The sequence below is a fragment of the Chitinophaga filiformis genome (assembly GCF_023100805.1).
GTDB lineage: Bacteria > Bacteroidota > Bacteroidia > Chitinophagales > Chitinophagaceae > Chitinophaga > Chitinophaga filiformis_B.
On the sequence record NZ_CP095855.1, the window covers coordinates 4,483,230 to 5,405,975 of the forward strand.

Genomic DNA, 922,746 nt, shown 5'->3' on the forward strand with positions numbered 1-922,746 from the left:
CTTTTTTGATCTCTCTTTCCATCACACCCAGTTCGGGAGGATTGATCTCATCATCAGCAGAGTTGACAGCGAAAACGGGTGCTTTGATCTTTGAGAGATAGGGAGAAGGATTATAATACCGGGACGCTTCCAGTGCATAGATCACATCATTGGCGTCCAGGGAGGACAGGCTGGCTCTTCGCATTCTGACTACCAGCGAGTCGGCGTTTTCCCTTGTAGAAGCAGAGAGCTGCAGCTGTAAGGGACTGCTGTTCATGAAAAAGAAAGAGGATAAAGCACCTGTTAATCCCAGGGTGGGTTGCGATTTGTATTCACCTCCCTGCCAGGCAGGATCCATTTTAATAAGGTCGATCGCCATTTTACGCATCATCCGGTTGCGGCCCACAATAGGGGCGGGCTGACAGGCCAGCGGCATCATGGCGTCCATGAAATCCGGATAGGCGTAGCCCCATACCCAGGTGTGCATAGCGCCCATGGAAGTACCCAGTATGAGGCGGAGATGGTTAACCCCCAGGTGTTTGGTGAGCAGTATATATTCGGCAGTTACCATGTCATTGTAGGTATATGCCGGGAAATGCATGTGAAGGCTGTCGCTCGGACGACTGGATTTACCATGGCCGATGGCATCGGGCAATATGATAAAATATTTGCCGGCGTCCAGCAACTGGCCGGGGCCAAATAACTGACCGGCAAACTGTTTTCCAAGGAAACCTGTGGCAGAAGCGGTGGTGCCATGCATGATCAATACTGCATTCATGACCTTGCCATCAGCACCTTTGCGGGGAGTGCCTATCGTATAATAGTGCAGGTTCATCAAAGGGAGTTTTTCCCCATTCTCGAAAGTGAAATTTTCAACGGCATAAATACCTTCCGCGGGGGTAGGATAGGAGGACTGCGCCTTTGTATGGATGCACAGGAAAAGGAATACCAGGAGGAATGAATACTTTTTCAGCATGACAGGAAGCGTTTGTTTGCAAAGCAGGCGAAAAAGTAGTTATAATCAGGCGGTTTTAATAACCGTTGGTCACTTTAATAAAAAATCCCGGGTACATGACGTACCCGGGATCATATGATTTCACGCTAAGCGGCATTACTGCTGTTTAGCAGCTTCTTTTTTCTTCTTCTGGTGGTCTACGATCGCACCGATACCAGCACCTGCACCAGCACCTACAACGGTACCGATAGCCGCACCTTTCAGACGGTCGTTCTTATTCAGAATAGCACCTGTAACCGCGCCTGTACCAGCACCTACAACAGCACCTTTAGCAGTGTGGCTCCAGCCTTTCTTCTTTTCGGTGGTAGTTGTGGTGGTAGTCGCAGCTGGTGCGCTATTGTCTGCACTGGCGCTGCTGCTGTGATGAACAGTGGCTGGTGCATTCTTTCCACGGATATTTTTAACAGTCTCCATTGAATCAATGGTGCGCTGTTTTACTTCATTAACAGCATTAACAGAGTCTACTGCTGCCTGTTTTGCAGCCTCAATAGCCTCTTCCTGAGATGGTTTGTTATTACAGGCGAATAGCGTGACGATAGTTGCTAAGCTCAAAAATAACTGTTTCATGGCCTGATTTTTTGGTTTATCAATATACAGTACTAGTAGACAAAACTATGCCATTTTTGTGAATTCTCCTTAATTATGCTGTAAATTAAATTGATGTAAATAGTGCTTTTTTACTATTTATTTATTTTCAGCTAATTATCTCCATCAGCGGTCCTTTCTTTCCGGAGTTTCGTCTTTAACGGTATTGATGTAACCATTAAACCCAACAACAATGAAAAATGCTATTGCATGCCTCCTGATGGCAACCCTGATTTCCTGTAGCAAGAAAGACAGTGAACTGATCCGCGACAAAGCCCAAAGTGCCAGTGCATTGGCTATCACGAATTATTACGTGAACGGAGCCACCGGCAATGATGCCAACGCCGGTACCTCCGAGACCACCGCCCTCAAAACTATTCAGAAAGCCCTTGACAAGACAACGGAAGGGGCTGGAGCCACCATCTATGTAGCGGGTGGTACCTACAAGGAACGGCTTAGCTGGCGGCATTCCGGCGCCTCTGCCGCTGAGCCGGTCACGCTGACCAACTATGCCGGCGGCATCGTTATTATTGATGGCGTGGGTGCTACAAACCCGGACAGCGTTGCAATGATCCACGTGGTCAATAAAAGCCATATCCGGATCAACAATATCCGCATAGCCAATAACATTAAACCGGGCGCCTTCGGTATCCATATTGAAGGAACCGGTACCGATGTACAGGTAACTTCCTGCCACATTTATAATATCGGGTGGACTACGGATTCCAGCGCCGTGCCAACTTCCCTCGATAATGCCAATCCGCTGATACTCGTAGGCGCTACACCTGTCGCTTACACCGAAATATATTTCGGCAGCAACCAGGTATATGCATGTAACACGGGTTTCAGTGAAGGGATGACCATTGGCGGGAATGTAAGTAACTTCCTGATAGAGAATAACATTGTGCACCATATCAGGAACATCGGTATAGATATGACCGGGCATTATGGCTGGACAGGGGCCCCCGACAGCGTGAACTTTGCAAGGAACGGCAATGTAAAAGGCAATGTGGTCTATAACTGCATTTCACCAGTGGCCACCAGCGGTGGTATTTATGTAGATGGCGGACGTTGGATCAATATTGAAGGAAATATCTCTTTTAATAATGGTGCTGGTATTACTGTGGGTTGTGAAAATCCTAATAATACCGCTGAAGGGATCAATATACGCAGCAATTTCATCTACAATAATATAGATGCAGGATTATTGATCGGTTCAAATGCATCCGGCAGTAAGGTTGTTTATTCCACGATCAGTAATAACACACTCTTTAAAAACTATACAAAAGGCGGCTGGGGAGGCGAGATCAGTTTGCAGAACACTGATCATGTGACGTTTTCCAACAACATTATACAATCCGCCAGCGACATCGTAGTGATCAAACTGCTGGGATATACTACTACCAATCTGGCAATGGATTACGACAGGTATTACACCAATTCAGGAAGTGCTTCCACCTTTGACTGGGGCAATGACGGGTTCTATACTACACTGGCTGGTTTCCAGGCAGGTACAGGACTGGAGGCACACGCTACTTACGGTAATCCTTCTTTTGTGAATAATACGGCGGCAGCGCTGAACCTGCATCTGGCCAGTGGCTCGGCTTGTATCAATGCGGGTGATCCTGCCTTTGTGCCGGCATCCGGAGAACTGGATATAGACAAGCAGTCAAGGAAACAGAACAACAGAGTGGATATTGGAGCAGATGAAACGGCTTTGTAATGGCATTTTATAGCATTCAATGCCGATACGTTCTTCGGTAGGTGTCTTGATTAAAGGTCGTAGTAATGCGACCTTTAATCATATTCAGAAGAATTTCCACCAGGGTTTTCCGGCCCTTCTCGCTTTCCTGAGTGCCACATGGGGGCAAATTCAAAAGTCGTCAAAACTGTTTATTCAACGGTCCTGACGACTTCCTGATTTATCTTTCCGGATAAATTGTTTTACATTTTCATGCCACCTTCAATTACTCCCTTCAATGCCTTGGACACCAGCTTGTCTCCATCAAAAAATGAAACCGTAGCCTCGTTCTTTATAATAAACTGTGAACCCTTCCAGTAAGCCACATAGCCTTTGAAACTATCCAGTTTCAGGACCTCGCCGGTAGCATTGCTTTGCACCTGCACATAGGCCAGAGAGATTGTTTCGTCTTTGCCGAGGTTGATATAAAATGTGTAGTGGTAATCAGCATCTTTCTGATACCCGATTTCAGTAAAAGTTGCTTTTACAACTTTCGCATCTGCAGCATTTCCAAAAATGAATGTGAACGTGGAAGCAGCAATAAAAAATAATAAATAGAGTACTTTTTTGTTCATAGGCCTCGGCTTTAGTTGACAGAATTTTCATTAACTCCGGTACAATTTAACAAATTTTTAAATATAAGCTCCCGTTTTATTGCTTATGGGGATAAATTCTTTGCTCATGTGCAGGCTCCTATGGAGAGGCGAATTTTTTTTGTGCCTGATTATCAATCACTCTGAAAAAGTGTGCTGAACTACTTTCCTGATAGCATTTTCGTATAGGCGATACGTGTTTCGTGTTTTAAATAACAGAGGCCAAATTAGTTATGAACGTTTATGTCTTATGCTTTTTTCTCATTTGTGGATATTCGCTTCACAAGCCTAAGAAGAAATACGTTAAAATTTTTTTTAACGCTTGTACGCTTATCGGGTCATAAATCTTGTCATATAGTCAAACGAAATAATTTAATTGATAATGCGCATTGTCAGTTTGATTATCTACTACAATTCATATAGCATTTTATAAAGGTTATAACAGATGAACAGAATTTTGATGTTTCTCGCGGCGTGTTTGATATCGATGCCAATGTTTGCTCAAACAAGTTTCTATATCAGAGGACAACTTGGGAAACTACCAGCTCCGGCAGTGGTTTATTTAGGCTATTCAGTAGATGGTGAGGCTGTATATGATTCAGCATATGTAGAGAACGGATTTTTCAAGATCATGCAGTACGTGCCTTACCCGGTGAACGCGCTGTTGATGGTAAGCCGGAACGGAGAGCCTGTGAATTTTTTCAGCAGCAAGAATATTGCGCATTTGTATATAGAACCAGGCGCCAATATCTGGCTGACTTCAGATGAAGACATCTCCAACTTTGAGGCGACAGGCTCGAAAACACAGGACGAATACCTGGTGTACCAGACACATATGGCGGAGATCAATGCCAAAATAGAAGCATTGACCACCGAATCGTCCAACACGATGTTCTCCGACGTTAGTACACAGGGTATTGCTGCGAAAAGGAATTACATGGAGCGTTTCCGCGCGGCAATGGACGAGCGCAAAGTAAAAATGAAGGAGTTTATCCAGCAGAATCCGGAAATGTATATCAGCATCGACATCCTGGAAGAATATGCAGGCGCCTTCATAGACTATGCAGACGTAGAACCACTCTATAGAGTATTGAGCGACAGAACGAAGAAGACTATACGTGGAAAGGCTTTTCAGAAGAAATTGCTTGAGTCGAAACAAGCTGCTGTAGGTACCGAGGCGCCTGATTTTACACAGAAAGATCCGGATGGTAACAAGGTGACCCTCTCTTCCTTCAAAGGAAAATTCGTACTGCTGAACTTCTGGGGTAGCTGGAACTCTGCTTCCAGGATTGAAAACCAGGAGCTGAAACAGATCATGAAGGCTTATGATAATAAGAAGATAGTGGTGATAAACGTCGGCCTTGAAGCCCGCCGGGAACAATGGACCAATGCACTTAGTGAAGACAGGCTCACGGGCTATAATGTGTCTGACATAAAGTTCATGAAGAATGAAGTAGCCGTGCTTTACAAGATATCTGCCGTGCCACAGAATGTATTGATAGACGATACAGGAAAGATCATAGGCAGGAACCTGAAAGGAAAACAACTGGAAGAGAAGCTTGATAGCGTGATCGGTAAAAAGTGATCGAATAATATATAAACGGGGACCATCTGAATGGGATCGCTGCCTTACATTTTGCAACAATAAAAGGCTGCTGTCTCAGGGCAACCTTGGCAGCGGTTCCGTTCAGGTTTTTCATTCCCGGGCCGCAGGCCCGTGGTTACAAGCAGAAGGCACGCCACGGCGTGCCTTCTGCTTTATGTCTCTGAATATGTGTTGCTACTGGGGGGAGGGCTCGTTGTGTTTCCGACGGTCGCATACGTGGTTATATGCATCCGCCCGTGGGCGCGTTACAAACATCGTCCCGGGGTTGTCACCCGCGTTACAAACACCGTCCCGGGTTGTCACCCGCGTTAAAAACGCCGTCCCGGGTTTGTCACCCGTGTTACAAACACCGTCCCGGGTTGTCACCCGCGTTAAAAACGCCGTCCCGTGTTTGTCACCCGTGTTACAAACACCGTCCCGGGGTTATCACCCCGGGCTACAAACACGGGACTCCTGACGGAGTCCTATTATGTTTTGTTAATGATGTTGTGATAATTTGATGTTCTCCCGTGTCAGTGTGCTGCTGGTGCTGGAAACATCGTCGTGGGGTTGCCCGGCGTTATGAACATCGTTCCCGCGATTATAACCCCGCGCCCCCCGAGTTATCAACCCGGCTATGAACATCGGGACTCCATCAGGATTCTTATTGTGTTATGCCAACTGTGTTGTTTGTGAATGTCGGTCAGGCAAACTTTCTGATCAACGCATCAGCTGTCGCTTTGGCAATATACATCCCTTCTGTTATCGGTTCCTTTTTCGTTAGCGTTGTATGCGATTTATTGCTGCTGTCTATGTCCTGCATATAGGAAGATACGCTTACCATCGTATTGCGCATACATCTGGGACAATAGTGCAGCGTTACTTTGAGAACAGGTTTACGTTCTGCATATATTGGCGTCAGTTTCTTCACAAATACCAGCTGCGGCAGGAAACGATATTGATGATCCTCACCTTCCATTTCTTTCAGCAGATGAAAGTTTTCCAGTTCTGCATCAAGCAGGTGGGCATGTGCCTCTCTGTAATAGTCGGCGCAGTCTTCACAGAAATAGGTTTTGGAACTATTTACCCATCTGGCTACCAGCAGGAATGCCGCCAGTTCTGCTGTATACCATATGTACTGAAGGCCTTTTCCGTATGGAAGGCTGTACATATCCACCTGGTTTGCACGGGCATTGATGATCTTCAGTGTGGTCAGCGGATTTAAAATGCCTCCCCAGAAGGAATAGCCATAATGCCAGTGCAGGTTAAAGAATGCCCATTGTGTTGACCATATGATGTAACAGAGCAGCACCGGTATCGCATTACTGATGGTTTCATTCCGGCATTGGCAGCGGCCAACGATGAAGGCACACAGGATGGCGGCCCCGAAACTTACCAGTCCCAGGATAATGAAGTTGAGAAATGTGATCGGATTGATCCGGCAGAGTATATAATACAACCAGCCAATAAAGACCGCGAACAGAATGCCGGTCAATGTAAAAAGGGTCAGGCGTTTAGCGTCGAAACGCCCCGAAGCCTTATAACAGGTGCCAGGAGTGTGCATAGGATAGGGTAATGATCAGATAAATAATAGATACGCAAGATAAGAAGGATAAGTATAGTTTTTTGTATTTTTAGCTGGATAACATTTTAAGCAGCTAAAGGGAACAGCGGTTTTACGCATGCAGCAAGACACCGATAACGACCTGTTATTAAGGATGAAAAAAGGCGACGAAAGCGCCTTCAGGGAATTATATGACCGGCATAGCAGGCAGGTGGCCGCTTTTGTGTTCCACCTGACCCATTCCGCCGTAGATGCAGAAGACATCCTGCAGGAAACCTTTATGAAGCTATGGGCCAACCGGGAGCAATTACCGGTTATCGTCAATCCCGCCAATTATATCTTTATCATTGCCAGGAATAAGACCCTGGACCATCTCCGGAAGATCGCGCAGCAGCAAAAACTGGTGGACCATGTGTGGGCCAATATATCCAGCGTGGCAGACGCCCTTGATCTGCAACTGGATGCCCGCGAAAGCCAGCAACTGATCAACGCCGCCCTTTCCCGGCTCACGGAGCAGCAGCGCACTATTTTCCGCCTGAGCCGCCAGGAGGGGCTGGATCATGCCGCTATTGCCAGTCAGCTGCAATTGTCCAAAAGCCGGGTTAAAAACGTACAGGTGGAAACATTACGTTTTCTCCGGCAATTCCTGTCCCGCCACTCAGAATTATTGCTTTTCCTCTTCGTACTGACCACCCCCTAAAAAAATATTTTAAATATCCGCGGTCCTATTTTCTATCACATCCGTCTTTACAGTATATGCCTGATCATCAACAAAGAATTGCTTATCTCTTAGAACGTTATGTGAATAAGTCATGCAGCCGGGAAGAGCTGGATGAACTCTTCGCAGCCATTGGCAAGGGAGATGATCCGGAGGCGCTGGAGCGTTTCCTGGAAGAGAGCTGGCATGCAGACCTGGCAGCACCTGATATTGATTACGAACAGGTATATCAGCAGATCAGGCCCGTACAGCAGCCCCGCAGGGCTGTCATTACCCTGAAACGGGTGGCTGTGGCTGCCGCATTCGTACTGGTAGCGGGAGCAACCTACTGGCTGGCAGCACGCAGGCAGGCCGTACCTAAGCCAGCGCTGGCAGAACAAGCCCTTCCGGCGTCCATTGCGCCCGGCACCAACAGGGCAGTGCTGACCCTGGCAGATGGGTCGGTGGTGACGCTGGACAGTACAGGTAAACAGGTGATCAGGCAGGGAGGCATCGCTATTCAGCAACAGAATGGACAGTTATCATACGGCAGTCAGCCGGCAGACGGTACCGTACACTACAACAAGCTGACTACGCCAAGGGGCGGACAATTCAGGGTGGTATTGCCCGATGGCACAAAAGTATGGCTCAATTCGGCCTCCATGTTACGTTATCCGACGGCCTTTACCGGCAGGGAGCGGGTTGTGGAGCTGGAAGGACAGGGCTATTTCGAGGTGGCGGCCAATGCGCAACAGCCATTTAAGGTGAAAGTGCATAGTATGGAGGTACAGGTACTGGGTACCGACTTCGATATTATGGCCTACAGGGACGAGGCCTCTATTAATACTACCCTCCTGGCAGGCAGCGTCCAGGTGAAGGAAGGCAGCAATGAACAAATATTACGCCCCGGCCAACAGGCGGTAATGAACAATGAAGACCATCAGCTTACGGTCAGAATAGCAGACATCAAAAAAGTAACCGCGTGGAAGAACGGATTGTTTGTATTCAATAACATGGCTTTGCCCGCTATTCTGAGGGAAGTAGCCCGCTGGTACGATGTGGATATTGTCTACATGGCCAGTCCCGGAACGGAATTGTATGGGGGCGGTATTGGAAGGAACCTGCAACTGGCCGACATACTGGCCTTGCTGGAAGGAAACGGCTATAATCATTTCAGGGTCGAAGGAAGAAAGGTAATCGTATTACCATAGTAAATATCAACCAGGAGGACAATCAAATAAACCGGAGATGCTCGCAACACCTCCGGTGTGTTATCTGGTGTCCTCAATAAATCGCTGTAAGACCATTTAAGTACCACCAAACACTGCAAAAGTATGCATTTCGACTGTTATGTACAGGCCCGCTCTACGCGCGGGCTATCAACCAAAATTTGCCTGGTTATGAAACTGACCACGTTCCTGCTGTTGGTAAGCATCCTGCATGTGAGTGCTGCCGGGTACTCCCAGAAGGTAACTTTAAATGCCAAGAATATGCCCCTCCGGGAAGTATTCGCAGAGATCATCACCCAGACCGGGGTCTCTATCATCTATTCGGAAAAAGTACTTTCCAATACCGTTCCCGTTACCTTCTACGTGAAAGACGCCCCGGTACAGGAAGTGCTGGAGCTCTGCCTACGCAACCAGCAGGTAGCATATGCACTCGAAGGAAAGAACTTCGTTATTAAGAAACTCGCCCCTCCGGCGCCGGCGGCCGATTCGCTGATAACGGTCACGGGAATGGTCAGGGCGCCCAATAATGTACCCCTGCCCGGTGCTACAATACTGGTAAAAGGTACAAAGAAGGGTACACAGACAGACAGCCAGGGACGTTTTGTGCTGCGCGACCTGCACCCGGGAGATATACTGGTCATCAGTAACATCGGCTTCGCTACCAAAGAGGTGCCTGCCGCTGCACAGATCAACCTGCAGCTGGAAGAGGATACCCGCAATTTTAATGAAGTGGTGGTGGTAGGGTATAGCGACAAAAAGAAAAGTGAGCTGACCAGCGCCGTGAGCGTAGTATCGGCAGAGAAACTGAAAGACGTTACCACCAATGATGTCGGCAGCATGCTACAGGGTAAGGTAGCCGGCCTGCAGGTGGTGAACAGCTCAGGTGTGCCGGGTACAGCGGCGGAGCTCCGTTTGAGAGGCGTATCGTCGGTGAATGCTTCACAAAGCCCGCTGTTCGTGGTAGATGGCATCATCGGCGGCAATTATGATCCTAACGATGTGGAGAGCATTACTGTATTAAAAGATGCAGGCGCTACCGCCATGTATGGTTCTCAGGCCAATGCCGGGGTGATCATCGTTACCACCAAAAAGGCAAAACTGGGGAAGACCCGCTTTGAGGCAAAGGTGACCACCGGCTTTCGTAAACCGGATTTTGGCAGGATGAAGATGCTGACAGGCAGCGAATTGTACGACCGGCATAAAGAATTTTACCGGGACTATATTCCGGGCACTGACAATAATTCCTACAAGATCGATATCCTGAAGTTTTACAGTGAAAGACCTCAGAGCCTCCGTGGTCAGAATTATAGCTGGCTGAATACCATGTTCGAAACAGCCCCGGTGCAGAATATCTATTTATCAGCCAGCGGCAGTACAGAGAAGAATGAATATTACACAGGTCTTTCCTACTATAATGAAAAGGGAACCTTCATGAATACAGGTTTCCAGCGTATCAACCTGCGCGGGAATTCTACCTACCATTTCTCTAAACAGGTGAGCCTCACCAACAATATCAATATCAGTGGATCTACCGGTAAAAGCTATAACTACGATGACGTATATTATGCTTACCTGAACATGCCCTGGGATAATCCCTACGACGCTAAGGGACAGCCGGTATACGTAGATGGAAATTCCACTTTTAAATGGTGGTCGAGAGATAAAGTGAATCCCATACATACCATCAGGAACTCCAATCACCCATATAAGAACTTTGACGTTAACTATGACTTGGGCCTGAATGTGAACATTACAGACTGGCTGTCCTTCTCCAGCAGCAACAGGGCCGCCGTCAGCTACAACAAGGGTACTGATTATTATTCATCTGTCGTAGCAGGGCAATACAGCGGTACCGGTTTCCTGAATGAGCTGAGCACTTTATCGTATGGTATCATTTCCAACGATCTGTTGAAGTTCAATTTCCGTAAAGGAGATCATAGCATCAGTGGCCTGGCGGGTATCGCAATAGAGAACAGTAAAACCGAAATACTGGGCGCCTCCGGTAAAGGTTTGCCCGAGGGGCTGAAGGTGCTGAACGTAGTGTCTAACAATCAGCTGGTGACCGGTTCGAATGATCAAGCTATTATACAATCGTTTATCTCACAGCTCAGCTATGGTTACAGGGATAAATATTTCCTGACAGGGTCATATCGTGTGGATGGTTCAACTGCATTTCCTTCCAGCCGCCGTTACGGTTCTTTCCCCGCTGTATCTGCCGCCTGGCAGATCAGCAATGAAGATTTCCTGGTGGGCAATAAGCTGTTCAGCAACCTGAAACTGAGGGCCAGCTATGGCGTAACCGGTACACAGGATATAGGCTCTTCCCGTTACCTGGGCCTTTATTCACTGAGCAGCCAATACAATGGAGGAACAGCTGCCACGCCGTCACAATTGCCCAGCCCAAACCTGACCTGGGAGAGCAAAAGGCAGCTGAACCTGGGCCTGGATGTAGGTCTGTTCAACAGGATCAATTTGACGGTGGATGCTTATAATAACGTAACGAACAAGCTGCTGTTGCAGGTGCCGCAACCACTGTCAGTCGGCTTCGAGCAGCGTTGGGAGAATGTTGGCAAGGTGATTAATAACGGGATAGAATTCACGATCAGTACGATCAACATCAAGACCAATGATTTTGAATGGACAACAGACCTGAACTTCAACTATAACACCAACAAGCTGAAGGAACTGCCCAGCGATATTACCCGTACGCAGCCTACCTGGAGCATTTCCCAGATATACCGCAATGATGGTAACCTGTATGAGTTTTACATGCCGAAATGGCTGGGCGTAAATAAAGAAACAGGGGCGCCGCAATGGGAAGTGATCAACCGCGATGCCAATGGCAAAGAGATATCGCGCGCAGCTACTTCCGATTATGCCAGCGCCACCTACCAGGAAGTGGGTTCGGCCCTGCCGAAGCTACAGGGGGGCTTTAACTCGCAATGGACATACAAAAATCTCTCCCTCAGTGTGAACGCGTATTACCTGACGGGCAATAAAGTGTTCAGCAACAGCCTGCGCTTTGTGATGAACGATGGGAACGAACCGTATTACAACCAGATCAAACTGCCTTCCGGTTATAAGATCTGGACACATCCGGGAGATGATGCAACAGAACCCAGTCCGCAGAACGCTGCCAATTCCACAGAAACTTCCACCCGTTACCTGAAAGACGGCGACTTCCTGGCTATCCGTAATATTTCGCTGTCTTACAGGCTGCCCAAACTATGGGTAAGCCGCTGGCATATGGATGGGGTAACGCTTTCCCTGACGGCAGACAATGTATATACTTTCACGAAGTTCCTCGGACAGGATCCTGCTACAACTATTACCTCCGGCAGTTATGTAATGCCTGGCGTATCGGATTTCAAATATCCGAACAACCGCCAGTATCTGTTCAACATCAATATCAGGTTCTAGTAAACTATCAGCACATGACAACAAGATTCCTTCTTATCATACTTACTTTTCCCTTGCTGTTCGGCAGTTGCCTGAAAGACATTACACCGAGCGACTCGCTGACACCGGGCACCCTGACACAAACCACACAGGGCCTGAAACAGGCATTGAACGGAGCCTATGCGCTGTTCAAGGATCACGTGGAGTTCAATGGAACGACAGACCTTAATAACATGTACCTGCGGCAATATTTCCAGATGAGTGATTTTGCCAGTGATGATATTGTGTGCGCGCAAACCACTACAGATCCGCTGTATTATAGTTTCTCGCTGAACCATACGCCCACGCAGACAAACAGCCGTTATTTCTGGTATATCTCCTATAAGATCATCAACGACGTGAACACCGTGATAGAGGCTGCAGAAGCTATACAGAATCCGGATGCAACAGTGAAACAGCTGATCGGTGAATGTTATTTCCTGAGGGCATTCTGCCACTTTAACCTGGCCAGGTTTTATGCCCGTCCTTATGCAGAAGACCCTGCTGCCGCTGGTATCATCGTGCGTACATCTACCGGCGATGCGTCGTCCAGGGCGCGGTCGACCGTAGCAGAAACGTACGCCGCTATTATTGCCGACGCAGCGAAAGGCGCGGAGCTGATGGGACAGCAGCGCGGTGTGCAATACGCTTCCCAGGAGGCGGCATGGGCATTGTTGTCGAGGGTATACCTGTATAAAGGCGACAATGACAGTACTATTTTCTACAGCAATAAAGTGATCAATTCCGGCAGGTTCGCATTGGAAACTGCCACCGGTTTTAAGTCGATGTTTGCCAATGCAGGCGGCAGTAAAGAGACGATCCTTTGTGTGGCCTTTACAACGGTAGACGATTATGGAAAGGCGGGTTCTATCGCCTCTATGATCTACTCTGATGGTAATTCCGGCTGGGGAGAGGAATTCGCATCACAATCGCTGCGCGATACGATGGCTGCGCATCCGGAAGATGCGCGCTGGTCTTATATTGTACCTCTGAAAGACGGCTCCGGCAACCTGCAGAAGAAGAACGGTATTGAAACCTACTATATTACCAAGTTCTCCGGCCAGGGAGGTAGCCCGACACTGAGCTCCCCTATACTTTTCCGCCTGGCAGAAATGTATCTCAACAAGGCCGAGGCAGAAGCGAAGGCAGGCAACACCGCCGCAGCGCTGGCTGATGTGGATCAGATCAGAAAGAACAGGGGGCTGGAGGGCGCGCTGTACAACGGGCAGCTGCCTGCAGGTAAGACCGCCCTGGAAACAGTGCTGAAGGATAGGAGGATAGAGCTGGCATTTGAAGGGCACCGCACTTTTGACGTGTACCGCAATAAACTGAGCATGAACAGGACCTACTGGGGCTACCATCTGCCGGGACTGAAAGAATCAGATATAGATCTCAGTAAAAGGCCTGCGGGATATGAGAATATGATCATTGCCCCGGACAATAAACGGGTGGTCTACTACATCCCGATCGATGAGATCCAGACCAACAAACTGTGCTCACAGAATCCTTAATTCATGGCTTAAATCCTGATCACTATGCGTTCATTCAGATATATATTCTTCATAATAGCGGCAGCGCTTATCAGCGGTTGCAGCGACGACAAAGTAACGCCGGATGCTGATGTTTTTTATGAGGTCAGCATCAATGGCAACGACGTCACCTTTACAAACAAAACCACGGGCGCCGTGTCCTATAAATGGGATTTCGGCGATGGAACCACCTCGGAAGAGGAAAGCCCGGTACATACCTATCCGGGGAAAGGCAAGTATGTACCTACCCTGTATGCCACCACCAAAGAGGGTAAGGTGACCGAGGGTTCGACGGTCCTGTATATTGCCAAAACATCCCCCGTAAAACTGGATGATAATTCCCTGGCGGACTGGGATCATGTAACAGACCATGACATCACTGCGGGTGCCGGGGAAACGTATTTCAGGCGGGCAAAATTCGATTATGACGCCTCTTATGTTTATGTGTATCTTGAAATGAATTCGAAGGCGGCAAATGCCGATATATTCGATTTTTACATGGATACCGACAACAACGCAGGGACGGGCCTGCTGACCGGTACTTTCCCGGAGGGCGGTTATGACGTGTTGCTGGAGGGCGCTGTGCTGGCAAACTGGTTTGATGCATTCTATCATAAAGGCGCTCAGAATGCCTTTACTTTTGATGCCTCCGGTGTAACGGAATTCTATACCCTCGGTACGCAGCAGCAGGAAGGCAATGTGCTGAAGTTTGAGCTGCGTCTTTCCCGTGCAAAGCTGAAGGGCCTGGCGGCAACTACAGGGTTGCGCATTGGCATAGAGGCAACCAAAGGCGACTGGTCGGCCACACTGGGCGATATACCAGGAAAGGGGCTGCCATCGGTGCTGATCAATTTTGAGCAATAAGTGATCTTAGTTAATTAACCCAACATCATAATGGAAAAACAGACCGGCCGTTTATTATCGCTGGATGTCATGCGGGGAGTGATCATGATATTACTGGCGGGCGAAAGTTGCCGGGTATATGAGTCGATCAGCGAGTGGCATGACAATGCTTTTATCCGGCAATTCTTTCATCATCCCTGGCATGGTTTGCGTTTCTGGGACCTGGTGCAGCCCGCATTTATGTTCATGGCGGGCACGGCCATGTATATATCCTATGAAAGCAAGCGCCGGAAGGGCGTGAGCTGGGAACAAAATTTCAAACATATCGCTATACGCAGTGCAAAGCTCTTCCTGCTGGGAACGGGCCTGCATTGCGTATATGCAGGCAAACTGGTGTGGGAACTGTGGAACGTGCTGACGCAATTGTCCGCCACCGGCATCATTGCTTACCTGGTCATCGGCCGTTCCTATACTTTCCAGATCAGTACAGGCCTGCTGCTGATCCTGCTGAACGACATCCTTTACCGTAGTATACTGGTGCCGGGTTTTGATCAGCCCTTTGTTGAATACCACAACTTCGGCGCTTACATGGATACGCTGCTGATGGGCAAGATCAATAAGGATGGCTGGGTGGCTATCAATATCATTCCAACGGCCGCGCATACGGTATGGGGCGTAACGGCAGGAAAGTTATTGTCTTCAACCCTGGAGGGCAATCGTAAAGCAGGCATACTGGCCCTTGCCGGGGTGATATTGCTCTGTCTCGGGTTCGGCGCTGACCTCACAGGTATATCGCCCATCATAAAAAGGATCAGTACTGCCGGGTTTGTACTGGCTTCTGCCGGCTGGGTATTGCTCATACTGTCTTTCCTTTACTGGTGGATAGACGTACGCGATCACCAGCGTTATGCCTGGATAGCCGTAGTAGTGGGGATGAACGCGATATTTATTTACCTGTTCTTTGAGACGGTTGGCGCGCAATGGCTGAATGGGGTAGTGGGCATTTTTGTACCCTGGCATATACCAGCTGCACTCACAACCTGGGCATTGGAATGGTATCTCTGCTACTGGCTGTATAAAAAGAAGATCTTCTTTAAACTATAAAGCTCATAACAATTTCTTAACCTGGCCTGCTGACGGTAAGCGCTTCATCTTACAGTTCTTCTCATAAACAAGACAGCGAAGATGAAGCGTATCTATGCAATGGCAGGAGGGCTGCTGTTAACATTGTCAGCCGCCGCACAACAGACAGGTCATGTCGTATTGATCACTATTGACGGATTCCGTCCGGACTTCTACCAGGAAGCTTCCTGGGGAATGAACAATCTCCGGATGATGAAGGAGAATGGTGTTTCGGCAGATGGTGTGAACTGTGTGTTCCCCAGTGTAACCTATCCTGATCATACTACCATTATTACAGGTGTAAAGCCTGCAAAACACGGCATTTATTATAACGCGCCTTTTGAGGAAGGCAAGGCCAGCGGCGCATGGTATTTTTATTATGAGGGTATCAAGGCGCCTACCTTATATGATGCGGTACATAAGGCAGGTAAAACAAATGCCAATGTGATCTGGCCGGTCACGGTAGGTGGACCTATTGATTGCAATGTGCCGGATATCTGGCCACTGGGTAAGTCGACCGACAGGAGGGAGGAAACCGCCAAAGCAACGACCCCTGCCGGTCTCTGGCAGGAACTGGAGGAGAATGCCACTGGTAAGCTGGGAGCCGACGATTTTTCCATGGTAAGGGAAGAACTGGTGATGGATGAGAATGTGGCAAGAATGGGCGCTTATATCATCAGAAAATATAAACCTGCGTTCACTACCTTACACCTGGCCTGTACAGATCACTATGAGCATATGCAGGGACGTGACGGTTTGCTGGTAAGGAAATCGGTAGCAGGCGCCGACAGGGCCATCGGCACTATCCTGGAAGCATTGATCAGGGCCGGTATCAAAGACAGTACCACCATCATCGTAACAGGCGATCATGGTTTTGTGGATATTCAGCAGTCCTTCTCTCCGAACATATTACTGGCTGAGGCAGGATTGATCACAGACATGGACAATGGCAACTGGAAGGCCCGGTTCCATGCCGCAGGAGGTTCTGCATTCCTGCATCTGAAAGATAAGAACGACAAAGCATCATTGGAAAAAGTAAAGGAGATACTGACGCATCTGCCGGCTGATCAGCAAAAACTGTTTAAAATAATCGACCGTAAACAACTGGACGCCATTGGCGCTGATCCTGATGCCGCGCTGGCGCTGGCAGCCATGCCGGGTGTAACTATAGGCGCAGGAGTGAAGGGGGCTGTTGTAAAAGCAGCAAAGGGCGGTACACATGGTTTCTATCCTGATTTCCGGGAGATCCAGACCGGTTTTGTAGCATATGGCGCAGGTATAGCAAAGGGGAAGACGGTGAAGGAGATGGACCTGACAGATATAGCGCCTGTCATCGCGAAGTTGTTGGGATTGTCATTTAACACTGCCGATGGACATATTCCGGCAGGTATACTGCAATAAGCCATCTACTATCTATGAAATACCCGTGTAAAAAGAAGCCTTTAAGTCCCGCTTGGGATTTAAAGGCTTCTGACATTTTTGTAACTGATCAGGACTGCTTGTCGTAACCCACCATCCAGTTAACGCCAAACTTGTCGGTGAACATACCGAAGAGCGGCGACCAGAAAGTAGGCGTCAGCGGCATGGTGATCTTGCCGCCGGAGGAGAGGCCATCAAACAGTTTCTTCGTTTCCTCTTCTGTCTGCGCGCTGATAGAAATAGAAAAGTTGTTACCAATGTTAACGTCTCCCATTCCCGAACCGTTATCACTACCCATCAGAACATCCCCTTTGTTGCCAATGGCCATGGATACATGCATGATCTTGTTCTCATCGGCTACCGGGCACTTACCATCCGGCATGTCTTTGAATTTTGAAATCATTTGGAATTCTACGCCAAACACTGACTTATAAAAATTAAATGCGTCTTCGCAGTTACCATTAAAAATCAGATAAGGGTTAAGTGCAGCCATATCGTTTTTTTTGATTGTTAGAGAATACTTCTTTATGCGTGTTATATGATTAATTCAAAATTAAACGGATGAGGAATTTTTAAGGGTGGTCATATCAGACAATGTTAGGGTGGGAATGGGCCATTCTGATGGTCATGACCTGTCCCAGAATGCAGGCGGCTCAATACCCAGGGCCCGCAGGTATACAAAACCCTGCGCCCGGTGATGTATCTCATTATCGATAAAGTAAAACAGCAGGAACTGGATGGTGCCTTCCCATTGCCCAAAGGCCAGATCTACTTCGTGGAATCGCTCAGGTTTGATCTCTGGCCATAAGCGATTAAGCTTCTCCGTTAGTTCATCCCACATATACAACAGGGCTTCTTTCGTCTGCGGGGCAGATTTTGTTTCCTGCGCTCCCCAGGCGGGCCATTGGCCGCTAACGATACCGTCTATGCCGGGATTTCCCATGTTGATCATTTCAAGGACCAGTTCTGAAAATGGACGCATACCGCCTACAGAAAAAGTAAAAAGCTCGGTTTCCGGATAAGCTTCGATCACTTTACGGGTGAGCCGGCGGTGTCCCTGCCAATGCTCAAGGAGTTCTTCGGGGGTAATAACAGTCGCTAAAGCGGTCATTTGCTGGGTCATGTTCTTTTGGTTTAAAAGTGAATAATTTGCTTACAGTACAAAGTAAGTTGTGCCGGGTGACAACCTTATGTCAGCAGCATTCCGGAGCTTCTAAAAAAACACCCGTCACCTGCAACAGGTTCACACAGGGGGAATAAATGCGTTAAAACCGGGCTTACCGATCAGATATGTTGATTATAAGGGAGTTGGGTGCGTGGCCAACCTTACGCGCTGAAAAGGGGCTTAATAAAGAAAATGTGGATAACTAGTATTGTGGATAACTTTTGCTAAATTTTTTTAACATTTCTTTAGCCCGGTAAAAGGCTGACTATCAAATTCCACTACCCGAGTCCGCCATGTCACTATCTTCCGGGGACATTCCGGGGCAGGGTACATATTTTTAATATTTTCATATTATTTATACTTTTAATTTTAAAATAGCAATATTTTTTCGCTATACCACATATGCCTATGAAGACTATTTATACTTCCCATCATGTTGTTGCGGGAAAGGTTGACGGGGCTTTTTCAAACACAAAAACATTGCATGTCAGCCACAGATAATGCCACTGGTTTTTACTGTTTCTGACCGTTCACGAAATCCCTATTGATGAAAAAGCTTCTAATATTATTATGCCTGTCATTGTGTTGTGCATTCGGGACATTGCATGCACAGACAGTGTACGTGAATATACCGGATACGGTATGTATGTCCAGGACCAACGCTACTGCCAATCAGATCAAGTTCACCAGCGTGAACGCCATGGTAGAAGGCACAGGTCTTGCCATCCCCCAGAAGGCCGACTGGACCATCACATCTCCTAATAATACCGACGCAGACTACGAGATCCTCTATACAGAGAATCCTGTCGGGAGCAAAGCTACCAAGCTGACAAATACGAAAGCGCTGACACTGCAGTTCCTGGTACCGGGCGACTATACATTTAATATCAAGCTTTATTATAAAGGAGCGGATAGTGTATTGAGAACGGTGACCCGTACCGTGAAGATGTATGCGGCGGATTGTACCATCAGTACCTGTGGTATTGGCGGGGCAACGATGGCCGGCTTCACGGAGAACTTTGGCAGTATGCCCGACGGCGTAAACCGCAGGAACTATCCTGTGGATGGTGTTGTATTATATAATTACCAGCCTACGGGAGATCTTAATAACGACAGCTACGCGATCACCAACAGTCCTTCCTTTGCGAAGAGCGACTGGGTTTCCACCACGTCAGATCACACCGGTGGTTACCGTGGTGCAATGCTGGTAGCTAATTCTGCCGTTAGTCCGCAGCAGTTCTATAAGAAAACGATCACGGGTCTTTGCCCTGGTTCTGTATATAATTTCAGCGCCTGGTTAATGAACGTTAACACGGCTAATGCATTTAATAATACCTGCCGCAGTGGTTATCAATATGCCGGCGTTACCTTTACCGTGGTAGATGCCGCCAATCCGGCCAGGGTCCTGAATTCATTCAGGACTTATTCCGTGTCGATGATGCTGGGCAACACCGGTCCGACCTGGCAGCGATATGGCGGAACATTTATTGTTCCTTCAGATGTAGATGCGGTGACAGTATTTGTCACCAACAATAAACCGGGAGGTTGTGGTAACGATATCGCTATAGACGATATCGAATTTTCTTATTGTAGCCCCAGCATTGTTGCTACAATAGATGGTGATAATGAGACGCTCCAGGAAGTATTGTGTGAAGGCGCTCCGATCACTTTATCGGCTTCCTTCCAGCCGCTGGGCTATTTCGTTGATCCTGTGTACCAGTGGCAGATGAGTGATGACGAAGGCCGTACATGGATCAATGTTCCTTATGGTTCCGGTAATTCGCCACAACTGGTGATCGGGCCCGGTGAACTGAAAGGTACACGTAAAGTGGCTTCAGATTACCTGTTCCAGGTACTCATATATGAAAGAGGCAGCGATTCCACCACCTGTTCATCTCCATCTTCCCAGATCAGGCTCACCATATTGCCGATGCCGACCCTCAACCTGACACAGAGTGAGGTATGTTCCGGCACCTATGTGGAACTGGAAGCTTCCGGTGGTTTCGATTACTACACCTGGAAAGACCTCCCTGGTTACACCGATACCAAACGTACCATCCAGGTAGATAAGGATACTATTATTACTGTATATGGCTATGTTGAATATGCCGACGGACATACCTGTATGGACGAGAACAGTACCGAGATCAAGATGGTGCGCTCTCCAAGGGTGGACGTGGCCGTTTCCGATGCAAGCGTCTGTGTGGGTGAATCAGTGAACCTGAAGATCAACGATGTATTGAATGGTTATACCATTAACTGGTTCAGAGGTCCGGATGCAAGTGGTACATTGGTACCAATGCCGGAATACGACAACCTGGTAGAGGCAGCGCAGATACAGATCAACGGCATCGCCGACACGGTGTTCTCTGTAACCGTGAAAGATGTGGCGAATGTCTGCCAGGCAACTTCCAACCCGGTTATTATAAATGTCAGCGCTACGCCAAGCACCACACTGAAGCCTAACCAGAACGTATACTGCGCATCTGCCAATCCGACCGGTAACTTTACCGTGGAAGTAGGTAAAGTAGTTGGCGCAACCGGCACCTGGAGAGTGGAAGATGTGTATGGCCCGGCGGTGACCGACAACGTAATAGATAATTATGTGAAGATCCTGCTGCCTTCCGCTGAGCGTACAAGGGTGACGCTGAAGAAGCCAGGTACTTCCGTAGTATTGTCATGGACGGTAAGAAGCCCGGGCAATGCGAATTGTGCTACCACTATCCTGGATACCCTGCATCTCCTGGTAGACCCTACCTATAGCAATGCCGGTAAGGATACCACCCAATGTGGCACAGATAATGTCTTCATTATGAATGCAAGCCAGCCGCTTGCTGATACAGTAGCTTCCGGTCCGGCTGCAGAAAAAGGTATCTGGAAACTGATATCCGGTAATGCAACGATCGCTTACGACACTGCTTATAATACAGCTGTAACTGCGCTCGATAAAGAAGGCGATATTGTACTGACCTGGAGCATTACCAATGCCGGTGGATGTGTCGCCAACATCGATACCGTTATACTACATAAAATAGGTAAGCCGGTTATCAACCTGGTGACGCCTGTTGTATCCTGCAGCAGTAAAGGTTTCTTTACATTAGATACATTGTCTACCAAAGGAACGCCTACTATATATTCTATTACGCCCGGCACTACGCCGATGCCTGGTTTTGTAAGTATCATTGACCAGCCCCTGAAATGGCCGCTCACTGTTCCATACCCGGCCACAACAGCTCCGGGTGTGTATACCTTCAACCTGAGCTATAAAACAGCGAAAGCCGGTTGTGATTCCATCATTCCGTTCACCGTGAATGTATCCTCTGCGCCAACTGCGCCTACCGGTATTACGGCCAGTGCTACCAATATCTGTGGCGCTGGTAATACTGTAACGCTCACCGTAAATGGCGGCGGCCTTGGTCTGCAGTCAGATAAGGTAACGCCAAACGGTGTATGGGCATGGTATGCCGGCGGATGTGGTACAGGTACCCGTCTTGCTACAGGCGCCACCGTTACCCTGCCACTGAGTGCTACCACCACTTATTATGTAAGGGCGGAAAGCCTCGGCGCCTGCGATACTACTGCTTGTGTAAGCAAGCAGGTAACCCTCACGCCAATGCCGGCTGCTGTAAGTGCAGGTGCTGACCAGTCCAACTGTAACAGTACCGCCTTTACCATGGCCGCCAGCGATCCTGCACCGGGTACCGGCGCCTGGAGCCTTCCCGCAGGTACCACGGCTACTATTACTGCCGGTCAGGTGAACAGCAGAACGGCTGTGATCAACGTACCACAGGGCACCAGCGTAGGCGCCGTGTGGACGGTAACAAACGGTACCTGTGTTGTAAAAGACACTGCCGTGCTGACCAACTTTGCACCTCCGACCATTTCGAATGCGGGTCGTGACTCTATACAATGCGGCAACGCCCAGTTCATTATGAAGGCGAATGCTGCAACGATCGGTACAGGTACCTGGACCCTGCCTGCAGGTACGACTGCCAGCATTACTGCCGGACAGGAAAATAATCCGAATGCGACGATCAATGTACCGGCAGGTGTGAGTGTGACCGCTACCTGGACAATTAAGAATGGTCTCTGTGTCTCTGCTGATAACGTCGTATTGACCAATGCTATACCGCCAACTACGGCGAACGCCGGACCTGACCAGGCGAAATGCGGCGTGAGCAACTTTACCATGGCGGCTACTCCCGTAGCGGTAGGTACCGGTAAATGGATACTGCCGGCAGGTACTACAGCTACGATCCCTGCTGCACAGATCAGCAATCCGAATGCGGTGGTCTCCGTACCAGTGGGAGTGACGGTAGTACTTACATGGCAAACGACCAATGGTACATGTATCAGTACAGACAATGTTACATTAACCAACTCTGTAATGCCTGTAACGGCAAATGCAGGACCGGACATGTCGCAGTGTAACAATACGGTGTTCACCCTTTCTGCCAACGCGCCGGGCGCCGGTGGCGGTACCGGCAGATGGAGTGTGGTATCTCCGGCAGGTTTTGTCTTCCCTGGAGCATCGGTGAACAACCCGAATGCGGTATTGAGCATTCCGGCAGGTACAGTAGTAGTACTGCGCTGGACCATCTCTAATGGTGGCTGCTCTTCTTCCGATGATGTAACGCTAAGCAACAGCCTTGCGCCAAATCCTGCTGTTGCGGGTCCTGACGAAATGCATTGTAATGCACCGGCCTTTGCACTGACAGCTAATTCAGCTGCAGGCGGCACCGGTACCTGGAGAGTATTATCTCCGTCAACATTTATTTTCCCTCCTGCAGATATACACAATCAGTCAGCTAATATATCAGTGCCTGCGGGTACTGTGCTGAAACTGGAATGGACGATCGCCAATGGCGGTTGTACCACCAGCGATACATTGGTGCTGACCAACTACGCATTGCCGGATGTGGCGAATGCGGGGCCAGACCAGTCACAATGTGCGGGCCTTGACTTTAAGATGGCGGGCAACAAACCTACAGTAACAGGTGCCACCGGTACCTGGACAGTGGTAAGTGGATCTGCTGCTATTGCTGCGGGCCAGGCCAATATGGATACTGCGCATGTGACATTGCCGGCCGGCGCGACAGCGGTATTACGCTGGACGATGACCAATGGCCTCTGCTCGAATTTCGATGAAGTAACACTGACAAGTATACCTAAACCTACAACTGCCAGCGCTGGCCCTGATCAGCAGCATTGTAACAATGCGCTGTTCACAATGGCCGCCAACACACCAGTAACAGGTACTGCTACCTGGAGCCTGCCAGCGGGAACTTCCGCCAGCATAGGCGCCGGCGATTTCAGTAATCCGGCTGCAGTAGTGACCGTGCCTCCGGGTACCACCGCTACTATCGTCTGGGTGATCTCTAACAGTACCTGTAACTCGGTGGATAGTATTACGCTCACCAACAGCGTAATGCCAAACAACGCTGCTGCAGGTGCAGACCAGGTACATTGCGATGATCCGAACTTCACGATGAATGCCAACACGGCATCTCCGGCTGGCGCAGCAGGTACCTGGACCATTGTAGGTGGTGCCACCGCTGTCATCTCCGATATTCATAGTCCAACCGCTACAGTGACCTTACAACCAGGTACAACAACCACCCTCCGCTGGACGATCGCCAACGGGGCATGTACCTCAACGCCTGATGACGTTGTGCTGACCAATCAGCCTGCTATTCAGGGCAATACGATCACTGCCGACCAGGTTCTCTGCGCAAGCGATGTTCCTGCAACACTGACCGGCGGTGTAGTAAGCGGTGGTACCGGCTCATTCACCTACCAGTGGCAGATGAGCACTACCAGTGCCAGCACCGGCTTTGTGAACGTAACCACCGGTACGGGTGGCACTACCGATAGCTATACACCGGCCAGCATCACCCAGAACACCTGGTTCAGACGCGTGGTGATGTCAGGCGCTTGTACAGGCAACATCAGTAACGCCGTGTTGCTCACACTGATGAGCACCCCACCGGTAGTAGTCTCTGTTCCTGCACCGATCACGGTAGATTGTGTACAGGGTACAGACTATACCACGAAGTTTGGTACACCGGTATTCAGTCATGCGCCTTATACTAATGAGCCACTGACAGTTACCAGTGCCGATGTAACGACTACTATAGACGCCTGCACATTCAAAATAGAACGTACCTGGACAGCGACCGACCGTTGTGGTCTGAGCGCACAGGCACAGCAGGTGATCACGGTAACAGATAAAACAGCGCCGGTATTCGATGTAAAAGCGCCGGCTAATGTAACCGTGAATTGTGACGCTATTCCTGCAGCAGTAGACCTTACTGCTACAGACGCCTGCTCCGGTCCGCTGACCGTGACGCCGATAGAAGTGACCCTGCGCCAGCCGGGCGCCTGCCCAAGCAACTATCAGCTGATCCGTAAATGGGTAGCTGTAGATGCCTGCGGTAACGCAAGCGATACCCTGAAACAGGTGATCACTGTACGCGACATTACACCTCCGGTGTTTGATAATCCTGCACCAGCCAATATCACCGTCAGCTGTGACCAGGTGCCTGCAGGACAACCACTGACGGCTACCGACAACTGTACGCCGGGTACCATCACCGTCAACCCGGTGGATGTACGTAAATCCCTGCCAGGCAGCAACTGCGATGGCAATTACCAGATCATCCGTACCTGGACAGCCACTGACCTTTGCGGTAACAAGGCTACCCTGACGCAGACCATCTCCGTACAGGATAATGTGAAACCGGTATTCTCTGTAACAGTGCCTCCGGTGATTACCGTGAATTGCGACAGCGTACCGGATGTAGCTGCGGTAACTGCTACAGACAACTGCACCGCTACAGTGAAAGTGAAAGTATCCCAGCGTAAAGAGTTCCTTTCCGGCAGCTGTCCAAGCAATTACAGGCTGACACGTACCTGGACCGCCATCGATAATTGTGGTAATACAGCCACTATGCAACAGGTGATCACAGTACAGGATACAGCCAAACCGGTATTCACTGCAGCAGCACCTGCCGATACTACGGTAGATTGTAACGCAGTACCGGAGCCGCCTGCTCTCCTGACAGCTACAGACAACTGTGGTACTGTGAAGGTGACTTATTTACAGACCCGTGAGAGCATCAACGGTGCATGTGCGGGCAACTATCGCCTGATCCGTACCTGGACCGCGAAGGATGCTTGTAGTAATGCGACTACGCTCCGCCAGGTAATTACCGTGGCAGATACGACCAGGCCGAAGATCGATCCGGCGCCTGCCAACGTCACCATCAGTTACGATGAGCCGCTCCCGGTTCCGGCTACCCTGTACGCTGTTGATAACTGTGATGTGAACTTCCCTAAGAAGGTAACAATGGTGCAGGATCCGTTTGTGGCAGATAAATGCGCGGGATACACCGTAGTGAGAAGGTGGAACGTTTCCGACGCCTGTGGCAATGCCGCTATAGAACGTGTGCAGACCATTACGGTAAGCCCGGCTCCTAAACCGGAACTGGATCCGAAACTGCCGGCCAACTGTTCTAACAATACAAAATTTGCAATACTCTTAAAGAATAAAGTAAGTAAGCCGAAATTCACCCTGGTGAGCGTAGTACCAGCCAGTGCAGTGCCAACGCCACTGGTGCAGAGCAGTAATGTGTTCGACCTGAATGGGGCTGTACAGGCCAGCTTTACGGTAACTAACGGTGTAACCGGCTGTGTGTCCGATACGGTTACCTACGACCTGCAGTATATTGAAAAACCGGTGGTGGAACTGGGTCAGGATGTGTCCATCTGTGCAGGTGAATCTGCAACGCTGGATGCCGGCAGCAACAATGCCGGTTACAACATCCGCTGGTCAACAGGCGCTAATACGCAGACTATCACCGTGAACACCAGCGGTACTTACAGTGTGACTGTATTCAACGGTGTGTGTGCAACAACAGATGAAGTGAAGGTAACGGTAAATAATCCACCGGTAGTAAACCTGGCAGATACCACCATCTGTGAAGGCGCAAGTGTAAAACTGAATGCTTATATCCCGGCTGCTACCTATGTATGGAGCACAGGTGAAACCACTTCGTCTATAGATGTATATATGGCTGGTACCTATGGTGTGGATGTAACCTTGAATGGCTGTACCACCCACGATGATGCAACTGTGACGGTGGCTACTGCTCCGAACGTGGTACTGAGCGATGATACGCAGATCTGTCCTGACGAAACAGCCATCCTGACGGTAGAACCGGATGGTGGTACTGTGCGCTGGAACAGCGGAGAGACCACCAACGAGATCGTAGTGTCAAGACCGGGCGACTATTGGGTAACGGTAAGCCGCAGTGGTTGTGTGGTGGAAGATACGGTTAGAGTGACGCTGAAATCTCATCTCGATATCGACATCGGACCACAGCGCGATATCTGTATCGGTGGCAGCGTAGTGCTGAATGCCGAGAATCCTGACGCGGTATCTTACCTCTGGAATGACGGCGATACCAACCCGGTGAAAGAAGTGAATAAACCAGGTAAGTATATCGTCTCTGTGATGGACAGGTTCTGTTCACAGATCACAATGGATAGCGTAAATGTAACAGTAGCAGGCATCCCTGAATTTGACCTGGGTCGCGATACTACGCTGTGCCTGGACAAATCGCTGGTGCTGAAAGTGAATGCCGGTGCGGGCAATAGCATCCGCTGGCAGGATGGCGCTACTACCAGCACTTATACGGTGACCAGCACAGGTTACTACACCGTGATGGTATACAACGATTGCGGATCTGTATCTGACCATATTGCGGTGACCTATAAACCTTGTGAAGCGAATCCGCAGTTCCCGACAGCCTTTACGCCTAATGGCGATGGTAAGAACGATGTGTTCAAGCCAACAGCAGAAGGCCCGATGTATGACTATGAATTGCGCGTCTTCAACCGCTGGGGCCAGCAGGTATGCTTCATTAAAGACTACAGGCTCGGATGGGATGGACGATACCTGGGCAACCTGGTGGAAAGTGGTTCCTACATCTGGGTGATCAACTACAAGAAGAAGATCGGTGGTCCGGTTTCACAGGTAACAGGACAGATAACAGTTATCAGATAAGAAGTGTAAAGTTCCAATAGGTAAAAAGGCGTCCCGGGTTGATCACGGGGCGCCTTTTCCATTTGCGGACCAGGTGTGCTGAGCAACACCTGGTGCTTTTTGTTTATTGATTGATCCTGAATTTTTCTGCTGCTCCTATTGTAGTTTTAGTGCAGGTCATACGTGCTACGCCATCTTCTGCTGAAAGGTATGCACCGTTATTGCCCCTGAAGGAAACGGTACCATCAGCATTGGCGATCCAGTCAAACTGTTCCCAGGGGCCCAGCGCTGTACGGTTACAGATAACGGGTGACTGACCGTTCTCTGAGCATACGTAGTTGCTTTGATTGCGCAGCGCTACTTTACCAGCGCCGGCATCTACTACGGTAAACTGTTCCCATGACTGGGCCACGGTACGGTTGCAGATCATCGGCTGGGTATTCCCCTCGCTGCATACATACATATTGTTGAAGCCTTTGATGGTAACGGTCTGTCCGACAGGAATTACCGTGCCGCCGGGAATAGTGGGTGTGGGGCGCACCGCTGTCAGGGCTATCTGGCCTTTCAACATACGGCCGCCATCGCGGGTGAGGCGCAGGTAGTAGTCGGAAGAACAGGCTACGCCGTCTTCGTCCAGCGTCAGGAAACCGGAGCCTGCCGGTATCTGGCTGCTGTTTTCAGCCGTCTTGGCGATCTGGTTGCCTTCATTGTATTCATCGAACATGGAGATGTAAATACCCTGAACGCCCAGTCTTACCATGTTATAGAACTGCCGCCACATGAAATCGCCGTGCGCACGCTGCCTTTCCTGCAGATCGCCGGGCAGTATGCAGGGTTGATAATCGATACCATTGGCCGCGCAGTAGGCCAGGTCGGGCGTGTTGACATTGCTGTAGAAATTATCGGCGTCTCCCACATTGCCGATCCGGCCTACCATCCAGGGAGAGAGCATGTTAAATGCCTTGTAGGTGTTCAGGAAACCTGGCCTGGAATCGCTGTTCTCGTTGCGCCAGTGAGTAGGTACACCGCCTATTACGTAGCACCCCTGGTTCTTGAACCAGTTGATCACGTCCAGGCAGACAGCGGCCGACCAGGGATGGTTGTCGTCGTTGAAGCCAAAACCCCAGATACAGACAACAGGTTTGCCATTCTGACGGGCATAGGCAGGAGAGGAAGTGTAGGCAGACATCTTATTGGTCCAATCGGCCTTTACTTCCGACTGCATGTTGGTCCAGCCGCTTACATCGTACATGATATAGAACTTACGGCCATATTGCTCCGCCGCCGTTTTCACCTTGGCGGTGATGGCATCCCTGATGGGACCTTCCTGTCCGTTGGGATTGAAGCGTTGTAAGGCCGCCACATCTATCTCATGCTGTTGCATCCAGCTGAAATGGGTATTAACGGTCTGGTCAGAGAAAGAGGAGAACAATTTTGCAGGTTGACCATTGTTCAGCGCAGGCCAGGCAGTGGTGTAGGTGTTGGAATAATCCCGCACGTCAGGCCATGACTTAATGCCGTTGTTGGTGGAAGAGGGCAACTGTGCCCAGTTCTGTGTCCAATGCCACCAGGCATTAATAGGAGAGCCGTCGCCCGCACAGGCAAACCAACCCTGGTAACCGACGGCGATCTTACCTACCACATCTCCGACCGGAGAGGCGTTGGCGTTAGCCAGCATATTTTGCCGGCCATACAGTTTTTCCGCCTCATTGTTGAGGTCTTTTTTGCTACAGCTGATGGCAAAGAGGAGGGTGACTGCTGCCAGCAGACGATTTCTGAGTTTCATAGTATTTGTTTTGATTAGGAATTACCGGTTGTAATGGATCTGTTGTATACGAAGATTTTAAATGGGTGAACTAAAGAATATGGTTTCTACGTAAAAGAGGTGGAACAATAAGATGCGACCATTAAACGGAAGGGCAGCAGGGAATATTGTGAAGCGTCCAGACATAAATTATTCGCCTGGCACTTCAGCAAGAACCGGGTTGAAACACCATTGCGGGCATTCTACTTTTGGGATGTCTAAACAAATATTGTATGCATCTCCGCAGCGAACCATCAATCCTCTATTTCGGCACACCGGTAGTGCTGATCAGTACCATGAATGAAAACGGTACCTATAACCTGGCGCCTATGTCATCTGTTTTCTGGCTGGGCTGGCGTTGTATGCTGGGACTGTCTGCACTCTCTAAAACAACGGAGAATATCCTTCGTACGGGGCAGTGTGTGCTGAACCTGCCGTCCATTCACCAGGTAGAAGCGGTAAACAGGTTAGCCCGCACCACAGGGAGTGATCCGGTACCGGCGGGTAAACAACAGAAGGGGTATCGTTATGAGCAGGATAAGTTCGGGCTGGCCGGATTAACACCCCTGGCTGCAGACACGGTTGCCCCGCCACGGGTGCTGGAATGCCCGGTACACCAGGAAGCAGTATTGGCCGCTACACATCATTTAGCAGCAGACAGTGCTGCACAACGGGGAAAGATCCTTACATTTGAAATGCGGATCACCCGGGTGCACCTGGATGAATCGATATTGATGCAGGGACAACAGCACAAGGTAGACCCTGACAAGTGGCGGCCGCTGATCATGAGTTTCCAGGAATTCTATGGATTAGGCAGTAAAGTTCATCCTTCCACGCTGGCACAGATCCCTGAACACTTGTACCGGACAGCAGACATCGAAGCGGCCAGAGAATTGTAGTTGGCAGAGATCCCATCATCATATGTCCAATTTGGCCAGCCCGGTACTTCCACAACATTGTTACTTTTAATGTAAGCTAAAACAGAACATATGGTGGCAATCGAGCATCTGCTCCAGATCAGGGCAAGCCAGGCAAAAGTCTATGAGGCCCTTACCACACAGGAAGGACTGGGCGCGGTATGGACAAGCAAACTGCTGGTAAAGCCGGAGCCCGGATTTGTCAATGAATTTAACTGGGGCGAAGACTACATCACGAAAATGCAGATCCTGGAACTGCGCCCGGGGGAGAAGGTGCTCTGGGAATGTACAGAATCCGATCCTGAATGGGTGGGGACCTTCATCTGCTTTAAGATCCTGCCCGGAAAGGAGGGATTTACTACCGTGATATTGAAACACTATAACTGGCAGGAGGTGACCGATTATTACCGCAGCTGTAACTATCACTGGGCGATGTTCCTGCTTAGCCTGAAGAAATACCTGGAAGAGGGCACGGGGATGCCGTATGTGTGGAAATAAATAGCTCCTCTGGGCGATCACCCCGGGAATAAATATGCCGCAATGCCACCAGGATGTAATGCCCATATGATATAACGTTGATCAATCGCGACAATAGGCTCCTTTAGGAGCCACCGTGTTTGTAGCCAGGGGTGATAACCCCTGGGGACGGATATGCGGGACACGAATATGGAACACGGATACGCGGGAAATAAATATGCCACCAGGATGTAATGCCCATATGATATAACGTTGATCAATCGCGACAATAGGCTCCGTTAGGAGCCGCCGTGTTTGTAGCCAGGGGTGATAACCCCTGGGGAACGGATATGCGGGACACGAATATGGAACACAGATACGCCGGAAACCAAATATGCCACCAGGATGTAATGCCCATATGATATAACGTTGATCAATCGCGACAATAGGCTCCGTTAGGAGCCGCGGTGTTTGTAGCCAGGGGTGATAACCCCTGGGGAACGGATATGCGGAACACGAATATGGAACACGGATATGCGGGAAATAAATATGCCATCAGGATGTAATGCCCATATGATATAACGTTGATCAATCGCGACAATAGGCTCCGTTAGGAGCCGCGGTGTTTGTAGCCAGGGGTGATAACCCCTGGGGAACGAATATGCGGGACACGAATATGGAACACGGATACGCCGGAAACCAAATATGCCACCAGGATGTAATGCCCATATGATATAACGTTGATCAATCGCGACAATAGGCTCCTTTAGGAGCCGCGGTGTTTGTAGCCAGGGGTGATAACCCCTGGGGAACGGATATGCGGGACACGAATATGGAACACGGATACGCCGGAAACCAAATATGCCGGAGGCCCGGCATATAAAAAAAAGAGCCCTGAGAACAGGGCTACACCAGATAAATTAACGTAAACAGATCATTTGAATTTAGTTTGTATCTAGCAGAATATATTTTAAGTTCTTTTTTCTTTGAACAGGTCTCATTGCTTTTTCTATTGCAAATGTAGACCATCTTCACATGTCAGAAAATCACCTAAATCGGGGAGACCGGTAACTCTAAGTGGGGAGTTGGCACGGCCGTATCATACAATACGTTGATTGATGGCAAGTGCAACGGCCTCTGTAAGTGAAGCCACGTGCAGCTTTTCATAAATTTTTTTCACATGACTACGTACTGTTTCATAGCTGATGTTAAGTTCACTGGCAATCATTTTGTAACTCAATCCGTTGACAATACAGGTCAATACTTCTTTTTCTCTTGCAGTCAGGTTATAGCTGTCATTGTTCGGCTCCGGCTTTTGTACAACGCTTTTCTGCAGCAGGTTCAGGACCCGGCGCGCTATAGAAGGGCTCATCGGCGAGCCGCCGGTTTGCAGTTCCTGGATAGCGTCCAGTAAGCGTGTGTTAAGATGGTTCTTCAAAATGTAACCGGATGCGCCGGCACAGATGGAATCAAAGACCCTGTCGTCGTCCTCAAACACCGTCTGTATAAGGATCTGTACATGTGGCACTTCCTTGGAGAGCAGTTTGATAGCCTCAATACCGCTCATTTCAGGCATTTCAATGTCCATTAGTACAATGTCCGGGTTACAATTCAATACATCATTCACACAATTACGGGCGTCACTGAATACGCCCACAACTTCAATTGAAGGGGCCGTGTTTAGCAATAACGTGATGCTGTTACGGATGTTTTTGTTGTCGTCAAAGATGGCAACGCGTATACTCATGGTTTGTCGTTTTTTTGCTGCCTTTGTCAGGCAACGGGAAAGCTTAGTTTTAAATATGTCCCTTGGTGTGGTTTACTTTCTATCCCCAGGTCGGCCTTCATTTCACTGGCCCTGTGCCTGATGTTGTTGAGCCCATTACCAGACAGGGTCCTGACGGAAGGATCCTGCACAGCCTGATGATCAAATCCAATACCATCGTCCTGGATGTTAAGCTCCAGCATATTCCGGCGGTAACTTATGTTCACCCTGATAATACTGCATGCCGCATGTTTTAAGGCATTGTTCACTGCTTCCTTGAAGATGAGATAGAAGTTCTTCCGTTGATGCATGGCAAGGTTCAGGGTCTCAATCTTATGATCGCAGTCGAATATGAAATGGATCTTCTTAGCGGTACACAAAGGTTTCGCGTAAGATTCCATCCGCTTCACGATGCTGCTTACGTGATCGTTTTTCGGATTGATCGCCCACACAATGTCAGACATCTCGGAGATCATTTCATTGGCCGTTGTACCAATGGTGGTTAACAATTCTTTCAATTGTTCACTTTTTTGCTGTTCATTGTAGATCCTGGCTACCTCACTGTAAACGGAAATACCGCTCAGCGTAGATCCCACGCTGTCGTGCAGGTCCTGTGCAATACGATTCCTGATCTCCTGCCGTTTCAGCAACTCATTGATACGGTAACGGTAGAGCAGGTAAATAGTAACTGCTATCAGTGCTGTACACAGCAGGTAGAACCACCACCTGGTCCAGAAGGGAGGAATAATGGTAATATGCAGGGCAGTGACCCTGGTACCAAATACGCCTCTCCAGTTACTGGCCTTTACCATGAAGGTATAGTCGCCGCCCTTCAGGTTGGAATAGGAGGCAAAGTTGCGCTTGCCAACATTATTCCATTCCTTATCTACGCCGCTGAGCATGTAGGCATACTGCAGGTTATCTCCGCTGAACTCAGGCGCCGAGAACTCAATTGAAAAATAGTTCTTGGTATAGTCCAGCGTAAGGGCCTGCTGTTGCAGCAGGTCGCTGTGCGAGTCGTTGAAGATCCTGAAGTCTGTCAGGTATACCGGCGGTTCGGTGTTGATCCTGGCTATATTGCGTGGATGGAAGGACAGGTAATAGTTCGTGCCTCCCACGTAGATATTACCTTCTTTATCCTTATACATATAACCTCTTACGCCACCGTTCTTCTGGAGTGCGGGCAGGTCGTAACAGCTGTATATCTTTACGCGGGGATCATACTTATGTATATGCCCGTTACATACCATCCATACACTGCCTTTCTCGTCCGTCTGCATACCTTCTGTCAGATTACTGGATTCCGCTATATGCGCTACTTTCTGCGTATGCGCGTCCAGGTAGTTCAGTCCGCCGCCATAAGTACTGATCCATACGATCCCCTGGCCGCCTTCCTGGATATCAAAAACATCGTCGCTGCTGATGTCTTTCAGATACTTCACCTGCTGGCCCTCTTTCTGTGGCCAGTCGCCCAGCCCATGCCTGGCGGTGGCCAGCCAGATATTGCCGTTCATGCTTTTGGACATTTTCCTGACGAGGTTATCTTTCAGGTTGAACCGTTTCAGTATTGCCTTCGTGGAATCGCTGCGGGTTACCCATATCCTGTCTTTAAAGTCATAATAACTCAGGTAATGTCCATATGGCGACACGATCAGCACAGGCCGCGTACCCATGGCCATCGTATCTTTCACGATAGATACGATCCTGGACCCGATCAGCTTCTTCATGACGGGATCGGTCTCCGTATTGGGAAGCGTGGTCAGCGTACCTTTCTGCGTATCGTAGATAAAGAGGGTATAATCAGTGCCTACATAGAAGGTGCCGTCGCTGTCTTCAAAGAACTTGGTGACCGCCAGCTGCTGTCCTTTATAGGTCAGCCTGCGGTGCTCGAAAGCAGCCTTACCGGGGGACTGGATAAAAATGCCGTCATTGGTGCCGATCCAGAGCCTTCCGGCTGCGTCCTTATAAAAATCATATATGTTGATATCCCGTCCTGTTTGTGGCAGGAAAGTCTGTTTAAACGGGTAATACAAAGGATTGTGAAAACTGATACCGTTGTTGGTACCTATCCATATAATACCGGTTCTGTCAATATAGACGGCATTCACATGATTGTCCACTATGGCGCCATCTATATAAGGATCATGTTTATAGTGACAGAAGTGCTGACGATCCCGGTCATACATGATCAGGCCTGAATCTTTGCCTCCCATCCATAAACGATGGTCGCTGTCTTCCGCAAAGGCGGTGATCTCATCGTCCGGAAAGGAATTTCGTCCAGGCACGTGCCGGAACATTTCTTCCGTTTGCTTTATATGATCGTAATGGTAGAGTGTTTTGTCCCATGCGCCATACCACATATCGTTATTGGCGTCAAGGAACAGCGAAGTGACAGAAACATGCGGCAGCCGTGCGTACAGATCATCGTATCTTTTGTCGCTGCTGAACTGCAGTGTGCGGGTATTCACCTTCAATATACCTCCGCCGGTCCTGCCCACCCACAAGGTGTCTCTGGCATCCATACGCAGCGAGAGGATAGAAGTGGTACCTGTCTTTACCGGATGTGAAAATTCTCCCGTTTGCTTGTTGAACCTCCTGGTACGGTAATTACCTGTTCCTATCCAGAGATAGCCTTTATGATCATCGGCTATGACATTGATATGATTTTCCGGAATACCAGTTTCATTGCCTGCTGTGTACCGGTATTGCCTGAACTGCTTTGATGGGGGAAGACGGTAATCATAAGCGCTTAACCCGCCATCTTCAGTAGCAATCCAGATAATGCCGTTTTCATCTTCCAGAAGATCGCTGATAATATTGCCGGATATGCAGGTACTATCACCCGGCGTTCTTCTGAAGACGGTAAAATATTTTCCGTCATAACGATTTAGACCATCCTCTGTACCAAACCATATGAATCCCCGTTTGTCCTGTAATATACAGTTGACTTTGTTGTGGGAAAGCCCGTTTTCAGTCCTTAATGAGTTGAAATAAGGCGTCTGTTGTTGTGCTATAATGGTTTGGGTTAACATGAATATCGTTACCAATAAAAGGTAAGTTTTTCTCATGATAGGTTTGTTCCACTGCCGATTTTGTTGAAGGCCAAAATTACACGTTTAATAATATTAAATTGTAAGGATTTATTCATTTTTTATAAAAACCGTGTTAATTTTTATCCATGTTATAACATCGTATCGCTGTAACAGTTATCAGGAAAGAATTTCAGGGTTTTTTAGTTATGCGGCAATGTTTAAATTGAGTAGTTTTTATACAGACAATGAGTAGTATTCAGATCATTACGTTGCAGATGGAAGAAGCATATCAGGCGCACTTTAACGCTTTACGGGAACGCTATTTTCCGGCTCATGCCAACTACCTGGATGCTCACATTACTTTGTTTCATCATTTACCCTTAGAGGAACCTGCCATTGCAGCCACTTTAGCAGATGTAGCACGAAGAGGGCCGCTCACATTAACGGTAGCGGGTATTGTCAATTTCGGAAAGGGCGTTGCTTACAGGCTGGTATCAGATGAACTGCAGTTATTACATCAACAGTTGCAGCAGGCTTTCGATCCCTGGTTGATAAAACAGGACAGGCAAGCCTTGCGGCCACACATTACAGTACAGAACAAGGTCACTTCCTTTAAAGCGGACTATGTACATAAGACATTGTTGGAGGACTTTGTGCCTTTTGACATGAGGGCCACAGGGCTGCAGACCTGGCGTTACCTGCATGGCCCATGGAAAGCGCTAACAGTGTTCCCTTTTCAGAAATAAGAAGACGATGCACCTTAGAACAAAGCACATCGTCTTATTGCTACTATCTTTTAAAATAGTTATACCATTCCTTTACCGTTTATCATAAACGGCGAACAGCAATTATAAAAACAGCCTGCATGAAACTCCTGCTTTATGCAGACCGCCAATATCAATGATATTGATCAGGCATCGGCAGCGAATCATGTTTTGCCATGTAATTATCGATAGCGGCTCCGATGGCCCGGGCTTCGTCAGTTTCATTGTCAGTGCCTTCCTCAAACCAGTGGTTAGCGCCTTCGTTGTCCTGTTTCAGCAGCAGCAACATTTTCTTTCCCGGTATTTCCACTTTGAACTGGCATTTGCCTGATGGTGTAACAGTTATTTGACTATTATTGTAGTCGAGCGTGAATGTATCCATACGTAACATTTTACAGGAACCGGCACAATCATTATGCCTAGTTTCATATTACTAATCTTAGGCAGCTGTATATTTGCCGGATATCTAAATACTTCTTATGATAAGGATTGTAATCGCACTGGCGCTCCTGCTCGGGTACGGGGGAATAGCGTCTGCCCAGGAGCTGTACATGCCCCGGAATATTAAAAAGGCATATGCTAATCAGACAAGGGCAAAGAACGGCCTTCCGGGTCGCAATTACTGGCAAAACAAAGGCCGCTATGACATTCAGTTGAAAGTAAACGCCCCCTCCGGTGTGGTATATGGCCGGGAAAAGATCCGTTATATCAACAATAGCCCCGATCCGCTGAATGAACTCGTCATCCGCCTGATCTGCAACCTGCATAAGACCAATGCGCCCCGCTCCGGGTACGTGAGCAAAGATTTCCTGACAGAAGACGGCGTAATCATAGACACCCTGATAATTGGGGGTGTGAATGTGCCTTTCGACAATGATATTGCAACGGTGGGTATGGTTAAATTGCCCCAGTCACTGCAGTCTAAAGACAGTCTTGACCTGCATGTGAGCTGGCACTACACCTTATCCAAACAGAGCGGACGGGAAGGACGCATAGACAGCACGACCTTCTTCCTGGCTTATGCCTATCCGCGTATTTCTGTATACGACGACTATAACGGATGGGATAAGATCGAGCACATGGACAGGGTAGAATTCTACAGCGATTTTAATGATTATGAGGTGGCAGTCACCGCACCAAAGAACTACGTAGTATGGGGTACCGGTATCCTGCAGAACGTGGAGGAAGTATTGCAGCCCGATATAGCGCAGCGCCTGAAAAGCTCCTACACCTCAGATCGCCTGATCAATATTGCCGGCAGGGAAGAGATGCGCGCCGGCAAAGTGACCGCGCAAAAGGACTGGAACACCTGGAAATTCAGGGCTTCCCACATAGCGGACGTGACCTTTGGCATGAGCGACCATTATGTTTGGGATGCGGCCAGTGTAGTGGTAGACAGTGCTACGGGCCGCCGTACCAGTGTGCAGGCCGCTTATGATGACGCTGCTGCGGACTTTCACCATTCTGTGGATTTTTCCCGCTATGCATTAGACTGGTTCTCCCGTAACTGGCCGGGCGTAGCATATCCTTTCCCTACTATGACCGCTTTCCAGGGATTTGCCGATATGGAATATCCGATGATGGTCAATGATGCCACCGTAGGCGATCAGATCGGTTTTGCGCAGCTTGTGCAGGACCATGAGATAGCACATACCTATTTCCCTTTTTATATGGGCATCAATGAAAGCCGTTATGCCTTTATGGATGAGGGATGGGCTACTACCTTCGAATACCTCATCGGCGTAGCGGAGAAGGGCAAAGTGGCGGCCGACAAATTCTACCGGATGTTCCGGGTGGATTCCTATATCAAAGACGCTTCCGGGGAGGAAGATCAGCCTATTATTTCACAGTCCCACCAGGTGAGTGGCGCAGGATATGGCAATAACGCCTATGGAAAACCTTCCCTGGCTTACCTGGCGGTAAAAGACCTGCTGGGCGATGAGCTGTTCCGCAAGTGCCTGCATGGCTACATCCATGACTGGAATGGTAAACATCCTATTCCCTGGGACTTCTTCAATTCCTTCAACAATTATGCGGGTCAGAACCTGGACTGGTTCTGGAACAACTGGTTCTTCAGCAACAACTATATAGACCTGAAGCTGGCGGGCGTGAAGACAAAAGGTAACAATGCGGAACTGTCTGTCGTAAATGCAGGCGGCTTCGCCATTCCTTTTGATGTGGTGATCACTTATGCGGATGGCAAGACCAAAACAGTGCATCAGACCCCGGCATTATGGAAGAGCGGCAGCAAACAGGTAACTGTAACGGTGCCTGTCAGCGGGAAGGTGACGGCAGTAACACTGGATGGTGTGCTGTATACTGACTACACTCCGGAGGATAATGAGTGGAGAGCTAACTAATTGCAATTGCAGGAAGATTGATAAACCTTGGGGGTAGTGCCTTCCACCTTCCTGAACACCCTGATAAAATAATTGACATCTGTGAAGCCGCAAAGCTTGCTTACATCGTAAATATTGCTTTGCGGCTTTGCCAATAACTGTTTGGCAAGCTTAATCCTTTCTTTGTTGACATACTCCAGCGGTGTGATACCAAACTGCTCACGGAACCACTTAAAGAAGAGGTTCCTGCTGAGATATGCCTGCCGGCTCAGGGTTTCTACCGCGATCTTTTCGGTGAGATGCTCCTGGATATAATTCAATACGAAATTCTGCCTGTTACCGTTTACGTTGGAAACGCTGCCTTCTTCTGCCTGTCCCAGCTGCTGGCTTTGCAGCAGGCGGATCAGGAGTTCTTTCAGCTGAAGATCCGCATAGATATTCTTCGACCTGTCATTACTGCTGCAGATGCGGATCAGTTTATTGATCAATTCAGTGATCTCGTGATTGTTCTCGAAATGGTACTGGTTGAAGGAGAGTTGCCAGTTTTGCTGGTCCCCGTCGCTGTTGTAATAATGATTCAGGTAATTGACGGTTTCCCGGATATAGCTGTCGTCTATAGCCAGGGCAATACACTGTGTCGGATTGTTCAGGGCGGCTTCCGGGAAGTCGATGACCATGGTTTCCTGTGGCGGTACGATCAGTGATTCTCCGGGCAGGTAATCGAAGGAGGGTTTATTGATGAGGTGCATGATCTTTTTACCGCGGATCATGCTGGTAATAACGAGGTCATTGAAAGTGAGCGGCACATCGTATGCCTCCTCATAACTTTCAAAGATGCTCAGTTCACAGTTGCGGAGATTGAACACCCGCCTGTTCTCTACTAAAGTTTGCAGCTGCCGTGGAATAGTAAGGTCTATCGTCTGCAAATAATTCTTTATCTGCATAGGAATATCAGTTTACTACTAACAAGTTAACCAATTTCCCCGCGATCTCAAAATTAAGGTACGATTGTGCTATAAATAAGTACGATAATATCCGTCTCTTATTGCCAGTTCAGGAAATTGCAGGTATTATTTCACGTATTATTTCACGTTTAAAAAATTCCACAAATTATGAGCGTTGCAACATCTGCTGCCCCTTCGTCTACCCTGGCAGCACGTCCTGAATTTAAGACCAGGTATGAGCATTTTATTAACGGGGAATGGGTGCCACCATCCGGTGGTGAATACTTTGATAATATTTCACCCATTGATGGTAAGGTTTTCACACAAGCTGCAAGAGGCAATGCAACTGACATTGATAAAGCGATAGATGCGGCCCATGAAGCATTTAAAACATGGAGCAGAACAGCTGCATCTTACCGGAGTAACCTGCTGTTGAAAATCGCACAGATAGTAGAAGATAACCTGGATTACCTGGCCGTTGTAGAGACGATAGACAACGGGAAACCGATCCGGGAAACCAAAGCTGCCGACCTGCCACTGGTAGTAGATCATTTCCGTTATTTCGCCGGCGTGATCCGCAGTGAGGAAGGCACGATCAGCGAACATGACGAAACCACGGTCAGCATCAACCTGCATGAGCCGATCGGCGTTGTAGGACAGATCATTCCCTGGAACTTCCCGCTGCTCATGGCAGCCTGGAAGATTGCGCCAGCACTGGCCGCAGGTTGCTGTGTAGTGGTAAAACCCGCTGAACAGACGCCTACCAGCATTATGGTGCTGATGGAACTGATCGGCAATGTTTTACCTAAAGGCGTATTGAATATTGTAACCGGTTTTGGTGTGGAAGCAGGTAAACCACTGGCTTCTTCTCCGAAGGTGCAGAAGGTAGCCTTCACTGGAGAAACAACCACCGGCAGGCTTATTATGCAATACGCTTCCGAAAACCTGATCCCGGTTACAATGGAATTGGGAGGCAAGAGCCCTAACATTTTCTTTGAAAGCGTAGCTGATGCAGATGACGAGTTCTTTGATAAAGCCGTAGAAGGCGCCGTACTGTTTGCCCTGAACCAGGGAGAAGTATGTACCTGTCCAAGTCGCATACTGGTGCATGATCATATCTATGACCGCTTTATGGAGCGCGTTATCCAGCGTACAAAAGCCATTAAGATGGGTAACCCGCTCGACTCAACCGTCATGATGGGCGCCCAGGCCAGCGAAGACCAGTTCCAGAAGATCCTCAGCTACCTGGATATTGGTAAGCAGGAAGGCGCAGAAGTATTGTGCGGTGGGGATGCTTACCATCAGAACAGCGGACTGGAGCACGGATATTATGTACAGCCTACTTTGCTGAAGGGAAACAACAAGATGCGGGTATTCCAGGAAGAAATATTCGGACCTGTAGCTTGTGTCACCACTTTCAAAACAACGGAAGAAGCGATCGAGATTGCCAATGATACGCTCTATGGATTGGGCGCCGGCGTCTGGACCAGGGATGCGCATGAACTATACCAGGTGCCAAGGGCATTACAGGCCGGCAGGGTATGGGTGAACTGTTACCATGCTTATCCGGCTCACGCGCCATTCGGAGGATATAAGAAATCCGGTTTCGGAAGGGAAACACATAAGATGATGCTGAATCATTACCGCCAGACGAAGAATATGCTGATATCTTATGGTAAACAGAAACTGGGATTCTTCTGATGGAATTGTATCGGGAATCGAAAATGATGTTGGTTTGTTGTAAATGCCGTTTGGGGTGATATGTCGTTTGTCCGGGGTTATTACGCGGGGCTACGAACACGGGCCACGGGGTTATCACGCCGGGCTACAAACACGGCCCCGGGGTTATCACGCGCGGTTACGAACACGGGCCACGGGGGATCACGCCGGGCTACGAACACGGCCCGGGGGGTTGTCACGCAGGGCTATAAACACGGCCCCGGGGTTATCACCCCGGGCTACAAACACGCAGCTCCTGACGGAGCTGATTGACGGAGGATAAAATGGTTTGTTCTAAGGCAATCAGCCCTGCGGCTACAAGTACAGCCTTTCCTGATCACGCTTGATTCCTGATTTTTTTATACAGTGTCTTAACTTTTTTCATGACTAAGAGAATCATAGCAACTGAGGAAGCCATATCCTTGATCAATGAGCTCCGTCACAGGCATGGCCCCCTGATGTTTCACCAAAGTGGGGGCTGTTGTGACGGCTCACAGCCGATGTGCTTTCCGGAGGGGGAATTTAAGACAGGCGCTACAGACGTATGTCTGGGCGAGGTAGATGGATGTAAATTTTATATGAGCGGAGACCAGTTTGAGTATTGGAAACACACGCAATTGATCCTGGACGTCATCAAGGGGCGTGGCAGTAGTTTTTCACTGGAGATCCCCCTGGGAGTCAGATTTCATATCCGCTCCCGCGTATTTTCCGATGAGGAAGTTGCGGAGCTGGAAACGACACAACCGCTGACTTAAACACTATCCCGAAAAATGAAAAGTCCTGCAGTTTCAACTGACAGGACTTTTCATATCAATGTGAGCACTTATGATGATCAGTGTATATTACCCCGGTGCCGGTATGGCATTTAAATTCTTAGGGTACAGGGGACTTTTCAAAACGAATGGCTTTTAAGTCAAATCCTCCGGTTGCAGCAAATAGCCGGAGGGTTTGGCGGCCATTCTTCAGCGCAATATTTTTCAGTGTATACGCCTGCCATTCACCACGCTTGTTTTCTTTTGCCGGGACGACATTCACCTGGCCTATTGGTTTTCCGTCGATTGTCGCAGCCAGCTTCCCGGGCACTTTACCGGGAGCGGCAAGAAAGGACAGTGTATATTTCCCTTTCAGGGTAATATTTACTGTGTATTTCAACCATTCACCGGTAGCAAAGTCAGTTACATAATAGCTGCCTGCATTGGCCGAATCAGCTACAATATCCACCCCATCATTCCGGTACACCCTTCCGCGGTTACCACCAACCCATTTAGGATTGGATATGCGGTAATTTGCTGTATCCGTATCGAAGTAGGCCGCGCGGTTTACTCCCAGGTCATAGTCCACCGCATCCAGGGTTCCTGTATTTGTGATCGTATTGTTTTTGAAAGGCAGCGTTTTCTCAGAGAACGGCTGACGGATCATCGCGTCGATCACATCGCGGTGCAGGATGTTGTTACTGATGTTTGTTGCCCTGGCCACTTCCATCAGGCCTTCATAGGCCATATCGGCTGCAGGCGCACTGCCTTTCCCGCTGATGTAGTTGATCACACGCATGTATTTGTCGTTGGATGGGATCTCCAGCGGATTGTTCGCACCTAATTTTTTCAGCGGCCACCATGACCAGCCGATATTGTTCTTCTCGAACAGGCGGATAGCCTCTGTGAACCAGACATTCGAGTTCTCACCGGTTTCACCCAGCCATACCGGCACATTATATTTCTGACGGAAATCGAGGATATGCTGGATGGATTTGGTATCGTTCAGGTTCCAGTATTTGTGAAAGCTCAGTACCATGTTCTTGTCCCAGGGAGGCAGCATACCATTGTAGTTATTTCCCCAACCATTTCCTTCAATGATAATGATATGGCGGCCGTCCACCTCGCGAATGGCTTTGGTAATGTCCTGCAGCAGCTGTTTGAGCGGTACATTGTTTTGCTCCTTCAGGCCGTTCTTATCATTTTCAGGATCTTCGAAACCATAGTTTGGCTCATTCAGGATGTCGTATGCACCGATGAAAGGCTCGTCCTGGTAACGTTCTGCCAGCTTCCGCCACAAGGCGATGGTCTTTAGGCGGTCAGGCTCGCTTTCCCAGAGAGAAGGTTTGGATCCGTCGCGGTCGGAGATATTGAGATCGTTTCCTTGTCCGCCGGGAGCAGCATGCAGGTCCAGTATCAGGTACATCTTGTTGGCTTTACACCATGCCAGCAGGCTGTCTGTCATGGCAAAACCTTTTTCCAGCCAGGTATGTTGCCCGGTTACTGGTTCTTTTTCTACCGGTAAGGTATAGAGGTTAAAGTGCATAGGCAGACGAACCGAATTGAAGCCCCATGCTTTCAGGGAATCAATATCTGCTTTGGTAGTGTGGTTATCCAGCCAGGCATCATAGAATTCCTGTGTTCTCTGCGGGCCTATCAGGCTTTCAATACCAGCGCGGATCTTATGTTGCTGGCCCTGGCCGTTTACCCGTAACATATAGCCTTCCTGCAACATCCAGCCACCAAGGCCGATGCCACGCAGCAATACGTTTTCTCCTTTCTGGTTAACGATCTGAGTGCCTTTCGCCCTGAGGAAACCCTGGCTCCGGCTACCGGAGGGTTTAAATGAGAGGGTGATCAATAGGAATAACGTGACGTGTTTTAGTTTCATAACAATGAATTAGACGAAGAGACAAAATAGGAATTTATCAATAGAAAAAAGACGGGGATTGATAAGCGGGTAGATACACATGCAAAGATGCGCAGACGCGAACGCCTGCCCTAAAACATATAATATCTGCAATGGTGCCACTGTATGACCTTTGCAGGAGTTCGAGCATGATCAATATAGGAATTGATTCATAATCAGTGCAAAAAGATGAGGAAGCGCCAATGCTACGAAAATAGTGGCGAGGAACAGTATTAGATATTCGAATATCTTTTTCAGTTTCATAAACATATATCAGAAATACGCTTAGCGCAGCACGGGGGCGCGTTCCAGTAACATTGCGATCCCTGTTCCCAGCAAGGCGCCGATGGCGTAACAGATGCAGTCACTCAATACAAAATCGTAGCCTAGTATGAGGCCGAATGGGAAGGTATGCCGTAACTGCACGATCCAGTTGGCCTTGTACAGCTGTTGCAGTTCGATAACGATGCATGCCAGAAAGGTCAGGACACCCAGTTTTATCAGCTCTGTGGCGGGAAATAAGAACCGCAGGAAGAAGAACAGGCAGGTGGCATACAATATATCGCCTCCATAGGTACTAATCAGGCCGGGAAAGTGATCCGGGTACAGACGGGTTGCCAGTCCCAGGGGAATGGTGAGCAGGAACAGCACAAAGTATAGGAATATCTTCTTCGCTCTCATAGGTTTCATAAGGCCAAATATAGGAAACATCTGCATGTTTCCACAGGCATATTACCGTCAAATGAGCAGGATATGTGGAACACTTCTTCCGGTCATTATCACACAAGCAGCAGCGGAATTTTTCAGCTCCCGGACCGCTTACTTAACATAATAAAGTTCATATAGTTAGTAGGTGTTATTTCTTAACTTATTATTATCAGTATACTAATAAATTAGTCTTCTGCTATATGCTTTGTCCGGCCGCTACTGCACTGCATTACCTGAGATAACCCATATATAACCCATATATAACCCATATACAAGCCATATATAAGCCATATATAACCCATATTAAAAGAGATATGGGTTATATATGGCTTATATATAGGTTGAAGATGATTTACATACGGGTAATTAGTGAGAATTCTGGCTACCAACAGTCTTTTAGGACAAGAAACAAAGCGGCTTTTGGCTTTGGCCCCATTCATTTATCTTTATGGAGCGTCGGGTCAGGTTGCCTGGCCTGGACGTATCAATCCGGAAAACCAACAAGCGATATGAAAATAAGAGCCATTATCACGGGAGCGACAGGCATGGTGGGAGAGGGCGTACTGCATGAATGTCTGTTAAGCGGGGATGTAGAGGCGGTGCTGGTCATTAACAGGAAGCCCTGTGACGTGACGCATCCAAAGCTGAAAGATATCATTCACGCAGATTTCTTTGATTTTAGCCCCATCAGGGATCAGTTAAGCGGCTATAACGCTTGTTACTTCTGCCTGGGCGTTTCTTCTGTAGGAATGGACAAAGAAACTTATTACCGGATGACGTACACACTGACGATGCATGTAGCAGAGACACTGAGCCGGCTGAATGCTGATATGACCTTTTGCTATGTATCCGGTGCTGGTACCGATAGCACGGAAAAAGGACGCTCAAACTGGGCCAGGGTAAAAGGGAAAACGGAGAACGACCTGATGAAGTTGCCTTTCAAAGCGGTATTTGCGTTCCGTCCTGGTTTTATCAAGCGGATCAAAGGCCTGAAACGCGTACATCCCTTGTATAAATACATCGGATGGATATACCCGGTAGGGCGGGCACTATTTCCGGGGGGATTTGCCAAGCTGGAGGAGATAGGGCTGGCAATGATAAATGTGACATTGAACGGTTATCAGAAAAAGATATTGGAAGGAAAGGATCTTATCGCTCTCGGGAAAAGGGTTTGATATCTTCTCCCGCCATCGGCGGATAAACGTACATCCGTGCCGGTACTTTTTTGTTTCATTAACTTCTAATTAACTGTTTTTTCAAAAAGTTAGCCGTACTTCGCACTGCTTTAGTAACCATTTGTTCTTGTATAACCATTCATTGTTTAATTATGAAAAGTTGGTATCTGCAATACCTGGCATTATAACCATATATTTCCGATTCTCATAGATAATTGTTAGTCCCGGATCTCTGCGGTGCTGGCTATATAGCCTTCATTGATTATTTCTTGTTCTTACAGCTATTCTATTATTGTTGTGGCCATTTGATTGTCCTGGCACGCATTACTATCCGTGTTCTGTTAATCAGTATTTATAACCATACCATGAAAGTAACCAGTATTCTTTTATTGATTCCCTTATCTATCGTTGGGGTCTTGAGGGCACAGAACAAGCCCGCCAATACGAGCAGACCTGCAGCTATTCCCGCTGTGGCGCCGGCTCCTTATACTACCACAATGGTTAATTCCATTCGTACCTGGACGCCATCCATGCCGATAGCTGAAAGTGCCACAGTAATGTCTGCCGCCAGAACAGTGGCGGAGGTAAAACAGGAAACCCAATATTTCGATGGACTTGGACGCCTGTTACAGACCGTTGAAAAGGGCCTCAGTCCGACAGGGAAAGACCGGGTCAGCCCGGTGGATTATGATGCTTTCGGAAGAGAGCAATATGAATACCTGCCCTATATTCCGAAAACGGGTAACACCAGTGACGGTCTTTTTAAAATGGCGCCCTTCGCCGGCCAGCGGGCTTTTTACCGGGACAGTACCCTGGCGCCGGGAACAGGTGGCGACAGTATCTATTACACACAAACCGCATATGAGGCTTCTCCATTAAACCGGGTCTTACAGACATGGGCGCCTGGGAACAGCTGGGCGAAAGAGGGTGGCAATCGCCCGGTAAAACAGCAATACCTGGTGAACAGTATAGCCGATTCCGTACGACTTTGGGATGTAAACGCTTTGTCGCCCATGCCGGTTAGCAGCCGCATATATGGCAATGGAGAATTACTGAAGGAGCTGGTGATCAATGAAGCGGGTGTCCAAACAGTACTATATAAAGACAAGGAGGGGCATGTCGTACTGAAAAAGACGCAGCTGGCAGCCGCGCCGGGTGCTGCACATACAGGCTGGCTGTGTACTTACTATGTCTACGATGGCCTGGGGGATCTGCGATGTATAGTGCCGCCCAAAGCGGTAGAAGCCATCCGGAGCAATTGGATAATACCCGCTGATATCGCCAGGGAGTTATGTTTTTTTTATCGCTATGACAAACGCAGCCGGATGATCGTACAGAAGGTGCCAGGCGCCGATAGCACCGAAATGATCTACGATGAAAGGGACAGGCTGATTGGCAGGCGCGATGGGAACCTGAAAGTGCTGGGCATGTGGCATGCCACCTATTATGATCAACTGGACCGGGAGCAGAAAACGGCGCTCTTCTACGATGCCAGGAGCCGGGAGGCTATGCAGGCGGCGGTGAACCAGGCAGGGTTTAATCCGCTGAACGCCTTTCCATTCATTGATTCCTCCGCCCTACGGGTGTTGACAAACACCTACTACAACAACTATAATTTTCCCGGCAGGCAAAATTATGTGACGGCCGACATCACAAAGGTGCAGGCAGGAGCCAATCCTTATGCAGAAGCCTTGCCGGCAACAGCCAGTACCATGACCAGGGGACTGACAACGGGCAGGCGTTACCGCATCGAAGCCACGGAGCAGTTCAATACGACGACGATCTACTACAATGACAAAGGACGGGTGGTCCAGACCATCACAGACAATATGCCCGGTGGCAGGGATATTACCAATACGCTTTATGACTTCAGCGGCAAGGTGTTGAGCATCTATCAGAAACACACGAATCCGCGCAGCACATTGACACCGCTGACAACCGTACTCACGCAGTTCGATTATGACGCTATGGGGAGGATTGATACCGTCAAAAAACGGATCAATGACAATCCGGCCCTGCAGCGCACAATAGCTGTCAATACCTACGACGAACTCGGGCGACTGAAAACGAAGCGCCTCGACGTAAGTGGCGCCGCCACGCAGTTAGAGTTGCTGCAGTATGAATACAACATCCGCGGCTGGCTGAAAGCGCTGAACAGGCAGTTTGTCAACACGCTCAATGCCACCAGCAACTGGTTCGGACAGGAATACTGCTATGACTACGGATTTGACAGTGTCGACTACAATGGAAACATCGCCGGGATCAAATGGAAAAGCCTGTCAGACGGCATTCCGCGTGCTTACGGATATGACTATGACAGGGCAGACCGTCTGACCCGTGCTGATTTCCGTGAACAATTAAGCGGTAATACCGCCTGGACAAACAGCAAAGCAGACTTTTCCGTAAGCGGATTAGCCTACGACGCAGGTGGCAATCTTTTAGCCATGAAGCAGATGGGATTGAACGGTCCGGTCATTCAGACGATAGACAGTTTAAAATACGGCTACTTCAATAACAGTCACCGGCTCAGTTATGTGACCGACAAAAAGAACAATCCCGCCAGCACATTGGGCGATTTCAATGAAACAGACAACCGGGAAGAACAGGATTACTGGTATGACCCCAACGGCAACATAGCGAAGGACAGGAACAAAGGCATTGACACCATTTATTACAATCACCAGCAATTGCCTGCCATTCTTTATGCAAAGAACAAAACCGCCTCTATTTATTATCTGTATGCAGGGGGCACTGGCGAGAGGCTGGCTAAGATGGTGACTGATGCCAGTATTCAGCCGCAATTGTTCCGTACGACCCATTACATCAACGACTTTCAATATGAGCAGGACAGTTTACAATTTATCTCTCACGAAGAGGGCAGGGTCAGGCCCATATACAGAACAGGGCAGCCGGTAACTTATGCGTTCGACTATTTCATAAAAGATCAACAGGGCAATGTCCGTATGGTATTGAGCAGCCAGAAAGACACCGCTATTTACGCCGCAACGATGGAAGCCGCCATGGCCGGAACTGAAAATGCCTTGTTCAGTAACATTGACAAGACCCGCACCTCCAGGCCTGCCAATTATCCAACAGACGGTACTACCAACCCGAACGCCTATGTGGCAAGGCTCAACGCCATCAACGGACAGAAGATCGGGCCATCGATCGTGCTCCGCGTAGTGGCGGGCGACAGTCTCCAGATAGGAGTGAGGGCCTTATACAAACATGCGGGGGCGCTTAGTTCCAGCACGACTGCCGCCACCATGGTAGCAGCCATACTGGACGCCTTCAGTGGCGCCACCATCAAAGGCGGGATACACCAGGCAACAGGCAGTGCTTCGCCTGTATATACGTTAAACAGCAATACTTACAACCAGTTAAAAACGAAGGACGCCTCGCAGGATCAGCCAGGCAAGCCTAAGGCCTATCTTAGCTATATCCTGTTCGACGATCAGTTCAACCTTGTGGATGAGAACTCCGGCATGCGACAGGTCGGCAGTGCGATAGATGCCTTACAGACCCTGGTGGTGCAAAAGATGCGGATAAAGAAGACGGGTTTTATTTACATTTATACCAGCAACGAAAGCGGACAGGATGTATTCTTTGACAACCTGGTAGTTACCCACAACGGGGGCGCATTGCTTGAGGAGACACACTATTATCCTTTCGGCCTGACGATGGCTGGGATCAGCAGAAACGCCCTGAAAGGAACGCAGTATCCTGAGAACAGGAAAAGGTACAATGGCATAGACTTCAGCGCTGACCTTGGCCTTAACCAATACGACGCTTTCTACCGCACCCTGGACCCTCAGACAGGCAGATGGAAACAGATCGATCCGAAGATTGACGCCATGGAGTCCTGGTCGCCCTACGCATCGCACTTTGACAACCCGATCAGGTACAGCGACCCGCTCGGCGACTGGCCCGGTCCCGGCGACGGTTTCTTCACGAGGTTACTCAACTTTGCCGCCGACGCCAAAGAAAATTTCCGTCGGAATACCACCCAGCAAAAGAACTTCGTCCGTGAGAAAGCACAAGAGGGAATCAATAATTTCAAGTACCGTATCGCCACCGGCACAACGACGCCCCAACTCCTTTTCGAGGAGTTCCGCAAAAATCCCCTTGCCGCCCCAACCGGCATTGGAGGCGTGGAAGTAAAACTCGCCACCGTTGCTGCCAAAGAATTCGCCCTCACTTCAGAAGCAGCAGGTGCAGGCACCAAAACCGCGGCAGGGTTCGAAGTAAGAGCTCAAATGAAAGCCAAACTGGATGGCGCAGAAAGAAGAGCACTGTTTGGGGATGGATGGGCGAGTGGTAGTTTAAAGGAAGCGCGAGAAAAGTTTGCACCGGGGGCGGAGGGTGTTTTAAATGAGAAGGGGACGAAAACTTATTATCATAACCCTGAAGCGAAAATTCGGGTTGTTTATGATAATCTTGGAGACTATTTCAGACTAGAAAATACCACTTTAACAGGAGAACGGCGATATGTGGATTTCACTGGAAAAGTACCGAATAACAAAATACTCGTTAACGGAAAACAGATGGGTAGAGACAAAATAGAATATCACCAAGTTACTCACTTTATAAATATAGATTGAAATGAAAATAAGATTGATAGAAGTTCCAAAGGACAAAGAAGCGGAACATGCACTGGACTACAATGAGGCTACAGATGACCAGCTAATCCGGATTTATTTGACTAGTTCTGAGTTTATAGAACTTTGTGATAATGGCTTTTTCGACACGTTAAACGAAATGACAGATGCAATGATTGACGACTTCGAAGATGCTGAAATTGTGAAAAAGGAAGAATTGGAAATGGTATTAAACAGTGAAGTATTCAACCTACCTGTTTCTAACGACATTCTTCATCGATTGAAGCACCTTTTCCAAGAAGCCTTAGAACGTGGCACCGGCGTCTATTTCTTTTTCTAAACAATAAGATCACAGGAAAACCAGAAGTCGCCTATAAGTAGCGGACGGTTTGAGGTGGAGACTGCGGGCCTTAGCCCATTGGAGAGCCTGACACGATTGACAGGGGTTAAATGGGCCATTCCAAAGCCCCTACGCTTGACAAAGCTCAATCGTGCGTCTCGGAAAGGGGCTACAGCCCGTGGTCCCACCTCAAACCGCGAGCTACTTATTTAATCGAGTCGGAAAAATTGTTAGTAAACAAACGACAGGCTACCTACTTTGCAATCAAGCAAACCGCGAACTATTCTCCGAAATCGAGTCTAAAAGCGATTGGCCATAACGCGAGGTACAATCGAATCTGAAAACTATTTCGGCAATCGAGCCAGTAAAATCAATGTCAATCTCAAAACACCGGTAGCAACTTGCCCCAAACCGCAATAATCACGCATTTGAAATTTACAACCCCAGCTAACCGCGACGCCACCACGAAGCGACCGGTTTGATTTTTATAACCCCTCTCCATCGTTATTTCCGCAAATAAACAACGCTCTCAGCAAGATACCTTTGAAATTTATAGTTATCTGTTTGAATATTGCAATTTGTAATCCGACCCTTCGAACTAAATTTGCTTTTAAACGTTAACGATTCAGGAAGCAAAGGTCAAATTTGATATTGGATAACCCATTCTGATGATTACAGTGAAACAGTGCACTGTAACCGGGTTTCCCCTACTATCAATAGTCCCCTGCCGCAAGTCAACCTATTTAGATCTATTATTTACAGAAAAGCAATTCTTTATGGTTAAGCTAAAGATCAACCAGAAAGAGTACACAGTAGACGCCAGTCCTGATATGCCTTTGTTATGGGCGATAAGGGATATAGTCGGATTAACTGGTACCAAATTCGGTTGCGGTATGGCGCAATGTGGCGCGTGTACCGTTCATTTGGATGGAGAAGCGGTACGTTCATGTGTTACATTGGTGTCGCGGGCTGTTGGAAAGGAAATAGTAACTATTGAAGGATTATCTGCTGATCCGGACAACTACCTGCAGAAGGCGTGGATAGAGCTGGACGTACCGCAATGCGGTTATTGCCAGTCCGGCCAGATTATGTCTGCGGCGGTGTTGTTGAGAGAAAACCCAAATCCAACAGATGAAGACATTGATAGCGCAATGTCCGGGAATATCTGTCGCTGCGGCACATATCCCCGTATCAGGAAGGCCATTCACCTGGCCGCAAAAATGCAGCGGGAAGGAGGTAAGAACAAATGAGTACAACATTGAACACGAGCAGGCGTAATTTCCTGAAAACCGGTGCTGTACTGGGCAGCGGACTGCTGGTCTCCTTTACAGTTCCCGGCGCTAAAAGGCTCGGCGCAGCAGCGCCTTCCATGCTGGGCCCACAAAGTGGCGCAGCATTCGCTCCAAATGCGTATCTGAATATAACAGCAGATAATGAAGTACTGGTATATCTGGCACATGCTGAAATGGGCCAGGGTATCTGGACGACCTTGTCAATGATGATAGCAGACGAACTGGATGTAGACGTCAATAAGATGGTGGTACAGCATGGAGATGCCTGGGCGCCATATAATCATACCATGTTCGGGATACAGATCACAGGAGGCTCCAGCACTACCTGGTCTGAATTTGACAGGTACCGCAAGGCCGGCGCTACTGCCAGGGCTTTGCTGGTACAGGCAGCTGCGCAGAAATTTGGCGTGAGCCCTGCCGACTGTAAGACAGAGAACGGTGTGGTAAGGGCAGGCGATAAGAGCGCCACTTACGGAGAACTGGCCACTGCAGCAGCAGCATTGCCTGCACCAGGTGATGTACCGCTGAAAGATCCGAAGGAGTGGAAGTATATCGGTAAAGGCGTTAAACGACTGGATACACCGGCTAAAATAAACGGTACTGCAAAATTCGGGATGGATATGCAGTTCCCGGGCATGCTGACAGCAGTGGTGTTGCACGCACCTGTTTTCGGCGCCAAGGTGAAGACCGTGGATTCCGCAAAGGCGAAAGCAATACCGGGTGTACGCCAGGTGGTACAGATCCCCAGTGGGGTAGCTGTATTGGCAGACAACTACTGGGCCGCTAAAAAAGGCAGGGCGGCACTCAAAGTGGACTGGGACCTGGGAGCGGGTGTGAAGGTAGATTCAGCAACGATGCTGGCAGAGTACAGGCAGCTGGCACAGAAGCCAGGCACCCAGGCTGGTAAAGCAGGGGATGTGGACAGTGCTATGTCGAAAGCAGTGAAGACAGTAGAGGCTGAATATTTCTTCCCTTACCTGGCGCATGCACCGATGGAGCCTTTGAATGTGACCATCCAGCTGAAAGACGGCAAGTGTGAAATATGGACCGGTACACAGATGCCGGGCCTGGATCAGGGTGCTGCGGCGAAGATCCTGGGACTGAAGCCGGAGCAGATCAGGGTGAATACCGTGTTCCTTGGCGGAGGCTTCGGCAGAAGGGCCACGCCATCTTCCGACTTCGTAAGTGAAGCGGCACATATTGTTAAGGCCAGTGGCAAGCCATTGGTGAAAATGGTATGGTCCCGCGAAGATGATATAAAAGGTGGTTATTTCCGCCCGGCCTTCCTGCACAAGATAACAGCAGGCCTGAATGCACAGGGAAAGCCAATAGCCTGGAAACACACGATAGTGGGCCAGTCCATCATGGAAGGGACACTGTTTGCAGGAATGATCAAAGATGGTATTGACGCTGCCTCCGTAGAAGGAGTGGTGGACTCGCCTTATCTGGAAGCTGTTCCTGACCGCCTGGTGACCTTACACTCTCCTAAAAATCAGGTGCCGGTGTTGTGGTGGCGTTCCGTAGGGCATACACACACAGGTATGGCAATGGAAGCCATGATCGATGAACTGGCACATACAGCAGGCAAAGATCCGGTAGCCTACCGCCGGGAATTGCTGAAGTCCAGCCCGAGACATCTGGCGGCGCTTAACCTGGCAGCCGAAAAGGCCGGCTGGGGTAAACCATTGCCTGCCGGACGATTCAGGGGAATAGCAGTGCATGAGTCCTTCCTCAGTTATGTAGCCCAGGTAGCGGAGATCTCCCTGAACGAAGACGGCACCATCAAGGTACACCGTGTAGTATGCGCTATAGACTGCGGTCTGGCGGTAAATCCTGATGGTGTGAAAGCCCAGATAGAAAGCGGGATCAATTTCGGGGTTGCAGCAGCGCTGCATAGCGAGATATCCCTGGAGAATGGTCGTGTAAAACAAGGCAATTTTAATGATTACGTGGTAGCCAGGATGTTTGACACCCCGGCGGACATAGAAGTGCATATTGTGGATAGCAGCAGCAAAATGGGTGGCGTGGGTGAACCAGGCGTGCCACCGGTAGCACCGGCTATCGCGAATGCTTACTTCGCCGCTACAGGCAAACGCCTGAGGAACCTGCCTTTCAACAAGGCGAACCTGCCGGCTTAAGCGACGGTATCCTGATTTTTTACACGTAATGAGATGTTATGGCACAATTAACTAAAAACCAGTATTTTAATACAAAGAAAGTCGTGTATCTGCTGTTGGCAGCAACGGCAATTTCTTCGGTTGTAGTATCTTTCCGTACGGATGCTTTCAATGGTGTGCCGTCGGAAGATAAAACAAAGGTTGCAGAGACAGCAATGGCAGAGCCGGATAGTGTGATCTCGAAAAAGGCCTTTTTACAGGCTTATAAAGTGCTGATGCATCCCAGGTGTATGAACTGTCACCCGAAAGGCGACAGGCCCCTGCAAGGCGACGATAGCCACGTACACACTATGAATGTACAGCGTGGTACAGATGGCAAGGGGCTTTACGCAATGAAATGCTCTAACTGTCACCAGCCACAGAATACCCCAGGGCTGCACATGCCTCCGGGCAATCCGAACTGGCACCTGCCACCGGCTGATATGAAGATGGTATTCCAGGGTAAAACGCCGCGGGAGCTGGCGAAGACCATGCTGAATCAAAATGAGAATGGTCACAAAGACCACGAAGCACTGATCGAACACGTAAGCAAGGATTCATTGGTGGGTAGCGGGTGGAACCCCGCAGAAGGATTGGCCCACTTACCTATGAGCCGCGCCGAATTTGTGAAACATTTTAAAACATGGCTGGATAAGGGCGCTTACTTGCCGGATAAATAAGATGAAAGAGATCGAGGATATTTTACGGGCCTATGCACAATCCCGCGAGAACGGGAAAAAGGTGGCGCTCGCCACTGTTGTACACGTGGAAGGATCTTCCTACCGTCGTCCGGGCGCCAGGATGCTGGTAACGGAAGATGGGGAAATGACCGGAGCTATCAGCGGCGGATGCCTGGAAGGGGATGCTTTGAGAAGAGCGCTCCTGGCCATCATCCAGCAGCAGAATAAGCTGGTCACCTACGACACAACGGATGAGGATGACGCGAAAATAGGCGTACAACTGGGTTGTAACGGTATCGTCCACATCCTGTTCGAACCGATAGACCCGGCTTCTTCACACAATGCTATCAGGCTGCTGGAGCAGGTGCTGGAGAAACGTGAGGATGCCGTATTAGTAACTCTTTTCAGGTTAAACCAGGCTGCTCAGCAGCCTGGTACCTGTCTTCGTTATTCAGGGAATGACTTTGCAGGAAGCCTGGAAGACGGAAACCTGAAATCGGCCATCGTAAAGGATGTGCTGGAGGTGTTCAGCACCAGACAAGGGATGGTGAAACAGTACGGAGATGAGAAACCGGCCTTGCATGGCTTTGTAGAACTACTGAAACCGCCTGTTTCCCTGGTTATTGCGGGAGCAGGGAATGACGCTATGCCTTTGGTGGAAATAGCCCGCATCCAGGGTTGGCATACAACAGTCGTGGACGGAAGGGCCCTGTATGCTACACCGGCCAGGTTCCCCGGCGCCCGCAGGGTGATCGTGAGCAAAGCGGCAGAAGTGCTGCAAAAGGTGACCATTGACGAAAGGACCGTTTTCGTCCTGATGACACATAATTACAATTATGACCTGGCACTGCTGGAATTACTCCTGCAAAAAGAAGTAACTTACATCGGTACGCTGGGGCCTAAAAAGAAGCTGGAACGCATGCTGGATGAATTGGCGGCAAAAGGTATTACGGTAGGTGAAGAAGAAAGGGCCAGGATCCATGGACCGGTAGGACTGGACATCGGTGCGGAAACAGCAGAGGAAATTGCATTGTCTGTGACGGCTGAAATAAAAAGCGTACTTTCAGAAAGGACTGGCATTCCTTTAAGAGAGAAAAACGGGCCGATACATACTTTGTAAATCGTATGGATATGGAAAAATACGGTGTAATTATTTTGGGGGCGGGTAATTCTTCCCGCCTGGGACAGCCGAAACAATTGCTGATGTACAGGGGAAAGACCCTGATCTGCCAGATGGCAGAAGAAGCAATTGCAGCGGTAGGCAGTCCTGTGGTATTGGTAACAGGTGCGAACGCACCACAGATACTGGAAAAACTTTGCGGATTTGCCATTGAGATAGTGGAAAATGATCACTGGATAGAAGGCATGGGCTCGTCCATCAGTACCGGGATGAAGGTGCTGGTAAAACACGAAGGCCTCACAGGTGTGATCATCATGGTCTGCGATCAGCCTTTTGTGAATGCGGCTTTGTTGAAGCAGCTGATGGACCAGCAGATAATTGCCGGAAAAGGGATCATTGCCTGCACCTACGATAACACGGCAGGTACGCCCGTGCTCTTTGCAAATACTTATTTCGATGCGCTGGCAGCCCTGGAAGGACAGGAAGGTGCAAAAAAGATATTACAACAGTCTACAGACGACCTGGCCCTGGTGCCTTTTCCGCTTGGAGCTTTAGATATTGATACAGCTGAGGATTATCAGCGATTACTAACAGGGCAAGTTTTAGCAGATGATAATTGATTCCTATAACCGTGTGCATGATTACCTGAGGATTTCCCTGACAGATAACTGTAACCTGCGGTGTTTTTACTGCATGCCGGAGGAAGACTATGACTTTACGCCGGCCTCCCGCTTAATGCAGGCCGATGAAATAGCTACGCTGGCAGGGATCTTTACTGCCAATGGAGTGCGCAAGATCAGGCTTACCGGCGGTGAGCCGCTGGTAAGAAAAGATGCGGCAAAGATCATCTTATCCCTTTCCCGCCTGCCTGTGGAACTTACCATGACTACCAATGGCGTTCGCCTGCATGAATTTGCTGACGTGCTGGAAGAAGCAGGTGTGCGCTCTCTGAATATCAGCCTGGATACCCTGCAGGCTGAAAAGTTCATGCTGATCACCAGGCGAGACCTTTTTCACCAGGTGAAAAGCAATATCGATCTGCTGATCAGGAAAGGTATTCATGTGAAGATCAATGTGGTGGCGATGAAAGGTCTGAACGATACAGAGATCAACGACTTTGTGGCCTGGACGAAACATACGCCCGTGCATGTACGTTTTATAGAGTTTATGCCGTTTAGTGGTAACCGGTGGACAAGCAATAAGGTGATGTCTTTACAGGAGATCCTGCAAAATATCAGTACGGCATACGATTACCTGCCGTTGAAAGGTGGGGCGCATGATACCGCGAAAGGATTTATTGTACCAGGGCATGTCGGTACTTTTTCCGTTATCAGCACCATGACTTCGCCTTTCTGCGATACCTGCAACAGGATGCGTCTTACTGCGGATGGTAAACTGAAAAACTGCCTGTTCTCCAACGGGGAAACAGACCTGCTGACTGCGTTAAGGAATGGCGAAGATGTATTACCATTGATCAATCAGAGCATCTTTAGCAAGGCCAAAGCCCTGGGAGGACAGTTCTCCGGAAAACTGGAAGAAGTGGAAGCTGCTGCTATTAAAAATAGGAGTATGATCACCATTGGCGGATAATGGTGGGAATGCTATAAATTGCAGCGGAAGCCTGCATGCTGTCAGTCACATTGTGCGATGCTCCATTCCTTACATTGTGTCTATCGCGACGGAAATAAGTTTTGGCAGGGCATCGTCAGTCAATCACAACCGGAATCTGATAAATGGAAAAAGCAATCAAAGACATACTGGTAAATGGCGTTTTAAAAGTAAACGGCAGTCTGTGGGTAGAAGGGAATGGCAAACGGTTCTTCGGGCCCGGACCAGTTGAATTGCTGGAACTGATACAGGAAACCGGTTCTATTAACCAGGCGGCAAAGAAAATGAAGATGTCCTACAAGAAAGCCTGGGAACTCATTAATAATCTGAACAACATGGCGGGTAGTCCATTGGTGATCACCAGCACAGGCGGCGATAACGGAGGCGGTTCTGCTATTTCTGAAGAGGCCCGTCAGCTGATCGCTTATCACCGGGAGATGAGAGTGCGGTTCAGCAAATTTCTGGAAGAAGAAACACAACGCTTAAAATAATACCTACACAGGCACATCATCAGGATGTGTTTTTTTACCTATCCGTTATATTCTATGGAATATAACGTAACGAATGACTATTATGACCAAATCTCTATTCATCGCTTTTGTTTTGTGTAGTGGGGGTGTGTATGGGCAGGATACTTCTTTTATTCAAAAAGATACGGCGGTAAAGATATTGTCGGAGGTGACAGTATCGGCATCGCGTACCAGGGAACGCCTGTTGCAATCGCCGGTAAGCATCCAGAAGGCAGGTGAGCAATATTTCCGGATGTCTGCAGCGCCTTCTTTTTATGATGCGCTGGAACACTTACAGGGCGTGCAGCTGATAACGCCCAGTCTTGGTTTTAAAGTACTGAACGCAAGAGGTTTTGCCAACACCACTAACGTGCGCTTCGCGCAGCTGGTAGATGGTATGGATGTGCAATCGCCACATATCGGCGGCCCTATTGCCAATGCCCTGGGGCCTTCCGATCTTGATGTCAGCAATGTTGAGATCCTGCCGGGAGTAGCTTCGGCATTGTACGGTATGAATACGGTCAACGGCCTGGCGAATATTTCCACGAAAAATCCATTTACGTCTGAGGGCGTGAGCGTGCAGCAGAAAACAGCACTGACACACCTGGGGGACGCTAATAGCGGCGTAAAGGTGTACACCGAAACCAGTCTGCGTTGGGCGAAGGTGATCAGCCCGCGATTGGCATTCAAGGTCAACGGTACGTTCAATAAGGGATATGACTGGATCGCGGACGATCACCGGGAGCTGAACGGGCAGGCCAATGCCAGCACCGGGCTGCTGGGAAAGGATAATCCCGCGCAGGACCCGCTGAGCAGTTACGGCAACGAATCTTCCGACAGGAAGACGATCGCACTGGGAGGACGCAATTATGTTGTAGCGCGTACCGGTTATGACGAAAAAGATGTGGTGGGTTATGGTCTGCAGAATATCAAGGCTGATGCAGGTATTTATTATCAACTGAAGCCGGGCATGGCATTGACTTATCTCTACCATATGGCCCTGCTGGATAATGTATACCAGCGCGCCAACCGTTTCCGCCTGGCAGATTACCTGGTGCAGCAGCACGGCCTGCAGTTCCAGTCCAACAGCGTAGAGCTGAAGTTATACCTGAATCGTGAAAACACCGGCAATTCGTATAACCTGCGTTCCATGGCAGAAAATATCGACCGCAATTACAAGCCGGACGATAAGTGGTACGCGGATTATACCACTGCTTTCAATAATGCAAGCGGCGCCGGTGCTTCTATAGCGGATGCCCACCGGGAGGCAAGAACGGCCGCGGACGCCGGCAGGTATCAGCCAGGGACAGCAGCATTCGATAATACCCTGAACAAGCTGGCGCAGATCAATAACTGGGATATCGGCGCGGCATTAAAAGTAAAAGCCAGTTTCATTCATGCAGAAGGCCAGGTAGATCTTACGGCGAGCCTGCTGCGTGATGTGAAAGATAAACTGGGCATGCAGATACTGGTGGGCGGCGATCACCGGACATACATTATTGAACCGGATGGGAATTACTTCATCAACCCTGAACAGGGTAAGGAATATACCAATATCCATTATGCCAGGACCGGTGGATTTATATCAGTTACCAAAACTTTGTTCAACGACAACCTGAAACTGGGCGCTATTGTGCGGGGCGACAAGAACGACTATTTCAATCTGATGATCACGCCCCGCTTTACTGCTGTATATTCACCGGTAAGCACACAGCATTTCCGTGCCTCCTATCAAAGCGGTTACCGCTATCCGAGCATCTTTGAGGCTTATTCCAATGTGAACAGCGGTGGTGTGAAACGAGTAGGCGGATTGCCCGCAATGTCCCATGGTATTTTTGAAAATGCCTGGCTGGCATCGTCCATTACCACCTTCCAACAGGCCGTGCTGAACGATATCAATAAGAACGGATTGACACAGCATGATGCGATCATAAAGAACAAAGACATCCTGAAGAAGAATCCCTACACATATATCAGGGCAGAACATGTGAAGTCGGTGGAAATAGGGTATAAGGGCCTGTTTGACGGAGGCAGGTTCTTTATAGATGCAGAAGCTTACTTGAATAAGTATGCAAATTTTATTGCCCAGGCAAACATGAATGTGCCGAATACAACGGTGGCAGATTCTATTCCTTTTGCCTTGTATAGTAAGAGCAAACAAAGCCCTTACCGCATGTGGACGAACTCGCAGACAATCGTGAACAATTATGGCGGTAGTGTGGGATTGACCTATACAGAACATGGCTATGTAGCCAATGGAAATGTGACCTATGCGAAACTGAAGATGTCTGACCGGGAAGACGGGCTGGAAGACGGGTTTAATACCCCGTCGTGGACAGTGAATGTATCCGTAGCTAAAGAGCGTATCATTAAACATGCAGGAGCCGGTATTTCCTGGAAATGGCAGAGCAGTTATTACTGGCAATCCTTCCTGGTAAATGGTAATGTAGACGCTTATTCTACGGTGGATGCACAGGTAACCTATACGTTCGATAAACTGAACTGCAGGGCGAAACTCGGCGCCGGCAACCTGTTAAACAAGTATTATTACTCCTTCCTGGGAGGGCCATCTATAGGAGGAATGTATTATCTGACATTGACATACGGCATTCATTGAGAAAAGGCGATTCAATAAAATAGTCATGGCGTTTGAATGTCAAATATTGGCGATTTCACAGGGAAGTATTTGAGTAAGACTATTTTAACGTAGATTTATTGTCGGAATAGTCTTATCTCAAATTTGATAATATGGAAGCCAACGAAAACAGAGGTCGTTTAATGTGCGGATGTGACGGAGTGACAGTTGAGAACGGGCATTTTAAAGTGCATGCAGTAAGTGATCAGTTTAAAGTAGCCACACCTTATATCCGCAGGGATTTTTATAAAATAACTTTGTTCAGGGGTATCAGCCGTTTACACTATGCCGATCAGGGTATACTGATAGACAGGCCCGCGCTGACATTCTCCAATCCCTTGGTGCCTTACAGCTGGGAACCTGTGTCAGAAAGCTGGACAGGTTACTATTGCCAGTTCACGGAAGAATTTATCCCTGTCCGCGACAGGGGGCGTATTTCTCTGCAGGATTCGCCGCTGTTTAAGATAGGAGTTAACCCGGTGTGTTTCCTGAGCGAGGAGCAATATGCTACAGTGGAAGGGCTATTCAAAAAGATGATCGATGAAGAGGCAACGGATTATATACATAAGTATGACGTGATCGGCAGCTATGTGAACCTTATCATTCATGAGGCACTGAGGATGCAACCTGCTGCAGACGCCAGCCGGCAAAGCAGCGCAGCGGTACGTATCACTATGTCATTTATGGAGTTGCTGGAGAAACAGTTTCCCATTGACTCCCTGTCGCAGACACTGGCGTTGAAGACAGCGGGTGATTACGCAAAACACCTGGCCATTCATGTAAACCATCTTAATCATGCCGTGAGGGAAGTAACCGGAAGGGCCACCACGGTGCATATCAGGGAGCGGATCATTGCAGAAGCAAAATTATTACTGAGAAATACAGACTGGAGTATCGCGGATATTGCATATTGCCTGGGATTCGACTATCCTGCTTACTTCAATAATTTTTTCAAAAAGCAAACGGGTATGACACCCCGTTCGGCAAAGCTGGTATAATCGGGGAGTAACTATGCTACTCCCTGATCTATTCCGGACAATTTTTCTTTCACTATCAGGAGGCGATCGTAGAACACCTCAAAAATTCCCACCCCTTTTCTAAGTTTGATAATCTGAAGATGGCTGTACACGAAAGCCGGAACATTGGTAATAACACTTCCCGGACCTAACTCTATCGTCTTCGGCAGATCAGCTGTTTTAAAAAATTCCTCCATCTCCTGGATCTCTTTATCGGCATATTTCATGCGGCAAAGATAACCGTGCGGGGGGTATTTAAGTGAATTTTTTTATCCTGGCAGCACCATTCAATTTTGAAGCAGGTCTTCGTCGTCAGCGAAGGCTGCTACGCGGCCTATATGGCCGTCTTCCAATCTGACCTTGATACCCCGGGAATGGTAAGGGGCAGAGGTGAGGATATTTTTTACAATCCCATATGTCAGCTTACCGCTGCGCTGGTCTTTTTTAAGAATGATCGCCACGCCCAATCCCGGGTATATATCTTTTCTGTACTGACCTTCCATAGTTTGAAAATTGTGGGCGCAAAGGTAGGGATTTTACCTATCGTGTACGCTGGTTCAGCATGCTAATACCTGAACCATCAGGCAATTATTTAAATAAAAAAACATCCGTACAATATTAAATGTTTTAAAAAATGCCTATGTTTGCCTTACAACTATTGGGACAACATTTTGGATCGTTTAGCAGACCTATGTGAAAAGCATCCTTTTTTCTTCCCGTATTTGTTCCGGAATTAATTAGTTCATACTTGTTATGCGTTGTTGCTTTGTTCAAAAACTTGTTTAAAATTGTTTGCTTTCCTGATTAATAATCTACTATAAGGCAAATTATGCTAATCTCTTGTCGATGAGGATGTTATTAGCCCGAAAGTAGTTCGATTTGTTATACCGTGAAATATTATTTATCCCTTTTAATCACTTTATTGTCCACTATATGCCATGTATATAGTCAGTCTGCGGTAAATATGCAGATGTCAGACTATTACAAAAAGTGGAAGGTAAAACTTCCGCAACGTCAGCAGCATCCGCAGTTTGGCGATAGTTTGTACTATTTTGTGAATGGAGATAATAAAGCACCTGTTATTCTCATTGTTCCTTTCCGGCCAACGGGCTACGACACGGTGATCGGGTATTACGAACATAACAGGCACAACCAGGCCCCGGTCATTGCAATACCCCGCACACCGCTGCTGACTGTGCACGGAAATGTGATGTATGATCTTTTCTATCAGTCTAACGTTGATACCCCTTTTGTACAGAAAGACGTTTACCAGCATACCTTGCAAACCAGCCTGGTACTTACCTATAAGGACCGTTATCCCATACGGCTCAATTTTACCACCAGGATGGGTAATTCTTCGCTTTTCAGGAACCTGACAGATTTTAATCTTCAGTTCACCAGCCGGGATTTCAAAAATGCCATGTTACAACGTGCCAAAGGCTGGGATGCGGGCAAATATGCGCAGCTGGAAGAGCTGGAAAAGCTTCGCATGCAACTGGAAGCCAAGCAGATGGAAATCAATAAACTGAAGGGATGGAAAACGGACCCTGCCTTATTACAGCGTTTGGTAGAAGCGCGGGAGAGGGCCTATTATGGCCGGATCAGGGATTCCCTCGCGGCGATCAACAAGCCGGAGATGGAGATGCCTGACCTGAATATAGGTAAAAGAGGACTTGGCAGACTGGAATTGCCTGATGACATGAAAGGAACGGGCGGTTCTGAGAAAGAGAAAGCGGATACTGCATTGAAGCAACTGACGGCCCGCTATGAAGATGCCGACAGGAAACTGGACTCGCTGCAGGCAGAACTTGCGAAACTACAGGCACTGTACCGGCAGCAGGAGACTGTCTATAACACGCGGAAAGGCGCCCTGGCAGATATACTGATACGCAGTAAGAACAATAAGGAACTGGCAGAGAACCTCAAGGCAGCCAACCTGCCGGATACTATGCTGCCAAAAGGGTATAAACACCTGCTGGCTATCCGTTCAGTGGGCATCGGCCGTACACTGGTCAATTATTCAGAGCTGACAGCGAAGGATATCAGTATACTGGGGGTTCAGGCGGAATACAATCCCTCTTACTATATAGCTTTTGCAACAGGCAGAGTAGATTACCGTTTCCGTGATTTTTTCTTCAATGAGAACAGGTCCAGGCAGTACCTGAACCTTGTGCGTGCAGGGCTGGGCATGAGAGATGGGAATAACATCATCATGACCTACTACACGGGTAAAAAGCAGGTATATAATTTCAATACTGCTCCCGGAGCTAACAATCCCGGCAACCTGGAACAGCGGATCATGGGCTTCTCTCTTGAAGGCCGCTGGCAGCTGGATGAGAACAACTATATCATAGGGGAGGCCGCCAAATCATCGCTGCCTACCTATGCAAGGTCGGCCGAAGATCACAGCAGTACACTGGGGACTGTGTTTAAACTGGATGATCATTCCAACGAGGCATATTCAGTGAAAGCCAGCTCATTCTGGCCACAAACGGGAACAAAGATCAATGGTATGTATAAGATGATGGGCGCCAATTTCCAGTCGTTCAGCCTCTTTACCACGGGCTCTTCCCAGACAGGGTGGTCTATCCGTGTAGATCAGCCGTTCTTCAAGCAACAGCTGATCATCAGCGGAAGTATCAAGAAGAATGATTTTACTACAAATTATCAGCAGACAAACTATCAGAGCAATACTGTTTTCAAAAGCGTACAGGCTACCTTGCGGAAGAAAAAATGGCCGGTGATAACCGTGGGATATTATCCGAGTTCCCAGATCACTAAGCTGAGCAACAACAGTTATCAGGAAAACCTGTTCTATAACCTCGTAGGAACGGCCAGCCATTTCTACACCTACAGGGGCATTATGATGAGCACTGTACTGTCTTACACACAATTCTATAATAAACAGACTGATAGCAGTTTCCTCTATTTCAACAGCAAGAATATGCTGTTGAACCAGACACTTTTTGTCGGCAAATTCACCGTCAACGGCGGTGGTTCATTTGCTACCAACCCGGAATACAACCTGTATGGCGCAGATGGGAACGTGCAGTATAAAATGAGAACATGGCTTGAGATAGGGGGAGGGATGAAATATAATTACCAGACAGTGTACAACCTTACACAGATAGGTTATTCCGGCAATGCAAGGGTAACTATCCCACTGTTGGGCGAGGTAGCTGTCATGGCAGAAAAGGCATTTATACCAGGTATGCAGAAACGCCTGGTATCCAGTAATAATGGAAGATTAACCTATACAAAGACATTTTAAACATGACCAAAATGAAGAATTACCTGCTGTTACTGCTTGTTTTATTCTTTGGTATGCAGACCAAAGCGCAGGTTAGTATGACTACGCAAGTACCTCCTGAAGGGGTACTGGTGAAAGCGCAATTGTGGAATATCGTATTGGTATCGGTATCAGAGGCGCCTACCACCGTTAAAATTGTAATGCGGCTGACAGATATCAAGACCAACCAGCCTGTATTGACTGGTATTTCCCGTAACATCACCCTTACAAAAGGAGCGAAACAATTGCAGGTGAGCGATGTGTCTCCCGTGCAGTATGAATACCTCTCAAATGTTGCAGACAGAAGCCCGAATGGCTTGTTGCCGGTAGGTAACTACCAGGCGTGTTACAGCCTTTATATACAGGGTGTTTCACATGGCGACCTGATCTCTGAGGATTGTATTCCTTTCACGGTAGCGCCTGTGGGGCCTCCCTTATTGAACACGCCTGCCGATCAGAGTGTACTGGAAACATTCAATCCGCAGTTCACCTGGTTACCGCCATCCCCTGCGAATATCTTCAGTAATCTGAATTATGAATTGCTGCTGACCGAAGTAAGGCCAGGACAATCTGCAGTAGAAGCGGTACAACAGAACCTGCCTGTTTACAGGCTGCCTTCTACCAACAACCTGTTTGCGAATTATCCATCCTCTGCCTTATCGCTGGATACAGGCAAGCAATATGCCTGGACTATTATCGCCAAGAACGGCCTTGCGTTTGCTGCACAGACAGATGTATGGACATTCAGGCTGAAATCCACACTGGTAAAGAAAGAAACGGCAGAAAATACGCATATTCAGCTCAGGAAGGAACTGGATGGAGCCGTGGCGGCAGTAAGCGGGAATGTACATTTTACCTATACCAATGAGCTGAACGATAACGTCGTTAAATACGAACTGGTAGGACTGGAAACCGGCAATACAGTGATCGCTTCCGGTGATCTGAATGTAAAGCCAGGCGACAATATGATGGCATTTGAAGTGAAAAGGAAGTACAATCTGCAGGACGGCAAAAGCTATCTGCTGCGTGTGAAGAATTCAAGGAACGAGTACTGGCAGATGAAGTTCGTTTATACAAAATAGTTCTAAAAAGATATGAAAGTGTTGAGAACAGGTTTAATGATGTTGTGCAGTATTGCGGTACTCCATACGGCAAAGGCGCAGGAAGTGAATGATACGGCAAAGTTATTTGCTGAAATGAAAACCCTGCAGGGTGTTTACCAGCAGAAGGCATTGTCTTTCGATATCAGGTACACCTATGCAAGTGAATTGCACCCTGAACAGGTGCTTGATTCCCTGAGCGGACATGCAGATATTGCCGGTAGCAGCTATTATTACCAGATGGCCAATACAGAAATGACAGCTAATGATAAGTATGTAGTCACCCTTTTTAAGGAAGATAAGATCATGTACCTGTCAAAACCTGTTGCGCTGAATGCTGCCGATCCGTTGGAGCAGATGAGGGCATCCATAAGAACTGCGGGTGTAACCCGGTGTTCCGTTACAGAAAAAGGAGCGGTGAAGTCCATTTCGGTTGGCTTCAAAGAAGGAGGCCCTTACAAGGAATTGCAGATGAACTTTGACAAATCTTCCGGTTACCTGATCTCCATGAGATATGTGCTTAAAACAACAATGCTGATGGAGACCACTGGCGGGGCCAACGCGGAAGTGCCTGAAGGGTATGGGGAATATGCAATTGTACAGAGCTATTACGAGCACTATAAACAGCTTTCCGGAAAGGAAAAAGCGTTTGACAGCGCACAATTCTTTTACAAAGAAGGCGATGAGTTTAAACCCACGGCTGCGTATAGCGAGTATAAAGTGTTTGTCGGCTCTCCGGATCTGCAGTGATCAAAGTGCGGATGAAGGAGCCGAAGACTGAACAGAAGCCGGCCATTCCCTTACCCATATACCGGGATAGTCCCGCGCGATGCCATGCTCATCAACCTCCAGGTCTGCTGTAAATCCGGACCATAAACTCTCATATCTGTATAACCTGTCGGCCAGTCTTGTGTACCGCTGTTTCACCGGCTTCACATCCATGGCCGGCAGGTCAAAATACAAAACGGTGATCTCCTGCGATTCTCCTTCTGCGAGCTGTAACCTGTTCACCGCCAGTGTATTCGTGAACGGTGTGATCGAAATATCGATATCTGCGCAGGGACTGAAGATCTCATGAATAGTACCCAGTTTATCATGCCATTCCCCATTTTCCCGTGTGAACTGCAGCTCTTTCTGTATATGATCGTGTGCCCTGATGAGGACACCGGTGGTTTCCCATGCTGCATTGGCCGTGATATGATAACTGACATGCAGTGGCAGATCGTTTACCAGTCCGGTAATGTACCCGCGAACATCGTGTGCATTATCAGACTGCAAATGAAGATATTCGAGCGTATTATAGTAAGTTCCTTTCCAGATAATTTGTGTGGAGGTCATACGTCGTTTTCCTTCAATTTACGAAAAAATCGTACCGATACATTTACGCAGGTGATCGCTGATCAATATGGTTCAGATTGCCAGTGTCTGTAGCCTGCATTGTATATCTGCGGCCTTTTGGAGCAGCGAAGGATCTTTTATATAAGGTGTAATGTCCAGTCTTTCGCTGATAAGGCTTTCTTTATAAAGCGCACTGAGATTGTGATATTCCAGGTGGAACTTCCATTCGGCAGAGAGATGATCAAATACCTTCCGGTTGCACCTGATAAGAAAAGAATGATCGATCACCAGGTACGTGGAAGAAGGTAATTGCTGCAGATGCTGTAATATAGCTTCATTGTAGGATATCCACACCTTCAGGTGGTGTTCGCTGTGTTTTCTCAGCAATCTTTGTTTCCGGTAAGGTTGTTTAAAATATCTCCATATCATCCGCGGCAACCATCCTTTCTGTTCATATTTCTGAACGCTTTCACCGTAGAGGCGTTGTATGAGCGAACTGACAACACTTTTGTAGTCGCGCAATATCACCAGGTAACGAGCGCCTGGCAGTAACTCCCTGTAAAAGGGTAGGAAAAGGCAGGTGCGCGGATCTTTCCATCCCCATTGCACCTGGCTTGCCGCCTTTTCCCGGATCAGCAGGCGGAGCGATTGCCGTTGCGCTTCAGATAAAGATGGCGGTTGGGCGGTAACAAGACCATCTTTGCGAAGATCATGTTCGCTTAATACCTGCTGATGATAATTATAAAAATCTACATCCTCAAAATGTCCTTGTGTATTACCAATGCCGGCGCCCAGGAACCGGTCTCCGATGTGTAATCCGCACCGGTATAACCACTGGCTAAGCAAAGAAGTGCCCGAACGGTGCATGCCCGTTATAATTAATACATTATTGCTCATGTGATGGTCTCTTAGTTGGAAGCCACGCTGGCATATTGCGCCTGCTGTAATGCCAGTGACCGGTTTATAAATTGAAGGAATAAATTCGTGCAGGCAGCAATGCTCTGATTATCTGTATGAAGATGAAGATCGGGCTGGACAGGTGTTTCGAATGGATCATTAATACCTGTAAGATTGTTTAACTTATCAGGGTGCCCTTCGGGTAACAAAGCCCGCTTGTAAAGCCCTTTAGTATCTCTCGCAATCAGTTTCTCCACTGTACAATCGATAAAAACTGTTTTTACGTGTGGATAGGAGATGGCCAACTCTTGCCGTATCGATTCATATGGATTGATGGCGCTTATAATGCTGATGATGCCATAATTTGATAAACGGCTGGCCACAAAACCCAGGCGGCGGATATTCTCACAGCGGTCTTCCCTTGAGAAACCCAGGTCCCGGCAAAGGGATTCCCGGTAAATGTCACCGTCAATGATTTCGATAGGAGTACCATCGGCCGCTGCTTTTCGTTGTACATTCCTGGCAATAGTGGTTTTGCCTGCACCGGATAACCCGCATAGTTGTATAATCATCGCATATTGATTTACAGGTTGAATAGCCGACAGCAGTGATGTAGGTAAATGGGTTGATGGTGCAGCTTATAGGGTAAATGGTGAGGTTAAATGTGTGCTCGCAGTGATATGGCCGCTAAACTAGTTAATTATGCCTGAGCGAAAAGATAATATAGATGAATCCCGGAAATATGCCGATGTATGCATGAAATTCCTCACACGTAATCTTTCCCGGAGCAGGCCGGTAGATGTTGATGCTTGTTTATGACGTTATACCGCGAATCTTTTGAAGGTTTCTTTGGTGATGATCCTGACATTTTCTGCCAGTTGGTCTAATGTACAACTCAGTAACCGGATATTATATGGAAGATTATCATGCATCTCGATAAATTCGAGATGCAGGCCACACTGATCTGTTACATTAGAGTTCCCTTTCAGCTGACGAAATATACTGTCGGCTATTTCTTTGTTATTACCTATGCAGAATTTGCCGAAATTTTCGTGTCCGTCCATTGTTTTCAGGTGTAACAAGATGTGAAAGGTGATTTCCATAGCACATAACTTCTTTTAGGCCATTAACAAAAACTGAAAACAAAGTTATTATTTTCAGCCCGGATGCAGACATATAGAAATGTGAAATTTGATGGTTTTGCCCTGAGCTGATCAGGCTGCCTGGTGATTGCCGTTCCTGCCGGAATGACCAGGCAGCCGGTTCTTAAAACAGTTCCGCCAGCTTGGTATCTAATTGGTCATAGTCGTCGCCTCCACTTCCAAAACGTGCGATGATAACACCTTCAGGATTGATTAGGATCTGGGTAGGTACAGCATGGACGCCGTACATATTGTAGATATCTCCCGGCTGAGGCTTGCCGTCTTCTTTAAATTTGTCGGTGTCCAGTCCGCGGAGCACATGGTTCCAGATGCCTACACCATCTTTTGCAACCGCTTTTTTCCATTCTTCCGGTTTATTGTCATTGTCAGCGATGCCCAGTATTGTTAGTCCCTTGTCTTTATACAGGGCGTATAGCTCTTTCAGATGGGTATTATTCTTCCTGCAGGGAAGGCACCAGCTGGCCCAGAAGTCAAGCAGGAGATATTTACCCTTAAAGTCCATCAGGCTGACGGGATTGCCGTTTATATCCCGCTGACTGAATAACTGCGCGCGGCTACCTGGCGAGCCATTCTGGATCTTTTCCAGGATATCATTCAACTCTTTGCCGTAGATGCTGGTCTGCAGCCAGGGTGATAGCTTCGATATATAAGATTTCAAGGTTTCGGGTTTCATATAAGCGGTAAAATAGCGTAGCTCCGCAGCCGTAACGTAGGAATCAGGATGAGAACGGAAAAAACCGTAACTGGCATCCCTGGCTTTCTCCTGGAGGGGCAGCAGTTTTTCTTTGGCCGCATCTGCCTTAGCCTTCAGTGCGCTTAGTTCGGCCTCACTTTTCCTGGCCTGAATGGCCTTGAGGTATTGCTTGTTGGCGTCCTCAAAGGCCAGGGCGAGGGGCGCCATTTCCTGTTGCGCGCCGGCCCTTTCGTTGAGGAGTTCCTGGTAATCAGCCTGGCTGGCCGACCCGGAGATGGTGGCCTCCTGGAAGGCGGGCGATTTAATACTGATGGTCATAGGGGCAGGGTCAATGTAAAAATTGATCCCGCTTTCACCATTGCCGCTGATGGTAGCCAAAACAGGTTCACTGAGCATGCCGCTAAAGGAAAAGCTGCCATTTTTGACGACACAGCTGTCTTCGATATAGAAACCATTGCCATAACGGAGATAAACATATCCATTGTCTTTGCCTGTAATAGTGCCGTTTAACTGGAAGGGGCCGCGTTTTTCCTGGGCCATGGAAACAAAAGTTACAAGAATGCCTGCAACAACAGTCAATAGTTTTTTCATAGGGTCACCGGAATAATGCTTACGTTAAAGATTTTAGTTGATTTGGGATTTCAATATAATAATTATTTAATAATTGGAGAATGGGGAATTATGAGTAAAGCTGCACTTTCTCTATCATTTCTATGACGTTAGATACCTGCAGTTTTTCAAAGATGCGCTTTTTGTAGGTGCTGACAGTCGAGATCTGTAAACTGAGTTTTTCTGCTATTTCCGCAACACTGGAGCCTTTGATCAGCAGCTGCATGATATTGTTTTCGCGGCTGGATAAACGCTGTATCGGATTGGCAGCAGATTTTTTATTGGTGAAATTGTTCAGCAAGGTTTGTTTCAGGGCCGGACTGAGGTACTTTTCGTCTCTAAGGAGGGTTTTAGCCGCGTTTTTGATCTCTTCTATGCCGGTCTTTTTGGACAGGAAACCATCGGCCCCCGCTTCCAGGTACCTCCATCCGAAGATCTGCTCGTCATAGCTGGAGAAAATGAGGATCTTGATGTCAGGATGCCTGAGGCGGATAACATCCAGCATCTGGTGATTGTTTCCTCCCGGCATGTCAATGTCCAGAATGACCAGGTCGAATTTTTTTGTAGATAACATCTTCAGGGTATCCTCGAAACTGGACGCTTCACTGACGTGCGCATCCTCGATGGATTTTTGCAAAATGAGCGTAGTTCCATACCGGACCACCTCCTGATCATCTACAACTAAGATATTAGGCATAGCAACTTATTGTGTAAAAGTACGTTACGGCGGTTAAATAAACAATGAATGCAAGATGAAGAACGAAACTTTTGTAGTAAAACTACTACATATTAATACAAGTTATTCTAAATAATTATATCAAACAAGTATATAAATTTGTTGCATATGAAAACCATCGTGTGATTTAAATAAAATATACCTATGAATGATTCGGAAGCACTTAGCTGTCTTCTGTCCCAATACCAATACACAATTACTTTCAGAATGAGATCATTTCTTCGTAAGTGCCTGGGCTGCATTTTTTTATGCTGTCTGCTCAGTACTTCTTTATCTGCCCAGACAGGTCCTGCCGGAGTGAACAACGGTGCTGTGTTGTGGCTGGATGCGGGTGATGTACTGGCCGGGGGAACAGCTCCCGCATATGGCACAACACTGGCTACCTGGTTTGACAAGTCGGGTAGCGGGCATAATGCAGTCAGCTCTGGCGCTAACGCAGTGATATACAATAGTGGTGGCGCAAATGGCCGCCCTGTCGTTAATTTTACCCGGACTTCGGCAGCAGCAGGATCCGGGATGACGATATCCGGATTGGATATAAGGGCAGTGACGTCTCCTGATGTTACCATCTTTGCGGTATACCGCCCGGGAACAAACGATGGCAACGCCCAGGCGGTCTGGGGAAATGATAATGCCGGGCAGCAACGTTACTTTAACAACAAAGCGGCGACCGGCACGACCGATGCCAGCCTGTCTACAGGAGGAGCGGCGGTCGTCATACCCGGTGGCGCAAAAGCCGGGGAGACAAGGCTTGTCACAGCCGTTTATAGTAGTGGCGCCAACGCATCCGCAGCTTACCTGAACGGGAAGCTGATTGCTGCATTTACGGACCAGACAGCCAGTGCTGCTGGTCTTTCGAGTTTTAAGATCGGTCTGGATGGCGATAATAATTACTACAATGGCGATATCAGTGAACTGATTGTATATAACAGGAAGCTGAGCGCATGTGAAATAGAAAAGATCAATGTTTACTTAGCCGCCAAATACGCCACGGACTTCACCGATATGGCGTCCAACTATACACTGGGCATTCCTTATAATAATGATATCAACGGTGTAGGCGTACGTACTTCGGCTTGTGGAGGCACCTACAATATAAATGCTTCTTTCAGCGCTATCCTGTCGGTAACCAATCCTTCTGCCTCCGGTACCGGCGTAGTGTTAAGCTTCGGTAATGACCGCGGCGGATATGGCAGTTCATCTCAGACGCCGTCCACATATACCACCAGGTTACAGCAGGTATGGCGGGCAGACCTGAACGGAAATATCGGCACAGTAGATGTTTGCTTTGAACTGACGGGCCTGGGCATTGATGTTTCCAACTCCGGTAACTTCGCCCTGTTGATTGACAAGGACGGTGATTTCAGCAATGCTACTGTTGTCAGCACAGGCGTAACCATCCTGGTGAACAGGGTATGTATTTCCGGTGTAAGCCTCACGAAGGGCGATTACTTTACGCTGGCCACAAAAGCCGCCACCAGCACTGCTTCAGAGATCACCTCTACGAACGAAGGTGTTCAACAGAAATCATTATTTACCACCGCAACTGTTGTTGATGATCAGATCCTTGTGAAAGGAAGTGCCAGCATCACAGATGGAAAGGTGTATATAGAAACTGGGTTTGTGACAGGGGATGTGCTCTCCTGGGGAACTTTACCTGCAGGTGTTACAGGAGCGTATAGCGCTGCCACGGGTGTAGCCACCTTTACCGGTACCGCTTCTGCCACCGACTGGCAGACCTTTTACCGGACCCTCAAGTTTAATACAACCAGCGGAACTACCGGCAACAGGACCATCCGTTTTGTATTGAGCAATGCGGTAAGTTATACGGTAGGTACCAAGCCTCACTATTACGAATATATTACCACTCCGATGAGCTGGACCGCGGCAAAAGCAGCTGCGGAAGCGCGGACATTATATGGTCTTCAGGGGTACCTGGCTACTATCACGGCGCAAATAGAAAATGATTTCATCACCTCAAAACTCTCCAGCGATGGCTGGGTGGGAGGATCCTGTAATTATACCATTGTAAATACCGCTGTAGGTAGCAACTTATTTAATAACCAGAACCAGGCAAATGGTAAATATTACTGGGTAACAGGTCCTGAAAAAGGAACGGCTATTTCCACGGGATTGAACACGCCTACGGCAGTGGGTGGTGCGTATATGAACTGGAACACGGGTGAACCGAATAACTACCAGAGTACCAACGAACAGTACATGCAGTTGTATTCCACCAACCAGGGTAAATGGAATGACCTTCCGAATACCTCCAACCTGGGATATGTGGTGGAATATGGCGGGTATGCGTCTGACCCTGTGCTGAATATCGACTATAGCAGGGTAATGGTAAATGCGCCGCCGGCCCCGGTTATTACAGCTTTCACCAGTGATAACGGGCTTAGTACGACCGATAATATCACCAATGATAATACACTGGTACTCAGCGGAACAGGACAGGCTTCTGCCACCATTACGGTGTACAGGGCAGATATAGGTTCAATAGGTACAACTACTGTCAATGCTTCCGGCAACTGGACATTTGACTATACCGGTACTTCATTGGCCGATGGCACCTATGCATTTACTGCTACCGCTACAACCGGAAGTCAGACAAGTGCTGCGAGCCAGACTTATACAATTACAGTAGACCGTACAGCTCCGTTTAAACCGGGGCAGCCTGCACTGGCATCCGGTAGTGGAAATGCATCAAACGATGTTACACCCGACCTCACCGGTTCTGCAGAACCAGGCTCGCTGGTCACAATATATGATGGCGCCACACAGATAGGCACCGCTACAACCAATGCATCCGGTCAATGGACGCTGACTGCGCCTTCCTTGAGCACATCTTTACATAATATTACTGTAACAGCAACAGATGTTGCAGGTAATGTAAGCGTCAGCAGTGATCCGTTCCCGCTGACAATAGATGTTACGGCGCCGGCCACACCTCCTGCTCCTACATTGCTGGGTGGTGTTGCAGGTGTAACCAATGACAATACTCCTACTATCATTGGTAAGGCTGAAGCTAACAGCACAGTGACGATCTATAATGGAGGTGTTGCTGCCGGTACTGCCAAGGCAGATAATAATGGTGATTATATCTTCACCTTCCCGGTACTTGCCGACGGACCTTATACAGTAAAGGTAACAGCCACTGATGCAGCGGGTAATACCAGCGCGCAAAGTCCTGCGCTGAACTTTACAGTAGATACCCAGGCGCCGCCGGTACCAACTGTTACGACAGCCCAGACCCTGACAAATGATAACACGCCTACTGTAACGGGTACAGCGGAAGCTAACAGTACTGTGACCATATATAAGGATGGCGTAGTGGCAGGTACTGCTACCGCGAATGCTTCCGGTAACTATAGCTATACCTTCAGTACTGCATTGCCTGACGCTACTTATAGTATTACCGCCACTGCCAGTGATGCGGTGGGTAATACGAGCGCACAAAGCAGTCCGCTGAATATCACTGTAGACGCTACCGCTCCGCCGGCTCCGGTTATTACTACCAATAAATTGGTCACCAATAATAACACTCCTACAATAACTGGTACTGCCGAAGCAAATAGCACGGTAACTGTTTACCGTGGAGGCGTTGCTGTGGCTACGACCACTGCTGATGCGAGCGGTAATTTCTCATATACTTTCAGTCCTGCATTAGCGGACAACGTATATGCTGTTACCGCCACTGCTACTGATGCAGCCGGCAATATCAGTCCGCAGAGTAATGTACTGAACATTACCATTGATACTCAGGCGCCTCCGGCTCCGGTAGTATCATCTGTTGTTACGCCGGCTAATGATAACACACCAACTGTTATCGGTAGCGCAGAGCCTAACAGTACTGTAACTATTTATTATGATGGTGTGCTGGCAGGTACCACTACAGCTAATGCCAGTGGTAATTACAGCTATACCTTCACTGCTTCATTAGCGGATGGCCTGCGCGGCATAACAGCCAGGGCTACTGACGCCGCTGGCAATACTGGTCCGCTGAGTGCCGCCTTGAATATCCTGATTGATACCCAGGCGCCGGGAGTACCGACCATTACAACTGCTCAAACACCAACAAATGATAATACACCCACTGTAACGGGTACAGCGGAAGCCGGCAGCACTGTCACTATTTATGTGGATGGTGTCGCTGCAGGTACAACTACCGCCAATGGCAGTGGTAACTATACCTTTACAGTACCGACCTCATTGTCTGACGGTACACATGCGTTTACCGCCACCGCCGCAGATGCATCGGGTAATACGAGTGGTACAAGTGCTACCCTGAATATCACTATCGATACGCAGGTGCCGGCAGTTCCGACTATCGCGACGGCGCAGACGCTGACTGCTGACAATACGCCAACCGTAACCGGTACAGCCGAAGCTAACAGCACTGTAACGATCTATGTTGATGGTTCAGCAGTTGGTACGACTACTGCTACTGCCGGTGGTACTTATACCTTCACGGTGCCAACACCGCTGGCTGATGGTACGCATGCATTCACTGCTACATCAACAGATGCAGTAGGTAATACCAGTGCTCCAAGTGCCACCCTGAATATCACCATCGATACCCAGGTGCCGGTTGTTCCGACTATTACTACAACTCAGACGCTGACTGCTGATAACACACCGACCGTAACCGGTACAGCCGAAGCTAATAGCACTGTAACGATCTATGTTGATGGTTTAGCAGTTGGTACGACTACTGCTACTGCCGGTGGTACTTATACCTTCACGGTTCCAACACCGCTGGCTGATGGTACGCATGCATTTACTGCTACATCAACAGATGCAGTAGGTAACACCAGTGTACCAAGTACGATCCTGAATATCACCATTGATACGCAGGCGCCGGCTGTGCCAACAATCACTACAGCTCAGACATTAACCAGCGATAACACACCAACGGTAACCGGTACCGCAGAAGCTAACAGTACAGTAACTATATATAAGGATGGTACTCTGGTAGCTACAGTTTCTACCGATATTAGTGGTAATTATACTTATACATTCACAACGCCACTGCCTGACGGCCCTTATGTGCTGACTGCCACCGCAAAAGATGCGGTAGGTAATACCAGTGCTCCAAGTGCGCCATTGAATATCACTATAGATACGCAGGCACCGGTTGTTCCGACTATCACCACAGCTCAGACACTGACTGCTGATAATACACCAACAGTAAGCGGTACGGCAGAGGCTAACAGCACCGTAACTATCTATGTTGATGGTTCAGCTGTTGGTACAACTACCGCTACTGCAGGTGGTACTTATACCTTCACGGTGCCAACACCGCTGACTGACGGTACCCATGCATTCACAGCAACATCAACTGATGCAGTAGGTAATACCAGCGCACCAAGTGCGACCCTGAATATCACTATCGATACTCAGGTGCCAACTGTTCCGACGATTACCACAGCTCAGACATTCACCAGCGATAACACACCAACCGTAACCGGTACAGCCGAAGCTAATAGCACTGTAACCATTTATGTTGACGGTAACGCAGTTGGTACAACTACTGCTACTGCCGGAGGTACGTATACCTTTACAGTTCCAACACCGCTGACTGATGGCACACATGCGTTTACCGCTACCTCAACAGATGCAGTAGGTAATACCAGTGCACCAAGTGCCACCCTGAATATCACTATCGATACCCAGGTGCCAATTGTTCCGACTATTACCACAGCTCAGACGCTGACTGCTGACAATACGCCAACCGTAACCGGTACAGCCGAAGCTAACAGCACTGTAACGATCTATGTTGATGGTTCAGCTGTTGGTACGACTACCGTTACTGCAGGTGGAACCTATACATTCACGGTGCCAACACCGCTGGCTGATGGTACCCACGCATTTACTGCAACATCAACAGATGCAGTAGGTAATACCAGCGCACCAAGTGCCACCCTGAATATCACTATCGATACCCAGGTGCCGGTTGTTCCAACTATTACCACAGCTCAGACATTAACCAGCGATAATACGCCAACCGTAACCGGTACAGCGGAAGCTAACAGCACTGTAACGATCTATGTTGATGGTTCAGCTGTTGGTACGACTACCGCTACTGCAGGTGGAACCTATACATTCACGGTGCCAACACCGCTGGCTGACGGTACACATGCATTTACTGCTACATCAACAGATGCAGTAGGTAATACCAGTGGACCAAGTGCCACCCTGAATATCACTATCGATACCCAGGTGCCGGTTGTTCCAACTATTACTACGGCTCAGACATTAACCAGCGATAATACGCCAACCGTAACCGGTACAGCGGAAGCTAACAGCACTGTAACCATTTATGTGGACGGTAACGTAGTTGGTACAACTACCGCTACTGCCGGAGGTACTTATACCTTCACAGTGCCAACACCGCTGGCTGATGGTACGCACGCATTTACTGCAACATCAACGGATGCAGTAGGTAATACCAGTGCGCCAAGTGCGATCCTGAATATCACTATCGATACGCAGGCGCCGGTTGTTCCGACTATTACTACGGCTCAGACATTAACCAGCGATAATACGCCAACCGTAACCGGTACAGCCGAAGCTAACAGCACTGTAACCATTTATGTGGACGGTAACGCAGTTGGTACAACTACCGCTACTGCCGGAGGTACCTATACCTTCACGGTTCCAACACCGCTGGCTGATGGTACGCATGCATTCACTGCTACATCAACAGATGCAGTAGGTAATACCAGCGCACCAAGTGCGACCCTGAATATCACTATCGATACCCAGGTGCCAGTTGTTCCGACTATCACTACCGCTCAGACACTGACTGCTGACAATACACCAACCGTAACCGGTACAGCCGAAGCTAACAGCACTGTAACGATCTATGTTGATGGTTCAGCAGTAGGTACAACTACTGCTACTGCCGGAGGTACCTATACCTTCACGGTGCCAACACCGCTGGCTGACGGTACCCATGCATTCACAGCAACATCAACAGATGCAGTAGGTAATACCAGTGCGCCAAGTGCCACCCTGAATATTACGATCGATACGCAGGGGCCAACTGTTCCGACTATTACTACGGCTCAAACATTAACCAGCGATAATACACCGACCGTAACCGGTACAGCGGAAGCTAACAGCACGGTAACCATCTATGTTGATGGTACAGCTGTTGGTACGACTACCGCTACCGCAGGTGGTACTTATACCTTCACGGTGCCAACACCGCTGGCTGACGGTACCCATGCATTCACTGCAACATCAACAGATGCAGTAGGTAATACCAGTGCGCCAAGTGCGACCCTGAATATCACTATCGATACCCAGGTGCCAGCAGTGCCGACTATTACCACAGCTCAGACACTGACTGCTGATAATACACCGACCGTAACCGGTACAGCGGAAGCTAACAGCACGGTAACCATCTATGTTGATGGTTCAGCAGTAGGTACAACTACTGCTACTGCCGGAGGTACCTATACCTTCACGGTTCCAACACCGCTGGCTGACGGTACCCATGCATTCACTGCAACATCAACGGATGCAGTAGGTAATACCAGTGGACCAAGTGCGACCCTGAATATCACTATCGATACGCAGGTGCCAGCAGTGCCGACTATTACCACAGCTCAGACGCTGACATCTGACAATACGCCAACCGTAACCGGTACAGCCGAAGCTAACAGCACTGTAACCATCTATGTTGATGGTAATGCAGTTGGTACAACTACTGCTACCGCCGGTGGTACCTATACCTTCACGGTGCCAACACCGCTGGCTGATGGCACACATGCATTTACTGCTACATCAACAGATGCCGTAGGTAATACCAGTGGACCAAGTGCGACCCTGAATATCACTATCGATACGCAGGTGCCAACTGTTCCGACTATTACTACCGCTCAGACGCTGACTGCTGACAATACACCAACCGTAACCGGTACAGCCGAAGCTAACAGCACGGTAACGATCTATGTTGATGGTTCAGCAGTAGGTACAACCACTGCTACTGCCGGAGGTACCTATACCTTCACGGTTCCGACACCGCTGGCTGATGGTACGCATGCATTCACCGCAACATCAACAGATGCAGTAGGTAATACCAGTGCGCCAAGTGCGACCCTGAATATCACTATCGATAGCCAGGTGCCAACTGTTCCGACTATTACCACAGCTCAGACGCTGACTGCTGATAATACACCAACCGTAACCGGTACAGCCGAAGCTAATAGCACTGTAACCATTTATGTGGACGGTAACGCAGTTGGTACAACTGTCGCTACTGCCGGAGGCACTTATACCTTCACAGTTCCAGCACCGCTGGCTGATGGTGTGCACGCATTTACTGCTACATCAACAGATGCAGTAGGTAATACCAGTGGACCAAGTGCGACCCTGAATATCACCATTGATACGCAGGTGCCAGTTGTTCCGACTATTACCACAGCTCAGACATTCACCAGCGATAACACACCAACCGTAACTGGTACAGCCGAATCTAATAGCACTGTAACCATCTATGTTGATGGTACAGCAGTTGGTACGACTACGGCTACCGCCGGTGGTACTTATACCTTCACGGTGCCAACACCACTGGCTGATGGTACCCATGCATTTACTGCAACATCAACAGATGCAGTAGGTAATACCAGTGCGCCAAGTGCGACCCTGAATATCACTATCGATACGCAGGTGCCAACTGTTCCGACTATTACTACCGCTCAGACGCTGACTGCTGACAATACGCCAACCGTAACCGGTACAGCCGAAGCTAACAGCACTGTAACGATCTATGTTGATGGTTCAGCAGTAGGTACAACCACTGCTACTGCCGGAGGTACCTATACCTTCACGGTTCTGACGCCGCTGGCTGATGGTACGCATGCATTCACTGCAACATCAACGGATGCAGTAGGTAATATCAGCGCTCCAAGTGCGACCCTGAATATCACTATCGATACCCAGGTGCCAACTGTTCCGACGATTACCACTGCTCAGACATTAACCAGCGATAATACACCGACCGTAACCGGTACAGCAGAAGCTAACAGTACCGTAAGCATCTATGTTGATGGTACAGCTGTTGGTACGACTACCGCTACCGCAGGTGGTACTTATACCTTCACGGTTCCGACACCGCTGGCTGATGGTACCCATGCATTCACTGCAACATCAACAGATGCAGTAGGTAATACCAGTGGACCAAGTGGCACCCTGAATATCACTATCGATACGCAGGTGCCAGTTGTTCCGACTATTACTACCGCTCAGACGCTGACATCTGACAATACGCCAACCGTAACCGGTACAGCCGAAGCTAACAGCACTGTAACCATTTATGTTGATGGTACAGCTGTTGGTACGACTACCGCTACTGCCGGAGGTACGTATACCTTCACGGTGCCAACACCGCTGGCTGACGGTACCCATGCATTCACTGCAACATCAACGGATGCAGTAGGTAATACCAGTGCGCCAAGTGCGACCCTGAATATCACTATCGATACCCAGGTGCCAACTGTTCCGACGATTACCACTGCTCAGACATTAACCAGCGATAATACACCGACCGTAACCGGTACAGCAGAAGCTAACAGTACGGTAACCATCTATGTTGATGGTACAGCTGTTGGTACGACTACCGCTACCGCAGGTGGTACTTATACCTTCACGGTGCCAACACCGCTGGCTGACGGTACCCATGCATTCACTGCAACATCAACGGATGCAGTAGGTAATACCAGTGCGCCAAGTGCGACCCTGAATATCACTATCGATACGCAGGCGCCAGCAGTTCCGACGATTACCACTGCTCAGACACTGACTGCTGACAATACACCAACCGTAACCGGTACAGCCGAAGCTAATAGCACTGTAACCATTTATGTGGACGGTACAGCTGTTGGTACGACTACCGCTACTGCAGGTGGTACTTATACCTTCACGGTGCCAACACCACTGGCTGATGGTACCCATGCATTTACTGCAACATCAACAGATGCAGTAGGTAATACCAGTGCGCCAAGTGCGACCCTGAATATCACTATCGATACGCAGGTGCCAACTGTTCCGACTATTACTACCGCTCAGACGCTGACTGCTGACAATACGCCAACCGTAACCGGTACAGCCGAAGCTAACAGCACTGTAACCATCTATGTTGACGGTAACGCAGTTGGTATAACTACCGCTACTGCCGGAGGTACATATTCCTTCACGGTGCCAACGCCGCTGGCTGATGGTACGCATGCATTCACTGCTACTGCTAAGGATGCAGCGGGTAATACCAGCGCACCAAGTGCGACACTGAATATCACTATCGATACTAAGGCGCCAGCTGCTCCGACCATTACTACAGATAAAACGCCTACCAGCGATAACACACCAACTGTAACCGGTAAAGCGGAAGCAAACAGCACAGTGACTATCTATGTCGATGGTAATGCTGCAGGCACTGCGAAAGCGGATGCAGCAGGTAACTATACATACACATTCAATCCAGCCCTGACTGATGGTAGCCATGCTATTACTGCGACAGCAACAGATGCTGCCGGTAATACCAGCGCACACAGCCCGGCCTTAAACATCACCATTGATGCAGCTGCTCCGGCAACGCCAGCTGCGCCTCAACTGATCGGTGGCACTAATGGCATCATTAATGATGCCACGCCATCTATCAAAGGTGACGCAGAAGCCAACAGTACCGTAACCGTGTACGTAAATGGCACACCTGTGGGCACCACCAAAGCCGATGCCAGCGGTCATTATACTTACACCTTTAATCCCGCATTGGCAGACGGACCGTACAACATTACCGTAACCGCAACGGATGCTACCGGCAACACCAGCGGGCAAAGCCCCGCTCTCGCTATCGTGATCGATACGCAGGCACCGGCGGTACCTACTGTAACGACCGACAAATCGCCTACAAACGACAATACACCAACTGTGACCGGTAAAGCAGAACCGAATAGTACCGTAACCGTTTATGTAGATGGTAAACCTGCCGGTACAACAACTGCCGATAATAAGGGTAACTATAGCTATACCTTTAATCCTGCACTGGCGGATGGTAATCACAACGTCACCGCCACTGCTACTGACGCAGCAGGTAATACCAGTGCACAGTCGCCTTCACTGAGTATCACTGTGGACACCCAGGCGCCCGCTGCACCAACTATTGTACTGGAAACTGCCAGCAACAATGGTGTGATCACTACCAACACGCCGACGATATCAGGTACTGCAGAAGCTAACAGCTCAGTAACTATTTATGCGGATGGGGTAGCAGTAGGTACTGTAACTGCAGATGCCAGCGGGCATTATACTTATACATTCAATCCCGCGCTGGCTCAGGGTGCTCATAATATTACAGCAACAGCTACCGATGCAGCCGGTAATACCAGCTTACCAGGCGGGCCGCTTTCCTTCTCGATCGATGCAGCGGCTCCAGGTATTCCTTCAGCCCCCGTATTGCCAGGTATAAATATTCCGGGACTTGTGAACACAGGCACGCCCAGAATAACCGGCAGGGGAGAGCCAGGTACCATCATCACCGTTTATACCAATGGCAAGCCTGTTGGCACAGCTGAAGTAAATACCGCGGGCGACTGGTCTTATACTTATGATCCTGCACTGACGGAAGGTGCGTACAACATTACAGTAACAGCTTCCGATAAACAGGGAAATGAAAGTGGACATAGTAACCAGGTTGTAATGACGGTGGATCTCACCAGACCGGAAGTTTCCCTGCTGACACGGGCCAAAGAGCCATTGAATGCTCCTGCTGTCTTTACATTTACTTTCTCTGAAGATGTGATAGGATTTGAAGCTACTGATATCAATGTGACCAATGGTACTGTGAAGGAAATCAAACAGTTGTCGCCCACTATTTATGATGTGACTATTGTGCCTTTGGAGAACGGAATGCTGACTGTGAACGTTCCGGCTGATAAAGCCACTGATATGGCAGGTAACGGCAACATGGTTTCCAGCACCCTGGCCCTTCGTATCAAATTCGGAATAAGTATAGACATTGTATACCCGATGCCGGCAAGTGATGTGGTGAACGTTCGCTTCAGCGGTTTTGATTACGGGGAAGCCAATTTTACAATGACAAGTATGGCTGGCCAGGTATTGCTCCAACAGGATGGCGTTGTGAAGAATGGCATACTGACCTTCAATACACAACGTGTTCCTTCCGGTACCTATGTATTGTACATCAGGACGAAAGATCACACCTTTAATACTACGGTCGTAATAGCAAGATAACAAATGATAGCCCCGGTAACACGGTTACCGGGGCTATACAAAACAACTGAGATGATACGTTTCTGTTTCCGCGCTGCAGCACTGGCTTTTATGATAGGAACAGTCCTGCCTGTTACATCGCATGCGCAGAAGACCATTAATGTGGCCACATCTGCTGCACCTTTCCTGAGAATATCACCAGATGCCCGTGCTGGCGGCATGGGAGAAATTGGCATCGCCACAAAGGCGGATGCCAACGCACCTTTCTATAATTTGTCTAAGATTGTCTTTGCAGATGCGCCGGATGGCGTAGCCGTTTCTTATACCCCGTGGCTGAGAGCGATCAGCAGCAAGATATATCTGGCTACTGTCAGTGGTTATCATAAACTGGATGATAACCAGGCAGTAAGTGCGGCGCTCCGGTATTTTAGCCTGGGCAATATCCAGTTTGCAGATGCTTCAGGTAATCCATTAGGTAGTTCAAGTCCGCGGGAGTTCTCCTTTGAAGGAGGATATGCCCGTAAACTTGGAAGCCGCCTAAGCCTGGCTTTGGCAGCACGTTACATCTACTCGAAACTGGCCAGCGGCAACGCTAATAATTCCGGCGTTAATTACAAAGCCGGAAATGCTTTTGGTGTGGATATCTCCATGACCTACAATGCAGTGAATGAAGAAGGGAAGGGGTTCACCACCGGAGCAACTATTACCAACCTGGGTTCACGCGTTAATTACAGTAACAACAGTGCAGCGAAGGAATACCTGCCATCCAATTTCGGGGCGGGTGTCGCCTATCATCTGCCGGCACAGGAAGGACATAAATTCACTTTCGGACTGGAGCTCAATAAGATGCTGACGCCTGTAATACCCAATGATTCGGCCGGTATTGCTTCATATTACGACTACAGCGTTGTAAAAAGCTGGTTTAAATCTTTCAGCAGCGCCAATGGCGGCTTTAAGTCCTTCCAGGTGTCACTGGGTTGCGAATACAGCTACAAAGATCAGTTCTTCCTCCGCACGGGCTATTTCTATGAGGACAAATACCATGGTGACCGTAATTACCTGACTACCGGTGTTGGATACAGATATGGATCTGCCATGATTAATATTGCCTATATCGTTCCGTCAGGTAGCGGCGCTACCAGGAGCCCATTGTCAAATACCCTGCGCTTCGGTGCCACCGTGGATCTTCCGTGGAAATAAAAAAGATTTTCCCCTGTCCTATATACCCTATACCTGAAAGGCCCGCCGACTGCGGGCCTTTTGTTTCTTATTTAAAATTATTTATATTTGTTATGCTCGATCAGCATATTCCCTAAACCTAAACTGAAACCTATGATTTTCTTTTATGGACGCAACAGTTTTAAAGTAAAAACTGTTCAGCTGTCAGATATTGGTATCCATACCGAAGTTCCGGGGGTACAACACTTCGAATACAGGCAACAATATGCACATCTGTACTGGATACCGATGTTTCCCATCGGGTCACAGTGGTGTGTACGTAAAACCGATAACAAGCTGTATGAAGTAAACCACGAATTATTACCTGCATTGAACGCTTTACCAAGACCTAAAATGGGCTGGCTGGCTTTTGCCGGGCCTATTATTGTCGCTCTGATAGTGATATATGTGAAAATTTTTGGTTAGCATTCACTACTGTACATAAAGATATCAGGCCTGTCCCAAGTAGGACAGGCCTTTTTTTATCCGCATACCTGGCCAGCGCGGTTAGGAGGGGGAGGCATGGAAAAATAACCGTTCTTCCTATACTTTTCTTGTGCTAATTGTTTTTTTGTACTTTCATTGTTATACCATGCCACGTTAAACACAAAAACATGAGCTCAAGAAGACAATTTATGCAACAGGCTGGCCTGATAGCCGCCGGTGTTATGATCAACCCATCTGGTATTTTCAGCAAAGGCCGTGAAAATACAGTTACCCAAATAGGTATCCAGTTATATACCCTGCGTGACCAGCTGGCGAAGGACGTGAAAAACACCATTGAGAAAGTAGCCCAGACCGGTTATAGCCATGTCGAGACATTTTATGGCTATAAAGCGCCAGACCAGAAGGAACAGTTCTGGGGACTGGACCCTAAAGGGTTGAAAGCGCTTTTAAAGGGCAATAATCTTGCGTCCCATAGCGGTCATTATCAGCTGAACGAGTACCTGACCCGCGGAAACGGCAAGGATGAAGCCCTCAAAGTGCAGCTCGGCATCGCAAATGAGCTGGGGCAGAAATACCTGGTTGTTCCAGTGCCACCCATGGGTATGTGGGATAAGCTGACGGCAGATGATTATAAATTCATTGCTGAACAGTTGAACAAAGCCGGGGAGCTGGCCCGGCAATCTGATCTGAAAATCGGATATCATAATCACTACTGGGAGTTCAGGCAGCAACCCGATGTCAAAACTTCGGGATATGAGATCATGCTGAAAGGCACCGATCCCTCTTTGGTAACTTTCGAGCTGGACCTCTTCTGGGCAATTAAGGCCAATGTCGATCCGGTAACGTTATTCAAAAAATACCCCGGTCGTTTTTCTATGTGGCATGTAAAAGACATTGATAAATCAGCTACAGAGAAAATTGCAGGTGGCGATGCAGATCATAAGACTGCTATGGAGATCCTGCCGCATGTGAAATTTGCAGAAGTGGGTACAGGCGCTGTTGATTTTAAGGACATTTTCGCCAATGCCAGTGTAGCAGGTGTAAAATATGCTTTCGTAGAGCAGGACAAAATTTCGATTGATCCGTTTGAAAGTATTAAGAAAAGCTACGGATATGTGAAAAGTAATTTATTAAAGGCATAAGACATATTTGATATTAAGATAAAACAGGAGGCTGTCTTCTAAGTTATTGAAGCAGCCTCTTTTTATTCTGCCTGATCATAGCCTGTAGGCCTCAGGGCTTCATTTATTTTTGATGCAGTCTTTCTTATGCGCTGCTGAATATTCCGCATTATTATACAGTTGCTTCAGTACTGCGAATTTTACTATTTCTTTAACACCCGCAATATTTACGTAGTTACTGAAATGTTTGGCCATACGTAGTTTCCGCAATGGTGGCTGATTTGAGCGTTTGTACTGCCTTTTATTTTGTCAGAAGCACCATTTACCCGCCAATTCTTGCCAGTTAGGAATTGCCATTTTTCTTTCCTTTTGGGATGATCTTACTTTGCATCCGTTATAATTTTCAACCCCCAAAAAAACGTATACAATGAAAATCGCAATGACAGCGGCAGCGGCCATGCTTCTATGCATACAGGCGTTTGCGCAAGACCCTCAAAAAGAAGAAAACGATGCACCAGAACTTCTGTACAAAAGCGTTAAAAAAGCAACGATAGCTATCCAGGACGGACCCGATGGCGATGAGATCAGTAACAGGCCTATTAGCCGCAGGCTAAGAACTATCACTCCTGCAAGGAGGATCAGTGCTACCAAACAGGTGATATTTACTGCATCGGATGCTCCCGGCATCGCAATGATGCGCAGCGGAGGCAGTTGTGCCCCTCCGGTTGTGGAGGAGGGTATGGATCCTGTATATGATGGTGTAAAAGCACATATGCCATTGTATCTGCCTTACAAAAGCAGTAGTGTGGGTATCTGGCAGGGCTTTTACTATAACTGGGACAAAAATAACGACGGCAGTAAAGATATCCACCGGGCTATTGATTATGGTAAAACTTCCATTGAAACCAATGAAGACCCGACTTTTGGCGTATATGCCATAGCTCCCGGTAAGGTTATCGACGTATATTGGTCAAATGGTGGCGGTAATATTGTTGTTATCGAGCACACTGCACCGGACGGATTCAAATATCGCAGCCGTTATCTGCATCTCCGCAATGGATATGACAATGACAGGGCGCTGGCAAAGAACTCTCCAACGGCCAAGTATAAAGCGTTTGCTACAAATGGTACTACAAGTAATTTATGCTGGGGCACCAATAGTCAGAAGATAAAAGTAAAGAAGGATGATTATGTCCAGGCCGGACAGTTCCTGGCTTATGCAGGTAATACAGGTTCAGGAGGTATTGGCGTAACTCTCAACGATGATGGCACGCTGACAAATCCAGGAACAAAATCGTTCAATGTGCACCTGCACTTCGAAACCAGTATTTTGGACACCCGCAGTGGTCATAGCGGTGAATGGGTGAATATAGATCCATATGGTACATACAATCACAGTGGTGTTAGTTGTTACGACCTGGAGTCTGTAACGCCTTATGCCCGCTTATTTGCGCCATTCTATCCCAGCTTCCATAATGTACCGCTGAATATTGTAAACAAATTCTGGTCTTACTATACCGGTATGGGTATGGCATTACAGACAGTGAGCGTTGACCGCCATAACGGCGATTTGTATGCTGCCGGTTCTTTCCAATGGGGATTATCCGGAGAGTGGTACGCACACTTCTATATGACAGGAGCTGTTTACCAGACTTATTTTAATACTTATAATGCCAAGGGCATGCGCCCACGCCAAATTTCAGTAACAAAAGACGGTAGCGGCAATCCCCGTTTTTCTGTGATCTGGGAAAAGAATCCTGCAGGTCAGGCATATTATGCTGTCCACAATGCGGATGATGCTGCCTTTGATAATGCCTGGAAGACATATGTCACCACGAAGAAATGGCATGTACAGGAGCATGTGGATTACTCCGTAAATGGCAGGAGATGGCATGCAGCGGTTTTTATCAATAAGCCTAATGACAACGGATTCTATTTGTACTATGGTATGAATTCAACGGATTTCAATAACAAGTTCAACGAGCTGTATCCTAACTGGGAACTGAAGAGCATTTGTGTAAACGGCAACCAGGTAGGAGGGGTATGGCGTCCTAAAAAGAACAACTATGCTGCTTATTACGGCATGACATCTGCTGACTACCAGGCCAAATTTAACCAGTTTACATCCCAGGGATTGCGTTTGGTGAAGGTGCAGAACTATGATGACAATGAACGTTTCAGCGCCGTATGGGGCAAATAAACGAATACCACCTATATGAAAAATGCCGTCCTGGAGAGCCAGGACGGCGTTTCCCTTCTAAAAGTCTATGTGATTGGCGATTTTGTATCAGGCACGGCCTTTTGAGTTATGCCTGGGAATGTTCTTCCTGGCGGTTGGTGGTTCAGCATTTCTGTCGATGAGCACTTCCAATGAAAAGAAACGGCTCTCCATCTGAACTTCCATGGCGACAAACCTCTGCTCGATATCGATCTGCCTTGATTCTATCAAGCTTACTTTGGTGCCGAGATCAGTCAGCCTGGTATCAAGTTCGTTTACTTTAGTGCTCAGATCAGCCATTGTGGTATGGAGATCTGTCATCATGGTGAGTAATCGCTGTCCGATTTCGTTGTTTGCCTTTAAAGCTGTAAGTATTTGCTGTTGTGTGTCAGCGCTGGTTGTTAATTCTGTCATAAGAAATTGAGTTAATGTAAATAGCTGGTTTAAAAATATTTGCCGTATGGTGTCAAGCACCATGGCAATGAACCACGTTTTTGTTGCGTAATCCAGGCCATAGCCCTTGAAACTTTTCCTACGGGTATTCTTCAATTGTCATATCTCAACGTCAGGACAATAAGTCCTCTTCCGCTTACCTCATAGGTAAACAGACGCTTTGATAATGCTGATTCATTAGGGGAGATGATGCTGGCAAAAGATCATTTGCCGCCAGGGGTGGTTGGGACTGTATACAAACAAATTGACTAGCCATGCAATCTTGCACAGGCTTGGGTCATAAACATGTCGGGCGGATATTGCTCCCCGCGCTCAGGTAACTTCTTAAAGATCTGCTGCGTTGCACCCGGGAAGAATATTGGCAAGCGGGCTGGTAAATGCTTTGTTATCATAAAAACAGTTTTCCAGGTAAAAATGATCGGTTTTAATCCGGGATAGCTAAGTTTCTCCTGCGAGTAAACTTAGAAATCCTATGGCGGATTTGCATGCATTATCATGGAACAAACAATGGTTTGGTATTACCCTCCAAAAATATTAAACCCTTTTCGGTTTTTCGTTATTCATTTTGTTCATTCTTACATTCGTTACCACTCCTCCGGTCAGTAGCAATAGCATGATGAGATAGCTTGACATCGCCAGTTTAATGCCAGTGTAGTATGATGTTGGTTCAAACCTGAAAGTGATCGTATGTTTGCCCGCCGGTATCATCATACCGCGCAATGCGTAGTTTACACGATAATAAGGCGCCGGCTTGTCATCGATGAACGCATGCCAGCCTTGCTCATAATACACTTCTGAAAATACTGCAAATTGTTGGGCTCCCGCCGCGGATCTGTAGCTGATCTCATTCAGATTATTTGCAATCAGGCTGATGGTGGCCGTTGAATCGAATGAAGGATTGCCCTGTATCACATCCTTATAACGCTGATCGATCACTACTGTATCCCTTGTATCAAGATGGTCGAGTGCTTTCATTTCTGCATCGGCACTCTTCGCCCAAAGGATATGTTTTACAAACCAGGCATTTCCCAATGCATCAGGGTTCTTTTGTACGACAGGGTGTCCATCATTTCCTGGTACGATCACGTATTTTGTATTGAGCATATTGAGCACCTTAATGTTATTGTGGCTTATCTGCCGCTCAATCAGATCCGCATATAGTTGCAGTTTGGCTGCATGATAACCACCTACACTCTTATGGAAATAGGATGTCATGGCGTCATCAAACGGTTGGGCGGTCAGATTAAACACCCTGTAATAGGGATCTTTATCCTGCAGGATCTGTTGGTCAGCTTCAGACGGCTGAAAGGAAATATTATAATTGTTTTCGTCCATAAAACTGCCGGTATTCAGATAACGGTTGTCAACCTGCAGCAGATCTGTTACAATTAACAGGGAAATGCCTGCCAGCAGCCAGGTAGTATTGAAACGGCCTTTGAGGAACAACCATAACAACAGGAACGCCAGTCCCGCGAAAATAACGGTACGCAATACATCATCGTGATATAGTTGTTCTCTGTCTGCATATAACGCGACCATCAGCTCATCAGCTATCCGGGTATTCCCCTGGAACATCTGCACCAGTTTAGCATGAAAGATATCATCTCCGCCCGGATTTTCCTGGCTGTTGGTGGCATTGGTATACCTGAAACTAAAAGACGCCACGTAGACCATCAGCAAGGTACCGGCGAGTATCATTCCCGTCCATTTCAGTTTCTTTTGCAGCTCCTCTCGGGACAGCTTCCCGCTGATCAGTTCCTGTAATGTCAGCACTGCCAGCACCGCAAATGAGAACTGAGGAATGATCAGTGCCTGAGACGGCGCCCGGAATTTATTATACAAGGGGAAATGATCGAACATAAAATAGTTGAATGCCGGAAAATTACTTCCCCAGGCCAACAGAATGCCCAATGTACTTATAGCGACCAACCACCATTTATGCCAGGAACGGATAATAAAGAGACCCAGTAATGTCAGCAGACAAATTACGGCGCCCATATATACAGGTCCGGAGGTGCCAAGATACGACTGATCTCCCCAATAGAGATTCCAGTGTTTGGTTACCTCCTCTGCACTTGGCTCCGGTACTCCTATAGCTACCAGTTTCTTATATGTTTCCGAACTGCTGCTCAGTGAACCGGAAGAACTACCTCCGTATATGTCAGGCACCAGCATGGTGAATGTCTCGAACTTGCCGTAACTCCACCGGAAGGCATATTCTTTGTCTAATCCACCTTTACTTTTATCAGTCGACTCATGTGGCAGCGGTGTAAGCTCTGAAGTACCGCCACGGGTACTTTCCCTGGCATATTCGTAGGTGGTCCATAAAGACACGGCATTTGACCCCACTGAGAGCACCACTGCCAGCATTATTAGCAAGCCGCTGATAATGAGATGCCTGTATTGCTTTTCGAGGATACAGTACACTGCATAAACAATTGCGATCACTCCCAGCATCAGGAAGAAGTAATAGGTGATCTGCAGATGATTAGCGCCTATCAGGTAGGTGAGAAATAATGCCATGATGCCCGTTCCAAGCAGGTATCTTTTGCGTATGATCAGCACAAAACCTGCTATCACTGCGGGCAGGTAAGCGAGCGCCAGCATCTTGGTTTCATGCCCTGTTACAATAATGATGGGCGAATAACTTGCATAAGTGTACGCTACTGCTCCCGCAAAGCCTATCCATGGATTCGTTCCCAGTACAATGCACAGGAGGTAAAAGCACAGCGCGGAAAGGAATAATACATTGACCGGCTTAGGCAATCCGAAGGTGAGGATAGCCGGAATGTAGTTGGTAAAGTCATAAGGCGTCTCCATCGCTATCTGATAGGTAGGCATACCCCCGAACATACTTGTTGTCCACAGCGGAGTAATACCATGCTCTTTTTTATAGTCCATGGCTTCCTTCGCCATTCCCTGCCATTGTACATTATCACTCTGGCTGAGTATTTTGCCATTCAGAGCTGGCTTACAGTAGATTATGGAGAGTATTAACAATGCCAGTATTGCAATGGCATGTGGCAGCAGGTTCTTTAAACGGGCGATCATAAATGTGAGATAATTGAACAATGAATATAGATATAGTTTAGACAAAAAAGGAGCCCTGCATTAAACAGCGCTCCTTCTCATATCGCTTGGGATACGTTATTTCTGTTCCTCTTCTTTTTCTTTGTCTTTATCCTTTTCAATATTGCAGATGTGTACCTTGGCAATACGGTGCTGGTCCATTCTGATCACTTCCAGTTTGAGGTTCCTCCAGCTGATACTATCGCCGGAAGAGGGGATTTTACCCATCCTGTCCAGTATGAATCCTCCCAGTGTTACGAAATTGGCAATATTCACTTTTTGAGGATCGGCATCTATGCCCATCAGTTCCAGGAACTCCACGAATGGCAGCTGACCGTCTACCAGCAGACTGCCGTCTTCATTGCGGATCACCTCGTATTCGAACTCGTTCGTTTCGGAGATGTCGCCAACAAGGGCGTCCACGATATCATTGATGGTTACCAACCCTTTGATAGATCCGAATTCATCTACTACCATTGCCTGGTAGATGCGTTCTCTTTTGAAGAGTTCCAACAGCTGGTAGGCCCTGTTATGGACAGTTACAACCAGTAGTTTCCTGCTGATGCTTTCCAGGTTATTGATCACCTCATTAAAATTATCACTGAGGAGATCTTTTGAATACACGAAACCTGTTGTATGGTCAAGATCTTCCTTCGCAAGCGGATAGACCGTGTGTTTCTGTGAGAGGATCTTAGCCTTATTCACCTCCGGATCATCCGTAATATCCAGCCAGACTACTTCATTACGAGGGGTCATCAGGGCGGACACCTGCCGGTCGCCCAGGTTGAACACGTTTTGTATCAGCGCTTTCTCGGTTTCCTCTATCACGCCACCCTGGTGGCTTTCAGCGATGATGACGCGGAGCTCTTCTTCTGTGTGGATGTCTTCGTGCTCATGTACCGGGCGTATACCTACCATTCGTAGTATTACGTTGGCAAGACCGTTCAGTATCCAGATGAAGGGCCTGAACACCACATAGAATAATTTCAGGGGCAGTGCAACGGTAAATGTAGTAGGCACTGGTTTGCGTATAGCCAGCGACTTAGGAGCCAGTTCACCGAATACAATATGAAGAATAGTAATGCTAAGGAAGGCAAAAGGAACGGCAATTTTATGTGCCACCGCTTCTTCCAGGTTGATATTTAATGCATGAAAAAGTTGTATGATCAGTGTAGTCGTGACTTTTTCGCCGACCCAGCCCAATCCCAGTGAAGCAAGGGTAATACCCAGCTGGGTGGCTGCAAGATAACCGTCCAGGTTATTAACGATGCTCTTAGCCACCTGCGAGACCGTTTTACTGCGGCCGGAATTGACTTCTATCTGCGAGGACCGGACTTTCACTATCGCAAATTCTGCCGCCACAAAAAATCCGTTCAGCAGTACCAGGAAGATGGTGAAAAATATGTCTAACGTCATGTATTGATGTGTCTTAATTTATACTAAGGATTCTTAAGATAGTACTAATTTGTCTTTTTAGGCCTGTGCACATTTCCCCAGTCGGAAATGATCTGCAACATTTGTTTCATGGACTGACCGTCGTTCGTGAGTTCATATTCTACTCTTGGTGGCACTTCTGCATATACCAGGCGCTTGATCAGCCCGTCTTTTTCCAGCTCCCGCAGCTGCAGTACAAGAATACGCTCAGATACGTCCGGAATGTTCTTTTTTAGCTCACTATACCGGAGTTTGCCTTCGAGCAGCGCCCAGAGGATCGCCGGTTTCCACCTTCCACCAATCAGATCGAGCGTATAAGCCATCCCGCAATTTACGTGTATCTTATTCCTGTTCAATGTATTAGTTGAGCTTTCCTTTCTCATTACTTACATTTTTGTCAGTACTTAATAATCTTGTCAGTACCTGTAAAATTAAGGCTACCGCTTTACTTTTACAAACAATTAAGAAAAATAGTTATTATGAAACATCTTGAAAACAAGGTCGCATTGGTAACCGGCGGCAGTCGTGGTATGGGCGCTGCCATCGTAAAGCAACTCGCTGAAGAAGGAGCAAAGGTGGCATTCACATATGTCCGTTCTGCAGATAAAGCGCGGCAACTGGCTGCAGAAGTATCAGCTACAAGCGGTCAGCAGGTTATCGCCGTAGCGGCCGACAGCGCCTCCGATACTGCTGTAGCAGCTGCTGTTGAAGAAGTAGTACGTACGCTGGGAGGAATAGATATACTGGTGAATAATGCTGGTGTCTACGAAAAGAAACCGCTGGCGGCACAAACAGGAGCGGATTACGATGAGATGATGAATATCAACGTGAAAGCCGTATTTGTGGCCTCCATCACGGCTATGAAACACATGAAGGAAGGAGGGAGGATCATCAGCATCGGCAGCAATATGGCAGATCGTGTAGCCGGTCCCGGCGCAACACTATACGCCATGAGCAAGTCTGCCCTGATAGGGTTTACAAAGGGCTTAGCCCGGGAACTGGGGCCCAGGGGCATCACCGTCAACCTGGTGCAACCCGGCCCTACCAACACTGATATGAACCCGGCCGTGGGGGAACACGCTGACAGGGCCCGTACCATGATGGCTATTCCGCACTACGGCAATGTGACTGATATTGCCAGCCTGGTAAGCTTCCTTGCCGGACCGCAAAGTGGGTTTATCACAGGTACCTCAGTGACGATCGACGGCGGATTTAATGCCTGATAAAGGCGGCAGGCGCTCAGCTTTTAGATACAGAATAGTGTGACGTCCCTATTCTGTTCATTCTGAACGTATGTGTATTGAATCGCCGAAATTGTAATCTTTAAAAAATGATAGCTATGGGATATCCGGCAACTGTCCTATACAAACAGTAACAGCGTCAACGCGATAAGTGCCGGCAATGCCTGTACGAAGAAAATACGTTTCCCTGCGGTCAGTGCGCCATAAATGCCTGCTATTGCTATACAGCTCAGGAAGAAAGCGGCGATCTTCAATGACCATTCCGTATCGCTGATAAAGAATGACCAGATCAGTCCTGCGGCAAGAAATCCGTTATAAAGTCCCTGATTGCCAGCCAGTGTTTTGGTGGGTTCAAAGAGGTGTGCCGGCAGTCGTTTAAAGACTTTTGGGGCACGTGTAGTCCAGGCAAACATCTCCAGCCATAGGATATAGAGGTGCTCCAGGGCGCAAAAGCCGATGAGAAATTTAATTAAGAGCAACATAAGTAGTAATTTAGAGTAGGTTTTCGATGGACTAAGATATAATAATTCCACGTGCATGCTGGCCAATGTTAGAAAAAGTATCTTAATGATACTGATTTATGGTTGCTATGCAACGCGCATAATGGCCCAGAACCTGGTGCTGAATGCTTCTTTTGAAGATGTAAATATCTGTACGGAATATACAGCGCCCTGTGCCCCGTCTGCCTGGCTCTCTGTAGCCCCGGAGGTTGCCAGAATGAAATACCTGTGCAATGGCACCGCTCTCCAGGGTGAGCACCATGTTGTCTTACTCCAGGAAGGTCGTGATAACCCCGATACCAGAGTATATATCCAGACACGTCTGTTATGCCCTCTGGAAAAAGGCAGGGCTTACAGGATACGCCTGTATATGAACACAGATAATTATCCCCTGCGTGCCGGGGTCCGCTTTGATACAGCATTTATCTTTACGGAAAACGCCATCTGCCTTACTGCTCCCGCCAGCGTTGAACTGACTGAGAATGATGTTGAGAAGAAGCTGTTCCGCCTCAATCACCCCTGGTATATCCTGGAAAAGACCTACGTTGCCACTGGCGCTGCTACACATTTGCTGATAGGTAATTTCAGGCCTCCCGAGAAGAAAAGTGGCGGTTATAAAAATGCACAACTCCTGATAGATAGTGTCAGTATAACGCCTGTAGATGGCCAGGTGGCCTGTTCGGGCCAGGACAGCGCCTTTCTGCAGCTGTATACAGAACATCACAGGCACAGTATTCCTGAAAGGTACATTCCCGCCGGTAGCCTTATCCGTCGCGTGGACAGTCGTTCCGGCTGCGATACCATCATCCTGAAAGATGACCTGTTCACTGCCGACAGGAGCAGCCTGAATGCCCGCTATAAACAGCAGATCGACGAGGCCCTAAAGAATTACCGGAGCGGTAACCGGGCCCGTATACTCCTGATCGGCCACGCATGGCAGGCGGCTTCCGATGAATTCAATAAGATCATCTCTGCAGATAAAGCGAAGGCTGTAGCCAACTATCTTGTTTATAACGAAGGGTACAGCTTTGACGACTTCGATATACAGGGGGTAGGTAAGCGCTATCCCCGGTACGATACGGCTGGCAATGCCGCCGGCGACAACAACCGTGTGGAGATGATCATTTGCAGGCCGCCCATTGCGAAAGACACTATTCGTCCACGGAAGGTGGTGCAACATCCTGATACCCTCGTCATTCCCGATATCCTCTTCAAATTCAACAGCAGCGAACTCAATACCGCGTTCTATAGCTCGCTGGACAGCCTCATGAAAAAGATTCCCCGTGATGGCAGTATACAGTTACAGGTAAGCGGTCATACAGATAATGCCGGCACCGCTGCATACAACAATACGCTCTCCGTTAAGCGGGCATACGCTGTAGCCCACTATATGCAGGCACATGGCCTTGGAAACGATATCAGGCAGATCAATGGCGCCGGCGAAAGTCAGCCGGTGGCCAATAACCAGTCTGCTGAAGGCAGAAGAAGGAACCGCAGAGTAGAGATCATCATTTTTTATAGTCCTGATTAACCCTTTCTTTGAACACCCGGTTAATGCGTTGTCCCATGCTTTCCGCTCCACTATACACATTTACCGATAGTCAGATTATAATTAAAATGATATATGAAATTCTTGTAAAAGAATGATTCTTTTTATATTTTGTCCTATATAGTAATATAAAATTGCTTGTTTTAACCAAAATCTGATAAGGAAGAATTGCTTATGTCGAGGAAACTCTAAGTTCGTAGCTATTTTAAAGGAAGCTGTTTATTGCACTATTGGACAAACCATGCTGTCTCCAGGGACGGTTAAATTTTCATGCTTTTTCACATCACTTATTCTAAACTTACAGCTTATGAAATTTTTTACAGGGCTGGCACTGGTCATGCTATTGGCTACCTGTTCTGCCGCATTTGCCCAGAAGGGTAGAACTGTGCGCGGACAGGTAGTTGCCGGGGAAAACAGGCAGGCACTTGAAAGAGTGGTTGTACTGGAAAAGGGTACACAGAACCATGTCTTTACAGGGGCAGCCGGTGATTATGCAATAACCCTCACCGGCGACAATGCTACATTGGTATTCTCTTACGTGGGATATGCCACACAACAATTACCTGCAGGAAATGGAGAGACACTCAACGTTACTATGCAGACCTCTTTGAAAGACCTGGGAGAGGTGGTGGTCACTGCCTTTGGCGTTAAGAAGGAAAAACGCGCACTGGGTTATACCATTCAACAGGTGGAAAGTAAAGACCTGAACGTGAATCATCAATCCAATGTGGTGAACGCGTTGCAGGGCAAGGTGGCCGGCGTACAGATCTCCAGTGCCGGCGGAGGACCGGGTCAGGGTTCCCGCATCATTATCAGGGGTATCAATTCCATTGCGAGCGACAGGAATAGTCAGCCCTTATTCATTGTAGACGGGGTAGAGATTGACAACAGTACCTATACCACCGGCAGTTCAGAAACAAGAGGCATGAGTAACCGCGCCAGTGATATCAATCCGGATGATATCGAGAGTGTATCTGTTCTACGAGGCGGCGCCGCTACCGCGCTATATGGTATCCGTGCCGCAAACGGAGCGATCCTTATTACGACTAAATCGGGTAAGGCCGGTAAGCTGCAGGTGAGCTACAGTGGTATGTACGGGCTGGATAAAGTAAATAAGACGCCGGAGGTACAATCCAGATTCTCCCAGGGATACCTGAGCGTGTACGATCCCGCCAGTTTCTGGCCTACATTCGGCCCTACTGTGGAAGAAGCGAAAAAGCTGGATAATACTCACCCCGACAAACTGTATAATAATTACAAACAGGCCTTTGAAACCGGTACACAAACACGTCATACTGTGAACCTGACCGGTGGTTCTGAAAAGGCGCAATTAATGGGATCAATGTCCTACTTCAACCAGGACGGTGTGATCCCATTCAGTGATTATACAAGCTATAATGCACGCCTCAACGCACAATTTAAAGTGAGCGATAAGATCAGCGCAGGTGCTTCGCTTAACTACATCAACTCGGGCGGTAACAGGGTGAATTCAGACCGCTATGGTGAGCAGATCATTTACTGGTCGCCCCGCTGGAACATGAAAGATTACGTGAAAGCAGACGGCACCCAACAGACCTATAGCAGTGGTACGAACAATCCTATCTATACTTTGTCAACCAACAAGTTCAGGGATAACGTGAACCGTACCATCGCCAGTACGTTTATCACTTATAAACCGCTGCAATGGCTGAATTTTTCCTATCGCATCGGGAACGATTTCTATACGGATGGCAGAACCCACCAGGCGCCCGGCCCGAAAGGACTGGTGGGCGAAGCGCCCAATCTGGATGACAATGAATACGGATTCATTTATGAATATAACCTGCGTAGCCGTAACCTGACATCTACCTTGCTGGCAAACATCACGCATACATTCAACGAAAAATATTCCATCGACCTGAAACTGGGCCATGACCTGCGCGATCAGCGGGTAAGGAGGAGCAGTGTAATGGGAGATACCCTGGTGGTGCCCGATCTTTTCCTGTTGGGAAATGCCAAACGCGTGACAGCCGATTCGTACATTTTCGACTACAGGAACTATGGCTATTTCGCAGACCTTACATTGGGACTGAACAACTACCTCTTCCTGGAACTGACAGGCAGGAATGACCTGACCACTACGTTGTCAAGAAGTAACCGTAACTACTTTTATCCTTCTGTTAGTCTGAGCTACATCTTCAGTGACCAGTTCAAACTACCTGACTGGTGGAGCTATGGCAAGGCGAAAATGTCGTATGCTAAGATCGGTAAGGATGGTGATGCTTACGCGATCACCAATGGTTTTGAAACCGGTCTTCCCCTGGGTTCAACCATTCCCTTCTACCAGAACAGGACCTTAGGAAACCCTAACCTTCGCCCTGAATTTACCCAGACACTGGAAGCAGGTGCCGAACTGAGATTCCTGGAGAACAGGCTGGGACTGGAAGTGACCGCTTATCAGCAGAAGAGTAAGGACCTGCTGGTGCCGGTAGACGTTTCTCCCACTACCGGTTTTGATAAGGCTTACGTAAATGCAGGTGAGATCAATAACAAAGGCCTGGAGGTGACGTTGTCCGCTATGCCGGTGCACACAAAAGACTTCAGCTGGGACTTCCGGGTGAATTTTTCAACGAACAGGAACCGTGTGGAGAAGCTGAATGACAACCTGGGACAGATCGTTATTTCTACGCAATTTGGTTATCTCAGTTCCAGCGTAACTACTAAACTTGTTCCTGGTCAGTCCTATGGCGCTTTATATGGCAGAACTTACAAGCGCTATTATGGTAGTGAAACGGATGATAAGGTCACCCTCCGCAAAGACCTTCCTCTCCTGATCGGGGCTAATGGTTTTCCTGTGCTGGATGATGCATCCAATCAGCGTTACCTGGGTAACAGCCTGCCTAAATGGATAGGTAGCACTACACAGACCCTTCGTTATAAACAGCTTTCGCTGTCATTGCTGGTGGATGTGCGTCACGGCAATTACAAATATAACCAGCTGTCCAACTTCCTGGCGGCCTTTGGGGAGTCCAGACAGACGGAGAACCGCGATCAGACGATCGTCTTCACAGGAGTGCATGCCGACGGAACACCCAATACCAAACCCGTTTACCTGGGTCAGGCCAAAGGTCCGGATGGGGTGGACTACGGCGCCGGCTTTTACAGGAACTATTACAGGGGAGCCAGTGAGAATTTTATTGAAGATGCTTCCTGGGTGAGGTTGCGGTCTGCGTCCCTTTCTTATACATTGCCTGCACAGTGGCTGAGCGGTACAAAGACGATCAGTGGGGCAACGGTATCATTTACAGGGAACAATCTCTGGCTCCATACTAAGTATACGGGCTTCGATCCGGAAACAAGTTCCTCTTCTGCAGGCAACAACGCCTCGGATGCGTTCTCAGGATTCACTTATCCGGCCACACGCAGTTTCCTGTTCAGCGTAAACCTTCAATTCTAAAACAGCCTATCAATGAAACGTACACATTTCAAAATATATATACTGGCGCTGGCGGCAGGACTGCTGTTCTCGCTGGCTGCCTGTAAGAAAGGATACCTGGATGTAAACCAGACCAATCCCAATCTGACGGAAAATCCGCCCATTAACGGTCTGCTGGCAGGGGCTACCTACCAGTCGGCGGTGAATGTTTTCTCCACGGGAAATATTACCTCGTACTATGTACAACAACTGGCCTCTCCCAATACGGGTAGCGGTTCCGACATTTACGACGATGTGGACAGAAGCACTAACTGGAGGGCTATCTACCTGAATGTGACCGATATCCGCCAGATGAAAAAACTGGCCCTGGAACGTAATGCATATGAGCACCTGGGTGTAGCTGATATCCTGGAAGCCTTCAACATGAGCATGCTGACAGCGCTTTATGGCGATGCGCCATACCGGGAAGCCTGGAGTGAGGGAACGAACCTGAAACCGGGATATGATTCTGCCCGGATCATCTACGATAGCTGCCTGTCGCTTATAGACCAGGGAGTGGCGGCATTAAACCTGGCTAATCCACAGATCACACTCGATGCAACGAACGACCTGATACACGGGGGCAACAAAGCCTCCTGGATCAAAACCGCTTATGCATTGAAGGCCCGCCTGCTGAACAGGATGAGCAAACAACCTGGTTATGATCCTGCTGCTATTCTGGCAGCGCTGGCAAATGCCTACACAGGTAATGCCGACGACGCGCAGGTGACCCGCTTCGAAAGCCTGAGCCTCTGGAATGGGGTAGCAAAAAATAATGCCAGCGGTACCCTTGACGGATGGCTGAGCGCCACTTTTGTAAATGCCCTTAACGGGACCACTTTCGGAGTTTTTGATCCCCGCCTTCCGCTTATTACCGACACAACACGTTTCGGCGATTACAGGGGGACTGCAAATGGGGTAGGCCGCACAGGTTCCGGTACAGATAACTCAGCATGCGCTTTATCGCCAAATGGGTTCTATTCCAGGGGTGGAGCACCTTTGCTGATGCTCACCTATGCCGAGATGAAATTCATCGAAGCAGAGGCCTCTTTTGGCACAGATAAGGCCAGGTCTTACCAGGCATACCTGGACGGCATTGCGGCCAACATGGATAAGATGGGTGTTGCTCCAGCCGCTAAACAGGCCTACCTGAGCAACCCGGTAGTCGCGGTAGGTATAGCGGCTTTTACTAAAGAGCTCATTTTCAAGGAGAAATATGTGGCCACCTTCCTGCAACCCGAAACCTGGACAGATGCCCGCCGTTTTGACTATCAGTACAAAGATTTCAAGTTGCCTACCAACGCACAGCTGAACACTTTTATCAGAAGAGTCGGGTATCCTACGTCCGAAACCAGCCGGAATGGAGAGCATGTGCCGGCAGTAGGTTCACTGGCAGATCGTCTGTGGTGGGATAAGTAAGGCGGGCCTTGAAATCCGTTTGATTCATTCGGTTGAGGTTCGGTAGAGGTTCGGTCGACATAGCCTTATCCTCCCTTAATCTTCCCTTCAGAAGGGAGGATTAAGGGAGGATAAGCGAACCTCCACTGTACCTCCACCGAATCTCTATAAGCACTTGATAATTTCACGGGGTATGTTACCCGTATCTGACCAGCTACATCGGCGATGCATGCCTGGTACCTCTCAGCGTGATGACATGGAGATGCTAACCTGCAGGCCGGGGATCTCATTTGTCATTCAGGATGTGATTTCTGAAAATGGGCAGGATGCAACGGTGGATGCACCGGCACTTGAAGAGGGGCAATGGCGATACTTCAGGCAGACAACTTTTTATCGCTGCTATTTGCCTGGCTAAGCGGAAAACTGGCGTAAAAGGTGGTTCCTTTGCCCGGGACGCTTTCAAACCACAATTCTCCATGCTGCAAAGTCAGCAGTTCCTTACAAAGCACCAGGCCTAAGCCGATGCCTTTTTCATTGTTGGTACCGAAGGTGGATTGGGTTTTAAGCGAGAAGAGCTCCTCCTGCTGGCTGGGATCGATCCCAATACCATTATCCGCAACCATGAGTTGACAGGTATCGTTTTTAATCCGCAGATCGATCTCAACCTGCCCGCCGGAAGGTGTGAACTTAATAGCGTTATTGATGAGGTTACGGATCACCAGTTCCAGCATGTTATGGTCAGCAGTGATGAAGATATTCGGATCTACGCGGGAAATAACGGTGACTGATTTTTTATCCGCCAGCATACGCTGTATGGACAATACCCTTTCTACTGCTTCATAGATATTTTCCTGCGACAATCTGACGCCTTTCCCATCCATCTGCAGTTTTGACCAGGTCAGGAGATTGGTCAGCAGGTTGGAGGTGTTTTTGGTGAGGGTCAGCAGTTCGTCGCCAAGCATTTTCTTTTCTTCTTCTTCCAGCTCGTATTCTGCAATGAGATGTAGTGTAGTGATGATTGAATTGAGAGGGCTCTGCAGATCGTGCGCTATAATGGAAAACAGTTTATCCTTTTTCTGGTTCAGCTGTTCAAGGTTAATATTCTGAATGTCAATTTTGTCGGCACGTACTTCCGCATTCTGTTTTTCCCTTTCATAGTTCTTCCTCAGGTAATTGGTAATGAGGTAGATACAAGTCAGCGTAACAATATAGCTGGAAAGGATATCAATATACCTGTTTGAAGCGTTCTTATAATAGCTGTCAGTTATCCAGCCGGGATGAAGGTATTCTTTGGTTAAGAGGATGACCGGGAGCAACAGATGCAACAGCGCCCAGATCCAGTGCTGGCTTCGGGGACTGAAAGCGATCAGGAGGTTGAAGGTTAAAAAGAACAGCAGCAGGGCAGGACCATGGCTGCCGGAATTGAGATAAAAGGTAGCGGTCAGGGTGATATAGCTAACTATTACATAGGCCAGCATACTGGCATAGTAAATGCGCCTGTAACGGGAAAGATAGAAAAAGAAAGCCTGTAACACCAGCAAGGTGGCTACCATTATCCACACCGCCGTCAATCCCAGCCACATATTAAAAGGCAATAATACAACCAGCAGTACCATCGTCACAACGCTGATGGAATTAAACGCGCGGTTCTCAAGCGAGAACGATGCGGGGTCTCCTACCAGTTCTTCCCATATGTCGGCTAGTTTACGTACAAGTTTATGCAAATGCGGGTTTTTAGAGTCTAAATGCTGATAATAGAATAAGTTACGCAAAGTTCATAGTTTAAAAGCGAATATTTATAACACATACATGTTATAACTTTTATATAACAAAATATGGAATGATCTTAGCATATTCTACCATTAAATTCCTTATTATGAGAAGTGCACATTGCAGGGGGATGGCAGCAGTGATATTTCTTACAACGCTGTTTTCCAATTATTTATACGCGCAGACGAAACAAGATAGCAAAGAACTGGCTATTGAAAAACTGATCACGGCCCGCAGTTATGTGTTTAAAGCCCAGACGGTTTTACCTACCAGTCCGACGGCCAACAGGCAGCTGAGCTCCGATTATGACGTGAAGTTCTCTCCGGACACGATCATCAGTTACCTGCCTTATTTTGGCCGTGCGTACAATGCGCCGATGGACCCCACCAAGGGCGGTATACAGTTTACCTCTACAAAATTTGATTATACCCAGACTGCCAGGAAGAAAGGCGGCTGGGATATCGTAATCAAACCGCATGATACACAAGATACAAGATTAATGTCCTTAAGTGTTTCTGAGACAGGATATGCTTCTCTGCAGGTAATTAGTAACAACAGGCAGCCTATCACATTCAACGGCTATATCACCGAAAAGAAAACTAAAAGATAAGTTAAAGTTCCGCTAAACGTCTTCAATTTCTGGCATAGAGGAATAGTTCTTGTTTTACATACGGCGAACTAAAAATTTTAACTATGTCAAAGAACAGTAAAGAAGGCGTTAAGCATGCAATCCAGGAGTTGGCAATGGGTAACTACAGAAGCTACCCTGGTGATTATGGGGTCGAAGCAAAGGATACAGCTGCCAATGTGCAGTCTTTGGCCAGGGGCTACTGGGATAGCCGCGAGATCAAGGAAATACAGCGCGATGAAAAACTGGGCATTAACCTGGACGATTATAAGCAGTGGACCCAGGAAGCGTTTGTAGTGTTCATGAAGGAGAATGAATATTCTTTAAGTTAAGGGATAGCGTCTTTGTAAAAAGGCACATGTAAGAGACTGCGGATAATACTATTACTGATAGTTTTATCCGCAGCTTTTTTTATTATCTTTAGGAAAACCGCTAGATCCACCGTTATGAAAGCAAATTCCGCCAGTCGTACAGCGCAATACATGGCGCTGTTCCGGGCATTGGAGACTAATCGTCCATCCGGGAAAAGACTGTTCACTGACCCTTATGCCGTTTCTTTTCTTACCACAGGCTTTAAATTCGTTACCCAGTTGTCAGTTATTCCCTTTATCCGCAGCCTGGTCTATCGCATCATCCGGAAGAGAATTCCAGGCGCGCTATCGTCCGGTGTGGCACGTACCCGCTATATCGATGAGCTCTTGCAACAGGCCGTACGTAACGGTGTTAAGCAGGTGATCATCCTGGGAGCAGGATACGATACCCGCGCATTGAGACTGGGCTTCCTGCGGGCCCTGCCAGTGATTGAAATAGATCATCCGTCTACCGCCGCACTGAAACAGGAGCGGGTGAAAAAGAGCCTGGGGAAATTGCCGGAAAATGTCCGGTATATCCAGACATACTTTAATGAGCGGAGCCTTGATCAGCTGGCAGCCGAACAGCAGATTGACAGGACCTTGCCCACTGTTTTTGTCTGGGAAGGCGTAACAAATTATCTCACTGCAGATGCCGTTGGGGCCACATTTGCTTTTATGCGGCAATTTGCACGAGGCACTTATGTGATCTTTACTTATGTGGATGAAAAGATCATCAGGTATCCTGCTGCGTTTTTTGGTGGTGAAAAGTTGCTGGAAGATCTGAAGCAGATCGAAGAGAACTGGACATTTGGACTGGAACCCTTCCTGACAAGACGTTACCTGGACAATTTTGACATGGACCTGCTGGAAGATTACAGCGCAGGAGAATACCGCAATCATTACCTGCCGGAGCGTAGTGAAAAAGGATATGAATTTTATCGTGTTGCCTTTGCCGTGAAAAGATAACAAAGCACTTATTTTTTTAATCGCTATTCTATATTTTTATTGTATAACCGAACTGTATGAAAATATACTCCATATTACTAGCATTTTGCATAATGTCAACAGTTTCCTTCGCACAGTCCAAAGAAGAAAAGGCCGTCGCTTCACAGGTGGAAATATTGAGAAAAGCCATGGTGGACGCAGATAAAGCTGCACTTGAAAAAGTAGCTGATGAAAAATTATCTTACGGCCATTCCGGAGGCAAAATAGAGGACAAGCCCACTTTTGTTTCCAATATCGTGAGTGGAAAATCTGATTTTGTTTCCATCGATCTATCTGATCAGAAGATCACTATCAGCGGGAATACCGCTATTGTAAGACATACACTTACTGCAGATACTAATGATAATGGTGTGGCAGGACATGTAAAACTGTATGTCTTATTGGTGTGGAGTAAAGATGGCAGTCAGTGGAAATTACTTGCCCGCCAGGCGGTAAAGGTGCCCGCCTGAGCCCGTCCTTTAATTTACCCATAATGATGAGAACATTACTCCAACTTCTACGGGATACAGCCCTTATAAGGAGAGAAATTCCTGTGGCATAATTTTGTGACCATTATTGCGTAACACAGAGGCAAAACAGCCTTATCTGTTAACCAATAAAACTAATATTATGCAAGCTACAGTTGAAACTATTGAGGTACTGAATGATCTGATCCAGATCAATAATGACCGTATAGAAGGATATGAAAAGGCGTTGAGAGAGTTAAAAGAGGAAGATTCAGATCTGAAAGCGTTATTCTCTTCCATGATCAGCGAAAGCCATGAGATCCGTCTTGCATTGGGTACAGAAGTAAATGCGCTGGGTGGTGACATGGACCATTCTACCACTACAAGTGGTAAGATCTATCGCGCGTGGATGGACGTGAAAGCCGTATTCACAGGCCACGACCGCCACACTGTACTGGCTAACTGTGAGGCCGGTGAAGATGCCGCACAACGTGCGTACAGAACAGCTCTGGAAGACGAAGATCTGCCTGCTTACCTACGCGAGATGGTCAGTGAACAACAGGCTACTTTGAGAGCTTCTCACGATCAGATCAAAGCGCTGCGCGATGCGAATAAGAACAGATAACCAATAAGCAGGGTAAAAAAATTGAAAGAGGCTGCCTTCATTTTGGAAGTGCAGCCTCTTTTGCATTATATCTATTCTGTGCCCATATGGGCCAGATCTTTTTCCATCATTGGTTTTATGGCGGCAAATATTTCCCGCAACTGGCTCACGCGTTTATCTGTATCATTGCTCCAGGAGGTGGTGCTACTAAGTGATTTCAATATTTCTGCAGCTCCCTTTACCTCCAGGTTCATGACGCTTGGCTTCATTTTGTGCAATACTTTCTTGAGTTCCGGGAGATTCTTCTGCTCCTGCAAGGTGGCCAGTTCCGCAAGATATTCATCCAGCGATGAAATAAAAAGCATGATCATTTTCTGAATGAACGAAGTACTGGTATTACTTATCTTGTAAAGGTAAGTATACGTATATAGTTGATGTTCCGGTCGCATAATAGGTCGATAGTATCATCAGGCGCCCTCTATTTCACCTGTCTGTAACATTTTATAAATGGTTGATTTGCCGATATCCAGTTTTTCCGCAACCAGCAGCACATTGTCGTCATATCGTTTCAGGTAATTGCGGATGATGAGCCTTGTGTATTCTCTTAAGGTCAGTTCCGTATTCAATACAGTATCAACATCGTGATTATTACCTGAGAGGAAGGTAATATCTTCGGGTTCCACGAGATTATTTTCCGACATTACTGCTGCCAGTTCCACTACTGATTTCAGTTCACGCACGTTTCCCGGGTAACTGTATCCCAGTAATTTTTCTCTCGCACTTGGGGATACTTTTATTTCGGCTACCTTATTTTCCTTACAGTAAGCGGCCAGGAAATGCTGTGTCAGCAGCAGGATATCTTCCTTGCGCTCGCGCAGGGGAGGAAGGGTGATGGGAAGACCAATAATGCGGTAATAAAGGTCTTCACGGAAATTACCTTTTTTTATTTCCTCCGCCAGGTTCTTATGAGTAGCCACTACCAGCCTGAAGTCCAGTTTGATCTTGCTGGTACCTCCCAGGCGGGTAAGCTCTTTTTCCTGCAATACACGCAGTAGTTTGCTTTGTATATTCAGGTCCATTTCTCCGATCTCGTCCAGGAAAAGAGTACCGCCGTTTGCTTCTTCAAAGCGGCCGGTCTTTTTGTTCTGCGCACCGGTGAAGGCGCCTTTTTCATACCCGAACAGTTCACTTTCTACCAGCTCTTTCGGAATGGCTGCCATGTTCACAGGCACAAAGGGATGACCACTTCTCGCGGAATTGTAATGGACAGCCCGTGCTACTAATTCCTTTCCGGTACCTGTTTCGCCCGATATGGAAACATTGATAAGCGAACCGGCAGCCTTGTCTATCAGCTTAAAAACGGTTTGCAGGGCAGGACTGTTGCCTATAATAGAGCGGGAATAATCGTATTTGGTCTTGAGTTCGGCCTTGAGCTCGGAGATCTCGTTTTTGAGAGAGAGTTTTTCCCGTAAACGGATGATCGCTTTCCATAATAACTGCTGGGTATTATCATCTTTTACCAGGTAGTCTTCTGCACCCATTTTAAGCAGGTCTACTGCCGTCGTGATCTTTTCCTGAGCACTGATGATGATTACGGGAAGGTTCGGCTGGGCCTGTTTGATCTTTTTATAAAGTTCTTCCCCGTTCATGTCGGGAAGCCCAAAGTCTATTGTCACAAGATCCGGTTTCCGGTGCAACTGCGCCAGGCATTCTTTGCCTGAGCCAATTAAGGTTATTTCGTAGTCGGGGTTCTGACTGAGGTAATGCTGTAATAATCCTCCGTACCACTTATCATCCTCTACAATAAAAATCTTAAAATCGAGCATTCATGGAATTTTCTGTTAATTTAGGAAAATTTCCAATCATCTAAAAAAGGCCTCCTTTGCAACACCTTCCGAAAGTGTACGCGCCGGAGGCCCGATAGGGATTATGTAGGCAAGCAAAAAAAAAATTGTTCACTGTTCTGATATATCATCAGTTGGCCCCTCTGCCTCACAATCCATTTGCATCGGGGCCCTGATGAAGCACTCTCAAAGTCGGCAAGGACCACGTCCACGTATAAATCTCTTCTTTTCAACGATCATCGCCTGGCCCCTCCACACACACTGACAGCAACTTCACGGGGGGCCGGGATGACAGTCCACATACTCAACACAATATTTTTAGAAAGATCTTTTTTAGTATTATCATCGCCTGGCCCCTCTACAACACTTCTCTTTTTTCACCGGGGCCGGGATGACGCATTCTCAAGCTGGCAAGCATAACATCCACATCCGTAATCAATTTCAATTTCTTTCAGACTCATCGGCCGGCCCCATTCAGACTCACTGGTAGCTCCTGCACCGGGGCCGGGATGAAATCCACAAACTCAACACACAACTTCAACTGGTACTTTGAATGACTCCTGAATTAGTCTAAGTCTTCTGAATTAGCATCCGGCATCATCCATATCCTGTATTAATTTCTTGAATTGTCAATGTATTCCTGTAAAGCAGCAGGGTAGAGCAGTACTTCTGCCAGTTGTTCTTTTTTGCGGGAAGTAGTGAAGTAACTACCTTCTACAAAGATGTCTTCTACCTGCTGTTTGAAAAGTTCCGGTTTGAACTGAGATGCTACAAGCTGTGCCGCACAAGACATGTCAGCATATAAAGGTTTGTTCTGTAGCAGCTGTTCTACGTGTTTGCGTACCTTTTCGATATAATGGCCGCTGATGCGATAACCGTTCCATCCGTGCGCCACCAGCTCATTTGCTCCGCCACTCAGTGGTACAATTACCGGTCTGCCATAACTCATTGCCTGCAGAATGCTGATATCGAACGTATCCTTGTGGTTCTCGACGTGAGAGAGGTTCAGCACCAAAGCAGCGCGCTGATAGAAAGGATGCAGGTTCAGCTGTGTACCATATACCATCAGGTTGTCCGGCATCTGGCAGTTTTCAAAATAAGCGTCAATTTCTTTTTTGTGCGCATTGATCACCAGTTCAAACTTTGTGGCCGGCATCAGTGCCGCCAGTTCGAGAAGTTCGCGCAATCCGCTTTCTTCATCCAATGGGGCGATCATCAATACAGTTTTGCGGGAACCATGATTGGAATGCAACACCGCTTCCTGTACGAACGACTGTGGCAGGCAACTGTGAATGACGTGTTTCTCCGCTTTAGGGAAGCTCATCTGCGACTGCAGGTACCTGGACCCGAACACAACATGTGTAGCCAGTCTTTTGGCGGATCCGTACAATACTGCGCGGAAGAAAGGCAAAGGCACCGCTGTTTCGTGTATGTGATAAGTGATCGGCGCCCTCTTCAGCCTGCCGGCCCATGCCGCTCCGAAAGGCAGTAAAGTATTGATATATACTTTCGCATCCGGTTCATACAGACTCAATACTTTCCTGAAGATCAGCACTTGTGCCAGCAGGAAGCTGAAGAATAAACGCCATTTGTTCCCCCGTTCAGAATAATTTATGTAGTGGTACTGTACACCCGGAATGCCTGTGAGGAATCCGGGCATCTCTCCCGTACGATTAGTAATAAGGTGTACTTCCATTTCCTTTTCTGCCAGTGTTTCCAGAGACTGGCGGAATACCAGCGTGTTACCGCTCCTGTCGTTCTGCAGATGTACTGCTATGATCTTTTTCATGATGTGCGTTGTTTGTGTGGTGGATATAGGTATAGGGATAAGCAGAACTCTTCTTTAACAGTTGTAGGTTTGGCAGGCAGCCTAGGTCATGAAGATCTCAATACGTCGTATAAGTAGCTGAACAATGAACAGGACGCCAGTATCAATCCAACGAAAAAGAAGAACCTGTTATTCCTTCGCTTTTTCTTCAGATAATCCTGCACTACAAATAGTTTATTAAGCGTGGCTGTTATATGATCCAATACGCTGTCGTCTTTAATTATATAATCGAACGCGCCGTTCTTGAGTGATTCTGTTGCGATTTCCGGTTGCTGACGGGAGCTGGCGAAGATCACGAAGATGTCTGAATTAAATCGCTTGATATCTTTCAGTAACTCCAGCCCGGTCATATCTCCAAGGTCGTGATCCAGCAGCACAATATCCGGCTCATCTGACAGTTGCAGCAGAAAGTCTGTGCCCGATAAGAAGCAGGTAACCTTTTCGTATCCCTGCGCCCTGAGGTGCTTATCGTAGGTGGCGAGACAGAATGGATCATCATCTACTACATAAATCTTGCTGTCGAATTTGTTTGCCATATTGCGTCGTTTGACTAAGTAGAATCCATTTGGATGCCAGAATGCCAGATCGCTCCAAATCGGCCATGGTGGCTGGTGTCAGGATTGGCATAGGGAGCTGGAACGTCCATTTGCAGGAAAAAATTCCAAAAAATGGAAAAATAGAGCTGGCTCATAAAAAAAACGTTCCACCGAGGCGGAACGTTTCAGATAATATGATATGCAATTACTTTCAGACGGTGGGGATGGCATCCCGATTTATGGTTTTTGCGGGTGGCTATTGCCGCTGCGTTGCCCGTTGTTGCTCTTGCTGCGATGTTGGGGGGCTTGTCCGCCGCCACGGTGATTGCTACCTGATGGTTTGTGGTTGCGGTTTCCACCACCGGGACGCTTTTTACCGTGTGCCCCTCTGCCTCCGCCGGAGCGGCCGGTTTTCGGAGTGTATTCAGGTACAGGGCCGAGGGCCGCAGGTACTTCCGCCTTGGTGACTGGTTTTCCCAACACTTCCTCAATCCTGGCAAATTTCCGCTGTTCCTTTTCACTGACGATGGTATAGGCGGTGCCATCGGTGGCCGCTCTGGCCGTACGTCCGATACGGTGGATATAGTCTTCCGCATCGTTCGGGACGTCGTAGTTAACTACCAGGTCAATATCCTCGATGTCGATACCACGGCTCAGGATGTCCGTGGCCACCAGCATTTTCAGTTTCCTGTTTTTAAAGTCCATGAGCACCTGTTCCCTCTTTTCCTGCTCCAGATCAGAGTGGATCTCTTCGACGGAAAAACGGGCCCTTTTCAGCTCATGGCAAAGCTGTTTTACGTTCTGCTTGCGGGAACAGAAAATAATGATGCTGCCGAACTGTTTCTGGGACAAGAGGTGCTTCATCAGCGCGATCTTCTGTTCCTCGAAAACGATGAATGCTTCCTGTACGATCTTCTCCGGCGGTTTGGAGATGGCAATATTGATCTCCTCCGGCTCATGCAGGATCCTGAGGGCCAGTTTCCGGATCTTGTCCGGCATAGTGGCGGAAAACAGGAGATTTTGCCGCTGTTTGGGCAGAAAGGAGGTGATCTTGATAATATCGTCGTTAAAACCCATGTCCAGCATGCGGTCAGCCTCATCGAGCACAAGGTACTTGACGGCGTCCAGTTTTACATAGCCCATATTCAGATGGGCGATCATGCGTCCCGGAGTGCAGATCACGATATCCACGCCCGAAGTCAGCGCCTTCTTTTCCGCAGAGAACAGTGCCCCGTTGCTACCACCATATACGGCAATAGAGCTGACAGATGTAAAATAGGACATACCTTCCAGTGTCTGGGCAATCTGTACTGCCAGTTCACGAGTGGGTACTATGATCAGTGAGTTGATCTTATGTGTATCGTGAGGCTCAGTAATTAAGCGATGCAGTATGGGCAACAGAAATGCTGCTGTTTTGCCTGTACCTGTCTGAGCGCAGGCCAGGATGTCTTTCCCGGCAATAATTGGGGGGATAACTTTTTCCTGAACGGGCGTCGCTGTGGTATATCCCATTGCATCTATTCCATCCAGAACCCGGTCATCCAGGTCAAATTCGTCAAAATACAAAATGCTTATATGGTTTTGATTCAAAAATAATTAGTTAAAGATACGGAATTGTAATCAGAGCACATACGGTATGTTCTTTGCAGCAAAGGCGGGAATCGAAAAACCGTCTGATATGCTAGAAAATCTCCAGCGGGACCTCCGCCTGCCTCCCTTTTTATGGAATATTTTGCTTGGTTTTGCGGCTGTTATCAGCGGCTTGATCATCAAATATCTCGTGTCGGTCATCCTGCGATTTACATCGAGAAAGGTTACCAATTATTCATTTGTGAGATCTGTACTGAACCGCCTGGGAACACCGGTCAGCTATTTCCTGCCGGTGCTGATCTTTGATATAGTGCTGCCGTTTATGGAGTTGGGCAGAAAGCCGATGGCCGTGCTGAGTAAGGCGGTGGAGATTTCCCTCATCGTGTCCTTTGGTTTTATGCTGACCGGCCTGGTGAAAGTGTTTGAGGACTATATAACACATACTTATGATCTTAAAAAAGAGGATAATCTCCGGGAGAGAAAGATGCGCACGCAGCTGCAGTTTGTGCGTAAGCTGGCTATCAGCACAATTATGATCCTGACGTTGTGCGCAGTGCTGCTGAGCTTTGACAACCTCCGGAAGATCGGGGCGGGCCTGCTGACCGGAGTAGGGGTAGGTGGTATCATTGTGGGTTTTGCTGCACAACGTTCCCTGTCCAATTTCCTGGCGGGGATGCAGATCGCTTTTACACAGCCTATCCGTATTGACGATGTGCTGGTGGTAGAAGGTGAATGGGGCAGAGTGGAAGAGATCACGCTCACCTATGTGGTACTGGGTATCTGGGACCAGCGCAAGCTGATCCTGCCCATCAATTATTTCATAGAGAAGCCGTTTCAGAACTGGACGCGCACCGGGTCTGCCATACTGGGCACTGCTTTCCTGTACCTGGATTATACAGCGCCTGTCGACCTGCTGCGCGAAGAATTTGAACGACTGCTGAAAGATCAGCCACTATGGGATAAACGGGTAAAGGCCCTGCAAGTCACCAATATTACCGAACAGACAGTGGAGATCCGTATGCTGGTGAGTGCCAACAGTTCGGGTAAGGCTTTTGACCTGCGATGTTATTTACGTGAGAAAATGCTGGCTTTCATACAGGAGCATCATGCATACTGCCTGCCGAGGAAGCGTGCTATTCTGGAAGGAGGAGAACGTCCGCTGATAGCGAATCAGGGATGATCGTCATTGATCTCTACCCAGTAGCCGTCGGGATCGGTGAAATATATCTGTTTTACGCCGTCCACACGGAGGGTAGGCTTATCTGCCTCACCTTTCCAGCTCTCGAAGGGGATGTGATGCTGCCGCAGGCGTTGCATAAATTCCTCTACTGAGGGAACGCTGAAGCAGAGATGGGAGTTTTTGTCGTGGGAAACAATTTCCTTCGCTCCTGATATAATGTGCAGGTGGCTGTGCTCAGCTACCTTGAACCAGGTATGGCGACCATCATGAAATGGCTCGGGGATGGTATCTATCTGGATAATATCCCTGTAAAAGGCTGTGCTCTTTTCCAGGTTAAAAACATAAAGCGCTATATGATTTAACATAGCGCTTTTCCGCTGGGCGAACGTTGGTATACCGGAGATGATCATAACAGCCACCAGTAAAAGGCATTGTGGAATCCGTCTTTTCATGCTCCAATATACTTATTGGGAATCAAATTTTATGAATTTTCTGCTCACTTTGATGCCCGTGTTCAGGAATAAGGTAACTACATATACGCCGGGATAGAACTTGCTGACATCGACGTCACGTTCAAATCTGGTGCCTGTTCCCGGGGTACGGGCTATTCCCTTTTCGGTGTACACAGTATTCCCGCCAATGCCTAAAATACGGATATCTATCGTTTTTGTGGAAAGGGTATCCATCATATAAACGATCGTCAGTTTGGGCGTTGTTACAATAGGGTTGGGATACAACACCATGTCATTATCTTTCAGTACTAGCAGGTTCTGAAGCGGGGGCTGCAGGAATCCTTGTGTAAGCATAGCCACCTCCGGATATGTGATAGTTTTCACAGCAATATCGCCTGCAGTCCAGTCCAGGTCAAGTCCCCCTTCGAACTGGGGGCCAATTTCGTAGGTGATGTTTTTGCCTGTGCTTGTTATTACCTGCCTTTCAAGGTACTGTGCGTGCGCCGCTCCGGAAACCAGGAGGGACGCACACACAGCATTAGCGGCAAATATTTTTCTGATGACTGTCATTGTTAAGGTTTTTCTTCAGTAAGGATTTCCATTTCCACCCTTCTGTTCTTTCCTTTGGAAGCCCTGCTGTCGTTGGCAGCGAGTGGTTTCGTTTGTCCATACCCTTTAGCGGTAATTCTGGCAGCGGCAACGCCTTTGCTAACCAGGTATTGTTTTACCGCTTCTGCTCTTTTTTCTGATAAAGTCTGGTTAAATGCCTCGGTTCCTTCATTGTCGGTATGTCCGCTCAGCGACAGGTGCCATTCGGGGTGCGCCTGCAGCAGGTTGGCCATTTTTTCGAGCGAAGGCAGTGATGCAGTAGCGATATCTGCTTTCGCGCTGGCAAACTGAAGGTTGGAGAATGCTGTATTGATAACTTCTTTTTCTGTTGTTTTCAGCGCTACTGTTTTAAGGGCCGGCTGCGCGGTAGTCGCCGGAACGTCAGGAGTAGCAGCAGTAGATGCTTCCATTACCGGTAAGGGGCCCGGACCAACAGGGAAACGTCTGTCTGAGTAAGGGAGCACTGTTCCGTCGGGCAGTACTTCATCCGCACGGGATGCTACGATCTGCCAGGTGAAAGGAACATTTGATTTGCCGCCCTGTAATTCTTTTACATCGAATCCTTTGGCTGATTTATTTGTCACGTATACGCCGTTACATTCACCTTCCAGCTGGATGAACACTTTCATGGGGTGTTTGGCGTCTACGCGGATCACTTTTGTAAGCAGGCCTTCGAGGTCAATATGAGCAGCACCATCTTTGAGCTCACCGGTTCCAAAGTCCTGGAAGAGCACTTCAGGCGCCTCTGTACAGAACAGGAGGCGGTTTTCACCTGCGGCGTCTTTTACCACAGTTGATTTGGTCCCGTTGGAGATCAGGCCATAGATACCGCTGGAATTAGCTCCGGCCAGGTAAGTATATACATGTGTTGCGGTGATACCAGTACCAAACTGGAAAACGCCGCCCCAACGGTCGATGTCAGTAGCGTTACCTTTCGCAAAACCATGCACGCCTACTCCAGTGTTCAACCCGCCTGCAGAACCGGCTATACCAGCGCCACCGATCGGATATACCACTACCTCGTTGTTACCGCCGCCAACTACGCCAATACCATTGGTAGCTGTTGTTCCAAAGCCAACCACACCTGCACGGGTACCAATGCCCATCATACCACCCCCAATCGTAGGAGGGTTTGTGAAGAGGTCTGGTTTCAGGTTGTTACCTATACCAACCACACCATAACCGGAGGCGTGGGTGGAAGAACCCATCACACCGGCAGACCTTACCTCTGTTGTTGGTTTATAAGGGGAGTTTGTAGTACCCTCCACACCCAGACCACCGTTGGTGGAAGAGTTGGTTCCTTTTACACCTTGTATGTAACGGGAAGTACCCAGTCCCAGAACGGCAGGGCCGAAAGCTGTAGAGCCTTTTACACCAGGACCGCTACCGAAGTTATATCCCGCTATACCAGCGCCCGTACTACTGTTCGCATAACCGACTATACCATTGGCGTAATTCGGATCGCCATTGATAATACCAGTAGGCACCTCACTCGAGAATACGGTTAATACGGCTTTACCAACCTGCGCACCCGCATCGTCCGTACCGTTTAAGATGGTCACTGGCTTATCGGGGAAGGTACGGAGCCTCTCATATGAAGGGGCAGTACCACCAGCCTTTATAATGAATGGATTATCATCTACAGTACCGATAAAGTCAAGCGCGGGGTTTGTGTCTTTGTTGCCTCTTATGAGCCAGGCCCTGCTTGATGACTTTACGGTATCGGCATTTGCAGTTGTTGTCAGGCCTATTGAACCGTTATCGAGATATTCCAGCGCAGAGAGGTTCCATCCTGTACCATCCTGTGCCATGATCTGCCAGGTGCCGGTGCTATCGTAGATGTAAGCTTTTCTGTCTGCACTGTTATAATAGGCCTGATTTACCAGGGGATCGGCAGGAGCGGCCGTTAAAGTACCCAGCCAGCTGATCGAAACCGCGGTTGAGCCATCCTGCGCCAGTACATGCCAGGTGCCGGTACCGGTAGTATCGTAGATATAGGATTTTTTGTCGGTGCTATTATAATAAGCCTGATTCTGCGACGGAGTAGCGGGTGGCGTAGCCAGTGTGCCCAGCCAGCTGATAGAGGTACCCGAGATGCCATCCTGTGTCAGGATCTGCCAGCTGCCGGTGCCGGTGGTGTCGTAGATATAGGATTTTTTGTCTGTTGTATTGTAGTAAGCCTGGTTTATAGCAGGACTGGCGGGTGGCGTTGCCAGGGACCCCAGCCAGCTGATGCCCGTTCCAACACCGTTCTGACCACTTTCAGAGAAAACCTGCCAGGCGGAACCATCATATATATATGCTTTCCGGTCTGTCAGGTCGTAATAAGCCTGGTTGACGCCGGGACTGGAAGGTGCTGATGTAAATGAGCCCAGCCAGGAGATGGATGTACCTGGTAAACCGTCCTGGGCCATAATATTCCAGGTGCCGGTAGCGCCGGTAGTATCGTAAATGTATGAGCGTTTATCTGTACTGTTATAATATGCCTGACCTGCAGCAGGTGTTGCCGGTGGCGCTGTGAGCGTACCCAGCCATTCAATGCTGACCAGGGTATTACCACCGCCGCTGCCGCCGGAGCCGCCATTAGCTGCATAAAGTGCATAAGGTACCGCCATGAATGGCATTACACCCATTGGCACAAAGTCATTTGTTCCATGTATGTCCAGGTCTACCCTCAGGTACTGGTTACCTCTGCTCCAGGGAATGGTTTTGAAATCCCCCACTTCAGGAGTACCGGTACCTATCACCAGGGAGAAGAGACCCTGGCTATTGGTTGTGGTCGAATGCTTTTCAGTGTACAGGGGATTACCATCGGGGCTACCATCCAGGATACTGAATTTTACCTGTATTGCCTGCAGGCCAATTACAGCACCCTTAGGGTTTTCCCTGGCGATTGCCTGGTAGTTGATACCCCACAATCCACTTTGCTGTGCTTTCGCGACGAAGCTGGAACAGACGAAAATAGGAACTAATAAAATGAGTAAAATTGCTTTCATCTCATACAAGTTATAACAGTAATAAGGCTATAAGTATATAATATTATATTATATCTTATATTATAAATAAAGTAAAGATATGATTTATATTCTATTTATTCTTATTTTAATGTATTGCCTGCACCAACCTGCTACACGTTGGATGTAGAAATGAAGGGTTTATACTCATTTCTCCTTATATTTTTACAACTTTCGTAGTATATGAACTGAAAGAAAACTTTAAGTGGAAAGGGGTTATATGTTGATTATCAATCGTGAATGAATTAACCGGGTTTCAGTGCTTATACTCAATTCCCAGCGCTTCCCCAAAACGTGTTAGCATATTTAAAAAGATAGTCTTATAGCGTATAACCTGACTAATTACAGCACATAACACATAGCGAATTATTTACATGGAATGGGCCTGACCCGGCTTATCCTTCGTTTTCTCCATTCTGCTCCGTATATTGCCTGTCTAAAGGAATTTTGAGATATGCAATTGGGACTTAAGCATTATCCTGTGCTGGCTGCTTCACTGTTATTAGCGGGCATGCAGGTAAAGGGACAAGAGAAAAAAACAGCTTTCACCGCGGCAAAAGATTTTAAACCGGCAGAATATGTAGATCCCTACATTGGTTCGGGTGGCCATGGTCACGTGTTCGTAGGTGCAAGCGTGCCATTTGGCGCGGTACAGGTTGGGCCTACCAATATAGTAAAAGGGTGGGACTGGTGTTCCGGGTATCATTATTCGGACAGTGTTGTGATCGGTTTTCCGCAGACGCATCTTAGCGGTACCGGTATCGGCGATCTGGGAGATGTACTGATCATGCCATACACTGGTAAGATCAGGACAAACCACGGCAGCCAGGAGAACCCGACCAGTGGATATGGTTCTCACTACACGCATGCGCACGAAACGGCTAAACCGGGGTACTATTCTGTACAACTGGAAGATTATAATATCAAAGTGGAACTCACCGCTTCCGAAAGGGTGGGTTTTCACAAATACACTTTCCCGCAGGGAGAAGAAGGTCATATCATTGTTGACCTGAAGGAAGGCATCGGCTGGGACGCCCCGGTGGAAACCTTTATTCAGAAGAAAGACGACTATACCCTGGTAGGTTACCGTTTGTCAAAAGGCTGGGCGGAAGATCAGCGTCTCTGGTTTGCTATCCGCAGCAGCGTGCCGCTGAAAGATTTCCAGGTGTTTAATGGCGATGAGAAACTGGCCGGTACCGAGGGCAAAGGCAAAAATATCAAGGGGGTGATTTCATTTGAAAAGGCTCCCGCACAGGCCATGCTGAAAGTGGGCATTTCCCCTGTCAGCAGTGAGAATGCCCTGGCAAATATCAATAGTGAGATCCCCTCCTGGGATTTTGCAGGCACCGTGAAGACTGCCACGGCAAAATGGAATAAGGAACTCTCCAAGATCCGGTTGGAAACCGCTGATGTTACTAACAGGAGCATCTTTTATACAGCGTTGTATCACACCATGATAGGACCTGCACTGTTCAACGATCATAACCGCGCCTACCGTGGCACTGACAAGAAAGTGTACAGCAATCCGGGTTTTGACAACTATACCGTTTTCTCTCTCTGGGATATTTACCGCTCCTGTGCGCCTTTATATACACTGACGCAGCCGGAAAGGGTGAACAGTTTTGTAAACTCAATGCTGACTATTTACAAACAGCAGGGTAAATTACCTATCTGGCCACTGATGGGTAGCGAAACAAATTGTATGGTGGGCTATCATGCTGTGCCGGTAATTGCAGACGCATACCTGAAAGGATTCAAAGGTTTTGATATCAATGCTGCCTTTGAAGCTATGAAAGCATCGTCCATGAGAGATGACCTGGGTATGAAAGATATCAAGGCGAAGGGTTACATTCCGGCTGATAAAGAATACGAATCCGTATCTAAAGCCATGGAGTATGCAATAGACGACTGGTGCATTGCTGCCGTAGCAAAGAAACTGGGCCGTACGGCTGATTTTGAATACTATTCAAAAAGAGCCGGCTATTATAAGAACTATTTTGACAGCAGCATCAGGTTCGTTCGCCCGAGAATGGATGATGGCAGCTTTAAAACACCATACGATCCTTTCAATTCCATCCACGAGAAAGGTGATTTCACGGAAGGTAACGGTTGGCAGTATACCTGGCTGGTACCGCAGGATGTAGAAGGTTTGATCAGCCTGATGGGCGGTGATGACGCCTTTACCAAAAAGCTGGACAGCCTGTTCATTGCGAAAGGTGATATGGGCGCCCAGGCCTCCAACGATATTTCCGGCCTGATAGGGATGTATGCACATGGTAATGAACCAAGCCACCACGTAACCTATATGTATGCTTATTCCGGCAATCAGTGGAAGACGGCTGAAAAGGTAAGAAAGGTGATGAAGGATTTCTATACCAAGAGCCCTGAAGGGTTGGCTGGTAACGAAGATGTTGGCGCCATGTCATCCTGGTACGTATTCTCTTCCCTGGGCTTCTATCCTGTAAATCCGGCCAAAGGTATTTACGTATTCGGTAGCCCGCTGTTCGAGAAGGCAAGCCTGAAACTGCAGGGTGGTAAAACATTCACAGTAGAAGCAATCAACAACAGCGCTGAGAATATCTACATCCAGCAGGTAACGCTGAATGGCAAACCTTATAATAACAGCTTTATCCGTCACGCAGACCTTCTGAAAGGAGGTGTGCTGAAGATCACTATGGGCAACAAGCCTTCCGATTTCGGAAAACTGGCGGCTAATCGCCCGGATTCAAAGTATTGATCATATATAGATATGGGTTCAATGGCTGCCCTGCATTTAGCAGAGCAGCCACTTTTCTTTATATTATAGCCTGTTTTCAGATGGCTGGTTAATTTACCTGCTGCGCCTCCCTTTCCTGCGCAATCGTTTACTTTTCCCGCTCATAACAATTTGTTAGCAAATGCGTTAACTGGCAATTAACAGTTTTAATGACCAGATGTACGTAGCTTCATGCAATAGATTGCAGTGAATGTACCTGCATGATCCACGTGCGGAGCCATCTACCATAAAATGAACAGTTTATAATGATGAGTGAAAATCACGAACACATTTACCAGTTATTGCTGAAAAAGCGGAATGGTACTATCAATGAATCTGACGATCAGTATGTTTCAGCGTTAATTAACGGTCATGAGGATGTTGAATTGATGTGGAGGGCCCTGAAACATAGTTTTTCATTACCTGGTGAGGAGAAATTCTGGCAGCAGATAGACGTAGCTAACGCCTGGAGTACGGTCAGAAGCGAATTATCTGTTAAAAATACAGGCGTCCACAGTATCAGGAAATGGCTGTTTGCGGCTGCAGTGCTGATGGTAGCTATGATCGGCATCAGTCTGATATGGAGGAACATGCACCGCAATACGGAGCAAAAGTCGCCGGTTGCTGTGGCAAGTCCTGCTCCGGCCAGGGGCCAGCAGTTGCAGTTACAGCTGGCGGGAGGAGAGACCATTGCCTTGCCCTATAACCAGGCAAAACAGGACATCAAAGCGGGGGATGTGCAGCTCAGCGCCGGGGCTAAAAAATTACAATTTACCGGAGGTACTGCCATGGGCAACGGCTTTAATACCCTGACCGTACCGCCCAAAATGGACTATAAACTGTTGCTGGCCGATGGTACGGAAGTATGGCTGAATGCCACTTCCAAATTACGTTTCCCGTTTAATTTTTCCGGCGACAAGAGAGAAGTGTACCTGGACGGTGAAGCCTTTTTCCAGGTAACTAAAAACGATTCCAAACCATTTATTGTACATACCGAACAGACAGATATAGAAGTACTCGGCACATCCTTTAACGTCAATGCTTACAATGACGATATTACCAGGACTTCCCTGGTGAGCGGCGCCATAGTAGCCAGGGCAGATGGAAAAGAGGTGCGCCTGCGTCCGGGGCAGGAGGCTGTTTACAAAGCAGACCAGGGTTATAATGTACACGCATTTGATGAGAGCGAGGTACTGGCCTGGATGAAAGGAGTATATGTATTTCACAATACCTCCCTGCTGGAGATAGCCGAAGTGCTGGAACGCTGGTATGGCGTAAAAGTTGTCTTTGACAACAAGGCCCTGGCCGGCAAAAAGTTTACCGGTGGCCTGGAGAAGCTCCAACGCCTGGATTATTTCCTGGAAACATTGGAGCTGATCGGCGACGTTCATTACAGCTATGACGAAAAAGGCGCCATACATCTGAAGTAAGACACAGGCAGGCCTGACGGTATAGCTCCCACCCGGGGAAAAACTCAGCGCCTGACGGGGTTTACCGCACCTTATGATAATACCTTGTACTGTTGCGTAAGGTGTTTTATCGCATATTTTATCAGTGAATTGTGCCCGGTAAGGTTTAGTTTTTTGGAGATATTGTGACGGTGATTTTCGACGGTTTTAATACTGATATTAAGTGTCTGCGCAATCTCTTTAGTGCTCATACCTTCTGCGATCATCTGCATTACCCGGAATTCCGTTTTGCTTAGTTTGTGATGGACCTCAGGAGGAATAACGGGCATAGAAACGATGGTAGTGTGCTTTTTTTCTCTCTGCTGCACATTAAAAATAGTAAAACGGGTAAGCCTCGACTTAATGCTAAGCAACAGTTCCTTACTCTTAAAAGGCTTTGACAGAAAGTCGTCCGCACCGAGGTTCATGCCCATACGCATATCTTCCGTTCCCTCTTTCCCACTAATGAAGATCAGCGGAATATGTTGCAGGGATGAATCATTCCGCAGCTCCATAAGGAAGTGGTACCCGCTTCCGCCGCGTAGCCGCACACCGCATACAACAAGATCCGGTTTATACTGCCGGCAGATATAAATGCCCTCTTCCGGCGTAGTGGAAGTATAGACGTCATAATGATGCAGGGTTAATAACTGCTGGATCTTCTTTATTAAAGCAGCATCTTCTTCAATAACCAGTATTCTGTAAATTGGCTCTTTCATTGGCTCTTAGTTTGAGGTAGTATATTCGTCTCCGTTAGTGCTTTCTTTGTTACACCCGTAAGCCGGACATTCGGCATATTTTTCATTAAACGTATAACCACCGCAGAAATTGGCAGTAGGCAAAGAATATATCCGCATAGTTATAGGTCGCGTATCAAATTTCGTGTTCAAATAAGTCTATTTAGTGTTCGATGAACAATTCACACCCGTAGTGCCAGCAGCAATGTAACCCGGACAATACAGGATTTACTTTTAATGAGGTTTTCCAGAGAAGAATGGTGGGTAAAAGGTTAAAGCAGCGAGCTGGGCGTAAATATGCGTCAAATAACGGGGCCTTTTAACGTCTAGTCCGCTGTGCTTCTCGAAAATAAGTGTTAGCACCTAGAAATATGTGTGTCCTTACTCATTTTCCATATAAGCTCCTGAAATTTACGAAATCGGCAGCAACAATTGTACATCTTTACATGAGAAATGCATAAATCATTTAGCACTAAGTGTATTTGAAGTAAAAATTAATATCAATAAGGTCTAAAAGTTATATGTTTAATCGACATATCTGACAATATTAAACTGCCATATCCATATCCATAATAAAGCCAAATGGTTTCGCTAGCCTGATATGCTGATTATGAGATTGTATACCGGGCAAATGCGAAAGATTTTTAAACACAGGTTTTCATAGGATAGATAACTAAATTGCCGCTCATTCCTGGGCGGCATCTTTATTTTGTTCCCATAATTCATTAGCTTTATTCTTTACAGGTTTCACCATTTTGCGTGGTATAACCGCAACGTGCATACTTAACTATCAAAATTCCATGGAACAACAACCTAATTCAAACCGGAGAAATTTCATCCGGAACGTATCACTGGGCAGTCTGGCCGCCCTCAGCCTTCCAAATATTGCATCAGCAGCTACAAAAGAAATGAAAGCCCATGCTAAGAAAGTAACATTGAAAAAGGATGCAGTCATCCTCTTTCAGGGAGACTCTATTACCGATGCCGGCCGCAAAAGGGATCAGAGTGAACCCAACAACACCGGCGCCCTGGGCAATGGATATGCCTACCTTGCCGCAGCAGCGCTACTGAAAGAGTTCCCTGAGAAGAACCTGAAGATCTACAACAAGGGGATCAGCGGTAACAAAGTATACCAGCTGGCTGAAAGATGGGATACGGATTGTCTGCAGATAAAACCCGACGTGCTGAGCATCCTGATCGGTGTAAATGATTACTGGCACACGCTGAACGGCAACTATAATGGAACGATCAAGACCTACCGTGAGGACTTCACCAAGCTACTGGAGCGTACCAAGCAGGAACTGCCTGACGTACAGCTGATCATCGGCGAACCTTTTGCGGTAAAAGGTGTGAAAGCAGTGGATGACAAATGGTTCCCGGCCTTCGATGAATATCGTGCGGCTGCCCGTGAAATTGCCACAAAATTCAATGCTGCCTTTATTCCCTACCAGGCTATTTATGATAAAGCCCAACAGTCTGCGCCCGGTTCCTATTGGACTGGGGACGGGGTACATCCGGCCATAGCCGGGGCTTCGCTCATGGCTGCTTCCTGGATGGATGTGATCAAAAAATAATGCTTGTTATATACTATAAAAAGCCGCGGAGGTCATCCGCGGCTTTTTTTATTAGTGCGTTATTGCACCTCCACTTTTGGAGGGATCAGTTTATAGATAATCGGCGTCACGATCCTCGACAGCAGCGTAGAGCTGACCAGGCCACCGATGAGTACTATTGCCAACGGCGCTATCAGGGGATTGGTGGATATGGCAATAGGGATCAAACCTCCGATAGCAGTCAGCGAAGTTAGTACGATGGGCAGGAATCGTATTTCCCCGGCCTCCCGGATCGCTTCATCGAGCGTCTTTCCCTGCTCTCTCAGCTGATTGGTGAAATCTACCAGGAGAATGGTGTTCTTCACTTCAATTCCCGCCAGGGCTATCATACCAATGATGGCAACAAACGAGAGGGAGTTGCCGGTCAGCCACAGGCCAACGGCAGCGCCCACCACGCCCAGTGGTATTACTGACAATACGATCAGCGTACTTTTGAAGGTCTTGAATTCCAGCACCAGCACTGCCACGAACAGGAACATGGTCACGATGATAACGCTCATGAAGCCGCCGAAAGAGTCCTGTCTTGCTTCTACCTCACCGCCCATTTCATAGCTGTAACCGGTGGGCAGCGGAAAGGCATTCATTTTCTCAATAGTACTGTTGATCACCCGGTCGGCCAGGAAGCCTTCCCGGACAGAGGCGGTCACCGACACTACGCGTCTTTTCTCCTGGTGGTTGATGCGCAGGGGAGAAGCCTCCATCCGGAGACTGGCCACCTGCGAGAGTGGATAAGGCTTATCGTCCTGGTTATTTACGTACAGGTTGTTGAAGACATCCATGGTAGGACGGCCGTCTTTATTGCGTGTCAGCAGGACATCATAGTCGTTGTCGTTCTTATCCGCATAGTGGCCCAGGTTCAAACCAGCTACTGCCAGTCTCACCGTTCTGTCTATATTAATACTTGGAATGCCCAGCAGCTGTGCTTTTTCCTTATCGATGTCCACCCTGATGTCTGTTTTAAGCAGCTTCACCGGATTGTTCACGTAAATAGCTCCTGGCACCTTCTGCAGCATTACCTCTACCCGTGCAGCGAGGCTACGAAGGGTATCAAGATTGTCGCCGAAAAGGCGCACTTCCACCGGCGCCGGCGCTGGTGGTCCCTGCTCGAAGTTGACCACCTCCACTTTAGCCCCCGGGTACGGCGTCCACTGCCTGCGCAGCTTTTCGATCAGCTGCAGTTTTTCATAAGGCGAAGTATGATTGTCCAGCTGGATGAATATCTCGGCAAAGTCGCTCCTCTCATTTTCCTGTATGACATTGTAATAGATACGGGGATTACCTTTCCCTACATTGGTAGCAAAGTAATTGATGGCCCTTTCTTTTTTCAGTGACTGTTCTACCTGTCGCGCAATGCTCTTGGTGTAAGCAAGACTTGACTGCGGGGGTGTGGTAATATTCACCAGGAACTGTGGCTTTTCTGATGCCGGGAAAAGGCTGAAACCCACTACCTGGAACAATACGATTGAACCACTGAAGATGATCACGGTAATGATGATGGAAAGCACCGGTCTTTTCAATGCTTTATCCAGTACGCGGGAATAGCTGCCATGGATCAGTCTTTTCAGTGCGCGCATGAAGATGTTCCCCTCCGGGTTCCCCGCATGCTCGGGCAGCAATTTGCTGGCCAGGAAAGGGATGATTGTCAGCGAGACAAACATGGAAGCAAACACGCTCAGAATAACGGCCATTGGAAGTCCGCGGATAAAGTCACCGGCGCCTTCAGGCAGGAATACCAGTGGCATGAATGCGATGACCAGTGCGGCAGTGCAGCCCACCACTGCAAGCCCGATCTGTTTGGTGGCTTTGAGTGTGGCCTCCATTCTCGAGTGTCCTTCCAGTATCCAGCGCTCGATATTCTCTATCACCACAATGCTGTCGTCTACCAGTAAGCCCAGTGCTACTACCAGTCCTACGATGCTCAGCTGGTTAAGGTTATACCCAAATACATTTAACAGCACTATCCCGATAGCCAGCGATAAAGGGATGGAGATCATTACGATCAATGCGGGACGGAATCCCAGCGGAAGCAGGGTAACAGCCACGAGTAGTATCGCGATGATGAAGTCTTTTCCCAGGCCGCCCAGACGCCTGTTCACATTGTCTGCCTGGTCAAAATGCTGGACCATGTCGATGTTTGAAGGCAGGGTTTTCTTAAACTGGTTCAGTACCGGCAGATAAAGTTCCTTGGTTTTGCTGATGTTTTCACCTTCTTTCTGTGCTGCCACTACAAAGGCGCATCTGCGTCCGTTCAGCCTTGTTTCATATTGTTCATCAGCCAGACCATAATAGATAACAGCAACATCTTTAAGAAAGATATTCTTTCCTTTGCTGTTGAAAACCACTGTGTTTTTTATTTCGTCCAGCTGCTGATAGCTGCCGCTGCTCTTGATGTTATAACTGCGGTTACCGGCTTCAATGCTACCGCCAGGGATATTGCTCATTTCGTTCTGAACGCTGGAGATGACCTTATTCACCGGTAAACCCATCTGGGCGATCTTTTCAAGGTTTAACTCAATTCTCACCTGCCTGTCAGGGATACCGTGAATCTCCACATTTTTGAGGGCCTTGATGGTTTCCAGGTCATCCTGTAACTTCTCGGCATAATACTGCAATTTGTCTTTTGATGCCGTTTCGGAGACCAGTGCTATCTGCATGATATTCACATCACTGGGCTGCTGCCGCAGCACGTCGATGTTGATATTCTCCGGCAATTCGTCCCGTTTACCATTTACAACACGCAGCACTTCCTGGTATTTATCGTCCACGTTGCTGTGGTATTTGTATTCAACCCGTATCACGGCCAGGCCGTCTCCGATGCTGGTCCTCACGCGTTTGATATTTTCCTGTGAAGACAATTCTTTTTCCAATGGGTCCACCACGAGGTCTTCCATGTCTTTCGGGCTGGTACCCGGATATACGACAACTACATTAAAGAAGGGCGATTTAACCTCGGGATCTTCAGACCGGGGCATTGTGAGGATGGTAGTAATACCGAGTACGATGATCATAATAAAGATCACCAACGTAAATTGATAGTTCTTTACCGCGTATGAAGAGATTTTCATGATTCGTTGATTTATTAGAGGAGTTCCCGTCGCTATGCGGTATTATTTTACAGTGATGGCACTGCCTTCTGTCAGATAAGCACTACCGGAAATGATCAGGGCGCCTGCATCCTGCAGTCCTTTGCTGATGATCACTTTGTCGGCTTCCATTCCCCCTATGGTGACAGCTATTTTATGAGCGGTCTTATTATCGTTGGTAACGTATACATAGCCTGTGCTGCCGTCGCCTTCCAGCAATGCATCGTAAGGAATAGCCCAGGGACCATTACCATCTGCAGCAGCAGTTACTACGGGTTTAATGACAGCTTTGCCAAACATACCAAAAGCAATAGCTGAGGGCTTTTCTCCGGTTAACTTAATATCCGCAGTAAAAGAGCCGCTTTGTGGCTGGATGCCTTCTGACTTACGGGAAACTACGCCTGCGAAGGCCTTGCCGGGAACGGCTTCCACCTCTACGCTGGCTTTGTCCTGCAGGCTGATAGCTGCCCATTCCTTATTGCTGACATTCACACGCAGGAGCCAGTTGCCCGATTGTGCGCCATTTGTTTCCAGTACAGGGGTGCCGGGTTGCACCAATTGTCCTTCACTGGCAAGTTTACGTAGTATATAACCGCTTTCCGTTGCCAGGATCTGCGAGTGCGTGTGGTTGAATTGTGCAGTCTTCAGCTGCTCACCGGCAATATCCAGTGCTGTCTTTGTATTCTGCAACTGTTCGAGGGTGGCCACACTATCCTTGTAAAGATTTTCTACACGTTTGTAATCACGTTGTGCTTTTTCAAAACCAAGCTGGGCCTGTTGCACCTGTGCGTTGATCTCTACCGGATTTAATACTGCCAGCAATTGACCCTTCTTAACGGCGTCTCCTTCCTTTACCAGGATGCGCTGAATGATACCACCTGTCTTAAAGGAGAGCAGCACTTCATCGTCTGTAGTGAACTGGCCTGATACGGAGATAGCCGGATTGGAATTCATTTTAGCGTTCAGGGGAAGCAGTTTTACTGGTATCCCCGAAGACTGACTATTGTTGTTTTCTGCTGCGCTGGGCGCTCCGCAGGAGATAACCAGGCAGGAAAAGGTTGCCAGCAGTGAAAAAGAGAGAATAGATTTCATGTTGAATATTTTTAAGGAAGTAGATTAAAGTTTATAGGAAGCTTGTGTGCGTTCAATGTCGGCGATAGCGGTTTGCACAGCGGCGAAAGCTACAGATAGCTGCAGTTTTGCATTGGTAAGCTGGTTCTGCGCATCCAGCAGTTCTATGTACAGTAACTGTCCTGCCTTGTACACCTTCGACTGGTCTGTATAATATTTTTCAGATAATAACAGCTGCTCCCTGGCGCTTTTGAAGTTGGCCACTGCTGTGTGATAGTTATTTTCAGCAACCTGCTGTTCCAGTTGAAATGAAATACTGGTTTCATTGTAAGCTGCCTGCAGATTACTGACGTCAATGGCCGCTTGTTGTGCCTTATACTTCCGCTGACCGGCGGCAAAAAGGTCCCACTGCAGGTTTACGCCCCACATGTAGTAGCGGGATTTGTTATCGACGTTCCAGTTGAAACCCTGTGAGCCGAGATCCAGGAAGGTGCTGATTTTGGGTACCAGGTAAGACTTTGACTGGCGATAAAAGAGTGAGGCGATCTTCTGTTGCTGGGACAGCTGGACTAATTCGTCTCTTGTGTTGCCGCCCGGAGCGGGAGCCGGCAATATTTCTTCAGGTATAAAGATGCTGCTGTCTATGGTAATAGGAGCGTTCAGGTCCCTGTTCAGCAGGAAGTTGAAATAGGCCCGGGCATTCCGTTGTTTATTCTCCGCTTCGGTAATAGACGCTGCAATCTTCTGCTGTTCTGCCTTTGCGCGGGTAAGGGCTGTACTGTTTGTGACGCCGTTGGCGAGGAAGCTGGTGTTGACCCTGATATTCTCCTGCACCTGAAGCTGGGCGGTATTGTAGATCTCCACTGCTTTCCCCGCCTGGTAATATTGATAATAGGCAGTTTTAATGTCTTTCACCAGCTTACGCTTGTAAACATTGACAGCCGCCTGCTGTAGCGTGATGCTTTCCTTCCGGATCTTGTTGGCATACCATATTTCCGTATTCACCAGTGGGAGAGAAGTGCGGAGGTGTACATCATAGAAATTATCAGGGTTCAGTAAGAACGACTGATTTTCCATTTGGGGGAATTTCTGGCTGTTGGTCAGCTGATTGAGTGTACTGTATACGGGGTTCAGCATATCTCCGACAGGAATATCAATGGTACGGCCGCCATCAGCTTTGGTATAGCTACCAGCAAGTCCGATCTGCGGAAAGAATAGGCTTTTGGCCTCCTTCAGGGCATAGAGCGATTTGTCCAGCTGAAAATGCTGCTGTTTCAGCCCCTGGTTCTGTGAGAACGCGCTCTGGATATAATCATCCAGGACCTTTCCCTGTCCATAGCCGTATTGAACGGACATTCCGGACACGGCGAACAGTATTATGAACATTTTTCTTTTCATGATCGTAGTTGAAATTATGAACAGTGTTTAGTGTCGGAGGATAAAAAAAGACACTTACGTGTCCTGGTATCTGCTATAAATCAGTCAGATACCGCTTTTATGTTGACAAGGTCAAATAAGAGGCCGGCGGCAGTTTTTTTAGACGGCTAATAGTTGATGCCGTCAATTATCATCCCGCCATCGTCTATTTTTTGATCAGCCGGAGATGCTCGTTTACGGTAGCTGCGATCACATTACGGATCTGATCGTCAGGCAGTTCCATTACCTTAATGCGTTCTCTGATAAAAAGCGAGATGAGCCCGTGTCCCAGTGCCCAGATGGAGAGCGCCCCGATCTGGGCATTCTCATAGCGCAACTGGTCCATGCACTTATCCATAGTGTCGGCCAGGAAACCATATGCTTCGTCACAGTTCGGCCAGTCATTGTCGTTCACCGCATTCATAGGAGAGCGGAGAATGAACATCAGGTCGTACAGGTCCGGATGCTCAAAGCCAAAATTGACGTAGGAGTGGAGCAGTTGTTCCAATCTTTCCATCGGGTCTGTGGCAGTTACGTCTCTGACGAAGGCATTATATAACTCCAGGAAGGCCTGTCCTTGTACTTCGTACAACAACTCATCCTTGTCTTTATAGTAGAGATAAATAGTGGCCGGGCTGTACTCTATTTTATCCGCTATATTGCGGATAGAGGTCCTGTCGAAACCTTCCTTAACAAACATCTCCATGGCAGCGTTAATGATGAGTTTCCTCATTTCCTGCTTTTCTCTTTCCTTTCTGTCTGTGATGCCCATATAAATAACTTTACGGCACAAACTTACTGAACAGTGTTCAGAAAATGAAATATTTCTTTTAGCTTTACGTCATTACTTGTAAAACAACCCTATTATGACCAATAATACACAATCAAACATTTCAGGATCAGGAATTTATACAATTTTAGGCGCAGGGGGGAGCATAGCACGGGAATTGACAGCCGTTTTACTGGAAGAGGGCAAGCATGTGAGATTGGTAAGCAGACAGGCAAAACCGGTGAATGGGGTATCAGATATAATAGCGGCAGATATTACCGATCCTTTGCAGGCACGCAGGGCTATCAGTGGTTCGTCTATCGTGTTCTTATGTGTGGGACTTGTTTATGACCATAAGGTATGGCAGGACAAATGGCCGAAGATCATTCAGAATGTAATTGAGGCTTGCAGCGAAGGCGGCATTCCCTTCATCTTTTTCGACAATGTTTACATGTATGGGCTGGTAGACGGTGCTATGACGGAAGATACGCCTCATCATCCGAGAAGCAAAAAAGGAGAGATCAGGGCAATGATCGCAGACAAGATCATGCAGGGGGTGAAACAGGGTAATATTACGGCGAGCATTGCACGCTCGGCCGACTTTTACGGCCCTGCTGCAGACAGTACCAGCGTGCTCAATATCATGGTGATCAATAAACTGGCGCAGGGACAGGCTGCTAACTGGATGGGCAATGACCAGGTGCCGCATAGTTATACTTTTACACCTGATGCGGGCAAGGCGCTTTACCTGCTGGCGTCAGATCCGTCTTCGTTTAACCAGGTATGGCATCTGCCCACAACAAATCCTGCACCTAACGGGAAAGAATATGTGGAAATGGTGGCGGCAGCCCTGCAGGTAAAGCCGCGTTATACAAAGCTGAATGGCTTTATGATCCGCCTGGCTGGCCTGTTTAACAGGACTATCGGAGAGCTGCATGAAATGATGTACCAGACCACGCATCCGTATATTTTCGACAGCACAAAATTTGAAAGACATTTCAATTTTACGCCTACTTCCTATGAAGAGGGGATCGCCCTGACCGTGAAAAGTATTGGAGACAGGAAAAAATAAATTTGGTGATTTAATTTGTTCTCTCATATCTTTGCACCAGTTCTTTAAGTTTCTTATCAAGAAAGGCAGAGGGAAATGGCCCTGCGAAGCCTTAGCAACCACCCGGTTCCACCAGACCGGAAAGGTGCTACATCCATCCCGCTTACAGCGGGAAAGATAAGTCAGTAGGTTTGATCTATTTTACTTGAAATAAATAAAACTCACCTGGCTACCAGGTGAGTTTTTTGCTTTTAAGCACTTCCTGCCACTATCTGCATCTCTTTTTGATAAGTTCCTCATAAGGACCTGTTTAATCAACAATTATCATCAAACTCAAAAACAAAAAGAGATGAGCACAATCACACAACTGATCCATTCCATTCCCGTAGATCCGCAAACAGGCGCTATTGCCGTACCTATTTATCAGACCTCTACTTTCGTACAGGAAGCGCCGGGTGTAAACAAAGGATACGACTATGCAAGGACCAACAACCCTACCCGTGAAACGCTGGAAAAAATAGCCGCACAGCTGGAAGGCGGCGCCACTGGTATTGCCTTCTCCAGCGGACTGGCAGCTATAGATGCTATCGTAAAACTGCTGCAATCAGGTGATGAGATTGTTGCCGTAGATGATATTTACGGAGGGGCCTTCCGGTTATTCAACAAGGTATATAGCAAATTTGGCATCAAGGTAACCTATGTGGATACCTCAGATGTGCAGGCCGTTTTCAATGCCATAACTCCCGCTACTAAGCTGATATGGCTGGAAACACCGACCAATCCTACATTAAAGATATCTGATATTGCTGCTATTGCGAAGGTTGCTGCCGCCAGTAAATGCCTGTTCTGTGTAGACAATACTTTCGCTTCTCCGGTCTTGCAACAGCCGCTGGCACTGGGTGCAGATATAGTGATCCACAGCGCTACGAAATACCTGGGAGGACATAGCGACCTTATTGCAGGACTGGTGGTGACCAGGACACCGGAACTGGGTGCGGAGATCAAATTTTACCAGAACGCCTGTGGCGCCATCCTCTCCCCGTTTGACAGTTTTCTGCTGATACGTGGTATAGAGACATTACATCTGCGTGTACGGCAACACTGTGCCAACGCCCAGGCAATTGCGGAATACCTGGAACAACACCCATTGGTAGATAAAGTGTATTACCCCGGTTTGAAAAGTCATCCCGGCCATGAAATAGCAAAACGGCAGTCGAAAGGCTTCGGGGGAATTGTTTCTTTTACCTTTAAGGACGATACGGAAGCAACAGCGATCTCGTTTGTGACTGGCACCCAATATTTTAAGCTGGCAGAGAGCCTCGGAGGTGTTAAAAGTTTGTTATGTCACCCGGCCAGCATGACCCACAAATCCATCCCTGATGAAAAGCGGAGAGCCGCCGGGGTGGCCGATGGCCTTGTCCGTTTGTCGGTAGGACTGGAGGAGCCGGCAGACCTCCTTTCAGACCTCGATCTTGCCTTTTATAAAATTCAGCAGGCGACCGGGTCCGTTTTAAGTTTATAGTTTCGTAGTTTGCAGTTTCTGGATTGATAAACTGCAAATTGTGTAACTATGCTAAAACGTATATTTCTCAGTGTTTGCCTCTCCGCTATTTGTTACTATACTTATGCCCAGGACAACACTTCTTTTATAATCAAAGATATTACCCTGATTGACGGGAGCGGGGCTGAAGCCCGTTCCCATGTCAGTCTGGTTGTCAATGAAGATACCATTGCGGCAATACTACCCGCAGGCACAAACTATCCTGTTAAGGGCGCCGTTGAAATAGATGGACAGGGAAATACCGTAATACCACTGCTGGTGAATGGCCATGGCCATGTTGGATTGTTAAAGGGCGAGACAATTGCCGCCGCCAACTATACGCCGGAGAATGTTAACCGCCACCTGATGCAATACCTGGAATACGGTGTGGGAACTGTATTAAGCCTGGGAACCGATCAACCGGCTGCCTTCATTTTCAGGGATGCATCGCGGATGGAGATGTTGCCGGGTGCTTCTTTTTACACAGCGGGTTACGGTTTTGGCGCCCCCAAAGGCGTGCCGCCACCTGCATTCGGTCCCAGTATCCTACGCCCTTTAAGCGCAGATCAGGCCTTGCAGGAAATGCGCCGCCTCGCTGTATTGAAACCGGATTTTGTTAAGATATGGGTAGACGGAGAACCACGCCTTCTTCCCGAGATATACCATGCTATTATTACGGAAGCACATGCCCACAATATCAAGGTAGCCGCACATGTATATTACCTCGAAGACGCCCGCAAACTGGTAGATGCAGGGGTCGATGTGCTGGCGCATAGTATCAGGGACCAGGAGGTAGATGATTCCCTGATCATTGCAATGAAACAGAAGAATGTCTGTTATATTCCCACCCTTTGCATCGAAGAATTCGGCTTTGCTTATGCCACGTTGCCGGAATGGTTTGCTGATCCTTTCTTTATCCGCTCGCTGGAACCCGGTGTGTGGGATATGCTGAAAGGCGAAGACTATCGCCAGCAACAAAATAACGACCGCGAAAGGAAAATGAAATCCCTTCAGATCGCCTCCCGGAACCTGCATAAAATGGATAGTGCAGGCATAAAGATCGTCATGGGCACAGACTCCGGTGCACAGCCGGTGAGGGCCCTGGGCTTTTCGGAACACCGGGAACTACAGCTGATGACAGAGGCAGGAGTACCACCTTTAAAAGTGATCCAATATGCTACCTACAACGGCGCCGCCATGCTGGGAATAGAACAGCGGACGGGCAGCCTGGCGCCAGGTAAAAAGGCGGATTTTATGGTGCTGGACGCAAATCCTTTACAGGACATCAGGGCTACACGTAGTATCAAAGCTATTTACAAGAACGGAAAACAGATACAGTAATCAAAACTAGGGCGCAGCCAACGCGCCGGGGGAAAAAATATGAGATCAGCAGTCAAAATGAGTTTATGCCTGCTATTGTGCCTGGTAACATTGACGGCACAGTCGCAGCGTAGGAAGACCACAAAAGGAAAAGGCAAATCCAAAGCAGGAACAACGAAGACCGTAAAGGTTGCCACTCCTTCTTACAGTACCACGCAACAGGTACAGATGAGGAAATCGTTCTACCTGTTATACCTGCTGGAAAGAAATGGCCCTGCACATGATGTTATTGTAAAAGACCCGGTATTCAACCAGATAGCGAAAGACAGGCTGTCACGTTTAACGACAGCCTACAGCCAGTGTGCTGACGCTGCCTGCATCGGTAAAGCGCTGGAATGGACGGCAGATGAGATACACGATGTGAGTGAGGAATTCAAAAGACTGGCAGTCGCCAATCCTGATATAGCGGAAACAGTGCAGCGTCTCAAGGTGGTAGACCGTTACCCCTTATATGCTGATAACGCAGATACTACCTTTATCCGGAAGGCCTGGGAGGATGTGGCGACAGGTATCAATCATGTCTGCCGTGTATATCTGCAGGGCGTTCCTCCCCGTTATCCGAGGATAGATTCCATCTCTTTCCGCCCCTCAGATCCGGCATTTGTGAAACAGGTGAAAACGGCAGTGCAGCAGATCCTGCCCATAGGTACAGGGAATACATTCTATAAGCAACCTTTGCTGGGAGCGCTGAAGGCACTGGAAATCAACGGCCGTGATGAAGCTACCCGTTACGAGCCTTTATACAAAGAGCAGAACGCGGCGGCTTTTGCGAAGTCGAAAAGGGTGAACTGGAATGCCTATCGCTTCAGTACCATACTGGTGCCGGGCAGTGGTCCGGGGAAGGCAGGACAGTCCATGGACAGTATGGGCATGTTCCGTTGTAAGCTGGCAGCAGAACAATACCGCAATAATGTAGCTCCTTTCATCATTGTGTCCGGCGGCCATGTGCATCCTTACAAAACGCCTTTCTGCGAAGCGATCGAGATGAAAAAATATATGGTGGGCAAACTGGGGCTTCCTGACAGTGCTGTGATCATAGAACCGCATGCAAGGCATACAACAACCAACATCAGGAATGCGGTAAGACTGGTATACCTGTTCAATATACCTGCCGCAAAACCGATGTTGATCGTGTCCGATTCGTTTCAGTCGCTCGCTATTGAAAAGATGGCAGCGCGCTTCATAAACGAAATAGGCTATCTGCCTTATACCGGACTGGAAAGAAAATCGCCTACGGAGAATATTATATTACCGGATCTGAAAGCCTGGCAGCAGGATCCTGAAGATCCGCTCGATCCTTAAGCCAACGGCGCCCTTTCATTACCCTGGTCACCATCATGGCGGCTACTGTATCGCCGGTAGCATTCAGGATGGTAGCCAGGGGATCCACGAGGGTACCGATCACCATCACAGCAGGAAGGGCTTCTATTGGAAAACCATATACAGACATGACCAGCAATTCCCCGATATAACCACCATTGGGAATTCCTCCTTCTACAATACTCACGATCACCGTCACTCCCAGGGCAAGTAATACGGTATCTACACCCGTCAGCGGACGGTGGAACATGGCAAACACGACGCCTATTTTTACAACAGAAGATATACTGGATCCATCTTTATGCAGGGTGCCGCCCAATGGCACGACCACGTTCCCGATATGCTCCGGAATGCCCATACGCTGTGCAGCCAGCAGGTTAGCGGGTATGGTGGCGATGCTGCTGCAGGAGCCAAGCGCGGTAAAAGTGGGTACCAGGTTATTCTTCCAGTAGATCTTCACCCCCGCCATTCCTCCGGCCAGGAAGGCATAGACACTGAACATTACTATGAAATAAAATAGCCCGAAGCCATAATACAGGGCCATTGAACTGGCATAGGTGCCAAAGAGCTCAGGGCCCAGCGTGCCTACCTGGTAAGCGAAGTAGGCGCCCAGGCCGACAGGTCCAAGCAGCATGATGATATTGAGTAATTGCTTCATGACCTCATTGCCGGAGTCCAGGAAGTGCCGGAATGCCTTGCCGGATTCGCCGGCCTTCAGTGCGGCAAAACCTACGAGCGCGGAAAAGATGAGGAAGGGTAACATGTTTTTCCGGGACAGTAGTTCATAAAATTCACCTACTGTCAGTAGGCGGGTAAGCTGTTCTCCTGGTCCTGCCGTCTTCATTTCCTCCATCGCCATGGGGCCTGTGGTAACAGCCTGCAGGGGAAAGAACCAGATAGCAACGATCGTGAGGAAGGCCGACACAAGGACGGTGCCGACAAAGACCAATCCCATCACAGACATCACTTTGCCCAGTTTCTGACCCGGATCTACATTGGCAATAGCAGAAGCAATGGCAAAAAACACCAGTGGTATAACAGCTGTAAAAAGAAGGTTCAGGAATATATCGCCTATTGGTTTGATCACTTCCACCCGTTTTCCGAAGATCAGCCCGAGGATGCTGCCGGCAATAATTCCACCCAGCAGCAGTAGCAGGCTGCTATAATTTTTGAGTATGGTCCGCATGGCTCAAATATATTGAAAAGTCCACTTTATCAGATGATTTGTCCATTTCCTGCGCAGGGGTGTTAAGTACCTTTGTGTATGATGAACAGGAAGGATTTTCTGGCTGCAATGGCCATTTTACCTGTAGGAGGATTATATATGCAATTACAAGAACTGGGGAAGATCACCCGTGATTATCAGCGTACTACGTTGATGCCGGCTATGTTCATCGGTCATGGTAGCCCGATGAACGCACTTTACGACAATGCTTTCACCCGCCGGCTGAAAGAGATGGGCGAATCGGTAAAACAATTACCTAATGCTATACTGGTCGTATCTGCGCACTGGCTGACAAGGGGCACACATGTGCTGACGTCTGCCAGGCCTGCTACAATACATGACTTCGGAGGTTTTCCGCAGGCGCTGCACGAAGTGCAATACCCGGCTCCGGGAGCGCCGGAACTGGCCCGTGAAACGGCAAAGCTGATCAAAAGCACCCAGGTGGTGGAAGATGATCAGTGGGGGCTAGATCATGGTACATGGACCGTCTTAAAACACATGTATCCTGAGGCCAATATTCCTGTATTCCAGCTGAGTATCGACTATTACAAGCCACCGGCCTATCATTATCAGCTGGCACAGGAGCTGAAGGAGTTGCGCAAACGAGGAGTACTTATTGTGGGGAGTGGGAATATCGTCCATAACCTGAGGAAGATCAGTTTTAACGACAATGCAGCGCCTTTTGACTGGGCGCTGGAATTCGACGCTACTGTAAAGAATAAGGTCGAACAGCGCGCTTTTGATGATCTGCTGCATTATGAAAGGCTGGGAGAGGCGGCGAAGCTCTCCATTCCAACGCCGGACCACTATTTTCCATTTATCTACGGTCTTGGTCTGGCAGGGGTGGATGAAGAGATCAGGTTCACTTACGAAGAGATCCAGAATGGAAGCATTAGTATGCGGTGTTTCCAGGTAGGGGAGTAAGCTAATAAAACTTCAATACACAAGTGTCCATGGACAACGGCAATAAAAGGGCTGTCGTCCATGGATTTTTTTATGTCCGGAAGAAGTGAAAAATTTAATTGTAAATTTGACATTTATCATTAAATTGCAGCAGGTAGTAATTACGTTTACCTGAATTGTCCTGTCCGGGTGTTCCACTGTTATGCTATTTATCCGGCGGGCAACTAGTCTGTTGACAGCTCATTCATCTATAGCGGTTGCTTTCCTGGCTGCCGGGTCTGTTTCCTGTTTTTGAGACGTGGTGTAACGGTGTGGGGATGCCCGGTTTACTATATAAATGTTTCTGCGAACTGCATGCAAATTCCAGTAATTTTTGCCGCATGCGGTCGATTCAATAACGTGAACTAGATCACGAAGGTCGAACTCATTCGACCTTCTTTTTTTATGTTCCCGGAACCAGGTTCGTCACCTCCGGGGATTTCGCCACGCATTCACGAAGGATTAACTTCGACTATACTACCGGTTCCTACCTGTAGGCGCTACAGTCCTGCCCGTAGACCCACTATTCTATAGCGTTCGCTATAGAACAGCCCTCTAGTGCTATAGTAAAGTCCCCGTAGATACTAGCCTCCGCCGGATCCAAAGACTAACTTAAGCAAATAAGGATATAATTGGGACTACTCCGCAGCTATTTAATTTATTAGCTTTGACCCGCTAAATTGTAAAACAGGCATATGAAAAAGGCATTTATTTTTGACATGAACGGCACTATGATAGACGATATGGCATATCATCTGGAGGGCTGGTATAATACCCTGACTGAGCTGGGGGCGGGTTTGAGCCGGGAGGCGGTAAAGAAGGAAATGTATGGCAAGAACCAGGAGCTGCTGGTCCGTATTTTTGGAAAGGACCGTTTTACAACAGCGGAGATGGATGAACTGTCCCTGGAAAAGGAGAAACGTTACCAGGCGGCTTATCTGCCCCATCTGCAGCTGATACCAGGCCTGCAGGCATTCCTGGAAGCCGCCGGGAAGGAAGGGATCCCGATGGGAATAGGTACGGCGGCCATTCCGTTCAATGTAGACTTTGCACTGGATAATCTTCATATCCGTCATTACTTCCGGAGCATCATAACGGCCAACGATGTAAGCACGAGTAAACCGCACCCGGAAGTGTTCCTGAAGGCTGCTGCAGAACTGGGTGCGGATCCTGCTTCCTGCATTGTGTTCGAAGATGCGCCAAAAGGCGTAGAAGCCGCTGCCAATGCGGGTATGAAGGCGGTGGTGCTAACTACGATGCACACCCGTGAGGAGTTCAGCGACTACGATAATATCATCACTTTTGTACCGGATTATACGACGCTGACGCCGATGGATTTGTTCCGCTAAAAAATAATTGTAAAGTTGACATTTAAAGTTCTATCTTGTGTAGAAATAAACAGTCTGTGGGTCAAAAAAATGGCAATGTCAACAGGGAGTTTTATATTAGCGGAATTAAACTCCTGGATAGTATGACACGTTATTCCCGGCAAACCCGGATGCTGGTAGCTGTAGACTGTATTATTTTTGGTTTTGACGGACAGGATCTGAAGCTTCTGCTGATCAAACGCGGTTTCGAGCCGGAAAAGGGAAAATGGAGCCTGATGGGAGGCTTCGTACAGGCAGATGAAGACCTGGAAGACGCGGCAGCCCGTACACTGACCAAGCTCACAGGACTTGAAGGGGTCTATATGGAGCAGCTGGCAGCTTTTGGCAGCCCGAACAGGGACCCAATGGAACGTACGCTTTCTGTAGCCTATTTCGCATTGATCGACATCAACCAGTACAAGCAACAGATCACGGATGAGTACAAAGCTGAGTGGTTTCCACTCAAAGATGCACCTAAGCTGATCTTTGACCACGCAAAAATGGTAGAAGAGGCCCAGGCACGATTAAGGTACAAAGCGGCCATTCACCCGCTCTTATTTGAACTGCTGCCTACCAGGTTCACCATTCCCCAGTTGCAGATACTGTTCGAAGCAGTGTACGACGCCGGCTTTGACAAGCGCAACTTCAGCAGGAAAGTATTATCTACCGGCTTACTTGTCAAACAGAAAGAAAAAGAGAGGGCTACTTCCAAAAGGGGAGCATTCTATTACAAGCTGGATAAAAGAAAATACAGCGCCAAATTCCACGCCTTCCTCAATTTTGTTTCCGATCCCGGCAATCTGAAATAAGGATCTACTGATATGATTTCACCGTCATGGTGGCGCTCATATCAGCGTTTTTTTGCCTTATCAAATAATTGTCTCTTTGACAATAAAGTAGACCAGGACATTTACTCATTTTTTAAATAGTTGCTGTCTTCCACTGCTCACAGGCAGGGAGGACCGTTCAAGGATGTACGTTATGCAAGATTCATTTGTAATAGGTGTCGACTTCGGCACCGATTCAGTACGGTCTCTCGTAGTGAATACCCGGACAGGAGAGGAAGCAGGTAGTGCCGTGCACTATTATCCCCGCTGGCAGAAAGGACTGTATTGCGACCCTGCTGTGCAGCAATACCGTCAGCACCCCTTAGATTACCTCGAAGGACTGGAACAGAGCATCCGCGGAGCACTGCAACAATGCCCGGCAGGTACTGCCGCCCTCGTGAAAGGCATTGCCGTGGATACCACCGGTTCTACTCCCGGCCCCGTAGATGAAACGGGCACGCCGCTGGCCCTCTTACCTGGCTTTGAGAACAATCCTAACGCTATGTTCGTTCTATGGAAAGATCATACCGCCAATAAAGAGGCGGCATTGATCAATGACACCGCGCATAGCAATGGCACCGATTATACAAAGTACTGTGGTGGTATCTACAGCAGTGAATGGTACTGGGCCAAGATCCTGCACGTGATCACTGAAGATGCTGTTGTGAGAGAGAAAGCTGCCTCCTGGGTAGAGCATTGTGACTGGATACCGGCGCTGCTCACAGGCAACCGCAGTCTCAGCACCCTGTTGCGCAGCCGTTGTGCGGCAGGCCACAAGGCCATGTGGCACGCTTCATGGGGAGGTTTACCTCCGAAAGATTTCCTGGAGAAATTACACCCATACCTGGGCAAATACGATAAAACATATACCGATACGGTGGAAGCGACCATACCGGCCGGGACCATCAGCGAAGAATGGGCAACCCGTCTGGGACTTCCCAAAGACGTCGTGATAGGTACCGGCGCTTTCGATGCCCATATGGGTGCTGTGGGCGGTGGTATTCAATCCTATTCCCTCTGTAAGGTGATCGGCACCAGTACCTGCGATATCCTCGTGGCGCCTATGGAGGAAGCAGGACATCTGTTTGTAAAGGGCATCTGCGGACAGGTAGATGGTTCTGTAATACCCGGCATGCTGGGACTGGAGGCCGGACAATCGGCCTATGGCGATGTATTTGCCTGGTTGCGCCGCCTCATTATGGGACCATTATACGCGCTGTTGCCTGAGGATAAAGAAAAACTTGCGGCCGTGGAGGATAAATTATTGGGCTACCTGTCGCAACAGGCGCAGCAGCTGCCTTTAAGGGATAATGACCCATTGGCGCTGGACTGGTTCAACGGTCGCCGTACACCCGATGCCAACCATACCGTGAAAAGCACTATTACCGGCTTACACCTGGGAATAGACGCTGTGCAGCTGTTCAAGGCATTGGTAGAAGCCACCGCTTTTGGCGCACAGAGCATTGCTGAGCGTTTCGCAAAAGAAGGAGTGCCTATTAAGGAAGTAATAGCCCTGGGCGGCGTTGCCAAGAAATCTTCTTACGCCATGCAGGTGCTGGCAGATGTAATGAACAGGCCTATCAGGATCGTAAACAGTGAGAATGCATGTGCACTGGGCGCTGCTATGTTTGCAGCTACCGCGGCGGGCATTTACAGTGATATCGGGAGCGCACAGAAAGCGATGAGCTCCGGCTTTGAAACCGTCTGGCAGCCGCGCCAGGAAAATGTTCCATACTATGCAGCCCGTTACCGTCAATTCCAGGAACTGGGCGCATTCACCGAAAAATTGTATGTATGAGCAACCGTTATCAGGGCATAAAAGAACAGGCTTATGAAGCTAATATGCAGTTGCCCGCATTAGGACTGGTACTGTTCACTTTTGGAAATGTGAGCGTGGTAGACCGCGGTGCCGGCGTCTTTGCCATTAAACCGAGCGGCGTACCTTATAAGTTATTGTCGCCCGACAGCATGGTGATCGTTGATTTCGAAGGAAAGACAGTGGAAGGGACAGGACGACCTTCTTCGGATACTAAGACCCATGCAGTGTTGTATAAGCATTGGGAAGAAATAGGCGGTATTGTACATACGCACTCCACCTATGCTACTGCCTGGGCACAGGCGCAGCGTGATATTCCGATCTATGGCACCACACATGCCGATCACCTGACGGCAGATGTGCCCTGTGCGGCGCCCATGAGCGATGAAATGATCAAGGGCAACTACGAGCATGAAACCGGCTTCCAGATCATGCAATGCCTGCAGGAAAGGAACTTGTCCTATAAGGACGTGGAGATGATGCTGGTAGGCAATCACGCGCCCTTTACATGGGGAAAGACGGCAGATAAAGCAGTGTACAACGCGGCAGTGCTGGAAGAGGTAGCAAGAATGGCTTACCTGACAGAAAGCATCCGCCCGGAATGTCCTAAACTGAAAGAATCCCTGATCAAAAAACATTTCGAACGCAAACACGGGCCTGATGCCTATTATGGTCAATAATGCAGGTCACATCTAAAATTCCAACAGCATGATACAGTTGAAGCAATTTGAAGCCTGGTTCATCACCGGCAGCCAACATCTTTACGGAGAAGAAACTTTAAAGCAGGTAGCGGCACACGCAGAGAAGATCGCGCAGTCGCTCAGTGCAGACGCCAACATACCGGTACGGATCGTATTTAAACCGGTCGTAAAAACGCCGGACGAAATATACCGCATTTGCCAGGAAGCGAATACCGCCCCGGATTGTATAGGGGTGATCGCCTGGATGCATACTTTCTCTCCCGCTAAAATGTGGATCGGCGGATTAAAGATCCTGCAACGCCCCTTATTGCACCTGCATACACAGTTCAACAGGGACATTCCATGGGGAGAAATAGATATGGACTTTATGAACCTGAACCAGTCTGCCCATGGCGACCGTGAGTTTGGTTTCATGATGTCGAGAATGAGAATGGACAGGAAAGTGGTGGCTGGTCACTGGCAGGACCCTGAGGTAACTGCAGAAATAGGTACCTGGCTCCGTGCAGCAGCTGGCTGGTTTGACTGGCAGGGCGCCCGTTTCGCCCGCATTGGCGATAATATGCGCCAGGTGGCTGTAACGGAAGGTGATAAGGTAGAAGCGGAACTCCAGTTTGGCTATTCGGTGAATGGTTATGGTGTGGGCGACCTGGTAAAATATATCAAAGGGATCAGTGATGCGGCTATTGGCACACTGGTGCAGGAATATGAGCAGACTTACGTGATGGCGGCGCCTTTGCTGAAAGGTGGCGCACAACATGCCTCCCTGCGGGAGGCTGCCCGTATTGAGTTGGGCCTGCGTGCATTCCTGGAAGAAGGCAAATTCAAAGGATTCACAGATACATTCGAAGATCTGCATGGTATGGAGCAGTTGCCGGGTATTGCGGTACAGCGCCTGATGGCTGACGGTTACGGTTTTGGTGGTGAGGGCGACTGGAAGACAGCGGCGCTGGTGAGGGCCATGAAAGTAATGGGTAGCGGGCTGCCTGGCGGCAACTCCTTTATGGAAGATTACACTTACCATTTTGATCCGGACAATCGCCTGGTATTGGGAGCGCACATGCTGGAGATCTGTTCTTCCATTGCAAACGGCAAAGCATCCTGCGAGATCCACCCATTGGGCATAGGCGGTAAGGCTGACCCTGTGAGACTGGTGTTCAACGTAGCGGGAGGTCCGGCCATCAACGCGTCTGTGATCGATATGGGGAATCGTTTCAGGTTGCTGGTGAATGAAGTAGATGCAGTAGAGCCATTACATCAGCTGCCTAAACTGCCGGTAGCGAGGGTATTGTGGAAACCACTGCCGGACATGCGTACGGGTTGCGCTGCCTGGATACAGGCGGGAGGTGCGCATCACACCTGTTACAGCCAGAACCTCACGGCTGCGCATATGCAGGACTTTGCCGACATGGCAGGTATTGAGTATGTACGTATCGGTAAGAATACAGACCTGTATCAGTTCAGGAATGAGCTGCGCTGGAATGACGCATTCTACCTGATGAAAGGTTTTAAATAAGAACTTAGATCTATAACGGCTGAATAAGCCATGACGTGGAATATCAATCGCCGTCCGCCTTCTGGTGGATGGCTTTTTTTATTACAGCGTTTCCCAGTTCCTGACCAGTTCACCCAGTAGTACCTGTCCTGTGGGCCATTCGCCCAGGTTGGAATCCGCATTGATATGTCCTTTAGGGCCGGCGTTCACGAAGCGGCTTCCCCAGGCATCGGCAAAAAATCTTGCTCTCTCCAGGCTGGCGTATTCATCGTTCGTACTGGATACCACGATAGTTTTAAAAGGCAACGGCTCTAATGGGACAGGGGCAAATCCCCGGGCATCAGCCGGGAATCCGGGACGCTCGGTATCTGCCGGTGCTACCAGCAGGGCGCCTTTAATACTGAGCTTTGTCTGTTGTGCCCAATAGGCCAGCGCGATGCAGCCCAGGCTATGCGCTGCGATCACTACGTCGGGCCCCGCTTCCGCGACGGCCTTTTCAATCGTTTTTACCCATTCGGTCATGACCGGGGTGTCCCAGTTTTGCTGATCGATACGTTTATATCCGGATGTTTTTTCCCAGATGCTTTGCCAGTGTAATGGGCCTGAGCCATGTAAACCTGGTGCGGTTAATACCTTCACTTCCATAAAACAGAAACTTTATAGCACTCCCTTTAGCAGATAGGTGATGGAATAGTTGTGGCATACGAGTATAACAATGTACGCAAAAAGAACTAAAGGGAATCATCTCATCCGTTAATAAAACGCAAATTTCTACGGATGCCGGCATATTTTGACCGTTTCATGGGGGAACGGCGGAAGATCTTCTTAAATTCTTCCTCCGTCAGTTCTTCCCAGTCCTTCGTACTGAAATTAAGGATCTCGGGAATGGGAGCAAATTCTATTGTCTGGTTAGGCTTTGAAAAGCGGTTCCAGGGGCAGACATCCTGGCACACATCACAGCCAAACATCCAGTTGTCAAAGCGGCCCTGCATTTTCTCAGGGATCAGCAGTTCTTTCAGTTCAATGGTAAAGTAAGAGATACAGCGGCTGCCGTCTACGACACCGGGCGCTACCAGCGCCTCAGTTGGACAGGCATCGAGGCAACGGGTACAGGAACCGCAATAGTCGCCTACGGGGCTGTCATATTCCAGGGCCAGATCGGTGATAAGGGTAGCAATGAAAAAGAAGGACCCCGCCTGTTTATGGATAAGGTTACCGTTCTTACCCAGCCAGCCCAGGCCACTCCGTTGTGCCCAGCTTCTTTCCAGCACCGGGGCTGAGTCCACAAATCCCCGGCCGCTGACTGCTCCGAATGCCTCCTGCATCCGGGCCAGCAGGGTGTTGAGTTTCCCCTTTATGACCTCATGATAATCCTGCCCGTAGGCATATTTGGAGATCTTTGGCGCTTCAGGCTGCTGCTGCTGAGCAGGGTAGTAGTTCAGTAGCAGGGTAATAACCGAGCGCGCATTATCCACCAGTTTCCTGGGATCGATCCTTTTATCGAAATGATTCTCCATGTAATGCATGCTGCCATGCATGCCTTTGTGCAACCACTGTTCCAGCCGGCGGGCATCGTCATCAAGCTGCACCGCCTTGGCAATGCCACAATGATCAAAGCCAAGGTCAGCCGCATGCTGCTTGATAAACGCCGTATATTTTGCCGCTAGGTTCATGAGTGAGTGCAAGTTACGCAAAAATAAAAGTTTGCTATAGCAAGAGTTCGAATATGGTTTTTCCCTTACCTTCATCCCAAAATAATCCTTATATCCTGTATGCGTAGCAGATCTATTGTAATCCCCCTGCAGCTGGCAGCAGCCTGCTTGTTTTCACTTACAACATTTTCTCAGACCCGGGACAAGATCAAGTTTGGGAAGATCAGTGCGGAGGACTTTACTCCGACATCATTTGAAAAAGACACATCCGCGCATGCGGTCATACTTGCAGACATCGGCTCTTCGGAGTTCCAGCCCGATAGAGATCATTTTGAACTGTCGTATAAGCGGTTGAAGAGAGTAAAGATCGTTGACAAGAACGGTTACGACGAAGCCACGGTAACGGTCCCCCTTTTCGTTTCCGGGCAGTCGGAAGAAAAACTGCTCAATCTCAAAGCGGTAGCCTACAACCTCGAGAACGGGCAGGTAGTTGAGACAAAACTCGAAAGTAAAAGCGTCTTTACCGACAAGTTAGACAAGAACTTCATTATGAAGAAGTTTACCGTTCCAGGCGTAAAAGAGGGAACGATCATCGAGTATACGTATTCGGTAACTTCTCCCTTTTTCTTTAACCTGCAGCCCTGGACATTCCAGGATGAATATCCCTGTCTGCTCAGTGAGTATACGGTGACTATTCCGGAGATATTTGACTTCGTTTTCCTGAAACAGGACATCAATAGCATGCTGACCGTAAAAACAACACTTGACAGGGCGACGTATAACATGACATTCGAGACAAATGGCCCTACCGGTGCTTCTCAGCACGGCAGTTTTTCTGCCAATACGGTCAGGAATGTATGGACGGCCAAAGATATTCCGGCCCTGAGGGAAGAAAGTTTCACTACTTCCCTGCGGAACCATGTTACCAGGATAGAATTCCAGTTATCTGCCATAAAATACCCCGGTTCCCCGGTAAAACCGGTAATGGGCACCTGGGAGAAATTCTCCGAAGAGCTGAACAAAGACGAGGATTTTGGTGCAGACCTAAGTAAAAACAACGGCTACCTGGGAGATATCGTTGACCAGCTTACAGAAGGGCTGAAAGATGATACAGCCAAAGCCCGCCGTATTTACAACTATGTCCGGAATAACTTTACCTGTACAGACCATTCCGGCTTATACCTCAGCAAACCCATAAAGACGGTTTTTAGCTCCCGCAACGGTAATGAAACAGACATCAACCTGCTGCTGATAGCCATGCTGCGGCGGGCAAAACTGAATGCTGACCCCGTGGTGCTCAGTACCCGTAGTCATGGTGTAACACATGAACTGTACCCCTTGAGGTCCCGTTTCAATTACACAATGGCGGCTATTACGGTGGATACGCTGACGTATTTCCTGGATGCTTCCCGGCCTTACCTGGGCTTCGGCAGGGTGGATATGTCCTGCTACAACGGTCACGCAAGATTGTTGTCTAAAGACGTGCCGCCGCTGTATTTCAATCCGGACGATCTGCTGGAACAAAAGAACACTTTTGTAATGCTGATGGGCGGAGAAGGTGGTAGCCTGAAAGGAAGTATGCAGCAATATCCTACTTATTTCGAGTCATGCATGATCCGTTCCTCCATAAAAGACAAAGGCAAAGATGTCTATTTTAAGGGGAAAGAAAAGGATTTCGCTACGGAAACCACTATTAGCGGCGTGGAGCTGGAGAACCTGGATGATAATGAACAGGTACTGAAAATGAAGTATGATTTTGAGATGAAAGCAGACGATGCAGGGATGCTCTATATCAACCCTTTATTTACAGAAGCAACACGTAAAAATCCTTTCCGTTCACAGGAACGCAGGTACCCTGTTGAAATGCCCTGCGTGATGGACGAGACCTATACGCTGAACATGACTATTCCCGACGGATATGTAGTGGAGGAATTACCCAAATCAGCTATGGTTAAATTCAATGAGAACGAGGGGATATTCCAGTACCTCATCCAGCAAAATGAAAATTCCATCCAGTTCCGTTCAAGAGTAAAACTGAGCAGGGCTGTGTTTGCGCCGGATGAATACAATTCGCTGCGCGATTTCTTTGATATGATCGTAAAGAAACAATCAGAACAAATCGTCCTCAAAAGAAAAAGCTAAACATGCTAACCTACACATTGAAGAAGTATGCACACAGCATCGCCTGCTGTGTGTGTTTCCTGTTCTTCCTGACGCCAGTATTTGCAGGGGACCCGGTTTTCCCGGCATCTATGATCCCCGACTCACTCAAGTCAAACGCACACATCGTGAAGCGGATGGAGGAGGTGAGCATCAAAATAAATGATCCGCGGGATGTAAGGGTGACTACCCATTATGTGCTCACGGTGATGGATGCAGAAGGCGAGAGATATGCAAGAGCAACAGCCTTCTATGACAAGCTGACCGATCTCCGTTCCATTAAAGGCACCTTGTATGACGCAACAGGTGAGCCTGTCAAAAAACTGAAGCAGAGTGACTTACAGGACCTGAGCGGGGTAGGCAGCGAATCGCTGATGACGGACGACAGGTACAAGCAGCATGCGTTCTACTACAACGTATATCCGCATACAGTGGAGTATGAAATTGAAGTGAAATACAATCACTCTTTTTACCTGCCTTACTGGATGCCTCAACGGTCAACAGGTTATGCTGTGCAGCAGAGCAAACTGGTGGTGACCGCTCCCAAGGATTATGTGCTGCGTTACCACCAATTCAATTATAAAGGGGAACCGCTTATAACCAATGACGGGGGCGATAATGTTTATACCTGGGAGGTAAAGAACATGCCACCGGTGCAGGACGAACCTTATGCCCCCAGCTGGCATAAACGTACCACAACCGTGCAACTGGCGCCAGCCTCTTTTGAAATGCAGCAATACAAGGGAACGATGGCGTCCTGGGAAGATTTCGGGCATTTTATGTACGTCCTGAACCAGGGAAGAGATCAGTTGCCGGATGCTGTTAAACAAACCGTACATCAACTGACAGATGGTCTCAGCCGGGAGGAAAAGATAGCGAAGTTGTACGCCTATCTGCAGCAGCATACCAGGTATATCAGCGTTCAGCTGGGCATTGGCGGCTGGCAAACCTATGACGCCAACTATGTGGCTGCCAAAGGGTATGGCGACTGTAAAGCGCTTTCCAACTATATGTGCGCGCTACTGAAGGAAGCAGGGGTGAAGGCTTCCTGCGTACTCGTTTATGCCGGCGAAGACGATAAAGACGTTACAGAAGCGAGTTTCCCGTCCACCCGTTTTAACCACGTGATTGTTTGTGCACCCGGTACAAAGGACAGCACCTGGCTGGAATGTACGAGTAGTTTTCAGCCAGTGGGATATCTGGGAAGTTTTACCGCAGACAGAGACGTATTGTTTGTGGATGAGACGGGGAGTAAGCTGATCCACACCCCGGTATATACCATGGAACAGAACCAACAGATACGTTATATCAGCGCCACTATTACAGAAACAGGAGACATGACGCTGAAGGCCGATACACGTTATACCGGTCTGCAGCAGGATGACGTGAACGCGCGGCTGAATATACTGACCAGGGAAAAGATCCTGGAGCGCCTGAAACAGGCGGGCTATTTCTCCAGCTATGATGTGAATGGTTATGAATGTAAACAACTGAAAACGTCGCTGCCAGCAGTTGACGAGCACCTGGAGATCGCAGCCCATAATTATGCTACTGTTACGGGCAAACGTATGTTCCTGGAACCGAACCTGCTGACCAAAACCGGCAGGCGTCTGAGCTCGGATTCCGCCCGCAGATCGGATATATACCTGAACGATGCTTACCGGGATGTGGATACGGTAAAGATCACTATTCCGGAAGGATATGCACCCGAAGCAATGCCCCAGCCGGTGGCATTACAAAGCATCTTTGGCAGCTATTCTTCCAGGGCTACAGTAGAAGGCAACGTTATTACCTACACCCGTTCTATAGACCATAAAGGCGGCGCTTACCCCGCTTCCGCCTATCCGGAACTGGAGAAGTTCTATAATGGCATATATAAGGCCGACAGGGCCAGAATTGTACTGGTTAAAAAATGAAATAATTGCAGTCCGGTACCGGAAATGCTGTAAAAAGAGCAGTCCGGTACCGGTATTTCTGCCAAATTGCCCTCTTTGTTAACCTTGGAGCAGGTTTTGTTGTTCTCTTAGGGACGTTGAAAACGTTAAAAGGAGAAAACTAACTGTTATGAATCTGAATAATTTCACAATCAAATCGCAGGAGATACTGCAACAGGCGCAGCAATTGGCCTTTAATGGACAACAACAGGCCATTGAAACGGGACATTTGCTGAAAGCCCTGCTGGAAGACCAGGAAAGTGCTATAGATTATCTGTTAAAGAAGAACAATGTAAATACTAATTTCCTGTCGTCAAGACTGGATGAACAAATAAAAAAATATGCCCGCGTTGCCGGAGGCGAAGGCGGACAGGTATTAAGCCGTGATGCCAACAATGCCATGCTGAGAGCGGGCGCCAGCATCAAGGAATTTAAGGACGAATTTGTCAGTGTAGAACACCTCTTGCTGGGCTTACTCGGCGGTAGCGATGATACTGCCAAGCTGCTGAAAGACGCAGGACTGACAGAAAAGGGATTAAAGGCTGCCATCGCCGAATTACGTAAGGGTAGCACGGTGAACTCCCAGACAGCTGACACCCAGTACAATTCCCTGCAGAAATATGCAAAGAACCTCAACGAACTGGCAAGGGCCGGGAAGCTGGACCCTGTGATCGGCCGGGATGAAGAGATCCGCAGAACGCTGCATATCCTTTCCCGCCGTTCCAAGAACAACCCGATCCTGGTGGGAGAACCCGGTGTAGGTAAAACAGCCATCGTGGAAGGACTGGCACACCGTATCATTAACGGTGACGTTCCCGAGAACCTGAAGAGCAAGACCATTTATGCGCTGGACATGGGTGCATTGATGGCAGGTGCGAAATACAGGGGTGAGTTCGAAGAAAGGCTGAAAGCGGTGATCAAGGAAGTTACTGAAAGCGAGGGGCAATTGATCCTCTTTATAGATGAGATCCATACCCTGGTAGGTGCGGGCGCTATGGAGGGGGCAATGGACGCTGCCAACATCCTGAAGCCGGCATTGGCCCGTGGTGAGCTCCGTGCCATTGGCGCCACCACGCTGAATGAATACCAGAAATATTTTGAGAAAGATAAGGCACTGGAACGCCGTTTCCAGAAAGTAATGGTAGACGAACCTTCTGTGGAAGATGCAATATCCATCCTCCGCGGTCTGAAGGAGCGTTATGAAAGCCATCACCACGTGCTGATAAAAGACGAAGCGATCATTGCAGCCGTAGAGCTGTCAAACCGCTACATTACAGACCGTTTCCTACCCGATAAGGCTATTGACCTGATAGATGAAAGCGCGGCCAAGCTCCGCCTGGAAATGAACTCCATGCCGGAAGAACTGGACGAACTGGAGCGCCGTATCAGGCAGCTGGAAATCGAAAGGGAGGCGATCAAACGTGAGAATGATGAAGATAAATTACGCGAGCTGAATGAAGAGATAGCCAGGTTGGGAGAACAACGCAGCACATTTAAAGCAAAATGGCAGGCAGAGAAAGAGATCGTGGACAAGCTGCAGAACGCAAAAGCAGCCATTGAAAACCTGAAACAGGAAGCTGAGCAGGCAGAGCGTAACGGGGAGTATGGCAGGGTAGCAGAGATCCGCTATGGAAAGGTAAAAGAGCAGGAAGAACTGATCAATCGCTATACCGCAGAGCTGAACACGATATCATCAGATCACAAAAGATTGTTGAAAGAGGAAGTAGATGCAGAAGACATCGCAGAAAACGTGGCAAAAGCGACCGGCATCCCGGTATCGAGGATGCTGCAGAGTGAAAGAGATAAACTGCTTCGCCTGGAAGACGAGCTGCATAAAAGAGTGGTAGGACAGGAAGAGGCGATCATCGCAGTATCTGATGCTATCCGCAGAAGCAGGGCCGGGTTACAGGACCCCAAACGTCCGATCGGTTCCTTCATATTCCTGGGTACCACCGGTGTAGGTAAAACAGAGCTGGCGAAAGCGCTTGCAGAATACCTGTTTGACGACGACTCCATGATGACGCGCATCGACATGAGTGAATACCAGGAAAAACATGCTGTAAGCCGTTTAATTGGTGCGCCTCCGGGATATGTGGGTTATGATGAAGGCGGGCAGCTGACAGAAGCGGTAAGGCGCAAACCTTATTCCGTTGTGCTGCTGGATGAGATTGAAAAAGCACATCCGGATACATTTAACATCCTGTTGCAGGTACTGGACGATGGACGGCTGACAGACAATAAAGGCCGTGTGGTGAACTTTAAGAACACCATTATCATCATGACCAGCAATATGGGTAGCCAGATCATCCAGGAGAATTTTGAGAAGATCAATGAGAAGAACCGTGAGGATGTGGTGGATGCTACCAAGGCTGAAGTGATGAATCTCCTGAAACAGACCATCCGGCCCGAGTTCCTCAACCGTATAGACGAGGTGATCATGTTCCAGCCATTACTGCGTAATGAAATTAAAGGAATAATTAACATTCAGTTACAGCAGTTGAAGGACCTGGTGGCACAAAATGGCATGATATTGGAATTCTCTGACTATGCGATGGACTATCTCGCCGCCCAGGGTTTTGATCCGCAATTCGGTGCGAGACCACTGAAGCGATTGATACAGAAAGAGATCATTAACCTGCTGAGTAAAAAGATCCTGGCAGGGGACATTGATAAAAGCAAACCGGTATTGATAGATGTTTTTGACGGAGTAGTGGTGATAAGGAATAATAGTCACAATACCGTAAGCGCATAACCGCATAGCAATATCTTATATTCAAATACGACGATATACAGTTACGAATACCCGGATAATTCTTTATCCGGGTTTTTTTATGCCTTATGCATGCTCTTTTTTGTGCTGTAAGGGAGGCGCGTCATTTTTACGTACTTTTGGAAACAGTGCAATATCATTAAGCGATCATTCCGTCCGGGTAAGCACCGTAAGCGGATTGTTTAACATATATCAAATCACAAGTATTTTATGATCGGAGAACGAGAAAAGCGGTTTATGCAGATAGCAGTGGAACTTTCCCGTCAGGGAATGGAAAACGGAGAGGGAGGCCCTTTCGGCGCCATTGTGGTAAGGGGAGATGAGATTGTAGGCAGGGGATGGAACCAGGTGCTTTCTCACAACGACCCCACTGCTCATGCCGAGGTAATGGCCATCCGGGACGCCTGCACCCGTTTAGGTACCTTCCAGTTGCATGACTGTGAAATATATACTTCCTGTGAACCCTGCCCGATGTGCCTGGGGGCTATTTACTGGGCCAGGCCGCAGCGCGTGTATTTTGCCAATACAAAAGAAGATGCTGCCGCAATCGATTTTGATGATTCATTCATTTACCAGGAGATCGGGGTGCCCCATGACCATAAAAAGATCCCGTTCATTGCTTTCCCGTCTGATGCTGCTTTGAGTGTATTCAAAGACTGGCAGATAAAGGGGGATAAGACCTTGTATTGATATGCCCCGTAGTTCCCATAAGTCCATCTTTACCATTAACATCTGTTCCCTGCAGTATCAGCAATATAGCCGGGAATTGGTACCTGCTATCGGATAGTATCCACTTCCGGTTTGGGGCTCCAGTCTCCTTACATGCATAAGTATGCCCTTTGAGTAAGTACTTCGTGCTCTATATCGTGGGATAACTATGGCATGAAAAAAGAGGCTGACCGGAGGCTGACCTCTTTACAATGCCCGATCACCGTTATATGTGTAAGTCGTCCCTTTGAGTGAATACTTCCCGTTATATATCGCGGGATAACTACGGCGAAAAAAAGAGACCGCGGGGCTACTCTCTTTACAATACCCCGTCCCCGTTATATGTGTAAGTTGTCTCTTTGAGTGAGTACTTCCTATCCCATATCCCGAGATAACCAGGGTTAAAGCAAAAAAGAGGCTGACCCGAAGGCCAGCCCCTTTACAATCTCTTCGTTGCGCAATTAAGATTACTGTGCTTTAGGAGCAGCTTTTTTGTGCATTTTGTGAGCAGCTTTCGCAGTATCTGCAGCTGGTTTTTCTGTCTTTGCTTTTTCTTTCTTAGCAGGTTTCTGTGCAGGTGTCTGTGCAAAAACTACAGCACTAACGCTCATAAATACTGCGGCTACAATAAGACTTTTCTTGATGTTCATGATTAGTGATTTTTAATTGAGAGTTTGAATTAATTTGCTGATGTAAAGATACTACCGGCAGGAGGCTTACATGGGGCGGTTTCGGTGAACGGGGAGGAACTGTCGTTGAACAGGGAAAAAGCGAAGGCCGGGTTATAAGAGCAAACGCAGCGTTTCTTCTAATGCCTTTATGCACAATGTTTTAAGAGTATTGTATTGTCCGGTCACGAAGGCCGCATCATAGGTGTTGTCCAGTCCTTCAAGCGTCTCGAGCAGGGGATATAGCGTGGTTTCCAATCCGATAAAGGAAATAGTCGTCTTAATATTATGAGCGGTGCTACGTATAGCGGTGACCGATCCTTCGTCGATCGCTTTTTTTAGCAGGGAAAGGTCTTCCGGTAATTGTGTTACAAACTGCTGCAGCATGTTCTGCTCAAATGTTTTATCGCCCATGGATAACTGGTGCAGGTATTCCAGCTGAATCAGGGGTGTTTCCTGTTCTGTAGCATGTCCGTTGCTATTGCCATTATGAAAGGCGGAATGCCCGTTATGGCGAGCATATAGTTCCGGTGTGCTGCTCTTGCCGGTGAAGACCTGTATCATGCGGTACAGCTCTCCCTCACGTATGGGTTTTGACAGGTATTCATTCATTCCCGCCTGCAGGCATTTTTCCCTTTCACCCGACATGGCGTGGGCCGTCATGGCGATAATCGGAATATTGGATTGTAATTCCTCCCTTATTTTCCTGGTGGCGGTATAACCGTCCATTTCCGGCATCTGAAGGTCCATCAGCACCAGGTCAAAATGCTGCTTTGACAGGGCCGATACTGCTTCCTGGCCATTATTCACCAACTGATAATGCAGTTGCCGGTTGCCCAGCAGATGCTTTAACAGGTTCTGGTTCATCTTGTTATCTTCCGCAACCAGCAACCGTATGTCGGGCTGTTGCGGCAGGGCAAAATTGTCCTGGGAATAGGTGTAGTTCTCGCCGCTGTCGGGCAACAGCTCTCCCAGGGTGTAAGGCAATTCCACTTTAAAGGTGCTGCCCTTCCCCGGTTCACTCTCAACACCGATGCTACCATGCTGTAATTCCACCAGCTGTCGTACGATGGTCAGTCCAAGGCCGGTTCCTCCAAATTTGCGGGTGATGTCTGCCTCCGCCTGGTTAAAGCGGTCGAAGATGGCAGGCAGCTTGTCGGGGGAGATCCCTATACCGGTGTCGCTGACGTTAAATAACAACCTTACCCCGCTTTCTGCGGCTACCTGGCTCACCTTCACCTGCACTTTTCCCTGGTGGGTGAATTTGATGGCGTTATTCACGAGATTGACGAGCACCTGCGTGAGGCGCATCACGTCTCCGTACAGGATGTCGGGTACATGGGCGTCGATGCTGAAGGATAATTCCAGTTTCTTTTCCAGGGCTTTGGGTTGGAACATCAGTTCCATAGAATGCAGCATACCGCGTAAACTGAAGGACACGGGCTCCAGCCGCATCATACCGGATTCTATCTTGGAAATATCGAGTATATCGTTGATGATCTCCAGCAGGTTCTCGCCGGCATGCTGTATGGCAGTGACGTATTCCCTGGACTTTTCATTCATCGGCTGTTGCTGCAGCAGGTGCGTGAAGCCAAGTACAGCGTTCATGGGCGTCCTTATTTCATGGCTCATATTAGCCAGGAACTGGTCTTTGACTACGGTCAGCTTTTTTTCCTGCTGTCGCGATTTATCGAGCGCCTCGATCAGGTGTTCCTGTTTATAGATCCTGCTGGTAATATATAAAAATGACAAGAGGCTGGAAAGGCAGGCAAAGAACAGCATGATCGTTCCCCAGTTCAGGGCTTTTTGTCCGCTGGTATCGATCATGTGCGTTGTATGATTCACTTCTGTCTGCCTGGTGCTGTCGAGGGCATGAAGGATCACATTGATGGCGTCGCCCAGGCGTTTTCCCTTCTGTGCATTGATTATTTTCTCTGCGGGCCATTTCCCTTTCGTATAAAACGTGTCGAGTATGGCGATGTTCAGCTGGTTCTTTTCTTCTACGAGATAGTTCAGCTGGGTCAGTAATTTTTCTGTGCTGTCGTTGCTTACGAGCTTATTAATTTCACGCAGGTCGGCTTTGATAAGGGCTACTTCGGCTTCTATACCGGTGATATTCAATGTATCCTGGGAGATCACTGCACCCCGTACTTTACTATCGGTTTTGGCTATACTGGTTTGTAATTTTTGCAGTTCATTTTTGACGTTCAGTTCGTCGAGGAGTTTCTCATTGCCGGAAATGAGTTTCCGGATGTTCTGAGCTGAGTTGAATTGCAGCACGATGAATAGTACCAGTCCCAGTATGAACAGGCCTAGCAGGTAATATTTGATCAGCTTCGGCTGCATTTTTTCAGTGAGTATTTGTATTAAAATTACGAATGAATTTCGTTATGTTTATGATGGTTGTGATTTTGTTCGTATCTGAGGAAGCTGCAGCTTTTTCCGGCTTTAGGTCAATTCCCGGTTCTCATGAAAGAGAATGAAGGCCATCACAATCAGCCCCGATGAACCCCGCTGCCACTTATTGATATTGAACTGTGATCTTGCCTGGTACCCCACTATCTCTGCACTGCTCTGGCCCCTCACTGTATTTTCTCCCGGCAATACGAATGACGAATCACGAATACTATTTATTCGTCACCCGTCATTCATTGTTGTAAAACCCAAATCTTATTTAAGACAAGCCGGTCGTCCACATGCTCTTCATCGCTCTTATGCCTTTCATGCGTTCAATTGGTTCCTGCTGTTTGTGTTCTGTCCGTTTTGTACTTGCTTGTTTGTTTTCGATACCTTCAGAACCGCCTGAACTACATGAGCTGTTGATCCTGCTGCTTACTTAGCAGCTTTCTTCGCGTGATGTTTCTTGTGAGCTTTGTGAGCGTGCGTTGTGGTCGCTGCTTTAGGTTTTTCCTGTTGTTTTGCGTTAACAGTTGTAGTTTTAGCAGTTGCTGCTTTAGCTGTATGTACAGGAGCAGCAGCGAAAGTGGCGGTACCTGCGAAGATCAGGGCAGCAGCCATCAGAGTTCCTAGCTTTTTCATGATTTCTTATTTTTATTTGATGATTGATTTGTTTAACTATTCTGTTCAATTACTTTTTTATTCTTCCAGTTGATTGTTCAACTGTTTCATTGTTTTGTTGACTCAAAGATACAGGGCATGTGAAAGGCAAAAGAGGAGAAATGGTTTAACAGGCACGAGTCGTCGTTGGAAGGGGAACAACTGTCGTTGGGATATATTATATTTGTTCGCCACCGCCATAGACAGACATTAAATGTCAACCAAAATAAACCCTCATTTTGCATGAATTCAAAGAAGATCACTTCCGGTATTGCCCTCGTTTTGATGCTGCAAGGCGCTTATGCCCAGCAGAAACTGAGTGGTTTCAACGGTGAGCATGTTCAGCAACAGCAACAGCTCGAGGCCAATTTCGACAAGGAGCTGAGTGCGGCTGCTATCGGGAATAATATTAAGACGCTGTCGGCACAGCAACACTATCTCGGTATGCCGCGGGATAAGTGGGTAGCAGAAAACATTTTACAGCAGTTTAAAAGCTACGGCTGGGACGCCAGGATAGAGACCTACCAGGTGCTTTTCCCTACTCCGAAGACCAGGGTACTGGAAGCCAGCCATCCCGAGAACTATAAGGCGGTGCTCAAAGAGCCGGCTCTGAAGGAGGATCCCAGTACGGGCCAGCCGGATGAACTGGCTACCTATAATGCCTGGAGCGCTGATGGCGATGTAACAGGCGAGCTGGTATTCGTGAATTATGGTCTGCCAGAGGATTATGAGTACCTGGAAAGGCTGGGCATCAGCGTGCAGGGTAAGATCGTGATCGCGAAATATGGCCGTTCCTGGAGGGGTATTAAGCCCAAAGTAGCGCAGGAACATGGCGCTATTGGTACATTGATCTATTCCGATCCTAAAGACGATGGTTATTACCAGGGCGACGTGTATCCGCAGGGCGCCTATAAAAGCGAGTATGGGGTCCAGAGAGGTTCTGTTATGGATATGGTGATCTATCCGGGAGACCCACTCACTCCGGGCGTAGGTGCTACGGAAAACGCCAAACGGCTGGAACGGGCTGAAGCCACCAACCTGCTGAAGATCCCGGTATTGCCGATCAGCTATCACGATGCCGCGCCTTTACTGGCGGCATTGGAAGGACCGGTTGCGCCGGAGAGCTGGAGGGGCGCGCTGCCATTTACCTATCATATCGGTCCGGGCAAAGCAAAGGTGCATCTGAAACTTGAATTTGACTGGAAGACGGTGCCGGCCTACAATGTGATCGCTTTTATGAAGGGAAGCCAGTTCCCTGACCAGTGGGTCATCAGGGGGAACCACCATGACGCCTGGGTATATGGCGCTGCCGACCCTGTCAGTGGGCTGTCTGCGCTCCTGGAAGAGGCCAAAGCCATTGGTGTACTGGCAAAGAACGGTTACAAACCGAAAAGGACATTAGTATATGCTGCTTGGGACGGCGAAGAGCCCGGACTGCTCGGCTCTACCGAATGGGTGGAGGCGCATGCTGCGGAACTGCAACAGAAGGCGGTGGCCTATATAAATTCAGACGGCAATAGCCGTGGTTTTCTAGGTATAGGTGGTTCCCATGCACTGGAACCTTTTGTGGGGGAGATTGCCAGGGGCATTACCGACCCTCAGACGAAAGTATCTGTCCTGGAAAGAAAGCAGGCGGCTGATATCGTTACTGCTTCGACTGTAAAGGCCAAAAAGGAGCTCCTGGGAAAGAAAGACCTGACTATCAGTGCGCTGGGCTCGGGATCTGACTATTCATCTTTCCTCCAGCACCTGGGCATCCCATCCCTGAACATCGGTTTTGGCGGTGAAGGTGCAGGAGGCGAATACCATTCCATCTATGATACCTATGAAAACTATTCCCGCTTTAAAGATCCCGGTTTTGAGTATGGAGTAGCGCTGTCCAAATTGGGTGGTCATGCGGCGCTGAGATTAGCAGATGCTGATGTATTACCATTTGACTTCCGTAGTCTTGCCAAAACCATCAACGGATATACTACAGAACTAATCTCACTGGCAGAACAGATGCGGGAATCTACCGCGGTGGAGAACCAGATCATTAACAATAATGCCTACCAGCTGGCAGGGGATGCTACCAAGCCAATCAAGGCACCTGCCCTGAAGTCAGAAGTGCCTTACCTGGATTTCTCAAAACTCCAGAACGCACTCGTAGCGCTGGACAAGGCCACACAGCAGTTGCAGGAAGCGAGAAGCAAGGCGCCTCTTCCCGCTGCAAAAACGGATGCCCTGAATAAGGCGTTGTATCAGGCCGAACAACAGTTGTTATACGACAAGGGCTTGCCGAACAGGGCATGGTATAAGCATACCGTATATGCGCCCGGATTTTATACAGGTTATGGTGTGAAGACATTGCCGGGCATCCGCGAGGCGATAGAACAGCGCAGATGGCAGGAAGCAGAGGAGCAGATCGCGATCGCAGCGGCAGCGGTGAACCGGTTGACGACATATCTGCAACAAGCAGCGGCAGGATTGAAATAAATCAACGTCAGTCTACACTAAATTTCAGCATGATGTGCTGATCGGCGTCTGTCTGGAATTATTTACGCTAAGTAGCTTCGGTTTCAGTATGGGATGTCGGTCGGCGCCTCTCTGGAATGCTATTGGGCGTTTTCAAACGTATATGATTTGGATAAAGATTGGGCAGCACCAGTCGTATCACCGGAGAGCCGAAGGCCCGACATTCCCATCTGAAACCGGTGCTACTTACGCTCTCCCTATTAGTATATATTATCTCTCGCTGCAATGGGGTACGGGTGTTTCTCACCTATTAAGTCAATATCAAGGTGCTGGGATTGCCCTAATACTGTGTGCGCGTTAAATACAGTCTGCCTTATAAATGGGCAGTTGCTCTAATGAAATGGGGAATCAAGACATTAAGGAGGCCGCGCATAAGTAGCAACGGTTTCAGATGGGAATCGCTGGCCTTAGTTGTTCGAAGCAAGCTCACACGCTTGACGGGAGTTTAATACATATCCAACTGCCCATACGATTCCTAAAGCTTAAAGCACGTGGCTTCGAAGAACTACAGCCAGTGATCCCATACTGGAACCGGGCTACTTAGCGCAAATAATAGGAAACAGACGAGCAACAGGGACAATCTCCAAGCGCTGAGATTGCCCTAATACTGTGTGCGCGTATTTATAACTGTCTATCTTATGAAATACGTGCTCAATTAAGACGGGGAATCAAGACATCGAGGAGGCCGCGCATAAGTAGCAACGGTTTCAGATGGGAATCGCTGGCCTTAGTTGTTCGAAGCAAGCTCACACGCTTGACGGGAGTTTAATACATATCCAACTGCCCATACGATTCCTAAAGCTTAATAACACGTGGCTTCGAAGAACTACAGCCAGTGATCCCATACTGGAACCGGGCTACTTAGCGCAAATAATAAGCAACAAACGAGTAACGGCATACGTAAGCGCCAGGTAAACCGCCATCATTCTGTTAAGGCAGGGATAAGGTCATAACAAATTCAAGCGACTATTGAGCGCCGCACGATAAGCATCTGCCACAGGAACGGAATTCTTTGAAATAACAATCGCCCCATCCTGTATAGCTTCAATTTTATCCAGTGCTACTATATAGGAACGATGTACCCGCATGAACTTCGTTTCCGGTAATCTTTCTTCTATCGCTTTCAGGGTAGAATGAACCGCATGAAACTTCTGCGAAGTATGCAGCTTTACATAGTCGCCCATTGCTTCGAGATAGAGGATATCATCCAGCCTGATGCGCTTTAGTATGCCGCTATCCCTGATAAAGACGAACTCGTTGTCGGTATCATGCACCTCGCGGGAGGTCGCCTGTTGCACCTCTTTCGCCCGTTCTATCGCCTGCAGGAAGCGGGAAGGCGTAACGGGTTTGATGAGATAATCTGCCACATGCAGTTCAAATGCCTCCACGGCATAATCTTTCTTCGCCGTGGTAAAGATGATAATGGGGCCTTTTTTGCCGATATTACGTGTCAGCTCAATACCACTCATGCCGGGCATTTCAATATCCAGGAGCAGGAGATCGATCTTTTCCTTTTGCAGGATATTATAAGCCTCCAATGCACTGGAACATTCGCCAGCTACACGCAGCTGATCTACATGACTGGCAAGTTGCTTCATGGCGGTGCGCGCCAGTTTGTTATCGTCGATAATCAGGCAGTTCATACGGCAAATATACACAAGCTCTGTACCGCGACGCCGGAACTGACATTATAATTCCCTTAAAACAGGCAGGCAGGCTATGTATTATAATTTTGTTTAAATATCTTGCATGCGTATAAATGGGTCTCAACTTGAAACAGCTCAAAGGGCTTTTACTTTTCCTTTCCTGCGTCTTCTCCCTGCTTCTGCTGCAGGGTGGCGCCCCATTTATTTCTTCCGGCTCAAAGCCTGTTGTACATCAATATAGCGCTGATAAGGCATATACCAGGGTGGCAGATCAGGTACACGATGTACAGTGTTTTAAGAGCGGTGTCCGGAAGTATAATCACCGTACAAGGGCATTGAACGACTATCACGAGCTATGCCTGTTTGTACCCAGTATCCGTATAAAAACGCTGTTTGTTTATATTCCTGTTGTTTACAGCGGATATAAGAATTCCTATATCAGTGTCGCCGTTACATTGAGCGACTGGCGTGGTCCTCCGCTGGCCTGATCTCCATATTCATTTTCTATTTTTCTTTATTTAATACCGTAGACGGATGTCTATGGTCACTCAATCGCTGTAGTTATGACTAAAAGAACTGCTGCAGGGTTGTGGGTGATAATTTTATGCCTGGTAGCCGGAGTTCCTCCCTGTGCAGATGCGCAGACAGCAGGAGACGATCTGTCCTTGCAACGGGCCATTACCCTGACCCTTCAACATTACCCATCATTAAAAGCAAAGCAAACATTATCACGCGCCGGTATTGCCCATACAACGGATGTCAGCCATAACTGGTGGCCTTCGGTAAAGCTGGTGGAAGAAGCCACCATAGGAACCGACAATGGTATTTATGGCTCTTATTTTCCGCTCAGTACCATTCCCTCCACTTCAGGCGGTATCCGCGGAGCCAACCGCAATGACCTTATGAGTGGCAATATTGCACTGGCGCAGGTGCAATGGGAGGTATATAATTTCGGCGCTTATCGTACACAGAAAGAAGAAGCGATGCAGCAGCAGAAAGTATTGAACCTGGATGCTGATATTACTGCCAATGATCTTACGGTGGCTGTGGTGCGGGACTACCTGGGCTTATTGCAATATCGCTCGCTGATGAAGATCCAGGAAGACAATATTGACCGTACACGGTCTGTACAGCGGGCGGTGACGGCTATCGTATTACATGGCCTGAAACCTGGGGTGGACAGCTCCATAGCAGCTGCAGAATTATCCAAAACAAGACTGAACTATCTCGATATACAGAACAATTATAACAGTGTACGGCTGCACCTGGGTATTTTAACAGGACTGGATACCAGCACTATCCGGCCGGATACCCTTTATAACAATGGCCTCTTGTCTTTGCTGGCAGGATTGGTTGATACAGCTGTAGTGGCGAAGGAGCATCCGGTGTTGTTATATTATAATGGCTTGTTGCAGCAACAGCAAAAGCATGAAGAGGTCATCCGCAGGGCAGCACTGCCTAAGATATCCCTGCTGGCTTCCGGGTGGACGCGCGGTTCCAGTGGACAGTTCAACGACATCTACAACAAAAACCTGTGGAGCGGACTGGGATACAGCCGTTATAACTACCTGGCGGGACTGGCCCTGACCTACAACCTGGCAGATATAGGACACACCAGGGATAAGGTGCGGGAACAGCATTTACGTACGAGGGCGGCCGCAGAGCAGCTGGAAACCACGCAAACCGTACTGGACAACCAGTTGCAACAGGCCCGGCTCAATATCAGTACTGCCCTGGACAAGCTCCGGGAAATGCCGGCGCAGCTGAATGCCGCCAGAGCAGCGGCCCTGCAGAAGATGGCATTGTACAAAGGAGGACTGACCAATATCATCGAGGTGACCAATGCCTTATACCTGCTGAACAGGGCGGAAACAGATCTTATACAGACGCGAAATGCGGCCTGGCAGGCATTGTTTACCCAGGCATTTACAGCTAACAATATTCAGGAACTGGTGCAGCAACTGGAAGTTGCACGCAGGCAGTAAAAGATAAAAATAATAGTATGTCATTAGTCACTAGCGCACTGAAAAAGCCATTGTCCGTGGTGGTCTTAACCCTCGGCATGTTCCTGTTTTCAGTACTGGCTGTTATGAATATCCCGATAGACATCTTTCCTAAGCTGAACCTGCCGACCATTTACGTCATAGAACCCTATGGCGGTATGTCGCCCCAGCAGATGGAAGGATTCTTCGCTACCCGTTTACAGGACCAGTTCCTCTATGTGAACGGGATCAAAAATATCAGCAGCAAGAATATACAGGGGCTGACCATGATCAAGCTCTCTTTTTATGAAAATACCAATATGGCGGAAGCCTCGGCACAGGTGGCCCTGCAGGTGAACAGGGCCATGAAGTTCTTCCCTCCGGGCGCTTTGCCTCCGCAGGTGGTTCGTTATGATGCCTCTTCTCTGCCGGTAGGACAACTGGTGTTCAGCTGTCCAAACCGTTCCCTGAAAGATATCTACGACCTGGCCAATACGCGTGTGCGGCCCATGTTCGGCGCTGTACCCGGCTTGTCGGCGCCGCCGCCTTTTGGCGCCAATTCCCGCTCCGTGATCGTCAGTGTGGATCCTGACCGCCTGCGCAGTTACAATATGAGTGCCGATGAAGTGGTAGAAGCCATCGCGAAGAACAATGTCATGACGCCTTCGGGGAACATCCGTATCAATAATACAATGTACGTCACTACCATCAATTCACTGGAAAAAGAAGTGAAAGATTTCGGGGATATTCCCATCACCACAAACGGCAATGCTACTGTGTTTATCAGGGATGTAGCCCGGGTGAGCGACGCGGCCGATATAACGGTGGATTATGCGCTGGTGAACGGACGCCGGTCTGTTTACATCCCGGTAGTGAAAACTGCGGATGCTTCTACCTGGGATGTAGTGAAAGAATTAAAGGCAAGGCTGCCGGAGATGCAGAGCCTTTTGCCGGAAGATGTGAAAGTGACCTACGAGTTTGACCAGTCAGTGTTCGTGATCAATGCCGTGAAAAGCCTGTTGACCGAAGGGATACTGGGCGCATTGCTCACAGGATTGATGGTATTGTTGTTCCTGAGGGATCTGCGCAGCTGCCTGGTGGTAGTGATCACGATCCCGATTGCCATCCTGGCTGCAGTACTTGGATTGCAGCTGGCCGGACAGACCATCAACCTGATGACCCTGAGCGGCCTGGCGCTGGCAATTGGCGTGTTGGTAGACCAGGCAACCGTGACGATAGAGAATATTCATCAGCATCTGGAGATGGGAAAATCCAAGCGACAGGCCATTTATGAAGCCAGCGAGGAGATTGCATTCCCTTTGTTGCTGATACTCTTGTGCATACTGGCGGTATTTGCACCATCACTGATCATGACAGGTGTACCGAAAGCGATGTTCCTGCCATTGTCGCTGTCCATCGGTTTTGCCATGATAGCATCCTATTTCGCGGCACAGTCGCTGGTACCTGTACTGGCCAACTGGTGGTTGAAGGAAGGTAAGTTCAATCACGGGCTGGCCTTAGATAAAGAGGAGATCGGCCAGGTACGGCATGATCAGGAACGGCACAACCATAAGCCCCATGGGGCGAACGGTTTTGAGCGGTTTAAGAACCGCTTCCTGTCATTGCTGGAATGGCTGGGCAGACGTTCCCGCTGGGTGATAGGTGTGTATATCATACTGGCGTTTGCCATTGCAGGAACGGCTTTCGTAGTGATCGGGAAAGACCTGATGCCGCATGTCAACACAGGCCAGTTCCAGTTGCGGCTGAAAGAGCCGGATGGTACGAGACTGGAAAGGACGGAGGAAAAAGTACACGAGGTGCTGGCATTGATCGATAGCACGGTGAACGGAAATGTGGCTATCAGTTCCGGGTATGTAGGGCTGGTGCCAAGCAGTTATGGAACGAGTAACCTGTATGTGTTTAATGCGGGCACGCATGAAGCGGTGTTGCAGGTCAATTTAAACGAGGATTACAAAGTTGACATAGAGGCACTCAAAGACGAACTGAGGGCCCGTATTAAGGCTAAAATGCCCGAAATGCGCGTAAGCTTTGAACCGGTCGACATGACGGAGAAGATCATGGCGCAGGGAGCTGCTACGCCTATTGAGGTAAGGGTAGCGGGAAAGGATATGAAACAGATTGCCGGCTATGCCGGAGGACTGGTGGATAAACTGAAGGAAGTCGATTTCCTCCGGGATGTGCAGATCGCCCAGCCATTGCATTACCCTACGATCAATATCAATATTGACCGGTTCAAGGTGGCGCAGATGGGGTTGAACATGTACCAGGTGGCCCGCTCTGTGACGGCATCCACATCGTCCAGCAGGTTTACCGAAAAGAACCAGTGGCTGGATGAAAAAGTAGCTTACACTTACCAGGTGCAGGTACAGGTGCCCGAATACATCATGCAGACCATTAATGACCTGAAGGAAATACCATTGGTAAAAGGGCAGCCAAGGCCGGTATTGGGCGATGTGGCAACATTCTCGAACGGGGAGATGCCGGGGGAATTTGACCGGGCCGGCACAAGGCGCTTTGTAACTGTCAGTGCGAACATCAATGGGAAGGACCTGGGTGCAGCGACAAAAGCCGTGCGGCAGGCTATTAATGAGATGGGAGAACCGCCCCGCGGATTGAAGGTAGAGCTGAAGGGAAGTTCGAGCCTGCTGGTGGACACTTTATCCAGTTTACAGAACGGGCTGATGCTGGCCATTGTCGTGATCTTCTTATTGCTGGCCGCAAACTACCAGTCGTTCAAATTAAGCTTTGTTGTACTCGTCACTGTACCTGCGGTAATTGCAGGCGCCCTGGTAATGTTATTACTGACAGGGGCGACATTGAACCTGCAGTCTTACATGGGTATGATCATGTCTACAGGGGTATCTGTGGCAAATGCGATCCTAATCGTAACGAATGCAGAGAAGCTCCGCCTGGAATACCGGGATGCCTATAAGGCGGCTATTACCAGCGCCGGTATCCGTTTGCGTCCCATCCTGATGACCAGCCTGGCGATGATAGCGGGTATGATACCCATGGCAACGGGGCTGGGCGAATCGGGCGACCAGACAGCCCCATTGGGCCGTGCGGTGATAGGAGGGCTTATTGCCTCCACGCTGGCGGCGCTGCTGATCTTACCGCTCGTATATGCCGCCATCCAACGCAAAGCATCCTATGAAGATCCTTCACTGATGCCCGAAAAAAAAGTCAACAAACCTAAAATAGCGACAACTCATGTATAAGTATCTCTTCAGTATAAGCCTCCTGGTGATATTGTTCACTGCCTGCCATGAAAAGGCGCCCCAAAAGAAAACGGCCACCAAAAGTAACAAGAGCAGGAAATTCGAGCTGGCAGCCGTTGTGCATGAACCGCTTTCGTCCAATATACAATTACCTGCCGTACTGGAAGCCTATCAGCGCGTGAGTATCTATCCGCGGGTAAATGGTTTTGTAAAAACGGTAACGGTCGACAGGGGCAGTGTGGTACGCAAAGGGCAGGTGCTGATCACCCTGGATGCACCGGAGATCATTCAGCAGTATTATGCGGCACAATCAAAATACCTGCAGGCCAGGGCCATGTTTGCGGCCTCGAAAGACAACTACGAACGTACGCTTGCCGTCAGTGAGACGCCGGGTACTATTTCCGCTCATGATGTGGAAGTGGCCAATGCCCGCATGGCGGCCGACAGCGCTATTATGAACAGCGAGCTGGCAAATCTCCGGGCGCTGGAGGCTACCAGGAGTTATTTAACGGTGACGGCGCCTTTTGATGGTGTGATCACTGAACGTAATGTGCATCCCGGAGCGCTGGTAGGACCGGGAACAAAGCTTGACGGCGGTGCCATGCTGATGCTGGAACAGGAAGATCGCCTGCGTTTGGTGGTACAGGTACCGGAAGTTTATAGCGCGCAGTTGTCGGCCACAAGACAGGTATCTTTCCATGTGAATGCCTTGCCGGGGAAATTGTTTGCGGGGGCTATCAGTCGCCAGGCAGGCTCCCTGAGCGACCGTTACCGCTCTGAAGCTGTAGAAGTGGATGTACAGAATGCCCAGCATCTGTTAAAACCAGGGATGTATGCGGAGATCACCATTCCCGTTACAGGGTCCCTGCAGGCGATGGTGGTGCCTGGCAGCGCTATCGTTACATCTACAGAAAAAAAGTATGTGGTGGCTATCAGGGAAGGCTATACGCATTGGGTCGATGTGCAGGAAGGAAATCACCACAATGACTCTTCCGAAGTATTTGGCAGTTTACTGCCGGGAGATAAGGTGATCGTTCATGCGAATGATGAAATAAAAGAAGGGGTCAGGATAGATTAGATCGGCAGGGAGAGTGTCTCATAATGATGGGCAAAAGCGCGGAACAGGGAACTATTAGCAAGGTTAAAGAAGTTTTCGAAGCTATGAAAAGCATGGAAATGGAGGGCAGCTGCCCTCAGCTATCATGCTCTTTAAGACACCTCATAATACCTCGTACCATAATGCTGCGTATCGATCTTGAACCGGTTTTGCCCGGAGCATGTTCATGAGGCATGGGCGGGTATTTTGATGGATATCTATCAGCAACATAGAAAAAAATAACAAGTCAAAACGAGGGCTTACACCGATGTGCTTGAACGCACCCCGGAAAGCCTGCACATGCATAAATGAGCTTTTGAACAAAGTAATCTGACTCTTTAAACAAAGTGAGCTGATTGACAGTGAGTTATCTTTGTCTCAGAAAACAGTTAAATATAAACAGTGTAAAAAGTTGTAGGTAAAAAGCGAATAGGGGCCTCTTTTAGGAGGCCCCTCTGTTTTATTTATTGCATAGTGTCCGGTGATCTCTGTTTTGAGTAGTTAACTATGTTATCTCCCCTGATGTCGCATCTTTGTTCCCCGGCAGCATTTTTGTATTTCATTGATAAACCTAATGATATGACGATCAAGAAATCCACCAATGAAAAGAGAGCCATCAAACAGGTGAAGCGTAAGAATGCAGGCGCTACCGATGTTGCCAAAGCAGCTCCCAAAAAGGAGTTCAATGACGACAAGAACAATACCCTGGAAGGGTATGATGAAAATGAATATGATGAGAAAGATAAAGCCGACGAAAAGCGCCGTAAGGCTTAGACGGTCCATCCATAAGGAACATATTCATTCTCAAAGCTGCCGTCGTCATAGAGATTGACCATGGCATAGCCATTTTCAGTACGATACCTCGTTCCCTTCCACCAGTTGCCGCTTACGGCCCCGTTACTGACATAGGTGATGCCATTATACATCACCTGTTCATAGAGGTGAATGTGTCCGCTCATACACAACCTGATGTTTGGATGCTGATCGAACAGGGCGACCAGGCGGGCGGCGTCTGTATGCATGGAGCCAAGGCCCAGCTGGTAACCGGTATCTTCCTTAAATTTATTATCTACTACAACCGTTGCTGCAGACACAATGGGAACGTGTGAGAATATGATAATGGGCAGCTGCGTATTGGCGGCGAGGTCTTTTTCCAGCCAGTCGAACTGTTCATCGTCCAGTTTGCAGGTATACCATACGCCATCATTTTTCGGCTGGATGCTATCCAGGACGATGAAGTGCCAGCCCGCTTTATTGAAACTGCGGTATGGCTTTTCAAGGCGCATCATTTCCAGTGAATATTTCTTACCATAGAGGGGATCGCTTGTTTCTCCCGCGCCCCATATATCATGATTTCCTATACAATATTCGATGGGCAGGCTGTTGTCGCTTTTCATCAGTCCGTGCCAGAGGTTCCACTGCAATTCAACACGGTCTTTGGGTGCTTTGAGGGCATCCATGATACAATCGCCTGTATTCACGATAAAAGCAGGCGCGTCTTTTTGTGATTGTATGTGGTGGAGGCATTTTACCAGTCCTTCGGGCGCCTTTAATTCAGGTTCCAGATGTACGTCCGTCAGGTGGGCGAAACGCAATACCCTTTTCTTAGGCTTGATGATATTATCTGTAATAGTAGCAAGCGCGCGGGTACCGGGGAGTACTCCTATCAGTGCGCCAAGGCCCAGATTTTTCAATAAGGAACGACGATCCATGTAATGTGATTTTGAGTGATACAAACTTATAGAGTGGCATCCGGAGATGCCAGGAAAGGGACGCTTATTAATATAAAAATAATGTAGCCTGTATGCAAGTTTAAACCTGGATTACCGGGGAACAACTCCGTTTTATACCACAGTTCGACTATGAGCTGGAAATCGCTTCGACCTCTTCCGGCAGCTCACATCGCACCCTTTCTCATTATCAGGCCCTATATTCTTACCTTAAAATATTGTAGTTGGTGTTAATATGACTGCAGTGAGTTCTCAGCTCGGGTTGAAACTTGCAAAATGGGGACCATCTCCATGCCGTTATTGGTCAGCGCCACATCGATGCCCTGTGTGATGCTGGCAATGTAGGCCAGGTGTCTTACATCTTCGCCCGAAGTATTACCCGGTCGGCTTGGAGGTAGTATGTCGAAAGGATACAAAAACGACATATAAAGGGCATAAAAAGGGTATCTATATATCCTTTCGATATTGAGGTGACCTTTATATATTATTTTGGTCTAGTTATGCATAGATATCTGTACCTTAACTGTACACTACCTGTAAGCTAGTAATCTATAACCTCAAAAAACCTTTTTATGGCCATTGTTAAGGATAATATCCTCCTGAAACTTGTACGGGGAACCCTCGGCAAACAACTCACGATCTACGAACGGAATGGGCAGGTCATCATGGCGACCAAACGAGGCCCGTCAAGGAAAAAGCCTACACAAAAGCAGTTAGCTGCAAGGGAGCGGATGAGCATTGCTTCGTCGCGTGGCAACGGGCGCTGGCCGATCCCGAGGTGAAAGCCTATTACGCGTCCCTGGCAGGGCCGGGGCAAAACGCCTATAATATGGCCGTGAGGGATGCCTACCGTAGTCCGGACATCCAAAATATCCGCATAGAAGATACGGAGGTGGTAGTGACCGCCAAAAATGAATTCCGTGTAGCAGAAGTGGAGGTAACGGTAGTAGACGCTGATGGTGTTGTCAGGGAGAACGGGCCGGCATCTTTAGGCTGGAACGGCGTAGACTGGCATTACAAAGCAAAGGTATTGCCTGCAGGCGGTAAAATCGTTGTGTCGGTGGTCAATTTAGCAGAGGTTCAAACGGTGAAGGAATTGCTGATTACATAAAAACAGAAAGGGCAAGGCGCCCTGAAGACCCTTGCCCCGAAAGTATGATCAACCACAAAATTATTTTGTCAACAGCAGCGATAGTCCTGCTGATTTCCATTGTGCATCGTAATTAGGCATCAGCATGATCCTGGTAGAGGAGTGCTCTGTATCATGGATAAAGAGGCGCTGCATTTTAGGATATAACCAGTATGCTGCTTTGGTGCTTAGAATACCGAGACCTGCACCTGTTACAACATCGCTTAACCAGTGACGGTTGTTATAGATGCGGAGTGCACCGGTGGTAGCAGCTACCGCATAACCGGCTACGCCATACCAGGGGCTTACTTCATGATATTCTTCCCACATAAACTGTGCACTCATAAATGCAATGGCGGTATGCCCCGAAGGGAAGGAGTTATAAGTACTGCCATCAGGACGAAGCCTGTTGGTAGCGCTCTTGATCGCGAAAGTACTTCCGGTAGCGATGAGCGAGGACATGCCGAATAATATGGTACGGTCGGCGAAGTTATGTTTACCATGAATACCTGCCATGTTCAACGCATATACGGCAGCAGCAGGCACCCATTTGAGGTAGTCGTCCACATTGGTGCGGAAAGTACCATGATCTTCCATGATCTCTTTCCTGGTAGACATGTCCAGAGAGCGTATTTTACCACCGCTGAGCGACACGGCGCCATAGGTCATCATGGCCGTTGGAACGATGATGCTTACTAATCTGGCGCTATAGTTCGGGATACGAGGTTTATACGCCAGATTGGTGTTAAATACCGGAACGGTTGTCTGATCTTTCTCTGATGTAGTGGTTGGCACAACATTTGTCTCATGGGTAGTATCCGCACTAATCCCTGCAACAGTTGTGTCTGCAGCTGCATAGGCAGAGTATGTCAACAGTTGCAGGCTAAGCAGTAAGAACAATCTCATATTTGAATAGGTAATTTCTTTTATGTAACTGGTAATACTATTTAAATTAATACAAAATTGCCAAAAGAAACTGTAGACATTCTGAAAATCCCACGTCTTTAACTATATTTTCACTTTTTTACACTTACAAATGGTATATTTGTGTTATACCAGGAAATGGTGTCTTCCTGCACAAGAACCGTCTTCGCCCAAATGACCAGGGCAAGTCTGATGGCGCCTGCAAATAACCACCTCCCTATATAATACAATGGGGAGGAGCAAACAGTTCGTATTTATTTGTAGGCTAATGAAATATTTCAGGCATTCTGTCGAACAATTGAAGATCGCTTACCAGCTGATCCGCTGGACGGTGATCATCATTCCGGTATCTCTCCTCGTAGGATCCCTCGTTGCATTATTCCTCTGGTTACTGGAACAGGTAACCCTTATTCGCGAAGAGCATGGATGGCTGCTCTACCTGTTACCGCTTGCGGGGATACTCATCTATTTTTTATATAAAAAGCTGGGTGGCAAGGCGGAAGCGGGCAATAATCTCATTATGGATGAGATACATGAGCCGGGCGGTGGCGTACCTGCGAGAATGGCGCCCCTGGTACTGGCTACGACCATCATTACCCACTTGTTTGGAGGCTCTGCAGGCAGGGAGGGAACCGCCGTGCAGATTGGTGGAAGTATGGCGAATATGCTGGCCCGCTGGATGCGCCTATCTCTGGCCGATGTACGCATCATCTTGATGGCGGGAATCGCAGCCGGCTTCGGTGCTGTTTTCGGCACTCCGCTGACGGGGGCCGTATTTGCACTGGAAGTACTGGCTATTGGCCTCATACGCTATGATGCGCTCATTCCCTGCCTAATTGCTGCTGTATTTGCAGACATTGTATGCTCCGCCTGGGGCATCCGGCACACACATTACCAGATCCTTTTTGATCAAAAGAATATCATCTTCCACTTTGTACATTTTGACTTCCTGTTACTTGCAAAAGTAATTGCCGGCGGCATCGCATTTGGCCTGGCCAGCTACCTCTTCTCCATTTGCATCCATAGCATTAAAGCGAATGCAAAGCAATGGATCCGGCCGGCCTGGCTGATCCCGGTAGCGGGTGGCATCATTGTCATTGCCGCCTGTCACCTGCTGGGCACACGGGATTATATCGGCCTTGGAGTGACCAGTCCCGATCCCGGTGGTGTTAGTATTGTCTCTGCCTTCAGCAATACGCCCATCTCATCATGGAGCTGGTTGTGGAAATTGCTGCTGACGGCCATTACCCTGGGGATGGGTTTCAAAGGTGGGGAGGTGACCCCCCTCTTCTTTATCGGAGCCACTTTAGGACATACGCTGGCCGTACTTTTTGGGGCGCCGGTGGATTTGTTTGCAGGTCTCGGATTTATTGCCGTATTTGCAGGTGCCACAAATACTCCGATAGCCTGCACCTTGATGGGCATCGAGCTTTTTGGCACGTCACATGTACTATACTTCGCAGTGGCTTGCTTCACAGCTTATTATTTCAGTGGACATGCCGGCATCTACAGTGCGCAACGTATAGCAGTACCAAAGAACCATGATATTGATTAACCAGACAAATTTGAACTGAAACTTATGAAGGCTGTAGCCGTTCCCCAGTTTAAGGCCATTCCGCAGGTGATGGAATTACCTAAACCACAGGTAAAACCAGGGACGATCCTGGTGCGTGTAGCCGCCGCCGGTATTAACCCGTTTGATTGGAAATTAATAGATGGTATCCTCGACGGGAAAATGCCACACAATTTTCCTATGGTGCTCGGTGTTGATGGTGCAGGGACCGTTGAGGCGGTAGGAGAAGGCGTTACCCATTTCAAGCAGGGCGATAAGATCTACGGACAATTTATACACTCACCTATTGGTGAAGGATCCTATGCAGAGTATGTTGTCGTGCCGGAAAAGGCCGCCATATCTCATGCGCCTTCCTCTATTTCCCTTGTGGAAGCAGCGGCCATACCGACAGCGGGAATGACGGCGCTTCAGCTGTTGGAACGCCTGGGGCTCAAACATGAACAAACCCTCCTGCTGGTAGGCGCTACCGGTGGCGTAGGCTCGTTCATTGTCCAGCTGGCGAATATGCAGGGCATCTATGTTATCGCTACCGTCAGCGATGAAGAAGGAGAGGAGCGGATGAAGAAACTGGGCGCAAAAGAGACGATCAATTACAAAAAGATATCTGTAGAGAAAGAGATAAAAGCTAAATATCCGTCCGGCGTGGAAGGCCTGATAGATCTCGTTAGCCCCGCGGCAGTGTTCAAGACAATGACCTCCTTGGTGAAAACCGGCGGTGCGGCATTGACGACCGCATTCGTAGCGGATAAAGAGACGCTCAAGGCGCGGGGAATTACAGGGGGGAATTTTGAGACGCAGGGAACGCCGGCTTCGTTGGATACTTTGGCGGATGCGGTGGATAGTGGGGCGTTGAAAGTACCGGTTGGGGTGGTGATCAGTATGGAGGAGGTGCCGGAGGCGATTGAGGCGAGCAGGAGGTTGAAGGGGAAGGGGAAGACGGTGATCAGGATTGAATGATCTCTCACGGGCAGGCGTTTGTTATTGCCACTTACCAGGCTTTTCAAGGGTTACGAGCTTGGTTATTAACGCGGAGTTTGACGTACGCGATCATTGCCTTCTTACTTTGGATGGTGGCGCTGATTTACCAGGTACGGCTACCCAAGGTTACGGAGTTTTGACGTAGGCAATTATTGCGATTGCCTTCTTACTTTGGTTTCAGATAGGACCGCGGGCTGTACCCCTTTCCGAGTACCTTGCTATCTGGCTTTTTCAAGCGTATGGGCTTGGGAAATCTATTGAAACTTTCAATGTCGTCTCCAACGCCCCGGAGACTAATAAAACCAACCTCGTACTACCGGCGGACACCTAAAAAACTACCAGCAATATCCGATAGCGCTCCGTCAGGAGCAGCGTTGTTTGTAGCCCGTAGCGATAGCTACGGGTTGTTGAATGATCGCCATTAACGATTTTCGTTTAATGATACGGGTTGATAATCCCATTTGATGATAACCCGTTTAATGATAATGGGTTCATGATACCATTTGACGATAACCCGTTTGATGATACGGATTGATGAATACCATTTGACGATAAACCGTTTAATGATACGGGTTGATGATACCGTTTGACGATACCGTTTACTGACGCCGTTAATGATACGGGTTGATAATCCCATTTGACGATAAACCGTTTAATGATACGGGTTGATGATACCGTTTGGCGATAAACCGTTTGATGATACTGTTTACTGACGCCGTTAATGATACCCGTTGACGATACCATTTATTGATACCATTTAATGATACCGTTTGATTACACCATTTTATGATAACCCTTTGACGAATACCGTTGATGCCGTTTTTGCCGGCACCGTTGATGATAGCATTCAACGACAGCCGTTTGGCACCCTTTAACGATCCCGTGATGATACCTTTGCCGATCCCATTTCATAACCTCACCATTAGTCGCTCAACGTATTTCAAGCATTCCACCAATTTCAATGATTTATCAATTCAACGATCTCGATCATTCAACGGGTTGAACGATTGAATGATCACTCGTCAACATAATCGCTCGCTATATTTAACTTCTCTATTGCTCCTGCGTCCAGTCCTAATTGAGTGGCCTTAATGAGCTCTTCCAATTGCTGTGTGCTGGTGGCGCTCACAATAGGGGCGGTGATGTAAGGGCGCTGCACAAGCCATGCAATGGCGACGCTGGTGGGAGTGGTGTTGAAGTCTGCCGCTACTTCGTCGAGCGTTTCGAGAATGCTTTGCCCCCTTTCGTCAAGGTAACTGGTCGCTTTTTCTCCCCTTGCACTTTTTACAGCGTCTTCCTTGCTTCTGTACTTCCCGCTGAGAAAACCACTGGCTAATGAGTAGTAGCTGATCACACCCAGCTGGTATTGTTGCGTGACAGGCAGGTATTCTCTTTCGAATTTCTGACGGTCGTACAGATTGTACAATGGTTGTAATGATTCATACCTGGGATAACCGTTTGTCTCACTCGATTCCAATGATTGCAATAGTCGTTCGGGACTAAAGTTAGATGCGCCGATCACCCTGACCTTGCCCGCCTTTACCAGCTTGTCGAATGTGGCAAGCGTGTCGTCTACCGGCGTGTTCGGATCATCGTAATGCGATTGATACAAGTCTATATAATCCGTCTGCAATCTACGCAATGATTCTTCAACTGTCTTTTCAATGTAGGCCGGTGAAAGGTCTCTTACCTTGCCTCCACCTACTTTTGTTGCTATGATCACCTGGTCGCGCTTCCCGCTTCTCTTTAACCACTTGCCGATGATAGCTTCAGATTCACCACCACTGTTGCCAGGCGCCCAGTGAGAATAAGAATCTGCAGTGTCGATAGTGTTGAACCCTGCACCCACAAATGCATCCAGTAATGAAAAAGATGTTGCTTCATCTGCTGTCCAGCCAAATACATTTCCGCCAAACACCAACGGTGCAACCTGTAATGCTGATCTTCCCAGTTGTCTTTTTTCCATGTATATTGCTTTTTATGCTTTTATATTTATGCTTTTAGTATGCATACGGAATGTTTGAGAGAGCCCTGAAGCAATGGCTGCAGGCCACAAACATTAATAGCACTACTGTCATTTATTATGCATACAGCATATTTGAAAAGGCCCTGAAGCTACGGCCGCAGGCCACAAACATTCATGGCACTACTATCATTTATTATGCATACAGCATGTTTAAAAGGCCCTGAAGCTACGGCCGCAGGCCACAAACATTAATAGCACTACTATCATTTATTATGCATACAGCATGTTTGAAAAGGCTCTGAAGCTGCGGCTGCAGGCCACGAATATTAATAGCACTACTATTATTTATTATGCATACAGCATGTTTGGAAAGGCCCTGAAGCTGCGGCTACAGGCCACAAACATTAATAGCATTACTATCATTTATTTCTCAATGTACGAGTTTGTTCCAAAACAGATACCATAAATTTCCGTATCTTCGGCGCTATTGCCATTAGCGCTATGATCCATTGTATCCTATAAAAAGCAGGCAGCGCTTACTTCCGTATCTATTTTCAGGTGCGTTTTTTGTTAAAGGCTCTCCGTACTACAGGAGTGGAATTGATATTAGCATAGATTTTTTGACTTAATAACTGTATTATGAGTAAAACCATTATTGTATCTAACAGGCTACCGGTAAAGATCACTGAAAAAGATGGAGAATATGTGCTGAATCCGAGTGAAGGCGGTCTGGCTACAGGCTTGGGATCCATTTACAGGCAAGGCTATAATATCTGGATAGGATGGCCGGGCATTGATGTGAGTGAGGAGGCACAACCACAGATCAGGGAACAACTGCAGACACTGAACCTGATGCCTGTGTACCTGACACAGGAGGAAATTAACAACTACTATGAGGGATTTTCAAACGAGGTACTGTGGCCTGTTTTCCACTATATGTCCGTTTACGCCCGTTATGAACAGGTATACTGGGATTTTTATTATCAGGTGAACAGTAAATTCAGAGATGTTGTTTTGCAGGTGGCAGAGCCAGGTGATGTGATATGGATACACGACTATCAACTGTTGTTGCTGCCAGGCATGATCCGATCTGAAGCCCCTGATGTTGCTATTGGCTATTTTCAGCATATTCCATTCCCATCCTATGAGCTTTTCCGCCTTATACCATGGCGATGCGAGCTCCTGGAAGGGATGCTGGGCGCTGATCTGCTGGGCTTTCATACTTTTGATGACAGCCATCATTTCCTTAATGCCGTTACCCGCCTGCTGCCCGTGAATGCTTCGGCCAACGTGGTGATGGTCAACGACCGTGCAGTGATTGCTGAGACCTTCCCTATGGGTATCGACAATCAGAAATTCGAACAGCTTTCTCATGATCCGGAAGTATTACGGCAGATGGAAAGCCTGAAGGAAAGTTTCCAGCAGACGCACTTGGTGCTGTCTATCGACAGGCTGGATTATAGTAAGGGTATTATCCAACGCCTGCAGGCCTTTGAATTATTTTTACAATTATATCCTGAATATGTTGAGAAGGTGATATTGTATATGATTGTTGTTCCTTCACGGGATAGCGTTCCGCAATACAGGGAGTTGAGAGATGCGATAGATATGCTGGCAGGTGGCATCAATGCCCGCTTTCGTACCATCAACTGGCATCCGATCAATTATTTTTACCGCTCCTTTCCCATAGAAACGCTGGCTGCTTTGTACAATTTCGCCGACGTCGGCTTGGTCACTCCTATGCGCGATGGCATGAACCTCGTGAGCAAGGAATATGTGGCCAGTCGCAAGAACAATGATGGAGTGCTGATATTAAGTGAAATGGCCGGTGCTTCAAAAGAACTGATAGATGCGCTGATCGTTAACCCTAATAATATCGGCGCCATTGCAAGGGCCCTGCATGAAGCGCTCAATATGCCGGAAGCTGAACAACAGCGACGTATGAAGCAAATGCGGCAGGTGGTAGGCAAGTTCAATATTTCCCACTGGGTGAAACTATTTATGGCACGCCTGCAGGAGGTGAAGCAAATGCAACAATCCATGCTGGCCCGCCGTATGAGCCTCGATATGCAGTCGACCGTCAGGAATGCTTACAAGAAATCCGCGAAGCGTGCTATCTTTCTTGACTACGATGGCACTTTAGTAGGGTTTCAGTCCAATATTGACCTGGCATCTCCCGACCAGGACCTCTATCACCTGCTTAAAACGCTTTCCGATGATCCTGCAAATCACGTGGTAATGATCAGCGGCCGTAAGCATGAAACACTGGAGGAATGGCTGGGGCACCTGCCAATGGACCTCATAGCAGAACATGGCGCCTGGAAAAAGAAGTATGGGGAAGACTGGGTAATGCTGCCGGGGCTTACCGCGCAATGGAAACAGGACATCCTGCCCATTCTCGATACCTATATGGACCGTACGCCCGGTTCCTTTATAGAGGAAAAGAGCTACTCGCTGGTATGGCATTACCGCAAGGTGGAAACAGGCTTGGGGGAATTGCGTGCCAATGAGCTGATGAACACCCTTCGGTATTTTACGAACGATATCGGCTTGCAGATCCTCCCGGGAGATAAGGTCATCGAGATCAAGAACATTGAGATCAATAAAGGGAAAGCCGCATTGACCTGGTTGCACGACCGTGAGTTTGACTTCATGCTGGCCGTAGGCGATGATTATACCGATGAAGATATCTTTAAGACATTACCGCCCGAAGCGGTGACAATCAAGGTAGGAAGCCAGGTATCTGCCGCCAGGTATTACCTCAGGAGTCACCAGGAAGTAAGGGCGTTTTTAAGAGCGCTTGTATTGTAGCGGAAGAGATTACTGCCTGAATATAGTAACATAAAGCCTGGCTCATACTTGAAGTGCCCCAAAAAGTTAGACACTTTTGGGGCACTTCAAGTATGAGCCAGGCTCTTTTCATTTTGGTACCTGGTGGAACCAGGTAGCCATTTAAGCGGCTCTAAGGATGTTCATTTATTTTTTGATACATTCTCTTTTCACTTTGGATACCGGACGGAACACGGTACATGCAGGGGCCAATACAGATCATGCATCGAACGAATAAAGATGAACTACACATCTGCAATTGCTGTCTTTATTTGGAAAGAAAGATCGGTACGTCCCGTTTCATAGCGATGCGGTAAGCAGCGTTCATCAATCCCACGTGACTATAGGCCTGCGGGAAGTTGCCCCATTGGCTGCCATTTTCTTCATCCACATCTTCACTAAACAGCATCAGGTGATTGGCGTATTGTAACAGGTTCTGGAATTCACGGACGGCATCGTCCACCCGTCCAACACAGGCAAGCGCTTCTACGTACCAGAAAGCGCAGACGAGAAAGGTAGTTTTTGGCTTACCGAAATCGTCGGAATGCAGGTAACGGTAGAAAAGGCCCTGCGGCGTTTTCAGCTCTTTTTCCAGCGCAGCCAGATGATCCCTGGCTTTTTCAGATGCAGGATCGAGGTAGTTCATCATGATGAGCTGCAGGGTGCTGGCATCCAGGTGCTGACTGCCGGCAGCATTGGTATAAACTTTCCTTACAGGATCGTAACAGCTTTCTATATGTGCAGCCGCCCGGTTTTTGAGAGCCACTGCTTTTTCGGCCAGCTGTTCATTGCCGATGGTGCGGGCCATTTTCTCCGCAGCGGAGCAGCCAGCCCATTGGAAGAGATTACTATAACAGTGTATGTTGGCGAAATTGCGGAATTCCCAGATGCCTGCATCTTTTTCATCGATCGTGTGCTCTATTTTGCTCAACAGGTATTCTATCCACCAGGTGGAGTCCTTTCGTTCAGAGAAAACAAAACGGTGATCGGTATACAGCGGCAACATGGAAATAAGTACCTGTCCGTAGATGTCGTTCTGAATATGTTCATACGCCTGATTACCGATACGTACGGGCTGATTGCCGAGGTATCCGTTCAGGTGAGGGAGTATCTGTTCTACCAGGTTCTTTTTGCCTGTAATGCCATATAAAGGCTGATAGCGGTAATCGCCCGAAAATGAGATATCGGCCACATAACTGAAGTACTTTTCCATTTCCTCGAAATGACCGATATGGTTCAGTGCGGTGATCACATAAAAAGTATCCCGCAGCCAGCAATAGCGATAGTCCCAGTTACGGCCACTACCGGGGTATTCCGGCAGGCTGGTGGTGCTGGCAGCGATAATGGCGCCGGTGTCTTCGTACTGGTGGATCTTCAGGGTGAGGGCGGAGCGTATCACGGCAGGCTGGTAGAAATCGGCGATATTGGAATGCTTGATCCATGTACGCCAGTAGACGGTCGTTTCCCGGAGGAAGCGTTCCGCAGTACTGTTCAGCGGTGCTTCGAGGGGATTGCCGTAACTAAGCAGCAAATATTTATCCTCGTTAAGCACAAAATGTTCCCCCTCGAAAAGGTAGCTCATGGGTATATTGGTGGTGAGGCGCAGGCTCTCTTCACAGCCCAGGAACTCTATATGATTGCTGCCGCGCTGGGCTTTGAGGAAACCACTGCCGTAATCGCATACCGGCTGGCATTTCACCCGGACACGTGGATTGCCCTCCAGGGCCTCCACTTTACGGATCAGCATCAGTGGTTTGAAATACCGTTCATACTGGTAAAAGCGGGGGGCAAAATCCGTAATACGGTACCTGCCGCTTTCACTGGTGATCTCGGTACATAAGATATTGGTATTTTCAAGATAGTACTGCTTTGATGTATAGTCCCCGGAAGGAAGAATGGAAAACTCGCCCCCCTTACCCGGATCCAGCATGGCGCCAAAAATAAAGGAGCTGTCCATCCGTGGCCAGCAAAGCCAGTCTATATTAGTGTTCAAATTGACATGTGCGAGGTAGGCACAATTGCCAATGATGCCCGTCTGATAAGTATGTCTTTCCATATGTGATTCATTGAGACACAAAAGCCATTCCAACAAGATCAACTACGGCACATTTTGTGTTAATTAAAACTAAAACCTCCTGTTGTTCACGTAAATACCCCTCATGCAGAAAAGGCTTCGTATACCCCTGATTGTTCTTGGCAGCCTGCTTGGTTTGTTGATACTACTATGGCTGGGGCTTGCCTTATACATCCGTCATAACAAGGCCGACATTCTGCAACAGATCAGCGACCGGCTGAATGACAGGCTACATGGGGGAACACTGCTGATAAAAGACATGGAGCCTTCGCTGGTACGTAGTTTCCCAAACGTTTCTGTGGCCCTGGAAGGGGTGAGTATAAAGGATAGTCTGTGGAATACGCATCAGCATCAGTTGCTGGAGGTAGCACGCATTTTCGTAAAAGTAAATACTTTCTCATTACTCAGAAAACAACTGGATGTACGGCAGATCACCCTCGAAAAAGGCAGTATTTACCTGTTCACCGATAGCACCGGTTATAGCAATACCAGCATCCTGAAGCGGAATACCAGCGCGGGAGCTGAAAAGAACAGGAACGGAAAGGGCGCAGACATTACCCGGTTGCAATTATCTGATATCCGCTTTGTAATAGAGAACCAGCAGAAACATAAATTGTTCAGTTTCGATATTGCCAGTCTGAAAGGTAGTTTCCGGAACAATGACTCCGGCTGGGTTTGTAATATGAACACTTCACTCCGCGTGCGTAGCCTTGCGTTCAACACAGAAAAGGGAAGCTACCTGAAAGATAAACCGCTGCAGACGGCGCTGGAGATCCGGTATAACAGGGCCAGGAAAACGCTGGATATTCCGCAGCAGGCTTTGCGTATAGGCGGACAAACCATTTCCGTGGGCGCGTCTTTCTCTTTCGGGGAACAACCACGGCCCTTTACATTACATATCATCGCAGACCAGATCCCCCTGCGGCTGGCAGCATCCCTGCTTACGCCCAGGATATCATCCAAACTGGATAGCATCAATATGGAGAACCCGCTGGACGCAGAAGCCCGCCTGAGCGGACATATGCAGCCGGGTGATAAACCTTCGGTATATGTTACCTGGAAGACCAAAGACAATGTGGTTACCACCAAAGGCATGGAATTGCAGCAATGCAGTTTTGCGGGCAGTTTTTCCAATGAATGGATGGCGGGCGAGCCGAGAGTGGACGAGAACTCCGTGATCAGTTTTTATGGCCTGAAAGCGAAACTTTATAGTCTCCCCGTATCTGCTGATACGGTCAGGATCACCAATCTGAAACATCCGACCCTGACAGGCTATTTCCGCTCTGCTTTCCCGCTTACAGATCTGAACGAGGCGCAGGGTGAGGATGGCGTATTCCGCTTCACAGGCGGAACAGCGGTAGCGGCGCTGTATTACAAGGGAGGCATCACCGCAGGCGATACCATCTTACCTTATCTCAAAGGTACTGTAGCATTGAAAGAAGGGGAGATGGAGTATACGCCGCGCAACCTGCAGTTCAGCGGCTGTCATGCGCTGCTGGCTTTTAACGGGCAGGATCTTTTCCTGCAGGATATTACCATCCGCACGCGGAAAAGCAACCTGCAAATGGAGGGAAGTGTGAGAAACATTACGCGGCTTTACTTTTCTGCGCCGGAGAAGCTGGAGCTCGATTGGAAGGTACGCAGTACCGGTATAGACCTGGACGAGTTCCGGTCTTTCCTTGGAAAGCGGAAACAGGGAAAACGTGCGCGGGCGGTCGCCAATCGCCGGAATATGAGCAGGATAGCCAGTCAGCTGGACGTGATGTTAAACAGCTGCAATATCAACATGGACGTTTTACTCGACAAACTGACATATGGCAATTTCACTGCGCAGCAGGTGAGGGCAGCGCTTTCATTGAAGGAATCGGATATTCATCTGCAGGGCGTATCATTCTCCCACGCAGGGGGCAATATCAATATGAAAGGCACTATGACGCAGGATGGCATTAATAACCGTTTTAAGGTGAATGCAGATATTAAGAATGTACAGGTGGACCAGCTTTTTCATGCATTCGACAATTTCGGTATGCAGTCGCTGGGAGCGAAAAATCTGAAAGGCGTCTTTTCCGCCACTGCAGCGGTAAGTGGCAACATAAAAGATAACGGAAAGATGGCGCCTCAGTCGATATACGGCACGCTGGCGTTTAACCTGCGGAACGGGGCGCTGATACATTTCGCCCCATTGGAGAATATTGGCGGTCTGATATTCCGCGGCCGGAACCTCGACAATATCACATTTGAGAACCTGAAAAATACATTGACATTGCAGGGGAACAAGATCATCATTCCGCCAATGCAGATCAATTCAAGTGCGCTGTATATGGACGTATCGGGCGTTTATGCCATCACAAAGGGTACGGACATGTACATCACTGTGCCGCTCCGTAATCCGAAGAGGGATGAGGATATTGTTGATAAAGAAGAAAAAAAGAACAGGCGCAGGAAGGGTATTGTATTGCATTTACATGCGACGGATGGAGAAGATGGCAAGGTAAAGATCCGCTTAGGGGGTAAAAAGGACAAGGCCGAAGGTGCTGAGATGTAACTTTTCAGAAGAACGGCCGTTTTATAGTAATTTAGTGCCTGACAATCAATCGTTCCATGAAGAGACTACTGGTTCCAGCCCTGCTTACACTGGCTGCCTGTAAGAAAGAAGACACAACCGTCCGCCAACCAGATTACGATGGAAAATGGTATATCCATCAGATTGTTGAGAAAGAATATACGCTGGAAAATGGTGATACGGCCTATACACATTATGAGGTCAATGACTATCCCGGTACGGCCAACTACCTGGATTTCCGTATAGATCGCGGGAAGGGGGAGGCTTTGCAATACCTGGAGAACCGGCTGGATTCGATGTCGTACGAAGCGTTATCCAGTGTTTATTTCCGCCTGGACAGTACGTTGTGCGAGGTTACACATATTACTGACAGTACATTCCAATTCCATACACTGATATTTGACAACACTACGATACCTGACAGGGTGCAGGTAACACAACATTTTTACGTTCTTAGCCGGTAACCGGGATGGGACATGCCGGTAAAAAGGCATGGTTTTTATTGTTTAAAGAGCGGACCATATTTTCGCAATAATGTCCAGAGAGTATATCAAAAGTCTTATACATACGCTTCGCGTAGCTTTCCAGGTATTACAAAAAAATGATCCCCTACGCCTGGCCGGGGCAACTGCTTTTTTTGCCAGTTTCGCGCTTCCACCTATTTTATTGATCCTTGTGCAGGTACTGGGATTGTTGTTCAATCGCCGGTCTATCGGCAGGCAGCTGATCATGCGGCTGGGAGAACTGGTCGGACGCGAAAGCGCAGAACAAGTGGTGGTTACACTGAGAGGGTTCCGCGGATTGGCGCAGACCTGGCCTGTAGCTATTATACTGTTTATTTTCCTGCTGTTTGTAGCAACTACCTTGCTGAAGGTCATCAAAAGCTCCCTGAACCAGCTATGGATGATCCGGTTGACAGGCAAGGCAGGTTTTCTGCAGTCGCTGGTAGACCGCTTACGTTCCCTGGTGGTAATAGGCGCCACCGGTATCCTTTTCCTGGCCAGCCTGTTAGCAGAAAGTGTGCAGGCATTTCTGGGCAGTTATGTCAATGACATATTCCCCCGCGCTGCATTTGTTTTCAGCGGGGTATTTCCGCAACTGGTGTCATTACTGATCGTGACAACCTGGTTTGCGGTCTTGTTCCGATATCTGCCTGATGCACGACCTACGTGGAAAGTTGCATTCTCGGGAGCTTTGCTCACAGGAATTTTATTCAGTATAGGGAAACTGGTCTTACGCCGCTTGCTGTATGGGGGCAATATTGGGATCCTTTATGGGGCATCTGCCTCCGCGGTGCTGTTGATGCTGTTTATCTTCTATAGCGCCATTATCTTCTACTATGGAGCTGCATTTACCAAAGTATGGAGCGAATTCAAACATCGTCCGATGCAGCCCCTCCGTCATGCCACCTTTTATAAACTGGCAGATGTGGAGGTACGCTGATCTACTCCCCCCGTAATACCATTTCTATCTGGTCCTTTACAGGATTGCTGAAGCCTTCCAGCTCTATTTTAGGATGCTGATCAAGATTGATACGGATCTTACCGTTTTCATTCACCAGAGAATCTGATAAGGGTTCCAATAGTGCATGCATCTGACGAACTCCCAACTGGGCGAGCTGATTCATAAAATTGTCTTCCAACTGGAGGAATTCGCGGTTTTTGTAGGTATATGTTACCTGGATCATGATAAATTTGTTTTTCAGAGGATATTAAGAAAATGATATATTGGTTAAATTAGACTATATATATTCGACAATCATTCACTGTATGATCTCAGCAATTTTCATGCGCAATTTAACGCTATAAATATATAAATTTAACTAATAACTTGTTGTATTTCACTTGTATAAAACTTTTCCACAATAAGTTTTCCACAAGTGGAACGGGTCATTTGAGCCCAATGATTTATCTTGCCGTTTCAAATTTACCAGACATAATGCGTTTACGTTATTTCAGTTGTCCCGGCAGCAGGGCACTTACTATTTTAGTCTGCCTGCTGGCGGTGAAAGCCAGTGCTCAACCCTGGAAGCAAACCAAATGGGGCAAGGACGGACAGTCTATTTATGAGGCCAATGGCACCAGTATTACCAGCTATCACGCAAAGGATGGGCGACAAAGCGTCAGGGTACCCAGCAGCCTGCTGACACCAAAGGGACAGCCAGCCATACAGGTGGAAGATTTCTCTTACACGCCTGATGAAAATAAGTGGCTGATCTACACAAAATCGCAGAAAGTCTGGCGATATAAAACCAGGGGCGACTACTGGTTACTGGATGTGCCCAGTGGAAAACTGCAACAACTGGGTAAAGGATTACCCGCCTCTTCCCTCATGTTTGCGAAAATATCTCCTGATGGGAAACAGGTGGCTTATGTCAGTGAACATAACTTATACGTAGAAGATATCCTCAGCGGGAAGATCAAAGCCCTCACGAAAGATGGTAACCGTCGTCTGATCAACGGCACCTTTGACTGGGCTTATGAAGAGGAGTTTGATTGTCGTGATGGCTTCCGCTGGAGCCCTGACAGTCGCTCGATTGCCTATTGGCAGATCGATGCCCGTAAGATCAGGGACTTCCTGATGATGGACAATACGGATTCACTATACTCCTACACAGTGCCGGTGGAATATCCGAAAGCAGGGGAGAGCCCTTCTTCCTGTCGTGTAGGTGTTGTAGATATCGCTACTGCCAAAACCACCTGGTTACAGGTGCCCGGCGATCCGCAACAGCACTACATCACCCGTGTAGAATGGAATCCTGCACGTACCGGCCTGGTATTACAACAGCTGAACAGGAAACAGAATGAAAGCGTATTGTACGTTGCAGACCCGGCTACCGGCAAGACTAAACAGATCTACAAAGAAAGTGATGCTGCCTGGATAGATATCCGTTCCCGCTGGAACAATGAACTCACAGGATGGGACTGGACCAACGGCGGCAAGTCTTTCATATGGGTGAGTGAAAAAGATGGCTGGCGGCATCTGTATAGCGTGGATATGAATGGTAAGGAAACGCTGATCACTCCCGGCGATTACGATATCATCAACCTGCTGCGGATAGATGAGAAGAACAACCTGGCATATGTGCTGGCGTCTCCTGATAATCCTACCCAGCAATATCTTTATAAAGTATCCCTGGATGGTAAGGGCACTCCTGAAAGAGTATCTCCTGTCATTGAAGAAGGTACGCATGACTATGACATCTCTCCGGATGCACAGTGGGCGGTGCATGATTTCTCTAATCATTTCTTTCAGCCTCACAGTGAGCTGGTATTTTTACCAACGCATAAAGATGATCTGAAGACCAATATTGCCATGGAGCTGCAGACTTCCAGGTTTGCTCCACGCCAGGAGTTCTTCCGTGTAACAACGCCGGAAGGTGTTACCATGGATGGCTGGATGGCTCGTCCCCTCAACTTTGACTCAACAAAGAAATATCCTGTTGTATTTTATGTATATGGCGAACCTGCTGCTGCTACTGCCAGAGACCAGTATGGTGCGGGTCGTAACTTCATCTATAACGGCGATATGGCGGCAGACGGCTACATTTACATCTCTATGGACAACAGGGGCACGCCATTGCCTAAGGGCCGTCAATGGCGTAAGAGCATCTACCGTAATGTTGGCCAGGTGAACGTACGTGACCAGGCTGCCGGTGCACAGGAATTGTTTAAGCGTCACCGTTACCTCGATACTTCCCGCGTTGCAGTATGGGGCTGGAGCGGTGGCGGTGGTATGACACTGAACCTGCTGTTCCGCTATCCGCAGATCTATAAAACCGGTATTGCTATTGCCGCTGTAGGCAGCCTCTTTACTTACGACAACATCTACCAGGAACGGTATATGGGCCTGCCACAGGAGACCCGTGAAGACTATATCAAAGGCTCACCTGTGACCTATACCCAGGGCCTCGTAGGGAACCTGCTGTACATCCATGGTACCGGTGATGATAACGTGCATTATCAGAATGCAGAGTTACTGCAGAATGCACTGATCCGGAACGGGAAGCAGTTCCAGTTCATGTCTTATCCTAACCGTACACACAGTATCAGTGAAGGTGAGGGTACCTTCAAACACCTGTCCACCCTGTATACTAACTATTTGAAAGAACATTGTCCTCCGGGAGCGAGATAAATTTATTATGAACAAACCAACTATCTTCGGATTAATTTCGGTAGCTGTCGTGATCATCAGCGCATTCCTGCCCTGGCTGACCATCGAGAGCAAACATTTAGCCTTTACCGGTATGAATACTGCCGGCTCTTCTTTCGGTGAACCAGGGAAGCTGAATATCTTTGTGGCAGTGATTGCAGGGGTGTTGTTCCTTGTGCCGGGGAAATGGTCTGCAAGGGTGAATCTTTTTGTGGCGGCGTTTTTGTCGGCGTGGACGTTCAGGAATTTCATGCTGTTTTCGAGATGTGAGATGGGGGAGTGCCCTGAGCGGGAGATTGGGTTGTATTTGTCGGTGGTTGCGGCGATTGCGGCGTTTGTATGTGTGATTTTGAGTAATGGCGGGAAGAAGGCGCCGGTTGAGTGATGGCAATATCATTTCTTAATAGAGCCTCGCGGGTTTCGCGGGGCTTTTTTTTCGAGTGTTACAATTGTGAGGGCGATTATGTTTTGTTGTTGTTTGTGGCGGGGATGTAGCTGCGGTTCCAGGTGGGACCCCGGGCTGTATCCCTTTCCGAGTACCTCTCTATTTAGCATTATCAAGCGCGTTTGGCATTTGGATGTTGATTAACCCCCTGGCAGGTCGTATCAGCGCTCTCCAAGGGATAAGGCCCTTGTGTCTCCACCCTCCGCTACTTTGGGGTGCTTTGGGATGGTTGGACGTCCGTTAGTAGAAGCGCCCGCCGGAGGTGGGCGAGTGTTTGCAAGCGGGGACGATAATGTTTGTTGTTTTTTGGGTGGTTGTGGGTGTTTGCTGCGGCTTCAGGTGGGACCCCGGGCTGTATCCCTTTCCGAGTACCTTTCTATTTAGCATTATCAAGCGTGTTTGGCATTTGGGTTTTATTAAACCCCTGGCAGGTCGTATCAGCGCTCTCCAAGGGATAAGGCCCTTGGGTCTCCACCTGAAACCCTCCGCTACATTGGGGGATTGGGATGGTTGGGCGTCCGTTAGTAGAGGCGCCCGCCGTAGGTGGGCGAGTGTTTGTAGCCCCGGGTTTTAACCCGGGGTGATAAGGTACGTGTGTTCAATACAGACGTTTCAACCCAGGGTGATAATTTGCATGTTGGATACATACGTTTCACCTCCCGCTGATAATGTGCGTGTGTTCAATACATACCTTTTACCCCAGGTAAATAATATGCCCCCATGGTTTATCTAAACACCAATAAAATTATATACGCACCCAGCCATACCGCGCCTCCATAGGCAAGGTTCCGGAGTATAATCGGGATGGTGGGCTGGCTGGTCATTTTTGATTTGATGAAACTGAATATGGTGATGGCAATGAACACATAAAGCACGCTTGTATTGGCTGCCGGGGTAAATTGTTCATTGCGCAGATAGGGTAAAAAAGGGATCAAACCGCCAAAGAGGAAGAAGATGCCCGTCAGAAGGCCGCTGCGGAGGGCTGCTGCAAGGTTGAAATGTTTTTCCTGTACCTGTTGCGATGCCAGGGTTTCTTCCCATTGCACGGCATCCTTTTGCATTTCCGCGGCGATATTTTCTATGATGGGCTCACTGATGTTCAGGCGCTCCAGTTTCTGCCGTTCTTCGGGCGATAAAGTGCTTTCATCATGCTGCAGATCGCCGCGGTTGGCCTGGTAAGCACTGATCATTACTAGTACACTTCCGGCTACCCATATGCAGCAATTCAGGGTGTAGAATTGCTGTACACTGACAGGCAGGCCATGCAACAGGAAGGTTGTGAAAAATAGAAGTAATAATCCGTCAGGAAATCCTATCAGGAAATCTGTTCTCCAACCGCTGCTGCGGATGGCTTTCTGTTGTTTAGACATGCGCGGCTATGGTATTTCAGCTATAATGTTTCGAGGCTTTTGCCAATGATCTGTACGGCTTCCCTGATCTGGGCAGCGGTGATCAAAAGGGGAGGTGCAAACCGGATCTTGTCGCCATGCGTCGGTTTTGCCAGCAGCCCGTTATCCTTGAGCGCCAGGCATAGATCCCAGGCGGCTTCCGGATGTTCGTGCCTGATCACGATTGCATTTAGTAGCCCCTTACCACGGATGGTACTGATATGGGGCGAATTGAGGGCCTTGAGTTCCTGTCGCAGGAGCTCTCCCATGGCGGCAGCATTCTCCATCATGTGCTCTTCCTTCAGGACTGTCAGCGCCGCAATGGCTACTTTACAGGCCAGCGGATTGCCACCGTAAGTGCTGCCATGTTCTCCGGGTTTAATGGTGAGCATGATCTCATCATCTGCCAGGACGGCGGCTACAGGTAATGTTCCTCCGGAAAGGGCTTTACCGAGTATCAGGATGTCAGGACGCACGTTTTCATGATCGCAACAGAGCATTTTGCCTGTTCTGGCCAGCCCTGTCTGGATCTCGTCGGCAATGAAGAGCACATTGGCGTCTTCACAATACTGACGGGCTTTCGACAGGTAACCATCGTCGGGCACCATTACGCCTGCCTCTCCCTGGATTGGTTCTACCAGGAAACCGGCAACGTTTTTATCCTGCAGTGCCTTTTCAAGGGCTGGCAGGTTATTATAGGGGATGATCTCATAACCCGGCATAAAAGGACCAAAGTCGGTCCGGGAAGAAGGATCTGTACTAAAGGAAATAACGTTCAGTGTCCGTCCGTGGAAATTGTTGGCACATACGATGATCTTTGCCTGGTTTTCCGGGATGCCTTTTACCACATAGCCCCAGCGACGGCATAGCTTCAGTGCCGTTTCCACCGCCTCTACGCCAGTGTTCATGGGCAGTACCTTGTCGTAGCCGAAGAATTCAGTAATAAAGGCCGCATACTCGCCCAGCAGATCGCTGTGGAATGCACGGGAGGTCAGGGTCAGTTGCTGTGCCTGTTCAATAAGGGCACGGATGATCGTGGGGTGACAATGGCCCTGGTTTACAGCAGAATAGCCTGAGAGGAAATCGTAATAACGCTTTCCGTCCACATCCCAGAGAAATACCCCTTCTCCCCGGTTCAGTACTACAGGCAGTGGATGGTAATTATGGGCGCCATACTGTTCTTCCAGGTCAAGGAAATGCTGTGTTCTTTCAGTAATCTTAGATGCGTGTAACATAACGCTTCAAAGGTACACAATACAGCTCATGTATTAGAATCAGGAGCGGAAAACAAGCCGTAAAGTCTGTAATATCATCTTACTGACGGCATTTTACTGTAAAAGAATTGCGCGACTATGATCATTAACTTCAGGTAACCTTCCAGACATGCCAGGCGCATATATACCTGGACAAACCTTTGTCTGCCACATTATGCGCATGGATACCTTGCAGCGGTTTATCCATTTGACCGCAGGAAGCCTTTCAGGCATGCCAGGCGCATCATATACCTGAATGACCCTTTGTCTGCCACAGTATGCGCATGGACACCTTGCAGCGGTTTATCCATTGACCGCAGGAAGCCTTCAGTCATGCCAGGCGCATTATATACCTGAACGACCTTTGTCTGGCACATTATGCGCAGGGATATTTTTCAGGGACTTATCCTTTCAGCCTGGTTACCAATGTAATATATTCCTGTTGGGCCTCTTCCTTAGACTTGCCTTTCAGCTTCTGCCAGGCATCATATTTTGCTTTGGCTACAAAATCAAAAAGATTGGTGGGAGGATCTGTGTTTACATCGCCTTCGGTTCCTTGTTTATAGAGGGAGTATAATTGCAGAAGTGTTTCATTATCAGGTTTTTGAGAGAGGGTTTTGCTGGCTGCAGCGGCAGCTTCGAACTGTTGTTGTAGATCCATGGAACTTTTTAACATTAAATGTAGACAAAATAGTATCAAATACGACAGGGTCACCCATCCGGGAATAGCAAAATTTAAATACCTTTGCGGCTTGACGCGGGGCGTTAAACGCCTGGTTTTAAAAGCATATATGAAGAATATCAGGAATTTTTGCATCATTGCACACATCGACCACGGTAAAAGTACATTGGCTGACAGGCTGTTAGAACATACCAAAACCATTTCCGACAGGGACATGCAGGCTCAGGTACTGGATGACATGGACCTCGAAAGAGAAAAAGGGATCACTATCAAAAGTCACGCTATCCAGATGAATTATATTCATGAAGGACAGCAATATGTATTTAACCTGATCGATACTCCCGGTCACGTGGACTTCTCCTATGAGGTATCCCGTGCACTGGCAGCCTGTGAAGGTGCATTACTCCTCGTAGATGCCGCCCAGGGTATTCAGGCTCAGACCATTTCCAACCTTTACCTGGCGCTGGAAAATGACCTGGAGATCATTCCGGTGATCAACAAGATCGATATGGAGGGCGCGATGATCCCGGAGGTAAAAGACCAGATCATAGAGCTCATCGGTTGTAAGGAGGAGGAGATCCTGCTGGCTTCAGGTAAAACCGGTATCGGTATTGAGGAGATCCTGGAGGCGATTGTAAAACGTATTCCTGCTCCGAAAGGCGATCCTGAAGCTCCGCTGCAGGCGTTGATCTTCGACAGCGTGTTCAACTCTTTCCGCGGTATCATTGCTTACTACAGGATATTCAACGGGTCCATCAAAAAAGGCGATAAAGTTAAATTCTTCAATACCGACCAGGAATACTATGCTGATGAAGTAGGTATCCTCAAACTGGGCCTCCAGCCTACGCAAACCGTTAAAACGGGTGATGTAGGATATATCATCACCGGTATCAAAAACGCCAAAGAGGTGAAGGTGGGCGATACCATCACGCTGAGTGCAAATCCAAGCCAGGAAGCGATCAACGGTTTCGAAGAGGTTAAGCCCATGGTATTCGCAGGTATCTTCCCGGTGAATACAGAAGATTTCGAGGAGCTGCGCGACTGCATGGAGAAACTCCAGCTGAACGATGCCTCCCTGACCTTCGAACTGGAAACTTCCCAGGCCCTTGGCTTCGGTTTCCGATGCGGCTTCCTGGGTATGCTGCACATGGAGATCATCCAGGAACGTCTCGAAAGGGAGTTCAACCAGACAGTGATCACCACTGTACCGAACGTAAGCTTCATTGCCCACACTACCAGGAAGGAAACCATTATCGTGAACAACCCTTCCGAAATGCCGGATCCCAGTAAGCTTGAACGCATCGAGGAACCGTTCATTAAGGCACAGATCATCACCAAACCCGATTACATCGGTAATATCATGACACTGTGCCTGGGTAAGAGAGGGATCCTGCTCAACCAGAGCTATCTGACACCTTCCAGGGTGGAACTGATATTTGAAATGCCTTTGACGGAGATCGTGTTCGATTTCTATGATAAACTGAAGAGCCAGACCCGTGGTTATGCATCCTTCGATTATTCACCGATCGGTTACCGTGACAGCGATATCGTAAAGATGGATATCCTCCTGAATGGCGATAAGGTGGATGCGCTCAGCGCCCTGATTCACCGCAGCCGTGCGCAGGACTTCGGCCGTAAGCTGTGTGAGAAGCTGAAAGAACTGCTGCCACGTCAGCAATTCATGATCGCTATCCAGGCAGCTGTAGGTGCCAAGATCCTGGCCCGTGAAACTATCAGCGCTATGCGTAAGGATGTAACGGCCAAATGTTATGGTGGTGACATCTCCCGTAAACGTAAGCTGCTGGAAAAACAGAAAGAAGGTAAAAAGCGTATGCGCCAGATTGGTAATGTGGAAGTACCGCAGGAAGCGTTCCTTGCTGTACTCAAGTTGGATGACTAAGGCGCGGTTTATATCAAATTTGGGAAATTAAAGCGGCCGGGAAACCGGTCGCTTTTTTATGCAAAGAAAATGGCCGGCAGAGAACGCTCTCAGCCGGCCATTTTAGTATTATTACTTACCTATTATGCCAATTGGCGTTTCGGCGTGATCGCTACTTGTTTTATGGCAGCCCAGGCGCCAAACAATACGGCGGTGAAGAACACATTACCCATCAGGCCATTCAGGGCGAAGCTGCTGAACATATTATCTGACTGGTAAAAAGGAATACCAGCTGCATAACAGGCTAACAGACCAGCGCCTGTTTTAGGATACAGGTCGGTGGTAATAAATGTGCCGAAATTGGAGATCAGGAAGAACAGTACGCCTGTACCGATAGACGATAACAGTAAAGTCAGTACGTTCACTTTCTTTATCAGTGTACCTATCCACGTAATCAGCAGGAATGCGCCATATACGAACAGCAATTGTCCCAGGTAATCACGGTCCAGTGCATGTATGCTGGTGAAGCATTGCAGGAAAACGTCAGACAGAAATAAAGACAATAACGGAATGACATACGCCAGGCGTTTATCTTTCAGTACAATACCGCCAAATAATGCTGCTGCCCCAATGGCGTTAAAGTTCCACAGACCTATCTGGTTCGTGAAAATGCGACATAATGCAGACAGGAATATCAGCATGGCAACGATCAGTATTTCCCGGATGGAATCCTTTTTCATAATGGGTTGATTATTTAAACCAAAGATAGTTGATTTTAAATAGATTGAACAGGCACACTTGCTTTAAAGATCACAACGCCTGCCTTACTTACGATACTGTATGAAGTATTGTAGTACGCCACTACAGCCTGACCTTTCTGCAGGGCAATTGTTTCTCCGCCCGCTTCAGTGATCTCAGCAGCGCCTTCCATTACCAGCATGATCTCTGTCGCCTCGCTGGTATGCTCATAACGCTGACCGTTCTGCATAGCGATACGGCTTACCACGAAATCCGGCGCGGGAGAGTGGTAAATAGTTTCCAGTCCGCCGCTTACACTTTCGCCGCTGAGGATCTTTGGATGTACGGGTTCGAAACGGGTATGTTTCAACAATTCGGGTACATCAATATGTTTAGGCGTCAGTCCGCCGCGCAATACATTGTCGGAATTGGCCATGAGCTCCACGTTCTGACCTTCCAGGTATGCATGGGGTATACCTGCGTCCTGGAACACGGCCTGTCCGGGGTGTACTTCCATGATGTTAAAGAAATAGATAGAGAAGATCCCTCTGTCCAGGTTTTCCAGTCCCTGTGGATCGTTTACGATCGCTCTTCCTGCCCAGAATGCAGGGTCAGATTTCGACAGGCTGCCACTTTTATATGCTGCTGCAACAACTTCTGCCAGTGGGCGCAACATCGTATTCACTTCAGCTTGCGGCATTTCCATTACGGCTTTATACAGTCCGTAGTAGCCTTCTTTTTCAAATACAGGAGCGAGTGGTGCGAATTCCTTTACGCTCTGTAATACCTTTCTCAGTTTATCTTCCGGCAAAAATCCATGCAGCAGCCAGAATTCGCTGAGTGCCACCATGATCTCAGGTTTATGGTTGGCATCCTTATAATTACGGTGAGGGGCATTCAGCGGAATACCGGCTTCATTTTCCCTGGCAAATCCTTTTTCTGCTTCAGCTTTGGTAGGGTGTACCTGGATAGACAACATGTCTTTTACATCCAGGATCTTGAGCAGGTAGGGCAATTCGCCGAAGCGCTTCCATACCTTCGGCCCCAGCACCTGTTCAGGGGCGGCTTTTACCAGCTGGTCCAGCGTGGAAGGCTGCGTACCGGTTGCTATCACAGCAGGTGCGCTCTGGTGTGCACCCATCCAGTATTCTGCACTTGGTTTTCCGTTTTCAGGAATACCTAATAATGCGGGAATATAATGGTATCCACCCCATGCGTAGTTTTGAACCTTACCTTCCAATCTGAATAATTTCTTCTCGCTCATGCGTAATATGTTTGTATTTTCCTGGAATTGTTAACCTGTTGTCGTCCTATTCTTATAAGGAGGAACAAAAATAGTCAAAACAATGGCATCCCATATAGCTTTGGGCAAAAAAGGGGAGCTGATAGCGAAGGATTTCCTTCTTCAGCAGGGATATAAAATTCTGGCGGTAAACTGGCGGTATCGGCGGCGCGAGATCGATATTATCGCAGCGAAGCCGGATTGCCTCGTGTTTCTTGAGGTCAAGACGCTGGCGAGTGATCTTTTCGGCTGGCCGGAGCGGCAGGTGGATGCGGCGAAGCGGAGGCATATTCAGTTGGCGGCGAATGTGTATATGGAGAAGCTACCGCGCCTGCCGCCGGCAATCCGGTTTGATGTGATTGCGATTACTTTTCAGCCGGATGGAGAGTATGAGTTGGTGCATTTTGAGGATGCGTTCTAGTGGAGGCGTTGCTGCGGCTTCAGATGGGACCACGGGCTGTATCCCTTTTCGAGTACCTTTCTATTATGCTTTGTCAGGCGTGTTTGGCTTTTTTGTTTTTATTAAACCCCTGGTATGTCGTATCAGCACTCTCCAAGGGATAAGGTCCTCTGATCTCCATCTGAAACCCTCCGCTACTTTCGGGTAGTTGGTGGGGATGGTTAGTGTTCAGGTGTTTATGGGCTTCACTAAAATGCAAGATGTTGTTTGGTGCGTTGCTGCGGCTTCAGATGGGACCACGGGCTGTATCCCTTTTCGAGTACCTTTCTATTAAGCTTTGTCAAGCGTGTTTGGCTTTTTTGTTTTTATTAAACCCCTGGTATGTCGTATCAGCACTCTCCAAGGGATAAGGCCCTCTGGTCTCCATCTGAAACCCTCCGCTACTTTGGGGTAGTTGGTGGGGATGGTTAGTGTTCAGGTGTTTATGGCCTTCAGCTAAAATGCAAGACGGACTACAGATAATGTGTGCGTTATGTGACATTATTTGTAATCCGTCTTGATTTATAATCCGTGTTGATACGATTTTTCTCGTTTGTCGATGTCCAATCTGTAGCAATGTCCAATCTGCATCGATACATTGATGCAGGCGATGTCGTGTTTTAGCTCCAGACGCCGGTGTAATTCTGCGGCGTGATAGCTTTTAGCTCCTTCTTCAGCGAAGCGCTGATCTTCAGGCCGTCAATGAATTTATGCATCGTCTTCTGTGTGATCTGTTCTCCGCCACGGGTGAGGTCTTTCAGGGCCTCGTATGGTTTAGGGAAGTTTTCACGACGCAATACTGTCTGGATAGCTTCTGCTACAACTGCCCAGTTATTTTCCAGGTCGTCCTGCAGTTTGCTTTCATTCAGGATCAGTTTATCTAAGCCTTTCTGGATGGATTTCAGTGCCAGTACAGTGTGTCCGAATGGTACGCCTACGTTCCGCAACACGGTGGAGTCAGTCAGGTCGCGCTGTAAGCGGGATATGGGCAGTTTGGCGCTGAGGTGTTCGAAGATGGCGTTTGCCAGTCCGAGGTTGCCTTCGGCGTTCTCGAAATCGATCGGATTCACTTTATGCGGCATAGCGGAAGAACCCACTTCATTGGCTTTGATCTTCTGCTTGAAGTAATCCATGGAGATGTATGTCCACACATCACGGCAGAAGTCAATCAGGATCGTATTGATACGCTTCAGGGTATCAAATTGAGCGGAGATATTGTCATAGTGCTCAATCTGGGTAGTGTATTTCATACGTTGCAGTCCCAGGGTGTTGTTGACGAACTTATCGCCGAATTTCTCCCAGTTGATCTTAGGGAATGCTACGTGGTGAGCGTTGAAGTTACCGGTTGCGCCACCGAATTTTGCTGCGAAGGGAATATCGCCCAGCAGTTTTACCTGACCTTCCAGTCTTTCAACGAATACCAGGATCTCCTTGCCCAGGATAGTGGGTGAAGCAGGCTGACCATGGGTACGGGCCAGCATGGGAATCTTCATCCAGGACTTGCCCATCTTTTTCAGGGCGAGCACAAGGTTGGCGATAGCAGGCATATATACATGTTCTACTGCTTCTTTCCAGAAGAGCGGAGTGGCCGTGTTGTTAACGTCCTGGGAAGTGAGCCCGAAATGCACCCATTCCAGTTTGTCGTCCAGTCCAAGCGCTTTCAGCTCATTCTTAACAAAATATTCTACAGCTTTCACATCGTGGTTGGTCACCTTTTCAGTTTCTTTGATCAGCTGTGCATTCTCTATGGTAAAATCCTGGTAGATCTTGCGTAAAGCAGGTACCTGTGCTTTTGAGAGGGTGAACAGCTTCTGCTCTGACAGGGCGATGAAGTATTCGATCTCTACCAGCACACGGTAACGGATCAGTGCAAATTCTGAAAAGTAAGGAGCCAGTTCTTCCAGTTGTCTCCGGTAGCGACCATCGAGCGGAGAAATGGCGGTTAAAGCTTGTAGTTGCATAATGTTAATTGATTAAGTGAGCGTTTATCACTTTTTACCTAATTTAGCCGGCAAAATTACTGAAATTGGAACGGAAAGTAAAAGTAGCGGCAGTAAGTTATTTGAATACCAGGCCATTATTATACGGATTCAGGGATCACCCGGTGATGAAGATGCTGGAACTGAGTGTTGATTACCCTGCCAGAATAGCCCAGCAGCTGATTGATGGAGAAGTAGATGTGGCCCTTGTACCGGTGGCTATCATCCCAAAACTGAAAGAATATCATATCATTTCTGATTATTGTATTGGTGCAGAAGGCCCTGTTGCTTCTGTTTGCCTTTTCAGTGATGTTCCTCTCAATGAGATCAAACGTATTTACCTCGATTACCAGAGCCGCACTTCTGTAGCTTTACTGAAAGTACTGGTGCGTGAGTACTGGAAACTGGACGCAGAGCTGATCGAGACCACCGGCGACTACCAGGACAAGATCAAGGATACAGACGCGGGTCTGGTGATTGGCGACCGCGCATTGGCGCAGCGTCATGTATCGCCCTTTATCTATGACCTGGCGGAGCATTGGATGCGCTTTACGAGCCTCCCTTTCGTATTTGCTGCATGGATCAGCAATAAGGCCCTGCCTGTGGAATTTATCCAGGAATTCAGCAATGCCAATAGTATCGGGATACATAATATCCCCGCTGTTGTGTCAGAGAATGCCTATCCTTTGTATGATCTGACCACCTATTATACGCAGAACATCAGTTACCCGCTTACCCCTGCCAAACGACAGGGCATGCAGCGGTTCCTGAGTTACCTGATGTAAATGGCCACGATACATCTGTAATGGCGGACCTGCATAAGCTGTCCGCCATTATTACATTATTGCATACCACATCCATTTATCCGATACCTACCCATATCAATGTCGTCAGACTGAAGCAATTAGACGCCTCATTCAGCTTTTTTCTTTATATTAGTTACCCCATCTGTTCACACAAACTCCTGCAACATGAAAATTGGCATCCTGGGTAGTGGCCCTGTCGGACTTACGTTAACGGAAGGATTGATCGCTGCGGGTCATGAGGTGATACTCGGTACCCGCAATCCCGCAAAGGAATCCCTTCAGCAATGGATCAGGAAAAAGGGAGGCCCTCATGTAACGGCGGCCCCGTTCCGGGAAGCAGCAGCCCAGGGAGAGTTGCTGGTCATCTGCACCAGCTGGGCAGGAACCCAGAAAGCCATCGAGGCCGCCGGCCTTTGGAATTTCAAGAATAAGGTGGTGGTAGACGTCACAAATCCCCTGGACGGTAAGGGGCCTGACCCGCAGGGACGACTGACCTTTTCCATCGGACATACCAATTCTGCAGGCGAACAACTACAGGCATGGCTACCGCCAGATGCCCACGTAGTAAAAGCACTCAGCTGTATAGGTCACGAATCCATGTTCCGCTCCCAGCAGGAACCGGAAAAAGAAACACCTACCATGTTCATCTGTGGTAATAAACGTGCCGCGAAGATGGCGGTAACTACCCTGCTGAATGAAATGGGCTGGAAGGACATTGTAGATATCGGTACGATTGAAATGAGCCGGAATATAGAGCCCCTGAGTATACTCTGGTATGCATATGGATTCAGGACAGGCACCTGGAGCCACGCGTTTAAACTTGTGAAATAAATATGGACCCGGGGAAATAAGGATGAAATAAGGACGAGAATAAGGCTGAAACCGAAGCAGCTTCGCGTGAATATCAATAGTACCATAAGGAAAAATAAAACCCCGGACCAATAAGTCCGGGGCTATAAATATTTTGCTACCGAAAGCGCAGTGCAAATAACAATTAAGTAAGCCTAGATCTCCTTCACATTAACATAAAAGTTCGGATCTACTTTGAATTTCTTCGGATCAGACAGGGTAATACCCGTTGATTGCCAGTTTCTTCCGGGATAAATGAAACGGTATCCATTATCGCTCAATGTTACCTTTACCGGCATGTTAAAGTTCTCAACGTCTGTTACCCAGCGGAACTTCAGCTGTGAACCTTCTATATGATATTCCAGTGTAGGAATAGAAGTGCGTGTCAGGTATTGTTCAAATACCTTGTTGAAGTTCATTTTTGTCTTTTCGTTGAAGTATTCTTCGATCTGCCGGGTAGTTACCGTCTGGTGCCAGAAGGTCTTGTTCAATCCGCGGAGGATATCCCTGAATACATAATCGTTGTTCACGATCTGGCGAATGGTGTGGATCATATTCCCACCTTTGTAATACATATCGCCACTACCTTCATTGTTTACACCATATTGTCCGATGATAGGGACATCGTTCCTGATGTTCTTCCTGGTACCTGTAACATATTCAAAGGCAGCCTGCGGACCATACTCACATTCAGTGAACAGCGTCTCGGAATAGTTGGTAAAGCTCTCGTGGACCCACATGTCGGCGATGTCTTTAGTGGTGATATTATTACCGAACCACTCATGGCCACTTTCGTGTACAATGATGAAATCCCATTTCAATCCCCAGCCACTGCCGGAAAGATCCGTTCCTTTATAGCCCATCTGGAATTTATTACCATAGGCCACAGCGCTCTGGTGTTCCATGCCCAGGTGAGGGGATTCCACCAGTTTATAGCTATCCTTATAGAAGGGGTATTTACCGAACCAGGCTTCGAAACATTTCAGCATGTTCTTCACTACGGCAAACTGTGTTTTAGCTGTATCTACATTGTAATCAAGTACCCAGTAGTCCAGGTCCAGTTTACCACCTTCGCCGGAGTAAGTGTCTTTGAATTCTGCATAGTGCCCGATGTTCATCGCCACATCATAGTTGTTGATCGGATTGCTGACATACCAGGTCCATACGATATTCCCGTCACGGTCCATTGCCTTCTTTTTCAGCCGTCCGTTAGAAACGTTTACCAGGTCAGGGGGCGTTGTGATGCTGATAGTCATATTGTTAGGCTCATCGCTCTGATGATCTTTGTTAGGCCACCATACACTGGCGCCCAGCCCCTGACAGGCGGTAGACACCCACGGCCTGCCCTGGTTATCTTTTCTCCAGATCAGCCCACCGTCCCATGGTGGGTTTACAGCCACCCGTGGTTTTCCATGATAAAAGATGGTGATCTTTTTGTCTTTACCCTTCAGTTGCTTTTTGGCAACCATATTGACAAAGATGGCGTTACCTTCCCGCTGATAGGTGAGTGATTGTTTGTCCTGTGCAATACTGTCGATCTCCAGTGGCTCCTGCAGATCTATCTGCATGATACTGTCTACTTTCAGAACCCTGTAAGTAATGACGTTGTAGCCTTCAAGCGTGCTGTCGCTGATATTAGGTTTTAGGTGCAGGTCGTAGGATCTTACATCCCACCATGCGCGTTCTCTGCCGATGGTTCCACGCAGGGAATCAGCACGCGTAAATGTTTGTTGATGTTGGGCACCGGCGGTGAGCGCCGTAAGCAAAACCAGGAAAAGCATTAGTATGCCTCGCATAGAAAATCTTATTTTATGGCGGAAAGGTATTAATTTTCATTTAATATGCCTACGCGCTGAATGACTAATGCTTAACGGTTTATGCAGATATACATGAACGGTAGGCGGGTACCAGCCGATGGCTGTAAGACGTCCGCATGTACATGAGATTCATTTTCATATCAATAATAGTCACACTGCTTGCCGCCTGCGGGCATCCGCCTACTTCGGGAAGGCAGGTGTTCCGTTACAATATGCAGGAAGGCATAGCGTCCCTCGATCCTGCATTTGCCAAAAACCAGGCTGTTATCTGGGCTGTAAAGCAATTATATAACACCCTCGTAGAGCCTGACGATCAGTTGCATATACGTCCTTCACTGGCTACCAGCTGGGAGGTGGCGCCGGATTATAAGACTTATACCTTTCACCTGCGCACAGATGTTCACTTTCATGACAACGCAGCATTTGCAGATGGTAAGGGCCGCAGGATGACGGCCGCAGATGTGGTTTATAGCCTGAAACGGATCATGGACCCGGCCACGGCGTCTCCCGGCGCCTGGATCTTTAATGGTAAGGTGAACCCCGATACGGGCTTCCGGGCATTGGACGATTCCACCTTCCAGCTTACGCTACTGCAGCCCTTTCACCCTGTGCTGGGCATTCTCAGTATGCAGTATTGCTCCATTGTACCACATGAAGTTGTTGAAAAATACGGAAAGGATTTCCGGAAATATCCCTGCGGTACCGGGCCTTTTACGTTCTTCCTCTGGGAAGAAGGACAAGCGTTGGTCCTGCACCGTAATCCCCGCTATTTCGAAAAAGATAGTGCAGGCCATGCATTGCCATATCTCGATGCGGTCAAGGTCACATTCCAGGAAAATAAGGCAACAGAATTCCTCTTGTTTCGCCAGGGACAGCTGGACTTCATGAATGATATTGACGCTTCTTTTAAAGACGAGGTGCTCACTAAAAAAGGGATGCTTAAGAAAGAGTGGGAGGGAAAGCTGGTGCTCGATAAAAGTCCTTTCCTTAACATTGAATACCTGGGATTTCTGCTGGACAGTACGAAGGCAGCGGTAAAGATGTCGCCATCCCGCCTGCAGAAAATCAGGCTGGCTATTAATTATAGTATTGACAGGACCAGGATGATCACTTATCTGCGGAATGGGATAGGCTCTCCGGCCAATGCTGGTTTTATTCCTATGGGCCTGCCCTCATTCGACACCGGGAAAGTAAAAGGATATACCTATGATCCCGCAAGGGCAAGGCAATTGTTGCGGGAGGCTGGTTTCCCTGAAGGGCGCGGACTACCGGCCATGCATCTGCTGTCGATCCCTGTTTATGAAGATTATGCCAATTATGTAGCGAACCAGCTACAACAGGTAGGTATTCCGATACAGGTAGAGGTATTGCAGAAAGCATTATTGCTGGAGCAGACGGCCAAATCGCAGGCGCTCTTTTTCCGCGGTAGCTGGATAGGAGATTACGCAGATGCAGAGAACTACCTGGCAGTGTTCTATAGTAAGAATGGTACTCCCCCCAACTATACAAGATATGCCAATCCTGCCTTTGACCGCTTATATGAACAGGCGCTCCGGGAAAATAACGATTCCCTCCGTTACCTGCTTTACCAGGAAATGGACAGGATGATTGTCGCCGATGCGCCGGTAGTGCCCTTGTTCTATGACCAGGTCATTCACCTTGTACAGCCAAATGTAATGGGCTTCACCAGTAATGCGCTCAACCTCCTGGAATTGCGGAGAGTGAAGATAAAAGTTTGATATTTGCAAAAAAACAAGGTCATGGCGGAGGTAGTTCAATTGTGGGATGCCCATTCAGTTGATCCGGCTAACAAGGGGTACACGGGCCCATATTTTAATGTTTATAAGGTAGAGGAACGTATGCAACCAGGCGTTTCGGCATACAGTCGCCGTGACTACTATAAGATCATGTTATTTCGCGGTGCTGCGATCTTACATTTTGGGGATCAGAGCATTACAATTGGTAACGATACCCTGCTGGTCCTCAATTCAAGGGTTCCCTATACGTTCGATCTCCTGCGCGAGGATGTTTCGGGATATTCCTGTGTATTCAAAGATGAATTCTTCAGGGAAGGCCTGCGGCTGAAGCTGGATGAGATCCCGCTTTTTATGCCAGATGCCCGTCCGGCCTTTCCGCTTGAAGGAGAGGCATTAAAAGAAGTGATCGATCTGTATGAGAAAATGCTGAGAGAGCTTAATAGTGATTATGTCTACAAATATGAGCTGATACGCAGTTACATCAGTGAGTTGGTTTACTATGCCATGAAGCTGGCGCCTTCGAGGAGTCTCCTGAAAGAATCCAATGCCACTGCACGTGTTACGACAGCATTTTTAGACCTGTTGGAGCGACAGTTCCCCATCGAAGCATTTGCCGGTCCTATCTTGCTCCGTACGCCCAAAGACTTTGCAGAGAAGCTCTCTATTCATGTCAACTACCTCAACCGGGCAATAAAGACAGAAACCGGCAAAACTACTACAGACCACATTTTTGACCGGCTGATGGCAGAGGCGAAGGCCATGCTGAAACATACCAATCTGAACATCGCGGAGATCAGTTATGCACTGGGCTTTGAAGACCAGGCGCATTTCAACAACTTTTTCAAAAAGCGGGTAAAGCTCTCGCCCTCGGCATTTCGTCAGGTTTGATTTTTACAAATATTGGTTTGAAGCGCACAAAGTTCCCATAGGCGGCTCATCTACCTTTGAGTCAGAAAATTTGATCTATGGAAAAGAACAAAATAGTGACTTTACAGGAACCAATTGATTCAGGCTTTGATGGGGCATCTACCGCCGCAGAAGTAATTAAGGGTATTGATCTATCCGGCAAAGTGGCGATTGTAACCGGAGGTTATGCTGGTATTGGCTTAGAAACAACAAGAGTGCTGAGTCATGCAGGAGCTACTGTGATCGTTCCGGCCCGTGACACAGAGAAGGCCACCAGGGCATTGACGGGAATAGCGCGGGTTGAGATAAGTCCACTTGACCTGATGGACCCACTAGCTGTTGATGCTTTTGCTGATAAGTTCCTGGCGAGCGAAAGACCTTTGCATATTTTGATCAATAATGCCGGGACCATGGCCAATCCATTTACGCTCGACAAGCGCGGATACGAGTCACAGTTTGCCACGAACCACTTGGGACATTTTCAGCTGACGGTACGGCTCTGGCCTGCTTTGCGTCGCGCCAACGGCGCCAGGGTAGTGGCCTTGTCCTCCTGGGGACATCGTTATTCGCCGGTGGTGTTTGAAGATCTGCACTTTCAGCAGCGGGCGTATGATCGCTGGCTGGCTTACGGGCAGTCAAAGACAGCGAATGTCCTCTTTGCAGTGGAGCTCGACCGGCGCGGCCGGGAAGAAGGCATCCGTGCATTTGCCGTACATCCGGGAAGTATTGCAGATACTGACCTGAAACGATATATGTCGCAGGAGGAACTTCAAAAGGCTGGGGTCTTTGATCAGGACGGCAAACTGATACTTGATCCCTCAAGACAGATAAAGACCATTGAACAGGGAGCGGCCACCAGCGTCTGGTGCGCTGTAAGTCCACAGCTGGAAGGCATGGGAGGCGTGTATTGTGAAAATTGTGATATTTCGCCCGTGACCACGGAAGATAAAACCAGGGGAGGGAATGATGTAAGTAAGCGGGCGCCAGCTAAGGCATTTGGTGTATTTCCCTATGCGATTGACCCTGCTGCCGCTGCACGACTGTGGGAGCTCAGTGAGGAGCTGACAGGAGTGCGATTGTGAAATTATTCATTAAAGATGCCATTCGGGAAGATCTTGCTTACCTGAATGGCATTAATTATTGACCCAACACCCGTGTGATCTTATGATATTAAATAGTTTACTTAGTTAAAAAGGTTCCTATTGCTTGTAATATTGGATAGAAAAAGCGACTACTTTTAGTCGGATAATTTTGAACGATTTGAGCCTGGAGTTCTCTTAATTCTTCAAGATCTCTTTGATCAAAGAGATGCAAGTTGAGCGTTGGTTGTTGGGCGACATCTCCCCTTTTTTTCCTCTTCTTCGCTATATTTTTGTTAATAATTCGCTGTAGTACCAAGACGTTCTCATTTCTGGAAACTTGTTGAAAACCAATTTTTTGTTGTTCAAGCGGCAGTGCCTTCATTTTGCGTTTGTTTAACAGCTTTTAAATAATTCCTCGTTACTATTAAATCATAAAGACGATCTGTAGCACACTCAATTATTGCCACATCATATTTCTCGTCAAATTTACCTTTACATTGACAATCTATGCATAGAAAGCCCAATACATCGTATTTGGACTTATCTGTAAAATATGCCGGAATCAATGGATAAACAATTTCACTTTCATAAGGCAATATCCCCGTAGTGTATGCATCGCGACTAGTATTCTCGTAATCTTTACTTGCATTGATATCGTTGTTGATGTAGATAAATTTTCTGCGGTTGCCGGTGAGTACCCCATTAAGTATTTTTTGAAACGGCGTATTTCCAATGATGGTATGATTTATTTTATTATAAACTTCCGTATCTCGGATCCTGGCGTGTTCAGAATCCCTACAGAGATTTTGTACAGAAGCATTCGCCGATACGTTTCCTGTAATCGGTACTTTAATAGACACCGAACATTTACTTTTTGTTTTTTTATTAAAAAAATGTTGGAGTCCATTACAAATTTCCACCATAACAGCTACAAATTCAGTATCACTGAAATCCTTAGCTCTCTGTAAAGCATTGACCTTTGCAAAAGCATCTTTTAGTGCAATAATAGCGTCTCCATATATTGAATCTCTATTAATAAAATGTAGGTGCTTAATTACCTCGCGTGCTAAAAAGATAGAAAAACGGATGATAAACAACAAAAATAAAAAAGCTCCACCGTATAACGAAGATTTTAGTACATCTAGGCCAAAGAAGTTCTTTACCAATAGGAGTACGCCGACTAAAGAGCCGATTCCTCCCAGGAACCATTTCCAGATCTTTCCTTTGATGGACTGTGTTATAGCTGTAGTAAAAATAGATACACTAGTTTTAGATGCCATTTTATTAAATTAACACGATTCAATATATATATCTAATTAACAAAAAGTTATATAAATAGCTTATTAGACAAGGGAAGTAAGCAAAATGTGACTTCGATCATCTAATTATTACTCTTACAAACTGTCATATAAACTCAAGTTATAAGAATCAGTTGCAGTTAAGCTTGGTACATAACCTATTAATGAAAGCTTTTTTAAAATTTTCTTCTATAGAGTGCACTAACCCAATAGGCCGATGTGCTTTTTCTCCGGCAGAGCTGGATAGTCGTTTTAATGATAAGGTAACTCGAAAATGGCCGCTTCGCCACGGCAAGGGACCATTCAGACCGACCGTGCTAGGGTGAAGAAACTAGCCTGCAGTAACTTCCTGGTAACAGAACCGTTCGTCTTGTTTGCGAAGGATCAGACCAACTTCAATATCATTTTCGGCGTCAATATTGCATTGAAAACGCGCCTTCAAAACAATTTTAACATTTCCTAAACACGCCCCTGTGGCGACCTCACTACTCATATAAGCGGTATCTATCATTGATACGTAATTATTTATAGGGGTTCCCGCCCATTTTAAGCTACCTTTGACAACTTATTAATTTATGTTTAAAGAGAGAAAATGACTGCGATTTTAATATTCTTTTTTTCCCACTGGTTCTTATCCTTGTTCTTTCACACCTTTTTCCTGCACAGATATGCATCCCACCAGATGTATACTACCAGTAAAGGTTGGGAAAGGGTATTTTACTTCTGTACCTGGTTCTTCCAGGGAACATCTTACTTAGTTCCGCGTGCCTATGGCGCTATGCACCGTATGCACCACGAATACAGCGATACTGAGCATGACCCGCATTCTCCGCACTTCTTTAAAGATGTATGGAGCATGATGTGGCAGACCCGTAAACTGTACAATGATATTTACACCGGTGCAAAAGTACTGGACGAGAAATTTACGACCAATCCTCCGCTGCCGGTATGGAATGCGATGGACCGCTTCGGTGACCATACTATTACCCGTCTGGCATGGGCAGGCATTTATATAGCTTTCTATGTTGCCTTCGCTCCAGCCTGGTACTGGTTCCTTTTATTACCTGTCCACTTCCTGATCGGGCCTGTACAAGGCGCTGTGGTGAACTGGTGTGGTCATAAATATGGTTACAAGAGCTTTGACAACGGCGATAAATCAAAAAATACTTCCCCTTGGGGTATTTTGCTGCTGGGAGAACTGTTCCAGAACAATCACCACAAGTATAAAGACAGTCCAAACTTCGCCAAGAAATGGTTTGAGCTGGACCCGACTTATCCGGTAATGAAATTCTTCAATGCTATTGGTATCATTAAACTGAAGACCGCCAAGGTAAAAGTAGTGAAACTTAAAGCGGCAGCTTAAAAGTAGAAGTAGTAAGTAGAAATAGATAGATGCATTTCAGGCCATCAATTACCGTTTAAACGACCGTGATTGATGGCCTGAGTGTTTTCAGAACTTCCTGAAGAAACCAAAAGTGGCTAATTGCAGCATGGGCCTGTCGCCGTCCGTATCGCCATAGGCATAGATATCGCCGAACACAGGCAGGTCATATTGCTGCCGGATGCGGCGTACTTTTTCCTCGCCGTTACAGTTCACGCCCTGAATGCGGCCGGTGACCCTGGCATTCCTGATCTCCAGCCGGGTACCGATACACTCAATACCTATGCAATCGCACCAGGGCTTCACCCATTCCTGTGCGGAAGCCGTCACCACTACCACCCGGTGGCCTTTGGACAGATGCTGATTAATCTCCTGCAAGGCATTCTCCCTTATCATACCGGGCAACCTGTCGCGGCAGAAGGCGGCGCATTTATCGCGGAACTCATCTACCGGGGTGTTACGAAAAAAGTGTTGCAGCACCAGGTCCTTACCTTTCTGTTTGGAGATCAATCCCAGCTTCATCATCACCAAAGCTGGCGACAATAAAGCCAGACCGGTATATAATGCAGTTTCACCTTTCTGGAAACGGATGATCTCGAACAGGGTATCTCTCCTGGTGATGGTACCGTCAAAATCGAAGAAAGCAATTGCTGGCTTCATAATTTGAGTTTTTTGAAGATACCCTCTGGTATTAATTTGATAATGAGCATAATATATCGCCAGAACCACTTCGTATAAATCACATTTTTCTTTGCAGTCACTGCCCGATAAACATCCTTTGCAACATCCTGTGGCTGGGCGGTCAGGAGGGGCGGTAGCTTCAGGTTCTCCGTCATGCGGGTATATACGAACCCGGGCTGAACGCTCAGTACATGCACACCTTTATGGAAAAGACGGTTCCGGAGCCCGCTGAGATAGGCTGTAAAGCCGGCCTTGGCGCTGCCATACAGATAGTTACTCTGACGGCCACGTTCTCCGGCCACGGAGCTGATGCCCACGATGGCGCCATTGCCACGCGCCGCATATTCATCGGCTACAATATTCAGGATAGAAACTGCACCGGTATAGTTGGTATGGAGGATGCGGGCGGCCTCATTCCAGTCGGACTGCCCTTTTTCCTGCGACCCCAGATATCCGAACACGGCAATAGTGATATCCGGCGCCTGGGGCAATGAAACATAAAAAGCAGCGTGGCTCTTAAAATCAGTTGCATCAAAGGCATGGGAGCTTGCACTTACCTGGTAACGGATGCGGAGATCCTGTCCCAGGGCGGAGATAGCGGCCAGATTACGGGCCGCCAGTTGGATATTATATTTGTTCCTGGCAAACTCACGGGCTATGGCAACAGCCATGTCTGACCCGGCTCCCAGAATAAGAACAGTAGGCATATATTGATTATCGGTATTTTAAGGTAGCAAAAGTCTATTCTGTCAGCAGTAAGCGGTCTGATTGTACAGAACGGAACAGCTTAGCACCGTTGTATGTTTTGATGATATCGGCAAATTTTTGCGCATTGGGGTAACTCTGCCAGAAAACCTCCTGTTTCATACGGGCGTCTTTCGACAGGTAGAGGCGGCCTCCGTATTGCAATACGATCTCGTCCAGCTTGTCCAGGAATTCGAAGAGACCTTTACGAACCGGGAAGTCAAGCGCCAGTGTATACCCTTCCATAGGAAATGATATCAGGCTGTCCTGCCTGCCAAAAACTTTCAGTACGGCCAGGAAAGAGCCCAAGCCTGCATCACTGATCCGCTGCAGGATGGCGATCAGTCCTTCTTTTTTCTCGAGAGGAAGTACAAACTGGTACTGCACGAAGCCTGCCTTACCATAGCCACGGTTCCAGTGCAGAATGGCGTCCAGGGGGTAAAAGAATGGCTCGTAGGGAATGACATTATTGATCTCCCGTTTGGTATTCTTCAGATAATACAGCCAGTTAAACGCCTTGACTGTCAGTGTATTCAGTGCAAAAGAAGGAAGATTGAAGGGCAGCGACAGTTTACGTTTGGCCGGTAGTTGCAGGGGGGCTTTGCGCTGTTGTTCATTCAACTCTTCCGGGCGGGCATGTTCACCCACTATAAGTATGCCACGGCCGAAGCTATCGCCTTTCTGCAGACAATCGATCCAGGCCATGGAATAGGTATAATCCTTATATTCTTCAAAAAGGCGGATCAGGTCTTCCAGGTTGCGGGCCTTGATCTGTTTCTGACGGATGTATGCCGTATCGATCTTCTTCAGCCCGAACTTTACCCGTGTAATGATGCCCGTAAGCCCCATGCCACCGCAGGTTGCCCAGAAAAGGTCGGAGTGATCTGCAGGAGAGCAGGTAATAGTCTCCTTATTGCCCGTAATGACGTCCATATCGATAATATGCCCAGAAAACGAGCCGTCTACGTGATGGTTCTTACCATGTACATCGGAGGCTACGGCGCCGCCCACAGTAATAAACTTCGTACCGGGAGTAACCGGCAGGAACCATCCCTGGGGAACGATAATATCGAGGATCTGATCGAGTGTGATACCGGATTGACATTCGAAGATGCCCTTCGTCGTATCAAAAGCGAGCACTTTGTCGTATTTAAGGGTAGAAACACTGTGTTGGGCCAGTGAAGCATCGCCGTAACAGCGCCCGTTTCCGCGGGCAATTACAGAAGAATGTGTGGATATAAAATCCTGCACCTGCTCTTCCTGCGAAAATGACGATTCGTCGCAGGAGATAACGGGGTAGTTCCCCCAGTTTGCTAACCGTTTTTCCATTACTCAAAAAAACTTTTGTTAGTGGGTAAATAAATTATCACATAAAAACTCAGCACCCACAGGAGTATGGTTAATTGAATGAAACGGTCTTTGTATAGGATTTTGGTGGGAGAACCTGTATTATTCTCCACATATGTTATTTGCAAATATCGTAATAATCCACCAATTACAAAAAGACATGTATAATAAAGGCGGTAAGTACCAAAGCGCGACATCGTTTCGGGGGCCATTGTGTACATCAGGTACGCCACAATGATGACCGCAGACACGAGGGCCAGCATCACGTTCATAAAGTCCATGTTATAGCCTTTAACAGCCTTGCGCATATCCTGACCGGACTGCGTCTTGATCAGCACATCGTCGCGCCGTTTCGCGATTGCCATGAACAGTGCCAGCAGGAACACCATGATCATCAGCCATTCGGATACGGCTATATTAGCGGCTACACCGCCTGCCTTTACCCTCAATACAAAGCCTGTTGACAGGATGAGAATATCGAGGATGGAAATGTTCTTCAATCCGAAGGAGTATAATAAATTGATAATGAAATAAATGCCTGCAACAAATGCGAATTTTGGTCTGACGTACCATGCCAGCAAGCCACCAATGGCCAGGCATAATACAAAGAAGACCAGGGCAGCCGGTTTTGAAACAGCACCGGAAGCGATGGGGCGTTTACGTTTTACCGGGTGTATCCTGTCGGCTTCTACATCTCTATAATCATTGATGATGTAAATGCTGCTGGCAATGAGGCTAAATGCAATAAATCCGATAAGTAATTCCACTACCTTTTGCAGGTTGAATATCTCACCCGCGAAGAAAAGGGGAATGTATAAAAAAAGGTTTTTTGCCCAATGGGAGGGTCTTAACAGTTTTAAATATTGCACGGGGATTGAACTTAATGTTGCCGCCAAGATACGACTGATTACCGAACAACAACACCATAAAATGCTATTTTCGCGTAAATTCTACTATTTTTGAGCCCGTTCATGTTACTTTATACTCGTTTTCATCAATTTATTATCCCCGTTTAGTTTATGCCGTCAACTCATGCTCCGTTCAGCCGTAAAGGTGCCTTTATTGCAGAATTGCTGATCATCATTGGTTTTGCCCTGGTACCTTTGTTTGTGACATTTCCCTACAGGGTAAATATTTTCCTTTCCTGGGAAGGCGCTTACCGGCTATCGCAAGGCCAGGTTCCTTACAGGGATTTTGGCTTACCACTGGGTTATGGCTTCTGGCTGATGCCTGCATTGTTCTTTAAGTTGTTCGGTCCCCAGCTGATATCGCTCGTGAAAGCCCAGGTTTTCATGAACATACTGGCAGGGCTGGCTTTCCGGTCCATCCTTAAAAGCCTCCAGGTACAAACGCCTATCCGGGTGATCTCTGTACTGTTGTTCGTACTCTCGTATTCGTTCTTCAACTTCTGGCCCTGGTATAACCAGACAGTGATCGTGTATGAACTGATCGGGCTGGCCTTCCTTTTCCGTTATCTGATGGGGCCACAGGGCAAGCTGCGCTTTTTATTCCTCTTCCTGTCTGCCTTTTTCACTTTCCTGTCTTTCTTTACTAAGCAGGATGGCGGCGGACTGGCATTGCTGCTTTCGCTCGCCTTATTGGCATATAACACTTTACAGGGCAAGAAGTGGCTGGACTTCGTTGCCTACCTGGCCTTTTATGGCATTGTAGCGGCGGCAGTCATCGTTCCTTTGCTGCCTTACGGTTTCGGCTACTGGTTCAATCACGGGCAGGCCCCGCACAACTCGCGCTTATCTGTATATGATATCCTGTCAGAGATCATGGGCTTCTCTCAATGGATCAAGTTGTACCTCTTACTGGTGATGCTATGCCTGGTACCTGCCTTCCGCCAATGGCGCAGCTTCTGGAATGACAGACCGGCTGTGCTGTTCACCCTGCTGACCCTGGGGATATTAGCAGAAGCGGCCATTTTCCAGGTGACCAGCTACACACCTCCGGATAACAATATTTTCTTTCACAGCTTCGCTTTCGCTTTCATAGCCAGCCGTTTACAGGAGCAGTTGAAACTGGACCTGAGCCGCTGGCCGGCTTTCGGCGCTGCAACATTGCTGGTATTGCTCTGGTGGTCCGGTTCATTCTGGAAATACCTGGACAGGGTCGTATCGCGCCTCGTTCCACCTGAGCGGGTGGTAGCCGGTAAGAGTGGTGTGCCGGCGGGCGATAGTTCCTCTTATGCGATCTACAATCCGCAGATCAGTCCTACGGGAGAGAATGTCGTGTCCCGTAATAATTTCATGATCAATGCCGATACGACGGATGTTCCCACAGACCAATGGATCTTCTCCGACCTCTGGGCTTTTCATAAGATCTATATGCCGCCTTCCACTGTACATGGTATGACCCGCTTGCAGCAACTACCTGTTGTAAAAGAAAAGAAGGTCACCATTAAGTTGTTGAATATGACCGAGTTAACGCCGCTGGCACAGGCATTGCCTTACCAGCTGGAAACAGGGAGCGATTATCCCCTGTGGTACCATTTGGGCGTGGGCATGTTCAACAGACAGCTGGATGCGTTTGTTAAAAAGGTACAGGATCACTATTATGATGTGGTTTTGTATGAATATGCACCGAGAAACAATAACTTTTTCCCCTTTGCATTGAGATATCAGCTGCAGCATCACTACCGGAAGGTAGACGAATTCCTTGCACCGCGTCGTCCCACCAATGCGATCATCGAGGTGTATGTGAAGGAGTAAGGGGTTAATATACAATGCTTTGCGGTTATTTACTTAATTTTTATTTAATTGCCTGTGACAACTGAAACTGCGTCTTCTAAACCGGATAACACAAAGCTCTGGGGATTCCTTTTTGCCGTATATATCATCTGGGGCTCTACTTACCTGGGGATGAAGATCGCCACGGAAATAGTACCTCCTTTTCTGCTCTCGGCATTTCGTTTTCTCGTGGCGGGAACATTAATGGCATTCATCAGCAGAAGCAGCGAAAAACAACTGCCTTCCCGGAAGCAGGTCTTGTCTGCCGCCTTTGTAGGCCTGATGCTGATCGGCATCGGCAATTCCAGTACAGCATTGGCGGTACACTATATGCCTTCAGGCCTGGTGGCTCTTATCGTGGCCGCGATACCAGTATGGTTTATCGGCTTTGACTGGGCGTTCTTCAGCAAGCAACGGCCTACGGTAATGACAGTGACGGGTATTGTTGTAGGATTAGCCGGTTTGTTCCTCTTATTCAACCCCTTTGCTGCGGCCACTGCCCGTAGTTACCCCTTATGGCCCATTGCTATACTGGCCGGAGGATGCGCCTGCTGGGCATTGGGATCGTTGTCAGTTTCCAAGCTCACCATGCCTGCGCCCATGCAATCTGCCGCCATCCAGATGCTGACCGGTGCTTTATTCTGCTTTTTCATAAGCGCCGAAGCTGAACCGGGCGCCTGGGATACCCTGCAACATCTTTCCACCCGTACATTGTGCGCCTACGCATACCTGGTACTGATCGGTTCCTTGGTGGGGTTCACCTCCTACAGCTGGCTGACCCGCAATGCGCCACCGCGGCTGCTGTCAACCTATGCCTATGTGAACCCTGTTGTAGCGCTTTTCCTGGGTTGGGCCATTGGCCACGAAAGCCTGTCGTCCCAGGCATTGATTGCCTGTATGATCGTCATTGGCGGGGTTGTGTTGATGACATTGGGGAAAAAGAAGGCGTGATGTAAGGGGCTGTGCCTGTTCACGCGAAGTAGCTCGGGTAAAATGCGACGGGAATGCGTCCCATTTACAATATCCTCAACTAAAAACAGCTTTACATTACCGCTATAAACAGTGGTGGCACAATCACTTAGCAACGGGAAACCACTTACAGTTAAGTTCGTCGGAAAGGCCGCGGTTGCTGTACTGATGTTTAAATAAGCGTCTAACAAAATTAGCAATTACTAAAAATATTAGTAATTTAGGGCCAGAGTTGATGCTTATGGAAAGGATAGAGGAGAAACTGGCGATACTGGCAGATGCGGCGAAATATGATGTTTCGTGTGCGTCCAGTGGTAGCGACAGAAAGAACGATACCAAAGGTTTGGGCAATGCGGCTCCCGGAATGGGGATCTGTCATTCATATACCCCGGATGGCCGTTGCGTGTCGCTGTTGAAGATATTACTGACGAACGTCTGTATTTATGATTGCGCCTATTGTGTGTCCCGGAAAAGTAACGATGTTAAAAGAGCGGCCTTTACGGTACAGGAAGTAGTGGACCTCACGATCAATTTCTATCGCCGGAACTATATTGAGGGTTTATTTCTCAGCTCCGGCATATTCAAAGACCCTGATTACACCATGGAACGCCTGGTGAGGGTGGCAAAGAAACTGCGGACAGAAAATAACTTTAACGGTTATATTCACCTGAAAGCTATTCCCGGCGCGAGTGATGAGCTGATCAGAGAGGCGGGCCTGTACGCCGATCGTTTAAGCGTCAATCTCGAACTGCCCACAGAAGCCGGATTGAAGCTACTGGCGCCGGAGAAAACCCGGCCGGCCATGATCCGGCCAATCCGTTTCCTGCAACATGAGGTTATACGGCTGGAAGATGAAAGGAAGGTACTAAAGAAAGTACCCACATTCATACCCGCGGGACAAAGCACACAGGTGATTGTGGGCGCTGCGGGAGAAACGGATATGGAGATCGTGCATATGGCATCTCACTTTTACCGGCAATTCCAGCTGAAGCGGGTATATTATTCTGGTTATGTGCCCATCAGCAATGACACCAGGTTGCCCGGCATTCATAGCCAGGTACCGTTGCTGCGGGAAAACAGGCTTTACCAGGCAGATTACCTGATACGGCTTTACGGGTTTCAGGCCCATGAGCTATTGAATGAAGGGCATCCAAATCTTGATACTGATATTGACCCCAAACTGTCCTGGGCATTGCGGCACCTGGACTGTTTCCCGATAGATATCAATAAAGCTGATAAAATGCTGATAGCCAGAGTACCAGGCATCGGGCTTGAAAGCGCGCGGAAGATCTGTGCCGCCCGCATACACGGTGCACTGGGATGGGATCAGTTAAAACAGATGGGCGTACAGATCAACAGAGCGAAGTATTTTATAACCTGTAAATCCCGGTCCCTGGAACGGAAGGAGCTGGCCCCGGAGCAGCTCCGGCAACTATTGCTGACACAGTCGCACAGTAAGTGGTTAAAAGCACATACAGCGCAACTAAGTTTATTCTGATATTAATATACCATATCGATATTCTATGATTATCCTCAATTACTATCGTCTGCCGGACTACCACCTGTGCTGTGGATAGGTAGTCCGCGGGCGGTAGGTTAAATGTTACTAAAATGACTACGTGGTTGTATGATGGAAGTTTTGATGGCTTCCTGTCTGCCGTATTTGACCTGTACTGGCAGAAGAGGACAGATGTCATGATCAGGAAGGAACAGGACCACGTGCGTGGCTTGTTTGAGAATGTAATATTCACGCCCACCGTGGTGGCCAATGCCGACAGGGTATGGGCTGGATTAAGCAGGAAATTACCAGCGGAAAACCTGCAACAGCTGTTTTGCTGTTATCTTTCAGAACTGCCTGGAGAAGAGGACAATATGGTGGGATTCATCCGACATGTTTTTGCGAATAAAGAGGATGTGACAAGTGACTTTGGCAATAAATACGTCCTGCATGTATCGCGGCTGGCAGCTAAAGTGTTACGGGAAAAGCACAGGATGGAAGCCTTTGTCCGTTTCCAGCTGACAAGGGACAATATCTTTTATTCTCTGGTATCGCCGGAATATAATGTGCTACCCCTGATAGCCCGGCATTTTAAGGACCGCTATGCAGATCAGTATTGGCTGATCTACGATGAGCGCCGCCGCTTCGGTATCTACTATAACCTGCAGCACGTTGAGACGATCCGGTTACACTTCAACGGAGACTATGATCCCTATTATCATAGTAGCAGCAATGTCTGGGCGCCGGAAGAAGAATTGTACCAGCGCCTCTGGCAGACCTATTATAAAGAAGTGAACATTCCCGGAAGGAAAAATCCCCGCTTGCAATTGCAACATATGCCGAAACGGTATTGGAAGTACCTGACGGAAATGCACCAGTGAAATAGGAGGAGGCCACGAAGGCTTCAATCCCCGCTTGCAATTATAATATATGCCGAAACGGTATCGGAAATACCTGACGGAAATACGCCAGCTTTTTACATCTTACCTGGCAAATAATGTAACTTTGTTGCATTTTAAATGCAATGCTATGGATAACAAAACCGGGGAACCGGAATTCTGGGAATCCGCCTTTACAGAAAAACAGGAGATGTGGGGCTTTGCACCTGCACAATCAGCCATATTGACAAAGGATCTCTTTGTTGAAAAGGGCCTGAAAAACATACTGATTCCCGGTATTGGCTATGGACGGAACGCACAGATCTTCAGAGACAATGGCATGGTCGTGACGGGGATTGAGATCTCAAAGACTGCCATTGAAATGGCAGAAAAGCACTACGGCAGGGATATGATCATCTACCATGGCTCGGTAACCGATATGCCATTTGACAACCATCGCTATGACGGGATATTCTGCTATGCTTTAATTCACCTGTTGGACAGCCAGGAGAGGGAGAAGCTGATCCGCGACTGTTACAACCAGTTGTCAGACAATGGGTATATGGTTTTCGCGGTTATTTCAAAAACGGCACCGACCTATGGTACAGGCAAGTTTATCAGTAAGGACCGGTTTGAGATGTTCGGCGGCGTTAAAATGTTCTTCTATGACAGCGAATCGATCCACGCCGAGTTCGGCCAGGCGGGCTTGTTCGAGATCATTGAAGTAAGGGAGAACTATCCTTTCTTTCTGGTGAAATGCAGAAAGGGAAAGGGGCAATAAGAGCGCTCCAAGGGAACCATTTGTCATATCTCACATGAGAGTAAATCCTTCAGGGACTTCTCCCAGGCGGAACCGGTTCACAATATTATGTGCCAGTCTGGTGGGTTCAGGTATGCGGTAACGCCCTACACACTGTGATATAATTTCCACAGTACCGGGTACATCCATGCGATAACCGGGAGAAACAAAAACAGGTTTAACGGCGTTCTTCGTCCGCAGGGCGGCACCCACCACTTCGTTCTTAAAGACAAGCGGGGTATTACTTCCTTTCTCAGAAGGTGGTTCTTCATACTTTCCGCAGAGCACTTTCTTAGCACAACCTACCGTGGGCGTGTTTGCCACTACACCAAAATGTGCGGCTATACCCATGCGGCGGGGATGCGCAATACCATGACCATCAACAACAAGCAGGTCGGGCCGCTGCTGAAGATTTTCCCAGGCTGCCAGCAGCGCCGGCACCTCACGGAAAGCCAGATAACCCGGTACATAGGGGAAAAGTACCTCCTTTTTTACCAGCGAATAACCTATCGGGATCAGTTGGGGGAATTGCAACAGGATAATACCTGCATAGACTGTAGTGCTGAATTTATTAAAGGAGATATCGGCGCCTGCAATGATATTCACCGGGAAATCTCTGGCCTGGATAATCGTCTCATTCCTCATCTCATTTTGTATCTGTGTTGCTGCTGTAACAGTCAGTGTATCATAATTTAATGTAGCCATATCGAACAATTAAATGCCTCACAGGATTTCAAAATTTAATCCAGAAAAAGGGCAACTCTGGCATGAAGTTCGCGCTATTTTTACCAGAACAATTACTCTATTCTAACACAGGGGCGACTACAAATTGTAGTCTGAGATGAAACCCTGATCATTTGAACTGGGTAATACCAGTGTAGAAAATAGGACAGAGAAATTATCAAGAGTCCCGGCTATTAAGCCGGGATTTCTTTTTAATCCTTAGCGGTAAATGAATGCAGATGAAATAGTCATGTGATAGATACTGATTAAACAAGACATTGCCTTGAAACAATGGAAGGACAAAAATCTGCAGGCAGCCGCTGACAGCATTGCTAGCATTGCTCATCAGAACAAGCTTAGCTGTGAACCACCTTTCTTTTTATCCGGCGGCAGGGCCTTGCCCATTACAGTGCGGCCGCCGTATCGCCAGGAGTTGTCCCTTTCCTCCCGGATGAGTTCCTCAAGCCGGGCATTGGGAATAAAATCCTTTTCGACCTGTTGCGATAATACCGACAATTTGCGGATAGCCTCCTGTTTATCAGATTGCCCGATCTTCGCTTTGTTCACAGCATCCTTCAGCACACTGATGGTTTCGTCGTATACATTTACCGGAACAGGGAAAGGATGACCATCTTTTCCGCCGTGGGCAAAAGAAAAACGGGCGGGATCGGTGAAACGGGAGGGAGTGCCGTGGATCACCTCACTGACAAGGGTTAGGGATTGCAGGGTACGTGGCCCGACACCTTCCAGCAGCAGCAGCGATTCAAAATCATGTAACTGACGTTCATGCGCCACGGCCAGCACGCTTCCCAGTCGTTTAAGATCGACATCCTTCGCTCTCACATCGTGGTGGGAGGGCATGACCAGGTTACGGATCTCCGGCAGGAGATGGGCTGGCTTTTCCTTAATCAGCTGCAGCATACCCGATTTAGTAGCGGCAGCGTCTTTATCTGTCAGGTTGAGGATCAGGCCCTGGTTATGACCATATATAAAAGTATGCGGTGTTTCGGTGAACTGTTTAAAAGCGGTGGAATGCCAGTGATAACGGCGGGCCATCCCGCTGGCATCATTCATACCCTGCTGCACAACAGCCCATTCTCCTTCATTAGATACTATGAAAGAGTGCAGGTATAATTGAAAGCCGTCCTGCACAGCTGTATTATCTACTTTGGCAGCCAGTTTACTACAACGCACCAGCTCCTGTCCCGGAAGCCCTGTACGTTCTGCGATAGCCAGCAATTCGGCAGGCGTCTCTTTCGAATGCCGCCCTTTTCCTCCACAGATATAAATACCCAGCTCCTGTGCCCTGGGGTTCAATGCTTTCTTCAAAGCACCCATTACGCTGGTAGTGATGCCTGAAGAATGCCAGTCCATACCAAGTACACAGCCCAATGCCTGAAACCAGCAGGGATCACTAAGGCGGCGCAGTACTTCACCCTTCCCGTAATCGGCTGCGATCGTTTCAACAATAGCACCTCCCAGCAGGCTCATTCTCTTTGCGAGCCAGGGTGGTACATGACCATAATGTAAGGGCAGATCGGCGTGGCCTCCTGACATAAGTATGTTCTCCTCCTAAAGTGGGTTTACCTGAACGGAAAAATGATGAATATTTTTATCTGCCAAAAGGAATGCGTTGACAGCCGCTATTTCCTGCGGTCTTCCGGCAACTTCGTATTTATCTTCTACAATAAACGCCTCATTCCTTGTATGCAGCAGTCGTTTATATTTTAAGTTGAAACGCCGGAACACATCGGCTATTTCTTCGGGACTGTATTGATCCATATGGTACCCGATAGTATAACTGCGTTTCTCCCTGATCTCTCCAATCTTACTTTCCACTACTTTAAAGCCTACCAACAGTAACAGTACTACGATAAGCGTAGCCGCTGCCAGCAGGTAATGGCTTACGCCGACCGCAATACCCAGGGCCGCAGCAATCCAGATAGTAGCAGCAGTGGTGATCCCGTCTATAGTGTAATCGCCTTTGAAGATTACACCTGCACCGATGAACCCTACTCCTGTAAGTATATTGGATGCCACACGGTCCGGGCTGGAAGGGTAGCCCAGCTCTACTGAGAGCATGGTAAATAATGTGCTGCCCAGGGAAATAAGCGCCAGCGTGCGCATACCGGCTGCTTTATGACGATATTCCCTTTCCAGGCCTAACACACCACCAATGATCAGGGCCACCAGGACCTTCAGCAACTGATGCTCTTCAATAACCTGAAATATAGACTGTTCCATATACGACGTTCAACTACAAATGTAAGCCTTGGCATAATTCTTTATACAATAAGCAGAAATCATACTTCAATTTTATTTGTTTAACCTGGAAAATAGTTATCATGAAAAAGCAAAAGAAAGACCTCGGAAATGCTGCAATCAACGTACGCCTGGCGCTGTGCAAAATTGGTATTACGACATGTCTTGCCATTATCCTGAGCATCTTCCTGTTTGCCTGCGGCAGCTCAAGGGAAAGTGGTAATACGACAGATACCGCCAATCTTATTCAATCAGATACTACCAATAGGGTAGATACCACCAGCAGGGCTATGGACACATCTTCACAGCGTCCTGATTCTATGCCGATAAAATAACATTTATGGGTAATGGGCGTTTATCAGCCTCCACTATTTGTAGAAATAATTTCTAGGACACATATCTATTAATTCGTATTCGTTAAACTGGTAAAAATATTTTTATGAAAATGAATCAAAATAGTAGACTGTTCCTTGCAGGGCTCTTCTTTGCAGGGGGGATGTTCATAGCGTCGTGTGGCGGCGGTAATAACACAAATACTGACTCAACGTCAACCGGCGTTACCGATACAGCGGCGGTGGCCCCTGATACGGCTTCATCCGAGATTCCACCAGGCGCCATTAACCCGGGTGAAGATTCTTCCCGTTACGGAACCGGTACCGGCGATTCCAGCAGGAACAAGAACCCGCAATAGCAGTAGCATAGTTGTCATGTGATCAGTAGCAGAACAGCACTTGTTACTTCAACAGAACAAACGGCTCCGGCAGGAGTTTCACATTTATAGCAATCACTTAAAATTCTGGTTATCATCTGGTAAATGTTGCCGATCAGAAAATATATTCCCCCGTTTCGACGCAGATTGGCTATTTAAAGTCGATAACACATTAAAAGGCAATTGAATCTTATTCGTGATTGTTTATTCGTCAACAGAAAGGAGGGTGTGTGGCCTCCTTTCTTTATTTATTTAAGTAGGATAAAATATCTACCTTCCCTGTACGTCATAACCTATACGACTCAAGCGATGTAAGCAGGTTGAGCATGCCTCCATATTATTTGTAATTCTATCCGCTGATGCAAGACACACAACAAAAGAAGCCGTTACGTGTAGCGGCCCTAAAACGCACGTTCAGGCTATATAAATATGTCAAGCCTTACTGGCCGGCCTTTGGTCTGGGACTCTTCTTTCTTTTCGTATCCAGCCTGGCTAACCTTGCTTTTCCAAAACTATTGGGAGAGCTGGTGGATGCGGCCAACACACATAAGATCATCACAGATCCTCATGAAATAAATCGTATAGGACTGTTGCTGGCGGGTATCCTGGTAGCTCAGGGCATCTTCGGTTATCTGCGTATCATGCTGTTTGTCAATGTAACCGAACGCTCACTGGCATCTTTGCGTCAGCATATTTATAATCATCTCATCAAATTACCTATGCGCTTCTTCCTCAGCAGGCGGGTGGGTGAGCTGGGCAGCAGGATCTCTTCAGACATTTCCCTGCTGCAGGAAACTTTCACAACAACAGTGGCGGAATTCATCCGGCAGTTGATCATCATTATCGGCGGACTGGTACTGTTGCTGCACACGTCTGTACAACTGACATTGCTGATGCTGGCCTCTTTACCTGTTATAATGGTAATTGCCTATTTCTTCGGGCGCTTCGTAAGGCGCTATTCCAAGCTGGCGCAGCAACAGGTGGCAGAAGCCAATACGATCGTTGAGGAAACATTGCAGGGCATATTGAATGTCAAGGCTTTCGCTAATGAATTCTTTGAGATGACACGATACCGGACGAAGATCCGGGAAGTTGCCAGCACCGGGATGAAGACAGGCAAATTCCGTGGCGCATTTACCGCCAGTATGATATTAGGCGTGTTCGGAGCGATGATAGCTGTGATATGGAAAGGAGCCTTACTGATCGCTGCCGGGAAGATGGATCCGGGCATGCTGTTGTCATTCGTACTATATTCCAGTTTTATCGGCGGATCTGTAGCAGGGCTTGCCGAAGTATACGCCAGCATTCAGAAGAGCATCGGGGCAACGGAACACCTGCTGGAAATACTGGACGAGCCGGCAGAACCTATAGAAGAAACGACAGCGATAGCCGCAGGAGATCAGCTCAGCGGACAGATCTCGTTCGACAATGTTTCATTCCGTTATCCGACAAGAGAGGACCAGGAAGTATTAAAAGACATCTCCTTCGATATCGAACCAGATCAGCAGATAGCACTTGTAGGTCCCAGCGGAGCAGGAAAAAGCACGATCGTCTCGCTGTTGCTAAGGTTGTATAGTCCGTCGGAAGGTATGATCCGTTTTAACGGGAAAAACGCTGCCAGCTTTCCATTATCAGCCCTCCGCAGCCAGATGGCCATTGTACCACAGGATGTGTTCCTCTTTGGCGGCACCATCAGGGAGAATATTGCCTATGGTAAACCGGGAGCAGGTACTGCCGAAGTAGAAGCGGCGGCCAGGAAAGCGAATGCCTGGGAATTTATTGAGCGCTTCCCCGAGGGACTTGATACCATCGTCGGTGAGCGCGGAATACAGTTGTCCGGCGGTCAGCGTCAAAGGATCGCCATTGCCCGGGCCGTGCTGAAAGATCCCCGCATTCTCATCCTTGACGAGGCCACTTCTGCATTGGATTCCGAATCGGAAAGGCTGGTGCAGGACGCATTGGAGAAACTGATGGAAGGACGGACCTCTATTGTCATTGCACACAGGCTAAGCACTGTGCGTCAGGCAGATAAGATCATTGTGCTGGATAAAGGAAGGCTGGTAGAAGAGGGTACTCACCAGGAACTGATACTGGTGGAAGGAGGATTGTACAGGAACCTGAGCGAGATGCAATTTTCACATTAACGGTTTCATTCGTGAGGGTAGGTCGGCCTGTGGCGCGGCGTGTATGTTTCCGGGGGGCAACCCGGGGATGACGATGAAACGAATACGACATCGGTACGTGGATTCAAAACGCCGATCAAAAATTCCCGATATCCATATGCGCCTGTTTCCCGGGGTTGAAAAACCCCGCGCTACAAACACCAGGACTCCTAAAGGAGTCCATCGGCGTTTTGTTTCCCGGTTTGTCGTTGAAACCCCTACCGGATCATAACCTGCAGAAAAACAGAATGCAGGAGACATGATCCCCTGCATTCGTTTTTATTTATGCGCATATCCTACATATACGGTTTCATCTCTTCTTCAATACTCTGCCGCAGCGCCATCAATTTCTTTGCATAATTCTCCAGCTCAACCCCTTCAGGGCTTTCCGGCGTCCATTTAGGGACCGGAACAGTTTTGCCATGATCATCAACTGCGGCAAAGACCATTACACAGTGCGTGGTCTTTATTCTTTCCTTTTTCCTTGGATTACCTGCCTGCACATTGATGGCGATATGCATACTGGTGTTGCCGGTATAGATGACAGTAGCAGTGATCTCGACCATATCTCCAATAGAAATGGGTTTAAAGAAGCGGATACCACCCACATATATTGTTACGCAATACTGACCGCTCCAGTTAGCAGCACAGGCATATCCTGCCTGGTCGATCCATTTCATTACGGCCCCTCCATGTACTTTTCCTCCAAAATTGACATCCGAGGGCTCTGCGAGAAAGCGAAGCGTAATAGTATTGCCGGTTATATCGATCATAGGTAATAGATTTTGGAGAACTAAATTAATATTCTTCTTTAGTTTCCTGCTGATCTTCTTTTTTACTATTCTTACGCTTGAATAGCTGTGTATCCATTTTACCAAAACGGTAAGCAACATTTATCCGCAGCTCGCGGGTAGCACGCTTACGGTACCTTTCCTGCTCAGAGTAAGCAGTAGTGGTGTATGTCAGGTTCCGGTCAGTATTGAAGATGTCGTTCAATGCAAGCGATACTACCAGGTTCTTTTTCTTCAGGAACTCTTTACGAACAGCGATATCGGCGGAGTACTGTGCCGCTCTTTCTCCCTGCGGCTGGATCTGTTTTGATTCGTAGTTACCCGTGATCTGGAGGGTAGCATTCCAGGGCAATTTTGTGTTACTGTTGATCTTACCGAACCAGATAAAACCCTGATTGCTAAGATTGTTCTGCAGGTTGTTGGCATTGATCTTTGTTTGCGCCAGGTTCAGGTTCGTGGTGATATCCCAGCCCTTGAGGATCTGGTTACGAACGGTGAATTCCGCGCCGTAAGCATTCCTGGTATCTGCATTCACCGGGTAAGACAATACGACTTTCTGCGACACACCATTGATGGTAAGGGTAGTATCTGTATAGTAATCGGTGATGGCCCTTTCTGTATTCCGGAAATATAAGGATACCAATACATTATGTTTCCTGTTGAAGTCTTTCAGGTAACTGAGCTCGAAAGAGTTGGTAAACTCAGGGCGCAGGGCGGGGTTACCGCGATTGGCACTCTGGCCGGTGTATTCCAGGTTTGGCAGCAGGTCGCGGAACCATGGACGGCGCACACGGCGGCTATAGTTCAGTTGCAGTTCGTGATCTCCCTTGAATTTCTGGGAAAGGAACAGGCTGGGAAACAGGCTGATAGGGTAATCTATTTTATAACTGTTTTTGTTGAGGCTTCTCATTTCACCATCGTAGAACGATTGCTCTGCACGCAGACCGCCCTGATAACCGAAGTTACCGGCTGTTCCGGAGTAGCTCAGGTAAGCGGCATTGATCGTTTCAGAGTAGTGGTAATCGTTAGAAAGGGAAGAATCTAACACGAAATCGCCTGTAGAGAAATCTTTTCCTTTGGTATTCAGCAGGTTATTGAACCTGCGGGTGGTGGTACGCAAACCGGCTTCTATCTTGGAAGTTTCTGTCAGCGGATTTACATAGTCGATCTGACCAGTGATATAAGTTGTATTACCATTACCACGGCCATAACGCTGTTGCGGAAGGTTGGGAGAATCAATAGGCTGATGTCCCGGGTTGTAATACTGTAACGCATAATCGGAGTTATCTTTTGACGTGGCGTAGTTGTAGTTGAAATCGGCGGTCAGCTCATGTCCCTGCTTTGCAAAAGTGTGCTTATAACCTACCTGGGTGCTGTAGTTACGGAAGTTATGGTTCTCATTATCAATACCGGTACCATAACGTACCTGTTGCTGCGCTTCATCAAGGTCGTACAGTCTCAGTCCGCTGTTGTCTTTGAAGTCGCCCGCCATAATACCCTGCGAGATGCTGAAGGTATTGCGGTTATCCATAAACCAGTCAAACCCAACACGGCCAAACTGAAAACGGCGTCCATTTTCACCATCGTTATACTGATCGAGATAGGTAGTCGTGTCTGCGCTCAGATTCTTACGGAAGAGGTGTGAGCGGGCTTTACCCTGGCGGCTTCTCAGGTTATAGCTGAGGGAGACGTTAAACTTTTCCCTGCGGATGTTAAGATCAGCACCGGCATTTCCTCCACCCAGCGTGGAAAGACCACCGCTCACCTGGCCGTTGATACCGGCCTTGCGGTTCTTTTTCAGCACAATGTTGAGGATGCCGCTAACGCCTTCTGCATCATATTTTGCGGAAGGGTTGGTCACCACTTCCACGGTGGCAATAGCATCTGCCGGGATCTGGTCCAGGGTCAGTGTAGTAGGGCGGCCATCCACAAAGATGGTGGGAGAGCCGTTACGTACGGTGACGTTCCCGTCTATATCCACATTTACAGAAGGCACCTGTTTAAGCACGTCGGTAGCGGTACCGCCAACACTGGCCAGACTTTTATCGACATTGAACACCCGTTTGTCAATCGCCATCTGGAAAGTAGGTTTATCGCCCACCACTTCCACACCAGCCAGTGATCTCACATTGGGGCTCAATTTGATATTACCGATATCTATATTATTATTTTTTCCTGTAAGTGAAACAGTTTTATAAACGGTTTCGTAACCAATGAAATTTACTTTCATAATATACTTACCAAAGGGTATTTCAGGGAAGTTGAAATCGCCGTTAGGTTTTGATAACATACCTGTTGCCACACTGGAATCGGCTGCACGGAGCAGGGCAACGGAAGCGTATTCTACGGGAGCGTTAGTTTTTGCATCGACAAGTTTTCCGTATAGGGCGCCATTATCGGCGGGCTTATGTGCCGGTTGCTGCGCATAAATAACTGACAGGGAGGAGAGTATCATTCCCAAACATAAAACGACAATTTTCTGCATGATCCAAAGTACTTTTCTGATATTAAGCCTGTAACTGCAGTAAAATTAGTCTGATTTAAAAAAAGATTGATCCATTAATGGATGAATGGCGGTAAGGGTTCCGTATCTTTACGTTCGACTGTTACATTCGAATCAATGTTTTATGCCTGACGCGTACCAACCAGACTGGGACATCTATACCTGCCATATCGAAGATAAGCCGGCTATTATAGGCCTGGACCTGGACCTGCGGCGTTTTGCCCCATTGAGTAAAAAGCCGTATGCCATCTTTATATCGGTATACCTGAAAGATCCACGTGCCGACGGTTTTCCGCAGGGGGATGAATTCACAGTGCTGGGAGAAATTGAGGACTGCCTGGTGCAACAGCTGGAAACAACTTTGCAGGCGCATTTTGTTGGTCGTACTATGTCAAATGGAGTGCGGGATTTTTATTTTTATGCGGCCGGTACTTTGCTGCATGACAAATACATTGCTGATGCCATGATCCAGTTCCCGGATTACCAGTACGATTTTGGAGTTAAGGAGGACAAGACATGGGAATTGTACTTCGATTTCCTGTTCCCGGATGTACAGGAGTTCCAGCGTATCCAGAACCGCAAGGTGTTGCGTACATTGAAACAACATGGGGACATTGCCGAAAGAGCCCGCCTCATAGACCATTGGATATATTTTTCTGCGGAAGCCGAACGGGAGTTATATGGCCAGCAGGTGCAACGCCTTGGTTTTGTCATAGAAGCCCGCCCGGTTGACGAAAATGATCCTCATCCCTATGGATTAAGGCTTTCCCGCAATGACCGGACCGACGAGGAAAGCATAGATGCAGCGGTAATGCTGCTTTGGGAACTTGCCCAGGAAATGAATGCACGTTATGACGGGTGGGAGACTGTTATTGTGGCACAATAATATTTAGTTAACTTATTACAACTGTTACATAATCTTTACGTTAAGTAAAGAAGATGCTTGCTTATTACTTCTAAGATCGAGTGAGAAAATCGCTGAAAATATCAATTTATGTCCTGATCAGCTGTTGCCTGGCCCTTGGAATTTTAGGGGCGTACGGCAATTCTTTCCGGAAGGAACGAGCCCGTTTCACTGTTGTTCCGGATACGGTAGTACCGGTGAGGCCTTCCGTTCCCATGACGCCCGTTCCGGAGGATACTATCTTTCCGCTCCTTCCCAGGGTGCCCAGTGTGCCGATCGTTCCCATTATTCCGGGCGATACCATCGTACCGGGGGATGTGATCCTGCAGGGCGATACCATACCGGTGTCGAAGAAGTATTCCAATTCCTGGCTGGGCCGTGTGCGTGCATACCGGGATTCCCTCCGGAATAAACAATACCGCGACTCCCTCATCCGGAAAGTAACCCGCCAGAATGTACCCGAACCCGGCACAGACAGCAGTATCATCAAAAGTGAACAATATTTTAAACCCTTTAGCGGGAAGGTGATCCGGGACATTTACTATCGCCGGGTGAATGTGTTTGGCCCCAGTAATATCAAGGATACCACCTTTTCTACCTCCATGAAACTGGTGCACCTCGCCAACAGGATGCACTTCAATTCGGAAGAATGGGTGATACGGCAACTGCTCTTTTTCAGGCAGAACGATACGATCAATCCCTTTGAGATGTCTGACAACGAGCGTTACCTCCGTAACCGGCCCTTTATACAGGATGCCCGGCTATATATTATTAATACAGGTGTGTCTGAAGACTCCGTCGATCTGTTGGTTGTGACCAAAGACGTATTCGAATATGGCTTTGACCTCTCGCGCCTGAGCACTTCAGGCATCCGGGCCAGCATATCCAACGACAACCTGTTCGGGGCTGGTCAGGGTCTTATGATTGGGGGCTCCTGGAGCGATAAGGACAATCCACCTTTCGGATCGCAGGCCCGGTATACGAAGACGAACCTGCTGGGTACATTCATAGATTTTTCAGGGGGATATACTACGCTGAACAACATCAATACGATCGACTCAGGTACTTATGAAGGGACCTATTACGTTGCTATCAACAGGCCGCTCTATAAAAGCGGGGCCAAATGGATAGGCGGGATCAACTTCAGCAGCAACTATTCCATTAATATGTTCAAGCGGCCGGATACACTGTACCGCGATTACCGGTATAACATCCTGGACGTATGGGGCGGTTTCAACTTCCTGAGACAGGACAACCGTAATCCGGACAGTCGTAAACCCAATGTGGCATTCCTCATCAGGCATTTTAACCTGGCATTCACGAAAAAGCCCTTCCAGGAGGCCTATCAATTTGACCCTGTCTATAATAACCACCGTTTCTACTTAGGGCAGGTCGTCACTTTCCGGCAGGAGTTCTTCAAAACAAGTCATTTCTTCGGGTTTGGGCGAACAGAGGATATTCCGCTGGGATATACCACCTCTGTAACGGGGGGCTGGGAGACCTGGCTGGGACGTACCAGGGGGTACATCGGCCTGGAAGCTGAAAAATTCTGGGTAACCAAAGGAAAGGGGATCCTGTCGGGAACACTGGGACTCAGTACTTTCTTCCAGAATGGCATGTCGGAAGATGCTGTGCTTCACGCCAAAGTGGAATACTATAGCAGGGCCTTCAGGTTTGCCGGAGGTAAGCTGCGCCAGTTCCTGTATGCCGACTATATCTGTAATCCAAATTACTATTTCTACCGTCCCCTCAACATCAACAGGGACCTGGGCGTATGGGGATATAAAGATGTGCCGCTGAGCGGATATCAGCGTTTAAATGTCAGGTCGGAAACAACCTATTACAGTCCTTTGAAAATCTTTGGTTTCAAGTTCAATTTCTTCTCGTCCATACAAGCTTCCCAGCTCACCTACAAGAGCAATAACATCTTTAAGAACCCTATCTATACCGGGTTGGGGCTGGGATTCAGGGTACGCAATGAAAACCTGTCCATCAATACCCTGCGGTTATCGGCCAACTATTACCCGAATGCACCGGCGCCGATGAAGTCTGTGTTCTGGGAAGCCACCACCACGGTAGACTTCCGCTTCAGCATCTTTGCACTGAGAGCCCCGGCCTTCTTACAGTTCAGATGATCTCCTGATCTTAATAATAACCAGTTTTGAGGTGGGCGTATTGCTTTTGTCGGCCACGCTATTGAGCGGTACCAGGGCATTGGCTTCCGGGAAATAGGTAGCAGTACATTTTTCCGGGATGTTATACTCCACCACCAGGAATTTATGGACGATCCTTTCCATGCCTTCAAAGTTATTGATCAGGTCAACTACGTCATTTGGTTTAAGTCCCGCAGACTGTATATCCCTGCTGTTCATCAATATTACCCTTCTTTCCTGGTAGATACCGCGATAGCGGTCATCCAGCCCGTAGATGGTGGTATTGAACTGGTCGTGGCTGCGGATGGTCATCATCATGTACTCATCTGCTGCCAGCTGTTGCACTGTAACATTGGCAACATTAAAATTGGCTTTGCCTGTAGTGGTGTTGAAACGTCCTTCCCTTGCATTGTTTGGCAGGTAAAAGCCGCCCGGATGCCTTACCCGGGTGTTATAGTTGTTGAAACCGGGAATCACTTTTTCGATATCCTCACGGATGTAGTCATAGTGCTGCATATAATGTCGCCACTCTACACCGGAACGTTCCCCGAGAGTTGCCATGGCCAGTCTGCATACAATCACAGGCTCACTTAACAGGTGGGAGGAAATTGGCGGGAGATTACCTTTGGACATTTGTATCACGCCCATGGAATTCTCGCAGGTTACGAACTGCCTTTGTCCCTGTTGCACATCCATATCGCTGCGGCCAAGCGTGGGCAGAATGATCGCTTCTCTGCCATGCACCAGGTGGCTCCGGTTCAGTTTTGTAGAGACATGTACGGTTAAAGCGCAATTACGCAGCGCTTGTGCAGTTACTTCAGTATCAGGTGTTGCGGAGAGGAAATTACCGCCCATGGCGAAGAATACGCTGGCCTTACCGTCGCGCATAGCACGGATGGCGTCTACCGTATCGTAGCCATGTTTCCTTGGAGGATTGAATCCGTAAACTGACTGTATCTTGTTAAGCAGTGCGTCTGAGGGCTGTTCGTAAATTCCCATGGTACGGTCGCCCTGCACATTACTATGGCCACGTACGGGACAAGTGCCTGCGCCCTCCTTTCCGATGCTGCCTTTCAGAAGCAGGAGGTTGACCACTTCCTTGATAGTATCCACAGCATTTTTATGCTGCGTGAGCCCCATGGCCCAGCAGGCAACGATCTTCTTTTTGTGAAGCAGCATGGATGCCGCCTGACGGATCTGTTCTAGGGAAATACCACTGGCATTCGCCAGCTTTTCCAGCTGTAGCTGCCGGAGATGCCGGATATAATCATCAAATCCGCTGGTATTATTATGAATGAAACCATGGTCGAACACGGTTCCCGGATGGCGGTCCTCTTCTTCCAGCAGGAGCAGGGCGATGGCCTGAAGCAGCGCCATATCCCCATTGATTTTAACCTGCAGGAACAGGTCGGTGAGCTGGGTACTGATGTGGAGCATCCCTTTGACTGTCTGCGGATTAAGGAAATTCAGCAAACCTGTTTCCGGAAGGGGATTCACAGAAATGATCATCGCCCCGTTTGCCTTCGCCTTCTGCAGGGCGGTAAGCATACGGGGATGGTTGGTACCGGGATTCTGCCCAAGAATGATGATGACCTCTGCCTTATGCAGGTCATCGAGCGTTACAGATCCTTTACCGATACCCAACGTATCAGAGAGGGCGACACCACTGGATTCATGGCACATATTAGAGCAGTCGGGCAGGTTGTTGGTACCATATTCCCTGACGAATAACTGGTAAAGGAAAGCCGCTTCATTGCTGGTACGGCCGGAAGTATAAAAGATGGCTTCATCGGGTGAGGCCAGTGTGTTCAGATGTTGTGCTATTTTCCCAAAGGCGTCTTCCCAGGAAATGGGCTGATAATGCGTAGCGCCGGGAGCGAGGTAGACCGGTTGGGCCACACGGCCTTTTTTACCTATTTCATAATCAGTCAGTGCAGCCAGTTCTGCTACACTGTTCTTTGCAAAAAATGCTGCGTCCAGTTTTTTACTGGTAGCTTCTTCGGCAATCGCCTTCACACCATTTTCACAGTATTCCGCAATAGAAGAGCGATCGTCATCAGGGTCGGGCCAGGCACAGCCCGGGCAGTCAAAACCATCTTTCTGATTGAGATGCAACAATGCTTTCATGCCACGTAGCACGTCTGTTTCCTGCAGGATATGTTTAGCGCTGGACAGTACTGCAGGAATACCGGCGGCCACCGTTTTAGGCTTGCTCAAACGAACATGTCCGGTGAAGTGTTCCGGATTCTGGGAAGGATCTGTCGTATTATGTTGCTTCATTGTTAGACTTTCATTGCTGATGGGTGAGCGATGCGATTGCTATCCTGTGCTCACCCGAATAAATATTAAACCTTTGCTGACGGAGGAATCCGATCAGTGTAATGTCCCATTCATGCGCCATTTTCACCGCCATTCCGGAAGGGGCGCCAACAGCGGCGATGACTTTAATACCCGCCATGGCGGCTTTCTGGATCAGTTCAAATCCCGCCCTGCCACTGAGCAGGAGGAGATATGCATGCATAGGGAGGAGTTGCTGCTGCAAAGCGGCGCCTACCAGTTTGTCCACCGCATTATGACGCCCGATATCCTCACGCATCAGTAATAACGTTGAAGACTGATCGAATAGCGCAGCCGCATGTATACCACCGGTATCGTCGAAAAGCTGTTGCTGATGGCGGAGCAGGTCTGGCAGACGATGGATCAGCTCTGCAGGCCACTTTGCGACAGGCTGCGCTGGTGTAGCTGCTGTAACAGGTGTATAGATAGCGGAAAGATCTGTTTTACCACACATGCCGCACCCGGAATTGGCAACAAAGTTTCGCTGCGCCGTCTTCAGGACGGGGATGACATGTTCGTGCAGGCTTACCTGTATGGTGTTGGTGATGTCGCTGTCGGAGCAGATAGCTTTGATGTCCTTCTCAGAACGGATGATCCCTTCTGTATAGAGAAACCCTGTAGCCAGTTCAGGATCCTGGCCGGGTGTACGCATGGTAACCGAGATGCTCTGCTGCTGTCTGTCGGCCAGTGGCCCGTAGATCAGCTGAATTTCGAGCGGCTCTTCAGCTGCCAGCGCATCTTCTGTTGCCGTAACAATCGTATCCTGTACTCTTGTTATGCGTGTGTAGGAAATGGCAGGGTTTAGCATGACGTAAAGTTACGTAAAATAAGACGCACGCAGCCTTATTCAGGATCGGTTGTGCAGTTCCGTACTGCCTGCTGTTGTCACAAAATAGCTGATGTCCCTGATCGTCTCTGAGAAAACAACTGCGGGAACATCCCTGAGCGGGAGCGGCTCGCCCTCCCTGTAAAAATTGATCATATCTGTGAGCACCGTTTCTTCCTCTTTCCTGTCTGCAAAGAAGTTGATCCTGATATCCCAGTCGGTCAGTATCATATAGGGTATATAAGCCCAATTGTGTGGCGTTTTGTGTCTCAGTGTCCAGCCGCGCTGTGTGATAACGCTTTTAAACTTCTGTTTATTGAGCACTTGTGAGGCAAACCGGGAGGAGTAAAAACCGTCAGCCAGTTCTTCATTATTAGGTGTATATATTTCGCGGTTCACCTGTTTAAAAGGCTGGTCTATATGACGTTGCACCAGGAAATCGCGCCAGGCCTTCACCATTTGGGCCTGTTCATGCATAGGATGCCACAGACTCACGGCTGTCTCTTCGGTGATGGTGAGCGGTCTTCCTTTATGGTCGATGATGTGGCCCTCCAGGCAGTAGCCGGTCGTTCGTACACCGTTTGTATGAAAGTTCCAGATCAGCCGCGTGGCAAGCGTTTTCACCAACGGATGATCCAGGTAATAGGTCTTCCAGTGCTTGTATGACCATGGGGTCATTCGCATAAAGGTCCTTTCTATCCTGGCGCAGTTGTCTATCAATGCCTGGTCTATATCCCTGGCCAGACGCCTGAACTCCTGTCCGGGAGCAAACGTGGACTGCGGACCTTTAGCCGGTTTACCATCCTTTTCCCAGGAGATACCTGATTTACCGGTGTTGCTGATGGTGTAAACGCCTGTGAGATCGGGTGCTACGGACATGCGGACCGTTCCTGCATTGTCCAGGCCAAAATCGGGTACAATATATTCTTCCAGTTCATAAGGAGGAATGTTATGCTGCTCTGCCAGGTCATGCAGGATCTTATCGATGCTTTTTATTGCGCCTGTATGCCTGATCACCGACCTGAACCTGCTGATCCTGGTCAGCGCCTCCCTGAAAGGCAGGAAGCTGAGGGCATAGATGCAGGCGGTACCGGTTTTGACGGATAGCGGGCCGCCGTTGCCTTTCTTTTTATACGCCCATATGGCATATGGTTCCAGCATGTCCAGCAATTCCTTGTTGCCGGGCAGGGCACTGCACCATATGATGGCCTTCAGCAGGTTATGATTGATGGCACTGAGATAATCGATATAATAATCAATGAAACTATAGGTGCGCCCTGCATGCTGTTTCATGAGGAGCCCCTGACAGAAGGATATCCAGTCTTTCAGCTTCATAATGAAATGCTCGGTGTTAATACGACCTACCAGTTCCTTTGCCCGTTTCCACCACTTACGGTTGGGAACACTGCTTTCTCCGGCGTTCAGACAGTGATCGATGAAAGCTGTCCAGCATTCCCTTTGCCTTGTGCTTCTGATATTCGACAGGAATTCGATGACAAGGATACCCAAAGAGTCCCGGCGACTGATAATCAGTTCAGGACCACCGTGCAGGATGATGTCTATCTGGATATTTACCTTATCGGCCATTATCGTCGCTGTTCTTTTCTCTGTGGTGTCCAGCAGTTCCAGGCAGAGGCGCAGGGTATTGGTCAGCCCTTTTCTGCTGATCTTCTCCTGAATGATGTTCAGGATCTCCTGCCGGGGGAACCACCATTCATTACTGCGCTTTAAGGTTGTTTCATGCCATTGAAAGAGTATTTGGAAGCATTGCTCATCGGAGGTGTATAAAGACAGGTATTTGATCAAGCCTGCGGTGTCGAGTGCTTCGGGTAGTTTGTCTGCCTGTATTTTCCCGATCCAGAAGTCTGTAAATTGCATAGCTTCATTAATGTAGAGGTGTAACAATGAGGGTACAGCACTACCCAATATATGTAAAAAACAGGTATTAAAAAAAATGAAGCATAGACTACAGCTGAATCAGGCAGGGAAATTGTGATGATAAAAGGGGACTAAAATTTCTGTACTTTCGACATATAAAAAAATCTAAATATGCGCTGGCAAAACAGAAGATTAAGCGACAATGTAGAGGATCGCCGTGGCGGCGGTGGTGGTATGCGAACGATAGGTATTGGTGGGGGTATTGGAGGCATTATTATCGTGGTGCTGGCCCTGTTATTTAACCAGGACCCGCAGCAGGCATTACAATCCGTGCAGCAGGGCAGCGGCAATGCACCGCAGTCTGAATCCCGCACAGTAACCAGCAACAGTGACGAGATCTCCAGGTTTGCGTCTACGGTACTGGCAGATACGGAAGATGTGTGGGGAGAGCTATTTTCCCAGATGAACAGGAACTATAAAGATCCTGGTATGGTCTTGTACACGGACTACGATCAATCTGGCTGCGGTGCGGCGCAATCGGCCATGGGTCCTTTTTACTGCCCTGCAGATGAGAAGGTATACCTGGATCTGAATTTCTTTACTGAAATGGAACAGCGCTTCAAAGTTGCTGGCGATTTCGCCATGGCTTACGTAATTGCACATGAAGTGGGGCATCACGTACAGAACCTGTTGGGTACCAGTCGTAAGGTACAGGCCATGCGCGCCCAGCTGAGTGAGCGGGAATACAATAAGCTGTCTGTTATGCTTGAATTACAGGCCGATTTCCTGGCAGGGGTATGGGCGCATCATGCACAAAAGAAACACAATATACTGGAACCGGGAGATATAGAAGAGGCACTTAATGCAGCAAGCGCTGTGGGTGACGACGCTTTGCAGAAAGCGGCACAGGGACATGTGGTACCGGATGCATTTACGCATGGTACCTCAGAGCAGCGCGTACGATGGTTTAAGAAAGGATTTGAAACCGGTGATATAAAACAGGGAGATACATTCAATGCGCCAGACCTGTAATTTCAGGGCGCCCGGATGTTATTTTCCGGAACATTGATCTTATCAGGGACTCCGTGAGGAGTCCTTTGTATTTATACCTGAGGAATGAGACAATTCCGGAATGCGGGCAAGCGGGGAACAGGGAATAATCAGCTGTTCACAATGCTTCCGTGATTATCTTTTACAATGATCGTATACCCCCTGTTCGACATCTCTTCCTCCAGGGATAAAGGAAGCGTGAAGTGGAAGCTTGTACCTTTTCCGGAAGCGCTGTGGAACCATATTCTGCCGTTATTGCGTTCAATGAAATCTTTCGACAAAGGCAATCCGAGCCCACAGCCTTTCTCATTGCGGGTGCCGCTGGTGGAATAATAGATGTTGGAGAATATTTTTGCCTGATCCGGCACGGCAATTCCCAGGCCATTGTCCTGTACTATCAGTTCAATTTTATCGGGCAGTAACAGGTAGTTAATATTCACAGCACCATTGACTGGCGTAAACTTGATCGCGTTACTGATCAGGTTTCTGAGCACGAGCCTGATCATATCGGGGTCTGCATATACCATTATAGGGCGTTGCAGTTCGTGCGTCAGCGTTATCTCTTTCTGTTTGGCAAGAGACTGCAGGAGTTCAAACTCACTCTTAAGAACTGCACTGATGTCAAAATCGTCCGGAGTAACATGAATGCCTTTCATCTGGCTGCTGGCCCACTGGAGGAGATTATCCATCATATAGGCTGTATTTTTCATGTCACGCCAGAGTTCATGGGAAAAGATCCTGAACTGTTCTTCAGACATCTTCTCGTCTCTTAACAGGAAGAGCAGTCCTTCAAGAATGGCCAGGGGAGAACGCAGGTCGTGTGAGATAACTGAGAATATCTTGTCTTTTACCTGACTACCGCTTTCCAGGGCCGCATTCTGCTCCATGATGATCTTATTCTGCTGTTGTACCTGTGTATTGCGATGATTCAGCTGGCTATACAGTTCCTGCTGCCGCCTGTACATCAGGTAAAGTACAGCGGTGATCACAAAAAGCCCCAGTAGCAACATGCCACAAAAGATGACGAGGATGCGCTGTTGTTTGATGGTAGCAAGATGTAATTGCTGTTCCTTCCGCAGTAATTTGTTTTCATGCTGTTTCTTCTCCGACTCGTATTTCTCTTTTGTATTGGCGATAAATTTCGTCTTCTCAACACTGAACATCTCCTCATTTATCCTGCTGAACTCCTTATAATTGGCCAGAGCGCCTGCATAGTTGCCACGGGCAGAATCCAGCGCGGCCATGTTCTTATGATAGATCAGCGTATTTTTCATGTTCCTGAGATTGCTGTTCAGCTGTGCAGCTGCAGCAAGGTGTTGTTCCGCTTCTTCATAACTGTGCAACATGGTTTTGGCGAAAGCTATGTTGAGATGGGACTTCACCAGGCCATTGGTATTATCTGCCTCTTTATAATACTGTTCAGAGATCTCGAAATAAGGCAGGGCCATTGCATATTGTTGCTTCTGCGTATAGATCAGCCCAATATTTTCATAAGTGATGGCCAGCCCCGGATGATCGTTCAGCGACAATTTGATCCGCTCCGATTCCAGCATAAAGTGCAACGCTGAATCTGACTTATTGAGACGAATATAACTTGCGCCGATGCTGTTCAATGTACGGGCGATCTCTGCGGGTTGCCCCAGGGCCTGTTTAATGCGCAACGCCTTTTTCTGATAACGTAAGGCTTGCCTGGGCTGATCCTGTTCCACGAGGATATTTCCCATATCTGTGTTCAGTACGCCGATAGCATATTTATCATCTAATTCCTCGGCCAGCTTAAGCGCATTGATAGTCAGATCCAGCTGCTTCTCCAGGTTCCCTTTAATGTTCTCAGCCAGTGCCAGATTGCGGGTAGCCCACATAATGCCAGGCCGGAAGTGCAGGCTATCGCTCAGCCTGAGAGCTTCACTGGCATATTGCGTTGTTTTAGCAGCGTCTTTAGGAAAGGAATTACGGCTTAGCTGGTTTAGTATACGAATGCGTACAGTATCCTTTTGGGGATGTTTCTCCAGTTCAGTTATCTGCGCAGAAACATTAGTAGCTAAAGTACATAGTAATGCCAGATATATATAAGTATATAAGTTAGTTCGGACAATCCACATTGATAGTCTAGTTGTCGGCACAAACGATCTTTAAGGGTTACCTGAATGCTGTGCTAAAATTATAAAAAAAACGGATGCAAATTTTCAAAATCTAAAATATTGTGATTCGTTGTATCTTTCGGACGAATAAGAGGTACTAATGTGAGGAGCATTGTATGTTTTTTTAGGCTTACACAAACTTTGGGCCGGATAATTTACATTAGTTGCATATGATAAACAATTACTAATTGTCAGACACAGATGAAACCGACAGTAACAATAGAATATTGTCCGAAATGCGGATGGCTGATGCGGGCAGCATGGATGGCACAGGAACTGCTGACAACCTTTGCTGAAGACATTTACAGCGTTACATTACAGCCAAGTGAGGTGAATGGTAGTTATATCATTTATGTTGACGGTATAGCATTGATCAACCGAAAGGAATTGGGGCATTTTCCCGATATAAAAGAAATCAAGCAGATTATAAGAGATAAAGTAGCTCCGGAAAAGAGCCTGGGGCACAGTGACAGAAAGTAGCATAAAAGTTGTTTCTTTGCATCCCGGATGAGTATGCAAAGGATCATAATTTTTACAGCAACACTACTGGCATTGAGCCAGGGACTGATAGCGCAGCAGCAGAAAGATACAACACAAAGCGCCCCGGCGGATACTATCGTACCGCATAAACGCAGCTTTTTTCCGCTGCCGGTATTGGGTTACTCACCTGAGAAAGGACTGGAGATAGGAGCCGCTATGTTGTATTCTTTCTACACTTCCAGGGATCCCGCACTCCGCAATTCTACAATTAACCTCATTCCAGCCGTTACAACGGAGCATCAGCTGAAAATAGATCTGAAAACAGATATCTGGACGGATGGTAATAACTGGCATTTTAAAAGTAATCTCCGTTATCATGACTTCCCTATCAATTTTTATGGATTGGGAGATACTACACGCAAAGCCGGAGCTACCCTGCTCGATAATAAGCGTTATAAGGTACAGCTGGAGGCTGAACGTCGTATAGGCGGGCATTTCTATGCAGGGATGTCTTTATTGTACCAGAAGGATGAATATAACGCACGTGAGAATAAGGGGGTATACCCTGATATGCCGCTGGTGGACAAAGACGGAGGACATGTTACTTTCATCGGCGCCACGGGTATATTTGACAACAGGGATAACCAGAACTATACACGCACGGGCACCTGGGTACGCCTGAATATCGCTTATGCGCCGGGCTTTCTCAGTAAACATGAATTATGGAAGATAGACGGGCAACTACGTCACTTTATTTCTATCTCTCCGAAAAGCACTGTAGGTTTTAATGGCTTATTCAACTCACTGCAGGGAAGCAGACGGCCATTTTACCTGTTGCCCGAAATGGGGAACGATCTTATGATGCGCGGATATTATACTGGCAGGTACAGAGATCAGAATTACCTGGCCGGACAGGTGGAATATCGTTATTTTCTTGACCCAAAGATCCCGATCAATATCTGGTTTGTACATATGCAACCCAAATTCGCGCTGGCCGCATTTGGCGGTTCCGGTGCGGTATTCAACAACAGGGATATTGCCATGTCGCACTTTAAACCAAGTTATGGCCTGGGCGTACGCTGGTTCTACGACGAAGGCGCCAGGCTGACCATGCGTATAGATTATGCCTGGGGTGAAAAGCGCTCCGGCGAACAGCGGCAATCAGGATTGTACCTGTCTCTCGCAGAAGCATTTTAGTACTTACATTTCCGTTGTTGGGCATATTAATTGTTACCTTTACCGATATCGATCATAGTTAAGTTTTTTACCCAAAAATTCCGTTATGAAACCAAAAGCAGCCCTATTGGCGGCACTATGCGCTGTCGCTTCTATGCCAGCAACCCAGGCACAGAGTATTAAACCCACGTCCAAATTTTATGTAAAGATTGCAGGAGGTTACTATTTCAGTGTATTTCCGGGCCAGTTCCCTAAAGTAGGCAGTTATCAGCCGCATGACCAGCACCTGGAGTATAATCCTACAACGGAATCGTCTACGTCTGTCTCAGAAAAGGTATTAACAGGCTCGTATGGCGCTGGTGGGAGGGGAGGACTCTCCTTTGGCTGGAACATCAACCGTTATATTGCTGTTGAAGGAACATTTAACTACTATCGCAGCAAGAAAAACCTGATGACCCGCGAAGTCACTACGATGGCCGGCAGCGGTCAGACACTCGGCAAAATTGAATCTCACGGCTACGTAGATGCCATTGACTTTGCGCCCGGCGTTGTGATCAGCCCTGGATTCGAAAAGGTGAATCCTTACGTTCGTTTCGGGATGGTCATACCTTTGTGGGGCAACCTGAAGATCGAAACTGACGCCAGCCGCAGCGGCACTGCATCCGTTGGCGGTCAGACGGTACTGACGCAAACAGCCATCCACCGGAACGAAACCGTAAAACCGAACGTTACGGTCGGTTTCCAGGGAGCAATTGGTGTTGCCTTCCCGGTCGCAAAACGACTTGACATTTTTGTTGAAGCGGAATACAGAAATATTCCTGTACGCAGCAAAGAAAAGGAAGTCACAGCCTATGATGAGAAGATTTCCCTTTTGAATCCTGCCAATGGTAGCGTGATCTCTACACAACATCGTGGCCTGAACGACATGTCGACCGCTGAACGGCATACGAAGTATGTAACAACGCTGGATCAGCATTCCAACACGCCGGTAAGCCAGCAAGGCGCAACGGTGAATTACAAGAATAATGATCAGCCGTCAAACGACCTGAAATCTTACATCAACATTGGTGGATTGGGCGCTAATGCTGGTCTGCGCTGGAGATTCTAGCCGCCAGGTGATTAACAAGCGCCAGCAATGAACTTTTCAGCTCCGGATCGGTCACGTTTCCCATTGGGTCCATTTTAGTGCGCACAATAGGAATAATGAGCTTATATTCTTCCTGGATATCGGCCGTCATTACTTTCAATGTCTGTACCAATGATGCATGTGCTTTATCGCCGCCGGTTGCAAGCGGTGAAGCACTGATCACCCCCGTAGGTTTATGGGTAAATTCACCAGAGGAAACAAGCCAGTCCAGGGCATTTTTCAGCACGCCCGGAACGCCGAAAGCGTATTCGGGTGTGCTGAAAATAACGGCATCTGCAGCGCGTACCTGGTTTCTCAGAGAAAGTACCGTATCGGCAGGCGAGGAGCCTTCCGTATCCAACTCAGGACTGAAATAAGGGAGCTTATCCAGACCTTCATAGATCGTCATATTGACATCGGCAGGCGCAATTACCGCACAAGCCCTGAGCAATGCCGTATTTGAAGAAGAACTTCTCAAACTGCCGGATATTCCAAGTATATTGATCGCCATTGTTTAAATTTTCTGTAATTTGTAGTAAGAATTTAAAGCCCCGGATCTGATTCTTTTTATGCATGCATCAGCATAGAATAAACAAAAAGTAAATGTCTGTCGCCTGTCAGCCTGTATGCGTTTTATATGCCAACTCAGATCGAAACCGTAACGCGTATAAAGGCGCAAATCTAGCCGTTATATTCAGATTAACATAACAATTTGGCTGACGATTTGAATCAGAAATTGGCTCAATACGGATCCTGTATAAGATCGCTGAGTCGTTTCGAAACATTCATTTTGCACCCATAAAAGATTCCGGGACGAGTCGGAATGCATTGATCCGTTATGCGGCTCAGCGTGTAAAAAAAAGTAAAATTTTCCCGCTTAAAGGTTGCGGTCCGGCAACAAAATTCCCGCAGCATTTATCTTTTGCAAGGCCGATATAAAATGAATAAAATGGCTGAAGGCTGTTCACGGATTAAAGCCTATAATTGCAGTTGAATAACCCCAGGACTTAGATCTATGGCTGCTTTATACCATCTACCTACCAGTTACTTTACTTCTATATAATACGTATAATTTATATTATGTTAAATAGATAGTTTCTCAAAATCCCCTCGTTGCTGCCCTGGCTTTATTTATCCCAATACCATTTCCTACTTCAGGATCTCCCATTTTTAAGCGCTTCGTTTTCCATATATTGTTCCCCGACCAGCGGCAACAGGAAATCAGGAGAACCTGATCTTATCCCACAATTTATTCTTCACCACCTGTTCAATTACCATGTCATGATAATTCCTGCTAATGGGTATTTTATTTGACCGGATAAATATCTCGTTCCCTTCAATGCCCTCTATTTTATCGATAGAGACAATATAGGATTTATGCACCCTGATGAAGGCTTTTTTGTCCAGGTTCTCTTCCAGGTTCTTCAGGTACAACAATGTCATGTATTTCCCTTTGCTGGTATAGATCGTTACATAATTCTGCATGCCCTGTACATACAGGATATCGTTGAAATATATCTTTTCATATTTGCTGCCGCATTTGATGAAAAAATAATCTTCCTCTTTCTCTGTCTTATGGGCATCGGGTTGTACCGTTTTATTCAGCAATTGGTAGTATTCCTTCGCTTTGTTGGCCGCTTTAAAGAAACGGTCAAAAGTGATAGGTTTCAACAGATAGTCCATTACATTCAGCTGAAATCCTTCCAATGCATAGCTGGGAAACGCAGTTGTAATGATAACCATAGGTGGTTTTGGGACGATCTTCAGAAAATCCAGCCCATTCATTTTCGGCATCTGGATATCCAGAAAAATAAGATCCACGGTGTGTTTGTCCAATAGCTGGATCAATTCTAGGGGGTTGGTACAGGTATCGACAAGATGAAGAAACTCAACCTCTCTCACATAATTTGAAAGGCCTTCCCTGGCAAGCGGTTCATCGTCAATAATTGCGCAATTCATCTTCATACAAGTATTATTAGGTTCAGGCTATTTTTTGCATGGGCAATGGCAGCTCCAATGCTGTCAGATGTAGCTGCAGCCTGACGTCAAATCTGTCATTGTGCGACTGTATATCCAGGTTGTACTGACCGGGATATATCAGGTCCAACCTTCGCTGTACGTTCTTCAGGCCAATACCACCGTAGTGTACGATATCATTACTGGTCATGTCCGATGTACTGTTGGATACAGCAAAGCTTAGCAATTCATCCTTCTGCTCAAGATGTATCCTGATCCAGTTGGGTTTATCCGCATGTTTTGACACATGCTTAAACGCATTTTCCACGAATGTCATCAGGATAAATGGCGCTATTCCCCACGGGCTATTGTTCTCCTGCACTATCTCTACCGTTACTTCCATGTTGTCGTTCTGCCTTAATCGTTCCAGCTCTATAGAATTCTCCATATAAGAGATCTCCTTAGACAGAAGGATCTGCCTGTCATTACATTCATATAACTGATATCTTAACAGTTCTGAGAATTTCGCCAGCGAAGCAGACGCCATATCCGGGTTCTTATGGATCAGGAAGAAAATAGAATTGATCGTATTGAAAAGAAAATGCGGATTGAACTGATGCTTGAGGAAGTTCAGCTCTGTTTCCAGTTTTTCCTTCTCCAGTAGCTGCTGCTTTCGCTGCGTTTGCAGCCAGTTCTTTCCCAGCTTGATGCTCATTGCCAGCGTCATGGCGGCCAGCGTGGAAGGTAATGTACTGCCCAGGTACCCATAAAAACAATCTCCATTGGCGCCATAAGCCTGCTGCATGGTTTGCCCGGAAAGAAAAACGCTCAGGTAATAACCGGGAATAATAAGCAGGGATGCACTGACAACAGTTATTAAAGACAATATTATGTACTGTGTGAACCTGGCCTTTTCGAGGTACTTTGGGATGAGATAATAAAGGTTAAAATAAACTGCGAGTGCCTGGAATAGCACATAGAATAAAAACTTTAATATAAAAGGAGTGAGGAAGATGGCGGTGAAGGCCTTTACAGGATTACCGATAGCCACCGTCCACCACGTAAAGTGATACAAGGCCCAGAAAGGAATATGGTGAAGTTTATACCTCAACAACCAGTTTTCCTTTGAATGATCATATCGTAAAGCGTTCATCTCACCTGGATTTTTCAGCACTGAATGAAAAAAGCCTTTTTGAAAGTTACATCAGTTTTCACCTATTTGGAAGCAATACTATCTGAACTGCAGGAAATAATTGACCAATTGTTCCTCCGGCTACAGGAGAGGTTCTCCCCTCCCATTTTTCAACTATTACAGGGCTTCGGTACAGTTTATTGCCTTTGATCAATCCATTCCTGTTGATGGTCAATACCATTTTTTCACCCTTTTCACAGCGTATTTCTTTGCAGTAGTGTGTTGTTTGCAACAGCCAGCGTTTGGCTGCCAGAGCAATTGAGTCCCGTTAAATCAATAAAATATGAAAAAACTGCCATTCCTCCTGTGTTGCATTCTTTTTCTTGCAAAGGCTTCCGGACAGATCTCGGGAAGGTTTGCCACCAGTACCGGACTACCGGTACCTTTTGCGCATGTAATATTGCTGAACGGATCAGATACCACGCTAGTAAAGACAGCGCTGACAGACGAAACAGGTGCATACCTGATCAGGAACATGCCCGCCGGAAAATATATCCTGCGCTTTAACAGTATGGGTTTTCAAACCTGGAACTCCCCGGTGTTTGAGCTGACTGCACAACAGGCAAGCAGGGACTTCGGGCTACAGGTTGTTACCGAAGGTGCGCAACAACTGGGTGAGGTAGTTATACAGGCGGAAAAGCCATTGTTACAGCAACAGGCAGAAGGTATGGTGGTCAATGTCCAGAGCAGCCTGCTTACTAAAGGCAGCACAGCGCTTAATGTACTGGAAAGATCGCCCGGTGTTGTGATTGATTACAGGAATAATAGTATTGCACTGAATGGGAAAAGCGGTGTAACAGTCATGCTGAACGGTAAGCTGATGCGCATGCCACTGGAACAGCTGGTCAACCTGTTAAGTGGCATGAGTGCAGATGATATTGAAAAAATAGAATTGTTGAGCACTCCTTCGTCCAAATATGATGCAGATGGAAGCGCTGGCATGATCAATATCATATTGAAAAAAGACAAACAGCAGGGAACCAACGGAACGCTATCTGTAACTGGCGGTTATGGCTACAGGGAAAAAGCCGCTGCCAGTATTAGCCTCTCTCATAATGCAGCGAAACTCAACAGCTATGGCTCCTATAGTTACAACCTGAACCGCAGCTACAGTGATATTGATATACTCAGTTACCAGGACATGCCTGTTTTTGGTGGTCGCATGGAGGTAAGAGGCAAGGATATTACCCGCTTGCTCCAGCAGAATCACGATATTACGCTTGGACTGGACCTGAAACCTAATAGTAAAACCACTGTCGGCGCCAACCTGACGTACAACATCAGCCGGGCAAAAACCGCTAATCATCCTTCTGCACAGTATCTTTTACTGCCCGATTCCCTGTTAACATTTGATGGCAACATCAGCCGGGTAAACAGCTGGTATAACCTGGTATCGTCCATATATCTTGAGAAGGCGATCAATCCGACATCAAAGTTTAGTTTTGATATGGACTATCTCTATTTTAAAAATTATAACCCCTCCCTTGTATCCGGCTTTTTACGCAACAAAGCCGGTGAACAAATCGACAATAATGACAGTTTGTTTTCTCCTTTCCAGCGAGGTTTTGCAAATACGCTGATACAGGTCGGCGTGATCAGGGCCGATTACAGCAGGCAGTTCAGCGACAAGATTAAAATGGAATCAGGCATCAAGGGTACATATACCGGGAGTAACACGGTATCACGCATAGAGAGCTGGGTGGACGGCCACTGGGTAAACAGGACAGAAACCATCAATGACATGAAGATGAAGGAAAGTATCGCCGCAGCCTACATGTCCGCCAATATCGATATAACGCCTTCTCTTAGTCTGACCGCAGGAGCAAGATTCGAATATGCCCGTACAATAATGGAAAATACCAGGACGGGGAAAAATAACGTAGACCGGAAACTGGCCACCCTATTCCCTGACATTTTCCTGAACAAAAAACTGAATGCGCGTTCGGCACTGCAATTGTCTTACACAAAAAGGATCGCCAGACCCTCGTACAATGACCTCGCCTCTTTCGTGGCCTACAGTGATCCTACTGCCATCTATGCGGGTAATCCACAGCTGATGCCGACCATTACAAATAATATTAAGCTGGGATATAGCTATGACGCGTATAGTTTTTCCCTGCTTTTCAGCAGAGACAACCATCCCATTGCCCGCTACCAGTTAAGTCAAAGCGCAGCAGCCAACCTCTTATACATTTCTCCGCAAAACCTTGTGTACCAGGATAATATTACCTTTCAGGCTACCCTGCCTCTGAAAGCAACTGACTGGTGGAACATGAGCTACAGTTTTACCGGCGGATTACGGCAGTTCAAAGCAGATCATACCTTACAGCCTGTTACAAAAAGTTATTGGGGATATTCTTTCAACTTTACCGAATCCTTTACACTGCCAAAGGGTTACTCTGCTGAATTGACCGGCTGGTACAATGCAACGTCTTACAATGGCATTATCAAGGTAGGCAGCATGGGTACGGTGAGTGCTGGCATCAAAAAGGAACTGAGAAATAACGCCGGCAGTATTCAGTTGTCTGTTTCAGATATTTTTACAACGATGAACTTCAGTGTATACTATGGAACTGTTGCAGAAGAAGCTTTTCACATCAGGAACCATGTTAAGATCAATCTGGAATCCGGTTACTCCCCTATCTTCAAGCTTTCCTACGCAAGACCCTTTGGTACAGGCACTTTGAAGTCTTCCGGCAAAGAGGGGGGATCAAAAGATGAAAGGGACAGGATCAGAAAGGACTAACCTCTTCCCTCCTGCCCTTATAGAACGGCTAGATTCCTTTATGGTCGCTATTCTTCACGATTTTTAGGTCAGCAGGGGGAGTTACGTCTGTCTCAGTCACCGGTACGAACTCAATGCTGGTTGCTTTGAAACTCATTTTTTTGCTATCAAGGGCCAGCACTACACCTTTATCAGTAAAGGCACTTGCCGGGGTGCCAGCCTTCAAAGGAAGTTCCGTAGTATACCAGATCGTGAGCGGACCGTTCTTGGATTTAACGACCAACTTTCTGCAGTTATAATCCAGTATTTTTTGTGTTTCAGCACTTTCTGTTGCCTGGTCTTCATCCTTTTCAAACAAGGATCTCTCGACCAACACAGGAGGATTCTTTGCTTTGTCAACCCACCAGAGAGTCTTCCTGTCTACGTCCGCATATTTTTCATTGCCGTCTTCAGAAGACACCTTGATACTGGTATTGACGCCGTCCTGTTCATTTTGTATGTCATCATTAAAGTAGGATTTCAGGCGTTGTCCGTTGTATTTCAGTTCTGCTTTCTCCACAATGGTTTCCGGTACCAGGTCTTTGTATTGCATCTGGTCAGGCTTGAGAGAGGCATGAATATGATAGGTAATATCATAATGGATCACGCCCTGCGTTTTGTCCTGTGCGAAGCTGTATTGCTGAAAGCAGCTGATACCTGCCGCCAGGATCAGTGTACGGATGATGTGTTGCATGTTGGATTATTTAAGTGTTGAATGATTGTTCTTTGCAAAATGACGCAGCTTGCAGATCAGGCTAAGCATATAATAGCGCCCCAGTACATTATTTTGCCTGTCTTCCGTATAGCCGTTACGGGCCAGCCGGTTGAAGCTTTTGTTCTGGTTCAGCAGGTCATGAGCTTCCAGGCGGAGCGATAACTGTCTGTTGATTTCCCTGGAAAGACCGGTATTCAACAATGCCACGGTGTTGTTGTATGCGCCACTCAGCCCGGTGCTTGTATAGCATTCAATGCCGGCATCTCCATGAAGTTTCCAGGGTAAATTGGCCATGAGGTCCAGCCCATAGTTCAGGAACCAGTATTGTTGACTGGTACCAGAATTTGCCGCGCTGTGACGATCATTCCAGCTGGCATTCCCCCTGATTGTCATACTCAGATCACTGATGGGGTAATAATTGAAATTGATGTCGGGCGTAATTCCCCACTGCCTGATCTTGTCGGCGATGGCATTGAAATAGCCGGGATACCGGTTATAAGATAACTCTGCCCCGAAAGTCAGACTGGAACCGCCACCGCCAAAAGGCACCGATCTCTCTGCATGCAGGCTTCCGGAAAAATAACCATTGGCATTGATGGGAGAAATGAGCTGCCTGCCTGCACTGTCAATGGTGTAGTAGTCTGTAAACTGGTTCCTGATCACAGATATACGCAGCTGGACATTGGTGAAAATATTACTGTAGATATTGTTGCTCAGATAGGCCAGCATCAGATCATGATTGACCGCCTGCTGCAGGTCCGGATTTCCTTTCCTGATATATAGCGGATCACTGATGTCTTCCAGGGGGCGTAACTGGTTAAGCCCGGGCAGGACCGCATTGCTATTATAATTAAGTGTCAGCTGACTTGATTTCGAGAAGCGGTATCGCGCATAAAGATGCGGCAGGAACGTATTGTAATTGCCGCTGAGACGATAGGTTTTGTAATCGGAACTACCTTTCAGGCCACTGTTCTCTACACTCAATCCCAGGGTATAAATGAACTTTTTATATCGGCCAGCTACCGCCACATCGGCAATGTTCCTCGTGACCACACTGTTATAGACATCACTGTATCGGTTATCCAACACGTTGTATGCTCCGTCATCATGATTGATGTTATATGCCAGCTGCTCATAATCGCCCTGGCTGATATTGAATTGCTCCGTAAGGCGTAGCGCCGTGTGTTTTGAGAGTTGCTCCGTATAGACCAGGTTATTATTCAGCGTGTAATTATCTGAATGTCCCCTTGTCTGTTGATTGATACTATCTCTTGTGCCCAGGTTGTAATACTCGTTCCTGGCTATATTCAAACCATCGTTCTCCAGCCGGAGATATCCGGGTGTAACAGTAAGCGAGAGCGTACGGCCGGGCCTGGAAAAGCGGTGGCGGAACAGGATATCGGCCATAGCATTTGTATTCGTGTTGTTGCTGTTCAATACCTGTTCTCCCTGGTTCAGTAACAACGCATGGTCTGCAGTATATGAAAGGTAGCTTCTGTTACTTTTGAGTACTGATGTGTTGTGGTTAATAGCAGGCGATATTTTTAGGGAATTATATCTGTCCAGCTTTATATCAAGTGCGGCATTTCCCCGGTGATTATTATTTTCCTGCAGCGAGATGCCGTTTTGCAGGTAGTTATAGGCAGTGTCTGGCAACAGATAATGGCGGTCGTAGTTATAGCTGTTACGGGATGTAAAGCGGTTGTAGAAGTAGCTGCTGCGCAATTTAAGGGCGTCTCCCCAGTCATTGTTGTAGTTCACTCCACCATATTGTGTATTATTGATCCCCGTAGGGCGGGCCAATTGAGCCTTTTCCGCAGGATCGTCACTGTTGATACGCACGCCTTTCATCTTACTCAGTTCTGCAATAGCCGTAGCTGGCAGATTGTTAAACAACTCCGGATTGGCGCTTAACATCCTTATGAGTTCTGAGGCCGAGAACCCGGATTTATTGATATTATTCGCCTTAAATAACAGGGACAACTGCTGTTCTCCGGCGAAAATATTGATATTCAATCCAGCGTCGTATTTACCATCGGGGCCTATCCCGGCGGAGATATTACCGAAATATCCTTTCTTGCTGTTCTTTTTTGTAACGATGTTGATGGTCTTGACTTTGTCTCCATCGTCAATACCGGTGAATTCCTCCTGGTCGCTCATTTTATCCAACACCTGTACCTTAGCCACCATGTCGGCAGGCAGGTTCTTTGTGGCAATAGCGGGGTCGTTGCCAAAGAATTCCTTTCCATCTATCAGCACCCTGGCTACTTTTTCTCCCTGTGCTGTAATGTTGCCCGTCTGGTCCACCTTTACGCCGGGCAGCTTCCTGAGCAGGTCTTCCACTACGGCATTTTCCCTGGTTTTATATTGTGCAGCGTTGTATTCTACTGTATCCCCTTTCATGCGGATTGGAGGACGGCTTTCCACGACCACTTCTTTCAGATCGCGTATCCTGGGTCTACTGGTGTCCGTCCGCAGAGTATCTTTCGTTTGTGCGGACAGGTTGGTAGTAAGAGATAAAGAAAAAGAAATAATAACTGTAAAGTTTCGCATGGCCACTGTATTTTCAGACCATACAAAAGTAGCGGACAGCTTTACCCGATAACGTTAATGAGTCCAGCTATATCCTTAATGAATGTTAATATGCCCCGTTTATTAGTAAACCAATTTATAGCCTAGTCCGCGTACATTGACCAGCTGTACCGACGGATCGTATTGCAGGTATTTACGGATCTTGCTGATATAAACATCCATATTACGGGCGTTGAAGAAGTTGTCGTCGCCCCATAGCTCCAGCAGGATGTTCCTGCGGTGTGTAGTGGCATTGGGCCGTTCTGCCAGCATTTTCAACATATCGGCCTCCCTCAGGGAAAGACGGGTATCACCCTTTTCATGACGCAGTTCCTGCCTGTTATAATCAAAAGTATAGGTGCCCAATATATAGATACCGCTATTATTCGTTTTGGTGGCTGCAGGAGTATTGGCCAACTGACTGCGTTTCAGTAATGTCCTGATACGCAGGATCAGCTCTTCCAGGCTGAAAGGCTTTTTGATATAATCGTCAGCGCCGGTCTGCAATCCCTTTATAACGTCCTGGGTTTCACTTTTAGCTGTCAGGAAGATAACAGGTGTGTGTTCATCCACTGTGCGGATATCTTTTACCAGTGCGATACCGTCCTTTTTAGGCATCATGATATCCACCACACAGATCTCAGGGCGGAAAGACAGGTATTGTTCCCAACCCTGTACACCATTCTCCGCATGGCTGATATGAAAGCCATTAGCTTCCAGTGTTTCTTTAACTACACCTGCCAGTACGATTTCATCTTCAACCAGTAGCAGCTTGATCTTTTTCATGTTTCGGTAATTGGAAAATAAAGGTAGTGCCGTTGCCGGGAACACTGCTGACGCTGATGCTGCCATACAATTGATGTAACAGTGCTTTCACATGACTGAGCCCCAGTCCGTATCCTTTTGTATCATGGCGGTCTCCCTGTACAACGCGGTAGAACTTATCGAAGAGGAATGGTAAGTGTTGTTTTTCAATGCCATTCCCATTGTCTTTTACTGTAAAGCTATAGTACCCTGTATGCTCTCTCACACTCACGAGGATCTCTTTTTGTGGCTTATCGTTGTATTTAACAGCGTTGTCAAGCAGGTTGCTCAGGATGGTATTGAAGGCAGTGATATCGGTCTGAAAATATCCTGACTGAATATCATATTGCTGCCTTATACTTACCCCTGGCAAATGGGAAAAGCGGATAACAGCATCATTCACTAAAACTTTAAGGTCTGCAGGTACTGCAGACAAGGGTTGCTGTTCCTGCTCCTCCCTGGTGACCTGCATGATCTTATCGATCAGGTCCTGCAGTTTATCCAGTTCAACTTTGGAATGACGGAGGTAACGTACTGTTTTATCCGGATCATTGATACCCCTGAAGGTAAGCAATGCTTCATTAGTGGCCTTTAGAATGGATACAGGTGTTTTCAGTTCATGGGTCACATGACTGATAAATTCCCGTTTCATGCTTTCCAGTTTTTCCTGTCGCACAATGATCCGCCACAATGTCCAGATACATCCTATAATCAGGAAGGCAATGAAGATGGAAAGGATAATGGCGCTACCCATTTTCCTCAAAAGATGGGTATTGAGTCCACCGAATTGTACACCAATGGTCTTTTTCGGGTTATTCATGCCGGGGTAGATCATCAGTGTCGGCCGGCTGACAGTAGTATCGATCTCTTTCCCGATCAATATCCGAAAAGGCAGGGTAATATGTTTTTTATCCAGTTCCCGGCGATAGTATTTATTCAGCGTATCAACATCTGGTATTACATCTGTAAAGGACGAAAATACCGTAGAGACGAAATGCGCCAGCGGAGACATGGTGTCAAAAGACATATTGGTATTGGCGATGGAAGTATCGAGGTGAATATCCTCCGGGATCCCGCTTTTTGACCGTTCCGTCGTTGAGTCGTAGCTTATGAAGGCCCTGGGGCCAGGGGCCTCCTGTTCTTCTTTCGATGACTTGTCTACATCGATCATTGCCTGAATGGTGTACTTTTTATCTTTATGCTTGCCGCCCGACTTAATTTTAGCCGTGACAATGATCGCATTATCATATACATTCAGGAATGCCTCAGTAGCAGTAGCTACAAAAGCCTCCTGTTGCGACTGGTAGGTTTGCCGCAACCAGTATAACTGGAAGAGCAGTACCGCCAGTAATGCCGGTATGGCGATCCACCATATTCTTTTCCTGACCTTACCCATATTCCGGCAAATTTAACTTTCTAATATTTCCGGCTGCGGATTCTTTAACAATCATTAACGTTTGTTCACATTTGATTGTATCTTGCCGGCCCATAACAGACGCACATGATTATCGATACTTTAAAGAATGCAGATCGCTATTACGGCCTGGGCGCTAAATTCGTAAAGGCTTTTGAATATCTGCAACAAACAGATTTTTCCCAGGTAGAGAAAGGTAAATATGAAATTGACGGTACCAGTATCTTTGCCATTGTAAATGAATACGATACCATCCCGACGGAAGGCGAGCAAATGGAGTCCCATAAAAAATATATCGACGTACAATACATCGTAAGTGGTGAGGAACTGATAGGACATGATTTCCTGCGTCAACAAACGCCATCAAAAGCCTATGACGATGCGGCGGACTTCATGCTATTCGGCGAAACACCTACATTCTTCTCAAAACTGGAACAAGGAATGTTTGCCATCTTCTTCCCGACAGACCTCCACATGCCGAACATCAAGGTGAAAGACCCGGTACCGGTAAAAAAGGTAGTGATGAAGATCAGTGTGCAGTAAATACGGTTTCATCCAGGGCCTGGCATGATGCCTCTATTATCCGCCGGGTTGAAAACAGGCGTTGCAATCATAGCATCGCATCCGTGTATTAGTACCCCGGGTTGAAACCTGTGGCTATTAATACGGGCCCACCTACGGCGGGCCCGTATTAATAGCCGCCCAACAAAAAACAAACCCTCCAATGTGGCGGAGGGTTTCAGGTGGAGACCTAAGGGCCTTATCCCTTGGAGAGCGTTGATACGACCCACCAGGGGTTTAATAAACATCCCAAAGCCAGACACGATTGATAAGGCTAAATAGCAAGGATCTCGGAAGGGGATACAGCCCGTGGTCCCACCTGAAACCGCAGCAACATACCCAATAAACCACCACAAACAACAAGATCCAATCCGCGAGCTTCACAGGTTGCGTATTAGCTCCCAGCGCCCGAATGAAGCAATGCTGCCCCATCAACCAATGAAGCAGCACCGCCAATCCTTATTCCCTTATCGTACTTTTATCACTCAACGCCAGCTTCGCGATCTCATCCTTCCGTTTAAACACCACGCCCTTATGCCGCTGCATATAAGTAAACAACTCAGACGCGGCCTTTACCATTTGCGGAGATCCGCCGATACGATCATGAAAGCTGACAGACATCATGCGTCTACGGTAGGCCGATTCTTCATACAGCTGGTCGAATTCCATCTTCACCTGTTGCAGGAACTGATCAGTAGAAAACCATTGACCAGAAACCAGTACGATATCATTATTACGTAACGTATAAGGCACCACCACGAAGTCCTTATTGTTCACCTGGATGATGAAGGGCTCATCCCTGCTAAGATCATCGATATGATAGGTAAAGCCCAGCTCCTGTAATATCTTCAGCGTATTCTCCCCTCTTCGCAGCCAGTTGGCATTGTAACCTTTGGGAGTAACACCCGTTACCTGCTCTACTGCTTTCACGCCGTCGAGAATAAACTGCTTTTCCTCTTCGTAAGACATGGTATACTGTGTAGCCCAGTCGCGGCCATGTGCAGCAGCTTCATGCCCGCGTTGCACAATTTCTTTCGCCAGTGAAGGATTCTTCAATACAGCAGAACCAACCATGTGTGAGGTGACTTTGATGCCAAGTTTATCCCAGTTATCAAGCATCCGGGGAATGCCTTCTTTGTAGCCGTACTGGTACCATGTTTCCGAAGGCAGGTCCTTATATCCTTTCGCCATGTTTTGCGGGAAAGGGCTTTCTGCATTCACCGGCTGTCCGCCTGCCTCAAATTGCATAGATACACTTACCACGAGCCGCGAACCATCCGCCCAGCCAGATACCGGTTTTGTTTGTTTCGACGGACCTGCAGCCAGGGCAGACGGGCCCACCATACCGGCCATTCCTAAAAGACCGGCAGTTTTGAGAAATTCTTTTCTGGTAGTCATATATTATTTCTTAAGGAGATTATCCACTGCGCAACTATTGTATGTAACATAACTCAAAAGCAAAGCAAAAAAGGCCGCATGGACCAGTTGAGAAACGAGTGCCTCCCAATTCTCGATCAGCGTAGTGCCCAATATCAACAATATCATTACAATACTTCCGGCAACCAGCGACTGCCTGGTGAATAATCCGATGATGAGCAGCAGTCCTATGAGGAATTCTGCTATGGGAAGCGCATAACTGAAAGGTCTTACAAGTGCAGCAGGCAGCATAGCGTTCTCAAAGCTTTTAACCATCCAGTCACTGAACTTATCGAGTTTGGGTAGTCTCACTAATCCGTGTCCGAACATACTGGCGCCAATAGCCAGGCGCAGGATTAAAAAGCTGATTGTGTTGTTGATCATTTTGTGTGTATTTAACTGTTTGACAAGGCAAAGTTCGGTCGGGTAACACGCTTCCTGCTTGTACGATCAGGGGAATATTCTGTACTTTTTCAGGAAGCCTGGATAAAAATTATCCTTTTCATATTAAAAATAATATTATTTTGGCTGCTATGTTTAATGTTGTTAGCTCATGCGATTTATAAAGCAAACAAAGCTTTTCTTTAGAGAGGGGAATTCGGACAAAACCTATGAGATTGATTTATGTGAAGTTGGCCCCGGACAATATGTAGTAAACTTCCGCTATGGCAAGCGGGGAAGCGCATTAAAAGAAGGTAGTAAAACAGTATCACCCGTAGATCTGTCAGCAGCCACCGCTATCTATGATGCGCTTGAAAAGGAAAAACGCTCCAAAGGATATGCAGCTGAACAAGATGCCGGACCTGTAGCAGAATTTGTTGTTCCTGACATATCACAGGTACAGGAACCTATGCACGTAGCTATTCTGAAACGCCTGGAATATGCCCTGAAAAGACATTCCAAATTCAAAACCGAATGGAAGACATCCCGCGTCATCTGGAAAGCCGGCGAGCTACGCATCCGGGAGGCCGCTCCTTACATTGTCAAGCTGATCGAACGGGAAGATGCTATGCAACGTTATGTATCACTGTGGGCCTTAGGCCGTTGCGGCAGTGAGGCAGACATTCCCACCCTGAAGGCATATGCAGAGAACAGCTCATATCCCTATTACCAACGGCAGATTGCAGTACACGCATTATTACTCCTGTTGCCGGAGGAGGAGCGTAAACGTTATATCGAACAGTTTGAAAAGGGACTGGCGCCGGAATTTCAGGTGGCTATAAAGTCCGGCAGTAAACAGCAACTGCTGCAGTTGCTGGAAGAAAGGGTAAAGCTGCTGGTACAACCTGCCTATCCCTTACTGGAAGAGCTTTACATAACAGGCATCGCCAATCCCACGGTACGTGAAGTGTTACTGCGCTTCCTGGGCACCTTGCCATTGAAACTCAATTTCTTTCAACATATCCGTCACCTCTTCAAACAGGCGGAGTTAAGGGACGATCACGAATTGGTAGCACTGCTCACCGAACGTTTTGAAAGAGAGCAGGAAAACCCGGGAGACGGTTCTTACGCCAACAAAAAGACAAAACCCTACAGAAAGACTACCCGTCTTTATCTGCGGCGCCGGGTGTTGCGGCGCTTGAGGAAAATGGGGAAACGGGGTGACATTCAGTACGTAAGGTTCGCTACCGCTATGTTGTTGCAATACGATGCAGCCAAACATACCGGTCCTCTCACCCAACCCTGGCGCAATGCTCCCTACAATAGCATTTACAGCCCTGCTACCTCTAATCATCCGGCCCATGCCAGAGCGATATTATTGAACTATATCCTGCAGGGAGATAGTAAGGAGTTGCAGCTGGTACCGGATGGAACATTGTGGATTAAGGTAAGTGATAATGCCGCCGGTTCAAGGCAGCCCAAACAGGAAAACAAGGGAGAAAGCCTGCTGAAAAAAGTGGCTTCCTTATTCCGTGGCCGCAAGCACAATGATGTACAGCCAGCTATTTCGGCTGAACAGGTAGTGAAAAATGCGAATGCAGACAGCGAAGTGCCTTTTCTGCATCTGTGGCAACAACTCCCGCAGGCATTCATTCAACTGCTGATAAAAGGAAAACTGGACGAGATCCATGACTTCGCCCTGCATCAATTGCTGCAGCATCCTGATTATAACGCCCTGAAGGAAAAGATGGACAGCCAGGTGATACGCGCCCTGCTGGGGAATCCTTTCCGTCTGCCACAGGAATATGGTCTGCAGCTTGCACGCGAGAAGTTCGATATCAACAATCCTTCTCTGCCTATTATATTGGCATTACTACATAGCACGTCAACAGAAGCACGTGAACAAGGGATGGAATGGGCTGGCGCGAGACCGGACCTCTGCCTGGCAGATGTTGACTTCATCCGGGAACTGATCTTCTGTCCATATGAAGATGTGCGTGCTTTTGCACGCATACAGCTGGGGCAAGTGAAGCTGGGGGAAGAGAAGGTCAGACTGCTGGCAGCTAAGATCATTGCTTATCTCCTTGCTGTCAAAGATGCTGACAATCAGCTCAATGATACACTGACAGACGGCTGCCGCATCATTGAACAGCACTTAGGAGCAGCGCTGATACACCTGGATTTCCAGATCATCGAGGACCTGTTGCAAAGCCAGGTTGCTGCTGCGCAGGCACTGGCCGCCCGTCTGCTATTGCTGAAAAAGGAACAGTTTAATCTGGATCATATTACCGATAGCCTGCTGCATAGTTTACTTGAAAACGGGTATCAGCCGGTAAGAGCTGCCGGTATCGACGTTATTGGCGCTATCAGTGAAGCAGAGCTGTTGAAGCGTCAGGGCCTCCTGTTATACTGCTGTACCGCCCCGTATACCGATGTACGTAATGCCGTACGACCATTGCTGAAACGCCTCGCAGAAAAGTATGCGCCACTGGCAGTATGGCTGGTGAATGAACTGGTGCCCTTACTGATGCGCAAAGAAACTGCTGAAGGCCTTCACGCCGACCTGGCGCTGATATTAAGCAATGAGCTGGTTCGCCATCTGCAGGATATCGACCAGGCTACAGCCTTACGTTTACTGTATTCAAATTACCGCCCCGCGCAGGCATTCGGCGTGCTGGTACTGGAAAAATATATCCCGGCCGAAAGTCTCACCATCAAACAGGTCATTGCTGCGGGTAGCCATGAGCTACAGGTCGTAAGGGAATGGTGCTGGCGTTTCTTCCAGCAGCATGTAACGCGTATTCGCTATGAAAGAGATGCGGCGGTTACACTCCTGGATGCTACCTGGGAGGATACCCGTGCCTTTGCAGCGGAATACTTCCGTACGCAATTCGAGGCGGCTGACTGGTCACCCGAATCACTGGTGGCTATTGCCGACAGTGTGAACCCTTCCGTACAGGCTTTCGGTCGTGAATTGCTCACCCGCTTCTTCCGTGAGGAAGATGGCCCCGTTTACCTGATGAAACTCAGCCAGCACCCCGGTGTGGCTATGCAGTTGTTTGCAACGAACTACCTCGAGCACTATGCAGCTGGTAACCTCTCCTATCTGAAAGAACTGGAACATTATTTCAGGTCTGTATTGTCAAGGGTGAACAAGGCCCGTGTAGCGAAGGAAAGGATCTTTAATTTCCTGGAGAAAGAAGCGCTGAAATCGAGAGAAGCAGCAGTCTATATAGGAGAGATTATTGCTGATATATCCGCTACGGTGGCTATTGGCGACAAAGCCCGCTGTATTGCTGTCATGCGTAATATTCATCAGTTGTATCCTGACCTGTTCCTGCCGGTACGATTTAAGGAATTTCCTGTGAAACAATCTTAAACCCCCGAAGATGTTATTTAATTACAGATATAGCGGACAAACCGAGGTTTACAGCAATGCCACATCAGCTGGAATTTCATTTGCCCCTGACACCCGCCGCGAGCCGACATTCTTTGCCGGTAAACTGCGTAAGAAGATCGCTTTCCGTGAAGCTATTTCTGCCCTGCATGATGTAGTGGTTTCCGACCTTCGTTTCAAGCCCAAAGACAAAACAGCTTATAAGGAATGGGCCGCTCAGCAGGAATCGATATGGCTGGCAGAGTACATGGGGCAATATGATGCCGCTGCCGCCAATGAACGTATCAATGCCCTCAACCAGGAAATACGCGGCATTTACCAGGAGAAGGAAAAGGTAATGGCGCCCTACTACAAGGCTCGCCGGGCCTATTTCGACTACCTGTACCAGAAAGACAGGGATGCCTGGTTCGTGCTTGACCCGGTCATCAGCGTACATCCCGATGAGATATTCTTCGAATGTTTCAGCCAGGATGAATCAGCTTATGGTAAACTAAGTGCCAGTTACAACGTATTCAAAGAGGTGAACGAGTTCAAATGCGGCACTACCAATATTGACTACTCTGCAGCATTGTACAACGAGTTCCAGAAGATCCGCGACTATAAAGAAACCACTTTCACAGTAGACCCTGCAGGCTTTTCAGTGCAAACTACACAGGAGGAAATGTTCCGCGAAGTGAAGATAGACCTGCCCGACAGCTGGGTACGTGGATTCCTGCAGGTAAGTTCAGCCATGACTTTACCTGCCGCCAGCTTTGACCTGCACCCGATGGATGTCTACAACTTTTGTAGCTGGCTGCGTCGGTTCAAAGAAAAGAAAGGTCCGCGCTCCATTCGTTTTGTGCTGGATCCCGGCAAGCCCGTAAAAGCAATATTCGAGCCCTGGAACAAAGAGATCCTTTGTGCGCGCTCCATCTATACCGGCCCGCAACGCAGGGAGATCCGCATATGGGGCCGCAGGCGACTGCTGATACTGGAACGCCTGATCCCTGTGGCGAAGAAATTTACCGTACATCTGACCGGCAGCGGTTTGCCCTCCTTCTATGTAGCTGATCTGGGTGATATGCAGTTCACGCTGGGGCTTTCCGGATGGACTGCCAATGACTGGTCGCGCGCCGGACAGTTTGACCTCATGGCGCCAAGAGCAACAGTCGAAGATGCCACCAAACTGCGTGTATACAGCGAACTGCAGCAGATGTGGATGGGTAAACCGGAAGAAATTTCATCAAGAACAGGTGTATCTGTTCCTGAAGTATTGGCCACATTGGGCATCTATACACAGGCAGGAAAAGTGATCTATGATCTGCATACCGGTTATTACCGTTTACGTGAATTAAGCAGAGAGCCATTGCCGCTGGATAAATTGAGGTTCTCGAATCCCAAGGAGGAATCTGCAACAAGGCTGATAAAAGATGGTAAAATTACTTTCTCCGAGCAGCAGGTGCCTTCAATAGGATTGCAGATAGCCGGACAGATCACAGCTGAACGCCGTACGTACCATCCTGTTATTGTAATAGATGGCGACGAAAGGATGAGTACCGGGCATTGTGATTGTTATGATTATATCACGAACAAACTCTATAAAGGCCCTTGTGAACATATGCTGGCACTGCGTATGACACACGAGAAGAATAAAAATAATAATAACGCATAGCGGAATAAAGGAAGATGAGGCTGTAGAAAGAAATGAAAGAAAAAAATACAATATGTATTTGTTGTTTAAATAAATCTCTCTATCTTTCGCATCAGAAAAAGATCTTTGTAAAGAGGAATGATTGCACTTGCGCCTGGTTTCAGGAAGAGTGATGTTTCGTCACTCAGGTAACATGACATTTTCATGCTTCACTAAATGCAATCTTTACTTTGGGAGGGGCGTACCTACTAGTAATTTACGGTACAAGCCCCGGGGGCTTCAAATTACCAGTAGGTACGCCCCTCCCTGGAGTTGATTGATTTAGTCAATGGCTTGCACGAAGGCTGCATTCCTCTTTACACAGTTCTTTCCTGTTGAACCCCATCTCCCCTTCTGTTTCCGCTTATTCATCAACGTACACCTTTTATCAGCAATAAACCGTCTGAAAGATTATGGCAGAAGGATTGACGCGTCAGCAATTATATGACCGTATCAGAACATCCACCAAAGATGAAGTCATCCTGGAAGAAATGACCCGCCTTGGTTTCTGGAAAAAGAATACGCTTATGCCTTCCCCTTCGGAGGCCCTGATCCATAAGGAGGCAGAGCTGCATAGAGAACTTAACAAGTTAGTGGACGAAAAACGCCGCTACCAGAACCGGGAGAGAATGCTGCTCGAAATGCGCAAGCAACGTATGGCAGCAGCAAAAGCCAAAAGAGCCGAAACAAAACTGCGCAACGAAGAAAAGCGCAGAGAGAAGGCGGCGCAATGGGCTGAACAGAAAGAAAAACATATCGTATACCTGGGAGAAGATGTATCCCAGGGACTGAATAAAACTATTTCCGATACAGAGCGTCTCACCGCAGCAGGTCTGCCGGTCTACCATGACGGTGCTGCACTGGCGGCTGCAATGGGTATCAGCATCGGTAAGTTACGCTTCCTGGCCTTCAACAGGAAAGTAGCGCCTGTTACCCACTATAAGCGCTTCTATATACCTAAAAAGTCTGGTGGTAAACGCCTGATCTCCGCTCCTATGCCACAGCTGAAAGCCGCACAGTACTGGATACTGGAAAAGATCCTCTATAAGGTATCTAACAGCAATGCGGCGCATGGCTTTGTACCGGGAAGGTCTATCGTCACAAACGCAGTACACCATGTGGCACAGGACATTGTTATTAATATCGATCTGCGTGATTTCTTTCCCACTATAGAATACAAACGTGTGAAAGGGATGTTCTGCAAACTCGGGTATAGCGAACAGGTGGCTACTATACTGGCATTGTTGTGTACAGAGCCGGAAGTTGATCAGGTGGCACTTGACGGCAGGGACTATTATGTAGCCAACACCAATCGCCATCTGCCACAGGGCGCACCCTGCAGTCCGGCCATTACAAATATTATCTGCTTCCGCCTCGACCGCAGGTTCGAAGGTCTTGCCCGCAGGTTCAATTATACTTATACCCGCTACGCAGACGACATGACCTTTTCTGCCAAAGAAGCCGCTGCCGATGATGCAGGGAAACTGATATGGGGCGTAAAGCAGGTGGTAAAGGAAGAAGGCTTCGTGATCCATCCTGATAAGCTTAAGGTGATGCGGAAAGGCGACAAAAGAGAAGTAACCGGTATCGTGGTAAATGATAAGTTGAGCCTGGACAGGGAAACGCTCCGCAGGTTCAGGGCCCTGCTGCACCAGATATCTGTATCAGGATTAACGGGCAAACAATGGGGAAAGGGCAATATTGTCAGTAGCGTAGAAGGTTATATCAACTACGTACTGATGGTAAAACCTGAAACAGGTAAACAGCTGAAAGACAAATGGCGTCTACTGCTGAACCGGGATGATATCAAAGGGCAGGCACGTGCCGCTGCAACACAATCTGACGTATCAGCCACTCCACCACCCAATAAAGAGAATAATAGCAATAATGAAGGGGATAAGCCCTGGTGGAACGTAGTATAGTACACCGTCTTCTCCGGCTAACATCAAAACAAAAAGAGCCTGCATCGCTATCGATACAAGCTCTTTTTTTATAAATAGAGGATTAGTAAATCTCTGATGATAAAATTAAGCATTTTTATTGATTAAATGGATGCATATCGATCACCGTATCATTTCTGTAGTATGTACCCAGTTGCCGCTGGCCTTTTTCATTATAGGTGATGGTCGGTCCGTCTTTCTTATTACGCTTGTAAAATTGTACAGCAGCCACCTGCCGGTTGTAGTTAAAGACCTTTACATAGGAAAGCGATGTGTCTTTCTTATGCGTATACACTTCCGTCTTCAGATAAACCCCTCCCTGTCCCTGTAATGTCTCTGTAAGTTTATAATCTGCCGTATCGGCCAGTGCATATGGATCTCTGGTGTTGGGGCTTGCAGACTGCTTACATGCATAGCAGCTGAACAGCGCAGCAATGGTAATAGACAAGTAGTATCTCATATTGTGGTATTATCGCAGCAATCTATCTGGTTTTTTTGAGAATACTGTTCCGGAAGAGAGAAATCTTCAGTTGTTAACAAGCGGTTAACTTTTTCCTCAGCACATTAAACTATTTTAGTCAGGTGTATGTTAATGAGCTATAATATAGTGCTCTAGTAATCTTATCTTATATCAGGGACAATATCACAGAATCAGTATTCTACTTACAACTCAAAGATTGTATGACTCCGACAACCTTGACATCCCCTTTAACCTGGCATCAACAGATGCGGGACGAACAACCCGTTTATTTTGATCCGGCATTCAGGTTTTATTTTGGTGGCCAGGGCGCCTGGCAGGTATTTCATCACAAAGACGTGCAAAGGGTGCTGAGCGACTATGAGGTTTTTTCCAATGAGTACATGCCCAAGTCTGACGATAATCTGCTGGGCAGCAACCTGAACCAAACCGACCCGCCACGTCACCGCCAGTTGCGCGCATTGGTAACAAAGGCATTCTCTCCATCCATCGTCTCCAAAATGGAAAGCTGGATACGGAAAGAATGTAATGAGTTGCTGGAACCGCATTTGCAGAAAGGAGAAATGAATTTCGTAAAAGCATGCTCGATTCCGCTTCCCGGCAGGGTTACAGCACAATTACTGGGCGTACCCAACCAGGACCATGACCAGGTAAATGCCTGGATCAACGCTATCTCCAGTGATCTTGCCGTAATAGGTATGGATGCCTATTTCCAGGCCCAGCAGGAAATGGGTAAATTATTTATGACCTTACTGGAAGAACGCTCCAAACAACCGCGCGCTGACCTGATATCTCACTTATTACAGGCTGAAATAGACGGCGAAAAACTCAGTCTGCCTGACATACTGGCCTTCTGTATTGCCCTGCTGATAGCAGGTAATGAAACTACCAATGGTTTCCTTGCCAACGCTATGTATACCTTCGCAACCCTTCCTGCAGTGCAGGCACATCTGGCAACTAATATTAAAGACCTTCCCTCTGCACTGAACGAAGTATTACGTTATGAGCCTCCCGTACAGAGCATGTGCCGTATTGCCACGATGGATGTGGAGCTAGGCGGGCAACACATCAAAAAAGGGGATCTCATGAACGTATGGCTAACGGCAGCCAACCGCGATCCTTCCGTATTTACCGATCCGGATACTTTTAAGATCAACAGGGACAACATCAAAATGGTGAGCTTCGGACATGGCCCGCACTATTGCATAGGTGCTATGCTGGCCAGAATGGAGGCGAAGATCGCCTTTGAGATCATCTTTGAAAAGATGAAGAACATACAACTTAAGCCAGGCCAGGCGCCAATAAGGAACCCAAGCACTATAGTAGCAGGATTCCTGGACTTACCTATTGTATTTGAACAAAAATAAATATAACAAAGCACTAAAGGAAACGGTATAAAAAGTATACTGATTATACTAAGTAATATAATTTGAATGTATGTAAATTGCAGGTGGAACTAGCCCCAGAATTTTTATATTATACCACTGCTTACAGACGACTAGCTACAAAAACATCCGATTGAAAAACATTGACAGAATGGACCGAGTACATGTTGGGAACCTGTATTGATCCATAATTGTATGTCCCCTTTTTAACGTAAATGATTGGTGCATGACGCTACTACAACTACTAACTATTGCTGGCTGCAGCAAAGAACCCGATGAAGACAAAAGACGCACGCTCAAAATAGTGAACACTATTTCGCTGATTACTGCTGCCATGTCGGGCGCTTTCGGCCTCGGCTGCTTTATAACAACAGGCAATGTCGCTATTTCCGCCCCTGCCATGATAGAATGCGGCCTGCTATCGACCGTCATTCTTTTAAATTTCCTGGGCCGGAATGCGGCTGCGGGGCTGGCGCTGATCATTATCAATAATATCAGCATCCAGTACTACAGCGCTATCATGGGCAGAGTTACCGAGGTTCATCTCCTCTTCATTTTCCTCATAGGGCTTTCCCTCCTGGTATTTGAAAAGGATAAACCCAGGCGTGTCTTCAGCATCGCGTTTACCATCTTCGCCTTCCTCATCGGGGAGATCAATATGTACAACGGGTTTATATCCCCTGTTGTACCTCCTGAGGATCATATGGAAGCCCAGTTCATCATCAGATGGGTAACCATTCCAAGCATCCTGATCCTCGACCTGCTGGTGATCTATTATTATGTGAGGAATATCGAGAGACTGCGGATCAAGGAAATGCTGCATGTACAGGAAATGCTCGACACCGTGAAAGAACATAATAAAGACCTGGAAGTCCTTACCGCGCAGCTGGCCAAAGCCACGGATGCAAAAACAGTCTTTGTGCGCGAAACCAGCCATGAGATCCGCACGCCCCTGAACGCTATCTTCGGCATTAGCCAGCTTTTGCAACTGAAAGTGGATCAGGACCGCTCCCTGGCTCCCATCAAACAGCTGGCCGACCATCTGTATGCAGCCAGTTACAACACGCGCGATATCATCAATAACGTACTGGAATTTTCCCGCATAGAAGCCGGTAAACTCGATACCCCGCAGGTGGCCCCACTGAACGTCAGGGAATGGATGGAAGGTATCGTTAACATGCATCAGTATGTGGCCAGTGTGAAAACAGTAAAGATTAAAGCAACCCCCGATCCGGAGCTCCCCCAGCTTATCCTGGCCGATAAGATATTGCTGACGAAAACACTGAATAACCTCCTATCCAACGCCATCAAATTCACCCGCCAGGAAAGTATCGTAACACTCGACATTTTCAGGAATGAATATAAGTGGTGCCTGCAGGTAACCGACCAGGGCGAGGGTATCAGTAGTGAACGGCAGTCCACTATCTTTGATGCCTTCGTCACCGAACGGAATATCTTCCTGGAGGGTACCGGCCTGGGGCTACATATCACCCGTCACCTGGTCACTTCTATGGGCGGCGAGATCAAAGTCTACAGCAAGATCGGCAAGGGTACTACATTTACAGTCATCCTTCCGCTAAAAACACCTGCCGTTATATGCAATAACGGATTGGACGACGATAGCGGATCTGTCAATCTCTCCGATACCAGCATCCTCATCATAGAAGACGATAAAATGAGCCAGATGGTGTTGTCCCGTTTCCTGAGTGGCATGGGCAGCCGCATCATACTGGCGGCAGACGGTCTCGAAGGATTGCTGCTGGCCAGAGCCTCCAGGCCGGATATTATTATACTGGACTCCCATATTCCAGGCATGAGCGGTAAAGATACACTGGAACAGATCCGCACAGACGATGTACTTAAAAATGTTCCCGTGATCATAGCCAGTGGAGATGCATTTAAGGAAAACAGTGAAGAACTTTTACTGGCAGGAGCAAATGAGTATCTCGTAAAGCCAATAGATTTCAAAGTTTTGCATAGTACACTGTCAAAATACCTGAGAGCTAACGCCCACCACTAATTCCCCCTATAATTAGTGATGGGCGTATCGCCTTTTATTAAGCTGTCTCCAGCATCGTAAAATGATACCTGTCCGTATCCCGCACGCTCCAGTCAATATTTCCTTTCATCATTACCGCCAGCGCATCTACATAACGACGCAACTCTGCGTCGGTTGTTGTACCGAATGATGGCAGGCGGCGGGATAAACGTTCAAACGCCATCACCTGTTCATCATGTATCTGTACGGCGGCTGTAATGGCTTCGTCGATGGTACAGTCCCTGTTATTGCGGATCAACATAACAATGTTCATTTCATCTCCCTGTTCGAGTTCCTTATTAAAGGAAAACAGGTCATTGGCCCAGCAGATGGTGTTGCTGCAAAGTTGTATCAGCTGCTGCACGGTGCCGTCAAGAAATACGTAGTCTGGTAAGGAAAATCCCTCTATCGCTTCCAGCAAATAGGCGAAAAAACTGGCCCCGCTGAAAAAAGGTCTCCATTTCATATACTCTTCCAGTGTTGGCAACTGAGCACGGCTCACCTGCTCAATACGCCATAGGTTAGCGGCAAACGCCTGCTGCAGGCTTTCAATAAAACGTACCTGCCAGCCCAGGTTACCCAGCTTGCGGATCCGTTTCCAGAAATCGCTGATCGCGCTCAGCACAGGCCCTCCTTTCTCAAGAGATACCTGCCTGTTGTGCTTCATAATACTAATCAACGCATGCACAAGCCTTTCAAACTGCTCTCTTTGCTTGATGCCGTCAGTACCTTCTCCATGTTCGTCGAACTGGTCGTCCAGTACAAACAGCAAGGTATTAAGATCAGCTGCAATGCCCAATGCATACAGATCGGCAGTCGGGAACATCCGGGCCACCATCCAGGTGAATTTTTGCCTGTGATAATAAGTCCATGTTTCTTCATTTGTAACGAGCTGGTGTTTTTTTACCCAAAGAGTAGTGTGTCTGTCTGCTTTGTCTACGTAAGGATTAAGGGTAGTCGGAAAAGGGCAGTATAGGCCCGGCAGCTGATGTGTGTACATAATAGGAATTGGTTTTTGGATAATGAAAATGAACAAACACTACACAGGGGGGCTTGTGAATCACATGACAAAGTAAAAGACCCAGTCAGGGCCTATTGCACACACTGCAGACAGGATTTATACAGCGCTATGGAATATACATGTTTATGGAGAATTAATCAAATACTTTGAATAGTGCTGATCACATCTCCGGTTCAGGGATCATAATGCAATCGGAAGTAGCGTTTGAGTATGGGGTCACTGGCTGTGGTTTCTGTTCCTTTGCTATTATCTGCGCTAAGTGGTCTGCGAGCGCTGACTGTGGTTTCTGTTCCTTTGTTACGATTATCTGCGCTAAGTAGCCTGGTTTCAGTATGGGATCACTGGCTGTGGTTCTTTGAAGCTGCGTGCTATTAAGCATTTGAAATCGTGTGGACTGTTGGATATGTATGAAACCCCTATCAATCGTTTGAGCATGCTTCAAACAACTAAGGCCGGTGATTCCCATCTGAAACCATTGCTACTTAGGCGCGGCTTCTAAATATTATTGCCCTCTAGCCTTAATAGAGTGGGAACATTTCATACGGCACACAGTACTAACAGAGGTTGTCAGGAGAGTTTAGCCTAACTATTGACTATGGACTTTACCGGCAACCCTATCAGGTTTCCCTGCTAGAACGGGGGATAATATATGCTAATAGGGAGAGCGTAAGTAGCACCGGTTTCAGATGGGAATGTCGGGCCTTCGGCTCTCCGGCGACACGACCGGTGCTGCCCTATCGATTCCCTATCCCTATTCGATTGAAAAAGCCCAATCGACTTCCGGAGAGGCGCCGACCGACATCCCATACTGAAACCGCAGCTACTTTGCGTGAATAATACAATACTTTTCCAGGTGAAATGTAGTACATATACGCAAACCGGAACCGCAGTTATTTTGCGTGAATAATAACGACAACTTAAAACTTCACCCAGGCTATACACGCCTTCTTCTCCTCTCCTTTCCGCGTGATCATAATGGTCGTATAAGTAGCTTTCTTCTCATCATAGTCAGACGCACCCAGCATACAATAGTATCCCTTGAAAGTTTCAGGCGTACCAAACAGGAACAGCCTTTCCTGGCTGGCATCCGTACACCGGTAACAAACCGTGTTCGCTTCTGTAAGATACCTTAGCGGCTTTTTATCCTGGTAGGTACCTCCCTGATCCAGGTAAGCAAGATAGTCATTGAAGATGATGTAAGTGGCTTTCGGCGTAGGCAGATATTCGTATGACAGGTAAGGCGTCGTATTCAACACCTGTATCCTGTTTCGGAAGTACCACTGCCCTTTCTTTTTACGATGAAAATACAGGGGGTCATAACTACCGTTCGCGATCTGCATTTTCACCAATGCGTAACCAGATTGCTCATGACCACTGGCATCTAACCTGCTCACACCGATATCGTTCATATTGGTATGCATCTTATTCCAGGAATTACTGCCGGTAGTGGTGAACTGGCTCATGGTTTCCAGGAGTATGGTACTACTGCCATCTTCATGTGTGATGAGCGCCTGTGGCTGCCCCGTATAGGCATCCGTATATTTCATCTTCTGCTGGGCAAAGGCAGTGATCTTATCAGTCGCCAGCGGCTGACTGGTTTTAGACGCAAGCGTGCCACCGTCCAGGTAGTTCATATAACTGGCAGGTACAGGTGTTTTGGATGACTGGTTATTGGTTGTGGTCAGCAGTACCTGCAGGCTATTCACGGCAGCTGCATATTGGATGGAAGCATGGATATCCGTGAAGTTGGCCGTATAAGGCAGCATAGTATGTATGAAGCTGCTGTCGTTCTTACCAATGGCAGATATCACCACCAGGGCACTGGTATCTTTCAGGCTTCTGCGGCTGCTAAGCGCTACGGTGGCCAGGTATATTTTCTCCGCTCCCTGTACCGCCATGTCCATATAACCCAGGTAGGGATAGTCTGTTTCGGAAACACTGTAAAAGCTACGCCTGATCAGTTGATGATCTGGTGTAAAGTGCAGTATCTGTACCCTTTCCGCTGCGGATTCCTTCCGTTGTAGCTCTCCGCCGGCAAAGGAGGCCACTGCATAGTAACCGCTCATCGGGTCTTTCGACACATAAAAATCGTGCGAGGCAAGGTTGTCCTGCACCATTACATCCCGGTGTAATACAGTAGGCAATTCGCCCAGTTTGTCCTCCTGTATCAGCTTACCATTGTTGCCATCCAGCACCAGGCGGTACAGGTTAGGCTTGTACTTCACAAGCTGTTGCAGGAAGATCACTACCTGGTTATTAATGGCATAGATACCATCAATTTCCGTGTCGTTCATGTTAGACGCGTCCCACAGGTTTCCCTTGATCACCTCTGTGGCCGCTATTGAATGTTGTTCGTTATATATATTCACAATGATCCCCTGCTTCTTGTCAAAATGCAGGTAACAGGTATTTCCACCGGGCAACAGCACAAGTTTGTCAAAACCCTCCCCGGGCTCCGGAAACGTAGCACTAAGCTGTACAGATGGCGCTGGTGTGGGTGTTTGTGCAAAAGAGTGGCTGGTGAATAGCAGGAAAAACAGGCCCATGCCTGTCCGGAAGTATTTCATAGGTTAAAGTATCTTTCTGCCGGTAAAGATATATTTTTTTTCAAATGTGTGTTTGGCTGTCACACAAATTGCACTGTACTTTATGCTTTTTCGCTATGAGCTTAAATGGCTTTTCTTATATTTATGGCTATTTCCAAATTGAAACACTAATGACAATCAACAAAATCCTGCTCTGCTCTGGTTTTCTGCTGGCAAGTTTTGTCCATGCGGCAGTTGGACAGACTGCTACTTCAAAGTATGACCAGCACGAGGCCTTTAGCCCCCTGTTTTATCCTACCAACGGTAACGAGTATCGCAGCGCCTCCGGCGCCCCTGGCCACAAGTACTGGCAAAACAGGGCAGACTATGCCATCACCGCTGTTCTGGACACCGCTACTCACCGTATCAGCGGTGCTGTAACCATCACTTACAAGAACAACAGTCCCGACAAACTGCCTTTCCTCTGGCTGCAGCTCGACCAGAACATCTACAGGGAAGATTCCCGCGGCGCTGCTACTACAGTGGTAACCGGTGGTCGTTTTGCCAACCGCTCCTTTACGGAAGGCTATAACATCAAGTCCGTAAACGTAGTGATCAACGGCAAGAAAACAGCTGTAAAATATAATATTACCGATACCCGCATGCAGCTGATCCTGCCTGAAGCCCTGAAAGCAGAGGGCGGCCTGGCAAAGATCTACGTAGACTATGCATACGAGGTGCCGCAATATGGAACTGACCGTACCGGCCGCCTGCAGACCCGCTATGGCTGGATCTATGAGATCGCACAATGGTACCCGCGTATGGAGGTATATGATGATGTACTGGGCTGGAACTCTATCCCCTACCAGGGTGCTTCGGAGTTTTACCTGGAATATGGCGACTTCGATTACACCATTACCGCTCCTGCGGGTATGATCGTAGCTGGCTCCGGTCAGTTACAGAACGAAGCCCAGGTGCTGACCGCTAAACAACAGGCGCAGCTGGCCAAAGCGCGTAACAGCGACCAGACGGTGATGATCAGGGACAGTGCAGAGGTGGCATCAGCACAACCTAAAGGCGGCATGCTTTCCTGGCACTTCCTCTGTAAAAATGCACGCGATGTGGCCTGGGCAGCTTCTACCGCATTCGTATGGGATGCAGCCAGAATTAACCTTCCAAGCGGTAAAAAAGCACTGGCGCAGTCCGTATACCCTATAGAAAGCATCATGGCGCCTAATGGCTGGGTAAGATCGACAGAATTCGTAAAAGGCTGTATTGAGATCTACTCCAAACAATGGTTTGAATATACTTACCCTGTTGCCACCAACGTTGCAGGTATCGTAGGTGGTATGGAATATCCCGGTATCGTTTTCTGCTCTCATAGAAGTACCGGCGGTGGATTATGGGGTGTAACCGATCATGAATTCGGTCACAACTGGTTCCCGATGATCGTAGGCTCTAATGAAAGGAAATATGCCTGGATGGATGAAGGCTTCAATACTTTTATCAACGATGGCTCCGGTAAAGTATTCAATAACGGAGAGTTTTACCAGAAACAACAGGGGCAGTCAATGGGACGTGCTATGAGCGGAGATCCCATCATGAGCACTCCTGATGTGATCCAGAGCAGTTACCTGGGTATTGCAGCTTATTACAAACCAGCAATGGGCCTGGGAATACTGCGCGACTATATCCTCGGTAAAGAACGCTTCGACTATGCCTTCCGCACCTATGTTGAACGCTGGGCATTTAAACACCCTACGCCGTGGGATTTCTTCCGTACAATGGAGAACGTAGCAGGTGAAGACCTGAGCTGGTTCTGGAGAGGCTGGTTCCTGAACAGCTGGAAGCTCGATCAGGCCGTGAAAGATGTAAAATATGTGAACAACGATCCTGCAAAAGGCGCACTGATCACTGTAGAAAACCTCGAGCAGATGGCACTCCCGGTAGTGCTTGCCGTTACCGACAGCAAGGGCCGGACAGACACAGTAAAACTGCCTGCCGAGATCTGGCAGCGCGGCGGCAGCTGGACCTTCAAACATAATTCAGATTCCAGGATCACTAAAGTAGTAATTGATCCTGACAAAGCTTTCCCGGATGTGGATCCTTCCAACAATGTCTGGGCCGGTGGTTCGAAGAAAGTACCTGCCAATGTGAGCGCAAAGGACGTTCTCAACAAATACCTGCAGGCCATTGGTGGTGTTGATAAGGTCAACGCCATCAAAGACCAGACTATCACGGCTACCGGTTCTGTTCAGGGTACTCAGATCAAAATGACAAAGAAATTCAAATCGCCCGACAAATTCCTGCTGGATGTATTCATCCCGATGATGAATGTTCACGCTACCAAACTTGTTGTAAACGGAGATAGCGTTTCTGCTATACAGATGGGTACACCTACACCGGTAGATGCTGCATCCAAAGAACGCATCAAAGCTAACCTGGCGCTGATCCCGGAAGTGGGCTACCTGAAAGATGGCGTTGAAATACACCTGTCGCCCAACATCGTTACTGACGACAACGGTACCGACACTTATCTCATCACCGTAAAAGAAGATGAGGATCTGGTTACTGAGTTATATTACGATGTTACTACAGGCTTCCTGGTAAAGAAAATAAGCCGCAGCGGAGAACAGGAAACTGGTGCAATTGAAACCAGTGATTACAGAGACGTAAACGGTGTGAAATTCCCTTTCCTGCTGAAGAATAATATCGGTGGACAACAGATCGATTTCAGGGTAGACGAAATAAAAACAAACAGCGGTCTTACAGATACCGATTTTAAATAACGTATACAGAAAAGATTATTTGTTGAAGGAGAGGCCCTTCTGTTGGTAAGTACTTATTATCCGGCAGAAGGGCCTCTCCTTTGGCTTTTTTTGTCCGTAATTATTTATATTGTGGATTATTACCTGTCCTGACTAAACAGGACAACTTGTGTATCATACAGGCCTATAACAACACTAACAAACCCCGGAAGCAATTCCAGTAAACCCAACGCGAATGACGATAAAGGGGACATTTCGAGCAATTACCCTGATTGGTGCAGATACCCTTGATCTAAATGAGAGAAGCAGGATCATTAAAGTAAACATTCTCGCCATAGTCACCGGTGTAATGGCATTATTCTTCGGGACATTCTTCTATATTGTCTCAGGAAAGCTTGGTCTTTTTTTAGGCACTTTCGTGGAAGGATCTGCCTGTTTTTATGTTATATTCCTCAACAAAAAACGCAAGTACGACATAGCCGCATTCTATCTGCAGATGATCCACAACGCAGCGACATTCTATTTTGGCTGTTTACTGTCGGACGTTGTCGAAGCCAGTTTGCTCGCTATATTTCTCATCGGAACATCCCTGCTGATTGTAAAAGATAAAATGTTCCGCACTACCTGTATTGTAGTGGCAATGATCACGCTGGTCATGCTCGAAGTGAACAGGCTGGCGGGCATTATTCCGCCATATGATTTTAACCCGCTCAGCAAGATCGTTATCCATTATTCAGCTATACTTGTCATTGTATCCCTGAACATTCTCATCATTATGTTTTACGTAAAGCATAATGATGAACTGCTCAAGGCGCAGAAAGAACACAGCGAGAACCTGGAACATCAGGTGCAGATCAGGACTGCTGAACTGGAACAGGCCAATAACTATAAAAGCGTTTTTCTGCGGGAAACCAACCATGAGATCCGCGTGCCACTGAATGCCATCTACTCCATCAGTCAGTTACTGCTGATGGATGCAAAAAAGAATAATGATACAACCTATATAAAACAGGCAGAACACCTCTGCGCTGCCAGCCATCACGCCCTGGATGTGATCAATAACGTGCTGGAATTATCGAGAATAGAAGCAGGCAAGTTGCATGAAGTACACAATGAGGCTTTTGCCATCAGAGGTTTGCTGGACAATATCGTAGACACCGGCCAGTACATTGCGAAAGCAAAGGGTGTGCATATTGTACCGAACTATAATAAACGGAAACTTCCCACGCTTCTGGTCACCGACAAGGTAAAACTCACCCAGATCATTAACAACCTCCTGTTCAATGCAGTAAAATTCACGGCAGATAACAGCACCATTACTTTATCGGCGACTGTGGAAAATGACACCTGCTGCATCAAAGTAAAAGACCAGGGAGAAGGCATCAGCCAGGATATGATAGCTCCTATCTTCGATCCTTTCATTACAGGATGGAACAGCTTTTCCGGTGGCACCGGCCTGGGACTGCACATTGCCCGACATCTCGCTAACCTGCTGGGAGGTAACATTTCGGTGGAAAGCGTAGTAGGGAAAGGAACGGAATTCAGCTTGAGTTTTCCCTTGCAGGCCTGCGCAGTACCTGCCGCACAGGAAGAAGTACCTGAAATACGGATGGACGAGGCTCCTTATGCCGGCGTAAAAGTGTTGGTCATAGAAGATGATGATATGAGCCGGATCTATCTGACACAATACCTGCGGAGGCTGGGATGTGAATTGGAATCCTGCGGTACCGGCGCAGACACGATAGATTTGTTGCATCATTACACCCCCGATATCATCCTGGCAGACAGGCATCTGCCGGATATGGAAGCCGGAGAGATCCTGGCCTATGTAAGAAACGCACCTATGCTCAGAAGAGTTCCTGTGATAGTCATTTCAGGCGACGTTTTCGAAGAAGACAGGATCGCGACGATCGAAGCCGGCGCCACTGATTACCTGATCAAACCGGTCGATTTTAAACTGTTGAATGTTGCCCTCAAAAAATGCCTGAATAGCCCGGCATTACTATAAGCTTTCTTCCCCCTGTTGACGGATCATCCTGGTCCAGGCCGCATAACTACTCATCTTCCTGACTCTCACGTCATTTGACTGCGATTATGTCGCGTCATCACAGTACATTTTTGTCTGAATTAGTTTTCTCCTCTCACTTTTAAACCCAATTTTTATGCAACCAATTAACGTTCCATTACTCAATTGTCCGTTTGAGGCAAAGATCAGCCCTTTTGTGTCTGAAATTGACAGGCACACTTCCTCCTGGCTGCAGGAATTCAACCTGCTGCAATCAGACGAAGCGTACGACCGCTTCCGTAAGTACAAATTTGCCTGGATGACGGCCCGCACCTATCCGGACGCAGACCTGGATTTCCTATGCACGGCCAATGATCTGAACACCTGGCTGTTTGTACTGGATGATCTGCTGGACCATGTTACTCCCGAGACTTCAGCGTACCGGGAGCAGGGCTACCTGCAACAGGTTATTACTGACTTTGTTAATGTACTGCGGTACGACAAATGCATCGGCAGGGAAACCAACCCGGTACTCGCAGCGCTTAGCGACTTCTGGAACAAGATGCGGCAGCTAAGTACAGTGTCATGGCAATGCCAGTTCACACTCAGCCTGAAAGCCACCTTTGAGGCTGCTGTATGGGAAGCTGAGAACGCGAAACAGCGGAGACATCCTTCCGTGTTTCAGTACATGCAGATGCGTCCTTTCTTCAGCGGCGCCAACCTGGGCACAGACATGCTCGAAGTAGCAGCACAGACCTACCTCCCTGTTTTCGTACTACAGAATGAGCAGTTCCAAAAGCTGGTCGACCTTGCACGGCGGGCAGTATGCTGGGCGAATGATCTCTTTTCACTGTCCAAAGAACTGGCCCATGGAGACGATCATAATCTTGTAGTGGTGATCGAACATGAACAACAGATCAGCCTTGAGGAAGCTATTGCTGAAACAGCCGCTATCCATAATCGGGAAATAGCGCTTTTCAACGAGCTGAGAACCCAGCTGCCTTCATTTGGCGCTCACATCGACCTTTCCATCCAACGTCACCTGGATGCATTGGGAACCATGGTACGTGGGTTCATGGACTGGTCCATCTACGATACCGCCAGGTATGAATTCAATTACACTGCCAGATAATGCTATCCTGTAAATAATGCTATCCTATGGCCTGGCAGGAGCCTTTTCCTGCCAGGTATCTCCCCCGGCTGTACGACCTGCTGTAACTGCGGTCACCACCGTCGGCAGCCGGTAATAAGCCCTGGAAGCTGCGCAGATGCCTTCCCCCGAAACCTGTCGGCCGTAACTTGTCTATCTATTGCGTTGCTAACCATTTCATAGCAATTTTGCCAATCCGGTAAGATGCTGATAATCAACATATTTAAAAAGTGTTCAGTTTCCGCTTGGTAATGTTTAATATAATTTTATATATTTAACGTCGTTGTAGTGCGGGAGTAGTAATGCCCCTCCCAGTGGAAAAACCTAATGCCCTGATTGCCAGACGTGAAAGATAGACCCGGTTTATTGAAAACTAAAACCTGAATTTTAATCATATACATAATCCTGCTATCATGAAAGTAACACCTATCAGCTTTCCGAGTGTTTTCGAAACTGCGTATGGTAACACAGAAAATTCCTCAAAAGACTTATTGAATGGATTGAAGATCAAAAAAGATGAAAACTGGTATATAGTCGGGAACCTGGCAAGACGGGGTGGGATCAACCCTGGTCGTGTCACCAATGCCGCCCCACAGGAGGACGATTATGAGATCCTGTTCAAGGCCGGACTGGTGAATGTACTGGATAGGGTGCAGCAGCCATTGTCCATTACCATGGGTTTTCCGTTTTCAACGTACAACATCTATAAAGGCGCAGCAGAGAACTTCCTGAACAAACGCCATTTCCTCATAGAATATGATACGCATACTTTCAACAATAAAGGCGCTATCAAAAAAGGGATGCTGGACATTGAGCGGTATGAAGTGATCCCAGAGATTGTGGGAGGTATTATCGGTTTGAAAAAGACCATCAGTGATCCTAAGACTGAAAACTTTATCGCTGTCAGTTTCGGTTTTGGTACTATTGAGGGAGGTATGGCAACGGCGGATGGCCTCATTCACCGTACCTGCTTCAGCTCTCACGGTATCAAGTATGCCATCAACAACCTGGCCCGCGAGCTGAACAAACAATACTACCTGGATATGAAAAATGAGCACCAGCTGGACGATGCTTTCATGAAAGGTTCTATCTTTACCAACAGGAAACGTATTGACCTGAAGGATGTACGCAAGGCTTTATTGACCCAGTACTACAAGGAAGTGGTGTCTCCGCTGATGAGGAACTACTTTACCGACCAGGACTTTGAAAACTGTAGCAAGATCTACCTCATGGGTGGAGGTGCACACTACCGCGAACTGACGGATGCTTTCATGGAAGATTTTAAAGACTTCATTCCCGTTGAAGTAGCACCGAATCCTGAAAATCTTGTAAGCATAGGCTATTTGTACAACTCTTTAAGAATATCAGACGACAAACATCATCGCAGTGTAGGGCTTGACCTGGGCAATGCATCCTCGATCATTTCTATTTTTGAAGAAGAAACTTTATCTGCTGGCTCAAATTTGTGATGTGCTTCCCTTGAAAGAGTTAATCAAAAAGGCTTTTGGAAAGGACATGTTCCTTATTCCAAGCCAGGTGTCCGTACAGGGCGCCGTCGAATCCACTATTCCCGGACGTATTGATGGCAATATAAGAGGCGATGTCCGTACAGAGGGCATGCTTGTCATAGGTAAAAGCGCAAATATCCGCGGTAATATCTATGCAACAGACCTTGTTGCCTACGGAAAGATCTATGGGGATATTATTGTAAGCAATAAAGCTGTTATCAGCAACAAAGCATATGTAAAGGGAGATGTGACCGCACTCGTGCTGGAAGTTGAACAGGATGCCGTCATTGAAGGCGCCATCCGCAAACATCCGACGGAGGCTGACGATGTCGTTCCCCCTCCTGCTGAAGAAGACGTTGAGAAGCCACAGCCTGCTGAAGACGAAGAGCAGGCAAGTTCGTGGTTTTGATAAATTATTGGTCTTGAGAGCCCACCGTTAGCTGGTGACGTATAGAAAACTGGTTTGTGGTTGCTGATAAATTTCCCGGATGATCAATTACAAGCCGGACGAGGATTAACTTAAAATGATTCTTGTTCACAAACTGTAGTTGATCATTTTTTTATTGGCATGATCAAGGCATAAAAAAACGTATCATCATGATACGGACATCTTATAGTTCAATTTAGGGGAATTCAATTTGAAATGTAATACGCATCAGTGATCACTTTTCGCACGTCAATTAAAAGCGCAGTCTAGGTTTCTTTTGTGGAGGAAGTTGTCTCCTCAGTTTCTCTTTCAGCCCCTGGACCGGCTTGAAAAAAGCTGCAGTTTCTGCATCACTTAGCACCCTGGCCTTGCCATTCTTTATCAGCGTGGCCAGAATTTCCGCTGATCTGCTTAAAGTAATTGCCATTTCAAAACCCTTTTAAATTATTTATGTAAACACTAAAATTACCCAAATCTAAACATTTCTTTACCAATCTGTTCTTCCTTCCGTTCCAACTATAAAAAATGTTTTTATAGCCACCAAAGATAAGTGCACTGTAACCATCGGGATTGGGTTCAGTTGCATCAAGGATAAACAATCCGAATGCTTGCCTTCTCTTAATATTCACTTTATCTGATATTTCAGCTACCCATATGAACTCAGACATAAACATATCAGTAATATATTCTCTGGCGTCAGAATTGAAGTTTATACTACGAGCGATGTAGTCTTTATAAGATCGGCTGGAAGCCAAGAATAACCGAACAAAAATCTCAGTGCCATTGGCAATGGGAAAAGTTCCTCTCAGTAAAAGCTCTTTTATATAAGCCTTGGCTGTAATTGCTTCGAGATACAGTTTTGGATGTAGAGGCACAATAAACTCGTTAATTCTACAGGCCTTCCAATCCGGGCCATTATAGTGTAATGCAGGAGTATCAAAAGACTGCAACCGATATGGAGGCATATTATCGTCTATAAATACAATTTTTCTGGGAATGTCATCATTATCAAAGAACAGAATGCCTTTATCTCTAATAATAGACTTTAAGTCACTATCAGACTCCTCGGAAACCAAGAGATTGTCTGTCAACTCGTCTGTTGTTTGCGTCCGACCGATAGCTATCAATGCGTGGCCAATCGTTCCCGTTCGATGACTGTTATCCATTCCAAGTATCAGAGGCAGACCACTTTCAATGTAGCTCGAAAAGGCCCGCCGGAATAAGATATCTCCTAACTCGTCCCGGGTATAAATTTTAGCACCGAATCCAAGCTCCCTGATGGCAAAGCTGATTTGTTCGGTCAGCAAGCCTTCTGTAGGTATCAGTCGTGCATGAGAGCGACTTTTAATAATCTCCGCGATCATAGATGGAGGCACCGGACTATATTCCGCATACCTGGATGAAAAATATTCCATAACGGCCCAGATCGAAGTTTCAGCACAACTGATCATTTCAGCATCCTGAGAAGAATGAGGAAACCCTTCTGCCACCAATTTTACAGCGTGAACACTGGACGGGTAGCTGGAAGTAACACAAAGAAAATTATCTTCCTGCAGCGCCTTCGGATGTATAATACTCCTTCCTATGACGTTGGGGATCGTTGGCCTAAGCACCATAAAACCATAGTACCTCTCCTGGAGTGTTGACAAGCCTGCATGCTCTCTGAAATCGCTTGCGGAAAGCGGACCATCGAAGAAAGACAAACGGATACAGTCCTTTTTATAGTCTTTTAATTTCGTGGCGAAATAGGAATAATAAGTATCCCGATACATACTGTCGGCGTAGGGTGCTTCAATAACGAAATGTACAGTAGGCTTGAGCTTTTTTATTGACTCCAGTACGACGTTATCATATATGGAAGCCGCTGTACCATTGGGAATTTCCCACTCATTCGCGAAAAGAGCTGTTAATTCTGTTCGTAATTCTGTTGGATTACAAATTCTCGTTAGTCCCGTCATCAGGTATAGTATAATTGGATTAAAAGGTTAACAATGCACGTTGAGGAATCTGCAAACTATTACATTTTTACTAAACAATCTTCAGGATAACGAAATAATTTTTTAGTGTTCACTTAGACATAAAATCATTGCATATTCAGTACGCCAATTGCACATCTCATTTCTAATACATTCAAACGTTGACGTTTAAACGAACACAAACAAAAATCCCCGGCATTACACCCGGGGATATATAATTTAATGACACCAATATTGGAGAGCCGGTTTAATGCCTTGGCTTGGCCCGTTCATATTGCACCGGCCACACAAACGATTCATCTTTCAACTCATGCGCCGCATGCATGGGGAAATACGGATCTCTCAGATACTCCCTCGCCATGATCACCAGATCAGCTTTCCCTTCCGCGATAATGGACTCTGCCTCAGTTGCCGTAGTTATCAGCCCTACTGCACCGGTCAGTATACCCGTCTCCCTGCGGACATGTTCTGCAAACGGCGTTTGATATAAGGGCCCGACAGTTATTTTCTGATGATGCGCTAATCCTCCTGATGAGGTATCAATAAGATCTACGCCTTTATCCTTCAGGATGCGTGCCAGTGCTGTCGTGCTTTCCAGGTCCCAGCCGCCATCTGCCCAATCTGTTGCAGAGAGCCGCACAAACAGGGGATAATCTTCCGGCCATACTTCTCTCACAGCTGCCACTACTTCCAGTACCAGGCGGATCCTGTTCTCAAAGCTGCCGCCATAGTCGTCTGTCCGGTGATTGCTGAGCGGTGACAGGAATTGATGAAGCAAATAACCATGCGCCCCATGTAGCTCTATTACTTTAAAACCGGCCTTCAATGCACGTGCAGCGGCCGCTTTAAAATCTGCTATTACTTTATGAATACCTGCTGTAGTCAATGCGATGGGTTTCCCGTATTTCTCTGAGAAAGGAATGGCACTGGGCGCGTAGATCTCTTCCCAGCCGCCCTCTGCGGGGGGTACGAGCCTGATACCTTTCCAGGGCACTTCCGTACTTGCCTTTCTGCCCGCATGCGCCAGCTGTATACCAGGCACGGCACCATGAGCGGAAAGAAAACCGGTGATCCTTTGCAGATTCGCAATATGCGCGTCGTCCCAGATGCCAAGATCCGCAGGCGATATCCTTCCTTCCGGACTAACGGCCGCCGCCTCTGTGATAATAAGTCCGGCCCCTCCTACCGCGCGACTCCCCAGGTGCACTAAGTGCCAGTCATTGGCAAAACCATTCTCTGAGCTGTATTCACACATGGGCGAAACGGTAATCCTGTTCCTGAATGTAATATTCCTGATCTGTAAGGGTGAGAAGAGTGCTGCCATTGATCCTGTTATTTTGTTTACGTTTATGGGTTAAAAGTTAAGAAATAATGTAACAGGATCAGCAGAATAGTACGCAGGTCATCAAACGTCATTAACAAACCTTTATAGAACTCCGCCAGGAGTCCCCTTGTTTGTAGCCCTGGGTTTTCAATCCGGGGTATGGGAATTCCCCATTTTATCCCCGGTACATGAATATCACCTCCCGTCTTCGTCAACCACCATAAAACAAAAACCCCCAGGCTTCGCCTGAGGGTTCATTGCTAAATGTATGAAAAAGCAAGCTTAGTCGATACGTCTAACGTTAACGGCATTCATACCTTTCCTACCTTCCTGCAGCTCAAACTCTACTCTGTCATCTGCCTGGATTTCGTGAATAAGACCGTTCACGTGTACAAAAGTCTCTTTATTGGATTCATCATGCTTAATGAAGCCAAAGCCTTTTGTCTCGTTGAAGAACTTTACAGTTCCCTGGAATTTTGTGTTCATTTGTACTATTTGAAAAATTTGTAAAGGTTGAAGGTAACTCATAAAACCTACTGTACCAAATAAAACTCATTCTCTTTCAATATTTTCTCATATTGTTCACAATTATAAGATTAACATATTTATAACATTTTTATATATCAATCCTTATATGTACATTGTGCATATGCAATACGGGGATGCGACTTTTTTTGAACTTGATTCCGCTCTTTCTTCTTCTGTTTTATCGTCAATTGCCAACATTTATTACCTACAACTGATCGCGAACTAAATTTTTTCTTTTAAAATCTTTTATGGCCAAAGTTACATTCAACAACAAGAAAGCACTCTTTTTTCAATCGCTCAAAGCTGCTGTGGAAGAGTACTTTAAGGAAAACAACATTAAAAAGACAGGGAACAGGCATCTGTATATAAAGACAATCGTGCTCATCCCACTGGCGGTACTAATCTATCTCTCCCTGCTGATATTTCCAATGGCGGCACTGCCCGGTATCGCGCTATCGGCAATACTGGGGTTCGTTCTTGCCTGTATAGGTTTTAATGTCATGCATGATGCCTGCCACGGCAGTTACTCGGAAAACTCAACAGTCAACGATATCCTGGGCCTTACCTTAAACGCCCTGGGAGGAAATGCTTTTATCTGGAAACAGAAACATAACATCATCCATCACACCTATACAAATGTGGACGGGATGGACGATGACATCGCGAAGAGCCCGCTGATGCGTCAATGCAGCACCCAGACATGGACGCCGGCACACCGTGTACAGCATATCTACGTCGTAGCAATTTATGCGATCTCTTCCTTTGCTTGGGTGTTTATCATGGATTTTGTCAAATATCTTAGCCGCAAAGTATATAGAACACCATTGCAACCCATGAAGATGAAAGATCATCTCACGTTCTGGGCCAGTAAGGCATTGTATCTTGTATTCTACGTAGCGCTTCCCGTTGCCCTCCTCGGCTGGCAGGCCTGGCTGATAGGATTTACCGCTATGCACGTAGTAATGGGCTTTACGCTGGCCATCGTTTTCCAGCTGGCACACGTAGTGGAAGAAACTAATTTCGAAGCCGTGGGTGACGAAACGAAAGTCATTGAGAATGAATGGGCTATCCACCAGATCAATACTACCTCCAATTTTGCACCGGGTAATAAGATCATCTCCTGGTTTGTCGGCGGACTAAACTACCAGGTGGAACACCACCTGTTTCCCCGCATCAGCCATGTGCATTACCCACAGATCAGTAAGATCGTGGCTGCCAAGTGCGCGGAGTTCAATGTGCAGTACAACTGTCTGCCTACTATGATGTCGGCCGTCCGTTCCCACTTCCGCTTTATGCGCGATCTGGGAAGAAAACCGGTTCCGGCAATAGCTGGTTGACAAGGTCAAGTAATTGAAAAATAGTTGCTTGACTGTATCAAGTAACTGGCAAAAATAAAGCCCGGCAGTCTTTAAAGGCTGCCGGGCTTTACTATCTAATGTTTTCAGACCTACATTGTAGCCTTGTTAATCTCGGTAAATAGCTGACGGAAACACTTCGTCTGCGTATGCACCGTATCTGCAGGTTTACCGTCTTCACGGGGCCTTGGCTGTTTCCTGCCGTAATATTCGTCCATGAAGTCTTCCGCTCCCGACCATACAGTCTGCATCATTCCCTGGTACCTGTCTTTCATGATCGGTGTAGCCGACGCACGGAATTCCAGCATATCCTTCACTTGTTGGGTGGCAAATTCCGGCTTCCTCCAGGGACAGGTGATCACCTTCAAGCCCTTCATCGCGAAATATACCGGCGTTTTATCCGGACGGTCGTAATGCCAGTCGCAGATCGTCACATCTTTAGGGATCAGGTCAACAGCGCGATAGGTATTGTTCAAACTACCTTCCCACATACCAATACCAGTGGTTTTACCATCTATAAGCCGATCGCCCCATATCCATAAATCCCTGCCCTTTTCTGCCAGGTGATTGCGCAACAGGCTCACCTCTCCTGCGAATAATTCCGCCTTGTCGCGGCCGCCACAACGGGGACACTTCGCTTCTCCTATATAGAATACCTCATCCATCCCCGCATGGAAAGCTGTGCTCTCAAACGCATCGCACAGCTCATCTACCAGCTTGAATACCACGTCGTGCACTTCGGGGTGCAGCGGACAATAACTCTTACAATACAGCCCGTCTGCATTAGGCCATTCGTATTTCTCCGGCATCTTCACCCAGGGCGTTTCGTCAAACTGGGGGAACTTCGTCAGCAGGTTGTGCGTCTGACCAGCCCAGGATTGATGCCCCAGCAGGTTCAGTTGCGGAATGAGATTGATCTTGTTCTGACGGCATACCTGCACCAGCTTCTTGATATCGGCTTTGGATAAGGCCACGGGGTCCCTCAGCTCAGGAAAACTTTCGTACTCATAGTTGTAGTCCACCCGTAGTATCAGGGTGTTGACCTTACGGGTTACCAGTTCTTCCCTGATAAATTTGATAAAGTCATCGAGTGCGGGCTTTCTCGGCGCTCCGATACAAAAGCCCCTTACGGGCATAATACTGTCAGGTACAGGCGCCTGTGTAGCGGTTGTCCTGCTGCCAGACCTGAATGCAGTCAGTACCGCCGCCAGCGCACAAAGCAGGAGCACATTTCTCATAAATGTGGCATTAAGCATGGAATTGAATTTAGAACGTGAACATGAATAATGGAAAGGGCCGTCCGCCTTCAGCGAACAGCCCTTGTAAAATAACAAAAATTAGCAGCAAATTATTTCATATTCAGATCAACGGCACCTCTTATTTCTGTTGACACCTCTCCTACCGCCGGGTCGCCTTTGTCCTGCTGTCCTGTATAGACCTTTACGAAATCAATGGCCGGCAACGTAACCGTCTCTCCATTGCTGTTCACGGCCCAGGATATATCAAATGAGTTGTACAGGTTAGTAGCATAAGGATCTTTAACTGCATCCGTTCCCCAGTTGTCCGCATAGCCCCAGGCAAAGCCTGTATTCACATAAGTGCTTGTCCCTGGCAATACACCGGAAGTGCTTTTCAGCAATGTTCCCTCAAACGAGATAGAATCCTGGTTAGCTGCAAACAGAGGATAATATGAATGATTATGGAAACTATTGATCAGCACTGCACCGGAACGCCCCTGGCTATCTTTCCAGGGCACGTCTTTCACGCCTCCGGGGTTGTAATAAGTCACCCTGTAGTGCTTGATAGTAGTGGCGGCGCCATATTCGCTACCAGCCAGCTCATACCACGCATCATCGGGCCGTCCGTTCCTGTTCTCATCCCTGCTCACCATTACAATACCAGGTTCGGACAACTCCACAGGCGGTTTCACCGGATTACCATAAATAGCCAGATCAGCGCCATTTTTATTGAGGATAGAATGATCGAATCCGAATACCACATACCCGCCAAATGCGCCCAAATGCAGCACTTCCGTCGTTCCACCAACGATCTTCCGGGCCCCCGCCGGCGTACCAATGCTTTCATTTACAAACTGTCCGGGTGCAGGCTGATAATCAAACACCGCACTGATATACGGACTGCTGCTATCGGTAACAGGCCTGATACCGTTATCCCCCGGTTCCGCTGTTTCGTCCTTAGAACATCCCATCATCACTGCTGCCAGCAGCCCCGTTGTAATAATCATTCTGTTAAAACGCATAAGTAATCTGGTTTACTGGTTAATTCCGTACAAAAGCAAAATGCCCCGGAATATCTCCCGTGGTCACACTCCATTTCTTTTTGCCCGCCGGGCTGAAACAATATAATGTACCCGGCAGCAGGTTGTCTTTCGCGTCCGTTACATAGATCTCTTTAGTGGTAGGGTCGACGGCTATACCGGATGGTGTTGTTATCTGCGCATCCGTTCCATCTGTAATGAACCGGTTCGTCAGGATATGTTCATTCTTAATATCAACAATACCATAGCTGATGGTATTCTTATTCGTTATATAACTCCACTCCACGCCGTAAACATAGGCGCTGTCGCCCGATATCCAAAGATCGCTGACCGCCAGCTGCAGAGAGTCTTTTACAATATCGAGCTGTGTATTGATGACATACAGCTTTGAATGCAGGTCGTAATAGTCGCCCCGGGAGGTCACATAGATATCGCCATATCTATCCGCCTTTACATGGTGCAGGTTCACGGCTACATCTATACGTTTTGTCTCTTTGAAAGTCTGCATATCTATCACCGACAGGCTGCGTTCAAAGTTCCCCGGACTATATCCCCCGGAATTGGCTACATACAGCTTATCGCCAGATATGGCCATCTCCTCCGGCTGCCGGCCCACACCGGCAGTGCGTATCACCTGTAAGGTGGCCGTGTCCACTTCCGCTACATAGCCATTCACACCGGAAGTGCCGCCAGCCGTGGTAGCATAAGAGCTGACATAAGCCTTTCCCTTGTAAAAAGTAATATACCGGCACGATGGCACATTGATCTGCCCGATACGTTTGGCCGTGTGTACATCCATTACTTCCACCTTGTCAGACATGGCGATCACCGCATATAGCCTGCCACCGTAGATCTTGAGATCGTTCCCCACATCCCCCAATTCCTTCGTTGCTCCGGGATTGATAGTACTGTAAATATTACTGCTGTAAATACCCGTACCGCTATTATAATAATCAAGCGTAGCCAGGTTCATACCCATATTGCCCTCATTCAGCAGGTAAAAACCATTGCGCAGGCTGTCTGCACCCACATGAGTATCATCACCCGGTACGACAGTGGCGCCCTTGCGACAAGCAGCAAGCCCCGTCAGCAATCCACACACAAGCAGCAATGATCTGTAAAAACGCATAGGCTAAAAATTTATACTGGCAGTAAGACGATAATAACGACCCGGCATTGGGTAGTTGATTACAACATCATAGTACTGGTTGAATATATTGTTCAATTCCCCTGTCAGCTTCAGCAGCTTGCCGCCAAACAATAAACTGGTTGTGACCGACACATCGCTGGTATACCAGGGTTCCATGTAATATAGCGGAATATTGGTATTCAGGAAATATCTTTCCCCCACATAAATAAAACTGTAGTTTACGTCCCACCTGTTCCAGGAGGCATGGGCCACAAACGATCCGCTATGTACCGGGATATATGCGATCTGGTCCTTGTAATTGACCTCCGCCGGATTGCTCATGTCCATGGCCTTTTGGTAGGTATACTTCAGGGAAAAGTCTGTCTTCACGGCCCGCAGCAATACGGGCGACAACTGCACGTTGGCGTCAATGCCATAAATGTCCACCGAGCCGATATTCTGCATCATCCACTGGAAATTGCGCCCCGGAGCAGCCACGATCTTGTCCTTTACGTGCGTGTAATACGCGTCTGCCTGCAGGGAAAGGAACTGCAGGAAGCCTTCCCTGTTCCTGGCATATCCTGCCCCGATATTATACTGTTTAGCATATTCCGGCCTTAACGCAGGGTTTCCCACCGTACTATAATACATGTCATTAAAGGTCGGCATCCGGAAACTGTTCTTATAAAAAGCCCTGAGCTTCAGGTCTTCTCCCCCGAAGGGCTGCCAGGACGCTAATATTGTAGGGGTAAACCGATGAAAATCCCTGCCCGCTGTATACGCTTTGGTGCGCTCATTCACGATAGTGGCCAACAGGTTTCCCTGCAGCGCAACCGGTCCAAGGCGTAGCTGTGTAGCCGCCGCTGCCAGTGTGCTGTAACGGGTGGGAATTGCAAAATGATCGAGATTCACTGCCGTCATTTCATTCACCTGGAAATCGGCCGATAAAGCCACATCCCAGAAAGAAGTAAGCCGATACTGGTTGGCGGAAGAAATGTAATATTCTTTCTGCTGATACCGGTTCATCAGCGGGCCATCCACTGTAACGATCGCCGTATCCAGGTAGCGGACATAATCATACATGAACTTCGCGTTCAGCAGCATGGTATACCGCTTCCCGAATTGCTTCCTGTAAGATGATTGTATGAAAAAGTTCCTGTCCCACTGATGCTGTCCGTTAAGGAACTTATTACTGACAATAGCGCCTGGCAATCCGCGTGTAGAATTATAATAATACACCTTTGCCTGCCAGCTGCTGCTGTCCCTCAATTGCCCAAACAATCCTGCTTCCACGCGGGCAGCATCGATCGCGGCATTCTCCCTGACAGCAGTGGTATCGTAGGTGCCATTGGTGTACCTGAACTTATAACGGCCATTGCCATGCAGCCATTCACTGCTTACTGCGGCCGATAAGCGCTCAGACAGGCGTTGCTCCAGTCTCACAGACGGATTCACCAGTCCAAAAGAGCCTGTTTTAAACGCCACTTTTCCATGGGTCTTTTCACCCTCCCCGAACACCGGCTTACGGGATTGCAGGTAAATGGCCGAAGCTGCGGCAAATCCTTTCGCCGGCTGCAGCAGCACTCCTTTCTGCGCGTTATAGAGATCTATCTGTTCTATATTATCCAAAGAAAACCTACCCAGGTCCACGGTTCCGTTCTGTGCATTGCCCAGCTGGATACCGTCGTAAAACACACCGGTATGATTGGTGCCCATACTGCGCACATTCAGAGTTTTTAATCCACCTAATCCGCCATAGTCCTTCAGCTGCACCCCGGAAAAGAAACGTACCGCATCGGCAACGGAAAGACTGTTCATCTTTTCCAGCGCAATGCCACTTAACGTCTGTACCGGCGATACGGGGTTACTCCTGTCAGAGAAGATGGTCACGCCCTGTAGCATCCTGGCGGCTGCAGAATCTTTCGCAGGCAGCGCCACTTTATCTTGTGCATGCAGTCTGTAGTGAGCTGCGATGCACAGGATAAAAAGAAATACGGATCGTATGTAGTGGCGATTGTCCAAATGTGTCTCAAAATGGATTAATGGAAAACAGCCATGCCAGGGAAATAATATCCCTCGTAAGTCTTGCTGCGTTGCAAGGCCCCTGTAGTCGCATTGTATATATAGATCGTATTGTTGGCATCAGCGCCGTAGATATTCGTGTTGCTGTTCAACACCAGGTAATTCTTCGTTTTATCATAACCGATACCTTTTCCGTAGAAGTATTGTCCTGCGGGAAGGGTGATGAAGGGCGTAGCCAGAGACGCAATATCACCGGTATAGCGGTATACCTTGTTATTGCCGGAAACGATAAAGATAGCATTATCTGTAGTGGATGCTACCATAGAACTATTGGTATATGTCCATTCATTATAATGAACAGGGAAACCGGTTGTGATGCTATCCACCGCCAGCGTAGCTGCATTGATCTTCTTCAACTGTGTGGCGGAGGCAGCCCATACATTACCATCTTTACCCTGTACAAAGCCTGATACTGCAGTCCCCAGTTTCTTCGCCAGGCTGTAATCATTGGCGTTCAGGGCCACGATGCCATCTCTGGCGGATATTAAAAATATATAATTACCGCTTTTGATCATATCTTTCACTTCACCATCCACACTGCTGATCTTAGTACCTAATGCGAGCGTAGACAGGGTAACAGGATATAAACCCACACCGGTACTGAGCAATCCACGGCTGTCATCCACACCCAGGAAAGCCCGGCCGTCATGGCCCGGCAAACTGTCCACTCTTCCGGTCTCTTTCAGGGTCGCTGCATCAGCCGCTACGAACGGGCCGTCAAATTTACCCACCAGGTATAACTTCCCATTGTAAATAGTTCCAAACTGCATGGTGGTGGTGGAAGTACCCAGCTTTTTACCGGGATTTTCCGCAGAATAGGCGTATTTATAGATGGAGTCCTTATCATAATCGTAGAAGTTAACATCACCGGCAGCAACACTATAATTGCCTTCGCTGATGATGTAAAAACCATTGTCATACTTGCCGGGAGGAGGTGTTACCGCATCATCATCAGAACAGGAGGCTACGGCTAACATTAAGCCGGCTATTAACCAGGAGCGTAAATTTTTATGCATAATTCGAACGTTTATCTCGTTTGATGAATACCATGACCTTCATTCAGCTGAATAGACCAATAGCAGGCAATCTTGTCTACAGTGACTTTCTTACCGGCACCAATAATATTGATAGAATAAGAAACAGCGCCTCTACAGGCTGTAACTGCATCAAGTGTCTTTCACCCGAAGGCACGGAATGTCTGTTGCTATTGGCAGGTCTTCTGGCTCTCCTGCTTTTTCCGGGCCTTCCCGTCCGCCTCAGGCAGACAGTGGCAATTGGGAGATTGAATGTCCGGAAAAACCGATCGTATCATACGATGCAGGATCACAGCTACGGGGATAGCTCCGGATTTACACCGGATTCCCTATTAATTCACCACCTGGTGAAACCAAATGCGGCACAAACCTACTGTATGAGTAGTTAATATCCAAAAAGAAAAATAGATAGTATCTTGCCGCAAAATATCAAAACTGTTCTGTTGAAACATCTATTCCTGCTGGTAGCACTCTTCTTCGGAAGCTATGCCGGTTATGCCCAAAGTCCGCTCAATAAAACGGTTACCGTCGATGCCGACCACCAACGCCTTGCCGTAGTACTAGATAAAATTAGTATGCAGGGCGGGTTTCACTTTTCTTATGTAAAGGAATTTATTCATGATGATAGCCTCGTAACAGTTCATGTAAATAACAAGTCTGTGAAACAGGTCCTGGATATGTTGTTTCAGGGCAATTTCCAGTTCCGCGAAATAGGCAACCAGGTCATCATACAGCCCGGCACCTCTTCCAAAGAGAAATGGTTCGTGGTAAGCGGCCATGTAAAAGACGCCGTTACAGGCTCTCCCATCAATAATGCCAGTGTTTATGAAAGAATGCAGCTCATCTCCACCATGACCAATGAACAGGGCTATTACAAGATACGCCTGCGTGAAAGAGAAAGAACTGCGGCCATGCTCACCGTCAGCAAAGACCTGTACCGGGACACTATTATGCTGATCCTTTCCGGACATGACCAGGAACTTGACGCCAGCATTAAACCGGCCCCGCCCATACAGCTCAGTGTAGTAGACATCAATAAATACTCCCATGTGGAACAAACCATGTTCGGCCGCTTCTTCCTGTCATCCCGCCAACGGATGCAGAGTCTTAACCTGAGCGACTTCTTTACCAAACAGCCTTACCAGTACTCACTTGTACCTGCTATTGGCACACATGGTAAAATAGGCTCGCAGGTGATCAATAAATTTTCACTGAACATGATCGGTGGTTATACGGCTGGCCTGAGTGGCGTTGAATTGGCGAGTGTGTTTAACATTGATCAGAAGGATGTGAAATGGGTACAGATCGCAGGCATATTTAATATTGTCGGCGGACGTGTAACCGGCGTGCAGCTGGCTGGCGTGCATAACCACGCCATGGATTCACTGAAAGGCGTACAGGCTGCGGGGATAAGTAATATGCTGAAACGCGGTTTCCACGGAATACAGGCAAGCGGTATATATAGTCAGACAGGTGGTGATTCAAAGGGCGGACAACTTTCAGGCGCTATCAGCTATTCCGGAGGGAATCTCGAGGGCCTGCAGGCTACCGGTGCTATCGGCGTGGCAAGAGGAACCGTGAGCGGCGCACAGGTGGCAGGTGCGGTCAACTACAGTCAGGGTATTGGAGGGGCGCAGATTGGTGGTTTGGTAAATGTCAATATCGATACCACCAACGGCGCACAGATATCCGGCGCTATTAACTATACCAGGCGACTGAAGGGTGCTCAGATTGGCGGTTTGGTAAATGTCAATATCGATACCACAAGCGGCGCGCAGATATCCGGCGCTGCTAACTATACCAAGGGACTGAAGGGCGCGCAGATTGGAGGTCTGGTAAATGTCAATATCGATACCACAAGCGGCGCACAGATATCCGGCGCTGTTAACTATACCAGGCGAATAAAGGGCGCTCAGATTGCTGGTTTGATGAATGTCAGCATAGACACCACCATCGGTACGCAGATATCCGGCCTGGTCAACTATGCCGGCATTCTTAAAGGCGTACAGATCGGATTACTCAACTACGCTGATTCCTCCGATGGTTACAGCATCGGCCTGGTTAGCTTTGTCAGAAGAGGTTATCACCAGGTACAGATCTATTATAACGAGGTGCTGGACCTGAACCTGGCCTATAAATCCGGTAACCGCAAGTTATACAGCCTCATGCTGGCAGGTATGAGCCTGGGCAGGGACAGGGCTTACTCATTCGGTTACGGTATCGGACATGATTTCAATTTATCCCCCTCGGCTTTTATTACTGCGGAAGTCACCTCCCAATACATCTACCTGGGCAACTGGAATGCTACCAATACCTTGCTCAGGTTACAGGCTGCCTGGAACAAACGGCTGATGAAGAATATCACCTTCTTTGCCGGACCTAGCTTTACGCTATATCATAGCGACAAGCCGGATGTAAGTGATCCTCCGCATGAAATGAAGGTGCTCAGGCACTACAGCCCCTTTACCTTTGGCAAAGATGTCTTCGGCTGGTTTGGCTGGCATATAGGCATCGGGTTTTTCTAGATTATTTGGTACTTTTGCCCCTTCATTTTTTAAACGGTAAAATTTAAACTCAGGTAATGTCAAAAGTTAAAGTAGGTTTTGTGCAAATGTCCTGCAGCAAAGACAAGGCTGAAAACCTTGCCAAGGCTAGCAAAGGTATCCGTGACGCCGCCGCTAAAGGTGCGCAGATCGTTTGTCTGCAGGAATTGTTTACTTCCCTTTATTTCTGTGATGTGGAGGATTACGATAATTTCTCCCTGGCAGAACCTATTCCCGGTCCTTCTACCGATTCCCTCCAGAAGGTAGCCGCAGAACTGGGCGTGGTGATCATCGCCTCCCTGTTCGAAAAACGGGCACAGGGTATCTACCACAACACTACAGCTGTACTGGATGCAGACGGAACCTACCTGGGTAAATACCGTAAAATGCATATCCCGGACGATCCGGCTTATTACGAGAAATTTTATTTCACCCCGGGCGACCTGGGATATAAAGTCTTCAAGACAAAATTCGCCACCCTCGGTGTACTCATCTGCTGGGACCAGTGGTATCCGGAAGCCGCCAGGATCACTGCTCTTATGGGCGCAGAAATACTGTTCTATCCGACCGCTATCGGCTGGGCAACCTCCCAGGATGAAGCAACCAACACAGAGCAGTACAATGCATGGCAGACCATTCAGCGTAGTCATGCCGTTGCCAACGGCATACATGTCGTAAGCGTGAACCGTGTGGGCTTCGAACAGGAAGGCCGCATGAAATTCTGGGGCGGCTCCTTTATCTCCAATCCTTTCGGTACTATCATTTACCAGGCCTCTCACGATCAGGAAGAAGTGTACGTACAGGAACTGGACCTGAATACGACCGACAGGTACCGTACGCATTGGCCGTTTATGCGCGACAGAAGAATTGACTCCTACGCTCCTATCACCAAAAGATTTATCGACGAAGCATAATGAACGGACTACCAACGCCGAAAGAGCTGGGATACTTTTTCCCGGCCGAATTCCATTCGCATATCGCTACCTGGCTGAGCTGGCCACATAAAGAAGCCAGCTGGCCCGGAAAGATCCATACGATCTATCCCTACTACAGCCAGTTTGTAAAATACCTGGCAGAAAGTGAACTGGTCCGTATCAACGTGAATGATGAAGCCATGAAGGCTTTCGCCACAGGTCACCTGCGCAATGCCGGTGTCAATATGGATAAGGTGGAATTCTTCTTCCATCCTACCAATGACGCCTGGTGCCGCGACCATGGCCCTGCCTTCCTTATCAACCCGGCTGCGCAGAAAAAAGCCATCGTAGACTGGAACTATAATGCCTGGGGCGGCAAATACCCTCCGTTCGACAAGGACGATGTGATCCCGACCCGTATCGCCGAACATTTCAAGCTGCCGGTATACAATCCGGGTATTATCATGGAAGGTGGTTCTGTGGAATTCAACGGCAAAGGCACGGTCCTGACCTCCTGCTGCTGCCTGTTGAATGAAAACCGTAATCCACACCTGAAACAGGAAGACATCGAATATTTCCTGCAGGAGTTCTATGGCGTTGACCAGGTATTATGGGTGGATGAAGGCATCGTCGGAGACGATACCGACGGTCATATCGACGATACGGTCCGTTTTGTGAACGAAGACACCGTCCTCACCGTCGTGGAAAGCAATAAGCAGGACGAAAACTACGAACTGCTGCAGGGCAACCTCCGTCAGTTACAGCAGATGCGCCTGCTGAATGGCAAACAGCTGAACGTGGTGGAACTGCCGATGCCGGATGCTGTAGTATATGACGACCAGCGCCTGCCCGCCTCATATGCTAATTTTTACATCAGTAATAAGCACGTGATCGTTCCGGTATTCAACTCTAAGAACGACGATAAGGCGTTGCAGATCATTGCGGAATGCTTTAAAGATCGTGAAGTCGTAGGTATTGACTCTACTGAGATCATCTGGGGCCTTGGCAGCTTTCACTGCCTGAGTCAGCAGGAACCCGCTATCTAAACTGTCGTTAAATATCATTTTAAGCCTGTTAGGAGACGAATTTCCTGGCAGGCTTTTCTCTTATCAGTATTTTCTGTTTCGGCGCTTAAAAGGCTTTATTTATGGACGAGCCTGTTTCGTAATATACTGTTATCGGTGGTGTATATGAATTACTATTAAATTTCCCTGTAGTTTGTCATACCAAGTCCCGGCAAAACAGCAAAATAGCAGTGTAAAGCTTAAATTTGCGCATCTGTAAAGCAAATAATGAATTTACGATAACACCTGTAAAGTCAAATCCTGAAGTTCCGCACAAGAACTGTAAAGTTTTTCTGTACTAAGACAGGGACCTGAAAAATACCGTCTTGATACCGCTTTAATACCGCTAATCTTACGTTAATCTTACGTCCCCGAACGTAGCTTTAACGTAAGATTAGCGGTATTAAAGCGGTATTAAGACGGCAAAAAGCGGCATCTTGAAAAACGTTTTCCCACTATTCCCCGTATATCAAACCGATGGTTCACCCCGCTATTCAATGTCATAACATCGTAAAACACATCCCAACAGCAGAGCTTAAATTACCCGCTTTCACATTTCTTTAGCATTTCCTGCGTTAATTTTGCATTAGTCATTTTACAGAAGCATCGCCGGACTCACATAAGCCCGGTTTATTTTTAAAAATCCAATCCATTTCCGTTGATGAAGAAACCTGTTAAAAAACTCATTAAGTACACCCTTGCCGCCGGTCTCTTTGCCGGAATCCTCTTTACCATTGCTCCGACTGAGGGAAGCAAAACCAAAACTATCCCGCTTGCCGAAAAGAGATTTAGCAACAAAGATGCCTTGTTTGCATTGTTGAAGCTGGATTCCCTTGGACTTTCGAAAGAGGCATTCAACTATGCCCTGTCCGGTTTGGAAAAACTGGAAAAAGAAGGTAAGTTGAAAAATCCCGACCTGCTGACCATCGCCGACTTTAGTCAGCCGTCCAACAAAAAGCGTTTATTCGTGATTGACCTGAAGAACGAAACTGTACTGTTTAACACCTTCGTGTCTCATGGACGTAATTCAGGTACTGCCGTGGCCACCTCTTTCTCCAACGCACCCGAAAGCTTCAAAAGCAGCCTGGGATTTTATGTAACCGGAGATACTTATAAAGGGCAGCATGGATATTCCCTGCGTTTACAGGGTGAAGAGCAGGGTATTAACGACAACGCTATGAGCAGGGGCATCGTGATGCACAGCGCAGCATATGTCAGCGAGCAGATCGCTAAACTGCAGGGATATATCGGACGTAGCCTGGGTTGCCCGGCTATTCCTGAAAAAATACACCGGCAGATCATCGAAGTGATTAAAAATGGCAGCTGTCTGTTCCTGTATAGTCCCGACAAATCGTATATGGCTAATTCAAAGATATTAGCGGCGGATAAAGACACTACCGTCGCATAAAAGGCGAATCTGACATCCATTTTCCAATATCAGATCCACTTCATCCTTTCATCCTCCCTGGCCCCTCTTCAGATACTCACATGACAGCGCCTATGTTTACACGCTGCAATAACATTACCGGCCTCTGCATGGTGATAATGCGTGTACCGAAAAGGGCCAGGGGGATGGGATGAATGATATATTGTTATGTTGATCAGGTTGACGGTTATTTCGGATCCGTAAAGAGTTTAGCGGCTGTATAGGCGTCATGGTCGTAGATATCCTCTCTGAACTGCGTTCTTCCTCCTTCATCGACCCAGGCAGTATAATAAGTGATCAGCACTGGTACCGGGTCCTTTATCTTAACATATTTTTCCTTCCCACTGTTCATTGCACTATCAATTCTTTCCGGCGTCCAGGTATCATTGTCTGCTAACAGGTAGTTGGCCAGCCTGACAGGATCTCCCAGGCGGATACAGCCGTGACTGAAAGCCCGCTGATCTTTCTGGAATAAATACTTCTGATTGGTGTCATGAAAATAAATGTTGAAGCTGTTGGGGAACAGGAACTTCACCTTCCCGAGGGGATTATCTTCTCCAGGCAATTGCCGGATTACGGGTAGTCCGTTCCGTTCTCCTGTCACCTCCATGTGCTTTTCACTGAGATAATTGCCATTACGCGACATTGCGGGCAATACTTCCTCCCGCACAATACTGTTCGGCAGGTTCCAGTAAGGGCTGAACACGATCTGGTTCAGGTCGCCCGAGAACATGGTCGTACTCTTTCCCTCCTTCCCTACTACCACGGGCATATCAAACTCCTTGTTCTTACCATTCCATACATGTAAAGCGAACTCCGGGATGTTCACCAGTATCAGCCGGCCTTCCGGTGTAGGTGGCGCCCAGCGCATCCGCTCCAGGTTGATCAGCATCCGCTCTACCAGTTTAATAGCCGGAATATTCATCTCACGTAAGAGGGTATCTGTAATAATCCCCCTGGGCGTATGTCCATGTGTGGCCTCAAACAGTTTCACTGCATTCTCCAGTCCGTCATTGAACACGATTGTTGTATCTTTTTCAGGATATTCACCCGTCGTCTGCAAACGCCTTTTCACCCAGGCAATAAGGGCGGTACTGTCCCCCTTTTTATACCGTTTTTTCTTCTCTACTGTAACGGTATCCCATCCACCTTTTTTCGCGATATCTGTATACTGCTGCAGGGCCTTTACCAGGGCACTATAATTAGTGTTTAAGCCGTCTTTCTTTTTATCATCCAACATCGCCGCGGCCTTCTTCATGATCTCATCCTTCTTCGCTGGCACCGCACTTTCCAGCCCTTCCACTGTTTTATCAGGACCAACATTCAGGTAATAGTTAATGAGCCGCAGGGTGAGCTGCAACTCCGTCTTCACGATATTAGCATCACGCGGAGAAGCTGCAGAATCGCTGTCGCCCGTCATCATGGCGTTCAGGCGGTATTCGAGCGACTTATTATTCTCGCTTGTATCTACGCTGTAATCATAGAGACTGCGGAAGCCATAGGCCTGTTCATTCAACCCATGACTATCAAACCACGCAAACTCATAATTGCGTGCATTGTAAAAGCTACGCAAACGGTTGGCAAGCGTATCATTCAGCTTTTGCTTCGCGATGAAACCAGCAACATCACTGGTGTCAAGAAAAAGATCATTGTAGGCGTTTGCAGGCGTGATCTGCGTATTTCTTGGGGTAATGGAAATGGTCTCCTGTTGCTCTTTCACAACTTTGCTGTTACAGCTGTAGGAAAATACAAGCAACCCAGCCACTACCAGCAACAATATAGTTATCGTTCTCATGCCTAACACCTTTGCAAAAGGCGTGCCTCTGCCATTAGCGAATGCATGCCATTACACACTTGTAGAAGTTCTAACACAGCGGCAATACCACGGGCCGCAAAATGTGTTCATTCGCCACAATCAGGCGTCATAGCGCAACCAGGCTCTTATGGCCCCGGGCGCTACCGGGGCAACATAACGTGTTCATTCGGACAACACAACGGGCTCATTCGCTTCAATCAGCTCCGTCAGGTGCCGCGTGTTTGTAGCCCCGGGTTTCAACCCGGGGACAACACAACGGGTTCATTCGCTCCAATCGGCTCCGTCAGGTGCCGCGTGTTTGTAGCCCCGGGTTTCAACCCGGGGACAACACAACGGGTTCATTCGCTTCAATCGGCTCCGTCAGGTGCCGCGTGTTTGTAGCCCCGGGTTTCAACCCGGGGACAACATAACGGGTTCATTCTAAAAATTCAGCGTCTTCCCCTCTTTATTGAACTCCTTGCGTATCCCCGTCAATATATCTTTTAGTAAAATAACCTTACTATTTTTCCTGAGCGCTGCCAGGCAACTATACTGCACCACATTAATAATGGCGCCGCCGGCTAACTCGTATTTCTTGGCAATATCCTCCAGGTTCACATCAGCATCCAGCGCAACCTGTGCAGGGAACGATTGCTGCCAGAGGCGTTTCCGCTGCGCTGGTCCGGGAACGGGGAAATAGATCATCGACTGGAACCTCCTTCCGAAGGCTTCATCTATATTTGCTTTCAGATTGGTAGCAAGCACGACCAGTCCGGGAAAATCTTCAATTCTTTGCAGGAGGTAAGCCACTTCCTGGTTGGCGTAACGGTCGTGCGAAGAGTTGGTTGCACTACGTTTGCCAAACAAGGCGTCTGCTTCATCGAAGAAGAGGATCCAGTTCTTGTTCGCGGCCTGATCAAACACACCTGCCAGGTTCTTTTCGGTTTCGCCAATATATTTGGACACCACCATCGACAGATCGATACGGTATACATCCAGCTGGAACGTCTTCCCCAGCAAACAGGCGGTGAACGATTTACCCGTTCCCGGCGGACCATAGAACAATGCCCTGTAACCCGGTTTGATCCTGCTCTCCATCTGCCACTCCTTCATTAGCGTAGGGCCATGTTCTATCCAGGTGCGGATCTCCTCTACTTCTGCCATGATATGCTGATCCAGCACAAGGTCTTTCCAGTCCAGGTCTGTCCGGATCTGTTTTGCAGGGAACTGTGTGCTGTAATGCGGTTGATAGGCCGTACCCTGCGTAAAAAAGCTCAGGTACTCCGAAGAGATCTGCAGGCCGCCGCTCAGAGAAGGCTCGTCTACATGCGCCGACACCAGTTTCAGCATATTGTGTTTGGCAAAGAAATGCCCCGGACTGAATAACTGCAGTAACTGAAAACGCTGTTGCAGGTCGTTGGCCGCCAGCAGGAAGGCCGCTGTCTCTCCTGTTGGAAGAAAGCCGCCATGCTGGTTACCTTTAATGCCGCCAAATTCAGTGAAACCCCTGTCGTAAGTACTGTTCTTTACAAAGAAGACGTCCAGCAGCTGCGGCTGGATGTGCGGACATAAAGCCAGCAACAGCACCAGTCTTTCCTGTACACTCATATTATAGTGACTGACGATCTGGGAATATACCGCCCCCTTCACACCCGCTGGCGGTGGCGGCTCATCTGCCACATAGGTATGCGCCTGCTCGAAATACTGTTTCATTCTCAATTGCAGTATCTCGCTGAACCATTGCAGATCCTCATATAGCGCCCTCGCATTCGCTGCAATCAGGTGATTGTCCATTCTGTATATAACATTTTAGGGAGCCAGGCAAATCGCATCATGCCATAACTCCAGGGTAATGTCTGTAAAATAATATCGTAACTGCGCTGCTGCACATGCAGGAACCAGGCTTCTTCTGTCTGCCAGAGCCGGCCTTCCCTTTGCAGGAAAGAGGCCCTGAAGCTATCTACCGAACTGTTGTGCATCTTCGGCCATTGCTGGATGGCAGCGCCGATCAGTGAGCGGGCCAGCGCTTTCTCCGTATCTGTTATTTCAATGTCGGGCAACAATGGCTCCTCCCAGGGCATATTGCACAGCGTTTTATTCAATAGCAATGCATGCTCCTGCTGCTCCTTGCCATCGTCTACCAGTAACTGTAAAAGCCTGACAGCTTTCTGCCGCGCCATCTCACTGACAAATTTCCCTCCCGACAACAACTCCAGGCGGGAGAAATAGGTATGAAAGAATGGATGCAGCAATACCAGGCCCGCATTCTGTATGGTCACAGCCTGCTCCGCCGTTCCTGCGATGGGCTGCTTTCTGCCAAACAGGCTTTCGTATGGTCTTTCTTCCTGCATATCAGCTGTTGTTATTTCTTCTTTCCGCCGTGCAGGTACCAGGGTTTGCTGTTCCTCTGCTACTGCTGCCTGCGTTGCGCTTGTTTTTAATACGGCTGCCGTAGCCTGTTGCAACACCGGCACGGATGTACGTATCTGTGTAAAGGAAGATACTGCCCCCACATCAACGCTGACAATTGCCTTCATCAATTTATGCATGGTGGTTTCATCATAGCTACCAATGAACCTTGCCAGGTGATTGATATAGTCATCACTGTTGTTGACCTGTACCTTTCCTGAGAGCCATAACAGGTTGAACCTGCGGAACAGTAACCGGATGCGCTCCCGCTCCAGGTTGTCCGTCAGCAGGCTTTCCATCAGGCCCTGCCACTCCTTCAAAGCAGTAATGGTATGATTGCCCCACAACAGTGGCAATGCATCACGCATCATGTGCCAGAAATCATCTTCCGTGGTATGCAGCGCTACCTGCTGCAGCACGGCAACAGGCGCCAGGATATTCCTGTAAAATGCCAGCCTCTCTGTGTGGGAACGCTGCTGGTATTGTAACCATATTTCCCTGAAACTGTTCCGGTGTTGTATAAAGGTATGCGGCAATGCCTGTTGCAGGAACTGTATAGTATCCTGCTCGGCATAGGCCTGTAATTGTTTGCGGATGTTCTCTTCCAGTGGTGTAACCGGCCTGTCAAATAAGCGGTGTACTTCCAGCCTTGCCTGCAGCCGGTATACCGGTTGTTCCCACATCGATGCCAGCAAAAGCGGACGTTTCCTGAACAGCAGGATGACCGCCTGCTTCAGCAGCACATCCTGGCGTCCGGCCTGTAACCTGCTGAACCAGACCGGCAAAGGTTGTCCGCTGATGAATGCGCGGAACAATACCACCGCCTGCTCCCAGACCTCTTCCCGGTCTTCCTTGCTCACGATCGTATCATAGTTGATCCACAGCAGCGGCAATGGCAGGTCGCTATGCATCCCCCCGGGCAATGGTAATAAACGGGGCGCTACCACCTGCTCGTAAGCATTGTGAGGCATCACTACCAGCGCCTGACCGCCCTGCGAATGCAGCCCTGCTGCCTCATTCTCTTCATACAATACCTGTATAAAGGTGACGAAAGAATCGGAAGGGATGTATTGCTTGTAGGCGTCAATCGCCTTACGGAAAATATAAAGCAGGTGAAAGTAATCGACGTTGAAGTGCCGCGCCAGCCTTTCCAGGTTACGGCGGATGAACTGCTTCCTGTTGAACTGACCACTGTTGTCGGTAACAAGATAGGTCAGCACAAACAGCCACACCGCCCGCTCAAATTCGCTCTGGGCATTCTGTATCAGCGGCTGCCGGTTGTGCAGGGTAATGACCCCTGTAATATATCCCAGGATGAAAGTAGCCTGCGCTTCCTCCAGTGAGGTGATGATACGCTGCACCACGTTCCGGGAGAAATGCCAGGCAATCCTTCTGAGAATATAGTCCTGCTGCGCAATGTTGGTAATGAACGCGGCAAAACGCCCGGGATTGTCTGCGATCAATGCCAGCAACATCGTATCCAGCGCTCCTCCTTCTTCAGGCAGCGCCCACCAGGGCAGACTGCCGCTGCGCAGGTAATGCCCCACAAGTGCATAATAACGGTCTGCCTCCGTATGAAAGTGCAGTCCTTCTTCCGCATCGTGATGCTGATCTGCCTTGGCGATACGCTCTCTTAAAGCCTTTTCCAGCGCCTCCGGCAAGAGGCGGATGATATCCTGTTCAAAATTGACATAGGGCAAGGTGCCCAGGTCTATCTCCAGCTGAGAGATCCAGACGCTTTCTGCGGGCGACAATACCCGGTCTATGACCGCCTCTGCTGCGGCCGACAAATGAAGGTTGAACAGGCTGCTGAATTTATCATGTAAATACCTGGCATTATCCTTATCAGTATACTGCACATCAAATGTCCACTTGCGGATAATATGTTCGCCCTTTCCCATTTACGGCCGCCTGTTTTTATTGAGGAATTCCAGCAGCTTCGAACGCTGTGGAGGCACAATGCCATTGGTGTAAAAGTCCGGTAGCGCCTTCAGCCAGGGATAATACATGCTTTCGAACTGACGCATATCTGCAATGCTCAGCCAATGGAAATTGACCTTATAATAGACAGGCGTCTGTTCGCGGATAAGGTCTTCCGTAAACTTCCTGAACTCTGCATACTGGAACCTGGCCGGCCAGGAAGGCAGCACAATACAGATAGCCGGCCGATAGAAGCTGTCAGGCATGGCATGCCCGTTCCCCGAATCGACATAATATTCCATCCTGGGATAGTCTGCAACAGATCCCGCGGCGATCTGCCGGAGACTGACCGCTATTTCCATCATATCAGCTTCGAGGGTGGACTGCCCTGTATACACCAGGCAATACTTCAACAATTGCTGATACATGTCTGCCGGCGTCAATGCCGACCAGTCTGTGTCAATCAGCAGATTCACCGTATTGTCCCTGTCGTCGAATGTCTGGTAAGTACGTTGCTCCATCAGCAGTTTACCACCGCGCCCCAGCAATCGGTACCCATAGGCGGCGGTCTTCAGCAAGGGCCTCAACAGCGTATGTTCTACAATGTAAAAACCTTCTGACTCCCTGCTGATCTCCTGCAGGTGCCTGATCATACGGACCTGCGCCTGCGTGGCTGCCTGCTTGCTGAAATGCTTGGCAACCGCATGCCAGGTGTTCTGGCCGGGCGCTTTATATAAAACGAGGAAATGATTATTTGAAGGATCTTCCACGATCCGGTAGTTTGCTGTATCTACGCCATGTTTCAGCAGGGAAACCGGCTGATGTCCGAAGTAGTATTTTTCAGAGCCGATCTCGCTGTCGGCAATATCATCGCTGTACCAGATGGTTTCACCATTGACATGTATATGCTTCGACTGTGGTACCGGTTGCCATCCACCTACCTTCATGTCTACATGATCCCTGTTGAATACCGCCGTCAAAGGCTCCATCAGGTTACGTTCTATATGCAGCAACTTATACAGCCACTGGTGGCATCCGGAAAACAGGCCAGCGCCCTCGGTGTACTGCATATAATTGAATGCCTGTACACGCTCCGACAGCAATGCCGGCAGCTTTTGCAGGATGCCTGCTTTCCAGCGCAGCTCACAGTTGATCCTGTTCTTCTCATCCGGTGGCTGATAGGTCATTTCGTACAGGCTTACCGGGTACCTTGGCACCACCAGGTTAAAGCGCGCCAGCAGGTGATCGAAGATGCGCACCTTCCTTTGCTGATACAGTTCATCCTGTTCCGTCATGCGCTGCAGGGATCTTACATATTCATTGTCTGCATCTGCCGTAAACGCTTCCCAGCTTTGTTTGCCGGAGGTAAAGGCCTTCAGCAGGTGTTTTACATGTGGCACATCGTAGAGCGGTTGTGTAAAGTAGGTATTAGGAGCAACCTTATTGATATCCGGCGAAAAGACGGCCGACAGGTTGCCCAGTTGTGCCAGGTAATTGGCCAGTATCTGCTCAAAGAACAAGAGATAGGCCTTGAGCTGTTTGGCCTGCGCCTTGCGCTGTGGCGTTTCGTAACGGGACAATTGGTCATTCCCGATGCCATAGATGGCCGGAAAAAAATGTTGCAGGGAATAATACTGTTGAGCATCACGAAAGGTAGCTTCCAGCGAATGGTCCGCTATCCCTTTTTCCTGTCCTGTATAGTGACGTTTCTTCACTTCCCTGATCTTCTGGTATACGTTCCAGAATACCGCATCGCGGGAATGCTGCTCAAACTGATCGCTGTAAATACCGATATCATTGCGACTGTCGGCAATGTCCACGTAGGGGTAATAACCCGGTTGTACTACTACCGGGCGACTGCTAAAATTCACGCCATCTGCCGACACATGCAGGTATTTCACCTGCAGGACGCCGGTCACCGACGATACCGCTTTCACCATCTCCGAAGGATCGATCTGCTGCTTTCTTTCCAGCAGATCGCTGTCGGGCACAAAGCCCCTCGTGAGCTGCGGGCCCAGGTAAATATCTTCTACGGCATGTCCTGCCTCCAGCAGTTCCGCTTCTGAAAGGAAACGCACAGCCGGATGTACCACCTGCTCGATCGCATTGCAGATATAAGCCAGTGTTTCCCGCACAGGATAACGGGGATCGACCATGATCGTTGCCTTAATGGAAATATGCTGCGCTTTCAGTACCGAGATCTCTTCAAAGTTCTCTCCCACACTCCTGTAGCGCATCAGACAGTTCCTCACTGCCGCCACCAGCGTGTCTGTCTCAGATTGGCGCACCTCGATGTCCCGCGTCAGTTTATCATTCGGCTGTATAAATACCCGGTAAGTACCTTTGGACGCTCCGGGAGTGTATTTTGATAGAACGGGCTCTATCCAGATATTCTCTACTTCTTCCAGCTGGTCCAGTATCAGCTTGCGGTAATCCTCTACTGTTACCGGTCCCGAACTAAGTATATCTGCTTTACTGAAAAAGGCATTATCTGTCGCATTGATACGCCCGTTCCTGTCGGCCAGCAGTTCATTGACCGGAAAATCCGTTTTATAGGCCAGATCTGTCAGCGCAAAGCACAACTGCTCCAGCATGGTAACGCCGGGGTCGTGCAGATTATAATCCGTCCAGACATGACCAGACAGCTCCTGCACAAGCGTCAGTGCTTCCGCCCGCAGCCTGGAATACTCCAGCGAGGTGTCACGGTCCTTCTCCCGGCTGATCTGTAAAGGGATCTTTGCCATAAACGATGCTTAATGATAATAGTCCTCCGGCATGAATGTAGTATCATCCCATAAACGCATGATGCGGTAGTAGATGTCTACTTTTGGTCCGTAATTACTGTTGGTTCGCAATTGCAGGTCATAGTTATGTGTGCTGCCCTTCCATCTTAAACGCAACCGGTTCCAGAAGAAACCATAATGCGCGGTGGTACGGCGTATGCTGCCGCGCGACTTACCAAATGCGGCCACCGCTATGGCATGGATAATGGCAAAACGACCTGATTCCCGTTTACCAGTCCTCGCCATGATTTCATACGCATGACAGTTATCCAGTCCGCTGATGATGGAATGCCACCTGCCATCTGCAGGTACCTTGCCCATCATGTAGGTACCCACACGCCCTTCCATTGCTATAAAGCCGGCCACATCCATCTTATAGCAGGGATTACATTTTTTACCGACCCCCATATTGCCATTCAGATGGAAATAGAAGCTCTTCTCATCTGTGGGCATTTCTTCGCTGGCATCAGTATCAGGTCCCATCCGGAAACCGGGGTTTTCCCTTTCGTCTTTTTCCATCAGGAAAAAGGGCTTCAGGTCATCATTCGTTCGGTAGAAGGAAACAAATCTTTTGGAGGCGCCCAGGGCTGCTACCAGCATACCATTCTCCTCATCTTTCGAGAAACCGTCCTCCTGCTTGTTGATAGTGGAGTCTATCAGATGGGCAAAGTGATGCTCCGTAGGCAGCTTTCCATTCCGGAAATGCTCCTTCAGCTCCTCTCTGCCATAGATCTTCGTGTTGTTTTTCGTAGCCATAGTCCGTCATTTGGGTTGTATGGTGAGTGAGATAATTTCTCCTTCCGCATAATGGGAATCATCTTCCTCCCTGTATGTGGTCCTTTCATGCTGCCCGATGATCATCTCTTCGCCGGTGATGACATCACTGATGCCGATCGGTTCAGGATCACGGTATTCCCAGTCGTCCAGCACCCTGATGGAGTGATGTAATGCCGGGATCAGTATTGCTTCAGATCTGGATGCCCTGACATAGTCGGTATTGCTCACCGCCGTATCCAGCATACAATGTATAGGATTACCTTCTGCATCTCTTTCGGCGAAGAAGTGCACGATGGAAAACCCCGTCACATAAGCGATATAAGGTAGTTTCTTGATAAAATTCAGGATGTCTGCCATATACAATATACCCCCCATCTTAACGTCTGTCTGGCTGTCGTATAACCATGGCGTCATATAATGACGGATATCTTCCTGCAATTTTATCAGGTAATAATTCCTGTCGATGCTGCTGGTGCCTTTTACAAAACCCACATCACAAATGATCTTCAGCCGCTCATATTCAGGATGATGCATGGTCACCTTTACATAAGGCGGCAGCAGGGCCGCCACAAACTGATGGATGCGATACATGGTCGCGATATCCATCAGCGGCTCTTCGCTGTCGTACATGCCGCCTTCCGGAGGTTTAGGCACGATCACCAGCTGTACATCTGAAGAGGTGATCCCTTTTACACATTTCACGATGAGCACTTCAGGGAATGCATCCAGCACCAGTTGTATAAGGTCGATACTGGAGGTAGGGCGCTTCTTATGCCGCAGGCGTTCACTGACGCGCAGGTAGTATTCTTCCGATGTTTCTGCCGGTCGGCCGCCAAAGGAAGGAAACAACTGCCATACACGCTGAATGCCCCGCCATTCCTGCTGAAAGGACTTGATGGACAAAGGCGCCAGTGCAGTACCGGCAGCGGTATCCGCCTGGTCGCGTACGGCAAGGGCGGCGTTGACAAATATACCTTTCACCATCGGTGTTATCTGCATCTCTTCTGTAGCAGACAGCCGTATCCATTGCAACTGTTTATCCAGCCTTGTATTGCCATAGCAATCCATCGACGGCGTCCGCATACTGATGATGCCACTGCAGATAAACAACTGGGTCGTATCTGTCTGTATCTGATCACTGTTGAATGGTACCCAGCGGTCATTATAGAGATAGCTCCAGTGCAGCTTGGGCGACTTTGTTACAGTGGTATACTTGTAAAACTTCTCATCCATCTGGAACAGCAGGGAAATATCTTCCTGCGGTGACATCTGATCAAAGCCCAGGTACAGGCTGGCCTTATCGTCAAACGATGGCAGTAATGCGAAATCCTCCTTAAAGGGAGACGGATATGCCTGCCTGTGACCATAAGGATATAAATGGAACAATTGCAATGCCTGTTCCATATCGTTGGCCTTCTCGGGTTTCATGATCTCGGCCTGCTCCAGTATATAATCCACCATGATCGACTTCACGAGTGGCGTATAGGGGATGTTAGGGATAGGTCTTTTTTTATTCCATCTGCCTGCATTGTGTGTTGCCACTTCCGGGAACAGGCGCAGGTACAGCTTATGGCCAAATGCCTCCTGCGGAGCGGTCAGTTCCAGGCGTATGGCCCCGTCTGTATAAAAACCATCTGTTACAAATGGTTCCTTGTCCAGCAGTGGCTTGTTATGAAAACGGATCTTTTTCAGATCGATATCTTTCAGTGTCACGGTGTCGGAAAGCAGCAGGCGGCCTTCATCATCGCGATAGGTCTCGAACAGGTTCATTAACTGCTGCTTGTTCCTCTCCGGCTGAAACTGTCCATCCTCATAGGTACTGATACCTGCTTTGAAGGAGTCATTGAGCATGCCCGCATCATAGGCGTCGTAGTAGGCATTGAAACCATTATCCATATGCGGCAGTTCCAGCCATTCTATTTTGAGGCGGAATGCTTTTGTGTAGGTGTTGAAAATGTTGCTGTCCTTGATATCCAGGAAAGAGCCCACCGCCGGCTGGGCGCCGAAGAGCTGAAAAGGGTTCGCGGGACTGAGCGGCCCCGCATTATTGAACAACCTTACGGATCTGTAACCCTTCACGTTGGCGCGGATGGCTACTCTTTCGAGCCGTAACAAGGGCAGGTATGAGTAAGGATGATGAAAGCTGTTGTTATTCAACAGCAGCTTTATCAATGGCAGGGTGGTCTGGTATTCTCCCTGGTGTACAACAGGGTTATACAGCGCAGCCGCAGGAGCATTGGCATCGTAGGTGATACTGATCACGATGCAGTTAGGCCCGCATTCCGGCGGCGCACAACGTATACTGTGTTTCGCCACCCTATACCAGCCTTCTGCTGTCGTATATGAAATGATGAGCGCTGACGCCAGCAGCTCGTTCATCACCAGCGCTTCATTTTTGCCTGTTACCGAGGCGAAGTTGTTGACATAAGCCAGCAGCTTTTCAAAGGAAGCGGTCTCACAGTATAAGGAAATATCTATGGTACGACGGCCTTCCGTCAGGTAGAACAATGGCGATGCAATGATCAGCCCCATATCTGTCTCCTTCATTGTCCGCTGGTCCAGGGGCAGGTCCTGCTGCGCCTCGCCCATCAGGGCCCATGGCGCCACCGGTAATGCGCCCGGCAAATGGTCGGCCGGTGCAGTTACTTTATGCACTGCGGTATACACCTGTTGCTCTATAATGTCTGACTGCTGCGGATTGTTGGCCGAGATCTGTTTGTAGCTGTTCACATATACAGAAAGCAATGCACGCAACCGCGTCTGGCTGGCGTTCAGGTCATGCTCCAGCCGGTAGGTCACCGGTCGCGCGCCTTTACCAGGTTCCACAAGCATAGGCGTACCCTGTCTTACAGCAGGAGGTGCACTTTGCGGCATCGTGTCCACGAAAATATGCACCTTGTCAGGTACTGCAGGTCTTTGCTGTATCCCCAGCACGTTCCGGTAATAATATGACAGGTGCTGGCCTGTGAGGCCATTGATCTTGTCCTGTAAATGACTATACAGCTGTGTGAAGGCCATCAGCAATCCTATATGCGGATGATGCTCCATGGTATCGGGCCGCCTTCTCAGGTATGCCTGGGCGGCAGTCGTGACCTGGTAATATTTTGAACGGAGATTATTATAGATCTCGTTGAGCGACTGGTAGCCGAGATAGACCGGCCCCGCTTCATTCTGCCTGCTGATGAGCCTTGGAAAGAGTACCTGCAGCTCTTTGGTAATAGCGGCCGAACGGAAATAACGCACTTTCCTGAAAAGCCCTGCTGTCTCTCTTTCAAACTGCAGGGTATGAAGAATGTCTTCTTCCAGGCTGTCCTGCAGCTGATCGGTATAGATCCAGGTAAGGCCCTGCAGGTCGGCCTTCTTCAGCTGTTGCAAATGACTGGCCAGTTGTATGGCAATACCGTAAATGAGGTTAAAAAGGTCTGTTAATGGTTGTTGTAACTGTGCATCATTATCTGCCGCGTCGAGTACCTGTGCGATCTCCTGTTGCCTTTGCTGCCAGGAGGTGAAGTCAAGGCGTGAAATGGCAATGATCATGACGAGGACATCCGCCTGGATAAATTCTTTCCAGTCGCCCTCAATCTCATGCTGAAAGTTAAAATAGTTGAACTGCGAAGACAGGTTCGATAAAAACAGTAACAGGTCTTCCTTGCTGCGTTCATCAATCTTCACATAGGATGGCAACAGCGCTTCCAGTTTTCGCTCCGTCTGACTGACGCCATCCCTCATATAATCGAATAATTTATTCATAGCACGTACACGCTAAGGCAAAAGGTTGGGAGACACGATATTGGTGCCTTCCAGGAAATAGAAGGGGTAGACCATGTTATGCCTGGTGTTGGTAGTAATAATAGTATAGTGTATTTGTAAATGAAGGATACCATGTGCATCATCACGCAACAGGAGGTCGAGGCTTTCGAAATTCACCCTCGGCTCGAAGTCCAGCAGCGCATGTTCAATAAGATCGCTGATCTCTGTGATCATTTCACTGTCCACTTTTTCAAATACCATCCTGTGGAGATTGCAGCCGAAAGTGGGTTGCATCATTCTTTCCCCGGGTACTGTACCCAGTATGATGCGGATGCTCTCCTCTATATCCCCGACAGCGTGGCTCATCACCGCACTGCCGCCTGCTTTGTCAAATGCCGGAGGGAATGACCATCCGGTACCCAGAAAAGAATTGCTTGCCATTTATATTGTTTTTAACCGCCTATTAATACCGTCGGGCAGCCCAGCACAATACTGCCTCCATGGGCAGTGCTGTCGCCCATACGGGCTGCGGGCTTTCCGCCTATCATTACGGTAGCAGAGCCTTTTATGATCGAATCCGGCGGCCCTACGCATACACACATATCGCCCATCACTGCTGCCGGCATCTTGCCGATCAGCACTGTTGGTACACCGGGTCCCGTAACAGGGCCGCCTACATGTGGTATAGGTGGTATTCCCGGCGTCTGCATCGGACAGGTATGCATATCAGTTAGTCTTGCTGCGGGTGTTCCCATTTCATTTGTGTTTTAGTTGATCATGACCATAGCGCCCTTGATCACTGTCTGGCCGGAAGCTGATACTTCCGCCGTGGCAGTTCCCTTGGCCGTGAAGCCCATCTGGGCCGTCTGGTTGATGTTCATGCCTTTCAGTTCCATATCCTGCGTAGCCTGCATCGATACTTTACCGGTAGCCTGCAGGTTGATATTGCCGGTGGCCTTCAGTGTGAGATCTTTCGGCGTATCCAGTGTGATGCCGCTGCTATCCAGCTTTACGCTGTTGTTGTTCTGATCTTTTATCTCGATGGATTTCCCATCGTCACTCAACGTAATTGTATTGTTGCCGGGCGTCGTGATCTTGATGATCTTCTTATCGTCATCAAAGTTCAGCTGCAGCTTGCTGCGGGTATACAATGCTTTCACATTGTTCTTCTCGTCGGCCTGCGTGAGCGGCGGCACATTACTCTTGCTGAATAAAGACCCCAGTACAACAGGGTAACGCGGATCGCTTTCCAGGAATCCTACGACTACTTCATCGCCAACCTCCGGACAAAAGACAGATCCGGCGGATGATGTTGCATAATAACTGGCCAGCCTTGCCCAGATCCCTTTCTGGTCTGCAGCATTGGATGCCGGTTTCACCTGGATGCGGTACTGCGATGCAGGATCTTCAGAGATCTTCACCACCTTCGCCAGCTGCAAGCCATGTATGGCAGGCATCAGGCCATTGGCAGGTGTATAGGAGAACTGCTCCTTTTCAAAAATAGGCTTGTCCGGCGCACCGAAACGAACGGTGGTGGTCCACAGGCCATCCTCCATGACATGCCGTACGGCTACCATAAAAGCGGTACCATTGAAACGTTGTCCAACGCCTGACAGTTCCAGCATTTTCCCCGGCTTGGCAAGTGCGCTGCCAATGAAGGAAACGGTCCCTTTCATGGCATTCATGCGCAGGCGCAGCAAGGTGCTGTCTGCCCATGACTTCAGGTCGGCCTGTGCCATCGGCGCGGTGGAGATCAGCTTCAGGTCTGTCTGCGACAGCTTACCGGAAAATGACTGGGCCGTAAGATTACCATGTGTGTTGAGCGTCGGCTCTGTTGCACTGGATGTGATCAACGCCAGCGTTTGCGGGTCCCAGGCAGCTGCTTCCAGGGAAGGCGGCTGCTTCTCCGCATTCAGCTCTGCATCGAAAGAGATCATCCCGTCACCATAACCCACCGCCAGTACGGCATCACCAGTAAACGCAGGCTTGGCGATGGTGATCATATCGTCGTCCAGTATAGTGATGAAACCATTATAAGCCGCCCTGGCCAGGATAAAATCCCAGTCAGTGGCCGACTTCTGGAACAACACTTCGTTCTGGGCGCTGGTACTGGTTACCGTTGCAGAAAGGCCATAGGTACCCACGATCTTCTGTATCACATCGCTGTCGGTAGACGTGGAGAACTCCGCTTCCTTCTGGTTCAGCGTCATCTTCACGGCTTCATGTTTGCAGGTCACCACCACCTGGAATAATTTCGCACTACTGATGCGCAATGCCTGTTTAATGATGACACCCTTGAATACAGATTGCTCCGTCTCTTCTCCATAACCGGCAGTGATCGAGATCGTGTTACCGGGAACCAGGTCCGTGCTTTCGCTGGAGGGGAACTCCCCTCCGTCTCCGCCTTCCCCGATATCGCCGGTACCTTCTACAAATACGATCTCCGCATAAGAGATCTTATTGATCTCATGCGAAATATTAATGGACACTATCCCGTATTTCTCCTGCACGGCATTGCCTTCCACCGTTACGGTGAACCGGAGGGTAGGATCTGATATATTGGTAGGGCTCTGAGCTGGCATTATGCTTTCTTTAATGGTGGAAAATAAAGTTCATCTCCCGGCCTGATAGCATGTACACTACTCAGACCGTTGATCCTCGCCACTTCCATATAGTAGGACGGATCGCCATAGATACGGTAAGCCATCATGGGCAATGTATCTCCGGCCTTCACAGTACGGATATGCGTCATATCCGGCGAGTTCTTCTTCTCCTTTTGTTTCTTCGTTTTAAAGTCAAGCGATTTTGCAACGACCAGTTTCACTTCTGCCCTTAAAGCACTACCGTCCGGATTGAACAGTTTGTAGTTGGTCGTAATGCTGGTACACACGCCCCTGTACACAAAATTGCCCCAGGAGATCTTCAGGAAATTGGGCCTGTGCTTGTCTCCCTGGTAGGAAAACATCACATCGCGCAACTTATCTATATAACCGTCTACAGTCTGGCCTTCGGGTATCGGGATGATACCGGTGCCATCTACGAGCAGGTCAAGGTTCAGGTCTGAGTCGCCCATCCCCGTAAATACCATTGTAGGTTCGGATGCATTCGTTTCATCCGGCGATCCGTATTCTGCTTTATAGGTCAGGGAATAGGTGCTCGGGTTGATCATGGCGCTGATCTTGCTCAGCAAATTGTCAACGCAGGCGGCATCCCCATAAGCTGCTATCTGTAATTTCTTGATCTCTCCCATAGCTATCTGTCAGCTTCAGTTTTCATCCTGCTCAGGACCTTGTCTATACATTCCCTGATAATATTTTCCTTCCACTGGCGCAGTGTTTTTTCGTCAGGCAGCGCCGTATTAGGTTTGCCCGTATCTGTAGAGACGGTCACTTTGATCACAAGTTCTCTTACTTCCAGTGGCATCGGTTATCAGTTAAACTTTTCAAAATATTTGTAGGCCAGCTCCAGCGTCTCTATCGCAATTTCCCCTTCTTTCGCCTTGAGGCCTGAAACTTCCATCTTTACGGGATAGACGCCATAGAACTTCCAGACGTAGAGGGGCTGATGGAGCTCATCCAGTAGCATAACCACAACGGTTGTAGGCTTAAATTTAAAGGTAGATAAGGTAGTCCTCACCCAATCGGTAACGACAGAACCGACCAACAGGCCACGCTTCAGCACCAGGTTACTGTATTGAGGAGGGGAAGGCAGTTTGTAAACAAACTGATTCTCTCCCCCCTCCTTTACTGGTTCTGTGGCTATGTTAACGGAAATGCCGCTCACCTCCTGGAAATTCCCTTCTTCCTTACCCAGGTAATTGATAAAATTCACCTTGTAATGAAAGCCTGTCATTGGATATCCGGGATCCATACGCCTTATTCGCTGATGGTTAAACCTTCGTGCGCTACTTCCATAGACTCAACAGCTATTTCGTTAGCGTCCGATTTCATATCCGTTACAGTGATCTTGCACGGGAAAGCGTTCTTCAGCGTCCAGCTCATAGCGATATCCTGCTTTTCGTCCAGCAGGCTCACTACGATGTTGATACGCTTGTAAGTATTCATCGTGATACCTTTGTACTTATCCCACAGTGCCTTGTCTCCTTTGAAGATGCCCTTTTTCAGGGTGATATTGGAGAACTTCTGGATACCGGGCATTTTTACTGTTGAGTATACTGGGCTGCTGCCGCCGCGGTATTCAATGATCTGTGTTTCTGATGATAGTCCGGTTACTTCCTGGAATATCAGTTCTGCGCCGTCCCACATGACCTTGAAGGAAAATTTGACCAAAGGCCACGTGGTTTGGGCTTGGGTAGATCCGTCATCTGGCATAGTTGTAAGCTTTTAATAAGTAAGATAATAGGGTGAATGAGTTGTTGTTTGTTAAGATTGCTGCATCATCTGCTGGAATGTGATCACGATGAATTCCGCAGGTCTTACGATCGCTACTCTCACGGTGATCAGCATTTTACCATCGAGGATATCCTGTGGCGTCATAGTGGAGCCGAGGCCCAGCTGCACATCGTAAGCCTGTTCAGGAGCAGCTCCTGCCAGTGCGCCCTGTTTCCAGAGGTTGTTCAGGAAATTGTCGATCATGGCCTTTACGGTTACCCAGGTGGTTGCATCGTTTGGCTCGAATACGTAGGTACGTGCCGCCAGCTTGATAGATTGCTCGATCATGATGAGGGTACGGCGTACGTTGATATAACGCCAGTCCTGGCTGTTACCGTCCAGTGTGCGGCCACCCCATACCAGTGTACCGATGCCAGGGAAAGGACGGATCACGTTGATGGATTTACCTGCCATTACATCCACGTTCAGTTGTTTCTGTTCATCGTGCGAAATGTTCACAGAAGGCGCGTTCACCATGCTTACAGACACGTTGGCCGGCGCTTTCCAGACACCGCGGGTGCTGTCCACCATGGTATAGATACCCGCCATCGCACCGCTTGGTGGTAGTTCGTTCAGGTTGGACCTGATCTCTTCCAGGATGCTGTTATATACAGGACTGGATGCTTTGAGCGACTGGTGGTAATTCTTTTTAGCGTTCGCGTCAGGATTTGCAATGGCTTTATAGGCCGTCACCACCTGTTGCGCCAGTGTCTCGGGCAACACGGTGGCCAGGTCAACAGCCGGATCGATGTTTTCAAAGTCGATCTCGCCGGCCTGTACGATGGCCGTTTTCAGCCAGGGATAATAGGCTGCGCCGTAGTTCAATGCGTTGATACCGATCTTGTCGCGGAAGGCGGCCACCACAGCATCGGTGGTATCGGTAGCGCCCTGTTTTGCCAGATCAAAGAGGCCAAAGCGGCTCTGTGTTTTCGCGCAATGCGCCAGCACCTTTGTGTACATGGTGTTGTAAGCGCCTTCACCGAGGGCGATGATGTCGGGAACAACTACCAGGGTCGGTTCAAACTCTTTCTCCAGCGCAAGCAGGATATCGGGTTTGGTATCAGAACCTGTAAAGTCATCCAGGGCGATGTCCAGGCCTTCTGCCTTACCGCCGTAGGTACCTACGGAAACGATGTAACAGTTGGCGCCACCGTTCGCGTAGAACAGGCGAATGCTGTTGTAAAGGTAGAAAGTGTTCTTAGGCATGATCTTCACTACCTTCGGAGCGCCGTTCACGATGAATGTTTCTCCTTTGTAATCTGCTTCCGGATCAGCAATGCTGAACTTTGCACGGAAGCCTGCGCCGAAGAGTTCCACGAACTCTGCGAAAGAGGTAACACGGGTTGGTTTATTCAGTAGTGATTTACCAAACCGCTCGGCCTTTTCTGTGTAGCCGATAAAGACAGGGACTGCTGTTTCGACGGCAACGGCAGAACTGGGAAAGGCGTTCTTTTCTTCTATGTAAACGCCCGGTGTCATGAGTGTTGAAGCCATAGCTGTACGGGTTTGAGATTAGTATAAAAAGATTTCGGAATATGCTTGTGCGCGGTCATAGCCTGCTATGCCCGCCGCTGAAATAGTCTGGATGTCAGGCGATGGAAGCGCCGGGATCACGGTCCGCTGCAGACCGCCAATGCCACCGGCATCCACCAGTTGGAATGTATGTAAAGGTCTTTGCGCCAGTGCGATCGTTTCTTCCGAAACAAACACACTGGCGCGTGCGCCGTCGGGCAGCGTTACCGCCCGCGGTCCTGCAAAACGAACTTTATTGCTGGTGTCAAGAATAGCTGGTTCCGACAGTGCAGCAAGATTGTCGCTCATCAGGAAATAACACCAGCGTGTAGCCCTTGCCGCGAAGCTGATCTCATAGCTGTTTAACAGATCAGGTTTCAATTGCAATATGACCCGTCCGAATGGCCTGACGGATATAACGGCGACCTGATGTTCAAAAGCAACCACTTCACTGCCCGCCACAAACGCTTCTTTATGTAAGCTGCCCGGCGCATACCCGTCCGCGTTAGTGAACAGGAGTATACTACCGGGAATGTCTGTTTGTGGCAAACTCGTGTAGTTATAAAAGAACGGATCTGACAATTGTAGGTCAAATTCCAATGTGAGCTGCTCCCGCAGTAATTGTGCCCGCTGATCTGTATTGCTGTTGTTAAAAAGCAATACAAATCCATCCGGCAGCCTGCGGAAGATCAGATCATAACGTCGCATGTCTGTTGCTGTTTGCTGTGGCAACAGCACGCGGATATTTCTTAGACAATTGTCAGCAAAGAAACCGTGGCGGAAATAAATCTCCGTCAGCAAATCAAATCCCATTACGGTAATTCCGTTTACAGAAGTTTATCGTTTGTAGTAATGCCTGACACGGAAGGTCTGTATTCCCTGATGATGCTGTCGTCAAATGTTAACATACGCATTTTGTACACAACGGAAGGCATATACTTGGCGCCAAGTGTAGCCCATACGTTGTTCAAGCGCTCTGTGCCCATACTTTCCATCTCAAATACCAGCTTGTCGATCCGACGGTCAAGCGATGGTGTATCAGCCGGCGTAAATACATTGTGCGACTGAAAGAAAGCCATGACGAAGGAAATAAAACGCAATGCTTCCGCATAGTTATTTCCATTGAAGTATGCCGAAAATAATATGTAGAGATTAATACAAACCGGCGGCATAGACCTGGTCTGCATTACCCCCGAATTATAACCGGGCACACCTTTTCCCAACGCTTCTTTCTCAATGTTGATCAGCGTTACAAGTACTTTATTCTCTCCCTGTATAGCAATACTTCCATCCTGATTTACAATACCGGACAGCACTACTTTTTCCTCGTTGACATGCAGCTGCCTGCCGAAGTGTTGATTGATCACTTCAGTGACGCACGACAGGGTTTCGTAAATCATATGGCTATTATTTTATCAGGAAGTACTCTGGTGGCGTATGTCTTCAGGAAGTACTCAGTAAAACTGGCGTTGCACAATGTTTTGCAGTGGCAGTTTACGATGTTATGTTGTGTTAAAACTACTCGGCCTTTTTGTCCTCTTTATTTGAGTTGTGTTTACTTAACGAAAATCAAGGTACTAGGTTACTCTAAGGAACTAAGATTTTCATATTGGGCACAATATAGTAGTTAAATGAAAACAATAAAATTTTTATTTAAATGAATATTTACCTATTTTTTATTAATTATTATCACTACTCTTGCCGCGAAGTTGTTCCGTAAATTTTACAGTCTATGTATTCCCTGATCAGAACCGTTTCGGGTTTCTTTCTTATCCTTATTATCTTTTTGTCTCTTAAAAATAATGTCCACGCAAATAACGTATGCCCTTCCCCGTACGATACCGGCAGCGGCATAAAAACCATTAACTTACCCACTTTTCAGAAAGACACCACCGGGAAAGTGAAACTGCTGCAAAAGATCATTGCTGCTCTCAGGTTTACAAAAAATGCAAGGGCCAGGGAACAACAACGTGTGATCACCATCATCAGGACGGTCATGGCCGACTCTATGGTGGCTACTGCGGCAGACATCAAAAAACTGAATGCAGAGTTATCATTACAGCAGAATCAGCACTTCGACTCATTGCGTGCACTTATTAATAATATTATTGCCAGCCAGGAGAAAGATACCGTACTGGCACCCGATGAAACACCGGCGGAGCCACCTGCACCGATCCCTGAAACAGATGTTGCCTCTCTCATCAGCAAGATCATTCCCATCTTGCAGCAAAAGGAAAAAGAGGAAAGGAACAGCGAAGCACAGCAAAAGCAGTTGGTGGCAGTACGTGCATTGTACGGACGTCCGCACGACAAAGTAGATACCTTACGGCTGAGCGATACATTAGGCGTAACTTATACTATTACCCTCGGACATAAGGCACATGTAATAGGTGTTCACCCCTATTGGATGAACGACAAATATCTACAGTACAATTTCACCGCCCTGAGCACGGTCAGCTTCTATGGCTATACTACTGAAAAAGATATTAAGGCAAAAAACATTCCTCCCGCTCCGCTGAACATCTTCAACCTGGCAGCAGCGGCAGGTAAAAGCCGGATGTTCACCTATTATGAAACTGATCCTGCACATATTGAGGCGCTCCTGAAAGATGAAGACGCCCAGTTCCGCTGTATCGATTCGCTGTTACCTTTATTACAACAGTACCAGGCAGATGGTATAAATATCTGGTTCAGTCAACTAAGTGCAAAGCAACGGGATGCCTTCTCCCGCTTTGTAACTTTGCTCTCCAATTATTTTGAACATAACGGTCAGCAGCAATATACCATCACGGTCACCCTGCCTGCTTACGACGATCAATCTGCCTATGACCTGAGAGCACTCGACCCGCTGACCGACCACTTCCTGATCGACTTCACAAAAGCAAGCGGTACCCGTGCCGGTGCTTTGTCGCCCATGAAAGGAGATGCACGCCGCGCCATTGAACCAGTTATGTCCCGGTTCCTGAACCTGCAGATCGCTCCATCGAAGTTCATACTACTCCTGTCCTATTATGGTACCCAGTGGAAAAAAAGCCCTACCGGCGGGAAAGACGTTTTCACCCGGTATGTGCCTTTCAGTGAGATCAGGAACAAGTATCCCGGCGACAGCTCAGTTATCTATGATGAAGATGCCGTAGCTGCCTACATAGAAGAGAAAGATGCTAATGGCGATGTGACTTCAGAAATATGGTTTGATAACGAGAACACCCTGGATGTTAAATATGACTACATATTGAACAACGGACTGGGAGGCGTAGCCATCTGGCCGCTGGGAGCAGACGATGGTTATGGAGAACTCTGGGACGAGCTGGCATATAAATTCATCAGCATAGATACCACCTTCACTGATACCATAAAGCTGGGGCCACCAACCATAGTAACCTCGTCATGGTGGACGAGGGTTGTTAACAAGGTCAGTCATGAAATGCTGACGCTGAAACTGCTCTTCACAGATCCCTGCCAGCTGGAGGCTGAGAAAGACAGGGACGATAGTTTCTTCGCTTATGTCACCCTCTTCTTCTTCATCATTGCCTTGCTGATCGGCTTCTTCTATGCCTACAATGTACGTATGACCGGCATGGATTGGCCCTGGCGGAAACTGGTGTTGCGCATCCTGATAGCATGGGTGCTGATCACCGCCTTCTTTGGCATCGTTACCCTCTTCCTGAACCGGGATGTCCCTTTTGGCATCACCCATGCGGATGTCACTAATGCCAAATCAAAATGTGTAACCATTCCCATGCTGGATCTCCTGCTGATCTTCACCGTAGGGTTGCTGCTGGGTATGCTGATTATGCGTATCCTGATAAGGCCATTGCTGTCGAAGAATGATAAGCCTTAAGAGTAATTGCGTGTCTATTGAACCTGTCGAGGATCATAAGCCTTACAGGCAATTTGACTATGCCGTGCTGCGGTTTCAGGTGGGACCCCGGGCTGTATCCCTTTTCGAGGTCCTTGCTATTTTGCTTTATATGTCGTATTTGGCAGTTGAATATCTATTGAACCGTCCGGAATTACAAGCCTTCATGGCAATTTGACCATGCTGTGCTGCGGTTTCAGGTGGGACCCCGGGCTGTATCCCTTTTCGAGGTCTTTGCTATTTTGCCTTGTATGTCGTATTTGGCAGTTGAATATCTATTGAACCGTCCGGAATTACAAGCCTTCATGGCAATTTGACTATGCTGTGCTGCGGTTTCAGGTGGGACCCCGGGCTGTATCCCTTTTCGAGGTCCTTGCTATTTTGCTTTATATGTCGTATTTGGCAGTTGAATATCTATTGAACCCCTGGTTGGTCGTATCAACACTCTCAAAGGGATAAGGCCCTTGGGTCTCCACCTGAAACCTCCTCAGCAAGAGCCGTCAACCTGAGCTATTGACTGTTTGATGTCTATTGCTCTTGTCGGGAGCACCGGCACTCCCAAAGAGCTAAGTGATTCAGCCTCGACTTCAACTACCCGGACTTCAACTACCCCGACTTCAACTATCCCGGCAAAGGCCGTCTATCCAGTGATATTGGCTTTTGGGTATTTATTGAAGCCCTGCGAGAAGTCTCAGTACTTTCAATGGAATAAGTGCTTTCGGCCCCACGTCAAACCACCTCAGCGAGAGCTGTCAATCAAGCAATGTCGACTATCGGGTTATCGGGTATCTATTGCCCTCGTGTCAAAAGGCTTGGCATCCCCAAAGAGATAAATGCTTCTGCCTCGATTTCAAACGCCTCAACAAGGGCCTTCCTTCCAGTGATATCTGCCGTTGGACATCTAGTGAAGCCCTTATCAAGCGTCTCAGTGCTCTCAAGGGAATGTTTCAGGCTCCGCGTTAAATCTCCCCGGAAAGAATCGTCTATCTGGTGATATTGGCTGTTTAATATTTCTTACCCTTTGTCAAACGTGTTCGTACACCCGAAGATACAGCCCCTGGCGTTACCTGAAACCGCAACAGACGCAAATCCAAACTTAAATTGTAAGAGACGATATCATTAAACATGTCGGTCCGGTAGCATTCAAATAATTATCAAAGGGGAAATGAGTTTGTTGGAGGACGCTTACTGAGGGGTTTCAGGTGGAGACCCAAGGGCCTTATCCCTTTGAGAGTGCCAACACGCTTGATGGGAGTTTAATAGGCAACCAATAGCCAAACACGATTGATAAAGCCAGATAGTAAGGACCTCGAAAAGGGATACAGCCCGGGGTGCCATCTGAAACCGCGACAAACGCAAAACCAAATAAAAAGACAAGAGAAAGATATCATTAAGCATGCCAGGCCGGCAACATTCAGATAAAGAGAAATGAAGTTTATTAGAGGACGCTTACTGAGGGGTTTCAGGTGGAGACCCAGGGGCCTTATCCCTTTGAGAGTGCCGATACGCTTGATGGGAGTTTAATGGGCAACCAACAGCCAAACACGATTGATAAAGCCAGATAGTAAGGACCTCGAAAAGGGATACAGCCCGGGGTCCCACCTGAAACCGCGACAAACGTAAAACCAAATAAAAAGACAAGAGAAAGATATCATTAAGCATGCCAGGCCGGCAGCATTCAAATATGGGGAAATGAAGTTTATTGCAACCGCGACTTACGACGGCAAACAGCAGGTATCAGGGAAACATCTCCTTCGTTTTACTGATAATCTCCTTGATACGCTTTGTAAAGGTATCACAGCACGGTTTGCTGTATTCATAGAGTACCAGCTCCCCCTCTTCAGACCTGGACTCAATATTCATCTCTACGATGTGATGAGGATGATGACTGCAGGTTTCATTGCCAAACTGATTGGTAAGATAAGCCGCAATCCGTTCTGCTTTCGAATTGTTGTACCTGTTAGGCAGATTCTGAATGTAGTCAGCCATAGTATTGTCCGGAACGAGCGTCCTTCTTATTGCACGGAACTGGATCATAACAGTGAAATTATTGATGGGGAAACGATGCTACAAAGGTACGGATAAGCGCAGAATCAAGCCCGGATATTAATTTTTCTCTCATATTTCAGGGAATCTGTCGTCGATATAACCGATTTTTTCCCGGATGCTGATACTTTCCGTAAATTTATGGCTTCATTTAAAAAGCAAGTTCATGAAACATCTTATTTTAATTCTTTTAATGGGAACTGCCCTCGGCTCCTATGCGCAGAAAACTGATCAGCCGGTAAGCGTACCAGCCGCAGTTACAAAGAGCTTCCAGCAACAGTATCCCAAGGCTACAGGTGTTAAATGGAAATTAAAGGACAACCAGTACAAGGCTGAATTTGAAAAACACGATGTCTGGTATGACGCCACAGGCAAGCTGGCAAAACAAAAGGAAGACATTAAGGACGCGGATCTGCCTGCTACCGTAAAACAGGCCGTTCAACAGCAGTTCGCCGGTTATAAGATACACGACGCCGACAAACATACTGCCGGAACCACCACCACCTACAAGCTGGAACTGAAGAAGGATACCGAGAAAAGAGACGTGACCTTCGCTGCAGATGGCAAAGTGTTGAAAAATGAGCTGGATAAAAAGGACGGTAAGAGTAAGAAGAAAGAATAACCATTCAGCGTATACATAAAAAGCAGCCGTTCCGGAACACCGGGCGGCTGCTTTTTTTATGTATAATACAGATCGCCGGGCTCAAAAAGGACAGCCGGGATAAACATCCCGGCCGTGATTAAACCTACAACTTTTAACTGTTATTCTAAACTTTACTGTCGCTAAGATCCTTTGTTTTGGTATTGCCTGTTAGCGGGAGCCGGCCGAAGCGGACAAAATACCGGCTGAAATGCCCATGAACGGCTTTGAGCGCCTATTCCTCCGGGTTCAGAGAGCCGCCTGAATATATCTTAAAGAAATCCCGCTTATACACCTCCCCTATTGGTATTTCCGACTCCCCTACATAGATATTGCGATGGTCGAATGAATCTACATAGTTTGTGTTCACGACGTACGACTTACTCACCCGTATAAAAAGATGCTGCGGCATCTTCTGATGGATGGTCTTCAGATTCATGGCCGTGATCAGCTTCTGATTGCCGGTATATATCACTACATAGTCTTTTAGTCCTTCAATAAACCTGACATCACTGAAGTTGAGCCTGTGAAACCGGCGATCCGACTTAATGATCAGGAAATCACCTGTATTCGACTGCACGATGTTCTTCTCTGTTTCATCAGAAAGTAACCTTTTATATGCCTCGGCTTTATTGATCGCCTTCTCCAACCGTGCTTTATCAATGGGCTTCAACAGGTAGTCGATAGCATCCAGCTCGTAACTTTTAAAAGCATATTGCGGGTAAGCCGTGGTGAAAACAGTCAGGAGCTGCTTCGGCAATTGTGCAGCAAATTCCAGTCCTGTCACCATCGGCATTTCGATATCCAGGAAAATAAGATCTGCCTCATTTGTTTTCAGGAAGTCCATTGCGGTAAGCGCGTTGGAGAATACGCCTGCAACTTCCACCTGGGAAACTTCTCTGATGAGTTCCTGCATTTCCTCTCTTGCCAGTGGTTCATCATCTACAATAACGCATCTCATAAAGGTATAGTTAATTTGACAGTATGTTCTTTATCCGTAGCCGCAATTTCAAGGTTATAATTATCATGGTACAACAATTCCAGCCTTCTTTTTATGTTAGCCAGTCCCAGCCCGCTATTCCTTCCGTCAGAAGGCCGGTATCCGGGGTCTTTTGAATTGGTACAGCTGAAGTGAAGCTTATCATCTTTGATCTCGATCCCGACGTTGACGTAAGATTCATGGCCACTGATATCTACGCTGTGCTTTACTGCATTTTCCAGGAAGGTGGTAAACAGGTTTGGCGGCAAAGATACCCAGTTGAGTATCCGCGAAGGCGTATCACTGCAGATGTCAATAGAAAGGTTATCTCTCCTGAGCTTCTCCAGTGCCAGGAAGTTAGACAGGAAATTGATTTCTGAGCGCAGCGACGTCTTTTCCGCATTATTCTCATACAACTGGTAACGGAGGAACTCAGATAACTTCATGATCACGAGCGTAGCTTTCTCAGGGTCTTTTCGTATCAGGGCTTTGATACCATTCAGCATATTGAAGAGAAAATGAGGATTGATCTGGTTCTTCAGTTCGTTCAGTTCCATCGTCAATGTAAGATTGCTCAACTCAGCCATCCGCTCATTGTCTCTCATCCATCGCTGAAAGAGCTTTACCATCGTAGTAACAAGTACAACAGCGATCAATATGATCGTTCCTTCATAAATGCCTAATTTGTCATTGCTGTTTTGAATGGTGTCCAAATGGGACGCGGCATCGAAGTAACGCAATAAGCGGGACATTGCCATCCTGCCAACTATGACCACTGTCAACAGAAGCGCCAGATAAAGTATATACCTACCCCGGAAGAAAAACTGCGGCACCAGCACATTCATATTGACATAGCACATAAGTATCAAAAAAACAGACACACATATTAATCTAAAGTACCTGTCTTCCCCCGACCCCTGAATTTCATTGGTAAAGGAGATCATCGTCAGGATCCCAAACACCACCATTGCGTGCCGCAACAACCTGTACCGGTCATCAATGATCAGCCGTATGATCGTATCGTCATGCTTATGCTTCATAGTACCTTTTAAAAGTTCAACACAGTTCAAATATAAAGCGATTATATCCGCCGAGGGAGGGAAATTATACGAAACAGCTTCCCTGGTCTACCAAATTTTACCGCCGGAAGATTTAGTATAAAATGTAATCCGTTTTGTATAAAAACGAAAGAGCGGTTTTGCATTATCCCTTCCTTTGTACTGCAATATTCAATAGCTACGCTACGCCGGCTATTGATTGCAGCCAACTTCTCCTCATCTATAAACCGGACTTAAATATCGCATATGGACATTAAACAGAAATTAGTAACATCAGTATCAGGTATACTGATCTTGTCGGTAGAATGTTTTTCGCAGAACAGAGACAATATGCAAACGGGAAGACAGGATAGCCTCAATATGTCTAAGCGGGTGGAAACTTATGCCGCCGACAAGTTTGCCGTTACCCGCCCTCTGAATGTGGAGTTTATTTACACAACACCGTACAAATTCACTTCAGAACAACTGGGAAAAGCCTTGCCGGAAAGCAAAGTGACGGGGTTCACACAGTTGAAACTGAGTGCCAACTACAACTTTATAAAAATGAAGTCCTGGATGCTGGGTGCCTCTGCGGGTTACAGGCGAACAGCCATTGAAGCAGATATCACTCCACTTGCAGGAAGTATTAAAAACCTTAACGATGAGTTCCATTATATTTATTCATCTGTCAACTTCACCTATTTCTCAAAGCTATTCAACAAACGGACCATTTATACTTCCAGCCTGGTGGTAGATGGTAGTGAGCGATATCTCGAAAGGGTAAAGGGATTACTCACAGCCTCCATGATCCTGAAGGCCGACCAGCGTACTAGGTTGATCGTCGGGATGCTCGTCAATATTGATCCGAGCGCACAGGCGCCTGTTATGCCGACCATTGCTTATGAGCATAAATTCAGTAATGGCTTCACTGCAGATGTGGCCTTCCCCAGGTACCTGTACCTCAGGAAACTGCTACATACGAATGGAAGGTTGTCGTTCGGTACAGAGATCGACAGGACCTCTTTCTACCTGTATAATTCAGACAGTACATCTCAGAACCAGAGATACGAGTACCGGCAAATGGATCTTAATTCAGGATTCTTGTATGAACATATTCTGACAAAGTATCTTTTGCTAACCGTAAAAACGGGTATGAAAATGACGCCTTCGGGGAGGGTTTTCAGGAAGGAAGATTCATTTGGCGATTTTGTATATAAGAACACTCCCGACCCCGCTTTCTATTTTAATATAGGCATATCGTTCAATCCATTCACATTGCTGGGAGCGAAACAATAAGATATCATCAATCCTGTTATGCTCATGGTAAAAGTTTTTAAGACAGACGTGCTATATGCAGATGAAGTGAGGCGTATTATCACCGATATGCTGCGAAGAGACCCGGCGCTGAAGGTAACCTTCGACCTGGAAGATGAAGATAAGATCATGCGGATAGAAGGAGATTGCTTTAAGGCAGAAGATGTATTTCTCTGCCTTAAAGCACAGGGGCATTCCTGTATCGAATTACCTATTGACCTGCACCTAATTGGATAGGTACGGGCCAGCCGGAAGGATCCCATGTTATTTCTTCCAGCAGCAGCTTGGAACGTCCCCTGTCATGCGCATCATATCCATGCAGGAGCAGATAGTCTTTGCCGGTATCGCTGAATACGGCGTTATGTCCGGCGCCATACCAGTTAACACCATCACCCTGTGTTACCAAACTGCCCCCATCCAATTGTAAGGGTACGCCCTGCCTGTCCAGGTAGGGCCCCTGTACTTTTTCACTTCTTCCCACCACCACCTTATAAGTACTTTTCTCTGCACGGCAACAGTAGTCGTGCGATACAAACAAATAATAGTATTTCCCTTTCCTGAAAATGAACGGCGCCTCTATTGCCGCATTGCCCGCAGCTGTATCGGGAGTAGCGAAATCCCTCGGTCTGCTGGCAATGGTATACCATTCCTCCGGCTCGCCCGGCCTTAGCAGGTCCTTTTCCATTTTCACCAGCTTGATGCCCTCCCAGAAAGACCCAAAAGACAACCAGGGTGTTCCTCCTTCATCAAAAATAAGATTGGGATCAATGGCATTCCACATGTCACGCCCGGGAACTGATTGTATCACTTTCCCTTTGTCTTCCCACCTGTAATCAGGCGATGCCGGGTCTAAGGTTTTATTGACCGCAAGCCCTATACAGGAGGTATTTTTACCGAATGCAGAAACCGCATAGTACAGGTAATACCGCCCATTATAAAAGCTGATATCCGGCGCCCATATATGCCCTTTAAAACCCGGAACAGCTTTAACAGCCCACTCCGGAGGCCTGTCGAATACCGGCGCCTCTTTACGCCAGTGCTGCTTGTCCCGTGAAGTGAAAATGCTGATGCCGTTGCCTGTGCAGAACAGGTAATAAGTATCCTTCTCCCTGATCATCACAGGGTCATGTACCGGTGTGTTGCGGGTAGTAAATTCCGTTCCTGTGGACACAGTCTGTGCCCACAGGTGGAATGTCCCCATTAGTATCAACCAAAGAAAGAATGTACGTTTCACTATCGGATAATTTTTATCAAACTATAAACGCACTCTCAGCACACTTAGCGAACGCGGCGCAAGCTGCAGGGGGAAGCGCTTCCCGGGTATGCTCATCTCCATCTCTTTAGGCGATACCCTCCCCGGTTGTTCAAAGCTGTTGACAGTATTCACATCATCATGCTGCAGCACTGTCAGCCTGGCCCGCACGGCAGGTTTTGCATCCAGCTGTACGGTATAGCCCTGTTCTTTATCCGATACGTTCACCAGTTTGATGATCAGCTCATGGCTTTTCTCATCCAGTGCAGCAGTGGCATAGAGGCTATCCAGCCCTGCTATGACATCATTGTGCATATGCACCGGCACAACTGCCGTTCCCTTATTTAGTGAGAACAATTGCTGCACATAATAATTCGGCGTGCCATAAGACCGCAGGTTGTCTACCCATATCAGGTCGGGCGTCCATTGCCAGCCGTCTGCATGAGCAAATAAGGGCGCATATGAGGCCATGTTCACCACGGCGGCATTCCTTTCCAGGCCAGTCATGAAGGCGGCCTCAGATAGCGCTGTAAGCCAGTTGTTCTTGTTGTGGATACTGACTGTCTTGTCACTTTGCGCAGCATACTCTCCTGCAAATACTTTTGAACCATTCCGCGGGTAGTTGTCATAACGCCGGGCATTCTGCAGGAACCATTGTGGCGGACGATAATAATGTTCATCAATAATATCGGCATGCATATCGCGCAGCGCTTTGTTCAGGTAGTCGAAACGTTCTCCCTCGGGATCTGTTCCGGAACTGTTCACTAGCCTGATGTCAGGGTACCTTTCCCTGATAGCTTTCGTGAAGCGTTGCAGTCGCTCGACATACTGCGGGCCCCAGTTCTCATTGCCTATACCCAGCAGCTTCAGCTGAAACGGCGCCGGATGCCCCATATGCGCGCGGACCTTGCCCCATGTACTGGTCGTATCGCCGTTGGCAAATTCAATAAGATCAAGGGCATCCTGGATATACGGATCCAGTTCATCGAGTGGTACCAGCTCGGCGGAGTTGAACTGGCAGGCCATGCCACAGTTGAGGATAGGCAGTGGCTCAGCACCGATATCTTCCGCCAGCTGGAAGTATTCGAAGAACCCCAGTCCGAAGGTCTGGAAATAATCCGGCGTAGGACGGTGTGCAAACTCAAAGTTCCAGCGATTGATGATCAGTTGCCGTTCCTCTACCGGCCCGATGGTCTTTTTCCATTGATAACGTTGTGAAAGGTCAAATCCTTCTACAATACAGCCGCCAGGGAAACGGATAAAGCCGGGTTTCATATCCGCCAGCTGCTGTATCATGTCAGCCCGCATACCGCCCGGGCGTCTTTTCCAGGTATCTTCCGGAAACAGGGAGATCATATCCAGGTCAATCGTTCCATTGCCTTCCAGCCATAACTGCAGCGATGCTTTCGCCTCCGTTTCCGTAGCATGGAAACTTACTGCTTCCTTATGCCATGCAGTGTCCTGCTGTGAGGGCGTCAGTATCGTATCGCCAATCACTTTGCCGTTGGCGTTCAGCAACTGCACATGCAGCCTGATACCTGGCTGTTGCTGCCTGTAGTATACCGAGAAATCATAACGCAGTCCCTGTTTAATGCCTATGCCGCGGAAGCCTTCATTCCTCAGCCCTGCTTCGCCTGCTACTGTGTTCCTGACAGTGGCCCGCAGGAAGCGCGGATTGGCCGTATGGACAGGTGTTCTGTTCAGGATCAGCAGGTCGCCTTCCTTTACCTTTTCACCGCTCACTGTCCATCCCATCAGGGGCCGGAAGAACTCAAAGGAACGGTTCTTCACCAGCTCTGCATAGATACCACCATCTGCTCCCATGTTAATGTCTTCGAAGAACACGCCCCACATCGTTGGCGCTATTTTCGCCGTGATCGTCCTGGTCTCAATATTGATGACATTGTTATTTTGTGCTTTTGTAATACCCGGCAACAACAACAATCCAAGTGCGAGTACCTTTACTACCTTATTTTTCATTAGCTCCTTTATCTTTTGTTGAGATCATTACTTACTTTTTTTACCCCAAATGGCCACACCGTCATTATTCAGCCCCGTGAATACCAGGCCGGATGTCCTCTTCTCCCAGTCGCGGCCGCGCTGTACCAGTACCTTATCCGTATACCCGTTGCTCCAGCGCATTTCCAGCCAGGGAGCATTGTATACCCATTTGCTGGCGGCATCATTGTTCAATGTGCCATTGGCCGATATAGTGAGGGGGACAGACACCTGGAAATCGGGCGACACCTGTTCATTACCATACCCCGGTACTACACGATAACCGAGTATGATCTGCTCCCAGCTACCGGTGATACTGTCCACCGGCACAGAGGCATTGTCTTCCCAGGCGTAACGCTCCGGCGATACGACCGGCCAGCCGTCTGTGGTCCAGAATAATTTCCGCACGTGGAGGTCCATGAAGTATTTGTTGATGCCCGGCCGTCCCTGATGTGCCATATAGTATTGTCCACTCCCATCGTCAAACACCGTGCAATGCGATACGCCCTGCCAGCCACTATGACCGCTGAACTGGTAGGGGGCCGTGATCATGGGGCCATGGTCTGTATCGGTATTGGCATCAGCGCCTTTAAAATCGTAGAAAGGACCGTCGGGCCTGTCGCCACGCATTACACGGGTATTGTACTTTGTTTCCAGCCAGTCGTACGCGATGAACAGGAAGTATTTCTGCTGCACCGCATTATACACCACTTCTGCGCCCTCGATATTGCCGTTATACTTTCCACTTGTGAACCCGCGATTGGCAATACGCTTTCCTTTATCATTGCTGTTCAGCGCCAGCCCTGTTGCAGGGTCCAGCTTAACGACATAAATACCATCCCATGCAGAGCCATAATACATCCAGTGCTCTCCGGAAGGTGTTACAAGCACACTCGGATCAATGGCATTTGTCTGGATCGAGTTGTCATTCAATGAAGTCACCACCAGGCCCTTCTCCGTCCAGGACCCTTCGGGCGATGAAGCCGTTGCCAGCCCGATCACGCTGAGGCGTCCGAGATTGGAAGCCAGGGAATAATACAGGCGGTATTCATTGCCCACTTTCACCACACTGGGCGCCCACAGACTGTTATTGGGCGTACCACCCTTCTGTTGTATAAAGGAAGCTCCCTGGGATGGTAGCTTATCAAATACCCATCCCACAAAGGTCCATTCAACCAGGTCTTTGGATTTACGCACCTGTATACCAGGCCTTACGGAAATGCCGAAACCAACATCTGTACTGTAGCAGTAGTAGTAACTGCCGTATTTCCTGATAACAGGGTCATGTACGTTATACGGTCCCCATTTGGGATAATAAACAAAGGGAGCCACATCATCGTATGTATCATTGATACTGTTGATGTCAAAGCTGACAGGCGGCGGCTCTAAGATAGAGGTATCCCTGGTGGCAGGCGAAGTTGCATCTTTCTTACTGCAGGAAACTAAGCCTGCCATCAGCAAAAGCAGTACTGCCCCTGAACGAAAATGGATCATATGCTGCTTTTACTTTAGTAAGATGAGTTCTGTTTGAACCCGGGATTATTATCTATCTCTCCCTGTGGAATAGGATATAGTTCTTTACCGGCTTTATAGTTGTTGAACTCCGGATCGCGGGCTTTCAGCATAGCCAGTTTGTTTTCATCTTCCAACCATCCCCAGCGGCGTATATCGTCGAAACGGTGACCTTCCAGGCAGAATTCCAGCAGGCGTTCGTGCGATAGCTGATCGCGCATCTGCGCCTGTGTCATTACTGCCATTGCAGCGGTGATATCGGGTAGCTTTGCACGTGTTCTTACCTGCTGAATGTAAGGTGCTGCCAGGGCGGTCTGCGACTGCTCATTGAGACATTCTGCATACATCAGCAGGATGTCGGAATACCGCATCAGTCTTTCATTAATGCCCGACTTCCAGTCATATTCATTAGGCTTATTCCCGTCTCCATTTTCATATTTTCTACAGAAGATGTCATTGAGATAGGAGCTGTTGGCATATACCTGCGCAAATGGCTGCCCATAGATCATCTCACCAGGTTTGTTATAGAAGATGGTCGCATCCAGTCGCGGATCGGTTGCACCATCTACTGTCTTCTCCTGCATAAATTCATTGAACACTGCCATCGTTGGCTGTACGTCGGTCCATCCGAAATTCGGCGCACCATAAGTGATTGCCCGCGCGGAGGTCTTGGCCCAGGTAGAAGTGGGAATACCCTGCCATCCCAGATCGGTACCTCCAACGGTCGTGGAGAACTGTACCTCGAAGATGGACTCTGCGTTGTTCTCTTTGCTCTCTGTAAAATTGTCTTTATAATCAGGCATCAGCGAATAGACACCCAGGTCTATTACTTTTTTAAACTGTTCTGCTGCTTCCGGATACTTTTTATTGAACAGGTAGGCTTTGCCCAGGTAGCCCATGGCAGCGCCTTTGGTAGCCCTGCCTACCTGGTTGGCGTCTGCGCCGTTCACATCTTTGTAGGAAACCGGCAAAAGATCGGCTGCTGCTTTAAAATCAGAGATGATCTGCTGCCAGCCGTCCGCCGCCGTCATCTGTTTACCGTAGAAATCTGCCTTTGACTGCGGAGACCTGGTAGGCAATGCCACATTCCCAAACAGGTTCACCAGGTGAAAGAAATACAAGCCTCTCAGGAAATATGCCTGCCCAAGCACGCGGTTCTTCTGATCTTCGGCCATATTGATGGCGGGCACATTGTCGAGCACCTGGTTACAGCGGAATATGCCTTCATAGTATTCGTCGAAAGCCCATCCATAACCATCCGCATTGCCGGTACCCAACGCAAATTTACCCACGCCTGAAATGGCGGTCCAGGGACTATTGCTCCTGATATCATCCCCCCGTACATCCAACAGTATCGGTGTAAAGCGCATATAGGCGCCGTCGAGCAATAAGGGTGCATATGCCGCATTGATACCCTGAATGGCATCATTGCCTGTTTGCCAGAAGCTTGCGGAAGTCTGTGCATTCGGATTTACCTGGTCCAGCTTTTTGCCACAGCCGGCAGCAAGTATGCTGGCAGCGGTAAGGGTAAGAATATAATGAGATATAGTACGTTTCATTGTAATGCTGTTTAAAGATTAAAGGCCTAACTGTACACCAAACATCACTGTTCTCGGGTTCGGGAAGGAGCCATAGTCAAAGCCCCTGTTGAACAAACCGTCGCTGATGAAATCCGGGTCATAGCCTTTGTATTTGGTGATGGTAACCAGGTTCAATCCTGAGAGATAAACACGCAGGCTTCTGAACACATGTGTCCTGTTGAGGGTGGACTCGGGAATAGTGTACCCGATCTGCGCATTCTGCAGTTTTACATAAGAGCCGCTCTGCACAAAACGGTCTGAGAACCTGCTGTTATTGATATCGTTGATCAGTGGTCTTGGTACATTGGTATTGGTGTGTGCAGGCGTCCAGTAATTCAGTTCGTCAATATGCGCGTTACCATACTGGCCGGCCATCAACGCTGCATACACGCCGTTGTTCACCTTACTGCCCATATTGCCCTGCCAGAAGAAAGACAGATCGAAGTTTTTATAGGAGGCAGATACGTTCAGTCCATAGTAGAACTTAGGGATCACGGAACCCAGGTATGTCCTGTCTGCATCAGTAATGGCGCCATTACCGTCTATATCCTTGTATTTGATATCGCCGGGTTTAATACCGCCCGACTGATCCTGGGTGGCATGTTTGGCAATTTCATCCTGGCTCTGGAAGATGCCTTCTGTCTGGTAGCCGAACAGTTCCCCTACTTCGCGGCCTACTTCTGTTTTGCTGCCGGCCCCATACACCGGGTTGTTCTTGCCACCGAGTTTCTCCACCTTGTTCCTCAGCGTATAGGCATTGGCATTGATAGAATAATTCAATGCACCGATGTTGTCCTTATAGGTCAGCGTGAGCTCAATACCGCTGTTCTTCAGCGATGCGGCATTGGTAGTGAGCGTCTGCGGGAAAGAACCCACAGAATAAGGGATAGGGATAGCGGTAATGATGTCTTTTGAAAGACGGTTATAATATTCTGCCGTAAAGGACAATTTCTCTTTAAAGAGGCCCAGGTCCAACGCTACGTTGGTGGTAGTGGTAGACTCCCATTTCAGCGTAGGGTCTGTTACAGACACAGTAGTGGAACCGGTGGCCAGTTGCTCGCCAAACAGGTAGTTGGTGGTATTGTTGATATACGACTGGTAGTCATACCAGCCCAGGGAGGTCTGGTTACCCAATACACCATAACCGCCTCTCAGTTTCAGGCTGCTGATGAAGGAAGGCAGCTTCATGAATTTCTCATTACTGATATTCCAGGCGGCAGCAAAACCGGCGAAATTACCGTACCTGTTGGCTGGCGCAAACTTGGAGGAACCATCGCGTCTGAAGTTGGCCGTCAGCAGGTAACGATCATCATAATTGTAATTGATCCTTCCCAGCATAGAGTACAGCGCGGCGGTACCTTTCCAGCTGGTCACACCTTTCGCACCAGCCCTGGCTACGGCGCCAAAGGTCCTGAAGTTCAGGTCCGCAGTATCCTGCGCGGTGGCAGACATCCATTCGTTCTTATCTTCCTGGTAGGTCATACCACCCAGGAGGTCAATTTTATGTTTGCCTTTCTGCAGCTGGTAGGTCAATGTATGTTCCAGCAGGCTTGTCTTTGCATGACCATACTGCAGGTACATGTAGTATTGTGTATTGAGATAGTAGTATCCCATATCGAAACGCGGCTCAAAGTGGGCGTTCTCATAGTCGGTCCTGTCAAAGCTGGCATTGATCCTGTATTTCAGGTTCTTTACTATTTCCAGTTCGCCCCAGGCATTTCCCAGGAAGCGGTTACGGTCGCTGTAATCATTTACCAGGTTATTGATCCCTACTACATTGGCAGAGATGGCCCTGTTCTTTACCTGATCGCTGCCACCGTATCCACCCAGGCGGGAAGGATCATATACCGGCATGGTAGGAATGGCTGTCAGCATACTGGTCACTACCCCTCCGAACACCGCGTGCCCGTTGGTAGCGCCATAATTGCCCTTGTGCGATTGAGTATAGGCAGCCTTCACGCCATAGCTGAAACGACCTTTTTTGCCCTGCAGATTGCTGTTCAGGGTATAGCGGTCGTATTTCTGCGGCCCTACCTGTGTACCTGTCTGATTGAAATAGCCCAGGGACGCATTGTAGGAGATGTTCTCTGTTCCACCCGAAAGGCCCACATTATGGTCTTGTATCACCCCACGTTTCAGGCCTTCTTTCTGCCAGTCTGTATTGATGTTGGATACGTATGAAGGGTTGGTCGGATCGTTGGCAGGTGCCAGGGAAAGTCCGGCGTTGGTTTCAGCCGCCGATACGATCTGCTGGTATTGGGCCCTGTCGGTCAGCGGTATCTTCCTGGCCACTTCCTGTACGCCCGCATAACTGCTCACATTTACCCTTACCGGACCTTGTTTTCCTTTCCTGGTGGTGATGATGATCACGCCTGTTGCCGCCCTGGAACCATAGATGGCGGCCGCTGAGGCGTCTTTCAGTACCTGAATGCTCTCAATATCGTTGGGAGAGAAATCGTAAGGCGCGTCTACCGGCACGCCATCTATTACAAACAGGGGACTGTTATTTCCGAAGGTGGTCGTACCACGGATCTTGATCTGCACAAAACCACCGGGTTCCCCGGAGCCATGCACGCTGATACCGGCCGCCTGTCCCTGTAACATTTTTGCCACGTCGTAAGACACGTTCTTTTTTGCTTCTGACACATTCACCAATGCCACGGAGCCTGTGAGGTCTTTTTTCTTTACCGTACCATACCCTACTACCACCACGTCGTTCAGGTTCCGGTACGACTTTTCCAGTCTTACGGACAGCAGTTCATCGCCCTTCAACAGGATCTCCTTATTCTCAAAACCGATACTGCTAATGGTAGCGATGGTCCCTTCTTCCGCTTCAATGGTAAAATTTCCTGATATATCAGTCACTGTCCCTGCCCCGCCCTTCACACTGACGCTGGCGCCAATAACAGGCTCGTTTTCGCGGGAGATGACCGTTCCACGGTATTTTTTTCTGACGGTTTGCCGGGCGGATACCGGCTCAATAAGCAGCAACAGCGCGCAGGCGAGTATAGGGAATACGCTGCTGTTTAGCAAGATGCGGATCAGTTTCATAAACGTGTAATTATTAGTAATTCAAATAAAACTCATATATATGTCCGGAAAATCTTGCCCGGAACATTTTAAATAGTTACTTTTATTAGTGTGACAGTAACAATTAAACCTACTGTCTCCTTTTTCCGGCCTGTGATCTGGAATATTGGTATGAAGTTGCGATTATTAGTTTTCTTTGGCTCTACAAACTGTATCAAAACTTCAGCAAATCATCTCATTTTCGATTTTACGTTATGAAACGCTATGTGTAAACCGCGTTATAGTGAACAGGGACAATGGCATTCCACACCACGTTTTTATTTTCAGATACGCCTATGGCTGCTGATCTGTCTTCTTGCTGGTGGTACAGGACGCGCATCCGGACAATTGTACTATTTCCGGCACTACCAGGTTGAGAATGGCCTGTCGAACAATGCCGTCATCTGCAGCCTGCAGGACAGCAGAGGTTTTATGTGGTTCGGCACCAAAGACGGACTGAACCGCTTTGACGGTTATACCTTCAAGGTTTTCCGTCACAATCCTAAAGACAGCAGCAGCATTGGCAGCAACTTTATCCATGCCCTCTACGAAGGTCCTGACGGTACCCTTTGGGTGGGCACGGAAAACGGCCTCTATAGTTATAACAATTCAACTGAAAGTTTTCTTTTTATGGGCCTGGCACCCCGGGGGCAAATAAGGGCTATTCAGGGAGACAGTACAGGCAATATCTGGTTCGTATCCGGCTTTTCCCTGTTCCGGTACCACCCTGCCAGGCGCCAGTTGCAATATTTCAGTACCGACAGTTTCTTTGAGGTCAGTTCCCTTTGCCTCTCTCCCGATGGCAACATCTGGGCTGCCACAATCGATGGCTACCTGCAGCAATATGATGCCCATACCGGCACCTTCAGGGCTTACGATATGTTCAGTCATTCGAAACCGCCGGTCTCCCGCTGGATAGAGAAAATAAGCAGCACCCGGGACGGCAGCATACTGGTGGGTACGGCCAACCAGGGCGTTAAACGGTTTAATATCGCGTCCGGCGCCTATGCTGATATCCTGGCCTACAACGATGACCGTACCGATATCTTTGTCCGCAATTTCCTGCAGACAGCCGATCATGAATACTGGATCGCTACCGAGACAGGCATCTTCATTTATAACACGCTTACAGGGAAAGCAAAGAACCTCCGTAAGATGTACAATGATCCCTATTCTATTTCCGACAACGCGGTATATACCTTCTGCCGCGACAAGGAAGGCGGCATCTGGGCAGGCACCTATTTTGGCGGCGTTAACTACTATCCCACACAATACACGCCTTTCAGGAAATATTTCCCTAAAACAGGCGAAAACTCCCTCAGCGGGAACGTGGTTCGCGAGATCCATGCCGACAGGTATAACAATCTCTGGATCGGCACCGAAGACGCAGGGCTGAACCGGCTGGATCCGGCTACACAAACGTTCACACATTTCCAGCCGGGTGGTGCGGCTGGCAGTATATCCTATACCAATATCCACGGTCTGCTGCTGGATGGCGATGAACTCTGGCTCGGTACTTTCGAGCATGGCCTGGATGTACTGAATACCCGCACGGGAAAGGTGACCCGGCGCTTCAATATGCAATCCGGCCTGAGCGCCCTACAGAGCAATTTTATCTACTGTATATACCACCCTCCCGGAGGCCCCATTATGCTGGGTACTACCAGGGGCGCCTATCAGTATGACAAAAGCCGGAACGATTTCGCGCTGTTTACCGGTCTCCCGCTCGTGAACTGGTATTCCTGTCTCCTGCAGGACAGGTCGGGCGTATTCTGGGCAGGTACTTACGGCAGTGGTATTCATTTCTATGATCCCGCTACAGGTAAAAAAGGGAATTTCCGCTATGCCGAAAACGATACAACAAGCCTGAGCAGTGATCGTATCAACAGCATCTTTGAAGATACCAAAGGTCAGCTCTGGTTTGCTACAGAAGGAGGTCTTTGCAGGTATAACAGGGCCCGGAATAATTTTACGCGGTACACTACGGAAAACGGGTTCCCCAGCAATTTTATGCTCAGTATACTGGAAGACAAACAAGCCAATCTCTGGATCAGCACCTCCCGCGGATTGAGCTGTTTCAACCCACGGAACGGCATTGTAAAGACCTACACGAGGGCAAACGGTCTGCTGAGCGACCAGTTCAACTTCAATTCCGCCTACAAGGATGCCTCAGGGCGTATGTATTTCGGCAGCGGGAAAGGGTTCATCAGTTTCAATCCTGACGAATTTGTACAGAACACCTATGTTGGTCCCGTTTACATCACCGGTTTCCAGGTCAACAACCGCGAGCTGCCCATCGCGGCAAAAGGCTCGCCCTTACAAAGATCTGTTACCTCTACCGGCAGGATCGTACTGAACTATCACCAGTCTACCTTCAGCATTGACTTTGCCCTGCTGAGTTATACGGCGCCCGAGATAGCGGAATATGCCTATAAGATGGAAAACCTGGATAAGAACTGGACCTACCTGAAGACCAACCGCAAGGCTTATTTCACGGAACTGGCGCCAGGCACTTATACCTTCAGGGTGAAGGCCCGCAACAGTGGTGGCGTATGGCCTGCAACGGCAACCACGCTTATTATCGAGATCATGCCACCCTGGTGGCGTAGCTGGTGGGCGCTGGTATTGTATGCGGTACTGGCTACCTGCATCATCTGGTACATTATCCGGAACTATCATCAACGCATTGAAGCAAAGAACCGGCGGAAGATCGAACTGTTCGAAGCGGCGAAAGAGAAAGAAGTGTTTAAGGCCAAGATCGAGTTCTTTACAAACGTAGCGCACGAGATCAAAACACCGCTGACACTCATTAAAGCGCCATTAGAGAAAGTGATCAGGAAAGCCGGCCATATCCCGGAAATTAAAGACAGCCTCGCCATCATGGAGCGCAACACTAACAGGTTGGTAGGCCTCACAGGCCAGCTGCTGGACTTCCGGCAAACAGAATTGAATGGTTACTCCCTCAGTTTTGTCAAAGCCAATATCCCCGATCTGCTGGAAGAGATGTACACAGGGTTTAAAACACTGGCCGAACAAAGGCAGCTGGAACTTTCACTTGAGCGGCCGGCGGAACTATACGCCTATGTAGATATCGAGGCCTTCAATAAAATACTCAGTAACCTCATCGGCAATGCTGTAAAATACGCTGCTACCATGGCCGGCATACGTCTGCACATTTCTCCTGACGATGATAATTATTTCATCATAGAGGTTAGCAATGATGGTCATCTCATACCTGAAGAAATGAAGGAAAAGATATTCGAGCCATTCTTCCGGCTCAAGGAAACGGAGATGCAGAAAGGTACGGGAATAGGCCTGGCGCTTTCACGGTCTCTCGCGGTGTTACATAAAGGGACGCTAACCTTACAAACAGGCCATCAACAGCTGAATGTGTTCGTGTTGCGAGTGCCGGTACACCAGGAGATAGAGTTCAACCTGCAACCCGGCAGGACGAATAAATCAGTCACCGCCACAAACCAAACGCCATGACACTATGCTTTGTGTTTGTACTGCATATACACGGAACAATCAACATCAATAAATCATTCACCACTACAAACCAGATAGCATGAAACCACTGTTACTACTCGTTGACGATAATGAAGAAATCCTGGCCTTCCTTGGGGAAGAACTCAGTGAAAAATATACGATGCTGACCGCGCAAAACGGGAAGCAGGCTTTAGCTTTGTTGGGTACCGAGCCGGTACAGCTGGTTATCAGTGATGTGATGATGCCGGTGATGGATGGCTTTGAGCTATGCCGCCTTATTAAGTCTACATTTGATTATTGTCATATTCCGGTTGTTCTGCTGACGGCTAAGAATACGCTGCAGGCTAAAATAGCGGGGTTGGAACTGGGCGCAGATGCCTATGTTGACAAGCCCTTCTCGACCGAGTTCCTGATGGCGCAGATCGCTTCACTCCTGGCCAACCGTTCCAAGATCAAAGACTACTTCGCACATTCTCCGCTTGCGAATATCAACACCATAGCCTCCACCCGGCCGGATGAATTGTTCCTGGAGCAGCTGACGGCTATTATTCACGACAACCTGGAAGATGCCGACCTCGATATCGAAAAGCTTGCGCGGCTCATGAATATGAGCCGGCCGACATTGTACAGGAAGATCAAGTCTATTTCTGACCTTACGCCTAATGAACTGGTGAATGTAACCCGTCTGAAGAAGGCGGCGGTCTTGCTTGCGCAGGGCAGTCTCAAAATATATGAGGTGTCGGATATGGTGGGGTATCATTCCCAGACGAATTTCGGGAGGAATTTCCTGAAGCAGTTCGGTATGACGCCTTCGGAGTACCAGGCCTCAAAACAGGCTGAAAAACAAATGCGATAAAATTACCACGGACTAACATAACGGAATCATTCGCGTCAATAGGACCCCGTCAGGGGTCCTATTGTTTGTAGCGCGGGGTTTTCAACCCCGGGCGGTGTTTGTAGCCGGAGGGTTTCAATCTCGGGTCGGTATGTTACCACGGAATTTCAGCCCCGGGTCGATATAAATGCGATGAATTTATTTGTCCCTGGCGTCTTGCTGCTACTTCAGGCCGCTCAGGCGAGATCGATAAGTTTTGCAAAGGGATAAATAGTCGTCTGTCGATGAATTTATCCTTCTATCGTACACTCCAGGTGGTTCTTGTTTGCAAACGCCTGGTGCAGTGCCCTCATGGTGCGCTCATGCGCTTTCTTAATAGTAACCCGGCCTGTCTTCATGTTGTCAAGTATCTTGTCGCAATCTCCGCTGACATACAGCTTACCAGCGCATTTCCGGATCAGTTCAGCGCCCAGTAAATCGTTAGGCATGGTGTTCAGCCAACCATCATTTATCTTGGTGAAATCCAGCGTTGCCATGGCTGTCAGATCATCACTGGTCATCATGTCGAGCTCCATGGCTGTTGCGGTTCCATTATGACTCAGGTGATGACCTACTTTGTAGAAGACCGTATTTTCGAGGAAGTAGGAAATATCTTTCTTTACTGTTTACAGCTACTTATTATTACAAAAGTGATGGCCATATAGTCATGGAAGATTCCCTGATGACAAAATTCGATAGTCACGGCCGTTTTGCGTACACGAATGGGATCATGGCTTTAGGAAATCAGACCAGAGCCTCCTATTCCACATTTTCATACGTCAATAATACCGTGACCGAGAATGGAATGTCAGATGAAAGGTGAAAAGCGTTTCTATGTAAACAGATATTATATCCGTTAGTTAAGCCCATATCGCTTACGGATTTCCAGGTATATTGAACAGAGAAGGCGCCTCAATACGTTTGAGGCGTCTTCTCTGTTTACGACACATGCCATCTACTGTTTAACCAACCGCAATCTGCCTACCTGAACTATCAGGGTGTCTTCATTTCCCAGCTGTGCAAGAACCGCTTCATTGAATTGGTTGTTAATATCTTGCGATGAAGCAATACAAACCGAACGGCCGTTAGAGTGCTGCGTAAACATATAGGTTATACCAGGATATGTGAGATAGCCGGCTGATTCTTCTAAAATGGCATGTCTTTTCCCTTTGCGGTAATAGGTATTCATACCGTCACTCCAATACAAATAGGAATTAACATATTTGGTGATTAATGTACCTGATGATCCGCAATTGAGAACATCCGGAACCGGGCCCCAGGGACGTCCCAGGCCTTCATTGGTAACAGAATCTTTTGATAGCAGCACTATCAGTCCATTACTGTAGCTTATAATGTCATATGCCCGTGTATATGTCTTGTAGTCGAAGTAGGAATTACCTCCTTCCGGATCAACGTTCACGGTCCTGTATTTCTCGACAGAGTCCAAACCGGCCTTAAGATGGAATGTGACATTGTCCCATCTCCTTTCAAGTGCTCCATGTATAATCGTCGTATCGGTAATAACACCAGACTTTGTGTACAATTTTACAGAATCATACATAACAGCATTAGCACTGACATACAAGCCAGAAACTGGGTTTTCTTCTTTTCCTTTGCTACAGGCGGTAAAAAAGAGTGCAACTGAGCAAGCTGCATACATCATAGTACGAACAGAGGGCATTAGGGATATTATTTTTTATAATACAAATATATATAATATCCCCTAACCACTAAAAAAAACACCAGTGCAGGACTGCACCGGTGTATTGCTTAAACCTACAACTGTTATACTCTTGGTTTTGATCTCCGGGTAAGTATACCCCGGACCGCCGGTCAAAACGCAAAAGACTAATACTAAAACCGTGTCATACCTAATGTTTTATACAGGTTCGCTTCACTGATACGATAAGCTGTTTTTGCGTCAATGATATTGCTATACGCCTGCTGCCATATAGTTTGAGCCTCCAGCACATCCTGTCCTGTGATAGTTCCTGCCTTTAACCGGTCATTGCTCAATCTTAAATTCTCATCTGCCTGTTCCAGTGACGCGCCGGATAGCTCAATACGTTTAGCCGACTCATTCAGCTGCAAATATGCCTGCTGAACCTCCAGTGATATCTTTTCCTTTGTTTCCTGCAACTGATATTGCTGTGCGCTGATATTATGCTGCTGTTGCCTGATCTTCTGCTTTCGCTGTCCCCAGTCCAGTATTGGCATACTTACCTGCACGAGGCCGTAGTAGCTGGCAAATGCATTACTGGACGGATTGCCCAGGTTAATGCCCTGTTTCCCAAAACCAGCCAGACCTGCGCCGGTCAATCCGATAGTAGGCCTGAAATCTGCCTTCAACAGCCTGGCCTGTATCTGCTCTGCCTCGAGCGACTTTTGCAGGATCTTTATTTCGGGCCTGTTCGCTGTGATCTCTTCCATCGAGCGGTGGAGCGTTTCATTATTGAATTCACCCAATACGGAATCAGGAAGAACAAAGTCCGTGCTGTCGCCCAAGCCTGTTATCTGCGCCAGATTGAGCTTGGACAACACCCAGGTGTCATTCGCCCGGATAACATTCAGCTGATTGTTGTTCTGCTGTACCTTTACCTGCAGCAGATCATTCTTGTACGTGAGACCAGCTGTATAAGCGTTATTCAGTTCCTGGTACAAGCCATCCAGCTGCCGTGCATATTGTTCTGCCAGTCTTATCTTTTCCTTTGCGGCAACCACCTGCCAGTAGGCACTTTCGGCTGATAATAATACTTCTGCCGTTGTCAGCGCTTTCTGCTCTTCCGCTATTTCAATGCCTTTATCTGCCGCTGCTTTGCCTAACCTTATCTTACCACCTGCATAAATCGGCTGTGAAGCGCTCAGCATAGGGCTCACACCATATTCCGGTAAGAGTTTATTCAGCGGCGTACCGAAATAAAAGCCGGTCACCGAACCATCTACTGTCGGCTTATCTTTCGCCGACGCAATCGCCTTTTGCGCGCGGGCAGCACCTATCTTCTCCTGCGCAGCCTTCAGGTTATTATTCCTCGTCACTGCCAGCTGCCTTGTTTCTTCGAGCGTCAGTACCCGCTGTGCAGCCGCGTATTGCGACATGAACAGGACTGTGCTTACAAGCAGCGGTTTGATATATCGAACTATACTCATTTGCTTAAATAAAATTGAACGGTTTGAAAAGATGCCGCGTCCCTTTAGGCATGTGCAGGTTTGTACTGTACAGGATCGTCCGCATCTGCCTGAGGCATGTCCGGCATGTCAGGTACCGGTTTTATAAACTGACTGTACAGCACAGGCACCACGAAAAGTGTTAATATCATGGATACGATCAGGCCAAAGGCCAGTACACTACCCAGCGGCGCCCACATAGGCGACTTGCTGATGATCATCGGTACCACACCGACAGCAGCCGCAGATGAGGTGAGGAATATGGGACGCATCCTGCGCTTCGCCGCAGCCAGGGCGGCTGCTTTTAGTTTATAACCATGATCGTGCACCAGTTCATCCGCATAATCTACCAGGATAATACCGTTCCGCACCACAATGCCGATCAGGCTGATGATGCCCATAAACGCGGTCATACCGAGGGGATTGCCGGTGAGGTACAAGCCGGAGAAAGCTCCTAACAGGCTAAGCGGGAATGTGGCCAGGATGATCAGGGTCTTACCCAGGTTCCTGAACTGGAATAGCAAGGTCAGGAAGATGAGGATGAGACTTACACCGAGCGATACCATCATGGATGGCTGGTTATCTGCGGATGATTCTGCGTCGCCGCCATACGCTATGCGGATACCGGGCGGCAGTTTCAACTGGTCGATCAGTGGTTGCACTTCTTTCAGTATACGGGATGGCTTCTGCCCCATCTGTGCCTCTGATAATACGGAAAGTGTTCTCAGTCCATTCCTGTGCGCGATCATACCCGTATGCCACGAAGGCGTGAGCGCGGCAACTTCCTTCAGGGGGATCTTATCGCCGTAACGGGTGCTCACATGCAGGTTTTCGAGCGCCTGCGCATCTTTGCGGCTGGCAGAATCATAACGCAGGAAGATGTCGACCGGCTTATCGCCTTCCCACATTGTTGACAAGGCATATCCTTTCAAGCCGGCGCCCAGGGTCTGTGTGATGGCCTGGTTAGAAATGCCCAGGCGATTGGCCTTGTCCTCGTTGATCTGTAAACGGATACCAAAATACTCTTCCTCACAGTCTAGCCTTACCCAGTTCGTGCCTTTCGCCTGCTCCAGTATCTTTTTGACCTGGGCCGCTACTTTCTTCTGGTCATTTATATTGTCTCCTATCACGCGGACGGCGATGGGAGCGCCTTCCTGGAAACTTAACTGTTTCAGTTTGATATTGCCGTCGGCCAGGAAGCCCTTTAATGACTGCAGGTATTCATGTACCATCTCTTCACTTGCTTCGCTGCTGGTGGTGGTAATAAACACCTGCGCATAGTTCCTGCGGGGTGTTTCCGGTGCATAGGAGGTATGGAACCGGGGAGAGCTCATACCCATGAAACTGGTGATCTGCACCACGCGTTTGTCCTTTTTCAGTACCGCTTCCAGACGCTTTACCGCTTCTTCTGTTTGTTGCAGGGAAGATCCCGAAGGCAGCCATACTTCCATGTTAAACTGGTTACGTTCGCTGATGGGAAAAAACTCCGGATCTACCTTACCGGCAATGACAAGCGCCAGTAATACCGCTGCTATTCCACTCAGCATCGTTGACTTCGGCCAGCGGAAGCAAAGTTCCACTCCTTTGTCGAATACCTGTTGCAACCTGTCGAGCAGGTTCTTTTTCATAGGCCTGTCGCTCATCTTGTGTTTAAGTCCCTTTTTGATGAACACATAGCAGGTATAAGGCGTTAAGAGCAATGCTACCAGCATGGACGCGATCAATGCAATGGCAATCGTCACCGGCAGTGAGGCCATAAAGTCTTTTGCTATACCGTCCATAAAAAGCGCCAGTGGTGCAAAGGCAAAGATGATGGCGAGTGTGGCGGTAAAGATGGGCAGGGTCAATTGTTTAGCGGCCTGCCAGGCGGCCTGCCAGGGCGTGATCCCCTCATCCAGTTTCTCAATATAATTGTCTACGACTACGATGGCATTGTCTACCACCATCCCCAGCACAATGATCAGGGCTGCCAGCGTTACCTGGTGCAATTCCAGGCCCACGATATTCATGATACCAAAAGTGATCAGGATGGAGATAGGAGCCGCCACAGACGCTACCGCGGCAACACGGAACGGCAGCAGCAGCATCACAACAATGATCACAGATCCGATAGCCATACCAAATTCCACCATGAAATGGCTGATGCTTTCAGCGACTACTTCCGGTTGGTTCACGATCGTTGTGATCTTCACATCTTCCGGAAATGTGCGTTCTATCTCTTTGATCCTCTCTTCTACTTCCTTCCCGAACTGTACGATGTTACGCCCCGGCTGCATATCGATGGACAACACCATTGCCTTGTTCTCACCCATACGTACATAGGATGACTGTTCCTCGAAACGACGCTCAATAGTGGCCACATCTTTCAGTCGCACAATGGTGCCATCCGGCTTGTTAAAGATGATCTGGTTCGCAACGTCATTTTCCGTTTTATACCTGCTGTTGGTGTAAATGGGAACGATATAATCAGAAGCCATGCTAAGCTCCCCGGTATAACTTGTTACGTTCTGCTGCTGTAACACGCCTACCAGGCTGGCAATATCAAAACCGTACTGGCGCAATTTATCGTCGTTGACATTCAGGTACAGTTGCCGTTTCTGCACGCCGGAGCGGTTGATCTTCGACACTACTGGAATCGTCTTCAAACCATCTTCCAGTTTATCGAGATAGGACTCTATCTCTGCATAACTACGAATGGGAGAAGACACCCCGATGATCATAGCAGTCACATTACTGAAGTTGCTGTTCACGAAAGGGCCGATCACACCTGTGGGTAACTGTGGCCGCAACCTGGCGTCCATATCGAGTTGCAGTGTATGCCAGAACTTCTTCCGGTCCTTCACTTCAGTAAATATTTCTGTCGTAACAAAGGTTTGTCCCTCCCTGGTTTCGGATTTGGTACTACGCTTTTTTACTTCCTCGAAGGAAAAAAGATATTGCTCTATTTTTTTGGTTACTTCCTGTTCTACCTGTTTTTCATCGGCGCCCGGATAAAAGGCATAGACCAATGCAGTAGGCATATCTATCCTGGGATTTTCACTGCGGGGCATATTCAGTAGCGCAAATGCACCTATTACCAGCAACAGGCAGGTTACAACAATAACGACCTGCTTATGCTTCATCGCCGCTTCCAGGAAATGCATCTTTCTCGACTTACTCATCTGTTTCGAATGATTTAAATAGTAACTGAAATTAGCTTAGAACTGAATGTTGCTGCCGTCTTCAAGACGGGTCTGGCCTTCGGTGATGAGCCTGTCGCCTGCCTGCAATCCATCCCGGACTATCACTTCGTTATTGCCTGTAACAGCGGCAGCGGTGATGCGCCTGCGGATAGCTTTATGCTGGTCATCAGCTACAAATACATAGGTAATATCGTCGGCATCGTGCACGATAGCAGCGGCGGGTATCACGATCTTTTCCTGTGCCAGGCCTGTGTATACCAGCATTTCGGTAAGCATACCCGGTAACAGTTTCTCTGCTTTGTTGCTCAGTCTTACTTTTACGGCATAAGTCCTGGAACTGTTATCTGCCTGTGGATTGATGATGGTAACCTTACCCTTTAAGCTGTCGTTCAGCACAGGAATGATCACCAGCACCTCCTTCCCTACGGCCAGTTTGCTGATATCGCTTTCTGTAACAGGGGCTTTGGCATATACCTGGTCAGTCTTTAATATGGTGAAAGCAGGCACGCCCGGAGAGGCAGTAGCTCCTTTGTCGATCAGCTTAGCAGAGACAATACCGGTGTATGGTGCATAAAGTTTGGTATCGGCCAGTCGCTTAGCCGCAACGCGTACATTCGCTTCTGCCTGCGACAAGGCCGACCTGGCGGCTATATAGTCTCTTTCCGGCAAGCTGCCTTTATCGTGCAGTTCTTTCAGTCTTTTGAAATTATCGGCGGCCTGATCCTCTACAGCCTTCGCGCTCTGCAAAGCGCTGATATATTCTTCGGTTTCCACACTAGCCATCAGCTGGCCCTCCTTCACCTGTTGCCCTTCCTGGATATTGACAGCCGTGACTCTGCCCGCAACAGAAAAGCCAAGGGTAACTGTATTATCAGCTTCAATAGCCCCGGGATAATGCAATACTTCCGGTCTTGCGTCGGTTGTTATTTTTTTTACCGATACCTTTACAGCTTCCTGTTTCATACTTCCCGGCTGCTGATGGCCGCAGGAAGCCAGTACCGGCAAAGCCAGTACGAATGGAGCCCTTCCAAGAAAAAACTTCATGAGTATATATTTAGAAATTGCTATTCTCCTTTACCCGGAGTTAAATTGCTCGGGCAAAGTTGGGCATAAGTTCCCGCCGGGGGAATGTCTGAAAGTAGAGAGTATATGTCTAAAACGACCAGGGGGCGTTCAGGGGTTCAGGCAAACTTCCTGTATTCGGAAGGGGTAATACCGGTATTTCGTTTAAAGAATTTGCTAAAGAAGAACTGGTCGCTGAAATACAGTTTTTCAGCCACCTGCGCAAGGCTCAGGGATACATCGTTCAATAAGAGCTTGGCCTCTACGATCACCATTTCGTCAATCAATTCTCCCGCCGATCTGCCGGTCACTTCTTTCACCGTCTGGGTCAGGTGGCGGGGTGTTACATTCATTTGTGCAGCGTAGAATAACACGCTTCGTTCCTCTTTACAGTAATCATTCAACAACCTGATGAACCGCATGGTGATCTCTTCCTTCCTGGTAAGCTGTATCTTTTTATCACCGTTATTGCGCATATACACAGAACGGAGCTCATACAAGAAAGCCAGGAAGAGATAAAAGATGACCTGTTGATCGGCAGGCATTCCATCCGTAGAAGTGTATTTTTCGCGCAGCAGCATGAGCATGTTTAACAGCCTGTCAAATTCTGCAGGTTTCAGCTCAAAACCAGGAAGACTAGCCGAAAAGAAGTCCAGCATATCGGCATCTTTCTTACTGATACCGCTGCGTGCTACAAAACCGGAGGTAAAAACCAGTCCGGCAAAACGCATTCCCGTTTGCACTTCCTGGAACTGGCGTACAGCATTCGGGGGAATTAACAAGATCTCCTTTTCACGTATGTGAAAGTCTGTCGAATTGATCCGCACCTGCGAAGTTCCTTCCACCTGCATGATGATGATAAAATGGTCGGAACGGAATGGATACTGCACCAGGTTCCTCATACGATTGTCGTCCTCCTCGGTCACTATAAACAGGCCTTCTGTATGCTGGAGCCCATCCATCATGGAAAGCAGTTCTGTAAAGGTATGATAGGGAATACCACTGCCGGCGCCTGTGGTAACGGATGTATTTTTCATTGTCTGGCTTTAAGGAGCATGCTACTCACAGGCAAAAGTAAAATATTTTCCTTCACATTTTGCTGGAAGCGACTACCTATGGGGCTATTGTCATAAAAGCAATTGTGCTAAAGCAAAAAGCAGCCGCCGGAGAGATTCAGGGCAACTGCTTTTCTCATGTATGATTAATGGCAGGTAAAGCATATTAAGCAGTAGCCAAAGTACGCTGATGCGCTGTTCTGGCCTTCGTGAACAAGGCAAAGGCGCCCCACAGTACCAACGCCAACAGCAGGTATGCCTCGGCCAGTAAGGTTTGCGTTTTGATAGACAGTACACTGGCAATGGAATAGCTGAGGAAGGAAGTAAGCACATACAGGCTTCCCCCGGTGATACCGCTGGCAATACCGGCATTCTTCTGAAAACGTCCCAGGCAATAGGCAAAGAGATTATTGAAGATAAAACCACTCACCATATGGATGACAATAGTAAATGCCATCAGGGTGTACAGGTTGGACGCATAACCCGAAGTGCTCAGCATCCCGGCAATAGCCATTGCCTGTACAATAAGCGCTGTTGCGATCTTCTTTGAGAACGGACGCTTGATGAGTGATTTGGAGATGATCCCTCCTGCCATGAGCGATAAACCTGACAGCAAAGAACAATAGCCGGTCACTACCGGGGAATAATGATACAGGTGCTCGATGATGAAGGGGCTTGTCATACCATATACGATCACCATAGAATAACACAGGGCAATAATGACCAGTCCTAAAACGAAATCGGGCGTTTTGATCATCGTGCCATACACCTTGAGGATGGTATTCATCTTAAAGGGCTGGAAGGTTTTCAGTGATTCTCCGCTGTATTTCAATTCCAGTATGAGCAAGAGCAAGGCGGCGATACCGAGGAAATAGAAATTGGAATGCCACCCGAAATTGGTCTGCAGGTAACCGCCCAGGAATGGCGCCACAATTGGTGCGGTAGCCCAGATGATGGAAAACATGCTGGTATAATGCCTCAATTTTTCTCCGGAATAGATATCTACAAAATAGGCACGCTTGCCCACTGCGATAAGCGACACGCAGATACCCTGGATCACACGCATCACGTAAATGAGGTGAATATTATGGGAGAGGCCAATGGAGAAACTGGCGAAGGTAAATACCAGCAAAGCCGCTATGCCAAGACGGTAACGGCCAAAGCTGTCCAGGAAGCTACCTATGAACCACTGGCTGCTGCCGTAGCTGATCATGAAGATGAGCAGTGACAACTGCACTGCAGCATTGCTCGCGTTCAGATCGGCCGCCATTGACGGCAGCGAGGGGATATAAATGTCGGTTGCAAAGCCCGACAGGGGAATCAATGCAAATGCAAGAACGGTGCTGATACCATGATGGTTTTCCTTGATGAATTTCATGCCTGTTTAGATTTTAAAGCACCCCGGCTGCAACACACAAGCTGCAGCTGACGGTAGCCAGCGCCTGCCAGAGTACGCTGTTTATTACCCAATAATATACCGATTGGTATTTTAATCCTCCTAAAAAAGGACAGTTAAACTGTCCGTCCGGTTGAATCAATCAATCGAAAGATCGAATTCTATCGAACAAAATTAGACTCCACGGTCTATTTTTCCAAATAATTTTTGAACGATCGTTCGGGAAGTTGTTGGGTGAGAGTGTGATCGACGCCGGGCCCTTCCTTTGTTTTCCGGAATAGTATGGCTGACGCCCCTGGCGGGCCATCATCCTGCTTCGGGGTCCTTCCTTTATTCCGCCGGAACGGTATGTTCTCGTGACGGGGTCATTATCCTGCTCCGGGCTCTTGATTTGTTCAACAGCAACCAGTGTTTTGCAGAAACAACTGCGGGAAGGAACCATCCGCCTGACAGCACCTTCCCGCAATTGAAGTCACGGAGAAGTTCTTTGACATATTGCATTTAACACTAGCCGGTCACATCCGGCTCCTGCCGGTTGTTGCGGAATTCTCCTGGTGTCAGCCCTGTTTTGGTTTTGAATAATCTGCTGAAATGAGAGGCGTGTTCAAAACCCAGGTTGTACGAGATCTCACTGATGGACCTATTGGTGCCCCACAACAGGTTTTTGGCCTCCTGGACAAGCCTGAGATGGATATGTTCCTGGGTCGATTTACCGGTGAATTTCTGCAGCAGGTCGGCCAGGTACTTGGCAGACAGGTTCAGTTTTGAAGCGAAGTATTTTACATCCGGCAGGCCATCCTGTTGCAGTATATCCCGGGTAAAATACTCATTCAGTAAAAACTCAAACTGTTGCACAATATCGTTGTTCACCTTTTGCCTTGTCAGGAATTGCCTGTCGTAGAAGCGTTCACAATAGCTGAGCAACAGTTCGATGTTGGAGACGATCAGATGCTGCGTATGTTTGTCGATCCGCCCTGCGCATTCGCGCTCGATCTTGCTGACGCTATCGTACAGGATGGCTTTTTCCTCTTCTGAAACATGCAGGGCCTCATTGAGGTCGTAAAGGAAAAAAGAATACTGATGTATCAGCCGGCCCAGGCTGGAGCCGTTGATCAGGTCAGGATGAAAGAACAGGGCCCAGCCTTCTGCCATCTTAACTTCCTGCGCTACGCTCAGCACCTGCCCGGGGGAGGTGAACATGACAGACCCTTCTTCAAAGTCGTACGGCGATCTGCCATACATGATCTCCCCCTTAAAACGTTTACAGGAAACGAGGTAAAGATCCATCTGGTAACCGACACCCGGATCCAGTACGTTATGGTCGATAGACATGAGATCTATCACACTCACCAGCGGGTGCTTCGGCGCTCCGCAATTGTATAGCCGGTGTAGTTCACTGATTGTCCTGACCTTGACCACTTTTCTTTCCATCTTGCTAAATTAGTTGTTTTTACCTGCGTTTCCTGCTTATTGTAAGCCTAGCCCTTCCCTTTCGGCCTGTTAGTTTTTACCGAAGAACAGTTGGTCAAACTGCTCCCTGAAAGCGTCTGCTCCTATTTTGTTCCGGGTAGCGTAGAATTGTTTACCATCTTCACCGGCAATATAACGCAACTGGTCCTTCCCGTCAGTAGCTGCTTCATACACCGTTTCCGCAATGACTTCCGGCGGGGTTAATTGTTCAGGCTTCATGACCTGGCTGAATGCCTCATTGGCTTTGTCAAGTATGGATTGATACGGTGCGGTATTCAATGTGCCAAAAGCCATGGACCGGCCTACGAAATCGGTACGGATACCTCCGGGCAGTATGTTCTTGATACCGATACCCAGTTTGGAGAACTCAAAATGCAGGCTTTCTGCCAGGCCTTCCAGGCCCCATTTTGCTGCATGGTACAACGCATTTAAAGGGAAGGTGATCATGCCGCCAATAGAGGACGTATTGATAAAGAGCCCGGCTCCTTTTTCCCGGAAATGCGGCATAAATGCTTTCGTTACCCTGATCACACCCAACAGGTCTGTGTTGAGCAGGTTAGTGATCTGTTCATCTGAAAGCGTTTCCAATGGTCCGACAAGCCCATATCCCGCATTATTGAATACCACGTCAATACTAAACTGGCTGGTGGCGGCGCGTACGCATTCTTCTATGCTTGAAAGGCTGGTCACATCTAATTTTAACAAGGTGACATTGTCCAGTACCGACAATTCCTTTTCTTCTTCCGGTTTACGCATGGTGGCTATTACGTTCCAGCCTTTGCTGTGAAAAAGTTTTGCTGTTGCTTTGCCCAATCCTGAGGAGGCGCCTGTAATAAAAATTGTGTTAGACATTGTGTTTAATTTTTAACAAAATTCGGGCAGCGGGCGTGGAAGGAATTATACTTTTGGCGGCATGTCTTAACAATTTGGCGTATCGGGTGTTTTTTTGTTACGATAGCGGCAGGCCGGCAAACGAGCTGCGAATTGATCTTAGAATCGCCAGTACATGATAAGCCGACCTATCGTTTGATATTCCCATTACAAAAGATCTTAAGATTTTGCTGATATTTGGGCTTCTTATGATCCAGGAAAATAATACTGCATTAGCAGGCACACCACCAACAACAACCAAAAGTCGCCGTGTCGAATCTATTGATCTCCTCAGAGGTACCATTATGATCATTATGGCGCTTGATCACGTTCGCGACTATTTTCACGCGTATTCATATCTCAACGATCCGACGGACCTGCAGCACACCAGTGTCCCTATCTTCTTTACGAGGTGGATCACACATTTCTGCGCGCCTGTTTTCATGCTTTTAGCCGGCATCTCCGCCTGTCTTTATGGAATGAAGAATGGACGTAAAGCGCTCTCGGGATTTCTTTTAACAAGAGGCCTCTGGCTGGTAATGGTTGAGATGCTGCTTATCACCCTGTTCTGGACCTTTAATCCCCATTACCCGGGGTTCATTCTCCAGGTGATCTGGGCATTCGGTATCAGCATGATGGTACTGGCCCTGCTGATCCATTTACCCCGGCAGGCTTTACTGGTCCTTGGCATCGTACTGATAGCGGGACATAATGCGCTGGATAATGTGCATGTGGATGGGAATGGCGCCGGTGCAGTACTATGGTCGGTGTTGCACCAACCTAATTTCTCAGGATTCACCGCCGGTCCTTTCCGTTTTATAATAGGCTATCCCGTTATTCCATACATTGGCATTATTAGCTTAGGCTATTGCCTGGGTGGTCTCTATGCAAAGGATACCGCGCCCGAGACCCGCAAAAAGCTGCTTCGCAATATAGGTCTTGGCGCCATTGCGCTTTTTATTGTACTGCGTGGGATCAATATCTACGGTGACGCGGCGCAGTGGTCTGTACAGAAGAACTTTGTGTTTACCGTGCTCTCTTTTGTCAATGTAACGAAGTATCCACCTTCATTGCTATATATCCTGATGACGCTAGGACCGGCTTTATTGTTCCTCGCTTACGCTGAAAAGCCATTGAACAAGCTGACATCCAAAGTGACCGTCTTCGGCAGGGTGCCCATGTTCTTTTACCTGTTGCACATCCCATTGATACATGGTCTGGGCATACTGGCAGCCGGCTTGTCGGGACATTCGGCGGGCAGTATGGTCAACCTTACCACATGGGTAACGGCTAATCCGCAGTTAAGAGGATATGGATTTTCGCTGCCGGTGGTATACCTCGTATGGATAGTGGTGATGCTGATGCTTTACCCCTTGAGCCTGTGGTTCAGCCGGTATAAACAGGCGAACCAGGGAGGAAAGAAGTGGTTGAGCTATTTCTAAAAGATATTTATTGTTTACTGTTTACTTAGGATGAGACTGCCGGATGGTAATCTCATCCTATTGTTTTTTTAAGCCTATCAGAAAAGCGCTGGCACGATTATTCTGGTATTGTTCTGAAACGTTTGATCTATGACAGAAAAACTATCAATCAAGGGCCAGGACGTATGGGTGGTAGTGGAAGCACTTGAGACCCAGCACGGGAATCCTGATATTATTCCTGCGGAGTATTTCATTGCATACTACAACTTCCAGGAGCCGGCAATTGAAGCTAGTTCACATGAACCAGGTAAAATGCCGGGTACCCTGTTCAAGGCAGAAGATGATAGTCCAAAACGTTTCCTGTCGCCCGTAGAAGCAATAGAGTATGCTGCAGAAAAACTACCTGCGTTACTGGAATAAGCCATCATATGATATTCGCCGGAGCTCAGCAGCATAGCATCGTCGTTATATTTATCCCACCATCCCCGGGATGGGACGTCATGCTGCCCCGACCTTATCTATTCCGGCAATTGCGCTCCTACATGTGAAACACGTTGAACTTATGCCCATCGGGATCGGCAAACACGAAACCGTAATACCCCTCTCCAAACGCCTCCGGCCTGGAAACGATCGTTCCCCCGGCTTCCTGTATCTCCTTTTCCCAGCTATCGACCTCTTCTTTACTTCCCGCAGAAAGAGTAAATATGATTTCGTTCCCTGCTTTCGCATCAATGATCTGTCCTTTCATGGCAGGTTCTAGTATGTCCTTCAAAAAGAAATGGATGATAAAGCTTTCTTCACCAAAGAAGAAGCTGGTTAGTTGCTCCGAAGCCCCGTTATGTTTAAATCCGAGTCGTTTATAGAACGCGGTGGTGCGTGCCAGATCCTGTACGCTGAAATTGGCCCAGATTTTCTTTGTGTTCATAAATTGATGGTTTTACAGTCAACAGTTTGTCTCTTCCGCAGAAGATGGACCTTTCAAAAATAGCCTATCGGGTAATAAACCAGGAGGGCTATTCACGACATTTTAGGGGGGCAGACAGCACGCCGTAAAAGCAGGGAAGGCTGTAACAGACGCTCCTGTTACAGCCTTCCCGCTTGCTAATATCGAAACGATCACACTTATCGGATCTTCAGGCACAAAGCCTCCTGGTTGGGCAAACTATCCGGCAATTGGACAATAAGCGCATCATTCCCTCTTTCAAAATTCACTGGTCCTCTGCCCAGCAATTCCACCTTTGCAATTTCAGCAGGATAATGACTACTGCCGGCTGCCAGTGATTTGACACGGATCTTACCGTCTGCAGGCGTTCCAAGGGCTATCGCATACAGTGTATCTGCTTTGGTGGTAAAGCGGATATCTTCCGCACCGAAAGGCTTACCTTTCCCTTCATTAAAGCCTGGACCATCCAGCGGTGCAGCGGTATCGATAGCAGGACCTTCGCCGTATATTTTCCAGGGTCGGGTACCGAATATCACTTCACTGTTCTGTTGCATCCAGGCGGCAACACCTTCTACCACCACCAGTTCCTCCGCATCAAGAGAGCCATCGCCACGCAAGGGAACACTGAGTAAGAGATTACCATTTTTGCTTACTACATCAGCAAGGGTGTGAACCACTGTTTTGGCAGATTTATAACGTTTCTCATTGTAGATCCTGCGGTCATAGTGCCAGCTGCCGATGCAGGTGTCTGTCTGCCATACAAAAGGCTCAATGCGGTTGCTTTGTCCCCGTTCTATATCCCATACCATACACTTCCGCTGCTCCTCATCCAGGATCTTTCCATTGAGCACTGCCTGGAGCTTACCATGCCTTTTAATGCTGCTATTGTACAAATGAGCCGCAATGCGTAGTCCGGCGTCACTTACCGGCCACAAAGGCAAGACGGTATCGTCAAAATATACCAGGTCTGGTTCATAGCGATCGATCAGTTCAATGGTGCGGTTGAAGAACTTTTCGCAATAGTCCTTGCTGGGTACACTTGCTCCGTCGCCCCAGGCCCATTGGTTATGTATACTGCCGCTGTCTTTCGCATTCGCGCTCAGGGGATGGTTTTGCGCATAGAGCTCCTGCGGGTCATATCCATTCCACCAGGTGTTTTTGCCACTGGCTTTCGTGATCTTCCCATCATACGGTACGCCCGCCAATGGTCCCTTTTTATCAGCCAGCTGCGCTGTTTCATACCAGGTCCAGGCATGTGCGGCATGCACACTCACTCCAAAGTGGAGCCCATGTTTTTTGGCGGCTTTCGCCCAGCCATCCATCAGGTCCTTTTTAGGCCCCATATTTACGGCATTCCAGCGGTGGTATTTGCTATTGTAATTATCGAAATTGTCGTGGTGATTGGCCAGGGCAACAAAATACTGAGCGCCTGCCTTTTTGTATAAAGAAAGTAGCTCATCAGGATGCCAGTTCTCCGCCTTCCATTCGTTGATGACGTCCTTAAAGCCAAATTTAGAGGGATGCCCATATTTCTGCACATGGTAATTGTAATGGTCGCTTCCTTCTTCATACATGCCCCGGCCATACCAGTCGCCATGTTCAGGTTGGCATTGCGGGCCCCAGTGCGCCCAGATGCCGAATTTGGCGTCCTGGTACCAGCCAGGTACCTGGTATTGCTTTAACGATTCCCAGGAAGGTTGAAAAGGTCCTTTCATCACGCGTTCCCCCAGTGGCAGGTTCTCAAAAAGAGCGGTAGCATGGCTATAGCGGGCAGCCAGTAATGCGGGGACCATTCCCGCCATTCTCCCGATTGCAGCACGACGTTTCATCTGATTGTTTTTAGAAAGAAGATATTATCACCGTCCTTAACGGGCAGCAGATAAGAAACTTCACTGTTATGATATTAAAGCACCACCCGGGTATGTAGTTCATAACGTGTTGTCCGGGTTGGTACAACGCTATCAAAGATACTCACTGACTTTTCTTATGCTTTATGCTATATCGATAAAAAGTTGCACTTTATCGATATTTAAATGATGTATTCGTTGACCTGGCAAATACGGGAAGCGTAAAAATATGCAGACTTGTCTGACCGATGGCAGCTATGCAGGCGCATACCTCACAGTGACGCATCTGCCGGAAACCGAACGATAGATATACAGATTCTATCTGCCGGGTGCCGGTCATACAGGTCGTATGCTTCACAGTGATACATCTGCCGGACCCCGGAACGACATGATAGCAGTCAGCAAAGCACTTAATCGGAATCATTCTTAATAGCCCTTCGATGAGATAATTTAGTTGAACATTCGCAGGTTTATGCAGAAAATTGTTCCCCTTATAGTATTAATGGCTGCCTGCCAGCCCATGACAGACCAGGTACAGGTAAATCCCGTGAACATCGCGCAACCGGCCCCGCATGTAGTATCCGATACACTGAGCGGCCCACCGGCCACTGCCGATACCACATTGTTCAACAAGATCCAGCTATTGCTGGTGCACAACAAGCCTTCTGTTAAATGGCCAGTGAAAACGGAGTATCCGCTACCAGGAGCCATACTGCCATATAAGCGGATAGTTGCCTACTACGGCAACCTGTACTCCGCCGGCATGGGCATCCTCGGGGCACTTCCGCCAGACGAAATGTTACAGCAACTCTCCGCAGAAGTGCGGAAATGGGAAGTTGCAGATACATCATTGCCGGTACAACCTGCATTGCATTATGTAGCGGTTACTGCGCAAGGGAAGCCAGGCGCCAGCGGGAAGTACCGCTTACAGATGCCCGACACGGAAATTGACAAAGTACTACAGCTGGCCGAACGGATAAACGCCATTGTGTTCCTGGACATACAGGTAGGACTTAGCACATTGCAGGAAGAGATACCCATGCTGGAAAAATATCTGCGGATGCCGAATGTGCACCTGGGCATAGACCCGGAATATTCTATGAAGAACCGGCAGCCGCCATGTACTTCAATCGGTACTTTCGACGCAGAGGATGTCAATTATGCCTCATCCTATCTCAGCAAACTGGTACAGACATATGGGCTGCCGCCCAAAGTGCTTGTCGTACACCGGTTCACGCAGGGAATGGTGACTAACTACAAAGCTATCCAGCTACATCCTGAAGTACAGATCGTGATGAACATGGACGGTTTCGGATCGCCTGCAAAAAAGCTTGACAGCTATAAAGGCTGGATCTCCAATCAGCCTGTTCAATTTACCGGGTTCAAACTCTTCTATAAAAATGATGTTGCAACCGGAGGGCATTTAATGACACCCGAAGAAGTATTGGAATTATATCCCCGTCCTGTTTATATTCAGTACCAATAGCGCCACCAGCGATGCGCGCGGCAATTCGCTACGGGTTAATGACTGCCATCACCAAGGCCGCTGTTGCTGATCATTGGGCAGCGCTATAAAAAGAATGAAATTGGTATCATCCAAGCTCCCAACATGAGGTATTTATTCTGTTTACTGCTGTCATGTTATATTATTGACCAGACATCTGTATCGTCGTCCCCAGTCCCCGTATTATGCTATCACCACATTACAATGGATAATAAGGGCAAAGGCAACGCCATGAGTATCAGCAGAACACAATTGAGCGCACAACTCAAAGCACTGGCAGATAGCGGTTATCACAGCATACTCCCCGATCAGTTGTATGCATACCTGCACGCAGGTACACCATTGCCGGCACGCCCGGTGATGATCTCCTTCGATGATACGCGTGCTGAGCACTTCAGCATAGCAGCACCTTTGCTGCAACAATATGGGTTTAAGGGGGTGTTCTTCGTGATGACAGTGCCCATTGGTAAGCCGGGTTATATGACAGCAAGTCAGATAAAGGCACTTTCGGATATGGGACATGCTATTGGCGCGCACACATGGGACCATCCACATGCTGCCAATATCCGGTCTTCGGATATAGAAACGCAGTTCCGAAACCCCAGGCGTCATTTGGAGAACGTAACCGGCAGACCGGTATATTATATCGCATATCCTTTCGGGGAGTGGAATGACAGCGTGATCAGGGATGTAAAACTAAGTGGGTATAAAGCCGCCTTCCAGCTGACGGGGAAGGTATCTCCCGGCGAGCCGTTATATTCTATACGCCGGGTGATGGTAAATGGTAACTGGTCGGGGGCCAGGCTGCAACAGGAGTTGAAGACAATATTTAGGTAGCATATTGTTGTCCATACATTTTACACGGTATGACACATAAAAAGCAGGTCATTTGACCTGCTTTTTTCTTTTAAAAAAGCCCAGCTCTAAGTTAACCGGCCTTTGTCAGCTTTCCTGATATCTTTCTGAATATTACATCAATAAATGGAATACCTGCAAACATCATCCACGGAACGAGGGACACAGTAAGCAGGAATGTTCGCTGATACAAAGGCAGCACGGACAACTTTTCTCCAAACAGATAAAGGAACAGGGTGATAGATGGATAGATCACCAGCCAGATCTTGAGGGAAGCGATCAATTTCATTTTTATTTTCATGCGCATAATTTAAGTACGGTATTAACTACAGGCAGACGTCTCCTTAGGTGGCAAACGTGTAATCACTAATATGGCTTGATCACCTGCCCGGTATTGGCACCAAACACAGCTTTGCGGAAACCATATTCCAGCTGTTGCATCGTTACCGGAATATCGCCCGGGAAATAGGGGAAATATTGCGGGGAGTTTTCAATCACAGTAGGACTTACCGCATTAATGCGTATGCCATTCTCCAGCTCAATAGCTGCCGCCCTTACAAAACCTTCCACTGCACAGTTGGCGGCAGATGCATTGGCAAAATTCTTCTGCGGATCGTGGGATAATGCGCCGGTAATTAATGTAAATGAACCTTTGGGATTGATGTAATGCTGACCGATCAGTACAAGGTTGATCTGCCCCATCATTTTTCCTTCCACCCCTGCCCTGAAGGTTTTATCGGTCAGATTCTTCCAGGGGCCGACGTATGTAGGTCCTGCCGTTGAAATAAGCGCATCAAATGGCCCCGTTTTCCTGTACATGTTTTCAATAGATGTCGTCGACGTAATATCTACGTCCACATCACAACCTTTGGTAGCGGCTGTAATTATCTCGTGCTCTCTCTTAAAGGCTTCGGCCAGGTATTTTCCCATGGTGCCTGATGCACCGACGATGATAATTTTCATTGTTTCGTATTTAGTGTTTTTTATGTACACAAAACTAAATACGTCCGGGAATGCTATTGCAGGACGATCATGCAGTTGTACAGGACTTATCTAAAAAACCTGAGCACCTGCCGGGTAAAGGGCTGGTATACCGGTTAAAAAACGGCAGGACCAAGAAAAAGCGATCAGTTGGAGGCAATTCCCAGGATCAGGTCTAAAACCTGAGAGTACCTCTTTGCGGAATTCCCCGGGTCCGACCGGGCAGCCGTTTGGCATATTAAGCCGGCTATTGGCGAAAATGAGAAGGGGGTACTAAAAGGCATCTATCAGCTCTTTGATGAGAATATAGACGCCCATCGCAAGTACGAACCAGCCGAAGGCCTTTTTCAACCCGCCCGCCGGGATCTTTCGGTTGAGGTAACTACCCAGCAGGATGCCAATAGTGGCCAGCAATGTAACACTGAACATCAATTTCCAATCTATACCGGCATCATGCAGGTTACCGGTAAATCCTATAAGTGAGTTTAACGCTATCACCAATAAAGATGTTCCCACTGCCTGTTTCATCGGCAGGTGTAATAACAACACCAGTGCCGGTATGAGCAGGAAACCACCGCCAGCCCCAAGCAGGCCTGTCACCAGGCCGATCCCGGTTCCGTAAAGCACAAGCTTTCCAATGCTAACCTTGCCTGGCATTGACCCCGCTCCGGTATGGATATCTCTTTTACGCATCATGAATATGGCCGAGATAAGCATCAGGATCGCAAAAAGTACCATTGTAAGCCAGTTCCCGGTGATAGAAAGACTGCCGATTGTTGCGATCTGCGCTGGTATGAGCGGCAGCAGCCATTTACGGGTAAGAAAAACGATGACCACAGATGTAGCGGCAAACAGTAATCCCATTCTTACGTTCACGGTACCACGCTTATACTGTTGGGCGGCGCCGACCAGGCTGGTGGATCCTACCACAAATAATGAATAGGAAGTTGCCAGCACCGGGGAGATCCCAAACAGGTACACCATGACTGGCATGGTCAGTATGGAGCCGCCGCCGCCAATCAATCCCAGCGATATGCCGATAAGCAACGAAGCAATATATCCTAACAGATGCATATAACTCATTTCACACAAATTTCGCTGCCTTTCTCCGCGCTGTCAGTGATAATAGTCACCTATCCCGATAATAAGCATTCAATGCGAATGTGACCAAAGTCACAGAACCTGCACTATAACTATTGTAACTCTGCAGCGGTTTAACCGGAACTAAGGCCCGGGTATGCAGTTGCAGGATAATGTTGGCAGACTTCGCTGCCAGCCTTCAGTAGCAGGCCGCCTGCCAGTTAAAATGATCATCTGCCGCTTCCGGTCAAAGCGGTAGCTGCTCCTGGTAAATGCAGTAAGCTGCCATTAAATGTTGTAATTTAATATCATGGAAAAAGTGTATTCTATCCGCCAGTTATTTCCCGGACTTGAAGAAGGTCTTTATGAAGAGATGGAGCAACATGGTGAAATCCGCCAGGTGCCCGCAGGTGCTGTCCTGCTGCGTAAGGGACAAACCATCAGGTCTACTATGCTGATATTGGAGGGCATTGTTAAACTGTACCAGGAAGATGACCAGGGGAATGAGTTCTTCATGTACGATATAGAGCCCGGACAGGCCTGTGCCGTGTCAATGCTCTGTGCGTTCCGTCAGGAAACCAGCCAGGTGATGGCGAGGGCATTGACCGATGTTACGATGCTCACCATTCCCCTTCAATATATGGATGAATGGCTGAGCAAATATAAAAGCTGGCACTACTTCGTGATCAGGACATGGCGCGAGCGTTATGATGAGTTGCTGAATACTATCAATGAGATCGCCTTTAAAAATATGGACGAACGACTGGAGTTCTATATCGAGGGACAGGTAAAAAAACTGGGCCGGCATGTTAAGCTCACGCACCAGGAAATTGCCAATGACCTTAATACTTCCCGTGAAGTGGTAAGCCGCCTGATGAAGAAGATGGAGAAAAATGGATGGATCCTTATTCACCGCAACTCCTTCGAATGGATTAGACCTTAAAAAGGATCCCTGTGTGACAGCTGTCACTGATAGCACAAAATTTACAGCGCATCTTTGTGCTAACAAAAAATCAAACACTATGTATTTTCAGCACATTTATGATAAGAGCCTGGCTCAGGGAAGTTACTTCATCGGATGTCAAAAGGCCGGCGTAGCCGCTGTGATCGATCCTAAAAGAGATGTCGATACCTACCTTGACATTGCGCGCGAGCAGAAGATGCAAATTACCCACATCCTGGAAACGCATATCCATGCAGATTTTCTGACAGGTTCCAGGGAACTGGCAGCGCTGACAGGTGCGAAGATGTACCTGTCTGACGAAGGCGGTCCTGAATGGCAATATGAGTTTGATCATGTGGGCCTGCGCGATGGCAGTATCATACAGCTGGGTAACCTCGAATTCAGAGTATTGCATACCCCGGGACATACACCGGAAAGCATCAGTTTTTTACTGACTGATAAACCAGCTGGTGATGTACCCGTAATGCTCTTTACCGGCGACTTCGTATTTGTAGGCGACATTGGCAGGCCTGACCTCTTAGAGAAAGCAGCAGGTATGAAAGGTACCCAGGAACCAGGTGCTCATCAGATGTATGCCTCCCTGAAAAAATTCAGTGCGCTGCCCCCTTATGTACAGGTATGGCCCGGCCATGGCGCCGGATCGGCCTGCGGTAAAGCCCTCGGATCAGTTCCTTCCACTACCACCGGCTACGAACTGGAAAGGAACTGGGCCTTCCGGTACAACGATGATGAAGCCGGATTTGTAGAATACCTGCTGGCCGATCAGCCTGAGCCTCCCAAATATTTTGCAATGATGAAAAAGCTAAACAAGGCAGACCGTCCTTTACTGCTGAAAGTCCCCACATTGCAGGCGCTGGAAAAAGACGAATTACAGGCAGCATTGAACAAGGGATATAAACTGATAGACACAAGGGATAAAACAACTTTTGCAGCCGGTTATATTCCGGGAAGTATCAATGTACAGCACAACAACTCTTTCAATACCTGGGCGGGCTGGTTCCTCGATTACCAGACACCATTCATAATACTGGCAGATCCCTCCGAGCTGGACGAAATTACACGTAAACTGATGCGTATAGGCCTTGATAATATTTACGGTTATATCCCTTCTGTGAAGGTGTGGGAAGACGCCGGCGGAAAATTAGAAAAAGAGCAGGTCATATCCCTGGATGAATTCAAAGACCTGTACCAGCATGATGCTATACAGCTGATAGACCTGCGTGGCGCTACTGAATATAAAGCCGGCCACATCAAAGGAGCCGATCATGTGTTCGTAGGCAGCCTGCCCGAAAACATGAACAGGATCAGCAAAGACAGGAAGGTAGTCATACATTGCCAGAGCGGAGACCGCGCTACTATTGGGTACTCACTGCTTGCCGGAAAAGGCTACAGAAATGTACTGAACTTTTCAGAAGGAATGAATAAATGGCTGCAGGAAGAAAATCCTGTAGTAAATTAAATACATCACTATTTTTTGCAGATAAATTGACAGGAATGCATCAGTTACTACATCAACCCTGGCCCTGGTATGTAGCCGGGCCACTTATTGGTCTTATCGTACCGGCGCTTTTATTGCTGGGGAATAAACACTTTGGCATATCAGCTAACCTACGCCATGCCTGCGCAGCGTGTTTTCCGGCGGATATAAAGTTTTTTCAGTACGACTGGAAAAAAGAGGTATGGAATTTCTTCTTCATTGCCGGCATATTTGCAGGCGCCATCATAGCAGTACAGCTCCTGGATAACCCGGCCCCGGTAGCCATACATCCGGCACTGGCAAAAGAACTGGCGGGATATGGCATCACAGATCATCATTCTTTACTGCCGGCGGAACTTTTCTCTTGGAACAGCCTGTTCACCTTGAGAGGGCTGATCATGCTTATCGGCGGCGGCTTTCTCGTAGGGTTTGGTTCACGTTATGCGGGAGGTTGTACCTCCGGGCATTCGATCATGGGCTTGAGCGATCTGCAATGGCCCTCGCTCGTAGCTACAGTTATGTTCATGGTTGGCGGCTTTATTATGGCCAACCTGATACTCCCCTTCATTCTTCATTTATAATAATTCTTCAATTACTACATCATGAAAATAGCAGAGCAAGGTATGGAAACACAAAGCGCAAATACAGATTTCGAAGTCCGGTCGCTCGATACCATTTGTATCAATGAATCGCAAAAACAGCATCCCTGGTGGTATAACTTTAAATACCTGGCCGTAGGTATCGTGTTCGGTATCGTGTTTGTGAAAGCGGAGATCATCAGCTGGTTCCGCATCCAGGAAATGTTCCGTTTACAAAGCTTTCACATGTATGGTGTCATTGGCTCTGCAGTAATTGTGGGCATGATCTCCGTCTGGCTGATAAAAAAGTTCAACATTAAAACCATACACGGTGAGAAGATATCCTTCCATCCTAAAAAATTCAATAAGGGGCAGATATATGGCGGATTGATCTTCGGTTTAGGATGGGCGCTTACCGGCGCCTGTCCGGGGCCCTTATTTGCGCAGATAGGCACGGGTGTAACGGTGGTGACAGTAGTGTTGCTCAGCGCCATCGCCGGCACCTGGACGTACGGATATTTCAGGGATAGATTGCCACATTGAGTTATACTAATCAATAAGATAATATATACAGACTTATGCATTCATGGTCTGTTTTTTAGATGGCCCGCCGGGAAACCCAAAATCCTGTCCTTTTAAGCTTCCCGGACATCAACTGAGCACAGAAATCCGGAACAGATCTGTAAATCACTAACCTGATTGTTGATCTGGATGGCCTTCGACCTCCCTGGCTACCAGACTTGCTTCATTCGACAAACCGTCGCCGGCAAGCCGTTCATCGAGCAGCTTGCCGGCGACGGCTATTTTCCAATAATTTTTTTCCGGTGTTCAGTTCCCCAATCACGTAAATTGCAAATAATTGGGAGCAAATTCTCGCTGTATTTTGTGAGGGAATATTGGACGGTTACAGGTTGTGCATTTAAGACCTCTCGTTTAATCAGCAAATTCATTTCCATATCTTTCAGCTCCCTTGTTAACATCTTGCCAGAAATCCCTTCAACTTCTTTCAATATTTCCGAATATCGTTTCTCGCCAAAACTCAATGACGTAATGATGGCAATTTTCCATTTACCACTCAGCACGTCCATAGTGTCGTGAACGGCCCTTATTGCCTTACTTCGTTCCTTTATTGTTGCCATAGAAAGTTACTTGGTTACCAAAATGTCCCTATCACTTTTTGTCCGTTAGGGACAAAAGTAAACAAGAAGTTCAGAACTTTGGCCCGACAATTTAAAAACATAGTAAAATGAGCAAAACAATTCTTGTAACAGGAGCAACAGGGCAAGTAGGCGGTGCAGTTGCAAAGCAACTACTAACGCACGGATTTAATGTGCGGGCATTTACATTTATAGGAAGTATGGAACGTGAATTTGAAAAAAGAAAACAACTTCAACAGTTAGGTGCTGAAATTTTTGATGGAGATATGAGTAGCGAAAGCTCTTTAATAGAAGCAATGAAAAATGTTTATGGCGTTTTCAGCGTTCAACCACCAGCCTTACCAATGTCAGAAGAAGCGGATAAACACGAATACAACTTGGGAGTAAATGTTGCTAATGCCGCTAAGAAAAGTGGCGTACAACAATTTGTTTATTCTTCGGTTCTTGGTTCTGAAAGACGAGCGGCATATCGTCCGTTATTCAAATACCAAATTGAAGAACACATCTGGAAATCAGATTTGCCTGCAACAATATTCAAACCGTCTTTGTTTATGGAAACCTTCTGTTTACCATTCTACGGACTTTCAGAAGCAAAACTTAACAACGCTGCACCTTTTGATTTGGCTATGCCAATTATATCAGCCGGAGATATTGGCGTGTTTGTTCGTCTTGCATTTCAAAAACCACAAGACTTCATTGGCAAATCAATAAATCTTGCAGGCGACAACCTAACTATCTCAGAAATCGCAGACATTCTAACAAAGAAATTCGGCAGACAAATTACACCTGTTCAAATTCCGCTTGACGTAGCCAAACAACAAAACGCCATATATGGAAAAATAATGGAAGAATATTACACGCAAGGTTACGCAAAAGTTGATTTTGATGAATTGCGTTTGTTGCACCCCGAACTTATGACTTTTGAAAGGTGGACAGACACCAAAGCAAAAGAAGAACTGCAAAATTTAATAGGGTAACTTAGTCATCTATTCGATGGAAGCAAAGGAAACATGACCATTGCCTGGCAGGTGGCCATTGTACATGAAACCGGCTAACAACAATTCTAAACTGTGAAGCAAATTAGGTGCGACTGTTTTGTGAAGGGAAGTTTTACGACGACGGGACATAATTGAGGTATCTATCACGTTCCTTTGGCGGGATGGAGCAATATTTGATGTAGAGAACAAAAACGTAACATATGCCTTGGTACAACGGCGATTACCCGCCATCATATAAAAACCAGCCGGTGAAGGTGCGTAACAAAGCTGTGGAGATAGCCAATGCACTCCTGGCTGAGGGCTTGCCGGAAGGTGTTGCAATTGCTGCCGGACTTAAACGCGCCCGTGAAGCCTTCACTCATAAAAGCCGCAGCCAGGCGCGGAAGAACACTTCTTCCAAAGAAAGGAACGGCGGGAAGAAAGACGTTGAAAATAGCGACCTGTAATATCACCGGAATCAACAGACGATTGCCTGTACTGCTGCGCTGGCTGAAAGAGTCCCGACCGGAAGTTGTTTGTCTGCAGAAGTAGAAATCACTCCGTTGGTGAGTACGTGCTTACAGACTTAAAGCAGGAGCATATGAAAGCAATTATTGTAACAAACGAGGCTGAAGGAACAGCCGGAATGAAATTAACTGAGTGGCCAGAGCCAAGGCCCGCAATAAACGAGGTTATCGTACAGGTCCATGCTTCCGGATTCACCCACGACGAACTTACGTGGCCAGCAACCTGGACCGATCGGTATGATGTTAATCGAACGCCGTCCATTCCGGGACATGAATTGGCAGGCGTAGTTACTGCCTTAGGCTATGGGACGACGGGCTTCTCGGTAGGACAACGGGTATTCGGTCTCTCCGACTGGTACCGCAATGGCTCCCTGGCAGAATATATTGCCATCGAGGCGCGAAACCTCGCTCCTTTGCCGGGCGATGTCGACTTCACGGTTGGGGCTGCCCTTGTTATGCCTGGACTAACCGCATGGCAGGGATTGTTTGACCACGGCCAACTCCAATCCGGGCAAAGTGTGATTATTCACGGTGCTGCAGGGGTCGTCGGCTCGATGGCTGTTCAGCTCGCACGCGAAGCTGGAGCGTACGTCATCGGATCCGGCCGTGCAAGCGGTCGCCAGACGGCTCACGACTTTGGCGTACACGAATACATCGACCTGGATAACGGCAACCTGGAGGAAGTAGGTAAGGTCGATCTTGTTTTCGACGTCCTGGGTGGGGAAATTACGACAAAGTCTGCCGGCGTGATTCGAACCGGAGGCACACTGGTTACTATCGCCGGCCCAACCCAGGCAAGACCGGTTGGTGGCCGTACAATAGATTTCATTGTTGAGGCCAATCGTCAACAATTGGTCGACATCGTACAAAGGGTTCGGGACGGACGGCTCAAAACCAACATTGGCAATGTTGTTACGATTGATGAGGCGATCGCAGCATTCGCTCCTAATGTGCGGCTAAAAGGGAAAACGATAATTCGCATTCGCTCTTAAGATCCTGCTGAAATTTTCAACTGCCGCCCACGGAAAAAATATGCCGTTTACCATTTACCGTTAGTGATGAGTGGCTGCTCCGTATACCTTTGATATGGTTTTTCATAGGATATGGTTTAAAGACATTGGCGGTATTCTTACCGCCTTTTTTATTATAATGCTAACTTGTATTTACTTAAATTCAGCATGCATTCATTCGCTGCAGTAAAGTTTGATGTAGCCATACCCGTTGTTAGCAGTTTGTTATTTACTTCTTCTGTTTTGCATACTTCAAAATGTCAACCGGTTGGCAGTTTAATCCCTTACACCGAAGATTAATATAGAGGGGATGTTAGGGATAGGTATTTCCAATTTATTCAACTTGGAAAAATTCTCTCGGGAGGGCAACATCAAAAAAAAAGAGATAATTGGTTCGATATTCCCCGAAAAATGGACGTTTAACGGTTTCAATTATCGAACCGCTGGATTGAATGAGGCTGGTTCACTGATATAGAGTCTGGGCACGGCTTCCAGCAAAAAAAAAGGACAAGGCGAAAAAAACGCTCTTGTCCTGTAAGGTGACCCCGTCTGGATTCAAACCAGAAACCTTCTGATCCGTAGTCAGATGCTCTATTCAGTTGAGCTACGGAGCCATTCCCGCGATTGGGATTGCAAATGTAGACAAAAAACTAAAACAACCAAAAAAGATTTCGAACTATTTTGAATCTTATGGAATGCCCTGAAAAGAGCAGCTCAAACCAGAAATGTATACACATAAAAACGAGACTTGACCAGGCAGAAGGTGCTCCTGTAACAAGGCGACCCGGCGTTCAAAAGATCACGTTGAAAACCAGGACGGCAAAACTACGCCTACCCACTTTTAAAGAGGGAACAAATGCTGTCAAAACAATTGACGTTGGCTGGCAATATTCCAGTTATGCAAATAACACTTCCAACCGGAAGGAAGCCACTTGTAACAATGAGAGCGTTTATGTAATCAGCAATTCCTTCACCGTTTGAACCTCTGGTAAATTGACCACTGACACAACGATTTTACCGCCTGCAGGCAATACTTTTGCCTTGTAATGCCAGTCTACGCCGTTCCAGCCCAAAGATGCCAGCCCGTTCTCCCTGACAACACCATCAGCGTCTACTACCGTTACCTCCACTTCTGCTACACGGAACTCATTTTTGGCGGTCACTACCACCTCCTCATCCTTTACCTGGATATTTTGGATTTCCGGACTGCGGTAGGCATCCCTGACTGCCATATTGTAGGCATTTTGCCCTGGGCCGGCCAGGGACGCATAGTAGGCTTTCACTTCCGGATCGGCCAGCGCCTGTTGCGCACGTGCTGAAGCAATGGTCATCTTATCCCTTGCTGCTAACTGTTTTTGTGTGGGCTTTTTCTTTGACGGGCCGCGTTTGGTCGCCATAATGATCTGCCCATTCCGTTCGTAAATCGTGAATCGTTTGCCGAGGGTGCCCCGTACAAGTTGCAGGAGGATATTGTCTTTAACAATGGCCATAAAAAGGTTTTTTTGAGGTTATATACTACAAGCTTACTGATTATATACAACTAATATACGGATAACTATGCATAATGGCATCAAAAGTATATGTAAATATAACCTCAATATCTAGGGATATATAGATATCCTTTAAATCCCTTTTTAGTATCATCCTGGCATCCTTTTAGTATGCTACTTCCGAGCCGGCCGAATGCTATACCAATGCTATACCGGTACTATCCCGGACGCGGAAGAAATGACGACACATACCTGGGCATCTTACTATTTTGCTGTGGGGTACTCCCGGATTGTTAAAAACCATTCGGTTCAGGAGTGCAATGCAAGGGAAACAGAAATGCAAATGTGGCCCAGCCGGGATGAACACCAACTTGTGGGACGCAGTTATAGATCTGGGATATTTTAACCTGAGCGGTCGGATCGGTTGGTTTGCTTGGGAGAATCACAGGCATAAAAAAAGCCTCACATTTCTGTGAAGCTTTCTCTGTGACCTCGTCTGGATTCAAACCAGAAACCTTCTGATCCGTAGTCAGATGCTCTATTCAGTTGAGCTACGAAGCCATTCCCGTTTTGGGGATTGCAAATATGCGAAAAAAATCAAACTTCTAAAAAGAGTTTTACGCTTTCTAATAAAATATCTTACAAAATCGTCATTTAAAAACAATCTCTTCCTGCTGAATACTATTGGATCCCGCTCAATTCATTTTGGAACTGCGCCACGTCTATCCTGCCCATCGCAAAGCGATGCTCCAGCAGAAAACGGCGCTCCTGCCGCGTTTGTGCCCTGCTGTAAATATCCGACAGGATCTTATTCTCCTCTTCCAAAGGGCTTGTAATAGATACCCGCCTATGGTATGCCTCATAATACCTTACTCCCAGTACACGTAACGATGCAGCATTGAAATGCAAAGCATCCGGGTTACTGGTTAGTCCTTCTGCTGTTGCAAAATAGCAAAGCGCTTCCGTCCGGGCATAGTGTAACAACGCCTCATTAACCAGCGGATAAGCACTAAAATACTTTCCATAAAGACCATTGGTCAGGAAATCTCCCAGTCCGCCGACAACAAGAGGAACCTCAGTAGCATTCAGTTCCTTTCGTAAAGCATCCATAATTATCTTTAACTTGCTTTCATATTCCGCCGCCTTTTCCGGGAAGCAATCACTTTCTCCCTGGTGCCATAGTATCCCCGTTAAAGTGCTGCTACGCTGAGCCAGCTTCCCCTGCAATAACGCATGGTCAAATAGCGGACCGCCAACTGACCAGTCATCCAGACTGGTACCGCCATCCGCACAAGGTATAAAACCGATTTCATCTTCCGGATGATGCATACGCCAGGCAGCACCAAAACTACTCGCCAGACCTATCCCGGCACCGGACCGGTCATTATGAACAGGCTCTGTCATCATCTGCCAGCGCCCATTCCGAAGTACTTTTATACCCTCATTAATAATGGCAGGCACTTCCTGACTGTAACCACGTCCAGCCATATTTGATTGTCCGATCAATAAAAAAGACGCTATCATCGGTAGTTATATATTATTAGAAATATGTTCCTTCTATTCCATGCCTATGCTTCTGCGAAAGGAATACCAGGCCAGTTTTTTTATATCATTCTGCGCAATGTCTCCCGACTGATACGCCTGTACAGTAGCTGAAATCATCTGGATAAATAGCAGTCGTATCCAGGTGGCATTAACGTATTCACTGATCAATTGCCGGCGCTGTAATTCGGGAATCAGCTGAAACCAGTTATCCCGTGTGGATTCGTAAACGCCACTTTTTGAAGTACTTACTGCCGTGTTTTCACTTAGCTGATCTGTCAATTTATGCAGGAAGATATATCTGACACCACAATCGATACCGGCGTACAACATTCTCTCCAGTTGTAACAACGGATCCTCGGTTGTATTACAGGCTTGTAACATGGCCATTTGCCATGTTTGCATCATGTCATCCCGGCACGCTTCAATTAACGCCGTCCGGTCTGTAAAATACCTGTGCAGTGTCCGACGGCTTAGATCAGCCCTTTCCGCTATTCTGTCCAATGGCGCAGAAAAGTCTTCGTTCAGGACTGTAATAGCAGCATCAATTATCCTTTGCCTCGCATCCATGACGCAAAAATAGGAAATATGTCACAATATTGTGACATTAGGTGGTTAAAACTTAAATGCGCTAACTGATCCTGTACCTAACTAATTAGCTTTTCAATAAGCCGGATCAGATGAAATATCCGTTAATTATTTACCATTTGGTAAATTCTATGTGTTATGTGGTCAGGAAATTTGTCAGCAAATCAAATGACGATGGACACATTAGAAAAAGCATTCACATTAAAAGGTAAACGAGTTATTGTTTTAGGCGGAAGTTCAGGCTTAGGCCTGGCTACTGCACAGGCAGCAGCTAAAGACGGCGCTGAGGTAGTCATTGTTTCAAGCAGTCAGCAACGTATAGATAGCGCTCTTCAAACTCTGCCAGCCAACAGTAAAGGATATGCCGCAGATCTCAGTGCAGAGGAAAACATTAAAGCGCTGTTTGAGCAAATCGGCACATTTGACCACCTGGTTTATACCGCTGGTGAAAATATCAGCCTTAGCATGATCGCTGATACGGATATTATAAAAGCACAGGAATATTTCAAAATTCGCTTCTGGGGTGCCTTTGCGGCGATCAAATACGGTGCTCCTTACATTAATAAAGGTGGATCGATTTGTTTGACCAGCGGTATTGCAAGTCAGCGACCCGGTGCTGGCTGGTCGTTAGGGGCATGTATCTGTTCTGCTGTTGAAGGTTTATGCCGCGCGATGGCTGTTGAACTGGCACCGATAAGAGTTAATGCCGTTTTGCCAGGCGTCATTCGGACGAATTTGTGGAACAGCATGACTGAAGCGGACCGGAACGGCTTATTTGATTACGTCGGTAATTCTCTTTTGGTTAAGCGGATCGGTGAGGCTGAAGAGATTGCACAGACATTTCTATTCATGATGAAGCAATCATTTGCAACCGGCCAGTGCTATGCAGTTGATGGCGGTGCGTCTTTGGTATAAATTTCTTCTCTAATTAATAGCAAAATCATGTTTGTAATAACTGGAGTTACCGGTCATGTAGGCCGGGTAACCGCAAATTTATTGTTGACACAACAACAACCCGTAAGGGCGGTCGTTCGAAACGCATCAAAAGGTACAGAATGGGAAACGAAAGGTGCAGAAGTAGCTGTTGCCGACCTTTTTGATAAAGCATCGCTTCTCAATGCTTTTAAACAAGCAGAGGGCTTATTCATCATGACGCCTCCTGCTCTAGACCTGGATGATGTTATTAAAAAGCACCTGGTAATGCTTGGTAACATCATTGCAGCGATAAAGGAGACAAAGCCTAAAAAGGTGGTTTACCTTTCTTCCATAGGTGCTCATTTAGAAAAGGGCACAGGCGCGATCAGGAAATTGTATGATATGGAACAGGCATTTTCCCAACTTGACATTCCAACTGCCGGTATCAGAGCCGGCTGGTTTATGGAAAACTTTGCCGGTTTGATTCCTGGAGCAATACAATCTGGAAATCTAATGAGTTTCCTTTGTCCAACTGATCTTCAGGTTCCTATGGTTGCTGTCAACGATATTGGTAAGCTGGCCGCTGAATTATTAAACCAGCATTGGGCAGGGCACCGTATCATCGAACTTGGGGGACCATGTCAGTATTCAGCAGACGATGTGGCATCAAGCCTGTCCTACTATACAAACCGGTCCATTACCGCTGTTCCGATTCCCCGGAGCGAATATGAGCCAACCTATGCCTCATTCGGCTTCACAGCGGACGCGTCACGTTTAATGGCGGAAATGAATGATGGCTTTAATACCCAATGGATTGTTTTTGAAGGTGGTACTTCAGAACACGTTTCAGGTGAAACCTTACTTGAGGATGCGCTGAAAACATACATCAAATAATATTTAATGGAAATCTCTGCCCGGATCGGATCGAGAAAAACGCTGCTGACCATTTTAGGGTCAGCAGCGTTTATGGTTCTCTTGCAGGCCTATCTTGTTGCTCCCCTTGTGCCTGTACTTACCCATGACTTTCAAAGCACAGATGCGATAACGGGGCTTGCCGTACCTGCTTATACCATTCCCTACGGGTTATCCACCTTGTTCTATGGACCATTGTCTGATCGGCTTGGACGTAAACCGGTTTTGTTGACTTTACTCGGATTAATGGCATTGTCTATGTTTTTGATTGCTTTATCGCCGACTATTGAAATCTTTTTGCTTCTAAGGGTGGTAACTGGAATAACAACAGGTGGTATCGTACCTATATCCATAGCCTTGTTTGGGGATATCTATCCCTTTGCAGAAAGAGGAAAGCCGTTGGGGGTACTCTATGGTGCAATGGCAGGTGGCATGACCTTCGGATCAACACTTGGTGCCTATCTAAATCCATTAATTGGTTGGCGTTCGGAGTTTGTCACTACCGGAGGTCTTTGCCTGATCCTGTTTCTATGGGCTGCATCTGAACATAGGAACTTCCCAGCCAAATCGCCTGCAGGAACTACTCTGAAAGAAGTGTTCAGTAATGCTAAGGCATTAATGCAGCGAAGGCAGTCCCGGTCCTTATACGCATACGTATTCCTGAACGGCGTCTTTCACTCTGGCGTATTTGCCTGGCTTGGCTACTTTTTTAAACTGAAATTTAACTTAGATGATCAAGGTATAGGTCTTGCTTTGCTGGGCTATGGTGTACCTGGTATGCTACTAGGCATTAGTATTGGCAATGCTGCCGATAAATATGGCCGCCAACGCCTGATTCCAATCGGATTGGCGCTCGGTGCGCTAAGCGTTTGTTTACTTGCGTTTAAACTTCCTCTTCTGGCTGCAGCCGCAGCAGTAACGGTGCTGTCACTGGGTTATGATATGACTCAACCATTATTTGCAGGCATGGTCACTTCACTGGTCGATCACTCAAAGCGTGGACAAGCGGTTGGTCTGAGCGCTTGTATGTTATTTCTTGGCTATGGGACCGGCGCATTGGTTTTTCAATGGTTCATGACCTGGGGCTTAGATATGGCATTAATCGTATTTGCCATTTTCGAAGCTTTGCTTTTTCTTTTTGCCCTACGGCTTTTCAAATTCAGCTGGTCATAAACAGCACGTAAATGGTCATAGAATCTATTAATTAAACATCAATTTCTTAACGGTATGGGGTTCAGCGGTCAGAATCAATCGCCGCAATTGTATTGGGAAAACGCTCCCTCAGAAACTAAATATTTCCGGTAACTATTTATGTTGTTTACGGACAAAAACAGTGATCTTAAGATCAAACAGATTACAAGGCTATCGGAAGGTAGCCTTTTTTTACTGGTGACAGATTTACTTTGCCAAAGCCTGGCCAAGGTTTCCCGCGCCGATAATGCCGATGTTTCTTTTCATATCCTGGTATGTGCTAAAAATTATGCTGCTCACCGGGCAAAATTTGAGAGTCGTGCAAAACCACTACAACCTGGCATGACTAAACGAAGCAAATTGACGACCTAAAGAGACAATTATCGAACCAGATAGCTGATATGGAACAAAGGCTAAACTACTTGCGGGAGCTGCTAGCAACGCAAAAAGTAGAGCCCGAAGACTATCGGAGAATGAAAGCTGAATACACTGAAAAGATAGACAAGCTCTTAGTAAAGATGGCAGAACCCAACCAGAATTTTGTAGATATAGAAGGGCTGCTCAGGACAGGAACTATGACTCTATTCAATCTTGAAAAATTGTATTTAGAGGGCGACATTATTAAAAAAGGGGGATAATTGGTCCGATATACCCTGAAAAATTGACGTTCGACGGTTTCAATTATCGAACCGCTAGACTGAATGAGGCCGTTTCGTTGATATACAGTCTGGGCGCGGGTTTCAGCGGACAAAAAAAACAGGACAAGGCGAAAAAAACGCTCTTGTCCTGTAAGGTGACCTCGTCTGGATTCAAACCAGAAACCTTCTGATCCGTAGTCAGATGCTCTATTCAGTTGAGCTACGAAGCCATTCCCTTGATTGGGATTGCAAAGGTAGGAATATTTCTGTAATCGCCAAATTTTTAAATATTTTTTTTGTTTGATTCATAAGCAGCGGGTTACGTACATTTACCGCCCGCCTTATGGACGGGCGTCTATCAAAAACAAGCCGAAGGTGAAAATACAGCTCTGGAGTATCGGAAAAGAAAACGACCCTTACATTAAAGAGGGCATCGCTGTTTTCCAAAAGCGATTGCAGCACTATGTAGATTTTGAACTGAAACTGATCCCCACAGTTAAACAGGCCGCCAGTCTTTCCGTTCCCGAGCTGAAGAAACAGGAAGGCAGGATGATACTGGATATGCTGCAGCCACAGGATTATCTTGTAGCCCTGGATGAATATGGTAAAATGCAAACAACGCTGCAACTGGCAGATTTCCTGCAACAGCGGGCGAATGCGGCTACCAGGCAGGTCATCTTTCTGATAGGCGGGGCTTTCGGGCTGGATGCCGCCGTACTGGAAAGGGCGCAATTAAAGTTATCCCTCTCTCCCCTCACCTTTCCTCACCAGCTGGTGAGACTGATCATGACAGAGCAGCTTTACAGGGCATATACAGTACTGAACAGGGAGAAATACCATCATCAGTAAAAAATCAGTATAATTACATTCTCATCAATTAAATCAATCGACTGGCATGGACATGACAATCAGCATCGCGATTATTATCATTACCTGTATCATTTCGATCACTTCGTTTAATAACGAAAAGCGGATAGATGACCTGAGCATGTGGCCATCTATGGTAAAAGAAAAGAACCAATACTACAGGTTCATCACGTCAGGGTTCGTGCATGCCGATTTTATGCACCTTGCCTTCAACATGTTCACGCTTTACTTCTTCGGGAGTTTCATTGAAAACATGTTCTTCCTGATATTTAAAGGCAAAGGATATTACCTGCTGTTTTATGCGCTGGCACTGGTACTCTCAGATATTCCCACATATATCAAACATAAGAACAATTACGGTTACCGGACCATCGGTGCGTCAGGAGCTGTTTCTGCGGTAGTATTTGCCGCTATTCTTTTCCAGCCATGGGCAAAGATCCTGGTATTCTTCATTCCCATGCCTGCTATTCTGTATGGTATAGTGTATCTCGGCTATACGATTTATATGTCCCGCCGCGGCGGCCCTACGGGAATTAATCATGATGCCCATTTGTGGGGCGCTGTATTTGGCATCCTTTTCCCACTGATATTTGAGCCAAGGATCGGTTTATTGTTTCTTGATCAGCTGATGCACGGTTACAGATAACAGCTTCATCCTTTTCCGGTTTGCTTTTTGCCAGATGTATAATGGACAATTTGTCCCAATACTGCAAAACAAGCCACACGCATGAAGCTAGACACAGCTAAGATCTTACAGAAAAGGAAAAAGCAGATTCTCGAATTGTGGATGAAGAACCAATTAGTGGATTTTTCTCTACGGGAGGACCTCATGTCAAACGAAGAGCTGACCCTACAGTCAGAAGAGCTCGTAAATGTTTTATTACAAAATTTAAATAGTGATAACCTGGAGGATGTACAATCTGCCTCCTTCGAACCACTGTATGAGGTCCTTGAGTCTATTTCCCTCTCCAGGGCCAAAATGGGTTATTCTCCACGGGAGACAGGTACTTTTGTGTTCAGCCTTAAAGATGCCTTACTCTCCGTTCTTCAGCAGGAGATTAAAAATGATCCGCTTCAGTTGCTGGAAGAAAGCCTGAAAGTGAGTAAACTGATAGACAGCCTTGGGGTGGTAACCTTCGAAACCTTCATCAAAGGAAGGGAAGAGGTCATTCTCCGGCAGACGGATGAAATAGCGGAGATCTCCACCCCTGTTATCCGCGTATGGGATGGCATTGTGGCCATGCCTATCATCGGCACACTGGACAGCGCCCGTACACAGGTGGTAATGGAAAACCTGTTACAGGAAATTGTTGCCACTTCCAGCAGCATCGCTATCCTCGATATTTCCGGCGTACCCGCCGTAGACTCTCTCGTAGCACAACACCTTATCAAAACAGTCAGCGCAACCCGGCTGATGGGCGCAGAGTGCATCATCAGCGGCATCCGCCCTGAAATAGCACAGACGGTGGTGCACCTTGGTATAGACCTTTCCGGCATTGTAACAAAAGCAACCCTCGCCAGTGCGTTAAGATATGCGTTTGCACTGATGCAGATGGAAGTAAAAAGAACAATTGTAAAAACAAAAGCGGGCATTGATGGATAAAATACCGATCCTCAAAATTGGGCATTTTCTCATGGTGGCGATCCAGGTGGATCTATATGACCGGCTTGCACTCAATCTGGAATCAGACCTGGTACAGGCGGTAAGTAAAACGGGCGCCAGGGGCGTATTGATAGATATATCTTCCGTTTCAATAGTAGACTCCTTTATGGGCCGGATACTGGGGAATATTGCCGGTATGAGCAAAATACTGGATGCAGAGACAGTGATAGTGGGCATGCAGCCTGCTGTTGCTATTACTTTAGTTGAACTCGGTTTGCCCTTGAAAGGTGTGCAAACAGCGCTGAATGTCGAAAAAGGAATGGAGCTCCTCCAGAAAAAAATTCACATCACAGAAACAGAAGAAGAAGCTATAGACGATGATAGTACTCTCCAGTGATAATATCCGTATAACGAAAGAACTGGATATGGTGCTTTTCAGGAACAGGTTGAAAGAGTTTGCTGTCAAAATAGGCATGAGCCTTGTTAATCAGACAAAACTGATCACTGCTGCCAGCGAACTTTCAAGGAATATGCTCCGTTACGCCGGAGGAGGTGCTGTCCTCATTGAAATAGTAAATGGTCAACGGCAAAATGGATTGCGCGTTACCTTTTCGGACACAGGTCCGGGCATACCCGATATTGATAAGGCCATGAAAGACGGCTTTTCTACCGGCAAGAGCCTGGGATTGGGACTACCCGGGGCCAAACGCCTCGTGAACGATTTTGATATTAAAAGCACAGTAGGTAAAGGAACTACCATCATCATCACCAAATGGAAGAATGGGTAACCGGACGGCATATCAGTTTTAATTTAGATGACAGAAGCTACCTGGCCATCCTGAAACGCGAAGTGCACCGTCTTTCTATACAATGCGGACTGACGGAAAAGAAAGTAGCAGAGATCGATATTGTCGTAGCCGAAATTGGCTCCAATATCCTCAAACACGCCGGTAGCGGAGAGGTATTAGTCATGCTTTCAGATACCCCACAGCCAGCCATCGAGATAATAGCAATAGATAACGGACCAGGCATTACAGATCTCGCCAGGATGATGCAGGATGGAATATCAACTACCAAAACGCTCGGTCATGGATTAGGAGCAGTAAAACGGCTTTCAGATTTCCTGCAGATCTATTCTGTAAAGGGCTGGGGCACGATACTATTGTCAAGGTTCTTTATCAAACCCGCGGAACAATATCCTCCGAAACCGGGGCCTGAGATCAGGACCCTGCTGGTAGCAAAGCCGGGCGAGAAAGTGTGCGGCGACGATTACTATGTCAGGGCTGACACGGCCGGTGTAAGGGTGTTCCTGGGAGACGGACTGGGACATGGTATAGAAGCGAAAAAAGCTGTTGCCGCTGCGGTTTATTCCTTCCGGTATTGCATGCTCTCCGACCTAGGCGAGGTACTGCGTCAGATACATGATGATGTGAAACGCACCCGTGGCCTGGTAGGCACTGCAGCTGTGTACAGTCATAAGACCCTGACATGGAAGATCTGTGGTATAGGGAACATACATACGCGTATGCTGACAGCTGCCGCAGCCAGGACTCATCTTCCATACAATGGGATCATCGGGCATAACATCCCCCGTACTATTAATGAGCAGGAAGTAGTACATGAACCCGGAAAGGAACAGGTACTCGTTCTATGCTCCGACGGTTTAAGAACCCGCTGGGATATGATGAAGTACCCGGCCATTTTCAGGTATGATATGTCTGTACTGGCTGCTGCCCTCTATAAAGACAACGCGCGCAAAACGGATGATATGTCAGTAGTAATTGTTAAAGTAAAATAGCCATGCAGGAAATAACCCGGATCACCCTGGAAACTGATATGGACCTGGTGCTGGTACACAAACGTATCATGAAACTGGGAGAGCTGGCCGGACTATCGCTTGCATCGCAGACCACCTTTGCCACTGCCGTGTCTGAGGTATCAAGACATGTCATCGAGTATGGATACAATGCCGTTCTTATACTGGCTGTCAAAACCGATGTAAAGGAACCGGAACAGTATCTCATCGCAAAAGTGCTGGATGGGAATCTGAATCTTACAGAGAAGGTCAATGAGAACCTGGTGTATGCAAGGAGGCTCGTTGACAGCTTCTCACTTGAGCGTGGAGACAGGGGAATTGAAATTATGCTGGAGTACCGGGTGCCCGGTGTCCAGAAGATCAACAACGGCCGGATCCGGCAGTGGATATCGTCTTTCAATGTGGAATTGCCGGTGTCTCCCTACGATGAGATAAAACGTAAGAACAAACAGTTACAGGAACTGGCGGAAAAATTAAAGGAAAGCGAAACACAGTACAGGGAAGTGACCAATGCCCTGCCATTGATGATATTCAGTCTCAATAACGAAGGTCAGATCATTTATGCTAATAGCTGGATGAAATCGTTTACTGGTTATGATATTCATCAATTGAACGAAAACAGCTGGCCCCTGGTGCTTCGTGAGAAGGTCTTCGAGAAAGCCTGGGAATACTGGCAAAGGCAACGGGGCACGAACAAGGCTATCAGGAAGGAAGTAGAGTTAAAAAATCATGCAACGCAGGAATACATCTGGCATCTGCTTTCCCTCGCGCCCATGGTCAGTGAAAGTGGAAAAACGATGTACTGGATAGGCTCCCTGGTGGATATTCATGCGCAAAAGGTCATGGAACAGACGTTAAGGGACAACAAAGAACTGCAGGAAACAAAGCTGCTGCTGGAAGAAAAGATCCGGGAGCTGAACCGGAGCAACCAGGAACTGGAGCAGTTTGCGTACGCAGCATCGCACGACCTGCAGGAGCCATTGCGGAAGATCGTTTATTACAGCGACTATCTGAGCAGGTATTATGCAGAGGTGATAGACGAGCGCGGTAAGCTTTATTTTGGCAATATGATGGGCGCCAGTCAGCGGATGACGCAGTTGATCCACGATCTGCTGAACTTCTCCAGGATCTACAGGGAGAACCTTCAACTGGTAAGAACTGATATGAACGTACTGGTTACAGAAGCCATGAACGACCTGGACGTAGTTATAAAAGCGAAAAGCGCACGCATAGAGGTGGCACCACTGCCGGTAATATCCGTATATCCGACGCAGATGCGCCAGTTGTTCCACAACATCCTGTCGAACGCGCTCAAGTTCTCTGACGAGCGGCGGCCACCGGAAGTCAAGGTGTATGCAATAATGGGAGAAAAACAGGTCCAATTGACAGTTGAGGATAACGGCGTGGGGTTTGAAGAGAAATACCTGGATAAAATGTTCAGCTTATTCCAACGTTTACATTCACGTGAAAAATACGCAGGCACTGGTATAGGACTTGCCATGTGTAAAAAGATCGCAGATCTGCACAACGGGTCCATTACCGCCAGCAGTATCCCGGGACTGGGCGCAAAGTTCGTGCTGACCTTACCATTGGTGGCATAAGAACGTATTAGTTTTTTAATTGTAAAGAAACAGTTATGGAGAATATTGTGAAGATATTATTGGCAGACGATGACCTCGAAGACAGGTTCATCATGCAGGATGCCTTTAATGCGATCAATCTGCCGGAGGTACCCCTGCTGGTAGAAGATGGAGAAAAGGTACTGGAATATCTTGCTAGCACACAGGCAAGCGCAGGTACTATGCCTTCTCTTGTGGTGCTCGATCTGAATATGCCACGGCTCAGTGGTACGCAGACATTGCGGGAGCTGAAAAACCTGGAAGTCTACAGGGACATTCCGGTGATCATTTTCTCTTCTTCCCTCAATGTGATAGAAATGCATGAGTGTAAACAACTGGGGGCTTTGTCGTATATGGTAAAACCATTTACTTATGAAGAGTACCTTTTGTCGGCGCAGCATTTTTATGATTTCTGCCTGAAGAAGCATTCCTTCCCTGAGTTCAACAATCTCATAAACAATTTCAAGTGAGAGGCCCGTTTTAAAGGGTCTCCCACTCTATTGTGAGAAGTTCTTTTGTCTGGTCGGTGATCTTAAACCTGTCATCTATCCGCAACCCCACTATCCACACTATCCGCTTCGCAGATTCAAGTACCCAGGTGTTCTCCTTCCGGGGAAGCGACAATTTCTGATCAATAAAAAAGCGGCTCAGCTTCTTTTTCTTCCGCATACCCAGCGGGTAAAAATAATCGCCCTGTTTCCATTTCCTGAGTATTAAGGGATATTGCAGCGCATGTTTGTCCAGGCAGGCTATATGCGCAGCCGCAGGTATAGTGGTAGTATCCTTTCTTGCGCTGGTCTTTAGTTTGAGCAGGCCACCTGCCATGGCTACGGCGGTACGGTCTTTTTCAATCACGATGACGGGCGCCTCCTCTTCCGCCAGGGGTGTGATCAGCAACCATTGCCTGTCGCGGATAATTCGGTGTGTACCTGTCTCCACCAGTTTCCCGGAACTGCTGTCCAGCAGTTCAAGCACCTGAGGCAACTGTGCCGGCGAGCAGCCATATTGCCTGAATATTTCCCAGGCAACTGTTTGCAGGGGAACGGTCTTCTGCAGTTTCAGCACGGGTATCATGTACATGTTCCCCTTCTGCTCCACCAGTCTTTTGATATGTGTTTCGACCGATTGTGCGTATAATATCTCCGCTTCGCGAAAACGTGTAATGCTGCCAGCGATATTGGCAACCACACCAGGATAAGCTTCCTGTATGACGGGAATCACCTTATGCCTGAAAAAATTGCGTGTATATTTGACAGTGATATTGGAGCTGTCTTCCACGAACGCAATATGATGTTCGGTGGCGTAGGCCTGTATATCTGCTTTCTGTGCAAATAACAGGGGGCGTACAAGATGTCCCTGTTTAGGCAGGATGCCATGAAGGCCGGCAATGCCGGTACCTTTGCTAAGGTTCATCAGTACAGTCTCTGCGCTGTCCTGCATATGATGGGCCGTTACAATATAATTGCAGGCGGCTGTCACCCGGGTCTGTTCCAGCCATTCATAGCGCAGTTGCCGTGCAGCTACCTGGATGGATACACGATGCGATGCAGTATGCGCCGTTGTATCAAACCGTACCTGGTGAAACGGCACCTGCAGGCTGGCTGCCAGGTCTTCCACGAAGGCCTCATCGCGCAGGGATTCTTCTCCTCTCAGCTGAAAATTACAATGGGCAATGGAAAAATTAAATCCCGCCGCTTTGAAAAGATGCGCCATCACTACGGAGTCCACTCCCCCACTGACGGCCAGCAGCATTGACTGGTCGCGCGTGAAGAGCCGCTCTTTGTCTATAAATGCAATAAATCCTGTCAGTAAATCCATGTACTGGTTTGATTATTAAATGAGATCATCCAGTGCAGCCTGTAATTCATTATAAGCGTGCCTGTCATTTGCAGCTTTGGCCATCTCCATACCTTTTTCAAATATGGCCATGGCTTCCTGCAGAAGACCCGCCCGTTCCAGGAGGCGGCCCAGGTGATAGTAAGAACCTACATAGCCTGGCTCGTAGGCCAGTAACTCTTCAAACAGTGACCTGGCGGCGCTGTCATCGCCGATCTTGATATATTCAAGGGCCAGCGCATGCTTAAGGAAGCTGTCATTCGGGCTGTCTTTAAGAAATTCCTTTATCCTGGCTATTCTATCCATTATTTAAATATATTTGCTCATACCGCTTTAAAAAACAAAACAGTTTAGGCCATGAAGATTTTAGTTTGTATCAGTAAAACTCCGGACACGACTGCAAAAATAGCTTTCACAGACAACAACACGAAATTCAATGAAGCGGGTGTACAGTTCATCATTAACCCCTACGATGAATGGTATGCCCTGGTCCGCGCTTTAGAATTGAAGGAAACCCTGGGGGCTACCGTACACCTGGTTACCGCCGGTGGTCCTGATACGGAGCCTATCATCCGCAAGGCGCTGGCTCTCGGCGGAGACGAGGCATACCGCATCAACACAGATAGCCAGGACAGTTTCTATATCGCAACACAGATCGCGGAACATGCCCGCAAACAGGGCTATGACCTGATCTTTACAGGTAAGGAAACCATCGATTATAATGGCGCCGCCATCGGAGGTATGGTAGCTGAACTGCTGGATCTTCCCTATGTATCTATCGCAGCAAAATTCGAGCTGAATGGTACTGAAGCAACCATCAATCGCGAAATAGAGGGTGGAGAAGAGATCGTGAAGGTAACACTGCCCGTTGTTGTATCCTGCCAGAAAGGAATGGCAGAACAGCGTATTCCCGGCATGCGTGGTATCATGGCCGCCCGCACGAAACCGCTGGCAGTGGTAGAACCTGTTGCAGCAGATGCGCTGACAAGCGTTGCCGGTTTTGAACTGCCGCCGGCAAAAGCAGGCGTAAAACTCATCAGCCCCGATAATGTGGATGAGTTGGTGAAATTACTGCATGATGAAGCAAAAGTGATCTGATCGCTGTATTGCTTGCAGGAACCTCTATTTTAAGCACCCTTTTTTAGTAATTAAATTCTACGTCAGAACATGTCAGTTTTAATATTCGCAGATCAGGCTCACGGTAAGATAAAAAAAGTAGCATTCGAAGCAGTACAATATGGCGCAAAAGTGGCACAGCAACTGGGCACTACAGCTACTGCACTGGTGCTGGGAACAGCGGCCAATGAAGAATTGGAGGCATTAGGCAACTATGGCGCCGGCAAAGTACTGCATGTTGCAGATGCGCGGCTGAACGAAGTGGAAGGCAGCGTATTCACAAAGATCATTGCCGATGCGGTAGCCCAGGAAGCCGCACAGGTGGTGATATTCCCGCATAATTTTGATGGTAAGGCCGTGGCGCCGCGTGTAGCCGCCCGTCTGAAGGCCGGCTTCGTATCCGGCGCAGTTTCCCTGCCCGATACCAGCAATGGCTTTGTGGTAAAGAAAAGCGTATTTTCCGGCAAGGCATTTGCCAATGTTAATATCAACACGGCAGTGAAGGTGATCGCTGTTATGCCCAACACCTTCGCGCTGGAACCTACAGCCGCAAAAGCAGCTGTAGCAGCCTTCTCTCCTGCAATCAGCGATGCAGATTTCAGGGTGAAGGTAAGCAGTGTGCAGACAGTGAGCGGAGAAATACCGCTTACAGAAGCAGACATTGTAGTGAGTGGCGGCCGGGGCCTTAAAGGACCGGAAAACTGGGGACTGGTGGAAGATCTGGCGAAATCGCTGGGTGCAGCCACAGCTTGCTCCCGCCCCGTGGCAGATACCGGCTGGCGCCCGCATCATGAGCACGTAGGACAAACAGGGTTAACTGTACGGCCCAATCTATATATCGCGATCGGTATTTCCGGCGCTATCCAACACCTGGCCGGGGTAAACGGCAGTAAGGTGATCGTGGTCATCAATAAAGACCCGGAAGCGCCTTTCTTTAAAGCAGCTGATTATGGTATTGTAGGGGATGCCTTTGAGGTAGTGCCCAAATTAACTGCTGCCATAAAGCAGATGAAGTAAGTAAGCAGCCAATGGCGCTTACTTATTATCTGTTTTTTAGATAAGGAATATTTTTTCTAACTTCACGTTCTTATAAAATATTCAGCGACAACGCAGGACAGATATGAGAAAAATAGAACTGGAAATAGTTGCTTTATCGCACAGCATTACGCAAACACATTCTTACGCCGTAGTATTAGGAGAGGTGAACGGTTTGCGCCGCCTCCCTATTGTGATTGGCGGGTTTGAAGCACAGGCTATCGCTGTGGCATTAGAGAAAATGCAACCCAGCCGCCCACTGACACACGATCTGATGAAAAACTTTATGAATGCTTTTAATATAGAGCTGCATGAAGTCGTGATCAGTAACCTGCAGGAAGGAATTTTTTATTCTAAATTGATCTGTTATAGTAATGAAGAAACAATAGAGATAGACTCACGTACTTCTGATGCCCTGGCATTGGCCGTACGTTTCGGCTGTCCTATCTTTACTTACGAGAATATTCTGAACAGCGCTGGCATCCTGCTCGATGATCCTGCCGGTAAGAAAAGCGGTGTAAAACCCGTTACTCCCACCATCTCAGAACATGAAAAAGGAGCGGAAGACGATCTCAAAGTGCTGAACCTGGACGAGCTTACACAGCTGCTGCAGGAAGTGCTGGAACAGGAAGATTACATCCGCGCCATCGCTATCCGCGACGAGATCAATAGCCGTAAGAGCCGCTGATAAACCTCCTTCGCATTTACTATTACAAAATAAACGATCCATAAACCATAGTGCTCCTATGGTTTATGGCTTTTTATAGACACCATGATCGTCTTTCCGAACTGTAAGATAAACCTGGGACTGCATGTAGTCAGCAAACGCGCTGATGGCTTCCACGAGCTGGAAACAGTATTCTATCCGCTGCCACTGACGGACGCTCTGGAGGTGATCAGCCCCTGTAGCCTGCAATTTGCTGCCAGCGGTATTGCTGTTCCCGGCAACAGCGCTGACAATCTTTGCCTGAAGGCCTGGCAATTGCTAAAACAGGATTTTCGGGCACTTCCGGAGGTCAACATTCACCTGCATAAGAACATTCCCATAGGAGCCGGATTAGGCGGAGGATCTGCAGATGCGGCATTCATGCTGCAGTTGCTGAACAACCGTTTTCAGCTGGGTATTACGGAAGAGCGGTTATTGATCTATGCCGCACAGCTGGGAAGCGACTGCCCCTTCTTTATACAGAATAAACCCTGTTATGCTACCGGCAGAGGCGAGATCATGACGCCGATAGACCTGGACCTCTCCGGCTGGTCTTTTGTATTGGTATATCCGGGCATTCATATCAACACAGGCTGGGCGTTCAGCCGTATTACCCCAAAGGCGCCGGCATTATCGTTAAGGGAAAATATCCTGCAACCGGTGGAAACATGGCAGCATACCATTAGCAACGATTTTGAAGCGCCGGTACTCGATGCACATCCGGAGCTGGCAGCCATTAAAGAAAAATTATATGCAGCGGGAGCGGTATATGCGGCGATGAGCGGCAGCGGCTCAGCTTTTGTGGGGATCTTTCCTAAAAACAAAACAGCCGGTATTACGTTTGACACCGGCTACAAAGTGTTTACTTTATAAACCAATCATGGCTTGTTTCTTTAAAGGGCTAGTTAGCGCTTGCATACTTCATGAAAACTAAACAGCCGGTATTACATTTGACAGCAGCTACAAAGTGTTTACTTTATAAACCAATCATGGCTTGTTTCTTTAAGGGGCTAGTCAGCGCTTGCATACTTCATGAAAACTAAACAGCCGGTATTACATTCAACACCGGCTACAAAGTATCTATCTTATAATTGTCGTTCCCACATCTAACGGAAGGCGCTGACATTTGAATATTTGTATTCCAATCGGGATAAAATTATTTTACGAAAGCTATAAGCGCTTTAATACCTCACATAACATTACTCAATCATCACAACTAAATCATTCTCGTCGATAGGACTCCACAGGAGTCCATTTGTTTGTAGCCCGGGGTGACAACCCCGGGATCCCGGGATCATCCCCAAAACAAGATAGCCGGCATTGCATTCAACACCGGCTACGAAGTATTTATCTTACAGTTACGATCCGCTTATTTTACGGAAGCGATCAGGCTTTTGAAAGTTGCTGGTTCATTCATTGCCAGATCAGCCAACACCTTCCTGTTCAGGTCGATATTCTTTTCAGACAATTTATGGATAAACTCAGAGTAAGTCAGACCTTCTGCTCTTGCAGCAGCGTTGATACGAGCGATCCACAGCTGACGGTAGTTTCTCTTCTTAAGTTTACGGCCTACATAGCTATATGTAAGACCTTTCTCCAATACGTTCTTGGCTACGGTATAAACATTTTTCCTTTTACCGTAGAAGCCTTTGGCCTGCTTTAATATTTTCTTCCTGCGGGCCCTGGAAGCAACTGCATTTACTGAACGAGGCATATAGTGCTTTTTTGATCAGGTTAATAATTAATTACACAACACCACATCTCATTATCTGAGAGCAAGCATTCTTTTTACCAGGTCCAGGTTAGCTGAACTAACAAGGCTGCTACCTCTCAGGTGGCGTTTTCTTTTGGTAGACTTCTTGGTCAACAGGTGACTTTTGAAGGCATTATACCGCTTAATCTGTCCGCTCCCGGTCACCTTGAAGGTCTTCTTCGCCCGGGAATGAGTCTTTACTTTGGGCATCTTACATCAAATTTGGTCTGCAAAGGTAGGTAATTATTTTAAACAACAAACGGCCAATATAAAATAATTATTAACGTCCTAAGGGTGTGGATAACTTTTGACCGCCTGATTAAACTTTTTTTTCACACTGTTAAGATACTGAATATCAAATTCCCCCCGCCCTCCTATTTCCAATTATCCTTCCATTTCTCGATTTAGAATATATACACATTTTTTATATTTACTATATTAGTTCTAATTTTAATTTTAAAATAGTCTCATTTCTTAGCCATATCAAGTAAAAAATGATCAAGCCTATGGAAACACTTTACACTTCTCAAAAAGCCATTCCGGTGCAGGATTGGACATCCTATCGATCGGTAAAACATTGTAAATCTGTCAGTTGGCGTGACGTCTAAATCACATCATCCTGATACTCTTTTCACAAAACACCTACTGATGAAAAAGATTCTAATCCTATTATATATGATGATGTGTTGCGCTATCGGAATAGTGCAGGCACAGACCATATATGTTAACACACCGGATACGGTCTGTATCTCGACCGCCAGTAGCACGGCGGGGCAGACCAAGTACCTCAGCGTCAACGCAATGGTCGTTACCTCTAACAGATATAAGGTAACGGAGCAGGCCTCGTGGGCTATAGCTGGCCCGACAGGCAGCGCGGCTGACTATGAAGTCCTCTACACAGGGAATACGTCTGCGGTCACAAAGGCGGATAAACTGACGAAGACCAAGTCGCTGACATTGCAGTTCCTCGTGCCGGGTACCTATACCCTGACGATCACATTACCTTACACGGATAATGGGGTCCCCAGGACATCTGTTCAGACCAAGAAGATCGTTGCGATGGACTGTACCATTAGTACGTGCGGTTCCAACGAGGCGAATGATAAACCCGGCTTCTTTGAAGATTTCGGCACCTTATCAGGTTCTGGCATTGTTCGCCGTCCCTACCCTATCAATGGCGTAGTAACTTACGACTACCAGGGTAGCGGAGATCTGGCGGACAACTACTATTCAATAGCAAACAACACACAGCTCAAGGGGGACTGGGTCTACAACACGGACCACACTGGTAACAACCGTGGTGGTATGTTGGTTGCCAACTCCGCCTACGAGCCAAGGAGATTTTATCAGAAGACCGTCACAGGTCTTTGTAAAGGATCCGTTTATAATTTTAGTGCCTGGTTGATAAACATCAACCCTATCGGCGTTTTTGAAAGTGGTTGCGTATCCGGTTATAGATATGCCGGTGTAACCTTCCAGGTAGTGAATGCTGCCAACCCAAGCCAGATCCTGGCTAACTTCCCGACTTACAACGTATCAATGGACCTGAGTGCTCCTAACGGCAGCTGGCAGAAATATGGAGGATCTTTCACGGTTCCTTCGAACATTGACTCGGTTAAAGTACTCATCATTAACAACAAGCCTGGTGGTTGTGGTAACGATATCGCGATCGATGATATCGAATTCGCATATTGTAGCCCGACCATTACTGCTTCTATTAAAGGTAAAACTGATAATCTGGCGGAGGTTGTCTGCGAAGGCGCTCCGATCACACTTACATCTAATTTTACTCCTGCCAACTATTTCGTAAATCCGGCCTACCAATGGGAAATGAGTGATGACGAAGGTCTCACCTGGATGAACGTACCATTTGGTACCAATACTTCAAAAGACCTCGTGATCGGTCCGGGCCAGCTGAAAGGCACCAGGACCGTTCCTACGTCTTACCGTTTCCGCGTCCGCATTTATGAAACCGGGAGTGACGCCGTCACGTGCGCCTCGCCCTCGGAATACGTCCGGTTGACGATACTGCCGATGCCGACGCTTTACCTGACGAAGAGCCAGGTCTGCGCGGGAGCATATGTTGAATTACAGGCGTCCGGAGGTTTCGACAGGTTCACCTGGAGAGACTTGCCAGGATATGTAGGCGCTACCCGTACAATACAGGTAAAAGGTGACACCACTATTATGGTGTATGGTTACGTGGACTATGCAGACGGACATACCTGCGTGGACTCAAACACTGCATTTATCAAGTCTGTCGACAAACCTGTTGTCGATGTCATTTCCACTTCACAGAATATCTGTGCCGGTTCTTCTGTTGATATCCGTATCAATGACGCGCTGGCCGGAAATACCATTAACTGGTACCAGGGTCCTGATGCAGGAGGTGTACTTACACCGTTGCCTCAGTACGATGGTATGACAGAGTTGGTCCAGGTTCAGATTAACAATGCTGCTCAGGGCGTATTTACAGTAGTCGTAAAAGACCCAAGTAATACCTGTCAGGTACAATCTGCTCCATTCATTGTTAATGTAACACCGGTACCGGTTGCCAATGCCGGACCAGACCAGATGGCCTGCGCCAGCATCAACACTACGGGTAACTTCACCATGGCTGCATTGCTGAATTCCGGCGAATCCGGGGTATGGACAATAGACACCCTGTGGGGACCTGGTGCAGATCCTGCGCTGACTGCTGCTAACTTTAAAGATTATGCCAGCATTCAGTTCCCGAACCTTGCGAAAACAAGGGTAACGTTGAAAAAAGGCGGTATAACCGTAAGGTTTAAATGGACAGTGAAAGCTACTGCCAACACAGCCTGCTCCAGCAGCGACTTCGTTGAGGTAACGCTCCTGTACGACCCAACCTTCAGTGATGCTGGCCGCGATACCACCCTCTGTGCCAGCAACGTGTTTACGATGAATGCCAGCAAGCCGGATGGAACACTGACCGGTCCTTATGCGGAAAGCGGTACATGGAAACTCATATCCGGTAACGCCACCATCGCAAACGTTAATGCATATAATACAACAGTTACATCTAATGTTGCTGAGCAGGATATCGTGCTGACATGGTCCATCACCAATGCCGCGAACTGTACGCCAAGCATTGACACTGTTGTACTACATAAAACAAGCCGCCCGGTAATTACGCTGAAGCCATCTATTATTACCTGTAGCACATCCGGTACATTCTCAATTGATACCCTGTCTACAAAAGGTAATCCGGATACTTACAGCATTAGCGCCGGTACTCCTGCCCTCCCTGGCTTCACTGCTGTTACCAACCAGCCCATCACGGCATGGCCGATAGTAGTGAACTACCCTGCGGGCACTCCACGTGGCGTATACAACTTCAACCTGAGCTATAAGAATAGCCTGAATGCAGGTTGTGACTCCACCGTTCCTTTCTCAGTGAGCGTAGAAACGCCTCCTGTAGATCCGACCGGGGTAACCGTAGGCTCTCCCAATATCTGTACTTCCGGTACTACCACGCTGACTGTTGTAGGCGGAAGCCTGGGGCAGAAAGCTGACGGTACGCCAAACGGAACATGGGTATGGTACGCCGGAGGTTGTGGAACAGGTACTCCTGTTGGTACTGGTCCTTCCATTACCGTAGCAGTGAACGCTACCACCACTTATTATGTGCGCGCTGAAACAACTGGTGCATGTTCCAATACAGCCTGCGCAAGCGGTACTGTAACCGTATACCAGATGCCGACTGCGGCAAACGCAGGTCCGGACCAGACCAAGTGTAACACCACTGCCTTCACCATGGCTGCCAATGCAGCTTCTGTTGGTACAGGTACATGGACACTGCCTGGCGGTACTACTGCTACCATCACTGCCGGTCAGCAGAACAATCCTGCCGCAGTCATCAATGTACCTGCCGGTGTAACCGTAACAGCTACATGGACCATCACCAATGGTGTTTGTACCACTTCCGACCAGGTGGTATTAACTAATAATGCGCTGCCAACAGCGACTGCTGGTCCTAACCAGACCAAGTGTAACACGACCGCCTTCACCATGGCAGCTAATACACCTGCTGCCGGTCAGACCGGAACCTGGACACTGCCTGGTGGTACCACTGCAACCATCACTGCCGGTCAGGCAAACAACCCTGCCGCGGTAATCAATGTACCTGCCGGTGTAACTGTGGTAGCTACATGGACCGTTGTAAATGGTACCTGCTCCGTTTCTTCTACTGTAACACTGAAGAACGACGCACTGCCAACAGCTAATGCCGGTCCTAACCAGACCAAGTGTAACACGACCAGCTTCACCATGGCAGCTAACACACCTGCTGCGGGTCAGACAGGTACATGGACACTGCCTGGTGGTACTACTGCTACCATCACCGCTGGTCAGGCAAACAACCCTGCCGCAGTAATTAACGTACCTGTTGGTGTAACTGTAGTAGCAACATGGACCGTAGTAAACGGTTCCTGCTCTGTTTCTTCTACAGTAACACTGAAAAACGATGCGCCGCCAACTACACCTGCTGCTGGCGCTGATCAGACAAAATGTAATAATTCTTCCTTCACGCTGGCTGCTAACGCACCTACTGTTGGAACAGGCGCATGGAGCGTGGTGTCTTCCACTCCTGCAGGGTTCACTTTCCCTGCTGCGAGCGTGAACAACCCGACTGCTGCTATCACTGTTCCTGCTGGTACAACAGTAACGCTGCGCTGGACCATCACGAACGGTACCTGCTCTCTCTCTGATGACGTGGTACTGAAAAATGACGCTCCGCCAACAACTGCTGCTGCCGGTGCTGACCAGGTAAAATGTAATACGCCTTCCTTCACACTGGCTGCTAATGCACCTACTGTTGGAACAGGTGCATGGAGCGTGGTGTCTTCTAATCCTGCAGGATATATTTTCCCTGCTGCGAGCGTGAACAACCCGACCGCTACCATCACTGTGACTGCCGGTACAACGGTAACACTGCGCTGGACTACCACAAACGGAACCTGTAGCACTACAGACGACGTTGTGCTGACCAACAGCCCACTGCCTACTACGCCAAATGCCGGTGCAGATCAGACCAAGTGTAATACACCTTCCTTCACACTGGCTGCTAACGCGCCTACTGTTGGAACAGGTGCATGGAGCGTGGTGTCTTCTTCTCCTGCAGGTTTCACTTTCCCTGCTGCGAGCGTGAGCAACCCGGCTGCTACCATCACCGTACCTGCCGGTACTACTGTAACGCTCCGCTGGACGATCACTAATGGTACCTGCGTTTTAACTGACGATGTTGTATTAAAGAACGATGCTGCGCCAACTACAGCTGCTGCTGGTCCTGACCAGTCTCAGTGTAACACCCCAACCTTCACACTGGCTGCCAACGCGCCAACTGTCGGAACAGGTGCATGGAGCGTAGTTTCTTCTTCTCCTGCTGGTTTCACTTTCCCTGCAGCCAGCATAAATAATCCGACTGCTGCTATCACTGTACCTGCCGGTACTACGGTAACACTGCGTTGGACGATCACCAATGGTAGCTGTGCTTCTGCTGATGATGTAACTCTCATTAACTATGTAGCACCAACTGCGGCTAACGCAGGTGCTGACCAGACCAAGTGTAACACGACTTCCTTCACCATGGCGGCTAACGCAGCTTCTGTTGGTACAGGTACATGGACACTGCCTGGCGGTACTACCGCTACTATCACTGCCGGTCAGCAGAACAATCCTGCCGCAGTCATCAATGTACCTGCCGGTGTAACCGTAACAGCTACATGGACCATCACCAATGGTGTTTGTACCACTTCCGACCAGGTGGTATTAACTAATAATGCGCTGCCAACAGCGACTGCTGGTCCTAACCAGACCAAGTGTAACACGACCGCCTTCACCATGGCAGCTAATACACCTGCTGCCGGTCAGACCGGAACCTGGACACTGCCTGGTGGTACCACTGCAACCATCACTGCCGGTCAGGCAAACAACCCTGCCGCGGTAATCAATGTACCTGCCGGTGTAACTGTGGTAGCTACATGGACCGTTGTAAATGGTACCTGCTCCGTTTCTTCTACTGTAACACTGAAGAACGACGCACTGCCAACAGCTAATGCCGGTCCTAACCAGACCAAGTGTAACACGACCAGCTTCACCATGGCAGCTAACACACCTGCTGCGGGTCAGACAGGTACATGGACACTGCCTGGTGGTACTACTGCTACCATCACCGCTGGTCAGGCAAACAACCCTGCCGCAGTAATTAACGTACCTGTTGGTGTAACTGTAGTAGCAACATGGACCGTAGTAAACGGTTCCTGCTCTGTTTCTTCTACAGTAACACTGAAAAACGATGCGCCGCCAACTACACCTGCTGCTGGCGCTGATCAGACAAAATGTAATAATTCTTCCTTCACGCTGGCTGCTAACGCACCTACTGTTGGAACAGGCGCATGGAGCGTGGTGTCTTCCACTCCTGCAGGGTTCACTTTCCCTGCTGCGAGCGTGAACAACCCGACTGCTGCTATCACTGTTCCTGCTGGTACAACAGTAACGCTGCGCTGGACCATCACGAACGGTACCTGCTCTCTCTCTGATGACGTGGTACTGAAAAATGACGCTCCGCCAACAACTGCTGCTGCCGGTGCTGACCAGGTAAAATGTAATACGCCTTCCTTCACACTGGCTGCTAATGCACCTACTGTTGGAACAGGTGCATGGAGCGTGGTGTCTTCTAATCCTGCAGGATATATTTTCCCTGCTGCGAGCGTGAACAACCCGACCGCTACCATCACTGTGACTGCCGGTACAACGGTAACACTGCGCTGGACTACCACAAACGGAACCTGTACCACTACAGACGACGTTGTGCTGACCAACAATGCGCTGCCTACTACGCCCGCTGCTGGTGCAGATCAGACCAAGTGTAATACACCTTCCTTCACACTGGCTGCTAACGCGCCAACTGTTGGAACAGGTGCATGGAGCGTGGTGTCTTCTACTCCTGCAGGATTTACTTTCCCTGCGGCGAGCGTAAGCAACCCAACAGCTACCATCACCGTACCTGCCGGTACTTCAGTGACGCTCCGCTGGACGATCACTAACGGTACCTGCGTATTGACTGATGATGTTGTATTAACGAACGATGCTGCGCCTACTACTGCTGCTGCTGGTCCTGACCAGTCTCAGTGTAACACCCCTTCCTTCACACTGGCTGCTAACGCGCCAACTGTAGGAACTGGTGCATGGAGCGTAGTTTCTTCTTCTCCTGCTGGTTTCACTTTCCCTGCAGCCAGCATAAATAACCCAACTGCGGTTATCACTGTACCTGCCGGTACTACGGTAACATTGCGTTGGACTATCACCAATGGTAGCTGTAGTTCTGCTGATGATATAACTCTCATCAACTATGTAGCACCAACTGCGGCTAACGCAGGTGCAGACCAGGCCAAGTGTAACACCACAGCCTTCACCATGGCGGCTAATGCAGCTTCTGTTGGTACAGGTACATGGACACTGCCTGCCGGTTCTACCGCTACTATTACTGCCGGTCAGCAAAACAATCCTGCCGCGGTAATCAACGTACCTGTTGGTACTTCTGTAGTGGCTACATGGACTATCACCAATGGTGTTTGTACCACTTCTGACCAGGTAACATTAACCAACGATGCGCTGCCAACAGCGACTGCTGGTCCTAACCAGACCAAGTGTAACACAACCGCCTTCACCATGGCAGCTAATACACCTGCTGCCGGTCAGACCGGTACATGGACACTGCCTGGTGGTACCACTGCTACCATCACTGCCGGTCAGCAGAACAACCCGGCTGCGGTAATTAATGTACCTGCTGGTGTAACTGTAGTGGCTACATGGACCGTGGTAAATGGTACCTGCTCTGTTTCTTCAACTGTAACGCTGAAGAACGATGTACTGCCAACAGCGACTGCCGGTCCTAACCAGACCAAGTGTAACACCACTGCCTTCACAATGGCTGCTAACACGCCTGCGGTAGGTATCGGTACCTGGACACTGCCTGCTGGTTCAACAGCTACCATTACTGCTGGTCAGGCGAACAATCCTGCTGCGGTAATCAACGTACCTGTTGGTACTTCTGTAGTAGCTACATGGACTGTAGTAAATGGTTCCTGCTCTGTTTCTTCAACGGTAACGCTGACAAACGATGCACCACCAACTACACCTAATGCTGGTGCAGATCAGACAAAATGTAACAATTCATCCTTCACACTGGCTGCTAACGCGGCAACTGTTGGAACAGGTACATGGAGCGTGGTTTCTTCTTCTCCTGCAGGATTCACTTTCCCTGCTGCGAGCGTGAACAACCCGACTGCTGCCATCACTGTGCCTGCCGGTACAACAGTAACATTGCGCTGGACCATCACTAACGGTACCTGCTCTCTTTCTGACGACGTGGTACTGACCAATGATGCGCCGCCAACAACTGCTGCTGCTGGTGCTGACCAGGAAAACTGTAATAATCCTTCCTTCACACTGGCTGCTAATGCACCAACTGTAGGAACCGGTAAATGGAGCGTAGTATCCTCTACTCCTGCCGGATTTACATTCCCTGCGGCGAGCGTAAGCAACCCAACCGCTGCTATCACTGTACCTGCCGGTACAACGGTAACACTGCGCTGGACCATCACTAACGGCAGCTGTACTTCTACAGATGACGTTACCCTGATCAACAACGCTCAGCCAACCACTCCGGCTGCCGGCGCTGACCAGGAAAAATGTAATACACCTTCCTTCACACTGGCTGCTAACGCGCCAACTGTTGGAACAGGTGCATGGAGCGTGGTGTCTTCTACTCCTGCAGGATTTACTTTCCCTGCTGCGAGCGTAAGCAACCCAACTGCTACCATCACCGTACCTGCTGGTACTACCGTGACGCTCCGCTGGACCATCACTAACGGTACCTGCGTTTTAAGCGACGATGTGACGCTGACTAACGATGCAGCTCCGGCTCCGGCAAACGCGGGTCCTGACCAACAGGAATGTAACAATACTTCAACCTTTACCCTGGCGGCCAATGCTCCGTCTGTGGCTGGTGCAACCGGTACATGGACAGTGGTATCTCCTGCCAGCTTTACTTTCCCTGCGGCTCAGGTGAACAACCCTGCCGCCAGCATCAGCATCCCTGCTGGTACCGTCCTGACACTGAAATGGACGATCACCAATGGTGTATGTACTACAAATGATGATGTGGTGCTGACCAACTTCGCAGAACCTGATGTAGCTGATGCAGGTCCTGACCAGTCTAAATGTGCTGGTACTGACTTCGTAATGGCTGCCAATACTCCAACTGTGCCTGGCGCCGTAGGTACCTGGACCGTGATCAGCGGTGCAGCTACGATCAAGGCCGGTGAAGAGAACCTGGCTGCAGCACATATCACTGTTGCAAACGGTGCTACTGCTGTACTCCGCTGGACCATGAAGAATGGCCTGTGTGAAAACTTCGACGAAGTTTCCCTGACCAACTTCCTGACTCCTTCTCCTGCTAATGCAGGCCCTGATCAGCGTGATTGTAACAATCCAACATTCGCGATGACAGCAAATGCTCCGGATGTTCCTGGTGCTACCGGTACCTGGACACTGGCTGCAGGATCTCCCGGTACAATCACACCGGGTGATGAAAACAAACCTGATGCTGTGATCAATGTACCAACCGGTACTACTGTAACAGCTATCTGGACCATCACCAATGGTACCTGTCCTTCAGTTGACACCGTACTGCTGACAAATGATGAAATGCCATCAGCAGCTGTTGCGGGTCCTGACCAGGAAAAATGTAATACTCCAGCCTTTACAATGGCTGCCAATGTACCATCTGTAGGCGTAGGTAAATGGAGCCTGAGTGCAGGCACTACTGCTTCCTTCGCTGTAGCAGACAGTACTAATCCAAATGCAGTGATCAACGTACCTGCGGGTGTGACTGTAACTGCTACATGGACCATCACTAATGGTACATGTGTAACTGCAGATGATGTAGTACTGACCAACTATGTAGCACCAGCTCCTGCTGCTGCCGGTCCTGACCAGGAAAAATGCGCTACACCAACCTTCACCATGGCTGCTGCTGCACCATCTGTAGGCGTGGGTAAATGGAGCCTGGTACCTGGATCTACAGCTTCCTTCGCTGTGGCTGACAGTACCAACAGAAATGCGGTGATCAACGTACCTGCGGGCGAATCTGTTCAGGCTATCTGGACTATCACCAACGGTGTATGTAGCACTGCCGATACTGTAAGACTGACCAACTATGTTGCGCCAGCTCCTGCTGCTGCCGGTCCTGACCAGGCACAGTGTAACACGCCTGCCTTCACATTGGCTGCTAACGCGCCAACTGTTGGAACAGGTGCATGGAGCGTGGTGTCTTCTACTCCTGCAGGCTTTATATTCCCTGTTGCGAGCGTGAACGATCCGGTTGCCGCTATCACTGTACCTGCCGGTACTACGGTAAACCTGCGCTGGACCATCACAAACGGTGTTTGTACCACTACGGATGATGTAACGCTTGTTGATAATGCGTTGCCAACCACTCCGGCTGCTGGTGCTGACCAGACCAAGTGTAATACGCCTTCCTTCACACTGGCTGCTAACGCGCCAACTGTTGGAACAGGTGCATGGAGCGTGGTGTCTTCTACTCCTGCAGGATTCACTTTCCCTGCGGCGAGCGTAAGCAACCCAACAGCTACCATCACTGTACCTGCCGGTACTTCAGTGACACTCCGCTGGACGATCACTAACGGTACCTGCGTATTGACTGATGATGTTGTATTGACAAATGATGCGCCTCCAACTACGGCTGCTGCTGGTCCTGACCAGTCTCAGTGTAATACGCCTGCTTTCACACTGGCTGCTAACGCGCCAACTGTAGGAACTGGTGCATGGAGCGTAGTTTCTTCTTCTCCTGCTGGTTTCATTTTCCCTGCAGCTGATGTAAACAACCCGACCGCTGCTATCAATGTACCTGCCGGTACTACGGTAACACTGCGGTGGACCATCACAAACGGTAGCTGTACATCTACTGATGACGTAACACTCATCAACTATGTAATGCCAGCTGCTGCCAATGCCGGTCCGGACCAGGCCAAGTGTAACACTACCACCTTTACAATGGCTGCCAATGCACCAACTGTAGGTACAGGTACATGGACACTGCCTGCTGGTTCTACCGCTACTATCGCTGCCGGTCAGCAGAACAGCCCGACCGCAACGATCAATGTTCCTGCCGGTACTTCTGTAGTGGCTACATGGACCATCACAAATGGTGTTTGTATCACTTCCGACCAGGTAACATTAACCAACGATGCGCTGCCAACAGCAACAGCTGGTCCTAACCAGACAAAGTGTAATACTACCGCCTTTACCATGGCAGCTAATACACCTGCTGCGGGTCAGACCGGTACATGGACACTGCCTGGTGGTACCACTGCTACCATCACCGCCGGTCAGGCAAACAACCCTGCCGCGGTAATTAACGTACCTGCTGGTGTAACTGTGGTGGCTACATGGACCGTAGTAAATGGTACCTGCTCCGTTTCTTCTACTGTAACGCTGAAGAACGACGCAATGCCAACTGCTGCTGCTGGTCCTGACCAGGCAAAATGTAACACGCCAGCCTTCACAATGGCGGCTAACGCACCTGCTGCCGGCCAGACCGGTACATGGACACTGCCTGCCGGTACTACGGCTACCATCACTGCCGGCCAGGCGAACAACCCGGCTGCGGTAATCAATGTACCTGCGGGTGTAACCGTAACAGCTACATGGACAGTAGTAAATGGCTCCTGCTCCGTTTCTGATGCGGTAATACTGACAAACTATGCAGCGCCAGTGCCTGCTGCTGCTGGTCCTGACCAGGAAAAATGCGCTACACCGACCTTCACCATGGCTGCAACTGCACCATCTGTAGGCGTGGGCAAATGGAGCCTGGTACCCGGATCTACAGCTTCCTTCGCTGTGGCTGACAGTACTAACAGAAATGCGGTAATCAACGTACCTGCCGGTCAATCAGTTCAGGCTATCTGGACTATTACCAACGGTGTATGTAGCACTGCCGACACTGTAAAACTGACCAACTATATTGCACCAGCTCCTGCTGCTGCCGGTCCTGACCAGGCACAGTGTAACACGCCTGCCTTCACCATGGCTGCTAATACGCCATCTGTAGGTGTGGGTAAATGGAGCCTGCCTGCTGGTTCAACTGCTTCCTTCGCTGTAGCAGACAGTACTAACCCGAATGCTGTAATAAATGTACCTGCCGGTGTAACCGTAACAGCTACATGGACTATCCGCAACGGCGTATGTACTACCAGCGATAATGTGGTACTTACCAACTATCAACAGCCAACTGCTGCTGCTGCTGGTCCTGACCAGGAACAGTGTAACACACCAGCCTTCAGAATGGCTGCCAACAGCCCATCTGTGGGTGTAGGTAAATGGAGCCTGTCTGCCGGTACTACAGCATCATTCGCTGTATCCGACAGTACTAATCCAAATGCTGTGATCAATGTACCTGCGGGTGTAACGGTAACAGCTACCTGGACCATCAGAAACGGTAACTGTGTAACTTCTGACGATGTTGTACTGACCAATTACGTACAGCCAGCTGCTGCCAACGCCGGCGGAGATATGACACATTGCGATAACGATCGTTTCGTGATGGCGGCCAATACTCCTTCTGTTGGTACCGGTACATGGAGCCTGCCTGCGGGTACAACTGCAAGCATTGCTGCTACTGACTGGAACAATCCGAATGCTGTGATCACTGTACCTGCGGGTGTAACGGTAACAGCTACCTGGACTATCAGGAACGGTACTTGTACCACTTCTGATAATGTGATACTGACCAACCACCAGATGCCGGTTAACGCCGCTGCCGGTGCAGATCAGACTCATTGTGACGATCCAAACTTCACAATGTCGGCCAACGTGCCATCTCCTGCTACCGCTGCCGGTACCTGGACCATCGTAAGTGGTACGGCTACTATCGCTGACATACACAATCCTTCAACCCGTGTGACAGTTCCTGCCGGTGGTACAGTAACCCTCCGCTGGACAATCACGAACGGTACATGTACATCAACTCCTGATGACGTGGTGCTGACCAACCAGGCTGCAATCCTGGGTAACACCATCACCGCAGATCAGCTGCTTTGCGCTAACCAGACTCCTGCCATGCTGCAGGGCGCTACCCTGAGTGGCGGTAACGGTACCTTCACTTACCAATGGCAGGTGAGCACCACAAGTGCTACTACCGGCTTCGTAAATGTGGCTACCAATGGTACAAGTGCAACTTACAATCCTCCAATGGTTACACAGAACACCTGGTACAGACGCGTGGTAATGTCAGGTGCATGTACAGGCAACATCAGCAATGCAGTAATGCTGACCCTGATGAACGTTCCGCCTGTTGTGATATCCGTACCTGGTCCGCTGACCGTGGAATGTGTACAGGGTACTGACTACACTACCAAATTCGGTACTCCGGTGTTCAGTCACGCTCCTTACAACAATGAGCCACTGACCGTTACATACAACGATGTAACTGTAACTGTTGACGCTTGTACGTTCACGATCATGCGTACATGGACAGCAACTGACCGTTGCGGTCTGACCACTCAGGCACAACAGACCATCGCAGTGGTAGACAGAACTGCTCCTGTATTCACAAGTGCAGCTCCTGCCAACATCACTGTAGACTGCGACAAGGTGCCTGCAGCAGTAAACCTGACAGCAAACGACGCTTGTACCGGTATACTGAATATCGTTCCGATCGAAGTAAGAGTTAATCAGCCAGGTGCATGTGCAAGCAACTATCAGCTGATCCGTAAATGGGTTGCTGTAGATGCATGCGGTAACGCCAGCGATACACTCAGACAGGTGATCACCGTAAGGGATATGACACCTCCTGTGTTCACAGCCCCTGCTCCTGCCAATATCACTGTAGATTGTGATAAGGTGCCTGCAGGACAACCGCTGACCGCTACTGACAACTGTACACCTGGTACCATCACTGCAAATCCGGTGGATGTACGTAAGAACCTCTCCGGTAGCAGATGTACTGACAACTACCAGATCATCCGTACCTGGACAGCGACTGACCTTTGCGGTAACAAAACCGTACTGACGCAGACCATCACTGTACAGGATACGATCAAACCAAGATTCTCTATGTCACTGCCTCCGGCTATCACTGTTGATTGTGATAAAGTGCCAGCCGTAGCAACGATAACAGCCACAGACAACTGTACTGTTGCCGTAGCAGTGAAGGTATCTGAGAAGAAAGAGTTCCTCTCTTCTGTATGTACCAGCAACTATAGATTAACGCGTACCTGGACAGCCACCGACAATTGTGGTAATACTGCCACCATGCAACAGGTGATCACTGTACAGGATACTACAAGGCCGGTATTCACCGTAATACCACCTGCCGATACCACAGTAAGCTGTGATGCAGTTCCTGCTCCGCCTACCAACCTGAAGGCAACAGACAATTGCAGCGCTGTGAAGATCTCTTACACCCAGACACGCGAAACCATACCAGGTGCATGCGCAAGCAACTACCGCCTGATCCGTATCTGGACTGCGAAGGATCAATGTGACAATACCGCGACTATCCGCCAGGTAATAACAGTAACGGATACCACCAAGCCAGTGATCGACCCTGCTCCGGCAAACGTAACACTGAACTGCGGTGATGCTATCCCAGCTGCTGCTACCCTGTATGCACGCGACAACTGTGATGCTACCTTCCCTAAGAAGGCAACTATGACACAGGATCCGTTTACAGTTGACCTGTGTGCCGGTTATACCATCACAAGAAGATGGACCATCTCCGATGCATGTGGCAATGCGGCTATCGAAAGAGTGCAGACAATCACTGTGAATCCTTGTCCTAAACCGGCACTGGATCCTCAACTGCCTGCCAACTGTTCTAACAACACCAAGTTTGCTATCCTGTTGCAGAACAAGGTGAGCAAGCCTAAATTCACCCTGGTGAGCGTAGTTCCTGCTACCGCAGTAAGCACACCGCTGACACAGAGCAGCAACGTGTTTGACCTGAATGGTGCTACACAGGCTACCTTCATCGTAACTGACGGTGTAACAGGTTGTGTATCCGATCCGATCACTTACGACCTGCAGTATGTAACCAAACCAGTGGTTGATCTGGGCGCCGATGTAGCTATCTGTCAGGGTAGCAGCATTACCCTGGACGCTGGTGCAGCCAACGCAGCTTACGGCATCCGCTGGTCAACCGGTGCAACAACCCAGACCATCGATGTAACAACTGCCGGCACTTACTGGGCTACTGTTACCAACGGTATCTGTGCTACCACAGACTCTGTGAATGTAACGGTGAACATACCGCCAGTAGTAAACATTCCGGATACTGCGATCTGTGAAGGCCAGTCCGTGAAACTGAATGCTTATGTACAGGGTGCTACCTATGTATGGAGCACTGGTGAAACCACCGCTTCAATTGTGGTGAACATGTCGGGCACTTACAGTGTAGACGTTACACTGAAAGGCTGTACCACTCATGAAGAAGCTACGGTAACAGTGGGTACGCCTCCTGCTATCACGCTGACTGATGATACAGAGATCTGTCCGAATGAAACCCTGCTGCTGACCGTTGAACCAGACGGTGGTAGCGTACGCTGGAGCACTGGTGAAACCACCAACTCTATTGTGGTAACGAAAGCAGGCACCTATGATGTAACCGTAACACGTGATGGTTGTGTGGTTACCGATAATGTAACGGTAACTGAAAGACCTGATCTGGCAATTGACCTCGGTCCGGACAGAGAGTTCTGTACAGGTGGACGCGTAGTAGTAGATGCTAGCAACCCTGATGCGATCTCTTACCTCTGGAATGACGGCGAGACCACTCCGGTTAGAGAAATAGTAATGCCTGGTAAATATGTAGTGTCTGTTATGGACAGGTTCTGTTCAAGAATAACCATGGATAGTGTGAATGTAACTGTGGCTGGTATTCCTGATGTACTCCTGGGTCGTGACACCACACTATGCGTCGGTGAAGACCTGACACTGAAAGTAAATGCGGGTACTGGCAACAATATCCGCTGGCAGGATGGTTCTACCGGAACTACCTTTAAGGTAACCGGTCCGGGAACTTACACTGTAACAGTGTTCAACGATTGCGGATCCGTATCTGACCAGATAGTGGTAAGCTATAAACCTTGTGAGGCAGAGCCACACTTCCCAACCGGCTTCACGCCGAATGGTGACGGACATAACGACATCTTCAGACCAGTCGTTAGAGGCCCGATGTACGATTACGACTTACGTATCTACAACCGTTGGGGTGAGCTGATCTTCCTCAGTAAAGACCAGAAGACCGGATGGGATGGCCGATACAAAGGCGCCCTGGTTGAAAATGGTACTTACGTTTGGATGCTGACCTATAAGAAGGTACTCGGTGGTGCAGTGAATATCGTGAAAGGTGAAGTAACCGCTATCAGATAGTAGAAGTGTAAAGTACAATAGGCAAAGGCGTCCCGGTTATTCCGGGGCGCCTTTCTTTTTGTCTGGTATGGTAATTTTTGTTAATTTGGAAGTGATAGGTACCTATACCACCCTCGTAATAACTATTAAAATGTCCCTCATGACAACCCGCAATTTCCATTACAAGCGGGTAATGCGTGTATTCGCATTATTCGTATTCCTGCTGCTGTCTGCAGTATTCCACGTTCAGGCGCAAACGCCCCGTTTCAAGGTGATCGCCTTCTACCACGGCACTTTCGATCAGGCGCATATTGCCTTCGTAAAGGAAGCCAACCAATGGTTCCCGCAAATTGCCGCCCAGTACGGCTTCTCTTATGAAGCTACTACCAACTGGGACAACCTGAACGCCAGTTTCCTTTCGAATTACCAGGTCGTGCTTTTCCTGGACGATCTGCCGGCGTCCGCATCGCAGCGTTCTGCATTCCAGACGTACATGCAGAATGGTGGCGGCTGGATGGGATTCCACGTCTGCGCATGGACAGACAATGCCGCCAGCTGGAGCTGGTATCACAACACTTTCCTGGGCTCCGGTAATTTTACTACCAACACCTGGGGACCTTCAAGCGCAACATTGCGTGTAGATGACCGCACGCATCCAAGCACGGCGCGTCTTCCAGCGACATTCACCTCCGCAGTCAGCGAATGGTATGGCTGGCAGAATGACCTGCGCAACAACAGCAATATCAGGGTTCTCGCATCCATAGATCCTGTGAGCTTCCCGTTGGGGAACCAGGCGGGTAACATCTGGTACAGTGGTTACTACCCGATTATGTGGACCAACAAGAACTACAAGATGATCTATGCCAACTTCGGGCATAATGCAATGAACTACACGACCAACACACAGACATCATCCACCTTCGCCAGCGAGATCCAGAACAGGTTCCTCATTGACGGATTACTGTGGCTGGGTGGTGTTGACCCCGGCCCTGCTCCTGCCATCCCCATCCCGGGTACTGTACAGGCAGAGAGCTTCACCACGATGAGCGGTATCCAGACGGAAGCCACCACCGATGCCGGCGGCGGACAGAATATCGGTTATACTGATGCAGGCGACTGGCTCGATTACAAAGTGAATGTCCAGACCGCGGGCGCTTACAAAGTAGAATTCAGGGTGGCCAGTCAGACCGCAGGCGGCGCTATCGAACTGAGAAAAGACGCAGCAGTACTGGGCAGCGTTAGTGTACCGGTTACCGGCGCATGGCAGACCTGGACCACCGTCAGCGATACAGTAGACCTGACAGCAGGCGAACAAACACTACGTGTGCAGGTGGCAGCAGCTGGTTTCAATCTTAACTGGATCCGGTTCTCCTCAGCCACCAATCCGCCTTCAGTCATTCCTGTCGGCCAGGTGATCACCCTGAGAGGTAACAACAGCCTCTATGTAAGTGGTGAGAACGGCACTAAGGCCATGATCTGCGACAGGGCTGCCCCGCAGACCTGGGAACAATTCTCCGTACTGGACGCAGGCAACGGCAAAGTAAACCTGCGCAGTATGGGCAAATTCGTGTCTTCTGAAAACGGCACCAAGGCAATGACCTGTAACCGTACGACGGCCGCGTCTTATGAAGCGTTCGACTGGATCACCAATGCCGATGGCACCATTTCACTGAGAGGAAATAATGGCATGTATGTGTCTTCCGAAAACGGGGAACAGGCCATGAACTGTAACCGTGCTACGATAGACGGATGGGAGAAATTCAATTTCACCATCGTAGGCCCCGTAGCCTCCGCCGCTGCGCTGGCGGTATCAGCGCCGGTACAAACGGAGCAGCCAGCGGCAGGCATTGTGTATCCGAACCCATTCGGCTCACAGCTCAATTATACGCTACCGGCTACGATCTCTTCCCATACGGTTGCGATCTATGACCTCTCAGGGAAGCAGGTATTGCGTACTGTGGTAAGATCTAAACAATCCACTTATTTCTTAAATGTGGGCAGCCTGCCAAGAGGCCTGTATATACTGGATATATCCAGTGGTACCTATCACCAGAGAGTTAAAGTGCAAAAAGCTGAATAAAGATCCATAGCAGGATCAAAAAGAAATAGGCTGCTCAAATTGAGCAGCCTATTTAGTTCGGGTACCTGGTGCGATCAGGTAAGCCCTAAGCGGGTTTGAAGATGTCTATTTCATCTTCGTGTATCTTTAAAGCATGTTGCTGTTAGTACAACAGTCTTGCCTTGATCGTATGATTCACTTCTCTCAGCAGGGAGAAGGCCTCCTTGGATAATTTACTGTCCACATCCAATACCACGTAACCGATGGTATCGTTTGTTTTCAGGTACTGACCCAGGATGTTGATCTTATTCTGGGACAATACGGTATTGATCTCAGACAACACGCCCGGCACGTTCTGGTGAATATGCAGGATACGGTGTGTATGGTCAATAGCCGGTACGCTGATAGCAGGAATGGTATGAGACCCGAAGCTGGCGCCTTTTTCCAGGTAGTTCAGCATTTTACTGCTCACATCCAGGCCGATATTGTGCTGCGCTTCTTCTGTGCTACCACCGATATGCGGCGTCAGGATGACGTTGGGCAGTTTCTGCAGCGGAGTGGAGAAGGCTGCGCCATTCTTTTCCGGCTCTACAGGGAATACGTCAATGGCCGCTCCGGACAGTTGCCCGCTGGTCAATGCCTCTTTCAGGTCGTTCAGTTCCACCACTTCGCCACGGGCATAGTTGATGAAGATCGCGCCTTTCTTGACATATTTAAGCGTTTCCTTATTGATCATGTTGGCGGTAGCCTTGGTAGACGGTACGTGCAGTGATATGATATCAGCCATTTCAAACAGCGATTCCAGGCTGCGCACCTGTACCGCGTTGCCCAGCGGCAGTTTGGTTTCCACATCGTAGTAGAACACGTTCATCCCCATCGCTTCGGCGAGCACACTCACCTGGCTGCCGATGTTGCCGTACCCTACAATACCCAGCGACTTGCCACGCAGTTCGTAACTGCCCTTGGCCTCTTTCATCCAGATACCTTCGTGCGCAGCGGCGTTCTTGTCAGGGATACGGCGTATCAGCATGATAGACAGGCCGATCACCAGTTCCGCCACAGAACGGGTATTTGAATAAGGCGCATTGAACACTGCCACCCCCATCTCGCGGGCGCTCTTCAGGTCTACCTGGTTGGTGCCAATGCAGAAACATCCTATTCCCTGCAACTTGTGAGCGGCTTCCAGTACTTTTCTTGTGATCTGGGTTTTGGAACGGATCCCCAGCAGATGAACATCCTTTACTTCACGGATCAGATCTTCTTCGCCCAATGCCCCCGACAGCCTCTTTACATTAGCATATCCTGCCGACGTAAACTCCGCCACTGCGGCATCGCTGATATTCTCCAACAATAAAATATTGATCTTCTCCTTCGGATAACTTGTCAACTTTTGCTGATCCATGATTATATTTTATGTGTTACCAATTGCAATAAACAATTGGCTTAATAATTGTTATAAGGCCAAACGAAGGCACAAACCTAAAAGATGTTCAGCAATTATCAAACAGTCTGTCCTTCAAATTTGATTTCGTCAAAAATTATATCGTATTTGGCCTTTTTTGACCGTTTCAGAGGTTTAAATCTTAAAATACCTTTAAAATCGGATTTTCAGGACTGTTTTTTTTGTGTAACAAATCATTAGGGCCTAATTTTAGCGCCTTTTATAATTAAGCAGAAACAGAATCGAGTCTAAAAGCAGAATGAAAGCAGCTTATATTGTATTGACTATCTCAGGGATCGCTTTATATGCCATTACCGCATGCCAGAGCAATGCGGCTAATAGTAACCGTAAAACCAAAACAACAGATACTCCCCGGACAGAAGTGTTGAGCGAAGCAGCGCTCTCCATCCTTAACTCACCGGCCACCAAGGCACAGCAAACAGAACTGACCGCTTTTTACCAGGACATGGTCCGCGCCGGCTTCAATGGCGCCATGTTGGTGGCTAAAAAGGGAGTGGTCATCTTTGAACGCTACCATGGCCTTGAAAATTACAGGAACAAGACCTCTGCCCTGAACGACAGTTCTTCTTTCCAGCTGGCGTCTGTATCGAAAACCTTCACCGCTATGGGCATCCTCTGGCTGATGGAGCAGAAGCAGCTGAGCCTGACAGATTCCGTACAAAAATATTATCCGCAATTTCCATATAAAGGTATTACGATCCAGATGTTACTGTCTCACCGCAGTGGCCTGCCCAACTACCTTTACTTCTGCGACAGCATCTGGCCTGACAAGGACAAGTTCCTTTCCAATGACGATGTGATCCAGCTGATGGTGAGACACCAGCCACGCCTGCAGCATAAGCCTGGTACACATTTCCAGTATTGTAATACGAATTATATGCTGCTGGGGTCAATTATTGAAAAAGTAAGCGGACAAAAGTACGCCGACTTCATGCAAAAGACCTTCTTTGGTCCCCTCGGCATGACCAATACCTTTGTATATGCTCCTGCTACGGCCCTGCGCCCTCATCAGACCTTCAGCCATAAATACAATGGCCAGCTGGAACCGGATACTTATTTTGATGGTGTAGTGGGCGACAAAGGCATTTACAGTACCGCCAGGGATATGCTCAAATGGGACCAAGCGCTTTACAGCGGCCAGCTCTTCAGCCCTGAAACCATTAAAGCAGCTTATACGCCTTACAGCAACGAGAAACCAGGCATCCGTAACTACGGCCTGGGCTGGCGGTTAATGGTCTATCCTGACAGCAGCGAAATAGTGTATCACAACGGCTGGTGGCACGGCAACAACACCGTATTCAACCGTATTATTAAAGATACTTCCACTATCATCATTCTGGGTAATAAATACAACCGCAACATCTACCGCGCAGTAAAACCGATAAGCGCCATTTTGGGGCATGGCACTGAGGATGGGGAAGAATGATCATTCACCGTGTTTCCGGTTAGGTAGCACATTCTCTCTCGTCCAGGGGATCAGCCCTGTAAATCTATCCTGTCTCACCGGGCATTCTGCCAGTTGACAGTAATGACAGCAGATAGAAATACAGGGATCGGTATGTATGAAGAATTCAACTTCTCCGGAGGAGAATTCGCTATTGACCAATCGTTCCAGCGCTTTCAGTTCGTCGTGCGCGTCGCTCAGCTCCAGGTAATAAGGCAGGGTCAGATGACAATCTATATGATAGTTATTTCCATATTGCTGCACCCGCATATTATGTATATCGATCCAGTTGGCCCGTCTGTGAGCGCTCAGGATCTCTATCACCCTGTCCACTACACGCATATCCGTCTCGTCCATCAGGCCTGATATAGAAGTTCTCAGCAGCTGGTATCCTTTCCGTAAGATCAATACGCCCATCAGCAGGGAGGCCAGCGGATCTATCCATTGCCAGCCGGTATAATGGATCAGCAACAGGGCTGCTATCAGTCCCAGGCTGCTGTACACATCCGTCATAATATGCTGCCCGTTCCCGGAGATAGTAATGGAGGATAATTTTTTTCCCTCACGCACCAGGAACAAACCCAATAACAGGTTGGCCAGCGTGGTGCCGCCAATGAGCCATAAGCCTTCATGGAGTTTGTCCAGTGCCGTTGGATTGAAGAAATATTGAGCGGTCTTGAAAAGAATAAGCAGGCCGGCAATAAAGATCATAGCGCCTTCAAAACCGATAGAGAAAAACTCTACCTTTCCATGCCCATAAGGATGGTTCTCATCCTTTGGCTTTCCAGTCAGATAGATACTGTAGCAGGCAAAGGCTCCGGCAACTACGTTAATAATGGATTCCAGTGCGTCAGATAAAATAGCGACAGAATTGGTCATGTACCATGCCGTGAATTTGGTTCCCGTCAAAATGAAACTGACAATCAGTGATACCAGTATAACGCGTAATTCTCTTCTCTGCAAAACGTGATGGATTGATCTACAAAGAAAAGGAAAATATTGCGTAAGTTAGTAGAGGGTTCTGTGACTGACAACTGTATCTGGAAATGCACTGATTTATCCTTAGTAATGTAATAATCCTGAGTATCATAGTATAATCGTTTTTCTTTCAGCTCCTTAATGGGCAACCAAAATCTGTAGTATGTACATTTTAAACCCAAAAGCAAAGTGGTTATGCCTGCTTGTATGTAGTGCATTCTGCGAAGTCCATGCAAACGCTTCTCCCCTGATCAGTACCGCTGTATCGCCCGGTAGTTATGGATTATTCCAGCAACAGCAGCCTGCCACGGAAACTGTTACCGGTATAGTCCGGGTATATGGCAAGAGCGGCCGCCCGGAAGCCATTCCCGGCATCAATGTGATCGAAAAGGGCACTGTGAATGGTACCATTACCGACGCCGCAGGCGCATATACGTTAAAGGTTAAAAAAGGCGCCACCCTTGTCTTTTCCATGATCGGATATAAGTCCAGGGAGCTGAAGGTGGAAGCTGGCACGCCCGTCAGTCTCATCCTTGAAGAAGACATCAGCGCCCTGAAGGAAGTGGTGGTAACGGGATACCAGACCATCGACCGTAAACTGTTCACCGGGGCCGCCGCCAGCGTGAAAGCGTCTGACATAAAGCGCGACGGTATTGCCGATGCAAGCCGTATGCTGGAAGGCCAGGTGGCCGGTGTCAGTGTGCAGAACGTATCCGGTACTTTCGGTGCAGCCCCGAAGATCCGCGTGCGTGGGGCTACTTCCATCACGGGCGACAATAAGCCGCTGTGGGTGGTAGACGGTGTGGTGCTGGAAGACGTGATCAATGTATCCAATGAACAGCTCTCCACCGGTAACCCTGCTACCCTGCTGGGCTCTTCTGTAGCTGGCCTGAACACAGACGATATTGAGAGCTTCCAGATACTCAAGGACGCTGCTGCCACCTCGCTCTATGGCGCCCGCGCTATGAACGGCGTGGTGGTGATCACCACCAAAAAGGGAAAGGTCGGCAAACCAGTCATCTCCTATACCGGCAATTTCTCCAGTTACCTGAAACCTACCTACGACCAGTTTGATATTATGAAGTCGGACGATCAGATGGCATTTTACAATGAGCTGTCCCTGAAAGGCTGGCTCAACCATTCTGATGCCACCCGTGCGGAGAATGGCGGCGTCTATACCAAAATGTACAATCTCATTGATACCTATAACGCCACTAACGGCCAGTTCGGACTGTACAACAGCCCAGCATCCAAACGGCAGTTCCTGGAAAGATACGCAAAGGCCAATACCAACTGGTTCGATGTACTGTTCCGCAATTCCTTTATGCAGGAGCATTCCCTGAGCGTATCTTCCGGTACCGACAAATCGCAGCTCTACGTCTCCACCAGCTTCCTGCAGGACCAGGGCTGGACACTGGCCGATAAACTGAAACGCTTTACGGGCAATGTAAGGGCCAATTACAATATCAGCGACAAAGTATCCTTCGGGTTCATTACACAGGCTGTTATCCGCGATCAGCGGGTACCGGGCACACTGAACAGGAACAGTAATCCTGTAACCGGGCAGTTCGACCGCGATTTTGATATCAACCCCTACAGCTATTCACTCAATACCAGCCGCGCCCTCACCGCCTATGATGAAAAGGGCAAACTGGAATATTTCACGCGCAACTTCGCTCCTTTCAATATTGTGAATGAGCTGCGCAACAACTACATGGATCTCAGCCAGCTTGACATCAAACTGCAGGGTGATTTCTCCTATAAGATCCTGAAGAACCTGAAATACACCTTCCTGGGCAACATCCGGTATGTGAAGTCCACCCAGGAGCACAAGATCAAGGAAAACTCCAATATGCCACAGGCCTACCGTGCCGCCGGCGATGCCACCATCAAGGACCGGAACCGTTTCCTCTATCGCAATCCTGATGACCCCGAAGCTGAACCTGTAGTGGTATTACCTTATGGCGGTATTTATACTACGGAAGATGATTACCTCGTCAGCTACTACTTCCGCAACACGGTGGAGTTCAGCAAGAACTGGAATGATATCCATATGATCAATTTACTGGGAGCACAGGAACTCCGCTATGCTAACCGACAGAACCGGCAGTTCGATGGTTATGGTTACCAGTTTGACAAAGGCGGTGTGCCGTTCATAGATCCGAATATCATCAAGCAGAATGTTGAGAACAACTTCAACTATTATAGCATGGCGATGAACTATGACCGCTACCTGGCATACCTGGCCAACGCCGCCTATTCATATAAAGGGAAATATAACTTCAATGCAAGCATCCGTTACGACGGATCCAACCTGCTGGGGGAATCACGTACTGCCCGCTGGCTGCCCACCTGGAACGTGAGCGGCTCCTGGAACGTAGATACGGAAGATTTTATGCGGAACCAGAGCACGGTGAACAGGCTGACGCTCAGAGCCACCTACGGTCTTACCGGAAGTATGGGTAATGCCCGGAACTCGAGCGTGGTATTACAGAACCGCAGCACCGACCGCCCTTACCTTTCAGAAATAGAATCCTCCATTTATATCCAGAGCCTGGAGAATTCAGAGCTGACCTGGGAGAAACAATATGAAACCAATGTGGGTATTGACGCCGGCTTTTTCAAGGATAAGCTGACCATCACCGTGGATGGCTACCTCCGGAAAGGCTTTGACCTGATAGGCCCCATCCGGACCTCCGGTATCGGCGGGGAAAGCATCAAGATCGCCAACTACGGGGACATGAAATCGCATGGGGTGGAAGCCACTATCGCCTACAATATCGTCAATGAAAGCAAATGGGGCCTGCGCACGCAATTAACCCTGGGCTATAACAAAGGGAAGATCACCAACCTGCAGAACATCCCTATCATCTGGGACCTGGTAGTACCCGAAGGCGGAGCTACCGTTGGGCACCCGGTGCGGGGGCTTTATTCCATACCGTTTGAGGGGCTCAATCCTAAAGACGGTACACCGGTGTTCACTAATCAGGACGGCGTGAAAAGCGGTAATGTTTACCTGCAGAGCAACAAGATAGAGAACCTGGTATACAACGGTCCTGTTGATCCTACGCTGACAGGCGGCTGGTACAATACCCTTCGCTACAGCAATTTTGCCTTGTCGGCCCTGGTTACCTACAGCACGGGTAACAAGATCCGTCTGAATCCGGGCTTCAAACAAATTTATACCGACCTGGATGCCAGTTCAAATGACTTCCTGAACCGTTGGACCTTACCTGGCGATGAAAAACGCACCAATGTGCCTTCGGTGATGGATAAGTTAAGTCAGTCGCAGCTGAACGGCGCCAGTCCCTACAATAATTACAACTACTCTACCGCCCGTGTAGCAGATGGTGACTTTGTCAGGCTGAAGCAGGTATCGCTGTCTTATAACCTGCCGCCGAAATTAATACGCCCTGCAGGCTTTAACAACCTGTCTGTCAGTCTGGTAGCGAATAATGTCTGGCTGATCTATTCAGATAAACGGCTGAATGGCCAGGACCCGGAATTCTTCAATTCAGGTGGAGTAGCCCTGCCTATACCAAGACAGTTCACCTTCTCTCTAAAAGCAGGTTTATAACGAAAAACACAGGCAGATGAAAAATACAAGCTACTATATACTTTCTGCCGCCGTACTGTTCTCAACGGGATGCAGAAAATACCTGGAAACGGCGCCGGATCAGCGTACCCAACTTAATACAGTTGAGAAAGTGGCAGAGTTGCTGGTCACTGCCTACCCGCAGGCGGATTATGCCACCTTTACTGAGGCTGCGTCTGATAATGCGGCCGACAAAGGTACGGGCGGTACATTGAGCGAAGAGATCAACACCAACCCTTTCTTTTTCCGGGACGTAACGGAAAGAACCCAGGGTTCTCCAAACTATTACTGGAACGCCTGTTATCAGGCCATCGCTGCCGCCAACCAGGCACTGGATGCCATCAGCAAGGCAGACAATCCAGCCGACTACACTGCCCAGAAAGGCGAGGCACTGGTAGCAAGGGCCTACAACCACTTTATGCTGGTAACCCTCTTCTCTAAGATATATGATGCCTCTACGGCCAGTCAGGACCCTGGTGTACCGTACGTAACCACTCCTGAAAAGGTGGTGAATGGCAAGTACGAAAGGAAGACAGTCGCGTATGTCTATGAACAGATAGAAAAGGACCTGCTTGAGGGTATGCCGCTCATTGACAATACCTCTTACAAGGTGCCCAAATATCATTTTAACAAAGCGGCCGCCAATGCATTTGCTGCCCGTTTCTACCTGTACAAAAAGGACTACCAGAAGGTGATCAGTTATGCGAACAATGTATTTCCGGGCGGAAATATCAAGTCAAATCTGCGGCCCTGGGTGACAGTATACAGTCAGCTGACAGGTTCAGAAATGCTGGCCATTTATACAAAGGCAAGCGAGACTGCCAACCTGCTGCTGGTAGAAGCGCCTTCCGACTGGGCACGCTCCTATGGCTCTTACCGCTATGGCCTGCGTACAGACCTGGCATACTCCCTGTTCGAGTTCCGGAATGTAACCGGCGCTGACTGGGTGCAACCCCTGTATTATTCCGGTGGCAATACGGATAACTGGCTGATACTGAAATTCCGGGAGCACTTTGTGCGTTCGAGCGCTAATGCAAATATTGGCGTTCCATTTACCATTTTCCCACTGTTCACAGCGGAAGAAGTGCTGTTCAACCGCGCAGAGGCCAATACCTACCTGGGCAATTTTACAGCTGCCAAACAGGACCTGAACGACTACGCCAGCATGCGTATAGAAGACTATACGGCCAATTTCAGGATCACCGATTCCAAGCTGAAAAACTATTATGGCACCTCCGATATGAAGGCGGCCCTGATCAGCACTGTACTGGACTTTAAACAGGCTGAATTCATCCAGGAAGGTATGCGATGGTTTGATATACTACGTTATAACATACCCGTTACCCATACCAGTGTGACCGGCGAATCTGAAACACTGGCCCCGAATGATCCCCGCCGCCTGTTCCAGCTGCCGCAGGAAGTGGAACTGGCAGGTCTTGAACTGAATCCCCGTTAATCCGCTTAAACTAATTGACTATGAAACAAATGCATATAAAATTGCTCATGGCCTTTATCCTTTTAGGCAGTCTTATGGCCTGCTCTAAGGATGATAAAATTGACAGCGTAAACATTCCCGGACTGGGTGGTGAAACCTGGGAGAAAGGCCCGCTCGATTTCTGGATAGATTCAGTTTTTACCCGGCCCTACAATATAGAAGTGAAGTACCGGTTTGAACGCTACGAGCTGGCGATTAACAAAACACTCGTGCCGGTGAAGGAAGAGAAAGTGGAACCTGTCATGTCTACCATCCTGAAAACCTGGGCAGCACCTTATATCGCTGAAGCGGGAGAAACCTTCTTCAAGACCTACTGCCAGAAACAATTTGTACTGGTGGGGAGCCCGGAGTTCAATTCCAACAATACCATCACCCTGGGTACCGCTGAAGGCGGCAGGAAGATCGTGTTGTTCTGGCTGAACGATTTCAATATTACAGACAAACCATTTGTACGTGAAATGCTCCATACCATTCACCACGAGTTTGCACACATCCTGCATCAGACCATCTTATATCCGGTCGAATACAAACGCATTTCCACCGGTTATACCGGTAGCTGGAATGACTATACACTGGACGAAGCGCTGGAAAAGGGCTTTATTACCCAATATGCCCGCAGTGCGCCGGATGAAGACTTTGTAGAAATGGTATCTACCATGCTGGTAGAAGGTAAAAAGGGATATGAGGCCATCGTCGCTTCCGCACCTGCTGATGCCCGGCCCAAATTCCGGCAGAAAGAAGAGATCATTGTCCGTTACTTCAAAGAGAACTGGAACATTGATTTCTACAATCTCCAGACAAGGGTACAGGATGCAATTGATCATTTGTAAAACAGGAAACATGCTTCATAACAGACTATATATCATTCTGCTGGCAATACTTTTTGCAGGGTGTAAGAAAGATAAAACTACCTCGCTTTTCGGAGAGAAACCGGAAGAACGGATGGAAAAAGCACTGGCGGAATACAAAGCCACGCTCACAGGCAGTACCTATGGATGGAAAACAGTTGTTTATCCTGCTGCAGGTGGCGGCTATAGTTTCTATTTCAGGTTTGGCACCAACGACCGGGTCACTATGTACAGTGATGTTACACTCGACGCTGCAAGCACCGGTAAAGAAAGCACCTATCGCCTCAAAGCGGTACAAAGGCCTTCCCTGTTGTTTGACACTTATTCCTATCTGCACCTGCTGTCTGACCCGGATCCGAATGTTTACGGAGGACAAACCGGGTCGGGCTATTCAGTTGATTTTGAATATGCTATAGACAGTGTTTCGGCTGATACTATCAGGCTGACAGGCATCTCTTTCGACACAAAGATGATACTGGTAAAAGCTACCCAGGCAGAAGCGGAAGCATATGCCGCCGGTAGTTTTGCGAACCTGATCGCCGGGACGGAGAACTACATGTTGCAGAATCCCTGGCTGTATCTGCAATTCAGTGACGGAAAACGGCTGCAGGTGAGTATCAACACCTTTACCAAGACCTTTACCCTGATCTATATCGATGATGCAGACCAGGTACAGCTGCTGTCCACTCCTTACTATTATACGCTGAACGGCATTTACCTGCAGCAAGCGATCGTCTACGGAGGTAATACCTTTCATGAAGTGTTTTGGGACAGCGTGAAGAAGGTATTTTATGTAACTATTGATGGTCAACGGATAGAAGTAAAAGTCGCTCCCACGTCAGTAGTGCCTATGCACAGATTGTTGGGAGTGGACTTTTCTTCCCTTATCGTGCCTCCGCAGGAGTTACCGGGATGGTCGCCTACTTTTACAACGATCTATACCACTGCTGCCAGTTCAATGCAAAATGGTCCCTACAGGCTGACCCTTTATTACACGGAATTTGCTTTTGATGTGAGTCAACAGGTGATGAATGTGGACGTCTATATTATCCAGGATAATACCCTTTACCTGGCGCGATATCCATTCACATACACAAAGACTGCCAACGGTATATTCAACTTTACGGGACAGACCTTCGGAGGCAATGCAAGTGCCATTGCCAGTGACATGAAACCGCTGCTCGATTACATCCGTAACGACCGCTTTACGATGGATTTTATAGTGGATACGCAGGGCGGGAACGGAAAACTGGGGCAATTGAAAAGTGTGGAACATCCTGATTTCTACTTTACAGGATTCCCGCAATAAAATGATTCGATATCAGATGAGGATGCAGGAAGAGAATTGTGCCTCGTGAGCATTAGTTAGCAGCCTGCTGTCTCCATGAAGCAAAGAGGGCGTATCGACAAATACGATACGCCCTCTTTATGTCTTATATTTTTACTGATCTGCCGGTAGTATGACCGTAAATGTAGCCCCTTCGTCCAGCCGTCCTTCGGCCCGGATGGCGCCGTGATGGTTCTCCACGATCTTCTTGCAAAGGGCCAGCCCGATACCTGTACCGGCATATAGCCTTCCCTCATTCAGGCGCTGAAAGATAGTAAAGATCTTTTCTGCAAATTTCTGTTCGAACCCGATACCATTATCGCTGAATTCAAGTTTGACATAGTTGAGATCATTCTCTAATTCCGGGTAAGACGCCCGTTCAGACGCCTCCAACCTGGTAGCCGTAATTGTGATAAGTGGCTGTTTGTCAGAGAACTTCAGCGAGTTGCCTATCAGGTTGGTAAACAGCTGTACCAATTGTGAAGGAACGCCTTTTACCACCGGAAGGTCGTTATTGCTGATACGGGCCTGTTTCTGCTCAATCAGCAGATCAAAATCTGTTCTTACCTGTTGCAGGATGGTATTGAGATCTGTGGAGACAAACTGCGCATCTGTATTGGACAAGCGGGAATAATTCAACACATCATTGATCAGCTGCGCCATACGTGCCGCGGAAGACTGGATCTTTTCAAAATAGTTGTTTACCGGTATTCCTTTCTGCAGGCCATTCTGAAGCAGTTCAGAGAATGTCCTGATCTTACGCAGGGGTTCCTGCAGGTCATGACTGGCAATGTAGGCAAACTGCTCCAGCTCCGAATTCTTACGCAGCAATTCGGCGGTACGCTCTTCCACTTTCTTTTCCAGTTCATCTGCACTATGTTGCAATATGTCAATAGCCTGCTGATGTAAACGGGAGATCCTGATCTGTGCGCGCACCCTTGCCAGCAGTTCTTTTGCAGAAAAAGGTTTGGTCAGATAGTCATCGGCGCCAATATCATAGCCCTCAATCTTGGATTCCTCTCCCGCCCTTGCAGACACCAATATCACTGGTAATGAACTGGTTGCCGGCTCATGTTTAATATGGTGCAGGAGCTGGATACCATCCATTTCCGGCATCATGATATCGCTCACCACCAACTCCGGGGCATTTGCAGAGATCTTCTCCAGGGCGTCCCGGCCATTGGCCGCTGTATCAACTGTATATTGCTTTTCGAGCAGGCGTTGCAGATAATCGCGCATATCAGCATTATCGTCAACAACGAGGATGCGGGCTTTATCTTCCCCTTCGGGAACATTACCGTTAATACCCGTTCCATTTTCACGTCCCAGGTGCAAGGCCTCGTTGACATATGTTTCGCTCAACCCTGATGCATACACTTCGTAGTTGTTTTCCATGATCCTGTCTTCCGGCAGGTGAGCGTTGCCCAGCGGGATCATGACTGTAAAGGTGGTGCCGGTGCCTTCCTCGCTTTCTACAGTGATCCCGCCTCCATGCAGCAACACCAGTTCTTTTACGAGCGACAGGCCGATACCGGTGCCTTCGTATGTACGGCCCTTGGTATACCTGACACGGTGAAAGCGTTCGAACATATGAGGGATCTCCTCAGGGGGAATGCCAACGCCGGTGTCTTTCACGCGTAGTATAGCGTGGTTACCTGCCTGTTCCAGGGACACAGTAATACTGCCCTTCAGTGTGTATTTAAATGCATTGGATAAGAGGTTGAGTAAGATCTTCTCCCACATGTCCCCGTCTACATAGGCACTTGTTGTCAGGGGGCTACAGTTTACAATGAACTGAAGTCCCGCGTGCTCTACTGCGGCCCTGAAAGTGCTGGCAATATCTTCGGTGAGCGTAGACAGGTTCACCGGGAAATAGCGTGCCTGTACCCTGTCTGCTTCAATGCGGCTGAAGTCCAGCAATGTATTTACCAGGCGAAGCAGTCGTAAAGCGTTACGGTGTGTGGCCATGACATGCGCTTCCTGCTCCGCGTTAAGGCTGCCTTCCCGCTGGGCCAGTAGTTCCTCCAGTGGCCCCAGCATCAGTGTGAGCGGAGTCCTGAATTCGTGACTAATATTGCTGAAAAAGGCTGTTTTTGCCCGGTCTATTTCCATGAGCGCTTCCGCCTTTTTACGGGCTTCTTCGACCGTATGTACATTTACGATACCACCTGCTACCTGGTCGGCCACCAGCTGGAAAAAACTGCGGTACTTTTCATCCAGCTGCCGGTAAGGGCTTAAGCCAACTATCAGCAGGGCGAAGGGGCATTCCTGGCCGCTTTGAACAATAGGTATCACTAATGCCTTGTCGGGGCTGACCGTCCAGCTACCTGAAGGCAAGAGTCCGTATTTATCCTTTAACCCGTTAACGATCAGGGATTTATTTTCACGAATAACCTCATTGAACTTCCAGTCGGCAGACAGGCTGGATTCGAGTTGCAGCATTGCCGGCAGTACAGTTTCGCCGATAGAAACATCTGTCTTTCCCGCCATTTCGAGGGTACCTGCTTTCAGGTCTGCACGATAAATACAGGCAAAGGGGAAATCGGCCGGATTTTCTTTCAGAACGGTGATAGTCCTGCGATATACATCTTCGTCGCTGGTACTGTCGGGCAGGTGTTTCCCCAGGTCTTTCAGGGTCATCAACTGTCTTTCACCGATAATCCGCTGAGTATCGTCCGTATTAGCGCAGATAATACCTCCCGGGCCACCTGTGTCGCCAGGCACGGGGCTATAGGAAAATGTATAATAAGTTTCTTCCGGGTATCCGTTACGTTCCATGATCAGTAAGAGGGATTCATCGTACGTCCCTTCGTTTTCCTGCATGGCAGTTGCCGCACGGGGCCCTACCTGGTCCCATATTTCCTTCCAGACGTCACGGGCAGGCATACCCAGCACTTCCGGGTGTTTTCCACCCAGGATACTTCTGTAAGCGTCATTATAAAGATTGATCAGATCAGGTCCCCACCAGACAAACATCGGTTGCCGGGAGGTAAGAATGATCCGCATACAGGTTTTCAAACTTTGGGGCCAGGTTTCCGCCGGACCTAGCGGTGTCTCAGACCAGTCCCTCGAGCGTATAAGTTCCCCCATCTCGCCACCTCCGGTGAGGAATTCAGGGATTACAGTCTTCGTTAGTTCCATAAATAAGCTGAATCAACATTATTCCTTTCTCAAAACTTGCTCCAATCTTTTTGTGAGTATTGAGATACTGGGTGGCTTCACGATGTAATCTGAAGCCCCGAGGAGCATCGTTTCAGTAATGTCTTTCTGCTCTGAAGAAGTGGAGTATATGATAACAGGGATATTATTTAAATGTGAGATTTTCTTTATCTCTTTAAGGCATTCTCTGCCATTCATGCGTACCATATTGAGGTCGAGGAAGATGAAATGAGGTGTAAAGCCCCGCTCCCTGCGTAATTTAGTAAGCGCATCCACACCGTCGTTGGCGGTGATGCAATCTATATCTTCGTCTATTGCGTTGAGCGCCAGAGAAAAAATTTCCTGGTCATCCTGATCATCGTCAATCAGAAAGCAAATAATCTTCTCCTGCATATTGTGTCAAAACTTACCCAATATACACAAAGTTGAGTACCGATTTGTTTCGAGATCCATAAAAAAACCCGGAACGCAAGGTTCCGGGTTCATTTGATATAATTGCACCAAGTAAATAAAGCGTATCGGATTATGCCTGCTGATCAGGTTTACCTTCGGAAGATGCTGCCGCAGGACGAGGTTCCTTCGGTTGCTGTATGCGTTCTTCCCTGGCTTCTTTTGTTTCCATTTTCTTTTTTGCGCTCTTGGGAGCGAAAATGGCGATCATACGCTTACCTTCCATGGTTGGCATTCCTTCGAGGGCGCCTACCTCTGCCAGCCTTTCGGCAAACTTCAGCAGGATCAGTTCACCACGTTCCTTAAACATGATAGCACGGCCCTTGAACTGTACGTATGTTTTTACTTTATTACCGTCTTTGAGGAATTTCTCGGCGTGTTTTGCCTTGAAGTCAAAGTCGTGATCGTCTGTATTTGGCGTAAACCGGATTTCCTTTACCTCGCTCTTATGAGCTTTGGCTTTCATCTCTTTTTCCTTCTTCTTCTTTTCGTAAAGGAATTTATTATAATCGATAATACGGCATACCGGCGGTACGGCATTTGGGGAAATCTCCACGAGATCCAGTCCCTGTTCTTCTGCCATACGCAGGGCCTCTTCCGTTCGGTACACCCCGACTTCAATATTCTCTCCTACCAATCGTACTTCAGGTACACGTATCATTCTGTTCGTGCGGTGTTCCTGTTGTTGTTCTCTTCTGAAATTGGGGTTTCTGCCCCTGTTGTTACTGTTGTTGTTAAAACTTGGTCTGGGTCCTTGTGGCATTAAAAAAAATAAAGTTACAAATTAATAATTGTCAGTAGTCGTCCATAGTCCATGAACAATGTCTTAATGATGTATCTTCCGCCGGGCGGATTAGATCTGCAGACATGCATCTGTTGTCTATGGACTATAAAAGCAATTAACGTACCCGAAAATACAAAAGTTCAATTAGTTAAAAATATATTTTATGATCTTTTGTAGAGAAATGACTTATTCGAATGGTTTCCTGCTGACTACTTCCTCTTTTACGAGCGCTATAAACTGTTCCAGGTCCATTGCGCCGAGGTCGCCTTTAGCTTGTCTGCGTACCGCAACTTTGCTTTCAGCAGTCTCCTTCTCACCTAACACGAGCATATAAGGAATTTTTGCAAGTTCAGTTTCCCTGATCTTTTTCCCTATCTTCTCGTTGCGGTCATCTATTTCTGCGCGAATTTCTGCATTTTTTAGCAATTCTGCCACTTTTTCTGCATAAGCCTGGTTCTTGTCGCTGATAGGGAGGATCTTCACCTGTGTAGGTGTGAGCCACAGCGGGAATTTGCCGGCGCAATGCTCTATCAGTACGGCAATGAAACGTTCCAGTGAACCAAATGGCGCACGGTGGATCATTACGGGGCGGTGTTTCTGGTTGTCCGCGCCTACATACTCCAGCTCGAAACGCTCGGGGAGGTTATAGTCCACCTGGATGGTACCCAGCTGCCATTTACGCCCCAGCGCGTCTTTTACCATGAAGTCGAGTTTCGGGCCATAGAACGCTGCTTCACCGTATTCTACCACTGTTTTCAGGCCTTTTTCGGCGGCTGACTCGATAATAGCCTGTTCTGCCAGGTTCCAGTTCTCGTCCGATCCGATATATTTTGCCCTGTCTTCCTGGTCGCGCAGGGAGATCTGGGCGGTATAGTCTGTGAAGTTCAGGCTGTTGAACACGTACAGTACGAGATCTATCACCTTGATGAACTCTTCTTTTACCTGGTCGGGACGGCAGAAAAGGTGCGCATCATCCTGGGTAAAGCCACGTACGCGGGTCAGACCATGCAATTCACCATGCTGCTCATAGCGGTACACGGTACCGAATTCCGCAAAGCGCACCGGCAGGTCTTTATAGCTCTTCGGGCTGGATTTATAGATCTCGCAGTGGTGCGGGCAGTTCATTGGTTTCAGCATGAACTCCTCGCCTTCTTCCGGCGTATGAATGGGCTGGAAGCTGTCCTTGCCATATTTCTCGTAGTGACCGGAGGTAACATACAGGTTCTTGTTACCGATATGCGGCGTTACCACCGGCATATAACCGCTTTCGATCTGTGCTTTCTGCAGGAAGCTTTGCAGGCGTTCGCGCAGCATGGCGCCTTTTGGCAACCATAAAGGCAGCCCCAGGCCCACCTTTTCAGAGAAGGTGAACAGTTCCAGTTCCTTACCCAGTTTGCGGTGGTCACGTTTTTTAGCTTCCTCTAACAGGTGCAGGTATTCGTCCAGCTCCTTCTGGGTAGGGAAAGTGATACCATAAATGCGGGTCAGCATTTTGTTCTTCTCATTACCACGCCAGTAGGCGCCGGCAATGTTTGTCAGCTTGATAGCCTTGATAAACCCTGTGTTGGGGATGTGCGGCCCGCGGCAAAGGTCGGTAAAGTTCCCCTGTGTATAGAAAGTGATGGTACCATCCTGCAGGTCCCTGATCAGTTCCAGCTTGTACTCATCGTTCTTTTCGGTGAAATATTTTTCAGCGTCCGCCTTGCTTACTTCGCGGCGTTCGTAAGTGCTGTTCTTTTTTGCCAGTTCAGCCATCTTATCGCCGATCTTCTGCAGATCTTCGTCGGAAATACTGCGTCCTCCCAGGTCAATATCGTAATAGAACCCGTTCTCGATAGCGGGCCCGATACCAAACTTCACGCCCGGATACAGTGCTTCCAGCGCTTCCGCCATGAGGTGAGCGGAAGAGTGCCACATGGTAGCCTTGCCGTCCGTATCTGTCCATGTCAGTAACTGCAGCGTGCCATCCGTTGTAATTGGCCGGGACGCATCCGTCACCTGACCATTAAATTTTGCGGCCAAAACTTTACGTGCCAATCCCTCGCTGATGGATTTGGCAACATCCATTGCAGTTACTCCTGCTTCATACTGACGAACTGCGCCATCCGGTAATGTAATGTTGATCATACGATTTGAGCTGTTAACCTACAGCTATTGCTGTGTTGCTTTTATATTGATTTTAAATAGCCTGTAAAATCGGCTTGCGAAGTTAAGAAAAATGACGGCATTTTTGTATATCAAATGTAATGGCCCTCACTGCATTCTTACCTCATGTGGCTTTCTTAATAGCGTAAACTGTCTGTAACCTCCACACAGCCCAGCATTCCGTTACCAAAGTAAGGATTTTGCCGCTTGCTGCTCCTGCTGAGCCAGTAGGCGCCCCGGTCATTGAATGCCATGGGGCAATATTGCCGGTAAACGGTCTTTCCCTTCAGTCCTGTGGCCTGGATAATGTCGTACAACATATCGGAGACCGCTTCAAAACCGGCTCTTTTCCCTTCCAGGTCCTTTTCTCCCAACAACCCCGTCAGCTCGGCACTGATACTGCCCGTAGCGGTCCGGATAGCGCCCAGTTTTGCGGAATCCATCTGCAGTGTGCCCAGTGGAAGGCTATCTATATGCTGCCGCAGGATGGCAGCCCATTTGTCGGTGTAGGTAGCATTGCCCTGCGACAGGCCATCGGTCAGGTCATAATAGGCATCCATGGTTGTTTGCAGTGAATCATAGAATTCGGTGGCATAGGGGGCCTTCAGCGGACCATTGTCTGCCTGTGTGGCGACAGGCGCCTTGGCGGCTTCATTGCAGGCAAGGAATGCGGTGATAACCAGAATTATAGCTGACCTCATGTTTTATTTTGCTTTTGCGTCCAAAGATAATCGAAACAGTCGATAGAACTGCTCACCAGACTATGGACTCTCCTCTAAAAGCACTACCTTTGCACCTTCAATTTAATTTAGCAATGCTAATCGCACTACAGGATATAACTTTTGAGTTTGGCGCAAGGGCCATCGTTGAAAACGCTTCATGGCATATAGTACCGGGCGACCGTGTGGGTCTGATCGGATTGAATGGTACCGGTAAATCTACCATCTTACGCGTGATCAACGGCGAGTACACTGTTTCGAAAGGAAGTGTCAACAAGATCAAAAACCTCTCCCTCGGGTTCTTCAACCAGGACCTGCTCAGCTTTGAATCTGACGAATCTATCCTGAATGTGGGCATGACCGCCTTTGAGCAGGCCATCAAACTGGAAAAAGAACTGGAGCGCATCACTAAAGAACTGGAAACGAACGAAGAAGAAGCCCTTCTCATGGAATACGCTGATAAGCTCCATGAATTTGAGGCCCTCGACGGTTACAATATGCGTCATAAGACCGCCCAGGTACTGGAAGGCCTCGGTTTCTCCACAGCCGACCTGGATCGCCCCTACAGCCAATTCTCCGGGGGCTGGCGCATGCGTGTGCTGCTGGCCAAACTGATCCTGCAGCAACCGGATGTGCTCATGCTCGATGAACCGACCAACCACCTTGACCTCCCTTCCATCGAATGGCTGGAGAAATATCTTCAGAGCTACAATGGCGCTGTGATCATCGTATCGCACGACCGTTATTTCCTGGACAGAATGGTCAACAAAATAGTAGAACTCTACCAGCAGCAGTTACACCACTATGCGGGTAACTACGAAGACTACGAACAGGAAAAGGACCTGCGCCGTGAAATGCAGCAGCGTGCCTACGAAAATCAGCAGGACTATATCCGCCAGCAGGAACGCTTTATCGAGCGCTTTAAGGCCAAAGCATCCAAGGCCGCGCAGGCACAGAGTATTGCCAAACGCCTCGACAAACTGGAAAGAGTGGAACAGGTAGACAATGGTCCATCCAAGATCCGTATCAACTTCACCCCTGACAGGATACCCGGTAAGATCATCACTACACTGAACAACGTAACCAAACGTTTCGGTAAGCTCACCATCCTCGAAGGAGCCAGCGCTGAGATCAACCGCGGCGACAAAATAGCCCTGATCGGTGCCAACGGTAAAGGTAAATCCACCCTGCTCCGTGTAATAGCAGGAACAGAACCAATGGAAGGCGAGCGTATCGGCGGACATAACGTCGTACCCAGCTTCTACGCCCAGCACCAGCTGGAAAGCCTGGACCTGAACAGCGAGATCCTGGACGAACTGAAAAACTTCGGTAGCGGCCGTACAGAAATGGAGCTCCGCGCCCTTCTGGGTTGCTTCCTCTTTACAGGAGATGACGTTTACAAGAAGATCAAGATACTGTCCGGAGGTGAAAAAGCCCGCGTAGCACTGGCGAAAACCATTATCAGCCAGGCCAACTTCCTCCTGCTGGATGAGCCTACGAACCACCTGGATATGAACTCCGTACAGATGCTGATTGATGCATTGTCGCAGTACGACGGTACCTACGTACTGGTATCCCACGACCGTTACTTCGTGAGCCAGACAGCCAACAAGATCTGGGAGATCGTAGACGGAAAGATCAAGGAATTCAAGGGCACCTATGCCGAATGGGAAGAGTATAAAAAGCGTCAGGCTGAAAATGCCAGACAGCTCGCCTCCGCCGACAAGAGCGCCAACGATGTAAAAAAAAAGGACATAAAGAACGAGCGGCCAGCAAATAATAACGCCACCAACAACAGCGGTAATAATAATAACAACAGTAACAACGGCAACAACAATAATAAGAACGCAGGTAATACCAGCAATAACAACAACAGCCAGCAAAAGAACGCTCCTATAGACAAGGAGAAGCAAAAGGAGTTGCAGAAACACAAACGTCAGTTCCAGCAACTGGAAGAGCAACTGGCCCGCCTTAATGAGAAAAAGGCTGCCCTGGAAACTTCCATGAACGATCCGCAGACCTATTCCGATAAAAAGCGCTTCCAGCAGCTCGAATCTGAATACGCGCTATTGGGTAAGGAACTGAAACAGGTGAATGAGGATTATGAGAAGGCCTTCGAAAAGCTCATGGAGCTGGAAGGCTAATCGCGTTTCCTACAATAGCATTCAGGGGCTATTGCAATGGCTGGCCGCTAAGGGCTCGCCCCTGATGACGTTACCGGTTATTGAATTGGACCTTAAGCGTAAACAAGGTTACTGGTTGTTGATTTGGAAGACGGGGGCTTAAATGTTGGCAAGGTTAACGGCTACAGCCCGGGGTCCCACCTGAAACCGCGACAAACTGCAACACGCCAAGAAACCGCCAATCAAAACCGCAAATATTACAAGCATAAATAAGCGCATAACTCGTACCTTCAATACAGCGAACTAACTGGGATAACATATGCAACGCATACTCGTAGTAGAAGACGAAATCAAAGTGGCTAATACCGTAAAAAAGGGTTTAGAGGAAAACGGCTTTGAAGTAGACGTTGCCTATGACGGCAGAATGGGCAAAAGCCTCGGCGCCAGTAATAACTACGACCTGGTGATACTGGACCTGAACCTACCCCACGCCAACGGCTACGAAGTATGTGAGGTGATCCGCCGGAAAAATAACGCCATCCCTATCATTATGCTCACCGCTCTCGGCGGCATGGACGACAAGATGCAGGCGTTTGAACTCGGAGCTGACGACTACCTGGTCAAACCCTTCGACTTCCGGGAGCTGATGGCCCGCATCAGGGTATTCCTGAAACGTGCAGGTTCTGAAGTACAGGAAAATACACAATATAAGATCGTGATCGGCGACCTGGAGATAGACCGGGAGAAGAAGGAAGTAACCAGGGCCGGTAAAAAGATCGCGTTGACCGCAAAGGAATACCAGCTGCTGGAATTCCTTGCCCTGCACAAAGGGAAAGTGATCTCTAAACTGGTGATCGCCGAAAAGGTATGGGATATAGACTTTGATACCGGTACCAACGTAATAGAAGTATATATGAACTTCCTGCGGAAGAAGATCGACAAAGACTTTGATAATAAGCTGCTCCATACAAAAACAGGAATGGGATATTACCTTGCCGAAGAGTGAAGATCAAGTATAAAATAGCGCTCTCCTATTCTATTTCAGCATTCGTACTGCTGAACACTTTCGCCATCCTGGCATACTATTTCTCTGCACAGTCCCGTAAGGCGGAATACCTGGAACGCCTGGAATACCGGGCCCGTTCCATTGCCAACGTGATCATTGAAGATGACCGCGTAAAAGTAGACCTGCTGCGGAAACTGGATAAAACTACCTTTCAGGACCTGTATAAAGAAACCATCCTGGTTTACGACCCGGCTTACGACCTGCTGTATTCCAATATAAAAGATACGGCTATCCGTACCTCCCGCCACCTGCTGGATTATATCAAAAAGTACGGCGAGTATAGCCATGAGCGTGATAACGGTGAGCTGGTAGGCGTATATTATACGGAGGGGAAGGTCTCAGTGATCGTACTGGTCACTTCCTTTGATAAATATGGCTTTCAGAACCTGCAGAACCTGCGGCAGATCCTCATCATTGAGATCATCGTAGCGGTCATATTACTGGTGGTGGTCGGCTACTTCTTTGCCAAAAGAATGGTGCAACCCATTGACAATCTTGTAGGACAGGTACAGACCATCAACGCCAACAACCTCCAGGGCATGACAGTAGACGCCAAAGGAAGGGATGAAATTGCCCAGTTGGGAGCCAATTTCAATACCATGCTGAAACGCCTGAGCAATGCCTTTGACCTGCAAAAGAGCTTTGTAAGCAATGCCTCGCACGAGCTGAGAACGCCGCTGGCATCTATCATCAGCCAGTTACAGGTAGCATTGTCCAAGGAAAGAAGTAAAGAGGTATACCAGGATACCCTAACCTCCGTACTGGAAGATGCCCAGCACCTGTCAGACCTGAGCAACGGACTGTTACAGCTGGCACAGTCAGGACTGGACGAGCAGCAGTTTGTCTTCACGGAGGTAAGGATAGATGAACTCCTGCTGGAAATGGGCAACCTGATCAAACTGAAGCATGCACCCGCCGGCCCTGGTGCAGAACCACATAAATCCCCCCGGGTGGATATCCGTTTCCTCAAAGTGCCGGAACTGGATACAGAACTGATCTGTGAGGGGAATGAAAGCCTCCTGAAAGTACTCTTCCTGAACCTGCTGGACAATGCACTGAAGTTCTCTTCAGACAATACCACCTACGTCACCATCGACTTTACCCCGGCCAGTATCCAGGTACAGGTAAGAGATAATGGCATGGGCATAGCCCCCGAAGACCTGGAGAAGATCTTTGAACCCTTTTACAGGGGCGCCAATTCCCACCAGGTACGTGGCCATGGCCTGGGACTTTCCATCTGCAAAAGGATCGTCGTGTTGCATAAAGGCCAGATCTCTGTCGCATCTATAGAGGGACAGGGCACCACTTTTACCGTCGTTTTACCGCACAGGCATCAATAAGATGTCTATTCCCAGCACATTTTAATGACTTTTTAATTGTCTTTAAAGCCCTCTTTAAGTAGGATTGCGGAGCTTTGCCTTAATTCTGAAATACGTCATGAAATGCATCTCCTTCATCCTCGTCTTATTTGTTGCCAGCCTATGCCTGACTGCATGTAAGCACCCGGAGATTGATGGAGGCGCCCAGAAGAAGACGTTCGTGCTGAGCGATACAATGTTGAAAACGATCAGGATAGATACCGCCAGTCTGAAACCCATACAAAAGGAGTTACAGCTGCCGGGCAGAATAGTCCGGAACAAGTGGAATGCCCGCAAGACAGATGTACTGATAGATGTTGCAAAGGCTGATCTGAAAAATGTGAAAGAGGGTAATGAAGCAGAGATCATTACAGCAAGCCTTCCCGAAAAAGTGTTCTATGGAAAAGTGGAGACCGTCTATCCGCCGAAGGATTCATCAGCCGGACGGCTGTATATACTGCTGACCGCCCCCGAAGCATGGCTGAAACCAGAGATGAAGGCATCAGTGATCGTTCACTGCAGCGCCGGCGATGACATGGTAGCCATACCGGAAACAGCCGTCATAGCAGACCATAGTAAGAATTTCGTACTGGTATTTAAAGATAAATATAATATCCAGGTAAGGGAAGTACAAACGTACACGACTACCGGTGATATTATTTATATCCTCAGAGGACTGAATGTGGGTGAAAACGTCATATCTGCACATCAGCAACAGATATACGAAGCACTGAGTGATAATTAACGCTGATCAATAGGGTTTTAGTTCGCATATAGGTTGATAGAATGGACATGCTACGCGCAGCTCTTACAGGTGTTTACATTTGTTTGAACTGTTCTACATGCTCAATTACTCCGCCCCGCCGCAGAAGAAACAACGCGGGGCGGTTTTTTTATTTTACCGGTGCATATTCGTCCAGGGAGGCAAAAACACATTACCGGTGCGTGTTACAAACGTGTTCTGTATGCGAAAATGCGTTATGGGGTATATACATCCCCGGGGTCGAAAACCCCGGACTACAAACACACGGCTCCTGACGGAGCCGATTGACGTTTTGTTAGTATACGCATTTCCGGGTTGCATGATTACAACAAGCGCAAACAAAATGCTGTTCCCCGGTTTCCCGGTATTCAATTTGAAAATCTGTTATTGTACTTTATCTTTTCCCAGCCTGGGTCTTAACCTTTGCTTGGATTTATTGAAGAACATCGTTCCTTTATCTACTCCTTTCCGCATTTGCTCCTGTTCTTCCGGCGACATCTGCACCACTGTATGGCACTCGTCACTGCAGGTACCTTCGTATTTGGCAGCGCATTCGTCGCACTGGATGAACAACAGGTGACAACCATCGTTCTTACAGTTAGTATGCGTATCGCAGGGCTTACCGCACTGATGACACTGGGCAATCACTTCGTCTGTAATGCGCTCTCCCAGCCTGTCGTCAAACACGAAGTTCTTTCCTTTGAACTTCAGTGGAAGCCCCTGGGCTTTTGCCTTGTTGGTATATTCAATAATACCGCCTTCCAGGTGGAATACATTTTTGAAACCATTGTGCAGCATATACGCGGATGCTTTTTCACAACGGATGCCACCGGTGCAGTACATCACGATATTCTTATCCTTCTTGTCTTTCAGCATATCAACCGCCATAGGCAGTTGCTCACGGAAGGTATCAGAAGGTACTTCTATAGCATTTTCGAAATGGCCTACTTCATATTCGTAGTGATTGCGCATGTCCACTACAATTGTATCAGGATCCTCAGTCAGCTCGTTGAAGCTTTTGGCATCGAGGTACTTACCCTTTGTCGACATGTCGAAAGTGGGATCCTCAATACCGTCGGCCACGATCTTTTCGCGGACCTTGATCTTCAGCACCCAGAAGGATTTGCCATCATCGTCCACAGCGATATTCAAACGTATGCCGTTGAGGAACGGATAAGAATAAAGGGTGTCCCTGAAAGCGTCGAAATTGTGTTCGGGAATGCTGACCTGTGCATTGATACCTTCATGGGCTACGTAGATGCGCCCAAATACGCCCAGGGTGTAGAGCCGCTGGTATAATTCGTCACGGAAAGCGTTGGGATCTTCGATCTTTGCGTACTGGTAGAATGATGTAGTAACGCGTCGAAATGTCTCTGCTGCCAGCCGAACCTTCAGTTCAGCTGCAGATACTCTGTTGTGTAATGCCATTTTGCGTAAAGAAATTTTAAGAACACTTGCCTTGTGAGCAAAATTTCAGTTTTTCGCCTTGCCAAACAATGAGCTGCATCAGTCATCCTAAAAAAAGTCAGACTTTTTGCTGACTGATGTCACTTTTTCAGCTGGCCAGGCGGCGCAAAGGTAGTAAAATTCTCAGAGTTCTCCCTGCCAGGTCTCCGTCTCCCTGGACCACTCGTACAAAATAGTGGTCAGATAATACGCCGTAGCACTGATAATCAACACATAACCGGCAAACCCGACAGTGAGGTATTCAGGCAGGCCATTCCAGTCATTCACTTCTGCCACATAGGCCAGGGTTGCCATTAAAATACCAAGAATGAAAGCAATCATTGCAATTCTCTTCATGAGGGATAGTTTAATTAGAGATCACATGAAAATGTTATACGATACACAGGTAAACTGGCTCAAAATATGATTTACTCTTACTACAACGTGTGGCATAGGGAAATTGTTCAGGAAACTTTGAACATATCCCAACCTTTATAACTATTTGATTATTATTGTATATAAAATAATGATAAGACTTGGCATCCTTTTTGAAATTAAGGTATCGGACAAGCAAATCAGATTAACCCAAAAATGTGAATTATGAGTACAGTTTTTCTCTACATCCTTTATTTTATAGTCGGTTTATGGATCTACCGCTTACTTGCTTATTTCTATGACCGTGATCCCAAAGAAAGCTATAGAGCAAGGAAGCAAAGATCTTAGGCAAGCAGGGGAAAGTCAGAGCGGCTTTCCCTTTTTTTATTGCACCGTTTCATCCTGTTGTGGTCTTACCAGGCCTCCAAATAATCCCCCGAAACCGACCCTTACGCCGATCCGGGTATCGTCTTTACTCTGATATCCTGCAATTACATCAACGCGGATCACTTTCAGAATATTTTCCAATCCTGCAAAAACTTCCACGTAATTATTATCCCGGTTCACATAAAAAGCATTTGATCCTGCCACAAGGTTCCATTTCAAACGATTGAATAATGGTATCTTGTTGGTCAGCAAGCCGTTAAAGTGATGTTCCACATTCGCCGTTCCGTACAGGGAGGATGTATTGCTATACCTGTAATAGGGCGCCAGCTGGAAGCTGTTCAGGTATTTGATATTATAAAAAGTCTGGTTGCCGTTAAAATGCTGGAAATCGGGTATATCCACATGTTGACTATTGAGGAAGCCGCCCACCCCAAAACGGTACTGAAATTCCCCGAAAAGTTTCAGGTTGACATTATCCCGCACTTCGAAGTTCCATTTGTCGAAATTAGCGTCGCTACCCGCGATGTCAGGAATACCCTTGCTGTACCCTACGCGGAAAACCGGGTATTTTGAACCGATAGCCACTTTCCTGTCAGGCAGCTCTATAAACCTTTGTCCGGGCTGGAAGGAAAATGACAGGTTCAGTACCAATGCCTGGTTTCTGTTGAACGGAATGCCTGCCAGTTCGTAAGGATGATTTGGCAGGAAATGTTTGCTGCTGTCTTTCCGGAAACTGTAATCTGTCGTATTCTCCACCGGGATCCTGTCTTCATAAGAGAGCCCCGCCATAATGGTAGCACTGCTTTCAAAGCGGCGCCTGAAGCGAAGTTCGCCGAACCAGTTCTCATACAGTTTCATATAGTTGTCCTTAAACAACAGGGTATAAAAGATGTTGGCGACAGGCGAAATAGGATTGTCGCGGTTGAACTGGGAAATGCGCTTCCCTCCTCCTATTGTCCAGGTATTACTGCCATAACGCCCTGCGAGTTTTGCGTCTTTCGCCCAGGACAGGTAGGTATAGGCATTCAGATGGGTATTACTAAAGCCGTATCTGATGCGGGGAATGATCCGCAGCTCCTGTTTTGCAGGCAGGTCGAACGTCAGTGTGGGTTCCAGGTTAATGGATATTCCTTCTACAGTATTGTATTCGACCTGCGTCAATAATGACTTCATTTCCAGGAGGTGATAATAAATACCGGTATCTCTTTTAAAGTAATATTTATGTTCTACACCACCTGTACTGTAAAGTAGTTTCAGGGGATTAACAGGCTTCTGCCTGCTGCGCAGTGTATCCAGTCGCCAGGCAGATTGCGCACTGTCTCTGCGATTGCGGGCAATGCTGTCTTTCTTATGAAAGTCCGACACTTCCTCCGGCTCCAGCGGCACGGGGCGTACGCTGTCCCAATAGGCCAGTTGTTTCCTGTCGAACGCAGTATCATAGCGCATGATGGTCCGGTCGAAATACCTCTTCGGGAAATTGGGCGTGAGGTTATAGTTGGAGTATACATTCACGAAGCTGCCCACCACGTTGAAGCCAAACTGTTTGATGCTTACGTTGATGACCTGGTCTTTCGTACGCCACACGTCTGCATTCACAGGTACATGTATCTGGGTGATATGCAGTGTATCCATGATCTCCAGCTGATATTCCTGTGTCACCATCATATCGACACTGTGAATACGCCAGTCATCGTTCGTGATAAAAATGTAACCGGAAAACAGCGGCTCGTACTTACGACGGGGGATCACTTTGATCTTATTCACTGTTTTACCGTCGTCCTGGAAAACGCCTTCCAACCTGTATTTATAATAGAACAGCGCATTTTCCGCAATGGGTGATATAAAGCCCCGCTTATTGAACTGGGAGACCATTGCGGTCACGTTATTCTCGTAAAAATCAATGAAAGCCGGGAAACTGAACCCGAAACCGCCCCCGCTCTGGCGGGCCGACAACACTTCAATCTTCACATCGTCTGGTCTTTTGACAGCTACTTTGGTGACTGATTCTGACAGGAACAATACACCCCGCTTGTTGGAATCGAGCCCCATATCGTCCAGGTCATCTTTGTTGATCTTCTGGCCCAGGAAACTATTGGGCATGTCCCGCATCTTAAAAATACCTTTGATATAGTCGTTACAGGTATACTCTTTTACCTGGTCGAGGTAGAATGCGCGCTTTTTAATTGCCTGACGGATAATGGCGTATGCGGGATCTTCTCCACCTGATTTTACGACGACTTCTTTGATCTGAAGACTGAGGGGGGCGAGCACAAAATTGATCTCCTGGCCGGCATCCGTAACCGTTACCTGCTTTTCTTCCTTTTTGTATCCCATATACTGGCAGACCAATATGTAGGTCCCCGCCGGTACATCAAGATGAAACTGGCCGGCTGAATTGGTAGTGGTACCGTTGGTCGTTCCCTTAATAAATACGGAGGCGAAAGGCAGTGCTTCCTGCTTTTCATTGGTCACCTTGCCCCGTATGATACCGGCCTGGGTATGATAGTAAATGAAAAAGAAAACAAAGGCTAGTAAGGTTTTGGGCATATCGGATATTTATAGGTAATAAGTTCCCGCTCTCCACAGGAAATTTTTACCGGATAAATATACTGTTTACGGAGGAACACGCGGGTGTACAGCAGTGCTTTTATTTCAATTTTAACAGGTGGATGATAAAGAGACTGCGATTCAGGCTACGGCTTTCTTCTTATAGCGCAGGTAACTGCCAGTCAGTCCGCCGAGACCAGCTACCAGTCCGCCAATAAATGCACTTATCACGCCTATCAGGATAGGGTTCCTTACTTTGACGATCAGTTCACTCATCCTGTTGGCCAGGATATGGTCATTCTGTATGTCCTTAAAGAAGGCCAGCGCCAGCCATAAGAGGAACACGGCGATAAAGCCATTCAGGAAAGAGCGCAGCGGAGGTAATGGTATCAATACAGCTACCAGGAATGCCGCAAGGGCCACGGTCCACCAGGAAATGAAATAACCACCCAGGAAACTGAGTACAATGATCAGGATGAAGCGAGGTACAGATTTCATATATGGAAAGATAAGAAATATTAAATATTAACGGATCATTGGGTTATCACCCCGGGGCTATAAACACACCGGGAAGCACATACGATGCTTCCCGGTATATAAGTCTTTATTTAAACCGTTCCGTAACTGTTTTTAGATGCTCCCGGCAACCGCTTATTTAGATTGTTCCAGTGCCTGAAGAATATCTTCCAGTATATCCTGTACATTTTCCAATCCTACAGAGATGCGGATCATTCCGGGGGTAATACCCACTTTTGCACGTTCCTGGTCAGTCAGTTTGGCGTGGGTGGTGCTGGCGGGATGGGAAGCGATACTTCTGCTGTCGCCCAGGTTAGCGGTGAGGGTCAGCATTTTCAGTGCATCCAGGAAGCGGGTACCGCTCTGCAGGCCACCTTTCAGTTCGAAACATACGATACCGCCGCCGCCGCTCATCTGCTTTTTAGCGATAGCATATTGCGGGTGGCTTTCCAGCATCGGGTATTTCACCCAGCTGATATGCGGGTTGCCTTCCAGTGCTTTCGCCAGTGTGAAGGCGCTTTCTGAATGGCGGGCCATACGGATGTGCAATGTTTCCAGGCTTTTGCTCAAAACCCAGGCATTGAACGGAGACATTGCCGGGCCGGTGCTGCGACAGAAGGAATAGATCTCCTTGATCAGTTCCTTTTTGCCCACTACCACACCTCCGAGTACACGTCCCTGTCCGTCCATCCACTTGGTGGCCGAGTGGGTAACGATATGTGCGCCATCCGCAATAGGACGCTGCAGTACCGGTGTGGCAAAGCAGTTGTCTACGTTGAGGATCACATTATGCTTGTTGGCAATATTGGCGAGCAGGCTCATATCTACTATTTCCAGGCCCGGGTTGGAAGGCGTTTCCACGAAGATCATCTTTGTATTAGGCCTGATCAGCGCTTCAACGGTTTCGGGTTTGTTGATATCGAAATAGCTGTATTCAATACCCCACTTAGGGAGGAATTTAGTGATGACGGTATGGGTAGACCCAAAGATAGAGCTGGCGGATATCAGGTGATCGCCGGCATTCATCAGGGCCATAAAGCTTGCAAACACCGCACTCATACCGGAAGCAGTAGCATACCCGGCTTCCGCACCTTCCAGGGCACATACTTTCTGTACAAATTCATCCACATTCGGGTTACTGAAACGGGTGTAGATATTGTTGTCCGTTTCATCCGCGAAGGTGGCGCGCATTTCTTCGGCGCTGTCGTACGTGAAGCTGGAAGTCAGAAAGAGTGGCGTAGAGTGTTCCATCTGCCAGGTTCTCTCTGTCTGTATCCTTACGGCATTGGTTTCCGGCCGGTATTGGTTTTTCTCCATCGGTTTATGCAGATATATTGAATGATAAGAATAGTTAGCCATTCAGGTTTCATATACCTGTCCGGCGCCTGTTATCAGGAGATGCGGTTACCCGTTCACCCTTGTTTCCCAGGTGAGGTCCCCTCCTGCCCTACGCAGGGTTTCCGCAACGGAGCAGTATTTAGTCATGGACAGTTCCACGGCGCGGGCTGCTTTATCGGGATCAATATCGCCGCTGAGATGAAATATCACGTGTACCTTTTCCCAGATGGAAGGTTCTTTACCTTTTTCCCTTTCCCCGTCAATCTCTATACGGAAATCGGTCAGTTCCTGGCGTTGTTTCTTCAGGATCATGGCCACATCAATGGCAGAACAACCACCCAGTCCCATCAGGAGCATCTGCATAGGTCTTACGCCATTGTTCTTTCCGCCGTTCTCCACGGAAGAATCCATTAATACCTTGTGTCCGTTCTGGTCAACTGCTTCCATGTTGAACGCATCATCTATTCTCTGTAGTGATATCTTCATTTGTAGCTAAATTATTTATCAAAGATACTTCTCCCCGATGCAAATCCCAAATGCCCCCTTACCTCAAGGTCATTATGCATTAAGCATTTTTTAACTTAGCTTTGCGCAAATTTTTCAGGGGCATTGACAGTACATAACTTCCATCATAAACAGCCATTTACCTTAGAATCCGGCGCAGTACTGCCGGAATTGCACGTTGCATATCATACTTATGGCACCTTGAACAGTACAGGCAGCAATGTGGTATGGATCTGTCATGCCCTGACGGCCAACGCTGACGTGATGGACTGGTGGAAGGGGCTGATAGGGCCTGGCCAGGCGATCGATCCTGAAAAAGACTTTATTGTCTGCGCCAATATCCTGGGCTCCTGTTATGGCAGCTCCGGACCGCTTTCCCACAATCCTGTTACCGGCAAGCCCTATTTCCATTCCTTCCCGAAGATCACCATACGGGATATGGTAAATGCGCACGTATTGCTGCGGAAACACCTGGGCGTTCAACAGGTAAAATTACTGCTGGGCGGATCTATGGGTGGTTACCAGGCCCTGGAATGGGCATTACTGGAACCGGCCATCATCTCCCGTCTCGGCCTGCTCTGTACCGGCGCCTCAGAAAGTGCCTGGAGTATCGCCATTCATACAGCCCAGCGGCTCGCTATTGAAGCCGACAATACCTGGCAGGAAGATAGTTACGCCGCAGGCGCCAAAGGCCTGAAAGCAGCCCGTGCGATCGGCATGCTGACCTACCGCAACTACCAGACCTTTGTACGTACACAATCGGACCCTGACAATGAAAAGACCGATCATTTCAGGGCTTCTTCGTATATCGAATACCAGGGCGACAAACTGGTGAAACGTTTCAATGCCCAATCTTACTGGTTGCTTTCCAAGGCAATGGACAGTCACAATATATCCCGCGGACGCAATACAGACCTGGCGGGAGCGCTGGCCCTCATAACCCAGCCGTCGCTGATCGTGGGTATCACCAGCGATATTCTTTGTCCGCCGGAGGAACAGCTGTTCCTCTCCCAACACATCCCACAGGCCACCTATCATGAGATAGATTCTACCTACGGCCATGATGGGTTCCTTATTGAATTTGAAAAGATCAACCGGATATTACAAGACTGGATGTGCTAGGCACAACGCAATCCAGGGTTATACCGAACGTACCCGCGTGTAACGCAATCCGGGGTTACGCCGAACGCGCCCACGTGTGACGTACACCCGGGGTTATCACCCCGGGCTACAAACATTACGACTCCTGACGGAGTCGATCGACGTTTTGTTGCCAGATTAACCATGTAACGCAATCCGGGGTTATACCGAACGTACCCGCGTGTGACGCAATCCGGGGTTACGCCGAACGCGCCCGCGTGTGACGTACACCCGGGGTTATCACCCCGGGCTACAAACATTACGACTCCTGACGGAGTCGATCGACGTTTTGTTGCCAGTATCCGGCACACAGGTCCGCCAGAGATTCGGTCGACCTAGCCTCATCCTCCCTTAATCTTCCGTTCTGGAACGGAGCTTTAAGGGAGGATGAGGCTAGGTCGACCGAATCTCAACTATATCTCTACCTGCTCAAAGCCGGCGTAACCCGCTTCCCCGAAGCTCCTCTTTCCCCCTGCAACACCTCTGCCCCGCAGTTAAAATCCGATTAAAATGGCCTTAAACTTCCTTAAGGCAGGACATTATCTACATACCCAAATATATATTTGTATCAGAAATACTATGATCAGGCTTTTTGCATACATATTACTCTTTATTCACATCAACACGACGATGTTCATCCCGGTAACGGATGAGAAAGACGTATATGATGCCTGCGGACGCCAGGTCAATGACATCAATACATTTTTCGAGCTGATCAACGATGTCATGCTGGGCAATACGGATGTATCCGGACAGGATGAAGATGACGACCATGCACATTACTTTACAGGTGACGGCATTACCATTTATCTTCCTAATGTACAGCAGGTAGTTCTCAACAGGGAGGAACCATCCACTACTGATCTGGCAATTGCTTATCCCCGGGCGCTGGTGCAGAAGATCAGCACCGTAGCTTACGATATTCTCACGCCCCCACCCAAGGCATAATATCCACATTTACTATTAAGATCTCCGCATGCGAGTACCTATGGCAGTCTTCAATGGCTGGCTATAAACCTTTATGTGCCTGTATTGTTGATCTCTTCATAAACTATTTCATACAAATATTATAAATAAACGATTCTATATGTCTAGTAAGGACTTTAATGTAGCATCACTTTTCCGGATCCTTACCTGCTGTCTGTTATTGCTTGCTGCCGGTATTTCAGCCAAAGCGCAGGATACCTTGCACATCAGTCTCCAGGATGCAGAGAAACAGTTCCTCGAAAGGAACCTGCAGCTGCTGGCGGAAAAGTATAATGTCTCTATCGCAAAGGCACAGATCATTCAGGCCCGGTTGTACAACAATCCTAACCTTACACTCAGTGGCAACCTATATAATCCTGACAGGAAAAAATTCTTCGATATCAGTAATCAGACCGGCCAGTACGAAATTGGCGTACAGCAGCTGATCTCCCTGGCGGGGAAAAGGAACAAGCAGGTACGGCTGGCGCGCACCAATGCAGATATGGCGGAGAATGCTTTCTTCGATCTGCTGCGTACACTCAGGTTCACCCTGCGTAGTAACTTCTACCAGGCATATTACCTCCAGAGTTCTATAAAAGCATATGATGTACAGATCGCATCACTTGAAAAAATGGATGCTACTTACAAAGATCTGCAGCAAAGAGGATTGGTGACACTCAAGGATGCGGTACGCTTACGCTCTTTGTTGTATAGCCTGAGGGCAGACCGTACCAATATGCTGAACCAGGTCAATGACCTCGAGGCAGAACTGCAATTGTTGCTGCAGAACAATCATTCCTGGTTTGCGCCTGATATACCGGACAATGCCATCGCCGGCATTCCTGAAGTAAGGCAAACCAGCTTGCAAAGCCTCGTGGACAGCGCCTATGCTAATCGTCAGGACCTGCAGCTGGCTCAGAATAACCTGCTGTACAACCAGCAGAACTACAGTCTGCAGAAAGCCATCGCTGTACCCGATCTTACACTGGGCGCCAGCTTCGATAAAAGGGGCAGTTTTGTGAATAACGCCTCCTTCCTGAACCTCGGTATCGACCTTCCCTTCTTCAACCGCAACCAGGGAAATATCAAGGCGGCAAAGTTCAGTGTTGACCAGACCAAACTGCTGGTACAGCAACAGACACAGGCCGTTGAGAATGAGGTACAGACAGCCTACGTAAAAGCTATTAATACCGATAAGATGCTGGAATCTGTAGATCCCGCATTCCGCGGACAGTTTGAGCAACTGCTGCATAGTATTACAGACAATTTTATGAAGAAGAATATCAGCCTCCTGGAACTCACAGACTTCTATGATTCCTATAAAGAGAACATCCTTCAGCTGAACCAGTTGCAGAATGACAGGATGCAGGCAATTGAAACACTCAACTTCGCGATCGGTAAAACTTTGTTCAATAAATAATAATAACAGCAATAGTCATGAAATCTTTTATCATATATACGCTTCCCTTTGCCTTAGTATGCATGCTGTCTGCCTGCGGCTCACATGAACCGGAAGTAAAAAAAGATGATCCTGTCATCTCCGACAGCCTGTTCAAACATGTGGAAACTGCCGCAGCAACGATGGAAGAACCCTCAGAGAATGTTAAACTGAATGGTAAGATCCAACCTGATGAAAGCAAGGAATCCAAGGTCTATGCACTGGTAAGCGGTAAGATCAGGAGTGTACAGGTGGAGCTGGGCGACTATGTGAAACAGGGGCAGATACTGGCAGTACTACAGAGCTCTGAAGTGGCCGGTATCTCGAATGATGTATCTATCGCGGAATCCAGCGTTGAAATGGCGAAGAAGAATATGGAGACACAGAAATCCCTCTTCGAAGGCAATCTGGCTACACAGCAGGATTACCTGGCTGCCCAGATAGAATATAAGAAAGCACAGTCTGAGCTGAACAGGGCCCGCCAGGTAGCCAATATCACCGGCGCCAGCAGCGCTGCTTATACACTGAAAGCGCCCATCAGCGGTTATGTGATCGAAAAGAACATCTCCAGCAATTCTGAAGTACGCCAGGACAATAGTAATGCACTGTTCACAATTGCCGATCTTTCTACCGTATGGATCATTGCCAATGTATATGAATCAGACATTGCGAACATCCGCCTTGGCGACGAGGTGAAGGTCAAGACCCTGGCCAATCCGGAGAAAGAATACCTGGGTAAGATAGACAAGGTGTACAATGTACTGGATCCGGCCAACCGCACTATGCAGGTACGTATCAGTATGCCGAATGCCAGCGGTGAACTGAAACCTGAAATGTTTGCCACGGTGAAGGTGAGCGCTAAACCTACGGGGGCTATCCTCAGTATTCCTGCCAAAGCAATAGTGATGGACAACAGTAAACAGTATGTGATCGTAAAGAAAGCTACTGGGCTTGAAATACGGGAGATCAACCTGCTGCGCAGGATCGAGGGCCGGGCATTCATTACCGGTCTGCAGGAAGGTGAACAGGTGGTAACCAGTTCACAGGTCTTTATTTATGATGCCCTTAACCTTAACTAGCCAAGCCGGATCTCATGCAGAAAATAATAAAATCAGTCATTGCCTTTTCGCTGAAGAACAGGCTCTTTATAGGTTTTGCGACCGTAGTCCTCATTATATGGGGCGTCATCGCATTCAGAAATATACCCATTGAAGCATTCCCGGATGTAACGAATACACAGATCACCATCATCACACAATGGCCGGGCAGAAGTGCAGAGGAAGTAGAGAAGTTCGTGACCGTTCCTATCGAGATAGCCATGAACCCCGTACAGAAGAAAACCTCTGTACGTTCTACCACCGTATTTGGCCTGTCTGTAGTGAAGGTGATCTTTGATGATAATGTAGACGATCCTTTTGCGCGCCAGCAGGTCAATAACCTACTGCGCGACGTGGAACTGCCGGAAGGCGCTGAACCGGATGTGCAGCCGCCTACGGGGCCTACAGGAGAGATATTCCGTTACACGCTGGAAAGTAAGACGAAAACAGTAAAGGAACTTAAAACATTACAGGACTGGGTGATAGAACGCCGTTTACTGAATGTGCCCGGCGTGGGTGATGTGGTAAGCTTTGGCGGTGAGGTGAAGACCTACGAGATCACTGTCAATCCGCAGAAACTGGCGTCCTACGATATTACGCCACTGGATGTTTACAGTGCTATCTCCAAAAGTAATATCAATGTTGGCGGCGATGTGATCGTCGATAATTCACAGGCCTATGTGGTACGTGGCATCGGTTTGCTGAACAACGAGGAAGAGATAGGCAATATCATTGTCGACAATATCAACAATACCCCTATCCTGGTGAAAGATATTGCCCAGGTATCCGTATCTGCGCTGCCCCGCCTTGGACAGGTAGGCCGCGACAAGCAGAATGATGTGGTGGAAGGTATTATCGTGATGCGTAAGGGAGAAAACCCCAGTGAGGTGATCAAGCGTGTAGAAGAAAGGATCAATTATCTGAATGAAAAGGTGCTGCCTTCCGACGTGAAGATCAATACGTTCTACAACCGCGACAACCTCATAGAATTTGCCACACATACGGTATTGCATAACATGCTGGAGGGGATCATCTTCGTAACGGTGATCGTATTCCTGTTCATGGCCGACTGGCGCACCACCGTCATCGTAGCCATTGTGATCCCGCTGGCGCTCTTGTTTGCCTTTATCTGCCTGACACTCAAAGGCATGTCTGCCAACCTGCTATCGATGGGGGCGATAGACTTCGGTATCATCATTGACGGCGCGGTCGTGATGGTAGAGGGTATCTTTGTATTACTCGACCATAAGCAGCACCAGATGGGCATGGAACGCTTTAATAAGCTTTCTAAACTGGGACTGATCAAAAATACCGGCGGAGAGCTGGGTAAGGCTATTTTCTTCTCCAAACTGATCATCATAGCCGGTCTGCTGCCGATCTTCTCTTTTGAGAAAGTGGAAGGTAAGATGTTCTCTCCCCTGGCATGGACACTGGGTTTTGCACTGTTGGGAGCATTGGTGCTGACACTGACGCTGATTCCCCTGTTAAGTAGTATCCTGTTGAAGAAGAATGTACGGGAGAAACATAATATCTTTGTAGAAGCCATCACCAATGGTGTGATGAAACTTTTTTCACGTACCTACCGGCATAAGCGTATCACGCTCATTATCGCGACAGCACTGGTGGCTGTAGGGTTGTTCATGTTCAGGTTCCTGGGAACGGAATTCCTGCCGGAACTGGATGAAGGAGCGATCTACATTCGTGCTACCTGCCCATTGAGCGTATCGCTGGACGAATCTAAAGCATTGGCTAACAAGATGCGCCGCATTATCCTGGCCTTCCCGGAAGTGAAACAGGTAATGTCGCAGACAGGCCGGCCGAATGACGGTACAGACGCCACAGGCTTCTATAACATTGAATTCCATGTAGATATCTATCCGAAGAAACAATGGAAAAGCGGTATGTCTAAAGAGGAGCTGATCGATAAGATGCAGCAACAGTTGGCAGTATACCCGGGGGTGAACCTGAACTTCTCCCAACCTATCATGGACAATGTGGAAGAAGCGGTATCGGGAGTAAAAGGCTCCCTTTGTGTGAAGATATATGGGGACAGCCTTACCTATACGGAGGCGAAGGCTAACCAGGTATATGATATTATGAAGAACATCAAGGGAGTGGAAGATCTGGGCGTGATCAGGAATATTGGTCAACCGGAAATGAGAATAGATCTTGATGAAAATAAAATGGCCCTTTATGGCGTTACTACAGCGGACGCGAACGCTATCATTGAAATGGCGATCGGCGGTAAGGCTATCACGCAGATCTATGAAGGAGAGCGCAAATTCCAATTGCGTTTACGTTATGAAGAGCAATACCGCAACAATGCCGAAGCAATCAGTAATCTGATGGTCCCTACCCTGCGCGGTGCGCGGGTGCCTATCAAGAACATTGCTACCATTCGTACATTAACAGGGCCCAGTATCATTTTCAGGGACGATAACAGAAGATATACAGCCGTTAAATTTTCCATCCGGGGGCGTGATATGGGTAGCGTTATAGCAGAAGCCCAGGGCAAAGTTGACAAACAGGTGAAACTGGATAAAGGCTACGAGATGCAGTGGGCGGGTGATTTTGAAAATCAGCAACGAGCAACGAAGCGCCTGACGCAGGTAGTACCTATCAGCCTCCTGATCATCTTCCTGATCCTGTTCGTCATGTTCGGCAATGTGAAAGATGCCGGTATGGTGTTACTGAACGTGCCATTTGCCATTATCGGGGGAATTGCAGCCTTGCTGATATCAGGGACTAACTTCAGTATTTCGGCTGGTATCGGATTTATTGCATTGTTCGGTATCTGTATACAAAACGGGGTGATACTGATATCGGTGTTCAAGAACAACATGCAAATGGTGAAGCGGCATGAATTTAATCATCACACTCTTGAAATAGCAATACGGGATGGGGTACGCACAAGGGTACGCCCTGTGGTCATGACAGCGTTGATGGCGGCTATTGGCTTATTGCCAGCAGCGTTATCCAAAGGTATTGGTTCTGAGACTTCCAAACCCTTGGCGATTGTAGTAATTGGTGGTTTGATCACTGCCACCGTGCTCACGCTGCTGGTGTTCCCACTGTTCTTCTACCTCGGCTACAGAAAAGTAGGTCAGAAGATGGATTGAGTGGTTGATGCTGTGCTTATGTAATTGAAAAAGTCTGCCAGTTGGCAGACTTTTTCTTTTTAAGTATTGCAATTCTTTACCGGGAGATGATAAACCGGACATCCCTGCTTTCAGTTTCTGTAATCACCCTGAGGATGAAAGTACCTGTTACAGATCCTCCAACGGAAAATGAATCATCTACCTGCAGGGTTGGTGCATACTGCCTCTTGCCGGCTATGATGCCGTTCATATCATACACATAAGCAACGATCTGCTGTTTACGATTCAACTTTATTCTGAAGTTGAAATTGCCGTTGTTGGGATTCGGTGATAGCATCACGGTATCTATCACTTGTACAGGCACACTATTACCAGGACCTGCATGGGGATCATAAGGAGCAATCTCCAGGTCTTTTCTCACAGTATAGGTACAGGCACCAAAGGTGGCAGTCATTTCTACCCAATAACTACCGGGGTCAGTAAACTTGATCAATGGAGTACCGTTGTCATATCCTAAGAGCACCGCTTTCGGGTCGTATGACCAGCTGATGTTGTCTGGCTCCGGCAGGCTGATATCCTTTATTACCAGGGTATCAAAGGCATTCCTGCGGGAGGCTACCAGGAAGTTCACCTCTGGTTTGGCGTTGGTCTTTGTAATAGTTACATCTCCACTCGCTTCACAGCCATGCGCATCCTGTACCGCCAGATTGTATTTACCCTCGGATAATCCCTTAAATGAACCGGCGTTCAGCCAGCTACTATGGTCCAGGGAATACTTGTAGGGTGTAGTCCCTCCACTTACCACTGCATCAATACTCCCATCACTTGCACCTTCACAAATACTTGTAGAGGTTAATGTCAGTTCCAGTTTCTTTGGCTGATCAATCGTATAAGTAACCTGCTGTTTACAGCCCTTACCATCGGTAATGCTGATTGTATAATCTCCCGATGGGATATTTTCAGCGGCACTGCCGGATAAAGAAGGGGTACTCCACTGATAACTATAGTTACCATCTCCCCCACTTACATGCAAATGCAGGGCTCCATTAGATTCACCGTAGCATTTTATATCAGTAATATCCGCAGTGGTAACCAATGGGGTATAGATAGCTGTCAATGTTGTGCTTATATCGGAAGTGCAACCTCCGGCGTCCTTCACCTTCAGGGTATGATCACCTGCAGCAAGCCCGGTAAACTCGGGACTATCCTGCCATGAACCATTGTCTATAGCATATTTATAAGGGCTGGTACCGCCTACTGGCGCTACCGTAATATGACCAACAGGATCAGCGCCACAACCGGCATGTTCCTGGGCCGTAATTTTTAATCTTAATGTACCGGCGGGCTCCGTCATCGTGATCTGCTGGGTATTGATACAGCCACGACCGTCTTTTACATGTAGCTGGTGAGTACCTGCAGTAATGCTTTCAATCAGTGAAGCTGTACCATATGCGCCATTATCAATTGCATAAGTATAGCCACCGTAACTACCGCCATTACCGCCAGTAGCTGTGATCTGCGCAAAGCCGTTATCATTGCCTTTGCAGGATACGTTGTAGCCATTGTAGTCAGATAAGGTATAGGTGAAGCTGACTGGCGCCGGAGGCAGTATCACTGCATAAGTGCCTGAAGCAGTGGCCATGCATCCACGTCCATCAGTAACACGCAGTCTATAGTTACCTGACGTGGTCAGTGCTGTAGCCGATGTGAAAGGGTGATAAGTAGCTCCATCCAGTGACCATTCATATACATAAGCGCCATCTCCGCCGGTAGCTGTGATGGATATATGAGCACCATCTGCCAGGCAGACAGCATCTTGTACTTTTACATTGGTGATCTGTACTTCAGATACAGTCTGGACAGTGCTTTCAGTAGATGTAATGCTACAGGCAGGAGATTTTCTATCAGTAACAATCACGCGATAAGTACCGGCGGGCAGGTCTTCTATCTGGGTATCGGTATCGAACCAGAAGGAACCGGATGTCCAGACACCGTTCTTCAGTTGTTGCCAGTTGTAGCTATAGCTGCCGGAACCTCCGCTTACAATGGCTTGGATAACTGCGCCCGGCTGACCGGAACAGCCTGCAGACGTTTGTTGCAGTTGTACATTCAAGGCGGTACGCTGGAAGACGGTGACGTTAAGGATTGATTCATCATTGCAAACAGTGCCCTGGTTCTTCAGGATGATAGTATAATCTCCTGCCGGCAGGCCTGTAAAGATGCCAGTGCTGTTCGTCTTATTAAGTCCGTTACCTGTGAGTGTGAATGTATATGCTCCCGCGCCTCCTTCTGCTGCTACTTCGATACGGCCGTCATTACCGCCGAAGCAGCTGACAGAATCCTTGGAGACAAATTTTACAGCCAGCGGTGTCAGCGTGTTCAATGTAACTGTACTGTCCCATTTCGGGCAAAGCGGTGCATCATTGTTTACGACCTCCGTTATGTAAGTACCCCCAGGCAGATCAGTGAAGGTGTAAGTATTCGAATTTATTACGCCAGACTGCTTCACCAGTGAGCCACCATTATATAGATTAAACTGGTAATTAACCGCTCCTGTGGCAGCTACAGAGATACTACCATCACCAGGAGAAACACATAATGGAGACGTCGCTACCAGCGTTCCCCTAACAGGTGCAGGTTGTGTGATAGTGATATCGTTTGTAAAAGCAAGGTTGATATTGCAGGTGCTATTCTTCACCTGCGCCTTATAAGTACCAGCCGGCAGGTTAGTCCATGTCATGCTCTTTCCTGTTCCTGCCGTATCAGGTCTTACTGCACTACCGCCGGATAAAAGGGTAAAGAGGTAAGTGGCATTCGTATCTGCACCACCCGCAGTAACAGTAATGGCACCATCACTTGCGTTATAGCAGGATACATTGGTATGTTGGGATATATCTTCAACTACTGTCAGCGGCGACAGTTCAGGGACGGTCACCACATAGGGCGTATAACAGCTGCCGACATCAGCGCCCGGGTTTAACAACCAGAGCGAGTAAGTGCCCGCTGCAAGTCCTGAAATGGATATACCGTTAGCAACGGGGACAGCACCGTTGCTCCATTGATTCAGGTCACCACAATTATTGGCACTTGGATCACAAGGTGCAGTTGCAATACCATTCCGCAGGACCCACCTCATTGTTGAAAACCCACCCTGTATAGCACTGCCTGCAATGGTAATGCTGCCGGTATGTTGAGTCCCCGCACAGGACGCCGTGATCTGAATATCATTATTAGCAACTTTTGGTGCGGATGGCAGTATCTCTATGGGATCTGATATAGGAGAATAGGGAGAATAGTAAGTGGTACCACTTTTATATACAGCTTTATGCCGGTATCTGAATCGCACATTTTGTACACTACTTTTTACTTCAGGAATCGACGCTTCCGGATTGACGTATATAACCTGCCAGCCAGCCCCGTTTGTCGCATAATCGCTCGATACTTCAGAATAAAACCCCTGCCATGCACCACCATTTGCCTGATACTCCCACTCAGTGGTAAATGTTACAAATTCATCAGATGGCACAGTCGCATTAGTACCTATAGTGGCAATAGGGAAATGTTGATTTGCACAGATCGTTTTATTAAAAGAAGTACTGTCCAACGCATACGGAACTGCCATTGCAAAAACACGCCGGGCACGAAATGTAATGTGTGGACCTGGCCCCGTCTGTGTACACATTACATATGGCACATCCTCCATGAGCTTTGAATTGGGATCGCTAAAAACCGCCAAAGCATTATTGTCTACAGGGTATATCATCTTCTCGTCAACGATCCAGTAGGGATAGGCATACTCGTACCATAAACCGTCCATAGTTGAAAATGTAGTGGGCGAATAACTATACCACATATCACCCGCCCAAAGCATGATATTTCCTCTATATACCTCATTTTGACCGTATTGTCCTAAAGAATAAAGGAAGATGTCATTAGGATCGCCATCCTTTGTTATCAGATAACCAATATCATCCCCCGAGTATGTACGATCAATTAGCATAAAAAAATCAATATACGCGTTTTTGTAGCGATCAATCTGTGCTACAGACCGTCCTCCGGACAAGAGCATTACTCCAGTTAAAAAGACAAATAAAGCAAGGTGCTTTATATGCCGTTTTTTTTGTATCATTTGGTGTGGTAGTTATCTTGATATAATAAACCTTACATCCCTGCTTTCTGTTTCTGTTATCACCCGGAGGATGAAAGTGCCTGTTACAGGTCCTCCAACGGAGAAGGAATCATCTACCAGCAGGGTTGGCGCATACTGCTTCTTGCCGGCTATGATGCCGTTCATATCATACACATAAGCAACGATCTGCTGTTTACGATTCAACTTTATTCTGAAGTTGAAATTGCCGTTGTTGGGATTCGGTGATAGCATCACGGTATCTATCACTTGTACAGGCACACTATTACCAGGACCTGCATGGGGATCATAAGGAGCAATCTCCAGGTCTTTTCTCACAGTATAGGTACAGGCACCAAAGGTGGCAGTCATTTCTACCCAATAACTACCGGGGTCAGTAAACTTGATCAATGGAGTACCGTTGTCATATCCTAAGAGCACCGCTTTCGGGTCGTATGACCAGCTGATGTTGTCTGGCTCCGGCAGGCTGATATCCTTTATTACCAGGGTATCAAAGGCATTCCTGCGGGAGGCTACCAGGAAGTTCACCTCTGGTTTGGCGTTGGTCTTTGTAATAGTTACATCTCCACTCGCTTCACAGCCATGCGCATCCTGTACCGCCAGATTGTATTTACCCTCGGATAATCCCTTAAATGAACCGGCGTTCAGCCAGCTACTATGGTCCAGGGAATACTTGTAGGGTGTAGTCCCTCCACTTACCACTGCATCAATACTCCCATCACTTGCACCTTCACAAATACTTGTAGAGGTTAATGTCAGTTCCAGTTTCTTTGGCTGATCAATCGTATAAGTAACCTGCTGTTTACAGCCCTTACCATCGGTAATGCTGATTGTATAATCTCCCGATGGGATATTTTCAGCGGCACTGCCGGATAAAGAAGGGGTACTCCACTGATAACTATAGTTACCATCTCCCCCACTTACATGCAAATGCAGGGCTCCATTAGATTCACCGTAGCATTTTATATCAGTAATATCCGCAGTGGTAACCAATGGGGTATAGATAGCTGTCAATGTTGTGCTTATATCGGAAGTGCAACCTCCGGCGTCCTTCACCTTCAGGGTATGATCACCTGCAGCAAGCCCGGTAAACTCGGGACTATCCTGCCATGAACCATTGTCTATAGCATATTTATAAGGGCTGGTACCGCCTACTGGCGCTACCGTAATATGACCAACAGGATCAGCGCCACAACCGGCATGTTCCTGGGCCGTAATTTTTAATCTTAATGTACCGGCGGGCTCCGTCATCGTGATCTGCTGGGTATTGATACAGCCACGACCGTCTTTTACATGTAGCTGGTGAGTACCTGCAGTAATGCTTTCAATCAGTGAAGCTGTACCATATGCGCCATTATCAATTGCATAAGTATAGCCACCGTAACTACCGCCATTACCGCCAGTAGCTGTGATCTGCGCAAAGCCGTTATCATTGCCTTTGCAGGATACGTTGTAGCCATTGTAGTCAGATAAGGTATAGGTGAAGCTGACTGGCGCCGGAGGCAGTATCACTGCATAAGTGCCTGAAGCAGTGGCCATGCATCCACGTCCATCAGTAACACGCAGTCTATAGTTACCTGACGTGGTCAGTGCTGTAGCCGATGTGAAAGGGTGATAAGTAGCTCCATCCAGTGACCATTCATATACATAAGCGCCATCTCCGCCGGTAGCTGTGATGGATATATGAGCACCATCTGCCAGGCAGACAGCATCTTGTACTTTTACATTGGTGATCTGTACTTCAGATACAGTCTGGACAGTGCTTTCAGTAGATGGAATGCTACAGGCAGGAGACTTTCTGTCCGTAACAATCACGCGATAAGTACCGACGGGCAGGTCTTCTATCTGGGTATCTGTATCGAACCAGAAGGAACCGGATGTCCAGGCGCCGTTCTTCAGTTGTTGCCAGTCGTAGCTATAGCTGCCGGAACCTCCGCTTACAATGGCTTTGATAACTGCGCCCGGCTGACCGGAACAGCCTGCAGACGTTTGTTGCAGTTGTACATTCAAGGCGGTACGCTGGAAGACGGAGACCTTAAGGATTGATTCATCATTGCAAACAGTGCCCTGGTTCTTCAGGATGATAGTATAATCTCCTGCCGACAGGCCTGTAAAGATGCCAGTGCTGTTCGTCTTATTAAGTCCGTTACCTGTGAGTGTGAATGTATAGGTCCCCGCGCCTCCTTCCGCTGCTACTTCGATACGGCCGTCATTACCGCCGAAGCAGCTGACAGAATCTTTGGAGACAAATTTTACAGCCAGCGGTGTCAGCGTGTTCAATGTAACTGTACTGTCCCATTTCGGGCAAAGCGGTGCATCATTATTTACGACCTCCGTTATGTAAGTACCCCCAGGCAGATCAGTGAAGGTGTAAGTATTCGAATTTATTACGCCAGACTGCTTCACCAGTGAGCCACCATTATATAGATTAAACTGGTAATTAACCGCTCCTGTGGCAGCCACAGAGATACTACCATCACCGGGAGAAACACATAATGGAGACGTCGCTACCAGCGTTCCCCTAACAGGTGCAGGTTGTGTGATAGTGATATCGTTTGTAAAAGCAGGATTAATGTCACAAGTGCTGTTTTTCACCTGTGCTTTATAAGTACCAGCCGGCAGGTTATTCCAGGTCATACTCTTTCCAGTCCCTGCTGTTTCAGGTCTTACTACAACACCATTCAACAACAGGGTAAAGGAGTAGACTGCGTTTGTATCTGCACCGTCAGCAGTAACAGTAATGGCACCATCACTTGCATTGTAACAGGACACATTAACATGCCCGGCCACATTTTCAGCCGCTGTCAACGGTTGCAGCACCGGAATGGTAAGCGGGTAAGGGCTATAACAGTTCCCTGATTCCTGTCCGGGGTTTAATACCCATAGTGTGTAATTGCCTGGCGCAAGATCTGTGATAGTGACACCATTCGCAATAGAAACAGCACCGTCACTTTGCTTATAGAAATCGCCACAGGCGTTGGTAGCACCGGGGAGTGCATTAGGATCACAAGGTCCGTTAGCCGTGCCGTTCCGCAATATCCATCTCATTGTCGAGAATCCTCCATTGATAGCGTTACCTGGAATTGTAATGCTGCCGCTGTGCTGCGTACCCGCACAGGATGGTGTTATTTGAATGGTATTGCTGGTTATTGTAGGCGCAGATGGTTGTATCTCGATCGGATCTGATACTGCAGAATAAGGGGAATAATAAGTATTGATCTTATAAGCCGCTTTATGCCTGTATCTGAATCTCACCATTTGTTTGCCATCTTTCAGCTCAGGGATTCCCTGCTCCGGACTAAAACGCAAATAATCCCAGTTTTCAATGGAATACAGAGGTTTCCATTGGCTAGCCGGCAAGTCCAACCGGTATTCCCACTCCGTACTAAATGTTACGAATTCGTTAGATTGTATCGTTGCATTATTGTTCACATGCGAAAAAGTAACAACTTCATTTGCGCAAATGGTGGTATTAAAGGACGGACTAGTCATCGGCCAGGGGGTCGGCATACCATAGACGCGCCGGGCATGATAAGGAGCCGTGTAAGGTTGGGTGACTATATAATTTGTCCCGATAAAATAAGGTATATCCTCGTTGAGCCTCGAATTATCATCCATAATGACGGCCAAAGCGTTGGAGTCTATCGGATATATCAGTAGTGGGTCTACTAAGGGAAAGGGGCCATCAACCCATACCCAGGAATACCCGCCCCAGGGATACTGCAAAAGAAGATCCCCGGGATAGTAAACGATCCGCGCCTTATATACGTCATTGGACCCAAAGTATCCAACGGAATCCATCCTTACTTCCGTCGGAATGCCATCTTTCTGATAAAAGGTACCTAGATAGTCATGCCATATACCCCGCTCAACCAGCAGATAAGTGTCAGCATAAGTATAATCCTGTGCAATTGATCTACCAGCCGGTAGCATCATTGCTACCAGTAACAAAAAAAACATTGCCAGCCGGCTAATCATCATTTCTCTGCGCCGGTTTATATTTAAAGTGGGACATACTTTTCTCCGGGATACTACTCTCCTTATCATGTACATGGGAACCAATGTGTGTTTTCTATTGCATTATATTTTAAAGCTGAGATGGCCATCCTCTGAGCCGGGGGATAATATCACAACGCTTCATACGTGGACATCCATACTGTAACCTTCTTCCATACGATGAACAGGTTGACATTACAGAAGATAAGTCCACCGGTTTAACCGCCGGTACTGCGGGTATAGGGGTACTATTATATCCGGGCATAGGTAACATAGGTAATGGGTGTAGGTGTCCCTTCATCTGTTTTTCAGGCTATACATGGTAAATTTACATAATAGAATAATATTATTTAAAAGAGAATGAGTAGTGGCTTATCAACTAATTGTCAATCAGCAAAAATTATTTTCAGCATGCGGTAGTAATACACAACATCAGCACAAAATGCACTGGAAAACAGTCGTTTTAATGTATCAGAACATAATAACGTGTGGGTTGTTATCTATAGGACGTCGCCTGTCGACTATTCAACTATTTTCCTTACATTCATCAAAACGTATACGTAATCCCAAGATCATCCTAAATCGCCACAGTATGAAGAACTATCTACAACTCACCTGTTTGTGCGCCCTTTTGTTGCTCATAAACTTATCTACCAGGGTCTATGGACAGCAGCAACAGACAGTAACAGGTACTGTAACAGACAAAACGACTGGCAACCCTTTACCGGGAGTCACTGTCAGTGTAAAAGGCTCACTTGCCGGTACTATCACCGATGGTAGCGGAAATTTCAAATTCAACACAACCCGCCAGTTCCCTATCACACTGGTATTTTCCTCCGTGGGGTATAGCAGCGCCCCGGTGGTGGTGAACAACGCGGGTAACATTACTGTGCAACTCGCTTCTACGGAGATCCTGGGAGAAGAGATCGTAGTTGCCGCCAGCCGTGTGTCTCAAAGCATACTGGAATCACCCGTATCTATTGAGAAGCTTAATGCCACGGCCATACGGGAATCTCCTACCCCTAGTTTCTATGACGCCCTGCCGTCCCTGAAAGGCGTTGAATCCAGCGTACAGAGCCTTACTTTCCGTACCATTACCACCAGGGGCTTCAATACCAATGGTAATACCCGCTTTAACCAGCTGATGGATGGTATGGACAACCAGGCGCCGGGCCTCAACTTCTCAGTGGGTAACATTGTGGGCATTTCAGAACTGGATGTAGCCAGTGTTGAACTGCTGCCGGGTGCATCTTCCGCGCTCTATGGTGCAGGCGGTATGAATGGTACTTTACTGATGACCAGTAAGAGCCCCTTTGATTACCAGGGCCTGAGCCTGAAACTACAGGCTGGCGTTAATCATGTCGGCAAAAAACAACAGGACAATATCGGTTTCATCCCCGACATCACTGCACGTTATGCCAAAGCCTTCGGCAGGTTCGCCTTCAAGCTCAATTTCGGGTATATGAAAGCCGACGATTGGCAGGCCGTGGATTCTACGAATTTCGACAGGTTAAACCTGCGTACAAAGGCTGGTTTTTCTCATGCTACTGATCCTAATTACGACGGTGTCAACGTTTATGGTGACGAGATCACCACTACTTACGGTGCTTCAGCGGGATTACTTAATGGCCAGGCTGTATCCCGCACCGGTTACAGGGAAAGTGACCTGGTTGATTACAGCACACACAGCCTGAAGACAGGCGCCGCATTCCATTATAAGATCACAGACAATACAGAGGCCATTGTCCAGGGTAACTGGGGAACGGGTACGACCGTGTACACCGGCTCTGACCGTTATTCCCTCCGTAAATTCAACCTGGGTCAGTATAAGCTCGAAGTAAGAGGCAAACGCTTCTTCGTACGTGGTTATACCACCCAGGAACGTTCAGGGGAAGCATACAATGCTACTGCACTGGGCACCCTGCTGAACGAGGCTTATAATCCAAGCGTAGTCAGGGACAACGACGGTAACGTAACCGGTGGATGGTTTGCAGAATATGCATCCATTTACAACCAGGCACGTATGGGCGTCTTTCCAGGTGCCCCGGGTGTAAAGACAGATGCACAGGCACATGCCATTGCCAGGTCTGTAGCTGACAGGAACAGACTGACGCCCGGTAGTGCAGCATTCAACCAAGCCAAAGAGACGATTACCAGCAACTATATCGGCTTTGGCGCGGGCAGGAACGGTGCTAAGTTCAACGATAAAACAAACCTGTATCACTACGAAGGATTCTACGATTTCACCGATCATCTGAAAATACTGGAAGTACAGGCAGGCGCCGCTTTCCGCAGGTACTCCCTGAACTCTGACGGTACTATTTTTGACGATGGGGCCGGACGTATCAAGATCGATGAAGTAGGCGCCTACCTGCAGGTGGGTAAGAAACTGGTACAGGACAGGATCAAGCTGACAGGTTCTGTTCGCTATGACAAGAATGAGAATTTCGATGGCAGGTTTACGCCACGTATATCCGGTGTGTTTACCGTTGCGCCGCGTCATAATATCCGTTTGTCGTTCCAGACAGCTTACCGCAATCCTACCAACCAGGATCAGTACATCGATCTGCCTATCCGCGCCAATACCCGTCTGATAGGTGGTTTGCCCGAGCTGCTGAACAAGTACAACCTTTATAACAACAAGGGGTATACGCAGGCCAGCGTACAACGCTACGCTGCTACCGGCGATCCGACCCAGCTGCAACAATACACTTTTGGCAAGTTCAGACCTGAAAGCGTAAGCGCCTATGAGATCGGCTACAAGGGCCTCATCAAGAACCGCCTGCTGATCGACGCTTATTACTATTACAGCGCCTATAAGAACTTCCTTTCCTACACAGCACTGATACAGCCTACTGTACCGCTGGCACAGGATCCGACCCTGAGCAGCGCCAGGATATTTGCGACCTACGTGAATAATCCTGAAAAGGTAAAAGCACAGGGCGGTGCTATAGGCCTGGATTACCTGATCAATAGCTGGACCCTGTCAGGTAACTTCTCTTACAATGACCTTACAAACAATAAGGGAGAACTCGACAATGCCTTCAACACGCCTAAATATCGTTTCAATATCGGTGTGGCGAGTAAGAGCATCGCTAAAAACTTAGGTTTTAACGTAATGTATCGCTGGCAGGATGCTTTTGTATGGAGCTCCAGTTTTGTAAGAGGCACTGTATCTGCTTATAGTACTATAGATGCGCAGGTTAATTACAGGATACCGAAGATCAGGGCAACAATCAAAGTGGGTGGGTCTAATATTACCAACCACTATTTCCAAACTTCTTATGGTAATCCGAAGGCAGGAGCGATTTATTATACGGCGATCCTGTTTGATGATCTGTTGAAATAATCTGATCTTATAGTGAAAAAAGCCCCGGGAAATACATCCCGGGGCTTTTTTATGTAGCTGCGGCATGTCTCCTATTTATTCTTTTCAGCCCACTCCCTCAGCATGGTAATGGTATCAAAGAGGACGCCTGCTTCTCCTCTGAAATCACCGGAGCCTTTGGGTTCGCCCGTCCGCACGTCATACCATTCATAAAAGCCGTTTTTTGCTATCGTTCTGCCAATGATGGGTTGCAATTCGTCCCAGGCTTCCTTTATAAATCCGTTGGCGATAAGGGCCTGTATCATTCGTCCGCCGAACCATGTCCAGTCACCGGCATTCTGGTATACATAGGGATGCATATTAGGAAATTCTGCTGCCGGATATGGAGGATATACCGTTATGCCGATCGTCGCGAACTTTTCTTTGGCAGCAGCGTTTACCATCTGTTTGTTTATAACGGCAATTTCCTCCGGCTTGTGGAAGCCTGCCAGGATAGCACAGGCGGAACCGCCAGTGTACAGGATTTCTTTTTCTTTGAAAGATGCCGGAAATGGGCTGCCATCCAGGTAGAGGTGAGGGATATATTTTTTGTCGGCCGCCAGCCAGAGGTGCTTCCGCACGTTTTCCCTGATACGCCTGGCGACTACTGTCCAGTCCTGCGTAGCATGGTAGGCTGCGGGCTTTATGGCCAGGAAATCATTGATGGCTATCGCATACATGGCATTGTCGTAAATATCGCATGCCCATTTTGTCTTTGAATTAATAACCACGCCCCAACCTGTTTCTGGTTGAACGTCGCCCCAATCGATCGTGGTAGCGCCTTTAACCAGCCCGTATTTTTCAGTCCAGCGTTCGTTCAGAATGTATGCAAGCGCATCTTCCATTCTCCGGATAACCGTTTTTTCTCCTATTTTTTCCTGCAGGATGGATGTATCGCCGGTTACGTCTACGTATTTTCTGACAGCCTGTATCAGGGATGATTCCTGGTCTGTTTCCACGGTATTTTTATGTGCTACCCAGTCAGGCGCCTGCGGGAAATAGCGGAATTCATAACCTACTGCCGCCTTTTTGATGTCTATAAAGCCATCTACAATATCTCCGCCGTTGCCCTGCATTTTGAAGAAGAGCAGCAGCATAGACCTTACTTTATCAGGGGCGTGTACCTTTAATGAACCCTTAATGAATGTATTGAGATCCCGTATCCAGACCTCTCCATATGATGTTCCGGCGTTAAAACCGGTCAGCAGGCGCAATGCCCTGGCCTGGATGGAGTCCAGACGCTGATCGTTACGGATGATAAGGGACAAGTCCCGGTTGTTCGTTCCCTGTGCAAAGACAGGTGCCTGAAAGGCAGACAGAGAAAGAGAAGTGATCAGGAAAGCAATAAATAACCTCATATATTGTTTGTTAAGACCTTGCAGCTAATGTACGAACATGAATTCACATGTACAAACATTCTGTACAGAGTGACAAAGTAAAGGATGCTTATATTTGTGCCATGCAACCCATTTTCCCAACCCTATATTCCACGCTCAGCCCTGCTGCCTTAGCTACTCATATCAGTCAGCAGTATACATTGGGCCCGGTTCAGTGTAAGTTCATTGTTCGCGGCGTAGGCGACACCTATTTAGTGACCACCGCCGACAAACAGTTCATTTTGCGTATTTACCGGCCTACCCATCGTAGCCTGGTGCAGATCCGGGCGGAAGTCGAATTGCTGACAGCCCTTCATGCAGCCCAGGTATCGGTATCCTATCCGCTGGCAGATAAAGACGGCCACTATATTCAGTCCCTGCCGGCAGCAGAAGGCACCCGTCATGCAGTGCTATTTACCTATGCCCAAGGTCGTTCCCACAATGTCCTGTCGGAGGCGCAGCTCGGCAACTTCGGCCGGGAAATGGCCCGTTTCCATAACATATCATCGCAGATACAGTTGAGTAACGACCGGTGGATTTTTGACCTGGAAACAACTTTGTTTCAGCCGCTGGCAGCAGTAAAAGATTATTTCGGTGAAGATCCTGCTACTTATGAGTGGTTATTGCAATCCGCAGAGAAAGTAAAGGCTTTCCTTAGACAGTTGGATACCTCCCGTTTTTCCAATGGCTACTGCCATTTTGATTTTCTGCCAAAGAACTTTCACTTTGATGCACAGGACAATATCACCTTCTTTGACTTCGATTTCTTCGGAAAAGGATGGCTGGCTAATGATTTAATGACATTCCACCAGCAATTGCTTATCGATGCGCATCTCGGCCGCCTGACTGCGGAGCAGCGGGAGAAAACATGGTCACTCTTTACAGACGCTTATCGCAGCGAACGGGCGCTCAGCGAAGAGGAACTGGCAGCTATCCCCTACCTGGGATTGGGTTTTTGGGTGTTTTATATGGGTTTCCATGCTACGCACGATCAGTTTTATCCGTTTATGCAATCGCATATGCTACAGGGCAGATTCGCGCTGGTTCGTAAGTTGCTGGAGCAGGGATGGAAGGAGGTGGATCTGGTTGGCAGGTAGTATCCAATCAACGAACATTCTCTGTTCGTCAGAAAAAAGATATACATTTAGACCCCAACCTCAAAACATGAAAAAAGTATACTTATTCCTGCCGTTGTTAGCAGCCATCATCTTCATCTATAGTGCGTATCATCTTTTTACCATTCAGCTATCAGACTCCAGTCTAAAAATTACAAGGGCATTTAAAGGATTTGACGACAAAGCAACAGATGATTATAGCAAACTTTTAGAAAAGTACCACACTAAAATTCAGGAACATAGCCGACAGGCAGACCTGGACCAAAGAATCTATTTCTGGTTGAGCTTTGGCGTAACAGCCCTCACAGCAGCAACAACATTAGTTACTTCTATTCAGGCCGCCCAGAAAGACACTGACAAACCACGCAGTCCCAAATGGGTGGAGATGTCGCGTTATATAATTTGATACAGGAGTTCATTCGACAGTTAAAAGAAAATAACGGTTCACGTTTATAAAATTTCAACTTCTAAAAATCAGCTTAATTTAGACAGGTTAGGGAGCCATTTCCGGCGCCCCCTAAAATAGCGACGTCCCGGGGAAGGCCCCGGGACATCTTAGATTTGTTGTACCCCTCAGTGGATAAACCCTGAGTATCTTTATACGTTGAAACGGAAGTGCATTACATCACCATCGTTCACGACATATTCTTTACCTTCTATACGTAAGCGGCCATTATCGCGGCACGCGGTTTCGGAACCATACTTCACATAATCCTCATAGGCGATCACCTCTGCCTTGATAAATCCTTTCTCGAAATCGGTGTGGATCACACTGGCAGCCTGAGGCGCCTTCCAGCCGGTGTGGATGGTCCAGGCCCTTACTTCCTGCACACCCGCTGTAAAGTAGGTAATCAGGTTCAGGAGCTTGTATGCGGAACGGATCAGGCGGTTCAGACCTGGTTCAGTCAGGTTGTATTCGGAAAGGAACAGTTCTTTATCTGCCGGATCTTCCATTTCGGAGATCTGCGCCTCTATACTGTTGTTCATAACCACTACTGTAGCATTTTCAGCCTGAACAGAAGCCTGCAGCTGCTCGGAATATTTATTGCCGGTCAGCATGGAAGCCTCATCCACGTTTGCTACGTAAAGTACTGGTTTTTCCGTCAGCAGGAACAGGTCAGCGATCGCTACGCGGTCTTCCTTGCTCAATCCCAGCTCACGGATATTTTTACCTTTTTCCAGGTGCTCCTGGCATTGTTTAAGAATTTCGAACTCTCTTTTCGCCTTGGGATCACCACCGGTTTTCGCCATTTTCTCGGTACGGGCGATCTTCTTCTCCACGCTTTCGAGGTCTTTCAGCTGTAACTCGGTGTCAATGATCTCTTTATCGCCTACAGGGTTGATAGCGCCTTCTTCCCTGAGAATATTATCGTCTTCGAAGCAGCGGATCACGTGTACGATGGCATCCACTTCACGGATATTGGCGAGGAACTTGTTACCAAGACCTTCCCCTTTACTGGCCCCTTTTACAAGGCCTGCGATGTCTACAAATTCAATAGTGGTTGGAACCACGCGGTTGGGCTTTACCAGCTCTTCCAGCTTTGCCAGCCTTTCATCCGGTACGTCTACAAGTCCTACGTTAGGTTCAATTGTACAGAAACGGTAATTGCTGGCCTGCGCCTTTGCGCTATTGCTTACCGCATTAAATAAAGTCGACTTTCCTACATTCGGCAATCCAACAATTCCTACTTGTAACGCCATTTTTTAAAAAATTTGCGCGAAGATAATGCTTTTTTAGCTATCAATGGCAAGTCGGCCGGAACTGATAGACTATAACACAGATTTATGTTTTTAATATTAAATTTTTGCCATTAGATTTGGCATTCAATCATTTCACACCATATGGCATTAAACTACGTCTGGCTGGCTTTTTTCCTGATCTCTTTTGTTGTGGCCGTCTGCCGGCTGATCTTCCTCCAGGATACTGCCGTGTTCTCTACGGTTATGAATGGCATGTTCGAGAGCGCCAAAACCGGGGCTGAGATCTCACTGGGCCTGGCGGGTATCATGACCTTCTGGCTGGGGATTATGAAAGTTGGGGAAAAAGGTGGAATGATCGGTATCCTGGCCAGGGCGGTAGACCCGTTCTTTTCCAAGCTCTTCCCTGGGATACCTAAAAAGCACCCTGCCATGGGCTCTATCCTCATGAATTTCAGTGCAAATGCGCTGGGTCTGGACAATGCGGCCACTCCCGTAGGGCTGAAAGCGATGAAGCAGTTACAGGAGCTGAATCCTGAGCCGGATACTGCTACTAATGCCCAGATCATGTTCCTGGTGCTGAACACCGCAGGTATCACACTGATCCCGACATCTGTTATTGCCCTGCGGATCGCTGCCGGTTCCCATAATGCGGCGGAGATATTCATCCCTACCCTGATAGGCACTATTATCTCCTTTGTGTCCGGTCTGATCGCCGTAGCCATATACCAGCGTATCAACCTGCTGAAGGCCCCAATCCTGCTCACCTTTGCCGTTTTCGGCCTGGCGCTGCTGGGGCTTTATTATGTAATGCCCTATCTCACAACCGACCAGCTGGCACAATACACTGCTTTCGTCGGTGGCTTTACGATCTTCGCCATTATCGTCGGCTTTCTTGCCTTGGGCGTTGTCAAGAAGATTAATGTATATGATGTATTTATTGAGGGAGCGAAAGAAGGTTTCCAGGTTTCCGTTACCATCATTCCTTACCTGGTGACCATGCTGGTAGCCATCAGCGCCTTCCGGAATACCGGATGCATGGACTATGTGCTGAATGGTATCGCCGCCCTGTTTGCCGCTATGGGCATGAATACAGACTTTGTGCCGGCACTTCCTGTCGGCCTGATGAAACCGCTCAGCGGCGGCGCTGCCCGTGCACTGATGGTGGACATCCTGAAAACACATGGACCAGATTCCTTCGCCGGACGCCTGGCCAGTATCATACAGGGATCAACGGAAACGACCTTCTATGTACTGGCGGTATATTTCGGCTCGGTGAACATCAAAAAGACGAAATATGCGCTGACATGTGGTCTGATTGCAGATGTGGTAGGCCTGGTAGCTGCTATCGTGATTGGATACATTTTCTTTCATTAAATAAATTCTTTCACTAACTTGGGGCCCACCACCAATAGATCCGCTTCCACCAAGGGGTACTCTTAAACATTTAATGTCACTTACTATCATGCCTAAGAAAACGCTGCACGAAGACTGGATTGCTGTTATCATTGCTTTTTTAACGATTGGCCTGGTGTTGCTGGGGCTTAAGCCTGTATTTCCGAAGATTGCCGTCTGGAACGACGCCTCCCTTGTGACGGCGCAGTTCGGAGGTGTGACGGTATGGCAACAAACAGGGCTTTTATTCCTGTGGGTCTTTGGCAGCCTCCTGCTGGCCAAAGCGTTTACAGGAAAAATAGCATTTGCAAAACTGCTGGTGTCTCTGTTGTTTATCGTCTTTATCACTTTACTGGCACAGTTTATCGCCAGCAACAAGACCCTGAAGGATTTCGGGATTGAAGTCGTTCTGTTCAGCCTTATATTGGGCCTGCTGATCAGTAACCTGGTGGGCATACCGGACATATTAAGGCCGGCTATACAGACGGAGCTGTATATCAAGATCGGCCTGGTGCTGCTGGGCGCCAACGTGCTTTTCCAGGACATCCTGAAAGCGGGCGGACTGGGTATCCTTCAATCTGTAGCCGTAGTGTTCACCGTATGGTACTTCAGTTTCTGGGTATGCCGTAAGTTTAAGCTGGATGATGAATTCCGTATGATGATCTCCAGCGCGGTATCCATCTGCGGTGTATCTGCCGCTATTGCGACGGCAGGCGCCATTGAAGGAGACAACAAGAAATTGTCGCATGTCATCTCCCTCGTTCTCATCGTGGCCATCCCTATGATGCTGTTCATGCCATATATCGCCACCTGGGCACATATGTCGCCCGCCGTAGCCGGTGCATGGCTGGGAGGCACCATTGATACCTCCGGCGCCGTGGTTGCCGCGGGTACCATTCTTGGCGAGGAAGCCCTGAAATATGCCACCCTGGTTAAATTCTCACAGAATGTATTGCTTGGACTGGCGGCTTTCTTTATCTCTCTTTACTGGTCTTATTCCCGCAAGGAAGCTGGTTATGAAAAGCCCACCCTCCTTACTATCTGGGAGCGTTTTCCCAAGTTTGTACTGGGCTTCATACTGGCCTCGCTCCTGTTCTCCTTTGCACTGCCGGTTGAAACGGTAGCCGCTGCCAAAGGTCCTTTAAAAGAATTGCAAACATATTGGTTCGCAATTGCGTTTACCTGTATAGGACTGGAGACTAAATTCACTGATATCTTTAAAATGGAGAATGGCCGTCCTGCAATGGCATTTATCATTGCACAGCTCTTCAACATTATATTTACGCTGGTGATAGCTTACCTTGTGTTCGGCCGACAATAACCGGCGCTGATCCACAGACCGCAGGTGAGCGATTCATCGCGGTCTGTGGATAGTCTGCCGCCGAATCAAGAACATGCTACGCCCCAGTACATACGAGAGAATAATATTGGCCACCGGCATTAGCGGTTACCTCCTGCTACTGCTCATCACTATACTGCACCGGCAACCTCCGCTATCTGACGAAGCGGTTTTCCTTTCCAATATTCATCTTCTACACCAATACGGGCTATCCCGCTCTTTCCTGTTAAACATCGACAAACAGACGCCAGGACCTCTATACCAGTTTGTACATTATGCACTGGAACCTCTTACACACCTGCAAACACCGGCCATCCGCCTGGTGAACACCAGCATGTTATTGCTCATCGTCCTGTTGCTGACAGGCATTGTGCGGAAGATGCAACGACGGGTAAAGAAAAGCGTATGGGTGCCGGCGTTACACATCATGGCGGTGCCAATGATATGGCAGGCATCCGGGATGGCATTAACAGAAATCCCGGCAATGTTCTTCGCTACTCTATCTATCTGGCTCCTACAACTGGCGCTGGATCATTCAAATAAACGCATAGGAATGGGTATATTCCTGTCCCTGCTGGCGGGATTAAGCCTCGGGTTGGCGATCCTGGGGCGTGCGCCTTTTGTAATGATCGTTCCTGCGGCGCTGTTATTATTGCTACAGTCGGCGGGAGAATGGCAGCGCTGGATAACTGTGAGTATATACATGGGTGTAGCCCTGCTTTGCTGTGTACCGGTATTCGTGATATGGGGTGGTTTCATGCCGCCAAAGCAGGCACTCACAGATACGGGAGGTCTCGTGCCCTGGCATGGCATACTGGCATTTGCATATGGGGCAATGGTCGTACTGATAATAGCACCGGGCTGGTTTTTCTACAACCGTCCGACATTGCTGGTATTGGTATTGCTGTATTTCCTCCTGCTGCCAGCTAACTATTATTGGCTGCACTTCGAATATGGGCCCCTGAACGAAGTCCTGACCAGGATCCTTCCGGCAGCCGCCATGCAAATATATTATTACCTTATATCTCCCCTGCTGATGATTATTGCGCTGTATTTTGTATACAGTACCTTCCTCCGGTGGATGGAACGGCGCACGGAGCCCTTCTTTTTGTTTATACTCCTCGCCACCCTGCTGATACTGGCTACCAGTTTCAGGGCGAATCATTTTTTCAGTTCCAGGTATGTGGTGTTGACGGCCCCCTTGCTCATTATACTGCTGGCGCCTTATATTCACGCCAGTAAAGAGCAGTGTATCAGGGTTGCCGCCGGAATGATCATTGGCCTGTTATCGCTGGAAACATATTTCCTTTTCAGATAGATATGGCTCAGTCGTACTTGCCCGTCTTATCTTCAATGCTGACGTCTGCATCTTTTTTGATCTGCATCTTTACGTATACCAGCAACTGTGAGGCGCCGGCTTTGAAACAGACATCCTGTGCTTTGCGGACTACGTCCATACACTCATCATAGGTACCTTCTAATACGGTTTCGAAAGGGCATACCCTATATTTCAGGCCGGAAGCCTGTATCACGGCAATAGCCTCGTCTACGACGGCATATACCTGGTCGCTGGGTACGGAAGGAAGGATCTGTAGTGCTAAATTGATCTTGTGTGCCATATTATTTTATACGATTATCTTTTAATGTTCAATCCGGGGTTATCGCCGGTCGTCATCCCGCCATCAGATGTTATCATTCATCCGTCCCGGGGTTACCACCCCGGGCTACAAACACAGACGCTCCTAACGGAGCTGATCGTAGCGAATGATCTGATTCGTATAACGCATGTATATTATTCATCACCCCGGACGTGATTACCGGCCGTCATTCTGCCATCAGATGTTATCATTCATCCGTCCCGGGGTTACCACCCCGGGCTACAAACACAGACGCTCCTAACGGAGCTGATCGTAGCGAATGATCTGATTCGTATAACGCATGTTTATTATTCATCACCCCCGAACGTGATTACCGGCCGTCATTCTGCCATCAGATGTTATCATTCATCCGTCCCGGGGTTACCACCCCGGGCTACAAACACAGACGCTCCTGACGGAGCTGATCGTAGCGAATGATCTGATTCGTATAACGCATGTTTATTATTCATCACCCCCGAACGTGATTACCGGCCGTCATTCCGCCATCAGATGTTATCATTCATCCATCCCGGGTTATCACCCCGGGCTACAAACACAGATGCTCCTGACGGAACTGATCGTAACGAATGATCTGACGCGATCTCCTTACACAGGTATTGCAAATACCACTCAATTACCTTTATCAGTTTTCTTCCATTTCACCTCATAGAGGTCCCTGCGCATATCCTTCCTTGTCTGCACGCTGCCAAAGGCGTTCAGCTCTTTCAGCAGCACCAGGTCCACATCAGCAATAACCACCATTTCTGTATTGGTGGTAGCATCTGCTTTCACACCTGTAACAGGGAATGCAAAGTCAGAGGGCGTAAACACAGCACTCTGTGCATATTGCAGATCCATGTTGTTGACCTTTGGCAGGTTCCCGACACAGCCAGCAATGGCCACGTAACACTCATTTTCAATGGCCCTGGCCTGCGCGCAGAACTTCACACGGTTAAAAGCATGCTGTGTATCGGTCAGGAAAGGTACAAACAATATTTGCATTCCCTGCTCTGACAAGATACGCGATGGCTCGGGAAACTCCACATCATAGCAGATCTGGATACCTATTTTCCCGCAATCTGTATCGAATGCTTTGAGCGTATCGCCGCCCTTTACACCCCAGGCATATACTTCACTGGGCGTAGGATGCATTTTGATATACTCTTCATGTGTCCCATCCCGGCGACAAAGGTAACAGATGTTGTACAATGCCTCATCAATTACAATGGGCATGCTGCCGCAAATGATATTTACGTTGTAAGACACTGCGTGCTGAATGAACTGGTCCCTCAGCTGCTCTGTATACTTTGCTACGCCCCTGATGGCGCCGGCAGCATCCAGCTGGCTGAATTCCGCCATTAGCGGGGCATTGAACAGTTCAGGAAAGACCACGAAGTCAGAACCGTAATCGCTCACCGCATCAATAAAATACTCTACCTGCTGCATAAAGCCCTCCAGGCTGCCATAGTCGCGCATCTGCCATTGCACCAACCCGATACGCACCGTGGATTTATTGTAACGGATGGTATCCTGGTCTTTCTCATAGTAGATATTATACCATTGCAGCAGGGTGGCAAAACCTTTGGAGGCTTCGTCGTGCGGCAGGTAATTCTTCAGGATCTTCTTTACCTGGAAATCGTTGGAAAACTGGAAAGTCAGTGTAGGATCATAGATCTCCTTATCGCGTACTTTCTCGATATAATCCCTGGGCGACATTTCATCCGCATATTTGAGATAATTGGGGATACGGCCACCAGCCACGATGCCACGAAGGTTCAGCCTTTCGCAGAGGGTCTTGCGGGCATCGTATAAGCGTCTCGCCAGTCGCCGGCCACGATAGTCAGGATGCACAAATACCTCTATACCGTAGAGCACATCTCCTTTTGGATCATGTGTACTAAAAGTATAATAACCCGTTATTTGTTCATACGTATGTTCGTCACCGAACTTCCCGTAATCAACAATGATAGACAATGCACAACCTACCACCTTATCGTTCACTGTGATAGCGATCTGCCCTTCGGGGAAGAGCTCTATGAGCCGGCGGATGGTGGGTTCGCGCCAGTAACTACCTTCCATATCTGCATATGCAGAGACCATGGATTCTTTGAGATCCAGGTAATCTTCTGCGGTTAACTGCCGGATATCGATTGTTTCGGAAATGTGTTTTGAAGTCATAAAATAATAGTTCACTTTTATCTTTTACTGCTGCTTTTCTATAATGTAAAAAAAGTAGCTATATTTGGGTCGTTTTTAGCCATGCTCCCTTGAGACCTCAATAAGCAATTATATCACCATAATTCTTAACTGCAGTGTCACTCATCAGGAACCGGGATATTGTTATCATTGGCTTACAGCAGTGGTATACCCCAATAGGAAGTAATTGTAAGAATATAGCATTACAATTCGCGCGCCACAACCGTGTATTGTATGTTAATTCACCGCTTGACCGGCGAACCATCCTCAAACAAAAGGATGATCCCAATATCTCTTATCATCTCAGAACTTTACAGAAGAAAGAACCTTCGATCGTACCAGTGGAGGAAAATCTGTGGGCATATTATCCATCTGCTGTACTTGAATCTATTAACTGGCTGCCGGCTAAGGCGCGGCCGCTCTTCTCCTGGTTAAACAAACGGAATAACAGGAAGTTTGCTGCCAGCATCAAAGAAGCGATCACAGCACTGGGTTTCTCCGACGTTATCCTCTTCAATGATAACGATATTTTCCGGGGTTTTTATATGAAAGAATTGCTCAATCCGGCCACTTACATTTATTACAGCCGGGATTACCTGCTGGGCGTGGATTACTGGAAAAAACACGGAGAAAAACTGGAGCCTGAGCATATTGCAAAAGCGGATGTAGCCCTGGCAAATTCTCCCTACCTGACAGACATCCTTAAAAAGTACAATTCCAACAGTTTTTATGTGGGACAGGGCTGCGATCTTTCCCTCTTCGATGTAACGCGCCAGTATGCAGTACCTGCTGACCTGGCTAACATAAAAGGGCCGCGGATAGGCTATGTAGGCTCCCTGAACGCCCACCGGCTGGACCTGGGTATTATCGAGCATATTGCCAGGGAAAAAAAGGACTGGTCGGTAGTGTTGGTCGGTCCGGAGGATGAATATTTCCAGAGATCTGTACTGCATCAGCTGCCCAATGTATATTTCCTGGGGCGGAAGGAGCTGAAAGAACTGCCAGCCTATATCAAGGCCTTTGATGTATGTATCAATCCGCAGCAGGTGAATGTACTGACTGTAGGCAATTATCCGCTGAAAATAGATGAATACCTTGCTTTAGGGAAACCGGTGGTAGCAACCGCCACCAGGACAATGGAATATTTCGATTCACACACCTACCTTGCCCGGAATGCAAATGAGTACGTTACGTTCATTTCAAAGGCACTTTCTGAAGATACTCCTGCCCTGCAGGAACAGCGTATAGCCTTTGCCCGCTCGCATAGCTGGGAAAACTCCGTAACAGCCATTTATGAGGCAATATTAAATACCGCATGACCAGATGAGTACATTTTCAAGCCTGAAAGAAAAGATCAAAAGTAATCCCGGCCTCAAACAATTTGCGCACCGCATGATAATGCCCAGGGGACAGGCCAGGCCACGTTTATGGGTAAGACTGGTAGCAAACCGCTTTATACATAAAAGGGGAAAAGGCGCTGTTGTGCGCCGTTACACACGCCTGGACGTATTTCCGTTCAACAACTTCACGCTGGGCGCCAAATCCATCATAGAAGATTTCGCCACCATCAACAACGGGATGGGCGATGTACTCATCGGCAATAATGTACAGGTGGGCATGGGAAATGTGCTGATAGGTCCTGTTACGATCGGCGACAATGTGATCATTGCCCAGAACGTGGTGATGTCAGGGCTCAATCACGGCTACCAGGATATCGCTGTCCCTATCGGCATGCAGCCCTGTACCACCAGTGAGATCAATATTGGTGCAGACAGCTGGATCGGCGCCAACTCGGTGATCACTGCAGGCACAAAAATAGGGGAACATGCAGTGGTAGCAGCGGGTAGCGTTGTTACCAAAGATGTTCCCCCATTCAGTATTGTAGCCGGGAATCCTGCAAGACTTATCAAACAGTATAACCCGGCTACAAAATTGTGGGAAAGAGTTCCCTGATGGCTTAATTAGCTTTTATGAACTTCGTACTCCATTTATAAGTGCTGTCTTTGTATACCACCTGCAGTATGTATGTACCTGCGGGCAGGGATGATATATCCAGTGCTTCCTGCTGGTTGTCGCCCGCCGGCAGTATATAGCTCTTCATCGCTCTGCCGGATATATTAAAGATCGTGATAGTCCCCTGTGTCGCATTCTTCATACGTTGTTTGAAGTACAGGGTGCTAACGGCAGGATTCGGGTAAGTCATGACCTCAGGAACGAATGCATCTCCTTCCGTATCCAGCACCGTCACCTCGAAAGTAGAACGGCTGCTCAGGTTGTTGGCATCTGTTACCGTCAGTTCAAACACATAGCTGCCAGGGAAGGCCATACCGGAGATCTTCGTACTGCTCGCATTCGGGGCCGAGAAGATTGCCTGCAGCGGACCATAAACCTGTTTCCATGCATAGGAAGTGATGGTACTGTTAATGGCGTAAGATGCGTTGCCATCAGCATTCATGCTTTGTACCGGTAATTTCAGCGTCAGGTCGCCCTGTGTACGTGCCACAGGCGCCTTATCATTACTGTTGTTATCGTCGGTTTTTGCCGGCAATACCCTCACCGTTATCCTGTCTTTGGCGGTAGCATTCTTATTGTCTGTTACCGTCAGCTCGAATGTATAAGTACCCTCTGTCAACGCAGACACTACATTGATGATACCCTGTGAATTGGAGAAGCGTACATCTTTACCCGCCACCTTCAGCCATTGGTAGTTGGTGATCACACCATCTGCATCAGAGGAAGCGGCAGCATTCAGGATGACACTGTTCACCGGCAGCGTGATGGTCACATCAGCACCTGCATTGGCAACAGGCGCTCTATTGCTGACAGGAGCCGGTTTCACTACTACCCTCATTGTATCTGTATCGAGTACATTATCATCATCAGCAACTGTGAGCGTCAGCACGTAAGTACCTTCTACGAGGTCTGTAGCCCTGGTAACAGCCACATTAGACTGTGTAAAGGTACCGCCTGAAGGACCACTTAATTTCCGCCATGCATATTTCATGATCCGGCCATCTGCATCTTTCGAGCCGCTGCCATCCAGTTCAACTGCATTGTTTGGCAGTGTAATGGTTTGGTCAGGCCCTGCATTGGCAACAGGAGCTATATCTGGTGGCTGGTTGTTCACCCTCACTACCACGTTGGCGGTGGATGTAGCCTTGTCATCGTCTGTAACCGTCAGGGAGAACGTGTATGTTCCGCCTACAAAGCCTGTGACTGTCGTCCTTGCGTTGCTGGCATTGGTGACTATACCACCGGCAGCCGGCCCGCTTATTTTCTTCCAGGCGTATTTAACGATCTTACCGTCGGGATCTTTAGAGCCAGAACCGTCCAGTGTTACCGTATTAACAGGCAATGTGATGCTCTGCATGCCGCCCGCGTCGGCTACAGGCGCCTTATTCGGTTGTGCAACAGGGTTCACCGTTACCGTTACATTCGCGGTAGCTGTCGCATTATCATCGTCGGTCACGGTCAAAGAGAATACATACGTTCCTGCCACCAGGCCTGTTACTGTAGTTTTGGCAAGCGTAGCAGCGGATAATGTACCTGCTACAGGCCCGCTTAATTTCTTCCAGGCATATTTGGTGATCTTACCATCCGCGTCTTTGGAGGCTGAACCGTCCAATGCCACTGAATTGACAGGCAACGTGATGGTGGTATTGGCGCCAGCATTGGCTACAGGCGCCTTATTTGGTTGTACAACAGGGTTCACCGTTACCGTCACATTCGCGGTAGCTGTTGCATTATCATCGTCGGTCACGGTCAAAGAGAATACATACGTTCCTGCCACCAGGCCTGTTACTGTAGTTTTGGCAAGCGTAGCAGCGGATAATGTACCTGCTACAGGCCCGCTTAATTTCTTCCAGGCATATTTGGTGATCTTACCATCCGCGTCTTTGGAGGCTGAACCGTCCAATGCCACTGAATTGACAGGCAACGTGATGGTGGTATTGGCGCCAGCATTGGCTACAGGCGCCTTATTTGGTTGTACAACAGGGTTCACCGTTACCGTCACATTCGCGGTAGCTGTTGCATTATCATCGTCGGTCACGGTCAGGGAGAATACATATGTTCCTGCCACCAGACCTGTTACTGTAGTTTTGGCAAGCGTAGCAGCGGATAATGTACCTGCTACAGGCCCGCTTAATTTCTTCCAGGCATATTTGGTGATCTTACCATCCGCGTCTTTCGAGGCTGAACCGTCCAATGCCACTGAATTGACAGGCAACGTGATGGTGGTATTAGCACCGGCATTGGCTACAGGCGCTTTATTCGCCACCGCAGGATTTACTTTTACAGTAATACTGTCTACGTCTGTAGCAGCTTTATCGTCAGTGATCGTCAGGGTGAAGATGTAGGTACCTGCCGCCAGTCCTGTTACACTTGTAGTAGCGATGGCCGCGTTGGTGATAGCCGCATTGTTTGGTCCGGATAACTGTTTCCAGGCGTATTTACTGATCTTTCCATCTGCATCAGTGGAGGCAGAAGCATCGAGTGTTACGGTATTGGTTGGCAGTGTGATGGTAATATCCTTACCGGCGTTAGCCACCGGTGTACTGTTATTGCCCTGACCAGGGGAAGCTGGTCCCTGGTATTCATAGGCGCCTACATCGAAGCCCTTGTTCATAGGGCGTCTATTGCCATCAAGATCGTCGGCCAGGCCTAAATCAGCAACCGATTTACCGGCATCGATCGCTTTGGATTTAGCGGTCAGGTGCAGATCGCCGCCTGCGCCATTTGTTACTACACTTGCGGCATTCGCAATAGTGGAGAAGAGGTTATTACCGTAGTCGAATTTAATGTTCTGCGCCCCCCTGATGTAAATGCCATCCGTGGGATAGCTGCCACCTAAAGACTTTTCGATGATCAGGTTGTTGTATACTTTATGGCCGATAGTGGTCAGGTATGCATATATCTTGATGCCACTATTGCCCGTATTGTAGATCGTGTTGTTGTATATATAGGCGGTCACCGGTTCAAGGATCAGCTTATCCGCCACCTGGATGCCCTCTCCGTTCTCTACGTTGGAAACGGTGTTGTTGTAGACGTAAGAGATGCCCGAACCAAACAATGCGATACCGGGCAGATAACCGTCATCAACCACGTTGTCGTACAACTTCACCCGGGAGCCACCGCCCATCAGCATACCATAACTTTGTGCATCCAGCTTGTTGGTGCCGTAGTTACGTACAACATTGTTGTGTACCCGGTTGTCTCCCATATCCGCCATGGCCACCTGTATACCATCCTGGCCCATGTACTGGAGATCATTATCGTATACTTCCAGGTCCTGGATATGGTGGGATTTAATGCCTTTGCAGAGAAGGTAATCCATGATGTAATGGGTGTTGCCGATATAGAACCCTTCATAGGCGGCATAGCGGCCTTTGATGTGGTGTATCTTCACATTCTTCATCACATACCTGCCTTCCCAGAACTGTGGATTGTCGCATTCCTGCGTGGTCTTCGCCACGATGAAGGAACCTACGTCGTGGATATAGAAATTGTGTACATCAATATCAGAGCTGCCGGAGCCCAGGTACATCCCCTGCATTTTGACACCGATCAGGTTCTTACCATTTACATCAAAGCCATATTCTATACCAGGCGTACCGGAGCCGGTGATGTGCAGGAATTTACCTCCCATGATGCCAAAAGAAACATCTGTTTTCAGGGTCTTGATACCCGTTCTTACCACACCGCCGCAATTGGTGATCACGATCGGTTTGGCGGCTGTACCTACCAGGTTACCCAGCTGTATAAACTCGTAGTCGCCGGCGGGTATACAGAGAGTATCGCCCGGGTTGAGCTTGAAGGCGCTCATGGCATCTGTATAATACATGCCATTACCAATATTGGGTTTTGCCATCACTTTCTTGTTGCCCGGCGGAGGTGGCGGCGGCGGACTACTCACAGGCTTTCCCTGCTCGTATTGCAGCATCCATTCGTATACGTTCATACCATTTTCCTTATAGGCAGGATCATAGGCCCTGGACCAGGCATCATGTCCTTTTGCGTCGAAAATGGTGAGTTTGGGTTGTGGATTGGGAGCTGGTTTATAGGCATCTATCATGGACACCCAGTCCTTTGAATATTGTGAGGGCACCATCGGGTCATCTTCATTATGAAGGAACCACATGGGCACATCGTATTTAGCTACATTGTTTGGAGCTGAGGGCAGCTGTCTGGGGTTCATATTACCTGCAATAGGAACAGCTGCAGCAACGATCTTGGCATAGGCGTCGCCCGCGCTCGCGAAGTCTTCCGTAACACCGCCACCCATACTCAGGCCGGTTACATAGATCCGCTTGTTATCAATCCTGTACTTCTTTTTCAGATAGTTGACCAGGCTCAATACATCCACAGGAGCGGGAATTTTCTTAAACTGCGGGGCAACAACTATAAATGAATAAGATTTGCCCTGTACTGTAAATGAAGCAGGAAACGTTCCGTTGGTAATGAGCTTCGGTATACCGTTCCTCAGCACAGCAGGCAGCTGTGTGGTACCGTTACCCAATTCTCCTATCCCGTGAATGAAGATCAGCAGAGGAAAAGATTCTTTGCTGCCTGCATAGGATGGAGGAACATATTCATAATACCCCCCGGAATTTGTAACATTGGTTCCGGCTAATGATACCGCCGTCATCTGGGCGGTTGCTGCTAACGTTGGGTACAGCCCCACTGCAAGGCATACAGTGAACAGTCTGACCATAGTTGTGTACAAATGTTTCATCAGTCAGGTTTTTCAAAAAAATTATATGGTGTGCATGCCGGGGTTTATCCCCTACTTCTAAAAAATGACAAAGCAATCAGTTGAAATGGTTAAAGCACGCTGGATGTAATCGTGTACGTTTTCCTTCAGAGGTCTTGTCAATGTCGCCGTGATGTTCCGTTTACTTCACCTGGTTGTTCATAAGGGCGTGTGATTATCTATGCTGGTGTGTCCCAATCATCTGATATTCTCCTACTTCTTAGATTTTTTTAATCCCGCGACAAAGTACAATAATTTTATTTGTCAAATAGAATATTTTTTATATGTAATTATACTAATTAATAAAGCATTATAAAAAATAATACGTAAATAAGTAGCAACGATAATATTGCTGGAGCAGTGGTAAATTAAATTTTGTGAAACTTTTACATTATGGTAATATTGTGGCGTCGGAATACACCTTCCCCAAATAATCTTATCCTGTAAAAAAGACCGCACAAAATTTCAATCACTGGTTTTATATCAAATACATGGGATTTAAATTACTATCGGTATTTAACAACAGGCATTTTCATTCTTTATTAGGTAATCTCGTCTCGGCTTTTCTGAATGTACTATCATTTGCCATTCTCGTTCGTTTACTGTCCCTGTCTGCCTTCGGGGAATGGGTATTGTTCATAGGCACTTACACTGTACTTGATCAGATCCGGACCGCCCTGCTGCAATCTGGCATTATTAAATTCTATACCGGCGCCGATGAAGAAAGGGGCCGGGAGGTGGCAGGCAGCGCATGGTACCTGGTGCTCATTTTAACGGGCATTTATCTGCTGCTGAATCTCATTGCAGGGCTTATACTATACAACTATTTCGATGAGACCTGGCGCTTCTTTATGCGCTGGCTGGGCCTTATGATGGTCGTTTCTGTACCCTTCAACGTGGCCAGCTGGTTCCTGCAGTCAGAGCATCGTTTTGACAAAATATTGCAGATCCGTTTCTGGCAGAACGGCGGCTTCCTGGTACTGATATTACTGTTCCATTTCTTTGGCAGCGTTACCCTTCCCAATGTGCTGGTTGCCTATATGACCGGGCTGGCAGCTACCAGCTGTTTCACGCTGCTGAAAGGATGGACGAAGGTACGTACCCTGGTATACAATACTAAAAAGCAGGTGATGGTGCTGGTAAAATACGGCTGGCTCATTGTAGGCAGTATGATCTCTTCCGGTTTTCTCAACTATTCCGATAACTTCCTGATCCGTACCATGATCAGTCCTGCGGCTGTAGCTATATACAGCATCCCCCAAAAGTTCATGGAAGTCATAGAGATCATCCTCCGCAGCTTTGTGGCTACCGCACAGCCTACGCTTTCCGGCGCGGCCAACAGAAATGAATGGGGAGAGGTGTCACGGGCTTTCAGCCGTTATACCGGCGTTGTCAGCATCGTCATCATTCCTTTTATCATTGGCATGATCATCTTTACGCAACCACTGATCATCATCCTGGCCGGCCGTGCATACCTGCCTGCTACAGATGTGGTGCGCATCTTTCTCTTATGTGCCTTTCTCTACCCTATTGACCGTTTCATAGGTGTAGCCCTTGATATGATCAACCGTCCGCTGACCAATTTCTATAAAAACTTCATCAAACTGGTGCTAAATATTATCGGGGACGTTGTCTTCATTGCGATTTTCCATGATGTGCGCTGGGTTGCATTTGGATCACTGCTGAATATGATCATCTGCGTCGTGATAGGATATTATATGCTGAAGAAATATGTGCCATTCACAACGGGTGAGATCATCAGGCTGGGATGGGCGGAATGCCTGGTAATGCTGGAGAAGGTAACCGGAAAGCTGAAACTGGTAAAATAACAGATGCCTGCCTCTCCCTGACAGAAAGGGACAGGCAGGCATCTTTATAAATTGACGACCTCTCAGGGCGTATCCATGCTCTGGATCAATGACACCAGCGCTGCCGGAGTTACCGGAGCCAGTGTAAAATTAATACCCACAAAGCCACCGGAAGGCGAAGGAATAGTAACAGGCAGTTTCTGCGCAAAGAAGTTGCCATTCAGCGCCGTGATGGCCAGAAATGTACCTGACTGACCAATAGGTACGGAATTCTGGTAGCTTAATAGACCCTGGCGACCAACAGGCGCATTCAGGATCACATTGTACAACTTTACCACCGTATTTACACCGGCAGGTTTGAAAAACAACATGCAGGGCTCTTCACCACCATAGCTGGTTTGCGTGGCGGGATTGTAGAAGTTTGTAAAGTAGCCAAGTACCGTAGTTTTCGGACCTGGCAGGTTGGTCAGCGCATCACAGTTCCTCCAGGCCATCAGGCTATCGAGACGGAAATTCAGCGTACCGTTAGTGCCGTTGAATAATGCGAATCCCGGCGCAGCATTCCAGGAAACACCCTGGTTAGCGCTGGCAGCAACGGGGATAGTTACCGGCTGATTCAAATCATTATAACCGGAGGTAGTGATGATCACAGACGTATCGCCACCCCACATGGGCACACCATCCTGTGCTGGTCTTTTGGCTACAGGCACCTGTACGGCCACGGCGCTGTCGGCACGCAGCTTCAGGTCCTGTCCTCCCTGGGTAGCCCGTACGAAGAATTCTCCGTAAGATGTGAGCTGTGCGCCGCCATTGGTAGCTGTAGGCCTGCTGGCGAAGATCATGCTGCTGGGCTTCAGGATCTCCTTAATGACGATGTCAACGGTGCCCGAAACCGGGCCGCCACTCTGTGTGGTCAGGGAGTTGGGACTGAATGTGTAAACAGAACCTTGCTTCGTTTTGATTCTACCTCCCTGTTTACCGTCAACTTTGAAAAATTCGTACTGGGGCCCGTTCTGCTGCAACAGTTTTGCCAGCATGGCGCCGTCCGGATCATCCTCAGCCGCTGTAACAGCCAGCTTGTTCTGATCTTGTAATTTCGCTTCTTTTGAACAGGATGTAAAACTGAGCGCGGCAATGCACAGGCCGCCCCATGTCAAGAGGGAAAAGGATTTCATCGTGGTTTGTTTTAAGTTAGGGGTTTTCTGTCGGGGACAAAATTATTCATAATGGCTGCTGTCATATAGACACCATGTTGTAACACTGAAAATACTTTTGCATATACGTTGCCCTTCCAGAGCAGTCCGGGCTGGCACATCAGCTGCGATCAAAAACGAAAAGGCCTCCAGGCCGCTGCCAGGAAGCCTCTCGCTCCTTAAAAACAATCCTGTATTAGACTAAATTCTTTTCAACACTTTCGATCTGATGATACTTTTGCAGATATCTGTGAAAGCCCGTGTGGCCTCCGCCAGTTCCTTTCCAAGGGAACGCTGCGGGAAATAATGCAGGACCATTTCTCGGGTCCAGGGCTCTTCGAAGTATTTAAGAATGTCTTTGTCTTCCGGATTCACAATAAACTCAAAATTGTCTTCCCATTCTACCCGCATCGTGTGCAGATTGGGGTGAGTCCTTTCCATGATCTTATACCCGATGGAAGCTTTGGGCAGGTATTCCAGGTACAGGTCGCCAAAGTCGAAACTGGTAGGAAAAGCGATCCTTTCCTTGTCTACCAGCACCACCTTTCCTTCTACTTCCAGCAGTACCCACTTGTGGGATTTCTTTGGGAACAGATGTTCTCCCAGCAGGGATGGTGTTTCAATATAACCTCTTTTAGCTACACGGAACTGTTCATTGAGGAAGGCCACAGGGTCTTCCACGTGTTCCAGTACGTGATTACAGATCACGTAGTCAAATTCCTTGTCTTTGAAAGGCAGGTGCTCTCCGTCTGCCTTCAGGAACTGCTGGTTCCTCAGCACTTTTATGTCGCCGCTGCGATGCGTATTATCGTCTACGTACTTATCTACCACCACATTTGACCTGGGGTGCGGATTGTGGCCGCCTCCCACCTCAAGTACCCTGTCCGTTTTTTTAATATTCAGGTCGAAACGGGATTGCGGATTTCTGATTTTCATGCGTATAGTTTATTAATCCTGTAATGGCGCCAGCATCTGCTGGTACACCGTTTCTATTTTATGGGTCATGTCCCGTACATCAAAATTTGCCTTCACACACCTGCCGGCATTTTCCTGCAGGCTGCTGCGCAATGCACGGTCCTTTATCAGTCTTTCAATAGCAGCGGCCAGCGCTGTCTCATTCTTAGGCGGCACCAGCAGGCCTGTTACCTCATGTTCCACCGCCTCCCGGGTACCATCTACGTCGGATGCGATCACCGCTTTGCCCATTGCCATCGCTTCCAGTACTCCTATGGGAAATCCTTCCCATAGGGAAGGCAGGCAGTAAATGTCAACCGCGTTCAATACAGCCGGTACGTCCTGGCGGAAATTGTCGAACACCACCCTGCCGCTAATGCCCAGGTCCCCGGCCAACCGTACCGCGGCGGCTTTCAGATCGCCCTCACCTATCATTAACAAGGTAAGGTCCGGAAAGTTGCTGCATACTGTTGCATAGGCCCTCAACATTCCCAGGGGGTCTTTCTGCTCCGTTATGCGGACAATATACCCGATCACCAGGTGATGGGCCGGAATGCCGTATAAAGCCTTTATATCCGGATATTCACCCAGACGGTTGAACTTGTCCAGGTTCACCCCATTTTTGACCACCAGGGACTTAAAATGCCCAAATACGCGCAGCCCTGTCTGGTGATTGGAATCGGAAACCGTAATATTGAGCCTGGTATGCTGTGTAATGAACTTCTCAGCCAGTATCCTGGCCTTCCTGTTCCAGGCAGGCAGACTGTCATGGAAAGACCATCCGTGGATGGTATATATCACCGGCAGGCCCAGTGTACGTGCGGCCCAAAGTACGTTAGTATTGGCGCGGGTACCATGTACATGTACGATATCTATCCGCTGTTCCTTCAGGAGTTGTTTCACCTTTCTCCATACCTTAATGTCAAAGGCTTTCTCGGTATGAATAACGTGGGCGGGTATACCCAGCTGGGTAAGGGACGTGATCATCGGGCCATCGGTAAAGGATAGCACCACCGGCTCGAACAGGCTTTTGTCAAGGTACCGGACGAGGTCCAGCACATGGCTTTCCCCCCCTCCAATTTTGCCCTGTCGGATCGTTTGTAAAACCCTGATCTTCTTAATCTCTTCCATCTTTTACAATTGTTCCATCCACCGGCTATACCACAACTGGAATACGAGGATATTCCAGAGTTTCTGGTGACTTACCTTTCCGCCGTCAAAATAGTTCTGTTTCAGTGTTTCGATATGCGCCGGATCAAAAAGCCCGGTCTGCTCCAGTTTGGCAGGCGATAAATAATACGCCATCTGTTCTTTCAATTCATCTCTGAACCAATGTGTGAGCGGGGCGATAAACGGTCTTTTAGGACGGTCCATCAGTGTTTTCGGTATATACTGGTGTACGATTTCTTTGAGGATGTATTTGTTAACCTTATTCTTTACTTTCACGTGTGCAGGCACCTTTGCCAGGAATTCCACCAGCCGGTGATCCAGCATAGGCTCGCGGCCCTCAATGCTTACTGACATGGTTGCCCTGTCTACTTTAACCAGGTTGTTGTCTACCAGGAAGGTTTTATAATCCACAGACAGCAGGCGGTTCAATGCATCATTGATATTGTTCAGTTCCCCGTTCATATCAAAGTTTGTCTTGTAGGTACAGTGTGCACCTCCCAGGTAGCTGGCCGCTTCTGTTTCTGTAATATACTGACTGATATATTTCAATGCCTGCTGTGACTTACCCGATGCCCAGATCAGTTTCATCTTTTCATAACGGCTGGCAAAGTTGTATTGTTTATTGAAGTAAGGAATACTGGCAGGATTTACCAGTTTCATCACCTTGCTTACCACCCCCTGCAGCGACTTGGGAATACGTTCTGTGTATTGCAGGGATTGGTTGAATTTATTATATCCGGCAAAGAGCTCGTCCCCCCCGTCTGCAGAAAGTACCACCTTTACCTGCTTTGCAGCCAGTTTACTGACCAGCGTGGTGGGAACGGTGGAATTATCGGCAAAAGGCTCGTCGTAAATCTCGGGCAGATGATCAAGTATATCCCTTGCATCTGAGGGGCCCACAATCCATTCGGTATGGTCGGTGCCCAGGTGCTGTGCTATCCGGCGGGCTTCTTTGGATTCATCGAAGGCGGCTTCTTTATAGCCAATGGTGAATGTCTTCAGACGGCTACCGGAAGAAGCCTGCAGTATGGCTGCCACGCTGGAGCTGTCATAACCACCGCTCAGGAAAACCCCAACGGGAACGTCGGCCACCATCCGGTATTTGTAGGCGCTCTCCATCAGTTCTTTGGTATGACGGATGATGTCACCTTCATACATGCCTGTCAGCGGCTGGCGGTAAGCATCCAGCACGCTCCAGTACTCGGAGGTGGTCAATGCCTTGTTCTTCAGCGAAAGGTGCATGAAATGTCCCGGTTTCAGCTTATGCGTATGCTCGAAGATGGTATATGGCGCGGGAATGTAGCTATATTGGAGGAACAGTGATACACTGTTCACATCGATCTTTTTCTCAAAAGCGGGGAAACGGCTGAAGCTTTTCAACTCTGAAGCAAACAGCAGCACATTGTTGTGCCAGTAGTAGTAAAGCGGTTTTACCCCCGCCCTGTCGCGGCAGAAGATCACCTGTTGTTCTTCGCTGTCGTAGATCACAAAGGCAAACATACCAATACAATGGTCCACGATCTTTTCTTTCCAGCAGTCGTAGCCTTTGATCAGCACTTCAGTATCGCTGCTGGATGTAAAATGATACCCCTGGTGTTCCAGTTCGCGGCGTATTTCTTTAAAGTTGTATACCTCACCGTTGAAGATCATAGTATACTGTTTAAAATGCATCGGCTGATGCCCGCCGCTGGAAAGGTCGAGGATGGACAGACGGCGCTGGCCCAGCCCGATCAATGCATTAGGGTGTTCAAACACTTCATAGCCGCCGTCGTCGGGACCACGATGCAGCAATGCATCCGTCATGTCTTTCAGCACCGGGAGGCTCGCTTTTTTGGAGAAATCAATAAACCCTGCTATGCCACACATGGTAATAATTTTAGTTGACGATGTTTTACGTTCCACATAATGCCCTTCCAGAAAGCCCTTAGGTGTTCCTTCTCTTTATTGAGAATGAATTGTAACGTATTCTTGGGAATGGTAAACAAGGTCAGGTACAGTAAAAAGATGATCCGGTTAGGTAATGCCACGTTCCTTCGCATGAACAGTATCCTGTTCCTGGTAAGATAGTAGGTCTTTAATGGACTGTTCTTACCCGTGGACATTGATTCTTTATGGTAGATAAGTGATTTATACTGATAATAGATCTTATATCCCTTACGCTTGATTTGCTCGCACCAGTCAAACTCTTCATAATACAGGAAGTATACCTCCGGCATCAGCCCTACTTCTTTCAATACGGAAGCTTTGGTCATCATGCCGCCGCCGTGTGCATAGTTGGTAGCAGAGACCTGGTCATACTGGCCCTGGTCGGGCTCTTTACAACCGATCATACTGTTCCTTCCGGTGAATACATCTACCGACTGATAACCGGCGTATTCGATAATGCCTTTATGGAAGAAGTAATGAAATTTGGGGCTGACCATCCCTGCATCAGGATGCGCGTAAAAGACTTCCAGCAGGCCTTCTATCAGGCCATCGGTAAATTCGGTATCATTATTTACAAGAAAAATATACTCGCCTGTGGCCTCACGGATGCCCAGGTTATTACCACCGGCAAAACCTTTGTTGCTTTCACTCCTGATCACCTTTACCGCGGGGTAAACTTCCAGCAATGCGGCGGTGGGGTCTTCCACAGAAGCATTGTCCACAACGATCACTTCCACGTTGCGGTAACTGTTCCTGCTGATAGAAACCAGCAATTCACATGTAACGCTGCTTGTATTATAGTTGACCGTTACAATGGAAACAAGCGGTGCTATTTTATTTTCCTGTAACATTGACCAGGGGATTATCGATAGTTGTTTTGGAATGCTTTGTATGAATGAAGGTCTTATCAGCGCCTTTGAGCTTGAATACCAGTGAGAGCATGATACCTACTACATGGGGAAGGTTCATTAATACAGTGAGCAGGTATTTTGAGTAGAATTTACCGGGAAGCGGCAACATCATACTGATCACGAATGCGCCAAGGCAGATAGCCCAGGCAGATAAGGGCAGTGTGAGGTACTTACCGAATACCAGGTAGATGCCAGTCATGAACACTACACCTGCCAGCAACAGCATACGTGGCAGTAACATATTCTGGCCTACGGACATATAAAAATAGTCAATACGGCCTTTCAGCAATGCCCTGAACCCACGAGTAAAGTAATGGCGGAGGTATACGAACTGGCTGGACAGCCAGCGTTTGCGCTGGCTTTCGAATGCGGCTGCATTGGCCACCTTCTCATCAAATATGAGCGCCTCTTCGAGGTAGTGGATCTTATACCCTTTATCCACCAGCAGTTGTTGCAGTACCTTATCAAAACCGCCGGTAGCTTCTGTTTCCAGCAGGGCCTGTTTCATCAGCTGATATTCGAAGCCAATGCCGGAACCAATAATGGAAGCAGAGAGCCCAAGCGCATTGGCGCCTTTGCGGTTAATGTGATTGGCGATCATTTCATTGGCAGCATCCAGGATGGCGAAAGGAGAATCCATGTTCTTTGCTACACGCTGGGCCTGTATGATGTGGTACCCCTGCTGGTAGGCAATATTGATCTTCTGCAGAAAATCGGGCGCCGGGATGTTGTCAGCATCAGCGATCACCGCCATATCATATATATTATCATCCAGCTGCGCAAATGCGGCATTCAGTGATTTTGCTTTTGTGCTCTTCTTAAAAGAGACAGGGATCACGGTGATACCCTCCTCTTCAAGCGTCTGGATCGTTGCCGGTTTCAGGGAATCGGCAATAACAATCACTTTATAGCAGTTGGCCGGATAATCGAGCGATTCATAACTGATCGCTGCGTGAAGGATGATATCATCTTCCTTATAGGCAGGTACCAGGATGGCGATCCTGCAATAGGCCGCAACATCTTCGGTAATTTTAGTTTTCTTCGGAAAGAATTTACCGGCAACAGAGAACAAGAGGTTGTACAATACGCAGCCTCCGAGGTATCCGAATATGATTAATTCAATCGTAAGGATCATTATACATTATCTTTTTGTATTAACGCTTTCGGAGTGTTGGCCATAATCCACATGTCGTAGGTGAAGCTATGCGAATTGGAATAATTGATGTCCAATGCTATTCTTTCTTCTACAGACATATCTTTCTTTCCCCTTTTACTGATCTGCCAGAGACCGGTGATGCCTGCCGGCGCCAGGAAGCGCTGTGCCCATTCATCTGTGGTCAGTGCAGCCGCTTCGTATAGTGGTAAGGGTCTGTTACCAACGAGCGACATATCTCCTATCAATACATTCAAAAGCTGTGGAAGTTCATCAAGGCTGGTGTTCCTTAAAAAGGCGCCGAAACGGGTTACCCGGGGGTCATTGGATACTTTATAGAAAACCGGGCCATTACCGTCCTTATATTGATTCAGGTGTTGCAGCTGCTGCAGTTTTTTGTCTGCATCTGCTACCATCGTTCTGAACTTGTAGAATTTGAATACCTGGTAGTTCCTGCCGGCGCGGCGTGCTGCATAAAACACGGGGCCCTTGGACTCCAGTTTAATGATAACGGCGATTAACAATAAAAGGGGGCTGATGGCAATCAGCAGGCAGCTGGCAACAACGATATCAAAAGTTCTTTTCAGTACAGCGTTCAGGGTTCTTTTAGTCCTGATCTTTTTACCGCCATTGACAACTGTCAGCGGAGGATAGGTGTTCAGTTGTTTGAATTTGCTGATGAAAGATATTTTAGATGGTAATTTGGGAAGACATTTTGCCGTAATGATCTCGTCGATGAAGGTATATTTCTTCGCCGCGGTTTTCATTTCAGGAGTGATCTCAGCCACGTCCACGTAAAGCAGGAAAGGAATGCAGGAGTAGCTGGATTCCTTCTTCAGGTATTCTTTCCAGGCGTTCAGCCCCTTCTGGTTATCAACGTTGGACCGGTATATAATAACGCCCGGCCTTCTTCTGAAGACAGATTGCAATTGTTCCATCGTTGCAGCAGCGGAATCAAAATCCTGTGCAAAGAAACACTTGTACCCCGCATCTTCAAATTCGGGGGCGTTCATATGTTGCCCTACAAACAGCACAATATTGCTGTCAGCCATTATCTGACGGGGCATTGCCTGTTCACATTCTTCAAACTGCTTTGGGGCCGCATTTTTCAATACGCTCAGTTCAGGTGTAAATGTATTCATGCTAACAAAGGAATTAATGGTTACATACTGATTATATATTTAGTGCTACGAAAAAGCAGGTACATGCTGAGCTCTCAACACATGATCAATTGTATCCAGTAAGATTACGGGATCAAAAGGCTTTTTGATAATCGTCTTGATGTTACCGGGGCGTATATTGGCAAACGACTCTTTAGTGTCATGCACACCGGAAAGCACCATGAGAGGTATATGCTGATACAGATTACTTTCGGTCATGAACTCAATGAGTTCCCATCCGTTGATGTTCGGCATCTGGAGATCCGTGATCACCAGGTCGGGGATATTGCCGTTTTTAAGCCAGGCCATAGCAGCCAGACCATCACACGCTGAAACAACGTTGTAGGTCCTGTTTAGCATCACTTCCAGTAAATATCGGATGGGTAAACTATCATCTATAATTAAAACTGTTTTTTTCACCTTTAACCAATTTAATATTACAAATAGATCCCAATACGGTTAAGCATTGGAAAAATTAGTGTTCGTTGGCTTTAAATTGGATAAGGTTTTACGGAATTAAAAAAACAGTTTCTCAGGGGATATGAAAGAAAAGAATCAAATATGGTTTCTTTTAAAACGCTTGCACTAAAATACGAAAGTAATTCTTAACTACAAGCTCTAAATTTTCGCAATAGTATTGTCCTTAAAAAAACAACGATGTAAAAATATAATACTTTATTCATTTCCCAATATGTTTTTGGTAAACGGCTGTTTTTTTTGGGTGAATGCGCAAGAAATTATCGTAAACGGATATTCAATGCCTTCGCACACTCATTTTTTTTAAATGTAGCATACGCTGCTGAAAAAATACTGCACAATTATTATACTTTTGCGGTGAACCCCCTTGTGGGATTGTTCTGTAACGTGCTACAACGCTCAGTTTATCCCCTCAATCTATATATATTATGACTCTGATCTCAGTGATCTTCTGGTGCAGCCTCTTTCTTGTTTGCTATAGTTATATAGGATATGGTATACTACTTTATATAGTAATTAGACTGCGCCGTTATTTTGTAGGCCCCAGACAAACGGATGAAAGAACGCCCTTCACTCCGGAGGTGACCCTTATGGTGGCTGCCTACAATGAGGAGGCCTTTATCAGGGAGAAGATAGCCAACACACTCGCCCTGAACTATCCGGCGGAAAAGGTACAGATCATCTTTGTAACCGATGGCAGTACCGACAACACCAATAATATAATAAGGAGTTACCCCCGGATCACATTGCTTTATGAACCGGAGCGCAATGGCAAGACGATGGCGGTAAACAGGGCCATGAAATATGTGAAGACGCCATTTGTAGTATTTTCAGATGCCAACACCTTATTAAATAAGGACGTCCTGCCTTGTCTCATGCGGCATTTCAGCGATGAACAGACCGGTGCAGTGGCAGGTGAAAAAAAGATCATAGTAGCGAAACAGGCAGAGGCGGAAGGCGCAGGGGAAGGAATGTACTGGAAATATGAGTCATTATTAAAGAAGTGGGATGCTGAACTATATAGTGTAATGGGAGCTGCCGGTGAACTATTTGCTATACGCACCGCCTTATATGAGGATATCCCCGCAGACACTATCCTGGATGACTTTATGATCTCTTTCGGTATAAATAAAAAAGGATACAAAGTGGCTTACGCCCCTGACGCCTATGCCCAGGAGACGCCTTCTGCTTCGCTGGAAGACGAATATAAACGCAAGGTCCGCATCAGTGCCGGAGGCTTTCAATCAATGAGCCGGCTGCTCGATCTGCTGAACATCTTCCGTTATCCCAAAATTACCTGGCAGTATGTTTCACATCGTGTATTCCGCTGGACAGTTGCACCATTATGTCTACTGTTGGCACTACTAACTAACGTAATATTATGTGCATCCGGCGCACCGGCCGTCTACTGGCTTATACTGTTCCTGCAGGTAGCATTTTATGGTATGGCTTTGGTAGGATATATGCTCGCAAGAAGACAGGTGAAAAGTAAAGTGTTCTATATACCCTTTTATTTTGTGTTTATGAATGTGGCCGTGTATCAAGGGTTTGGCCGTTTTGTAAGAAAGAAACAGTCTGCAGTATGGGACCGCTCACAACGTCAATTAACCACGGGGTGAGACGTACTTCTTACACTTACCGTTCACTTGTGTTACTTCACCAATTGTTTTATATCGTTCACCCTTAAAAAACAGATTTTCGCTAAAAAAGTCTACAACTATAAAAATATACACTTACTTTTGGAACTTGAACCGAGTACACTGGGCTTAATCCTTATCTGATTAATAAGAAAGCTACCAAGTGTGATGTAATTTCCTAACCTCATCCTACATAAAAGCCAATCTGGTAGTTATTCTCTTTTCGGGACTATCAATTTTAATTTTGCCATCTCCTCTGATCTGCCAGCCCTGAAAGCTTTGGGCTATTATTTATTTATTTCTGGCTAATCACCGGGTAACGCCCCGATTGTCCATAATATATATTTTCTTTTATGAAAAGAAATGTACACTTACTATTCAGCATTCTGAGCATTCTAATGCTTTTTGCGGGTACAGCTGTTGCACAGCAAGCTTTAAACCCCGCTGACCCCATTGTTGTGTACAATTCCAGCTCCCCCCCTACACCTCCACCTTATGGACGTATCGGGAAATGGGTGAAGACAAACCGCTTGTCCTGGAATACGTCAAACTTCAAATGTTACATTTACAAGGGACTTAACTTCCGCCTCAAATTCCCTAAGACCTACCAGCACAATGTTGCTGATGGAAAGAAATATCCAATCTTTGTATTCCTGCACGGCCGCGGTGAAGGCGGTAGCGTTTATGACAACGAGTACCAGTTACTGCACGGCGGACAGACATTTGATAACTATACCAATAATGGCAGCTTCGACGGTTTCCTGTTTTATGGACAGACAGCAGATGGTAACTGGGGAAACGGTCAGTACGACATTATCAAGGAATTACTGGACAGTCTTGCCCTGCAGGTAAAGGGTGACCTGAACAGGGTGATCGTTAACGGCCTTTCTGCCGGCGGCTACGGTTCCTGGCTCTTCGCGGAACGTTATCCGCAGTATTTTGCTTCCATTATGCCGATGAGTGGTATTGCCAACGGCGATGCCAGCACCACCAATATTAATAATCTGAAATACACTGCTCTCTGGTATTTTCAGGGAGGTAAGGACAACGCGCCCGCTCCATATACTGCCAATACGGTAGTTACTGCCTATCAAAACGCCGGTGCTCACCTTACGTATACATTATACCCGGATCTGGGCCATGGTACCTGGACCACCGCCTGGGCAGAACCGGATTTTGTTCCTTTTATGAACAGGAACAATATACTGACCCCATGGCCATTAGGTGGACGATCTGAATTCTGTCCCGGCGATCCGGTAAATATTACCGCCGGTATCCCGCCGGGATTTGCCGCTTATGAGTGGCAGAAAGATGGTAATCCCATTCAGGGAGCTACATCTAACAGTATTAATATCACCGCACTCGGCACCTATTCGGTAAGAGTAAGGAGAACTGCCGGCGGCGCCTGGTCAGAATTCTCTCCTATACCACTTGTCGTGAAAACGAAAGCGGCTACTGTTACACCACCAATTACGATAGACAGCCTTGCTACCAATGTATTGCCCGCTCCTGACGGCAGTACAACAGTTACGCTGAAACTGCCTGCCGGTTACGCTACCTACGAATGGCGTACCGTAGGGGGTAATACTTCATTAGGTAACACCAACACATTCACTGCGGGTGTAGGACAATATATTGCCCGTGTAACAGAGCAGTTTGGTTGTACCGCCAGTTTCTCTGCACCATATAGTGTCATAAATGCGGCTGGCACCAATGTACCGGACCAGGTAGGCGGTGTAACCGTGACGCCTGTTTCTGAGACCCAGCTGACATTGAACTGGAACGATAAACCAAACCCTCAGAACAACGAAACTGCTTTTGAAATATACCGCAGCACTACGTCTGGCAGTGGCTACAAAATGGTAGCTAAAGTACCTGCTGATGTGCTGGTATTTGCCGATAAGGGCCTTGCGTCCAATACAAAATACTACTACATCATCCGTCCGGTGAATGCCAATGGCGCTGCTCCTGTATCAGCTGAAGCCAGCGGTACTACCGAGACAGATGCCCTTGCTCCTACATCACCAAAGAGCCTGACCGTTACAAGCACCAGCTCCAGCTCTGTTTCACTCAGCTGGACGGCCGCGACCGACGACGTAGGTGTGAGCGCCTACGAAGTGTATGTAAATAATCAGAAATCATACACTGTCGAAGGCACTAAACTTAATATGGTGGCTTATGGCCTGACCGAAAGAGGTGTCTACAATTTCTACGTAATAGCTAAAGATGCAGCCGGTAACGCCTCTCCACCGAGCAACCAGGTTACTGCCGCAGCTATCAATAAAGGCATTGCCTACAAATATTATGAAGGCACATGGACCACACTGCCTAATTTCAATAACCTCGTACCGGTAGAATCCGGAAGGACTGCCAACATAGATCTGACTGTCAGGAACAGGGATATTAACTATGCCATCCTGTGGACAGGTTTACTGACCATCCCTGTAAGCGGTACTTACTACTTTGCCACCAACTCTGATGATGGTAGTAAGCTGTGGTTCAATACTCCTTACAGTTACAGTGGTTTAGCTACTGTAAATAACGACGGAGCCCATGGCACAACACAGGTGAGCAGCCTTCCAATGGTGCTGAATGCCGGCGTGTACCCAATTACTGTGGCTTACTTCCAGGGAAATGGCGGCCAGGCAATGAACCTGCGCTGGAGATCCAGTGCTATTAACGTGAACAACTTCACCAATATTCCGGACCAGTACCTGGGCGATACCATGACCATTCCGGGTTCTGCACCTGCAGCACCATTGATATTGGGTGCTACAGCTACTGCATTCAATAAGATAGATCTGACATGGAGCGATAACAGCAACAATGAATCAGGATTTGAATTGTACCGCAGCCCGACCTATAATGGTACTTATACCGTAGTAGGAAAAGCCGGTGCCAATACAACCACTTTAACAGACAATACTGTTGCCGCTAATACCCGCTATTATTATAAGATCCGTGCAGTAGGACCATCCGGTGAATCGGCACAGTCAGTAGGTTATCCCTACCTGGCAGTGTATCCGTTCGATAACTCCGCGGCGGATGTCAGCATCAATGCCAATAATGGAACTGCCAACCAGATCACCTACAATTCCGCCAACGAAATAGAAGGCACCTATGCGGCCTCCTTCAACGGATCCAACGGTTATGTGACTATCGGCGGCAATAACAGCGGCTTCCTGCATGATGCATTCTCTGCACGTACAGTATCCGTCTGGATCAAGCCAACGGTAACAGATAACACCCGTACAATATTCGAAATTGGCGGCAGCACCAGCGGTCTGGCTCTGCGTATCAATGCCAATAAACTGGAAGCAGGTGTTGCCAGCAACGGTATCCGTGTTGCAATATCAACTGCCTTTACCAGCACTTCCTGGACACATGTTGCAGTGGTGTACAACAGCGGTTCCCTGCGCCTCTATATTAATGGCGACCTGGCAGCTTCCGGCACCACCAGCTTCACTACTGTCAATGCCACCACTGACAACGCGAGGATTGGCTATAATAATGGCACCAACGCCTTCAATTTAACAGGTACTACTTTCAGTGGCCTGATGGACCGATTCGCTATTATCGGGCAGGCGCTGACACAAGCCGAAGTCAGCCAGCTGGCCGGACAAACCCTGCCATTCTACAGCGCGGTAACACCGGCATTGCCTGCAGCACCGGCTGCACCAACAAACCTGGTAGCTACTGCAAGCTCTCCTTCTGCCATCCAGCTGACCTGGACCAACAATCCGGCAAATGCAACCGGTTATGAAATTCAGCGTGCCTTTGGTAATAGTAATACTTTTGTATTGGTGAAGGCCGATACCCTGATTGGAACATCCGGTACGTTTACCGATACCGCTTTGTACGCTAACCAGCAGTATGTATACCGCGTACGTGAAACAGGCGACGGCGGCAACTCACCTTACTCATCCAATGCCACAGCCGTTACCGGCAACAACAGGCCGGTCATTGACGCTGTTGGCAACAGGTCAGCACGTTATGATGTGGAAACACATATCCCGATCGTAGCGAATGACGTGGATGAAGATCCGATCACGCTGACCACTGATAATCTGCCTTCTTTCGTTACACTGGCATCAGACGCAAATGGCTCCTACCTGAAGGTAACGCCAAATGCAGGCCTGCAGGGTACTTATAACAACCTGACAGTGTATGCGGCAGATCCGTTCGGTGGTAAGGATACCGTTACTTTCAATCTGACTATTAACGACAATTATAGCCCTGTCATAGCCTCTATTGCCAACATTTCCCTGAATGAGGGCGCTGGCCAGCAGCTTTCTCTCTCCGCTACTGATCAGAATGCTTCAGATGTACTTACATGGTCTGCAGCATCATTGCCCTCATTCATCACTCTCTCTGGCAGCAACCGTACTGCCAGCTTGAATGTGGCTCCCGGCTACGCTGACGCGGGCGTTTACACAGTGAAGCTGACTACCGTTGATGGCAATGGTGGTACTGACGACAAAACATTCACTGTAACCGTAACAGATAAAGATCCGAACTATAAGTTCTTTGTGCGCTTCAAGAATCAGACAGATGCTCCGGCGCCATGGAACAATATCACATCCTTATCTACCAGCAACCTGGTGAACGATAAGGGTGAAACTACCAACGTAGGCCTGCAGTTACAGACCGGCAACTGGTTCACCTGGAATGAAGGTGCGGTAACCGGCAATAACAGCGGTATCTATCCGGATGTGGTACTGAAAGAATACTACTTCTTCGGGTCCTGGCCCGGTATTTTCACATCCGACAATGCGATCGACGTGAAACTGACCGGACTGGATACAACCAGGAAGTACTCCTTCAAATTCTTTGCAGGCAGTGCATGGTCTGTACAGGCGAACAATGGCACCACCGTCTTTACGATGAACGGTGTCAGCAAACCGCTGAATGTACAGGGTAACACCTCCAATACTGCTAACTTTGACAATATCACGCCAAACAACAGTGGTGAGATCACCTTCAATATGGCGGTAGCCAATGGCACACCGGTAGGTTACCTCAATGCATTTGAAATGAACGCTATACTGGACGATGGTACACTGCCAGCTGCTCCTAAAGAGCTGCTCGCTACAGAAGATAACGGCAATGTATCCCTCAACTGGACAAATGTTGCCTACAATGCTACCGGTTACCGGATCCACCGTGCCACCGACAGCCTGGGCGTCTACAGTTTACTGGGCAGCCTGAACAGCGCAACTGCCCACAGCTATGTGGATAATACCGTACATGGTAACACCCATTATTATTACAAGGTCAGTGCTTCCAATTCTGAAGGCGTATCTCCGGGCTATAGCAATATAGCCGGTGTAAATGTGCCACAGAAGGCTCCTGGTATCAGCAGCATTGCTGATGTGAAGGTGAAAGCTGGCGCCTCTGCACAACTAAATGTTACAGCCACCCCAGACCTGGGTAACACTGTAGCCCTGACCGTAAGTGGTTTGCCGGCATTTGGCAGCTTCACAGACAATGGCGACGGTACCGGCTCATTCAGCTTCAACCCAAGCGCCAACAACCTGGGTAGCTATGCAGTGACGCTGACCGCCACTGACAACCAGGGTGCAGCCTCCAGGGATACCTTTAATGTGTTCGTTACCGACAAGAATACTACCAGCGTTTACCTGAACTTCTCGTCCAGCAGTCCGGCCGATGCGCCATGGAACAATGTGGCAGGATTCCCTTACCAGGGTGTAAGACTGAACAATGCACTGGATGAATCAGGTAACCCGACCGGTATCAGCGTAACATTTAACGAAGTATGGGAAAATGACCAGCCTGCAGTAGGCCAGAGCACTTACGACAATTCCGGTATCTATCCTGATATTGTGATGCAGTCTGCGGTATATGACAGCAGGAACATTACCCACACCGTGAAACTGTCCGGATTGAACAAAGCGAAACGTTATAATGTTGTGTTCTTTAGCAGTCTGAACTTCGGGGTAGCTGCCAAGGTAAGGTACACCATCAATACTGATAGCGTGGTAATAGATCCTGCATACAACACCAGCATCTCCAAACAGATCAATGGCGTATTGCCGAATGCGAATGGTGAGATCAATGTCCTGGTGAACAAAACACAAAATGGCTACTATATGCATATGAACGCAATGGTACTGGAAGCTTATGACAGTGCAACTGCTGTCCTGAATCCGATCAACCTGCGTGCAACAGCAACAGGCGCCAAGACCATCGCCCTGCAGTGGTCAGACAGGTCCAACACAGAAACAGGCTACCAGGTATGGCGTGCAGTTTCCGGCGGCAGCTACACACAGGTGGCTAGTCTCCCGGCCAACTCAGTGAGCTATACTGACAATAACCTGACCGTGAACCAGAAATACTATTACAAGGTGCGTGCGGTAAGAGGCCTGACCAATTCCGATTATAGTAACGCTGCATCTGCAACCAGCCTTGGATTCAGTATCAATGTGAACTTCAGTGAACTGCTGGTGGCTCCTGCTCCATGGAATAATACCGGTATGCGTCCGCAACAGGGTGTGGTGATCAGTAACATGCAGGATGGTCAGAACAATTTGACCGGTGTCGGCATCACCATCCTCCAGAACTTCGACGGTATGTACTCTGCCGGCATCAACACAACCAATAACAGTGGTATTTACCCCGACAATGTGATGGTGGAAAACTATGGTCTGTTCCCGGGCAACCACGCAGACTACTACATCACCGGCCTGAACCAGGCACTGAAATATGACCTGGTATTCTTCGGCAGCTCCGTAGAATGGGATGATATCACAGGTAAATACACCGTGAACGGTACCAAGATGGCATTGCTGAATGCATCTCTGAACAAGAGCGGTGTGGCAACTATCCGGGACGTAGCTCCTGATGCTTATGGCAGGATCCATGTAGATGTTGATCCTGGTACGGCAACATCCCGCTATGGACTGATCGCAGCCATGATCGTCAAAGGCCACCTGGATCCTGCTACCCAGAACGATGAAGGACCGATAGATCCGGCAGACGCTCAGGCAGCCAGAATAGACGGTAACACCGTGGCAATGGCAGCTCCGCCTGTAGCCCTGATCAATAAGGCGGCTGACTTCGGAGAAGCAAAGGTATATCCGAACCCATATGAAAATCAGTTCAACGTAGACATAGTATTGAAAGCCGAAACAGCTGTAAGAGTAGAGATATTTGACGTTGCAGGACGGCTGTTATATTCAGATTACAAAGGTTCCGTTCCGGCCGGTGCCAGCACCCTGCGTATTAATACCGGTTCAAGGATTAGTGCGCCTGGCATCTACCTGCTCCGCATCAGCGGTAAGAATGGCGAAACCAAGATGGTCAAACTGGTAAAGCGATAAGCTTTACCAGTTTCTCCCAAAAAGTCCGGGCAACCGGATTTTTTTGCAAGCTACAGATGTTAAATAATTACAATTAATATGGATATAATATATTTCATAAAGGCCCTGCTGAAAAAGAAATGGTGGATCATTATCAGTACCATCATTGCCGTTGTTGCTGCCCTCTTCTTTACCCTCGGCAAGCCCAGAATGTATGCTTCCGTAACCCAGATTGCGACCGGATTCACTATCAACGACCAGATTAAACTTCGTGATGAGAATGTCAATATTTTCGAAGCAGATGTAAAGTTTGACAACGTGATCGAAATCATCAACTCCCCCGTGGTAGTTGGTATGTTGTCTTACGACCTGCTTATTCATGACCTGACCAGCAATAAACCCTTCGTCCGCCTGCAGGAAAAAGACCTGAACTCAGACGTCTATAAAGCGGTAGACAAGCAGGCAGCGGTAGAGATACTGCGCAGTAAGCTCGACTCACTACAGGTCCTCTCTTCTTATAACCCCGTAGAGCGGAATATCCTGGCTTTTCTGAAGCTCTATAAATATGACTACGAATCCATCCGTAAAAGGATGAATGCCTCCCGTGTGCAACGCACAGATTACCTGGAGATCGTAGCCACCGCAGAAAACCCTGAGCAGGCCGCATATACCGTAAATACGGCGTACCGGGAATTCATGCGCTATTACAGGAGTATGCGCACCGAAAGATCCGTGGAAAGTGTCGAATCTTTTGATGAACTGGTAAGGCAAAAGAAAGCCGAACTGGATAAAAAAGTGGAAGCACTCCGCTTATACAAATCTTCTGAAGGCCTGCTCAATGTGGAAACAGCCAGTGGCAATGAGCTGGACCTGATCAAACAGTTTGAAAAAGGCCTGTCTGACGAAAGAGCTAACTACAATACCATCAACTCTTCCCTGCAGAGTGTAAACCAGCGTCTTGCTGCTGCCAGCAGCGGTAAGACCGTTTATACCAACAACAATAGCGAGATCATAGATCTGCGCAGGCAGATCAACGACCTCAATGAGGAACTGACCCAGAAAGGCAGCAATGATGAAGCAATGCGTACCAAACTGGCCGGACTGCGTGCACAGTTACAGAAGAAACTCGGCGCATCATCGACCGGTACGCAGACCGCAACTACCAAAGACGCACTGATACAGGAAAAAGCCAATCTCGAAGCGCAGCTGAATGCTTCCAGCCTGAATATAAACGCACTGCAGACGCAGATATCCAAACTGAAAGGCTCTGTTGGCTCTTATGCCAATAAAGAAGCTACAGTGAGCGGTCTGCAGGCCGAAGTCGATATGGCGCAGGAAGAATATAATAAACTGAAGGAAAAGCTGAATGCGGCACAGGACAACCGCACTACCCCGGACCTTAATTTCAAACAGATCCTGAAGGGACAGCCCGCCTTTAAACCTGAGTCTTCCAAACGCATGATCATCATGGGCATGGCCGGTATTTCCACTTTCCTGCTTACGTCTTTCATCGTATTGCTGATGGAATTCCTGGATGGTTCCCTGAAATCGCCATCTGTGTTTGAGAAACACCTGGATTTACGCCTGATCAGCAGTGTGAACCACGCTGACCTGAACAAGTACAGCATCCTGGAAGTGTTGCAGAAAACAACGATCTCTGACAAACATTCCAAACAACGCCAGAACACTTTCCGCGAGTTGCTGCGCAAACTGCGGTACGAGGTGGAAAGCAGCGGTAAGAAAATATTCCTGATGACAAGTACAGAGGCACGCCAGGGTAAAACTACCCTTACACAGGCACTGGCATATAGTTTGAGTCTCAGTAACAAAAACGTACTGGTTATCGATACTAATTTCTGTAATAATGACCTCACTGTACAGATGGAGGCAGCACCCACACTGGAAACGTTTTCTGTTCCTCCTTCAGAGCTGAACATTGAAAAGGTAAAGGACATCGTAACAACATATCCCGTACCGGGTATTGAGGTGATCGGTTGTAAAGGTGGCGACTATACTCCATCTGAGATCTTACCGAAGAATAATTTGTTAAACTATCTCCCATTCCTGAAGAACTACTACGACTTCATCCTGCTGGAAGGCGCACCGCTGAACGACTATACCGATAGTAAAGAGCTGGCGCAATACGTGGATGGTGTCATAGCAGTTTTCTCATCCAAGCTGGCATTAACACAGGTAGACCGTGAATCGGCCCAGTTTTTTGAAACCCTTGGTGATAAGTTCGTGGGAGCAGTACTGAACAATGTCCAGGAAGAATACCTCGAGTTATAACGAAAAGTGTACCCAAAAATGCCAGGCATCACATTCAAAGAACTGTTTAACTTCAAACCGCCACAAGCCAATCGGCTGGGATGGATAGACTATGCAAAAGGCATAGCTATTATCCTGGTCGTATACAGACACGTGCTATTCGGACTGAAAAGTAGCGGCATGGTTGTCAGTCAGTGGATCATTGACGGCAACAACATGTTCTACAGCTTCCGTATGCCATTGTTCTTTCTCCTCTCCGGGTTGTTCTTCGAAAGAAGTATCACCCGGAAGGGAGAAACGGGCTTCCTGGTTACCCGCGTCAATACGTTGTTGTACCCCTACGTACTGTGGGCATTCATTCAGATCACCCTGCAAATGCTCTTCTCCTCATTTGTTAACGCCCGCCGTACCGGCGCAGATTATCTGAACATCCTGATACAACCCCGCCATCTTGACCAGTTATGGTATTTATTTGCACTGTTCAATGTAACCTTACTGTATCTGCTTATAGCAAAACTATTCCGCTATGACAAATTTGCCCAGGTGCTCGTGTCACTGGCATTGCTGGCCATAGCTCCTCTTGTGAACAGTATCAGTACGCTTTATGATGTAGCATTGCACTACATCTTTTTCTGCATCGGCAACCTGACGGCAACTTATTTTTTTTCGGAAAAGACGCAGGAAAAGCTCTCTTCCGCATATGGATTACTGGTACTGCTGCCCATATTTGCACTCTGCCAGTATTACTTCCTCTATCATCAGCAGATGAACCTGTTCCTGTATGCAGGCATTGCGCTGATAGGCAGCCTGTTTACGATCATGGTCTCTTTCCAGTTGTCGAAGTACAATGCATTGCCCTTCCTGAGAACGTTCGGGCATTACTCCCTGTACATCTACCTGCTGCATGTACCGATCGTAGCGGCGATCAGGTACTTCCTGCTGGGCACCATGATGAAACAGCATATAGTGGTGTTACTGGTGTTGCTGATATTCATTGCCATTTTCTTTTCCATCATCACCTACCGGATATGTATGCAACTGAGGCTTGGCTTCCTGTTTACAGGGCCTTTTAAAGCCAAACCGTACAATCCGCAGCAACCGGAGATCGTCACCCAAAAAAATCATTTGTAATGCCCGTAAGAAAGAAATATACACCTGGTATCAGTAAAGCGTTCCATCAAACGATGCTGTTGATCTTTGTGGCGCTGACGATGATAATGCTATTTATGAAGATCATGTTTTTTTAAAGTATTCAGATAATTATGCTCAGTCAACAGGCTAAGAAAAACACCGTATTATACCTGTTCATCCTGCTCTGGGTGGTAGCTGTACCCGTTATCGCCTATGTGTCTTCCATGGATGCCAAATTCAGTATTGTGGTGTTTGGCGGTATTATCGGGCTGGCACTTGCAGTGATCAGCGCCATGAATTTCCGCCTGGGCTACTACATATACATTGCTGTTTCAATGATCGTGCACGTGCCGGAGAGGATGGCCGGCACAACGATGCCAGTGGGCGTTGTTATGGACCTTTTCCTCCTGCTGATGCTGGCAGGGGCCATCTTTGATAAAAAAAGCAAGGAGAAGTCAAATGTTGCCTATTTCAAAGATCCTCTCCTGCTGATATTGTACCTGTATACGGCTTACCTGCTGATACAGTTCTTCAATCCCAATATGTTGTCGATACAGGGCTGGTTCATCTTTATCAGGGTATACATCCGCAACTTCATCTTCCTGTTCCTCACCATCAAAGTACTGAGCGACTGGTCGCAGATATATAAGTTCTTTAAGTTCTGGCTGGCCTTGTCTACAGCCGCAGCGCTGTACGGCTGTCTGCAACAGGCGGTAGGACTGCTGCCCTTTGAAAGGAACTACATTGCCATGAACCCCGACAAGTTCAAGACGGTTATGATACAGGGACGTGCAAGGATCTTTTCATTTATGGCAGACCCCGCGGCGTTTGGCGTACTGATGGCCTGCGGCGCCATTATCGGCACAATATTGCTCACCGCCGGTCAGAAGATCGTAAGCTACCCTAAAAAATTATTGCTGCTTTTTATTATCACGGTCCATTTGCTGGCACTCGGATTTTCCGGTACCCGTACAGCATATGTGATGTTGCCCGTGGGACTGCTATTGTTCTTCCTGGTAAACCTGCATAACAGGAACACCCTGATCGCTGCTGCCATTTTCACTTTCGGTATGCTGGCCATCCTGTTCGGTCCTTTCTATAGCAGTCCAACCATCATCCGTATCCGTACGGCATTTATGGGTAGCCAGGACGAATCGCTCAGCCTGCGCGATGTGAACAGGCACAATATACAGCCCTATATGTATACGCATCCGATCGGTGGAGGTGTGATGACAGTGGGTAATGACGGCGTGACTTACAATCCCGGTCACCGGCTGGCAGGCATACAGCCCGACAGCGGCTACCTGCGTGCGGTACTTGAACTTGGATGGATAGGGCTGATCATCACCTGTATCTATACCTATATGGGCATACACTACGCCGTCAAAAATTATTTCAAAGAGGAAAATGAATTGAACAGGTTATTGCTGATAGGTATTGCTGCGGTGATGTATGCTATCCTGGTGGCCCAGTATGCACAGGAAGCAGCGGGCCTCGTAGAATCATCTATTTTCCTGAATGCCATTCTGGGCATCACCATTAAAGTACGGTATAATCTTTCAACATCTAAATAATACAGTATGAAAAAGGGACTTTTATTCATTATTGGCTTGGCGTTCTGTATATCTGTGCAGGCACAGAAAAAGGAATCTAGCCTTTATATCCCTCTCACCGATTCACCTGAAGTAACACAATTGAAAGCAGTATTGGTAGAACTTGCCATGCAAAACCCCGCATTAAAGGTGTACGACAACAAGGCGAAAATTGCCAGGTATCAGCAAAACAAAGCCACAGCCGGATGGCTGAACATGTTGCAGGCATCAGGCAACCTGAACGAATACACTTTGAAGAACAACAGTAACAATGCCACGTTCTTCCCCAGGTATAACTTTTCACTGACGGTGCCTATTGGTAGTCTTATCTCTATCCCTAATGATGTCAAGATCGCGAAAACAGAAAAGAAAGTGATCATGAACATGAAAGAGGAAGAACAGCTGAAAATAAAGGCAGATGTGCTGAATGCATACGAACTGTATGCTGCCAATAAGAAAATGATGGAACTGGAAGTGCCATTGCTGGAAGACGTATACAATCATTACAAACAGACGGAAGAGAAATTCTCTGCCGGTGACAAGGAAGTATCTGTAGAAACCCTGAACATTGCCTACAGAAGTTACAATGAAGAAATGGTGAGAAAGGTAATGCTGGAAAGGGATATCAGGCAGGCCAAGATCGAACTGGAAAGACTGATCGGTATCAGCTTTGAAGAGGCGGTACTGCAGTCACAGGCAAGAACTTTTAACAAATAGTGTAACCGGCGGATAATGAGATATTACATCCAAAAAAACTACCCTGTTATAGCTACATTACTGCTGCTGGCGGTAATGCTGGTTATGGTGTGCCGGCAGGTGCTGACACAGACGGGTGGCCATTTCTGTTACCCGCTGGATGACACCTTCATTCACATGTCCATCGCGAAGAACTTCGCCCTGTATGGCGTGTGGGGTATCAATGCGCAGGAATTCAGCGCGGCCAGCTCCTCCCCTTTGTATACCCTGATACTGGCCACATTTTTTAAAGCGGGCATCAACAGTATCTGGATGCCGTTTTACATCAATGTGTGCTTTGCTTTCCTGCTGGTGGTGATGACTGACAAACTCTTACAACGTTTCAGTCTTCCTGCCCCCGTAAGATGTATTATTCTGATTTCGCTTGTCATACTGGTACCGGTACCGGTGATGGTAGCAAGCGGCATGGAGCATATGCTGCATGCCTTCCTGGCGATGTGGATGTTATACCTGTCTGTCACATTCCTGACACCCGGTAATACTACCCGTAACCAGGTCTTGTTACTGTCGCTGGTGGCCGGACTGGCTATCCTGGCCCGCTTCGAATCCTTATTCCTGCTGGCCGGCGTAATTGTGGCCGGCATTTATAACAGGCGCTGGCAACAGACCAGTGTAGTGCTGGTATTGTCGCTGGTACCATTGGTAATATTCGGCTGCATCTCAGTACGGCATGGCGGTTACTTCCTGCCAAATTCCGTACTGCTGAAGGCCAGCAAGCTGGCCGGCGGGCCTTCACAGCTGATGAGCAGCCTGCAGGAGATCGTCGTCTACAAACTACTGTATGGCAACAATACCATGGTCAACATCTTCACCAACAAGTATTACCCGGAAGGATCTTCATCACTTTCTGGCACTACGGTGGTAAGAATGTTACTGATCATTCCCGCACTGATCATATTGCTGCGGCCGAACAACGACAATGTCAATACCATCGGTAAGGTTAAACAGCTTGCCTGCATTCCCCTCATCAACACCTTCCTGCATATGGCACTCGCAGCCGTGGGATGGCTGTTCCGGTATGAGGCTTACCTGCTGGCGCTGGACATAACGGTAGTGGCCATACTCCTCTATTATTACTACAGTCAGTTGCGTCATAGCCAACGCCGCTACTCCCTGCTGGAGAAAGCCGCAGGCGCCTTCCTGTTGCTCTTTGCATTTGCACCACTGCCGCTGCGGGCAGCAGGCGCTTTCCACAACCTGCCTGCCGCTGCGCGGAACATCTATGAGCAGCAGTACCAGATGGGGCGCTTTCTGCAAACCAGTTATCAGCATACAGCGGTAGCTGCGAATGATGTAGGGGCAATAAGTTATTTGTCCAGCAACAGGATACTGGATCTGTGGGGCCTGGGCAACAATGCAGTGGCTGCCGAAAAACTCAGGGGACAGTATTCACCACAGTTCCTGCAACAGTTCTCCAGCCAGGAACATGTTAAGATAGCGGTGGTATATGATACCTGGTTTGACAGCTCGCTGCTGCAGCGTTGGAAGAAAGTAGCTTCCTGGAAGATCGCGAACAATGTGATCTGCGGAGGCGATGAGGTGTTCTTTTATGCGGTGGACCCTGCGGAGGCAACATCCCTGTATAATAAGCTGGCGGCCTACAAGCCATTGTTGCCACCCGGCGTAACAGTCACCTATTATCCGATTCATCTGTAATGCAAACACAGACCAACTATATTAAAAGCCTGGATGGCGTACGCGCCATTGCGATACTGCTGGTAATGGCATTCCATTTCGGCGTGATCCGCTTTGGCTGGATGGGAGTGCAGTTATTCTTTGTGCTCTCAGGCTTTCTCATCAGCAGTATACTGCTGAAAGAAAAGGATAAGCCATCCCCGCTTACCCAACGTCTGAAAAAGTTCTGGATCAGGAGAAGCCTGCGCATTTTCCCCCTGTACTACATTTACCTGACCGTATTTGTGGTCATCTGCCTCTTTACGGCTTTTCCTCCCGGCTATTTCAGGGACCTTCCCTATTTATACTCCTATACCTTCAACCTGACAAGGATCAGCAACAGCTGGCATGAAAGCCCGGTATACACGCATTTCTGGTCGCTCTGTGTCGAAGAACAGTTTTACCTGTTCTTCCCGTTTATTGTTTTCCTGCTTTCCAGGAAAAGCCTGCGGCGATTGCTGCTGGTGGTACTGATAGCCGGCCCCTTGTTCCGCTGGTCTTTCGGTAACTACCTGGCGCAGATCGGGAAAACGCCCTTTGAAGTGTTCGATGTGATCTACTGGTTTCCGCTCAGTCACCTGGACGCCTTCTTTACAGGAACCGCTATTCCGCTGCTGGGACTGAAAGACAGGATCAGAAAGCCGCAATGGTTGTTCGCCCTGGGCTGCCTGCTGGCCCTGACCGCCGGGATGGTCAATTACCTGTATGAAAGTCACGGGCATTCGCTGCCCACTTCTATGGGTTACAACTTCGGAGATGTGAACAGCTATCAGCATGTATGGTATTACACAGTGCTGAACTTGTTCACCGCCTCCCTGCTGCTGTTACTGGTTTCAGCCTACAGCAGTATGCCGGGCAATTTTATTAAAGGAATGCTGGAGAACAATGTCCTGGTAGCGATAGGCAAGGTCTCTTACGGTATGTACATTTTGCATTGGGTCATACAAACGCAGCTGGTAGAAAGATGGATCCCCGTCAGCGAAAGCAACAAATACTGGTTATTCCTCCTGGATGTACCGGTGGTGTATGTTTTCGCACTACTCAGCTTTCATTTCATTGAACAACGATTTACTCAACTTAAAGACAGATTTACTACCGGCAACACACCGGTAAAAGCCACCACACTCAGCACAAAAAACTAGACAATGAAAAAACTATTTATTCTTGCCATGCTGACTATGCCCAGCCTGGCAGGTGCTCCCGGTATACCAGGAGCGTTCAGACAGATAATTGTCCCGACCGATGAATATCATCAGGTGCCAGCTTTATTACACGTTCCGCAGGGAAGCCCTAAAGAAAAGTTTCCGCTGATCGTTTGTTTCCATGGAAAGAGCATCGCAGGTCACGACATCTCAAAATTATTCAGGGAAGGTATTCCCCGCCAGATCAAGGAAGGCCGCAAGATAGAGGCGGTCAACAAGGCAGACGGCAAACTGTACAAATTCATTGTACTGGCGCCGCTGGCAGAAAGCTGGGGGATCAATCCTCCGCAATTGGAATTCATTCTGAATGATGTATTGAAGAAGTACCCGGTGGATGCCGACCGTATCTACCTGACTGGTTACAGTGCAGGCGGATGGTGTACGCTGATGTCCATGACAGAAAGCCAGCATCTCACGTCCCGTATTGCCGCCACCGTACCTATGTCGCCCGCACCGATGTACCCGGAAAATTATGGCCGGTTTAAACTGGTGTCAGATGCAGGTCTGCATGCATGGTACTTTGCCGGCACAGCGGAGCCCCAATTCCTGGAGAACAGCCTGCGCTGCATAGATAGTACCAACCACTATCAGAAAGGTCTTGTAAAGCTCACAAAACACGGAAAAGCGCATACCGGCTGGCACGAGTTCTATGACCCTGCTTACAGGGATAGCACAGACAACATGAGCATTTACGAATGGATGCTTCAATACAAAAGAAAAAAATGAACCGGAGAAAAGCCCTGGGCAATATCATGCTCCTGGCCGGCGCCGGAGCGGCCGCATGGTCGGGCATCAGGCTGGGTAAGCTGTACAGCACTCCGAACCTCGGGAAGCTGCAGGCACACGCGGCGCTGATCACCGAACTGGCGGAGACCATTATACCCGCCACAGACACACCGGGCGCCAAAGCGGCGGGTGTTACGCCCTTCATCATCCGGATGATCAGGGACTGCACTCCCCGGAAGGAACAGAACCGCTTTCTTATGGGACTGGATGAAGTGGAAGACTATGCCAAACGTCACTACAACCATTCTTTTGCCCGCTGTAACATTGAACAGCGCCTGGCAATTGCAGATCATTTTGAAAGGCGGGACCGGCCCTATAAAGGCATCACGGGAAAGATCAGCCACAAGGTGATGGGAGATCCATTCTTCGTCATCATGAAGAAGTATACCGTAATAGGCTATTGCAGCTCCATGGAAGGCGCTACACGTGGTCTTGTTTATGACTACGTACCCGGACATTACGCGGGCGCTGTAAGATTGAAGCCCGGCCAGAAGGCCTGGGCCACAGAATAGTGTGAGATTGTCATGAATGTTTAACGAGTATCGAAGGGACAAAGAAACGTAGCATTGGAAATACGGCGCTGACAACGGAATACGGATGCAGCCTAACCAGTTAACCTTTAGAAAATCATGAATCTGAACATTAAGAGTGCGCAGCTGCGCACTTATGACGCTATTGTCATTGGCTCCGGCATCAGCGGAGGCTGGGCGGCCAAAGAGTTATGTGAGAAAGGACTGAAGACATTGGTGCTGGAAAGAGGACGTAATGTGGAACATATCAAAGACTATGCAACCACCTTTAAAACACCCTGGGAGTTTCAGCACGCGGGATTCAACACAGAAAAGGACCTGGCAGAAGATCCCATCCAGAGTGCGGAATACAACGAAGGCAACAAGCATTTTTTTGTGCGCGATAAAGCGCACCCCTATATACAGGAAAAGCCCTTCCACTGGATCAGGGGTTACCAGGTAGGCGGGCGTTCCCTGACATGGGGGCGGCAGAGCTACCGCCTGAGTGATCTGGATTTTGAGGCCAACCAGCAAGATGGTCATGGCGTGGACTGGCCTATCCGTTATAAAGACATCGCTCCCTGGTATACATACGTAGAACAGTTTGCGGGCATCAGCGGGCAGCCGGAAGGATTGGCACAATTGCCTGATGGAGACTTCCTCCCTCCTATGGAAATGAATATACTGGAAAAACATTTCCGGGAGCGGGTGAAGCAGCGCTTTGACGGACGCTGTGTTACCATTGGCAGAGTGGCTAATCTGACGCGCGGCTGGCGCGGACGCACGCCCTGCCAGTACCGTAACCTCTGCAGCCGTGGATGCCCGTATGGCGGTTACTTCAGCAGTAATGCCGCTACCCTGCCCGCAGCTGCGGCTACAGGCAATATGACACTGCGTCCCTTTTCCATCGTATCAGAGATCCTGTACGACAAGGAAAAAGGAAGGGCCAGCGGCGTACGTGTGATCGATGCCGAGACCAAAGAAGTGATCGACTTCTATGCAAAGATCATTTTCCTGAACGCCTCTACGATCGGATCCGCCTTTGTACTGCTGCATTCCACTTCAGATGCCTTTCCCCAGGGACTGGGCAACACCAACGACCTGGTAGGACGGCACCTGATGGACCATCATTTCAAGGTGGGCGCCATGGGCGACTACCAGGGCCTGGATGACTGGTATTATGAAGGCAGGCGCCCAACGGGCATCTATATACCCCGTTTCCGCAACCTGGGCGATGCCGCCTCAAAACGTGATTACCTGCGTGGTTTCGGCTATCAGGGATATGGCGAGCGTGAAGGCTGGATGTATACCGGCCTGACGGAAGACGGCTTCGGCAAATCGTTCAAAGATAAACTGCTGCGTCCCGGCAAATGGACCTTCTGGCTGGGGGCCTGGGGCGAGACTTTACCTTATGCCGACAACAGGGTAACACTGGATACTACGCAACGCGATCAATGGGGCCTGCCACTGGCCAGAGTAGCATTTTCCATCCGCGATAATGAAAAGGCAATGCGCCGCGACATGCAGCATAGTGCAGCTGAAATGCTGGAAGAAAGCGGCTTTTCAAATGTAACAGGCTTTGATTACAACTACGTTGGAGGAGAATGCGTACATGAAATGGGCACCGCCCGTATGGGAAGAGACCCCAAAACATCCGTGCTGAATGGCAATAACCAGCTGCACGCTGTAAAGAACGTATTTATTACCGATGGCAGTTGTATGACCTCATCTGCCTGTCAGAACCCTTCACTGACATATATGGCATTAACAGCAAGAGCATGCGACTTTGCCGTCGGGGAACTAAAGAAAGGAAACCTTTGATTTTTATTGATAAACCGTCCACAAGCAAAAAAGGGCTGTCTCACTGAGGCAGCTTCTTTTTTTTGGTAGTTTTCTGCTAGCGCCCCGCTCCTTTTGCCGGCATCCTTCTCTTTTCATAGAGCCACCTGTTTTTCTGCGCTTATTCTCCTTTCCTGATACCAACTGTCTTTTTAGTGCCCGCCGCTCTCTCTTTAGCGTCTGCCTTTCTCTTTGGCATCCGCCTGTTTTTTTAGCGCCTCTACTCCTTTCCTGGCGCCAACTGTTTTTTTGGTACCCTCCACTGTCTCTTTAGCATCTGCCTTTCTCCTTAGCGTCCTCTTTTTTTATTCACCGATGTCTTCATTCCAGAGTGTCGGGTGCCGTTCAATAAAGCGCTGCATCATATCAATACATGTCTCATCATTTTCTACGGTCAGCTCAACATTATTGGCTCTGAGTAAATCTTCTGCCCCCATAAATGTGTGGTTCTCGCCAATCACTACCCTGGGAATACCATACAGCAGTATAGCACCAGTACACATGGGACAAGGAGATAGCGTTGTATACAAGGTACACTCCCTGTAAGTGGCCGCCGTAAGCCGTCCGGCATTTTCCAGCGCATCCATTTCCCCATGCAGAATGACACTGCCTTTTTGTACCCTGCGGTTGTGGCCCCGCCCGATGATCTCACCTTTATGTACCAGCACCGATCCAATAGGGATGCCTCCTTCGTTCCGGCCCTTTAATGCCTCTTCTATAGCGGCTCTCATAAAATTGTCCATAAGATGATATTGTTGATAGTTGAGGAATGGTAATGCCATTAACAGGCATATTCTAATATACCGCATATTCCTGAACTGCGTTAAATGTCTGTCCGGAACCTCGGGTTAATTGACGTTGTCATCGCCCCGGGGTTTTCAACCCCGGGCTACAAACACGGCGGCTCCTAATGGAGCCGATCGAAGCGAAGGGATAACCGGTTGCTGCATTGATGGAGAAAAAATCCGGCACTTCATGCATAATAACGAAACAGCATTGGCCATGAATGAAATCGTCAGTCCGGAAGCAGCGGCGGTTCCAGGTGGAGATCACTGGCCTTAGTTCTTTGAAGTATGCTGATACGACCCACCAGGGGTTTCATAGATATTCAACTGCCTAATACGACATTCCACCGTCCAATGGCAAGGAACTTCAAAGAAGTACAGCCAGTGGTCCCACCTGGAACCGAAGCGCATCTGCAACAAAAAGACAATCAGTAAAATCTGCTCCTATGACGCTGTAACTTCAAAGATGTACAACCAGTGGAACCGAAGCTATACCTGCAGCAAAGGGCAATCAGACTACTATGGCTCAGGTAACTTCAAAGAGCCGCAGCCAGCGGAAAGGAAGCAATAAAAAAACCGCCTCATCCGAGACGGTTCTTTAAAAATTATTTACCAACGGATATGATTATAACCCGAAAGCTGATTTCACTTTTTCAACGTAATCCAGTTTCTCCCAGGTAAACAACTCCACCTCTACTTTCTTCTCATTCTTTTTACCCTTGTTGAACACCTTCGTCACAACTTTACTGTCGCGGCCCATGTGACCATAAGCAGCAGTATCGCTATAAATAGGATTACGCAGTTTCAGACGCTGTTCGATAGCATAAGGACGCAGGTCGAAGATCTGTTCAACCTTCCTGGCGATCTCGCCATCAGTCAGTTTTACTTTGGAAGTACCACGGGTATCGATGAATAGACCACAGGGCTTAGCCACACCAATCGCGTAAGATACCTGTACCAGCGCTTCATCGCAAAGACCTGCAGCTACCAGGTTCTTGGCAATGTGGCGGGTAGCGTAAGCCGCAGAACGGTCTACTTTGGAAGGATCTTTACCAGAGAACGCACCACCACCGTGAGCGCCTTTACCACCGTAGGTATCCACGATGATCTTACGACCAGTCAGGCCGGTATCGCCGTGAGGACCACCGATCACGAATTTGCCGGTAGGATTGATATGATAAGTGATCTTGTCATTGAACAGTGCCTGCAGTTCTGGTTTCAGCTGTGCCTTTACGCGGGGGATCAGGATATTGATCATATCACTTTTGATCTTGGCCAGCATCTTATCTTCAGCATCGAAATCATCGTGCTGTGTAGAAATAACGATGGTGTCAATACGAACAGGTTTGTTATCGTCGGAGTATTCGATCGTTACCTGTGACTTAGCGTCAGGACGCAGGTAAGTGATCTCTTTGTTTTCGCGACGGACAGCAGCCAGTTCGATCAGCAGTTTGTGAGCGAGGTCCAGCGCCAATGGCATATAGTTCTCTGTTTCGCGGGTAGCATAACCGAACATCATACCCTGGTCTCCTGCGCCCTGTTCTTCCGGGTTCTTACGCTCAACACCCTGGTTGATATCGGGAGACTGCTCATGAATAGCAGAGAAGATACCACAGGAGTTAGCCTCAAACATGTATTCACTCTTTGTATAGCCTATCTTACGGATTACCTCACGAGCAATTTCCTGCACATCCAGGTAAGCTTCAGATTTTACTTCGCCAGCCAGTACCACCTGACCGGTCGTCACCAACGTTTCACAGGCTACTTTTGAGGTAGTATCATAAGCAAGGAAGTGATCGATCAATGCGTCGGATATCTGATCGGCCACTTTATCCGGATGGCCTTCGGAAACAGATTCTGAGGTAAATAAATAAGGCATAAAATAATTGAATTTCGCTTTTAGATTAGTATTGAATTAGTACAATTTACCAACTTTTTGCATTTTGGTGGTATGCCTCATGGTAAACTGCGGCAAAAATAGGAAAATAGTTTGAGAATGAACTTTTCAGGGAATAAAAAAAGCCCCGTCTGTAACGGGGCTTTTTCTGCAAAGAGAAATTATTTTCCAAGTAGCTGGTTATATAATTGCAGATAGTCTGCAAGGTCTTCATTGTCCTTTTTGTAAGGGAGAATGATCTTGCCTTTTTCCGCTTTCAGTTCATCCACTACTTTCTTTTCAGTCTTTTCACCTGCCAGTACAACAGCATCTGCGTATTTACCGGCGCCTCTGTTCAGCGCACTGTTGGTACCTTCTTTATATAATTCCAGGTCTTTTTCCTTGATCTGGGTGCTGATAGTCGCCTTCTTCACAAAGCCGGCGCCCAGTTTCTCCTTAAAGGAGTTAGGCTCCATGGAATATACCACTTTGGAATGAGCAAATACCGGTTCCTTCTTGTAAGCAGTTTTCAGGTATAAAGGGATCAGTGAAGTCATCCATCCGCTGCAGTGAATAATGTCCGGCGGCCAGCCAAACTTCTTTACTGTTTCAAGCGCTCCTTTACAGAAAAATACTGCACGGGCTGCATTATCGTCATAGAATTGCTCGTTTTCGTCCGTGAACAAGGTCTTACGTTTAAAGTAATCCTCATTGTCCAGGAAATAAACCTGCAAACGGGCGTTGGGCAATGATGCCACCTTGATAATCAACGGATAATCGTCACCCTCTATCACAATGTTAATGCCAGACAGTCTTACCACCTCGTGTAACCGGTGCCTTCTTTCGTTGATAATGCCAAACCGGGGCATGATCACCCGCACTTCCAGCCCGGACTCATTGGACTTAATTGCCATTTTATTGACCATATTCGCATACTCTGTTAATTCCAGATAAGGCGACATTTCCTGAGCAATAAAAAGAATTCGTTTCTTTGTGGACATCTAATGCTGATATTAATGCAGTAATTTTAAATTTGGTTTGCAAAATTACGGATTTTTAACGGAAGAAAAGACAAATTGGCACTTTTAACATCCTTTTAAGCAATAAATTATGTATCTGTTCAAGCGGAAAGACGATCTCGAAAGGCATTTATCAACAGCACGGAAAGAGGGTAAACGTATTGGTTTTGTGCCTACTATGGGCGCATTACATCAGGGCCATCTGTCCCTTATTGCGGCCGCAAAAGAAAACACCGACCTCGTCGTGTGCAGTATATTTGTCAACCCGACCCAGTTTAACGATCCGGCCGATTTTGAAAAATATCCCATTACAATAGACCAGGACATCCTCCTGCTTACCGACGCCGGCAATGACGTGCTCTTCCTGCCAACTGTGCAGGAAATGTACCCGAAGGGCCTGGCGCCCGAAATGCATTATGATTTCGGCCAGCTGGAAACAGTACTTGAGGGCGCCCACCGTCCGGGCCATTTCCAGGGTGTTGGCCAGGTGGTGCACAAGTTATTGGACCTGGTTCAGCCCGATAAGCTTTTCATGGGTCAGAAAGATTTTCAGCAGTGCCTGGTAATCAATCGCCTGATCAAATTACTGGGTCTGAAGGTGGAACTGGTTATCTGCCCTACCCTGCGTGAACAGGACGGACTGGCCATGAGCAGCCGTAATCTGCGCCTCAACGCTACCGAAAGACAAAACGCCCTGCACATCTCCCGTGCACTCTATTACATAAAAGATCACCTCTCTGAGGCTCCTTTGAAGGAAATAGCTAACAAGGCCATTAAGGAGCTGAACGGCAATGGTTTCGATGTCGATTACCTCGACATGGTGTCCATCGCCCCGGATGGGAACATTGATTTTCCCAATACTCCCGGCAAAGATCCGCTTTTTGCCGTTGTAGCCGCCCGCGAGATCAGCAGTAATGTCAGGCTGATCGACAATATGCAGGTCAATTGACCGGCGGAAGAATCAATTCTCGCTAACAAATCATAACAGGACAGCCTTGCATGCTTAGCGCGAAATAGCATCCGGGTAGAGACTACGCCATGCCCGGTACCAATCAGCAGTCATCAACAACCCATAAAACAAACCATAACAGGACTCCGCCAGGAGTCCCATTGTCTCTTGCCCGGGGTGACAACCCCGGGTGGATTGACAACCCCAACCGGATGACACCCATGTGCGACAACCCATGCGTGACAACCCGTATATGACACCCCGTGGGTTGCCCCCCACCGGGTGACTCCCCTGGATGATAACCGGTGGGATGATCCCCCCTGTGTGATCAAAACCCCGTATGTCGTGACAACCCCATGTTTGATGACAACCGGGATGTGACGCCCCTGATGGATCCCCCAGACGGGATGACAACCCAGGTTGGTGCCCTTGGTCCGATGGGATGCCCCCGGACAATGTTTATTACATGAATCTCCCCGGAGATAACCGCAACACACCTGAGCAATGTATTGTATTTTTTTCCCTAATTTTGCCTTTACACCAGACCCACGGGAGTGGGATATTTTTTATCATGCACATTGAAGTACTGAAAAGTAAAATACACAGAGCAGTCATCACCGAAGCGAACTTACAATACGTAGGAAGTATTACTATTGACGAAGATCTGCTGGATGCTGCAAACCTCATAGAATATGAAAAAGTACAGGTAGTGAACGTGAACAACGGAGAACGCCTGGAAACCTATATCATCAAAGGAAAACGCGGTTCAGGAGTTGTTTGTATGAATGGCCCCGCTGCCCGCCTTTGCGCGGTTGGCGATATCGTTATCATTATCTCTTACGCATCTATGGACTTTGAGGAGGCAAAAAAACATACTCCCATCGCCATATTCCCGAAAGAAAATAATAAACTGTAACCGCAGGATCCCAAAAAGACTATACTATGCCCAAATTTTTGAAGTTCATCTGCTTTTTAGCCATTGGGCTAGGATTGGTTTGGCTTGTTACGCATAATCTTACCGATAAGGAGAAAGATGACATCTTCAACTCTCTGGAGCATGCAAATTACTGGCTGCTGATCCCTGTTATTATAGTTGGTATTGCCAGTCACTGGTACCGGGCTGTTCGCTGGAAGCTGATCATGGAGCCCATGGGCTACCATCCCGGTACACTCAATACATTCTTTGCCGTAATGGTGGGCTACCTGGCCAACCTGGCGGTACCCCGCCTGGGAGAAGTGACCCGTTGCGGCATCGTAGCCCGGTATGAAAAGATCCCTGTCGATAAACTGGTGGGCACGATGATCGCCGAACGCGCTGTCGACATGCTGCTCCTCCTCATTCTCATGGTCATCACCGTCATTATTCAGATAGACGTGATCGGGGGATTGTTCATTGCCGAGATCTGGCATCCCATTGAAAATAAACTGGGAAATGCCGGCAGCTCCCGTTCACTGATCATCATCGGCGCTATCATCATACTCATATTACTCACTTATATTGTTTTTCGCCTCATTGCCCGTTCCAAAATAGGTATCAAGATCCGTGCACTGGCCCATGGCGTATGGGACGGTATCCGTTCCATCGGTCAGATGGAAAAGAAAGGCTGGTTTATCTTCTACTCGATACTGATCTGGATGATGTACTTCGCTATGATGTACCTGGGTTTTTATTGTATGGAAGAAACCCGTTACCTGGGATTGAAAGCCGCACTGGCAGTACTCATCATTGGCAGTGTAGGTATGATCGTAACACCCGGTGGAACCGGCGCTTACCAGTTCCTGGTACAAAGAACGCTGATGGTGTACGGCGTACTGGATACTACAGCATATGCTTTCGGATGGATCGTATGGTCGGCCCAGACTTTACTTGTACTCATCGTTGGCCTGGGCAGCCTGGTTGCCCTCCCTTTGCTGAACAAGGCACAGACCCCATCCGAAAAAGCCGGTCAGACCGTTTGATACAGCGCTAATCACTTACGGATCATTCCCCTACACCTGATATATACAAGTATATCTAAGAAATATACGATAGATTACCGCTGCTGCGCTATTCACTATCGCTTTATATTTTCTTACCTTTAAGAATGCGTATCAGAAATTTAACATAAGATCTATTCCAAAAATCTGTATTGTTGTGATTAACAGTAATGAACCAGTATAACCACAACCGTTAATTACCTTTCAGATGCGATTGTCAATAAGTGAGCAAACAGCAATAAACACACAAGATCCGGTGATGGAAAAGAAAAGCAATAGCAAAAAGATTGTGCCGATTAAGAAAGTAAAGATGATCCCCCGGGACATCAGCTGGCTGGCCTTTAACGCGAGAGTTTTACAGGAAGCTGCTGACAATACCGTTCCCCTGCATGAACGAATCCGTTTTCTCGGTATTTTTTCAAATAACCTGGACGAATTTTTCCGTGTACGTGTTGCCACGCTTAAAAGAATGCTGCTGGTAGGCAAGTCCACCCGCATGCATATGGAAGAGAACCCTGAAGAGATCCTGGACGAGATACAGAGCATGGTAATAGACCAGCAACGGGAGTTTGACCGGATATGGGAAGGCATTGAAGACGAACTGAAGGCCCAGAAGATCTTCATCCGTACTGAAAAGCATCTCAATAAAGACCAGCAGAAATTTGTACTCAACTACTTCAACGAGGAAGTACGTACCAATATCATCCCCCTGATGATCGAAAGTATCCAGCACTTTCCTTTTCTCAGAGATAAATCCATCTATCTGGCAGTTGTACTGGCCAGGCAGGATAACTCCGTCAGACAGAAGTTTGCGCTGATAGAGATCCCGACCTCCATCCTGCCCCGTTTCATCATCCTCCCTTCGAAGGAAGGTGAGGAAGATATTATACTGCTGGAAGACGTGATCCGTTATTGCCTGCCGCATATCTTCTCCTACTTTGGCTTTGACAAGTTCACGGCCCATATCATCAAGGTGACAAGAGATGCGGAACTCGACATCGATAATGATATTTCCACCAGTCTTATACACCAGATCGAAAAAGGGCTGAAAGACCGCCGGAAAGGTAAACCGGTACGGTTTGTATACGATAAGGACATTGACCCGCTGCTGCTGGAATACCTGATGCGCCGCCTGGGGCTGTCCAGCAAGGATAATCTCATACCCGGCGCCCGTATCCATAATTTCAAGGACTTTATGGATTTCCCTACCAGCGTATTCAAGGAAAAGACGCATTCGCAGCGTAAAAGCTTTATCCATCCGCTATTTGCCAATGCATCCAGTGTGATGCATGTGATACAGATGCAGGATGTGATGCTGCATTTCCCCTACCACTCTTTCGATACCATCATAGACCTGCTCAGGGAAGCTGCTATTGATCCTAATGTGACCAGCATCAAGATCACGGCCTACCGGCTGGCCCGCAATTCCAAGATCGTCAATGCCCTGATCAATGCCGTGCGCAATGGCAAACAGGTAACAGTGGCCCTGGAACTGAGAGCCCGTTTCAACGAGGCAGACAACCTGGAATGGAAGACCCGCCTGGAAGATGAAGGCGTAAAAGTGCTGATCGGTATTCCCGGCCTGAAGATCCATGCCAAGCTGTGTGTGATTAAAAAACGTATCGGCACCAAGACCATTCAATGTGGCTTCGTCAGCACCGGCAACCTGAATGAAAAAACAGCGAGGGTGTATGGTGACCATTGTCTGCTGACTGCCAACAGGAATATCATGGCAGACATCAACCGCATTTTTGCTTACCTGGAAAACAGCAAGCACGATATCAAAATGCTGGAAGCCTGTCATACGCTGCCGGTAAGCCCTTACAGTATGCGTCAATTCTTTGTACGCCAGGTGGAGAAAGAGATCAAGAATGCCCGTCATAAAAAAGGCGGCTCCATGATCATCAAGATGAACTCCCTCTCCGATCCGCAAATGATCAATCTCTTATATGAAGGCGCAAAAGAAGGTGTGGACATTAAGATGATCATTCGTGGTATCTGCTGCGCCTATACGGAGAACAAGAAATGGAAGAAAGATATCACCGCCGTCAGCATAGTGGATGAATACCTGGAACATGCCCGTGTGTTTGTATTTGGCAAAGACGGACAGGAAAAGGTATACATTGCCTCCTGCGACTGGATGCTGCGTAACCTCGATTACCGCGTGGAAGTGGCCATCCCTGTTATGGATCCTGCCATTCAGCAGGAGCTGAAAGACATACTGGCCATACAGCTCAGCGGCAATGTAAAGGCCCGCATCCTGGACAACGACCAGAACAACGAATACAAACGTGATAATGGCAAAAAGATCCGGTCACAGGTAGAGATTTTTAAATATCTCCACGAGAAACAATATAATAGTTAGAAATTGGAAAAGGGGATCAGGATTTGTGCATCGATAATCCTGATTCCTGCTGCTAATTATATACATTTGCGCCCATGAAGCTTGCTGCCATTGATATCGGGTCCAACGCTGCCAGGCTGCTCATCTCTGAAGCATCTCCCAACAGCCAGGGCCGGATGGACTTTACCAAGGTAAACCTTGTCAGGGTACCTTTACGCCTCGGTCTTGATGTGTTCACTGAGGGCGCTATTTCCGAAAAAAGGGCCAATCACCTGCTGAATACCATTAAAGCGTATAAGCTATTGCTGGAAGTGTATGAAGTCAGGTATCTGAAGGCATGTGCTACCTCGGCCATGCGCGATGCCTCCAATTCAGCAGAAATACTGCAGAACGTCAGGCAGCAGACCGGCATAGATATCAAGGTCATCTCCGGGCAGGAAGAGGCTTCTTTCCTTTACGAGAGCCACATCGCAGAAAACCTCGACAAGACCCGCTCTTATATGTATATCGATGTAGGGGGTGGTAGTACCGAGGTCACTATCTTCAGCAACAACAGCCTTAAACATAAAGAGTCCTTCAACATTGGCACTATCCGCCTGATGCAACACCAGGTAAGGGATGACCAGTGGCAGTATATGAAGGATACCATCAAATCCCGTCTCCGGGGCATCAGCAATATTACGGCCATCGGTTCCGGTGGTAATATCAACAAGATCTTCTCTCTCTCCAAGCGTAAAGAAGGCAAACCGCTTACGCTGGATGTCCTGAAAGACTACTACAAAGAATTCAACAGCTTCAGTGTAGAAGAGCGCATTCACCTCTATAATCTCCGGGAAGACCGCGCTGATGTGATCGTACCTGCCCTTCAGATCTACATCAATATCATGCGCTGGGCAGATGCCCAGGAGATATTTGTACCTAAGATCGGTCTGGCAGATGGCCTTATCCAGTCACTCTATGCAGAGATCAGCAGGTAATTTCCAAATATTGGTTACCTTACGCGCGCTTTTACTTATCACAAAATAACAGTCTTAGGATGTCTACGCACAAAGAAGTTAAACGGATAACGACACATATTTTGCAGAAAATGAAGGATGACGGAGAGAAGATCTCCATGATCACGGCATACGACTATTCCATGGCCCGCATTTTTGACGATGCAGGTATGGATATCCTGCTGGTGGGCGATTCTGCATCTAATGTAATGGCCGGCTTTGAAACGACGCTTCCCATAACGCTCGACCAGATGATCTATCACGGCGCGTCTGTAGTACGGGCTATAAAAAGGGCCTTTGTGGTGGTTGACCTGCCTTTTGGTACTTACCAGGGCAACTCTAAGGAAGCGCTGGCATCTACCATCCGCATCATGAAAGAAACCAGCGCCCATGGCGTGAAGATAGAAGGTGGCGAAGAGATCATTGAATCAGTTAAACGAATTATCTCTGCCGGCGTACCGGTGATGGGACACCTGGGCCTGACCCCTCAGTCTATTAATAAATTTGGTACCTATACAGTGAGGGCTACCGAAGAGGCGGAAGCCCAGAAGCTGCTCAGCGATGCCCGCCTGCTCCAGGAAGCGGGTTGCTTTGCCATTGTACTGGAAAAGATCCCGGCCCTGCTGGCCAAACAGGTGGCAGAGTCCCTGCGGATCCCGACAATAGGCATTGGCGCCGGCAAATATGTTGACGGGCAGGTACTGGTAATGCATGACATGCTGGGCATCAATAAAGACTTTAAACCACGTTTCCTGCGTCGCTATCTCAATTTATATGACGAAATTTACAAGGCATCGCAGCAATACATCCACGATGTGAAAGCCAAAGACTTTCCGAACGATAGCGAACAATATTAAAATTGTTTTATGTTAGACTATGTTCTTAGCGGTCTGATGCAGCGCTACCAGGACCGGGTGCCTGACGTTGCAGCGATCATTGCCGCCATGATCAGTGAAAACCTGATCGAGGTTCCGGAAGACATTGAAAATGACCATATTGCCTTCCGTACAATAGGCGTACCCGAGCTCGGGATACAGTCGCTGGAGAAGATCTTCCTGCACTACGGTTACACCAGAAGGGATGCATACCATTTCAAAGAAAAGAAGCTGGACGCTTACTGGTATGCACCGCCGTCGCCGGAACATCCCCGTATTTTTATCAGCGAGCTGAGAGTACAGGACCTGAGCCCGGCAGCGCAACAGATCATCAAAAGCTACACCAATGAAGTGCTGGTAGATCCTGTCAGCAATCTCAACCTCGATGACGGGCCGGCGGTAGATGCCTTCCTGCACAGCTCATTGTGGCGTACGCCTACCCTGCAGGACTATCAGACCCTGGCAGCGGAAAGCGAATATGCCGCCTGGGTGATCTACAACCGGTATTACCTGAACCATTTCACCATCAGCGTACAAAACCTGCCTGCCGGTTACAACACGGTAGCAGACTTCAATAACTTCCTTGAGAAAGAGGGCTTCATCCTTAACAATGCCGGCGGCAAGATCAAGACAAGTCCCGATGGACTGCTCTTACAGAGCAGCACGGTGGCTAAGATGATTCCCGCCACCTTTGCCGGCAACGAGGTACAGAAGATAGCAGGCTCCTACGTAGAATTTGCAGAGCGGAAGGTATTGCCGCAGTTTGCGGATCTTCCGGCCGACAAGATCACCCGTGCGCACCGCCGGGAGGGTTTTGAAGCCGGCAATGCAGACCGCATCTTTGAAAGTACATACAGCTCACAGACAAACAAACAATAATTACCGCCTGCCGGAGCAACAGGCCATCCTGTTACGCCGGCAGGCGTCATATAAGTACTATCAGACTACTGCCCGTTAACTCATACATACATCAAAACACGCCGTGTCCCGTACGGCATAAACAGTACAACATGATCCAGGACATTCTGCAGCAATTACATATCAGCAATGTAAACAGTGGCGTCAGCACAGGTACCACCTGGCTGGATGCAAAAGGAGAAAATATTCAGGCCTCATCCCCGGTTGACGGCAGAGATATTGCGGGCGTCAAAGCGGCCAGTCGCGCTGACTATGACGCAGTGGTGGAAAAGGCGCAGGAAGCATTTAAGGAATGGCGTTTATGGCCCGCTCCCCGCCGGGGCGAGGTAGTGCGCCAGATAGGGGAAGCATTGCGGAAAAACAAGGAGGCGCTGGGCAAACTCGTGTCCTATGAGATGGGGAAAAGCCTGCAGGAAGGTTATGGGGAGGTGCAGGAAATGATCGATATCTGTGACTTCGCAGTAGGCCTCTCCCGCCAGTTACACGGGCTCAGTATGCATTCCGAACGCCCTGGCCACAGGATGTATGAACAATGGCATCCGCTGGGCGTTACAGGCATCATTTCAGCCTTTAATTTCCCTGTTGCGGTGTGGAGCTGGAATGCTATGCTTGCATGGGTTTGCGGCGACGTATGCGTCTGGAAACCGTCAGAAAAGACACCTTTATCTGCTATCGCCTGCCTGCAGATCGTACAGGATGTGCTGAAAACGAATAAAGTACCGGAAGGCGTCTGCTGCCTGGTAACGGGCGGCCGCGAAGTAGGCGAATGGATGGCGGCAGATACCCGTGTACCATTGATCTCGGCTACCGGTTCCACCCGCATGGGTAAGGCTGTGAGCAGCGTAGTAGGCGCCCGCCTGGGACGCGCCCTGCTGGAACTGGGCGGTAATAACGCCATTATTATCACTGCCAATGCAGACCTGGACATGTCCCTCATCGGGTGCGTATTCGGCGCTGTGGGCACTGCCGGTCAGCGTTGTACCAGTACCAGAAGACTGATCATCCATGAAAGTGTATATGACGCATTTACGCAGAAACTCGTAAAAGCATACCAGCAACTGCGTATTGGCAATCCGCTGGATGAACATAATCACGTAGGGCCTTTGATCGATAAGGATGCCGTACGTCTTTACCAGGAATCTATGGAAAAGGTAAAAGAACAGGGAGGCCGTTTCCTGGTGGAAGGAGGTGTGCTTTCAGGCGAGGCCTATGCCTCCGGCTGTTATGTAAAGCCCTGCATAGCCGAAGTGGAGAACAGCTATGCCATCGTACAGCATGAGACCTTTGCGCCTATCCTGTATGTAATGAAATACAGCCGTATAGAAGACGCTATTGCCATGCAGAATGGCGTGCCACAGGGATTATCGTCTGCTATTATGACGCTCAACCTGCGGGAAGCGGAATTGTTCCTGTCACAGGCAGGTTCTGACTGCGGCATCGCCAATGTGAACATCGGCACCTCCGGAGCGGAGATCGGCGGCGCATTTGGTGGGGAAAAAGAAACCGGTGGCGGCAGGGAAAGCGGTTCGGATGCATGGAAGAACTACATGCGCCGCCAGACAAATACGATCAATTATTCCACTCAGCTGCCACTGGCGCAGGGTATTAAATTCGATCTGTAAAAACTTTTTTGTTCCGCACACAATAACTGGAATAATAACCCGTTTAATATGCGGATAACTTTTAAACTGATATTAATTACAATATATCATTAGCTGTAGAGGCAGTACCTTTCTTTCACAATTGCATGTGAGCGAACAACGCAGATAAAAAAATAGCGAGGTTAGAGAACCTCGCTTTTTCGTTAAACGGAAACCATGCTTATGAGAAAAGTAACTTTAACTTTTGGAAAGTTATCAAGTACTCTTCCAGCTCTAAATATTACACTTTTTTCCGGAATTTCATATTCTACTTTTGTGGTATTTGCAACTTTTTTTTGACGAACGGTTATTTTTAAAGGCCGATTTCAATGCAGTGGCGACTTCTGTGGCAACATCGTTCACCGTTCAAAAGAAAATTTCGTTCATATTCATTTAATTGTTAAATTAACAGTACATGAGCGAATATAATTGAGTTACAGGTACTTCTATCTCTGCGGTTGTTGTTACGTAAACGGCTATCCACCTAATGAGCTACTGGCATATTGTATCTCTCGCTCATCATTTAACGCAAATGATTCCCTGACATTTTGCGTACCTTTAATCTAATTTGGTTTTTGATTTTGTAAAGCTTATAGAGAAAAAAACAGACTGATGAAATCTAACAGAGCTATGGCAGTCATGGCTGGTGGTATTGTGTTGATGACTGCTCTTACTACCGCTAACCCGACTTATGCCCAATCTTCAGCAACTCCCAGGAACTGGCACCTATTGAACTATGCGCAGGATAGTGTGTTCGGTACAGGTGTTGAAAAAGCATATAATGAGCTGCTGAAAGGCAGGAAAAGCAGCCCGATATTGGTAGCTGTGATAGATTCCGGTATTGATACACTGCATGAAGATCTGAAATCTGTCCTTTGGGTAAACCCCAAAGAAATTCCCGGCAATGGCATTGACGATGACGGAAACGGCTATGTAGACGACATCCATGGATGGAATTTCCTTGGTGGTAAGGATGGTCGTAGTATAAAGGAAGACAGTGACGAGGCTACCCGTGAATACTACCGCTACAAGAGCCTTTACGGTAATCCTGATTCTGCGCTCGACAAGCAATCCAAGGAATACAGCTACTGGCAGAAATTGCAGGGCAAGGTGTCCCGGCCTTCCGGCGAAAGCAAGGTTACTTACAAAACCATGCTGAAACTGCAGGAAAGCCTGCGTAAATGTGAGACCCTCATTACCGGTTACCTGCACCAGAATGACTTCAACGCCGCCAAACTGGATAGTATTCAAACTACCGACCAGGATGTAATGGTGGCGAAGAAATTCCTGCTGCGCATTTTCCAGAATACCGGCGAGGAAAATCTCAACTATTCCGAACTGAAATCAGAATTTGACGAATACCTGGCAGAACTGAAAAAGAAGGCAGAACTGGCCGACAACGAAGCGCCGGTAGATAAACGTGCTGACATTATCGGCGATAACGTGAACGACATCAACGATAAATACTACGGTAACAATGATGTAATGGGACAATTCGGTTTCCATGGTACACACGTTTCCGGTATCATTGCTGCTGCCAGGAACAACGGCATTGGTATAGACGGCATTAATAATAATGTGCGCATCATGATGGTGAAAGCCGTTCCCGATGGCGATGAACGCGATAAAGACGTAGCCCTGGCCATCCGTTATGCGGTGGACAACGGCGCACGTGTGATCAATATGAGCTTTGGTAAAGGCTTCTCCCCTCATAAAGACTGGGTAGATGCGGCTGTGAAATATGCAGAAGAGAAAGGTGTCCTGCTGGTACATGCTGCAGGTAATGATGGCAGCGATAATGACGTGGTGGACAACTTCCCTAATCCTGATTTTGCAGATCATTCCGGACGAGCGAACAACTATATCACAGTAGGCGCCAGCGGTAGCGGCAAAAACGGTAAAGTGGCCAGCTTCTCCAACTATGGTAAAAAGAATGTTGACGTCTTTGCACCCGGTGTACAGATCTATTCTACGGTACCCGGTGGTAATAAATACGGTAGTGCCAGCGGTACCAGTATGGCGGCTCCGGTAGTAGCAGGCGTAGCTGCGCTGGTGCTCTCCTACCATCCGGAACTTACTGCACAACAGTTAAAGTACATCCTGGTGAAATCAGCTACTCCTTTGCCCGATGGAACGAAGGAAGTGACCAAACCAGGATCTCCCGATATGAAGGTGCCTTTTGCAGATCTGTCTATTTCCGGAGGATTGGTGAATGCGTACGAGGCCCTGAAACTGGCGGATAGTATGGATACGAACAAGGATCTGAGAAAGAAGAAAAAGAAGGCCAGGATGGAGGCCGTTAAAAAAGGGTAATAGCTGTAGCGGATAAACATAACATACTTGACAAAAAAGAAAGGGACTCCTGCCGGAGTCCCTTTCTTTTTTGTCCGGGGTGCCCCCCTCGCGTGTGCCATAGAATGCGCATTCCCACGGCAACCATGTATGGAGACCATTGAAAAAGGTCAAACATTTGAAACCTGATAATAAAGAGAGAACCAACAAGCTGGAGGCTAAAAAATAAAAGGCCGGCCATCCGGCCAGCCCTTCTATAACAGTTTAGTCTCCATTACTTCACAAGTCTCCAGCTCAGCGGATACCTGTACAATACCCCGTTGTGCGCCTTCGTTGCTGCGATAACAGAGAATATAATATTCACCAGGTAAACGATCCCACGTGTGCCATGGAAAAGGGAAATATCTGTTATATCCCAGTAGTGAAAGCCAGGTCTTCCCCAGGCCCAATCCCAATGGTTGATCATACCAAAGAGGTTGAGAACGACGTTCACGATACTCAATGTGATCTGGAAGTTAAGCGCTTCTTTTCCGGTTTGATTCAGGAAGTCTGATTCGTTGCGTTTGACCAGCCAGAGGACTAACGCGACGATGATATTGCCTGCAGGCGGTATGAACAGCATGCCGGCAAGACCTCCCAGGTGCATGGCGAGCGCCCAGTTTCTTTCTTCTTGTTGTTGCATAGAGATTATATAGTTTCGGATTATGTTTTTAGGGCCCTTTTTGGTTGATCAGCAAAAGTTAAAAATAAAACTACAAACCTGTAAGCCGGATTCTGTTCCGCCTTGCGGCGGATGCTATCATTTATCTTCGATGTCGTTCACACGACACCTGTATCTGCCTACCCTCGGTCATTGGACGAGCAGCCCTTAAACGACCGTATACATGGCATTTCAGCACGCAAGGTTTACCCTCCGGATATGTTACCACACCCAGACGTGGGCTCTTACCCCACATTTTCACCCTTATCCGCCGTTGGCGGACGGTTATTTTCTGTGGCACTATCTGTACCATTCTTCGCTCTTTTAACGGAGAAAAGAACAGCCCCACCCGTTAGGTGGTGCGTTGCTCTATGCTGTCCGGACTTTCCTCATCCACCTTTCAGCGGAAGCGATAGCACGGTCTGTAGTTTCTGCAAATGTAATAGAAAAGACGGCATATGGGCTAGTGCCGGAAAAATATCTCGGTAGCGCCATAGCCATAACGGGGATGGTATTCGTTCACGAAACGCTCTACCTCAGGCGTATCCCGCAGAATAGCGTGGATCTCATCTTTCAGTTTGCCCTTCCCTACCCCATGGATGACGATCATGCTGTGCTGGTGATGTACAATGGCCAGTTCCAGGTAGTGTACGAATTCATTCAGCTGTATAGCCAGTATCTCAATGTTCTTAAGTCCACGCCACTCTTTTACCAGCATTTCTATATGCAGGTCAAGTTCATATTTAGGCTGCGCCGGCGGCTCAGGTGCTACAGGAACCGCCGCTGTACCGCTTGCTGATAGGGATCCTATACTGCTGGCGTCGAAATAAGGCTTATCATTCTTGCTTTTCTCCGGGTATTTTTCAAACAACAGCTGGCTCAGCGTAGCATCCCTCCTTGCCTGCAGTTCAGAAAGCTGCAGGAAGAGCTGCTTTACCTTCGGCTTCCATGTTTTCGGGAAGGAAGGCGCCAGTTTATCATTTTTCTCCTTCGGGAAGAAAACGAACTCCAGCCGGGGGCTGTCATTCAGCGACTCAAACAGGAGGTCTGACAGGTAAAAGTTACTGAACGGCTGGATCTCATTACGGATCTCCATTTCCATGCTGTTCCGCAACCATACCTGGAAGTTGAAACGGTAGGCCTCGCTGGTTTCATTCAGCAGGTGAAATTTGAGTGACTGGACATGCTCTTCATAAGCGTCCATCCTGAAAACAGGCAATATAGACAGGAACATTCCCCGGCTCATCCGGATATTATCTTCATATTTCTTCTTTTCCGGCTTAATGTCATAGCCCTGGATCTTTTGCGGCGGCGGTGCCGGCTTGGGCGTGGTAAAGCGATGGAAATAAGGGAAGTCTATCTGGTCAAGATACACCGGAAAGGTTACTTTGCCCACCTCTACCATTACCATATCGGCATTGATGATGTCGACAACCGTCCCCTCCTCTTTGGAATGTAGCAGTAATATTTTATCGCCAATCTCAAACTTCATACTTGCAGGTCCGCGATAGAAAATAAAGTTTTAACGTGAACTGCCATTACAAAGCAGTCCGCATCGCGGAGGGCAAAGGTAAGACAATTATCCTCAAGCCGGATGACGGCGCATATAATCGTCGAAGGATATGGGGCCGCTGCCTTCTACCAGGAAGAATACCAGAAGCAGCAGAACAAGGATAGAAAGGCCGGTCTCTGCATGTACATTGAAAATCCCCGTAGCGTTTAAGCCTACCGCGGTATGTACAAAAAAGATAGCGCCTAAAAGGATTGGAATCTGGGCCAGGATAGCCACACGTGTAAGTAAACCGAAAATAATTAGAAGACCTCCGAGCAAGTGAGCAAAGACGATATAATGTGCAAGCCAGAAAGACATTACTGTGAGCCATGGACTTTGGTCGATCACAGATTTAAGTACATCAATATTCTGTATGAAAACCACCCCTTTGTAGAATAAAAATACACCTAACAGGACACGGATGCCATCAAGCCAGCGGGGATGATGGCGTTCGCCCCAACGGTCAATTCGTTGTAGCAGATTCATAACACATGATTTTAATGATCAAAGAGCTTAACCGAATATACGAAATAAAGTTGACCATAGCAACTTTAAACTTGACGGCAGCAACAAATGCTTAAAATCATGATTTTCTTATGCTTGCGCCAGCTTACTTTTCTTATAACCGTAACAGAAGTAGATGGTCAGACCGATCAGCAGCCAGACGAAAAATACCACCCAGTTCCGGAACCCGATCTCCGTCATCAGGTAGAAACAGCTTAATAACCCCAACACCGGGATCAGTGATAGCTTTTTAAGGAAGGAAAGTATGGTGAAGGTCAGCGCCGCCACCACGAAGAAGAAGAAAGGAATATTATGTTTCCAGACATCCCAGCCGCCTGCAAAGGAAAAACGCTGCGGCAGTTCATTCCGGAACAGGTAGGCGAAAAGGACGATGATAGCAGGCACAATGAACTGTCCGTTGATATACGGCAGCCTGAAACGCCTGGAATTAGGGTCTTTTTCCTGCGGCGGCAGCAGCAATACTCCTCCGCACACCAGGATAAAGGCAAAGAGGGTGCCGATACTGGTCAGGTCAGTTACAATGGTCAGGTTCAGGAACAAGGCCGGAATACCCACCAGGAAACCTGTTACGATGGTAGCAAAGGAAGGCGTTTTGAACTTACGGTGGATAGTGCTGAATTTCTTCGGCAGCAGACCATCGCGGCTCATACTCATCCAGATACGGGGCTGCCCGATCTGGAATACCAGCAGCACACTGGTGGTGGCTATTACCGCACTTACCGAAATGAGGAAACTCACCTTAGGCAGGTTGACTGCATTGAATACAAACGCCAATGGATCTTCCACTTTCAGTTGCGAATAAGACACCATTCCTGTCAATACAAAAGCAATAAGTATATACAATACTGTACAGATGATCAGTGAATAGATCATGCCCCTTGGCAGATCGCGTTGCGGATTGGAGCACTCTTCGGCTGTTGTACTGATGGCATCAAACCCAATATAGGCGAAGAACACCGCAGACACGCCCTTCAACACCCCGGAAAAGCCGTTCGGCATAAAAGGGCTCCAGTTGTCTACATTCACATAAAAGGCCCCTACCACGATCACAAAGAGGATCACCAGTATCTTGAGGCCTACCATGAAATTGGCGCTCTTTTTACTTTCCCGGATGCCCACATAGGCCAGGTAAGTAACCAGCACCACGATGATAAAGGCCGGCAGGTTCAGGATGATCGGAATGCCTGCAATATGTGGCGCTGCAGCGTACAGCTCAGGCGAGGCACTGTCGTAATTGCTGGCCAGCCAGCCGGGGAATGACAGGTTTACCCCTACAGCCTTACCAATACCTGCCAGCAGGTTATTGAAATACCCACTCCAGGAAATGGCTACGGCTATATTCCCGATGGCATATTCGAGGATGAGCGCCCACCCGATCACCCAGGCGGCCAGTTCCCCGAAAGTCACATAGGAATAAGTATAAGCACTGCCGGATACCGGTACACGGGACGCAAACTCCGCATAACAGAGCGCAGAAAACCCGCAGGTGACGGCCGTAATAATAAAAAGTAAGGAAACACCAGGCCCTCCATGATAAGAGGCCTCCCCGATGGTAGAAAAGATACCCGCGCCGATCACTGCGGCAATACCTAAAGCGGTCAGGTCCCGCACCCGTAACACTTTGTTTAGTCCCCCTCCGCCATGCGCATCCGTCAAACCATCGTGACTGTCTTGCAGTATACTGATAATAGATTTCTTACGAAAAAGCGATTTGGACATGCAGGTATTTTGGTTACAGGTTTAGCTAATGCGCGAATATATATAAATTAAGCGATACACAAATTTGGAGGCAGCAGATAGTCTTCCATTAATGTTCCCTGTTCAACAGGTAGTTGGCCAGTTCTGTCAGCGGTTTTTTACGGTTAGAGATCACTGCAATACGTTCAAGATGTTCAAAAGCAAGCTGCTGGAAACGTTCCTTTTCCTTTTCCGCCCAGGTGTCCACCTTACAATCGTGGAATAGCTCCAGTACCTGCGCCACCTTATCATCCGGGCTGGCCGCCAGCAGTTCTTTCAGTTTTTTCCGCTGTACCGGGTTACACAGCTCCAGGGCCTTTAACAGCAGGAAGGTCTTCTTGTTCACCAGGATGTCACCGCCCTGTTGTTTACCGAACTTCTCCGGGTCACCGAATGCGTCCAGGTAGTCGTCCTGGATCTGGAAGGCGATCCCTATATTCTTACCGAATTCGTATAAATGCTGCTGGTTATATTCACTGCCACCGCCGATGATAGCGCCCATTTTCAGGCTGGCTGCCAGCAATACGGAGGTTTTCAGCGCAATCATGTTCACATAGTCATCATAACATACCTGTTCAGGCTCCATCTCTTCGAAGTCCATGTCTATCTGCTGTCCCTCGCATACTTCTATCGCCGCCTTGTTAAAGGCCGTGATCAGTTTCTGTTTATAATGCGGCTGCACTTTGTTCAGGTATTCATATACTTTGATCAGCATCACATCTCCCGCCAGTATGGCCGCCGTCTCACCATACAGGGTATGCACGGTAGGCTGGTTACGGCGCAGGGGGGCCTTGTCCATAATATCATCATGCACCAGTGTGAAGTTATGGAACAGTTCCACGGCGGTACCCACCTCAAATGCATCCGGGTGGATCTCATCAAACAGTTCATTGCCCATTATACTCAGCACGGGCCTGATACGCTTTCCGCCTATATTCAGGATATGGCTGGCAGCATTGTACAGTTTCTTCGGCTGCTCAGGGAATTGTTCTTTACTGAAATGTTCTCCAAACCGGATCGTCAGGTCTTTAAATGAATGCATGGTGTGTTTTTCGAATAAGCGGCTGTAAGTTATATAAATTATGGCTTTTTACGGGAAGAGGAAGCCTGCTTCTTTGCAGATGCAGGTTTCTTCTTATTAGCCGGATCTTTCTTTTTTCCCTTGGTCTTGCTTTCCTTTCTGTCGGCAGCCGCAGATTTGCGTGCAGGTCTTTCAGCAACGGATGTACGGGCAGACCTCCGTGATGGCATAGGCGCTTCTCCGCCCTCTTCCACCAGGTCATAATCCAGTTGTCGCTTCACCAGGTTGGCAGCAACCACCTGTATCCTTACTTTATCACCTATACGGATCTTCCTGCCGGTAAACATACCGATCAGTGCATACTCGTTCTCATCGTATTTGAACTCGTCTTTAGTGGTCATGTTATGAATGCTCACCAGGCCCTCACATTTGGTATCTACCGTTTCCACCCAGAAGCCGAAATGCGCCACGCCACTCACCACACCGTCAAATTCTTCGCCGATGTACTGCTGCATGTATTCCACCTGTTTATATTTATTGGCAGCTCTTTCCGCATCCATGGCCTTACGTTCCATTTCAGAGGAGTGCTTGCACTTCTTCTCCATCTGTTTGTCAGGATGGATGTCGTGTGTCAGGCATTGCTGCAGCACGCGGTGTACAAGTACGTCGGGATAACGGCGTATCGGCGAGGTGAAGTGACAGTAGTGGTCAAATCCCAGTCCATAGTGGCCGATATCGTCGACTGTATAGGCGGCTTTGGCCATGGTACGGATACCCAGGGTTTCCAGTACATGCTGTTCCGGTTTACCGTGTGCCAGCTGCAACATTTCATTGAAGGAACGGGCCAGTTTATCCGGGTTATCGATTTCCAGTTTATGACCAAACTTACGGGCAAAGCCGGAGAATACCCGCAGCTTTTCCTCGTCAGGCGTATCGTGTACCCGGTAGGGGAATGGTACATGCTGGTTGGTTCCGATGCGGATATTGTATACATACTCCGCCACAGTCCTGTTGGCCAGCAGCATCAGCTCTTCGATCAGCTGGTGGGCTTCCTTGCTTTCTTTCACGATGATGCCGACCGGTTTTGCATTCTCATCCAGCTGGAAGCGTACTTCCTGGGAGGAGAAATTGATGGCGCCATTCTCAAAACGTTGTTTGCGCAATGTCTGGGCAATCTTATTCAACAGCAGCACTTCATCCTGGTAAGGACCTTCGCCTGATTCAATGACATCCTGCACCTGCTCGTAGGTAAAGCGGTGATTGGAATGTATCACCGTTCTCCCCAGCCAGTGTTCCTTAATCTCTCCCTTATCATTCATCTTGAAAACGGCAGAGAAGGTGAGCTTGTCTTCATGCGGACGCAGGGAGCACAGCTCATTGGAGATCTTTTCAGGCAGCATTGGCAGCACGCGGTCAGGCAGGTATACGGAAGTGGCGCGTTTGTCGGCTTCTTTATCCAGTGCAGTATCGGGCAGTACATAATGGCTCACGTCTGCAATATGCACGCCTACTTCATACCAGCTGCCACGCAGCTTACGGATAGAGATGGCATCATCAAAATCCTTCGCATCAACAGGGTCGATCGTGAACGTAAGGATCTTACGGTAGTCTTTCCTCTTCTTTATTTCTTCCGCGTCGATATTCTCGCTGATCTCCGCCAGTTCTTTCATGACCTCATCAGGGAAACTGAGCGGGAATCCGCTTTCTATCAGGATCTCCTTCATGGCCAGGTCGTTGGTATTGCTGGCGTCCAGCACTTCCACGATCTCGCCTACCGGTTTGCGTGTTTTTTCGCCCCAGGCTACGACACGCACGACGGCCTTGTCCCCGTTCTTCGCATTCTTCATGGAATTGGCAGGGATATATATATCGGGCATGAACAGCCCCTTTTCCGGCACCAGGAAAGCGAAGCCTTTGTTGACCTGCAGGGTACCGGTGAACTCAATCTTTTTACGTTTAACGATTTCCGTTATCACCCCTTCCATACGACCTTCGTTCTTGCCCTGTTTGATCACATCAACAAGTACGTCGTCTCCATCGAGGGCAGTATTCAGGTTTTTCTGGCGGACCATCACGTCCTTCTCCTGTCCTTCAATAATTACAAAGGACATCCCGGAGCGGGTTATCTGTACAGTGCCGCGGAAGGTTTTCTTCTGGCTGCTGTGTTTTTGAGGTTTCTTCTTTTTAGTCATTCTCGTAACGTTTAATCATGGTTACTTCCAAACTGATCCACGTAAGTAAAAATATAATTATTAAATGATTCTCCTTCCCCGTAGAGGAAAGATATTTCGACCGGCATAACGGCGATGGGTATGTTCATGGGACGCAGGCGGTCTTCGAGCAGTTGTAGTCTTACCGCGTCCTTTTCCGTTGTTACCACCAGTTTGTGGCTGCCGGGAAGGTTGCTGAGTTCCCTGTTGATTTTCTCCAGATCAGGGACGGAATAGTAATAATGATCCGGAAAAGGCAGGAGGAACACGTTTTTATAGCTTTCCTTCAGTTGTTGTAAAAGCGGCTCCGGGCGGGCAATACCACAGACGAGGAGTATGGTGGTATCGGCAGGCGCGGTAACCGGGGTGCCGCTGAACATGTCATATAGCTCGCCATATTTCAGAGAAGTAAAGAACAGTTGCTGATGTGGCAGGGGTTTGATCTCCTGCCTGATGGCGGCTTTTTCTGTAACGGACAGTTGCGGCGGGCATTTGGACACAATGATACAGTTGGCCCTTTCATAGCCCCTACGGCCTTCGCGCAGGCGGCCGAAAGGCACTACGTGGTCTTTGGTAAAACGGCGGTTGTATTCGGTGATCAGGATGTTCATGCCCGGTTTCACAGAGCGGTGCTGGAAGGCGTCGTCCAGCAGTATCACTTCTGTTTCGGGGCGTTCTCCCAGCAGCTGTGGTATGGCCAGCATGCGTTCTTCACCTACGCAGACCTCTATATCCGGGAATTTACGATGGAACTGCATGGGTTCATCGCCCAGTTGTGCCGCCGTGCTGGCAGCATTGGCCAGCAGGTAGCCGCTGCTGCGCCGGTTGTACCCCCGGCTGAGCGTGGCTACACGGTATTTATCTTTCAATATCCTGATGAGGTGCTCTACATGCGGCGTCTTGCCGGTACCGCCTACCGACAGGTTACCTACGGCAACAACGGGCAGGTCAAACTCCACGGCAGTGAGTACATTGGTATCATAGAAACGGTTGCGGACCCACATCACGAGGCCGTACAACAGTGAAAAAGGGTATAATAAGATCTTCAGATGTTTCAGCATTCTTAGCTTTTTTTGAAATCATAAATTGTTTGCGGCGTGATGACCATGTGCAGGGGAACATCGTTTTCGTTCACATCTGCAATAGTCTCCACCGGTTCAAACAATGACAGGCCAATGGTGGTCACTGTTGGCAGGCATTCCTTCAGGAAACGGTCATACATGCCTTTTCCGTATCCCACCCTTTGCCCGTTTTTATCAAATGCGAGCATAGGTACAAAAACCAGGTCCATCTCGGAGGAAAGTAAGGGGATCCCGCCGGCGGGTTCCGGTATACCATAGGCATTCCTGACCAGTACGGTTTCCGGTTTCCAGAGGAAGTGCTCCATCGTTGCATTGCGCATATCCGACCTTGACAGCGCCCATTGCAATTGGGGATAGACTTCCCTGGCCCAGTGCACCAGTGCGAATGTGTCCGCTTCTTTCTTTTCTGTGATAGGAAGAAAAATGTGTGCCATTCTGAAAGCGCTGAGGTCCAGCTGCCGGCATTGGTCCAATAACTCCCTGTTCAGGGTGGCAATCACATCGTCCGGAAGGTTTAAACGTTTTTCCAGGTATTGCTTTCGTATATCCTTTTTTGTTAACAAGTGGATTTGTATTACCACAAAGATAGCTTTTCTGCCTGTTCCTTCACAAAAGCCCTGTCAACCAGCGCAGTGTGAGGTATCCGTCCCAGCAGGGGGTAACCGCTCCACCCTACCACTTCGGTTTCATTGCTGTGGTATTCTCCGCTGAAGATCCAGCCCAGTACAGGGATGGCACGTTGCCGCAATACCTGCGCAGTGAGCAATGCATGGTTGATGCTACCCAGGTAGTTCCGGGCCACAATAATGACCTTCGCCTCCAGTTGCTGAATAAAATCTATGGTGAAGACCTGTTCCGTCAGGGGAACCATTAGTCCTCCGGCCCCTTCTATGACCAGCGACCTGCCGGATGGCTGAATGCGGTGTGCCTGTTCAAGTATCTCTTTTACGTTAATGTTCACATCTTCCAGTCTGGCAGCCAGGTGTGGCGAGGCTGGCGCTTCCAGACAATAAGCTTCCCGGTGGCATACCGATACCGGGTTTGATATCAAACTTTTTACCGTATCTGTGTCTGTCCCCTCTGTTAATCCTGTTTGTACGGGTTTCCAGTAGTCCGCCTGCAGTGCTTCCACTACACAGGCCGATGTGACTGTTTTCCCTACCCCGGTACCTATCCCGGTTATAAAAATCCGTTCACTCATGACATGCAAAGATAGTATAATAGAAATTACTTTGATAATCAATTCCTGTTAAGAAACCATTAGCCTTTGTTTCCGTTCCTGATCCGGGCGGCAAGGGTACCGATCCGGTACAAACGGCCTTCGGCTGGCCTTAACTTACGTTCAGCTTACGTTCAGGACGTAAGATGAACGTAAGTTAAGGCCATTTGTACTATAGTCGTACCGGACCGGTACTGGCCAGGGCGGATAGCGTATTTGTACCAGGCAGGCTCCCCGGGGGGATGACGTGACATGCGGAAATTCCTTACTTTCGCCACAGTCCAACAAGATTTATATGAAATTTTGCAATAGCATACTCGAAACAATCGGAAATACCCCCCTTGTCAAATTACACCGCGTTACCGCCGGCCTTCCATGTCCGGTACTGGCAAAAGTTGAGTTTTTTAACCCCGGCAATTCTATTAAGGACCGTATGGCCGTAAAAATGGTCGAAGAGGCAGAGAAACAGGGTTTGCTGAAACCCGGCGGCACCATCATTGAAGGTACATCCGGCAATACCGGTATGGGCCTTGCATTGGCCGCAGTGATCAAAGGATATAAATGCATCTTCACCACCACCGATAAGCAATCCAAGGAGAAAGTAGATATACTCAAGGCCGTAGGTGCAGAAGTGATCGTCTGTCCTACGAATGTGGAACCGGAAGATCCCCGTTCCTATTACTCTGTAGCCCGCCGGCTGTCGCAGGAGATCCCGAACGCATTCTACGTGAACCAGTACGACAACCTGGCCAACCGGGAAGCGCACTATGAGCAGACCGGCCCCGAGATCTGGGAGCAGACGGACGGGAAGGTGACCCACCTGGTGGTGGCTACCGGTACCGGAGGCACCATCACAGGCGCCGGCAAATTCCTCAAAGAGAAGAATCCGGATATCCAGGTATGGGCCATAGACAGTTATGGCTCCCTGCTGAAGAAATACCATGAAACCGGCGAACTGGATATGAGTGAGGTATATCCTTACATCACGGAAGGTATCGGCGAAGACTTCGTACCGCAGAACTACGACATGAGCGTGATCGATCATTTCGAGAAAGTGACCGATAAGGACGGCGCAGTGATGGCCCGCCGTATTTCCAAGGAAGAAGGCATTTTCGTAGGCTATTCCGCCGGATCGGCAGTATCGGGTTTATTGCAGCTGAAAAGCAGGCTGAAGCCGACTGACCTGGTAGTGGTGATCTTCCACGACCATGGCAGCCGTTATGTGGGAAAAGTTTACAATGACCAGTGGATGATGGAACGCGGCTTCCTGGATGTAAAGACCGTAAAGGATGTAGTGAACGGGCGTCGTAACCAGCCACTGGTAACGATCGGCCAGGATGAGAAAGTAAGCGAGGCAATTGTGAAGATGAAGAAGTACGACATTGAACACCTGCCGGTACTGCATAATAACCAGATTGTTGGAGCTATCTCCGAAGGAGGACTTTTCAACCGCCTGATCGACGACGTCAACCTGAAAGACGCACAGGTCAAACAGGTCATGCAGGCTGCTTTCCCGGAAGTAAGCATGGACACGCCAATAGAAAAGCTAAGCGTATATATCAACAAGGAGAATGGGGCAGTGATCACTAAAGACGATAGCGGTAAACCGCATATCGTGACGAAATACGACATTATCCAGGCGCTAGGAAGCTGATATATGATGCCTGCTATCAATACTTACAAAGACCAGCTGGGGCGGGAAGTGAGCATTCCTTACCCGCCCCGCCGGATCATCTCACTGGTTCCTTCCCAGACCGAATTACTTTATGACCTGGGACTGGACGAAGAAGTGATCGCCATTACAAAATTCTGTATCCATCCGGACAAGTGGTTCCGCCATAAGACACGCATAGGAGGCACCAAACAACTACACCTGGAACAGATCCTCGCCCTGCAACCCGATCTTATTATTGCCAACAAGGAGGAAAATACGGCCGAGCAGGTGCAATACCTGATGGAGCAGGTGCCGGTGTGGGTGAGCGATATCCACTGCCTAAATGATGCACTGGACATGATCCGGAGCATTGGCGCCATCACCGGCAAAAATGAAGCAGCGGAACAGATAACCGACAACATCTCGCTCAGTTTCAGGCGAATGGATGAAAAAATGCGGGGGCAACGCCCCGTCCGCACGGCTTATTTTATCTGGCGGGAGCCCTGGATGGTGGCCGGCGGAGATACTTTTATCCATGCCATGCTGGAGCATTGCCACCTGGAGAATGTTTTTGCCGCGACAGCCCGCTACCCTGCTATTGACATTGACCAACTGAAAAGCATCGATTGCCAGCTGGTACTGCTTTCTTCGGAACCTTACCCTTTTAAGGATAAGCATATTGCGGAATTACAGGCCGTACTGCCCGGTGTGCGTATTGAATTGGTGGACGGAGAGATGTTCTCCTGGTATGGCAGCCGGCTGGAGAAAGCAGCCATGTATTTACAGGCATTCAGGGACAGACTGGAGGAACTGCCTCATTTTAAATCCTGAAGGCAATATGCGGGGAAAACAAAGGGAATGAGTGGGACACTTAAGACAATATTGAAGCAGGGCGCCCAAATCTATGACCAGCAATAAGAATTTGCCCGAAAAAATGACGAATTCCTATAAAAATCACCAGATTTTTTGTGATTCATACAATTCTAATTCAGAAATCTACTATAATAGTTAATCTTTAGTACTTATATTTGCTGTCCTTAAATGTAAAACAATCCGAAAGCTATGGGAAAATACAGAGCTGGCGTGTTATTCGGCGAAGAGCTGGATGCGCTGTACAATGATGCCAAGAATAACGCATGGGCAATGCCTGCTGTTAACGTAGTAGGTACCAATTCCGTAAACGCAGTACTGGAAACCGCTGCCAAAGTAAATTCACCTGTAATTATTCAGTTTTCTAATGGTGGCGCGCAGTTCTTTGCGGGTAAAGGAATGCCGAATGATAAACTGCAGGCAAATATTGCCGGTGGTATTTCCGGTGCAAAACACGTACACGAGGTGGCAAAATACTACGGTGTTCCTGTAGTACTGCACACTGACCACGCCGCTAAGAAATGGCTGCCATGGATCGATGGTCTGCTGGATGCCGGTGAAGCTTTCATGAAACAGAACGGTCAGCCACTGTACAGCTCCCACATGCTGGACCTCTCTGAAGAGCCGCTGCACGAGAATATAGAAACTTCCCTGAAATATTTCGAGAGAATGAACAAACTGGGTATGTCCATCGAGATCGAGCTGGGCGTAACCGGTGGTGAAGAAGACGGTGTGGACAACTCCGGCGTTGAGAACCACAAGCTGTACACACAGCCTGAAGAAGTAGCTTACGCTTACGAAACACTGTCTAAAGTGGGCAGCCGTTTCACAGTAGCTGCTGCTTTCGGTAACGTACACGGTGTTTACTCTCCGGGCAACGTGGAACTGCGTCCGGTGATCCTGCACAACAGCCAGGAATTCATCCAGAAGAAATTCGGTACTGCTCCTAAACCAGTGTACTACGTATTCCATGGCGGTTCCGGTTCTCCTAAACACCAGATCAACGAAGCGCTGGGTTACGGTGTGATCAAAATGAACATCGATACTGATATGCAGTGGGCATTCTGGGAAGGCGTACACGACTTCTACGAAGCGAAGAAAGGTTATCTGCAGGCACAGCTGGGTAACCCTGAGGGCGCAGATAAGCCAAACAAAAAATACTATGACCCACGCGTATGGCTGCGTAAAGGCGAAGAAACTTTCGTAAAACGCCTGGAAGAAGCCTTTGCTGACCTGAACTGCATAAACAGGAACGCATAATCCGCGAAGCGGTACAATTTATAGATCCTCAGGAAGTCATTCCTGAGGATTTTTTTGTAAATACACTTTTATTATAGCAGTTATATATATATCTTTCCAATCAAATTATTGGTTGCCAGGTACTTTAAGTATAAATCTAAGGGTAGAATACTTTGGAAGTTATAATAATTTGTATCTTGCACAACTATTTTGTAACCTAATAGCACAATATGTCAAGCTGGTTTAAGCGCATTAAACAAGGCATTCAAACGTCTACAAGTGAAAAGAAAGAGGCGCCGGATGGGTTGTGGCACAAATGTCCTAACTGCAAAAAAACCTCTACAGTAAAGGATCTGAAGGAGCACTATTATGTATGCGACAAGTGTAATTATCACAATCGCATTAATTCGGCTGAGTATTTCGAAATACTTTTTGACAATAATCAGTTCGAAGAGCTTTTTGAGAACATTTATCCGAAAGACTTCCTCGGATTTAAGGACCTCAAGCCGTATGGCGCGAGACTGGTAGACGCACAAAAGAAGTCAGGCCTGAAAGATGCAATGCGGGTAGGCGTAGGTAAGGTACTGGGTAACGACCTCGTGATCGCCTGTATGGACTTTGCCTTCATCGGCGGATCCATGGGTTCAGTGGTAGGTGAAAAGATCGCCCGTTCCATCGATTATTGCATTGCGAACAAAATGCCGTTGATGATCATCTCCAAGTCAGGAGGCGCCCGTATGATGGAAAGTGCCTTCTCCCTGATGCAGATGGCGAAAACGTCCGCAAAACTGACACAGCTGGCAGAAGCAAAGCTGCCATATATTTCCCTGATGACAGACCCTACCACCGGTGGTGTGACTGCGTCTTTCGCAATGCTGGGCGACCTGAATATTGCAGAGCCTAAAGCACTGATCGGCTTTGCCGGTCCGCGTGTTATCAAGGAAACGATTAAAAAAGACCTGCCGGAAGGTTTCCAGAGTGCAGAATTCCTGCTGGAACATGGCTTCCTGGACCTGATCATCGACCGCAAGGAGATGAAACAACGCCTGGCAGTGTTATTGGAATTATTTAAACACTAAGCACCAAAACTGAAGAAATCAGGAATTAGGAATTAAGGATTGGGATTGGGGAGATGCTTCCGGATTTCAATTTTTAATTCCTAATTTTTAGCTCCTAACTAATAAGAAGATGGCAGAACTCAAGAACAGATCGGCATATTTCGAGTACGCAATAGAGGATAAGTATATTGCCGGCATGGTGTTGACAGGCACAGAGATCAAGTCCATCCGTGGGAGCAGGGTAAGCTTCAACGATTCATTCTGCTATTTCTCAAAAGGAGAATTGTTTGTTAAAAGCCTGCATATCGCCGAGTATTCACACGGCACTTATGCTAATCATGATCCCCTGCGCGAACGTAAGTTACTGCTCACCAAGCGGGAACTACGGAAACTTGAGAATAAGATAAAAGAAAGAGGCTATAGCATTATCCCGCTTCGCATCTTCATTACCGACAAAAGCCTGGCAAAGATAGAGATCGGCCTGGGTAAAGGTAAAAAGCTGCACGATAAACGCGAAAGTATCAAACAGCGTGAAACGGACAGGGAGATCAGAAGATTCCTGAAATAAGAAAATTTATATTCGAGCATATGCAAAACCGTTTCTGGTGGCTGATTGCCCCTATCCTACTGATTCTGTCCTGTAAATCAGGTGAAAAACTCTACAACAAAGGCCGCTACGATGAAGCGGTAATGGCGTTCGTAAAAAAATTACAGAAAAGACCTGACAACACTGTTTCACTGCAACTGCTTCCTCAGGCCTATACACAGGCACAACGTTCCCACGAGGACAAAGTCAATGGCTACATGGTCTCCAACGACCCGCTGAAATGGGAATACATCCGCTCGGAATACCGCGCGCTCCAGCGTCTGTACGACGGCATTCACGCCTCTCCTGCAGCCCTGGCCATCGTTAAACCGAAAGATTATCGTAATGCTATCAGCGGCGCCCAGGAAAATGCCGCCCAGGTTCGGTATGACAGAGGCGTATCCCTCCTGGAACAGGGCGATAAAGCCGCTGCAAGACAGGCCTTTGAAGAATTCCAGGCCGCGCTCAACCTGATCCCGAACTACCGCAATTCCGCTCAGCTCATGGACGAATCTTTCCAGAGAGGCCTTGTAAATGTAGTGGTAAGGCAGGTAGACGTGCGCTCTCCTTATTACCAGTTCAGCGCTGACCAGTTCAGAGATGTACTGATCCGCAACCTGCAGCAGCGGAATATCAACCGCTTTGTACAATTCACCGACGAGCGCATCGCCCGCAACAATAAGATACAACCTGACCAGTTCCTGGAAATGCGTTTCAATGATTTCGTGGTAGGCCAGACCTATGTAGACCGATCTGAAAGAGAAGTGTCTAAAGAGATCGTTGTAGGTACAGTAAGAGACTCCAGCGGTAAGGCTACCATCAATCGCTACGGTACCGTAAAAGCAAAGGTATACGTCGTGAAGGCAACCGTTGTTTCCAAAGGCCTGCTGGACTATCAGCTCATCGACGTGGCAACCAACAATATCATCCGTACCGACAGGCTCCCGGGCACTTATACCTGGATGAACCAATACGGTTATTATAAAGGCGACGAACGCGCACTCAGCGACGAGGACAAGGCACTAATGGTTGGAGAAGACATAGCCCCCCCTCCTCCACAGGAATTATTCCTGCAGTTCACCAAACCGATCTACGATCAGTTAACACGTGATATGCAGAACATCTATAACAACATGTAGGAACGCGATAAAGACCGCCAGGCGACCTGAGATAAAGGATGACTAGCGGAGACAATAAACAACGGTCCTAAGAGCATATAAAAGAGCACCTGAGGCTTTTAAGCCATTCCAGGTGCTCTTTTTAAGTTCTAGCGCATTCGCGTCAAGCCACCCAATAGCACTCATTTATACGGACCCCTGCTCTTTTCAGGTATCTAAACATTAGATAAATATGTATATTTGCACCCGTAAACGGGTCTGCATCAGCCGTTTACTACAAACCACAACACAAACCATAGATCTATGAAAAAACTCGCATTGTTCCTGCTTGCAGCAAGCATTTTTGCCGGCGCATGCAGGAAAGACGGGCAAGCGGGAAGGGATGAAGTGAAACCAACAGGCGGGGAATTTACGATAGAAGGGAAATCTTACTTATCAGACTATACTTACTGGACGGGTACCGACGGACTCGTTCTGACCAACGTTCCGCAGGCGCCCGAATATATTGAGAACGCTGTACAGATCTTTGTTGACAGTCTCTATTTCTCCCGCACGTATACATACATGGATCGTAATAATACAGGTTACGACAAGCGGAAGAATTTTTCCAATGCAATCGTAAAGTATACGCCCAGCGGCATATATGGTAACGGATATGAAATAACAGGTGTAACAGCAGGTACCATGAATGTCAGCAATAACGGGGAAACCTTCACCATAGATTTCGATATCACCGTTGCCGGCAGACATATGCAGGGCACTTATGTAGGGAAAGTTGCAGGGAAGAGATTTTAACGCATTAAGGATCAGTTCTTTATAAAAGCATACTGCACTTTCTTATACTGCGGTTTGTTGATCTGGGTTTTCAGTTTCCGGAAAGACTCCATAGGGCCTTTGGTGGCAAACAGGTTCACCAGCCATGCAGGAATACTTCCACCGGGATCAGCTTCCAGGGTGTACTCAATGTTCACCATATTGTTCTCAGCCGGAGTAATGATCCATTTACCGGAAGAACGCGTTACGCGTACAATACCGCTTTTCTCCGGCACATAGTCCGGCACTACAGGACCATCAATGGTCACGACTTTCGTATGCGGGTCCTGCCTCGCCGTCAGGTGACACACGAAATCCCTGTTGCTCAGGGGCCAGGGCAATCCAACTTCGGAATAATAGTATACCTCCGCGGGAGAAACCTGTTTCAGTAAAGTACTTGATTTAGTACTGTATAACCACTCCGTGGCTGTGTTAACATCCATAATCACCGCAACAAACTGGGATAAAGTAGCTGGTAATGAACATTTTACCCTGATGCCTTTGTAATTAGAGTTTTCGATAGTCTTGGTATAAATAGCTATACCATCCTTGTTGGTTTTTAATGTCCAGTTCTCCTGTCCATAACACACCAGGCTGAAAAGCAAGACCAAACTAATGATCGATAAGTGTTTCATGTTCGTCTATAGGTTGAAATCCGTCACAAAACTACCGAACTACGGCCATACTTTGTAAAAGTGAACAGATATTGTATTAAAAACGGACATTTTGGTTCTTACCCCTATTACTACATCACTGATTATTAATACATTAATAATCCGGCACTTAGTTGGCGGATACTAAGTATATTTCGTCTTTGTATGTTACACAGTTACCTTAAAATAGCCCTCCGTAATCTCTGGAAGAATAAAATCTTCACTGCCATCAACATAACCGGTCTGGCATTGGGTATGGCATGTGCCCTGCTTATCATCTTTCACGTAAGACAGGAGCTTGATTATGATAAAGCCTTTTCCAAAGCAGACCGCATGTTCCGCGTAACGATGCTGGGTCGCGGCGAAGGCGCCCAAAACTGGGCTGCAACAGCTTTCCCGACCGGCACTGCCATGCAGGAGGAATTTCCTGAGGTGACCGCCGTGGTCCGCTTCCAGAGACCCTATCCCTACCAGGTATTCAGCTATACAGCGCCTGATGGTACGCTTGCCAAATTTGAGGAGAAAGGCGGTTTTTTTGCCGATCCTACGGTAACGGATGCATTCGATCTTGATTTCGTGGCAGGCAATAAAGCAACCGCATTGGCGGCACCCGACAATATCATCATCACCGAAAAAATGGCCCTGAAATATTTTCATGGAGCAGATCCTGTCGGCAAAGTCTTGCAGGACGATATCAACGGTGCGCCGCTACGGGTGACAGGCGTTATCCGGGAGCACACATTTCCTTCTCACCTGCAGTTTGACTACCTGCTTTCTATGGCTACCATTCACCATTATCTGAGTGATGAGGCACTGGCCAACAGGACATGGAACGGCTTTTACACCTACGTCGTACTGGACAAAGCCAGCTCCCTTCAGAAGGTGCAGTCAAGGCTGACCGACTTCACGGTAAAGTTTTATCTGCCGATAGGCGAAAGCCGGGAAGATATTATGGCTGATCGTCTTCTTGCATTGCAACCTGTTACCGACATCCATCTCCATTCAAAACTCGAAAAGGAAATGGGGCCCAACAGCGATATTACTTATGTCAGGATCTTTTCCCTGGCAGCACTGTTCATTCTGCTCGTCGCCGCTGTTAATTTTGTCAATCTGTATACCACCCAGGCCTTCGGCCGGATGAAGGAAATAGGGCTGCGCAAAGTGGTAGGTGCTACAAAAAAGCAGGTGATCATACAGTTCCTGGGAGAATCGCTTATCACAACCCTGATCGCTACCGTCCTGGCGGTGGTCATATTCAAGGCCGCCGTTCCCTTCTACAATAATATCGCTCTCCGGCCACTTTATCTGCCCGATATACTGACCGCTTCTAACCTCGGCATCATCGCATTGCTGGTCGCATTTATAGGATTGCTGGCCGGCAGCTATCCTGCCTGGAGCGTAGGCCGTTTCCATCCTGTCACAGCACTCAAAGGCAGAGGGACACCGGGAAGCACCACAAATATTGTCAGAAAGGGCCTTGTCATTTTTCAGTTCGTCGTGTCGGTGTTCATGATCATCAGTACCATTGTCATCTATCGTCAGATCAGATTCTTCCATAACAAAGACCTCGGATTTGACCGTGCACAACTGGCGGGCGTAACCATCTATGGCCCCATGTGGCAAAGGTTTGGTGCATTGATCAATGAGATCCGCCAGAGTCCAGATATTGCAGGTTTCTCTATTGTTTCCACGCTTCCCGGCGACAGGTTCAGCTCACAGTCGCTCAGGCCAATGGGTGCAGATCCAAACCAGGCGTTTAACAACACCCGTGTGATGTGGTCGGACGAACGGCTTTTGTCCACCTTACAGATCCCTTTGCTGCAAGGGCGGAACTTCTACAATCAAATGCCGGCAGTAAAGAATAAAGAATTTATCGTCAATGAATCTGCCGTCAGGACCTATCAGCTGCAATCACCTGTTGGTCAGCAGATCATCCTGGACGGTGATACCGGTGCCATAGTTGGCGTGGTGAAAGACTTCAACTTTGCATCCCTGCATTCCCCGGTAGATCCACTTGTCATCAAGTACGACCCTTACAGGGCCAACTATCTCCTGCTGAAGATAAAACCCGGGCGTATACAACCCGCGCTTGCTTTCATGGAGCAGAAAATAAAGGCGCTGACACCGTCAGGTACATTCACGTATACTTTTATTGACGATAAACTGAACCAGCTCTATGCCTCTGAAAACCAGATGAGCACTGTATTCAAAGCCTTCGCAGCCTTTGCGATATTTATATCCTGTATGGGCCTGTTCGGACTATCAGCCTATTCTGCGCAACTGCGCATCAAAGAAGTAAGTATCCGGAAAGTGCTGGGCGCATCGTCCTCCTATATTGCAGTGTTACTTTCGAAAGATTTCGTCAAACTGGTGTTCATTGCTATTCTTTTGTCCTGCCCGATGGCCTGGTGGGCCATGGAGCGATGGCTAAACGGCTTCGCTTACCGCATTCCTGTCAGCGGCTGGATGTTTGTAGCGGCGGGCGTATTTGCATTGGTAGTGGCAATACTGACAGTGAGCTATCAGGCGCTTAAATTAGCGCTCACAAACCCGGTGAAGTATCTAAAGACGGATTGACAGCGGGTCAGTGACAACTGACCCTTAAAGCGCTCCTGCTATACATTATTTTGAATGTCCGCTTTAAGGGGCAATAGCAATCTATACCTGAGGCCTGACTATCTCTCCGACAGTGATCTTATGAATCGGATCAGTGACCTGAAATGGAGGATGGTAAACAGGATAAGCAGACAAAATGAGAGCAGCTCAAACCTGCATTCAATGCCGAAAAATATATCTGTAAACAGAATTTTACGCGTACTTGTGAAGACGATCAACCTTAAAATACCGGCCAGCAGTATGAGTAGTGTAATCAATTTTCCAACCCTGGGATTAAATCTCATCACAACTATACTTAGCAGTACAGCGCCGATCCCGATATAGAATCTGCTATCGTCATTCACCGCATCGTTCGTTGTGTTAATGATATACAATGTGCGAAGCTGTACCAGCAAAAGGATCAACGGGATAACGTAATCGCGGAATTTTCTTGATTTCATCAGGTTTTGGGTTTAAGCTAATATACTAACTATCCCCCACAAACCTGATGAACCAGGAATAACTTACTATTTATTTACCAATGGTTTGAGCTTCTTTCCTATCAGCTCAATAGCATGCATCAGTTTTTCGTGCGATACTTCCGCACTATCCATCTGGAAAGTGAGCCTGGATATGCCTCCCAATGCATTTGCATGCCGCAACACTTTCTCCGCAATCTCTTCCACACCTCCTACCAGCAATGCGCCTGTTGGGCCCATCTGGCTCATAAAACGTTCTTTCGTCATCGGCGGCCAGCCACGTTCCCTTCCTACTTTCGTCATGCTGGCAGCATATCCCGGATAAAAATCTTCTATTGCCTGTTCAGTGGTCTCCGCCAGATAACCCAGCGAATGCAGTCCTACGGTCAGCTTCTCCGGTGCATGTCCCGCCCTTCTTCCTGCTTCCCGGTACAGATCAATTAAAGGACGGAAACGGTGTGTCTCCCCTCCTATGATCGCTACCATTAATGGCAGTCCCAATGCGCCGGCACGAACGAACGACTGCGGCGTTCCACCCACGCCAAGCCAAACAGGCAATTGCTCCTGTATGGGTCTCGGATAGACTGGCTGGTTCTTTAATGCAGGCCTGAATTTACCCGACCAGGTCACAAACTCATGGTCCCTTATTTCCAGCAGGAGTTCCAGCTTCTCTGCAAAGAGATCATCATAGTCATCCAGGTTATAACCGAACAAGGGAAAAGCATCTGTGAAAGAGCCTCGTCCTACCACCATTTCGGCACGGCCACCGGAGATCAGGTCCAATGTGGCGAAGTTCTGAAATGCCCTCACCGGGTCCATCGCACTTAATACCGTCACAGCGCTGGCCAGCTTTATGCGCTTCGTACGCGAGGCAGCTGCCGCCAGAATGTGTGTGGGAGCCGCATCCAGGAAACCCTTCCGGTGATGCTCACCAATACCAAATACATCCAGTCCTGACTTGTCCGCATGTTCCATTCGTTCCAGCAATTGGAACATCGCGTCCTTATCACTCAATGCTGCTGCGGCGTTGTCGGTAAACCGGGCCGCAAAACTGTCTATTCCTATTTCTATCATAAATTTTATTCCGGGAAAATTCTTTTATTTATCTCCCGCCTCCTGATGTGATTTTTTATTGAGCAGCCGCAACCAATACAGGTTCAGTCACTTTTACCAGCTGGATCTCCATGTGCAGCTTCACCTCATCGCTCAACACAATACTTCCTGCTTCAGTAGCCGCATTCCAGCGCAGACCATAATCAGCGCGGTGCAGGCGCCCCTTGATGGAAAAGCCTTCTTTTTCCTGTCCATAAGGATCTGTCACAACACCGCTACGCACTACCTCCAGCTCAATGGCATGTGTATGCCCCTTGATGGTCAGGTCGCCAACCACCTTATAATTTTCTTCAGTAATCTTTTTGATCTTTTTTGATACGAAAGTGATCTTCGGATAATGGGCAGTGTCGAAGAAATCGCTGCCTTTCAGGTGTTCGTCCCGCTGTTTGTTCAGGGTGCTGATACTGTCTGTAGCCGCTTCAAAAGTAATGCTTGCGTCGTGGAAATCCTCGCTGTCGGTCCTAACACTTCCGCTGAACTGTGTAAAATAGCCGCTCACGTTAGTGATCATCAGGTGCTTTACTTTGAATCCAATTTCGCTGTGTGATTCATCAATCTTCCAGTGTGTCATAACTTAGTCGTTTAAGGCATTGATTTAATACCCTAAAAGTAAGCCGTGATAAGCTTTCAGTGGTTGCACAGAATTTTGTTATTGGTGGACAAATTTCCAAAAATCTTTAAATAAATGTTAAAGCCCGCCTCACTGTTTGCAATCCGGAGTTTTCTCCCAGCGTATAAAAAGAGGAAAACTCAAAAGTAAAAATGAGCGCTGTGGATCGCTTAAATGACCGCCTGACTCCATCAGGTACCGGATAGAAAGAGGGTGTATCGTACTGTCGATACACCCTCTTCAATATTTAGGAAAGCTTATAATTAAAATGACACTATCCCTCGAAACCAACGTCTTCCAGCCAGTTACCGCTATCGGCAGCCTGAGTGGCCAGTTCATCACAACGGTTGTTCAGGGGATTGGTAGCATGCCCCTTTACCCACTGGAATTTCACCTGATGCCGCTTAAAGGCAGGTATGAAACGTTGCCAGAGATCTTTGTTCTTTTTGTCTTTAAAACCGGTTTTTACCCAGCCCCATAGCCAGCCTTTTTCAACGCTGTTCACCACATACTGACTGTCTGTAAAGATCTTCACATTCAATCCATCTTTCTTCAGGGCTTCCAGGGCCACGATCACGGCCATCAGCTCCATCCTGTTGTTGGTAGTGAGACGGTATCCCTGCGATAATTCCTTGCGGACACTGTTCCACATCAGGATAACACCATAGCCACCAGGGCCAGGGTTACCACGGGAGGAACCGTCCGTGTAAATAATAACTTCCGACATAGCGGGCAAAGATAAGGATTAAGCGCTATGCTTTTACACCTGGAAAACACCTAAGCTGAATGTATCTTCCACAGGTGCATTATTGGCCGCTGCAATGCTTTCGGAAAGTATTTTACGTGTATCCAGCGGGTCTATGATCTCATCTACCCACAGGCGTGCGGCTGCATAGTAGGGAGTGGTCTGGCTGTTATATCGCGCCGTGATCTCGTTCAGCAGTTTCTTTTCCTCTTCCGGTGTGATCTCTTCCCCTTTTGCTTTCAATGATGCTACCTGTATCTGCAGCAGTGTCTTTGCTGCCTGTTCACCCCCCATCACTGCTATCTTCGCATTGGGCCATGCATAGATAAACCGCGGATCATAGGCCTTGCCACACATGGCATAGTTACCCGCTCCATAGGAATTGCCCACTATCACTGTAAATTTCGGCACAACGGAATTGGCCACGGCATTCACCAGTTTGGCGCCGTCTTTAATAATGCCGGCATGTTCGCTGCGACTGCCTACCATAAAACCGGTCACGTCCTGCAGGAACACCAGCGGTATCTTTTTCTGGTTACAGTTCATGATGAAACGGGCGGCCTTATCAGCGCTGTCGTTGTAGATCACACCTCCCATCTGCATTTCACCCTTTTTACTTTTTACCATTTTTCGCTGGTTGGCCACAATGCCTACAGCCCAGCCGTCTATGCGCGCATAGCCGCAGAGGATGGTCTTGCCATAATCTTCTTTGTACTGGTCGAATTCGGACCGGTCTACCAGCCGGTGGATGATCTCCAGCATATCATATGGACGGGTACTGTCTTCGGGGATCATACTGTACAATTCAGCAGGGTCTTTTTCCGGCAGGGCTGGCGTAGCGCGATTGAAGCCGGCACTGGCAGGCTCGCCTATCTTACTCACGATCTTTTTGATATGATCGAGGCATTCCTCGTCTGAATCAAACTTGTAATCGGCTATGCCGGAGATCTCAGTATGGGTCACCGCCCCTCCCAATGTCTCCGCATCGATCGTTTCGCCGATGGCTGCCTTTACCAAGTAAGGGCCGGCCAGGAAGATAGAGCCATTGCCTTCCACCATCAGCACTTCATCGCTCATGATAGGGAGATAAGCGCCCCCGGCCACACAGCTACCCATTACAGCGGCGATCTGGGTAATGCCCATTGCGCTCATGCGTGCATTGTTACGGAAAATACGGCCGAAATGTTCTTTATCAGGGAATATCTCATCCTGCATGGGCAGGTATACGCCGGCACTGTCTACCAGGTAAATGACGGGCAGCCTGTTTTCCATCGCGATCTCCTGGAGGCGCAGGTTCTTTTTTCCTGTCATAGGAAACCAGGCCCCTGCCTTCACCGTCATATCATTGGCTACAATCATACACTGGCGGCCGCTGATATAACCAATGCCGCCTACTGTACCGGCTGCAGGACAACCACCATGTTCGGGGTACATTTCATAGGCAGCAAAGGCGCCTATTTCGTTAAATGGAGTGTCTTTATCCAGCAGATAGGCAATACGTTCACGTGGGGTTAATTTGCCTTTCTGGCGGACTTTTTCGAGGTTCTTTTTGCCTCCTCCCTGTTCAATGACGGAGAGGCGTTGTTTTAGCGTGCTGAGAGATCTGCGCATCGCATCTTCGTTCCGGTTCATGTCCAGTTGCTGTGCATCCATATGATTGTTTTTGGTTCATGACCTTTTGTTGGCCATAACTAAAAATAAGGAAAAACAGCATGTCATCTGCACATTCAGGAACCTGTTCAGGCATCTTTCGATAAAATATTTTCCCAGCCATCACCATCAGGGCTAAAGAAAATGAAACGCTGCTCTTTCCCATGCCAGATCATTAGCCTTCCGCAATGCTTCCACTGGAAGATCTCTTTGGTGCTCTCGCTTAACCAGCGGCCTAGTAATCGCTTTCACTGCCTTCCTGTGCCGGCGGTAACACCATGTTGGTGGAATCTACCTGGATCACCCTGCGGGCAGCGATAAAGCGCTTCTTATAGTACTCGCTGTTGGTAATGTCTACAATATTCACGCCCTGGTTACTGGAATGGATCATCAGCACCTTCCCGTTGTCTACTTTGTAGACACAGCCTACGTGGGCGATCCTTTTCTCTTTGGATTTCGTGCTTCTCCTTCCGGCAAAGAACAGCAGATCGCCGGGGCTCCAGTCGGAAGGGGTAATGATATTACCCAGGGAGCTCATATCAGCCGCAGTACGGGGCAGGGTCATTCCGATCACGGAGAAACCAAATTTCATCAATCCGCTGCAATCAAAGGCGAAAGGTCCGATGGCGCCGCGGATATATGGTTTGCCCAGCTCAGACTCCAGCACAGCCAGGAGCTGCTTGATATTACTTTTAAGACCGGAGGTATCGTATGTATTGAGGGTAATGTCAGTGTTAGGAAAATATAAGCTATCAGGCAGCGGTGGTGGCGTCACTGCTTTTTTATGGGCAACAGCCTTGTGGGCGGTCGTTTTTTTATGATAGGCAGTATGTTTCTTTACTGGTGCGTGTTTAACTGGTTTCTTCTTTACTTGTGCGCCTGCTGTGGCAATGCTGGCAACGGATATGATTATTGGCAATAACTTCTTCACAGTAACATGGTTTTAATCAAATGTCCCCGCCTCCACCTCCGAGTATTTGAAGTCCTCTACAGATAAGGAACGGATCATTTTGAAAGCTTTCAATGTTGTATCCGGTTTAGGTATGCCTTCCCCCTCTTGCAGGAAGGAAAACACTTTATGCTCCACCAGGTTTCCCCCACTGGTGATTTTTACCTGCAGCAAAGGTGCAATATTATTGGGATATTTTAAATTGAATTGATGATAAGTTGCAAAATTTCCTAAGCTATAAGCAATTAATTTTCCTTTATATCTCTCCATACCCCTTACTACGTGAGGGCCGGAGCCGATTACAAGGTCTGCTCCCTCCTCCACACACATATGTGAAAAATGCCTTACATCTCCCCTGTTCTGTCCATAGAAGAACTCCCGGCCCTTAGGTGTATGCTGGCGGCCTGATCCTTCCCCGCCTCCGTGGAAGAACACGACCAGCAGCTGGCAAAGGGGACGTACCTCGGCGATTGTCGCCCTTACGAGAGAGTCGTCGTTCATGTCCAGGCAATTGCTATGGGGGGCAAAGGAAACAAAACCGATACGGGTATTCCTGATGGTAAGGGTATCAAAACGGTGCTGCGGCACACCGCTGGTTTTAATATTATTGCTGTCCAGGAATGCCAGGGTATGTTTCACGCCCGTCATACCGAAGTCGAAAGAGTGATTATTGGCCAGGTTCAGGTACTCAAAACCCGCCTCTTTATACCACATGGCGCATTTATACGGCGTACGGAAGGCAAAACACTGACTGGAGCCGCAGCTTTTAAACACCTTGGCGCTGTCGGACACTGCACTTTCCAGGTTGCCGATACGCAGGTCTGTCTGTTGTAAAAGCGGCATTGCATATTGCAGGATATTCCCCTCTTCTGCTGTTGGCAGAAAAGCAGCTGCGGGATAGGAAGAACCTACCATCATATCCCCTACTATAGAAAAACTGATCGTGTCGGGTAAAGTATCTGTAACGCGGCGGGAAGCAAAAACTGAATTGCCGGCGAGTGAATATCCATTTGTTGCACCTACTCCCCCGGTATCAACAAGCTGTCTGAAAGAATACTGTTTAATCCATTGCATATCCTTCCTGTTGCCAGACAACATGTAGGCCATTGAAAAGAAGATAACAACATTGAAAGAAAATAAATAAATACCCTTTTTGGCACGCTTAGGCATACAGTAGATAATATATTAAAATTGAAATTCAGTCGCTTAGTTAATGTTGTCTAAGGGGTATAATAAGATACTCAGAACATCCTCTTTTTGCATTCACGAACCGTCCCTCAGGGGTTTACGGCAGCAAATATATAGTAATCCATTTATAATTTGCAATAAGCATGCCGGTCCTTCCATGTCAGAACCGGCATGCCGTTAAATAGTCCCTTCTTTTACAATCAGTTATTTCACAAAAGAAAGTGTGATCTTTTTTCCGTTTTTCACTATCGTTACCCAATATACGCCCGATGACAGACCGGCTACATTGATGCTGTTACCGGACAGGCGGTTCCTGATCCTCATCCTGCCGCTTATATCCGTTACCGTCACATCCGCGCCGCTCAGATCATCTGAAGTTTTCAGATACAACGTATTACCTACGGGGTTAGGATACAATACCAATCCCTTTATCGTATTCTTTCCTGCAGTAGCCGTCTGCGCAAGTGTTGATGCTGTTGGCGCAGCCCCGGTTGCAATGATCCGTAAAGAGCTTGTCAGATCATTGAAATTCTGATTTACGAGACAGTTAAGATCAGTAGAAGTGGTTACGGAAGTTCCGCCGAAATTGTCGTGCTCATACAGTATTACCTGGTAGCCGCTGCTCACTTTCAGGGATGATATCGCATCGTTAGAAATGCCTCTTGCCTGCAGCTGTGTCAGCGTATAATTGCCTGCTTCCAGGCTGATTACATCGCCGGTATAATTGCAGTCTTTAAAGAAGCTGGCGCCCGCGGTGTAGTTAACAATAAGAGAGGAAACACTGTCATTCCAGGCGCCGCCGATCCAGGCACTGTTGCCGGACACCGTCCAGCTTTCTCCCTGGTAATTATCATTCTTAAACAACCTTACCTGGTAGCCGGCAGGAATTGCAAAAGCAGTAATGTCATTGTTGAGAATGCCTTTTGCCACCAGTGCATCTGTGTTATAGCTGCCTACTGTGAGGCCCCAGTAACTACCTCCGTAATTGATATCCTTGTAGAAATAGGATTGATCCAGCATAGCGGCTGCTTCTATCACTTTCACACCACTCAGTTGTGTTGCGTAATCTGTACTGCCGGATGGTTGTTGCGACCATACAGTGCCTACCAGGTTGGTAGAAGGATTGATACCACTTGTCTTCAGGGTCTGCGCATTAAAGCGGATCGCTTCATTATAGCGCGCTCTTGTCTCTGCCGGTATATTGCCTTCACGTGCCAGCTGGGCAAGGTAACGGATGAAGATACCCTTGAAAAGCCCACCATCGCCGCCGCCTGTTTCATCCGCAAAGAACATTCCGTTGGTACGTCTGCTGTTCATTGCATATTCAGCAGTTTTTACGGCATCATTCAGGTAGTTGACATCACCGGTTATTTTATACAGTTCCCAGCCTGCGCCAATGAAAGTACCCACGTTGTATGAGAAGATCCAGTCTTTGTTGGTAACCCCGGTATTCAGGTTGATATTATCCCATACAGCGCCTGTTACGGGGTCTACCAGGTGCGCTTTCATAAAGGAGTAGACATCCTTTATCAATTGCAGATCGGCCGCCGAATTCGTAATACGGTACATCCTTGCTCCCAGGATGATTGCCGGGGCATTGCCGCAGGAATTCTTACATCCGGCACAGCCCTTGTTCCAGTCGATAGCGCCATTGCTGTAACCGCCCTTAATATCGTTCCAGAGCGTACTGGCTACATTGTAATAATCAGCATCGCCCGTTTCATACCAGGCGCGTAGCGTCGCGATACCCATCCATTCCATATCGTCGTAGAAATAGTTGATGTAGGTATTGCCATTGAAACTCCTGACACCCAGCAGCAATGATTTCATGCGTGTCTTATAGGTCTCGGAACGTGTGCGCATGTATCCATCCAGCAGTGCATCCACACCATGAGCGCACCACCAGTAATTTTCGTTGGGCACGCCGAAAGTGTTGTACATACTGGTCTGTAATGCTTCTGCTGTTGCATTGAAATTGGCAAGCTGGCCTGCGCTGTTGAACTGTAAGCACAGTACTAATACGGCCACCTGTAAAAGTGTTTTCATGTTTAAATGGTTTTGAATTTTGAAGGATGAGGAATGAATATCAACGTGGTTGAGCAATCAGACATTGATCTGTTGCGAAATAGTAAAACAGCATGAACCGTATGCAAATGCATAGGCGTCCAAAGGTGCATGCCTGTGCATAAGGGCGCCGGTCATCAGGCTGCTGTCTATTCCAAACAGGACCTGACAGTAACGTGGCTCAGTCATACTGCCTGGAATAACAGTACCAGGCAGGAAATATGGATACGATCATACCTGCCAGAGAGAGGGCGCTGGTATAATGAGGCCATTGACCTTAGGGGCCATTGCTGACTGACTGATTGTAACTGGAGGGGAAGGGAGACCTTGCTAAGGTATGTGTCCTTACATGGATCATAACCGCTTTGCATGGCAAAACCGGTATACAGGTTAGCAGATGTTTCATTTTAAGGGTTTTATGTAATAAACACAATGAACCCTGGATGAACTACAGCGTACTAAAAGTATTTAAATGTTTTAAATAAAGCAAGGGGCTAACAATAAAAGTCTGTTCCGCTTAGATCAGATCTATCTCATAGCGTTCTTCCGTCAGCTGCAGTCCCCACATCGGCATATGTTTCTCGCCCGACTTGCGGAAGCCATTCTTCTTAAACAAGGTCGTTGCTGCCACCTGCTGGGCGGTGGTGATGAGGTAGATCTTCTGGAACAGCTTCTCTTTTGCTGCATTGATGGCTTCTGTGAGCAGGCGCTGCCCGATACCGAGCCCGCGGTAATCAGGATGTACCAGGAACCAGCGCATCTGCGTAGCATAGCGGGAGTGCCCCAGTACGGCGATGGAACCGATGATCTGGTTGCCATGCATGGCCAGGAACACCTGGTCTTTGGATGAGTTATAAGCTTCCAGGAATTCGTAGAAGGTCTTGCAGATATGCGTCTCGTATTCGAGGTTATATCCGGCTTCCTTAGCATAGAGGGAGCCGTGCATATGCATGATAAAGCCGGCATCGCCCGGTTGGAGGTCGCGCCTGTAGGTAATATCATCTGCAGAGATCCTGGCATCATCAGAGAGGATATGCCTTACCGTTTTCATAGCACCGGCCAGGGCCAGTTGCTGTTCTGTACCCAGGGGTTCCAGCAGTTGGGATATCTGCTGTGCAGAGCCTTCTTCCAGTATCTCCAGCAATTTGCGTCCTTTGGGGGTCAGCTGCAGATACCAGGTACGGCCATCCATGGTGGATTTACGCTTGGAAATAAGCTGATTTGTTTCAAAGGTCTTCAGGATGCGGCTGAGATATCCGCCGTCTATACCCAGGTTTGCAATCAGTCTGCCCGCAGTGCATTGATCTTCTTCCTCCCTTAACTTTACCAGCACACGTAAAGCTGATAATGATAGATTATTGTCCGCTAAGTGCCTGTTTAACAATTCCGCCAGGCTGTTGTAATAATTATTGAATTCACTAACCTCCCGCACCACTTCTGGATTCACTGACATGTCCCTAAAATTTTCCGCAAATGTTAAAAATCTGTTTGACAAAAGCAATTAAAAAACTGCGGCATTTACCCACACTGGATAAATGCCGCAGTTAAAATATTCACATTCTTTACTTTACAGTAGCGCGTACCGCAGTTACTTCCGCCGCGGAAACGGTGCTGGCCTTGTTGCCGAAGCTATTCCGGACATAAGACAGTATATCGGCGATCTCCTGGTCTTTCAGGGCCGCCTGTGAAGGCATCGGGTTGGAATAATATTCCCCGTTGATCTCTACGTCTTCGTTTAGTCCGTTCAGTAATATCCCGATCAATCTTGTCTTGTCGCCCAGTACATACTCCGTCTTTACCAGGGGCGGATTCATACGGGGTACGCCTGTTCCGTTTTCCTGGTGACAGGAGATGCAGTACTGTTTATAAAGTAGCTTCCCTCTTGCTATCTGGGCTGTACCAACGCCGGTGGTATGTTTGGCGGCTGCCGGTTTTGCCGGAGCCGGTTTCTTCGCCTGTGCATTCGCTAACAATACACCGAGCATCAATGGCATTGCTGCCAGTATCCATTTTCTCATGTCTATTTGGTCTTATATACGATCCTGTAAACAGTTCCTTTCACATCATCGGTCACATACAGTGAACCATCCGGTCCCTGTGCCAGTCCGCAAGGACGGTGTACCGCGTCGCCGGGCGATTTTACCGGGCCGGGACCTGCAAATCCATCTGCAAATACTTCCCACTTACCGGCAGGTTTACCATCTTTAAAGGGCACGAATACCACAAAGAAACCAGCCTGGTTCTCAGGAGAGCGGTTCCATGACCCGTGGAAGGCCACAAAAGCCCCGTTACGGTACTTTTCGGGGAACTGGCTACCTGTATAGAACAGTAGGCCATTAGGCGCCATATGGGCAGGAAAAGCCACTACAGGCTCCTCTATATTGCCGCTACCGGTCTTTTTACCATCGCCACCATATTCAGGCGCCAGCATCTTCTTATGCTGGAAGGGATCGTAATAAATATATGGCCAGCCGCAGTCGGAACCCTGTTTCAGGGCATACATACATTCTGCCGGCAGGTCGGCCGATTGTTTCTCTGTGTACAGATCCGGGAACAGGTCATGCAGCTGGTCGCGGCCATGCTGCATCACGAACAGCTGGTTGAGCGATTTATTCCAGTCAAGCCCCACCACGTTCCTCAGACCGGTAGCATAGCGTACGCCATCGCCATAGGTCTGGTTCTGTTTGTCGGCCTTGAACTGCCAGATGCCGGCCGCGGAATCAAGTATCGGGCATGGTTGCATGCCCAGTGAACCGGCTGTTCTGTCTTTCGTCTGGCAGGAGTTGGAATATGCCCCGATATTAACGTAGATATTACCGTTGTCGTCCAGCACGATCGACTTTGATTCATGCTGTCTGCGGTTGATGAGGCCAGTCACCACGGTTTGCGGATGTTCAGGATCGATCACCTGTTGTTGCGCATCCAGTTTATAGCGGTAAATGTCTTCGTTGGAAGTAGCATACAGGTAATCCCCTTTCACATAGATCCCTGTACCGCCATAGGCGCCAAAGCCGGTCTTCTTGTCGATCTTACCGTCGCCATTGGAGTCCTGGAGATAAAGTATGCCATTGTTGTTCTTGGCCCTGTCCAGTTTGATGTAGATACCTCCGTTGCTCGTTACAGCGATATGACGGGCCCTGCCCAGGCTGTCTGCTACTTTTAAAGCGCCGAAACCGGCAGGTAATTTCAATCCGGCATTGTTAGCATCCGGTTTAACATCAGTGGCGCCCGGCTTGCCCGGACCGCCGGCAAATACGGAAGTGGTAATGGCTGTCATTGCCAGGGCAAGGATCAGACATCCCTTTGTCTTTTGCATCAGCATATGGTAATTGGGTTTTATGAATAAAGCCACGGGAAAATTACGAAAACAAACAGGGAAACCTGGCAGGAATTCTATGAAAGGTTGATTTAGCTTACTATTTTTTAAGATGGTTGCTATATTTGTTTCTGAAGAAACCAGTCTTATGCTTGCTACGCCGCCACTGCCTGAGCTACATCAGCTTATTTTACATCATGTTCAGAAACGGATCCGTCTTTCTCCGGAAGAACAGGAACATTTCTGCAGCTTCCTCACATTGCGCAAGCTGCTGCCAAGGCAGTACCTGCTGCAACAAGGGGAAATATGCAAGTACGAGAGCTACGTCTGTTCCGGTTTTCTCCGCTCCTTTTATGTAGATGATAAGGGCGATGAGCATACCCTTCACTTCGCCATGGAAGACTGGTGGATCAGCGATGCCGGCAGCTTCATTCATCAGGTCCCTTCCCGGATCAATATTATTGCACAGGAGGCAACTGTCGTGCTGCAGATAGACAGGAAGGGGATGGATCAGCTTTTCACGGAGATCCCGGCATTTGAAAAGTTCTGGCGCATATTAAATCAGCAGGCAATGATCGCACAGGATCAGCGCATTTTAAATGCAATATCTATGACAGGCGCTGAACGGTATGAAGCGCTGATAAAGAAATATCCCACGCTTGAACAAAGGTTGCCGCAGAAGCATATTGCGTCATTTCTGGGGATTACGCCGGTGTTTCTGAGCCAGATCAGAAAGGGCGGGAAGAGGTGATGGCTCAAATATCTTCCTTAACCGGCGATAATGACAACAGTTTATCTTTAACAGTACCAAGCCCGGTTAAAACCCCATGATGATCCTCTGTCAGCAGCCATTCATATTTCTTTGACACCAGGTAATACTCGAAATGATGGAACTGGCCGATGATCTGTTGGATAGATTCAACCGTCCCCTCAAACAACCACAATTTTGCACGATCTCCTTTGGGCGCACCCGCTACAAACCAAACCTTTTCATTTTTGTCAATTATATTATTCAAATGCCTCCATGCGTCGTCTTGTGGAAACGACAAAGAAATACTGTCTTTTCTTAGGTTTTCCCACCACCAGTTAAACCTGGTATTTGTATTTTCCCGTATAATGAACCGGGATTCAATTTTCTTAAATATTTCCGGCCAGTCATAAATACCAACACTATCAAAGTGTCCAGCGGGGATACCCAGCTTCCTGGCTACGGCTAGTATTGCTGACTTGAAATCCATACATCAAAATACCAAAGGTACTAAAAGAACATTTCAAACGCTGTCATGCCTTATTTCTATTAAACAATTTTAACCCCAAATATTAAATTAGTTATACGTCCATCTCCTCACCTCCATCTGATCTTTGTGTTCTAATAAATGATCTATGAGCACAAATAAAGACATACTCTTCGAGCCAACAAAATTAGGAACCCATACACTCAAAAACAGATTCACCGTAGCTCCCATGACGCGCAGAAGCGCAACTGCCAATGGCGTTCCTACAGCCGAAATGGCTGACTATTACTCGGCATTCGTCAAAGGCGGCTTCAGTCTTGTCATCACCGAAGGCACCTATACAGACGATCTTTTCAGCAAAACCGACAATCATCAGCCAGGCCTCGTCACCCATGAGCAGGTAGAAGGCTGGAAAAAGGTAACAGAAAAAGTACATCAGGCAGATCCCAATGCGCTCATTATCCTCCAGTTAATGCACGGAGGCGCATTATCCCAGCATACTGATAAAACGATCGCTCCTTCCGCCATACAGCCCAAGGGCCTCCGGAATACCGAACCCGGAGATCTGACAGGCCCCTTCCCTATTCCGGCTGCCATGGGTAAAAAGGAGTTGCAGGAGGTGAAAGACGGATTTGTACAAACGGCCATCAGGGCACTAATAGCCGGATTTGACGGCGTAGAGATACACGCCGCCAATGGTTACCTGCTGGATCAGTTTATCACCCCGCACACAAATACCAGGGAAGATGAATATGGAGGCAGCTATCAGAACAGGCTAAGGTTCCCGATGGAGGTATTTACAGCCATCAGGAATGCTGTTCCTAAAGATTTCATCGTTGGTATACGTTTATCGGAAAGTAAAGTGAACGATCTCACCTACAGGTGGCCCGGCGGCGCAGACGCGGCCAGGGAGATATTCAACATCCTGAAAGAAGTGGACCTCAGCTATATCCACATCGCATCCGAAGGCGGGAACTGGGCAAGGGAATCACTATATGACAATGGAACATCTTCCAATGGTCTCGCCAAACAGATAACGGGGAAACCAGTTATTGTAAACGGTGGTATGCACGATACCATACTTGCCACAAAGCTGCTGTCCAATCAGGAAGCAGATCTTATATCCATCGGCAGATTCGCGATCACTAATCCTGATCTCCCGGAAAAAATAAAGAATGGAGCACTACTGGCCCCATTCTTTAAAGACTTGATCAGGGATAGCCTGACCTTAGCCCACACAAAGGAGATGCTAAAGGTATACGCAGAGACGGCTATAACAACAGTTGCGACAACAGCTACAGCTGCAACACCAAAGGCTACAGCAACAACGGCTACAAAAATAGCCAATGCACCGGCTGATACGACCGCTGATGCAACCGCTTCAACCACACCTGCAGCTACCTCCATTATCTGAGGCCGGATAGCGCCAGTTGAGTAGGCGTAGGAGGAAGTACTGTACAGTGCCGTCGGGACGCGTGATACGATTGACAAAGCCAGATAACTATGCAATCCCGACACGCATTACACCGCTTCATCAAGGTACTGAAGAGCGTTCCGCAGCACCGTATAGTACTTCCTGCGGATGCCGCCCCGGCGAAGCGGCTTCGCGCTAATCAACAAGCGCCAAACTACCAGGCGAGACAAGCGGTCTACTACCAATTGATTAAACAAAGCAAACTTTCAGGCGACACAACCAACAGAAAACTAATACCCCGGATTCTGCACCAGTTTATTATTCCTGTTCATCTCATCGCGCTGCAGCGGCATAAAATACATCTTATCCAGCCAGATCCTGTTCTCATTCACCAAAGTTACCGGCGTATAAGTATAGTCATAACTATTCTCATCATGCTGATACAGCGTCACCTTCACATTCGGCTTCAGTTTGCCTACTACATTGATCCCCCTGAGCGCACGCCCCACCGTTGCCGGCGCTATCATCCAACGGCGCACGTCGAAGAAGCGCTGCTCCTCAAACACCATCTCTATCTCTTTCTCGCGTTGCAAACGTGCTTTCAGCGCTGCACCCGATTCGGTTATAGCCGGCATTCCCGCACGTGTGCGGATCTCGTTGAGATACTTCCGTGTCTCATCTTCTTCACCCAGCTCCATACATGCCTCCGCATAGTTGAACAGGATCTCGGTATAACGGAAGAAAGGATACGGTACCTCCTGGCGGAAATACTGTGCATCCACAGCAGGATCAATGAACTTCTTCATATAATATCCTGTAAAACTACCGTTCCAGTTTTCAACCGGTCCCTGGCGGGTATCCAGTCCCGGCATATTGATGATCTGTGAATGTTCTGCATCCCATACCTGGTAGATGCCTGTCTGCGCCTGGTTAGCCGGATCTTTCGCCGCAACGTCAGAAGGCCGCGGACGCCAGTTGGCCCCGTCATACAGGATGCTTGCATAGAAACGTGGATCACGGTTGCGGTAAGGGTTTGCCTTATGTGCAGCATCGTTCCAGTTAAAAGGCGTACCATCTGCCATTTCATAGTCATCGATCAGCAGCTGGGTGGGTGTGTTGCCAGACCAGTTATGGTACCCGTTCAGTCCATTGTAAAGCCCGATCTGTCCACCAGCCTCTGATTTGGCATTCACAAAGTAACGGGAGAAGATGCTTTCAGAGTTGTCCTTCAGGAACATTTGCTGGTAATTACTACTTGCCTCTTCCGGAGTAGCAGGCGTTGGAGATGCCAGACTGTAACGGTTGAGCGCCATCACCGCTTGTGCTGCGGCTTTGGCACGTCTCCAGCGTGCAGCACGATCGCCGCTGGTATAACCCAGCACCTCATGGGTTGCCACTGTCGCTATTACCGGCGCCTTTGCACTGGCAGTAGGGAAATCATACAGGTCGCTCGCAGCATATACCAGCATGCGCGACTTCAGCGCCAGTGCCGCACCTTCCGTAGCACGGCCTTTTACAATAAGGCTTTCCTTACCCTGCAGTAAACGGGCCGCTGAATCGCAGTCCCTTACAATATGCTCTACACAATCAGAGAAAGAGGCACGGGCTACAGTATAATCCTTATCAGCCAGCGTATACACTGTGTCTATCAATGGTACGCCACCATAAGCACGTACCAGCTGGTGATAAAAATATGCACGCAGGAAGTATACTTCTCCCCTCATGCGATCGCCCAGTCCCGCTTTATCAAAAGGCACTTTATTGATATTCTGAAAGAATACATTACAGGCACGGATACGTTTATACATATCATCCCACTGGAAAGTACCGCGATTGTTCACGTACTCGGCATCCGTAGGACTGATAGTAGCCTCTCCCATATTCTTCATGCCATAGTTGTGGGTGAACATGGTCTCGTCGGTAGCAGACGATAACATGGTTTCCAGGAAACCACCACTGCTCAGACCATTATAAATTTCATTGACAAAAGCTTCTGTCAATGCCTGGTCCTGCCACACATCGTCTTTCGTCGCTTCCCCTAAAGGTCTTGTATTCAGGAAATCGGTATTACACGCAGCAACTGTCAAAGCGCCCGCCATACCGATACCAATGTATATTTTCTTAAGTAGTTGTTTCATGATACTGCTGATTAAAAAGTTAAATTGAAGCCTGCATTCAATACCCTTGACTGCGGATAATACTGACCATTACCGCTCACAGATTCAGGATCAAGGATCTTCAGATTGTCCAGGGTGAAAAGGTTCAGACAGTTTGCATATAATCTCAGCGTAGAGATACCGCTCTTCTTCTTCAGGAAATCAGGGATACTGTAGCCGATTTCCAGGTTTTTCAGACGTACATAATTAGTACTGCGGATCCAGTATGTATTCCCTGTTGCCCAATAAGTATCATTACGGTCATTTACACGTGGGTGCTCGCCGTTAGGATTGTCAGGGCTCCAGCGGTGATCATAATAGTCTTTGGTAAAGTTGCCGATCTCACCGGATTCTGTGTTGATATGCAGCGCACCGCCGGTGGCTCCCTGGAAGAGGATGGCCATATCGAAATTGCCATACTGCATATTCACATTCAGACCTCCTGTAAAGGTTGGCTGATTGCTCTTTCCGTAGCGTATCTTATCGTCTCCATTGATCTTTCCGTTACCATCAATGTCTTTGAACTTCATATCGCCCGGACGCAGGTTGTTTGTCAGCGCAGTATAATCTATGGTGTTCTTATCAATTTCCGCATAGTCTTTAAATACACCGTCATATTCATAATACAGGTTGGTATTCATTGGCTTACCGGTAGAACGCTGCCAGGCCGGAGCGCCAGGAGCTTCGTCCCAGAACACGATCTTGTTCTTGGAGTAACCGCCATTCACGCTCACATCATAGCGGAATTTACTGCCCACATTATCATTGTAGCCAACACGGAATTCAAAACCCTTATTGTCTACCTTACCAATATTCTCCGCAGGCAGTGTCATACCGGTAGTTTGCGGCACGGATGCATTCCTTCTTACCAGGATGCCGGAACGTTTGTTCATGAACGCATCCAGTTCGAAATAGATCTTACCGTTCAGCAAGGCGCCATCCAGACCAACGTTATAGTTGTTCGCTACTTCCCAGGTAATGTATGGGTTAGGTATACGCGCTTCGAAGAGTGATTTCACCACATTGCCTCCCAGGATGTAACTGCCGAAGCCATAAGTGGAATAGTACTGGTATTCCTGCAGTGTGAGGGTACCATCTCCGTTATCGTCAAAGTATACCTGGTCATTACCCAGTTTACCCCATGATGCACGCAGTTTCAGGTAACTCATGAATTTCACGTTCTCTTTGAAGAAGTTCTCTTCAGATATGCGCCAACCTAACATCAGACCAGGGAAGAAACCAAAACGGGAATTGCTGGGGAACATATAGGAACCATCATTCCGCCATACAAACTCCGCCAGGTATTTCTCTTTATAGTTGTAAGCCACACGACCAAAATAGTTCAGACGGGCACGGTCCCAGGCGCTACCGGTATTGTCTTTCTCTGCATCGCCACCGGCAAACAGCTGGTCGATCAACGGAGAAATGAAATATCTGCGGAAAGCACTGAAAGATGCCGAATTGACTTTTTCCCTTTCAACACCGAATACGAAGTTCACTGTATGGTTTTTGTTGAAGCTACGGTCGTAGGTCAGCAAACCACGCAGCAACAGGTTGCTCTGATCTTCATCTCCCTGGTTGAGGGTAGCCTGATCTGTACCACGTTTGCCCTTTACGAGCACAGGTGTCTTACCATCCTGCTGATAGGTCTTCTTATCCCATGTATACAGGTACCAGGGTGTCATCCAGCGCTTGGTGCCCTTGATGTATTTGTCGAATGCCACATTACCGCTCAGTTTCAGGCCGTCCACACCGGGGATCAATACATCGAGCTTGGCACTGGTCTGTACATAGTAGCGTTTATCCTTGTCGTATCCTGTCTGGTCGGTAGTGATCACCACAGGGTTGTTACCGTACTCGATATCCGGACCTGGCAGACCATTGGGCCAGAAAGCAGGCTCGGTAGGTTTACCACGCATCAGCATACGGAAAATGTCGCTGGCGCTGCGGGTAGGATAATTACGCTCTTCCTGGCGACCTAACATATCTACGCTCACGTTCACGTACTTGTTGATCCTGCCATCGAGATTCACGCGCAGGCTGTACTGGTCGTAACCGGTAGCCGATTTTTTATAATAGGCATCCTGCGACTGATAACCGAAGGAGGTCAGATAACGCATGTTCTCATTACCACCAGACACCTGTACGCTATGGTTTGATTGGGGCGACCATGTCTTAAAAGTGGATTTATACCAGTCTGTGTTCGGATACAGCCAGGGGTCTGTACTATTGCGGAACTTATCTATCTCCGTCGGACCAAAAGCCACATCCCATTTCTTGTTGGTAGTGGGCGAAGTATAGGTACCCCCTTGTTTGTATACATCCCAGGCAGTAGCCCACTCTCTTCCCGGTACATCGCGGTAAAGGCTCAGCTCATCTCTCAGCTGCGCATACTCAGCGGCATTTGCCATTTCAGGGATGTGGGTAGGTTGTGACCAGCCCTGGTTGAAGGAATAAGATAGCTGCGGTTTACCGCTTTTACCACGTTTGGTGGTTACGAGAATAACACCATTGGCAGCTCGTGCGCCATAGATCGCTGCGGAAGCATCTTTCAGTACGGAAATACTCTCAATATCCTGTGGATTTAAACGTTCCAGGCCACCGGTACGGCCTGCCACACCGTCTATTACGATCAGCGGGTCATTGTTACCCAGGGTGTTGGAGCCACGGATACGGAGGGATGAACCGTCAGCGCCGGGCTCACCACTATTCTGCATGGCAGTTACACCAGGCATACGTCCGGCAATGGAGTTGGACAGGTTCGTTGCGGGCGATTTCACCAGCTCGGCGCCTTTCACGGTAGCAATGGAACCCGATACCGCCTCTCTTTTCTGTGCGCCATAACCTACAACGACTACTTCGCTGAGGCCTTTGGTATCTGCATCGAGCGTTACGTTCAGGGGAGTGTTGCCGTTGACAGTAAACGTCTGCGATAGGAAACCGATTGCAGTAATAGTCACCTGAGCGCCATTTGCGACGCTCAATGAAAAAGAGCCATCGGGTAATGTGGTTGTCCCTTTTGAAGTCCCCACTACTTTGATAGTAGCGCCGATCACCGGTTCCTTATTTTTGTCAACGATCTTTCCTTTCAGTATAATATCCTGCCGGATTGAAAATGAGGTTGGATAGCCATCCGCAGCAGCAATAAGCGGATACAGGGCAGGCATAAAAAGCAGCAAAGTAAATTTCATGCGTAATAGTGTTGACTGCCAGGCATGACGCTGCCTGACCTTCAACAGGTCTACATTTTTCATACGTTTAAATTGTGTGGTTAAAAGAAAGGCGAACTCCTATCGCTGATTTTGGTTACGACGGGCAATGCAATAACATATCCGTCCTTAGACACTATTGGTTGTCATCATCATCAAAATGTGGTTTTTTGCTAGTTAAAGAATACATGGTAGCGGGTCAATAGCACAGTACAACTACATAGGTTCACAATTTTTACATAGTGTGCAGCTTGATTTTCATAACGATACTTTTCTCAACGTGTCGATTTTACACCTAAAATAGAAAAAATAATCAAGATTTATATTTCTTTTAACATACTGCGATAATATCGGAGTGAAAATATGCTTATCCAGCGCTCATTAACCTACGGAAACTGCCTGTTTACCGCTAAGTACAACCGCTACCAGGGCCAGCTGACGCGAATCCGCTACCTTCGGGACATTAAATGCTGAACAATGGAAAAAGCGCTGGTAAAACTTTCTTACAGGCAGATCATCGATGTCCATGCCGGGAGCACCTTCGAAAAGGATATCTTTCACGAAAGCTATAACGAATTTCTCATGCAGGTGCAGGCCTATAACCGGGAGCAGCAGTTCACTACCTGGGAACAGGTGCGGGCTGCCAATCCCAAGGCCGGGTCATTGCATTACAAAGTAGGGTTCTCCATAGGTTTGTTCCTGCGGGAGCTGCAGCAACAGATCCCGGGCCTTGCCGATAACCTGGGATATCCGGTTCCTTTCGAAAGTCACCGCTTTGAGATCGTCGCCTCCGATATTACCAGCAAGGCCGGTCATAAAGTCGCTATCGTTTATACAACAGGCACGCTTACACTCTTTGGGGTGCTGGGCGAATACCTGCTACTTGCGGCTGGCGATCAGCTAAACAATCCTGGCCAACAGGAGGTGCAGACATTCATGCTGAAACTGCAGCCTCAATTGTCTATATGTTCATTGAGTTCTTCCATATAATGCAGGTCTTCATTATTCGACACCTCCGTTTCAGGCTGGCTTCCTTGTTATAGCTTGTGCGTCGTGATACAGGTCTTCGTTATTTGTGATACCCCGGTTTCAGGCTGACTTCCTTGTTATAGCTTGTGCGTCGTGATACAGGTCTTCGTTATTTGTGATACCTCCGTTTCAGGCTGGCTTCCTTGTTATAGCTTGTGTGCCGTGATACTGGTCTTCGTTATTTGTGATACCTCGGTTTCAGGCTGGGATCACTGGCTGTAGTTCTTTGAAGCTGCGCGCTATTCAGCTTTGGGAATCGTATGAGCTTTGGAATAGGTATCAAACCCCTATCAATCGTACGAGCGGGCTTCAAATAACTAAGGCCAGTGATTCCCACCTGAAACCGTTATACTTATGGGCGGCCGCTTATATTCAGGTGACCTGTCAGTAAGGGCCGCAACAATTGAGAACGCTGTCGCCATCGTCCTGATACGCATACGCCTATATATAATTATAGGGAGAGCGGAAGTAGCACCGGTTTCAGATGGGAATGTCGGGCCTTCGGCTCTCCGGTGACACGGACGGTGCCGCCAAATCTATACTCAAAAGCTCATCCGCTTGACAAAGCTAAATAGCATTCCAGAGAGGCGCCGACCGACATCCCATACTGAAACCGAGCTACTTCGCGTGATCAGCTGATAACAGCCCTTCATTATTGGCCCCACGCGACAGCTACAAGCTGCCACAGATGTCGCAATTATAACAGGACCCGATAACCGCGATAGGGAGAGCGGAAGTAGCACCGGTTTCAGATGGGAATGTCGGGCCTTCGGCTCTCCGGTGACACGGACGGTGCTGCCAAATCTATACTCAAAAGCCTATCCGCTTGACAAAGCCCAATCGACTTCCAGAGAGGCGTCGACCGACATCCCATACTGAAACCGAGCTACTTCGCGTGAACAGCTAACACACCCTCTTCTTTATTCGATCTGCACGACAGTTATAACCCTGCCACAGATGTCGCAATTATAACAGGACCGATAACCACGATAGGGAGAGCGAAAAAAGTAATATGCGAACCACAGGAATTAGCTCAATAATCCTGCACAAAAGTGATGGAAGTTATACTGAAGGGATTACCTTTCGCTACAAGATAAAGGTCGTGTATCCCATAGGAGTATTTAGGGTTGCCGGTTAACTTTAGTGCATAGGTCGTATCTCCCGTAAAAGGGATCTTCAGCGTACCGATACGCCTGCTTTTCTTTCCTTTGGGACGGTCAATGCGGAATTCAAGACGGCCGTTCTTCTTCTCCTTATTCTGGCAGAACACCACTACCTTGAACCCGATTTCCCCCATGCCGAGATTCACCTGCCCGAAGCCCAGGTAACTGCCCGATTTCATTTTAAATTCTGTTTCAAAATTGCCTTTTTTCACTGGGCCTGCCGGAGCTACGGTGCCCGCCGGAGGCGGATCTGTAGACGGAGGTGCAGTTGCCGTCTGTCCCCGGGCAATCATCTGCACAATAATGAAAAAAAGACATAGGATAGGCCTCATAACAAATATGGTAGGTCGGCGTCTCTTTTAAAGAAGCCCAACCAGTGTCTAAAATACTAATTAGGTCGAAAAATTACGCAAATTTATATTAAAAATTACAATAATAATATACTCTGATTCCCAATATGTTAAACCCGGGCTGTTTGTATAATGCTGGAAATAGTAATGGCCCCGTAGCGGAGCCATTTCTGTGGGTATATTACGCTGAAAATACTATTTTATTGTATAGCTACTGTTGCGTTTCCGGAATGATAATGTGGAACGCCGCTCCCTGGTGCTCTACCCCGAATGCCTGGATATCACCGTTATGGATGTCCATGATCTTCCGGCAAAGCGCCAGACCGATACCGGTTCCCTCGAACTTCTCCTTCTGGTTCAGTCGCTGGAATATCACAAACAGCTTATCTGCATAGGCCTGGTTGAACCCGATGCCGTTATCGGCCACGACGATCCGGTAATAAGTAGGGCCTACCGGTAATGAAGGCAGGTCATTCAGTTCGGCATCCGAGATCTTATTGGACGTGATCGTTACCCGGCTGTCGCCTTCCGTACCGGAAAATTTCAGTGCATTGCCGATCAGGTTATAGAATAACTGGTTCATCTGCAATGGCACGGCATCTATCACCGGCAGTTCATCCACTTCTATCACGGCGTTCTTATCCCTGATCAGCAGTTCAAAATCTTCTATCACGTTGGTTACTATCTGGTTGAGATCCACGGGCAGGAACGCATTTTCCCCCAGCTCCAGGCGGGAATAGGAGATCAGGTCCCTGATCAGGTCTGACATACGTATGGCCGACTGCTTTACCTTGCGCAGGTAGAGCGCCGTATCGATCTTGCTCGTACCGGGCTTCACGCTTTCCAGCATGTCGGCAAACAGGCGGATCTTACGTAATGGTTCCTGGAGATCGTGGGAAGTGATGAAAACAAACTGCTCCAGTTCATGGTTCCGCTTGGAGAGGTTGGCATTAGCGTCTTCCAGGGCAATGGTCCTTTCCCTGACCTTCCTTTCCAGCGCGTCTTCCACCATCTTCTGATCGTCGATATCTGTACAGGCCCCGATAAAACCTACAAATTCATCTTGTGAATTGAAGCGCGGTATACCCGAACAGGCCAGCCAGTGGTAGGTGCCATCATATCGTTTCAGGCGGAACTCTGCATAAAAGTTCTTCCTGTCGCGGGATGAACGGCTGAAACTGATCTTCCATTTATCGGTATCTTCCGGATGCATGATGTCATACCAGCCATTGTCCTTATTCTGATCGTGCGTACGTCCTGTATACTTTTGCCAGGCCTTATTAAAGAAAGAGAAGGATCCGTCCTTTTCTGCGATCCAGATCATTGCCGGCGCGGTATCGGCAATCATACGGAAATAGGCCTCACTTTGCTGCAAATGTAACTGGGCCTGTTTTCTTTCTGTGATATCGAGCGCTACACCTATCACCCTTTTTGCGGTTCCCTCTTCATCATAGACGCCTTGTCCGGTGGCCGCTATCCAGTGGATGGAATTGTCCGGCCATTTAACCCGGTATTCCTCGACGTAAAGTAGTCGGTTGTTCAGCGCATACTGCAACGCTTCATCCGCCCGGCGTACATCTTCCGGCAGTATGAGCGACAATAGTTTTTCGTATGTGAGCTGGGTCTGTGACGATAATCCGAAATTGCTCCGGAACTGCTCATTACAATGCATGATACCGGTAGGTACTTCCAGTTCCCAGGAGCCCAGTCTGCCCGTCTGCATGGCGAAATTCAGTTTGTTGTTCACCTCCTGCAGGTGTTTTTCAAACTGCTTGCTCTCCGTGATGTCTGTTACCACGCCAAGTACACGCACCGCTGTTCCGTTCTCGTCGTAGAATACCTGTGCCTTGCACGATATCCAGGTCACTTTGTCGTCGGCAAGGTTGATCCGGAAGTCAATATTGATATATCCCTTGTCTTTGCCTGCCAGGGCTGCAGTGATGCGCGCCTGTACTGCCGGCGCATCGGCGGGATGAATCGCTTTGATAAAACTGTCAAATTCCATTGGCGCCGTGGAAGTGATGCCAAAGAGCTCCCGGCTTTTGTCAGACAATAACAACTCCCGGGAAAGCGGATTAAAATCCCAGGTGCCTGTACGGGTACCATCCAGCGCCAGGCGAAGCCTTTCCTCGTTGGTACGCACTATTTCCTGTTTACGGGCAATGCGTTCCCTGGCCTCCCTTACTTCGGTGATATCTTCTATGGCAATCAGGATCAGCTCTTCCCGCAGGTCCTGAGAAGTGATCAGCTGACCGTTCATCTTGATGGTCCGCAATCCGTTGGCGGAAGCCTTATAAGTCAGTTCATAATTGGCGAAGGGCGTCCTGGAGGTCATCAGGTTTTCCATCAGCGAACGCAGCTCGGAAGTGTTCCATTGCTTGTTTCCCAGTTCATAGAGCAGTTTTCCTTCCGTCTCTTTCCGCTCCATCTTGAAGGTACGATAGAAGGAGGCATTGGCGCTGACTACGCGGATATTCGTATCGAGGATCAACAGGGATTCATGTACGGTGTTGACAATGGATTCTGCATACAACCTCGCATTGTTCAACTGATTATTTCTTTCCACCAGGTCGTTATTGCGGGTGCTGAGTTCGTCATTGATGACCTGCAGCTCTTCCTGCGATACTTCCAGTTCCTCATTCAGGCTTTTCAGCTCCTCATTGGCAGACTGCAGTTCTTCATTGGTCGCTTCATACGCCTCCGCAACAGCACGCAGTTCTTCTTTATAGCGCTGCACTTCTTTTTCCAGCTGCAAAATACGCAGGTTCTTTTCATCGGTAGTTTCAGGTACTTCCGGTTTTCTCACAGCAGTAAGCTCTCCGTTCAGGTCCTGCTGTTGCTGATGATTGAAGATCACCAGGTAATAGCTCTCATGCAGATTGCTGATAGGTACTACTTCGAATGATACATTGAGCGTTGTCCCTCCCGTTGCGATGGTAAGGCCTTCTTTTCTGACATTTCTTCTGGCGGACTGCGCATGACTGAGCGCGCTCCTGAGACTATGTACCAGGTCCCTGTGAGCAAGCTTCAGAATGTTCAGACTGGCTTTACCAGGCCCGTGTTCGAAAAACTGCATGGTAACACCTCTGAATTCAATGATATCGAATTTTTCATTGAGCAGCACAGCAGACGGTGCATACATAGAAAGTATGATACTGTCGGCCGCCTTCTGAGCATCAATATTCCCATCCCTCTCCTGATCAAAGCTTGGTGTCATATGCTTTATTTTTTTATTAGTTGGAAACGCATTTCTCAGCGTCCATTTATCTACGTTTTTCTTAAGGTAGATCTTCGTTTTCTTTGACGGCATATCAAAGAGGTCGGGCGATCTGTTGGTCTCCGACTTGCCCAGCCACAGAAAACCACGGTCTGTCAGCGCATAATTAAATATGCTCAGCATTTTCTTCTGCAGTACCGGTTGCATGTAAATAAGCACGTTACGGCAGCTGATGAGATGCAGGTTTGCAAAGGGAGGATCTGTCAACATATTGTGACAGGCAAACACGCATGCATCCCTGATAGTAGCAGATATTTCGTAACCCTGTTCCCTTTCCGTAAAAAATTTCACCAGCCGTGCTGCGGATACACCCGCTACTTGTGTCTTTGTATAAACGGCTTTGCGCGCTGTGGCAATAACGGCTTCGGAAAGGTCTGTTGCAAAGATCTTCACCTTATTGGAGAAGTGTTCATCTCCTATTAATTCATACAGACAGATGGCGATGGAATAGGCTTCTTCCCCCGTAGCGCATCCCGCTACCCATATGCGCACCTGCTCTTCCTTATCACGCGCCTGCCTTACTACCTGCGGTAGTACATACCTCAACAGGTATTCAAAGCTGCTTTCATCACGGAAAAAGGAAGAGACGTGGATCAGCAGATCCGCATAAACAATATTTTGTTCGTCTTCATTCTCTTTTATGAACGTAAGATATTCCTCAAACCCCTGGACATTTACAAGCGACATTCTCCGCTGGAGCCTCCTCGTAATAGTGGAAAGCTTATATTGCAGGAAGTCAACACCCGAAGATTCCGACAGGATCGCTAAAATACTTTTCAATGCAGCATTGGGTGCGGAACCAGATCGCCTCCTGTTCAACTCACCTTCAGTATGTGTATCCAACATGCAAACAGCTTTACTTTATGCCTGGTCGTTTAACCAATACTTTAGAACGGCTAAAGATATGTAAAAAACGAATCATCTCAATTTACGCTGTTATCGATCTTCAGGTGCCTTAACAGGAAACGTGCAATGTCTGCCGGTGGCAGGATCGCATGCGGGTCGTCCTTGTTAATAGCGCCCTGCGGCAGGATATTAAAATCGGTCGTATCCGGGTCCTGGACAATGACCAGCCCATGATAATCCTCAATTACTTTAATACCTTCAATACCATCATTGCCCATACCTGACAATATCACCCCGATGCCATTTTCCCGGTAGGCTTTCGCCATGGACTTAAAGAAAATGTCGATCGACTTGTTAATGACCTCCCTGGAATAACGCCGCCGCACTTTCAAATAACCGTCTTCCACAATCATCATCCTGTCTTCCGCAAGTACATAGACATGATCTGTTTCCAGTTTTATATCGTCTTCTACCTTATGTACCGGCATATTCGTAAACTTTTCTAAAATAGAGCTGAATCTACTCCTATGCTCCCTGCTAAGGTGGGGAATCACGACAAATGCAGCACCTGTTTTTTCCACAACCTGTTGAAAAAACGCACATGTCGGTTCCAGGCCACCGGCGGAACAGCCGATTCCGATACAAAACAATGGCTGTTGCCTGCCTACGTGCATAAGATATGGTTTAAAACACAGATCATTCAAAAAGCAACCTCGTCAAATATCAGGCCACCGGAATATCGGGAACCGGTTCCGGAAGCCGGGATACAATGTGTTCAAATAAAAAGAGGCTGTACCATACTCTTATGATACAGCCTCTCACACATTATTTTTTGTTACTTGGATTCCTTCAGCACCATATCAATAGTGATAGCCCCCGCTACGATCGCCATCTTATTGATATCTTCCGGGCACTCCTTCGCTATGGTAACGCGGTATTTATCTGCCGTAGTGAATACTTCCTTGAAAGCGCCTGCCCATTTCTTGGTGATAGCGCCCAATTCCCTTTCAGCAGTATCCACGATCTTGAAATTCCAGGCTTTCCAGTCGCCCTTGATCTCTGCCAGCACAGCGCCATTGGCATCCAGGATGTGGAACAGTGGTTTCATAAATTTGAACTTCTGTTTGATGCCGCCTACTACAACACCGTTCATGTCGCGGATCTCAATCTTCGACATCCAGAATGTCCAGCCACGGTGAATAGAAGCTACCACCTGCTCATTTGTATCCACTATATTCAGTGTGAACGGGAAGATCCTTTTATCCAGCAGGAGCCGCAGGAATTTATGCAACAGGGGCACTTCCTGGCGGATGTTCCCGATCTGCTGACCATCCTGGTTAAATACTTTATATGCATTCGCAAATTTCAACAAGCCCACCTTCTCGTCAATAAAATAATCATCACAGTGGAAGAATTCAGGTAATTTGGTTTGTCCCATGAGGTTTTATCAGGTTGTGGTTATAGAATGGGCACAAATATATACAAATATTCATGAATATCAGGATGTTTTGCTATTTTTCCTGCCTGGTTTTCAAACAATACCGACAATCCCTTAACTTGCAGGGCATCGCCATTCATGTTAACGTATATGGAACAACAAACTACACCTCCTCCCAGGAAGAATTTTGTTAAATGGATCAAGCGTATTGGCTTCTGGGGTTTCATCTTCTTCCTGCTCAAAGGCCTTCTGTGGCTCGCTTTGGGTTACTACGTCCTTAAATAACTGGCACTCATGATAAGTATAACCCGCTACATGACAGGTACACTGAAATAGGACTCAGGATAAAATTTCAGTTCCTGCAGTAATGTATCCAGCAGGGTCTGTTGACTCACATCCTTTGCGGCCCCGTAATTCTTTTGCCAGTACAGGTTTGACGCAGGGCTGATGGTCATCACGATACGACTGCCCTTTTTCAGCTGTTTACAGATCCAGGGAGTATCATCCAGTGTGATGTGATGTACTTCATGTTCCTTCCAGTAAACAGGTGTTGTTTTATCGATACTTAAAGACAAGCGTTGCACAGTATGCGATAGCGGCCATTTTTTCCCTTCCGCATCAATTTCCCACCAACTGATCATGATATCTGCATCGGGCGTACCTGACGACAACCAAAGATCGGCGGTAACCGATCCGTTCATGATCATATCCTCTTTCAAAGGCGCGGTACTGAAAGTGAGCAGGTATTTCTTTCTGAAAACGGCTTCAGAGATGATGGAACTGGCGCCGTCATAGATCAGGATCGTATCGTCAACAGGATCTGCAGCATCATAAGAGAATACCAGCGGCCTACCATTTCTTTTCTTTGTGTGTAAAGTCTCACCCGACTTCGCGGGCAAATAGAACGAGAGGGTGTCCCTGTTCATTTTCTCTATCGAAGGAAAATAATGCCACTTGTTCTCTCCCATCGCAAATACCGCGATCCTGTCCTGCAGGAATGCAGGTTTCTTCCCCCCTTTCAGCGTGTAGCTGAACCAGTCCAGCACCAGCTGCCGCTGATCCACCATGGCCACCGTATCGATATGGTAAGGTGGAATAAAATTCCTCCGCGGCCCACCCTGTCCGCCGGCATGGTCAAAGGGCCCGATAAAAAGATAGTGCCGGTTCACCCCATCCTTAGGGCCATACCGGTTATGCATATTGTAATAATGCATAGCGCCCCGCTGATCGTCGTCAAAGAAACCGGTAGTGGTCAGGATGGGAATACCGATCCGCGAGAACTCCTCTGCTGTAGGCGTCATCCTTTGCCAGAAGTCGTCGTATCCGGGATGCGTGATCCAGCGCTGAAAAACTGTATCCATACCGCTGCCCTCCAGGGAGTCCAGTTTATTGAACGGCAGTCCCCGCAAGAGGTACTCCGTATTAAGATCCTTCCATTTCTGCTGATTTGTGAACGTAGCCATGTCCATGTAACGGTTATTCCTCACCAGCTTCAGCCATTGCAGGCAATAGGTCAGAAATATACCTCCGGGATTAGGGTAATCAATACCCGGCCCTACCGCCACCTGTGGTACAATGGTCTTCAGCGCAGGATGTACCTTTTTCATCGCAGCCCATTGTGCAAATCCCAGGTAAGAGCCGCCGTACATACCTACCTTCCCGTTACACCAGGCCTGTTTACTGACCCAGTCGATGATCTCGTAATTATCTGCCGCGTCATTCTCCAAAGGATAAAAACTTCCCCCCGAATGGAGCTTTCCCCGGTTATACACAAAAACGCCTGCATAGCCGCTATCTGCCACGAACTGTGCCCGGGCAGTATCATTGCCCATCGGGTAACAACTGATCCTTAAAACAGCCGGTAAAGGCCATTTAGCATCCTTCTGGTACACCAGCATACAGCTCAGTATCGTACCATCCTTTAAAGGGACCTGTAAACTGCTGTCAGTGATATACTGCTTCGTTTGTGCGGAAAGTGGGCTACAAGGAAAGATAAAAAGGGTTAAGGAGATGAACAGCAAACATTTACGCATAGCTTAGATTTGGTTGAATCAAGGGAGTAGGTTTCCCCGATTTCAATATAGTGAAAAGATAATACAAAAAGCAAGGAAGCGGTCTTTTTTTGGGGTGCTGATTGGGGATACAAATACCGCTTTGATTGTCTTATCCTGGTATAGGTTTACACTTTTGGTGAGATAATCCGTTTGAATTTTACAATATTAAAAGATAATCCTAAAAAGGTTGTTTTCTTTAGATTTTAGTCCTGGATCAGGTTGACAGTATCTGCTGTTAATCCTGATTTTGGACCATCTTTTTTCTTGGTTCGCCATCTCCTTACTAATTCCCCTTGTTTTGTATGTGCCTGATTCGGAGTCAGATAGTCGCAGCTTGTATGAGGCCTTTGTTCATTGTAGATGCGGATAGTCTCTGCTACTATAGCAGCCGCGGCTTCATAGTTTTTAAATAACCGGTCCAGGCCAAATTCTAACTTTAATATTCCATTTACTCGCTCAGCAATGGCATTTTCATACGGGTTGCCCTTCTCGGCCATACTAATGCCGACGTGACTATCATTAAGTAATTCTATGTAGTTTTTACTACAATATTGTGACCCTCTGTCAGAGTGGTGAATCAGGCTATATTTGATGGGATTCTTTATATCCGATAAAGCCATTTTTAAGGCCTCAATAGGCCCTTCGGCCTCCAGTGATGGATGTAAGCAATAACCGACGATTTTTCTTGAATAAGCATCAGTTATCAGGCTCAAATAACAGAACCGGGAGCCTACCAAAGGAAGGTAAGTAATATCACTAACCCACACCTGGTTAGCCTGACTAAGCTTCAGCTCTTTAATCAGATTAGGATATTTTTTGAAGGGATGATTAGAATCGGTAGTCCGTATTTTCTTACGTTTTCTTTTACGGACAAGCATTCCATTTTCAGCCAACAGATTGAAAAATCGATCCCTGCCTAATTTAATTTTATGATGTTGAAGAGTTTGTGAAAGCATTCTATGAAGTTTTCTGGCGCCCAGTCGCTTTTGTGAAGCTCTGATTTGCTCCGCTTTGTCAAGAACGATGGCCATTTCCAGGCCAAATTGATGATCGCTGTTTTTCCGCTTATAAAAAGCTTGTCTGCTTTTACCAAACAGTCCGCAAACATTACCCAAATCCTTGTCCGGATAATGTTCTTTTACTCTGCAGACGGCTTGGTACCAGGCTTTTTTTGGATCTCAATATTAAATTGTTCTTCAGCAACTTCGATCATTGTCTGAAAAGCAAATGCCTTTAAATTGGCATGTTCCAGCTTTTTACGGAGTTCTTCATTTTGCTTTCTTAAAGCATCAAACTCCTTTTTTTCCTGTTCTGTCATGGCCGTAGATATTATGGGTTTTTCCAAAGTCGTTTGCCTAAGTTCGGAAGAAAAAAGAGAGTACCAATAAGCTATTTGTGGTTTAGTGATCTTATAACGAGCTGCGACCTGGCTCATGCTTTGGTCTCCGGCCATGTAATCGGCTACGACTTTGTTCATGAACGACTGCTCATATTGGAACTGTGGTCCCAGGCGTCCCTTGCGTCCACCTTTGTTCTGATTGTTTGAATTTTGCATGTTTTACACTTTTTAAGGTGTAAACCTATTTCAGGACCTGACAGATACCGCTTTGATACCGCTAATCTTACGTTAATCTTACGTCCGTGAACGTAAGATTAACGTAAGATTAGCGGTATCAAAGCGGTATCTGGACGGTAAAAAAGCGGCAAAAAGTCCTTCCATTTTCGCTTTAATACACCGCTTGTCAAATGCGCCTGATTGGGTGTCAAATCAATACGGGAAAAGCACTAAAATGTTCGGCATCCGTCTTAGTCTAAACGTTATTCTGTTACACAGCGGGCAATATCTTCTGAGGCCGCGCATAAGTAGCAACGGTTTCAGATGGGAATCGCCGGCCTTAGTTGTTCGAAGCATGTTCATAGGATTGACAGGAGTTTCATGCTTATTCAACAGCCCACACGATTCTTAAAGCCTGATAGCACGCAGCTTCGAAGAACTACAGCCAGAGATCCCTTACTGAAACCGGGCTACTTAGCGCTAAGCGCCCCCTGTTACATTCATCTATCGTATTAATATCCTGTATTCTGATACATTTTTACAGGATCAAGTTTGTACTCGTCAAACGGGATCGGATAATACCGGTCTTTCGTTGTGAAATTGCTCAGCTTCGCAATACCAAAGGACGCCTGGTCTTTTGCATGGAAATAATCCACCAGCTCCTGGGTGCTGAAGGCGCGTAGCAGATCAAACCAGCGGTGATTCTCGAAAGCCAGCTCTATGCGGCGCTCGTGCAGGATGGCCAGTTTCAGCGTAGGGAATTTTGCACTATATGCCGCATCCTGCATGGCAGTGGCATAAGCCGGCATACCAGCCCTTTCACGCACCATATCCAGGAATTGAACAGCCGTCGCATTATCGCCCAGGTACATGTTCACCTCCGCCAGCATCAGGATAACATCTGCATAACGGATCAGGATGAAGTCGTTACCGCCATAGCCATTCTTGCCTGCCGCATCGCTGACATCACGGAATTTGGTGATATACCAGTCTTTTACGTTGCTGGCATTGGCGAAGTGCACCGAGAAATCCTTTCTCAGGTCATTGGCCTCATATTCGTTGATCAGGTCAGCAGTTACATTACCGCCCACGCCACTGGCTGTTTTTTGTGAGTTGATGGTTTCGCCGTTCGCCTGGTTATTGGCGGCTATACCGGACGAGTAAGTGGCATCACCCTGTTTGTACACGATCTGCAGGATCAGCTCAGGACAGGTGCTTTTCTTGTCTACACTGAAAACATCAGTGTAAGGGATGTCTTTCAGTGCGCCAAACTTACGCATGTCGTAACAAGCCATCAGGTACTGTTTTGCCTTGGCCAGGTTTTCATCGCGCTTACCATTGGCGATGGTAGTTGCCATGGTCAGGTATACCTGTCCCAGCAATGCGTTGCCTGCGGCCTTTGACACCCTCCCGATATTAGCGCCCGTCTGGAAATCGGGCAGAGGGCTGTTCACCACATCCAGCAGATCGGCTACGATCTGGCTGTACACGGCGGTATCTTTTGAACGGAAAGTATTTGCCCTTACCTCATCCAGGCTCAGTTGTTTTGTTACCAAAGGCACATCCCCCCATTTACGCACCATGTGGAAATAGACCAGTGCACGCAGGAACTTCGCTTCTGCAGCATACCCTTTCTTCGTATCCTCGCTGGCAAACGTCACTTTGTCGATATTGGACAATACCAGGTTGGCCCGGGAGATCACCTGGTACATATCCACCCAGTGGGACTTCAGGTAGGTATTGCTCGGCAGCAGGGAGAAATCGCCAAACTGGAAAGGCTCGCCGGCGTTCGACTGGTTGTCGTTACGGCCGGTATTGTCAGAGCGTTCTTCCGAAAATAATCCGCTGCCTTCACCGAGTGCGTTGTTGCTTCTCAGGGCCTGGTACACACCGTTCACGGCCAGCAGTACATCGTTCTCTGTCTGGAAATAATTGCCTACCGTCTGACTGTTAGGGTCTGTCTGGTTCAGGAAATCCTTGTTACAGGCGGATGTTGCCAGCACAGCGGCAAAACCCAGTATCATTGATATGTTCTTCTTCATTTTTTTTGTTTAAGCGTCAATAGATCAGAAACCTAGTTTTACACCGGCATTGTAGGCACGAACCAGCGGATACATTCCATAGTCAACGCCTGGCGCCAGGTTGGGATTAGTGCTGTTGCCGTTAAAATCCACTTCCGGATTATATCCTTTGTATTTGGTGATCGTGAATACGTTGTCTACACTCGCAAATATTGTTGCTTTTGATACCCCCAGTTTTTCCTGCAATCCACGGAACTTAAAGTTGTAGCCCAGTACGATATTGGTACATCTGAAATAAGACGCATCCTGCAGGTAGAAGGTAGAGAGACGGGTACTGTTACTCTGCGTACCGGCGCGGGAAGCACGGTATACTTTACCATTGCCCGGCTGACTAACAGAACGGAAACGGTTCACAACGTCAGCATACTGGTTGCCGGAACCTTCCATGTTGTACAGGTAGTAATCCTGGCCGTCCAGTACCTGGTTGCCATAAGATCCATTAAAGGAAGAAGAGAAGTAAAAGTTCTTATAGGTTGCCGACAGGTTAAAACCGTAAGTGAATTTCGGATAAGGATTGCCGATCACATCTTTGTCTGCATCATTCACCACATGATCGCCGGTCTTGTCGTAGAAATAAAGATCTCCCGGATGTAAAGGGTTTGAGCTGGAAGCAGATGGCGCCAGTGTTTTGTAATTAGCTTCCGTTGCCACGCCCAGTACCCTGAACCCGTAGAACATACCTACCGGCTGTCCTGCCTGTGTAATGTGGGTCAGGTAAGAACGCTCCGCACCTGCTGTCAGGATCGTATTCGCACCTCCCATATCCAGTACCTTGTTACGGTTCACGGAGATGTTGCCGGCGAAGTTCAGGTGAAAATCCTTTCCATCTACTACCCTTGCATCCAGCTGTAAGTCAACACCCCTGTTACGGATCTTGGAATCACGCAGGTTAGTCAGCACGGACGTTGCACCGGCAATGGCAGAGATGGGCTGGTTGAACAACAGGTTATAGGAATAACTGAGATAGTAGTTAGCGATCAGGTTCAGCCGGCCATTGAACAACCCGATGTCCAGTCCACCGTTATACTGTGAGGTAGATTCCCAACCGATCTTCGGATCTTTAATACCTCCGGCAAAGGTGCCTGTGTTTACCGTACCATTACCCAGTGGTACACCTGTGGGCGTACCCATTACCTGGATAGCGTTGTAGTTACCGATGTTATTATTACCACTCAGGCCCCAGCTGGCACGCAGCTTCAGCGTGGAATGCTGTCCTAACCAATCGTGGTAGAATGATTCATTGGAAATGTTCCAGCCGGCGGCAACGGAAGGGAAACTACCCCAACGGTTTTCCGGACCGAAACGGGAAGAGGCGTCTGTGCGGAAAGAAGCGGTCAGATAATAACGGCTATCATAGTTATAGTTGATACGTCCGAGGTAAGACATCAGCGTATAGGTGTACTTCGAAGCCGTTGTCAGTGTGAAAAGCGCCGCATCTGCACCTTTTGCATTCAGCTCCTGGATACGGTCGTCCTGGAATCCCTGGGCTTTTACCTCGAGGATATCGCCGCTTGTTTTCTGTATGGTGTAACCACCCAGTACATCTAATTTATGTTTGTTAAACTGTTTGCTGTAGTTGGCTGTGAATTCGCCCAGCTGATCGGTGATGCCGGTAGTCTTCGCCTTTGCGTTGGCAGCAGCTTTTGCCTGTGTAGAGTAAGGTGCATTCACCCCGCTACTCAGACTCGTCGGATAATAGTAGTCGTACTTCTCCGCATAGTTGGTCATACCCAGGTTGGCCTTCAATGACAACTCAGGTAACAACTGGTAAACAGCATAACCGTTATAGGTACTGCGATTGCCTTTACGACGGATGTTGATCTCCTTTGCTATTGCCAGCGGGTTTTCGAAGCTGTTGTAGCCATAGGTGGCCGACAGTGCAGCTACCTCATTCTTCACAATATTCCCCTTATCGTCGTAAGCACGGTAAGTAGGCAGCATCAGCAAAGCCGCCATTATAGGGTTATGATCCCAGCGGCCTTCCTCTGTTTCCCTGTTCTGGTTGTTGGTATAGGAAACATTCATCCCTGCTCTCAGCTTTGCATTGATCTGGCCGTCAATGTTCGCACGAAAGTTGATCTTCTTCACACCGGTGTTCAGGATAATACCGTCCTGGTTCTGATAGCCACCGCTGATATAATACTTCACATCCTTGCTGCCACCGGAGAATGACAGGTTGTGACGGCTGAATACCGCATTGCGGTACAGCAGGTCCTGCCAGTCCGTATTATATTTCGGCTTGATCATTTTCTGACTGGCGAAATCGTAGAAGGTAGGATCGATCTGAACAGAGTTAGCGTTACCCACCTTCGCAACACGGGTGGCATTGTCGTCAGAGAACATCGCATCCGTCCATTGGAGGCCTTTGTTCACTACCAGGTCCTGGTAGGAATTGTTCCTGCCATCGATCATCAGCTGTGCAAATTCGTCTGCATTCAACAATTTTACTTTCTTTGCCAGCTGGTTCACACCTGACTGAATATCATATTCAAACCTTCCTTTACCTTCCTTACCACGTTTGGTAGTGATCAGCACCACACCGCCCGCAGCACGGGAACCGTAAATGGCGGCAGAAGCGGCATCTTTCAGGATGTCGATAGATTCGATGTCTTCCGGGTTGATGTAAATATCATTATCCATAGGATAACCATCCACTACATACAGGGGGTTGGAACCGGCATTGATGGAACCGATACCACGTACACGGATCTTGGTGCTGGCATATGGAGCGCCGCTTACCTGCGACACCTGTACGCCGGCCACCTTACCTACCAGGGCCTGTCCTACGGAAGGAGATGTGAGGTTCAACTCGCTCGCCTTCACGCTCGAGATAGCACCGGTTACGTCACTTTTTCTCACGGACTGGTAACCAATGGCCACGATCTCTTTCAACTGGCTGTTCTGTACTTTCAGCTGCACATTAATCATGTTTTCGGCGCCAACTGTTATTTCCTGCTGTGCATAACCGATAAAGTTATATACCAGTACATCACCCGTATTTACGGCAATGGTGTATTTACCGCTGGCATCAGTGGTGGTATTTTTCTTCGTATTCTTCTCATGAATGCTTACCCCCGGTACCGGCTGATTGTTCTCGTCAGTCACCGTACCCGATATCACGATCGGTGTAGCAGCAACTGCTGCTACGGGCAGCACTGCTTTTTCCACTGCTTTTCTTTTTTCCACTTTCAGGAAGATATGGCTTTCGTCCACCTGCTTTACGGTCCCCTGGTAATCTTTCAGCAGTTCCTGGAATACGGTAGACAACATTTCATCATCTGCCTTGTAGCTCACCGGTTCCATAGCATTTATTGCGGCTGTATTGTAGCCAACGGAAAGGCCGGTCTTCTGCTCAATGAGCAGGAATACATCTTTAAGGGGCTGATGTTTTACGTTCAAACTGATACGCGCTTTGCGTACTGTAACAGTGACATACTGATTCTGCACATCATTGGCAAAACAGATCACATGAGCAAATAGAAATAAGACAAGCAGTCGCAACTGCCTCTTTGTTGTTGGCGCATTACATTTTATTCGCATGACGCAATATTGATTTTTATTTCATTGTTGTTTATGCTGTAAGAGATACCTGACAGCTGTTGTAGCAGCATGAGCGCCTTGTTCAGCGGTTCATTCTTCAATTGTAAAGTATAACGGCAGTTGTGTTTTGCCTTTCCGGTGAGCGTAATATGTGCATTGTATTGTCTTTCGAGTATTGTTGCTATCTCTTCGAGCGATGCCTGTTCAAAAAATAACCTGTTCTGTTGCCAGCCTGCAATGTCGTCCGCCTTACAAGGTTTCAGCACATGTTTCCCTGTCTGCGCTTCGTACGTCAGCAGCTGATCTTTCGTTACGCCGGGAGCCAGTATTGCTGTGCGGCCACGCTCCTGCTTTTCGATACGTACTTTGCCATTCAGTACCGCTACCTGCAAAGCATCATCCTCCGGGTATGCTTTCACATCAAAAGCAGTACCCAGCACTACGGTGCGGACATTGCCGGTACAGACTATAAATGGCTGCTTACTATTCTGTTTGATATCAAAGGTGCCCTGACCGCTAAATACCAGTTCCCTAACGCTATCGCCAAAATTGGAAGGAATACTGAGCGTACTGCCGGCATTCATGGTCAGTGTACTACCATCCGGCAGGGTCAGTTTCTTACGTTCTCCCTTTGCGGTTGTAATAGAAGAATAAGTAACAGGTGCCGGCGCCTTCATATAGAACCTGTATATGAAGAGCAGGCTGGTAAGGGCCACCAGCAGCACCGCGGCCGCGCTGAGCATGATGTATCTGAAAGATGTTCCCCTGCGTGGGAAGAGCGTATGCATGGCATTGACCACAGCTTTATCGGCGGCGGCTTTCATTTCCCCGGCATCAGGCAGCTCCTCAAAACTGTCGAACCATTGCCGGATACGGGTAGTTTCTTCCGGCGTACATTTACCGGCGCGATATTTTTCCAAGAGCGCTAAAAGCGCAGCTTTGTCTGACGATGATGTTCCCATTCATCAGTAAAGTCCTCAAAAGTGAAAAGTGGTACCGTTAAGGAATTGTAAACTCAATGTTACCAGTATGTAAACAAGCACCAGGAAGAAAGCAGCCAGGCGCAGCCGGATGCGTTTGAGTGCGAGGGAGAGATTGTTTTTGACGGTTTGTTCGGAGAGGCCGTATTCACGGGCTATTTCAGGGATGGATTTGGATTCCCAGCGACTGGATACAAATATCTTACGCATGGTTTCATTCATCCTGGAGATCTCTGTTTCTACTTCTTCCCTGATCTCTATAGATATCAGCTGATCTTCCACGGGGTATGTGCTGGGTTCGTCTTTTTCGAGTAAAATGGTTTGACGGGCCAGTATTTTTTTATTTTCTATCTGCCAGTCGATGATCGCATAGTGTACGGAACGCTTCAGGTAAGCGGCTATATTATTAATACTATGGCGGTTCTTCCAGCAGGAAATAAACACCTCCTGTAACAGATCTTTTGCATCATGTTCACTACGGATGCGCGTGTAGATATACTTGTACAGCTGTACATTATATCTATACATGATCGCCTCAAATGCTTTCTCATCGCCGGTTTGTGAAAGTGATAATAACTCCGCGTCTGTCAGGTTCTCTGTCATAATAGTTGGCAGCTATGCAGCACGAAATTATAAAGCGACCTCTTACTTATATGTTATGTTTACGTTAACTGGGGCAGATACAATAAGGGGCCAGCCAAAAGGCCAGCCCCGTTCCTTCATCATCTCTGTCAGGTTACAAGGGGAATTCATCGTTAAACGTTCCTCCTCTTTCCATTGTCAGCAGTTCCGCTTCATTACACAGACAATCTTCCAGTTCCCTTATAATAGTATCTTTATCGAGCCCCCTGCCAATGATGACAAGTTCATTGTGCCGGTCGCCAAAACGTTTGTCCCACCTGTCTTCGATCTCATCTTCATTATCCAGGAATGATGCATACTGTATCCTCTCCCCGTAAGGCATGCTGCTCCACCATACGCCCGCACGTTCTGCACGCAGGCTGCCACCGGCCTGGCTCCAGTTCAGGGCATCGTCTTTACGTGAAGCGAGCCAGAAAAGTCCTTTACTTCGGATGATATTGGAATGCCAGTCGTTGTTCAGATACTGCCAGAAGCGTTCGGGGTGAAAGGGTTTCCTGCTGCGGTATACAAAACTGCTGATGCCGTATTCGTCTGTTTCAGGCGTATGATGTGATTTGTTCAATTCTTCTATCCAGCCAGCACTCTGGCTGGTAGCTTCAAAATCAAAAAGGCGGGTGTTCAGTATATGTTGCAGTTCCACTTTACCAAAGGAAGCCGTTATTACACGCGCATTGGCATTCATCTTCCTGATCAGGGCCTGTAGCATGTTCAATTCTTCCACGGTAATAAGATCCGTTTTGTTCAGGATAATAACATTGGCAAATTCGATCTGATCTGTCAGCAGGTTCACGATCGTCCTGTAGTCGCCGTCCATATCAGTAACCTGCCTGTCCTGCAGCGTTTCAATACTGCTGAAATCCCGGAGAAAATTAAAACAGTCTACCACTGTAACAAGCGTATCAAGTCTTGACAGCTGGCTCAGGTCAATACCATTGGCTTCATCCTGGTAGCTGAATGTCTGTGCCACAGGCAAGGGTTCACTGATACCGGAGCTTTCAATCAGCAGGTAATCAAACCTTCCCTCCTTTGCCAGTTTTTCAACTTCCAGCAGCAGGTCTTCCCGCAGTGTACAGCAGATACAGCCATTGCTCATCTCTACCAGCTTCTCTTCCGTCCGGCTAAGGGTCTGTTCATTCTTTACCAGCTGTGCATCAATATTGACTTCGCTCATGTCGTTCACAATCACAGCTACTTTCAGTCCTTCCCTGTTGTGCAGGACATGATTGAGCAAAGTAGTCTTACCAGCGCCGAGAAAGCCACTCAGCACCGTAACAGGCAGTCTGTTCGGGATCATATATTATAGTTATTAAAATAGTAGGTCCGTACCGGGATAATAGGCACCCGGAAGCGTCTGTACAGCACTACTGTACTGCACCTTATAGTATTTGCATCTTTGTTGCAAATGTATACTATTTAGATGTAAAACCAAATCCTTCGTAAAAATGATTTTTGCTTTGCAAAGCACAGCGCTCGCCGTCAGCCTTCGTGCAGCGGAGTGGGTTATCAGGTAAGCGAAGTAAATTGAAAAGTCCTGCTGCGCAGTATTGACAGTAGTAATGTTGGTCTACTGGCCGATCAGTAAGCCTATCCCGGCCACCACAATCGTGAGGCCAATGGCGACCAGTCTGAAATGCCCCCAGGGCTTTGATTCAGTTTTAAATTTGAACGCCAGCCAGGTCCATAAAAGCCCTCCGGGAATCATCGCGAGGCCAATCCATTGTAAGTCGGTCATAGGAATAGGTAATAAATTAAACTGAATCAAAAATACCGGCCTAATATATAAAATATATAATAACCATCTCCCATCAGAGCTTTCCGAAAATGGGAGATCCCAACAATTTTCCGTAAATTAAGTTACCGGAATCCACGTATCAACAGCCACGTTATCTATCCAACAGTCAGGATTGTTAATTACCTAAAACGTAACAGATGAGAACCCCTTATTTTCTAATGGTGGGCCTAATCGTTATTCTGTCCACTTCCTGCCGGAAAACAACGACCCTTCCATTCACACCTCCACCGCCCAACCCACAGGAAATTATCCCCAAGTCGGCTATCAATGCATTCGTGCACCAGCAGCTGGAAACACATGGTTATTTTGATTGGAAAATGGCCAGCGATACCATGGTCTGGAGCGCATTGCTTCACGGGGATAGTATTTTATCCGTAGGGTATTCCACGACATCCGGCGCAGCCGGTATATTACAACTGATCGGGGAAAAGGAAGGCATTACTGCGAGACAGGACCAGCGCACTTCCACTGGCGACAAACTACGTTTCCTGAACGTACGTGTCAGTCATTTTGAAACCGTAAAGGCATTGCGCGCTTCTCCCATTGTGCGTTATGCAGAACCCATCGGGTATGGCGCATTTATGCGGGATATAAGCCCGAGAGACGCTGCGGCAGCCTCAGACATCCTCGCCTCCGGTTGCGGCTATAATTCGGCTAAAACAGACCTTGTAGCCGGGGTTGACTATACCGCGACCTCCCCCGCCGCAAAACTGTCCTGGAACTACCCCTATCACCGGGTAGAACAGGCCTGGCAGCGGGCCACCGGACAGCATATCAAAGTCATGATCATTGATACAGGTGTGAGTCCGCAGCAGGAGAACCTGGGCAGTGCCTTCAACCAGGGCTGGTCTGCCGGCAGGACCCTCCAAAAGGTGGGCACTTACTACAATGGTAGCCCTGACGATCCCTGCGGGCATGGTACCAGCATGGCCGGTGTACTGGCGGGGCCCCGGGGTACCGATGGCAATACAGCCGGGATTGCCTATAACTGTGACCTTATCACAGTGCATGCAGCGGAGAATGTAGTGCTGCTCTCCACGGATGCCATCAATGGCGTTACCAATGCCTATGTGCTGGGCGCTGACGATCCGGCCGTAAAGATCATCAGTATGAGCATGGGGACTATCTTCAGTTCCGGCCAGATCAAAGACGCGCTCAGTTATGCTTACAGTAAGGGCAAACTGATGTTCTGCGCGGCCGGTACTTCTACTTCATTCTTTGCCAGCTTTGTAGGCGTGATCTTCCCCGCCAATCAACCACAGGTGGTAGCGGTGACCGGTATGAAAGACAACCTGAAAGACAGGTGTGACGACTGCCATACCGGTAGCAAGGTGGATTTTGCTATCGTAATGCAAAAATCCTCTACCGGCAGGAATCCGCTCAGCATTGCCATGAGTGGGGATGTTCCTTCTACCGTAGGTGGTTCTTCTGTAGCAACAGCCAGCTGTTCTGCAATAGCGGCGCTTGTGTGGAGTAAGTATCCGGCCTATCCGCGTGATAGTATCATTGCGAGAATGGCCAGGGCCTCCAGCTTTGCCAACAACAGAAGCAGCAAATTCGGCTGGGGTATTATTAATGCGGATGCAGCAGTAGGCCTTTGATCCTCTTTTGAGGAAGATATTGCAATAGCCTATTGATCATCTTTTTGAGGCGACGTTATAGTTGGCAACTAATCATCTCTTTTGAGGAAAATGTCAAAGTTGGCGGCTGATCATCTTTTGAGGATCTTGTCCTGCAGGATGCGTTGCATGATCTCTTCCTTCTGGTAACGGGACACTGGTACCTGGTAACCGGAAAGGCCAAGCGTATTGCCTTCTATAGCATCTATCTTATCCACAGCGACGAGGTAGGACTTGTGTGGCTGGACAAATTTATCGGCCGGTAGCCGCTCCTGCAGCATTTTCAGCGTAAGGTGCGTGATCAGCTTTTTATCTTTCGTGTAGATGACGATGTAGTTCTCCATGCCCTCCGCAAACAGAATGTCTGCTATCACTACCTTTTCCAGTTTGTTGTCTACCTTGACGAAAAAGTATTCCTGCTGCGGTTTCACCTGCTGCTGCAGGCTGAAGTAGTCGAAAGCCTTATTAGCGGCACGCAGAAAACGGTCGAAAGAAACGGGTTTCAGCAGGTAATCCAACACCTCCAGTTCATACCCCTGCACCGCATACTTTTCGTAAGCGGTGGTAAAGATCACTTTCGGCGGATTAGCCAGTGTCTTCAGCAGGTCAATGCCTGAGAGGTAAGGCATTTCTATATCCAGGAATAACAGGTCTACCTGTTCCTGTTTAAGGAAAGTATTTAACTCTACAGCGCTTTCGCATACGGTTACAAGTTCCAGGAAATCTATCTGTCCGATGTAGCCTTGTAATCCTTTTCTTGCATAGGGCTCATCATCCGTGATGACGCATCTGATCTTCATCTTCTTCAGTTATTATGGTCTGATATACAACAGGTTCAGGTTCTATGGATAAGGCTACCCTGAAGGTACGCTCCGTCTTATTGACCTCAAAAGTGTGCTTTCCCGGGTATAGAAGTTCTAAGCGGCGTTTCAGGTTCTCCAGCCCTATACCGCCGGCTTTCACCGGCATGGTGATCCTGGGGATGGCATTTTCCACCACAAAGTGGATCCGCTTATTTTCCAGCGAAGCGGTTATATTGATCCAATATTCTCCGCCTACATACTTGAAGGCATTTTCCACGAGAGGGAAAAGCAAGAGGGGGTATACCTGCTGATCATACAGATCGGGCGACAACCGGAGGTTCAGTACCAGTTTGTCTGAGGCCCTTACTTTCTGCAGGTTGATAAAACTGTGCAGGTATTGTATCTCGTGCCGGATCGACACTGTTTGCTGTTGGTCGTACAACTGGTAACGCAGCAGTTCGGAGAACTGTTCCACACTTTTCTTGGCGGCATTGACATCTTCATCCATCTGGAAATAGATAGTATTCAGTGCATTAAAGATAAAGTGAGGATGCAACTGTGACTTCAGGAACTTCAGTTCTGCCTGTAGCTGGTTATTCATTACTTCCTGCAGCTTCACCCTATTATTGACATAAGCCTGCAGGAAAGTATTGCTTCGGCTTACGCCATAATAGATCAGTGAATACAACAGCGGGATCAGGTTAATATCCGCCACGTCATACCATTGCGCGCCGTCATCGGTAAACATAGCCAGGGGCAGAATAATAACATTCTGGAACAGGACCGTCATGAGGGTGATGGCGCCAAGTTCTTTCAATACCCTCTTCCTGTAATCGTCCATGTCTGCCCAATGTTTGTCAAAGTAGCGATACATGTAATGATGAACGCCTATCAGGAGATAACCAAATACGATGCAACAGCTGATCTCAAAGAGGTTCAATCCCAGGGGTCTCTTCCAGAACCGCATACCAGTAACAGTATCCAGCAAAAGCCGGATACTGAAATAGGTAACAAGACCATAAAGGGCCGGGAAATAATATCTACGGAAATTACTCATGCAATATGATTATTTCATTATGATACCGGTAATAAGCTGCTCTCTTCTACTGCTTCTTTCTCTGCCTGCTGTTGCTTTTTCTCCTTCGCTTTGGCCAGTGGCTTCATGCCGAATAAAAAGCGGCAAACCGGATAAGGTTTTATCAGCAAATGATAAATACCCATTGAGATGATAAAGGTGGTTATCACGATGAACAGGTATTTGGCGCCGATCGTATCCGTTGTCTGCACAACATAATATGCAAGGATAACAATAATTGTCTGATGTAAGATATAAAAAGGATAAACTGCCTGGTTGAGATAGTTGAGTGATCGATGCGGCTTATCCAGGTATTTTTTGCCATAACCGATAGCGGTCAGCACCCATGCCCATGCGCAGATAGCCTTTAATGCAATATACGCATAAGTACGCGGATCATGCTCCCAGTTAGCCAGCACGTCCCATGGCTGACGGTCATTCCAGCGGAAGTAATTGATGGCTATAATAGACAGCAGGGCAACCAGGAAGGAAGTACGCCTGTTATTTTCCAGGCTGTTCATCAGCGCAGGCTGTGCCATGCAGATGAAACCGGGCAACAGGAAACATAACCAGTAAAAGAAGTAACAATAATCATGTACCAGGTCGTTCGTTTCGGGATACTGCCTTGCCAGCGCTGCATAAAGTACAATGCCCGGCACAGTGAGCAGGTATACCCTTTTCCCCTTCTCCAGCCATTGCAGGGCGCTGCGGAAGCCAGCTCCTTTGGCAGAGATGATCCAAACAAACAACGGTGCAAAAACGATATCGTAGATCAGCAGGTAGACCACAAACCACAGGTGATGCCAGCTGAGGTTACCTTTGGGATAAGCGCCTGTGGTAAACATCTGGCTGTAAAATTGCCAGAAATTACCTTTAAAACCCTGTGTGACGCGTTCCAGATAGACCTGCGGAGGAACAATAACAAGGATGCCAAGGATGACTGGGATGAGCAACCTTCTGACGCGCAATCCGATAAAGCCGCCGCCTGTACGGCTTTGCAACATGAAGTAGCTGACGGTTCCGGAAATAAAGAACAGTAACGGCATCCGGAACAAGTGCAACCAAAGTATCATTTCGAGGAATAGATTACTGGTTTCCTTATTCCGGATATGCCATTCCAGTTCGGCTCCAAAAGGCATTGCAGAATGAAAGATCAATACGCCAAAGATGGCCAGAATACGCAGCCAGTCGAGATAGGCCTGTCTGGTAGTAGTATGAGTTTGCATAGCAGGATGTTTTATTCAAAAGTATCCCTGCCGGCATACCCGGTAAACTTTCTTTGACATATGGCAGACTTCCCAGGGTCAATAGCAATATTTACCCTGAAAAACATGCTGATTTCCGGTGTATAGAGATAATACTCTATCAGTGGTGATGGTTATAAACACCCAAAATAAGGTTCGTTGGATTAAAAACTCTGAGAATGTGGCAAGCTACAGGTCGCGGTTATGAAAAGTAATGTGGTATACAGCCGGAAGAGAGGATTTATTCGAAAAATGCGAAGAACCCGTTAGCCTGGTAAATGTATGGGAAATGATCCAATAAATCTAAATTATATTTCTATCCATTAATCTTATATAGGTAAAGCACTGTCATGAATGTTTTACATGATGAAGAACAGTACCGGCCGGGGCTGCTGACTAGTCCTTTTATTGGCACAACTCATACAAAGCAGTGTGGTGATGATTACAACAAATCTCATAAGTATCAGGATATCACGTAATAAATGTTTTCTTTTATTTACCGGAACAAGGGCGTGGAAAACCGTATAGACCTTAGCGCCTCAGCAGCATCATCTATATAGTGAGTGCTGATTGAATCCTGTTTATCTGTAATTAGTTTACACTCGAACCTTATATCAGTAAATCTCACATAAGTATCAGCCTTCAGCAAATAAGTATATCTTTTCGTTTCAGGATCATATTCACGTGTACCAAACACTTGTAATGGTCTGTCTCCTATTTTATAGGTAGTATCCAATACCGCACTTTTTCTTTCCGGCGGCCAGAATTTCATATTCTCTCTTTCATATTGATAAGATGACCTGTTCTGATACATGCCGGTTGTATCTATATTAGACCGCCGCCCCCTGGGAACAGGATGACCAAAAGGATTATAAATGATGGTAAGCTGATCAACTGAATCCACGGGGGATAGTAGACAGAGATCACATAGGTCCATTTTTATGGGAGTCGATTTAGGCTGGAACCGACACTTCATCTCATGGCAGGGCACGCAATCAGATTGATGCAGCCAGGCAAAACCTGTGTCATACCGCTCTGGCACATACATCGTCACCACGCCCAGACTATCCATCAACCTTACAGCCACTTTTCGTGAATGAGCAGGCACAAACTCGGATGTTGTCTCCTGATGACATGCCGCACAAAGCAGGACTAAAATAATTACAACAAATCTCATAAGTATCCGGAATAACCTCACAAGATGCTCAATTACCCTGACATTTCCCAATCAGACAAGGGTCAGGATATAACATCCCCAAGAATACGTAATTTTGCCGCCAAATGATCTTATGACCGGAACTGTCCTTATAATAGACGACGAAGAGAAGCTGCGCAGCCTGATGAAAAGGATTATTGCATTGGAAGGCTTTAATGTACTGGAAGCCGGCAATATTAAAAGTGCGCAGAAAATAATCGACAAAGAAGAAATTGATGTAGTGCTGTGCGATGTGAAACTGCCCGATGGTTCGGGTGTTGACTTCTCTAAAACGCTGAAAGAGAAATACCCCTCTATAGAAATCATCCTGCTGACTGCCTACGGCAATATCCCCGACGGCGTTCAGGCTATTAAGAACGGCGCCTTTGACTATATCACCAAAGGCGATGACAACAACCGCATCATCCCCCTGCTGAACAGGGCGATTGAAAAGGTACAGCTACAGAAACGCATTGAGAAGCTGGAAAGGCAGGTGGGCAAGAAGTACAGTTTTGACAGTATCCTCGGCACCTCCCGCCCTATCCGCGACGCTATAGAGCAGGCCAACAAAGTAGCTCCTGCCGATACTACCGTACTGCTGCTGGGTGAAACCGGTACCGGCAAAGAAGTATTCGCACAGGCTATTCATAATAATAGTAAGCGGGCTGGCAAACCCTTCGTTGCCCTCAACTGCAGCGCCTTTAGCCGGGAACTGCTGGAAAGTGAGCTTTTCGGTTACAAGGCGGGCGCCTTCACCAATGCCAACCGCGATAAAAAGGGCCTCATAGAAGAGGCCAATACCGGCACCATTTTCCTGGACGAAATCGGGGAAATGCCGGCAGATCTTCAGAGCAAGCTGCTCAGGGTCCTGGAAACCAGTGAATTCATCAAAGTAGGCGATACGAAGCCCACCAAGGTCAATGTAAGGATCATTGCGGCTACTAACCGCGACCTGAAAGAAGAGGCCGAAAAAGGGCATTTCCGTGAAGATCTGTACTATCGTCTGAACGTCTTCGCCATTACCCTGCCACCGCTGAGAGAGCGGAAGAAAGACATCCCCGCACTGACAGAATTCTTTGTAGGTTTCTTCTCCGCCAAGATCAATCAGCGCAGGCCACAGATCACGCCTGCCTTCATCGAAAAACTGCAGCTTCATGAATGGAAAGGCAACATCCGCGAACTGAAGAATGTGCTTGAAAGAGCGGTGATCCTTGCAGGAGGCGCCGATCTGTCCGTAGAACATCTCCCCCTCGATCTCCAGGTAGCAGACAAACCGACCACGGGACTTTCATCCTTTGATCTTGCCAGTGTGGAGAAGCTGCATATTATCAAGGTATTACATCATACCAGGAACAATAAAACCGAAGCCGCCCGCCTGCTTAATATCGGCCTGGCCACCCTTTATCGTAAGATCGAAGAATACGGGATCAACACTCAGTTATAAACCACCCGCAGTGTCGTCCTTCTGTTCTCCCTGTGTTCAGTCTCTCCGCAAGGCACATCATTTCCGCAGGGATTGACCAGTTCCTTTTCTCCAAGGTTCTCATAATAGAGCCTGCGGGCTGCGACGCCCTTTTTGATAAGGTAATCTATAACGGCATAACAACGCAGGGCCGACAACTTGATATTATACTCGTCCGTACCGCGGCTATCCGCAAAAGAACGTATCATCAGTTTCCAATGAGGGTATTGTTGTAATACCACCGCTACCCTATCCAGCATTTCTCTCGATTCCGTTAGTAGAATGGCGCTGTTATAGTCATAGTGAAAACGGAGCTCCTGCAGTTTGTGCACCACTGCACTGTCTGTCGGACTAAGTACCGGTTTGCGGGGAGTGTTGTCGGCAACCGTTTTTTCCGGTGCTTTAGTGGTATTATCAGGAACTGGCGCCGGCACAGGTGGTTTTCCTGCATCAGGATCAGTCAGTTTTTCGGTGAAATGCGTTTCCAGGAAATGATAGATATCGTCTCCGCCTCCCCCGCCGTGGCGATTGGAAGCGAAATAGCCTTCATAGTTATTGCCTTTCATAATGAAACCCAGATCGTCTGCGCCGGAGTTCAAAGGACTACGGAGGTTACGGGGCTGGCTCCATGTACCGGCACTTCCTTCTGCCCTGAAAACATCAAAGCCTCCCATGCCGGGATGCCCTTTGCTGGAGAAGTAAAGTACATCCTGCTCATTGATAGTAGGAAAAGTCTCATCGTACCGGGTATTGATAACAGGCCCGCAGTTGACAGGTGTACCCCACTGGTTGTTGGCCTGGCGTTCACTATACCAGATATCCATTTTACCTATACTGCCCGGTCTGTCGGATACAAAATAGATAATGCTGCCTATGCTGTTCAATACGGCATTGCCTGTATAGCTACCCGCAACATTCAGTGTTGTAACAGGCGCCAGCGGCGACCACTGGTCCCCTTTCCTGAAAGACCAGTAAAGCGACATCAGGCGGCGTCCGTTCACTGGTCCTTTCTTCTTCTTATCCGCCATGTCCTTATTGTCTGCATTCAGCGTGACATAGATGGTATCCTTCCTGTTGTTATAGCAGACAGGCCCCACATGAAAGGGCAGTTTACCCAGGAGGTCAGGCAATATCTCTTCCAGGAAAGTATTCGCCCTGCTACCGGGAGCATATTCCCTGAAAAGATATGGTTTGAAGTAGGGTTGATTTACCCTTGGGTCCATATCAGGATTTCGCTCTGAGCCCGTCGTCAGCGCCATTTTACGATACCCGTTGGATTCCAGCAGAAGGCCCTCCTTTACCACTCCGCTTACCCAGTCGTCGCCTACAGTGCTCAGCTCCTTGATATTTTCCAGCGCATAGGTTGCCACGGTATCTTTCTTCCAGAGCAGCGCACTGTCGCAGCCCGCGATGGCCATATTCTTCCACCGGACCTCATCTGCATTAGCCGGATTGAAACGGGACAGGTATAACCTGGCCGTATCATACTCTCCCAGGTTCTTCTGTATCTCACCATATGCAGCCATGATAGACGAAGGGCAACCAGGATGTTCGATCATACGCATATACCAATACCCCGCTTCTGCAAACCGGGCCGTTTCCCGGTAACACTGCGCCGTCTTTTCCAGTAATCTGAGCGGCGCCCTTTTGCCTTTCTTGTTGGCCAGCCGCGCATACAGGTTGGCAGCAACAGCGTATTCTTCACGAACAAATGCTTCATCCCCCAATTCCATGAGGCTTTTTTCCTCCTGCCCATATAAAAGCACGGGGCAACAAAGTAAAACGATCAACTTAACGAACCAGCAACGTAACATATGTAATCCCCCCTTTTAAAAATAACGTGGACTTGATGTACTGAACTTCTTCTGCGGGAATAAAATGCCTATTGATATTTCATGCGATCCTCCCTGTGTTCCCGCGAGTTCATTGATATTTAAATCATACGCATAACCTATGCGCCATTTTCCTCCAATATAGTATTCCACAATGGCGCTGGCTGCATTCAGCGACTCCAGGCCATTGGGTAATTGTTTCTTCCAGACAGGAACAGCGGTGCGGAAAGAACCACCTATCCAGAATACCCTGTCGATCAGCAGCATGGCATTCACATCCAGGTTGGTCGGTCCCTTAAAATCATCCTTGATCATCAGGGATGGTTTCAGCTGCAGGTGTTCGGACAAAGGCAGCATGACACCTGTAGTCAGGTAGATATGCTGCGACTTCCGGATATTCTGATAATTAAATCCCTTCCAGGCGTACTTCGTACTGGTATACCTGCTGAACAGGTCCATTACTGAGAGACCTGCATAAAATGAAGGCGAGCTGTAATAGATGCCAAACCTCGCATCGGGTGTATAGGCGTTTACGCTGCCTCCGGGGAAAACGGGATCGTCATTATCAAAGTATGCCAGGGTATTCCCTTCCAGGTGATATTGCGTCACGCCTACTGCCAGCCCAAAACTTAAACGGCGCGTCTGTTCAGCATCCAGGGGAATGCGGTAGGCATAGGAGCCGTAAAGGGAATAAGACTTCTGCGGCCCTACCATATCTGCCATCAACTGTACCCCAAGTCCGATACCCGCTCCTGTTCTGAGAGGGCGGAAAGGGCCATCATAGGAAACCCCACCAGTAACCGGCGCACCGGGAAAACCCGTCCATTGCTTCCGGTAAATGGTGTTAAGATACCAGGCGTCTTTATAACCCGCATAAGCAGGATTTACACTCAGTCCGTTAAATACATACTGGCTGAATTGTACATTCTGCTGAGCACCAGCCCGCAAGCCGGCCATGATCAGTAATCCCGTATACAATCCTTTTCTTAAGCACATAACTGTTCGTTTAGTAAAACAAAAAATGTCCTTATTCATCAGTTTCGTTTTATCACAATCCATCCCTTGTATAATTTTATTCCTCCCGGTAGTTTCAATTCCAGTTTATAGTAATAAGTGCCTTCGCTTAATCCCTTAGCCGACCAGTCGTTCTGGTATGCCTTCGACTGGTATACCATACTGCCCCATCGGTTGAATACATATAAAGCAGCAGGCGGATATTTCTCCAGACCTTTTATCACGAAGTATTCATTCTTACCATCGCCGTTAGGGCTCATGGCATTCGCAAATTCAAGGTCACCGCTGGGATTTGTTCCTATCACAGTACCGGGTGTACCGCTACAATTGGCGCTGTGAGGGTCACAACCCCAGGTAGGGATATCTGTCTTACCGTCCGATACCGTAGCGGTATTGGTAATCACAGCGCCGGAATCCAGCTTATCATCTACTTTCACTTTAAACGTAAGATCCACTACAGCACCTACCGCGATATCCCTGACTTCCCAGCTAACCGTATTGCTGCCTGCATTGAAAAGCCCATCCTCTTCCGCACTCTGGAATGTAGTGAGCGCCGGTACCGGATCGGTCACGGTAATGAGCGGCAGCCTGACATTGCCGGTATTGCGTATGTGAATGGTGTAGGTCAGTATTTCCCCCGGACTGGCCTTATCTGCGCCACTTGTTGTTACCACTCCTTTCCACGCCTCGAACCTTACCAGTGTATCCACCTTCACATCTGTAGATGGACCAGGAGGAGGATTTGTCATCGGGTTATTGGGATCATCAGGATCAGCAGGATGTGTAGGCTCATTCCCTTTACCATTGCCATTGTCTACATCCGCAGTATTGGTAATACTAAGCGCACCTGTAAGGTCTTCCACAACTTTCACCGTAAATGAACGGGTTACATCAGCGCCACCAACAGGGATACTGGCAATCGTCCATGTCAACTTACCGGCAGACGGTGTAACGCCTTCATCAGCGCTTACGAATGCCGTATAGGCAGGTATCTCATCGCTTATTACAACATTTGTTAAAGTAGCATTGCCACTATTCCTTACGTGAATAGTATAGGTGATCTGATCTCCTGTTGTCACACCACCGTTTGCTCCTGTTCCGCTATAGCTGGCGCTTTTCCAGTTGTCGGAGTGTTTGCCATTATCTACGGGCACTTCCGTAGAAGGATCGTTCGGATCGGGATCCGGGTGCGGATTGTTAGGATCATTGGGATCCGGCGGTGTGGTAGGATGACCGCCCGTACCATCACCATTGTCTACATCTGCAGTATTCGTGATATATCCTGCACCTGTGAGATCGGTCACCACCCTCACTTTGAAACTGCGCACCGCATCCGGCGCAGCAAACAGGATCTCGGGGATCGTCCAGGTCAATTTACCAGTGGCATCAGGCGTAATACCATCGTCTGCACTGATAAATTCCGTATAGGCAGGAATGAGGTCAGTGATCAGCACATTTTCCAGTTTCACATTGCCGGTATTACGAACGTGGATCGTGTAAGTGATCACGTCACCCGCTTTCACCATGCCATTCACACCACTGCCGGTATAAGCTGCACTCTTCCAGTTCACTGAACTTTTATCCTGCTCCACTGGTACCTCGGTGGACGGGTCATTCGGATCAGGATTCGGATGAGGATTGTTAGGATCATTAGGGTCCGGCGGAATACTTGGATGTTCTCCCGATCCATCGCCATTGTCAATGCCAGCGGTATTGATAATGCTGGTAGCCCCTGTCAGGTCGGCTGCAACTCTCACTACAAAACTACGGGTCACATCTGCGCCTCCTACAGGGATGTTCGTAAGCGTCCAGGTGAGTTTACCGGTAGCATCCGGCGCAACACCGCCATCAGCGCTCACGAAATCTGTATATGCAGGGATCTTATCTGTAACAATAACACTCGCCAGCTTGATATTGCCAGTATTACGTACATGTATGGTATAGGTGATAATGTCCCCTGTTCTCACTTTCCCATTAGCGCCTGAACCGGTGTAGCTGGCGCTTTTCCAGTTAACAGACTTATTACCGCCATCATCTGCAGGTATGTCGGTAGAAGGATCATTCGGGTCAGGGTTCGGATGCGGATTGTTGGGATCATTCGGATCCGGTGGCGTAGTTGGATGATCGCCCGTACCATCGCCGTTGTCTACATCGGCAGTATTGACAATACTGGTAACACCGGTCAGGTCATTCACCACTTTCACTTTGAAACTGCGTATTACGTCGGGCGCACCCACTGCGATATTAGGGATCTGCCAGGTCAATTTACCTGCAGCATCCGGGACGATGCCACCGTCTGCACTGATAAAGGAAGTATACGCCGGGATCACGTCGCTGATCATCACATTCGTGAGCGCCTCATTACCTGTATTACGGATATGTATGAAATAGGTGATCTCATCACCAGCCTTCACTTTGCCGTTCACACCGGTACCTGTATAGCTGGCGCTCTTCCAGCTGGCAGAGTGCTTGTTATTGTCAACCGGCACTTCGGTAGAAGGGTCATTCGGATCAGGATTCGGATGCGGATTGTTGGGATCATTCGGATCTGGCGGTGTAGTAGGATGACCACCGGTGCCATCGCCATTATCAACATCTCCTGTATTGACGATAGTGGTGGCTCCTGTCAGATCGTTTGCCACCTTTACCTTGAAGCTGCGTATTGCATCTGCTGCGCCCACAGCAACGGCAGGAATGGTCCAGCTCAGCTTACCGGTAGCATCCGGTACGATGCCACCGTCAGCACTTACAAAGGTGGTATATGCCGGTAGCATATCACTGATCAATATATTGGTCAGTGTAACATTACCTGTATTCCGGATATGAATAGTGTAAGTGATCTCATCGCCTGCCTTCACTTTTCCGTTAGTACCCGAACCAGTGTAGCTGGCGCTTTTCCAGTTAGCAGATCTCTTAATCTGGTCAACCGGTACATTAGTGGACGGATCATTCGGGTCGGGGTTCGGATGCGGATTGTTTGGATTATTTGGATCAGGCGGCGTACTGGGATGTTCGCCGGTGCCGTCCCCATTATCTACACCGGCAGTATTGATAATGCTGCTTGCCCCTGTAAGATCAGTAGCTACTCTTACTACAAAACTGCGGGTCACGTCGGCGCCGCCTACGGGAATATTTGTAAGGGTCCAGCTTAGTTTGCCTGTAGCATCCGGTACGATGCCACCGTCGGCGCTTACAAACACAGTGTACGCGGGTATATTATCGTTGATGACAACGCTGGGTATTGTGATATGACCCGTGTTGCGGACATGTATAGTATAGGTAATAAGATCACCTGTCTTTACTTTCCCGTTTGCGCCGGAACCTGTGTAACTGGCGCTCTTCCAGTTGGCGGACTTATTGCCACCTCCATCTGTTGGTATATCTGTAGATGGATCATTCGGGTCAGGGTTCGGATGCGGATTGTTGGGATCATTCGGATCCGGTGGCGTAGTAGGATGATTGCCGGTACCGTCACCATTGTCTACATCACCCGTGTTAAGGATACTGGTAACACCGGTCAGGTCGTTCGCCACTTTCACTTTGAAGCTGCGCACCACATCTGCTGCACCTACAGCTATACCCGGGATTGTCCAGGTTAATTTACCCGTAGCATCCGGTACAATGCCTCCGTCGGCGCTGACAAAGGAGGTATGAGCGGGAATCATGTCACTGATCTTCACATTGGTAAGCGTCACGTTACCGGTATTGCGGACATGTATAAAGTAGGTGATCTCGTCACCTGCCTTTACCTTTCCACCAGCACCGGTGCCTGTATAGGTTGCGCTCTTCCAGTTGGCAGAGCTTTTATTATTATCGACCGGCACTTCCGTAGAAGGATCATTCGGATCAGGATTCGGATGCGGATTGTTAGGATCATTTGGATCTGGCGGTGTAGTAGGATGACCGCCGGTACCATCGCCATTATCAACGTCGGCCGTATTAACAATAGTGGTAGCACCGGTAAGGTCTGCCGCCACCTTTACCTTGAAACTGCGTGTCACATCTGCTACACCAACGGCAACAGCAGGAATAGTCCAGCTCAGCTTACCGGTAGCATCCGGTACAATGCCTCCATCTGCACTTACAAAAGTGGTATATGCCGGCATCATATCACTGATCAATACATTTGTCAGCGTGACATTACCAGTATTACGAACGTGAATGGTGTAAGTGATCTCATCACCTGTTTTCACTTTTCCGTTAGTACCCGAACCAGTGTAGCTGGCGCTTTTCCAGTTAGCAGATCTCTTGATCTGGTCAACCGGTACATTAGTGGAAGGATCATTCGGGTCGGGGTTTGGATGCGGATCGTCTGGATTATTTGGATCTGGCGGCGTGCTGGGATGTTCGCCGGTGCCGTCCCCATTATCTACACCGGCAGTATTGATAATGCTGCTTGCCCCTGTAAGATCAGTAGCTACTCTCACTACAAAACTACGCGTCACATCTGTGCCACCTACGGGAATATTTGTAAGGGTCCAGCTTAGTTTGCCTGTAGCATCTGGTACGATGCCACCGTCGGCGCTTACAAACACGGTGTAAGCAGGTATATTATCGTTGATGACAACGCTGGGTATTGTGATATGACCCGTGTTGCGGACATGTATAGTATAGGTAATAAGATCACCTGTCTTTACTTTCCCGTTTGCGCCGGAACCTGTGTAACTGGCGCTCTTCCAGTTGGCAGACTTGTTACCACCACCATCTACAGGTATGTCGGTAGACGGGCCATTAGGATCAGGAGTAGGATGCGGATTATCAGGATTGTTCGGGTCCGGCTGTGTGGTAGGATGCCCGCCGGTACCGTCGCCATTGTCTACTGAGGCGGTATTGGTAATATTTGTAACACCGGTCAGATCGTTCGCTACCCTTACTGTAAAACGCCGGATCTCATTTGTTACACCTACTGCTATGGTAGGGATTGTCCAGGTGAGCTTACCTGTAGCATCGGGCACGATACCACCATCTGCGCTGACAAACTGAGTATTGGCGGGAATATTATCAGTAATAACTACACCGGTAAGATTGACGTTACCGGTATTGCGGACATGCACAGTGTAGGTGATCAGGTCCCCTGCCTTCACCGGACCACCGGTAGCCGCACCAGGATAGCTGGCGCTTTTCCATTGCTGTGAGGACTTTACATCGTTATCCTGGATCGTAACGGTACCTGGATTATTGCTACTACCTATTGTCAGTCCCGATAAACCAGTTAAACTGGTAATAGTGAGGACCACTGTTTCCGGTCCCTCTATAGTCGCATCATCCTTTACTGTTACGGGTATTGTTACATTACTGGAACCTGCAAGAATTGTTTTTGTCAGCGTGATGGTGTTGTAGTCCGCACCATTTGTAGCTGTACCCGTTATGGTATATCTTACGAGAATGCTGACGGCAGCACTATATCCGGTGGGCCAGCCCACTGTAAAACTACCGTCATTCCCAGCCCCTCCGGGTTCCTTCCCGTTAGTAGTGCTCTGCACACCAATAGGAATATTGATATCATCATCTTCAATGATAACGGTGGCTGTCTTCTTAGTCTGATTATAGGAGAATTTTATATTGGATACTGCCGAGAAACTGTTGTCCTGTATTGTCATCTCCACAATTTCATTTCCTTCCACCAACTGGTCATCGTTCACCTTTATCGGAAGTGTGAGGCTGTTGGTATTCGCAGGCAATATTATATCTCCGGTCAGTGTGCTATTATTATAGTCGTATGTGGCCCCCGGACCACCGGTAGCAGTAGTGGTACCACCTATCGCATATTTTACATGGATATCTTCATTGAAAGTAAGAGACGGCGGTAAGCTGATGAGGAAGTTTCCATCACTTGCGGTACCACCGCCCAATTCCTTTCCGTTGTTCACTCTTTCAATGCTGATCCGGTTATCATTATCTATTACAGTAGTGGTGAGTCCGCGGTGAGGTGTGAGGTAGTCCACTCCATTCGTACCTAAAGCAGACGTCATCGTAATTTCAAGGTTCTCATCCCCTTCAATAAATGAATCGTCTATAGCCGCGATATCCAGCAGGACTTCTGTTTGTCCTGCGGGCAATGTAATGGTAGTTGGCAGGGTCACAATATCCACCCCATTGACGGCGGCGTTTGTTACTGTAGCATTTATTGTATAGTTGATCACTATATCTACCGGCGCCACTGCACCGTTCTGCATCCTAAAAGCAATAGTACCATGGCCGCCTCCTTCCTCCGCGCGTGCAACATCGAATATGTCAACGCCATCTGCCATCTTATGAGAGATGCCGGCAAGAGGTTGTTTCATCTTCCTGTGGTCAGGAAGGCGGTTCATGGCTAATATCCAGCCACCTAAAAGCATACTTAGCGCGAGGAACAATGCAGCGCTATGCCATTTCTTTATTAAGAGGGAATGCACCTGTCCTGGATATGCAGGCACATAAGTGTTGTTAGAACCAGATATCTGATACATAAGGCAACAGCAGTTTAACGTATAGTATGCAGTATGCATTCCTGATCAATGCAGGAAGGCGATCAGCATCTATCACGTAACAGAATATTCGTAGTGTTATTATTTCTTGCAGACAAACATTGGGTATTACTATGATTTGTCTATAAAACGCTAAACTTACCTGATTGCAGGCAAGTCAACAGGATGCAGGCATTTGTAAAGTTGTGCATAGATTAAGGGTATTATAGGTGTATAATAGATAAAATCAATCGCTGTTGTTATTACATAAAAATAATATAATTACTTAACAATAAGAAATAAAACTGCATATACAAATGCTATTATGGACAAATTTCTTACATACTCCAAACGCTCTCCTGATAAGGAAAGCGTTCGAAGCATATAAGAAAATAAATATCCGGCAGCTACGTAGTTTATCTTACGAGTAACAACTTGCTCGTATAGGTTCTTCCGTTAGCTTTTATAACACAGAAGTGTACGCCGGCCGGCAGTATTCCTGCGTCAAGTGTTAACTTGTATGTTTCACCGGAACGTACCTGTTGATTGAATAACAGTTTCTCTATATGTCCGTGCAGGGCATTATAGATCTCTACTGTTACTTTCCCGCTTACCGGCGACTTGAACGTTATAAACGCCTTGTCAGCAAAAGGATTAGGATAAGTACTGTACTCCACTGGCGTTGTTGCTGTTTGCGCTAAGGCCATAGTATTGGTAGCAGGAGTTGCTGTCAATACCAACCGTGCAGTGTTCTGGCATCCATTGCCTCTGTCTGTTACAGTGAGATCAAATGTTCCCTTCACACCTGCATTACCCGATTGGTATATCAGCGTTGCGGTTTTATCACCGTCTATCATCTGCCAGCTGCCATCAGGAGAAGTAAGTGTCCAGGCATAAGTGGCGTTGACTACTGTCTGTGCTGTGATCACATCTTCACTCAGCGGTTCAGGCATTGATGCAGGCGCATTAATGATTGCATCCGGCAGTTTCTTATCCTCTTTTACTTCTGTTTTTGTAGAGACGAAACAACCATTGCCCGGGTCTGTTACTGACAAGGTATATGTACCTGCCTTTGTAACAAAGACAGTTGCTGTCGATTCATTAAAGTTTCCGGGGCCGCTCCATTGATATGTTGCACCTCCGAGACCGGAACTACCTCTCAGCGTAACGATGTCATTGGCACAGGTCAGCGGACCATCGTTAGAAACCTGTACGTTACTTGGAGGTGTTATATTCTGATCTACTGTTGTAGATGTGGTAACATAACATCCGTTCGCGTTATTGGTAACTTTTAATGAATAAGTACCTTTCGTATTTACGTTCGCCTCCCTCGTGTTTGCACTGAAGTCGCCGGGTCCTGTCCACGCGTAAGAAACATTTCCGGTAGTCGTGTTACCAGTAATCTTCACCGTCTTCTTCGTACAATTCAGCGGTCCGTCGTTACTTGCCTGTACATCGGCAGGAAGCGTGATGTTCTGTATAACAGTTACACTATCCTTTTTAAAGCAACCGTTCGCAGATGTAGCGGTTACATAGTATTTGCCATAAGTACTTACGCTTACCGGATTTTGTCCGGCTGTAAACCCTGTCCATGTGAATGTAGTATTTGCGGTAGTTGATGACGCTGTTAAGTTGACACTTCTCAGGTCACAGGTCAGCACTTGTGGCGCGGTGATTGTCAGGTTCGGTTTGTTGATATCCTGAGTGACGGTCACACTGTCCTGTTTAGTACAACCATTCGCAGATGTCGCGGTTACATAATACTTACCAGCTGCGCTCACACTGATCGGGTTCTGGCCTGCTGCACTACCGGTCCAGGTGAAGGTGGTATTTGCAGTAGTAGACGATGCGTTCAGATTTACACTTGTGGTAGTACATGTCAGCACCTGTGGTGTTGCTATGCTCAGGTTCGGTTTAACGATATCCTGCGTTACAGTCACACTATCCTGTTTGGTACAACCATTTGCAGAGGTGGCGGTTACATAATACTTACCAGGAGCTGTTACACTTATCGGGTTCTGGCCTGCTGCACTACCTGTCCAGGTGAACGTAGTATTTGCAGTAGTAGACGATGCGTTCAGATTTATACTTGTGGTAGTACATGTCAGCACCTGCGGTGTTGCTATGCTCAGGTTCGGTTTAACGATCTCCTGCGTTACTGTCACACTATCTTGTTTGGTACAACCATTCGCAGATGTCGCGGTTACATAATACTTACCAGCTGCGCTTACACTAATCGGGTTTTGACCTGCTGCATTACCGGTCCAGGTGAACGTAGTATTTGCAGTAGTAGACGATGCCGTTAAGCTGATGCTGGTTCTCGTACAAGTCAATACCTGCGGTGTGGTAATGGTCAGGTTTGGCTTCACAATATCCTGCGTTACAATCACACTATCGATCTTGGTACAACCATTCGCTGATGTGGCAGTTACATAGTATTTACCAGGTGCACTTACGCTTATCGGGTTTTGACCTGCTGCATTACCGGTCCAGGTGAACGTAGTATTGACAGTAGTAGAGGATGCCGTTAAGCTGATGCTGGTTCTCGTACAAGTCAATACCTGCGGTGTGGTAATGGTCAGATTTGGTTTCACAATATCCTGAGTTACTGTTACACTATCCTGTTTGGTACAACCATTCGCTGATGTAGCGGTTACATAGTACTTACCAGGTGCACTTACAGTTATCGGATTCTGACCTGCTGCACTACCGGTCCAGGTGAACGTAGTATTTGCAGTAGTTGAGGATGCATTTAGATTTACACTTGTGGTAGTACATGTCAGCACCTGTGGTGTAGTGATGCTCAGGTTCGGTTTAACAATATCCTGCGTCACAGTTACACTATCGGTCTTGATACAACCATTCGCGGATGTCGCAGTTACATAGTATTTACCAGGAGTGCCTACGCTTATCGGGTTCTGACCTGCTGCATTACCGGTCCAGGTGAACGTAGTATTTGCAGTAGTAGACGATGCATTTAGATTTACACTTGTGGTAGTACATGTCAGCACCTGTGGTGTAGTGATGCTCAGGTTCGGTTTAACAATATCCTGAGTTACTGTTACACTATCCTGTTTGGTACAACCATTTGCAGAGGTAGCAGTTACATAATACTTACCGGCTGCACTTACACTGATCGGGTTCTGACCTGCGGCATTACCAGTCCAGGTGAAGGTAGTGTTTGCAGTAGTTGATGACGCAGTCAGATTTACACTTGTGGTATTACATGTCAGCACCTGCGGTGTGGCGATGCTCAGGTTTGGCTTAACGATATCCTGAGCCACGGTCACACTATCCTGTTTGCTACAACCATTCGCTGATGTCGCGGTTACATAGTATTTACCAGCTGTACTTACACTGATCGGGTTCTGACCTGCTGCATTACCGGTCCATGTGAAGGTAGTGTTTGCAGTAGTAGAGGACGCCGTCAGGTTTACACTTGTCGTATTACATGTCAACACCTGCGGTGTAGCGATGCTTAGGTTCGGTTTAACGATATCCTGAATAACCGTTACGCTATCTATAGTAGAACAACCACTGGTCGTCGTTGCCGTTACATAATACTTACCCGGTGCTGTTACACTGATCGGATTTTGACCTGCGCCTTTACCCGCCCACGTAAACGTGGTTCCTGAGGTAGTCGATGATGCCATCAGACTTACACTCGTGACATTACATGTCAACACCTGCGGCGTAACGATCGTCAAATTCGGCTTATTGACATCTTGTGTTACAGTTACACTGTCTGTCTTGATACAACCATTTGCAGCAGTAGCGGTTACATAGTATTTACCGGGCGCAGTCACACTGATCGGGTTCTGACCTGCTGCATTGCCAGTCCAGGTGAAGGTGGTATTTGCAGTAGTAGAGGATGCCATCAGACTTACACTCGTGACATTACATGTCAACACCTGCGGCGTAACGATCGTCAAATTCGGCTTATTGACATCTTGTGTTACAGTTACACTGTCTGTCTTGATACAACCATTTGCAGAAGTAGCGGTTACATAGTATTTACCGGGCGCAGTCACACTGATCGGGTTCTGACCTGCTGCATTGCCAGTCCAGGTGAAGGTGGTATTTGCAGTAGTAGAGGATGCCGTCAGATTTACACTTGTGGTATTACATGTCAGTACTGCCGGCGTAGCAATAGTCAGGTTCGGTTTAACGATATCCTGCGTTACAGTTACGCTATCGGTTTTGGTACAACCGTTTGCTGATGTGGCGGTTACATAATACTTACCAGCTGCGCTTACACTGATCGGGTTCTGACCTGCAGTTCTACCCGTCCAGGTGAAGGTGGTATTTGCAGTAGTAGAGGATGCAGTCAGGTTTACACTTGTGGTATTACATGTCAACACCTGCGGTGTAGCAATGCTCAGGTTCGGTTTAACGATATCCTGGACTACAGTCACACTATCCTGTTTGGTACAACCATTCGCGGAGGTGGCAGTTACATAGTATTTACCTGGAGTAGTCACACTGATCGGGTTCTGGCCAGCTGCATTACCTGACCAGGTGAACGTGGCATTTGTAGTAGTAGATGATGCCGTCAGATTTACACTTGTGGTATTACATGTCAGCACCTGCGGTGTAGCGATGCTCAGGTTCGGTTTAGTGATATCCTGCGTTACAGTTACACTGTCGATGCTGGTACAACCATTTGCAGTTGTCGCAGTAACGTAGTATTTACCAGGAGCAGTTACACTGATCGGGTTTTGACCAGCGGTCCTGCCCGTCCAGGTGAAGGTAGTGTTGGCGGTGGTTGAAGACGCCGTCAGGTTTACACTTGTGGTATTACAAGTCAGTACCGCCGGTGTGGCTACCGACAGGTTTGGTTTAACGATATTCTGTGTCACCGTTACACTGTCCCTGGTGGTACAACCATTTGCAGCGGTAGCAGTTACATAATATTTGCCAGGCGCATTTACGCTTACCGGGTTCTGACCGGTGGCAAATCCTGACCAGGTCAGTGTCGTATTAGCTGTTGATGAAGCCGCATTTAAAGTCACCGACGTATTAGTACAGGTCAGTACTGCAGGCTGCATTACCGTCAGGTTCGGCTTATCTATACTCTGCTGTACGGTAACGGAAGCTGTACTTGCACAGCCATTTATTGGATTTCTGATTGTTACCGTATAAGTTCCGGCAACACTTACACCCGGATTCTGTAACAGGGATGAGAAATTACCCGGTCCTGACCAGCTATAGGTAACACCCGCGGTTGCTGAGTTTCCGGTCAATACAACTGTTGGAGATGCACAGGTCAGTGGCCCGCTCACTTCTGCAGTTGCACCCGGAGAGAAATTGTTCTGAATAACAGTTACGGTATCCTTCGCAGTACAACCTGTTGAAGTATTCGTAACAGTCAGGACATAATCACCGGCAGCTGTCACTGCAGGATTCTGGACTGATGACGTAAAGTTGCCCGGACCACTCCAGCTATAAGTAACATCGCTTGTATTTGAACTACCTGTCAATGTTACGGATGATCTGGCACAGGTCAGTGTATCCCTGACAGTTGCACTGGCGGTCAACGTACCGGTAGGCGTACCTGTCACCTTCACATTATCTACATAGTAGAATTCATCGTTACCGGTGGCCCTGGCTCTGATCACCAGCTGAAGGCTGCTGCCGCTTAAACCTGCTACAGACACATAGGTATAAGTACTGGAATTACCATTAATGTCCGATTTACGTTCCGCATACAACACCTCCGATCCGCCATTCAATTTATAATAGAAACGAAGATAGTCCGCATAGACGCCTGATTCATTCATCACAGCGCCACCGGTTACAGCACTTCTTGCATTGGCAGAAATACCCACTCCGGTTTTACCACTGATGTCAATTACACCAGAGGTCCATACACTTTCACCGCCGGTACCCTGAGCACTTATCTTGAACTCATTGTTAGAAACGGCAAAGGTGCTGCCGGAAGGACCTTGTACAGACCATGCCGTACTGCCATTGTCAACAGTGGTTCCGTTGCTCAGTGTAAAGTCCTCCAGCCATAAGGTAGTTACCGTAGATCCAAGGCTGGTTACCGTAGTAGTAGCTGTATTCTTACAACCATTCACCGGATCAGTAACTGTCAGCGTATATGTGCCGGCTACACTTACTACAGGATTCTGCAGCGTAGAGGTAAATCCATTAGGACCAGTCCAGCCATAGGTCACACCCGCCGTTTCGGAACCTGCGGACAAAGTCACACTGGACGTCCCGCAACTCAGCGGACCACTTACGCCCGCAGCAGCCGTTGGTACCGCCGTATTGGCGATAACTGTCACAGTATCTTTCGCGGTACAACCCGAAGAAGTTGAAACAGTCAATATATAATTGCCGGCAGTTGTCACTGCAGGATTTTGTGCTGATGAGCTGAAGTTGGCCGGACCATTCCAGCTGTAAGTAACGCTGCTTGCATTTGACGCGCCGGACAGGTTAACAGCTGTTCTGGCACAGGTCAGCGTATCTCTTACAGATGCGGTAGCAGTTACGCCGCCAGTCGCCTTGTCAGCACCCGTCAGCTTCACATTATCAAAATAATATATTTCGTTACTGCTTGAATTCCTTGCCCTGACGATGACCTGAATGGTGTTACCGTTCAATGCTGCGGAAGCAATGCTGACCCGCGCAATACCGCCGGTGCTTGTACCTATCCCCGCTGCATCATTATATACCAGCACTTCGGCGCCACCATTTAATTTATAATACACACTGATATAATCATCATCTTCAAACACGTTGCTTCCCAACGCTTCACTTCGCAGGTCGGCGGTGATCACTACATCAGTCTTACCTGATATGTCGATCACGCCAGAGCTCCACTTTGCTTCAACAGCTCCATTATTGGTAACTTTAAACTCATTGTTCTGTACGGAAACAGTACCCGCTCCTGTATTTTCCAGGGTCCAGGCAGTACTACCGTTGTCTGCAGCAGTACCATTCGCCAACGTGAAGTCCTCCAGCCAGAATGCGGCAGGAGCGGAAGATGTGCCTCCGGATACCTGTACAGATGCCGAAGCAGTACATCCGTTGACAGGATTCCTTACAGTAACGGTGTAAATACCCGCAACACTCACCGCAGGATTCTGTAATGCAGACGTAAAGCCATTAGGACCAGTCCAGGCATATGTTACACTGCCAGTCTGGGAACTTGCAGACAAGGTTACACTTGTGGCGGTACAACCCAAAGAACCGCTTACAGATGCCGACACAGTTGGTGCAATGGTATTTGCAATAACAGTAACTGTAGCAGATGCCGTACAACCCGTTGAAGGGTTAGTAACAGTTAATGTATAATTACCGGCAGCTGTCACTGCAGGATTCTGTACTGCAGATGTAAATCCATTAGGGCCACTCCAGCTGTAGGTAACGCCACTTGCATTTGAAGCGCCGGACAAGTTAACAGTTGTTCTGGCGCAGGTCAACGTATCATTTACAGATGCGATTGCGGTCAAACTACCGGTTGCCTTGTCGGCGCCAGTGAGCTTCACATTATCGAAGTAGTATCGTTCGGTACTGTTCGAGTTCCTCGCCCTGATAATCACCTGGACAGTACTACCGTTCAAGGCTGCAGAAGCAATGCTGATCCTGGCCGTACCACTGGTACTTGTGCCTATCCCAGCTACATCATTATATACCAGCACTTCAGCGCCACCGTTTAATTTATAATACACACTGATATAATCGTCATCTTCAAACAGGTCATTGCTTCCCGGCGTTTCACTTCGCAAATCGGCATTGATCACTACATCACTCTTGCCGGAAATATCAATCACACCTGAACTCCATTTCGCCTCTGCGGCTGCGTCATAAGTAACTTTAAATTCATTGTTCTGTACAGATACGGTGCCCGCACCAGAGCTTTCCAGGCTCCAGGCGGTGCTGCTATTATCGGCAGTAGTACCATTTGCCAAAGTAAAATCTTCCAGCCAGAAAGCGGCAGGGGCAGATGTACCTGCTGATACCTGCACCGATGCTGAAGCAGTACACCCATTAGCAGGGTCCCTTGCCGTGACAGTATAAGTACCGGTAGTATTGACAGAAGGATTTTTGGAAGTACTGGTGAAATTATTGGGTCCGGTCCAGCTATAAGTTACATTGGGCACCGAAGAATTCGCATTCAGTGTTACACTCGTCATACAAGCGAGGGCGCCACCTGTTGCAGTAATATCCGGTGGTGTTTTATTCTCGGTTACGGTTACTGGAACAGTCACTGTACATCCCGATGACAATGTAGCGGTAACGATATATTCGCCGCCGGCGCTGACAACAGGATTTTGTGTTGCAGACGTAAAACCGTTAGGGCCTGTCCAGGCATAGGAAGAAACGGAGCCGCTCGGGCTTACTGTAATCTGTGCGTTACTGGCGCAGGTAACAGGGCCGCTAACAGTGGTGGTCAAGGTCACCGCAGGATCTACGGCCGTTACCTTTACGTTATCGAAGTAATAGAATTCATCACTACCCGACGCCCTTGCCTTCACAATGATCTGGATACTGGAACCACTTAAACCAGCTACGCTTACTGTCGCATTGCTGGTACTATGATTATTGATCGCTGATTTCTTTTCCGCGAACAACACTTCCGATCCGCCATTCAGTTTATAGTAGAACCTGATATAATCCATGTATGTGCCCGAATCGTTCATTGCGGCCCCACTACTCACAGCGCTCCTGGTATTAACAGATATACTCACATTCGTTTTACCGCCAATGTTGACGGAGCCGGATGTCCATACCCCTTCTCCACTGGTGCCAACACCACTTATTTTAAACTCATTGCCGGAAACAGAAAAGGTACTGCCGGAAACAGCTTTAACTGACCATGCAGTTGTGCCATTGTCAACGGTGGTACCGTTAGACAACGAGAAATCTTCCACCCATGTATCTACCGCTGCCGCGGTGCCAGCCTTCACCTCTACCGACTTCGAATTGACACATCCGTTAGCCGGATTCTTTACAGTGACAGTATAAGTACCTGCTGTACTCACCGTAGGGTTCTGCGTCGTACTGGTATAACCACCAGGTCCCGTCCAGCTGTATTGGGCGCCGCTCACGGAAGAACTTGCATTAAGCGTAACGCCGCTACCACAGGCTAAAGTGCCACCCGTTGCTGAAAGATCCGGGACCGCCTTGTTTTCCGTCACGGTGACAGTAGCAGAACCGGAACCAGAGGAATTGGTGCCTGTAACGGTATAAACACCCGCTATACTTACCGTCGGATTCTGTGATGTGGAAGTGAAGTTGTTAGGCCCTGTCCAGCTATAAGTAACATTTGAGGCACCGGAGCTTGCAGATAAAGTGATCGATGAATTCGCGCATGTCAATACGCCGCCATTGCCGGCAGTTACCGAAACCGGTACAGTACCGGCACAGGCGCCTTTCTCTTTAAACACCCTGTACTCTTCAATATAATATTTGGAAGTTTGGGAGCCTCCATTATTATAGTTGTAGATCTTTACGACCAGCTGTACTGTGTTGCCATTTAACAATGGGGAAGTAAAGTCGATCGTACCGAAATTGCCGGTACGCTGATCAAGCAATATCTCAGCGCCGCCGTTGATTTTGTAATAGATCCTGACATACTCGGAACTATTCATATCTCCTTCTGATGAGACCTTCACTGCTACCTGCCAATCGGTATAACCCGCGGTAGAAAACACTTTGGAATACCAGATCCCCTCTCCTCCCAGTTCCTGCGCATGTAATCGTTTTGATTTCACGGCAAAATACCCGGAGCTGGAAACCCTTGATGCATCAAGGTACCAGCCGGTTGCTGAATTGTCGGCAGTCGTTCCGTCTGCCCCCGGGAATCTGGCCGTGACGATCGGACACTCGGGGGTCGCCCATACGGGACCGCCGATAAATAATGACAAAAGAAGGCCTAGCCGCATGATATGCGCGCGCGCCATAATAGGTAGAGTTTTCACTATAGGCTCTGTTTTGTTTAATTCAAGGGTATAGAATATTTAATAGAATACAGGTTTATGTTACCACTTCCGTTCAATTCACATGTTACCATTCATTAAATACTATTGTTGATTTGTGCAACAGTCGCGGCATGCGCTTAATGCCACTGTTCTGTTTCTTTGTCACTGTACCCAATAGTGCAGGTCTGAGCACTACAGTTCTCTCTGTAGAAACGGTGTCTTTTCGGTTTCAATGCCACTGTACTAAGTCGTGTCGGGCGCTATACACTACAGTTCTCTCCCGGAAACTAAGTCTTTTGGTTTCAATGCACTGTACTAAGTCTTGCGGTCGCTGTACACTACGGTTCTCTCTTTAGAAACTGTGTCTTTTAGTTCCAATGTTACTGTACTAAATAGTACCGTTCTCTAAACACAACGGTCTGTCTACTGAAACTGTGTCTTTAGCTTCAATGCTATTTCTCTAATGGTATGTTATCTACTCTCTCTTAGAAACAGTGTCTCTTAATATCGAATCCGGATGTAATATTAAATAATAATACTATAACAAGTATACTTAAATGTCATGATAACATTTATTTTTTTATTGTCCAAAACACTGAATGATTGCGGCTTTTTGAGTGTATTGATACATTAATTAATTGATAGGCAATACTGGCAATTACACAAAATCTGTAAGTATGCTTCAACTGTCGTCTTCAAAAAAAAGTCGTCTATAGAGAAAAAAATGCGTCATGGCGTAATACCCTAAATACCTCCCAAATGAAAAACCATCTCAAAAATGAGATGGTTCTAATGGTCTATACGATATATATATGATAGGCCAATTCATGAAATACGCCGGTTTAGATCAGCTTAGTCTCCACATTTATATTTCCACGAACCGCTTTAGAATAAGGACATGTCTTGTGTGCCGCCTCTATCAGCGCTGTTGCCACCTCAGTGCTCAGGCCGGGTAGATGTACATTCAGACGGGCCTGCAGGAAGTATGCCACGCCTGAAAGACCGAGATCTATTTCTGCGTCAACATAGAAGTCTTCCGGTAAGGTCACTTTCGATTTTGCCGCTGCAATGCCGATCGCCCCCATGAAACAGGCTGACCATCCTGCACCAAACAGTTGCTCCGGATTAGTACCGGGATCTGTGCTTCCCGGAGAAGATAAACGGATATCCAGACGACCATCTGTACTCTTTGATTTACCTTCCCTTCCGCCAGTGGTATGTGTCTTACCTGTGTATAGTACTTTGTCAATCCTGGGAGTGCTGATCACTCCATTGTTATTGTTTTCCATGATCTGTTTTTTATATTTTGTTTTTACTTATTTACTGCTGTTAATCGCATCGGATGAACCAATCCTTCCTCTGATTTTAACCTGCTGCCGATACTATTTAGCCGCATCAGCTGCTGACTGCAACCCGGTCCTGGCAGCTGCCGTGATATGACCATCCCTGTTGCGCTGAACGAAGCCTATCATTTCCCAGCCATTCCCATTAAAGCCTTCCGGTAAGCTCATCTCTACCTCTTTACTGCTGTTCGCATCCACATATGCCAGCTGACGCACTATCTGTACATGAGATAACTTCCTTCCTGAATTCTCACCTGCCTTTACATCACTCTGCGCCTCTTTCTCTACCAGGGCAAGCACCAGAGTCGCATCCTTCTGCCTGCCGGATGCTTCATGCGTGATGTACAATTTACCCTGTGCAATCTTCGTATGGAGACTTACACTATCTGTCACGGTTCCTTCCAGACCATTGGAGATCGCTTTTACAACCGCGCCTGCATCTGATCCAACAAATTCCCTTTCACCATTTACCACCACCTGTGGAGTATAAATAGTAGAAAGCCCCAACCATCCGGCATACTGCTGCTGCCTTTCTGAATACCTGCGATCACTGAACCTGTCTTTCCAACCCTGGTGATCCCAGTAATCGACATGGAAGGCCAGGATATATATCTGTTTATTCTCATTGCCCTGCTGGATGCGTTCCATCAATGCATCGGCCGGCGGACAACTGGAGCAGCCCTCCGAGGTGAACAGCTCCACAACAGCGAAGCCTTTGCTATCCTTCGCTTTCTGTACATCTTTCATCATTCTTTCATTTGATATGCTCACAAATGCAGCCATCCCCATAAGGAGGCCTATTAAAGCGGTACTGATCATTAATATATTAACTGGTCTCATGTGTTTTAATTGATCGTTTGAATAATTGTCAATCACAGTACAAATGGACGACAAATCCGGGACAACGCATAGTGCTATGGCTCCTGTTGGACAAATCAGGTGGTGAACCGGACAAGCCGGACCGCCAATATCCGGGGGGAGTATGTTTTATCCAAATTGATAAACCCTTCTCAAAATGAGAGGGTTTTACCAACGTCGATTTGCACGCCAATCCCGGCTCAACAATTATACGCCCTCACCAGTGGCGATTTTCCGGTCAAACCGGTACTTCTACCCTGGACCGGGCATGCCATTCGCCTTTATACCCCTGTAAATTGATTTTTATGAACCAATATGAAGCCGCCGCCCAGATTGCGGACGAAATACCGGAAATACAAAAGGAAATAGTAGGTGCACCTGTTTTTGGCAGCGCATACCTCTCTGTAAAGGTATTGGCTAACTATACCGCCAGGATGCTGCAACAGCATCAGCTGCACCAGGTACAACGTTGTATGGTACTGGCAGAAAAGATCTACAACCGTGGCAACCAGCTGATGAAAACTGCCATCGAGAATGTTTTCATCTTTTCATTCTCCACTTTCAGACTGTCCTGCAGTCGCCAGGAGTGGCTGGAAATACAGCGGGTAATGCCGGCCGTGCTCTTTTCCCTTTACATCCAGCAGGTACTGAAGCCGGGCGTATAATCTATCATCTAAAAACACTGTCATATGCTTATAGCGACCTATCTGCTCATTATGCTCATTTGCTTTTATCTCTTCTATAAATCAATAGACTTTTTCGAAAACATATAATTGAACATTTATGATGACACTACTGCTGATCATATCCATCCTTGTATTCATCTACCTGGTGTATGTTCTCCTGAAACCTGAAAAATTCTGATCTCAAACCGATTACTAATGAACAGCGAAATAACAGGTGTTATTCTCACCTTTATCATAACACTGGCGATAGCGTTCCCACTGGGTAAATACATTTCAAAAGTATTCCGGGGCGAGCGCACTTTCACCGACTTCCTGAACCCTGTGGAACGTTTTATCTTCCACATTTGCGGCATAGATCCTCATAAAGAGATGAACTGGAAACAACACATGGCGGCCTTGCTATCTATTAACCTGGTATGGCTGATCTATGCCTTTTTCGTCCTGTTATTCCAGTCACATCTGCCACTTAACCCGGATGGTAATCCGGACATGACGCCCGACCTGGCCTTCAATACCGCCATCAGTTTCCTGGTGAACTGTAACCTGCAGCACTATTCAGGCGAATCCGGGCTTACCTATTTCTCCCAGCTCTTCGTTATCACTTTCCTGCAATTCGTATCTGCCGCTACCGGCGTTGCCGCTGTAGCCGTACTTTTCAGGGCCTTTGCCGACAAAACGACCGAGAAACTGGGAAACTTCTTTGTATTCTTCACCAAAACGATCACCCGTATATTGCTCCCACTGAGCATCATTATGGCCATCATACTGGTGTTCAACGGTACACCGGCCAGCTTTGACGGGAAAGACAGTATCGTTACCGTTCAGGGCGATTCGGTACAGGTGTCCAGAGGTCCTGCTGCTGGTATGATCGCCATTAAGCACCTCGGTACCAATGGCGGCGGATGGTTTGGCGCTAACTCTGCTCACCCGTTGGAAAATCCGAACTACTTCACCAACATGTTGGAGATCGTCTCACAGGTGATCCTCCCAATGGCGCTGATCTTCGCATTCGGCTTCTTCATCCGTAAGAGAAAACTCGGTTATGTCATCTTTGGCGTAATGACGGCAGGCATGCTGACATTAATGATACCTAACCTTATCTCCGAAATAAGCGGCAACCCGGTATTGGCTCACATGGGACTGAAAGATATCACTGCCATGGAGGGCAAAGAAGTACGCTTTGGTGTGCCTGCTTCCGCATACTGGCAGGTCATGACCACGATCATCTCCACTGGCTCGGTGAACTCGATGCACGACAGCTCTATGCCATTATCAGGCGCCATGCAAATGCTTGGTATGATGACCAACTGTTTCTACGGCGGTAAAGGCGTGGGCCTGCTCAACTACTTTATCTTCCTGATCATCGCGGTATTTATCTCCGGGCTGATGGTAGGACGTACGCCCGAATTCATGGGCCGTAAGGTGGAAGCGCGGGAAATGAAGATAGCAGCCATCATTGCACTTTTCCATCCATTCCTGGTGCTCGTTGGCACTGCGTTGTCAGCGTATTTTGCAGCACATCATCCGCAGATGGCATGGTCCGTACAACCTGCTGCATGGTTTAACAATCCGTCCAATCACGGCTTCTCCGAAATGTTATATGAGTATACATCTTCCTCCGCCAACAACGGCTCCGGCTTTGAAGGATTGGCAGACAATAATATCTTCTGGAATATCAGCACCGGTATCGTCATGGTACTCGGCCGCTTTATTCCCATCATTGGTCCGGTTGCCATTGCAGGCATCCTGGCGAAGAAGAAATATATCCCTGAATCCGCGGGTACCCTGCAGACGGATACCGCTACATTCGGTATCATGACCTACGCTGTGATCATGATCGTTGCAGCGCTGGCCTTCTTCCCTGCACTGACCCTGGGACCTATAGCAGAATATTTCCAGTCCCTTTGACAAAACCTTTTGTTACCATCCTAAGTCTAAATCACTATCAGGTTACTATCCTATGACGACCTTGTTCGCAAAACTTGAATTATATGTCTGAACACAATCATAATAAACTTTTTGAACCCGCACTGGTGAGCGGTGCTTTAAAACAGGCTTTCATTAAACTCTCACCCAGGATCATGTTCCGTAACCCGGTGATGTTCACCGTGGAGATAGGTACAGCCATCATGCTGGTGGTTACGCTCTATACCGCCATTAGCGGAAATACGTCCCAGGGTTCCTTCGCATACAACCTGGCTGTGTTTATTATCCTGCTGCTGACGCTACTCTTTGCCAATTTCGCAGAAGCCATTGCTGAAGCAAGGGGTAAAGCGCAGGCAGAAAGTCTCCGCAAAACAAGAGAGGAAACACCTGCCAGGAAGGTACTGGCAGTAGGTGAAGTGTATACCAATGAAATAAAGATCGTCCCTTCTTCGCAGCTACGTAAAGGCGATTTCTTTATCTGCGAAGCCGGTGACATGATCCCTATGGATGGCGAGATCGTCCAGGGTCTCGCTACTATCGACGAATCAGCCATCACCGGTGAATCCGCGCCTGTGATCCGTGAATCCGGCGGTGATAAATCGTCCGTAACAGGCGGTACGAAAGTACTGAGCGACAGGATCAAGGTACGTGTCACTACCGATCCGGGAGAAAGCTTCCTGGATAAAATGATCGCCCTTGTAGAAGGTGCCAGTCGCCAGAAAACACCTAACGAAATTGCCCTTACAATATTGCTGGCAAGCTTTACACTGGTCTTCACCATCGTTTGCGTAACCTTAAAGCCTTTTGGTGATTATGCCAACACACCTATCACCATCGCGGCTTTTGTGTCCCTGTTTGTCTGCCTCATACCTACAACCATCGGCGGGCTGCTCAGCGCGATCGGCATCGCAGGTATGGACCGCGCGCTGAGAGCCAACGTCATTACCAAGAGTGGGAAAGCGGTAGAAACCGCCGGAGACATCGATACCCTGCTGCTTGACAAAACAGGCACCATTACCATCGGTAACCGTAAAGCGACGCATTTCTGGCCGGCGCCAGGCATGGGGGAAAAAGAGTTCTTCGAAGCCTGCGCGCTGGCATCTATGGCAGATGAAACACCCGAAGGTAAATCCATCGTGGAACTGGCTGCCGAAAAAGGTATTAAAATGACTCCGCCCGCCGGCGAAGAAGCGACCTTTATCGAATTCACTGCCGAAACACGCAGCAGCGGACTGAATCTCAACGGGCTCCGTATCCGTAAAGGCGCTTATGACGCTATCCGTCATATCGTTGAGAAGGCAGGCCATCCGTTCCCTGCCGCAACAGAAGAAAAAGTAAAAGAGATCTCATCCAATGGCGGTACGCCCCTGGTGGTAAGCCGTAACGAAACAGTGATCGGCGTGATCGAACTGCAGGACATTATCAAACCCGGCATACGTGAACGTTTTGAACGTCTGCGCAGAATGGGTGTAAAGACAGTAATGGTTACGGGCGATAACCCGCTCACCGCCAGGTATATCGCGGAAAAAGCAGGTGTGGACGATTTTATAGCCGAAGCCAGGCCGGAAGATAAAATGATCTATATCCGCAAGGAGCAGGAAGGCGGCAAACTGGTTGCCATGATGGGAGACGGTACCAATGACGCACCGGCGCTGGCACAAGCGGATGTAGGCGTGGCGATGAACAGCGGTACCCAGGCGGCAAAAGAAGCCGGCAACATGGTGGACCTCGACAACGACCCGACTAAACTGATTGAGATCGTGGAAATCGGTAAACAGTTACTGATGACACGTGGCACGCTCACCACTTTTTCCATCGCAAACGACGTGGCAAAATATTTTGCCATTGTACCAGCACTTTTTGTAACCGCTATTCCGGCTTTGCAGGGGCTCAACATTATGCACCTCGCTTCCCCGGAGAGCGCTATCCTTTCTGCCGTGATCTTCAATGCGCTGATCATTCCTGCCCTGATACCACTGGCACTCAAAGGTGTTGCCTACAAACCTATCGGCGCCAGCGCCCTGTTGCGCAGAAACCTGCTGATCTATGGTTTCGGCGGCGTTATTATCCCTTTTATAGGCATCAAGCTTATAGATCTGTTCCTGACCTTATTCATGTAATTACCGATCAAATAAAACACAATGAAAAAGTATATATGGCCTTCTGTAAAACTGACCCTTTTTATGGTACTGGTATTAGCAGTACTCTATCCCGCCCTGATAGCGGCAATATCCAAAGCCGCTCCGGGACAGGGAAAAGGCAGAACAGTCTCCGTAAACGGTAAAGTTGTTGGCTATGAAAACGTGGGCCAGCGCTTTACTGAAGACAAATACTTCAACAGCCGTCCATCTGCCGTCAACTATAATGCGGCCGGCTCAGGAGGCTCCAACAAAGCCGCTTCCAATCCCGACTACCAGAAAACAGTGCAGGAACGCATTGATACTTTCCTGGCTCATAATCCGGGTGTAAAGAAAGAAGATATTCCGGCGGAACTGGTCACCGCTTCCGGTAGTGGCCTGGACCCGGACATATCCCCTGCTGCCGCCCTGATACAGGTAAAACGCATCGCGGCTATACGTCATCTCTCTGAAACAAAGCTGATGGCGCTGGTGTCCGATCATACTGAACGCCCGGTGCTGGGCATTGCAGGACCATCCAAAGTAAATGTACTTAAACTCAATATAGCTCTGGATACTTTAAAATAAGACGACCCGAATGACAAAGGGATTATGGGCGCTTCTCTGCAGAGAGGCGCCTGCCTGGATTCAGACAGAGAGTGGTTTTTTTGAACATACTGCCTATGAGCGAAAAAGAAAATAACGCGCAACACTTCCTCGACCTGATCCGTCAGTCCAGGCGGGGAAAGTTCAAAATATACATCGGCATGAGCGCCGGTGTGGGCAAGACCTACCGCATGCTGCAGGAGGCCCGGACCTTGCTGCGCAATGGCGTGGATATCCGGATTGCCTACATCGAAACCCATAACCGGGCAGAAACACATGCCCTGCTGGATGGCTTGCCCCTTATTCCCCGCAGGGAATTATTCTACAAAGGTAAAGCCCTCGAAGAGATGGATATGCAGGCCGTTTTGAACCTTCATCCCGAAGTGGTGGTCATTGACGAACTGGCCCATACCAACATAGAAGGCAGCAAGAATGAGAAACGCTGGCAGGATGTAATGGAGATACTGGAAGCGGGCATTAACGTTATCAGCGCCGTCAATATCCAGCATATAGAAGGTCTGCAGGACGAGGTCAAGGGTATCACCGGCGTGGATGTTGCAGAACGCATTCCCGACCTGGTATTGCAACAGGCCGATGAGGTGGTGAATATCGACCTCACGGCCGATGAGCTGATCACCCGTCTGAAGGAAGGCAAGATCTATACTCCGGATAAGATCGCGGTAGCTATAAAGAACTTCTTCCAGCCGGAAAGGATCCTCCAGCTGAGAGAACTGGCACTGAAAGAAGTAGCTGCGCAGGTGGAACGCAAAATAGATTCATCGCTGCCGCGAAGCGCCCAGGCCCGGAATGAGCGCTTCCTGGCATGTATCAGCAGCAATCATCTTATTGCAAAGAAAGTGATCCGCAAAACGGCCAGGCTCTCTGCCTATTACCAGTCCAAATGGTATGTGCTCTATGTACAGACACCTAAAGAAGATGGGGACAAGATCGGGCTTGCAGCCCAGCGGCATCTGATCAATAACTTCAAACTGGTGATGGAACTGGGTGGAGAAGTGATAAAGGTAAAAAGTACTAATATTGCTAAAAGTATCATGCAGACAGCCGAGGAAAAAAAGATCACCACGATCTGTATCGGGAAGCCACACCTCAACGTAATGGGCATGCTGATGAATACAGCCGTATTCTCACAATTGCTGGGCAAGTTGTCGGAATCGGATATTGACATTATAATTCTTTCGTGACATGCGTCTAAAGACGAAACTAAGTATAGGCATTGGATTTTTATTTGTAGCCATTCTCATCTCCGGTATCCTGGGAATCTTCTCCATATACCAGTTAAAGAATGACGCACGTCTTATCCTCGAAGACAACTACGAGACGTTGGTATACGGCAATAATATGCTGACACTAATGGACCGTGTGCCTTTCGATTCTACCGTATTCCCAGAATTTGAACGCAATCTTGCAAAGCAGGAAGCCAATATTACGGAACCCGGCGAAGGCCTTGCCACTGCTGCCGTCAGGAATATATTTGAACAACTGAAACACGATCCTGACAATGACTCCCTGCAAACGATCATCCGCCGGGAGATCTACAAGATCAATACTGCCAACCAGGAAGCCATCCAGCGGAAGAACGCCGTAGCAGAAAAGAACGCCAGGCGTTTCAGCAACTATACCATGTTCATCTTCGGCTTTCTCGCCCTTATTGCATTTACGCTGGCGGTCAACTTCCCGGGCATTATCAGCGAGCCGGTAAATACACTCTCGGAAGGTATCAAGGCCATTGTAAACAAAGACTATTCGAAACGTATCCGCATCTCACAACATGATGAATTCGGGGAACTTGCACAGGCTTTTAACAGCATGGCCGAAAAACTGGATGAGTACGAACATAGTAACCTCGCCAAGATCAAATTTGAAAAGAGCCGTATCGACACCATCATCAACCAGATGAATGACGGTATTATCGGTCTCGATGAACGGAGGAACCTTCTCTTCCTCAATAAGGTGGCTGAAAAGCTGCTCGGCTTGCAGGAAATGGAGATCAGGGGCCAATATGCGCCAGACATTGCACTCAACAACGACCTGATGCGCAACCTGCTAAAACAGGATAGTGCCAATAAAGAACTCAAGATCTATGCTGATGGGAAAGAAAGCTATTTTCACCTGGATGTGCTCAATGTAACAAACCTTGATAAGGTGATCGGACAAGTGATCGTGCTGCGTAATATTACCCCTTTTCATGAGCTCAATGAAGCAAAGACCAACTTCATTGCCACCATCTCCCATGAGCTGAAAACACCGATCGCGTCTATTAAAATGAGCGCCCAGCTGCTGACAGACGCCCGTATCGGCAACGTCAATAAAGAACAGGAAGAACTCGTAAAGAGCATCGCTGACGATGCCGACCGCCTGCTCAAGATCACCAGTGAGCTGCTCAATATGAGCCAGGTGGAAACGGGGCATATTCAGTTGAAGATAGAGCCGGTATCGCCCGACATTATCATCGATAATGCCACCAATACCGTCAGTGCGCTGGCGCAACAGAAGAACATCGCCATCCGGATCAATAAAAACACCAATGACCACAGGATTATGACAGACCCGGAGAAAACAGCCTGGGTATTGACTAATTTCCTCACCAATGCTGTCAAATACTCTCCGGAAGACGGCGAGATTGAGCTGACCACTTCACTCAAAGACAATAATATCGAGTTCTCCGTCTGCGATCATGGCAGGGGCATAGAGGAAAAATATCTGTCCCGCATTTTCGACCGTTACTTTAAAGTACCGGGAACGCCGGAGAAAGTGGGCACCGGACTCGGATTGTCCATCTCCAGGGAATTCATAGAGGCACAGGGCGGAACTATCTGGGTAGACAGCAAGCTGGGAGAAGGCAGCACCTTCGGCTTCAGCCTGCCGGTGTATCATGCCTAAAACTGCCGATTGCTAACAATGTCTCTCATTGGGTGTTGCAGGTATCTGCTAAAGGCGTCATCAACTCCCCTATTCCCGCTTCAGGCTTTTCACCGGATCCACCATTGCCGCACGGATCACCTCAAAGCTCACGGTTAGTAATGTAATACTGATCGCCAGCAATCCGGCAAAGACAAACACCAGCCAGTTAATGGTGATCTTGTATTCAAAATGCTCCAGCCAGGTGTTCATCCCCCACCAGCCGACAGGTATGGCTATTGCAATGGCGGCGGCTACCAGCTTCATAAAATCAAAAGTCAGCAATCCCGTAATATTGAGTACTGAAGCCCCCAAAGCTTTACGTACGCCAATTTCTTTGACACGGCGCTCCGCAACATATGCGGACAGTCCCAGCAATCCCAGGCAGGATATAAATATCGCCAATGCAGCAGATAGCCCCGCCAATGCCTGCGTACGTTGTTCTGCGTCGAACATCCTGGCATATTGCTGATCTGTGAACTGGTAATTGAAGGGATAATTTGGATTATACCGGTTGAATATTGCTTCTGCCTTCATTAAGTTCTCAGCAACAGGCCTGGAAGCGTTGAACCTGATATGCATGGTATTGAACCAACTCCCGGGGCCTTCAATCACTACCGGCGGTACCGTTCCGTAAGAAGAACCGATGACATAATCCTTCACGACACCTACCACCTTCCATGTCTTATTTCCGCCCGGCTCCCTTATAAGCTGTCCGATAGGATCCCTGAATCCCATTACCTTCACCGCTGTTTCATTCAGCATTACAGCAAAACTATCTGTCGGATAGCGATGGATATCAATATCTCTTCCCGCTTTCAGCTCCAATCCCACCGTTTTAACCAGGCCGGCGTCAGTGCTGAACAAGGCGATGGTGCCTGCAAAATCAGGACGTTTACCTTCCCAGTCCAGGCCCCAGGTATTACTGCCACGTTCAGTAATGGAAGACATGGTTTTCGTCACCGATGTGGCGATCCCCTCACTGATCAGATCATGTCTGATCAACGCATAATTCTTAGCAATATCTCCGTCAAAATTAACATTGATAAGATTACTCCTGGAATAACCGGTTTCCCTTTCCTGGGCATACCGGATCTGGTTCCGGATAACAATTGTAGAGATGATCAGGACAACGGCAAATGTGAACTGGAACACCACCAATACCTTTCTGGGCGAGAACCTTCCTTCTCTGCCCCTGACTCCGCCTTTCAGTACTTTGACAGGCTTAAAGGCAGAAAGATAAAAGGCAGGATACGCGCCTGCCAGCAAACCGGTGATCAATATGAATCCAATGGCACTGGCCCAGAAACCTGCATTGCCATAGGGCATGGAAAGTGCCACATTTACCAGCCTGTTAAAATAAGGCAATGCCTGGTGCACCATTACCAGTGCGATGACGCCGGCAATAAACGACATTAGTAAAGCTTCCGTCATAAACTGGGCGATCAGCATCCCCTTTCCAGCTCCCGCCACTTTACGCACACCAACCTCCTTTGCCCGTTTCTCACTCTTAGCGGTGCTCAGGTTCACAAAATTGATACAGGCAATTAGCAGGATCATTATCACCACAACAGCAAATAAGCGCACTACGGCTATACGTCCACCCGCAGGTTTGCCATCCTTGAATACGGCATACAGATGCCATTGCTCCAGCGGAAAAAGAAAATGGGTCCATATATCAGGGTTGCCGGAATAACGCCTCGCAATCCCTGCTATCTTATTGTCAAATGCAGACACGTTGGTATTAGGCTTCAGCAATACAAATGTCGATACATTGTTACTGAGCCAGCTGTCATTGTTCCACCCGATCTTATGCAGATAATCCCAGGGCAACAGATATTCAAAATCGAAACGCGTATTGGAGGGAAGACGCTTCAATACTGCTGTTACCTGGAAGTAGTCAACAGAATCGATCTTAATCACTTTATTCAAAGCATCCTCCTTTCCAAACAGCTTCTCTGCCAGCGCCTCTGTAATAACGATGGAATTGATATTTTTAAGCGGTTCGCGAGTCACTGTACTGAGCGCCGGGAAACTGAACATCCGGAGGAATGCAGGATCGACGAAGCCACCATTAATACCCGTAAAACGTTTGTCGCCCGCAGTCAACAGCAAACTGCTGACACCTGCAAACCGTGTCGTATTTTCTACTTCCCCAAAATCTTTTTTCAGCGTCGGCCCCAGGGGCTGTTCGGTCTGATTGATCACGATCTGCGTTCCATCAACAGCGGTCAGGCCCTGCACCTCATACAGGCGGTCCTTATGTTCATGGAATTTATCGAAGCTGATCTCGTTCTGTAACCACAGGAATACAAGGCCCGCTGCCGCCATACCTACAGCTAAGCCGGAAATGTTAATGATGGAAAAACGTTTGGTGGACAGCAGACTGCGCCAGGCGATCTTCAGGTGGTTTCTTATCATGGGATGATCCGTTTTGGATTGCGTTCGGGGTGTGGGAACAAGGGGTATGCCAAGGAGGAATGGCATCACTAACAATTGGTTAATTATTAAATATAATTAAATGTGTTCAGTATTATGGGGGTAAGTGTTCGATTTTGAGACATTTCATACACGTCTGATAAATGATATTCAGTACTTATATCTACATCTGTTTCAGGTATTTCGTACAAACATAAATGCTAGTTCCAGTGACATTGACTTTCTTAAGATTCTCTTTCCCATAAAAAGCCGGCGACAGTTTCCCGCTTGCGTCACCTATTCACCAAACGCCGACACTATATATATTCCTCATGACAGATTACTATAGATGAACAGTCTGTATAATCCAAGTAACTCAAATGCACGGAGACAACAAAGGAGTTCAACACGGAACTCCTTTGTTATTTTCTTAATATGGACACAAGTTTACTATTACAACTTCTTTTGAATTCAAGGTTTCTGCTCCCGGACTTCACAATGTGTTCATAAAGGTGCCGAAGGCCCTTTTACTTTTCCCACTCTTATCGATAAACGTTGGTAGCGGCCATGCGTTGAGCGTTCACTCATTTTATTGACAACTTTTTCCTATCGAAGCAATAAGAACAGTCATACCCAGACAGTCTTCCCATCTTGGAGATAAAACTAAATCAAATTAATGCCATTGGCACTTAACGATACTAATAAGGGTGATTAGACTCATTAATGTATTCATCAGATTTATAGATAGACTTTAACTTTTTTCCGCAAAAAGGGCAAAACTCCATTACTATAGCCTTAATCTTATCATCAAAAACATGATAGCCCTCTGTAATGTAATAGCGATACACATTATCGCCCCAATAACCCCGGTCTAAAAAGTTTTGACTGAGTTTGATAATTCGAAAATTAAGCCCCATTTCGCTATTGCCTTCGTAACGAAATCGGAACTTTTCGCAACAAAATTTCTTTTCCATTTTATTTTAAAGGTTTTGCTAAAGAGTTCACTGCTTCAACAACATTCTTCCCGAGAAACATGTATTCTGTACTTATCTGTCCTGCTACGTGTATTCCCGTCTTCATCTCTAATTCTCCCGCATTTTTTAATGCGAAAAGAGCATATTGTGAAATTTCATACTCCATAACCTGTCCACCATTTTTCACGTATGTTGCGGCCACTGCAGCATCATCCGTCAGAAAAAGTATGGTTGAACCGGCTTCCGATCCCGTTGTTCCTCTATATAACGTCTTGACAGCGTCAAATTCGTCCTTCGGCTTCATAATTTTAAGATACTCTGCTGCATCTTTTATCACTGGGGCCGCTTTCTTAAAGAACGGAATTGTTTTTACCGACAGCTTAGCAAATACACTCTCCACTACTGCCTCAACAGGAATCAACGGAATAGCCATATCAACTAGTTGTCCGGTCGTTGACGTCGAGCTAGGCTTTGCCGCTGTCGGCTGTAAAGGATCCGCAGTTATTACCGACCAGATATAGTATAAATCGTCGACAGCCTTTGCAAACTCAGATTTTGGATCATTTGTTGGCTGTGTTACCTTATTTTTTGTTGACGTATTTTGAGTTGTGACGGTCTCGTGTGGTTTGGCAAAGCCCTTAAATGCGGCGACCTGTGCCTGTTTGCTGTCTGCCCACGGACCGTTAACTGTTTGCTCCTTTCCATCTTTTCCTGTTACCTTGAACTCTTCGAGGCCGTCTAAATCAACAGCCCAAATCGGCGTATTCCCGGCAAACTGATATGGTGTATACCAAGGATAATCTCTCGTCAACGGATCCACACTTAAGAACCTCCCGATCCTCGGATCGTAGACCCTCATTCCATAATCCTGCTGATTCCCATCTCCCTTTACCTCATTGTCATTTTCCTTCCCATTAAACCCATAACGATACTTACTACTCGCCAATCCACGGCCGTACATCCGCATACCGAAAGGATAATATTCTTGCGCAGAAACCAGATCAGGCTGATAATAATCTATCACATTACCGTCAGAAGACACTCCGATCTTTTTATCAGACACCGTTGCCAACACATTACCCAAATGATTACTTAGCTCAAAGAATTTTCTGCCCCGGACAAAATTAATATTTATTCCAGACCCTAAGCCATTCAGAGGAGTTACTTCAGGCACTGTAACACTCTGTACATTGGTATTCAGCGTATGAATACCCAATCGACTATTGCCATATAAGTGTGCCTCTGTCTGGGTAAGTAAACCTCCGTTGAGCGTACTGTCACCCTTGGTATATATACTCATCACATTTCCTGTCGCATCCCGCACATACCAGGTCTGTATACCCTTGACCGTCTTACTAATACGGTTTTGATCCACGCCATAGGTATAATTAATTACACCATTACTTGCGGTACTAATCTGCCTGATCTTGTCATAGCCGGTCCACTGTGTACTTGTAATGCCTGCCGCTCTGTCTATGTTTAACTGGCCACCGGCAGTATAAGTATAATTACCTGTTGTCTGATTGTCTATATCATTCGCATAATTGGCCGCGGGAACTGCATCAGAAATATATGACAGTTTGTTTGTACCACTGGTATAATTATATACCATGTCATCCATATCGATCGGCTGCCCTGCAAATGTATTGTTGCCTTTGCGCTTATAAGTACGGATGTTACCGTTGGGATCATAAGATACATCTTCCTTGAAATCAGGTAACGGGACGGGGGCCCAGGCATTTGCCGATTTATTGAGGCCCTGGCTGACCTGCATTCCCACTATCCTGTTTAGCACATCATAATTATAAGTATACAAGAACGGCGCGCCGACAGACGGTATATTCTGACTGATCGCAGCAATATTGCCATTAAATAATGGTTTAAACGCGGCTCCTGCAGTACCGGCTCCTGCAAAAGGTCTGGCGGTACTATTAATCGGATTGTAGTCGCGATCACCAAAATAATGTAGTGCAAAACCATAAGCATCTTTCGCCACGGCGCTCGCGCCTGAGCCGTCGTGCCCAATATCGAACGTAGCGGTATCTGCCGTACTGTTAATCCCCTTCAACCAACCCTGCAAAGTATACGCATAGTCAATTCCCTGTACCTTTTGCTGACCAATAACCGCTCTGGCCAGTCCTCCATGTTTATAGTACTGGTAATAGGCATCATTGTCCCAGTTGATGCTGTCGCGGCTGGTTTCTACATTGGTAATCCTGTTATTCGCGTCATAGCTGTATCGATGATAAAAAGCATCTGGTTGTCCCGGTTGATAAGCGACGTGATTCACGTTTCCGCTGATCAGATCATAACGATACACTATTTTCTTCCAACGGTTATTGCCATCTGCCATTCCACCGGTCTTAAAGTCCTGGATCAGGGTATCGACGTTTCCATGCGCATCGTAGCTATAAAACGTCGCTGAAGTATATGCTCCACTACTAATGGCGGCAATGCCAGCGTACGCCGCAGACCAGGCAACCCGGTTCCTCAGGTTACGGGGACTGATTATAGCCCCGGTCAATGGCGCATAAGGCTCGTCATAATTCGTGGTGACAATTTCAAGCCTGCTCATGTTTGCATACCATTGTGCCAGGGTATACGGATTGCGGCTGGTAATGTTTGATAATGAGCCGGATGTACTACCAGTTTGCGTAATCCGCCCCAGGTTATCATAGACAGTATAGATGCTATTGGTTGATAAGGTCGGCTGCGCTGCAACCAATCTTCCTATCCTGTCATAAGCGTATTTAAACGCCGCGGTGATATCCGGTGTCATCTTGGCAATCACCTGGTTCAAGGTATTATACCGGTAATTCGTTACCATGGTATGTGCAGGCAATTGCTCAAGGCCCCTCGCCCTGGCCGACTTTACAGCGTTCAGCCAGGTCTGCGTACGGTTTACCACAACACCCGCCGGCGGCACTGTCTTCACCAAAGATCCCGCACGATCATAATAATACAAGGTATAATGATACTCAGAGGTGGTATAAGATACCGTAAAGATCTCCCTCAATCCGGCATTCATGCAACTATCAATATATGCCTTGTTGAAACCGGCTTTCAGGGAATCCCGGTAAGCATTGAATAACTCTGTTCCTTTGCTTACCGCAAAGAACTCATTATCAGAACAGTTATTTATCTCATTCACATCCACATCTCCAAACACAGGTTTCGTATTACCACATAACAAGGGGCCTTTACTCATCCGGAAGCAGCTGTCAGCACCTACACAGTTAAATGTTCTGTGTACGGGCGCTATCGCGTTGCCAGTAAGGGTAAATGCCTTCACTGCGGTATCCTTGATAACAACATCCCAAACCATGACCGTATCGGGATTAACTCTCACACCAACAGGGTCAAAAGTATCATTGATCAGGCTATCGCTACATCCCATCGGACCACTGGGTGGCGTAAATATCATCATAGCACTCCGGCCATAATTACCAGCACCCACAAATCCGCCATCAGCATTCTCTATAAGCTTTGTAAAGAAAACCGAACTGTCCGATCTGAACAGATCCGACCAGAGCAGGTTGCCATCTCCACTGGTTTTCTCCCACACAATGCCATAATTGTTAGACAGCTGGATATTCTGTACCGCCATAATATTACCGTCCGATCCCACTGCTGTCGGCATCCACCGGATCACCGTTTTATTCAGCGGACGGGAAAACTGCTTCACATACTTTACCTGGCCATTGTCTGCTACACTCAGTATGGCCTGCCTAACGCCCCCGGCATCACCTGCTGAATAGCTGGTGATATATCCTCCCTTCACTTTATGAATATAATTCGAAAAGTTGGTGATGGTCTTTGTCGGCTGACCAATGTCATACCAGTGAACATGCAGTTGCTTACCCGTCTTTTTATCTACCTTCAATATCCAGCCATCAAACTGACCTGTAATGCCGGTTACCCAGGAGCATCCTGCAATCACCAATGTATCATTGTTCTCCAGCAGTGAATAACCTTCATCGCCACTTCCCTGTCCAAATCGTTTCAACCAGTTGAATGTACCGTCAGATTGAAGTGAGCCGACCAGAAAATCTGCCACCCCATCTGCGAGGTTATATCGCGCAACATAGGCATAACCACCGTCACTTGTCTGTATAATGTCAGCGCCGACCTCACCATTCGTAGTGTTCAAACCGACACGCTTACTCCAGGTCACATCACCTTTCTCCGTCAGCTTAACGATCATCGCATCTCTCGCTACTGCATAAGCTGCAATGGTTCCGACAGCAATATATCCCCCATCGGATGTAGATTTAATCTGGGCAAAATTGTCGTTGCCGGTGCCGCCGTAATGTCTGGACCACAGCACCTCACCCTTACTATCCGTCCGGATAAGATATGCGTTCTTATTATTCGCCGCTATTGTTGTTGACCCTGCGATCATAAATCCGTTATCCGGAGTGCGGATAACATCATAAACCGTGTCAATACTTCCTGTTGTATAACTATGGATCAACTGTTTGCCCCCGCGGCAAACAATACTGTCTTTAAATGAATAAAGCTGACAGGTATCCATAAAGTTCAGGTACTCCCACAGCTGTTTGTTCATTCCCAGCTGATTATTCATGAAGCTCACAAACAGCTCATTCTTCCGTTGCTGCACAGAATCCGCTTCTTCACGCAATGGTGTAATGCCCGGGTAGCTTGCCTGAAAACGGCTGTAGCTGTTCCCCACCACCTCACAGCTTGCGCAGGGCGCAGCTATGTTACATTGCATAATGGTGGGAATCACCAGCGGCTCCTCGAAATAAGTACAGGTAGTCGTTCCCGGCACATTGCATGCGCCCAGCAACTGCTGAACCTGTACTTCAGTTAAAGAAGTACCCCTTGTACGGTTCAGGTAAGTCGCCAGCGAAATATCAGATGGCTTCTTATAGGCCAGGTATTCTGTATTTAAGATCCTGAGTTGATTGCACTCGCAGTCAGTAGGCGCCGTGTAAGTCGGCCTGTTTGTATAGGCAGCCTGTTTATCGTACGGCGCCGGCAATGTAATAAGATATGCATTGCAGTTCAGCGGATCTGTAATACCGGCCTGCGCATTGTAGGCATTCAGTACATCACTGAAACTCCTGTAGTAGTTTCCGCTGGACGGTTTAACAGAGCTCGCTCCATAAGGATGATCTATGTCAGCTCCTTCCTTGCAGACAACCAGCAGTTTAGGTATAATGATACTATCCAGTACCTGCTGACTATACTTACAAGGCGCCAGTTGTTTCACCCATGCCTGTACATAGCTCCTGCAGTTCTCATCATAAGAGCGCTGCAGCTGTGCATTAGCAGAGTCCTTTAACACGGTAGTATCAGCATTGTTGCCCAGGAATCCACCTCCGTTCTCACTCAATGCCTCATTCACCACATAGAAATTAGGCTGCTTGCCTGCAGCACTCAGCTGTGCAGATGTTATCCTCGGGTAACCCGGATAAATAACATTGTTGATCCTGTCATTAATAATATTATGCTTGGTGGTCAGGTACATCTGGCGGAAGGCCCTCCACGCCATATCAAGATCTCCCTTACACATCAATGCTTCATTGAAAGCCTTTGCCGGCGTACTATATTGCTGGTAGCAGGTAGCGCTGCTGCGCGAACATTTTACGCTGACAGTTGCCATACTCCACATAGACAGCAAGCTTGCGCCACTGCCGCCATTAAAGTTATTAAGCACCTTTTCCAGTCCGTCTTTCGCAGTCGCAGCAAGTGGATCTTTATTGCCTGTTACTACAGGGAAAATAAAACTGTTGTTGGCCGTCGGATTCAGGTAACCCTTTTCCTTCGCCTCTGCATAGGTATCTACTCCCTCAAATGTCTTATCCCACAAATAGCTGTCTGCATACTTCTGCATTTCCAGCAGCTTATAATACTCCGGATGGAACTTCAGTAATGCCTCCGCCCAGGAGGCCTTGAATTTAGCCGCGAATTGCTCAGGATTCAGCAGTTGTGGTATTACATAGGTATCACTGACGTCATCATATACTGTATCCCTGCGTCCCAGCTCGTCATAATACACTACATCATCTCTCCTGTATGGCGCCTGCACATTCTCATCCGCATGGTAGAATATGGAATAGATATTCAGTGTATCCGCCGGATCGGCATATTGACCATAAGGTCCGGACACATCCAGCAGCATAGCATTTCTGATACCCTGGATCTCCGAACCGGAATCGCATAAAACATCACAAGCCGCTACCGCCGCCAGATAAGCCGCATATACGGCTCCCCTGTAAGACGCAGAATCAACAGGCGTAACGCCGGCTTTCGCCAGATAGTTATTCCTGAAAGTATCCCAGGTACCTATACTATCGCGGCAGCTCTTACAATCCGGTATGCAGGTCTTACTACTGTCGTTCGCCAGGATATCCCGTTGCTGCTGCACAAACTGCTCAAGTGTAGTACATAACTGTTTCTTCATGTACACACTATCCCTGTAATAATCCATTGCCTCACGGTTCACGCTCAAACGCTTGGTGATCTGGTAAGTACCTGCAGGCAAAAAGATGGTAAATCCAACGTTCATATCCGGTACTCCGCAGGTAGCAGGAACCGATCCCGGAGTATAATTATGCAATACGGTGTCAAATGGCTTGCCGCCCAGACGCTGATTGGATGCATCGTCAGTAATGCTGATCTCCAGGTCAAACAAACCATTATAACATATCGCGTTATTATTACAATCGCTACGCTGCAGGACCGGGGCTTTCAATTTGTAATTAAACACGTAATTGCCAGGCAGGGTCACCAGCTGGCTCTGTGTGTTTTCCATTACAAGGTCCTTGACGATCCTGTTGTTCGCTTTGGACAATGTATCTGTATAGGATATAAGTGGATTATAGGACAGTCCTGCCAAATCAGCACTATCCGGAACACCCGACAATGCTGTGGCGATAGTACGTCCATACATATCTACATAACTAACATGATACTGGCCATTGGCATCCTCTACAATATTTTTAAAATAATGCGATTTAACGCCTACCTCTGTTCCGAATAAAGCATCCAGGTCATTATCGCCGGGAGCACCGTAGCTATATTTCGTTTCATGGTTACTACCCAATTTAAATACCGGACCTACACCACTTTGACGGCTTACTCTTCCTGTTCTGTCCTGGGTATAAGATGTCTCAGTAAATGCATATCCGCCTGCATCGGGGATATACTGATTAAACCCATTGCCTTTCTCAGGATTATCAGCCGAATAGTATTGATTTGCCCCCGAAGCTGTTGACATCGGTTTGGCCGAAGCACTTAAAATATCTGCAGGACTGATAAGCGTATCATAATTCCCCTTATCATATTCACCACCATTAATACTTCTGTTAAAGTTCCGGGAATAACTGATCACCGATTTCAATGTCGGCGCACCAAGTACATTGATCACGGGCCTTCCCTGATAATCATAATATGATTCACCTACAATAGTCGTGTTTGTAGTATTATCTTTTGTCACCGTCTGTCGGCTACGAAGGCTTCCATCGTAGTACTGAACCACGGATTTCCTTTTCCCATCCTCAGCAAAAGCGGTCGTTGCCTGCCAGTTTAATGCCCGTTGATGTCCTGTAAAGCTGTACTGCCCCAAACCGTCCTGGTATAAGGAACTCCAGGCCGTCTCAGTCCTGCTTCCTCCATCGCCTTCCTGTACCGCCCTTACCCTGAAAAACAGAACACCACCATCATCATACAGCAATGGTATACTATAAGCATTATTCTTTACAGTAACTCTGTCTGCATTATTGCGAAATAATAATTCTCTGTTAAAAGGGTTGCCATACCGGCCACTCAGCAGCGCTGTGGAATCAATGTAGGCCCATTCCAGATCATATACATCGGCGCCGGTTATCACCGGCCATGTAACACTGATCTCATCTGTGGAATCTGTATTAGGCGGCGCCGGAGATACAATGCTGATGCTTTTCACACCATCATTTGTGCAGGACAACTTATAAAGTACCCGCGCATCCATCTCGTTCTCCAGTACCAGTGCAGGTAATATATCTGAGCTTGCATCGGTAGTCACGCCAAGCACTTTTACAGTTACCCTGTGCCCATTGTTAAACACAAAATTGTTCCTGGCTGTATAAACACTGGTATCCGAATAATTGATGGTCAGTGTCCTTTCCACTGAGTCCAAACTGAAATCCGGTTTCGTATAAATGATCCGTACGCTGACAGCTGCCGTAAAGGTAGCCGGCAATACCACCCGCGCATACTCATTTATCCTGAAGGTGATAATGTTCTTTACCTGATAAGGCGTATCCAGCTTACCCTGTAAAACAGGATTAAAATATGCTGTATCCTGCACAGTTGTGATCGAATCCTTAGCCAGCTGCCCTCTGGCGCCATCCAGCAGCCCTTTAAGCACGCTTACAGTCTGCCCCTGTACATTTCCTGAAACCAGCACAAATAACAATGCAAGGACAAGCATCACCGGTTTAATCATCTTAAACGGTATGCTCTTTTTCAGGCCGGGTTTTATTATTAATAATATACGTTTCATTCGTCCGTTATTTTCAAAATGATTGATTATGGCAACACCTCTTTCAACAGGGCGCTTCTTGTTTCCGAGATCGTTTTAATGCCTCTCTCGGTTTCTTTTTTCACGCGTATCAGGGTACCATCATCATCATACTCATACATTGTAGCATAGTTATTTGCATCCAGCTCCGCCATCAGACGAAGATTATCAGGATTATACACAAAGGATTTCATATTGGAGTTATAGGGATGGATCCGTATATCATCAAAATAAACAGGCAACTGACCGGTAGACTGCAGGTATAAGGTGATGCTGACAGCATCAGCAGGTACATCCAATGGCTGTTCATATTTTTGCCAACCCTCTATAATATTGCCGTTTGGTACAGCGATGACGGTAATACTATCTGTCGCCCTTTTTATTTTTATGAAGATCTGGTTGCCGGTGTAGGTACTGCCTTTACATGCGGACCCTTCTTTCACCCACGCACTGAGCAACAAGCGCTTGCCCGCCAGCGGGGAAAAGACGGGCAGCAGCACCTCCTTCCCGGCCCGTATACTTTTTAATATCAACTGCTTATCTATACAGCGGCTGCTGTCTTTGTTGATAGCAATGCTGAAATTATTAGAATCACTTGCTACGATGTCAGCTCCGATCCCCAAACTGCCTCCGGCCGCCACTTTCAGGCTATAGCGCCCCGTATGTTGTTCTGTCGTATCGAGGTACTGCTTGTACGGAGAGAAATCAAAACTGCGTGTCGTAGCACAACCATTACTGCATGTTGCCTCATTCAGGAAATAGTCCTCGAATCCGTCAAAAGCGCTTTCCCGGTACCTGCAGTTATCCGTCACCGCAACAGGCAAGGCATCTGCAAATCCATATAAGCCGGAAGTATATCTTCCCAGCGGGTCTTTGGTCTCCACCTCCATACCTCTCCTGTTATACAAAGTAGTCTCATTCATCCACAGCCATCTCACCGTATCCGGTTGTACTACCCATTTCTTATTGTTCAATTTCCAGTAATAGGTAAAATTGAAAATGGTGCCCGCCGTTCTGGCGTGCAGCGACTGCGTGGCATTAACTTCATTATGATCAGTATACATCGTATACTTCCTCAGCGGCCGCCAGTTCCCGGCCAGACCACCCACATAAGGATTGACGCTTGTATCGGTCACCGCGCTGTAACAACTACCTGAAGGCGCAACCACACAGGTATAACAGGTACCGATTGCCAGCTGCGCCACCTTCACGCTGCCACCGGCGTTATGATAGGTAACTACATCTGCACCGGTACAGGCATCACTGCGTAAACTGTCAAATCTGACAGCGCCGGCAGACGACTGCAGGGAAATCTCGCAATCGCCCACACGGGCCTTGTAAAGTGTGCCTACGGTATCTGCTGTGATGGCGTAGAAATTCTTATTAATATTCTTATACAAAATGGCGCATTGTGTATAAGATATATTGTACCCCGCCTTCCTTGCATCCCTTATCAGTGAAGAGATGACAACATGCTCAGCCTCCGGCGTAAAAAGCCGCCGGGAGCTGATCAGGTAATCAAATAATGGCCGCAGGCAGCCACAGGTACAGGAGGCCTGCCCCTGTGCAGACAGCCTGCTCTGCGTACCGGCGCCTCCTGTAAGCAGCAGTATCAACACCACTACCCTGTATAAAAATTTATATGCTTTATGCTTTTTCATATTGACTCAACTCGTTAATAGAACATCGGGTAAAAGATGATATGCTACTACTTCAGATTAAATATTTGCACAGTAGGATTGGTCAGCGTAAAGTTGGTCGTTACACCACTGGTGATCGACTTAACATACAGCGACACGGGCGGGCCCTGACAGGACTGACAAGTCCATGAGTGAAGGATATTCCCTTCAAATCCCTGCTGATAAATAACCGGGCCTGCAGTGTAGCTTGTTACCCCTGCCGGGATCCTTACTATACACGGCACTTCGGGGTTCTGGCCCCATGGTTGGGCGGTTGCAGGCGGTGTAAACAGGTTACTTCCCTGGTAGAACAGCCCGTTTACGCTATTATGCACATGGCCTACCAGCAATGTGACCTGTTGCGTCGTCGGCGTAGGGAAATTAAAGGTCAGTAATGTTCCTCCCTGCTCGGTACACCCCTTGTCCGTACATCCCCAGCTAACCGTTGCTACCAAGGCAGGCGAGATACACTGGCCTTTTGCATTTGCGGTATCCTGAGCGGCAGCAAGGGCCTTTGTATTGGCGTCTGCCTGGCTGACAGGAGAAGTAAATGTGCCGGCAGGTATCGTTACCGGAACAATCGTACCCAGCAATCCTTCCGGACAGTCATTCTTCCTGATCGAGTCCGTTATAATGCTGTTATAATATGTACAGGTACCTTTCGCGTTAGCATTTGCCTGACCGGCAATATTTGCTTTGACCAATGCAAGGCTGTCGGCCTGGGCCTGGCTTACCAGTGAAGAATCGGTTCCCGGCGGATGGTGATAGGGAACCACAGATCCAACTCCGCCAACACCACAGTCTTTTTTGGTAAAATCTTTATCTATACCCGCACTGTAGTAATACGGAATACATGTACCATTCATATCAGCATAGTCCTGGCCATTCAAGGTCAGATCAGCAGCTGCCTTCGCGTCTGCGTCCGCCTGGCTGATAGTGGATGCATAACTGCCCGCAGGTACAATATATTTAACAGGCGCTCCTGGCGCATAACCCCTGCCGCAGTTGCTGCGCTGGAAGAAACGGCTGGTATCTGCATTTGAATAATAGAAGGTGCCGCACTGGTCATTCCCTGCATATTCTGCATAGGTTTTCGGTACACAGTTCATGACGGTTTGTGCCTTCAGCTGATCGGCCACTTTCCAGAACTGACCGAAGGTGGTCACGCTGGACGACAATGTCCTGTTATTATCCAATACCAGTGAGTAGCCTGCTGCATTTCTCACCAGCGGATTGCCCAGGGAAGTAAACGCGCCCACTTCCGTGGCGATATTCCTTCTCCCCGAGCGGATCACTTTCATAGAGATATCATTCCCTGTAAAAGGCACACCATCGCGATCCACAAAATAGATATCAGGCGTAGCCCCCTCTGTCTGCGCATTGGCATCCACCGCGTACAAGACCGAGGTGGCAGCAAACGTCGCTATCTCAGGGAAACAGTCCGATCCACCGGTCTTTTGTTTGGAACCGATCAGGATCTCATCACCCGCAGCAAAATAGTCTGCTGCACCAACAAGGGTATCAAGCCCCCGGGTGATCCTGCCCTGGCTGATATATACATTACGGAGTATTGTATTGATATTCTTATAGGCGCCGCTCATACCGTTGTATACCCAGGCCGCCGGCATGCTGAAACTGTATACCGGGTCATCGTATTCATTGTAGGTGCGGGTAAGTACAGGATCTCCCGTCTCAGCGTCAAACAACATATTTTTGGTACTGACACGGCTCCCCTTATCCACGACAACAATACTGTCCAGTATACCATGGCGGTTAATGATCTTCGTGGCGCCTACCGACTGGAACTTCGTTTCCTCCCTTTGCGCCAGGTTCCATAATGTTGGTAACAGGAACACCGGAGGGAATGGGAAGGTAAAGTTGTCGCCATTCAGGTTCAGGTTCAGCGCATTGGTAACGGAGCGCTGCTCACGCATATCCATCATCAGCTCAATATCTTTCCCGATGGAAGCCACACTGTCAATGACGCCCTGCTCATCGATGGCCATTACTGTATTGTTCAGGTGCTTAACCGGGCTATTCTGGTTATCAACCTTGTAAAAATTCTCTGTATATGAAACCGGCGTCTGAGGGTTAGACTCAGAGAAACTCGACCTGGAACGTAACTTTCCGTTCATATCATTCAGCTCGATCTTGAAGCCCTGGCTCACCGCTACAAAATGACAGGCATTGATACGCAGGAAATTGCTCAGCGCCGGTTTGTAGCGTTTCTTACTATCCGCCAGCAAGCTCATATCTGTCAGCGTAGGAAAATCATAGCTGGTATAAAAACATGTTTCCTCAAATCCGTTGGCTGACCGCACATTCTTCGCATGGATCGTTCTCACTCTCACCTTGCTGTAACCAACTGATGGAGACGGATAAAAGGTCTCACCCAGGGGCTTCTCTGTATACCCGATACCAACCGGCGCTAATGCAGCTACCTGCTCTTTATAGGCAATGGGCAGTCTCCACGGATTCTCTTCACCTCCGATGGACGGCTCGAAAGTAGCCACGCCACTGCTGATCACTTCTTCGGTACCATTCACGCTGCGCGTGGTTGTGTACTGGTACTCCTGGCCATATACAGACTCACGCTGTTTCGTCATGGCGTTCCAGTGGTCGTAGGTACGAACACGTTTCACGCGCAGGCCGCCACCAAACTTTTTATAATAAGGATTGTTGAGACGTATAAAAGAACGTGAAGTATCTATCTGGTTGGCCCATCCCTTTATTCTGGCGGTATTATCATATGAAGCGAACATGTTCAGCACATTGTCCGCCTGCGATAACAACACTTTCACCGCATCTCCGAAATCTATATCATCTCCCACATCCGATCCGGGATAAGCTTTTGATGGCAGGTTCAGACGGAGGAATTGTGTACTTGCCTTTGCCAGCGGACTGTATACGCTTAACAACTTGTCCGTCTCGCCCGACTGGTTAATGGCCTTTAACTTCAGCCACATGGTCCGTCCATTATTATAGAAGCCGAAAGTACCCGGCTCCATATTGGCGTAACAGGACACATATTCATTGCCATTGCCAAACTTATCGCCCGGCATTTTTACGTTTATGCGGAAGAACAGGGTATCTATACCCTCAAGATAACGGGCATACAGGTCAGCATTACTGTTCACCGGCTTAGGTATGTTCACCGATACGTACAGGTAATCTTTCAGACCTCCATACAATTTCGTTTCCAGGTCGGAAAGGGTTTTCGGCACATCGCCGGACAAACCGGCAATCTTGAACATCTGCGCAGCCCGCCTGTTCTGTACGTAGGCATAGTCATCGCTCTCATAATCTATCTTCACCCTTCCGCCCGAAGGCAGCACGATGGAATCAAGTGTCCATGCCGCTGCATTCTTTGCCGCCAGGGCGCTGTCCTGTAGTGCATAAGGATATTCCGCATTCGTGATCAGGTTGCCTGCTGATGATCCCGGGTTCTGCATGGCCTCTTTATAGTTCCCCCACCTGTCGTACGATTTATTATTGTAAACAGGGTTATGTGCATTATAGTTAAACACATATGGATTGCGCTGTACCTTGTTATTACCATTGTAGGTAAACCAGATCCGCTTCAGCGTCAGCTTTCCGCCGGCACTTCCTTTGATCCCCTGGCAAAGCTCATAACTGTATTCAAAATGAACTGTCTTTACAGGCCGTGCTTTCAATGGGTCTTTCCGGTAGTCCGCCTTCACGTACAGGTTGATCTCCTCCAGCTTTTTGAGCACCTTTGCAGGAGCCGTCCCGCCATTCTCATCCATAGATGGCTGATCATCACGGTCGCTCAGCTTGAAGGTAGCGATCATGTTCTTCGACTCGATAGAGTTAAGGTACCACAGCTCTTTCTCACCGTACACGTAACTTCCCCGGTCATCGCGGTAGTCCGTTTTCAGCCCCTCATTGTACACCGCGCTATCGCTATAAGGTGTGCGCCATTTGTATGGATTCCTGATCCCTGCGATCTTCGAATAGTTAAACTTAACCGCATCCCCCCTGTCATCGTCAGAGATACCGTCTCCGGTGAGATCGACGTAGTCAGGAGAAAGTAATCCGGTCAGCAGGAATGAGTGTGCATAGGCAGGCACCTCTTCACTATTGAAGTAGTGATCATTCCCTTTGTCGTTATTAACGGTATTGTCCAGACCGGGTGTATATTTCACAAGACCATCCTTACTGTTTCCTCCCGCCGGATTCACAGAGAAGGTGACGTCCTTCTGCTTCAGGTTATAAACGGGTATGCCATATACATACCTGCGGCCATCACTATTTAATACACTGATCTCTGATATATGATTCTTCTTCCTGAAATCGTTGATCCTTTTCTCCCTCGACAGATCACCGTTACCAACGGTAAAAGTGTCTTTTGAAGGCATCAGGTAAAAGTTCCTGTTACCAATCGGCAATAAGGGCAGGCCCGCATACATCCAGCGGAATTGCATGGCGATCTTCTTCTTTGCCTGGTAATATTCCAGCCGGATATTATATACTTCACCTGCCACCATATTGACTGTGGCAGTATCCGGTTTTATGCCATGATCGTTCCAGCGATTGATGAACAGGGAGTCATTAATGTATAGCCTCACGCCATCGTCGGTGTGGGTTACCAGCTTGTATGTACCGGTAACGTCCGCTTTCAGCCTTCCCGTCCAGCGGATGGAAAAATTGCGGCTTACACCCGGTGCATTGGCAGGCTTGCCCACGTTAAAGTCGTTCACATTCAGATAATTGATCATCGTGTCGACCTTGGAGAACAGGAACTGCTCAAAATTACGTCCGGCATAATATTCTCCCAGCAAACCATGCCTGCTGGAATCCAGCTCTGAGGGGAATTCCATATCGCAGTTATTCGCGCCATATGAATTGATCGGGTAGTTGTCTATATACTTCGACAATCCCGCCACAGCGGCCTCCCCTGCCGTCAGGTAAGAAATAACCTGCGTGCGTTTGTCCCTCTCTTTCTTATATACATTGTCGGGCGCCAAAGTAGTCTGTCCTACCCGCTGTTTGTTTACATAACGGTTCAGTACATTGGTCGTCGTAATAAAAGGGCTACTGCTACCCGCCTGGAAAAGCTCAACGGCCACTACATCATCACCACCTATATTATCATAGAACGCCTTTGCGTTCACTGACTTCTCTCCCGGATTCCGGAAATAAGCCGCTTCAAATTGTTTGTTTGATTTCCTGAACGCAATTGTTGGCGCCAATGGGTTCATACTTTTCCATGGTCCGCTCTCGGTATACGACCTGTTCACGTTCAGGTCCACACCCCAATGCACCAGGTCGCCCAATGCCAGGTCACCACTGAACCTGCCGGATTTATCCTTCGTCTTCATACGATGGTCATATACATAACCAATATCCCCCCTGTAGGCCCGGAACATACCACCGGTGCCCTCCCCTGACATGGAAAACACATCATAGGTATAGGACGGAATGGCGATGTTGGGCACTTCCGGTTTCTCCCGGTACACCATCTCTTTTTCGCGGTTAAAATCCAGCAAGGCTCCTCCTGAGGGATCAGCATTTTGGTAGTTCAGGTAGCCATAAGCAGGTATCGCCATGTGCCGGTCTTCGGGTTCAATGCCTTGCTTAGCCACATAGCCGCTGGCAAAAATGTGCCCGTCCAATATCTTGGTAGTGACCCCTAATTTGGCCGTAACACTGATCAGTGAACTGGTATAAGGCAGCGTAATTGTCGGCGTGAACGATGGATGTGCAAAAGATATCTCGGAAGAGAAAACCGAGGTTCCTATGCTGGTATGCTTATCCGGATTATTCTTGAGGGCCTTCCCGTATTGTCTCATCCCGGACGATAGCTGTAGTGCCTTGAGCCCTGACCTTGTATTGGCAGCCAGGCCAACGGTAATACTTCCCGCGGGACTACTCTGGCTCTCAATAGCCTCTTTATCTCCCATCTGTAAAGACAGTGAGCTACCAACAGTGATCCCCTCCTGGGAACTGTTCGTAAAAGACAAAGCGGACGTTAAAGAACCCATGCTCTTAGCGCCCACATTAATGCTCGCATTCATGCCCGATTCAATACCAAACCCTCTGTAATTATTATGTGTTACACCCAGGCTGGCGCCCAGTCCTGCCTTCAGGCCTTTATCCTTCATTTTGGGCAAACCTGCAATCTCCACATCACCGCCAACGGTAACGCCTACGGTTTTATTCGCCTTGACGGTAGCTGTCTTCTGAATAGTGTCGGTACCATTAAAGTCATCCGGTATGCCCCGCAGGTTGCGGGTAATAGTTCCTGGATTGACATTCCAGCCCAATCCGACCCAGCTCGCTTCTTCATCCATGCTAATACCGCTGTTGTAGCCAATTGCTACCGGGTAGCCACCTACGTCGATCAATGGTATATTATAAGTAAAATCTCCGCTGAACAGATCGACCATGTTGTCGTTGTTCACGGAGTGAAAGGCCTGGCTCTCCGGCTGTGTGGGGCCTCCAATATCCGGATGCAGCGCTTCGCTGTGCCGGCTCCTGCCGGGCACAAGCCGCGGAGCTACAGGTGTTTTTATTACCTCCGGCTTCATAACTGCAGCCGGGAGCTTGCGTGGGAAATGTGAATTGGCAACAGGCGCTCCCAGCGCATTCCTGGGAATGACCACGTCGAAATAAAGCAATGCCAGCATGAAGAAAGCGATCTTTCTTTGCTGCTTTGCAACAAGTTCGATTATCATTGAAGTGTGTTTATCTTAATAGGTATTTTGTTATATGCTGACAAATGATATTTCGCCATGTAAAGCAGCCTTTACATGGGTACGGGACCTAAAATATCTATGTAGTAGGGATATGTTCCTCACCTCTCGTCCTGACAAGAGAAAACATTTCCTGCAATGGTTTCAAAACTTTTAATGGAAAACGCTGATGACTTAGTTTCTGCCAAAGTACAAGCCGGTCAACAATTCAGCCGGGTTACAGCTTACATCCAGAAATTCTACATAGGTATCGGATTCTTTAACGTTATATTTTTATAGAGAGCATACAGCACAAATAACAAATGGCCAACAAGAACATATAGGTCGGTAAGCAACTGCTATTTACTTTCTGCGATTTTACATGTCAAATACGAACAAAACAAAAGTAATACATAAATATATATTTCAAAGTTTTCATTGAAAATAAATTTATAATACCTGAGACACTCACTATTTTCTCAAACAAAAACTCCCGGACAGCTTTCACCATCCGGGAGATAAAATATATAACTAAACAAATTTACTTTAACGTCGCTACATCCAGTTTTGGTGCGTCTACCAGTTTATCCGTCATTCCGGCAGGCAGATAAGGTCTGCCTCCCGTTGCCGCTACGCAGGTACCGGTGAAGACAGCAGTGGTCATTACTTTGCCATTCAGGATAATAGATTGCTTAAAATGCAGTCGCGGCTGACCGCCGGCATCTGCAAACAACTCGCAGGTCACGGTGAATTCGTCATCTTTTTTCAGCGAGCGCAGGAACTTGATCGTGTATTGGGACAATACCATATGAACACCTTTAGCGGCTTCCTCAGCGAAGTCAAATCCCAGCACCTCCCTGATATAGTCATGCCGGCAGTATTCCATATAGAAAGGGTAATATAACCCATCCATAATACCCTGTACGTCGATATGTTCTTCCTTTACCTTATAGACTTTTGAATATTCCATGTGTGACCTTTGGTTTTTATGCCGGCAAAGATAAGCCTTGGCCGGCTGATTTTCCTACATGCTACCATCCCCTATTATGGGGATGTATCAGGACCATTCCCTGCCACCCGACACACATCATCGCGCCGCAAGTTGTATAAATAATAATGCCCCTCCCGGAATGGAAGGGCATTATGTCCTCAAAAGGTTAAAACTATTACAGTCTGAATAAGGCAGCGAGTATAAACCTGGTTTCAGATTTCACCAGGTCAGGACGCCAGTCAGGATCCAGCGGTGTTGTAGTGTAACCGGTCTGGGAAGTAACACCACCCTCACCTGCGAAATAGGGTACATTAGAATGCCTGTTCACCAGCTCAAATCTGAAGGTAATACTCTGGTTGGGCATATAGTCAAAATTGGTCGACATATCCCAGCCTTTGAACTTATCGCCAGGGTTCGCGCTGAATGGGAAGGCGCCTTCTGTTTTAGTAGGATCGGCCGGATTGGGCAATGGGCTTGCCTGACCGGTGGGGTACAGTACCAGGTATCTGCCAGGGTTGGTCATTACACCACCGCCTACCGTCCAGGCAAACCTGTTCCTGTTGAACCAGACACGGTTGTAGAACATACCGCTCAGGAAGTACTGCGCAGGACCATTCTTATCGCTGTCTTTAAATCCGTTCACCCCGCCACCTTTTTCAAAACCGACATCTCCTGTCAGAGAGAAGGCCATTCTGCTGATACCTTTTGACTTCGGCTTATTATAATATCTTATCAGCAGGCTGTTGTCAGAGTGAAACCGCTTTCTTTCAGGTATCCCCGCAGCATCAGTACCGTAGTAATCATTCGTCAGCACTTTCAGATTGCTGTTGTCGGACATGTAGGTGATATTGAAGCCAAATCCGGGCATTTTGTTGAATTTGCCATAGCTCTGCCAGCCATTGATGATCCAGGGTTCGATCTTTAAATTCTTTGTTGGGAAGATCTGGACACGTAACCCGTTAAAGAACCATGGGGTATTGTCAGATGTAAAGGATGCCTGGTATTCCCAGTTCTCAGGCTGATAGTATGAGTTCAGCCCCAGGTAACTCATGAACAACCCTGCGTCAATATTAATGCCGTACCATTTATTGATATGATACCCCGCATACGCCTCACTCAGATAGCGGTATGCATTGGCCAACTGGTACTGCCCACGGTATGGGCTATAGTCATTACGCGGCACTACGATAGAACGGGTGCCAAACTGGGTCATTACCCTTGCCCTGGCCCCTTTATAATAGAAATCGCCGCCAAAATGGAGCGCAGACAGTTCTACCTCGTTGTTACGGGCCAATGCGGTAGAGCCTACCACTGTATTGTCGTTAGGCCGGTTGAACGAATGTGTATAGTTGATATCCATCATGATACTTGGCGTGAAGAACTTCATGTCCTGAAATGCAGGGTTCTCTCTTCTGTCGTTCCCATTCTGCCAGGTTTGATCAATGCCGTCGAACGGTACTTTTTCCGTAGTTGTTGTGGTGTCCTGCGCCATAGCGCAGATAGTCCTTGATGCTAATGCAAGTACCAGAAATACTTTTTTCATTTGTTTGTGTTGTTTAGTTCCCATATTAAACAAGTTGCCTAATAGTGCTTACCATATGCCAAAGCACGTACCATCTGTCTTGGCCGGATTTTCCAAAAACAAACCTAACACAATGCTGTCATGTGTTTCAGGGGGAGTTACGAGCTACGCCACCATCCGCGTCCATTAAAAAAACCTTCTCATCTTGAGAATGTTTTATCAGAATAACAGTTCTTTCTCTTCTTATGTACTCCTTTCTCAAAACAAGCAGGAGCCATCTCAAAATGAGATGACACTTAAGACAGACATGGCATGCCGGGGAAATACAATACACTATACATCATATGCTTGTAAAATCAGGCATAAAGGGGCCTCACATTTGCCATTACAGGTCTGTCAATTTATGAAGCGTCACAGACTGACCTTAGGGAAGACAATATCTCTCTTATAATAATACGTAGCGTTTGCTGTTCTTAATTAGCTATCGGCTGGAGTACCTTTGTGCTCCGGCCTCTCTTTCCCCGTCCTATTGTATATTCATGGGTTAGTCTTGCACTTTTTCAGTATTCTGAAATCAATTATTAATATTTTTATTACTTTCCTGTTTTAATGTCCATGAAAAGGACGACAGATTAAATGATTTTACCATTAAATACAGCAGATCATATATTTTAAGCACTATGCAACAGCATCCAACAATTACGACATTATTCCTGGACATAGGCGGTGTATTGCTCAGCAATGGCTGGGACCGCGCTGCAAGAAGGGAGGCGGCCGCCAAATTCTCACTGGACCTTCCGGAACTGGAAGAACGTCACCATCTCACATTCGACACGTATGAGGAAGGCAAGCTGACGCTGGACGAATACCTGCACAGAACGGTATTCTATGAGCCAAGGGCTTTTACAGAAGAAGAATTTAAAGCGTTTATGTTCTCCGTTACCACGCCTATCCCTGAGATGATAGACCTGGTATGTAAGATCAAGGCGAAATACGGTATTAAGATCGCCATCGTCAATAATGAAGGCAGGGAACTGAACGAGTACCGTATACGGCAGTTTGGGATCAATAAGTTCGTAGACTTCTTCATCTCTTCCTGTTTCGTGCATTTCAGGAAACCTGACGCCGACATCTGGCGTATAGCACTGGATATTGCGCTGGTAAATCCGGAGGAGGTATTATATATCGATGACCGGCCAATGTTCGTATCTGTAGCAACAGGCCTTGGTATTAACGGCCTTCAGCATAAGACATACGAAGAGACCAAAGAGAATCTAGCTAAATATGGATTTGTAGTGGATTGATTCCAGCAATCCGTTACCGGATGAAGAAACCCGTTTTTATAACATTCGCTTTGCGACAATGATGTTATAAAAACGGGTTTCCGTAATATTTTTACTCTCTCTATGCCCTTGTCTGGTATTGCTGTCCCTCCACGCGTTCCTTCGAAGGGATCCTGCGCTTCAATATCTCTTTTACATATTTCGTTCTCCGCTCAAACACAAGATAGATCAGGTATGCACTGACCAGTGAGATGGCGATAGCAGCCAGGTAATAACCAAGTGATACCGCATTGATCGATCCGCTTTTAGGGAATCCAAAATGTACCAACACATATACTATTGGCAAATGCGTCAGGTACAAAGTATATGAAAAATTTGCCAGCCAGGTCCCGAATTTATTTAAAGCGATGGCTACTTTACCTTTCGGTTTGCGGTGTATCACCTGCTGAACGATAAGGCACATGGATATTCCCAGGCACAATTCGCAGATCGTTTTAATATTATCAACGTTATGCAGCTCAAAAGTACGGCTCTCTCTGCCGAAGAATTGAAGGGACAGCATAGAAGCGATCAGTGAAAGTATACCCAGGACCAACATGAAATTATTCTTCTTTACATAAAAGAAAGACATCGCTCCCAGCAACCAGATAAAAAGATAGGTCGCCTTCAGGCTGTTTGAAAATATCAGGAAATTAACAAACAGGAGCGCAATACCAACGTATCTGTAGGCATTTTTCGTGGTTGTTAACCACCAGGCCATTCCCCCCATCAGCACATAGAACCAGACCTCGTAGGCCAGTGACCATAAGGGGCCGCTGACCCAGGGCACCAGTATTCCCTGGAGTGAGAGTATATTCCCTAAATAATCGATCACGCTGTATTGCTGCCCGATAATGGTATTGCATATAAAGATCAATATCAATGCAGAAAGCAAGGGTAACATGATGCGCACCGTTCTGTCAAGCGCATACGATTTAAGATCAAAGGTACCCGCCTTTAATCGTTGAATAACCTTCCCTCCCACAAGGAAACCGCTGAGCACAAAGAAAAGCAATACGGCTTCATGCGATATACGGGTAAGAAAGAAGAATACTGAGTTCCGGACTGTCTTTTCAGCCGGAGGCAGTAAACCATATTCAACAAATAACATGGTGCGGCAATGGGTGGTAACAACGATCATGGCCGCTAAGCCTCTGAACAGATCTAACCAATAATAATGTTCCGGATTTTTGTTCTCCAGCGTAACGTGATTTTCTGAGGTTCGCATGACTATAGTTTTTCATTTTTTCAGTGGAATGGTGCTGTTGTTCGTGAAATGCCGCTCAAAGTGTATTTGTTCTCTGCTACAGGGGCTATTCTGGGATTGCCGCGAATGTATATAAATCCGGGTTTTCTGCAAAAGTTTTTTATTGCAATCGAAATCTAAACAATGGCTACAAATATATTTCTTCCTGCTATCCCTTCAAAAAATTTTGAGTTTAAAAAAAGACGTATATTCGCAGCCTCAAATTTATACTTACGCCTGTCGTAGTCATGAACGAAGTAGTTCATATCCTTTTTTGTTTGTAATACCTATTCTCAAAATTTTATTGTTCACATTAAAATTCCTGACAACGGATCAAAGGGATAATGGCATTGTCATTCCTTTATTGCAAGTGCTTTTACTATCTGTTAACTCAGTATTTAATTAGTATGTTAAAAGTGTATGTCGACACTTCTGTCATTGGGGGGTGCTTCGATCAAAAATTCAGAAAGGACAGTCTCAGGTTGTTTGAGGATTTCAAAGCCGGGAGAAAGATGATGGTATATTCGGATGTTGTATATAAGGAAATTGAGCAGGGGCGGGATGGTAAAAATCATCTGTTGCGGAAGTTCCATGAGGTTCCGGAAGAATATAAACTCGGGTACAAACAGAATGAAGAAGTAAAATTGTTGGCCGAAAAATACTTACAGAAAAACATATTAACCGGGAAAAGTTCCAAAGACGCAGTTCATGTTGCCACCGGCACCATATTCGAGGTTGATGTAATTGCCAGTTGGAACTTCCGGCATATTGTATATAAGCGAAAAATCAAACTATATAATGAAACGAATATCGAGTTCGGCTACAAACCTATTTTAATTAAAACACCAGAATATATACTAAAATCAAAACAATCATGAAAAAGATCAAAGGTTCCAAAACGCTTAGATGGCTGCACGCATATAGCTATCAATTTTATCTGAAGTATTACAATAATTGGGATGCGCTTCAAAAAGACCTTGATGAATCATGGCAACGCCACCTTGAATGCTGCCCCAATGCACGGACAATATCATCACGGGAAGAGATGCTTCGGTTAAAAGCAGAGGGTAAGTTGTAAAATTCAAAAAACAATGATGAGAAAGATCAAAGGTTCCAAAACGCTTCGATGGTTACATGCCTATAGCTATCAATTTTATCTGAAATACTACAATGACCGCGAAGCGCTCAAAAGAGATCTTAGGGAAGCATCTAAACGCCATGATGCACTCTTTCCTAATGTACGGACAATATCTTCACGGGAAGAACTGCTTCGATTAGAAGCCGAGGGTAAGCTATAAACGCTTCCCCTGACCGGCTGCGCTACCAGCCGGTCATTCTCTTCCAACTGCTACTGCTCCATCGCCTTATTCTTATTCCTGTACTCCGACGGCGACATACCCATCAGCTTCGAGAACATCCGCGAAAAATAATACTGATCCTCCACCCCTAACCTGTTCGCCACCTCCTTCACCGTGGCATTCGAGAACATGAGGTACTGACATGCCTTCTGGATCTTCAGATGATTAAAATACTCTATCGGCGAGTAACCCGTCTTCTCTCGGAATACGGCCGAGAAATGGGACACCGACAATCCGGCATAGCTCGACAGCTCCTGCAATGTGATCACCTGGGCCAGCCGCTCCTGCATCATACTGATGGTATGTGCAATGACATCTTCCGCCTCCTCATGGCCTGCATGATTAAACTTCTCCTCATACAATAAGGAGGAAAGAAAATGATTAAAGATCATATTCACATAACGAAGATTATCCCCACTATAGCCCTTCTGCAGGTTCAGACAGATCTCCTCAAACAGGTGGATACGGGTCTCATTATATGTAAGATGCAGCTTATAGTTCCTGGCCCGCTGAAGGATCAGTTCTACGATAAAAGCGGAGATATCCCCTTTAAAATGTATCCAGTAAATTGTCCATGGGTCGTCCTCTTCCGACATATATTTATGCGCCACCCCCGAAGGGATAATAACGAGTTGCGACGGCTGCACATCGATCCGCTTTTTGTCTATCTCTATCCATCCCCGTCCTTCTATACAATAGATAATAATATGCTGCCCGGCCCCTACCGTTCGCTTAACGTAGTGATAACGCGCTCTTGGATAATACCCTATATCCGTAATGTACAGCTGCCGGGTAATGGGATCCTTCGTCAGGAAATCGGCCGAGATCTTTTTAGGCACCACTATCAGCTGCTGCCCCTCAAACCCTTCCCGTTTTTTAAGTACTTTCTCTTTCATATTTCATGGAATCGGGACTAAGATACAAAAACCAGAAAATAATCCATCATTTTCATAAGAAACCCTATTTCCCCCCTTATGGTGAAAACCGAAATTTGAACCCTGAACTAAAACACGATTCCACATCATCCGCAAACCAACAACTGACAATCTAAACGGGTACTTAGTATTAATCAGCATTTCAAACACTGGCAAATTCATGTTATGAAAAAAATTTTATCCCTGCTTATCCTGCTGTTATCTTTCAACACATGGATATCAGCTCAAGACAAGACACCGGGGGGCAAGGTGCTGGATGCAGCATCAGGTAAACCGCTGCCTTTCGTCACTATCACCAACAACACCAACAAAGGAGCTTCCATGAAAGCAGATGCTGACGGACAGTTTCCTCTCCCTGCAACAAAAGCCGTTCTCACCTTCCGTTTCGTGGGCTACAAATCGCAGACGGTCACCTACAATCCCGGACAGAGCGCCCTTATCGTCAAAATGGAAACCGAGATTTCCGGGCTGGATGAGGTGGTGGTGATCGGTTATGGCCAGCAGAAAAAGAAAGACATTACCAGCGCAGTGTCCAGCGTGTCGGGCAAAGAGATCTCCGAGCTGCCTGTTACCTCCATCAACAGCGCCCTGCAGGCCAGGGTACCCGGTGTGCAGATCAGCAGCGCAGGTTATCAGCCAGGCGCCGGAACCACGATCAGGATCAGGGGGATCAATTCCATCACACAGGGCGACGGCCCCATTTATGTAGTGGACGGCGTCATCCTGACCGGCGATATCCGCGAGATCAATCCCTCCGACATTGAATCGATAGACGTACTGAAAGATGCATCCGCCGCCGCTATATATGGCGCCCGGGCAGCCGCTGGTGTGGTGATCATCACTACCAAAAAGGCGAAGACCGGCCGCGCCTCCATCGACTATAACGGCTACTACGGCGTGCAGAAGATCGTTAAGACCTACGATTTTATTGATGGTCCGCAATATGGTTACCTGCGAAGACTGGCCTGGGCCGATGAAGATCCTGTTGCCTGGCCGATGAATAACCCTGAAACTGACAGGAAGATATTCAGTCCTGTGGAACTGAAAAGCCTCGCGGAAGGCAAGACCTACGACTGGCCCGCCATCATCACCCAGGTAGCGCCCCAACAAAGTCATTCACTGAGCATCTCCAATGGCATCGGTAAGAACAAAGTATACCTGAGCGGCAACTACCTTAACCAGGACGGGATCATCAAAGGGTCTAACATGAAGCGTTATGCCCTGAAAGCAAACGTGGAATCGGCCGTGACAGATAAACTGACGATAGGCCTGAATAGCAACTATTCACATATCCAAACCAGCATCGTCAGCAATGAAGCCTATTACACCGCCGTGACCATGAGCCCTTTAAGGCCCATTTACGACTCCACCGGCAAGCCGTCCATAGAAATAGATCCGAATACCGGCAACATCACATCCAATAATCCACTGGCCCTTGTAATGGATGCCACCAACCACCGTATAGACGACCGCCTGATAGGAAATATGTACCTGGATTACAAAGTACTGCCCGGCTTAAGCTTCCGTTCCAATATCGGCGCTGACATTTACAAGAACCAGCAGTTTGAATACTACCCCCGGAACACCAGCGCAGGGTACTTACAGAAAGGCGTTGCCAAAGTGCAGAATTTCGGTTACCGCGACTGGCTCTGGGAAAACACTTTTACGTACGACTATAACCCTTCTGAGGAACATTCCCTCAACCTCCTGTCCGGTTTTACCTTCCAGAAAAGAAGACAGGAATGGAACTTCGAACAGGCTTCCGGCTTCCCGACAGATGAGCTGACCTATAAAAACATGAACCTCGCCACCAGGAGGGACTATATTTCCAGCGACTACTTCAACTGGGCTACCAGCTCACTGCTGGGCAGGGCCATCTATAAATACAAACAACGTTATATCCTCAATTTCACCGCCCGCTACGACGGGTCCTCCCGCTTCGGCGCCGCCAACCGTTACGGCTTCTTCCCATCCGTCAGCGGTGCATGGCGACTGATCGATGAGCCTTTCCTGGGCGTAAAATTCAAATCGCGCGTCAGCGATGCCAAGATCAGGATGAGTTATGGTGTGATCGGCAACCAGGACGTTTCCTACGACAAGATCTTCTCGCAAATGAATGCGGCCACTTATCCCTTTAATGGCAATACACAGTCCAGCGGCTACCAGGTGGGCGGTAACAAGGGTAACAGCGCACTGAAATGGGAAAGCCAGCATCAGTTCAATACCGGCTTCGACCTCGGCCTGCTGAACAACCGGATACAAATGACCTTCGACTTCTACAACAAGAATATCAAAAACCTCCTGTTGCAAAACTCACTGGCGCCGTCCCAGGGCTTCGATGCTACCATGATCAATGTAGCGTCTATGACCACCAGGGGGATCGACATCGGGCTGAAACTATACCCGGTTAAGATGCCAAACTTCGACTGGCAGATAGACCTTAACTGGTCTAAATACAAATCCAAAGTAACGGCATTGCTGCCTGGCAGAGACTCACTCAGCCCTTACCTGAAAGTGGGCGAAGCACCGAACAGCCTGATCGTTGATTATGTGTTTGACGGTATCTATAACAAAGGCGATGACTTTAAGCTGAACCCTACCGGCCGGCCTGGCGATGTGCGTATCAAAGACCTGAACAACGATGGTATCATCAATCAATACGACAGGGCGATAGTAGGCCGCACCACTCCTAAGGCCTGGGGTGGTATCTGGAACTATTTCCGGTATAAGAGGGTTTCCATGACCGTGTTTGCAAGTTATATGTACGGTCACGATATCTACAACAAGGCTTATATGGACTATGTCTACTCCGACGGCCGTAAAGTGATCCTGAAAGACGGACTGAACTACTGGACACCGGAAAATACCAATACCAATCTTCCACGTCCCAATGCATTTGGTAGTTCTACCAGGGCATTGCCACAGGGTTCTTCCAGCTTCGCCGTGCAGAAAGGCGATTTCCTCCGCATCAGGAATATCACACTGGCGTACGATTGCTCTCCGGCCATTTTATCCAAACTGAAAATAAGGTCGCTGAATGTATACGCCCAGGCCCTGGAACCATTCCTGTTCACAGGCTATAAAGGCACGGATCCCGAAATAGGCGTGGCGCAGGGGGCTTATGATATCTATCCCCGCTTCAGGACCTATCTGTTCGGTTTAAAAATGGGTTTATAATTTCCTAAAACGACATTTATGCAAACGCATCGCTATATATTATTCTTCATCTTACTTGCCGGGGCGCTTATCCCTGGCTGTAGCAAACAGCTCGATATTAAACCGGAAGTATTCGTTTCTCCCGAAGAGCTATACAAAGACGAAGCCGGCATTACGGCCGGTATTACCGGCATTTACCGCCAGCTGCTGGTACTGAAAAGATCAGACTATGCCGTTGTGGGCATGGTGGGTACCGATGAAGCAAAGATGACCATCTTCGTACCTACCTGGGGCCCTTACTGGCAGGGATTTGCAGCGGTGAACAGCTACTCGCCCCTGCTCACTGCACAGAACGATGTTGTACAGGGCTTCTGGATCAACTGCTATAAGGGGATCAATAATGCAAACATCGCTATCAAATATACGCAGCAGGCGTCCGTAAATGAAGATTTCAAAATGCGGGCGCTGGGAGAAGCAAAGTTCATGCGGGCACTGTTTTACTTCTACCTGGTACAGTTGTATGACGGTGTACCCATGCCAACGGATGCAGACAACCCTGATGCTGTGAGGGACGGCTATCCGAGAAGTACCGCGGAAGCGGTATACCAGCTGGTAATAGCCGACCTGCAGTATGCGGCCGAACATCTGAACAGCAAAGGAGATAATGGCATCGATCCGGGTCATGCTACCAAAGAAGCAGCGACCGCACTGCTGGGTAAGGTCTATCTTACCCGCAAAGCGTACGACCTGGCTAAAAGCACCCTGGAACCATTGCTGAGCTCCTCCAAGACCAGCCTTATGCCGGCATATGCCGACCTCTTCGTAGAGAAAAATGAGAACAATATTGAATCTTTGTTTGAAGTACAGTTCTCCAATGAGCCCGACAATACCAGCAACATGGCCAATAACACAGGCGCATGGCAGATCAACTCTCCCGGCCTGAGTGGCGCCGGCGGACACGTCATCATTCCTACAGATTACTTCTTCAACAGTTTTGAGGATAGTGATCTGAGAAAAGACGCGACATTCCGTACAGTGTTCTACGATGCGAACGGTAACCTTGTCGATTACTCCTGGTGGGCAGATGTAGGCAAACCGCATGTGAAGAAATTTGACATCACCAAAGGCGTATCAGTAAGCGGCTCTTTGTCGTCCAGGAACATGTACTACCTGCGACTTGCAGATGTAATCCTGATGTATGCAGAAGCGGCCAATGAACTGAATGACGTCACCACTGCACTCGCTAATCTGAATAAGATCAGGCAACGCGCCGGCCTTGGTAAATGGGAAGACGTACGTGGCGGCATTCCCTCACAGGATGAACTGCGCACGGAGATCATGATGGAGCGCATGCGTGAACTGGGCTTCGAAGGCTGGAGATGGTTCGACCTGAAAAGGACCGGTACCTTACTGAATACCGTAAAGGCCAACAATCCGGATGCAGCGCCTAATATCCAGTCCAGGCATCTGCTGTATCCTATTCCTGCAAAAGAATTTGAGAACAATCCAAAGCTCACACCTAAAGATCAAAACGAGGGCTATTAATCTATGAGGATCATCCGTAACATATCATTTGCCGGCCTGCTTTGCATAGCATACGGAAACATACAGGCACAAACAGTAACATCGTCGGCCGACAGCCTCGTGGTGTCCAATGCCTACCTGAAGCTAAGCGTGGATAGTCATAGCGGTAAAGTCAGTTACCTGTTCAGCAACGGCGTGCAACTGCAAAACACGGTCGCCACGATAGAAGAGCTGAACACCGGCAAAACAGCCAGTACTGATTTCTCACAACACAGATACAGCACTGCTCCCATGCAGGATGCTGCCGGCAAAGGCGTTACCATATCCATCATACATAGCGATCCTTCCAGGCCTTTTAAACTGGAACAACATATTACCGTCTACGCGCAATCGTCTCACCTGCTGCTTGACGTACAGGCCACAGGTGACGCGACACTGGAAACGCGTAACATCTCTCCATTAACAATTATCCCGGAACAGCAGGCTTACCTGTTTGTTCCGGGTAATACGCCCCGCATCCTGGACGTTCCCTTCGACAACGACAACTGGGTGCCGGTCCTTACCCGGCAATGGCCTTCCGCATCAGGTATCAGTTATGAGTTCACCTCCGTTTATGACCAGCATAGCCTTTCAGGACTGGTGGCCGGCAGCGTAACGCACGACTTCTGGAAAACCGGCTTCCGTTATAGCGCCGGTAAGGAAACCGGCCGTATCGATTCTTTCATTGTATATGGCGGCGCCGCTACCGCGGATGACAGATCCCTGCCGCCCGCGTACGGCGGACTTGATGGCACCCACGATCATGCGCCGCACGGCACCATGCGGGGCAACACGCTCAGATCCCCCCTCATTTACCTGGCCGCCGGACCTGATACCCGTAAGGCATTTACCGCCTATGGCCAGGTAAACGTGCAACTGGCAGGCCGCAGCGAATGGAAAGGAAACGCTCCCTTCTATTGGAACAGTTTCGGTGTGGAGGGCGTACTGGGAAATACCAAGGTAATGATGCCCCCGGGCGTGATTAAAACGTCCGACTTTATTGCCACCCTGGACAATTTCAACAAATATGCCCCTCCGGTGCTCAGCGTTGACTCGTACGACCAATCCATATACACAACCTCACTATTGACGTCTTTGTCGAAATACGGGCAGAAAAAGCGGCAACAAATGGGCTTCTACTTTATCCCTTTTGCCGTATGGACCTGGAAGAACTCCCTGGACAATCCCATTGGCGGTACACAGACACCGCTGAGCGAGGTTGTGCTGCGGGATGCGAACAGGCAGCCTATCCTGTATAAGGAAGGCGACTGGGCCTGTTACCCTATCGATCCTTCCCACCCCGCTACAAGGGCTTCCATTATTCAGCAACTGCAAAAGGCAAAGGCTATTCACGCCACCTTTATCAAAATAGATTTCCTCTCTGCCGGCGCGCTGGAATCCAGCAGGCGGTACAACCGCAATACCCGCTCCGGCATGCAGGCATACAATGAAGGGCTCAAAATGCTCCGCTCACTGGTAGACTCAATCATGGGACCGGACATCTTCATCACACAGGCCATCTCTCCCCTGTTCCCCCACCAATATGCACATACCCGTTTCATTTCTACGGATGTTTACTCACACCTCAGAGACGATCAGCCGGGATTTCCGCAATGGGGCAGTACAGCGGCTTCACTCGCAGCAGGTTCCCATATGTGGTGGGTGCAGGGCACATTATGGCCTTACACCAACCTGGACGTGATCGTGATGAAGAACTTCCAGAACAATCCCGAGCTCACAGAGCAGGAGATCAAAGTGCGCCTCTATGCCATGATGGTAATGGGCAGCATACTGGGAGACGGCTCAGATTTCAGGCAGAAAACAGCGGCGGAAAGAGCGAAAAAATTCCTCAATCATCCTGCAGTATGCGCCTGGTTCAGTCAGCCTGCTGCCTTTACGCCGCTAAGTATGTCTGACGGCGATAGCCAGGACCAGCAGATGACTTTCTTCCACCGGGGAGACACCACCCTTCTCGCCATGTTCAACTTCATAAAGGATAAACCTTTTGACGCCAGCTGGCAAACAGCAGATGTGGCAGACAAACGGCACTATGAGATCAGGGATTTCATGACAGATGCCATACTCGGAGAGATCAGCAATGGACAGTCGTCCTTTACGCTGACAGTGCCGCCCAAAGATGCATTATTAGTTAAACTGGTCCCACGGGATTAAAAGCATAAAATATAAAGCGATCATATGGAAGTGACAGTCAGGATAGAACGCGTATCCATTCCTACGTACAAGACAGGCACACCCGAGAAACACCCTATGTTCCTCGAGAAAAGAGTATACCAGGGCAGCAGTGGTGTTGTGTATCCTCATCCGGTTATCGAACAGATCGCCGATGAGAAGACCATGCAGGAATACACTGCGGTATTCCTGGAGAATGAATTCCTGCTCATAATGATCCTGCCGGAACTGGGCGGACGTATACAGCGTGCATACGATAAGATCAGGCAGCGGGACTTTGTATACTATAACCAGGTCATCAAACCTGCCCTCGTCGGACTGGCCGGCCCCTGGATATCGGGCGGCATAGAGTTCAACTGGCCGCAGCACCATCGCCCCAGCACTTTTCAAGCTGTCGACTTTACCACGGAAGAAAATGCCGATGGCAGCAAAACAGTATGGGTAAATGAAGTGGAAGTGATGTTCCGTACCAAAGGCATGGCAGGGTTTACACTGTATCCGGATAAAGCTTACCTGGAAATAAAAGGCAAACTTTTCAACCGCACGCTCTTCCCGCAAACCTTCCTCTGGTGGGCTAACCCTGCTGTGAAAGTGAACGATCATTACCAATCGGTTTTCCCGCCCGATGTATATGCCGTGTTTGACCATGGCAAACGCGACGTATCTGATTTCCCGATCGCAACGGGCACCTATTACAAAGTAGACTATTCACCGGGAACAGATATTTCCCGTTATCATACTATCCCCGTTCCCACTTCCTACATGGCGATCCGCTCGGAGTATGACTTCATGGGCTGTTACGAACACGACACGCAGGCAGGCATGTTGCACGTAGCCGATCATCATGTATCGCCGGGCAAAAAACAATGGACCTGGGGTAATGGCGATTTCGGTTATGCCTGGGACAGGAACCTGACAGATGAAGATGGACCTTATATTGAGCTGATGACCGGTATGTTCACCGACAACCAGCCGGACTTCTCCTGGCTGCAACCCAACGAAGGCAAGACCTTTGAACAATACTTCATGCCATATGCCCGGACGGGGGTAGTTAAAAACGCTACCAAAGAGGCGATGCTGAATATGGAATGGCGGGGCGGTCAACTGGCCATTAAAGTGTATGCCACTGCCCTTTATAAAAATGCAGTGATCCGCCTGCTGAAACAAGGTACCGAAGTGCAACAATTCCCCGCATCACTCTCACCCTATGCACCATTCTCAACTACATACGATTGCGGTGCCGATGTGGTACCGGAGCAATGGAAAGTGATCGTTGAAGATGAAGCCGGCCATACACTTGTATCGTGGCAACCCGCGCCACCGGCAGAACATGAGATACCACCACCGGCATCTGCTGCGCGTCTGCCACAGGATATTGAACAGGTAGAAGAACTGTACCTGAACGGTCATCACCTGGAACAATACCGTCATGCCACTTTCAATCCCGTCGACTATTATGAAGAAGGCCTGAGAAGAAGCCCGGGCGATATCCGTTGTAATAACGCCATGGGGCTCCTGCTGCTCCGCCGCGGACAATTTGCCAAGGCTGAGCCTTATTTCAGAACGGCTATCAAAACAATGACCAGCCGCAATCCCAATCCATACGACGGAGAAGTATATTACAACCTGGGATGCGCTTTATTCCTGCAGGGGAAAAAGGCGGCAGCATACGATATCTTCTTCAAAGCTACCTGGAACGATGCCTGGCAGCATAGTGGCTTCCTCATGCTGGCACGTATCGCTGCATCCGGTCGCAAATGGGATGATGCATTATCCCTTGTAAAAAAATCCCTGGTGCGCAATTACCACAATCATACCGCCCGTCATCTGCAAACGCTTATCCTGAGAGAAAAAGGCCTGACAGCAGATTGCATCGGTTTCGCCAAAGCCTCGCTGGAAATAGATCCTTTCAATTACGGATGCCTCTTTGAATGGTACCTCGCCAGCAAAGACGACAGTGTACTGGAAAGACTGCGTACTTTAATGCGCGGCAGCCTGAATAACTACCTGGAACTTTCGCTCGACTATGCGCATGCCGGTTGTTATACTACCGCCATCCAGGTATTACAGTCATACGCCGACGCACATGGCGCCAGCTCTCCACTGCTGTATTATTATATGGGATGGTTTGCTACAAATGACAAAGCGCCGGAACATGCAATCGCTTATTTCAAACAAGCTGCCCAACAGGATGCCGGCTACTGCTTCCCAAATAAAGTAGAAGAAGTGATCATCCTCCAAAGCGCACTGGCAGCCAATCCATCTGATGCCAAAGCAGCTTATTACCTGGGCAATCTCTGGTACGATAAACGTCAATATACGGAAGCCATTGCCTGCTGGGAGCAGTCGGCCCGCCTGGACGATACATTCCCCATCGTACACAGGAACCTCTCTCTTGCCTATTACAACAAACTACATAAGAAGGTACAGGCAATTACATTCATGGAGAAAGCATTCTCACTCGCCCCTGACGACGCCCGCATCCTGATGGAACTGGATCAGCTGTACAAGATCACCGGCAGATCATCGCAGGAGAGACTGGCATTACTGGAGAGCAATATGCAACTGGTAGAAAGAAGGGATGACCTCTACCTGGAACGCGTCACTTTATACAATAATCTTGGTGAATTTGAACAGGCGCGTCAGCTCCTCTCCCAAAGACAGTTTCATCCCTGGGAAGGTGGCGAAGGTAAGGTAGTTGGGCAATTCATCCTCTGTCATACCGCCCTGGCAAAGCAGGCTATACAACAGGAAGAGTTTGAAAAAGCGATCAGCCTCCTGCAGGCGCTATCGTCCTATCCTGAAAACCTGGGCGAAGGGAAACTGTACGGCGCGCAGGAGAATGATATCAACTACCTGCTGGGTTGTGCTTATGCAGGACTGGGACAGACAGATACTGCCAAAAAACATTTCCTGGCGGCTACTATCGGTATCAGTGAGCCGGTTCAGGCCATCTATTACAATGATCCGCAGCCTGACAAGATCGTATACCAGGCATTGGCATGGCAGCAGCTGGGGCAACCTGAAAAGGCCCGCCAGATCTTTGAACGCTTCATCCAGTTTGGCGAGGCGCATCTCAACGACACTATCCGCATAGATTACTTTGCAGTATCACTGCCGGATATGCTGGTATTTGACATTGATCTTAACCTGCGGAACCGTATACATTGCCTGTACCTGATGGGGCTCGGTCACCTGGGACTTCAGCAGGAACAGGAAGGACAGCAATACCTGGATGAAGTATTGACATTGGATGTCAATCACCAGGGCGCTACTTTTAACCCATTCACAAAGACGATTCAATGCTAAATGTTAATAGCAGGGCGCTATCCGCAACCCGTACACAATACGGCGAACTGCGGGGAGCGCCCCTTTATATGATCACCCTTGAAAATGCTGCCGTTACAGTACAACTGATCAATCTTGGCGCCACTATTACGGCGATATATGCGCCCGACAGAACAGGCGTGCAAAAGAATATTGTAGCTGGATTCTCTGATCCGTTGGACTATTTGCATAATCCAGCCTATTTCGGCTGCACCGTAGGACGATATGCCAACCGAATTGCTGCTGGTCGCATCATGATAGATGGAAAGGAATACCAGTTGCCGCTCAATAATGACGGAAACCATCTGCATGGTGGTTTTGATGGCTTTCATACCAGGATCTGGCGTGTGGTACAATCTGCAAAAAGCAAGGAAGAAGCCGGCGTCATCATGGAATACATCAGCGCTGACGGGGAGGAAGGCTATCCCGGTACACTGACCGTCCGGGTACAATATGTACTGGACGATAAGAACCGGTTGCATATCCGGTATACTGCACACACAGACAAAAGTACAGTGGTCAGCCTGACCAATCACTCCTATTTCAATCTTAGCGGTTTTGAGCAGCCATTGGTCACTGATCACCTGTTGACGGTCAATGCAAAGACCTATACAGAGAAGAATGAGCGGAATGTCCCCACGGGAAATATCCTTCCGGTGGCTGGCACTCCACTGGACTTTACCCGCCCCACCAGAATTGGCGAACATATCCATGAACTGCCCGCCGACGGCGGCTTTGACCAAAATTTCGTATTGCAACCTGATTACAGCAGCGGCGCTGCTGCATCGGAAGACGGTGGTAATGGAAAGACCTCATCCCCTGGCGCCAGCACTGCAGCTGTGGCAATAGAGGGAGATGCCAGGAATGGAACTTTCTTACCTGTATCTGCCAGCAACATGCCGGCGGCAACACTGGAAGATCCGCACAGTGGCAGGGTCTTACGCATCTTCACCGACCAGCCGGGCATACAGGTATACAGCGCCAATTACTGGGATGGCAGTATCAGGGGGCAACAAGGTAAACTTTATCTCCAGCATGGTGCGGTGGCCCTGGAAACACAGGCATTCCCGGACAGTCCGAACCATCCGCATTTTCCGGACACTATTCTTTCACCCGGTGATGTTTATCGCCGGCACACCATTTTTGCATTTGATGTGCAATAAATCATTAAACTTGCTATTTCCGTTATGAAACATTCATCTTTTAATGGCGCCTACATACTTGGTATCTCTTTCATCTCCGCATTGGGAGGCTATCTCTTCGGATTTGATTTTGCTGTCATAGCAGGCGCGCTTCCATTCCTGCAAAAGCAATTTGGCCTCGACGCCTACTGGGAAGGATTCGCCACCGGCAGCCTGGCTCTGGGAGCGATTGCTGGTTGTATCATTGCAGGCGCTATGGCTGATAAATATGGTCGTAAGCGCGGCCTCCTGCTGGCATCGGCCATCTTCGGGATCTCTTCCCTTGCCATGGCTGTAGCGCCGGACAGGAACATTTTCATTGCCTTCCGCTTCGTTGCCGGTATTGGCGTGGGTATGGCTTCTATGCTGTCGCCCATGTACATTGCAGAAGTAGCGCCCGCACATCTCCGCGGACGTATGGTTGCGATCAATCAGCTGACTATTGTCACCGGTATTCTTGTCACCAATCTCGTCAACTATACCCTTCGCAACCAGGGCGATGCTGCCTGGCGCTGGATGTTTGGTCTTGGCGTCATCCCTTCTCTCCTGTTCTTTATCGGCGCCTTATGGCTGCCGGAGAGTCCCCGCTGGCTGGTGAAAGCGGGGCGTTCTGCTGATGCACGGGCTGTGCTCAGCAAAATTGGTGGTGATGCTTTTTCGGAGGAATCATTGTCGTTGATTCAAGGTTCTCTCACAGGTGCTGAACGGATGAATTTCGCTGACATCTTCCGCAAGGCGGTATTGCCAGCTGTGGTGATCGGCATCATACTGGCGGTGTTCCAGCAGTTTTGCGGCATTAATGTGGTCTTTAACTATACTCCGCGCATATTCCAGAGTATCGGCGTTTCGCAGGATGGGCAGCTTTTGCAGACGGTGTTTATCGGGGGGGTCAATCTTGTCTTCACTATCCTCGCTATGCTGCTGGTCGATAAGCTGGGGCGGAAGCCGCTGATGTTGATCGGCGCCGGAGGGCTTACTATACTTTACATCGTCGTGGTGCGGATGCTGGCGTCGGGCTCCGAGCAGGTCTCATGGTATCTGCTCGCGGCTATCGGTACTTATGCCATGTCATTGGCACCTGTGACCTGGGTGCTGATTGCGGAGATCTTTCCTAATAAGATCCGTAGTGCGGCGACGTCTTTTGCGGTGCTGTGTCTTTGGGCGGCGTACTTTATTCTGGTGTTCACCTTTCCGATCTTGTTCGATCGTCTGAAGGATAGTACGTTCTATATTTATGCGGGGATATGTTTGTTGGGGTTTGTGTTTATATGGCGGAATGTGAGGGAGACGAAGGGGAAGACGCTCGAGGAGCTCGAGGGCGTCATGATGCATTAGGTGTTTTCGTCCGTTATTCTAAGATAACGGACGATTACGTTTTGACACTTGCATAAGTTGCATGATGCAATGCCTGTTGAAGGTGTCCCGCGATAAGGATGATTAGTTTGGGCGATAACTTGCATGAGTTGAATGATGCAATGCCCGTTGAAGGTGTCCCGCGATAATGAACGATTGGTTTGGGCGCTATATAGTAATTGGCAGTCATCTTCGTGCTGCGGTTTCAGGCTGAAGCATCGGGCTGTACCCCTCCTCGAGTCCTTGCTTCTATACAACAATCGCTCTAAGTTGCTCCAACTTTTTCTCTAATCGACTTATTTTCAGTTCATTATTTCTTTTCTGATATTGTTCAAGCAAGGGTGGATTAAATTCGGTTTTGTATCTGACCATTTTATAGTAAATGGTAGCCAGTTTATTGGCGGTGGCGACAATAGCATATTTATTTCCACCCTTTGCTTTCATACGGCGAAAATAGTCTCCTAGCCAATGCTCACTTTTCTGAACAGAATTTGCGGCAAAGCGGAAAGCCTGCCCGGCTATAGAGGATGGTTTTTTCATTAAACGTGAACTTATTAGTTTGCCACCAGATATTTTATTGTTAGGACAAAGATTTAACCAGGAGACAAAATGTTTTTCTGTGGGCCATTTTGAAAGATCTGTCCCCGTCTCAGCTAGTAATTGAAGGCCTCCATTATCGCTTAAACCATATATGGCTAATACATCAACGCCTAAAATATGTTGCAAGTAGCTGCGGACATTAAAACGAGGATTATTTTTAGATTTGGTCTTAATATTTTGTCGTTGCGTCTGGTCCTGTTGCACGCTACAGGTTGTTACTATACCATCATTACATAGTGCCTCATACATAGATAGTTGTTCCTCAATCTTTTTATCGCAATTATTTATTCTGGACAGATATTCTTTATAGAGCTCATAACATTGACCGAGGGTAAACAGATGTTCATCCCTCCAATTGCCATGTAATGATTTTTCGATAGTATCTTTACTAGCCTTGATCCGAGAACCTACTAACGATAATAGATTGGAGGGGGTACGTTCTCCTTTAAGAATGGCTTCCACAATAGCGGATCCGGTCTGGCCAACTATATCGCTAATTACTGTATGCAGCTTTACATTCATCAGTTCCAGTGATTTTTGCATACGCAAAACACATTTACTCGCCTCGGACTGTAAAGTTCTACGGAAACGAACCAGTGTTCTTAAAGCTTCCTGCTCGTTTGAAGGCAGATAAGAACTGCTTAATAAGCCATAGCTGTGAAGCCTTTGTAACCAGGCGGCATCGCTCTCATCTGTCTTACGGCCGCTCACGTTTTTAACATTACGAGCATTTACCAGATATACTTCAAAGCCTTCCTTTATTAGCAATCCGAACAAAGGTTTCCAATATACTCCTGTACTCTCCATTGCTACTGTATTTATATTACATTCTTTAAGCCAACTGGCTATAGCTTCCAGGTCGCAAGTCATAGTAGAGAAGGTGCGAACTGGATCAGGGCATCTATCCGCAGAGACAGCTACAGCATGAATCTTATCTCCGATGTCAATTCCGGCAGCATAAGGATTAACAATAGAAAGAGAATTGACTTTCTTCTTGGGAAAAGAGCTTTTCTTTACATTTGCCATAATCTTAGTTTTAAAAGGCAAAAGTTCCTCAGCCTGCTGGATTACATTAGGTTTATTCTTCTATACGGTCTCCAACGACCAATTTGAAACTTAATTATCCTGCAGAACCAGACTATTTGATGGAGTAAGCATCCATTGCAAGGGACGGTTTTAGCTGCAAAGGACTTTTGCCTCTACAATTTAACCAACATTGCTCTTCTGTTGTTTTTAGCGAAACAGTGGTCAGACGCTCTGGGGACTATTTAGCTTTGTCAAGCGTATGGGCTTTAGAATATGTATTTAACCCCTATCAATCGTATTGAGGCTCTCGAAGGCCTAAGGCCCGATGCCTTCACCTGAAACCTTGCTACTTCAAATCCTCCGATTATAGATTGTCGACCTATGCTATATGCGATACATTGGAAACATCCGACACTTGCATAAACAGCCAGGATTTAATACTCATGCTCCCATTTGAAAATCACCACAGCCTATGTATAGATTATAGATGGGGTGTGGATGATGCTGCACAGTAAATAACGCTAGAAAATAGCAGATAAGCAGTATCCACCTATTCATTTGACCACAGACTATAGTCGGCACATCGGAGTAGCAAGGTTTCAGGTGGAGACGTCGGGCATTATCCATTGGAGAGTGCCGACACGATTGATAGGGGTTTAATCGACATTCCAAAGCCCCTACGCTTGACAAAGTCTGATAGCAAGGTACTCGGAAAGGGATACAGCCCGATGTCCTACCTGAAACCGAAGCAACGGAGATGATTCCCATTTAATATTTTTCGCCTAACGCATAAAACAAAAGACAAGTATACCTGACGACAAGCCATAGTCGGCACATCGGAGTAGCAAGGTTTCAGGTGGAGACGTCGGGCCTTATCCATTGGAGAGTGCCGACCCGATTGATAGGGGTTCAATCGACATTCCAAAGCCCCTACGCTTGACAAAATCTGATAGCAAGGTACTCGGAAAGGGATACAGCCCGATGTCCCACCTGAAACCGAAGCAACGGAGATGATTCCCATTTAATATTTTTCGCCCAACGCATAAGGCCAATTAATGTCTTCCCCCCAACGCATAAGCCATTATCGCCAAACCAGCGTCACCACAGCCCCAGGCGCAAGCACATACTGATATACGCCACGCTGCTCACTGACAGAAAAAGCCCGCTCCTCCTTCGTAGTATTAACCACCACCATTACGCGCGAACCATCCGCATTCAGGAACGCAACATTCTCTATCCCCTTCTCCGGCAATGCAGAAGAGTAAATCCTCTTCGCACCCGGACGAACGAATTTACTAAAGTGAGCCAACGCATAATACTCGACATTCCGCGTAACCCCACCACCATTGGAATTGACTGTCACGACACCCCTGCACGTCATGCACCCGCGATTGCCGGTACCCGTTCCAGGCTGATTCGTAGTTGGACCGTTCTTCTCATCCAGGGCCATGTTCCATAAGAGTACATTCTTCGACCAGTTGTTAATGGTCCCGATCAGCAACTGACGAACCATATACTGCAGGTTATCCGCAAACACGGGCGACCAGCTTCCGCCGGAACACTCAGTAAAGTAAAGCCCCTTTTCCGGATGCGCATCATGTACCTTGCTCATCGCGCCGACTGCTCCCTCATAGCAATGAAAGGCCGCTCCGGCTGTGTATTTTGCTATCAGGCTGTCGTCGAGAATTGAGATCGGATACTCAGGACTATTCCAGTTATGGTCAAACAACATGATCTTTGTCTGCTCACTCAGGCCTTCTTTTTCCAGTAATGGCCCCAGGTGATCCCTAATGAACTTCCCTTGTTCCGGCGCCGTCATCTTCATAGTAGGATATAAGGCCTCATATTGCGGTTCATTCTGAACAGTGAGCGCCGTGATCTTAATACCTTCCTCTCCGAAAGCCCGGATGTATTTAACAAAGTAACGCGCATATACCTCATAAGCATCAGGACGTAAAGATCCGCCCTCCAGCTTACCGCTCGTCTTCATCCAGCCCGGCGCACTCCAGGGACTACCCATAATATGAATACCAGGATTGATCGCTACCACTTGTTTTAATACCGGCACAAGCTCCTTTTCATCATGCTCAATACTGAAATGCTTTAAAGAATCATCCCGCTGTCCCGCCGGCATATCATCATAACTGTAAGGGCTTGTTGAAAAGTCAGAGGCACCGATAGACATCCGGATGTAATTGATACCAATGCCCTTCTCCGTACCAAACAGGTCTTCCAGTAACGCCTGCCGCTGTGTGGGCGACATATACTGCTGCATCACATATGCAGAAGACCCCGTCACCGCGGCGCCAAAACCTTCTATCTCCTGGAACCGCCGGCTGGTATCCATCCGGAGATTAATGACTGCCGTATCTTTTACTACTCCCAGGGCAGCCTGCTGCGCAAATAATTGCCGCTCATCGGGTGTAGTGAGATAAACGGCGGCCGAATCATTGTGTTGTGTATCCCCCGCTTGCTGTCTGTTATTGCAGGCCGCCAATAAGACGCTCATGCAACAACCATATACCCATAGTTTCATGTAGGATGTTTTTCTTGTCTGATGAATGTTTCCGCTTTCTTGTCTGATGAATGTTTCCGCTTTCTTGTCTGATGAATGTTTCTGCTTTCTTATCTGATGAATGTTCTGCTTTCTTGTTTGATGAATGTTTCCGCTTTCTTGTCTGTTGAATGTTTCCGCTGATGTCGTTAGCATAGATCCTAACCTTATTGCCTGTTATAAATCCCATTCCTAAAAAGAAGGTCCCGTCCCATGAGAGACGAGACCGATCTTTTCCGTTAACCCTATTTTATATCCAATTAGTAAGTAAACCCAGGTATCACAACCTGAGATTCTGTTAGAACGGCACGTAACAGTCTCCCGTTATGCCGCTCCGATTTTCCTACCGTTGGTTTCGAGTTAAGTAGTTCCCAGTGTGCAAACAACTTTGGTCTGCGCACGGAGATTTGATGAAGCCATTTAACTGTCTTCATTCCTCCTGTTCGAAGTCTCTTGTATTTTCGTCTTGCCCATGCTTGGAGCTTGACATTTAAAATGTGCATAAACTCTTTCAATTTTGTTTTGTAAAATGTTCCATAGTAATGGATCCATCCTCTAACTACAGGATTGATCTCACGAGCAATATCCTGCAGCGTATTTGTTGTCTTCTTCAACACTTCCCACTCTTTCATCTTCTCATTCATCGCTTTCATCGCTTTTCTGCTCACAGCGGGTAGAAAGCTGGTGAACCATTCTCCTCTTATACTGTTCTGTGCACTTCTTGGCATAAACGTAAATCCAAGAAAATCGAACGATATATTTGGATAGTCCTTGTAAAACCTTCTGTTACTGTCCTTGCAGAAGACAAGCTTTGTTTTCGATGCATGCATCTGAAGACCACATTCGGATAACCTCTTAGCTACTGCTTTCATCACTGTCTGGCCTTCATTCTGTGACCAGCATGTTATGATAGCGTCATCAGCATAGCGAATAAGAGTACACTGTGGGAACTCAATGCTTAACCATTTATCCATTGTGTAATGGAGATAAAGGTTGGCAAGCAGTGGCCCGATAACAGAACCTTGAGGAACTCCTTTGGTTCTTGCTACTAGTGTTCCATCTTTTAGTTGAAGTGGAGCAACTAACCATCTTTCAATGTATAGAAGTATCCACTTCGTGTCGCAATGCTTCCTGACTGCTTTCATCAGCAGATCATGTGGAATGTTGTCAAAGAACCCTTTGATGTCCATGTCTACTACCCAAGACTGTTTCCAGCAACTTTTCTTTGCTTTCTCTACAGCTTGTACAGCAGATTTTCCTGGACGGTAACCATAAGAGTCATTTAAGAACAGTGGCTCAAGCGTAGGTTCGAGTAAACCTCTTACTACGGTTTGGGCAATCCGGTCTTGGATGGTTGGTATGCCAAGAGGTCTTAGTCCACCTCCTTTCTTTGGTATCTCAACCAGTTTCACCGGTGGTGGCATGTAAGAGCCTGAACTCATTTTGTTCCAAAGCTTGTACAGATGATTTCTGTAATCTTTGTCAAACTCGTTCATGCTTACTTCATCCACTCCTGCGCTACCTCTGTTTGATTTTACTTTCTGATAGGCAACCATTACCAGTCTTCGACTGATACTAAACGGTTTTGTTTTGCTCATTTTCGTACCTCCTGACTTGTTCGTCAACAAATCAGTTTTCGTTAATGAATAAAAACTGGAAAACAACTTCCCTTCGCTATTATTACTTTTCAGTAACCGTCATCACTACTACGGAAGTTTCTGCCCCAGTGCTGCACATCAATACTTTCCTTCTTGTAGTGTCTCTTACTTGAAGTTTTCTCTTAGCATTGCAACGACTGGTTCTCACGTTCCATGTAAATGCCTGTGTTAAGCTCACGCTGTCTATACGCCGGATGCCGCAGTATCAGTAAACAGGTATCCTTACTGCTTATCCCAACATTGCTACTACATATTGGTTTTGACATCATTTAATCCTTTCGACGCTTCTGCTGACAGTTCACTTATTGTTCGTCTTCATTAACACATACCTGACATCTTTCTCGATGCCTTTTCCTTTGATGCTCACTACCACAACTCTTTATTGCAGCAGCTAAAGGTGGTTTGATAACAACTCCTGTAAGCCGTTACCGATGGGCCGTCCATCATCATCTACATAGCATTAAATAACAATCTCAAAGAACTAATTTGAAAATGATCATTTATTCGTGACACTCAATAGCCGGGATTTTGTACCAGGTTCGCGTTCTGATCCATTTCAGCCTGCGGAACAGGCCATAACAGGCTCTGTTCAGTGAGGTGATAACCCAGGTTCACGCCCTTGCCGTCAGTGACTGCTTCCATGACAGGGATAGCGCGACCGGTACGCACGAGATCATACCAGCGTTGCCCCTCGAAAGCCAGCTCCAGGCGGCGTTCCTTTTCGATTGCCAGGCGCATGGCCGATTGCTCGGTGATGTTCAGCGGGTTCAGTTTTACGCGTCCGCGGATCTGTGTAAGGATGGCATTGGCGCCAGCTACATCTCCCTGTTCATTCAGCGCCTCTGCTTTCAGGAGCAATACATCTGCCAGACGATACATGATGATGTTCTGGGTGGCATCCGTTTTGCGCATTTTGTAAAAGAAGGGGAAGCTGTCCAAAGACAAACGGGCATCGCCCCATTTACCTGTTACATTTGCAAAGGTGATCGTTGATCTGAAACGTACACTGTCATGCTCCTGCTGGTAGGCACGGATCAGGTCATTGCTCGGATTGCAGAACTTCTTCCAGTCAGTACCAAGGAACATACTGGTGCCCCAGTTACCGCCTGTATCCCAACCGTCGAAGTTCAGTTCGAAAATGGCTTCAGCAGAGTTCTCATGTGCACCATCCCACAGCTGATCGTATACCGGCAGCAGGCTGTAACCCAATGCAATCACCTGGTCGGTGTACGACTGTACTTCAGGCCAGTTAACCGGTTTACGGGTGGCAGCTATTTTGGCCAGCAGGGTGTAGATCGCACCTTTGGTGGCAAAGCCTTTATTGGCGGCGGAAACTGCTGCCGCATCCACCGCCGACTTCAGGTCGCTGGTGATCTGATCGTACACTGAATCAGCGCTTGTGCGGGAAGGATATAACAGCGGGTAAATTTCCACCAGGTTATCAGCCGTAATGGTCGGCAATTCAGTGAGTACCAGCGGTACGTCACCAAATAATCTCACCAGGTCAAAGTAGGCACGTGCACGGATGAACTGTGCTTCTGCCACGATCTGCGCCTTGCGGGTGGCCGTCAGTGCGGCATCGGTGACCTTGGGCACATTTACGATCACAGAATTACAGGCAGAGATCTGGTTGTATAAATATCCCCAGTCACGGGCCACCCATGAGTTGGTAGATAATATGCGGAATTCATCGATCTCAAAACCGGCAGCATTGTCCGCACCTGCATAGGCGTTGTCAGACTGTGCATCGCTGATATTGAAATAGTCCAGCACATAATATTCAGCTGCATTGCTGCGAAAGAAGGCATAACAGCTGGCCAGTGCTGCTTCCGATGTGGCAGCGTCTTTAATGTAGGAGCCTGCTGTACCCTGCCCCTCATTACCAACAATTGTATTGGATGGCGGCTGCAGGTTCAGGTCTTTTTTGCATGCACCCAGGGCCAGTGAAGCCAGTGCAGCGGATATGATGAGGAGACGGTTCGTTCTTTTCATGACTCAAACGTTTAGAATGACAGGTTTAAACCAAGGATAAATGTTCTCGCTACAGGATAGGTTCCGTAGTCGATTCCCAATGTCACACCATTGGCAGCATTGCTGGCAAAAGCGTTCACTTCCGGATCAAATCCTTTGTAGCTGGTGATCGTAAAGAGGTTCTGCGCGGTGGCATATATCATCAGCCTGCTCAGGTGCATGGCAGACAATGCGCTCTGCGGCAGGTTGTAAGATAAGGTGGCGCTCTTCATACGCAGGAAAGAGCCATTCTCCACGAAACGGGAAGAGGTACGGGAATTGGTCACATCTCCATTGGTAGCGCGTGGAATGTCGGTTACCTGGCCGGGCGTGGTCCAGCGGCGTAGTACTTCGGTTGACTGGTTCTTGCTGTCGTACATACCTTCCGTTTCCATACGGGATGCATTGAACACATCATTACCCTGTGAGCCCTGCAGCAGGAAGGAGAATGACCAGTTCTTATAGCTCAGGTTATTGTTCATGCCATAGGTAAAATCCGGCTGCGCATTACCAATCACGGTACGGTCGGTCGGTGTTACCTTATCGTCTCCGTTTACATCTTTGTAGATGATGTTGCCCGTTTTAGGATCTACACCTTCAGAGATATATCCATAGAAAGTACCCAATGGCAATCCCTTTCTCAGCGTGATAATATTATCCCTGTTTTCCACGCTGGCATAATAGTAAACGTCCGACAGCTCAAGCGCTGTGATACGGTTACGGTTAAAGGCAATATTGAAATCGGTGGTCCAGCGGAAGTCCTTCTTGTCCACGTTCACAGAAGATAGCAGGAACTCCAGGCCTTTGTTCTCCAGTTTTCCGGAGTTACGGCTAATATATTTATATCCTGAATTAGAGGGAAGCGGTACATTCAGCAGCAGGTCGTCTGTCTTCTTGATATACGCGTCCGCAGAGAAGGTCAGTCTTGAGTCAAAGAGGCTCAGGTCTATACCTACGTTTGTCTGGGTAGTAGTTTCCCATTTCAGATCCGGGTTCGGTGCGCCATCCGGAGGCGTGATACCAGGGCCGGACAATGGGCTGGTAGGCGTCTGACGGGCGAATGAATTCAGTCCCAGGGACGCATATGGGCTCAGTCCTTCCACGTTACCGTTCTTTCCCCAACCGGCTCTCAGTTTCAGATCGCTGACCGCTGTTACGTCTTTCATGAAAGGCTCGGCAGAGATGCGCCAACCGGCGGATACGGAGGGAAAGTACCCCCATTTATGCCGCTTATCCAGCTTGGATGAACCATCCGCACGGAAGTTGACAGTAAGCAGGTACCTGCTGTCATAGTTATACATAACACGGCCCAGGTAAGACATCAGGAACCACTGGGATTCCTTGGTATCGCCGGTGATCTGGTTGGCCGCGTTCAGTGTTTTTACAGTAGGATCCGCAGGGAAGTCACGACCTGTCTGATTGGTTTCGTCGTAATTGTTCTTCTGCGTTGTAACACCACCCAATGCGGAGATCGTATGTTTCTTCCAGCTCTTATCGTAGTTAAGGGTATTTTCCCACAGTGTCGTCAGGGTATTGTACCGCTGGGAAGTGGCATAACCATGATCATTACGACCCGGAGTGGTCATGATGTAATCGAGGTAGTAATCGTATTTATGATTTGTGTAATCCACCCCATAATTGCTCCTGAATTTCAGGTCTTTGGTGAAGTTGATATCCAGCGCTGCATTACCCAATACACGGTTGTCTTTCGTGCCCTGTGTAGGCCCTTCGATGGCGGCCAGCGGATTATCCCAACCGGATTTATATGGGTTCATGGTATAACGGCGGTGACCATCTGCATCTGTTTCATAGATACCAATGATCGGCGGTGCATTGAGCGCGCCAAGGATGGCGGCGTTACGGCCGGCATTGTCGTTATCCTTGAGGTCTTTCAGGTCTACATTGGAATAACTGATGTTGGTGGTCAGTTTCATCCATGGTTTCAGCTGGTTGTCAAGGTTGGCCCTGAAAACACGGCGATTGTACCTGGCCGGTTTTACCATACCGTCGTCTTTGGTATAGGCGCCGGAAATAAAGTACTGCGATTTCTCGCTACCGCCGGAAGCCGATAACTGGTAGTTCTGGTTATGCCCTGTCTGGAACACCTCGTCCAGCCAGTTAGTAGTGGTGGTTGGCGTCGTTACTGCGAATCCCATTTCCTTCATCAGGTCATTGTACTGTGTCGGATTCAGTACGTCGATCTTCTTACCGATCTTAGATATGCCATAGTAGGTATTGAAATTGATCACCGCATCCCCGGAACGACCTCTTTTGGTCGTGATCAGCACCACGCCATTAGAAGCCCTTGCGCCATAAATAGCGGCGCTGGAGGCATCTTTCAATACAGTGATGGTTGCAATATCGTTAGTATTGAGATCCCTGGTATCGGTGGTGGGCACCCCGTCTATTACATACAGGGGCTCGTTGCCTGCCTGTACGGAAGTAGCGCCGCGTACCCTTACAGAAAAGGCGGCGCCCGGCTTACCGGAAGGCTGGGTTACCTGTACACCGGCAGCCTTACCCTGCAGGGCAGCAGCTGTCTGGGTGATGGGCCGCTCGCTGATGTCTTTCGTATTGACACTCACCACGGCGGTAGTCACGTCTCTTTTTTTCTGGGTACCATAACCAATCACCACTACTTCATTCAGGTCTGTTTTGGTGTCTTCCAGGGTGATAGCTATCTGTGTGCGGCCGTTCACCGGCACTTCCTGGGTATTATACCCTACATAGGAAAGCTCCAGCACAGCGTCGGCTGCTGCCTGAATAGTGAAGTTGCCGTCCGGCTGGCTCGCCGTACCTCTTGCAGTGCCTTTAATTTTGATGGAAACGCCGGGAAGAGAGTTACCCTGCTTGTCCTGTATGTGTCCCTTTACTGTGATGTCTTGCTGCGCCATGGCAAAACTCCACAATGCCAACAGCAATGCTGTCAGGAATGTTCCCCTTTTTTTCATAATGTGTCGGTACTTTAGTTTGTGGATAAGGATAATTCCTCGTATCAGTTCTTAGATTTCGATTTAAGTTCAATAAGCGGGAAATGGGTCGGTCACATTAAAGCCCCTTAGCTTCTTTCATACCTTCCTGTAACGTGTACTTTCCATTTCATAACAATAACCAGGCTTTCATTTGCTGCTTGCCAGGTTTCATATTGTAAAGATAGGGGGAGTTTCAGAAATGACAATGGAAAATATTTACACAAATAACTGATTTATAGACTATTATAAAGAAATTGATACGCTTTGATACCCTGGGTATTAACAGTCGGTAAGACTTGATTATGAAGGGAATTGCCCAGTTATAACGGATATATTATATAAGTGCGTTGATACGCTTCAATACCTTTCAAAAAAACTTCACTTTCTTTCATTTCAGGCCTCTTCTCTTTCATCTAAAACCAGCAAACTCCATCCCTGCCCATTAGCCTGCTTCAATTCTTTCTTCCTTTCTTCCATCATTTTGGTGATACGGCTTGCGTAGGACCAGCAGGTACTCTGCCTGATATCGAGGATCTCTGACAGTTTATGCGAGGATATCCTGCCCTTGGTGGAGTAAACCAGGAAGGTCAGGTAAAAGGCCTTATTGATCGGGATACGGATATTCTGGTAGATGGTATAGGCCGTAGCCGATTCTTCGTAGCTGCATTTACTGCACCGGCGACTAAAAGGCTGATGACCAGGATAATAATGCTCGTTACCGCATTTCCGGCAGTGATAGCTGGCCGTCCATTTCAGGTCTGCCAGGAAACGCAGGCAGCTTTCCTTATCGGGATATATCTTGCTGAATTCTTCAAAGTCGAGGGAGGTCGATAAGGCTCTGGCCCTGGTCACCTTCTCTACGTTGGTCTGCAACTGGCGGTTGTCCTGTTCCAGCAGTGCATTCATACGCGAGATCTCCGCCGCCTGGGCTTCCAGCAGGGCATTCGTCTTTGTCAGTACCTCATTCTGGGCGGCAATAACATCTGCCTGTTCTGACAACTGCCGCGTGCGTGCCTGTACCTGGGCTTCCAGTTCCCGGTTCTGATTGTCTTTCAGGCGGGCATTCTCCGTCATCTGCCGGATCATCTGGCGGTGCGCCTTATCCCTTTTTTTCTTCAGGAGCCGTACTTTATCGCCCACGGCGAATGAGAGGAAGAACATCTCCAGGATGAAACAGAAACTCAGGCTGTAGTAGCTGACAATGCCGAAATTCAGCCAGGTATAGCCCAGCATAATGAAGAATTTCAGCATGAAGCCGACAAACAGGAAACTGTATCCGAGCACAAAGAAACGGGCGGGCCGGTATCCTCTCAGCCATACATGGAGACCAGTATAGAAAGCTACCGCCAGAGGGATCAGTTCTATGAACTTATAATTGAACCAGTAGGGATTAATGAGCAGGCAGGCCAGGAAATAAGCGCAGCGGGCCACAATCACCCCCATGATCAGCTTGTTCAGGAAGGGCGCCCTGACATGTACCGCCAGCAGGCTACGGGTGAATAAGAGGGCGAAAATGCTCATACTGAGCAAGGGCCAGGCAAAAGCGTACTGGTTCCAGGTGGGAGCGTCTGGCCATAACCATTGATAGGCAATACCGTCTGTACACATCTCATAAAGCACCACGCTGAGGTTATAAAGCACATAGTACAGGTATTGCCGCTGCCGCATGGCAATGAACATGATCAGGTTGTAGAAGCTGAAAATGAAGATCATGCCATAAAAGATACCGAAAGTGAGGTATTCACTCAGGGCATAAGATACAAATCGGTCGATGGAACGTAACACAATGATCACGTCTGCCGTCTGGGCGGAACTGATCCGGAAATAGTAAACGGCTTCGTCCTGCCGGTCATTATCCAGCGACAGCTCAAAGTTCTTATGATGGAACCAGCGCTGTGCAAAGGGATACTTATCGCCTATCCGCTCCTGGTGGTATACGCCGGCAGTATCGGGCAGCCAGGCATCTATATCATCAATGGTCTGGTCGAAGAATTCCAGCAGGTAGAACCGGTGTGCTGCGGGATCATGTTTTATCTTTATGCGGAACCATACGGGCGCGCCGAGGTGCTGATTCTGGGGAGTGCTGACGGGGCTGGGACGGAAGCGTGCGGCAATACTGTCGCTCCTGACCTGGTCAAAGGTCAGGGTACCGGGCAGATCTTCCAGGTATTCGATCTCATTGTAGGTGAAAATATGCTCCCGTAACGTGCTGTCTATCTGCACCGCCTCCTGTGCATAGGCGGACGTCCCTGTCAGCACTGCTATTAACAGCAGCAGGTACAGGGCAGCGAATTGTCTTCCCCTGTTAAAATGCTTCATTCACAATTTCAATAATCCGAATTTGTACAGTGAATTTACCGGTTTATTGTCCCAGAACAGCTCAAAATCTTCCAGTCCGGCAGCCGTGTAGCTATCCATGACGTCTTTCAGGGTATAGGTCTTCTGGTTACGGACAGACAGCTTCTCCAGCATATCTGCCAGCCAGATCCCCTCCTCTTTGCTCACGCTGATATTGGCTTTCTCCTTCCTGTTCTGGAAGGTCAGGGAGCTCACTTCCCAGGAACTGCCTTTCTTGGTTTTGGTAATGGTTTGTACGCCCGGCGTTTTACCCAGCCATACTATTTTGGCCGTTGGTTTGGCGGGTGCATACTGGTCTTCCAGCAACGCCTTTTCTATATAATCGGGTGGTATTTTCGTTTTGGGCACCTTGAATTCGAACCATTTCTGTAAAGGATCGTCCAGGCAGATGCCATGCATATAGTTCAGCAGGGACTTTTTCAGTCCATAGGCGAAAAGTTCATGCTCCGCTCCTGTTTCATCGATATGTACGATGTCATTATTGGCAAACGTGCCGATTTCCTCCGATTCCTTCCGCACACTGAACATTTCCGGGTGCTGCCCTACGGGGCTGTGGGCCGTCATGGTAAACTGGTGCCAGAAGGCCGACTGCAGGATCCCGGTTTTGAACATCTGGCGTACCATTTCCAGGGAATCGATGGTTTCCTGGGCTGTCTGGGTCGGGAACCCGTACATCAGGTAAGCATGGACCATGATGCCCGCCTCTGTGAAGTTACGGTTCACCTGTGCTACCTGGGCTACGGTGATCCCTTTTTGTATCAGGGCCAGCAGCCTGTCGGACGCCACTTCCAGTCCGCCGGAAACAGCGATACAACCCGACGCTTTCAGCAGCAGGCAGAGGTCGCGGGTAAAGCTCTTCTCAAAGCGCACATTCGTCCACCAGCTGACGTTCAGTCTCCTTTTCAGGATCTCCAGTGCCAGGGCCCGCATCAACGCGGGAGGCGCCGCTTCGTCCACGAAGTGAAAACCATTCTGGCCCGTCTGCGCGATGATCTCTTCCATACGGTCGCACAAGAGCTGGGCAGCGATCGGCTCATACAGGCGAATGTAGTCCAGGGAAATATCGCAGAAGGTACATTTACCCCAATAGCAGCCATGGGCCATGGTCAGTTTGTTCCATCGTCCATCGCTCCACATGCGGTGCATAGGATTCACCACTTCAATAGCCGAGATATAGCTATCCAGCAGGAAATCGCTGTAATCGGGCGTACCTACCTGGCTTTGTTTGTAATCACCGCAGGCCTTGTCGTTCAGGTAAGTCACCTTGTCGTCAACGATGGTAAAGGTGCGTTTCAGCTCGTTCAAGGCCTTCCGGCCTTCTACGTGGGCCACCAGGTTCTCCAGCGGTGCTTCCCCGTCGTCCAGGGCAATAAAGTCGTAGAATTCGAACACACGTGGATCGGAAACGGAACGCAGTTCTGTATTGGCAAAGCCTCCTCCCATCGCGATCTTCACATCCGGATAATTGGCTTTGATCCATTGTCCGCAGCGGAGAGAGGCGTATAAGTTACCCGGGAAAGGCACCGATATTGCCACCAGTTTAGGCTGAACTGCCGCCATGTGCTTTTCCAGGATATCTATGAGTTTACGGTCTATGAAGGTGTAGTCTGCCTGTAAAGCGGCGTACAACTCATCGAAGCTGTTGGCGGAACGTCCCAGCTTCTCAGCATAACGACTGAACCCGAAATGTTCATCCACACATTCCATGATCAGGTCAGACAGGTCTTCCAGGTACATGGTAGCCAGGTGTTTGGCTTTATCCTGCGTACCCATGGAGCCGAACGCCCAGTCCAGGTCTTCCAGCTGCGCAAAACGGCTGGCTTCGGGCAGGAAGTCCCGCTTGCAGATGCGATGGGCCAGTGTGGGATTCTTTCCCTGGAGAAAAAGGATGACATCGTCGATGGTCTCAATGTAATCTTCCTGCAGGGCTATAATACGGGTAATATTATCTGAATGCGCCGCCGCCTGACTATTGATCAGGTTAAACAATTCCTGCAGCCCCTGTTTGCAGAACAGGGCCAGGGTTACCTCTATACCGAGGTCAGACTGGAAAGAGGTAATTCCTTTAGTATTTAAAAAGCCTTTCAGGTAAGCTGTAGCCGGGTAAGGCGTATTCAGCTGAGTGAAAGGCGGTGTAATCAGGAAAACAGAAGCACCCAAATCATTCAATTTGGATGCAAATTATCAATAATTAGGCGAAAGTCAGTTCTTCCGCTCTTAATCCGCTTGAGTACCGCTCTTTTACCTATACTATAATGTCTCCATAAGGTCATCAAAAAGTCACTTTAAGGTCACTTCAATATCTAATCGATATTGAGGTGACCTTTAGATAACGTTATAGTATCATAATGGTATAAGACACTGAGCGGTGTCTGACCGAAGATGAAGCGAATCGCTGTCGGAACGCTATCTATGTTATATGCTTTACGGTGATGAATGAAACCAATAGTCCAAATTGACTGAAAATGAGCCGCTTATGATTTCGATACACTTTCCCCGGAACCGGTATACCTGCGGAAGCCGGGGAGATCTACATCGTGCCGCATTTTCTTCCGGCTAGCTCAGTTCGCTGTATTTGAATATCTTTGCATACGAAAATATACCTATGAAACGATTTTTACTATCCCTGCTGCTGCTGGCAGCCACCCCGGCTGCGGCACAATTAAGCGGTAATGTTGAATATAACCTATGGAGAGTGCAACAAGGCGATACCATTACCATCTTTTCCGACAAAGCATATATCAGGCAATCCCCTTCACCGCAGGCCCCTGTTATGGATTCCCTTGTGGCCGGCAATACCGTTATAGCGGCTAAACTGACTGAGACCGAGCTGACCCTGAGAGGCATGACAACGCCCTGGTGGCAGGTACGTTACAAAGCGGGCGGTAAACAAAAGGAAGGGTATCTCTGGCTGGGACTGGCAGCCCTGGGGCAATATAAAAAAGACAGCGTACAACTGATGTACGGCATTGAAAAAGTGATCCCTGGAGCTACCAAAGAAGATGATCCTAAATATGTTGTGGTGATGAAGGCACTGGGGGCCAGTCGTCATCTGCTTGATAAGAAAGAGCTCATCGTTACCGGAGGACAGTTCGCCATCTCTGCCGAGGGAAAGCTGCTGGGGAATATGGGACTTGACAAGTTAACAGCCATCCTGCGTTTATGCTTCAGCGGCGAAGCCTGTGGCATACCTACCGACTATTACTATTACGGCTGGACAGGCACTAAGTTCCTCCCCCTGCCTCAAAAATCCAACATGTTTGATGCAGGCGCTATCAGCCACGATGAAGTGTTATTGTTTCCGAAAGAACCCGGCGGACAGGCAGGAAAGATCATAAAAGTGACTAAGGATGAAGAGTTTGGAGAGGACGGCGAAAAAGTGGTGAAGACAACCACCAATCGTGAAGTGTTTATATGGGATGGTAACAGTGCAAAAGCAGTGAAGAAATAATGTGGGTGGCCACACCATCTCTGAATATATGCGGCCACAATGCAAAAGGACGAAAAATTTGACAACCCGCGCTCATCACTAAACGTGATGTTACAATGACGGTAATTCGTAAATTCAGGAAAAAAATGCAACGCTTTACCTGTCTGACCCTGTTTTTTATCCTTTCTATTTCCTTTGGGACCGCTAAGGCCCAGACCACTGCCGACTCTGTAAAAGCGGCCGTTAACAGCCTTTTTACTGCCATGATGCACGCAGATAGCGTCGCGTTGATGAAATGCTTCGCTCCCGGCGCTGTACTGCAGACTGTTGTAAAAGATAAGCAGGGTGTTGTCAGTGTACGTACAGAAGCCATCAGCGGCTTTGCTTCCAGCATCGGACAGTTGCCGAAGGACGCAGCAGATGAACGCATCACCTTTGATGTTGTAAAAGTAGACGGCGATCTGGCCATTGCCTGGACGCCCTATCAATTCTATTTCCAGCAGCAGTTACTGCATTGCGGCGTTAATTCATTTCAGCTTGTAAGGTTAGCTGAAGGATGGAAGATCCAGTACATCATTGACACCCGCCGGAAGAACGGCTGCCAATGACGCGCTTTCGTTAAATGCAATCTTACTTTGGGAGGGCATATATGCCACAGCCAGTTTGCAATACGGTAGCCCCGGGGCCCGATAAACAAGAACTGCCTATTGGGCCCTTCCTACCTGGTACCAGGGTATATGAAATGCGCCTTCATAATAGTAGACGCCCACCTTGTCATTTATACCAACTTCTTCATACAAGCTACGGTCCACTGATTCACGTTCCTCCCCGGCTTGGTGGGCCCAGGGCTCCAGTGTCAGATAATAGGTTGTTGACTTTCCTTTGCTGATATGCTTATCCGTTACAGTGGTTTCATAGTATTCATACCCTTTTTTGTCAAAGAAAGCATTTGACATTACCACCAGCCCATAGCCATTGCCGAAAAAGATCAAAGACATGAAAATCGCACTTACAATATACTGCCCTCTTTTTTTGTTCAGATAGGCGCTACAAAGCCATAACATGACTGTCAATGCCACCGCTATACCGATTGCCAGCGGCCAGACCTTACTGTACTGCAGGATATGCATATGAAAACTACGCATTATCGGCACAAACACTGCAATGAAGGGTATTAAGAAAATAGAGGGCAAAGGGCTCTCTTTGCTGGTATCCAGTTGTACCAGTCCTTTATGGCGAAGTAATAACAATAAGGACAATGGTACACAGCAGAATAATGCCAGGAAGTACCAGTCCAGATATAGGAAAGTAAGCACACCTAAGGCAACTGTAATACCCGTAAGTGTATATACTTCTGTTTTTGCCTGTTTCATGAGCTTTTGCGCGTCCTGCCCGCCCGTTTGCCGTATTGCCTCATCATATACCTCCTGTGTTTCTTCTACATCCAGATCCGGATAACGTTGGGCCAGCAGGGCTTTTAAATGATTTATACCACTGAGATATGTAGAAGCCAATATTTTTTTTCCTCTTCCTTCATGAGGAAGGATACGTACATAATTCTTATCAATCCTATATCCTTTTACATCGTTCAACAGGATCTCCCTGTTAACGAGCCTGGACTCCTTCCTGATACTGTAATTATCAACGATGACCTTTTCATCAATTTGCAGAAAACCACAGACAATGAAAAAAATCGCCACCAGGGAGAATGGCAGCATGAAGACCATAACTCTTTTGAGAGAAGGATCTATAAAACAAAATATTGCCAGTGATACAAACACTGCAAAAAAAAGTCCCAACATAATGTACATGGCGATCTTCCAGCCACGGGATAACTCAAAAACGTCCATAAGTACGGTTAATATTTACTGATTAACATTATAATTCTTCCGCTTAAAAACCCACCTTCCTGATCACTTCCTGCGCCGCTTCCTTCGGCATTCCCGCTATCAGCTCATGGTTCACCTGCGTCAGCTTAGCCCAGTCTTTTGTCTGGATGGATAAACGGCCATTCACTTCCATATCTTTGAGCACGGCGTCATCACTGACAGCCCGCCGTCTGGATACCAGCTCTTTGAAAGTATTCACCAGGAACTCCGGTTCCCTCCATAACATCGCCATCAGCAGGTTACGCAGGGCATCCGACTTTTCCATGGTCCTGGTGGGACTGGGTGAGGCCAGGAATAACTCTTCATCTTTAATGATCTCGTAGAAATACTGCTGGTCCTGCTCCTTTCCGCCGGCGGTCAAACGCTGATGACAGGCTGCCTTTATCCTGAAGTAATAAGCCCTCACCTCGTTCAGCCGCTTTTCTTTGGTAGCCAGGTCCATTGCCTGGGCCAGTTTCCGTTTCCTGTCTTCCAGCTGATAACGTTTGTCGGTCACATCATCATCGGCGAGTACTCCCGCTGCTTCTTTGATGTTATCCATATCCTTCTTCAGGTCTGCCAGCTGTTTGCTGACAGCATAATTCTCCTGCTGGTTCGTTTCGAATATTTCATTCTCCAGTTTACGGGCCAGGATGCCGATATCCATTTTCAGGACATCTACAGGTGTATGCCTTTCCTGTGGCGTGAAAGTCTGTTTAAACTCCTGGTCCGCCATCTGGAGATAAGCGGTAACGGTAAGGTCCCTGGATTCTGAGATGTTAAAGGTCAGCTCTATATCGGAGCCTTTCAGTACTTCCCTTTGCAGTTTATCGCCCGCTATTTCAAGGTAGCCAAGGCTTTTGTTAGCTTCCGGCAGGGCATAATGCGGGCCTTCCAGCACATTGATCCGGATGCGCTCTCCATTGCCGGCTGAGATGGTTTTGTTCAGTACGCGCGTCATGCCTTTACGGGAAGGGAGCACGTTATTTTTCTGAAACACCTGCAGCAGCTTTGTTTCACCTGGATGGTCATCATCGTCTATTTCCAGGCAGATGTCTTCCGGAATTGGTTGTCCGCTGATGCCGTAACCACTGTCAATACCAATGATCCCCGTACCGGTATCAATTATTTTATTCTCCTCGTCATAGATGGTGAGCCTGAAAAAATTGTAGACATGCTGCACAAGGGGCAGGTATTCGCTGATACGCTCAGACAGCTTCTTAACGCCCGTATCGAAGCCCCCGTCCTCCCGCGTGATCCTGTAAGAGAGCTGGGAAGTATCGCCGCTGATTTTCGCCAGGAAGAGCTCTTCCTTCTCGCGGGACATTTTAGGGTACGTCACCTTGATGGTAACAGGGCTATTGACCGGGGCTTCCGAACCTGAGAGGAGATTCGGTTTACCCGAAGCATAGTATGCAGCACCCACGGCCACTGCCGTGATAGGGTCTATCTCACAATTCACAGCAACCTGTAATACTTCTTCTACCCGCTGGCGAACATACGGAATGAAAGTAGAGCCTCCCACCATCAACACAAACCGGAGGTCTTTTGCAGCCAGCCGGTTCCGTGTGATGATCTGCTGTACCATACGGATCGTATCATCCACGTAAGGGCCGATCAATTCATTGAAAGCAGCGCGCGTGATGGTATATTCAAAATCCACCGCTGTATTGTTCTCGTCCGTCAGGCCGTCAATAACGATCATAGCGCTGGTTTTGGAAGACAATACGATCTTTGCTTCTTCTGCCTGTTGCAGCAGTATAAAGTATTTCGCATTGTACTTCCCTTTTGCGCTCTTCATTTCCTGTTCCAGCTCCCGGAACTGATACCGTTCGGTAATGGCGGGGATCAGTAATTTTTCTACGATAAGGTTGTCGAAATCAGTACCGCCCAGGAAGTTGTCGCCTTCATGGTCCATCACCTTCATCTCCCCTTCCTTCACACGTATGAGGGCCACATCGAATGTACCGCCGCCGAGATCGTAGACCAGCCATTGGCCGTCCGGCAGACTGGTTTCTTTCTTCATATTCGCATAGGCCAGGCTGGCAGCAATAGGCTCCTGCAGGAGCAGCACCTGCCGGAAGCCGGCCAGGGAAGCCGCCTCTTTGGTGGCATTGGCCTGTATGGTATCGAAAGACGCAGGTATGGTGATCACCCCTGCCTCGGGATAGTCCCACTGAGGCAGGAATGTACGCAGTTCCTTCAGGATAATGGCCGATAGTTCAACAGGCGTTTTAGTACCTCCTATACTTTTGATATTGTAGCTTTCTGAAGTGCCCATTTTCCGTTTAAAGCGGCCTATTACGCTTTGCGGATCTTTCTCCAGCCACTCTTTTGCCTTCTTTCCGGCAATGATCCTGTTGTCGTGAAAAGCGACCACAGAAGGCAGTGTATAGCTACCCGGATCCGCGGGATGATGAAATAGCTGTACTTTGCCATCAGCAAATTTCGCAATAGCTGAATTGGTCGTGCCGAGGTCTATACCGAAATTGATCATTTGCTCCATTACTGGTTGTTTTTAGCTTTTACGACAACTACTCCCTTTTGTACAATGAAACTGGCGCCGCCGCTGTGAAGACGGATGATGGGCTTTATTACTTCCGTGATCTGTAAGTTCCCGGTGCTTTCACCTGCTATGCTGGCTTCACAGTCTGTGCGGGTAATGTTGTAGTCTTCCCCGATAGGGTTATGATAAACAAATCCTGTTGTATCATTGCTGCCTTGTATGCCCAGCCCCTGTTCCATGATCTCTTTCAGTTTATTCACATTTCGCTGGATGGAATTAGGTTCCTGCAGGGCGGATAACTTCTTTTCTATCTCAAACACCTGGTTCAGGATATCCAGGTATGACTTTGTTACTTTGATAGGATCGGTCATTGTTTAATTGTTTATGTGAGACATGCCCAACAAGCAGGAACAGATCAAGCTGACAGGATTGAACAAGGTACTGATACGCGCAACAAGCCTGTTAAGTCCCCGGGCAACCACACTTAAAGAGAATATTCTTTTACTTGTGACAAACACCCCGTCAGGAACAGGCTTTGATCAATATCATAAATACGATTACAGCCAGGGCAATGTAACCTATCTCTCTTGATCTCTTCGCATTAGCATCGTCAGTATCGTGCCCATCTACAACAGGTGCCCTGTCTTCATTGAAGATCTGAAACTTCGCCTGAGACAACAGTTCCAGTGTTTCCGCTTCCAGTCCCTGGATACGTTCTGCCATTTCTATATAGCTCATCGCTGCATCCTTATTCCGGTGATGCTTCCAGATATTGCCTCCCAATGTGCTCAGTTTAATAGCCAGGCGATATTTGATCGACTTGTACTTCCCCTCCAATGCGCTGATAGCAGCAATATCAATGTGTTTGTCGACCCAGATCTTCACACCTACTACATTCGTCTGCGGATTAGCAGCTGCTTCCACGATCTGGGACAATAGCCTGATAAGCTCCAGGTATTGGTTCACCACCGGATCATCTCCGTTTGCTGCTTTGATATCCTGCTCAATATTCAATAGTACTTCGTAATCTTTTACAATTGTCTCCTTTGCTACGCCATCGATCTTCAGCAATAGTATATCCTGGTGCAATTGTTTGGCGACAGGCAGATTGGCTCTCGTGTTATTGATCTCTACCGAGAAGTTCCGCAGGGCAATCGCCATCTTATTGCGTAGCTCCTGGAAATAGGGAGGCAGTGTGTTTAAACGCTCTTTGTCCATCAATATCTTTGCACGTTCCACAACCGCGTTGATATCAATTTCTTTCTTTGTGTCCTTTACTTCTTCCGTTAGTGCCAGCACGTCTTCCACCTGCCTGACAAGGGCATTTCGCAGGGTCTTGTAAGATGCTTCCGTATCATCTGGTACTATAACAGGATCAATCGCCGTCAATTGACTGAATGAGCCATCGTTCCGCTGCCAGGCTTTCCATAACATGCTGTCGTAAGCAGCGGCGAAATAAGGGCTTATAAAGCGTACAAAATCAGGCAGTTTGTAGATGCTCTCATGGCGGAAAGCAGTAAAGAAGCCTTCATCACCCTGCAGGAGGAATTTGCTCAGCGCAGCATGATTGGCGATGAAATGATAAAACTCCAGCTTATCGCGCTGTTCCAATTCATCGATCGCACGTTCACAGTCGGCCCGGGTCAGTTGTTGTCCATGGTAATCAAAAAAGCCATCATCTGAGAGCTCTATTTCCGCGAGTACGGCCTTTCTGCCCCTTTTTACAAGGGTGTCGTCAATGGTGGTGAGGTCTGTGGCAGCCAGGTGAAGGATCTCGACTGGATTAATAAATTGCGTCATAGTGTATTGTCCGGTAAAGGGGATACAGGGATTTTATAAAACATAAAAATATTAATATATTCTATACAGCGGGGAATAATTTCTATTGGCAGGTTAATGTATTGATCTTCAATCGGCTTCCTGCATACTCATTACTTTCGACGGAAGGTTCTGATTATCTTCATCTACTGGTGGTTATATCGATATTCAATCAACTTTCCGCATACTCAATTACTTTCGACGGATGGTCCTGATTATCTGCATCTACTGGTGGTTATATCGATATTCAATCAACTTTCCGCATACTCAATTACTTTCGACGGATGGTCCTGATTATCTGCATCTACTGGTGGTTATATCGATATTCAATCAGCTTTCCGCATACTCATTATTTTCGACGGAAGGTTCTGATTATCTGCATCTACAGGTGGTTATATTGATGCTCAATCAGCTTCCGCATACTCATTACTTTCGACGGATGGTCCTGATTATCTGCATCTACTGGTGGTTATATCGATATTCAATCAGCCATCTACATCGTTACAATTTCTCAAAGAGGCTAACAACGCGCTTGTATTCCGTATAGTAAGTTGAATCTCAATCGGCCATCAACATCCTCATTACCTCCCACAGGTGCTCACAACTATCCAGGTCTTTCACCGGTGAAAGACCCAGTATGTTTTTCCTGATCTGATTGAGGCTACTCAGGCCGGGTAAGGCGCCATCAGGGTGTGCAAGCAGGCAGGCCAGGGCGGTCTTGAGTACGGTGGCTTTTACCCGCATGCTATGAGGGGAATACCGTGCGGGATGAAGATGGATATATTTTCCCGGCTCATTACCCGGTAAAAGCACCCAGCGGGAAGTATCAGACAGGACGATCTCCACGTATCCACCGTTTGCCTTCAGCCATTCGAGGTAAGCTGCTTCATCAGTGATGCCGGCCTCCTGCACCTTAGCCGTGACCTCTTCAAAAAGGGCTGGGATATCGAGGTCGCCATAGTAAATATCCATTTGAGAATTGCCCAGCACTTTCAACCGGCCGGGAAGAGTGTCTGGTGTCATCTTCCCCAGTTCCCGGTGGATGTACGCACGATGATGCTTGAGTGCATTGAAAAGGATGTTGGACATCTTCATTGATGATAAGCGAACTTGTATAAACAGAAAAACGCCACAAAAATGTGACGTTTTCCCGAATATACAAGTAATGTATATTTATCGCCAACCGCCCCCGAGGGAACGGTAAAGATCTACCACTGCATACAGCTGATCTCTTTTGAGATTGCTGATCTCCAGCTCACTTTGTAATACGTTGCTTTGTGCCACAATCACTTCCAGGTAGGTAGCCCTGCCGCTCTCGAACAGCTGATTGGCATTGTGTACCGCCTGTTGTAATGCCTGCACTTTATTGGACGCAATATCATATTGCGATTTCAGTTTTTCGATCTTCACCAGGGCATCAGACACCTCTCCTACTGCATCCAGCACATTCTGTCTGAAGCGGATCACGGATTGTTCTCTTTCGATCTTCGCCACTTCAAACTGTGTTTTCAGCTCCTTACGGGCAAACAGGGGCTGTGTAATACCTGCTGTTGCCAGTCCGAAGAGGGATGAAGGGATCTGGAACCACTCGCTGAACTTCACCGCGTTGATACCTCCCTGGGCTGTAATGGTCAGGGAAGGATACATCCTGGCTTTGGTTACGCCTACTTTGGCATTGGCCATTGTCAGGGCCAGCTCGCTGCTTCTTACGTCCGGCCTGCGGCTCAGCATATCAGAAGGAATACCGGTAGACAGTTTGTCGGTCAGCGGATATTCATTCAGCCTGGTATGCCTTTCTATTGCTGCAGGCAATTCTCCTGAGAGGATGCGGAGTGCGTTTTCCTGTACCGCCATATTCTGCTCTATCTGCGGAATAAGCTGTGCGGCTGTAAGCTGTTGCGCTTCGGCCTGTTGTACAGCCACCAGCGTTACCTGTCCGGCGTCATACTGCAGGCGGATAATCCGCAGGGTGCTGTCGTTCAGTTTAAGATTACGCTGCGCTACTTCCATCTGTTCATCCAGCATCAGCAGGTTGTAGTAGGCCTTTGAAACGGTGCTCACGAGGTCTGTCTGCAACAGTTTCTTCGACTCTTCGGTTTGCAGGTACGCGGCTAAAGCCGACTTCTTCTGGTTACGGATCTTACCCCAGATATCTGCTTCCCATGAAAACTGCAGGTTAGCGTTATAATCTTCCAGGTGTTGTGTGCCCAGGAAGTTACTGAGGCTGATACCGTTCAGACTATTGTCGGAAGGCCTGGTGGTACCTGCCGTCACATTCAGTGTGGCGGAAGGTACATTGAGCAGTTTCGCCTGTCTTAACTGCAGCTTTGCAGTTTCGATATTCAGCAGGGCGATCTGCATATCATAATTCTTACGAATAGCGTTGTCTATCAGGCTTTTCAGGGTAGCGTCCGCAAAGAAGTTCTCCCAGGGAAGACTTGCGATGCTGGCTGTATCCGTTGTCTGAACACCATTCCTGAAAGCAGCAGGCAGTTCCGGCTGCGGGGTAGGTGTATCTTTGGACACTTTACATGCCTCCAAGAATCCTGCTCCTATTAACCCTATTAAAAAATACTTATTTATCTGTGCTCTCATACTAATTCCGGTTTAACGGCTTTCGCCTTTTCATTGTTAACAACGGCAGGTGATTTGCCGGTGATCTTCTCCTGGAGGAACTGGAATATCACAAACAACACAGGAATCACGAACAATCCCAGTACTACTCCGCTCACCATACCTCCTGCTGCACCAATACTGATAGAGTGGTTACCGATAGCAGAAGGACCGTTGTCGCTCATCATTGGTATCAGACCTACCACGAATGCCAATGAGGTCATGAGGATAGGACGTAACCTCAGCCTTGCTGCTTCAATAGCTGCAAACACCAGGTTCTTACCCGCACGTCTTCTCTGGCTGGCATATTCTACGATCAGGATGGCGTTCTTGGCCAGCAACCCGATCAACATTACCAGGGCTACCTGTACATAGATATTGTTGGAGATATCAGTGTAACGGATAGACAGGAATACGCCGAGGATACCGGTAGGAATGGACAGGATCACCGCCAGTGGCAGGATATAGCTTTCATATTGTGCTGCCAGCAGGAAGTATACGAACAACAGACAGAGTGAGAAGATGATCACTGATTGTCCGCTGGAAGAGATCTCTTCCCTTGTCATACCGGAGAATTCATAAGAATAACCGGTAGGCAGGTAACTGGCTGCTACTTCTTCTACTGCCTTGATCGCGTCACCGGAACTGAAGCCCGGTTTGGAGATCACGTTCAGACTGATAGAGTTAAACAGGTTATAGCGGGAAGTATTTTCCGGGCCGAATACACGTTTTAAGTTCACCAGTGATTTCACGGGCACCATTTCATTCAGCCTGTTCTTCACGAAGATACCGTCCATAGATGTTGGCGCAGCACGTTCGTCTTTTTCAGCCTGCAGCATTACCCTGTAGTATTTACCGAAACGGTTGAAATCTGCCGCCTGTGTACTACCGAAGTAAGCGCCCATTGTGGTCAGGATGTCTTTTACATTCACGCTCAGCTGCTCTGCTTTTTCCGCATCTACTTCAATTTCATACTGCGGATAATCAGCTCTGAAAGTGGTGAATGCAAATGCTATTTCGGGACGTTTCATCAACTCCCCGATAAAGCCATAAGCTACACCGGCGAATTTGTCCAGTTTTCCTGAAGTTTTGTCCTGCAGCACCATATCCAATGCATCTACGTTACTGAAACCGGGCACAGTTGGGAATGTGAACACGAAGAAACTTGCGTCCTGGATGGTAGCGAGTTTTCCTCTTACCTGGTCCATGATGGCGTTGATGTCTTTCACCGGTCCCCTTTCCTTCGCATCTTTCAGCAGGATGAATGCCACACCGGCGTTAGGGCTGGAAGCGGAGGTCAGGATGTTGAAACCAGACAATCCCATCAGGGTTCTTTTAGATGGCAGATCGCCCAGTACTGATTCCACCTGCTTGATCACAGCGGTGGTCCTGTCGAGGGACGCGCCTGGCTGCATAGACATGGAGATAGCGATGAAACCCTGGTCTTCAGAAGGAATGAAGCCTGTAGGCGTTTTTCTTACCAGGTAAACGGTAGAAACGATCACTATTACAAGTCCCACAATGCTCACCCATTTGTGACGGATCAGGAAGCGAAGACTGTCAACATATTTACCTGTCAGACGATCAAAGCCGGTGTTAAAGCCTGCAAAGAATTTCTCTTTGAAGGTCAGTTTATGGTTTTTGTCGTGCGGATCACCATGATGATGTACTTCTTTCAGGAACAATGCCGCCAGTGCAGGGCTCAATGTCAGGGCGTTCACGGCAGAGATCACGATCGCGATCGCCAGTGTGAAGGCGAACTGACGGTAGAACACGCCGGTAGAACCTTCCATGAAACCTACGGGCAGGAACACGGCTGACATTACGAGTGTAATGGACACGATGGCGCCGCTGATCTCGCTCATAGCGGATACAGTCGCTTCTCTTGGTCCCATATGTTTCTTCTCCATTTTCGAGTGTACCGCTTCGACGACGACGATGGCGTCGTCCACTACGATACCGATGGCGAGTACCAGGGCGAAAAGTGTCAGCAGGTTGATAGAGAAGCCCAGCAGGGAGATAAAGAAGAAGGTACCGATGATGGCCACAGGCACGGCAATAGCCGGGATCAGCGTAGAGCGGAAATCCTGCAGGAAAATGAATACCACAATGAATACCAGGATAAATGCTTCAATGAGCGTATGTTTCACCTGTTCAATAGACAGGTCAAGTGTATCCTTGGTATTGTAGAGGATCAGGTGTTTTACTCCTTTCGGGAAATCCTTTGACAGTTTATCCATCAGTTTCATGATGGAGATCTGGATCTCGTTGGAGTTGGAACCTGCCAGCTGGAAAGCGGCGATGTTGATACCGGGCTTGCCATTTACGCGGGTATAGTTACCGTAGGTGTAAGCGCCAAATTCAACCCTGGCCACATCTTTCAGGCGCAGCATAGAACCGTCGCCGTTGGACCTGATCACGATGTTCTCATAGTCTTCGGGTTTGGTCAGCTTACCTTTATATTTTATAACGTATTCGAAAGATTCCGTGCTGCTTTCACCAAATTTACCGGGAGCAGCTTCGAGGCTTTTATCCTGTATAGCAGCCGTTACATCTCTCGGAGTGAGGTTGTAGGCAGCCATCTGTTTAGGATTCAGCCAGATCCTCATGGAGTAGTCTTTGTTACCACCGAAGATGATGGACTGTCCTACACCGGGAATCCTTTTGATCTCAGGGATGATGTTGATCTGTGCATAGTTGGCCAGGAATGTCTGGTCGTATACCTTAGGATCTTCTGAGTACATGTCTACCACCATCAGCAAGCTATTCTGCTGTTTAGCGGTGGTCACACCTGCCTGTACCACTTCGGCAGGCAACTGTGCGGTAGCCTGGGCCACCCTGTTCTGTACGTTCACAGCCGCCTGGTCGGGGTCTGTACCGAGTTTAAAGAATACGGTGATCACCAGTGAACCGTCGTTACTCGCAGTGGATGTCATGTATATCATGTTCTCCACCCCGTTGATCGATTCCTCCAGTGAAGGCGCTACCGAACGCAGGATCGTTTCTGCGTTGGCGCCCGGGTATAATGCTGTTACCTGCACTGCCGGAGGGGCAATGTCCGGGAACTTCTGCAAGGGCAGCTTCGCGAGACCGAGCACCCCGAGTATAACCATTATGATAGAGATCACCGTTGCGAGAACGGGTCTTTCAATGAATTTCTTAAGCATGTGTATTTATTTTAGGAGAAAGACAAGCAGCATACCAGGATCAGATCATCCTTTTGCTACCGGTTTTGCCTTTTCCGGTTTGATTTCTGTACCTTCTTTCAGACGGTCCACTCCAGTTATTACGATTACGTCACCGGCTTTCACGCCGTCTTTTACCAGGTACTGATTACCACTAGTGCCTATAATGGTGATGGCCTGGCGGGTGATCTTGTTGTCTTTACCAACGGTGTATACAAACACCCTGTCCTGTACTTCGATAGTAGCTGCCTGTGGTACCAGGAGCGCCTCTTTAAACTGACGCTGCAGTCTTACTTTACCGGTATTGCCTGTACGGATAGTGCCTTTTTCGTTAGGGAAAACGGCCCTTAAGGTGATAGCGCCGGTATTCTTTTCGAACTGTCCGTCGATCATATCTACTTTACCTTTCTTTTCATAGATATGATTATCGGCCAGTACCAGTTCTGCAGGCGGCAGATTTCTCAGTTTTTCTTCCAGCGTAGTACCGGCATAGTTATCTTTAAAAGTGAAGAAATCGCTTTCACTCAGGGAGAAGTATGCATAGATCTCGTGTACGTCTGAAAGTTTGGTCAGCGGCTCAGGATCGTTGAGAGAAATGAGTGCGCCGGCCTTTTTAGGGATCCTGCCGATATATCCGCTTACAGGAGCGGTAATATTCGTATAACCGAGGTTGATAGATGCGGCAGCTACCAGTGCTTTCGCCTGTTCAACGTTGGCGGTGGCCACTTCATACGCCGTTTTAGCAGTGCGCAGCTGTATATCAGATACTACTTTGTTGGCTACGAGCGGCGTTACTTTGTCTACCTCCAGCTGTGCATTGAGTACGGCTGCTTCGGCTGCGTGCAGGGAAGCTTTTGCATTGTTCAGCTGCTCACGGTAACGGTGGTCGTCTATTTTAAATAATGGCTGACCTGCCTTTACGTAAGCGCCTTCATCTACATATACTTTCTCCAGGTAACCGTCTACCTGTGAACGGATCTCTACGTTTACCTTTCCTTCCAGTGATGCTGTATAATCGTTCTGCGTGTTGGCGTCTGCGGCACCAATCGTCACAACTTCCGCCGGCACAGCGGTAGGGGCTTCATTATGGGCAGACGAAGACTTACAGCTGTATAATCCTGACAGGATTAGTCCTACGAGCAAGCTCCAAATTAATACGTCTTTTTTCATGTTCTATTGATTGTGTGTAATTGACAAAGAGATCCCCGGTTCGCATAATAATATGCAAATCGGTACTGAACAGTAAATGCAATGCAAGGCCGTAATCGATGCTCAGAGAGCAATGATCACAGTTTGTAGTTGTTGAAGGTAAAGCGAGCGATTAAGGCGAGATGGTCAGATCATCACCTGTACGAAACGACCCTGTTAAGGGTTGGCATTCTCATTTATTATATTTAAAGATGCTATACATCGGTAGCAGCTGTTTCTGAAATGAGCGTTCCAAAATTACACAAAAAAAATCTTCAAATGCAACTCAATTTCTCAAATGTTTTTTCGTATAGGCTGCCATTTCTTTTATCAGGTCAGCATCTTTAAACTGAATAAATGATTGTTTCCAGCCACAGAAGCCGTTAAAGATAATATGAGCAAGCACCGAAGGATTCTTATCATGAGCAATTTCCCCCTGTTCTTTTGCCCTGCTTAGTAGATCGGTAAAAAGGCCGATCGTTCTATCACTTGTCTGTTTAATAATGCGGCGAACTTCTTCATCGTCGCCGGCCAGTTCGAAGGAGGACTTCATGCCCATACAGCACTTACAATCGTAGATTGTACCCGTCACGTAAACATCAATGATCCTTTCCATCGTTTGCAGGGGTGTCAGGTCCTTCAGTTTTAAAACTGATTCATAATCCTGTGCTGCGAGGTATCCGTATGTTCTCAGGCATTCCAGGAAGAGGTTATGTTTGTCGCCAAAAGAGTTATACAAACTACTCCTGTTGATCTGCATGGCATCCACCAGGTCCTGCATGGAAGTGGCATTGTAGCCCTTCTCCCAGAACACATCCAGTGCTTTTGCGATCTTTTCTTCAGGAATAAATTCTTTATCTCTGGCCATAACGAGGACAAAGATACATTCTGAAACGAACGTTCCAAAATAAATTTTCTTTATACCCCCTTATGGCCAGTCCGATATCTTTATAATCTTATCGAGAAGCCCAGGTTGATGGTGTAATCAGCGAAGGCGGCATCGCCATTCACCTTGTTGGTGGGGGTACTCCTTTCCTTATCAGTCACGCTTTGCAGCCTGTCGCGGCGCAGGGCAACAGGTACTCCCAGGTAGAGGCTGCTCCTTTTCATGGCGTAGGACACAGTGGGTTCCAGGGACAGGACATAGCCCGGCCGGCGGAAATCGCCGCTCCCTCCTACCAGGTCATGCACCGGAATACCTTCTATCCTGGCGCCCAGTGAAGCGGTGATACTACGGAGCATATAATTTACCCCTGCCCTGGCCATATATTGGTCAGGTACGCTGCAGATAGCCTCGTTGGCGAGGGCCGGCGTCAGGGTTTCCCTGTAGGTTCGGGTGCCGTTCTGTTCTCTCGGGTTGACCAGGTAATAGAAATTGCCATATATACCAAAGTGACGGGAGAAGTACTGGTAAGCGTTTAATTCAACGGTTAGCCCGGTACCGCCATCTCCCAGCTGGATGGACTGGTCGACGGTACGGAGCTCCTTGGTTCCGTTCGGGCCTACATTGTACCAATAGTCTTTGTAGTTGTAGTCGCCCGTAGCAAACTTGATACCCAGGCCCGCCTGGATATTCCCCATTTTATGTTTTTCTGGGTCCAGCAGCCAGCGGTAAACGGCCACCCTGATATCGCCCAGACCATAGGAATGCATGCTGTGGCGCTGATTATAGTTATTGACGCCATTCACCAGGCCATGTTCATAGAGGGAAGACCTGGAGTTGATCAGCAGCGGTACGTCTACCATTATGCTCCAGTGTTTATCTAATAAACGGGTCAGGCTGAAGTCGATGGCTGTCTGGTGGTTGATCACTTCTGTACCATTGAGCACTCTCTCCTTTTGCTCTTCCGCGCCTTTAAAATGTTTGTAAGACTTGAAATACCTTGCACCGGTGTTAAAGATCCATTTGTCGTTCCGGCTTTCCTGCTGCGTTTCCGGGTGGGTAAGCATACATGAGGGCGCCCCGGTACTGCGGATAGCGACACAGCCCTGTGCTTTTGACTGGTAGGAAATACCTGCGAATACCGCTGACAGGCAAACGGCTGATAAAATTCTGTTCATACTGTTACTGTTCTATTTGTGATAATGGGAAGCGTAATTCATTGTTCAATAGCTGCGTGCCATTCCAATAGCTGTATGCCATTCGAATTCAATTGTTCACCACATGACTAAATATAAGGTACAGCGCTCTTTAATGCTGACTGTTAATGACCATGACGTATGATATTGGCTGATAATGCGATCTATACACTCGAAATATAGAGAATATTTCAGAAAAAAAAGAAATAATCTCCCATTGCGGGGAATGCGGGTTGTATCAAATTTTTATCGTCCTTCCGGTAAATACCGGACGCTAAGATCATTGCTGTTCCGGAGATTAATTCAATAGCCTTTTCTATTGTACAGCGGTCAGCTTGTTGTCGCCAATATCAATAAAGCTGCAATCTTCCAATCTTATGAGATCTTCTATTCTTTTGAGAGCAGCGGAGGTTTCGATAATATTCCCCGTGAGCTTCAGGTTGGATGTGCATTTTGCGGCCAGCAGGGCATCTTTCTGCAGGATAAAATAGTTTTCAGATACGCTTATGTTGTTATGAACGGCTGTCTTACAGACAATTTTATTTTCAGGATGGATATTGATCACGGGTTCACCACAGCTGATAAAACGGTTGTTGCGGATGGTCAAATCTTTCACCAATCCGGACTCATACCAGCCGGAAGCATCATCATTTACAAAGATGCCACTCATCTGTGTGCGGTCGATGGTGTTATGCTCTATCACTGTCTTTCTACGGGTGGTGGCCAGTATACCTCTTGTCGGAATCCTGTTGATAGTGCTATGATGCACCCAGAGCTCCGGCGTAGCCGTCGTATTTTCAACAGCATCTCCCGGCTTTACAGCATTGGAGATCTTCCGCTTCAGTGTGAGCAGGATCTCTTTGTCGTTCAGCCTGCGGGCGTTAAGCACCTTATTATCTTCAATAGCCAATAAACTCCCTGTATTGATGAAAGCGATACTGTCACCCGCAGTGAAAGCGTTGAAGCCGAAGGTTTGCGGATGCATAAAGCGTACCTGTACCCTATTGGGAGCAAGTACCTTCGTGATCTTCAGGTGAGTGCCATGTACATTGATAGCGTCATCGTTGGCGGCAGAGAGATAAGCGTTACTTATTTCTATTTTACCACTGCATCCGGAGAAATGCAGGATATCGGCCCAGGCGGCACAGGTACGGCCACTGTTCTCCGCAGGTCTGACAATGATGCTGTCCATTTTTATCTGATGGCAATACTGGCTGACCACACCCATGCCATGCATAAAGTTGATACGGATATTTTTTAGCCGGACGTTCTCACTGTACTGCAGCAGGAGGCCAGCACAATCGCGGGTGACGTCCCTGTTCTGGTAGATAGCGCCGGTGTCAAAGCCGGGATTCTTCCTGAAGGAAATACGCACTGTACTATCAGGCAGTAAGGAAAAGCGGAGGCCTTTCATTTCTATGTTTGCACGCGACAGCTGGTTGGTTTGCGGATGCAATACCTGCCAGTAGTTGCCCGGCCGGTAAGTCCAAGCCTCACCTATCCAGGTAAGCAAGCTGTCTTTAATACTGAATTTTGAATCGGGATGCACTTTTACATTCACGTAGTCAGCGCCAGCCTCTGTTACTATCCATTCAGAAACGGTGGGCCGCTGATAATCATAGCTACATCCTTCCAGGGTGATGTTCCGGGAATTATTGACGAAGGTCTCTATCATTTTACCGTGCATGACAAATGCAGCATCTCTTGCGGCTACCTGTACGAAGCTGCAGCTATCCAGCATCAGGGCGATGGCTTTCGGTTCAAGCGGTTTGTCGTTGGTATTGGAGATATGCAATGCCTGTTTGAATGCCCCACCGGGATAGATGTCATACTTTCCCGGAGCGAATGTCACCTTTACCGGTTGTGCAGCTGTTCCCCTGGCCATCAGCAACAGGGATTCGTGAAATGTCCCGGGCATCACTTCTACAACATCGCCGGGAGCCAGCTGTAATTGGTTCACCGGCAGGAATGTCTTCCATGCCTGTGCGGATTGTGCCCCGCTGTTGTTATCATTGCCGTTTACCGGATCTATATAATAGGTCGTATTGCCCGGAGATGCCTGCCTGTTTTTAAAGGAAGGATATAGTGAAGCCTTACTGCCCGCAGCCGGCCGGCTGCTTTGAACAGCGGCAGCCTGCCTGCCGGCGCCTTCAGCTTCAAAAGAGTATAATGTGCCGGCCTTTGTTTCAAAGCTATACTGGTAACCATTGGACGTATTCCTGGCAGGGTATTTACCAGCAGATGTTAATGCATTGGGAGCGATCAAGGTACAGGTACCGCCGCTCTTTGACCTGATCAGCAGTCTTGTTATCTTCCCATCTTTCCACTGCATCTCCACGATCTCAAAGTTTCCCCTGGCGCGAAGCCCCTTTACACTTCCCGTGCTCCATGCCTGCGGAAGTGCCGGTAACAACTGGATAGCGCCGGTCTGGCTTTGCAGCAGCATCTCTGCAACAGCAGCTACATAACCGAAATTGCCATCTATCTGGAAGGGCGGGTGTGCACAGAAAAGATTGTTGTACAGTCCTCCACCCTGGTCATAGTTCACTCCTCCATTTCCTACTGGTCTGAAGAAGTTCCTGAGTATTTTATATGCATGATCGCCATCCTGCAGACGCGCCCAGAAGTTGATCTTCCAGGCCATTGACCATCCGGTGGATTCGTCGCCTCTTGCATTCAGGCTTACCTTTGCCGCCTGCGCCAGTTCGGGTGTTTGCGTCACGCTTATCTGCCTGCCGGGATGCAACGCAAAGAGATGGGACACATGCCTGTGTTTATCATTGGGGTCATCCCTGTCTGTTTCCCATTCCTGCAGCTGTCCCCATTTACCGATCTTAGGCTTCAGGAGATGTTCGCGCATATCGGCCACATGATTGCGATAGGCCGTATCTGTGTGCAGGATATCCGCCGCTTCGATGTAGTTGGTAAAAAGATCGTATACTATTTCCTGGTCGTGGGTCACACCATCTTCCGTAGGCCCGTGTTCGGGCGACCAGCCCATGGGCGCTACCAGTGTTCCGTCGGGACGGCGCTTTAGATGGTCGTCCCAGAAATTCACAATTTCTTTGATGACAGGATATGCGAAGTTCCTGAGATATTCCTTGTCGCGGGTAAAGGCATAGTGTTCCCATAGCCCCTGCGCATACCAGGCGCTGCCCGGTGTATTCCATTTAAAACTGGAGCCGCCGAAGATGTTGTTTTCTGTTTTGACGGTCCATCCTCTTACCCCGGGATATTCTTTTACCGTGCTCTCCTTTTTCACCTCGCGCATACTATTGATGTAATCGAGGTAAGGGATATGGCATTCAGACAGGTTAGCCGGTTCTGCCAGCCAGTAATTCATCTGGATATTAATGTTGGAGTGATAATCGCATCTCCATGGAGGCGTATTGCTTTCATTCCAGAGGCCCTGCAGATTGGCGGGCAGTCCTCCTTTGCGGGAAGAGCTGATCAGGAGATATCTGCCGTATTGGAATAAGAGGGATTGCAGTTCATGATCTGCTTCATCCCAGTTCTTTAACAAGCGCTGCGAAGTAGGCAGTTTACTGAGTGCAGCTGCTGTTGTACCAAGATCCAGTTGCACCCGGTTAAAGAGTTGCTGATAGTCGGCGATATGTTCACTCAATAATACGCTATAGGGAATAGTGGCCGCTGCCAGTGCCTTTTTCACTTCGAGGGCGGGATTTCCACCTCTCCAGTGATTTTCGCGTTTATTACTGTAGTCTGTTGCAGCAGAGAGGAAGATGGTAAAGCTATTTGCATTTTTTATGCGGAGTACGGTGGCCCCGTTAGCGTCCCGCTCAATAGTAACTGTTCCTCCCTTGGTAACTATGCGGGCAGCAGCCTCATAAGACAATCCATTTTCCAGCTTTCCGCCTATGTTCAATGTATTTCCGGTGGCTGTTGTCTGTGCCTGGTGCGCATCAAGAAGGCGGATGGTAGCCGCATACGCGCCCTTCCTGTTACCTGTGCAGGTATAATTCAATACCATGACCTTACGGGGAAAAGAACAGAAATACTCACGTTTAAAAGCGAGCCCGTTCATGGTATACGAGATCCGCTGTACAGATCTGCTGATGTCCAGTTCCCTGCGGTAATCGGCAGGCACAGCCGCGGCAGTATCCAGGCCGTCAAACCTGACAAACAGGTCACCAAAAGCCTGGTAAGCGCCTGTTTCCTCTTCATCTCCCGTCCACAGGCTCTGCTCATTGAACTGGATATGCTCTTCTGCTACTCCGCCGAATACCATGCCTCCTATCCTTCCGTTCCCCATCGGATAGGCGTCTGTCATCCAGGTGCGGGCAGGCATAGCCTCCCAGAGGCGTAATCCTTCTTTGGCAGATGGAGCAGGTGTTTGCGCCGTTGAGGCCATTGTTGTTCCAAACCACATTACAAAATAAAGCCAAAGCGATCGTGTCATTGAATGATGTTTTGCATGAAAGATGTTACCTGTTTACCCGCTAAAGCAGCAAGCGGCGTCCCAAAATAATAAATGTTACGTCAAAGTGAAAAATACCAACTACTTGGTATTGCCGACCGCAGGCTAAAAGGATATATTTGAATCGTTTAAATACCCCATAATATGTTTAACTCAGTTATCCTCGAAGTAGCAATCGGCATCATTTTCCTGTATGTTCTGGTTAGTATGATCTGTACCGCCCTCCGGGAAGGCATAGAAACATTTACCAAGACCCGCGCGGCTTATCTCGAGAGAGGCATACGTGAGTTGCTCCATGACCGGGAAGCACAAAATATTGCCCGAAGCTTTTTCGGGCACCCGATGATCAATAGTCTGTATACATCAGATTATACACCGGGTGAGAATACCCAGACCCCGGGGCTGTTTGACCGCGGAAAGAATTTACCTTCCTATATCCCCTCCAAAAATTTCGCACTTGCCTTAATGGACATTGCCGCCAGAGGCGCCCAAAATAATGCTGTTTCCAGTGATCCAAACGCGACAGAGATGTCGGTAGCCTCTATCCGGGCTAATATCCTGAATATCCAGAACATTCCCGTACAACGGGCGATGTTGACCGCCCTGGATAGTGCCCAGGGAGACCTGGGTCGTTTGCAACAGAACCTGGAAAAGTGGTTTGACAGCAGTATGGACAGAGTATCCGGCTGGTATAAACGTTCCACTCAATGGATCCTTTTCATTATCGGACTGGTTTTAGCTGTTGGTTTGAACATCAATACAATAAAGATTGCAGACTACCTGTTCCGCAATGACGATGCGAGAAAATTAATTGTAACGGAGGCTGAGAATGCATCCAAAGATCCGGCGTTCGCCCAGCGATCTTATACTGAGGCAAAAGATGAACTGGCAGCCCTCAAATTGCCTATTGGATGGGGAAACGGGGTTAATCCGGAGGGAGATGATTACAAAAGCGGCGAGACATGGAACGGCTATCTCATATATGTTTTTGGCTGGTTGCTGACAGCATTGGCAGCCACCCTGGGCGCTCCGTTCTGGTTTGACCTGCTGAACAAGATCATGGTGATCAGGGGGACTGTTAAACCCGCAGAAAAGAGCCAGGAAGAAGGCTCGGAAGACAGGAAAAGCGATAAGCCCAATACTGTCACTATTCAAATGGCAGGAGGCAACGGCGTGGGCAACGGTAACCTGGCCAAACCAGTGGCAGGCAACGGCGCACAGCCCGCTCCACCGGAAGGCGCCGTGACGGACGCACAAAGTGATATTGACAACTGTGTACTGGAGACTGCCGACATTACTTCAGATGAAGATCTACCACAAGCAGAAGGAGGAATTTCAAAATGATACGCGAACTAACATGGTTACCGGCAGTCCTTAAAAATGCCGGGCTTAAGGTGGCCACCGTCGACGGATGGGAAGAAAGAGGCACCAGCAGTGCCATGGGCACCGTGCTTGGCGTGCTTTGCCATCATACCGCAGGCCCGCGGGCAGGCAATATGCCCAGCCTGAATACATTGGTCAAAGGCACCAGCAGGGTACCCGGACCGTTAGCGCAGCTGGGCCTGGGCAGGGATGGTACTTTCTATGTGGTGGCTGCGGGCAAATGCAATCATGCAGGACAAGGGATATGGAAAGGTATCACCAACGGCAACACGCATTTCATTGGCATCGAGGCCGAGAATACGGGGAAAGCTGATGATTTCCCCTGGCCGGAAGTACAGGTCGATGCTTATTGCCGTGGCGTAGCGGCCATACTGAAACATATAGGTAAAGATGCCAGTTTCTGTGCCGGCCATAAGGAGTATGCACTTCCCAAAGGACGCAAACCTGATCCAGATTTCAACATGGATGATTTCCGTAAAAGGGTGGCGGATATTCTCAACGGCATCGCGCCCGATCCGGTATTGATCCCTGATGAAGAACAACCTCATGACGGCACGCCGGGAAGAAAGACCATCCGGCGTGGGGACAAGGGAGAACTGGTAAAGATCATCCAGGGAAAACTTAACCTCCAACAGGATGGCATTTTTGGCGCTAAGACAGAGGCGGCTGTCCGGCAGTTTCAACGTGAGCATAACCTTGTTCCTGATGGCATTGTAGGGCCAAAATCGTGGAAATTATTTGATGCCGTTCAGACACCGGCACAGCCTCAGCCTGCGTGATACCGGCAATTGTACACTGTTTTTACCTGCAATATACTTCTGATTTAACTAAGAGAAATGGTGCAATGCGGACATCCAGGCCCGTACATGTGCTACGCGTAAAAGCGTCTGCATCCTGTTCGGCGGCACAGCAGCTGTTACACCTGCTGCGCGCCCCGAACGGGATGCAGACACCCTTTATCTGAGCACCTGCTGAAAACAGCTTAGTAAGCACTTTTCAGTCAGCTCACTTATTGCACCTGGCATCCCTTTTTCTGAATACCGGGACTGCACAACTCAGATCTGTCAGCGTATCAGTGCTCTCTTCTCAGCGTGATATTCTCTGTCTTACCTAAGATCAGCGGAACATGTTCTGTGACTACGTTATTATAATCCAGTCCATAAGCCTTGGCATCCGGCAGACTTAGTTTGTCGAGAATGAAATGTACCCTCATTACGATGTTTTCCCAGAGGGACAGGTTATTTTCCACCGACAGGAAGCTCTTTAATATCACGAAACGAAAATCTCCCAGCAGGTTGCCATTCTCCGGGTCAAAGTATTTATTCTCGATCTTTATCTCCTTATTCTTCACCATCTCGGAAACTACTTTCTTAAACAGGATATTGATCCGCGGTACAATCCTGAAACCGAGTTTAAAAGTAACATGTACCACTTCCTCAGGCTCGATCACCTGTGCCGTATAGGTGGCGGTATAAGGCTTATCGTCCACGTCGACATGCACGAACCAGTAAAGGTCTGCTCTCTTCGGCTGCTGGTGCAGAATGGAGGCGATCACGCGGTCTTCCACTTTATCCGGTTTATGGGCGCTGGTGAGATATACCAGGTGGGTGGAATATTTCGGTACATCGGCGTCATTGCTCAGCTTCGTCAGCACGGGGATATACTTTTTCAATTCAACAAAATTCCTGTACCTGGCTTTAAATCTCCTGCCGGCATACCATATGTACATGGTACTGATCAGCACAAGACCGATCATCAATGAGAGCCAGCCGCCATGTGCAAATTTGCTCAGGTTCGCCACCAGGAAGGTTACTTCAATCCAGGTGAAGGTCAGGAACAGCAGGGCAACAAGCACCACGTGTACCCGCTGGGTATAGAGATAGAAAGTGAGTAAAACGGTGGTCATCAACATGGTTAAAGTCACCGACAGGCCGAAGGCTGCTTCCATATTGGATGATTCTTTAAAATGCAGCACCATGCCGATACAACCCAGCATCATAAACCAGTTGACAGCAGGTACATATACCTGTCCCCGCATATCGCTGGGGAACTCAATGCGCAGCCTTGGCCAGACATTCAGCCTGATCGCTTCATTGAATAGTGTAAAGGTGCCGGAAAGCAGCGCCTGGCTGGCAATGATAGTGGCGGCAGTCGCTATCACAATACTTGGAATGAGGAACCATTCAGGCACCAAACCATAAAACGCATCTACGGCCGCCAGCTGCTGACCATCATACTTCATCAGTAAGGCTGCCTCTCCGAAATAACAAAGCAGAAGGGCCACCTTAATGAAGATCCAGGCCACCTGTATATTACGTCTGCCTACATGCCCCATATCTGCATATAAGGCTTCTGCCCCTGTTGTACACAGGAAGACGCCGCCCAGTACCCACAGCCCACCAGGGTAGTTGACCACCAACTGGTAAGCATATAGCGGATTAATGGCTTTCAGCACATAAAAATTACCTGCGAGGTTGGTAATACCAAGAATGGCGATCATCCCGAACCAAAGCACCATTGCCGGACCAAAGAAAACACCGATACGGCTGGTACCTGACTGTTGCAAGAGGAACAACACTACCAGGATACCGATCGTAATAGGCATGATAGGCACGTTGGGACTAAGTACCCTTAATCCTTCAATAGCAGAGGTAACCGAAATAGGTGGTGTTATCAGGCTGTCGGCAATCATGAAGCTACCACCGATAATGGCGGGCCACAATACCCATTTGCCATATCTGCGGATCAGGGCATACAGGGAGAAGATTCCGCCTTCTCCATGGTTATCTGCCCGCATGGTGATAAAGACATATTTCAGGGTTGTCTGGAAGAACAGTGTCCAGAAGATAGCTGATACGCCACCTAATACCAATGGTTCTGAAATAGGCCTGTCTCCGATAATTGCCTTGAAAGTATAAAGGGGAGATGTGCCCAGGTCTCCGAAAACGATGCCTAAGGCAAGTAATACGCCTCCCCATTTAAAACGGTCGGGAGCATGTTCGTCTGCTCCGCTGTGTGAGTTGTTCATAGTAAATATAAATGTACTATTCCTGCTTCAGATATTAAATAAAAGAAAGGTTATGCGCCGACTGGCTCGAGCTGCTTGTTCCTGCAAGTTTTCATTTTTCAAGGGCTGTTGATACCGCTGCGACGCCAGTATGGGCCAGCGGGCTGTACCCCTTTGCGAGCACTATGTATTAAGCAATATCAATCGTATGGGCTTTGGAATCACTATTTAACTCCCTTCAATCGTATAGAAGCTCTCCAAGGGCTAATGCCCGCTGACTCCATCTGGCTCGCAGCTGCTTTCTGACTGCTACCTGTTTTTATAAGTTTCCGTTTTTCCGGCGTTGTTGATACAGCTGCGATGCCAGTATGGGCCAGCGGGCTGTACCCCTTTGCGAGCACTATGTATTAAGCAATATCAATCGTGTGGGCTTTGGAATCACTATTTAACTCCCATCAATCGTATTGGGGCTCTCCAAGGGCTAATGCCCGCTGGCTCCATCTGGCTCGCAGCTGCTTCCTGGCTGCCATCTATCAACTATGGGAGCAGGGCGGATGATTATTATACTACATAGGACATTGCCCATGCGTACAGGAGCAGGAACGGAAGGCGTATGACAATTTTCTGAGCACATCTGCAACCATCATTGTCAGCGGGTCAACTGGGCCAGCCATACGGTGGCGTTACATTCGGGGTCATCCTCCTGGTACTTCAATACACGAAAACCGTTTGCCTCCAGTACCGATTGATATTGATCCTTATCCAGGGATGCATGGAACAGGTGCTCTCCCCCGTTCTCACCCCATGCCTCACCATATTCATTGCCTGAAGTAAATAACAGGACGCCATTCTTATTCAAATGATCTCTGAAGACATTGAACATCGCCGGTTGGTCTGCCGAAGGCAGATGAAAAAAGCTATGCCATGCAATGATGGCATCGAATGTCCTGTTCAGCGAAAGGGCCCGCATGTCGGCTTGTATAAATGCTGCTGAAGGAAGATTTTCCCGCGCGATTTCCAGCATACGGTAACTGGCATCCACGCCGGTAACATGTAATCCCTGCTCCAGGAGGTAGCCCATGATCGGCATTCCCGTGCCGCAACCCAGGTCGAGCACACTGGCGTCTTTGCCTGTTATATCGATCAGTTTATCCAGGTATGACTTCTCCTTCAGTACCTTAGGACGGTTCTCGGCAAACCATCGGGCAATGATATTGTAGGTCTCAAAGACCTTGTTTTTCCTGTCGTCCATGGCTGATACCGGATGTTTGTTATGCGCTTAACACCTTTGTAAAGAATTCGAATGTGCGTTTCCAGGCCAGTTCTGCGGCGGCCTTATCATAGCGGGGTGTAGTATCGTTATTGAATCCGTGGTTTACACCGGGATAGATATAAGCGCTGTATTGTTTATTATTTTCTTTTAGTGCTGCTTCATATGCAGGCCATCCTTCATTTACACGGGTATCCAGTTCGGCATAGTGCAGGAGCAGCGGCGCCTTTATCTGTGGCACCAGCTCCTTTTCCGGTTGTCCGCCGTAATAAGGGACAGCACCGGCCAGGTCCGGTATACGTACGGCCATCATATTGGCGATCCAGCCGCCGAAACAGAAGCCTACTACACCAATTTTTCCGTTACATTCAGGATGTTGTTGCAGGTATTCAAAAGCTGCAATAAAATCTTCCAGCATACTGTTCCTGTCCCGCTGACTTTGTAGCTCACGGCCTTTGTCGTCATTGCCGGGATAACCGCCCAAGGGAGTAAGGGCATCGGGAGCAATAGTGATAAATCCTTCAAGGGCAGCTCTTCTGGCTACATCTTCAATATGCGGATTCAGTCCTCGGTTTTCATGCACTACCACAATGCCTCCCAGTTTCTTCTTAGAGCCGGCAGGTCTGGACAACAAGGCCTTCATCTTACCTCCGCCCTTAGGTGATTCGTAATAGATATATTCAGATGTCAAACGCGGGTCGTCAGCCCTCACCTGGATAGCACCCTGGTAATCGGGCATGAGGAAACTCATCAGGGAAGTTACCGTGAGGCCGCCTACGGCGTAAATAGAGAGCTTTTCTATGAAATCCCGCCTGTTTACGCGGTTATGCGCATAATCATCGTAAAGGTCAAATACCTCTTGTTTGATGTCTTCTTTTTTGATCTCATTTGGGTTCATATGGATTGCGTGTTTGTATTTAAAATTATCATAAAAACGGGAATATATTGTAATCCGGGGTTACAATTACACCGTCCCGGGGGGCACCCCGGGCTACAAACACGCGGCTCCTAACGGAGCCGATTGCCGCGAATAATATCGTTCGTTGATAACGTTTTGTTCGGGGCAAACCCGGGTGGGCAAACGCACACCGGGGTTGAACCCCGGGCTACAAAACACGGCTCCTGACGGAGCCGATTGCCGCGAATAATATCGTTCGTTGATAACGTTTTGTTCGGGGCAAACCCGGGTGGGCAAACGCACACCGGGGGGCACCCCGGGCTACAAACACGCGGCTCCTGACGGAGCCGATTGCCGCGAATAATATCGTTCGTTGATAACGTTTTGTTCGGGGCAAACCCGGGTGGGCAAACGCACACCGGGGTTGAACCCCGGGCTACAAACACGCGGCTCCTGACGGAGCCGATTGCCGCGGATAATATCGTTCGTTGATAACGTTTTGTTCGGGCAAACCCGGGTGGGCAAACGCACACCGGGGTTGAACCCCGGGCTACAAACACGCGGCTCCTGACGGAGCCGATTGCCGCGAATAATATCGTTCGTTGATAACGTTTTGTTCGGGGCAAACCCGGGTGGGCAAACGCACACCCGGGTTGAACCCCGGGCTACAAACACGCGGCTCCTGACGGAGCCGATTGCCGCGAATAATATCGTTCGTTGATAACGTTTTGTTCGGGGCAAACCCGGGTGGGCAAACGCACACCGGGGTTGAACCCCGGGCTACAAACACGCGGGCTCCTGACGGAGCCGATTGCCGCGATTTAAGGCCGCCACCTCGCCAGTCCCAGTGGTGAAAACACGACGAACAGCGCTACCATAGCCAGTAAGAGTAATATGGTATATACATGCCGCCTTTTCCAGGGCTGAAGATCCACTACATTATTCCATTGCTGTACGAAAGGTTCGCTACGGGGAAACAATGCACCAATTACCAGCATCAGCAATACCGTTGCTACAAATAAAATAGCGAGTACGTGCAGAAAATGCAAGCCGGTATTTACAAAGAGTTGGGACACCGAATAGGTGACAATGAAAAAGGTCAATCCAACCTTTGCTGCGATAGCAGGCATCCGCCTGTGCAACAATCCTACTACCAGAATGGTAAAAATAGGTACACTGAATAAGCCGCTCACTGTCTGAATATACGTGTACAGTCCCTGTTCGGCAAAGACAATAAAGGGTGCTATCAGCATTGCCAGCAGGCATACCAGTAATTCAAATCGCCTGCTTACCCGCACCACCTCATGTTCACTCACCGTTTCCCGGCGCCATGCCTTGAATGGTTTGTACAGGTTCAGCACGAAGAGGGTGCTGGTACTGTTCAATCCTGCATTGAAGGTGGTCAGCGCTGCTCCAAAGGTGATAGCCGCGATAAAGCCTGTCAGTACCGGAGAGCTGACATCGCTGACGATCCGCGGGAATACTTCTGCCGTATTACTCAGGTGTGGGTAGAGCTGCACAGCGATCAGGCCGGGAATATTCAGCAATAAGGGTGAGATGATCTTACCCAGGCATGCCACTGCGATGCCCTTCTGGCTTTCGGCCAGACTACGTGAGGCCAGCGCCTGCTGTACGATGTATTGTTCGGTACCCCAATAATAAAGGTTTACCAGGAACATGCCGGTGAAGATGGTGGGAAAAGGCACCGCATCCTTAGGGCCACCAATGGCATTAAAGTGATCCCGCCGTGAGGCCAGCAGCATTTCAAGACCTGTGCCGGCAGAACCGTGCCCCAGGTATTTCAGCGCCACATAAGGTAACAATATACCTCCTGCAAACATCCCAACGCCCAATACTGTGTCTGAAATGGCCACGGCCTTCAATCCCCCCAGCACTGTATAAAGACAACCGATCAGTCCTATGAGCCAGACCAGTATCCAGATAGTGGCCCAGTAACTGATATGCAGCGCATCTGATAAACCAAACAGGCCGTTAAATGCTATAGCCCCGCTGTACAGCACAGAGGGTAACATATTGACGATATAACTGATCAGGAAAATGACTGATACAAAACGTTTGGTGCCAATATCGTAACGTTCTTCGAGGAAGTCGGGGGTAGTGGAAATGCCGCTGCGGAGATATACCGGCATGATAAACTCGGAGACTAACAACATGGCCAGTACGGAAGACAGTCCCCAGGCCATGACGCTCATGTTGTTGGTGTATACCAGTTCATTCTCGCCAATGAACTGTACTGCGCTGATATTGGTAAAGAAGAGGGCTCCTCCTACTACCAGGAATCCCAGGTTACGGTTGGCGAAAAAAAGGCCCGCAGCAGTCTGCAGGTTCTCTTTCCGGGTTTTATACCAGGAGATCACCGCCACCAGGATGGTAACCAGCAGGAAACTCAGTAAGGCGCCAACGTTCATATGATCAAAGCGAGTTACGTCTGATCAGCTTCGTGGGAAGGACCTCGTGTACCGGTTCCCGGCTCAGGACTGCCTGTGCAGCCCGTTTCCCCATATCACTGAAGCTGACAGAATACGTAGTGATACCATTGCCAACGAGCTCTTTTACCGGCTCATCGTTGTGCGAAAGTATACCAATATCCTTACCCGGTTTTATTTTTTTTGCTGCACAGTCCCTTAACAGGTTCCAGAGCTCTGCGTTCTCATTCACATAATATACGACGCCCTTTTCAACAGAGCCAGGCTCATATTCGCGTAATACCTTTCCTTTAATATGATGCGCCTTTATGAACCGCTGGAAGGACTTTACTATCTCGGGCGGGAAAAGAGAATCCGGATTGTGGAAGAATACCATCTTATCAAACTTCTTAATCACCGGGGCCAGTTCTTCGAAAATGGTATAGGAAGACTTTTCAAATTCCTGCACGACATACTGGAAATCTCCTTCCAGCGGTTCATAACGGTCAAACATCAGCAATTTCTGACGGGGTATGGTGTTCAGCAACTCCCTTGTGCGGGGATGATGGATAGGAGAAATCACATACATACCATAGTGGCGGTTCCTTACCATGGCAAACATGGTTTCAAACACCTCTATGTTACCATGGTGGAAGAATACGTCCAGGTGTACATTCGGCCCCAGCTCATTGCGGAAGCTGCGGTAGAATTGTTCCTGGAAGGTGTCGATCGTATACATGAGCAAGGCTACCTTGAGCGACTGCTGGGTATTATCGTCAGAGACAAAGTACCCCAGGCGATTCTTGGACTCTATCAGTCCGCGGTTCTGCAGCTCCCGGTAACCCTTGATCACGGTTTCCCGGGCATAGCCCAAACCGGAGATCATAGCATTCACAGAAGGCAGGGCATCGCCCACACAGATGATTTTCTCATTGATAGCATTGACAATCCCTTCCACAAAGCGCTCGTGCTTTGAGTAGGAAGGTATGTCATCGAGTTCCTGTATCTTTTCAAAAATCGTATTCATTCCAACAGATTGATTTATTCGCTCAGCGCTTCATGGCTATTCTACCACTTCCAGCTCCAATATACGACTATGTAATTTAATTGTCGTAAACACATCTAATCCCACTTTCATCAGGTAATCGCCGGAATAGACCTTTGCATTGAATGCATCATCGGGATTTTTTCCCGGCATCAGGTTGATCTCCTTCACGCGGTACTTCGCTGCAGGGTTCAGGCCCTGACACTGTACTGCCAGCAGGTTCTCACCGAAACGGGGATGAATATCGTATGCATACAGGATAGCCTGTTTCTTTGATTCACTCACGTACATAGTCGCAGTGTGGTTTCCTTCATAAGGAGAAACAAGCCTGTACTGGTCGCCGCTGAAAATAATGTTTTTTATCCGGTTATACGTAGCTACCGCCGACTGGCAGAAGGCCTGTTCATCCTTCGGCAGTTCTTTCACATTGATATCAAATCCCAGTTTACATTGCATGGCCACATCTACACGGAACTTGATACCGGCGTCATGATTCCAGCTGGTGACGTGGGCAGCAATAGCTTTTGAAGGGAAGAACTGGGAGTATCCCCACTGGATAAACAGACGCTCGATCGGATCTGTATTATCGCTGGGCCAGAACTCGGTGAAGTAGCGGAGCCCTTCGTAATCGGTACGACCTCCACCACCTGAGCAAAGCATCATTGGCAGATTGGGATACTTCGTTTTAATGCGTTCCAGCACTTTGTACAGTCCACGTACATATTCAACATACAGGTTATTCTGCCTGTCTTTCAGGTAAGGCGAGTAGATGTTCGTAATGGGGCTGTTACAATCCCATTTCAGGTAAGCCAGTTGCGGATTCTCGGTCATCAGATGGTCTACCACGTTGAACACATGCTCCTGCACTGCCGGATTACTGAGATCGAGTACCAGCTGATTACGGAAATAAAAATGCTCGCGGTTAGGCAGCAGGATCACCCAGTCGGGGTGTTTCTCAAAGAGCTCACTTTTAGGATTCACCATTTCCGGCTCTATCCAGATACCGAACTTCACGCCGGTCTTAACGGCAGCCTTTACCAATGCGGGCACGCCATTTGGCAGTTTATTCGCCGTCGGCTGCCAGTCGCCCAGGCCCTGCGTATCGCTGTGACGTGGGTACTTGTTACCAAACCATCCATCATCCAGCAGGAACATATCTGCCCCGAGGAATTTGGTCTCTTCTATCAGGCCTTCCAGTTTCGTTTCATTGAAATCAAAACCGGTAGACTCCCAGTTGTTCAGGAGGGTAAGACGGTCGCCGTTACCATCTTTCAGCTGGTAGTTACGCGCCCAGCGGTGCAAATCGCGGCTACCTTTGCCGGTACCCTGGTTACTCAATGTAAAGATGAAAGCAGGGGTAGTAAATGTTTTTCCCGGATCCAGCGTATAATCTGAAGCGTAGGGATTGATGCCGGAGATCACGCGCAGGTTGTTCTCGTTATCTACTTCGAAGGTGAAACGGAAGTTGCCTGTCCAGGCCAGTGTACCCATTAGCACCTGTCCTTCGTTTTCACGGGCAGTCTCACCCAGTCCTACGGTAAAGAATGGAGACACATGCATATCAGCGCGGGCGCCCAGTTTTGTATCCACCTCTTTTTTACCGAAGGTCAGTCGGGTAGTGCTCATATTCACTTCCCTGGCCCAGTCGCCGCTGAACTCTGTGAGGAAGTATTGCGCACGTTTCCAGTACAGCATAGAGGAGGCATAACGGCTGATATTTACAGCCTGTTTCTCGTTGTGGCTGATCTCCGTCCAGGACTGGATGATATTATCTTTTGCATAGGCCCTGTAGTAAAGTTTCACCTGCACAGGGTACAGCTGATCCTTTAAAATGATCACGGTTTCGGTAACCCCGTCTGCTATTTTCTTTTCGGTATGGGACACGTACTGCAATACAGAAGCCATATTGCCATCATTATGCCTGATGCCAAAGGCGGGTTCGAAGTAGGTATCTGTACCGGATACAGGGTATACTTCCCATGCCTGGCCATCGTTTTTGGACTTCATCTTAGCACTGAGATGCGTATAGTCGTCCGGAGACGACAGGCGTGGTCCCAGGTACAATTGAAAGAGGCGGCCGTTCTGTGCGGTCTGCAATACGAGCGCTGTTTCATTGGTGGAGATATGTATGGTCTCCGCCTGAACTGCTGTATAGGTTACAACAACCAGGATAAACAAAATGGATAATATCTTCTTCCTCATTGATACAATTTATTGCTTATTGATTTTCAGGAAACGAATGTCTGTCAGTGAAATATATTGCTTATTTTCTATTTATTTTAAGGAAACGAACATCTTTTGCCGGAATATTGATCGTATCCGCAGCGTCTATGTCAGTATGTGACCAAAGGTCGCGCACTGTATAGAGCTTATGGGGATCAAGCCCCAGTCTTTGCAATGGCAGCTGCGTACTACGGGCATTTTCGGTGTAATTGAAAACGGCGTAATAGGTATTGCCTTTCGCATCCGTAAATGTGAACTGGTCTTCGGAGCGTTCCCCGGTACCTTCCACGGGACGGAAGCTGCGGCCCATGGCGGCAGCATTTACTTCGGCATTGGTCAGGAACTGCCGGGCTTTCGCCTTACCTTCTTCGCTGCCACCTTTACTGAAGTCGTCTCCGGAGATAAACAATCCCGTGATAACGGCGGAGGTAACACGGGCACGGTTCTCCCCTTCTGAAGCCTGTTGCAGCACCACATGATCGGCATCATTGAAACGGTAGATCTTATTGATCCACCAACCATAGGAAACTGCATTCAGGGTGTACTCAGTATCCTTGATCTTGTTCCAGGCATCGCAGGCTATGCGGCGAGACTGGGCATACTGAGCGGGAAATATTGGTGCAATGGAGAGGTTAATGTACATATTGCCGAAGTATTTATCCAGCAGCTGCATACCGTAGTTGTAAGCCGCAATACCGGATCTTACCTGGGGATTGTACCACTTATCTGCGTTAATAGCGCCATGCGCCATAAAGTCAACTTTTACATACTGAAAGCCACAACGATGAAAGAGAGCAGCTACTTTCTTCATGCGCTCTTCAATAGCCGGATGCGTAGGGTCGATGGCATAAGCCCCGTCCAGGTCCTGCGGCTGGCCATTCGCATACAGGTACACATCTTTGAACTTATACTGCGGCGCTTCTTTTATATCCGACTCCGGGCGTTTACCCCAGTCGGTAAAAGGCGTCCAGTATATGCCGGCCATCTGGCCATTAGCTTTGCAGTGCTTTACGAAGTCTTTCAACTGTTCTTCCGTAAAACGGTCCCAACCGGAGTCCAGTCCAATCACCAGTTCTCCGTCGCTGTTCACAAAATGATGATTCTGCAGGTTGTCATGGAAGAAGTCAGACACTTCCAAAGCCTTCTCATAGCTGATATTGAACTGCAATACGCCCCAGCTGTTCCATCCCATTGGCAGGGCTTTGTTCCAGGCTCTAGGAGGAGCGATGGCAGCGTTGGCGGTTCCGTAGGCATCCATACCTGCACGCCAGTCGCTGAAGACGCCGAGCATCACCTTAGGCGATCTGATAACACGCCCTTCACGTGCACCATGCGGCAGGATGTCGCGGGTAGTAGAATCAGCAATGCCCCCGAAGCAGGTCAATGTATATGCAGCGCCATCCTTATTCATGATCACGGCCGATTTCCAGAAGTCGTGCTCCACCGAACCTACCACTACGCCTCTACGGCTATTGCCATTGAAAACGGCAGTGGCTTCGTAGCTGGTGAGAGAAGAGAAATTCAAGGGGTGTGACTGAAAGCGGATCCACTTATCATTGTCGAAGGGAATGAACAGTGCGCGGTTGTCGCCCTTGCCCAATACCGGTGTCACATCTGCCAGGTTCACCGGCGCCATATAATTGGAAGCGATGTTGCCGGAAGCTGCTTCCAAAGTAAAATCGGTAAGCAGGTAGTCTTTACCCGGGTATTGGTAGAAAGACTGTACCAGGGTAGGCAGTTTTTCATCCTTATAAGTCACCTGGATCATTGTTCCTTTGCCGAATACATCTTTCAGTGCTTTCACTGCCTGTACGCCATTGGCATAATCTTTTGTCGTGATCAGTTTTCCATTCCATTTGTAGGAAGCATACAACAGAAAATCGACATTTCCTGCCGGGCGTGTAAGGTGCAGGACCTTAGTGTTTTTGTCGTATACGATCTTCCAGCCGGGCGGCGTAGCAGCATGAGCTACGTGCAACCATAAAAGCGCTGTCACCGCTAATAGCATGTGCGGGACTATTTTAAGCTTCTTCCTCATAATAATGATAAAAGCAGGCCCGCTGCCTGTAATCAGCGGACCTGCCTCTTTTAAAAGTAACGATTAATGATAACCTTCATTCTGATCAGCAGGTGTAATATCGCCATTTAACTTCATTTCTGTATCCGGAATTGGTAACAGTACATTGAAGTTCTGTATGGTACCTGACTGTTTTGTCCATTTGTTGCGGGCCTTTACATACTCAACATATTTACCTGTACGGATCAGGTCTATGCGGCGCCAGTCTTCCGCAAAGAGTTCACGCATACGCTCGTCCATAATGGCTGTACGGAAAGCATCCTGTCCCATCGTTGTCCACTTCCTGTTGTCGGGCAGTGTACCGCCCCAGGCGCGTGTACGTACTTCGTTCACTACATTTACTGCTTCCGCTGTACGGTTTAGCTCATTGAGGCATTCTGCGTAGCATAGTTTAATATCAGCCAGGCGCAGTACCGGAATATTCTTACCGGAGTTCCACATGTTATTGATCTTATTGTCGGCATGCTTGTCTGTGCGGAAGTCTTCATACTTCTTTACGTGCGGCATCAGCTCGTCATAGTCATTACCGAGATCTTCCCATTTAAGCGGGTCCAGGTTGGGTGTTTGACCATAGTAGGTAAAGTCGTAACGAATGGCTTCAAACCGGCGCTGGTCGCCCGGTTCCCATACTCCACCACTATCCACGGAAGAATAGGCATATTGAGTAGGTACGATCTTATCATACCCGGAATAATAGCAACCATCTCCGAAGAACGCCTGTACAGCACGGGAACCTATCTGGAACTGAATCTTGTTATTGTTCGGATACACGGGGCTGAACTGAAACTCCAGGATCGCTTCTGTTGTATTGGGGGTGTTATAATCCCACAGGTTCTTATAAGGCACCAGGGAGTAATCACCCATCATCTTCTCGAAACAGGCAGCGGCCTTTGAGAAGTCGCGCAGCCCTGTGCTTACGGGGGCAGACATATAAGCCTTACCCAACATTGCCCATGCGGCGCCGGAGGTAGCACGACCGGGGTCATTGGTCTTCGGACAATTGTCAGCCGCACGTTGCAGGTCTGCGATAATGAAAGTCCACACATCTTTCAGTGGCTGGCGACGGAAACCTAATTCAGCTTCATGGTCCAGGTCACGGATAGGAATTTCGCCCCAGTACATGGCCAGCTGAAAATCGAGGAAGCCACGTATAAAGGAAGCTTCACCCACCAGTTTAGCTTCACGGGAGCCAGGTTCAACAGGCGAAGAGCTCAGGCCTTTGATGATCCTGGCAGCTTCATTCACAATAGGCCAGCGGATACCCCATTGATTTGAGATATGGGCCAATGTGGAGTTGAGGTTACCATCGTAGCGGTCAATACCACCTTTAGCAGCATCGCTCTTCATCTGCAGGGCGCCCTGCTGGGTTTCGTCGGTACCCATCATCATAATAAGCGCCTGTTCATCGGTACGCACTGCTTTCCAGCTTGCATAAGCACCTTTAAGACTTGTTTCTACCAGGTTTACGTCGGAGTACACCTGGCTTTCATCCAGCCTGGTGGGGCTTTTCTCGTCGAGGAAATTGCTGCAGGAAGCCGAGAACATTGCAAATCCTGCTACCAGGCTCCATGTTAATATATTGCGTTTCATAATGATCTAACAGTTGAAGTTTAAAAACCTACATTCAGTCCAAATACATACGATTTAACCGGAGGATAACCGTAGTCGCCGGTTTCCGGATCCATTCCCTTGTACTTCGTAATGCAGAACAGGTTAGAACCGGTTACATAGAAGCGCAGGTTATTCAATTTCCAGTTGCTGAGGGTTTTTCCCGGCAGTGTGTATGAGAATGTCATTGCAGACAAGCGCAGGAAAGAAGCATTCTGGAGAGAGTAATCCAGCTCGGATGGAGCGTAGCGATTATAGCTTGTGTTAGCGATCACGCGTGGAATATCGGTATTGGTATGTTCCGGTGTCCAGCGGTTCAGCAGGTCAACGGTAGCCATACTTTCACCGGTGCTGTTGATCAGGCCTTCATAATAGCTGCTGATCTTCTTTGCACCGTAGGAGTATGTGAACATGGCGTTCAGACCAAATGCCTTGTAATTCAGGTTAGTGGAGAAACCACCATAGAACTTAGGATCTGTCTTAGCTACTACTGTTCTGTCGTATTGATCCACCACTTTATCTGGCACACCGTTCGGTCCGGAAATATCTTTTGCGAAGAGATCGCCGGGATTTACAGTCTTGCCATTATAATTTATACCATCCCATTCCTTACGGTTAGATTCCTGCGCGATACCACCTGAAACGTATGTGTAGACGGTATGCAGTGACTTACCGAGGAAGACGTTATTCTCACGCTGTATGACGTTCTCGTTGATGTTATAGATCTCGGTAGCATTACCATACAGTTTGGTTACCTTATTCTTATCGAAGGAGATGTTGCCGGATACGGTCCAGTTGAAATCCTTCTTCTGGATCACTTCCCCAATTACAGAGAACTCCATTCCCCTGTTATTGACACGCCCGATATTAGCCCACTGTTTGGTATAACCGGTGGTGGTAGCCAGGGAGCGGTCCAGCAGGAGGTTATCGTTGTTGATGTCGAAGAAGTCGGCAGTAAAGAGCAATCTTGATTTAAAGAAGCCTACGTTCAGACCGATGTTGCTTTGTTTTTGTTTTTCCCAGGTAATATTAGGATTACCGCGACGACCATCATTGGCGATCAGGGCATTACCGTTATCAATCCTGGAACCGTAAAGCGTCTGGTATGCGTAATTACCGATATCCTGGTTACCCACCACGCCATATCCAATACGCAGTTTTAACTGGTCGAACAGGGTTACATCTTTCATGAAATCTTCTCTTGTCACATCCCATGCAGCAGATACTGATGGGAAGACACCCCAGCGGTGTCCGGCAGCGAAACGGGAGGAGCCGTCGTAACGCGCAGTAGCAGTTAAGTGATATTTATCTTTATAGCTATAGTTTACGCGGCCAATGAAAGACATCAGGGAATAGGCGTAGAAGTCGGAACCGAGTACCGACTTCTCGATTGCGGCAGCACCACCCAGGTCATTATATCCCAGGTCATCGCTGGCGAAACGGTCGCCCTGTGCTTTGGTATAGTTAGAAGAACGCTTGCTGGAGCTGGTACCTACCAAGGCAGTGAATTTGTGATCATTTGCGATGGTAGTGTTGTAAGTCAGGGTGTTATCCCATTGCCAGTAAGTATCGCTCCATCTTTCGTGTTTAGCGCGTGCATCGCCATTGTAGTGACGAACAGCTTCCTGGATATTATGCGGCGTGAACTCGAACCAGTCCTGTGCGCCGTAGTCCAGCGAGTAGCTGGAACGGAAGTCCAGTCCTTTTATCGGGTTGATGTTGATATAGTTGGCAGTGGTTACACGGTTACGTGCCCTGTCGCGCTGCATCAGCAATGAGTTGAAAGGGTTGAAGTCATTGTTGTTCTGCTCTCCGTGTGAACGGTAGTAGATAGTCAGGTAATCGGGCGTAAAACGGGTAGCCGGGTCGCGGTAGGGCGCATAGTCCAGCAATGGGTTGGCATTCAGGGCCTTGCCGTATACATCATCGGAAGGGATCTGATCGTTGATGCGGGTGAAGCCGGTATTGGTACCCACTTTCAGCCATTTCTTCACATTGTATTCAGCGTTGAAACGACCGGTGTATTTATTCTGTTTGGTATTTTCCACTACGCCTTTGTTACCCGCATAACCGAGGCTCAGGTAAAACACCCCCCTGTCGGAACCACCGGAGAAGCTCACCGCATGGTTCTGCTGCAGTCCTGTACGGGTCACCTGGTCCAGCCAGTTGAAGCTTTGTTTCTTATTGTAGGTATCGAACTCCTGGTTAGAGAAGGCAATATTAGTCTTCATCAGGGTATTGTCGATATAATCCTGGCGATTCGCATTCGGATTGTCTTTCAGGTAACCATTTGCATAAGCGTCTATGCGCAGATCGAATAGCTGCTGAGCGCTCATGGTTTTAGGGATGCGTGTGAAATCGGAGGTACCGAACCAGGCATCGTAGGTAACGAGTCCATCTCCTCCCCTGCGCTGACCTTTCTTAGTCGTGATCACTACCACACCGTTGGCGCCACGGGAACCGTAGAGCGCTGTGGCAGATGCGTCTTTGAGCACCTGTATGGAAGCGACATCGTTTACGTTCACAGAGTTGAAACCACCCTGGTTGTTTTCCATGATCACACCGTCCACTACATAGATAGGGGAAGAACCGGCGTTAATGGTGTTCAGACCGCGGATCCTGATGGTTGCATCGTCGCTGGGACGTGTGCCGGCACTAACGAACACACCGGCAGCGTTCCCCTGTAAGGCCTGGTTAATGTTGGTCACAGGTCTTTCCAACAGTTTTTTGGAATCGACTGTTGCAATAGAACCCGTCAGGTCAGACTTTTTCATGCTGGCGCCGACTACCACTACTTCGTCTACGATAGCGGTGGCTTGTTGCATTTTGACGTTCAGCGCTGTGAAGCTGGTAAAGGGAACGGTTTGTGTTTCGAAACCTAAGAAGCTGAATTCCAGTGCGCCTTTGCTACTTTCAGCAGCCAGGGAGAATGCGCCCTGGATGTCGGTAACAGTACCGGTTTTCGTGCCGGTCAGCTTCACCGATACACCGGGAAGTGGTTCTCCTTTTGTGTCGGTAACTTTACCGGAAATTCTGCCGCTTTGGGCAAAAACGGACACTGAGCCGGTCAGCATGGCTATGATGCATAGGAGCGACCATAGCCTCTTGGAAGCATTTTTTACATGCATAACGTGAAGCATAAAGTGTTTGTAAAGATTCTTTTAATGACAGGTATACTGCTAGTTGACAATCTCCAATAAACGTGAAATTTGCATTTCGAAAATTCGTCCCCTTGGTGACAGAATGATGTCGACGCAATCATTAAGTCATTGATTTCCAGTACTATCTTTTAGACTTTGATTGGTTTGGTCTATTCTGGTCTACAGGACAAATATAGGGTTAGTTTGGAATAATCAAAATGAATTTTTTATGATTGGTAAAATTTGTGGTGAATGATAATGGAGGATTTTATGGTGGTGTTGCCTGGGTTTCGGGAAGGTTACTGATTATCGTGGCGTCAGGTGATGGAGGATTTGCTGATTTGATATTGCCTGGTGATTGACTCGCTTCGATTCCAGGCGGGACCAGCTCTTTGAAGATCCATGATATCGGGGTTGGGTGATTGACACGCTTCGGTTCCAGGCGGGACCAGCTCTTTGAAGATCCATGATATCGGGGTTGGGTGATTGACACGCTTCGGTTCCAGGCGGGACCAGCTCTTTGAAGATCCATGATATCGGGGTTGGGTGATTGACACACTTCGGTTCCAGGCGGGACCACTGGCTGTAGTTCTTTGAAGTTCCTGGACATTGAACGCCTGGATGTCGTATTGGGCAGTTGGATTTCTATAAAACTCCCGGTAGAGCGTATCGGCATACTTCAAATAACTAAGGCCAGTAGTCTCCACCCGGAACCGCCGCTGCTTCCGGGCAGACTATTTCATTCGTGGCTAACACAATTTTTATCTGTGTTCATCGCCGGCCATTTGAGTCCTGTCTTCCGCAACTTTCATCTTTATCCTTTATAGTAAGTATGTACCGCTCCTTTCTGTTCTACCCTGTTCATCTCATCCGGGTCCGCTCCAGCTTTCTAAAAAAAATAAATCACACTTACACGTATGCGGTTTTTCGTAGATAATCTTTTTTTTAAATTCAAAATTTCATATATTCACTATGTAAAGACCAATATATATCCAATAAAATGTTCTCTCCTTGAAACCCTGGTTTCAAGCACCAGATTCCGTGAAATTGATATACTATTAAATTTGCTGACTATGCCCTGAGCCTATATCCTGAGAATGGACCAGTAAAGACAGATCTGCCGACTACCACAAATATTATTTCTTTCCACGTCTGGCTGGTCAGGCCAGTCTAATACCAATACGGCAGCGTGCGAGCTTTCCCGGGCAGAAGTCTATAATCCACATAAGCGATCTACTGAAATTGACAATACATACCTGGCCTTCGTACATTAATATTACATGTGTTGATGTTATGTATTGATGCCATATGCATTGATGTAAAGTGTTTTGATATTACATGCCTGATATTAAGTGTTTTGATATTACATGCTTGATGTTTATGTGTTGATGCCAGATGCATTGATGTTAAGTGCTTTGATATTACATGCTTGATGTTTATGTATTGATGCCATATGCATTGATGTTATATGCGCTGATGCTACGTGCCTGACAATGGATGAGGGAAAGATAATGCCGGGCAGCGGCTGTCTGTTAAAACCTGAGATGAAGCTGATTTGATAACCATAAATAGCCAGTATATGTTTTCCCTGACTTCGCCTCATTCTATCCTCTACGACAGGAAGCTCGCTTTATTTATGATTTTATCCATTTGCGCAATCGTGTATATTCCTTTATATAACCCTGATTTCCAGGATGCATGGGATAATCAGTGGATTGTGTTTAACCAATATACTGAGGGCGGACTGTCTCCGGCTAATATTAAGCATATATTGTTCGACTTCTATCATGGTCAGTATGCGCCTGTAAACCAGTTCTTTTATTCAAGCATATACGCATTAAATGGGTACGATCCCCTTCTCTTTCACTTCTGCAGTTTGATGATACACCTGTTCAATACTGTACTCGTTTACCTGTTCATAGAAAAACTATTGAAGACCTGCGGACATGACGATGCCATTTGTGCGAAAACAAGTTTTCTGACAACATTCCTTTTCAGCATTCATCCTGCTGTAGTGGAACCTGTTTCCTGGCTGCCCGCCTCTAAAATACTGCTCTACTCATTATTCTATCTGCTCGCCTTGCGTGCCTATCTTGATTATATGTCAACGGAAAGAACCGGGCAGTACGTGCTGGCAATGGTCTATTTTATTTTATCATTTGGCGCTAAGGAGCGGGCAGTAAGCTTACCCTTTGCATTCTTTATAATTGACTACTTCGTGAAAGGCAGGCAATATGCTTTTTCCGGAAAGGTGCTCCTGGAAAAAGTTCCATTCCTGCTGCTTGCTGTTTTATCTGGCATCCTGGCGGTCTATTCCCAGGTCTATTCTGCAGGCGGAATGCTGGCAGATCAAAACGAATATCCTCTTTACCAGCGGTTGATGATTGCTTCCTACACATTAGCCGGTTACTTTACAAACATTGTCCTTCCCTTGAGGATAAACCACCTCTACCCTTCTCCGTTTAACTATATGAAGCCGCTTCCTGTAACCTTGTATGCATACACCGTTGCCCTCATCATAATTGCCATATACCTGATCAGGAATTTCACGGTCAATTACGTTTACTTTGGCATCTGTTTCTTTGTGCTTCATCTCGTCATGTGTATTCATCCGATACCCGCTACGCGTGTTGCTACTGTGGCAGACAGGTATGCATATATATCGGCTATTGGTGTTCTCTTTCCTGTTTCATATTACCTCGCAAAATTCAAACAAAGAACAATTGCCATCAGGATCATTGTGCTTTATTGTCTCCTGCTGTCTGTTTATTCCTATACCCGTACTTCCGACTGGCAGGGTAATGCTGTATTAAAGGATAGCATTAATTCCTGAGAATCTTAAAATTTTTAGATCTTAAGGTTCTTAAAGATTTTAGGATTTCAAACTGCCACCTATGTCAACAGCTCAGCGCCTCCCTGGATTGTAAAATAGTTTTCGTATAAGCGGTTGTGGGAGTAGCAGGTCCGCCATTTATATATTCCCCTTTTTCATTTCACCGACCGCATAGGTAGCCGCTCTTGCGGTAAGCGCCATATACAACAGTGAGGGACTTTGATTGCCGGTGCTCGTCATAGCTGCGCCATCGGTGACGAATACATTTTTGCAGTGATGCAACTGATTCCACTCATTCAGCAGGGAGGTACGGGCATCCTTCCCCATTCTGCAGCCTCCCATCTCGTGGATGTCCAGTCCCGGGGCCTGGTGATTGTCGTGCTGTTCGATGTTTTTACAACCCGCCTTTTCCATCATTTCTGCGCTTTGGGTCAGGAAGTCCTTAATCATCTTTTCATCGTTATCATCATAATCCACCGACATGATCAGCAAGGGTATGCCCCACTGGTCTTTCTTATCGGGGCTCAGCCGTACGTGATTTGTTGCTTTAGGGATGGTTTCTCCCTGCATATACATGTATGTACGCCAGCCACCGGGTTCGGTTAGTGCCTCCTTGTATGCAGCGCCGATATTGCTTTCCAACAGCTCTCCGCCGGCATGCGGGCGATAGGCGCCCATAAATGTGGTAAAGCCGCCGACATAATCAGTATCCTGTTTTTCGAGGTTGCGATAGTTGGCAATGATAGGCTCTGTTGGATTACGACCGTAGTAATATTTATCTTTCATGCCTTCCATTTCAGCACTGACAGATGCACGGTAGTTGTGAAACGCCACGTATTTACCCAGCAGGCCACTATCATTTCCTAATCCGTTGGGAAAACGTTTACTGGTAGAATTCAGCAGGATGAGATTTGAGTTCAGCGCAGCGGCATTGAGAAAAATAATGCGGGCGAAAAACTCGGTGATTTCTTTTGTATTTGTGTCAATGACCCTGACACCGGTAGCCTTCCCTTTTTTTTCGTCGTAGATAATAGAATGAACGACAGAGAACGGCCTTACGGTAAGATGGCCTGTTTTTTTAGCCCAGGGAAGCGTAGACGACACCGAGCTAAAATAGCCACCGAAGGGGCAACCGCGCATGCATAAACTTCTGGCCTGGCACCTGGTTCGCCCCTGCTGTATGTGCACGTCCTGTGGTTGGGTAAGTTGTGCCCATCGTGCATGCACCAGGTGGCGGTCTTTATAGTTGGACCGGATCTTTCGCTGGATCTCTGCTTCCACGCAATTCAGCTCAAATGGCGGCTGGAATTCTCCGTCGGGCATCGCAGCTATACCATCGCGGGTACCGCATACGCCGATGAACTTTTCGACATGGGAATACCAGGGGGCAATTGTATTGTAGTCGATTGGCCATCCCGTACCGTAGCCATAACGTTCGGGGGCGGTAAATTCGAAGTTGCTCCAACGCTGGCAGGCACGGCCCCAGGTGAGGGATTTGCCGCCCACCTGGTAGCCCCGGATCCAGTCGAAAGGCTTTTCCTGTATGTAGGGATGATCCTTGTCTTTGATAAAGAAATGCGCCGTGTCTTCTCCAAAGCCGGCAGCCTTGCTGATCAGGGGATTTTCCTGGAGGAACTCCTTTGATAGCTGTCCACGGTGTTTGAACTCCCAGGGAGCCATGGTGGCGGTGGGATAATCTTTTATATGCTCTACGTTCCGGCCCCTCTCAAGCACCAGTGTTTTCAGCCCCTGGTCGCACAGCTCTTTGGCCGCCCAGCCACCGCTGATGCCGGAGCCAATGACGATGGCGTCGAAAGTGTTTTGCTGAATGCCTTTTGTATTAATGAACAATGACTTAACGGACATAATGTGGAATCAGGTTGTTTTAAGTTGATACGAACTCTTCCCTTATAGGTTCAGTTTGGGTGTAGAATAAATTTAAGGATTTTGGGGAGATGCACTGCTATTATTTACACCAAGGCCCGGGAGATTTAACGGAGGAGCATGGGACTATCACAGCAGTAACTGTGCCCTATGCATGAAGTAACCATAGCGCATTGCCGGATCTGCGGACAAATTGTATTGTCGCTTCTATTGATGCGTTGGTCAATTGGAATATACCTTTGGTCAAATATTACCGGCGGATGATGGTTGTTTGATTAAATTTGGTTGTATATGCCGGTGTTCCTTCTTCTATAGGAACATCTGGGCAGCGCGCCTATACTCACCTGATAATTTCATATTAATGGAACATAAAAAGCACCTTTCCAGAAGAACATTCCTGCAGCAGGCAGGCTTGTCGGGTATTGCTTTGACAATAGGTTATTACTGGCCGGCAACAGGAAAGGGTACAGGAGAGATTGTGCTTGCAAATGAAGGGACGGAACTGATGTCATGGATCTCCATAGACGCAGCGGGCAAGGTAACGCTCTTCAATCACCGTTCAGAAATGGGACAAGGCACCTGGCAATCCATCCCGCAGATCATTGCGGAAGAACTGGAAGTCAGTATGGACCAGGTAAGTATCCGGTACGCTTCTTCCAATCCAACTAAATATGGGCCACAGCCACAGGAAGGAAGCTTTTCCATACGCGGCTGGTATCAGCAACTACTACGCGTCGGCGCCTCTGCCAGGGAAATGCTTATCGAGGCGGCAGCCAGGCAATGGCAGGTCAGTACCGGGGAATGTTACGCAGAAAATGGCGTTGTAGTTCATCGGGGAACAGGGAAAAGACTGAGCTATGGCGCACTTGTAAAAGATGCGGCTCAGCTAAAGCCCCCTGCTGACGTTAAGCTAAAGGCACGGAAAGATTATAAAATTATCGGCAAGCCATTACATCGTAATGACAGCACCGTTAAAACCAATGGTACGGCTGTATTCGGACTGGATAAAAAGCTAGCGGGCATGTTATATGCGGTGGTAGAACGGAACCCCAGGTTCAGGGGAAAAGTGAAAAGCTTTGATGATTCAGCCACCAGGAGTATTAAAGGCGTGAAACGTGTTTTTAAAGTGCAGCGGCCTGTATTTAATATTTGGTGTGAAGGGGTGGCAGTGGTAGCAGATACCTTGTGGGCGGCTATGCAGGGCCGCAAACTATTGAAGGTGCAATGGGACGATGAGGGATTTGAGCACCTGGGCTCAGAACAGATCTCTGCCAGGATGCGGGAGGATCTGAAGAAATTCTCTTCCCCTGATAGTTTTGAAACGGACCTGAAGCATTCTGTTGCGACGATAGAAGCTATATATGAAATGCCTTACCAGTCGCATAGCTGTATGGAACCGTTGAACTGTACTGCCGATGTGAAAGACAACAGCATAGAGATATGGGGACCGATACAGGAAGCAAACTGGATACAAGCAGACCTGAGTGAGAGATTCCGTGTTCCGGTTGAGAATGTGACTGTGAATATGACGTTCCTTGGTGGAGGCTTTGGGAGAAAAGCATTCCTTGATTATCCGTGTGAGGCGGCGCTTATCTCAAAGGAGATGAAGGCGCCTGTCCAGGTGATGTGGACCCGCGAAGATGATATGACGGCAGGGCCATTTCGCCAGGGGGCGTTGTACAGCTGCAAAGGCGGTGTGGATGCACAAAAGAAGATCTTTGCATTGCAGATCATTTCAGCTACACAATATGCGAGTGCGGGGGAAGATAAACATCCTGCGCCACAGGCATTGAAAGAGAATACCGGGAGGATAGATGGAATTATTTATGATTATTATAAAACAATCCCACACTACAGCTTCGGGAGTGTACCTATAAAATCTACCATACCTACTATGTGGTGGCGCGCCCCTGGCGCTAATATTGATGCATTTGCCTGTGAGTGTTTTATAGACGAACTGGCGCATCTTGCCTCACAGGACCCGCTTGCGTTCCGGAAAGCACATTTTGCGTTCACCCGGTATCAGGCGCTGGTGGACAAACTGTCGGAGATCAGTAACTGGGATGCGCGCCGGAAGAACGATGGATGGGGTGTTGCTATTACCGAATGCTTCGGCAGTATGGTGGGGCAGGTCGTAAAGGTATCCCGCCGACCGGACCAAACCCTCAAAATTGACAAAGTATTTGCACTGATCGATTGCGGCTGGTATGTAAACCCTGATACCATCCGCGCCCAGTTGGAAGGTAGCATCATTATGGCATTGGGAGCGGCGGTGAACCATGCAACGCATTTCGAACAGGGGAAGGCGGTGGAAAGGAATTTTAACGCCTACCCTATGCCGCGGATCAATGAAATTCCTGAAATTGAAGTGCATATTATGGAAAATGACGAAGCTCCCGGCGGTGTCGGTGAGCCGGGATTGCCGGCTTTTGCCCCCGCGTTGTGCAATGCTATTTTTGATCTTACCGGGAAAAGATTGCGTAAATTGCCTTTCAGACTGGAAGATGTTTAAGTGCCGGCCCCTGTAGAACGTCCTCCCTTTTTTCATGACAATCGTCAACACCTGTATTGACCTGCCTCATTGGAGACGGGCATTTTCGTCGTTAATTTGAGGCAGATAGTTAGGACTTACAATGTCTCGTTTATGAAATCTCCTTTATTTCTACCCGGTCTTCTTGTAATACTGGTTTCCTGCGGCAGTAAGCAGGAAAAAACAAAGCCTGTATACGAAAAGATCACAGAATCGGTATATGCATCGGGTATTGTAAAAAGCAGTAATCAATATGAGGTATTTTCCCGCGTAAATGGCATTGTAGACAAGCGACTGGTAAAGGAAGGGGATCTTGTTGACAAGGGCGGAGCGATTGTACAGCTTTCGGGCGTAACAGCGCAACTGCAGGCAGAAAATGCCCGTATTGCTGCGGAACACGCCACACAGACGGCCAATTTCCAGCGACTGGCGGAGCTACGTTTAAGCATTGATCTGGCAAAAATAAAACTGGAGCAGGATGCCATACAACTGAACCGGCAACGTAATCTCTGGGCTCAGCAGATAGGCAGCCGTAATGAACTGGATCAACGTGAGCTTGCCTGGAAGACCTCCCGCAACAATTACGATGCTGCCTGCCTTCGTTATGCCGAATTAAAACGTGAGATCAGCTTCGGCGAAAAACAAGCGTTCAAGAACCTGGAGATCTCAAAATCGCAGGTCAACGATTATACCATCAAAAGTGAATACAGCGGCAAGGTGTATGAGATCCTGGTTGAGGAGGGAGAAATGGTCACCATACAGCAACCTATTGCCGTGGTTGGCGATGCATCTTCTTTCCTGCTGGAACTGCAGGTAGATGAATACGATATTGCACGGGTAAGACCAGGACAAAAGATCATCATTACGATGGACAGTTACCGGGGGCAGCTGTTCCAGGCGGTCGTAACAAAGGTGAAGCCCTTTATGCATGAACGGTCGAAGACCTTCACTGTGGAGGCGCAATTCCTCCAACCCCCTTCCGTATTATATCCCAATCTGACCTGTGAAGCTAATATCGTAGTAGCGCAGAAGGAAAATGCGCTTACGATCCCGAGAGCATGCCTGCTGGAGGGAAACTACATATTACTGGCCAATAAGGAGAAGCGGAAAGTCATCACGGGCCTGATGGACTATCAGAAAGTAGAGATCATCAAAGGGATAACGGCGAGCGATCTTATTCTAAAACCTGCTCCATGAAACTACTCATCAGTATTGCCCGGTCTTTATTGCTGGCACGGTGGCGGCAAACGCTCGTCGCCGCTATCGGTGTAACCTTCAGTATCACCATGTTCGTAGCCTTGCTGGGCTTTATGCAGGGGCTCAATGAGATGATGGACTCCCTCTTCCTGAACCGTACGCCTGACATACGCCTGTATAATGAAATTAAACCAAGGGCCATTCAGCCGGTCCAGCTATCGCCCGACTACCATTCCGGTCACCATTTTATTCACTCCATAAAAGCCACCGGGCGCAGGCAGGAAATTTATAACAGCATGGCGATACTGGAAGCATTGAGGAAGGATGAAAGGGTTGCCGGGGTTGCCTCTAAAATAGTGACGCAGGCATTTTTCAATGAAGGTACTATTGATATAACGGCAACAGTGAATGGCATCGAAGAGCAGCAGGAAAGCGCGCTATTTCATTTTGCGGACTATATTGTAGAGGGTGATGCTGCATCACTTGAGAAAATACCCAACAGCATTATTCTTGGCAAAGCCCTGGCAGAAAACCTCCTTGTGAATGTAGGCGAGATGGTGCAACTCACGACGCCGGAGGGCGAGCGATTTCAACTGAAGATAGTCGGGCTCTGGCAGTCCGGCATCCAGGACTTCGACAAGGTACAAAGCTTTACCTCTCTGGCCACGGCGCAAAAACTGCTGGGCAAGACACGTAACTATGTAACAGATATCCAGCTCCGGCTGAAGAACAATACTGTGGCGCCCGCGCTGGCGAAGGAGTACGGCCGCCTGTTCAACACCAGTGCACAGGATATATATAGTCTCAGTGCAGAATTTGAAACGGGCAGCTTTATCAGATCGCTTATTTCTTATGCTGTGGGCGTTACCTTACTTATTGTGTCGGGTTTTGGCATTTATAATATACTTAACATGATGATCTATGAAAAAATGGATTCCATTGCCATTCTGAAGGCAACGGGGTTTTCGGGTCGTGATGTGAAAAGGATATTCATCTTTATTGCCATGAGCATTGGCATTTTTGGCGGGCTGGCGGGGTTGATACTGGGATTTCTGTTGTCGCTGGCTATCGACCAGTTACCCTTTCACGCTACCTCCTTACCAACTATGAAGACCTACCCTGTGAGCTATGCGCTGTTCATCTATTGTATTGGCGGCGCCTTCTCGCTCTTATCCACCTACCTGGCCGGCTGGCTGCCCTCGAGGAAAGCCAGTAAAATAGATCCGGTTGTTATCATCAGGGGTAAATAACATCAGTATGGCAGACATTATTCTTGAAGCCCGCAATATTAATAAATATTTTCACGATCCTGTTGATGTGAAAGTACTGAGCGACATTAATTTCAAGGTTGCCAAGGGAGAATTTATTGCTGTGACCGGGAAGTCCGGTTGCGGCAAGTCTACCCTGCTGTATATCCTCTCTACCATGGATACTGACTATGAAGGAGAATTGCTGATCGACAATATATCGATGGTGAACAGACCGGAGGCTATGCTGGCGCAGGTACGCAATGAGAAGATCGGGTTTGTGTTCCAGTTCCATTACCTGCTCCATGAATTCAGTGTACTACATAATGTCATGTTGCCGGGGCTAAAGCTAAACAAATACCCTGCACAGGAAGTGGAGCAAAGGGCTATTGAAAGACTTTCCTGGCTGGGGATTGAAAAGCTGGCTAATAAAAAGGCCAACCAGGTGTCGGGAGGTGAAAAGCAACGTGTAGCTATTGCCAGGGCGCTGATCAACGATCCCTGTATCATCATGGGCGATGAGCCTACGGGCAATCTTGACAAGAAGAATAGTGAGCTGGTGTTTGACATTTTCAGGCAGCTTGCAGAGGAACACCAACAGACCCTGCTGATCGTAACGCATGACCCTGAATTTGCTGCCCGTACACATAGGATCATACAGATGGAAGACGGGAAGATTACATCCTGATGCATTTATCAGACTGTAAGCGAAGGTCCTATGCCAGTTCACCCAATATCCGATTTTCCTTCTGCCGAAGCCGGGCGCTATTACCGCCGCCGTCTTCGGCAAGCAGTTACAATGGTAGAAGGATCAATTTCACAGATACATCAGACAACCACAAAGTATGCAATCTCATAAAGCGCATCAACTGACCCTTATTACCATTTACATTGACGCCAGTCATTGACTGCGAATTTTCATAGCAATAAATTTGATATCATTAAGCGTTACGGCTGTTCATCACGACTCTCTGCCGGATACATTGTCCCCTTCACATCATAAAATAAACTCTCATGGGAAGATTTTTAATGGACAAGTCGCTTTAGTAACAGGCGGCAGCTTTGGTATAGGCCATGCAACCGCGGTTGCCTTTGCGAAGAGGGGCGCCAGTGTGGTTGTAGCAGACTTAATTGAGGAGACGACAGCGATCCAAGGGTCGCAAACTATACTTATCTGCTCATGTTTTACCTCACCATTATCAATCAAACGTTATGCTAAAAGACGAATTGAGTATCATGCAACAAAAGGCGACAAGAGCACCTTATGTGACGATCATAGTATCGTTCCATGAAACGCCTCCATTGGACAAAAAGGCTGCGTTGCTGCTGTCGGAGAAAGCTATCCGGGAAGCAGACGAATTCCTGCAGAAGATGTACCCGAAAGAGGCGACGTCCCTGCTTGAATCACTACGGGCCTTGTTGGACGACTTTGACCAGCATTATGATTTAACCGTTGAAGGACTTGGTTTCTATGTTTCTCCAGGCTATAGCCGACTGGTCAAGTTCTTTTTCCCTGTGCAAAAAAAGGTTGATATCGGAGATGCATTTTCCATGCGGGAACTATTGTATCTGGAGCATTACGCCACCAAATACATGTTGGTGCACCTGAATGAAAAATCGTTCCATTGTTACAAGGGGCGTCTCAGCAGTTTGGAGGAAATAAATGATGGTACATTCCCATGGCTTTTCCGTGACAATTATGAATACAACCAACCAGCAAGGGCCGGTTCTTACTCCGGGCAGGCAGTTGTGCAGGGAGTTGAAGGGGACAAATCCACTAACGAAGCCAATCGCCTGAAAACCTTCTACCGGGAGGCGGATGAGTTGCTGTCTGCGCATCTGCAAGACATGCCACTGGTAGTAGTGGGGCCTGAAAAGGACATTTCGCGGTTCCAGGAAGTCTCTGCTCATCAGAAAAACATTGTAGCTACTGTTAAAGGCAATTACTCGAATGTTCCTCAAAAAGAGTTGGAAACCCGCGCCTGGCCGGTTGTAAGATCATGGATAGATGAAAGCCAGCAATCATATATGTTACAGCTGATGGAGGAGGAATGGCAACATCATGCGGTAGATGGCATGAGAGATGTCTGGAACGCCGTCAATGAAGGCCGCGGTTACAGGCTGATAGTCGAGAAAGACTATACCTGCCCGGCTTTCATCGATGATAAAACCGGTAAACTGCATCTCAGAAGCACTAAAAAGCCGCATCAGATTATCATTGACGCGGTTGACGAGGTATTGAGACTGGCGGTCGAAAAAGGCGGGGATATTGTGTTTGTTAACAATGGTACGCTTGATAATCATGGTCACATTTCTCTTATCACCAGGTATTAGACATATAAAACAACTATTATGGCTTCTACAAATTTCTGCCAGAGCTGCAGCATGCCAATTGATGACCCGGCAATGGCCGGTACTGAAAAAAATGGCGCTCCCAGCAAGGAGTATTGTAAATATTGTTATCAGCAAGGCGCATTTACCACACCAAATATGACGCTCGACGAGATGCGTACTGTCGTTAAGACCGAAATGGAAAAGCGGCATATCGGGCAGGAGATCATTAACCTGGCCGTTAATACGCTTCCCAACCTGAAGCGCTGGCGCAATAGCAATAATTGACAGGCGCCGGGCCTGGTATGATACCGCGCTGATAGCAGGGCATTACTTTTGAGGTGGAGATCCGAACCCTCTGGCGACGGTTTCTCCGGAAAGGACCTCTTCATTAGTCTGGCGAAACCGCGGCAGATACTAAACTCGTTTGTAAATGTCGGTTGAAAACAACGATGATAACTCTCTTCCGGGGAAAGGGAAAATGCGCGGTGCATACTGGTGGTCTTCGGCTATTCTCATAGTACTCATTGTACTCATTGTCCATTATTTCCCCGAGATCAGAAAAGAACTGAAGCTGCTGAAGAAGGTAAATGGCTATTGGCTGTCGCTGGCCATTCTCTCGCAACTTATGACCTATTTCCTGAATGCGATGGTCTATTTTTTCCTGCTCAGGAATCTTGGGCAGGAACGGTTGCCCGGTATTTGGGCGCTTATCAGAGCGTCCGTTATTTCCCTATTCTTTGACCAGGTAATGCCGAGCGCCGGGATCAGCGGCAAAACATACATATTCAGTTTTCTCGGGCGCTTCAATATTGCGGCAACAAAAGTAATTACATTGATCGTTGCTGAACTGCTTACATTTTATGTTACGCTTGAAATACTGATAATATTCCTGTTGACATCTACCATCTTTTATGACAGGATCCCTTACTTATTTAAGGGCATTTTGCCCGCAGGAATGCTTGCATACCTGGTAATTGGCGGCGTCATCATCTTCGCCGGCAGAAAGAAATTCTTTGACGCTCTTTACAGAAGGCTGGGCAGGGTAAAGTTTGCCAGGAGAATCCTTGAAAAAGCATCAAGAAAAATGCAACAACAGGCCGGCTCGGGTGAGGTACAGCTGACCGCTTTCCTCGAAAACAATAAAAGGAATGTGTTCTACGCATTTCTTGCACAGCTGTTTGTGATTGTAGCAGATGCGTTAACAATTCTTGCCCTGTTCAGAGGATTAGGGGCGCCCGCCTCCGCTTTTAATGTATTGTTATGCTTCATATGCACCAAGATCGTCTCAACGTTGCCCATATCTCCCGGTTCATTGGTACTTTATGAAAGCAGCATGACATTTTTCTTTACGAGCCTGGGACTGCCGCTGGGCGCCAGTGTTATTGTTACGCTCCTTTACCGGCTTTTATCGTTCTGGTTACCGATGCCGGCTGGTTTTATTCTTTACAGAAGCTGGCTTAAGGCAAAGCCCGGTAAAAGGCAGGTGTCTCATATAGAGAGATAGGGTCTCAGCCTTTTTGTGCTGACCGTTTAAAAAACCACCGTTTTAGCCACTCCCCTGTTATGACATAAGTCAGCAGCAGCAATATGATAGCGATCACCTGCCTGGTATGGGCGATAGAGAGCCCCAGGATATCAGCAAACGGAGACAGCGGCAGCACTACGGCCATCAGCACAGCAATGCTGCTGGTTATTACCAGCAATTTCCCCGGTTTACTTTTTAAAATGAATTTACGTGTCCGGACAATAAAGATGATGAGGATCTCGGTAATAACGGATTCCATGAACCATCCCGTCTGAAACGGGGACTCGGATAGCCGGAAGTGGAAATAAAGTATATAAAAGGTGGCAAGATCAAAAAGCGAGCTATGCAAACCATAGGTGATCATAAAATTCCTGATCAGGTTCAGATTCCATTGTCCTGGCATTGTAAGTTGGTCTTCATCGACACGGTCAGCCGCAATGGTCAGGAAAGGGAAGTCCGTAATAAGATTAGTGAGCAGGATCTGCTTTGGCAACATCGGCAGAAAGGGTAGGAACAAGGAAGCACAGGCCACGCTAAGCATATTCCCAAAAGTGGCGCCGGTGGTTATAAAGATATATTTCATGGAGTTGGCAAACGATCTCCTGCCCTCGTACACTCCTTCAGCCAGCACTGCCAGATCTTTCTCCAGGAACACGAAATCGGCCGCTTCTTTCGCCACATCGACGGCGTTGTTGGTAGAGATCCCTATATCCGCAGCATTGATCGCTGCCACGTCATTAATTCCATCTCCAAGGTAAGCCACAGTAAAATGCGATTTCTGCAGGGCTTTAACGATGCGCTCCTTCTGATGAGGTTCTGTTTCGGAGAATACATCAGTTTGTTTCGCCTTTATCACCAATGCCTCGGGCGACAGTTTGTCCAGATCTTCACCGATAAGCACTACCGGGTTTTTCATACCGATCTTTTGAGCGGCATGGAGAGCAGCATAGCGATTATCGCCGGTGATGATCTTAATGCCAATGTGCATTTTCTCCAGCTTCTCAATAGACGCCTGAGCGCTTTCTTTCAATGGGTCTTCCAGCAGGATATATCCGACGAAGGTCATTTGCTGTTCGTCCCGCCGGTTTATCTTTTCATTTTCCAGCTGTTTGACGGCCAGCCCCAGTACCCTGCAACCATCCTCGCTGTAGGCAATGAACCGCTTTTCTATTTCATCGCGGATATCCGCGGAAATCGGCTCTGTATCTCCGTTCTTTGAGCGAACACTGGTACAGACTTCCAATACATTAGTGAATGCGCCCTTAGTAATAAAGATCCGTTGTTGTTCATTACGAACAGCCACGCTAAGGCGTTTCCGGATGAAGTCGTAAGGTATTTCGTTAATCTTTTCGTACCCGTTTAAAGAGAGATTGAGCGAAACGATCGCCTTATCGAGCGGGTTCGGAAACCCATTCTGCAGATAGGCGTTCAACCACGCATAAAGCCTGATCTCATTGCTGGCAATACCATATGCATCTACAATGTCTTTTACTTTCACATTCCCTTCAGTAATGGTGCCGGTCTTGTCAGTACATAAGACGTTCATTTCCCCAAAGTTGAAGATAGAAGAGAGTTTTTTTACAATTACCTTTTTCTTCATCATACGGCGTGCGCCGGCAGACATCGCAAATGTCATGATAGCCGGCAGCAGTTCCGGAGCCATGCCTACAGCCAGAGCAAGGGAGAACAGGACTGCATCGAACAGCGGTTTCTTGAAATATAGATTCGCTATAAGAATAACCAATGCAAGGATGATCGTGATCCGCAACAGAAAGAAGCCAAATCGCCTGATCCCTTTTTCAAAGGCGGTTTCGGGTGTTTGTGTGAGGCTGTGCGCCATCTGGCCGAAGAGGGTCTGGCTACCTGTATTTACAACGAGGGCCCGGGCGGTGCCGCTTACAACGTTCGTACCCTGCCATAAGCAATTGTGTTTCCTGGCCAGGGGAAGCGTTGCGTCCACTTCGCCGGGAGCTTTTTCAACAGGATAAGATTCCCCTGTCAAAGTACTTTCATTGACATGCAGTTCATCACTCTCGACGACCCTGCAGTCGGCGGGGATAATGTCCCCCGCGGCCAGTTTCAGGACATCGCCTGCAACGATCCCGGCTGTAGCGACTTCTACGGTGCTGCCGTTGCGAAGCACAGTATGCTTCATTTCAATCATCTTTTTCAGCCTGTCAAAAGCGCGGCCGGCGTTGACTTCCTGCCAGAAGCCAAGCAGTCCTGTGACGAGGAGTATAAACAGAATGATATATGCGTCGGACGATTCTCCAAGGATAGCGGATAACAATACGGCCACCACCAGGAGCAGAACGAGGGGATTAAAAAACTGCCGGAAAAGCAGTTTCAGCTCCTTTTTAAACTGGCTTTCGGTCCTGAATAGTTTATCCTGCCGCTTTAGTCTTTCAGCAGCTTCTCCTGTTGTCAGGCCGTCTTTAGCGCACTTCAGCTGCGTATACAATTGTTCAACGGGCACGGCGGAGAACTGCCTGCTTCCAACTTCAGTTAACATAAACCCGGCAGAAATTGATTTCTGAATTTCCGGTGACTAAGTTAGTTTCCGGGCCGCATTTAAAAGATGAGGCATATCAACGGGAGCGGTGACTGCTATCAATCGTGCGTACTGATGTATGTGTTGTTCCAATAATGGCAACAGCGAACTTATCTGCGTGTTCATGCCTATTGTTTCCGGTGATGTACATCAACACCGCTGGTGATGATTCTCACTATATTTGACGGCCGAATGTGCTTTCTTTGACTTAAAAAGTTATGGGAAAAGAAATAACACCCGTGCAGCCTCCGGATATTCCGCAACCCGGAAACCCTGAAATAATTCCCGGAACGATACCGGACCAACCGGCATCGCCGGGCAAGCCGGAAATTGCACCTGTAAGAGATCCTAACATACCAACGGCTCCGCCGGAAATACCTGGTGGCGGTCCTGCCTGACTATTAATAATGCACATTTGATGCTATCAGCAAATTCCTTTTACTTCGGGAAATGTTACACCTATGGTTATTATCACTACAGGGCTACCAGGCTCGGGAAAGAGTTACTTTGCTGAACGTCTGGCAAAGGCCATTGATGCGGAATATGTGAATACCGACCGGCTCAGAAAAACAATGCTCAGCACAAGGACCTACTCGACGCAGGAAAAGCAGGCCGTATATGATGAGATGCTAAGAAAAATGCAGCGCGCCATTCAGGAGAAAAGGGATATCGTGCTGGATGGCACCTTTTACAAAAAGGACATCAGAAGAAAATTCATACAGGAAGCAAAGGATGGGCTTATCTTTATTGAAGTACAGGCTCCGGAAGCATTGATACAGGAGAGATTACAACAAACGAGAGCAGACAGCGAAGCCGACTATAAAGTTTATCAAATCGTAAAGGCACAATGGGAGCCTTTGGAAGAAGAACACCTGGTATTACAGTCAACCGACAAAAACATAACAGGTATGCTACAAACGGCAATTGATTACCTGCATCCGAAAGATGACAAAAAATGAAATTGACAAGCTGATTGAGCAACAGTATGCATTGCGCCAAATGAGGCCCGAGCTCATTGAAACCCATATATCATGGGTTTTGATAGATGAGCGTTACGTATATAAAATTAAAAAACCGATCACCTATTCCTTCCTCGACTTCTCCACCCTTCAAAAGCGTAAATATTACTGTGAAAGGGAGGTTTCACTCAATAAAAGGCTTACTGAGGGTATATACCTGGATGTAGTACCTGTGATGTTACATTCCGGATCTTACTCCATTGGTCACCAGGAAGGTGATATCATTGATTTTGCTGTAAGAATGCAGAAGGTGGACAGAAACCGGCAGATGGATGTATTGCTGTCGAAAAATGAGGTCACAGATGATGATATTCGCCTGCTGGCGGAAAAGGTTGCTGCCTTTCACAGAAAAACAGACATCATTTATGAAAAGAATGTGATGGAAATCCAACAGGAATTTAATGACCTTGGAACAGTGAAGCCTTTTTTAAAAGACAACCTTGATACACGTTATTGCGACATGATTGATAAGGCGATCAGCATCTGCGATAGATTCCTGGAGAAAAGCGATGCATTATTGCCGGACAGACTGAACAAAGGATTGTACAGGGATTGTCACGGTGACCTGCATACGAGAAATATCTTCCTGTTATCCACACCTCAGCCTTTTGACTGCGTTGAATTCAACGATCATTTCCGGCAGATCGATGTATTGAATGAGGTCGCCTTTTTATCTATGGACCTTGATGCTTCCGGCAGGCAGGACCTGTCGGATCTTTTCATTACATGCTACAATAGGATTTTTCCATCTATGGGTACACCCGAAGAAGCGCAGTTATTCCTCTATTATAAAAGCTACCGCGCAAATGTCAGAGCAAAAGTTAATAGTCTAAGGGCCAGCAGTACTCCCGATAATACCGTCAAAAAAGACTGCCTGAGGCAAACCGAAAGGTATTTGGGATTGATGGACCAATATATCAGTCAGCTGGCCTAAAATGCGGCAAAGAAGGGATTTTTCAGTTCCTCTTTATTATATTCCAGTTCTGACTGCAGATCCATCTGATACACTCCCCTACCCGATGCGTTTAAAATAGCATGGGCAGCAGCCGTATCCCACTCCATGGTTGGCCCTAACCGTGGATAGATATCGGCTTTACCTTCCAGCAATAACATAAATTTAAGAGAGCTCCCCATCGTTGTATCCCTGACATTGGAAAACTGCGAGAGGAACTTATTTGTTTCGGGCGACAAGTGGGACCTGGAGACCACGGCGGTTATTTCCCGCATATCCAGCAGGTCATTCATATGGCGTCTCTGAGGTAACCGGGTAAAGTCTACTTTATTATCCCCTTCGTATTTGTAAACTCCTGTATCTTCACTACCCAGGTATAAAAGATCCCTGGTGGGTACATAAATAGCCCCCGCTACTGGTTTATTCCTTAGCATCAGGGCGATATTTATGGTGAATTCACCATTCCTATTGATGAACTCTTTTGTACCATCCAGGGGGTCTATCAGCCAGAAATAGTCCCAGTGTTTTCGTACCTGGTAGTCAATATTCCTGCCTTCTTCCGACAATACCGGCAGCCTGCTGGTTTTAAGTCGCCTGGTGATGATGTCGTGTGAAAGCCTGTCGGCCGTCGTTACCGGCGTTTCATCCTCCTTCATTTCAACGTGAAATCCGGAAGAGTTATACACTTCCAGGACGGCTTTGCCCGCTTCGATCGCCGCATTTTCGGCTAGTTCCAATAGTTCTTTCAAGGAAAAGATATTTACTGATATAAAACAACTTACGCAGGTAAGGCCAGCAATGGGACTGAGGTATGATAACTCATTCGTTTTGTCTGGCTGGGATGGAATAACCGGCTCCAGATACCCTCCTCCTTTTGATAATTGATCATCACCAATATGTCTATTTCTTTCTCCTCTATGAATTTCTGAAGCGTTTCACCAAAATCCGGCCCGTAAAGGTGTGAAACAGGCAGCGTCTCTTCCGGATACTGGCGTTGCAGTAGTTTTTCATATTGGGGAATATTACGGAAATGCTCCACAGCAGCAGCAGTCTTTTCAGTCTCGCCTGTAAATACAGTCACCTGTAAACGGGCCATGTACAGATCTGCCAGCTCAAAAACGTAATTCAGTATATCTGGTTCTTTCTCAAAATGATTTGTTGCCAAAAGCATCTTTTCCGGCTTCCTCCACTCATATCCGTGAGGTACCGCCATAACCGGCACGTCTGTACTGCCGATAATAGCAGCGGTAGTACTGCCCCAGAGCTTCTCCTTGAGCCAACTGGCCCCCATGGTACCCATTACGATAAGGTCAACATCAACAACACCAACAGCTTCCCTTACAGCGTCTTTTACTGTGCCTTTAAATAGTTTGGTACATACGGTCACCTGTTCAGTTGCCTCGATGCTGGTTTTGATATCCTGCAGCTTTTTACTGGCATCATCGAGTAGTGAATTATTAAACTCTTTCTCCACGCCTATATAGTCCGTGTAGAGATTTGACTGTACATCAAAAGCATGGAGCAAAATAATTTCTGCCGGCAATATTTTCGCGGACTGTACTGCAAAATTAACGGCGTTGTTCGCACAGTCAGAAAAATCAGTAAGTGCTAATATTGTTTTCATATCGTTGGATTTACAGGATGTAAAGGTAGGCATATCGCCGGTTTTGAAACGGTGACGGTGATCAAGGGAATACAGATTTCTGTCATATGTATTGTGGCCGGAGAATGGATTTTAGCATTTATTGAGGCGGGGGTATAAAAAATATTTGGTATTTTAAATAAATTAGCTACATTTGCAACCCGCAACTGAAGGACAGTTGCTTTGCCCAGATGGCGGAACTGGTAGACGCGCTAGACTCAAAATCTTGTTTCGGCAACGGAGTGCAGGTTCGATTCCTGTTCTGGGCACTTACTTTAGAAAGCTTCGAATTTTCGGAGCTTTCCTTATTTTCAGCCCTTCTCAAGCCTCTTGCCAAATCTGCATATCAGGGCAATTACCTTTCTAAATGGTATGGTTGGATATGAATTATTTTCAAAAAGAGTTTTTCGGCCAATATCAAAGAGGACAATAGTGTTCAATCTGTCTGCTTAAAATCGAAATAATAGCCAATCCTGTAGTCATTCTAAAGTCGATAATGTCAAAGGAATCACTTTTCATGTTAAAAAGGAGATTTGAGGCAAGCATGACGATCTTCTATCTATATTACACAGATATTTGAATACTAGAACGAGTACCACCAAAATCGACGAAGAACCAGCATCTCCGGAATACACACGCAGAACGATTTTATCATTTTCATTCGGTTAATTTTATATAATTAAGTTTGCAATAAAATAATTCACCACCCCTAGACATTACTAAAAAGCGAAAACAAAAAAAACTAAATCTATGAAGTTGATGTTCCTTAATAAGTCTACGCCAGCCGAGCTTCAAATGTTGAAATATTATTTAATCGAAATGTCGTAAAGAGTGGGCATCGTTACCTGGTGCCGGCTACGGGCAAAATGAAAAAATAATAAGTCCGAAACGTTTGAAATAATTCAAATTAAAACCCACATCAAACAAAATCATAATAATTATGGGAGTAGAATGGGATCTTGGATGCTTAAAATGTAAAAGGCAAATTTGGCTTGGCTCACAGAAACCATTCAAATGGAAAGGTTTTCAAATTAAAGATGAAGATGTTAAACGATTTTTATCTCTGCACTCGCAGTGTCACAACAATATGAATGGAAATTTCCTGTTAACAAATGACGGAACGATTGATATTCCCTGGTATAGTGATGATACCAGATTAGAATGGGAAGAAGATATTTTGTCAAGAACTTTTTGTTATGACTCCTGGAATAATGAAGGCGGCCTTACTTGTCCAGGTTGTGGAAAAAAGATTGAGAGTGATGAAGAACGCCGAAAGCAGAACGGCAACTTAACGAAGGGCTCCTTTTTATGGTTTTGCAATGATGCCTGCTTCGATAGTTATGTTATATATAATAGAAACGAAAGGGAGAATTTCATTTACGATTCCACAAATGACCAGGTAAAACCAGCAACGGGAACAGCTTTTAAAGTTTGTTGCACCAAGTGTAAAACGTTTGTTGTAATAGACAATTTAAAAGACGCAGCTGAAATGACAAGAGACTTTGAATATTTAGCATTATTCTTATGTGACCATATAGGACATGACCACTTGTTAATGGTAAATTTTGAAAATGATAATATACTTTGGGAGGAAACAAAATATAGGGACCAGTGGAAAGAATATGAATATTGAAAAGCATTCTTACCTGTAATACTGACACCCCCCGGCTTATAACCATTGGAGTAAATATGCTGCAAGCTGAGAGCTTTGTTAAACATATACCGGGATATTTTACTCCGTCTTCCTTCTTCAAAAAGAGAGTTTCGCGATTTTCTTCCAGCACAGTCTGTCCATTGGCGTGAATCAAGGTTGTACCTTTTGAAGATGTTTGTGCAAATCGTTGCATTATTATCATGGTATTGCGTTCGGTAGCTTTCTTCCTGATTTCCCTAACATACAGCTCATATAATATAATTATATTAGCCAACCCTTTCGTGGTTATTTATGAAAAAGACAAAAATGAGTATTCCTTACTATACAGAAATCAATGATTTTCTTGCGTCCATACCGTGGCCAGCGGGGACGGTCAATCGCGATTTTTTCTGTCTTCGGCTAAAACCTGTCCCCGGACAAGTATCTGTATACCGACCGCCTTTCAAGCGTTCTTTTTATTTCTTTGCGTTATTTTATAATTCAGGGAAAATTCAAGTGAACTTCGGTGACAAAATCATCTATAATCCCGATTCCTATCTTGTTTTCCATTCTCCCAACCTCATTTATAGCTTTGCGCATAACAACGCGCTGGAAGGTTATATCATTTATTTCAAACCTGAGGCTTTTTCTTTCTTTAAACCTGATTTTCAAAAACAGTTTCCGCTGTTCGATCCTCTACATACTAACCTATTTAATTTTGGTCATACAACGTTCGATCAGTTAGCCCCTCATTTCGAGGCCGTATTCACAGCTTATGAGCAATCAGACAAGGACCAGCATTTAGAAGCACGATTGAAGTTGCTGGGATTGTTCTGCTATCTGGAGCAGTTTGCCAACGACTACCAAAAAAACAACCAGGCGCCGACAGCCCAGCAAGAGCTGCTGCGCAAATTCATCCAGCTGATCGAAAATCATTATGTTGACAAACGCACAGTTCAAGAATACGCAGACATGCTATCCGTCACATCAAACCATCTCTCTCAAGTCGTCAAATCTGTATCTGGAAAGAACGCGCTGAGTTTTATTTCTGGCCGCTTAGCAAGTGAAGCGAAATCGTTGCTGCTGTATACCAATTCAGAAATTTCGCAGATTGCCTATCAGCTTAACTTTTCCGATCCTGCAAACTTCGGCCGTTTTTTTAAGCAACATACCGGTATGACGCCATCAGCATTCCGCGGAAATCAAACTTTAGGAAATTGACTGAAAAAACCAAGATTTTGACAAGTATAGATTGGTCGATTGCGGTTTCTTTGCAACCAAATTCAATTCTATGCCAAGCAAAGTATTTATCAATCTGCCAGTGAAGGACCTGCAAAGGTCGATGACTTTTTTCAAAAACTTAGGATTTTCATTTAATCCACAATTCACTGATGAGAAAGCCGGCTGTATGGTTGTAAGTGATAGTATATTTGTCATGTTGCTCACGGAGACCTATTTTAAATCCTTTATCGATACTCAGGTATGTGATGCTAACCTGGAAACCGAAGTGCTCATTGCTCTCGATGCTGAATCATCAGACGAAGTAAAAGCATTTGTAAGCAAAGCGGAGTCGCTCGGTGCAAAGATTTATGCAGAACCTAAAGATCATGGTTTTATGTATCAGCACAGCTTTGCTGACCTGGATGGGCATAAATGGGAACTGGCGTATGTCAATATGAGTCAACTTTCACAATCTTAACCCGATGAATCAACAGTCATTTGTAGAGAGTTATATTGCTGAGGCAGAGGATTTCGCCAAACCAGTCCTAAATCATTGGCGCAATCTCGTAAAGGCTGCATGTCCCGATGTTATCGAGGTGATCAAATGGGGCATTCCTCATTTCGAATATTGCGGCAGTAATCTCTGTGTGATGGCCTCCTATAAGGCGCATTGTGCTTTTACTTTCATGAACGCGGAGTTTATGAGTGACCCACGTCTAAAGGATGGCAAGAAATCCAAGCCCATTAAACGGTTTTTAGGCAAAATTACGAAGCTCAGCGATTTGCCTGCTGATAACGAGTTTATCGCCATGCTGCGCGAAGCAATGCGGCTAAACGAAAATGGCATCAAGGTAATGCGGGAAAAACCAGTGACTGAAAAATCTAAAACACTTGATGTCCCTGACTACCTCGAAGCGGCTTTAGCCTTGCATCCGAAAGCAAAGGCAATATTTGAAACCAAGTCTAATTCCTTTCGCAAGGAATACATTATTTGGATAACTGATGCCAAAACCGATGAAACCAGGAATAAAAGGATAAGTGAAGCGGTAGAATGGATTGGAGAAGGGAAAAGCCGATTCTGGAAACATAAGAAAGCGGATAAGTAGAAGTTTAATCTTCCTGCATATTCTGGCTTGAATTTGGCCCCTTCTTGATTCTATCACAACATAGCATCGAAGATGCAAATGATAAAACAGCAAATCAAAGCAATAATCCGATTCATTATTTCCATTTTATATTGGCGTCCGCCAATGCAAAGCCTTTCCCAAGCGCTAACATGGAGCCCATAATTCTTCGTGTAAGCGCCTGGGTTTTTAAACTGCGGCTGATAGTTTATGGCTTACTGGCAAGCGGGCATCGAAGTATATAGTAGCTATAATTTAACAAAGGTCAATAAATGTGCGGTGAACAAAAATTCTAATTCCGTGTTATATCCCATGTGCTTTTGAAGTAAAATAACCAAACCCTCAAATCGTATGGAACACCACCATCACCACGGATGCGCACATTGTGCGTGTAGCAATCCCATTTTGAATATATTGAAAGATCAGCTCTTTACTCCTGAAAATTTCGCAAAGCTCCCAAAACAAAAGACATTTAAAAAAGAAGAACAGACTCAACCATTCATGGTCACCGGTGGCATTATCCGTCCTATGATCAATGGAGCCGTTGAATCTATAGGTGCTATTGGCTTTGCAGAAGGCGTCGTGGTTAAGACAGGCACCAAAGAGGAAGTAGCCGCATTTATGGATGATGCCTACCCCGGGTATGCCAGCAGGATACTCGAAGAGGGCCAAACCTTACTGCCGGGTCTGATTGAACCACACATTCATCTCGTTCCTACAGCTATGCTAATGGGCTGGACAAACCTGGATGCATTTGAAGGCCAGGTACTGAAACCCGACTACAACATTGACACCCTTGGCAAAATTATTGCTAAAGAGGCTAAAAAACTGGCCAGCCTGGATCCTACGTTATGGTTCCTGGGTTCAGGCCTTGATCCGGCGCTGATGCCTCTATTAAAAAATAATAAAGAGCTGTTAACGATAGACATCGACCTGCTGGACAGCATTACCACAGATGCGCCGGTGTGCATTATCGCTGCATCTATGCACACCTTGTATGTAAATACAAAAGCACTGTGGCTGATCTGGAATTTCCCGGGCAACATTGACCTCTTAAACACCTACTCGTCCTTCAATGACTACAAAGAGCAGACAAAGGGGCAGTTACAGGAAAGCGCTGGAATGACACCTGCATTGAAAGCCATTCCACCATCGCAGAAAGCAGACTTTTTCCTGAAATCATTCCTCTATTTAAAACAGATCTTTGACACTGCTAATTCCAGAGGTGTCACCTTCATGCATGATGCGGGCATGAATAAAGGGCAGCAGGAAATACTGGAAGCATATCTGGCGGTGAACAAGGGAACAGTTCGTATCGGCGCAGCCGAAGTATGTAATTCGATGGATGACCTGAGCAAAATAAAGGATTTCCCTGTTCCACCAACGGTATACAAAGACATCTACAAGAGTCATGTGAAAGTAATCACTGATGGTTCTAACCAGGGATTGACAGGGTATCAGTCCGACCCATATTTATGTAATCCTGCTCACAACTATGGTGTGTACAATTTCGCAGACAAGTACGATGATAAGCCGTTGATTCCTCCGAAGGACTTCCGGCAGCTGATGCAGGAGATTGTAAAGGTTAAACAATGGCCGGTGATGATCCATGCGAATGGAGATCGTGCCGTTCAATTTGCGATAGACGCATTTAAGGAATTTATTCCTGATCCTTCGTCAGGCGTGCGACACAGAATAGAACATTGCTCCTTAGCAACACAGCAAAACCTGATAGACATGAAAAATCTGGGGGTCTCTCCAAGTTTCCTGATCGGGCACGTGGGTTACTGGGGATATGCTTTCCAGGAGGCGATCTTTGGGGAGAAATCAAACATGCTGGATCTCTGTAACAGTGCGCTGCAACAGGGTATGCGGATCACTTTGCATAGTGATAATTCTGTAAGTCCGCTGGGACCATTGAGAATGATGGAGCAGTCTATCACAAGGAAAATGGAGGCGAATGACGAAGCAGGCGTATTGAATGGAGCAGAATGTATCACGCACGAACAGGCACTGAGGGCTATTACCTACGATGCTGCATGGCAATGTTATGCAGAGCAGTGGACAGGATCGCTGAAGGCTGGTAACTTTGCGGACTTTGTCGTACTGGCGCAGGATCCACTGACGATGAAGAACCCATTTATGAATATGCGAAATATCGAGGTGGTGGAAACCTGGGTAGCGGGAGTGAAAGTGTATAGTACGGTGCTGGAAGAAGCAGGTATGGTATGATAAAAGAAAGGAAATATAAAACAGCCTAATTGGGCTATACGGCGGAATACAGTTTGTTAACAATCAATACCAACTGGTTCGGGAACATTCCGTCACTGAGCAGGTAAAATGGTAAAGCCGCTCTTCACTTATAGCGGCTTTACCATTTTATAGTTATTTGAAAATACCACGACGCAACGCGCCATAAAACCGCTAAGCCGCACCATAAAAGTGCAGCGTTAGCGGTACTGAAATTTCTGTCCTGTACAAGCAGGTAAAGCAACATCTTACAAACCTTTAATGAGCAACCCGCCGTCAACGGCAATATTTTGTCCGGTCAGATAGGAGGACTTATCCATCGCCAGAAACGAAACAACCGCTGCAACTTCTTCAGGTTGCCCTACCCGGCCCAGAGGCGTACGGTCAACAATCCTTCCAAGGCGTTCAGGATCGTTCAAAACAGGTGCAGCCATTGGCGTACTGATATACCACGGTGAAACACTATTTACCCTGATCCCCCACTCTGCCCATTCGGCGGCAAGATTCCTTCCCAACTGGATCACAGCTCCTTTGGAGAGGCCATAAGCAACCCCAGCCTGAACATCGGTCATACCTGCAACAGATGCGATATTGATCACCGAAGCATGTTTACTGGCTACCAAATATGGAAAGGCCATACGACACATTTCCAGCAAAGCAACAACATTGAGGTCGAAGATGCCGCGATATTCCCCCTCCGTATAATCCTGGATTTTCTTTCTCACTGTCGAGGCGGCACTGTTAACCAGGATATCCAGTTTCCCTCCATACGCTTCAATTGTCTCTGAGATTTTTATCCGGTCGTCACCGCTCGTTACATCGGCTGCAATACCAATCACCGGATATCCCTGTTGCTTCCACCGCGAGGTGATATCCTCAAGATCTCCTGCACTCCGGGCCACGCATATCACTTTAGCCCCAAGGGCTAAAAACTCTTCGGTTATCGCTTTTCCTATACCTTTACTTGCCCCGCTAACCAGGGCAAGCTTTCCTTCCAAAGTCCATTTCATAACTTTAACTAGTTCATTTATTTCTTTCAAAATTAGCTCTCTTTGCCGCTGCGTTTCTTAAACTGGCTTAAGAAGTGAGCGAACAAAAAATACCAGTTAGTTATCAAAAATACCCTACGGTACCAAATGTGAATGAGGCATCAGTGTTACCTCGTGTTTGCCATATAATAAACTAAAAACGGGCTTCAGTCGCTTCCCTTCATTTCTCTTGTTACCAGAATGATAGTTACGGCTATTACCGCCCGGTAAAATCGATTAGTGGCATATCCGATGGCAACTATCATTAACAGTTTGCAAATACTCTTCAAAAGGCACTATATTTAATATGGAAATCATCAAGATGTTGTCCATTCAGGAAGCAACCATACTACAAAGTGATGATGACGGTAACGAGGATACTGTATTAAGGGCCATTAGTTAGTTGACTAATAATCAACACCAGTTGGTTCGAACACGTACGCTAGGGGCGTTAATATTGTATATGTCTGGCGATTATATGTGCTATTGGTTATTCTTTTCCAATTGCTGCATCTTCTTTCGTTCTCCTACAATCCAAACTATATCTCCCCATTCTAATTTGAACCCGGAATCCGGATTCAGGGTTCTTTCATTATTTCGCTCAATGCCTACAATTATTCCATTCGTTCTTTCACGCAAGCCGGAGTTTCGCAGGTCCTTGCCTTTTAGTTTGGTATGTTCGTCAACCATTATTTTTTGCAGGGTAATGTCTTCGACGGTCAATTGGTTACCTGTATTTGATTCAATCGAATCAAATACAGGTTTAAAGTTTTGTACCTGGTTATCGGTAGCAATAATACCTAACTGGTCAAAAGGCATTAGCCGGGTATCTCGCCCCGGAGCCTGGATCAATCTATCCCCACGTTTGATATAAACGATATTGATCCCAAATATTTCCCGCCATGACAGTTCCTGTAATGTTTTCCCGATAAATCCGGCATTGGGATTAACATTCATTTCCAGTATATGTGCATCCCAGGGTTCGAGATTGGATTCAATCTGCGCATTCTTTTCCAGGGCGCCAGCCGGATTCGAATTTTCCTCTGCCGTTGCCCTTGCATTCAGATTTGTCAGAAACCCCGATTCGATCCTGTTATAAACCTTTTGAATTCTTCTTGAAAAAATAAATAATGCCAGCAATGCTGTAGAAACTGCCATGGGAATGGCCACAAAGCTCGGGGCCAATCTTTGCGCCAAAAAAATAAGAAAGACAAGTCCCAGCACCGTCCTGGTTATCTCTATGATCAACAAGGGGCCGCGGTTATACTTCCTATCAAGCCAAAGCTCTTTATAGGTCTGGTTATTAGGTCGCTTTGCCATAAAAGCCCACAAGAAGGGAGCTGCAACGCCAAGGGAAACGCCAAGCACGATCAATGTCCTTAATGACCCGTTCGCCACATTTTGATTGACCAGCGGAACCAGGAAATTTATGGAAAGAAGCACCGTGGCCAATAAAACAACGCCATTTGTCAACATAATTCTCATATATGATCGCAATACCAACTTCCAATCGCTTTCAGCCTGAATTTTTTGAGCGCCTACGGAGTAATTGTTCAGACGGTTGATCCATTTTTGCGGAAGATATTTAGTTGTAAATTTATAAATGGGTTCGGTATACTTGATAAAATAAGGGGTGGTAAAGGTGGTTACCGCTGAAGCACCTACGGCAACGGGGAAAAGAAAATCGGATATGACTCCCAAAGAAAGGCCCAGCGTAGCGACAATAAAAGCAAATTCACCGATTTGTGCCATACTCATGCCCACTTCTACAGACTGTTTAAGGGGTTGACCGGATAGCAGCGCACCGAGCGTTGTGCTAAATAGCTTTCCAAAGATAGTGAGCAGCGTAATCCAAATGATAGGCCAGGCGTATTGCACCATGGCATTCGGATCGATCATCATTCCAACGGACACGAAAAATACTGAACCAAACAGATCTTTAACTGGTTTGATGACATGCTCCACCTTTTCTGCAGATGTCGTTTCTGCTATGATCGAACCCATAACAAAAGCACCCAGTTCTGCCGAAAAACCAACCTGGGTTGCCAACACTACCATTCCGAGGCAAAGTCCTAATGACAGAACAAGTAATGTTTCTTCATCCATCAGTTTCTTTGCTTTTCGCAGAAGCGTAGGCAACAAAAAAATGCCCGCAATAAACCATATAGCCAGGAAAAACAATAGCTTCAGGACAGTGAATAACATTTGGCTACCTTCAAACTTCCTGGTTACGGCCAGTGTTGAAAGTAACACCATTAGCAGGATCACCACTATGTCTTCGACGATCAAAACACCAAATACGATCCGTGCAAATTGTTTGGTTTTTACACCCAACTCATCAAATGCCCTTAAAATAATAGTAGTGGAAGAACTTGCGAGCATGCCTCCCAGGAACAGGCTGTCCATTGTTGTCCAGCCCAATATTTTACCCAGGAAATAGCCGGTGATAGTTATAAATGTTATTTCAACGAAGGCCGTTATCGACGCAGAGCCACCGACACGCATTAACTTTTTAAAACTGAATTCAAGTCCGAGACTAAAAAGAAGAACGATAACGCCGATCTCTGCAAAGGTTTTGATATTCTCGCGATCTGCTACTGTAGGCGTAAGATGAAAATACGGGCCTACTAAAAAACCCGCAATAATATAGCCTAAAACCAGGGGTTGTTTAATTTTTTTAAACAACAGGGTTATAAATGCACCGGCCATTAAAATCAATGCCAAATCTTCGATCAGTTTTGGTAAATGCCCCATGCCTTTGGTTTTAACTAAAGTTAAGCAAAAAACGGATGTGTCTCGCGAAACGAACTGGCGTTTTAGTGATCAGTTCTACCAATTTTTCATTGTAATATTATTTAACTGTTAAGACTACCGCCGGGCAGAAGGAATTCTGTCCGGGTCACCGGCGATAGCGAACTGTAGCTGACGTTAACGAGGTCCAGCCCTGCTTTTGGCAATACTCATGTTGCCAGCAGTGTTTTCTCAATAATCTCTCAGCGTAGCATATACGCCATAAGATTGTGCTCCAATATCAAACAAGGGTCTAAGCAGGTAGGAGTTTCCATTGTCGGTCAGCTTAAATGTTCGTTGGCTGATATTATCTACAGCTATATGCTGAAGCACTTCTTCTTTGTGCGACCTTAGAACAAGTTCAGACTGGCTTTCAAACGCCAATAGCATTGGCCCATAAAAAATGGCTATCACGTTCTCGTCATCTGGCATTGATTTGGCGTGGAAGCGATAATGAAATACAATCGAGTAGCCCTTGCATGAGTTTATGATAGGTATAATAGGCGGCCTAAACACCCTCGAATTTCTTTTCAAGTATATCAAAATCTGTCTGTGGAAAGGCACTCAAATATCCATTGCCTATTGCTTGCTGGTACTTGTACAATTCATCCGTCATGTAGTTTAGCCTGGTCAAGGCGTAACTCTTTTTGCAGCCCTCATCGCCGCCACGTCTTCAGCTGCATGCTCCCTCGCCCAGCTTTCCAAGGCCGCCAGCGCAGGCCCTAAGGCCTTTCCCTTCTCAGAGATCCTGTAATATACCTCCGGCGGAAATGTATTCTTTTCCTTTCGGATAACCACACCATCCTCCTCCATTTGTTTCAGCTGTTCCAGCAACACCTTTTTAGCCACTTTGGGAATGTTTCGCCAAAGCTCCGTAAAGCGGACCTCTTCCTCATGAAAAAGGTGAAACAAAATCACCGGCTTCCATTTACCTGACAATACGTTCAGCGCCACATTTAATCCGCAATATTTGAAACGGTCGTAATCCATGGTTACAAAAAAGTGAACAGGTTACAAAAAAGTCAACTTCATTAATAAATTTCTATGACAACTGACATTTGTGGTAACAAAATTAAATGAATTTTATGATGCAAATACAATTAATACGTCACGCAACGCTTCTGATGCATCTCAACGGTAAAAACCTGCTGATAGACCCCTTCTTGTCAGATGTCGGCACCTTCCCTCCCATCCCCCTTACAACCAACCAAACTCCCATCCCCCTGGTCCCATTGCCAACAGGGATAACTGCAGCCGGAGTGCTTGCTCAGACAGATGCGGTGCTGGTCACCCACATGCACCAGGACCACTGGGATCCTCATACCCAGGAACTGCTTCCTAAAAATACCCCTGTCTATTGCCAGCCCGCTGACGAGACCACTGTACGTAAGGAACAAGGCTTTGTCAACGCAGTGCCCGTAGGCGATACGGCTACCTGGAATGGTATAATGATCCACCGCACCAGTGGGCGTCACGGCGCTCCCGGAATCGCAGAAAGAATAGGCCCGGTATCTGGTTACGTTATAAACGACGTTTATATTGCCGGCGACACCATCTGGTGCGATGACGTTAAGGAGGCTATTGATACTTATCGTCCCAAACACATCATCGTAAATGGAGGAGGTGGCCGTATGGACTTAGACCAAAACGGAGGCCATCCTATTGTTATGAATATTAAGGACGTCATCACTGTATGTAATTATGCGCCCGAAGCGAAAGTATACGTAGTACACCTGGAAAATACCAACCATAGTCGTGAAACCCGGGCTGATATAAAGGAAGCAATTGCAGCAGCTGGTTTATCTGCTCGATGCTTTGTACCGGCAGATGGAGAGATATTCCTTACAGTGTAATACCCAAATGAGACGCAGTGCAAAGAAGCCGCCTCCTCGTTTTTACAAACACCGGGGGCGGCTTCAGTAGCAAGCAAAGAACATTTCCCGTCTGGTACCTCCTGATTGCCCGTAGAATATAAAACAGCAAAGCTCGTCAATTCAACAAAAACCGGAAAAATCCGGTATGCCACATTCATCGACTTCCACTAATTTTGTTTCAGGCCTTATCTGATCCATGTTACCATTCAATGCTTAACGCAACTTATTTATTTAGGTCCTCAACTTAACATATCATTATGAAAGCAGTACTTATCCTTATACGCTGGTGTGCCGGCATTTTTTTTTGTATGGTAGCTTTGGTGGGACTGCTATCGGGCGACTTCCTTGCGGGACTATTCATTCTCTCCCTAGGCCTGATCCTATTGCCTCCGGTAACTAAATTTTTATCCGGGAAAAATACTTTGGAACAAAAGCCACCTCAAATCATTTCATCCAATATTCAACCGCGTCTTGTTCCCATCACCAACTCACACTTGCCGCAACAAAATACTGATGAAAGCATCATTGATGTAACAGGAAAGTCAGTCAGCATTCCTATCTCGCCCGCCGAACCCAAGGAAAAGCTGGTCACCTACTGGAGCCATACATACATCTACAGTTATGATGATATCAGGTATGCTACAAAAGCCCAGACCGATTTCTACCACTATTTCAAACAGCAGTTCCTGAACGGAAAATATATTGACTTACAGGGGAATAATAATTATGCCTTTATCCTCTTATTTGATCTGTTAAGGCAGGAGCATGATATGCCCGGATTGGAAAAAAATCTCCGGATCCTGCGACAAGAATACCCTAAAACGCGTCCCTATGCGCTTCCCTTCTTTGCACAGAAACTGGCTAAACGTGGTGATACTGTTAATGAAGACAGGATCAGGCAGGAGATTTACGATGAGAGCAACTCATCCAGGCTCGGTACCAGGTATAAAAAAATACTACAGCTGGACAGGGCATCTGAGGAATTATTGAACAAACTATGGTACCCGGGTAATAACTTCTATGACATTCCATTCTGCCAGCAGCAAATAATCACACTCTTTCATAAGGTCATTGTCAACCTGCAGTCAGTTTATGCGGCAGCTCAGCAAACCATAGATCTGCAATTCTCGGCAGCCGCCGATGTAATAGCCAGAAAGCAATACAGATACCGGCAAGGCAGCGACAATTACAAATATTGTATCCAATCAAGCATAACCGAGTTTTATATATTGATTTTGAAACATTGTGAAAATGCCATACGCGAACGTTATGAACATAAGAGAAAACTTTCAATCGATACTTATACAATAAGCGAAGTAAACAATGCAGTCGAAGACCTTATCTTATCAAAGGTAAAAGAGATCATTTCTAAAGAAATAGCGCATGTTGTGCCACCGGACGAAGCGACCGAAATTGAATTGAATGCACAGAATACTACCCGCTGGAAATCAAGGCTGAAACAGCTGGAAAATGAATTACAGGATAAAGACGGCAGGCAGTTCCTGAAAGAAGTAGAACTCCTCGGAAAACTGAACAAAAAGAACCCCTCTATTGAGCATATCTTCTTTGAATCCTCAAAGATCATCTCCAGGTCAGACCGCGGAGTTGCGCTGATACTATACATCCAATATATCTCATACGATCTGATCTCTGCTACATTTGACAACAAGCCATTACCCAAAACATTACAGAAAGCCCTTTTTGATAATGAAGAGCAAGCTGCCACCTTTGATAATATTATCAGTACATTCATAAAAAACCGAAATGTAGAACAGGCCCTTGCAGAAGTAAAACAGCTGTATTTACCCAAAAGGAAAAAAATCACACTGGACCGGACCAGTATTACCGAGACATCCCGCAAACATAAAGATACCGTCGAACGCCTTACCTGGTTGCTGCAAGACGATGAGATCGTAGTCCAGGATATTCAACAAGACGATTATAAAGCCTTCGATAATATCATTACCACTGCTCCTGATACTTTGAATTTGAATCAGGACCAGAAAGGCCTGATGAAACTCTTTGAGAAACACAGTTACTGCCTTCCGAAATCAGAACTAAGCAATTACGCCAGGTCTGCAGGCATATTCCCCGATCAGTTAATTGAAAGCATCAATGAAACCTGCTACGACATCATTGACGACCTGCTGATCGAGGAAGAAGACGCCGTGTATATTATTAATGAAAACAAATACAAAACCATCTTTTTAACATGATTACAAATGTAAAACCCAAAGAGGCTACAGCAATTATTAACTCCTTAACCGCTGGTGTAGTTCCCAAAATCGGCGTTCAACATATCACCGTAGGACGCTCGGATGAGACAGATGCATTTATAAAAGCCCTGGAAGATGTAAAAAATGGTCATAGCATGGTTAAATTCTGGATCGGCGATTTTGGTTCAGGCAAATCGTTCATGATGCATTTAATGAACACTGTAGCGCTAAAACAGAAGTTTGTTGTAACTACTGCAGATTTTACGCCCGACAACCGTCTTTATTCCACCGGAGGACAGGCAGTTGCCCTATACGCCGCCTTAATGGACAATATTGCTATTCAGACCAAGCCTGAAGGCGGTGCATTGTCCGTATTATTGGAAAAATGGATTGAACAGATTATCACCAGAACAGCGCAGCAAACAAATATTCCATTGATTGAGATCCGCAAGGAAGAACATCTGCCGCTTATACAGGATAACATACTCAAAGCAATCAACGATATCACTGAAGTAGGAAGTTTCGACTTTGCAGCTGTTATCATAAAGTACTACGAAGGCTATATCAAAGACGATCAGGCATTAAGAAAAAATGCATTGAAATGGCTAAAGGGCGAATACAAAACGAAAACGGACGCAAGACAGGACCTAAACGTAAGAGAAATTATCAACGACGTCAATTACTACGACATGCTGAAGAACTTCTGTAAATTCTTTGTCAGCATGGGCTATAGTGGATTTCTCATTAACCTGGATGAGGTAATAAATCTATATAAAATCTCAACCTCTACCATGCGCGAAAAGAATTACGAAAAAATACTTACTATCTATAACGATTGCTTCCAGGGTAAGGTATCAAACCTGTTCATCAATTTCGCGGGTACAAAAGAAACGCTTGAAAATGAGCGCCGGGGATTGTTTAGCTATAATGCACTGAAAACGAGACTGGAAACAAACAAATTTGAAACCAGCGAAATACGCGACTTTGCACAACCCGTGATACGTATCCTGCCCCTCAACCATAATGAAATATTCGTACTGTTAAAAAAGCTCAAGGAAGTATTCGACTTTAATTACTCGGTCAATATCGATGTTACCGACGACGACATCCATTCTTTTATGGAAGAAATGTTTAATAAGCCTGGTGCTGCAGAATTCCTTACCCCCAGGGAAGTGATCAGAGACTTTCTGAACATTCTTAGCCTGCTGCGTCAGAACCCTACTCTTGACAAGAAAAGGCTGTTCGGAGAAATCGAAATAGCCGATGAACGCCCATCAATGACTGTACTGGATGAAATTACTGAATTATAATGCCTATCAGTTTATTATCAGAACCCATCAGGAGATATATCCGCGATAAACGCTGGGAAGAACTGCGTCCTATACAGGCAGCCGCTATCCAAAAAATCATGGCTGCCGACGGCAACTACATTCTTGCGTCGAGAACTGCGTCCGGTAAAACCGAGGCGGCCTTCCTTCCTATATTATCCAGGCTAAATCTAAAGGAAAATGGCGTACAGGTGCTATACATATCTCCCTTGATTGCCCTGATCAATGATCAGTTTCAGCGGGTGGAAGAGTTATGTAAGTACCTCGACATTACCATCACCAAATGGCATGGAGAAGCGAGTGCATCGGCTAAAAAATCCTTACTTTCCAATCCCAACGGCATTATGCTGATTACGCCGGAGTCTATTGAGGCAATGTTCGCCAATAAACCCTTTAACATTAAACATCTGTTCTCCAATCTCCGGTATGTGGTGATCGATGAAATACATTCCTTTCTTGGCACAGCCAGGGGTATACATTTAAAGTCCTTGTTGTCAAGGATCCAGGTGGCCACCGGGCATTCCTTCAACGTGATTGGCCTCTCCGCCACTATTGGCGACTACCAGGAAGCCAAAAAGTTTACGGGCAGGGAAGATATTACTAAAGTTCTCGTAGACAGAACGAAGAAAGAAATACAGGTAACATTCAAATATTTCGAAGGAACACCGGTTGAGCTACCACTTGCGCTGCTGAAAGACCTGTATCTTGAAACAAAAGACAACAAAGTATTCATCTTCCCTAATAGCAGGGGCACTGCTGAAGAAGTAGCCGTAAAACTCAAGAAAATATCAGAAAAGGTAGGCGGTCATAGCAATTATTTCTCTCATCATTCCTCGGTCGACAAAGAAGTAAGAGAATATGTGGAATACTTCGCAAAAAACAGTGACAGAAAAAGTTTCTGCGTTGCCTGCACTTCTACGCTTGAACTCGGAATTGACGTAGGTAGTGTGGAGGAGGTAGTACAGATTGATTCAGCGCACAGTATAGCGTCTTTAATTCAGCGGGTTGGAAGAAGCGGACGAAAAGATGGCCAGGCAAGTAAGCTGCTGTTATATGCCACCAACCGTTGGAGTTTGCTACAAGCTATTGCCTGTTGGGAGCTTTATCAGCAGGAGTTCATAGAGCCTCCCGAAATGCCGCAAAAGCCTTATGATATCCTGGTACATCAGATTCTTTCCATTCTGAAAGGTGCCAATGGTATAAGCTTTACACAGCTCCTGGCTCAGCTTACAGCCAACTTCGCCTTCTCTAACATCTCTCCTGCCGAAATTGAAGATATTGTGCAACATCTGCTTGCACTTCAATTCATCGAAAAAATCGGTGCAGAATTAATTGTGGGCGTTGAAGGAGAAAAACTTGTTAACAACAAAGATTTTTATAGCCTTTTTATTTCCGAACCCTATCTCAAGGTTGTACATGGCGGTAACAGGATAGGAGAAATACCATTCTCACCGCAGATCGCCGTCGATCAAAACATTTTACTTGCAGCCAAAATCTGGAAGATAAAGTTTGTTGACATCAACGCAAAGAGAATCGAAGTAGAGCGAGCGGTGGATGGGAAAAAACCAATATTTTCCGGTACTCATCCATTTATACATGAAAGAATACGGATGAAAATGCTGGAAGTTCTTTACTCTTCTCAGCCCATCTCCTATTTGGACATGTCTTCAGAGGAAGAGCTTCGTGAGATGCGCCAGGAATTTTCAGCTTTTAAAATCCTTAATATATCAACTGACAGGCCCCTGATTATTAAGGATCGTGAAGTGCAGCTATTTTCGTTCACCGGAACAAAAATAAATCACGCGTTGGAATACATATTCTGCATAAACAACATCCTTATTACTCCGGATGAAAAAACCAGTTCATTTTCGATCATTACTCCAATTGAAGAATTTAAGACGAAATGGGCATCATTGATAACAGGCCAGGAATATATTGATGAACAGCTTACATCCCTGGTCGAAGAAAAACCAGATTTACTCGACTTTTCCAAATGGGGTAGATACCTGCCAGTTAAGTACCAGGTAAGTTTACTGAAACAGCAACACTATGATTTCGATAATGCCAGACGATTTGTTCAAACCGTCAAACTTATCCCGGGAGCTGACTGATCCCCGCTCAGCCCTGGTATCGGGATACCCATGTTTAAACAGCCTGCCCTTCAGAAAACCGCCTGTTCTAATTGCTCACTCCTAATTCCCTATCTGTCGAACCTGCTATTCTAAATGTTGCCAGCAGCCCCATACAAATATTCCCATTTAAAAGAAACTTGCTATCTTTACCCGTATGAGAATGACTGTAATGTTATAATTCCCACCTTGCCGTAGTTCCTACGCATTGCACGCCATAAAACTATGGTGCGAATTTTCTTTCCCTAATGCAGGTTTATTTATCAGAATCAGGACAACATTTTGTTCCTGCGCAGGTACATTCCCAAATAAATAATTTATGTCAAATATATTAAGTGAAAAAGAAGTAGAACAGTTTATAACCGAAGGATTCATTCGTATTGATAATGCTTTTCCCCCGAATGTAGCGGAAGCTGTTTTAGGCATTCTATGGAAAGATCTTCCTTTTGAGCGGGAAAATCCCCGCACCTGGACCGAGCCGGTGATCCGCCTTGGCATGTATACTCAACAGCCTTTTATAGACTCTGTTAATACGTCCATACTGCATGCAGCTTTTAACCAGTTGATCGGAACAGAAAAGTGGATCCCATGCCGGAACGTGGGTACGTTTCCGGTAAGGTTTCCGGCTGAGAAGCAACCAAACGATACGGGCAAACACGTAGATGCAAGTTTCCCGGGAAAAGATGCGTCTGATTATTTTGAATGGCGCGTAAATATAAAATCCAAAGGACGGGCATTGCTAATGCTGGTTTTATATTCAGATGTAACGAATGCCGATGCTCCAACGATTATTTATAAAGGGTCCCACCTGGATGTTGCCCATCTCCTGCAGCAGGAAGGTGATGCCGGGCTCTCTTTTATTGATCTGGCACGAAGCCTCGATAAGTTGCCCGGGCGGCAGGAGGTGTTTGCGACAGGCAAAGCTGGCACGGTTTATCTCTGTCATCCGTTCCTGGTGCACTCCGCGCAGCCACACAGAGGTAACACACCTAAATTTATGGCCCAACCGCCATTACTTTTACGGAATGAGCTGACTATTACGGATTCAGATACCGGCTACGCGCCTGTAGAAGAGGCAATTCGCCTGGCCCTGGGTTTGTATTAAGGCACCCACACTGAGTACTGTTGCACTTAAACATGTTGATGAAGGCATAAAGGAGCAGTTCGTGAAGATCAATGAACTTATAAACGGAAGCCCCGGTAGGTGTTACCCAGCCGGGGCTCTTCCTTCAGGCTCCACTTAAAGTCATCGCTATCTGCACGACAGGTCCGGGAGCATTAGTTGTACGTGGCTGCTGATACCAATCGCACGTAATCAGATTAAAGGGATATTTCCCATGCAATTGCTTAATAAAGTCAGCCATATCAGCATTGGCGAGCCGCGCCAGCCCCTCCAATAGCAGGGGTTCTACTGGTGTCACTGTCAACGTTTTCATAACATAACAGATCAGATCTGATGCATGTGGCGTCAGTACCCAACTGATACCCCAGGGACTCGTCGGATTGGATGGGGCATCCTTCAGGGCCTTCAACTCCCTGTCCCAGAGCTCGGGGACGTTATCAACGCCAGCAGGTGAATCTGTCGCGTTGAAGCTACCTTCAAACACCAGGGAGTCATTGTAACTATACCTGTCAGTATCAGCATTTAATATAATCACCTTGGTTCCTGATCCGCAGATATCCGACATTGAAGTATCTGTAAAGAAAGTACTGAGATTATCCTTAACGGGAACCGGGTATATATTCTTTTCCTCGTTCTGATTCAATATATTTCCCAGCATTTTAACCACGCCACTGGTTCTGGCGGCAGTATCATCACCAAAATTTGTATGTGAAATCTGCAGGAAGATCAGCTCCCGGCGTATCGGCGTCTGCTGCCGTCCTTCACTGATGAACTGGTAAACATCATTCAATACGGTGCTTAACAGCGGACCGCGCAGACCATGTTGAAGATAGTAGTCGTTAGGTGTAGTTGTGTCATCGTAATATAAACGCAGGTCAAAAAAGCGAATGCCATTGTTTAACTGTGCATAGATAGAATCAGAACTATCCTGCGACTGTGACTGTTGCTTCACCACACTAATGATATAATCATACATCTCCGGGCCAACATAATAGGTCGCCTTTTCTTTCGGACCGCTACTAGTCCATGGCCATAAACCATTGGCGGGAGCAGACTGGTTACTGAGCTGCCACAAGAATGCAATATTTGAATAAGAGACGGTCGAAAGGGCATTGGAGAGACCATAGCTGCCGCTGTCATGTGTGCCCGGTATAACGATCTGACTAAGTTTTTTCTTCTGGATGGAGGGGTCGCTCATCCATGAATTTAGGTTGTTGGCCATTACTATAAATTTTTAGAAAGAAGAGACTCAATATCTTTATTGATGGAGGCGACTATCTTATGATTATAATTGTCATTGAGCAGGCCCTCCACTACCCGTGTACTTTCCGTGGCAGCCTGGACGATGGCCCAGATGATCGGGTTTATCGCAAATATGGGACCGCCTATACTTAGGTCACTCAAGGAGAATTTCAGATCAGATATAACCGCTGATTTCAGAGACGCGCCGTTAAACGTCACCATGGCATCTATCAGGATACTCAACCTGGAGGTTTTCAGATAAGCCTTAGCAAGTGGCACTACTGATCCAAAACTTGCTTTGCCCTCCAGATCAATAGATCCTGAGTTTATGATAGCTACGAGACGATAATTACCGTCCGCCAACGGCGCCACTGCAGCATAACTGGCATAGATAGAATCAAGCCCTTTGCACTCCGTCAACTGGACTGTGAGTTCCTTCCATTTCAACCGTTGTGCCAGTAAAGCGGATGCTATAGCTCCGGCATTAGCGGTAAATACCGAATTAAGCAACATTTGACAAATCGCCGGCCCTGAATAAACAAAAAAGTCAAAGCTGACATCGGCTGCAAACTGGTTCGCTGCAAGAAACGCTGTGAATGCGGGGGTATTGGAGACGTCGGTAATACGGGTTTTGTAATGACCAGTACCTAATTCAAAGTGAATCATGTTGCCGCCAAACGCAATAGTACCCCTGGACTGTTTAAAGAAACATTCGCCTTTATCTTTGGTTGTACATTTTTGTTTGTCAGATTGATAGGCCTTTAATGTGGTGTCTGACAACCCCTCTAAACAACTTGTCGAAAAAGAACAATTGCCGGCATCTCCGGTAAGATTGTTAAGATACATGCCAGCTTTTGTATCAAAACTGACATTTTCATTTACAGTAGTCATAGTCTTTTAATTAAAAGCGGTTATTCGTGAAATAATAAGTGAGAGCGGAGGGATAACAATCAGGCTAACTATGTCATTTTATCATCAATAAGGTCTAAGAGTAATTTACCGATAAAAAGGAATATCAAAAAAAAAAATTGATTTACATCTACATTCGTCGTTTACTACTATCACACACCTGGCGAACAGTTTTTTTATCTTAAGTCAAATAAGAAGATGGCAAAGGTCTTTTTGCCTGAAGTTCAGGGTGCCGGTACATTCAATTGGGATTTTGGTGTTGTTATAGTTTCTATTTGACTTCCAAACTAAACTGGGTATACTCTCCCCTGGCGTTTTTCTTCACGATCGTATGCTTACCTTTATAGAGCAACAAAGGGCGTACATGTGCATTATCGACATAAACCACGTCAGTAGCTATAGCATTCTGGTGCTCCTTCTTCAGTTCTCCGGGGTTATAAGCACTGAATACACAACCACAATCTTTCACTAGTGCGGGTTTGAACCAGGTGACTACCCTCTTTTCTACGTCTTTAAACAGAAAGCCAGGGCGCCCGAGGGAGTCCTTAAAGCTGGCATTGAAAATGGTATAATCTACCGGGTAGTGATTACCATAGTAATTCCAGATCTTTTTAGTTGCATTATCAACTAATACGAAGGCCTCAGCCCGGCGGATCGTATCATTGGTCAGTGTATCAATAACAATTTGTTTTTCATTTAACTCTGTCTGATCGATTGTAAGGACATCTTCATAATTGAGGAGCTTGCGTAACTGGCTACCCATCATCGGGCCCGACTCATTGATATGAGCATAGCCCGCATGAATGATAAACCTGGATTTCGGATTGGCACGGATAATAGCAAGAATGTTTTTCGCCTGTTGTTCCTCCCTTAATGATGTAAATACACTTTGTATTACTTCTCCTTTCTCATTTTTTATGATCGATGCAGAGTCCCTGGGTTGATAACTAATATACTTCATCGAGCCATTTTTGTCAAGCAGGACGCTATCATCCCATGTAGCCCGTGCCAGATACTCATAGGCCCTGACCTTATAACCCTTCTTTGCCGCATACCTGATCAGCGAGGCATAAGTCGGTTCATTCAGAAAGACGCCTTCACCTTTTACAGGATAAGTTCTTTTATCTAACTGGTTATTGGGCTGGATGCCTTCCGCGAGGAAAACATTATAACCCTGCTGATATAAGGCGCTTAAAAGCGATTTAGTAAAAAGTCTATGCTGCGGGCGGTAATGAGCTTCATTGATCAATATGATCCGATGTTTCGCAGCCTCTCTGAGAATGAATTCGCGGGCATCAAGGACATGCTTGTTATACAGCGTAATTCGAATAGGTGCCTTTGGCGTACCGATCGAATCTTCATATACCATACTTTCATGGTAATATCCCGCAACTGACAACGTGGTCAGATTCATTTCTGTAGCATAAGGAGCCCTGTTGTTCCTCGCGATAATAGAGTCCGCAAAATCATAGCTGGAATTGCCCGATTCGTGCTGATCTGCTGATAATGAAATGATAAGACAAAGAAGAGGAATGATAGCGAATTTCATGGGTGTAGCTTATATTTGAAACGTGAACAGATATATTCAGACTGGTTGTTTTTCATAATACAGTACCAAACGACCTTCTGACTTTGGGTAATAACACCATTATCAACAACATAGAAAAATATCCCGTGATCGTGAAATCCGTTTAAGATCAGGAAATAAGGCAATAGTCGCTATGCGTTGCATGAATTGAGGATGTTAGCCGATAATCGTGAGTAATCTTAGAAATTAACGGACCGGCTATTGAAATAGTATATTTTCGGTAATACTTTTTATATATATTATATAAGGTATAGACTTTAAAACATTCAAATGGTTAATCAACACCTATATTATACGACTTCACGATCAGGCACTTAAAATGCAAAAACCGCCTGGAGAGCGGTTTTTGCATTTTAAGCTATTTTAACACATTTCACAAGTATTTAATATTCAATTCAACCTGGTTCGGTTAATGAACCAATTTTCAACATCCCCCCTTGCCGGGTATGGCATAGATCACGTTGCCTGAAAACAATAAATTGAAAACCTTATCTCCTACAGCAGGAAGTAGTAATTCCCATGTCTTCCCCTTGTCTGATGATCTGAAAATGCCGTCACGATGAACACAAATGAAGTTTTCACCAACCGGGATAATTGAAACCGCGGAGGCTTTCACATTAGGACGATCATTCCAGGTCCGCCATATTGAATCATCAACGACATTGTCCCGAAGGTCGGCGCTAATCAGCTGCCAGGTTTTACCGCCGTCATGGGATGTCCTTAACCTCCTGGTATTCGACGCCGGATCAGAAGTGATAGCAGCGAATCCACCTTTGATCTGTTTTACATCCCAGGCCACATCGCCTTCAGTACTCACCACCGCCCAGTTTTCGCCATTATCGGTCGATCTTATTATCCCTCCCGTACTGATCGCCAGCAGCACACCATTCGCCTCTGCAAGATGCCCTACCAGGCTTCCGGTATGGACATGCTTCCAGGTCTTTCCGTTGTTAGCCGTTTTAAAAAAACCTTTGTCCGTGCCGATGAAAATTGCACCTCCGGCAGTCTCAAAAGTGCTGCGTATCCGTGGCTCAGCAAAAAGTTCGAATACCGGCGACCATATACTCGTTCCGTCTGCTTTTTTCAAATTTATACCCCAGTATTTGCCGACAACTCTCCCGGACTTACCTGCGGCAATGCCGCTATACTCATAAGGGAAAATCTCTTTGGCCCAAAAAGGAGCTGTGGCATTAGGCGCATTGTGATAGAATCCGTTCTCAACCTTTAAGTACAGTCCTTTATCATTTGCAAAGAAGCCATTTCTCTGGACACCACCCTCCAGCAAATTTTCGGGCAACCCTTTGCTGATGTCCTGCCAGCTTTGTCCGCCATCTGTAGATTTAAAAACGACCTTTCCAGTTCCTGCCTTCTCTTTTTTTGGGTCCGGATGCCTATCCGGGAGAAGGGAAGATGAGAGAACCGTGAAAAGGAGCAAAAAGGCAAGGATATAAGAATTCATCGCTATATTTTTTTTTGGTGAGCAATGATGCAAAGCTATCTGTCCTCAACTACCTCAAAGCCTTTTAGCGGTAAAACGTTGTAAAAGATGCGTAAAACGTTTGTAAAACCGACTAAAACCGGGGGCTATTGGTGTATTTTGCACACATGAAGCCATTTATTCTATTCGGATCTTCCATCATAATCACTTTTATTTTAATTTCTGTTGTTGCCTCGATCAATAAAAAAGATGAGATTCCTGAGAAGCATTTAGAAATTGTGTTACGTAATATAGGACATCAGCTTTTGCTCTCAGCTAAAGATTCTTCGTCCCGGGTGCTGCCAGTTAAGAAATTAAATGAAAATACCTACCAGATCTCCTTTCAAAATGACTTCGGGGTTATTTCCGATACACTCATCAATTTAGTTCAACGAACATTTCAAAAAAGCGCCCTGGCAAACAATTATATAGTAAGCCTAAAGAATTGTAAACCAAAGGAAACTGTCCTCGCATTCGAAATAAACAGGCAGGCTGGCAATCTCACACCTTGCCGGGGGCGTAAGCTTCAGGTTGGTTGTTATGTCGTTGAAATTGAATTTTTTAAGAAAACTACGTTTAATTACTTCTTGTTGTTGCCATTAATTATTCCTTTGAGTGCTGTTGGATTTTATGTAAAAAATAAGTTCCGGAAAGAAGAGGAACAAGTAGCGATCCCCGATAATAATGATTACCTGCAACTAGGAAACTTTAGGTTCTACGCAGATAATAACGTGCTGAAAACTGAGGATAAAAGCATTACGCTCTCGGAAAAAGAGACCAAAGCACTACAAATATTTGCAGAAAATATGAATCAGGTCGTAGAAAGGGAAAAACTGATGAAAGAGATCTGGGAAGACAAAGGCCTGGTGGTCATCAGTAGAAATGTGGATGTATTGGTGTCAAAATTACGTAAGAAACTGACCGACGATCACTCTATTAAATTTATTAATGTACCTGGCAGGGGCTACAAATTCATTATTGAGTAGATACACTTTCTCCCCTTTTTTAGAATGCCTTTTTCCAGACATATGACATAATTAAAACCATTTCCAACCTGTTTGCGGGAACGAACTCTTCCCGCCGTTAACCCTATACGATACCTCCATTTAAAGAATTAGTACCTTTGCAAAATGTCACACAGTGTATATTTAGTTAATACCAGCTCCCTTTCAGGAAAAGACAGGAATGATATAATGATGATGGAATGGGGGTATGAGATGCCACTATTATTACAACCTTTATTAATAAGTGGAGGCATTATTGAAGATGACATTCTATACTATAATGCCAAATCCGGTATTGAAAACCTGAAAAGGTTCTACAACTTCCTGGATACTTCCAAATCTCTTATTAGCAATAAAAGCATTTTTACAGCATGTAAAAATAAGCTATTTAAATACCTGGAGGGTCTGGAACATGCTTACTTTAGCCTGAATGCCCGTGACGTATTCAATATGGATGAGGCGCCACATAACGAACAGGCGGCTATCTGGCTGGCAGATATTGCGTATAACAATGCTATGATCACCCGTGCCATGGACAACAACGACATATCCCTGCTGCGTTACGACAAGCTTAAACATGTAAGCATGGCTTTTCACTCATTTGCTGAACTGCTGAACTACCCGGACTATTCTTATGGATGGGGACATATCAATGAAGATGTGCGAAAGGAAGAAATTTACTATGAGAACGGGTTATGGGGATTGAAAAACGCTGAAGGAGAAGTATTGTTGAGCGCTCAATTTGATGACTTTTATGAATTCAGTGAGCAGGGTATTGCCGTGGTAATGAAGGATCAGAAATATGGCTATGTACGCAGATCAGGTGAGATCATAGTTACCCCGGAATGGGATGAGGCCTATGATTTTGATCATTCTTATCTGGCGATTGTTCAGCGCAATGGTCTTTTGGGACTGATCAATCCTTCGGGAAAAGTTGTTGCAGCACCAATATATGAAAACCTTAACAAAGTTGGTTACAATGGTCATTACATTGCACAGAAGAATGGAAAATGGGGTGTACTCGGGGAAGATGCAAAAGTGATCATCGATTTTAAATATGAAAAAATAGAATTACTGCATGACAATGTATTCATGCTTCTGAAAGATGGTTTTTACAGCCTTACCGAAAACGGCGAGCAGTTCGACCTGATAGTACGTAAAGCCCCTCATCAGGGCTTTGCCTGGGCAATCAAGGACAAGAAAGTTTACCTGGTTGATAAATATGGAATATCAAGAGCAAATAAAGACCTGGTACAACAGGATGCTGAAAGTGATGGCTACAGTTTATATTATGATGAGGTAGTGCGTGAGAGGCTACTGGCATACACAAAGACGCCTGATGAAGAAACTGTTATAGATGCCTACACGCCGGTTGAAGAATTGTATAATATTGGTGTAGATGCCTATAACAGACAGGATTACCAGTCAGCCATCTATCACTACACGCTTGCTGCTGAAAAAGGATACGGTTATGCGATGAACAACCTCGCGTATATTTATTACATGATTGACGGATATGTAGATAATGACAGCGCATTTTACTGGTATGAGAAGGGAGCTGCTGCGGGCAATACAAATGCCCTCAATGGATTGAGCCTGTGTTATCAGAATGGCATAGGAACTGCCCCTGATATAGAAAAAGCCATTGACCTGTTGCAGCAAGCAGCGGAGGACGGGCTGGCAGCGGCACATAATAACTTAGGATTTCTACTTATTGATACAGATCCCGGGCAGGCACTATACCACTATCATCAGGCAGAGGAACTTGGAGAACCGGATTACGGTAGCCTGGGATACCTGTATGAAGAAAACGGGGATTTTGAAACCGCTCTTCGTTACTACCGGAAAGATGAGTCCGAATTTGGCGCGTTCAATCAGGGAATTTTTTACCTGAGAGGATTAGGGACAGCAAAAGACGTAAAAGCGGCAATAGGATACTTTGAAACAGCAGCAGACGGCGGTTATGCCTGGGGACATATTGAACTGGCACGAATATACCTGTCTGAAGAAGGCTTTATCGATAAGGATCTTGCAAAGGCACATATTTCAGCGGCAGAAAAAGCAGGTCTTGAAATCCCTGATGAATTATTAACGTAATACAAGGTTGCATTTCCCTTTTCCCACATTGGCCTTAATTATGTCGACTCAGGGCTTTGTCAATCGTATACACTCCTTATCATCTCCGTCAGGTCTATGTGTTCATACATAATGCATAGAGGATGGCCTAATCTAAACAAGCCCACTTGTCTAGGACAGGGGCTTGTATATAATTAGAACGGCGTATACCTGATTTACACTAATATCTCTACCTCTTCGGGGACAACAAACAGCAAAGTGCAACCTGTTGTTGTTGTAACAGCATGTTTGAAGTTGGGCGGAGTATATAAATAGTCCCCTTCCGATAATACTGCATTCTCAAAAGTAGCCTCTCCACTTAATACATATACTTCCTCACCTGCCGGGTGGTTATGATACGGATAAGAAGCTCCTGGTTCAAATTTTAACAGAATGGTCGTTGATCGTTCCTTCAGTTGATCATAATGAAGGGATATTACCGAGATGCCCTTATAATGCACACCTTTTTCAACTAACGGTTGCCATTCCTTTTGCGCTTTTCTCACAATATGATCATTAATATCAGTACTGATGGCAGTATTTTTCATAATTGTATATTTATTTAGTTAGTAATTGGTCAACGCTCAACTTGTAATAGGGAATAGTAGCCAGCAGGAATGCGCCGGCGCTAAACACAAATACGGAATAATCCAGCGGTTCTTTTATACCATATGATAAGGTCATGGCAAGTGCAAACAGGAGCGTTAATAAGGCGGCGCACAATGCAGCATAATTTGTCTTAAAGCCAATGAGCAGCATGACGCCCAATGTGAGCTCCAAAATGGTGCTTGTAACAGCCAGTAGCGGTATCAGGCTGTGAGGTATAAAAGAATTTACCTGTGCTGTGTAGTCTAAAAACTTGTTCCAGCCGGAGGAATGCCGGCCCCATAGCCCTAACCTGCTTGCAACCGCCGACAAAAATCCGGCTGATAATGCACATCGTAGCGATAAGGATGCAATGTCTTGTAGCATGTTCATGATGAATGATTTAACGCTACAAAGATGACACCCGGAGGAGGACTAAAGAATAGAGAATCCTGAGAAAAGCATGTAATATTTATACAGGGTATTGGCTGGGGGATATACCCGTCTGTTTTTTAAAGAAGTTGGAGAAATAAAACGGATCATTAAAGCCGAGTTTATAGGCGACCTCCTTTACTGACAGGTCTTCATATGTCAGGAGCCTTTTGGCCTCAGAGGTGATCAGGCCATAAATAACATGCTGTGCCGTCTTTCCGGCATGGATCTTTGAAAGCTCGTTCAATTTCATGTCGGTAGTGCCGAGCAGCTGGGCAAATTTCGAAACGGGGTAATTATGTTCGAAATTATCCCTTACAGCTTCCAGGAATTTCAAAAACAAGGCATTGGGTTTCCAGATTTCGTCACCCCGATCAACTTTGGCCCGGTTGATAGATACCAGTATTAACTTAATACGCGCATGAACCGAAATAAGGTATTGATAGGGCTGTTCAATTAACTCCGCTTGTATAAGGCGGAGTTCCTGCCCCACCACATTACTGTCCACCGTAATAACCTCGTTCATAGCAAAATGACAGAATAGTCCATTATGGAAAATGAGTTCAATGTCATTATCGTCTTTCCCAAAATAATCTAACGTAAACTCAAGTATAAAGCCTTTTGCAGACGAGGCACCGTTAAACCTGTGAATCTGTCCGGAGGTTATCGTAATGACCTGGCCACTATTTAAAGAAAACTCCTTCTCATCAACTGTCATGTTTACTTTGCCGGTCTCACAATACACCAGCACATACTTCATGACGCGTCTTGGACTTTGCAAATCAGGAATGCTGTCGAAATCCTTTATATCAACCATTACGAACTGTTTATAGTTAGCACCGGAGCACCGATATTGGCATATCGGAGGCTTACAACCAGCTTCATCCAAATATAATATAATGTCGCATACCTATTTATTAATTAAATGCGGCCCTGAACTCCAAGGGCGATTGCCCGGTCTTACTTTTGAACAGCCTGCTGAAGGATTGCGGATGCTCAAAGCCTAATTGGTAGGCCACCTCGCTAACGGTCATCTTTGTGGTCAGGAGCAGTTCTTTAGATTTTTCAATCAGTTTCTCATGAATATGTTGCTGGGCGTTTAACCCGGTGAGTGACCGCAGCATATCACTTAAATAGTTAGGTGTATAGTTCAGTTGCTGAGCGAGGTATTGTACGGTAGGCCCGCCGTCATATATCGCCTTTTCCTCCCTGAAGTAAGCGTTTAAAAGTTCCTCGAATTGCTGCAGCAGATCGCTGGTGGCTGCCCGCCGGGTAATAAATTGTCGCTTGTAAAACCGCCTGGCATAACTGAGCAGCAGCTCGATCTGTGCAATTACCACTTCGTGGCTGAAGTCGTCTATCCGGTTATTTAGCTCTTCCTGAATGATGTTAAAAACAGCTGACACAGTTGTTCTTTCCTGTTCGGAAAGGTGCAGCGCTTCATTCGTAGCGTAGGAAAAGAACCCGTATTGTTTAATCTTGGCGGCAAGCGGGAAACCCTGGAGAAAGTCCTGGTGGAAGATCAGCGAATAGCCCTCATTTCCCTTGTAATTGGCAGTACTGCCTACTATCTGGTTAGGCGCGGTAAATACCATACTCCCTTCGTCAAAGTCATAATAGCCCTGGCCGTATCTGAATTTACCGGCTAACTTCCGGATAAATGTGATTTTGTAAAGGGTAGTTACATAGCGAACTGGCAAGCGGCTCAGATTGATCCGCTCGTCCCTTGTGTCCAGTAAACTGATCAGCGGGTGAGCAGGTCCGGGAATACCCAGCAAACGGTGGATCTCCGTTATAGATTCCAGTTTATCAATTTTGGGCATATTGCTTTTCATGCTGTAAGATACTAAATATGACCGGAGCCTTTCCTCAACCGGTCATATTTAGTGTTTAAATAAAGTGATAATGATAATGGGTAACCTGATGCTATATCACCATGGCAAGGGTCCTTCAGGTCCGGTAAAACCTCCTGTCGGGCCGTCTGTTTCCAGTGCTACACGGATCGGCTCCCGTGAACCAACTTCCAGGCTGTCTGTTCCCTGGAAATTATTCAGTGCAGTGGCTGTAAAGCCGGGGCTTACCGCATTGACCTTAATGTTTTCTTTTTCCAGTTCCAGGGAAAAGGCAAGCGTAACTGCATTAAGTGCGGTTTTGGATGCAGCATACACTATTCCGAAACTATCCCGTGCCCAACACTGAGGATCAGATATCCAGGTTAATGAGCCCAGCCCACTGGATACGTTGACGATACGTGCAGACGCCGATTTACGCAATAAGGGCAAAGCAGCCTGAGTAACTGCAATAACACCGAAAACGTTGGTTTCCCATACCGTGCGTACTTCGTCTAAAGATACATTTACGGCCCGCCCTGTGAGCATGAGTTCCTCCACGCCTTTAGGGATTGTTCCGCCATGTGATATGCCTGCATTATTTACCAGCAGGTCCAGGCGGCCATACTCGCTACCTATGCGTTCTACTGCCGCATCAATGGTTTGTTGCCGGGTAACGTCCAACTGAATAGCTTTTGCATTTTCTCCTATTTCGGCAGCAGCCTTTTCGCCATTTTCCATTTTACGCGACCCTACATATACAATATAACCATTGGCGACGAGCGCCCTGGCGATCTCATTCCCGACGCCCTGGTTAGCGCCAGTGACAAGCGCAACCGGCCTGATCGATGATGTTGTTTGATTTTCCATTAAATATTTGATTAACTGTCTGATGCAAAGGTCCACATTGCACATTTTGCACCCGTAACCAAATCAAGGATACTTGTAACTGAAATGAAACAAAAATTGATGATGCCTGACTGTTTGACTTTAACTATTGAATAGCTTGCTGAAAGATTACGAATTCCCGCGGATAGGGAGGGTTTATATGAAATAGGTTTGGGAAGAATGAATTAATACTGTAATTTAATATTGTATTCAAACCAATAGTTGCCCTTGCAATACACTCCCTGCGACATATTGAAACCCTTTATCAGGAATTATTCCGTAATCACCATCGACAAGGATATCAACAATGAAATTTTCTATCCAAGTGGATACGTAGATTTCATTGTTAAAATGCCAGATGGTAATGCCGCCACCATTATCGGCGGACAATACCGGGACACGCCTGCATTTGAATTACTAGGGCATCTGACAGTTCCGACCAGGTTGAATGCAGCCAAAGGAACTACAATACTGATAGCCAGAATGTATCCTTATGCATGTGCTGTATTCTTCCCAAATCCAATTACGGATTTTACCAATTCAGCTACCAATCTGCTGGATGTGTATGCCAGAGATTTGCGGGATCTCTATGAAGTAATGATGAGTAAAGTCTCAATTGGCCAACAGATAGATCTGATCGAATCCTTTTTTATTGAAAAACTAAAAAAGCATGAGAAGAAACAACAAAAGGTTCAGCAGCTATCCCTGATCTGCCGGCATATACTGAGCACAGGTGAAGGCTTCGATCTTAATCAGCTGTCATCTACACTCGGGCTTTCCAAAAGATATATTCAAAAACAGTTCTTTGAAATGGTGGGCCTGACACCAGGTACACTGTACGCATCTTACCGTTTCAATAGAAGTTTACGGCAAATACTTTCTACAGACGTATCGCTTACCTCGATTGCCTATGAATGCGACTACTACGACCAGGCCCACTTTATCAAAGAATTCAGAAAATTTACCGGCATCACACCGCTCCAGGTGAGGCGCACACTTATTAAAAATGGAGATGACTTTCAGAAAGCCGTAAATATTGGATTATAAATCTACTTTGACACCGGCTTATTGCTGCTGAACATATCCCTATGCATTTTTAAGCCATCAGCAGTGTTTTTCCAAACCACCATCACCTTACCTTCGTCCAGTTTATTTCCGTTAAGGTCTGTCATTTCATAATAGCTTTCCTCTGTAATGAATGTGCTGGCATCACCATACAAATGTTGTATAGTGAATTTGACATGCACTTTAGGGCCATCTTTAAAGAATTTCGCGATATTTTCTTTTCCGCATACAGGTGCTGAATTGGGAGGCAGCAGACAGGCATCGTCTGTGTATCTGGTGAGGATTGAACCATCATTCTTATTTGCCAGGTCAGCATAGATGGCATTGCTGGCTTCGATCGCTTTACGGGCTTGCTGCAAGGGATCAGTATTGGTTTGGGCTTTGGAAATTAGTGTTATTGCCATCAGCATAGCCAGGGCGAGTACGTTCTTCATAAATTATTATTTCCAACAAAGAAAAAGCGTTCGAAGAAACCAAAATTGTAAAAAAGCGCACATGGCCCCTCACCTATTCCATCTAAGTTCATCCAATGGGAATTTCAGATCTTACTTAATCAATCTCTTAAGTAAACTATCGAATGTCACTTTATCTTTTACTACATCGCTAAAAAACACATCATCCACTTGCTGAACAATACGATATGCCTCTCTTAGGGCCGCTATACCTTTATCGGTCATCTTTAATTGCTTCGCACGACTGTCGCCGGGATCTTTTACTCTTTCTATGATCTGTTTTTCTTCCAGAGCCGCCAATACCTTAGAGGTCATCATTTTATCAGTATTAGCGTAATCTGCTAACTGCTGCTGGGTGACTGCCTGCTTTTTCTTAGTCAACCAATAGAGACCCGCCATCAGAGAGAATTGAGTGAGTGTAAGCCCCACCTTTCCAAGTGCCCTGTTCATGCTTAACTGCCATTGCATCGTAACCTGCCAAAGCAGGTACCCGCTATTTTCTTCCGGTTCAATGTAGGAGAATATCTCATCCTGTGTATCCATCTTATATGTGCATGTATAATTTAATCAAAATGAAGCTTATTGATCAGAACAAACGTCCTAATTGTACACTACTTGCCGTGGCAGCCATCATGGTCGTGGTCACATTGCGTGACCACGACCCAAAATATTATTGTCATTAATCTTCCTTTGTTTCCTGCAAAGTAATTGCATAACCATCAGGATCGGATATAACCAGGATCCTTCCAAACGGCGTTGGATGGACATCCTTCACGATAGAAATTTTGTCACCTTTTTCCGCCAAAAATGCGTCCAGATCGCCTATTCCAAACCATACGGCTACTCCCCAACCGAGTAAATTTGCCTTGGAAAGTTCGATCATAGGTGTTCTGATAGCGAAGGCTGCACCATTCTTTTGCTCAAACACAATGGCACCGGGTGGAGATTTCAGAACTGGCTTAAAATTCAGAATCTCGGTATAAAATTTTCCAGATACTTCAAGATCAGTCACTTGAAGTGAAACAAAGCTGAGTTGTGTTGGTTCTGACATAGATCTAATTTAGTTGTCGCGACTACTAAATTAAAGATTATCTTTACAACCACAAATCTTTTTTAAGCCTGGGATGAATTTTCCGGAACCATAGCCGCCTTATAAAACCTGTTACAACACGCTACAGCAGTAGCCAAAGCCAGATATATTGTTTGGCTGTTAGTAAACGCTGAGCCACGGAATTCATGCACCCGGCAGTGTCAAGCTGAGCGAATTTTCGATATAACACGCGCTGTATCCCCGAAAAGGGCCTGACAGCGGAAATCGGGATATCTGTTAGCTTTTTGTTGTTATCTTCATCAAAAGCTTTTAAATCAGTACTTATGCCGCCTTGACCGGATGCTATTTCTATACGTCTTATCAAACGAGCATACATTTTGAATATCAACTATCATGATAGATCTATCTCATGCTGAGCATCAAATTCGCTGTGTCACGAATTTTCAGGACCTTGTTGCTACGCCATTTAGTGGAGAAATTAATGCGATCTGCTGGTCTCGTAAACTAACAGGTGATTTTTCTGAGATTGTCCAAAAGGTCAGATTAAGCGGAAATATTACAACAATTGATGAAGAGGAACTTCGTGAACTATATTTGAGTGAACAAGGACAAATTGCCCGTGACATCCTTCTAAATGACATGAAAGCATTGGAAGCTCATGGCGCATCGCCCACCCTTAATGTGATCAAGCACTATGAGCGGGATGATGCCTACCCCTTTTTTCCAACTGATGTTTATTCTTTTCATGTAGATCGCTCCCCTATACCAACCGATACCTTTTTATGCACTTACTATGGCGACTCGAGTGAGATATTACCGAATTCACAAGGCATAAAGAAAGTACTCATTCCGGAAATACGTGATGAACTCAAAAAACTATACCATGGACCAGATGAAGGCTTTGAATCATTCTTAAGTGAACATTTCTTTGATCTGCACTATCAGGCTAAACCTGATGCACGTCCTGTAAGCTTGGGCCTTGGTCACCTATGGAGGTTGGCAGTTGATCATCCCCAAAGTCAGGTGCCACCCTGTTTACACCGCGCACCTAAGGAAACATCCGGACGGAACAGGCTGTTGCTGATCTGTTGAATAAGATGATCCAGACGATAACTTGGCCGCTCTCCTTCCATATGCAGATATGACAACCGGTAGGATGAACGTTTCCGCTATCGGTTAGTATCGAGGAAATTACATCCTTTTAGCAGAAAGTTATTGTTGATTGTCCTCCTGCTGTTTCAGATCCGGATAGCGGGCTGCCAGCTCCTCGTGCAGAAGGCGCATACCGTTTACATATGTAGATACCAGGATCCTTTTACCCTTTCCTTTGTAGGGAATGATATGCAGATAGTTCCAGGCAAATTTGTATCCCTTTATGTCTGCCAGCAGGATCTCCCTGTTCACAAGCCTGGATACCTTACGGACACTGTGATTATCCCAAAAGATCTTTTCATCCGCCTGAAGAATACCACACACAGCAACAACAATGGCAATGAGCGATACAGGTAAAATGAGAAAGAGACCTCTCCTGAAAAAGGGATCGAAGAATGAATAGATCAACAGGCTAACAAACAAACATATCAGGGCGCCGAACAGGATGTAAGTGGCATTCCTCCAGCCGCGGGTCAGATAAAAAACGTCTTCCATAGAATGAGGTAAATATTTTGTGTAAATATAAATTTTGCCCGTTAAAATCCCCCTTTTTTACATGGCGTCACTTTCAACAAATCTCCCCCACGTCGCTAATTCATACTATTCTTCCTTATCCGGATACACGAAACTCATGATTATGACCATGGAATGCGCTAAATTCCTTAGCTTTAAACATCACCCGTACCTGTCTCCATTGACAGCTACATTCAGTCAACCAAATATGAGCAACATACCCTTTCAAACGATAGACTGGACCACTATCGAAAAAACAACACATACAGGAACAACAGGCACTGCAACCTGGCAAACGATGCAATTTGACGGGCTCAGGATCCGGCTGGTTGAATATTCAAAAGGCTACCTGGCTGACCACTGGTGTCAAAAAGGCCATATTGTTCATTGCCTGGAAGGAACTTTTATCAGCGAACTCGAAAACGGAGAACAAACCGTCCTTAGTAAGGGTATGACCTATGTTGTATCTGACGATCTGAGTTCCCACCGGTCTATTTCTGATGAAGGAGTTAAGCTGCTGATTATCGACGGCGACTTTCTAAAGTCAAGACTGGCTTGACAAAAGAACGCTGTGACCATTCTAAGAACAGTTGTTCATGATGACACTCAATGGTTACATTCCCGGTCAGCCACACAGGCGATAGATACTTTTCCAACAACCGGAAAACCCAAACGCTGAAAGAAGATGTAACCCAAGTCTGGCATCGGCTGTCCATCACTGAAGACATTGTCATTTGCGACTGAACGCACAAGGATGCTCCACCTACACCCGCCTGTTTTGCTTTTAAAGGATTTAAGGCATTAGCCAGTCCCTGCTATAAAGCAGATATAGCAATAGATCAGGTGAAACAGGTAAACGCCGCCAGAAAGAACAGTACAAGGGAAGACTTTTCACTACGAATAAAATAACGACATACTCAACTAAACTCCTATCATGAAAAAAAACTTGTATCGATTTGGCGTTCTTTTCCTGCTGGCAATTACGATGTTACAGGCACAGGCCCAGGAAAAGAAACGCATTGGCAATGAAACACCGGCTCAAAAACAAAAACGCATGGAATGGTGGACGCACGACCGTTTCGGCATGTTCATACACTGGGGCTTATATGCACAGGCAGCCAGGCATGAATGGGTAAAACGCTGGGAACGTTTGACAAATGACCAGTATCAGCCGTATTTTGATATGTTCAATCCGGATATGTTCGACCCTAAAGCCTGGGCGAAGTCGGCCAAAGCAGCAGGGATGAAATACGCAGTACTGACCACCAAACACCATGAGGGCTTCTGCCTTTTTGATTCAAAATTTACAGACTATAAGGCTACCAATACGGCTGCCAAAAGAGACCTGGTAAAAGAGTTCGTGGATGCATTCAGAGCAGAAGGTATTAAAATAGGTTTTTACTATTCCCTGCTGGACTGGCATCATCCTGACTTTCCTATTGACGCGTATCATCCTCAACAGCCGGCGGGTGACGCAGATACTGCCTATGCCCGCCTGAATAAAGGCAGGGACATGGCCAAATACAGGCTGTATATGAAGAACCAGATCACTGAGCTGCTGACCAAGTACGGAAAGATAGACATCATGTGGCTCGACTTTTCCTATCCCGGCAATAATGGCCATGGCAAAGGCAGTGAAGACTGGGGCTCAGTAGAATTACTGAAACTCATTCGCAAGCTGCAGCCAGGCATACTGGTAGATAATCGCCTGGGACTGGAAGCATATGAAGACGGCGCTGATTTCCTCACCCCGGAACAGGTAAAGCCGGAGGAACTGGAAAAATTCAAGGGACAAACCTGGGAAACCTGTCAGACCTTTTCCGGCTCATGGGGTTATTTCAGGGATGAGAATACCTGGAAAAGCACCCACGATCTGCTCGCGCTGCTAATCACCTCTGTTAGCCAGGGTGGCAACCTGATACTGAACGTTGGCCCCACCGCACGCGGTGTTTTCGACGACCGTGCACAGCTCGCGTTAACTAATATCAGCAACTGGATGAAATTCAACAACCGTGCTATTTATGGCTGTACTTATGCGCCCGACACATTTAAGGCCCCGGCAAACACGCTGCTCACCTATAATCCGCTTACAAAACGCCTGTATGTCCATTTAATGGAATATCCGGGAAGCACGCTGATCTTGCCGGGGTATAAGGGTAAAGTGAAATATTGCCAGTTTGCCCATGATAATTCTGAAATACTTCGCGATAAAACGGATAGTACGGGTAGCAATCTTATTCTCAAACTGCCGGCACAAAAACCCAATGTGGAGGTGCCCGTTATTGAGCTGGTATTAAATTAATTACAAATCCCCTCATGTAATTTTCCAAATGCCTGCAGATATCCATCTGCAGGCATTTCTGCTGTATACGCTGATAGCTGAAACGGCTGTTCCGGCTGTACTGGCTACACAGCTAATAATAAATAATCCGCTGTTCCTAAAAATGGTAAAGCATTTGGTGCATATGATCTATTACAGACAGCAGATAAAAAGCACCCGTAAATCTAAACGTAAGCCAAGAAAGCCCCTCTTATCCCTAGTAATGCTTTCTTGCCCCCTGCATTTCCCCTTTTCCGGGGATTGTCCCGCATACTGATAAAAGTTATATTACTAAGGATAGATTTTCCTTCATCTAAACCAAACGATTATGAAAAAAGAAACCAAAAAACTAAAGCTGAATAAAATAATTATTGCAAAGCTGAACGGAAATGCGCAAGCAGACCAGAAAAAAGCGCCCACAATAGGTGATTGGACCTGTGTCCTTACAGTCAGGACCTGTGCATCTGTTGAGTTTACATGCTGACCTCGCCTTGACAAGAGGGCCGGGCTTCTTTCAGAGCGGCAGGCTGGAAAGCTCGCCGTTCTGTATTTTCCCTAAGGTTAGTGTACTAAAAAAACCACCTATGGCAACACTACGGTTTCAAACCAATATTTGAAAAAATTGCGGATCTTTTCATTGGTCCTGTCAAACGCGTCCGGTTTCTGTACAAATGAACTGGCACCCAGCGCGTAGCATTCCTTCGCAATCTTCGGATCATTTGATTCTGAAAGGATAACTACCGGCAGATGGCGGTATTCCATATCTGCCTTCAATTGTTTTAGTACCTCCTTACCGTCCTGTGGGGTGATGTTAAGATTGATCAGTATTACAGCAGGATATGGCTGGCCAGAGAGCCGGCACTGCTCCAGGTAAGTAAATAAAGCTTTGCTGGTATTTATAAATTCCAGCTGTACCTGGTATTGCTGCTCCTCAAAAACAGTAGTGGTTAGAAATCGATCATCCGGATCGTGTTCCAGCATTAAGATCACAGGTAGAGAGATGTCTGGCATTGTTGAAAGTTTAAAATAGTCATTTATGAGTTATCATCTGCCTTTTCCTTTTCTTCATTGGCAAGCTCGTTCATCTTCACCACAGTGTCCTTCACCTTCTCGATAGAAGCCGGCAGATTTTTTCCATGACAGTTACTATATGGCTTCATGCTCCCACAATAACATGTACTTCCCAGCTTCCCTCCTTCTCTGAAAAAGAGTAATGCATTGTTGAACAGGGTGTCATAATGATTGTAGACGTTTCCTGTAAATGTGCTAAAATGATGTTGCTCATCTCCCACACGGGTAGCAAATTGTAGCAAATAATCTTTCATTCCGGCCAACAGAATGATATGATCCACCAGCGGATTGTCCACAACACTACTCCTGATATTGGCAATATGCTTTCCCTCGTATGTAAATCTGTCATCAGGAATAAACAATATCTTTTCCACCGGTACGCGCGATGGTGTGACATCAACCAGGTTCCCCTCCTCATCTTCCCATACAGCATGGTGTTCGCCCTCGCATATAACATCACTTAACCAAACTGCCCATCCATAAACAAGGCTTCCGCCGTCTCTGGCAACTTTATTCTCCACATTAGCATAACTGTTACCAGGCATCGCCACCGGATCGGGCCTTACAGGCACAATTTCATGTTCATATTCTGACCCGATCTTATCGATCAGTTTCCGGACCGGGCCGGTAATCTCCATTGGACTTGTCATAGTTAATCAACCTTAAAGTAATATAGGTACGGCATACGCTGCGTATCCCCCCTGCAGAGCAGTAAGGGGACAAAATTAGTGAAGTCATACGAATAATCAAGTTGCCCCGGGGTTTTGCCACGAAAGCAGCCCCCATAATGGTCGATATACCGTCAAAAACCATCATTTATTCCAAAGCAGATGTTTCGGACATGTTTGATACGCCAGTGCGCGCGCAAAACGTGATTTTCCCGATCCACACATCCCCCTCATCAGCAGGAAAGGCTTTGTTTTTATTGCCATCAACAGCTGGCGGTAGGGGTGGTCAAAATCCACATAAGCCGGAAAGGATGCGGCTAAGCTAATGCCCGATTTGTCGTTCCTTTTATTAGATATTTCAATGTTTGTTGTTCCCCCTTCGGTGGATTCACCCCCTCTCCCGGCAGGAGCACCGGAGGACGTCTCCGCTGACTCTTCCTCAAATCTATAGATCCGTCTCCTGCGCCTTCTGATATCTGACCGGTTAGTTCCTTGTGATACTACTTTTTCCATGATTTTCGTTTTTTAGCATATAACATGATTCAACCAAGCGGGTAAGGTCCTCGCAGAAAATAATATTAAAGGCGGAATTGCAGTCCTGATCGTGACATGCCATCAGGAGAAGCGCCTTGATATGTTCTCTGAACTCCGGCAAGGGATAAGAATATAGGAAATCGCGTATTACGTCCATTGGTGACGCAATCTCTTCTTTAGTAAGTGTGAGTGGCTTTTGATGCCATTCCGGAAAGCTGTTCATAGTATTGTATTTTAGAATTAAATAAAACGCTTCTGAAAGAAAATGATGTACAGGTATTCTCGTTGATAACCTAATCCCGTATTTCGCATGGAATACGGATGGTGAAACAGGTGAGGCCATCATTACTTGTAATTTCGATCTTGCCGCCCAGTGTCTCTGCATATAGCTCGCATAGATACAATCCTATCCCATACCCTGTTTCACCGGGACCGGCGTGATAATACAATCTCATCAGCTTATTGATCTCCTGTGCAGAAATTGTATGACCGTAGCTTAGGACTGAGAAGGACATATGGCCGTCCGATTCTGCAGCAATTAGTTGAATCTCTCTGCCCTCGCTATACTTGTAAGCATTATGGAGGAAGTTTTGAACTACTTGTCCCAGTTTAACTTTGTCGGTAACAATGGTTTTATGCTGCAGGTTGTTCAATTCGACAATCAGGTTTTTGTTAAATCGTTCATCAAGGATGTGACATGCAACAGTGCAGTCATCAATGAACGCTGCTATATTGAAGGGTGACACCTCCGCTCTCAATGCGAAATACTCATCTCTGAAACAGGCGGTATTGATCATATTTTTTAGGATAAACATGCTGCCGGAAAGAATAGATTGCAGCGTTGTAAGATAAAAGGCGACATCTGGTCTGGTCACAAAGAAGGAATCGGTTTTGTCGACTAACGATTCCACCGCCAGAGATGCGCCTGAAAGTTGCGATTTGATCTCGTGTGCAAACAATGCCAGGAATCGTTCCACTGCTATCTCCCTGTTGGCGTGGCTATGAACCAATAGGAATGCTGCTTCAATCAGTCTCCTGTATTCTTTATCAACCAGGTCATAGCAGGTCTTTTTATCATAAGCGTCCGATCGGGAGATAGCCTTAAGTAACTTGTCCAGCCGTTGCTTTTCCGCTTGCAGATCGGAGGCATCGCAGAAATCGTTAAAAACTTCTATTGGATGCATTATCTCTTCATGCGAGAGACAAAACGGGAAGAAATTCTTTTTCTGAGTTAACGCTTCAATTGTTGTATTCATTGGATATTATTTGTTAACAATGCCTGGTTACGGGCATAACATCTAAGGCTGTGGAAAGGAAGTTCCACAGACGTATGCTGGATATGCCCTGATCTTTGGTCTATCTGAAATGACTAATACTGAAATAGCTAGCCGCTAAATCCCCCATTCAGTAATGGTATATAACCATACTGCGTAAAGTTGCTGACGTCATTTTATTTGTATCGCTTCCGGATACAACCCTGGAATAAAGAAGTAAGAAATTAGTGCAATACTTTAGTAGAGGAAGCATTTAAAGTGCGGAGAAAATAATAAGGGTCGGAACCCACCCGCATTGTCGCTCCGGCTCTGACAAAGCCAACTACCTTTCGGTAGCCTGGTCCAATGCATAAGTAGGCCCAACCCTTTTTATGGGGGTTGAGCGCTTCAACTTATACCTCGTACCTAAACTGTCAGATTTGAGCGACGAGATTTCGTTAAACGCTTACCTTCTTGTCATAAGTAGCGAAAATAATGATTTCTTACCGAAAAGGTTAACTCATTATCGATAGCTATATACAAGCATGATAATTATAAAAGCAAGTTAATGAAGAAACAAATACACGACAAAAAAAATAATTCAGAAAATATATGTGTCGACGTTAGATGTGTTTTTCGAACCGATTGCATATTGCAATCGCTTTCATCAGATGGCAAGGCCCTTCCCTGTTTATCATTAATTGAAAAATCCGCAAGCGCCGCACCATTGCGATTTTGGACATCCGGTATTGTACTTTGGAGATCGGGAATATATTTACAAGCGGCAGTCATTTTGCGCCTCTTCTCCCCTATCTTTATAGCGGAAATGAACGTGACTAAACCGGACATTGATCATAGTTCGATCGCCCATTGATCGCTCCCGAACGAACAAACTACGAACAAACTACGACTGAACTACGACCAAACTACGACCAAACTATCTGGAAGACCCAAATGAAATACCCTTATAGCACAACTTAATTAATAAAAAATATAATATCATGGCACGACTTAAAAAAGGGCTCTTAAACGGCTTCTCAGGAATGATAGGTAATGCAGTGGGCTATGAATTGAAAGGACAGTATATACTCCGCTCCCGGCCTAAAAAAAGTACCAAACCTCCCACCGAGAAACAGCTGGCCTGCCGGGCGAAGATGCGGATCATCAATAGCGTCCTAAACGGGTTTTCTCCTTTTGTAAAAATTGGCTTTGCAGCAACTGCCAAAGACCAGACCTTCACCCCCTATAACGCCGCCGTAGCTTATCAGCTGAACCACGCCATAACCGGTAGTTACCCCAATTATGAAATAGACTACAGCAAACTGCGTGTTACGGAAGGCGTGATCATTACCGATGACCTTCATCCTACCGTCTTCCTGCAGGGCGATACACTGCTATTCAACTGGACCCCCGCTATAGATTACCCCGCCGGTACGGATCATGTTATGCTACTGGCATATGCGCCTGCGCTAGGGCAAGCAGTTTATAATTTATGCGGCGCCAAAAGAAGGACTGGTCAGGATGTCCTTCAGCTACCTCAAAGCTGGCGGCAACAAAAAATTAAGACCTACCTGGCATTCAGGAGTGAGACCAGTAGTATGTGTAGTAACAGCCTATATTTAGGTACCGTTTAATCTTATCTACAACGGTGAGAACCCAACGTTTCTACCAGTTAAGGAGCAAAATTTTTTTGTCGTTTTTGAAAAAAATGCTAGATTAATAATCTGTTAGCTGCCCAGGTGGCGAAATTGGTAGACGCACTGTGCTTAGAACGCAGCGTTCGTAAGGACGTGCTGGTTCGAATCCAGTCCTGGGCACGTAATAGGCTTGTAAGCAATTGACTTACAAGCCTTTTTTTTATTTTAGCACACTCCGTCTTTCCCCTCCTTTCGAAAATGTCGCTACTGGGCACATAGACTTTGAACCGTCCGTGATTACAAAGACAGCGAAGTCAGATTGTCGAATTTCCTGGTGAAGGATTTAAACCAAACAGGACCCCATCATTTACGGATTTATTTTACTGCGTACAGACTGTTTCGTCACCCAGTCCAATATATACTGATATGCGTCAACATCCGCCGGAATACGCACATCAGGTGGAAAACCTATACTATCAACTGTCGCCTCAGATAGACGGCATGATCGCTGGGTAGGAATGACTAATTCCATGAAGGGACATCCGGGTGGATTCAACCAGACAACATCCCCGTAATCTACCACTCCTCGTGTGTTGTCACCAAAAACAGTCACACGCTTGCTCTGTCTTGCCATACTTACAAAATTCTCTGCAGAACTTCCAGTAGCTCTATCCGTGATGATACTAACTCTCTCCGGGCGGGAAAAAAACAGTTCCATTTTAATGGTGTCGGTACATTTGCCCGCAAAATTGACAAACCCGGCCTTTCTTTCTTCAAGTAAGGCGATAGCACGATCAAAAAACGCTTTCATTTGATCTCCGATGTCTGGTTTACCAAGGGCTTCTTTGTATAACGCTATTGCGTCAGGAGATACCCTTACTTCCCGGTAGTATACAACAAATGGATTACTATAAATAAACGGCATTAATGAAGCATATGTCATGTCATACCCACCATCATTATTACGCAAGTCAACTATGAGATGAGGTGTTGCCTTGAGCAGCTCCACATTCGATTTCACAAGACTATCAATGATTGCCTTATACTTTTGCTCAAAAGATGGTAGCGTTAATAATACAGTACTATCATCTATCTGCTTAAAGGCAGTACTGTTGGTGATATGTGAAGTTAGAACCTTCCCGTTGTACATCACTTTCTTCAGAGAATCAATCCGCTCACGGTGCTGACGGACATATTCCCAGTTATATTGTGTTCTGACATGTGCATCCTTAAAAAATGCGGTATATTGACGGGTCAGCAAATAACAACTATCTACGTTATGTATTGCAGATGATTGCTTAATAAGCATCTTCAACAACAGATCATACTCCTTTTTATTAGCAGCAGTTACTTTGTTGGGGAATCCGGCATAAACAGTCTCTACTTTTTGCTGCACAAAACGCATAATGTCGGTACAGTTACAATTTTCCGCCTTTTGCGCAAAGGCCTTACCCGCCATTATGAATAGAAAGGTAAGCATGACGCTGGTAAATCTGGATAACATACGTGGAAATGGGTTAATGGTGGAATTAAAATACCGATAAAGATACTACTAGTTTCGTAAAATGCAAATCGAAAAGCACTACCTTCCAGCCCATTCTAATAATCATGTGCATTAAGTAGCTAATAATCGATGGTAAACCTCTTCTAAAAGCTGAATAAAATATGGCTCCTTTCGCTTAAATCTTAACGTGCAATTTATTTTACTATATCTAAAGGCTGATTTAATATATAAAGTAAGGCACTTTGTATATATAAAAATACGCGGAGTCAACAAAAATATACTTTAGCCCAACATCAACATTGAACGTTATCTCTTAGTAAATGAAAGCAGCATCTATATCCTTTCTGCCACTTTATTTTGGCAGTAGTAGTCCATGCATATCCGCAGGAGAAAGTTACCATTAGCGGCATAATATCTAATAAGCCCAATGACTTCACAGGAAAAAGACTTTATTCAACTTGCCGGCGATGTAGCCGGTCAGCAACGCTCACATTCTGGAAAGCGGTGAAGTCATCTGGCGATTTATCAAACAGGTCTGTAAAAAAAAGTAATGTGCAATGAATGTAAAGGTTATTAATAATTATTCTAAGCTCAAACCATCTCTATTTTATTTGCCCATATCCTTGTTGGCCGCAATTACTTTATTTTTACACCACAAGGATGCTTTACACACTGATAAATATGTACAGATTCAAAAGGACGTTTTCTTTTTTATTAACTATAATTTAGGCCAATACCCGGATATCATTTACAATCTTACCCAATTAGGAGATGCTTCAATTATCTTGTCTATTTTAAGCATTTTCATATTGTACGCGCCTAAAATGTGGGAGTCATTAATGTCGGCATCGCTTGTTTCCCTTGTATTCTCTGTCGGTTTAAAAAATATACTTCGCGTGCCGAGACCCGCTGTAATGTTTGATAATAATTGCTTTGTTATTATCGGGAAAAAAGCTGTTGGTTTTGCCAGTTTACCATCCGGACACTCAATTACAGTATTTACAACATTTACTGTTCTGTTGTTTGCATTTATGCCCGAAAAGCCGCCCCATAAAATCTTATGGGTTCTTTTTACAATCATAACAGGATTAACTATTGCGTTTACAAGGGTAGGCGTAGGAGCGCACTATCCGCTAGACGTTATCATTGGCAGTATTGTCGGATATATTTCGGGACTGGCAGGAATCTTTATCAGCCGGAAGTATAGCATCTGGGCCTGGGTCAACAATAAAAAATACTATCCTATTTTTATCTTATCATTACTGGCTTGTTTTATGTCATTGATCAGCCAGGTAATCGACAAAAATTTGATAATATTATATTTTGTATTAATTTGCGTGATTTTTCCGATCTACAAAATGGCTTATGCGTTTATTAAAAGATAATATAAAAATCGTCCACTTTTCTTTACTACTAAGTTGTCTTAACTTCTTATTCTTTCATTTTCCCTTTTTCAAATTCATTTTTACTAATGTAGATTATAAAAGTTTTAACGGCATCACCATAATTATTTGTTTTATTATTCTGGCGGTGGTTGCAAATGCTTTTGCCTTTTTTTTGCTGCTCTTTCTATTACGCTTTGTAGGAAAAATCATCCTGGTATTATTCTTTGTTGTCAGCGCAATTGCGGTTTACTTTATCAATACCTACGGTGTTATAATAGATGGAGGCATGGTAGGCAATGTGCTAAATACCAATTATACTGAGGCTGCTGGTTTCTTTTCCATAAAATTACTACTCTATGCAATTGTGCTTGGTGTTATTCCTGCTATTATTATCATTAAAGCCCAAATAGTATATGTAACATTCAAGCGATTTTTGGCCATCACTTCAGCTACTTTATTATTTATGTTAATTGTAGTATTTGCCAATGCCCAAAATTGGTTATGGGTTGATAAAAATTCGCCAGTATTAGGTGGGCTTGCAATGCCATGGAGTTACACAGTAAATCTTTCTCTGCATTATATACATAAACAACAGGAAAATGAAAAAGAAATATTACTGCCTGATGCCACTATAAAGGATAACCAGAAATCGGTTGTAGTCTTAGTGATCGGAGAATCCGCCAGAAGGGAAAATTTCTCTTTATACGGGTACAGTAAAAATACCAATCCGCTTCTTTCAAAAACCCCTGGTGTATTTCACTTTAATGCTACCTCCTGCGCCACCTACACTACTGCGGGTGTAAAATGCATTTTAGAACACAAAAATACCGGCGATTTGTATGAGATTCTGCCCAATTATTTATATAGAAATGGCGTAGAGGTTGCATGGAGAACCACAAACTGGGGAGAACCACCGGTTCATATAAAGAATTACCTGGGCAAAGACGCGCTGATGAAAGACTGTAAGGGCGAGGGATGCGAGTACGATGAAGTTCTCTTGAATAATCTGAAAGAGCAAATAGCAGCAAGTACAAAAAATAAGGTATTGATAATATTGCACACAAGTACAAGTCATGGACCTGAGTATAGCAAAAAATATCCGCCTCAGTTCGAAACTTTTAAGCCAGTCTGCAATAGCGTTGAATTAGCAAAATGTTCTACTACAGAACTGGTCAATGCTTATGACAATACGATTGGTTATACCGATTATATTTTATACAATGTAATTGAAGATTTAAAACAATTAAAGGAATATAGAAGTGCCATGATCTTTGTTTCCGACCATGGCGAATCTTTAGGAGAAAAAAATCTATACATGCATGGTATGCCTTTAAGACTGGCGCCAAAACAACAATATGAAATTCCTTTTATAGTTTGGACATCTGACAACAGTTTAAAACAACTGAACACAGAAAATTCATTGTCCCAAGAATATGTATTTCACAGCGTTTTAAATTTCTTGGGCATACAAAGTCCTGTTTATAATGAGGAATTGAACATTTTTAAATAGCGGACGACCAGGAACCGCTTAAACTTATTGAAAAAATGCCCCCTCAAATCCAACGATCTGAGGGGGCATTTTTTTGTCGGGCCGGCTGAAATCAGTCGGTCCCAGCAAAAGCGACCACACTGCTTGTCGTAAATCACCCTTAAAATGTCCCAATAGCCTACCTGGGTAGTAAGACAACCTGGTTACTTTTGTAAAAACTAATAAAATGAGAAAGATAAAATTACAAATGAACATCTTACTTGACAATAAATGGGACAGCGGAATGTCGGACTTTAGTATCGACAATCTCGCCAATGTGGACTGCATTCTGCATGGTAGAAAAACCGCGGAAGGGTTTATTCCATATTGGGCTGAAGTGGCAAACAATCCCAATGACGGTGAGCATAAACTCGGAATACGGTTTGCAGAAATTCCAAATGTGATTTTTTCAAATACCCTCAAGGACAGCAATTTGGACAATACAACCATTATAAATGGCAATTTAGCAGAGGCAATAAAAGCACTGAAAAATAAAGATGGCAAAGACATCATTGTCTATGGTGGTGACTCATTTGTATCGTCATTAATACAACATGATTTAATCGACGAGTATTATGTACTTGCAAACCCTGCCGCATTAGGTAACGGACAACAAACCTTCAATCCTTTAAAAAATGAATTAGCGTTAAAACTTGTAGACTGCAAACCGTTTGCCTGCGGCGCGGTTTTAGTATCTTACTCAAGACAGCGATAACATCAAAACAGGTATACCAGCCGATAACAGCGCATTCCAGTAACTTTCCGCTATCAAAGAACATAGTAACCAATAAGTATTAAATAGATAATGTCAGAACAATTATACTTTTTCAAATTCGATAAGGAAATTGCAAGCAATAAACTATCTACTTTGATTAAAGAGGATGCTAATTTTTCTTACAAACAATACCTCTCTGAAAATCATAGCAACAATAAGAAGAATTTGCAGTTCAATACCATAGTAAGCAAGATAGATAACAACATCGAACTGCTGTCAACCGAGGAACTCTGGAGCTTGTACTTTTGGTTTTCTGAAAGAACTGAAAAACTAAAGCCTAATATTGAATATTTTAGTATAGCTGGCAAAACGCATGAGGAAATGCGCAATTATGGTTTAGATTTATTCTATGAATTCACTACTACATCACAACTAAGATATTTTTATAACTTATTAGGAGATTACGACTCACTAACAGATCAGTGGATTGAAGATAGCTGTGTGTCTGATGAGTTAAATGGTTTTTTAAATTATGCTATTTGCTATTGTGGTGAATTGACGATTTTCCTGAACAAGTATTACTATAAAAGCCATGATACTGATGATGAAAATTTACATATAGCACAACTAATTAACGATATCAATTCAAAGTCAAATAGCTATTTTCATAAATTGGCACTATCAGAACTAGAACGATCAAAAGAGTATAATAATGAAACTATGCAATTGGTTCCAAAAGTGATTGAATTTCGTCAAGCCAATGATGGTAAATCTTATGAGATGCCTATGGAATTGTATGAAATTGAAAAAAGAGAAAGTAAAATTATCAGTGTTGCATGTTTACTAGACACAGCTATAAGCCTTAAAGAAGAAATCAAGAATTATAATGGACAAATCGTAAGATTACACGCGTATTAAAGGTCGGAGACATCTCCGACCTTTGGTTTTTTAATATTGTCAAGGCCTGCTCTGGTCCTGCCTGTCAGCTCGATGATTACATCACGTGCCGATAAATTATGAAAAATAGCGTGCAGACAAATTACAGCGCCAGAACTTTCCAGTATTAACTTACGTTTCTATCAATTAACCGTATATGCTTTGCAAAAAATCTTTTAAACTGACCGGACTCCTACCCAGTAATTGTTTTACATCACTTTTATTGGTATCGAATTCTCCGTTAGCAATCGCCACACAGAACCTTGCAATGTACGCTGCATCATCTTCAGAAGCACCGATCTGTACAAGCCATGCAATATATGAACTTACCTCCGGCTGTTTATAAGTTATTGTTTTTCCGGTAATCTCTGATAGTAGGTCAGCAATCTCCCCGAAGGAAAAAGCGGTTTCTGCAGCAATGACATATTCCTTATTTTCGTGGCCGGGAGTAGTCAGTACAACGGCTAAAGCTTCAGCCATTTCCGTTATTGGCAAAAAGGGAGTTTTGCCATCCCCGGCAGGAATAGAAATACCACTGTTTAATATATCCTTTCCAGATAATACGGGAATCATGTCAGCATACATGGTATTATCCATCAAAGTATAAGGAATGGCTACTTGTTTTAGATAATCAGCTGTGTATGCATGATATCGAACCTCCTCCGCCATTATACTTTGTTGTAAATTTTTCATGTCAAAGCTCGTATAGATAATATGGCCAACACCAGTTTCCCTGGCAGCATTGATCGCATTTTTGTGCTGCTCGAACCTCTTGCTTATATCTGATGAAGAAGATACAAGCAGCAGCTTGTTCACGCCCCGGAACGCACTTTTTAAAGACTCAAAATCCTGATAGTCGCCAAGTTTTATTTGAACTCCTTTTGATTTTAATTCTGCCGACTTCGTTTCATCTCTCACCAATGCAGTAATATCGTTTGGGGCTATACCTCTGTTTAATAATGAATTAATGGTGGCTTTACCTAAATTCCCTGTTGCACCGGTTACTAAAATCATATTTTTTGTTTTAAGATTAATTACTTTTGTCAGGCAAAGAAACAAATATTGATTTTGAAAAGTTACCCTTGCTTTTGGTAACAAGACAAAAAGTGGTAACCTAAAAGTGACTAATGGAAAATAATTTGGACCATGCTGACTGTCCTGTTACAGCAGCGATAGCCCTGTTTGCAGGGCGGTGGAAGTTGATGATTTTACATGTGCTTTCCAAAAATACCAGACGTTTTGGCGAAATCCAGGTTAGGGTACCTGCTATTTCAAAAAAGGTGTTAACCGAACAATTGAGAGAGCTTGAAGCTGATGGCTTGATCACCAGGAAACAGTATAAGGAGCTTCCTCCCCGGGTCGAATATACGCTCACTGACTTTGGAAGAAGCCTGTGCCCTTTGTTAATTGATATAGCAGCCTGGAAAAGAAAAAACATTGGATAAACCAATCAGGATAAGAAAAAGCGTTCCGATTGAAGGCAAATCAAAACTCCTGATCACTGTGACTGTAAAGTCGTGTCTGGGATAATAAGGATAATGCTCCCGCATTCGGTAAACCATTGCTCCATACCCAAAAGTTATTAAGCGAAGACGAAACTGGTGAAATGTTCAGTCAAAACCGCATAAAAACCATATACAGGCCCAGACCGAAAATAACATGGCCGAGCCCTACAACAATTATGTAAGAATATAAGGGTATTAACGGCGGGTTTGGATGCATCTTAATAAAACAATACCAGAATATCATGGCCACAATCCCTGCCGCCATACCAAACAGCATACCTGATCTGATGTCCGGCTCCATAACGGCTGATTCACAAAGAAAGTAGTAGATAAATGAAAATATAATACCTATCAGGTAATGTAAAACCACACCTATGAATAAATCTGATCGGGACTTTGTTAGTCCTTTGTCTCGCGTAGTGTGATTTGTTACCATAGTAGCCAGGATGCCTACCACTTTATAATTTTTCCTGGTAATAAGAAACAGCAGGTACATCGCTCCTGTCATGAGCAGCGTACCCCAGATGCCGGCAATGATGATGATAAAAAGGTCGTGCATATTCCTGTTTAGCCCGGTTAAGTTTGATCTGAATAATTTCTGTTTCTATACGACAAACAGAATACCAAAGCTACACGCGCAGCTGTTGCTGATCACCAGAGCCATTATACCTGTAATATTGAGGAAGGTAATCTTCGAAAGCGGCTCCAGGCGATTTTCGTCGTGGATATAAAGCCCAACTCAGCCAATAATTCACATTAACAACCCCCCCAAAGCATCCAACGCTCCGATACAGTAATATCCGTTAGGGTGCCACTACACTACAATATCATTAAAGAAGCCTTTTCGGCAGGCAAAAGTGTGTTAAGTGAATGGGCCTCTCGGCAAAAATCTGGAAGAAGCAGAAGAGCTGGCAAAGTCTTCCGGAATCGACCCACTATTTATAGCCCTACAAGTCCTTTACAATCTTGATCATTGCCTCCATCTCCAGCATCAGTTCCTGATCAGACGAATACCCCGTTGTTTGAAACCTGAGATTTCCATTCCTGTCAATAATAGCTTTAGTGGGAATACCGCTCACTTTAAAAGAACTGGCAACATCTGCTGCGGGTTTATCCAGGAATGTATGTACAGGAAGTTTATTCTTTTTACAATATTCATTTACGGCAGACGCTTTGTCTTTAGTAGCGATAAACAGGAACAACACCTCCGGATACTTTTTCCTTAGGTTCTCCATCGCTGGCATAGAAGCTATACAAGGCAAACACCAGGTAGCCCAGAAATCCACTACAACTATCTTGCCTTTCAATTTTACCAACGATACCTCTTTTCCGTTAAGATCCGAAACAGTGAAATCCGGAGCCTGTGTATCAACAATCATTTTTTGAGTTAATGACGCAAGGTGGATAGCCTCCAGATTTTGTCGGATGGAGTCCAAAAATACGGTAGTACGTATCTCACTACCTAATTTTTTAACACCCAGCTTCCTAAGCTGGATGTGCATAGCACTACTTCCTCTTCCCGCTTCTGCCATTTTAAGCAATATATCCCATGCCTCATCCTCCAGCCCGTTAGCAAGCAGCAGGGTGCTGTATAATTCCGCCACTTCAGGACTCAGCCCATCCATGTCTTCATTTTTTAAAGCCATTCTTAGATAAAAGAGCGCATCTTTATCTTTTCCGTTTGCATGAAGAATGGCTGCATAGGTTTCATAATAGGGATACATCGCCATTTGCATAAAACGGTTCCAGTCTTCCAGTGGAAATTCAGCTGGTTTAGCTGCCGGATCATCTTTATAAGATAAATATAAGTTTACCGTTTGGGCTGCTATTTTTTCTGCATATGCCAGATTAATTTTCTTATTTAAGAGCTCTTCCGCACCCATATTCAGATAAGAAGTCTGATTAAACTTGTTCCAGATCTGTTTAATATAGGCTTCAAATTGCGCCTCATCGTTAACACGCAGGTAAGCCATTGCTACTTCCCCTTTCAACATGTCAACATCTTCTGAATTCTTAAGGTGAAGGTCCTGAATGATGGCATACATTGAATCTGTAGCCTTTACGGGATCTGTTTGCTTTGCCAGAGCCCTTGCCCGGCTATAAAACATTTCTTTATCCTGTGCCCTGGCATCCCATACAGTACAGCTGATAGTAGTGATCAAGAATAAGGTGATAGTTCTCATGTTTTTCTCATTGGAGTTCGAAAGATAGAACCGAATTGTGTCGGGAGAGGAATTATTACGTAAACCCTGTAAAAAATGTGACGAAATCATCGTCCTCCTATTTATAGCCCCCTTTTGAACGCTTCTTACCCCTTCCTATTTTCTCCACCGAGTTTAAGATTACTTACTGGCCTTAATTATAAACAGGACAGATCTCGTAAATCAAAATCCGGAGCATTTTGAATATTTAGATTTATTTCATACTTTACGCATATTTCTTAAATCTTAACGAAATGTATAAACTAATTGCGGCTCAATCACGGCTGATTTAGTATGGTTATTTAGAATGTGATTAATTATATAATATATCAGGGTACTTTATACTATTAGGATGCAAAAGCTTACATGTGAAAGGGAGCGGGAATTACTTAATGCGCTTACACTTGACGATGAGCAGGCATTCGCTGTACTTTTTCACAACTATAAAAATAAGATCTACGGTTTCATCCTGGGGATCACCTCCTCAGAAGAAATTTCGAAAGACATCGTCCAGGACGTTTTTTTGAAAATATGGAAAATGCGCCATCGTGCCAGCGAAATTGAAAACTTTAATGCCTTAATTTATCGTATGGCAAGGAATGCTGCGCTTGATCATCTGAAGCGGGCTTCACGCGAGTCTACGGTGCTTTCACATCTAAGTGTGCTCTCAAAAGAAGCTACTGCCCATGATCCTTTCGAGGATATCAAGGCTGCAGAAATTAAAACAAAATACGAAAACGCTTTACAAAGATTACCCAAACAACAACGGCTGGTTTATGAACTAAAACATCTTCAAGGGATTGAATACCCGGAGATTGCTAAAAAACTGCGTCTTTCTGTTCCTACCATAAGAAGCCACTTCAGAAATGCCCTGAATGCCTTAAAATCCAACCTCTTTCTGACCCTGTTCATTATAATTACCCGCTTTTAACAGTCGGAAAAAAAATCTGCATCTTTCTTGCACGTTTTGGTCTTTTGATCGTCTTACAGATATACGCATGGGAAACCCGTGCTAAATAAGTTTAAACAAATGTCTGAAGATAGAATAAGACTTTTACTGTCAAAATATATCCACCGCCAGTGTAACCCGCAGGAAGAAGCCGAATTGTTCAGTTTCCTGAGGGAACTTAGCGATGAACAAAAAGACGATCTCCTGGCCAATATCTGGAATGATTTTGAGTCCAAACAGGAGCTTCCGGAAGAAGAGGCTGAGCAAATACTGGACGCTATTCTGACCAGAAGGCGCCGTTTCCCGCTTAAATATATCTCAATCGCAGCATCCGTCCTGATTGTCTTGTCTACCGGTGCGTACTTTTTATTGCACTCCAATAGGCAGTTATCTGCTGATCATAATAAGATTGCACTCACTGATATCAGGCCAGGTGAAAATAAAGCCGAACTCTCCATGGGGAATGGCAAAAGAATACTGCTCGGCACCGGCTTACAGAAAATCACTGTTCCGAATACGGACCTCGTAATTCAGGAAAATGCTAACGGATCGCTTACTTATAATAAGAGTACGATCACTGATACGGAGCCAATAACCTACGATACACTTAGGACACCGAGAGGAGGTGTTTACCAGTTAAACCTGGGTGACGGTACTAAAATCTGGCTGAACACAGCAAGCGCCATCCGTTTCCCCGAAAAATTTGGACACAGGAACCGCGATGTGGAGCTCCTTTATGGCGAGGCGTACTTCGAAGTGCAACATCGGACAGATGCGCCTTTTACCGTTAAAACTACAGCTGGTGTGATACGCGATTTAGGTACTCATTTCAATGTTAATACCGGCACTGGCGATGGCCAGGTAGCTGCTACCTTGTTGGAAGGCGCCATTCAGATCGAAACAAACAAGAACATAAAGAGAATAAAGCCAGGTCAGCAAGCCTTATTTAATGGAGGGAAATTATCAGTTCATGAGGTAGACGCTGAAGAAATGATTGCCTGGAAAGATGGATATTTCATGTTTGATGAAACCATGGAAAGCGCCATGCAAAAGATCAGTTTGTGGTACGATGTTAAAGTTGAATATCAGGATGCCGGAATAAAAGGAATTCCGGTACTGGCAACCATCACGCGTTCCAGCAACATCAGCAATGTCCTGAGCATTCTTGAAATGACGAAAAAGGTCCGTTTTAATATAGACGGCAGAACAGTTAAAGTTTTTTATTTCAACCAAAATACTGCTAAGTAAGTAAAATGACGATTATCCAAAAAACACAAAACAGCATGACAATAATTAAATGATCTTTTCTGTAAAAGGAAAAGGAGTGCTGGAACACTCCTTTTCAAACTCTTAAATCTTTTCCGATGTGATCGGGAATGAACGTTTTCTATAATTCATGATTTAAAAGCATGTAAATGTATAAAATTTCTGCAACAGATTTTATGCAGCACCCTCGCTGTGCCCTTAATATTTTAAGGAATGTAAAGCTATCTGCCATCCCTTTACTCTTGTTATTATTACTAGTGAGTGCATCCGGTAAAGCACAAAGTATTACACTCAACCAAAAAAATATTTCCCTGGTAAAAGTGTTCAGAGAAATCCGAACCCAAACCGGTTATAGCTCAGTGTGGTCAGCTACTGATGAAAAAGATAAATTAGTAAATGTGGCCTTTAAGAATACACCCCTGGAAGTCGCACTTAATCAAATACTTACGCCCTACAACCTGACTTATAACATTGACAGGGAAAATAAAGCCATACTGATCCATCCAATACAAACAAGTACTAAAACTACTGCTGCCGCCCCGCTCATAGATGTGAAGGGCGTTGTGGTGAATGTTCTGAAACAGCCACTGCAGGGAGCTACGATCAAAGTAAAGGGTGCAACCAGATCAACGCTGTCAGGCTCAGACGGATCGTTTCGCCTGACAGAAGTTGCCGCTGATAACACGTTAATCATCTCTTTCCTGGGTTATGCTAATAGGGAAGTGAATGCATCAGCAGATCTGGGCACAATTCAGCTTGAACTGGCTATTAATGATCTGCAGGAGATAAAAGTCACCTATTCTACCGGTTATCAGACCCTGTCGCAGGAACGAAGTGCGGGAGCTTTCTCTAAACCTGCCCTGCATGCAATGTATGACAGGTCAAACAGTACAAATATATTACAGCGGCTTGATGGCTTAGTCCCCGGTTTAACGGTAAATAATGCTCCTGATGCAGGATCTAACCCTCTTTTAATCAGGGGACTGACCTCTATTAATTCAACAAGAGGCCCCCTGGTAGTTGTTGACGGTGTTCAGCTACCGGATAATGCAATCCAGAATATCAATATGCAGGACGTTGCGGACATCACCATACTCAAAGATGCTACCGCCGCTTCTATCTGGGGCGCCAAGGCTGCAAACGGTGTAATTGTAGTTACAACGAAAAAAGGGAGCCCCGGTGATAATCTGAAAATTGATTACGATGGATATTACAATTTTCAGGGTACTCCGGACCTAAGCTATATTCAGAAAATGAATAGCAGCCAGTTTATAACTACGGCAGAAGAACTTTTCCCTCAATACGTTGGTGGCAATTCCTGGAGCTCAGTACAGTTGATAGCACCTGTTACACCACATTTACAATATCAGTATGACGCATACAGAGGCGCAATATCCCAGGATCAGGCTAATGCGAAGTTAGATAGCCTGTCCCGTATTGACAATGCTGGTCAGATCAGAAAGTACTTTTACCGGCCTGCGGCGACCACCAATCATACCGTATCTGTTTCCGGTGGTGGAAAGGCATACACTTTCTATGGCTCTGCTAATTATATAGGAGTAGTAAACAACACACCTGGCCAAAAAGACAACCGGTACAAGATTAATTTACGACAAGACTTTAAATTCAATACAAGTCTTCAAGCCTACCTGATAACCGATTTAACTAATCGGGTTACAAGTAGCAACAATTTAACCGTACCAAGCCTGGACTTAGTACCGTACCAGCTTCTCGCCGATCCGGCAGGCAATCCACTAACGGTTAACCATATGGGTAATTACAGTGATGAGCTTCGCGAAGATTACCAGGCAAGAAGCCGTATTAATCTGGATTATTCACCGTTGCAGGAAATCAATAGAGGGTATGCTAAAGGAACGGCACTGTCCACCAGGATAGTGAGCGGAGTAAAACTAAAGATCTTAAAAGGGCTGCATTATGCAGGAACCTTTGGCTACAGTATCAACTCTTCAAAAAATCGGGTTCAGTTAGATCAGAACAGCTACCTGGTAAGGGATGAAGTGATGACCTTCACACAGGCGCCAACGATCAATAGCACCCCGGTTTATAATGTTCCGGCTTATGGTGGACGACTTACTGCCACCGATGACATGCTGAGGAGCTGGACAGTAAGAAACCAGTTGTTTTATGACAATACCTGGCAGGATAAGCATCAATTTACCCTCATGGCCGGGCAGGAAGCAACCAGCAACTCCCCAATTTCGACTACTGTGATCTATAGAGGATGGGATGACCAGCTTCAGATAGCAAGACCTGTTAATTATGAATTATTGGGTGCCGGAATTACCGGAACAGTTCCGGGTGGCACAAGGACCTTAGCCAATAATATAACAGGCGGAGAAGGTGTTATAACAAGAACATCGTCATACTATGCCAACCTGGGCTATACATATATTCATAAATATACCCTGAACAGCAGCTGGCGTGTAGACCGGAGTAACTTATTTGGCTTTGACAACTCAGCCCAAAACAGGCCGGTTTGGAGTATTGGCGGCAAATGGGCACTGGGCAGCGAACACTTTATGCAGCCAATTACATGGTTAACCCATTTGGATGTCCGGCTAACCTACGGTATCACCGGTAACGCACCTACGCCCGGTACCGCTGCATCCTGGGATATATTACATGCTGAAACAAATGTGAATTACCCGACAGGAGTTGGCCTGGTCGTTACCGCACCCGCAAATAAAAAACTATCCTGGGAACTCACTAAAAACTACAACCTCGGCTTTGACTTCGAAATAAAGAACGGCATATTGCACGGATCGGTGGATGCTTATCTCAAGAAGACAAATAATCTGATAGGCACGCTAAGCACTGCCCCACTTACGGGATATCCTTCAGTCATTGGTAATTATGGAGATTTGGATAATAAGGGAATCGATCTTTCCCTCAATTCACTTAATATCAGTACCAGTGCTTTTACCTGGTCTACTTCATTTAATCTGGGATACAACAAAAATAAAATTACCCAGCTGGCCAATCCTACGCCAATTACAACAGGACCGGGTATGATCTCCACAAGATTTTTGGCAGGACATCCTGCATTTACCGTATTCGCCTACAATTATGCAGGCTTAAACAATTCCGGGGATCCACAAATAACAAAAGCTGACGGAACCATTACCTCAGGCCCCAACGCATCAACAGCGCTGGATGTAGTCTATAAAGGTAGTTCACAGCCGGTTTATAGCGGCGGCCTGTCAAATTATTTCCGATATAAAAACTTTGTCTTAGGGATCAATATTATCTATAATGGCGGTAACGTCCTGTTTCGTGATGTGAATACTTTTTGGTCTGGCGTGCCTTACTCTAATTTTATGCACAGCGAGTTTATAAACCGTTGGAAAGCGCCAGGTGATGAGAAATTTACAAACATTCCCAGGTATGCAGCTACAAGTGCAGTTAGCGGCAATAGGAACACAAATTATTACACCTATGCCAACACCAATGTTTTTAATGCATCGTTTGCAAAAGTCCGGGATATTACTTTATCCTACGATCTTAAGAGTTCTCTGCTGAAGAGAATTCATGCCGAGGCTGTCATATTCAGGGCACAGGTCTCCAATCTGATGCTATGGAAAGCAAATCATCTTGGCATCGATCCTGAGTTCCAGTCGCTGGGAAACGTTGGCCCAACGCTCACAGCCGGAAGCACGGGGGCAATAAGGAATCTGCGTACCGGGCAGGGAACAATCACATTAGGTGCCCATATCACACTTTAAAAAAGATTAACAGTCATGAAACCATCCATACGATACTATTTAATAACGTCGCTTCTTTGCGTAATGCTACTTGGCAGCTCCTGCAAAAAGAGATTTTTGGAAATACAGCCCAAAGGATCACTGATTGCCCAAACTACGAATGATTATGAGCAGATATTAAATGGCATATTCCTCCAGACTACACTATCGGCACCCGTCTACCTCGGGGATGACGTTGCTTTGCAGAAAAATTATATAGATGGAGTACCATTAAGAGTGCAACGTCTCTTCAGGTATGAAGACAGGGTTTATGAGTCTGATGAATTGCCGCAGGAAATAACAGCACCTACAGGTTATATTCAGAGACTATACCTTTTTAACAAAGTAATAAACGAGGTAATGTCATCCTCACAGGGTACTGATCAGCAAAAAAGACAATTACTGGCCGAAGCAAAAGTTGGCAGGGCTGTTTGCAACTTAGCCTTTTTAAATGATTTCTCGCTACCCTATAACCCTTCGTCAGCTACAACTGATCCGGGCATACCAATTATAACCACATCTGATGTTACCCGCACATCATTTACCCGCTCAAGTGTTGGTGAATGTTATTCGGCGGTTATCAAAGATCTTGCAGAGGCATTGCCAGATGTAGGCGCCCTGGTACACAGACGCAGGTTCTCAAAAATGGCTGCTGAATTCTTCCTGACGAAAGTGTATATGAATATGCTGGATTTCAGCTCAGCCAAAACACACATTGACGCGGCATTCTCTGAGTTATCGGGATCGACAATTCCCTTAGCGCTATATGATTACAATATAGTTTTGGATCCTGATACAGACAGCACCTGGTTTCCGCTTAACTTTTTAGGAGCATTGTCAAATATGCCACTTGCAGCTAATAATAGTCAAACTATTTACAACATATCAACTACAGTATGGAGATTAGATTTTGCCGACGCAATAGTTTACACTCCTTATGTTGCTTCTCTTTTTAGCCCAACTGATAAACGCTTGCTACTGTATGCTGACACTGAAATGTTCGGCACATTTATTTACCCCAAACAAATGCGTCGCTATCCCAACTTTTTCTTGGACCAGGGACCGTCCTTACCTGAGATGTATTTAATGCGGGCAGAGATCTATGCCCGGAATAGTGATCTATCAAATGCGAAAGCAGACCTTGAGCTACTTAGGGCTAAAAGAATGCCGGCTGCAGACGCCAAAGTACCCTCAACCGTCGCATCAGACCAGAAGGCATTGGTGCACTTTATTCTTGATGAGCGGGTAAGAGAATTTGCGCTTTCAGGTCTGCGGTGGTCTGACATGCGCCGTTTATCGGTTGATCCTGTTTATCATGATCACATTAAACCGAATCATGACCTGATTGACGCTGACGGGAATGTCGTACAATCTTATACATTAAAGCCTCAACGCTATGCCATGAAATTCGGAGAATTGATGTTAAACCAGAATAAAGGATTAACAGATAATCAATAATAATGTATAGCGGATCGCTTGATCATGCTTCCTTTAAATTAACTATCACAAAATCTAAAATTAAAATATGAGAATTAATACATTGTTTAATGGCTTCAGGAGCTTGGGCATTGCGCTCGTGATCAGTTTGACAGCCAGCGCACAACAACCCAATCCGCTCGCAGAGAAATTTGAGGAGTTCAAAATACTCGGCAAAGTGCGGGACCAGGAAAAATTTTATAAAGATCTGATCAAAAACCAACCAATAAATAACACCAACCAAAGGATGTATAACGCTTTCCGTGCCGAATTGGCAATAAACTGGCTGGCACAGGAAAACATAGACAAGTATAAAGAATACAGGAAGACGACCACTATTGACAATGGACTGCAAATTTTCGAATTAACAAATGTCCTGGAGCCATGGGTGGATGACAAAAAACACCTTGACTGGATCACTGAAATCTCGAACGAATTTATACCTGGTCTCGAAAGCGGGGCTATTAAGGACGAATTTGAACGCGCACACGAGATATTCCTGGAAATATCTGCCCTGGCAGATAGTTACAATGGGCACACCCAGTCTGCTTTAGAAAAAATTCAAAAAGCACTATTGGAACCTAAGATGAGAGATCTGAATTATTTCAAAGATTCTAAACCCAATTTTATTAACCGTTACGCAATAATACTGGCAGCGTCCGGTCAGGACCAGAAAGCGATAGATACACTATCTGCTGCTGTTCGAAATGCAGAATCCAACCCTAAGTTGCTGGCAACGCTTAAATCCATCTATGAGAAAGTACATCCGGGTGAGTCAGAAAAATATGCCACAGCACTTCAAAAGGAAGCTTATCAGCACTATTATAACGAATTGGAAACCAGCTGGAATGCAAGCGGGAAACCTGCTCCGGATGTTGTGATTTATACGTTAAATGGTAAAAACTTTAAGGTATCAGACTGCAAGGGAAAGATCCTGGTGATTGATTTCTGGAGTACCATCTGCAAACCCTGTATAGCTGCGTTTCCTGCTTTTGAGCGTGTAGCCGCAGAGTATAAGGATCAGCCCTTTCAACTGTACGTAACAGATATTGCAGAAGATCAGGAATCTGTTCAGGCATATGTAAACCACACCAAGCTTGCATTGGACGTATTACGGGATCCTGATATGACGCTTTTTAAAGCGATAGGAGCAAAAGGAACGCCTCATAAATTCATCATCGACCCTCAGGGAGTTATTCGTATGGAAGGAATTGGTTATGCAGGTTCTTCAGACCGTGAGTATTATAAATTAAAAGCGATGGTAGAAATTACAAAAAAGCATGCTGCAATTATTAATTGATATAAATATAAGCTTTAAATGAAAAAATCTGTTATCATCCTTATCATAGCCATTCTTCTTACATTCAAAGGGTTTGGCCAGATGTCAGATCCGGTCAGGTGGAGTTATGCTGCTAAGAAAACAAGTAAAAATGAAGCTTTAGTATTTGTAACTGCTACACTGGCTAAAGGCTGGCATTTGTATTCCCTGTATGTTAAGCCTGGTGGACCGCAACCGACTAAATTTAAATTCGAAAAATCAAAGGCCTACGATCTGGTGGGCAATACCATTGAGCCAGCACCAACTGTCCGGTTGGAACCTGAATTCATGATGGAAGTCGGTTATTTTGAAACTTCAGTAACATTTCAACAAAAGATAAAATTAAAGGGGAAAAAGGCAACCGTAAAGGGTGTGGTGAAATTCATGGTCTGCAACGATAACCAGTGTCTCCCTCCTGATGAAGCAAAATTTACCGTTGAAGTACCTTAAATATAGTATTACTACACTAAATTTTCAATAATTTATATGAAGAAATTAATGATTGCCGCCTGGTTAATGTTTCCGCTCACTGTATTTTCTCAGGACAATGGCAAATATTTAATCGAGGGTAAATACGGCACTTATAACGCGCCGGTTAAAGCTTACCTCGCATATACTATGAATGGCAGAGAAATGTTGGATTCTGTAACGCTGAAAAATGGATTTTTTAAATTTACGGGGAAAGCGTCCTCTTCGCCGGTATCCGCAACTTTAACTTTTGTGCCGAAAGGCATTAGAGCAAATAGTCTTGAACAGTGTACAGTTATTATCGAACCCGGTACTATCAAAGTCGAAGCAAAAGATAGTACAGTTCAAGGTATTCAGATAACCGGGACACCCTCGAACAATGATTATACCGACTTTAATAACCTCGTAGACGCGGAATTCGAAAAAATGAGCCCTGAAGACAAACGTTTCATGGAAGGCCGTGAATCTCCTGCGTCCACACCGGATTATGAAACTAAATTAGCCGCATTTAAAAAAAGGTACAGCAAACTGACGACAAGCGCGTATACAAAATTTATACAGTCCCATTCCGACGCAAAGCTCAGTTTAGAGCTATTGCCAAAGGTAGCTTACGAACAAGAATATGAGGCAGTAAAACCTCTGTTTGACGGATTAACAGCAAGGGTAAAAAACAGCCCTGAAGGTAAAAAATTCGCCGAAACCCTCCGGCAGATGAAGGTAACTGCAATTGGACAAAAGGCGCCGGATTTTGAGATGTCTGATACACAAGGACATCCGGTTAAACTTTCTTCTTTTCGTGGCAAATATGTACTGCTTGACTTTTGGGCATCCTGGTGCGGACCTTGCCGCGCTGAAAATCCTAATCTTATTAAGATGTATAATAAATTTAAGGACCAAAACTTCACTATTATAGGAATATCACTTGATAGACAGGAAAGTAAAGCTTTATGGTTAGCTGCAATCAAAAAGGATGGGGTGTCATGGCTTCAGCTTTCTGACCTTAAATCCTGGGATAATTCGGCCGCTAAATTATACGGCGTTCGTGCAATACCACAGAACTTTCTGATTGATCCTGACGGGAATATTATCGGCAAAACCTTATTTGGAAAAGATCTTGAGACGAAACTGACAGAAATACTTACCCAGGCTGCAAATAATTAATTGGGTAATTAATCAAAGTATAAAAAGCGCCCTGATTAACATCGGGGCGCCTTTAAACTCTTCTTTGATGCTACAAACAAAAGCATCATGGCTCAATTGCATGCTATCCTGGATTGGGCTAAACCGGGTGCCGATTCTTTAGACAGGCTTACACAAACCCGCCAGCCGGTATTTATTGTGAATGGAAATGACGATATTGTTGTTCCTACCATCAATTCTTATATCATGGCCCGGCATATGCCCAATGCACAACTGAGCCTGTATCCTGATGCTAATCATGGTTCTATTTTTCAATATGCAAACTTATTCGTCAACCAGGCTACTGAGTTTTTGAAAAGGCTGTAATGAACCATTGCCTGGTCATCAAACAGAAAATCCGCTCTCGTAGCGGATTTTTATTCTTATAAATTCTGCGATTTGTGTGACCTACTGTTAGTCAGTTGGATATAGCTTCGAGCGGCGGCTATTCTACGTTAGGTGTCCACATTCTGAAATACTTAAATTGTTTAGAGTATTCCTTTCTTGGGCAAAATACTATACACACTTCTTCATTATTTAACGCACTTTCTGTCAGTATCAGGTTTTTAGTCTCTGTTTTTGAATTTTCGAACTCGATATCATTTACTTTACACACAACTTTTCTAAATATTGAGTTAATCCAATTTTCCATATCACCATCTTCTTCAAACTTTTTGTAACAAGCTAAAGAAGCGTGCGCAGCAACTACTGGTACCAAATTATTTGGAACAGTCTCTTTAATTAAGATATACATTTTCATTATCAATGAGTTATTAAGTAAGATATTTTCATTGGTAGTGATACCCCGCGAAAATCATACAGTGGTAGTATGATGCCCTCTATCAATAGGTAGTACAGTATACATTTTTAGCTACAGGTATAACAGCCAGGTAAAAAAAACATCTACTCCGTTCTCCATTTCCGGCAACTAATAACTATCGGCCTGGTTCTGTTGCCCCTTTATCAATTCTATTGAATACTCGACAAAGTTCAAGGGGCTGTCTGGCCCTTTGTCGGTGGCAGTTGCTTCCAAAAGTATCCGACGTTCTTCCAACATTTCCAGGGACTTTTCTCTAACTTCCTCAGAAATCCCAGGAGCATATTTTCGTAGAATTTCGCACGCCTGATATCTTGGCTCATACTCCATTTCGCAGACCATCTTTACAAATTCAATAAACCGGTCCTTCACGTCCAAATCCTCCAATGCATATACCAAAGACCCGTTGTGATGCGACAACTTCTTGTCATTGATTTTTTCAATTATAAAAGGAATCGCCCTATTATATTTAGCGTCGGAAAAAATGAAAGCTATTTGATTTCTAATGACATGGTTCTCTGTAACAACAAAAAACCGTAGCAGTTCTTCTTTATCCTCTTCGCTAAGATTTTCAACATTTATCGCTTTTAACGCACGATATAGTTCCGTTTTCATAGCTTGTTTTGTTTTACCTTGTTCTAATGCATGTGAGTTGGCAATCTTCCGCTTCGATCCTGGATTACCATCTCCCTGGCTCTCTTTTGCGAAGCCTCATCCAGCATGTTTGTGATTCCCCAATCAAATATCTTATCAATGAGTTCGCGTAATGAAGTACCGGAGGCGGTCAAACCATAAATGATTTCCTGGGGCTGTTTACTTTTTCTTATTTCACGGGTGATAAGTCCGTGGTTTTCCAGGTCCCGCAATTGTTCCGTCAACACCTTTTTACTGATCTTCGGCATTTTCTTCTCCAGCAACCCAAACCGGTTCACCCCGTGCTGGATCAAATAAAGGATAATAGGCTTCCATCTGCCGCTGATCAATTCAATGGTTTTCCCAACAGGGCAGGAATAGGTATCGTATCCATTTGTATCCATCATACAAGAAGCTTTACAATTTGATAGTTACTGCCTGGTAACTTATTGATCGTTTTACACCGGCATTCTAACTTCGCTTTTATAAAGATAAATTTATTATGGCTGATATCTCAAATAACGAACAGAAGAAAGTGACGCTTTTTAGCATCCTGTTAATGGTTTTGACATCCATTCATCACATTTACGGAGCAATTATTTATAATACGCCGTGGCGCCTGCATGTCCTCTTTTTAAGCATTCCTGTAATCATACTCACGCTGATACTGGACCGGCTGCTCTCTCCTGTACACACTAACCGCTGGATATTCAGGCTATATTGGATACTTACATTACTTACCTCCATCATCCTCATCGGCGTGTTTGAGGGACTATATAACCATGTGCTGAAGAATATTCTCTTCTTCATAAGCCTTCCGGAGAAGGATATGGAAAAACTATATCCGAATGGCATCTATGAAATGCCGGACAATTTGTTTTTCGAACTAACAGGAATACTGCAGGGGGTGCTTGTAGCTGTGTTGATTATCTATTTTTCCAGGCTGATCCGAAAAGGTCACCAGCACTTATCCGGATGGTGAAACATGCTACAGCAGAAGGATCAATGTCAGCGGCCCTGCTATCGGATCAATCGCGATTCCCCGCTTTCCGGCTTCTGAAAACCTGGCCTTCCCTCCTGGTAAATTTGTAACTAAAGCTTAGTCTGAACCTGGCAGCATTAAAACTGTCGGTTTGGTCTATGATGTAATTTTCCACGCTAAGCACTGACCTTACTTTGCGGGAGTTCAAAACGTTGGTTCCGTCCGGGGCTGGCAGGCGACCTCGAACTTCCGATTGGCCGCCAATATAAAACAGTGGTCATGAAAACCCTGGGAATATGGGAATGACAGCGTAATGTCAATGGCATCCTTCATCGTCCATCGCTAATGCGGGTCAACCTACCAGTTTCAATTTCCCAAATATCATTGCGACTATAAAAGATAGCAAACCGATCAGGTACAGTCCTAAAGTAAAACTAAGTACGTAGCTTACATTTTGGTGAAATGGAAAAAAAGAAAAAACAAATGTGGGAATTTTCCAAAAGGTCAAATACGCACCGAAAGCGATTATTACATAGCCAGGTAGCTTTATCAGCCAACTGATACTTTTCTCATCACGTGAAAATATACCCACAAGTTTTGACAGGGAAGTAAGAACAAGAAGGATTGAAATCAATAATGTCAAAGCGACCGATATGATATTCTTATCAATCAGCAAATCATTTGTCCTTGTCACGAGTTCATTAGCTGCACTCAAACCAAACATTGTCCTGACAGCCAGAATAATGTAATTAAGCATTTCTGTTGTAGCCTGAAAAATACTCGCCGGTCCTTTTAGGGTGCAGAGGCTTAACAGTAAGACAAACAACCAAACCAGGGAAGGTATTAGGCGAAGGACCGTTTGCTTTGTCCTTGACTTATGCAAAAAAGAAAATGGTAATTCCTTTATAGCAATGCTTCCCAAATCCTCCTTTAACATTCCTAATGGCTTAATATAGGCCCCTATCGGCAACCAGCCTAATTGATATGTTGTACCATTAATTCTCTTCCTGAGTATAGAAAAGAAAGGATCCAGGAAAATGGCAAACTCCATGATCGTAACCTTCCACATTTTGCAAAGCCATACATAAATAAAGTTGCTAAGCGAAATAGCTAAGAAGATCAATGCTCCTAAACAAAAGGCATTATAGCTAAAGTACAGCATACAATTAAAAGTCAATTTATTGGGAGAAAATATTTACAGCTCCTTATTAAAAGGAGCTACAAATATATAATATTATGCATATAAAAGATTACCTCATGCCTGGGCGATAGGCGGTACGGAGTATCGGGGCTGAAAAGGACGCCTTAACCAGAGAAATAGCACTACCCCCTGATCGAAAAGACACTAATAAGGTATATTTCCTTTCTTTAATCTAAGTACCACATGCTGAATCTGAGGCAACAATAACAACATCACGATGACACCTACTACTCCAAAAAGCATCAGATCATAATAATCTCTTGCCGCACGAGCCATTATTTGCTGCCCCACCAGCTGATTAAAATACGTTCCTGCAACTCCTTTTGCTGTATAGATATCGCTGCCTGCATCTATATACTTGTTTTGGATATCCGTCAAAGTAACAGGCAATTGTGGGTTAATTTCCACCAGTGTTTCCCGGACCTTCTCCCTAACTGCAGATTTGAAAAATAATTGAAGCTCCGTATTAAGAACCAGACTGGCCGTAAAGCCAGTGAACCTGGAAAAAATCCCAATAAGTGATGCATTTACCGCAATCTTTGGCGGTGCTGCAGAAGTTGTGAACAACACAATTGGAACAAATAAAACGCCTGTTGCAGCGCCATAGATAAACATGGGCAGGATGAAGTCAATTGTTTCTCCCTGTACTGAAATAAAAAGTATCATATAAGCATAATAGATCGCCATCAAACCAAAACCTGCTATGATAATCCTTACCAGGTTGTATCCCATCAGTACAAAGCGGGAGGTAACAAACATACTCAGAACAGTCCCCGCAATTACCGCGATCCATATTGGAACAGTACTGATTGGATCATTACCTAAAATGACTTCAAGATACCCGTAAGCCAGTCCGGTACTTCCTTTGAAAATGTAAAATGTAAAAAGCAGCAGCAGGCCGATGACAAAATTCTTTACCTTGAAAATCTGCAGGTTGATCAAGGGTCGTTTGAGCTTCAATGCCCTTATCACAAATAGCATAAAGATGATCACATTGATAAAGCAGAGAAGAACAATCAACGGATTGTCAAACCAGCCCAACTGGCGTCCATAGATCAATATGTAGCCTGATATCAAAATAAAAGATACATAAAACAGGTACCCCACCCAATCCACCTGGTAAAGCGGTATCTTTTTTGTAAATCGTGCTTTGCTATTCATTGTCAACAACACAATAAATGTCAGGATGATGAGTATTATATTGAGACCATAAAACAGCCAGTTGAAGTCGTAAAAATGAAGCACCACACTGGCATAGATCGAATACACCTGAACGGAGATCTGTATGCTTCCATAAAGGAGACTATATGCGATCACCCGGGCACGTGTTGACTCCAATCTTGGGAAAGTGAGTTGTAAGACGATGCCTGACATCAACGCACAGGTAATCCCTTGCACAAACTGGCAGATGACAAATAGCGTCCAAGTTTTGAAATGAAAGCAGATGATGGAACATACCGCATTGATGGCTAGTGCCATGATCAGGTATCTCCTTGGAGCAAAATACTTTACAATGCGAAAATCCAGGGCCAGAAAAGCTACGGTTGAGCCATAAACAACCACCATGCCATATTGAACATCGGCGGGCTGGACGCCGTAAAAACCCATTGCCGCAACAGGACTGCTGTAAAAGGCGAAACAAAACAGGCAGGTCATGAGAATCGCAAATATCACGGATCTTGCCATCCATTCGGATACCCATGGTTTGAAAACCGGAATTTTATGTGCTTGCATGACTAATCCTTTAAAACGTAAACATTGGCATTCATTCCGGCAGAGAGACCGTCTAATTTTTCCGGCTTGTCGGTCAGTTTGATCCTTACAGGAATACGTTGTATAACTTTAACAAAGTTACCTGTAGCATTGTCCGGCGGAAGTAATGAATAACGGGAACCCGTGGTTGGGGAAAGTGATTCAATGGCTCCGCTGAATTTTTCGTTCGGAAAAGCATCTACTTCTATTGATACTGCCTGCCCGATCCTGAAATGACCTATCTGTGTTTCCTTGAAGTTGGCAATCACCCATTTTTCTTCGGATCTGTTCACCAGGAATGCCAATGTTTGCCCTGGTTGTATCAATTGCCCTTCCTGAATGGTCTTTTTCCCGATCTGCCCATCAAAAGGCGCGGTGATTACAGTATATTTAATGTCCAGCTCCTGCCGTTCGAGCAGCGCTTCCCTGATTTTGATCTCTGCCCTTATCACATCTTGCTGTGTTCTAAGGTCCTTCAGTTTGGATTCTGCCACCTTCAGGGAAGCATTTGCCTGGTCGTAGTCAGATTGGGTAATAGCTAAAGCGGAACTGACATTCTCGAATTTTTGCCGGGTGGTCGATTCATCTGCCAATAGATTTCTATAACGGTTAAATTCTCTCTGCTGCTGGTCCAATCTTGCTTTTGCACCTGAGAGCTGTGCTTTTATTACTTCGACGCTCCTGATCTGTGTTTCTTCATTAGCAGCCAAAACAGGCAATTTTGCGTGCGCACTCATTAGCTCGGCGGATGCGGCATCTCTTTTTAGTCTGTATTCATCGATCTCAATAACCACAAGCGTGTCCCCTTTTCGAACCTGCTGATTGTCCTTGTAATAAATCCTGCTGATATAGCCGCCCACCTTAGCATTCACCGGAGATAAATAGGCATCCACCTGTGCATCATTGGTTTGTTCATATCGGTATCCTTTTAAAAAATAAATGGCTGCCCAAATGACGATCGCGACAAACAAGGCGAGTCCAAACCATTTTGTTAACGTCACGATTATTTTATCTGTTCTGTTTTCTTTCATATTGTTTGTATTAAAGGATTCCAACGATTGCAAGTAGCCGGATATGACTAAGTTCTAAATTGGTTTGTGCGGTTGTCAGGTTAAACTTTGCCTCCAGCAGGGCATTCTCTGCTTCCAAAAGATCTGTCAACAGTGATTCCTGGTTGAGGTAGCTGTTTCTAATGACCCTGACGCTTTCGGCCGTTTTAGTGATATTTTTTTCTGCCGTTGCTACACTTTCCAAAGCCTGTTGCTGTTGTAAAAACGCCTCTTTTACCTGGATGAAAATTGCATCCCTTTTAATATTGGCCTTTTCTTTCGCCTGATCATTTACGACCTGCGCACGTGCAATGGAATGTTTGCTTTTGAATAAATTATCAATCGAAAACTGCACCTTAACGCCTGTTTGTCCAAATCCCCATAAATCGTTCGAGTAAGGATAAAATGAGATCTGCGGATAGGTATAATTATAATTGGAATACAAGGAAACTTTAGGTAACAGGGCCGCTTTAATTTGCCTGATATTCATCTCACTCAATCTAAGATCGCTGGTGACAATTTTATACTCCGGCGATTGGTTGAGCGCGATATCGACGTAATCGGCGTAATCCTCTCCCATGTTGGTGTCCGTTCCAAAACCACTCCTATAAGTAATATTAAATTGCTCTCCATTATCACGTCCCATCAATACATTCAGGCGTTGTTTGGTGATATCGATCCTCTTTTCAATATCTGAAAGGTTTAATTCCAACTGCGACAATTTCACCGAGGTCCTCAGCACATCACTCTTTAGCACAATACCGTTTTTGTGCAAGCTTTCAATGAGTAATAGCTGCTTTTTCTCCGCGGCTATTTCTGCAGCAATAAAATCACGGAAGTTCAGCAACTTATACAGGCCCAAATAAGCATCCGCAATACTGTATTTTACACTGTGCTTTTGCATATCAACTTCATATTGACTACGCGTCTCTTCTTCCTGCCTCATCCTGATATTCCTTTTGTCTTTACCACCGTTGAAGAGGGTAAAATTCAGGCTGTAGCCAACTCCGTAGCCATAACCTTTTACAGGTACATCCTGCGGAGAGGAAAATAATCCATTGTCATAAATGAGAAATTTTGAATTGGCTTTCAGATCTCCCCCTATTGAAAGTTCCGGCAGCAGCCGGTCTTTAGCTTCAAGTACCTCCAGCTTGCTTGCCTGAAGATTTAAATCCGATAGTTTTAACTGGCGGTTATTCATTTCTGCGATCTTCCACATTTCTTCCAAACTAAATACCTGGGTATTCGTTACATCCTGGGCATAGAGAGGCGCTGCGAACAGCAGCAGTATAGCGCCCAAAATTGACGTTGAACTGTATGATTTCATGCCCCCCTCTTTTTATTGATTGTACCTTCACTCTTACTTAAGAACCAGCTGTTTACCATCTTTCTTAATTCATCAAAGACAAAGGTTAAATCCATCATCGGCATAAAAGGATCAGCATAAGCAGGCAAGTAAATATTGGATGCATCAATTTCTTCTGCTGAATGCAATGCCGCATCATCAGAAGGCTTGTCTTGGGCCATAGGCTCAATATCTTTATCCGGTTTTATGATTTGCTGTTTCATCATGACTTACAATTATTATTTATGCAGCAAAATTATCTCCGGCTGAAACTAGTCCTTTTATATAATTAGCCTAATATTTGTTAATTTTGGCCATATGGATATTCTTAAACAACTTATAAATAGTGTTGATCAAAATCCGAAATCAATCCTGGTTATGCGCCAGCAAACCGAACAGCGTTTGCCTTCACATCAGCACGATAAGGCCCAGTTGTTATTGGTTTTTGGGGGAATTGCTTACCTGCAGACAGCTGAAAAGGATTTCTATATTCCATCCAATCACTATATCTGGATCCCGAAAAAATATCCTCACAACCTGATGTTTAATACGCAGGACCTTTATATTATCAACATCTATTTTCCAGGAAAAAGTATGGGCGGTTTTTACGATGAAATGGGAATTTATCCGGTGAGTAAACTTTTATCTGAAATGCTTTCTTTCACCGAAAAATGGCAGGGCGATTATCACAAAGGTTCGTGGGAATTTGAGTTTTTAACAACACTGAAAAATGTATTGTCCAGGGAAAATCTTCAAAAGTTTTCGATCCAACTGCCTACTACTGACGATCAGCGCCTCCAGGCTATTGTCGGTCAACTTCGAAGCCGGCTCAATGAAAATCTTACCCTGGAAGAAACGGCGGTGAAATCGGGAATGAGCGTGAGAAGTTTGACAAGACTATTTCAGACGAAACTTCACATCACTTTCGTTCAGTATGTAAAGATGTTGAGAATTATCCGCGCGATGGAACTGATTAAAGACACCGATCTGAATATGACCGAAATTGCTTATGAAGTCGGATACTCCAATATATCAGCGTTCAGCAATAATTTCTACCAATTGACAAACATGAGACCTACGGAATTTAAGGGAATGTCTTCGTAATAGATTTTAAGGGACCATCAATATATTTGTCGGCAAAAAATAACCAACAAATATACGATGTGCCCCTCCAGGTCTACCATTACTCAAATCCTGCCATAGGAATGCATCGTGATCATGGTGCAGCAGTAAGCATCTGTTGCGCCCTCTGCATGATAATCATGAACGCTCTTGTTAATTTCCGCTAATTAACGATGAATTTCCGTTGCTCCGCTGTTAGGAAAAGCTGGTCGGTCATCATCTTACTCACCTCAGCATCTGAAGCAGTTCTAAATAGTTGCGAGAACTTTGACAGATCGGCTTCACTTTTTGGTATAAACGAGCGGGCGTTGTTTCTGGCGTTGTCCTGAAATTTCTTTATTATCGGCTTCATGAGTTTGTCATAGTTAACCAATGAAGTTGAAATATCATTCGATGATTGCGAAAGAAAATGTGCCAATGCCTTCGCCCCATATATCGAAAGTGAAGCACCCATACCCGACATTGCTGTGGGACAATAACCGGCGTCCCCCAGTAAAACAATATTGCCATTAAAAAGATCCGGTGTGTATACCATACCCATCTTGTCTACGAATGGCTGACTGCTATCTGTTATTCCGTCAATTAAATGACGTACCTCAGCACTATAGGATTTAAAGTTATCTTTCAGTATTTCTTTTATATTGGAATGTATTTTCGCTAGTTCGTCAGTTGTATAAATATAACATTGAATGGCAACCTCATTGCTGTTGATCGGATAAACAGACAGCATTTTATTAACGTCTAAGTAAGTGCTTACTGTTCCTATACTATAGGAATGTTTTCCTACAAGCCTGCCGCCCATGTACAACAAGTTAAAGTCTTCCAGCCGGCTTTCGGGAAAGTACCTTGATCTTGTCAATGAGCGCAACCCTTCTGATACAATGACCATATCGGCGACCGCTGTTATACCACTGGAAAGTGTGACGTGCACCTTTCCGGCATCTTGTTGCAGGTGGTCAATCGTGGTGTTAAATAAGATCTCAACTTTGTCTCTTATGTCTTCGTATAGTACGTTATGCAATCCGCCGCGGGTAATTAAAATTGACTGGCTGGTATTTTTGTTAACTTCTTTATAGCTTATATTACGGATCATACCTCCATTTGCATCGAGCCAATGCATAAGTTCAGATGGTGTTGATTCGGCTATTAAATGGCGCTTTAGTCCAAGTTCATCCATTATTTCAACCCCAAAGCTTTTAAGCGAAACCAAAAAGCCTGCTTTATTGAACTGCTTACCCTTATCTATTACAATGATCTCATGCCCCATGTTATGCAACAACTTGGCCGCTGTTAGTCCTGCAATACCACCTCCTGAAATAATAATCCGTTTTTTCATTTTCTTCTGGTTTGTTTTACACAAAAGTATTTATAGCTTCATGCATAAAATAGCCCGATAACGAGGAAAAATAGTCCACTAAAATGAAGCAGGAGAATCCTAAAGAACTGATGTTTGATCTTGCGTCCAGGGTTGGCACACCGCTCAACATGAGCGCTGCAGCACTGGATAGCCTGGGTTTGCGTGACATTAAAGTAATAGATCTGTTGCCGGACATGTTAATTATGATCCGTTCTGTACTGGCAAAAGAGGATTTTATTTTTGAGCGCAATCCAGTTACAATTATCAAAAATGGACTGATGATCTCATTTCAGAACGTCTTTGCCGACAGGCAAGCTGCAGCCCATAATGGTCATCATCACGAACGCGCTCACGTGCGTATTACGCCATTACACCTGGGCAGTACCGTAAGATTCTCGAAAGAGACGCAGTTACGGCAAATCACTATCCTTATAGACATAAATTTTTTGAAACAATTCCTCGGCAAGGACGAATCAAGGTTCCATTATCTTTTTGACCTCGAACGAACTTTCTGGATCGAAGAATTTATGTCGCCCGAAATTGCCGCCCTGGTTGACGAAGTGCTCGGCGTTAATGAAGGAATTTTGTTGCCGGACTTCTTTTATAAACACCACTGTATGGGAATGATCTACTATTTATTCAGAAATCTGTCCAGAAGGGAGACCATTTCACATCAGCATATGAATGTAACTGAGATCGACGGCATTTATAGGGTCCGGAATGCAATGGCCAGTTCTTTAGATAAGTCGATACCAATCGCCGAACTTGTAAAGATAAGTGGGATGAATGAGCAAAAACTTCGTAAACTTTTTATACAGGTATTTGGTAAAGGCCTTTCTGATTATCATCAGCATATTCGCATCATAGAGGCGGCCAGGCTGCTGAAAGAGGAAAAACTATCTGTTTCAGAAGCAGGTTACCACCTTGGATTTACCAATCTTAGTTATTTTGGACGACTATTTGAAAAACATATGGGTACGAAACCGAAGAAATGGAGTGGCAAACTTTAACACCCGTACCACTTTCCAAGCGCATTTACCTGTTTGAGGAGGACGTATCTCCCGATACCGCCCTTTTTCTTTTATGCGATATTTAGCTATTTTTAGACTGATTATCATTCTATGCAAGAATTCCTGCAATCGTTCGCTAACTTACCTGAAGTGCTTATCGGCGCCATCTTCCTGGTGGAAAATGTGCTGCTCACTGCACTGGTGCTGGTAGCAGGCAGGAATATCCAACGGCGGTTGTCGCCACATGCCGTGACCCTTATTGCCGCTACACGCAATGAGTGGATCATTTGTGCAGGCACTAATGTGCTGAACACCCTGGTTACTTATGCCGGCTACTGGCTGTGGAAGCAGGGATTCATTATAATCAGCTATGAAGTTTCATGGACGATTGCAACGCATTTCCTGCTTTTGTTCATGGCAATGGACCTGCTTATGTTCCTTTTCCATTACCTGATACACAAAACTTTTCTTTACCAGGCTGTTCACAGCTTGCATCACCAGGCAATACATCCCAAACCAATGGACCTGTTCATTCTGCACCCGGTAGAAACCGTTTGCTTCGGCGCCCTGTGGCTGTTCCTGCTTGTGATCTTTCCCTTTGATATCTATGCCATCATCCTGTACCTCATCCTGAACCTCGCTTTCGGACTTACGGGGCACCTGGGCATAGAACCGCTTCCTGCCACAATACGCCAATGGCCGCTACTCAAATATTTAGGCACTTCAACTTTCCATCATGATCATCATGAGCATGTTGGCTACAATTTTGGCTTCTACACAAACCTTTGGGACAGGTTGTTTGGAACATACAGGCGATAGAAAGGGCCGGCAAGCCACGTAAAACAAATTGCAATCAGGACTCAACTGATATACGGATCGGCTGGACCCCGGCCCAATCACTTCTATGAGGATTGTTCGCTATTGCTCCAGGCCCTCAAGGAAGCCTGTAATTCTTCTTCCGTTTCCGGTAATTGAACTTTTAAACTATGAGCAACGCGTGCCTGAATGCGCTCCACAAAGGGTTTAAACAGCTCGTTATAGTTTGCAAAAGCAGCACTGTGATCGTCACTGGCCTGCAGCTCTTTAGCCAGCAAGGTTGCTCCCTGCATAGCCAGGCTGGTGCCCATGCCGGTGAAAAAGCTCGGTGCGTATGCAGCATCCCCTATCAGGCCTACACGGCCTTTTGTCCAAACCGGCATATCAATCTGACATGCTTCATCGAAATAAAGGTCATCGGCGCCAAGCATCGAGTCCAGTATTTCAGGGATCTTCCAATTGGTATTGCCGCCGAAATATTCTCTTAAAATGCGCTTAGGCTGCTCACGGTCCCGGTAATGCCAATCCAGTTTAGGCGCACGGAAAACAAGGATAGTGTTCACGCCGTTCTGGAATTGATAGATCACCGCCTGTTTGCCCAGCTCGCGATACACGATGCCTGTAGATTTTGGCCTGCCTGTTTGTATCCGATCTGTGCCGGCAAATGCGAAGTAAACACCCAGAAACTTCTTAAACGCTTCCTCAGGTCCGAATGTGAGCTTTCTGACAATAGAATGGGTGCCGTCCGCTCCGAATACTAAATCATAAGTTTTGTATTCGCCTTTTTCGAAACACACTTCCACATGATCTTCATGCTGAACCAATGTGGATATGCTATTATCAAAAATTATCTCAACCTCATCTTTTGGAATAACGTCGTAGATGATCCTTATCAGATCTCCACGGTGAATTTCAATATCACCCAGGTATTCCGGCAAAGTATTTATTGCAAATGTAGCCAGCGTTTGATCTGCGGCGCCCACAATCTCATCGGTATGAATAAACTCATTGGCTTTGATCTGATCAAGTATGCCCATTTCCCGGGCAATATCCAACGCCTCCCCGCGCACATCGATAGGTGAGCCGCTTGTTCTCAGCTCCTTCCCAAGTTCCACTACTGTCACCCCATAGCCAAATTTATTCAGCCAGTATGCTAACGTTAATCCCGCAAAGCTGGCTCCGGATATCAGCACTTGTTTTTTCATCACTTGATTTATTTACTGTAATGTGTTTGTTTACAATGCAAAACTAATTGTAGCTTTACAAGTAAAATATTCGATTAACTAATATTTTTGATCGAAAAAATGAACGAACAAGGCAATAAATATATTGACAGCAGAATTTTTCAATTCACCAACAAGCTGGGTTTGGTTTTAGAAAAGGAGCTGCAACACTTTCAGGTGAACTTTTTTAAAGGATTTGCATTCCTGCCCGACATGGCCATGCACTTTGGGTCATTCTTCACCACAAATGACTTCACCCGCGTAACAGGAAAATCCCATATAACAGACGGTATTGGTTTTGTATTTCACAACATCTTTGAGGATAATGCGGACGATGAAGCGAACGGGCGTAAGACGAAGGGAACTACTGAACCGCCCTATGTGCGTATTTTTCCTTATGCGCTCAGCCAAAAGATGCATTTTAAGAAAAACACCCGTGTAACACATGTTTCCATCAGCATCAGTGCTGAGTATTTGAAAAACTTCCTGAACGAAGAGTCTGAACACTTTCTGTACCTTTTTGATAGTGCTAATAATTTTTGGATAGAAGAACTGATGACCGATGACATTTTACGCACCGTAAACGACATCGTCAAAAAGGAAGAGCCGGACACGATGAGTAGTTTTTACTACAAAATCAAGGCAATGGAACTGCTGTACCATCTGTTCAAGAGTTTGCGGAATCGCCAGAATGCTGTTGGGCAGAAACTGAACAAGAAGGAAATTGAAGCCGTTTACCTGGTACGGGACAAAATCATTTCATCATTGAACCAACCCAGTAGCATCGCAGAATTAAAACAAATTGCGGGTATGAACGAACTAAAACTCCGCAAGCTTTTTAAGCAGGTATTTGGCATGGGTATCTACGATTACTATCAACACTTACGCATGAAAGAAGCTGCACGACTTTTACGTGAGGAAAATCTGACGGTGTCGGAAGCAGGCTATCAAATGGGATTTGAGAACCTGGGGCACTTTACGAAAGTGTTTGAAAAGCATATTGGTAAGAAACCCAAAAAATATGTTCAAAGTTTCAATGTTTCAGGTACGAGTAGCAATGCGAAGTGATGATAAAACAGGAGTCCCCCTGCTCAGTACTCCGCAAGCTTTACTTTATATCTCAGCAATTAACGCTCCATTTAATAAACTTTCGCAACTTATGCAGCCCATTCTGCGAGTGGACTTGCACTTTACTCGCATTCCATTTCACCTAACTAATTATTATTCAACACATGACAGGTTTAATCCTGAAATTGTATCGGAATATACATTTGCAAATGAAGATTTAGACTAATTTGGCAGAATACAATTCGCTATGAACTATATTGAAGAAATACGGGCCGGCCTTAAAGAGATTTTTAATCAAAGAATAACAGAAATTGAGAGCGAAATTTTTATCTCACCTTCGGAAAATTTTAGATTGGAAGCAACCATGTTATACGATCAGAAATACGTGATAACAAGAGCTCAGATCTATCAGCAGTCAACCAATGAGAAAATATTTGACTTCCTGATTAACGAGGATAGAATTCTTTACTCATGGGTTGAAAAAAAAAATATCGAATATATGATCTGCGCAGAGGATCTGTTTGGAGGACAGACCATCATTGATCTGACCAATAGAAAGATGGTAAGCTATTCTCCAAAAACAGACGGGTACATCTGGACGAATTTCCATTTGTCACCTAACGGAAACCTTTTAGCTACAATAGGGTGTATCTGGGGCGGCCCATACTATATGAAAATATTTGACTTTACAAATCCGATGGTGTTGCCATTACCCGAAATAAAGGAAATTGACCTTCTCGACAATGATGAAGAAATCATTAAATGGATTGATAATGAAACGCTGCAAATGAAAGGATTTCAAAGAGAATACGAACGCGAATACAACGATAAAGGTTGGATGACAGTTAAACCAGTAAGGGAAACTCCGATGGAACGCATTGTCAGAATAAGCTAATCAACAAGCAACCTGTCAAAGAACCCTAACTAAAAAAACGTCGAGACGTTACCGGACGCTTCCTATCTTCAAAAAATCGCCACTCTCGCCTCGGTCTGATGTCCCTGCAAATTCCCTGCTGTTACCACCACCATTCCACCAGGATAGGCAGGATTCGCAACGGCGGTTCGGTAGCTCCAAACACCACTACTATTCATTGCAGGGCCTTTTTCAACTTCCCTATCCTCGGCTGATACGATACTGACCATTACATGATCAACATCTCTTATAATCATATAGATGATGTCGTTGATAGCGCGTCTGTAGTAGTCAGTAATTACCATCCTGATATCAGGAAGCTTGTCAGCTGGCTTTCCGTCTGAAAACGGCTGTTGCTTTGCGTGCGGTTGCCTCATGTTTGCAGCTGCTGAAGGAAATATGGATAACCGCTTAAGAATTCTCATGATACATAAGTTTTAATTGTGAAAAAAAACGCCCCGGCTACTGACCGGGGCGCTGGTTTACGTCTTAGGAAATAGTAGCAGTCTTCTCGGCTGCATTACCTGGTACATCAATCGCAGTAGCAACTACCCTCGTACCGGGCAGTGCTGCATTGGCGGTAGTTACCGTGTAAATCCAGAAACGTCTGTCCTTTGCTTTGATGACGGCATCTCCCTGTTCCAGTAAAACGCCAGTCTCCGAAAAGATGGCAACTTTTACCGACGCCGGGGTAATGACATCTCTTGCCTTGACAGCGATCTGGTCACCGACTGTTCCTTTATAGCCACCGGTGTCTAAACCATCAATGACAGGGGGACTCATGGCGTCCCGCAAGGCTACATTATATGCGGTCTGCCCACCTTTTGCCGCTTTCTGATACAGCGCTTTTATGGCAGGATCTCTCATTGCATCCTGCGCATACAGGGAAGCTGTTATAAATCGTTCGTTTGTTTCCTGCTGTTCTTCAGTCGGAGGTTTGGAACTGGGCCCACGCTTAACGGCGACTACCGTCTTTCCCTTTCTGACGCGAAAGTTCATCATATCTCCGATAGTACCGGATACTCCCTTCGTGAAGGGGTTTGCTTTTACATATGCCATAGTGATAAGTTTTAGTGATTAAAAATGTTGTTTAATCACAATCATGATCACCAGGTCAAACAGGAGGCGCCCCTCTCCTGTTTTAGGCGCAGCCCTGTTGATCGCGATTGCTGACACAATATTAGCACGATTAACAAGGCCATTCCGGGCCATGTGTACAACCAGCAAATCCATGTATACAAACTGCAAATACGTGAGGACGAACTGCAAAATGGGTGAGGATGGGAACAGTTAACAAACCCGGAAATGACTGAAAAACTCATCCTTGTACTCCCGGCCGATGGGTAATGGATCACCGACGATCATAGTGACCTCCGTATCAACAAACCTGATATAGTTGATGCAAACAAGATATCGTTTGTGTATGCGAACGAAAAGATCCGGAGTAGCTTCCTGCTGGAATTGCTGCAGGCTTTTTCTGATTGTAAAAGTACGGCCATCCAGGAGCTTAAGAGATATATAATTCCTTTGCACAGCGGCGTAAACGATCTTCTCTTCCAGGATCATCTCGCGAATTGCATCTTTTTTAAGTATCAAAAACGGGCGGTTCCGCATGCGAATGGATAATGAGGTCAAATAAAGCTGAATGGATACATGCAAAGGCTGAAACAAGTGATAGATATAACCCCATCAGTACTTCTGGGATATGTAACAGGAATAAGTGAGATAACCGGTATTGATTAGCTGATGAACGAACTACGGTTTTTAATTTGGATATAGGATTTGTCAAGCAATTCATTTTAGTTATTTGAGTGTTTAATACGGCCATGTAATTCATGAATACAAAGTTCATGTAAAGCCAGCACTTAAAGAGAATTTTGACACTTCCCTTTTTCCCCAATTTTTACACAAAAATGCACTGTTCGAGTTTGTATTTCAATGCTACTTTTTACCAGTTTAATACCGCTTTAATACCGCTAATCTTACGTTAATCTTACGTTCATGAACGTAGCTTTAACGTAAGATTAGCGGTATTAAAGCGGTATCTGTCAGGTCCTGAAATAGGTTTACACCTTAAAAAGTGTAAAACATGCAAAATTCAAACAATCAGAACAAAGGTGGACGCAAGGGACGCCTGGGACCACAGTTCCAATATGAGCAGTCGTTCATGAACAAAGTCGTAGCCGATTACATGGCCGGAGACCAAAGCATGAGCCAGGTCGCAGCTCGTTATAAGATCACTAAACCACAAATAGCTTATTGGTACTCTCTTTTTTCTTCCGAACTTAGGCAAACGACTTTGGAAAAACCCATAATATCTACGGCCATGACAGAACAGGAAAAAAAGGAGTTTGATGCTTTAAGAAAGCAAAATGAAGAACTCCGTAAAAAGCTGGAACATGCCAATTTAAAGGCATTTGCTTTTCAGACAATGATCGAAGTTGCTGAAGAACAATTTAATATTGAGATCCAAAAAAAGCCTGGTACCAAGCCGTCTGCAGAGTAAAAGAACATTATCCGGACAAGGATTTGGGTAATGTTTGCGGACTGTTTGGTAAAAGCAGACAAGCTTTTTATAAGCGGAAAAACAGCGATCATCAATTTGGCCTGGAAATGGCCATCGTTCTTGACAAAGCGGAGCAAATCAGAGCTTCACAAAAGCGACTGGGCGCCAGAAAACTTCATAGAATGCTTTCACAAACTCTTCAACATCATAAAATTAAATTAGGCAGGGATCGATTTTTCAATCTGTTGGCTGAAAATGGAATGCTTGTCCGTAAAAGAAAACGTAAGAAAATACGGACTACCGATTCTAATCATCCCTTCAAAAAATATCCTAATCTGATTAAAGAGCTGAAGCTTAGTCAGGCTAACCAGGTGTGGGTTAGTGATATTACTTACCTTCCTTTGGTAGGCTCCCGGTTCTGTTATTTGAGCCTGATAACTGATGCTTATTCAAGAAAAATCGTCGGTTATTGCTTACATCCATCACTGGAGGCCGAAGGGCCTATTGAGGCCTTAAAAATGGCTTTATCGGATATAAAGAATCCCATCAAATATAGCCTGATTCACCACTCTGACAGAGGGTCACAATATTGTAGTAAAAACTACATAGAATTACTTAATGATAGTCACGTCGGCATTAGTATGGCCGAGAAGGGCAACCCGTATGAAAATGCCATTGCTGAGCGAGTAAATGGAATATTAAAGTTAGAATTTGGCCTGGACCGGTTATTTAAAAACTATGAAGCCGCGGCTGCTATAGTAGCAGAGACTATCCGCATCTACAATGAACAAAGGCCTCATACAAGCTGCGACTATCTGACTCCGAATCAGGCACATACAAAACAAGGGGAATTAGTAAGGAGATGGCGAACCAAGAAAAAAGATGGTCCAAAATCAGGATTAACAGCAGATACTGTCAACCTGATCCAGGACTAAAATCTAAAGAAAACAACCTTTTTAGGATTATCTTTTAATATTGTAAAATTCAAACGGATTATCTCACCAAAAGTGTAAACCTATACCAGGATAAGACAATCAAACCGGTATCTGAAAGGCAATGTGTCTTAGTAAAGAAAAACTTTACATTTTTTGGAGGTGAGGCATCTTAGTACTAAAAAAACTTTACAGTTCTTATGATAAGGTTCAGCATTAGCTTTACAGATGATTGTAAATTCAATCCCAGCTTTACATCTGCACAAATTAAGCTTTACACAAACAATACAGAAGCGGAAAAATGACAGATTCACTTACAGAAAAGCGCAGTAAAGACAGGCATCGCTTCATAGCGACCAAATAATAACAAGACCCCACCTAGGATCCATCTGAAGCAGCAAAAAGCCGGAATTACAATATGCGAGGGGCCCAGGTAAAGACAGTAAGCAGCGGGGCGATTGTGCTGCGTTACGATCTTTGTTTCAGATAGTCCTTAATAGCGCTGTGATACACTGTACTTCCCGGATGCGCTTTGTAGTTCGCTTTCCGTACCGGATCATTAACAATTGCCCGGGCATATGCCACAGCTGCTGCAAACTTGGATTTTTCATCCAGTTGAGCGGCGGATGGAACCACATTGCTCATATCAGGATACTTGGTCAGAAAGGTCTGGCCCTTTCTATTTTTAACTACAAATTCTTCTTGTAATACAGCCTTACTAACCTTATAACCGGTTAATAAGACGTTTCTTGTTTTCGCCATAAGTGAATAATCTTTTTTAAAATCAGAAAAAATAATATTGCGGGCTTTACCTAACTTTTGCGTTGATAAAGTGGGGCCGGGCAAGACTACCCGGCCGTCGTTTTACCCTTCTTATACTTACTACTACTTTCTTTTATCGCGTGAATCAGGCTGAAAAGCAATCAGGTTAAACATCTCACGCATGCGGCTACGCACATGATCTCCATAGATGGTTTCCAGTTCTGCGGCATTTAATCGTGTGATGACATGTGTGATCATCCCATGAGAATGCATCAGATTGTACCTGGTGAACAGGATCTGTGACATGAGATTGATCTTATTGCCCCAATAGTTAACCAGGGGCTCAAGGCCAAGATCATCGAAGCAATGAACATACGGCATGCGCCTGTAAGGATTGAATGCCTTCCTGCTATATCTCATAATCACGTCATTACCCATGTCCGTAAACTCCAGGCTTATCTCCACAGAAGATTTAAGCATGGGACGGTGGTCAGGCAGACTGAAATTTGACAGGATGCGCATGATCGACGTTTTGCCGCAGCCTACGGGCCCGGTCAAAAGCAGCCCTTTGTGCAGGTCAACGTTCTCCTTTGCTGCAACTTCTCCGTCGCGGAGAAAATAAGCGAGCAGCTTCATGACAACGGGCCTGTCGATATCGTCGATCACAAAATCCCTGCGATACAGGTCACTGCCTTTCTCTTGTACCTGCTGCAGCAGGTAGTGGTAATCAAAGTGGGTCATCGTAACGTTTGTCTTTTGCTGATTCGAGCCCTCCGGTTGTTGATGTGGTATTTGCAATAGCATTGTTTTTTAATGAAGGAATGCGGCTGATCCATTTTTCCGCGGCGGCCTTCCAATCCAGGATAGGCATGCCGCTCAAAGTCCAGCCAATGGCCTTGTAATGAAAATAAAACAGCCCCGCTTCTTTGTCTGATTGCGCCGCGGAACGGAAATACGCACATATCTCTTCCAATTCCGGCGCCGCAGGCACAATAATTTTATCTTTACTTTTTTTTTGCGCGCGCGCTGTTTTACTCTCGTTTATAAAATTGTTTATTTGTTTATTATTATTAAAGTGGAGCAAAATCGCCCCCGTATGTGGGGCACAATTGCCCCCCTCACCTGGATCTTTATTGCTCCGCATATGTGGGTCACTTTTTTTCGCTGTATGTGGAGCGGTTTTGACAGACTGTGGTGCTTTTTTTTCCAGCGGGACCATTTTTACCGCACAGCGCAGGAATGGTCTTTCGGACGGATGATAAGTCAGGAAACCAAAGTCATGTAGCCGCTTCATGCATTGCAGGTATGTACGAAGCGAGCCTATCTTGCTGAGCTGCACCACTAAACTCCGGTCCACCATTAAGGTTCCCGGAAAATGCGCCAGATTCCACAAATGAAACAAGGCCACATAGAGGCTAATATCGTTTGCACGTAGTCGTTCGTGCTCGTGGACAAGGGTGTAGAATGCATTGAGGTGGCGGATGAAATTAACGCCGGCATACTGCTTATTCATAAATGATGGTTATTTGAGTTTTTAACAAATTGGGTTAACATCCTATTTACTGATCATTTCGAGCTCTAACATCCTCTTCGTGTGGTATATCTCCCATTTCAGCCATTCGTCCAGTACTGCCTTCAGCGACTGCTGGCCACTCCGGTAGGATGTGCCGTTTTCAACCAGCTGGTGCGCAATTTTCTTTCGCCGTTCTATGAGCCATATGTACCTTTTCCTGTTGTCGGCAATGGCGGTAGTTTCTGCCCTGAACCGGGACGTTAAATAACGTACATAATCTGCACTGTTGAAATCGATGTACTGCAGCCGGTTGTACAGTCGCCAGACATTGTCGTTGCCTTTCTTTACAAACCCCAGTAACTGACTCGCCAACTTTTCAATATAATCGCGGTTACAGTACGTGAGATCATCGTCATTCGGCGATGAGACCGACATTTCCAGTGGGGCAGTTACAATGCGCTGCAATCGGTCATCGAGCGACCTGAATCGGGGCGAACTCTTTACCGTCACCAAGGTTCGCATAATGAACTCATGAAACAAAAACCTGCTGTAAGCCGGTATCTTGTAGTCATCGTCCATATACTGGTAGAAATTCTTCTCCAGGAACAGGTGCAAATCGAACAGCAGTTTGTGGAGGAACTTAAATAAATACCTGCCTTCAGGATCAGGATCAAGTATGTCCATCTGCCTTACTTCAATGTCCGGAAGCCATTGCATCAATTTATCCAACAGCGGCACAATGCTGTACTGACAGGACTTTACAGCGACACGAATGGTCTCATCATTTGTTGAATTTTTGAGCGATGACAAGAACTCCTGTTCAGGATGTTCAAGTTTCGGATGTCGGCTAAACATTACCTGGCCGATAAATTTTGGATTGAGAATGGGCGACTTTCTCAATTGCCTTGGAATTTCCTCGTTAATGAGGAATGCGAGATGGTTTAACATCATCATGTTATTCAATTTTTGGTTAAAAAATAATTACAAGTTCAATGCAGGTAAAGCAGACGCAAATTTTTTGCGCACATACATACATGTGTTGAATTATTTTATAGTAAGAAGTCGTAAAAAGCTATGAAAGAAGGGGTAAGGAGTCCTGTAGAATTATAGTAGGACCGGTAGAGATAGTAGGGATAGTAGGGCTAGTAGGGATAGTCGGGGAAGTAGGGCTAACAGAGAGGAAGTGGCATTAACAAAAGTATAATTGAGATTTGAACCTGAGAGATCAGGCAAGTCGACCAGATCGGTCAACAGTCGGTTTAAAGCGAGCTTTGTATGCATATGTTTCAATTTGAAATTTGTGTTATTGAAATTATAACGAAATGCAATTTAGGGAGTTTGTGAATATCATTAATCAGCATCTTAATATATTTTTACTACAAATACGATTTATACATCATACTTGTAACGTCGTTTAGAGATATAAGATAGATCGGTCTCCCCCTCACCCGGGTGTGGCATTTCAAACGGTAAATGTGGTACAATATCGAAAAGGCAGCTCCCCTTAAAATGAAGCTGCCTTTATTGCCGGTTATCAATTTAAAAACTGTTCTATCTCTCTAACTGTTACATCCGGCTGTTCCTCCGGTAAAAAGTGCCCGGAATTTTCCACTTTTACGAGCTTCACATCGGCGGCCTTTTTAGGTAAGGCATATTTCAGCCAGTCATAGCCTGGACCTCCTATACCCAGCACCGGCATTTTCAGCATGGCATAGTCCTTATAGTCTTCTATATCCTGTGGAAAAGCCTGATACCAGGCATTTCCTGCGTGAATGGCTTCCTTGCTGTTATACGTAGCCGCATATACTGCCCGGTCAAATGAGGACATTGAACTGTCATCCTTTAACAGGTAGTGGAACACCGTCTTTTGAAAAACTGCCGCACGCCCTGCCACCAATTCTTCGGGAAGACCGTTAAGTTGATTAAATGCAAACCACCAGACATATGGACGTGCAGGGTCCAGCTTATCTGTGGGGGTGCCGGGAGCCGGAAGCATCGGGATAGCAGCAAACGTTTCGTCCGGGTGAGGCACGTCAATCATCACCAGCTTTTCGACCAGGTCCGGATAATTAGCTGCCAGGCTAAATGCCACCTGTGCACCAATATCATGACCGGCAACAAATACCTGCTGATACCCCAGCGACTTCAGTAAGCCAGCTATATCTCCTGCTACTGTCTTTTTATCATATCCACCGGCCGGCCGGCCAGAAGTGCCCATGCCACGGTAGTCTACAGCGATAACAGTGTAATGCTGCTGCAATGCAGGCATCATTTTATGAAATGACCACCACGTTTGCGGCCAACCTGACAGTAACACCAACACCTTTCCTTTGCCACCGGTCACATAGTGTAACCGGACACTATTGATGGTTGCATAACCATTTTTAAAACCGGGTAATTGTGCCACCAATGATTCATCTGAGATCGATTGGTGATTTTGTTTCTGCGCCATTAGCTCAACTGATGCAGATAAGGCTATAAAAAAGACAATCCCAAATACAACACGGGGAATATGTTTCATGATTTGTTTCATACAATCTGTTTTTGCGCGTACATCCCTGAGCTGTGCATATCAGAGATGTACACCTTGCTTATTTCAATTTTTCCAGCAGACCAATCTGTCCAAACAATATAGTGGCTGCGGTATAGCAATGGAAAAATTTGACCTTGCCATTTTCCAGGTAAAAGAAGTCCGCACATGGCGTATTAATGGTCTTACCCGTAGCTGGTATTGTACCGATCGGAAGCTCCAAAGGCCCATTGTGCGTGCCATTCAATGTCAGCTCTACCATTACCATATTCTCCTCGTCTTTCACATATACCCTGAGTAACTCGCGATGCATATCAGGAAATGCTTTTGCATAAATATCAACAGTGAGCCCTATGTCTTCACCATAATATTTCTTTCCGGCAGAAACGTCCCAGAAATAACCATCAGGAGTAAACATAGACGCAAATAATTTTGAATCCTGCACTTCTGCTGCCTGATAAAGGTTGCGGATGATCTGTTCATTACTTAGTTGTGTTGCCATCAGTAGTAAGATTTTATTGTTATTAAAAATTATTTACTTACCGTATCCAGGAATGCATACAGCGATTTAATTTTGCCCTGTTCAACAGTGATAATGTCGACGCCTTTTACAAGCGACGGGTGGGCCTTATCGCCATAGTTCCAGAACAGCCGTACCATATTATGATTTGCCTCGATCCTGGCAAGTGAAAAACGGAAACCGGGATGAGACTGCTGCAGATTGCCAATAAATGTATTCAGCCCTTCCTGACCGGTGGATACATAGGACGCATCTACGAAAAGTACATTGGCAGTATAAAGGGAGGCCAATCCTGCAAGACGGGCAGCGGCAGCTGTGTTATTCCAGATTTCCAGGTGCCTGGTTGCGAGCTGTTGAAGCTGTCCTTTGCTGAGCGTATCTGCTGCAGAAAGTTTTACGGGAACGTTTTTGGGTGACCAGAGTTTAACACCGGGATTGTGTTTCTCATATCCTTTGCCGTTAGGATAAGTCACCAACTCCATTTTAGAACCCCATGGCGTCAGGAAGTAAACCCATGTTTCTCCTTCGGTATCGCCTACCGGCATGGTGAAGGGCTCCCCAAGGAATGTCACACCTTTCGACTTCAGGTACGCGATGCTGGCCTTTATATCAGCTGTGTAAAAAGCGATGTGTGTAGCGCCAATATCATCACCACCAGGCTGTGTTGTACTGCCCTTATTTTTATCATAATAGAACAGTTCAATGTTAGCGCCATCGCCAGCCCGGGTCATTTTTATGGTTACGGGGCCAGTGGCCTGGTTCATGTGATTGGCTTCTTTCCAGTTACTATCTAAGGGTACAGGTCCAATCTGTGTCACTACCTTAAAGTCCAGTACATCTGTAAAGAAATTAACTGCCTGTTGTAAATCAGGAACATTGATGCCGAAATGGTCAACGCCCAGTAAACTGACCTTGTTTTGTGATTGAGCGCTGCCGGCAAAGAGCATCATTAACAGCACAAAGCCTGCCGCTTTAAGAAATCCATTTTGTTTCATACATCTATTATTTTAAATTGTTTACAGATAGGTGATCAGTTCTTCCATTGGCTTCCTCACTTTCTTCAGCCGAAGGTTCCAGTCGTTGGCTACGGACCTGTACCCTATCGCCATCAGCATAGAACTTCTAAGGCCTTTTTGCGGAAGTTGTAATAATTCATCCAGTTGAGCGGCGTTAAAACCTTCCATTGGCGTTGCGTCTATCTGCTGCAGGGCTGCGGCGGCTACAGCAAGCCCCAATCCGATATGCGCCTGTTTGGCAGCATGGTGAAAATGCTGTTCCTGCGACAAGCCGGCGAAATAATTAAGTGCAAACTGCCGTTGCCGTTCTGATACCGATGAAGACTGTCCACGGCTTGCATTCAGGTAATCAAATACATGATTAATCCGCTCCGGCGTATAACTATCCCATGGGGCAAAAACAAGCAGGTGAGAACATTCCAGTATTGCTGCCTGGTTAAATGCGATAGGGTAAATCTTTTCTTTCAATGCCTGTGACGTGATAACAAATACTTCATAGGGCTGAAGACCGATACCTGAGGGAGCCAGTCTGACAGATTCCAGGATGTTGTCCATGACCTTGTCCGGCACTTGCTGCCCCGTCATTCTCTTTGTTGCATAACGCCACTGCAGCGATTCGATGATGTTCATATGAACTGTGTTTGATAACGCAAAACTAGAACACTGCGAATCGTTGCATGTTGACTTATGCCAGAAAAAAACGTTGATAAATATCAACAGACGCATTGTTAGGAGCGGAAGGTATGTATTACACGAGTATGCGCATTTGCTGGAAAGATATAGTGATCCGCACTCCTGCACTGCTGTCAAATTCCACTTTGCCGCGCAGCTGCCGTACCAATCCAATGATCAGGTTAAGACCGAAAGAAGAGGTAGTCTCCGGATCAAAGTCTGCAGGAAATCCAGGGCCATTGTCTGCGATTGATAATGTTACCCGTTCATCATCACAACACAGTGAGATGTGAATGTGTGGTTCTGCGTTCGATGGTAATGCGTATTTGATTGCATTCGCCACTGCCTCATTGATGATAAGCCCGATAGGTACTGCCTGTGATACATCCAGTTCAGTGCTAGCAGGATTTATTTCCACCGTCATCATGTCGTGTATAGCGCAGCTATCCTGCAAATATTCCAGCAGTTCATTCAAATAGTAATGCATATTTACGCCGGAGAAACTATCAGACCGGTATAACTTCTGATGGATGATGGAAATAGCCTGCATACGGTTCCTGCTTTCCCGCAATGCCTGTCGCGCGGTTTCGTTGTTCAGCTGAAGTGCCTGTGTATTCAACAGGCTGATGACGATCTGGAGGTTGTTCTTCACACGGTGATGCACTTCTTTGAGTAACCAGTCCCGCTCGTCCAGTAGTTCTTTCAGGGTAATATTTTGTTGATTGATCTCAAACTGTTGTTGTTTCAATTGCAGGTTAGCACGACGCTTAATATTGTATGCCCAAATGCTGATCAGCAATAGCAGCAGCAGCAAGGATCCTATAGCATAGGAAAAATGACGCCTGGTCGCCTCATGCTGTATTAATTCTCTTTGTGCACTTGTTTCAGTAGTGAGCACCGAGATATGTTTTTCTTTGAGCTCCAGCTCCCGGTCTTTCTGTTCTGTTTCATATTCTATTTTTAACTGCGCCAGCTGGCGGTCGTGCTTCATCATTTCCATAGAATCCGACAAAACCATATATTGTTGGTAGTGCCGGATAGCGGAGATATAATTGCCTCTCAAAGAGTCCAGCGTAAAACGTTTTTTTTCGACCGCCTTTAATGCCGCCAGGTGCTGCAGTACATTGCTTCTGGCAGTATCTGTACGGCATTGTTGCAGCTGTTTGTTAAGTTTGGTCACTGTCGGCCCTTGCTGAGCGTGAACAAGGAAGCATTTCAATAATAAGAAAGGAATCAGCAAAAGTATTTTGTTGCTGGCATTTGGTTTACTCATAAATGTGAGGTTGCTGTTCACAATTCAATGGGTAACAATAAAATGGACAGACCTGCTAAAACGGTCAATCTAACACTTATTTTATAGTGCAGCTATAAAAGGTGCGTTCACTGTTACCAATAAGAAACCCCGCCCACGCGGGCGGGGTTAACATTATAAGAAGACGGAGCTTACTTGCCAAGCGGAATGGCCGCGCGCAAGGTAGGCCTGAATCCGGCAGGCCGGTTCTGCACTGCAGTTTCCAGGAATCCTTTTGCTTCAATCAATCCACCGCGAGGGAGGAAATACGCCAGTCCCGGCCCATATCCCACCACACGTTCCCTGGTATTGGTAATACCATATTGCGCAGCATAGTAATCACCATGTCCATCGAAACGATCCTGATTGAATTGCGCCAGCAAATAGGTTGCTACTGCTATCCTGAGTGAAGGAAGAATAGCATAATCTACTGAAAAGTTGCCGTTGTAGAAAGTTCCGGGTTGTGCCTTGGTTCCAATAATATGGGTGTTATAATTGACCTGGTTACGGGAACTGACACTAAACTTTTGATCCAACATCAAGGTAAAGGTATGATAGAGACCAAAGGAAAAAAGATGTGCAGAAGGATTAATATTATAAGCAGTATTATAAGCCCCCAGTGGCAAACTGACATCCAATTCTGTGCGATGAGAAAATGCTTTGCCAAAAAGCTTTTTGTCTGACCACTGCACTGCTGTACCCAAAATCGGATCTCCCCAAGCTTTGGGATTCACCGAAGGCGCCACCCCACCTGCATTAGAAGCACTTACCTGGGCTACAGGAAGAATAACGGTAAAGCCCAGATTGCCACTAAAAACTCTGATTCGGGAAAGATATATCAGCTGGTACAATGTAGCCACTGAATTTATTTTCAGGGAAGCAGGCCCCTTATTACCATGCTGGTCATAGATGTCCCTGGTCTGAAATACCTGCACATAGCTTTGGTATAAAAAACCGGGCTTGCCGGCAATGCCATCAAAGACATTGGCAAGCCCTAAATTAGTTGGCGGAAGCACCGGGTCTTGCGCAGAAATGTGCCCGGGCATTGCAAGCAATAAGGTAAATAGAAACCCTATGGACGTAAAGATGGAGAGTGCTTTCATGGCACAAAACTACCCCGCACGCCACGCCGTCCAAATGACAAAAGCAAGAAAAAAAAATTGATATTTATCAATGGAAATTTCTACCAATTGTCAATAAGGTTTTGTAATACAAATGAAATCTTTGTGCTGTAAAAAACATACAATATGGAACCACAGGATCAAAGCCTTATTGAAAAGCACTTCTCCATCTGGAGCGAAAGAGATATCGCCAAAAGAGCCGCCCTCATAGCGGAGGTATATGCGGAAGATGTAGAGATCATAGATCCACATTTTGTGGCACAGGGCCGTAGTGAGCTGCAGCTGTTGATCACAAATCTGCAAGCCAAATTTCCTGAACGCAAATTCAGACTGCGTCAACCCATTGAAGGGCACCACAATATAGCACGCTTATACTGGCAGTTTGGAACCGAAGATATGCCGGCCCAGGAAACCGGTGAAGATGTTTTTGTGGTGGAAAACGGCAAGATCAGGCGCCTGCTGATCTTTATAGACGTCAGGTAATGTTACAAAGTTTTATATCATACACAAGAACTATAGATACGACAAACAGGGCATGAAAGAACATGTGTTAATTGTAGAAGATGAATATATACTGGCCAATGATCTGCGGCTCTTGTTAGAACAGGCAGGCCATAAGGTCTGCGCAATTGCAGATACGCTGGAAGATGCGAGGGAAGCGGTTTTAAAATATCGCCCCTCCTGGGTGCTGCTGGACATCCTGCTACAGGACAATGCAATGGGTACAGACCTGGCCAGGTTCCTGACCGAGCAGGGTGTCGGCTTCATATACATTTCCGCCAGCACAGATCAGCACATTCTTGAGATAGCCAAACAAACGCAGCCTGATGGTTTCCTGGTAAAGCCCGTGCGGGAACGGGACCTGCTGATGATGCTGGACATTGCCCGCAGTAAACATATCCAACACCAGGAAATAGCATCGCAACGAAAGCTGTCGGTACATAACCAGCTACAACAACTTGTAGATGGGGACCTTCCCCTGGAACAGATCTTAGCACGTATGCCCGGCATTTTTCAATCACTTGTGCCATTCGATTTTATGTGCTATGAATTCCTGTATCCCGGAACACACCTTACAAAAAGCAAAAGTTTTCTAAGGATTGGCTTTCATGAATACCAGTTAATCGGAAAGGAGGAACTGAACTCGATGCTCGGAAAGGGCCGGTCCCTGCAAAGGCAATCTATGTTACCACGCAATGTAGCCGGTGATATTTACAACCATGCTGCTTTCAGTCACTTAATCGAAAGAGAAGGCCTGGAACGTCTGCTGCATCAGCGTTTTGGCATCAATTCCTGCCTGCAATTCTGCCTTTCATTAGGCAAGATCAATGTCCAGCTTGCGTTTTATCATAAGCAGCCGGATATGTACAAGCCTATGCACTTGTCACTGCCGGCGGACGCACAAAAAGATCTGACAGCATTATTTAATAAGATTCAGTTAGCAGACAGCAGTTTTGCTGTCTGCACTAAAAAACAGGTAGCTCCATTGCCGAAACCGGCACAGCAGCATCCGGAAGGCATGCTGGGCAATAGTCCTGCCTTCCTGCGGGTACTCGACGATATAGAGACAGTGGCCAACACACCGGTATCTGTGCTCATCCTTGGCGAGAGTGGTACCGGCAAGGAACTGGCGGCCAGAAGTATTCACCAGCTTTCTTCGAGACAGCACCAGCCATTTGTAGTAGTGAATTGTGCAACACTGCCGGCAGAATTAATTGAATCGGAATTGTTCGGTCACGAGAAGGGCGCTTTTACGGGTGCTATTGATAAGCGAATGGGCAAATTTGAATTGGCAAACGGCGGTACGCTGTTCCTGGATGAAATCGGGGAAATGCCCCTCCCCTTGCAGGCCAAGCTGTTGCGTGTGTTGCAGGAAAGAGAACTGGAACATGTAGGCGGCAATAAAGTAGTGAAGGTGGACGTGCGCGTACTTGCGGCTACCAACAAACACCTGGAAGAGGAAGTAGCAGAAGGCCGGTTTCGCCTCGACCTGTTCTTCCGCCTGAATGTATTCCCGATGACCTTACCTCCTTTGCGCGATAGAAAAGAGGATATACCGATTCTTTGCAAGGCATTTCTGGAACAGAGCGCAGCGCGGCTGGGGAGCTTACCAGTACCGGTTCTGAGTGCGGAAGCGCTTTGTATACTGCAGGCTTATGAATGGCCGGGGAATATCCGGGAGTTGGAAAATTTGATAGAACGCATAGTGATCAGATGCCGAAAACCCGTGGTCGGTAAAGCAGATTTACCCGAACTGAAAAATAAGATGCTGCCAGATACCGCCGCAGATCAAACACTTTCGCAGAAAGAAGCAGCACATATTATTGCCGTGCTCAGAAAATGTAATGGCAGAGTGTCCGGCCCCCGAGGCGCAGCGGCAATCCTTGGACTTCACCCCAGCACCCTCAGCTCCCGCATCAAAAAGCTGGGTATTAAAAAGAAAATAATGTAAGCATCTGCCACTAAGCGTTCATCGTCCCTGCCAGTTTCTCCTGATGCGGCTCAATGTTTCGGGCTTTATACCCAGGTAGCTGGCAATGGTGTTCTGAGAAAAACGTTTTGCATATTCAGGCTGATTTTTTAACAGGTCCAGGTATCTTTCTTCAGCATTCATACTAAGCGCCATATGCACCCTGCACTGGTTGAAGGCCAGCCGGACATAATATTCTTGCTCGAGGAACTGACGGAATGCAGGAATCGCTATGGATAAAGATGCTATATGATGGTGACTGGCGGTCAATAATTCGGTATGTTCCAGCGCTTCGATATGATACCTGGATGCCTGACTGGTGCGAAAACTTTCAAGGTCGCCCAACCAGTTGCTCTCAGTATTGAAATAAAGAATGGATTCCTGGCCTTTATGATTCACGGCATAAGTACGCACGGCGCCTTGTATAATAAAGCCGAGACGCCGGCATACGTCTCCTTCCTGCAGAAAATACTGGCGCCTGCGTAGTTTGATGGGCTGAAGCCCGTCCATTATCTGGCATTTTTCGCCCGTTGTTAATTGCTGTCCTGTGGAGGCAGTCAGCGCCTGGAAAAAAGAGGTATAGCATCGGTTGAGCGAGGCGGATACTGCGACAGCCGTTTCTGTGCCCTTGTGCTGCTCCCCGTAAATATCATCATGAGGATTGGATATAACGTATAATTTAGTAGTGCTCATATAATCGTTTGAAGAGGAAACGATTAATATAATGCCCATTCTTAACACCATTGAAAATCAATAAATTATATTTCACATGGCAGTATATTTCGCGAAATCCCGCAAATTTTCGAAAGCAAGTGGCCTGATTCCGGTATCATATGCGTTGTGGTATTTTACAGGACGTTCATGAATTTAGGATCATTTTTCAATCCTTTTTCGAGATCCTCTCTGTGCTCCTCTCCCCATTTTTCCATTACGATGATGAGCGGGACTAAGTCATTGCCTAATTTAGTCAGTGTGTATTCAACTTTAGGGACCTTCGTATTGTATACCTTTTTTTCTAAGAACCCATGATTCACCAGCTCTCCTAACTGCTTATCCAGGACCCGGCGATCACCATTTTGTATTTTTTGCTGTAATTCACTGGGACGATGAAATCCCTGGGAAACATAATATATAAGCATCAGTTTCCATTTACCATTCAATAATTCTTTAAAGAAATGTAATCCGCAATTGAGCTGAATGGGTGTTTTCTTTTTATACATGCAGTTATAAAATTAGGTCAAAGCCGTATTAGTAAAAATACCCGCATAAAATTGTCCGGTATTGACTGCCAATCAGCTTAAAAATAGTTTTGCATTTAAATAAAAAAACATGCTGAAATTCACATTTTTGATTCGCCGGATTGACGGAATGAGTAGAGAAGAATTCATTAACTATCACCGGCAGATCCATGCACCGCTATTTATGTCCATTCCCGAATCGCAAAAGTACGTTAAAAAATATGTACTCTCCCACCCGACCGAAATAGCGGGTTTTCCGCCACCTGAATACGATAGCGTCACAGATATCTATTTTTCTTCAATGGAAGATTTTAATGCGTTCTTCTCCAGCGAGAATTATAAACTGAAGGTCCATCCGGATGAAAGTAATTTCTTCAGGCTAAATGATGTAGTAAGCCTGGTCTGCGACGAAAAAACGGTCGTTGATGTAATAAAGCCGTCGGCGCTGGAATAACTGCGGGTGATATGCAGAATATGGAGGGAATGTTCTGCTACCGGGTACAAAATGGCGCTGTGAACAGAAGATTTACAGCGCCATTTTTATTACCGAAGCAGTAGAATGATGCATGAAATGTAAGTCTTCTGCCTGCATCCGGCTGCACTGCCGACCAGGATGCTGATAACGCTTACAAGGCCAACAAATCAGTGTTAATATGACATTTATTTACTAACTTTCTCTCATCCGTTCATTATGCGATAAAACCAGGTATACATTAAACTTTTATTGGATGAAGTATTTTTTTTTGATTGTCATTTTTTTCCGCTTCAACTTCGCGCTTGCTCAGCATATGACGTCGCCCAATGGTTGTATAAGTGCCAGATTTTCGTTGAAAGATTCACTGGGTAATGGTGTATCAGCAGGCGAACCTTACCTCGATATTTTATATAGCGGATACAAAAAGGCCATTCCAATGCTGAAAGGCCTGAAACTAGGCCTGGATCGGGAAGATGAGCATTTCTCAAAAAACCTGAAACTGACTGGGGCAATTGATAAAAGCAATATTTCTGAGCGTTATGAAACCAGGCACGGTAAAAGAAAACAAAGGTCTAACGAGGCTAATGAGTGGATCTATCACTTTGAAAACGATCATCACAAAAGAATGGATCTGGTTGTCCGCCTTTATAACGATGGCGTTGCATTCAGGTATGTGTTCCCTGATCGGGACACATTAAAACATGCAGTCATAGATGAGCAAACAACTTTTGTTATCCCATCTGGTTCGCGGAGCTGGATGCAGCCTTTCACCGGCTCTTATGAGGACTTCTACTACTCCGACAAAGACAGCCTTCCTAATAAATCTCAAGAAGAATGGGGCTTTCCCTCACTTTTCAGCATCGCAAAAGACAGTGTCTGGATGCTTATATCAGAAGCAGATCTTTCCCGGTTTAATGCCGCTTCGAGACTGCATGCCGGTAAGCAGGCGGGCAGCTTCAAAGTAAGTGATCCGTATGATGTTAAAGCATCTTTGAGTGAACAGCTGTTTGTTTCAGGAAATTGGTCATCGCCCTGGAGAGTAATGATAATTGGTCATCTCGAAGAGATTGTTGCATCTACCTTAATTGAAGATGTCAGCACTCCCAATCAATTGTCCGATACCGATTTTGTAAAGCCAGGAGCTGTTTCATGGAACTATTGGGCATACAATCATGGTACAAAAGATTACCAACGCGTTGTTGAGTATGTGGATCTCGCGGTGAAAATGAAATGGCCTTACACATTGTTCGATTGGGAATGGGATCAAATGGGAAACGGCGGGAACCTGGCCGATGCAGTAAAGTATGCACGCAGCAAAGGAATTAAACCCCTTATGTGGTATAATTCAGGCAAATCGGGGCCTACACCGGTAGCACGATTAAATACACATGAAAGCCGGATGAAGGAGTTTGAGTGGTTAAATCATCTGGGCATTTATGGTATAAAGGTCGATTTCTTCGATGATGATAAACAGCATACTATTGCCTATTACCTGGACATTCTTCAGGATGCCGCTACATTTAAGCTGATGGTCGACTTTCATGGCGCCACGGTGCCCAGAGGCTGGTCCAGAACATATCCTAATCTGATGACCACAGAGGCTGTTTACGGAGCCGAATGGTATAATAACGGCCCTACAATGACTACAAAGGCCGCCTGGCACAACACCGTGCTGCCGTTCACCCGCAACGTTGTAGGCGGAATGGATTACACACCGGTTACCTTTACGAACTCTCAACATCCTCATATCACGACCTATGCTCATGAACTAGCGCTGGCAGTTGCATTTGAATCAGGATTACAACATTTTGCAGACAGGCCGTCTGGTTACTTGCAACTACCTTTACCAGCAATGAAATTTTTACAGGAAGTTCCTGTGGCCTGGGACGATACTAAGCTCGTGAATGGCTACCCGGGGGAAAGGATCGTTCTGGCGAGACGCAGTGGCAGCAAATGGTATGTGTCAGGGTTAAATGGCACCGACGCCAGTCAAACCCTGGAATTAACTTTTAAATATTTATCGCCAGGTAAATATACACTTACGTTAATAAGCGACGGAGCAACAGATCAAGCATTCAAAATTGAGAATATTGCTGTCACCCAGGCAGGAAAAATTAAAGTAAAATGCCTGCCACGGGGAGGATTTACAGGATATCTGCAAAAAGTGAAATAATACATTCAGCAGGAAAATCAAAAGTGAAAACTGTCCGGTCAGTTTTCCCTCTTGATTTTCCTGTTGATGGATACCTGTTGCGGAATGAGTGTTAAAACCACTTTATAGCCTGTTTTTTTCTCCCAGCGTGCCACTAGCCATGCAATAAAGCTCAGGGAAAAAATGTCGTTATTTTCCACGTTTTCCAACATGCCTGAAACTGTCCTTTGATACGCCGATGAAAAAATCACATCGGGGTTTTGCAGGTACTTTTCTACCTGCTTCAGGAATAATAGCACCCGCTCTTCCGAAGTTTTCAGCAGATATTTTTTATAACGCCGCCGGAAGCTGATCAGTCTTGACATGGCGAGCTCGATGTTAGAGAACTGTGCATGCACCAGAATTTCTGCCAGGTTCTTTCGAATGGTCCATAACATTCCCATCCTTTTTTCATACCAGGCATCAGTACGCGTCAATAAAGCCAGCTGTTTCAGGCAGCGCCGGTCATCGCACAGCGCTAAGAACATGGTCAGGCATATTCTTATGTCTTCGACATCTTCCGGTTTCGCTGTATGTTTGGTATTGGCCAGCGATTCCTGCAGCATGGAGATTGCGTCACCGGCAAAACCAGTAAAGAACAGGTTGAGTGCAGAGAGTAATTGATGACGCAAATGAAACGACGCCTGGTAGCGGCTATCCGTCTCCATGAGCGCTGTCATTTCCTTTAGACAGGCTGTACTCCTGGCAAAATCTTTTCGCCTCAGGTGGAAATTTGCCAAAAAGTACAGGATGGAGATATGGTAAAAGAGATTGGCCTGTTTTTTATGTCCCTGTTCCTGAATAAATTGATTTGTACGGTTGATATAGCGTTCTATTAATCCATAATTCTGTTGAATTGCCGCATATTCATTAGCGAGGAAAAGGATCTGGTAAATGGACTTATAGGTCATGATCTCCTGAACGGCAATTTTGTATTTCCTGATGGTGGTGATCATCAGCGATGTTAAATTGACGATCTTTCCCTTCAGGTGTATTTCCTTTAGTTCCTGCCTTAAAAATGCATAGGCCATATTAAGTTTAGCCTCGCGTTGCATATACGCCTGGTTTTGGAGAAAGCGTGCGGTCAACACGTCAAGGTCTTCTGCCCCTGGCAGATGAGCATACTGCAGCTTTAAGAGCAGGAGCTCATTCAACAAATTAAACTGCTCCGATTGTTCAGCCAGTCGCTCGGCCTTATCTAAACATTTGAAAGCAATTTTGACCACATCATTTTCTAATAAGAAACGGCTCACCACGACCAGGCGCAGCGCGTCATAAGTGTCAGAATGAGTGCTTTCGAAGGCTTTCTGCGATAAGAATAGCAGCAGATTATCCTGCAGCCTTTTGCGCAAAGCATGGTATGCATCATTATTTTTCTCCGATGTATAGAGGTTATTTAAGCCATCTATATCGTCAGTTTCCAAAAAATCAAGCAATTGCAGGTTTTTCACATCCAACCTTTTGTTTTTGCGATGTAAAAACTGCCTAAATAATTGTTTTTCAAATGAATTTAGCAAATTCACCAATTCCGAAAGCGAGTCCATAGGGTGAAACAGTTACTATTTTTAATGCATTTAAAGGTACAAAATTGAAAATTATATCGTCAGTAATTTACACAATCTGCCTTTTTTAGGTCTGCTTTACGGCCGACATTTGTTTCATATTAATCACTAAACCAAAGTAATATGGAACCGCTACTTCGCAGAACAGAAGAAAATACACCCAACATGAAACAGGGTGAGCATACCAGAAACCCATTTAAGCCAACCGGCGCATTTATAGGGGCATCCTGGCTTGCCCTATTGATAGGATCTGTGGGCTATTGTATTGGCTTATGGAATGCCAATATGCAATTGAACGAAAAAGGCTACTATCTGACTATTTTATTGTTTGGCCTGTTCTCTGTCATCTCGGTACAAAAAAGTGTCAGAGACAAGGCTGAAGGAATTGCCGTTACAGAGCTATACTACGGTCTAAGCTGGTTTGCCTCCATTGCGGCAGTACTGTTATTGACAATCGGCCTCTGGAATGCAAATATGACGCTGAGTGAAAAAGGTTTTTACGCTATGGCATTCTGCCTTAGCATGTTTTCATCCATTGCTGTTCAGAAGAACACCCGCGACTCGAAGTTAGCCGGGAACCAGGAAGTGTAACGTAGCGGTTACAGCCCCGCAGTCGCTTGCCTGCAAGCCTGCGGGGTTATCTTTTGTTGTTATAAAAACATGGATGGCTATGATCTGGTAGCTTCACCTTAGCTGAACAAAGCAGGGCGAACTAACCAAAAAGGGTCTTCAAATCCAAACAACTTGAAGACCCTTGTAATTGCAATTGCTATTAACAGCAACTACAGGTAAAGCGAACCATCTCACATCTGGTCCTTATTGCACTTTCACGAACTGAAAATATCTTGTTTTACCTGATCTCCTTCTCGTTTCCACGAAATACGTACCGCCTGGCAGGGCTGACACATTAATGCTGATCTTTTCCTGCCTGCCGGCATTGCTCATCGATAGTACGCGTATACCCAAACTGCTGAAAACGGTAATTGTAGAAATATAGTCAAGTCGGTTTTCATCCTGCACATAGAGCGTTGAGCTTACGGGATTGGGATACCAGCGGTAACCCGCACTGACTGACGGCGTTTCGGGTGTAGCTGTAGGCACGCTAAACCTCATGGTAACTGCATTGCTTACAGCCCTGCAACCTGCATCTGTCTTTCCTATACATCTGACCTTATCACCGCTTTTAGCAGGTGCGTAATCTATCAAAATACCCACAGCGCCGCTGATGTCCTGCCAGTCGTGCAAATGGGTGCTATCCTGCCATTGATATTCAAAATCCGTACTCCAATAGTTGTTGGTGGCCCTCAAACGGCCCTTAGTTCCGCCGATAACGACGGTATCCCCTGAAATCCTGACATCGGGTGTTTTCACGGTCATCCTGATTATCCCGCTGGTGGCCTGAGGCTGACGGCGACAGGCAGAAGGGCTGGTAAGCACACACTGAACGACGTCTTTGTCCCGCAGCGTTGAGGGGGAGAATACCCTTGCGTTTGGACCTGTGGCAATCCCATTCACCAACCACTGATAGTTGTTCACCGGACCGGCATTATCCGGAGTTGCCAGAAACACCACAGTAGCCCCTTCACAAGCGGTAGCACTATTGGTCCATATACTAACGGAAGGCGCACTCGTATCCTTTAGTGCCAGTGTAATAATATTACTTTGGGCCGGGTTGGGATATGCACAAGTGGCAGCGCTTTTCATCAGTACCTGCACGTAGTCGTTCTTCCTGAGGCGTGAACTGGTAAATGTTGCACTGTCAACGCCCTGAGATATATTATTTACCCTCCAGTCATATACCGGCAGGCTACCCGGATTCCGGGGCTTTGCCGTAAATGTAACAGGTGTTCCCAGACAGGCCTCGCGGTCAGATACGCTTATCTGCACGGAAGCAGTATCGCCATTCACATAGACGGTTATAGTGCTGCTGGTATCGCTATATTCATGGCCGCAAATATCACTATACATGGCGATCACCCGTACCCGATCCAGATTCCGCAGCGTATCGAATGAACGCGTATCATCCAGAAAGTAACCAACATCCTTTCCATTGATCTGCCACTGCCAACGATAATAATGGTTATAGCCGGCAGGGCCGGTAGTGTCGGTTGCAGCAAAGCTTACCCGTTTCCCAAGACAGAAAGTAGTGTCAGTGGCTGTAACGATTAAACCAGGACTGGGCGTATAGTTTAATTGCAGTACAAAAGTGCTGCTGTAGCGTCCATCGACGATGCAACGGTATTTATAGCCATTCCAGGAAACAGGTGTACTATCGAATTGCAGGGTGTTCGTCGTTTCGCCGGATAAGTTGGCGCTGCTAACAACATTGGTAAACCCGCTGCCGGCGTCCTGTTGCCATTGATAACTGCTTCCGCTGATATCGGACACCAGTGTGTTGCCACCTTGCCTGCTGGTACACATAGGCGTGATGACCGGAACATTGACTGTATTTTTATACACAATGACGGGTTGGGCATCATACAGGCTCGATGCAACAAGGTCAGGTTTGCCATCCCCATCAAAATCCGCCGCTGCAACCGCCCTGGCATAGATATGGGTGGAGTTGGCGCCAGGTCCATATACCAGGTCGTCTATTTTGGGAGTACCGGGTTGGGAACTATTCTTTCCTATCATAAATTGTCGGGATCGTCCGTAAGCGCCAACAACTATATCAGGTCTGGCACTTCCGCTGAAATTTGACAGGCATGCTCCATTCCCATTCCCATCTGGCAGCGGCATGACAACAGGAGGTAAAAAGGAAAAGCTGCCATTGTTCCGAAGTACGCAGATATTATCGTCATTGCAAATAACAACATCCGGTTTGCCATCCATGTCGAAATCCACGATTGAAATAAAGCTGGCCTGAAAACTGATGCCCGGCACACTTACCCTGACGAATGAACCGAAAGAAATCTCTCCCGGGATACTGGTATTGTGGAACAATAAAATGCTGCCGGTGGTGATACTGCTGGAAAATGCGATGACATCTTTCAAACCATCACCGTCCAGGTCGCCGGCAGCGATGCCATCAACTGTCTCCGAAGCATCGAAATTTTGTGTGGCGCCGAAAGACAGGGAGCCTGGCACGCTTGTATTCCTCATTACACAAATGCGATATTCTTCAAATGAAGTCACCGCAATATCGTTTTTCCCATCCTTGTCCAGATCCGTAATTACCGCTTTCTGAGTGCCTCTTCCGGCCGGGACCAGGTATTCCCTGTCAAACGAAACTACACCCGGGCTACTTGCATTCCGATACACTTTAACAAACTTGTCATTCGTTGGCATCACCACGTCAGGACGCCCGTCGCCGTCCAGGTCGTTTATAGCAAAGCCACCGAATGTAGGGAAGTAAATATAACCCACATTCACTCTTGACGCGAAGGAAAGTCGCCCGGCGGTGGTTGTATTACGGTAAACCGCCAGCGAATCGCCCTGTGCTACCCCCAGATGTACAACCAGGTCGGGTTTTCCGTCGCCATCGATGTCTTTTCCCTGTAAGTCAGAAGGAATTCGCGCGCCTTTATTCAGCGTCAGGGCCTCGGTAAAAGAATTAGGTGTAAAATTCTCAGTACTGTCAGCAAACGGTACATTGAAGGGCAAGGGGGATTCTCCCAAAAGGCCATTGTCCCTATTAAGCACCTGAATGGTACCCATGCTGGCCCCAACAGGCACAGTACATACAATTTGCCCGGAGGAAACCGACTGTAGCGTTGCCGGAACAGTTCCAAAGAAAACGTTATTCTGTGAAGGGTTTGCACTAAATCCGCTACCGGTGATCGTTACAGTGGTTCCTGTTATGCCCGCTGAGGGACTGACGGTCTCTATCACCGGAGGCGCCGAAACGGGCGGTGGATTATACGTGAATTCGCCAACCGGCATGTTGCTATAGAGCTGCTTCAAGGTAATACTTCCTGTAGCGCCGCCGGCAACGACAGCCGTAATCACCGTATCAGATACAACAGTAAAGGAAGCTGCAGGCGTACCACCAAACGAAACACCGGATACCCTGGAAAATTTTGAACCGGATATGGTTACGAAGGTACCTTTACTGCCCGATTTTGGATAATAGGAGGAGACTTCTGCGGTTGGCACTACGTCAAACTGCCGGTATTTTGTGAGGGTATCGGAATTTCCTCCGGCAGAGACGATCAATTGTAGTGTATCAACACTACTGCCTATATCATGTATATAAGATGCGTTATAGCCTGTGCTTACTAAAGAGCCATTGACCAGCCATTGGTATTGATATCCTGTATGGGAAAAATTCAACAGTTGAACTTCACCATCTGTATACATTCCGCTTGTGTCTGTTTTAAAATATGCGGCTATTGGGGTTCCTCCGCCGTTCGCTGTCATTTCCAGGTATCCATGCCCCCCACCTGCCCACAGCTGTGTGGCGGAAAGGCATTGCAGGTCAATATGGGAATAACCGAGGTAAGTGAAATTATTTTCCCTGGGGAGCGGTTCCCAGGTTACGCCGCTGTTTGTTGTTTTATAAACCCTATACGGAGCTACCAGTGCATAGCCGGTATTGACGTCGGTAAACCGCATCTTATCACAATTGAAGGGAGTGGCTTCAACGTCATTTTGAAGGGTCCATTGCTGGCCTCCGTTCGTTGTTTTATAAAAGTAGCGGTTCTGCTCCTTGTACATGCTTAGCCAGCCGACGTTGGCATCGAGAAAATACGCATAGGTCAGGACACCCGTCTGAGGCAATGTGATGCGCAGCCAGGACGTTCCGCCATTGGTAGTCTTTATTAACTTGCTTGCATAATAGTTGGTACCTATAGCAATTATATTATTGTTATCAACCGCCTCGAGATGGTCTAAATAGGCCCCGGCCTGCACCGTCTGCACAGACCAGTTCACCCCTTTGTCTGTCGTCTTCAGAATACGGTCTGCGTCAACAGCATAGCCAATATTATCATTTTGAGGGAAAATGATGTCCTTTATCCCCGTCTTCAGTTCCAAAGGATCATACTGTGAATGGAATACCAGCTTAAAAGAATTTCCGCCATCGGCAGAATATAAAATAGCGGGTACAAGTCCATAATCTCCATATACGATAAGGGTGTTCTTATCGAAGGCCTTCACGCCCCCGATACCAAAGCCGAATGTTATATTGATATTCGTATAGCTGCCATAGTTAACGTTAGTGGCTGTAATGAATTTCTTTGTAAACGTTCTGCCGCTGTCGGCCGTATAGCCGATCCAATTGTCAAAAGCCACATAGCCTTCAGCCGGTGAATAAAAACTTACTTTTTTGATATTGTTGTCTTCATCGGTATCCAGGTACATCTGCCGCATCTGTGCCAAAGCAGGTGAAAGGGAAAAAATGTAAATAGTAACAAGGGATAAGAAGCCTTTAAAGACTGTTTTCAGGTGGTATAGGTACATTAAAATAGTTTTAGTGGCATATAGCTACAGGGCGCAAAGGTATTCAATTTATTTTACCGTAAAAGCCGGAGGAGTTAGATTGTGCTATGTCAGAGATATGAAATAAGGGTGCAAATGTATTCACTCTATTTCACGATAAAAAGTCGAGAGGAGTGGATTGTGCTATGTCAGAGATATGAAACGCAGGCATTTTCAACAAGCATACTCCGAACGAAAAAACCCTTCAAATCCAGTGACTTGAAGGGTCTTATTCATATTTCTTTCCGTTCCTCTTCTCCTTCGAATTTGAACAATTACCCGCGTGGCCAGGGGATTGGTCCGGAAACAATTAAACATCAACACTTAGTTGCAAAAAGGATAAAGCGGGCAGAGTTTCAACTTCGCTTTTTTGATAGACTCAACGCTAACTTCATACTCTTCGGTATTGTTGGTTTTAGGCGTTTGTGCACCTTTGATCTCTGTTAACAATGTCCGGTAACGTTCCAGGATCTTAGCCAGGTTTTTGCTCGAGCCGTCTTGCTGGTAGGCCTCTGCAGCTTTCTGATTTAAGACATCAAATGCCTTATTTGCGTTGTCGTTAATAACGACATTCGCCAGGATCTCGCGTTTGGCTTCAGCCATCTTTACACTCAATGAATCTTTGGATTGTGCTTTTGTTTGCAGGCTGAAAAGCAGCAGGAATCCACATAATAGTTTGTACATCTTCATAAGATTTAGTTAAAAAGGAACTAAATGAGTGCGGTTCAAGCAGACTAAATAGTAGTGTCTGGTATTTTACTTTTGACAAACATTTAATTCCCAAAGCTGTAAAAGTACCAACTACCTGGTAGTTTTACAAACTCCCCTGACAGATTGGGTTATAAATTTTAGTAAATGCTAACATTATTGTCCGGAAAGGCCACAGAAATCTCCAGGCTTTTTATTTGCAGGCACGTCCGGGCCTGGTCGTCCCGGATCGCAGGCTACCAGTTTATTGATAAATCGGGTACAGCTAATAATAGCCTTTATGAGAAGCGCTTTTTTATCCTGGTAGGGTTATATCGTGATGTAACTACGACTGTTGCTGGCGCCGGGTTCAACTAAACGAGTCCCTGAACGCTGATGGCGACAACGCTGTCTTCGCCTTAAACAGCTTACTGAAAGATTGCGGATGCTCAAATCCCAACTCATAAGCAATCTCACTGACGGAAAGCGTGGTAGCCGATAACCTTTCCTTCGCCTTTTCAATCAGCTTCTCATGAATATGTGCCTGGGTACTTTGTCCTGTAAGCGAACGTAACATGTCTGTCAGATAATGCGGAGACAAATTTAACCTGCCCGCAAGGTATTCTACTGTAGGAAGTGATCTTTTAAAATCGTCATTCCCTTCAAACCAGTCGTCCAGGAGCTGTTCAAACTTCGTTAGTAAATCACTGTTAACCGCTTTCCGAGTGATGAATTGCCGTTCATAAAAGCGGTTGCAATAGTTTAAGAGCAGGTCAATCTGTGAAAGGATAAGGGGCTGTGTATGTTTGTCTATATGTCTTCCCTCCTGCGCTATTTTCCTGAAAACATCCACAATGTCTTTCTCTTCCTGTTGAGAAAGATGTAATGACTCGTTCACCGCATAAGAAAAGAAGCCATAATTTTTGATAGTCATGGTCAGTGGATGCCGTCTTAAAAAGTCCGGGTGCACCATTAAAACAAAACCTTTTCCAAACTGGGGGCCTGATGCTGTTTCATCTACCTTTTCAAGCGATTGTGCCTGCCTGGGGGAAGTAAAACTCATGATCCCTTTGTCAAAGTCATAGTACTGCTGACCATACTTCATTCTGGCCCGGACCTCCTTTTTAAGGGATATGGTATAAAAATCAACAGAAAAGGGCTCCCAAATAGCTTCATTAGCAGGCTTTATATCCTGGAGACGCGCTACACTTACCAGCGGATGTGTAGGCGCTGGTAATGACAATAAGCGGTGAAATGCGGATATCGTATGAATGCTATTCATAATCTGCACTGTAAATTTAAGAAAAAGGAATTGCCCTTTAAGCGGGTAATTCCCTTCGGCCTAACGACTACTGTTCCGTTGAAAGTGCCTTTTGCAGAAAGGGAACAATTTTTTCCATTGCTTCCGCCGTTGCTTCCGGTTGATCGTAAAGATCGTAATGGCTGGCTCCCTTTACAGTATGAATACTTTTGTCCTTCGAAGCAGCTTTATTATACAGCTCAAAGCCGTCCCTGTAGGCGCCGAAAGAGCCGACCTTATCTCCTACTATGACCAGTAAGGGCTGCGTTAATAAGTATTCTGCCAGATGAAAAGCATCAAATGCCATGAGGGCAGAGATGCTGGTAAAGAGAAGTTTATTGTTGGCATTCGGATGTTCTCCCCTGGGAGTTCTATAGTAATCTATTGCTTCCAGGAGATCGGCATCAGTCATTCCCGCCTGTTTTGCAGCTTCGGCGGATGCCGGGGTCCAGTTTATAACCAGCGTATCAGCGCCGTTTGCCTCAGCAGTACGTTGTCTGCCAACTGTTTCGAGCATTTCTATTGCACTGTATTCCCGATAAGCACGACCGATATTTGCGGGAGAGACAGACACCACCGCTTTTATACGTCTTTCCGTAAGCGCTGCGTTGGCCGCGTAACCACCACCTGCACAGACTCCCAATACCCCGATACGTTCTTTATCTACAAAGCCGAGCGTAGTCAGATAATCTACTGCACAACGGATGTCTTCTACACGGGTAGCAGGATCTTCCAGGTAACGTGGCGTACCACCGCTTTCGCCCTGAAAGGTGGCATCAAAGGCTATTGCTACAAATCCCTCCTTTGACAGTTTAGATGCGTAAAGCCCTGCTGTCTGCTCTTTTACACTGCTTCCCGGATGAACGCAGACAATCGCCGCATACTTTTTTGTTTTATCAAAGTTGTCCGGCAGATAAAGGTTTGCCGCGACTTCCCAGTCCCTGTTTAAGAATTTTACTGCTGTTTGCATTGTTTATTGGATTTGCTTAACAATGCAAATTTCAGGTACCGGTGATTGACGGACGTTGCCAAATCGTGTTTTGTCGTAGCCATTGCACTGATGCCTGACTTGACAGCAGGATGTTCTGCGCCTGTGAATATCCCGAAGCTGGCTTTCCTGTCTGCGTTGCGCCAACAGCTTCATTCCTGCCTGCTCAATGGATTACGGGAGCTAACATTTCTAATATGATCTATGAGCCATCCACAAGCCTTCTGTACGCCTATTCAAACGATGGTGGGGTTATCATGACAACAGCGGTAGTTTCTGAAATTTCACCAATCTTAAAAAATTTTCCTGGCAACAGATAAATCAGGTTTAACTTTGACCCATGCAATTGAACCTTCAGCAACTTTATGGAAATATAGACATATACCTCTTTGACCAACTGCTTAAAGGCACATATGATAATTGTAAAAAAGTGCTCGACGCAGGCTGTGGGGGCGGCCGTAACCTGGTTTATTTCCTGAGAAACGGCTATGAGGTATACGGCATTGACCCTAATCCAGATGCGGTATCAGCAGTTAAGCAATTATCTGAAACCCTGAGCCCTGCTAACTCCGAAGAGAACTTTGTAATTGCTTCGGCTGAAAACCTTCCTTTTGATGATAATTATTTTGACCTGGTGATCAGCAACGCGGTATTGCATTTCGCCAGGAATCCTGGTCATTTTGATAATATGATCCGGTCAATGTGGCGGGTGCTGCATCCCGGAGGCTATCTATTTGCAAGACTTGCGTCGGATATCGGGATTGAAACGCTGGTGCAGCCCCTGGGTAATGGCCGCTATCTTCTGCCTGATGGCAGCGAACGTTTTCTGGTCAACGAGCAACTACTGCTTCAATATACAGAACGCCTCAAGGCCCGGCTCCACGAACCAATAAAAACTACCAATGTACAAAACCTACGGTGCATGACCACCTGGTGTCTGCAGAAAATATAGTGTTATCTTCCTCCTGTTACCAGGTCATTTGACGTATAAACGACTCCCCGGCCTCTAAAAAAGGACATCAGGGGAAAAAGTATCGTCAATCGAATAATCATGAAAATAAAAAATAATACGTAAATTTATTGCTTCTCATGCCCTAATACCTCAACATTGAAGACTTTTATATCTCCAATTAAAAAAGAGAACCCTATTATATGGGTAAAATTCCTGCTGATCCTCCTTGCCATTTTCTATGCATGGTCTATTGCGGGAACACTCCGTATGCTGGTCGATTATGTACAATGTGAAAGTTGTCATCTTACCCTCTACTTATTCCTGAAATTCTTTTCGCTGTTTTACATACCCTGGGCCTTCTATAAACTGTCTAAACCAAAGAAACTATGGGGCTGGATCTTCATTTATGCGGAACAGCTGTTCTCTCTGGTTATTCACGTAGGAATGGCATACAGTTACTTCAAAGGTAAAGGGAGCATTGATGGTTTTCTGACACCATTGATGATAAGGGGATTCTTTGTGTATTGCTTATGTATAGACCCCCTGGCGGAATATTTTGGCGTCTATGTTGGATATAGACAAATAGCCAGAACGGTAATAATTCCCCTTGCAGTGCTCTATATTTTAGTAATATACCTCTTCTGACACTATTAAGATCGTATCTGGGTCTTAATAAAATTCGATGCAATCCCGCTATCGGCTTTCATAATTACTTCTATTCATTCACCATAATGCTTAGGACTGTCATGGGCCGGCCTAAGCATTATTTGTATTCAGACTCCACTATTAGCTGAAAATGGATGCTTAAAAATGCTCAGCTAACATTCAGTCATATCATTCAGGTAAACTCATCCTGTGCTGATCCTACATTGCGAACGGAAGATCAGCACAGGGTAAGTTTTACCTCACCAACTCGTACTCCCGTTGTGCCGCCCCTCCTACAATGCCAAATCCATTTACAATATTATTATAAACAATCACCTCCTCTGACAAGCCGTCGTCATTCTTTTCAGCTGCCAGGTAAGCACTGTTCAGATAGTTATAACTATGATAGGTAAGCGAGCTTATCTCCACGACCATACTACTGAAATCAGTATACACATCTGCTTTCAGCGTGAACACGGGGCTGCGGCCATTAAACAATGCATCCGTTGTAAAGAAATCAGAATGGAAATCGTCCTCGAGTATCGGTACAGCCGCTTCGCCTGTCTCGAAATATTGCTGTAGCTTCTGACGCCCCGTATCACCATTAGCATTGACCCATTTGGTAACCTGGTACAACCTGATACGATAATAATTCTGTATGTCCGGATTATCGTGTAGCTGAACGTTGATCGTAACCCTCTGCTGCCACTGATTTACTTTTGTGACGATCATCTTCATTTCACCGGTGGCCACAGTATCAGGGATCTGATCACTTCCGGACACTTCCTTATATCCCGGTACTGAAGCTGCTACGCGGTATACAGCACCAGCGCGCGGCAAGGTGCGGCTGCGGTAAAAGATATATCCTGACCGCGTGTAAGCACTAAGCGTTTCTTTGAAACTTCCATTCTCATACAGGCTGACTACAGCGTCCTTAATTCCGTTTCCGTCCGTCGTCTCATCCATGCGGGCAGACAAGGCTACACGGGCAATCATTATACTGTCTTTATTCATCAATAAGTTCAATACCGGCTTCTTTGCCTCTTCCGGAATCGGTATATCAAAAGATCTTTCACAAGCACTGATGACAGGTATAAATAACAATAAAAGTAAAGCTCTTAACTGCATACTTAAAATTTTAAACTATAAGAGAAACTGGGCACAAGCGGTAGTAAAATGATCCCATTGAGGCGGACCTTCGCCTTAGTATCCGAGTATCCGTTTACATAATAAAAGAATGGGTTCATTCTGTTGTAAACATTCAATATGCTGATGTTCCAGGTACGTATATTGCCATTCCTTTTTTCTTTAATGAAGCTGACACCCAGGTCCAGCCGGTGATAAGCTGCAATTCGTACATTATTACGGTTGTTGATATAATCTACGTTCGGCGGCCAATAGTGTGTGCCATCGGGATTTATCGGTCCCTCCACCCCTTCATAACGAGCTACGGGAATGGTAAAAGGAGAGGCTGACTGATACGTCCAGGTGCCGGAAAGCTCTATGTTCTTTCGCAGTCTGTAAATTGTTACAAGATGAAAATCGTGCCGGCGGTCGTATTTGTAATAGAATGTACGGCCATAATTTACGCCCGGGACATTACGGTCAGAAATAGCCCAGGTGTAGCCCATCCATCCGGTCAGGCGTCCTGTTTTCTTCTGTAATAACAGTTCCAGGCCGTAAGACCTGCCGGTGCCGGAAGATATCTGCTCCTGCCAGGTGTCTCCCTTGCTGGTAGTCAGATACTCCGCGCCATCTTTATACTCCGCTACCTTGTACATCTTCTTGTAGTAGGCTTCCGCAGAGAATTCAAATTTGTTCCGGAACAGGTTGCGCGCCACCCCTAACGCGAACTGGCGCGCCTGCTGAGGAGCTATTTTTTTAGTGGCGGGTACCCAGAGATCTGTAGGTAATGAAATTGAATTATTCGCTAACAGGTGAATGTATTGGGTCATGTGGGTATAGGAAGCCTTCAGTCCCCAGTCGCCCGGCAGCAGGAAGCGCATACTGACACGGGGCTGCAAAGAGTGATAAAAATGATCCTGTACGCTGAAAGCACTCCAGTGCAAGCCGGCATTCAGCTTCAGGCGGGGTGCTATCTCCCAGTCGTCTTCCGCATAGAGATCCATTTCTGCAGCGCCGATACGCCGGTTATTGTTCAGGGAATCCAGTGTGACGGCTTCCCCATCTGTCTGTTTCATACGAACGATACCTGGTGTGAATACACGGTACATATAAGCCGCTCCCATTTTCACCGCATGTGCGGGCACAGGACGATAATCAATATCTGTTTTTACACCATAATCGCGTATGCCGGAATTTAATTTCAGGGTATTGGTACTGACATCGGCGTCGTATTTATTTTCCGTATAAATACCAGTATTGAATCTATAACTACTGCCTATCAGCATGGTGTTGGTAAACAGCTTAGGGGAGACAATATGAGACCATCGCAATGTACCGGTAATGTTGCCCCATTGTAAGGCAAGATCAGAAAGGTCATAGTTGTCAACCGCCGGATCCTCGTCAGTTGTTGATTTGCTCCGTGTCCTCAGCCTGTCCTTGCCCATATAAAAGCTCAGGTAAAGCTTGTCTTTTGCAGAAAACTGATGATGAACCTTCGCATTAAGATCATAGAAGAAAAGACTGAATTTGTTCAGGTCCGCGTCTGAGCGTTTTACGATCGGAGTAGCTATCAGATCAGGATAAGACCGGCGCCCGGATATGACATAGGATGTCTTCCCTTTCTGCAAAGGTCCTTCCAGTGTCAATTGTGTAGAAAGAAGCCCTACCGAGAATTCGCCATGGTGTTTGTACAGGTCCCCGTCCTTTGTTGAGATATCGACAACTGAGGATAGTCTTCCGCCATAACGTGCGGGAAAAGCACCTTTATATAAAGTCACATCTTTCAGCACACTGGTATTGAAGGTGGAAAATATGCCCAGCAGGTGCATGGGATGATATAAGGGAGCGCCGTCCAGCAGTATCAGGTTCTGGTCGGGCGTTCCTCCCCTGACCAGCAAAGCACTGGATCCTTCCGTACCCTGCTTCACACCGGGCATCAACTGCAGGGCCTTTAACAGGTCAGGTTCTCCCAGCAAACGTGGCATCGAACGGATCTGTGAAGCCGGCAGGCTGATACGGCTCATCTGTGATGACTCCTGTATACGCGCTGCACGTGATCCGTTAATGGTGACCTCTTCCAGCTGTCTGCTGCCGGCCTGTAGCCTGAAATTGACACGCTGATCGCCCGTCATTCCGATGACAGTATCCAGCCGGCGATAGCCGATATATGATACCTGGAGATGTAATGAATCACCGGGCAGTGTAATACTGTAAAAGCCATAGTTGTTGGTAGTGGTACCCGCCTGCTGTTGTGCCGCCACAATTGAGACGCCGATCAGCTTCTCCCCGCTCACTGCGTCTTCGACAACGCCACTCAGTGTATTGGCTGCGGGGAGCCGTGAGATGATCAGGATATTACTACCTTTCTGTTTATAGTCCAGGGGCGTACCTTTCAGGATATCCCGCAGAATTGTTCCCAGCGGCGTATCCTTGTACACATGCGCCTTCACCTGTATGCCTTTTACGCGCGTAAGTTCATAAGATATAGATATTCCGCTTTGCTGCTCCAGCAATTTCAGGGTAGCTTCCAGGGATGCAGCCGGAATACTGATGCTAAGTCTGCGGTCAGTCTCCTGTGCAAATGCAGAAGACCAGGTAAGTAATAAAAGTACAGCTATAAAATGACGCATAGTTATTCTTTGTAGGAACATAGGTCTCCCCTGCCGCTATCGCAGCTGGTGTTGTTTAACAATATGTAACAGGTATCAATGTATGGTCACCTTGTTACCGGTGAGTGTATATTCAATTCCGCTTATGTCTTTCAGCATCTCCAACACGTCTGCAGCTGTGTCTTGCCTGCCAATACGGAATGTAAAACGATAGGATGCAACATTTGCTGCATTAAATGCTACCTGCAATCCATAGTGATTCTCCAGGATATGGGCCACCTCGGGAAACGATGCATTGCTGATGGTCAGATCACCTTCACGCCAGTCCGCTACCATGCCTTCTGTCTTTGTAGCCGTTCTGACTGCCGTTTGATAACGGAGTTGTTGTCCTGCTTTCAGTACAGCTAATACCCCTGCGCTGTCTGCCACCTGTACTGCACCGGAACTTACCATTACCTCCACGTTCTGTGACTGTGCGTATTTCTTTACAGTGAAAGCGGTGCCGAGCACTTGCGCGGCTACGCCGCCGGGCATACTGACGATAAAGGGGCGCGCTGATTGTTCTTTCACCGAAAAAAATGCCATTCCGTCTAACAGCGTTATCTGCCGGTTACGCTTACCAAAATCCTTCTGATAACGCACCACGGTACCTGGTTCCAGCCACATTTCAGATTGGTCAGGCAATTGTAATCTGACAACGCCTTTACCGGCAGCAGCATTTACAACAACATATGCCGGTTCTCTTTTGCTATATACCAGCGATACCAGCACAAGAACTGCGATGACTGCAGCAGCCTGCCACCAGATCCTTCGCAAGGATGATTTAACCGGGCGCGTCTCTTCAGCGGCTATTACGTCAAATATCTCTGCCCGCAGCGCATCTTTCATAGCTGCTTTCTCTGAAGCATTGGCCCAGACGCTTTCCCCCTGCGGGAAGTCAGCATACCATTTTTCCAATAAGTCCCTTTCCTCCGGTGTAAGGATACCCAGGGAATGCTTTTCTAACAAAGCGTCAATGATATGCTGTTCGGGTTGTTTCATACAGTCAACATTTAATAGACAATGCCCGGGATGGGTGAGTACTATGCGGGTAAAAAAAATTATTCCATGTAAAAATTGCCTAAGGCTTTCCGGAGTTTCTTCAAAGCATTAGACAATTGATTTTTAACCGTTTGTGGGGATATTGCGCGTTTCCTGGCTATTTCCTCTATAGAAAGCCCAAGATCTCTGCTATCTGTGAATACCTCCCTCATTTTATCGGGCAGGCGCGTAAGTTCACGGTGATAGCTGGCGCTCAGGTCGGACCTGGCCATGTATTCATCAGTGGGATAAGTAATAAGGGGCAAGGCCTGACCAGCTAACTGCTCATATTTCTCCCTGGCGCCGGCTGCCTTCAGGTAGTTTAGTACCTTAAAACGTACTGCAGCCCGCAGGTACGCGGCAATTGATTCGTTGATCTCTATTTGTGCTCTTTTCTGCCAGCAATACACGAAAACTTCCTGCACGATGTCTTTGGCGGTGGATTTATCATACAGATGCCAGTACGCTGCTTCAAACAGGGTTTCCCAGTGACGCTCATATAACTCGCCGTAAGCGGATACATCGCCACCTCTGACAAGTTGCCAGAGTTCATTATCAGTGATACGCTGAAAGTCGGGTAAGGACATAAATGGATTATAAAACGGCAGCGAAGGTAGGAAAAGTCGGACGTTTTATATTATTCTTCCTATAATAGCTAGCGAATAGCCAAGCCTTCCTATGCATTAGCCAATTGCGGTTAACGAAAACAATTTCAACTCCTTAGGAGTGATAATAACTATATTCTCCTTGTTCTGACTGACAACTAAACGAGAGATTTCTGCCTTCAACGAAACGGTTTCTACAGCTGTAATCTTTTGCTCTTGTTTGTTGACAAAGAGCAGTGATTTACCCTTACCCACAATCATCAGATCAGCATTCACAAATACTACATAGCTAAAGCTATACTTTGAAGGAAAGCGTGAAATATCAACTTCCCACAGTCGCCGGAGTAAACCATTTTCATAGCTGAAATACGATAGCCTATTGATATATGTTACAGCCATTTCGTTATCATAAATATCAACCGTCCGGGAGAAATTCCCCCGACGTTTGAAAAAAGTCAGTATGTATTTGACTTCCAGATCGTCTGTAAGTTCATATAGATCATCAAAAATCTGATGGTTATAGCTAACGAATGAGATCAGGTTGCCCTGTTGATTGATGACAGGCCTGATGATCCCGTTTTTAGATTTTTTGCTGCTGATCTTTTGAAAGTCTTCAGCCAGGAAAGTTATTGTCCAGTTGGAAGAACTGCAGACATAGATATTCTTTGAAGGCAGGTAAGTGATCTGATCCAGGTCCAATCCTTCCTCCAGTGTTATGGTTTTGATCAATTTGAAACTTGTTATATCGATGACCAGCATTCTCTTACCAGCCGTGGGAAGAATGAGGTGCCCGTTCTTGTCGAACGTAAAATTTCTCAGGGTAGGCGCATCGATTTCAATTACCTGATCAACTACTAATTGCTGCAGGTGCTTTACATATCTTACCAATTTTGATTTTTTAGTAAGTGCTATGAACCAATTGGGGTTGAAATCGCATTGTTTCAAAAAATAAGTCTCTTCAAACAAATATTTTTCTGCATTAACAGTTGTAATTGCATTGTCGATCAAGTCGGCATAATGAAGTTCAAAATGACTGAGCATCTTTTTCCTATAACCCTGCCTGGCTAACACATAAGGCGTTCTTCTGCTGCTGTCCTTCGTCCAACGGCAACCATGCTGATATGCAAAATCGAAAACCGCCGGCCGTTCATTCCAGGCCAGCCTATGTAATAATGTACTTTGGTGTTCATCACTGCCATTGAGATCAACACCGTGCTTTATGTACACTTCCAGACAAGCAACAGATGAACAGGCAAAATATTGCGGGTGTGCTGCATTGATGGTTGCTCCGCTTGTTAACAGCAGGTCTACAATATCCAGCCTATCTCTTCCTGTAGCTACATGTAAGGCCTCGTGACCTATAGTCGCACCATGGGCAAGGAGTAGTTGGGCTATTTCATAATTAGTCGCCCAGCATAATGCCGTATACACACCACTTCCTACCGCATTTATGTCTGCGCCCTTTTCAATTAAATATTTTACCATTTCAACATTGCCGCTTTCTGAAGCAATGTGTAAAGGGGTATTGTCTGACCAGCCCTTCAAATGAACTTCTCCGGGATTTTTCAGAAGATACGGCTTTGCTTCTTCATTCCTGTGCTCCTTAATCAACGTGAAAATCTCAGGTGTCAGGCTGTGATCCTGCTGATAAATGTTCTTATGGATCAAAATAATAAACTAAAGTTGTCACTGAATAAAAGGCAAGCCGCTGCATCATACAGCGCATGCCTTTCATTTCTGATTTTCCGGACCATTCTGGCTCGCGCAATAAAGGTCTCCCCTCTGGCTTTCTCTTTTGTGGAGCGCTTCAGATTGTAATTTTGTCAGGTCCCAATGCCTGCTAAATATATAAAGCAACTTAGTTTCATTGCCTTTAAATATTGGTATTAACATTGACAGACGTTTCAAAATTACAGCGATTCTGCCATCTCTCCGGCGAAGGATAGTATGCTTATCCTGCCAGCTGCTTAAGCGCGTAGGCATCGTGCGGTATACCGAATTCGTCAAACACTTCTTTACGATTAAGAAAGCCGGGGTCTTTTATAACCTCGTCGGCGGCTACCAGCAGTGCCTTTCTCCTGGCAGGTGTGATCTCCCGGAGCGCAGCTGGTTCCGGGAACAATACATCAAAGATCACCCTGAAGTAAGTGATTCTTGACAATATATCAACGGTAGGCAATTTATCTATTACCGGACCAATATTCTGCTCAAGTACTTCAGGTTTGGCTTTGCTTAATATCTCCCAAATGTAACGCTGTACGTCTCCATCTCTGGTATAAGGCACCATATCGCCAAAGTCGTGATAGATGGACTGATGATCGGCTAGTCTCAGCAACAGCTCGGTCAGCCAGTTATCCTGCGCCTTGTCTTTTGTTAATGCGACCAGGTAAGCAGACATAATAAAGCGGAGGAAAATATTGGTTTCTCCGTCGAATGCTGCTGATAAGGTGGCGATGAGCTTATCACTTTGCCTTTTGAGTAAATAGTAATAGCACAATGAATACAGGGCATAACCTCGACCGGAACTGCTTTTGGCAGTATTATGCCACTCCCGGACCAGGTATTGTTCGACGTCTTCCTTTCCGGTAAATACGAGGATGTAGGTCGCTTTCCTCGCCTGGCCCGCATCATCTCCATTGGCCAGCTGCATGAGTTGCGGGATGACAGCCGCAATGGCATTGAGCATTTCATTGTACAGTTCCTGGTCATCAGTGATATAATACAATCCCAGTACTTCATAAATATGTTGGATCAGGCGCAGCTGGATAACCTGGGAGTGGGTGTATAATGGCGCCATCTTCGCAAGTATCTCAGTCACTTTATAGGTAGATTCATATACGCTGTTCTGATGCTCTATTTCCATCCAGATCTTACCTTGGCTGAGTTCCACGACGGCTTCATCTTCAGAGAGCATACCATTGATGACAGATGGCAAATTGGCGCCACCGCCAAATGCTGTGTCAATCTCTTTCCAGTCTACCTTATCCAGTTCTGCCCGGAGTGCAGGAGGTACAGGCAAAGACTTCAGCTTTCTTTCTACCAGCTGTCTCTGGTATCTTTCCTCAAACTTTTCCAGTATCGCATCCCAGTCTGTTTGCGTCCGCTCATTGTCATAATCACCCAGGGAAGGCATAAACGTATCCAGATGCTTCAGCCGGTAGTCGTCGTCATGATTTGATACATGGATCTGCTGCACCAGCTGCCCCCTGGTATCGTAGCGGTTCCAGACGCCTGTACCTTCGCCAAGGGAAGTAAAATCGATCACCAGGGTGCCGTCTTCGAGATAATACTTTGATTCCATTACTGCATCTCCGACCTCACCGGTCCGAATACCTTCGCACACCAGCTTGTCATTATAGTATCTGCGTCTGTGGGTATCAGACAGCTTTTCATCACGTATGGAATAAAGCAATTTCCCCTTATCATCATAGTAACGATATGTGCGCTCTTTATCATTGTTCTTATAGATGGTCTGACTTTGCATCAGCGGCGGATTCACATTCCTGTGATAATAGGTGCTGACAAGGCCCTGGTTGTTATACACTTTCGACCTGCTGAGCAATCCGTTGTTATACTGATGTTCCTCCAATGCCTTACCTGTTGTATCATAGATCCTTGTTATGACAGGTTTCCCATTCAGGTCCCATTCGAAATATTCGCCGATATAAGCACCGATACGAATATCGACCTGTCCCATCACCCATGCGGTAGCGGAATGCATATTTGATACAAAGTGAGCACGTAGGGGTACATTGGCAGGACGTTCAGGCACAGGGTCGCCATCGGAGCTTACCGGGTTATTGTTCCTGTCGAAATAGCGCTGGGATTCGTAGATCCCTTCTTCGATATAGTCGAATTCCGCCATCCACACGTTCGGCGCTTTGTCCGCACCACCTGCGGGAAACGGTTCATTGGTAGGGTTGTCGCTTTTAATGTGGCGGGATACGCCCAGGAATTTGCTGCCGCCATACCAGTCAGCTTCTTCGCCCAGCGTACCATCGGGGTGGAAGCGTTGAACGTGGTAAGGAGGCGTACCATTGCCATATTCAACGGTGATCCAGCGATATCCCTCCGGATGCCAGGTTGTCCAAAGCCCTATTTTATGTCCGTCTGCATTTTTGTCGCCAAGTTTCCAGTTGCCGTCTTCCTCATAGAATATTGCGCCCGCTGGTATGTGTTGGGGTCTTTCCATTTGTATAGGTTATGTTGGGTTTAAAATTACAGTGCATTTTTATCACTATGATGTCAATATTTTGTTGCGCCGAAATAGCTTTAATTAATTGATTGTCCTGTTCTCGACAATTTACTATTTCCAGATCCCCGGATAATGCCACCATCCAGAGAGATTTGCCCGAATTTCAATGGAACGATTACCTCATTCTCCCGGTTCACGACTCCCCACAACTCACCATCCTTTGTCACTTTAAACAGTCCATTGCCTAAAAGCTCGCACTCCTTATAAGCAGTACCAAACAGTAATGTGCCATCTGTTGTAATATAACCTTTTTGCACGTCATCAAAATTATATACGGCCAACCCTGTTGCGACATCAAAAGCACCCACATATTCGAATATCGGGGGGATCACTGTTTCTCCTTTACTGTTGATATAGCCATATTTTCCCCCATAGACCATCGTCCTGAACATATCATTACAATTGGCAGGTTCAATAGCCTGCCAGTGTGAATCGTTAGCCACCGTAGTACCATTGGATAAAACGAAGTAGCCTTTACCATCCGGGAGCAACAAATGACTGAGATCTTTGTCCAGGTTGATATAATTATCAAAGATGCTGTAAGTATTACCTTCTATCTTAAACTGTTGGATATGGCCATCGCAGCTATACAAGGTTGAGGTAGACCTGCTATTGCCCTGCCCGAAATCAGTTGCAATAAAACTTCGCATTTCCGGACCATAAAAAATGCGGGAATACACCTTATTCGGAATAGGCTTAAAATTAGCATCCAACAAGCTTTCTCCGTTCTGCAGGGTCACTTCATACGCATTGCCACCACATAATTCAGATTTCCGGATGCTTCGGTAAGGCAGCCCGCTTTTTATCACCCTGAAATCCCGCTTGCTTACCAGGTCTGACAGCACCGCGTCTTTTGTCTCAACAGTGGCCAGTATCAAGGTATCGCTTGCTGCTGATATCCTGGTATATTTAAACGGCAGCAGTACCTTCCCATGTATATCTATAATACCGCTTTTGCCATCTGTTCTGGTAGCTGCTATCAAACCACTATCGATAAAACTGATCTCTTTGTAGGTGGGTTGTATGGCCCATTTGCCTTTCGCGTTTATGACGCCCCAAAGGTCTTCCTGATTTACCTGTACGGAAGCCAGTCCCAGACCGTTCTTCTCAAAACCATAAATACTCCGGAATTTTGTATTAGTGAGCAGCTGACCGTTAAAATTGAACAGGTATTTGAATCCCTCACGATCCTGTGTGATAGCTAGTTGTTGATCTGCATCCAGGATTTCAATATAATACGAATCTTCGCAAAACAGGCGTCTTTTTGCTTTCACGTCAATGATGTTACCTGCAATATACCAGTAGCGGGTTGACAGGATAAGGGGGTCAATACCCTCGATCCCCCCAATCCATAAGGTATCCCTGAGGTTTTGGCTCAGGTAAAAAGAGGAGCCTTCCTGCCCATACACCTTATAATAATGCTGCCCTTTCGTACTAAATAGTTTGATGCGGGAATAACCAGGCTTAATGATCTCTTTTTGTAAAGCATCGGCCACCCCATAACCCTTTGCCGTTTGTACAATAAAGGTATGGATGCCCGTAGGCTCGATGGAATAATAATCTTTGCTGAACAGTTTTTTACCATCCTGCGAATAGTAATTACACCACTCCCCGCCATAGCCGACAAATCCGTTTTTGCCATCTGATACTATAGACACGAAGGAAGCAGGAATGATCACCTTCCCAGCTGCGGTTTTAAGCCCATACCGGCCCTTTTCAGAGAAAAGGATGTTACCATTGCCCAGGGTGATAACGGGCGGCTGATAACGATGTGTAGCTGCCTTAAAAAACGGCTGTGCGTGGGTCATGATATCAGTCAGCGCTACGGGGGCCTTTTTTTCCGGAGAAAATGGAGGATTAAATTCGACCGTACTTTCCACTTGCTCGCTATAACTTATGCGGGACAATGCACATCCACCGGGAGTCAGTTTTAAAACCTGGTAGACGGTTGTTATTTGTGCAAATGCCGTAGCGGAAAGCACGCAGAGGTATAGTGCCAAAATGGATGTTCTCATAGGTATATATATGATATGTAAAGTTACATTACGTTTTCCATAATATTTAAAATTTGGAAATTTAGAAATAATACTTTTCCGGCTAAACGAGCTGCACGCCAGGTATACCAGATTTCAAGACCTGAATTTGTCCGCATAGGGTACACAGCTACTTTGGAAAACTCCTCTTCAGGAATATGCCCTATATTAAGGAGTATACCTTTATAGTTTGTTATGAAACATGAACACAATCCAGGGCAGGCCAATCAGGCTGTCAGCCAGGCAATAGCCAACAGTCATGGTCTTTCAGGCGTTTCCCAACCTGCAGTGATGTCGATCCAGAAAGCAACAGCCGATAAACAAACTGAACAGGAAGCACTCAGCGAACTGTCAGACGAGCATTTAACACCCGCCTCCAAATCATTCATAGATCCATATGTCAACAAAAATGCTGTCCCGGCATCACCCGATATTCAACCATTCCAGTTAAAGAACAATAACACTGGCATGCCGGATCATTTAAAGTCGGGTCTCGAAAATCTTTCCGGTTATGATCTTTCACATGTTAACGTACATTTTAACTCTTCCAGGCCGGCACAACTGAATGCATTAGCGTATGCACAGGGTAGCGATATACACCTTGGGCCCGGCCAGGAGAAACATCTTCCACATGAAGGCTGGCATGTTGTGCAACAAATGCAGGGAAGAGTGGCGGCTACCAAACAACTAAAAACAGGCGTTCCCGTTAATGATAATGAAGGCCTGGAAAGGGAAGCGGATAGGATGGGTGACATTGCGAATGCAAAAAATACTACCACTGCGCCAAAGATGCTTAAATCGGCCTCCGCCGGTCAGGTGGTGCAGCGACTGGTTGGCTTCGAAATTGAAACACATATCAGGCTAACACCCGGTGAACGCGAACGGGCTTTGCAAAAAGACAAAGTTCTTTTAACCGGTATGGGCTGGACGCTGACAGTAGAAAAACAAAAAGGTGGTGAAGCTGTTGAATTTAAAATAAGGGCGGTAGGCGATCAGTCAGATCCAAGCCTGCTCGAAGACACAATGACCAGCCTTGAAATATTCGCCACCAGGCTTGAAGGGTTGAAAGAACCAATTACACTGGGCGAGCTGGGAAAACGGACAGGCTTTGCTTACGACGAAACATTTTCCGAAACCAGGCTCATTCCCAGTGAGGATATGACAGGTATGCCCCAGATGACTGCAGGCATTTCACTGGAAAGAATAACGAACCTCTTACAGGATATGACCAAAGAGGGAACGCAGTTGTTTGGCGGGCCCGGTGGCGGTGAAGTCGCCGAAAATGTCCGTGCAGGCATCAGTAGTTCACTTGTTGGCATACTTGAAGGACTAACAGGATTCCCGAAAAGTTACCAGGGTTTCATTTCATTACTGGTAAGCTACCTGCACGGCACCAGGAACATGGTGCCCTCCTATTTTAAGGCGGCCGTTGCAGCGCTTAGCCGCGCCGACCTGGGGAAATTCATGGAAGTTCCCGAGATCAGGGAGAGGCGGGATCTGATATTGAAAGATGTCCTCCTCTATGCAAAAGCCAAGGGTAGCGACAAAGTATTTCCACATGGTATTAAAGAAAAGGAAGAAGTTGTGGATGCGCCAATTACCATTGAATTTTGGGTTAACAGCATCATATCCGGAAACGATGCGCTGGCCTGGAGCCCGCAAATGAACCAGGAAAACAGGGAATTTGAAATGGAACCGGTGGGACCTCGCAATGTTACCGGTGTACCGCTTGAAATACGCTCCTTGCAGAAAGGTATACCCGTTGCAGGATGGAAGCCGTACATACTTCATCTGTTCAGTTATGTATCGAAATTAAACACCTCTTCTCCCCAGGCATATGAAGAACTTGAGACCGAAACACTGCTGCCGCCGCCTAAACTTCCCGTAGTGCATGTACAACCCATCGACCATCTGAGCAATATAGCCAAAATGGAAAAGGCGCTTGCAATAGCAACGGAAAAACGAGATATACACAAACGTTCATGGACAACGAACAAGCTGGTTGAATTTATTAAAAAGACCATTTTCGACTATAAGGTCGATATGAAGGGCAACGATTTTAAAGAGAGTTCCGCGAGATGGAGTGTATACGCGTGTAACAAATTCGTAGAAGACATGGATACTGCCATTGCAGAAGAAGAGCTGCAAAAGATCTGAGTCCATTAACAACGTTGATATTCAGGGCCTGGTTTTCGGTAATGTAGACCTATTATTGGGCGGTTGTAGCAAACAGTAAAAAAGAGCGGGCCGGGATAAAACAAAAAGGCAGCATGGAAAGTACCCTGCCGCCTTTTCTACGTTCCGGATTATTTTATAGTATACTCCAGCCTTACTGATGACTTTACCGACGAAACCCCACCTATGGATTCCCTATATTCATAGGTATGCAATCTGCCGTCAGGGAAAGAAGACAGCACGTGGCTGAAAGGTTGATTCATGTCATTGTATTGATAGTCTGCCGGCATGGTTGGGAAATAGTCGTTCCTTAGCCCATTCATAAAGCTAAAGTCGGTTGGGTTTAAGAATTTCTGAAAGTAGAAATCGCCCGTGACGGCAAGAAAGAAATTAGGACTCAACCTTGTTGCCAGCAAAAATAAGTAGGATCTGTCAATGTTTTCCAGTGATGCTATGCCCGGCACGGCTGTTTGCAGCCGTAAGCCCAACCTTCTGGGCAAAGCAAATGGCTGATTAAAGCCGTAATCGCATTGGATGGAATCGATCTGGTTATCGTCCCCCCTGAAATAAGTGAGATGAGAGCCCACAGTACCTTGTGACTCCCCTACTGTAGTAATATCAGTAACATGGCCTTGTGAATTATAGGTAATGAAACAGGTATCACCAGATGTATTGCCTTTTGCGATGATGCGGTCAAGCCGCTTGTTTTCATCATAATGGAGGTAATAATTGAGATAATAGCCTCTTTTTACCCCCTCAGTGATCAGCTTTTCAATCGTGCCATCATCATTGTAATAAAACAAGGATCTGGCGGTATCGTCCTTAAAGGGCGGATTGCCTATCACTTTCTCAATCTGGCCTTTTGCATTATAATAGATGCTGTCACGGTACAGGTAGTAGTCGGTCGAGTCACTCATCCAATAATAACCAGTTGTCAGTAAATATGTTGTATCCTTCGGAATGGAGTCAACAGACGGTCGGATAACATTATCGTCCTTTTTATCACAACCAAAGAATACCACAAGGCTCGTAACAATCAATAGGGCATAGGATAACTTAAAAACTTTCATTACGGGTTAAATTTTCACAAAGCTACGCCATTGGAAAACATATTTTCATTTTTTTGTATTTAATAAGTTATGTATGAGGCTTTGCCATGTTTTATGAAGGATGGGGATAAAATGAATGTCAGCATTATGATCAACGCTGTATAATTTATTTACAATCAATATCAAGATGTTGATTGTAATGTAGTCTTCCCCCCCGTCGATATTAATTAGTAGACGTAACTAGAGAGGGTAAGGCCACCAAGATCAGGTTATTTAACTGTAACTACTGAATAGAAGCAGAGAACACTATGTCTAACCGGTGTAATAGACATAATAATTCTGTTGTCATATAACCGATAAATCAATTTTAAATTCTGATTATCATAAAAATATCTGATTGTGACCATCTGATCTCCAGACGTCACTTTTCTCGATTTATAGTTATCCCAATAAAACCTAATATTTACAGGAATTACTCTCATTATATTTTCGATATTCAGGCTTTCATTATCCCGCTTTACACTCTGAAAAACAACGGCACTATCTGCATTTCCATTACTACATATTCGCTACTGCCCCCCTCTAAATAGAGGCCAATACTTTCCATTGGAGTAATTCTTATGATAACATTGTCTTCAATGAATATATCAAACTCCTCAATTATTTTGTCGCTATCACATAGTGGACAGCTATCCGCTTCTGCAATACCGTACACATTCACTTTTTTAAAGTCCGAATTGCCAATGTTATTCCTTCCCCATTTAACAGTATCTCCAATATGGTATTGTAAAAAAGCGGCATTCCCGTATTTGAATTGGATACGACCAGAATACTGCCTTCTACAATTTAAACACTGAACATCTGTAATCAACACGTTGAATGCACTCATAAGACATTACTTAATCCGGTAGTAATTTGAACTTAGCTATCCTAATTGCTGCATAAAGTTTAAAAAAAACCGCAGTCCCCTCGCCCAATCATGTATTGCCAGCATTCGCCCCGGCTGCGACGCGCCTATCCTTTGTCTTATGTATCAAAGGATACGACAACAGAGATAGGCGCTAGATTTTTACTGAAGATCTACAAGGCGAAAATATAGATCGCTGGTGTACACCGCCGTCGTCCATCCGTTTCTTAATGGAGAATTAAGAATGAAAAACGGTCCCAAAACACAAGAATAAATAAATTTATCTGGTTACCCCTCTGTTTAATCGCTCAATCTGTGGCATACTATTTTTGTGTTGCCTTAACACACTATAGCAATAATTTTTATTTCACTACCAGTGGATGATGTCTTTATAATATAACAATTCAACTTAAGGTCATCAAAAAAACCTCTCCACTTTTCGTAAAAGTACAATAAATCAGGATCGTTAGATGGTGCTATATAAGCGTCATCAATTGACTCATTGGCAAAAACAATTGCATTGTTATTTCAACGCAACACGGCAAGATAATTTACCAGATAAACACGACAACGGAAGGATATGGTTGCGCTCCAACTAAAAAACTAACAAAAGCTACATCTCTTTTTATTGATCCTTAGCCCGCGCAAAAATAAATCCTTGTCAGCATCAGCACTGGAATAATCATTAAGAGGAAGAATATAAGACAGAATAGAACATTTACTTTAGCTCTTGTCGCTGTCATTAAAAAAAGACCTAAAAAGAAACTCCATGACAAGATCTTTTCAAATACTTTGAAACTTATCATCTGTCCAAAAATCTGTTCGTAACAGGTCACTTCTGAAGCAGTACCGATTATTGTAAAATACATTCCACAGACGACAGAAATTAATGTAAGAATTATAAAAATGGACTGCTGTTTAGTAAGGCTCATATCTTGTTCCGATTAATATCTTCGAAGAAACATCATAAAATGATGTTTGCTTTATAAAGATAGACAAGATTGACTGACGAATCGCCAGCCACTTTTGATCTATCCATTAATTAATTACATTGTCATCTAATCGTCTTGCCTCTATTGCTTTCATAAGGTGGCCTACAGTTAACATCTTAATTTCCTCAGGCATAGGTATCATAGACGGCTCCGAATAGAAGTATTTCGTAAAATAAAAGTTACTAATATCTACACTATACATTTTGCTAAATTCTACTATAAAATCTTCTCCATCATCTCCTGTTATACCGAGATCATTTTCTATTGAAGTTTCCATCGTAATCGGAATGTCCAACCCCCTTGACTGACGATGTATAAAGGCCACTAAATCATTAAATAACCGTTCCTTCATATTCATTTTTTATCAGCATTGTCCGACTAAAGTAATGTAAAACAAGATAAAAAAGGGCAGTTCCGAAGAACCACCCAGATTAGTTATGTTTGAGTTACCACACAACAAACATTCCTAATGGGGGAAGTTAAAAAATTTCGCGGACAGCCGGTTCTGTCCCAAATATTAGATGTAACACCGAATTCAGACTTTACCGACGAAAACCCACCTATAGATTCATTGTATTCATAGGCCTGCAATCTGCCGTCCTGTTTAACCGATCAATATGAGGCATACTATTTTTGTATTGCCTTAACACACTATCAATATACTTTTGGTCAAACGTGCATTTATTTTTTTTATACCAATCTCTCCATTCCTTAATATCTTTTTTGAAATCACTATGTGTTTCATACCCTAGCGTGCTGCTATAGTCGGCTCTGGTATAAAGGCCGGTAGTAAAACTTAGATAAAAAAGTGCATAACGATAGTCTTCAACAAACGTTGCTTTTCCCTTTTGAAAACCTCTTACAATATTAAGCTGGTGCTCAAAATCCTTTTTAGCAGTTAAATCAATCACGCATTGCATAGAATTGCAACTCGTGATTATCAATACAAAAAATACTACTATTAACTGCCGCATTTGTATCAAACATTTAGTCACAACGTTATTCTGAACAAGAATTCATTTTACATATCTTTTACCGCACAATTGCGGCTTAAAGTCCCCAAGGAGAAAAACTCAGATGTTACTTCACCTGCATTTGACGCAAAATGACTGATGATGATATCATCGTTATTAAACCCTTCCGAAGATTTCACCAGATAGTTGCTTAACGGCAGTGAAATATTAGCGTTAGGAATAGTCATTGTAAAATTTTCCTTAATCCACCTCTTTTCATTTGAAAAGAAATAATATTCCACTTTGACATCTCCATTATTCTTCTTCCAAACAACATAGTTTCGAATAATGGCTGTTGCTCCCATTCGGTTTGCCTCAACAACAAAAACCTCCTTATTTTTCATCTTTGATAACAACATAGCCAAGAACTTATACCTCGCAGATGCAGTATCTACTAACTTCCAATATTTGAATTCATTACTGCTTTTAAATTCATCTAAACTCTGAGCATACCTAGCTCTTCTTTTTTCATCACTTGCCGACTTATACTGATTGGTAAGTGATTTCAAAGTTGCATTATTCCAGCTTATTAATATGCGACGGACATCGTCTTCATATCCCCTCTGGCCTTGCAGGCTTCCAACCCCTACTCGCAAAAGAAATGTTAATAATAATAATAATAATCTAATCATTGCATACGAATATTAAAAGTTGGTAAAGATGGTGAGTATGGTAATTTTCTAGGACCTATGCCATTTTCCTTTCTCAATTTATTTTCCTGAATTCTCGCACCTTTCTCCTCACTCGTCATTCCCTTCGCATTTCTATCTGGATCTATCTCTCCCGTAGAAGCTTTACTACCCTTTCCATTCCTGTATTGAAGTGCATGAAACAATTCATGCCCAAGTATAATGAATGGGGCCACTCCTTTACTTCCATCCTCGTTTGTAATTGCTATTGATTTATCCGATCCATCATTCCTATTTGTTGTACTATAACGCACTGATGAAGATGTGCCTGGTCCTCCGTCTTGCCCAGCCTCAGGCCTATCCGGCACTGTAAAGTCCTGATTCTTCTCCTTTTCTCCGGATTGAGTAATTGTAACTGTACTTCCAGGTTTCATTAAATCGTCTATCATAGCTGTTCCCACCGGTTTAGATATAACGTTGCCATTTGCATCTTTTGACACTTCACCAGTCAACTCGACATTACTGTTTGTTTCACTGGCATACTTTACATTACCTGACTCATCTAAAACCAATTGTCTATCAGTGAGTCTTTGAAGATCCTCAAAAGTCTGTTGTCTAAAATTCTTATCGCCGCCAATAACAATGTCTGTGGGGCCCATCCCGTCAGGATCGATGAACCTTATGGGATTGTCAAAAGCATAGTTATATACCGAATGTCGTCTCATTTTCTCTGCAAGCGGATCTACACCATGCCACCTCCCTATCTGAACATCATACATTCTCGCCCCATAATCATACCATTCCAACCCACTCCCATCTCCAAATTCCTTATTCTGTAACTCCTTTTCATTGTACTTCATCCTATTCTCCGCATAATTAAACCCTTTGAGTGCATTAGAAGATATCCCCGCCATCGTCAACCCATACGGATAATAATGCGTCTCCTCTAACAATGGTCCGCTATTCACCGCCAAAGCGACATTATCAAAGAACACGTCCTGCTGACTCTCGTTACTGGTATAAACATACAAAAATCCGCTCTTCTCTACTGCCATCTTCTCCACTCCCAGTTCCTGCAGCTCGTCCGGACTCTCCTTCACCTGTCTTACTCCACTATTATCTTCCACTAATTTAAAATCATCATCGAATAAAACAAAGTTTAAATAAGCTTTCGGGCGATTTGACTGGCCGTTGTCCTGGTTCTTTTCTTTTAAACGTTGATAGTTATTGTTATAGAAATCTGTATTAAAAGGTGTGTTATTAACAATTGCATCCGAGGCATGCGACCCATTTTCGCTTGCTACACCTCCAAATGCCTGCACAAGTCCAGCTACCATATCCTCTACCGGCGCCTTTCCATTATTGTCTGTCGGACCCTGGGACTTATAAAATGCCTTTGCCTTAATCTGAACGGTATCACCGGCCATTACACGTAACACCAATGAAGGACCGATCTTCTTCCCTCCTGCTTTCGCATTTAACTTTGCCGCAAACTTGTTCTTTTCCGTAGTCTCGTCTGCAGGATAGCCGGAGGGCACCTCTGTACGCGTCTCCTCCACATTGTTGAATAGCGCCACTTCCTGAGCAGCTACCTCCGTTTCCATCGTGGCAGCATACATAGTAAAATCAGTCTGATCAGTTAAAACTGTTCTTACATTTCCCAGGTGATCCTTTTCGAAATAATCATAAGCATATTGCACCGCTTGCCCGTTTTTATAAACAGGGCGAATACGACCTTCTTCATGGCTTATCAGTTCCAGGCTATCCTGCCTGTATACAAATGCTCCCGCATAATCCGTTATAGTCGTCTTTGAAGGATTGATGGTGTTATCCACCACAGTCTTGCTAAGTTTATTCCCGGCAGCATCATACTGGTAGGTAATTATTCCCTTACCAGCAATTGTAATTACAGCAGGCAGGTTGAGATGATTATACACAATTGAACTAATATGCTTATTGGAATCAGCCACCATATTACCATTGCCGTCATAGAAATAGTCGTTACCACTGTTAGTACCATCAATAAAATCCCCCAGTTTCGCGGATGCTGTTTTTGCAGGGTTAGGATCGGCTACAGCTGCCAGCTTGTTGCTATTAGCCAGGTAAGTATAGCTTAGCCTATCGATTGTGTCGATCTTTGTTCCGATCATCCCTTTCTGCCACATGGATTTAATGTTACCATTGGCATCGTAGGTCAGATTGCTAACCGTAAAGTCCTTTTTGTCCTGTGCCCAGCTACCACCACTCTTCTGCGTGAAGTAGGCACCAGTCAGGCGGTTGGCCTTGTCATAGCTATACCCATAAGCCCAGGCGCTATCCGCACGGGTCTTCCACTTAACACCAGATATGTTACCATTATACTGGCTGGAATCAAATCCATAATCATAGCTTAATTCCTGCCCAAACCAGTTGGATGTGCTCGTTCCGCTATTCACAAAGTTTTTGTTGATCCCTTGTAACCACCCGCGGATATTATAAGCATAGCTTAAGCTATCAATTACACCTCCGGAAGAATTTACTCCCAGACGCTTTAATTTTAATTGTCCCAGCTCATCGTAGTTATTGGCTGCAATCAACCTCTCCTGACTCACATCATCATTTAACCGTTTCCTCACTGTAAGCAATCGGCCTCCATGATCGTAGGTCAAAGTAGTCAGCAAGGTACTTTGTGCCGTAATGCTTTTCGGATTTTGATGACGAAGGTAAGTTGCCAATACAGCTCCTTTGAAGTTGTACAGCGTTGTAAGTACATCTTTACCTCCAAGATTATTTTCACTTAATACCTGAATAGCACGGCCCTTATCATTATAATATGTAGTTGTTGTTAACCACTTATTGGTTCCCAGTACCCGTACTTTACTTCCCGTCACTAATCCCGTAGTCATAGTACTTACAGGCAACTTATTAGGATACAAAGTATCAGCAGCTATTAACTTTCCAGTATCGGTCGCCATAAAAGCCAACTTGCCGGAATAGTTATAGTTGTCGTAGAAGGTATATGTCAGAGGCGTCAGTGCGGATGCCGCTATATTAGGCAATGGATTTGTAGCGGCAATCACGTTAGTATCCCCCGCAGCGGCAGGATCAATTTTTGCTTCTGTTTCTGCGCCTGCGCCGGAATCAAATTCACCCAACATAGTAACGCTGTTGGTGGCTGTATATAATGGACTTCCATCATGGTTATACAAGGCCAGGTCAGCTTCTGCCGGCGCTACATAGGAAATGGCCTGCGAAGCCGGAGCCCTGTTCATCCTTGCCTGTAAAGTATCTCTTGTAGCAGTTCCCTGATAAATAGCTGTCATGGTTGGACGGTTCAACTCATCGTAAAATGTCACCAGCCACTCCATAGGAGATTTCGTTCGCTGCACAGAATCCTGCGTAAATACAAGCCTGTCGCGCAGATCATATACCATGAATACTCTTCCCGCGCCGGGTACTTTTTTTACCACCATACGCTGCCTTGCATCGTATTGATACTGGAAGCATAATTCATCAGCGATAGCCGTAGTCATTGTCCAGGTGCCCTTTATAGCATCTACAGCCAATGGAGGTATAACGAAGCGGAGATTACCCAGATCATCGTACACATAGTAGGTGCATAACCAGCCTATATGCCCAGTACCGGGGTTAGCTGCTATCTGCACTTTCTTTAATATCACCTGGCCTTGTTTGTCCTTATACTCTATGACCTGGCTGCCTTGCTCGTCCACAGTCGCATTTTCCTGTAACTGCCCTGCAGCATAATTGCCGACGCTGGTAGGTATACCCGTTCCAATATTCCACAGTCTCACTGAATCAGTCACGGTGTTCACCTGATACCGCGCTTCCACAGGACGATTCACCCAACTATTACCTGGCGCATAAGTTTTAAGCGGTCTGTTAAGCGGGGACTGTTCAAACTGTTGCTGGCTATAGAAAATATTCTCCCCTGTAATGCCAGGGTTAAGCACCCCGTTCTGATAAAATGCTTTCTGCGCATTAAAGGGATCTGTCTTAAACTTTCCATCGCTCAGATTACCGGATTGCTGCACATAGGGAAGATACTTGTACTGTTCCCGCCCATAAGGATCATATATCACCGGCGCCACCAGGTCCTTTCCGCCGCTACTAATTCCTTTCGAAACTGTCTGTATCGGACGACCAAGACCGTCAACGTATTGAGTGGTCTGTTTGACCTCCCTCACCTTCCTTGCTGCAGATACCACTGCAGTAGTATCTGTCAATGGCATATCCGGCTCCCAGGTTCGTATATAATTAATGCTACTACTTGTATAGGGCGTTGGCAAGGTCACCGGTGTTGCGGCCGGTCTCGATGCACCTCCGGGTTTATTCTGCGCCTGTAGCTTGAATGCCAACATCAGGCACAGGCCGGATATATAAAAAGAAATCTTATTCATGTATAATTTTTTCAAGGGCCAGGAAACTATTGTGTGATGGACCGGGAATACTGATAATCGAATACTTTCAGAATATTTCTGTCATTATCTTTTATCATCCTGAGCCGTCCAAATCCATCGTACTCGTAATAAGTGACGTTACCTGCAGCGTCAGACTGGCTGGTTACTCCCACCAGCGGGTCATAGGTATATGTGTTCATCTGAGCATTCTGTGGGTGAAGTCTCAGCTCATCTATACTGGCTGAGCCACTGATGATAATTGTCGCTGTTCCTGCGGCAATCTGGTGTTTATAAAATGTCCATCCATTAGAAGTCCTTCCTGCTGTACCGGTCTGTCCGTTTACCAGCGCAGCACCTCCCTGGGACCAATATGACACCGTATAGGCTGTTGCCGTAGATAGATTGTTCCTTACAATATTTCCCCTGCTGAGCGTATAAAAGTTTTTACCGGAAAACGCATTGCCTACGGAGACCGCACCAGACAGTTGCCAGTAACCGTTACCTGTTGATTCGAAACCTGTGTAGGCAACAGTATTGATCGATGCGTTGGTAACCTTTGCGACAAGGCTGCTGCTTTTATGATCAAAGATCAGCGATTGGACCAAACCGTTCCGTTCCTTGTATTGTATTACATTGCCTTTATCATCATACTGTTGTATCAGTGCCGCTTCCTCCGCAGGGTTGCCCATTAAAGCGTTTTCCAGCCTGGACGGCGCGATAAGCGTGCCGGTAAACACACTGTAATTAATCCTTGTCATACTCAATTCCGGGCCTGCAGTTTTAACTGTCCGCTCTTCTATAACGTTACCAATCATGTTGCGGGCTATCATATCGTTATAAGGTGTTGTTTGCCCTCCGGCTACCATTTCATGCGGATATTTGTTATAAGTGGTCAGTTCATTCCCCTTACTGTCGGTAGTAATGGTGCGGGTAACGTTCAAATGTTTATTATTATCATAATAGTACCTTATCAAGGTACTCAATTCACTGCCATCCTGCGTATCGTATGTTTTCTGCTCTGTGGACACTTTCTGTACCCAGGAGGTGATCACATTATAAAATCCATATCCATAATCAAATTCAAAGTGGTCATTCACCGGGATATGTTGACCGTCCACCTCGTTGAAACATGGGTATTCAACAACTCTGAGCCGTTTTACACGCAAGCCCTTCATTCTTCTGTAGAGATTTGTAGTATCACCATCATTAAACGCATATTCATCCTTCTGACTGCTTACCTTCCGGTAGCCGATTCCATTTTTTGCATAAACCGTTTTTTCGGATAGTAATCCACGTTTATAGCTATAATCATTTACCGGTATTGAAGCGATCGCTGTCTGCAGATCAACATTGGGCCAATAGGTATGGTCGAAATAATAGTTATTCGTTGAGTCGGGATAGAACAGGTAATTATACTCGACGTATCCATTATCATTTCCCTGATTGTCAACATTGAATTCCTGAACAGAGGTATACCCGACACTCGAACCCTGAGTGACACCCAATATTGCCTGGCTGCTGCTGGTCACTTCCCGGTATTGTGCAAAGTCAGTGTTACATGGTCCCATACCTGTATGGCCTTCAACACCAAACATATCAACTGCGTAGTAGTGTACATATCTTGGATAACTGAGAATTTTCCCGGTAGAATATTTGTAAGTCTTTATCTCAGAAGGGGTTATGTTAAGGCCATCATAGTTCGTCATACTTTTAATGCGCAAACCGCCTGCAACCGGAGCGGCCAGACCGCCACCAGCGGGTGCTTCTACATATTTTTTGAACCATATATCAGCATAAATGGCAGCTTTGGTCGAATTATCTTCCGGGCATCTAAAGCCCGAGCAGGAGTTATCAGTTGTCAACCTGTATGATCCTGAAAACAGGGATGGTAGTTCGATGCTTGGAAAGCTAAAATCATATGTGCCATCTGGATTGGCCGGTATATTTCCACCTGGAAACTGATCATATGCATTCCATTCCTGAACAAGTACATAGTTACCATCGCCGGTAGACCTTTCCAGTCGGACGAAAGGCAACCATCCTTCTCTTTTCGCATTGGGCCGGGTATAGTTGGCATAGCTGATGGATATCGTAAGCTTATCTTGTGAGAATGGAATATCGAAGAATACAATACTATCATGGGGCATGGGCGTCTTATAGTTATACGTTGAGGCATACGCCCTGCCTTCCCCGATTTCGGCTATCGGCGTATTTGGGATGGAACCTGCTTCATAACGGTGCAATTCGTAATCAAAATCCGTATAACCTCCGGTAGGATATTTGATCCTTTTGAGTGTGCCGCTTTTGGCAGCCGACTCATTAGGCTCCCTGTTTGCAAAAATTGGTGTTTGGAAAGAAGGAGCACTGGGAAGCAGGTTTTGATTTGCTGCAGCATTATAATAGCCCCAATGGTCCTGGGCGTTGGAAAAACGGGATGGAAGTCCCGGATAATAGTAAAAGCTGTGTACTAGCTTATCGGTTCTTGTACGGTTATAGTCAGACAGAGAATCGAGATAATAGCGATTACCATCATAAGAGTACTGAAGCACGAAGTTCTTAATATTGTTCCCTGTTTCGGTAGCCCGAACCTTGATACTGTCCAGCAATTTTCCCTGTTGAAGATCCTGCCTTGAGCTCCCGGCGAAAAAGGTCATTTCCCCCTGACTCCAGCGGATGGAACTCAACAACCCCTTACCACGGGTGACATATCTTGTGTTCATCGGGTCATTGTTCGGTACACCATTATACAAAACCTTTGATGTATTCAATATGTCAGTCCAGGACGTGTTAACATCAGCCGGGTATCCTCCCATCTGAGCTGTCAGCTCACGAAGGGATTGAGTTGACCTCATGGTATAAGACTCACTTTTGTCGGTATATTGCAGACTGATAGTATCGCTTTTGTCGTTAGATACCATGCGGGTAAGGTACCAGGCATTGTCCCAGAAATTTTGCGCTGCAGTAGCATCTGTATTCACGAGTTCACTTTGTTCAACTCCACCTGAAGTCGCATCTGTTGGTCCGAAAGTATAAGTAGTCCCATTTTCATCCACTAATTCCCAGATGCCATCTGTACTCACTGATAAGAGTGGATTTTTAGTTACCTTCAGCGCGTTCTCCGGAATACAATGAAAGTTGCCGCGTTCGTCGAAGAAGAATTTGCCGGATCTTCCGTTGAAATTGAAAAAATAAACGTCTGGCTCTGTATCAATATCCCCTTCCGTGATTCCCTTAAATAAAACAAATGTATTAGGGTCCGTAAGCGTATAAGAGCTGTTTAGAAACTTCCCTTCACGCATTCTTGTATAGAAGCCGGTAGTTTCATTATCGGGCAGGCCGACAATGGTACGGGTAATAACACCTCCGGCATTCAAAGCCCAGCCGGTACCTACCCAGCCGCTCATTTCTTCTACCTTTACACCTGACGCATGATATGAAAGGGATACAGGTAAAGATAATTTCCTGCTTTTAATGTCATAAACAGGAATAGAGATATCCGGTGTACCTGTATAATAACTTACAGGCCATGCTCCAAATTTACCCAGTGAGGCAGCCGTTGGAGAGGGCGGAACAACTTCGGGAATAAAGCCATTGCTTAAGCTACCGGCTTTCGATTGAGACTTCACAATGTGAGCCCCTAACAGGCATATTATAAAGGGTATATAAAATACGGAACGTATAGAGAACTTCTTCATCATCAAAAAACTTTAGGTACAGTGGCCTATATCATCAGGCTCGATGTATATGTGACCCTCAATTGGATCAAACCCTCTCCGGACTACGTTATTTTGTAGTTTTGTCCTTTAACTCGTTAACCTGTTTCTGTAGCTCAATCACATGTAAGGTCAACTCCTCTATCTTCTGCAACAGGATCTTATTCATCTCTCCCAGGTCAGCACCATCTTTCGTCACCTCTTTCGCGGAGGGCACATCCGGCAGATGCTTATTAGCCTTAATATATGTCTCCAGATCCTGTAGTGGCATTAACTTATACTTCTCCCCGAAAACATAATCCGGCCAGTTATCGTAAGCCTTTACCTTGATCCTTGTAAACATCGCATCTCCGTTAACTGCCAGCTTATACCCCTTGGTATCGGTAGTCCCGATTCCCACATTACCGTTCACCGCATTCCGCGCCCCGGCCAGTATAACATCTCCATTTGATTTGAAGACCAGGGGGGCGAAATATCCACCTGTGATGGCCCTGGTCGCGTAAAACTCAAGGGTTGGTCCAGTCAGATCGTTGCTGAAATAGCCATCTTTCCTTAAAGATACCAGCCACATATTCGGCTTACCTGATGCTAATGCCGTCGATGTCTTTATACTAAATTTAAGGTCTGAATAGGCAGCGGCATCTCCATCACTGATCATATTTATTGCACTCCTGGTAGCACCCATATCTATGGTCACTTTGTCTGCCGCAGGAGCGGTGCCTATACCAACATTTCCCCCTGTGGTTAATGTGCCCTTCATATTCAGGTTGCCACTGTTGTCAAGGAACATCAGCTGGTCGGTATCTGTAGCATAATCAATACTTCCGTTATCATGCGCCAGCCAGCGAAACTTGAACCCAATAGACTTAGCACCTAGCATTCCGTAGTTGATGGAACCATTTGACTGATAAATAAAGCCTGACCTGTTGTTTCCTGTATACAGGCCCGTGGTAATAGTATTGGTGTATACATTATTGGGGAATTGTATAGTGGTAAAGGTGTCCGTTTGTCCGTTTACGTACGGAGATAATAATAACAATGCTGTTATGCTTAAAAGTTCCTTTTTCATGGTATATAGATGAATTTATATTATGTTCTCTTGATTTTGATCTGTAAAAATGGCTGTCCAATGTCAACACATGCTATGCTCACTATTGCCGCAACAGGTCAATGCACATTATTTTTTAACAATGCTATACAAACAAGATCTGAATCCAGGATTGAGAATTATGACTATGCTCGAATAAAGTATAGGAAACCTATGAATGGGTATTGGGCAACATCTAATTTCAACTAGCCACAAAGGTGATAAAATGATGCGACAAAATACATAACACCTTAGTTGTACGCATGTTATATCCCAGCAACATCCCACTCACCGCACAAAGAAAGACATGCTCAACGCAGCGTATATGCGTGTAGTCAATCAATTTTTTACCTCTCATTCTATCTATAATGATTTCTTTCAAAGAAGGTTAACACATTCCGGAAATAAGGGAAAGGCGGAATATACAGACAGGCATTCCGTGAAAAACGATGCTAAGTTATCTTAATTCGGGATTATTGTTTCAGTGATGGGAATATCGCCGGCATAGAGATCCCGAAAGGATCCATCCGGCTTGTAAAATGGCGGGAAAGTATATTAACAGGATAATGCAGGAACAAGCGCCGCTGACCTACCTGCGTTAACCAGCGATAGACAGCGGCGCGTCTCATTAACTTTTATCGACTAATTTATTCATGGATTCATTATACCGCTCACCTACATTAGGATATTTTTTGAGCAGGTCTTCAATCTCCTGTTTGTCGGCATCGGAGAGCGTGATATTCACCGCTCCGGCATTCTCCTCCAGGTATCTTCTTCGTTTAGTGCCCGGGATCGGGATAATGTCTTCTCCCTGGTTCAGTACCCAGGCCAATGCCAATTGCGCTGCTGTAGCATGTTTAGTAGCTGCCAGTTCAGCAAATGCCTGTGCCAGGTGTTTATTGTTCTCAGCATATTCTCCCTGATATCTTGGCAGATTCCTCCTGAAGTCATTTTCTTTTAGTCCATCTACATCCAGTGTATTGGTCACAAGACCACGTGCCAGCGGGCTAAATGGTACAAAGGAGATCTTAAGCTCACGGCAGACCGGAAGGATCTGGTCTTCCACATCTCTGGTAAGCAGGGAATATTCACTTTGTAATGCTGAAATAGGATGTACCGCATGCGCCTTCCGGATAGAGTTCACGCCTGCTTCAGATAATCCCAGGTAGCGAACCTTCCCTTCCTTTACCAGGTCGGCCATAGCACCTACGGTCTCTTCAATGGGTATATTCGGATCAACACGGTGTACATAATAAAGGTCGATCACATCTGTCTGTAATCTCCTAAGGCTTTCCGTTACAGCCTTTTTCATATATGCGGGTGACCCGTTAAACCCCGAAGGCTGACCATCAGGGCCGGCAAGGGTAAAGCCGAATTTAGTGGCGATAAACACTTTTGACCTGTTCGGCTTAAGTACCTTTGCCACCAGTTCTTCATTTTTACCATTGGCATAAATATCCGCCGTATCCCAGAAATTAATGCCCAGCTCAATAGCGCGTTCAAGTGTGGCAATAGACTCAGCATCATTTGCCTCACCATAGGCATGGTTCATGCCCATACATCCCAGTCCTATTGCTGACAATAAGACGTCTGTATTACCTAATTTTCTGTACTTCATAAGATCATCATTTGTTACATTAGTTAAAGATACAAACTAGTAGTCAGATGGCGCGAGGTATGCTTTAATATCCTGTTAATTAGTTGCCGCCATTATTTTAATGTCCTGCTTGTTCTATCTGGCAACCAGTCTCAGCTGATGTTACAAACACCACTTATCTGGCGTATTCTGACCCGCAACGGGTGCGGGGCTAAAGGAATGAAGGTATTGGAAAAGTCATTATTGGAAACAAGACGCTGATTCAACAGATGAGAGAAAAACGGGTAGCACACCTCCGAACTACTGTACCTTCACCTCCTTCAACATCATCCGGAGTCGTTTTACTGCAGCCTTTTCATATGCATCCTTCAATGAAACAATTGTGGTCGCTCTTATCACATTTTTATCTTTAATGGGAATAGCTATGAACTCCTTCTCCGGCACAACCGTTTCAATATGGATCGTATGCCACTTCCCTGTTCGTACCAGGTCCAACATAGTAGGGATATCGTTCACTTCGATAGCAAATTCGGGCTCATAACCCTTAAACATTTTACCAATAAAATGTTTGGTGTTATAGCCCTGGGTTGCCAATACCAGGGGAAGCTGTGTAATATCACTCAAGGTGACGGAAGTTTTACGGGATATTTCGGACCTCGCTGACGTGATCAGCCGCATAGGAGAACTGAACAGTTCTTCCGTTTTAAATTGCCGGGGCAGATTAAAATCCTTGAATATTAATATCATGTCCAGCTCAAAACGCTCCAGCATTCCTATTAATCCATCCGAGACGCCGTAAACAATCCTTACCTTAATGGCGGGAAACTTATTTGTAAAGCGTATCAAGGCCTGCGTAAAGATATTCCGGAGACCGTAGCTAACACCAATAAAAATAGTCCCGGTGTTCAACTTATTTAAATCTTCTATCAGGGAGAGACCATCATTTGCTTTTTTGATACTTTGGGACGCATAATCAGCAAATAACTGGCCTGCCTCGGTAAGCACAATCCGGTTACCCACCCGGTTAAATAAAGGCGTTCCCAGTTCGATCTCCAGCTGTTTTATCTGCTGCGATAGTGTGCTCTGGCTGATATGCAAACTCTGAGCAGCTTCCGTAAAGTTCAGCAGTTCCTTTGCTTTTAAGAAATATTTCAGTTGTCTCAACTCCATGGTGCATCGGTTTTATCGATGGGTTGCATCGAAAAATACAGTTTTGCCAATGTAGACATTTCTTTAAACTTTGCGGTAGGAAATATGAAAACTTCTCTACGCCGATTTAGAGAAATCATATTCCGTTTATCATACTAAACGAACTAAAAAAATGGCATTCGGGTTTAGAAAAGCATCAATAACAGAACAATCCAGGGTGTGGGAGATCCTGGAACAGGCCATCATCCGCAGAAGAGCAGATGGAAGTAATCAATGGCAGGACGGATATCCCAATCCTGCCGTCGTACAAAAAGACATTGAGGCGGGGATAGGTTTTGTACTGACCGACAACGACTTAATTGCCGGATATGCTGCGGTATTGATCAACGATGAGCCTACATATGCCGATATAGAAGGTGAATGGCTGACAAATGAAGATTTTGTGGTAGTTCACAGGGTCGCTATCGCACAGGACCACCTGGGCAAAGGCTTATCCGGTAAGATGCTCGAATATATAGAAGCATATGCCGCTGATAATAATATCTATAGCGTCAAGGTAGATACCAATTTTGATAACATCGCAATGATGAAGATCTTTGAGAAACGGGGATATATCTATTGCGGAGAAGTATATTTCAGGGGTTCTCCAAGGAGGGCCTATGAGAAAGTACTGCCGAGAAACACGGAAATCCGGTAGGAAGATCTAAGGGCAAGAAACGAATTCCTGTATCAGAGCAGAAGCGGCAGGCTGGTTAACGGCAACTGCTTAAAACACAGCCTGTCTGCAGACTTACCGAGTTCACCTATCCCTCAATGGCGGCGGCCCGTGCAGTACAAGTTCCCATTCTTCATACTCCGGATCAACTTTAAACGAGGGGTCGCAATATGCGCGTAGATAGTCTGTCGCTCTCTTCTCTGCATATTTAGCGTTGACAACGTTTCCATCATCATCCAACTCAATTACATTTGCATATATCGCAAACACCTGTTCAATTGCACTGGGCTCCTCTCCATATAGCGAAAGGTAGTCAATGCCTTCAAGTGTGTCTTGTGTCCCACTTGCCATGAAATAAGCAAAGGTCCTTAAGGCCCCACTAAATGAGTTACTTAATTTCATATCTTAAAAATTACTTTATAGCATCAGGAAATAACTTTCAGGCTGTTTAGCAGGATAGCAAAAGATCACCGCTTTACATTTGCATCATCCAACAACATCTCAAGAAAACCCGCCACATCATACCCGGTAAATATCTCTACCAGGTCGAGTCCTTTCAATGTATCCGGCTCCGCCAGCGCCTGGATGATGGTATCCGTCCAGCTCACATCCGAACGCGCCTCAGCATCCCGCACCAGGAAAATGGCCATGATCGTCCGCAATAATGCAAGTGGCTCCTGCTGATAAGCTTCTATGAAATGATTGCGCATTTTTCCATATGCTTCCTCTATCTCGTATAATCTTCCGAGGCAGAACAAAGCATATGCCCTTCGTTCCGGAGGGTGAGTTGCATCCTGCCATTCCTGCCGGAACAACATCTCCGTACCGGGCATTCCCTGTCCTGCATGCATCAGTATATGCTGCGCCTGACGCGCCATTACGTGATCAGGCGCTACTGCCCACTGCCGCAGCTGTGGCGCTAAAAATACCAGGGAAGATACCAGTTCCGCATAACCATCCGTACGCAAAGCCGGTTGCGACATAATTTTATATAAAAGCGCCAGCAAACGTTGCGGCTCCTTTGCCACTGGCAATATACGCGCCAGAACAGTAGCCGTAGCATACGCTGCATCGTAATACCCGCCATGCGCGCATACACTCCACCGGATGCGTTCAGCACATTTTTCCGCTATACGATCATCACCAGTTAATAATCCGTTGATATTAGCCGGCAATTCTTCTCCCGTACCAATGGCCGTCTGAAGTTGGCGCCAGTCAGTCTTATTCAGCTCTATCTGAAGGTAGTCGGGTATTACAGGGTCCCTCCCATCGGCCAGTTTTTCCAATGTGTATTTGGTGTTTTAGTTGGTTGATAAAATGAGACATCCCCTGTCTCCAGTACGTTTGCGATCTGCCGGAATGTTTCCACAGCAGAAGGCAATTCCTCACCTGAGAGGTCATTATGATACCATTCGTCCAGTCTTAACAGCAAAGGCAGATCTTTCGGTATCCTGTCCCTTATTTCTTCTTCTAATGCCAGAAATCCGGCCCTGTGCTCTGGTACGAAAGCCCGGGCAAACTCCCATACACTGATAGCAGGCGCCTTTGCCAACGTTACACCACGTGCGGCATAATATGCAGGGTCGTGTAAAACGGGTGTTTCCTCCCCGTTCAGTAAAATGGCGGTGGCCTCAGGATGCAGGGTCTCGCGGAAGTCAGGACCAAACGCCGGCATCCCCTCACAATCATCTGTCATCGTCATAAAGTTAAAGTTATGCGTCCCGGGAGTGAATGGCAGACAGTTGCCGTAGAAATAGAGGCAGTTGTATAATCCGTTATGCCCGCCGAAACGATAGTTATATCCGATGATATCGAACAGCAATACCCATCTTTCTTTATCGCCATACACGGATAAGCGGCAGTCTATGTGATACACGTTCCCGTTATCCAGTACCGGATATTCAAATTGGCTGGCATATGTGTCTAATTGCATAAGGATGTCCGCTGCTGTAAATGCTGCGTGCCGGCTTGGCTGGGATTCCATAGCGTTATTTTACAGGACAAATATACAAAAAAGAGAAAGCCAACTCTATGAACAGGCTTTCAGGGATTCTATATACCAGGATCTCCTTTCTCAGCCCTAATGGTAATTCGTTTCCCCGTCAGGGTCAGCGCCCCGCTACATTTATAGGTTGCATTTACCCCGATCATAACAACATCAGGCGTTTTCACTTTGGATATCAACGATCTATAATATAACCAAGGTAATTGTGCCACAGGCTGTGGCACAAACCTCTACAAAACAGCGGCATGCAGCACGTAGTATATACCCCGTTAAAAATGACTATGTATGCGGTTTGATTGCCGTTAGCATGGCCACTATTTGAGAAATGGTATCAAACTTGCCATGTATAATACCAAATATCTATCAGGCAAGAAGTGATGAAATCTATGACGCAAAGTGTGAATGTGGTTTTCTTAGGGCTGTTTATGCTCGTTAGTCTCGCCGTGGGCGCTCAGCCCATACCGGATGCACCAGAAAAAGAGCGAAAAACCGTCTATCTTTTTAGTGGATTGGGGGCAGACTCAAGTGTATTTATGAACCTGAAACTCCCGGGGTATCACAAAGTGTACATCACCTGGGTTCCCGCCTTGCCAAAGGAAACAATAACCGAATATGCCAGTAGGATAAAGAGCCAGATCACGGTCGACAACCCGGATATTATCGGACTTTCCTTTGGAGGAATAGTGGCCGTTGAAGTGTCCAAGCAGATAAAAGTAAATAAAATGGTATTGATCTCTTCCGTCAAAACAAAGAGTGAATTGAACAGGGTACAGTTTTTCTTCATGAAACTGGGCCTGTACCGGATCATTCCCGGTCCACTGATAAACCGCACCAATTTCCTTACCTACCGGTATTTTGGCGCCCGGTCCCCAAAAGATAAAAAGACATTAACACACTTATTGGAGAACACAGATGTATCTTTCTTCCGTTGGGCATTGAAAAGTATTGCCTGCTGGGACAATGAAACAGCACCGGAAAGAACCATTCAGATCAATGGCACCGCTGACAGGGTAATAACCACCGGGCGTGTGCATGCTGACTATCGTATTAAGGGCGGAGGGCACCTCATGGTTTACAATAAAGCAGACACGATCAGCAAAATTATCACGAAGTATTTCCGTGAACGATAAACCTGCGTCCTGCATGAGCGACTTGCCAAAACACAAAGCCATCAGCGATTGCTGATGGCCCTGATATCTGCTTATCAGACACGCAAGCTATTTTAATGTATAAGATAAACTGAGCTGGTATACCATCCCTGCCTTACTCACCTCCTGGTTTGGATCAGGCCTTTTCTTCCCTACCGGGAAAGTGATGATCGTCCATGAATTAAGCATAGATCCCGGAATGTAATCAAATTGCCTGAACTTGTTAATGATCGCATAACCCGCACTTCCTGAGAGTGTCAGATGCTTGCCGAAGGTATGTTCATAATACGCCTTCGCACTCCACTGTGTTGTTTGTATAAACCCGCTATTTTCGTAATGTCCGGGACCTTGCCTGTTTGAAAGACGATAACTGCGTGTAAGGCCCCTTATGCCCAATGCCACGTTATCCCGCTCTGTGATCAGGTAAGCCGCCCGCATATTGGTCGGAAACTGCCCATAGATGTCCCAGTGCTTGTTGGGACGGTAATCAAAAGTAACATAAGGGGATATCTGGTGACCAAAGAACTGGTTGGAATAAGCCAGGCCCAAACCATATTTCAGCCTCGGTGAACGGGCATATTTATATTGGAAACCAATGGTCCCGCGGATATCTTCTCCTGAGATATCCTCCCAATCAGAGAAAATCCCGATCTGTCCCAAGAGGGTGAACGTCTTCGTCGTATCACTGAATTTGCGACTATAAGCACCCTGTAAGGCCACGCTGTAAAGGGTTTCCTCCACCACATCCCGGAAATTATGGAAAGACATCTTTCCAAACTCCATCTTCAACATGAGTGACTCCTTCGGCTTCCTGAAAACAGGCATGGTAAATTCAATATCCAGCACCCTGGCACTGGCGGAAGTATCATTTAATTTGACAGGTATGTAAATGTAGCCGATCTGGGCTAGTTCCTTGCGCTGCTGCGCAATACCTATTACCGGCGCCAAACAGCTTATTGCAATGAGGAGATGACGATTTAACATATACTGATGTATTTAAATTGAGGATGGTTTATTTCATGATCATCTTATAAAGTACCGGTGCCACAAACCTGGTTAATAACAGGGAGCTGAGTAAGCCTCCGATCAGCACCAGTGCCAATGGAGAGAAGAAATCGGATCGTTCAACCACCAGCGGGATGAGCGCAAAGACCGCCGTGAGCGTTGTCAGGAAGATCGGCGTAAACCGCTCTTCTGTGGCCAGCTGTATTGCCTCCTCTTTCGAGTGTCCGGCCGCACGCATCTGCTCAGTGAAGTCTACAATGATAATCGTATTCTTCACCTCAAGCCCGATCAGCGTAATGATACCGACAAACGCCGTGAAGGAAAAAGTGTAGCCTCCTGCATACAAGGCCACTACAGCGCCAAGTATCCCCAGGGGAATAGCGGAGGCTACGATCACTGTTCCTCTCAATCCGCGGAAAGCCAGGATAAGCACCGCGAGAATTCCAAACACCGACACTGCCAGGGCAGTTGATAGTCCCCCGAAAGACTCTTTACGCTTTTCCGCCTCCCCGCCTGCTTCATAGAGATAATTCTCAGGAAACCTGATCTGGTTGATCTTATTCAATGCCTCATTCGTCACTTTACCAGTGAGGTAACCAGTCCTGACATATGCCGTTACAGTGATGCTTCTCCTTTTATTAAAGTGTTGCAATATAGATGGAGCGCTTTGCAGTTTGATCTCCGCCACCTGCGACAGTGGCACTAACTTACCCGTTGCCGCACTGACATAGATCTGCTTGAATACATCAAAACTGCCCTTTGCATACTGATCCAGGGTCAGGTTTACATCAAGACTATTACCTGCATCATCCGTAATCTCCGTTGCAGAGATTCCCGCGAAAGTTGTACGTACTGATTTAGAGATCTCGGCAATCGACACCCCGAGCGACAATGCCTTCTCATGGTTGATCAGCAGTTTCACCTCCACTTTCTGCTGCCTTAACGGATTATCAATATCCCTTGTACCGGGTGTACGCTTCAAGGCGGCTTCCACCTGCCCTGCCAGCGTAGATAAGGTCTGAAGATTGTCGCCGAAAATGCGGATCTCTATTGGCGTACCTACCGGGGGGCCCTGCATAAACTCATGCACCTGTATGATGGCCCCGGGATACTTCGCAAACTCACTCCGCAGGCTGTCCAGGAAGGCAGGGAAATGGTCTTTATCATAGTGTTCGGTAAAACACAGCAGCTGCGCTGTATTGGCCTTTTGTCCCGATTGACCGACATTATAATATACCTGCGGATTCCCTTTACCTATATTAGCTGCATATGCCCGGATGTAGGGTTTCTCATGCAAACGCTGTTCTACCCAATGAACAACCTTATCCACCGTTTCAATATTCGCGGCAGCGGGCAAGGTCACGTCTACAAGGAACTGTGGTTTTTCAGAACTGGGGAAAAAGCTGAAGCCAATTGCCCTCATCAGCATGAAGCCCGCCAATACCAGCGCTAATGCCACAACAAGCGTCATCTTTGGCCATTTCATACAGAATGCCAACATCCGCATGAAAGGCCCCTCATTGAACCTCATAATAGCCCGGTAGAATACATTGTCGCCTATCTGGTCTTTCAGCAGGAACTTCGACAGCAATGGCGTCATTGTTACCGATACCAGCAGCGAACCTGCCATGGTATAGATCACCGCCAGCGGTAAACTGCGTATAAAGTCGCCGGTAGAACCCTGCAGCGTTACCAATGGCAGAAAGGACAACAGGATACAAACCGTCACGGTAATGATTGCCCTGATCAACTGATTGGTGCCATTGATGGCAGCCTCCTCTCTGCCATCTCCCTTGCGGAGTTTTGCAACAATGTTTTCCACGACGATAATGGAATCGTCCACCAGTAAGCCCAGGGCAATTACCAGGCCCACAATGGAAAACTGGTTCAGGGAGTAACCGGAGAGGTCTAACAGGCCAATCCCTATAAAGATCGATACCGGTATACTGAACATGACAACATAAGACGCTCTTAAACCCAGAGGAAGAAGGGTAAAGAGGACCAGTACGATAGCGATACAGAAATCGCGGTAGAGATTATTCAGGCGGTGAGACACGCTGAGGCTCTGATCAAAGACCTTCTCCAGTTTAATGCCGTTCCCTGCATGATAGAAAGATTTCAGCTCCTGTTCTACCCGGGCCGTAATATCGAAGATGTTGGCATCTTCCTGCTGGGTGACTGATATGAATACTGCCCGTTTGCCATTATACCTCGCAAAATAGTTGTCAGGTTCATATCCCCGGGTCACATTGGCAACGTCTTTCAGATAAACGATATGGTCGCCGGAGGTCTTGATGATGGTGTTCCTCACCTGGTCTTCACTCCGGTAGTCGCCTCCTATCTTGATATTATACCTGTTCACCGAAACATCAAGGTACCCGGCGGGAAGATTGACTGCTTCGCTTTTAATGGCATTATTGATATCTGTCAGCGTGATGCCGTTGGCCGCCATCCGGGGCAGATCTATCTCAACATTGATCTGCTGTGCAGGAATGGCATGTAACAGCACCTCTCCTATCCCCTTCACCTTCTGAATGGCACGTTGTGCATTCTCAGCCATCAGCTGCAACTCGCTGTAAGGCTTATCTTCACTGACCAATGCATATTGCAGAATGCTTACGTTACTGGTAGATGACTGTTTTACATCAATGCTCTTTACGCCTGCAGGCAGATCTGGTTTAACCTTGTTGATCTCCCGCTGCACCTCGTCATACTTCTTCTCCTCATCGGCTTTCTGAAGAAATTTGATCTTGATACTTGCGGAACCGTCACTTATTTTCGTCTGTATATATTCTATCAGATCGAGTGTGCCCAGCTGCAACTCCAATGGATTGACCACCAGCTGCTCGAGATCGGAAGGAGTAGCACCCGGATAAACAATATTCACGGTATACTGTGGGAGCGGAAATAGCGGGTCTTCACTCTTTGGCATCTTCCTGAATGACTGATAACCCCAGTAGGCAATCATCAGGAAAACACAGACAGAGAACTGTTTATTGCGAATAAAAAATTGTGGTATATTCATTATTACCTGGCGTTTTCAATTTGTACCTGCTGCCCGTCTTCCAATCCGTCATTACCTGCTATGATAACACGCTCCGCCGGATTGATCGTTGTATAGAGCACCGCTTTGTTCTGTTTTATGCTGAGTAGTTTCACCGTCGACCGCCGGGCAATTGACTGTCCCGACACTGTATAAATGATGCCTACACCATCATTTACCTGTGTTACCGCCTCCAATGGCAGCAATGTATATGACTGTTCATTCCTTGCGGGCAACAGCAGTTTACCGGTAAGTCCATATACAATGGGCAGCTGTCCGGGATCAAAGCGGATATAACAATCGTATGTGAGCGTAACCGCATCAGGAATGGTGGACAGCCTGTATACCACTCCGGCTATGGGATGCTCCGGCAATGCATCGAGGGTAAGTATGGCTGACTCGTTCACTTTCAATCTTAGCCGGTCCCTGTCGCTCAAACTGACCTTAAACATCCAGTGCCTGTTACCATCAGTATCGTTACTCCCCAGCGTAAAGGCCAGTGCTCCCGAGGGCTTATATTCACCCCTATTGATCTGTTTTTTCAGGATGACACCGTCTGCCGGCGCATAAATAGACGTCTGCGCAAGGTTGTAGGCCAGCGCGTCCCTTTGCGCCCTGCTGGCGGCCAATGCAGTTTCCGTATTCTGTAACTGCTCTACCGTGGCAATGGTATCCTTCACCAGTACCTGCAGACGTTTAATATCGCGCATATGCTGGCTGATCTTATAATCCACCTGGTCAATCTGCGACTTATACTCAGCTGTGTTCAGACGTGCCAGCAGCTGGCCCTTTCTGACAAAATCGCCTTCTTTTACGCATACCTGCTCAACCGTGCCACCGGTTTTAAAGGAGAGATCTGATTGATCAATCGTAGTAATAAGACCTGTTGCAATGATCGTATCGGTTAAAGGTGCGATCTCCGGATGCACAACTGTGACGTGGGGGATGACGGTTTCCATCCCTTGTCCGGGTTTCTGCCGGCATGCCAATAGCGCTGATGCTATCAGCAAACCGGTCATGTGATGTTTCTGCATAATTATTCCAGCTTGAGTTTTTTGCCTGTGGTTTTCTGGTAGCCTGCCAGTTTGAATTGAAGATTGTAATACCATTTTATGAGGTTGGCATCTGCCTGACGAAGCTGTTCTTCGGCGTCCAGCAGCTCCAGGATAGTCGCCATCTGCAGATCGAACTTTGACCTGACAGCCCTGAAATAGACATCTGCATTATTATATGCCGCCTGCGATGACTGGTAATTGGCCAGGTGGGTAACAATATCACTATATGCCGAGCGTTCGTTCAACGCTACCTGCATCAGGCTACTGTTATACTGCGCTTCTAAACTCTGTTGCTGGAAATAAGCCTGCTTTGCCCTGCTGTTGTTAACACCATTATTAAAGAGATTCCACTTCAGGGAGAGCTCAAATGTGCTGTATGGCAGCCTTTTATTATTAAAGTTGATACTGGACCCGCTGATGCCGCCGGTCGCTTTCAGCTGTACAACGGGCGTTATTGCCTGGGAACGGATAGCCCTTTGCTGTAAGCCTGCGGCATCAGCATTATGTTTGAGATAACTGGCATGGTATCCGGTATATGCTGTATCGCGTGTGTTGTTGAGAAGATAACTGTGTTGCGATTGAAACAGGTAAGCAGAGTCAATCAGAATACGCTCATCAAAAGAGCGGTTCAATATAAAATTGAAATTAAACTGCGCTTTCATACAGGCGTTCTCCCAATCCCTGTATTGCGCTTCCTTGTTGCTCAGATCTGCTTTTGCCCTGTACAGGATCTCTTTCGTCTGCTTCTGCTGGCTGATCTGCAACTGAATACCGTCCACGTTATCCTGCGCAATCTTTACGCTTCTGCCCGTGGCCTGTTTCAGCTCATTGGCCTGCAGATATTGAAAGTATGCCTCCCTGATCTGCGCATCCAGTTCTGTTTTAAAGTCATCCAGCTGACTGGCAACTGCCTTACTGCTTTCTTCTTTAACCTGCCTGTTGTATTGATTTTGCCTGTTGTAAATGTTCTGTGTCAGCTGGATGGCTGATGAATATTGATTGGGATTCGGGTAATAAAACTTACCGTTCTTAATAGTGCTCGTCTGCAGCTGAGAGAGAAAGTCTGCGATCTCGCCGGTATGACCTCCCGCCAGGTCAATGGGTTCCCTGATATACTTCGTATAACCAGCGGAATAATCGACCGTGGGCCCGGCTGTCCGCCTGCTTTCTGTGAAAGCCCATAAGGCATTCTGATAGTCGCTGTTTAACCGGTGTATAGTCAGATTATTCCGCAGCCCTGTTTCACAATAGCTTTCAAGAATATCCTGCGCTCCGGCTGAGGCAGTAGTGATAATAATAACAAGAAAGAAGACAATTCCGGCTGAATGCGCCCTGTTCATCATAGGTTGTTGTGTTTCGTAACGCAAACCTAGCCTATGAATCACTGTGAGGAAAGAAGAACCTGACCGATGTGGGCGAATTGGCGCCTCAACGGGTCAAAATATTATCTCAGCGATTTTCCATCCAGGAGAGAAAATCTGAACTGCGGGGTTTACTGACAATGATCTTTTCTTCTACCTTCACCTCGATATGTATCAATACACGTCTGCCCAGGTATTGCTCTATTTCCTTTATAGCCCGGAATGCCACCAGGTATTGCCTGTTGGCACGGTAAAACTCAGCCGGGTCAAGGCATTGTTCGAGGTCTTCCAATGTCTGGGGTACGACATAATTCTTTCCTGCAGATGTATATACAAACGTCACTCCGTGTTTAATCATGAAGCATGATATATCAGAGACGGGTAAAGGAAAGATCTTACTCTTGTGAGAGATCAGCAAACTTGTGCGATAGGGCTTATAACTGGCCTGAACAGACCTGATCAAGCCCTCAAGATTCAGCGCGCCAACAGGTGCCGGCGTATTCGTCCTGGCCAGATTAGCACGGAAGGTTTCTATTTTCTGCAAACTCATAACAAGCTTCTTCTCATCTGTAGGCTTCAGCAAATATGCAATGCTGTTCAGCTCAAAAGCCTGGATCGCATACTCATCATATGCCGTCGTAAAGATAATCGGGCACGTGATAGGATGTCGCTGAAAAACCTCAAAGCTTAGCCCGTCGGCCAACTGAATATCACTAAATATAAGGTCAGGCTCTTCGTGCTGCTCCAGCCACTCCAGGCTGCTGTCTATACTGTCTTTGACGGCTACGATCTGAAATGCAGGGTCCTGCTTCATGATCATGTTCTGCAGATCAATGGCTGCATTCACTTCGTCTTCTATAATCAAAATTTTCATACTTCGTAAATTAAGGGGAGCAAAACGCTGAACTTCTTTTCTTTTTTTTCGATCCTGACGCCTTTGTCAGACAGCAAACGATACCTGTAATCGAGTGTTGCCAGCCCTATCTTTTCAGATTTTTCAACAGAATAACGTGGCTGCAGGTCGTTCTCGACATGTATAAAATCCTCCCGGATGCCGATCCTTACATTAAGCGGCTTTGCCGCAGATACCACGTTATGTTTGACTGCATTTTCAACGAGGATCTGTAAACTTACCGGCGGTATAACGGAGCTGAGATAAGGCTCAGGCAGCTCTATCTCTATTGATAAATTCGTTTCATATCGTCTCTCCAAAAGAAATATATAGGACTGCAGGAATTCAAGTTCTTCTCTCAATGTAACCGTACCATTAACGCCATGTTTTAACAAATAGCGGTATACATCAGAAAGCCGGATCACAAAATCAACAGATCTTTCCGGATGCACCATGATCAATGACTTCAATGAATTCAGTGAATTGAACAGGAAATGCGGATTCACCTGCTGCTTGAGGGCCTCATATTTAGCTACAATGTTCTCTTTCAGTAGTATCTCATTCTTCAACAATGCCTCTCTCTTCGCAATGTTATTGTCCGTAGAAAATTTGATAATAAGAATGAAGACGTTAATTAAGAGACATCGGTAATATCCCCACTGACAAAGCACGCTCCATTCTTCAAACTTGCTCTTGTATTCCACCATTACGGGCCTGTAGTAATTTAATATCAGGATATAAACAGCAGCCGTCACAATCGTGATCAACAGGAAGCGCAAGGCTGCCTCTACAATGCGCCAGCGTTTGTAAGATATCCTGAAATCAAAGGAAGTGAAAATAATGATCCAGCTAGTCAATGATATGACAAAACCGGCCAGGAAGAGCGCCGCAATTTCGGACGTGGTCAGTAAATTATCCCGGTCGCCATAGTCGCCATAATGCCTGGCGCCACTGGTAATTAACGCGATAAAGATCGCATTAAGTATAGCGATCGCCGGACGGACCTTACGTATCTTTAGAAACATGCCCTAAAATTGCCAAAATTTGGGATGTTATTTCATAAAAATAAGTTAAAGTGTCCCGATTCCCGCCTGACATTGCCATTTCAGGGCCTGAGCAACGCGGCCCTCCGTGCTATAGTGTGCCTCCGATCGGCAAGCGCGCTGAAAGTACAGATCCCTGCTCCCTTACAGTTAAAAACAAAGCCTGGTAAAATTACCAGGCCGACACTTAAACCTACAACTTTCGCAAACTGTTCGCGACTGTTTATTTGTTAATAATAGAAAACAATGACGTTTTCATTTACAATACAAATCTTAAACATTCGCGTTGCCCTTTCAAATAAAAAACACCAAAGTGGGCAAAAAAGCACCTGAAAGGGACAGTAGCGGACCGGAAGGTCAAATATTCTCAAGGCGATATTGCCAACAGATCTTTAATGCTGAGTGATCCCCTTCCATTCATCTGTTCTGAACGGCACAGCAGGCAATCCTGCTGAATTTACGAGGTTGCATTCCGGATTATCTGCCCAGGCATATCTCACGGCCACAGGGGCTGCAACTTTATCTGAATAAACCACTACTTCATTTCCTTCAATGTCAGCTTTCGCCCAATAAAACTGTTTATCCTCACCTGCAACGGCAAAACCGCTCACTTCCTTTCCATCCTTCGTAGAAAAACCCGCACCAGTGTTTATAAAACTAAGGCGGATACGATTGCCCTCCTTTCTGTAATGTTTATACACCGGACCGGATGTGATGCCCTCCTGTTTGTACACCATCTTGTTGGCAACTAATGCCAGGCGGCGCCCCACTTCCTGTTTATTCTTCGGATGGATATCATTCGCCTCTCCGATATCAATAGCGCAGGCCATACCGGTATTGGGCAGCGAAAGCGTCATTGTCTGCGCTTCTCTCAGTTCTGCCCATTCGCTTTCAGCAGGAAGCGGCCTGGCTTTCATGTAATTTGCCAACTGAACGAATAAAAATGGAAGATTGCCTTGCTGCCAGCGTTGTCTCCAATCCGTGATCAGCATGGGAAACAATGTCCGGTAGTCATAGGCAGCGCCAGCATTGGACTCACCCTGGTACCAGATAAATCCCCTGATGCCATAAGGAATTAGGGGGTTGATCATCGTATTAAACAGCACTGTAGGATAATACTGATAGTTGCGTATTTTCGGGAGAGCAGTTTCAAGATCTTCTTTATATAACCACTTGCCGGCTAAAGAAACCCTGGCAGCACCTGCCGTAATATAAATATCGTCGGCCGGGTTCAAACCACCTCCGCCCCACAACATGGCGATTCTCACAGCAATTGTATTTTCGCCGCTCTTTACCAGCCGGGCAGGGATGGTATAGGCATGCGAAGGATTGGCATTCCAGACATTCTTACAGATCTCCTGGCCATTAAAGTAAAGTGAATAGTTCATCTCCGGATGACCAAGATTGATGGTCAGATTTTTCTGCAGAAATGAATCCGGCAATATCATTTTTTTCCTTAACCATGCCACTCCTTCATAAGAACCAGCGCGGAAATCCTTTATCAGTTTCGGCATCTCGACGCTTGTCCAGTCAGCATCATTATACTCCGCGGCCGGCACTATCTTATCGGCATTGTTTTGCGGATTATATATAAGATACCAGAATTTTATCAGGTTCAAACTATCCTGTATAAAATCTTCACGATCCGGAGCAAGGGTATCATTGCTAAGCGTTCTCGCTTTAGTGATCGGCGAAGTAAGCAGCATTTCCCTGCTTGTCCATGCCTCTATTGGGGTACCTCCCCAGGTACTTTGAATAATGCCAACCGGGATGTTCTGATCATGATGAATTTTACGGGCAAAATAGTAGGCAACCGCGGAAAACTCCTTTACACTTGTGGTATCGCAAACTTTCCATTTTCCGGCAAAAATATCGGGTTGAGGTTTTACCTGTTTGCTATGTTCAACCACCAGGAAACGTATTTCCGGGAAATTGGCATTTGCAATTTCTCTACTTGCATCCTTAGCCTGCTGTACCTGCCATTCCATGTTTGACTGGCCGGAAGCCAGCCACACGTCGCCGATAAGAATTTCCTTTAGTTTGATTGCAGACGCCGGTTTTCCTGATTCTGCAACTTCCAGTACATAAGGTCCTCCTGCTTTAAATACCGGAAATTTAAGCTGCCATTTTCCCTGCTGATCGGCTTTCGCTGTAGCCTGAATATTTCCAAGTTTTCCAATAACGAGGGCTCCGGGGCTTGCATTTCCCCACACCGGAATTTTGACACCTCTTTGCAAGACCATACTATCCCCAAATACTTTCGGCAAAGTGATCTGCGCCTGAGATGATGTTCCAACCAGAAGTATTATCAGCAACAGGGCCAATACTTGTATACGCGATTGCATCCTTTTTTATTCGTTTGTCTTTAAGAATATGCTTTGACCGATTACTCAAGCACCATTACAAATCCACCATTTGCATTCAGGGTAAGATCCAACTTCTTTTCTTTTGTTGTATTCAGGACCTTTTCTGAAAACAGTTGGTCTTGGCTACCATCTGTAAACAGCGTTGCCTTGCTCTTCTTAAATGAGGTAATATCAAGGCTGATCTTCTTTTCATTTTTTTCTCCGTTAATACCGGCAAGATACCAGCGATTACCACTTCTCCTCGCAATGACAACATATTTTCCCGGATAGCCGTCTAAAAATCTCACATCGTCCCAGTTGTCGGGAAGTTTTCTTAAAAACGTCTTCACATCATCAGGTACCTTCACCATTCCTTCAGGCGATTGGGCATAATGCTGTATACCCGATAAGAATACAACCGAAAGGGCCAGTTCAAAGGCGGGAGTAGTCTTTCTGACGCAATTAGACGACGTAAGCCCTGTAAGGTTCATCGGCGTAAAATCCATCGGGTCGAAGGCATTTCTGGTAAACGGCAGCATAGCGCAATGACTGGCTTGCTGATCCGCTGCATCCTGAACAAATGTTACCATCTCCATGCCGTAAATGGCCTCGGTTGTCATAAGATGGGGATATGTTTTTTCCCAGCCTCTTGGCAATGTAGCACCGTGAAAGTTCACCAGCAGCTTATACTTTGCAGCATCATTCAAAATGTCAATGTAGTATTGAATCATGCTTTGACCATCGCCGCCGAAGAAATCGATCTTCACGCCTTTAATGCCCAGGGCCTGCAGACGGCTGAATTCTTTCTCCCTCCCCGCCTTCGTAAGCAGCACATCCTTAGGATGATATTTGATCGTGTTCCAGTCACCCGCGGAGTTGTACCACAACAACAATCCAACATTCTTTTGCTTCGCATAGGCTGACAGCTCCGCTATTTTATCATATCCGATCTTTGTATCCCAGTCTGCATCTATCAGGCAATATTGCCAATGCATGTCATGGGCATAATCAATATATTTTTTCTGTTCATCGAAAGTGATATTATCGTCCTTGCTATTGATCCAGCTCCAGCTGGCCTTCCCTGGTTTCACGAAAGCAATATCCTTCAGCACTGCGGCCGGAGCCAGATCAGTACCCAATGTTGATTCTGCAATTGTTTTCAGACTTCCGATCGTTATAATACGCCAGGGTGTAAGCCAGGGTTTATTGTTCTTTGGTAAATAACCACCGTCCGTAAACACTTCCCGCGGATCCGCGAAACCGATCGAATAAACAGCAGAAGAACTGTCATTGGTCAGTCTTGTGCCGCAATAAGTGCCATCAAGCGCCGCTTCAGTGATCAGTACCCATGTATCGTTTGTTTTAAACAATGCCGGATATACCCAGCCTGACTTTAAGGGCGATACGGTACCAACAGGAATATCCTGCAGATAATGTTCTTCATAAGACGGATGGCAATGCTCAAACCCTGTTTTAGCCTCACTCATAGGCTGCAACCAGGCCCTTGCATCTTTATCAAATGAAAATGCAGAATATTCTTTAATGATCGTTTCTTCATTTTTTATCCAGGGAAAAGAATACCGGAAAGCGGCACCATCATTGGACAGTCTGAAAATGATGTCCATTTTTTCACCCTTTTCATTGGCAAAAGACGCCACCAACTGATTGGCCTGGTAAAGAATGTTGCTTTTTTTGGCATTCTTCGTCTGGTAGCTATCTGTTACACGCGCTGGTTTTGATATCATGACCAGTTTCATGCCTTGTTTGAAATCATGTCCCTTCATTGTCAGGCCCAAAGCCGAAGGCTGAATGACCGGAACGCCCGACTTTTGTATCCCGTATTGAATTTCACCTGCAGCGGATAAGGCTACATTTAACCTGATGGACTTGTCCGGACTCTCTAATTGCGCAAGCTGCTGCGCCTGTAACTGATTGCCTGCTATCGTTCCCCATGCATTCATGCCAACGAGGAGCCCAACTAAAAGAACTGCGTGCTTTGAACACCTTTTTAATACTATCATGCCTTATATACTTTGTCAGATTTCACAAGAAACATTTCTCAAAAATGCCCTTATTGCTTTTACATCCCTATTTACCACCAGCCAGAATCGCATCTATTGTGCGCTGATCTTTTACAATATTGCTTTGCCTGTCCAAAGCACCACCTGTATCCCACCAGAATGGCTTTATACCGTATGCCAGGGCCTGTTTGGTAACAAAGGTGATCCAGTAATCTACTGAAGCCTCATGTGTGGCCAGATCTTTTGGAACATGAGCGGTGTTGTTGCGCCTGTAAGCCCCATATTCACCCATCAATACCGGAATTCCTTTATCAATAAATTTCTCTTTCATTTTCTTAAAGTCCGCAAGGTGATTGTCCTCTTCTCCCCAGGTAGCATTACGATCCGGTTCAATAGTTGAATGATGGCCGTTGCCCCAGTAGTAAAACATCTTGCCCCAGCTGGCGTCTTCATTCAGGAAACAAAACTGTGCCGGCGTATAATTGTGTATTTCAATCATCAGGCGATTGGCCACAGGATCACTGGGAAGTACATTCATCAGGTCATATGTCAATGACATAGATGTAGTCGGCCCCTGGAGAATGAGCACGCGGTGGCTGTTCCTTCCTCCTGTAGAACGAACTGCATTAATGAACGTTTGATGATATAGTGTCAAGATGCTCATCTTGTCTGCATTATCGGCCGCCGGCTCGTTAGCGCTGGCAAACATCAGATGCTCATCAAAATCGCGCATAGTGGTCGCTATTTGCTCCCAGAAGGCCTTTTGTTTGGCATTGACAGAATCCTTTTTCTGCGCGGTAAAATTCTGCTCCAGCCATCCGCCGTCCCAATGGATATTAAGCATAACATACATATCATTGTTTACACAATAACCGACAACTTCTTTTACCCTGTTAAGCCAGTTTTGATCTATGTGGGCAGTTGCCTTGTTGTCAACATGAGAATCCCAGGCACAAGGTATACGAATAGAGCTAAAACCCAGCTGTTTTACATATTTTATATACGACTCGGTGATCCTGGGATTTCCCCAGGCCGATTCTCCGCCGGTGGCCTCCATTGTATTCCCAATGTTCCACCCTAATTTAAACTTGGCTGCCAATTGCACCGCAGTGCTCATTCCTGTAGAATCAGCCGCCTTGGGCGATGTATTATAAGATGGATATATCTCAGCAGTTTGTGAAACCGTCACTCTTCTCGACTGTCCGTTAGATGCGTTTACTGTCAATATGATAGAGCGGGTGGCGCCTGTCCCATTAGCACTTGCTGTTAACCGGACAGTACTGTTACCACTGCTGCCTGATGCTTTGTCCAATTGCAGCCAGGGAGCGGCGTTGTCAATGCTCCATTGCGCATTACCACTAATTGTTAAATCCGCTGTACCTGCTCCTGCGGCAAGCTTGATCTCAGATGGAGAAGCGGAGAGCTCCGCAGTAACAGGGTCGGCTTTCTTCTGGCAACTTGCAAAAAACAGCACAGCAATAAGAAGCCCCGCCAGTTTACCAGGATTGCTGATTTTCATTGTTTCTCTATTCATCGTTTAAGAATTATTTGTTTCATTGTATCACTCTTCGGTCACTTTACCTGCTTATCCTTACCATTTACTACCACAGCATCCATTATCACATATTTATATATATCCTACCTGGTACCCAGGTGCATCGATCATGAACCCGTCTGCCTCACAAGTCAGCGTAAGATGGATGTTTCTGACAGTAATGATTATTCCTAAGGCATCGTTTACCGGAAATATTAATTGTAGAGATAATCTGTGAAAGGAAAAGCACCTCTTTCTATTTGGTGGCTTGACAAGAGCTCTGACAAGATGACATCAGAGAAGGGTTGACACTGGAAGGTCAGCGACTGCGAACGTATTTTCATAACAGGAAATCTTTCTTTTATTTGAATGCCATAAAAATAGGGCGACGCTCTGTAAAATATGGTCCTCAAATGTTGCAGATTTAGGTAAAAAATGTTTCAGATCTTGGATTTTCGGAACAGTCCCGCCGTTAAAACTCCATTAAGAGGTAAAGCAACAATACTTTAAGGCTGTCAGGCTAAATCATATATCAGACTGCCGTCAGATATCGTATAGGATATTATGCTCTCCATAATAACTGGTGCTCACTATAAAAAATGATTAGGTCCAACAGATATTGACATTCTGTCACGCTGACACTAAATACCCGACCACAAACATTGCCGCTATGGAGGAACCTTATCTCATCTATTCCTGTTTCTGCTTCTTTTTTCCAGAATTTGGAAACAGCGCCTGCTTCATCTGTTATGTAAAATGTTGATTATCAAAATCAAAATACTTTTTTAAAAGACTGGCATTTCATTGGTTTCTTACTGCCGCAAACAAAGAAAAATCCATTAACCGAATACGCCCATGAATAAGATCCGTCGAAATCAGCTGTAATCGCGGATACACCGGGACATATCAAAAAACCTTCTGGGGAACACATCCCCTGTCACCTAAAAAACATATCCTAAAAGAATGAAGAATCGTAATTTTTTCGCGCAATCAGTGATTGCCGCCACTACATTATTGTTTGCTGTAAGCAGTTGTAAGAAAGAAGCCATATTTGATGAGAAACTCGATGCAGGTAACAATCTGGCAATTACCGCCACTACCAACGGAAGAGAATTCACACTTGTCCCTGACGTAAACGGCCGCCTGGTTATTGACAACACCAGCAAAGTATACCAGCCCGGGGACATCATCAGCCTGAAAGGTTCCTTTAAGTCGGTGCAGGCCATCAATCTGAGCGGAGATGCGTCAGCACCTATTACTGTACGCAACCTGACCGGTACCACCGTTACCATTGGAAATCCTGAGTGGAACGGTGGCGCGTACAGTGTTGCCTGTGTATTCTGGAATTGTCACTACATACGTTTCGGCGGACAATCAGGCCAGTCGCAAATTATTATCAGTGGATCCACGCAGGCGGCAAGGGCAGCTTATTATGACCTGCAACTGGGGAACAAGACAGACAATATAGAGGTTTCTAACCTGACCATTCAAAATGGCGGCAACGGTATTGTAGCTAAAACAGACCCGGTGAAAGGGGATGCAACAACTGCTTATCCAAACACCGTTATGAACAACCTGCAGATCCACGACCTGTTGATCAAAAACACTACCAATGAGGCAATGTATATTGGTCATACCGCCACCTACTGGGATCTTACCAGCAACGTTCCTTATTATGGTGCAACATCAGCATTCACGCCAAATCACCAGTATGTACAACCTATCATCTGGCGAAATGTGAAGATCTATAACAATAAAGTGCAGGATATCGGTCTGGATGGTATACAAACTGCCGCTATCGATCAGCTGGAGGTCTACAATAACGAGGTGACCAACTGGGCGATGCAGAAGAATTCATCACACAATGGTGGTATTCTGATCGGCGGCCGTACCACCAACACTAATACACATGATAACTATGTTCACGATGGCTGGGGAGAACTGTGCCAGTTCTATGGCTCGGGAGAAAATGGCGCGACGCACGTTATGCGCAATAACCTGTTCAGGCACACACAACAGGATGGAGTGAGCATGAGAGGGAGCGCTAATGCGATCGTAGAGTTTACAAACAATACAATTGCCTATACCGGCGGGAATAGCCTCCGTATCAATGGGTATACCGGTCAAACCGGCCCGCAGATCATAAATGCGAATGCGTTTATCCGTCCGCTGAACGGAGCAGCTACCATCTATCCTAAGAACTATATCTACCTGGAGGTTGGCGCAGTGGCGAAGGAAGGCGTAGGAGAACTGGAGAATAAGAAATTCCCCACATGGTCTTCAGCGAAGGTAGATGCTATATACTTCCAGCCACTTTCAGGTTCTTTAATGGGAACTGCAGGTTACAGGAAATTATAAAGCTTATCATGCTTGTCGCAACGCGCTAACGGACAAGATGAATACAAATAGAAAAGCCAGTGCCTGATACCAGGTACTGGCTTTTTGCTATAACGTCAGGATCATAATTCACCGATAGACATTGCCTCTGCCTAACCGGCTACCGGATTATTTTGCGGAAGTTGCGTCTCATCCATATAAACGATTTCCCATTGATGCCCGTCCAGATCTTCAAAGCTGTGCTAGTACATCCAGCCATAGTCCTGTGCTTCTGCATAGATCCCTGCGCCGGCCTGCCTGGCTTTGTTGATATATTGCTGTACTTCTTCCTTTGAAGCAGCATCTATTGCTATGAGTACTTCGGTGCTCGTTTTAGTATCACACACCTTTTTGGGCGTAAAAGTGGTGAAATACGCGTCTGTGAGCAGCATAGCAAAGATGTTATCGCTGATGATCATACAGCCGGCTTTTTCATCAGTAAACTGGGGATTGAAACTAAATCCGAGGGTTGAAAAAAAATCGATCGACTTTGCAAGATCCTTAACCGGAAGATTGATAAAAATTTTTGTTGCCATTGTTTGATGTTTTTGTACAACAAAACTAGAACGGCTATCAGGTCTTCCCCTTTACAAATGTTGAGGGGCCGGCAAAAAATGGAGCATTTGCTCAACATATGTTGAGTGATCCTGTAAGTTTTACCTCCTTATTTATTGGCAAAGAAGATGCGGCTCATTTGGGTAGGAGTAATTCCGAGGTAAGAGGCGATCTGGTGTTTTTTTATGCGGTTGATCAGATGCGGATACTTTTTGACGAAATCATCGTACCTGTCCCTGGCAGTATTCTGACGGAAGCCGATTTCCTCGGGTTCCTTTTCCAGGATCCAATGACGTTCCATATAGGCGATATAAAAAGCTGCGATGTCCTTGTATCGTTCCGTGAGCCGTTTAAACTCCCGGAAATCGTACTCCCAGGCAACTGTATGCTCGATAGCCTCGATACTGGTTATACTGGGCGACTCACTTAACAGCGAAGTAGTGGAAGCGGCAAAATAGCCTTCTGAAAAGAATCGTTTTATAAAGGTGTTACCGTCATCTGCAAGAGAATACTGGCTAAGCAATCCTTTGCAAACAAAGGCCACTGTGCGGGCTGTTTCGCCCTGGCGCACCAGGTAATCTCCCTTATTAAACCGGCGGCTGCGCAGGATCTTGACCCAGGCCAGTTCCGATTCGTTGCTAAGAGTGGTATATTCAGCGATCTTCTTGAAAAATTCTTCCATAGCTGCTCTTTTTCGCAGTGCTAATTTATTCAAAAGATCCGGGAAATATTGGCCCCCACCATCGCTGATGTGGGCCAATTGATCAAGGTAATGTAATAACCACTTCTTTCGTCACCACAAACACCTCTCCTGTTACATACGTCAAAGTAAGTGTAACCGTATAGGTACCAGGTTGATAGAAATGGTTAACCAGCGGACGAGCATTCAAGGCAGGCGCTGATCCGTCACCAAAATCCCAGTCGATATTGCTAACCTGGCTCAGGTCGGCAGGTATGGGCGTGGTAATCCAGATTGTAGCATACTGTATCAGCGGATTGGTACCCCATAAGGTAGTTACACGGTACGTAAATACCGGATCCGGTACGGCTTTCGGAGCCACTGATCTTACAGTGGGCTCTACATAGGCATTTGCATTTAGGCCGATACCGGTAAGTACTACAAGGATTAATAACAAGGATCTTTTCATTTGATTTGGTATTTGGTTAAACTGTTTTGTAATCCGGAAAATAGATGACAGGAGTTAATACAAGATGTGAATTGTTCCTGGTTGAATGTATGTCAACCATGTTTAATCTAAGGTTCAATGGGTGTAACAACAACCTGCTTTGTGATTGTAAATGTCTCACCGCCTACATAGGTTAATGTAAGTGTAATGGTATAAGTACCCGGCTGATAGTAGTGACCTGTAACCGGACCGCCATTTATTACAGGAGCAGAACCATCACCGAAGTCCCAGTTAATGTTGGCAATCTGATCCCTGTCGCCGGGACCTGGATTTGTGAGGAAAACAGAAGCGTGATAAAGCGTAGTCGAAGCCACTATCGTGGTTACGCGCACGTCAAACGTGGGTGTGGGCACTTTTGCATTACCGGTCTTTGCGTACATGCCAATGCTGACAAGTACCGCAAGAATCAACAACAATGATCTTTTCATTTAAAATGGGGATTTTGGGTAACAGAATATTGTATATCGACCTGAAAATAAAGGAGGATAGTTAATACCAGAAGTTAAAATACCGCAGTTGAGTGTATGCACTCACAAACTGATTACAGGAACTGCCAGACGTGGTGGATCCTGTAAATTGCAGGCTATTTGTAAAGCCATACAAAAAAGGAAAGATCGGGGCATTGCTGCCCCGATCTTTCCTTTTTGTATTTAAAGCATTACCTAGTGAGCAATAGCCGGTCTAAAACCTTTATGTCTCACAAGCCTGATGATTTTTAGGAAGGAGAATAAACGAACTACATAATATACAGGATCAATCTCATACCAGCGACGACCAAAATTAACAGCAGCGGGATGCTTATGGTGATTGTTATGATAAGACTCACCCAACATAAGTACATCCACAAATAGCAAATTCATCGCCGTATTTTTCAACCTGAAATTAATGTAGCCATACTTATGTGCAAACCAGTTAACGATCGCCCCATGGAAAGCACCCATTGTAATAACGATCGGCAATAGCAAATACAGCCAAGGGCTTGTCGCAAACACTACAAAAAACAAGACGTAGAGCGCCACCCAGAACAGCCTTGAAAAACTACCATTGGCAAACCGATCAAAGCGGTCCCAGGAAGGAAGATTTTTGCTGTACCGCTCGTCCACTTCCATTCTATGATGTAAAATGTCCTGGTATACCACTCTTGTGTGCCACATCATCGAGAAAATATTGGACGAATTTGACGGAGAATGCGGATCAAGGGGCGTATCAGTGTGCGCATGATGGAGCCTGTGCATGATGCCATATGTCCTGGGGCTCATATATGATGAGCCCTGCGTGATATATGCGACAATAAAAAAGAAGCGTTCCCATCCTTTACTCATCGTAAAGGCGCCATGGGCCGCATATCTGTGCTGGAAAAATGTTTGCGAGAACAATGACAGATACCAGATGGAAATAAAAAAGATGGCAATGACCATATAAGAGATTCTTTTGAAAGACGCTGGAAATAAATCTCAAATATGCTGTTGGATAGATGGAAATACGAAGCGTGATCTAGTGAAGTAATAAGGCGAAGTTAACCCTTTTTATGTTAAGGAAACGATAATGCAATAAATACCACCTAACTTATCATGGTCTTTATCAGCAATATATAATACTATTAAACACTATCCTATATTGAACAATTGTTGTATCAAAACCGAACACATTAAATATTGTTCAATTTATATATTATTTACTACCATTATCACCAGGCCGGTGGCACCATTATTGGGCCTTGGAGCATGCATGCTATCCTTGTGCAACGCTAATATCATATCTCTATGTTAAAGAATTATTTAAGATCGGCATGGCAAAATTTACGCAGCCATAAAACATATGTAGCGATTAATACCATCGGCTTAGCGGTAGGTATTGCCGCCTGTCTGCTGATCTTCTTATTAATTCAATACGAAACAGGTTTTGATACCTTCCATAAACGTAAAGAGCGCATCTACAGAATTGTAGCGGCAACCAAAACTCCGGAGGGAATGAACTATTCAGAAGGTAGTGCCTTCCGTTTGGCAGAAGGCCTGCGAATAGATTATCCGCAGCTGGAAAGCGTTACCCGCGTATATGCACGCCGTGAGAAGCAGATTACCTTGCTAAATGATAACGGGGCTACGTTGCAAAAGAAATTTAAAGAAAATGTGCTCTATGCGGAGCCCGAATTTTTCGACATATTCAATTTTCCCTTCCTTGCAGGTAATCCCAAAACGGCCTTATCAGCACCTAATACTTTGGTGCTTACACAGGCCAAGGCAGAAAAATATTTCGGAGACTGGCATACAACCATCGGCAAGCTCATTAAGTTTGACAACGAGCAGGTTTTCAAGGTAACAGGTATCCTGAAAAATGCGCCCGTCAATACCGATTTTCCTCCGCAATTTGTCCTTTCTTTCAAATCTGCTGAGCGGGAGGACATTTTAACTGACTGGGGAAGCCAGGACGGGTCTTTAAACACATTTGTAGTACTTCCCGAAAACATGCCGCCACAGCAATTTGATAAGGACCTTAAAAGTTTTGTAAAAAAGAATGTCCCTGCTGAATTTGCAAACCATGGCTATATATTACAACGATTAAGCGATATACACTTTGAAAGCCGGTTCGGTACCTACAGCGGAAAAACATTCAGCAAAAAATTGATCGCCGCCTTAAGCCTGATCGGGATATTCCTTTTGATCATTGCATGTATAAACTTCATAAATCTTGCTACTGCCCGGGCTGTAAACCGTTCAAAGGAAGTGGGTATAAGGAAAGTATTGGGCAGCAGCAAAAGACAGTTGGTCGTTCAGTTCTTGAGTGAGACCTGCCTCATTACACTTCTTGCTGTAGTCATCGCCATAGGGATAGCATTACTTGCATTGCCGCCGCTTAACCAGCTCTTACAAACGATGGTAAAGATACAGGCCGACCTTCCCCTACTCATATTTTTATTCTCCCTCGTTATAAGTGTTACCTTTTTATCAGGCTTCTACCCCGCAATTATTTTATCAGGATTTAGTCCCATTAATGTGCTGAAAAATAAATTTACCGGTAGGACCACGACGGGGCTTTCTATGAGAAGAGTCCTGGTCATTTTCCAGTTTGCTGTTGCACAAGCATTGATCATCGGTACGTTAATTGTTGTGCGCCAGATGAATTTCTTTCAAAATGCTTCAATAGGCTTTGATAAAGCGGCCATCGTTACAGTGCCCATACCTAATGACAGTGCGCGCCTGTCCAAAATGGATGTATTAAAAACACAATTGATGCAGCTGGCGGGAATTGAAAATGTGAGCTTAAGTGCGTTTAGCCCCATGGATAAAGCCGGCTGGGATAGCGATTTTAAATTTGACAACGCCTTAAAAAAATCAGACTTCAGAGCCGACTTTAAATGGGCAGATGCTGATTACTTTAAAACATACAATATTCAGTTCATCGCGGGTGGACCATATAGCCAGGCAGACACGGTAAATGGCTTCGTGGTAAATGAAAGAATGGTGAAAAAATTAGGTTTCAAAAAACCTGAAGATATTATTGGAAAAAAGATAGATTTCTGGGATGGAAGTATGGTTGCACCTGTTGTTGGTGTAGTAAAAGACTTTAATGGCAGCTCCCTGGCAAAAGAAATGACGCCTGTTGTGCTGGGTTCACACAAACTGATCTACCGTTTAATTAACGTAAAAATACAGCCGCAAAATGCAGGTCAAACGTTGGTAGCAATAGAAAGGCTCTGGAACAATATGTATCCTGATTTCATATATGAGTACCAGTTCCTCGACGACAAGATTGCCAGCTTTTACAAACAGGAACGCCAGCTCTCACAATTGTTTAAAATATTTTCGGCCATAGCCATATTAATTTCCTGCCTTGGCCTGTATGGCTTTGTCTCATTCATGGCCGTACAGCGTACAAAAGAAGTAGGCATCAGAAAGGTGCTGGGTGCTTCCGTGTTTAACATTCTTTATTTAATCTCCAGAGAATTCACCGTTCTTATTGGCATAGCATTTTTATTGGCAGCCCCGATCGCCTATTACGTGATGCATAAATGGCTGCAAAACTTCGCCTACAGGATAAACATTGGCCTGGGTATATTCTTACTCACCATTTTTATTTCCCAGATCATCGCCTGGCTTACTGTGGGCTACCAGGCAATAAAGGCTGCTCTTGCAAATCCGGTCAAGAGTTTGAGAGCGGAATAGAGGCGGTATGCCGTTCTCGTAATTTGCATAGTGATTGATCACAAAAATTAAACATAGCAATCCACTATCAGTTTTCATCAATTCACTATCAGGTTAGTTGCTGTTTTTTTGATACTTTGGAATCATTACCCTTGAATTCCAGTTATTGATTAACGTAGCAGACTTCCACGATGAAACCGGACTCCTGAGAGGATTGTCCGCCGGCGATCAGGCAGCCTTTAAAGCGCTGTATGATAAATACCACCATGCGCTATACCGCAAAACACTGCAAATACTTCGTTCCTCTTCGGAAACCGAAGATGTCATCCAGGAGGCATTTATTACACTCTGGGAGAAACGCAACGAGATTGATACAACCAGGCCATTAGGCCCCTGGCTTTTCACCGTTACCTTTAACCGTGCCATCAACCACCTCAAAAGGCAGTTGCGTGAAAAAAGCAAAGCGGCGGAAGCCACCCTGGAACCTGTTACCGATAATGATTTCCTGACTGTTGAAAAACAGTGGAACTTACTGGAAACGGCTATCAGCCAGCTATCCCCGCAAAAAAGACGTGTATTCCAGCTGTGTAAAATGGAAGGCCGCACATACGAAGAAACTTCTCAGCTGATGGGCATTTCCAGGTATACCGTAAAGGAATACCTGGGGGAAGTGATGTATACCCTAAGGGAATATGTACATCAGCATGTAAGTCACGATACTACCCTCCTTCTTTTCCTGCTGATGTATATTCTTTAAAAAAAATCTCACCTCCTACCCCCCCCTTTTATTATTACCGGTTGTATATACTATAAATAAAGGCTCCCAGGCATTGAAAAGCGATCAACAAAGACTAAAAGAGATCCTATCCTCCCCGCAGCGCAGTGCGGAAGATGAACAGTGGCTGCAGTCGTACCTGGAATCTACAGACGCTACGGAACTCCGCGAGCTGGCGGCCGATATTTTCCAGGATCACCTGCAGCAGGATAAGCGTCTCTCGCCGGATACCTCCACACGCATGTGGGATAAGATCCGGCAGCAGGTGGACATTACAGCAACACCCGTATTACGCCCTTACCGGAAATACCGGTGGATGGCCGCAGCGGTGCTTGTCCTTGCAGCTTTAACTTATCCGCTACTGCGAAAATCGCAGCCTAAGCCCTTCCTTGCAGCCGCATCTACTATAAAACCTGGCGGTAACAAAGCGGTATTGACGCTTGCAAATGGCGCCAAAGTACTCTTAACCGATACCGGCAACCAGGTGATCAAAGCCGGGAACCTGGCCATTCAACAAAAGCAGGGCAAGTTGGAATATGAAGGAGAGGCCCACGAAGCCAATGCATTTAACGAGCTTACTACCCCCCGCGGTGGCACGTTCCAGGTGAGTTTCCCTGATGGCAGCCGTGTATGGCTCAATGCGGCATCATCAATTAAATACCCCTTAAAGTTTGAGGGCAATCGAACCGTCATACTGACCGGACAGGCATACTTTGAAATTGCGCCCGATCCGGGACACCCGTTCATCGTAAAAGTCGGTGAAATGGAAGTACGGGTATTGGGAACCAGCTTCGACATCATGGCCTATAAGGACGAACAGGTAGTGAATACCACCCTGGTAAACGGAGCAGTGAAAGTGCTACAGGGAAATACATCTGCCACCCTTCACCCGGGACAACAATCAACACTGAACCCCGCCAACGGGAAAATGGAAATAGCCATTGCCAACCTGGAAAATGTACTGGCCTGGCGTAACGGAAAATTTGAACTGGAAAATACCGGCCTGCCAACTTTCCTTCGACAGCTATCAAGATGGTACGATATAGAGATTGCCGTCGAGGCGCCGGCAGAAGAAGTTGCCGCTAAGAAATTCGGGGGCCAGATAGGCAGAGATATGGATCTGCATGACGTCATAAAAATACTGGATCTCTACGGAGTTGCCTGCAAACTTGAAAACAGAAAACTTACCGTGCTCTCCGTTCATTCCTAAACAACCAAAAATCAGCAGCACCCAATGTAAAATCAACGATAGCCCATCACTAAATTCCACTAATCTATGCATCTGTATCACTTCATCAGAGCACCGCGTACAGCGGCGCCCAAGGCCTCGTTTCGCCATCATCGGCAATCGATTGCCGACAAACATGGCCATGAAAAACGAATAAGATCATCCGGGATGATGCGCTTCGCTCCCATCCTCCTGCTGCTGGCATTGATGAATATCTGTGTAAGCGGCGTTTCCCAGAACATCACTATTACTGCCAAAAATGAACAGTTAAAACCAGTGCTGAAAAAAATTGCCAAACAGGCGGGCGTGTATGTGGTATATGAAGAAAAAGAACTGGTCAATATTGCGCCTGTATCCCTACAGGTGAAAGATGTTGCGCTAAAACAAGCACTGGACCTATGCTTCAAAGACCAGCCACTGACCTATAGCATCATCGACAAAACAGTAGTGATAAAGAAAAAGGACCCCGCCAGAGAGAATTTGTCATCCGTGTCTCCTAAGCAACAGCAGCAAAAATTACTCAGGGTGTTGGGACGTGTCCTGGAAGCCAAAGATCCTCCCGGCCCCCTGGTAGGCGCAACCATTAAAATGAAAGACGCCAATAAAGGCGCCACGACAGATAAAGACGGGGTCTTCGAGCTATCTGTACCCAAAGGCAGTACACTGGTGGTATCTATGATCGGTTATAAACCACAGGAATACATTGTGAACGATGAGCAGCCCAACCTGATCGTCTCCCTGAGAGAAGACCTTAAAACCCTGGACCAGATCGTGGTAACGGGCTTCGGCACGCAGAAGGTGAAAAATATTGCCAGCTCTGTGAGTGTGGTCAATATGGATAATGTGAAAAACAAACCTGTTGCACAGCTCTCACAGGCGCTTCAGGGGGGCGGTACCGGCATCGTGGTGTCTCAATCCACCGGGCTGGTAGGTAGTGACCAGGCAAATATCCGGATCCGCGGCGTAGGCACACTCCTGAATGCAGCACCGCTGGTACTGGTGGATGGCGTACCCTTCGACATGAATAACCTGGACCCCAATACTGTTGAAAGCATCACAGTATTGAAAGATGCAGCTTCAGCCTCCATGTACGGGGCCAGGGCCGCTAATGGCGTGATTATCATTACCACCAAACGCGGTGTTGCCGGGGTGCCCAACATTGAATACAACGGTTATTATGGCATTCAACGCCCGCAGTATATGCCCGACTTTGTCGATGCGGCCACCTGGATGGAAATGAACAATGAAGCGATGAGGAATTCCGGCGGAAATCCTATCTACAGCGACTCTACCATACTCATGACACGCAATGGCAAGGATCCGGTCAAATACCCTAACACCAACTGGCCCGATCTGGTATTACGCAGGACCATTCCCATACAACAACATTCTATCCTCGTTTCCGGTGGTAATACTGCAGCAAGGTTCTCACTGTCCATCAACCAGACATGGCAGCAGGGACATGTGAAAAACTCCGACTACAGTCGTACTACTGTGCGCGCCAATACCACCGTAGACCTGATGAAGAACTTCTTCATCTATATGGACCTCTTTGCTTCACGTAATGTGCAGAACCAGCCCTATGCCACCAACAGGCTGACCACTGACATCTATCGCCGCGTATACACCGTACCACCAAATATCATTTCCAAATACCCCGGCAAAGCAGATAATCCCGACTATACATACTATGGGGTCTATGGCGAGAGCTGGAACCCTGTGGCAATGCTGGAAAAAGGCGGTACCCTGAGCAAAACAAGGGATGAGGCGTTGCTTAACATACGCCCCCAATGGAATATTCTGCCGGGGCTGAGCCTGAAAGGCCAGGCCAGTTACCGTGTAGCTTCGGGGCTCGACAAGGCAGACCAGGAATCTTACATCTTCTTCGATTACTATACTAATCGCACCGCTGGCGTAAACTATCCAACCGTAAAAACGGCTACACTTACAGCCCGGGAAAACTACCTGTATTTTGGAGGCAACCTGGACTACAACCATGATTTCGGAAAACATAACGTAAACGCTATTGCTGGTTATACGCAGGAACTACGCACTTATGATTCCTGGAAAGATGTGGCCCTCCGTTCCCTGTTTGCAAAGGCATTTTATACCTACGATGGTCGTTATCTGTTTGAAGCCGGCCTGCGCCGCGATGGTTCTTCCCTCTTTGGCGATGGCAAAAAATGGGGCGTATTCCCTTCCGTTGCTGCAGGCTGGAATATTGACAAGGAAAATTTCTTCCATGTCAAGTTCATCGACGCCTGGAAACTCAGAGCTTCCTGGGGAGTACTGGGCAATAATAATGTAGACCCCTACCTCTACCAAACAACCATCGACGCAGGTAATGGCACAGAAACCGTAATTGGTAACCGCAACCTGAGCTGGGAAAAGGTAAAGGAACTGAATGTTGGGACCGACCTGCATTTCAAAGCTGGTATCAGCGTTACTGCTGAGTGGTACGACAAACTGACCACTGACATGATCATTACGCCACAACCCAATTACACTTCGGCTACCGGTATCGGCTCCAGCAACGGAGGGGCTCCTGTTAACATAGGTAGCGTCAGGAACCGGGGACAGGAGATCAAGATATCCTATCACACATCATTAGGCAGGGACTTCACTTTCGACGCAGGTATAGGTTACAGCAAAAATAAAAGTAAAATCATGCGCCTGATCGGGAACGGTCAGCCCATCATCAGCGGCAATACCATTCTGTATGAAGGCGGCGCTTTAAAGGAGTATTACGGCTATGCCACGCAGGGATTACTACAGCAAACTGATATAGATAATACCAAGGTCCTTAAATTGAGCGGCCAGGCAGCAGGCGATGTACACTTTCTAAATGCCAATGGCGATACCATTATCAACAACCTCGACCGTGTACCATTAGGCAATACAGAACCAACAGACGTCTTCTTCTTCAATCTTGGTGTCAATTTTAAAGGCCTGGACTTCCAGACCTTGTTTTCGGGGGAATCCGGCGCTTCCTTATTCTACGCCGGCAACCTGGCCATACCATTGAACATCGGTGGAGAAAGCGGTACGCCACAAAAGTCACAGCTGGATTACTGGACGCCACAGCACACGAACGCCTCCCGTCCGCGGCTGACGCCTACACCAGGCACGAATGCAAACTTCTCTGATTTCTGGCGTGTAAACGGCAGATACCTGCGTGTCAGATATATACAGCTAGGCTATACACTTCCCGCTCCTTTGGCCCGAAAATTAAGAGCCAAAATGCTGCGGGTATACTTCAACGCACAAAATGCATTCACCTTCTCGAAAGTAAAATTGTTTGACCCGGAAAGTGCCGGCGATCAGAATACCGTGCCTTTATTGAAAGCATACACTTTCGGTCTTAACCTTAAATTCTAAAAAACAGTGTTATGAAACCAATTCATAAAACATTGGCCGCTCTGCTGACATCAGTCCTCCTCTGGGGCTGTTCCAAAGACTACCTCAACAGGGACAATCCTACTGCTACTACTGATGAAAAATGGTGGCGACTGGAATCTGACCTCTTCAACTACCTGGAAGTGATCTATAATAACCAGATGTCGCCCGGCGCCCTGCTCACATCTTCTACCTACCAGGCAAACTGCCGTATTCATATGAGCGGGATTACAGACGAATCAGTATTTCGCGCCAATTTCGGTAGCTGGAACAGTTATCCGCTGGGAGCAGTGACGGCAACAGATGGCTACCTTTCAGATACTTATCGTCAGAATTATAAGGACATCCGTAATGCTTCCCGTATCCTGGAAAACTACTCCCGTGTCTACATGGAAAATGCTGTGGTAAAAGAGCAACGTGCAGCAGAGGCAAGAGCGCTGCGGGCAAGGGCACACCTTAACCTGTTCCTTTTCTTTGGCCCTATACCTATTGTGCGTAAAAGCCTGGACACCGACGAAGGTGCATCTGTGCCACGCAATACGCAGGAAGAAGTAGTGGATTTTATTGCTACCGAATTGGATTCCGCCGCAGAGATATTACCCGCATCCTATCCAAGCAGTGATGCCTACCGTATTTCAAAAGGCGCCTGTTATGCCATGGAGGTACAGTTATTCCTCAGCATAAAAAATTATGAAAAGGTGATAGCATATGCCAGGAAACTTATCGCCCTGGGAGTATATGACCTGCACTACAGCGGTTCTTCCGCTGTGAACAGTTATGCGCAACTGTTTACCTACGATGCACTGGAAAACAAGGAACGTATCCTCTTCCGCCGTACCGGTAACTCAGGCGCATTCTTCCGGCTGGCGCCCAAAAGCCTGTCGGGACAGGCTTGTAATGGTCCTACCGCTGCCATGGTAAACACTTACGAAACATTGCAGGGCCATACCTTACAAGAGCTGGGAACCGACAGCCTGACCTGGTACTGGAAAAATCCCCTTTATAACAATAACAGGGATCCCCGCCTGGCAGCCAGTGTTCTCTTCCCCGGACAAACGTTTGTAAACCGCCTGCTGGATCCCTTCACCGCCGGTTCTGTAGACCAGCTCGGGGCAACACAATCTACACAAACCGGCTTCTGGGTAAAGAAATACCTTGATGCCAAAGATGTGTCCCGCAACAATGCCGGTACATTGAATTTCATGATCATCCGCTACGCGGAAATATTACTGAGTTATGTAGAAGCGCTGGTAGAATCGGGCGACTGGCAACATCCGGACGTGCTGTTATATCTCAACAAGATCCGTAACAGGGCGGGCATGTCCAATGTAAATACCGATGTATATAATACACAGGAAAAAATGCGGGAGCTATACCGCCGTGAAAGAAAAGTTGAGCTGGCATTTGAAGGAACCCGCCTCTTCGATATACGCCGCTGGAAGATAGGAGAAGAAGTACTGAAAGGACCGGTAATGGGCGCTATTAATCCCAACACTAACAAACCGGTAGTTGTTGAAAACAGGATATTCGATCCGGAACGCGACTACCTCTGGCCTATTCCACTGGTAGAGATCAATGGCAACCCGGCAATGAAACAGAATCCTAAATGGTGATAATACCATATAAAGAAAAAATCCGCTCTGGTAGCGGATTTTTTCTTTATATACAATTATATCTGAAAGCGGACTATTATGACTTGTTGCTTAGCAATACACCTGCTCCGGATATGACTGTAAAGCAGATATTAAACGCGATATGTACAGGATAAGGCATTTTTCCCAGGATGCCTCCACAGGAACAGGGAATGTTCGTAAAAAAGAAATACAGGGTAGACAGGTAAAGACTGAACATTGCCATTACAAAAAAGGATAAAAAGAAGGCTGCTTTTCTTGTACCAGGAAAAGCCAGTAATATCACTATCAAAAACTCGGTACCTAATACGACAGGCGCCAGCAGGTTCTTGTCATATTTTACGAGCAGGGGCGATTTACTCATATCTGACAGGAAAAGCGGGTAATCCATGGCTTTGAAAATAGCCGCATAGGTGAACAACATTGAGATGAGGATCACAATAACAGTGATGATATGTTTTTTCATTTTTTTGTCAGCTTAAAAAGAAGAATGTTATTTTCATAAGCAGCGATCAGGGTATCTGCGGATTTTACCATTTGCAGTACGGGCTTCCCCTGATACCCCGGGAACCTGAAACTACTTTCGTAACGCCCGCTCTGCGCATTATATACATCCACTACGGGCCCTCTGTAATTACTTTTTATCGCATCCTGGGACAAGACATAGGAAAGTACATACAAATGCGCTTCATCGGCAGTAGCAGTGGAATTGACGATAATAGATTTGCTGGACCTTGTATATATATTGCCCGTTGGAACGGCAATATTGGACGGAGGTGTATTATCAATGGTATGTATCAGTTTAACATTATGATGCTCGCTATCATATTGTATGATCTCCGAATTATAAAAAGAGATGTAATACTGATGATAATTATTGCTGGTGTAAAAGCCATCCGCCGACAATCCGCCGTCTTCAAAGCGGGAAAACTCATAAATGGTGCTATCCAGCGCAGGTGTATTAAACTTCCGCAGTTTCAGTTGTGTAAGCTTTTTACTGGTATCGTAACTCGTTTTCAGATAATAGGCCGTGTTCCTGCCCGGCCCATAGGTAATGACGTTCTTTTCACTGTCATCGAAGATATAGAAGGTATTCGTGTCAATCTCCAATCGGGTCACTATTCCGTTATTACTATAGAATGAATCTATCTTTTTAAATTCAGTGTTGTATCTGAAGATCGTTTTTTTGCTGTATACATATCCATAGATATTTCCCTGAGCGGCTTTCATGATAGACACTCTTCCGGGAAAAAGAACAGTATCTATGGGTTGCAGGGTGAAGGTGTCATAGTTCCTTTTGTAGTTTGTGGTTATTCTGTCGGGTTCAGCTTCTTTGGCAAGGATATATGTAATGACGATAGCGCAGCACAATAGCGCTGATAGTATCAGTAGATCTCTTTTCATAAAGATAAGGCTGCAAGGGCAGCCTTACACCTTTTAAATTTAATGGAATAGCAATTCAATCAGGGGCAGATCTGTACTTTGATGCCCCATGCACCGGTAGAATTACATTTCAGATCTGGTTCACAATGGCAGTACGCAATTGCTTTGGATTGATTTGCCTTCACGGCAACAGCTACAGTAGTGCCTACAACGAGCACCAGCAGCAGAACAGCTAATTTTTTCATGGCTTATTTTTTGGGTTAAAAAACTGTAATAGTGAATACTACAGGGTTACATAAGTGAAGCTAAGGAATACTTTTTGATTTTACAATATTAGTAATGATAATATTTTTGAATGCCTCACATAAACGTAATATTAAAAAACGGCAGACTACCACAAAAAACCAATGGAGCAAAATCAGGCTATTGATGGTTTGCCAGGTTTAGTCCTTAACGAAAGAACACCGGCTTGTTAAAATTTGCTAAAAACATGTCATTATCTGTCCATCATTAACGTCAACTCTTAAGTAAGTTAGCAAAGATATTCGGAGAACTAACAGAACAACCAAAAATCAGTTAAGTACTTACCAGCATCAAAAGGATTTATACCTAGATTATACACTTGTGGCAGCCCGATTCAGATTCAGATCTATATTTAAAGTATAACCAGAAAGGACCGTACTATTCCCAGGTACATCCGGCTTGTAAGCATTGTAATAATTAATGACAATTAAATAGTCTCCTGTTGTTTCCTGCGTCCGTAAAAAGACGCCGTGGCATTGCTATTGATTCACCCGGACGTTCAGGAGCCTTACAGCATTTTTTGGGATCACACCGTGTATTATACCTCACCTCAATTCATATTATGCAAAGAAAATTGACCAAACCTCCCTTTACGCCCCTGCTATGCATTCTGTTTTCCGCATACAGCTTTCATCTGCAGGCGCAAAGCCAACCAACAAAAGATTCAGGATATATAACTGGCAGGGTCGTCACTGATGAAAGCGTCCCTATTCCAGGTGCCACTATTCAGCTAGTAAACAGCAGGCATGTTACCAATACAAATGAAAACGGTGTATTTCGCGTCCATCGCACAGATAAGGATTCCGCCATCCAGGTATCACATATCGGGTTTGTGACACAGGTAGTGCCCTTCAGCGGTGCTGGCAGCATTATTCTGAAAACATTGTCTAATGATATGAATGAAGTGGTTGTGGTGGGTTATGGTAAACAAAAGAAGATCTCCCTGACCGGCTCTATTGCCAGTGTGGGCACCAAAGAACTGAAACAAAGCCCGGTTGCCAATTTAAGCAACGCCCTGGCCGGCCGTTTGCCGGGCCTCGTCACGCTGCAAAACAGTGGAGAACCAGGTTATGATGCATCCGCGCTCTGGATCAGGGGTATGGCTACATTCACCGGGAGCCAGACACCGCTGATCCTGGTAGATGGCGTAGAGCGTTCTTTCTCGGGCATTGACGCCAACGAGGTAGAAAGTATCTCCATATTAAAAGATGCCTCCTCTACCGCCGTATATGGGGTTCGTGGGGCAAATGGCGTAGTGCTGGTCACCACCAAACGGGGTATGAAGTCAAAGCCACAGATCAACTTTACCCTGCAGGGTGGTTTACAGGAACCTACCCGCCTGCCGGAGTACCTCGACGCTTATGATGCATTGAAACTATACAGGGAGGCCCTGATCAATGATGGTCAGAACTATGCCATGTATACAGACGAATACCTGAATAAATTCAGGGACAGGTCACATCCGGCCTACAAGTATTTGTACCCTAACGTAAACTGGCTGCATGAACTGCTGAAACCAACAGCCCCTATGTATTCGGGTAACTTAAACGTATCGGGAGGTAATGATTTCGTGCGCTATTTCACGTCCATCTCCTACCTCAGGCAAAGTGGATTGTATAAATATGCCAACTTATCTGATTATAATATCCAGGCCCTTAATAACAAATACAACTTCCGCTCCAACATTGACCTGAACATCACAAAGAACCTGAGTATGGAGTTAAACCTGGGGCAGATCGTCTATGACAACAATTACCCGAATGTAGGCGCATCAGCGCTGTTTGCAGATATGCAGGCAATTCCCCCCTACCTCTATCCGATGCAGAACCCGGATGGTACCGTTGCATATCAATCCGCCAAACCTTACAATCCATTTGGCCGCCTCACGCAGGGCGGGTATCAGCGCAATTTTGAAAACACCTTGCAGGCAACTACCGGATTCAAACTGAACCTTCCCTGGATCACCAGGGGCTTAAGCACAAGGGCAAGGTTATCATTCGACTCTTACAATTTCAGGAACATTACGCGGTCGAAATCTTATTATACCTACAAATGGTCCATAGCAGATGACCAGGCCACCGATCTGTCGACCGGCACCTATACAAAGGTGACCGATGGTTCCAACAACCTTAGCTATGATGTGTCGGCCAACAGTAACCGCCGTACACAGGTAGAGCTCTACCTTAACTATGACCGCACCTTTGGTAAACATGCCGTCACAGCCATGGTACTTTACCAGCAACAGACCTTTTTCGATGCCGTCTCCTCCGGCAATGCCATCAATGGTCTTCCCTACAAGTATAATGGCCTGATCGGCAGGTTAACATATGCCTATAATTCCAAAATATTCGGTGAAGTCAATTTCGGATATAATGGTTCCGAAAACTTTCCTGCCGGCAAGCGCTATGATCTGTTTCCGGCCGTATCTGCGAGTTATGTTATTTCTGAAGAACCTTTCTTTAAAAATAATGTCTCCATTATCAACCTGCTGAAAGTACGAGCTTCTGCAGGTAGCGTCGGCAATGACAAAATAGGTGGCCAGCGCTTCCTTTACCAGAGCACCTGGGCACTGAACGGATCAGGTTACCAGTTTGGCCGCAATCATGATGGCTCCTCCTATGGTGGCGTAATTGAAGACAGGACCGGCAACATGGCGGTGACCTGGGAAAAAGCCAATAAATACAACGCGGGTATCGATCTGGAAATGTTTGGCAACGCACTATCCTTCTCCGGAGATGCATTCTACGAGTCAAGAAGTAATATCTTAGCCACGCCAGGCACCATTCCAAGTATGATCGGTATCGCGAATCTGCCCTACGTGAACCTGGGTAAGGTACAAAACAAAGGATTTGAGCTATCCATGGAATACCGCAAAAACTACCGGCGGGCCGGCTACTTCCTGAAGGCTAACTTCTCCTACAACGTGAACCGCATTATAGCAATGGACGAGCCCTCCTATTCCGGCCATACCTATCAGCGACACACCGGACGCGCTATAGACGATCAATACGGATATGTAGCCCTTGGCCTCTTCCAGTCGCAGGACGATATCAACAAAAGTCCGGATCAATCCTCGTTCGGCGCCATTCAGCCAGGCGATCTGAAATATAAAGATATGAACAGCGATGGGGTGGTCAATTCCCTGGATCAGACCTACCTGGGCAAACGCTCAGTACCTTACAAGATCGCCGGTATAGCGCTGGGTGCAAATTTTCATTCCTTCGATATCAGTATGCTCTTCCAGGGCGGATTTGGCGGGCATACCTGGTTCACCGGACCGCGTATGTGGCCATTCTCGGGTGATGCAGGTGTATTATCAGATATAAAAGACAACTACTGGACACCGGAACATACAAATGCTAAATACCCGCGCTTGTCTTACGCTGCAAATCAAAACAATGACCAGAACTCAAGCTGGTGGCTTTACAGTTCAAACTACCTGCGATTGAAGAACCTGGAGATCGGATATACGCTTCCAAATAACACCTCAAGACTGGTGGGTATCCGGAGTTTAAGGCTATTTGCCAATGGCCTGAACCTGGTTACATGGGATAAGATTAAAATATTCGATCCGGAAACACCAAACGATTCGGGTAACTATCCACAAATGCGTGTTTTCAACGCCGGCTTATCCGTGGGACTATAATGCGTGGGATCACTTTAAATACTACTATCATGAATATATTAAACGATATATACCGGTGCATTGCCATTACACTGACAACTGCCACCTTTTTCGCTACTACCTCCTGTAAAAAATTCCTTGATGTAGTTCCTTCCGAACTGGTCACCTCAGACCAGGTATGGGGCAATATCAATAACGCCAATGGCGTCCTGGCGAATTTATATACCAAGATGCCCGGATGCCTGACCGACGGCTGGACGAATGAGATCTGCGCAGCAACGGATGAGTGCTTCCATCACTGGGGTGCAGGTTATTACCCGCTTTATTATAATACCGGCGCCTGGAATGCCGCAAATAATCCTTACGACATATGGGCAGATGCCTACCAGAAGATCCGTCAATGTAACCTCTTCCTGGAGAATATTGACAAGGTGCCTGTACCGGAGAATCAACAGTCTTATTATGCCACTGTGCTTCCCCGGTATAAAGCAGAAGTAAGAGTGCTGCGCGCACTGTTCTACTTTGATATGTTCAAACGTTACGGTGCTGTACCAATACTTACCCGCTCTTATGCCGCATCAGAAGCGGGGGCGCTGCAAATCCCCAGATCACCGGCTGATACTGTCGCAAATTTCATTGTGACGGAATGCGAAGCAGCCGCAGACATCCTGCCTTTGACATATCCGGATGGCGACTTAGGCCGAATCACTAAAGGAGGTGCACTCGCCCTGGCGGCCAGGACCCTGGCATATGCAGCCAGCCCCTTATTTAACGGCAACCCGCTGTATAAGGATATTAAAAACCAGGATGGTACACCCTTATTCAGTCAGGCTGCTGACAAGGAAAAATGGAAGCGGGCAGCTGATGAGGCGCTGAAGGTACTTAACCTCAACCAGTACAGCCTAAATACCGTTGCAGGCGATCCTATCAACAGCTATGCGAAAGTGTTCAATACACGTAACTGGGATGAAATCATCCTGGCTAAGCAACAGGGTAACAGCAAGAATATAGAAATGGAATGTCTGCCCTATGGAGGCTGGTTCGGTGGCTGGGGCAAGTACAGCATATTGCAGGAATTTGTGGATGCCTATGAGATGGATAACGGGTATCCTATACATTACCCATCATCAGGATATGATTCAGTAGGTACCTGGTCGGGCGATATTTTCGGGGCTGATGGCTATAGTGAAAATGTACATTTGGACAACATTTCAAAGATGTACAAAAATCGTGATCCGCGGTTTTATGCCACAGTCAGCTTCCAGGGTAGTAAATGGGCCACCAATCATACCCAGAATACGCCTGTATGGATGTCCTGGTGGGGCGCCAATGGCGGTACATCACAAGGCTGGCCCAAATCTACAGGTACTTATCCGGTATCTGGTTATAATCCGCGGAAATGGATTGCGCCCGAAGTTGACATGCTGAACTACTGGACATCCCCGGATGCAAAACGGAATGATCCGGTGATACGCCTTCCGGAGATGTACCTCATATATGCGGAAGCGCTCAACGAATATAACCAGGGCCCTACTTCCGACGCATTCAATGCCATTAATAAAGTACGTGCCAGGGTAAATATGCCTGCTTTGCCGATCATTCCGGAAGACAATACAATGGACGGCTTCCGTGCGCGTGTACAGAATGAAAATCGCGTTGAGTTCGCATTCGAGAGCCATCGTTTCTGGGACGTAAGGCGCTGGCTGATCGGTACAAGCGTCGATAACGGACCGGTTCATGGTTTAAATGCCCGTCCAACCGGTCAGGAGCTGCAATCCTCAGGATACGATGTGAACAGTAAAGAAGCGGGATTATCAGTTTTCTACAAGCGCATCGTCATACAGACGCGCGTATTTCAGCCAAAGCATTATCTTTTCCCGATACCACAAACTGAAATCGAGGTAAATCATCAGCTGGTACAGAATTATGGTTGGTAAGATTGTCTGCTAAAGTCAATGACCAGTGCGTTGATATGCACTGGTCATTATTATGTTCTGACGTATTTTGATGTTGAATATTATGGAAGGAAAGAAACAAGACGATCACCAGCCGGTTCCAGGCGGAGAAACCGGCTATATTCCAACAGGTATAAAACCTTCGCTCCTGGATTACCAGACCTTGTATATTTCTCTCGAACCGGTTAAATACAGTTCGTGATAACCTTCCATTTTTTCTTTCATTTTCTGCATCTTCTCTTCGTTTTTGACTAACTCCTCCCAACTCTTATCATAAGCCGTAAGGTTATCATATTTGCTGACCATAATGACCCTGTTAAACTGACCGGTCATATCTGTCAGTATATTGACCACTTCCGGTTCTTCACCCATGACCTCTTTGAACAGTTTAGCCAGCTTGGAGGCATTGCCAGGTTTGCAGACGAAGATGTCGTGTACTAAGATCATAGTCGATATTTTACTAAAAGTTAAGTCCTTTTTATCAGACTGCCATATGTATACAAACAAGCATCTCAGTCGCTACAAAGGGTATTAAAAATTATTGCAATTGGGGAAACACGGCAATCACAATCCTTGTTGCTGTGACCGTAAATACCTTTACTTTTTCCTAAAAATAAAAGCCAAAACAAAAATAAGGATAATAGAAAGTATCGTATAAACAATAAGATATATTCCCCCTCTCTTTACCTTACCTTCATCATACTTTGCCATCCTCAAATCTTGGGGCTTCACCAGGTATGCAACAATCAGAAAAAGCGGTAGCAGAAAAAATCCCATCTTCAAATATTTGGTTGTTCGATCATCATCTTTGTTTAGAGGTAGTACCTCATCCACTTTATCCAGCAGTATCAGTATTTGAAAAACATGCATATAGATCAAAAATACGACAGCGCATAATGCGCTAAAATAAGGCGTGCGATCAGACGTACCTTTAGAATAATATCTATAAAATAAAAACATCGTAAACTTCAGGAGTCTCATACATTCTTCTGGTTGTGTATATTAACGATTATCATCTTAATACTACTCTCCAAAATCAATCTTATGGCTGGCAATTACGGAAATATTGCCAAGGCCTCATTAAGTAAACGTCTGAGCCCCGGCAAAACACGCCCATTCCCGGAGATGTAAACAATAAATGGGGATGTAAAGCAAAATATGAATTTCCACACGCTATTCTGTTAATACCCCGTTAATAGTCAGAACAAAGTGGCTTTCATCAAGCCCGTTTAGTTTCCTAAATTTCCTGCTCCCTCATAAGGGCAGCAGACCAGGCAAGTTCACTCATCCAGCGAACATTTATTCCATATGACATATCTTTGCAGGTAACACTGACAATTGATAAGCAATGCAACAAACCAAAGGATTACTGAGTAAGTTTAAGCATCACAATAAATTACCGCTTACCCTGAACGAAAACTGTAAAGTTGCCGTTCCTGAAGATATCTTGCAGATCTTCCTTCAGCCACATAAGCTGGGCTTTTATTACTTTGTTTTTATGGATGAGGGTAGGGCCACTTATCATGCGGATTTACAGGATATCACCCTTTCCGACAGCCAGATGATCTGTGGCTTTCCCAACCAGGTCTTCTATAATTCTCCGAAAGATAAAAACAACCGGTACAACAACTTCGGATTTGATGAATCCCTTTTAACGCTTTTGCCGCAGTCCTACCCTTTTTTGCTCAATCCGTTAAATGCTAACCTTGTCAATTTTGACCCCGCTTCGAAACAAAGAGTAAAAACTATCTTTAGCATTCTATTCCAGGAGATTCATTCACCTGACAAACAAAAAAACATAGAAGTCATCTTAGCCTATCTAAATATCCTCTTATTCGAGTTTAACAAGGCTTACTTCCGGGATGCTGATAAGGAAATTGTTTCCAACTCAAGATTATCAAAATATATAGAATTTAAACTCGCTGTGGAGGCGCACCTGACAGAGCAACATGATGTATATACCATCGCTGAAAAGTTGTCGCTGACCACCAGCAGACTGTATGATATTGTAAAGGAATTCTCTGGTGTTTCGCCCAAAGAATGGATCACAAACCGGTTGATACAGGAAGCCCAACGGAAACTGCAATACTCAGATCTTTCGGTAAAAGAACTGGCTTATGAACTGGGCTTTAATGATCCTGGTTATTTCTCCCGGCTTTTCAAAAAAAGCACGGGAAAGAGCGTCAGTACTTTCCTGACAGATCTACGTGATTTGTCCCATAAATAGAAAGATTTGTCCCTGTCATCCATTTTTCCGCTTACTAGTTTTGCTTCAAATGATAAAAAAATGAAGTCAGCACTAGTAACCGGAGCCAATAAAGGCATTGGATTTGAAGTAGCGAAACAACTCGCTCAAAATGGATACTTCGTTTACCTGGGTAGCCGTAATATGGAGAACGGTTTATCAGCAGCGCAGCATCTTAGATCTCAGGGTCTGGAAAATATCACGGCCTTACAACTGGATGTCACTCAGCAGGCATCTGTCGATGCAGCCCTTAAAACGATAAGTGAAAAAACTGCTATGCTGGATGTATTGGTGAACAACGCCGGCATTTCAGGCGCTTTTCAGCAATCTGCGCTCGATTCTACCGTCGATCAGTTCAAAGAAGTGTATGAGACTAACCTCTACGGTGTGATCCGTGTTACGCAGGCATTTATTGGTTTGCTAAAAAAATCTCCCGAACCACGTATTGTGAATGTGAGTACCAGTATGGCTTCCCTGGCATTGGCCGCAGACCTGGCTAATAGCAACTATCCAACCAGGTATGTGATGTACCAGTCGTCTAAAACAGCCCTGAATATGTACACAATTAACCTCGCATACGAACTCAGGGATACCCTTTTTAAGGTAAATGCAGTTTGTCCCGGATGGACTCAAACCGATTTTACCAACCATCAGGGAACAAGTACCCCCGAGCAGGCTGGAGCACGAATTGTTAAATACGCTATGATTGGTCAGGACGGGCCGACAGGGAAGTTCTTTAGTGAAGAGTACTTTCCGGCGCCTCAAACATGCCCCTGGTAGAAAAAAGGGGGCCAGGCATAAGTTCATTAACCGACCAGGAACCTTCCCTGGAAATATGACAGAGACAGAAGGAACCGTCTCCCCGTCGTCGAGACGGTTCCTTTTTTGTCGCCAGGCTGCGTCTTTCCGTTAACTGACCTTTTAGCCAAGCCTGATATCGCTAATATCTATCGAGATAAACATTGGCTCAGGTAACTTGGGAGTATTGTCTTCCAATCTTGCGTATACTTGTCTTTTAGTGGCAAATTTGACACCCTGCACTTCAGTATAATCCGACAGATAATGAACGGATGCAGCATTGCTAAGAATTTCAACATTGTAGTCGTGCCGCTTTATCAATCCTTCCCTGTCAATATAGAAAGTTTGCACCTGGTTGTGAGTCGCCACGTTTTCAGGAAAGGTCACCTGCAAACGTCTGTATACTTCATTATTCTCCTCCCATGGCTCCAGCTCCACAAAGCTGTAGCCTGGATCCAGAAAGCAAAACGGAACATTCAGATAAGTCCACATCGCGTAACCGCTAAAATAAGTCAACTGCAGCTTCGACCAGGGAGTGTATGTTTGATACCCCTCAAAAGTGGCCCTGGGATGCAATAATTCATCTATTACCTTTCCTTCGTCGTTGATGATAGCCACCTTGTCGGGCTCAAATGAATTATGCCAGTCCTTCTGAACAAAAGGATAAAAGGATACATACTGCCTTCGTGTGCTTGTAATGACGTTTATGTCGTCCATTATGCCTGGGACCTGCTTCATAGCCCAGGTTACACCTCCTATCTTTAATCTGGCAGATACGTGTTCAAATTTCCTCCAATTCCCGGCCCCGCCGTATGCTTCTATCACCAATCTCAATAAATCATTCATTTCCATTATTTTAAAAGATCATAAATTACAAAATACCTTTAATTTACTTGCAAATAACAAGTGCAAATATATGCACTTTCACTTGTATTTTGCAAGTACAAAAGCAAAAAATGATTAAAAAAGTATAATAATACTTACCTTTGCACTTTCGAATTGCAAGTAAAACCTGCGTTTAGGATCAACATGAAAGAGATAAAAAAAAGATCTGAATGTCCAGTGAGCTTCAGTCTTGATTTTTTTGGAGATAAATGGACCTTGCTCATTATCAGAGACATTGTATTACATGGTAAACATACCTTTGGAGACTTCCTTCAATCGGGAGAAGGTATTGCCACCAATATATTAACGGATAGGCTGAAAATGCTGGAGGAAGAAGGATTTATTATGAAATATCCTGTTGCAGGTAAGGCCAGAACGGGGTATTGCCTGACGGAAAAAGGGACTACCATTATTCCGATTGTAATAGAACTGGCGCTCTGGGGGGTGTCCCAGCACAATAATAACTTACAAAAAGAACTGACGGCAGCGCTCCGGAAAGACAAAGCCGGGGTAATCAAAGAACTTACTTCAAAACATCTCCAGCTCTATCGCTCACAAAAGTCCAATACCGCATTGAATACCTGAATGGCTGCCATCTGACACGTATAGCCCATCTGCTGGCGCTGTGACGGCAATGCTTAGCAACTAACCCGGCAAAATTCGCCTGGCATACTCAGGTATAACTGTGCTATTCACCTACTCAATTAAAATATTTCTGTTTGTTGTTCGTCTACTGATGTAAACATGCTTTTATTTATATGGCTAAAAGGCTTTCGCTGATATTGCTACTGTTTTTTGTGGGCGATATGTATTTCTACCAGGCTGTCACTACACTTACTCAAAATCCGATGCTCCAGCTGAGCTATTGGTTCCTTGATATCCTATTGATTGCCGGCTTAATCTCAACGATATTTATGTTCAGGGCCGGGATGCAGGTACAACGGTTGCTTTCACTGCTTATGACGGCTATATTATTGATTTTCATCCCGAAATTGTTCTCCTCTCCAATTCTGTTAGTGGAGGATATCGTTCGCATCTTCCGGGGCTTTCCGCCGCGTAGTATTTATATAAGTGAGATAGCGCTGGCAATGGCAGGCCTGATCTTTCTGATCATTATTTTCGGTGTCACACGCGGAAAGCATTTTTACAAAATCAGAAAGGAAACGATCTATTTCCCTGATCTTCCCGAAGCATTTGACGGCTTTACCATTACGCAGCTATCCGACGTACATTCCGGCAGCTTTAGTGATGCCAAAGGCGTACAAAAGGGCCTCGATCTTGCAAATGCACAAAACAGTGATCTCTTATTATTTACGGGAGACCTCGTCAATAACATGGCTTCAGAAATGGATCAATGGATTCCCATGTTTACAGAATTGAAAGCCTCTTACGGTAAATATTCCGTTTTAGGCAACCATGATTATGGCGATTATATCCGGTGGGATAGTAATGCGGCCAAAGCAGCTAATCTCGAGCGCTTAAAGGAGATACATGCTGAAACGGGCTTTAAATTACTGCTGAATGAAGCGGTAGAAATAAGCAAACAGGGCGAACGTCTTGCCCTCATCGGCGTCGAGAACTGGGGTAAAGGCGGTTTTCATCAGTATGGCGATCTGAAGAAAGCAACGGCCACGGTACCTGATAATTCTTTTAAAATACTGATGTCTCATGATCCTTCCCACTGGGATGAAGTAACTGTAGACCATGAGCAACATGTACATCTTACCCTGGCCGGACATACGCACGGTATGCAGTTTGGCATTGAGCTGTTTGGTTTCAAATGGAGCCCGATAAAATATTTCTATAAACAATGGGCCGGCCTCTACAAGCAGAAGGGCAAATACCTCTACGTAAACAGGGGCTTTGGCTTTCATGGTTTAAAAGGCAGGATCGGCATATGGCCTGAAATAGCGGTACTTACACTGAAACGGGGCGGTTCAGGTCAACCGGCATAGTGCACAGTATTGCAGGTTTGGGAGGAGCGTCTCGTTCCTCCCCTATTCTTTTATATTATAACCGACAGATATTGGGTAGTTGACCTGGCATATGCCAGGTTAACTTTTTCATTTAATACAACGCGGTACACTCAGCAAAGGACCTACAAAACACGTATTGACAGTCCAAAATTTTAAGCGGTCTTATTGTATAAATATGCTCACGTAGAACGGAAATGACACGACTAACAAATGTAATAGATGATATAGCGGATTACTAATGAAACCTTGTCGTATCTTCGCCCCACAATAGCAGTATATGGAAGCAGGAAATACATCAAAAGATCCATTACACGGAATAACACTTGAAAAGATCATCACACAGCTCGTAGACACCTACGGCTGGGATGAACTGGGATACCAGATCCGGATCAATTGCTTTATCAGCAATCCTTCCATACAATCCAGCCTTAAATTCCTGCGCAAAACGCCCTGGGCAAGAACCAAGGTAGAGGAGTTCTATAAAAACACCCTGCGGGAAGGAAAATTGAAATAGTCCTCCGGTAGTTGGCTTATATTTCCTATCTCAACAATTGCCGCCCGCTTCTGAATAGATTAAACCGGGCTATCAAAAAACTCAACGATGTGACCGGCCAATAATGCAGGAACCTCGCCATTCTGCGGCGACAGGTGATGAAGCCCTGGCAGCATCATGACCTGCGACGCCGGAATCACTCCCGCCAATATGCTCAGCATGTCATGAATAAACGGAGGACTTGCCTGCCCGCCAGCCAATAAAACAGGGCTGGACAATGTTGCGTACTTTCTATAACTGCCTTCAAGTCTCTTTACCTCCTGATGTTCACGCAGGTTACTTACCAGCAATTTCTTCTTCAGTTGCCACTCCTTGCCTCTTATCGCTAATCTTAAAATTAAGGTCGCCAGCCACCTTGGAGCTTTACTTAGTGGACTGTGTCCCATGCCCTGTACAAATACGGCAAAAGCGAGGTGGTATTTTTTACGCGCCATGGCAGATTGATAAACAGTTAGCCAGTCCCAATTCCCATGTATAGAAACTCCCGGCTCATAAACAATTATCCTTTCGAAAGGATTAAACAATACAGCAGTCTCCAAAGCTACCAGCCCCCCGAAACTATGGCCGAACAGCAATACGGCGCCAGTGGCCCGCTGTACTGCCAGCAAATCCTCACAATCATCTTCTATCTTATACAATTCACAATGCCCCTCCCTGTCCCGGCGCTGCATCAAATGAACTGTGAATTTGCCGGAAAGAAAGACCGCCAGTTCTGTATATTCTTCAATATCCGTCAGCGCACCATGTACAATAATAAGTCCTGGTCCCTGGCCGGTTGTTTCATAGGTGATGATCATACCATCCGCAGAGGAAGTGGTATTTTTTACAAAAGATGCCATATAATTTTTATGGTTGAAACAATTTTCAATCGTAAAAGTAAAGGATGCTCCTATTACATTTTTTTTTATTTCTGCCGAAAAATCTTTATAATTGAACAATTTTTCAATTATAGATTCTCATGCCTAAAGCTAAAGAGCAGTTTGAGGAAATGCGTCAGGAAGCCGTCCGGAAAATAAAAACAGCCGGACTGGAATTATTTGCAAGAAAGGGACTGGCAGGAACGAATATCAAAGAAATAGCGGAAAAAGCGCAGATCAGCCTGGGATTGATGTACCATTACTATTCGTCCAAAGACGAGTTATACCTGGCTTTGGCCAATGAGGCAATGGATATGTCCATTGCCTTATTAAGCGCCTTGAAAAAACAACGAACAGGCGCCAGGGAAAAAGTTGAAGGCTTCATCCATGGTTTTCTGACGGGTGTCCAGAAACATCCAGAGATATGCTACTTCATCATTATCGGCCAACAGTTTGAGACAAAAGACGATTCACAAAATGACGATCTAAATACGCGTAAGTTGAAATCGCTGGAACTGCTGGCCGCCATTATCAAAGCAGGGCAACGGGAGGGTATCTTTGTAAAGGGCGATCCTTTACAGCTTGCTGTCATGCTGGTAGCTGCTACACAAGGCCTGGCTGCATTTAAAATGACTTTTGGAAGCAGGTTTACAATGCCGCAGACAGAGATATTACTGAATATGCTGATAATATAAGATCGCTTACAATTTACCGGTTGGAGGTTTAGCTAAAAAAGCGTCCTTCCAGGATGACTACAACGGAACTTCAATTATTACCATCCGGGCGGCGGGCCTGACATTAAACGAGATGGCCGAAAAAGCAAGCGCTATGATGTGCGACAATTCAGCAATGACCATCGTCAGGAAGATCTTTTCCGGAAAATGAGCATCCCCATTCTAATTTGATAAACAGCATAGATTGCATAACTGACAGGCGCCGACCATAGAAAATCATAGACCAGGGAAAGGAAAAAATCCTTAATATTACTTATCCAATTTATCAACCTATCAAACACCTCAATGGCCAGATCGCCTAAACAATATTCCGGCACCGTGCAGCTGGTGCTGCTAGTCAGCCTTTATATCGGTTCCCTCTTACTGCTTGGACTCGCATCCTTTGCTGTATCTGCCCTTTTTACCGGTTCGGCCTTAACCGACCTTCAGCAGGCAGACCTCTCTGATCCAAAAATAATTCTTGCCTGGAAAGTAATAACATTCCTGGACCCTGTTTTTTTATACTTATTACCAGCGTTCCTCTTTGCCAGAATAGTAGCGCCCGGACAAACAGACTGGCTGGACCTAAATAAACCCGTCCGGTTAAAACCAGCCATATTCGTCATCATTATTCTCCTTTTAGCGAACCCGATGTCAGGCCTTTTATATGATTGGAATTACACATGGGGTATGGCACAATCATCCATACAAAGAACGGAGAGTATGATTGATGTTGGAAATGCAATAATGAAAATGCCCAATTTCGGCTATTTATTGCTTAACCTCTTATTGTTTGCATTGATACCCGCCATAGCGAGAGAATGTTTCTTCCGGGGCATACTGCAACAAGTGCTTGTGCGTATGATGCCCAAAGCTCCCTGGTTCGCCATTATTATCGCTTCTGTTATTTTCAGCGCGTGCTTCTTCCAATGGCAATGGTTCGCATCTATGATCCTCATTGGCATCATACTGGGCGTCATTTACTATCTGACAGAAAATCTCTGGCTGTCAATTCTTGCGGATTTCATATCCAGCTCAGAAAACTGGTTTCAATCCTACTTTTACCAGCGCCAATGGTCAAATGAAGACCCTTACCATCCATCAGCAACACCCTGGTATACAGCACTGATATGCCTGCTGCTTACTGTAGGCCTATTATGGTATTTCCGCAAAAGCATACCTAAACCGGTCGTAAAAATGGCTTTCCAGGAAGACATAGAATCAATAGGGAAATAGCCTGAAAAATCAGTTTCCTCCTTTATAATACAATAGCCCCATGCCCATGGCGGCTAAAGAGATAATGGATTTTTTTCAACAAAAATTTCGTATCTTCCTTACAGCAAGACTATAACCGTACCCTGTTTTCTGCCCCACCCCAGATACGGGAGTCCCTTTCGTTTAGTCATTATGCTGATTTGTTTGACGTTGAGCGTACCATATCCAGGAATCATTCATGAACAATGACATTAACAACCAATAACCCATATCATAAATTACCAATTATGTATACTTCTTCATCTGTATAATTATACCATACCAAACTTCGTATAGCCCATGGCATTCCGATACTGTCGACCACTATAATTCCGATCGCAGGGAGTTAATCTACATTTATGAAATAACAATATCTCACCTTTAAACCCTAATTACATGAGCAAAGTTCTACTTCTTGCAACAGCATTGTTGTTTAGTACAATGTCGTTTGCACAGAATTACTGGCAGCCACACGCAGCCGGCGCCAGGATCGTTACCGACAAAGCCATAGCCCGACTTGCATTTCCGGCTGAATTCAAATTATATGATCTGAATTTAGCGCCTCTAAGGAATGAAGTATTTAAAACGGTAAGCAATGCTTCCGCACATTCCACCATCATCTCTCTGCCTAACGCAGACGGACAAATTGAACAATTTGAAATTACAGAAGCTTCTAACTTCGAACCCGCATTACAGGCTAAATTCCCGGAAATAAGGGCATTTTCAGGAAGGGGTATTACAGACAAAACAGCTACATTAAAGCTGAGCATCTCTCCGCAGGGCATACAAACAATGGTCTTCCGTACAGGAAAGGAAAATGAGTTCATTGAACCTTATTCTGCCGACCATACTGTTTACACTGTCTTCAAAAAACAACCGAAAACCCTGCCATGGAAGTGTTCCACGCCTGAGCAAAAACTGGCAGCTAACATAGGCAATCAGCTGCCCAATCCTGCCGGCAGGTCAACCGGCGATGCCAAAACATTACGCCTGGCTCAATCAGTTACTGCTGAATACTCAAATTATTTCGGCGCCACCAGCTCCTCACAGGTGTCGTTGGTACTGGCGGCTGTCAATGCCACGCTTACCCGGTGCAATGGCGTTTATGAAAAAGACCTTGCGATCCACCTTAACCTGATCGCAGCTACTACCAATGTGTTCTATTACAATCCTTCCACAGATCCTTACTCCGCAGCCAGCACAGGTGCTGGTGGAGCATGGAACAGTGAGCTGCAAAACACATTGAACTCCGTGATCGGCGCTGCGAATTACGATATCGGCCACCTGTTCGGTGCATCCGGTGGCGGCGGCAACGCCGGTTGTATCGGTTGTATCTGTACCGACAATTCAAAAGGAAGTGGTTTTACTTCCCCTGCCGATAATATCCCACAGGGCGATAATTTCGATATCGACTATGTAGTACACGAAGTAGGACACCAGTTAGGCGCCAACCATACCTTCTCCATGAGCAATGAAGGCACAGGTGTGAACGTGGAACCCGGTTCAGGTATAACTATCATGGGATATGCCGGTATTACCAGCCAGGACCTTGCTCCCCATTCTATTGACATCTATCATGCTGCTTCTATTGCACAGATACAGTCAAACCTTTCCAGTAAAACCTGTCCGGTAACTACCAGTATATCTGCCAACAACGCAACACCCGTTGTAAATGCCGGCGCTAACTACACTATTCCCATCAGCACGCCGTTTGCACTTACCGGTTCAGCTACCGATGCTAATGCCGGCGATGTACTGACTTACTGCTG

Annotated in this window: 665 protein-coding genes, 5 tRNA genes, 1 other RNA gene and 4 riboswitches (2 of these 675 running past the window's edge); of the genes, 310 read left to right on the top strand and 361 right to left on the bottom strand. The window is 47.1% G+C overall.

All coding sequences use genetic code 11. The features are described 5' to 3' along the window. A protein-coding gene (locus MYF79_RS17620) for an alpha/beta fold hydrolase (protein ID WP_247808968.1) crosses the window boundary here: on the bottom strand, window positions 1-955 show its 5' portion. 122 nt of this gene lie to the left of the window's left edge; only the first 955 of its 1,077 coding nucleotides appear in the window; its start codon is at window positions 953-955; the stop codon falls past the left edge of the window. 135 nt (window positions 956-1,090) lie between these two features. After that, window positions 1,091-1,561, bottom strand: coding sequence for a YMGG-like glycine zipper-containing protein (locus MYF79_RS17625; protein WP_199656598.1), 471 nt, complete (start codon window positions 1,559-1,561; stop codon window positions 1,091-1,093). Between the two features lie 211 nt (window positions 1,562-1,772). Here MYF79_RS17625 and MYF79_RS17630 point away from each other — a divergent pair, with 211 nt between their 5' ends. Further along, the gene (locus tag MYF79_RS17630) at window positions 1,773-3,302 is read left to right on the top strand and encodes a right-handed parallel beta-helix repeat-containing protein (protein WP_247808969.1); all 1,530 of its coding nucleotides are present in this window, start codon (window positions 1,773-1,775) and stop codon (window positions 3,300-3,302) included. Window positions 3,303-3,523: 221 nt separating this feature from the next. Here the strand turns inward: MYF79_RS17630 and MYF79_RS17635 are convergent, their stop codons facing one another. Next, a complete protein-coding gene (locus MYF79_RS17635) occupies window positions 3,524-3,895 on the bottom strand; it encodes a hypothetical protein (RefSeq protein ID WP_247808970.1) in 372 nt (123 codons plus the stop codon). 511 nt (window positions 3,896-4,406) lie between these two features. On the opposite strand from MYF79_RS17635, the gene MYF79_RS17640 reads away from it, so the two are divergent. Continuing rightward, on the top strand, window positions 4,407-5,498 hold the full coding sequence (locus MYF79_RS17640) for a TlpA disulfide reductase family protein (protein ID WP_247808971.1): 1,092 nt from the start codon (window positions 4,407-4,409) through the stop codon (window positions 5,496-5,498). A 703-nt stretch (window positions 5,499-6,201) separates the two neighbouring features. Here the strand turns inward: MYF79_RS17640 and MYF79_RS17645 are convergent. Continuing rightward, a complete protein-coding gene (locus MYF79_RS17645; protein WP_247808972.1) occupies window positions 6,202-7,062 on the bottom strand; it encodes a hypothetical protein in 861 nt (286 codons plus the stop codon). Window positions 7,063-7,180: 118 nt separating this feature from the next. Between MYF79_RS17645 and MYF79_RS17650 the strand changes: the two genes are divergently transcribed. The 7 genes from MYF79_RS17650 (at window position 7,181) to MYF79_RS17680 (ending at window position 17,321) form a co-directional block, all read left to right on the top strand. Next, entirely contained in the window at window positions 7,181-7,762 is a 582-nt protein-coding gene (locus MYF79_RS17650; RefSeq protein WP_247808973.1) for an RNA polymerase sigma factor, read from the top strand. A gap of 56 nt (window positions 7,763-7,818) precedes the next feature. Then, complete coding sequence (locus MYF79_RS17655; RefSeq protein WP_247808974.1) at window positions 7,819-8,970, top strand: FecR family protein; 1,152 nt, start codon at window positions 7,819-7,821, stop codon at window positions 8,968-8,970. Window positions 8,971-9,159: 189 nt separating this feature from the next. Beyond that, the gene (locus tag MYF79_RS17660; protein ID WP_247808975.1) at window positions 9,160-12,408 is read left to right on the top strand and encodes a SusC/RagA family TonB-linked outer membrane protein; all 3,249 of its coding nucleotides are present in this window, start codon (window positions 9,160-9,162) and stop codon (window positions 12,406-12,408) included. Between the two features lie 14 nt (window positions 12,409-12,422). Further along, window positions 12,423-13,937 carry a RagB/SusD family nutrient uptake outer membrane protein gene (locus MYF79_RS17665; RefSeq protein ID WP_247808976.1) on the top strand — a complete coding sequence of 505 codons (1,515 nt, stop codon included), beginning with the start codon at window positions 12,423-12,425 and terminating at the stop codon, window positions 13,935-13,937. 24 nt (window positions 13,938-13,961) lie between these two features. Beyond that, complete coding sequence (locus MYF79_RS17670) at window positions 13,962-14,819, top strand: PKD domain-containing protein (protein WP_247808977.1); 858 nt, start codon at window positions 13,962-13,964, stop codon at window positions 14,817-14,819. A gap of 30 nt (window positions 14,820-14,849) precedes the next feature. Further along, complete coding sequence (locus tag MYF79_RS17675) at window positions 14,850-15,902, top strand: acyltransferase family protein (protein WP_247808978.1); 1,053 nt, start codon at window positions 14,850-14,852, stop codon at window positions 15,900-15,902. Between the two features lie 81 nt (window positions 15,903-15,983). Continuing rightward, window positions 15,984-17,321 carry an alkaline phosphatase family protein gene (locus tag MYF79_RS17680; RefSeq protein WP_247808979.1) on the top strand — a complete coding sequence of 446 codons (1,338 nt, stop codon included), beginning with the start codon at window positions 15,984-15,986 and terminating at the stop codon, window positions 17,319-17,321. 88 nt (window positions 17,322-17,409) lie between these two features. On the opposite strand, the gene MYF79_RS17685 is transcribed toward MYF79_RS17680, so the two are convergent. Both MYF79_RS17685 and MYF79_RS17690 read right to left on the bottom strand, forming a co-directional pair. After that, entirely contained in the window at window positions 17,410-17,832 is a 423-nt protein-coding gene (locus MYF79_RS17685) for a VOC family protein (RefSeq protein WP_247808980.1), read from the bottom strand. A gap of 132 nt (window positions 17,833-17,964) precedes the next feature. Then, a complete protein-coding gene (locus tag MYF79_RS17690; RefSeq protein ID WP_247808981.1) occupies window positions 17,965-18,462 on the bottom strand; it encodes a DinB family protein in 498 nt (165 codons plus the stop codon). A gap of 589 nt (window positions 18,463-19,051) precedes the next feature. Between MYF79_RS17690 and MYF79_RS17695 the strand changes: the two genes are divergently transcribed. Continuing rightward, on the top strand, window positions 19,052-27,571 hold the full coding sequence (locus MYF79_RS17695; RefSeq protein ID WP_247808982.1) for a gliding motility-associated C-terminal domain-containing protein: 8,520 nt from the start codon (window positions 19,052-19,054) through the stop codon (window positions 27,569-27,571). A 103-nt stretch (window positions 27,572-27,674) separates the two neighbouring features. Here MYF79_RS17695 and MYF79_RS17700 read toward each other — a convergent pair whose 3' ends face one another. Then, window positions 27,675-29,336, bottom strand: coding sequence for a lectin (locus tag MYF79_RS17700; protein WP_247808983.1), 1,662 nt, complete (start codon window positions 29,334-29,336; stop codon window positions 27,675-27,677). Between the two features lie 251 nt (window positions 29,337-29,587). Here MYF79_RS17700 and MYF79_RS17705 point away from each other — a divergent pair, with 251 nt between their 5' ends. Both MYF79_RS17705 and MYF79_RS17710 read left to right on the top strand, forming a co-directional pair. Beyond that, window positions 29,588-30,253 carry a flavin reductase family protein gene (locus tag MYF79_RS17705; RefSeq protein WP_247808984.1) on the top strand — a complete coding sequence of 222 codons (666 nt, stop codon included), beginning with the start codon at window positions 29,588-29,590 and terminating at the stop codon, window positions 30,251-30,253. 90 nt (window positions 30,254-30,343) lie between these two features. Continuing rightward, window positions 30,344-30,769 (top strand): SRPBCC family protein, encoded by a 426-nt coding sequence (locus MYF79_RS17710; protein ID WP_247808985.1) that lies wholly within the window; start codon window positions 30,344-30,346, stop codon window positions 30,767-30,769. Between the two features lie 1,057 nt (window positions 30,770-31,826). Here the strand turns inward: MYF79_RS17710 and MYF79_RS17715 are convergent. Together MYF79_RS17715 and MYF79_RS17720 are read right to left on the bottom strand one after the other, a co-directional pair. Then, window positions 31,827-32,474 (bottom strand): response regulator, encoded by a 648-nt coding sequence (locus tag MYF79_RS17715; RefSeq protein ID WP_089830063.1) that lies wholly within the window; start codon window positions 32,472-32,474, stop codon window positions 31,827-31,829. A 26-nt stretch (window positions 32,475-32,500) separates the two neighbouring features. Then, window positions 32,501-35,560, bottom strand: a complete 3,060-nt coding sequence (locus tag MYF79_RS17720) for a sensor histidine kinase (RefSeq protein ID WP_247808986.1) — start codon at window positions 35,558-35,560, stop codon at window positions 32,501-32,503. Between the two features lie 209 nt (window positions 35,561-35,769). Between MYF79_RS17720 and MYF79_RS17725 the strand changes: the two genes are divergently transcribed. Beyond that, on the top strand, window positions 35,770-36,270 hold the full coding sequence (locus MYF79_RS17725; protein ID WP_247808987.1) for a 2'-5' RNA ligase family protein: 501 nt from the start codon (window positions 35,770-35,772) through the stop codon (window positions 36,268-36,270). A gap of 151 nt (window positions 36,271-36,421) precedes the next feature. Here MYF79_RS17725 and MYF79_RS17730 read toward each other — a convergent pair whose 3' ends face one another. After that, window positions 36,422-36,670, bottom strand: coding sequence for a hypothetical protein (locus tag MYF79_RS17730; RefSeq protein ID WP_199656619.1), 249 nt, complete (start codon window positions 36,668-36,670; stop codon window positions 36,422-36,424). Between the two features lie 97 nt (window positions 36,671-36,767). On the opposite strand from MYF79_RS17730, the gene MYF79_RS17735 reads away from it, so the two are divergent. Then, window positions 36,768-38,648 (top strand): M1 family metallopeptidase, encoded by a 1,881-nt coding sequence (locus MYF79_RS17735; RefSeq protein WP_247808988.1) that lies wholly within the window; start codon window positions 36,768-36,770, stop codon window positions 38,646-38,648. On the opposite strand, the gene MYF79_RS17740 is transcribed toward MYF79_RS17735, so the two are convergent. After that, window positions 38,645-39,571, bottom strand: a complete 927-nt coding sequence (locus MYF79_RS17740) for an AraC family transcriptional regulator (protein WP_247808989.1) — start codon at window positions 39,569-39,571, stop codon at window positions 38,645-38,647. The two genes, MYF79_RS17735 and MYF79_RS17740, sit on opposite strands and share 4 nt — an antisense overlap. Window positions 39,572-39,739: 168 nt before the next feature. Here MYF79_RS17740 and MYF79_RS17745 point away from each other — a divergent pair, with 168 nt between their 5' ends. Together MYF79_RS17745 and MYF79_RS17750 are read left to right on the top strand one after the other, a co-directional pair. Beyond that, on the top strand, window positions 39,740-41,272 hold the full coding sequence (locus tag MYF79_RS17745) for an aldehyde dehydrogenase family protein (protein ID WP_247808990.1): 1,533 nt from the start codon (window positions 39,740-39,742) through the stop codon (window positions 41,270-41,272). A 401-nt stretch (window positions 41,273-41,673) separates the two neighbouring features. Beyond that, window positions 41,674-42,045, top strand: a complete 372-nt coding sequence (locus MYF79_RS17750; protein WP_199656623.1) for a DUF779 domain-containing protein — start codon at window positions 41,674-41,676, stop codon at window positions 42,043-42,045. Between the two features lie 118 nt (window positions 42,046-42,163). Here MYF79_RS17750 and MYF79_RS17755 read toward each other — a convergent pair whose 3' ends face one another. Further along, window positions 42,164-43,933 carry a cellulase family glycosylhydrolase gene (locus MYF79_RS17755; RefSeq protein WP_247808991.1) on the bottom strand — a complete coding sequence of 590 codons (1,770 nt, stop codon included), beginning with the start codon at window positions 43,931-43,933 and terminating at the stop codon, window positions 42,164-42,166. Window positions 43,934-44,236: 303 nt separating this feature from the next. Next, window positions 44,237-44,641, bottom strand: a complete 405-nt coding sequence (locus MYF79_RS17760) for a DUF2809 domain-containing protein (RefSeq protein ID WP_247808992.1) — start codon at window positions 44,639-44,641, stop codon at window positions 44,237-44,239. Window positions 44,642-45,168: 527 nt separating this feature from the next. Between MYF79_RS17760 and MYF79_RS17765 the strand changes: the two genes are divergently transcribed. From MYF79_RS17765 to MYF79_RS17820, 12 genes are all read left to right on the top strand, one after another. Next, the gene (locus tag MYF79_RS17765) at window positions 45,169-45,834 is read left to right on the top strand and encodes an NAD-dependent epimerase/dehydratase family protein (protein ID WP_247808993.1); all 666 of its coding nucleotides are present in this window, start codon (window positions 45,169-45,171) and stop codon (window positions 45,832-45,834) included. Window positions 45,835-46,199: 365 nt separating this feature from the next. Further along, window positions 46,200-50,435, top strand: coding sequence for a DUF6443 domain-containing protein (locus MYF79_RS17770; protein ID WP_247808994.1), 4,236 nt, complete (start codon window positions 46,200-46,202; stop codon window positions 50,433-50,435). 1 nt (window position 50,436) lies between these two features. After that, complete coding sequence (locus tag MYF79_RS17775) at window positions 50,437-50,772, top strand: hypothetical protein (protein ID WP_247808995.1); 336 nt, start codon at window positions 50,437-50,439, stop codon at window positions 50,770-50,772. Between the two features lie 776 nt (window positions 50,773-51,548). Next, on the top strand, window positions 51,549-52,022 hold the full coding sequence (locus MYF79_RS17780) for a (2Fe-2S)-binding protein (RefSeq protein ID WP_247808996.1): 474 nt from the start codon (window positions 51,549-51,551) through the stop codon (window positions 52,020-52,022). Beyond that, window positions 52,019-54,202: a xanthine dehydrogenase family protein molybdopterin-binding subunit gene (locus MYF79_RS17785; protein ID WP_247808997.1), complete on the top strand. Its 2,184-nt coding sequence runs from the start codon at window positions 52,019-52,021 to the stop codon at window positions 54,200-54,202. Before MYF79_RS17780 ends, MYF79_RS17785 begins: the two co-directional genes overlap by 4 nt. A 38-nt stretch (window positions 54,203-54,240) precedes the next feature. After that, complete coding sequence (locus MYF79_RS17790) at window positions 54,241-54,900, top strand: hypothetical protein (RefSeq protein WP_247808998.1); 660 nt, start codon at window positions 54,241-54,243, stop codon at window positions 54,898-54,900. A gap of 1 nt (window position 54,901) precedes the next feature. Further along, window positions 54,902-56,020: an XdhC family protein gene (locus tag MYF79_RS17795; RefSeq protein ID WP_247808999.1), complete on the top strand. Its 1,119-nt coding sequence runs from the start codon at window positions 54,902-54,904 to the stop codon at window positions 56,018-56,020. Window positions 56,021-56,031: 11 nt separating this feature from the next. Then, a complete protein-coding gene (locus MYF79_RS17800) occupies window positions 56,032-56,640 on the top strand; it encodes an NTP transferase domain-containing protein (RefSeq protein WP_247809000.1) in 609 nt (202 codons plus the stop codon). Further along, window positions 56,630-57,610, top strand: a complete 981-nt coding sequence (moaA, locus tag MYF79_RS17805) for a GTP 3',8-cyclase MoaA (protein ID WP_247809001.1) — start codon at window positions 56,630-56,632, stop codon at window positions 57,608-57,610. Before MYF79_RS17800 ends, moaA begins: the two co-directional genes overlap by 11 nt. A gap of 143 nt (window positions 57,611-57,753) precedes the next feature. Next, entirely contained in the window at window positions 57,754-58,119 is a 366-nt protein-coding gene (locus tag MYF79_RS17810; protein ID WP_199656636.1) for a winged helix-turn-helix domain-containing protein, read from the top strand. Between the two features lie 82 nt (window positions 58,120-58,201). After that, window positions 58,202-60,754: a TonB-dependent receptor domain-containing protein gene (locus MYF79_RS17815; protein ID WP_247809002.1), complete on the top strand. Its 2,553-nt coding sequence runs from the start codon at window positions 58,202-58,204 to the stop codon at window positions 60,752-60,754. A gap of 131 nt (window positions 60,755-60,885) precedes the next feature. Beyond that, complete coding sequence (locus MYF79_RS17820; protein WP_247809003.1) at window positions 60,886-61,770, top strand: helix-turn-helix domain-containing protein; 885 nt, start codon at window positions 60,886-60,888, stop codon at window positions 61,768-61,770. A gap of 11 nt (window positions 61,771-61,781) precedes the next feature. On the opposite strand, the gene MYF79_RS17825 is transcribed toward MYF79_RS17820, so the two are convergent. Then, entirely contained in the window at window positions 61,782-62,015 is a 234-nt protein-coding gene (locus tag MYF79_RS17825; protein WP_247809004.1) for a DUF6965 family protein, read from the bottom strand. Window positions 62,016-62,075: 60 nt separating this feature from the next. After that, window positions 62,076-62,291: a YwbE family protein gene (locus MYF79_RS17830; RefSeq protein WP_247809005.1), complete on the bottom strand. Its 216-nt coding sequence runs from the start codon at window positions 62,289-62,291 to the stop codon at window positions 62,076-62,078. A 467-nt stretch (window positions 62,292-62,758) separates the two neighbouring features. Here MYF79_RS17830 and MYF79_RS17835 point away from each other — a divergent pair, with 467 nt between their 5' ends. The 3 genes from MYF79_RS17835 to MYF79_RS17845 are packed head-to-tail and all read left to right on the top strand — an operon-like array spanning window position 62,759 to window position 66,927. Further along, the gene (locus tag MYF79_RS17835) at window positions 62,759-65,059 is read left to right on the top strand and encodes a prefoldin domain-containing protein (protein WP_247809006.1); all 2,301 of its coding nucleotides are present in this window, start codon (window positions 62,759-62,761) and stop codon (window positions 65,057-65,059) included. An 11-nt stretch (window positions 65,060-65,070) separates the two neighbouring features. Further along, entirely contained in the window at window positions 65,071-66,159 is a 1,089-nt protein-coding gene (locus MYF79_RS17840; protein WP_247809007.1) for a hypothetical protein, read from the top strand. A gap of 12 nt (window positions 66,160-66,171) precedes the next feature. Next, on the top strand, window positions 66,172-66,927 hold the full coding sequence (locus tag MYF79_RS17845) for a hypothetical protein (RefSeq protein WP_247809008.1): 756 nt from the start codon (window positions 66,172-66,174) through the stop codon (window positions 66,925-66,927). On the opposite strand, the gene MYF79_RS17850 is transcribed toward MYF79_RS17845, so the two are convergent. The 6 genes from MYF79_RS17850 to MYF79_RS17875 all read right to left on the bottom strand — a co-directional run bounded on the left by MYF79_RS17850 (window position 66,928) and on the right by MYF79_RS17875 (window position 71,575). Next, window positions 66,928-67,515 carry a putative glycolipid-binding domain-containing protein gene (locus tag MYF79_RS17850; RefSeq protein WP_247809009.1) on the bottom strand — a complete coding sequence of 196 codons (588 nt, stop codon included), beginning with the start codon at window positions 67,513-67,515 and terminating at the stop codon, window positions 66,928-66,930. A gap of 72 nt (window positions 67,516-67,587) precedes the next feature. Beyond that, window positions 67,588-68,412, bottom strand: a complete 825-nt coding sequence (locus tag MYF79_RS17855) for a sulfotransferase (RefSeq protein ID WP_247809010.1) — start codon at window positions 68,410-68,412, stop codon at window positions 67,588-67,590. Between the two features lie 11 nt (window positions 68,413-68,423). Then, window positions 68,424-68,984: an adenylyl-sulfate kinase gene (gene cysC, locus MYF79_RS17860; RefSeq protein ID WP_247809011.1), complete on the bottom strand. Its 561-nt coding sequence runs from the start codon at window positions 68,982-68,984 to the stop codon at window positions 68,424-68,426. Between the two features lie 249 nt (window positions 68,985-69,233). After that, on the bottom strand, window positions 69,234-69,515 hold the full coding sequence (locus MYF79_RS17865) for a hypothetical protein (protein WP_247809012.1): 282 nt from the start codon (window positions 69,513-69,515) through the stop codon (window positions 69,234-69,236). Between the two features lie 163 nt (window positions 69,516-69,678). Then, window positions 69,679-70,860 (bottom strand): AhpC/TSA family protein, encoded by a 1,182-nt coding sequence (locus MYF79_RS17870; RefSeq protein WP_247809013.1) that lies wholly within the window; start codon window positions 70,858-70,860, stop codon window positions 69,679-69,681. 88 nt (window positions 70,861-70,948) lie between these two features. Then, entirely contained in the window at window positions 70,949-71,575 is a 627-nt protein-coding gene (locus MYF79_RS17875; protein WP_247809014.1) for a response regulator transcription factor, read from the bottom strand. 246 nt (window positions 71,576-71,821) lie between these two features. Between MYF79_RS17875 and MYF79_RS17880 the strand changes: the two genes are divergently transcribed. The 5 genes from MYF79_RS17880 to MYF79_RS17900 all read left to right on the top strand — a co-directional run bounded on the left by MYF79_RS17880 (window position 71,822) and on the right by MYF79_RS17900 (window position 88,840). Continuing rightward, window positions 71,822-83,875 carry an Ig-like domain-containing protein gene (locus tag MYF79_RS17880; RefSeq protein ID WP_247809015.1) on the top strand — a complete coding sequence of 4,018 codons (12,054 nt, stop codon included), beginning with the start codon at window positions 71,822-71,824 and terminating at the stop codon, window positions 83,873-83,875. A gap of 51 nt (window positions 83,876-83,926) precedes the next feature. Next, on the top strand, window positions 83,927-85,054 hold the full coding sequence (gene porV, locus MYF79_RS17885) for a type IX secretion system outer membrane channel protein PorV (protein WP_247809016.1): 1,128 nt from the start codon (window positions 83,927-83,929) through the stop codon (window positions 85,052-85,054). A 132-nt stretch (window positions 85,055-85,186) separates the two neighbouring features. Then, complete coding sequence (locus MYF79_RS17890) at window positions 85,187-85,498, top strand: hypothetical protein (RefSeq protein WP_247809017.1); 312 nt, start codon at window positions 85,187-85,189, stop codon at window positions 85,496-85,498. A gap of 188 nt (window positions 85,499-85,686) precedes the next feature. After that, window positions 85,687-86,661: a sugar phosphate isomerase/epimerase family protein gene (locus MYF79_RS17895; protein ID WP_247809018.1), complete on the top strand. Its 975-nt coding sequence runs from the start codon at window positions 85,687-85,689 to the stop codon at window positions 86,659-86,661. Between the two features lie 406 nt (window positions 86,662-87,067). Next, window positions 87,068-88,840, top strand: a complete 1,773-nt coding sequence (locus tag MYF79_RS17900; protein WP_247809019.1) for a hypothetical protein — start codon at window positions 87,068-87,070, stop codon at window positions 88,838-88,840. Between the two features lie 87 nt (window positions 88,841-88,927). Here the strand turns inward: MYF79_RS17900 and MYF79_RS17905 are convergent, their stop codons facing one another. From MYF79_RS17905 to MYF79_RS17920, 4 genes are all read right to left on the bottom strand, one after another. Next, the gene (locus MYF79_RS17905; RefSeq protein WP_247809020.1) at window positions 88,928-89,272 is read right to left on the bottom strand and encodes a hypothetical protein; all 345 of its coding nucleotides are present in this window, start codon (window positions 89,270-89,272) and stop codon (window positions 88,928-88,930) included. A gap of 573 nt (window positions 89,273-89,845) precedes the next feature. After that, window positions 89,846-92,362, bottom strand: coding sequence for a YfhO family protein (locus tag MYF79_RS17910; RefSeq protein WP_247809021.1), 2,517 nt, complete (start codon window positions 92,360-92,362; stop codon window positions 89,846-89,848). A 96-nt stretch (window positions 92,363-92,458) separates the two neighbouring features. After that, window positions 92,459-93,796: a hemolysin family protein gene (locus MYF79_RS17915; protein WP_247809022.1), complete on the bottom strand. Its 1,338-nt coding sequence runs from the start codon at window positions 93,794-93,796 to the stop codon at window positions 92,459-92,461. Window positions 93,797-93,840: 44 nt separating this feature from the next. After that, entirely contained in the window at window positions 93,841-94,197 is a 357-nt protein-coding gene (locus MYF79_RS17920; protein ID WP_317233072.1) for a helix-turn-helix domain-containing protein, read from the bottom strand. Between the two features lie 96 nt (window positions 94,198-94,293). On the opposite strand from MYF79_RS17920, the gene MYF79_RS17925 reads away from it, so the two are divergent. Next, window positions 94,294-95,037 (top strand): SDR family oxidoreductase, encoded by a 744-nt coding sequence (locus MYF79_RS17925; RefSeq protein ID WP_247809023.1) that lies wholly within the window; start codon window positions 94,294-94,296, stop codon window positions 95,035-95,037. 137 nt (window positions 95,038-95,174) lie between these two features. Here MYF79_RS17925 and MYF79_RS17930 read toward each other — a convergent pair whose 3' ends face one another. Then, window positions 95,175-95,537, bottom strand: coding sequence for a DUF1304 domain-containing protein (locus MYF79_RS17930; protein ID WP_199656660.1), 363 nt, complete (start codon window positions 95,535-95,537; stop codon window positions 95,175-95,177). Window positions 95,538-95,622: 85 nt separating this feature from the next. Here MYF79_RS17930 and MYF79_RS17935 point away from each other — a divergent pair, with 85 nt between their 5' ends. The 3 genes from MYF79_RS17935 (at window position 95,623) to MYF79_RS17945 (ending at window position 101,977) form a co-directional block, all read left to right on the top strand. Then, a complete protein-coding gene (locus MYF79_RS17935; protein ID WP_247809024.1) occupies window positions 95,623-97,086 on the top strand; it encodes an OmpA family protein in 1,464 nt (487 codons plus the stop codon). A 325-nt stretch (window positions 97,087-97,411) separates the two neighbouring features. Then, window positions 97,412-100,540, top strand: a complete 3,129-nt coding sequence (locus MYF79_RS17940; RefSeq protein ID WP_247809025.1) for a SusC/RagA family TonB-linked outer membrane protein — start codon at window positions 97,412-97,414, stop codon at window positions 100,538-100,540. A gap of 12 nt (window positions 100,541-100,552) precedes the next feature. Then, window positions 100,553-101,977, top strand: a complete 1,425-nt coding sequence (locus MYF79_RS17945) for a SusD/RagB family nutrient-binding outer membrane lipoprotein (protein WP_247809026.1) — start codon at window positions 100,553-100,555, stop codon at window positions 101,975-101,977. A 353-nt stretch (window positions 101,978-102,330) separates the two neighbouring features. Here MYF79_RS17945 and MYF79_RS17950 read toward each other — a convergent pair whose 3' ends face one another. Continuing rightward, the gene (locus MYF79_RS17950; RefSeq protein WP_247809027.1) at window positions 102,331-103,680 is read right to left on the bottom strand and encodes a sensor histidine kinase; all 1,350 of its coding nucleotides are present in this window, start codon (window positions 103,678-103,680) and stop codon (window positions 102,331-102,333) included. 152 nt (window positions 103,681-103,832) lie between these two features. Here MYF79_RS17950 and MYF79_RS17955 point away from each other — a divergent pair, with 152 nt between their 5' ends. From MYF79_RS17955 to MYF79_RS17975, 5 genes are all read left to right on the top strand, one after another. Beyond that, a complete protein-coding gene (locus MYF79_RS17955) occupies window positions 103,833-104,336 on the top strand; it encodes a DUF4251 domain-containing protein (protein ID WP_247809028.1) in 504 nt (167 codons plus the stop codon). Between the two features lie 83 nt (window positions 104,337-104,419). Then, the gene (locus MYF79_RS17960) at window positions 104,420-104,686 is read left to right on the top strand and encodes a hypothetical protein (RefSeq protein ID WP_247809029.1); all 267 of its coding nucleotides are present in this window, start codon (window positions 104,420-104,422) and stop codon (window positions 104,684-104,686) included. A 114-nt stretch (window positions 104,687-104,800) separates the two neighbouring features. Beyond that, on the top strand, window positions 104,801-105,673 hold the full coding sequence (locus MYF79_RS17965; RefSeq protein ID WP_247809030.1) for a class I SAM-dependent methyltransferase: 873 nt from the start codon (window positions 104,801-104,803) through the stop codon (window positions 105,671-105,673). A gap of 92 nt (window positions 105,674-105,765) precedes the next feature. After that, window positions 105,766-106,161: a nuclear transport factor 2 family protein gene (locus MYF79_RS17970; protein WP_247809031.1), complete on the top strand. Its 396-nt coding sequence runs from the start codon at window positions 105,766-105,768 to the stop codon at window positions 106,159-106,161. A 160-nt stretch (window positions 106,162-106,321) separates the two neighbouring features. Then, window positions 106,322-106,783 carry a PA2169 family four-helix-bundle protein gene (locus MYF79_RS17975; protein WP_199656668.1) on the top strand — a complete coding sequence of 154 codons (462 nt, stop codon included), beginning with the start codon at window positions 106,322-106,324 and terminating at the stop codon, window positions 106,781-106,783. A gap of 71 nt (window positions 106,784-106,854) precedes the next feature. Here MYF79_RS17975 and MYF79_RS17980 read toward each other — a convergent pair whose 3' ends face one another. The 5 genes from MYF79_RS17980 to MYF79_RS18000 all read right to left on the bottom strand — a co-directional run bounded on the left by MYF79_RS17980 (window position 106,855) and on the right by MYF79_RS18000 (window position 112,560). Further along, entirely contained in the window at window positions 106,855-107,211 is a 357-nt protein-coding gene (locus MYF79_RS17980; protein ID WP_247809032.1) for an Hpt domain-containing protein, read from the bottom strand. 18 nt (window positions 107,212-107,229) lie between these two features. Next, window positions 107,230-108,588 (bottom strand): sigma-54-dependent transcriptional regulator, encoded by a 1,359-nt coding sequence (locus MYF79_RS17985; RefSeq protein ID WP_199656670.1) that lies wholly within the window; start codon window positions 108,586-108,588, stop codon window positions 107,230-107,232. 631 nt (window positions 108,589-109,219) lie between these two features. Continuing rightward, the gene (locus MYF79_RS17990) at window positions 109,220-110,395 is read right to left on the bottom strand and encodes a glycosyltransferase (protein WP_247809033.1); all 1,176 of its coding nucleotides are present in this window, start codon (window positions 110,393-110,395) and stop codon (window positions 109,220-109,222) included. Between the two features lie 86 nt (window positions 110,396-110,481). Further along, a complete protein-coding gene (locus MYF79_RS17995) occupies window positions 110,482-110,970 on the bottom strand; it encodes a response regulator (protein ID WP_199656672.1) in 489 nt (162 codons plus the stop codon). A 237-nt stretch (window positions 110,971-111,207) separates the two neighbouring features. Beyond that, window positions 111,208-112,560: a DEAD/DEAH box helicase gene (locus MYF79_RS18000; RefSeq protein WP_247809034.1), complete on the bottom strand. Its 1,353-nt coding sequence runs from the start codon at window positions 112,558-112,560 to the stop codon at window positions 111,208-111,210. Between the two features lie 88 nt (window positions 112,561-112,648). Here MYF79_RS18000 and MYF79_RS18005 point away from each other — a divergent pair, with 88 nt between their 5' ends. Continuing rightward, window positions 112,649-113,740 (top strand): mechanosensitive ion channel family protein, encoded by a 1,092-nt coding sequence (locus MYF79_RS18005; RefSeq protein WP_247809035.1) that lies wholly within the window; start codon window positions 112,649-112,651, stop codon window positions 113,738-113,740. On the opposite strand, the gene MYF79_RS18010 is transcribed toward MYF79_RS18005, so the two are convergent. From MYF79_RS18010 to MYF79_RS18020, 3 genes are read right to left on the bottom strand one after another with little or no spacing between them, the layout of a single operon-like run. Continuing rightward, window positions 113,731-114,192, bottom strand: a complete 462-nt coding sequence (locus MYF79_RS18010; protein WP_247809036.1) for a VOC family protein — start codon at window positions 114,190-114,192, stop codon at window positions 113,731-113,733. The two genes, MYF79_RS18005 and MYF79_RS18010, sit on opposite strands and share 10 nt — an antisense overlap. 12 nt (window positions 114,193-114,204) lie before the next feature. Beyond that, window positions 114,205-114,762 carry a T9SS type A sorting domain-containing protein gene (locus MYF79_RS18015; RefSeq protein WP_247809037.1) on the bottom strand — a complete coding sequence of 186 codons (558 nt, stop codon included), beginning with the start codon at window positions 114,760-114,762 and terminating at the stop codon, window positions 114,205-114,207. A gap of 2 nt (window positions 114,763-114,764) precedes the next feature. Next, window positions 114,765-117,797: an OmpA family protein gene (locus tag MYF79_RS18020; RefSeq protein ID WP_247809038.1), complete on the bottom strand. Its 3,033-nt coding sequence runs from the start codon at window positions 117,795-117,797 to the stop codon at window positions 114,765-114,767. Window positions 117,798-118,269: 472 nt separating this feature from the next. Between MYF79_RS18020 and MYF79_RS18025 the strand changes: the two genes are divergently transcribed. Further along, window positions 118,270-120,552: a GH92 family glycosyl hydrolase gene (locus MYF79_RS18025; RefSeq protein WP_247809039.1), complete on the top strand. Its 2,283-nt coding sequence runs from the start codon at window positions 118,270-118,272 to the stop codon at window positions 120,550-120,552. Window positions 120,553-120,836: 284 nt separating this feature from the next. Then, entirely contained in the window at window positions 120,837-122,000 is a 1,164-nt protein-coding gene (locus MYF79_RS18030) for a FecR family protein (RefSeq protein WP_247809040.1), read from the top strand. Between the two features lie 71 nt (window positions 122,001-122,071). Here MYF79_RS18030 and MYF79_RS18035 read toward each other — a convergent pair whose 3' ends face one another. Further along, window positions 122,072-122,737: a response regulator transcription factor gene (locus MYF79_RS18035; RefSeq protein ID WP_247809041.1), complete on the bottom strand. Its 666-nt coding sequence runs from the start codon at window positions 122,735-122,737 to the stop codon at window positions 122,072-122,074. Window positions 122,738-123,555: 818 nt separating this feature from the next. Here MYF79_RS18035 and MYF79_RS18040 point away from each other — a divergent pair. Beyond that, window positions 123,556-124,329 (top strand): SGNH/GDSL hydrolase family protein, encoded by a 774-nt coding sequence (locus tag MYF79_RS18040; RefSeq protein WP_247809042.1) that lies wholly within the window; start codon window positions 123,556-123,558, stop codon window positions 124,327-124,329. Between the two features lie 59 nt (window positions 124,330-124,388). Here MYF79_RS18040 and MYF79_RS18045 read toward each other — a convergent pair whose 3' ends face one another. The 4 genes from MYF79_RS18045 to MYF79_RS18060 form a co-directional block, all read right to left on the bottom strand. Continuing rightward, window positions 124,389-127,433 carry an efflux RND transporter permease subunit gene (locus MYF79_RS18045; protein WP_247809043.1) on the bottom strand — a complete coding sequence of 1,015 codons (3,045 nt, stop codon included), beginning with the start codon at window positions 127,431-127,433 and terminating at the stop codon, window positions 124,389-124,391. A 42-nt stretch (window positions 127,434-127,475) separates the two neighbouring features. After that, window positions 127,476-128,543: an efflux RND transporter periplasmic adaptor subunit gene (locus MYF79_RS18050; RefSeq protein ID WP_247809044.1), complete on the bottom strand. Its 1,068-nt coding sequence runs from the start codon at window positions 128,541-128,543 to the stop codon at window positions 127,476-127,478. 24 nt (window positions 128,544-128,567) lie between these two features. After that, the gene (locus MYF79_RS18055; protein WP_247809045.1) at window positions 128,568-129,920 is read right to left on the bottom strand and encodes a TolC family protein; all 1,353 of its coding nucleotides are present in this window, start codon (window positions 129,918-129,920) and stop codon (window positions 128,568-128,570) included. A gap of 184 nt (window positions 129,921-130,104) precedes the next feature. Continuing rightward, complete coding sequence (locus MYF79_RS18060; RefSeq protein WP_247809046.1) at window positions 130,105-130,710, bottom strand: TetR/AcrR family transcriptional regulator; 606 nt, start codon at window positions 130,708-130,710, stop codon at window positions 130,105-130,107. 94 nt (window positions 130,711-130,804) lie between these two features. Between MYF79_RS18060 and MYF79_RS18065 the strand changes: the two genes are divergently transcribed. From MYF79_RS18065 to MYF79_RS18080, 4 genes are all read left to right on the top strand, one after another. Then, window positions 130,805-131,779 (top strand): NAD-dependent epimerase/dehydratase family protein, encoded by a 975-nt coding sequence (locus MYF79_RS18065; protein WP_247809047.1) that lies wholly within the window; start codon window positions 130,805-130,807, stop codon window positions 131,777-131,779. Window positions 131,780-131,829: 50 nt separating this feature from the next. Then, window positions 131,830-131,942, top strand: a riboswitch (SAM riboswitch). A 165-nt stretch (window positions 131,943-132,107) separates the two neighbouring features. Then, window positions 132,108-133,280: a trans-sulfuration enzyme family protein gene (locus MYF79_RS18070; RefSeq protein WP_247809048.1), complete on the top strand. Its 1,173-nt coding sequence runs from the start codon at window positions 132,108-132,110 to the stop codon at window positions 133,278-133,280. A gap of 48 nt (window positions 133,281-133,328) precedes the next feature. Then, complete coding sequence (locus tag MYF79_RS18075) at window positions 133,329-134,639, top strand: amidohydrolase family protein (RefSeq protein WP_247809049.1); 1,311 nt, start codon at window positions 133,329-133,331, stop codon at window positions 134,637-134,639. Between the two features lie 39 nt (window positions 134,640-134,678). Further along, window positions 134,679-135,980: a YdcF family protein gene (locus MYF79_RS18080; RefSeq protein ID WP_247809050.1), complete on the top strand. Its 1,302-nt coding sequence runs from the start codon at window positions 134,679-134,681 to the stop codon at window positions 135,978-135,980. Here the strand turns inward: MYF79_RS18080 and MYF79_RS18085 are convergent. Beyond that, complete coding sequence (locus MYF79_RS18085) at window positions 135,922-137,184, bottom strand: dicarboxylate/amino acid:cation symporter (protein ID WP_247809051.1); 1,263 nt, start codon at window positions 137,182-137,184, stop codon at window positions 135,922-135,924. The two genes, MYF79_RS18080 and MYF79_RS18085, sit on opposite strands and share 59 nt — an antisense overlap. Before the next feature lie 78 nt (window positions 137,185-137,262). On the opposite strand from MYF79_RS18085, the gene ygiD reads away from it, so the two are divergent. The 6 genes from ygiD to araA all read left to right on the top strand — a co-directional run bounded on the left by ygiD (window position 137,263) and on the right by araA (window position 144,389). Further along, on the top strand, window positions 137,263-138,147 hold the full coding sequence (gene ygiD / locus MYF79_RS18090; RefSeq protein WP_247809052.1) for a 4,5-DOPA dioxygenase extradiol: 885 nt from the start codon (window positions 137,263-137,265) through the stop codon (window positions 138,145-138,147). Between the two features lie 713 nt (window positions 138,148-138,860). Beyond that, window positions 138,861-139,514 (top strand): HAD family hydrolase, encoded by a 654-nt coding sequence (locus tag MYF79_RS18095; protein ID WP_247809053.1) that lies wholly within the window; start codon window positions 138,861-138,863, stop codon window positions 139,512-139,514. A 122-nt stretch (window positions 139,515-139,636) separates the two neighbouring features. Then, on the top strand, window positions 139,637-140,341 hold the full coding sequence (locus MYF79_RS18100; protein WP_247809054.1) for an NUDIX hydrolase: 705 nt from the start codon (window positions 139,637-139,639) through the stop codon (window positions 140,339-140,341). A gap of 172 nt (window positions 140,342-140,513) precedes the next feature. Further along, window positions 140,514-142,157 carry a ribulokinase gene (locus tag MYF79_RS18105; protein WP_247809055.1) on the top strand — a complete coding sequence of 548 codons (1,644 nt, stop codon included), beginning with the start codon at window positions 140,514-140,516 and terminating at the stop codon, window positions 142,155-142,157. Next, entirely contained in the window at window positions 142,154-142,855 is a 702-nt protein-coding gene (locus MYF79_RS18110; protein WP_247809056.1) for an L-ribulose-5-phosphate 4-epimerase, read from the top strand. The genes MYF79_RS18105 and MYF79_RS18110 overlap by 4 nt, the downstream gene beginning before the upstream one ends. Window positions 142,856-142,883: 28 nt before the next feature. Next, window positions 142,884-144,389: an L-arabinose isomerase gene (gene araA, locus MYF79_RS18115; protein WP_247809057.1), complete on the top strand. Its 1,506-nt coding sequence runs from the start codon at window positions 142,884-142,886 to the stop codon at window positions 144,387-144,389. 81 nt (window positions 144,390-144,470) lie between these two features. On the opposite strand, the gene MYF79_RS18120 is transcribed toward araA, so the two are convergent. Together MYF79_RS18120 and queG are read right to left on the bottom strand one after the other, a co-directional pair. Continuing rightward, the gene (locus MYF79_RS18120) at window positions 144,471-145,013 is read right to left on the bottom strand and encodes an RBBP9/YdeN family alpha/beta hydrolase (protein ID WP_199656694.1); all 543 of its coding nucleotides are present in this window, start codon (window positions 145,011-145,013) and stop codon (window positions 144,471-144,473) included. Window positions 145,014-145,114: 101 nt separating this feature from the next. Next, entirely contained in the window at window positions 145,115-146,041 is a 927-nt protein-coding gene (queG, locus tag MYF79_RS18125) for a tRNA epoxyqueuosine(34) reductase QueG (protein ID WP_247809058.1), read from the bottom strand. A gap of 99 nt (window positions 146,042-146,140) precedes the next feature. Here queG and MYF79_RS18130 point away from each other — a divergent pair, with 99 nt between their 5' ends. From MYF79_RS18130 to MYF79_RS18145, 4 genes are all read left to right on the top strand, one after another. Beyond that, on the top strand, window positions 146,141-148,162 hold the full coding sequence (locus MYF79_RS18130) for a DUF3858 domain-containing protein (protein WP_247809059.1): 2,022 nt from the start codon (window positions 146,141-146,143) through the stop codon (window positions 148,160-148,162). 2 nt (window positions 148,163-148,164) lie between these two features. Further along, window positions 148,165-150,096, top strand: coding sequence for a DUF3857 domain-containing transglutaminase family protein (locus tag MYF79_RS18135; RefSeq protein WP_247809060.1), 1,932 nt, complete (start codon window positions 148,165-148,167; stop codon window positions 150,094-150,096). 148 nt (window positions 150,097-150,244) lie between these two features. Beyond that, window positions 150,245-152,866 (top strand): ATP-dependent chaperone ClpB, encoded by a 2,622-nt coding sequence (gene clpB / locus MYF79_RS18140; protein WP_247809061.1) that lies wholly within the window; start codon window positions 150,245-150,247, stop codon window positions 152,864-152,866. 228 nt (window positions 152,867-153,094) lie between these two features. Beyond that, the gene (locus MYF79_RS18145; RefSeq protein ID WP_247809062.1) at window positions 153,095-153,574 is read left to right on the top strand and encodes a nucleoside deaminase; all 480 of its coding nucleotides are present in this window, start codon (window positions 153,095-153,097) and stop codon (window positions 153,572-153,574) included. 485 nt (window positions 153,575-154,059) lie between these two features. On the opposite strand, the gene MYF79_RS18150 is transcribed toward MYF79_RS18145, so the two are convergent. From MYF79_RS18150 to MYF79_RS18160, 3 genes are all read right to left on the bottom strand, one after another. After that, window positions 154,060-154,242: a hypothetical protein gene (locus tag MYF79_RS18150; RefSeq protein ID WP_106604024.1), complete on the bottom strand. Its 183-nt coding sequence runs from the start codon at window positions 154,240-154,242 to the stop codon at window positions 154,060-154,062. A 132-nt stretch (window positions 154,243-154,374) separates the two neighbouring features. Next, window positions 154,375-156,606, bottom strand: a complete 2,232-nt coding sequence (locus MYF79_RS18155) for an ATP-binding protein (RefSeq protein WP_247809063.1) — start codon at window positions 156,604-156,606, stop codon at window positions 154,375-154,377. Window positions 156,607-157,092: 486 nt separating this feature from the next. Continuing rightward, window positions 157,093-157,299 carry a hypothetical protein gene (locus MYF79_RS18160; RefSeq protein WP_199656702.1) on the bottom strand — a complete coding sequence of 69 codons (207 nt, stop codon included), beginning with the start codon at window positions 157,297-157,299 and terminating at the stop codon, window positions 157,093-157,095. A 261-nt stretch (window positions 157,300-157,560) separates the two neighbouring features. Between MYF79_RS18160 and MYF79_RS18165 the strand changes: the two genes are divergently transcribed. After that, window positions 157,561-159,792: a transferrin receptor-like dimerization domain-containing protein gene (locus MYF79_RS18165; protein WP_247809064.1), complete on the top strand. Its 2,232-nt coding sequence runs from the start codon at window positions 157,561-157,563 to the stop codon at window positions 159,790-159,792. A gap of 986 nt (window positions 159,793-160,778) precedes the next feature. Here MYF79_RS18165 and MYF79_RS18170 read toward each other — a convergent pair. Continuing rightward, window positions 160,779-161,474, bottom strand: a complete 696-nt coding sequence (locus MYF79_RS18170) for a LytR/AlgR family response regulator transcription factor (protein ID WP_199656704.1) — start codon at window positions 161,472-161,474, stop codon at window positions 160,779-160,781. Window positions 161,475-161,602: 128 nt separating this feature from the next. On the opposite strand from MYF79_RS18170, the gene MYF79_RS18175 reads away from it, so the two are divergent. The 5 genes from MYF79_RS18175 (at window position 161,603) to MYF79_RS18195 (ending at window position 168,568) form a co-directional block, all read left to right on the top strand. Then, window positions 161,603-161,965, top strand: coding sequence for a hypothetical protein (locus tag MYF79_RS18175; protein WP_247809065.1), 363 nt, complete (start codon window positions 161,603-161,605; stop codon window positions 161,963-161,965). 75 nt (window positions 161,966-162,040) lie between these two features. Further along, window positions 162,041-163,462, top strand: a complete 1,422-nt coding sequence (locus MYF79_RS18180; RefSeq protein ID WP_247809066.1) for a TolC family protein — start codon at window positions 162,041-162,043, stop codon at window positions 163,460-163,462. A gap of 17 nt (window positions 163,463-163,479) precedes the next feature. Continuing rightward, complete coding sequence (locus tag MYF79_RS18185; protein WP_247809067.1) at window positions 163,480-166,698, top strand: efflux RND transporter permease subunit; 3,219 nt, start codon at window positions 163,480-163,482, stop codon at window positions 166,696-166,698. Beyond that, entirely contained in the window at window positions 166,691-167,776 is a 1,086-nt protein-coding gene (locus MYF79_RS18190; RefSeq protein ID WP_247809068.1) for an efflux RND transporter periplasmic adaptor subunit, read from the top strand. The genes MYF79_RS18185 and MYF79_RS18190 overlap by 8 nt, the downstream gene beginning before the upstream one ends. Before the next feature lie 597 nt (window positions 167,777-168,373). Next, window positions 168,374-168,568 (top strand): hypothetical protein, encoded by a 195-nt coding sequence (locus MYF79_RS18195; RefSeq protein WP_247809069.1) that lies wholly within the window; start codon window positions 168,374-168,376, stop codon window positions 168,566-168,568. Here the strand turns inward: MYF79_RS18195 and MYF79_RS18200 are convergent. After that, window positions 168,565-169,506 (bottom strand): metallophosphoesterase family protein, encoded by a 942-nt coding sequence (locus tag MYF79_RS18200; protein WP_247809070.1) that lies wholly within the window; start codon window positions 169,504-169,506, stop codon window positions 168,565-168,567. The genes MYF79_RS18195 and MYF79_RS18200 overlap by 4 nt on opposite strands. Window positions 169,507-170,353: 847 nt before the next feature. On the opposite strand from MYF79_RS18200, the gene MYF79_RS18205 reads away from it, so the two are divergent. Next, window positions 170,354-170,635: a hypothetical protein gene (locus MYF79_RS18205; protein ID WP_247809071.1), complete on the top strand. Its 282-nt coding sequence runs from the start codon at window positions 170,354-170,356 to the stop codon at window positions 170,633-170,635. Between the two features lie 60 nt (window positions 170,636-170,695). On the opposite strand, the gene MYF79_RS18210 is transcribed toward MYF79_RS18205, so the two are convergent. Beyond that, the gene (locus MYF79_RS18210) at window positions 170,696-171,559 is read right to left on the bottom strand and encodes a phosphatase PAP2 family protein (protein ID WP_247809072.1); all 864 of its coding nucleotides are present in this window, start codon (window positions 171,557-171,559) and stop codon (window positions 170,696-170,698) included. Window positions 171,560-171,702: 143 nt separating this feature from the next. After that, a riboswitch (Fluoride riboswitch) is annotated at window positions 171,703-171,786 on the top strand. Window positions 171,787-171,845: 59 nt separating this feature from the next. Here MYF79_RS18210 and MYF79_RS18215 point away from each other — a divergent pair. Both MYF79_RS18215 and MYF79_RS18220 read left to right on the top strand, forming a co-directional pair. After that, entirely contained in the window at window positions 171,846-173,132 is a 1,287-nt protein-coding gene (locus MYF79_RS18215; protein WP_247809073.1) for a voltage-gated chloride channel family protein, read from the top strand. Window positions 173,133-173,156: 24 nt separating this feature from the next. After that, window positions 173,157-174,107 (top strand): NADP-dependent oxidoreductase, encoded by a 951-nt coding sequence (locus tag MYF79_RS18220; RefSeq protein ID WP_247809074.1) that lies wholly within the window; start codon window positions 173,157-173,159, stop codon window positions 174,105-174,107. Window positions 174,108-175,143: 1,036 nt separating this feature from the next. Here MYF79_RS18220 and MYF79_RS18225 read toward each other — a convergent pair. Continuing rightward, the gene (locus tag MYF79_RS18225) at window positions 175,144-176,094 is read right to left on the bottom strand and encodes an aldo/keto reductase (protein ID WP_247809075.1); all 951 of its coding nucleotides are present in this window, start codon (window positions 176,092-176,094) and stop codon (window positions 175,144-175,146) included. Between the two features lie 50 nt (window positions 176,095-176,144). Between MYF79_RS18225 and MYF79_RS18230 the strand changes: the two genes are divergently transcribed. Next, window positions 176,145-176,318, top strand: a complete 174-nt coding sequence (locus MYF79_RS18230) for a hypothetical protein (protein WP_247809076.1) — start codon at window positions 176,145-176,147, stop codon at window positions 176,316-176,318. Between the two features lie 415 nt (window positions 176,319-176,733). Then, window positions 176,734-178,905 (top strand): bifunctional alpha,alpha-trehalose-phosphate synthase (UDP-forming)/trehalose-phosphatase, encoded by a 2,172-nt coding sequence (locus MYF79_RS18235; protein WP_247809077.1) that lies wholly within the window; start codon window positions 176,734-176,736, stop codon window positions 178,903-178,905. A 286-nt stretch (window positions 178,906-179,191) separates the two neighbouring features. Here the strand turns inward: MYF79_RS18235 and MYF79_RS18240 are convergent, their stop codons facing one another. Further along, window positions 179,192-180,979: a glycoside hydrolase family 15 protein gene (locus tag MYF79_RS18240; RefSeq protein WP_247809078.1), complete on the bottom strand. Its 1,788-nt coding sequence runs from the start codon at window positions 180,977-180,979 to the stop codon at window positions 179,192-179,194. A 103-nt stretch (window positions 180,980-181,082) separates the two neighbouring features. Between MYF79_RS18240 and MYF79_RS18245 the strand changes: the two genes are divergently transcribed. The 3 genes from MYF79_RS18245 (at window position 181,083) to MYF79_RS18255 (ending at window position 185,003) form a co-directional block, all read left to right on the top strand. Next, entirely contained in the window at window positions 181,083-183,542 is a 2,460-nt protein-coding gene (locus MYF79_RS18245; protein WP_247809079.1) for an AsmA family protein, read from the top strand. A 56-nt stretch (window positions 183,543-183,598) separates the two neighbouring features. Continuing rightward, on the top strand, window positions 183,599-184,024 hold the full coding sequence (locus MYF79_RS18250; protein ID WP_247809080.1) for a hypothetical protein: 426 nt from the start codon (window positions 183,599-183,601) through the stop codon (window positions 184,022-184,024). Between the two features lie 70 nt (window positions 184,025-184,094). Next, window positions 184,095-185,003 carry a YihY/virulence factor BrkB family protein gene (locus MYF79_RS18255; RefSeq protein WP_247809081.1) on the top strand — a complete coding sequence of 303 codons (909 nt, stop codon included), beginning with the start codon at window positions 184,095-184,097 and terminating at the stop codon, window positions 185,001-185,003. A 1-nt stretch (window position 185,004) separates the two neighbouring features. Here the strand turns inward: MYF79_RS18255 and MYF79_RS18260 are convergent, their stop codons facing one another. After that, window positions 185,005-185,247, bottom strand: a complete 243-nt coding sequence (locus MYF79_RS18260) for a hypothetical protein (RefSeq protein WP_247809082.1) — start codon at window positions 185,245-185,247, stop codon at window positions 185,005-185,007. Window positions 185,248-185,498: 251 nt separating this feature from the next. Here MYF79_RS18260 and MYF79_RS18265 point away from each other — a divergent pair, with 251 nt between their 5' ends. Then, window positions 185,499-187,694 carry a S9 family peptidase gene (locus MYF79_RS18265; protein ID WP_247809083.1) on the top strand — a complete coding sequence of 732 codons (2,196 nt, stop codon included), beginning with the start codon at window positions 185,499-185,501 and terminating at the stop codon, window positions 187,692-187,694. Between the two features lie 7 nt (window positions 187,695-187,701). Beyond that, window positions 187,702-188,097 carry a hypothetical protein gene (locus MYF79_RS18270; protein ID WP_247809084.1) on the top strand — a complete coding sequence of 132 codons (396 nt, stop codon included), beginning with the start codon at window positions 187,702-187,704 and terminating at the stop codon, window positions 188,095-188,097. A 785-nt stretch (window positions 188,098-188,882) separates the two neighbouring features. Here the strand turns inward: MYF79_RS18270 and MYF79_RS18275 are convergent. From MYF79_RS18275 to MYF79_RS18290, 4 genes are all read right to left on the bottom strand, one after another. Beyond that, window positions 188,883-189,527: a VIT1/CCC1 transporter family protein gene (locus tag MYF79_RS18275; protein ID WP_247809085.1), complete on the bottom strand. Its 645-nt coding sequence runs from the start codon at window positions 189,525-189,527 to the stop codon at window positions 188,883-188,885. Window positions 189,528-189,547: 20 nt separating this feature from the next. Continuing rightward, window positions 189,548-190,780 (bottom strand): ornithine--oxo-acid transaminase, encoded by a 1,233-nt coding sequence (gene rocD / locus MYF79_RS18280; protein ID WP_247809086.1) that lies wholly within the window; start codon window positions 190,778-190,780, stop codon window positions 189,548-189,550. Window positions 190,781-190,998: 218 nt separating this feature from the next. After that, on the bottom strand, window positions 190,999-191,175 hold the full coding sequence (locus MYF79_RS18285) for a hypothetical protein (protein WP_247809087.1): 177 nt from the start codon (window positions 191,173-191,175) through the stop codon (window positions 190,999-191,001). Window positions 191,176-191,201: 26 nt separating this feature from the next. After that, the gene (locus MYF79_RS18290; protein ID WP_247809088.1) at window positions 191,202-191,459 is read right to left on the bottom strand and encodes an acyl-CoA-binding protein; all 258 of its coding nucleotides are present in this window, start codon (window positions 191,457-191,459) and stop codon (window positions 191,202-191,204) included. Between the two features lie 130 nt (window positions 191,460-191,589). On the opposite strand from MYF79_RS18290, the gene lepA reads away from it, so the two are divergent. After that, window positions 191,590-193,380, top strand: coding sequence for a translation elongation factor 4 (lepA, locus tag MYF79_RS18295; protein WP_247809089.1), 1,791 nt, complete (start codon window positions 191,590-191,592; stop codon window positions 193,378-193,380). Between the two features lie 122 nt (window positions 193,381-193,502). On the opposite strand, the gene MYF79_RS18300 is transcribed toward lepA, so the two are convergent. Both MYF79_RS18300 and manA read right to left on the bottom strand, forming a co-directional pair. Then, window positions 193,503-194,099: a DUF6580 family putative transport protein gene (locus MYF79_RS18300; protein ID WP_247809090.1), complete on the bottom strand. Its 597-nt coding sequence runs from the start codon at window positions 194,097-194,099 to the stop codon at window positions 193,503-193,505. A 35-nt stretch (window positions 194,100-194,134) separates the two neighbouring features. Further along, on the bottom strand, window positions 194,135-195,361 hold the full coding sequence (gene manA, locus MYF79_RS18305) for a mannose-6-phosphate isomerase, class I (protein ID WP_247809091.1): 1,227 nt from the start codon (window positions 195,359-195,361) through the stop codon (window positions 194,135-194,137). A gap of 82 nt (window positions 195,362-195,443) precedes the next feature. Here manA and MYF79_RS18310 point away from each other — a divergent pair, with 82 nt between their 5' ends. Next, complete coding sequence (locus tag MYF79_RS18310; RefSeq protein WP_247809092.1) at window positions 195,444-195,800, top strand: YraN family protein; 357 nt, start codon at window positions 195,444-195,446, stop codon at window positions 195,798-195,800. Between the two features lie 638 nt (window positions 195,801-196,438). On the opposite strand, the gene purB is transcribed toward MYF79_RS18310, so the two are convergent. After that, entirely contained in the window at window positions 196,439-197,779 is a 1,341-nt protein-coding gene (gene purB / locus MYF79_RS18315) for an adenylosuccinate lyase (protein WP_247809093.1), read from the bottom strand. A gap of 65 nt (window positions 197,780-197,844) precedes the next feature. Between purB and MYF79_RS18320 the strand changes: the two genes are divergently transcribed. Both MYF79_RS18320 and MYF79_RS18325 read left to right on the top strand, forming a co-directional pair. Beyond that, on the top strand, window positions 197,845-198,582 hold the full coding sequence (locus MYF79_RS18320; RefSeq protein WP_247809094.1) for a menaquinone biosynthetic enzyme MqnA/MqnD family protein: 738 nt from the start codon (window positions 197,845-197,847) through the stop codon (window positions 198,580-198,582). 186 nt (window positions 198,583-198,768) lie between these two features. Beyond that, entirely contained in the window at window positions 198,769-199,434 is a 666-nt protein-coding gene (locus MYF79_RS18325) for an NADPH-dependent F420 reductase (protein WP_247809095.1), read from the top strand. Window positions 199,435-199,607: 173 nt separating this feature from the next. Here MYF79_RS18325 and MYF79_RS18330 read toward each other — a convergent pair whose 3' ends face one another. Next, on the bottom strand, window positions 199,608-201,248 hold the full coding sequence (locus tag MYF79_RS18330) for a M1 family metallopeptidase (protein ID WP_247809096.1): 1,641 nt from the start codon (window positions 201,246-201,248) through the stop codon (window positions 199,608-199,610). Window positions 201,249-201,391: 143 nt separating this feature from the next. On the opposite strand from MYF79_RS18330, the gene MYF79_RS18335 reads away from it, so the two are divergent. The 3 genes from MYF79_RS18335 to MYF79_RS18345 all read left to right on the top strand — a co-directional run bounded on the left by MYF79_RS18335 (window position 201,392) and on the right by MYF79_RS18345 (window position 205,014). Further along, a complete protein-coding gene (locus MYF79_RS18335) occupies window positions 201,392-203,008 on the top strand; it encodes an ABC transporter substrate-binding protein (protein WP_247809097.1) in 1,617 nt (538 codons plus the stop codon). A gap of 21 nt (window positions 203,009-203,029) precedes the next feature. Then, window positions 203,030-203,914, top strand: a complete 885-nt coding sequence (locus MYF79_RS18340; protein WP_247809098.1) for a helix-turn-helix domain-containing protein — start codon at window positions 203,030-203,032, stop codon at window positions 203,912-203,914. 77 nt (window positions 203,915-203,991) lie between these two features. Continuing rightward, window positions 203,992-205,014, top strand: a complete 1,023-nt coding sequence (locus MYF79_RS18345) for an oxidoreductase (RefSeq protein ID WP_247809099.1) — start codon at window positions 203,992-203,994, stop codon at window positions 205,012-205,014. Window positions 205,015-205,111: 97 nt separating this feature from the next. On the opposite strand, the gene MYF79_RS18350 is transcribed toward MYF79_RS18345, so the two are convergent. From MYF79_RS18350 to MYF79_RS18360, 3 genes are all read right to left on the bottom strand, one after another. Next, window positions 205,112-205,396, bottom strand: coding sequence for a hypothetical protein (locus MYF79_RS18350; RefSeq protein ID WP_247809100.1), 285 nt, complete (start codon window positions 205,394-205,396; stop codon window positions 205,112-205,114). Then, the gene (locus tag MYF79_RS18355; RefSeq protein WP_247809101.1) at window positions 205,377-206,294 is read right to left on the bottom strand and encodes a hypothetical protein; all 918 of its coding nucleotides are present in this window, start codon (window positions 206,292-206,294) and stop codon (window positions 205,377-205,379) included. Before MYF79_RS18355 ends, MYF79_RS18350 begins: the two co-directional genes overlap by 20 nt. A 349-nt stretch (window positions 206,295-206,643) precedes the next feature. After that, on the bottom strand, window positions 206,644-206,823 hold the full coding sequence (locus MYF79_RS18360; RefSeq protein WP_247809102.1) for a hypothetical protein: 180 nt from the start codon (window positions 206,821-206,823) through the stop codon (window positions 206,644-206,646). Between the two features lie 81 nt (window positions 206,824-206,904). On the opposite strand from MYF79_RS18360, the gene MYF79_RS18365 reads away from it, so the two are divergent. Continuing rightward, the gene (locus tag MYF79_RS18365) at window positions 206,905-207,675 is read left to right on the top strand and encodes an acyl-CoA desaturase (protein WP_247809103.1); all 771 of its coding nucleotides are present in this window, start codon (window positions 206,905-206,907) and stop codon (window positions 207,673-207,675) included. 87 nt (window positions 207,676-207,762) lie between these two features. Here MYF79_RS18365 and MYF79_RS18370 read toward each other — a convergent pair whose 3' ends face one another. Genes MYF79_RS18370 through MYF79_RS18385 form a run of 4 tightly spaced genes read right to left on the bottom strand, consistent with a single transcriptional unit; the run spans window position 207,763 to window position 211,334 of the window. After that, complete coding sequence (locus MYF79_RS18370) at window positions 207,763-208,353, bottom strand: HAD family hydrolase (RefSeq protein WP_247809104.1); 591 nt, start codon at window positions 208,351-208,353, stop codon at window positions 207,763-207,765. Further along, on the bottom strand, window positions 208,350-209,081 hold the full coding sequence (locus MYF79_RS18375; protein WP_247809105.1) for an SDR family oxidoreductase: 732 nt from the start codon (window positions 209,079-209,081) through the stop codon (window positions 208,350-208,352). Before MYF79_RS18375 ends, MYF79_RS18370 begins: the two co-directional genes overlap by 4 nt. Before the next feature lie 34 nt (window positions 209,082-209,115). After that, window positions 209,116-210,447: an FAD-binding oxidoreductase gene (locus MYF79_RS18380; RefSeq protein ID WP_247809106.1), complete on the bottom strand. Its 1,332-nt coding sequence runs from the start codon at window positions 210,445-210,447 to the stop codon at window positions 209,116-209,118. Next, entirely contained in the window at window positions 210,447-211,334 is an 888-nt protein-coding gene (locus tag MYF79_RS18385; protein ID WP_247809107.1) for a decaprenyl-phosphate phosphoribosyltransferase, read from the bottom strand. Before MYF79_RS18385 ends, MYF79_RS18380 begins: the two co-directional genes overlap by 1 nt. Before the next feature lie 150 nt (window positions 211,335-211,484). On the opposite strand from MYF79_RS18385, the gene MYF79_RS18390 reads away from it, so the two are divergent. The 5 genes from MYF79_RS18390 to MYF79_RS18410 all read left to right on the top strand — a co-directional run bounded on the left by MYF79_RS18390 (window position 211,485) and on the right by MYF79_RS18410 (window position 217,326). Beyond that, window positions 211,485-213,182, top strand: a complete 1,698-nt coding sequence (locus tag MYF79_RS18390; RefSeq protein ID WP_247809108.1) for a hypothetical protein — start codon at window positions 211,485-211,487, stop codon at window positions 213,180-213,182. A gap of 54 nt (window positions 213,183-213,236) precedes the next feature. After that, a complete protein-coding gene (locus MYF79_RS18395; protein ID WP_247809109.1) occupies window positions 213,237-214,151 on the top strand; it encodes an EamA family transporter in 915 nt (304 codons plus the stop codon). A 259-nt stretch (window positions 214,152-214,410) separates the two neighbouring features. Then, a complete protein-coding gene (locus MYF79_RS18400) occupies window positions 214,411-215,667 on the top strand; it encodes a putative DNA modification/repair radical SAM protein (protein ID WP_247809110.1) in 1,257 nt (418 codons plus the stop codon). Between the two features lie 113 nt (window positions 215,668-215,780). Beyond that, the gene (locus MYF79_RS18405; RefSeq protein ID WP_247809111.1) at window positions 215,781-216,548 is read left to right on the top strand and encodes a TIGR03915 family putative DNA repair protein; all 768 of its coding nucleotides are present in this window, start codon (window positions 215,781-215,783) and stop codon (window positions 216,546-216,548) included. 148 nt (window positions 216,549-216,696) lie between these two features. Then, window positions 216,697-217,326 (top strand): class I SAM-dependent methyltransferase, encoded by a 630-nt coding sequence (locus MYF79_RS18410; protein WP_247809112.1) that lies wholly within the window; start codon window positions 216,697-216,699, stop codon window positions 217,324-217,326. A gap of 30 nt (window positions 217,327-217,356) precedes the next feature. Here the strand turns inward: MYF79_RS18410 and nfi are convergent, their stop codons facing one another. The 3 genes from nfi to MYF79_RS18425 all read right to left on the bottom strand — a co-directional run bounded on the left by nfi (window position 217,357) and on the right by MYF79_RS18425 (window position 220,311). Further along, window positions 217,357-218,049, bottom strand: coding sequence for a deoxyribonuclease V (gene nfi, locus MYF79_RS18415; RefSeq protein ID WP_247809113.1), 693 nt, complete (start codon window positions 218,047-218,049; stop codon window positions 217,357-217,359). A 99-nt stretch (window positions 218,050-218,148) separates the two neighbouring features. Then, a riboswitch (TPP riboswitch) is annotated at window positions 218,149-218,245 on the top strand. Between the two features lie 167 nt (window positions 218,246-218,412). Beyond that, the gene (locus MYF79_RS18420) at window positions 218,413-219,624 is read right to left on the bottom strand and encodes a DUF763 domain-containing protein (RefSeq protein WP_247809114.1); all 1,212 of its coding nucleotides are present in this window, start codon (window positions 219,622-219,624) and stop codon (window positions 218,413-218,415) included. Window positions 219,625-219,639: 15 nt separating this feature from the next. Beyond that, the gene (locus MYF79_RS18425; protein ID WP_247809115.1) at window positions 219,640-220,311 is read right to left on the bottom strand and encodes an MgtC/SapB family protein; all 672 of its coding nucleotides are present in this window, start codon (window positions 220,309-220,311) and stop codon (window positions 219,640-219,642) included. Window positions 220,312-220,412: 101 nt separating this feature from the next. Here MYF79_RS18425 and MYF79_RS18430 point away from each other — a divergent pair, with 101 nt between their 5' ends. From MYF79_RS18430 to MYF79_RS18440, 3 genes are all read left to right on the top strand, one after another. After that, window positions 220,413-220,664 (top strand): hypothetical protein, encoded by a 252-nt coding sequence (locus MYF79_RS18430; protein WP_247809116.1) that lies wholly within the window; start codon window positions 220,413-220,415, stop codon window positions 220,662-220,664. A gap of 104 nt (window positions 220,665-220,768) precedes the next feature. After that, window positions 220,769-221,020 (top strand): hypothetical protein, encoded by a 252-nt coding sequence (locus MYF79_RS18435; protein ID WP_247809117.1) that lies wholly within the window; start codon window positions 220,769-220,771, stop codon window positions 221,018-221,020. A gap of 377 nt (window positions 221,021-221,397) precedes the next feature. Next, window positions 221,398-223,182, top strand: coding sequence for an ABC transporter ATP-binding protein (locus MYF79_RS18440; protein WP_247809118.1), 1,785 nt, complete (start codon window positions 221,398-221,400; stop codon window positions 223,180-223,182). Between the two features lie 314 nt (window positions 223,183-223,496). On the opposite strand, the gene MYF79_RS18445 is transcribed toward MYF79_RS18440, so the two are convergent. After that, a complete protein-coding gene (locus tag MYF79_RS18445; protein ID WP_247809119.1) occupies window positions 223,497-223,973 on the bottom strand; it encodes an acyl-CoA thioesterase in 477 nt (158 codons plus the stop codon). A gap of 25 nt (window positions 223,974-223,998) precedes the next feature. Beyond that, entirely contained in the window at window positions 223,999-226,476 is a 2,478-nt protein-coding gene (locus MYF79_RS18450) for an outer membrane beta-barrel family protein (RefSeq protein ID WP_247809120.1), read from the bottom strand. A 142-nt stretch (window positions 226,477-226,618) separates the two neighbouring features. On the opposite strand from MYF79_RS18450, the gene MYF79_RS18455 reads away from it, so the two are divergent. Together MYF79_RS18455 and MYF79_RS18460 are read left to right on the top strand one after the other, a co-directional pair. Next, the gene (locus tag MYF79_RS18455) at window positions 226,619-227,380 is read left to right on the top strand and encodes a DUF695 domain-containing protein (RefSeq protein ID WP_247809121.1); all 762 of its coding nucleotides are present in this window, start codon (window positions 226,619-226,621) and stop codon (window positions 227,378-227,380) included. An 80-nt stretch (window positions 227,381-227,460) separates the two neighbouring features. Beyond that, on the top strand, window positions 227,461-229,533 hold the full coding sequence (locus MYF79_RS18460; protein WP_247809122.1) for a hypothetical protein: 2,073 nt from the start codon (window positions 227,461-227,463) through the stop codon (window positions 229,531-229,533). Here the strand turns inward: MYF79_RS18460 and MYF79_RS18465 are convergent. From MYF79_RS18465 to MYF79_RS18475, 3 genes are read right to left on the bottom strand one after another with little or no spacing between them, the layout of a single operon-like run. Beyond that, window positions 229,519-231,831 carry an FdhF/YdeP family oxidoreductase gene (locus MYF79_RS18465; protein ID WP_247809123.1) on the bottom strand — a complete coding sequence of 771 codons (2,313 nt, stop codon included), beginning with the start codon at window positions 231,829-231,831 and terminating at the stop codon, window positions 229,519-229,521. The genes MYF79_RS18460 and MYF79_RS18465 overlap by 15 nt on opposite strands. 10 nt (window positions 231,832-231,841) lie before the next feature. Then, complete coding sequence (gene fdhD / locus MYF79_RS18470; RefSeq protein WP_247809124.1) at window positions 231,842-232,696, bottom strand: formate dehydrogenase accessory sulfurtransferase FdhD; 855 nt, start codon at window positions 232,694-232,696, stop codon at window positions 231,842-231,844. A gap of 39 nt (window positions 232,697-232,735) precedes the next feature. Beyond that, window positions 232,736-234,592 carry a DUF4132 domain-containing protein gene (locus MYF79_RS18475; RefSeq protein WP_247809125.1) on the bottom strand — a complete coding sequence of 619 codons (1,857 nt, stop codon included), beginning with the start codon at window positions 234,590-234,592 and terminating at the stop codon, window positions 232,736-232,738. 171 nt (window positions 234,593-234,763) lie between these two features. Between MYF79_RS18475 and MYF79_RS18480 the strand changes: the two genes are divergently transcribed. Next, window positions 234,764-235,624, top strand: coding sequence for a neutral zinc metallopeptidase (locus MYF79_RS18480; RefSeq protein ID WP_247809126.1), 861 nt, complete (start codon window positions 234,764-234,766; stop codon window positions 235,622-235,624). 128 nt (window positions 235,625-235,752) lie between these two features. On the opposite strand, the gene MYF79_RS18485 is transcribed toward MYF79_RS18480, so the two are convergent. Further along, window positions 235,753-237,744 carry a tetratricopeptide repeat-containing sensor histidine kinase gene (locus MYF79_RS18485; protein ID WP_247809127.1) on the bottom strand — a complete coding sequence of 664 codons (1,992 nt, stop codon included), beginning with the start codon at window positions 237,742-237,744 and terminating at the stop codon, window positions 235,753-235,755. Window positions 237,745-237,984: 240 nt separating this feature from the next. Here MYF79_RS18485 and MYF79_RS18490 point away from each other — a divergent pair, with 240 nt between their 5' ends. The 3 genes from MYF79_RS18490 to MYF79_RS18500 all read left to right on the top strand — a co-directional run bounded on the left by MYF79_RS18490 (window position 237,985) and on the right by MYF79_RS18500 (window position 240,547). Continuing rightward, window positions 237,985-238,263, top strand: a complete 279-nt coding sequence (locus MYF79_RS18490; RefSeq protein WP_247809128.1) for a SelT/SelW/SelH family protein — start codon at window positions 237,985-237,987, stop codon at window positions 238,261-238,263. A 33-nt stretch (window positions 238,264-238,296) separates the two neighbouring features. Next, window positions 238,297-239,460, top strand: coding sequence for an outer membrane protein assembly factor (locus MYF79_RS18495; RefSeq protein WP_247809129.1), 1,164 nt, complete (start codon window positions 238,297-238,299; stop codon window positions 239,458-239,460). 85 nt (window positions 239,461-239,545) lie between these two features. Continuing rightward, window positions 239,546-240,547, top strand: coding sequence for an outer membrane beta-barrel protein (locus MYF79_RS18500; RefSeq protein ID WP_247809130.1), 1,002 nt, complete (start codon window positions 239,546-239,548; stop codon window positions 240,545-240,547). Here MYF79_RS18500 and MYF79_RS18505 read toward each other — a convergent pair. From MYF79_RS18505 to MYF79_RS18515, 3 genes are all read right to left on the bottom strand, one after another. Further along, window positions 240,519-241,076 carry an NADPH-dependent FMN reductase gene (locus MYF79_RS18505; protein ID WP_247809131.1) on the bottom strand — a complete coding sequence of 186 codons (558 nt, stop codon included), beginning with the start codon at window positions 241,074-241,076 and terminating at the stop codon, window positions 240,519-240,521. The genes MYF79_RS18500 and MYF79_RS18505 overlap by 29 nt on opposite strands. A 710-nt stretch (window positions 241,077-241,786) precedes the next feature. Next, the gene (locus tag MYF79_RS18510; protein ID WP_247809132.1) at window positions 241,787-242,530 is read right to left on the bottom strand and encodes a LytR/AlgR family response regulator transcription factor; all 744 of its coding nucleotides are present in this window, start codon (window positions 242,528-242,530) and stop codon (window positions 241,787-241,789) included. A gap of 16 nt (window positions 242,531-242,546) precedes the next feature. Beyond that, window positions 242,547-243,674, bottom strand: coding sequence for a sensor histidine kinase (locus MYF79_RS18515; protein WP_247809133.1), 1,128 nt, complete (start codon window positions 243,672-243,674; stop codon window positions 242,547-242,549). A 322-nt stretch (window positions 243,675-243,996) separates the two neighbouring features. Between MYF79_RS18515 and MYF79_RS18520 the strand changes: the two genes are divergently transcribed. After that, window positions 243,997-246,459 (top strand): outer membrane beta-barrel protein, encoded by a 2,463-nt coding sequence (locus tag MYF79_RS18520; RefSeq protein WP_247809134.1) that lies wholly within the window; start codon window positions 243,997-243,999, stop codon window positions 246,457-246,459. A gap of 28 nt (window positions 246,460-246,487) precedes the next feature. Here the strand turns inward: MYF79_RS18520 and MYF79_RS18525 are convergent, their stop codons facing one another. From MYF79_RS18525 to MYF79_RS18540, 4 genes are all read right to left on the bottom strand, one after another. Continuing rightward, entirely contained in the window at window positions 246,488-247,171 is a 684-nt protein-coding gene (locus MYF79_RS18525) for a GLPGLI family protein (protein ID WP_247809135.1), read from the bottom strand. 6 nt (window positions 247,172-247,177) lie between these two features. Next, window positions 247,178-249,745: an outer membrane beta-barrel protein gene (locus MYF79_RS18530; protein ID WP_247809136.1), complete on the bottom strand. Its 2,568-nt coding sequence runs from the start codon at window positions 249,743-249,745 to the stop codon at window positions 247,178-247,180. A gap of 102 nt (window positions 249,746-249,847) precedes the next feature. After that, window positions 249,848-250,549 (bottom strand): response regulator transcription factor, encoded by a 702-nt coding sequence (locus MYF79_RS18535; protein WP_247809137.1) that lies wholly within the window; start codon window positions 250,547-250,549, stop codon window positions 249,848-249,850. Then, window positions 250,521-251,963 (bottom strand): sensor histidine kinase, encoded by a 1,443-nt coding sequence (locus tag MYF79_RS18540; RefSeq protein ID WP_247809138.1) that lies wholly within the window; start codon window positions 251,961-251,963, stop codon window positions 250,521-250,523. The genes MYF79_RS18535 and MYF79_RS18540 overlap by 29 nt, the downstream gene beginning before the upstream one ends. Before the next feature lie 105 nt (window positions 251,964-252,068). On the opposite strand from MYF79_RS18540, the gene MYF79_RS18545 reads away from it, so the two are divergent. Continuing rightward, complete coding sequence (locus tag MYF79_RS18545) at window positions 252,069-252,524, top strand: YhcH/YjgK/YiaL family protein (protein WP_247809139.1); 456 nt, start codon at window positions 252,069-252,071, stop codon at window positions 252,522-252,524. Window positions 252,525-253,001: 477 nt separating this feature from the next. Here MYF79_RS18545 and MYF79_RS18550 read toward each other — a convergent pair whose 3' ends face one another. Then, entirely contained in the window at window positions 253,002-253,940 is a 939-nt protein-coding gene (locus tag MYF79_RS18550; protein ID WP_247809140.1) for a polysaccharide deacetylase family protein, read from the bottom strand. A gap of 3 nt (window positions 253,941-253,943) precedes the next feature. Next, window positions 253,944-254,342 (bottom strand): DoxX family membrane protein, encoded by a 399-nt coding sequence (locus tag MYF79_RS18555; RefSeq protein WP_247809141.1) that lies wholly within the window; start codon window positions 254,340-254,342, stop codon window positions 253,944-253,946. 169 nt (window positions 254,343-254,511) lie between these two features. Between MYF79_RS18555 and MYF79_RS18560 the strand changes: the two genes are divergently transcribed. The 3 genes from MYF79_RS18560 to MYF79_RS18570 all read left to right on the top strand — a co-directional run bounded on the left by MYF79_RS18560 (window position 254,512) and on the right by MYF79_RS18570 (window position 261,327). Beyond that, entirely contained in the window at window positions 254,512-257,718 is a 3,207-nt protein-coding gene (locus MYF79_RS18560) for a HEAT repeat domain-containing protein (protein ID WP_247809142.1), read from the top strand. Window positions 257,719-257,728: 10 nt separating this feature from the next. Then, window positions 257,729-259,387 carry an SWIM zinc finger family protein gene (locus MYF79_RS18565; RefSeq protein WP_247809143.1) on the top strand — a complete coding sequence of 553 codons (1,659 nt, stop codon included), beginning with the start codon at window positions 257,729-257,731 and terminating at the stop codon, window positions 259,385-259,387. Window positions 259,388-259,818: 431 nt separating this feature from the next. Next, window positions 259,819-261,327: a reverse transcriptase family protein gene (locus MYF79_RS18570; RefSeq protein WP_247809144.1), complete on the top strand. Its 1,509-nt coding sequence runs from the start codon at window positions 259,819-259,821 to the stop codon at window positions 261,325-261,327. Between the two features lie 115 nt (window positions 261,328-261,442). Here MYF79_RS18570 and MYF79_RS18575 read toward each other — a convergent pair whose 3' ends face one another. After that, window positions 261,443-261,805: a hypothetical protein gene (locus tag MYF79_RS18575; RefSeq protein WP_247809145.1), complete on the bottom strand. Its 363-nt coding sequence runs from the start codon at window positions 261,803-261,805 to the stop codon at window positions 261,443-261,445. A gap of 266 nt (window positions 261,806-262,071) precedes the next feature. Here MYF79_RS18575 and MYF79_RS18580 point away from each other — a divergent pair, with 266 nt between their 5' ends. Together MYF79_RS18580 and MYF79_RS18585 are read left to right on the top strand one after the other, a co-directional pair. Next, window positions 262,072-263,190: a cytochrome P450 gene (locus tag MYF79_RS18580; protein WP_247809146.1), complete on the top strand. Its 1,119-nt coding sequence runs from the start codon at window positions 262,072-262,074 to the stop codon at window positions 263,188-263,190. Between the two features lie 244 nt (window positions 263,191-263,434). Further along, window positions 263,435-265,228, top strand: coding sequence for an ATP-binding protein (locus MYF79_RS18585; protein ID WP_247809147.1), 1,794 nt, complete (start codon window positions 263,435-263,437; stop codon window positions 265,226-265,228). Window positions 265,229-265,265: 37 nt separating this feature from the next. On the opposite strand, the gene MYF79_RS18590 is transcribed toward MYF79_RS18585, so the two are convergent. Together MYF79_RS18590 and MYF79_RS18595 are read right to left on the bottom strand one after the other, a co-directional pair. Continuing rightward, window positions 265,266-266,246, bottom strand: a complete 981-nt coding sequence (locus tag MYF79_RS18590; RefSeq protein ID WP_247809148.1) for a terpene synthase family protein — start codon at window positions 266,244-266,246, stop codon at window positions 265,266-265,268. A 938-nt stretch (window positions 266,247-267,184) separates the two neighbouring features. Further along, window positions 267,185-268,834 carry a hypothetical protein gene (locus MYF79_RS18595; protein WP_247809149.1) on the bottom strand — a complete coding sequence of 550 codons (1,650 nt, stop codon included), beginning with the start codon at window positions 268,832-268,834 and terminating at the stop codon, window positions 267,185-267,187. A gap of 149 nt (window positions 268,835-268,983) precedes the next feature. Here MYF79_RS18595 and MYF79_RS18600 point away from each other — a divergent pair, with 149 nt between their 5' ends. The 5 genes from MYF79_RS18600 to MYF79_RS18620 all read left to right on the top strand — a co-directional run bounded on the left by MYF79_RS18600 (window position 268,984) and on the right by MYF79_RS18620 (window position 276,632). Continuing rightward, entirely contained in the window at window positions 268,984-271,581 is a 2,598-nt protein-coding gene (locus MYF79_RS18600) for a M1 family metallopeptidase (RefSeq protein WP_247809150.1), read from the top strand. Between the two features lie 214 nt (window positions 271,582-271,795). Next, the gene (locus MYF79_RS18605) at window positions 271,796-273,568 is read left to right on the top strand and encodes a hybrid sensor histidine kinase/response regulator (protein ID WP_247809151.1); all 1,773 of its coding nucleotides are present in this window, start codon (window positions 271,796-271,798) and stop codon (window positions 273,566-273,568) included. Between the two features lie 154 nt (window positions 273,569-273,722). Further along, window positions 273,723-274,697 (top strand): terpene synthase family protein, encoded by a 975-nt coding sequence (locus tag MYF79_RS18610; RefSeq protein WP_247809152.1) that lies wholly within the window; start codon window positions 273,723-273,725, stop codon window positions 274,695-274,697. Window positions 274,698-275,128: 431 nt separating this feature from the next. After that, on the top strand, window positions 275,129-276,184 hold the full coding sequence (locus tag MYF79_RS18615; protein WP_199658837.1) for a ParM/StbA family protein: 1,056 nt from the start codon (window positions 275,129-275,131) through the stop codon (window positions 276,182-276,184). Window positions 276,185-276,194: 10 nt separating this feature from the next. Beyond that, complete coding sequence (locus MYF79_RS18620; RefSeq protein ID WP_247809153.1) at window positions 276,195-276,632, top strand: polymer-forming cytoskeletal protein; 438 nt, start codon at window positions 276,195-276,197, stop codon at window positions 276,630-276,632. A gap of 271 nt (window positions 276,633-276,903) precedes the next feature. On the opposite strand, the gene MYF79_RS18625 is transcribed toward MYF79_RS18620, so the two are convergent. From MYF79_RS18625 to MYF79_RS18640, 4 genes are all read right to left on the bottom strand, one after another. Further along, entirely contained in the window at window positions 276,904-277,077 is a 174-nt protein-coding gene (locus MYF79_RS18625) for a hypothetical protein (protein WP_247809154.1), read from the bottom strand. 1 nt (window position 277,078) lies between these two features. Beyond that, entirely contained in the window at window positions 277,079-278,608 is a 1,530-nt protein-coding gene (locus MYF79_RS18630) for a hypothetical protein (RefSeq protein WP_247809155.1), read from the bottom strand. Between the two features lie 265 nt (window positions 278,609-278,873). Further along, window positions 278,874-279,950, bottom strand: coding sequence for an NADH:flavin oxidoreductase/NADH oxidase (locus tag MYF79_RS18635; protein ID WP_247809156.1), 1,077 nt, complete (start codon window positions 279,948-279,950; stop codon window positions 278,874-278,876). Window positions 279,951-280,232: 282 nt separating this feature from the next. Next, window positions 280,233-280,436 (bottom strand): cold-shock protein, encoded by a 204-nt coding sequence (locus tag MYF79_RS18640; RefSeq protein ID WP_145716217.1) that lies wholly within the window; start codon window positions 280,434-280,436, stop codon window positions 280,233-280,235. A gap of 290 nt (window positions 280,437-280,726) precedes the next feature. Between MYF79_RS18640 and MYF79_RS18645 the strand changes: the two genes are divergently transcribed. Further along, window positions 280,727-281,815 (top strand): fatty acid desaturase family protein, encoded by a 1,089-nt coding sequence (locus MYF79_RS18645; protein WP_247809157.1) that lies wholly within the window; start codon window positions 280,727-280,729, stop codon window positions 281,813-281,815. A gap of 110 nt (window positions 281,816-281,925) precedes the next feature. On the opposite strand, the gene MYF79_RS18650 is transcribed toward MYF79_RS18645, so the two are convergent. From MYF79_RS18650 to MYF79_RS18670, 5 genes are all read right to left on the bottom strand, one after another. After that, entirely contained in the window at window positions 281,926-283,071 is a 1,146-nt protein-coding gene (locus MYF79_RS18650) for a family 20 glycosylhydrolase (RefSeq protein WP_247809158.1), read from the bottom strand. A gap of 110 nt (window positions 283,072-283,181) precedes the next feature. Continuing rightward, window positions 283,182-284,093 (bottom strand): hypothetical protein, encoded by a 912-nt coding sequence (locus tag MYF79_RS18655; protein WP_247809159.1) that lies wholly within the window; start codon window positions 284,091-284,093, stop codon window positions 283,182-283,184. Window positions 284,094-284,112: 19 nt separating this feature from the next. Continuing rightward, entirely contained in the window at window positions 284,113-285,240 is a 1,128-nt protein-coding gene (locus tag MYF79_RS18660) for a DUF5074 domain-containing protein (protein ID WP_247809160.1), read from the bottom strand. A 3-nt stretch (window positions 285,241-285,243) separates the two neighbouring features. Beyond that, window positions 285,244-287,262 (bottom strand): TonB-dependent receptor, encoded by a 2,019-nt coding sequence (locus MYF79_RS18665; RefSeq protein ID WP_247809161.1) that lies wholly within the window; start codon window positions 287,260-287,262, stop codon window positions 285,244-285,246. Window positions 287,263-287,279: 17 nt separating this feature from the next. Further along, window positions 287,280-288,338 (bottom strand): DUF5074 domain-containing protein, encoded by a 1,059-nt coding sequence (locus tag MYF79_RS18670; RefSeq protein WP_247809162.1) that lies wholly within the window; start codon window positions 288,336-288,338, stop codon window positions 287,280-287,282. A gap of 175 nt (window positions 288,339-288,513) precedes the next feature. Further along, window positions 288,514-288,729, bottom strand: a riboswitch (cobalamin riboswitch). Between the two features lie 70 nt (window positions 288,730-288,799). On the opposite strand from MYF79_RS18670, the gene MYF79_RS18675 reads away from it, so the two are divergent. From MYF79_RS18675 to MYF79_RS18690, 4 genes are all read left to right on the top strand, one after another. Next, entirely contained in the window at window positions 288,800-290,881 is a 2,082-nt protein-coding gene (locus tag MYF79_RS18675) for an STN and carboxypeptidase regulatory-like domain-containing protein (protein WP_247809163.1), read from the top strand. 56 nt (window positions 290,882-290,937) lie between these two features. Continuing rightward, window positions 290,938-291,813 (top strand): carbon-nitrogen hydrolase, encoded by an 876-nt coding sequence (locus MYF79_RS18680; protein WP_247809164.1) that lies wholly within the window; start codon window positions 290,938-290,940, stop codon window positions 291,811-291,813. Next, window positions 291,813-292,859, top strand: a complete 1,047-nt coding sequence (locus MYF79_RS18685) for an agmatine/peptidylarginine deiminase (RefSeq protein ID WP_247809165.1) — start codon at window positions 291,813-291,815, stop codon at window positions 292,857-292,859. Before MYF79_RS18680 ends, MYF79_RS18685 begins: the two co-directional genes overlap by 1 nt. Window positions 292,860-293,538: 679 nt before the next feature. After that, window positions 293,539-294,285, top strand: a complete 747-nt coding sequence (locus MYF79_RS18690) for a murein L,D-transpeptidase catalytic domain family protein (protein ID WP_247809166.1) — start codon at window positions 293,539-293,541, stop codon at window positions 294,283-294,285. A gap of 205 nt (window positions 294,286-294,490) precedes the next feature. Here MYF79_RS18690 and MYF79_RS18695 read toward each other — a convergent pair whose 3' ends face one another. The 16 genes from MYF79_RS18695 to MYF79_RS18770 form a co-directional block, all read right to left on the bottom strand. Continuing rightward, complete coding sequence (locus tag MYF79_RS18695; RefSeq protein ID WP_247809167.1) at window positions 294,491-296,098, bottom strand: murein L,D-transpeptidase; 1,608 nt, start codon at window positions 296,096-296,098, stop codon at window positions 294,491-294,493. A 441-nt stretch (window positions 296,099-296,539) separates the two neighbouring features. Then, window positions 296,540-297,892, bottom strand: coding sequence for an ATP-binding protein (locus MYF79_RS18700; RefSeq protein WP_247809168.1), 1,353 nt, complete (start codon window positions 297,890-297,892; stop codon window positions 296,540-296,542). Next, entirely contained in the window at window positions 297,877-300,408 is a 2,532-nt protein-coding gene (locus MYF79_RS18705) for a contractile injection system tape measure protein (RefSeq protein WP_247809169.1), read from the bottom strand. Before MYF79_RS18705 ends, MYF79_RS18700 begins: the two co-directional genes overlap by 16 nt. After that, the gene (locus MYF79_RS18710) at window positions 300,409-303,171 is read right to left on the bottom strand and encodes a hypothetical protein (protein WP_247809170.1); all 2,763 of its coding nucleotides are present in this window, start codon (window positions 303,169-303,171) and stop codon (window positions 300,409-300,411) included. 9 nt (window positions 303,172-303,180) lie between these two features. Continuing rightward, complete coding sequence (locus MYF79_RS18715; protein ID WP_247809171.1) at window positions 303,181-303,966, bottom strand: hypothetical protein; 786 nt, start codon at window positions 303,964-303,966, stop codon at window positions 303,181-303,183. A gap of 6 nt (window positions 303,967-303,972) precedes the next feature. Then, entirely contained in the window at window positions 303,973-307,737 is a 3,765-nt protein-coding gene (locus MYF79_RS18720) for a hypothetical protein (protein ID WP_247809172.1), read from the bottom strand. A gap of 12 nt (window positions 307,738-307,749) precedes the next feature. Further along, the gene (locus MYF79_RS18725) at window positions 307,750-308,178 is read right to left on the bottom strand and encodes a GPW/gp25 family protein (protein WP_247809173.1); all 429 of its coding nucleotides are present in this window, start codon (window positions 308,176-308,178) and stop codon (window positions 307,750-307,752) included. Between the two features lie 11 nt (window positions 308,179-308,189). Continuing rightward, window positions 308,190-308,492 (bottom strand): PAAR domain-containing protein, encoded by a 303-nt coding sequence (locus MYF79_RS18730; protein WP_247809174.1) that lies wholly within the window; start codon window positions 308,490-308,492, stop codon window positions 308,190-308,192. Window positions 308,493-308,504: 12 nt separating this feature from the next. Further along, window positions 308,505-310,319 carry a type VI secretion system tip protein VgrG gene (vgrG, locus tag MYF79_RS18735; RefSeq protein WP_247809175.1) on the bottom strand — a complete coding sequence of 605 codons (1,815 nt, stop codon included), beginning with the start codon at window positions 310,317-310,319 and terminating at the stop codon, window positions 308,505-308,507. Then, complete coding sequence (locus MYF79_RS18740; RefSeq protein ID WP_247809176.1) at window positions 310,319-310,987, bottom strand: CIS tube protein; 669 nt, start codon at window positions 310,985-310,987, stop codon at window positions 310,319-310,321. Before MYF79_RS18740 ends, vgrG begins: the two co-directional genes overlap by 1 nt. Before the next feature lie 2 nt (window positions 310,988-310,989). Beyond that, window positions 310,990-311,160, bottom strand: a complete 171-nt coding sequence (locus MYF79_RS18745) for a DUF5908 family protein (protein WP_199658860.1) — start codon at window positions 311,158-311,160, stop codon at window positions 310,990-310,992. 6 nt (window positions 311,161-311,166) lie between these two features. After that, window positions 311,167-311,589 carry a phage tail protein gene (locus tag MYF79_RS18750; RefSeq protein WP_247809177.1) on the bottom strand — a complete coding sequence of 141 codons (423 nt, stop codon included), beginning with the start codon at window positions 311,587-311,589 and terminating at the stop codon, window positions 311,167-311,169. A 23-nt stretch (window positions 311,590-311,612) separates the two neighbouring features. Beyond that, window positions 311,613-312,026, bottom strand: a complete 414-nt coding sequence (locus tag MYF79_RS18755; protein ID WP_247809178.1) for a phage tail protein — start codon at window positions 312,024-312,026, stop codon at window positions 311,613-311,615. 93 nt (window positions 312,027-312,119) lie between these two features. Next, window positions 312,120-313,622 carry a phage tail sheath family protein gene (locus tag MYF79_RS18760; RefSeq protein ID WP_247809179.1) on the bottom strand — a complete coding sequence of 501 codons (1,503 nt, stop codon included), beginning with the start codon at window positions 313,620-313,622 and terminating at the stop codon, window positions 312,120-312,122. Window positions 313,623-313,640: 18 nt separating this feature from the next. Further along, window positions 313,641-314,453, bottom strand: coding sequence for a hypothetical protein (locus MYF79_RS18765; RefSeq protein ID WP_247809180.1), 813 nt, complete (start codon window positions 314,451-314,453; stop codon window positions 313,641-313,643). 14 nt (window positions 314,454-314,467) lie between these two features. Then, on the bottom strand, window positions 314,468-315,040 hold the full coding sequence (locus tag MYF79_RS18770) for a DUF4255 domain-containing protein (protein WP_199658865.1): 573 nt from the start codon (window positions 315,038-315,040) through the stop codon (window positions 314,468-314,470). A 332-nt stretch (window positions 315,041-315,372) separates the two neighbouring features. Here MYF79_RS18770 and MYF79_RS18775 point away from each other — a divergent pair, with 332 nt between their 5' ends. Beyond that, window positions 315,373-317,481 (top strand): glycosyl hydrolase family 18 protein, encoded by a 2,109-nt coding sequence (locus tag MYF79_RS18775; protein WP_247809181.1) that lies wholly within the window; start codon window positions 315,373-315,375, stop codon window positions 317,479-317,481. 1,755 nt (window positions 317,482-319,236) lie between these two features. On the opposite strand, the gene MYF79_RS18780 is transcribed toward MYF79_RS18775, so the two are convergent. Then, window positions 319,237-319,536: a hypothetical protein gene (locus MYF79_RS18780; protein WP_247809182.1), complete on the bottom strand. Its 300-nt coding sequence runs from the start codon at window positions 319,534-319,536 to the stop codon at window positions 319,237-319,239. 175 nt (window positions 319,537-319,711) lie between these two features. Here MYF79_RS18780 and MYF79_RS18785 point away from each other — a divergent pair, with 175 nt between their 5' ends. Next, window positions 319,712-320,167, top strand: coding sequence for a PepSY-like domain-containing protein (locus MYF79_RS18785; protein WP_247809183.1), 456 nt, complete (start codon window positions 319,712-319,714; stop codon window positions 320,165-320,167). 253 nt (window positions 320,168-320,420) lie between these two features. On the opposite strand, the gene MYF79_RS18790 is transcribed toward MYF79_RS18785, so the two are convergent. Next, the gene (locus MYF79_RS18790) at window positions 320,421-321,146 is read right to left on the bottom strand and encodes a LytR/AlgR family response regulator transcription factor (RefSeq protein ID WP_247809184.1); all 726 of its coding nucleotides are present in this window, start codon (window positions 321,144-321,146) and stop codon (window positions 320,421-320,423) included. Beyond that, window positions 321,143-322,204, bottom strand: a complete 1,062-nt coding sequence (locus MYF79_RS18795) for a sensor histidine kinase (protein ID WP_247809185.1) — start codon at window positions 322,202-322,204, stop codon at window positions 321,143-321,145. The genes MYF79_RS18790 and MYF79_RS18795 overlap by 4 nt, the downstream gene beginning before the upstream one ends. 264 nt (window positions 322,205-322,468) lie before the next feature. Between MYF79_RS18795 and MYF79_RS18800 the strand changes: the two genes are divergently transcribed. Next, window positions 322,469-323,497: a hypothetical protein gene (locus MYF79_RS18800; RefSeq protein WP_247809186.1), complete on the top strand. Its 1,029-nt coding sequence runs from the start codon at window positions 322,469-322,471 to the stop codon at window positions 323,495-323,497. A 24-nt stretch (window positions 323,498-323,521) separates the two neighbouring features. After that, window positions 323,522-323,752: a hypothetical protein gene (locus MYF79_RS18805; protein WP_247809187.1), complete on the top strand. Its 231-nt coding sequence runs from the start codon at window positions 323,522-323,524 to the stop codon at window positions 323,750-323,752. On the opposite strand, the gene MYF79_RS18810 is transcribed toward MYF79_RS18805, so the two are convergent. From MYF79_RS18810 to MYF79_RS18830, 5 genes are read right to left on the bottom strand one after another with little or no spacing between them, the layout of a single operon-like run. Next, window positions 323,727-324,749 carry an arabinan endo-1,5-alpha-L-arabinosidase gene (locus tag MYF79_RS18810; RefSeq protein ID WP_247809188.1) on the bottom strand — a complete coding sequence of 341 codons (1,023 nt, stop codon included), beginning with the start codon at window positions 324,747-324,749 and terminating at the stop codon, window positions 323,727-323,729. The two genes, MYF79_RS18805 and MYF79_RS18810, sit on opposite strands and share 26 nt — an antisense overlap. A 21-nt stretch (window positions 324,750-324,770) precedes the next feature. Beyond that, complete coding sequence (locus tag MYF79_RS18815; RefSeq protein ID WP_247809189.1) at window positions 324,771-326,747, bottom strand: alpha-L-arabinofuranosidase C-terminal domain-containing protein; 1,977 nt, start codon at window positions 326,745-326,747, stop codon at window positions 324,771-324,773. A 27-nt stretch (window positions 326,748-326,774) separates the two neighbouring features. Beyond that, the gene (locus MYF79_RS18820; protein WP_247809190.1) at window positions 326,775-328,259 is read right to left on the bottom strand and encodes an arabinan endo-1,5-alpha-L-arabinosidase; all 1,485 of its coding nucleotides are present in this window, start codon (window positions 328,257-328,259) and stop codon (window positions 326,775-326,777) included. 14 nt (window positions 328,260-328,273) lie between these two features. Beyond that, window positions 328,274-329,836 carry a RagB/SusD family nutrient uptake outer membrane protein gene (locus MYF79_RS18825; protein WP_247809191.1) on the bottom strand — a complete coding sequence of 521 codons (1,563 nt, stop codon included), beginning with the start codon at window positions 329,834-329,836 and terminating at the stop codon, window positions 328,274-328,276. A gap of 18 nt (window positions 329,837-329,854) precedes the next feature. Continuing rightward, complete coding sequence (locus tag MYF79_RS18830) at window positions 329,855-332,908, bottom strand: SusC/RagA family TonB-linked outer membrane protein (RefSeq protein WP_247809192.1); 3,054 nt, start codon at window positions 332,906-332,908, stop codon at window positions 329,855-329,857. Between the two features lie 243 nt (window positions 332,909-333,151). On the opposite strand from MYF79_RS18830, the gene MYF79_RS18835 reads away from it, so the two are divergent. Together MYF79_RS18835 and MYF79_RS18840 are read left to right on the top strand one after the other, a co-directional pair. Further along, window positions 333,152-336,415: a two-component regulator propeller domain-containing protein gene (locus tag MYF79_RS18835; RefSeq protein ID WP_247809193.1), complete on the top strand. Its 3,264-nt coding sequence runs from the start codon at window positions 333,152-333,154 to the stop codon at window positions 336,413-336,415. A gap of 79 nt (window positions 336,416-336,494) precedes the next feature. Further along, window positions 336,495-337,271, top strand: coding sequence for a response regulator (locus tag MYF79_RS18840; protein ID WP_247809194.1), 777 nt, complete (start codon window positions 336,495-336,497; stop codon window positions 337,269-337,271). A 269-nt stretch (window positions 337,272-337,540) separates the two neighbouring features. On the opposite strand, the gene MYF79_RS18845 is transcribed toward MYF79_RS18840, so the two are convergent. From MYF79_RS18845 to MYF79_RS18885, 9 genes are all read right to left on the bottom strand, one after another. Then, window positions 337,541-337,825, bottom strand: coding sequence for a hypothetical protein (locus tag MYF79_RS18845; RefSeq protein WP_247809195.1), 285 nt, complete (start codon window positions 337,823-337,825; stop codon window positions 337,541-337,543). Window positions 337,826-338,244: 419 nt separating this feature from the next. Next, on the bottom strand, window positions 338,245-338,850 hold the full coding sequence (locus MYF79_RS18850) for a hypothetical protein (protein ID WP_247809196.1): 606 nt from the start codon (window positions 338,848-338,850) through the stop codon (window positions 338,245-338,247). Between the two features lie 293 nt (window positions 338,851-339,143). After that, complete coding sequence (locus tag MYF79_RS18855; protein WP_247809197.1) at window positions 339,144-340,436, bottom strand: TolC family protein; 1,293 nt, start codon at window positions 340,434-340,436, stop codon at window positions 339,144-339,146. 44 nt (window positions 340,437-340,480) lie between these two features. After that, on the bottom strand, window positions 340,481-343,615 hold the full coding sequence (locus MYF79_RS18860; RefSeq protein ID WP_247809198.1) for an efflux RND transporter permease subunit: 3,135 nt from the start codon (window positions 343,613-343,615) through the stop codon (window positions 340,481-340,483). A 36-nt stretch (window positions 343,616-343,651) separates the two neighbouring features. After that, the gene (locus tag MYF79_RS18865; protein ID WP_247809199.1) at window positions 343,652-344,680 is read right to left on the bottom strand and encodes an efflux RND transporter periplasmic adaptor subunit; all 1,029 of its coding nucleotides are present in this window, start codon (window positions 344,678-344,680) and stop codon (window positions 343,652-343,654) included. Window positions 344,681-344,817: 137 nt separating this feature from the next. Next, entirely contained in the window at window positions 344,818-345,735 is a 918-nt protein-coding gene (locus MYF79_RS18870; protein WP_247809200.1) for a helix-turn-helix domain-containing protein, read from the bottom strand. Window positions 345,736-345,919: 184 nt separating this feature from the next. Beyond that, a complete protein-coding gene (locus MYF79_RS18875; protein WP_247809201.1) occupies window positions 345,920-347,131 on the bottom strand; it encodes an MFS transporter in 1,212 nt (403 codons plus the stop codon). Window positions 347,132-347,656: 525 nt separating this feature from the next. Then, on the bottom strand, window positions 347,657-348,580 hold the full coding sequence (locus MYF79_RS18880) for a helix-turn-helix domain-containing protein (protein WP_247809202.1): 924 nt from the start codon (window positions 348,578-348,580) through the stop codon (window positions 347,657-347,659). A gap of 69 nt (window positions 348,581-348,649) precedes the next feature. Beyond that, window positions 348,650-349,471: an SDR family oxidoreductase gene (locus MYF79_RS18885; protein ID WP_247809203.1), complete on the bottom strand. Its 822-nt coding sequence runs from the start codon at window positions 349,469-349,471 to the stop codon at window positions 348,650-348,652. 227 nt (window positions 349,472-349,698) lie between these two features. Between MYF79_RS18885 and MYF79_RS18890 the strand changes: the two genes are divergently transcribed. Both MYF79_RS18890 and MYF79_RS18895 read left to right on the top strand, forming a co-directional pair. Then, window positions 349,699-350,931, top strand: a complete 1,233-nt coding sequence (locus MYF79_RS18890; protein ID WP_247809204.1) for a DUF1624 domain-containing protein — start codon at window positions 349,699-349,701, stop codon at window positions 350,929-350,931. Between the two features lie 129 nt (window positions 350,932-351,060). Beyond that, entirely contained in the window at window positions 351,061-351,330 is a 270-nt protein-coding gene (locus MYF79_RS18895; RefSeq protein WP_247809205.1) for a hypothetical protein, read from the top strand. 118 nt (window positions 351,331-351,448) lie between these two features. Here the strand turns inward: MYF79_RS18895 and MYF79_RS18900 are convergent, their stop codons facing one another. Further along, entirely contained in the window at window positions 351,449-351,835 is a 387-nt protein-coding gene (locus MYF79_RS18900; RefSeq protein WP_247809206.1) for a VOC family protein, read from the bottom strand. Window positions 351,836-352,032: 197 nt separating this feature from the next. Continuing rightward, window positions 352,033-353,682 carry an alpha-L-fucosidase gene (locus MYF79_RS18905; protein ID WP_247809207.1) on the bottom strand — a complete coding sequence of 550 codons (1,650 nt, stop codon included), beginning with the start codon at window positions 353,680-353,682 and terminating at the stop codon, window positions 352,033-352,035. A gap of 490 nt (window positions 353,683-354,172) precedes the next feature. Here MYF79_RS18905 and MYF79_RS18910 point away from each other — a divergent pair, with 490 nt between their 5' ends. Beyond that, window positions 354,173-355,186, top strand: a complete 1,014-nt coding sequence (locus MYF79_RS18910; RefSeq protein WP_247809208.1) for a hypothetical protein — start codon at window positions 354,173-354,175, stop codon at window positions 355,184-355,186. A gap of 222 nt (window positions 355,187-355,408) precedes the next feature. Beyond that, entirely contained in the window at window positions 355,409-356,041 is a 633-nt protein-coding gene (locus MYF79_RS18915) for a polysaccharide deacetylase family protein (RefSeq protein WP_247809209.1), read from the top strand. Window positions 356,042-356,132: 91 nt separating this feature from the next. On the opposite strand, the gene MYF79_RS18920 is transcribed toward MYF79_RS18915, so the two are convergent. The 3 genes from MYF79_RS18920 to MYF79_RS18930 all read right to left on the bottom strand — a co-directional run bounded on the left by MYF79_RS18920 (window position 356,133) and on the right by MYF79_RS18930 (window position 358,114). Continuing rightward, window positions 356,133-356,360: a hypothetical protein gene (locus tag MYF79_RS18920; RefSeq protein WP_247809210.1), complete on the bottom strand. Its 228-nt coding sequence runs from the start codon at window positions 356,358-356,360 to the stop codon at window positions 356,133-356,135. A 65-nt stretch (window positions 356,361-356,425) separates the two neighbouring features. Further along, window positions 356,426-357,022 carry a short chain dehydrogenase gene (locus MYF79_RS18925; protein WP_247809211.1) on the bottom strand — a complete coding sequence of 199 codons (597 nt, stop codon included), beginning with the start codon at window positions 357,020-357,022 and terminating at the stop codon, window positions 356,426-356,428. A gap of 291 nt (window positions 357,023-357,313) precedes the next feature. Beyond that, entirely contained in the window at window positions 357,314-358,114 is an 801-nt protein-coding gene (locus MYF79_RS18930; RefSeq protein WP_247809212.1) for a sulfite exporter TauE/SafE family protein, read from the bottom strand. A 316-nt stretch (window positions 358,115-358,430) separates the two neighbouring features. Between MYF79_RS18930 and MYF79_RS18935 the strand changes: the two genes are divergently transcribed. The 4 genes from MYF79_RS18935 (at window position 358,431) to MYF79_RS18950 (ending at window position 361,682) form a co-directional block, all read left to right on the top strand. Beyond that, window positions 358,431-359,063, top strand: coding sequence for a Crp/Fnr family transcriptional regulator (locus MYF79_RS18935; RefSeq protein ID WP_247809213.1), 633 nt, complete (start codon window positions 358,431-358,433; stop codon window positions 359,061-359,063). A 79-nt stretch (window positions 359,064-359,142) separates the two neighbouring features. Continuing rightward, complete coding sequence (locus tag MYF79_RS18940; RefSeq protein WP_247809214.1) at window positions 359,143-360,543, top strand: MBL fold metallo-hydrolase; 1,401 nt, start codon at window positions 359,143-359,145, stop codon at window positions 360,541-360,543. A gap of 35 nt (window positions 360,544-360,578) precedes the next feature. Then, a complete protein-coding gene (locus MYF79_RS18945; protein WP_247809215.1) occupies window positions 360,579-361,142 on the top strand; it encodes a YeeE/YedE family protein in 564 nt (187 codons plus the stop codon). A gap of 21 nt (window positions 361,143-361,163) precedes the next feature. After that, window positions 361,164-361,682 (top strand): DUF6691 family protein, encoded by a 519-nt coding sequence (locus MYF79_RS18950; protein ID WP_247809216.1) that lies wholly within the window; start codon window positions 361,164-361,166, stop codon window positions 361,680-361,682. 257 nt (window positions 361,683-361,939) lie between these two features. On the opposite strand, the gene MYF79_RS18955 is transcribed toward MYF79_RS18950, so the two are convergent. Continuing rightward, a complete protein-coding gene (locus tag MYF79_RS18955) occupies window positions 361,940-362,278 on the bottom strand; it encodes a winged helix-turn-helix transcriptional regulator (RefSeq protein ID WP_247809217.1) in 339 nt (112 codons plus the stop codon). Window positions 362,279-362,385: 107 nt separating this feature from the next. On the opposite strand from MYF79_RS18955, the gene MYF79_RS18960 reads away from it, so the two are divergent. From MYF79_RS18960 to MYF79_RS18970, 3 genes are all read left to right on the top strand, one after another. Further along, a complete protein-coding gene (locus tag MYF79_RS18960) occupies window positions 362,386-363,273 on the top strand; it encodes an NmrA/HSCARG family protein (RefSeq protein WP_247809218.1) in 888 nt (295 codons plus the stop codon). A gap of 221 nt (window positions 363,274-363,494) precedes the next feature. Further along, complete coding sequence (locus MYF79_RS18965; RefSeq protein ID WP_247809219.1) at window positions 363,495-363,740, top strand: hypothetical protein; 246 nt, start codon at window positions 363,495-363,497, stop codon at window positions 363,738-363,740. A gap of 134 nt (window positions 363,741-363,874) precedes the next feature. After that, complete coding sequence (locus tag MYF79_RS18970) at window positions 363,875-364,792, top strand: NADP-dependent oxidoreductase (protein ID WP_247809220.1); 918 nt, start codon at window positions 363,875-363,877, stop codon at window positions 364,790-364,792. 558 nt (window positions 364,793-365,350) lie between these two features. Here the strand turns inward: MYF79_RS18970 and MYF79_RS18975 are convergent. From MYF79_RS18975 to MYF79_RS18995, 5 genes are all read right to left on the bottom strand, one after another. Then, window positions 365,351-365,424 (bottom strand) — tRNA-Arg (locus tag MYF79_RS18975). Between the two features lie 336 nt (window positions 365,425-365,760). Further along, the gene (locus tag MYF79_RS18980) at window positions 365,761-366,300 is read right to left on the bottom strand and encodes a hypothetical protein (protein ID WP_247809221.1); all 540 of its coding nucleotides are present in this window, start codon (window positions 366,298-366,300) and stop codon (window positions 365,761-365,763) included. A 487-nt stretch (window positions 366,301-366,787) separates the two neighbouring features. Then, window positions 366,788-366,861 (bottom strand) — tRNA-Arg (locus tag MYF79_RS18985). Window positions 366,862-366,981: 120 nt separating this feature from the next. Beyond that, a complete protein-coding gene (locus MYF79_RS18990; protein WP_247809222.1) occupies window positions 366,982-367,824 on the bottom strand; it encodes a sialate O-acetylesterase in 843 nt (280 codons plus the stop codon). A gap of 33 nt (window positions 367,825-367,857) precedes the next feature. Next, on the bottom strand, window positions 367,858-368,412 hold the full coding sequence (locus tag MYF79_RS18995; protein WP_247809223.1) for a TetR/AcrR family transcriptional regulator: 555 nt from the start codon (window positions 368,410-368,412) through the stop codon (window positions 367,858-367,860). A 192-nt stretch (window positions 368,413-368,604) separates the two neighbouring features. Here MYF79_RS18995 and MYF79_RS19000 point away from each other — a divergent pair, with 192 nt between their 5' ends. From MYF79_RS19000 to MYF79_RS19015, 4 genes are all read left to right on the top strand, one after another. Continuing rightward, window positions 368,605-369,345 (top strand): SDR family oxidoreductase, encoded by a 741-nt coding sequence (locus tag MYF79_RS19000; RefSeq protein ID WP_247809224.1) that lies wholly within the window; start codon window positions 368,605-368,607, stop codon window positions 369,343-369,345. Window positions 369,346-369,372: 27 nt separating this feature from the next. Beyond that, window positions 369,373-370,239 carry an NmrA family NAD(P)-binding protein gene (locus MYF79_RS19005; RefSeq protein ID WP_247809225.1) on the top strand — a complete coding sequence of 289 codons (867 nt, stop codon included), beginning with the start codon at window positions 369,373-369,375 and terminating at the stop codon, window positions 370,237-370,239. 6 nt (window positions 370,240-370,245) lie between these two features. Further along, window positions 370,246-371,430 carry an MFS transporter gene (locus tag MYF79_RS19010; RefSeq protein ID WP_247809226.1) on the top strand — a complete coding sequence of 395 codons (1,185 nt, stop codon included), beginning with the start codon at window positions 370,246-370,248 and terminating at the stop codon, window positions 371,428-371,430. Between the two features lie 419 nt (window positions 371,431-371,849). Next, window positions 371,850-372,086, top strand: a complete 237-nt coding sequence (locus tag MYF79_RS19015) for a hypothetical protein (protein WP_247809227.1) — start codon at window positions 371,850-371,852, stop codon at window positions 372,084-372,086. A gap of 156 nt (window positions 372,087-372,242) precedes the next feature. On the opposite strand, the gene MYF79_RS19020 is transcribed toward MYF79_RS19015, so the two are convergent. Next, window positions 372,243-372,316: transfer RNA gene (locus tag MYF79_RS19020), tRNA-Arg, on the bottom strand. Window positions 372,317-372,461: 145 nt separating this feature from the next. Between MYF79_RS19020 and MYF79_RS19025 the strand changes: the two genes are divergently transcribed. The 8 genes from MYF79_RS19025 to MYF79_RS19060 all read left to right on the top strand — a co-directional run bounded on the left by MYF79_RS19025 (window position 372,462) and on the right by MYF79_RS19060 (window position 378,461). Further along, window positions 372,462-372,935, top strand: coding sequence for a 23S rRNA (pseudouridine(1915)-N(3))-methyltransferase RlmH (locus MYF79_RS19025; RefSeq protein WP_247809228.1), 474 nt, complete (start codon window positions 372,462-372,464; stop codon window positions 372,933-372,935). 46 nt (window positions 372,936-372,981) lie between these two features. Beyond that, window positions 372,982-373,599 (top strand): rhomboid family intramembrane serine protease, encoded by a 618-nt coding sequence (locus MYF79_RS19030; RefSeq protein ID WP_247809229.1) that lies wholly within the window; start codon window positions 372,982-372,984, stop codon window positions 373,597-373,599. A gap of 81 nt (window positions 373,600-373,680) precedes the next feature. Next, the gene (locus MYF79_RS19035; RefSeq protein WP_247809230.1) at window positions 373,681-374,556 is read left to right on the top strand and encodes an STAS domain-containing protein; all 876 of its coding nucleotides are present in this window, start codon (window positions 373,681-373,683) and stop codon (window positions 374,554-374,556) included. Further along, the gene (locus tag MYF79_RS19040) at window positions 374,549-374,953 is read left to right on the top strand and encodes an STAS domain-containing protein (RefSeq protein ID WP_247809231.1); all 405 of its coding nucleotides are present in this window, start codon (window positions 374,549-374,551) and stop codon (window positions 374,951-374,953) included. Before MYF79_RS19035 ends, MYF79_RS19040 begins: the two co-directional genes overlap by 8 nt. Continuing rightward, the gene (locus MYF79_RS19045) at window positions 374,934-375,344 is read left to right on the top strand and encodes an anti-sigma regulatory factor (protein WP_247809232.1); all 411 of its coding nucleotides are present in this window, start codon (window positions 374,934-374,936) and stop codon (window positions 375,342-375,344) included. Before MYF79_RS19040 ends, MYF79_RS19045 begins: the two co-directional genes overlap by 20 nt. Then, window positions 375,329-376,354 (top strand): ATP-binding SpoIIE family protein phosphatase, encoded by a 1,026-nt coding sequence (locus MYF79_RS19050; protein WP_247809233.1) that lies wholly within the window; start codon window positions 375,329-375,331, stop codon window positions 376,352-376,354. The genes MYF79_RS19045 and MYF79_RS19050 overlap by 16 nt, the downstream gene beginning before the upstream one ends. A gap of 2 nt (window positions 376,355-376,356) precedes the next feature. Next, window positions 376,357-377,973 carry a sensor histidine kinase gene (locus MYF79_RS19055; RefSeq protein WP_247809234.1) on the top strand — a complete coding sequence of 539 codons (1,617 nt, stop codon included), beginning with the start codon at window positions 376,357-376,359 and terminating at the stop codon, window positions 377,971-377,973. 35 nt (window positions 377,974-378,008) lie between these two features. Then, complete coding sequence (locus MYF79_RS19060; RefSeq protein ID WP_247809235.1) at window positions 378,009-378,461, top strand: response regulator; 453 nt, start codon at window positions 378,009-378,011, stop codon at window positions 378,459-378,461. A gap of 10 nt (window positions 378,462-378,471) precedes the next feature. On the opposite strand, the gene tilS is transcribed toward MYF79_RS19060, so the two are convergent. Both tilS and MYF79_RS19070 read right to left on the bottom strand, forming a co-directional pair. Continuing rightward, window positions 378,472-379,809 (bottom strand): tRNA lysidine(34) synthetase TilS, encoded by a 1,338-nt coding sequence (gene tilS / locus MYF79_RS19065; protein WP_247809236.1) that lies wholly within the window; start codon window positions 379,807-379,809, stop codon window positions 378,472-378,474. 15 nt (window positions 379,810-379,824) lie between these two features. After that, window positions 379,825-380,133 (bottom strand): tetratricopeptide repeat protein, encoded by a 309-nt coding sequence (locus MYF79_RS19070; protein WP_247809237.1) that lies wholly within the window; start codon window positions 380,131-380,133, stop codon window positions 379,825-379,827. 51 nt (window positions 380,134-380,184) lie between these two features. On the opposite strand from MYF79_RS19070, the gene MYF79_RS19075 reads away from it, so the two are divergent. The 4 genes from MYF79_RS19075 to ispE all read left to right on the top strand — a co-directional run bounded on the left by MYF79_RS19075 (window position 380,185) and on the right by ispE (window position 383,557). After that, window positions 380,185-380,925 (top strand): electron transfer flavoprotein subunit beta/FixA family protein, encoded by a 741-nt coding sequence (locus tag MYF79_RS19075; protein ID WP_247809238.1) that lies wholly within the window; start codon window positions 380,185-380,187, stop codon window positions 380,923-380,925. 69 nt (window positions 380,926-380,994) lie between these two features. Continuing rightward, window positions 380,995-381,960, top strand: coding sequence for an electron transfer flavoprotein subunit alpha/FixB family protein (locus MYF79_RS19080; RefSeq protein WP_247809239.1), 966 nt, complete (start codon window positions 380,995-380,997; stop codon window positions 381,958-381,960). Window positions 381,961-382,063: 103 nt separating this feature from the next. Further along, window positions 382,064-382,666 (top strand): bifunctional nuclease family protein, encoded by a 603-nt coding sequence (locus tag MYF79_RS19085; RefSeq protein ID WP_106603870.1) that lies wholly within the window; start codon window positions 382,064-382,066, stop codon window positions 382,664-382,666. Between the two features lie 84 nt (window positions 382,667-382,750). Beyond that, window positions 382,751-383,557, top strand: a complete 807-nt coding sequence (gene ispE, locus MYF79_RS19090) for a 4-(cytidine 5'-diphospho)-2-C-methyl-D-erythritol kinase (RefSeq protein WP_247809240.1) — start codon at window positions 382,751-382,753, stop codon at window positions 383,555-383,557. A 496-nt stretch (window positions 383,558-384,053) separates the two neighbouring features. On the opposite strand, the gene rplT is transcribed toward ispE, so the two are convergent. Beyond that, window positions 384,054-384,398 (bottom strand): 50S ribosomal protein L20, encoded by a 345-nt coding sequence (rplT, locus tag MYF79_RS19095; protein WP_199658932.1) that lies wholly within the window; start codon window positions 384,396-384,398, stop codon window positions 384,054-384,056. A gap of 51 nt (window positions 384,399-384,449) precedes the next feature. Continuing rightward, window positions 384,450-384,647: a 50S ribosomal protein L35 gene (gene rpmI / locus MYF79_RS19100; protein ID WP_089788140.1), complete on the bottom strand. Its 198-nt coding sequence runs from the start codon at window positions 384,645-384,647 to the stop codon at window positions 384,450-384,452. Window positions 384,648-385,085: 438 nt separating this feature from the next. On the opposite strand from rpmI, the gene MYF79_RS19105 reads away from it, so the two are divergent. Both MYF79_RS19105 and MYF79_RS19110 read left to right on the top strand, forming a co-directional pair. After that, window positions 385,086-400,913 (top strand): gliding motility-associated C-terminal domain-containing protein, encoded by a 15,828-nt coding sequence (locus MYF79_RS19105; RefSeq protein WP_247809241.1) that lies wholly within the window; start codon window positions 385,086-385,088, stop codon window positions 400,911-400,913. Between the two features lie 139 nt (window positions 400,914-401,052). Next, entirely contained in the window at window positions 401,053-402,972 is a 1,920-nt protein-coding gene (locus MYF79_RS19110; protein ID WP_247809242.1) for a carbohydrate-binding protein, read from the top strand. Window positions 402,973-403,114: 142 nt separating this feature from the next. On the opposite strand, the gene serA is transcribed toward MYF79_RS19110, so the two are convergent. Then, on the bottom strand, window positions 403,115-404,353 hold the full coding sequence (gene serA / locus MYF79_RS19115; RefSeq protein WP_247809243.1) for a phosphoglycerate dehydrogenase: 1,239 nt from the start codon (window positions 404,351-404,353) through the stop codon (window positions 403,115-403,117). 298 nt (window positions 404,354-404,651) lie between these two features. Here serA and MYF79_RS19120 point away from each other — a divergent pair, with 298 nt between their 5' ends. Further along, the gene (locus MYF79_RS19120; RefSeq protein WP_247809244.1) at window positions 404,652-405,839 is read left to right on the top strand and encodes a serine hydrolase domain-containing protein; all 1,188 of its coding nucleotides are present in this window, start codon (window positions 404,652-404,654) and stop codon (window positions 405,837-405,839) included. Here the strand turns inward: MYF79_RS19120 and MYF79_RS19125 are convergent, their stop codons facing one another. Beyond that, on the bottom strand, window positions 405,840-406,820 hold the full coding sequence (locus MYF79_RS19125; protein ID WP_247809245.1) for a cation diffusion facilitator family transporter: 981 nt from the start codon (window positions 406,818-406,820) through the stop codon (window positions 405,840-405,842). It abuts the gene before it with no gap. Window positions 406,821-406,998: 178 nt separating this feature from the next. Here MYF79_RS19125 and MYF79_RS19130 point away from each other — a divergent pair, with 178 nt between their 5' ends. Genes MYF79_RS19130 through MYF79_RS19145 form a run of 4 tightly spaced genes read left to right on the top strand, consistent with a single transcriptional unit; the run spans window position 406,999 to window position 414,082 of the window. Then, window positions 406,999-410,412: a SusC/RagA family TonB-linked outer membrane protein gene (locus MYF79_RS19130; protein WP_247809246.1), complete on the top strand. Its 3,414-nt coding sequence runs from the start codon at window positions 406,999-407,001 to the stop codon at window positions 410,410-410,412. Window positions 410,413-410,428: 16 nt separating this feature from the next. Next, window positions 410,429-411,886 (top strand): RagB/SusD family nutrient uptake outer membrane protein, encoded by a 1,458-nt coding sequence (locus MYF79_RS19135; RefSeq protein ID WP_247809247.1) that lies wholly within the window; start codon window positions 410,429-410,431, stop codon window positions 411,884-411,886. Between the two features lie 20 nt (window positions 411,887-411,906). Next, on the top strand, window positions 411,907-412,755 hold the full coding sequence (locus MYF79_RS19140) for a putative zinc-binding metallopeptidase (protein ID WP_247809248.1): 849 nt from the start codon (window positions 411,907-411,909) through the stop codon (window positions 412,753-412,755). A 10-nt stretch (window positions 412,756-412,765) separates the two neighbouring features. Beyond that, window positions 412,766-414,082, top strand: a complete 1,317-nt coding sequence (locus MYF79_RS19145; protein WP_247809249.1) for a DUF4302 domain-containing protein — start codon at window positions 412,766-412,768, stop codon at window positions 414,080-414,082. A gap of 132 nt (window positions 414,083-414,214) precedes the next feature. Here MYF79_RS19145 and MYF79_RS19150 read toward each other — a convergent pair whose 3' ends face one another. The 5 genes from MYF79_RS19150 to MYF79_RS19170 form a co-directional block, all read right to left on the bottom strand. Beyond that, the gene (locus MYF79_RS19150; protein ID WP_247809250.1) at window positions 414,215-417,241 is read right to left on the bottom strand and encodes an ATP-binding protein; all 3,027 of its coding nucleotides are present in this window, start codon (window positions 417,239-417,241) and stop codon (window positions 414,215-414,217) included. 18 nt (window positions 417,242-417,259) lie between these two features. Then, on the bottom strand, window positions 417,260-417,652 hold the full coding sequence (locus tag MYF79_RS19155) for a response regulator (RefSeq protein WP_247809251.1): 393 nt from the start codon (window positions 417,650-417,652) through the stop codon (window positions 417,260-417,262). Window positions 417,653-417,782: 130 nt separating this feature from the next. Next, window positions 417,783-418,472, bottom strand: coding sequence for a translation initiation factor IF-3 (infC, locus tag MYF79_RS19160; RefSeq protein WP_247809252.1), 690 nt, complete (start codon window positions 418,470-418,472; stop codon window positions 417,783-417,785). 207 nt (window positions 418,473-418,679) lie between these two features. After that, window positions 418,680-420,620, bottom strand: coding sequence for a threonine--tRNA ligase (gene thrS / locus MYF79_RS19165; RefSeq protein ID WP_247809253.1), 1,941 nt, complete (start codon window positions 420,618-420,620; stop codon window positions 418,680-418,682). A 155-nt stretch (window positions 420,621-420,775) separates the two neighbouring features. Next, on the bottom strand, window positions 420,776-421,339 hold the full coding sequence (locus MYF79_RS19170; RefSeq protein ID WP_247809254.1) for a DUF3347 domain-containing protein: 564 nt from the start codon (window positions 421,337-421,339) through the stop codon (window positions 420,776-420,778). A gap of 113 nt (window positions 421,340-421,452) precedes the next feature. Between MYF79_RS19170 and MYF79_RS19175 the strand changes: the two genes are divergently transcribed. The 4 genes from MYF79_RS19175 to MYF79_RS19190 all read left to right on the top strand — a co-directional run bounded on the left by MYF79_RS19175 (window position 421,453) and on the right by MYF79_RS19190 (window position 426,649). Then, complete coding sequence (locus tag MYF79_RS19175) at window positions 421,453-423,501, top strand: ABC-F family ATP-binding cassette domain-containing protein (protein WP_247809255.1); 2,049 nt, start codon at window positions 421,453-421,455, stop codon at window positions 423,499-423,501. 298 nt (window positions 423,502-423,799) lie between these two features. Beyond that, window positions 423,800-424,486 carry a response regulator transcription factor gene (locus MYF79_RS19180; protein ID WP_089836354.1) on the top strand — a complete coding sequence of 229 codons (687 nt, stop codon included), beginning with the start codon at window positions 423,800-423,802 and terminating at the stop codon, window positions 424,484-424,486. After that, complete coding sequence (locus MYF79_RS19185; protein WP_247809256.1) at window positions 424,483-425,886, top strand: sensor histidine kinase; 1,404 nt, start codon at window positions 424,483-424,485, stop codon at window positions 425,884-425,886. Before MYF79_RS19180 ends, MYF79_RS19185 begins: the two co-directional genes overlap by 4 nt. A 97-nt stretch (window positions 425,887-425,983) precedes the next feature. Next, window positions 425,984-426,649, top strand: coding sequence for an efflux RND transporter periplasmic adaptor subunit (locus tag MYF79_RS19190; RefSeq protein WP_247809257.1), 666 nt, complete (start codon window positions 425,984-425,986; stop codon window positions 426,647-426,649). Between the two features lie 402 nt (window positions 426,650-427,051). Here MYF79_RS19190 and MYF79_RS19195 read toward each other — a convergent pair whose 3' ends face one another. The 6 genes from MYF79_RS19195 to MYF79_RS19220 all read right to left on the bottom strand — a co-directional run bounded on the left by MYF79_RS19195 (window position 427,052) and on the right by MYF79_RS19220 (window position 433,762). Next, entirely contained in the window at window positions 427,052-428,095 is a 1,044-nt protein-coding gene (locus MYF79_RS19195) for a rhodanese-related sulfurtransferase (RefSeq protein WP_247809258.1), read from the bottom strand. Between the two features lie 162 nt (window positions 428,096-428,257). Continuing rightward, the gene (locus MYF79_RS19200; protein ID WP_247809259.1) at window positions 428,258-428,470 is read right to left on the bottom strand and encodes a hypothetical protein; all 213 of its coding nucleotides are present in this window, start codon (window positions 428,468-428,470) and stop codon (window positions 428,258-428,260) included. Window positions 428,471-428,872: 402 nt separating this feature from the next. Then, on the bottom strand, window positions 428,873-431,422 hold the full coding sequence (locus MYF79_RS19205; RefSeq protein ID WP_247809260.1) for a DUF5686 and carboxypeptidase regulatory-like domain-containing protein: 2,550 nt from the start codon (window positions 431,420-431,422) through the stop codon (window positions 428,873-428,875). A 141-nt stretch (window positions 431,423-431,563) separates the two neighbouring features. Then, a complete protein-coding gene (locus MYF79_RS19210) occupies window positions 431,564-431,920 on the bottom strand; it encodes a hypothetical protein (RefSeq protein ID WP_247809261.1) in 357 nt (118 codons plus the stop codon). Window positions 431,921-432,073: 153 nt separating this feature from the next. Beyond that, window positions 432,074-433,255, bottom strand: coding sequence for a trans-sulfuration enzyme family protein (locus tag MYF79_RS19215; RefSeq protein ID WP_247809262.1), 1,182 nt, complete (start codon window positions 433,253-433,255; stop codon window positions 432,074-432,076). Between the two features lie 87 nt (window positions 433,256-433,342). Continuing rightward, window positions 433,343-433,762, bottom strand: coding sequence for an OsmC family protein (locus MYF79_RS19220; RefSeq protein WP_199658972.1), 420 nt, complete (start codon window positions 433,760-433,762; stop codon window positions 433,343-433,345). A 123-nt stretch (window positions 433,763-433,885) separates the two neighbouring features. Between MYF79_RS19220 and metX the strand changes: the two genes are divergently transcribed. The 5 genes from metX to MYF79_RS19245 all read left to right on the top strand — a co-directional run bounded on the left by metX (window position 433,886) and on the right by MYF79_RS19245 (window position 441,540). Then, window positions 433,886-434,902 carry a homoserine O-acetyltransferase MetX gene (metX, locus tag MYF79_RS19225; RefSeq protein WP_247809263.1) on the top strand — a complete coding sequence of 339 codons (1,017 nt, stop codon included), beginning with the start codon at window positions 433,886-433,888 and terminating at the stop codon, window positions 434,900-434,902. A 597-nt stretch (window positions 434,903-435,499) separates the two neighbouring features. Beyond that, a complete protein-coding gene (locus MYF79_RS19230; protein WP_247809264.1) occupies window positions 435,500-435,868 on the top strand; it encodes a hypothetical protein in 369 nt (122 codons plus the stop codon). A gap of 139 nt (window positions 435,869-436,007) precedes the next feature. Further along, the gene (locus tag MYF79_RS19235) at window positions 436,008-437,306 is read left to right on the top strand and encodes a TolC family protein (RefSeq protein ID WP_247809265.1); all 1,299 of its coding nucleotides are present in this window, start codon (window positions 436,008-436,010) and stop codon (window positions 437,304-437,306) included. A gap of 17 nt (window positions 437,307-437,323) precedes the next feature. Next, the gene (locus MYF79_RS19240; protein WP_199658976.1) at window positions 437,324-438,403 is read left to right on the top strand and encodes an efflux RND transporter periplasmic adaptor subunit; all 1,080 of its coding nucleotides are present in this window, start codon (window positions 437,324-437,326) and stop codon (window positions 438,401-438,403) included. A gap of 14 nt (window positions 438,404-438,417) precedes the next feature. Next, window positions 438,418-441,540: an efflux RND transporter permease subunit gene (locus tag MYF79_RS19245; protein ID WP_247809266.1), complete on the top strand. Its 3,123-nt coding sequence runs from the start codon at window positions 438,418-438,420 to the stop codon at window positions 441,538-441,540. Between the two features lie 76 nt (window positions 441,541-441,616). On the opposite strand, the gene MYF79_RS19250 is transcribed toward MYF79_RS19245, so the two are convergent. Both MYF79_RS19250 and MYF79_RS19255 read right to left on the bottom strand, forming a co-directional pair. Further along, on the bottom strand, window positions 441,617-445,519 hold the full coding sequence (locus tag MYF79_RS19250) for a SprB repeat-containing protein (protein ID WP_247809267.1): 3,903 nt from the start codon (window positions 445,517-445,519) through the stop codon (window positions 441,617-441,619). A gap of 141 nt (window positions 445,520-445,660) precedes the next feature. Next, entirely contained in the window at window positions 445,661-449,626 is a 3,966-nt protein-coding gene (locus tag MYF79_RS19255; protein ID WP_247809268.1) for a SprB repeat-containing protein, read from the bottom strand. A gap of 628 nt (window positions 449,627-450,254) precedes the next feature. Between MYF79_RS19255 and MYF79_RS19260 the strand changes: the two genes are divergently transcribed. Beyond that, window positions 450,255-453,011, top strand: a complete 2,757-nt coding sequence (locus MYF79_RS19260; protein WP_247809269.1) for a TonB-dependent receptor — start codon at window positions 450,255-450,257, stop codon at window positions 453,009-453,011. Between the two features lie 71 nt (window positions 453,012-453,082). Here the strand turns inward: MYF79_RS19260 and MYF79_RS19265 are convergent, their stop codons facing one another. Further along, window positions 453,083-454,387: a hypothetical protein gene (locus tag MYF79_RS19265; RefSeq protein WP_247809270.1), complete on the bottom strand. Its 1,305-nt coding sequence runs from the start codon at window positions 454,385-454,387 to the stop codon at window positions 453,083-453,085. A gap of 47 nt (window positions 454,388-454,434) precedes the next feature. Here MYF79_RS19265 and MYF79_RS19270 point away from each other — a divergent pair, with 47 nt between their 5' ends. Together MYF79_RS19270 and MYF79_RS19275 are read left to right on the top strand one after the other, a co-directional pair. Then, window positions 454,435-455,502: a phosphotransferase enzyme family protein gene (locus MYF79_RS19270; protein ID WP_247809271.1), complete on the top strand. Its 1,068-nt coding sequence runs from the start codon at window positions 454,435-454,437 to the stop codon at window positions 455,500-455,502. 67 nt (window positions 455,503-455,569) lie between these two features. Next, window positions 455,570-455,926, top strand: a complete 357-nt coding sequence (locus tag MYF79_RS19275) for a hypothetical protein (RefSeq protein ID WP_247809272.1) — start codon at window positions 455,570-455,572, stop codon at window positions 455,924-455,926. A 191-nt stretch (window positions 455,927-456,117) separates the two neighbouring features. Here the strand turns inward: MYF79_RS19275 and ychF are convergent, their stop codons facing one another. Next, complete coding sequence (gene ychF, locus MYF79_RS19280) at window positions 456,118-457,221, bottom strand: redox-regulated ATPase YchF (protein WP_247809273.1); 1,104 nt, start codon at window positions 457,219-457,221, stop codon at window positions 456,118-456,120. 141 nt (window positions 457,222-457,362) lie between these two features. Here ychF and MYF79_RS19285 point away from each other — a divergent pair, with 141 nt between their 5' ends. From MYF79_RS19285 to MYF79_RS19295, 3 genes are all read left to right on the top strand, one after another. After that, on the top strand, window positions 457,363-458,595 hold the full coding sequence (locus MYF79_RS19285; RefSeq protein ID WP_247809274.1) for a nucleoside recognition domain-containing protein: 1,233 nt from the start codon (window positions 457,363-457,365) through the stop codon (window positions 458,593-458,595). A gap of 88 nt (window positions 458,596-458,683) precedes the next feature. Beyond that, the gene (locus MYF79_RS19290) at window positions 458,684-459,934 is read left to right on the top strand and encodes a YeiH family protein (RefSeq protein ID WP_247809275.1); all 1,251 of its coding nucleotides are present in this window, start codon (window positions 458,684-458,686) and stop codon (window positions 459,932-459,934) included. A gap of 73 nt (window positions 459,935-460,007) precedes the next feature. After that, entirely contained in the window at window positions 460,008-461,270 is a 1,263-nt protein-coding gene (locus MYF79_RS19295; RefSeq protein WP_247809276.1) for a glycosyltransferase family 39 protein, read from the top strand. Window positions 461,271-461,277: 7 nt separating this feature from the next. Here MYF79_RS19295 and MYF79_RS19300 read toward each other — a convergent pair whose 3' ends face one another. Both MYF79_RS19300 and MYF79_RS19305 read right to left on the bottom strand, forming a co-directional pair. Continuing rightward, complete coding sequence (locus MYF79_RS19300) at window positions 461,278-461,571, bottom strand: MTH1187 family thiamine-binding protein (protein ID WP_247809277.1); 294 nt, start codon at window positions 461,569-461,571, stop codon at window positions 461,278-461,280. A 648-nt stretch (window positions 461,572-462,219) separates the two neighbouring features. Continuing rightward, window positions 462,220-463,767 (bottom strand): GNAT family N-acetyltransferase, encoded by a 1,548-nt coding sequence (locus tag MYF79_RS19305; protein WP_247809278.1) that lies wholly within the window; start codon window positions 463,765-463,767, stop codon window positions 462,220-462,222. Between the two features lie 134 nt (window positions 463,768-463,901). Here MYF79_RS19305 and MYF79_RS19310 point away from each other — a divergent pair, with 134 nt between their 5' ends. Beyond that, the gene (locus tag MYF79_RS19310; RefSeq protein WP_247809279.1) at window positions 463,902-465,104 is read left to right on the top strand and encodes a glycosyltransferase; all 1,203 of its coding nucleotides are present in this window, start codon (window positions 463,902-463,904) and stop codon (window positions 465,102-465,104) included. A 4-nt stretch (window positions 465,105-465,108) separates the two neighbouring features. After that, on the top strand, window positions 465,109-465,738 hold the full coding sequence (locus tag MYF79_RS32480; RefSeq protein ID WP_317233076.1) for an acyltransferase: 630 nt from the start codon (window positions 465,109-465,111) through the stop codon (window positions 465,736-465,738). A 4-nt stretch (window positions 465,739-465,742) separates the two neighbouring features. Here the strand turns inward: MYF79_RS32480 and MYF79_RS19325 are convergent, their stop codons facing one another. After that, window positions 465,743-470,518 (bottom strand): PKD domain-containing protein, encoded by a 4,776-nt coding sequence (locus MYF79_RS19325; protein ID WP_247809280.1) that lies wholly within the window; start codon window positions 470,516-470,518, stop codon window positions 465,743-465,745. Between the two features lie 509 nt (window positions 470,519-471,027). Between MYF79_RS19325 and MYF79_RS19330 the strand changes: the two genes are divergently transcribed. Next, the gene (locus tag MYF79_RS19330) at window positions 471,028-472,365 is read left to right on the top strand and encodes a lipopolysaccharide biosynthesis protein (RefSeq protein ID WP_247809281.1); all 1,338 of its coding nucleotides are present in this window, start codon (window positions 471,028-471,030) and stop codon (window positions 472,363-472,365) included. A gap of 62 nt (window positions 472,366-472,427) precedes the next feature. Here MYF79_RS19330 and MYF79_RS19335 read toward each other — a convergent pair whose 3' ends face one another. From MYF79_RS19335 to MYF79_RS19370, 8 genes are all read right to left on the bottom strand, one after another. Next, window positions 472,428-473,519, bottom strand: a complete 1,092-nt coding sequence (locus MYF79_RS19335) for a hypothetical protein (RefSeq protein ID WP_247809282.1) — start codon at window positions 473,517-473,519, stop codon at window positions 472,428-472,430. Window positions 473,520-473,738: 219 nt separating this feature from the next. Then, window positions 473,739-474,473 (bottom strand): class I SAM-dependent methyltransferase, encoded by a 735-nt coding sequence (locus MYF79_RS19340; protein WP_247809283.1) that lies wholly within the window; start codon window positions 474,471-474,473, stop codon window positions 473,739-473,741. A 12-nt stretch (window positions 474,474-474,485) separates the two neighbouring features. Then, entirely contained in the window at window positions 474,486-475,622 is a 1,137-nt protein-coding gene (locus MYF79_RS19345) for a glycosyltransferase family 4 protein (protein ID WP_247809284.1), read from the bottom strand. Between the two features lie 3 nt (window positions 475,623-475,625). After that, window positions 475,626-477,527 (bottom strand): asparagine synthase (glutamine-hydrolyzing), encoded by a 1,902-nt coding sequence (gene asnB / locus MYF79_RS19350; protein WP_247809285.1) that lies wholly within the window; start codon window positions 477,525-477,527, stop codon window positions 475,626-475,628. Further along, complete coding sequence (locus MYF79_RS19355; RefSeq protein WP_247809286.1) at window positions 477,515-478,438, bottom strand: glycosyltransferase family 2 protein; 924 nt, start codon at window positions 478,436-478,438, stop codon at window positions 477,515-477,517. Before MYF79_RS19355 ends, asnB begins: the two co-directional genes overlap by 13 nt. Beyond that, complete coding sequence (locus MYF79_RS19360) at window positions 478,422-479,633, bottom strand: glycosyltransferase (protein ID WP_247809287.1); 1,212 nt, start codon at window positions 479,631-479,633, stop codon at window positions 478,422-478,424. The genes MYF79_RS19355 and MYF79_RS19360 overlap by 17 nt, the downstream gene beginning before the upstream one ends. Continuing rightward, window positions 479,633-480,793 carry a sugar transferase gene (locus MYF79_RS19365; protein WP_247809288.1) on the bottom strand — a complete coding sequence of 387 codons (1,161 nt, stop codon included), beginning with the start codon at window positions 480,791-480,793 and terminating at the stop codon, window positions 479,633-479,635. The genes MYF79_RS19360 and MYF79_RS19365 overlap by 1 nt, the downstream gene beginning before the upstream one ends. 45 nt (window positions 480,794-480,838) lie before the next feature. Continuing rightward, window positions 480,839-481,231 (bottom strand): response regulator, encoded by a 393-nt coding sequence (locus MYF79_RS19370; RefSeq protein ID WP_188134015.1) that lies wholly within the window; start codon window positions 481,229-481,231, stop codon window positions 480,839-480,841. 485 nt (window positions 481,232-481,716) lie between these two features. Between MYF79_RS19370 and MYF79_RS19375 the strand changes: the two genes are divergently transcribed. The 11 genes from MYF79_RS19375 (at window position 481,717) to MYF79_RS19425 (ending at window position 501,983) form a co-directional block, all read left to right on the top strand. Beyond that, the gene (locus MYF79_RS19375; protein WP_247809289.1) at window positions 481,717-482,907 is read left to right on the top strand and encodes a glycosyltransferase family 2 protein; all 1,191 of its coding nucleotides are present in this window, start codon (window positions 481,717-481,719) and stop codon (window positions 482,905-482,907) included. A gap of 371 nt (window positions 482,908-483,278) precedes the next feature. Continuing rightward, on the top strand, window positions 483,279-490,265 hold the full coding sequence (locus MYF79_RS19380) for a fibronectin type III domain-containing protein (protein ID WP_247809290.1): 6,987 nt from the start codon (window positions 483,279-483,281) through the stop codon (window positions 490,263-490,265). Window positions 490,266-490,343: 78 nt separating this feature from the next. Continuing rightward, window positions 490,344-492,533: a GumC family protein gene (locus MYF79_RS19385; protein ID WP_247809291.1), complete on the top strand. Its 2,190-nt coding sequence runs from the start codon at window positions 490,344-490,346 to the stop codon at window positions 492,531-492,533. 18 nt (window positions 492,534-492,551) lie between these two features. Next, a complete protein-coding gene (locus tag MYF79_RS19390; protein WP_247809292.1) occupies window positions 492,552-493,643 on the top strand; it encodes an acyltransferase family protein in 1,092 nt (363 codons plus the stop codon). 131 nt (window positions 493,644-493,774) lie between these two features. Further along, window positions 493,775-495,217, top strand: a complete 1,443-nt coding sequence (locus MYF79_RS19395; RefSeq protein WP_247809293.1) for an O-antigen ligase family protein — start codon at window positions 493,775-493,777, stop codon at window positions 495,215-495,217. A 6-nt stretch (window positions 495,218-495,223) separates the two neighbouring features. Then, window positions 495,224-495,952, top strand: coding sequence for a TolC family protein (locus tag MYF79_RS19400; RefSeq protein ID WP_247809294.1), 729 nt, complete (start codon window positions 495,224-495,226; stop codon window positions 495,950-495,952). Window positions 495,953-495,967: 15 nt separating this feature from the next. Next, window positions 495,968-497,647, top strand: a complete 1,680-nt coding sequence (locus MYF79_RS19405) for a hypothetical protein (protein ID WP_247809295.1) — start codon at window positions 495,968-495,970, stop codon at window positions 497,645-497,647. After that, complete coding sequence (locus tag MYF79_RS19410; protein ID WP_247809296.1) at window positions 497,647-498,807, top strand: acyltransferase family protein; 1,161 nt, start codon at window positions 497,647-497,649, stop codon at window positions 498,805-498,807. The genes MYF79_RS19405 and MYF79_RS19410 overlap by 1 nt, the downstream gene beginning before the upstream one ends. Before the next feature lie 3 nt (window positions 498,808-498,810). Next, entirely contained in the window at window positions 498,811-499,593 is a 783-nt protein-coding gene (locus MYF79_RS19415) for a hypothetical protein (RefSeq protein WP_247809297.1), read from the top strand. After that, complete coding sequence (locus tag MYF79_RS19420) at window positions 499,590-500,165, top strand: gluconate 2-dehydrogenase subunit 3 family protein (protein WP_247809298.1); 576 nt, start codon at window positions 499,590-499,592, stop codon at window positions 500,163-500,165. The genes MYF79_RS19415 and MYF79_RS19420 overlap by 4 nt, the downstream gene beginning before the upstream one ends. A 117-nt stretch (window positions 500,166-500,282) precedes the next feature. Next, window positions 500,283-501,983: a GMC oxidoreductase gene (locus MYF79_RS19425; protein WP_247809299.1), complete on the top strand. Its 1,701-nt coding sequence runs from the start codon at window positions 500,283-500,285 to the stop codon at window positions 501,981-501,983. Between the two features lie 323 nt (window positions 501,984-502,306). Here the strand turns inward: MYF79_RS19425 and MYF79_RS19430 are convergent, their stop codons facing one another. The 3 genes from MYF79_RS19430 to MYF79_RS19440 all read right to left on the bottom strand — a co-directional run bounded on the left by MYF79_RS19430 (window position 502,307) and on the right by MYF79_RS19440 (window position 505,663). After that, the gene (locus tag MYF79_RS19430; RefSeq protein ID WP_247809300.1) at window positions 502,307-502,783 is read right to left on the bottom strand and encodes a nucleoside deaminase; all 477 of its coding nucleotides are present in this window, start codon (window positions 502,781-502,783) and stop codon (window positions 502,307-502,309) included. Window positions 502,784-503,411: 628 nt separating this feature from the next. Further along, entirely contained in the window at window positions 503,412-504,665 is a 1,254-nt protein-coding gene (metK, locus tag MYF79_RS19435) for a methionine adenosyltransferase (RefSeq protein WP_199658717.1), read from the bottom strand. A gap of 179 nt (window positions 504,666-504,844) precedes the next feature. Next, on the bottom strand, window positions 504,845-505,663 hold the full coding sequence (locus tag MYF79_RS19440; protein ID WP_199658716.1) for a glycogen/starch synthase: 819 nt from the start codon (window positions 505,661-505,663) through the stop codon (window positions 504,845-504,847). Window positions 505,664-505,772: 109 nt separating this feature from the next. Between MYF79_RS19440 and panC the strand changes: the two genes are divergently transcribed. The 9 genes from panC (at window position 505,773) to MYF79_RS19485 (ending at window position 517,692) form a co-directional block, all read left to right on the top strand. Then, window positions 505,773-506,630 (top strand): pantoate--beta-alanine ligase, encoded by an 858-nt coding sequence (gene panC / locus MYF79_RS19445; RefSeq protein ID WP_247809301.1) that lies wholly within the window; start codon window positions 505,773-505,775, stop codon window positions 506,628-506,630. Between the two features lie 571 nt (window positions 506,631-507,201). After that, window positions 507,202-507,546, top strand: coding sequence for an aspartate 1-decarboxylase (panD, locus tag MYF79_RS19450; protein WP_199658714.1), 345 nt, complete (start codon window positions 507,202-507,204; stop codon window positions 507,544-507,546). Between the two features lie 26 nt (window positions 507,547-507,572). After that, on the top strand, window positions 507,573-508,589 hold the full coding sequence (locus MYF79_RS19455; protein ID WP_247809302.1) for a lysylphosphatidylglycerol synthase transmembrane domain-containing protein: 1,017 nt from the start codon (window positions 507,573-507,575) through the stop codon (window positions 508,587-508,589). Window positions 508,590-508,815: 226 nt separating this feature from the next. Then, on the top strand, window positions 508,816-510,972 hold the full coding sequence (gene ppk1 / locus MYF79_RS19460; protein WP_247809303.1) for a polyphosphate kinase 1: 2,157 nt from the start codon (window positions 508,816-508,818) through the stop codon (window positions 510,970-510,972). Between the two features lie 74 nt (window positions 510,973-511,046). Then, entirely contained in the window at window positions 511,047-511,928 is an 882-nt protein-coding gene (locus MYF79_RS19465; protein ID WP_247809304.1) for an exopolyphosphatase, read from the top strand. Window positions 511,929-511,987: 59 nt separating this feature from the next. Continuing rightward, window positions 511,988-512,803 (top strand): 3-methyl-2-oxobutanoate hydroxymethyltransferase, encoded by an 816-nt coding sequence (gene panB, locus MYF79_RS19470; RefSeq protein WP_247809305.1) that lies wholly within the window; start codon window positions 511,988-511,990, stop codon window positions 512,801-512,803. Between the two features lie 9 nt (window positions 512,804-512,812). Then, window positions 512,813-513,700, top strand: a complete 888-nt coding sequence (locus MYF79_RS19475) for a DUF1338 domain-containing protein (protein ID WP_247809306.1) — start codon at window positions 512,813-512,815, stop codon at window positions 513,698-513,700. Window positions 513,701-513,831: 131 nt separating this feature from the next. Continuing rightward, window positions 513,832-515,361 carry an aldehyde dehydrogenase family protein gene (locus MYF79_RS19480; protein WP_247809307.1) on the top strand — a complete coding sequence of 510 codons (1,530 nt, stop codon included), beginning with the start codon at window positions 513,832-513,834 and terminating at the stop codon, window positions 515,359-515,361. A gap of 630 nt (window positions 515,362-515,991) precedes the next feature. Continuing rightward, window positions 515,992-517,692, top strand: a complete 1,701-nt coding sequence (locus tag MYF79_RS19485; protein ID WP_247809308.1) for a S8 family serine peptidase — start codon at window positions 515,992-515,994, stop codon at window positions 517,690-517,692. Between the two features lie 253 nt (window positions 517,693-517,945). On the opposite strand, the gene MYF79_RS19490 is transcribed toward MYF79_RS19485, so the two are convergent. The 10 genes from MYF79_RS19490 to bioD form a co-directional block, all read right to left on the bottom strand. After that, entirely contained in the window at window positions 517,946-518,353 is a 408-nt protein-coding gene (locus MYF79_RS19490) for a DUF4870 domain-containing protein (protein WP_247809309.1), read from the bottom strand. 65 nt (window positions 518,354-518,418) lie between these two features. Further along, an RNA gene (gene rnpB / locus MYF79_RS19495) (RNase P RNA component class A) lies at window positions 518,419-518,800 on the bottom strand. 34 nt (window positions 518,801-518,834) lie between these two features. Further along, a complete protein-coding gene (locus MYF79_RS19500) occupies window positions 518,835-519,863 on the bottom strand; it encodes a Smr/MutS family protein (RefSeq protein ID WP_247809310.1) in 1,029 nt (342 codons plus the stop codon). Between the two features lie 93 nt (window positions 519,864-519,956). After that, complete coding sequence (locus tag MYF79_RS19505) at window positions 519,957-520,409, bottom strand: DoxX family protein (RefSeq protein ID WP_247809311.1); 453 nt, start codon at window positions 520,407-520,409, stop codon at window positions 519,957-519,959. A 108-nt stretch (window positions 520,410-520,517) separates the two neighbouring features. Beyond that, window positions 520,518-522,167: an amino acid permease gene (locus MYF79_RS19510; protein ID WP_247809312.1), complete on the bottom strand. Its 1,650-nt coding sequence runs from the start codon at window positions 522,165-522,167 to the stop codon at window positions 520,518-520,520. 88 nt (window positions 522,168-522,255) lie between these two features. Beyond that, a complete protein-coding gene (locus MYF79_RS19515; RefSeq protein ID WP_247809313.1) occupies window positions 522,256-523,227 on the bottom strand; it encodes a polyprenyl synthetase family protein in 972 nt (323 codons plus the stop codon). A 38-nt stretch (window positions 523,228-523,265) separates the two neighbouring features. After that, window positions 523,266-525,398: a ribonuclease R gene (gene rnr, locus MYF79_RS19520; protein ID WP_247809314.1), complete on the bottom strand. Its 2,133-nt coding sequence runs from the start codon at window positions 525,396-525,398 to the stop codon at window positions 523,266-523,268. Between the two features lie 11 nt (window positions 525,399-525,409). Next, window positions 525,410-526,477, bottom strand: coding sequence for a tetraacyldisaccharide 4'-kinase (lpxK, locus tag MYF79_RS19525; protein WP_247809315.1), 1,068 nt, complete (start codon window positions 526,475-526,477; stop codon window positions 525,410-525,412). A gap of 2 nt (window positions 526,478-526,479) precedes the next feature. Continuing rightward, window positions 526,480-527,061, bottom strand: a complete 582-nt coding sequence (locus MYF79_RS19530) for a 5-formyltetrahydrofolate cyclo-ligase (RefSeq protein WP_247809316.1) — start codon at window positions 527,059-527,061, stop codon at window positions 526,480-526,482. Between the two features lie 11 nt (window positions 527,062-527,072). Beyond that, on the bottom strand, window positions 527,073-527,699 hold the full coding sequence (gene bioD, locus MYF79_RS19535; protein WP_247809317.1) for a dethiobiotin synthase: 627 nt from the start codon (window positions 527,697-527,699) through the stop codon (window positions 527,073-527,075). 313 nt (window positions 527,700-528,012) lie between these two features. On the opposite strand from bioD, the gene MYF79_RS19540 reads away from it, so the two are divergent. The 7 genes from MYF79_RS19540 to MYF79_RS19570 all read left to right on the top strand — a co-directional run bounded on the left by MYF79_RS19540 (window position 528,013) and on the right by MYF79_RS19570 (window position 535,037). Further along, complete coding sequence (locus MYF79_RS19540; protein ID WP_247809318.1) at window positions 528,013-529,371, top strand: pyridoxal-phosphate dependent enzyme; 1,359 nt, start codon at window positions 528,013-528,015, stop codon at window positions 529,369-529,371. 3 nt (window positions 529,372-529,374) lie between these two features. Then, window positions 529,375-530,202: an ABC transporter substrate-binding protein gene (locus MYF79_RS19545; protein ID WP_247809319.1), complete on the top strand. Its 828-nt coding sequence runs from the start codon at window positions 529,375-529,377 to the stop codon at window positions 530,200-530,202. Window positions 530,203-530,433: 231 nt separating this feature from the next. Continuing rightward, the gene (gene fbaA, locus MYF79_RS19550; RefSeq protein ID WP_199658695.1) at window positions 530,434-531,501 is read left to right on the top strand and encodes a class II fructose-bisphosphate aldolase; all 1,068 of its coding nucleotides are present in this window, start codon (window positions 530,434-530,436) and stop codon (window positions 531,499-531,501) included. A 209-nt stretch (window positions 531,502-531,710) separates the two neighbouring features. Next, complete coding sequence (gene accD / locus MYF79_RS19555) at window positions 531,711-532,559, top strand: acetyl-CoA carboxylase, carboxyltransferase subunit beta (protein ID WP_247809320.1); 849 nt, start codon at window positions 531,711-531,713, stop codon at window positions 532,557-532,559. 109 nt (window positions 532,560-532,668) lie between these two features. Then, complete coding sequence (gene smpB, locus MYF79_RS19560; protein ID WP_199658693.1) at window positions 532,669-533,106, top strand: SsrA-binding protein SmpB; 438 nt, start codon at window positions 532,669-532,671, stop codon at window positions 533,104-533,106. 20 nt (window positions 533,107-533,126) lie between these two features. Beyond that, a complete protein-coding gene (locus tag MYF79_RS19565; protein ID WP_247809321.1) occupies window positions 533,127-534,263 on the top strand; it encodes a hypothetical protein in 1,137 nt (378 codons plus the stop codon). Window positions 534,264-534,545: 282 nt separating this feature from the next. Continuing rightward, entirely contained in the window at window positions 534,546-535,037 is a 492-nt protein-coding gene (locus MYF79_RS19570; RefSeq protein ID WP_247809322.1) for a hypothetical protein, read from the top strand. A gap of 11 nt (window positions 535,038-535,048) precedes the next feature. Here MYF79_RS19570 and MYF79_RS19575 read toward each other — a convergent pair whose 3' ends face one another. Further along, entirely contained in the window at window positions 535,049-535,690 is a 642-nt protein-coding gene (locus tag MYF79_RS19575; RefSeq protein WP_247809323.1) for an START domain-containing protein, read from the bottom strand. 183 nt (window positions 535,691-535,873) lie between these two features. Here MYF79_RS19575 and MYF79_RS19580 point away from each other — a divergent pair, with 183 nt between their 5' ends. Further along, window positions 535,874-538,285 carry an ABC transporter permease gene (locus tag MYF79_RS19580; protein ID WP_247809324.1) on the top strand — a complete coding sequence of 804 codons (2,412 nt, stop codon included), beginning with the start codon at window positions 535,874-535,876 and terminating at the stop codon, window positions 538,283-538,285. Window positions 538,286-538,383: 98 nt separating this feature from the next. On the opposite strand, the gene MYF79_RS19585 is transcribed toward MYF79_RS19580, so the two are convergent. From MYF79_RS19585 to MYF79_RS19620, 8 genes are all read right to left on the bottom strand, one after another. Continuing rightward, the gene (locus tag MYF79_RS19585) at window positions 538,384-538,764 is read right to left on the bottom strand and encodes a hypothetical protein (RefSeq protein ID WP_247809325.1); all 381 of its coding nucleotides are present in this window, start codon (window positions 538,762-538,764) and stop codon (window positions 538,384-538,386) included. A 66-nt stretch (window positions 538,765-538,830) separates the two neighbouring features. Further along, window positions 538,831-539,856: an LLM class flavin-dependent oxidoreductase gene (locus MYF79_RS19590; protein ID WP_247809326.1), complete on the bottom strand. Its 1,026-nt coding sequence runs from the start codon at window positions 539,854-539,856 to the stop codon at window positions 538,831-538,833. 55 nt (window positions 539,857-539,911) lie between these two features. Next, the gene (locus tag MYF79_RS19595; RefSeq protein ID WP_247809327.1) at window positions 539,912-540,466 is read right to left on the bottom strand and encodes a YceI family protein; all 555 of its coding nucleotides are present in this window, start codon (window positions 540,464-540,466) and stop codon (window positions 539,912-539,914) included. A 313-nt stretch (window positions 540,467-540,779) separates the two neighbouring features. Then, window positions 540,780-541,232 (bottom strand): ribonuclease HI, encoded by a 453-nt coding sequence (rnhA, locus tag MYF79_RS19600; RefSeq protein WP_199658686.1) that lies wholly within the window; start codon window positions 541,230-541,232, stop codon window positions 540,780-540,782. A 33-nt stretch (window positions 541,233-541,265) separates the two neighbouring features. Further along, entirely contained in the window at window positions 541,266-542,903 is a 1,638-nt protein-coding gene (locus MYF79_RS19605) for an acyl-CoA carboxylase subunit beta (RefSeq protein ID WP_247809328.1), read from the bottom strand. A gap of 232 nt (window positions 542,904-543,135) precedes the next feature. Then, window positions 543,136-543,831, bottom strand: a complete 696-nt coding sequence (locus tag MYF79_RS19610) for a C40 family peptidase (RefSeq protein WP_247809329.1) — start codon at window positions 543,829-543,831, stop codon at window positions 543,136-543,138. Between the two features lie 12 nt (window positions 543,832-543,843). Next, window positions 543,844-545,019 (bottom strand): CapA family protein, encoded by a 1,176-nt coding sequence (locus tag MYF79_RS19615; RefSeq protein ID WP_247809330.1) that lies wholly within the window; start codon window positions 545,017-545,019, stop codon window positions 543,844-543,846. A gap of 222 nt (window positions 545,020-545,241) precedes the next feature. Further along, a complete protein-coding gene (locus MYF79_RS19620; protein WP_247809331.1) occupies window positions 545,242-547,083 on the bottom strand; it encodes a glycoside hydrolase family 76 protein in 1,842 nt (613 codons plus the stop codon). A 129-nt stretch (window positions 547,084-547,212) separates the two neighbouring features. Here MYF79_RS19620 and MYF79_RS19625 point away from each other — a divergent pair, with 129 nt between their 5' ends. Continuing rightward, entirely contained in the window at window positions 547,213-547,395 is a 183-nt protein-coding gene (locus MYF79_RS19625; protein ID WP_247809332.1) for a hypothetical protein, read from the top strand. A 223-nt stretch (window positions 547,396-547,618) separates the two neighbouring features. Here the strand turns inward: MYF79_RS19625 and MYF79_RS19630 are convergent, their stop codons facing one another. The 3 genes from MYF79_RS19630 to MYF79_RS19640 form a co-directional block, all read right to left on the bottom strand. After that, on the bottom strand, window positions 547,619-548,554 hold the full coding sequence (locus MYF79_RS19630; protein ID WP_247809333.1) for a bifunctional helix-turn-helix transcriptional regulator/GNAT family N-acetyltransferase: 936 nt from the start codon (window positions 548,552-548,554) through the stop codon (window positions 547,619-547,621). A gap of 109 nt (window positions 548,555-548,663) precedes the next feature. After that, the gene (locus tag MYF79_RS19635; protein WP_247809334.1) at window positions 548,664-549,119 is read right to left on the bottom strand and encodes a c-type cytochrome; all 456 of its coding nucleotides are present in this window, start codon (window positions 549,117-549,119) and stop codon (window positions 548,664-548,666) included. A 2-nt stretch (window positions 549,120-549,121) separates the two neighbouring features. Next, on the bottom strand, window positions 549,122-550,417 hold the full coding sequence (locus MYF79_RS19640) for a PQQ-dependent sugar dehydrogenase (protein ID WP_247809335.1): 1,296 nt from the start codon (window positions 550,415-550,417) through the stop codon (window positions 549,122-549,124). Window positions 550,418-550,529: 112 nt separating this feature from the next. Between MYF79_RS19640 and MYF79_RS19645 the strand changes: the two genes are divergently transcribed. Then, a complete protein-coding gene (locus MYF79_RS19645) occupies window positions 550,530-551,168 on the top strand; it encodes a Crp/Fnr family transcriptional regulator (protein ID WP_247809336.1) in 639 nt (212 codons plus the stop codon). Window positions 551,169-551,172: 4 nt separating this feature from the next. On the opposite strand, the gene MYF79_RS19650 is transcribed toward MYF79_RS19645, so the two are convergent. Further along, window positions 551,173-551,655: a DUF6756 family protein gene (locus tag MYF79_RS19650; RefSeq protein ID WP_247809337.1), complete on the bottom strand. Its 483-nt coding sequence runs from the start codon at window positions 551,653-551,655 to the stop codon at window positions 551,173-551,175. A gap of 145 nt (window positions 551,656-551,800) precedes the next feature. Between MYF79_RS19650 and MYF79_RS19655 the strand changes: the two genes are divergently transcribed. Continuing rightward, entirely contained in the window at window positions 551,801-553,066 is a 1,266-nt protein-coding gene (locus tag MYF79_RS19655) for an NADH:flavin oxidoreductase (protein WP_247809338.1), read from the top strand. A 290-nt stretch (window positions 553,067-553,356) separates the two neighbouring features. Here the strand turns inward: MYF79_RS19655 and MYF79_RS19660 are convergent, their stop codons facing one another. Both MYF79_RS19660 and MYF79_RS19665 read right to left on the bottom strand, forming a co-directional pair. Then, the gene (locus MYF79_RS19660; RefSeq protein ID WP_247809339.1) at window positions 553,357-555,204 is read right to left on the bottom strand and encodes a RagB/SusD family nutrient uptake outer membrane protein; all 1,848 of its coding nucleotides are present in this window, start codon (window positions 555,202-555,204) and stop codon (window positions 553,357-553,359) included. Between the two features lie 11 nt (window positions 555,205-555,215). Further along, window positions 555,216-558,476: a SusC/RagA family TonB-linked outer membrane protein gene (locus MYF79_RS19665; RefSeq protein WP_247809340.1), complete on the bottom strand. Its 3,261-nt coding sequence runs from the start codon at window positions 558,474-558,476 to the stop codon at window positions 555,216-555,218. A gap of 432 nt (window positions 558,477-558,908) precedes the next feature. On the opposite strand from MYF79_RS19665, the gene MYF79_RS19670 reads away from it, so the two are divergent. Continuing rightward, window positions 558,909-559,421, top strand: coding sequence for a hypothetical protein (locus MYF79_RS19670; protein WP_247809341.1), 513 nt, complete (start codon window positions 558,909-558,911; stop codon window positions 559,419-559,421). Between the two features lie 1,072 nt (window positions 559,422-560,493). Here MYF79_RS19670 and MYF79_RS19675 read toward each other — a convergent pair. The 13 genes from MYF79_RS19675 to MYF79_RS19735 all read right to left on the bottom strand — a co-directional run bounded on the left by MYF79_RS19675 (window position 560,494) and on the right by MYF79_RS19735 (window position 579,118). Next, on the bottom strand, window positions 560,494-560,955 hold the full coding sequence (locus MYF79_RS19675; RefSeq protein ID WP_199658672.1) for a carbohydrate-binding protein: 462 nt from the start codon (window positions 560,953-560,955) through the stop codon (window positions 560,494-560,496). Between the two features lie 229 nt (window positions 560,956-561,184). Beyond that, the gene (locus tag MYF79_RS19680; RefSeq protein WP_247809342.1) at window positions 561,185-565,096 is read right to left on the bottom strand and encodes a CheR family methyltransferase; all 3,912 of its coding nucleotides are present in this window, start codon (window positions 565,094-565,096) and stop codon (window positions 561,185-561,187) included. Window positions 565,097-565,173: 77 nt separating this feature from the next. Next, the gene (locus MYF79_RS19685) at window positions 565,174-565,770 is read right to left on the bottom strand and encodes a chemotaxis protein CheB (protein WP_247809343.1); all 597 of its coding nucleotides are present in this window, start codon (window positions 565,768-565,770) and stop codon (window positions 565,174-565,176) included. A gap of 161 nt (window positions 565,771-565,931) precedes the next feature. Further along, window positions 565,932-566,534 (bottom strand): phospholipid scramblase family protein, encoded by a 603-nt coding sequence (locus MYF79_RS19690; RefSeq protein WP_247809344.1) that lies wholly within the window; start codon window positions 566,532-566,534, stop codon window positions 565,932-565,934. A 311-nt stretch (window positions 566,535-566,845) separates the two neighbouring features. Then, on the bottom strand, window positions 566,846-568,567 hold the full coding sequence (locus MYF79_RS19695) for a CocE/NonD family hydrolase (RefSeq protein WP_247809345.1): 1,722 nt from the start codon (window positions 568,565-568,567) through the stop codon (window positions 566,846-566,848). Between the two features lie 224 nt (window positions 568,568-568,791). Next, on the bottom strand, window positions 568,792-569,703 hold the full coding sequence (locus MYF79_RS19700) for an IS3 family transposase (protein WP_247809346.1): 912 nt from the start codon (window positions 569,701-569,703) through the stop codon (window positions 568,792-568,794). Between the two features lie 23 nt (window positions 569,704-569,726). Then, window positions 569,727-570,143, bottom strand: coding sequence for a hypothetical protein (locus MYF79_RS19705; RefSeq protein WP_247809347.1), 417 nt, complete (start codon window positions 570,141-570,143; stop codon window positions 569,727-569,729). Window positions 570,144-570,655: 512 nt separating this feature from the next. After that, entirely contained in the window at window positions 570,656-572,185 is a 1,530-nt protein-coding gene (locus MYF79_RS19710; RefSeq protein WP_247809348.1) for a RagB/SusD family nutrient uptake outer membrane protein, read from the bottom strand. 24 nt (window positions 572,186-572,209) lie between these two features. Next, window positions 572,210-575,764 (bottom strand): SusC/RagA family TonB-linked outer membrane protein, encoded by a 3,555-nt coding sequence (locus tag MYF79_RS19715; RefSeq protein WP_247809349.1) that lies wholly within the window; start codon window positions 575,762-575,764, stop codon window positions 572,210-572,212. Then, window positions 575,755-576,726 carry a FecR family protein gene (locus MYF79_RS19720; protein ID WP_247809350.1) on the bottom strand — a complete coding sequence of 324 codons (972 nt, stop codon included), beginning with the start codon at window positions 576,724-576,726 and terminating at the stop codon, window positions 575,755-575,757. The genes MYF79_RS19715 and MYF79_RS19720 overlap by 10 nt, the downstream gene beginning before the upstream one ends. 15 nt (window positions 576,727-576,741) lie before the next feature. Continuing rightward, window positions 576,742-577,347 (bottom strand): RNA polymerase sigma factor, encoded by a 606-nt coding sequence (locus tag MYF79_RS19725; protein WP_247809351.1) that lies wholly within the window; start codon window positions 577,345-577,347, stop codon window positions 576,742-576,744. Window positions 577,348-577,480: 133 nt separating this feature from the next. Further along, window positions 577,481-578,680, bottom strand: coding sequence for a GTP-binding protein (locus tag MYF79_RS19730; protein WP_247809352.1), 1,200 nt, complete (start codon window positions 578,678-578,680; stop codon window positions 577,481-577,483). A gap of 270 nt (window positions 578,681-578,950) precedes the next feature. Continuing rightward, the gene (locus MYF79_RS19735) at window positions 578,951-579,118 is read right to left on the bottom strand and encodes a hypothetical protein (protein WP_247809353.1); all 168 of its coding nucleotides are present in this window, start codon (window positions 579,116-579,118) and stop codon (window positions 578,951-578,953) included. Between the two features lie 197 nt (window positions 579,119-579,315). Between MYF79_RS19735 and MYF79_RS19740 the strand changes: the two genes are divergently transcribed. Beyond that, the gene (locus tag MYF79_RS19740; RefSeq protein ID WP_247809354.1) at window positions 579,316-580,779 is read left to right on the top strand and encodes a S8 family peptidase; all 1,464 of its coding nucleotides are present in this window, start codon (window positions 579,316-579,318) and stop codon (window positions 580,777-580,779) included. Window positions 580,780-580,889: 110 nt separating this feature from the next. Here the strand turns inward: MYF79_RS19740 and MYF79_RS19745 are convergent, their stop codons facing one another. From MYF79_RS19745 to MYF79_RS19760, 4 genes are all read right to left on the bottom strand, one after another. Next, the gene (locus tag MYF79_RS19745; protein ID WP_247809355.1) at window positions 580,890-581,597 is read right to left on the bottom strand and encodes a LytR/AlgR family response regulator transcription factor; all 708 of its coding nucleotides are present in this window, start codon (window positions 581,595-581,597) and stop codon (window positions 580,890-580,892) included. Further along, a complete protein-coding gene (locus MYF79_RS19750) occupies window positions 581,569-582,657 on the bottom strand; it encodes a sensor histidine kinase (protein ID WP_247809356.1) in 1,089 nt (362 codons plus the stop codon). Before MYF79_RS19750 ends, MYF79_RS19745 begins: the two co-directional genes overlap by 29 nt. Before the next feature lie 17 nt (window positions 582,658-582,674). Next, on the bottom strand, window positions 582,675-583,901 hold the full coding sequence (locus MYF79_RS19755; protein WP_247809357.1) for an acyltransferase family protein: 1,227 nt from the start codon (window positions 583,899-583,901) through the stop codon (window positions 582,675-582,677). A gap of 514 nt (window positions 583,902-584,415) precedes the next feature. Next, the gene (locus MYF79_RS19760) at window positions 584,416-585,096 is read right to left on the bottom strand and encodes a hypothetical protein (RefSeq protein WP_247809358.1); all 681 of its coding nucleotides are present in this window, start codon (window positions 585,094-585,096) and stop codon (window positions 584,416-584,418) included. 112 nt (window positions 585,097-585,208) lie between these two features. Between MYF79_RS19760 and MYF79_RS19765 the strand changes: the two genes are divergently transcribed. After that, window positions 585,209-586,558 carry a sigma-54-dependent transcriptional regulator gene (locus MYF79_RS19765; protein ID WP_247809359.1) on the top strand — a complete coding sequence of 450 codons (1,350 nt, stop codon included), beginning with the start codon at window positions 585,209-585,211 and terminating at the stop codon, window positions 586,556-586,558. Here MYF79_RS19765 and MYF79_RS19770 read toward each other — a convergent pair. The 6 genes from MYF79_RS19770 to MYF79_RS19795 all read right to left on the bottom strand — a co-directional run bounded on the left by MYF79_RS19770 (window position 586,549) and on the right by MYF79_RS19795 (window position 607,983). Next, complete coding sequence (locus MYF79_RS19770; RefSeq protein WP_247809360.1) at window positions 586,549-588,309, bottom strand: OmpA family protein; 1,761 nt, start codon at window positions 588,307-588,309, stop codon at window positions 586,549-586,551. The two genes, MYF79_RS19765 and MYF79_RS19770, sit on opposite strands and share 10 nt — an antisense overlap. Before the next feature lie 96 nt (window positions 588,310-588,405). Next, on the bottom strand, window positions 588,406-589,404 hold the full coding sequence (locus tag MYF79_RS19775; protein ID WP_247809361.1) for a type IX secretion system membrane protein PorP/SprF: 999 nt from the start codon (window positions 589,402-589,404) through the stop codon (window positions 588,406-588,408). Between the two features lie 38 nt (window positions 589,405-589,442). Further along, entirely contained in the window at window positions 589,443-595,871 is a 6,429-nt protein-coding gene (locus MYF79_RS19780; protein ID WP_247809362.1) for a gliding motility-associated C-terminal domain-containing protein, read from the bottom strand. Window positions 595,872-596,284: 413 nt separating this feature from the next. After that, the gene (locus tag MYF79_RS19785; protein WP_247809363.1) at window positions 596,285-605,782 is read right to left on the bottom strand and encodes a T9SS type A sorting domain-containing protein; all 9,498 of its coding nucleotides are present in this window, start codon (window positions 605,780-605,782) and stop codon (window positions 596,285-596,287) included. Window positions 605,783-606,642: 860 nt separating this feature from the next. Next, window positions 606,643-607,089, bottom strand: coding sequence for an organic hydroperoxide resistance protein (locus MYF79_RS19790; RefSeq protein ID WP_247809364.1), 447 nt, complete (start codon window positions 607,087-607,089; stop codon window positions 606,643-606,645). Between the two features lie 93 nt (window positions 607,090-607,182). Next, window positions 607,183-607,983, bottom strand: a complete 801-nt coding sequence (locus MYF79_RS19795; RefSeq protein ID WP_247809365.1) for a DUF1223 domain-containing protein — start codon at window positions 607,981-607,983, stop codon at window positions 607,183-607,185. Between the two features lie 323 nt (window positions 607,984-608,306). On the opposite strand from MYF79_RS19795, the gene MYF79_RS19800 reads away from it, so the two are divergent. The 7 genes from MYF79_RS19800 (at window position 608,307) to MYF79_RS19825 (ending at window position 616,237) form a co-directional block, all read left to right on the top strand. Continuing rightward, window positions 608,307-608,666, top strand: coding sequence for a hypothetical protein (locus tag MYF79_RS19800; protein WP_247809366.1), 360 nt, complete (start codon window positions 608,307-608,309; stop codon window positions 608,664-608,666). A 121-nt stretch (window positions 608,667-608,787) separates the two neighbouring features. Beyond that, window positions 608,788-608,865: a K(+)-transporting ATPase subunit F gene (gene kdpF, locus MYF79_RS32515; RefSeq protein ID WP_394367271.1), complete on the top strand. Its 78-nt coding sequence runs from the start codon at window positions 608,788-608,790 to the stop codon at window positions 608,863-608,865. A gap of 17 nt (window positions 608,866-608,882) precedes the next feature. Next, window positions 608,883-610,595 (top strand): potassium-transporting ATPase subunit KdpA, encoded by a 1,713-nt coding sequence (gene kdpA, locus MYF79_RS19805; protein WP_247809367.1) that lies wholly within the window; start codon window positions 608,883-608,885, stop codon window positions 610,593-610,595. A gap of 83 nt (window positions 610,596-610,678) precedes the next feature. Next, complete coding sequence (kdpB, locus tag MYF79_RS19810) at window positions 610,679-612,733, top strand: potassium-transporting ATPase subunit KdpB (RefSeq protein WP_247809368.1); 2,055 nt, start codon at window positions 610,679-610,681, stop codon at window positions 612,731-612,733. 21 nt (window positions 612,734-612,754) lie between these two features. Continuing rightward, on the top strand, window positions 612,755-613,318 hold the full coding sequence (locus MYF79_RS19815) for a K(+)-transporting ATPase subunit C (RefSeq protein ID WP_247809369.1): 564 nt from the start codon (window positions 612,755-612,757) through the stop codon (window positions 613,316-613,318). 95 nt (window positions 613,319-613,413) lie between these two features. Beyond that, window positions 613,414-614,538 carry a sensor protein KdpD gene (locus MYF79_RS19820; RefSeq protein WP_247809370.1) on the top strand — a complete coding sequence of 375 codons (1,125 nt, stop codon included), beginning with the start codon at window positions 613,414-613,416 and terminating at the stop codon, window positions 614,536-614,538. 1 nt (window position 614,539) lies between these two features. Continuing rightward, a complete protein-coding gene (locus MYF79_RS19825; protein ID WP_247809371.1) occupies window positions 614,540-616,237 on the top strand; it encodes an ATP-binding protein in 1,698 nt (565 codons plus the stop codon). A gap of 69 nt (window positions 616,238-616,306) precedes the next feature. Here the strand turns inward: MYF79_RS19825 and MYF79_RS19830 are convergent, their stop codons facing one another. The 7 genes from MYF79_RS19830 to MYF79_RS19860 form a co-directional block, all read right to left on the bottom strand. After that, complete coding sequence (locus MYF79_RS19830; RefSeq protein WP_247809372.1) at window positions 616,307-618,676, bottom strand: ABC transporter permease; 2,370 nt, start codon at window positions 618,674-618,676, stop codon at window positions 616,307-616,309. A 695-nt stretch (window positions 618,677-619,371) separates the two neighbouring features. Then, window positions 619,372-619,647, bottom strand: a complete 276-nt coding sequence (locus MYF79_RS19835; protein ID WP_247809373.1) for a hypothetical protein — start codon at window positions 619,645-619,647, stop codon at window positions 619,372-619,374. A 1-nt stretch (window position 619,648) separates the two neighbouring features. Further along, window positions 619,649-628,159: an RHS repeat domain-containing protein gene (locus tag MYF79_RS19840; protein WP_247809374.1), complete on the bottom strand. Its 8,511-nt coding sequence runs from the start codon at window positions 628,157-628,159 to the stop codon at window positions 619,649-619,651. A gap of 26 nt (window positions 628,160-628,185) precedes the next feature. Then, on the bottom strand, window positions 628,186-629,838 hold the full coding sequence (locus MYF79_RS19845) for a hypothetical protein (protein ID WP_247809375.1): 1,653 nt from the start codon (window positions 629,836-629,838) through the stop codon (window positions 628,186-628,188). A gap of 47 nt (window positions 629,839-629,885) precedes the next feature. Next, window positions 629,886-636,554: a DUF5977 domain-containing protein gene (locus MYF79_RS19850; RefSeq protein ID WP_247809376.1), complete on the bottom strand. Its 6,669-nt coding sequence runs from the start codon at window positions 636,552-636,554 to the stop codon at window positions 629,886-629,888. A gap of 538 nt (window positions 636,555-637,092) precedes the next feature. Beyond that, window positions 637,093-637,521: a thioesterase family protein gene (locus MYF79_RS19855; protein WP_247809377.1), complete on the bottom strand. Its 429-nt coding sequence runs from the start codon at window positions 637,519-637,521 to the stop codon at window positions 637,093-637,095. A 196-nt stretch (window positions 637,522-637,717) separates the two neighbouring features. After that, entirely contained in the window at window positions 637,718-639,085 is a 1,368-nt protein-coding gene (locus tag MYF79_RS19860) for a porin (RefSeq protein ID WP_247809378.1), read from the bottom strand. Window positions 639,086-639,744: 659 nt separating this feature from the next. On the opposite strand from MYF79_RS19860, the gene MYF79_RS19865 reads away from it, so the two are divergent. Further along, window positions 639,745-640,368, top strand: coding sequence for an HAD family hydrolase (locus MYF79_RS19865; protein ID WP_247809379.1), 624 nt, complete (start codon window positions 639,745-639,747; stop codon window positions 640,366-640,368). 100 nt (window positions 640,369-640,468) lie between these two features. On the opposite strand, the gene MYF79_RS19870 is transcribed toward MYF79_RS19865, so the two are convergent. Further along, window positions 640,469-641,614 (bottom strand): acyltransferase family protein, encoded by a 1,146-nt coding sequence (locus MYF79_RS19870; protein ID WP_247809380.1) that lies wholly within the window; start codon window positions 641,612-641,614, stop codon window positions 640,469-640,471. 425 nt (window positions 641,615-642,039) lie between these two features. Between MYF79_RS19870 and MYF79_RS19875 the strand changes: the two genes are divergently transcribed. Together MYF79_RS19875 and MYF79_RS19880 are read left to right on the top strand one after the other, a co-directional pair. Further along, entirely contained in the window at window positions 642,040-642,510 is a 471-nt protein-coding gene (locus MYF79_RS19875; protein ID WP_247809381.1) for a hypothetical protein, read from the top strand. Beyond that, a complete protein-coding gene (locus tag MYF79_RS19880) occupies window positions 642,507-642,710 on the top strand; it encodes a hypothetical protein (protein WP_247809382.1) in 204 nt (67 codons plus the stop codon). Before MYF79_RS19875 ends, MYF79_RS19880 begins: the two co-directional genes overlap by 4 nt. A gap of 270 nt (window positions 642,711-642,980) precedes the next feature. On the opposite strand, the gene MYF79_RS19885 is transcribed toward MYF79_RS19880, so the two are convergent. Beyond that, window positions 642,981-643,886, bottom strand: coding sequence for an AraC family transcriptional regulator (locus MYF79_RS19885; RefSeq protein WP_247809383.1), 906 nt, complete (start codon window positions 643,884-643,886; stop codon window positions 642,981-642,983). Window positions 643,887-644,090: 204 nt separating this feature from the next. On the opposite strand from MYF79_RS19885, the gene MYF79_RS19890 reads away from it, so the two are divergent. Genes MYF79_RS19890 through MYF79_RS19915 form a run of 6 tightly spaced genes read left to right on the top strand, consistent with a single transcriptional unit; the run spans window position 644,091 to window position 656,677 of the window. After that, window positions 644,091-647,102, top strand: a complete 3,012-nt coding sequence (locus MYF79_RS19890) for a SusC/RagA family TonB-linked outer membrane protein (protein WP_247809384.1) — start codon at window positions 644,091-644,093, stop codon at window positions 647,100-647,102. Window positions 647,103-647,120: 18 nt separating this feature from the next. Then, complete coding sequence (locus MYF79_RS19895) at window positions 647,121-648,626, top strand: RagB/SusD family nutrient uptake outer membrane protein (protein WP_247809385.1); 1,506 nt, start codon at window positions 647,121-647,123, stop codon at window positions 648,624-648,626. A 3-nt stretch (window positions 648,627-648,629) separates the two neighbouring features. After that, window positions 648,630-650,816, top strand: a complete 2,187-nt coding sequence (locus MYF79_RS19900; RefSeq protein ID WP_247809386.1) for an alpha-galactosidase — start codon at window positions 648,630-648,632, stop codon at window positions 650,814-650,816. 24 nt (window positions 650,817-650,840) lie between these two features. Then, entirely contained in the window at window positions 650,841-654,143 is a 3,303-nt protein-coding gene (locus MYF79_RS19905; protein WP_247809387.1) for a DUF5107 domain-containing protein, read from the top strand. After that, on the top strand, window positions 654,137-655,324 hold the full coding sequence (locus tag MYF79_RS19910) for an aldose epimerase family protein (RefSeq protein ID WP_247809388.1): 1,188 nt from the start codon (window positions 654,137-654,139) through the stop codon (window positions 655,322-655,324). Before MYF79_RS19905 ends, MYF79_RS19910 begins: the two co-directional genes overlap by 7 nt. A 24-nt stretch (window positions 655,325-655,348) precedes the next feature. Next, window positions 655,349-656,677 (top strand): sugar porter family MFS transporter, encoded by a 1,329-nt coding sequence (locus tag MYF79_RS19915; protein ID WP_247809389.1) that lies wholly within the window; start codon window positions 655,349-655,351, stop codon window positions 656,675-656,677. Window positions 656,678-656,944: 267 nt separating this feature from the next. Here the strand turns inward: MYF79_RS19915 and MYF79_RS19920 are convergent, their stop codons facing one another. The 7 genes from MYF79_RS19920 to MYF79_RS19950 form a co-directional block, all read right to left on the bottom strand. Then, window positions 656,945-658,321, bottom strand: coding sequence for an IS110 family transposase (locus MYF79_RS19920; protein ID WP_247809391.1), 1,377 nt, complete (start codon window positions 658,319-658,321; stop codon window positions 656,945-656,947). Window positions 658,322-659,402: 1,081 nt separating this feature from the next. Then, the gene (locus tag MYF79_RS19925) at window positions 659,403-660,857 is read right to left on the bottom strand and encodes a glycoside hydrolase family 30 protein (protein WP_247809393.1); all 1,455 of its coding nucleotides are present in this window, start codon (window positions 660,855-660,857) and stop codon (window positions 659,403-659,405) included. Between the two features lie 278 nt (window positions 660,858-661,135). Further along, window positions 661,136-662,473, bottom strand: coding sequence for a group II intron reverse transcriptase/maturase (ltrA, locus tag MYF79_RS19930; RefSeq protein WP_247809395.1), 1,338 nt, complete (start codon window positions 662,471-662,473; stop codon window positions 661,136-661,138). Window positions 662,474-663,046: 573 nt separating this feature from the next. Further along, on the bottom strand, window positions 663,047-664,525 hold the full coding sequence (locus MYF79_RS19935; protein WP_247809397.1) for a RagB/SusD family nutrient uptake outer membrane protein: 1,479 nt from the start codon (window positions 664,523-664,525) through the stop codon (window positions 663,047-663,049). Window positions 664,526-664,536: 11 nt separating this feature from the next. After that, on the bottom strand, window positions 664,537-667,494 hold the full coding sequence (locus MYF79_RS19940; RefSeq protein ID WP_247809399.1) for a SusC/RagA family TonB-linked outer membrane protein: 2,958 nt from the start codon (window positions 667,492-667,494) through the stop codon (window positions 664,537-664,539). Between the two features lie 414 nt (window positions 667,495-667,908). Then, the gene (locus MYF79_RS19945; RefSeq protein WP_247809400.1) at window positions 667,909-669,834 is read right to left on the bottom strand and encodes a 7TM diverse intracellular signaling domain-containing protein; all 1,926 of its coding nucleotides are present in this window, start codon (window positions 669,832-669,834) and stop codon (window positions 667,909-667,911) included. Beyond that, entirely contained in the window at window positions 669,835-672,033 is a 2,199-nt protein-coding gene (locus tag MYF79_RS19950; RefSeq protein ID WP_247809402.1) for a B12-binding domain-containing radical SAM protein, read from the bottom strand. A 445-nt stretch (window positions 672,034-672,478) separates the two neighbouring features. On the opposite strand from MYF79_RS19950, the gene MYF79_RS19955 reads away from it, so the two are divergent. Both MYF79_RS19955 and MYF79_RS19960 read left to right on the top strand, forming a co-directional pair. Next, complete coding sequence (locus MYF79_RS19955) at window positions 672,479-673,324, top strand: hypothetical protein (protein ID WP_247809403.1); 846 nt, start codon at window positions 672,479-672,481, stop codon at window positions 673,322-673,324. 95 nt (window positions 673,325-673,419) lie between these two features. After that, window positions 673,420-673,911 carry a nuclear transport factor 2 family protein gene (locus tag MYF79_RS19960; RefSeq protein ID WP_247809404.1) on the top strand — a complete coding sequence of 164 codons (492 nt, stop codon included), beginning with the start codon at window positions 673,420-673,422 and terminating at the stop codon, window positions 673,909-673,911. A gap of 96 nt (window positions 673,912-674,007) precedes the next feature. On the opposite strand, the gene MYF79_RS19965 is transcribed toward MYF79_RS19960, so the two are convergent. From MYF79_RS19965 to MYF79_RS20015, 11 genes are all read right to left on the bottom strand, one after another. Beyond that, on the bottom strand, window positions 674,008-675,153 hold the full coding sequence (locus tag MYF79_RS19965) for a hypothetical protein (RefSeq protein WP_247809406.1): 1,146 nt from the start codon (window positions 675,151-675,153) through the stop codon (window positions 674,008-674,010). 43 nt (window positions 675,154-675,196) lie between these two features. Further along, complete coding sequence (locus tag MYF79_RS19970; protein WP_247809408.1) at window positions 675,197-677,677, bottom strand: Hsp70 family protein; 2,481 nt, start codon at window positions 677,675-677,677, stop codon at window positions 675,197-675,199. Further along, window positions 677,677-678,048: a hypothetical protein gene (locus MYF79_RS19975; protein WP_247809409.1), complete on the bottom strand. Its 372-nt coding sequence runs from the start codon at window positions 678,046-678,048 to the stop codon at window positions 677,677-677,679. Before MYF79_RS19975 ends, MYF79_RS19970 begins: the two co-directional genes overlap by 1 nt. 151 nt (window positions 678,049-678,199) lie before the next feature. Further along, window positions 678,200-679,477: a hypothetical protein gene (locus MYF79_RS19980; protein WP_247809411.1), complete on the bottom strand. Its 1,278-nt coding sequence runs from the start codon at window positions 679,475-679,477 to the stop codon at window positions 678,200-678,202. A gap of 576 nt (window positions 679,478-680,053) precedes the next feature. After that, a complete protein-coding gene (locus MYF79_RS19985) occupies window positions 680,054-680,584 on the bottom strand; it encodes a hypothetical protein (RefSeq protein ID WP_247809412.1) in 531 nt (176 codons plus the stop codon). An 84-nt stretch (window positions 680,585-680,668) separates the two neighbouring features. Then, window positions 680,669-682,090 (bottom strand): efflux transporter outer membrane subunit, encoded by a 1,422-nt coding sequence (locus MYF79_RS19990; RefSeq protein ID WP_247809413.1) that lies wholly within the window; start codon window positions 682,088-682,090, stop codon window positions 680,669-680,671. After that, on the bottom strand, window positions 682,087-685,275 hold the full coding sequence (locus MYF79_RS19995; protein WP_247809420.1) for an efflux RND transporter permease subunit: 3,189 nt from the start codon (window positions 685,273-685,275) through the stop codon (window positions 682,087-682,089). The genes MYF79_RS19990 and MYF79_RS19995 overlap by 4 nt, the downstream gene beginning before the upstream one ends. Window positions 685,276-685,320: 45 nt before the next feature. Further along, window positions 685,321-686,463, bottom strand: coding sequence for an efflux RND transporter periplasmic adaptor subunit (locus MYF79_RS20000; protein ID WP_247809421.1), 1,143 nt, complete (start codon window positions 686,461-686,463; stop codon window positions 685,321-685,323). Between the two features lie 304 nt (window positions 686,464-686,767). After that, window positions 686,768-687,349 carry a TetR/AcrR family transcriptional regulator gene (locus tag MYF79_RS20005; protein ID WP_247809422.1) on the bottom strand — a complete coding sequence of 194 codons (582 nt, stop codon included), beginning with the start codon at window positions 687,347-687,349 and terminating at the stop codon, window positions 686,768-686,770. Window positions 687,350-687,429: 80 nt separating this feature from the next. Next, window positions 687,430-688,542, bottom strand: a complete 1,113-nt coding sequence (locus MYF79_RS20010; RefSeq protein WP_247809424.1) for a hypothetical protein — start codon at window positions 688,540-688,542, stop codon at window positions 687,430-687,432. A 334-nt stretch (window positions 688,543-688,876) separates the two neighbouring features. Continuing rightward, the gene (locus MYF79_RS20015; protein WP_247809426.1) at window positions 688,877-692,980 is read right to left on the bottom strand and encodes a glycosyl hydrolase family 95 catalytic domain-containing protein; all 4,104 of its coding nucleotides are present in this window, start codon (window positions 692,978-692,980) and stop codon (window positions 688,877-688,879) included. Between the two features lie 162 nt (window positions 692,981-693,142). Here MYF79_RS20015 and MYF79_RS20020 point away from each other — a divergent pair, with 162 nt between their 5' ends. Together MYF79_RS20020 and MYF79_RS20025 are read left to right on the top strand one after the other, a co-directional pair. Continuing rightward, window positions 693,143-694,342, top strand: coding sequence for a hypothetical protein (locus tag MYF79_RS20020; RefSeq protein WP_247809428.1), 1,200 nt, complete (start codon window positions 693,143-693,145; stop codon window positions 694,340-694,342). Then, window positions 694,339-695,160, top strand: a complete 822-nt coding sequence (locus MYF79_RS20025) for an N-acetylmuramoyl-L-alanine amidase (RefSeq protein ID WP_247809430.1) — start codon at window positions 694,339-694,341, stop codon at window positions 695,158-695,160. The genes MYF79_RS20020 and MYF79_RS20025 overlap by 4 nt, the downstream gene beginning before the upstream one ends. Before the next feature lie 293 nt (window positions 695,161-695,453). Here the strand turns inward: MYF79_RS20025 and MYF79_RS20030 are convergent, their stop codons facing one another. The 9 genes from MYF79_RS20030 to MYF79_RS20070 all read right to left on the bottom strand — a co-directional run bounded on the left by MYF79_RS20030 (window position 695,454) and on the right by MYF79_RS20070 (window position 712,063). Next, a complete protein-coding gene (locus MYF79_RS20030; RefSeq protein WP_247809431.1) occupies window positions 695,454-697,409 on the bottom strand; it encodes a KUP/HAK/KT family potassium transporter in 1,956 nt (651 codons plus the stop codon). A gap of 628 nt (window positions 697,410-698,037) precedes the next feature. Continuing rightward, window positions 698,038-698,640 carry a class I SAM-dependent methyltransferase gene (locus MYF79_RS20035; RefSeq protein ID WP_247809433.1) on the bottom strand — a complete coding sequence of 201 codons (603 nt, stop codon included), beginning with the start codon at window positions 698,638-698,640 and terminating at the stop codon, window positions 698,038-698,040. A gap of 19 nt (window positions 698,641-698,659) precedes the next feature. Then, entirely contained in the window at window positions 698,660-699,556 is an 897-nt protein-coding gene (locus MYF79_RS20040; protein WP_247809435.1) for a dienelactone hydrolase family protein, read from the bottom strand. Window positions 699,557-700,377: 821 nt separating this feature from the next. Continuing rightward, on the bottom strand, window positions 700,378-701,985 hold the full coding sequence (locus tag MYF79_RS20045) for a solute:sodium symporter family transporter (protein ID WP_247809437.1): 1,608 nt from the start codon (window positions 701,983-701,985) through the stop codon (window positions 700,378-700,380). Window positions 701,986-701,989: 4 nt separating this feature from the next. Further along, window positions 701,990-703,009, bottom strand: a complete 1,020-nt coding sequence (locus MYF79_RS20050) for a substrate-binding domain-containing protein (protein ID WP_247809445.1) — start codon at window positions 703,007-703,009, stop codon at window positions 701,990-701,992. Between the two features lie 36 nt (window positions 703,010-703,045). Beyond that, complete coding sequence (locus tag MYF79_RS20055; protein WP_247809447.1) at window positions 703,046-705,229, bottom strand: alpha-galactosidase; 2,184 nt, start codon at window positions 705,227-705,229, stop codon at window positions 703,046-703,048. Between the two features lie 61 nt (window positions 705,230-705,290). Then, the gene (locus MYF79_RS20060; protein WP_247809448.1) at window positions 705,291-707,258 is read right to left on the bottom strand and encodes an alpha-galactosidase; all 1,968 of its coding nucleotides are present in this window, start codon (window positions 707,256-707,258) and stop codon (window positions 705,291-705,293) included. A 93-nt stretch (window positions 707,259-707,351) separates the two neighbouring features. Then, a complete protein-coding gene (locus tag MYF79_RS20065; RefSeq protein ID WP_247809450.1) occupies window positions 707,352-708,917 on the bottom strand; it encodes a RagB/SusD family nutrient uptake outer membrane protein in 1,566 nt (521 codons plus the stop codon). Window positions 708,918-708,937: 20 nt separating this feature from the next. Next, window positions 708,938-712,063: a SusC/RagA family TonB-linked outer membrane protein gene (locus tag MYF79_RS20070; protein ID WP_247809451.1), complete on the bottom strand. Its 3,126-nt coding sequence runs from the start codon at window positions 712,061-712,063 to the stop codon at window positions 708,938-708,940. Between the two features lie 1,591 nt (window positions 712,064-713,654). On the opposite strand from MYF79_RS20070, the gene MYF79_RS20075 reads away from it, so the two are divergent. Next, window positions 713,655-714,908, top strand: coding sequence for a hypothetical protein (locus tag MYF79_RS20075; protein ID WP_247809453.1), 1,254 nt, complete (start codon window positions 713,655-713,657; stop codon window positions 714,906-714,908). A 138-nt stretch (window positions 714,909-715,046) separates the two neighbouring features. Here the strand turns inward: MYF79_RS20075 and MYF79_RS20080 are convergent, their stop codons facing one another. After that, on the bottom strand, window positions 715,047-716,774 hold the full coding sequence (locus tag MYF79_RS20080; RefSeq protein ID WP_247809455.1) for a GMC oxidoreductase: 1,728 nt from the start codon (window positions 716,772-716,774) through the stop codon (window positions 715,047-715,049). A gap of 379 nt (window positions 716,775-717,153) precedes the next feature. Here MYF79_RS20080 and MYF79_RS20085 point away from each other — a divergent pair, with 379 nt between their 5' ends. From MYF79_RS20085 to MYF79_RS20120, 8 genes are all read left to right on the top strand, one after another. Further along, window positions 717,154-719,304: a xanthine dehydrogenase family protein molybdopterin-binding subunit gene (locus MYF79_RS20085; RefSeq protein WP_247809456.1), complete on the top strand. Its 2,151-nt coding sequence runs from the start codon at window positions 717,154-717,156 to the stop codon at window positions 719,302-719,304. Between the two features lie 132 nt (window positions 719,305-719,436). Further along, on the top strand, window positions 719,437-720,519 hold the full coding sequence (locus MYF79_RS20090) for an efflux RND transporter periplasmic adaptor subunit (RefSeq protein WP_247809458.1): 1,083 nt from the start codon (window positions 719,437-719,439) through the stop codon (window positions 720,517-720,519). Beyond that, window positions 720,516-721,769, top strand: a complete 1,254-nt coding sequence (locus tag MYF79_RS20095; RefSeq protein ID WP_247809460.1) for an ABC transporter permease — start codon at window positions 720,516-720,518, stop codon at window positions 721,767-721,769. The genes MYF79_RS20090 and MYF79_RS20095 overlap by 4 nt, the downstream gene beginning before the upstream one ends. Before the next feature lie 7 nt (window positions 721,770-721,776). After that, the gene (locus MYF79_RS20100; RefSeq protein WP_247809461.1) at window positions 721,777-722,454 is read left to right on the top strand and encodes an ABC transporter ATP-binding protein; all 678 of its coding nucleotides are present in this window, start codon (window positions 721,777-721,779) and stop codon (window positions 722,452-722,454) included. Window positions 722,455-722,749: 295 nt separating this feature from the next. Continuing rightward, window positions 722,750-723,058, top strand: a complete 309-nt coding sequence (locus MYF79_RS20105) for an SDR family NAD(P)-dependent oxidoreductase (RefSeq protein ID WP_247815094.1) — start codon at window positions 722,750-722,752, stop codon at window positions 723,056-723,058. After that, window positions 722,979-724,100 (top strand): hypothetical protein, encoded by a 1,122-nt coding sequence (locus MYF79_RS20110; RefSeq protein ID WP_247809463.1) that lies wholly within the window; start codon window positions 722,979-722,981, stop codon window positions 724,098-724,100. Before MYF79_RS20105 ends, MYF79_RS20110 begins: the two co-directional genes overlap by 80 nt. 18 nt (window positions 724,101-724,118) lie before the next feature. Beyond that, window positions 724,119-724,385 (top strand): zinc ribbon domain-containing protein, encoded by a 267-nt coding sequence (locus tag MYF79_RS20115; protein ID WP_247809465.1) that lies wholly within the window; start codon window positions 724,119-724,121, stop codon window positions 724,383-724,385. Window positions 724,386-724,530: 145 nt separating this feature from the next. Then, on the top strand, window positions 724,531-725,604 hold the full coding sequence (locus MYF79_RS20120; protein ID WP_247809467.1) for a YbhN family protein: 1,074 nt from the start codon (window positions 724,531-724,533) through the stop codon (window positions 725,602-725,604). A 4-nt stretch (window positions 725,605-725,608) separates the two neighbouring features. Here the strand turns inward: MYF79_RS20120 and mgtA are convergent, their stop codons facing one another. After that, window positions 725,609-728,137: a magnesium-translocating P-type ATPase gene (mgtA, locus tag MYF79_RS20125; protein WP_247809469.1), complete on the bottom strand. Its 2,529-nt coding sequence runs from the start codon at window positions 728,135-728,137 to the stop codon at window positions 725,609-725,611. Window positions 728,138-728,394: 257 nt separating this feature from the next. Here mgtA and MYF79_RS20130 point away from each other — a divergent pair, with 257 nt between their 5' ends. The 3 genes from MYF79_RS20130 to MYF79_RS20140 all read left to right on the top strand — a co-directional run bounded on the left by MYF79_RS20130 (window position 728,395) and on the right by MYF79_RS20140 (window position 730,129). Then, window positions 728,395-728,574 carry a hypothetical protein gene (locus MYF79_RS20130; RefSeq protein WP_247809470.1) on the top strand — a complete coding sequence of 60 codons (180 nt, stop codon included), beginning with the start codon at window positions 728,395-728,397 and terminating at the stop codon, window positions 728,572-728,574. 63 nt (window positions 728,575-728,637) lie between these two features. Then, on the top strand, window positions 728,638-729,135 hold the full coding sequence (locus tag MYF79_RS20135; RefSeq protein ID WP_247809471.1) for an AAA family ATPase: 498 nt from the start codon (window positions 728,638-728,640) through the stop codon (window positions 729,133-729,135). After that, window positions 729,122-730,129, top strand: a complete 1,008-nt coding sequence (locus MYF79_RS20140) for a hypothetical protein (protein WP_247809473.1) — start codon at window positions 729,122-729,124, stop codon at window positions 730,127-730,129. Before MYF79_RS20135 ends, MYF79_RS20140 begins: the two co-directional genes overlap by 14 nt. Here the strand turns inward: MYF79_RS20140 and cysQ are convergent. Beyond that, window positions 730,126-730,896, bottom strand: a complete 771-nt coding sequence (gene cysQ, locus MYF79_RS20145) for a 3'(2'),5'-bisphosphate nucleotidase CysQ (protein ID WP_247809475.1) — start codon at window positions 730,894-730,896, stop codon at window positions 730,126-730,128. The two genes, MYF79_RS20140 and cysQ, sit on opposite strands and share 4 nt — an antisense overlap. A 29-nt stretch (window positions 730,897-730,925) precedes the next feature. After that, complete coding sequence (locus MYF79_RS20150) at window positions 730,926-731,771, bottom strand: universal stress protein (RefSeq protein ID WP_247809477.1); 846 nt, start codon at window positions 731,769-731,771, stop codon at window positions 730,926-730,928. A gap of 203 nt (window positions 731,772-731,974) precedes the next feature. On the opposite strand from MYF79_RS20150, the gene MYF79_RS20155 reads away from it, so the two are divergent. The 6 genes from MYF79_RS20155 to MYF79_RS20180 all read left to right on the top strand — a co-directional run bounded on the left by MYF79_RS20155 (window position 731,975) and on the right by MYF79_RS20180 (window position 737,999). After that, a tRNA-Leu gene (locus MYF79_RS20155) sits at window positions 731,975-732,058 on the top strand. Between the two features lie 671 nt (window positions 732,059-732,729). Continuing rightward, window positions 732,730-733,422 (top strand): hypothetical protein, encoded by a 693-nt coding sequence (locus tag MYF79_RS20160; RefSeq protein WP_247809479.1) that lies wholly within the window; start codon window positions 732,730-732,732, stop codon window positions 733,420-733,422. Window positions 733,423-733,734: 312 nt separating this feature from the next. Next, the gene (locus tag MYF79_RS20165; RefSeq protein WP_247809481.1) at window positions 733,735-734,643 is read left to right on the top strand and encodes a helix-turn-helix domain-containing protein; all 909 of its coding nucleotides are present in this window, start codon (window positions 733,735-733,737) and stop codon (window positions 734,641-734,643) included. A gap of 70 nt (window positions 734,644-734,713) precedes the next feature. Beyond that, window positions 734,714-735,121 carry a VOC family protein gene (locus MYF79_RS20170; protein ID WP_247809482.1) on the top strand — a complete coding sequence of 136 codons (408 nt, stop codon included), beginning with the start codon at window positions 734,714-734,716 and terminating at the stop codon, window positions 735,119-735,121. A gap of 4 nt (window positions 735,122-735,125) precedes the next feature. Further along, window positions 735,126-735,749 carry a YdeI/OmpD-associated family protein gene (locus tag MYF79_RS20175; protein WP_247809484.1) on the top strand — a complete coding sequence of 208 codons (624 nt, stop codon included), beginning with the start codon at window positions 735,126-735,128 and terminating at the stop codon, window positions 735,747-735,749. A 369-nt stretch (window positions 735,750-736,118) separates the two neighbouring features. Then, a complete protein-coding gene (locus tag MYF79_RS20180; protein ID WP_247809486.1) occupies window positions 736,119-737,999 on the top strand; it encodes an amidohydrolase in 1,881 nt (626 codons plus the stop codon). A 266-nt stretch (window positions 738,000-738,265) separates the two neighbouring features. Here MYF79_RS20180 and MYF79_RS20185 read toward each other — a convergent pair whose 3' ends face one another. The 4 genes from MYF79_RS20185 to MYF79_RS20200 all read right to left on the bottom strand — a co-directional run bounded on the left by MYF79_RS20185 (window position 738,266) and on the right by MYF79_RS20200 (window position 742,825). After that, window positions 738,266-739,057 (bottom strand): SDR family oxidoreductase, encoded by a 792-nt coding sequence (locus MYF79_RS20185; protein ID WP_247809488.1) that lies wholly within the window; start codon window positions 739,055-739,057, stop codon window positions 738,266-738,268. Window positions 739,058-739,528: 471 nt separating this feature from the next. After that, a complete protein-coding gene (locus MYF79_RS20190; protein WP_247809490.1) occupies window positions 739,529-741,799 on the bottom strand; it encodes a cation:proton antiporter in 2,271 nt (756 codons plus the stop codon). A 228-nt stretch (window positions 741,800-742,027) separates the two neighbouring features. Further along, window positions 742,028-742,267: a hypothetical protein gene (locus MYF79_RS20195; RefSeq protein WP_247809498.1), complete on the bottom strand. Its 240-nt coding sequence runs from the start codon at window positions 742,265-742,267 to the stop codon at window positions 742,028-742,030. A gap of 198 nt (window positions 742,268-742,465) precedes the next feature. Then, window positions 742,466-742,825 carry a winged helix-turn-helix transcriptional regulator gene (locus tag MYF79_RS20200; RefSeq protein WP_247809500.1) on the bottom strand — a complete coding sequence of 120 codons (360 nt, stop codon included), beginning with the start codon at window positions 742,823-742,825 and terminating at the stop codon, window positions 742,466-742,468. 95 nt (window positions 742,826-742,920) lie between these two features. Between MYF79_RS20200 and MYF79_RS20205 the strand changes: the two genes are divergently transcribed. The 5 genes from MYF79_RS20205 to MYF79_RS20225 all read left to right on the top strand — a co-directional run bounded on the left by MYF79_RS20205 (window position 742,921) and on the right by MYF79_RS20225 (window position 750,487). Then, complete coding sequence (locus MYF79_RS20205) at window positions 742,921-743,688, top strand: MBL fold metallo-hydrolase (RefSeq protein WP_247809502.1); 768 nt, start codon at window positions 742,921-742,923, stop codon at window positions 743,686-743,688. Between the two features lie 278 nt (window positions 743,689-743,966). Then, window positions 743,967-745,925, top strand: coding sequence for a tellurite resistance TerB C-terminal domain-containing protein (locus tag MYF79_RS20210; protein ID WP_247809503.1), 1,959 nt, complete (start codon window positions 743,967-743,969; stop codon window positions 745,923-745,925). Continuing rightward, the gene (locus tag MYF79_RS20215) at window positions 745,922-747,235 is read left to right on the top strand and encodes an ATP-binding protein (RefSeq protein WP_247809505.1); all 1,314 of its coding nucleotides are present in this window, start codon (window positions 745,922-745,924) and stop codon (window positions 747,233-747,235) included. The genes MYF79_RS20210 and MYF79_RS20215 overlap by 4 nt, the downstream gene beginning before the upstream one ends. Further along, entirely contained in the window at window positions 747,235-749,364 is a 2,130-nt protein-coding gene (locus MYF79_RS20220) for a DEAD/DEAH box helicase (RefSeq protein WP_247809507.1), read from the top strand. The genes MYF79_RS20215 and MYF79_RS20220 overlap by 1 nt, the downstream gene beginning before the upstream one ends. Window positions 749,365-749,701: 337 nt before the next feature. Further along, the gene (locus MYF79_RS20225) at window positions 749,702-750,487 is read left to right on the top strand and encodes a hypothetical protein (RefSeq protein ID WP_247809508.1); all 786 of its coding nucleotides are present in this window, start codon (window positions 749,702-749,704) and stop codon (window positions 750,485-750,487) included. 124 nt (window positions 750,488-750,611) lie between these two features. Here MYF79_RS20225 and MYF79_RS20230 read toward each other — a convergent pair whose 3' ends face one another. The 4 genes from MYF79_RS20230 to MYF79_RS20245 all read right to left on the bottom strand — a co-directional run bounded on the left by MYF79_RS20230 (window position 750,612) and on the right by MYF79_RS20245 (window position 755,703). Next, window positions 750,612-751,727 carry a hypothetical protein gene (locus MYF79_RS20230; RefSeq protein ID WP_247809509.1) on the bottom strand — a complete coding sequence of 372 codons (1,116 nt, stop codon included), beginning with the start codon at window positions 751,725-751,727 and terminating at the stop codon, window positions 750,612-750,614. A gap of 2 nt (window positions 751,728-751,729) precedes the next feature. After that, window positions 751,730-752,638, bottom strand: a complete 909-nt coding sequence (locus MYF79_RS20235) for a hypothetical protein (protein ID WP_247809511.1) — start codon at window positions 752,636-752,638, stop codon at window positions 751,730-751,732. A gap of 289 nt (window positions 752,639-752,927) precedes the next feature. Next, window positions 752,928-754,205: a hypothetical protein gene (locus MYF79_RS20240; protein WP_247809512.1), complete on the bottom strand. Its 1,278-nt coding sequence runs from the start codon at window positions 754,203-754,205 to the stop codon at window positions 752,928-752,930. Window positions 754,206-754,668: 463 nt separating this feature from the next. After that, window positions 754,669-755,703: a WD40/YVTN/BNR-like repeat-containing protein gene (locus tag MYF79_RS20245; protein WP_247809514.1), complete on the bottom strand. Its 1,035-nt coding sequence runs from the start codon at window positions 755,701-755,703 to the stop codon at window positions 754,669-754,671. Window positions 755,704-755,849: 146 nt separating this feature from the next. Between MYF79_RS20245 and MYF79_RS20250 the strand changes: the two genes are divergently transcribed. Together MYF79_RS20250 and MYF79_RS20255 are read left to right on the top strand one after the other, a co-directional pair. Continuing rightward, window positions 755,850-756,707, top strand: coding sequence for a helix-turn-helix domain-containing protein (locus MYF79_RS20250; RefSeq protein ID WP_247809516.1), 858 nt, complete (start codon window positions 755,850-755,852; stop codon window positions 756,705-756,707). Between the two features lie 144 nt (window positions 756,708-756,851). Beyond that, entirely contained in the window at window positions 756,852-758,822 is a 1,971-nt protein-coding gene (locus MYF79_RS20255; protein ID WP_247809517.1) for an SEL1-like repeat protein, read from the top strand. A gap of 194 nt (window positions 758,823-759,016) precedes the next feature. Here MYF79_RS20255 and MYF79_RS20260 read toward each other — a convergent pair whose 3' ends face one another. The 5 genes from MYF79_RS20260 to MYF79_RS20280 form a co-directional block, all read right to left on the bottom strand. Next, window positions 759,017-759,388 carry a dimethylsulfonioproprionate lyase family protein gene (locus MYF79_RS20260; protein WP_247809524.1) on the bottom strand — a complete coding sequence of 124 codons (372 nt, stop codon included), beginning with the start codon at window positions 759,386-759,388 and terminating at the stop codon, window positions 759,017-759,019. A 10-nt stretch (window positions 759,389-759,398) separates the two neighbouring features. Further along, on the bottom strand, window positions 759,399-759,818 hold the full coding sequence (locus tag MYF79_RS20265; protein ID WP_247809525.1) for a DoxX family membrane protein: 420 nt from the start codon (window positions 759,816-759,818) through the stop codon (window positions 759,399-759,401). A 79-nt stretch (window positions 759,819-759,897) separates the two neighbouring features. Then, window positions 759,898-760,674, bottom strand: coding sequence for a helix-turn-helix domain-containing protein (locus tag MYF79_RS20270; protein WP_247809526.1), 777 nt, complete (start codon window positions 760,672-760,674; stop codon window positions 759,898-759,900). A gap of 100 nt (window positions 760,675-760,774) precedes the next feature. After that, the gene (locus MYF79_RS20275) at window positions 760,775-761,692 is read right to left on the bottom strand and encodes a helix-turn-helix domain-containing protein (RefSeq protein ID WP_247809528.1); all 918 of its coding nucleotides are present in this window, start codon (window positions 761,690-761,692) and stop codon (window positions 760,775-760,777) included. A 96-nt stretch (window positions 761,693-761,788) separates the two neighbouring features. Further along, window positions 761,789-762,556, bottom strand: coding sequence for an SDR family NAD(P)-dependent oxidoreductase (locus MYF79_RS20280; RefSeq protein WP_247809535.1), 768 nt, complete (start codon window positions 762,554-762,556; stop codon window positions 761,789-761,791). Window positions 762,557-762,802: 246 nt separating this feature from the next. Here MYF79_RS20280 and MYF79_RS20285 point away from each other — a divergent pair, with 246 nt between their 5' ends. Beyond that, window positions 762,803-763,621 carry a helix-turn-helix domain-containing protein gene (locus tag MYF79_RS20285; RefSeq protein WP_247809537.1) on the top strand — a complete coding sequence of 273 codons (819 nt, stop codon included), beginning with the start codon at window positions 762,803-762,805 and terminating at the stop codon, window positions 763,619-763,621. Window positions 763,622-763,623: 2 nt separating this feature from the next. Here the strand turns inward: MYF79_RS20285 and MYF79_RS20290 are convergent, their stop codons facing one another. The 3 genes from MYF79_RS20290 to MYF79_RS20300 all read right to left on the bottom strand — a co-directional run bounded on the left by MYF79_RS20290 (window position 763,624) and on the right by MYF79_RS20300 (window position 765,142). Further along, window positions 763,624-764,073 (bottom strand): YybH family protein, encoded by a 450-nt coding sequence (locus tag MYF79_RS20290; RefSeq protein ID WP_247809538.1) that lies wholly within the window; start codon window positions 764,071-764,073, stop codon window positions 763,624-763,626. Between the two features lie 111 nt (window positions 764,074-764,184). Further along, a complete protein-coding gene (locus MYF79_RS20295) occupies window positions 764,185-764,634 on the bottom strand; it encodes a MarR family winged helix-turn-helix transcriptional regulator (protein WP_247809542.1) in 450 nt (149 codons plus the stop codon). A gap of 136 nt (window positions 764,635-764,770) precedes the next feature. Then, entirely contained in the window at window positions 764,771-765,142 is a 372-nt protein-coding gene (locus MYF79_RS20300; protein ID WP_247809543.1) for a VOC family protein, read from the bottom strand. A 393-nt stretch (window positions 765,143-765,535) separates the two neighbouring features. Here MYF79_RS20300 and MYF79_RS20305 point away from each other — a divergent pair, with 393 nt between their 5' ends. Further along, on the top strand, window positions 765,536-766,234 hold the full coding sequence (locus MYF79_RS20305; protein ID WP_247809544.1) for a DUF1826 domain-containing protein: 699 nt from the start codon (window positions 765,536-765,538) through the stop codon (window positions 766,232-766,234). Window positions 766,235-766,354: 120 nt separating this feature from the next. On the opposite strand, the gene MYF79_RS20310 is transcribed toward MYF79_RS20305, so the two are convergent. Next, the gene (locus MYF79_RS20310) at window positions 766,355-766,789 is read right to left on the bottom strand and encodes a hypothetical protein (protein ID WP_247809545.1); all 435 of its coding nucleotides are present in this window, start codon (window positions 766,787-766,789) and stop codon (window positions 766,355-766,357) included. A gap of 142 nt (window positions 766,790-766,931) precedes the next feature. Between MYF79_RS20310 and MYF79_RS20315 the strand changes: the two genes are divergently transcribed. The 3 genes from MYF79_RS20315 to MYF79_RS20325 all read left to right on the top strand — a co-directional run bounded on the left by MYF79_RS20315 (window position 766,932) and on the right by MYF79_RS20325 (window position 769,611). Beyond that, window positions 766,932-767,366: a DHCW motif cupin fold protein gene (locus MYF79_RS20315; protein WP_247809546.1), complete on the top strand. Its 435-nt coding sequence runs from the start codon at window positions 766,932-766,934 to the stop codon at window positions 767,364-767,366. Window positions 767,367-767,741: 375 nt separating this feature from the next. After that, a complete protein-coding gene (locus MYF79_RS20320) occupies window positions 767,742-769,109 on the top strand; it encodes an alpha-L-fucosidase (RefSeq protein ID WP_247809547.1) in 1,368 nt (455 codons plus the stop codon). Window positions 769,110-769,455: 346 nt separating this feature from the next. Next, window positions 769,456-769,611, top strand: a complete 156-nt coding sequence (locus MYF79_RS20325; protein ID WP_247809548.1) for a hypothetical protein — start codon at window positions 769,456-769,458, stop codon at window positions 769,609-769,611. A gap of 98 nt (window positions 769,612-769,709) precedes the next feature. On the opposite strand, the gene MYF79_RS20330 is transcribed toward MYF79_RS20325, so the two are convergent. The 4 genes from MYF79_RS20330 to MYF79_RS20345 form a co-directional block, all read right to left on the bottom strand. Further along, complete coding sequence (locus MYF79_RS20330) at window positions 769,710-770,138, bottom strand: response regulator (RefSeq protein ID WP_247809549.1); 429 nt, start codon at window positions 770,136-770,138, stop codon at window positions 769,710-769,712. A gap of 23 nt (window positions 770,139-770,161) precedes the next feature. Continuing rightward, window positions 770,162-770,848 carry a hypothetical protein gene (locus MYF79_RS20335; protein ID WP_247809550.1) on the bottom strand — a complete coding sequence of 229 codons (687 nt, stop codon included), beginning with the start codon at window positions 770,846-770,848 and terminating at the stop codon, window positions 770,162-770,164. Window positions 770,849-771,010: 162 nt separating this feature from the next. Continuing rightward, complete coding sequence (locus MYF79_RS20340; RefSeq protein WP_247809551.1) at window positions 771,011-771,379, bottom strand: hypothetical protein; 369 nt, start codon at window positions 771,377-771,379, stop codon at window positions 771,011-771,013. 314 nt (window positions 771,380-771,693) lie between these two features. Then, window positions 771,694-772,656, bottom strand: coding sequence for a sensor histidine kinase (locus MYF79_RS20345; RefSeq protein ID WP_247809552.1), 963 nt, complete (start codon window positions 772,654-772,656; stop codon window positions 771,694-771,696). A 998-nt stretch (window positions 772,657-773,654) separates the two neighbouring features. On the opposite strand from MYF79_RS20345, the gene MYF79_RS20350 reads away from it, so the two are divergent. Next, entirely contained in the window at window positions 773,655-774,287 is a 633-nt protein-coding gene (locus MYF79_RS20350) for a DUF6266 family protein (protein ID WP_247809553.1), read from the top strand. Between the two features lie 99 nt (window positions 774,288-774,386). After that, window positions 774,387-774,470, top strand: a tRNA-Leu gene (locus MYF79_RS20355). A 187-nt stretch (window positions 774,471-774,657) separates the two neighbouring features. Here MYF79_RS20355 and MYF79_RS20360 read toward each other — a convergent pair. Then, window positions 774,658-775,794 carry a S41 family peptidase gene (locus MYF79_RS20360; RefSeq protein WP_247809554.1) on the bottom strand — a complete coding sequence of 379 codons (1,137 nt, stop codon included), beginning with the start codon at window positions 775,792-775,794 and terminating at the stop codon, window positions 774,658-774,660. A gap of 557 nt (window positions 775,795-776,351) precedes the next feature. Here MYF79_RS20360 and MYF79_RS20365 point away from each other — a divergent pair. The 4 genes from MYF79_RS20365 to MYF79_RS20380 all read left to right on the top strand — a co-directional run bounded on the left by MYF79_RS20365 (window position 776,352) and on the right by MYF79_RS20380 (window position 780,340). Then, complete coding sequence (locus tag MYF79_RS20365; RefSeq protein ID WP_247809555.1) at window positions 776,352-777,179, top strand: phosphatase PAP2 family protein; 828 nt, start codon at window positions 776,352-776,354, stop codon at window positions 777,177-777,179. After that, the gene (gene eptA / locus MYF79_RS20370; RefSeq protein ID WP_247809562.1) at window positions 777,160-778,689 is read left to right on the top strand and encodes a phosphoethanolamine--lipid A transferase EptA; all 1,530 of its coding nucleotides are present in this window, start codon (window positions 777,160-777,162) and stop codon (window positions 778,687-778,689) included. The genes MYF79_RS20365 and eptA overlap by 20 nt, the downstream gene beginning before the upstream one ends. 205 nt (window positions 778,690-778,894) lie before the next feature. Continuing rightward, entirely contained in the window at window positions 778,895-779,422 is a 528-nt protein-coding gene (locus tag MYF79_RS20375) for a dihydrofolate reductase family protein (protein ID WP_247809564.1), read from the top strand. 90 nt (window positions 779,423-779,512) lie between these two features. After that, window positions 779,513-780,340, top strand: a complete 828-nt coding sequence (locus MYF79_RS20380; protein WP_247809566.1) for a hypothetical protein — start codon at window positions 779,513-779,515, stop codon at window positions 780,338-780,340. A 165-nt stretch (window positions 780,341-780,505) separates the two neighbouring features. On the opposite strand, the gene MYF79_RS20385 is transcribed toward MYF79_RS20380, so the two are convergent. After that, window positions 780,506-781,372 (bottom strand): SDR family oxidoreductase, encoded by an 867-nt coding sequence (locus MYF79_RS20385; RefSeq protein WP_247809568.1) that lies wholly within the window; start codon window positions 781,370-781,372, stop codon window positions 780,506-780,508. Between the two features lie 113 nt (window positions 781,373-781,485). Here MYF79_RS20385 and MYF79_RS20390 point away from each other — a divergent pair, with 113 nt between their 5' ends. Next, a complete protein-coding gene (locus MYF79_RS20390; RefSeq protein WP_247809570.1) occupies window positions 781,486-781,803 on the top strand; it encodes a winged helix-turn-helix transcriptional regulator in 318 nt (105 codons plus the stop codon). Window positions 781,804-781,972: 169 nt separating this feature from the next. Here the strand turns inward: MYF79_RS20390 and MYF79_RS32520 are convergent, their stop codons facing one another. Together MYF79_RS32520 and MYF79_RS20395 are read right to left on the bottom strand one after the other, a co-directional pair. Next, on the bottom strand, window positions 781,973-782,422 hold the full coding sequence (locus MYF79_RS32520; RefSeq protein ID WP_410688306.1) for a DUF6789 family protein: 450 nt from the start codon (window positions 782,420-782,422) through the stop codon (window positions 781,973-781,975). A 388-nt stretch (window positions 782,423-782,810) separates the two neighbouring features. Further along, window positions 782,811-784,046: a TlpA family protein disulfide reductase gene (locus tag MYF79_RS20395; RefSeq protein WP_247809572.1), complete on the bottom strand. Its 1,236-nt coding sequence runs from the start codon at window positions 784,044-784,046 to the stop codon at window positions 782,811-782,813. A 370-nt stretch (window positions 784,047-784,416) separates the two neighbouring features. Here MYF79_RS20395 and MYF79_RS20400 point away from each other — a divergent pair, with 370 nt between their 5' ends. The 8 genes from MYF79_RS20400 (at window position 784,417) to MYF79_RS20435 (ending at window position 794,808) form a co-directional block, all read left to right on the top strand. Continuing rightward, entirely contained in the window at window positions 784,417-784,995 is a 579-nt protein-coding gene (locus MYF79_RS20400; protein ID WP_247809574.1) for an RNA polymerase sigma factor, read from the top strand. A gap of 99 nt (window positions 784,996-785,094) precedes the next feature. Continuing rightward, window positions 785,095-786,261 carry a FecR family protein gene (locus MYF79_RS20405; RefSeq protein WP_247809576.1) on the top strand — a complete coding sequence of 389 codons (1,167 nt, stop codon included), beginning with the start codon at window positions 785,095-785,097 and terminating at the stop codon, window positions 786,259-786,261. A 377-nt stretch (window positions 786,262-786,638) separates the two neighbouring features. After that, window positions 786,639-790,022 (top strand): SusC/RagA family TonB-linked outer membrane protein, encoded by a 3,384-nt coding sequence (locus tag MYF79_RS20410; RefSeq protein ID WP_247809578.1) that lies wholly within the window; start codon window positions 786,639-786,641, stop codon window positions 790,020-790,022. Window positions 790,023-790,118: 96 nt separating this feature from the next. After that, window positions 790,119-791,498 (top strand): RagB/SusD family nutrient uptake outer membrane protein, encoded by a 1,380-nt coding sequence (locus MYF79_RS20415; protein ID WP_247809580.1) that lies wholly within the window; start codon window positions 790,119-790,121, stop codon window positions 791,496-791,498. A gap of 67 nt (window positions 791,499-791,565) precedes the next feature. Beyond that, window positions 791,566-792,816 (top strand): TlpA family protein disulfide reductase, encoded by a 1,251-nt coding sequence (locus MYF79_RS20420; RefSeq protein ID WP_247809581.1) that lies wholly within the window; start codon window positions 791,566-791,568, stop codon window positions 792,814-792,816. Between the two features lie 18 nt (window positions 792,817-792,834). Then, window positions 792,835-793,284 (top strand): protein-disulfide reductase DsbD domain-containing protein, encoded by a 450-nt coding sequence (locus MYF79_RS20425; protein ID WP_247809583.1) that lies wholly within the window; start codon window positions 792,835-792,837, stop codon window positions 793,282-793,284. A 36-nt stretch (window positions 793,285-793,320) separates the two neighbouring features. Then, complete coding sequence (locus tag MYF79_RS20430) at window positions 793,321-794,463, top strand: TlpA disulfide reductase family protein (protein ID WP_247809585.1); 1,143 nt, start codon at window positions 793,321-793,323, stop codon at window positions 794,461-794,463. A gap of 87 nt (window positions 794,464-794,550) precedes the next feature. Beyond that, window positions 794,551-794,808 carry an alpha/beta fold hydrolase gene (locus tag MYF79_RS20435; RefSeq protein WP_247809586.1) on the top strand — a complete coding sequence of 86 codons (258 nt, stop codon included), beginning with the start codon at window positions 794,551-794,553 and terminating at the stop codon, window positions 794,806-794,808. Between the two features lie 118 nt (window positions 794,809-794,926). Here MYF79_RS20435 and MYF79_RS20440 read toward each other — a convergent pair whose 3' ends face one another. The 3 genes from MYF79_RS20440 to MYF79_RS20450 all read right to left on the bottom strand — a co-directional run bounded on the left by MYF79_RS20440 (window position 794,927) and on the right by MYF79_RS20450 (window position 796,338). Beyond that, window positions 794,927-795,241, bottom strand: coding sequence for a peptidyl-tRNA hydrolase (locus MYF79_RS20440; protein ID WP_247809588.1), 315 nt, complete (start codon window positions 795,239-795,241; stop codon window positions 794,927-794,929). Window positions 795,242-795,409: 168 nt separating this feature from the next. Then, entirely contained in the window at window positions 795,410-795,913 is a 504-nt protein-coding gene (locus tag MYF79_RS20445; protein ID WP_247809590.1) for a hypothetical protein, read from the bottom strand. 23 nt (window positions 795,914-795,936) lie between these two features. Beyond that, window positions 795,937-796,338, bottom strand: a complete 402-nt coding sequence (locus tag MYF79_RS20450) for a winged helix-turn-helix transcriptional regulator (RefSeq protein WP_247809591.1) — start codon at window positions 796,336-796,338, stop codon at window positions 795,937-795,939. Between the two features lie 95 nt (window positions 796,339-796,433). On the opposite strand from MYF79_RS20450, the gene MYF79_RS20455 reads away from it, so the two are divergent. Further along, a complete protein-coding gene (locus MYF79_RS20455) occupies window positions 796,434-796,913 on the top strand; it encodes a hypothetical protein (RefSeq protein WP_247809593.1) in 480 nt (159 codons plus the stop codon). A gap of 352 nt (window positions 796,914-797,265) precedes the next feature. Here the strand turns inward: MYF79_RS20455 and MYF79_RS20460 are convergent, their stop codons facing one another. The 5 genes from MYF79_RS20460 to MYF79_RS20480 all read right to left on the bottom strand — a co-directional run bounded on the left by MYF79_RS20460 (window position 797,266) and on the right by MYF79_RS20480 (window position 802,487). Continuing rightward, window positions 797,266-798,075, bottom strand: coding sequence for a hypothetical protein (locus MYF79_RS20460; RefSeq protein ID WP_247809595.1), 810 nt, complete (start codon window positions 798,073-798,075; stop codon window positions 797,266-797,268). Window positions 798,076-798,258: 183 nt separating this feature from the next. Next, on the bottom strand, window positions 798,259-799,848 hold the full coding sequence (locus tag MYF79_RS20465) for an MFS transporter (RefSeq protein WP_247809596.1): 1,590 nt from the start codon (window positions 799,846-799,848) through the stop codon (window positions 798,259-798,261). 2 nt (window positions 799,849-799,850) lie between these two features. Beyond that, a complete protein-coding gene (locus MYF79_RS20470) occupies window positions 799,851-800,897 on the bottom strand; it encodes an HlyD family secretion protein (RefSeq protein WP_247809597.1) in 1,047 nt (348 codons plus the stop codon). 10 nt (window positions 800,898-800,907) lie between these two features. Beyond that, window positions 800,908-802,242 (bottom strand): TolC family protein, encoded by a 1,335-nt coding sequence (locus tag MYF79_RS20475; protein ID WP_247809599.1) that lies wholly within the window; start codon window positions 802,240-802,242, stop codon window positions 800,908-800,910. Then, window positions 802,239-802,487: a hypothetical protein gene (locus MYF79_RS20480; protein ID WP_247809601.1), complete on the bottom strand. Its 249-nt coding sequence runs from the start codon at window positions 802,485-802,487 to the stop codon at window positions 802,239-802,241. Before MYF79_RS20480 ends, MYF79_RS20475 begins: the two co-directional genes overlap by 4 nt. 91 nt (window positions 802,488-802,578) lie before the next feature. Between MYF79_RS20480 and MYF79_RS20485 the strand changes: the two genes are divergently transcribed. Next, entirely contained in the window at window positions 802,579-803,364 is a 786-nt protein-coding gene (locus tag MYF79_RS20485; protein WP_247809606.1) for a helix-turn-helix domain-containing protein, read from the top strand. Between the two features lie 181 nt (window positions 803,365-803,545). Here MYF79_RS20485 and MYF79_RS20490 read toward each other — a convergent pair whose 3' ends face one another. Continuing rightward, complete coding sequence (locus tag MYF79_RS20490; RefSeq protein WP_247809608.1) at window positions 803,546-804,718, bottom strand: FAD-dependent monooxygenase; 1,173 nt, start codon at window positions 804,716-804,718, stop codon at window positions 803,546-803,548. 83 nt (window positions 804,719-804,801) lie between these two features. On the opposite strand from MYF79_RS20490, the gene MYF79_RS20495 reads away from it, so the two are divergent. Next, on the top strand, window positions 804,802-805,749 hold the full coding sequence (locus tag MYF79_RS20495) for a helix-turn-helix domain-containing protein (protein WP_247809610.1): 948 nt from the start codon (window positions 804,802-804,804) through the stop codon (window positions 805,747-805,749). Between the two features lie 111 nt (window positions 805,750-805,860). After that, complete coding sequence (locus tag MYF79_RS20500; protein WP_247809612.1) at window positions 805,861-806,568, top strand: sterol desaturase family protein; 708 nt, start codon at window positions 805,861-805,863, stop codon at window positions 806,566-806,568. Window positions 806,569-806,651: 83 nt separating this feature from the next. Here MYF79_RS20500 and MYF79_RS20505 read toward each other — a convergent pair whose 3' ends face one another. Then, a complete protein-coding gene (locus MYF79_RS20505; RefSeq protein WP_247809619.1) occupies window positions 806,652-807,770 on the bottom strand; it encodes an FAD-dependent monooxygenase in 1,119 nt (372 codons plus the stop codon). Window positions 807,771-807,857: 87 nt separating this feature from the next. On the opposite strand from MYF79_RS20505, the gene MYF79_RS20510 reads away from it, so the two are divergent. Together MYF79_RS20510 and MYF79_RS20515 are read left to right on the top strand one after the other, a co-directional pair. Beyond that, entirely contained in the window at window positions 807,858-808,856 is a 999-nt protein-coding gene (locus tag MYF79_RS20510) for a helix-turn-helix domain-containing protein (protein ID WP_247809621.1), read from the top strand. 247 nt (window positions 808,857-809,103) lie between these two features. After that, window positions 809,104-809,751, top strand: a complete 648-nt coding sequence (locus MYF79_RS20515) for a hypothetical protein (protein WP_247809623.1) — start codon at window positions 809,104-809,106, stop codon at window positions 809,749-809,751. A gap of 68 nt (window positions 809,752-809,819) precedes the next feature. Here the strand turns inward: MYF79_RS20515 and MYF79_RS20520 are convergent, their stop codons facing one another. The 3 genes from MYF79_RS20520 to MYF79_RS20530 form a co-directional block, all read right to left on the bottom strand. Continuing rightward, window positions 809,820-810,194 (bottom strand): hypothetical protein, encoded by a 375-nt coding sequence (locus MYF79_RS20520; RefSeq protein WP_247809625.1) that lies wholly within the window; start codon window positions 810,192-810,194, stop codon window positions 809,820-809,822. A gap of 64 nt (window positions 810,195-810,258) precedes the next feature. Then, window positions 810,259-810,828, bottom strand: a complete 570-nt coding sequence (locus tag MYF79_RS20525; RefSeq protein ID WP_247809626.1) for a hypothetical protein — start codon at window positions 810,826-810,828, stop codon at window positions 810,259-810,261. Window positions 810,829-811,059: 231 nt separating this feature from the next. After that, window positions 811,060-811,365 (bottom strand): LytTR family DNA-binding domain-containing protein, encoded by a 306-nt coding sequence (locus MYF79_RS20530; protein ID WP_247809627.1) that lies wholly within the window; start codon window positions 811,363-811,365, stop codon window positions 811,060-811,062. Window positions 811,366-811,858: 493 nt separating this feature from the next. On the opposite strand from MYF79_RS20530, the gene MYF79_RS20535 reads away from it, so the two are divergent. Further along, window positions 811,859-812,275 carry a hypothetical protein gene (locus tag MYF79_RS20535; RefSeq protein ID WP_247809347.1) on the top strand — a complete coding sequence of 139 codons (417 nt, stop codon included), beginning with the start codon at window positions 811,859-811,861 and terminating at the stop codon, window positions 812,273-812,275. Window positions 812,276-812,298: 23 nt separating this feature from the next. Then, window positions 812,299-813,210: an IS3 family transposase gene (locus tag MYF79_RS20540; protein WP_247809346.1), complete on the top strand. Its 912-nt coding sequence runs from the start codon at window positions 812,299-812,301 to the stop codon at window positions 813,208-813,210. A gap of 465 nt (window positions 813,211-813,675) precedes the next feature. Here the strand turns inward: MYF79_RS20540 and MYF79_RS20545 are convergent, their stop codons facing one another. The 10 genes from MYF79_RS20545 to MYF79_RS20590 all read right to left on the bottom strand — a co-directional run bounded on the left by MYF79_RS20545 (window position 813,676) and on the right by MYF79_RS20590 (window position 822,614). Continuing rightward, window positions 813,676-814,053 carry a hypothetical protein gene (locus MYF79_RS20545; protein WP_247809628.1) on the bottom strand — a complete coding sequence of 126 codons (378 nt, stop codon included), beginning with the start codon at window positions 814,051-814,053 and terminating at the stop codon, window positions 813,676-813,678. Between the two features lie 39 nt (window positions 814,054-814,092). Continuing rightward, window positions 814,093-814,710, bottom strand: coding sequence for a hypothetical protein (locus MYF79_RS20550; RefSeq protein WP_247809630.1), 618 nt, complete (start codon window positions 814,708-814,710; stop codon window positions 814,093-814,095). Then, entirely contained in the window at window positions 814,697-815,482 is a 786-nt protein-coding gene (locus MYF79_RS20555; protein ID WP_247809632.1) for a hypothetical protein, read from the bottom strand. Before MYF79_RS20555 ends, MYF79_RS20550 begins: the two co-directional genes overlap by 14 nt. A 42-nt stretch (window positions 815,483-815,524) precedes the next feature. Further along, complete coding sequence (locus MYF79_RS20560) at window positions 815,525-816,436, bottom strand: hypothetical protein (protein ID WP_247809634.1); 912 nt, start codon at window positions 816,434-816,436, stop codon at window positions 815,525-815,527. 580 nt (window positions 816,437-817,016) lie between these two features. Continuing rightward, the gene (locus MYF79_RS20565; protein WP_247809636.1) at window positions 817,017-818,015 is read right to left on the bottom strand and encodes an alpha/beta fold hydrolase; all 999 of its coding nucleotides are present in this window, start codon (window positions 818,013-818,015) and stop codon (window positions 817,017-817,019) included. A gap of 58 nt (window positions 818,016-818,073) precedes the next feature. Continuing rightward, entirely contained in the window at window positions 818,074-818,514 is a 441-nt protein-coding gene (locus MYF79_RS20570) for a nuclear transport factor 2 family protein (RefSeq protein WP_247809637.1), read from the bottom strand. A 29-nt stretch (window positions 818,515-818,543) separates the two neighbouring features. Next, complete coding sequence (locus tag MYF79_RS20575; protein WP_247809642.1) at window positions 818,544-819,527, bottom strand: VOC family protein; 984 nt, start codon at window positions 819,525-819,527, stop codon at window positions 818,544-818,546. Window positions 819,528-819,548: 21 nt separating this feature from the next. After that, window positions 819,549-820,178, bottom strand: coding sequence for a nitroreductase family protein (locus tag MYF79_RS20580; RefSeq protein ID WP_247809644.1), 630 nt, complete (start codon window positions 820,176-820,178; stop codon window positions 819,549-819,551). A 118-nt stretch (window positions 820,179-820,296) separates the two neighbouring features. After that, complete coding sequence (locus MYF79_RS20585) at window positions 820,297-821,493, bottom strand: sensor histidine kinase (RefSeq protein WP_247809645.1); 1,197 nt, start codon at window positions 821,491-821,493, stop codon at window positions 820,297-820,299. A gap of 170 nt (window positions 821,494-821,663) precedes the next feature. Further along, entirely contained in the window at window positions 821,664-822,614 is a 951-nt protein-coding gene (locus tag MYF79_RS20590; protein ID WP_247809647.1) for a transporter, read from the bottom strand. A 144-nt stretch (window positions 822,615-822,758) separates the two neighbouring features. Here MYF79_RS20590 and MYF79_RS20595 point away from each other — a divergent pair, with 144 nt between their 5' ends. Then, window positions 822,759-823,115 carry a nuclear transport factor 2 family protein gene (locus tag MYF79_RS20595; RefSeq protein WP_247809654.1) on the top strand — a complete coding sequence of 119 codons (357 nt, stop codon included), beginning with the start codon at window positions 822,759-822,761 and terminating at the stop codon, window positions 823,113-823,115. 52 nt (window positions 823,116-823,167) lie between these two features. Beyond that, window positions 823,168-825,084, top strand: coding sequence for a sigma-54 dependent transcriptional regulator (locus MYF79_RS20600; protein ID WP_247809663.1), 1,917 nt, complete (start codon window positions 823,168-823,170; stop codon window positions 825,082-825,084). An 18-nt stretch (window positions 825,085-825,102) separates the two neighbouring features. Here the strand turns inward: MYF79_RS20600 and MYF79_RS20605 are convergent, their stop codons facing one another. Next, the gene (locus tag MYF79_RS20605; protein ID WP_247809664.1) at window positions 825,103-825,795 is read right to left on the bottom strand and encodes a Crp/Fnr family transcriptional regulator; all 693 of its coding nucleotides are present in this window, start codon (window positions 825,793-825,795) and stop codon (window positions 825,103-825,105) included. A 155-nt stretch (window positions 825,796-825,950) separates the two neighbouring features. After that, complete coding sequence (locus MYF79_RS20610) at window positions 825,951-826,322, bottom strand: winged helix-turn-helix transcriptional regulator (RefSeq protein WP_247809666.1); 372 nt, start codon at window positions 826,320-826,322, stop codon at window positions 825,951-825,953. A 148-nt stretch (window positions 826,323-826,470) separates the two neighbouring features. On the opposite strand from MYF79_RS20610, the gene MYF79_RS20615 reads away from it, so the two are divergent. Together MYF79_RS20615 and MYF79_RS20620 are read left to right on the top strand one after the other, a co-directional pair. Continuing rightward, entirely contained in the window at window positions 826,471-826,794 is a 324-nt protein-coding gene (locus tag MYF79_RS20615) for an EthD domain-containing protein (protein ID WP_247809667.1), read from the top strand. 274 nt (window positions 826,795-827,068) lie between these two features. After that, entirely contained in the window at window positions 827,069-828,988 is a 1,920-nt protein-coding gene (locus tag MYF79_RS20620) for a glycoside hydrolase family 97 protein (protein WP_247809668.1), read from the top strand. Between the two features lie 38 nt (window positions 828,989-829,026). Here the strand turns inward: MYF79_RS20620 and MYF79_RS20625 are convergent, their stop codons facing one another. After that, window positions 829,027-830,457: a hypothetical protein gene (locus MYF79_RS20625; protein ID WP_247809670.1), complete on the bottom strand. Its 1,431-nt coding sequence runs from the start codon at window positions 830,455-830,457 to the stop codon at window positions 829,027-829,029. Window positions 830,458-830,691: 234 nt separating this feature from the next. On the opposite strand from MYF79_RS20625, the gene yiaA reads away from it, so the two are divergent. Further along, window positions 830,692-831,159 carry an inner membrane protein YiaA gene (gene yiaA, locus MYF79_RS20630; RefSeq protein WP_247809672.1) on the top strand — a complete coding sequence of 156 codons (468 nt, stop codon included), beginning with the start codon at window positions 830,692-830,694 and terminating at the stop codon, window positions 831,157-831,159. Between the two features lie 225 nt (window positions 831,160-831,384). On the opposite strand, the gene MYF79_RS20635 is transcribed toward yiaA, so the two are convergent. Then, window positions 831,385-835,968 carry an FG-GAP-like repeat-containing protein gene (locus MYF79_RS20635; RefSeq protein WP_247809673.1) on the bottom strand — a complete coding sequence of 1,528 codons (4,584 nt, stop codon included), beginning with the start codon at window positions 835,966-835,968 and terminating at the stop codon, window positions 831,385-831,387. A gap of 342 nt (window positions 835,969-836,310) precedes the next feature. Then, window positions 836,311-836,670 (bottom strand): hypothetical protein, encoded by a 360-nt coding sequence (locus MYF79_RS20640; protein ID WP_247809675.1) that lies wholly within the window; start codon window positions 836,668-836,670, stop codon window positions 836,311-836,313. A 171-nt stretch (window positions 836,671-836,841) separates the two neighbouring features. Between MYF79_RS20640 and MYF79_RS20645 the strand changes: the two genes are divergently transcribed. Then, window positions 836,842-837,051, top strand: a complete 210-nt coding sequence (locus MYF79_RS20645) for a hypothetical protein (RefSeq protein WP_247809677.1) — start codon at window positions 836,842-836,844, stop codon at window positions 837,049-837,051. On the opposite strand, the gene MYF79_RS20650 is transcribed toward MYF79_RS20645, so the two are convergent. Both MYF79_RS20650 and MYF79_RS20655 read right to left on the bottom strand, forming a co-directional pair. Further along, window positions 837,044-837,955 (bottom strand): helix-turn-helix domain-containing protein, encoded by a 912-nt coding sequence (locus MYF79_RS20650; protein WP_247809678.1) that lies wholly within the window; start codon window positions 837,953-837,955, stop codon window positions 837,044-837,046. The two genes, MYF79_RS20645 and MYF79_RS20650, sit on opposite strands and share 8 nt — an antisense overlap. Before the next feature lie 67 nt (window positions 837,956-838,022). After that, window positions 838,023-838,943 (bottom strand): alpha/beta hydrolase, encoded by a 921-nt coding sequence (locus MYF79_RS20655; RefSeq protein WP_247809680.1) that lies wholly within the window; start codon window positions 838,941-838,943, stop codon window positions 838,023-838,025. Between the two features lie 358 nt (window positions 838,944-839,301). On the opposite strand from MYF79_RS20655, the gene MYF79_RS20660 reads away from it, so the two are divergent. Beyond that, complete coding sequence (locus tag MYF79_RS20660; RefSeq protein WP_247809681.1) at window positions 839,302-839,913, top strand: class I SAM-dependent methyltransferase; 612 nt, start codon at window positions 839,302-839,304, stop codon at window positions 839,911-839,913. 156 nt (window positions 839,914-840,069) lie between these two features. Further along, on the top strand, window positions 840,070-840,558 hold the full coding sequence (locus MYF79_RS20665; RefSeq protein ID WP_247809683.1) for a hypothetical protein: 489 nt from the start codon (window positions 840,070-840,072) through the stop codon (window positions 840,556-840,558). Window positions 840,559-840,813: 255 nt separating this feature from the next. Here the strand turns inward: MYF79_RS20665 and MYF79_RS20670 are convergent, their stop codons facing one another. The 7 genes from MYF79_RS20670 to MYF79_RS20700 all read right to left on the bottom strand — a co-directional run bounded on the left by MYF79_RS20670 (window position 840,814) and on the right by MYF79_RS20700 (window position 852,247). Beyond that, the gene (locus MYF79_RS20670) at window positions 840,814-841,686 is read right to left on the bottom strand and encodes a DUF4249 domain-containing protein (protein WP_247809684.1); all 873 of its coding nucleotides are present in this window, start codon (window positions 841,684-841,686) and stop codon (window positions 840,814-840,816) included. A 2-nt stretch (window positions 841,687-841,688) separates the two neighbouring features. Beyond that, window positions 841,689-844,313, bottom strand: coding sequence for a TonB-dependent receptor (locus MYF79_RS20675; RefSeq protein ID WP_247809686.1), 2,625 nt, complete (start codon window positions 844,311-844,313; stop codon window positions 841,689-841,691). 75 nt (window positions 844,314-844,388) lie between these two features. Beyond that, window positions 844,389-845,333 carry a FecR domain-containing protein gene (locus tag MYF79_RS20680; RefSeq protein ID WP_247809688.1) on the bottom strand — a complete coding sequence of 315 codons (945 nt, stop codon included), beginning with the start codon at window positions 845,331-845,333 and terminating at the stop codon, window positions 844,389-844,391. A gap of 59 nt (window positions 845,334-845,392) precedes the next feature. Then, window positions 845,393-845,959, bottom strand: a complete 567-nt coding sequence (locus MYF79_RS20685) for an RNA polymerase sigma factor (protein ID WP_247809690.1) — start codon at window positions 845,957-845,959, stop codon at window positions 845,393-845,395. A 96-nt stretch (window positions 845,960-846,055) separates the two neighbouring features. Beyond that, a complete protein-coding gene (locus MYF79_RS20690) occupies window positions 846,056-847,645 on the bottom strand; it encodes an ankyrin repeat domain-containing protein (protein WP_247809691.1) in 1,590 nt (529 codons plus the stop codon). A 283-nt stretch (window positions 847,646-847,928) separates the two neighbouring features. Further along, a complete protein-coding gene (locus MYF79_RS20695) occupies window positions 847,929-850,169 on the bottom strand; it encodes a hypothetical protein (RefSeq protein ID WP_247809692.1) in 2,241 nt (746 codons plus the stop codon). Window positions 850,170-850,249: 80 nt separating this feature from the next. Continuing rightward, window positions 850,250-852,247, bottom strand: a complete 1,998-nt coding sequence (locus MYF79_RS20700) for a WG repeat-containing protein (RefSeq protein ID WP_247809694.1) — start codon at window positions 852,245-852,247, stop codon at window positions 850,250-850,252. 213 nt (window positions 852,248-852,460) lie between these two features. Between MYF79_RS20700 and MYF79_RS20705 the strand changes: the two genes are divergently transcribed. Beyond that, on the top strand, window positions 852,461-854,422 hold the full coding sequence (locus tag MYF79_RS20705) for a DUF4157 domain-containing protein (protein ID WP_247809700.1): 1,962 nt from the start codon (window positions 852,461-852,463) through the stop codon (window positions 854,420-854,422). Between the two features lie 149 nt (window positions 854,423-854,571). On the opposite strand, the gene MYF79_RS20710 is transcribed toward MYF79_RS20705, so the two are convergent. The 10 genes from MYF79_RS20710 to MYF79_RS20755 all read right to left on the bottom strand — a co-directional run bounded on the left by MYF79_RS20710 (window position 854,572) and on the right by MYF79_RS20755 (window position 870,994). Continuing rightward, window positions 854,572-855,510: a hypothetical protein gene (locus MYF79_RS20710; protein ID WP_247809702.1), complete on the bottom strand. Its 939-nt coding sequence runs from the start codon at window positions 855,508-855,510 to the stop codon at window positions 854,572-854,574. A gap of 496 nt (window positions 855,511-856,006) precedes the next feature. Next, the gene (locus MYF79_RS20715) at window positions 856,007-856,378 is read right to left on the bottom strand and encodes a hypothetical protein (RefSeq protein WP_247809703.1); all 372 of its coding nucleotides are present in this window, start codon (window positions 856,376-856,378) and stop codon (window positions 856,007-856,009) included. Between the two features lie 1,056 nt (window positions 856,379-857,434). Further along, window positions 857,435-857,740, bottom strand: coding sequence for a DUF1493 family protein (locus MYF79_RS20720; protein WP_247809705.1), 306 nt, complete (start codon window positions 857,738-857,740; stop codon window positions 857,435-857,437). A gap of 208 nt (window positions 857,741-857,948) precedes the next feature. After that, window positions 857,949-858,299, bottom strand: coding sequence for a hypothetical protein (locus MYF79_RS20725; protein WP_247809707.1), 351 nt, complete (start codon window positions 858,297-858,299; stop codon window positions 857,949-857,951). A 110-nt stretch (window positions 858,300-858,409) separates the two neighbouring features. Beyond that, window positions 858,410-859,033 (bottom strand): hypothetical protein, encoded by a 624-nt coding sequence (locus tag MYF79_RS20730; protein ID WP_247809708.1) that lies wholly within the window; start codon window positions 859,031-859,033, stop codon window positions 858,410-858,412. Then, window positions 859,030-863,427, bottom strand: a complete 4,398-nt coding sequence (locus MYF79_RS20735) for a DUF6443 domain-containing protein (RefSeq protein ID WP_247809709.1) — start codon at window positions 863,425-863,427, stop codon at window positions 859,030-859,032. Before MYF79_RS20735 ends, MYF79_RS20730 begins: the two co-directional genes overlap by 4 nt. Window positions 863,428-863,453: 26 nt before the next feature. After that, window positions 863,454-867,125, bottom strand: a complete 3,672-nt coding sequence (locus tag MYF79_RS20740; protein WP_247809711.1) for a hypothetical protein — start codon at window positions 867,123-867,125, stop codon at window positions 863,454-863,456. Between the two features lie 85 nt (window positions 867,126-867,210). Beyond that, entirely contained in the window at window positions 867,211-868,209 is a 999-nt protein-coding gene (locus tag MYF79_RS20745) for a hypothetical protein (RefSeq protein ID WP_247809712.1), read from the bottom strand. A gap of 646 nt (window positions 868,210-868,855) precedes the next feature. Next, window positions 868,856-869,845, bottom strand: coding sequence for an aldo/keto reductase (locus MYF79_RS20750; protein ID WP_247809714.1), 990 nt, complete (start codon window positions 869,843-869,845; stop codon window positions 868,856-868,858). 279 nt (window positions 869,846-870,124) lie between these two features. Beyond that, window positions 870,125-870,994: a LysR family transcriptional regulator gene (locus MYF79_RS20755; RefSeq protein WP_247809715.1), complete on the bottom strand. Its 870-nt coding sequence runs from the start codon at window positions 870,992-870,994 to the stop codon at window positions 870,125-870,127. A 151-nt stretch (window positions 870,995-871,145) separates the two neighbouring features. Between MYF79_RS20755 and MYF79_RS20760 the strand changes: the two genes are divergently transcribed. Continuing rightward, window positions 871,146-871,670: a GNAT family N-acetyltransferase gene (locus tag MYF79_RS20760; protein ID WP_247809717.1), complete on the top strand. Its 525-nt coding sequence runs from the start codon at window positions 871,146-871,148 to the stop codon at window positions 871,668-871,670. Window positions 871,671-871,772: 102 nt separating this feature from the next. Here MYF79_RS20760 and MYF79_RS20765 read toward each other — a convergent pair whose 3' ends face one another. The 3 genes from MYF79_RS20765 to MYF79_RS20775 form a co-directional block, all read right to left on the bottom strand. Next, on the bottom strand, window positions 871,773-872,090 hold the full coding sequence (locus MYF79_RS20765; RefSeq protein ID WP_247809719.1) for a hypothetical protein: 318 nt from the start codon (window positions 872,088-872,090) through the stop codon (window positions 871,773-871,775). Window positions 872,091-872,155: 65 nt separating this feature from the next. After that, on the bottom strand, window positions 872,156-872,974 hold the full coding sequence (locus MYF79_RS20770) for a hypothetical protein (RefSeq protein WP_247809720.1): 819 nt from the start codon (window positions 872,972-872,974) through the stop codon (window positions 872,156-872,158). Next, the gene (locus tag MYF79_RS20775) at window positions 872,941-873,672 is read right to left on the bottom strand and encodes a DUF7003 family protein (protein WP_247809722.1); all 732 of its coding nucleotides are present in this window, start codon (window positions 873,670-873,672) and stop codon (window positions 872,941-872,943) included. Before MYF79_RS20775 ends, MYF79_RS20770 begins: the two co-directional genes overlap by 34 nt. Before the next feature lie 554 nt (window positions 873,673-874,226). Here MYF79_RS20775 and MYF79_RS20780 point away from each other — a divergent pair. After that, window positions 874,227-874,823: a hypothetical protein gene (locus MYF79_RS20780; RefSeq protein WP_247809723.1), complete on the top strand. Its 597-nt coding sequence runs from the start codon at window positions 874,227-874,229 to the stop codon at window positions 874,821-874,823. A gap of 87 nt (window positions 874,824-874,910) precedes the next feature. Here the strand turns inward: MYF79_RS20780 and MYF79_RS20785 are convergent, their stop codons facing one another. The 9 genes from MYF79_RS20785 to MYF79_RS20825 form a co-directional block, all read right to left on the bottom strand. Next, window positions 874,911-875,825 (bottom strand): DUF6268 family outer membrane beta-barrel protein, encoded by a 915-nt coding sequence (locus MYF79_RS20785; protein WP_247809724.1) that lies wholly within the window; start codon window positions 875,823-875,825, stop codon window positions 874,911-874,913. 28 nt (window positions 875,826-875,853) lie between these two features. Continuing rightward, on the bottom strand, window positions 875,854-878,871 hold the full coding sequence (locus MYF79_RS20790; RefSeq protein ID WP_247809726.1) for an efflux RND transporter permease subunit: 3,018 nt from the start codon (window positions 878,869-878,871) through the stop codon (window positions 875,854-875,856). A gap of 2 nt (window positions 878,872-878,873) precedes the next feature. Next, window positions 878,874-879,923 (bottom strand): efflux RND transporter periplasmic adaptor subunit, encoded by a 1,050-nt coding sequence (locus MYF79_RS20795; RefSeq protein ID WP_247809728.1) that lies wholly within the window; start codon window positions 879,921-879,923, stop codon window positions 878,874-878,876. A 2-nt stretch (window positions 879,924-879,925) separates the two neighbouring features. Continuing rightward, window positions 879,926-881,287, bottom strand: coding sequence for a TolC family protein (locus MYF79_RS20800; protein ID WP_247809729.1), 1,362 nt, complete (start codon window positions 881,285-881,287; stop codon window positions 879,926-879,928). A gap of 106 nt (window positions 881,288-881,393) precedes the next feature. Further along, window positions 881,394-882,179: a LytR/AlgR family response regulator transcription factor gene (locus MYF79_RS20805; protein ID WP_247809731.1), complete on the bottom strand. Its 786-nt coding sequence runs from the start codon at window positions 882,177-882,179 to the stop codon at window positions 881,394-881,396. Further along, window positions 882,176-883,222: a sensor histidine kinase gene (locus MYF79_RS20810; protein WP_247809732.1), complete on the bottom strand. Its 1,047-nt coding sequence runs from the start codon at window positions 883,220-883,222 to the stop codon at window positions 882,176-882,178. The genes MYF79_RS20805 and MYF79_RS20810 overlap by 4 nt, the downstream gene beginning before the upstream one ends. 410 nt (window positions 883,223-883,632) lie before the next feature. Continuing rightward, on the bottom strand, window positions 883,633-885,585 hold the full coding sequence (locus tag MYF79_RS20815; protein WP_247809734.1) for a sialate O-acetylesterase: 1,953 nt from the start codon (window positions 885,583-885,585) through the stop codon (window positions 883,633-883,635). 41 nt (window positions 885,586-885,626) lie between these two features. After that, complete coding sequence (locus MYF79_RS20820; protein WP_247809735.1) at window positions 885,627-887,606, bottom strand: glycoside hydrolase family 97 protein; 1,980 nt, start codon at window positions 887,604-887,606, stop codon at window positions 885,627-885,629. A 67-nt stretch (window positions 887,607-887,673) separates the two neighbouring features. Further along, on the bottom strand, window positions 887,674-889,140 hold the full coding sequence (locus MYF79_RS20825) for a cellulase family glycosylhydrolase (protein ID WP_247809737.1): 1,467 nt from the start codon (window positions 889,138-889,140) through the stop codon (window positions 887,674-887,676). Between the two features lie 963 nt (window positions 889,141-890,103). Here MYF79_RS20825 and MYF79_RS20830 point away from each other — a divergent pair. After that, the gene (locus MYF79_RS20830) at window positions 890,104-891,498 is read left to right on the top strand and encodes a right-handed parallel beta-helix repeat-containing protein (protein WP_247809738.1); all 1,395 of its coding nucleotides are present in this window, start codon (window positions 890,104-890,106) and stop codon (window positions 891,496-891,498) included. A gap of 221 nt (window positions 891,499-891,719) precedes the next feature. On the opposite strand, the gene MYF79_RS20835 is transcribed toward MYF79_RS20830, so the two are convergent. The 5 genes from MYF79_RS20835 to MYF79_RS20855 form a co-directional block, all read right to left on the bottom strand. Beyond that, window positions 891,720-892,052, bottom strand: a complete 333-nt coding sequence (locus MYF79_RS20835) for a VOC family protein (protein WP_247809740.1) — start codon at window positions 892,050-892,052, stop codon at window positions 891,720-891,722. Window positions 892,053-892,180: 128 nt separating this feature from the next. Then, window positions 892,181-892,753 carry a Crp/Fnr family transcriptional regulator gene (locus tag MYF79_RS20840; RefSeq protein ID WP_247809741.1) on the bottom strand — a complete coding sequence of 191 codons (573 nt, stop codon included), beginning with the start codon at window positions 892,751-892,753 and terminating at the stop codon, window positions 892,181-892,183. 82 nt (window positions 892,754-892,835) lie between these two features. Further along, window positions 892,836-893,219 (bottom strand): PKD domain-containing protein, encoded by a 384-nt coding sequence (locus MYF79_RS20845; RefSeq protein WP_247809743.1) that lies wholly within the window; start codon window positions 893,217-893,219, stop codon window positions 892,836-892,838. A 107-nt stretch (window positions 893,220-893,326) separates the two neighbouring features. After that, window positions 893,327-893,686 carry a PKD domain-containing protein gene (locus MYF79_RS20850; RefSeq protein WP_247809744.1) on the bottom strand — a complete coding sequence of 120 codons (360 nt, stop codon included), beginning with the start codon at window positions 893,684-893,686 and terminating at the stop codon, window positions 893,327-893,329. A gap of 234 nt (window positions 893,687-893,920) precedes the next feature. Continuing rightward, window positions 893,921-894,676, bottom strand: a complete 756-nt coding sequence (locus MYF79_RS20855) for an acyl-CoA desaturase (RefSeq protein ID WP_247809746.1) — start codon at window positions 894,674-894,676, stop codon at window positions 893,921-893,923. A 345-nt stretch (window positions 894,677-895,021) separates the two neighbouring features. Here MYF79_RS20855 and MYF79_RS20860 point away from each other — a divergent pair, with 345 nt between their 5' ends. From MYF79_RS20860 to MYF79_RS20880, 5 genes are all read left to right on the top strand, one after another. Further along, complete coding sequence (locus tag MYF79_RS20860; RefSeq protein WP_247809747.1) at window positions 895,022-897,421, top strand: ABC transporter permease; 2,400 nt, start codon at window positions 895,022-895,024, stop codon at window positions 897,419-897,421. A gap of 145 nt (window positions 897,422-897,566) precedes the next feature. Then, a complete protein-coding gene (locus MYF79_RS20865; RefSeq protein WP_247809749.1) occupies window positions 897,567-898,157 on the top strand; it encodes an RNA polymerase sigma factor in 591 nt (196 codons plus the stop codon). 73 nt (window positions 898,158-898,230) lie between these two features. Next, on the top strand, window positions 898,231-899,385 hold the full coding sequence (locus tag MYF79_RS20870) for a FecR family protein (RefSeq protein WP_247809751.1): 1,155 nt from the start codon (window positions 898,231-898,233) through the stop codon (window positions 899,383-899,385). Window positions 899,386-899,451: 66 nt separating this feature from the next. Beyond that, on the top strand, window positions 899,452-902,781 hold the full coding sequence (locus MYF79_RS20875) for a TonB-dependent receptor (protein WP_247809752.1): 3,330 nt from the start codon (window positions 899,452-899,454) through the stop codon (window positions 902,779-902,781). Window positions 902,782-902,792: 11 nt separating this feature from the next. Next, complete coding sequence (locus MYF79_RS20880) at window positions 902,793-904,412, top strand: RagB/SusD family nutrient uptake outer membrane protein (RefSeq protein WP_247809754.1); 1,620 nt, start codon at window positions 902,793-902,795, stop codon at window positions 904,410-904,412. A gap of 76 nt (window positions 904,413-904,488) precedes the next feature. Here the strand turns inward: MYF79_RS20880 and MYF79_RS20885 are convergent, their stop codons facing one another. The 3 genes from MYF79_RS20885 to MYF79_RS20895 are packed head-to-tail and all read right to left on the bottom strand — an operon-like array spanning window position 904,489 to window position 906,058. Next, window positions 904,489-904,896 carry a MauE/DoxX family redox-associated membrane protein gene (locus MYF79_RS20885; protein WP_247809756.1) on the bottom strand — a complete coding sequence of 136 codons (408 nt, stop codon included), beginning with the start codon at window positions 904,894-904,896 and terminating at the stop codon, window positions 904,489-904,491. After that, window positions 904,893-905,834, bottom strand: a complete 942-nt coding sequence (locus MYF79_RS20890) for a hypothetical protein (protein WP_247809758.1) — start codon at window positions 905,832-905,834, stop codon at window positions 904,893-904,895. The genes MYF79_RS20885 and MYF79_RS20890 overlap by 4 nt, the downstream gene beginning before the upstream one ends. A 59-nt stretch (window positions 905,835-905,893) precedes the next feature. Next, a complete protein-coding gene (locus tag MYF79_RS20895; protein WP_199655118.1) occupies window positions 905,894-906,058 on the bottom strand; it encodes a hypothetical protein in 165 nt (54 codons plus the stop codon). A gap of 620 nt (window positions 906,059-906,678) precedes the next feature. Between MYF79_RS20895 and MYF79_RS20900 the strand changes: the two genes are divergently transcribed. Together MYF79_RS20900 and MYF79_RS20905 are read left to right on the top strand one after the other, a co-directional pair. Then, on the top strand, window positions 906,679-909,762 hold the full coding sequence (locus MYF79_RS20900; RefSeq protein WP_247809760.1) for a SusC/RagA family TonB-linked outer membrane protein: 3,084 nt from the start codon (window positions 906,679-906,681) through the stop codon (window positions 909,760-909,762). Between the two features lie 29 nt (window positions 909,763-909,791). Further along, window positions 909,792-911,678: a RagB/SusD family nutrient uptake outer membrane protein gene (locus MYF79_RS20905; protein ID WP_247809761.1), complete on the top strand. Its 1,887-nt coding sequence runs from the start codon at window positions 909,792-909,794 to the stop codon at window positions 911,676-911,678. A gap of 171 nt (window positions 911,679-911,849) precedes the next feature. Here MYF79_RS20905 and MYF79_RS20910 read toward each other — a convergent pair whose 3' ends face one another. Next, window positions 911,850-912,143, bottom strand: coding sequence for an NIPSNAP family protein (locus MYF79_RS20910; RefSeq protein ID WP_247809763.1), 294 nt, complete (start codon window positions 912,141-912,143; stop codon window positions 911,850-911,852). A gap of 150 nt (window positions 912,144-912,293) precedes the next feature. Further along, entirely contained in the window at window positions 912,294-912,677 is a 384-nt protein-coding gene (locus MYF79_RS20915; protein ID WP_247809764.1) for a hypothetical protein, read from the bottom strand. A 367-nt stretch (window positions 912,678-913,044) separates the two neighbouring features. Here MYF79_RS20915 and MYF79_RS20920 point away from each other — a divergent pair, with 367 nt between their 5' ends. Then, window positions 913,045-913,923: a helix-turn-helix domain-containing protein gene (locus MYF79_RS20920; RefSeq protein ID WP_247809766.1), complete on the top strand. Its 879-nt coding sequence runs from the start codon at window positions 913,045-913,047 to the stop codon at window positions 913,921-913,923. A gap of 60 nt (window positions 913,924-913,983) precedes the next feature. After that, window positions 913,984-914,721 (top strand): SDR family oxidoreductase, encoded by a 738-nt coding sequence (locus MYF79_RS20925; RefSeq protein ID WP_247809768.1) that lies wholly within the window; start codon window positions 913,984-913,986, stop codon window positions 914,719-914,721. A gap of 141 nt (window positions 914,722-914,862) precedes the next feature. On the opposite strand, the gene MYF79_RS20930 is transcribed toward MYF79_RS20925, so the two are convergent. Then, on the bottom strand, window positions 914,863-915,585 hold the full coding sequence (locus MYF79_RS20930; protein ID WP_247809769.1) for a hypothetical protein: 723 nt from the start codon (window positions 915,583-915,585) through the stop codon (window positions 914,863-914,865). Between the two features lie 183 nt (window positions 915,586-915,768). On the opposite strand from MYF79_RS20930, the gene MYF79_RS20935 reads away from it, so the two are divergent. The 3 genes from MYF79_RS20935 (at window position 915,769) to MYF79_RS20945 (ending at window position 918,114) form a co-directional block, all read left to right on the top strand. After that, a complete protein-coding gene (locus MYF79_RS20935; protein WP_247809771.1) occupies window positions 915,769-916,209 on the top strand; it encodes a winged helix-turn-helix transcriptional regulator in 441 nt (146 codons plus the stop codon). A gap of 173 nt (window positions 916,210-916,382) precedes the next feature. Further along, window positions 916,383-917,579: a metallophosphoesterase gene (locus tag MYF79_RS20940; protein ID WP_247809773.1), complete on the top strand. Its 1,197-nt coding sequence runs from the start codon at window positions 916,383-916,385 to the stop codon at window positions 917,577-917,579. Window positions 917,580-917,877: 298 nt separating this feature from the next. After that, window positions 917,878-918,114: a VF530 family DNA-binding protein gene (locus MYF79_RS20945; protein WP_247809774.1), complete on the top strand. Its 237-nt coding sequence runs from the start codon at window positions 917,878-917,880 to the stop codon at window positions 918,112-918,114. Between the two features lie 59 nt (window positions 918,115-918,173). On the opposite strand, the gene MYF79_RS20950 is transcribed toward MYF79_RS20945, so the two are convergent. Beyond that, window positions 918,174-918,992 carry an alpha/beta fold hydrolase gene (locus tag MYF79_RS20950; RefSeq protein ID WP_247809776.1) on the bottom strand — a complete coding sequence of 273 codons (819 nt, stop codon included), beginning with the start codon at window positions 918,990-918,992 and terminating at the stop codon, window positions 918,174-918,176. 119 nt (window positions 918,993-919,111) lie between these two features. On the opposite strand from MYF79_RS20950, the gene MYF79_RS20955 reads away from it, so the two are divergent. The 3 genes from MYF79_RS20955 to MYF79_RS20965 all read left to right on the top strand — a co-directional run. Beyond that, on the top strand, window positions 919,112-919,705 hold the full coding sequence (locus MYF79_RS20955; protein WP_247809778.1) for a TetR/AcrR family transcriptional regulator: 594 nt from the start codon (window positions 919,112-919,114) through the stop codon (window positions 919,703-919,705). A 324-nt stretch (window positions 919,706-920,029) separates the two neighbouring features. Further along, window positions 920,030-920,959, top strand: coding sequence for a CPBP family intramembrane glutamic endopeptidase (locus MYF79_RS20960; RefSeq protein ID WP_247809779.1), 930 nt, complete (start codon window positions 920,030-920,032; stop codon window positions 920,957-920,959). Between the two features lie 414 nt (window positions 920,960-921,373). After that, window positions 921,374-922,746: the start of a reprolysin-like metallopeptidase gene (locus MYF79_RS20965; protein WP_247809786.1), read on the top strand. Its footprint extends 1,816 nt past the window's final position; 1,373 of the gene's 3,189 nt are visible here — the first part of the coding sequence; it begins with the start codon at window positions 921,374-921,376; its stop codon lies beyond the right edge, outside the window.

Excerpts from the sequence above, each read along its gene's own strand:
- MYF79_RS17625 (WP_199656598.1), bottom strand. The coding sequence starts at position 1,561 with ATGAAACAGTTATTTTTGAGCTTAGCAACTATCGTCACGCTATTCGCC.
- MYF79_RS17630 (WP_247808969.1), top strand. The coding sequence starts at position 1,773 with ATGAAAAATGCTATTGCATGCCTCCTGATGGCAACCCTGATTTCCTGT.
- MYF79_RS17635 (WP_247808970.1), bottom strand. The coding sequence starts at position 3,895 with ATGAACAAAAAAGTACTCTATTTATTATTTTTTATTGCTGCTTCCACG.
- MYF79_RS17640 (WP_247808971.1), top strand. The coding sequence starts at position 4,407 with ATGTTTGCTCAAACAAGTTTCTATATCAGAGGACAACTTGGGAAACTA.
- MYF79_RS17645 (WP_247808972.1), bottom strand. The coding sequence starts at position 7,062 with ATGCACACTCCTGGCACCTGTTATAAGGCTTCGGGGCGTTTCGACGCT.
- MYF79_RS17650 (WP_247808973.1), top strand. The coding sequence starts at position 7,181 with ATGCAGCAAGACACCGATAACGACCTGTTATTAAGGATGAAAAAAGGC.
- MYF79_RS17655 (WP_247808974.1), top strand. The coding sequence starts at position 7,819 with ATGCCTGATCATCAACAAAGAATTGCTTATCTCTTAGAACGTTATGTG.
- MYF79_RS17660 (WP_247808975.1), top strand. The coding sequence starts at position 9,160 with ATGAAACTGACCACGTTCCTGCTGTTGGTAAGCATCCTGCATGTGAGT.
- MYF79_RS17665 (WP_247808976.1), top strand. The coding sequence starts at position 12,423 with ATGACAACAAGATTCCTTCTTATCATACTTACTTTTCCCTTGCTGTTC.
- MYF79_RS17670 (WP_247808977.1), top strand. The coding sequence starts at position 13,962 with ATGCGTTCATTCAGATATATATTCTTCATAATAGCGGCAGCGCTTATC.
- MYF79_RS17675 (WP_247808978.1), top strand. The coding sequence starts at position 14,850 with ATGGAAAAACAGACCGGCCGTTTATTATCGCTGGATGTCATGCGGGGA.
- MYF79_RS17680 (WP_247808979.1), top strand. The coding sequence starts at position 15,984 with ATGAAGCGTATCTATGCAATGGCAGGAGGGCTGCTGTTAACATTGTCA.
- MYF79_RS17685 (WP_247808980.1), bottom strand. The coding sequence starts at position 17,832 with ATGGCTGCACTTAACCCTTATCTGATTTTTAATGGTAACTGCGAAGAC.
- MYF79_RS17690 (WP_247808981.1), bottom strand. The coding sequence starts at position 18,462 with ATGACCCAGCAAATGACCGCTTTAGCGACTGTTATTACCCCCGAAGAA.
- MYF79_RS17695 (WP_247808982.1), top strand. The coding sequence starts at position 19,052 with ATGAAAAAGCTTCTAATATTATTATGCCTGTCATTGTGTTGTGCATTC.
- MYF79_RS17700 (WP_247808983.1), bottom strand. The coding sequence starts at position 29,336 with ATGAAACTCAGAAATCGTCTGCTGGCAGCAGTCACCCTCCTCTTTGCC.
- MYF79_RS17705 (WP_247808984.1), top strand. The coding sequence starts at position 29,588 with ATGCATCTCCGCAGCGAACCATCAATCCTCTATTTCGGCACACCGGTA.
- MYF79_RS17710 (WP_247808985.1), top strand. The coding sequence starts at position 30,344 with ATGGTGGCAATCGAGCATCTGCTCCAGATCAGGGCAAGCCAGGCAAAA.
- MYF79_RS17715 (WP_089830063.1), bottom strand. The coding sequence starts at position 32,474 with ATGAGTATACGCGTTGCCATCTTTGACGACAACAAAAACATCCGTAAC.
- MYF79_RS17720 (WP_247808986.1), bottom strand. The coding sequence starts at position 35,560 with ATGAGAAAAACTTACCTTTTATTGGTAACGATATTCATGTTAACCCAA.
- MYF79_RS17725 (WP_247808987.1), top strand. The coding sequence starts at position 35,770 with ATGAGTAGTATTCAGATCATTACGTTGCAGATGGAAGAAGCATATCAG.
- MYF79_RS17730 (WP_199656619.1), bottom strand. The coding sequence starts at position 36,670 with ATGGATACATTCACGCTCGACTACAATAATAGTCAAATAACTGTTACA.
- MYF79_RS17735 (WP_247808988.1), top strand. The coding sequence starts at position 36,768 with ATGATAAGGATTGTAATCGCACTGGCGCTCCTGCTCGGGTACGGGGGA.
- MYF79_RS17740 (WP_247808989.1), bottom strand. The coding sequence starts at position 39,571 with ATGCAGATAAAGAATTATTTGCAGACGATAGACCTTACTATTCCACGG.
- MYF79_RS17745 (WP_247808990.1), top strand. The coding sequence starts at position 39,740 with ATGAGCGTTGCAACATCTGCTGCCCCTTCGTCTACCCTGGCAGCACGT.
- MYF79_RS17750 (WP_199656623.1), top strand. The coding sequence starts at position 41,674 with ATGACTAAGAGAATCATAGCAACTGAGGAAGCCATATCCTTGATCAAT.
- MYF79_RS17755 (WP_247808991.1), bottom strand. The coding sequence starts at position 43,933 with ATGAAACTAAAACACGTCACGTTATTCCTATTGATCACCCTCTCATTT.
- MYF79_RS17760 (WP_247808992.1), bottom strand. The coding sequence starts at position 44,641 with ATGAAACCTATGAGAGCGAAGAAGATATTCCTATACTTTGTGCTGTTC.
- MYF79_RS17765 (WP_247808993.1), top strand. The coding sequence starts at position 45,169 with ATGAAAATAAGAGCCATTATCACGGGAGCGACAGGCATGGTGGGAGAG.
- MYF79_RS17770 (WP_247808994.1), top strand. The coding sequence starts at position 46,200 with ATGAAAGTAACCAGTATTCTTTTATTGATTCCCTTATCTATCGTTGGG.
- MYF79_RS17775 (WP_247808995.1), top strand. The coding sequence starts at position 50,437 with ATGAAAATAAGATTGATAGAAGTTCCAAAGGACAAAGAAGCGGAACAT.
- MYF79_RS17780 (WP_247808996.1), top strand. The coding sequence starts at position 51,549 with ATGGTTAAGCTAAAGATCAACCAGAAAGAGTACACAGTAGACGCCAGT.
- MYF79_RS17785 (WP_247808997.1), top strand. The coding sequence starts at position 52,019 with ATGAGTACAACATTGAACACGAGCAGGCGTAATTTCCTGAAAACCGGT.
- MYF79_RS17790 (WP_247808998.1), top strand. The coding sequence starts at position 54,241 with ATGGCACAATTAACTAAAAACCAGTATTTTAATACAAAGAAAGTCGTG.
- MYF79_RS17795 (WP_247808999.1), top strand. The coding sequence starts at position 54,902 with ATGAAAGAGATCGAGGATATTTTACGGGCCTATGCACAATCCCGCGAG.
- MYF79_RS17800 (WP_247809000.1), top strand. The coding sequence starts at position 56,032 with ATGGAAAAATACGGTGTAATTATTTTGGGGGCGGGTAATTCTTCCCGC.
- moaA (WP_247809001.1), top strand. The coding sequence starts at position 56,630 with ATGATAATTGATTCCTATAACCGTGTGCATGATTACCTGAGGATTTCC.
- MYF79_RS17810 (WP_199656636.1), top strand. The coding sequence starts at position 57,754 with ATGGAAAAAGCAATCAAAGACATACTGGTAAATGGCGTTTTAAAAGTA.
- MYF79_RS17815 (WP_247809002.1), top strand. The coding sequence starts at position 58,202 with ATGACCAAATCTCTATTCATCGCTTTTGTTTTGTGTAGTGGGGGTGTG.
- MYF79_RS17820 (WP_247809003.1), top strand. The coding sequence starts at position 60,886 with ATGGAAGCCAACGAAAACAGAGGTCGTTTAATGTGCGGATGTGACGGA.
- MYF79_RS17825 (WP_247809004.1), bottom strand. The coding sequence starts at position 62,015 with ATGAAATATGCCGATAAAGAGATCCAGGAGATGGAGGAATTTTTTAAA.
- MYF79_RS17830 (WP_247809005.1), bottom strand. The coding sequence starts at position 62,291 with ATGGAAGGTCAGTACAGAAAAGATATATACCCGGGATTGGGCGTGGCG.
- MYF79_RS17835 (WP_247809006.1), top strand. The coding sequence starts at position 62,759 with ATGTCAGACTATTACAAAAAGTGGAAGGTAAAACTTCCGCAACGTCAG.
- MYF79_RS17840 (WP_247809007.1), top strand. The coding sequence starts at position 65,071 with ATGAAGAATTACCTGCTGTTACTGCTTGTTTTATTCTTTGGTATGCAG.
- MYF79_RS17845 (WP_247809008.1), top strand. The coding sequence starts at position 66,172 with ATGAAAGTGTTGAGAACAGGTTTAATGATGTTGTGCAGTATTGCGGTA.
- MYF79_RS17850 (WP_247809009.1), bottom strand. The coding sequence starts at position 67,515 with ATGACCTCCACACAAATTATCTGGAAAGGAACTTACTATAATACGCTC.
- MYF79_RS17855 (WP_247809010.1), bottom strand. The coding sequence starts at position 68,412 with ATGAGCAATAATGTATTAATTATAACGGGCATGCACCGTTCGGGCACT.
- cysC (WP_247809011.1), bottom strand. The coding sequence starts at position 68,984 with ATGATTATACAACTATGCGGGTTATCCGGTGCAGGCAAAACCACTATT.
- MYF79_RS17865 (WP_247809012.1), bottom strand. The coding sequence starts at position 69,515 with ATGGAAATCACCTTTCACATCTTGTTACACCTGAAAACAATGGACGGA.
- MYF79_RS17870 (WP_247809013.1), bottom strand. The coding sequence starts at position 70,860 with ATGAAAAAACTATTGACTGTTGTTGCAGGCATTCTTGTAACTTTTGTT.
- MYF79_RS17875 (WP_247809014.1), bottom strand. The coding sequence starts at position 71,575 with ATGCCTAATATCTTAGTTGTAGATGATCAGGAGGTGGTCCGGTATGGA.
- MYF79_RS17880 (WP_247809015.1), top strand. The coding sequence starts at position 71,822 with ATGAGATCATTTCTTCGTAAGTGCCTGGGCTGCATTTTTTTATGCTGT.
- porV (WP_247809016.1), top strand. The coding sequence starts at position 83,927 with ATGATACGTTTCTGTTTCCGCGCTGCAGCACTGGCTTTTATGATAGGA.
- MYF79_RS17890 (WP_247809017.1), top strand. The coding sequence starts at position 85,187 with ATGATTTTCTTTTATGGACGCAACAGTTTTAAAGTAAAAACTGTTCAG.
- MYF79_RS17895 (WP_247809018.1), top strand. The coding sequence starts at position 85,687 with ATGAGCTCAAGAAGACAATTTATGCAACAGGCTGGCCTGATAGCCGCC.
- MYF79_RS17900 (WP_247809019.1), top strand. The coding sequence starts at position 87,068 with ATGAAAATCGCAATGACAGCGGCAGCGGCCATGCTTCTATGCATACAG.
- MYF79_RS17905 (WP_247809020.1), bottom strand. The coding sequence starts at position 89,272 with ATGACAGAATTAACAACCAGCGCTGACACACAACAGCAAATACTTACA.
- MYF79_RS17910 (WP_247809021.1), bottom strand. The coding sequence starts at position 92,362 with ATGATCGCCCGTTTAAAGAACCTGCTGCCACATGCCATTGCAATACTG.
- MYF79_RS17915 (WP_247809022.1), bottom strand. The coding sequence starts at position 93,796 with ATGACGTTAGACATATTTTTCACCATCTTCCTGGTACTGCTGAACGGA.
- MYF79_RS17920 (WP_317233072.1), bottom strand. The coding sequence starts at position 94,197 with ATGAGAAAGGAAAGCTCAACTAATACATTGAACAGGAATAAGATACAC.
- MYF79_RS17925 (WP_247809023.1), top strand. The coding sequence starts at position 94,294 with ATGAAACATCTTGAAAACAAGGTCGCATTGGTAACCGGCGGCAGTCGT.
- MYF79_RS17930 (WP_199656660.1), bottom strand. The coding sequence starts at position 95,537 with ATGTTGCTCTTAATTAAATTTCTCATCGGCTTTTGCGCCCTGGAGCAC.
- MYF79_RS17935 (WP_247809024.1), top strand. The coding sequence starts at position 95,623 with ATGATACTGATTTATGGTTGCTATGCAACGCGCATAATGGCCCAGAAC.
- MYF79_RS17940 (WP_247809025.1), top strand. The coding sequence starts at position 97,412 with ATGAAATTTTTTACAGGGCTGGCACTGGTCATGCTATTGGCTACCTGT.
- MYF79_RS17945 (WP_247809026.1), top strand. The coding sequence starts at position 100,553 with ATGAAACGTACACATTTCAAAATATATATACTGGCGCTGGCGGCAGGA.
- MYF79_RS17955 (WP_247809028.1), top strand. The coding sequence starts at position 103,833 with ATGAGAAGTGCACATTGCAGGGGGATGGCAGCAGTGATATTTCTTACA.
- MYF79_RS17960 (WP_247809029.1), top strand. The coding sequence starts at position 104,420 with ATGTCAAAGAACAGTAAAGAAGGCGTTAAGCATGCAATCCAGGAGTTG.
- MYF79_RS17965 (WP_247809030.1), top strand. The coding sequence starts at position 104,801 with ATGAAAGCAAATTCCGCCAGTCGTACAGCGCAATACATGGCGCTGTTC.
- MYF79_RS17970 (WP_247809031.1), top strand. The coding sequence starts at position 105,766 with ATGTCAACAGTTTCCTTCGCACAGTCCAAAGAAGAAAAGGCCGTCGCT.
- MYF79_RS17975 (WP_199656668.1), top strand. The coding sequence starts at position 106,322 with ATGCAAGCTACAGTTGAAACTATTGAGGTACTGAATGATCTGATCCAG.
- MYF79_RS17980 (WP_247809032.1), bottom strand. The coding sequence starts at position 107,211 with ATGCGACCGGAACATCAACTATATACGTATACTTACCTTTACAAGATA.
- MYF79_RS17985 (WP_199656670.1), bottom strand. The coding sequence starts at position 108,588 with ATGCTCGATTTTAAGATTTTTATTGTAGAGGATGATAAGTGGTACGGA.
- MYF79_RS17990 (WP_247809033.1), bottom strand. The coding sequence starts at position 110,395 with ATGAAAAAGATCATAGCAGTACATCTGCAGAACGACAGGAGCGGTAAC.
- MYF79_RS17995 (WP_199656672.1), bottom strand. The coding sequence starts at position 110,970 with ATGGCAAACAAATTCGACAGCAAGATTTATGTAGTAGATGATGATCCA.
- MYF79_RS18005 (WP_247809035.1), top strand. The coding sequence starts at position 112,649 with ATGCTAGAAAATCTCCAGCGGGACCTCCGCCTGCCTCCCTTTTTATGG.
- MYF79_RS18010 (WP_247809036.1), bottom strand. The coding sequence starts at position 114,192 with ATGAAAAGACGGATTCCACAATGCCTTTTACTGGTGGCTGTTATGATC.
- MYF79_RS18015 (WP_247809037.1), bottom strand. The coding sequence starts at position 114,762 with ATGACAGTCATCAGAAAAATATTTGCCGCTAATGCTGTGTGTGCGTCC.
- MYF79_RS18020 (WP_247809038.1), bottom strand. The coding sequence starts at position 117,797 with ATGAAAGCAATTTTACTCATTTTATTAGTTCCTATTTTCGTCTGTTCC.
- MYF79_RS18025 (WP_247809039.1), top strand. The coding sequence starts at position 118,270 with ATGCAATTGGGACTTAAGCATTATCCTGTGCTGGCTGCTTCACTGTTA.
- MYF79_RS18030 (WP_247809040.1), top strand. The coding sequence starts at position 120,837 with ATGATGAGTGAAAATCACGAACACATTTACCAGTTATTGCTGAAAAAG.
- MYF79_RS18035 (WP_247809041.1), bottom strand. The coding sequence starts at position 122,737 with ATGAAAGAGCCAATTTACAGAATACTGGTTATTGAAGAAGATGCTGCT.
- MYF79_RS18040 (WP_247809042.1), top strand. The coding sequence starts at position 123,556 with ATGGAACAACAACCTAATTCAAACCGGAGAAATTTCATCCGGAACGTA.
- MYF79_RS18045 (WP_247809043.1), bottom strand. The coding sequence starts at position 127,433 with ATGAAAATCTCTTCATACGCGGTAAAGAACTATCAATTTACGTTGGTG.
- MYF79_RS18050 (WP_247809044.1), bottom strand. The coding sequence starts at position 128,543 with ATGAAATCTATTCTCTCTTTTTCACTGCTGGCAACCTTTTCCTGCCTG.
- MYF79_RS18055 (WP_247809045.1), bottom strand. The coding sequence starts at position 129,920 with ATGAAAAGAAAAATGTTCATAATACTGTTCGCCGTGTCCGGAATGTCC.
- MYF79_RS18060 (WP_247809046.1), bottom strand. The coding sequence starts at position 130,710 with ATGGGCATCACAGACAGAAAGGAAAGAGAAAAGCAGGAAATGAGGAAA.
- MYF79_RS18065 (WP_247809047.1), top strand. The coding sequence starts at position 130,805 with ATGACCAATAATACACAATCAAACATTTCAGGATCAGGAATTTATACA.
- MYF79_RS18070 (WP_247809048.1), top strand. The coding sequence starts at position 132,108 with ATGAGCACAATCACACAACTGATCCATTCCATTCCCGTAGATCCGCAA.
- MYF79_RS18075 (WP_247809049.1), top strand. The coding sequence starts at position 133,329 with ATGCTAAAACGTATATTTCTCAGTGTTTGCCTCTCCGCTATTTGTTAC.
- MYF79_RS18080 (WP_247809050.1), top strand. The coding sequence starts at position 134,679 with ATGAGATCAGCAGTCAAAATGAGTTTATGCCTGCTATTGTGCCTGGTA.
- MYF79_RS18085 (WP_247809051.1), bottom strand. The coding sequence starts at position 137,184 with ATGCGGACCATACTCAAAAATTATAGCAGCCTGCTACTGCTGCTGGGT.
- ygiD (WP_247809052.1), top strand. The coding sequence starts at position 137,263 with ATGATGAACAGGAAGGATTTTCTGGCTGCAATGGCCATTTTACCTGTA.
- MYF79_RS18095 (WP_247809053.1), top strand. The coding sequence starts at position 138,861 with ATGAAAAAGGCATTTATTTTTGACATGAACGGCACTATGATAGACGAT.
- MYF79_RS18100 (WP_247809054.1), top strand. The coding sequence starts at position 139,637 with ATGACACGTTATTCCCGGCAAACCCGGATGCTGGTAGCTGTAGACTGT.
- MYF79_RS18105 (WP_247809055.1), top strand. The coding sequence starts at position 140,514 with ATGCAAGATTCATTTGTAATAGGTGTCGACTTCGGCACCGATTCAGTA.
- MYF79_RS18110 (WP_247809056.1), top strand. The coding sequence starts at position 142,154 with ATGAGCAACCGTTATCAGGGCATAAAAGAACAGGCTTATGAAGCTAAT.
- araA (WP_247809057.1), top strand. The coding sequence starts at position 142,884 with ATGATACAGTTGAAGCAATTTGAAGCCTGGTTCATCACCGGCAGCCAA.
- MYF79_RS18120 (WP_199656694.1), bottom strand. The coding sequence starts at position 145,013 with ATGGAAGTGAAGGTATTAACCGCACCAGGTTTACATGGCTCAGGCCCA.
- queG (WP_247809058.1), bottom strand. The coding sequence starts at position 146,041 with ATGAACCTAGCGGCAAAATATACGGCGTTTATCAAGCAGCATGCGGCT.
- MYF79_RS18130 (WP_247809059.1), top strand. The coding sequence starts at position 146,141 with ATGCGTAGCAGATCTATTGTAATCCCCCTGCAGCTGGCAGCAGCCTGC.
- MYF79_RS18135 (WP_247809060.1), top strand. The coding sequence starts at position 148,165 with ATGCTAACCTACACATTGAAGAAGTATGCACACAGCATCGCCTGCTGT.
- clpB (WP_247809061.1), top strand. The coding sequence starts at position 150,245 with ATGAATCTGAATAATTTCACAATCAAATCGCAGGAGATACTGCAACAG.
- MYF79_RS18145 (WP_247809062.1), top strand. The coding sequence starts at position 153,095 with ATGATCGGAGAACGAGAAAAGCGGTTTATGCAGATAGCAGTGGAACTT.
- MYF79_RS18150 (WP_106604024.1), bottom strand. The coding sequence starts at position 154,242 with ATGAACATCAAGAAAAGTCTTATTGTAGCCGCAGTATTTATGAGCGTT.
- MYF79_RS18155 (WP_247809063.1), bottom strand. The coding sequence starts at position 156,606 with ATGCAGCCGAAGCTGATCAAATATTACCTGCTAGGCCTGTTCATACTG.
- MYF79_RS18160 (WP_199656702.1), bottom strand. The coding sequence starts at position 157,299 with ATGAAAAAGCTAGGAACTCTGATGGCTGCTGCCCTGATCTTCGCAGGT.
- MYF79_RS18165 (WP_247809064.1), top strand. The coding sequence starts at position 157,561 with ATGAATTCAAAGAAGATCACTTCCGGTATTGCCCTCGTTTTGATGCTG.
- MYF79_RS18170 (WP_199656704.1), bottom strand. The coding sequence starts at position 161,474 with ATGAACTGCCTGATTATCGACGATAACAAACTGGCGCGCACCGCCATG.
- MYF79_RS18180 (WP_247809066.1), top strand. The coding sequence starts at position 162,041 with ATGACTAAAAGAACTGCTGCAGGGTTGTGGGTGATAATTTTATGCCTG.
- MYF79_RS18185 (WP_247809067.1), top strand. The coding sequence starts at position 163,480 with ATGTCATTAGTCACTAGCGCACTGAAAAAGCCATTGTCCGTGGTGGTC.
- MYF79_RS18190 (WP_247809068.1), top strand. The coding sequence starts at position 166,691 with ATGTATAAGTATCTCTTCAGTATAAGCCTCCTGGTGATATTGTTCACT.
- MYF79_RS18195 (WP_247809069.1), top strand. The coding sequence starts at position 168,374 with ATGACGATCAAGAAATCCACCAATGAAAAGAGAGCCATCAAACAGGTG.
- MYF79_RS18200 (WP_247809070.1), bottom strand. The coding sequence starts at position 169,506 with ATGGATCGTCGTTCCTTATTGAAAAATCTGGGCCTTGGCGCACTGATA.
- MYF79_RS18205 (WP_247809071.1), top strand. The coding sequence starts at position 170,354 with ATGGCCGTGAGGGATGCCTACCGTAGTCCGGACATCCAAAATATCCGC.
- MYF79_RS18210 (WP_247809072.1), bottom strand. The coding sequence starts at position 171,559 with ATGAGATTGTTCTTACTGCTTAGCCTGCAACTGTTGACATACTCTGCC.
- MYF79_RS18215 (WP_247809073.1), top strand. The coding sequence starts at position 171,846 with ATGAAATATTTCAGGCATTCTGTCGAACAATTGAAGATCGCTTACCAG.
- MYF79_RS18220 (WP_247809074.1), top strand. The coding sequence starts at position 173,157 with ATGAAGGCTGTAGCCGTTCCCCAGTTTAAGGCCATTCCGCAGGTGATG.
- MYF79_RS18225 (WP_247809075.1), bottom strand. The coding sequence starts at position 176,094 with ATGGAAAAAAGACAACTGGGAAGATCAGCATTACAGGTTGCACCGTTG.
- MYF79_RS18230 (WP_247809076.1), top strand. The coding sequence starts at position 176,145 with ATGTTTGAGAGAGCCCTGAAGCAATGGCTGCAGGCCACAAACATTAAT.
- MYF79_RS18235 (WP_247809077.1), top strand. The coding sequence starts at position 176,734 with ATGAGTAAAACCATTATTGTATCTAACAGGCTACCGGTAAAGATCACT.
- MYF79_RS18240 (WP_247809078.1), bottom strand. The coding sequence starts at position 180,979 with ATGGAAAGACATACTTATCAGACGGGCATCATTGGCAATTGTGCCTAC.
- MYF79_RS18245 (WP_247809079.1), top strand. The coding sequence starts at position 181,083 with ATGCAGAAAAGGCTTCGTATACCCCTGATTGTTCTTGGCAGCCTGCTT.
- MYF79_RS18250 (WP_247809080.1), top strand. The coding sequence starts at position 183,599 with ATGAAGAGACTACTGGTTCCAGCCCTGCTTACACTGGCTGCCTGTAAG.
- MYF79_RS18255 (WP_247809081.1), top strand. The coding sequence starts at position 184,095 with ATGTCCAGAGAGTATATCAAAAGTCTTATACATACGCTTCGCGTAGCT.
- MYF79_RS18260 (WP_247809082.1), bottom strand. The coding sequence starts at position 185,247 with ATGATCCAGGTAACATATACCTACAAAAACCGCGAATTCCTCCAGTTG.
- MYF79_RS18265 (WP_247809083.1), top strand. The coding sequence starts at position 185,499 with ATGCGTTTACGTTATTTCAGTTGTCCCGGCAGCAGGGCACTTACTATT.
- MYF79_RS18270 (WP_247809084.1), top strand. The coding sequence starts at position 187,702 with ATGAACAAACCAACTATCTTCGGATTAATTTCGGTAGCTGTCGTGATC.
- MYF79_RS18275 (WP_247809085.1), bottom strand. The coding sequence starts at position 189,527 with ATGTCTAAACAACAGAAAGCCATCCGCAGCAGCGGTTGGAGAACAGAT.
- rocD (WP_247809086.1), bottom strand. The coding sequence starts at position 190,780 with ATGTTACACGCATCTAAGATTACTGAAAGAACACAGCATTTCCTTGAC.
- MYF79_RS18285 (WP_247809087.1), bottom strand. The coding sequence starts at position 191,175 with ATGTGCCAGACAAAGGTCGTTCAGGTATATAATGCGCCTGGCATGACT.
- MYF79_RS18290 (WP_247809088.1), bottom strand. The coding sequence starts at position 191,459 with ATGGATCTACAACAACAGTTCGAAGCTGCCGCTGCAGCCAGCAAAACC.
- lepA (WP_247809089.1), top strand. The coding sequence starts at position 191,590 with ATGAAGAATATCAGGAATTTTTGCATCATTGCACACATCGACCACGGT.
- MYF79_RS18300 (WP_247809090.1), bottom strand. The coding sequence starts at position 194,099 with ATGAAAAAGGATTCCATCCGGGAAATACTGATCGTTGCCATGCTGATA.
- manA (WP_247809091.1), bottom strand. The coding sequence starts at position 195,361 with ATGAGCGAGAAGAAATTATTCAGATTGGAAGGTAAGGTTCAAAACTAC.
- MYF79_RS18310 (WP_247809092.1), top strand. The coding sequence starts at position 195,444 with ATGGCATCCCATATAGCTTTGGGCAAAAAAGGGGAGCTGATAGCGAAG.
- purB (WP_247809093.1), bottom strand. The coding sequence starts at position 197,779 with ATGCAACTACAAGCTTTAACCGCCATTTCTCCGCTCGATGGTCGCTAC.
- MYF79_RS18325 (WP_247809095.1), top strand. The coding sequence starts at position 198,769 with ATGAAAATTGGCATCCTGGGTAGTGGCCCTGTCGGACTTACGTTAACG.
- MYF79_RS18330 (WP_247809096.1), bottom strand. The coding sequence starts at position 201,248 with ATGCGAGGCATACTAATGCTTTTCCTGGTTTTGCTTACGGCGCTCACC.
- MYF79_RS18335 (WP_247809097.1), top strand. The coding sequence starts at position 201,392 with ATGAGATTCATTTTCATATCAATAATAGTCACACTGCTTGCCGCCTGC.
- MYF79_RS18340 (WP_247809098.1), top strand. The coding sequence starts at position 203,030 with ATGGCGGAGGTAGTTCAATTGTGGGATGCCCATTCAGTTGATCCGGCT.
- MYF79_RS18345 (WP_247809099.1), top strand. The coding sequence starts at position 203,992 with ATGGAAAAGAACAAAATAGTGACTTTACAGGAACCAATTGATTCAGGC.
- MYF79_RS18350 (WP_247809100.1), bottom strand. The coding sequence starts at position 205,396 with ATGAAGGCACTGCCGCTTGAACAACAAAAAATTGGTTTTCAACAAGTT.
- MYF79_RS18355 (WP_247809101.1), bottom strand. The coding sequence starts at position 206,294 with ATGGCATCTAAAACTAGTGTATCTATTTTTACTACAGCTATAACACAG.
- MYF79_RS18360 (WP_247809102.1), bottom strand. The coding sequence starts at position 206,823 with ATGATAGATACCGCTTATATGAGTAGTGAGGTCGCCACAGGGGCGTGT.
- MYF79_RS18365 (WP_247809103.1), top strand. The coding sequence starts at position 206,905 with ATGACTGCGATTTTAATATTCTTTTTTTCCCACTGGTTCTTATCCTTG.
- MYF79_RS18370 (WP_247809104.1), bottom strand. The coding sequence starts at position 208,353 with ATGAAGCCAGCAATTGCTTTCTTCGATTTTGACGGTACCATCACCAGG.
- MYF79_RS18375 (WP_247809105.1), bottom strand. The coding sequence starts at position 209,081 with ATGCCTACTGTTCTTATTCTGGGAGCCGGGTCAGACATGGCTGTTGCC.
- MYF79_RS18380 (WP_247809106.1), bottom strand. The coding sequence starts at position 210,447 with ATGGAAAAACGGTTAGCAAACTGGGGGAACTACCCCGTTATCTCCTGC.
- MYF79_RS18390 (WP_247809108.1), top strand. The coding sequence starts at position 211,485 with ATGCCGTCAACTCATGCTCCGTTCAGCCGTAAAGGTGCCTTTATTGCA.
- MYF79_RS18400 (WP_247809110.1), top strand. The coding sequence starts at position 214,411 with ATGGAAAGGATAGAGGAGAAACTGGCGATACTGGCAGATGCGGCGAAA.
- MYF79_RS18405 (WP_247809111.1), top strand. The coding sequence starts at position 215,781 with ATGACTACGTGGTTGTATGATGGAAGTTTTGATGGCTTCCTGTCTGCC.
- MYF79_RS18410 (WP_247809112.1), top strand. The coding sequence starts at position 216,697 with ATGGATAACAAAACCGGGGAACCGGAATTCTGGGAATCCGCCTTTACA.
- nfi (WP_247809113.1), bottom strand. The coding sequence starts at position 218,049 with ATGGCTACATTAAATTATGATACACTGACTGTTACAGCAGCAACACAG.
- MYF79_RS18420 (WP_247809114.1), bottom strand. The coding sequence starts at position 219,624 with ATGTCAGGAGGCCACGCCGATCTGCCCTTACATTATGGTCATGTACCA.
- MYF79_RS18425 (WP_247809115.1), bottom strand. The coding sequence starts at position 220,311 with ATGGAACAGTCTATATTTCAGGTTATTGAAGAGCATCAGTTGCTGAAG.
- MYF79_RS18430 (WP_247809116.1), top strand. The coding sequence starts at position 220,413 with ATGAAAAAGCAAAAGAAAGACCTCGGAAATGCTGCAATCAACGTACGC.
- MYF79_RS18435 (WP_247809117.1), top strand. The coding sequence starts at position 220,769 with ATGAAAATGAATCAAAATAGTAGACTGTTCCTTGCAGGGCTCTTCTTT.
- MYF79_RS18440 (WP_247809118.1), top strand. The coding sequence starts at position 221,398 with ATGCAAGACACACAACAAAAGAAGCCGTTACGTGTAGCGGCCCTAAAA.
- MYF79_RS18445 (WP_247809119.1), bottom strand. The coding sequence starts at position 223,973 with ATGATCGATATAACCGGCAATACTATTACGCTTCGCTTTCTCGCAGAG.
- MYF79_RS18450 (WP_247809120.1), bottom strand. The coding sequence starts at position 226,476 with ATGCAGAAAATTGTCGTTTTATGTTTGGGAATGATACTCTCCTCCCTG.
- MYF79_RS18455 (WP_247809121.1), top strand. The coding sequence starts at position 226,619 with ATGCCTGACGCGTACCAACCAGACTGGGACATCTATACCTGCCATATC.
- MYF79_RS18465 (WP_247809123.1), bottom strand. The coding sequence starts at position 231,831 with ATGAAGCAACATAATACGACAGATCCTTCCCAGAATCCGGAACACTTC.
- fdhD (WP_247809124.1), bottom strand. The coding sequence starts at position 232,696 with ATGCTAAACCCTGCCATTTCCTACACACGCATAACAAGAGTACAGGAT.
- MYF79_RS18475 (WP_247809125.1), bottom strand. The coding sequence starts at position 234,592 with ATGCAATTTACAGACTTCTGGATCGGGAAAATACAGGCAGACAAACTA.
- MYF79_RS18480 (WP_247809126.1), top strand. The coding sequence starts at position 234,764 with ATGCGCTGGCAAAACAGAAGATTAAGCGACAATGTAGAGGATCGCCGT.
- MYF79_RS18485 (WP_247809127.1), bottom strand. The coding sequence starts at position 237,744 with ATGTGGATTGTCCGAACTAACTTATATACTTATATATATCTGGCATTA.
- MYF79_RS18490 (WP_247809128.1), top strand. The coding sequence starts at position 237,985 with ATGAAACCGACAGTAACAATAGAATATTGTCCGAAATGCGGATGGCTG.
- MYF79_RS18495 (WP_247809129.1), top strand. The coding sequence starts at position 238,297 with ATGCAAAGGATCATAATTTTTACAGCAACACTACTGGCATTGAGCCAG.
- MYF79_RS18500 (WP_247809130.1), top strand. The coding sequence starts at position 239,546 with ATGAAACCAAAAGCAGCCCTATTGGCGGCACTATGCGCTGTCGCTTCT.
- MYF79_RS18505 (WP_247809131.1), bottom strand. The coding sequence starts at position 241,076 with ATGGCGATCAATATACTTGGAATATCCGGCAGTTTGAGAAGTTCTTCT.
- MYF79_RS18510 (WP_247809132.1), bottom strand. The coding sequence starts at position 242,530 with ATGAAGATGAATTGCGCAATTATTGACGATGAACCGCTTGCCAGGGAA.
- MYF79_RS18515 (WP_247809133.1), bottom strand. The coding sequence starts at position 243,674 with ATGAACGCTTTACGATATGATCATTCAAAGGAAAACTGGTTGTTGAGG.
- MYF79_RS18520 (WP_247809134.1), top strand. The coding sequence starts at position 243,997 with ATGAAAAAACTGCCATTCCTCCTGTGTTGCATTCTTTTTCTTGCAAAG.
- MYF79_RS18525 (WP_247809135.1), bottom strand. The coding sequence starts at position 247,171 with ATGCAACACATCATCCGTACACTGATCCTGGCGGCAGGTATCAGCTGC.
- MYF79_RS18530 (WP_247809136.1), bottom strand. The coding sequence starts at position 249,745 with ATGCGAAACTTTACAGTTATTATTTCTTTTTCTTTATCTCTTACTACC.
- MYF79_RS18535 (WP_247809137.1), bottom strand. The coding sequence starts at position 250,549 with ATGAAAAAGATCAAGCTGCTACTGGTTGAAGATGAAATCGTACTGGCA.
- MYF79_RS18540 (WP_247809138.1), bottom strand. The coding sequence starts at position 251,963 with ATGGGTAAGGTCAGGAAAAGAATATGGTGGATCGCCATACCGGCATTA.
- MYF79_RS18545 (WP_247809139.1), top strand. The coding sequence starts at position 252,069 with ATGATTATCGATACTTTAAAGAATGCAGATCGCTATTACGGCCTGGGC.
- MYF79_RS18550 (WP_247809140.1), bottom strand. The coding sequence starts at position 253,940 with ATGACTACCAGAAAAGAATTTCTCAAAACTGCCGGTCTTTTAGGAATG.
- MYF79_RS18555 (WP_247809141.1), bottom strand. The coding sequence starts at position 254,342 with ATGATCAACAACACAATCAGCTTTTTAATCCTGCGCCTGGCTATTGGC.
- MYF79_RS18560 (WP_247809142.1), top strand. The coding sequence starts at position 254,512 with ATGCGATTTATAAAGCAAACAAAGCTTTTCTTTAGAGAGGGGAATTCG.
- MYF79_RS18565 (WP_247809143.1), top strand. The coding sequence starts at position 257,729 with ATGTTATTTAATTACAGATATAGCGGACAAACCGAGGTTTACAGCAAT.
- MYF79_RS18570 (WP_247809144.1), top strand. The coding sequence starts at position 259,819 with ATGGCAGAAGGATTGACGCGTCAGCAATTATATGACCGTATCAGAACA.
- MYF79_RS18575 (WP_247809145.1), bottom strand. The coding sequence starts at position 261,805 with ATGAGATACTACTTGTCTATTACCATTGCTGCGCTGTTCAGCTGCTAT.
- MYF79_RS18580 (WP_247809146.1), top strand. The coding sequence starts at position 262,072 with ATGCGGGACGAACAACCCGTTTATTTTGATCCGGCATTCAGGTTTTAT.
- MYF79_RS18585 (WP_247809147.1), top strand. The coding sequence starts at position 263,435 with ATGACGCTACTACAACTACTAACTATTGCTGGCTGCAGCAAAGAACCC.
- MYF79_RS18590 (WP_247809148.1), bottom strand. The coding sequence starts at position 266,246 with ATGTACACACATCAGCTGCCGGGCCTATACTGCCCTTTTCCGACTACC.
- MYF79_RS18595 (WP_247809149.1), bottom strand. The coding sequence starts at position 268,834 with ATGAAATACTTCCGGACAGGCATGGGCCTGTTTTTCCTGCTATTCACC.
- MYF79_RS18600 (WP_247809150.1), top strand. The coding sequence starts at position 268,984 with ATGACAATCAACAAAATCCTGCTCTGCTCTGGTTTTCTGCTGGCAAGT.
- MYF79_RS18605 (WP_247809151.1), top strand. The coding sequence starts at position 271,796 with ATGACGATAAAGGGGACATTTCGAGCAATTACCCTGATTGGTGCAGAT.
- MYF79_RS18610 (WP_247809152.1), top strand. The coding sequence starts at position 273,723 with ATGCAACCAATTAACGTTCCATTACTCAATTGTCCGTTTGAGGCAAAG.
- MYF79_RS18615 (WP_199658837.1), top strand. The coding sequence starts at position 275,129 with ATGAAAGTAACACCTATCAGCTTTCCGAGTGTTTTCGAAACTGCGTAT.
- MYF79_RS18625 (WP_247809154.1), bottom strand. The coding sequence starts at position 277,077 with ATGGCAATTACTTTAAGCAGATCAGCGGAAATTCTGGCCACGCTGATA.
- MYF79_RS18630 (WP_247809155.1), bottom strand. The coding sequence starts at position 278,608 with ATGACGGGACTAACGAGAATTTGTAATCCAACAGAATTACGAACAGAA.
- MYF79_RS18635 (WP_247809156.1), bottom strand. The coding sequence starts at position 279,950 with ATGGCAGCACTCTTCTCACCCTTACAGATCAGGAATATTACATTCAGG.
- MYF79_RS18640 (WP_145716217.1), bottom strand. The coding sequence starts at position 280,436 with ATGAACACAAAATTCCAGGGAACTGTAAAGTTCTTCAACGAGACAAAA.
- MYF79_RS18645 (WP_247809157.1), top strand. The coding sequence starts at position 280,727 with ATGGCCAAAGTTACATTCAACAACAAGAAAGCACTCTTTTTTCAATCG.
- MYF79_RS18650 (WP_247809158.1), bottom strand. The coding sequence starts at position 283,071 with ATGAGAAATGTGCTCCTGCTTTGTGCGCTGGCGGCGGTACTGACTGCA.
- MYF79_RS18655 (WP_247809159.1), bottom strand. The coding sequence starts at position 284,093 with ATGCGTTTTAACAGAATGATTATTACAACGGGGCTGCTGGCAGCAGTG.
- MYF79_RS18660 (WP_247809160.1), bottom strand. The coding sequence starts at position 285,240 with ATGCGTTTTTACAGATCATTGCTGCTTGTGTGTGGATTGCTGACGGGG.
- MYF79_RS18670 (WP_247809162.1), bottom strand. The coding sequence starts at position 288,338 with ATGCATAAAAATTTACGCTCCTGGTTAATAGCCGGCTTAATGTTAGCC.
- MYF79_RS18680 (WP_247809164.1), top strand. The coding sequence starts at position 290,938 with ATGTCAAAAGTTAAAGTAGGTTTTGTGCAAATGTCCTGCAGCAAAGAC.
- MYF79_RS18685 (WP_247809165.1), top strand. The coding sequence starts at position 291,813 with ATGAACGGACTACCAACGCCGAAAGAGCTGGGATACTTTTTCCCGGCC.
- MYF79_RS18690 (WP_247809166.1), top strand. The coding sequence starts at position 293,539 with ATGAAGAAACCTGTTAAAAAACTCATTAAGTACACCCTTGCCGCCGGT.
- MYF79_RS18695 (WP_247809167.1), bottom strand. The coding sequence starts at position 296,098 with ATGAGAACGATAACTATATTGTTGCTGGTAGTGGCTGGGTTGCTTGTA.
- MYF79_RS18700 (WP_247809168.1), bottom strand. The coding sequence starts at position 297,892 with ATGGACAATCACCTGATTGCAGCGAATGCGAGGGCGCTATATGAGGAT.
- MYF79_RS18705 (WP_247809169.1), bottom strand. The coding sequence starts at position 300,408 with ATGGGAAAGGGCGAACATATTATCCGCAAGTGGACATTTGATGTGCAG.
- MYF79_RS18710 (WP_247809170.1), bottom strand. The coding sequence starts at position 303,171 with ATGGCAAAGATCCCTTTACAGATCAGCCGGGAGAAGGACCGTGACACC.
- MYF79_RS18715 (WP_247809171.1), bottom strand. The coding sequence starts at position 303,966 with ATGGCTACGAAAAACAACACGAAGATCTATGGCAGAGAGGAGCTGAAG.
- MYF79_RS18720 (WP_247809172.1), bottom strand. The coding sequence starts at position 307,737 with ATGAATAAATTATTCGATTATATGAGGGATGGCGTCAGTCAGACGGAG.
- MYF79_RS18725 (WP_247809173.1), bottom strand. The coding sequence starts at position 308,178 with ATGGCAAGCAATTCTTTTCTGGGTACCGGATGGTCATTCCCTCCGGCA.
- MYF79_RS18730 (WP_247809174.1), bottom strand. The coding sequence starts at position 308,492 with ATGGGAACACCCGCAGCAAGACTAACTGATATGCATACCTGTCCGATG.
- vgrG (WP_247809175.1), bottom strand. The coding sequence starts at position 310,319 with ATGCCAGCTCAGAGCCCTACCAATATATCAGATCCTACCCTCCGGTTC.
- MYF79_RS18740 (WP_247809176.1), bottom strand. The coding sequence starts at position 310,987 with ATGGGAGAGATCAAGAAATTACAGATAGCAGCTTATGGGGATGCCGCC.
- MYF79_RS18745 (WP_199658860.1), bottom strand. The coding sequence starts at position 311,160 with ATGCCACTGGAAGTAAGAGAACTTGTGATCAAAGTGACCGTCTCTACA.
- MYF79_RS18750 (WP_247809177.1), bottom strand. The coding sequence starts at position 311,589 with ATGACAGGCTTTCATTACAAGGTGAATTTTATCAATTACCTGGGTAAG.
- MYF79_RS18760 (WP_247809179.1), bottom strand. The coding sequence starts at position 313,622 with ATGGCTTCAACACTCATGACACCGGGCGTTTACATAGAAGAAAAGAAC.
- MYF79_RS18765 (WP_247809180.1), bottom strand. The coding sequence starts at position 314,453 with ATGGGATTTGATTTGCTGACGGAGATTTATTTCCGCCACGGTTTCTTT.
- MYF79_RS18770 (WP_199658865.1), bottom strand. The coding sequence starts at position 315,040 with ATGATTTACGAAACCCTGTCGTGCGTCACTGAAGTGATCAATCAACAC.
- MYF79_RS18775 (WP_247809181.1), top strand. The coding sequence starts at position 315,373 with ATGTATTCCCTGATCAGAACCGTTTCGGGTTTCTTTCTTATCCTTATT.
- MYF79_RS18780 (WP_247809182.1), bottom strand. The coding sequence starts at position 319,536 with ATGATCCAGTTCCGTGCAATAAGAAGGACGCTCGTTCCGGACAATACT.
- MYF79_RS18785 (WP_247809183.1), top strand. The coding sequence starts at position 319,712 with ATGAAACATCTTATTTTAATTCTTTTAATGGGAACTGCCCTCGGCTCC.
- MYF79_RS18790 (WP_247809184.1), bottom strand. The coding sequence starts at position 321,146 with ATGAGATGCGTTATTGTAGATGATGAACCACTGGCAAGAGAGGAAATG.
- MYF79_RS18795 (WP_247809185.1), bottom strand. The coding sequence starts at position 322,204 with ATGAAGCATAAGCATGACGATACGATCATACGGCTGATCATTGATGAC.
- MYF79_RS18800 (WP_247809186.1), top strand. The coding sequence starts at position 322,469 with ATGGACATTAAACAGAAATTAGTAACATCAGTATCAGGTATACTGATC.
- MYF79_RS18805 (WP_247809187.1), top strand. The coding sequence starts at position 323,522 with ATGGTAAAAGTTTTTAAGACAGACGTGCTATATGCAGATGAAGTGAGG.
- MYF79_RS18815 (WP_247809189.1), bottom strand. The coding sequence starts at position 326,747 with ATGAAAAATAAGGTAGTAAAGGTACTCGCACTTGGATTGTTGTTGTTG.
- MYF79_RS18820 (WP_247809190.1), bottom strand. The coding sequence starts at position 328,259 with ATGATCCATTTTCGTTCAGGGGCAGTACTGCTTTTGCTGATGGCAGGC.
- MYF79_RS18825 (WP_247809191.1), bottom strand. The coding sequence starts at position 329,836 with ATGAAACGTACTATATCTCATTATATTCTTACCCTTACCGCTGCCAGC.
- MYF79_RS18830 (WP_247809192.1), bottom strand. The coding sequence starts at position 332,908 with ATGAAACTGATCCGCATCTTGCTAAACAGCAGCGTATTCCCTATACTC.
- MYF79_RS18835 (WP_247809193.1), top strand. The coding sequence starts at position 333,152 with ATGTGTAAACCGCGTTATAGTGAACAGGGACAATGGCATTCCACACCA.
- MYF79_RS18840 (WP_247809194.1), top strand. The coding sequence starts at position 336,495 with ATGAAACCACTGTTACTACTCGTTGACGATAATGAAGAAATCCTGGCC.
- MYF79_RS18845 (WP_247809195.1), bottom strand. The coding sequence starts at position 337,825 with ATGGAGCTCGACATGATGACCAGTGATGATCTGACAGCCATGGCAACG.
- MYF79_RS18850 (WP_247809196.1), bottom strand. The coding sequence starts at position 338,850 with ATGTATGATTCTGTAAAATTGTACACAAAGTCTGGTGTTATTACCGAT.
- MYF79_RS18855 (WP_247809197.1), bottom strand. The coding sequence starts at position 340,436 with ATGAGTATAGTTCGATATATCAAACCGCTGCTTGTAAGCACAGTCCTG.
- MYF79_RS18860 (WP_247809198.1), bottom strand. The coding sequence starts at position 343,615 with ATGAGTAAGTCGAGAAAGATGCATTTCCTGGAAGCGGCGATGAAGCAT.
- MYF79_RS18865 (WP_247809199.1), bottom strand. The coding sequence starts at position 344,680 with ATGAAGTTTTTTCTTGGAAGGGCTCCATTCGTACTGGCTTTGCCGGTA.
- MYF79_RS18870 (WP_247809200.1), bottom strand. The coding sequence starts at position 345,735 with ATGAAAAATACATCCGTTACCACAGGCGCCGGCAGTGGTATTCCCTAT.
- MYF79_RS18875 (WP_247809201.1), bottom strand. The coding sequence starts at position 347,131 with ATGAAATTCATCAAGGAAAACCATCATGGTATCAGCACCGTTCTTGCA.
- MYF79_RS18880 (WP_247809202.1), bottom strand. The coding sequence starts at position 348,580 with ATGGAAAGAAAAGTGGTCAAGGTCAGGACAATCAGTGAACTACACCGG.
- MYF79_RS18885 (WP_247809203.1), bottom strand. The coding sequence starts at position 349,471 with ATGTCTAACACAATTTTTATTACAGGCGCCTCCTCAGGATTGGGCAAA.
- MYF79_RS18890 (WP_247809204.1), top strand. The coding sequence starts at position 349,699 with ATGATCCAGGAAAATAATACTGCATTAGCAGGCACACCACCAACAACA.
- MYF79_RS18895 (WP_247809205.1), top strand. The coding sequence starts at position 351,061 with ATGACAGAAAAACTATCAATCAAGGGCCAGGACGTATGGGTGGTAGTG.
- MYF79_RS18900 (WP_247809206.1), bottom strand. The coding sequence starts at position 351,835 with ATGAACACAAAGAAAATCTGGGCCAATTTCAGCGTACAGGATCTGGCA.
- MYF79_RS18905 (WP_247809207.1), bottom strand. The coding sequence starts at position 353,682 with ATGAAACGTCGTGCTGCAATCGGGAGAATGGCGGGAATGGTCCCCGCA.
- MYF79_RS18910 (WP_247809208.1), top strand. The coding sequence starts at position 354,173 with ATGCAGAAAATTGTTCCCCTTATAGTATTAATGGCTGCCTGCCAGCCC.
- MYF79_RS18915 (WP_247809209.1), top strand. The coding sequence starts at position 355,409 with ATGGATAATAAGGGCAAAGGCAACGCCATGAGTATCAGCAGAACACAA.
- MYF79_RS18920 (WP_247809210.1), bottom strand. The coding sequence starts at position 356,360 with ATGAAAATAAAAATGAAATTGATCGCTTCCCTCAAGATCTGGCTGGTG.
- MYF79_RS18925 (WP_247809211.1), bottom strand. The coding sequence starts at position 357,022 with ATGAAAATTATCATCGTCGGTGCATCAGGCACCATGGGAAAATACCTG.
- MYF79_RS18930 (WP_247809212.1), bottom strand. The coding sequence starts at position 358,114 with ATGCATCTGTTAGGATATATTGCTTCGTTGCTTATCGGCATATCGCTG.
- MYF79_RS18935 (WP_247809213.1), top strand. The coding sequence starts at position 358,431 with ATGGAAAAAGTGTATTCTATCCGCCAGTTATTTCCCGGACTTGAAGAA.
- MYF79_RS18940 (WP_247809214.1), top strand. The coding sequence starts at position 359,143 with ATGTATTTTCAGCACATTTATGATAAGAGCCTGGCTCAGGGAAGTTAC.
- MYF79_RS18945 (WP_247809215.1), top strand. The coding sequence starts at position 360,579 with ATGCATCAGTTACTACATCAACCCTGGCCCTGGTATGTAGCCGGGCCA.
- MYF79_RS18950 (WP_247809216.1), top strand. The coding sequence starts at position 361,164 with ATGAAAATAGCAGAGCAAGGTATGGAAACACAAAGCGCAAATACAGAT.
- MYF79_RS18955 (WP_247809217.1), bottom strand. The coding sequence starts at position 362,278 with ATGGCAACAATAAAGGAACGAAGTAAGGCAATAAGGGCCGTTCACGAC.
- MYF79_RS18960 (WP_247809218.1), top strand. The coding sequence starts at position 362,386 with ATGAGCAAAACAATTCTTGTAACAGGAGCAACAGGGCAAGTAGGCGGT.
- MYF79_RS18965 (WP_247809219.1), top strand. The coding sequence starts at position 363,495 with ATGCCTTGGTACAACGGCGATTACCCGCCATCATATAAAAACCAGCCG.
- MYF79_RS18970 (WP_247809220.1), top strand. The coding sequence starts at position 363,875 with ATGAAAGCAATTATTGTAACAAACGAGGCTGAAGGAACAGCCGGAATG.
- MYF79_RS18980 (WP_247809221.1), bottom strand. The coding sequence starts at position 366,300 with ATGGCCATTGTTAAAGACAATATCCTCCTGCAACTTGTACGGGGCACC.
- MYF79_RS18990 (WP_247809222.1), bottom strand. The coding sequence starts at position 367,824 with ATGATAGCGTCTTTTTTATTGATCGGACAATCAAATATGGCTGGACGT.
- MYF79_RS18995 (WP_247809223.1), bottom strand. The coding sequence starts at position 368,412 with ATGGATGCGAGGCAAAGGATAATTGATGCTGCTATTACAGTCCTGAAC.
- MYF79_RS19000 (WP_247809224.1), top strand. The coding sequence starts at position 368,605 with ATGGACACATTAGAAAAAGCATTCACATTAAAAGGTAAACGAGTTATT.
- MYF79_RS19005 (WP_247809225.1), top strand. The coding sequence starts at position 369,373 with ATGTTTGTAATAACTGGAGTTACCGGTCATGTAGGCCGGGTAACCGCA.
- MYF79_RS19010 (WP_247809226.1), top strand. The coding sequence starts at position 370,246 with ATGGAAATCTCTGCCCGGATCGGATCGAGAAAAACGCTGCTGACCATT.
- MYF79_RS19015 (WP_247809227.1), top strand. The coding sequence starts at position 371,850 with ATGGAACAAAGGCTAAACTACTTGCGGGAGCTGCTAGCAACGCAAAAA.
- MYF79_RS19030 (WP_247809229.1), top strand. The coding sequence starts at position 372,982 with ATGGACATGACAATCAGCATCGCGATTATTATCATTACCTGTATCATT.
- MYF79_RS19035 (WP_247809230.1), top strand. The coding sequence starts at position 373,681 with ATGAAGCTAGACACAGCTAAGATCTTACAGAAAAGGAAAAAGCAGATT.
- MYF79_RS19040 (WP_247809231.1), top strand. The coding sequence starts at position 374,549 with ATGGATAAAATACCGATCCTCAAAATTGGGCATTTTCTCATGGTGGCG.
- MYF79_RS19045 (WP_247809232.1), top strand. The coding sequence starts at position 374,934 with ATGATAGTACTCTCCAGTGATAATATCCGTATAACGAAAGAACTGGAT.
- MYF79_RS19050 (WP_247809233.1), top strand. The coding sequence starts at position 375,329 with ATGGAAGAATGGGTAACCGGACGGCATATCAGTTTTAATTTAGATGAC.
- MYF79_RS19055 (WP_247809234.1), top strand. The coding sequence starts at position 376,357 with ATGCAGGAAATAACCCGGATCACCCTGGAAACTGATATGGACCTGGTG.
- MYF79_RS19060 (WP_247809235.1), top strand. The coding sequence starts at position 378,009 with ATGGAGAATATTGTGAAGATATTATTGGCAGACGATGACCTCGAAGAC.
- tilS (WP_247809236.1), bottom strand. The coding sequence starts at position 379,809 with ATGGATTTACTGACAGGATTTATTGCATTTATAGACAAAGAGCGGCTC.
- MYF79_RS19070 (WP_247809237.1), bottom strand. The coding sequence starts at position 380,133 with ATGGATAGAATAGCCAGGATAAAGGAATTTCTTAAAGACAGCCCGAAT.
- MYF79_RS19075 (WP_247809238.1), top strand. The coding sequence starts at position 380,185 with ATGAAGATTTTAGTTTGTATCAGTAAAACTCCGGACACGACTGCAAAA.
- MYF79_RS19080 (WP_247809239.1), top strand. The coding sequence starts at position 380,995 with ATGTCAGTTTTAATATTCGCAGATCAGGCTCACGGTAAGATAAAAAAA.
- MYF79_RS19085 (WP_106603870.1), top strand. The coding sequence starts at position 382,064 with ATGAGAAAAATAGAACTGGAAATAGTTGCTTTATCGCACAGCATTACG.
- ispE (WP_247809240.1), top strand. The coding sequence starts at position 382,751 with ATGATCGTCTTTCCGAACTGTAAGATAAACCTGGGACTGCATGTAGTC.
- rplT (WP_199658932.1), bottom strand. The coding sequence starts at position 384,398 with ATGCCTCGTTCAGTAAATGCAGTTGCTTCCAGGGCCCGCAGGAAGAAA.
- rpmI (WP_089788140.1), bottom strand. The coding sequence starts at position 384,647 with ATGCCCAAAGTAAAGACTCATTCCCGGGCGAAGAAGACCTTCAAGGTG.
- MYF79_RS19105 (WP_247809241.1), top strand. The coding sequence starts at position 385,086 with ATGAAAAAGATTCTAATCCTATTATATATGATGATGTGTTGCGCTATC.
- MYF79_RS19110 (WP_247809242.1), top strand. The coding sequence starts at position 401,053 with ATGACAACCCGCAATTTCCATTACAAGCGGGTAATGCGTGTATTCGCA.
- serA (WP_247809243.1), bottom strand. The coding sequence starts at position 404,353 with ATGGATCAGCAAAAGTTGACAAGTTATCCGAAGGAGAAGATCAATATT.
- MYF79_RS19120 (WP_247809244.1), top strand. The coding sequence starts at position 404,652 with ATGAAAGCAGCTTATATTGTATTGACTATCTCAGGGATCGCTTTATAT.
- MYF79_RS19130 (WP_247809246.1), top strand. The coding sequence starts at position 406,999 with ATGTACATTTTAAACCCAAAAGCAAAGTGGTTATGCCTGCTTGTATGT.
- MYF79_RS19135 (WP_247809247.1), top strand. The coding sequence starts at position 410,429 with ATGAAAAATACAAGCTACTATATACTTTCTGCCGCCGTACTGTTCTCA.
- MYF79_RS19140 (WP_247809248.1), top strand. The coding sequence starts at position 411,907 with ATGAAACAAATGCATATAAAATTGCTCATGGCCTTTATCCTTTTAGGC.
- MYF79_RS19145 (WP_247809249.1), top strand. The coding sequence starts at position 412,766 with ATGCTTCATAACAGACTATATATCATTCTGCTGGCAATACTTTTTGCA.
- MYF79_RS19150 (WP_247809250.1), bottom strand. The coding sequence starts at position 417,241 with ATGGAACTAACGAAGACTGTAATCCCTGAATTCCTCACCGGAGGTGGC.
- MYF79_RS19155 (WP_247809251.1), bottom strand. The coding sequence starts at position 417,652 with ATGCAGGAGAAGATTATTTGCTTTCTGATTGACGATGATCAGGATGAC.
- infC (WP_247809252.1), bottom strand. The coding sequence starts at position 418,472 with ATGCCACAAGGACCCAGACCAAGTTTTAACAACAACAGTAACAACAGG.
- thrS (WP_247809253.1), bottom strand. The coding sequence starts at position 420,620 with ATGATCAACATTACATTACCGGATGGCGCAGTTCGTCAGTATGAAGCA.
- MYF79_RS19170 (WP_247809254.1), bottom strand. The coding sequence starts at position 421,339 with ATGAGGTCAGCTATAATTCTGGTTATCACCGCATTCCTTGCCTGCAAT.
- MYF79_RS19175 (WP_247809255.1), top strand. The coding sequence starts at position 421,453 with ATGCTAATCGCACTACAGGATATAACTTTTGAGTTTGGCGCAAGGGCC.
- MYF79_RS19180 (WP_089836354.1), top strand. The coding sequence starts at position 423,800 with ATGCAACGCATACTCGTAGTAGAAGACGAAATCAAAGTGGCTAATACC.
- MYF79_RS19190 (WP_247809257.1), top strand. The coding sequence starts at position 425,984 with ATGAAATGCATCTCCTTCATCCTCGTCTTATTTGTTGCCAGCCTATGC.
- MYF79_RS19195 (WP_247809258.1), bottom strand. The coding sequence starts at position 428,095 with ATGGCATTACACAACAGAGTATCTGCAGCTGAACTGAAGGTTCGGCTG.
- MYF79_RS19200 (WP_247809259.1), bottom strand. The coding sequence starts at position 428,470 with ATGAAGAGAATTGCAATGATTGCTTTCATTCTTGGTATTTTAATGGCA.
- MYF79_RS19205 (WP_247809260.1), bottom strand. The coding sequence starts at position 431,422 with ATGCCCAAAACCTTACTAGCCTTTGTTTTCTTTTTCATTTACTATCAT.
- MYF79_RS19210 (WP_247809261.1), bottom strand. The coding sequence starts at position 431,920 with ATGAAATCTGTACCTCGCTTCATCCTGATCATTGTACTCAGTTTCCTG.
- MYF79_RS19215 (WP_247809262.1), bottom strand. The coding sequence starts at position 433,255 with ATGGAGAAAAACCAATACCGGCCGGAAACCAATGCCGTAAGGATACAG.
- MYF79_RS19220 (WP_199658972.1), bottom strand. The coding sequence starts at position 433,762 with ATGAAGATATCACTACAGAGAATAGATGATGCGTTCAACATGGAAGCA.
- MYF79_RS19230 (WP_247809264.1), top strand. The coding sequence starts at position 435,500 with ATGATCAGGCTTTTTGCATACATATTACTCTTTATTCACATCAACACG.
- MYF79_RS19235 (WP_247809265.1), top strand. The coding sequence starts at position 436,008 with ATGTCTAGTAAGGACTTTAATGTAGCATCACTTTTCCGGATCCTTACC.
- MYF79_RS19240 (WP_199658976.1), top strand. The coding sequence starts at position 437,324 with ATGAAATCTTTTATCATATATACGCTTCCCTTTGCCTTAGTATGCATG.
- MYF79_RS19245 (WP_247809266.1), top strand. The coding sequence starts at position 438,418 with ATGCAGAAAATAATAAAATCAGTCATTGCCTTTTCGCTGAAGAACAGG.
- MYF79_RS19250 (WP_247809267.1), bottom strand. The coding sequence starts at position 445,519 with ATGCTAATTGATCGTACATACTCGGGGGATGATATTGGTTATCTGATA.
- MYF79_RS19255 (WP_247809268.1), bottom strand. The coding sequence starts at position 449,626 with ATGTTTTTTTTGTTACTGGTAGCAATGATGCTACCGGCTGGTAGATCA.
- MYF79_RS19260 (WP_247809269.1), top strand. The coding sequence starts at position 450,255 with ATGAAGAACTATCTACAACTCACCTGTTTGTGCGCCCTTTTGTTGCTC.
- MYF79_RS19265 (WP_247809270.1), bottom strand. The coding sequence starts at position 454,387 with ATGAGGTTATTTATTGCTTTCCTGATCACTTCTCTTTCTCTGTCTGCC.
- MYF79_RS19270 (WP_247809271.1), top strand. The coding sequence starts at position 454,435 with ATGTACAAACATTCTGTACAGAGTGACAAAGTAAAGGATGCTTATATT.
- MYF79_RS19275 (WP_247809272.1), top strand. The coding sequence starts at position 455,570 with ATGAAAAAAGTATACTTATTCCTGCCGTTGTTAGCAGCCATCATCTTC.
- ychF (WP_247809273.1), bottom strand. The coding sequence starts at position 457,221 with ATGGCGTTACAAGTAGGAATTGTTGGATTGCCGAATGTAGGAAAGTCG.
- MYF79_RS19285 (WP_247809274.1), top strand. The coding sequence starts at position 457,363 with ATGGCATTAAACTACGTCTGGCTGGCTTTTTTCCTGATCTCTTTTGTT.
- MYF79_RS19290 (WP_247809275.1), top strand. The coding sequence starts at position 458,684 with ATGCCTAAGAAAACGCTGCACGAAGACTGGATTGCTGTTATCATTGCT.
- MYF79_RS19295 (WP_247809276.1), top strand. The coding sequence starts at position 460,008 with ATGCTACGCCCCAGTACATACGAGAGAATAATATTGGCCACCGGCATT.
- MYF79_RS19300 (WP_247809277.1), bottom strand. The coding sequence starts at position 461,571 with ATGGCACACAAGATCAATTTAGCACTACAGATCCTTCCTTCCGTACCC.
- MYF79_RS19305 (WP_247809278.1), bottom strand. The coding sequence starts at position 463,767 with ATGACTTCAAAACACATTTCCGAAACAATCGATATCCGGCAGTTAACC.
- MYF79_RS32480 (WP_317233076.1), top strand. The coding sequence starts at position 465,109 with ATGAGTACATTTTCAAGCCTGAAAGAAAAGATCAAAAGTAATCCCGGC.
- MYF79_RS19325 (WP_247809280.1), bottom strand. The coding sequence starts at position 470,518 with ATGAAACATTTGTACACAACTATGGTCAGACTGTTCACTGTATGCCTT.
- MYF79_RS19330 (WP_247809281.1), top strand. The coding sequence starts at position 471,028 with ATGGGATTTAAATTACTATCGGTATTTAACAACAGGCATTTTCATTCT.
- MYF79_RS19335 (WP_247809282.1), bottom strand. The coding sequence starts at position 473,519 with ATGAAATCCTTTTCCCTCTTGACATGGGGCGGCCTGTGCATTGCCGCG.
- MYF79_RS19340 (WP_247809283.1), bottom strand. The coding sequence starts at position 474,473 with ATGAAAATCAGAAATCCGCAATCCCGTTTCGACCTGAATATTAAAAAA.
- MYF79_RS19345 (WP_247809284.1), bottom strand. The coding sequence starts at position 475,622 with ATGGAAGAGATTAAGAAGATCAGGGTTTTACAAACGATCCGACAGGGC.
- asnB (WP_247809285.1), bottom strand. The coding sequence starts at position 477,527 with ATGTGTGGCATAGCAGGGTTTATTGATTTCTCCAAAAAAGCGAGCCTC.
- MYF79_RS19355 (WP_247809286.1), bottom strand. The coding sequence starts at position 478,438 with ATGTTACAGGAAAATAAAATAGCACCGCTTGTTTCCATTGTAACGGTC.
- MYF79_RS19360 (WP_247809287.1), bottom strand. The coding sequence starts at position 479,633 with ATGATCCTTACGATTGAATTAATCATATTCGGATACCTCGGAGGCTGC.
- MYF79_RS19365 (WP_247809288.1), bottom strand. The coding sequence starts at position 480,793 with ATGAATACATTTACACCTGAACTGAGCGTATTGAAAAATGCGGCCCCA.
- MYF79_RS19375 (WP_247809289.1), top strand. The coding sequence starts at position 481,717 with ATGACTCTGATCTCAGTGATCTTCTGGTGCAGCCTCTTTCTTGTTTGC.
- MYF79_RS19380 (WP_247809290.1), top strand. The coding sequence starts at position 483,279 with ATGAAAAGAAATGTACACTTACTATTCAGCATTCTGAGCATTCTAATG.
- MYF79_RS19385 (WP_247809291.1), top strand. The coding sequence starts at position 490,344 with ATGGATATAATATATTTCATAAAGGCCCTGCTGAAAAAGAAATGGTGG.
- MYF79_RS19390 (WP_247809292.1), top strand. The coding sequence starts at position 492,552 with ATGCCAGGCATCACATTCAAAGAACTGTTTAACTTCAAACCGCCACAA.
- MYF79_RS19395 (WP_247809293.1), top strand. The coding sequence starts at position 493,775 with ATGCTCAGTCAACAGGCTAAGAAAAACACCGTATTATACCTGTTCATC.
- MYF79_RS19400 (WP_247809294.1), top strand. The coding sequence starts at position 495,224 with ATGAAAAAGGGACTTTTATTCATTATTGGCTTGGCGTTCTGTATATCT.
- MYF79_RS19405 (WP_247809295.1), top strand. The coding sequence starts at position 495,968 with ATGAGATATTACATCCAAAAAAACTACCCTGTTATAGCTACATTACTG.
- MYF79_RS19410 (WP_247809296.1), top strand. The coding sequence starts at position 497,647 with ATGCAAACACAGACCAACTATATTAAAAGCCTGGATGGCGTACGCGCC.
- MYF79_RS19415 (WP_247809297.1), top strand. The coding sequence starts at position 498,811 with ATGAAAAAACTATTTATTCTTGCCATGCTGACTATGCCCAGCCTGGCA.
- MYF79_RS19420 (WP_247809298.1), top strand. The coding sequence starts at position 499,590 with ATGAACCGGAGAAAAGCCCTGGGCAATATCATGCTCCTGGCCGGCGCC.
- MYF79_RS19425 (WP_247809299.1), top strand. The coding sequence starts at position 500,283 with ATGAATCTGAACATTAAGAGTGCGCAGCTGCGCACTTATGACGCTATT.
- MYF79_RS19430 (WP_247809300.1), bottom strand. The coding sequence starts at position 502,783 with ATGGCATTACCATTCCTCAACTATCAACAATATCATCTTATGGACAAT.
- metK (WP_199658717.1), bottom strand. The coding sequence starts at position 504,665 with ATGCCTTATTTATTTACCTCAGAATCTGTTTCCGAAGGCCATCCGGAT.
- MYF79_RS19440 (WP_199658716.1), bottom strand. The coding sequence starts at position 505,663 with ATGTCCACAAAGAAACGAATTCTTTTTATTGCTCAGGAAATGTCGCCT.
- panC (WP_247809301.1), top strand. The coding sequence starts at position 505,773 with ATGTATCTGTTCAAGCGGAAAGACGATCTCGAAAGGCATTTATCAACA.
- panD (WP_199658714.1), top strand. The coding sequence starts at position 507,202 with ATGCACATTGAAGTACTGAAAAGTAAAATACACAGAGCAGTCATCACC.
- MYF79_RS19455 (WP_247809302.1), top strand. The coding sequence starts at position 507,573 with ATGCCCAAATTTTTGAAGTTCATCTGCTTTTTAGCCATTGGGCTAGGA.
- ppk1 (WP_247809303.1), top strand. The coding sequence starts at position 508,816 with ATGCGATTGTCAATAAGTGAGCAAACAGCAATAAACACACAAGATCCG.
- MYF79_RS19465 (WP_247809304.1), top strand. The coding sequence starts at position 511,047 with ATGAAGCTTGCTGCCATTGATATCGGGTCCAACGCTGCCAGGCTGCTC.
- panB (WP_247809305.1), top strand. The coding sequence starts at position 511,988 with ATGTCTACGCACAAAGAAGTTAAACGGATAACGACACATATTTTGCAG.
- MYF79_RS19475 (WP_247809306.1), top strand. The coding sequence starts at position 512,813 with ATGTTAGACTATGTTCTTAGCGGTCTGATGCAGCGCTACCAGGACCGG.
- MYF79_RS19480 (WP_247809307.1), top strand. The coding sequence starts at position 513,832 with ATGATCCAGGACATTCTGCAGCAATTACATATCAGCAATGTAAACAGT.
- MYF79_RS19485 (WP_247809308.1), top strand. The coding sequence starts at position 515,992 with ATGAAATCTAACAGAGCTATGGCAGTCATGGCTGGTGGTATTGTGTTG.
- MYF79_RS19490 (WP_247809309.1), bottom strand. The coding sequence starts at position 518,353 with ATGCAACAACAAGAAGAAAGAAACTGGGCGCTCGCCATGCACCTGGGA.
- MYF79_RS19500 (WP_247809310.1), bottom strand. The coding sequence starts at position 519,863 with ATGAAGTTTGAGATTGGCGATAAAATATTACTGCTACATTCCAAAGAG.
- MYF79_RS19505 (WP_247809311.1), bottom strand. The coding sequence starts at position 520,409 with ATGAATCTGCTACAACGAATTGACCGTTGGGGCGAACGCCATCATCCC.
- MYF79_RS19510 (WP_247809312.1), bottom strand. The coding sequence starts at position 522,167 with ATGTCCAAATCGCTTTTTCGTAAGAAATCTATTATCAGTATACTGCAA.
- MYF79_RS19515 (WP_247809313.1), bottom strand. The coding sequence starts at position 523,227 with ATGCATTCATTTAAAGACCTGACGATCCGGTTTGGAGAACATTTCAGT.
- rnr (WP_247809314.1), bottom strand. The coding sequence starts at position 525,398 with ATGACTAAAAAGAAGAAACCTCAAAAACACAGCAGCCAGAAGAAAACC.
- lpxK (WP_247809315.1), bottom strand. The coding sequence starts at position 526,477 with ATGCTGAAACATCTGAAGATCTTATTATACCCTTTTTCACTGTTGTAC.
- bioD (WP_247809317.1), bottom strand. The coding sequence starts at position 527,699 with ATGAGTGAACGGATTTTTATAACCGGGATAGGTACCGGGGTAGGGAAA.
- MYF79_RS19540 (WP_247809318.1), top strand. The coding sequence starts at position 528,013 with ATGAAATTTTGCAATAGCATACTCGAAACAATCGGAAATACCCCCCTT.
- MYF79_RS19545 (WP_247809319.1), top strand. The coding sequence starts at position 529,375 with ATGATGCCTGCTATCAATACTTACAAAGACCAGCTGGGGCGGGAAGTG.
- fbaA (WP_199658695.1), top strand. The coding sequence starts at position 530,434 with ATGGGAAAATACAGAGCTGGCGTGTTATTCGGCGAAGAGCTGGATGCG.
- accD (WP_247809320.1), top strand. The coding sequence starts at position 531,711 with ATGTCAAGCTGGTTTAAGCGCATTAAACAAGGCATTCAAACGTCTACA.
- smpB (WP_199658693.1), top strand. The coding sequence starts at position 532,669 with ATGGCAGAACTCAAGAACAGATCGGCATATTTCGAGTACGCAATAGAG.
- MYF79_RS19565 (WP_247809321.1), top strand. The coding sequence starts at position 533,127 with ATGCAAAACCGTTTCTGGTGGCTGATTGCCCCTATCCTACTGATTCTG.
- MYF79_RS19570 (WP_247809322.1), top strand. The coding sequence starts at position 534,546 with ATGAAAAAACTCGCATTGTTCCTGCTTGCAGCAAGCATTTTTGCCGGC.
- MYF79_RS19575 (WP_247809323.1), bottom strand. The coding sequence starts at position 535,690 with ATGAAACACTTATCGATCATTAGTTTGGTCTTGCTTTTCAGCCTGGTG.
- MYF79_RS19580 (WP_247809324.1), top strand. The coding sequence starts at position 535,874 with ATGTTACACAGTTACCTTAAAATAGCCCTCCGTAATCTCTGGAAGAAT.
- MYF79_RS19585 (WP_247809325.1), bottom strand. The coding sequence starts at position 538,764 with ATGAAATCAAGAAAATTCCGCGATTACGTTATCCCGTTGATCCTTTTG.
- MYF79_RS19590 (WP_247809326.1), bottom strand. The coding sequence starts at position 539,856 with ATGATAGAAATAGGAATAGACAGTTTTGCGGCCCGGTTTACCGACAAC.
- MYF79_RS19595 (WP_247809327.1), bottom strand. The coding sequence starts at position 540,466 with ATGACACACTGGAAGATTGATGAATCACACAGCGAAATTGGATTCAAA.
- rnhA (WP_199658686.1), bottom strand. The coding sequence starts at position 541,232 with ATGTCGGAAGTTATTATTTACACGGACGGTTCCTCCCGTGGTAACCCT.
- MYF79_RS19605 (WP_247809328.1), bottom strand. The coding sequence starts at position 542,903 with ATGGATGCACAGCAACTGGACATGAACCGGAACGAAGATGCGATGCGC.
- MYF79_RS19615 (WP_247809330.1), bottom strand. The coding sequence starts at position 545,019 with ATGCCTAAGCGTGCCAAAAAGGGTATTTATTTATTTTCTTTCAATGTT.
- MYF79_RS19620 (WP_247809331.1), bottom strand. The coding sequence starts at position 547,083 with ATGAAAACACTTTTACAGGTGGCCGTATTAGTACTGTGCTTACAGTTC.
- MYF79_RS19625 (WP_247809332.1), top strand. The coding sequence starts at position 547,213 with ATGCCTGTGCATAAGGGCGCCGGTCATCAGGCTGCTGTCTATTCCAAA.
- MYF79_RS19630 (WP_247809333.1), bottom strand. The coding sequence starts at position 548,554 with ATGTCAGTGAATCCAGAAGTGGTGCGGGAGGTTAGTGAATTCAATAAT.
- MYF79_RS19635 (WP_247809334.1), bottom strand. The coding sequence starts at position 549,119 with ATGAGAAAATGGATACTGGCAGCAATGCCATTGATGCTCGGTGTATTG.
- MYF79_RS19640 (WP_247809335.1), bottom strand. The coding sequence starts at position 550,417 with ATGCAAAAGACAAAGGGATGTCTGATCCTTGCCCTGGCAATGACAGCC.
- MYF79_RS19645 (WP_247809336.1), top strand. The coding sequence starts at position 550,530 with ATGGTTGCTATATTTGTTTCTGAAGAAACCAGTCTTATGCTTGCTACG.
- MYF79_RS19650 (WP_247809337.1), bottom strand. The coding sequence starts at position 551,655 with ATGGATTTCAAGTCAGCAATACTAGCCGTAGCCAGGAAGCTGGGTATC.
- MYF79_RS19655 (WP_247809338.1), top strand. The coding sequence starts at position 551,801 with ATGAGCACAAATAAAGACATACTCTTCGAGCCAACAAAATTAGGAACC.
- MYF79_RS19660 (WP_247809339.1), bottom strand. The coding sequence starts at position 555,204 with ATGAAACAACTACTTAAGAAAATATACATTGGTATCGGTATGGCGGGC.
- MYF79_RS19665 (WP_247809340.1), bottom strand. The coding sequence starts at position 558,476 with ATGAAAAATGTAGACCTGTTGAAGGTCAGGCAGCGTCATGCCTGGCAG.
- MYF79_RS19670 (WP_247809341.1), top strand. The coding sequence starts at position 558,909 with ATGGAAAAAGCGCTGGTAAAACTTTCTTACAGGCAGATCATCGATGTC.
- MYF79_RS19675 (WP_199658672.1), bottom strand. The coding sequence starts at position 560,955 with ATGAGGCCTATCCTATGTCTTTTTTTCATTATTGTGCAGATGATTGCC.
- MYF79_RS19680 (WP_247809342.1), bottom strand. The coding sequence starts at position 565,096 with ATGTTGGATACACATACTGAAGGTGAGTTGAACAGGAGGCGATCTGGT.
- MYF79_RS19685 (WP_247809343.1), bottom strand. The coding sequence starts at position 565,770 with ATGCACGTAGGCAGGCAACAGCCATTGTTTTGTATCGGAATCGGCTGT.
- MYF79_RS19690 (WP_247809344.1), bottom strand. The coding sequence starts at position 566,534 with ATGGGACAAACCAAATTACCTGAATTCTTCCACTGTGATGATTATTTT.
- MYF79_RS19695 (WP_247809345.1), bottom strand. The coding sequence starts at position 568,567 with ATGCGTAAATGTTTGCTGTTCATCTCCTTAACCCTTTTTATCTTTCCT.
- MYF79_RS19705 (WP_247809347.1), bottom strand. The coding sequence starts at position 570,143 with ATGCAAAATTCAAACAATCAGAACAAAGGTGGACGCAAGGGACGCCTG.
- MYF79_RS19710 (WP_247809348.1), bottom strand. The coding sequence starts at position 572,185 with ATGAAGAAGAACATATCAATGATACTGGGTTTTGCCGCTGTGCTGGCA.
- MYF79_RS19715 (WP_247809349.1), bottom strand. The coding sequence starts at position 575,764 with ATGCGAATAAAATGTAATGCGCCAACAACAAAGAGGCAGTTGCGACTG.
- MYF79_RS19720 (WP_247809350.1), bottom strand. The coding sequence starts at position 576,726 with ATGGGAACATCATCGTCAGACAAAGCTGCGCTTTTAGCGCTCTTGGAA.
- MYF79_RS19725 (WP_247809351.1), bottom strand. The coding sequence starts at position 577,347 with ATGACAGAGAACCTGACAGACGCGGAGTTATTATCACTTTCACAAACC.
- MYF79_RS19730 (WP_247809352.1), bottom strand. The coding sequence starts at position 578,680 with ATGATCCCGAACAGACTGCCTGTTACGGTGCTGAGTGGCTTTCTCGGC.
- MYF79_RS19735 (WP_247809353.1), bottom strand. The coding sequence starts at position 579,118 with ATGACCGACTTACAATGGATTGGCCTCGCGATGATTCCCGGAGGGCTT.
- MYF79_RS19740 (WP_247809354.1), top strand. The coding sequence starts at position 579,316 with ATGAGAACCCCTTATTTTCTAATGGTGGGCCTAATCGTTATTCTGTCC.
- MYF79_RS19745 (WP_247809355.1), bottom strand. The coding sequence starts at position 581,597 with ATGAAGATCAGATGCGTCATCACGGATGATGAGCCCTATGCAAGAAAA.
- MYF79_RS19750 (WP_247809356.1), bottom strand. The coding sequence starts at position 582,657 with ATGAGTAATTTCCGTAGATATTATTTCCCGGCCCTTTATGGTCTTGTT.
- MYF79_RS19755 (WP_247809357.1), bottom strand. The coding sequence starts at position 583,901 with ATGCAAACTCATACTACTACCAGACAGGCCTATCTCGACTGGCTGCGT.
- MYF79_RS19760 (WP_247809358.1), bottom strand. The coding sequence starts at position 585,096 with ATGAGATTTGTTGTAATTATTTTAGTCCTGCTTTGTGCGGCATGTCAT.
- MYF79_RS19765 (WP_247809359.1), top strand. The coding sequence starts at position 585,209 with ATGACCGGAACTGTCCTTATAATAGACGACGAAGAGAAGCTGCGCAGC.
- MYF79_RS19770 (WP_247809360.1), bottom strand. The coding sequence starts at position 588,309 with ATGGAATTGGGGGATGAAGCATTTGTTCGTGAAGAATACGCTGTTGCT.
- MYF79_RS19775 (WP_247809361.1), bottom strand. The coding sequence starts at position 589,404 with ATGTGCTTAAGAAAAGGATTGTATACGGGATTACTGATCATGGCCGGC.
- MYF79_RS19780 (WP_247809362.1), bottom strand. The coding sequence starts at position 595,871 with ATGTATCAGATATCTGGTTCTAACAACACTTATGTGCCTGCATATCCA.
- MYF79_RS19785 (WP_247809363.1), bottom strand. The coding sequence starts at position 605,782 with ATGGCGCGCGCGCATATCATGCGGCTAGGCCTTCTTTTGTCATTATTT.
- MYF79_RS19790 (WP_247809364.1), bottom strand. The coding sequence starts at position 607,089 with ATGGAAAACAATAACAATGGAGTGATCAGCACTCCCAGGATTGACAAA.
- MYF79_RS19795 (WP_247809365.1), bottom strand. The coding sequence starts at position 607,983 with ATGAGACCAGTTAATATATTAATGATCAGTACCGCTTTAATAGGCCTC.
- MYF79_RS19800 (WP_247809366.1), top strand. The coding sequence starts at position 608,307 with ATGAACCAATATGAAGCCGCCGCCCAGATTGCGGACGAAATACCGGAA.
- kdpF (WP_394367271.1), top strand. The coding sequence starts at position 608,788 with ATGACACTACTGCTGATCATATCCATCCTTGTATTCATCTACCTGGTG.
- kdpA (WP_247809367.1), top strand. The coding sequence starts at position 608,883 with ATGAACAGCGAAATAACAGGTGTTATTCTCACCTTTATCATAACACTG.
- kdpB (WP_247809368.1), top strand. The coding sequence starts at position 610,679 with ATGTCTGAACACAATCATAATAAACTTTTTGAACCCGCACTGGTGAGC.
- MYF79_RS19815 (WP_247809369.1), top strand. The coding sequence starts at position 612,755 with ATGAAAAAGTATATATGGCCTTCTGTAAAACTGACCCTTTTTATGGTA.
- MYF79_RS19820 (WP_247809370.1), top strand. The coding sequence starts at position 613,414 with ATGAGCGAAAAAGAAAATAACGCGCAACACTTCCTCGACCTGATCCGT.
- MYF79_RS19825 (WP_247809371.1), top strand. The coding sequence starts at position 614,540 with ATGCGTCTAAAGACGAAACTAAGTATAGGCATTGGATTTTTATTTGTA.
- MYF79_RS19830 (WP_247809372.1), bottom strand. The coding sequence starts at position 618,676 with ATGATAAGAAACCACCTGAAGATCGCCTGGCGCAGTCTGCTGTCCACC.
- MYF79_RS19835 (WP_247809373.1), bottom strand. The coding sequence starts at position 619,647 with ATGGAAAAGAAATTTTGTTGCGAAAAGTTCCGATTTCGTTACGAAGGC.
- MYF79_RS19840 (WP_247809374.1), bottom strand. The coding sequence starts at position 628,159 with ATGAAACGTATATTATTAATAATAAAACCCGGCCTGAAAAAGAGCATA.
- MYF79_RS19845 (WP_247809375.1), bottom strand. The coding sequence starts at position 629,838 with ATGAAAAAGCATAAAGCATATAAATTTTTATACAGGGTAGTGGTGTTG.
- MYF79_RS19850 (WP_247809376.1), bottom strand. The coding sequence starts at position 636,554 with ATGATAATCGAACTTGTTGCAAAGCAGCAAAGAAAGATCGCTTTCTTC.
- MYF79_RS19855 (WP_247809377.1), bottom strand. The coding sequence starts at position 637,521 with ATGGAATATTCAAAAGTCTATAAGGTAAAGGAAGAACATATCGACGTA.
- MYF79_RS19860 (WP_247809378.1), bottom strand. The coding sequence starts at position 639,085 with ATGAAAAAAGTATTTCTGGTACTTGCATTAGCATCAAGGACTATCTGC.
- MYF79_RS19865 (WP_247809379.1), top strand. The coding sequence starts at position 639,745 with ATGCAACAGCATCCAACAATTACGACATTATTCCTGGACATAGGCGGT.
- MYF79_RS19870 (WP_247809380.1), bottom strand. The coding sequence starts at position 641,614 with ATGCGAACCTCAGAAAATCACGTTACGCTGGAGAACAAAAATCCGGAA.
- MYF79_RS19875 (WP_247809381.1), top strand. The coding sequence starts at position 642,040 with ATGTTAAAAGTGTATGTCGACACTTCTGTCATTGGGGGGTGCTTCGAT.
- MYF79_RS19880 (WP_247809382.1), top strand. The coding sequence starts at position 642,507 with ATGAAAAAGATCAAAGGTTCCAAAACGCTTAGATGGCTGCACGCATAT.
- MYF79_RS19885 (WP_247809383.1), bottom strand. The coding sequence starts at position 643,886 with ATGAAAGAGAAAGTACTTAAAAAACGGGAAGGGTTTGAGGGGCAGCAG.
- MYF79_RS19890 (WP_247809384.1), top strand. The coding sequence starts at position 644,091 with ATGAAAAAAATTTTATCCCTGCTTATCCTGCTGTTATCTTTCAACACA.
- MYF79_RS19895 (WP_247809385.1), top strand. The coding sequence starts at position 647,121 with ATGCAAACGCATCGCTATATATTATTCTTCATCTTACTTGCCGGGGCG.
- MYF79_RS19900 (WP_247809386.1), top strand. The coding sequence starts at position 648,630 with ATGAGGATCATCCGTAACATATCATTTGCCGGCCTGCTTTGCATAGCA.
- MYF79_RS19905 (WP_247809387.1), top strand. The coding sequence starts at position 650,841 with ATGGAAGTGACAGTCAGGATAGAACGCGTATCCATTCCTACGTACAAG.
- MYF79_RS19910 (WP_247809388.1), top strand. The coding sequence starts at position 654,137 with ATGCTAAATGTTAATAGCAGGGCGCTATCCGCAACCCGTACACAATAC.
- MYF79_RS19915 (WP_247809389.1), top strand. The coding sequence starts at position 655,349 with ATGAAACATTCATCTTTTAATGGCGCCTACATACTTGGTATCTCTTTC.
- MYF79_RS19920 (WP_247809391.1), bottom strand. The coding sequence starts at position 658,321 with ATGGCAAATGTAAAGAAAAGCTCTTTTCCCAAGAAGAAAGTCAATTCT.
- MYF79_RS19925 (WP_247809393.1), bottom strand. The coding sequence starts at position 660,857 with ATGAAACTATGGGTATATGGTTGTTGCATGAGCGTCTTATTGGCGGCC.
- ltrA (WP_247809395.1), bottom strand. The coding sequence starts at position 662,473 with ATGAGCAAAACAAAACCGTTTAGTATCAGTCGAAGACTGGTAATGGTT.
- MYF79_RS19935 (WP_247809397.1), bottom strand. The coding sequence starts at position 664,525 with ATGAAAAGAACGAACCGTCTCCTCATCATATCCGCTGCACTGGCTTCA.
- MYF79_RS19940 (WP_247809399.1), bottom strand. The coding sequence starts at position 667,494 with ATGAAAAAAAGGGGAACATTCCTGACAGCATTGCTGTTGGCATTGTGG.
- MYF79_RS19945 (WP_247809400.1), bottom strand. The coding sequence starts at position 669,834 with ATGAAGCATTTTAACAGGGGAAGACAATTCGCTGCCCTGTACCTGCTG.
- MYF79_RS19955 (WP_247809403.1), top strand. The coding sequence starts at position 672,479 with ATGAAACGATTTTTACTATCCCTGCTGCTGCTGGCAGCCACCCCGGCT.
- MYF79_RS19960 (WP_247809404.1), top strand. The coding sequence starts at position 673,420 with ATGACGGTAATTCGTAAATTCAGGAAAAAAATGCAACGCTTTACCTGT.
- MYF79_RS19965 (WP_247809406.1), bottom strand. The coding sequence starts at position 675,153 with ATGGACGTTTTTGAGTTATCCCGTGGCTGGAAGATCGCCATGTACATT.
- MYF79_RS19970 (WP_247809408.1), bottom strand. The coding sequence starts at position 677,677 with ATGGAGCAAATGATCAATTTCGGTATAGACCTCGGCACGACCAATTCA.
- MYF79_RS19975 (WP_247809409.1), bottom strand. The coding sequence starts at position 678,048 with ATGACCGATCCTATCAAAGTAACAAAGTCATACCTGGATATCCTGAAC.
- MYF79_RS19980 (WP_247809411.1), bottom strand. The coding sequence starts at position 679,477 with ATGACGCAATTTATTAATCCAGTCGAGATCCTTCACCTGGCTGCCACA.
- MYF79_RS19985 (WP_247809412.1), bottom strand. The coding sequence starts at position 680,584 with ATGTCCAACATCCTTTTCAATGCACTCAAGCATCATCGTGCGTACATC.
- MYF79_RS19990 (WP_247809413.1), bottom strand. The coding sequence starts at position 682,090 with ATGAGAGCACAGATAAATAAGTATTTTTTAATAGGGTTAATAGGAGCA.
- MYF79_RS19995 (WP_247809420.1), bottom strand. The coding sequence starts at position 685,275 with ATGCTTAAGAAATTCATTGAAAGACCCGTTCTCGCAACGGTGATCTCT.
- MYF79_RS20000 (WP_247809421.1), bottom strand. The coding sequence starts at position 686,463 with ATGAAAAAAGACGTATTAATTTGGAGCTTGCTCGTAGGACTAATCCTG.
- MYF79_RS20005 (WP_247809422.1), bottom strand. The coding sequence starts at position 687,349 with ATGGCCAGAGATAAAGAATTTATTCCTGAAGAAAAGATCGCAAAAGCA.
- MYF79_RS20010 (WP_247809424.1), bottom strand. The coding sequence starts at position 688,542 with ATGAACAGAATTTTATCAGCCGTTTGCCTGTCAGCGGTATTCGCAGGT.
- MYF79_RS20015 (WP_247809426.1), bottom strand. The coding sequence starts at position 692,980 with ATGACACGATCGCTTTGGCTTTATTTTGTAATGTGGTTTGGAACAACA.
- MYF79_RS20020 (WP_247809428.1), top strand. The coding sequence starts at position 693,143 with ATGTTTAACTCAGTTATCCTCGAAGTAGCAATCGGCATCATTTTCCTG.
- MYF79_RS20025 (WP_247809430.1), top strand. The coding sequence starts at position 694,339 with ATGATACGCGAACTAACATGGTTACCGGCAGTCCTTAAAAATGCCGGG.
- MYF79_RS20030 (WP_247809431.1), bottom strand. The coding sequence starts at position 697,409 with ATGAACAACTCACACAGCGGAGCAGACGAACATGCTCCCGACCGTTTT.
- MYF79_RS20035 (WP_247809433.1), bottom strand. The coding sequence starts at position 698,640 with ATGGACGACAGGAAAAACAAGGTCTTTGAGACCTACAATATCATTGCC.
- MYF79_RS20040 (WP_247809435.1), bottom strand. The coding sequence starts at position 699,556 with ATGAACCCAAATGAGATCAAAAAAGAAGACATCAAACAAGAGGTATTT.
- MYF79_RS20045 (WP_247809437.1), bottom strand. The coding sequence starts at position 701,985 with ATGAACGTTGGCGCCTTACTGAGTTTCCTGCTGGTTACCATCCTGGTG.
- MYF79_RS20050 (WP_247809445.1), bottom strand. The coding sequence starts at position 703,009 with ATGAATACGATTTTTGAAAAGATACAGGAACTCGATGACATACCTTCC.
- MYF79_RS20055 (WP_247809447.1), bottom strand. The coding sequence starts at position 705,229 with ATGAGGAAGAAGATATTATCCATTTTGTTTATCCTGGTTGTTGTAACC.
- MYF79_RS20060 (WP_247809448.1), bottom strand. The coding sequence starts at position 707,258 with ATGCTATTAGCGGTGACAGCGCTTTTATGGTTGCACGTAGCTCATGCT.
- MYF79_RS20065 (WP_247809450.1), bottom strand. The coding sequence starts at position 708,917 with ATGAAACGCAATATATTAACATGGAGCCTGGTAGCAGGATTTGCAATG.
- MYF79_RS20070 (WP_247809451.1), bottom strand. The coding sequence starts at position 712,063 with ATGCATGTAAAAAATGCTTCCAAGAGGCTATGGTCGCTCCTATGCATC.
- MYF79_RS20075 (WP_247809453.1), top strand. The coding sequence starts at position 713,655 with ATGTTTTCCCTGACTTCGCCTCATTCTATCCTCTACGACAGGAAGCTC.
- MYF79_RS20080 (WP_247809455.1), bottom strand. The coding sequence starts at position 716,774 with ATGTCCGTTAAGTCATTGTTCATTAATACAAAAGGCATTCAGCAAAAC.
- MYF79_RS20085 (WP_247809456.1), top strand. The coding sequence starts at position 717,154 with ATGGAACATAAAAAGCACCTTTCCAGAAGAACATTCCTGCAGCAGGCA.
- MYF79_RS20090 (WP_247809458.1), top strand. The coding sequence starts at position 719,437 with ATGAAATCTCCTTTATTTCTACCCGGTCTTCTTGTAATACTGGTTTCC.
- MYF79_RS20095 (WP_247809460.1), top strand. The coding sequence starts at position 720,516 with ATGAAACTACTCATCAGTATTGCCCGGTCTTTATTGCTGGCACGGTGG.
- MYF79_RS20100 (WP_247809461.1), top strand. The coding sequence starts at position 721,777 with ATGGCAGACATTATTCTTGAAGCCCGCAATATTAATAAATATTTTCAC.
- MYF79_RS20110 (WP_247809463.1), top strand. The coding sequence starts at position 722,979 with ATGCTAAAAGACGAATTGAGTATCATGCAACAAAAGGCGACAAGAGCA.
- MYF79_RS20115 (WP_247809465.1), top strand. The coding sequence starts at position 724,119 with ATGGCTTCTACAAATTTCTGCCAGAGCTGCAGCATGCCAATTGATGAC.
- MYF79_RS20120 (WP_247809467.1), top strand. The coding sequence starts at position 724,531 with ATGTCGGTTGAAAACAACGATGATAACTCTCTTCCGGGGAAAGGGAAA.
- mgtA (WP_247809469.1), bottom strand. The coding sequence starts at position 728,137 with ATGTTAACTGAAGTTGGAAGCAGGCAGTTCTCCGCCGTGCCCGTTGAA.
- MYF79_RS20130 (WP_247809470.1), top strand. The coding sequence starts at position 728,395 with ATGGGAAAAGAAATAACACCCGTGCAGCCTCCGGATATTCCGCAACCC.
- MYF79_RS20135 (WP_247809471.1), top strand. The coding sequence starts at position 728,638 with ATGGTTATTATCACTACAGGGCTACCAGGCTCGGGAAAGAGTTACTTT.
- MYF79_RS20140 (WP_247809473.1), top strand. The coding sequence starts at position 729,122 with ATGACAAAAAATGAAATTGACAAGCTGATTGAGCAACAGTATGCATTG.
- MYF79_RS20150 (WP_247809477.1), bottom strand. The coding sequence starts at position 731,771 with ATGAAAACAATATTAGCACTTACTGATTTTTCTGACTGTGCGAACAAC.
- MYF79_RS20160 (WP_247809479.1), top strand. The coding sequence starts at position 732,730 with ATGGGAGTAGAATGGGATCTTGGATGCTTAAAATGTAAAAGGCAAATT.
- MYF79_RS20165 (WP_247809481.1), top strand. The coding sequence starts at position 733,735 with ATGAAAAAGACAAAAATGAGTATTCCTTACTATACAGAAATCAATGAT.
- MYF79_RS20170 (WP_247809482.1), top strand. The coding sequence starts at position 734,714 with ATGCCAAGCAAAGTATTTATCAATCTGCCAGTGAAGGACCTGCAAAGG.
- MYF79_RS20175 (WP_247809484.1), top strand. The coding sequence starts at position 735,126 with ATGAATCAACAGTCATTTGTAGAGAGTTATATTGCTGAGGCAGAGGAT.
- MYF79_RS20180 (WP_247809486.1), top strand. The coding sequence starts at position 736,119 with ATGGAACACCACCATCACCACGGATGCGCACATTGTGCGTGTAGCAAT.
- MYF79_RS20190 (WP_247809490.1), bottom strand. The coding sequence starts at position 741,799 with ATGGGGCATTTACCAAAACTGATCGAAGATTTGGCATTGATTTTAATG.
- MYF79_RS20195 (WP_247809498.1), bottom strand. The coding sequence starts at position 742,267 with ATGCCAGATGACGAGAACGTGATAGCCATTTTTTATGGGCCAATGCTA.
- MYF79_RS20200 (WP_247809500.1), bottom strand. The coding sequence starts at position 742,825 with ATGGATTACGACCGTTTCAAATATTGCGGATTAAATGTGGCGCTGAAC.
- MYF79_RS20205 (WP_247809502.1), top strand. The coding sequence starts at position 742,921 with ATGATGCAAATACAATTAATACGTCACGCAACGCTTCTGATGCATCTC.
- MYF79_RS20210 (WP_247809503.1), top strand. The coding sequence starts at position 743,967 with ATGAAAGCAGTACTTATCCTTATACGCTGGTGTGCCGGCATTTTTTTT.
- MYF79_RS20215 (WP_247809505.1), top strand. The coding sequence starts at position 745,922 with ATGATTACAAATGTAAAACCCAAAGAGGCTACAGCAATTATTAACTCC.
- MYF79_RS20220 (WP_247809507.1), top strand. The coding sequence starts at position 747,235 with ATGCCTATCAGTTTATTATCAGAACCCATCAGGAGATATATCCGCGAT.
- MYF79_RS20225 (WP_247809508.1), top strand. The coding sequence starts at position 749,702 with ATGTCAAATATATTAAGTGAAAAAGAAGTAGAACAGTTTATAACCGAA.
- MYF79_RS20230 (WP_247809509.1), bottom strand. The coding sequence starts at position 751,727 with ATGGCCAACAACCTAAATTCATGGATGAGCGACCCCTCCATCCAGAAG.
- MYF79_RS20235 (WP_247809511.1), bottom strand. The coding sequence starts at position 752,638 with ATGACTACTGTAAATGAAAATGTCAGTTTTGATACAAAAGCTGGCATG.
- MYF79_RS20240 (WP_247809512.1), bottom strand. The coding sequence starts at position 754,205 with ATGAAATTCGCTATCATTCCTCTTCTTTGTCTTATCATTTCATTATCA.
- MYF79_RS20245 (WP_247809514.1), bottom strand. The coding sequence starts at position 755,703 with ATGAATTCTTATATCCTTGCCTTTTTGCTCCTTTTCACGGTTCTCTCA.
- MYF79_RS20250 (WP_247809516.1), top strand. The coding sequence starts at position 755,850 with ATGAAGCCATTTATTCTATTCGGATCTTCCATCATAATCACTTTTATT.
- MYF79_RS20255 (WP_247809517.1), top strand. The coding sequence starts at position 756,852 with ATGTCACACAGTGTATATTTAGTTAATACCAGCTCCCTTTCAGGAAAA.
- MYF79_RS20260 (WP_247809524.1), bottom strand. The coding sequence starts at position 759,388 with ATGAAAAATACTGCCATCAGTACTGATATTAATGATCATATTGTGAGA.
- MYF79_RS20265 (WP_247809525.1), bottom strand. The coding sequence starts at position 759,818 with ATGAACATGCTACAAGACATTGCATCCTTATCGCTACGATGTGCATTA.
- MYF79_RS20270 (WP_247809526.1), bottom strand. The coding sequence starts at position 760,674 with ATGGTTGATATAAAGGATTTCGACAGCATTCCTGATTTGCAAAGTCCA.
- MYF79_RS20275 (WP_247809528.1), bottom strand. The coding sequence starts at position 761,692 with ATGAAAAGCAATATGCCCAAAATTGATAAACTGGAATCTATAACGGAG.
- MYF79_RS20280 (WP_247809535.1), bottom strand. The coding sequence starts at position 762,556 with ATGGAAAATCAAACAACATCATCGATCAGGCCGGTTGCGCTTGTCACT.
- MYF79_RS20290 (WP_247809538.1), bottom strand. The coding sequence starts at position 764,073 with ATGAAGAACGTACTCGCCCTGGCTATGCTGATGGCAATAACACTAATT.
- MYF79_RS20295 (WP_247809542.1), bottom strand. The coding sequence starts at position 764,634 with ATGGATACACAGGATGAGATATTCTCCTACATTGAACCGGAAGAAAAT.
- MYF79_RS20300 (WP_247809543.1), bottom strand. The coding sequence starts at position 765,142 with ATGTCAGAACCAACACAACTCAGCTTTGTTTCACTTCAAGTGACTGAT.
- MYF79_RS20305 (WP_247809544.1), top strand. The coding sequence starts at position 765,536 with ATGATAGATCTATCTCATGCTGAGCATCAAATTCGCTGTGTCACGAAT.
- MYF79_RS20310 (WP_247809545.1), bottom strand. The coding sequence starts at position 766,789 with ATGGAAGACGTTTTTTATCTGACCCGCGGCTGGAGGAATGCCACTTAC.
- MYF79_RS20315 (WP_247809546.1), top strand. The coding sequence starts at position 766,932 with ATGACCATGGAATGCGCTAAATTCCTTAGCTTTAAACATCACCCGTAC.
- MYF79_RS20320 (WP_247809547.1), top strand. The coding sequence starts at position 767,742 with ATGAAAAAAAACTTGTATCGATTTGGCGTTCTTTTCCTGCTGGCAATT.
- MYF79_RS20325 (WP_247809548.1), top strand. The coding sequence starts at position 769,456 with ATGAAAAAAGAAACCAAAAAACTAAAGCTGAATAAAATAATTATTGCA.
- MYF79_RS20330 (WP_247809549.1), bottom strand. The coding sequence starts at position 770,138 with ATGCCAGACATCTCTCTACCTGTGATCTTAATGCTGGAACACGATCCG.
- MYF79_RS20335 (WP_247809550.1), bottom strand. The coding sequence starts at position 770,848 with ATGACAAGTCCAATGGAGATTACCGGCCCGGTCCGGAAACTGATCGAT.
- MYF79_RS20340 (WP_247809551.1), bottom strand. The coding sequence starts at position 771,379 with ATGGAAAAAGTAGTATCACAAGGAACTAACCGGTCAGATATCAGAAGG.
- MYF79_RS20345 (WP_247809552.1), bottom strand. The coding sequence starts at position 772,656 with ATGAATACAACAATTGAAGCGTTAACTCAGAAAAAGAATTTCTTCCCG.
- MYF79_RS20350 (WP_247809553.1), top strand. The coding sequence starts at position 773,655 with ATGGCACGACTTAAAAAAGGGCTCTTAAACGGCTTCTCAGGAATGATA.
- MYF79_RS20360 (WP_247809554.1), bottom strand. The coding sequence starts at position 775,794 with ATGTTATCCAGATTTACCAGCGTCATGCTTACCTTTCTATTCATAATG.
- MYF79_RS20365 (WP_247809555.1), top strand. The coding sequence starts at position 776,352 with ATGAATGTAAAGGTTATTAATAATTATTCTAAGCTCAAACCATCTCTA.
- eptA (WP_247809562.1), top strand. The coding sequence starts at position 777,160 with ATGCGTTTATTAAAAGATAATATAAAAATCGTCCACTTTTCTTTACTA.
- MYF79_RS20375 (WP_247809564.1), top strand. The coding sequence starts at position 778,895 with ATGAGAAAGATAAAATTACAAATGAACATCTTACTTGACAATAAATGG.
- MYF79_RS20380 (WP_247809566.1), top strand. The coding sequence starts at position 779,513 with ATGTCAGAACAATTATACTTTTTCAAATTCGATAAGGAAATTGCAAGC.
- MYF79_RS20385 (WP_247809568.1), bottom strand. The coding sequence starts at position 781,372 with ATGATTTTAGTAACCGGTGCAACAGGGAATTTAGGTAAAGCCACCATT.
- MYF79_RS20390 (WP_247809570.1), top strand. The coding sequence starts at position 781,486 with ATGGAAAATAATTTGGACCATGCTGACTGTCCTGTTACAGCAGCGATA.
- MYF79_RS32520 (WP_410688306.1), bottom strand. The coding sequence starts at position 782,422 with ATGCACGACCTTTTTATCATCATCATTGCCGGCATCTGGGGTACGCTG.
- MYF79_RS20395 (WP_247809572.1), bottom strand. The coding sequence starts at position 784,046 with ATGAGAACTATCACCTTATTCTTGATCACTACTATCAGCTGTACTGTA.
- MYF79_RS20400 (WP_247809574.1), top strand. The coding sequence starts at position 784,417 with ATGCAAAAGCTTACATGTGAAAGGGAGCGGGAATTACTTAATGCGCTT.
- MYF79_RS20405 (WP_247809576.1), top strand. The coding sequence starts at position 785,095 with ATGTCTGAAGATAGAATAAGACTTTTACTGTCAAAATATATCCACCGC.
- MYF79_RS20420 (WP_247809581.1), top strand. The coding sequence starts at position 791,566 with ATGAGAATTAATACATTGTTTAATGGCTTCAGGAGCTTGGGCATTGCG.
- MYF79_RS20425 (WP_247809583.1), top strand. The coding sequence starts at position 792,835 with ATGAAAAAATCTGTTATCATCCTTATCATAGCCATTCTTCTTACATTC.
- MYF79_RS20430 (WP_247809585.1), top strand. The coding sequence starts at position 793,321 with ATGAAGAAATTAATGATTGCCGCCTGGTTAATGTTTCCGCTCACTGTA.
- MYF79_RS20435 (WP_247809586.1), top strand. The coding sequence starts at position 794,551 with ATGGCTCAATTGCATGCTATCCTGGATTGGGCTAAACCGGGTGCCGAT.
- MYF79_RS20440 (WP_247809588.1), bottom strand. The coding sequence starts at position 795,241 with ATGAAAATGTATATCTTAATTAAAGAGACTGTTCCAAATAATTTGGTA.
- MYF79_RS20445 (WP_247809590.1), bottom strand. The coding sequence starts at position 795,913 with ATGAAAACGGAACTATATCGTGCGTTAAAAGCGATAAATGTTGAAAAT.
- MYF79_RS20450 (WP_247809591.1), bottom strand. The coding sequence starts at position 796,338 with ATGATGGATACAAATGGATACGATACCTATTCCTGCCCTGTTGGGAAA.
- MYF79_RS20455 (WP_247809593.1), top strand. The coding sequence starts at position 796,434 with ATGGCTGATATCTCAAATAACGAACAGAAGAAAGTGACGCTTTTTAGC.
- MYF79_RS20460 (WP_247809595.1), bottom strand. The coding sequence starts at position 798,075 with ATGCTGTACTTTAGCTATAATGCCTTTTGTTTAGGAGCATTGATCTTC.
- MYF79_RS20465 (WP_247809596.1), bottom strand. The coding sequence starts at position 799,848 with ATGCAAGCACATAAAATTCCGGTTTTCAAACCATGGGTATCCGAATGG.
- MYF79_RS20470 (WP_247809597.1), bottom strand. The coding sequence starts at position 800,897 with ATGAAAGAAAACAGAACAGATAAAATAATCGTGACGTTAACAAAATGG.
- MYF79_RS20475 (WP_247809599.1), bottom strand. The coding sequence starts at position 802,242 with ATGAAATCATACAGTTCAACGTCAATTTTGGGCGCTATACTGCTGCTG.
- MYF79_RS20480 (WP_247809601.1), bottom strand. The coding sequence starts at position 802,487 with ATGATGAAACAGCAAATCATAAAACCGGATAAAGATATTGAGCCTATG.
- MYF79_RS20485 (WP_247809606.1), top strand. The coding sequence starts at position 802,579 with ATGGATATTCTTAAACAACTTATAAATAGTGTTGATCAAAATCCGAAA.
- MYF79_RS20490 (WP_247809608.1), bottom strand. The coding sequence starts at position 804,718 with ATGAAAAAACGGATTATTATTTCAGGAGGTGGTATTGCAGGACTAACA.
- MYF79_RS20495 (WP_247809610.1), top strand. The coding sequence starts at position 804,802 with ATGAAGCAGGAGAATCCTAAAGAACTGATGTTTGATCTTGCGTCCAGG.
- MYF79_RS20500 (WP_247809612.1), top strand. The coding sequence starts at position 805,861 with ATGCAAGAATTCCTGCAATCGTTCGCTAACTTACCTGAAGTGCTTATC.
- MYF79_RS20505 (WP_247809619.1), bottom strand. The coding sequence starts at position 807,770 with ATGAAAAAACAAGTGCTGATATCCGGAGCCAGCTTTGCGGGATTAACG.
- MYF79_RS20515 (WP_247809623.1), top strand. The coding sequence starts at position 809,104 with ATGAACTATATTGAAGAAATACGGGCCGGCCTTAAAGAGATTTTTAAT.
- MYF79_RS20520 (WP_247809625.1), bottom strand. The coding sequence starts at position 810,194 with ATGAGAATTCTTAAGCGGTTATCCATATTTCCTTCAGCAGCTGCAAAC.
- MYF79_RS20525 (WP_247809626.1), bottom strand. The coding sequence starts at position 810,828 with ATGGCATATGTAAAAGCAAACCCCTTCACGAAGGGAGTATCCGGTACT.
- MYF79_RS20535 (WP_247809347.1), top strand. The coding sequence starts at position 811,859 with ATGCAAAATTCAAACAATCAGAACAAAGGTGGACGCAAGGGACGCCTG.
- MYF79_RS20550 (WP_247809630.1), bottom strand. The coding sequence starts at position 814,710 with ATGACCCACTTTGATTACCACTACCTGCTGCAGCAGGTACAAGAGAAA.
- MYF79_RS20555 (WP_247809632.1), bottom strand. The coding sequence starts at position 815,482 with ATGAATAAGCAGTATGCCGGCGTTAATTTCATCCGCCACCTCAATGCA.
- MYF79_RS20560 (WP_247809634.1), bottom strand. The coding sequence starts at position 816,436 with ATGATGATGTTAAACCATCTCGCATTCCTCATTAACGAGGAAATTCCA.
- MYF79_RS20565 (WP_247809636.1), bottom strand. The coding sequence starts at position 818,015 with ATGAAACAAATCATGAAACATATTCCCCGTGTTGTATTTGGGATTGTC.
- MYF79_RS20570 (WP_247809637.1), bottom strand. The coding sequence starts at position 818,514 with ATGGCAACACAACTAAGTAATGAACAGATCATCCGCAACCTTTATCAG.
- MYF79_RS20575 (WP_247809642.1), bottom strand. The coding sequence starts at position 819,527 with ATGAAACAAAATGGATTTCTTAAAGCGGCAGGCTTTGTGCTGTTAATG.
- MYF79_RS20580 (WP_247809644.1), bottom strand. The coding sequence starts at position 820,178 with ATGAACATCATCGAATCGCTGCAGTGGCGTTATGCAACAAAGAGAATG.
- MYF79_RS20585 (WP_247809645.1), bottom strand. The coding sequence starts at position 821,493 with ATGAGTAAACCAAATGCCAGCAACAAAATACTTTTGCTGATTCCTTTC.
- MYF79_RS20590 (WP_247809647.1), bottom strand. The coding sequence starts at position 822,614 with ATGAAAGCACTCTCCATCTTTACGTCCATAGGGTTTCTATTTACCTTA.
- MYF79_RS20595 (WP_247809654.1), top strand. The coding sequence starts at position 822,759 with ATGGAACCACAGGATCAAAGCCTTATTGAAAAGCACTTCTCCATCTGG.
- MYF79_RS20600 (WP_247809663.1), top strand. The coding sequence starts at position 823,168 with ATGAAAGAACATGTGTTAATTGTAGAAGATGAATATATACTGGCCAAT.
- MYF79_RS20605 (WP_247809664.1), bottom strand. The coding sequence starts at position 825,795 with ATGAGCACTACTAAATTATACGTTATATCCAATCCTCATGATGATATT.
- MYF79_RS20610 (WP_247809666.1), bottom strand. The coding sequence starts at position 826,322 with ATGTATAAAAAGAAAACACCCATTCAGCTCAATTGCGGATTACATTTC.
- MYF79_RS20615 (WP_247809667.1), top strand. The coding sequence starts at position 826,471 with ATGAGTAGAGAAGAATTCATTAACTATCACCGGCAGATCCATGCACCG.
- MYF79_RS20620 (WP_247809668.1), top strand. The coding sequence starts at position 827,069 with ATGAAGTATTTTTTTTTGATTGTCATTTTTTTCCGCTTCAACTTCGCG.
- yiaA (WP_247809672.1), top strand. The coding sequence starts at position 830,692 with ATGGAACCGCTACTTCGCAGAACAGAAGAAAATACACCCAACATGAAA.
- MYF79_RS20635 (WP_247809673.1), bottom strand. The coding sequence starts at position 835,968 with ATGTACCTATACCACCTGAAAACAGTCTTTAAAGGCTTCTTATCCCTT.
- MYF79_RS20640 (WP_247809675.1), bottom strand. The coding sequence starts at position 836,670 with ATGTACAAACTATTATGTGGATTCCTGCTGCTTTTCAGCCTGCAAACA.
- MYF79_RS20645 (WP_247809677.1), top strand. The coding sequence starts at position 836,842 with ATGCTAACATTATTGTCCGGAAAGGCCACAGAAATCTCCAGGCTTTTT.
- MYF79_RS20650 (WP_247809678.1), bottom strand. The coding sequence starts at position 837,955 with ATGAATAGCATTCATACGATATCCGCATTTCACCGCTTATTGTCATTA.
- MYF79_RS20655 (WP_247809680.1), bottom strand. The coding sequence starts at position 838,943 with ATGCAAACAGCAGTAAAATTCTTAAACAGGGACTGGGAAGTCGCGGCA.
- MYF79_RS20660 (WP_247809681.1), top strand. The coding sequence starts at position 839,302 with ATGCAATTGAACCTTCAGCAACTTTATGGAAATATAGACATATACCTC.
- MYF79_RS20670 (WP_247809684.1), bottom strand. The coding sequence starts at position 841,686 with ATGCAGTTAAGAGCTTTACTTTTATTGTTATTTATACCTGTCATCAGT.
- MYF79_RS20675 (WP_247809686.1), bottom strand. The coding sequence starts at position 844,313 with ATGCGTCATTTTATAGCTGTACTTTTATTACTTACCTGGTCTTCTGCA.
- MYF79_RS20680 (WP_247809688.1), bottom strand. The coding sequence starts at position 845,333 with ATGAAACAACCCGAACAGCATATCATTGACGCTTTGTTAGAAAAGCAT.
- MYF79_RS20685 (WP_247809690.1), bottom strand. The coding sequence starts at position 845,959 with ATGTCCTTACCCGACTTTCAGCGTATCACTGATAATGAACTCTGGCAA.
- MYF79_RS20695 (WP_247809692.1), bottom strand. The coding sequence starts at position 850,169 with ATGGAAAGACCCCAACACATACCAGCGGGCGCAATATTCTATGAGGAA.
- MYF79_RS20700 (WP_247809694.1), bottom strand. The coding sequence starts at position 852,247 with ATGAGAACATCCATTTTGGCACTATACCTCTGCGTGCTTTCCGCTACG.
- MYF79_RS20705 (WP_247809700.1), top strand. The coding sequence starts at position 852,461 with ATGAAACATGAACACAATCCAGGGCAGGCCAATCAGGCTGTCAGCCAG.
- MYF79_RS20710 (WP_247809702.1), bottom strand. The coding sequence starts at position 855,510 with ATGAAAGTTTTTAAGTTATCCTATGCCCTATTGATTGTTACGAGCCTT.
- MYF79_RS20715 (WP_247809703.1), bottom strand. The coding sequence starts at position 856,378 with ATGAGTGCATTCAACGTGTTGATTACAGATGTTCAGTGTTTAAATTGT.
- MYF79_RS20720 (WP_247809705.1), bottom strand. The coding sequence starts at position 857,740 with ATGAAGGAACGGTTATTTAATGATTTAGTGGCCTTTATACATCGTCAG.
- MYF79_RS20730 (WP_247809708.1), bottom strand. The coding sequence starts at position 859,033 with ATGATTAGATTATTATTATTATTATTAACATTTCTTTTGCGAGTAGGG.
- MYF79_RS20735 (WP_247809709.1), bottom strand. The coding sequence starts at position 863,427 with ATGAATAAGATTTCTTTTTATATATCCGGCCTGTGCCTGATGTTGGCA.
- MYF79_RS20740 (WP_247809711.1), bottom strand. The coding sequence starts at position 867,125 with ATGATGAAGAAGTTCTCTATACGTTCCGTATTTTATATACCCTTTATA.
- MYF79_RS20745 (WP_247809712.1), bottom strand. The coding sequence starts at position 868,209 with ATGAAAAAGGAACTTTTAAGCATAACAGCATTGTTATTATTATCTCCG.
- MYF79_RS20750 (WP_247809714.1), bottom strand. The coding sequence starts at position 869,845 with ATGAAGTACAGAAAATTAGGTAATACAGACGTCTTATTGTCAGCAATA.
- MYF79_RS20755 (WP_247809715.1), bottom strand. The coding sequence starts at position 870,994 with ATGGAGTTGAGACAACTGAAATATTTCTTAAAAGCAAAGGAACTGCTG.
- MYF79_RS20760 (WP_247809717.1), top strand. The coding sequence starts at position 871,146 with ATGGCATTCGGGTTTAGAAAAGCATCAATAACAGAACAATCCAGGGTG.
- MYF79_RS20765 (WP_247809719.1), bottom strand. The coding sequence starts at position 872,090 with ATGAAATTAAGTAACTCATTTAGTGGGGCCTTAAGGACCTTTGCTTAT.
- MYF79_RS20775 (WP_247809722.1), bottom strand. The coding sequence starts at position 873,672 with ATGGAATCCCAGCCAAGCCGGCACGCAGCATTTACAGCAGCGGACATC.
- MYF79_RS20780 (WP_247809723.1), top strand. The coding sequence starts at position 874,227 with ATGAACCTGAAACTCCCGGGGTATCACAAAGTGTACATCACCTGGGTT.
- MYF79_RS20785 (WP_247809724.1), bottom strand. The coding sequence starts at position 875,825 with ATGTTAAATCGTCATCTCCTCATTGCAATAAGCTGTTTGGCGCCGGTA.
- MYF79_RS20790 (WP_247809726.1), bottom strand. The coding sequence starts at position 878,871 with ATGAATATACCACAATTTTTTATTCGCAATAAACAGTTCTCTGTCTGT.
- MYF79_RS20795 (WP_247809728.1), bottom strand. The coding sequence starts at position 879,923 with ATGCAGAAACATCACATGACCGGTTTGCTGATAGCATCAGCGCTATTG.
- MYF79_RS20800 (WP_247809729.1), bottom strand. The coding sequence starts at position 881,287 with ATGATGAACAGGGCGCATTCAGCCGGAATTGTCTTCTTTCTTGTTATT.
- MYF79_RS20805 (WP_247809731.1), bottom strand. The coding sequence starts at position 882,179 with ATGAAAATTTTGATTATAGAAGACGAAGTGAATGCAGCCATTGATCTG.
- MYF79_RS20810 (WP_247809732.1), bottom strand. The coding sequence starts at position 883,222 with ATGTTTCTAAAGATACGTAAGGTCCGTCCGGCGATCGCTATACTTAAT.
- MYF79_RS20815 (WP_247809734.1), bottom strand. The coding sequence starts at position 885,585 with ATGCAATCGCGTATACAAGTATTGGCCCTGTTGCTGATAATACTTCTG.
- MYF79_RS20820 (WP_247809735.1), bottom strand. The coding sequence starts at position 887,606 with ATGATAGTATTAAAAAGGTGTTCAAAGCACGCAGTTCTTTTAGTTGGG.
- MYF79_RS20825 (WP_247809737.1), bottom strand. The coding sequence starts at position 889,140 with ATGAATAGAGAAACAATGAAAATCAGCAATCCTGGTAAACTGGCGGGG.
- MYF79_RS20830 (WP_247809738.1), top strand. The coding sequence starts at position 890,104 with ATGAAGAATCGTAATTTTTTCGCGCAATCAGTGATTGCCGCCACTACA.
- MYF79_RS20835 (WP_247809740.1), bottom strand. The coding sequence starts at position 892,052 with ATGGCAACAAAAATTTTTATCAATCTTCCGGTTAAGGATCTTGCAAAG.
- MYF79_RS20840 (WP_247809741.1), bottom strand. The coding sequence starts at position 892,753 with ATGGAAGAATTTTTCAAGAAGATCGCTGAATATACCACTCTTAGCAAC.
- MYF79_RS20845 (WP_247809743.1), bottom strand. The coding sequence starts at position 893,219 with ATGAAAAGATCCTTGTTATTAATCCTTGTAGTACTTACCGGTATCGGC.
- MYF79_RS20850 (WP_247809744.1), bottom strand. The coding sequence starts at position 893,686 with ATGAAAAGATCATTGTTGTTGATTCTTGCGGTACTTGTCAGCATTGGC.
- MYF79_RS20855 (WP_247809746.1), bottom strand. The coding sequence starts at position 894,676 with ATGGTCATTGCCATCTTTTTTATTTCCATCTGGTATCTGTCATTGTTC.
- MYF79_RS20860 (WP_247809747.1), top strand. The coding sequence starts at position 895,022 with ATGTTAAAGAATTATTTAAGATCGGCATGGCAAAATTTACGCAGCCAT.
- MYF79_RS20875 (WP_247809752.1), top strand. The coding sequence starts at position 899,452 with ATGCATCTGTATCACTTCATCAGAGCACCGCGTACAGCGGCGCCCAAG.
- MYF79_RS20880 (WP_247809754.1), top strand. The coding sequence starts at position 902,793 with ATGAAACCAATTCATAAAACATTGGCCGCTCTGCTGACATCAGTCCTC.
- MYF79_RS20885 (WP_247809756.1), bottom strand. The coding sequence starts at position 904,896 with ATGAAAAAACATATCATCACTGTTATTGTGATCCTCATCTCAATGTTG.
- MYF79_RS20890 (WP_247809758.1), bottom strand. The coding sequence starts at position 905,834 with ATGAAAAGAGATCTACTGATACTATCAGCGCTATTGTGCTGCGCTATC.
- MYF79_RS20895 (WP_199655118.1), bottom strand. The coding sequence starts at position 906,058 with ATGAAAAAATTAGCTGTTCTGCTGCTGGTGCTCGTTGTAGGCACTACT.
- MYF79_RS20900 (WP_247809760.1), top strand. The coding sequence starts at position 906,679 with ATGCAAAGAAAATTGACCAAACCTCCCTTTACGCCCCTGCTATGCATT.
- MYF79_RS20905 (WP_247809761.1), top strand. The coding sequence starts at position 909,792 with ATGAATATATTAAACGATATATACCGGTGCATTGCCATTACACTGACA.
- MYF79_RS20910 (WP_247809763.1), bottom strand. The coding sequence starts at position 912,143 with ATGATCTTAGTACACGACATCTTCGTCTGCAAACCTGGCAATGCCTCC.
- MYF79_RS20915 (WP_247809764.1), bottom strand. The coding sequence starts at position 912,677 with ATGAGACTCCTGAAGTTTACGATGTTTTTATTTTATAGATATTATTCT.
- MYF79_RS20920 (WP_247809766.1), top strand. The coding sequence starts at position 913,045 with ATGCAACAAACCAAAGGATTACTGAGTAAGTTTAAGCATCACAATAAA.
- MYF79_RS20925 (WP_247809768.1), top strand. The coding sequence starts at position 913,984 with ATGAAGTCAGCACTAGTAACCGGAGCCAATAAAGGCATTGGATTTGAA.
- MYF79_RS20930 (WP_247809769.1), bottom strand. The coding sequence starts at position 915,585 with ATGAATGATTTATTGAGATTGGTGATAGAAGCATACGGCGGGGCCGGG.
- MYF79_RS20935 (WP_247809771.1), top strand. The coding sequence starts at position 915,769 with ATGAAAGAGATAAAAAAAAGATCTGAATGTCCAGTGAGCTTCAGTCTT.
- MYF79_RS20940 (WP_247809773.1), top strand. The coding sequence starts at position 916,383 with ATGGCTAAAAGGCTTTCGCTGATATTGCTACTGTTTTTTGTGGGCGAT.
- MYF79_RS20945 (WP_247809774.1), top strand. The coding sequence starts at position 917,878 with ATGGAAGCAGGAAATACATCAAAAGATCCATTACACGGAATAACACTT.
- MYF79_RS20950 (WP_247809776.1), bottom strand. The coding sequence starts at position 918,992 with ATGGCATCTTTTGTAAAAAATACCACTTCCTCTGCGGATGGTATGATC.
- MYF79_RS20955 (WP_247809778.1), top strand. The coding sequence starts at position 919,112 with ATGCCTAAAGCTAAAGAGCAGTTTGAGGAAATGCGTCAGGAAGCCGTC.
- MYF79_RS20960 (WP_247809779.1), top strand. The coding sequence starts at position 920,030 with ATGGCCAGATCGCCTAAACAATATTCCGGCACCGTGCAGCTGGTGCTG.